The sequence below is a fragment of the Paenibacillus sp. V4I5 genome (genome assembly GCF_030817255.1).
Lineage (GTDB): Bacteria > Bacillota > Bacilli > Paenibacillales > NBRC-103111 > Paenibacillus_E.
This window is the reverse complement of record NZ_JAUSZB010000002.1, coordinates 2,306,738-3,229,483: the sequence shown is the minus strand read 5'-3', so window position 1 is coordinate 3,229,483 and position 922,746 is coordinate 2,306,738. Positions and strand designations below refer to the sequence as shown.

The 922,746-nt window shown below is 44.2% G+C and carries 834 protein-coding genes, 2 tRNA genes, 1 other RNA gene, 23 pseudogenes, 5 riboswitches and 1 other annotated feature (2 of these 866 only partly in view); of the genes and pseudogenes, 631 read left to right on the top strand and 229 right to left on the bottom strand.

The window, feature by feature from the left end:
- A protein-coding gene (gene corA / locus QFZ78_RS16640; RefSeq protein ID WP_307549188.1) for a magnesium/cobalt transporter CorA crosses the window boundary here: on the bottom strand, nt 1–640 show its 5' portion. It extends 296 nt beyond the left edge of the window; the window shows 640 of its 936 coding nt (coding positions 1–640); its start codon is at nt 638–640; the stop codon falls past the left edge of the window.
- A 302-nt stretch (nt 641–942) separates the two neighbouring features.
- Nucleotides 943–1,170 (bottom strand): hypothetical protein, encoded by a 228-nt coding sequence (locus tag QFZ78_RS16635; protein WP_307549186.1) that lies wholly within the window; start codon nt 1,168–1,170, stop codon nt 943–945.
- Between the two features lie 245 nt (nt 1,171–1,415).
- Nucleotides 1,416–1,543, top strand: a riboswitch (SAM riboswitch).
- Nucleotides 1,544–1,644: 101 nt separating this feature from the next.
- On the opposite strand from QFZ78_RS16635, the gene metA reads away from it, so the two are divergent.
- From metA to mqnC, 4 genes are all read left to right on the top strand, one after another.
- Complete coding sequence (gene metA / locus QFZ78_RS16630; RefSeq protein WP_307549184.1) at nt 1,645–2,589, top strand: homoserine O-acetyltransferase MetA; 945 nt, start codon at nt 1,645–1,647, stop codon at nt 2,587–2,589.
- A gap of 34 nt (nt 2,590–2,623) precedes the next feature.
- Complete coding sequence (locus QFZ78_RS16625) at nt 2,624–3,793, top strand: aminotransferase class I/II-fold pyridoxal phosphate-dependent enzyme (RefSeq protein WP_307555724.1); 1,170 nt, start codon at nt 2,624–2,626, stop codon at nt 3,791–3,793.
- Nucleotides 3,790–4,962, top strand: a complete 1,173-nt coding sequence (locus QFZ78_RS16620) for a trans-sulfuration enzyme family protein (RefSeq protein ID WP_171691880.1) — start codon at nt 3,790–3,792, stop codon at nt 4,960–4,962. The genes QFZ78_RS16625 and QFZ78_RS16620 overlap by 4 nt, the downstream gene beginning before the upstream one ends.
- A 136-nt stretch (nt 4,963–5,098) precedes the next feature.
- On the top strand, nt 5,099–6,235 hold the full coding sequence (gene mqnC, locus QFZ78_RS16615; RefSeq protein ID WP_307549181.1) for a cyclic dehypoxanthinyl futalosine synthase: 1,137 nt from the start codon (nt 5,099–5,101) through the stop codon (nt 6,233–6,235).
- Between the two features lie 87 nt (nt 6,236–6,322).
- Here the strand turns inward: mqnC and QFZ78_RS16610 are convergent, their stop codons facing one another.
- Nucleotides 6,323–6,634 (bottom strand): GGDEF domain-containing protein, encoded by a 312-nt coding sequence (locus QFZ78_RS16610; protein WP_307555722.1) that lies wholly within the window; start codon nt 6,632–6,634, stop codon nt 6,323–6,325.
- A 318-nt stretch (nt 6,635–6,952) separates the two neighbouring features.
- Here QFZ78_RS16610 and ytxC point away from each other — a divergent pair, with 318 nt between their 5' ends.
- From ytxC to QFZ78_RS16575, 7 genes are all read left to right on the top strand, one after another.
- Nucleotides 6,953–7,894 carry a putative sporulation protein YtxC gene (ytxC, locus tag QFZ78_RS16605; RefSeq protein WP_307549179.1) on the top strand — a complete coding sequence of 314 codons (942 nt, stop codon included), beginning with the start codon at nt 6,953–6,955 and terminating at the stop codon, nt 7,892–7,894.
- A gap of 574 nt (nt 7,895–8,468) precedes the next feature.
- Nucleotides 8,469–10,403 carry a threonine--tRNA ligase gene (thrS, locus tag QFZ78_RS16600; RefSeq protein ID WP_307549177.1) on the top strand — a complete coding sequence of 645 codons (1,935 nt, stop codon included), beginning with the start codon at nt 8,469–8,471 and terminating at the stop codon, nt 10,401–10,403.
- 187 nt (nt 10,404–10,590) lie between these two features.
- Nucleotides 10,591–11,244 carry a 3D domain-containing protein gene (locus tag QFZ78_RS16595; protein ID WP_307549175.1) on the top strand — a complete coding sequence of 218 codons (654 nt, stop codon included), beginning with the start codon at nt 10,591–10,593 and terminating at the stop codon, nt 11,242–11,244.
- An 86-nt stretch (nt 11,245–11,330) separates the two neighbouring features.
- The gene (locus tag QFZ78_RS16590) at nt 11,331–11,459 is read left to right on the top strand and encodes a hypothetical protein (protein ID WP_307549173.1); all 129 of its coding nucleotides are present in this window, start codon (nt 11,331–11,333) and stop codon (nt 11,457–11,459) included.
- Between the two features lie 148 nt (nt 11,460–11,607).
- Nucleotides 11,608–12,063, top strand: a complete 456-nt coding sequence (locus QFZ78_RS16585; protein ID WP_307549171.1) for a hypothetical protein — start codon at nt 11,608–11,610, stop codon at nt 12,061–12,063.
- The gene (locus QFZ78_RS16580) at nt 12,047–13,132 is read left to right on the top strand and encodes a methyl-accepting chemotaxis protein (RefSeq protein ID WP_307549169.1); all 1,086 of its coding nucleotides are present in this window, start codon (nt 12,047–12,049) and stop codon (nt 13,130–13,132) included. Before QFZ78_RS16585 ends, QFZ78_RS16580 begins: the two co-directional genes overlap by 17 nt.
- 78 nt (nt 13,133–13,210) lie before the next feature.
- Nucleotides 13,211–13,588 (top strand): hypothetical protein, encoded by a 378-nt coding sequence (locus QFZ78_RS16575; protein WP_307549167.1) that lies wholly within the window; start codon nt 13,211–13,213, stop codon nt 13,586–13,588.
- A gap of 42 nt (nt 13,589–13,630) precedes the next feature.
- Here the strand turns inward: QFZ78_RS16575 and QFZ78_RS16570 are convergent, their stop codons facing one another.
- On the bottom strand, nt 13,631–14,920 hold the full coding sequence (locus tag QFZ78_RS16570; protein WP_307549165.1) for an ammonium transporter: 1,290 nt from the start codon (nt 14,918–14,920) through the stop codon (nt 13,631–13,633).
- Nucleotides 14,921–15,186: 266 nt separating this feature from the next.
- On the opposite strand from QFZ78_RS16570, the gene liaF reads away from it, so the two are divergent.
- From liaF to QFZ78_RS16470, 20 genes are all read left to right on the top strand, one after another.
- Entirely contained in the window at nt 15,187–16,299 is a 1,113-nt protein-coding gene (gene liaF / locus QFZ78_RS16565) for a cell wall-active antibiotics response protein LiaF (RefSeq protein WP_307549163.1), read from the top strand.
- Between the two features lie 9 nt (nt 16,300–16,308).
- Nucleotides 16,309–17,376: a sensor histidine kinase gene (locus QFZ78_RS16560; protein ID WP_307549162.1), complete on the top strand. Its 1,068-nt coding sequence runs from the start codon at nt 16,309–16,311 to the stop codon at nt 17,374–17,376.
- On the top strand, nt 17,366–18,016 hold the full coding sequence (locus QFZ78_RS16555) for a response regulator transcription factor (protein WP_307549159.1): 651 nt from the start codon (nt 17,366–17,368) through the stop codon (nt 18,014–18,016). The genes QFZ78_RS16560 and QFZ78_RS16555 overlap by 11 nt, the downstream gene beginning before the upstream one ends.
- An 87-nt stretch (nt 18,017–18,103) precedes the next feature.
- Complete coding sequence (locus QFZ78_RS16550; protein ID WP_307549157.1) at nt 18,104–18,517, top strand: YugN family protein; 414 nt, start codon at nt 18,104–18,106, stop codon at nt 18,515–18,517.
- A 141-nt stretch (nt 18,518–18,658) separates the two neighbouring features.
- Nucleotides 18,659–20,263, top strand: a complete 1,605-nt coding sequence (locus QFZ78_RS16545) for a S1C family serine protease (protein WP_307549155.1) — start codon at nt 18,659–18,661, stop codon at nt 20,261–20,263.
- Nucleotides 20,264–20,406: 143 nt separating this feature from the next.
- A complete protein-coding gene (locus QFZ78_RS16540) occupies nt 20,407–21,096 on the top strand; it encodes a response regulator transcription factor (protein ID WP_307549153.1) in 690 nt (229 codons plus the stop codon).
- A gap of 1 nt (nt 21,097) precedes the next feature.
- Nucleotides 21,098–22,570, top strand: coding sequence for a sensor histidine kinase (locus tag QFZ78_RS16535; RefSeq protein ID WP_307549151.1), 1,473 nt, complete (start codon nt 21,098–21,100; stop codon nt 22,568–22,570).
- 46 nt (nt 22,571–22,616) lie between these two features.
- The gene (locus QFZ78_RS16530) at nt 22,617–23,573 is read left to right on the top strand and encodes a 4-hydroxy-3-methylbut-2-enyl diphosphate reductase (RefSeq protein ID WP_307549150.1); all 957 of its coding nucleotides are present in this window, start codon (nt 22,617–22,619) and stop codon (nt 23,571–23,573) included.
- 36 nt (nt 23,574–23,609) lie between these two features.
- Nucleotides 23,610–24,155 (top strand): DUF2062 domain-containing protein, encoded by a 546-nt coding sequence (locus tag QFZ78_RS16525; RefSeq protein ID WP_307549148.1) that lies wholly within the window; start codon nt 23,610–23,612, stop codon nt 24,153–24,155.
- 129 nt (nt 24,156–24,284) lie between these two features.
- Entirely contained in the window at nt 24,285–25,328 is a 1,044-nt protein-coding gene (gene aroF, locus QFZ78_RS16520; protein ID WP_057304848.1) for a 3-deoxy-7-phosphoheptulonate synthase, read from the top strand.
- A gap of 241 nt (nt 25,329–25,569) precedes the next feature.
- Entirely contained in the window at nt 25,570–26,994 is a 1,425-nt protein-coding gene (glnA, locus tag QFZ78_RS16515) for a type I glutamate--ammonia ligase (RefSeq protein ID WP_307549146.1), read from the top strand.
- Nucleotides 26,995–27,180: 186 nt separating this feature from the next.
- Entirely contained in the window at nt 27,181–27,735 is a 555-nt protein-coding gene (locus tag QFZ78_RS16510) for an NADPH-dependent FMN reductase (protein WP_307549144.1), read from the top strand.
- Nucleotides 27,736–27,951: 216 nt separating this feature from the next.
- Nucleotides 27,952–29,313, top strand: coding sequence for an adenosylmethionine--8-amino-7-oxononanoate transaminase (bioA, locus tag QFZ78_RS16505; protein WP_307549142.1), 1,362 nt, complete (start codon nt 27,952–27,954; stop codon nt 29,311–29,313).
- A complete protein-coding gene (bioD, locus tag QFZ78_RS16500) occupies nt 29,310–30,047 on the top strand; it encodes a dethiobiotin synthase (protein ID WP_307549140.1) in 738 nt (245 codons plus the stop codon). The genes bioA and bioD overlap by 4 nt, the downstream gene beginning before the upstream one ends.
- Before the next feature lie 53 nt (nt 30,048–30,100).
- On the top strand, nt 30,101–31,099 hold the full coding sequence (gene bioB / locus QFZ78_RS16495) for a biotin synthase BioB (protein ID WP_307549138.1): 999 nt from the start codon (nt 30,101–30,103) through the stop codon (nt 31,097–31,099).
- 16 nt (nt 31,100–31,115) lie between these two features.
- Nucleotides 31,116–32,288: an 8-amino-7-oxononanoate synthase gene (gene bioF / locus QFZ78_RS16490; RefSeq protein WP_307549136.1), complete on the top strand. Its 1,173-nt coding sequence runs from the start codon at nt 31,116–31,118 to the stop codon at nt 32,286–32,288.
- Nucleotides 32,285–33,073 (top strand): alpha/beta hydrolase, encoded by a 789-nt coding sequence (locus QFZ78_RS16485; RefSeq protein ID WP_307549134.1) that lies wholly within the window; start codon nt 32,285–32,287, stop codon nt 33,071–33,073. Before bioF ends, QFZ78_RS16485 begins: the two co-directional genes overlap by 4 nt.
- Nucleotides 33,054–33,938, top strand: coding sequence for a malonyl-ACP O-methyltransferase BioC (bioC, locus tag QFZ78_RS16480; RefSeq protein ID WP_307549131.1), 885 nt, complete (start codon nt 33,054–33,056; stop codon nt 33,936–33,938). The genes QFZ78_RS16485 and bioC overlap by 20 nt, the downstream gene beginning before the upstream one ends.
- Nucleotides 33,939–34,060: 122 nt before the next feature.
- Nucleotides 34,061–34,582, top strand: coding sequence for a mismatch-specific DNA-glycosylase (locus QFZ78_RS16475; protein ID WP_307555720.1), 522 nt, complete (start codon nt 34,061–34,063; stop codon nt 34,580–34,582).
- Nucleotides 34,579–35,199 carry an NUDIX hydrolase gene (locus QFZ78_RS16470; protein WP_307549129.1) on the top strand — a complete coding sequence of 207 codons (621 nt, stop codon included), beginning with the start codon at nt 34,579–34,581 and terminating at the stop codon, nt 35,197–35,199. Before QFZ78_RS16475 ends, QFZ78_RS16470 begins: the two co-directional genes overlap by 4 nt.
- A gap of 16 nt (nt 35,200–35,215) precedes the next feature.
- Here the strand turns inward: QFZ78_RS16470 and QFZ78_RS16465 are convergent, their stop codons facing one another.
- Together QFZ78_RS16465 and thpR are read right to left on the bottom strand one after the other, a co-directional pair.
- Nucleotides 35,216–36,076 carry a DUF421 domain-containing protein gene (locus QFZ78_RS16465; RefSeq protein ID WP_307549128.1) on the bottom strand — a complete coding sequence of 287 codons (861 nt, stop codon included), beginning with the start codon at nt 36,074–36,076 and terminating at the stop codon, nt 35,216–35,218.
- Nucleotides 36,077–36,190: 114 nt separating this feature from the next.
- The gene (gene thpR / locus QFZ78_RS16460) at nt 36,191–36,946 is read right to left on the bottom strand and encodes an RNA 2',3'-cyclic phosphodiesterase (RefSeq protein ID WP_307549126.1); all 756 of its coding nucleotides are present in this window, start codon (nt 36,944–36,946) and stop codon (nt 36,191–36,193) included.
- Between the two features lie 141 nt (nt 36,947–37,087).
- On the opposite strand from thpR, the gene serC reads away from it, so the two are divergent.
- The 10 genes from serC (at nt 37,088) to QFZ78_RS16410 (ending at nt 51,833) form a co-directional block, all read left to right on the top strand.
- Nucleotides 37,088–38,176, top strand: a complete 1,089-nt coding sequence (serC, locus tag QFZ78_RS16455) for a 3-phosphoserine/phosphohydroxythreonine transaminase (protein WP_307549123.1) — start codon at nt 37,088–37,090, stop codon at nt 38,174–38,176.
- Nucleotides 38,177–38,765: 589 nt separating this feature from the next.
- On the top strand, nt 38,766–39,125 hold the full coding sequence (nrdI, locus tag QFZ78_RS16450) for a class Ib ribonucleoside-diphosphate reductase assembly flavoprotein NrdI (RefSeq protein WP_047677314.1): 360 nt from the start codon (nt 38,766–38,768) through the stop codon (nt 39,123–39,125).
- Nucleotides 39,112–41,196: a class 1b ribonucleoside-diphosphate reductase subunit alpha gene (nrdE, locus tag QFZ78_RS16445; RefSeq protein ID WP_307549122.1), complete on the top strand. Its 2,085-nt coding sequence runs from the start codon at nt 39,112–39,114 to the stop codon at nt 41,194–41,196. Before nrdI ends, nrdE begins: the two co-directional genes overlap by 14 nt.
- Before the next feature lie 22 nt (nt 41,197–41,218).
- Nucleotides 41,219–42,205, top strand: a complete 987-nt coding sequence (gene nrdF, locus QFZ78_RS16440) for a class 1b ribonucleoside-diphosphate reductase subunit beta (protein ID WP_307549121.1) — start codon at nt 41,219–41,221, stop codon at nt 42,203–42,205.
- Nucleotides 42,206–42,838: 633 nt separating this feature from the next.
- Complete coding sequence (locus tag QFZ78_RS16435) at nt 42,839–45,157, top strand: helix-turn-helix domain-containing protein (protein WP_307549119.1); 2,319 nt, start codon at nt 42,839–42,841, stop codon at nt 45,155–45,157.
- Nucleotides 45,158–45,353: 196 nt separating this feature from the next.
- A complete protein-coding gene (locus QFZ78_RS16430; RefSeq protein ID WP_307549118.1) occupies nt 45,354–46,988 on the top strand; it encodes an extracellular solute-binding protein in 1,635 nt (544 codons plus the stop codon).
- Between the two features lie 110 nt (nt 46,989–47,098).
- Nucleotides 47,099–48,055 (top strand): ABC transporter permease, encoded by a 957-nt coding sequence (locus QFZ78_RS16425; protein WP_307549116.1) that lies wholly within the window; start codon nt 47,099–47,101, stop codon nt 48,053–48,055.
- Between the two features lie 16 nt (nt 48,056–48,071).
- Nucleotides 48,072–48,950, top strand: coding sequence for a carbohydrate ABC transporter permease (locus tag QFZ78_RS16420; protein WP_307549114.1), 879 nt, complete (start codon nt 48,072–48,074; stop codon nt 48,948–48,950).
- Nucleotides 48,951–48,965: 15 nt separating this feature from the next.
- On the top strand, nt 48,966–51,164 hold the full coding sequence (locus QFZ78_RS16415) for a glycosyl hydrolase family 95 catalytic domain-containing protein (protein WP_307549112.1): 2,199 nt from the start codon (nt 48,966–48,968) through the stop codon (nt 51,162–51,164).
- 33 nt (nt 51,165–51,197) lie between these two features.
- The gene (locus QFZ78_RS16410) at nt 51,198–51,833 is read left to right on the top strand and encodes an SGNH/GDSL hydrolase family protein (RefSeq protein WP_307549111.1); all 636 of its coding nucleotides are present in this window, start codon (nt 51,198–51,200) and stop codon (nt 51,831–51,833) included.
- A 120-nt stretch (nt 51,834–51,953) separates the two neighbouring features.
- On the opposite strand, the gene QFZ78_RS16405 is transcribed toward QFZ78_RS16410, so the two are convergent.
- Entirely contained in the window at nt 51,954–52,667 is a 714-nt protein-coding gene (locus tag QFZ78_RS16405) for a response regulator transcription factor (protein WP_307549109.1), read from the bottom strand.
- Nucleotides 52,668–52,810: 143 nt separating this feature from the next.
- On the opposite strand from QFZ78_RS16405, the gene trmL reads away from it, so the two are divergent.
- Nucleotides 52,811–53,275, top strand: a complete 465-nt coding sequence (gene trmL, locus QFZ78_RS16400) for a tRNA (uridine(34)/cytosine(34)/5-carboxymethylaminomethyluridine(34)-2'-O)-methyltransferase TrmL (RefSeq protein ID WP_307549107.1) — start codon at nt 52,811–52,813, stop codon at nt 53,273–53,275.
- Nucleotides 53,276–53,458: 183 nt separating this feature from the next.
- A complete protein-coding gene (locus QFZ78_RS16395; RefSeq protein WP_047677456.1) occupies nt 53,459–53,713 on the top strand; it encodes an AbrB/MazE/SpoVT family DNA-binding domain-containing protein in 255 nt (84 codons plus the stop codon).
- Between the two features lie 327 nt (nt 53,714–54,040).
- Here QFZ78_RS16395 and QFZ78_RS16390 read toward each other — a convergent pair whose 3' ends face one another.
- From QFZ78_RS16390 to QFZ78_RS16375, 4 genes are read right to left on the bottom strand one after another with little or no spacing between them, the layout of a single operon-like run.
- A complete protein-coding gene (locus QFZ78_RS16390) occupies nt 54,041–55,114 on the bottom strand; it encodes a phosphodiester glycosidase family protein (protein ID WP_307549106.1) in 1,074 nt (357 codons plus the stop codon).
- Complete coding sequence (locus QFZ78_RS16385; RefSeq protein WP_047677233.1) at nt 55,114–55,548, bottom strand: hypothetical protein; 435 nt, start codon at nt 55,546–55,548, stop codon at nt 55,114–55,116. The genes QFZ78_RS16390 and QFZ78_RS16385 overlap by 1 nt, the downstream gene beginning before the upstream one ends.
- Before the next feature lie 52 nt (nt 55,549–55,600).
- Nucleotides 55,601–57,229, bottom strand: a complete 1,629-nt coding sequence (locus QFZ78_RS16380; RefSeq protein ID WP_307549104.1) for a response regulator — start codon at nt 57,227–57,229, stop codon at nt 55,601–55,603.
- Nucleotides 57,226–59,046 carry a sensor histidine kinase gene (locus tag QFZ78_RS16375; protein ID WP_307549103.1) on the bottom strand — a complete coding sequence of 607 codons (1,821 nt, stop codon included), beginning with the start codon at nt 59,044–59,046 and terminating at the stop codon, nt 57,226–57,228. Before QFZ78_RS16375 ends, QFZ78_RS16380 begins: the two co-directional genes overlap by 4 nt.
- Nucleotides 59,047–59,203: 157 nt before the next feature.
- On the opposite strand from QFZ78_RS16375, the gene QFZ78_RS16370 reads away from it, so the two are divergent.
- The 5 genes from QFZ78_RS16370 (at nt 59,204) to QFZ78_RS16350 (ending at nt 64,760) form a co-directional block, all read left to right on the top strand.
- Nucleotides 59,204–60,088: a carbohydrate ABC transporter permease gene (locus QFZ78_RS16370; protein ID WP_307549101.1), complete on the top strand. Its 885-nt coding sequence runs from the start codon at nt 59,204–59,206 to the stop codon at nt 60,086–60,088.
- Complete coding sequence (locus QFZ78_RS16365; protein WP_307549099.1) at nt 60,088–60,924, top strand: carbohydrate ABC transporter permease; 837 nt, start codon at nt 60,088–60,090, stop codon at nt 60,922–60,924. The genes QFZ78_RS16370 and QFZ78_RS16365 overlap by 1 nt, the downstream gene beginning before the upstream one ends.
- Nucleotides 60,925–61,086: 162 nt before the next feature.
- Nucleotides 61,087–62,406, top strand: a complete 1,320-nt coding sequence (locus QFZ78_RS16360) for an ABC transporter substrate-binding protein (RefSeq protein ID WP_307549097.1) — start codon at nt 61,087–61,089, stop codon at nt 62,404–62,406.
- Nucleotides 62,407–62,507: 101 nt separating this feature from the next.
- The gene (locus QFZ78_RS16355) at nt 62,508–63,740 is read left to right on the top strand and encodes an MFS transporter (protein ID WP_307549095.1); all 1,233 of its coding nucleotides are present in this window, start codon (nt 62,508–62,510) and stop codon (nt 63,738–63,740) included.
- A gap of 69 nt (nt 63,741–63,809) precedes the next feature.
- Nucleotides 63,810–64,760: an NAD(P)/FAD-dependent oxidoreductase gene (locus QFZ78_RS16350; protein ID WP_307549094.1), complete on the top strand. Its 951-nt coding sequence runs from the start codon at nt 63,810–63,812 to the stop codon at nt 64,758–64,760.
- On the opposite strand, the gene QFZ78_RS16345 is transcribed toward QFZ78_RS16350, so the two are convergent.
- Nucleotides 64,757–65,503 carry a DUF2161 domain-containing phosphodiesterase gene (locus QFZ78_RS16345; RefSeq protein ID WP_307549093.1) on the bottom strand — a complete coding sequence of 249 codons (747 nt, stop codon included), beginning with the start codon at nt 65,501–65,503 and terminating at the stop codon, nt 64,757–64,759. The two genes, QFZ78_RS16350 and QFZ78_RS16345, sit on opposite strands and share 4 nt — an antisense overlap.
- Before the next feature lie 120 nt (nt 65,504–65,623).
- Here QFZ78_RS16345 and QFZ78_RS16340 point away from each other — a divergent pair, with 120 nt between their 5' ends.
- From QFZ78_RS16340 to QFZ78_RS16305, 8 genes are all read left to right on the top strand, one after another.
- Nucleotides 65,624–66,928 carry a sn-glycerol-1-phosphate dehydrogenase gene (locus tag QFZ78_RS16340; protein ID WP_307549092.1) on the top strand — a complete coding sequence of 435 codons (1,305 nt, stop codon included), beginning with the start codon at nt 65,624–65,626 and terminating at the stop codon, nt 66,926–66,928.
- A gap of 343 nt (nt 66,929–67,271) precedes the next feature.
- On the top strand, nt 67,272–68,657 hold the full coding sequence (locus QFZ78_RS16335; protein WP_307549090.1) for a family 4 glycosyl hydrolase: 1,386 nt from the start codon (nt 67,272–67,274) through the stop codon (nt 68,655–68,657).
- 13 nt (nt 68,658–68,670) lie between these two features.
- Nucleotides 68,671–70,053: an MATE family efflux transporter gene (locus QFZ78_RS16330; RefSeq protein WP_307549089.1), complete on the top strand. Its 1,383-nt coding sequence runs from the start codon at nt 68,671–68,673 to the stop codon at nt 70,051–70,053.
- Between the two features lie 23 nt (nt 70,054–70,076).
- Nucleotides 70,077–72,287 (top strand): alpha-galactosidase, encoded by a 2,211-nt coding sequence (locus QFZ78_RS16325; protein WP_307549088.1) that lies wholly within the window; start codon nt 70,077–70,079, stop codon nt 72,285–72,287.
- Between the two features lie 4 nt (nt 72,288–72,291).
- A complete protein-coding gene (locus tag QFZ78_RS16320) occupies nt 72,292–72,666 on the top strand; it encodes a cupin domain-containing protein (protein WP_307549086.1) in 375 nt (124 codons plus the stop codon).
- Entirely contained in the window at nt 72,663–74,468 is a 1,806-nt protein-coding gene (locus QFZ78_RS16315) for a glycoside hydrolase family 36 protein (RefSeq protein WP_307549085.1), read from the top strand. The genes QFZ78_RS16320 and QFZ78_RS16315 overlap by 4 nt, the downstream gene beginning before the upstream one ends.
- Nucleotides 74,469–74,480: 12 nt before the next feature.
- The gene (locus QFZ78_RS16310; RefSeq protein WP_307549084.1) at nt 74,481–75,473 is read left to right on the top strand and encodes an aldo/keto reductase; all 993 of its coding nucleotides are present in this window, start codon (nt 74,481–74,483) and stop codon (nt 75,471–75,473) included.
- A gap of 85 nt (nt 75,474–75,558) precedes the next feature.
- The gene (locus QFZ78_RS16305; RefSeq protein WP_307549083.1) at nt 75,559–76,521 is read left to right on the top strand and encodes a bile acid:sodium symporter family protein; all 963 of its coding nucleotides are present in this window, start codon (nt 75,559–75,561) and stop codon (nt 76,519–76,521) included.
- A 155-nt stretch (nt 76,522–76,676) separates the two neighbouring features.
- On the opposite strand, the gene QFZ78_RS16300 is transcribed toward QFZ78_RS16305, so the two are convergent.
- Nucleotides 76,677–76,937 (bottom strand): stage V sporulation protein S, encoded by a 261-nt coding sequence (locus tag QFZ78_RS16300; RefSeq protein WP_307549081.1) that lies wholly within the window; start codon nt 76,935–76,937, stop codon nt 76,677–76,679.
- A 101-nt stretch (nt 76,938–77,038) separates the two neighbouring features.
- Nucleotides 77,039–78,244: an ROK family protein gene (locus QFZ78_RS16295; protein WP_307549080.1), complete on the bottom strand. Its 1,206-nt coding sequence runs from the start codon at nt 78,242–78,244 to the stop codon at nt 77,039–77,041.
- A gap of 243 nt (nt 78,245–78,487) precedes the next feature.
- Here QFZ78_RS16295 and QFZ78_RS16290 point away from each other — a divergent pair, with 243 nt between their 5' ends.
- Genes QFZ78_RS16290 through QFZ78_RS16255 form a run of 8 tightly spaced genes read left to right on the top strand, consistent with a single transcriptional unit; the run spans nt 78,488 to nt 86,870 of the window.
- Nucleotides 78,488–79,426 (top strand): sugar phosphate isomerase/epimerase family protein, encoded by a 939-nt coding sequence (locus QFZ78_RS16290; protein WP_307549077.1) that lies wholly within the window; start codon nt 78,488–78,490, stop codon nt 79,424–79,426.
- Between the two features lie 30 nt (nt 79,427–79,456).
- Entirely contained in the window at nt 79,457–80,254 is a 798-nt protein-coding gene (locus tag QFZ78_RS16285; RefSeq protein WP_307549075.1) for a sugar phosphate isomerase/epimerase family protein, read from the top strand.
- A gap of 17 nt (nt 80,255–80,271) precedes the next feature.
- Nucleotides 80,272–81,237: an ABC transporter permease gene (locus QFZ78_RS16280; protein ID WP_307549074.1), complete on the top strand. Its 966-nt coding sequence runs from the start codon at nt 80,272–80,274 to the stop codon at nt 81,235–81,237.
- 33 nt (nt 81,238–81,270) lie between these two features.
- Nucleotides 81,271–82,152 carry a carbohydrate ABC transporter permease gene (locus QFZ78_RS16275; protein ID WP_307549073.1) on the top strand — a complete coding sequence of 294 codons (882 nt, stop codon included), beginning with the start codon at nt 81,271–81,273 and terminating at the stop codon, nt 82,150–82,152.
- A 29-nt stretch (nt 82,153–82,181) separates the two neighbouring features.
- Nucleotides 82,182–83,717, top strand: coding sequence for a type 2 periplasmic-binding domain-containing protein (locus QFZ78_RS16270; protein WP_307549071.1), 1,536 nt, complete (start codon nt 82,182–82,184; stop codon nt 83,715–83,717).
- 24 nt (nt 83,718–83,741) lie between these two features.
- Nucleotides 83,742–84,770: a Gfo/Idh/MocA family protein gene (locus QFZ78_RS16265; RefSeq protein WP_307549068.1), complete on the top strand. Its 1,029-nt coding sequence runs from the start codon at nt 83,742–83,744 to the stop codon at nt 84,768–84,770.
- A gap of 32 nt (nt 84,771–84,802) precedes the next feature.
- Nucleotides 84,803–85,795 carry a hydroxyacid dehydrogenase gene (locus QFZ78_RS16260; RefSeq protein WP_307549066.1) on the top strand — a complete coding sequence of 331 codons (993 nt, stop codon included), beginning with the start codon at nt 84,803–84,805 and terminating at the stop codon, nt 85,793–85,795.
- A 43-nt stretch (nt 85,796–85,838) separates the two neighbouring features.
- The gene (locus tag QFZ78_RS16255) at nt 85,839–86,870 is read left to right on the top strand and encodes a zinc-dependent alcohol dehydrogenase (RefSeq protein WP_307549064.1); all 1,032 of its coding nucleotides are present in this window, start codon (nt 85,839–85,841) and stop codon (nt 86,868–86,870) included.
- Between the two features lie 378 nt (nt 86,871–87,248).
- Here QFZ78_RS16255 and QFZ78_RS16250 read toward each other — a convergent pair whose 3' ends face one another.
- The gene (locus QFZ78_RS16250; RefSeq protein WP_307549062.1) at nt 87,249–87,713 is read right to left on the bottom strand and encodes a DUF559 domain-containing protein; all 465 of its coding nucleotides are present in this window, start codon (nt 87,711–87,713) and stop codon (nt 87,249–87,251) included.
- A gap of 577 nt (nt 87,714–88,290) precedes the next feature.
- On the opposite strand from QFZ78_RS16250, the gene QFZ78_RS16245 reads away from it, so the two are divergent.
- The 16 genes and pseudogenes from QFZ78_RS16245 to QFZ78_RS16170 all read left to right on the top strand — a co-directional run bounded on the left by QFZ78_RS16245 (nt 88,291) and on the right by QFZ78_RS16170 (nt 109,431).
- Nucleotides 88,291–89,490 (top strand): glucuronate isomerase, encoded by a 1,200-nt coding sequence (locus QFZ78_RS16245; protein WP_307549060.1) that lies wholly within the window; start codon nt 88,291–88,293, stop codon nt 89,488–89,490.
- A 121-nt stretch (nt 89,491–89,611) separates the two neighbouring features.
- A complete protein-coding gene (locus QFZ78_RS16240; RefSeq protein ID WP_307549058.1) occupies nt 89,612–90,568 on the top strand; it encodes an ABC transporter permease in 957 nt (318 codons plus the stop codon).
- Nucleotides 90,569–90,596: 28 nt separating this feature from the next.
- Nucleotides 90,597–91,466: a carbohydrate ABC transporter permease gene (locus tag QFZ78_RS16235; RefSeq protein WP_307549056.1), complete on the top strand. Its 870-nt coding sequence runs from the start codon at nt 90,597–90,599 to the stop codon at nt 91,464–91,466.
- Between the two features lie 336 nt (nt 91,467–91,802).
- Complete coding sequence (locus QFZ78_RS16230; protein ID WP_307549054.1) at nt 91,803–93,167, top strand: extracellular solute-binding protein; 1,365 nt, start codon at nt 91,803–91,805, stop codon at nt 93,165–93,167.
- A gap of 459 nt (nt 93,168–93,626) precedes the next feature.
- On the top strand, nt 93,627–95,204 hold the full coding sequence (locus QFZ78_RS16225; protein WP_307549052.1) for a type 2 periplasmic-binding domain-containing protein: 1,578 nt from the start codon (nt 93,627–93,629) through the stop codon (nt 95,202–95,204).
- 168 nt (nt 95,205–95,372) lie between these two features.
- The gene (locus QFZ78_RS16220; protein WP_307549050.1) at nt 95,373–96,395 is read left to right on the top strand and encodes a glycoside hydrolase family protein; all 1,023 of its coding nucleotides are present in this window, start codon (nt 95,373–95,375) and stop codon (nt 96,393–96,395) included.
- A gap of 15 nt (nt 96,396–96,410) precedes the next feature.
- Complete coding sequence (locus QFZ78_RS16215; RefSeq protein WP_307549048.1) at nt 96,411–97,373, top strand: Gfo/Idh/MocA family protein; 963 nt, start codon at nt 96,411–96,413, stop codon at nt 97,371–97,373.
- A gap of 18 nt (nt 97,374–97,391) precedes the next feature.
- Nucleotides 97,392–99,512 carry a TIM-barrel domain-containing protein gene (locus QFZ78_RS16210; protein WP_307549046.1) on the top strand — a complete coding sequence of 707 codons (2,121 nt, stop codon included), beginning with the start codon at nt 97,392–97,394 and terminating at the stop codon, nt 99,510–99,512.
- 79 nt (nt 99,513–99,591) lie between these two features.
- On the top strand, nt 99,592–100,611 hold the full coding sequence (locus QFZ78_RS16205) for a response regulator transcription factor (RefSeq protein WP_307549045.1): 1,020 nt from the start codon (nt 99,592–99,594) through the stop codon (nt 100,609–100,611).
- A complete protein-coding gene (locus QFZ78_RS16200) occupies nt 100,608–102,443 on the top strand; it encodes a cache domain-containing sensor histidine kinase (protein ID WP_307549043.1) in 1,836 nt (611 codons plus the stop codon). Before QFZ78_RS16205 ends, QFZ78_RS16200 begins: the two co-directional genes overlap by 4 nt.
- 11 nt (nt 102,444–102,454) lie before the next feature.
- A complete protein-coding gene (locus tag QFZ78_RS16195) occupies nt 102,455–104,743 on the top strand; it encodes a glycoside hydrolase family 95 protein (protein WP_307549041.1) in 2,289 nt (762 codons plus the stop codon).
- 230 nt (nt 104,744–104,973) lie between these two features.
- Nucleotides 104,974–106,870: pseudogene (locus QFZ78_RS16190) on the top strand (PrkA family serine protein kinase).
- Between the two features lie 152 nt (nt 106,871–107,022).
- The gene (locus tag QFZ78_RS16185) at nt 107,023–107,244 is read left to right on the top strand and encodes a hypothetical protein (protein ID WP_307549039.1); all 222 of its coding nucleotides are present in this window, start codon (nt 107,023–107,025) and stop codon (nt 107,242–107,244) included.
- Entirely contained in the window at nt 107,216–107,533 is a 318-nt protein-coding gene (locus QFZ78_RS16180; RefSeq protein ID WP_307549037.1) for a hypothetical protein, read from the top strand. The genes QFZ78_RS16185 and QFZ78_RS16180 overlap by 29 nt, the downstream gene beginning before the upstream one ends.
- Nucleotides 107,534–107,658: 125 nt before the next feature.
- Nucleotides 107,659–107,967, top strand: a complete 309-nt coding sequence (locus tag QFZ78_RS16175) for a hypothetical protein (protein ID WP_307549035.1) — start codon at nt 107,659–107,661, stop codon at nt 107,965–107,967.
- A 333-nt stretch (nt 107,968–108,300) separates the two neighbouring features.
- Complete coding sequence (locus QFZ78_RS16170) at nt 108,301–109,431, top strand: glycosyltransferase (RefSeq protein ID WP_307549033.1); 1,131 nt, start codon at nt 108,301–108,303, stop codon at nt 109,429–109,431.
- Between the two features lie 193 nt (nt 109,432–109,624).
- Here QFZ78_RS16170 and QFZ78_RS16165 read toward each other — a convergent pair whose 3' ends face one another.
- From QFZ78_RS16165 to QFZ78_RS16155, 3 genes are all read right to left on the bottom strand, one after another.
- Nucleotides 109,625–110,029 (bottom strand): DUF6223 family protein, encoded by a 405-nt coding sequence (locus tag QFZ78_RS16165; protein ID WP_307549031.1) that lies wholly within the window; start codon nt 110,027–110,029, stop codon nt 109,625–109,627.
- A gap of 128 nt (nt 110,030–110,157) precedes the next feature.
- The gene (locus tag QFZ78_RS16160; protein ID WP_307549029.1) at nt 110,158–110,541 is read right to left on the bottom strand and encodes a VOC family protein; all 384 of its coding nucleotides are present in this window, start codon (nt 110,539–110,541) and stop codon (nt 110,158–110,160) included.
- A gap of 165 nt (nt 110,542–110,706) precedes the next feature.
- The gene (locus QFZ78_RS16155) at nt 110,707–111,111 is read right to left on the bottom strand and encodes a DUF6223 family protein (RefSeq protein WP_307549027.1); all 405 of its coding nucleotides are present in this window, start codon (nt 111,109–111,111) and stop codon (nt 110,707–110,709) included.
- Between the two features lie 441 nt (nt 111,112–111,552).
- Here QFZ78_RS16155 and QFZ78_RS16150 point away from each other — a divergent pair, with 441 nt between their 5' ends.
- From QFZ78_RS16150 to QFZ78_RS16115, 8 genes are all read left to right on the top strand, one after another.
- The gene (locus QFZ78_RS16150; RefSeq protein WP_307549024.1) at nt 111,553–112,239 is read left to right on the top strand and encodes a response regulator; all 687 of its coding nucleotides are present in this window, start codon (nt 111,553–111,555) and stop codon (nt 112,237–112,239) included.
- Nucleotides 112,236–113,564, top strand: a complete 1,329-nt coding sequence (locus QFZ78_RS16145) for a sensor histidine kinase (protein ID WP_307549022.1) — start codon at nt 112,236–112,238, stop codon at nt 113,562–113,564. Before QFZ78_RS16150 ends, QFZ78_RS16145 begins: the two co-directional genes overlap by 4 nt.
- 423 nt (nt 113,565–113,987) lie before the next feature.
- Nucleotides 113,988–114,338, top strand: coding sequence for an FAD-dependent oxidoreductase (locus QFZ78_RS16140; protein ID WP_307549020.1), 351 nt, complete (start codon nt 113,988–113,990; stop codon nt 114,336–114,338).
- A gap of 47 nt (nt 114,339–114,385) precedes the next feature.
- Entirely contained in the window at nt 114,386–114,571 is a 186-nt protein-coding gene (locus QFZ78_RS16135; protein ID WP_307549018.1) for a hypothetical protein, read from the top strand.
- A 51-nt stretch (nt 114,572–114,622) separates the two neighbouring features.
- Nucleotides 114,623–114,820 carry an FAD-dependent oxidoreductase gene (locus tag QFZ78_RS16130; RefSeq protein ID WP_307549016.1) on the top strand — a complete coding sequence of 66 codons (198 nt, stop codon included), beginning with the start codon at nt 114,623–114,625 and terminating at the stop codon, nt 114,818–114,820.
- Between the two features lie 32 nt (nt 114,821–114,852).
- The gene (murD, locus tag QFZ78_RS16125) at nt 114,853–115,809 is read left to right on the top strand and encodes a UDP-N-acetylmuramoyl-L-alanine--D-glutamate ligase (RefSeq protein WP_307549014.1); all 957 of its coding nucleotides are present in this window, start codon (nt 114,853–114,855) and stop codon (nt 115,807–115,809) included.
- 237 nt (nt 115,810–116,046) lie between these two features.
- The gene (locus QFZ78_RS16120; RefSeq protein WP_307555718.1) at nt 116,047–116,493 is read left to right on the top strand and encodes a GNAT family N-acetyltransferase; all 447 of its coding nucleotides are present in this window, start codon (nt 116,047–116,049) and stop codon (nt 116,491–116,493) included.
- 143 nt (nt 116,494–116,636) lie between these two features.
- Nucleotides 116,637–116,903 carry a hypothetical protein gene (locus QFZ78_RS16115; RefSeq protein ID WP_307549012.1) on the top strand — a complete coding sequence of 89 codons (267 nt, stop codon included), beginning with the start codon at nt 116,637–116,639 and terminating at the stop codon, nt 116,901–116,903.
- A gap of 827 nt (nt 116,904–117,730) precedes the next feature.
- Here the strand turns inward: QFZ78_RS16115 and QFZ78_RS16110 are convergent.
- Entirely contained in the window at nt 117,731–119,755 is a 2,025-nt protein-coding gene (locus QFZ78_RS16110) for an ATP-binding protein (protein WP_307549010.1), read from the bottom strand.
- A gap of 413 nt (nt 119,756–120,168) precedes the next feature.
- On the opposite strand from QFZ78_RS16110, the gene QFZ78_RS16105 reads away from it, so the two are divergent.
- The 7 genes from QFZ78_RS16105 to QFZ78_RS16075 all read left to right on the top strand — a co-directional run bounded on the left by QFZ78_RS16105 (nt 120,169) and on the right by QFZ78_RS16075 (nt 125,595).
- Entirely contained in the window at nt 120,169–120,780 is a 612-nt protein-coding gene (locus QFZ78_RS16105; protein ID WP_307549009.1) for a CGNR zinc finger domain-containing protein, read from the top strand.
- A gap of 148 nt (nt 120,781–120,928) precedes the next feature.
- Entirely contained in the window at nt 120,929–121,849 is a 921-nt protein-coding gene (locus QFZ78_RS16100) for a pyridoxamine 5'-phosphate oxidase family protein (protein WP_307549007.1), read from the top strand.
- Between the two features lie 20 nt (nt 121,850–121,869).
- Entirely contained in the window at nt 121,870–122,238 is a 369-nt protein-coding gene (locus QFZ78_RS16095) for a hypothetical protein (RefSeq protein ID WP_307549005.1), read from the top strand.
- Between the two features lie 435 nt (nt 122,239–122,673).
- The gene (locus QFZ78_RS16090) at nt 122,674–123,099 is read left to right on the top strand and encodes a DMT family transporter (RefSeq protein WP_307549003.1); all 426 of its coding nucleotides are present in this window, start codon (nt 122,674–122,676) and stop codon (nt 123,097–123,099) included.
- 54 nt (nt 123,100–123,153) lie between these two features.
- Nucleotides 123,154–123,852, top strand: coding sequence for a Crp/Fnr family transcriptional regulator (locus tag QFZ78_RS16085; RefSeq protein ID WP_307549001.1), 699 nt, complete (start codon nt 123,154–123,156; stop codon nt 123,850–123,852).
- Between the two features lie 81 nt (nt 123,853–123,933).
- Complete coding sequence (locus QFZ78_RS16080) at nt 123,934–124,398, top strand: DMT family transporter (protein WP_307548999.1); 465 nt, start codon at nt 123,934–123,936, stop codon at nt 124,396–124,398.
- 18 nt (nt 124,399–124,416) lie between these two features.
- A complete protein-coding gene (locus QFZ78_RS16075; RefSeq protein ID WP_307548998.1) occupies nt 124,417–125,595 on the top strand; it encodes an MFS transporter in 1,179 nt (392 codons plus the stop codon).
- 134 nt (nt 125,596–125,729) lie between these two features.
- Here QFZ78_RS16075 and QFZ78_RS16070 read toward each other — a convergent pair whose 3' ends face one another.
- Nucleotides 125,730–126,653 (bottom strand): MmyB family transcriptional regulator, encoded by a 924-nt coding sequence (locus QFZ78_RS16070; protein WP_307548996.1) that lies wholly within the window; start codon nt 126,651–126,653, stop codon nt 125,730–125,732.
- 136 nt (nt 126,654–126,789) lie between these two features.
- Between QFZ78_RS16070 and QFZ78_RS16065 the strand changes: the two genes are divergently transcribed.
- The 7 genes from QFZ78_RS16065 to QFZ78_RS16035 all read left to right on the top strand — a co-directional run bounded on the left by QFZ78_RS16065 (nt 126,790) and on the right by QFZ78_RS16035 (nt 132,953).
- Nucleotides 126,790–127,731 carry a zinc-binding dehydrogenase gene (locus QFZ78_RS16065; RefSeq protein WP_307548994.1) on the top strand — a complete coding sequence of 314 codons (942 nt, stop codon included), beginning with the start codon at nt 126,790–126,792 and terminating at the stop codon, nt 127,729–127,731.
- 146 nt (nt 127,732–127,877) lie between these two features.
- The gene (locus QFZ78_RS16060) at nt 127,878–128,924 is read left to right on the top strand and encodes an NADP-dependent oxidoreductase (RefSeq protein WP_307548992.1); all 1,047 of its coding nucleotides are present in this window, start codon (nt 127,878–127,880) and stop codon (nt 128,922–128,924) included.
- Between the two features lie 10 nt (nt 128,925–128,934).
- Complete coding sequence (locus QFZ78_RS16055; RefSeq protein ID WP_307548990.1) at nt 128,935–129,597, top strand: NAD(P)-dependent oxidoreductase; 663 nt, start codon at nt 128,935–128,937, stop codon at nt 129,595–129,597.
- A 59-nt stretch (nt 129,598–129,656) separates the two neighbouring features.
- Complete coding sequence (locus QFZ78_RS16050; RefSeq protein ID WP_307548988.1) at nt 129,657–130,649, top strand: aldo/keto reductase; 993 nt, start codon at nt 129,657–129,659, stop codon at nt 130,647–130,649.
- Nucleotides 130,650–131,446: 797 nt separating this feature from the next.
- Nucleotides 131,447–131,812 (top strand): DUF2185 domain-containing protein, encoded by a 366-nt coding sequence (locus QFZ78_RS16045; RefSeq protein ID WP_307548985.1) that lies wholly within the window; start codon nt 131,447–131,449, stop codon nt 131,810–131,812.
- 135 nt (nt 131,813–131,947) lie between these two features.
- The gene (locus QFZ78_RS16040; RefSeq protein ID WP_307548983.1) at nt 131,948–132,397 is read left to right on the top strand and encodes a VOC family protein; all 450 of its coding nucleotides are present in this window, start codon (nt 131,948–131,950) and stop codon (nt 132,395–132,397) included.
- Nucleotides 132,398–132,560: 163 nt separating this feature from the next.
- Nucleotides 132,561–132,953, top strand: coding sequence for a hypothetical protein (locus QFZ78_RS16035; protein WP_307548981.1), 393 nt, complete (start codon nt 132,561–132,563; stop codon nt 132,951–132,953).
- A 193-nt stretch (nt 132,954–133,146) separates the two neighbouring features.
- Here QFZ78_RS16035 and QFZ78_RS16030 read toward each other — a convergent pair whose 3' ends face one another.
- Nucleotides 133,147–133,551, bottom strand: coding sequence for a VOC family protein (locus QFZ78_RS16030; protein WP_307548980.1), 405 nt, complete (start codon nt 133,549–133,551; stop codon nt 133,147–133,149).
- Between the two features lie 513 nt (nt 133,552–134,064).
- On the opposite strand from QFZ78_RS16030, the gene QFZ78_RS16025 reads away from it, so the two are divergent.
- The 9 genes from QFZ78_RS16025 to QFZ78_RS15985 all read left to right on the top strand — a co-directional run bounded on the left by QFZ78_RS16025 (nt 134,065) and on the right by QFZ78_RS15985 (nt 139,507).
- Complete coding sequence (locus QFZ78_RS16025; protein ID WP_307548978.1) at nt 134,065–134,583, top strand: hypothetical protein; 519 nt, start codon at nt 134,065–134,067, stop codon at nt 134,581–134,583.
- Nucleotides 134,584–134,778: 195 nt separating this feature from the next.
- Nucleotides 134,779–135,207 carry an NUDIX hydrolase gene (locus QFZ78_RS16020; RefSeq protein ID WP_307548975.1) on the top strand — a complete coding sequence of 143 codons (429 nt, stop codon included), beginning with the start codon at nt 134,779–134,781 and terminating at the stop codon, nt 135,205–135,207.
- Nucleotides 135,208–135,273: 66 nt separating this feature from the next.
- Complete coding sequence (locus QFZ78_RS16015; RefSeq protein ID WP_307548974.1) at nt 135,274–135,558, top strand: hypothetical protein; 285 nt, start codon at nt 135,274–135,276, stop codon at nt 135,556–135,558.
- A 215-nt stretch (nt 135,559–135,773) separates the two neighbouring features.
- Nucleotides 135,774–136,559, top strand: a complete 786-nt coding sequence (locus QFZ78_RS16010) for an aminoglycoside 6-adenylyltransferase (protein WP_307548972.1) — start codon at nt 135,774–135,776, stop codon at nt 136,557–136,559.
- Between the two features lie 115 nt (nt 136,560–136,674).
- The gene (locus QFZ78_RS16005) at nt 136,675–136,980 is read left to right on the top strand and encodes an ADP-ribosylglycohydrolase family protein (RefSeq protein WP_307548970.1); all 306 of its coding nucleotides are present in this window, start codon (nt 136,675–136,677) and stop codon (nt 136,978–136,980) included.
- A complete protein-coding gene (locus QFZ78_RS16000) occupies nt 136,961–137,587 on the top strand; it encodes an ADP-ribosylglycohydrolase family protein (protein ID WP_307548968.1) in 627 nt (208 codons plus the stop codon). The genes QFZ78_RS16005 and QFZ78_RS16000 overlap by 20 nt, the downstream gene beginning before the upstream one ends.
- A gap of 132 nt (nt 137,588–137,719) precedes the next feature.
- A complete protein-coding gene (locus QFZ78_RS15995) occupies nt 137,720–138,052 on the top strand; it encodes a 1,4-dihydroxy-6-naphthoate synthase (protein ID WP_307548966.1) in 333 nt (110 codons plus the stop codon).
- Between the two features lie 136 nt (nt 138,053–138,188).
- Nucleotides 138,189–138,695 carry a hypothetical protein gene (locus tag QFZ78_RS15990; protein WP_307548964.1) on the top strand — a complete coding sequence of 169 codons (507 nt, stop codon included), beginning with the start codon at nt 138,189–138,191 and terminating at the stop codon, nt 138,693–138,695.
- Nucleotides 138,696–139,369: 674 nt separating this feature from the next.
- Nucleotides 139,370–139,507: a hypothetical protein gene (locus tag QFZ78_RS15985; RefSeq protein ID WP_307548962.1), complete on the top strand. Its 138-nt coding sequence runs from the start codon at nt 139,370–139,372 to the stop codon at nt 139,505–139,507.
- 418 nt (nt 139,508–139,925) lie between these two features.
- Here QFZ78_RS15985 and QFZ78_RS15980 read toward each other — a convergent pair whose 3' ends face one another.
- Entirely contained in the window at nt 139,926–141,125 is a 1,200-nt protein-coding gene (locus tag QFZ78_RS15980; protein WP_307548960.1) for a hypothetical protein, read from the bottom strand.
- A 416-nt stretch (nt 141,126–141,541) separates the two neighbouring features.
- Here QFZ78_RS15980 and QFZ78_RS15975 point away from each other — a divergent pair, with 416 nt between their 5' ends.
- The 10 genes from QFZ78_RS15975 to QFZ78_RS15930 all read left to right on the top strand — a co-directional run bounded on the left by QFZ78_RS15975 (nt 141,542) and on the right by QFZ78_RS15930 (nt 151,051).
- On the top strand, nt 141,542–142,249 hold the full coding sequence (locus QFZ78_RS15975) for a M50 family metallopeptidase (protein WP_307555716.1): 708 nt from the start codon (nt 141,542–141,544) through the stop codon (nt 142,247–142,249).
- Between the two features lie 351 nt (nt 142,250–142,600).
- Nucleotides 142,601–143,881 (top strand): hypothetical protein, encoded by a 1,281-nt coding sequence (locus QFZ78_RS15970; RefSeq protein ID WP_307548958.1) that lies wholly within the window; start codon nt 142,601–142,603, stop codon nt 143,879–143,881.
- A gap of 704 nt (nt 143,882–144,585) precedes the next feature.
- Nucleotides 144,586–145,065 (top strand): GNAT family N-acetyltransferase, encoded by a 480-nt coding sequence (locus QFZ78_RS15965; protein ID WP_307548956.1) that lies wholly within the window; start codon nt 144,586–144,588, stop codon nt 145,063–145,065.
- A gap of 28 nt (nt 145,066–145,093) precedes the next feature.
- Nucleotides 145,094–145,438, top strand: coding sequence for a hypothetical protein (locus tag QFZ78_RS15960; RefSeq protein WP_307548954.1), 345 nt, complete (start codon nt 145,094–145,096; stop codon nt 145,436–145,438).
- A 132-nt stretch (nt 145,439–145,570) separates the two neighbouring features.
- Nucleotides 145,571–145,789: a hypothetical protein gene (locus tag QFZ78_RS15955; protein WP_307548952.1), complete on the top strand. Its 219-nt coding sequence runs from the start codon at nt 145,571–145,573 to the stop codon at nt 145,787–145,789.
- 165 nt (nt 145,790–145,954) lie between these two features.
- Nucleotides 145,955–146,272 carry a phage lytic cycle repressor MrpR family protein gene (locus QFZ78_RS15950; protein WP_307548950.1) on the top strand — a complete coding sequence of 106 codons (318 nt, stop codon included), beginning with the start codon at nt 145,955–145,957 and terminating at the stop codon, nt 146,270–146,272.
- 491 nt (nt 146,273–146,763) lie between these two features.
- The gene (locus QFZ78_RS15945) at nt 146,764–147,561 is read left to right on the top strand and encodes a VanW family protein (protein ID WP_307548949.1); all 798 of its coding nucleotides are present in this window, start codon (nt 146,764–146,766) and stop codon (nt 147,559–147,561) included.
- A gap of 872 nt (nt 147,562–148,433) precedes the next feature.
- A complete protein-coding gene (locus QFZ78_RS15940; protein WP_307548947.1) occupies nt 148,434–149,855 on the top strand; it encodes an FAD-dependent oxidoreductase in 1,422 nt (473 codons plus the stop codon).
- 52 nt (nt 149,856–149,907) lie between these two features.
- Entirely contained in the window at nt 149,908–150,318 is a 411-nt protein-coding gene (locus QFZ78_RS15935; protein WP_307548945.1) for a hypothetical protein, read from the top strand.
- A gap of 181 nt (nt 150,319–150,499) precedes the next feature.
- Nucleotides 150,500–151,051, top strand: coding sequence for an HAD-IIIA family hydrolase (locus QFZ78_RS15930; RefSeq protein WP_307548943.1), 552 nt, complete (start codon nt 150,500–150,502; stop codon nt 151,049–151,051).
- Nucleotides 151,052–151,183: 132 nt separating this feature from the next.
- On the opposite strand, the gene QFZ78_RS15925 is transcribed toward QFZ78_RS15930, so the two are convergent.
- On the bottom strand, nt 151,184–152,401 hold the full coding sequence (locus QFZ78_RS15925) for an IS110 family RNA-guided transposase (protein WP_307548941.1): 1,218 nt from the start codon (nt 152,399–152,401) through the stop codon (nt 151,184–151,186).
- Between the two features lie 1,287 nt (nt 152,402–153,688).
- On the opposite strand from QFZ78_RS15925, the gene QFZ78_RS15920 reads away from it, so the two are divergent.
- The 8 genes from QFZ78_RS15920 (at nt 153,689) to QFZ78_RS15885 (ending at nt 162,360) form a co-directional block, all read left to right on the top strand.
- Entirely contained in the window at nt 153,689–154,375 is a 687-nt protein-coding gene (locus QFZ78_RS15920; RefSeq protein ID WP_307548939.1) for an HAD family hydrolase, read from the top strand.
- A gap of 323 nt (nt 154,376–154,698) precedes the next feature.
- Nucleotides 154,699–155,160: a hypothetical protein gene (locus QFZ78_RS15915; protein ID WP_307548936.1), complete on the top strand. Its 462-nt coding sequence runs from the start codon at nt 154,699–154,701 to the stop codon at nt 155,158–155,160.
- A gap of 462 nt (nt 155,161–155,622) precedes the next feature.
- The gene (katG, locus tag QFZ78_RS15910) at nt 155,623–157,815 is read left to right on the top strand and encodes a catalase/peroxidase HPI (protein ID WP_307548934.1); all 2,193 of its coding nucleotides are present in this window, start codon (nt 155,623–155,625) and stop codon (nt 157,813–157,815) included.
- A gap of 110 nt (nt 157,816–157,925) precedes the next feature.
- Nucleotides 157,926–158,336 carry a Fur family transcriptional regulator gene (locus QFZ78_RS15905; RefSeq protein WP_307548932.1) on the top strand — a complete coding sequence of 137 codons (411 nt, stop codon included), beginning with the start codon at nt 157,926–157,928 and terminating at the stop codon, nt 158,334–158,336.
- 799 nt (nt 158,337–159,135) lie between these two features.
- Nucleotides 159,136–160,185 (top strand): DUF1835 domain-containing protein, encoded by a 1,050-nt coding sequence (locus QFZ78_RS15900; protein ID WP_307548931.1) that lies wholly within the window; start codon nt 159,136–159,138, stop codon nt 160,183–160,185.
- Nucleotides 160,186–160,217: 32 nt separating this feature from the next.
- Nucleotides 160,218–160,703: a DUF4362 domain-containing protein gene (locus QFZ78_RS15895; RefSeq protein WP_307548930.1), complete on the top strand. Its 486-nt coding sequence runs from the start codon at nt 160,218–160,220 to the stop codon at nt 160,701–160,703.
- A gap of 263 nt (nt 160,704–160,966) precedes the next feature.
- A complete protein-coding gene (locus tag QFZ78_RS15890; RefSeq protein ID WP_307548929.1) occupies nt 160,967–161,434 on the top strand; it encodes a DUF2691 family protein in 468 nt (155 codons plus the stop codon).
- Nucleotides 161,435–161,703: 269 nt separating this feature from the next.
- Nucleotides 161,704–162,360 carry a hypothetical protein gene (locus QFZ78_RS15885; RefSeq protein ID WP_307548928.1) on the top strand — a complete coding sequence of 219 codons (657 nt, stop codon included), beginning with the start codon at nt 161,704–161,706 and terminating at the stop codon, nt 162,358–162,360.
- Nucleotides 162,361–162,863: 503 nt separating this feature from the next.
- Here QFZ78_RS15885 and QFZ78_RS15880 read toward each other — a convergent pair.
- Nucleotides 162,864–163,037 (bottom strand): TetR/AcrR family transcriptional regulator, encoded by a 174-nt coding sequence (locus tag QFZ78_RS15880; RefSeq protein ID WP_307548927.1) that lies wholly within the window; start codon nt 163,035–163,037, stop codon nt 162,864–162,866.
- Between the two features lie 765 nt (nt 163,038–163,802).
- Here QFZ78_RS15880 and QFZ78_RS15875 point away from each other — a divergent pair.
- Nucleotides 163,803–164,165 carry a hypothetical protein gene (locus QFZ78_RS15875; protein ID WP_307548926.1) on the top strand — a complete coding sequence of 121 codons (363 nt, stop codon included), beginning with the start codon at nt 163,803–163,805 and terminating at the stop codon, nt 164,163–164,165.
- A 358-nt stretch (nt 164,166–164,523) separates the two neighbouring features.
- Here QFZ78_RS15875 and QFZ78_RS15870 read toward each other — a convergent pair whose 3' ends face one another.
- The 4 genes from QFZ78_RS15870 to QFZ78_RS15855 all read right to left on the bottom strand — a co-directional run bounded on the left by QFZ78_RS15870 (nt 164,524) and on the right by QFZ78_RS15855 (nt 168,674).
- Complete coding sequence (locus tag QFZ78_RS15870; protein WP_307548924.1) at nt 164,524–165,510, bottom strand: glycoside hydrolase family 43 protein; 987 nt, start codon at nt 165,508–165,510, stop codon at nt 164,524–164,526.
- Nucleotides 165,511–165,558: 48 nt separating this feature from the next.
- On the bottom strand, nt 165,559–166,401 hold the full coding sequence (locus tag QFZ78_RS15865) for a carbohydrate ABC transporter permease (RefSeq protein ID WP_307548922.1): 843 nt from the start codon (nt 166,399–166,401) through the stop codon (nt 165,559–165,561).
- Nucleotides 166,398–167,255, bottom strand: a complete 858-nt coding sequence (locus QFZ78_RS15860) for a carbohydrate ABC transporter permease (protein ID WP_307548921.1) — start codon at nt 167,253–167,255, stop codon at nt 166,398–166,400. Before QFZ78_RS15860 ends, QFZ78_RS15865 begins: the two co-directional genes overlap by 4 nt.
- 81 nt (nt 167,256–167,336) lie before the next feature.
- Nucleotides 167,337–168,674, bottom strand: coding sequence for an ABC transporter substrate-binding protein (locus QFZ78_RS15855; RefSeq protein ID WP_307548920.1), 1,338 nt, complete (start codon nt 168,672–168,674; stop codon nt 167,337–167,339).
- A gap of 279 nt (nt 168,675–168,953) precedes the next feature.
- Here QFZ78_RS15855 and QFZ78_RS15850 point away from each other — a divergent pair, with 279 nt between their 5' ends.
- From QFZ78_RS15850 to QFZ78_RS15835, 4 genes are all read left to right on the top strand, one after another.
- Nucleotides 168,954–170,060: a GntR family transcriptional regulator gene (locus QFZ78_RS15850; RefSeq protein WP_307548919.1), complete on the top strand. Its 1,107-nt coding sequence runs from the start codon at nt 168,954–168,956 to the stop codon at nt 170,058–170,060.
- A gap of 830 nt (nt 170,061–170,890) precedes the next feature.
- Entirely contained in the window at nt 170,891–171,253 is a 363-nt protein-coding gene (locus QFZ78_RS15845) for a hypothetical protein (RefSeq protein ID WP_307548918.1), read from the top strand.
- Between the two features lie 72 nt (nt 171,254–171,325).
- Nucleotides 171,326–171,688, top strand: coding sequence for a pentapeptide repeat-containing protein (locus QFZ78_RS15840; RefSeq protein ID WP_307548916.1), 363 nt, complete (start codon nt 171,326–171,328; stop codon nt 171,686–171,688).
- Nucleotides 171,689–171,968: 280 nt separating this feature from the next.
- Nucleotides 171,969–172,172, top strand: a complete 204-nt coding sequence (locus tag QFZ78_RS15835) for a hypothetical protein (protein WP_307548915.1) — start codon at nt 171,969–171,971, stop codon at nt 172,170–172,172.
- A gap of 39 nt (nt 172,173–172,211) precedes the next feature.
- Here QFZ78_RS15835 and QFZ78_RS15830 read toward each other — a convergent pair whose 3' ends face one another.
- Entirely contained in the window at nt 172,212–173,306 is a 1,095-nt protein-coding gene (locus QFZ78_RS15830) for a GntR family transcriptional regulator (protein WP_307548913.1), read from the bottom strand.
- A gap of 144 nt (nt 173,307–173,450) precedes the next feature.
- Between QFZ78_RS15830 and QFZ78_RS15825 the strand changes: the two genes are divergently transcribed.
- The 4 genes from QFZ78_RS15825 (at nt 173,451) to QFZ78_RS15810 (ending at nt 176,852) form a co-directional block, all read left to right on the top strand.
- A complete protein-coding gene (locus QFZ78_RS15825) occupies nt 173,451–174,860 on the top strand; it encodes a family 43 glycosylhydrolase (RefSeq protein WP_307548911.1) in 1,410 nt (469 codons plus the stop codon).
- 153 nt (nt 174,861–175,013) lie between these two features.
- On the top strand, nt 175,014–175,271 hold the full coding sequence (locus QFZ78_RS15820; protein WP_307548910.1) for a hypothetical protein: 258 nt from the start codon (nt 175,014–175,016) through the stop codon (nt 175,269–175,271).
- Nucleotides 175,272–175,458: 187 nt separating this feature from the next.
- Nucleotides 175,459–175,998 (top strand): nucleoside deaminase, encoded by a 540-nt coding sequence (locus tag QFZ78_RS15815; RefSeq protein ID WP_307548908.1) that lies wholly within the window; start codon nt 175,459–175,461, stop codon nt 175,996–175,998.
- 122 nt (nt 175,999–176,120) lie between these two features.
- The gene (locus QFZ78_RS15810) at nt 176,121–176,852 is read left to right on the top strand and encodes a CTP synthase C-terminal region-related (seleno)protein (protein ID WP_307548906.1); all 732 of its coding nucleotides are present in this window, start codon (nt 176,121–176,123) and stop codon (nt 176,850–176,852) included.
- 103 nt (nt 176,853–176,955) lie between these two features.
- Here the strand turns inward: QFZ78_RS15810 and QFZ78_RS15805 are convergent, their stop codons facing one another.
- On the bottom strand, nt 176,956–177,522 hold the full coding sequence (locus tag QFZ78_RS15805) for a 5' nucleotidase, NT5C type (protein WP_307548904.1): 567 nt from the start codon (nt 177,520–177,522) through the stop codon (nt 176,956–176,958).
- A gap of 235 nt (nt 177,523–177,757) precedes the next feature.
- Here QFZ78_RS15805 and QFZ78_RS15800 point away from each other — a divergent pair, with 235 nt between their 5' ends.
- Nucleotides 177,758–178,327, top strand: a complete 570-nt coding sequence (locus QFZ78_RS15800) for a hypothetical protein (RefSeq protein ID WP_307548903.1) — start codon at nt 177,758–177,760, stop codon at nt 178,325–178,327.
- A gap of 138 nt (nt 178,328–178,465) precedes the next feature.
- The gene (locus QFZ78_RS15795) at nt 178,466–178,612 is read left to right on the top strand and encodes a hypothetical protein (RefSeq protein WP_307548900.1); all 147 of its coding nucleotides are present in this window, start codon (nt 178,466–178,468) and stop codon (nt 178,610–178,612) included.
- A gap of 361 nt (nt 178,613–178,973) precedes the next feature.
- Here the strand turns inward: QFZ78_RS15795 and QFZ78_RS15790 are convergent, their stop codons facing one another.
- Complete coding sequence (locus tag QFZ78_RS15790) at nt 178,974–179,510, bottom strand: hypothetical protein (RefSeq protein WP_307548898.1); 537 nt, start codon at nt 179,508–179,510, stop codon at nt 178,974–178,976.
- Nucleotides 179,511–180,463: 953 nt separating this feature from the next.
- Here QFZ78_RS15790 and QFZ78_RS15785 point away from each other — a divergent pair.
- The 6 genes from QFZ78_RS15785 to QFZ78_RS15760 all read left to right on the top strand — a co-directional run bounded on the left by QFZ78_RS15785 (nt 180,464) and on the right by QFZ78_RS15760 (nt 183,959).
- A complete protein-coding gene (locus tag QFZ78_RS15785) occupies nt 180,464–180,649 on the top strand; it encodes a hypothetical protein (protein WP_307548896.1) in 186 nt (61 codons plus the stop codon).
- A 119-nt stretch (nt 180,650–180,768) separates the two neighbouring features.
- On the top strand, nt 180,769–180,996 hold the full coding sequence (locus tag QFZ78_RS15780) for a reverse transcriptase domain-containing protein (protein WP_307555715.1): 228 nt from the start codon (nt 180,769–180,771) through the stop codon (nt 180,994–180,996).
- A 771-nt stretch (nt 180,997–181,767) separates the two neighbouring features.
- Nucleotides 181,768–182,691 (top strand): NAD(P)/FAD-dependent oxidoreductase, encoded by a 924-nt coding sequence (locus tag QFZ78_RS15775; protein WP_307548894.1) that lies wholly within the window; start codon nt 181,768–181,770, stop codon nt 182,689–182,691.
- 29 nt (nt 182,692–182,720) lie between these two features.
- On the top strand, nt 182,721–182,960 hold the full coding sequence (locus QFZ78_RS15770) for a glutaredoxin family protein (protein WP_029196850.1): 240 nt from the start codon (nt 182,721–182,723) through the stop codon (nt 182,958–182,960).
- 36 nt (nt 182,961–182,996) lie between these two features.
- Nucleotides 182,997–183,563, top strand: a complete 567-nt coding sequence (locus QFZ78_RS15765; RefSeq protein ID WP_307548892.1) for a peroxiredoxin — start codon at nt 182,997–182,999, stop codon at nt 183,561–183,563.
- 120 nt (nt 183,564–183,683) lie between these two features.
- Nucleotides 183,684–183,959 (top strand): hypothetical protein, encoded by a 276-nt coding sequence (locus QFZ78_RS15760; protein WP_307548890.1) that lies wholly within the window; start codon nt 183,684–183,686, stop codon nt 183,957–183,959.
- 74 nt (nt 183,960–184,033) lie between these two features.
- Here QFZ78_RS15760 and QFZ78_RS15755 read toward each other — a convergent pair whose 3' ends face one another.
- The 6 genes from QFZ78_RS15755 to QFZ78_RS15730 all read right to left on the bottom strand — a co-directional run bounded on the left by QFZ78_RS15755 (nt 184,034) and on the right by QFZ78_RS15730 (nt 188,216).
- Nucleotides 184,034–184,270: an AbrB/MazE/SpoVT family DNA-binding domain-containing protein gene (locus tag QFZ78_RS15755; RefSeq protein WP_047677188.1), complete on the bottom strand. Its 237-nt coding sequence runs from the start codon at nt 184,268–184,270 to the stop codon at nt 184,034–184,036.
- Nucleotides 184,271–184,465: 195 nt separating this feature from the next.
- Nucleotides 184,466–184,777, bottom strand: a complete 312-nt coding sequence (locus tag QFZ78_RS15750; protein ID WP_307548888.1) for a hypothetical protein — start codon at nt 184,775–184,777, stop codon at nt 184,466–184,468.
- A 129-nt stretch (nt 184,778–184,906) separates the two neighbouring features.
- On the bottom strand, nt 184,907–185,770 hold the full coding sequence (locus QFZ78_RS15745; protein WP_307548886.1) for a transglutaminase family protein: 864 nt from the start codon (nt 185,768–185,770) through the stop codon (nt 184,907–184,909).
- Complete coding sequence (locus QFZ78_RS15740) at nt 185,767–186,420, bottom strand: alpha-E domain-containing protein (protein ID WP_307548884.1); 654 nt, start codon at nt 186,418–186,420, stop codon at nt 185,767–185,769. Before QFZ78_RS15740 ends, QFZ78_RS15745 begins: the two co-directional genes overlap by 4 nt.
- A 13-nt stretch (nt 186,421–186,433) precedes the next feature.
- Entirely contained in the window at nt 186,434–186,727 is a 294-nt protein-coding gene (locus QFZ78_RS15735) for an alpha-E domain-containing protein (protein WP_307548882.1), read from the bottom strand.
- A 31-nt stretch (nt 186,728–186,758) separates the two neighbouring features.
- A complete protein-coding gene (locus QFZ78_RS15730; protein WP_307548881.1) occupies nt 186,759–188,216 on the bottom strand; it encodes a circularly permuted type 2 ATP-grasp protein in 1,458 nt (485 codons plus the stop codon).
- Between the two features lie 348 nt (nt 188,217–188,564).
- Here QFZ78_RS15730 and QFZ78_RS15725 point away from each other — a divergent pair, with 348 nt between their 5' ends.
- Entirely contained in the window at nt 188,565–190,766 is a 2,202-nt protein-coding gene (locus tag QFZ78_RS15725) for a methyl-accepting chemotaxis protein (protein ID WP_307548880.1), read from the top strand.
- Nucleotides 190,767–190,896: 130 nt separating this feature from the next.
- Nucleotides 190,897–191,427, top strand: coding sequence for a hemerythrin domain-containing protein (locus QFZ78_RS15720; protein ID WP_307548879.1), 531 nt, complete (start codon nt 190,897–190,899; stop codon nt 191,425–191,427).
- 296 nt (nt 191,428–191,723) lie between these two features.
- Here QFZ78_RS15720 and trhO read toward each other — a convergent pair whose 3' ends face one another.
- Nucleotides 191,724–192,629 carry an oxygen-dependent tRNA uridine(34) hydroxylase TrhO gene (gene trhO, locus QFZ78_RS15715; RefSeq protein WP_307548877.1) on the bottom strand — a complete coding sequence of 302 codons (906 nt, stop codon included), beginning with the start codon at nt 192,627–192,629 and terminating at the stop codon, nt 191,724–191,726.
- An 85-nt stretch (nt 192,630–192,714) separates the two neighbouring features.
- The gene (locus tag QFZ78_RS15710; protein ID WP_307548876.1) at nt 192,715–196,470 is read right to left on the bottom strand and encodes a response regulator; all 3,756 of its coding nucleotides are present in this window, start codon (nt 196,468–196,470) and stop codon (nt 192,715–192,717) included.
- Between the two features lie 332 nt (nt 196,471–196,802).
- On the opposite strand from QFZ78_RS15710, the gene QFZ78_RS15705 reads away from it, so the two are divergent.
- The 7 genes from QFZ78_RS15705 (at nt 196,803) to QFZ78_RS15675 (ending at nt 204,409) form a co-directional block, all read left to right on the top strand.
- Nucleotides 196,803–197,936, top strand: coding sequence for a stalk domain-containing protein (locus QFZ78_RS15705; RefSeq protein ID WP_307548874.1), 1,134 nt, complete (start codon nt 196,803–196,805; stop codon nt 197,934–197,936).
- A 127-nt stretch (nt 197,937–198,063) separates the two neighbouring features.
- Nucleotides 198,064–198,384 carry an SPW repeat domain-containing protein gene (locus QFZ78_RS15700; RefSeq protein WP_307548873.1) on the top strand — a complete coding sequence of 107 codons (321 nt, stop codon included), beginning with the start codon at nt 198,064–198,066 and terminating at the stop codon, nt 198,382–198,384.
- Nucleotides 198,385–198,474: 90 nt separating this feature from the next.
- Entirely contained in the window at nt 198,475–200,568 is a 2,094-nt protein-coding gene (locus tag QFZ78_RS15695) for a class I SAM-dependent methyltransferase (protein WP_307548871.1), read from the top strand.
- Between the two features lie 113 nt (nt 200,569–200,681).
- A complete protein-coding gene (locus QFZ78_RS15690) occupies nt 200,682–201,449 on the top strand; it encodes an NUDIX domain-containing protein (protein WP_373461125.1) in 768 nt (255 codons plus the stop codon).
- A gap of 69 nt (nt 201,450–201,518) precedes the next feature.
- A complete protein-coding gene (locus QFZ78_RS15685; protein WP_307548866.1) occupies nt 201,519–202,058 on the top strand; it encodes a cysteine hydrolase family protein in 540 nt (179 codons plus the stop codon).
- Between the two features lie 69 nt (nt 202,059–202,127).
- A complete protein-coding gene (gene nadE, locus QFZ78_RS15680) occupies nt 202,128–202,961 on the top strand; it encodes an ammonia-dependent NAD(+) synthetase (protein WP_307548864.1) in 834 nt (277 codons plus the stop codon).
- Nucleotides 202,962–202,966: 5 nt separating this feature from the next.
- Complete coding sequence (locus tag QFZ78_RS15675; RefSeq protein ID WP_307548862.1) at nt 202,967–204,409, top strand: nicotinate phosphoribosyltransferase; 1,443 nt, start codon at nt 202,967–202,969, stop codon at nt 204,407–204,409.
- 33 nt (nt 204,410–204,442) lie between these two features.
- Here the strand turns inward: QFZ78_RS15675 and QFZ78_RS15670 are convergent, their stop codons facing one another.
- Together QFZ78_RS15670 and QFZ78_RS15665 are read right to left on the bottom strand one after the other, a co-directional pair.
- Complete coding sequence (locus tag QFZ78_RS15670) at nt 204,443–205,237, bottom strand: hypothetical protein (RefSeq protein ID WP_307548861.1); 795 nt, start codon at nt 205,235–205,237, stop codon at nt 204,443–204,445.
- Between the two features lie 126 nt (nt 205,238–205,363).
- On the bottom strand, nt 205,364–206,701 hold the full coding sequence (locus QFZ78_RS15665; RefSeq protein WP_307548859.1) for an S-layer homology domain-containing protein: 1,338 nt from the start codon (nt 206,699–206,701) through the stop codon (nt 205,364–205,366).
- 265 nt (nt 206,702–206,966) lie between these two features.
- On the opposite strand from QFZ78_RS15665, the gene QFZ78_RS15660 reads away from it, so the two are divergent.
- The 6 genes from QFZ78_RS15660 to QFZ78_RS15635 all read left to right on the top strand — a co-directional run bounded on the left by QFZ78_RS15660 (nt 206,967) and on the right by QFZ78_RS15635 (nt 212,994).
- Nucleotides 206,967–208,001 carry a BMP family lipoprotein gene (locus QFZ78_RS15660; RefSeq protein ID WP_307548858.1) on the top strand — a complete coding sequence of 345 codons (1,035 nt, stop codon included), beginning with the start codon at nt 206,967–206,969 and terminating at the stop codon, nt 207,999–208,001.
- 94 nt (nt 208,002–208,095) lie between these two features.
- A complete protein-coding gene (locus QFZ78_RS15655; protein ID WP_307548856.1) occupies nt 208,096–209,601 on the top strand; it encodes an ABC transporter ATP-binding protein in 1,506 nt (501 codons plus the stop codon).
- The gene (locus QFZ78_RS15650) at nt 209,594–210,661 is read left to right on the top strand and encodes an ABC transporter permease (RefSeq protein ID WP_307548854.1); all 1,068 of its coding nucleotides are present in this window, start codon (nt 209,594–209,596) and stop codon (nt 210,659–210,661) included. Before QFZ78_RS15655 ends, QFZ78_RS15650 begins: the two co-directional genes overlap by 8 nt.
- A 28-nt stretch (nt 210,662–210,689) precedes the next feature.
- A complete protein-coding gene (locus QFZ78_RS15645; protein ID WP_373461124.1) occupies nt 210,690–211,568 on the top strand; it encodes an ABC transporter permease in 879 nt (292 codons plus the stop codon).
- Between the two features lie 24 nt (nt 211,569–211,592).
- On the top strand, nt 211,593–212,264 hold the full coding sequence (locus QFZ78_RS15640) for a sulfite oxidase-like oxidoreductase (protein ID WP_307548850.1): 672 nt from the start codon (nt 211,593–211,595) through the stop codon (nt 212,262–212,264).
- 1 nt (nt 212,265) lies between these two features.
- Nucleotides 212,266–212,994, top strand: a complete 729-nt coding sequence (locus QFZ78_RS15635) for a nucleoside phosphorylase (protein ID WP_307548848.1) — start codon at nt 212,266–212,268, stop codon at nt 212,992–212,994.
- Between the two features lie 108 nt (nt 212,995–213,102).
- Here the strand turns inward: QFZ78_RS15635 and QFZ78_RS15630 are convergent, their stop codons facing one another.
- The 3 genes from QFZ78_RS15630 to yhbH all read right to left on the bottom strand — a co-directional run bounded on the left by QFZ78_RS15630 (nt 213,103) and on the right by yhbH (nt 216,085).
- A complete protein-coding gene (locus QFZ78_RS15630; RefSeq protein ID WP_307548846.1) occupies nt 213,103–213,315 on the bottom strand; it encodes a hypothetical protein in 213 nt (70 codons plus the stop codon).
- A 185-nt stretch (nt 213,316–213,500) separates the two neighbouring features.
- A complete protein-coding gene (locus tag QFZ78_RS15625) occupies nt 213,501–214,931 on the bottom strand; it encodes a SpoVR family protein (RefSeq protein WP_307548844.1) in 1,431 nt (476 codons plus the stop codon).
- On the bottom strand, nt 214,928–216,085 hold the full coding sequence (yhbH, locus tag QFZ78_RS15620; RefSeq protein WP_307548842.1) for a sporulation protein YhbH: 1,158 nt from the start codon (nt 216,083–216,085) through the stop codon (nt 214,928–214,930). Before yhbH ends, QFZ78_RS15625 begins: the two co-directional genes overlap by 4 nt.
- Nucleotides 216,086–216,369: 284 nt before the next feature.
- Here yhbH and bglB point away from each other — a divergent pair, with 284 nt between their 5' ends.
- The 7 genes from bglB (at nt 216,370) to QFZ78_RS15585 (ending at nt 226,876) form a co-directional block, all read left to right on the top strand.
- The gene (gene bglB, locus QFZ78_RS15615; protein ID WP_307548841.1) at nt 216,370–217,449 is read left to right on the top strand and encodes a beta-galactosidase BglB; all 1,080 of its coding nucleotides are present in this window, start codon (nt 216,370–216,372) and stop codon (nt 217,447–217,449) included.
- A 13-nt stretch (nt 217,450–217,462) separates the two neighbouring features.
- A complete protein-coding gene (locus QFZ78_RS15610; RefSeq protein WP_307548838.1) occupies nt 217,463–220,057 on the top strand; it encodes an exo-rhamnogalacturonan lyase family protein in 2,595 nt (864 codons plus the stop codon).
- A 48-nt stretch (nt 220,058–220,105) separates the two neighbouring features.
- Nucleotides 220,106–221,374, top strand: coding sequence for an FG-GAP-like repeat-containing protein (locus tag QFZ78_RS15605; RefSeq protein WP_307548836.1), 1,269 nt, complete (start codon nt 220,106–220,108; stop codon nt 221,372–221,374).
- 21 nt (nt 221,375–221,395) lie between these two features.
- Complete coding sequence (locus QFZ78_RS15600; RefSeq protein WP_307548834.1) at nt 221,396–222,769, top strand: hypothetical protein; 1,374 nt, start codon at nt 221,396–221,398, stop codon at nt 222,767–222,769.
- 24 nt (nt 222,770–222,793) lie between these two features.
- Nucleotides 222,794–223,570 (top strand): glycoside hydrolase family 88/105 protein, encoded by a 777-nt coding sequence (locus QFZ78_RS15595; RefSeq protein WP_307548832.1) that lies wholly within the window; start codon nt 222,794–222,796, stop codon nt 223,568–223,570.
- A 189-nt stretch (nt 223,571–223,759) separates the two neighbouring features.
- Nucleotides 223,760–226,045 (top strand): helix-turn-helix domain-containing protein, encoded by a 2,286-nt coding sequence (locus QFZ78_RS15590; protein WP_307548831.1) that lies wholly within the window; start codon nt 223,760–223,762, stop codon nt 226,043–226,045.
- A gap of 30 nt (nt 226,046–226,075) precedes the next feature.
- The gene (locus QFZ78_RS15585) at nt 226,076–226,876 is read left to right on the top strand and encodes a polysaccharide deacetylase family protein (protein WP_307548830.1); all 801 of its coding nucleotides are present in this window, start codon (nt 226,076–226,078) and stop codon (nt 226,874–226,876) included.
- A gap of 60 nt (nt 226,877–226,936) precedes the next feature.
- On the opposite strand, the gene QFZ78_RS15580 is transcribed toward QFZ78_RS15585, so the two are convergent.
- Nucleotides 226,937–228,925 carry a beta-galactosidase gene (locus QFZ78_RS15580; RefSeq protein WP_307548829.1) on the bottom strand — a complete coding sequence of 663 codons (1,989 nt, stop codon included), beginning with the start codon at nt 228,923–228,925 and terminating at the stop codon, nt 226,937–226,939.
- A gap of 248 nt (nt 228,926–229,173) precedes the next feature.
- Between QFZ78_RS15580 and QFZ78_RS15575 the strand changes: the two genes are divergently transcribed.
- The 5 genes and pseudogenes from QFZ78_RS15575 (at nt 229,174) to QFZ78_RS15555 (ending at nt 234,928) form a co-directional block, all read left to right on the top strand.
- A complete protein-coding gene (locus tag QFZ78_RS15575; RefSeq protein ID WP_307555713.1) occupies nt 229,174–230,097 on the top strand; it encodes an ABC transporter permease in 924 nt (307 codons plus the stop codon).
- Nucleotides 230,098–230,117: 20 nt separating this feature from the next.
- Nucleotides 230,118–231,002 carry a carbohydrate ABC transporter permease gene (locus QFZ78_RS15570; protein ID WP_307548826.1) on the top strand — a complete coding sequence of 295 codons (885 nt, stop codon included), beginning with the start codon at nt 230,118–230,120 and terminating at the stop codon, nt 231,000–231,002.
- Between the two features lie 98 nt (nt 231,003–231,100).
- A pseudogene (locus tag QFZ78_RS15565) lies at nt 231,101–232,685 on the top strand (extracellular solute-binding protein).
- A gap of 186 nt (nt 232,686–232,871) precedes the next feature.
- The gene (locus tag QFZ78_RS15560; RefSeq protein WP_307548825.1) at nt 232,872–233,828 is read left to right on the top strand and encodes an ABC transporter ATP-binding protein; all 957 of its coding nucleotides are present in this window, start codon (nt 232,872–232,874) and stop codon (nt 233,826–233,828) included.
- Complete coding sequence (locus QFZ78_RS15555) at nt 233,825–234,928, top strand: ABC transporter permease (protein WP_307548822.1); 1,104 nt, start codon at nt 233,825–233,827, stop codon at nt 234,926–234,928. Before QFZ78_RS15560 ends, QFZ78_RS15555 begins: the two co-directional genes overlap by 4 nt.
- Before the next feature lie 91 nt (nt 234,929–235,019).
- Here the strand turns inward: QFZ78_RS15555 and QFZ78_RS15550 are convergent, their stop codons facing one another.
- Nucleotides 235,020–235,241, bottom strand: coding sequence for a hypothetical protein (locus QFZ78_RS15550; RefSeq protein WP_307556131.1), 222 nt, complete (start codon nt 235,239–235,241; stop codon nt 235,020–235,022).
- A gap of 125 nt (nt 235,242–235,366) precedes the next feature.
- Complete coding sequence (locus QFZ78_RS15545) at nt 235,367–236,200, bottom strand: bclA protein (protein ID WP_307548821.1); 834 nt, start codon at nt 236,198–236,200, stop codon at nt 235,367–235,369.
- A 696-nt stretch (nt 236,201–236,896) separates the two neighbouring features.
- On the opposite strand from QFZ78_RS15545, the gene QFZ78_RS15540 reads away from it, so the two are divergent.
- The 11 genes from QFZ78_RS15540 (at nt 236,897) to QFZ78_RS15490 (ending at nt 252,990) form a co-directional block, all read left to right on the top strand.
- On the top strand, nt 236,897–238,081 hold the full coding sequence (locus tag QFZ78_RS15540; protein WP_307548820.1) for an MFS transporter: 1,185 nt from the start codon (nt 236,897–236,899) through the stop codon (nt 238,079–238,081).
- Between the two features lie 284 nt (nt 238,082–238,365).
- A complete protein-coding gene (locus QFZ78_RS15535; RefSeq protein WP_307548819.1) occupies nt 238,366–240,207 on the top strand; it encodes a cache domain-containing sensor histidine kinase in 1,842 nt (613 codons plus the stop codon).
- Entirely contained in the window at nt 240,191–241,474 is a 1,284-nt protein-coding gene (locus QFZ78_RS15530; protein ID WP_307548818.1) for an ABC transporter substrate-binding protein, read from the top strand. The genes QFZ78_RS15535 and QFZ78_RS15530 overlap by 17 nt, the downstream gene beginning before the upstream one ends.
- A 4-nt stretch (nt 241,475–241,478) precedes the next feature.
- Complete coding sequence (locus tag QFZ78_RS15525) at nt 241,479–242,654, top strand: response regulator transcription factor (RefSeq protein ID WP_307548815.1); 1,176 nt, start codon at nt 241,479–241,481, stop codon at nt 242,652–242,654.
- Between the two features lie 121 nt (nt 242,655–242,775).
- On the top strand, nt 242,776–244,086 hold the full coding sequence (locus QFZ78_RS15520; RefSeq protein WP_307548813.1) for an ABC transporter substrate-binding protein: 1,311 nt from the start codon (nt 242,776–242,778) through the stop codon (nt 244,084–244,086).
- A gap of 13 nt (nt 244,087–244,099) precedes the next feature.
- The gene (locus QFZ78_RS15515; RefSeq protein WP_307548811.1) at nt 244,100–244,981 is read left to right on the top strand and encodes a carbohydrate ABC transporter permease; all 882 of its coding nucleotides are present in this window, start codon (nt 244,100–244,102) and stop codon (nt 244,979–244,981) included.
- Nucleotides 244,981–245,883 carry a carbohydrate ABC transporter permease gene (locus QFZ78_RS15510; RefSeq protein ID WP_307548810.1) on the top strand — a complete coding sequence of 301 codons (903 nt, stop codon included), beginning with the start codon at nt 244,981–244,983 and terminating at the stop codon, nt 245,881–245,883. The genes QFZ78_RS15515 and QFZ78_RS15510 overlap by 1 nt, the downstream gene beginning before the upstream one ends.
- A gap of 420 nt (nt 245,884–246,303) precedes the next feature.
- Entirely contained in the window at nt 246,304–247,830 is a 1,527-nt protein-coding gene (locus QFZ78_RS15505; RefSeq protein ID WP_307548809.1) for a replicative DNA helicase, read from the top strand.
- The gene (locus QFZ78_RS15500) at nt 247,814–248,575 is read left to right on the top strand and encodes a DUF6063 family protein (protein ID WP_307548807.1); all 762 of its coding nucleotides are present in this window, start codon (nt 247,814–247,816) and stop codon (nt 248,573–248,575) included. Before QFZ78_RS15505 ends, QFZ78_RS15500 begins: the two co-directional genes overlap by 17 nt.
- The gene (locus tag QFZ78_RS15495) at nt 248,559–250,997 is read left to right on the top strand and encodes a hypothetical protein (RefSeq protein ID WP_307548805.1); all 2,439 of its coding nucleotides are present in this window, start codon (nt 248,559–248,561) and stop codon (nt 250,995–250,997) included. Before QFZ78_RS15500 ends, QFZ78_RS15495 begins: the two co-directional genes overlap by 17 nt.
- A gap of 28 nt (nt 250,998–251,025) precedes the next feature.
- Complete coding sequence (locus QFZ78_RS15490; protein WP_307548803.1) at nt 251,026–252,990, top strand: coiled-coil domain-containing protein; 1,965 nt, start codon at nt 251,026–251,028, stop codon at nt 252,988–252,990.
- Between the two features lie 555 nt (nt 252,991–253,545).
- Here QFZ78_RS15490 and QFZ78_RS15485 read toward each other — a convergent pair.
- Nucleotides 253,546–254,760: an SEC-C metal-binding domain-containing protein gene (locus QFZ78_RS15485; RefSeq protein ID WP_307548801.1), complete on the bottom strand. Its 1,215-nt coding sequence runs from the start codon at nt 254,758–254,760 to the stop codon at nt 253,546–253,548.
- A 113-nt stretch (nt 254,761–254,873) separates the two neighbouring features.
- Here QFZ78_RS15485 and QFZ78_RS15480 point away from each other — a divergent pair, with 113 nt between their 5' ends.
- From QFZ78_RS15480 to QFZ78_RS15455, 6 genes are all read left to right on the top strand, one after another.
- Nucleotides 254,874–255,689: an RQC-minor-1 family DNA-binding protein gene (locus QFZ78_RS15480; RefSeq protein ID WP_307548799.1), complete on the top strand. Its 816-nt coding sequence runs from the start codon at nt 254,874–254,876 to the stop codon at nt 255,687–255,689.
- Between the two features lie 38 nt (nt 255,690–255,727).
- Nucleotides 255,728–257,494, top strand: a complete 1,767-nt coding sequence (locus QFZ78_RS15475; RefSeq protein ID WP_307548797.1) for a LytS/YhcK type 5TM receptor domain-containing protein — start codon at nt 255,728–255,730, stop codon at nt 257,492–257,494.
- Nucleotides 257,481–258,242, top strand: coding sequence for a LytR/AlgR family response regulator transcription factor (locus QFZ78_RS15470; RefSeq protein WP_307548795.1), 762 nt, complete (start codon nt 257,481–257,483; stop codon nt 258,240–258,242). Before QFZ78_RS15475 ends, QFZ78_RS15470 begins: the two co-directional genes overlap by 14 nt.
- Before the next feature lie 134 nt (nt 258,243–258,376).
- Nucleotides 258,377–258,694 (top strand): DUF485 domain-containing protein, encoded by a 318-nt coding sequence (locus QFZ78_RS15465; protein ID WP_307548792.1) that lies wholly within the window; start codon nt 258,377–258,379, stop codon nt 258,692–258,694.
- Nucleotides 258,691–260,211, top strand: coding sequence for a solute symporter family protein (locus tag QFZ78_RS15460; RefSeq protein WP_307548791.1), 1,521 nt, complete (start codon nt 258,691–258,693; stop codon nt 260,209–260,211). Before QFZ78_RS15465 ends, QFZ78_RS15460 begins: the two co-directional genes overlap by 4 nt.
- Before the next feature lie 141 nt (nt 260,212–260,352).
- Entirely contained in the window at nt 260,353–261,879 is a 1,527-nt protein-coding gene (locus tag QFZ78_RS15455; RefSeq protein ID WP_307548790.1) for a solute symporter family protein, read from the top strand.
- A 1-nt stretch (nt 261,880) separates the two neighbouring features.
- Here the strand turns inward: QFZ78_RS15455 and QFZ78_RS15450 are convergent, their stop codons facing one another.
- Both QFZ78_RS15450 and QFZ78_RS15445 read right to left on the bottom strand, forming a co-directional pair.
- Nucleotides 261,881–262,693, bottom strand: coding sequence for a WYL domain-containing protein (locus QFZ78_RS15450; RefSeq protein WP_307548788.1), 813 nt, complete (start codon nt 262,691–262,693; stop codon nt 261,881–261,883).
- Complete coding sequence (locus QFZ78_RS15445; protein WP_307555711.1) at nt 262,656–263,981, bottom strand: helix-turn-helix transcriptional regulator; 1,326 nt, start codon at nt 263,979–263,981, stop codon at nt 262,656–262,658. The genes QFZ78_RS15450 and QFZ78_RS15445 overlap by 38 nt, the downstream gene beginning before the upstream one ends.
- Nucleotides 263,982–264,141: 160 nt before the next feature.
- Here QFZ78_RS15445 and QFZ78_RS15440 point away from each other — a divergent pair, with 160 nt between their 5' ends.
- The 4 genes and pseudogenes from QFZ78_RS15440 to QFZ78_RS15425 all read left to right on the top strand — a co-directional run.
- Nucleotides 264,142–265,554, top strand: a complete 1,413-nt coding sequence (locus QFZ78_RS15440; RefSeq protein ID WP_307555709.1) for an RtcB family protein — start codon at nt 264,142–264,144, stop codon at nt 265,552–265,554.
- Nucleotides 265,555–265,581: 27 nt separating this feature from the next.
- Nucleotides 265,582–266,037, top strand: a complete 456-nt coding sequence (locus tag QFZ78_RS15435; RefSeq protein ID WP_307548787.1) for a DIP1984 family protein — start codon at nt 265,582–265,584, stop codon at nt 266,035–266,037.
- 392 nt (nt 266,038–266,429) lie between these two features.
- Nucleotides 266,430–267,212, top strand: a complete 783-nt coding sequence (locus tag QFZ78_RS15430; protein ID WP_307548785.1) for a nucleotidyltransferase domain-containing protein — start codon at nt 266,430–266,432, stop codon at nt 267,210–267,212.
- 1 nt (nt 267,213) lies between these two features.
- Nucleotides 267,214–267,435: pseudogene (locus QFZ78_RS15425) on the top strand (RtcB family protein); the annotation flags it as partial.
- Here QFZ78_RS15425 and QFZ78_RS15420 read toward each other — a convergent pair.
- On the bottom strand, nt 267,416–267,673 hold the full coding sequence (locus tag QFZ78_RS15420) for a hypothetical protein (protein WP_307548784.1): 258 nt from the start codon (nt 267,671–267,673) through the stop codon (nt 267,416–267,418). The pseudogene QFZ78_RS15425 and the gene QFZ78_RS15420 sit on opposite strands and share 20 nt — an antisense overlap.
- Nucleotides 267,674–267,819: 146 nt before the next feature.
- On the opposite strand from QFZ78_RS15420, the gene QFZ78_RS15415 reads away from it, so the two are divergent.
- The 16 genes and pseudogenes from QFZ78_RS15415 to QFZ78_RS15340 all read left to right on the top strand — a co-directional run bounded on the left by QFZ78_RS15415 (nt 267,820) and on the right by QFZ78_RS15340 (nt 293,884).
- Nucleotides 267,820–268,728: an ABC transporter permease gene (locus QFZ78_RS15415; RefSeq protein ID WP_307548783.1), complete on the top strand. Its 909-nt coding sequence runs from the start codon at nt 267,820–267,822 to the stop codon at nt 268,726–268,728.
- 18 nt (nt 268,729–268,746) lie between these two features.
- Nucleotides 268,747–269,631: a carbohydrate ABC transporter permease gene (locus QFZ78_RS15410; protein WP_307548782.1), complete on the top strand. Its 885-nt coding sequence runs from the start codon at nt 268,747–268,749 to the stop codon at nt 269,629–269,631.
- 124 nt (nt 269,632–269,755) lie between these two features.
- Nucleotides 269,756–271,408, top strand: a complete 1,653-nt coding sequence (locus QFZ78_RS15405) for an extracellular solute-binding protein (RefSeq protein ID WP_307548780.1) — start codon at nt 269,756–269,758, stop codon at nt 271,406–271,408.
- Between the two features lie 31 nt (nt 271,409–271,439).
- Nucleotides 271,440–272,363, top strand: coding sequence for a dihydrodipicolinate synthase family protein (locus tag QFZ78_RS15400; protein ID WP_307548778.1), 924 nt, complete (start codon nt 271,440–271,442; stop codon nt 272,361–272,363).
- A gap of 14 nt (nt 272,364–272,377) precedes the next feature.
- Nucleotides 272,378–273,412 carry a sialidase family protein gene (locus QFZ78_RS15395; RefSeq protein WP_307548776.1) on the top strand — a complete coding sequence of 345 codons (1,035 nt, stop codon included), beginning with the start codon at nt 272,378–272,380 and terminating at the stop codon, nt 273,410–273,412.
- Between the two features lie 78 nt (nt 273,413–273,490).
- Nucleotides 273,491–276,685 (top strand): glycosyl hydrolase, encoded by a 3,195-nt coding sequence (locus QFZ78_RS15390; protein WP_307548774.1) that lies wholly within the window; start codon nt 273,491–273,493, stop codon nt 276,683–276,685.
- Nucleotides 276,686–276,728: 43 nt separating this feature from the next.
- On the top strand, nt 276,729–279,095 hold the full coding sequence (locus QFZ78_RS15385; protein WP_307548772.1) for a helix-turn-helix domain-containing protein: 2,367 nt from the start codon (nt 276,729–276,731) through the stop codon (nt 279,093–279,095).
- Between the two features lie 133 nt (nt 279,096–279,228).
- Complete coding sequence (locus QFZ78_RS15380; protein ID WP_307548771.1) at nt 279,229–280,668, top strand: SWIM zinc finger family protein; 1,440 nt, start codon at nt 279,229–279,231, stop codon at nt 280,666–280,668.
- A gap of 313 nt (nt 280,669–280,981) precedes the next feature.
- Entirely contained in the window at nt 280,982–282,796 is a 1,815-nt protein-coding gene (locus QFZ78_RS15375) for a HEAT repeat domain-containing protein (RefSeq protein WP_307548770.1), read from the top strand.
- Complete coding sequence (locus tag QFZ78_RS15370; RefSeq protein WP_307555707.1) at nt 282,772–283,863, top strand: ATP-binding protein; 1,092 nt, start codon at nt 282,772–282,774, stop codon at nt 283,861–283,863. The genes QFZ78_RS15375 and QFZ78_RS15370 overlap by 25 nt, the downstream gene beginning before the upstream one ends.
- Nucleotides 283,821–286,193 carry a DUF5682 family protein gene (locus QFZ78_RS15365; RefSeq protein WP_307555706.1) on the top strand — a complete coding sequence of 791 codons (2,373 nt, stop codon included), beginning with the start codon at nt 283,821–283,823 and terminating at the stop codon, nt 286,191–286,193. Before QFZ78_RS15370 ends, QFZ78_RS15365 begins: the two co-directional genes overlap by 43 nt.
- Nucleotides 286,194–286,196: 3 nt before the next feature.
- A pseudogene (locus QFZ78_RS15360) lies at nt 286,197–287,387 on the top strand (VWA domain-containing protein); the annotation flags it as partial.
- A gap of 567 nt (nt 287,388–287,954) precedes the next feature.
- Nucleotides 287,955–288,674 carry a stalk domain-containing protein gene (locus QFZ78_RS15355; protein ID WP_307555704.1) on the top strand — a complete coding sequence of 240 codons (720 nt, stop codon included), beginning with the start codon at nt 287,955–287,957 and terminating at the stop codon, nt 288,672–288,674.
- Between the two features lie 81 nt (nt 288,675–288,755).
- The gene (locus tag QFZ78_RS15350; RefSeq protein WP_307548769.1) at nt 288,756–291,395 is read left to right on the top strand and encodes a winged helix-turn-helix domain-containing protein; all 2,640 of its coding nucleotides are present in this window, start codon (nt 288,756–288,758) and stop codon (nt 291,393–291,395) included.
- Nucleotides 291,396–291,488: 93 nt separating this feature from the next.
- A complete protein-coding gene (locus QFZ78_RS15345) occupies nt 291,489–292,739 on the top strand; it encodes an NAD(P)/FAD-dependent oxidoreductase (protein WP_307548768.1) in 1,251 nt (416 codons plus the stop codon).
- A gap of 188 nt (nt 292,740–292,927) precedes the next feature.
- The gene (locus QFZ78_RS15340; protein ID WP_307548767.1) at nt 292,928–293,884 is read left to right on the top strand and encodes a 3'-5' exoribonuclease YhaM family protein; all 957 of its coding nucleotides are present in this window, start codon (nt 292,928–292,930) and stop codon (nt 293,882–293,884) included.
- Here QFZ78_RS15340 and QFZ78_RS15335 read toward each other — a convergent pair.
- On the bottom strand, nt 293,879–294,409 hold the full coding sequence (locus QFZ78_RS15335) for an Lrp/AsnC family transcriptional regulator (protein WP_307548765.1): 531 nt from the start codon (nt 294,407–294,409) through the stop codon (nt 293,879–293,881). The genes QFZ78_RS15340 and QFZ78_RS15335 overlap by 6 nt on opposite strands.
- A gap of 268 nt (nt 294,410–294,677) precedes the next feature.
- Between QFZ78_RS15335 and QFZ78_RS15330 the strand changes: the two genes are divergently transcribed.
- From QFZ78_RS15330 to QFZ78_RS15285, 10 genes are all read left to right on the top strand, one after another.
- Complete coding sequence (locus QFZ78_RS15330; RefSeq protein WP_307548762.1) at nt 294,678–296,063, top strand: amidohydrolase family protein; 1,386 nt, start codon at nt 294,678–294,680, stop codon at nt 296,061–296,063.
- Between the two features lie 59 nt (nt 296,064–296,122).
- On the top strand, nt 296,123–297,118 hold the full coding sequence (locus tag QFZ78_RS15325; RefSeq protein WP_307548760.1) for an aromatic ring-hydroxylating dioxygenase subunit alpha: 996 nt from the start codon (nt 296,123–296,125) through the stop codon (nt 297,116–297,118).
- Between the two features lie 201 nt (nt 297,119–297,319).
- A complete protein-coding gene (locus QFZ78_RS15320; protein WP_307548758.1) occupies nt 297,320–298,414 on the top strand; it encodes an ABC transporter substrate-binding protein in 1,095 nt (364 codons plus the stop codon).
- Nucleotides 298,415–298,450: 36 nt separating this feature from the next.
- A complete protein-coding gene (locus QFZ78_RS15315; protein ID WP_307548757.1) occupies nt 298,451–299,830 on the top strand; it encodes an amidohydrolase family protein in 1,380 nt (459 codons plus the stop codon).
- 220 nt (nt 299,831–300,050) lie between these two features.
- Nucleotides 300,051–300,872: a creatininase family protein gene (locus QFZ78_RS15310; RefSeq protein ID WP_307555702.1), complete on the top strand. Its 822-nt coding sequence runs from the start codon at nt 300,051–300,053 to the stop codon at nt 300,870–300,872.
- Nucleotides 300,873–300,919: 47 nt separating this feature from the next.
- Nucleotides 300,920–301,717, top strand: a complete 798-nt coding sequence (locus tag QFZ78_RS15305) for an ABC transporter ATP-binding protein (protein ID WP_307555700.1) — start codon at nt 300,920–300,922, stop codon at nt 301,715–301,717.
- 21 nt (nt 301,718–301,738) lie between these two features.
- Nucleotides 301,739–302,995: an FAD-binding oxidoreductase gene (locus QFZ78_RS15300; RefSeq protein ID WP_307548754.1), complete on the top strand. Its 1,257-nt coding sequence runs from the start codon at nt 301,739–301,741 to the stop codon at nt 302,993–302,995.
- Nucleotides 302,996–303,211: 216 nt separating this feature from the next.
- Complete coding sequence (locus tag QFZ78_RS15295; protein WP_307555697.1) at nt 303,212–303,991, top strand: ABC transporter permease; 780 nt, start codon at nt 303,212–303,214, stop codon at nt 303,989–303,991.
- A gap of 59 nt (nt 303,992–304,050) precedes the next feature.
- Nucleotides 304,051–305,271, top strand: a complete 1,221-nt coding sequence (locus QFZ78_RS15290) for an amidohydrolase family protein (protein ID WP_307555695.1) — start codon at nt 304,051–304,053, stop codon at nt 305,269–305,271.
- A 169-nt stretch (nt 305,272–305,440) separates the two neighbouring features.
- On the top strand, nt 305,441–307,339 hold the full coding sequence (locus QFZ78_RS15285; protein WP_307548752.1) for a sensor histidine kinase: 1,899 nt from the start codon (nt 305,441–305,443) through the stop codon (nt 307,337–307,339).
- Nucleotides 307,340–307,389: 50 nt separating this feature from the next.
- On the opposite strand, the gene QFZ78_RS15280 is transcribed toward QFZ78_RS15285, so the two are convergent.
- The 3 genes from QFZ78_RS15280 to QFZ78_RS15270 form a co-directional block, all read right to left on the bottom strand.
- Nucleotides 307,390–307,629, bottom strand: a complete 240-nt coding sequence (locus QFZ78_RS15280; protein WP_307548749.1) for an NHLP leader peptide family RiPP precursor — start codon at nt 307,627–307,629, stop codon at nt 307,390–307,392.
- A gap of 79 nt (nt 307,630–307,708) precedes the next feature.
- The gene (locus tag QFZ78_RS15275) at nt 307,709–308,641 is read right to left on the bottom strand and encodes a hypothetical protein (RefSeq protein WP_307548748.1); all 933 of its coding nucleotides are present in this window, start codon (nt 308,639–308,641) and stop codon (nt 307,709–307,711) included.
- Nucleotides 308,642–308,683: 42 nt separating this feature from the next.
- Nucleotides 308,684–310,957: a helix-turn-helix domain-containing protein gene (locus tag QFZ78_RS15270; protein ID WP_307548745.1), complete on the bottom strand. Its 2,274-nt coding sequence runs from the start codon at nt 310,955–310,957 to the stop codon at nt 308,684–308,686.
- 272 nt (nt 310,958–311,229) lie between these two features.
- Between QFZ78_RS15270 and QFZ78_RS15265 the strand changes: the two genes are divergently transcribed.
- The 9 genes from QFZ78_RS15265 (at nt 311,230) to QFZ78_RS15225 (ending at nt 320,621) form a co-directional block, all read left to right on the top strand.
- Nucleotides 311,230–312,153 carry an ABC transporter permease gene (locus QFZ78_RS15265; protein WP_307548743.1) on the top strand — a complete coding sequence of 308 codons (924 nt, stop codon included), beginning with the start codon at nt 311,230–311,232 and terminating at the stop codon, nt 312,151–312,153.
- Nucleotides 312,140–313,054 carry a carbohydrate ABC transporter permease gene (locus tag QFZ78_RS15260; protein WP_373460003.1) on the top strand — a complete coding sequence of 305 codons (915 nt, stop codon included), beginning with the start codon at nt 312,140–312,142 and terminating at the stop codon, nt 313,052–313,054. The genes QFZ78_RS15265 and QFZ78_RS15260 overlap by 14 nt, the downstream gene beginning before the upstream one ends.
- A 64-nt stretch (nt 313,055–313,118) precedes the next feature.
- Nucleotides 313,119–314,702, top strand: a complete 1,584-nt coding sequence (locus tag QFZ78_RS15255) for an extracellular solute-binding protein (RefSeq protein ID WP_307548739.1) — start codon at nt 313,119–313,121, stop codon at nt 314,700–314,702.
- 204 nt (nt 314,703–314,906) lie between these two features.
- Nucleotides 314,907–315,323 carry a MarR family winged helix-turn-helix transcriptional regulator gene (locus QFZ78_RS15250; protein ID WP_307548737.1) on the top strand — a complete coding sequence of 139 codons (417 nt, stop codon included), beginning with the start codon at nt 314,907–314,909 and terminating at the stop codon, nt 315,321–315,323.
- Between the two features lie 34 nt (nt 315,324–315,357).
- The gene (locus QFZ78_RS15245) at nt 315,358–316,278 is read left to right on the top strand and encodes an AEC family transporter (protein WP_307548736.1); all 921 of its coding nucleotides are present in this window, start codon (nt 315,358–315,360) and stop codon (nt 316,276–316,278) included.
- Between the two features lie 89 nt (nt 316,279–316,367).
- Entirely contained in the window at nt 316,368–316,670 is a 303-nt protein-coding gene (locus QFZ78_RS15240; RefSeq protein ID WP_307548735.1) for a hypothetical protein, read from the top strand.
- Nucleotides 316,671–316,706: 36 nt separating this feature from the next.
- The gene (locus tag QFZ78_RS15235; RefSeq protein WP_307555693.1) at nt 316,707–317,069 is read left to right on the top strand and encodes a DUF423 domain-containing protein; all 363 of its coding nucleotides are present in this window, start codon (nt 316,707–316,709) and stop codon (nt 317,067–317,069) included.
- A gap of 136 nt (nt 317,070–317,205) precedes the next feature.
- A complete protein-coding gene (locus tag QFZ78_RS15230) occupies nt 317,206–318,741 on the top strand; it encodes a PAS domain-containing sensor histidine kinase (RefSeq protein ID WP_307548732.1) in 1,536 nt (511 codons plus the stop codon).
- Nucleotides 318,742–318,755: 14 nt separating this feature from the next.
- A complete protein-coding gene (locus QFZ78_RS15225) occupies nt 318,756–320,621 on the top strand; it encodes a sensor domain-containing protein (protein WP_307548730.1) in 1,866 nt (621 codons plus the stop codon).
- Between the two features lie 45 nt (nt 320,622–320,666).
- Here the strand turns inward: QFZ78_RS15225 and QFZ78_RS15220 are convergent, their stop codons facing one another.
- A complete protein-coding gene (locus QFZ78_RS15220; RefSeq protein WP_307548729.1) occupies nt 320,667–321,164 on the bottom strand; it encodes a hypothetical protein in 498 nt (165 codons plus the stop codon).
- Between the two features lie 149 nt (nt 321,165–321,313).
- Here QFZ78_RS15220 and QFZ78_RS15215 point away from each other — a divergent pair, with 149 nt between their 5' ends.
- The 13 genes and pseudogenes from QFZ78_RS15215 to QFZ78_RS15155 all read left to right on the top strand — a co-directional run bounded on the left by QFZ78_RS15215 (nt 321,314) and on the right by QFZ78_RS15155 (nt 335,722).
- Entirely contained in the window at nt 321,314–322,372 is a 1,059-nt protein-coding gene (locus QFZ78_RS15215; RefSeq protein ID WP_373461034.1) for an AI-2E family transporter, read from the top strand.
- Nucleotides 322,373–322,477: 105 nt separating this feature from the next.
- Complete coding sequence (locus tag QFZ78_RS15210) at nt 322,478–322,780, top strand: YunC family protein (RefSeq protein WP_307548728.1); 303 nt, start codon at nt 322,478–322,480, stop codon at nt 322,778–322,780.
- A gap of 222 nt (nt 322,781–323,002) precedes the next feature.
- A pseudogene (locus tag QFZ78_RS15205) lies at nt 323,003–323,795 on the top strand (basic amino acid ABC transporter substrate-binding protein).
- 83 nt (nt 323,796–323,878) lie between these two features.
- Nucleotides 323,879–324,526 (top strand): amino acid ABC transporter permease, encoded by a 648-nt coding sequence (locus QFZ78_RS15200; RefSeq protein WP_307548727.1) that lies wholly within the window; start codon nt 323,879–323,881, stop codon nt 324,524–324,526.
- 13 nt (nt 324,527–324,539) lie between these two features.
- Nucleotides 324,540–325,262 (top strand): amino acid ABC transporter ATP-binding protein, encoded by a 723-nt coding sequence (locus QFZ78_RS15195; RefSeq protein ID WP_307555689.1) that lies wholly within the window; start codon nt 324,540–324,542, stop codon nt 325,260–325,262.
- Nucleotides 325,263–325,519: 257 nt separating this feature from the next.
- Nucleotides 325,520–326,188, top strand: a complete 669-nt coding sequence (locus QFZ78_RS15190) for an ABC transporter ATP-binding protein (RefSeq protein ID WP_307555687.1) — start codon at nt 325,520–325,522, stop codon at nt 326,186–326,188.
- Nucleotides 326,178–327,212: an efflux RND transporter periplasmic adaptor subunit gene (locus tag QFZ78_RS15185; protein ID WP_307555684.1), complete on the top strand. Its 1,035-nt coding sequence runs from the start codon at nt 326,178–326,180 to the stop codon at nt 327,210–327,212. The genes QFZ78_RS15190 and QFZ78_RS15185 overlap by 11 nt, the downstream gene beginning before the upstream one ends.
- A gap of 19 nt (nt 327,213–327,231) precedes the next feature.
- A complete protein-coding gene (locus QFZ78_RS15180) occupies nt 327,232–330,117 on the top strand; it encodes an ABC transporter permease (protein WP_307548726.1) in 2,886 nt (961 codons plus the stop codon).
- 2 nt (nt 330,118–330,119) lie between these two features.
- The gene (locus QFZ78_RS15175) at nt 330,120–331,004 is read left to right on the top strand and encodes an ABC transporter ATP-binding protein (protein WP_307548725.1); all 885 of its coding nucleotides are present in this window, start codon (nt 330,120–330,122) and stop codon (nt 331,002–331,004) included.
- 168 nt (nt 331,005–331,172) lie between these two features.
- Nucleotides 331,173–332,474 carry a homocysteine synthase gene (locus tag QFZ78_RS15170; RefSeq protein WP_307548724.1) on the top strand — a complete coding sequence of 434 codons (1,302 nt, stop codon included), beginning with the start codon at nt 331,173–331,175 and terminating at the stop codon, nt 332,472–332,474.
- Between the two features lie 306 nt (nt 332,475–332,780).
- Nucleotides 332,781–333,611, top strand: coding sequence for a M15 family metallopeptidase (locus tag QFZ78_RS15165; RefSeq protein ID WP_307548721.1), 831 nt, complete (start codon nt 332,781–332,783; stop codon nt 333,609–333,611).
- A gap of 104 nt (nt 333,612–333,715) precedes the next feature.
- Nucleotides 333,716–334,735 carry a Gfo/Idh/MocA family protein gene (locus tag QFZ78_RS15160; protein WP_307548719.1) on the top strand — a complete coding sequence of 340 codons (1,020 nt, stop codon included), beginning with the start codon at nt 333,716–333,718 and terminating at the stop codon, nt 334,733–334,735.
- A gap of 30 nt (nt 334,736–334,765) precedes the next feature.
- Nucleotides 334,766–335,722, top strand: coding sequence for an AraC family transcriptional regulator (locus tag QFZ78_RS15155; protein ID WP_307548717.1), 957 nt, complete (start codon nt 334,766–334,768; stop codon nt 335,720–335,722).
- 57 nt (nt 335,723–335,779) lie between these two features.
- Here QFZ78_RS15155 and mtnA read toward each other — a convergent pair whose 3' ends face one another.
- Together mtnA and mtnK are read right to left on the bottom strand one after the other, a co-directional pair.
- Entirely contained in the window at nt 335,780–336,871 is a 1,092-nt protein-coding gene (gene mtnA, locus QFZ78_RS15150; RefSeq protein ID WP_307548715.1) for an S-methyl-5-thioribose-1-phosphate isomerase, read from the bottom strand.
- The gene (mtnK, locus tag QFZ78_RS15145) at nt 336,868–338,094 is read right to left on the bottom strand and encodes an S-methyl-5-thioribose kinase (RefSeq protein ID WP_307548713.1); all 1,227 of its coding nucleotides are present in this window, start codon (nt 338,092–338,094) and stop codon (nt 336,868–336,870) included. Before mtnK ends, mtnA begins: the two co-directional genes overlap by 4 nt.
- A gap of 207 nt (nt 338,095–338,301) precedes the next feature.
- Here mtnK and QFZ78_RS15140 point away from each other — a divergent pair, with 207 nt between their 5' ends.
- The 14 genes from QFZ78_RS15140 (at nt 338,302) to QFZ78_RS15075 (ending at nt 349,721) form a co-directional block, all read left to right on the top strand.
- Nucleotides 338,302–338,754 (top strand): Dps family protein, encoded by a 453-nt coding sequence (locus tag QFZ78_RS15140; protein WP_307548711.1) that lies wholly within the window; start codon nt 338,302–338,304, stop codon nt 338,752–338,754.
- 49 nt (nt 338,755–338,803) lie between these two features.
- Nucleotides 338,804–339,016 carry a hypothetical protein gene (locus tag QFZ78_RS15135; RefSeq protein WP_307548709.1) on the top strand — a complete coding sequence of 71 codons (213 nt, stop codon included), beginning with the start codon at nt 338,804–338,806 and terminating at the stop codon, nt 339,014–339,016.
- A gap of 155 nt (nt 339,017–339,171) precedes the next feature.
- A complete protein-coding gene (locus QFZ78_RS15130; RefSeq protein ID WP_307548707.1) occupies nt 339,172–339,741 on the top strand; it encodes a DUF1802 family protein in 570 nt (189 codons plus the stop codon).
- Nucleotides 339,742–339,908: 167 nt separating this feature from the next.
- Entirely contained in the window at nt 339,909–340,739 is an 831-nt protein-coding gene (gene sufC, locus QFZ78_RS15125) for a Fe-S cluster assembly ATPase SufC (protein ID WP_307548704.1), read from the top strand.
- 88 nt (nt 340,740–340,827) lie between these two features.
- Nucleotides 340,828–342,123: a Fe-S cluster assembly protein SufD gene (gene sufD / locus QFZ78_RS15120; RefSeq protein WP_307548702.1), complete on the top strand. Its 1,296-nt coding sequence runs from the start codon at nt 340,828–340,830 to the stop codon at nt 342,121–342,123.
- Nucleotides 342,120–343,346, top strand: a complete 1,227-nt coding sequence (locus QFZ78_RS15115) for a cysteine desulfurase (protein WP_307548700.1) — start codon at nt 342,120–342,122, stop codon at nt 343,344–343,346. Before sufD ends, QFZ78_RS15115 begins: the two co-directional genes overlap by 4 nt.
- Nucleotides 343,333–343,767: a Fe-S cluster assembly sulfur transfer protein SufU gene (gene sufU / locus QFZ78_RS15110; RefSeq protein ID WP_307548698.1), complete on the top strand. Its 435-nt coding sequence runs from the start codon at nt 343,333–343,335 to the stop codon at nt 343,765–343,767. Before QFZ78_RS15115 ends, sufU begins: the two co-directional genes overlap by 14 nt.
- 72 nt (nt 343,768–343,839) lie before the next feature.
- Nucleotides 343,840–345,237: a Fe-S cluster assembly protein SufB gene (gene sufB, locus QFZ78_RS15105; protein ID WP_047676683.1), complete on the top strand. Its 1,398-nt coding sequence runs from the start codon at nt 343,840–343,842 to the stop codon at nt 345,235–345,237.
- Between the two features lie 180 nt (nt 345,238–345,417).
- A complete protein-coding gene (locus QFZ78_RS15100; protein ID WP_307548696.1) occupies nt 345,418–346,521 on the top strand; it encodes a C40 family peptidase in 1,104 nt (367 codons plus the stop codon).
- 117 nt (nt 346,522–346,638) lie between these two features.
- Nucleotides 346,639–346,860 (top strand): hypothetical protein, encoded by a 222-nt coding sequence (locus tag QFZ78_RS15095; protein WP_307548694.1) that lies wholly within the window; start codon nt 346,639–346,641, stop codon nt 346,858–346,860.
- Complete coding sequence (locus QFZ78_RS15090) at nt 346,857–347,489, top strand: hypothetical protein (protein WP_307548692.1); 633 nt, start codon at nt 346,857–346,859, stop codon at nt 347,487–347,489. The genes QFZ78_RS15095 and QFZ78_RS15090 overlap by 4 nt, the downstream gene beginning before the upstream one ends.
- Before the next feature lie 5 nt (nt 347,490–347,494).
- Nucleotides 347,495–348,691 (top strand): glutathionylspermidine synthase family protein, encoded by a 1,197-nt coding sequence (locus QFZ78_RS15085; RefSeq protein WP_307548690.1) that lies wholly within the window; start codon nt 347,495–347,497, stop codon nt 348,689–348,691.
- On the top strand, nt 348,688–349,335 hold the full coding sequence (locus tag QFZ78_RS15080) for a signal peptide protein (protein WP_307548688.1): 648 nt from the start codon (nt 348,688–348,690) through the stop codon (nt 349,333–349,335). The genes QFZ78_RS15085 and QFZ78_RS15080 overlap by 4 nt, the downstream gene beginning before the upstream one ends.
- On the top strand, nt 349,332–349,721 hold the full coding sequence (locus tag QFZ78_RS15075) for a DUF350 domain-containing protein (RefSeq protein ID WP_307548687.1): 390 nt from the start codon (nt 349,332–349,334) through the stop codon (nt 349,719–349,721). The genes QFZ78_RS15080 and QFZ78_RS15075 overlap by 4 nt, the downstream gene beginning before the upstream one ends.
- Here QFZ78_RS15075 and QFZ78_RS15070 read toward each other — a convergent pair whose 3' ends face one another.
- Genes QFZ78_RS15070 through QFZ78_RS15060 form a run of 3 tightly spaced genes read right to left on the bottom strand, consistent with a single transcriptional unit; the run spans nt 349,722 to nt 352,616 of the window.
- On the bottom strand, nt 349,722–350,771 hold the full coding sequence (locus tag QFZ78_RS15070; protein WP_307548685.1) for an HD-GYP domain-containing protein: 1,050 nt from the start codon (nt 350,769–350,771) through the stop codon (nt 349,722–349,724). It lies immediately after the preceding gene.
- A 56-nt stretch (nt 350,772–350,827) separates the two neighbouring features.
- Entirely contained in the window at nt 350,828–351,892 is a 1,065-nt protein-coding gene (locus tag QFZ78_RS15065) for a ThiF family adenylyltransferase (RefSeq protein ID WP_307548683.1), read from the bottom strand.
- A gap of 22 nt (nt 351,893–351,914) precedes the next feature.
- Complete coding sequence (locus QFZ78_RS15060; protein ID WP_307548680.1) at nt 351,915–352,616, bottom strand: molybdenum cofactor biosynthesis protein; 702 nt, start codon at nt 352,614–352,616, stop codon at nt 351,915–351,917.
- Nucleotides 352,617–352,744: 128 nt separating this feature from the next.
- Between QFZ78_RS15060 and QFZ78_RS15055 the strand changes: the two genes are divergently transcribed.
- The 9 genes and pseudogenes from QFZ78_RS15055 to QFZ78_RS15015 all read left to right on the top strand — a co-directional run.
- Nucleotides 352,745–353,215 carry a hypothetical protein gene (locus QFZ78_RS15055; protein ID WP_307548678.1) on the top strand — a complete coding sequence of 157 codons (471 nt, stop codon included), beginning with the start codon at nt 352,745–352,747 and terminating at the stop codon, nt 353,213–353,215.
- A 68-nt stretch (nt 353,216–353,283) separates the two neighbouring features.
- Nucleotides 353,284–354,744 carry a bifunctional metallophosphatase/5'-nucleotidase gene (locus QFZ78_RS15050; protein WP_307548676.1) on the top strand — a complete coding sequence of 487 codons (1,461 nt, stop codon included), beginning with the start codon at nt 353,284–353,286 and terminating at the stop codon, nt 354,742–354,744.
- A 112-nt stretch (nt 354,745–354,856) separates the two neighbouring features.
- Entirely contained in the window at nt 354,857–355,669 is an 813-nt protein-coding gene (locus tag QFZ78_RS15045; protein ID WP_307548674.1) for an undecaprenyl-diphosphate phosphatase, read from the top strand.
- 118 nt (nt 355,670–355,787) lie between these two features.
- Entirely contained in the window at nt 355,788–356,918 is a 1,131-nt protein-coding gene (locus QFZ78_RS15040; protein ID WP_307548672.1) for an HD-GYP domain-containing protein, read from the top strand.
- A gap of 64 nt (nt 356,919–356,982) precedes the next feature.
- Nucleotides 356,983–359,211 carry an MMPL family transporter gene (locus tag QFZ78_RS15035; protein ID WP_373461033.1) on the top strand — a complete coding sequence of 743 codons (2,229 nt, stop codon included), beginning with the start codon at nt 356,983–356,985 and terminating at the stop codon, nt 359,209–359,211.
- A gap of 128 nt (nt 359,212–359,339) precedes the next feature.
- Nucleotides 359,340–360,467: a radical SAM/CxCxxxxC motif protein YfkAB gene (yfkAB, locus tag QFZ78_RS15030; protein WP_307548668.1), complete on the top strand. Its 1,128-nt coding sequence runs from the start codon at nt 359,340–359,342 to the stop codon at nt 360,465–360,467.
- Nucleotides 360,468–360,492: 25 nt separating this feature from the next.
- Nucleotides 360,493–361,830: a hemolysin family protein gene (locus QFZ78_RS15025; protein WP_307548667.1), complete on the top strand. Its 1,338-nt coding sequence runs from the start codon at nt 360,493–360,495 to the stop codon at nt 361,828–361,830.
- A gap of 14 nt (nt 361,831–361,844) precedes the next feature.
- A complete protein-coding gene (gene ytvI, locus QFZ78_RS15020; protein WP_307548666.1) occupies nt 361,845–362,891 on the top strand; it encodes a sporulation integral membrane protein YtvI in 1,047 nt (348 codons plus the stop codon).
- Between the two features lie 80 nt (nt 362,892–362,971).
- Nucleotides 362,972–363,145 (top strand): annotated as a pseudogene (locus QFZ78_RS15015) (HAD family hydrolase); the annotation flags it as partial.
- Between the two features lie 76 nt (nt 363,146–363,221).
- Here the strand turns inward: QFZ78_RS15015 and QFZ78_RS15010 are convergent.
- Complete coding sequence (locus QFZ78_RS15010) at nt 363,222–363,908, bottom strand: C40 family peptidase (RefSeq protein WP_307548663.1); 687 nt, start codon at nt 363,906–363,908, stop codon at nt 363,222–363,224.
- 211 nt (nt 363,909–364,119) lie between these two features.
- Between QFZ78_RS15010 and QFZ78_RS15005 the strand changes: the two genes are divergently transcribed.
- The 3 genes from QFZ78_RS15005 to QFZ78_RS14995 are packed head-to-tail and all read left to right on the top strand — an operon-like array spanning nt 364,120 to nt 365,204.
- Entirely contained in the window at nt 364,120–364,356 is a 237-nt protein-coding gene (locus QFZ78_RS15005) for a spore coat associated protein CotJA (RefSeq protein ID WP_307439817.1), read from the top strand.
- Nucleotides 364,353–364,619, top strand: a complete 267-nt coding sequence (locus QFZ78_RS15000; protein ID WP_307548662.1) for a spore coat protein CotJB — start codon at nt 364,353–364,355, stop codon at nt 364,617–364,619. Before QFZ78_RS15005 ends, QFZ78_RS15000 begins: the two co-directional genes overlap by 4 nt.
- Before the next feature lie 15 nt (nt 364,620–364,634).
- Complete coding sequence (locus QFZ78_RS14995) at nt 364,635–365,204, top strand: manganese catalase family protein (RefSeq protein WP_307548660.1); 570 nt, start codon at nt 364,635–364,637, stop codon at nt 365,202–365,204.
- 682 nt (nt 365,205–365,886) lie between these two features.
- On the opposite strand, the gene QFZ78_RS14990 is transcribed toward QFZ78_RS14995, so the two are convergent.
- The 3 genes from QFZ78_RS14990 to nagB form a co-directional block, all read right to left on the bottom strand.
- Complete coding sequence (locus QFZ78_RS14990; protein WP_307548658.1) at nt 365,887–366,645, bottom strand: YdcF family protein; 759 nt, start codon at nt 366,643–366,645, stop codon at nt 365,887–365,889.
- 176 nt (nt 366,646–366,821) lie between these two features.
- A complete protein-coding gene (gene nagA / locus QFZ78_RS14985) occupies nt 366,822–367,994 on the bottom strand; it encodes an N-acetylglucosamine-6-phosphate deacetylase (protein ID WP_307548655.1) in 1,173 nt (390 codons plus the stop codon).
- A complete protein-coding gene (nagB, locus tag QFZ78_RS14980) occupies nt 367,991–368,719 on the bottom strand; it encodes a glucosamine-6-phosphate deaminase (protein ID WP_307548653.1) in 729 nt (242 codons plus the stop codon). The genes nagA and nagB overlap by 4 nt, the downstream gene beginning before the upstream one ends.
- Nucleotides 368,720–368,984: 265 nt before the next feature.
- On the opposite strand from nagB, the gene QFZ78_RS14975 reads away from it, so the two are divergent.
- From QFZ78_RS14975 to QFZ78_RS14960, 4 genes are all read left to right on the top strand, one after another.
- Nucleotides 368,985–369,653, top strand: coding sequence for an HAD family hydrolase (locus QFZ78_RS14975; RefSeq protein WP_307548651.1), 669 nt, complete (start codon nt 368,985–368,987; stop codon nt 369,651–369,653).
- Between the two features lie 78 nt (nt 369,654–369,731).
- Nucleotides 369,732–369,956 (top strand): spore germination protein, encoded by a 225-nt coding sequence (locus QFZ78_RS14970; RefSeq protein ID WP_307548649.1) that lies wholly within the window; start codon nt 369,732–369,734, stop codon nt 369,954–369,956.
- A 201-nt stretch (nt 369,957–370,157) separates the two neighbouring features.
- Nucleotides 370,158–371,156: a cation diffusion facilitator family transporter gene (locus QFZ78_RS14965; protein WP_307548647.1), complete on the top strand. Its 999-nt coding sequence runs from the start codon at nt 370,158–370,160 to the stop codon at nt 371,154–371,156.
- 23 nt (nt 371,157–371,179) lie between these two features.
- Nucleotides 371,180–371,560, top strand: coding sequence for an ArsR/SmtB family transcription factor (locus QFZ78_RS14960; RefSeq protein ID WP_373461032.1), 381 nt, complete (start codon nt 371,180–371,182; stop codon nt 371,558–371,560).
- Between the two features lie 44 nt (nt 371,561–371,604).
- On the opposite strand, the gene QFZ78_RS14955 is transcribed toward QFZ78_RS14960, so the two are convergent.
- The 5 genes from QFZ78_RS14955 to QFZ78_RS14935 form a co-directional block, all read right to left on the bottom strand.
- Entirely contained in the window at nt 371,605–372,738 is a 1,134-nt protein-coding gene (locus tag QFZ78_RS14955) for a YheC/YheD family endospore coat-associated protein (RefSeq protein WP_307548643.1), read from the bottom strand.
- A gap of 6 nt (nt 372,739–372,744) precedes the next feature.
- A complete protein-coding gene (locus QFZ78_RS14950; protein ID WP_307548641.1) occupies nt 372,745–373,872 on the bottom strand; it encodes a YheC/YheD family endospore coat-associated protein in 1,128 nt (375 codons plus the stop codon).
- Nucleotides 373,872–375,236, bottom strand: coding sequence for a YheC/YheD family endospore coat-associated protein (locus QFZ78_RS14945; RefSeq protein WP_307548639.1), 1,365 nt, complete (start codon nt 375,234–375,236; stop codon nt 373,872–373,874). The genes QFZ78_RS14950 and QFZ78_RS14945 overlap by 1 nt, the downstream gene beginning before the upstream one ends.
- Nucleotides 375,237–375,335: 99 nt before the next feature.
- Nucleotides 375,336–376,463 (bottom strand): YheC/YheD family endospore coat-associated protein, encoded by a 1,128-nt coding sequence (locus QFZ78_RS14940; RefSeq protein ID WP_307548637.1) that lies wholly within the window; start codon nt 376,461–376,463, stop codon nt 375,336–375,338.
- Nucleotides 376,464–376,473: 10 nt separating this feature from the next.
- Nucleotides 376,474–377,850, bottom strand: a complete 1,377-nt coding sequence (locus QFZ78_RS14935) for a YheC/YheD family endospore coat-associated protein (RefSeq protein ID WP_307548635.1) — start codon at nt 377,848–377,850, stop codon at nt 376,474–376,476.
- Nucleotides 377,851–378,022: 172 nt separating this feature from the next.
- Between QFZ78_RS14935 and QFZ78_RS14930 the strand changes: the two genes are divergently transcribed.
- The 5 genes from QFZ78_RS14930 to QFZ78_RS14910 all read left to right on the top strand — a co-directional run bounded on the left by QFZ78_RS14930 (nt 378,023) and on the right by QFZ78_RS14910 (nt 382,434).
- Entirely contained in the window at nt 378,023–378,358 is a 336-nt protein-coding gene (locus tag QFZ78_RS14930) for a YlbF family regulator (protein ID WP_307548633.1), read from the top strand.
- A gap of 189 nt (nt 378,359–378,547) precedes the next feature.
- Entirely contained in the window at nt 378,548–379,603 is a 1,056-nt protein-coding gene (locus tag QFZ78_RS14925; protein ID WP_307548631.1) for an acyltransferase, read from the top strand.
- Between the two features lie 213 nt (nt 379,604–379,816).
- Nucleotides 379,817–380,545 (top strand): oxygen-insensitive NADPH nitroreductase, encoded by a 729-nt coding sequence (gene nfsA / locus QFZ78_RS14920; RefSeq protein WP_307548629.1) that lies wholly within the window; start codon nt 379,817–379,819, stop codon nt 380,543–380,545.
- 93 nt (nt 380,546–380,638) lie between these two features.
- Nucleotides 380,639–380,926: a hypothetical protein gene (locus QFZ78_RS14915; protein WP_307548628.1), complete on the top strand. Its 288-nt coding sequence runs from the start codon at nt 380,639–380,641 to the stop codon at nt 380,924–380,926.
- 179 nt (nt 380,927–381,105) lie between these two features.
- Complete coding sequence (locus QFZ78_RS14910) at nt 381,106–382,434, top strand: DRTGG domain-containing protein (RefSeq protein WP_307548626.1); 1,329 nt, start codon at nt 381,106–381,108, stop codon at nt 382,432–382,434.
- Here the strand turns inward: QFZ78_RS14910 and QFZ78_RS14905 are convergent.
- The 3 genes from QFZ78_RS14905 to QFZ78_RS14895 form a co-directional block, all read right to left on the bottom strand.
- Nucleotides 382,431–382,724 (bottom strand): YtpI family protein, encoded by a 294-nt coding sequence (locus QFZ78_RS14905; protein WP_307548624.1) that lies wholly within the window; start codon nt 382,722–382,724, stop codon nt 382,431–382,433. The genes QFZ78_RS14910 and QFZ78_RS14905 overlap by 4 nt on opposite strands.
- A gap of 104 nt (nt 382,725–382,828) precedes the next feature.
- Nucleotides 382,829–383,230: a sporulation membrane protein YtrI gene (locus QFZ78_RS14900; protein WP_307548622.1), complete on the bottom strand. Its 402-nt coding sequence runs from the start codon at nt 383,228–383,230 to the stop codon at nt 382,829–382,831.
- An 86-nt stretch (nt 383,231–383,316) separates the two neighbouring features.
- Nucleotides 383,317–383,649 carry a YtrH family sporulation protein gene (locus QFZ78_RS14895; protein ID WP_171642929.1) on the bottom strand — a complete coding sequence of 111 codons (333 nt, stop codon included), beginning with the start codon at nt 383,647–383,649 and terminating at the stop codon, nt 383,317–383,319.
- Between the two features lie 124 nt (nt 383,650–383,773).
- Here QFZ78_RS14895 and QFZ78_RS14890 point away from each other — a divergent pair, with 124 nt between their 5' ends.
- From QFZ78_RS14890 to QFZ78_RS14855, 8 genes are all read left to right on the top strand, one after another.
- Nucleotides 383,774–387,403: a DNA polymerase III subunit alpha gene (locus QFZ78_RS14890; RefSeq protein ID WP_307548619.1), complete on the top strand. Its 3,630-nt coding sequence runs from the start codon at nt 383,774–383,776 to the stop codon at nt 387,401–387,403.
- 71 nt (nt 387,404–387,474) lie between these two features.
- The gene (locus QFZ78_RS14885) at nt 387,475–387,975 is read left to right on the top strand and encodes a phosphatidylglycerophosphatase A family protein (protein WP_307548617.1); all 501 of its coding nucleotides are present in this window, start codon (nt 387,475–387,477) and stop codon (nt 387,973–387,975) included.
- 174 nt (nt 387,976–388,149) lie between these two features.
- Nucleotides 388,150–388,338, top strand: a complete 189-nt coding sequence (locus QFZ78_RS14880) for a hypothetical protein (protein ID WP_028554922.1) — start codon at nt 388,150–388,152, stop codon at nt 388,336–388,338.
- 67 nt (nt 388,339–388,405) lie between these two features.
- Nucleotides 388,406–389,272 (top strand): acetyl-CoA carboxylase, carboxyltransferase subunit beta, encoded by an 867-nt coding sequence (gene accD, locus QFZ78_RS14875; protein WP_307548613.1) that lies wholly within the window; start codon nt 388,406–388,408, stop codon nt 389,270–389,272.
- Nucleotides 389,262–390,236, top strand: a complete 975-nt coding sequence (locus tag QFZ78_RS14870; protein WP_307548612.1) for an acetyl-CoA carboxylase carboxyltransferase subunit alpha — start codon at nt 389,262–389,264, stop codon at nt 390,234–390,236. The genes accD and QFZ78_RS14870 overlap by 11 nt, the downstream gene beginning before the upstream one ends.
- Nucleotides 390,229–391,983: a pyruvate kinase gene (pyk, locus tag QFZ78_RS14865; protein WP_171691116.1), complete on the top strand. Its 1,755-nt coding sequence runs from the start codon at nt 390,229–390,231 to the stop codon at nt 391,981–391,983. The genes QFZ78_RS14870 and pyk overlap by 8 nt, the downstream gene beginning before the upstream one ends.
- A 154-nt stretch (nt 391,984–392,137) precedes the next feature.
- Entirely contained in the window at nt 392,138–392,602 is a 465-nt protein-coding gene (locus QFZ78_RS14860; protein ID WP_307548610.1) for an acyl-CoA thioesterase, read from the top strand.
- A 14-nt stretch (nt 392,603–392,616) separates the two neighbouring features.
- On the top strand, nt 392,617–393,012 hold the full coding sequence (locus QFZ78_RS14855; RefSeq protein ID WP_307548607.1) for an FxsA family protein: 396 nt from the start codon (nt 392,617–392,619) through the stop codon (nt 393,010–393,012).
- 24 nt (nt 393,013–393,036) lie between these two features.
- Here QFZ78_RS14855 and ytvI (QFZ78_RS14850) read toward each other — a convergent pair whose 3' ends face one another.
- Nucleotides 393,037–394,173: a sporulation integral membrane protein YtvI gene (gene ytvI, locus QFZ78_RS14850; RefSeq protein WP_307548604.1), complete on the bottom strand. Its 1,137-nt coding sequence runs from the start codon at nt 394,171–394,173 to the stop codon at nt 393,037–393,039.
- 194 nt (nt 394,174–394,367) lie between these two features.
- Between ytvI (QFZ78_RS14850) and QFZ78_RS14845 the strand changes: the two genes are divergently transcribed.
- Entirely contained in the window at nt 394,368–396,500 is a 2,133-nt protein-coding gene (locus QFZ78_RS14845) for an RNA degradosome polyphosphate kinase (protein WP_307548602.1), read from the top strand.
- Here the strand turns inward: QFZ78_RS14845 and QFZ78_RS14840 are convergent.
- Nucleotides 396,466–398,001, bottom strand: a complete 1,536-nt coding sequence (locus QFZ78_RS14840) for a Ppx/GppA phosphatase family protein (protein WP_307548600.1) — start codon at nt 397,999–398,001, stop codon at nt 396,466–396,468. The two genes, QFZ78_RS14845 and QFZ78_RS14840, sit on opposite strands and share 35 nt — an antisense overlap.
- Before the next feature lie 301 nt (nt 398,002–398,302).
- Here QFZ78_RS14840 and citZ point away from each other — a divergent pair, with 301 nt between their 5' ends.
- The 6 genes from citZ to QFZ78_RS14810 all read left to right on the top strand — a co-directional run bounded on the left by citZ (nt 398,303) and on the right by QFZ78_RS14810 (nt 406,427).
- Nucleotides 398,303–399,415 carry a citrate synthase gene (citZ, locus tag QFZ78_RS14835; RefSeq protein WP_307548599.1) on the top strand — a complete coding sequence of 371 codons (1,113 nt, stop codon included), beginning with the start codon at nt 398,303–398,305 and terminating at the stop codon, nt 399,413–399,415.
- A 350-nt stretch (nt 399,416–399,765) separates the two neighbouring features.
- A complete protein-coding gene (gene icd, locus QFZ78_RS14830) occupies nt 399,766–401,064 on the top strand; it encodes an NADP-dependent isocitrate dehydrogenase (protein ID WP_307548598.1) in 1,299 nt (432 codons plus the stop codon).
- A 52-nt stretch (nt 401,065–401,116) separates the two neighbouring features.
- Complete coding sequence (mdh, locus tag QFZ78_RS14825) at nt 401,117–402,058, top strand: malate dehydrogenase (RefSeq protein ID WP_307548597.1); 942 nt, start codon at nt 401,117–401,119, stop codon at nt 402,056–402,058.
- 588 nt (nt 402,059–402,646) lie between these two features.
- On the top strand, nt 402,647–403,939 hold the full coding sequence (ltrA, locus tag QFZ78_RS14820; RefSeq protein ID WP_307548595.1) for a group II intron reverse transcriptase/maturase: 1,293 nt from the start codon (nt 402,647–402,649) through the stop codon (nt 403,937–403,939).
- Nucleotides 403,940–404,175: 236 nt separating this feature from the next.
- Nucleotides 404,176–405,750 carry a DNA-binding protein gene (locus QFZ78_RS14815; protein WP_307548593.1) on the top strand — a complete coding sequence of 525 codons (1,575 nt, stop codon included), beginning with the start codon at nt 404,176–404,178 and terminating at the stop codon, nt 405,748–405,750.
- A 242-nt stretch (nt 405,751–405,992) separates the two neighbouring features.
- Nucleotides 405,993–406,427 carry a hypothetical protein gene (locus tag QFZ78_RS14810; protein WP_307548591.1) on the top strand — a complete coding sequence of 145 codons (435 nt, stop codon included), beginning with the start codon at nt 405,993–405,995 and terminating at the stop codon, nt 406,425–406,427.
- A 106-nt stretch (nt 406,428–406,533) separates the two neighbouring features.
- On the opposite strand, the gene yfbR is transcribed toward QFZ78_RS14810, so the two are convergent.
- Nucleotides 406,534–407,115, bottom strand: coding sequence for a 5'-deoxynucleotidase (gene yfbR / locus QFZ78_RS14805; RefSeq protein ID WP_307548590.1), 582 nt, complete (start codon nt 407,113–407,115; stop codon nt 406,534–406,536).
- A 35-nt stretch (nt 407,116–407,150) separates the two neighbouring features.
- The gene (locus tag QFZ78_RS14800; protein WP_307548589.1) at nt 407,151–408,287 is read right to left on the bottom strand and encodes a polysaccharide deacetylase family protein; all 1,137 of its coding nucleotides are present in this window, start codon (nt 408,285–408,287) and stop codon (nt 407,151–407,153) included.
- A gap of 116 nt (nt 408,288–408,403) precedes the next feature.
- Between QFZ78_RS14800 and QFZ78_RS14795 the strand changes: the two genes are divergently transcribed.
- The 3 genes from QFZ78_RS14795 (at nt 408,404) to QFZ78_RS14785 (ending at nt 412,713) form a co-directional block, all read left to right on the top strand.
- Complete coding sequence (locus QFZ78_RS14795; protein ID WP_307548587.1) at nt 408,404–409,954, top strand: fumarate hydratase; 1,551 nt, start codon at nt 408,404–408,406, stop codon at nt 409,952–409,954.
- A 149-nt stretch (nt 409,955–410,103) separates the two neighbouring features.
- Nucleotides 410,104–411,900, top strand: a complete 1,797-nt coding sequence (pnpS, locus tag QFZ78_RS14790) for a two-component system histidine kinase PnpS (protein WP_307548585.1) — start codon at nt 410,104–410,106, stop codon at nt 411,898–411,900.
- Nucleotides 411,901–411,996: 96 nt separating this feature from the next.
- Nucleotides 411,997–412,713: a response regulator transcription factor gene (locus QFZ78_RS14785; protein WP_029197063.1), complete on the top strand. Its 717-nt coding sequence runs from the start codon at nt 411,997–411,999 to the stop codon at nt 412,711–412,713.
- A gap of 34 nt (nt 412,714–412,747) precedes the next feature.
- Here the strand turns inward: QFZ78_RS14785 and QFZ78_RS14780 are convergent, their stop codons facing one another.
- Together QFZ78_RS14780 and QFZ78_RS14775 are read right to left on the bottom strand one after the other, a co-directional pair.
- Nucleotides 412,748–413,677 carry a class I SAM-dependent methyltransferase gene (locus tag QFZ78_RS14780; protein WP_307548583.1) on the bottom strand — a complete coding sequence of 310 codons (930 nt, stop codon included), beginning with the start codon at nt 413,675–413,677 and terminating at the stop codon, nt 412,748–412,750.
- Nucleotides 413,674–413,847, bottom strand: a complete 174-nt coding sequence (locus tag QFZ78_RS14775; RefSeq protein WP_307548581.1) for a MerR family DNA-binding transcriptional regulator — start codon at nt 413,845–413,847, stop codon at nt 413,674–413,676. Before QFZ78_RS14775 ends, QFZ78_RS14780 begins: the two co-directional genes overlap by 4 nt.
- 189 nt (nt 413,848–414,036) lie before the next feature.
- Here QFZ78_RS14775 and QFZ78_RS14770 point away from each other — a divergent pair, with 189 nt between their 5' ends.
- Nucleotides 414,037–415,119: a Gfo/Idh/MocA family protein gene (locus QFZ78_RS14770; RefSeq protein WP_307548579.1), complete on the top strand. Its 1,083-nt coding sequence runs from the start codon at nt 414,037–414,039 to the stop codon at nt 415,117–415,119.
- A gap of 144 nt (nt 415,120–415,263) precedes the next feature.
- On the opposite strand, the gene QFZ78_RS14765 is transcribed toward QFZ78_RS14770, so the two are convergent.
- Nucleotides 415,264–416,148: a helix-turn-helix domain-containing protein gene (locus QFZ78_RS14765; protein ID WP_307548575.1), complete on the bottom strand. Its 885-nt coding sequence runs from the start codon at nt 416,146–416,148 to the stop codon at nt 415,264–415,266.
- 166 nt (nt 416,149–416,314) lie between these two features.
- Here QFZ78_RS14765 and QFZ78_RS14760 point away from each other — a divergent pair, with 166 nt between their 5' ends.
- Nucleotides 416,315–417,163, top strand: coding sequence for a phytanoyl-CoA dioxygenase family protein (locus tag QFZ78_RS14760; protein WP_307548573.1), 849 nt, complete (start codon nt 416,315–416,317; stop codon nt 417,161–417,163).
- A gap of 63 nt (nt 417,164–417,226) precedes the next feature.
- On the opposite strand, the gene QFZ78_RS14755 is transcribed toward QFZ78_RS14760, so the two are convergent.
- Nucleotides 417,227–418,096, bottom strand: coding sequence for an AraC family transcriptional regulator (locus QFZ78_RS14755; RefSeq protein WP_307548571.1), 870 nt, complete (start codon nt 418,094–418,096; stop codon nt 417,227–417,229).
- 139 nt (nt 418,097–418,235) lie between these two features.
- On the opposite strand from QFZ78_RS14755, the gene QFZ78_RS14750 reads away from it, so the two are divergent.
- Nucleotides 418,236–419,009, top strand: a complete 774-nt coding sequence (locus QFZ78_RS14750; RefSeq protein ID WP_307548569.1) for a phytanoyl-CoA dioxygenase family protein — start codon at nt 418,236–418,238, stop codon at nt 419,007–419,009.
- A 44-nt stretch (nt 419,010–419,053) separates the two neighbouring features.
- Here QFZ78_RS14750 and QFZ78_RS14745 read toward each other — a convergent pair whose 3' ends face one another.
- Complete coding sequence (locus QFZ78_RS14745; protein ID WP_307548568.1) at nt 419,054–419,242, bottom strand: uracil-DNA glycosylase; 189 nt, start codon at nt 419,240–419,242, stop codon at nt 419,054–419,056.
- A 155-nt stretch (nt 419,243–419,397) separates the two neighbouring features.
- Between QFZ78_RS14745 and QFZ78_RS14740 the strand changes: the two genes are divergently transcribed.
- Together QFZ78_RS14740 and QFZ78_RS14735 are read left to right on the top strand one after the other, a co-directional pair.
- Nucleotides 419,398–420,972 carry a phytoene desaturase family protein gene (locus tag QFZ78_RS14740; RefSeq protein WP_307548567.1) on the top strand — a complete coding sequence of 525 codons (1,575 nt, stop codon included), beginning with the start codon at nt 419,398–419,400 and terminating at the stop codon, nt 420,970–420,972.
- A 13-nt stretch (nt 420,973–420,985) separates the two neighbouring features.
- Nucleotides 420,986–421,741: a DUF975 family protein gene (locus QFZ78_RS14735; protein WP_307548565.1), complete on the top strand. Its 756-nt coding sequence runs from the start codon at nt 420,986–420,988 to the stop codon at nt 421,739–421,741.
- Nucleotides 421,742–421,954: 213 nt separating this feature from the next.
- On the opposite strand, the gene QFZ78_RS14730 is transcribed toward QFZ78_RS14735, so the two are convergent.
- Nucleotides 421,955–422,749 (bottom strand): HAD family hydrolase, encoded by a 795-nt coding sequence (locus QFZ78_RS14730; protein ID WP_307548564.1) that lies wholly within the window; start codon nt 422,747–422,749, stop codon nt 421,955–421,957.
- A gap of 199 nt (nt 422,750–422,948) precedes the next feature.
- Between QFZ78_RS14730 and QFZ78_RS14725 the strand changes: the two genes are divergently transcribed.
- Together QFZ78_RS14725 and QFZ78_RS14720 are read left to right on the top strand one after the other, a co-directional pair.
- Complete coding sequence (locus tag QFZ78_RS14725) at nt 422,949–423,965, top strand: hypothetical protein (protein ID WP_307548563.1); 1,017 nt, start codon at nt 422,949–422,951, stop codon at nt 423,963–423,965.
- Nucleotides 423,965–424,780, top strand: a complete 816-nt coding sequence (locus QFZ78_RS14720; RefSeq protein ID WP_307548562.1) for a putative periplasmic lipoprotein — start codon at nt 423,965–423,967, stop codon at nt 424,778–424,780. Before QFZ78_RS14725 ends, QFZ78_RS14720 begins: the two co-directional genes overlap by 1 nt.
- Nucleotides 424,781–424,941: 161 nt before the next feature.
- Here the strand turns inward: QFZ78_RS14720 and QFZ78_RS14715 are convergent, their stop codons facing one another.
- A complete protein-coding gene (locus QFZ78_RS14715; RefSeq protein ID WP_307548561.1) occupies nt 424,942–426,621 on the bottom strand; it encodes a DUF2339 domain-containing protein in 1,680 nt (559 codons plus the stop codon).
- Nucleotides 426,622–426,756: 135 nt separating this feature from the next.
- Here QFZ78_RS14715 and QFZ78_RS14710 point away from each other — a divergent pair, with 135 nt between their 5' ends.
- The 6 genes and pseudogenes from QFZ78_RS14710 (at nt 426,757) to QFZ78_RS14685 (ending at nt 434,296) form a co-directional block, all read left to right on the top strand.
- A complete protein-coding gene (locus QFZ78_RS14710; RefSeq protein WP_373461031.1) occupies nt 426,757–427,854 on the top strand; it encodes a GerAB/ArcD/ProY family transporter in 1,098 nt (365 codons plus the stop codon).
- A 25-nt stretch (nt 427,855–427,879) separates the two neighbouring features.
- Nucleotides 427,880–429,450 (top strand): annotated as a pseudogene (locus tag QFZ78_RS14705) (spore germination protein).
- Between the two features lie 14 nt (nt 429,451–429,464).
- The gene (locus QFZ78_RS14700) at nt 429,465–430,664 is read left to right on the top strand and encodes a Ger(x)C family spore germination protein (RefSeq protein ID WP_307548560.1); all 1,200 of its coding nucleotides are present in this window, start codon (nt 429,465–429,467) and stop codon (nt 430,662–430,664) included.
- 274 nt (nt 430,665–430,938) lie between these two features.
- Nucleotides 430,939–432,024 (top strand): GerAB/ArcD/ProY family transporter, encoded by a 1,086-nt coding sequence (locus QFZ78_RS14695; RefSeq protein WP_307548559.1) that lies wholly within the window; start codon nt 430,939–430,941, stop codon nt 432,022–432,024.
- Between the two features lie 59 nt (nt 432,025–432,083).
- Nucleotides 432,084–432,362, top strand: a complete 279-nt coding sequence (locus tag QFZ78_RS14690; protein ID WP_307548558.1) for a hypothetical protein — start codon at nt 432,084–432,086, stop codon at nt 432,360–432,362.
- Nucleotides 432,363–432,538: 176 nt separating this feature from the next.
- A complete protein-coding gene (locus tag QFZ78_RS14685) occupies nt 432,539–434,296 on the top strand; it encodes a glycoside hydrolase family 2 protein (RefSeq protein WP_307548557.1) in 1,758 nt (585 codons plus the stop codon).
- Nucleotides 434,297–434,504: 208 nt separating this feature from the next.
- Here the strand turns inward: QFZ78_RS14685 and QFZ78_RS14680 are convergent, their stop codons facing one another.
- Complete coding sequence (locus QFZ78_RS14680; RefSeq protein WP_307548556.1) at nt 434,505–435,827, bottom strand: IS4 family transposase; 1,323 nt, start codon at nt 435,825–435,827, stop codon at nt 434,505–434,507.
- Nucleotides 435,828–436,131: 304 nt separating this feature from the next.
- On the opposite strand from QFZ78_RS14680, the gene QFZ78_RS14675 reads away from it, so the two are divergent.
- A complete protein-coding gene (locus QFZ78_RS14675) occupies nt 436,132–436,686 on the top strand; it encodes a PadR family transcriptional regulator (RefSeq protein ID WP_307548554.1) in 555 nt (184 codons plus the stop codon).
- 2 nt (nt 436,687–436,688) lie between these two features.
- Complete coding sequence (locus QFZ78_RS14670; protein ID WP_307555680.1) at nt 436,689–437,522, top strand: CPBP family intramembrane glutamic endopeptidase; 834 nt, start codon at nt 436,689–436,691, stop codon at nt 437,520–437,522.
- A gap of 68 nt (nt 437,523–437,590) precedes the next feature.
- Here QFZ78_RS14670 and QFZ78_RS14665 read toward each other — a convergent pair whose 3' ends face one another.
- The 5 genes from QFZ78_RS14665 to QFZ78_RS14645 form a co-directional block, all read right to left on the bottom strand.
- The gene (locus tag QFZ78_RS14665; RefSeq protein WP_307548551.1) at nt 437,591–438,466 is read right to left on the bottom strand and encodes a carbohydrate ABC transporter permease; all 876 of its coding nucleotides are present in this window, start codon (nt 438,464–438,466) and stop codon (nt 437,591–437,593) included.
- Between the two features lie 16 nt (nt 438,467–438,482).
- A complete protein-coding gene (locus QFZ78_RS14660; protein ID WP_307548550.1) occupies nt 438,483–439,412 on the bottom strand; it encodes an ABC transporter permease in 930 nt (309 codons plus the stop codon).
- Between the two features lie 70 nt (nt 439,413–439,482).
- Nucleotides 439,483–441,135, bottom strand: coding sequence for an extracellular solute-binding protein (locus QFZ78_RS14655; RefSeq protein ID WP_307548547.1), 1,653 nt, complete (start codon nt 441,133–441,135; stop codon nt 439,483–439,485).
- A 413-nt stretch (nt 441,136–441,548) separates the two neighbouring features.
- The gene (locus tag QFZ78_RS14650) at nt 441,549–443,918 is read right to left on the bottom strand and encodes an AraC family transcriptional regulator (protein WP_307548545.1); all 2,370 of its coding nucleotides are present in this window, start codon (nt 443,916–443,918) and stop codon (nt 441,549–441,551) included.
- A 119-nt stretch (nt 443,919–444,037) separates the two neighbouring features.
- Entirely contained in the window at nt 444,038–445,303 is a 1,266-nt protein-coding gene (locus QFZ78_RS14645) for an MFS transporter (RefSeq protein WP_307548543.1), read from the bottom strand.
- A 156-nt stretch (nt 445,304–445,459) separates the two neighbouring features.
- On the opposite strand from QFZ78_RS14645, the gene QFZ78_RS14640 reads away from it, so the two are divergent.
- The 3 genes from QFZ78_RS14640 (at nt 445,460) to QFZ78_RS14630 (ending at nt 446,987) form a co-directional block, all read left to right on the top strand.
- On the top strand, nt 445,460–445,693 hold the full coding sequence (locus QFZ78_RS14640; RefSeq protein WP_307440156.1) for a cold-inducible protein YdjO-related protein: 234 nt from the start codon (nt 445,460–445,462) through the stop codon (nt 445,691–445,693).
- Nucleotides 445,694–445,811: 118 nt separating this feature from the next.
- A complete protein-coding gene (locus tag QFZ78_RS14635; RefSeq protein WP_307548541.1) occupies nt 445,812–446,255 on the top strand; it encodes a DUF2663 family protein in 444 nt (147 codons plus the stop codon).
- A 24-nt stretch (nt 446,256–446,279) separates the two neighbouring features.
- Nucleotides 446,280–446,987, top strand: a complete 708-nt coding sequence (locus QFZ78_RS14630) for a carbohydrate-binding family 9-like protein (RefSeq protein ID WP_307548539.1) — start codon at nt 446,280–446,282, stop codon at nt 446,985–446,987.
- A 244-nt stretch (nt 446,988–447,231) separates the two neighbouring features.
- Here QFZ78_RS14630 and QFZ78_RS14625 read toward each other — a convergent pair whose 3' ends face one another.
- Nucleotides 447,232–448,431 (bottom strand): ornithine--oxo-acid transaminase, encoded by a 1,200-nt coding sequence (locus QFZ78_RS14625; protein WP_307548536.1) that lies wholly within the window; start codon nt 448,429–448,431, stop codon nt 447,232–447,234.
- Nucleotides 448,432–448,954: 523 nt separating this feature from the next.
- Here QFZ78_RS14625 and QFZ78_RS14620 point away from each other — a divergent pair.
- Nucleotides 448,955–450,373, top strand: coding sequence for an aspartate ammonia-lyase (locus QFZ78_RS14620; protein ID WP_307548535.1), 1,419 nt, complete (start codon nt 448,955–448,957; stop codon nt 450,371–450,373).
- A gap of 137 nt (nt 450,374–450,510) precedes the next feature.
- Here QFZ78_RS14620 and QFZ78_RS14615 read toward each other — a convergent pair whose 3' ends face one another.
- The 4 genes from QFZ78_RS14615 to QFZ78_RS14600 form a co-directional block, all read right to left on the bottom strand.
- Nucleotides 450,511–450,900 carry a glyoxalase superfamily protein gene (locus QFZ78_RS14615; protein WP_307548533.1) on the bottom strand — a complete coding sequence of 130 codons (390 nt, stop codon included), beginning with the start codon at nt 450,898–450,900 and terminating at the stop codon, nt 450,511–450,513.
- Nucleotides 450,897–451,604, bottom strand: a complete 708-nt coding sequence (locus QFZ78_RS14610) for a DUF1361 domain-containing protein (protein ID WP_307548531.1) — start codon at nt 451,602–451,604, stop codon at nt 450,897–450,899. Before QFZ78_RS14610 ends, QFZ78_RS14615 begins: the two co-directional genes overlap by 4 nt.
- A gap of 529 nt (nt 451,605–452,133) precedes the next feature.
- The gene (locus QFZ78_RS14605) at nt 452,134–452,610 is read right to left on the bottom strand and encodes a glycosyltransferase (RefSeq protein WP_307548529.1); all 477 of its coding nucleotides are present in this window, start codon (nt 452,608–452,610) and stop codon (nt 452,134–452,136) included.
- Complete coding sequence (locus tag QFZ78_RS14600) at nt 452,570–453,079, bottom strand: hypothetical protein (RefSeq protein WP_307548527.1); 510 nt, start codon at nt 453,077–453,079, stop codon at nt 452,570–452,572. Before QFZ78_RS14600 ends, QFZ78_RS14605 begins: the two co-directional genes overlap by 41 nt.
- A 62-nt stretch (nt 453,080–453,141) precedes the next feature.
- On the opposite strand from QFZ78_RS14600, the pseudogene QFZ78_RS14595 reads away from it, so the two are divergent.
- Nucleotides 453,142–453,597 (top strand): annotated as a pseudogene (locus QFZ78_RS14595) (GDP-mannose 4,6-dehydratase); the annotation flags it as partial.
- A gap of 78 nt (nt 453,598–453,675) precedes the next feature.
- Here QFZ78_RS14595 and cysC read toward each other — a convergent pair.
- Entirely contained in the window at nt 453,676–454,200 is a 525-nt protein-coding gene (gene cysC, locus QFZ78_RS14590) for an adenylyl-sulfate kinase (RefSeq protein ID WP_307548526.1), read from the bottom strand.
- 92 nt (nt 454,201–454,292) lie between these two features.
- On the opposite strand from cysC, the gene QFZ78_RS14585 reads away from it, so the two are divergent.
- Both QFZ78_RS14585 and QFZ78_RS14580 read left to right on the top strand, forming a co-directional pair.
- Nucleotides 454,293–454,568 carry a glycosyltransferase family 2 protein gene (locus QFZ78_RS14585; protein WP_307548524.1) on the top strand — a complete coding sequence of 92 codons (276 nt, stop codon included), beginning with the start codon at nt 454,293–454,295 and terminating at the stop codon, nt 454,566–454,568.
- A gap of 168 nt (nt 454,569–454,736) precedes the next feature.
- Complete coding sequence (locus QFZ78_RS14580; protein ID WP_373461030.1) at nt 454,737–454,874, top strand: galactosyltransferase-related protein; 138 nt, start codon at nt 454,737–454,739, stop codon at nt 454,872–454,874.
- A 58-nt stretch (nt 454,875–454,932) separates the two neighbouring features.
- Here the strand turns inward: QFZ78_RS14580 and rocF are convergent, their stop codons facing one another.
- On the bottom strand, nt 454,933–455,850 hold the full coding sequence (rocF, locus tag QFZ78_RS14575) for an arginase (protein ID WP_307548520.1): 918 nt from the start codon (nt 455,848–455,850) through the stop codon (nt 454,933–454,935).
- Between the two features lie 357 nt (nt 455,851–456,207).
- Here rocF and QFZ78_RS14570 point away from each other — a divergent pair, with 357 nt between their 5' ends.
- The 6 genes from QFZ78_RS14570 (at nt 456,208) to ileS (ending at nt 464,769) form a co-directional block, all read left to right on the top strand.
- A complete protein-coding gene (locus QFZ78_RS14570) occupies nt 456,208–456,897 on the top strand; it encodes a GntR family transcriptional regulator (RefSeq protein ID WP_307548518.1) in 690 nt (229 codons plus the stop codon).
- A gap of 122 nt (nt 456,898–457,019) precedes the next feature.
- Complete coding sequence (locus QFZ78_RS14565) at nt 457,020–457,763, top strand: ABC transporter ATP-binding protein (protein WP_307440174.1); 744 nt, start codon at nt 457,020–457,022, stop codon at nt 457,761–457,763.
- Nucleotides 457,763–458,644 carry an ABC transporter permease gene (locus tag QFZ78_RS14560; RefSeq protein WP_307548516.1) on the top strand — a complete coding sequence of 294 codons (882 nt, stop codon included), beginning with the start codon at nt 457,763–457,765 and terminating at the stop codon, nt 458,642–458,644. The genes QFZ78_RS14565 and QFZ78_RS14560 overlap by 1 nt, the downstream gene beginning before the upstream one ends.
- 102 nt (nt 458,645–458,746) lie before the next feature.
- The gene (locus QFZ78_RS14555; RefSeq protein WP_373460370.1) at nt 458,747–459,811 is read left to right on the top strand and encodes an ABC transporter substrate-binding protein; all 1,065 of its coding nucleotides are present in this window, start codon (nt 458,747–458,749) and stop codon (nt 459,809–459,811) included.
- A gap of 82 nt (nt 459,812–459,893) precedes the next feature.
- Nucleotides 459,894–461,294, top strand: coding sequence for an allantoinase (locus QFZ78_RS14550; RefSeq protein ID WP_307548512.1), 1,401 nt, complete (start codon nt 459,894–459,896; stop codon nt 461,292–461,294).
- 57 nt (nt 461,295–461,351) lie between these two features.
- Nucleotides 461,352–461,610: a binding site (T-box leader), on the top strand.
- Nucleotides 461,611–461,688: 78 nt separating this feature from the next.
- A complete protein-coding gene (gene ileS, locus QFZ78_RS14545) occupies nt 461,689–464,769 on the top strand; it encodes an isoleucine--tRNA ligase (RefSeq protein WP_307548510.1) in 3,081 nt (1,026 codons plus the stop codon).
- Between the two features lie 64 nt (nt 464,770–464,833).
- On the opposite strand, the gene QFZ78_RS14540 is transcribed toward ileS, so the two are convergent.
- Both QFZ78_RS14540 and QFZ78_RS14535 read right to left on the bottom strand, forming a co-directional pair.
- Nucleotides 464,834–466,066, bottom strand: a complete 1,233-nt coding sequence (locus tag QFZ78_RS14540) for an aminopeptidase (RefSeq protein WP_307548509.1) — start codon at nt 466,064–466,066, stop codon at nt 464,834–464,836.
- A 70-nt stretch (nt 466,067–466,136) separates the two neighbouring features.
- Complete coding sequence (locus tag QFZ78_RS14535) at nt 466,137–466,910, bottom strand: helix-turn-helix domain-containing protein (RefSeq protein WP_307548507.1); 774 nt, start codon at nt 466,908–466,910, stop codon at nt 466,137–466,139.
- A gap of 169 nt (nt 466,911–467,079) precedes the next feature.
- Here QFZ78_RS14535 and QFZ78_RS14530 point away from each other — a divergent pair, with 169 nt between their 5' ends.
- The 3 genes from QFZ78_RS14530 (at nt 467,080) to uxaC (ending at nt 470,579) form a co-directional block, all read left to right on the top strand.
- Nucleotides 467,080–467,889, top strand: a complete 810-nt coding sequence (locus QFZ78_RS14530) for a phytanoyl-CoA dioxygenase family protein (RefSeq protein ID WP_307548504.1) — start codon at nt 467,080–467,082, stop codon at nt 467,887–467,889.
- A gap of 163 nt (nt 467,890–468,052) precedes the next feature.
- Nucleotides 468,053–468,985: a VanW family protein gene (locus QFZ78_RS14525; protein ID WP_307548502.1), complete on the top strand. Its 933-nt coding sequence runs from the start codon at nt 468,053–468,055 to the stop codon at nt 468,983–468,985.
- 193 nt (nt 468,986–469,178) lie between these two features.
- Nucleotides 469,179–470,579 carry a glucuronate isomerase gene (gene uxaC, locus QFZ78_RS14520; RefSeq protein ID WP_307548500.1) on the top strand — a complete coding sequence of 467 codons (1,401 nt, stop codon included), beginning with the start codon at nt 469,179–469,181 and terminating at the stop codon, nt 470,577–470,579.
- A gap of 95 nt (nt 470,580–470,674) precedes the next feature.
- On the opposite strand, the gene QFZ78_RS14515 is transcribed toward uxaC, so the two are convergent.
- A complete protein-coding gene (locus tag QFZ78_RS14515) occupies nt 470,675–471,496 on the bottom strand; it encodes a helix-turn-helix transcriptional regulator (RefSeq protein WP_307548498.1) in 822 nt (273 codons plus the stop codon).
- A 169-nt stretch (nt 471,497–471,665) separates the two neighbouring features.
- Here QFZ78_RS14515 and QFZ78_RS14510 point away from each other — a divergent pair, with 169 nt between their 5' ends.
- From QFZ78_RS14510 to QFZ78_RS14495, 4 genes and pseudogenes are all read left to right on the top strand, one after another.
- Nucleotides 471,666–472,949 carry a Gfo/Idh/MocA family protein gene (locus QFZ78_RS14510; RefSeq protein WP_307548497.1) on the top strand — a complete coding sequence of 428 codons (1,284 nt, stop codon included), beginning with the start codon at nt 471,666–471,668 and terminating at the stop codon, nt 472,947–472,949.
- 24 nt (nt 472,950–472,973) lie between these two features.
- Nucleotides 472,974–473,999, top strand: coding sequence for a dienelactone hydrolase family protein (locus tag QFZ78_RS14505; RefSeq protein WP_307548496.1), 1,026 nt, complete (start codon nt 472,974–472,976; stop codon nt 473,997–473,999).
- A 123-nt stretch (nt 474,000–474,122) separates the two neighbouring features.
- Entirely contained in the window at nt 474,123–474,740 is a 618-nt protein-coding gene (locus QFZ78_RS14500; protein WP_307548494.1) for an SLOG family protein, read from the top strand.
- Nucleotides 474,741–474,924: 184 nt separating this feature from the next.
- Nucleotides 474,925–476,131 (top strand): annotated as a pseudogene (locus QFZ78_RS14495) (MFS transporter).
- A gap of 7 nt (nt 476,132–476,138) precedes the next feature.
- Here QFZ78_RS14495 and QFZ78_RS14490 read toward each other — a convergent pair.
- Genes QFZ78_RS14490 through QFZ78_RS14480 form a run of 3 tightly spaced genes read right to left on the bottom strand, consistent with a single transcriptional unit; the run spans nt 476,139 to nt 479,537 of the window.
- On the bottom strand, nt 476,139–477,218 hold the full coding sequence (locus tag QFZ78_RS14490) for a mannose-1-phosphate guanylyltransferase (RefSeq protein ID WP_307548492.1): 1,080 nt from the start codon (nt 477,216–477,218) through the stop codon (nt 476,139–476,141).
- Nucleotides 477,211–478,317 (bottom strand): glycosyltransferase, encoded by a 1,107-nt coding sequence (locus QFZ78_RS14485; protein ID WP_307548490.1) that lies wholly within the window; start codon nt 478,315–478,317, stop codon nt 477,211–477,213. Before QFZ78_RS14485 ends, QFZ78_RS14490 begins: the two co-directional genes overlap by 8 nt.
- Nucleotides 478,317–479,537, bottom strand: a complete 1,221-nt coding sequence (locus QFZ78_RS14480; RefSeq protein ID WP_307548488.1) for a glycosyltransferase family 4 protein — start codon at nt 479,535–479,537, stop codon at nt 478,317–478,319. The genes QFZ78_RS14485 and QFZ78_RS14480 overlap by 1 nt, the downstream gene beginning before the upstream one ends.
- 207 nt (nt 479,538–479,744) lie before the next feature.
- Here QFZ78_RS14480 and QFZ78_RS14475 point away from each other — a divergent pair, with 207 nt between their 5' ends.
- The 16 genes from QFZ78_RS14475 to QFZ78_RS14400 all read left to right on the top strand — a co-directional run bounded on the left by QFZ78_RS14475 (nt 479,745) and on the right by QFZ78_RS14400 (nt 498,615).
- Nucleotides 479,745–480,038, top strand: coding sequence for a helix-turn-helix domain-containing protein (locus QFZ78_RS14475; protein WP_307548487.1), 294 nt, complete (start codon nt 479,745–479,747; stop codon nt 480,036–480,038).
- Nucleotides 480,010–480,951 carry a DUF1861 family protein gene (locus tag QFZ78_RS14470; RefSeq protein WP_307548485.1) on the top strand — a complete coding sequence of 314 codons (942 nt, stop codon included), beginning with the start codon at nt 480,010–480,012 and terminating at the stop codon, nt 480,949–480,951. The genes QFZ78_RS14475 and QFZ78_RS14470 overlap by 29 nt, the downstream gene beginning before the upstream one ends.
- Nucleotides 480,952–481,049: 98 nt before the next feature.
- Nucleotides 481,050–481,619, top strand: a complete 570-nt coding sequence (locus QFZ78_RS14465; protein ID WP_307548483.1) for a 50S ribosomal protein L25 — start codon at nt 481,050–481,052, stop codon at nt 481,617–481,619.
- A gap of 387 nt (nt 481,620–482,006) precedes the next feature.
- Nucleotides 482,007–484,076 (top strand): bifunctional aldolase/short-chain dehydrogenase, encoded by a 2,070-nt coding sequence (locus QFZ78_RS14460; RefSeq protein WP_307548481.1) that lies wholly within the window; start codon nt 482,007–482,009, stop codon nt 484,074–484,076.
- A 32-nt stretch (nt 484,077–484,108) separates the two neighbouring features.
- Nucleotides 484,109–485,329 carry an L-rhamnose isomerase gene (gene rhaI / locus QFZ78_RS14455; protein WP_307548478.1) on the top strand — a complete coding sequence of 407 codons (1,221 nt, stop codon included), beginning with the start codon at nt 484,109–484,111 and terminating at the stop codon, nt 485,327–485,329.
- Nucleotides 485,326–486,825 (top strand): rhamnulokinase, encoded by a 1,500-nt coding sequence (gene rhaB, locus QFZ78_RS14450; protein ID WP_373460011.1) that lies wholly within the window; start codon nt 485,326–485,328, stop codon nt 486,823–486,825. Before rhaI ends, rhaB begins: the two co-directional genes overlap by 4 nt.
- A 9-nt stretch (nt 486,826–486,834) precedes the next feature.
- On the top strand, nt 486,835–487,602 hold the full coding sequence (locus tag QFZ78_RS14445; protein WP_307548476.1) for a DeoR/GlpR family DNA-binding transcription regulator: 768 nt from the start codon (nt 486,835–486,837) through the stop codon (nt 487,600–487,602).
- Nucleotides 487,603–487,714: 112 nt separating this feature from the next.
- Entirely contained in the window at nt 487,715–488,458 is a 744-nt protein-coding gene (locus QFZ78_RS14440) for a (Fe-S)-binding protein (RefSeq protein ID WP_307548474.1), read from the top strand.
- Nucleotides 488,445–489,962 carry a LutB/LldF family L-lactate oxidation iron-sulfur protein gene (locus QFZ78_RS14435; RefSeq protein ID WP_307548472.1) on the top strand — a complete coding sequence of 506 codons (1,518 nt, stop codon included), beginning with the start codon at nt 488,445–488,447 and terminating at the stop codon, nt 489,960–489,962. Before QFZ78_RS14440 ends, QFZ78_RS14435 begins: the two co-directional genes overlap by 14 nt.
- Complete coding sequence (locus QFZ78_RS14430) at nt 489,955–490,698, top strand: LutC/YkgG family protein (protein ID WP_307548470.1); 744 nt, start codon at nt 489,955–489,957, stop codon at nt 490,696–490,698. Before QFZ78_RS14435 ends, QFZ78_RS14430 begins: the two co-directional genes overlap by 8 nt.
- Before the next feature lie 748 nt (nt 490,699–491,446).
- The gene (locus tag QFZ78_RS14425) at nt 491,447–492,880 is read left to right on the top strand and encodes a PTS mannitol transporter subunit IIBC (protein ID WP_307548468.1); all 1,434 of its coding nucleotides are present in this window, start codon (nt 491,447–491,449) and stop codon (nt 492,878–492,880) included.
- A gap of 63 nt (nt 492,881–492,943) precedes the next feature.
- The gene (locus QFZ78_RS14420) at nt 492,944–494,983 is read left to right on the top strand and encodes a BglG family transcription antiterminator (protein ID WP_307548466.1); all 2,040 of its coding nucleotides are present in this window, start codon (nt 492,944–492,946) and stop codon (nt 494,981–494,983) included.
- Between the two features lie 23 nt (nt 494,984–495,006).
- Entirely contained in the window at nt 495,007–495,444 is a 438-nt protein-coding gene (locus QFZ78_RS14415) for a PTS mannitol transporter subunit IIA (protein WP_307548464.1), read from the top strand.
- Nucleotides 495,441–496,598 carry a mannitol-1-phosphate 5-dehydrogenase gene (locus QFZ78_RS14410; RefSeq protein WP_307548462.1) on the top strand — a complete coding sequence of 386 codons (1,158 nt, stop codon included), beginning with the start codon at nt 495,441–495,443 and terminating at the stop codon, nt 496,596–496,598. Before QFZ78_RS14415 ends, QFZ78_RS14410 begins: the two co-directional genes overlap by 4 nt.
- Before the next feature lie 29 nt (nt 496,599–496,627).
- The gene (gene ptsP, locus QFZ78_RS14405) at nt 496,628–498,355 is read left to right on the top strand and encodes a phosphoenolpyruvate--protein phosphotransferase (protein ID WP_307555677.1); all 1,728 of its coding nucleotides are present in this window, start codon (nt 496,628–496,630) and stop codon (nt 498,353–498,355) included.
- Nucleotides 498,352–498,615: an HPr family phosphocarrier protein gene (locus QFZ78_RS14400; protein ID WP_307548460.1), complete on the top strand. Its 264-nt coding sequence runs from the start codon at nt 498,352–498,354 to the stop codon at nt 498,613–498,615. The genes ptsP and QFZ78_RS14400 overlap by 4 nt, the downstream gene beginning before the upstream one ends.
- A 104-nt stretch (nt 498,616–498,719) precedes the next feature.
- Here the strand turns inward: QFZ78_RS14400 and QFZ78_RS14395 are convergent, their stop codons facing one another.
- Entirely contained in the window at nt 498,720–499,571 is an 852-nt protein-coding gene (locus tag QFZ78_RS14395) for an aldo/keto reductase (RefSeq protein WP_307548458.1), read from the bottom strand.
- Nucleotides 499,572–499,880: 309 nt separating this feature from the next.
- Here QFZ78_RS14395 and QFZ78_RS14390 point away from each other — a divergent pair, with 309 nt between their 5' ends.
- The 5 genes from QFZ78_RS14390 to phoU all read left to right on the top strand — a co-directional run bounded on the left by QFZ78_RS14390 (nt 499,881) and on the right by phoU (nt 503,930).
- On the top strand, nt 499,881–500,339 hold the full coding sequence (locus QFZ78_RS14390) for a MarR family winged helix-turn-helix transcriptional regulator (RefSeq protein ID WP_307548456.1): 459 nt from the start codon (nt 499,881–499,883) through the stop codon (nt 500,337–500,339).
- Nucleotides 500,340–500,363: 24 nt separating this feature from the next.
- Entirely contained in the window at nt 500,364–501,158 is a 795-nt protein-coding gene (gene motA / locus QFZ78_RS14385; protein WP_307548454.1) for a flagellar motor stator protein MotA, read from the top strand.
- Nucleotides 501,155–501,961, top strand: coding sequence for a flagellar motor protein MotB (gene motB, locus QFZ78_RS14380; protein ID WP_307548452.1), 807 nt, complete (start codon nt 501,155–501,157; stop codon nt 501,959–501,961). Before motA ends, motB begins: the two co-directional genes overlap by 4 nt.
- A 164-nt stretch (nt 501,962–502,125) precedes the next feature.
- Nucleotides 502,126–502,965 (top strand): MBL fold metallo-hydrolase, encoded by an 840-nt coding sequence (locus QFZ78_RS14375; RefSeq protein WP_307548450.1) that lies wholly within the window; start codon nt 502,126–502,128, stop codon nt 502,963–502,965.
- A 305-nt stretch (nt 502,966–503,270) separates the two neighbouring features.
- The gene (gene phoU / locus QFZ78_RS14370) at nt 503,271–503,930 is read left to right on the top strand and encodes a phosphate signaling complex protein PhoU (RefSeq protein ID WP_307548448.1); all 660 of its coding nucleotides are present in this window, start codon (nt 503,271–503,273) and stop codon (nt 503,928–503,930) included.
- A gap of 60 nt (nt 503,931–503,990) precedes the next feature.
- Here the strand turns inward: phoU and QFZ78_RS14365 are convergent, their stop codons facing one another.
- Nucleotides 503,991–505,568: an ATP-binding protein gene (locus tag QFZ78_RS14365; protein ID WP_307548446.1), complete on the bottom strand. Its 1,578-nt coding sequence runs from the start codon at nt 505,566–505,568 to the stop codon at nt 503,991–503,993.
- A 191-nt stretch (nt 505,569–505,759) separates the two neighbouring features.
- On the opposite strand from QFZ78_RS14365, the gene QFZ78_RS14360 reads away from it, so the two are divergent.
- On the top strand, nt 505,760–507,502 hold the full coding sequence (locus QFZ78_RS14360; RefSeq protein ID WP_307548444.1) for a GGDEF domain-containing protein: 1,743 nt from the start codon (nt 505,760–505,762) through the stop codon (nt 507,500–507,502).
- Nucleotides 507,503–507,513: 11 nt separating this feature from the next.
- Here QFZ78_RS14360 and QFZ78_RS14355 read toward each other — a convergent pair whose 3' ends face one another.
- Nucleotides 507,514–508,263, bottom strand: a complete 750-nt coding sequence (locus QFZ78_RS14355; protein ID WP_307548442.1) for an HAD family hydrolase — start codon at nt 508,261–508,263, stop codon at nt 507,514–507,516.
- A gap of 133 nt (nt 508,264–508,396) precedes the next feature.
- Here QFZ78_RS14355 and polA point away from each other — a divergent pair, with 133 nt between their 5' ends.
- The 5 genes from polA (at nt 508,397) to QFZ78_RS14330 (ending at nt 514,136) form a co-directional block, all read left to right on the top strand.
- Nucleotides 508,397–511,057: a DNA polymerase I gene (gene polA, locus QFZ78_RS14350; protein WP_307548440.1), complete on the top strand. Its 2,661-nt coding sequence runs from the start codon at nt 508,397–508,399 to the stop codon at nt 511,055–511,057.
- Nucleotides 511,058–511,180: 123 nt separating this feature from the next.
- Nucleotides 511,181–512,041: a DNA-formamidopyrimidine glycosylase gene (gene mutM, locus QFZ78_RS14345; protein WP_307548438.1), complete on the top strand. Its 861-nt coding sequence runs from the start codon at nt 511,181–511,183 to the stop codon at nt 512,039–512,041.
- A 97-nt stretch (nt 512,042–512,138) separates the two neighbouring features.
- Nucleotides 512,139–512,882: an MntP/YtaF family protein gene (locus QFZ78_RS14340; RefSeq protein ID WP_307548436.1), complete on the top strand. Its 744-nt coding sequence runs from the start codon at nt 512,139–512,141 to the stop codon at nt 512,880–512,882.
- 82 nt (nt 512,883–512,964) lie between these two features.
- Nucleotides 512,965–513,561 (top strand): dephospho-CoA kinase, encoded by a 597-nt coding sequence (gene coaE, locus QFZ78_RS14335; protein ID WP_307548434.1) that lies wholly within the window; start codon nt 512,965–512,967, stop codon nt 513,559–513,561.
- The gene (locus tag QFZ78_RS14330) at nt 513,558–514,136 is read left to right on the top strand and encodes a lytic transglycosylase domain-containing protein (RefSeq protein ID WP_307548432.1); all 579 of its coding nucleotides are present in this window, start codon (nt 513,558–513,560) and stop codon (nt 514,134–514,136) included. Before coaE ends, QFZ78_RS14330 begins: the two co-directional genes overlap by 4 nt.
- A gap of 101 nt (nt 514,137–514,237) precedes the next feature.
- On the opposite strand, the gene QFZ78_RS14325 is transcribed toward QFZ78_RS14330, so the two are convergent.
- Nucleotides 514,238–514,462 (bottom strand): alpha/beta-type small acid-soluble spore protein, encoded by a 225-nt coding sequence (locus QFZ78_RS14325; protein ID WP_029199330.1) that lies wholly within the window; start codon nt 514,460–514,462, stop codon nt 514,238–514,240.
- Between the two features lie 115 nt (nt 514,463–514,577).
- Between QFZ78_RS14325 and nrdR the strand changes: the two genes are divergently transcribed.
- Nucleotides 514,578–515,057, top strand: coding sequence for a transcriptional regulator NrdR (gene nrdR, locus QFZ78_RS14320; RefSeq protein WP_029199331.1), 480 nt, complete (start codon nt 514,578–514,580; stop codon nt 515,055–515,057).
- 164 nt (nt 515,058–515,221) lie between these two features.
- Here nrdR and QFZ78_RS14315 read toward each other — a convergent pair whose 3' ends face one another.
- The gene (locus tag QFZ78_RS14315) at nt 515,222–515,410 is read right to left on the bottom strand and encodes a hypothetical protein (RefSeq protein ID WP_307548428.1); all 189 of its coding nucleotides are present in this window, start codon (nt 515,408–515,410) and stop codon (nt 515,222–515,224) included.
- Between the two features lie 42 nt (nt 515,411–515,452).
- Nucleotides 515,453–515,549, bottom strand: a riboswitch (cyclic di-GMP riboswitch).
- Nucleotides 515,550–515,632: 83 nt separating this feature from the next.
- Between QFZ78_RS14315 and QFZ78_RS14310 the strand changes: the two genes are divergently transcribed.
- On the top strand, nt 515,633–515,806 hold the full coding sequence (locus tag QFZ78_RS14310) for a hypothetical protein (protein ID WP_307548426.1): 174 nt from the start codon (nt 515,633–515,635) through the stop codon (nt 515,804–515,806).
- A gap of 518 nt (nt 515,807–516,324) precedes the next feature.
- The gene (locus QFZ78_RS14305) at nt 516,325–516,561 is read left to right on the top strand and encodes a transposase (RefSeq protein WP_373461122.1); all 237 of its coding nucleotides are present in this window, start codon (nt 516,325–516,327) and stop codon (nt 516,559–516,561) included.
- A gap of 181 nt (nt 516,562–516,742) precedes the next feature.
- Here QFZ78_RS14305 and htpG read toward each other — a convergent pair whose 3' ends face one another.
- The 4 genes from htpG to QFZ78_RS14285 all read right to left on the bottom strand — a co-directional run bounded on the left by htpG (nt 516,743) and on the right by QFZ78_RS14285 (nt 520,166).
- Nucleotides 516,743–518,623 (bottom strand): molecular chaperone HtpG, encoded by a 1,881-nt coding sequence (gene htpG, locus QFZ78_RS14300; protein ID WP_307548422.1) that lies wholly within the window; start codon nt 518,621–518,623, stop codon nt 516,743–516,745.
- 142 nt (nt 518,624–518,765) lie between these two features.
- Complete coding sequence (locus tag QFZ78_RS14295) at nt 518,766–519,113, bottom strand: MmcQ/YjbR family DNA-binding protein (RefSeq protein WP_307548421.1); 348 nt, start codon at nt 519,111–519,113, stop codon at nt 518,766–518,768.
- Between the two features lie 16 nt (nt 519,114–519,129).
- Nucleotides 519,130–519,789: an NAD(P)H-binding protein gene (locus QFZ78_RS14290; protein WP_307548420.1), complete on the bottom strand. Its 660-nt coding sequence runs from the start codon at nt 519,787–519,789 to the stop codon at nt 519,130–519,132.
- Nucleotides 519,790–519,833: 44 nt separating this feature from the next.
- Nucleotides 519,834–520,166: a winged helix-turn-helix transcriptional regulator gene (locus QFZ78_RS14285; protein WP_307548419.1), complete on the bottom strand. Its 333-nt coding sequence runs from the start codon at nt 520,164–520,166 to the stop codon at nt 519,834–519,836.
- Between the two features lie 139 nt (nt 520,167–520,305).
- Between QFZ78_RS14285 and QFZ78_RS14280 the strand changes: the two genes are divergently transcribed.
- Nucleotides 520,306–521,475, top strand: a complete 1,170-nt coding sequence (locus tag QFZ78_RS14280; protein WP_307548417.1) for an MFS transporter — start codon at nt 520,306–520,308, stop codon at nt 521,473–521,475.
- A gap of 186 nt (nt 521,476–521,661) precedes the next feature.
- Here QFZ78_RS14280 and QFZ78_RS14275 read toward each other — a convergent pair whose 3' ends face one another.
- The 3 genes and pseudogenes from QFZ78_RS14275 to QFZ78_RS14265 form a co-directional block, all read right to left on the bottom strand.
- Entirely contained in the window at nt 521,662–522,336 is a 675-nt protein-coding gene (locus QFZ78_RS14275; protein ID WP_307555675.1) for a vWA domain-containing protein, read from the bottom strand.
- A gap of 69 nt (nt 522,337–522,405) precedes the next feature.
- Nucleotides 522,406–522,921: pseudogene (locus QFZ78_RS14270) on the bottom strand (TerD family protein); the annotation flags it as partial.
- An 80-nt stretch (nt 522,922–523,001) separates the two neighbouring features.
- Complete coding sequence (locus tag QFZ78_RS14265) at nt 523,002–523,163, bottom strand: hypothetical protein (RefSeq protein ID WP_307548415.1); 162 nt, start codon at nt 523,161–523,163, stop codon at nt 523,002–523,004.
- 145 nt (nt 523,164–523,308) lie between these two features.
- Here QFZ78_RS14265 and QFZ78_RS14260 point away from each other — a divergent pair, with 145 nt between their 5' ends.
- The gene (locus QFZ78_RS14260) at nt 523,309–524,259 is read left to right on the top strand and encodes an ABC transporter permease (protein WP_373461028.1); all 951 of its coding nucleotides are present in this window, start codon (nt 523,309–523,311) and stop codon (nt 524,257–524,259) included.
- Nucleotides 524,260–524,592: 333 nt separating this feature from the next.
- Here the strand turns inward: QFZ78_RS14260 and QFZ78_RS14255 are convergent, their stop codons facing one another.
- The 4 genes from QFZ78_RS14255 to QFZ78_RS14245 form a co-directional block, all read right to left on the bottom strand.
- On the bottom strand, nt 524,593–525,006 hold the full coding sequence (locus QFZ78_RS14255) for a VOC family protein (RefSeq protein ID WP_307548413.1): 414 nt from the start codon (nt 525,004–525,006) through the stop codon (nt 524,593–524,595).
- 150 nt (nt 525,007–525,156) lie between these two features.
- Complete coding sequence (locus QFZ78_RS14250) at nt 525,157–525,378, bottom strand: hypothetical protein (protein WP_307548411.1); 222 nt, start codon at nt 525,376–525,378, stop codon at nt 525,157–525,159.
- Nucleotides 525,379–525,452: 74 nt separating this feature from the next.
- Nucleotides 525,453–525,926 carry a CBO0543 family protein gene (locus QFZ78_RS38570; RefSeq protein WP_373461121.1) on the bottom strand — a complete coding sequence of 158 codons (474 nt, stop codon included), beginning with the start codon at nt 525,924–525,926 and terminating at the stop codon, nt 525,453–525,455.
- A 969-nt stretch (nt 525,927–526,895) separates the two neighbouring features.
- Nucleotides 526,896–526,968 (bottom strand) — tRNA-Ala (locus QFZ78_RS14245).
- Between the two features lie 210 nt (nt 526,969–527,178).
- Here QFZ78_RS14245 and QFZ78_RS14240 point away from each other — a divergent pair.
- Nucleotides 527,179–527,466: a hypothetical protein gene (locus QFZ78_RS14240; protein WP_171690102.1), complete on the top strand. Its 288-nt coding sequence runs from the start codon at nt 527,179–527,181 to the stop codon at nt 527,464–527,466.
- A gap of 16 nt (nt 527,467–527,482) precedes the next feature.
- The gene (locus QFZ78_RS14235; RefSeq protein WP_307548409.1) at nt 527,483–527,998 is read left to right on the top strand and encodes a VanZ family protein; all 516 of its coding nucleotides are present in this window, start codon (nt 527,483–527,485) and stop codon (nt 527,996–527,998) included.
- Here the strand turns inward: QFZ78_RS14235 and QFZ78_RS14230 are convergent.
- On the bottom strand, nt 527,976–528,125 hold the full coding sequence (locus QFZ78_RS14230) for a hypothetical protein (protein ID WP_307548407.1): 150 nt from the start codon (nt 528,123–528,125) through the stop codon (nt 527,976–527,978). The two genes, QFZ78_RS14235 and QFZ78_RS14230, sit on opposite strands and share 23 nt — an antisense overlap.
- 114 nt (nt 528,126–528,239) lie before the next feature.
- Between QFZ78_RS14230 and QFZ78_RS14225 the strand changes: the two genes are divergently transcribed.
- Both QFZ78_RS14225 and QFZ78_RS14220 read left to right on the top strand, forming a co-directional pair.
- Nucleotides 528,240–530,066, top strand: a complete 1,827-nt coding sequence (locus QFZ78_RS14225; protein WP_307548405.1) for an SgrR family transcriptional regulator — start codon at nt 528,240–528,242, stop codon at nt 530,064–530,066.
- A 60-nt stretch (nt 530,067–530,126) separates the two neighbouring features.
- Nucleotides 530,127–530,528 carry a hypothetical protein gene (locus QFZ78_RS14220; protein WP_307548402.1) on the top strand — a complete coding sequence of 134 codons (402 nt, stop codon included), beginning with the start codon at nt 530,127–530,129 and terminating at the stop codon, nt 530,526–530,528.
- A gap of 18 nt (nt 530,529–530,546) precedes the next feature.
- Here the strand turns inward: QFZ78_RS14220 and QFZ78_RS14215 are convergent, their stop codons facing one another.
- A complete protein-coding gene (locus QFZ78_RS14215; protein ID WP_307548401.1) occupies nt 530,547–530,807 on the bottom strand; it encodes a hypothetical protein in 261 nt (86 codons plus the stop codon).
- A gap of 222 nt (nt 530,808–531,029) precedes the next feature.
- Here QFZ78_RS14215 and QFZ78_RS14210 point away from each other — a divergent pair, with 222 nt between their 5' ends.
- Nucleotides 531,030–531,695, top strand: a complete 666-nt coding sequence (locus tag QFZ78_RS14210; RefSeq protein ID WP_307548400.1) for a tetratricopeptide repeat protein — start codon at nt 531,030–531,032, stop codon at nt 531,693–531,695.
- Between the two features lie 13 nt (nt 531,696–531,708).
- On the opposite strand, the gene QFZ78_RS14205 is transcribed toward QFZ78_RS14210, so the two are convergent.
- The gene (locus QFZ78_RS14205; RefSeq protein ID WP_307548398.1) at nt 531,709–532,761 is read right to left on the bottom strand and encodes an acyltransferase; all 1,053 of its coding nucleotides are present in this window, start codon (nt 532,759–532,761) and stop codon (nt 531,709–531,711) included.
- 272 nt (nt 532,762–533,033) lie between these two features.
- On the opposite strand from QFZ78_RS14205, the gene QFZ78_RS14200 reads away from it, so the two are divergent.
- Together QFZ78_RS14200 and QFZ78_RS14195 are read left to right on the top strand one after the other, a co-directional pair.
- Nucleotides 533,034–533,465, top strand: a complete 432-nt coding sequence (locus tag QFZ78_RS14200; RefSeq protein WP_307548396.1) for a DUF86 domain-containing protein — start codon at nt 533,034–533,036, stop codon at nt 533,463–533,465.
- An 84-nt stretch (nt 533,466–533,549) separates the two neighbouring features.
- A complete protein-coding gene (locus QFZ78_RS14195) occupies nt 533,550–534,182 on the top strand; it encodes a helix-turn-helix transcriptional regulator (protein WP_307548394.1) in 633 nt (210 codons plus the stop codon).
- Nucleotides 534,183–534,225: 43 nt separating this feature from the next.
- Here QFZ78_RS14195 and QFZ78_RS14190 read toward each other — a convergent pair whose 3' ends face one another.
- Nucleotides 534,226–534,858 (bottom strand): bifunctional 4-hydroxy-2-oxoglutarate aldolase/2-dehydro-3-deoxy-phosphogluconate aldolase, encoded by a 633-nt coding sequence (locus QFZ78_RS14190; RefSeq protein WP_307548392.1) that lies wholly within the window; start codon nt 534,856–534,858, stop codon nt 534,226–534,228.
- 169 nt (nt 534,859–535,027) lie between these two features.
- Here QFZ78_RS14190 and QFZ78_RS14185 point away from each other — a divergent pair, with 169 nt between their 5' ends.
- Complete coding sequence (locus tag QFZ78_RS14185; RefSeq protein WP_307548390.1) at nt 535,028–535,474, top strand: DUF948 domain-containing protein; 447 nt, start codon at nt 535,028–535,030, stop codon at nt 535,472–535,474.
- A gap of 14 nt (nt 535,475–535,488) precedes the next feature.
- Nucleotides 535,489–535,860: a YtxH domain-containing protein gene (locus tag QFZ78_RS14180; protein ID WP_307548389.1), complete on the top strand. Its 372-nt coding sequence runs from the start codon at nt 535,489–535,491 to the stop codon at nt 535,858–535,860.
- A gap of 48 nt (nt 535,861–535,908) precedes the next feature.
- On the opposite strand, the gene QFZ78_RS14175 is transcribed toward QFZ78_RS14180, so the two are convergent.
- On the bottom strand, nt 535,909–537,024 hold the full coding sequence (locus QFZ78_RS14175; RefSeq protein WP_373460014.1) for a phosphodiester glycosidase family protein: 1,116 nt from the start codon (nt 537,022–537,024) through the stop codon (nt 535,909–535,911).
- 122 nt (nt 537,025–537,146) lie between these two features.
- Nucleotides 537,147–537,806, bottom strand: a complete 660-nt coding sequence (locus QFZ78_RS14170; protein ID WP_307548388.1) for a helix-turn-helix domain-containing protein — start codon at nt 537,804–537,806, stop codon at nt 537,147–537,149.
- A gap of 172 nt (nt 537,807–537,978) precedes the next feature.
- Between QFZ78_RS14170 and QFZ78_RS14165 the strand changes: the two genes are divergently transcribed.
- The 7 genes from QFZ78_RS14165 (at nt 537,979) to QFZ78_RS14135 (ending at nt 545,074) form a co-directional block, all read left to right on the top strand.
- Nucleotides 537,979–540,015 carry a glycoside hydrolase family 15 protein gene (locus QFZ78_RS14165; protein ID WP_307548386.1) on the top strand — a complete coding sequence of 679 codons (2,037 nt, stop codon included), beginning with the start codon at nt 537,979–537,981 and terminating at the stop codon, nt 540,013–540,015.
- An 18-nt stretch (nt 540,016–540,033) separates the two neighbouring features.
- Nucleotides 540,034–541,197 (top strand): glucose 1-dehydrogenase, encoded by a 1,164-nt coding sequence (locus tag QFZ78_RS14160; protein ID WP_307548384.1) that lies wholly within the window; start codon nt 540,034–540,036, stop codon nt 541,195–541,197.
- Nucleotides 541,198–541,305: 108 nt separating this feature from the next.
- Entirely contained in the window at nt 541,306–541,725 is a 420-nt protein-coding gene (locus tag QFZ78_RS14155) for a disulfide oxidoreductase (protein ID WP_307548381.1), read from the top strand.
- Nucleotides 541,726–541,812: 87 nt separating this feature from the next.
- Nucleotides 541,813–542,799 carry a polysaccharide deacetylase family protein gene (locus QFZ78_RS14150; RefSeq protein ID WP_307548379.1) on the top strand — a complete coding sequence of 329 codons (987 nt, stop codon included), beginning with the start codon at nt 541,813–541,815 and terminating at the stop codon, nt 542,797–542,799.
- Nucleotides 542,800–542,916: 117 nt separating this feature from the next.
- A complete protein-coding gene (racE, locus tag QFZ78_RS14145) occupies nt 542,917–543,726 on the top strand; it encodes a glutamate racemase (protein ID WP_307548377.1) in 810 nt (269 codons plus the stop codon).
- Between the two features lie 160 nt (nt 543,727–543,886).
- Nucleotides 543,887–544,762 (top strand): M14 family metallopeptidase, encoded by an 876-nt coding sequence (locus QFZ78_RS14140; protein ID WP_307548375.1) that lies wholly within the window; start codon nt 543,887–543,889, stop codon nt 544,760–544,762.
- A 102-nt stretch (nt 544,763–544,864) separates the two neighbouring features.
- Nucleotides 544,865–545,074, top strand: a complete 210-nt coding sequence (locus tag QFZ78_RS14135) for a hypothetical protein (RefSeq protein WP_029199363.1) — start codon at nt 544,865–544,867, stop codon at nt 545,072–545,074.
- Nucleotides 545,075–545,112: 38 nt separating this feature from the next.
- Here the strand turns inward: QFZ78_RS14135 and QFZ78_RS14130 are convergent, their stop codons facing one another.
- From QFZ78_RS14130 to QFZ78_RS14115, 4 genes are all read right to left on the bottom strand, one after another.
- Nucleotides 545,113–545,313, bottom strand: coding sequence for a DUF2524 domain-containing protein (locus tag QFZ78_RS14130; protein WP_173185512.1), 201 nt, complete (start codon nt 545,311–545,313; stop codon nt 545,113–545,115).
- 311 nt (nt 545,314–545,624) lie between these two features.
- Nucleotides 545,625–545,804: a hypothetical protein gene (locus QFZ78_RS14125; RefSeq protein ID WP_171690084.1), complete on the bottom strand. Its 180-nt coding sequence runs from the start codon at nt 545,802–545,804 to the stop codon at nt 545,625–545,627.
- Between the two features lie 126 nt (nt 545,805–545,930).
- On the bottom strand, nt 545,931–546,782 hold the full coding sequence (locus QFZ78_RS14120) for a bifunctional 5,10-methylenetetrahydrofolate dehydrogenase/5,10-methenyltetrahydrofolate cyclohydrolase (RefSeq protein ID WP_307548373.1): 852 nt from the start codon (nt 546,780–546,782) through the stop codon (nt 545,931–545,933).
- Between the two features lie 62 nt (nt 546,783–546,844).
- Nucleotides 546,845–546,924, bottom strand: a riboswitch (ZMP/ZTP riboswitch).
- Nucleotides 546,925–547,004: 80 nt separating this feature from the next.
- Nucleotides 547,005–549,254 (bottom strand): FAD-dependent oxidoreductase, encoded by a 2,250-nt coding sequence (locus QFZ78_RS14115; protein ID WP_307548372.1) that lies wholly within the window; start codon nt 549,252–549,254, stop codon nt 547,005–547,007.
- Nucleotides 549,255–549,377: 123 nt separating this feature from the next.
- On the opposite strand from QFZ78_RS14115, the gene QFZ78_RS14110 reads away from it, so the two are divergent.
- Complete coding sequence (locus QFZ78_RS14110) at nt 549,378–550,160, top strand: AraC family transcriptional regulator (RefSeq protein ID WP_307548371.1); 783 nt, start codon at nt 549,378–549,380, stop codon at nt 550,158–550,160.
- Between the two features lie 59 nt (nt 550,161–550,219).
- On the opposite strand, the gene ytvI (QFZ78_RS14105) is transcribed toward QFZ78_RS14110, so the two are convergent.
- The 3 genes from ytvI (QFZ78_RS14105) to QFZ78_RS14095 are packed head-to-tail and all read right to left on the bottom strand — an operon-like array spanning nt 550,220 to nt 552,496.
- A complete protein-coding gene (gene ytvI, locus QFZ78_RS14105) occupies nt 550,220–551,332 on the bottom strand; it encodes a sporulation integral membrane protein YtvI (RefSeq protein ID WP_307548369.1) in 1,113 nt (370 codons plus the stop codon).
- Between the two features lie 19 nt (nt 551,333–551,351).
- Nucleotides 551,352–552,098 carry a type I methionyl aminopeptidase gene (gene map / locus QFZ78_RS14100; RefSeq protein ID WP_047686259.1) on the bottom strand — a complete coding sequence of 249 codons (747 nt, stop codon included), beginning with the start codon at nt 552,096–552,098 and terminating at the stop codon, nt 551,352–551,354.
- A gap of 38 nt (nt 552,099–552,136) precedes the next feature.
- Nucleotides 552,137–552,496: a winged helix-turn-helix transcriptional regulator gene (locus QFZ78_RS14095; RefSeq protein WP_029199371.1), complete on the bottom strand. Its 360-nt coding sequence runs from the start codon at nt 552,494–552,496 to the stop codon at nt 552,137–552,139.
- Between the two features lie 217 nt (nt 552,497–552,713).
- Here QFZ78_RS14095 and QFZ78_RS14090 point away from each other — a divergent pair, with 217 nt between their 5' ends.
- Both QFZ78_RS14090 and QFZ78_RS14085 read left to right on the top strand, forming a co-directional pair.
- Nucleotides 552,714–553,016 (top strand): heme biosynthesis protein HemY, encoded by a 303-nt coding sequence (locus QFZ78_RS14090; RefSeq protein WP_029199372.1) that lies wholly within the window; start codon nt 552,714–552,716, stop codon nt 553,014–553,016.
- Complete coding sequence (locus QFZ78_RS14085; RefSeq protein WP_307440352.1) at nt 553,016–553,237, top strand: YuzB family protein; 222 nt, start codon at nt 553,016–553,018, stop codon at nt 553,235–553,237. Before QFZ78_RS14090 ends, QFZ78_RS14085 begins: the two co-directional genes overlap by 1 nt.
- Before the next feature lie 52 nt (nt 553,238–553,289).
- On the opposite strand, the gene QFZ78_RS14080 is transcribed toward QFZ78_RS14085, so the two are convergent.
- The gene (locus QFZ78_RS14080) at nt 553,290–553,784 is read right to left on the bottom strand and encodes a glutathione peroxidase (RefSeq protein ID WP_307548366.1); all 495 of its coding nucleotides are present in this window, start codon (nt 553,782–553,784) and stop codon (nt 553,290–553,292) included.
- Nucleotides 553,785–553,954: 170 nt separating this feature from the next.
- On the opposite strand from QFZ78_RS14080, the gene QFZ78_RS14075 reads away from it, so the two are divergent.
- Complete coding sequence (locus QFZ78_RS14075; protein ID WP_307548364.1) at nt 553,955–555,445, top strand: esterase-like activity of phytase family protein; 1,491 nt, start codon at nt 553,955–553,957, stop codon at nt 555,443–555,445.
- A gap of 54 nt (nt 555,446–555,499) precedes the next feature.
- Here the strand turns inward: QFZ78_RS14075 and QFZ78_RS14070 are convergent, their stop codons facing one another.
- Nucleotides 555,500–556,384 carry a TIGR01777 family oxidoreductase gene (locus tag QFZ78_RS14070; protein WP_307555670.1) on the bottom strand — a complete coding sequence of 295 codons (885 nt, stop codon included), beginning with the start codon at nt 556,382–556,384 and terminating at the stop codon, nt 555,500–555,502.
- Between the two features lie 111 nt (nt 556,385–556,495).
- Between QFZ78_RS14070 and QFZ78_RS14065 the strand changes: the two genes are divergently transcribed.
- The 5 genes from QFZ78_RS14065 (at nt 556,496) to gloA2 (ending at nt 561,231) form a co-directional block, all read left to right on the top strand.
- Complete coding sequence (locus tag QFZ78_RS14065) at nt 556,496–557,497, top strand: glycine-rich domain-containing protein (RefSeq protein ID WP_307548362.1); 1,002 nt, start codon at nt 556,496–556,498, stop codon at nt 557,495–557,497.
- Between the two features lie 377 nt (nt 557,498–557,874).
- A complete protein-coding gene (locus QFZ78_RS14060; protein ID WP_307548360.1) occupies nt 557,875–559,098 on the top strand; it encodes an MDR family MFS transporter in 1,224 nt (407 codons plus the stop codon).
- Nucleotides 559,099–559,209: 111 nt separating this feature from the next.
- Nucleotides 559,210–559,304: riboswitch (cyclic di-GMP riboswitch) on the top strand.
- Nucleotides 559,305–559,406: 102 nt separating this feature from the next.
- Nucleotides 559,407–559,712: a hypothetical protein gene (locus QFZ78_RS14055; protein ID WP_307548358.1), complete on the top strand. Its 306-nt coding sequence runs from the start codon at nt 559,407–559,409 to the stop codon at nt 559,710–559,712.
- Nucleotides 559,713–559,844: 132 nt separating this feature from the next.
- On the top strand, nt 559,845–560,759 hold the full coding sequence (locus tag QFZ78_RS14050; RefSeq protein WP_307548356.1) for a DHH family phosphoesterase: 915 nt from the start codon (nt 559,845–559,847) through the stop codon (nt 560,757–560,759).
- A 76-nt stretch (nt 560,760–560,835) separates the two neighbouring features.
- Nucleotides 560,836–561,231, top strand: a complete 396-nt coding sequence (gene gloA2, locus QFZ78_RS14045; protein ID WP_307548354.1) for an SMU1112c/YaeR family gloxylase I-like metalloprotein — start codon at nt 560,836–560,838, stop codon at nt 561,229–561,231.
- Nucleotides 561,232–561,610: 379 nt separating this feature from the next.
- Here the strand turns inward: gloA2 and QFZ78_RS14040 are convergent, their stop codons facing one another.
- The gene (locus tag QFZ78_RS14040; protein ID WP_307548352.1) at nt 561,611–562,762 is read right to left on the bottom strand and encodes a THUMP domain-containing class I SAM-dependent RNA methyltransferase; all 1,152 of its coding nucleotides are present in this window, start codon (nt 562,760–562,762) and stop codon (nt 561,611–561,613) included.
- Between the two features lie 136 nt (nt 562,763–562,898).
- Here QFZ78_RS14040 and QFZ78_RS14035 point away from each other — a divergent pair, with 136 nt between their 5' ends.
- Nucleotides 562,899–563,534, top strand: coding sequence for an O-methyltransferase (locus QFZ78_RS14035; protein WP_307548349.1), 636 nt, complete (start codon nt 562,899–562,901; stop codon nt 563,532–563,534).
- 48 nt (nt 563,535–563,582) lie between these two features.
- Here QFZ78_RS14035 and QFZ78_RS14030 read toward each other — a convergent pair whose 3' ends face one another.
- Entirely contained in the window at nt 563,583–563,801 is a 219-nt protein-coding gene (locus QFZ78_RS14030; RefSeq protein ID WP_307548347.1) for a hypothetical protein, read from the bottom strand.
- Nucleotides 563,802–563,877: 76 nt separating this feature from the next.
- Complete coding sequence (locus QFZ78_RS14025; protein WP_307548346.1) at nt 563,878–564,651, bottom strand: metallophosphoesterase family protein; 774 nt, start codon at nt 564,649–564,651, stop codon at nt 563,878–563,880.
- Between the two features lie 154 nt (nt 564,652–564,805).
- Between QFZ78_RS14025 and QFZ78_RS14020 the strand changes: the two genes are divergently transcribed.
- Together QFZ78_RS14020 and QFZ78_RS14015 are read left to right on the top strand one after the other, a co-directional pair.
- Nucleotides 564,806–566,083 (top strand): CapA family protein, encoded by a 1,278-nt coding sequence (locus QFZ78_RS14020; RefSeq protein ID WP_307548345.1) that lies wholly within the window; start codon nt 564,806–564,808, stop codon nt 566,081–566,083.
- A 17-nt stretch (nt 566,084–566,100) separates the two neighbouring features.
- Nucleotides 566,101–566,727, top strand: a complete 627-nt coding sequence (locus QFZ78_RS14015; protein ID WP_307548343.1) for a fumarylacetoacetate hydrolase family protein — start codon at nt 566,101–566,103, stop codon at nt 566,725–566,727.
- Between the two features lie 66 nt (nt 566,728–566,793).
- Here the strand turns inward: QFZ78_RS14015 and QFZ78_RS14010 are convergent, their stop codons facing one another.
- Nucleotides 566,794–567,981, bottom strand: a complete 1,188-nt coding sequence (locus QFZ78_RS14010; RefSeq protein ID WP_307548340.1) for an HD domain-containing phosphohydrolase — start codon at nt 567,979–567,981, stop codon at nt 566,794–566,796.
- A gap of 245 nt (nt 567,982–568,226) precedes the next feature.
- On the opposite strand from QFZ78_RS14010, the gene QFZ78_RS14005 reads away from it, so the two are divergent.
- Nucleotides 568,227–569,048, top strand: coding sequence for a DUF92 domain-containing protein (locus QFZ78_RS14005; RefSeq protein WP_307548338.1), 822 nt, complete (start codon nt 568,227–568,229; stop codon nt 569,046–569,048).
- A 55-nt stretch (nt 569,049–569,103) separates the two neighbouring features.
- On the opposite strand, the gene QFZ78_RS14000 is transcribed toward QFZ78_RS14005, so the two are convergent.
- The 5 genes from QFZ78_RS14000 to QFZ78_RS13980 form a co-directional block, all read right to left on the bottom strand.
- On the bottom strand, nt 569,104–569,421 hold the full coding sequence (locus tag QFZ78_RS14000; RefSeq protein WP_307548336.1) for a LapA family protein: 318 nt from the start codon (nt 569,419–569,421) through the stop codon (nt 569,104–569,106).
- 65 nt (nt 569,422–569,486) lie between these two features.
- A complete protein-coding gene (gene pepF, locus QFZ78_RS13995) occupies nt 569,487–571,277 on the bottom strand; it encodes an oligoendopeptidase F (RefSeq protein ID WP_307555669.1) in 1,791 nt (596 codons plus the stop codon).
- Between the two features lie 248 nt (nt 571,278–571,525).
- Nucleotides 571,526–571,708 (bottom strand): hypothetical protein, encoded by a 183-nt coding sequence (locus QFZ78_RS13990; RefSeq protein ID WP_307548333.1) that lies wholly within the window; start codon nt 571,706–571,708, stop codon nt 571,526–571,528.
- A gap of 88 nt (nt 571,709–571,796) precedes the next feature.
- A complete protein-coding gene (locus QFZ78_RS13985; RefSeq protein ID WP_307548332.1) occupies nt 571,797–572,633 on the bottom strand; it encodes a TerC family protein in 837 nt (278 codons plus the stop codon).
- Between the two features lie 274 nt (nt 572,634–572,907).
- The gene (locus QFZ78_RS13980; protein WP_307449492.1) at nt 572,908–573,099 is read right to left on the bottom strand and encodes a hypothetical protein; all 192 of its coding nucleotides are present in this window, start codon (nt 573,097–573,099) and stop codon (nt 572,908–572,910) included.
- Nucleotides 573,100–573,352: 253 nt separating this feature from the next.
- Here QFZ78_RS13980 and QFZ78_RS13975 point away from each other — a divergent pair, with 253 nt between their 5' ends.
- Entirely contained in the window at nt 573,353–574,069 is a 717-nt protein-coding gene (locus QFZ78_RS13975) for a class I SAM-dependent methyltransferase (RefSeq protein WP_307548329.1), read from the top strand.
- 127 nt (nt 574,070–574,196) lie between these two features.
- Nucleotides 574,197–574,394: a cold shock domain-containing protein gene (locus QFZ78_RS13970; protein ID WP_028556542.1), complete on the top strand. Its 198-nt coding sequence runs from the start codon at nt 574,197–574,199 to the stop codon at nt 574,392–574,394.
- Between the two features lie 162 nt (nt 574,395–574,556).
- Here the strand turns inward: QFZ78_RS13970 and QFZ78_RS13965 are convergent.
- From QFZ78_RS13965 to QFZ78_RS13910, 12 genes and pseudogenes are all read right to left on the bottom strand, one after another.
- Nucleotides 574,557–575,385 (bottom strand): annotated as a pseudogene (locus QFZ78_RS13965) (GntT/GntP/DsdX family permease); the annotation flags it as partial.
- Between the two features lie 81 nt (nt 575,386–575,466).
- Entirely contained in the window at nt 575,467–576,180 is a 714-nt protein-coding gene (locus QFZ78_RS13960; RefSeq protein WP_373461120.1) for a GntR family transcriptional regulator, read from the bottom strand.
- An 11-nt stretch (nt 576,181–576,191) separates the two neighbouring features.
- Nucleotides 576,192–577,208: a sugar kinase gene (locus tag QFZ78_RS13955; protein WP_307548325.1), complete on the bottom strand. Its 1,017-nt coding sequence runs from the start codon at nt 577,206–577,208 to the stop codon at nt 576,192–576,194.
- Nucleotides 577,201–577,956, bottom strand: a complete 756-nt coding sequence (gene dagF, locus QFZ78_RS13950; RefSeq protein ID WP_307548322.1) for a 2-dehydro-3-deoxy-phosphogluconate aldolase — start codon at nt 577,954–577,956, stop codon at nt 577,201–577,203. The genes QFZ78_RS13955 and dagF overlap by 8 nt, the downstream gene beginning before the upstream one ends.
- Nucleotide 577,957: 1 nt before the next feature.
- Entirely contained in the window at nt 577,958–579,061 is a 1,104-nt protein-coding gene (locus QFZ78_RS13945) for a DgaE family pyridoxal phosphate-dependent ammonia lyase (RefSeq protein ID WP_307548320.1), read from the bottom strand.
- Nucleotides 579,039–580,139: an amidohydrolase/deacetylase family metallohydrolase gene (locus QFZ78_RS13940; protein WP_307548318.1), complete on the bottom strand. Its 1,101-nt coding sequence runs from the start codon at nt 580,137–580,139 to the stop codon at nt 579,039–579,041. Before QFZ78_RS13940 ends, QFZ78_RS13945 begins: the two co-directional genes overlap by 23 nt.
- Before the next feature lie 316 nt (nt 580,140–580,455).
- Nucleotides 580,456–581,103 carry a nitroreductase family protein gene (locus QFZ78_RS13935; RefSeq protein WP_307548317.1) on the bottom strand — a complete coding sequence of 216 codons (648 nt, stop codon included), beginning with the start codon at nt 581,101–581,103 and terminating at the stop codon, nt 580,456–580,458.
- A gap of 86 nt (nt 581,104–581,189) precedes the next feature.
- Nucleotides 581,190–582,293: an efflux RND transporter periplasmic adaptor subunit gene (locus QFZ78_RS13930; protein WP_307548315.1), complete on the bottom strand. Its 1,104-nt coding sequence runs from the start codon at nt 582,291–582,293 to the stop codon at nt 581,190–581,192.
- A 13-nt stretch (nt 582,294–582,306) separates the two neighbouring features.
- Entirely contained in the window at nt 582,307–583,659 is a 1,353-nt protein-coding gene (locus QFZ78_RS13925) for an ABC transporter permease (protein WP_307548314.1), read from the bottom strand.
- Nucleotides 583,656–584,345, bottom strand: coding sequence for an ABC transporter ATP-binding protein (locus QFZ78_RS13920; protein WP_307548312.1), 690 nt, complete (start codon nt 584,343–584,345; stop codon nt 583,656–583,658). The genes QFZ78_RS13925 and QFZ78_RS13920 overlap by 4 nt, the downstream gene beginning before the upstream one ends.
- A gap of 25 nt (nt 584,346–584,370) precedes the next feature.
- Nucleotides 584,371–585,555, bottom strand: coding sequence for an MFS transporter (locus tag QFZ78_RS13915; RefSeq protein ID WP_307548310.1), 1,185 nt, complete (start codon nt 585,553–585,555; stop codon nt 584,371–584,373).
- Nucleotides 585,556–585,577: 22 nt separating this feature from the next.
- A complete protein-coding gene (locus QFZ78_RS13910) occupies nt 585,578–586,912 on the bottom strand; it encodes a multi antimicrobial extrusion protein MatE (protein ID WP_307548308.1) in 1,335 nt (444 codons plus the stop codon).
- A gap of 226 nt (nt 586,913–587,138) precedes the next feature.
- Between QFZ78_RS13910 and QFZ78_RS13905 the strand changes: the two genes are divergently transcribed.
- The 5 genes from QFZ78_RS13905 to serS all read left to right on the top strand — a co-directional run bounded on the left by QFZ78_RS13905 (nt 587,139) and on the right by serS (nt 591,766).
- The gene (locus tag QFZ78_RS13905; protein ID WP_307548305.1) at nt 587,139–587,453 is read left to right on the top strand and encodes a hypothetical protein; all 315 of its coding nucleotides are present in this window, start codon (nt 587,139–587,141) and stop codon (nt 587,451–587,453) included.
- A 28-nt stretch (nt 587,454–587,481) separates the two neighbouring features.
- A complete protein-coding gene (locus tag QFZ78_RS13900; protein WP_307548303.1) occupies nt 587,482–588,114 on the top strand; it encodes a hypothetical protein in 633 nt (210 codons plus the stop codon).
- Nucleotides 588,115–588,145: 31 nt separating this feature from the next.
- Nucleotides 588,146–589,171: a tetraprenyl-beta-curcumene synthase family protein gene (locus QFZ78_RS13895; protein ID WP_307555667.1), complete on the top strand. Its 1,026-nt coding sequence runs from the start codon at nt 588,146–588,148 to the stop codon at nt 589,169–589,171.
- A gap of 34 nt (nt 589,172–589,205) precedes the next feature.
- The gene (gene pfkA, locus QFZ78_RS13890; RefSeq protein ID WP_307548302.1) at nt 589,206–590,174 is read left to right on the top strand and encodes a 6-phosphofructokinase; all 969 of its coding nucleotides are present in this window, start codon (nt 589,206–589,208) and stop codon (nt 590,172–590,174) included.
- A 308-nt stretch (nt 590,175–590,482) separates the two neighbouring features.
- Nucleotides 590,483–591,766, top strand: coding sequence for a serine--tRNA ligase (serS, locus tag QFZ78_RS13885; RefSeq protein ID WP_307548301.1), 1,284 nt, complete (start codon nt 590,483–590,485; stop codon nt 591,764–591,766).
- Nucleotides 591,767–591,823: 57 nt separating this feature from the next.
- On the opposite strand, the gene QFZ78_RS13880 is transcribed toward serS, so the two are convergent.
- The gene (locus QFZ78_RS13880; protein ID WP_307548299.1) at nt 591,824–592,777 is read right to left on the bottom strand and encodes a D-2-hydroxyacid dehydrogenase; all 954 of its coding nucleotides are present in this window, start codon (nt 592,775–592,777) and stop codon (nt 591,824–591,826) included.
- Between the two features lie 72 nt (nt 592,778–592,849).
- The gene (locus QFZ78_RS13875) at nt 592,850–594,031 is read right to left on the bottom strand and encodes a putative glycoside hydrolase (RefSeq protein WP_307548297.1); all 1,182 of its coding nucleotides are present in this window, start codon (nt 594,029–594,031) and stop codon (nt 592,850–592,852) included.
- 108 nt (nt 594,032–594,139) lie between these two features.
- Between QFZ78_RS13875 and QFZ78_RS13870 the strand changes: the two genes are divergently transcribed.
- Nucleotides 594,140–595,294, top strand: coding sequence for an MFS transporter (locus QFZ78_RS13870; RefSeq protein ID WP_307548295.1), 1,155 nt, complete (start codon nt 594,140–594,142; stop codon nt 595,292–595,294).
- Between the two features lie 46 nt (nt 595,295–595,340).
- Here QFZ78_RS13870 and QFZ78_RS13865 read toward each other — a convergent pair whose 3' ends face one another.
- From QFZ78_RS13865 to QFZ78_RS13845, 5 genes are all read right to left on the bottom strand, one after another.
- The gene (locus QFZ78_RS13865) at nt 595,341–595,577 is read right to left on the bottom strand and encodes a Sec-independent protein translocase subunit TatA/TatB (RefSeq protein ID WP_057306978.1); all 237 of its coding nucleotides are present in this window, start codon (nt 595,575–595,577) and stop codon (nt 595,341–595,343) included.
- A gap of 131 nt (nt 595,578–595,708) precedes the next feature.
- Nucleotides 595,709–595,903, bottom strand: coding sequence for a hypothetical protein (locus QFZ78_RS13860; RefSeq protein ID WP_029193437.1), 195 nt, complete (start codon nt 595,901–595,903; stop codon nt 595,709–595,711).
- A 141-nt stretch (nt 595,904–596,044) separates the two neighbouring features.
- The gene (locus tag QFZ78_RS13855) at nt 596,045–596,863 is read right to left on the bottom strand and encodes a YitT family protein (RefSeq protein ID WP_307548293.1); all 819 of its coding nucleotides are present in this window, start codon (nt 596,861–596,863) and stop codon (nt 596,045–596,047) included.
- Nucleotides 596,864–597,039: 176 nt separating this feature from the next.
- Nucleotides 597,040–597,729 (bottom strand): DUF4247 domain-containing protein, encoded by a 690-nt coding sequence (locus tag QFZ78_RS13850; RefSeq protein WP_307548291.1) that lies wholly within the window; start codon nt 597,727–597,729, stop codon nt 597,040–597,042.
- Between the two features lie 50 nt (nt 597,730–597,779).
- Nucleotides 597,780–598,316, bottom strand: a complete 537-nt coding sequence (locus tag QFZ78_RS13845) for a DUF4178 domain-containing protein (RefSeq protein WP_307548290.1) — start codon at nt 598,314–598,316, stop codon at nt 597,780–597,782.
- Nucleotides 598,317–598,596: 280 nt separating this feature from the next.
- On the opposite strand from QFZ78_RS13845, the gene cshA reads away from it, so the two are divergent.
- The 3 genes from cshA to ssrS all read left to right on the top strand — a co-directional run bounded on the left by cshA (nt 598,597) and on the right by ssrS (nt 601,654).
- A complete protein-coding gene (gene cshA, locus QFZ78_RS13840; RefSeq protein ID WP_307548289.1) occupies nt 598,597–600,210 on the top strand; it encodes a degradosome RNA helicase CshA in 1,614 nt (537 codons plus the stop codon).
- A gap of 366 nt (nt 600,211–600,576) precedes the next feature.
- Nucleotides 600,577–601,422 (top strand): YesL family protein, encoded by an 846-nt coding sequence (locus QFZ78_RS13835; RefSeq protein ID WP_307548287.1) that lies wholly within the window; start codon nt 600,577–600,579, stop codon nt 601,420–601,422.
- Nucleotides 601,423–601,472: 50 nt separating this feature from the next.
- Nucleotides 601,473–601,654: non-coding RNA, 6S RNA (gene ssrS / locus QFZ78_RS13830), on the top strand.
- Between the two features lie 63 nt (nt 601,655–601,717).
- Here ssrS and xylB read toward each other — a convergent pair.
- Both xylB and QFZ78_RS13820 read right to left on the bottom strand, forming a co-directional pair.
- Nucleotides 601,718–603,235 carry a xylulokinase gene (xylB, locus tag QFZ78_RS13825; RefSeq protein WP_307555665.1) on the bottom strand — a complete coding sequence of 506 codons (1,518 nt, stop codon included), beginning with the start codon at nt 603,233–603,235 and terminating at the stop codon, nt 601,718–601,720.
- A 146-nt stretch (nt 603,236–603,381) separates the two neighbouring features.
- Nucleotides 603,382–603,876 (bottom strand): GNAT family N-acetyltransferase, encoded by a 495-nt coding sequence (locus QFZ78_RS13820; protein WP_307548286.1) that lies wholly within the window; start codon nt 603,874–603,876, stop codon nt 603,382–603,384.
- A 198-nt stretch (nt 603,877–604,074) separates the two neighbouring features.
- Between QFZ78_RS13820 and QFZ78_RS13815 the strand changes: the two genes are divergently transcribed.
- On the top strand, nt 604,075–604,464 hold the full coding sequence (locus QFZ78_RS13815; protein ID WP_307548284.1) for a DUF1499 domain-containing protein: 390 nt from the start codon (nt 604,075–604,077) through the stop codon (nt 604,462–604,464).
- Nucleotides 604,465–604,626: 162 nt separating this feature from the next.
- Here QFZ78_RS13815 and tpx read toward each other — a convergent pair whose 3' ends face one another.
- Nucleotides 604,627–605,145: a thiol peroxidase gene (tpx, locus tag QFZ78_RS13810; protein ID WP_307548282.1), complete on the bottom strand. Its 519-nt coding sequence runs from the start codon at nt 605,143–605,145 to the stop codon at nt 604,627–604,629.
- Between the two features lie 161 nt (nt 605,146–605,306).
- Here tpx and gltC point away from each other — a divergent pair, with 161 nt between their 5' ends.
- The gene (gene gltC / locus QFZ78_RS13805; protein ID WP_307548280.1) at nt 605,307–606,191 is read left to right on the top strand and encodes a glutamate biosynthesis transcriptional regulator GltC; all 885 of its coding nucleotides are present in this window, start codon (nt 605,307–605,309) and stop codon (nt 606,189–606,191) included.
- 57 nt (nt 606,192–606,248) lie between these two features.
- Here gltC and QFZ78_RS13800 read toward each other — a convergent pair whose 3' ends face one another.
- The gene (locus QFZ78_RS13800) at nt 606,249–606,941 is read right to left on the bottom strand and encodes a zinc metallopeptidase (protein WP_307548278.1); all 693 of its coding nucleotides are present in this window, start codon (nt 606,939–606,941) and stop codon (nt 606,249–606,251) included.
- Between the two features lie 21 nt (nt 606,942–606,962).
- Nucleotides 606,963–607,403, bottom strand: coding sequence for a MerR family transcriptional regulator (locus QFZ78_RS13795; RefSeq protein WP_307548277.1), 441 nt, complete (start codon nt 607,401–607,403; stop codon nt 606,963–606,965).
- A 305-nt stretch (nt 607,404–607,708) separates the two neighbouring features.
- Between QFZ78_RS13795 and QFZ78_RS13790 the strand changes: the two genes are divergently transcribed.
- The 3 genes from QFZ78_RS13790 to QFZ78_RS13780 are packed head-to-tail and all read left to right on the top strand — an operon-like array spanning nt 607,709 to nt 610,993.
- Nucleotides 607,709–609,094: an ammonium transporter gene (locus QFZ78_RS13790; RefSeq protein ID WP_307548275.1), complete on the top strand. Its 1,386-nt coding sequence runs from the start codon at nt 607,709–607,711 to the stop codon at nt 609,092–609,094.
- Nucleotides 609,095–609,132: 38 nt separating this feature from the next.
- Entirely contained in the window at nt 609,133–610,221 is a 1,089-nt protein-coding gene (locus QFZ78_RS13785; RefSeq protein WP_307548273.1) for a DUF294 nucleotidyltransferase-like domain-containing protein, read from the top strand.
- Nucleotides 610,222–610,258: 37 nt separating this feature from the next.
- Nucleotides 610,259–610,993: an exonuclease domain-containing protein gene (locus QFZ78_RS13780; protein WP_307548271.1), complete on the top strand. Its 735-nt coding sequence runs from the start codon at nt 610,259–610,261 to the stop codon at nt 610,991–610,993.
- Here the strand turns inward: QFZ78_RS13780 and QFZ78_RS13775 are convergent.
- Both QFZ78_RS13775 and QFZ78_RS13770 read right to left on the bottom strand, forming a co-directional pair.
- Nucleotides 610,987–611,415: a M67 family metallopeptidase gene (locus tag QFZ78_RS13775; RefSeq protein WP_307555663.1), complete on the bottom strand. Its 429-nt coding sequence runs from the start codon at nt 611,413–611,415 to the stop codon at nt 610,987–610,989. The genes QFZ78_RS13780 and QFZ78_RS13775 overlap by 7 nt on opposite strands.
- A 51-nt stretch (nt 611,416–611,466) precedes the next feature.
- Entirely contained in the window at nt 611,467–612,771 is a 1,305-nt protein-coding gene (locus QFZ78_RS13770) for an MFS transporter (RefSeq protein WP_307548269.1), read from the bottom strand.
- A 136-nt stretch (nt 612,772–612,907) separates the two neighbouring features.
- Here QFZ78_RS13770 and QFZ78_RS13765 point away from each other — a divergent pair, with 136 nt between their 5' ends.
- Nucleotides 612,908–613,441: a TlpA family protein disulfide reductase gene (locus QFZ78_RS13765; RefSeq protein ID WP_307548267.1), complete on the top strand. Its 534-nt coding sequence runs from the start codon at nt 612,908–612,910 to the stop codon at nt 613,439–613,441.
- Between the two features lie 76 nt (nt 613,442–613,517).
- On the opposite strand, the gene cimA is transcribed toward QFZ78_RS13765, so the two are convergent.
- A complete protein-coding gene (gene cimA, locus QFZ78_RS13760; RefSeq protein WP_307548266.1) occupies nt 613,518–615,137 on the bottom strand; it encodes a citramalate synthase in 1,620 nt (539 codons plus the stop codon).
- 214 nt (nt 615,138–615,351) lie between these two features.
- Between cimA and QFZ78_RS13755 the strand changes: the two genes are divergently transcribed.
- The 7 genes from QFZ78_RS13755 to QFZ78_RS13725 all read left to right on the top strand — a co-directional run bounded on the left by QFZ78_RS13755 (nt 615,352) and on the right by QFZ78_RS13725 (nt 624,685).
- Complete coding sequence (locus QFZ78_RS13755; protein ID WP_307548265.1) at nt 615,352–616,653, top strand: DNA polymerase IV; 1,302 nt, start codon at nt 615,352–615,354, stop codon at nt 616,651–616,653.
- Nucleotides 616,654–616,657: 4 nt separating this feature from the next.
- On the top strand, nt 616,658–617,158 hold the full coding sequence (mobB, locus tag QFZ78_RS13750; RefSeq protein ID WP_307548264.1) for a molybdopterin-guanine dinucleotide biosynthesis protein B: 501 nt from the start codon (nt 616,658–616,660) through the stop codon (nt 617,156–617,158).
- Nucleotides 617,159–617,232: 74 nt separating this feature from the next.
- Nucleotides 617,233–617,466 (top strand): ferredoxin, encoded by a 234-nt coding sequence (locus QFZ78_RS13745; protein WP_047686106.1) that lies wholly within the window; start codon nt 617,233–617,235, stop codon nt 617,464–617,466.
- 170 nt (nt 617,467–617,636) lie between these two features.
- Complete coding sequence (locus tag QFZ78_RS13740) at nt 617,637–619,484, top strand: adenylate/guanylate cyclase domain-containing protein (protein ID WP_307548262.1); 1,848 nt, start codon at nt 617,637–617,639, stop codon at nt 619,482–619,484.
- 27 nt (nt 619,485–619,511) lie between these two features.
- A complete protein-coding gene (locus QFZ78_RS13735; protein ID WP_307548259.1) occupies nt 619,512–621,359 on the top strand; it encodes a FecR family protein in 1,848 nt (615 codons plus the stop codon).
- Nucleotides 621,360–621,378: 19 nt separating this feature from the next.
- On the top strand, nt 621,379–623,001 hold the full coding sequence (locus QFZ78_RS13730) for an NHL domain-containing protein (protein WP_307548257.1): 1,623 nt from the start codon (nt 621,379–621,381) through the stop codon (nt 622,999–623,001).
- 130 nt (nt 623,002–623,131) lie between these two features.
- Nucleotides 623,132–624,685, top strand: a complete 1,554-nt coding sequence (locus QFZ78_RS13725; RefSeq protein WP_307548256.1) for a L,D-transpeptidase family protein — start codon at nt 623,132–623,134, stop codon at nt 624,683–624,685.
- 145 nt (nt 624,686–624,830) lie between these two features.
- On the opposite strand, the gene QFZ78_RS13720 is transcribed toward QFZ78_RS13725, so the two are convergent.
- Nucleotides 624,831–624,965 carry a hypothetical protein gene (locus tag QFZ78_RS13720; protein WP_281366891.1) on the bottom strand — a complete coding sequence of 45 codons (135 nt, stop codon included), beginning with the start codon at nt 624,963–624,965 and terminating at the stop codon, nt 624,831–624,833.
- Nucleotides 624,966–625,334: 369 nt separating this feature from the next.
- Here QFZ78_RS13720 and QFZ78_RS13715 point away from each other — a divergent pair, with 369 nt between their 5' ends.
- The 12 genes and pseudogenes from QFZ78_RS13715 to QFZ78_RS13660 all read left to right on the top strand — a co-directional run bounded on the left by QFZ78_RS13715 (nt 625,335) and on the right by QFZ78_RS13660 (nt 637,893).
- Complete coding sequence (locus tag QFZ78_RS13715) at nt 625,335–626,690, top strand: ABC transporter substrate-binding protein (protein WP_307548253.1); 1,356 nt, start codon at nt 625,335–625,337, stop codon at nt 626,688–626,690.
- A gap of 86 nt (nt 626,691–626,776) precedes the next feature.
- The gene (locus QFZ78_RS13710; RefSeq protein ID WP_307548251.1) at nt 626,777–627,682 is read left to right on the top strand and encodes a carbohydrate ABC transporter permease; all 906 of its coding nucleotides are present in this window, start codon (nt 626,777–626,779) and stop codon (nt 627,680–627,682) included.
- Between the two features lie 42 nt (nt 627,683–627,724).
- Nucleotides 627,725–628,564 (top strand): carbohydrate ABC transporter permease, encoded by an 840-nt coding sequence (locus QFZ78_RS13705; protein WP_307548249.1) that lies wholly within the window; start codon nt 627,725–627,727, stop codon nt 628,562–628,564.
- Nucleotides 628,565–628,705: 141 nt separating this feature from the next.
- Nucleotides 628,706–630,154, top strand: a complete 1,449-nt coding sequence (locus QFZ78_RS13700) for a PTS transporter subunit EIIC (RefSeq protein ID WP_307548247.1) — start codon at nt 628,706–628,708, stop codon at nt 630,152–630,154.
- A gap of 17 nt (nt 630,155–630,171) precedes the next feature.
- Nucleotides 630,172–631,005: a PRD domain-containing protein gene (locus QFZ78_RS13695; RefSeq protein ID WP_307548245.1), complete on the top strand. Its 834-nt coding sequence runs from the start codon at nt 630,172–630,174 to the stop codon at nt 631,003–631,005.
- Nucleotides 631,006–631,159: 154 nt separating this feature from the next.
- Nucleotides 631,160–632,257 carry a quinone-dependent dihydroorotate dehydrogenase gene (locus tag QFZ78_RS13690; RefSeq protein ID WP_307548243.1) on the top strand — a complete coding sequence of 366 codons (1,098 nt, stop codon included), beginning with the start codon at nt 631,160–631,162 and terminating at the stop codon, nt 632,255–632,257.
- Nucleotides 632,258–632,283: 26 nt separating this feature from the next.
- Nucleotides 632,284–633,082: pseudogene (yjbM, locus tag QFZ78_RS13685) on the top strand (GTP diphosphokinase).
- A 3-nt stretch (nt 633,083–633,085) separates the two neighbouring features.
- The gene (locus tag QFZ78_RS13680) at nt 633,086–633,514 is read left to right on the top strand and encodes a DUF309 domain-containing protein (RefSeq protein ID WP_307548241.1); all 429 of its coding nucleotides are present in this window, start codon (nt 633,086–633,088) and stop codon (nt 633,512–633,514) included.
- On the top strand, nt 633,507–633,674 hold the full coding sequence (locus tag QFZ78_RS13675; protein WP_307548240.1) for a hypothetical protein: 168 nt from the start codon (nt 633,507–633,509) through the stop codon (nt 633,672–633,674). The genes QFZ78_RS13680 and QFZ78_RS13675 overlap by 8 nt, the downstream gene beginning before the upstream one ends.
- Before the next feature lie 253 nt (nt 633,675–633,927).
- Nucleotides 633,928–635,454, top strand: coding sequence for a spore germination protein (locus tag QFZ78_RS13670; protein WP_307548238.1), 1,527 nt, complete (start codon nt 633,928–633,930; stop codon nt 635,452–635,454).
- A 21-nt stretch (nt 635,455–635,475) separates the two neighbouring features.
- Nucleotides 635,476–636,675 (top strand): Ger(x)C family spore germination protein, encoded by a 1,200-nt coding sequence (locus tag QFZ78_RS13665; RefSeq protein ID WP_307548236.1) that lies wholly within the window; start codon nt 635,476–635,478, stop codon nt 636,673–636,675.
- 129 nt (nt 636,676–636,804) lie between these two features.
- On the top strand, nt 636,805–637,893 hold the full coding sequence (locus tag QFZ78_RS13660; RefSeq protein WP_307548233.1) for a GerAB/ArcD/ProY family transporter: 1,089 nt from the start codon (nt 636,805–636,807) through the stop codon (nt 637,891–637,893).
- A 51-nt stretch (nt 637,894–637,944) separates the two neighbouring features.
- On the opposite strand, the gene QFZ78_RS13655 is transcribed toward QFZ78_RS13660, so the two are convergent.
- Nucleotides 637,945–638,454 carry a thioredoxin family protein gene (locus QFZ78_RS13655; protein WP_307548231.1) on the bottom strand — a complete coding sequence of 170 codons (510 nt, stop codon included), beginning with the start codon at nt 638,452–638,454 and terminating at the stop codon, nt 637,945–637,947.
- A 145-nt stretch (nt 638,455–638,599) separates the two neighbouring features.
- Between QFZ78_RS13655 and QFZ78_RS13650 the strand changes: the two genes are divergently transcribed.
- Both QFZ78_RS13650 and QFZ78_RS13645 read left to right on the top strand, forming a co-directional pair.
- Nucleotides 638,600–640,108, top strand: coding sequence for an RsmB/NOP family class I SAM-dependent RNA methyltransferase (locus tag QFZ78_RS13650; protein WP_307548229.1), 1,509 nt, complete (start codon nt 638,600–638,602; stop codon nt 640,106–640,108).
- Nucleotides 640,109–640,114: 6 nt separating this feature from the next.
- Nucleotides 640,115–640,855 carry a pseudouridine synthase gene (locus tag QFZ78_RS13645; RefSeq protein ID WP_307548227.1) on the top strand — a complete coding sequence of 247 codons (741 nt, stop codon included), beginning with the start codon at nt 640,115–640,117 and terminating at the stop codon, nt 640,853–640,855.
- Nucleotides 640,856–640,928: 73 nt separating this feature from the next.
- Here QFZ78_RS13645 and QFZ78_RS13640 read toward each other — a convergent pair whose 3' ends face one another.
- The 4 genes from QFZ78_RS13640 to QFZ78_RS13625 form a co-directional block, all read right to left on the bottom strand.
- Nucleotides 640,929–641,525: a hypothetical protein gene (locus QFZ78_RS13640; RefSeq protein ID WP_307548226.1), complete on the bottom strand. Its 597-nt coding sequence runs from the start codon at nt 641,523–641,525 to the stop codon at nt 640,929–640,931.
- Nucleotides 641,526–641,663: 138 nt separating this feature from the next.
- Complete coding sequence (locus QFZ78_RS13635) at nt 641,664–642,497, bottom strand: beta propeller repeat protein (protein ID WP_307548224.1); 834 nt, start codon at nt 642,495–642,497, stop codon at nt 641,664–641,666.
- Nucleotides 642,498–642,514: 17 nt separating this feature from the next.
- Nucleotides 642,515–643,225: a hypothetical protein gene (locus QFZ78_RS13630; RefSeq protein ID WP_307548222.1), complete on the bottom strand. Its 711-nt coding sequence runs from the start codon at nt 643,223–643,225 to the stop codon at nt 642,515–642,517.
- Nucleotides 643,226–643,246: 21 nt separating this feature from the next.
- Entirely contained in the window at nt 643,247–643,693 is a 447-nt protein-coding gene (locus QFZ78_RS13625; RefSeq protein ID WP_307548221.1) for a flavodoxin, read from the bottom strand.
- A gap of 544 nt (nt 643,694–644,237) precedes the next feature.
- Here QFZ78_RS13625 and QFZ78_RS13620 point away from each other — a divergent pair.
- The 6 genes from QFZ78_RS13620 to QFZ78_RS13595 all read left to right on the top strand — a co-directional run bounded on the left by QFZ78_RS13620 (nt 644,238) and on the right by QFZ78_RS13595 (nt 657,606).
- Nucleotides 644,238–645,281 (top strand): S-layer homology domain-containing protein, encoded by a 1,044-nt coding sequence (locus tag QFZ78_RS13620; protein ID WP_307548219.1) that lies wholly within the window; start codon nt 644,238–644,240, stop codon nt 645,279–645,281.
- Between the two features lie 12 nt (nt 645,282–645,293).
- Complete coding sequence (locus tag QFZ78_RS13615) at nt 645,294–652,274, top strand: PKD domain-containing protein (RefSeq protein ID WP_307548217.1); 6,981 nt, start codon at nt 645,294–645,296, stop codon at nt 652,272–652,274.
- A gap of 116 nt (nt 652,275–652,390) precedes the next feature.
- Entirely contained in the window at nt 652,391–653,188 is a 798-nt protein-coding gene (locus tag QFZ78_RS13610) for a Cof-type HAD-IIB family hydrolase (RefSeq protein ID WP_307548216.1), read from the top strand.
- Between the two features lie 116 nt (nt 653,189–653,304).
- Nucleotides 653,305–654,930, top strand: coding sequence for a hypothetical protein (locus tag QFZ78_RS13605; protein ID WP_307548215.1), 1,626 nt, complete (start codon nt 653,305–653,307; stop codon nt 654,928–654,930).
- Between the two features lie 20 nt (nt 654,931–654,950).
- Nucleotides 654,951–656,381 carry a glycosyltransferase gene (locus tag QFZ78_RS13600; RefSeq protein ID WP_307548212.1) on the top strand — a complete coding sequence of 477 codons (1,431 nt, stop codon included), beginning with the start codon at nt 654,951–654,953 and terminating at the stop codon, nt 656,379–656,381.
- Between the two features lie 145 nt (nt 656,382–656,526).
- Nucleotides 656,527–657,606 (top strand): hypothetical protein, encoded by a 1,080-nt coding sequence (locus QFZ78_RS13595; protein WP_307548210.1) that lies wholly within the window; start codon nt 656,527–656,529, stop codon nt 657,604–657,606.
- 62 nt (nt 657,607–657,668) lie between these two features.
- On the opposite strand, the gene QFZ78_RS13590 is transcribed toward QFZ78_RS13595, so the two are convergent.
- Complete coding sequence (locus QFZ78_RS13590) at nt 657,669–658,298, bottom strand: nitroreductase family protein (protein ID WP_307548209.1); 630 nt, start codon at nt 658,296–658,298, stop codon at nt 657,669–657,671.
- A 204-nt stretch (nt 658,299–658,502) separates the two neighbouring features.
- On the opposite strand from QFZ78_RS13590, the gene QFZ78_RS13585 reads away from it, so the two are divergent.
- The 10 genes from QFZ78_RS13585 (at nt 658,503) to QFZ78_RS13540 (ending at nt 669,282) form a co-directional block, all read left to right on the top strand.
- Nucleotides 658,503–658,772, top strand: a complete 270-nt coding sequence (locus QFZ78_RS13585) for a hypothetical protein (protein ID WP_307555661.1) — start codon at nt 658,503–658,505, stop codon at nt 658,770–658,772.
- 69 nt (nt 658,773–658,841) lie between these two features.
- Entirely contained in the window at nt 658,842–659,315 is a 474-nt protein-coding gene (gene queD, locus QFZ78_RS13580; protein ID WP_171640389.1) for a 6-carboxytetrahydropterin synthase QueD, read from the top strand.
- On the top strand, nt 659,315–659,995 hold the full coding sequence (locus tag QFZ78_RS13575; RefSeq protein ID WP_307548207.1) for a 7-carboxy-7-deazaguanine synthase QueE: 681 nt from the start codon (nt 659,315–659,317) through the stop codon (nt 659,993–659,995). The genes queD and QFZ78_RS13575 overlap by 1 nt, the downstream gene beginning before the upstream one ends.
- Nucleotides 659,996–660,049: 54 nt before the next feature.
- The gene (gene queC / locus QFZ78_RS13570; protein WP_307548205.1) at nt 660,050–660,766 is read left to right on the top strand and encodes a 7-cyano-7-deazaguanine synthase QueC; all 717 of its coding nucleotides are present in this window, start codon (nt 660,050–660,052) and stop codon (nt 660,764–660,766) included.
- A gap of 28 nt (nt 660,767–660,794) precedes the next feature.
- The gene (locus tag QFZ78_RS13565; protein WP_307548203.1) at nt 660,795–661,472 is read left to right on the top strand and encodes a response regulator transcription factor; all 678 of its coding nucleotides are present in this window, start codon (nt 660,795–660,797) and stop codon (nt 661,470–661,472) included.
- Nucleotides 661,469–662,503: a sensor histidine kinase gene (locus QFZ78_RS13560; RefSeq protein WP_307548201.1), complete on the top strand. Its 1,035-nt coding sequence runs from the start codon at nt 661,469–661,471 to the stop codon at nt 662,501–662,503. Before QFZ78_RS13565 ends, QFZ78_RS13560 begins: the two co-directional genes overlap by 4 nt.
- On the top strand, nt 662,500–662,868 hold the full coding sequence (locus tag QFZ78_RS13555) for a sensor histidine kinase (RefSeq protein ID WP_307548199.1): 369 nt from the start codon (nt 662,500–662,502) through the stop codon (nt 662,866–662,868). The genes QFZ78_RS13560 and QFZ78_RS13555 overlap by 4 nt, the downstream gene beginning before the upstream one ends.
- Before the next feature lie 249 nt (nt 662,869–663,117).
- Nucleotides 663,118–666,222, top strand: a complete 3,105-nt coding sequence (locus QFZ78_RS13550) for an efflux RND transporter permease subunit (RefSeq protein WP_307548197.1) — start codon at nt 663,118–663,120, stop codon at nt 666,220–666,222.
- A gap of 12 nt (nt 666,223–666,234) precedes the next feature.
- Complete coding sequence (locus QFZ78_RS13545; RefSeq protein WP_307548195.1) at nt 666,235–667,533, top strand: efflux RND transporter periplasmic adaptor subunit; 1,299 nt, start codon at nt 666,235–666,237, stop codon at nt 667,531–667,533.
- Between the two features lie 36 nt (nt 667,534–667,569).
- On the top strand, nt 667,570–669,282 hold the full coding sequence (locus QFZ78_RS13540; protein ID WP_307548193.1) for a hypothetical protein: 1,713 nt from the start codon (nt 667,570–667,572) through the stop codon (nt 669,280–669,282).
- Between the two features lie 108 nt (nt 669,283–669,390).
- Here the strand turns inward: QFZ78_RS13540 and QFZ78_RS13535 are convergent, their stop codons facing one another.
- The gene (locus QFZ78_RS13535) at nt 669,391–670,290 is read right to left on the bottom strand and encodes an AraC family transcriptional regulator (RefSeq protein WP_307548191.1); all 900 of its coding nucleotides are present in this window, start codon (nt 670,288–670,290) and stop codon (nt 669,391–669,393) included.
- Nucleotides 670,291–670,449: 159 nt separating this feature from the next.
- On the opposite strand from QFZ78_RS13535, the gene QFZ78_RS13530 reads away from it, so the two are divergent.
- Both QFZ78_RS13530 and QFZ78_RS13525 read left to right on the top strand, forming a co-directional pair.
- Nucleotides 670,450–671,292 carry a sugar phosphate isomerase/epimerase family protein gene (locus QFZ78_RS13530; RefSeq protein WP_307548189.1) on the top strand — a complete coding sequence of 281 codons (843 nt, stop codon included), beginning with the start codon at nt 670,450–670,452 and terminating at the stop codon, nt 671,290–671,292.
- Between the two features lie 5 nt (nt 671,293–671,297).
- Nucleotides 671,298–672,317 carry a Gfo/Idh/MocA family protein gene (locus QFZ78_RS13525; protein WP_307548187.1) on the top strand — a complete coding sequence of 340 codons (1,020 nt, stop codon included), beginning with the start codon at nt 671,298–671,300 and terminating at the stop codon, nt 672,315–672,317.
- Between the two features lie 60 nt (nt 672,318–672,377).
- Here QFZ78_RS13525 and QFZ78_RS13520 read toward each other — a convergent pair whose 3' ends face one another.
- Nucleotides 672,378–672,500, bottom strand: a complete 123-nt coding sequence (locus QFZ78_RS13520) for a hypothetical protein (protein ID WP_307548185.1) — start codon at nt 672,498–672,500, stop codon at nt 672,378–672,380.
- Nucleotides 672,501–672,694: 194 nt separating this feature from the next.
- On the opposite strand from QFZ78_RS13520, the gene QFZ78_RS13515 reads away from it, so the two are divergent.
- A complete protein-coding gene (locus QFZ78_RS13515) occupies nt 672,695–674,062 on the top strand; it encodes an MATE family efflux transporter (protein WP_307555659.1) in 1,368 nt (455 codons plus the stop codon).
- 179 nt (nt 674,063–674,241) lie between these two features.
- Here the strand turns inward: QFZ78_RS13515 and QFZ78_RS13510 are convergent, their stop codons facing one another.
- A complete protein-coding gene (locus QFZ78_RS13510) occupies nt 674,242–675,006 on the bottom strand; it encodes a MerR family transcriptional regulator (RefSeq protein ID WP_307548183.1) in 765 nt (254 codons plus the stop codon).
- A 160-nt stretch (nt 675,007–675,166) separates the two neighbouring features.
- Here QFZ78_RS13510 and QFZ78_RS13505 point away from each other — a divergent pair, with 160 nt between their 5' ends.
- A complete protein-coding gene (locus tag QFZ78_RS13505; RefSeq protein WP_307548181.1) occupies nt 675,167–675,793 on the top strand; it encodes a LysE family transporter in 627 nt (208 codons plus the stop codon).
- A 2-nt stretch (nt 675,794–675,795) separates the two neighbouring features.
- On the opposite strand, the gene QFZ78_RS13500 is transcribed toward QFZ78_RS13505, so the two are convergent.
- Both QFZ78_RS13500 and QFZ78_RS13495 read right to left on the bottom strand, forming a co-directional pair.
- Nucleotides 675,796–677,193 (bottom strand): amino acid permease, encoded by a 1,398-nt coding sequence (locus tag QFZ78_RS13500; RefSeq protein ID WP_307548179.1) that lies wholly within the window; start codon nt 677,191–677,193, stop codon nt 675,796–675,798.
- Between the two features lie 76 nt (nt 677,194–677,269).
- A complete protein-coding gene (locus QFZ78_RS13495) occupies nt 677,270–677,563 on the bottom strand; it encodes a Rieske (2Fe-2S) protein (RefSeq protein ID WP_307548177.1) in 294 nt (97 codons plus the stop codon).
- A gap of 88 nt (nt 677,564–677,651) precedes the next feature.
- On the opposite strand from QFZ78_RS13495, the gene QFZ78_RS13490 reads away from it, so the two are divergent.
- The 5 genes from QFZ78_RS13490 to QFZ78_RS13470 all read left to right on the top strand — a co-directional run bounded on the left by QFZ78_RS13490 (nt 677,652) and on the right by QFZ78_RS13470 (nt 681,606).
- On the top strand, nt 677,652–678,758 hold the full coding sequence (locus QFZ78_RS13490) for a threonine aldolase family protein (RefSeq protein ID WP_307548175.1): 1,107 nt from the start codon (nt 677,652–677,654) through the stop codon (nt 678,756–678,758).
- Between the two features lie 75 nt (nt 678,759–678,833).
- Nucleotides 678,834–679,739, top strand: coding sequence for an ATP-dependent DNA ligase (locus QFZ78_RS13485; RefSeq protein WP_307548173.1), 906 nt, complete (start codon nt 678,834–678,836; stop codon nt 679,737–679,739).
- A gap of 93 nt (nt 679,740–679,832) precedes the next feature.
- Nucleotides 679,833–680,522, top strand: coding sequence for a metal-dependent hydrolase (locus tag QFZ78_RS13480; RefSeq protein WP_307548171.1), 690 nt, complete (start codon nt 679,833–679,835; stop codon nt 680,520–680,522).
- A 29-nt stretch (nt 680,523–680,551) separates the two neighbouring features.
- Complete coding sequence (locus QFZ78_RS13475; RefSeq protein WP_307548169.1) at nt 680,552–680,860, top strand: Dabb family protein; 309 nt, start codon at nt 680,552–680,554, stop codon at nt 680,858–680,860.
- A 23-nt stretch (nt 680,861–680,883) separates the two neighbouring features.
- Nucleotides 680,884–681,606 carry a metallophosphoesterase family protein gene (locus tag QFZ78_RS13470; RefSeq protein WP_307548167.1) on the top strand — a complete coding sequence of 241 codons (723 nt, stop codon included), beginning with the start codon at nt 680,884–680,886 and terminating at the stop codon, nt 681,604–681,606.
- A gap of 7 nt (nt 681,607–681,613) precedes the next feature.
- Here QFZ78_RS13470 and QFZ78_RS13465 read toward each other — a convergent pair whose 3' ends face one another.
- On the bottom strand, nt 681,614–682,003 hold the full coding sequence (locus tag QFZ78_RS13465; protein ID WP_307548165.1) for a helix-turn-helix domain-containing protein: 390 nt from the start codon (nt 682,001–682,003) through the stop codon (nt 681,614–681,616).
- Nucleotides 682,004–682,209: 206 nt separating this feature from the next.
- Between QFZ78_RS13465 and QFZ78_RS13460 the strand changes: the two genes are divergently transcribed.
- Nucleotides 682,210–682,425 carry a helix-turn-helix domain-containing protein gene (locus tag QFZ78_RS13460; RefSeq protein WP_216625547.1) on the top strand — a complete coding sequence of 72 codons (216 nt, stop codon included), beginning with the start codon at nt 682,210–682,212 and terminating at the stop codon, nt 682,423–682,425.
- Nucleotides 682,426–683,189: 764 nt separating this feature from the next.
- On the top strand, nt 683,190–687,614 hold the full coding sequence (locus QFZ78_RS13455; protein ID WP_307548162.1) for a fibronectin type III domain-containing protein: 4,425 nt from the start codon (nt 683,190–683,192) through the stop codon (nt 687,612–687,614).
- A 251-nt stretch (nt 687,615–687,865) separates the two neighbouring features.
- On the opposite strand, the gene QFZ78_RS13450 is transcribed toward QFZ78_RS13455, so the two are convergent.
- Nucleotides 687,866–688,915 carry an acyltransferase family protein gene (locus QFZ78_RS13450; protein ID WP_307548160.1) on the bottom strand — a complete coding sequence of 350 codons (1,050 nt, stop codon included), beginning with the start codon at nt 688,913–688,915 and terminating at the stop codon, nt 687,866–687,868.
- Between the two features lie 61 nt (nt 688,916–688,976).
- On the opposite strand from QFZ78_RS13450, the pseudogene QFZ78_RS13445 reads away from it, so the two are divergent.
- Nucleotides 688,977–689,170 (top strand): annotated as a pseudogene (locus tag QFZ78_RS13445) (AraC family transcriptional regulator); the annotation flags it as partial.
- A gap of 162 nt (nt 689,171–689,332) precedes the next feature.
- Here QFZ78_RS13445 and QFZ78_RS13440 read toward each other — a convergent pair.
- Entirely contained in the window at nt 689,333–689,659 is a 327-nt protein-coding gene (locus tag QFZ78_RS13440) for a YnfA family protein (protein ID WP_307548158.1), read from the bottom strand.
- Between the two features lie 16 nt (nt 689,660–689,675).
- Nucleotides 689,676–690,071, bottom strand: coding sequence for a MerR family transcriptional regulator (locus QFZ78_RS13435; RefSeq protein WP_307548157.1), 396 nt, complete (start codon nt 690,069–690,071; stop codon nt 689,676–689,678).
- Between the two features lie 332 nt (nt 690,072–690,403).
- Between QFZ78_RS13435 and QFZ78_RS13430 the strand changes: the two genes are divergently transcribed.
- Nucleotides 690,404–690,739: a hypothetical protein gene (locus QFZ78_RS13430; protein ID WP_307548155.1), complete on the top strand. Its 336-nt coding sequence runs from the start codon at nt 690,404–690,406 to the stop codon at nt 690,737–690,739.
- A gap of 233 nt (nt 690,740–690,972) precedes the next feature.
- Nucleotides 690,973–692,283, top strand: coding sequence for a copper amine oxidase N-terminal domain-containing protein (locus QFZ78_RS13425; RefSeq protein WP_307548153.1), 1,311 nt, complete (start codon nt 690,973–690,975; stop codon nt 692,281–692,283).
- 147 nt (nt 692,284–692,430) lie between these two features.
- On the opposite strand, the gene QFZ78_RS13420 is transcribed toward QFZ78_RS13425, so the two are convergent.
- Nucleotides 692,431–692,673, bottom strand: a complete 243-nt coding sequence (locus QFZ78_RS13420) for a hypothetical protein (RefSeq protein ID WP_307548151.1) — start codon at nt 692,671–692,673, stop codon at nt 692,431–692,433.
- A gap of 430 nt (nt 692,674–693,103) precedes the next feature.
- On the opposite strand from QFZ78_RS13420, the gene QFZ78_RS13415 reads away from it, so the two are divergent.
- Nucleotides 693,104–693,466: a nuclear transport factor 2 family protein gene (locus QFZ78_RS13415; RefSeq protein ID WP_307548149.1), complete on the top strand. Its 363-nt coding sequence runs from the start codon at nt 693,104–693,106 to the stop codon at nt 693,464–693,466.
- A 402-nt stretch (nt 693,467–693,868) separates the two neighbouring features.
- Here the strand turns inward: QFZ78_RS13415 and QFZ78_RS13410 are convergent, their stop codons facing one another.
- The gene (locus QFZ78_RS13410; RefSeq protein ID WP_307548148.1) at nt 693,869–694,051 is read right to left on the bottom strand and encodes a hypothetical protein; all 183 of its coding nucleotides are present in this window, start codon (nt 694,049–694,051) and stop codon (nt 693,869–693,871) included.
- 168 nt (nt 694,052–694,219) lie between these two features.
- Here QFZ78_RS13410 and QFZ78_RS13405 point away from each other — a divergent pair, with 168 nt between their 5' ends.
- The 13 genes from QFZ78_RS13405 to QFZ78_RS38565 all read left to right on the top strand — a co-directional run bounded on the left by QFZ78_RS13405 (nt 694,220) and on the right by QFZ78_RS38565 (nt 708,559).
- Nucleotides 694,220–694,417: an iron chelate uptake ABC transporter family permease subunit gene (locus tag QFZ78_RS13405; RefSeq protein WP_307548146.1), complete on the top strand. Its 198-nt coding sequence runs from the start codon at nt 694,220–694,222 to the stop codon at nt 694,415–694,417.
- A 227-nt stretch (nt 694,418–694,644) separates the two neighbouring features.
- The gene (locus tag QFZ78_RS13400) at nt 694,645–695,064 is read left to right on the top strand and encodes a LuxR C-terminal-related transcriptional regulator (RefSeq protein ID WP_307548145.1); all 420 of its coding nucleotides are present in this window, start codon (nt 694,645–694,647) and stop codon (nt 695,062–695,064) included.
- Between the two features lie 149 nt (nt 695,065–695,213).
- Complete coding sequence (gene sbnA / locus QFZ78_RS13395; RefSeq protein WP_307548144.1) at nt 695,214–696,200, top strand: 2,3-diaminopropionate biosynthesis protein SbnA; 987 nt, start codon at nt 695,214–695,216, stop codon at nt 696,198–696,200.
- 23 nt (nt 696,201–696,223) lie between these two features.
- Nucleotides 696,224–697,279 carry a 2,3-diaminopropionate biosynthesis protein SbnB gene (gene sbnB / locus QFZ78_RS13390; RefSeq protein ID WP_307548143.1) on the top strand — a complete coding sequence of 352 codons (1,056 nt, stop codon included), beginning with the start codon at nt 696,224–696,226 and terminating at the stop codon, nt 697,277–697,279.
- Nucleotides 697,280–697,301: 22 nt separating this feature from the next.
- Entirely contained in the window at nt 697,302–699,089 is a 1,788-nt protein-coding gene (locus QFZ78_RS13385; RefSeq protein WP_307548142.1) for an IucA/IucC family protein, read from the top strand.
- A 3-nt stretch (nt 699,090–699,092) separates the two neighbouring features.
- Entirely contained in the window at nt 699,093–701,006 is a 1,914-nt protein-coding gene (locus QFZ78_RS13380) for an IucA/IucC family protein (RefSeq protein WP_307548141.1), read from the top strand.
- Nucleotides 700,990–702,204: a type III PLP-dependent enzyme gene (locus QFZ78_RS13375; RefSeq protein WP_307548140.1), complete on the top strand. Its 1,215-nt coding sequence runs from the start codon at nt 700,990–700,992 to the stop codon at nt 702,202–702,204. The genes QFZ78_RS13380 and QFZ78_RS13375 overlap by 17 nt, the downstream gene beginning before the upstream one ends.
- Nucleotides 702,205–702,252: 48 nt before the next feature.
- Nucleotides 702,253–704,070: an IucA/IucC family protein gene (locus QFZ78_RS13370; RefSeq protein WP_307548139.1), complete on the top strand. Its 1,818-nt coding sequence runs from the start codon at nt 702,253–702,255 to the stop codon at nt 704,068–704,070.
- Entirely contained in the window at nt 704,067–705,311 is a 1,245-nt protein-coding gene (locus tag QFZ78_RS13365) for an MFS transporter (protein ID WP_307548138.1), read from the top strand. The genes QFZ78_RS13370 and QFZ78_RS13365 overlap by 4 nt, the downstream gene beginning before the upstream one ends.
- A gap of 2 nt (nt 705,312–705,313) precedes the next feature.
- A complete protein-coding gene (locus QFZ78_RS13360) occupies nt 705,314–706,507 on the top strand; it encodes a type III PLP-dependent enzyme (protein WP_307548137.1) in 1,194 nt (397 codons plus the stop codon).
- Between the two features lie 54 nt (nt 706,508–706,561).
- Nucleotides 706,562–707,347, top strand: coding sequence for an HpcH/HpaI aldolase family protein (locus QFZ78_RS13355; protein WP_307548136.1), 786 nt, complete (start codon nt 706,562–706,564; stop codon nt 707,345–707,347).
- A 68-nt stretch (nt 707,348–707,415) separates the two neighbouring features.
- A complete protein-coding gene (locus tag QFZ78_RS13350; RefSeq protein WP_307548135.1) occupies nt 707,416–708,195 on the top strand; it encodes an IucA/IucC family C-terminal-domain containing protein in 780 nt (259 codons plus the stop codon).
- 73 nt (nt 708,196–708,268) lie between these two features.
- Entirely contained in the window at nt 708,269–708,559 is a 291-nt protein-coding gene (locus QFZ78_RS38565) for a MerR family transcriptional regulator (RefSeq protein WP_373461119.1), read from the top strand.
- Here the strand turns inward: QFZ78_RS38565 and QFZ78_RS13345 are convergent.
- Nucleotides 708,516–708,689, bottom strand: coding sequence for a hypothetical protein (locus QFZ78_RS13345; RefSeq protein WP_307548134.1), 174 nt, complete (start codon nt 708,687–708,689; stop codon nt 708,516–708,518). The genes QFZ78_RS38565 and QFZ78_RS13345 overlap by 44 nt on opposite strands.
- Nucleotides 708,690–709,033: 344 nt before the next feature.
- Here QFZ78_RS13345 and QFZ78_RS13340 point away from each other — a divergent pair, with 344 nt between their 5' ends.
- The 7 genes from QFZ78_RS13340 (at nt 709,034) to cdaS (ending at nt 714,441) form a co-directional block, all read left to right on the top strand.
- Nucleotides 709,034–709,906, top strand: coding sequence for a hypothetical protein (locus QFZ78_RS13340; protein WP_307548133.1), 873 nt, complete (start codon nt 709,034–709,036; stop codon nt 709,904–709,906).
- A 190-nt stretch (nt 709,907–710,096) separates the two neighbouring features.
- The gene (locus QFZ78_RS13335; protein ID WP_307548132.1) at nt 710,097–710,576 is read left to right on the top strand and encodes a CBO0543 family protein; all 480 of its coding nucleotides are present in this window, start codon (nt 710,097–710,099) and stop codon (nt 710,574–710,576) included.
- 357 nt (nt 710,577–710,933) lie between these two features.
- Nucleotides 710,934–711,248, top strand: a complete 315-nt coding sequence (locus QFZ78_RS13330; protein ID WP_307548131.1) for a hypothetical protein — start codon at nt 710,934–710,936, stop codon at nt 711,246–711,248.
- Nucleotides 711,249–711,461: 213 nt separating this feature from the next.
- The gene (locus QFZ78_RS13325; protein ID WP_307548130.1) at nt 711,462–712,427 is read left to right on the top strand and encodes an ROK family protein; all 966 of its coding nucleotides are present in this window, start codon (nt 711,462–711,464) and stop codon (nt 712,425–712,427) included.
- Between the two features lie 224 nt (nt 712,428–712,651).
- Nucleotides 712,652–712,918 carry a VOC family protein gene (locus tag QFZ78_RS13320; RefSeq protein ID WP_307548129.1) on the top strand — a complete coding sequence of 89 codons (267 nt, stop codon included), beginning with the start codon at nt 712,652–712,654 and terminating at the stop codon, nt 712,916–712,918.
- A gap of 38 nt (nt 712,919–712,956) precedes the next feature.
- On the top strand, nt 712,957–713,322 hold the full coding sequence (locus QFZ78_RS13315) for a DoxX family protein (RefSeq protein WP_307548128.1): 366 nt from the start codon (nt 712,957–712,959) through the stop codon (nt 713,320–713,322).
- Nucleotides 713,323–713,799: 477 nt separating this feature from the next.
- Nucleotides 713,800–714,441: a sporulation-specific diadenylate cyclase CdaS gene (gene cdaS, locus QFZ78_RS13310; protein WP_307548127.1), complete on the top strand. Its 642-nt coding sequence runs from the start codon at nt 713,800–713,802 to the stop codon at nt 714,439–714,441.
- Nucleotides 714,442–714,443: 2 nt separating this feature from the next.
- On the opposite strand, the gene QFZ78_RS13305 is transcribed toward cdaS, so the two are convergent.
- The gene (locus QFZ78_RS13305) at nt 714,444–715,700 is read right to left on the bottom strand and encodes a glycoside hydrolase family 18 protein (protein ID WP_307548126.1); all 1,257 of its coding nucleotides are present in this window, start codon (nt 715,698–715,700) and stop codon (nt 714,444–714,446) included.
- 434 nt (nt 715,701–716,134) lie between these two features.
- On the opposite strand from QFZ78_RS13305, the gene QFZ78_RS13300 reads away from it, so the two are divergent.
- Nucleotides 716,135–716,863, top strand: coding sequence for a fused MFS/spermidine synthase (locus QFZ78_RS13300; RefSeq protein ID WP_307548125.1), 729 nt, complete (start codon nt 716,135–716,137; stop codon nt 716,861–716,863).
- 63 nt (nt 716,864–716,926) lie between these two features.
- Here the strand turns inward: QFZ78_RS13300 and QFZ78_RS13295 are convergent, their stop codons facing one another.
- The gene (locus QFZ78_RS13295; RefSeq protein WP_307548124.1) at nt 716,927–717,805 is read right to left on the bottom strand and encodes a helix-turn-helix domain-containing protein; all 879 of its coding nucleotides are present in this window, start codon (nt 717,803–717,805) and stop codon (nt 716,927–716,929) included.
- Between the two features lie 132 nt (nt 717,806–717,937).
- On the opposite strand from QFZ78_RS13295, the gene QFZ78_RS13290 reads away from it, so the two are divergent.
- From QFZ78_RS13290 to QFZ78_RS13265, 6 genes are all read left to right on the top strand, one after another.
- Nucleotides 717,938–720,448, top strand: a complete 2,511-nt coding sequence (locus QFZ78_RS13290) for a glycoside hydrolase family 2 TIM barrel-domain containing protein (RefSeq protein WP_307548123.1) — start codon at nt 717,938–717,940, stop codon at nt 720,446–720,448.
- A gap of 70 nt (nt 720,449–720,518) precedes the next feature.
- Nucleotides 720,519–721,628: a glycoside hydrolase family 88 protein gene (locus tag QFZ78_RS13285; protein ID WP_307555657.1), complete on the top strand. Its 1,110-nt coding sequence runs from the start codon at nt 720,519–720,521 to the stop codon at nt 721,626–721,628.
- A 107-nt stretch (nt 721,629–721,735) separates the two neighbouring features.
- Nucleotides 721,736–722,857, top strand: a complete 1,122-nt coding sequence (locus tag QFZ78_RS13280; RefSeq protein ID WP_307548122.1) for an alginate lyase family protein — start codon at nt 721,736–721,738, stop codon at nt 722,855–722,857.
- Between the two features lie 263 nt (nt 722,858–723,120).
- Nucleotides 723,121–725,409: a chondroitinase-B domain-containing protein gene (locus QFZ78_RS13275; protein WP_307548121.1), complete on the top strand. Its 2,289-nt coding sequence runs from the start codon at nt 723,121–723,123 to the stop codon at nt 725,407–725,409.
- 143 nt (nt 725,410–725,552) lie between these two features.
- Nucleotides 725,553–725,804: a transporter suffix domain-containing protein gene (locus QFZ78_RS13270; RefSeq protein WP_307548120.1), complete on the top strand. Its 252-nt coding sequence runs from the start codon at nt 725,553–725,555 to the stop codon at nt 725,802–725,804.
- Nucleotides 725,805–725,887: 83 nt separating this feature from the next.
- Complete coding sequence (locus QFZ78_RS13265; RefSeq protein ID WP_307440635.1) at nt 725,888–726,184, top strand: DUF6509 family protein; 297 nt, start codon at nt 725,888–725,890, stop codon at nt 726,182–726,184.
- Nucleotides 726,185–726,340: 156 nt separating this feature from the next.
- Here the strand turns inward: QFZ78_RS13265 and QFZ78_RS13260 are convergent, their stop codons facing one another.
- Entirely contained in the window at nt 726,341–727,282 is a 942-nt protein-coding gene (locus QFZ78_RS13260; protein WP_307548119.1) for an aldo/keto reductase family protein, read from the bottom strand.
- A 227-nt stretch (nt 727,283–727,509) separates the two neighbouring features.
- On the opposite strand from QFZ78_RS13260, the gene QFZ78_RS13255 reads away from it, so the two are divergent.
- Complete coding sequence (locus QFZ78_RS13255; protein ID WP_307548118.1) at nt 727,510–727,863, top strand: DUF1304 domain-containing protein; 354 nt, start codon at nt 727,510–727,512, stop codon at nt 727,861–727,863.
- Between the two features lie 63 nt (nt 727,864–727,926).
- Here QFZ78_RS13255 and QFZ78_RS13250 read toward each other — a convergent pair whose 3' ends face one another.
- On the bottom strand, nt 727,927–729,063 hold the full coding sequence (locus QFZ78_RS13250) for a GGDEF domain-containing protein (protein WP_307548117.1): 1,137 nt from the start codon (nt 729,061–729,063) through the stop codon (nt 727,927–727,929).
- 172 nt (nt 729,064–729,235) lie between these two features.
- Between QFZ78_RS13250 and QFZ78_RS13245 the strand changes: the two genes are divergently transcribed.
- Genes QFZ78_RS13245 through QFZ78_RS13225 form a run of 5 tightly spaced genes read left to right on the top strand, consistent with a single transcriptional unit; the run spans nt 729,236 to nt 735,706 of the window.
- On the top strand, nt 729,236–730,405 hold the full coding sequence (locus tag QFZ78_RS13245; RefSeq protein WP_307548116.1) for a glycosyltransferase family 4 protein: 1,170 nt from the start codon (nt 729,236–729,238) through the stop codon (nt 730,403–730,405).
- A 19-nt stretch (nt 730,406–730,424) separates the two neighbouring features.
- Nucleotides 730,425–731,702, top strand: coding sequence for a metallophosphoesterase family protein (locus tag QFZ78_RS13240; protein ID WP_307555655.1), 1,278 nt, complete (start codon nt 730,425–730,427; stop codon nt 731,700–731,702).
- Entirely contained in the window at nt 731,699–734,926 is a 3,228-nt protein-coding gene (locus QFZ78_RS13235) for an AAA family ATPase (RefSeq protein WP_307548115.1), read from the top strand. The genes QFZ78_RS13240 and QFZ78_RS13235 overlap by 4 nt, the downstream gene beginning before the upstream one ends.
- Nucleotides 734,927–734,952: 26 nt before the next feature.
- Nucleotides 734,953–735,231 (top strand): hypothetical protein, encoded by a 279-nt coding sequence (locus tag QFZ78_RS13230; protein ID WP_307548114.1) that lies wholly within the window; start codon nt 734,953–734,955, stop codon nt 735,229–735,231.
- A 37-nt stretch (nt 735,232–735,268) separates the two neighbouring features.
- Nucleotides 735,269–735,706 (top strand): hypothetical protein, encoded by a 438-nt coding sequence (locus tag QFZ78_RS13225; RefSeq protein ID WP_307548113.1) that lies wholly within the window; start codon nt 735,269–735,271, stop codon nt 735,704–735,706.
- Here QFZ78_RS13225 and QFZ78_RS13220 read toward each other — a convergent pair.
- Nucleotides 735,638–736,678 (bottom strand): YkvI family membrane protein, encoded by a 1,041-nt coding sequence (locus QFZ78_RS13220; protein ID WP_307548111.1) that lies wholly within the window; start codon nt 736,676–736,678, stop codon nt 735,638–735,640. The two genes, QFZ78_RS13225 and QFZ78_RS13220, sit on opposite strands and share 69 nt — an antisense overlap.
- Before the next feature lie 141 nt (nt 736,679–736,819).
- Here QFZ78_RS13220 and QFZ78_RS13215 point away from each other — a divergent pair, with 141 nt between their 5' ends.
- The gene (locus QFZ78_RS13215; protein WP_307548108.1) at nt 736,820–737,425 is read left to right on the top strand and encodes a DedA family protein; all 606 of its coding nucleotides are present in this window, start codon (nt 736,820–736,822) and stop codon (nt 737,423–737,425) included.
- Between the two features lie 80 nt (nt 737,426–737,505).
- On the opposite strand, the gene QFZ78_RS13210 is transcribed toward QFZ78_RS13215, so the two are convergent.
- Entirely contained in the window at nt 737,506–738,222 is a 717-nt protein-coding gene (locus tag QFZ78_RS13210; protein ID WP_307548107.1) for a hypothetical protein, read from the bottom strand.
- Nucleotides 738,223–738,491: 269 nt separating this feature from the next.
- Here QFZ78_RS13210 and QFZ78_RS13205 point away from each other — a divergent pair, with 269 nt between their 5' ends.
- Both QFZ78_RS13205 and QFZ78_RS13200 read left to right on the top strand, forming a co-directional pair.
- Entirely contained in the window at nt 738,492–739,061 is a 570-nt protein-coding gene (locus QFZ78_RS13205) for a xanthine phosphoribosyltransferase (RefSeq protein ID WP_057306883.1), read from the top strand.
- Between the two features lie 80 nt (nt 739,062–739,141).
- The gene (locus QFZ78_RS13200) at nt 739,142–739,468 is read left to right on the top strand and encodes a hypothetical protein (RefSeq protein ID WP_057306882.1); all 327 of its coding nucleotides are present in this window, start codon (nt 739,142–739,144) and stop codon (nt 739,466–739,468) included.
- A gap of 96 nt (nt 739,469–739,564) precedes the next feature.
- Here QFZ78_RS13200 and QFZ78_RS13195 read toward each other — a convergent pair whose 3' ends face one another.
- A complete protein-coding gene (locus tag QFZ78_RS13195) occupies nt 739,565–739,882 on the bottom strand; it encodes a hypothetical protein (protein ID WP_307548104.1) in 318 nt (105 codons plus the stop codon).
- Between the two features lie 152 nt (nt 739,883–740,034).
- Here QFZ78_RS13195 and QFZ78_RS13190 point away from each other — a divergent pair, with 152 nt between their 5' ends.
- Both QFZ78_RS13190 and QFZ78_RS13185 read left to right on the top strand, forming a co-directional pair.
- Nucleotides 740,035–740,298 carry a hypothetical protein gene (locus QFZ78_RS13190; protein ID WP_307548102.1) on the top strand — a complete coding sequence of 88 codons (264 nt, stop codon included), beginning with the start codon at nt 740,035–740,037 and terminating at the stop codon, nt 740,296–740,298.
- Nucleotides 740,299–740,308: 10 nt separating this feature from the next.
- Complete coding sequence (locus QFZ78_RS13185) at nt 740,309–741,058, top strand: adenosylcobinamide amidohydrolase (protein ID WP_307548100.1); 750 nt, start codon at nt 740,309–740,311, stop codon at nt 741,056–741,058.
- A gap of 72 nt (nt 741,059–741,130) precedes the next feature.
- Here QFZ78_RS13185 and QFZ78_RS13180 read toward each other — a convergent pair whose 3' ends face one another.
- Nucleotides 741,131–741,310, bottom strand: a complete 180-nt coding sequence (locus QFZ78_RS13180) for a hypothetical protein (protein ID WP_307548098.1) — start codon at nt 741,308–741,310, stop codon at nt 741,131–741,133.
- A gap of 151 nt (nt 741,311–741,461) precedes the next feature.
- Here QFZ78_RS13180 and QFZ78_RS13175 point away from each other — a divergent pair.
- Nucleotides 741,462–741,545 (top strand) — tRNA-Leu (locus QFZ78_RS13175).
- 196 nt (nt 741,546–741,741) lie between these two features.
- A complete protein-coding gene (locus tag QFZ78_RS13170) occupies nt 741,742–742,395 on the top strand; it encodes a Bax inhibitor-1/YccA family protein (protein ID WP_307548097.1) in 654 nt (217 codons plus the stop codon).
- Between the two features lie 84 nt (nt 742,396–742,479).
- On the opposite strand, the gene QFZ78_RS13165 is transcribed toward QFZ78_RS13170, so the two are convergent.
- Nucleotides 742,480–742,716: a hypothetical protein gene (locus QFZ78_RS13165; RefSeq protein WP_307548096.1), complete on the bottom strand. Its 237-nt coding sequence runs from the start codon at nt 742,714–742,716 to the stop codon at nt 742,480–742,482.
- A gap of 166 nt (nt 742,717–742,882) precedes the next feature.
- Here QFZ78_RS13165 and QFZ78_RS13160 point away from each other — a divergent pair, with 166 nt between their 5' ends.
- The 3 genes from QFZ78_RS13160 (at nt 742,883) to QFZ78_RS13150 (ending at nt 744,219) form a co-directional block, all read left to right on the top strand.
- On the top strand, nt 742,883–743,164 hold the full coding sequence (locus QFZ78_RS13160; protein ID WP_307548094.1) for a hypothetical protein: 282 nt from the start codon (nt 742,883–742,885) through the stop codon (nt 743,162–743,164).
- Nucleotides 743,165–743,243: 79 nt separating this feature from the next.
- Entirely contained in the window at nt 743,244–743,441 is a 198-nt protein-coding gene (locus QFZ78_RS13155; protein ID WP_171649191.1) for a YqzE family protein, read from the top strand.
- A 127-nt stretch (nt 743,442–743,568) separates the two neighbouring features.
- Nucleotides 743,569–744,219, top strand: a complete 651-nt coding sequence (locus QFZ78_RS13150; protein WP_307548092.1) for an SGNH/GDSL hydrolase family protein — start codon at nt 743,569–743,571, stop codon at nt 744,217–744,219.
- A 45-nt stretch (nt 744,220–744,264) separates the two neighbouring features.
- On the opposite strand, the gene QFZ78_RS13145 is transcribed toward QFZ78_RS13150, so the two are convergent.
- The 3 genes from QFZ78_RS13145 to QFZ78_RS13135 form a co-directional block, all read right to left on the bottom strand.
- Nucleotides 744,265–745,215 carry a hypothetical protein gene (locus tag QFZ78_RS13145; RefSeq protein WP_307548090.1) on the bottom strand — a complete coding sequence of 317 codons (951 nt, stop codon included), beginning with the start codon at nt 745,213–745,215 and terminating at the stop codon, nt 744,265–744,267.
- 123 nt (nt 745,216–745,338) lie between these two features.
- On the bottom strand, nt 745,339–746,349 hold the full coding sequence (locus tag QFZ78_RS13140) for a YqhG family protein (protein WP_307548088.1): 1,011 nt from the start codon (nt 746,347–746,349) through the stop codon (nt 745,339–745,341).
- Nucleotides 746,346–748,136 (bottom strand): DEAD/DEAH box helicase, encoded by a 1,791-nt coding sequence (locus QFZ78_RS13135; RefSeq protein WP_307548086.1) that lies wholly within the window; start codon nt 748,134–748,136, stop codon nt 746,346–746,348. Before QFZ78_RS13135 ends, QFZ78_RS13140 begins: the two co-directional genes overlap by 4 nt.
- A 651-nt stretch (nt 748,137–748,787) precedes the next feature.
- Here QFZ78_RS13135 and QFZ78_RS13130 point away from each other — a divergent pair.
- Nucleotides 748,788–749,627 (top strand): lipoate--protein ligase family protein, encoded by an 840-nt coding sequence (locus tag QFZ78_RS13130; protein ID WP_307548084.1) that lies wholly within the window; start codon nt 748,788–748,790, stop codon nt 749,625–749,627.
- A 97-nt stretch (nt 749,628–749,724) separates the two neighbouring features.
- Here QFZ78_RS13130 and dat read toward each other — a convergent pair whose 3' ends face one another.
- Nucleotides 749,725–750,555, bottom strand: a complete 831-nt coding sequence (gene dat / locus QFZ78_RS13125) for a D-amino-acid transaminase (RefSeq protein ID WP_307548082.1) — start codon at nt 750,553–750,555, stop codon at nt 749,725–749,727.
- Between the two features lie 421 nt (nt 750,556–750,976).
- On the opposite strand from dat, the pseudogene QFZ78_RS13120 reads away from it, so the two are divergent.
- From QFZ78_RS13120 to QFZ78_RS13095, 6 genes and pseudogenes are all read left to right on the top strand, one after another.
- Nucleotides 750,977–753,608: pseudogene (locus QFZ78_RS13120) on the top strand (adenosylcobalamin-dependent ribonucleoside-diphosphate reductase).
- A gap of 393 nt (nt 753,609–754,001) precedes the next feature.
- Nucleotides 754,002–755,015 (top strand): response regulator transcription factor, encoded by a 1,014-nt coding sequence (locus QFZ78_RS13115; protein ID WP_307548080.1) that lies wholly within the window; start codon nt 754,002–754,004, stop codon nt 755,013–755,015.
- Nucleotides 755,016–755,017: 2 nt separating this feature from the next.
- Nucleotides 755,018–756,850, top strand: coding sequence for a sensor histidine kinase (locus tag QFZ78_RS13110; RefSeq protein WP_307548078.1), 1,833 nt, complete (start codon nt 755,018–755,020; stop codon nt 756,848–756,850).
- A gap of 81 nt (nt 756,851–756,931) precedes the next feature.
- A complete protein-coding gene (locus QFZ78_RS13105) occupies nt 756,932–758,449 on the top strand; it encodes an extracellular solute-binding protein (RefSeq protein ID WP_307548076.1) in 1,518 nt (505 codons plus the stop codon).
- 100 nt (nt 758,450–758,549) lie between these two features.
- On the top strand, nt 758,550–759,509 hold the full coding sequence (locus QFZ78_RS13100) for an ABC transporter permease (protein ID WP_307548074.1): 960 nt from the start codon (nt 758,550–758,552) through the stop codon (nt 759,507–759,509).
- Nucleotides 759,509–760,378, top strand: coding sequence for a carbohydrate ABC transporter permease (locus QFZ78_RS13095; protein WP_307548073.1), 870 nt, complete (start codon nt 759,509–759,511; stop codon nt 760,376–760,378). The genes QFZ78_RS13100 and QFZ78_RS13095 overlap by 1 nt, the downstream gene beginning before the upstream one ends.
- An 839-nt stretch (nt 760,379–761,217) precedes the next feature.
- Here QFZ78_RS13095 and QFZ78_RS13090 read toward each other — a convergent pair.
- The gene (locus QFZ78_RS13090) at nt 761,218–762,120 is read right to left on the bottom strand and encodes an AraC family transcriptional regulator (RefSeq protein ID WP_307548071.1); all 903 of its coding nucleotides are present in this window, start codon (nt 762,118–762,120) and stop codon (nt 761,218–761,220) included.
- 384 nt (nt 762,121–762,504) lie between these two features.
- On the opposite strand from QFZ78_RS13090, the gene QFZ78_RS13085 reads away from it, so the two are divergent.
- The 6 genes from QFZ78_RS13085 (at nt 762,505) to QFZ78_RS13060 (ending at nt 770,205) form a co-directional block, all read left to right on the top strand.
- Nucleotides 762,505–765,207, top strand: a complete 2,703-nt coding sequence (locus QFZ78_RS13085; RefSeq protein ID WP_307548070.1) for a UxaA family hydrolase — start codon at nt 762,505–762,507, stop codon at nt 765,205–765,207.
- The gene (locus tag QFZ78_RS13080; RefSeq protein ID WP_307548068.1) at nt 765,207–766,196 is read left to right on the top strand and encodes an aldo/keto reductase; all 990 of its coding nucleotides are present in this window, start codon (nt 765,207–765,209) and stop codon (nt 766,194–766,196) included. Before QFZ78_RS13085 ends, QFZ78_RS13080 begins: the two co-directional genes overlap by 1 nt.
- A gap of 305 nt (nt 766,197–766,501) precedes the next feature.
- Nucleotides 766,502–767,230, top strand: coding sequence for a (Fe-S)-binding protein (locus tag QFZ78_RS13075; RefSeq protein WP_307548066.1), 729 nt, complete (start codon nt 766,502–766,504; stop codon nt 767,228–767,230).
- The gene (locus QFZ78_RS13070; protein WP_307548064.1) at nt 767,227–768,741 is read left to right on the top strand and encodes a LutB/LldF family L-lactate oxidation iron-sulfur protein; all 1,515 of its coding nucleotides are present in this window, start codon (nt 767,227–767,229) and stop codon (nt 768,739–768,741) included. Before QFZ78_RS13075 ends, QFZ78_RS13070 begins: the two co-directional genes overlap by 4 nt.
- On the top strand, nt 768,734–769,474 hold the full coding sequence (locus tag QFZ78_RS13065; RefSeq protein ID WP_307548062.1) for a LutC/YkgG family protein: 741 nt from the start codon (nt 768,734–768,736) through the stop codon (nt 769,472–769,474). Before QFZ78_RS13070 ends, QFZ78_RS13065 begins: the two co-directional genes overlap by 8 nt.
- 23 nt (nt 769,475–769,497) lie before the next feature.
- Nucleotides 769,498–770,205, top strand: coding sequence for a FadR/GntR family transcriptional regulator (locus tag QFZ78_RS13060; protein ID WP_307548060.1), 708 nt, complete (start codon nt 769,498–769,500; stop codon nt 770,203–770,205).
- A gap of 61 nt (nt 770,206–770,266) precedes the next feature.
- Here the strand turns inward: QFZ78_RS13060 and QFZ78_RS38560 are convergent, their stop codons facing one another.
- The gene (locus QFZ78_RS38560) at nt 770,267–770,425 is read right to left on the bottom strand and encodes an EAL domain-containing protein (RefSeq protein ID WP_483874840.1); all 159 of its coding nucleotides are present in this window, start codon (nt 770,423–770,425) and stop codon (nt 770,267–770,269) included.
- Nucleotides 770,426–770,459: 34 nt separating this feature from the next.
- Between QFZ78_RS38560 and QFZ78_RS13055 the strand changes: the two genes are divergently transcribed.
- Nucleotides 770,460–770,645, top strand: a complete 186-nt coding sequence (locus tag QFZ78_RS13055; protein ID WP_307548058.1) for a hypothetical protein — start codon at nt 770,460–770,462, stop codon at nt 770,643–770,645.
- A gap of 1,350 nt (nt 770,646–771,995) precedes the next feature.
- Here the strand turns inward: QFZ78_RS13055 and QFZ78_RS13050 are convergent.
- From QFZ78_RS13050 to QFZ78_RS13040, 3 genes are all read right to left on the bottom strand, one after another.
- Nucleotides 771,996–772,505 (bottom strand): hypothetical protein, encoded by a 510-nt coding sequence (locus QFZ78_RS13050; RefSeq protein ID WP_307548057.1) that lies wholly within the window; start codon nt 772,503–772,505, stop codon nt 771,996–771,998.
- Nucleotides 772,506–772,621: 116 nt separating this feature from the next.
- Entirely contained in the window at nt 772,622–773,332 is a 711-nt protein-coding gene (locus QFZ78_RS13045; RefSeq protein WP_307548056.1) for an IS6 family transposase, read from the bottom strand.
- A gap of 726 nt (nt 773,333–774,058) precedes the next feature.
- A complete protein-coding gene (locus QFZ78_RS13040; RefSeq protein ID WP_307548054.1) occupies nt 774,059–776,365 on the bottom strand; it encodes an AraC family transcriptional regulator in 2,307 nt (768 codons plus the stop codon).
- Nucleotides 776,366–776,624: 259 nt separating this feature from the next.
- Here QFZ78_RS13040 and QFZ78_RS13035 point away from each other — a divergent pair, with 259 nt between their 5' ends.
- The 9 genes and pseudogenes from QFZ78_RS13035 (at nt 776,625) to QFZ78_RS12995 (ending at nt 785,702) form a co-directional block, all read left to right on the top strand.
- The gene (locus QFZ78_RS13035) at nt 776,625–777,572 is read left to right on the top strand and encodes an ABC transporter permease (RefSeq protein ID WP_307548052.1); all 948 of its coding nucleotides are present in this window, start codon (nt 776,625–776,627) and stop codon (nt 777,570–777,572) included.
- A gap of 26 nt (nt 777,573–777,598) precedes the next feature.
- Nucleotides 777,599–778,459 carry a carbohydrate ABC transporter permease gene (locus tag QFZ78_RS13030; protein ID WP_307555654.1) on the top strand — a complete coding sequence of 287 codons (861 nt, stop codon included), beginning with the start codon at nt 777,599–777,601 and terminating at the stop codon, nt 778,457–778,459.
- 55 nt (nt 778,460–778,514) lie between these two features.
- Entirely contained in the window at nt 778,515–780,050 is a 1,536-nt protein-coding gene (locus QFZ78_RS13025) for an extracellular solute-binding protein (protein ID WP_307548050.1), read from the top strand.
- Nucleotides 780,051–780,149: 99 nt separating this feature from the next.
- On the top strand, nt 780,150–781,766 hold the full coding sequence (locus tag QFZ78_RS13020) for an alpha-amylase family protein (RefSeq protein ID WP_307548048.1): 1,617 nt from the start codon (nt 780,150–780,152) through the stop codon (nt 781,764–781,766).
- Nucleotides 781,767–781,792: 26 nt separating this feature from the next.
- A complete protein-coding gene (locus tag QFZ78_RS13015) occupies nt 781,793–783,097 on the top strand; it encodes a family 4 glycosyl hydrolase (RefSeq protein WP_307548046.1) in 1,305 nt (434 codons plus the stop codon).
- 249 nt (nt 783,098–783,346) lie between these two features.
- Complete coding sequence (locus QFZ78_RS13010; RefSeq protein ID WP_307548043.1) at nt 783,347–783,586, top strand: hypothetical protein; 240 nt, start codon at nt 783,347–783,349, stop codon at nt 783,584–783,586.
- A gap of 298 nt (nt 783,587–783,884) precedes the next feature.
- Nucleotides 783,885–784,497 (top strand): annotated as a pseudogene (locus QFZ78_RS13005) (SDR family oxidoreductase).
- A gap of 382 nt (nt 784,498–784,879) precedes the next feature.
- Entirely contained in the window at nt 784,880–785,461 is a 582-nt protein-coding gene (locus QFZ78_RS13000; RefSeq protein ID WP_307548041.1) for a glycoside hydrolase family 97 N-terminal domain-containing protein, read from the top strand.
- 115 nt (nt 785,462–785,576) lie between these two features.
- Nucleotides 785,577–785,702 (top strand): hypothetical protein, encoded by a 126-nt coding sequence (locus QFZ78_RS12995; protein WP_307548040.1) that lies wholly within the window; start codon nt 785,577–785,579, stop codon nt 785,700–785,702.
- 4 nt (nt 785,703–785,706) lie between these two features.
- Here the strand turns inward: QFZ78_RS12995 and QFZ78_RS38555 are convergent.
- Nucleotides 785,707–785,925: pseudogene (locus tag QFZ78_RS38555) on the bottom strand (glycoside hydrolase family 97 C-terminal domain-containing protein); the annotation flags it as partial.
- 242 nt (nt 785,926–786,167) lie between these two features.
- On the opposite strand from QFZ78_RS38555, the gene QFZ78_RS12990 reads away from it, so the two are divergent.
- The 3 genes from QFZ78_RS12990 to QFZ78_RS12980 all read left to right on the top strand — a co-directional run bounded on the left by QFZ78_RS12990 (nt 786,168) and on the right by QFZ78_RS12980 (nt 788,828).
- Complete coding sequence (locus tag QFZ78_RS12990; RefSeq protein ID WP_307548038.1) at nt 786,168–787,010, top strand: sulfotransferase; 843 nt, start codon at nt 786,168–786,170, stop codon at nt 787,008–787,010.
- The gene (locus QFZ78_RS12985; protein ID WP_307548037.1) at nt 787,007–787,186 is read left to right on the top strand and encodes an adenylyl-sulfate kinase; all 180 of its coding nucleotides are present in this window, start codon (nt 787,007–787,009) and stop codon (nt 787,184–787,186) included. The genes QFZ78_RS12990 and QFZ78_RS12985 overlap by 4 nt, the downstream gene beginning before the upstream one ends.
- Before the next feature lie 478 nt (nt 787,187–787,664).
- A complete protein-coding gene (locus tag QFZ78_RS12980) occupies nt 787,665–788,828 on the top strand; it encodes a DUF4317 domain-containing protein (protein ID WP_307548036.1) in 1,164 nt (387 codons plus the stop codon).
- Between the two features lie 175 nt (nt 788,829–789,003).
- Here QFZ78_RS12980 and QFZ78_RS12975 read toward each other — a convergent pair.
- Nucleotides 789,004–789,096 (bottom strand): annotated as a pseudogene (locus tag QFZ78_RS12975) (IS3 family transposase); the annotation flags it as partial.
- A gap of 20 nt (nt 789,097–789,116) precedes the next feature.
- On the opposite strand from QFZ78_RS12975, the gene QFZ78_RS12970 reads away from it, so the two are divergent.
- The 15 genes and pseudogenes from QFZ78_RS12970 to QFZ78_RS12905 all read left to right on the top strand — a co-directional run bounded on the left by QFZ78_RS12970 (nt 789,117) and on the right by QFZ78_RS12905 (nt 805,972).
- Entirely contained in the window at nt 789,117–790,106 is a 990-nt protein-coding gene (locus tag QFZ78_RS12970) for a glycoside hydrolase family 31 protein (RefSeq protein ID WP_307555652.1), read from the top strand.
- A gap of 99 nt (nt 790,107–790,205) precedes the next feature.
- Nucleotides 790,206–791,099 carry an ABC transporter permease gene (locus QFZ78_RS12965; RefSeq protein ID WP_307548035.1) on the top strand — a complete coding sequence of 298 codons (894 nt, stop codon included), beginning with the start codon at nt 790,206–790,208 and terminating at the stop codon, nt 791,097–791,099.
- Nucleotides 791,100–791,102: 3 nt separating this feature from the next.
- Entirely contained in the window at nt 791,103–791,999 is an 897-nt protein-coding gene (locus tag QFZ78_RS12960; protein ID WP_307548034.1) for a carbohydrate ABC transporter permease, read from the top strand.
- Between the two features lie 62 nt (nt 792,000–792,061).
- The gene (locus tag QFZ78_RS12955) at nt 792,062–793,765 is read left to right on the top strand and encodes a type 2 periplasmic-binding domain-containing protein (RefSeq protein WP_307548033.1); all 1,704 of its coding nucleotides are present in this window, start codon (nt 792,062–792,064) and stop codon (nt 793,763–793,765) included.
- A 113-nt stretch (nt 793,766–793,878) separates the two neighbouring features.
- Nucleotides 793,879–795,663, top strand: a complete 1,785-nt coding sequence (locus QFZ78_RS12950) for a cache domain-containing sensor histidine kinase (RefSeq protein ID WP_307548032.1) — start codon at nt 793,879–793,881, stop codon at nt 795,661–795,663.
- A gap of 2 nt (nt 795,664–795,665) precedes the next feature.
- Complete coding sequence (locus tag QFZ78_RS12945; RefSeq protein WP_307548031.1) at nt 795,666–797,261, top strand: response regulator transcription factor; 1,596 nt, start codon at nt 795,666–795,668, stop codon at nt 797,259–797,261.
- Between the two features lie 89 nt (nt 797,262–797,350).
- Nucleotides 797,351–798,006: pseudogene (locus QFZ78_RS12940) on the top strand (DUF4317 family protein); the annotation flags it as partial.
- 31 nt (nt 798,007–798,037) lie between these two features.
- Entirely contained in the window at nt 798,038–799,090 is a 1,053-nt protein-coding gene (gene ltrA, locus QFZ78_RS12935; protein ID WP_307548029.1) for a group II intron reverse transcriptase/maturase, read from the top strand.
- Between the two features lie 648 nt (nt 799,091–799,738).
- The gene (locus tag QFZ78_RS12930) at nt 799,739–800,416 is read left to right on the top strand and encodes a GNAT family N-acetyltransferase (RefSeq protein WP_307548027.1); all 678 of its coding nucleotides are present in this window, start codon (nt 799,739–799,741) and stop codon (nt 800,414–800,416) included.
- 267 nt (nt 800,417–800,683) lie between these two features.
- The gene (locus QFZ78_RS38550) at nt 800,684–800,821 is read left to right on the top strand and encodes a DUF6985 domain-containing protein (protein WP_373460022.1); all 138 of its coding nucleotides are present in this window, start codon (nt 800,684–800,686) and stop codon (nt 800,819–800,821) included.
- A 255-nt stretch (nt 800,822–801,076) separates the two neighbouring features.
- Nucleotides 801,077–801,574 carry a VanZ family protein gene (locus QFZ78_RS12925; protein ID WP_307548026.1) on the top strand — a complete coding sequence of 166 codons (498 nt, stop codon included), beginning with the start codon at nt 801,077–801,079 and terminating at the stop codon, nt 801,572–801,574.
- 174 nt (nt 801,575–801,748) lie between these two features.
- Nucleotides 801,749–803,002 (top strand): serpin family protein, encoded by a 1,254-nt coding sequence (locus tag QFZ78_RS12920; RefSeq protein WP_307548025.1) that lies wholly within the window; start codon nt 801,749–801,751, stop codon nt 803,000–803,002.
- Nucleotides 803,003–803,393: 391 nt separating this feature from the next.
- Nucleotides 803,394–803,915, top strand: coding sequence for a CBO0543 family protein (locus tag QFZ78_RS12915; RefSeq protein WP_307548024.1), 522 nt, complete (start codon nt 803,394–803,396; stop codon nt 803,913–803,915).
- A gap of 282 nt (nt 803,916–804,197) precedes the next feature.
- Nucleotides 804,198–804,512 (top strand): SMI1/KNR4 family protein, encoded by a 315-nt coding sequence (locus QFZ78_RS12910; protein WP_307548023.1) that lies wholly within the window; start codon nt 804,198–804,200, stop codon nt 804,510–804,512.
- An 899-nt stretch (nt 804,513–805,411) separates the two neighbouring features.
- Nucleotides 805,412–805,972, top strand: a complete 561-nt coding sequence (locus QFZ78_RS12905; protein WP_307548021.1) for a hypothetical protein — start codon at nt 805,412–805,414, stop codon at nt 805,970–805,972.
- A gap of 113 nt (nt 805,973–806,085) precedes the next feature.
- On the opposite strand, the gene QFZ78_RS12900 is transcribed toward QFZ78_RS12905, so the two are convergent.
- Nucleotides 806,086–806,505 carry a hypothetical protein gene (locus QFZ78_RS12900; protein ID WP_307548019.1) on the bottom strand — a complete coding sequence of 140 codons (420 nt, stop codon included), beginning with the start codon at nt 806,503–806,505 and terminating at the stop codon, nt 806,086–806,088.
- 206 nt (nt 806,506–806,711) lie between these two features.
- Here QFZ78_RS12900 and QFZ78_RS12895 point away from each other — a divergent pair, with 206 nt between their 5' ends.
- The 9 genes from QFZ78_RS12895 (at nt 806,712) to QFZ78_RS12855 (ending at nt 814,009) form a co-directional block, all read left to right on the top strand.
- Complete coding sequence (locus QFZ78_RS12895; RefSeq protein WP_307548017.1) at nt 806,712–807,038, top strand: hypothetical protein; 327 nt, start codon at nt 806,712–806,714, stop codon at nt 807,036–807,038.
- Between the two features lie 182 nt (nt 807,039–807,220).
- Entirely contained in the window at nt 807,221–808,036 is an 816-nt protein-coding gene (locus tag QFZ78_RS12890) for a hypothetical protein (protein ID WP_307548016.1), read from the top strand.
- A 16-nt stretch (nt 808,037–808,052) separates the two neighbouring features.
- A complete protein-coding gene (locus tag QFZ78_RS12885) occupies nt 808,053–808,310 on the top strand; it encodes a MerR family DNA-binding protein (protein ID WP_307548014.1) in 258 nt (85 codons plus the stop codon).
- Between the two features lie 206 nt (nt 808,311–808,516).
- A complete protein-coding gene (locus QFZ78_RS12880; RefSeq protein WP_307548012.1) occupies nt 808,517–810,190 on the top strand; it encodes a WD40/YVTN/BNR-like repeat-containing protein in 1,674 nt (557 codons plus the stop codon).
- Between the two features lie 193 nt (nt 810,191–810,383).
- On the top strand, nt 810,384–810,542 hold the full coding sequence (locus QFZ78_RS12875; protein ID WP_307548010.1) for a hypothetical protein: 159 nt from the start codon (nt 810,384–810,386) through the stop codon (nt 810,540–810,542).
- A 131-nt stretch (nt 810,543–810,673) separates the two neighbouring features.
- Nucleotides 810,674–811,078 (top strand): hypothetical protein, encoded by a 405-nt coding sequence (locus tag QFZ78_RS12870; protein WP_307548008.1) that lies wholly within the window; start codon nt 810,674–810,676, stop codon nt 811,076–811,078.
- A 320-nt stretch (nt 811,079–811,398) separates the two neighbouring features.
- Nucleotides 811,399–812,139, top strand: coding sequence for a class I SAM-dependent methyltransferase (locus QFZ78_RS12865; protein WP_307548006.1), 741 nt, complete (start codon nt 811,399–811,401; stop codon nt 812,137–812,139).
- Between the two features lie 260 nt (nt 812,140–812,399).
- Nucleotides 812,400–813,170, top strand: coding sequence for an alpha/beta fold hydrolase (locus QFZ78_RS12860; protein ID WP_307548004.1), 771 nt, complete (start codon nt 812,400–812,402; stop codon nt 813,168–813,170).
- 701 nt (nt 813,171–813,871) lie between these two features.
- The gene (locus tag QFZ78_RS12855) at nt 813,872–814,009 is read left to right on the top strand and encodes a hypothetical protein (protein WP_307548003.1); all 138 of its coding nucleotides are present in this window, start codon (nt 813,872–813,874) and stop codon (nt 814,007–814,009) included.
- 254 nt (nt 814,010–814,263) lie between these two features.
- On the opposite strand, the gene QFZ78_RS38545 is transcribed toward QFZ78_RS12855, so the two are convergent.
- Nucleotides 814,264–814,638, bottom strand: a complete 375-nt coding sequence (locus QFZ78_RS38545; RefSeq protein ID WP_373461026.1) for an EcsC family protein — start codon at nt 814,636–814,638, stop codon at nt 814,264–814,266.
- 74 nt (nt 814,639–814,712) lie between these two features.
- Here QFZ78_RS38545 and QFZ78_RS12840 point away from each other — a divergent pair, with 74 nt between their 5' ends.
- From QFZ78_RS12840 to QFZ78_RS12830, 3 genes are all read left to right on the top strand, one after another.
- Complete coding sequence (locus tag QFZ78_RS12840) at nt 814,713–815,045, top strand: winged helix-turn-helix transcriptional regulator (RefSeq protein WP_307548001.1); 333 nt, start codon at nt 814,713–814,715, stop codon at nt 815,043–815,045.
- A 270-nt stretch (nt 815,046–815,315) separates the two neighbouring features.
- Entirely contained in the window at nt 815,316–816,044 is a 729-nt protein-coding gene (locus QFZ78_RS12835) for an NAD(P)-dependent oxidoreductase (protein WP_307555650.1), read from the top strand.
- 15 nt (nt 816,045–816,059) lie between these two features.
- A complete protein-coding gene (locus QFZ78_RS12830) occupies nt 816,060–816,521 on the top strand; it encodes a DUF2269 family protein (protein ID WP_307547999.1) in 462 nt (153 codons plus the stop codon).
- Nucleotides 816,522–816,982: 461 nt separating this feature from the next.
- Here the strand turns inward: QFZ78_RS12830 and QFZ78_RS12825 are convergent, their stop codons facing one another.
- A complete protein-coding gene (locus tag QFZ78_RS12825; RefSeq protein ID WP_307547997.1) occupies nt 816,983–817,921 on the bottom strand; it encodes an NADP-dependent oxidoreductase in 939 nt (312 codons plus the stop codon).
- Between the two features lie 44 nt (nt 817,922–817,965).
- Entirely contained in the window at nt 817,966–818,433 is a 468-nt protein-coding gene (locus QFZ78_RS12820; protein WP_307547995.1) for a MarR family winged helix-turn-helix transcriptional regulator, read from the bottom strand.
- Nucleotides 818,434–819,714: 1,281 nt separating this feature from the next.
- Between QFZ78_RS12820 and QFZ78_RS12815 the strand changes: the two genes are divergently transcribed.
- The 5 genes from QFZ78_RS12815 to QFZ78_RS12795 all read left to right on the top strand — a co-directional run bounded on the left by QFZ78_RS12815 (nt 819,715) and on the right by QFZ78_RS12795 (nt 827,412).
- Nucleotides 819,715–820,614, top strand: coding sequence for a LysR family transcriptional regulator (locus tag QFZ78_RS12815; protein WP_307547993.1), 900 nt, complete (start codon nt 819,715–819,717; stop codon nt 820,612–820,614).
- Nucleotides 820,599–821,459, top strand: a complete 861-nt coding sequence (locus tag QFZ78_RS12810) for a LysR family transcriptional regulator (protein WP_307547992.1) — start codon at nt 820,599–820,601, stop codon at nt 821,457–821,459. The genes QFZ78_RS12815 and QFZ78_RS12810 overlap by 16 nt, the downstream gene beginning before the upstream one ends.
- 775 nt (nt 821,460–822,234) lie before the next feature.
- Nucleotides 822,235–823,920, top strand: coding sequence for an extracellular solute-binding protein (locus QFZ78_RS12805; protein WP_307547990.1), 1,686 nt, complete (start codon nt 822,235–822,237; stop codon nt 823,918–823,920).
- A 35-nt stretch (nt 823,921–823,955) separates the two neighbouring features.
- A complete protein-coding gene (locus tag QFZ78_RS12800; RefSeq protein WP_307555648.1) occupies nt 823,956–825,857 on the top strand; it encodes a sensor histidine kinase in 1,902 nt (633 codons plus the stop codon).
- Complete coding sequence (locus QFZ78_RS12795; RefSeq protein WP_307547988.1) at nt 825,850–827,412, top strand: response regulator; 1,563 nt, start codon at nt 825,850–825,852, stop codon at nt 827,410–827,412. Before QFZ78_RS12800 ends, QFZ78_RS12795 begins: the two co-directional genes overlap by 8 nt.
- Here the strand turns inward: QFZ78_RS12795 and QFZ78_RS12790 are convergent.
- The 3 genes from QFZ78_RS12790 to QFZ78_RS12780 form a co-directional block, all read right to left on the bottom strand.
- Entirely contained in the window at nt 827,360–827,644 is a 285-nt protein-coding gene (locus QFZ78_RS12790) for a hypothetical protein (RefSeq protein ID WP_307547985.1), read from the bottom strand. The genes QFZ78_RS12795 and QFZ78_RS12790 overlap by 53 nt on opposite strands.
- Nucleotides 827,645–827,817: 173 nt before the next feature.
- Nucleotides 827,818–828,657 (bottom strand): alpha/beta fold hydrolase, encoded by an 840-nt coding sequence (locus QFZ78_RS12785; RefSeq protein ID WP_307547983.1) that lies wholly within the window; start codon nt 828,655–828,657, stop codon nt 827,818–827,820.
- Nucleotides 828,658–828,799: 142 nt separating this feature from the next.
- Nucleotides 828,800–829,438 carry a hydrolase gene (locus tag QFZ78_RS12780; protein ID WP_307547981.1) on the bottom strand — a complete coding sequence of 213 codons (639 nt, stop codon included), beginning with the start codon at nt 829,436–829,438 and terminating at the stop codon, nt 828,800–828,802.
- 267 nt (nt 829,439–829,705) lie between these two features.
- Between QFZ78_RS12780 and QFZ78_RS12775 the strand changes: the two genes are divergently transcribed.
- From QFZ78_RS12775 to QFZ78_RS12760, 4 genes are read left to right on the top strand one after another with little or no spacing between them, the layout of a single operon-like run.
- Nucleotides 829,706–829,879, top strand: coding sequence for a DUF1427 family protein (locus tag QFZ78_RS12775; protein WP_307547979.1), 174 nt, complete (start codon nt 829,706–829,708; stop codon nt 829,877–829,879).
- Nucleotides 829,880–829,910: 31 nt separating this feature from the next.
- Complete coding sequence (locus QFZ78_RS12770; protein ID WP_307547977.1) at nt 829,911–831,743, top strand: amidohydrolase; 1,833 nt, start codon at nt 829,911–829,913, stop codon at nt 831,741–831,743.
- Between the two features lie 49 nt (nt 831,744–831,792).
- On the top strand, nt 831,793–831,987 hold the full coding sequence (locus QFZ78_RS12765) for a CDGSH iron-sulfur domain-containing protein (protein ID WP_057305706.1): 195 nt from the start codon (nt 831,793–831,795) through the stop codon (nt 831,985–831,987).
- A 39-nt stretch (nt 831,988–832,026) separates the two neighbouring features.
- Complete coding sequence (locus QFZ78_RS12760; RefSeq protein ID WP_307547973.1) at nt 832,027–832,464, top strand: Dps family protein; 438 nt, start codon at nt 832,027–832,029, stop codon at nt 832,462–832,464.
- A 161-nt stretch (nt 832,465–832,625) separates the two neighbouring features.
- On the opposite strand, the gene katA is transcribed toward QFZ78_RS12760, so the two are convergent.
- The 3 genes from katA to QFZ78_RS12745 form a co-directional block, all read right to left on the bottom strand.
- Nucleotides 832,626–834,083: a catalase KatA gene (gene katA, locus QFZ78_RS12755; protein ID WP_307547971.1), complete on the bottom strand. Its 1,458-nt coding sequence runs from the start codon at nt 834,081–834,083 to the stop codon at nt 832,626–832,628.
- Between the two features lie 137 nt (nt 834,084–834,220).
- The gene (locus QFZ78_RS12750) at nt 834,221–835,411 is read right to left on the bottom strand and encodes an MFS transporter (protein WP_307547969.1); all 1,191 of its coding nucleotides are present in this window, start codon (nt 835,409–835,411) and stop codon (nt 834,221–834,223) included.
- A gap of 37 nt (nt 835,412–835,448) precedes the next feature.
- On the bottom strand, nt 835,449–835,841 hold the full coding sequence (locus QFZ78_RS12745; protein WP_307547967.1) for a heme-copper oxidase family protein: 393 nt from the start codon (nt 835,839–835,841) through the stop codon (nt 835,449–835,451).
- 267 nt (nt 835,842–836,108) lie between these two features.
- Between QFZ78_RS12745 and QFZ78_RS12740 the strand changes: the two genes are divergently transcribed.
- The 14 genes from QFZ78_RS12740 (at nt 836,109) to QFZ78_RS12675 (ending at nt 848,855) form a co-directional block, all read left to right on the top strand.
- Nucleotides 836,109–837,056 carry a ring-cleaving dioxygenase gene (locus QFZ78_RS12740; protein ID WP_307547965.1) on the top strand — a complete coding sequence of 316 codons (948 nt, stop codon included), beginning with the start codon at nt 836,109–836,111 and terminating at the stop codon, nt 837,054–837,056.
- On the top strand, nt 837,053–837,283 hold the full coding sequence (locus QFZ78_RS12735; protein ID WP_307547963.1) for a (4Fe-4S)-binding protein: 231 nt from the start codon (nt 837,053–837,055) through the stop codon (nt 837,281–837,283). The genes QFZ78_RS12740 and QFZ78_RS12735 overlap by 4 nt, the downstream gene beginning before the upstream one ends.
- A 14-nt stretch (nt 837,284–837,297) precedes the next feature.
- Entirely contained in the window at nt 837,298–837,573 is a 276-nt protein-coding gene (locus QFZ78_RS12730) for a GNAT family N-acetyltransferase (protein ID WP_307547961.1), read from the top strand.
- A gap of 62 nt (nt 837,574–837,635) precedes the next feature.
- Complete coding sequence (locus QFZ78_RS12725; protein WP_307555646.1) at nt 837,636–838,334, top strand: pirin family protein; 699 nt, start codon at nt 837,636–837,638, stop codon at nt 838,332–838,334.
- A gap of 20 nt (nt 838,335–838,354) precedes the next feature.
- Nucleotides 838,355–838,681 (top strand): hypothetical protein, encoded by a 327-nt coding sequence (locus tag QFZ78_RS12720; protein ID WP_307547959.1) that lies wholly within the window; start codon nt 838,355–838,357, stop codon nt 838,679–838,681.
- Between the two features lie 49 nt (nt 838,682–838,730).
- Nucleotides 838,731–839,729 (top strand): type I glyceraldehyde-3-phosphate dehydrogenase, encoded by a 999-nt coding sequence (locus QFZ78_RS12715; RefSeq protein ID WP_307547956.1) that lies wholly within the window; start codon nt 838,731–838,733, stop codon nt 839,727–839,729.
- 117 nt (nt 839,730–839,846) lie between these two features.
- Complete coding sequence (locus QFZ78_RS12710) at nt 839,847–840,935, top strand: low temperature requirement protein A (protein WP_373461117.1); 1,089 nt, start codon at nt 839,847–839,849, stop codon at nt 840,933–840,935.
- A gap of 51 nt (nt 840,936–840,986) precedes the next feature.
- On the top strand, nt 840,987–841,214 hold the full coding sequence (locus QFZ78_RS12705) for a hypothetical protein (protein ID WP_307547952.1): 228 nt from the start codon (nt 840,987–840,989) through the stop codon (nt 841,212–841,214).
- A complete protein-coding gene (locus QFZ78_RS12700) occupies nt 841,166–841,831 on the top strand; it encodes a carboxylesterase family protein (protein ID WP_307547950.1) in 666 nt (221 codons plus the stop codon). The genes QFZ78_RS12705 and QFZ78_RS12700 overlap by 49 nt, the downstream gene beginning before the upstream one ends.
- 256 nt (nt 841,832–842,087) lie before the next feature.
- A complete protein-coding gene (locus QFZ78_RS12695; protein WP_307547948.1) occupies nt 842,088–842,231 on the top strand; it encodes a 5' nucleotidase, NT5C type in 144 nt (47 codons plus the stop codon).
- A gap of 483 nt (nt 842,232–842,714) precedes the next feature.
- Nucleotides 842,715–843,104 carry a hypothetical protein gene (locus QFZ78_RS12690; protein WP_307547946.1) on the top strand — a complete coding sequence of 130 codons (390 nt, stop codon included), beginning with the start codon at nt 842,715–842,717 and terminating at the stop codon, nt 843,102–843,104.
- A gap of 73 nt (nt 843,105–843,177) precedes the next feature.
- Nucleotides 843,178–846,849, top strand: a complete 3,672-nt coding sequence (locus tag QFZ78_RS12685; RefSeq protein ID WP_307547944.1) for a glycoside hydrolase — start codon at nt 843,178–843,180, stop codon at nt 846,847–846,849.
- Nucleotides 846,850–847,559: 710 nt separating this feature from the next.
- A complete protein-coding gene (locus tag QFZ78_RS12680; RefSeq protein ID WP_307547942.1) occupies nt 847,560–848,162 on the top strand; it encodes a hypothetical protein in 603 nt (200 codons plus the stop codon).
- Nucleotides 848,163–848,243: 81 nt separating this feature from the next.
- A riboswitch (cyclic di-AMP (ydaO/yuaA leader) is annotated at nt 848,244–848,383 on the top strand.
- A gap of 85 nt (nt 848,384–848,468) precedes the next feature.
- Nucleotides 848,469–848,855, top strand: coding sequence for a hypothetical protein (locus tag QFZ78_RS12675; RefSeq protein ID WP_307547940.1), 387 nt, complete (start codon nt 848,469–848,471; stop codon nt 848,853–848,855).
- A 262-nt stretch (nt 848,856–849,117) separates the two neighbouring features.
- On the opposite strand, the pseudogene QFZ78_RS12670 reads toward QFZ78_RS12675, so the two are convergent.
- Nucleotides 849,118–850,116 (bottom strand): annotated as a pseudogene (locus QFZ78_RS12670) (IS110 family transposase).
- A 213-nt stretch (nt 850,117–850,329) separates the two neighbouring features.
- On the opposite strand from QFZ78_RS12670, the gene QFZ78_RS12665 reads away from it, so the two are divergent.
- The 7 genes from QFZ78_RS12665 to QFZ78_RS12635 all read left to right on the top strand — a co-directional run bounded on the left by QFZ78_RS12665 (nt 850,330) and on the right by QFZ78_RS12635 (nt 859,529).
- Entirely contained in the window at nt 850,330–851,151 is an 822-nt protein-coding gene (locus QFZ78_RS12665; RefSeq protein ID WP_307547938.1) for an SDR family oxidoreductase, read from the top strand.
- 122 nt (nt 851,152–851,273) lie between these two features.
- The gene (locus tag QFZ78_RS12660) at nt 851,274–851,864 is read left to right on the top strand and encodes a TetR/AcrR family transcriptional regulator (RefSeq protein ID WP_307547936.1); all 591 of its coding nucleotides are present in this window, start codon (nt 851,274–851,276) and stop codon (nt 851,862–851,864) included.
- A gap of 1,105 nt (nt 851,865–852,969) precedes the next feature.
- Nucleotides 852,970–854,307 carry an extracellular solute-binding protein gene (locus QFZ78_RS12655; protein ID WP_307547934.1) on the top strand — a complete coding sequence of 446 codons (1,338 nt, stop codon included), beginning with the start codon at nt 852,970–852,972 and terminating at the stop codon, nt 854,305–854,307.
- A gap of 72 nt (nt 854,308–854,379) precedes the next feature.
- Complete coding sequence (locus tag QFZ78_RS12650) at nt 854,380–855,279, top strand: carbohydrate ABC transporter permease (RefSeq protein ID WP_307547932.1); 900 nt, start codon at nt 854,380–854,382, stop codon at nt 855,277–855,279.
- Entirely contained in the window at nt 855,276–856,115 is an 840-nt protein-coding gene (locus QFZ78_RS12645; protein WP_307547930.1) for a carbohydrate ABC transporter permease, read from the top strand. Before QFZ78_RS12650 ends, QFZ78_RS12645 begins: the two co-directional genes overlap by 4 nt.
- Nucleotides 856,116–856,200: 85 nt before the next feature.
- Complete coding sequence (locus tag QFZ78_RS12640; RefSeq protein WP_307547928.1) at nt 856,201–857,943, top strand: cache domain-containing sensor histidine kinase; 1,743 nt, start codon at nt 856,201–856,203, stop codon at nt 857,941–857,943.
- Nucleotides 857,925–859,529: a response regulator gene (locus QFZ78_RS12635; protein ID WP_307547926.1), complete on the top strand. Its 1,605-nt coding sequence runs from the start codon at nt 857,925–857,927 to the stop codon at nt 859,527–859,529. The genes QFZ78_RS12640 and QFZ78_RS12635 overlap by 19 nt, the downstream gene beginning before the upstream one ends.
- Nucleotides 859,530–859,566: 37 nt before the next feature.
- Here QFZ78_RS12635 and QFZ78_RS12630 read toward each other — a convergent pair whose 3' ends face one another.
- Nucleotides 859,567–861,630: a beta-galactosidase gene (locus tag QFZ78_RS12630; protein ID WP_307547924.1), complete on the bottom strand. Its 2,064-nt coding sequence runs from the start codon at nt 861,628–861,630 to the stop codon at nt 859,567–859,569.
- Nucleotides 861,631–861,772: 142 nt separating this feature from the next.
- Here QFZ78_RS12630 and QFZ78_RS12625 point away from each other — a divergent pair, with 142 nt between their 5' ends.
- From QFZ78_RS12625 to QFZ78_RS12590, 8 genes are all read left to right on the top strand, one after another.
- On the top strand, nt 861,773–862,603 hold the full coding sequence (locus tag QFZ78_RS12625) for an AraC family transcriptional regulator (protein ID WP_307547921.1): 831 nt from the start codon (nt 861,773–861,775) through the stop codon (nt 862,601–862,603).
- A gap of 246 nt (nt 862,604–862,849) precedes the next feature.
- Nucleotides 862,850–863,161, top strand: coding sequence for a group II intron maturase-specific domain-containing protein (locus QFZ78_RS12620; RefSeq protein ID WP_307547920.1), 312 nt, complete (start codon nt 862,850–862,852; stop codon nt 863,159–863,161).
- 259 nt (nt 863,162–863,420) lie between these two features.
- Nucleotides 863,421–863,588: a hypothetical protein gene (locus QFZ78_RS12615; protein ID WP_307547918.1), complete on the top strand. Its 168-nt coding sequence runs from the start codon at nt 863,421–863,423 to the stop codon at nt 863,586–863,588.
- Between the two features lie 48 nt (nt 863,589–863,636).
- Nucleotides 863,637–864,545, top strand: a complete 909-nt coding sequence (locus tag QFZ78_RS12610) for a hypothetical protein (RefSeq protein ID WP_307547915.1) — start codon at nt 863,637–863,639, stop codon at nt 864,543–864,545.
- Nucleotides 864,546–864,996: 451 nt separating this feature from the next.
- Nucleotides 864,997–865,266, top strand: a complete 270-nt coding sequence (locus QFZ78_RS12605; RefSeq protein ID WP_307547914.1) for an SMI1/KNR4 family protein — start codon at nt 864,997–864,999, stop codon at nt 865,264–865,266.
- A gap of 172 nt (nt 865,267–865,438) precedes the next feature.
- Complete coding sequence (locus QFZ78_RS12600; protein ID WP_307547913.1) at nt 865,439–865,804, top strand: hypothetical protein; 366 nt, start codon at nt 865,439–865,441, stop codon at nt 865,802–865,804.
- A gap of 620 nt (nt 865,805–866,424) precedes the next feature.
- Nucleotides 866,425–867,888: a sensor histidine kinase gene (locus QFZ78_RS12595; protein WP_307547911.1), complete on the top strand. Its 1,464-nt coding sequence runs from the start codon at nt 866,425–866,427 to the stop codon at nt 867,886–867,888.
- 14 nt (nt 867,889–867,902) lie between these two features.
- Nucleotides 867,903–868,478, top strand: coding sequence for a response regulator (locus QFZ78_RS12590; protein WP_307547909.1), 576 nt, complete (start codon nt 867,903–867,905; stop codon nt 868,476–868,478).
- A 208-nt stretch (nt 868,479–868,686) separates the two neighbouring features.
- Here QFZ78_RS12590 and QFZ78_RS12585 read toward each other — a convergent pair whose 3' ends face one another.
- The 3 genes from QFZ78_RS12585 to QFZ78_RS12575 all read right to left on the bottom strand — a co-directional run bounded on the left by QFZ78_RS12585 (nt 868,687) and on the right by QFZ78_RS12575 (nt 872,410).
- Nucleotides 868,687–869,805 (bottom strand): oxygenase MpaB family protein, encoded by a 1,119-nt coding sequence (locus tag QFZ78_RS12585; RefSeq protein WP_307547907.1) that lies wholly within the window; start codon nt 869,803–869,805, stop codon nt 868,687–868,689.
- Nucleotides 869,806–870,022: 217 nt separating this feature from the next.
- Entirely contained in the window at nt 870,023–871,249 is a 1,227-nt protein-coding gene (locus QFZ78_RS12580) for a hypothetical protein (RefSeq protein WP_307547905.1), read from the bottom strand.
- Between the two features lie 12 nt (nt 871,250–871,261).
- Nucleotides 871,262–872,410: a HesA/MoeB/ThiF family protein gene (locus QFZ78_RS12575; protein WP_307547904.1), complete on the bottom strand. Its 1,149-nt coding sequence runs from the start codon at nt 872,408–872,410 to the stop codon at nt 871,262–871,264.
- 575 nt (nt 872,411–872,985) lie between these two features.
- Between QFZ78_RS12575 and QFZ78_RS12570 the strand changes: the two genes are divergently transcribed.
- From QFZ78_RS12570 to QFZ78_RS12510, 13 genes and pseudogenes are all read left to right on the top strand, one after another.
- On the top strand, nt 872,986–873,249 hold the full coding sequence (locus tag QFZ78_RS12570) for a hypothetical protein (protein ID WP_307547901.1): 264 nt from the start codon (nt 872,986–872,988) through the stop codon (nt 873,247–873,249).
- Between the two features lie 352 nt (nt 873,250–873,601).
- Nucleotides 873,602–875,158, top strand: coding sequence for a tetratricopeptide repeat protein (locus QFZ78_RS12565; protein WP_307547900.1), 1,557 nt, complete (start codon nt 873,602–873,604; stop codon nt 875,156–875,158).
- Between the two features lie 347 nt (nt 875,159–875,505).
- Nucleotides 875,506–875,955: an alpha-L-rhamnosidase C-terminal domain-containing protein gene (locus tag QFZ78_RS12560; protein ID WP_307547898.1), complete on the top strand. Its 450-nt coding sequence runs from the start codon at nt 875,506–875,508 to the stop codon at nt 875,953–875,955.
- Nucleotides 875,956–877,719: 1,764 nt separating this feature from the next.
- Nucleotides 877,720–877,921: pseudogene (locus tag QFZ78_RS12555) on the top strand (hypothetical protein).
- A 932-nt stretch (nt 877,922–878,853) separates the two neighbouring features.
- A pseudogene (locus QFZ78_RS12550) lies at nt 878,854–879,425 on the top strand (LytR/AlgR family response regulator transcription factor).
- A gap of 1 nt (nt 879,426) precedes the next feature.
- Entirely contained in the window at nt 879,427–880,713 is a 1,287-nt protein-coding gene (locus QFZ78_RS12545; protein WP_307547897.1) for an ATP-binding protein, read from the top strand.
- Between the two features lie 137 nt (nt 880,714–880,850).
- Nucleotides 880,851–882,902, top strand: a pseudogene (locus QFZ78_RS12540) (serine hydrolase domain-containing protein).
- A 385-nt stretch (nt 882,903–883,287) separates the two neighbouring features.
- The gene (map, locus tag QFZ78_RS12535; RefSeq protein WP_307547896.1) at nt 883,288–884,034 is read left to right on the top strand and encodes a type I methionyl aminopeptidase; all 747 of its coding nucleotides are present in this window, start codon (nt 883,288–883,290) and stop codon (nt 884,032–884,034) included.
- Between the two features lie 292 nt (nt 884,035–884,326).
- Complete coding sequence (locus QFZ78_RS12530) at nt 884,327–885,658, top strand: epoxide hydrolase family protein (RefSeq protein WP_307547895.1); 1,332 nt, start codon at nt 884,327–884,329, stop codon at nt 885,656–885,658.
- Between the two features lie 423 nt (nt 885,659–886,081).
- Nucleotides 886,082–886,249, top strand: coding sequence for a hypothetical protein (locus tag QFZ78_RS12525; protein ID WP_307547893.1), 168 nt, complete (start codon nt 886,082–886,084; stop codon nt 886,247–886,249).
- A gap of 30 nt (nt 886,250–886,279) precedes the next feature.
- Nucleotides 886,280–887,989, top strand: a complete 1,710-nt coding sequence (locus tag QFZ78_RS12520) for a M48 family metalloprotease (RefSeq protein WP_307547892.1) — start codon at nt 886,280–886,282, stop codon at nt 887,987–887,989.
- Between the two features lie 1,155 nt (nt 887,990–889,144).
- Nucleotides 889,145–889,405 (top strand): hypothetical protein, encoded by a 261-nt coding sequence (locus QFZ78_RS12515; RefSeq protein WP_307547891.1) that lies wholly within the window; start codon nt 889,145–889,147, stop codon nt 889,403–889,405.
- Between the two features lie 46 nt (nt 889,406–889,451).
- Nucleotides 889,452–889,676, top strand: coding sequence for a hypothetical protein (locus QFZ78_RS12510; RefSeq protein ID WP_307547889.1), 225 nt, complete (start codon nt 889,452–889,454; stop codon nt 889,674–889,676).
- Between the two features lie 160 nt (nt 889,677–889,836).
- On the opposite strand, the gene QFZ78_RS12505 is transcribed toward QFZ78_RS12510, so the two are convergent.
- Nucleotides 889,837–891,090: an ATP-binding protein gene (locus QFZ78_RS12505; protein ID WP_307547888.1), complete on the bottom strand. Its 1,254-nt coding sequence runs from the start codon at nt 891,088–891,090 to the stop codon at nt 889,837–889,839.
- A gap of 306 nt (nt 891,091–891,396) precedes the next feature.
- Between QFZ78_RS12505 and QFZ78_RS12500 the strand changes: the two genes are divergently transcribed.
- The gene (locus QFZ78_RS12500) at nt 891,397–891,678 is read left to right on the top strand and encodes a hypothetical protein (protein WP_307547887.1); all 282 of its coding nucleotides are present in this window, start codon (nt 891,397–891,399) and stop codon (nt 891,676–891,678) included.
- A 516-nt stretch (nt 891,679–892,194) separates the two neighbouring features.
- Here the strand turns inward: QFZ78_RS12500 and map (QFZ78_RS12495) are convergent.
- Both map (QFZ78_RS12495) and QFZ78_RS12490 read right to left on the bottom strand, forming a co-directional pair.
- A complete protein-coding gene (gene map / locus QFZ78_RS12495) occupies nt 892,195–892,941 on the bottom strand; it encodes a type I methionyl aminopeptidase (protein ID WP_307547885.1) in 747 nt (248 codons plus the stop codon).
- Between the two features lie 7 nt (nt 892,942–892,948).
- The gene (locus QFZ78_RS12490) at nt 892,949–893,533 is read right to left on the bottom strand and encodes a TetR/AcrR family transcriptional regulator (protein WP_307547883.1); all 585 of its coding nucleotides are present in this window, start codon (nt 893,531–893,533) and stop codon (nt 892,949–892,951) included.
- 433 nt (nt 893,534–893,966) lie between these two features.
- Here QFZ78_RS12490 and QFZ78_RS38535 point away from each other — a divergent pair, with 433 nt between their 5' ends.
- Complete coding sequence (locus QFZ78_RS38535) at nt 893,967–894,326, top strand: imm11 family protein (RefSeq protein ID WP_373461116.1); 360 nt, start codon at nt 893,967–893,969, stop codon at nt 894,324–894,326.
- Nucleotides 894,327–894,585: 259 nt separating this feature from the next.
- Here QFZ78_RS38535 and pdxR read toward each other — a convergent pair whose 3' ends face one another.
- Complete coding sequence (pdxR, locus tag QFZ78_RS12485; RefSeq protein WP_307547881.1) at nt 894,586–895,998, bottom strand: MocR-like pyridoxine biosynthesis transcription factor PdxR; 1,413 nt, start codon at nt 895,996–895,998, stop codon at nt 894,586–894,588.
- Between the two features lie 115 nt (nt 895,999–896,113).
- Between pdxR and QFZ78_RS12480 the strand changes: the two genes are divergently transcribed.
- Nucleotides 896,114–897,121 carry an aldo/keto reductase gene (locus tag QFZ78_RS12480; protein WP_307547880.1) on the top strand — a complete coding sequence of 336 codons (1,008 nt, stop codon included), beginning with the start codon at nt 896,114–896,116 and terminating at the stop codon, nt 897,119–897,121.
- 238 nt (nt 897,122–897,359) lie between these two features.
- On the opposite strand, the pseudogene QFZ78_RS38530 reads toward QFZ78_RS12480, so the two are convergent.
- Nucleotides 897,360–897,554: pseudogene (locus QFZ78_RS38530) on the bottom strand (ABC transporter substrate-binding protein); the annotation flags it as partial.
- 260 nt (nt 897,555–897,814) lie between these two features.
- On the opposite strand from QFZ78_RS38530, the gene QFZ78_RS12475 reads away from it, so the two are divergent.
- The 21 genes from QFZ78_RS12475 to QFZ78_RS12375 form a co-directional block, all read left to right on the top strand.
- Entirely contained in the window at nt 897,815–898,069 is a 255-nt protein-coding gene (locus QFZ78_RS12475) for a hypothetical protein (protein WP_307547878.1), read from the top strand.
- Nucleotides 898,070–898,078: 9 nt separating this feature from the next.
- On the top strand, nt 898,079–898,648 hold the full coding sequence (locus QFZ78_RS12470) for a class I SAM-dependent methyltransferase (protein WP_307555644.1): 570 nt from the start codon (nt 898,079–898,081) through the stop codon (nt 898,646–898,648).
- 504 nt (nt 898,649–899,152) lie between these two features.
- Nucleotides 899,153–899,593: a GNAT family N-acetyltransferase gene (locus QFZ78_RS12465; protein WP_307547876.1), complete on the top strand. Its 441-nt coding sequence runs from the start codon at nt 899,153–899,155 to the stop codon at nt 899,591–899,593.
- A 271-nt stretch (nt 899,594–899,864) separates the two neighbouring features.
- Nucleotides 899,865–900,374 (top strand): GNAT family N-acetyltransferase, encoded by a 510-nt coding sequence (locus QFZ78_RS12460; protein WP_307547874.1) that lies wholly within the window; start codon nt 899,865–899,867, stop codon nt 900,372–900,374.
- A 222-nt stretch (nt 900,375–900,596) separates the two neighbouring features.
- Nucleotides 900,597–901,469, top strand: coding sequence for a class I SAM-dependent methyltransferase (locus tag QFZ78_RS12455; RefSeq protein ID WP_307547872.1), 873 nt, complete (start codon nt 900,597–900,599; stop codon nt 901,467–901,469).
- A 657-nt stretch (nt 901,470–902,126) separates the two neighbouring features.
- Complete coding sequence (locus tag QFZ78_RS12450) at nt 902,127–902,588, top strand: GNAT family N-acetyltransferase (protein WP_307547870.1); 462 nt, start codon at nt 902,127–902,129, stop codon at nt 902,586–902,588.
- Nucleotides 902,589–902,837: 249 nt separating this feature from the next.
- A complete protein-coding gene (locus QFZ78_RS12445) occupies nt 902,838–902,972 on the top strand; it encodes a hypothetical protein (RefSeq protein ID WP_307547868.1) in 135 nt (44 codons plus the stop codon).
- A gap of 170 nt (nt 902,973–903,142) precedes the next feature.
- Entirely contained in the window at nt 903,143–904,957 is a 1,815-nt protein-coding gene (locus tag QFZ78_RS12440; RefSeq protein ID WP_307547866.1) for a glycoside hydrolase family 43 protein, read from the top strand.
- A gap of 2,065 nt (nt 904,958–907,022) precedes the next feature.
- Entirely contained in the window at nt 907,023–908,033 is a 1,011-nt protein-coding gene (locus QFZ78_RS12435; protein ID WP_307547864.1) for an AraC family transcriptional regulator, read from the top strand.
- A 185-nt stretch (nt 908,034–908,218) separates the two neighbouring features.
- A complete protein-coding gene (locus tag QFZ78_RS12430; RefSeq protein WP_307547861.1) occupies nt 908,219–909,010 on the top strand; it encodes an SDR family NAD(P)-dependent oxidoreductase in 792 nt (263 codons plus the stop codon).
- Between the two features lie 124 nt (nt 909,011–909,134).
- Nucleotides 909,135–909,443 carry a hypothetical protein gene (locus QFZ78_RS12425; RefSeq protein ID WP_307547860.1) on the top strand — a complete coding sequence of 103 codons (309 nt, stop codon included), beginning with the start codon at nt 909,135–909,137 and terminating at the stop codon, nt 909,441–909,443.
- A 146-nt stretch (nt 909,444–909,589) separates the two neighbouring features.
- Nucleotides 909,590–909,919 (top strand): GNAT family N-acetyltransferase, encoded by a 330-nt coding sequence (locus QFZ78_RS12420; protein ID WP_307547858.1) that lies wholly within the window; start codon nt 909,590–909,592, stop codon nt 909,917–909,919.
- Between the two features lie 681 nt (nt 909,920–910,600).
- A complete protein-coding gene (locus tag QFZ78_RS12415; RefSeq protein ID WP_307547857.1) occupies nt 910,601–911,122 on the top strand; it encodes a bacterial transcriptional activator domain-containing protein in 522 nt (173 codons plus the stop codon).
- Between the two features lie 307 nt (nt 911,123–911,429).
- Complete coding sequence (locus tag QFZ78_RS12410; protein ID WP_307547856.1) at nt 911,430–913,211, top strand: sensor histidine kinase; 1,782 nt, start codon at nt 911,430–911,432, stop codon at nt 913,209–913,211.
- Between the two features lie 4 nt (nt 913,212–913,215).
- Nucleotides 913,216–914,394 carry a response regulator transcription factor gene (locus QFZ78_RS12405; RefSeq protein WP_307547854.1) on the top strand — a complete coding sequence of 393 codons (1,179 nt, stop codon included), beginning with the start codon at nt 913,216–913,218 and terminating at the stop codon, nt 914,392–914,394.
- On the top strand, nt 914,391–915,671 hold the full coding sequence (locus QFZ78_RS12400; protein WP_307547851.1) for an ABC transporter substrate-binding protein: 1,281 nt from the start codon (nt 914,391–914,393) through the stop codon (nt 915,669–915,671). The genes QFZ78_RS12405 and QFZ78_RS12400 overlap by 4 nt, the downstream gene beginning before the upstream one ends.
- Before the next feature lie 170 nt (nt 915,672–915,841).
- The gene (locus QFZ78_RS12395) at nt 915,842–917,308 is read left to right on the top strand and encodes a glycoside hydrolase family 68 protein (protein WP_307547850.1); all 1,467 of its coding nucleotides are present in this window, start codon (nt 915,842–915,844) and stop codon (nt 917,306–917,308) included.
- A gap of 150 nt (nt 917,309–917,458) precedes the next feature.
- Nucleotides 917,459–918,961 carry a glycoside hydrolase family 32 protein gene (locus QFZ78_RS12390; protein ID WP_307547848.1) on the top strand — a complete coding sequence of 501 codons (1,503 nt, stop codon included), beginning with the start codon at nt 917,459–917,461 and terminating at the stop codon, nt 918,959–918,961.
- 846 nt (nt 918,962–919,807) lie between these two features.
- A complete protein-coding gene (locus QFZ78_RS12385) occupies nt 919,808–920,611 on the top strand; it encodes a stalk domain-containing protein (protein WP_307547846.1) in 804 nt (267 codons plus the stop codon).
- A 667-nt stretch (nt 920,612–921,278) separates the two neighbouring features.
- Nucleotides 921,279–922,241 carry an ABC transporter permease gene (locus QFZ78_RS12380; RefSeq protein WP_307547843.1) on the top strand — a complete coding sequence of 321 codons (963 nt, stop codon included), beginning with the start codon at nt 921,279–921,281 and terminating at the stop codon, nt 922,239–922,241.
- A gap of 22 nt (nt 922,242–922,263) precedes the next feature.
- Nucleotides 922,264–922,746 carry the 5' portion of a carbohydrate ABC transporter permease gene (locus QFZ78_RS12375; RefSeq protein ID WP_307547841.1) on the top strand. The gene runs 399 nt beyond the window's last position, so 483 of the gene's 882 nt are visible here — the first part of the coding sequence; its start codon is at nt 922,264–922,266; the stop codon falls past the right edge of the window.

Sequence of the window (922,746 nt, the reverse complement as noted above, 5' to 3'; positions counted from 1 at the left end):
TGTCTCCGAAATATTTTTGCAGCTGATGGTCAATCAGTCTAAGCTCTTTCTTGCCAAGTGTTCCAATTACATCACGCTGAGGAACTAGCACCTTTTTGAGCCATAGAATCTCGGAACGAAGACCGATAATTTCATTCAAATGCGACTTCTTCGTTGCCACCAGGATGTCTTCTTCCAGCTTTTCAATCTTGGCCTCGATACGGTCACCGACCGCCACATAATTATCGACGACAAGATCGACCAGATGATATAGGAAACGATCGGCGCTGTTTACTTCCTCTTCCCAGAGAAAAGGTTTCAAAGCTCGAAGTTCATTAATTTTTTGTCTAGTAACGGTGATAATGACATGTTTGCTTAGAAATAGATTAAGTGCGCGAAGAAAAATTTCTTCATCATCAAATCGAATACTATTAATAACGATAAAATAATGGGAATCGTAGAATTCAATTTTTGGACGTTGTTCCTCTTCGCTTAAGCAATCCTCCACGGCCAAATCATGAAGATGGAACAAAGGTTGAAGGATCTCTAAGTCCTCTACCCCTGCATCAATCCAATAAAAGCCTCTTTCTGGAGGTGTTAGGGCGACAGACACGTCATCAACCAACGTAAAAATGCCATTCTGAACCCACCGTGTTTTCATCTGATCCACCCCTTTGAATGGAATCAGTCGGTTAGTTCATCATTTAGAGCAAGGCTCCGGATGAAGGAATAACCGACTGCATCCCTACGCTATTAAATTGTTTAAGATCCTTGCAGGTTCTACTCCTCGGTTCTCCGTCCAAACGTATACCCTCCTTTTTCATCCGTGTCGAATACTTGTCTAGTATAACCCTTCATATATCACGTTTCAAGCCATAAAAGTTTGCTGAAACGGGTAGATTGTTGTTTAGATAAAGTATGGAAATAATGCTCAGTAGGTGTCAAAAAAATAGCCACCATGATTTACATGGCGGCTTTTAAAATTTTATTTTTAATTTCTTTGTAAATCTCAATTAATTCAGGGTCACCGCGCTGCAGCAATTCTTCTTCACTGTTAGCACCGTAGATACGGCATAACAGGGCCGCAGCATCCTCTACTTGTTGAATCGTTGGTTTTGTGGTTTCAATCAGGGCGAAAAACCGATTTAGCGAAGCAAAAGCGGAGAAGCTATCAATCGTTTGGGTTGACATAAATGACCTCTTTTCATGAAATATGATTGATAAATAGGGTGTTGTTATATATTTCGTTGTTTTACTAACATATAACCCGTTTTTAAGATGGCTTAAACATATTTATTCGATACATTTTGTATTAATTGAATCGTAAGGGGACAAACCGATGTAATTTCTTTGCCCTAATTTCTCTTGACAAGTGTTTCATGCCTTGACTTTGGTTGAATTTATAGTATGATAATTTTAATCGCATACGTTACATTTTCTTATCAAGAGTAGGTGGAGGGACTAGCCCTATGACACCCGGCAACCGACAAACCTTTGCAAGCAAAGGGATGCACGGTGCTAATTCTTGCGGAAACGCTGTTAAAGCGAATCTGGGAGATAAGAGAAGGACATTGACTTTGATTTTCTATGGCCTTTCTCTGATTCCAGAGAAGGTCATTTTTGCATTTATTTTCCAAATAAAACTTATGAAGAGGAGTGAACAGGATGCCGATCAAGATTCCTGACAACCTGCCTGCCAAAGAAATTTTAAACCAAGAGAACATCTTCACCATGGACGAATCTGTCGCGTATCACCAGGATATACGTCCACTTCGAATTGCTTTATTGAATCTGATGCCAACCAAAGAAACGACGGAGACGCAGCTGCTGCGCTTAATCGGGAATACGCCATTGCAGGTGGAATTCGTGCTTCTGCATCCCAAAACTCATACTTCTAAGAACACGTCCGTCGAGCACTTGGAAATGTTTTATAAAACATTTGACGATATTAAAGATGAAAAGCTGGATGGCATGATTATCACGGGTGCTCCTGTCGAACAGATGGAATTCGAAGATGTGAATTACTGGGAGGAATTGACGCAAATCCTGAATTGGAGTAAGCACAACGTCACTTCTACCTTGCATATTTGTTGGGCAGCTCAAGCGGGCTTGTATCATCATTTCGGTGTGCGAAAGTTTGCGCTCGAGAACAAGATGTTCGGTGTATTTCCTCATACTGTTCAGGTGCCGAATACGAAGCTGCTGCGCGGCTTTGATGAAGTCTTTCATGTACCGCAATCGCGTCATACCGACATTCGTCGTGAAGACATTGAACAATGTCCGGATTTGGAGATTTTATCAGAATCTGAAGAGTCAGGTGTTTATATTGCCGCAACGCGTGATGGGAAGCATATTTTCGTAACAGGGCATTCGGAATATGATGCTTGTTCATTGAAATGGGAGTACGATCGGGATGTGAGTAAAGGGCTTTCAATCGAGATCCCCAAAAATTATTACCCGAATAATGATCCGAGCAGACTGCCTTATAATACTTGGAGAGCGCATGCGAATCTTCTTTTCTCCAATTGGTTGAATTATTATGTATATCAAGAAACACCATTTGAACTGAACGCTAACATCAACGAAAGCTTGGCAAGCTCACAATTGTAATTCGAACCCATATCCTGAGGAGGAACTCCCTTTGTTGAAAATCGAAAGTCGTCTCGCCCAAATTGGCTCTATTCAAGAACCCGTTACTGGAGCTATCAGCTTCCCAGTCTACCAAGCTACTGCGTTCCGTCATCCAAAGCTTGGGCAAAGTACAGGATTCGACTATGCACGTACGAAAAGCCCGACACGCAAGGTGCTCGAGGATGCTATTGCTCAGCTGGAGTCTGGAGATGCGGGCTTTGCTTGTTCCTCAGGAATGGCTGCGCTGCAAACCATTTTTGCTTATTTCAGCCAAGGAGATCATCTGATTGTTTCCTTGGATTTATATGGCGGAACGTACCGGCTGCTTGAGAAAATCATGTCGCGCTTCGGTGTGTCCGCTACGTATGTTGACACGAATGATTTAGATGGGTTGGAAGCGGCGTACCAGCCGAATACCAAAGGGCTTGTCATTGAGACACCGACGAATCCGCTGATGATGATTACAGACCTTGAGCTTGTGTGCACATGGGCTCGCAAGAAGGGCATCGTATCGATTGTCGATAACACCTTGTTAACGCCGTATCTTCAACGTCCAATTGAGCTTGGTGCTGATATCGTCATTCATAGCGCGACCAAGTACCTCGGCGGTCATAATGACGTACTGGCTGGTCTCATCGTGACCAAGGGCAAAGAGCTCTCGGAGCAGATGGCTTTCCTGCACAACTCCATTGGTGCTGTGCTTGGACCGCAAGACAGCTGGCTCCTTATGAGGGGAATGAAGACGCTTGCGCTTCGCATGGAGCGTCATGAACAGAATGCAACGGCGATCGCGCAATTCTTATTGGAACACCCGCTGATCGATGAAGTTTACTACCCTGCGTTGGAAACACACCCTGGTTATGCGATTCAGAATAAGCAGTCCAGTGGAAACACGGGTATTTTCTCCTTTAAAGTAAAGGATGCAAGACTGGTTGAACCGATCCTTCGTCACATCCAGCTCATTGCTTTCGCGGAAAGCTTAGGCGGTGTCGAATCACTTATGACCTATCCAGCTGTACAAACACATGCGGATATTCCACTTGAAATTCGTCAGCAAATCGGTGTAGATGACCGTCTTTTACGCTTCTCTGTTGGCATCGAGCATATTGATGATCTGATTGCGGATCTTTCCAATGCTCTCAGCAAGGCGCAAGCCGAATTGGAAGGAGATTCGTTATCATGAACCATCCACAAGATGATAAACGTAAACCGCATGGCAAATTTGCAACGAAGCTCATTCATTTCGGTGGAGAGATCGATGAAGCGACAGGAGCATCCAGTGTGCCTTTGTACCAAGCTTCAACCTTTCATCAAGCCGACTTAGAAGTCTCACCAGAGTATGACTATACACGTTCGGGCAATCCAACCCGTCAAGCTTTGGAAGACTACATTGCATTACTTGAAGGCGGTACTCGCGGATTTGCTTTCGCTTCGGGTATGGCGGCTATTTCATCAGCCTTCATGCTTTTGTCGCAGGGTGATCATGTTATTTGTACGGAAGATGTTTATGGTGGTACATATCGCCTGCTGACAACGATTATGAATCGTATGGGCGTTGAGTCGACATTCGTTGATATGACCGATATCGCCCAAGTACGTGCAGCACTGCGTTCTAACACTAGAGCGGTATTCATCGAGACACCATCGAATCCGACACTCCGAATTACAGACATCGCCGAAGTTGCTGCTTTTGCTAAAGAGCACGATTTGCTTACGATGCTGGATAATACGTTCATGACACCTTACCATCAGCGTCCAATCGAGCTGGGCATTGATATTGTGCTGCATAGTGCAACGAAGTTCCTCGGCGGACATAGTGATGTACTCGCAGGCTTGGCCGTAGTGGCCAATGACAGTCTAGGTCGCAGAATGAAACAAATCCAGAATGGCATGGGAAATGTACTAGGCATTCAAGATTCTTGGCTGTTGATCCGTGGGATGAAAACCTTGCGAGCTCGTATGGAAATGTCCGAAACTAGTGCCCGTAGACTGGCAAATTGGCTTTCAGAGCAGCCTGATATTGATGTTGTGTACTACCCAGGACTTCCGAACCATCCTCGTAGAGACGTTCATGAAAAGCAGTCTTTAGGCTATGGAGCAGTGGTTTCGTTCGATGTTGGTTCCGGCGAGAAAGCGAAAAAGCTATTAAGCAAAGTGCGTATTCCACTCGTTGCGGTAAGCTTGGGTGCAGTGGAGAGCATCTTGTCCTATCCAGCTATGATGTCACATGCCTCGATGCCGAAGGAAGTTCGCTTACTTCGCGGCATTACGGACGGTCTTGTGCGGTATTCGGTAGGTCTTGAAGATATCGAAGACATTATTGAAGATTTGGAACAAGCCCTTCGCGGTTAGACTTCCATGATTTCGAAAATTAGTCATATTTGAAATGGAATACGCCTTGGTAAAAGCAGCATATTGCTGCTTTTTTGGCATGAATATGATACGATGTTTGGATACAAGCCTTCAGAAAGTAAAGGAGTGAGTAGCTGTGAAACCGATTGATCGCATTTTATATAAAGCACAGTCAGGCGGACGAATTGATGTAGAGGAATGTATTACGCTGTTCGAATCCGATCAAATAGAGAAGATTGGCGACACTGCCAACCAGATTATGAAGAAATGGCACCCCGATCCAATAACGACATTCGTCATTGGGCGGAATATTAACTATACGAATATTTGTGACGTTTATTGCAGATTTTGTGCGTTTTACCGTCCACCGGGTTCATCAGAAGGTTACGTATTGCCGGATGAAACCATTTTCCAGAAGATCCAAGAGACTCTGGATGTAGATGGGACCGAAATCCTCATGCAGGGCGGCACGAATCCGAATCTTCCATTCAGCTATTACACGAATATCCTTCGAGAGATTAAGAAACGTTTTGACATCACGATGCATTCTTTCTCGCCAGCTGAAATTATGAAAATGAAAGATGTTTCAGATGGTCTATCTTTAGAGGAAGTCGTTCGTCAACTGCACGAAGCAGGACTCGATTCTTTGCCAGGTGGCGGCGCAGAAATTTTGGATGATCGCACTAGACGCAAAATTAGTAAGCTAAAAGGTTCATGGCGCGATTGGATGGACGTTATGCAAACCGCTCACAAAATTGGTATGCATACAACGGGAACCATGGTTATCGGTTTTGGCGAATCCATGGAAGAGCGCGCGCTTCATATGCTGCGTATTCGTGATGCGCAAGATGATGTGCTGTTCCAGAAGCTCAATACACCTGGCTTCCTAGCTTTCATTCCTTGGACATTCCAACCAGATAATACGAACATGAAGGCAGAGAAAGTCACGCCTGAGGAGTACTTGAAGACGCTGGCGATTAGCCGAATTATGCTGGATAACGTTCCTAACTTCCAATCGTCTTGGGTGACAATGGGACCTGAGGTAGGCAAGCAAACGCTCAGCTATGGCTGCAACGACTTTGGAAGTACGATGATTGAGGAGAACGTGGTCTCCGCGGCGGGTACAACGCACAAGGTCAACGTAAACTCTACGCTGCGAATTATTCGTGAAGCAGGTAAAATTCCTGCACAGCGGAATACAAAATACCAAACATTGCGAGTGTTTGATGATGAGTCGCTCGTTATTGATAAAGATTTCGTGATGCAAAACTAATTTAATGACCTTCATTAATAAAGAGAAGCCTCCGTTTTCCACTTTAACCGTGGATACGGAAGCTTCTTTTCATTTGCTTGGGGCAGTTTATTTTGCTTCCTTAAGCGGAGCGGTATGAATGTCCGTTTTGTTTTTACCTGTCATTTTGGCTTTATACAACGATTGATCTGCGCCTGAGAATAGGGTTTCTTTACTAGTCCCCGGGCGATACTCACTGAATCCGATGGAAATGGTCACGGATTGTTTGTTTAATTCCTCATATTTCGATTGAGATATTTGCCAGCGAATTCGTTCCAATATTTCAAATATTTCTTCGGTAGCTTTCTCCGTGAAGATAATAGCAAACTCTTCTCCGCTATATCTAGCAACAAAATCGTTTAAGCCCACTCGGGTTTTCAGTGTGCTGCTTCAAAGAATAGAGCAATTCGAATGGTAATTGAATAGAAACAAGCAACCAGTAGGCATTAAGTAACTTCCGATTCCAGTCCTGCTTGTGCTGATCGAATGCGTCAATTTACATAGGTACCCACTCCAAAAGATATGCTACTTAAGCACTATTACAGGTATCATAACACGATTATCTGCGATATTGGCATATATTAACTAAAGGTTTGACAAAAAATGAGGAATGGAAATGGCAAATTGTTCGTTGTATATCTGATTCCTATCGACCATATACTCTTAGGAGGAAGACGTATTGATGAAAGGAGTTAGCCTATGGAACTGTTTGCCATTGTTGTAATGAATGCCGATGAGGCCTATGTACGTTCGCTAAGCGCTCAGATAGAACGTGAGCTGCAGCTTTTACATATCGCTGAAAGTGGAGTAACAGCCCCATTTGATCTACATGAAACACATGCTTATATTCGAATAGAAGTGAGGATGAACGAAAGAGAAATATCTTCCATTCACAAAGAAGTAAGGGAAGGACTAGCTGGCGTTTTGGCGGATCATATCATTGCAGAGAAAGAGTCGCTTATTTTGCGTGATTTGATTGTTAAAGAATTTAAATATGAAGCCATTGATGATTTGGAAGCAATAGAAGGGTACTGCAAGCAGTCCATGTGTGTGGAGACGGTTATCGAGGAATTGCCAATTTTGAATGGCAGCTCAGCACGACTTCGCCGCAAACAAATGTTATCGGAACAGCTCATGCAATCTCTAGAGGAAACTCCTCGGCTAAGCTTGGATGGTTTTCTTAAATTTCGTTTACAGGATTATACCGAGGAGCTGCGAGAGATAGCTGAGTATGCCATTGATGAATTTATGATGGATCGCCAGTATCAGGAATTTATTTCTCTGTTGCAGTACTTTGTTTATATTCAGGAAGCTAAGATCCCCGTTGCTCATCTTATACATAAAGGCGGGCATGAGTTTGTCATCCTGAATGATCAACTTGAACTCATCGACGCGAATGAATTTGATACAACTTTTAAGCTAGAAGTACTTGAGAAAGATATTAATTTCGAGGACATGATCGTTAGCACCCTCATTACGGTATCTCCAGCAAATATCTACATCCATACGCGAGATCCCGAATTAACGATCATCAAGACGATTAGACAAATATTTGAGGATCGAACAACAGTCTGCTCCTATTGCCGAACTTGTGACATCTTCTTGGGTGAAGCCAAGAAACAGGATCAACTATCCCCTTGACCTTGAGCGAAGAGGCAATTATAATAGTGATCGAAGGCGTTAATATCAAAGACATGAACTTTCTGCAAGAACTGCTCAGAGAGAGGAGACTAGGCTGCAATCTCCTTCAGCTATTCAGATCGTTTACCCCTTTGTAGCCGTATTGTGGAATTCGACCTGACTTGCAGGATCGTTAGTATACAATACCGGAGTCATTCCCGTTACCGAATGCTGATGAGGATTCGCCTTACCCCTTTGGGCATGCAGCGAATCGAACTAGGGTGGAACCACGAGCTGAGCGCACTCGTCCCTTTTGGGATGCAGTGTGCTTTTTTGCGTTCAAAAAATGTACCAAAAGCGGAGAGACTTTGAGCCTACGCTCAAAGATCCCAAAGCGGAGAGACTTTGAGCCTACGCTCAAAGATCCCAAAGCGGAGAGACTTTGAGCCTACGCTCAAAGATCCCAAAGCGGAGAGACTTTGAGCCTACGCTCAAAGATCCCAAAGCGGAGAGACTTTGAGCCTACGCTCAAAGATCCCAAAGCGGAGAGACTTTGAGCCTACGCTCAAAGATCCCTATATTAGGAGGAACAAAAATGGTTGTACAAGTGAAATTACCAGATGGCGCGGTTAGAGAGTACGCAGTTGGAACGACCATTGAACAAGTGGCGGAATCCATTTCATCCGGACTGAAGAAAAATGCGATTGGCGGCAAAGTTAACGGGAAATCCGTGGATCTGTCGTTCTCATTGGAAAATGATGCAGACGTAGAGATTCTAACGCTCGATAGTGAAGCGGGATTAGAGATGTATCGTCATAGCACAGCTCATCTGATGGCTCAGGCGATTAAACGTATTTATGGTGAAAAAGCGGTTAAATTAGGAATTGGACCTGTGATTGAAGACGGATTTTACTATGATATCGATTTGGAAACACCGCTTAATCCTGAAGATTTGGTGAAAATCGAGAAGGAAATGGAGCGTATTTCCGGTGAGAACCTAGCGATTACTCGCCGCGTTGTTTCTCGTGAGGAAGCGATTCGCATTTTCACTGAAATGGAAGATCCGTTTAAGCTGGAATTGATTCGTGATCTGCCGGAAGATTCGGTACTTACCATCTATGACCAAGGTGAATTTTTTGATTTATGCCGCGGACCGCATCTTCCATCAACTGGACGAATCAAAGCATTTAAATTATTGAGCGTTGCTGGTGCTTACTGGCGTGGAGATGCGAAGAACAAAATGCTGCAACGTATTTACGGCACTGCTTTCCCTAAGAAAGCGCAGCTGGATGAGCATTTGCATCTTTTGGAAGAGGCGAAGAAACGTGATCACCGTAAGCTGGGCAGAGAGCTTAAAATGTTTGCTTTTTCACGTGAGGTTGGGCAAGGGTTACCACTTTGGCTGCCGAATGGCGCTAAATTAAGACGTACCATGGAGCGTTATATTGTCGATCTAGAAGAGCGTCTGGGTTACCAACACGTGTATACACCTGTTCTGGCTAATGTTGATTTGTACAAAACATCCGGTCACTGGGAGCATTACAGCGAGGATATGTTTCCGAAAATGGTGATGGACAATGAGGAACTTGTCCTACGTCCAATGAACTGTCCACATCACATGATGGTTTATAAAAGCGATATGCGCAGCTACCGTGATCTGCCAATTCGGATTGCTGAGCTTGGCACCATGCACCGTTATGAAATGTCAGGAGCTTTAACCGGTCTACACCGTGTTCGTGCCATGACCCTGAATGACGCTCATATTTTCTGTCGTTTGGATCAAATTAAAGAAGAGTTCTCCCGCGTTGTGAACTTGATTCGTCAGGTTTATGCGGATTTCGGAATTACAGACTACCGTTTCCGTCTTTCCTATAGGGATCCTAAGGATACAGAAAAATATTTCCAAGATGATCAAATGTGGGAAACTTCTCAACGCATGCTGCGTGAGGTTGTTGAAGAATTAGGACTTCCTTTTTTCGAGGCTGAAGGTGAAGCTGCCTTCTATGGTCCTAAACTTGACGTTCAAATCAAAACAGCACTCAAGAAAGAAGAAACACTTTCAACAGCTCAAATTGATTTCTTGCTCCCCGAACGCTTTCAGCTTGAATACACAGGTGAAGATGGTCAGAAACATCGCCCGGTGGTTATTCACAGAGGGATTATCAGTACTATGGAGCGTATGACAGCCTTCTTGCTTGAGAACTTTGCAGGTGCGCTGCCAACTTGGTTAATGCCGATTCAAGCGAAAGTCATTCCGGTATCTCCGGCATTCGAAGAATTCTCGAATCACGTGACTGAGCGTCTACGGGAAGCTGGTATTCGTGTTGAGGCAGATAATCGTAATGAGAAGCTGGGTTATAAGATTAGAGAAGCGCAGCTGGAGAAGATTCCTTATATGCTAGTCGTCGGTGAAAACGAAGTGAAGAGCGAAAGCTTATCTATTCGAAAACGTGGTCAAGGGGATCTTGGAACCCATCCGATTGAACAAGTGATTGGCATGATTAACGAGGAAATTAGCAATAAACTTTAAGCACCACACCTATAAATGAAGCAGAGAAGATATTCTTCTCTGCTTTTTTTGTTTGGAAATTTCAGTTTAATGGGTATGTATAGGGGAGCGTGATTAGGACACCTTAAACAGTGAGTCTGCATCCGGATGTTTAAAGGTGGTAGGTATTGGACAACCTGCAATAGTAGGGGAGGTATTAAAAATAGTAATGTTAACCAATTTTTTGGCTCAGTCTAAATGGTTTAGTGCGTCGATCATCGTTGTTCTGATGGCACTTTTCGGACAAGAGACGACGGGCAAAAGCGACCAAAGTTACACGACGGCAAACTCCGTCACCCATATACAAGATCAGCAGCAAAAGGTTATTCCGGACAAAACGACGCCTGCTTCACGGCCGGTAGCGCAAGAAAACCTGCAACAAATCAATTATCGTTATGTTCCGAAGTTAGACTCAGATTTGTCCAAGCTCAAGGCAGTCGAAGTGACAGCCACCGGTTATTTTGCAGGTAAGGAATCAACAGGGAAAAATCCGGATCATCCTGAGTATGGGATCACGTATTCGGGAATTAAAGTAAAGCGGGATGATAAGTCCTTATCAACGATCGCAGCAGACACGAACGTTTTTCCGCTAGGCACTGTCTTGTTTATTCCCGGTTATGGGTATGGTGTTGTTGCAGATACAGGTAGCGCAATTAAAGGAAAGAAAATTGATCTGTATTTCGACACAAAGGATCAGGTTTATAAAGAATGGGGCAAGAAGACGGTTAAAGTATTTATCGTCAAAGAAGGGCATGGGAAAGTGACCGAACTCATCTGGAATCAGCTAAAGGATGAGATTATCGCACCAACCAAAGCACTATGACAAGAATCAGCTTTTTACTAAGCCGAACATTTCCATCATAAATTCTCCTGTTTGGGAAATTCTATACTTACAGGAGGTGATTGAACATGGCTAAGAACAAGAATAACAAGAATAAAAATTTGAGCGCTAATGTTGCTCAAGATGTAGAATTTGCTGCGGAAACATCAGTAGCGAACAATCAGCAACAAACGAATACACAAAACCAAAATAAATAATGCAATATCAATAAGCTGAAAAAGCGATAGAAGAGCAGAGATCTGAAAAGGTCTCTGCTTTTTTATTTCTTTTCAACTTCTCCTATTTTCGATATAATGTAACAAAAACTAACATTTAGGTTCCTTTTGGGAGGAGTACCAATTTCTTATGCGCGTAGAAATGAAACACAAAGCTGGGTTTTATGCTCTTATTCTCATTGGTATTACGGTAAGTATATTCGCGCTATTTACTTCCTCTAGATGGTTTGCGGCTGCAAGTTTGGCTGTTTTTTTGTTTATAGGTATTATTGCTTGGCTTAGTACAAGATCATCAAGGTCATCTAATAGCCACGATAATAAGGGACAACAAGAGCAATTCCGAACATTTATACAAGAATCTCAGGTGGTAGCGGATAGATTAGCAGCCGCTGTTGAGGAAGTCAATCGTTCGATCGGACATCTTTTGCAAATAGCTGATGCTTCGATTCAAGGAGAAGAGGATCTGAAGATTCGAAGTAATCAAGCCCGTTGGACAGCTGCAAGAAGCATTCGCTGCGATTCAGCAGGTAGCAGCTGCAGCCGACCAAATTCTAGATTCATCCTTACATATGCATCGAGAGAGTGAGCAAACCAAAGATACGGTGGTCGATGTATGCCGGTCACTGAATGCCACAGATGAAGTCATGAATGATCTACATATTAATAATGATACCATGCAGAAGAAGATTCAGGATTTGACAGGACATACTTCTAAGATTGAAGAAATCAATACATTTATTGCGGAAGTAGTGTCTCAAACCTCGCTGCTCGCGCTTAATGCATCCATTGAAGCAGCCAGAGCGGGTGAGCATGGACGGGGCTTTTCTGTCGTCGCACAGGAAATTAAGAAGCTGGCCACACAAAGTCATGAAGCGGTTACGAAATCTTCCGAACTATTGGCATCTATCGAGAGCGGTGTTTCACAAGTTGTGACAGCGGTTGCTGAGGAAAAGGCATCTGTCGCGCATGGGATTGCTGAGATGAAAATAATAAAAGATAAGATCGATACGATCTTCGCGTTGATTCTGAATGTCAATAATCTTGTATCGAGTACAACAAGCTCCACTCAACATCAGTCTTCGCTTGTCTCAGGTACAAGAACTCTACTTGGCCAAGTTGTTGATTTGATGAATGAGACGATGTCTAGTGTGGAGATTACCTTGGATCAACTGACAAAGCAGCGCCATGAAGTATCGATGCTGCAGCATATCAACCAAAATTTAGATCGTTCCTCTAAGGAACTATTACAGGCGATACAAGCAGTAGGTATGCAAAATAAAGAAGGAACGATTCATGTAAATATTCAAGAAATGAAGCAAGTACTTAGCTCACTTGTACAAATACCTGACATAACTTCATTGCTTGATGGTAAGCATGCTTCTCATTTAGGTGCTGTTTTGCAGAAAACGGCCGGGATTGAAGCCATCTGGTCTAACCGCGCGGATGGAACTTTCATCTATTCGATGCCTGAAGCAGGTCTAGTTAATGCAAAGGGCAGAGAGTGGTGGAAGCGTGCGATGGGGGGAGAACTCTTCGTTTCTCCGGAATACGTGTCAGCTATTACCAAAAAACCATGTATCACGATGTCAAAAGCGATAATAGATGACACGGGAACCCCTGTTGGTGTTGTAGGAATCGATTTAATATTGAAATAAAGGTTCTCAAATCGTTTATTTTGGTGTAAAATAAGATTACTGTGATAAATCTTGACATGGGGAGATAGGTGAGCGATCATGCTGAATGCTTTGCGATTGGACGGAAAACCTCAAAAAACACCAAGGAAAGCTGCAGAGGTACTTCCTTTCTTGGAAGCTTACATTGTCCGCAAGGAACAGCAGGTCCTGGATATTGAGCAGGTAGTAGAGCGCTACGAAATCAAAAGAATGAAAGAAGAGCGCGCTTATCAGACGATGTCATCATTTCGCCGCATGTTTTCTGGTAAGAAACCTGACCATCATCTTGCTGTCGAATATATCCACTATGTGAAGAAGCCCATGGAGCAAGTTAGGAAGCTTCGAGCTGAAATTGCCCATGCGAGACAAATTATGAATGAATCCAAACCAGGTGATGAGATCTCAGTACCGGATGAGATTGAAGAGCTGCTTTCTTAATACAAACAAAAAACCTTCCAATTTGGAAGGTTTTTATTGTTCTCATTGACCTTTCTTTAGTTGTTCTAAGTCCAGAAATCCATCCTCTTGGCTGTAAGCCGGAACACCATGGATACCGACATCCAATCCGACTAATTCCTCGTCTCTACTAACTCGCAATGGAACGATAAGTTGAATTAGCTTCATACAACCCCATGTAATGACGAATCCCCATATACAAATCGTAACAAGACCTAATGCTTGAACACCTAGTAGGCTGAAGCCCCCGCCATAGAACAAACCAGCAGTACCTTCCCGAATGGCATCAGGCTGAGCAAATAATCCTACAGCGAGAGTCCCGATGCTACCGCTGATACCATGAACAGGAAAAGCACCGACTGGATCATCAATCCGCCTAGCTTCTAGCATTTCTGTTGCATAAACCATTGCGATCCCGCAAATTGCACCGATGAAAATGGCCGCAGCATCACTAACGAAAGCACAGCCTGCGGTAATGCCAACGAGTCCTGCAAGAGCGCCGTTGATGACCATAGGGGGATCCGCTTTGCGGTAACGCATCATGGTGAATAGAATGCACGTTGCGCTGCCCGCTGCTGCTGCAAGCATGGTCGTTACTGCAATGTGGCCGATCGAAGTATTGGTGGCACTTAGCGTGCTTCCTGAGTTAAAGCCAAACCAACCGAACCAAAGGATAAATGCGCCTACGGAGGCAAGCGGCAAATTGGATGGTGGGACAATATTAGCCGTACCGTCAGCGGAAAATTTGCCAATCCGTGGACCAATGATCATCGCTGCGGCAAGGGCGGAGAATCCGCCAAGTGCGTGAATGACTGCAGAACCTGCGAAATCAACCATGCCTAGCTTGCCAAGCCATCCATTGACAGCCCAAACCCAGTGGCCAGCAATGGGGTAGATTAAACCAGTCATTGCGATGGTGTATAGAATGTAAGCGCGGAAGTTGATGCGTTCAGCTACAGCCCCAGATACGATCGAGATCACAGCGATAACAAAGGCACACTGGAATAGCCAATAAGTCTCATGTGAGATATTTAAAACGATATGTGTTAAATCTCCTCCCATGAAGAAGCCGGTGGTGCCAATCAAACCAGATACATCTTTACCGTACATAAGGGCAAAGCCGAAGAAGTAAAAAATAAGTGCTCCAAAAGCGATATCAACAAACACTTTCATAATGATACTTACCGCATTTTTTTGTCTGACGAAACCTGCCTCCAATAAAGCGAAGCCGCCTTCCATCAATAGAATCATGGCAGCTGTCAGAACCACCCATATGGTATCTAGGCCGCTAGAAAGCTGTTGGATTTCATCCATAATCAATCTCTCCTTATGTTTGAGGAATTCTTTGCACCAATTATACGGTTCTGATGATAATTATGTCAACGATATACGTAAGAATACATAACATATGAAGGTTATTGTTCGTTTTTAAATAATTGATGTCAGTTATTCATTTGATTCTGCGAAAACTCAGTCTCTAGACCGAGGAAGCGATCAATCTCTCGTCTCTTTTCATTCCTAGCTGTATCTTATAAACTAGAGGTATCTTAACAACGTTGTATACAAATGGAGGAAGAAGTATGAATCCGCATATGTTTCAAAGAATAATTTGGGGGCTTGTCCTCGTAACGGCAGGTGTCCTTTATTTACTTAACCAATTAGGGTTTATTGATATTGATCTTGCTTATATGTTTTCCACTTATTGGCCTGTCATTCTTATTTTCTACGGTCTCGTTGGTTTTGTTTGGCAGCGTAAGTATCATTGGGGAGGCTCAATTTGGAGTTTACTCGTTTGCTGTATGGGAACGATCTTTCTGCTGAAGAATTTAAAGCTGACCGATCGATCGCTTGGAGAGATGTTTCAGATTTTGGGACCTATTGCCTTAATTTTATTTGGATTGAATGTGATTTTTAAACCTAGCAAGAATGAGTCACCGGATTGGCCTTCTATTAAAGAAGAGAAAAATCAAGTTAGAGAGGCAAGACGTGAAGCTAGAAGATTGCAGCATGAAAAATATAGAAATCCATGGGATCAACCTATGGGCACTGATGGTGCGCCATCGCCAACAAATGATAAGGAGCGCGAAAGTAAATCTACTTTTAATGAAGTAAAGCATGAGTTAAGTGACGAAGAGAAAGCCGTACTCAAGGATATTCATGGCGAGTTTCATGATAAGCATATATGGGATGTGCCTGAGGCGCCGGGAGCACCAGATCCAAGGCTACCTCAGCCACCGGGACAACCGAAAACGCATGCTTTTAACCATCATGGTCACAAGTACGATGATTTTGTACGTAACTTCGACTCTGGTGATGTACTTCATCGACATGGTTTTATCGGAGATGTGCATCTGGGACAAGAAGCTTGGGAACTGAAGCCGATTCAGATCTCACATTTCATTGGTGATTCTGTGATAGATCTTACACGCGCAGCCATTCCTTTGGGAGAGACAACTATTCATGTTTCAGCATTTATTGGTGATGTGAAAATATTCATTCCCAATGATATTGATGTTGAGGTTCGCGTAATGGCAAGTTCTTTTATCGGAGATATGAAAGTACTTGATCGCCGTGAGAGTGGGTTTCTGCGCAGTGTGAGAACTCAGACCTCGCACTATGAAGAGGCTGACCGGAAAATAATTGTAACTACGAGCATGTTTATTGGTGACATTACAATCAAAAAGATAGGTTAAGGATGGAGCATGTACAAATTGCGAATGTTCAATATGAAGTGGCAGCTGCTGAATTATTTTCTTATCTCGAGTTTACTCACGGTATCCAGCATATATATTGTTCTTGAATATTATAAGGAGGAGCTTGTTTCTTGGCAGTTCCGAATGGGGTACGTCATAGCCATTCTCTTGGTCTGTCTAACGGTGGGTTATGTTGCGACCAAAAGATGGCAGCGCAAAGTGGATGAACTGCATGTAGCTATGCTCGAATTGTCCAAGGGGAATTTCTCCAGTCGGATTGAAATGGAACCCGTAGAACCATTCTTGTATTTGTATGATGCTTTTAATAACATGGCCTCTGCCGTTGAAGAGCGCATTCAGCTGCTTCAAAAATTAGGTGAGGCTGAGGCAATTCGGGATCAGGAGCTTACTGAAAATGCTGTGCTTGAGGAAAGACGTCGCTTGGCGCGGGATTTGCACGATACGGTCAGTCAAGAGCTGTTCGCCATTCATATGTCAGCATCCTCTTTACCCAAAATTCTGGAGAGAAACCCGGATGCGGCGCCGGGTGTTATGAATCAACTTATTCAAATGTCTCACCATGCCCAGAAGCAGATGCGCGGTCTTATTTCGCAATTAAGACCCATCGAACTGGGGGATATGAGCCTACAAGAAGCCCTAGAGAAATGGTTTCCGGAATATTGCCGAAACCATGAGCTGCTGGGCCAGCTTGATGTTTCTTTGCGTGAAACGATATCTGAAGCAATTGAACATCAATTTTTCCTCATTATACAAGAAGGTCTGGCTAACGTAGTTAAGCATGCTTCTGCCAAACAAGTTCGACTAGCTATCTATGAAAGAGAGCACCAGTATGTGCTTCAGCTGCAGGATGATGGTCAGGGGTTTGAACGAAGAGACATCCCATCGGCTTCACATGGTTTATCGACAATGAGAGAGCGAGCGCAAAAGCTTGGTGGCGAAGTGGAGATCGACAGCAAGTTAGGATCAGGAACACGAGTTAGAGTACGCATTCCGCGGTTTACGGGACAGTCAAGCTTTCTAATGAAGGAAAGAGAGGGAGAAACAAATGAGCAGTAACATTAAAGTGATGATCGTAGATGATCACGACATGGTTCGGGTTGGGCTTCGTACCTACATTTCATTGGAACCCGGTTTGGAAGTTGTGGGGGAAGCAAACAATGGCCAGGACGCGTTCGATAAGTTAAATCAAGAACTCTCTCAGCATTTGCCGGATGTTATTTTGATGGATCTGACCATGCCGGTTCTGGATGGTATAGGCGCCACCAAGTTGATTTGCGGTAAGTTTCCACAGATTAAGGTTATTATGCTGACCAGCTTCTTGGAGGAAGCGAAGGTTCTTGAAGCTGTCGAATCGGGTGCCATCAGTTATATGCTGAAGACGGTTTCATCCGACCAATTGATTCATGCAATTCTGAGCGCTTACCGCGGTATGCCGGTTATGAACTCAGAAGTGTCCTTGGCGCTTACAAGAGGGATTAGGCAACGTAATCGTATACCCGAGGAAGAAGGGTTGACCTCACGCGAGAGAGAAGTATTGCTTTTGATTGCAGAGGGAAAGAGTAATAAAGACATTTCAGAAGAGCTTTTTATTAGTATCAAAACGGTCAAAACACACGTCAGCAACCTTCTGATGAAGTGTGAATTAGAAGATCGGACTCAGCTTGCTATCTTCGCTCACCGTAAAGGCTTGGTTTGATAATAAGGAACGTAACACACATAAAAACTAGATTTTGACACATTCTATGCGTAAGTAAAATAATATGAGCGCTTAAGGAGTGTCTGAATGAAAACATTATCATCATCATTGGAGCAGGTGCAAGAATCTTTTGACAGTGTCCGTGAGCACCTGCATGAATTCGATTTTGCTCTGGGTGGCAATTGGGATTACGATCATGGCTATTTCGACCACTACTTAGATGAAGAGCATCTAGTTTGGCTTCGTATTCCTTTTCAAGTTGTGACAGGAAGAATTGATGGCGACGCCGAATCAACAGATGCGATCGTCGAAGTTGGGACTCCTTTCGTACTGAAGCATGTCTATAATGATGGACTTGATCAGGAGGCGGAAGCTGAAACCTATGGTGCATTGATCGATCAATTCCAAACTCCACTCGATCCTGATGCCAAAATCGAAGATAAATGGGTGAAAGAAGCAGCTAGTCTGCTCCATAAAGTGGAACAAGCTTGGATACAATGAGTTAGCTTTTTTTACCTCCATTTTATTGTTTTTTAATATTCGTTTAAGGTTGTAGGTGCATGATAGAACTACAGAGAACAAGACATAACCCTTCAAGAAGCATGCACTTATAACTTTTCTAATCAAATGGAGGTAAGAACTATGGAAGACAACAAGAAAGACTATAGCGACTTCTTTAAGCCGCAGAATGACAATAGCAGTAACAACGATCGCGTTAATCGAAATGAGTCTAATCATCAAGACCCGCAAGATCCACAAGATCCTAACAAAGCAAGACCTTCCTACTATTATTCGTATGGCCCTTACAAGTCGGCTTTTAACGAAGAAAACGAAGGGCATTCGCTTACAACTTCATCATCGGGAACTGAAGGAACCTCCAGTGTTGAAGTTACTCCGCCTAAGAACTTGCGTCCTTTCAGTTTTGGACCTGAAGCAGGCGCTCCACAAGGCTCGGGTCCTTGGGATCCAAACGCAAGAAAGCGTTCATCTGTGAAAAGCGTTTTCGCGGCTTTCATGGCAGGCGCCTTGGTCGTAGGTGCACTTATGTTCAGTGCTGATAAATTGAATTTGTTTACTGGCAATCAGCCTCTAAACTCTGGTAGCTCCACAGCTGCGGCAACGAATGGCGGGAACAGTAATGGAGGCGAAGTGAAAAATGTTGGGCTAGATGTTGTTCGCCCGGGGAACATTTCGGCTATTGCACAGAACGCTGGCCCTGCTATTGTTAAGGTTGAAGCTCTTGTGAAACCGAAGCAAACAAGCCGCAGCGGTAATTCCCTCTTCGATGACCCGTTCTTCCGTCAATTCTTTGGAGATAATGGCGGAGGTACTACAACACCTAAGAGTGGTCAGAACGACTCTGGCAGTGGCGAGCTGCAGCCAGGCGGTATGGGAACAGGGTTTATTTTCGAAAAAACCGGATATATTTTAACTAATGAGCATGTTGTGGATGGCGCTGATGAAATTCAAATCACGGTAGAAGGTTATGACAAGCCATTTAAAGCTAAATTGTTAGGTAACAGCTACGAATTGGATTTGGCTGTTCTCAAAATCGAGGGCGAGAAAGAGTTTCCAATCCTCCCACTTGGTAAAGCTGAGGATGTGAATGTTGGGGATTGGGTTGTTGCCATCGGTAATCCATACGGTTTCGACCACACAGTTACTGTAGGAGTGCTTAGTGCAAAGGAACGTCCGATCAGCATTCCGGATGCCAAAGGTACACGTGAGTATAAACACTTATTACAAACGGATGCTTCCATTAACCCTGGTAACTCCGGTGGACCTTTACTTAACTTGAATGGTGAAGTGATCGGCATTAATACAGCTGTTAGCTCCCAAGCCCAAGGAATTGGTTTCGCCATTCCTACTAGTACAATTTCTTCCGTTCTTGAAAATCTTAAAAACAATGTTCAAATTCCTAAAGAACCGGTTCCTTACTTAGGTGTAGGTCTACAGGATATTGGTCAAGACTGGGTAAGTGAATTGAAGCTTTCGAACACAGATGGAGCGTTAGTTGGCAGCGTTCAACGTAAAAGTCCTGCCTTCCAAGCTGGTCTTCGTCAATACGATGTGATTGTAGATATTAATGGAGCTAAGGTGAAAAATTCGCAGGAATTGATTACCAAAGTTCAGGCAGCAAAAGTTGGCGACAAGGTTACTTTGGGACTTATTCGAGACGGCAAGCGAATGGAAGTACCTATTACGGTTGGGGATAAAAACACGCTAGCCGAAACGCCTGCCCAATAATATAAGAAAAATTAGAGAGATAAATATAGGTTAGTTCGGAATAAAAGGAAGTGGAGTCCCGCGGCCGCAAGCTTGCAGGCTCTGCTTCTTTTTGCATGAGGCTGAATTTGTTACAATGGTTGAAAGAAGGGTGGTCAAAGTCGATGAGAGAGAACATAATGGTTATTGATGATGATGAGAAAATTACGTCAATGTTGAGACGAGGTTTGGCTTTTGAAGGATATTCGGTCGTCACTGCGACCAATGGTGCGGATGGCCTCAAACAAATGTTGACAGCGGAACCACATCTACTGATCTTGGACGTCATGATGCCGCATATTGATGGCTGGGAGGTCGTTCGTCGAGTTCGTGAAAGTGGCAGCGAGGTGCCGATTCTTATGCTTACAGCAAAAGATGAAATCAGCGATCGCGTGAAAGGCTTGGATCTCGGTGCAGACGACTATTTGGTTAAGCCTTTTGCGCTTGAAGAGCTGCTTGCAAGAGTGCGTGTACTTCTTAGGAGGAGAACGGAGCGTCCTGAGCAGCAGACGAATCGATTGAATTATGAGGATACAATTTTAGATTTGGATACACGTGAGGTTTTTCGCGGTGAGAAACTGATTGAGTTAACAACCAAGGAGTTTGATTTACTTCACTTGTTCATGCAGAATCCGAAGCGTGTCCTTTCACGGGATATTATTATGGAAAAAATATGGGGCTACGATTATAGCGGTGAATCCAATGTTCTGGAGGTTTATATCGCGCTGCTGCGCCAAAAGACGGAAGAATTTGGCCATAAACGATTGATTCAAACGGTTCGGGGGGCAGGTTACGTATTGAGAGGGGAATCTTGATATGTCTCTTCGCTTGCGGTTAACGCTTTGGTATTCAGGTATATTGGCACTAACCATGCTGCTCTTTGGCATTGTTCTTTATTTTTTCTTGAATTACTTCCTGTACGATCAAATTCGCCAAGATGTGAAAAGGGAAGCGACCAATACCTCTTTGCGTATTCAGAAGAGCTTCGCACTTTCAAAGAAGGGACTCGTCGTTGATTTGGAACTGGAAAGCAGAGATTTCTACTCAACGAATACGTTTTTGCAATTATATAATGTTGCACTTAAAAGCTATAATCGCTCGGCTAACTTACAATTCTATGATGTTGCTTTGCCTTTAGAGAAAAATACGATTGATAAATTAAAGCAGGAAGATGGTTTTTACGAAAAGACCAAAGTACTTGGGCAAGATTTCCTCATTTATAATCATGGGATTAGGTCAGATGACCAGAATCAACTCATTGGGATTCTTCAAGCGGCTGTACCGATTGGCAGCTATGAAAGAACGTCCGTTACCCTTCGGTATACGTTGATGATTTGGGCATTATTAACGATTATCGCGGCAGCTTCTTTAGGCTGGTTTTTGGCGCGTAAGGCGCTCAAGCCGATCGAACGCGTCATTGAAGCCGCGAATCAAATTGGAAGCAGTGATGATCTGGAGAAACGGATCCATTACGATGGTCCACTAGATGAAATTGGGCGATTGACCGAAACGATCAATGGGATGCTCTCTCGTATTCAGGTTACCTATCTCGAATTAGATGAAGCGTACCGAGCCCAGCGCAGGTTCGTATCGGACGCATCGCATGAGCTGAGAACACCGCTTACTACGATTCGAGGAAATGTCGACTTGTTGGAAAAGATGTGGAAGCAAACTTCGGGGAGCACTGAACTTGCAAAGCCTGATCAAATGCAGATGTCACTTGAGGCTATGCATGATATTGCAGGAGAAGCACAGCGAATGAGCAGATTAGTCAATGATCTTCTTGCTCTGGCGAGAGCAGATGCCGGCGTTCTTATGGAAAAGAAGCCTGTTGAGATGATGCCTCTCGTTCAAGAAGTGGTAAGGCGGGCTCATTTGCTCGAGCATACCGCTGATTGGCTAGTGGGTGATTTAGATGCATTAGAACATGCGGTTGTGCAAGGGAACAGGGATTACTTGCAGCAATTGTTGTTTATTTTCATCGAGAATGCGTTCAAATATACACCCGTTGGAACCGTAAGGTTCGAAGCGTCGCGAACGGATAGCTTTATTGGTATTCGGATTACCGATACGGGAATTGGCATAGATAAAGAGGATATTCCTCATATTTTCGACCGATTTTATCGCGCCGATTTATCCAGGGGACTGACATCTGGAACTGGACTCGGTTTATCGATCGCCAAGTGGATTATTGATGAGCACGGTGGGTCTATTGAAGTGACAACGCGCAAAGACGAGGGAAGTACCTTTATGATTTGGCTGCCAGCAAACTTTCCTCTCTCTGTATAATCAGCTATAATGAAAGAAAATAATGTTTCTTAGGCAGGTGGATGAAATGGAAGTAGTTCGAATATCACCAAGAGGCTATTGTTATGGCGTAGTAGACGCTATGGCACTTGCAATGCAAACTGCTAAAAACTTAAATCTTCCGAGACCTATTTATATATTAGGCATGATTGTTCATAATGCGCATGTTACTGATTTCTTCAAAGAAGAAGGTGTCATCACATTAGATGGTGAGAACCGACTTGAAATATTAGAACAAATCGAAACAGGGACAGTCATATTCACGGCCCACGGGGTATCTCCTGAGGTAAGACGCCGAGCCCGAGACAAGGGCCTAACGGTTGTGGATGCAACCTGTCCAGATGTAACGAAGACACATGATTTAATTCGAGAAAAAGTAGCCGACGGCTATGAAGTTATCTATATCGGGAAGAAAGCTCATCCTGAGCCAGAAGGCGCAGTAGGTGTAGCTCCGGACCAAGTACACCTCATCGAGAAGCTTGAAGAAGCAGATCAACTAGACATTAAAGCCGATCGTATTATTATTACGAACCAAACAACAATGAGCCAATGGGACATTAAGCATATTATGAATCGTTTACTGGAACTATTCCCGAAAGCTGAGATTCATAATGAGATCTGTCTAGCCACGCAAGTTAGACAAGAAGCGGTAGCTGAACAAGCGAAGGAAGTCGATCTAGTTATCGTAGTTGGAGATCCGAAAAGTAATAATTCGAATCGCTTAGCGCAAGTTTCAGAGGAAATTGCAGGAGTTAGAGCGTATAGAATATCTGATATCACGGAGCTTAATCGCACATGGTTAACCAATGTACGCAAGGTCGGTGTTACGTCTGGTGCTTCAACTCCGACACCTATAACCAAAGAGGTAATTTCCTATTTGGAAGCTTATGATTTAAAAGATGAAACCAGTTGGGATATTACTCGTACTATCAATATGAAAAAGCTCATTCCAGCTGTTAAATCCAAAGCAGCTAGTAGTGAGTGATTTTTATTTATTTCACAGGGCGGGATTGAGACTAGCATGCAAAGTACTCAGAAGGTGAAAATGTTGAAAGTGAAGGCTCGCTACGATTGGAAAAGCACGAAGCGATGGTTTAGATACAAATATTTACTTCTCTTACGTGCCAAAGGCGGTCCTTCCAAGGTAGCACGCGGTTTTTCAATTGGCTTGGCCATAGAAATGTTTACCTTACCTACAGCCGGGTTTGCTTTCGTCCTTATTTTTCCCTTGGTCTATTTATTGAGAGCTAATTTACCTGCAGCTTTAATTGGTTTTGTGTTTGGGAAAGTGATTTATATTCCATTCTCTATTCTTAACAAGCAGGTTGGTAATTGGTTGGTACCGAAGCACTTCAAAATTTACTTGATCCATCATTTACCCCACATGCTTTCTAATATTGTTAGAAGTGGTTTGGATTTGATTGTAGGCGGTATGGTGGTTGGGTTAATACTCGGCATCATTGCCTATTTCCCGGTTATGCTCTTACTTAAACTCCATACGGATCGTCGCAAAGAAAAACGCAGAATCCGTAAAGATCAACTAGTCCCTTCCCATACAAATGAATAGTAAATAAATTAACGCTTGACGAAGACTCGTCAAGCGTTGTATATTTACTTTAGTGATTAAAAGCGTAGAAGCGAACAAGCGTTGAAGTGTGTAAGTGAACCAACCCATATACTAAGGAGCGTGTTTAAGATGATCGCCATTACATCCAACAAAACCTCAGATGAGCGTATTCAGGAAATTGTACAATTTATAGAAAAGCAAGGGGTCCAAGCTCACGTCTCCAAAGGTGAGGATCGCACAGTAATCGGTATCATCGGTCAAGCAGATCCTAAATTAGCAGAACAGTTGCGTCAAATGTCAGGAGTTGAGCAAGTTGTGAAGATTTCGAAATCTTACAAATTAGCAAGTCGTGATTTCCATCCGGCTGATACGGTTATCAAGATTAAGGGTGTTGAAATCGGTGGCGAGCAGCTTGTTGTCATGGGCGGCCCGTGCGCGGTAGAAACGCCAGAACAGATTGATGAGATCGCACGTTTAGTGAAAGCAGCGGGAGGTCAAGTTCTGCGTGGTGGTGCATTTAAGCCAAGAACAGGTCCTTATAGCTTCCAAGGTGTTGGTGTAGAGGGTTTAATCATGATGGCTGAAGCGGGTAAGAAGCATGGACTTCTTACAATTACGGAAGTTATGACACCTGAGTACGTTGATGTTTGTGCACAATACGCAGATATCCTTCAAGTAGGTACACGTAACATGCAAAACTTTGATTTGCTTCGCAAGCTCGGAACCATTCAAACGCCAGTCCTGCTCAAACGTGGATTCAGCTCCACTTACGATGAATTCTTGAATGCTGCTGAATACATTCTTGCTGGTGGTAACCCGAATGTTATGCTCTGTGAACGCGGAATCCGAACATTCGAAACGTACACTCGGAATACATTGGATTTATCAGCCATTCCCGTACTTAAACAGTTGAGCCATCTTCCGGTCATCTCTGATCCAAGTCACGGTACTGGCCGTAGAGAGCTTGTTGTTCCTATGACGAAGGCATCCGTTGCCGCTGGAGCTGATGGTTTGATCATCGAAATGCACACGGATCCAGACAATTCAATGACGGGAGACGGCGTTCAGTCCTTATTCCCTGATCAATTCGCTAATTTGCTTGTTGATCTTGAGAAGCTTGCTCCATTACTTGGTAAAAAGTTTGATACACATAAAGAAGTTATCTTGGCGTAACGGTTATAGTTCTAAGATGACTGGTTTCCTCGAAAATGAGGAAGCCAGTTTTCCTGTTTTTGGATATAGGACAAAAATGTGAATTAGTGTGAGCATAGCTTACACATCTTTAAAAAATACCTGACATAAGTATTGACTGTGTGAGGTTAATCGCTATATAATATGTGCAAGATAACAACCAAAAGTTGAACATTAATCATGTAAAGTACGTTGAATGTACGGAAATGGGAGGGTTTTTAAAATGTCAGTTCAAAATGTGTTGAACCTTATCAAGGAAAAAAATATTGAGTGGGTAGATTTTCGTTTCGTAGGTCTTTCTGGAAAAGCGCAGCATATTTCTTTGCCTGCTACTGAAGTAGATGAAGAAACTTTCGTAAACGGAGTGGCTTTTGACGGTTCATCCATCCCAGGATTCCGTGGTATTGAACAATCTGACATGGTAATGATGCCAGATACGGAAACTGCTTATGTAGATCCTTTCACAGCTCACCCAACTTTAATTATTATGAGCAACATCCACACACCTGAAGGCGAGCGTTATGATCGCGATCCACGCAGCATCGCTCAAAAAGCAGAAGAATATCTGCAAACAACGGGTGTAGGTACAACAGCATTCTTCGCACCTGAGTCCGAATTCTTCATCTTTGATGATGTGCGTTTCGAAAATGGCATGAATAAGTCTTATTTCGAAGTTGACTCCGAAGAAGCAGGCTGGAACACAGGCCGTAAAGAAGAAGGCGGAAACCTTGGTTATAAAGTTCCGGTTAAAGGCGGTTACGTTCCGGTAGCTCCAATGGATTCCCAACAAGACATTCGTTCCGAAATGTGCAACAAGCTTGCTGATGCAGGTCTTCGTATTGAGCGTCACCATCACGAAGTGGCTACAGCTGGTCAAGCTGAAATTAACTTCCGTTTTGACACATTGACTAAAACAGCAGATAACCTGCTCAAATACAAATATATCGTTGCTAACACGGCTAGAGAATACGGTAAAGTGGCAACTTTCATGCCTAAACCACTGTTTGGTGACAATGGTAGCGGTATGCACGTACACATGTCCATCTTCAATGAAGGCGAGCCTTTGTTCTATGAAAAAGGAGCATATGCAAACCTGAGTGAAATGGCAATCAACTATATCGGTGGTATTCTTTACCACGCACCAGCATTGATCGCATTGACAAATCCAAGTACAAACTCCTTCAAACGTCTGGTTCCTGGTTACGAAGCGCCGGTTAACCTTGTATTCTCCAAAGGTAACCGTTCCGCGGCAGTTCGTATTCCAATCGCGGCTGTGACACCTAAAGGTTGTCGTATTGAATTCCGTACACCGGATAGCACGGCTAACCCATACCTCGCTTTCGCAGCAATGCTGATGGCAGGTCTTGACGGTATCAAAAAGAAAATCGATCCACGTGCTCTTGGATACGGTCCTTTCGATACAAACATCTATGAAATGTCCGATGCAGAGAAAGCTGAAATCCGCAGCGTTCCTGGTACATTAGATGAAGCTTTGGATGCTCTTGCAGCTGATTCTGATTTCTTGACTGAAGGCGGCGTATTCACACAAGATTTCATCGATAACTATATCGAATTGAAACGTGGCGAAGCGAAAGCTGTAGCAATCCGTATTCACCCACACGAGTACAACCTTTACTTCGATTGCTAATTCCTTAGCACTTATACATGAATAACATACGAGCTGCTTCTTTCATAGTTTTCTATGGAGGAAGCAGCTTTTTATTCATCTGTATTAAATGTCTTTTGATAATAATTATAATTAGTGGTGATATCGGACTGAGATTGAGGTATAATGAAGGCATTAATCAATGATAGATGTGGAAGGAAGATCATTATGAAAATTACAATGATAGCAGGAAGTAATCAGAGATCAGCGACAAGTACAAGACTTGCTGAATATATCGAGCATCTTGCGACCCAAGAGGGTCACCAGGTGACATTGATTGACTTGTATCAAACACCGCTCCCTTTCTATTCACCAGATAATGCCAATGCGGGGCACGAAGCTCTAGAGAAATTAAAAGAAGCCATGCTTGAAGCAGAGGGAATCGTACTGGCAACGCCGGAGTATCATAGTGGAATTTCCGGAGTTTTGAAAAATGCGCTTGATCATCTAGGACAAGATCATTTCAATAACAAGGTTGTCTTATCTGTAAGTTCAGCAGGCGGAGCCGTTGCTGTGAGCTCTCTGACGCAGATGCAAACCATTGTACGCAATCTGCATGGCATTAACTGCCCAGACTGGCTATCTATTGGAGGCGACCAGCGGAAGAGCTTCCAAACGGGTGTAACCTATCAAGATATCCATCCAGATGTCGATAAACGTGTTCGTCGTGTTGTGGGTTCATTCCTTAAATTGACCAAACAGTTGGCAGTTAAACTTGTTTAGAAGTTTCCAATAACAATAAGCCATTAGATATAGTGTGAGTAATTCAAAGCGTAAAATACGCTTTGTGTTGCTCACTTTTTTATGTTTAACAACAGGTTGTGATGCAATTGAATTCTCTTTACAGGAACGTCCCAATCTGCTAAAATAACCACAATCTATTGTCAACCTATTTTGAAATTTTAAGTTGACAATTAAACATACGGATGGTGATTATTTGTGACAACGCATTACGAACGTCTTGCTGCAATAAACAAGTCGCACTTATGGCATCCATTTACTCAGATGAAAGACTACAACAACGCAGATCCTCTAATTATTGAACGCGGCGAGGGTATCAGGCTTTATGACGTTCATGGAAGAGCGTATTACGACGGTTTTTCGTCGGTTTGGCTCAACGTACACGGCCACAACGTACCTGAGTTGAATCAGGCTATTGTCACCCAGTTAGGGCGTGTAGCTCACTCCACCCTTCTAGGAATGGCCAATATACCGGCAATCGAGCTTGCAGAGAAGCTGGTGGGGATCGCTCCAAAAGGATTAAATAAAGTGTTTTATTCTGATTCAGGAGCAACCGGTGTCGAGATTGCGATTAAAATGGCATTTCAATACTGGCACAACCAGGGAGCACGGGGAAAAACGACGTTTATCACGATGAGTCAAGCGTATCATGGAGACACGATTGGCGCGATTAGTGTCGGTGCGATACCGCTGTACCATGATGTATTTCGTCCCATGCTGTTTCCTTCGCACGTTATTCCGTATCCTAACACTTACCGCCATGAAGGTGGTGCGACGGAAGCGTTGGAACGTACGCTAACCGCACTGCGCAGCTTGCTCGAGACGAGCGCGGATGAGATCGCGGCTCTCATTGTGGAGCCGATTGTGCAAGGGGCCAGCGGGATGATTGTCATGCCGCCGGGCTGTTTTCGTGAGATGGCTGCGCTGTGCCGCAAACATGACGTATTGCTCATCGCCGACGAGGTGGCGACCGGCTTTGGTCGAACGGGCGCTATGTTCGCCTGTGATCTCGAGAGCGTATCACCTGATTTGATGGTGGTAGGGAAGGGGTTGACCGGCGGCTATTTGCCTGTGGCCGCGACACTTGCAAGGGACGAGATCTACGACGCGTTTTATGCTGATTACCAAGAGCAGAAAACTTTTTTTCACGGTCATTCCTACACGGGAAACCCACTTGGTTGTGCTGTTGCTTTGGCCAGTTTGAAGCTATTTGAAGAGCGGAAGATTATTGAAGGAGTTAGAGCTAAGGCGTCTTTTGTCGAGAATAAGCTCGCAGCACTTATGGAACGGCCGCATATCGGTGACATCAGGCAAAAGGGACTGATGATCGGAATCGAGCTCGTACGCGACAAAGGATCACGTGAGCCATACGATTGGGAAGAACGAATCGGCGTTCGTACGAGCATGAGAGCCAGAGAGCTCGGGATGCTTACGAGGCCGCTTGGCAATGTGGTTGTCTTCATCCCTCCGCTTGTTAGCACAGAAGCTGAGCTTGATGCAATGACAAATATTTTGGCAGAATCGATAATTAACGTAACGGAAGGCAACGTAATTCCATGAACAAAGTCAACTTAGGAACGATACGCGGATTGTTTGTAACAGGTACGGACACTGGCGTTGGGAAGACGATGGTGACGGCAGCCATTACCGCTGCGCTCCGCGCCGAAGGTTTGAACGCAGGTGTTTGGAAGCCTGTGCAGTCCGGTGCACTTATTGGCAGCGGAGTTACCGATGCTGAACGGCTGCTGCAAGGCTCGGGGATCAATGAGCGGCCAGAGGCGGTGGCACCATTTACATTTGAAGCTCCGCTTACTCCGATGCTTGCCGCAAAGCATGCTGGTGTGACCTTAACGCTGAAGGAGCTTATCGCTGCTGGTGAACCGCTCTCTAAACGTTATGAAGCGCTGCTCATTGAAGGCGCAGGCGGTGTTGCTGTTCCTCTGACCGATGAAGCCATCATGGTGGACTTGATCGCGGAACTCCAAGTACCCGTTCTAATTGTAGCCCGTTCAAGTCTCGGCACGATTAACCATACGCTTTTGACTGCATCATTTCTGCGGCATCGTGCAATCCCGATTGTAGGCGTCATTATGAACGACGGCGGATTATTGGAGCGGTATGACGATCCGAGCGTTGCTGCGAATGCGGAATTAATCGAACAGTATAGCGGCCTTAAGGTCCTCGGACGCTTTCCCCGTTTGTACAGCGAAGCCAATTCAGAGAATTTGATACATATCATACGAAAAACAATCCAACTTGTACCTATCAGACAGGCTTTGCAGTTCAACCAATAGCGAATGCTTGCGAAGACAGCTTTCCAATGAAAGATCTAAGGAGGATGATGGAGATGAACATAAGTGCAACCGAGATAGAGTGGCAATTGCTAGCCAATAAAGCATTGAGTGGGGAATGTTTAACGCTAGAGGAAGGGCTATCTGTGCTCAATGCCGACAATGATGAGATACTGCCATTGCTAGAGGCTGCATTTAAGGTCAGAAAACATTATTACGGTAAAAAAGTGAAGCTGAATATGATCATCAACGCCAAAAGCGGCCTTTGTCCCGAGGATTGCGGCTATTGCTCGCAATCCATCGTTTCGACGGCGCCAGTTAATAAATACACCCTGCTCGATAAAGACACGTTGCTTGCCGGCGCACGTGAAGCCATGGCACGCAAAGCTGGAACTTATTGCATCGTGGCAGCAGGAAAAGGTCCGACAGACAGAGAGCTTAATCAAGTGGTGGATGCGGTTAGAGAAATCCGTGAAACGATGCCGCTAAAAATTTGTGCATGTCTAGGCATTCTGAAGGACGAGCAAGCCGAACGTCTTGCAGAAGCGGGCGTACATCGATATAACCACAACTTAAATACAAGCAAAGCCAATTACCCATCTATCACCACGACCCATACTTACGACCAACGTGTTGAAACAGTGGAAAAAGTAAAGATGCACGGCATGTCGCCCTGCTCCGGTGTCATTATCGGCATGGGTGAGACAAATCATGAAATTGTTGAAATGGCTTATGCACTCCGCGGGCTTGATGCGGATTCGATTCCGATTAATTTCTTGAATGCTATTCCGGGAACTCCTTTGGAACATGCAGGCCGAACGCCGTCAATGAAAGCTCTGAAGGTACTGGCCCTGTTCCGGTTCATCTGTCCGTCTAAAGAAATCCGAGTAGCTGGCGGCCGTGAGGTCAACCTCCGTACGCTGCAGCCGCTATCACTGTACGCTGCAAACTCACTTTTTGTAGGTGATTATTTAACAACAGCTGGGCAAGATGTTTCGACGGATCATCAAATGATTGAAGATTTGGGGTTTGAGATTGAATTAAGTGCCCTTTAAGGTGGTGTCTTCGACTATGAACTGGATGGAAAAAGAACTATCGGCAATGGAAGACGCCTCGTTGATGCGTACTTTATGTTTAAGTAGCTCAATCCTGGGGTGTCCTGGCTATACGGTTCGTGGAGAACGCAGGCTGCTCAACTTATCATCCAATGACTATCTTGGACTCTCCCAACACCCCGCCATTATTGAAGTGATGCGCGAGGAGCTGCTTATCGAAGGATCTGGAGCCGGTGCTTCGCGTCATGTAACAGGGAACCGGGCGTCTTATGGCCGACTTGAAGAAGCACTGTCCGGTTGGCAGAACTGCGAAGCAGCGCTTGTTTTTGCAAATGGATATATGGCGAATTCTGGTGTTATTGGTGCTCTAGTAGGCCGGGGGGATGTTGTTTTCAGCGATCAGTTAAACCATGCCAGCATTGTGGACGGCACTATATTGAGCCGTGCGGAGCTCGCCAGGTATCGTCATAACGATATGGAACATTTGCGTACGTTAATGAATAAATACCGTGATAAACGGCGAAAGTTGATCGTTACAGACGCCGTCTTCTCCATGGATGGCGATCAGGCACCCTTGCGTGAACTGGCTCATCTCAAATGTGAGTACGGGGCGATGCTGATGGTGGACGAGGCGCACAGCGGTGGGATCTACGGTGATCTAGGTGAGGGATTGTGTCATGAGCTCGGAGTGGATGTGGATATTCATATGGGAACGTTCAGTAAATCGTTCGGCGTGTATGGAGCTTATGTATGCGGTAGCCGCACACTCATTCGTTGGCTGGTAAATAAGGCAAGGCCGCTCATCTATTCAACAGCGCTGCCTCCTTCTCTTATAGCTGGTATTTCAAAAGCATTAGAATTGGTACAAACTGAGCATTGGCGCCGTGTACGGCTTCGCGAAGCTGTTACGCTTTTTCGATCCTCGCTTAGCGCGGCAGGTTTTGATGTCAGTGCCGGCGATTCTCCAATTGTACCGATAATCATCGGCGATAATGATACAGCTCTGCGTTTCAGTGGTGCTCTGGAAGAGGAAGGGATCGCGGCGGTTGCCATACGTCCACCTACTGTGCCTGAGGGTACAGCTCGTATCCGCTTTTCATTGTCAGCCGTTCATACGGATAAGGAATTGATCGATGCTGCTGCGAGAATCCGTACCGTCGGGCTTCAACTGGGAGTGTTGAGTCTATGATTGCTTCGGATAGCAATCAAGTGAAAATTCAGCAAAAGCCAAGCAGGACCATCTTATGGCTGAGCGGATGGAGCATGCCGGATACGGTTTTCGATCGACTTCGCGAGTTACTGCCGGATTTTCATCATATTTCTGTCGATTACAGTGATGCCGATTCTCCCGAGACAATGCTGCTGCTCACTGAAACAGCGGCACAAAATTTGATGATTACAGAGTGTAAGACAAGGGCTGACCGTGGTCAGCTGTTGATCGGAGGCTGGTCGCTCGGCGGATTACTGGCTTTGAGACTAGCGGTCAAAGGACTTGCTGATGGTCTAGTGTTGTTTGCGGCTACAGCTCGGTTTACCCGTTCCGTTGAAGAGAGGGACCGCGGCTGGGCAGATGCCTATGTTAGGCAGATGATGAAGGGACTCATGAAGGACCGACAGGGCGTTGAAACCAAATTTCGACAGAATATGTTTACGGAAGCGGAATGGGAGGCCGGTCTTGGCAAAAGATTTCCTCTCATTGGCAGTTGGACAACTCCGGCACTAATTGCCGGTCTTCAGATTTTGCGAAGTGAGGAAGTCTTGTCTGGGCTGCCGGAAATTGAATGTCCGGTTCTTCTTGTTCACGGCACGGAGGATAAGATTTGTCCTTTCAACGCTGCGGCAGAGCTTGTGGCACAATTGCCTCAAGCAGAGTTACTTTCCATAGCCGACTGCGGTCATGCGTCGTTTTTGGGAAGAGAAGATGAGATAGCTGAGGAACTGAGGCGGTGGTGGGATGAACAGCAGGATGACTGATATTGAGTGTCAATTTAACCGAAGTTCAGCGGGTTCGTATGATGTTCACGCCAAAGTGCAGCGCCTTATGGCAGAGCAGCTTGCCAAATCTCTCATCCCGTGGAAGGAAGAAGGAGTTATAGAGGCATCTAACATTCTTGAGATTGGCTGTGGAACGGGTACTCTGACCGGAATTCTGGTTAACGAATGGTCCAAAGCATCCATTATTGCACTCGATATTGCACCAGGGATGATCAAAGTCGCGGAGCAACGTGTCCGATCAGGTATGGCAAGTCACTTAGCTACCAACAGTTGTCAACCGGATCGAGTAAGTTTTATTCATGCCGATGTAGAAAGGTGGTCGGCAGATGCACAAGAAGCCTCGTTCGACCTCATTGTCTCCAATGCTTGCTTTCAATGGCTTGAAAATCCGAAGCAAACAATACGTCACCTTCGGCAGATGCTTCGTCCTGGAGGCTTACTGGTGTTCGCAACATTCGGACCGGAAACGTTTATCGAGCTGCATCAGTCATTTAATGATGTGTATAGAGCCAGCGGCATGGATCCACAGCGGCACGGACTGTCTTTTCAATCCGATACTCAGTGGAAAAACTTGCTCATGGAAGCAGGGTTTTCTAGTATCCAAAAAGAGCGTTCGATTCAAAAAGAAACGTATTCATCCGTTAGAGATTTTCTCCATTCGGTTAAAGCAATGGGAGCTAGCACTTCAGAAGCCGTCGCTACGCCTGGCCTCAGCTCGCGACGGCTGTTCGCCAACATGTATAAGGCATATGAAGATAAATTCAGCATAAAGGGAGGCATCGCTGCCACTTATGATCTTCTTTTGATCCAAGCTAGGGTCTCTCATTCATATGTTCATAGATAGAAAATCAGATATCTTCTGAAGCCGGGGTCCTGTACCTCGGCTTTTGGTTTTTAGGCGTTCATGGTAACCTATTGAAAAGACAAAAAATTCGTCGTGCCGGTGGAGGTGCCTAAACGTTGAGCATAGAGCCTATTTCGGATCATCTGCAGGAGCATTTAAGGATACTTTTCGTGGGGTATAACCCCAGTATACGATCTGGAGAAACGGGTCATCATTATGCGAATCCAAGCAATCGCTTTTATCGGATCCTTTTCCAAGCGGAATTAACACCTCGGCTGTATAAACCTCAAGAGGATGGGGATCTGCTGAAGCTTGGGTATGGATTTACGAATATCGTGGCTCGCCCTTCGTTAACGGCTGCTGAAATTACGCCTGAGGAATACCGAGAAGGTCGACTTATTTTGAAACAAAAGATCAAGGCTTTTCGACCTCGTGTTGCCTGTTTTGTAGGAAAAGGGGTATATGAACAGTATAGCGGCCGTAGGGGGATGAGTTGGGGGAGTCAACAGGATCCGGTGGTTGAAGGTGTGATCGACTATGTATGTCCCTCCTCTAGTGGGCTTGTTCGGATGAAGCTTGAAGATATGGTAGCAATTTATAGCGGCATCAAGAAATATATTGAAACGGAGTTGGGGAACGGATGAATATCCCATGGTTGGAGTGGGCCAAAGAAATTCAGGCGATTAGTCAAGCCGGACTTACCTATGGTGAGAATGGTTATGACTTGGAGCGATACGAGGCGCTGCGCAAGATCAGCGTGGAGATGATGAGTTATTTCTCAGAGACACCGATCGATAAGGTGACGGCTTTGTTCGCCAGCGACACGGGGTATCAGACGCCGAAAGTAGATATTCGGGCCGTCGTCTTGAGAGAGAACAAGCTGCTGCTTGTGAAGGAAAGAGCTGACGGTGCTTGGGCTTTGCCTGGGGGCTGGGCGGACATCGGCCTTACACCGTCGGAGGTCGCCGTCAAGGAGACCCGCGAGGAAGCTGGCTATGATGTCAAGCCGGTGCGATTGCTGGCGGTCTTCGATAAAGAGCGCCACGCACACCCACCCTCGGCAAACCACGTGTACAAGATGTTTATCTTGTGCGAGCTGGTGGGCGGGGAAGCACTTGAAGCCGGTCTGGAAACGACCGGTGCCCAATTCTTCGGCGAGAGCGAGCTGCCGCCGCTCTCGGTGGAGCGAAACACCGCTGAGCAACTGCAGCGGATGTTCGACCTTGCCCGTGACCACACAGCGCAGACGCTGTTCGACTAGCCAAACGTTCAAGGACTTAACGCTTAAGTACAGGTTTCAGTTGTGCGATGATTTCCTCCATTTGCTTTGAGCATTGTTCGTACATTTCTTTTGCATCTTTATTTTTCGTAGTAAGCCCAAACAACATCAGATCGCCTTCGCATTTTTTTATTGTAGCAAATAAGGATGCCTTTTCTTGCGGCAGGGGGACTTTGATCTTGTCGTCATACAAATCCACAAACAATTGGCCGTAAGAATCGACTTGACCTAGAAATACATTTTCAACTGTCACAGCCAGTTTATCTAATTCTGTTTGCAACCATCCCCGGCTAAAACCGATGGTGGCCAATGCTTCGTTCATAATGTTACCGTCTATGATAACGGTTTGGGGCTCCTTCTCCGGGGCGACTTTGATGCCCAAATGACTTGGAGTCAGCGGTTGGTGTTTACGAGCTAATAGAACATTAATATCTCCACTTGCTTCCATGATAGCAAATTCAACATCAGCCACTTTAAATGCGGATTTCTTTCTTAATTGTTCCATGAGTTCATCGAGGGTGAGTCGTTCTTTCTTTAAATTATCTTCCAAAATTTTTCCGTCTCTAATCAGTACGGTTCCTTTACCATCAATAAAATCCCGCATTTTTTTACTTTTAAGCTGCAAGAATTCAATGATTAAAGAGCATGCAACCCAAACGGATATGGATACCAAACCTAGAAACCAATTCGCATCCAAATCTAATGAGATGTAAGCTGCTAGACTGCCAATTGTAATACCCGTAATGTATTCGAAGAAGGAAAGCTGAGAAATTTGTCTTTTACCCAACAACTTTGTCATAACGAAAAGCACGACTACTGCTAATAATGTACGTAAAACAATTTCAAGCCAAGTTGGCACAGGGGGTCCTCCTCTTTTATTAACCCTAATCAATTGGTTTAATTGTTTGTATAATTATTGAAAGTTATACAAAAACAAGATATTAAATCCAGTGCCGGTAATAAAGTGAAAGTATTAAGTAGACGGTTCCCCAAAAGGGAGCACGTTTAGCGGCTCGTACGCAGGCTGACGGCCCAAGTGGCTGCGGTAGAGGACGATGTCCTCTACTCGCCACGCGGGCCAGCCGCCGGCAGGCGCCCCAGCCGCTGCTAGGGCGGAGCGCTTGAAAGGCCCCGCCGCTGTGCGGTAGCGGCGGGCTAGTGTAAGGTGCGGCCGGTAGGCGCGAGCCTCGGCCGGGAAGCCGTGGCGGGCGCAGACGCCGGCGACCTCGCGCTGCAGCGCAGCAAGCGCGTCTAGGTCGCCGGCGAGGCCCGCCCAGAGGATCGACGGCGCCGCCGGAGGTCCGAACACGCCGAGGCCCTCGGCGTGCAGGGTCAGCGGCAGCGCAGCTGCAGCAAGCTGGCGCAGGTCGGCCGCCAGCGCTTCAGCCGTCTCGGCGGATGCGTCGCCGAGGAAGCTTAACGTGACGTGGACATCCTGCGGATGCGTCCACTTTTGGAAAGGCAGCACCTTTTGGATGCTGTCTTTCCATATGTCGAGCACCCGCTGGACGTCTTGCGGGAGCTGAATCCCTACGAACAGCCGATACATTTCGGAGGCGTTTGTTGAACTTTGTGTTTTTGTTGAACTTTGTGAGTTTGTGGAACTTGAAGCGTTTGTTGAACTTTGTGTGTTCGTGGAACTTGAAGCGTTTGTGTGATTTGAGGTGTTTGATTGTTCAGAATTTGCAGCGTTTGTAGATCTTTCTCCTATCGAATCAAGCATTATCATAAGTAATTAGGCTCCTTTTGTATCCAAATCTGTTCTCTTCTTCGTACTTCTCCTAGCATTGCCAACTGAGGTTTTACTTGATGCATGAGGAGAATATTGCTATCATAGCGATAATACAAAAAAGCAAAGGTGTGGTCATTCATGGGAAATAGGGCCTATAACTTTAACGCAGGGCCTGCGGCATTACCGCTCGAAGTACTGCAGAAAGCACAAGAGGAGCTTGTCGAATTTAAAGGCATCGGCATGTCCATTATGGAAATTTCTCACCGCAGCGCGGAGTTCGAGCAAGTACATAATGAAACGCAGCAATTGTTGAAGCAAATTTTTAGCATCCCTGATGGGTATCAAGTGCAGTTTTTGCAAGGTGGTGCGAGTACACAATTCGCCATGATTCCGCTTAATTTTCTAAAGCCAGGTAAAGTAGGCAGCTATGTACTTACAGGTGCATGGGCGGAGAAAGCTGTTCAGGAAGGAAGCTTGTTCGGAGAAGTTGCCATCGCAGCAAGCTCGAAAGAACAGAAATTTATGAAAATTCCGGACTTGAAAGAAATCAACATTCATCCGGATTCTGCTTATCTGCATCTGACTTCGAACGAAACGATTGAAGGTGCTCAGTTCCAAAGCTTTCCAGATACAGGGAATGTGCCGTTAATTGGGGACATGTCCAGCGATATCTTGAGCCGTCCTGTTGATATTTCGAAATTCGGCATGATTTATGCAGGAGCGCAAAAAAATCTAGGTCCTTCTGGTGTAACGGTGGTTATTATCAAGGAAGATTTATTACAAGATCTGCCTAAAACGATTCCAACCATGCTTCGCTACGAAATCCATAGCAAAAACAATTCCCTATACAATACACCACCAGTATATTCAATCTACATGATGAACCTGGTATTGAAATGGATTCAGGAACAAGGTGGACTAGCTGTTATCCAAAAAAATAACCTTGAGAAATCAGGTCTAATTTATAGCGCAATCGACCAAAGCGGCGGTTTCTACCGTGGACCAGTTGATGCGGGCAGTCGTTCCGCGATGAACATCACGTTCCGCTTGAAGGATGAAGAGCTGGAGAAGAAGTTCATTAAGGAAACCGAACAGAACGGATTTGTTGGGTTGAAGGGTCATCGCAGTGTAGGCGGTTTGAGAGCATCTACGTATAATGCTGTTCCTTATGCATCATGCAAAGCGCTCGCTGAATTCATGAGTGATTTCCAAAAACGCAACGGTTAAGAAATAAGATTAGGCTATTCACGGCACCCTCGTGTGCGCGTGAATAGCTTTTTTTGCTTCTGGATAGGAATGTGGCATCATCGCTATTAACGACCTTAGAAGGACTCTGGGACGGTTTGGTGAGCTTGTATTTGGGGCGGGATAGATCTATATCTAGTGAGATCAAAGCCCTAGTCTTGCTTTCGACAAATTCGAAAATTTCAAGTCAAAATTGAAAATAAATTTTCAAAGCCTTCCGAGCCACGTCCTGTCTAGGTTTACGTATTTTAATAGTCAAAACGAGCCATTTTGCTCGTTGACAAACACAATATATTGATATAAATTTGAATCTATCAACTAGATATCGTAAAAAAAGCGAAACACACAACTACTAGAATTTGTGAAAAAATAGAATCAAATTCCGTGATAAACCGCGTGATTACCGCCTTTTTCCTAGGTCGCGTAATCCTGAAATTCGCATATATTGTCGAAAAGACATGGCGTATTCCTCTTAAATTGAGCGGAATGATTCATTTGTTTACTACATATAGGGTTACTTACATAAGCGGTACTAAATAGAGAATAAGAGAGTGTTAGGAGACGGAAGCCCATGCTGATTGCTTACGATTCGAAGACGGGAAATGTTCGCCGGTTTATTGCTAAACTCAAAATGCCAGCGATTCAAATTGAGGAAGCGATGAAGATGGACGAGCCCTTCGTGCTGGTTACCTATACAACCGGTTTTGGTCAAGTTCCTCCGAAGGTAGCTTCTTTCCTAGAAAGCAATGCCTCTCGTCTTATCGGAGTAGCAGCAAGTGGTAACCGTAACTGGGGAGACGGATTTGCCAAAAGCGCAGATACGATCTCACAGCAGTACGATGTGCCTGTGTTAACCAAGTTTGAGTTATCCGGCACCAAAAATGACGTAGAACGATTTGTTCAGGGGGTACATGCAATTGCGGCACATTGAGCTGAATAATTTATTGATGCAACGCGGAGCGGATGACTTTTTCCAACTAGAGAAGGATAAAGAAGCTGTTGAAGTTTTTATGAAGGAAGTCCACAGTAAAAGCCTCACTTTCCCCGATACTTCTTCTAAAGTTCGTTATATGATCGATCATAACTATTACGAGAACGTATATGAGAAATATACGCAAGATGAAGTTAACGATGTTTATCAAGTGGCCCACGATAATCAATTCGAGTTCGCCTCCTACATGGCAGCTTCGAAATTCTATACGGATTACGCGTTACGCAGTGATGATAAATCTTTATACCTGGAACATTTCCCGGATCGCGTTGCTATTGTTGCTTTGTACTTGGGACGTGGGAACGTAGAAACTGCGCGAGTGCTTGCAGTATCGATGATGGAACAACGCTTGCAACCAGCGACACCAACGTTCCTTAATGCAGGTAAGAGCCGCCGAGGCGAAATGGTATCCTGCTTCCTGCTGGAGATGGACGACTCTCTTAATTCTATTAACTACGTGCTAGCTACCTGCATGCAGCTTTCCAAAATTGGCGGTGGCGTAGCCGTTAACTTGTCCAAGCTTCGTGGACGCGGGGAAACGATTAAAGGTGTGGAAAACGCCGCAAAAGGTATTATGCCGGTTCTTAAGCTCATGGAGGATGCGTTCTCCTACGCAGATCAAATGGGGCAGCGTAAAGGTTCCGGAGCCGCTTATTACAACATTTTCGGCTGGGACGTTATGGAGTTCCTAGATAGTAAGAAAATTAATGCGGATGAGAAATCTCGCCTGAAGACACTGTCCATCGGTCTCATTGTACCGAACAAGTTTTACAAGTTGGCTGAAGAGAACAAGCCGCTGCATGTATTTGCTCCTTACACGGTACTACAAACCTATGGTAAGCATTTGGATGATATTGATCTCGATGAGATGTATGATGAACTGCTGGCCAATCCGAAAGTGAAGAAAAAGGTTGTCATGAGTGCGCGTGACATGCTAGTTAAAATTGCGACTACCCAACTGGAATCCGGTTATCCATATATGATGAACCGTTCGAATGCTAACAGGGATCATGCCCTGAAAGGTATCGGTACGATTAAAATGTCTAATCTCTGTACTGAGATTTTCCAACTGCAAGAAACTTCGGAAATCAACGATTACGGCCAAGATGACCTTATTCTTAGAGATATCAGCTGTAACCTTGCTTCCATGAACATTGCAAACGTAATGGATCGTAAGAAGCTGCGCGAAACCGTTCACGAGGGCATGATTGCCTTGACTTCGGTTAGTGATATGACGACGATCAGCAATGCGCCGGGGGTTGCCAAAGCAAATCGTGAGCTGCACTCCGTTGGTCTCGGTGTTATGAATCTTCATGGCTACTTGTCTAAGAACAAAATTAGCTATGAGAGTGATGAAGCCAAAGATTTCGTCCGCACGTTCTTCATGGCTATGAACTATTATTCGATTGAGCAAAGTATGGAAATTGCCAAATCATCGGGGCAAACCTTCGAAGGCTTTGAGCTATCCGAGTATGCGAATGGCGCCTATTTCAACCGGTACATAGAGACGGATTACCGTCCGCTTACGGATAAAGTGAAGTCCTTGTTTGAGGGAATGCCGATTCCATCACCAAGCGACTGGGCCAAGTTAAACGAAGATGTAAAAACCAATGGTCTTTATCATGCTTACCGATTGGCCGTTGCTCCAACACAAAGCATTTCTTATATTCAAAATGCAACCTCGAGTGTCATGCCGATTGTTGAACCGATCGAGACTCGAACTTATGCGAACTCAACTACGTACTATCCGATGCCTTTCATGGCACGTGATAATTTCTTTTACTATAAATCTGCTTATCAAATGGATCAGTTTAAGATTCTTGATCTTATTGCAGAAATTCAAATACATGTGGATCAAGGGATTTCAACGATTTTACATGTAAATAGCGATGTTTCGACGAGACAACTTGCTAAACTATACCTCTATGCGGCACACAAAGGACTTAAATCGCTCTACTACACGCGAACGAATCAGCTATCCGTTGAGGAATGCGTCAGCTGCTCGGTGTAATTTGGAAGGGGATTAAATATAAATGAGTACGGCCACTACCCTAAATAATGCCAGGAAAGCTGTGAATTGGAATCGTCCCGATGATGATTTTACGATCACTTTCTGGAATCAAAATATTATGCAGTTCTGGACAGATGAGGAAATCCCATTATCTGATGATAAAATGTCATGGATCACGTTAAGCGGTGAAGAACGTGAGCTTTACATGAAAGTACTCGGTGGGCTTACGCTGCTTGATACCATGCAAGGCGGCGTCGGCATGCCGAAGATTCTTGAGCATGTCGATGGGCTGCAGCGCAAAGCTGTGCTAAGCTTCATGGGTATGATGGAACAAATACATGCGAAGTCTTACAGCAGTATTTTCACCACGTTGTCTACAACGGAAGAAATCAATGAGCTCTTCCTGTGGGTGGAGCGTAATCCTTACTTGCAGTTCAAGGCAAATAAAATTTCCCATTTCTATGAAAATATTAGAACGACTAAAGAGCTGTATTTAGCTATGGCAGCATCTGTCTTGCTGGAGAGCTACTTGTTCTATAGCGGCTTCTATTATCCGCTTTACTTAGCCGGACAGGGTAAAATGACAAGCAGTGGCGAAATCATCGATTTGATTTTACGCGATGAGAGTATTCATGGTCTGTATATCGGTGTCCTGGCACAAGAGGTTTATGCGCAGTTAAGCCCTGCGGAACAGGATGAGGCATACACAACATTGTGTGCCTTGCTGAAGGAGCTTCATGCCAATGAGGAAAGCTATACTGAAAGTCTATATGGAACCTTGGGCTTGGCAGAAGAAGTGAAAGCTTTCTTACGGTACAACGCGAATAAAGCGTTCATGAACCTGGGCGTAGACCCAATTTTCGAAGAAGAGGATATTAATCCGATTGTTCTTAACGGTCTGAGCACGAAGACGAAGCAGCATGACTTTTTCTCGAAAAAGGGAAATGGATATGTACGTACGATTCACGTTGAAGCGTTGACGGATGATGATTTCCTTTTTGGGGATTGAACATAAAGTAGGACCTGACGGTTTTCGTCAGGTCCTTTGTTGTCTTATGAGTTAAGGGGTAAGCGGGCTGACCTCACTGTCGATTCATTCATCCATCCTTGTTCTACATGGAGTTGTTTAAATCGGAATCCATCATCAAATATGTTGACATGAGGTTGCCGGATGAATGAATGATTCCATATACTCGGTTGAATGATGTTGAAAGTGCAACAATTGCTGCCTAGATCCCGCCTCTCACCCTTCGTTGTTGCATAATGTACAACAATTTGGCCCCAAACGGGCCATTTCGCAACAAATGGGTTCGAAATGTTGTACAAACTGCAACTTCAAAGACCAAAAAAGCCGTTGGGCGCGTGAATTGTTGTAGAAATTGCAACAATTAATAAACACTCGATCATACAATGACGGTGTAATCTGAAACGGGATTGTTTACATGGAGTTGGATCCGCATTACTTTGAAATTCAGGTGGGGTGGATTCCATGTAATTGAAAGTTCTATTCAAATGTTTCGGATATGCTTAGCTTTGAAGCTAAGTGGAATAGCCGATAATATATGAAATAACTTCAATCCTTCCATATTTTCTGTATAATGATGGTGAAAGCAGTTACAACATGGTGATGAGGGGTAATCCAATGAGTCTTGCTCGAATCCGGTTCAACAAACGTAGTGTTATCGTTACGTGGCTTATATCTTATATCTCTGTACTTCTTATCCCGATTATTATTAGTGGGATTCTATACGCAGCTGCCTGGCATGTGGTGGAATCGGAAGTCAACCGTGCGAACAAATCAGCCCTGGAGCAGATGGAGCAAGCGATCGATAACAGCCTTCGCGGTATTGAACGGTTAAGCTTGGAAATCGCTTTAAGTAAATTGGTAACCGGTTTCATGAATACGGTGAAGCCATTGACGGATAGTGACTATTACGATTTGGTCAGCATTGCCAACGATCTGCGAGTATATCAGACTGCGAATGATTTTATTGAACAAATCTACATTTACTACCGGAATAGCGACACGGTTATATCCACACGTGATCACACGAACAGCCGTATGTTGTTCGAAAAGATTCGCGAGAAAGACGCGATGAGCTACGAGGAGTGGGCGAAGTTTTTTGATAAGCCTTACATCCAGGAATACGCACCCATTACGTTTAGGGAAGACGGCCATTCAGTCAAAGCTGTGATGTATGCCAAATCCGTCATACTCGCCAACCCAGATCATCCAGGCGCGGTCATTTTATTTGTCATTAAGGATTCCAAATTGCTGGATAATATTCCATCCACTTCGGATCAAACCTCGATAGCGGTCTTAGATAAGGAAAACCGTCTAGTTGCTTCGACTGGTTTCGAATCTAGAGCTGATTTTCTGGATTACGACAAGCTCTCTGGAAAAAATGGGATGTTTATCAGCGCGGATTCTGGTAAAAAGGCAGCTGTTTCCTATATCACCTCTGGCAGCACAGGGTGGAAATACATATCGACGATACCCGCTGAATTATTTGACGACAAGATGAAATACATGAAGAAGCTAATTTACGCCAGTGTTATTTTAAGCCTTATCATGGGCGGACTTGTTACCTACCTCTTTTTGAGAAAAAATTATAACCCAATCAACCTACTGATTCGAAGCTTTTCAGTGAAATCAGGGATATCTTTTCATGAAGGCTCGAACGAGTATGGATTTCTACAAGATGCATTGAATAATACGTTTGCGGAAAAAGAACAGATTGACCGTCGTCTGCATCAGCATCGTGATGCCATTCGTTCCCATTTTCTACAGGGGCTGCTGAAAGGTCGTTTGGAACAAAATGTCCCGATTCATGAATCGCTTGCTGCCCACGATATTCGGTTGGCTTCACGGTATTTTGCTGTTCTGTTATTTCACATCGAGCATTTCGGCAAGTTTGAGATCGACGAGTATGCTGCTCCTGAGAAGGTGAGGATGCTGCATTTCATTATTATGAATGTCGCTGAAGAAGTGATCGTTCATGATAATCGGGCTTTCATTACGGAAGTAGACAATATGCAAGCGTGCATTGTAAATTTCGGGACAGATCCGGATTCGCAAGAGTTGAAGCGTATTGCCGAGCAGGTGAAGTCATTCTTGCTGGACCATTTCCATGTCCATTTGACAGTGGCGATCAGCGGCATCCATCAGGAGCTATATGGGATCCCTACAGCGTACCAGCAAACCTTGGCAGCCTTGGAGTACCGGCTCGTTATGGGGAGCGGTGAAATTATTGGGTACGATGATTTACCGAGTTCAGAAACGATTAGGCAATCCAGAAGTTACTACTATCCATTACCTGTTGAGCATCAGCTGATCAATTTTGTGAAGTCAGGGGATTTTGAAAAATCGAGTGCGATCATAGGTGAAATTATCGAGATTAACGTATCGGATGCGTCCTTATCTGTACCGCTCGCCAAGTGTCTCATGTTTGATTTGATCAGTACGCTTCTGAAAACGATGGATGAAATCGGTACGAGCAGCAATAATCGAGCGTTAATCGTAAAAACCGACCAAATCGACCGATTGATGAGCAGTTCAACCATCAAAGAGATGAAGGTACAGATTCGTGAAGTACTGAATCAGGTGTGCCGATTCATTCAAGAAGACCGTCAACAGGAGCACAACCAACTTAGTCAGCAGGTCACCCTGTATGTCAAAAGCAATTACGCTGAGGAGAATCTGAACATCTCGATGGTGGGTGATAAGTTCGGGTTAACGCCTTCCTATTTATCCAAACAGTTCAAAGCACAGACAGGTGAAGCCTTGCTTGATTTTATCAGCAGAACCCGATTAGAAGAGGCAAAGCGGCTGCTTTCTCTTCAAGTCTTATCTGTCACGGACATTGCGAAAAGAGTCGGATACTCCGATATGAATACGTTCAATCGGATTTTCAAGAAATTCGAGGGCATTACACCGGGCAAATATAAAGATATTCAATGACATACAAGGGGCCGTACAAGCATGCTTGCGCGGCTTTTCCGTTTTTACATAGCAATTGCGTAAATTGAAGGTTGATTATTATCGATTTTAATGATGCAGTTTCGGTTTTAACGATATCCGATTCATCGTTTTCGTTACATAATGAAACCACGGTGCACCGAAGTGCATAGAACCAATTCATACGAGGGGGATTTACATGGGGAAATATATGAACAAGAAGTCTATTAGTATGGCATTAAGTGTTGTAGTCGCATCTAGTGTGTTCGTTGGTTGTTCCAAACAAGAGGCAGGTGGGAGCACTACTTCACCTAAAGCATCTGCTGGTCCAACAGCGGCTGGAGCTAAGTATCCAATTAGTACGCAAGAAACGTTAACGTCCTGGGAACAGATGGACACGAACTTGGCATCTTTTGTTCCAAATCTGGCAGAATCAACGTTCGGCATGCAGCTTGAGAAAGAAACCGGTGTGAAAGTGAAGTATACACATCCGGCTGACGGGCAATCAAAGGAGCAGTTCAATCTGATGATTGCATCCAATAAATTACCGGATGTTATTGAATATAACTGGGGCGGAGGCGGGACTGCCGCTTATCCAGGCGGACCTGAGAAGGCGATTGCAGATAAAGTCATTCTTCCACTCAATGATTTGATCGACAAGAATGCGCCGAACTTAAAGAAATTGCTTCAGCAAGACAAGGAATTAGACAAGATGATCAAAACGGACAGCGGCAAATATTACGCATTTCCGATGATTCGTCCCGACAATGGGTTAGTATTCCGAGGACCTATGATTCGCAAGGACTGGCTGGATGAATTGAATCTGCAGGTTCCTAAGACCATCGATGAATGGTATACGGTGTTAAAAGCGTTCAAAGAAAAGAAAGGCGCAACCGCACCATTTACTGCTCAGTATAGCAGTGAGCTGAACATTCAGGACGCATTCATTGGCGCCTTCAAAACAGCCAATCGGTTCTATATCGATGATCAAGGCAAAGTCAGATACGGTCCAATCGATCCGCAGTTTAAAGATGCTTTGACCTTGCTGCGTAAATGGTATGCGGAAGGACTGCTTGATAAAGACTTTGCACTTAACACGGATTCCAAAGCGTTGGACAACAAATTAATGAGTGACAGTGCGGGAGCAACTGTAGGTCTATTAAGCGGCGGTATGGGCAGATGGATGGATACCGGGAAGAAGAAAAACCCGAAATTCCAGCTGGTTGCAGCACCATATCCGACCTTGAAGCAAGGGGAACGCGCTTTTATCGGACAGCGTGACTTCAAGTACAATCCGGTTGCCAGTAAAGCGGTAACCGGCGATTCGAAGAATGCAGAGCTTGCAGTTAAATGGTTGGATTATGCTTACGGTGAAAAAGGTGGCTTGCTGTTCAACTTCGGAATTGAAGGCGAGAGCTACAAGATGGAAAACAATGTCCCGAAATTTACCGAAAAAATTACTAAAAACGAGAAGTTTAATCTTCAACAAATGGTATCTCAGTATACGAAGCCAAATGGTCCATTTCCAGGTGACGCCCGAAAAAGCTTCAATACATTCAAGGAGCAGGACGAAGCGATTAAAATTTGGGGTGAAACGGACGCGGCTAAGCATGTAATGCCACTTTTCATAACTCCGACGATAGAGGAAAGTAAAGAATTGGCCAAATTGAATACCGCGATTTCGAGTTATAAAGAAGAAATGTTTGTGAAGTTCGTTATGGGCAAGGAACCTCTCGACAAGTTTGATGAGTATGTAAAACGCATTCAAGAAATGGGTATCGACAAGGTAACGAAAATAAACCAAGATGCACTCGACCGCTACAACAAACGATAACACCCTTCGGGCATCTTGCAGGTGAATACGGAATATGACGCCGTCTCTGTAGAAAGCGGTTCGTATTCACCTGCAAGGAAGTAGCCCAAGGATAGAGAGGGAGCAGAGAAATGAACACAATCAGTCCTGAAACGGTTATGCCCTTCATACCGAAAAAGAGATCCCGACTAGGGATATTGATCGATATCCGTAAAAATAAACTGCTATATGTGATGCTCTGTCCCGTGCTGCTTTATTATGTGATCTTCCATTATGGACCGATGTATGGTGCTATTATTGCCTTTAAGGATTTTTCTCCACGCCTTGGCATTTGGGGGAGTGATTGGGTAGGCTTTGAACATTTTCAAGCATTCTTTACCGGACCTTATTTCTGGAGGACAATAAAAAACACAATACTTATCAGCTTCTATCAGCTCTTGTTCGGATTTCCGGCACCGATCGTACTAGCGCTACTTCTCAATGAAGTGAGACATGCCTTATTTAAACGCACGGTGCAGACTATTACGTATATGCCTCATTTCATTTCACTAGTTGTCATCTGCGGCATCATCAAGGATTTCACCGTCAGCGATGGCGTAATGAATGACATCATTGTCTTTTTCGGCGGGGAACGAACGACATTTTTACTTGAACCGAGCTTTTTCCGTTCCGTCTATGTAACGTCGGGTGTGTGGCAGCATATCGGTTGGGGTACGATCATCTTTCTGGCGGCTTTGACCGGTATTGATCAGGAGCAATATGAAGCTGCTAAAATAGACGGCGCAGGCAGGTGGAAGCAAATGACGAATGTGACGCTTCCCGGCTTAATGCCGACGATCATCATTCTGCTCATTTTGGAGGTCGGAAGAATGATGAACATCGGGTTCGAAAAGATCATTTTGCTTTATAATCCAGGCACTTATGAAACCGCGGATGTGATATCTTCTTACGTGTACCGGGTTGGTTTACAAGATTTCAATTATAGCTTTAGCTCAGCAGTTGGCTTGTTCAACTCGGTGATCAATTTTATTCTGCTGATTTGTTCCAACTGGTTAAGTCGGAAATTTAATGATACTAGCTTATGGTAGAGAGGAGGGCATATTTATGCTGAACCGGACCACATTTTCAGAAAAAAGCTTCGATTCCATCAACGTGATCTTCTTGACCTTTTTGATGATCATTACGATATATCCTATTGTTTATGTGGCTTTTGCCTCCATTAGTGACGCTGGAGCTCTGATGGGGCACAAAGGCATTTTATGGCGGCCGCTCGGATTTTCACTGGATGCTTACACGAATGTGTTTCGAAACCCCATGATCCTGAAAGGATACGGGAATACGTTTTTTGTTGTGCTGGTGGGTCTGTTTTTCAATATCGTGCTTACAGCTTTCGGGGCCTATGCGTTATCAAGGAAAAGCTTGGCCTACCGTAAACCGCTTCTGCTGTTTATCGTGTTTACCATGTTTTTCAGCGGTGGTTTGATTCCTCTCTACTTGACGGTTAAAGGAGTAGGATTGGTCGATTCACTATGGGCGCTCATTATTCCTCAAGCGATTAACACCTTTAATCTCATTCTGATGAAAACGGCGTTCGAAGCGATTCCTGATGCCTTGGAGGAGTCGGCTAAAATAGATGGCGCGAATGACTTTGTCATTTTGTTTCGGATCATTTTGCCGCTTTCCATGCCGGTTATTGCCGTTATGTTATTGTATTATGGCGTCAGTCATTGGAATTCTTGGTTCAATGCGATGATTTTCTTGCAGGACCGGTCGCTCTATCCGCTGCAGCTCGTGCTGCGCGAAGTTTTACTCCAAGGGGAAGCAAGCTCAAACTTAGGGGCCTCGGATGGCGCCTCAGCAATGCTCTCGGTTACGTTAAAGTACGCGACCATTATTGTGGCAACGGTACCGATTCTGCTTGTTTATCCGTTTCTCCAAAAATATTTCGTCAAAGGCGCTCTGATTGGAGCGATTAAAGGATAGGGGAGGGTGCTTGCAATGAATGACATAGAATGGGAACATTTTATGGCCGACAATGATATGGAATGGGTCGTGAAGCCTGTCAGTTGGGATGAAGGGGCTTTCATTGGTAATGGTTCGATCGGCGCTATGGTATATGGGGAGGAAAATGCGAAAAAACGGCACGTGCTCCGTTTTGTCACGGGACGTACTGATGTTACAGCAAGCCGGACTGATAAACCCGGATTTCCTCCACGCGTACCCATTGGTGAGCTTGACCTTGAGATGGAAGGCATGATTTATCACCCGACGAGTATGCGGGTGGACTTATGGAACGCAGAGCTTCGTGCTATTTTGACGACGACCCGGGGCGAGGTAAAGCTTCGTTCCATTGTTCATAGCGAAGAACCGGTCATGGCGATCGAGATCGAGACATCAGAAGGGGAAAGGGCTGCGCAGTTTGCGTGGTACGCCTATCCGGAAGTTGATCACGTACTGAAAAATGCGGATGGCTTTAATTTAAATCAATATATACCTGCAACTGATGTGGAAAAAACGGTTAGAGATGGCGTGAACCTTAATATTCAGCGTTATTCAGGCGAGGATGGCTGTGTAACTGCCTGGAAGGAAGTCCAAGTGTCGCCGAATCGCCGAGTTTGCTTCATTTCCGTTATTAAAGGTCATAAAGAAGCTGCAATTGGTAAAGCGCTGGATGCGGTTGTTCAAGCCTCTAGCGGTGATTTCGATGCATGGATAGGCGTTCACCGTCGGTGGTGGCACAACTATTATCGGCTAAGCTTCATCTCGGTTCCGGATGGGCGGCTCCAAAGCTTCTATTGGATACAAATGTATAAGTTGGCTTCAGCCACACGTGCGGATCAGCCCTTGATCGATAATCAAGGTCCGTGGCTTACTTCAACGCCATGGCCGGGCGTTTGGTTTAATATGAATGTGCAAATGAGTTATTCACCGGTGTATACCGCGAATCGATTGGACATCGGGATGTCGCTGGTTCGCGCTTTAGATGAAAACAGAGAAAATCTAATAAACAACGTGCCGGAGTCCTGCAGGCATGATTCCTCAGGACTTGGTCGCAGTTGCAGCTATGATTTGCTGGCTGAGGTAGATGATGAAGTAGGGAATTTGAATTGGATTTGCCATAATGTGTGGCGGCAGTATCGGTACAGCATGGATGATGAGATGCTAAGCACCATCTTATTTCCTCTTTTACGTAGAAGTGTAAATTATTATCTTCACATTCTTGAAGAAGGCGATGACGGTAGTCTGCATCTTCCGCCTACCATTTCACCTGAATATGGCTCTTTTATGAAAACGAAGGTACGCGATTCTCATTACGATCTTGCTTTATTGCGCTGGGGCTGCCAAACCCTTTTGGAAATATGCCAGCGGTTAACGGTGGAAGATCCGCTTACCGGGAAATGGAAGGAAGTTCTGGAAAGGCTGACTCCGTTACCTGTAGATGAGACGGGATTTATGATTGGACAAGACACGCCTTTAGCATACGGTCACCGACATTTCAGCCATCTGCTTGCGATTTTTCCACTCCATTTGATCGGTTGCGATAAGGAAGAGGATCGGAAGCTGATCACAACCTCGCTTCGTCATTGGATCGGGAAGGAAGGCGACTTGCGCGGGTTCAGCCTAACTGGGGCGGCTTCAATAGCTGCTATTCTCGGCTCAGGAGATGAGGCCTTGCGTTATTTGCAAACGTTGATGTTGATGATTAAACCGAATACAATGTATAAAGAAGCAGGACCTGTTATCGAAACGCCATTTGCCGGTGCAGAAGCGATACACGACATGCTGCTTCAAAGCTGGGGAGGCAAGATACGGGTATTCCCAGCTGTGCCGGGCGAGTGGCAAGATGTGTCTTTCGAAAATTTGCGAACCGAAGGAGCATTTTTAATTAGCGCTGTACGTCGTGACGGTGAAACCCAAATGATTCGAGTGAAAAGTTTGGCTGGGGAGCCGTGTATCATCAAGACAGGCTGGAACGGTGTAGTTTGCTGGACGATAACCGGAACCAAAGCTGCTGAGCACACCGTTTATGTAAAGTCGGGTGAGGACGAGATCGTATTGGATTTGAGCCAGGGGGATGAAGCGATCCTTTCCCGAGGTGATGAGGTGTCTGACTGGCGAATCGTTCCCGTAGAATCACCGCGGAAGGTTGCCCGCTATTTCGGCGGACATAAGCCTTGGCGTCTTTACGGATTTTAACAGGTGAAAATTCAAAGTAGGAGGATGTGCAAAATGGGAGTGCCATTCAAGCAAGGAGACATCGTATTATTTCAAGGTGACAGTATTACGGATGCCGGAAGGGTTAGGGAAAATCCCTCTGATTTGGGCAAAGGATATGCGCTGATGACTTCAGCATTGTTCGGTTCATCTTATCCTGAACAACAGGTTACATTTCTGAATCGGGGGATTAGCGGGAATCGAGTGAAAGATCTTCGTTCTCGTTGGGAACAGGATTGTATCGAACTGGGGCCGAGCTGGGTATCGATCTATATCGGTATTAACGATTGCTGGAGACGATATGACCGGAACGATCCTACATCTGTGGAACAATTCGAAGAAGGTTACCGGGAACTGCTTGTCCGCACGAAAGAGGAGCTTGGGGCCAAGCTTATTATGATCGAGCCATTCGTGCTGCCAGTGCCGGAAGACAGGAAACTATGGCGTGAGGATCTCGATCCCAAAATTAATGTCGTGCGGGAATTAGCACGGGAATTTGGTGCCCTTTTGGTTCCGCTTGATGGTATATTCGCACAGGCTTCGATGCTCGCACCCTCCAGCTTCTGGGCGCCAGACGGCGTGCACCCGTCACCGGCAGGACATGCGCTTATAGCCAAAGCTTGGATTAAGGCGGTCGGGGCGGCAATATAAGTGATGGCCTTATATATATGCGTTCATTGTACATAGAGAAAAGCCCCTGAGTTGGAGTTGTCAGGGGCTTTTTCGTATTGGTGCTCCGCCGAATGCGGAAGGGGAAAGGCGAAGAGGCAATTAAGCCAGCGATTCCTTCACGACAGGCGCCGTTAGCTTATAGCCAACGTTCCTGATGGTCATAATATATTCCGGATTGCGTGCATTGTTCTCAATTTTATCCCTCAGATGAGAGATATGCACATCGACGATGCGGGTATCTCCAAGGAAGTGATAGTCCCACACCCCATGGAGAAGCTGCTGCCTGCTAAGGACTTTGCCGCGATGCTTACACAGGAAGAGCAGCAGCTCGAATTCCTTAGGTGTAAGTTCAATCGGGGAGCCATTCACCATGACTTCGCGTTGATCGGCTTTAATAGCGATTTGGCCAATCGTGATGGGCGCATTTTCTGTCGAGGACGGTAAGGTTTGGATTCGTCGATGTATGGCCTGTATACGAGAAATGAGCTCCTGCGGTGAAAAGGGTTTGGTCATATAATCGTCAGCGCCGTTATCCAAGCCGGCAATTTTATCCGTGAGATCTTGCATAGCTGTAAGCATAATAATAGGTACGAGGTTATTCTGGTTTCTAAGCTTGCGGCACACTTGGAACCCGTCCATCTTCGGCAGCATTAAGTCGAGAACGATGAGATCGGGGCGAAACGTTTGGATGGCATCGAAGACAGCTTCGCCGTCAAACACGCAATGGACATCAAAGCCTACAAGCTTCAAGTTGAACTCTATAAGCATGGAAATGGAAGGTTCGTCATCAACAACTAGGATTTTCTTTTTCATCGATGGGTGGACTCCTTTTATCGAGGATAACTCTATTATGACAGCGCTCTATCATCGAGATATTAAGATAAAGTTAACCCTGTGTAAAATTGCATTCCGCATTCGCTTATAATAGGATAGAGATTGAGGTGAATTTGACAGAGATGGCATTTCATATTGTATTAGTAGAACCCGAGATTCCTGCAAACACAGGCAACATTTCTAGGACGTGCGCAGCGACAGGCACGTATCTCCATTTGGTTAGACCGCTTGGATTTCAGACGGATGACAAGACGTTAAAACGCGCTGGATTAGACTATTGGCACTCGGTTAAGCTCGAGTATCATGACTCATTTGATGAGGTGCTAGAGGCTTACAAAGAGCATCGTTTTTTCTTTGCAACAACGAAGGCAACTAAACGTTACACAGATTTTACATTTCAGGACGGAGATTTTTTTGTGTTTGGCAAAGAAACCAAAGGACTTCCTGAGGATCTGTTAGCTCAGCATCCCGAAACATTACTGCGGTTGCCAATGTCAGATGCGGTCAGATCGCTAAATTTATCGAATTCGGCAGCGATCATGCTGTATGAGGGCTTGCGGCAGATCGGTTTCGTCGGTCTTGATTAGAACTTAAGGCCTATCAATATTAGGGCTGAGCCGACATATTTGACAGGAAAAGAAAGTTTCAGCATGTTATTAGCAGGAGTTTCTTAAATGACGGCGAATAGTATTCCGTATCAGTCCGTATAGATATGCTAGATGAAGTAGAGAGCATGGAAAACGTGAGCGGAAGAGAGGTGAAGTCCTATGATGAAGCCAGCCGGAGTCGTTCGTAAAGTCGATCAATTGGGACGTATTGTACTGCCTAAATCGCTAAGAAAGCGATATCAAATGAATGAGGGAGATCCTGTCGAAATTTTGGTGCAGGGTGACCATATCATACTGGAGAGATATCGTCCAAAATGTGTATTTTGCGGAAGTATGGAAAGTGTAAGTGAATTCAAAGAGCGCTATATTTGCGGCGTATGTGTAACTGAAATGAACTTGCTAAAGGTAAGAGCATAAAAGAAAAAGCATCGTTTCTCCTAAGGAGAAGCAGATGCTTTTTTTGTATTTCTATAGACCTTTTGTTTTGTCATCGTTATAGGAAGACGTCAACATAGCGACGATGAATAATACAAAAACGGTGTTAACGAGCCAAAATGTTGTTGATAAACCAAACATTGCTGCACCTCCATATATAGGGACCTTTGAGCGTGCTCAAAGTCTCTCTGCTTTGGGATCTTTTAACGTGCTAAAAGTCTCTCTGCTTTGGGATCTTCGAGCATAGTTAAGGCTTATTATACCCAACCATTCTAAAAAAAGAAACGAATAAAGTGTGAATAATTTCGGTTATTTAAAAAATAGAAAGTTGGTGGCCAGCGGTCTAAGCTTCCCATCCGATGGGCGATTAATGACGCTGCCTCCCATGACTAAAGTGGTAGAGCCGCCCCCATCCAAGTTATACGCATCGACAATGCCTAATTGCTGCATTTTGTCCTGCAGCTCAGCAAGAGTTGCTCCCGAATTACCGCTCTCATCGTAGCCGTCGGTCACAATAAACAACAGCTGGTCGTGCTTGTAGTTAGCCATGATGGTCCGCGCTGCTCTTGCCGGAGAACTTTGCCACTGATAGGGAATCGACGTCTTGTTACCATTCTTCAGGAGAACCGGGACGAAGGTAGATCCCATGAGTGGATTTAACTTATCAAGCTCAGACTGAGAGATGAACTTACCGCCAATGAGCTTGCGGTCTTTATTCAAGCCAATGAAGGTCGTATCGTTGTTGGTAGGAAAGAAGCCATTCACATACTTCCCATTCATCATGGTTGTATCCAGCGGATAACGTTTGCCTTTGTTGTCATCGGCGAAGCCGCCTGCGTTCACACCGGCGATAGCCCCATAACGTGTGACGGCATCTAGCGTTGTTTCACTGGAGCCGATTTTATCCTTGCCAAGTACAAGCTTAATGGCCTTATCGCTCTTAAGGTTTACTTTAAGCGCATAACCTTTATAGTTGCTTTCATTCAAAGCGAATAGTTTCAAGTCAATATTCCCGGAAGAAGCTTGTCTGATTGGGCTGCCGAGCTTGGCCGTTATCCGTGCATCATAGATAATGCCCGGTTTGGCTGCTTGTGCTGCAGCGTTCTGGAGCATGGCCGCTACTTCCGCAGCGCTTTTCTCATAAAGTTCGAAATATTGCTGAATGGTGGATTTGGTTTGCACAGCATCGGCATTCGCTTTGGTCAGCAAGTTATCGAGCGTGACCGTTTCTTGATGAAAAGAGATCGGCGTAGACACTTTATGTACCAACGGGTTGATTGGGACAATCGCCGTAACGAATAGCAGCCAAATCAGCATCCCCAGAAACGGGGCGCTTGCAAGTAGAAGGACGCGGTTGATTTGTTGAATGCTATTTACGTTCATTACTTTAGCACATCCAGATTCTTTTGCAGCTCTTCCAACTTCTTCTTTACGTCGGCAAGCTGCGTATAAAGCTGGTTGCTATTATCGGTTTTGCTGTTAGCGCTGTCCTTCGTGAAAGCCAGCAATTCATTCAGTGAATCTACCTTGGTCTGTAGAGCTTTCATATCTGTCGTAACGCTATCTTTCAATTGGGTAACTTGCTTCTGATAGTCTTGTTGAACCACTTGCAGTTGTTGCTGGGTTTGCTGTGCGATATCGGTTGCAATTTTTTGCCTCAAATGCTCGGTGTACATCATAGCTGCTGCCACTCCGATTGCGATCAGCATGACCCAACCCACAAATAAGTAGACGTACGTTTTCTTTCTTACCTTGGTAGCCTTCGAAGCAGCGCGAGGGAAAGAATTCGCAGTCGTAGTCTCGATGGGCATGTTCATGAAAATCACCTCTGTTTACTAGTATAACATATTCCATATTTTTTACAGAATTTTAGATAGAATTCGCTGTTTTTCGATATTCATTTGGGGTGAGTCCCTCTAGTTTTTTGAAAACTTTGCTGAAATATTTCTCGTCCTGGTAACCGACCATTTCCGCTACTTGTGAAATCCGAAGATGTGGATTGCGCAGCAAGACCTTTGCTTTACTCATGCGAATTTGACCTAAATAGTCAGAAAGGTTTACCTCGAACTCTTGTTTGAATTTCCGTGAAATGTACTCGCGGCTGAGGTAGAATCGATTAGCGATATCCTGAAGCGAGACATCTTCGTGATAGTGCTTCTCAAGGAACTCGGCGATTTCAAAAATAACGCTTTTGTCCTTCTGTTGACTCTCGAGGAGCAGCTTCGACAGGTGAACAATACTCCGAGTGAGTTCCTGCTGCCACAGTGAGAGGGAAAGGATCCCATGCTCATCCAGCGGAACAATCAAACTGGAAGGCTCATCAAGGAGCAGCTGTTTGACCTGATCTTCACTAATGTTAGAGAAAAATTGCTGCACCCAACGGCGCTTCATCACCCTGTACTCCCGCCACCAATGGTCGAGCTGTTCGAGTGTAATGGCTTCGCTCAGTTTGACGGCGTCCATCCATTCTTGAACCGTTTCTTGAATTTGGTCAAGGCTGCCACTGCGAATAGCGAGTTGAATCCGTTCCTCATACTTGCTGAAATTAAGCGTAGGCTGAACCGTTTTAGCTGTCTTCGATGTACTATGAATCCATGTTTCCTTGGATTTGAGGTTTCGCTGTTTAAGGGCATCACGGGCTTCCTGATAGGATAAAGCCAGATCTGTGGGGAAGGAGCGAGAGCTTCCGATACCGAAGTCAACGCGGGTATGAAGCGCGGTGCGTATACCCTCATTGATTTTAGCTAGAAATGCCTCAGAGCCAGATTGATCCTTCCATAAAAGCAATACAATTTCGTTATCGCTGTTCCAATGGCGGAATGCATAACCGCGCTGATCGTTAACGAGGAATTCATTACATATGTTAATCAGCGAGAAGAGCAGTAAATCCAGATTATGACTGAATTTGTTCTTCACACTGCGTTCCATCGTATCTAAAGATAAAATAGCGACACGACATTCTCGCGTTGTCCGAGATAAATGAAGCTCTTTCTCTAGCTGCTCAGCCGCTTGATCATAAGCGGAAGGTTCGGCAATTAAGTTCGATAGCAGCTTATCCCAGTACATGGGCTTAATTTGGTTCATTTCGATATTCAGCTCTCGATTGGTATGACGAAGCTCCTCATCTTTATTCCAAGCTTGAATGGCTTTATCTAACGCTTCATTTAACTGCTCGGGATCAATGGGCTTCAATATATAGTCTGTTCCCCCATACTTTAACGTATGGCGAAGCAGAGAGAAGTCGTCATGGCCGCTAATGACGATCGTCTTCGAGTCAGGAGCATGCGTATGCAGCCACTCGAGCAATTTTACGCCATTCATAATGGGCATCATCATATCCGTCATGATAATCTCAGGATGATGGGTGCTCACCATATCAATGGCCGATTCACCATCTTGGGCCTCCAGAATGGTTACTATGCCATACTGTTTCCAGTTGACTAGCAGACGGATGGCGTCGCGCACATGCTTTTCATCATCGACAAGTAATACTTTCATTCCGTTTGCTCCCTTTTCATAGGAATGTGAATGACAATCCTAAGACCTTGTGGTTGTACATGTTCAATATCAAGAGTTGCATCATCGGTAAAATAGAGCTGTACTCGGGTTAGCACATTACTAAGTCCAATATAAGCTGCATCGGTTATGGAAGGGGTAATCAGCAGGGTTTTTACCTCGCGCAACCGCTCCTCCGTTATACCAATCCCATTATCCTCAATAATGAGCTTTAAATATTCATCCTCACGATCTGTAGGCATCGTTGCCTGAATACGTAATAAGCCTGTGGTTTCACTTGGTTTAAAACCATGCTTAAAATAATTTTCCACAAGCGGTTGAAGGATCATCTTGGGTACAGAGATTGCTTTTGTGCTTTCATCGATGTCGTAAATGATTTCAAATTGATGCTCGAATCGCTGTTTTTGCAGCTCGAGATAAGCTTTAATATGCTCAATTTCCTTACGCAAAGGAACAACCGATTCGTTGGTGTTCATACTGTAATGCATCATTTTAGCCAGATACGAAATTAAGGCGTAAATCTTTGGAGCCTCGTGCTGTAAAGCTAATGTACCAATAGATTGCAGTGCGTTATTCAGAAAATGCGGATTGATCTGGGCTTGGAGTGCCATGAGCTGATTCGATTTGTTTGCAAGCTCTAAGCGGTATTCGCGCATGACCATTTGATTTAAATCTTGCATCAGGCCATGGAATCGATTGGCGAGAATACCCATTTCATCCGTTCGAGTGAGCTCGATATCGGCATTCAATTGGCCTAACTGAACTTGTCCCGCCTGTATGCGTGTGATATAACGAATTAATTGTTTGATAGGCTCTGTAAATTTAATGCTGATATAAATGGTTCCGGCAATGACAATCAACATAAACAGAGTAAGGATCAAAGAATTAATTAAAGTTAACTGTCGGGCACTTTTCGTTAATTGCTCATAGGGAAGCCGCTTCACGATCGTCCAGTTAACATAGTCAGTTTTCATTTTTTCATAAATATTTATCCCCGCATAAGCGCCGTTTTTCCATTCATAGGAACCTTTTTGGAGATCACTATAAATCGCCTCATTCCCCCAGCTTGCTTCAAGAGGTTGTCCCCATTTAGAAACATCAGGACCGAACACGATGAACCCCTTATCATCCAGGATATAAAGTTCTTCTTGGTCATGGGTGAATAAGCTTTGAGATATTTCAGAGACTAGATTCAGCTGAAGATCAATGATCAGCTCACCAATCGAGATGTTACTTGGAGAGTACATAATTTTACGATGCATAGATAGGACAGGGGTTGGAGCAGAATACACATTAAGTGCAATATTGTAATTATGGCTTTCATGAGTGGTTTCAAAATAAACGGTTTTGTTCTCGGGGAACTGCCGAAGAGATTCATATTTACCGATCGTGCTTCCTTGAATGTCGCTGCTCGCTAAATAAGAACGGTCGCTAACGGAGGCGTAAAGATAAATTTGTTTGATCTCTTTAACCGAGTGGGACATGACCTGAAGTCCGCTTTTGATAACCTTATCACTCATGTAGTCGATTTCTCGCTCGGTTTGCAGAATATCGTAAAGATAACCAACAGATGAATACTGACCTGTATAAATCGTAGTGGATGCCTGGACAACACCATTTAAGTAGTTCAACAAATTCATTTTTGCTTGAGATAACAGGGCCGAATTATTCGTAATTGTGTCTTCTGTGACTTTCTCCTTGGTGAATATATAAGAAACAACAATGGATGTAGTGAATGGAACTAAGGTCGCAATGAGCAGAAAAAGGATTAATTTATTGCGTATACTATGACGAAACAAGGTACATCAACTCGGTTTCTTTTTAGACTTTTCACCCTACATTGTAGCAGGAGAGGTCAACAAATTCCACCTAATGCATCACGATAATCTGTGTTTTGCCAAGAACAAGGGCTTTATACTTAAGGTATAGTTATATAATCGTAAGGGGGAAATTCCCATGAAAGAGAGCAAAGGGTTAGCAGGATATATACAACAATGGGTGTTTATCGGACCAGCGTTGATCTTTTTCGCACTCATTGTTGTCATTCCTTTTCTCATGAGTATTTATTATTCATTTACTGAGTGGAATGGTGTGACAACAACCGTGAAATTCAACGGTCTAGACAATTTCAAGCACCTTCTGTTTCACGACACAGACTATCGCAACGCATTCTGGTTTACAACAAGAATAACCGTGACGGATGTCATTCTCACGAATCTTGTCGGGTTTCTTTTGGCACTCTTGCTCACACAGGCACTGAAAACCAGAAATGTACTGCGTACTATTTTCTTCATGCCGAACGTTATTGGGGGATTACTGCTTGGTTTCATTTGGCAGTTTATTTTCGTCAAAGGGTTCGGGACGTTAGGCGAATTAACGAATCTAAGTTTTTTTCAATTACCTTGGTTAGGTGATGCTCCAACAGCTTTTTGGGCGATCGCCATCGTTAGTATTTGGCAAGGCTCCGGCTACTTAATGATCATTTATATTGCGGCGCTTTCGAATGTGCCCAAAGATATGGTTGAAGCGGCTTATATTGATGGTGCTTCACGTTTACAAGTGCTTAAGAACATTATCATTCCACTCATCATGCCGGCTGTTACCGTATGTTTGTTCCTCACTATTTCATGGAACTTCAAGATGTTTGACTTGAACTTCTCCTTGACCAAAGGTGGACCGTTCAACTCAACAGAATCAGTTTCCATTAATATTTATCAAGAAGCATTCCGGAATAACAACTATGGTTTAGGTACAGCAAAAGCGTTAGTATTCTTCGTTGTAGTGGCCATTATTTCGACCATCCAAGTCATGTATACGAAACGCAAGGAGGTTGAAGTGTAATGGAATCTGTCAAAAAATACTCTGGACGATTATTCACACTCGAGGTGCTTGGCATCTTGATTGGTCTCTTATTTCTAGTCCCTTTCTACTTTGTCATCGTCAACTCCCTTAAGACATTTCCGGAGCTGGCGGCCAGCACAGCGAAGCTTCCGTCAAGCTTATATCTTGATAACTATACGAAAGTATGGAAAATCATGAAGTTCCCAAGTGCGTTTATGAACTCTTTAATTATTACAGTGCTCAGTAATGTGGGGCTTGTATTGATTAGTTCCATGGCCGCTTATCGAATGGTGCGCAAATCAAGTAAATTCAATAATCTTGTTTTTATAGCCTTCGTTGCTGCCATGGTTATTCCGTTTCAATCCATCATGATTCCGCTTGTGCGTGTTGCAAGTCAGGTTGGACTTATGGATAGTAAGTTCGGATTGATTATTTGTTACTTTGGATTCGGTGTTTCACTGAACGTTTTCTTGTTTCATGGTTTTATTAAATCCATTCCGCTTGAGATTGAAGAGTCAGCGACTGTGGATGGCTGCTCGCCGTACGGGGTATTTTGGCGAATTGTTTTCCCGCTGTTAAAGCCGATGTCTACAACAGTCATTATCTTAAACAGTTTATGGATATGGAATGATTATTTGCTTCCTTCACTCGTGTTAAATAGTCCTGAGCTGAGAACAATACCTTTAGCAACGTTTTCTTTCTTTGGTCAATATACGAAGCAATGGGATTTAGCCTTGGCTGGTCTAACACTTGGCGTCCTGCCGATCGTTATTTTCTTCTTGGCTATGCAGAAACATATTGTAGAAGGCATTACGGCAGGGTCGGTAAAAGGTTAACAGTTTTACAAATAAGTTCAAAATCTTCCACCTTTATGTTCAATATCCTCTGTGTTAAGGGTTTAAGTAAGTGTTTACAATAAACCATGTAAGCTGATGACGAGCAACCGAAACGTTATCAGGGTAAGTCTGATTGAAACTTAAAAGGGAGGCTTTACCTAAATGAAAAAATTAACAATGATCAGTATGGCGGCTGTACTTTCACTATCTTTAGTTGCCGTTGGCTGCGCGAAGAAAGAAACAGCGCCAACTCCACCTGCAACGACGGGTGGAGCAGCAACAGCAACACCTGCTGCAGGCGGTAAACAAGTTACGATTAAAATGTTCCAATTCAAGGTGGAAATTGCTGATCAACTAGGAAAAATGATTGCAGAATACCAAAAGCTAAATCCTAACGTTAAAATTCAAGTGGACACTGTAGGCGGCGGAGCTGACTACGGCGCTGCATTGCTTGCGAAGTTCAACTCCGGCGACAAACCGGATATTTTCAACAACGGTGGTTTCACGGATCTTGACAAATGGATCGAAAACCTGGAAGATCTTTCCGATCAACCATGGGTCAATGATCTTGTAGACGTGGCTAAAGAGCCAATGACGAAAAACGGTAAACTATATGGACAACCGCTTAACCTTGAAGGTTATGGTTTCCAATACAATAAAGACTTGTTTACACAAGCCGGCATTACCGAATTGCCAAAAACACTCACACAATTGGAAGATGCAGCTAAGAAGCTTCAAGCAAAAGGAATTACACCTTTTGAAACTGGCTATGGCGAGTGGTGGGTTCTAGGTAACCACTTCGTAAACCTTCCGTTTGCTTACCAGAAGGATCCAAATGCTTTCATCGACGGTTTGAACAAAGGAACTGCTAAAATTCCGGGTAACGAAGTATTTAACCAATGGGTAAAACTATTTGATCTACAATTGAAATATGGTAACAAAAATCCGCTTCAAACGGATTACAATACGCAAGTAACTGATTTTGCTACTGGTAAAGCGGCAATGACCCAACAAGGTAACTGGACACAAGTCCAAATCACGAAAACGAACCCGAACATCAAAATTGGCTTCTTGCCAATGCCAATCAGCGATGACGCTGCAGCGAATGATAAATTGTTCGTTGGTGTACCAAACAACTGGGTTATCAACAAAAACTCTGCTGTGAAAGACGAAGCGAAGAAATTCTTGAACTGGATGGTAAGCTCTGATGTAGGTAAGAAATACATTACGGAAGAGTTCAAATTCATTCCAGCATTCAAATCCATTCCTGCTGATGAGAAAGTTCTAGGACCTTTGGCAGCTGACATTATCGCTTACAGCAAAGCTGGAAAAACACTTAGCTGGAACTGGTTTAAATTCCCGGGCGGCGAAGCTTCCAGTAAAAAATTCGGCGATATTATGCAAGGTTATGTAGCGAAGAAGTATACGAAGGATCAAATGCTTGAGGAATTCCAGAAAACATGGGATAGCCTTAAGAAGTAACTCAATAATGGGTGGTAATAAAGCCTCAGCGCCAATGCTGAGGCTTTTTGCTGTTTAACAGAAAGGGAATAGGCTGTTACAATAAAGGAGACTGGAGGTCTATGATGATAATAAGAATCAGGTCTTGGCTGCATAGCAGAGGAAATTCACTTCCGCGTGAGAAGCAATTGTCTCGTGAGGCCGTAATTTCATTAATTATTCATTCTATTTTTCAGTTTGGCGCTTCCATGTCGGGCGTATTCTTAAACTTATACTTATGGCGGTTAACGCATAGTGTCGTAGTAAATGGTACATACAGCATGATCGTTTTCATCTTAACACCGATTGGTTTTGCACTTGGCGGTCTCATGATTAAGAAGAAAGACCGAATGGTATCGTATCGTCTAGGTATCATGCTCATAGGTCTTTTTTATTTGAGCGTCATTCTAGCCCAAGAGACACTGGTCGAATATTATATACTATTTGCCATTTTTAATGGACTTGCAGGTGCTTTTTATTGGGTGGGTTATTTAACTCTGATGTATGATGTATCTAACGAACAGAACCGGATTCGATATCTTGCATTTAATATGATTTTTTTCACAGCAGCAACCTTAGCGGGGCCGGCACTTGCCGGTTTTATTATCCGTTTAAAAGAAGGACTTAGCGGTTATACGATCGTCTTCTCCATTGCGTTCTGTATGTTCTTACTAGCGGCGCTGATTTCATTGAAAATTAAAGCTGCAGGTGGACATCATAAAGTTTATTATTTGAAGTTTACTGGTCTTATTATGAAGAAAGAACGTGACTGGTTGAAAGCGTTGTTTGGATTTTTGGGAATGGGTTTGCTCCAAGGGACGATGCTTTTCTTACCGAATATTCTACTTTTCAAAGTGATGCCGCGTGAAGATATTGTAGGCTACCTAGGTGTATTATACTCAAGTCTTTCGATCGTAATGGGCATTTTTATATCTAAATACGCAAACGCTAGTAAAGCTCGTCTTTATTTAGCCATATCAACACTCGGCTACCTCATTGGTGTATCTTTTCTATTAGGGAATGTTAATGTATGGACCGTTGTAAGTTTCATGATTTTGCACTCTATTTTCGCCCCGCTACAAGGGAATACAATGACAGGCTATTACTATGGCCTCATTGCGAAGCTGCCGCTTAAAGGCCAATTGAAAGTAGAAAGTGTCGTTGTTCGGGAATTTTTCTTAAATGTTGGACGTGTGATTTCAATTACCTGTCTAATCTCATTTGGCAGTGATTTGGATGGGGGCTGGATTCCATGGATTTTAATGATAGCAGCCATGTCACAAATTGCCCTTGTATGGTCGATTAAGAATCAATGAGATGAGCATGAAAGCGTGTTAACTCGGATATCCTAGGAAGTAGATGACAGGAGAAGAGGACGTGCGGTTATGGAACAGTATGACAGCATGATTGTTGGCGGAGGTATTGCTGGACTTCAAGCGGCAATTCAATTAGGGAGATATGAGTATCGTGTGCTTGTGATAGATGCCGGTTATGGCCGGTCTACTCTTTGTAAAAGCTATCATAATCTTTTGGGGTGGCCAGATGGTGTATCGGGCGAAGAGCTTCGCCGATTAGGGAGGCTTCAAGCAGAGAAGCTGGGTGTAACTTTCGCTAAAGATGAAGTTGTTCAAGCTGTAAACAAAGGTAAACCTGGGGATGGATTTGAGCTATGGGGGAAGTCGGGTAAGGGATATGAAGCCCCAACTTTACTTTTGGCTACAGGACTTCTGGACCGTATTCCCGAGCTGCCCAATCTGAAAAGCTGTCTAGGTCTGACTATTTACGTCTGTCCAGATTGCGATGGCTATGAGATTAAGAACAAACAGACCATTGTGATGGGATCTGGTGATTCTGGAGCGGGAATGGCCCTGACGCTTAGTACGCGTACGGACAAGCTGACCTATGTGAATCATGAGCAGAAAGCTGTGAAGAGCGAGCTATTAGCAAAGCTGAAGGAAAAGAGAATCACCTATGTAGCGGAAGATATTCAAGAGGTGATGGCTGAAACGAATGGGTTATTTCGCGGTGTTGTTTTGGCAAATGGGGAGCGAATCGGTGCGGAGCGCGGGTTTATAGCCTTCGGTGGGAATGAAGTGAAATCGGATTTGGCCAGGCAGTTAGGCGCAGAGCGAATGGAGAATCGCCACATTGTAACGGATCCCCGCAGTAAAATGACGAGTGTGCCATTCGTCTGGGCAGCTGGGGACGTGGGTGTTCATGCGGAGCAAGTGACGATTGCCATGGGCGAAGGGGCGCAGGCGGCGATTTGGATGAACAAAGCACTGCTGATGTTGAAGGAAGAGGCGAACATACATCGCGTTGTTGTTCGCTCTTAAGGGTTTAAAGTAGATAGGATAGTAGACGAGTCGGACGTCTCCGCCCTAGGAAAAGCAGCTAATACATGGGCATACTCCGCTAACGCTTGCTCCCCAAGTGGGGTGATATGATAAATGCCACGGCTTTGGCGTACGAACCAGCGGTAGTAGTTTTTTTGAAGCAGGGAGCTTACGGCTTTGTTGGAAGTAAAATCACGCAGAAGACGCGGGCTGAGGGGTCCATGCTGTTGCAGCAAGTATGCGCAATGCAGCGATTTTTCGCGATAGGCAGTCATGAGCTTCTGTTTTGAGCTGCCTCCAACGTTGTAGTCCCCACTGCGTTCATGAAATTCATTTACGACTTTCAAGGCAGCCCGCTTATTCGGGCGTAATTGATAGGGAGTAGGCTCGCAGACGAGATCCACTGCGGGCTGTTTGCGTTTGAAAAATTGAACGGTCAGTACCCCTAGGCCAAGCATGCGGCATAAACGTCGAATCTCTTCCCATTGCAGTCGATGCGGAGCTCGTCCTTTATTGGGAAGCTCGAAAGCGACATAAACCTGATCCGTCAGCCGCAGACGATCGATGCCTTGTACGAGGAGCGGGATATTGAAGCTTTTTTTCAATTCGACAACGATAGGCGGCTCATCACCGCGAATGGCAACTAAGTCGCAATGCTTAACCTCGGCGCGAACAGTGTATCCTCGCTGCTCGAAATATTGTTTAATCGGGGCGTAAAGCTCCGTTTCTGTTTGGATAGGCATGAGGTTAATGATCTCCTCTCTAGTTACAATAATTGCAGCCAGAATGTGTTCCATTATAGCATAGCTTTTGCTAGAATAGGGGAAGAATCACTTGTACGTACATGTTGGGAGATGGTAGAGATGAGTGAAATTTTAGATGCCTGGCTAGGAAAGCGTATAGATTGCATTTGCGGTTTGCGGCACGAAGTGCCGATTCAGCGGATTGTTATAGAACGGGATGCGCTTAAGCAGGTAGCCGGGTATGTGAAAGAAGCCGGCTACGAGGAAGTGACGCTTGTCGCGGACGGGAGGACGTATCAAGCGGCTGGAGAGAAGCTGCGCGATCTGCTGGAAGCCGCGCAGGTGAAGGTGAGCATCAGCGTGATTCGTGAGAACGCGATGGGGGAAGTGTCGGCCGATGAAGAAGCGATTGTCCAGGTGATGCTGGACACGCCGCTTTCATCGAAGGTTCTGCTGGCCGTGGGCGCGGGCACCGTGCACGACATCGTGCGCTTCGTGGCGCATCGCACGAAGCGGCCGTTCTTGTCTGTGCCGACGGCACCGTCGGTGGACGGCTTCGCGTCAGTGGGCGCGCCGCTTATCATCCGCGGCTTCAAGCAGACGATCCCGGCCTGCGCGCCGGAGGCGATCTTCGCCGACCTCGCGGTGCTGGCGAAAGCGCCGCAGGCGATGATCGCGGCCGGCCTCGGCGATATGCTCGGCAAGCACACGTCGCTGGCCGACTGGTCGCTTGGCCGTGTGCTCCTCGGCGAGCACTATTGCGAGCTGAGCGCTCGGTTGACGCTGGAGGCCATGGAGCTCTGCACGGCTCATTTGGACGAGATTGCGCAGCGCACTGATCTCGGCTTGCTCCGGTTGATGGAAGGCCTGATCCTATCAGGCCTTTCCATGCTCATGATCGGCCACTCGCGGCCGGCCTCTGGGGCTGAGCACCATCTCTCCCACTACTGGGAGATGGTGCTTCTGCAGCAGCGCCGTCGGGCGCTGCTGCACGGCGCGAAGGTCGGCGTCGCGACCGTGCTCATGGCGCAGCGCTATCAGGCGCTGCAGGGGCTCACGGCCGACGCGGCCTCTGCGCGGTTAGCGCAAGGCCATGTCCCCAGTGAACTTACGGATGCGGGGCGCATCCGGCAGGTCTATGGGGACATGGCCGAGATGGTCATCGCCGAAAATTTCCCGGCGAATGGCACGGTTGTTGATGCGCAGGCGCTGAAGGCGCGCATCGCGGAGAAGTGGGGCGATGTGCAAGCCATCGTCCGGGCGGTCCCTGCCCCAGCGCAGCTCATCGCTTGGCTCGAGGCCGTGCAGGGACCGGTGACACCGGAGCAGCTCGGAGTGGAGCCGGAGCTGGTGGAGGCGTCTCTGCAGGATGCGCTTTTCGTGCGCAACCGATTCACGATCCTACGTTTACAGCGTCTGCTATAGACGCTTTATCTTTATATAAGGCTGTCCCTCAAGTAGATAGATCTACCTACTTGAGGGGCAGTCTTTTTTTATAAACCTTCTGGTAATCCGATCGGGGTCTCAGAACGAAATTGCAAATCTATTGGAGTAAATCCAATGAAATGGACTCTCGTGCTGTTATTAACAAGTATAGAACTTGGATACTACCCTGCCGAACTATAGCCTTTCCGGATATATCCACCCTTCGCGTGTAAAAGTGTAAAAAACCACAACCTGACTTAATTTTTGCCATCCCGCAATGTGGAATTGTTTTCTATACTGGTAGCGTATGCAAGACGGTTCGAAGACACGAAGGAGGGGCTACATGAAATTTGCTAATGAGAAAGTCAGCGATATCCAAATCGCTTATATTGGTGGAGGCTCGATGTATTGGGCGAAAAATCTGATTGCCGATCTGGCGCTTGATGGTCAATTGTCAGGCACCATTCGTTTGTACGATCTTGATTACGGCAAGGCCAAAAATAATGAAAAGCTGGGTAATTCGGTTTCCGATTATGCGGAGACGAAATCCAGATGGACTTACAAGGCGTATCCGACGCTCCAAGAGGCGCTTAGCGGATGCGATTTTGTGTTTATCTCGATCCTTCCCGGTACATTCCGGGAGATGGAATCCGATGTGCATGAACCGGAAAAATACGGCATCTATCAAGCCGTTGGCGATACGACTGGACCTGGGGGCCTCGTCAGAGCTCTGCGCACCATTCCCATGTATGTGGAAATAGCACAAGCGATTGAACGCTTTTCACCGGATGCTTGGGTATTCAATTACACGAATCCAATGACGCTCTGTACTCGGACGCTTTTTGAAGTGTTTCCAAAAATGAAAGCACTAGGCTGCTGCCATGAAATTTTTGGTGTGCAAGGTCTTTTGATTCGTATGCTGCGCGATATGGAAGGTATTGAAGGTGTGCATCGGGATCAAGTCAAAGTGAATGTGCTGGGCATTAATCATTTTACTTGGATCGATCAAGCGACGTATCAAAATATGGATTTACTTCCGATGTATCGAAAGTTTGTTGATACATATTTTGAATCCGGATTTGAGCACAACAAAGATGCCTGGGTCACGAATACATATACAGCCGCAAACCGCGTGAAGTTTGATTTGTTTCGGCGCTATGGCGTCATTGCAGCGGCAGGTGATCGCCACTTGGCGGAATTTATGCCTCCTTGGTACTTGAAAGATCCGGAGACGGTTCGCTCATGGAAGTTTGGCTTAACGACGGTACAAAGCCGAGTTGAAAAGCATGCAGCAACGGAACTTTTTTACGGTAAACTGCTTAGTGGCGAGGAGAAACTGCCGCTCAAGGCATCTGGAGAAGAAGAGGTTAGACAGTTAAAAGGTCTAATCGGGCTTGAACAATTTATTACCAATATTAACGTTCCCAACGTTGGACAAATGAAAGGAATTCCTCTGGGAGCGGTAGTAGAAACGAATGCTGTGTTCTCAGCGAACAGTTTGCGTCCAGTCTATGCGGGAGAGCTTCCGATGGAAGTGGGTAATCTGGTCTTGCAACATACGATGAATCAGGAGCTTATTTTGAAGGCTGCGCTCCAAAAGGACAAAGACTTAGCATTCAAGGCGTTTATGAACGATCCGCTTGTAAATATCGATATCCTCGATGCCGAGGTATTGTTCGAGCAGATGCTGCAAAATACGAAAGCTTATTTGCCAGGATGGAACATCTGATGGCGGGCCGGCCATGAGTGCAGGGTTAGAGTTATTCAGCGAATCCGCCTCGATTGATCCGCAGGATGATAAGGCCGTTAGGCGGATGATTTTCAAGCTGGCAGGACCATCTTTGACGGAAATGCTGCTCATGAATATGACCCAAATGGTGATGATGATCCTGGTCGGACACCTTGGAGCCATTGCCGTGGCAGCTGTGGGCTTAACAAGCCAACCTTATTTATTACTGACCGTCCTTTTTGCAGCGCTCAATACGGGTACGACAGTCATCGTCGCCCGTTCCACCGGAGCGGGGAAGATGGGGGACGCGAATCTGGCCGCAGGGCAGTCGCTTCTGCTCGGTACCGTCCTATCTGTCCTTATTGTTGCGCTTGGAGTCATCTTTGCAGAGAGCATGCTCCGTTTGATGGGAGCCAGCGCTGAGGTTGTTCAATATGGTTTGCCATATGCAAAATTAATGTTTTTCTCCATTGGCTTCTCCTCTATCTCGTCTGCTTTATCCGCAATTCTGCGAGGAGCGGGGGACACACGGACTCCGATGAAAATCAACGTGCTGTCAGGATGCATCAATGTTATTCTCGGATTCGTGTTGATTTACGGTCACCTCGATTTTCTGCAAATGGGTATTACGGGGGCGGCAATAGCAACCTTAGTGGTTCAGACCGGGGCTATGATTTGCTTTATGGCCGTCATGTTCAGCGGAAGATTTGCAGTCCGTATCGGCTGGTCGGATATAAGCCGATTGGATAAGGCTATGATCAGACGCATGTTGAAGATAGGGATACCGAGCAGTCTTGAGCAGCTTATTATGCGTTTAGGGATTATGACATTTGTGAAAATCTGTGCTGGACTCGGGACCGTTGCCGTCGCGGCATCACAAATTGTAACGAGTATTATCGGGATCTCGTTTATGCCGGGAGCTGCTTTTGCTATCGCAGCCTCTACGCTAGTTGGGCAAACTCTTGGCGTAAGCAAACCCGATCTTGCCGAACGATATGTGTGGCAGGTCAGAAAATACGGCATGTTCGTGGCGGGTTCTATGGGAGCGCTTTTCATCTTGCTCGCTCCCCATATCCTTATGCTGTATACGAATGACGAGACGATTATCCGTGAAGGGGCATGGGCCCTTCGGATCGTAGGTTTTATCCAGGTCTCTCAAATTTCTCAGTTTGTTCTTGGAGGAGCGTTAAGAGGAGCAGGTGATACCCGATATCCCTTATATTCAACATTCATTGGCGTGTGGGGAATCAGGGTTGTACTTAGTTATTTATTTGTTTACGTCTTTCATTGGGGTATGGTCGGATTATGGAGTGCTGTTGCTTGTGATCAATTTCTCAGATCTAATTTGATTTATTTTAGGTTTAAACGCGGGGCATGGAAGCATCTAAAGGTTTAATACACAAAAGGAGAAGCGGAATTATGGGAATTGTGTACGATTCGAATTCGCAAACTTTCCATCTTCAAGGGAAGTCATCGAGTTACATCATGCAGCTAATCAAATCCAAATATTTGGCTCACGTTCATTGGGGACGCCAGGTACGTGGAACCAATCCGGGAGGATTGCTCGCTATAAGACGTCGCTGCTCATTCTCGCCATCCACGGACCCGAATGATCTAACGCTGTCGTTGGACACCTTGCCGCAGGAATTTCCGGCATACGGAGGCAGTGATTTTCGCGTTCCGGCCTATCAGGTTCAGTTGGAAGACGGAACGACGGTTAGCGAATTCATCTATGAGTCTCACCGGATTTATGCGGGAAAAACACCGTTAGAGGGATTGCCTTCCACCTATACGGAGGATGACAGCGAAGCAGAGAGTATCGATATCGTGCTGGTCGACGCGATGATTGGTTTGAAAGCCATTCTCACGTATACTGTTTTTCGCGATTTGGATGCGATAACCCGGTCTGTTCGATTCATAAATGTGGGTAATCAGTCGATCAAGCTGCTTCGAGCATTGAGCTTCGGTATCGATCTATCCCACAGCGATTTTGATATGCTTCATTTATCAGGCACATGGGCGCGTGAGCGTCATATCGAAAGACGCCCCATTCTAACAGGCGGGTCTGTCATTGAAAGCCGACGGGGTTCCAGCAGCCACTCGCTCAACCCCTTTATGGCCCTGCTTTCCAAGCAGGCGGATGAAGACCAAGGAGAAGCTTACGGATTCAGTCTTGTCTACAGCGGCAGCTTTGTTGCTCAAGCCGAAGTGGATCCTTACGGAACGACCCGTGTAGTGATGGGCATCAACTCGTTTGATTTTTCTTGGCTCTTGGAGCCTGGGCAAACCTTTCAAACGCCGGAGGCAGTTCTCGTCTATTCCGCGGAAGGAATCGGCGGGATGTCGCGCACGTATCACAAGCTGTATCGCACACGGTTATGCCGTGGACAATTCCGCGATCGTCACAGGCCAATTCTCATCAACAACTGGGAAGCCACTTATTTTAATTTCAACGCGGATAAAATTGAAGAGCTTGCGCGAGTCGGCAAGGAGCTCGGATTAGAGCTTCTAGTGCTGGACGACGGTTGGTTTGGTAAGCGTGACAACGATAAAAGCTCGCTCGGAGATTGGTTTGTTGATCGTAACAAGCTGCCACAAGGCATGCCGGATTTGGTAAGCCGAGTGATGAAGCAAGAGCTGGAGTTTGGTCTATGGTTCGAGCCTGAAATGGTGTCCCCGGATAGCGACCTGTATCGGTCTCATCCCGACTGGTGCCTGCACGTGCCAGGTCGGCGAAGAACAGAAGCGAGGCAGCAGCTGATTCTCGATTATTCGCGCCAAGATGTAAGAGACTACATCGTAACGGTAATCACCGATATTCTTGCGAGCAGTCCAATTACCTATGTCAAATGGGATATGAACCGCAATATGACGGAAATCGGTTCCGCCCAGCTTCCGCCAGAGCGGCAGCGCGAGACGGCTCATCGTTATATGCTTGGGCTGTATGAAGTCATGGAGCGGATAACCTCCTCATTCCCGAGCGTGTTGTTCGAAAGCTGCTCCGGAGGTGGCGGTCGGTTCGATCCTGGGATGCTCTACTATATGCCGCAGACGTGGACGAGCGATAATACGGATGCGGTAGAACGGCTGAAAATTCAATATGGCACGAGTATCGTTTATCCAATTAGCACGATGGGCGCTCATGTTTCCGCAGTCCCTAACCATCAAGTGCATCGTACGACACCGCTCGATATGCGGGGGAATGTGGCGATGTCAGGTAACTTCGGCTATGAGCTGGATTTGACCGCATTTACGGAAGCGGAAAAGGAAACCGTGAAGAAGCAAGTTGCGCTTTATAAACAATTGCGGCCGCTGATCCAATTCGGCGAATTTTACCGTTTGATCAGCCCTTTTGAACACGTTAGCGCTGCTTGGATGTTTGTTTCCGAGGATAAGAAGGAAGCGTTGGTTGCTTTTTTTCAAGTACTGTCTGAGCCGAATGCACCGCTAAGGAAGCTGCGATTAAAGGGGTTAGCGGCAGAGAGCAATTACTTACTCCATGATGCGGAAGATCAGGACGAAGGTATGGAAATCTTTGGCGGTGATGAGCTCATGCATGTGGGGCTTAAATTACCGATCTGGAAAGGCGATTTCAGAAGCCGCCTTTACCGCTTGAAAATGGAGGAATGACAAGATGAGAAAGCTGCGTTTGAGCGATTTGCAGGATAAGAGGAACAGCCATATTTTGCAGGATGTTCTACCAGGTACTTATTTATCTTCAGGCGGTCTATCTTTCGCGAAACGGGGAGAGCGCAGTCATACAAACGACGGACCGGATGGAAGGGATTATCATGTCCACGGAGATTGTGAAGCCTTCATTATTTTGCAGGGAACTGGAACGATGGAAATAAACGGGGAGCATATTCCGGTGACAACCGGGGATATCGTGATTGTTGAACCAGGTGAGGATCATCACCTCAATTCGAGTGAGGACGACCCGATTGTCACCGTGTGGTGCCATGCAGGCCCGAATCGTCATAAGAATCAACAGCAGGAGGACGCAGTATGAACAAAATCATAAGCACGGATACCCATGCATTTACTTTATCGGGTGAGGATCATGGGTTTACCGTCACGTTGTTTACGGAAAAAATGCAGGAGGGCATCGATCTCATCACGCTGCGATTGGAAGCGGTGGAGGCGCTGATGCCTCCCGTCTTTACGCTCGGTTGGTCGCATCCTGCTTGTGATATTCAGGGCAGCTGGCATCCTGCCCAGGACCGGAATAAGAGCTTCAAGGCCGACTGGATGCGCACATTACGTTCCAACGCGGCTGCGTCGGCTCCGGTTTACGCCTTGTTTAATAGCGTGGGTCGCAATAGACTGACATTTGCTTACTCGGATGCACTTAACACGGTGCACTACTCGGGAGGCATCAGCGAGGAAACGGCTGATTTCCATTGCCGCGTTCAATTGTTTACAGAAACGACGTCGCCTTTCACTTCTTATGAAGCCAAGCTTCTCGTAGATACGAGAGATATTCCTTATTATGAAAGCCTTCAGGGCGTTCAAAAGTGGTGGAGCGCCATGCCGGAATATCGTCCGGCGTTCGTTCCTGCGGCTGCCAAGGAACCGATGTATTCGACCTGGTACAGTATGCATCAGAATGTAACAGACACCCATATCGAAGAGCAGTGCCGTTTGGCCAAGAAGTTGGGGATGGAAGCTGTCATTGTGGACGATGGCTGGCAGACGGAAGATAATCGCAGGGGGTATGCTTACTGTGGCGATTGGGAGACTTATGAGGGTAAGTTCCCCGATATGAAGCGGCATGTTGATGCGGTTCATGAGTTAGGTATGAAATTTATCCTCTGGTACTCGGTACCTTTTATCGGTAAATACAGTAAGGTGTGGGATCGATTCAAAGATAAGATTCTGCGATTTAATGAAAATCATGGGGCAGCGGTGCTCGATCCGAGATACCCTGATGTCCGAGAGTATATCATAAATAAATATGAAGATGCAGTGAAAGAATGGGGCTTGGACGGCTTCAAGCTTGATTTCATTGATACGTTCTATTCGCCTGAACTTCAGCTTCCCTCAACCACCCCCGGCAAAGATTATGAGTCCATACCGGAAGCCGTTGACCGTCTATTGACAGACTCTATCGGCAGATTGAGAGAATTGAATCCCAATATCATGATTGAATTCCGCCAGATGTATATCGGTCCTGCCATGCGCAAATACGGCAATATGTTCCGTGCAGCCGATTGTCCGAACGACAGCATCCAGAACCGAGTGCGTACGTTGGATATCAGGCTGATTTGCGGAGATACGGCTGCTCATGCGGATATGATCATGTGGCATCCGGAGGAACCCGTGGAAAGCGCAGCCTTACAGATCATTAATTGTCTGTTTTCGGTGCCTCAAGTATCGGTCCTCTTGGATAAGCTGCCTTCTAATCAGTTGAGGATGCTCGAATACTGGCTATCCTTCTGGAAGGAGAACCGTGATCTTCTGTTGGACGGCCCGATTGAGCCTATGAATCCGGAACTATTGTATCCGCTAGTCCGTGCTGTTAAAGAGGATAGAGGGATTATTGTCGCTTATCATGAGCAAATTGTGCCTATAGATGCATCAACGCTAGTTTCCCAGTGGATCGTGGTGAACGGCAGAAGACAGGACGGACTCTATGTAGAGGTTACTGGTGAAGTTGGGGCAGCGAAAGTGATTATTAAAAATTGCTGCGGAGACATTGTAGAGGAGCTGTCTACCATGCTGACGTCAGGCATTCATAAGCTTGCGATTCCGCCCTCGGGCATCGCAGCTATCTCTATTTTGCAGAACCACAAATCATCGCACGTACACTAGGAGGGATCATCGATGAACTATTTAGCTAATGAAGGAAGATATGCAGAAATGCCGTATCATCGAAGCGGAAAGAGCGGCCTTAAGCTGCCTCCGATTTCTTTTGGATTATGGCATAATTTCGGAAGCGTTGATGTATTCGAGAACAGCAGGGCCCTAGCGCGCCATGCATTTGATTTGGGAATTACCCATTTCGATCTTGCGAATAACTATGGTCCATCGGCAGGCTCTGCGGAGGAAACGTTCGGACAAATTCTGAAGAAGGATCTTCATCCGTACCGTGACGAGCTGATCATTGCAACCAAAGCAGGCTATCGCATGTGGGACGGTCCTTATGGGGAGCGGGGCTCCCGCAAAAGCATGCTCGCGAGCCTTGACCAGAGCTTGAAACGACTTGGCATGGACTATGTCGATATTTATTATTCGCACCGTTTTGATGCTGAGACGCCCCTGGAAGAAACAATGAGCGCCTTGGATCAGGCTGTACGGCAAGGAAAAGCGCTGTATGTGGGGGTATCCAACTATAATGCGGAGCAAACGGAGCAAGCAGCAGCTATATTGAAAGGTCTCGGCACGCCATTCATCATTCATCAAGTCCATTATTCGATGTTTGAAAGACGGTTGGAGCAGGGCTTACAAGACATTTTGGCAAGAGAAGGCGTGGGGTCAATCGCTTATAGCCCTCTAGCCAGGGGACTACTGACGGATCGTTATTTGGAAAACATTCCGGCGGATTCCCGTGCGGCAGGTGGCAGTGTGTTCCTAAGGCCTGAGGATATCACCGAGGAAAAGATCGCAAAGTCGCGACTTCTGAATAAACTTGCTAATGAGCGTGGGCAAAGCCTTGCCCAAATGGCTTTAGTCTGGGTTCTTCGCAAGGGATATGTTACCTCCGCATTAATTGGGGCAAGTAAAGTGAGTCAGCTTGACGATAATGTGGCAGCCTTGAAGCAGCCTAATTTCACTCAGGAAGAATTGGATCTTATTGATCTAATTCTTGGTAGTTGAAGTATTGCAGGGATTGCTTTACTGGGAAGCGAAGTATACGGAGCGATAGGAAAGCCTCATTACTAAAGGCAGAAGAGGGTTGTCTATGTTAATCCGATTGAATAAAATACTCGAAAAAGCGATGCCTTTTATAACGCCATCTGCTGTTATTGTTGGGTTAATTTGCTCAGCTTGGCTGCATCAACTTAGCTTTCTAGTGCCATGGATATTTGCTGTAATGACGTTTGCCGGAAGCATTGGATCTAATTTTAAGGATCTACGTAGGGTGATGATGCATCCGCTGCCGATTATAGCCAACTTTATCATTCTGCATCTTGCGATGCCAATACTGGGATGGGGGGCCGGTTCGATATTTTTCCCGGGTGATGATTTGACACAGACTGGATTTGTGCTCCTGTTTGTTATTCCTACGGGAGTTGTCAGCTTGGTGTGGGTTACCATATACGGTGGGAATATAGCGCTCACTTTGGCGCTCATTCTACTGGACACGCTCCTATCTCCATTGATTGTGCCGCTTAGCCTCTCACTCATCGTTGGAGCTAAGGTGCATATGGATCCATGGGATATTATGAGTGGGTTATTCTTAATGGTTGTGATCCCTTCTCTGATTGGCATGCTGCTTAATCAATGGACGAAAGGCAGAATTAAAACAACCTGGGGGCCGCGGTTGGCGCCTTTTTCAAAAATAGGACTTTTTGTGGTTGTCGCGATTAATTCATCGGTGATAGCTCCCTATTTGAAAGATATGAACGGTCAGTTGGTGAAAATCATTGCTGTTTCTTTCGCATGTGCAACCATCGGTTATTTGGCAGGATGGCTTGTGTCCCGGATGATGAGATGGGACCGTGAAGTCACAATTGCCCTCACCTTCAATTCGGGGATGCGAAACTTGAGTGCGGGTGCAGTGCTCGCTATCAGCTTTTTTCCACCGCCTGTTGCGCTTCCGGTTGTCGCGGGTATGCTGTTTCAACAAATCCTAGCGGCTTTATACGGGCAGCGTCTGGCTAAAAGGTATGGTTTGAATGGTCATACAGCCAAAGCAGCCTAAAAAATGAGGCTTCACTTAAAGAGATATAGAAATCCACAAAAACGAAAAGGAGTTGCCACTGAAATACGGTGGCAGGCTCCTTTTTACCTTCCGTATTGAAAAGCCCCTATCCAAAATTATTTGGACAGGGGGTTATGATTATTCATCTCTTAACTTTACCTTGGTTCTACGATTAATTTAATCGCTGTACGTTCCTCCCCCTCAATGATTATATCGGTAAAAGCGGGTATGCAAATCAAATCAACACCGCTCGGAGCTACAAATCCTCGTGCAATGGCTACTGCTTTTACTGCTTGGTTTAAAGCTCCTGCACCAATCGCCTGGAGTTCTGCTTTTCCATGTTCACGTAATACGCCTGCAAGCGCACCTGCAACAGAATTAGGATTGGATTTTGCTGCGACTTTTAGCACTTCCATTATAGGACCTCCCTGGGAATGATGAATGATACAGTATTAATCATATTCCGAGGGATTGTTCATCATACATGAAATCAAAACTGCCAGACTTCAAAGTTTATTTACTGAATCATTGTAAAAGAAAGATGCCGGTCTAGTGCAAAATTGATTGCACCGAGTGCACCGCCAATTTCGGGCAATACGGCGGTGTCTACCGCTATTCCGGCAGAAAGGGCCATCATGGACCGCTGCTTCATAACTTTAGTGGCAGTTTGTACATAGGTGCTGCACATGCTGGGGATGGATCCTCCAAGAATGATTGCCTCGGGATTCAGCAAATTGACCAGATTAGCCAAAGCAATGCCGAGATAAGTGGCGGCATGATTAATAACGCGTATCGCTAATTCATCGCCCTGATCTGCGGCCAAGCAGACATCCCTTGCCTGGAGAAGTTGAAGGTCGTTTCCTTGTACTACACCGTTAAGTAAACTTTCCTCTTGTCCGGAGCGAAGCTGTCTGCGAGCTTCCTGTTCGATTGCTGAAGCCGTAGAATAGAGGTGCAGACAACCGTTATTCCCACAAGGACATACGGGTCCGTCAGGTTCAACCGTAATATGCCCGAGCTCACCAGCTCCGCCGAACGAACCGGACACCAACTGCCGATCATTAAAGATTCCGGCAGCGATGCCAGAGCCGACCCCAACATAAATCATATGCTTGTAGCCACTTCCTGAACCGAATCGGCATTCGGCAAGCCCGCGGGCGCGATGCCTATTTATGGCCACGGTGGGCCAACCAAGCTTTTTGCTTACCATTTCCTCGATGTCCACGTTAGACCAGCCCAAATCTGATGCGCTCCTAATAATACCTCGTCTCGTATCGACAAGACCGGGTACCCCCAGACCGAACAATTTGATGACCTCTATGTCCAATTCCTTAACAAACTTTGAGGTTTGATCAGTTAACTCCTGGATTGCTGTCTCGGGTTGGGAAGAGCTGACGGGTATTTTCGTAAGATGCAGCACATTGCCAAGTAAGTCAAAGACGCCTAGCGTCCATACTTGATTATCCAAATCAGCACCCATAATGCCATGGGATCCCGGCACAAGCTCTAGAGAAATAGCTGGACGGCCCCCAGTGGAGGGGGCTTTTTCCGTTTCTTTTACAAGATTCCAATCCATGAGCTCGGAAATCGTTGAAGAGATGGTAGCCCTGCTCAGTTCCGTAACTTTGGTCAATTTAATCCGAGGCATGGATCCGTGCATGCGCAAGGCTTGAATGATACTGGTTTTGCTGCCCTTTTGATCACTTTTGTTAGGAATTATCATGAACTTCACCGTCGCTATATCATTGTGTAATTAAATCGATTATACCTGAACCTATAGTTATAATGGTAATGTGCTCACTTTAATAAAAAACAGAACAAAGTTCAATATATTTTTAATTGATAGAGACATTATTCACTATAAATTTCATTTAAAATAAATACTTAATTTAAATCTTGACGTAAGTATTGATTTTCAATTATGATATCCTCATATTAATGAAAGCGCTGTTACGGAGGAGAAAGGATGAAAGCGATGATCGTCTTAGGCGGTAATATGTATGATGATTCTACGATCGAGCACTTTTTGAAAGATGCGGCTGCGATTGGTTATGAAGGTGTTGAGATTCGTGGTGTTGGTGAGTTGAAAGACGGTCATATTCCGCAAGAGCGGGCGGAGCAAATTAAAGAGTTGCTTGAAGGCTATCGTCTAACACCTATTAATCTGTCTCTGTTTGTAGGGAATTTCGCCTGTAATACAGAGGAGGAAAATAATGCTGAGGCTCTGAAATGGGAGCGTTATCTCCATTTTGCATCAACGATCGGATGCGGCATGATGAGATTGAATCCAGGATTCCAGCATTCCGATGAGGTTTCCAAGGATGATTTTGCGAAAGCTGTGAAGTGGTTTCAACTCTGTGCCGATGCCGCAAGCAAACGTAATATCCGAGCGGTTATTGAAATGCACCATGGAACACTATGTGATACTGCGGATTCGTCAATCGCTTTTGTTGAAGCGGTAGGGCGAAGTAATGTAGGGCTGATCATGGATCCGGTCAACTTGTATCAGGTACCGACTGATTATGGGATAGAAACCATTAAACGCTTAAAGCCATACCTCTTTAATGTTCATATCAAAGACATTGTGGCATTGAAAGGAAACCAGTATCCTTGGGCCTTCGAATATAGTGATTATGTGCCGCATATCGGTCGATATCACAGGGTCATACCTAAACAGGGCAAACAGGAAGAACAATATTTTTGTCACCGGCTTATTAATCAAGGCGGCATCGACTGGTACGAAGTGTTCCGGGGGCTGGAGCAAATCGGGTACAGCGGCTACCTTACTGTTGAAAGTGTTAGCAAGCCTGGCTCCGATCTTCCTGTACATACCGTATTGGCGCAGCAATGTTACAAGGATGTGCAGCAATTGTTAAGTATCACCAAATCTAATGTCAACGTATAAAAAGTTCGACTGAGGGAGTGTAACGCTACTGTGGAAAATTCGGAGAAGCCATTTTCTTTTTCACTCTTTGTTAAGCATTGGAAAGATAAATCGGCTCTCGAGCTGGCCCGCTTTGTAAGCGGTATCGGCTTTGACGGCATCGAGCTTCCCGTGCGTGCCGGGTTTCAGGTTGAGCCTGAAACCGTCGGGAAAAAGCTGCCGGAATTCGCTAAGCAGCTCGGTGAACAAGGGGTCAACATATACAGCGTTGCCGCTTCAACAGATGAATCGATTTTCGCAGCATGTGCGGAGGCTGGAGTACCGCTTATCCGGATCATGGTCAACATTGATCAGGACGGCTATAAGGCCACGGAAGAACGGACCAAGCGGAAGTTGGAAGAGCTTGTTCCGCTTTGCCAGAAGTATGGCGTGAAGGTTGGCGTCCAGCAGCATTATGGAAAATTTATCATCGATTCCAATGGCATTATGCGGTTGATGGATAACCTCAGCCCGGGCCATGTCGGCGTAGTCTGGGATGCGGCGCACGATGCATTCGCGGGACAGCAGCCCGAATATGGATTGGACATCGTTTGGTCCCACCTTGCTATGGTGAATTTGAAGAACGGTTTTTTTATTCGAGGAAACGGACCCGAAGCCGAAATAGCCGAGTGGAAGCGTCATTTTACGACCGGTCGGCACGGAATGGCCCACTGGCCACGGATTGCTAACTATGTGAAAGAACGGAATTATGCCGGTATTGTTTGTTTGACTGCAGAGTACACGGATTTGGACAATAAAGACCGCTACATTGCCGAAGATCTTGCTTATGCGAAATCGCTTTTTAAGTAAAAAGGAGGTGCAGTACCATGGCAGCTCAGAGTGAGTTGTATGTGGGCAGTCTCGCAAAAACCGCACCGCAAAGCAGATGGAAGCATGTGATGCACGGACTTAGACGAGACAAATTTCTTTATTTGTTGATTGCTCCTGGCGTGTTGTTTTTTCTGATATTCAAATATGTTCCAATGTGGGGAGTCGTCATCGCTTTCCAAGATTACTCACCATACTTAGGTGTAACGGGAAGTCAGTGGGTTGGCTTTGACCATTTTATCCGCTTTTTTTCAAACCAAGACTTCTACCTGCTGTTTCGAAATACGATGGCTATCAGCTTGCTGAGCCTGGTGTTCTTTTTCCCGCTGCCGATCTTACTGTCACTTTTATTGAACGAACTGCGCAATGCAATCTACAAAAAGTGGATCCAATCGATCGTGTATATGCCGCACTTTCTTTCGTGGGTTATTATCGCAGGGATTACCTTCTTGTTGTTGTCGCAGTCGTCGGGGATTGTCAATAAGATGCTAGTCAGTTTAGGGGCTGCCAAATATGACTTTTTAACGAACCAAAATAATTTCTGGATAATGCTTACCGTCCAGAACGTCTGGAAGGAAGCCGGATGGGGAACGATCATTTTTCTTGCCGCTATCGCAGGCGTGGATCCTCAGCAGTATGAAGCGGCAAAAATGGATGGAGCCAACCGTATACGGCAAGCCTGGCACGTAACGCTGCCAGCAATCCGCAGTGTCATTGTCGTTTTGTTCATATTGAGGCTCGGCCACATTATGGACGTTGGATTTGAACAAGTATTTTTGATGATGAACGGCGCAGTGTCCAATGTCGCGGATGTATTTGAAACTTACGTTTATCGTCTGGGTATTCAGCAGGGACAATTCAGTTTTAGTACCGCCGTCGGTTTATTCAAATCCGTGGTCGGATTCATTCTTGTTATTGCAGCCAATAAGCTGGCAAAACGTTTTGGCGAAGAAGGCGTGTATTAATCACCGCTAAATTTCAGAAACGGGGTGAGAATAATGAAACGAAGCATAGGAGACCACATATTTGATACGGCGAATATCATTGTGCTTGGCATTATAGCGATCATTACACTTTTTCCGCTTTATTATGTGTTTGTCGTTTCATTTACGGATCCGGCAGAGTACATCCAGAAGCAAGGATATATCTTATTTCCAGAAAAATGGACATTGGATTCTTACAAATATTTGTTGTCTACGTCGGCTTTTCAAAGCGCATCGATGATCAGTGGTTTTCTAGCTACTGTCGGAACCGCACTCAGCCTGGTGATAACAGCTGCACTCGCATATGGTTTATCCCGTAAGCGGTTGCAGGGTAGAAGACTAATCATGCTATTGATTCTTATCACACTTTTGTTCAGTCCGGGGTTGATCCCGCCTTACTTGCTGGTTCGCGATTTGGGATTGATTAACAGCATCTGGTCATTGATTTTACCGGTGCTGACCAGCGGGTGGTACGTCATCTTGATGAAAAGCTTCTTCGACAGCATTCCGGTTGAGTTGGAGGAATCCGCTATCATCGACGGATCAACGGATATCGGAGTTTTCTTTCGGATCGTCCTTCCACTGTCACTTCCCGCACTTGCCGCTTTCGGATTATTTTACGCAGTGGCTTACTGGAACACATTCTTTAGTGCGGTATTATACATCAATGATCATGCCAAGTGGCCGCTTCAGCTCGTGCTGCGCAATATGTTGATCGACTCGTCGACTCAAGCGGGGGGATCAGCTGCAGCGGAAATGATGGCAGAACAAAATATCCCTACCGAAACTTTAAAAATGGCTGCTGTCGTCATAGCGACGCTTCCAATCCTGTGTGTTTATCCGTTCCTGCAAAAGCATTTTGCCAAAGGTGTCATGCTGGGCTCGGTGAAAGGATAATCTTTTTAAAATGAATGAGGAGGGTTAATATGAAAGAAAAGAAGGGGTTTATTACATGTAAATCAGCGCCAACATCGTTAGCATTCATCATGGTAGCATCGGTCCTGTCGGCTTGTTCCGGCGGTGCTGCGCCAGTTTCAACAACAGGAACAGCTAGTACTGCTGACGGCGGTAAACCAACGGAAATCAGCATTTTCACGGAGTTTAGCACACCGGAACCTCCGGCAGCTGATAATCCGGTTACGAAGGAATTCGAGAAGCGCACGAATACCAAGTTGAATATTACTTGGGCATCTCCAAACGCATGGGAAGAGAAGCAAAACGTTATGTTGGCTTCGGGCGATATGCCTGATTTGATGAAGATCAAGGACATGAAACAAACGCAGGCGATCAACATGATTAAGCAAGGTGCGTTTTGGGATTTGACGCCTTATCTGAAGGATTATAAAAATTTATCGGCTTATCCGAAAGAAATTATGGACAGTGTCAAAGTGAATGGCAAACAATACATCCTGCCGTCGGTACGTCCGCTCCATGGAAGCAGCTTCTTCAATATCCGCCAAGATTGGCTGGATAATGTAGGGCTGAAGATGCCGCATACCATGGATGAGTTCCATACGGCATTAAAAGCATTTGTTGAGAAAGATCCCGACAAGAACGGCAAGGCTGACACGTATGGTTATAACGGCAAGAACTGGGAAAAAGTGATCGATATTTTCAATAAAAGTAACGGTAAATGGAAAGAAGCGGGCGGAAAGCTGGTTGACACCGATCTGGAACAGGGAACAAGAGACGGACTTATTTATCTAAACAAGATGTACAAGGATAAAATAATGCCTGAAGATTTCATTGCTATGAAAACAACCGACTTTGAAAACATGGCGAAAGCGGGCAAAGTCGGTGTCCAAATGGATACCACGGAAGGTGTTTTCCGTTCTACGGAAGGTGCACAAAAGCTGGATCCGAAAGCCGATTTTGTGGCTATGACGTATCTTGAAAGCCCGGCAGGTAAAATGGTTCATACCGGTTCCGGATTTGGCGGGCTATACGTGATCCCGAAAAAAGTCCCTGAAGCCAAAATGAAGAAAATCCTGGCTTTGATGGATTACGGCGCATCCGAGGAAGGCTTTGAATTGGCCTGCTACGGTCTTAAGGATATCCACTTCAAGGTGGTAGACGGCTTCAAAACGGCTACTGAGCAAGCAGTCAAAGACAGTGTATCGCAAAGCTCATTCGGCAAAATCTTCGAAAGATTCGATCCATACCTGTGGGCCTACCGCGTAGGTATGCCAAAAGCAACCTTCGAGCGTAACAAGAAAATTATTGACGATCGAGCAAATTATGGGGTAGCAGATGTATCGATCGGTCTGTTGTCCGACGTCGATTTGAAAATGGGACCGGACTATAAGAAGAAGATGGACGATATGAAAGTTAAAGTGATCATGGGTAAAGAACCGATCGAATCATGGGATACTATGGTCAAAACGTTCAAAGCCGATGCCAATTACATGAAGATGACCGACGAGTTCAACCAAGCCTATCAGGACAGAAAGAACGGTAAGTAAATAGAGAAAAGGAGTCGAGAGTCCATGCTGCAAAAATTGCGATTGGCCGTTGTCGGATTGGGACGCGTATCGAAGTCCCATCTTCCGGCAGTACGGGAGCTGGCTGAACAAATTGAATTGGTTGCCCTTATATCTCGTGATGAAAGTAAACTGCAGCAGGAAGCCGAAAAGTGGGAAGGGGTGAAAACCTATACTTCCTATGATGACGCGGTTAATGATCCGGATATCGACGCTTTCCTGCTGCTTCTGCCGCATGATATTCACGCGGAATATTCGATTAAGGCGCTTCATGCCGGCAAGCATGTGCTGGTTGAAAAGCCTATGGCGATGAATGTGCAGGAAGCAGAGGAGATGGCAGAGGCTGCGGAAGCAAATAACGTCACCTTAATGATCGGGCAAAGCCGCCGTTTTTATAAACCGGTAATGGAATCGATCCGTCAGGTGAGAGAGAATGCTATCGGCAATTTGATCAATATCAACGCATTGCTTCTGGCGCATATGGATAAGCCGGCAGCAGATTGGTGGAAGGACGAATCTAAAATCGGCGGATTTATTATTCCGCTTTGGGGAAGCCATATTCTTGACTATATTCAGTGGGCTTACGGCAGAGCCCCCCAGTCGGTCTATGCGCAGGGACATTCCAACAACCCGAATTGGACGGGGGAAGATGAAGTCGCCATTTCCATGAATTTTGGGGAAGGCCGGATGGCGAATGTGTGGATGTCGTTCAATGCGGGCTGCCGCCCGACGGATGAAGTTGGTCTTACAGGAAAGCGTATATGGTCTACGCAGAACAGCATTTACGACCGATATTTAATCGGGTCGAACGGCTTGCTGCATCTGAAAGACGAATATGAGCTTAGTTTGAATGGAGAGAAGCTGGAAACCTGTGAAACCACTTTCTCTAATTTCACATGGCAGCTTGAGGAATTTACCGACGCCATACGAGAGGGACGTCAACCTCTGGCTTCAGGCCGGGAAATCATCCAGGTGATGAGGGTCATCGATGGTTGCTTTGAATCGATGCGGACCGGTCAGGTTGTTCAGCTTTAATCCTTGAGGGAAAACGAAGGAGGACTTTTGTAATGAAGTTAAAAACCTTGGTGCTTTCACCGCAATCTCGTTTGGACGAAGTATGTTCGGAGGCCTGCCGTGCGAAAATAAATGAACATTTCGAGCCGGTGTGGAATGAGACAGGACGCGACTATACACAGGATGAGCTTTCAGTGCTGGTTGCGGATGCGGAAGTGATCATTTCCAGTTGGGGCTCCCCCAGTCTGACCGACGACATGCTAGAGAAGGCCGTCAAGCTTAGAGCCATTGGCCATGCGGCCGGAACGGTGAAGAACCTTGTTCCGAAGCAGATTTTCTCTCGAGGAGTTAAAGTATTCTCTGCAGCTCCAAGGATCGCGCTAAGTGTAGGGGAATATTGCTTGGCGGCGCTGCTTGCCTCTCTGCGGTATTTGCCTGCTTTCGATTCCACGATGAGGGAAGGGAAATGGAAGATTGCTGGTTTGAAGGGAAGGGAGCTTACCGGCAGCACGGTCGGCATCATTTCAGCCAGCTCTACGGCTCGCGCTTTTATCAAGCTGCTTTCTCCGTTTCAAGTCAATGTTATCATTTACGACCCCTATTTGACGGATGAAGCAGCAGCCCGGTTGAATGCTAAGAGGGCCACACTAGAGGAAGTAATGGGCTGCCCTATCATTTCGGTGCACGCACCAAAGCTTCCCGCTACCGAAAGAATGCTAACCCGTGAATTGTTGGCACTTATTCCGGATGGTGCGGTCTTCATTAACTCTTCCAGAGGCCCTGTGGTAGATGAGCAGGCATTTATGGAAGGGCTTCAAAGCGGAAGATTCTTTGCTGCACTTGATGTGTTTGAGAAGGAGCCTCTTGCTGTGGATCATACTATTCGGTCGCTGCCGAATGTACTTCTATCTCCCCATATTGCCGGAGCCTCGGTACAAGGCCATCTTGCGCTGATGGAGGAAGTGGTCGAAGATATCATCAGAAGCCAGCGGGAAGAAAAGACGACGTATGAAGTAAACGAGAAAATGTGGGAAGTTATGGCCTAACAGGTCGCAGAGTCCTTTTATATCGGAAGGAGAAATACTCAGAATGGTTAGAAAAATGTCCGTTCCTCCTATGGAATTGGTAGATTATGATGGTCCCGGAACGCAGATGTGTGCGGTTATGGACGCTATCGGAGAGATTAGTGTTAGACGAGCTTTGATTCCGGAACCCAAGGAAGGCGAAGTACGTGTCAAGGTCAAGTGGGTCGGTATTTGTGGAAGTGACGTTGAGGTATTTCGTGGTGCGCGCGAGCCAGAATTTATTTCGTACCCTACCAGGCTGGGACATGAAGTTGCAGGGATTATTGATAAGATCGGCCCTAATGTGATTGGTGTCAAGGAAGGCGATCATGTGGCTTTGCGGTATGTTTGGGGCGCGTTTGCCGAATATGTATGCTGCACCCCGTTTTCTCTTAAGGTTCTGCCCAAAGACCTGCCGTTAATCGAGGGTTCGCTGATTGAAGTGCTTCCGGGCATCATCCATGCAGCAGAACTCGGGGACATTTCCCCTAATAAGAACGTACTGATCACTGGGCAGGGCGTCAGTGGTCTAGTGATGACTCAAGTGATCAATATGTTTAGCCCGAGAAATTTGGTCGTAACGGATCTGTTTGACGAAAAACTGGCGCTAGCACGCAAATATGGCGCCACCCATACGTATAAAATCCCTCATGAACATGCGGATACCATGGATATCGTTGGAGCAGACTTCCCAGATGGCTTTGACGTGGTCATTCCTTGTCTTCTGGAGGGAGCGGGGATGATAGACGCTATTAACGCAGCAGCGCAGAACGGACGTATTGTCATGTACGGCTGCATCGGCACCTGTCACAGGCCGGTTGATTTCTTCAAGGTTCATAAAAAACGGTTAGATATCCTTTCTACGGAACCTAAGCGGGACATCGACAATCGACGCTACTTCGATGAAGGGCTGAGGCTGGTCCTTGACGGATTAGTTAACACCGAGGAAATGATTACTCACGTCGTTCCCCTCGCGGAAGTCGTCCGGGCATTCCAATTGAGGAATGAACATAAAGGTGATACCATTCACGTCATGATTGACTGCGAAGTCAAATAGTACAAGACAAACCGCCATAAGGAAACCTCCTTAGGGCGGTTTATTTTTTGAAGAATAAGAATTTATATGTTTCGTGTTTTGGGTAAGCAAAGCATCTCGGTTTGGGGAGGGAACTCGTATACCATGCATGCAAAATCCTCTTTGGGCCCCATTTACGGAGTTCATTAAGTTAGTAAGGCAATTGAAGTTGCTTATTTGTCTTAATAGCCCCTGATATGATTGCATAAGCAAGCTAGGTTTGTTTATTGTTTGCTAATGGGCCCTAGAATGTAACGTTGTGCAGATAATAAGCATGTGCTGTGGTCTTATCTCACGAGGTGCCAATGAATTAGAATGGATAAGCGAGATTAGCTTGCTTATTCATTCATAGATAAAACACTATCCGTAGAGGGCTCGGTGTGTGCCAGATAGCTTGTAAGAGCGAATACGTATAGTACCGGAAGTAGGTTGTAATAGCTCCATCTGAGCAAGCTTGCGCAGAAGTTTAACGGCATGGTTTCTGCTAATGTGCAGACGCTGGGAGATGGTTTTTGGCAGGAGGGGTTCACCCGTTTGTCCGGCGATTCTCAGAATTTCTTTTTCTTCCAGTGTTAACGCTGGACCCAAATACTCCTCGCCAAACCAGCTGCCCATCATTTGGAGGATCAATTGCTGACATCGACGTGGCTTTTCTTTCATTTCATCATAGGCGAAGCGGAGCACCTTCCACCCATCCAGAATGAGACGGTTTTGACGAGTTAACTGGTCTGCAAACTGCCATCGATTAATATCCTTATGGTGCGCCTTGTAGCCATCAATTTCTATACAGACCAAGTGATTCCCGCGAATATAAGCGAAGTCCAAATATCGATCACCATCCTTAAAGTCCGAAATCTGATATTCGGCATGAAGAAAATCAAATCGACCGACAGACGGCCACCAAACCTGCTCGAGGAACTACTTCTCAGCATGACCGTGGCCCTCCTGAAGACGCCTTAGAGATTCGCCTGATCTCGTTTGTAACTGCAATTGCATAAATTTCTCATAGCATGCGTCGAATAACATATCAATGCCCCCTATTGATCATAACGCCTAAAGAACAGACCGCTCTCTCCTGTTGGAGAGAGCGGTCTGTGTGCTTCACGACCTGTGATCCTATTACGGTTATTTTACACGAATAAATGACTCAGTGGCAAGATGGTGGGGGATGAAAGATTTACGGACCGTCTTTAAAGTGGTGTTTTTACTGCATAGTCCCTACCCGCGAACTAAAGACTATAACCAGTAATCTTATCGGACCTAGTCGCAGGCTAGGTTTTTTTGTTTATCTCTCGACCGGAAGCCATCATAAAAAATCACAACCCAGCGGAAGTTATCCCATGGAACAGATAGAGTAACCATTGTACCATCAGGACATAGTTGCTATAGAGGAGGATAAGGGATGAATATGGAGTTGAATCACGGTAAGGATGCGTTTGAGGAACGTATCATGCAGCTGCCTGTTTTGGATACGCACACCCACCTTGTGGGGGATCGTCTTTGTGCTAGCGACTTCTGGGAGATTGCGCATTATTTCTGGTTGTTTCGCGAGCTGCAGGCTGCGGGCTATCCGGCGAATGCCATGGAGCTCCCGGAGGACATACGAATCGCTGCCTTTTTGGAAGCTTACCATGGATCAAGAAACACGATGATGAATGTGGTGTTGACGCAAATTTTCAAAAATCTATACGGCATTGTTATAAGCGACGCTGCCTCCGTATTGGAAGCAGACGCTGCTGTCAAACAGTCTGCGCAAAACGTTACGTGGGCGCAAGAAGTAGCGGATCGAATGAACGTTAGCAGATTCGTTGTAAATATACCCGAGCATGCTGAGTTCCAAGGCATGCGAGAGAATGCTATACTGATCCCGCGAATCGACGGGAAATTAGGCGGGTGGGTCAAAGAAGTTGAGCTGTCGCATGACCCGGCTGCAGCATTCGCTCAAGCGCGTGAGAAGCTTACGCAACTACTCGACACCTACAAGGAAGCCGGTTACGTGGGCATCATGACGACATTGCCAAGCTATGAAGCCAGAGCGAACCGCAAGGTTGTGATCGGGCAAGGCAGCACGAAGGATGAGATTTTAATGATGCTTCTGCACGAATTAGGTGCTGCAGCTGAGCAGAGGGGACTTCTCATTCAATTGTTTCTCGGTGTGGAACGTTCCTGGTGTGGAACAGCCACCCCGGTCAATGACCCGGCCCGTATCTTGAAGCTATCTGCTTTGTTTGAAGCCTATGCCTGTACCTTCGAACTTGTGGTGGCCTCGGAGCTTAACAATCTGGATATTGTGCAAGCAGCATGGAATTTTCCGAATGTTCATGTGGGCGGACATTGGTGGTTTAACTTTCGGACGAGCACGTACCGAGATAGTATGCAGTACCGGTTAGAAGCGCTTCCGGCAATCAAAAGCTCTCTCATCGTATCCGATGCCCGCTGTATGGAGTGGAGCTACGGCAAGATTTTGCTTGTCAAACGGATTGTGAGCGATTTCCTATGGGGTCAAATTGAAGCTGGCTGGATTGATCAGGACACGGCCTTGTTTGTAGCGGAGAATTGGCTGTACGGAAGTGCAGCAAAGCGCTATGGTATCGCTCATTGATTCTGTTTTACCAATCGTAAAAAAACACAAAGCGCTATAAGTTTCACCATCGCTACCTCCAGACAACCCAAGTAAGATGAAGAAGACAAATTGAAGCAGCATACAAGAAGGGGAGGAAACCATGGCCAGTAAAATACAGCCATCCGATCGAACGGTTTACGATTTCTCATCGCAGAGTCAGAAATGGGCTTTTGTGCGAAAACATTGGCCGATTTATGTGATCTCATTACCGGGAATTATTTATTTCTTACTTTTTAAATATATCCCGTTATTCGGTTCCATCATCGCGTTTCAAAACTACAACATTTTCAAAGGAATTAAAGGAAGTAAATGGGTGGGTTTAGAAAATTTCCAACGAATGTTCGCGTATACAGATTTCCTTCAGATTTTGAAAAATACGATATTAATCGGTATTTACGATATGTGCTTCGCGTTCCCGGTTCCGATCATTCTGGCTCTTCTCATCAATGAAGTGCGAGTGATGATGTATAAGCGGATTGTTCAAACCGTAGTCTATATGCCGCATTTCCTATCATGGGTCATCGTAGGCGGAGTTGTCGTAGGGGTATTATCGCCATCCACGGGGATCGTCAATCATTTGCTAGCTTTATTTGGTGTCGAGCCCATTTATTTCTTAGGGGAAAATACATACATTCGGCCCATTCTAATTGGTTCCGGGGTGTGGAAGGATAGCGGTTGGGGGACCATCATCTATTTGGCCGCCATTGCTGGCATCAATCCCGATTTGTATGAAGCAGCACAAATTGATGGAGCCAGCCGGATTCGTCAAGTGTTTTCCATCACGATTCCGAGTATTCTACCAACGATTGTTATTCTATTCCTTCTTCAAATTGGTAATTTTCTCGATTTCGGTTTCGAACGCGTCTTTGTATTTCTTAACCCGCTTAACAATGAGAATGGGGAGATTATTGATACGTTTGTGTACCGGGCAGGTCTCGTTGATAGGCAATATAGCTACACGACTGCCATCGGGTTGTTCAAGTCGGTTGTGGGTCTAATGTTAATCATGATCAGTAACACGTTTAGTAAAAAGATGACCGGGGAAGGTTTGTACTGATACGGAAGGAGAACGGAGGTGAATTGCTATGATTATGACAAGAGGCCATAAAATTTTTAATGTATTCAATATCATTTTGTTAGGTATCATCGGATTGAGCATGGTGCTTCCCCTCATTCACATTATTGCGCAGTCATTAAGTAATAACGCTGCCATTAATGCAGGGAAAGTATCGTTGTGGCCAGTTGGCTTCACACTGGGAAGCTATAAACTTATTTTGCAGGACCCGACGATATGGATTGGGTTTCGAAATAGTGTCATTATTACGGTTTTTGGAACCTTGATCAACCTATTTATGACAACAACGCTAGCTTATCCTTTATCTAGACCTGAATATTTGTTCCGTAAATCCATACTGGTGATGGTGCTGTTTACCCTTATTTTCAGCGCACCGTTAATTCCAAACTATTTGTTGGTGAAACAGTTAGGACTTCTTAATACGCTTTGGGCTTTAATGCTTCCTATGGCGATTAGCGCTTTTAATTTATTCGTTATGCGTTCATTCTTCCTGAACCTACCGACGGAGCTGCTGGATTCGGCAAGAATTGACGGATGCGGAGAGTTTCGGATATTGTGGAATATTGTACTGCCTCTATCTAAACCTGCGATGGCTACGATGGGCATCATGTATGCGGTGGGTCATTGGAACCGTTATGCCGAGGCCGTGTTTTATATCGATCATCGAAACTGGATTCCGCTTCAAGTGCGGCTAAGAGAAATTGTATTTACAGATCAAATGGGGCAATCGGACGTTTCTTCGGAATTAATGCTATTACTATCACCGGAAGGGATTAAGATGGCGGTCATTGTCGTGGCTACGATCCCCATCCTTTGTGTATATCCGTTCCTGCAAAAGCACTTTATCCAAGGGATGATGGTAGGATCAGTGAAATCCTGATGATCTCGTAAATCACAAAAAACAACCGTATATCGTAAATTTACCAATCTTCTAATTTCAGTATCCTGTGTATGCTTTGAATGGAAGGACCATTCATAACTTTTGGAAAGAAGGGGTTCTTTTGAAAAAAGTTACAAGTGTCGCGCTCGTCGCTGTATTGTCTATCGGTACTTTAGCGGGCTGTTCAACGGGAAAAACCGATCAGGAACAAGCAACGCCGTCATCAGTCACAACAGCGGCAAAAAAGGCAGCGACCAAGTTTTCTATTTCATATCCGACCACGACTAACACTGGATACCACACTCGAGTTGACATGACATTAACAATGACAAATGGGTGAAGAAACTGGAGGAGCTGACGAATACCGATCTTACGCTTAGAGTAACGGAAGTAAACAAAATGGGCGTTTTGTTCGCGAGTAGTGACATTCCGGATGTGGTAGGCAGCTTGGGCACAGCAACAGATAAAGCGATGTCAGGTTCCGTAGAAGCAGGGATGTTCTTGCCACTGGATGACTTGCTGAAACAAAATGCCCCTAATTTGATGAAAACAGTACCAAAGGAAGCGTGGGACGCCGTATCCTATAATGGGAAGATTTATGGGATCCCCAACTGGTTAGAGAATCCTTCCAGACGTGCTACGTTTATTCGTACCGATCTGCTTGAAAAGGCAGGATTACAGCCACCTAAAACGATCGATGAATTCTTGAACGTACTCCGGAAGTTTAAGGCAATGGGCGTTAAATATCCATATGGGGCTCGCGAGAACCTGAAATATGCCGACACCGTTCTAGGAGCATTCGATGTGCTGCCTTATAAAGAACAATTTGAGGTTGTAAATGGTCAAGTTGTTCCGAAGTTTTTTGATGTGGAAAATATGACAAAAGCGCTTAATGTGATCATGATCATGTTTGATGAAGGTTTGATGGCCAAAGAGTTCGCGACGACAACTTCGACCGATTGGTTGAAAAATATCCGCTCCGGCGATGTTGGTATCTGGTCCTCCAACTTAGTCAGCTTGAATGATTTCCGGACGAACATTCCGAATGCGGTGAAAGATGCCAAGATTGATATTATCACTTCGCCGAAGGGACCGGATGGCAAAGGCGGTTATCTGATGTACCAGCCAGTGATTGGCGCTCATTACATCAGCAAAAATGTGAAGCCTGAAACAGCCGCTGAAATCGTTAAATATTTCGACTGGATGACGTCAGAGGAAGCATTCAAGTTCTTTACTTACGGTATCGAAGGCGATACGTATACGGTAGTTGACGGTAAAGTGAAGTATAAGGAACCGACCAACAAAGAAGAACAAGAGGAGCAGGATCACCGTGGTACACTGCACTCCTCCCATGAAAGTACGGTTAACCGTCTGAAAATGCAAACAGATCCTAACGGACCTTATATTTTGAATGCATTCGATAATATTTTAGCAAAAGAAGGTTTATCAGGTATTGGCTTTTCGCCTAATCTGGAGGCCGATGCCAAGTACCCAGATGCCGCTTCACCAGGTTCGGATGCTGCGCCGAAGATTATTATGGATCATATGATTAAAATGATTTACGGCAAGGAACCGATTTCCGACTGGCCAAAGGTCATTGAAGAGTATAAAACCAAAGGCGGCAATGAGATCATTAAAGAAGCGACGGACCGTTACAACAATAAAAAAGGCGTGCTTTTTTTGGGTAAGAAACAGGAATAGCAAGTCGATAGAAACTGTCCCGTGAGCGGGCAGTTTTTTATTTTTTTGGTGGAGTTGCTGATGAGCCAAGCCCGATCACAAGATGCTCTATTTTGCTCAAACCGGGTATTTCACGTTTTCGCGGAACGAGGATCCGCTATTTCCCATTTTCGAGGTGTAAAAACTGGTAAAAACGTCAAAATAGCGCACTCACGTTCCGCGTATCGGTCCTGCATAGGCATAATCACCGAAATAGCGAATCCTCGTTCCCCCGATCCTCCGTTTATATGTCCGAATCACTCATCCATGGATTTTACCAGCTCTTTATCTGTATTTGATGTTCAGAAAACAGCTGTGTTTAATCGTATAAAATGACATAGCGTCTTAAATTTATACATACAGGAAACGATAACTTTTCGTTATGATACATATAGAGTAGTGAAACCGCTTGCACTTTGAATGGAAAGAAGGGGAGTTTATATGAAAAAAACAATCAGTCTTACCCTGGCTGTCATGCTGACAGCATCTGCTTTAACCGCATGTTCTTCGGATGGAAAGGTTGCGGGAAATGCTTCACCACAGCCATCAGATAACGTGAAGAAAGCACCAGTTAAATTCTCGATGCTTTATCCAACGACAGTCAGTACGGGATACCATACCCGAGTGCCTGATTTGAACAAGGATAAATGGATCTTGAAGCTAGAGGAGTTAACGAATACGGATTTGGACGTTAAGGTCGTGGAGGATGCCAAATTCGGCGTTATGTTCGCTAGTAACGATATTCCCGACGTTGTTGGCAGTATCGGTGGTCCTGGCAGTAAGTCGATGTCCGGTTCTGTAGAGAACGGTGTTTTCATGCCGCTGGATGAACTTTTGAAGCAGAATGGGCCGAATTTGTTAAAAGCGGTACCCAAAGCAGCTTGGGATAGTGTTTCGTATGAAGGGAAGATTTATGCCGTTCCTGAATTTTTGAGCAATCCATCCCGACGTTCCACGTACATTCGTACGGATTTACTGGAGAAGGCCGGGCTTCAGGCTCCTAAAACCGTAGACGAATTTTTGAATGTGCTGCGGGCATTTAAGAAGATGGGTGTAGAGAATCCATATCAAATGAGGGAAAACTTCAAGTATGCGGACGTTATTCTAGGAGCTTTCGATGTTTTGCCTTATAAGGATCAATTTGAGCTTGTAAATGGTCAAGTAGTCCCGAAGTTTTTCGATGTAGAAAATGTTCAAAAGGCACTCACCACATACAAAATGATGTATGACGAAGGTTTGATTCCAAAGGAATTCGCAACCATCACTTCTACCGATTTTACGAAAAGCATTGAGTCGGGCAAAGCGGGAATCTGGTCGCAAAATGCTTCCGGATTACCAGGTTACCGTACGAAGGCCCAACAAGCTGTCCCAGGAGCAAAAATTGATATTATTGCTTCGCCAAAAGGCCCGGAAGGAAAAGGCGGATATTTCTATTATGCCCCTGTCATTCGTTCCTTCTTTATTAATAAAAATGTGAAGCCAGAAACAGCGGCGGGAATTATTAAAATGTTTGATTGGATGGTTTCGCCGGAAGCCGAAACCTTCTTCACCTTCGGGGTTGAAGGCGATACCTACACCAAAGACAGCAGCGGCAAAATTACTTATAAATTCCCGACGACGAAGGAAGAAACAGATGAAGAAGGGTTCCGCAGCGGAACGATGTGGGCGGTGCATGACTCCACTTACAATAAACCAAGACTTCTGCTGAACGAAGATGGAAAAGCGACCTTGAAAGCATTCGATGAGGTTCTATCGAAGGAAGGGCTGTCCGGTATCGGATTTTATCCAGATTTGAGCAGCTTCGCTAAGTTCCCGGATCTTGCTGCTCCTCAGCCTGACGTAGGCCCGAAAATTATTATCGATCACATGATTAAAATGATTTACGGCAAAGAACCAATCTCCGATTGGCCGAAGGTGATCGAAGAGTATAAAGCCAAAGGCGGCAATGAAATTATTAAAGAAGCGACCGATCGCTGGAACAAGAAGCAAGGCGCGATTATGCTCGATATTAATAAATAAGCTGCCATTAGAAAGGGACATCCTTCACGCAGAGTATTCTGCGGAAGGATGTCTTTCCCTATGATAAATCGTAAAAAAATACATACATATCTTAATTTTATCCTTACTGCTAGAGCGAATTAATTTCTATAATGAAGTCAACAAATCGATGGAGAGGTGAGTGTCTGAATGGAAAGTATCGTAGAACGTATGCTGCCTGCGCCTCGCGAAGGCGGATTTCGGATGGAAGGTTATTGGGTATGGTGCGGTTCAGTTATTCGGGGAGAGGATGAACGCTATCATATGTTTGCTTCTCGTTGGCCCAAGTCGCTGCCCATGCATCCTGGGTGGCTGGTTGCTTCGGAAATTGTACGAGCGGTTTCGGATACCCCGGAAGGGCCATATACCTTTCAAGAGGTCGTTCTGCCCGCCAGAGGAGCCCAGTATTGGGACGGGCGCAGTACGCATAATCCACATATCACCAAATTCGGGGATAAGTATCTTCTCTACTATATGGGTTCTACGCACCCGCTACCTGATGTGGTCGCCGGTGATGGATTCGGGTTGGAAGACCCGCGATGCATCGTAGCACGTTCTAATAAACGAGTGGGTCTTGCTATGTCGAACAGTGTTTTTGGGCCTTGGGAAAGAAGCGAGAACCCGATACTCCCTGTGCGACCAAAGCGGTTTGATAGCTACTTGACCTCCAATCCGGCACCTTGCATACAGGAAGACGGTTCCGTGCTGCTTGTCTACAAAGCCCGTCAATATGAAGGTAATCTTCATGGGAAAATGACGATCGGGGCAGCCGCAGCAGATAACTATCAAGGACCTTATCGCGTATTAACAGAGAAGCCCATTTTTCCGCCGAATCAATTTCATATCGAGGACCCTTTCATTTGGAAGACGACGGAAGGGTATGAGCTGTTAGCCAAGGATATGGAGGGGACGCTTTGCGGGGAAAGGCATGGAGGCATTCATGCTGTTTCTCCGGACGGGCTAAAATGGCAATTATCTGAGACGCCAAAGGCTTACTCACGAACGGTTCTTTGGGACGATGGAACGGAGCAGACGATGGGTAATCTGGAACGTCCTTTTCTGTTATTTCATGAGGGGAAACCGACGCACCTGTTCGCTGCAGTTGCCGATGGACCTGGGGGATTTCTGGGCGCAGCGAACACTTGGAATATGGTTATTCCATTGAGGCCTTAGGGAGGTAGTTTACATATGAAAGCTGTACTGGTTGGTTTGGGATCTGCAGGGTTCAGTTGGTATAAACGTCTAAGAGATAAAGGATTACTAGCAGCCGTTGTTGAGGTTGATATGGCCATGAAAGAGAAGATGAAGGATGATCCGTTCCCTTTCTACACGTCATTAGAAGAAGCTTTGCAAAACGAAGAGGCGGATTTTCTTGTCAATGTGACATCGCCGATGATGCACACAAGGGTGAATCATGCGGCATTTGACCGTAAGTTAGCTGTTTTGTGTGAAAAACCGATTTCCTTTGATTATGAGGAATCCATTGAGGTCGTGGCACGAGCTGTTCGGGAACACATCCCTTTTATGATCGCAGAAAATTACCGCAGGATGCCTTATATTCGTAAAATGAAACAGCTATTGGATGAGGGTGCAATTGGCACTCTTTCCTCGCTGGATATACAGTTCTACAGGTACCACCATGTGCAGCGGAAATATACCGTTAGTATCCTGGATGACATTGGTGTACATCACTTGGATATGCTCCGATATTTAACCGGAAGAGAAGGGAAATCGGTGCAGGCCAAGCTGTACAATCCAATTGGCGCCTGGGAAGAGGAAATGGCGATCATCAATGCTTATGCCTTCCTTGAAATGGATAATGGCATCACAGCTGCCTACCATGCATCCATCGCTGCAAGAGGGACAGAGACACCGTGGAGCGGTAATTGGAGAATAGAAGGAACTAAAGGGGCTTTGGAAGTAATCGATAAGGAAATCCGCCTAATTCGGGACGGAGAGGTCTTGCTCGTCGAAGATCTGAGTGGAGTAGATGAAACAGATACACTGGCTGAGTTTTTGGCATCGCTTCAAGAGGGGCGAGAAGCGGAGACAAGCGGTAGGGACTATTTGAAAACCCAAGCCCTTGTTCATTACACGAAGCTAGCAAGCGAATCCGGTCAGACGAAGGCCATTGAGGTTCCAACTCTATAGATGAATGGGGAAACTAGCATGCAGATAACGAATTGGCAACAATCGGCGCCAGGCGTATGGCGTCTTACGATCGGAGAACCGCAAGGAATTACACCGCTCTCATTGATGGGCGTTTCGCCGAAAGTCGAGGCCTTGCAGCAAATGCCGCAGGTACAGCCGCCTTTTCCCCGGGAAAGTATTCAGCTCGAGGAAGCAAATGACTGTCTCATTCTGTCTTTTCCGCTTGATCGAACGGAAAAGCTATACGGGACAGGCCTTCAGTTATTAAGAATGAATCAACGGGGAAGAAACCGTTATTTACGTGTGAACAGCGATCCCAAGCAGGATACGGGTGAGACGCATGCTCCTGTGCCTTTTTACGTAAGCGATCTCGGGTATGGCGTTTTGGTGGATACTTCACGGATCGTTACTTTGTACTGCGGATCAACCATGAGGCAGGAGGAAACGCAAAGCGAGGATATTCGTGATCGCAACACCGATAAGGGATGGAAGGCAACGCTAATCGCTTCGCGGGTGGAGATCCGGCTTCCTCTCGAAGGTGCAGACGTGTATGTGTTTGGCGGCCCTACTCTTTCGGATGTGGTTGCTAGGTATAATTTATTTTGCGGTGGCGGCACACTGCCTCCGAAGTGGGGACTTGGCTTCTGGCACCGAGTTCCGACGCTGTATACGGATCAGCAAGTGCTTGAAGAAGCGGAGCAGTTCCGTCAGCACGATATTCCCTGTGATGTGATCGGGCTCGAACCCGGTTGGCACAGCCAAAGCTACCCAGTCAGTTACGAATGGGAGAAAAGCCGATTCCCTGAGCCTGAGAAATTTGTGAAAGCTTTGGACCAAAGCGGCTTTCGGGTGAACCTGTGGGAGCATCCCTTCGTTTCGCCGAAGAGTGAGCTGTACGAGGAACTGAAGCCGCTTTCGGGGAGTCATTCGGTATGGGGCGGGCTTGCGCCGGATTATTCGCTGCCGGCAGCTGTGGAGCTTTATAAGAAGCAGCATGAAGAGCGGCATGTCAATATCGGAGTATCCGGTTACAAGCTGGATGAATGTGACGGCAGTGACTTGACCAACAATTCTTGGATGTTCCCGGGACATGCTCAGTTTCCATCCGGTCTGGATGGCGAGCAGATGAGACAAATGTACGGATTGATATTCCAAAAAATGACAGCTGAACTGTTCCGCAGCAAAAATCGGAGAACGTACGGACTTGTTAGGGCTTCGAATGCCGCAGCCTCAACGATGCCTTATGTCCTATATTCGGATCTCTATGATCACAAACAATTTATTCGCGGTCTATGCAGCTCCTCCTTCAGCGGGCTGCTGTGGACACCGGAGGTTCGCAGAGCCCGAAATGCCGAAGATTGGGTACGGCGGATGCAAACAGTATGTTTCTCGCCACTCGCGATGCTGAATGCATGGGGAGATGGAACGAAGCCTTGGTCTTTCCCTGAAGTGGAAGGTACTGTCCGCCATTATATCAAGCTGCGGATGAGATTGCTGCCGTATTTGTATACAGCTTTCGCAACCTACCGAGAGCAGGGTATTCCTCCTTTCCGCGCAATGCCTTTCGTTATGTCGGCATCAGAAATCGCGGAAGCCGAGGCTTTGGAAGCTGAAGCTGCACAGCAAATCTTGAATACGACTGATGCCGCCTACGGCAAGAAAAAAGTGAGAGAATGGGACGACCAATACATGTTCGGCGATGCGTTGCTAGTAGCTCCACTTGTTGAAGGAGAGTCCGAGCGGGAGGTCCTATTGCCATCTGGAATCTGGTATGGGTTAGAGACAGGAGAACGCTATACTGGTGGATGTATCATTCGCGTTCAAGCAGGCTTAGAGCGAATTCCGGTATTTGTTAGAAACGGGTCCGTCATTCCGATGATGCCTGCGTTATCGCATGTCCCACGCGTAGACACGCGCGTTCCACTTGAACTCATTCATTTCGGTGATGGAATGGGTGAAGGCAATCTGTACGATGATGACGGCGAATCGTTCGATTATGAACAAGGTAAGTTCGGTTGGTGGAAGGCGGCAGTCACGCAAAATGCAGCTGGTGTCTACTCCGGGGAACTTATAGGGACAGACGGGGAACCGACATCCTTCAGTTCCGTCACGTGGCGTTTCGCACAAACTCGTTTGTAATTCCTTCCGTTGTAGAACCTTTATCCGTGAGTTATCATAATTGGATAGCGATTCCGAGAAACATAGGGGAGGTCTGGACATGCATGTACTGATTGTAGACGATGAACCTGTCATTCGCAGGGGAATGGTAAAGATGGCGGAAATGTATACACCTTCTTTCTCGAAAATACAGACGGCTGAGAACGGCGTGGCTGCTTTAGAGCGGATTCGCGTCTGCGAGCCTGATCTAGTGTTGACGGATGTTCGCATGCCCAAAATGGACGGGTTGGAGCTCTGCAGAATCATTCATGAGGAATTTCCTCACATTAAGACCGTTGTAATATCCGGTTACAGTGACTTCGAATATGCCCAAAAAAGTATGGATTATGGTGTTCGGCACTATATGCTGAAACCGGTTACCAAATCAGATGTGCATGGCATGCTGGATCAATTGATCAAAAAGCCATCACTCAGCTATATGCCGCCTTCCCGTTATATCGAGTGGATTGATCAAATGGAACAGCAAATATGGGCTTTGCAAATGGAGGAACTGAGCAGCTTAATCAGCCGCTGGCGTGAATACTGCCTATCTGCCAATTTATCATTGGCCCAGCTTAAGGAGCTTCTGGATGATTGTAATGCGCTTCTTGTCAAACGCTTTCAAGGCCGCAATTATTCCCCGTCCTCCGTGCAAGCTCACTTGCAGGCGGATAGTGTGAAGGAAGCCCTCGAAGCGTTTGAGAAAGGTTTGAATCAAATGGCGAAAGGACTTCAAGATGTTCGAAGCGGCAGCTTCAAAGATCCTATGGAAGAGGCCAAAGGCTTTATCGACAGCCGGTTATCAGAGGACATTTCGCTGGATCAAGTCGCTGCGATGGTCGGATTGACACCTACCTATTTCAGCTCGCTTTTTAAAAAAGTAACGCAGGAAACCTTTGTTCAGTATCGGATCAAAAAAAGGATGACGAAGGCGAAGGAAATGCTAGCTATCCCTTATGTTCGAATCGTGGATGTGGCCTCTGATGTCGGGTATGACGATTACCCCCATTTTACGAAAACCTTCAAAAAAATTGTTGGCGTTTCGCCTTCTGAATATCGCGCAGGGCTTGGTATTAAATGAAAATTAGAGGTTTAACGAAAAAGCTATTCGTCTATTTTCTAATTGTCATTATTCTTTCTCTTAGCAGTGTCGGTATTTTCTCTTATATGACATCTTCCGATGAGTTAGCGGAAATGGTTGAGAACCAAATGAATCAAATCGTCGGGAACGCGGTTCATCATACGGATCTGTATTTGATTGATTATGAGCGCTCGATTGTCTCTATTTTGACGAACAGACAGGTTATGGAGTTTATTGATTTGAAAGCCAATCGGGAGGAATATGACTTTTTTACCTATCGGAAAATGATTCTCGAAACGAGTGTCGATCCGTTATTTATTCGCAATCCTAAATTAGCTTCTGTTTATTTGCTCAGCGATAAGCTGAATGCGGTCTATTACTATAATGGTGTGAACGAGCAATCATTCAATGTTGAGGATAAACGGAAGCAGCGGGAATATTTACTCGCCAATACAACGCCTGACGGAAAATTAAGTATTTTGAACCACACCATTATTGAAGGTCAGGAGAATCAAATGCTCACGCTTGTCCGTCGTATCCGAGGCTTCACCTCGCCTGAATTGAGTGGCTTGCTCGCCATTGAGATGAGATCTGCTGATTTGTCTGCTCTATGGAAAGGAATTGATTTAGGTAAATACGGGTACCTGTTTATCATTGATGATAAGGGTCGTTATGTGTATCACCCCGAAGGAGTTAGAGTCGGATCCGATGTTCCCAATGATTTTGTGCAAAAGCTGAAACAGGCTGGGGATCATTCCTTTATTGATAGCAATGAAGGGGATCAGCGCATGTATCTAAGCCGTAAATCCGATTATTCGGGTTGGCAGCTTGTTGTCTCCATGCCGCTTCATGAACTGCGTAAACCGGTGGCTAACATCCGTTCGACAACGCTTGTAGTCGGGTTATTTACTCTGGCATTAGCGATTTTACTTGCCTACAGATTCGGTAAGTCGATTACCAAGCCGATTCAAGTACTTAAATCCGGGATGCGAGAGACGGAAAAAGGAAATTGGGCGACCATTCCACTCCCCTCTCACAGGGACGAAATTGTCGAACTCATGGTTCGCTATAACGTGATGGTCAATCGGTTATCTGAAGCGGTTGATCGCGTGGTTCAGGTCGAATTAAGCAATTCAGAAATTCGGATGGAGCGGCAGAAGGCTGAGTTTCAATCTCTTCAGCTGCAAATCAATCCTCATTTTATGTACAACACACTTGAGACGATTGTCTGCTATGCCACGATTCAGGATTCAGAGGAGATATCCGAAATTGTTAAGGCACTGGCTTATATGCTGCGCTACTCGGTCCAAACCAATCTGGAAGAAATTACGGTTGCGAACGAGTTGAAGCACGTTTTGTATTATCTGGTCGTGCTGAGGCATAGAATTGGCCGGGAATTCGAGATTGATGTTGCGATTAAGCCCGAATATTTGCTACATGTCATGGTTCGGCTGACCCTTCAGCCTCTGGTCGAAAATGTGTTCCAGCATGCATTTCCGGAAGGATTGGAAGATTATCATTTCATCCGAATCGACGGAGGGGTAGAGGACGGAATCTTCTGGATTAGTGTAGAGGATAATGGTTCAGGGATGTCGGAGACACAACTTGCGCAGCTCCAAGAGAAGTTGAGCACAAACAGACTGGCAGATGATGAAATAGATGAAGCAGGTAAAAAAGGCGGTATTGGTGTGCTGAACGTCCATCGCCGAATTCAAATGGTCTACGGGGAGAATTATGGACTGAGGATTGAAAGTATGGCTGAGCAGGGAACTAAAATGATCATGGTAATGCCTGCATCACCTAAACATTATGAAAAACCAAATCTTGAATAGGGGGCATAAACTTGAAAAATCGCGAGAAATTGTGGTACCTTCAGCCTGCTAAGATGTGGGTAGAAGCGCTTCCGATCGGTAACGGTCGACTGGGCGGGATGATTTTTGGTCAAGTGCAAGAGGAAAGAATTCAATTAAATGAAGATTCCATCTGGTACGGAGGTCCTAAAGATGGCATCAACCCCGATGGTTCTCGATATTTAGAAGAAATCCGAGAGCTGCTTTTTGCCGGAAACGTCTTGGAAGCTACGCGATTAACACGAATGGCGCTCTTTTCCACACCTAAATATTATAATCCTTATCAGCCTTTGGGAGACCTAAGGCTTTATTTTCATGACCAGAAAGGCGAAGTTGAAGATTATCGGCGAGAATTGGATTTGAAGAAAGCCATCGCTCGTACAACTTATAGGGTGGGCGGAGTCAATTACCGTCGTACGATGTTTACCAGCTGTCCCGATCAAGTGATGATGATTCAATTGGAGTGCGATCAACCAGGCAAACTTCATTTCTCTGCGAATCTGAATCGCAGACCTTTTGAGGGGGAAACCGGCGCATTGTCGGAGGGTAGTATTTGGATGGGCGGAGAATGCGGGAAGCATGGTGTTGAATATGCTTGTGTGTTGAAAGCCAAATCCAAGGATGGTCATGTGTCCGTGATTGGCGACTTCCTGTCTGTGGAAGGGGCTAGCTCTGTGACATTGATGCTTGCCGCAGCCAGCACATTTCGAGAGTCAGATCCATTAGCAGCCTGCAAGCTTCAAATTGATGGCGCCGATCGGTTCAATGCTGACGAAATAGAACGCCGGCATATTCAAGATTATCAGGAATTGTACAATCGGGTGAGTTTGTCTTTGACTGAAAACGATCCTTTTGATGATTTGCCAACGGATGAGCGTTTGAAGCTTCTACAAGGGGATCAATCGACTGTGGATAGCGGTTTGATGGAGCTTTACTTTCAATACGGCCGTTATTTACTGATCGCCAGCTCCCGCCCAGGATGTCTGCCCGCGAATCTCCAAGGCATTTGGAATGACAGCTTTACACCTCCTTGGGAGTCCAAATATACAATTAATATCAATACACAAATGAATTATTGGCCAGCTGAGGTTTGCGGGTTATCGGAATGTCATGAACCGCTGTTCGACCATATCGAACGAATGCAGGTCAGTGGTCGGCAAACAGCGCGCGAGCTGTATGGCTGCTCGGGCTTTGTCGCTCATCACAACACGAACTTATGGGGAGAGACGCGGCCTGAAGGATTGTTCCCGACATGTGTGATATGGCCGATGGGAGCTGCATGGCTAAGCTTACACGTATGGGAGCATTTTGTTTTTACCGAAGATATGGATTTTTTACGGCATAGAGCCTACCCGATCTTGAAGGATGCTGCAGCTTTTTTCCTTGATTATTTGGTGGAATCGCCAGATGGACAGCTTGTGACGGGACCATCAGTCTCTCCAGAAAACGTATATGTATTGGCGGATGGAACTAGAGGGGCATTGACCATGGGGCCTTCTATGGATACGCAGATCATCCGTGAGTTGTTCGAGGCGTGCAAACAGAGCAGTCTCCTGCTGCAGGTCGATAGTGAGCTTCGTGAGCGGTACTCCGCGCTGCTGGGGCGGCTGCCTAAGCCGCAGATTGGCAAACACGGACAGATCATGGAATGGTTGAAGGACTATGAGGAGGATGATCCAGGTCATCGGCATATTTCACAGTTGTTTGCGCTGCATCCCGGAACCCAAATCAACCCGCATCGCACACCGGAATTAGCCAAAGCAGCTGCAGCCACACTGCAGCGCAGATTGGAAAACGGAGGCGGGCATACGGGTTGGAGCAGTGCGTGGATCGTTAATATGTATGCAAGACTGGAAGATGGCGAACAATCGTATGCACATTTAAACCACATGCTGCGCAAATCAACGTATCCCAATCTCTTTGATGCGCATCCTCCTTTTCAAATTGACGGAAATTTCGGTGCCACGGCTGGCATTGCTGAGATGCTGCTGCAATCCCATGCCGATGAGTTGAACTTACTTCCTGCGCTGCCGCCTGTGTGGTCTGAGGGTGAAGTGAGAGGACTTAGGGGGCGCGGCGGATACGTCGTTAACCTGAAGTGGACCGATGGAAAACTATCGGAAGCGATCATCAGCGCAGCGAAGGCTGGCTTATGTAGAGTCCGTACAAGTCATGACGTTCTAATCCGCTGCGGGGGAGAAGATATCGCCTTAGGCGGGGACCAGTCAGTTGTAGAGTTTCGTGTTGAAGCGGGCAGAACGTATGAGCTTTATAGAAAATAATCGTTGAGACGTGTATGGACGGGCATCTAATTCCAGTTATTGTCATTCATTGGATGATTGGATTCGCAACTGCTAATCCATTACGTTAACCAATAATAGTAAAGCGAGAAATCCATTACAGTTAAAAAATTTCGGGCAAGTTATCCTCCATGAGTGCATAGGATTGTAGTACACAATTCACCATCACGAGCTGACCTAGATAAGAAAGGCAGCAGTGAAAGGAGGTACCCATGGACATATTCAAAAGAATTTCGGAGCATCGTACGGAGAAGGATTCATTGAGCTGGACCGGTACGTTCGCGGAGTACATAGAATTGCTTCGCAAAAATCCTGGACTCGCGAGAACAGCGCATTCAAGGGTCTATGATATGATTGCTTCGCAAGGAATCAATGACCAAGTCGGGCACAAATCCTACAAATTCTTCAACAAAGAGATTTTCGGCCTGGATCGAGCCGTTGAGAAGCTGGTGGAAGAATATTTCCATTCCGCTGCCCGTCGATTGGATGTTCGTAAGCGGATATTACTGCTGATGGGTCCTGTAAGCGGTGGTAAATCAACCATTGTGACCATGCTGAAAAGAGGGCTGGAGCAATTTGCTAGAACTGACTTAGGGGCTGTCTATGCGATTAAAGGTTGTCCGATGCATGAGGAACCACTTCATTTGATCCCTATGGAGCTGCGTCCCGAGATCGAGCGAGAGCTGGGAGTAAAGATTGAAGGCAGCTTGTGTCCTTCCTGTCAAATGCGTTTAAAAACCGAGTACAACGGCTGTATTGAAGATGTTCATGTTGAGCGTGTGTTCGTTTCAGAAGAAGCGCGTGTAGGTATCGGTACGTTCAGTCCATCCGATCCGAAATCACAGGATATTGCCGATTTGACGGGAAGTATAGACTTCTCTACCATTACGGAGTTTGGTTCCGAATCCGATCCGCGTGCCTACCGGTTCGACGGGGAGCTGAATAAGGCAAATCGGGGGATTATGGAGTTTCAGGAAATGCTGAAATGCGACGAGAAATTCCTCTGGAACTTACTATCTCTCACACAAGAGGGTAACTTTAAGGCAGGACGGTTTGCCCTCATTAGCGCCGATGAGCTGATCATTGCGCATACGAATGAAACCGAGTATAAATCTTTTATTGCGAACAAGAAAAATGAGGCTTTGCAATCGCGGATGATTGTTATGCCAATTCCGTATAACCTTCGGGTTTCGGATGAAGAAAAAAATTTACTACAAGCTCATCGGACAGAGTGATATGTCTCACATTCATATTGCTCCGCACGCGCTCAGGGTTGCTGCGATTTTCTCCATTCTTACCCGCTTGAAAGAAACGAAGAAGCAAGGGATGGATTTAGTCAAGAAAATGCGTATGTATGATGGTGAAGTTGTGGAAGGTTACAAAGAAGCGGATCTCAAGGAAATGCAAAATGAATACCAAGAAGAAGGTATGAGCGGGATCGATCCGCGTTATGTCATCAACCGAATTTCAAGTGCATTGATTCGCCAAGATCTTCAGTGCATTAACGCGCTAGATGTCCTGCGTGCCTTGAAAGATGGTTTGGATCAGCATCCGTCGATTACGAAGGATGAGCGTGAGCGGTTCCTCAATTTCATTTCTGTGGCGCGCAAGGAATACGACGATATTGCCAAGAAAGAAGTGCAGAAAGCGTTCGTTTACTCCTTCGAAGAATCAGCTAGAACCATTTTCGATAACTATCTCGATAATATTGAGGCTTATTGTAACTGGGGGAAAATCAAGGATCCGCTTACCGGTGAGGAAATGGATCCGGATGAGCGCCTGATGCGCTCCATTGAAGAGCAAATCGGCATTTCTGAAAATGCTAAGAAAGCATTCCGAGAAGAAATACTGATCCGTATTTCCTCCTATTCTCGCAAAGGTCGGAAATTCGATTACAGCAGTCACGAGCGGCTGCGTGAAGCAATTGAGAAGAAGCTTTTCGCTGATTTGAAAGATATCGTGAAAATAACGACTTCCACGAAGACACCGGATGAGAAGCAATTGAAGAAAATTAATGATGTGACAAAGCAATTGATTGATGAGCACGGATATTGCCCTGTATGTGCGAATGAGCTGCTGCGTTATGTAGGGAGCTTGCTGAACAGATAAAACTTCATAGTGGAAGTAAAAGGACTTGAGGCGGTTCAGACGACCCCTCAGGTCCTTTTTTCATTTGTAAAGGCACGGTCTACTGTTTATCACCGAATCTAGTAATCTCTCATATACTATAAGATCTTACGATAGAGGAGGTGCAAGAGATTATGATAGGCAACTCAATGAAAAAGACAGGTGCACTTCTTTTATTTGTGGTGAGTTTTCTAGCTTTCGTGATGACTTGGGAGATGGGGTTATTATCTCCTTTGGGGGGAATTTGTATAGCGGGATTTAGCTTCGGCGGAGCCATCCTGATGTGGTTGGATGTCCACGAGTCTAGGCAAGGTGCTGGCAAGAAAGATGCAAAACGAGCAAAAGCCGATCTCTGATCGACAAGAGGACCATTCCCCCCAGAAAAAATCCAACGAACCCGGCAGATGGTCAGACGTCTTTGGATTCGGCAAAATATTGGACAAACTACCACTTCATAAGCTTTCAGCTCGCATGGCCTACTGTATGTTTTTTGATTTAGTACTGCTCTTATTTGTTCTTGTTCTCCGTGCTTCGGGTACTAATGTGAATGATTTTCCCAATGCTTGGGATATTCGGTTTATTGTGATCACGACAATTGTTGTTTTTTTCGTCGGACTCTGCGATATCTGGAAAGATCGGAAGTAATAAGATTGTTACCAAGCATAAGAAAGTATCCGCCCAATTTTTGGAGAAGTGATCACCAACTAGGCAATCGCACACATACAGTATTGTAGGCAGTTAACTATACAAGAATGTGAGTGATCCAGAAAATGACGAAACCAGAAGAGCAAGAATTACGTCCGCCACAAGGTGGGCACGGAGGCGGTCCTGGTTATGGTGGCCCTGGACATGGCGGCCCTGGTTATGGTGGCTATGGCCATGGTGGCTATGGCCATGGTTATCATCCGCACTATGGATATGGCGGACTGACAAATTTGCTGCCGTGGGTAGTGGCCCCATACTTATATGCGAAGCAGCCTTACTATCCATATCCATACCCTCCGACACCATATCCGCCTTATCCCTACCCGCAAAGCCCCTACTACCCGCCGTATAAACCCGGTTTTCCAGGGATTTAAACGCAATAGTTGGCATGCACTTAAACAAAGCAGAGAAGCTTTCTTTATCCAGAGAGTTTCTCTGTACTTTTCTATTTTCTACTAAAAATGGGCATGTACGACTACGAATCTTTATCAAATCTTAATAATCATATAGGCATTGTGTAATTTTCATGCTACAATTCTATTGATATAGCGTTTACATTTGTTACCCTCTCGTTTACTAATCCTCTCGCTCCCCTTTTCAAAATCATTTATATTCCAAGTCATTGTATTCATCGATACGATGGAAAAACCATCTTGGCTTTTGCTTATGAGGACTTCACTTGTGCAAATCTAAGGGGGAAAAGTGTGTTGAGCAATCAACCCGTTCGGATATTACATCATATTAGTGATATGAATCGTGGAGAAGCGCAAAGCTTTATTATGAATGTATATCGGCACATGGATCGATCGAAGATTCAATTCGATTTCGTTGTCCACACACATAATCCTTCAGATTATGATGAAGAAATACGAGCATTCGGTGGGAGGATATTCATCCTGCAGAAGCCTAGGGCGGGCTGGATGGGTTACATATATGAGTTAAAGTCGGCGATTCAACATCACGGTCCCTACCATGCTTTACATAGTCATACCTATGAGGCTAGTGTCTTAACGTTGTTAACATCAAGGCTGTTTGGCATTGAAATTCGTATTGTACATTGTCACAGCATAAGTGATTATACATACTCTTCCTCAACTACTAAGGTATCTCGATGGTTGAAGAGAAATATGATTCAGCGATTTGCCACCAATTGGGTAAGCAGCTCGATCACGGCAAGTCAGGCGCTATTCGGGTACCAATGGTCTCAAGATAAACGCGGCAGAATGGTCCGTAATGGGATAGATGTCGATCGATTTACAAGTAGAGTACAGAAGACCATGACGCTCCGCGAGCACTTGGATATTCCATTGGAGGAGCCAATCATTGGTCATATTGGACGGTTTAGCTCAGCTAAGAATCATTCATTCCTGATTGAGATTTTTGAAGAGCTGCTGTATCGTGTGCCGAATGCGAGGCTTATTTTGGTAGGGGATGGTGCATTGCGGCCTCAGATTCTAGCACTGATCGAGCAAAAAGGGATCCAAAACCGCGTTCATCTATTAGGACTGCGGGATGATATTTCTGAGCTCCTTCAGGAATTCGATGTCATGGTCCTTCCTTCATTCAAAGATGGTTTACCCATGGTTTTGATTGAAGCGCAAGCGGCAGGAGTTCCCTGTGTGGTATCCGATGTTTTACCAGAAGAAGCGAATCTGAGAGCAGGTTTTTTCGCATTCGTGTGTTTGAAGCAAGACATTGCCGTATGGGTGCAATGGTTAATGAAGGCGATACGCAGTGATCCTGTCCCGGTTGATGAGCGAATCCGAGCGATTCGACTAGCCGGCTATGATATTAAAGAGGTAGCTCTAGAATTAGAACACGTCTACGCTGCCCAATAGGAAATAGTGAGAGCCCTTATGTGGATGACATGAGGGTTCTTTCCTTATTGCTAGGGGGCTCGAAGAGTTCAATAGGATTACCTGCTGGGTCTTCTATATCTGCTTACCACCAAAACCTGTAACAATATTCCCTGCACCCTCCGGAACACGCCCGGGAAGGCTAAGGAACATAACACAGTGCACCATAGTCGGGTCAGCCGGCGCGTCGGGAGCGGGCCAGAGCTATCCCAGCGAGGATCACGCCAATCAGCCCCACCGCTATGGCCACGATGGCCCCGGCTCGCCCGCTGCCGGTGCCGAAACCACCGGTGAAGTTGGCCAGATGAAATCCAGAGTAGACTATGACGAACAGCGCCATCACCGCAGCCACGATGGCCCCGCGCCGCCCGGAGCCGGTGCCGAAACGGCCTCCGGAGCGGGCCAGAGACAGCCCGCCGATGACCGCGCTGATAAGCCCCACCACCGCGGCCATGAAGGCCATAATTCGCCCGGGGGTAAATTCGTATCCGATATTACCGTTGGTCACTTCAGCAAAGGCTACAGTTGGCACAAGTAGAAGTGTACAAAGTGCTACGAACGAAACTAGCTTCATTTTCATTTGTTCATTACTCCTCTTTGTTGTTTTAGGAAGTTTGTAGTTCTCACATTATTATTAAACAAAAGCGAGCAATCACTTCTTGTTCTTATAATTGATGGATAGATGAAAATGTGATCATGTTCTTTCCATCATTTGCTTGGAGGCTCGAAGAGTTCGATAGGATTACCTGCTGGGTCTTCTAGTAAGATCTGCTTACCACCAAAACCTGTGACAATATCATTGCGGAAGCGTAGGCCTGCTTTACGCAGGGGCTCGACAAAGACGCCCAGGTCATCGACCTCGATTTGAATCCGATTCCAGCCACCGGGTTCCGGTTTTCGCCCATTCGGCATGGCTTGAGCGGCTCCACCTGGACCATTTTTGGCATTCACAAGAAGATTCAAGTCACCTCGCTCCAAAACGGCAAAACCGGGTGCAGGATGTGTTTTGACAATGAAGTCAAGATGCTGTGTGTAGAATACGATTGTCGCATCTACATCGTCGACAATGTAACGTACCTTGATAGCGGCCATTCTTTCTCCTCCTAGATTCTTTTTCTGGCGTAGACGTTCCAATGATCAGAACGCACGTCCGTAAGCAATAACTGTCCCTAATTTTCTCAAAATCATAGCGCCCCTGCACCCACCGGAACACGCACATGAAGGAGAGGAGCCACAACACAGTGCACAATGGTCAGATCAGCCGGCGCGTCGGGAGCGGGCAAGAGTTATCCTAGCGAGGACCATGCCGGTCAGCCCCAACACTATAGCAAAGGTGGCCCCAGCTCGTCCGTTGCCTGTGCCCCAACCACCGGTGGAGTTGGCCAGATGCAGTGTAGCGATGACTATGCCGATCAGCCCTACCACCACGGCCACGATGGACCCTACTCGTCTTTTGCCGGTGCCGAAACGACCAGCAAAGCGGGACATAGACACCCCACCGATGACCACGCTGATAAGCCCCGCCACCACGGCCACGAGCGCCCTGAGTCGCATGGGGGTAAATCCGTTTACGATATTACCGTCGGTCACTTCAGCAAAGGCAATAGTTGGCACAAGTAGAAGTGTACAAATTACTACGAATGAAACTAGCTTCATTTTCATTTGTTCATTACTCCTCTTTGTTGTTTTTGCAAACTGAATATTTATCAACTTAAAGCAATCATTCGTGTTCTTCTAATTGGTGGATAGATGAAAATGTGATCATGTTCTTTCCATCATTTGCTTGGAGGCTCGAAGATTTCGTGCTCTGAGGACGAGTGGAGAATCAGCCCGCTGACCCTCCGTTAGCTCTCCAACTCCCGTATCACTACGGTTTATTCTTTGGTTATTCATTTTTGAATCCGCTCCTTCGTTTGATAATGAATGGGTTGAACTTTCTATTTATGCACACCCTGCTACCGCTTTCTCCCATGCTCGAACATAGTTTATCAATTCCATGTTAAGGACATGTGGAGAACATATCCTTTTTTCATGGTGATTATATTTTTGCTATAAATATAAGTTATACTACGAGTAAAAACAGCAGAAAGAAGCGGGATATAGATGGAAACAACTTTACTTCTGGTGGACGATGAAGTGAAAATGCTTGAAGCGATGGCTTCCTATTTACAAAATGAAGGGTTTCGGATTGTGTGCGCCACGACGGGCAAGGATGCGCTGACTGCAGCCAAAACGGAGCGCCCGGCTTTGGTTGTTTTAGACTGGATGCTTCCGGGAATGAGCGGAATTGAAGTTTGCCGCGAACTTCGGACTATGGGGTCTTATGGAATCATTATGCTGACGGCAAAAACGGAGGAAATGGATAAAATTATCGGTTTGGAAATCGGAGCCGACGATTACATGACCAAGCCTTACAGCTTGAGAGAGTTAGCGGCGAGAATACGTTCCGTATTACGCCGCATTCAAGGTAGACCTGAAGAAATTCAGACGATGCTAAGGGGAGACTTGACGATTATCGAATCGAAATGCCAAGTCATGAAGGATGGTGCGGAAATTGTTCTTACTCCTACAGAATTTAAATTACTGATTACTTTGGCCGCCAAACCCGGTATTGTATTCAGTCGGCTTCAACTTATGAAATCGGTCATGGAAGATGATTTCATCAACTACGAGCGCACGATCGATTCCCACATCAGTAATTTGCGGAAAAAGATCGAGAACGATTCGGCGATCCCAAAATATATTCAAACCGTGATCGGATTCGGTTATCGATTCGGTGACAAGTTATGAACGTTCGGGGAAAATTGTTTGGCGCCATGGCGGTTTTAGTTTTTTTTGTCACGGTGGGCTACTTCGGGGCAACCCAAGGATACTTAAAGAACCGTTTTGAAGATTATTTCAAAGCAAAAACGACAAAGTTGTTTGAGATCTACTATAAGGAGCATGACAATTCATGGGAAGGCATAGAGGAAATTAAGATTTCAGACGCATTGGAGCAGATAAGTCCGGATGGGCGCGAGATCGCACTATTGTCTTCTGAAGGCAACATCTTGTTTTTTAGAGGGTCGGGTGATTCTGGGTCGCTGATACAGCAGGGAAAACGGAATACCGTCATAGTAAACGGAGCGACGGTCGGCACGATCTATGTCGATAGGTGGGAATCGACAGAAGATTATCTACTAAAGAAGTATGTTCTGGACTCCATGCGCACCCAAGGTTTGAGGGTGCCGACCTTAACCGGGATCGTTGCACTGCTTCTTGGCTTATGGTTAACCAAGAAATTAACGGAGCCCCTGAAACGTCTCATCCCCGCCATACAAAAAATTGCAGTTGGAGAGCTTCATGTTCGTATTCCCGTGACAACAAGAGATGAATTCGGGAAAGTAACCGGCGCGCTCAATCATATGGCGCAGCAGTTATTACGCGCAGAAGAGGTACGAAAAAATTTGACTGCCGATGTGGCGCATGAGTTAAGGACGCCGCTTTCCATTATTCAATGTAATATGGAAGTTATACAAGAGGGAGGACGGGACATTCCTCCGGAAACCTTATTGCCTATACAGGATGAAGTTATCCGTTTGTCCAAACTTGTCGACGATCTCCACCAGTTAACGCTGGCCGAAGCAGGTAAATTGCAGCTGGACCGGTCCCCGACAGATCTTGTTCCCCTTTTGGATCGGATCATCGATATGTTAAAGCCGGAAGCGGAAGAACGACATATCGACATTGTTCGCTCGTATCCGGTACAAAAATTGAATGCATTCGTCGATCCTCACAGGATCACGCAAGTATTCTATAATTTATTGACTAATGCCATGCGGTATACCTCGTCCGGTGGAAAAATTTCGATCCGAATTACGGATAGTTCCCATGAAGAGTCACGCTTTGCGTCCGTCTCGATTGAGGACACCGGAATCGGTATTGCGGCGGAGCAGCTCCCCTTCCTGTTCGATCGTTTTTATCGCGTTGAAGAATCACGTGCCCGTCATACGGGTGGCATGGGTCTGGGACTTGCCATTGCAAAAGAATTTGTCGAGGCTCATCGAGGCTTCATTTCGGTACAAAGTGAGGTTGGTCGTGGGACCCAATTTACTGTACATCTGCCTTGTGCATAGCAAACTCTGAATCTAGCTGACGAAGCGAGTTATCGGGTAATTGATCTTAGTAAATCCTTTTGGTTATAGTTCTGATTTCAAGTGTCCCTGGGGCGAGCGGTCTGAACGGTGAGACCGGTATCGTCATTCGTTCGGGGGACGAAACTCTGGCCGCTATGTTATACAACTCCGACGCGGAAAGTTTGCCGGAATCTACTTCGTGGTAAACCCGGATAAGCTTGTCCGGGTTTAGGAAGGTGATGGACTTCTTGTGAACATCCAAACAGCAAGCTCGCTCGATAAGGACATCCATAAAAATCACCTTTCTACGGCAATAAAATTGACGACTGGAAATTTTCATTATCTATGGTGCCTGGCAGGGCATGGATGGCTAACGGGTAACGTTAGTACAAATAAGATCTGGGGCAGCAGTAGTGCGTTTATTTGCTCAATGCGCAGGAACGGCTGTTTCCAGAAGGGCCGGAGAATGTTGGCCGGAAGTTGGATCAGGTGCTCAGCGAATGTGGAGTGACAGTGCTTCACAATCGTAAGGCGATACGGGAGGAAGCAGGAGGGGTTACGCTTAGCAATGGCGATCGTCTGGCAGCCCACCTATGTATATGGACGATTGGCCTGATACCGAATCCAGCCCTTCGCAGCATGGGCTTGCCGCTTACTCCCGAAGGTCAAGTACTGGTGGATGAATGTTATCGCGTTCAAGGGATGTCGGGCGTATACAGCATTGGTGACTGTGCGAGAATCGTCGATCCGAGTACCGGCAAGGCGATCAGATGACGTGCAAAGAAGCCGGGCCGAAGGCGTTAAGACTGGGGAAAATCGTGATGGCCGATCTGGAGTGCCGTTCCGCGCCGGTTCACAAATCGGTGATGGATACCTTCGCCATCGGCCTTGGGCAAAATCGCGGGTTGATGTGGGTACGCAAATGGGGTCTTGATATCATCATAACGGGAAAGCTTGCATGGAAAATCAAGAACCTGGCATGGGATTGGGCCAGTAGTTTTCGTTAGGAAATCGCCCCATAGTTTATGAAAGACAAACAGAGATGGAGGGTACGAATAGTGAAACAATTTGATACGGCAATCATTGGTGGAGGCATTGCAGGATTAGTGGCAGCAATTGACTTGGCTAGGGCAGGGAAGTCTGTTGTACTTTTCGAGAAGGACAGCCAACTTGGTGGTCGAGCAATATCTGTCAAAAAAAACGGGGCAATCTTCGATCTTGGCATGCGCTGTGTCCTTGTCCTATTTTCGGCGTGACCGGTTCGGACGGTAAGACCACCACCACGTCGTTGATTGCAGACATGCTGGCTGACGGGGGGCGTACGGTTCATCTGGGCGGCAACATTGGCACGCCACTTCTGACGCGCGCAGGCGAGATGTCGCCGCTGGATGCGTGTGCGGTCGAGCTGTCCAGCTTCCAGCTGATGGACTTGACGCGCTCTCCCCATGTGGCGGTGATTACCAACCTCTCGCCCAATCACCTCGACTGGCACCGCGACATGGATGAATATACCGCCGCCAAGCGCCGCCTGCTGGATTTTCAGAGTGCTAACGACTTTGCCGTCCTAAACGGTGACAATCCGGCGACCGCCGAACTGCGCGGGCGGGGACGGACCAAGTATTTCGGCGTGCACACTGTCCACGATGGCATAATCGACGGTCTATTATCCATCAGTGATATTCGTTTGCCGGGTTGGTATAACGTGGAGAACGTTATGGCTGCCATGACCGCCGTGCGGGGGACCGTGTCTGATGAGGCAATCCTGGAGACGGTGCGCAACTTCGTCGGAGTGGAGCACCGAAACCAGTGGGTAGCAACTGTGGGCGGCGTGCATTATTACAACAATTCAATCGGCTCCAGCCGCGCCCGTACCGTCGCCACGCTGCATGCGCATGTGGGCCGAGTGCTGCTGATCGCCGGCGGGCGAGATAAGAAAGTACCGTTTGACGAGATGGCTAGGCTTCTGCCTGATCATGTCAAAGTGCTGCTGTTGATCGGAGAAGCTGCCAGTCAAATCGAGGCAGAGGCGCGCAGAGTGCCGTGTTGCCCGCCTATTATCCGCTGCGAAGGCCTGGCCGAAGCAGTGGCGCAGGCGCACAAGCTGGCCGTACCGGGCGACACTGTGCTGCTGAGTCCTGCATGCACTGCGTTTGACCAATATCGTAACTTTGAAGAGCGCGGGCGTCACTTTGTAGACCTGGTCGGGTCGCTGCACCGGTCGGTCGGAGGGAAAGGATTGAATTGAACAAGACATGGGCGTTTGCCGGGAAAAGCTGATTGCCCTGATGTATTTTCATTTATAGATAGTTCTTAAGAGGAACAGATTGAATTTATTCATTACGCTAACGGATAACTGATAGTTCAAAAGAAGTGAAGGTAGTCGATCATCATATTTTGGTCGGCTGCCTTTATTTATAATAAAGGGCAGGATAACTCAACAATGTTCAAGAAATATAACACCTATAGTGATCAAATAAGGATGGTGCTTCCCTTGATTAATTTAAAGGACTATAAAGACTTAAGCGAAGTGAAGCATCTACTGGCGGAGTGCATGTGGCCTGATGAAGAAAGAATTTCTAATGAACTGAACAAATACTTAAAAGATAACTCAAGGGAACTTTTAGGAGTTTTATTTAATGACGAGCTAGTAGGATTAATCGGAATCGTATACGAATTAAATGACGAAGTAGAACTAAAACATATTGCGATTAAACCCAACTATCGCGGCAAGGGTATAGGTAGTGAAATGATACATGAGTTTATAAAAACCAAAAAAATCTCAAGAATAAAGGCAGAAACTGATAGAAATGCTGTTGGTTTCTATAAAAAAATTGGTTTTACGATTACAAGCCTAGGAGAAAAGTATCCAGGTGTTGAACGCTTTGAATGTATTATTTCAGTCAGTAGCGATTTAACAGATCACTATTGAACTAACGAAAAACGATAGTTGAATCAGAATATCGAAAGGGCTGCCGTGTGGCTGCTCTTTTCTACGAGTGGTTTAGGGGATTAACGCCATTGCACAAATGATTTAATATGGAATTAATATTATTTAAAGTTGGGGATGGAACAATGGACGGTATCATTAGGGAAGTTTATTCCCCAAGCAGAAACTATAAAGCGGTGATTATAAAAAGAGAAAAAGATGGATTGTATGAAAGTAAAATATATATGTGGTTTACTCATGACCAAGACATTCGAGAAATTTTGGATGAAGAAGGTTATTGGGGAATTGTATCTCATTATAAATCCTTATTTGATACAGAAACTAATGCTCTAAAAGTAGCAATAGAAGACCTACATTCGGCTTCATGCGAGAAAATACCAAACTACGAATAAAATATTTGCTCTTATTCATTTGTTACGCTAACGGAAACGTTAGTTGAATAACACACATTAGATGAGCAGGCACTGCGGTGGCCTGCTCATTTTATTAAGCTAGCTGGCAGGGTAGCGTAATAACAAAGGAGAAAATTGATTGATAACATCATAAAAGCGAGGATCCCGCGAATTATATCGCAGAGTCCTCTTATAGTGGGAAGCGGTTTATTTCAAAAATACACTTCTAATGCTAAGTCTTACTCAAAAAGTATCGAAGCAGAAATCTCGATCTTTTTATCCTTCTTCGTGTTTTCATGGTGAATCAACAACCTTTCGAAAACTAAAATTGAATTCCGTTTTTCGCTGTTTTTCAATACCACTTCCCACTTATCGTATGTTTACCCTTTTCCTAATATTTTGAAACAATAAGGGTAATATGGCTCTCAGAAAATAAAGTTTTAGATTGACTTGCTTGATTAAGCTAACGGGCAGGTTAATGTGGTAAACCTCTCCAATCCACATTCCAGAGATAGAACAGCATTATTACTTGGAAGCATTGCTCCAGATGCTGTTTCACCTAATAACGCATCACATTTCTTTATAGGTGATGTACGAATAGAGACATCAGTTGATTTGGGGTTATTAATATAAAACCTATTCTTCAACAAAAAGAGAACGATTGAATATAGGCAGCAAAACCAGTCCCTTTTGAGGGACTGGTTTTTACAATACATAAGATAAGTTATTTTGAACGGCAGTGATCAATAGTCGTAGTACTGTTCTGATTAAATTTTTTTATAGTAGAGTTTGCTGTCGGCATGAGAAAGAAATCAAACAACCGCACGTTAGTGCGCTGTGGGCAAACGAATATCGACAGTTGAGCCTTGTCCAGGTTTACTTTCGAACGAAATTGTTCCTTTATGGTTGGTGATTATTCGTTTGCTGACCATGAGACCGAGGCCTGTTCCGTTCTCTTTGCTCGTAAAGAAAGGATCGCCAAGACGATTTAGCGCTTCCTGTGGGATGCCGCATCCGTGATCGATGATCCGCACGATGTTATGCTTGGGTGTCTCAGTTAACAGTTCAATCCTTACAGTACCGCCACTTGGCATTGCTTCCATTGCGTTTTTGAGTACATTGATGAAGACTTGCTTCAGTTGATTCATTTCCCCATAAACGGGTGGCAGTTCTGCTGGGAAGGTCATTGTGAATAGTATGTTATGTAAAATAGCCTGAGGCTGCAAAAATACCCCGATATCCTCCAAGATTGCCTTGATATCCACCGTTTGAAAGTTGCTTGCCTGCGGTTTGGCCAAGAAGAGAAATTCGCTGACGATTAAGTTAATCCTGTCCAATTCAGAGAGCATTACCTTCAAGTTGTCTTCTTTTACAGAAATGCCTTTCTGCTGAAGCTGGACGAACCCTTTGAGTGTTGTTAACGGATTGCGGATTTCATGGGCGACACCAGCGGCCAACTGGCCGATTGCGGAAAGTTTTTCCGACTGAAGCAGAGCTTCTTCCGATTGTTTGCGGGCTGTGATGTTCCGCGTAATCGAAGCAATAGCGACGACCTCATCTTTGTCGTCTCGGATCGGAGAGATCGTGATACTGACATCAATGTGATGTCCGCTTTTGGTATACCGGACCGTTTCGTAATCTGTAATAGATTCATGTTGGTAGATTGACCTTAGTATTTTCTCGTATTCTTGTTCAAGCTGGTCCGGAATGTTCGACAGAGGCTTGCCCAATATTTCATCTGCGCTCCAGCCATACATTTTTTCGAAGGCGCTGTTCATTTGTAATACTTTTCCGTTTAGATCCTCCACATGAATGGCATCAGACGTATGGTTCACGAAGGAGTCTAAGTAATTGCGGGTGCTACGCAATTCTTCTGATGCGTTCTTCAGCTTGTCCCGATAGCTGCTGAACTGCCGGAGAATAATCAGAACAATGGACGTAGCGAATCCCCACATGACGATGCTGACTTGTTCCTGTTGAAGGAACAAGGTAACAAGCAGAATTATGATCATCACATAAGGCAGCGCCAGGCGGATCGCTCCATTATAGACCTGACGATTTTCTGGTGTTCTGTTCTTGGTTCCTGGTTTGCGGCTAAGATAGCCCCCGAACGCGATAAGAAAAAGGGAGAGTGTGTAAAGAGGATCGACGATCGCGTAAATCCACCCGTTTGAGTTTGCAAAAGGAGAATAATAAACCGAGTCCGCGGTAATTTGGAGAATCATTCCAAAAATAAAACAAAGCATTGATTTCTTGCTATGAACATTTTCTATCACCCAATACAAACAGAGAGCACCGAGAAGAAGAACTAAGTCGCTTGTAATGTAGACGAGGGAGACGAGTATAGATGACGTAATAGCGCCTCCGCCCAGTAAGAAAATAGGCTTAACAATGAATTCCCAACTCATGCTTATGGCTACCGCCATAATGATTGCGATATCAAACATCGGGTCCAAACTAAACTTTAATTTCCGCTTCAGGATCTTTAGAATAAACGCAATTATGTAAGACAACGTACACAGCAAATAAAGAACGTCGGGCAAACCGGGAGACGGGACCTCACTTGAGAGCACTACTTGAATCGCGAACCAAGTTGCGTCACCGCAAAAATAACAGAATGCACTGAACGTCACAATAAGCCAGAAGCGTCTTTCTGTCGGTTCGTAGGTGCGGCTGCCCATGGCCAGCCAAATGGCTGCGGTTAACGATCCAATTGTCGAGAACAAATTGCAACCGACCGACCACAAGCGGGAAGACAGGGGAACGGAGAAATTCCAAGCATAAAAAGCTAACATATATATGACAATTGTAATTAGTATTGTGCGAGAGTCTAGTTTGAAATGCAATCGCATAGAATGCCCTCTTTCGATAATAGTTTACAAAATTATACCATTAATCCCATCCATTCGACAAAATGTTTGCGTAGAGTGAACATGAGCAGAGTAAACCATACAACGAGGTTTTGCGGAAGCTTCATTACTTAAACATTCCTTATTAAAGCTGAAGATGTCGATACCACAACCAACCGCCATTAATCCTTTTTTTGTATCACCAAAAAAACAATTCTGCGAGCGTTTTTTTTCATTAGGTCACCTCTCAGTCGTCCAGATTTGTTAACAGAAGGGCAACCAACACGTGTATCTGCCTCTTCCGCGGTGTATAATGATCTCAAGGCATTAGCCTCGGATAAGGTCGTACTTTTTCCTGTGTTCTGGAGAAGAGCAGTGTAAATCTGCTTAAGATGTTGCGGAGTAAGGAGTTTAACATGCCTAAAAAAATTGCCCCTGCCTTTTATTTTATTGGCAACCATACGGTCTTGGACTTTACAAATACGAAAATTGCGGTTGATGGAAAGCCTGTAGATTTACTGGAGAAGTTTTCGGATGTGATGGGCTGGTTGTCCAAAGCGGATCTTCTTAGTAAAAAAGAAATGGAGGAATATGAACAACGATGGGGGAGTGGCGGAGAAGGAGAACCGGTCGTGACGGCTGCCAGAGCGCTCAGAAGCAGTTTGTTGGCCATGATTCAAAAATGCAAGGAAGAGGACAAGGCTTCAGAGGAAGATATGGAGCGCATTAATAGCCTTCTTACGGATCAGGTCATTACAACTAGGCTGGTTAGAAAGGATAGCCGATTTACTAGTGAAAGACATGTTAAGATCCAAAAGCCGATCGATCTTCTCATCCCCATTGCAGAGGCGGCAATCGATTTTTTCAGTCATTACGATCTTCATCTCGTAAAGAAGTGCGAGAATCCGGATTGTGTGCTTCACTTTTATGACAACAGCAAAAACAACACCCGCCGATGGTGCAGCCAAAAAACGTGCGGCAACCGAATGAAGGTGGCGGCTTTCCTGGAAAGGCGTCGAAATCAATAAGTAAGCGTAGATGAGTCTTAGAATTATTTCTAAGGCTCATTTTTGCGTTGTTTTTATTAATACCCAAAATTAATGTTTGCAAGTTAAAATGTTTAATGTATAATACCCATATAGCCTTTATGGAGGTTAAAAAAGGGGGTGAGAAAAAATGAGCAGCGTGTACCATGCAGGAGAATTGACTGTACAAAAGCTAGCTGGTGCGGATATCGTTGCACAACATAATGGTACGAACATAACTCCTACTATTTTCAAAGGGGCGATGGCATTTCTAAGGACGCAATCACTCATCATAGCGTCATCCGTTGATTGGGACGGAAGAGTATGGAGTTCGTTTCTAACTGGCGAACCGGGGTTTATCGACGTAAAGTCTGAGGCAGCGTTAACCATAACATCCAGCCCTGTTACGAGCGATCCCTTGGTCGGGAATTTGTTATCGAGTCCTGAGATCGGCTTGCTGGCGATTGATTTCAACAGAAGGATTCGAATGAGGATTAACGGAAAGGGAGAATTCGATGCGGATCGACGATTGGCGGTATCAACGGAGCAAGTGTATGGAAACTGCCCGAAGTACATACAGAAAAGATCGTTGCAGCCAAGTGGCGGTTTCCATAGAACTCAGATGTCCGCGCATCGAAGCTACCATGTAAGTCCAGAACAACAAGAATGGATTCGCAATGCGGACACGTTCTTTATTGGGAGTATCAGCTCGGAAGGGAACGCTGATGCTTCCCACCGGGGAGGTGCTCCCGGATTTATAAAGGTTGTCGATGAAAACACGCTGCTTTTTCCCGATTATTTCGGCAACTCTATGTTTAATACCCTCGGGAATATTTATAGTAATCCGAGCACCGGTCTTTTATTTATTGATTTTGATACCGGCCACTCCCTGCAGCTAACCGGACGATCCCAAATCATATGGGATGAGAATGAAATTTCCTGTTTCTCGGGGGCGGAACGGTTGGTTCGATTTGAGATCGATGAGGTTCTGTATACGGAAAACGGCACGCCGATCCGTTGGGATTTTGTAGAGTTTTCCTCTGCAAATCCAACGTTGCAGCGTAATAATTAAAATTTGAGGAGGAATTGAAAATGGCAACAGCAAACAAGTATGTGATTATCGTTCAAGCGAATCAACAGGATGTAGGCAAAGCGGTTCATGGATTATTGTATGGACAAGAGCTGCATGATGAGGGCTTTGAAGTAGAAATCCTTTTTGACGGGGCTGGGACTGAATGGCCAAATGAACTCAGTAAGGCAGATCATCCTTTTAACGCGTTATATAAGCAAGTTATGAAGTCGGGGATCATTAAAGGCGGATGCCAAGCTTGTTCCGGATTCCACAATATTGAAGAGGAAATCCAAGAAGCAGGGGTCTCGCTGGTAGGTAATGAAAAGACCGGAGGACATATTCCATTTGCTCAATATATAAAAGACGGATTTTTCCCCATTATTCTTTAAGCACAGAATCGAATATAAGACATATAGCAGGCTGCCTCGGTGGCCTGCTTTTGTGCTGCCAGATCCCGAGCCGCGGACACTGACAACATTCTTGTAGGGCCTAAGAAATAGCATTTTGTCAAAAAAGGAGCGCCTCGGTATGATGGGTTTGTCAAAGGGTTTATAACCCAACATCATCAAGGAGGCGCTCTTACTATGAGGTTAACAATCAGACGGACAAAATCAACACATTGAACGAATACACATTTGACCTTGTTGTGGGTATCGAGCATAGTGAAGGAAACCATGTACCCAAGCGACCAATTTTCGCTGCATCATACTTAATCATGGGGAAGAAGAACACAATCTTTGGCTAGCTGAGGACATCTGTCCTTCCCCAAGTACCTGAATCTATTATTTAATAATGGATAAGTCCAAATGAAGGAGAAATAAAACATGAGAGGGAATGTATTTGCTTTTTTAGGCGGAGCCTGTATTACACTGCAAGGAGTAGCCAATTCCCGGATTAGTCAGGATATTGGCACTTGGCAAGCGGCGACGGTTACCCAGTTAACCGGATTCATGATGGCCTTACTTATCCTGATGTTCGTCCGAGATGGAAATTGGCAAGGGCTTAAGCAAGTGAAGCCGTTATATCTAACTGGCGGCGCCTTAGCCGCGGTCATTATCTTCAGTAATGTCACGGCTATTCAGCAGATCGGTGTTACCTTTACTATATCTGCTCTTCTGATTGCCCAGCTGTGTCTGACTTTTTTAATCGATAGTAAAGGGTGGTTCGGCGTGGTGAAGAGGAAGATGAGGCTGCCGCAGTTCATCGGTATCGGAATGATGATGGTCGGTGTAATTGTACTGAAATTTTGATCGATCGAACATTCCGGATTGTGACGGATGAAAGGATAGAGGTGAAACCGGGTAATGAAAGAAATTCAAGATCGTGAGCAATTGAATCGTTATTTGCATGCTTATCAGTTGGAATCCACATTTAATGAAGCATTAATACCGCATTTGTCGCTATTCATCTTTGATCAAGGGGAACTCATCTGTTCCCAAGGAGAACCTTCAAAGTATCTGTACGTGCTTGTAAAGGGGAAGATTAAAATCTATACCACTTCGGCAGAAGGCAGAACGCTTGTTATCTCTTTTAAAACACCGCTTGAGGTTATCGGGGACATTGAATATATACAAGGTATCGACATTATCAATACGGTTGAGGCGGTATCGTCTGTATGTATGATCGGTGTTCATCAGCACTGGTTGAAAAAATACGGCAGCGATTATTCCCCGCTGCTGCAATTTTTATTGGAAATAATTACAAAAAAGTTTTTTATTAAATCCAATTCCCTGAGTTTCAATTTGATGTATCCGGTGGAAGTGAGATTGGCAAGTTATCTGCTGTCTGTATCCTTTGATGAATCTGATTCTTTATTTAGAGGGCAACTAAGCACATCCAGTCTAACGGATGCAGCGCACTTAATTGGAACCAGCTACAGACATCTGAATCGGGTCATCCAAAAGTTCTGCACAGAAGGTCTGATTGAGCGCAACAAAGAGTTCATCCTTGTTAAGGATAGAGAAGGATTAAGTGCGTTGGCAAGTCAAAATATTTACAAATAGACTTATTCATTCATGTAGCAGGCAAACAATGCTATACCATTAAGCATCGGAATATAATCAGCAAATGGGGGAGCAAAGGTTATGAATTCAGGTCTAATATTGGCGCTTATCGCGGGTTCACTGGTTGGATTGCAAAATATTTTCAACAGTAAGGTGAATGAACGTGCGGGATCTTGGGCAACAACCACCTTAGTGTTGGGTATGGGATTCGTAGCTTCACTGACTATCGGTCTAATCTTTGAAGGGAAACATATGTTTACCTTGCAAAATATGCATCCCTGGTATTGGATCAGTGGTTTGATCGGAATAGGAGTAGTAATTTGCCTGGTACAAGGGATCAGGCTGCTTGGTCCTACGTATGCCGTCTCTATCATTCTGATATCACAGCTCGGGTTTGCTTTATTGTGGGACTCACTAGGCTGGTTTGGTCTGGACAAGGTTTCTTTTACATTCAACCAGTTGATAGGTGTGCTGGTCATAGTCGGTGGTATTCTTGTATTTAAATTAAGTGGACGTGAAACCCGGAAGTCGACTAAGATGACTTAGAATCAGGGGAGAGACCTAATGAACAATAAAACTGTAGTTTATTTGCTTGCCCTTGCCGTTTTTTTAATAGGAACGATTGAATACATTATCACAGGTATTATTCAAATGGTGGCGATAGATTTGACTGTATCTACATCTGTAGCCGGATTGCTTGTGACTTCGTTTGCTCTTTCTGCAGCAATAGGTGCACCCATTGTAATCGCCCTTACCATTAATTTTGACCGAAAAAAAATATTGCTTGCCATGCTCGCCGTTTTTATATGTAGCAACTTTATGACCTTTTTTAGCTCCTCTTATGGAATGGTGCTCTTCACACGAGTTTTACAGGGAGTAAGTGGGGGGATTGTTACTGTGGTAGCAATGGCGGTGGCTACTCGACTTGTTGAGAAAGAAAAGAGAGGGAATGCAATTGGAATCATCTTAATGGGCCTAAGTAGTTCTCTTGTATTCGGAGTTCCGATTGGCACATTCCTTAGCGATATACTGGGTTGGAGATCCTTATTTATATATATCGGTTTATTGACTCTCATTCCGCTTATCGTAGTCTATAGAAATGTCCCTATTCTAAAAGAACAAGAACCTGTAGCGATTGGTATTCAACTATCAATATTAAAAGACAAGAGAATTGTGACGGCGGTCGTCATAACGTTACTTTATATAGGTGGCTACTCGACTATATTTACCTATTTAACCCCATTTTTACAAGCTTCATCGGACCTCGCAATGGTGGAAATTAGTGGCATTCTTTTTCTTGCAGGTATTTGTAGTTTCATCGGCTCAAGGGTCGGGGGGCTGACAGCAGACAAAAAAGGACCCAAGTTTACGATTTATACTGGATTATCTTTACAGGTAGTTATATTACTTTTTCTAACTATTGTCGGAGGATATTTAGTGGGTTTAATTGCTGTTATATTGGTTTGGATGGGGGCTACTTGGGGTACGTCTTCAGCACAGCAATTATATTTAGTTACACTAGTTCCCAAATCTCCCGATATTGCCTTAAGTATAAATACATCTTTCATTCAGTTGGGATTCGCATTAGGTTCAGGTATAGGGGGTCTTGTTATAAATAATTCATCTGTTTTAAACCTTAGCTGGGTGGGATGTAGCATTGTTATTCTAGCTTTACTAATGGCAATTATGTTATTTGCGTTTGAGCGAAGCTCTAAAAATAATCAACTGACTGAAAATTCTTAAGTGCTTCACGCCAATAAAAATGGCCAAATCCGATCTGGACTGGGGCGTGACTCAGTTCCCGAGCTTTTCCGACGCCAAGAATACAGGCAGCCTATACGATCTCCATGTCATCGCGCAACTGGTAATGGCTGGAGCTAACAGATGTAACTTTTCAACTTGTCTTGAAGAATCCCTTCGAATGGACATCCCAACCAGGTAAACAATTTTCGAGCAGGCTCATCCTCGGGTAGGAAAGCTTCGATTCGAGGATACATGCGGCTGCTGACGGATATATGGATTTGCCGGAGACGAATCGGCATCCATTCGTTTCCTTCACCCATCCGGGCCATCACGACTTTTGATTGCGATATATCGCTTTCGGAATCTGGCGCTTTTCGGCTCCAATACGCTTTAAAATCGTTAATCTCATTAAATTGCCGGATTAAACTGAGGTACCAGGCATCATAACGGGAGTATATATTATTCTGCTTGAAAGTTTGAATACCGTATACCGCGTGCGATTCCCATAGTTGAAATGCAGTAGCATCAAAAGTGGAACGTGAACGGATTGGATATTCGGAATTAAAGTGAAGATGGATCATACTCCTGTGCTGGGGGGGAAGTTCTTCGATCGGTATCTCATATAAAAGACAGAAGGCTTTATTCGCTTCAACGATTTCGAATTTATGGGTCGCGATAAATGCCGGAAGAGGAAGTGCGTTCATAATCAAATGAGACTGTTCCAGTGCGAGTTTCAACGAGCGCCCTTCAAGTTCGTGATGTTCCGGAAGATAACCGGCAGCAAGAAGCAAGTTGTTCCTCTCCGAGGATGTACATTCGAGATAGTTGGAAATCGCAAGTACGGCTTCCCGGCTCGGCAGACGTCGCGAACGATTAGTCAGCAAATTTTTATAAGTTGCATACGCCTCGTCGTTTAGTTCTTGTTGAGTAAAACGTTTCAGCATTGGATGAGATTCTTCCCGGTACTGTTGCCAACGGCTTGTTCGGATCGTTTCGATTTCGCCAAGAAGCATTTTTAACACTTTAGGTTCCGAATGAAGATTCAACTGAACGTCCATATTTCCAACTCCTCACCTAAAGGACCAATAGGTTAGGTGTAGTTTTACACTTGGTCAGAAGTTATCGATATATTATACTGCCCTATAAGAAGCCGGTCAAACCCGGAGCTTTATTAAGGATCTGGAGGAGATAGAGATGGTACGTGCTATTATATCTGACCCACTTGTTGCTGGACGATTTACCATTAGGGAAGTAGAGATGGCGACACCGGCCCCATCAGAAGCAATCGTTCAGGTTAAAGCCGTGTCCCTAAACCGCGGAGAAGTAAGAGACGCGCTAAATGGGGAAATTGCTACAAAACCCGGTTGGGATTTTGCCGGAGTTGTATTGAAGTCTGCGGAAGACGGAACCGGTCCGAAAAAGGGAAGTCGAGTGGTCGGTCTGATCCCTATGGGTGCCTGGGCCGAACAGGTTGCGGCCAGAACTTCTTGGTTAAGCGAAATTCCAGAAACGGTTACATTTGCACAAGCAGCCACATTGCCGGTTGCGGGATTGAGTGCGATGTATGCTCTCCGTAAAGGGGGACTTCTGCTGCAAAAGCGGGTTTTGATTACAGGGTCGACCGGTGGCGTCGGTCTGTTCGCTCATCAGCTCGCTACACTGGCGGGAGCATATGTTGTCGGAACGGCCAGAACGGAGAAGAAGGCTGAATTGGTTCGTAGTGCCGGAGCGAGCGAAGTGCTTGTGGGAGAATCCTATTCTGCAGCAAGCCAGCTCGGGCCATTTCACCTGATCTTAGATACGGTGGGAGGAGATATCCTGGCGGGTCTTCTTTCGCAGCTGGTATCCGGAGGAATCTGCGTGACGATGGGGTATTCCAACTCTCCATACGCTTCCATTGATGTTAGAGATTTAATCCATACGGGAGGAACTACTTTGTATGGGCTGTTCCTATTGGAGGAGTTAAACCGCTATTCGGGAGCCGATGATTTGCGTCTTCTTGCACAGTTGGTCGCAGACGAAAGGCTTCATCCCCGAATTGAAGTGGAAGCATCCTGGAAAGAGATTCAATCGATAGCCACCCAGTTGATGGAACGGCAGTATACCGGAAAGGCAGTTCTGCATATAGACGAGTAAGATAAGTGAGAAATCGCTGCTCTACGTACATTCCGCCCTATTCAACAAGCGTCGTCAGGATGGGATCTAGGGATAAACCGAGTTCGGTTAGCGAATTATTCCGATAAAAATAATGAAGCCATGCAAAACGAAGGGTAGGGAATCACATGAAAATCGAACTAAATCGTCAAATCCTGCTGATTAAACGTCCGACGGGAGAGCCAAGCGAATCAAACTTCAGCATTGTTGAACAACCGTTGAAACCTCCCGGAGAAGGAGAAATGCTAATTCGCATCTTGTATCTTTCCGTTGACCCATGGCTTCGTTTTTTTATGAGTGAAGTAACCCCCTTAATTCATCCAAGTCCGTTAAATGAAATATTTGGCGGAGAAGCCGTCGGGGAAATAGTAGAATCCAATCTAACAAGCTTTAAGGCTGGCGATATTGTCAAAGGATTCTTCGGTTGGCAGGAATATGTACTATCGAACGGTAATCATGTTGAGCGAATCCTGCCTAATGTATCCCCGATTACATCGGTGCTTGGTTTACTGGGGACAAGCGGCTTAACAGCCTATTTCGGGCTGCTCGAGATCGGTAACCCGGCTGCAGGTGAGACTGTCGTCATTTCAGGTGCAGCCGGCGCTGTTGGATCAACTGCCGGACAAATTGCCAAGTTGCTTGGCTGCCGCGTCGTTGGTATTGCAGGCTCGGACAGCAAGGCCCAATTTCTGCTGGATGAGCTTGGCTTTGATGCTGTAGTCAATTACAAAACGGCTGCCGATATTACAACAGCACTTCAAGAGGCTTGCCCAAACGGAGTTGACATCTATTTCGATAATGTCGGCGGAAACATTACAAACAACGTAATCACACTGCTGAACAGATACGCGAGAGTCGTCGTTTGTGGTCAAATATCTCAGTATAACGATCGTTCAGTTGCTCCAAGCCTCAATCTGCCTTTTGAAATGTGGAAGAGAAGCGCACAAATGAAAGGTTTTATGATGCATGATTATGAGAGACAATTCGAGCATGCACGAAGCAGGTTATTAGAGTGGTTACAGGAGGGCAAGCTGCGGAACGTTGAGCATATTATCGAAGGTTTCGAAAATACACCCCAAGCGTTAATTGACTTATTCAATGGGGAGAATATCGGCAAACTAATCGTAAAAGTCGCAAATTTGCAAAATTTCGAATCAAAAATAACGAAAGGATAATTTGATTTATATGAAGACAATCGGCTTTATCGGTATTGGAATGATGGGAATACACATGGCGACCCGGTTGCATAAAGCAGACTATAAGTTAACCGCATATGATCATGATAACGAACGAACAAAGCCTCTTGCTGATATGGGCGTTCGAGTAGTTGATTCAATAGCTGAATGTGTAAAAGAACAGGATATTATTATAACGATGCTAGCGAATGATGAGGCTGTTACACAAGTTTTAACAGACGATAATGGTGTTTATCGTCATGTGGAGCAGGGCACAATGGTCGTTGATATGAGCACAATTTCACCGTCTACTTCCAGATATTTAGCTGAATTGGCTGAACAGAAAGGAATTGTTAAACTTGATGCCCCTGTCTCGGGAAGTACCCTTCATGCCAGAGAAGGAAACTTAGTCTTTATGGTTGGGGGAGAACAGAGAGCCTATCAAAGCTTGATCGATATTTTTGAAATATTGGGCAAAAACAGCATTTACTTTGGAGAGGCCGGAAAGGGATCGGAAGCAAAGATAGTAAAAAAACTTTACATTGATACGATAATGCAAGGACTCGTTGAATCCCTTGTTTTGGCCGAAGCATTTTCACTTAATCGAGAGCTTGTATTTCAAATGATTCAACATTCTCCTGCCGCGTCTCCCTATGCCGAATTTATTAAGTAGCCGGGACACATCCAAACCAATGCAACTATCGTATTTGACATTTTGAGGAGGAAATGAATATGAAATACCGGAAATTAGGAAACAGTGGAGTACTCGTATCTGAGCTGTGCTTAGGCACGATGTTGTTTGGAAGTTCGACCGATGCGGAGGAATCGGCGCGAATGGTGCACCGTTTTCTGGATGCCGGCGGGAATTTTATAGATACGGCTGATATTTATACCGAAGGGGTCTCCGAGGAGATCGTCGGGAAGGCGATTGGCGAGCGCAGATCGGAGGTCATTTTGGCTACGAAGGCTGGCATAAGCGTTGGTCCGCATCCGAATGATAGAGGCAATTCCAGAAAGCATATTATGGATGGTGTTGATGCCAGTCTTCGCCGTTTGAATACAGACTATATCGACTTGTTCTATCTGCATGTATGGGATGATCTAACGCCGATTGAAGAAACCTTAAGAGCGCTTGACGACCTGGTCTCATCCGGAAAAGTCCGCTATATCGGCTGTTGCAATTTTCTCGCATGGCAGCTGATGAAGTCACTGGCCTATAGCGATGCCAAGGACTATGCCCGTTTTGTCGCGATTCAGCAGCAGTACAGCTTGGTAAGCCGTGATGCGGATCGCGAGCACATGTCTTTATGTCTGGAGGAGAATGTCGGCATCATCCCATGGGGACCGCTTGGGGGAGGCTTGTTAACCGGCAAATACAACAATATGGAAAAGCCGGACTTCGGCCGATTCTCCTTGGGGCTAAAGGGCGAGTTCGATTACAATAACAAGTTCACACCGAAAAACTTCGAAATTGTGAATGCGGTTAAAGAAATGGTGCAGCAAACCGAGAAGACGTCTTCCCAGGTTGCATTGAATTGGTTATTGGGCAAAAAGGGCATCACGTCCCCGATCATTGGCGCCAGCAGCATCGCGCAATTCGAAGATAACATGGGTGCGGTCGGTTGGTCGCTTACCACCGAGCAGTGGGAGCAATTGGATAGCGTCAGCAGTCTGCCAAGCGAGTATCCGGCACGGATGCAAGAGAGATTCAGACGTACTCTGTAAGGACGAGGAGGGGCGGCTGCGGATCCTGTCGACAGCCTTTGTTCAACGAGAAACGATAGTTGAGGAGCTTCCTGAGTTAGCTCCTTTTTTGTATACCTGAGTTTGGGTATGGAAATTTCGATGATTTGATCAAGACTAACAGAACAATTAATGCAAATTCCGTACTTTTACCTTCTTTTCAGTATACAAAAACCCCGATCATTGGCTTGTCTTCCAAATTGCTCGCAGTACGATTTTAATGATGGAACCCAAGCAAAGAAAATAAGCAACTCCAACAACAAATTGATCGTTATGTGTCAAAACTTAGATTTTAAAGAGGGGGGTCGTCGTCAATAAATTGACGGCTTTTTTTTGTGAGATGGCGGCGAACGATATATGTTCTTGTCATCCGACATTATTCTTGTCCTCGATTTTTTTTTTTTTGTCCAATGACACAAAAGTGCCTACATAAACCAATTTGAAAAAGCTTGAGAAATCAAGCTTTTATTTTTTTATGTAGGGAGATTTGTGTCAGCAAAAAATGCACAAAAGTGCCTACATTGTAGTATTATGACACAAAACTACCAACATTGTAGGATTTCGAATCTTGGCAAGAAACCACAGATGGATCAGAGTTTTGATTAAGTGCGCTGCAGCAACTGATTATCATTATCTCATTCACTTCAGCCAACTTTCAATCATGTTGTAAAAAAATGGGCGTTACAAACTGCATCGTTAAACTAACGGGCAGGATAGCGCAATTGACTTCGCGAATACTTAGTGGATCAAAATGATGGCTCAAGTGAGGAGTAATATAAATGTTTGGGTTTAAAAAAAAGAAAAAGTATAAAATTCCTGCTGATAAGATAAAAAGGCTTATTGCATCTGAAGAAGGATGTATAGCAACTGACAGGATAACAGTCGATGGTAGTAAGGTTGGGTTTATGTACAGAGAAGAACCAAATTCTAATTATCCAGATAGTGGTTGGCGCTTTATGGCTGGCGATGAGGATGATGATTATATGAATAATCCTGAAAATCATTCCGTTTATCAAGTAAACACGATATGTAATTGTGATTCCGATATTATTCCATATCTTGATGCACAGCCAGGAACTGCTTTTATTAGAGATAAAACAGGTAAGTTAGTATTAGACGAGGGTTGGGAAAATCCAGAAGATTGAACTAACGGGGAACGTTAGCTGAATAAGACCCTGCAGCAACTGAATAACTTTATGACAGAGACGCTTAGACATAAACTTAATTGAGGACAGCTTTAAATAGAGATGATGACTTTTAATTCATAAGGAGATAAAACTATGACAAAAAATAAATTACTACGAATGGACAACGTCCTTATCGTCGTTCACGACCTCGAAGCCGTTAAAGCCTTCTTTCTCCAACTCGGATTCGAGTTGGAGGGCGAAACGACCGTCGAGGGCTCCTCCGTAGATCGTCTCATTGGCCTTCAGAACGTCCATGCTACCCTCGTGTTTATGCGTACTCCGGACGGCCACGGACGGATCGAGCTGGACAAGTTCCACACGCCGGATGCGATCAGAACTGGGCCGGAGAAGGCTCCGGTGAACGAACTCGGGATCCGCCGCATCATGTTCGCCGTCGATGACATCGATGACGTGGTCGCGCGCCTGCTTGCCCATGGCGCCGAACTGGTCGGCGAAGTGGTGCAATACGGGGACACGAATCGACTCGCCTACATCCGCGGTCCCGAAGGCATCATCGTCGGATTGAGCGAGCAGCTCAAGTAATAAATCGGTAACTGTTACGCTAATGGGTAACGATAGTTGAACGGCAGCTGCGAAGCAGCCTTTATTACGTTAACTGGCAGAATTGCGAATTACTAAGCAATATAATCCATTACATGTTAATATCGGTGTGTGAATATTATTATTTGACAGGAAGTGATTTTTCTTGGAAGGGATAATAAACTTTAATCTTATTCAAATAAACATTCCGAATTTCAAGTGGAACATGATTTCTTTTATTTTGGAATTGCATTACAAGAGGGATTATAATAAGTATTTTGAGGAAGTATTTGTCCTTGATGTAGGATTTTTAGTTAATAATATAGGCGGTAATAGAGCATTTAAATTGAAAATTAGATTCAAACAAATAGAAGATTTATGTTTTGAAGCTGCGAACGGAACTTTTGTTCAGTTGTCAGGTTTTAATATTATAGATATAAAGGAAGATGGATGGTCAGAGATGAGATATAAAATAAATGATTATGAAGATAACAATTTTCATTTTTTCTGTAATCAAATCGAAGTATTAAGTGTTGAAGAAACCAAAGAAAATTTATAAGATTGAACTAATGGGACACGATAGCACAATTACAAATAAGCTGCCAGCATCAGCGAGGGTCGCGAAATCTCAATAAATAATGAAGAACCTAGATAAAATGAAGAGACCATAGCTCGTTGCTATGGTCTCTTTCTATGAAGCGGTCAGTAAAATTACTAATTACGAAATTCGCCTCACTCACTTCAACTGTCCGTCAACGCCTACCGCTGAACCGTTTGATTGCTTCCTCGGTCACCGGCGCAAAGAGGTTAACCAGGTTGCCGTCGGGATCGCGAAACAGCACAGCACGGTTCCCCCACGGCATCGTGGTTGGTTCCTTTACCCACTCGTCGACAAATGGCTTCAAGCGCTCGTATTCGGCATCGACATCGTTGACGTGGAACTCGAGGATGACAGTGTGATTGTCGGCCGCCACTGCGGAACCAGCGCCGAACAGTTGCACCGTCTGGGAGTGGCCGATCGCCAGGGTGCACGATGGCACAACGAGTTCGGCAAAGACGGGCGCGGGGCGTTCCGCCGAAACACCCATGACTTTCTCATAGAACTTGACGAGACGATCCACGTCATCGGTAATGATGCGTACAGAAGCAAAATTCACGAGATACCATCCTTCCTATAATAACTGATACAATACCGTATCATATCACTTTGGGCCAAAATACTTCGCATTTATCTCCCACTCCTTTACGATTACTAACTCCGATTATAAAAAAACACTACTGACAACTGTATGTCAGTAGTGTTTAAACATTTTTTGGGCTTACTCCCGATTTCGATTTCGGAATGCGTCAGTACACGATATGGTATGGATGTTGCCGCGTTCCCGATCTCAAACTTGGTGTAGTTGTTCAGCAAGTTCATGTCGGTCGAATAGCCTTGCGGTTTTGGCAGCTGGGCATTGAGCTAACGGGCAGATTAGCGAAATAATCGCATTGCTAAAAACAGGGAATCACAGTAAGGCTAGAGCATTGCCAACGATTACTTTTAAACATTGAATCTTTCGTTTAATTTTTTACTGAATAATGGGAAAAATATGCAAGAAAAAACTGTAACTATCTGAGGAATCTTTACGTTATAGGAGTACAAAGTAAACTTAAATAGGGGAAAAAAGATGAAACTAAGATTAGCAACAATTCTTCTCTCTGTCATGATTATTTCGATGACAGGATGCATTGATAAGAACAAAACACAAATTAACACTCAGAATGAACCAAGTCCAGTTGCAGCTAACCCTACACCAACACAATCTGATAATATGATTTTGACAGGTATGGATATTAAAAATTTAATGGAGAAACAAGGGCTATATCTATCTCTTGCTGGCAATAATGACGATTGGATTTTAAACAGTCTAAAACCCGAAAACTATTACTTTACTTGTGGTCCTACTGCGGATTGCAAGTTAGAATATGGAATTTCGATTTATACGTTTAAATCCCAGGAAGAACGAGAAAAAGGCTTTGTTGACTTTAAGAAACAACAGCAAAAGAATGACAACATTAATATTCCAAGTGTTTGGGCAAAAACAAATGCACTTGTTCTCTATTGGCATGGAACCCAGCTAGACCAAATACCAGCCTATGAAGATAAAGTTACAAAAGCTCTGACAGGGTGGGAAAAGAAAAGATAAGCTCTAGTCAAAAAAACATATGAGATGATTCACTAACGAGGAACGATAGCTCCATATATTGAAATATCTAGGCTGCCGGTGATTCACTCGGCAGCCCAATTCAGCAAATGGGCAGATTAGCGTGGTGAACTATAAACTTTTTCCACTTATTTCCGTCTATAATTAAGTAGTCAATAATCATAAGGGGGCGTCTCTTTGCCTAAGTTAATTGGTGCAGCAGCAGTTATTTTGGATTCTGAGGGAAGAGTATTATTGGTAAAACATAGCTATGGTAAAAATAATTGGGATCTGCCTGGAGGAAAAGCTGAAGAGAATGAGTCAGCGGAAGAAACTGCAAAAAGAGAAGTTCATGAAGAAGTAGGGTTAGAAGTCGGAATTGGGCAATTAACTGGTATATATTACGATCCGAACTATGACATGCATCATTTTGTTTTCATTGCGAGTAACGATAATAATCAAATACCTCAGCCAAGCTCGCCTGAAATTTTAGAATGCAGATTCTGCTCAAGAGATGAACTTCCTAAACCGATTAGTGATTTCACATGTAAGCGTATTGAGGATGCATTAAATCATGAAAGACAGCATCTTTTCCATACTGTGGGACCAAGACAGTGGATTGAATAATAAGTTGTTCAACTAAGTTCAATATCTATAGTAACCAGGATAATAATGTACGAGAGGAATGATACAATGTCGATTTCAAAGAGAAAGCAGATTTGGATTATATCCATCACGACATTGTTAGTGATTTATTTGTTTTTCTTTCCCAATCCAACGGCGGAATTAGCGGTTAGGAAGCATTTATTCTTCTCTCTTCATCCAGTAAAGGCTTTCAGTGTTCAAGTTAAGGTGACAGGAAGCACATCGTTTGGTGGAGCTGAATTATTCTTTGTTAATGAAGTTTCAAAATCATTTATCTGGGTGAAGAAAAATTGGTTAGGTTATCGTGTGATTGCTGATGGAACAGGACCATGATTTTTTCGAACAAACTGCTGTCAAATGCCCGTTCAACTAACGGAAAACGTTACTTCAATAAACTATAAAATGAGGCTGCCGCCGCGAAAACGAGTGGCAGCCTCATTAAGCTATCGGGCAGTTTAGTTCGAATAACACAGAAACTTTCATTACTGTTAAAAAAGCGAACAGCATGGTAAAATTATCCTTAAGAAATAGGCGGCGGAGGAATAACCATGGCAATTACCCGTGAGACAATTTTAGAAGGAATTGTTTCTGATCTTGGACGTGAAGAATATATCTTAGCCATCTGGTTAGAAGGCTCAGATGGAACTAAAAATTTGGACGAGTACTCTGACATCGATCTGGTATGTTACACAAAAGAAGGATTCATAGACGATGCTTTCACGAAACTAGACGAATGCATGAGACAATTAGGACAAGTGGATATTGCATATGAAGAACCTGGCCGGTCCACAAATAATCGCTATAAGGTCTACCACCTTCAGGAGACATCTGACTATCTTTTAGTTGACGTGACAATTCAAAGTGAAAGTGTGCCAGTTTCATTTACTAATGAAGATAACACCGTCGTACCTGTTGTATTGGTGGATAAGGCCGGTATTGTAAAATATCAAAATGTTGACTATATGACTCACTGTTCACGACTGCATAATCAATTGGTACGTGCTCAAGGCATATTCAGTCAAAGGAGCCGGGCGGTAAAATATACAAAACGCGGGCTTTTTTTAGAGTCGTTGATTTACTATCAGAAGTTTGTATTGAATCCACTTGTAGATGTACTTCGGATCCTCTATACTCCATTCCAAGCTGACTGCTTTTTGGTTCATGCGACTCGGGATTTTCCTGCTGAAGTGGTGTTAACATTGGAGAATTTATATGGTGCGAAAACTGTACAAGATATAGCTGAGCGAATCATTTTGGTAGAGGAATTGTTTCGTAATGCTGTAGCTGAGGCTGATGTCATGCTCTCACATCATTACGTTAACGGAGAACGATAGTTGAGGAGCTTGCTTTTGAAGCAGCTCCTTTTTGAATTTCGTTGAATTAACGAGCGATTAACCGGCAATGTTTATGATACAATCTGACTATTAAGCATTTTCTAGGGGGTTCATTATGACCAACCGTTTTCAAGGTAGCCTTATTGGATTAGCAATTGGCGATGCCATCGGTACGACCGTCGAGTTTAAGGAACCCGGGACATTTTCGGAAGTCACAGAAATGATTGGCGGAGGTGTATTCGAACTACCGAAAGGTGGTTGGACCGACGACACTTCCATGGCCTTATGCTTGGCTGAAAGCCTGATATTAAAAATGGGGTTTGATCCGATGGATCAAATGGAGCGGTATTTGAAATGGTATCGTACCGGACATCTAAGTTCAACTGGAGAATGCTTTGACATTGGAAAATGCTACCGCTGAGGCTCTTCGAAGGTTCGAACGTACGGGTGAACCATTTAGTGGGTCTGAAAACCGTTACTCAGCAGGCAATGGTTCGATCATGCGACTTGCTCCCGTTCCGTTATTTTTTTCTAATAGTCTTTATGAGGTTTCGAAATGGTCTGGTATCAGCTCTAGAACTACGCATTCAGCAAAAGAGTGTATTGATGCTTGTAGGCTGCTCGGTGTTATGATTGCTGCTGCGGCTAAAGGAATGAATAAAGATGAGTTGTTACATCCAGAGACATTCGATTTCTTATGGGCACAGGATCCACTAGTTGCTAATATTAATGAAGTCTATAAGGGGTCATACAAACGACTGCAACCTCCAGAGATTCAAGGCAGCGGATACGTTGTAAAATCGTTGGAGGCGGCGTTATGGGCATTTTATCATGGGAAAAGTTTCGAAGAAGGGGTACTATTAGCAGTTAACCTTGGTAACGACGCTGATACAACCGGTGCCGTATACGGTCAATTAGCTGGTGCATTATACGGTTTAGAATGTATACCAGAGCGTTGGGTGGATTCACTTATAATGAAAGAACTAATTCTTGATTATTCAACCCAGATCTACAAATTATTAAGCTAAAGGATAGTTGAGGGGGTATACTTTGCGGCAGCCCCTCTTTTGTTTATTAACGGGCAGGATAATACGGTAAGTTAGTGAATTTTTATTATGGAATCATTGCTGGAATTTCTCTAAAGAGTGGTGAATAAAGTCATGGATCTAAACAATTTCTTCTGTAAAATCTTTATTGATACTGATGTACAATACGAGTATTTGTATCAAGAAACTTCTGAGAATGAAATATTAGATTTATCATTAATAAAAAACGATGATTTCGACGCTATCAAGAGACTAGATTTCCCTGATGGTTTTCTCTTTTCAAGGTATTATCTTGAGGTTGAACCGAATGAAAAATTTAATCCCCATAGTTATGTGGCGTCTATTTCTTTACTTCTTGAATGCCTTTGGACAAAAGGCTTTAAGGCAGTTGCGGCTTGTGACTTTGAAGAATTACTCCCACGAAAAGGCGGCTATAACTACAGGTAGAGATTGAACTAACGGATAACGATAGTGGAGGAGCTTGCTTGGTGGCAGCTCCTCATTACTTATTAAAGTAACGGTCAGGATAATTCAGCAGAAAGTTGAATAATATTAACAAATCATGGGATAAGGAGCGGTCATTATGGACAATCATTTACATGAATTTATGCGTATTTCGATTTTTAGAATGTGTGAACATTACCTTCCTAAATTGAAAATAACCTTGGATGACTTGAATAAAGAGGTTCTTTGGAAACATGAGACTGAGAAGCTCAATTCGATTGGGGGGATTGTGTTGCATGTAGCACAGCACATTCAAAGGCACATTATCAGATACTCGAATTCCGATAAGGTTGAAGGTGGAATAGAAAATCATTTCCCTGATGAAAATACTCTTTTTTCATCGGACTTAATTCAACTTATTACTAACCGCTTTAATACCTGGAGGGAAGTTATGACCGATTACTTAGAAGGGAACATGGAAGAAAAAAACCTCGACATGTATGATATTTATCATTTAGTTGAACACACAGGGTATCATTTAGGACAAATAATCGACCGAGTCCAAAGATTGACCAGCAGAAGTTTTCAATTTGTTCAAAATGGAATCAATGAAAGAAGTTTAAAAGAGCTGATTTATAGAGACTAAACTCCTATGAAAATTAAAAAGCTCTGGTTCTTAAAAAAGGGCAAATTAAAGCAGACCCAGGAAACAACTTTTTTAAAAAAGGCTGAGCCTCTGCTTGATCATTAAGGAGTTGGGTGGTAGTAAAAACGACTTTCTTCCAAAAACAAAGTAAGGCTGGTGCAACCAGTCAAAAAGGATTAATCTTCCATAAGTGATACCCATATTGGGTGCGACAGTCTGTGATGCACCGTGATGGTTGGAGTCAGACTAACGGTTGGGCTCTAATGGCACCATAGTTCATCGACCTTCCTCACCCAGCCGTAGTAGAAGTATTGACGGATTTTAACCATTTTCATCCTCTGTGGTGCAGCGCTGATGTTGCGCTGCCCTTACCAAAGAAATTGTAGGAGAAGCGAACATGCCATAATATCACCTACAGGCAGTTATGTTATAGTAGATCACATTAATAAAGGTCCAGCGAATTGGTTAGGATATCCAATGAGGTGGGACATATGAATCGCAAATTCTTTATGGTTTTGTTTATCATGTTGATGACTTTATTTTTACCGATTGTTCGTGCTGAATCACAACCTGCAGAAACTAATAATCAGGTACAAAGATAACAACCAGGTTGACTAGAAGCTGCTCGATGGGATTGTGGTGACGACGATATGACGGATTTAGGAGGAAAGCTTTTGAAGAACGACGTTGTTGAAGTGTTTTATGATATGCTTTCAGAAGTCAATGAACCGTTAACTGAATGTGAAGTAGAGCAACTAAGCGGAAATACTGAATGGATCACAATTGAGGAAATTGAGAGAGAGTTATTATAGATCGCTTTTTGGCAGTTATGATAATTTACTAAAATTAAAGTCAGAGTTTGGTAAGGTTGTCCAACCTGAAGCACGAGGTGGCGCAAGAACTGCAGCCAGAAATACATTTCTGGTGAATGTAGCAGGGGCACTAGCCATTAATAAACGTGTTGAATCTCTCAAGTACAACGCCAATCAAGGGATGACGCGGCTTTTCGAATTGTCATACCATCAGACTCCATAAAATAAGTTTTAGACTGACACTAGAAATTGAAACAGCGACAGCCAAGGACGAGAAAATAAAGTCCTAGATTGTCGCTGTTTCATTGAACTAACGTTCTCCCCGCTCTTCCGCCGAGACGGAAACGGTTCAACGTCAAGCAGAAAAACGTGAAATTCGGTTCCATCGAGCTGACGCTCGAGCTCCGTCAGCTGTCCATTAGTTTGTCGCTATAAAATATAGCGCTAATGGAAGTGATAGCGAAGGTTGAACCATTGTCTGAAGAGTATAGTTTGTATTGTTATTAATTACACGCACCTTACTGTTGTTATAGTGATACTGCGTGAGTGCACTAATTTTGTAGTTAATAAATCCCGCATGTGTCATGCCCGGAGCTTGTCCATAATATGTTGATACTACAGAGAATCCTGCTGGTTTTGTAATGTTTATGTTATAGGTATAGTCAATTACCCAATATGCTCCTCTGTATTTTGAATTAAATACAACATCCTTTGGTCCTCCAGAGAATGCAACACCATAAACATCAAAACGTGATTTTAAGCGCTCCTGCTCACCTGGGTACGCCGTCGGCTCACTATCTGCAATTTTCATAAATTTTTTGTTGCTTGAGCTGAGATTGACTCTAACATCTACTGTTCTGCCAGAATGTGCCAAAACACCTCTGTAGTCATCAGCAGAATCTTTATATAAGTAATTTGTTTTAGCAATGTTTGTGGACGTAGCATAAGTATTAATATTTGCAGTACCGTCATTTGTGACGACGTCAGAAATGCTAACCCTTTCATCCGCACCGGTTCTTACATTTACCACTCTAAAATCAGCGATATAAGACATGGTTTGACCATGGGCCACTGTAGTCGAATAGGGATAAGTGTAAAAACCTCCGGTTGGAATTGTGGTAACTAACGTGCCTCCACTTCCAGTCTGGCTCATAAACTCATTTGTAGATTCTGACGACGCAGCTGCTGCACCCCCAACCCCATATCCACTACGTTTTATATACAGTTTTACTGAATCGGCAGATGTATTATATACATGCATATAGAAATTAACATTCTTTCCAGTTTGATTCACATGAACTGACCAGAACCTGAAATTTCCTGTCATATAGTCCCGATACAATGTTTTGTTTACTTGATTCATCACCACACCGTCAAACGATCTTGGACCATCCCAAATTGTTTCAGGAGCATTGGATGCAAAGACCGGTGTTCCAGTCATTTGAAACGATACTTGGTTCAATCCATCTGAAGTTGTAACAAGCTGTGTTGCCCCAGTTGGCTGTGCCACTTCTGCTCCAATGGGTTCTGCCGCGAAAACATTGGCTGGATTGGCTGAATAAAGTAAAATTGTTGCAATAAATGCAAACCATAAAGCTTTTACCGTTCTCTTTTTCATTTTTTTCACTCCAATTGTAAGGTTTTGGAAATCTGTTATAGTAGACTACAATGGTTCTTCGGTTGTCAAGATTATTTTCGTTTGCCTTACTCCTGTATGATTTAAGCACTTCCTCGCAATAGCTCTTGTCTAATAACTGCCTGATAGCGAACTTGGACCCTAATAGTTTTTATGATGGTGACTGTTAAAGTACCCTCTCAAAGCTTCAACGGACGGCTGCTGTTGTTTTCGCTTAGTTTAAAGGAACTGCTTGGGCGCTCCCATAAGTTACAAAGAGGAGGGAGGAGGCGATTGCTGGCGTGCCAGGAATCAAACATGGACTGCAGTGGAATCGGAACTACCTTTTCCTTCTATCGTATTGATATATTAGGATAAAAAGATCAACGCATATAGAAGGGGAGAGCATATTGATTTACGTGTTAATTGTAGTCTCTATAGTAATCACTCAAATTCCCATCCTAAACAAATATTTGTCTTTGATAAATACTTTTTTTCACGAATGGGGTCATGCATTTATGGCCCTGTTAACCGGTGGTCAGGTATATCGGATAAAATTAAACATGGATACTAGTGGCTTTGCGCAGACAGGAAGTAAGTGGTGGATCGGACGATTTTTAACCGTAATATCTGGATATCCATTCTCAGCTTTATTTCCTTGTTTTATGATTTTTCTGATTCTCAATAATGAATATGTAACTGCCTATTGGACTCTGGCAATGATGTTAGCCATAACTATTGTTTTATGGCTGAGAGATTTATTCAGTTTAATATGGGCAGGTTCTGTTTTACTTATATTGGCGTTATTAATCAAATACGGTATGGACGTTAAATGGTTAATTTTTATAGTGATGAGCATAGCAATAGTAAATTCTATAAAGAGTGCATGGAACGTGTTCGTGTTAAGTATTCAAGATTACAGAAAAGCTGGTGACGCAACGGCACTATCCCAAATGACATTGGTTCCCGTGGGAATTTGGGGAGGCTTATTCTTTGTCTCAAGTATAACCATAGTTTGTTACAGTGTTTTGATTTATATGGGTGTGGTCGACAATCTCTATCTTAAACTCCTCGATCTTATTAAAACTATAAAAACATTTGCGATTCATTTGTTCAGATTGATTTAACTCAACGAAAGGGGAAGTAATACATGGGTGATGAAACTGCAAAAATCCTGGAAGCACGGAAAAGAGAATTGAAAAGCTAGGAAGATTACCCAACTGACAATCCGCATGTAGGTCGGCTTATTCATAACCCTGGAACTGAAGAAAGAAATTCGTTCTTATGAGGAAATGATAAACTCTCGCAATTAAGGAAAGGCTTCACAACGTTGGTTGGGGCAGAGATCGGTAGGGTTATCCGGTCTGTTTGCTCGCACGCACAATAATCAACGGATTTTGTCAATTTTAGGATTATTCATATATGTTTTTCTGTGCTAGAATATAAGTAAGATATTTCCAGTGAAAGGAAATGATAGTATGAACTTTCATCAAGGCGACAAGAGTAAGGCGAAACCGAATCCCATTACAGGCAAGGAATCGAAAGATGCGTTTCCGAAAAAGCCTTTTTCCACACAGCACGTCATACAGCTACAACGAACGATTGGGAACCGGGCTGTCGGACAACTTCTTCGAGCCAATGCAGAACGACCGTCATCTCCCACGGCTACTATTCAGAGAGCTGCGATCACTCCCGCCACTTTCTTCGGTGCGTCACAGCCTGACAATAACATTGACGCTGCAATTGCGGGTAATGATTCTCTGGGCTTCGGCGTACCGGTTAACGGGGTCACCTGGCACACGAAACTGACATTCGATCCGTTAGTAACGCCAGGCACAGAGAATGGAGTTGCCATGAATCCTGAAGGCAGTGGGGTCCGCGGAGTTATTGGTCCAGACCACCCATTCGGAAGCCAGCCAAGCAGTGCAAGCGCCACCGAGAACAATCACCGAGCCGCCACACTCAGGCACTCAGAGCCTCATGTGGCTGCACATATTGTCAACGACCAGTTGGGCGGACCGGGAGAAGACCAAAATTTATTCGCATTCCCGGGCACAGCGAATACTCAGATGGAACAGAAAGTCGAAAAAAATATGAAAGCCGCCGTCGAGGCCGGAAATTTCATTTACTACGAAGCCTCTGTCCAGCATCCGGCACAAGGCCCGGCAAATTCTATCACGATGAGTTGGAATAAACTCGATAACACTGGCGCCGATATGGGCGGGGGACAAACCAATGCCGTGATTAACGCGGATCGGAGCAACCCGCCTAACGGGAATACGGTTCATCTGGGAGGCGGCACTGCGGCAAGATCCACTTTAATACATCCTAAGAATGTTTCGGCGATCACTTCAGACCCGTGGGGTCCTTTCCAGATGCCGGACCCGAAAATTTCGAGGCAATTGACACAATACCTTAATGTTGATAGTTTTCCAGCCGTCGGGAATGATAAGGCTTTTGAAGCGTTCCTCAATAGTTACAAAGATAGTGCAATTAATATAGACAGATTGTTTATGGCCATTCCAATCCATGCCTTCACTAACAATCTAAAAAGATGGATCGTGTCTAAGAGTAATATTACAATCAAAAGGAGTCGCGGCGTAACGAATGACTTGTTGACAAAATTGCAAGGCACCGCCCAAGAAAGAAGAGATGCCTTTATGGCAATCCTGGCAACGACTGATGCGAATAAGGTGATTGCACATTCCTCCAAAGAACTTGCCAAAAGCGCACGTGCCAATGCGCGAACTCGCATATAGATTACAAGCTCACCCCTCGTAGACGCCCGTGCCTCCTTTGGTGTGGAGTGGTTGCATAAAATATTATTGAACTAAAATAGGTTGCATAACTTACAGCTCGTGAAGAAGGTCAGGTTTCGGCTCCTGCGAAGGATGAAAGCTCCGGTGGTGTCGTTAAATGTCCAACGACACAAATATACCTACATAACTTATTCGGCAAAAGCTTGAGAAATCAGGCTTTTTTATTTTTATGTAGGCACATTTGTGTCATCTAAAAATGCACAAATGTGCCTACATTGTCGTCCAGTGACACAAATATATACTAGAGTGGTACCATAAAATCCCAATGAGAGATTTGATTCCGCAATGGTAGCAAAAGGACAAAATAAAGTATCTTCAGACAGTATGGCTTCAAAGGCTTCAAAGGTCCTCCAAAGTAATAAGTACTCTGCAACAACAAAGTCTTTCGCGGCTTCAGTGCTCTCTCAGTCGAAAAAAGGCAAGAATTAATCTAACATTGATTACTCTCAAACCAGACAACCACTCTGGTTTATTTTTTTGTTATTGTTCGAAATTTTCTCCGAATAGCAGCCAACACATAAGTTGCCTGGACCATCGGCAGCTTTGTTGTCCCTTCACCCCGCTAACGGGCAGTATAGTTCCAATATATGGTATAATAGACTTCGTCGATTATCAGCAATTTTAGATATAAGGTGGGTACTTGTATGGAACTAGTCAAGGTTTCTTTTGAAAAGAAAATAATTCTACGTAACCTTATGGAGTTATATCAATACGATATGAGTCAATTTGAAGATGATAGTGAAAACGATGTGAACGAATATGGTCTCTTTGACTACAAGTACCTCGACCATTACTGGACAGAAGAAGGGCGTTTTCCCTTCTTTATTATGGAGTCAGGTAAGCTCGCTGGATTTGTTTTAGTTAGGGAAATCGCAGACGGTGAGTCGCCTAAAGTTTCAGTTGCGGAGTTTTTCATATTAAGAAAGTATCGAAGACAAGGAATTGGTAAAGAAGTAGCGCATAAAGTGTTTGAGATGTTTAAAGGCAATTGGAGCGTTTCTTGGTTGGAAAAAAATATGCATGCGAAGACATTTTGGACGAAGGTTATCAAAGAATATTCGAACGGTAATTGTTCAGAAGCCTTACAGGCAGGAAACCCATCGATAGAATTTATCTCATGTTGAGTTTATTAGGATGACAGGGGGGAGAGTTTTGGATTGGATAATTCTTATTGGTGATGAAAGTTTGACATTAGAAAATGTCAAAAATATTGAACATTATGACAGTGTATGTATTAGTGAGATAGAGGCTAATAGATTTTCAGTTGATTATGGAAAGGTTCATGTTTTTTATGATTATGTTGAGAATCTTATCAGTGACTACGAAGAAGAAGACCTTTCGAGAATCCCATATTCTAATCCACATTTTATCATGATGACATTTAATTCGGTCGACTTAATGTGGAAGATTCTAAGACAAGACAATTTCTTAAGAAATATATATATAGATGATGACCTTGGAAAAATTTTATCTATTGAAGATTTTATTAAAGATTAACTTAGTACGGTAGTCATACTGTACTTTCTATTAGCTGCATTGCGGTATCTCAGATGGGTCATTCAACTAACGGAAACGATAGCTCTATATAGGAATTTGTATAAAATCAATTGTCGTATGAGGTGAATTAACTTGGACTTTGAAGAGCTAAAACAACGAGTAGGATGGGGAGAAGAATTTCAATTTTATTATAAGGACCAGAGTTACTGGATCAGTCGTAATGTGCAAGGCTTTTATTTAACCCGGGTATCCGATAGTTGTACACAATCCTTTTCTACGGCTGAAGATCTGTTTGAGTTTGGGAAAATAGAAGGAAATAGTATAGCGGAAATTTGGCCTGAAACATTATGAACAACAATTGAACATTACACACTGTTATGTAAGTTGTTGCGCTAACGGATAACGTTAGTTTGATGTTGAATACATTAGAAATCAGCACATATGAAAGTACGAAGAACTATCTGTACTTCTTTCGCGCGTTGTTGGCAATAATGACTTGTGGAGGGATGCATATCTATGTACAATGATAAAAGAAAGCAGCGCTTCATAGATCAGGTCAATGACGACGAACGGTCCAACATCGAGCGTCTATTCGACAAGGTCGAAGTGATGGAAAAGAGCTACCAAAAGGATCTTTCGGAATGTGATCTCGAAGAGCTTTCGGCAGTTTTCCATCATCTGGCGCCAGCAAGTCCGGAACGATCCATGAAAAATAAGGAACAAGTCGAAGCATACATCGATTGGAGCATTGCTCAAGGATATAAGGCAGCGACCACAAATCCGTTTCATCCATACGGAGAGGAGTGGTGCAATCAATTTGTGACATCGTCGTAATTTTCTATTAAGCTTTTTCCCGACGACCCACCACTGCCGACTCCCCCCCTTTTTTTAATAGGGGGTCATTTTTATTTCAGGATAAAAAAGCATCGAGATGCTAGATGATTGTTCTGCGAAGAAGCCGTATCCATCGTCAAAATGACAATTAGTTCGTGAGAAAAATCATTCCACTAACGGATACGATAGCTCAATCACGACATGACGGCAGCCGGCACACGATCGGCTGCCGTTGCCCGTTGGAGTAACGGGCAGGATATTTGAAAGAACCATATTCATGAACTTACTCGTCTAATAGACTAGAAGTATATATGTCGAGAAAGAAAATATTGCTCATGCGCCTTTAGTTCTAATTCCAATATTCATATATATTATTGATTGCACAAGGGTTATAAAGGAAAAGCCACCCGTAGAGGTGAATTTCGTAAGTAAGCTCTAAAAGAACGGGAAGTATATATTTAAAAACTCAGGCATTATAGGGGATTCGCACAATGAAGAAAATGATATTAAGCTATTTTCCTTTTTTATACAAGTTGAGAGTTGAGCAACTTATTTTGAAGAGACATATTAGTAATCTAAACCCTAAAAATAATTATTCATGTAATAAAAATACGAATCAGTTTACTTTTATCTGCAAGAAACATAAGTCCATTTTAAGAAGAGTCTTGGCAAATTCCGATCCAATTTTGCAAGAGAATAAAATTAATAATTTAAAAATTGCTCTTGGTCAAATTGATGGGATCGTTATAAAACCAGGAGAAACATTTTCATTTTGGAAACTTATTGGGAAAACAACGAAGGCTAAAGGATATATTGAAGGTTTAATGTTATCTCATGGAGAAGTTCGAACAGGAACCGGCGGTGGACTTTGTCAATTAGCAAATATGCTATTTTGGCTGGCTCTACATACTCCGCTTAATATTAAAGAAAGGCATCATCATAGTTTTGATATATTTCCAGATGATCGAAGGGTTGTCCCTTTTGGAACAGGCACAAGTGTATTTTATAATTATCTAGATTTACAGTTGTACAACCCGACAAAATACACGTTTCAATTCAATGTCTTTATATCTGATGAATTTTTGGAAGGAACGATACGTAGTAACACGGAAGTAGAATTTATATACAAAGTAGAAGAAAGAAATCATCAGTTTGAACAAATTGAAAACAGGTGGTATAGGAAAAATGAAATATGGAGAATGGAAATAAACAAATATGATAGTAAGCTTGCTAATGAGCAATTAATAATTAGGAATAATTCAGAAGTTAAATACATGAAATCAAATTGATGATTAGACCCGTACCCGTGATTATTAATGAAAAACAGTAGTTCAATGCAGAACGAAAATGGCTCCCAAGAATAAGTGGAGCCTCTATTACATTAGATAGGTGGCCTTCTTGAGCTGGAATCCAACAAGAGTGAACTAGAAGATTTATTTATCTCTACGGAATATATAAAGCATAAATATCCCTGAAAGTAGTGCCCCATAGTTACCCTTACAGTAGTTATTGAACGAGTGTATGTGGGGGAGTTTGGAATAAAATTGAATGATGAGTTTGTTGCTAAAGATCGTATCATGCACTGCTACATGGCCGCGGATCGTGTAGATCAATTTGAAATAATACTGAGCGGAAGAATGGACACTATAAAAATTACAATTTAATAGGGAAAGCAGTAGAAGAAATTTTAGTTTCATAAACGAAATTAAAGTACCAAACTTCAAAAAGGCACTTACAGATTAAGCTAACGGAAAACGATAGTTCAGCAACTGGCAGGTGGGTCCGGAAATCGACGGTATAGAAAACAAGAGAAAATCAAAGAAAAAAGAAGCTTGTCCCTCACTGGGAAAGGAGCTTCTTTTTGTATTGTTCCATGGAAGGTTAATCGGCTGCCAGGGACTAATCGAATCTAGTCGGATTCTCGGCTTAAGCCTTTTCAGTATAATGGATTGCGCGGCCACATTTAGATGATTATGTAAACTTTTAATCGTAAGTGCAACTATTATTCGTGGTTATCGTCTAACTATTAGTATTACTGGATAATAGTGGATTTTAGGAAAAGGAGATAAATTTAAGCATGCTTATGCATAAAGCTACGGTTAAGGTTATTTTGTTGGTAACGATCCTAATAATATCCGGTTGTAAGGATAAAGAAAGTGCAGTGAAAAAAACAGTTTCTGCCGATCCCAGCCGTCCAGACATTGTTTTAATTGGTTCTGAAATTGAAGGTATATATTTAGCCGATGCTGCGCGGGAAGAAGGTCTTTCAGTGGTTATTTTGGATCCAAGAGAGAAACCAGGTGGGCAATTAATCCAAGGGCAAATGTTATACTTGGACGAACCTCAGTCGGATAGTGGTAGATCGCTTCTTCAAGGTAAAGTGAAGACACTATTTGATGCTTATAAAGACGGCAGTATCCGCAAATCTTTGGAATTTGAGTCTTATTATAATAAGCTCATCGAGGGTATTCCGATGGAATCAGGCATTACCATCACAAAACTTGAGGTTGCAACTGATTCGAGTACATCCCTAAAGCAGATCAACCAGCTTCACTATCGCACAAAAGATGGCCAGGAAAAAAGTATTACCGCCAAATATTTTGTAGAGAATACAGATTTTGCAGCGATGACAAGCCGTTTGGGGCTGAGCCGCATTCAGGGGGTAGAACTTGTATTTGGTGGGGCTAAGGATTATATGGCGTCTTCGCTTATGATGAAGTTTAAGAACGTTGATTGGAATACCTTTAAAAAAGAAGTAAACAACTTGAGTCGAAAAGAAATTGAGGAAAAGTACGGTAGTGGTACGACCGTTACAGAAATGTTTACTTGGGGATTCAGTAAAGTAGGAGCCCGATATAAGCCAACCACTTCAGAAGTTTTCCTTCGTGGTCTTAATACAGTGAATCAGCTAAACGGTGAAGCAATGATTAACGCACTGCTCGTCTATAACGTAGACGCTGCGAATCCAGATAGTCTTCAAAAGGCAAAGGAACTAGGGAGAAGTGAAACCGCACTGGTACTTCAACACCTTCGTAAGGAGTTACCTGGTTGGGAAAAAGCAGAGCTGAACGGTTATCCCGATTATTTATATATAAGAGATTATGACCGATACGAAACGGAGTATGTACTTGAGGCTTCAGATCTAATGAGCGGTAAGACCTTTTGGGATAACGTAAGCATTGCCGGATACCCGCTCGACCTACAAGGGACACAAAACTCTGTATGGGGAAGTTCTAAAGGAGATCCTGATTTGTACGGCATGCCACTACGGTCTTTTATATCAAAAGGATTTAAAAATGTAATTGTTGCAGGAAAAAACGTTGGGGCAACCGGACCTGCGTATGGTAGTGCCCGAATTCAACCTAACACTGCTCTGGCCGGAGAGGTTATTGGCTATTTGCTAGGTTATATTGAGGATAAACATGAATTGACACTCCTTACTAAGAAGCAGATGAATGACTTTCATGAGTCGCTAAAAAAGAGAGGTCTAACCATTTCCGGAGTGCAAGGTAAAGATAAAATCAAACACCTGACACCGGAGCAGTTGGAAAAGCTTAATCGGGGTTCTTTTGTAGTGAAATAGTTAGTTCCTTATAACACTATTAATATTGTTGTTTGGGGTGATTGGTTGAAATATGTTAGTACGCACTTTCATCATCATTCATATTATTCTTTTCACAGGAATAGGTTGTTCCAGCCAGAAAGAAGATCAAACTATAACAACGGTCATTGATTTATTCTTCAATGCTATACAAGAAGAGAATAATAAACTGAATCTTTTAAAGCTAACTGAGAAAAATAGTCCTGCCGAGAAGATTTTTACAGACGAGCCATTTTACATAGGTAAGCTGATTGAAAAGCCGATAAATATACTTAAAGCAAACAATAAAAATGCTGTTGTGGAGGTCAGTTTTTTGTACAATGATGGATTTCATTCTTTAGACCAAGGAAATCATGATTCAAATGAGGTCATTGTAATTACTTTGATGAAGAAGAATAATGAGTGGAAAATATTAAATGTAGAGAAGTGTGAAAAGACTACCTAGCTCACAAACAGTTCATAACTGTAGCAATACATTCCTGTCGCAGCCGCTTTTTTGCGTCTATCAAGGGTGCTATGTAATCATGGTGTCCGATGGAAATAAAGTTTTAGACTGGCCGTGGGCGTTAAACTAACGGGCAGTTATCTTCAACAAGTGGAATATAATAAAAGGTGAAAAGACGAAAATGGAGGTGGAAAATACAATAAAAATAGAAGCTGTTTTTATTGATAGGGATGGAACTATTGGTGGTTCTAATGAGGTTGTTTATCCTGGAGAGTTTGAATTATTCCCTTTTACACTTAAGTCAATGGAAATGTTGAAGAATGCTGGAATTCTAGTTTTCTCTTTTACAAACCAACCAGGAATAGCTCGTGGAGAAGCACAGTTGGATGATTTTTTAATTGAACTTAATTCATTTGGCTTCAACAAAATTTACATATGTCCTCACCAACATGGAGATGGTTGTACATGCCGAAAGCCCTCACCAGAAATGCTCATTAAAGCAGCAAAAGATAATAACTTGGAATTGAAGAACTGTGTAGTTATTGGCGATAGATGGACTGATATGCTTGCAGCCGAACAAGCGGGATGTACGAAAATTTTGGTGAAAACGGGATCGGGTGAAAAAGATCTGTCAAAATACCAAAATAATCAATTCTTTGGTAAATGGCTTGAGGCTGCCCCAGACTATGTAGCAGAAGATTTATTGGATGCAGTTAACTGGCTTTTAAAATAATTTGCTCCTGAACTCCCATGAAAATTAAAACTGCAGTCACTGAAAAAGGCAATAGTAAAGAAGACGCAGCTCATTCATTTTTTAAAAAGGTTGGAGCGCCCGAAATAAAGAGGTATTAGTTTCTTTAAAGAATTAGGAGACTTCTGAAATGGTCACAGAATAACCTAAGCTTTCTAGTCGTCGAACCGCGTACTTTACAATAGATTGTTGCTTCTGCTTGTCAAAGTAATCTTCACCTAAGTCAACATACATTTCCTTACGAGTTAAGAGATAGTAAGCAATTCTTAACATTGCGTGAGCCACATTGATGGCTGCTCGTTTTTTTCCTTTTCGTGCTGCTGTACGTCTATACATGGCGCCGAGATAGTTTTTTGACGCTGCAACAGAATGGGCTGCTTCAACTAAGGCAGATTTCAGATATTTGTTTCCGTTTTTGGCTTTGACAGATTTCCTTTTTCCTGCACTTTCGTTATGTCCAGGTACTAGTCCTGCCCAGGAGCAGAAATGCGCAGCGCTCGGAAACTGCTTTTTAATATTCGTCCCGATTTCCGCTAAGATTTGTTGCGCCATTCGAGTGGCTATACCAGGAATCGAATCTAATCGTTCGACGTCGTCATGGAATGGGGTTACCCTTATAGCGACTTCTTGATCTAGCATCTCGATCTGTTCACTTAAGAAATCAATGTGAGTTAAAATGGTTTTTATCATTAGGCGTTGGTGAGGGTGTACATAGCCTTGGAGAGCGAGTTCAAGATCATCCTTTTTTCGCTTCATGGTGCGTCTAGCGAACTTCGCTAGTTTTTCAGGATCATCTTCACCATCCGCAATGGCACGCAGCATATCACGGGAAGAAACGCCCATAATATCGGACACAACTGAGCTTAGCTTAATATTTGCTCCTTCTAGCACTTTTTGAATTCTATTGTGTTGTCTGGCTCTTTCTTCAATGATACTGCGACGGTACCGAACAAGTTCTCGAAGCTCTCGTTGATTTCGATCTGGAATGAAACTTGCTTTGAGGAGTCCATGACGAAGAAGCTTGGCAATCCATTCCGAATCTTTGACATCTGTTTTACGTCCAGGCACTGCTTTCATATGCTGAGCGTTCACCACTAAAAATTCAATTCCTTCAGCTTCAAGTAAATTGACAATAGGTTTCCAAAATACCCCTGTGCTTTCCATAGCAACGTGAGTACATTCATGTTGTTTAATCCAATCAATTAGTTTTAATAGAAACACAGTTTTAGTTGAAAACGTTTGAATCTCCTTTCCCTTTGACGTAAGAATACATGCTGTAATGTTATCCTTATGAATATCCATACCGCATGCTCGTTCAATGACAACTTCCATCTTTAAAACATCCTCTCTATGGCTAAATCAAAGTAGAGGCTGGTGCAACAATCAGAGTAGGATTAATCTCCCATGAGTGCTTCCCGAAAGGGAGCGACAATCTGTGATGCACCGTGATCGTTGGAGTCAGACTAACGGATGGGCTCTATGGCACCATAGTTCATCGACCTTCCTCTCCCAGCCATAGTAGCAGTATTGACAGATTTTTCACCCCATTTTCATCATCTGTGGTGCGGCGCTTGCGCTGCATGTATGGCTAACGGGTAAGTATGACAAGTTCTGCTATAAGCGCCAAACAGCGTGAAAAGCAGGAGATTACAAGATGTAATCTTAACTTTACATCCAAGGATGGGAATGACGGAACCATGTATCCTGAAACCATCCCGCCAATACTCCTGCGCGCGTCATGTTTAACAGAACATGTGGTTTGAAGTACAGGTAGATTCGGCAGAATGAAGGCTAGAGCCGTCCTAACAGAAAAGGTATGCCAACAGATATGTCGCGTGGCTGAAAAACTGAATATGGTGAGAATGTTCAAACAGACTGAACTGACGAACTTCCGAATGTACAGGTCTAAAGTTAGAGCATATGGAAACATATGCACCATCAAACGATGGGGTGAGCGGCGTAAAGTAAGAATTTTTCCTATGAAATACGCTATGCCGAACAATGGCGGCATTGGTCTCACAGGCTTAGAGGAAGCACCTAAGTCCAGAAAGAATAGCTAGGATGTAAGGGACTTGGAAAGCAAGGGACGTTACAACAAGGGCTGTTACCCAAAACGGTTGTTATAAGGCACATGCCGAAATACATTAATCCTTGTGAGGGCAGGGGCACGACTGGTGAATCTCCTGTAATGGGAGTGGAGGAACAGCCCCAAGTCTAACTGAAAAGAAAAATTGTTTTCCAAGCGTGAATTGCACCGATCAGGTAGGAACGTGGGGACATCAATGGATGCCACAGTGCAAGCTACTAGGATGACAACCCGTCAATATCCTTGAGTAACGAGGAACTTATGATTTAGTAAATTCAGTTAGAGGGAACGCCGGATGCCGGGAAACTGGCACGTCCGGTGTGGAGCAGGGGAAAAGCTGGAGATAACATCAAATGCTTACCTATTGCAACCGATAGTTAAATAACCAGGGAGCAGATCGCCGCGGCCGGCAGCTGTTCCCTTTTTCTTTGAAGTAACGGGAGTTTAGTTTAATCAACAATTCGCTAGCTGAAACAAGGGAAAGTGAAAATCAGCTAGAATATGTAAATAAAAATGAATATTCAGGGGTGAATATGTTGGAAGTAAAGGCTGTCTTTTTTGATTTGTTTGAGACACTTATTTCAGAATATGAAAACGGTAAAAGAAAGGCCCCGCGTTCAACCCACTTCGTAGAACAGCTTGGGATAGAATCCAAATTATTTGATAAAGAGTGGAATAAGAGACAGGAAAAAAGAATGGATGGTACTTATTCTGATTTTCCTTCAGTGCTAAGTGAAATCTTTAATTATCTCGGACATGAGGTTACCGACGAAAAAATTAATGAAATACATAAAGAACGTGTTATGTCCAAATCTATACCTTTTGGCAGCATAGACAATGAAATTTTAGAAATGTTGGACCAAATAAGAACGTCGGGATTGAAAATCTGTTTAATTAGCAACTGTACGCCAGAGGAAGTATCAGCATGGGATTCCTGTTCCATAGCAAAATATTTTGATGATGTTATTTTTTCTTTTGCTGTCAAAACGGCAAAGCCTAATTCTTCTATTTATCATCTTGCCTGTCAAAGAATGGATGTCTCCCCATCTGAATCATTATTTGTTGGTGATGGAGGCTCCAATGAGCTAGAAGGAGCTGCAAGAATTGGAATGAGGGCTTACCATGCTACATGGTTTATTCCGACTTTTAAAAGTGAAAAAATTACGGGTTTTCCCAAGTTAATAAAGCCATTAGAGTTGCTAGAATTAATAAGAAATTAATGTAATAATCAAATTGCTTTGACAGCCCCTAGGCTATTTTGGTGACAGATTTCGTTGGAAATTTAAACTCGGAATAACCAAACTAAGAACGATAGTTGAACAAACAAGGAGCAGTTTACGCTGAAGCTGCTCCCTTTCTTTATTACGCTAACGGATACATTTGTTCAATAACAAATCAGGACGAGACTGCCGGCATGAATAGGCAGCCTCGTTAAAGTAACGGGCAGGATAACTTAAAAATAGCCGATAAAGATGACTCAACTGTTCTGAACGGGCTTTAATGTTGTAAAATATTACAAATAGTCAAGATGGAGGTGTAAAAATTGCCGCGAGTTCTGCTTGTAATAATTTCAGTTATTTTTGTAGTTATTTTAACTGGTTGTAAAAATAATGAATCATCTATCACAACTTCGGTTTGGAAAGAGTCGGGTAATGTTGAATTAACAACCACAAATGAAAAGGGAGAACAGATTAAAGCTCAGTGGATAGGAGAACAAGGACGATTAGCCATAAGCAATAGCCCGTTCTATGCTGGTAAAAAACAGAAGTATATGTGGCTCCTATGGGGTGATCAAGAAGAATTGGTAGGTAAAACACTTAAAGTGACTGCAATCAGTGAAAATGGCGACGAAGAAACGATTTGGGAATCTAATTTAGGAGGAACTAACTGGGGTGCAACGGCATCTAGTCCCTCTAGTCTCGTTTTAAAAACAAATGGACTGTGGCAGCTTAATGCCTATGTTGAAAATAAGCTTCATGGAACCATAATAGTTAAAGTCTTATGATACTGATGGTGTCAACCCGAAACGTGAAAGTACGAGGTGTGCGCAACTGTATCCCTATCATGATTGAACTAACGGTGAACGTTACTTAAATAGGGATCGCCGGCTGCCGCGTAGTCTGACGGTCCCTATTTTGCTGAAAATACGTTAACGTTTTAACCGGAATATAGGTTATGAGCAAGTTAACCTTGAAAAGGATTTCTTTAAAACAGAGTATCATAGAGTGACTTTTGTTAAAAGTGGGTTTAACGGTATTACGGTCAATCTGGAGCCAACTCCCCAATATTAATTGGATTAGGTTGTGTATTGGATGTCTGATTATCAGCGCAGAGGTGTCTGGAAATCCTTGTTAGTGGATTGGTCAGTCATAGATAAATACGTTGATTTCTATCCCAAAAAGGTTTATAACTTATATTAGAGTTATTATTATTAAGAACTTATTATAAATTGAATGGAGAGGTTTAAATGAACTCTATGGATGCTGCTAATTCAGGAAAATGCCCGTTCTCGCATGGAAGCACTGGAAGCGCTTCAACGCACAAATCTAGTGGTACGACGAATAGAAACTGGTGGCCTAATCAGTTGAATTTGAACATTCTCCATCAGCATGACCGGAAAACGAATCCTTTAGGAGACGATTTTGATTACGCAGAGGAATTTGCAAAATTAGACTATCAATCGCTTAAGCAGGATTTAACTGCTCTCATGACTGACAGTCAAGACTGGTGGCCAGCTGACTACGGACATTATGGTCCGTTCTTTATTCGTATGGCTTGGCACTCCGCAGGTACATATCGTACAGGTGACGGCCGTGGAGGTGGCGGAACCGGAACACAGCGTTTTGCTCCCCTTAACAGTTGGCCGGATAACGGCAACCTTGATAAAGCTCGTAGATTACTATGGCCGATTAAACAAAAATATGGCAACAAAATCTCTTGGGCCGACTTGTTCATTCTAACTGGTAATGTCGCTATTGAATCGATGGGCGGCAAAACATTTGGTTTTGGCGGCGGACGTGCTGACGTGTGGCACCCAGAAGAAGACATCTACTGGGGTATTGAAACGGAGTGGCTAGGGGATAAGCGTTATACAGGTGATCGCGAGCTTCAGAATCCGCTTGCTGCCGTTCAAATGGGACTTATCTATGTGAATCCAGAAGGTCCTAATGGCAATCCAGATCCACTTGCAAGTGCTCGTGATATTCGCGAAACGTTCAAACGGATGGGTATGAACGATGAAGAAACCGTTGCACTCGTAGCCGGTGGACATACATTTGGTAAAGCACATGGTGCAGGCGATGCTGCGCATGTGGGTGCAGAGCCGGAGGCTGCTGCTATTGAAGCACTAGGCTTAGGTTGGCTCAGCTCGCACGGCTCCGGTAAAGGCCGCGACACCATCACCAGCGGAATTGAAGGTGCTTGGACAGCGAATCCGACACAGTGGGATAATGGTTATTTTGAACTACTGTTTGGGTATGAATGGACGCTTACGAAAAGCCCAGCAGGCGCAAATCAGTGGGCGCCAGTCAATCCTGTTGCAGAGCATCTAGCTCCTGATGCAGAAGATGCATCCATTCGTGTTGCGACGATCATGACTACCGCAGATATGGCATTGCGTGTGGATCCTGCCTACGAGAAAATTTCTCGTCGTTTCTATGAGAATTCAGATGAGTTTGCTGATGCATTTGCTCGTGCATGGTTTAAGCTTACTCACCGTGACATGGGTCCTCTTGCCAGATATTTAGGGCCAGAAGTTCCTGAAGAAGTTCTCATCTGGCAAGATGCTGTGCCGGCTGTTGGATATACGTTAACAGACGCACAAGTAGAAGATCTTAAAACAAAAATTATAAACTCAGGCCTTACCGTCAGTGAACTGGTAACTACAGCTTGGGCTTCGGCTAGCACTTTCCGTGGTTCTGACATGCGTGGCGGCGCAAACGGTGCTCGTATCCGTCTTGCCCCACAGAAGTACTGGGAAGTGAACCAACCTGCACAACTGACTAAAGTGCTTACGATCTTAGAAGGTATTCAATCAGAGCTTGATGCTGAAATGAGCCTCGCTGATCTGATAGTACTTGGCGGCAGCGCCGCGGTGGAAAAAGCTGCCCGTGATGCAGGCTTTAACGTAACTGTTCCTTTCACTCCTGGACGCGGTGATGCAACACAAGAGCAAACGGATGTAGAAAGCTTCGCAGTGCTAGAGCCAATCTTTGATGGTTTCCGCAATTATCAGAAGAAGAATTATAGCATCAGCTCAGCAGAGCTTCTAGTAGACAAGGCACATCTGCTCAACCTGACTGCTCCGGAAATGACAGCTCTTGTTGGCGGTATGCGTGTATTAGGTACGAACTTCGAGGGAACCAAACACGGCGTATTCACCGAACGTGTAGGCACACTCACCAACGATTTCTTCATTAACTTGCTTGATATGAACGTACAATGGAACCCAGTAGGCGGAGATCTATTTGAAGGACGCGATCGCAAGACGGGTAAAATCCTGCGTACAGCGACTACTGTTGACCTTGTATTCGGTTCAAACTCCATTCTGCGTGCCATTGCAGAGGTATATGCGCAAGACGATAACCAAGAAAAGTTTGTGCGCGACTTTGTAGCTAGCTGGGTTAAAGTAATGAATGCGGATCGTTTCGATCTGAAGTAAAACGCACTTATAACGTAAAGCAAGGAGCAGTATTTAACGACAAATACTGTTCTTTGCTATAGTTTTATTAAAGTTCAAAAAGGAAAATAAAGGAAAAGAGGGGGATCATAATGAGTAAGGAGACGATATTAGACCATATGAAAGAAAAAGGGCTGCGTCTTACTCCACAGCGCGTTCATATCGTCGAGCTCTTATTCGAATTGTCACATCCGACAGCGGATCGGATTTATACCCTGATGACCGAGAAATTTCCTTATGTCAGTCAAGCGACAGTCTATAACACGCTAAAGAAGTTGAAAGAGATCGGAGTCGTCAAAGAGCTCACGAATGGCGACAAATCCAGTAACTTTGAAGTCAACGAAATGGAACACTGGCATTTCAATTGTAAGGTTTGCGGTGAGATCTACGATTTGGAGCCGGCAAAGACCGAAGCATTGATGGCAGTCGGTAACCAAAAAGGTGCGTTCCAGGTTGAAAGCTATCAGGTCGAGTTTTATGGCGTATGTGCGAAATGCATGTAGTCTTTGTGAGAAAACCACAGTATGCAACAGCCAGTTAAGATTTAACAGGCTGCTGCATGCTGTGGTTTTTTTAAATGTTATTTGAACTTTAAGGAACTTATTTAAAATGTCCCCGTGTCTTTTTGTCTTTCCATCTTTCATCTACCTTCTGGTTAGCAGACTGATACCTCGCATCAACGCTGATCCGATACTGATTGGTCGTATTTTTGAGTGAGCAGTGCAGCAAGAACATACCGAAATTAAGCACATCGCCAGCTTGGAATTCCGTGGTCGCCCACTTACCGCCAAGGATATATAAGGAATATGAATAAGGCAAACGAGAAAGAGTAGTAGGACCCAGTTCTTTTAACAGAGAGCTCCGGTAGGTGCAAAGGAGTAAAGAAACGTCTGACGAACATGGTCTCAGAGCTGTGCATCGAACCCTCCCGGTGAGGTAGTAGGCCGCACCGGGCGCACCCGTTAACGTGCCAGGGTATAATCACCTCATGCGGTGACTGACGTACCTGTAGAGGCCGGTCACCGTGAGGGATCGGTAAATTTAGGTGGAAACACGTGAGCAACAGCTTTCGTCCTTTTCGAGGACGAGGGCTTTTTTTGTTTTCAAGAGTTTAGTAATCTTGATCACGTCAATTTCTGGTTGATCTAACTGACGGGGGAGCTAAATAACAACGCCGAACGGTAGTCGCGTTACGAACGGGCAGGTTAGTGGAGAAATATGTTAAAATTGGATGGTGGTAGATGAGAGTTAGCCAGCCGATTAGGAGTATGAGGCCTCTAATCGTGAAGGAGGGGAAAGCAAATGAAAGATAAACTTGAAATAAAAATGGCAGTCGATAGTTTCAAGGACACAGATTTGATGTTATATCTCAGGCTTGCATTAAAGCAAATTAGATTACTGAAAGAGCAGGAAGAAGGGACAGATGCTGAGTTGATTGAGCTGAACGATGAATTGATGGGAGATCAAGAAAAAAAGGCGTTCTGGGATCCTGATCCAGGTTGCACGCATGTGCACATCGTTGTTGGCGAGTCCTTTGCAGGTGGTATGAAGCAAGCACTCAAAGGAGTCGGATGGACGGAAACGCACAAGCTAATTACGATGAAAGAGAATTACACCATTGGTCCACTCGGCAATCTGGACTCGACAGAAGGGCGAAAGGCACGGAGCGACTGGTTTCACGAGAATATCACGGAATCATTCGAGACTTACATTCAATTTGAAGAAGAGTACAACGATCTGCTATACAAGTTGGAACAAATTCCGGAACAGGCAGAAGTAATTGTCTGGATCAGCCGCAGTGTACGTGAGCAGATAGGGATGCGACACGCGATACACCTGCTGCGCAATAAACGAAACATTATTAGTGTGTGTGATGCTTGCGCGACATGTGAAGAGCTTTACAACCGCCCGGACGCCTTCATCGAATATAGGCACTCAGGTGAAATACCGCCGGACAAGCTTCAGGAAGCGCTTATCCGTATGAACGGTAACAATAAGTTGGGCACTGCTGATATGACGCTGCTGGCAAAGGAATGGCTGGCCATTTCGGATCAAGGCGGAACGTTGCGTAATTGGCAGGATGGTGTAGTGTTCTCTGTATCTGTCGATTATTACGACCAATACTTGCTTGAGAAACTGGACGATCTGAAGCCACCCAGTGGCAATAACGGATTTCTGATATCCCCCCGTCTGATTGGAGAAGCTATTGCTTATTGCGAACAGGATATCGGTGATTCTTATTTTGAATACCGACTGAGAGAGATGATTTATGACGGTATCCTCGAAATCAAAGGCATTCCTGAAGGAATGAGATTTTACAGCATCCGGCGAAAACAGCGGGCAGAAAAATAAATTCAGGTAGTACAATATTATGGAGTCAAAATATGGAATTATTGCGGAGGTGGAAAATCGTTAAATACAAGAAAACGATAATTTACATTCAACTAATCGTCTTTATTGGATTGATCGGTGTCATTTTTATACTCTTAAATCAACAATCTCATAAAGAAAAAACAAACAAAAACAAGTCAATTATTATTAACCTTGACCAAGTGGATTTGGATCGTGTAGATGAAATGGTGAAAAGATTTAATGAAGGTAAAGGAGATAACTTAATGATTATTTCTCCGACAATGGATAGCGGTCCATTGATTCATGACGTAAATTCAAATGGTAAAGAAATAAATTGGATAGTTGATAACACACGAGACGCATGGAGTACAGACAAAGGCAAGACGGAATATGTCTGTAAATCAATTCGAATGAATGAAAGAGACGATGAGTTCTTTGATGTTGCATTGTCTAAATGTAATAACTTCAAGGAAGATGAGCAACTGAGGCTAATATCATTTAGAAAAGAGATATTATAGTTGATGCTTAGAAGAAGGCATTATCTTCTGATAACATACACTAGCGTGGCTTAGATTGATTAGTCAGTTGAAAATTGTATTGAACTAACGAGGAACTATAGCTTAATAAGTCACCAGTGAAGGCAGCCGTGATCAAGAGGCTGCCTTTTCCCCGCTAAAGGGCAGCATAGCATGGTAGTAAATGATAGTAAAGTGGAGGTTATCGGGAAAAGTTTATGTTAAAATAAGGTAATTAGGAGCATATTGGAGAGGAGTTGTGATTGTTGATTAGAGGCATCACTTTTGAAATTCCTAACGAGTATGGTCATTGGTTGGCAAAAATTCTAAAATCAATTGATTGTTCTAACTACAATTGGTTTATTGGGTCTGTTGAAGGTTATACATTTGTAAATAAAGAGTTAGTTGAGATATTTCCTAATAATATCGAAACATTAAATGGCGATTTACTAGTTAACTATATCGGAACCGATACTCCACAATACATTGTTCATGCTGATCTTAAAGCATACCCTCTAGGGAAACAGCTCAAAAATTTAAAAACTTTCGAAGATTTTCATGAAAGCGAATGCCAGTTTGTTTTACTTATCGTGGATTGTACATATACAACTATTTACTGTAAGAACTCCGAAGCGTTAAACAATTTATACTCAAATGCTGAGAAGCTAGGTGTAAATTCATTGACTTACATATCGGAAGAAAATGATTTCCGAACACGGTTAAGTGTTTGGTGAGATAATACGACTTATCTCATTCAACTAACGCAGAACGATAGTGAAGGAGCTTGCCTCGCGGCAGTTCCATTTTTTCATTCAAAGCGCTTATGTTTGTGTCGCCGGTCAGCTACAGCATAGAAGCGAAGCTAAAGCTTTTAACTCAGATTGGGAAATTTGGTTTAACCAATTTAATGGAACACGACTCCTTTAGATATAGAAAATAAAGCAAGGCAATTAGCAGCTAAGTATGGATATACTATCAATTTTTAGGTGAAGAGTGTGATAAGATGACATTTTATTCGTTTTCTTCTGACGAAGGTAAAAAGAAGAAGTTCGCTACAGGAGTCAAAGTTGTTCTTAGACCTCCCTCTTTTGAGGATATCCATTGCAGTGATTGTGGCATTCACTGGAGAAAAACTGTTAATTCGGAAGAAGGAAAAGCTCAATTTGTTTTAACAAATAACCACTATGCTGATTTTCTGTATTCGTCAGATGGTTTGTTAATATCAGAGAGGGCAATTGAAGTTTTTGACCTAGAAGGTATTTCCGGATATTCAAAAACAGAGATTATAGTTTCTTCTCCGAAAGAAACTCCTGCCGAATTTCAAAGACTTCTCCGTTTAGCAGGGGAGAACGTAAAAAAGATGCCGGAGAATCCCCCTCAGTACTACATGGTTATGATTAATGGTTTGATTAGTTTGCATCAAGAACAAAACCTGAAATTTATCCATTGTAACAAGTGCGGGTTGGTTAGAGCAGTTTCTCCAGGATCGAGTTTCATAAATACAGATCATAACCTTATCATTGATGCTTCTTCATGGCGGTGTGAGGATATTATGAATACTAATTATCCAGCGAGAAACGTCTGTACCGAGAGGTTTATTGAAATATATCATAAGCATGAACTTACAGGTTTGATATTTAGCGATCTAACAAGTAGGTAAGATCATTTCTGAACTTTGCAATGAGGTGGCTCCTGATGTATTAGAGGAGTCATCTTTTTTTGCTCATTAATGGTTGGTATTCCTCGCGCCCTGTTGAAAGTGCTAGTTGCGATTTAGACCATCATGGCCCAGAGATCGTTTGTCAGAAATTTGGAACCGAGTCAATGAAACTATGCTGGTGTACTGGGGTTGGGTTCCGTTAGTTACGCTGGTACTGGGCCAAGGCTAGAAAGTCCCCAGAGGGGTTTCCCTTGGGGGCATTCAGATGATGCCGGTTTAACACAGAATCTTTCACCACATAAACTGAGGCTTTTATGCTCACATGTCTGAAGAAGCAAGGAATTGGCGATGCACACATCCAACATTAATCAGGTCATGAGAGCGGGAAGTCATTAGAGGTGTATTCGAAGCGGTGCCAGCTACGCTGGTACTACCCTGGCGGAACCCCTAAAACGGTTATTGACCTAAATACAAACCCCCGTTCACATGGATCACCTGTCCAATCACATAAATGGAATCGCCGAGCAAACCTCTATCATGTTGTTAAGATGATCTTCAATGCAGCGGTACAGCAAATTGTACTTATCGGTGAAATGCAAATAAAAAGTTCCGCGGTTCAAGTTCGCTCGATCAGAAATATCGTTAACGGTGATCTGTTCGAAATCCTTGTCTGCCATTAACTCAAATCTTTACCGATAATAGACCGCGAAAATCGCGGTTTTTTTATTTATCGGTATAACATCTCGCGGAAGTGCCATGACAAGAATCTGTACCTATTGTCGCGGAGACAAATAAGTTGTATATCGTAAGAGTTGCCGCTTTGCAGCCCTTCGCTCCGCTAACGGGCAGTTTAGCGTGGTGGCGGCATGTGCTTAGACAGTAATATTTGGACGACTGTCCAATAATAATGTGTGGGGAAAGGTTTTGGGTTACGAGAAGAAATAGCAAGCAATTAATTTGAGGTATTATCTTAGGCTGTCTTGAATCGGTAGCCTTTTCGTTTTTGGATAATAAGGGTAGCTTTGGTATCTGTTATTATTTGTTTAGTTTATCGGCTGAATATTGGAATATATTGTATAATTAATTATATTAACTGGAATTAGTAAATTATTCATAAAGGAGGATGTAATGCGATTAATAGCGAGTGTTTTGTTCATTTTGCTATCCTTAACTGGATGCATAACAGAGAAGCCCGTTCCTGAAAACGAGGAATGGGAAATTAGTCCTTTGTTTGGATGGAATAATACACCGACCAAAGTTGATATGTCACATGATTACATTTCGACTACAGCAAATATTTTCGGTATTTATAATGAAGAAGGATCAAATATGGGGAGAGCCCATTTATATTGCAAACCGTTTACCTCAACAATCAGCAGCGCTGATGCAGGTTTAAACAACCTGTGGTTCTATAATTACTCCGACCGTATAGCAAAACGAGTTTGCAGATTAATACTGCTCTGCATGAAATCGGACACTTTATCGGTCTGGGACACTCAACAGTTGCTCCAACAGTGATGTGGGCAGACGGACTTTATAAGGTTATTGATGATAAAGGAACGACCCGGAATCTTAGACGAGATTCTGTTGATCCAACGAATGAAGACCAGACGGGTAGTGTTCCAGGAATCGATTATGCCGTTGAGGTAACTACAGTTTTAAAAGGGAATGTCGAACCGAATAGCAAAATTAAAGTAGCCGTGCCTGGAGGAAGCTACAAAGGAAAAACTGATAAGTTACAAGCTACTTTAACAAAGAATGGAGAGTATATCTTTGCATTAGCTCCTTCGCCATCAAATCCTTGAAGTTATTACGGAATGATTGAACCTTATATTTTTCAACTGAAAAACAATAAGGTTGCTGCTATTACCAACGACGAAAAAATCAAGGCTGATTTTAAGGAAATGAATATGACTGTAGAAGAGCTGACCCAAAAATTTAATAAACCAAATGAATGGATGAGAAAGACAGACAAATTGCATTTGCACATGATCAGGGAGAACGATACGGTGATGTTCATGCCGTATATACAGACGCATGGCGCAACGGCCCAAACCACAGAGGATTCCCGATCCGACCCCATTCAAAACAAAAAAACACGAATCATGCATGTTGCCATACATCATTCGTGCTTACTGGCGGATCAGCCAAACCTGATACGAATTAGTTCTTTTTATTGTCAGCGGCAGGAATTCCAAAAACGGGTGTTCCTTCTTCGCTCCATGCTAATTTCTGAGCACGCGCATGTCGGTTAGGGTCATAAAGCGGATCGCCTTCAATGACTTTATAGTTTCTTGCATGATAGACAAAGATATCTTCGCTTCCATCTGCTGAAACTGTAAAGCAATTGTGTCCCGGTCCGAATTGACCTGTCTCGCTATTGCTTTGAAAAACAGGATCTGAAGCTTTGCTCCAAGAGCTTGGCGCCAGTAAATCACTGTCTTCATCGGCCATCAACAGCCCCATGCAGTAGTTAAAATCAGTCGCGCTGGCCGAATAACTGATAAAGAGCTTCCCATTCCTTTGAATAACCGCAGGCCCCTCGTTAACAAGAAAACCAATCGTTTCCCATGCTAATTCCGGCTTCGAAATCATAATCTGCTTCCCTTGCAGCGTCCAAGGATTTCTCATAAGGTCGATATATAGATTGGAATTTCCCTCAATTTGAGGATCATTCTGCGCCCAAACTAAATATCTTTGATTTTGATGCTCAAAGGTCGTGGCGTCTAATGAGAAGCTGTCCCAGGCTGTTCGGATTTGGCCTTTCTCCGACCATGTTCCCTCCAAAGGATTGGCGGAATTATTCTCAAGCACGAACATGCGATGATCAAACATCCCATTTATCGTATCTCCCGATTTGGCGGCGGCGAAATAGATGTACCATTTGTCCTCGATTAAATGAATTTCAGGCGCCCAAATATGCGAGCTCATTGGGCCGCTATCCGGCTTTCTCCATGCGATCACGGATGGAGCAGCGGCTAGATCCTGAATATGCTCAGCCCGTCTGAGCTCAATGCGATCATACTCCGGTACCGAAGCGGTGAAATAATAATAGCCATCCGTATGCTTATAGACCCAAGGGTCGGCGCGCTGCTCAACGATGGGATTGCAAAAATCCTCTGTACGTATATGCTTCAAATCATTATTCATTTTGTATGAACCTTTCTCTCCCGCAATATCATTCTATTGTATTGAAAACTATCCTTTTACAGCCCCTGCGGTCACACCACCTATAATATATTTCTGAGCAAATATATAGAACAGCATGATGGGAACCATCGACATCAGAATTGCTGCAAAAGCCATATTCACCTCGGACGTATACTCGCCGAAGAACTGAAATTGGACGAGCGGCAAGGTCGATACCGCTTTCTTTTGCACGATAACCATCGAAACGACAAAATCGTTCCAAGCGCCTAACGCGCTAAGCACAATAATGGTCATATTAATCGGCTTCAACAGTGGGAAAATAATGCTGAAAAAGGTCCTGTACCGCGATGCACCGTCGATCGTAGCTGCTTCTTCCAGCTCCCTTGGCACCGTCTTGATAAAACCTACATAAAGGAAACAGAAGTACCCGATTTGCACCCCAACCAACGAAATGGTTAAACCGTGCAGGGTGTTGAGCAGGCTTAAATTGACCCATGTTTTATACAAGGGGAACATAATGACTTGAAAGGGCATCATAATGGATGACATAAATAGGAAATAGAAAAAGTTGTAAAATTTATTGTTATTTCTTGAAATTACATAGGCGCCCATGGAACATACAAGCACAGCTAGAATAACCGTTGCTACGGTTACGATCAGGCTATTCTTCAATGCCATAAAAAAATTAGCGGCTTCAATTGCTTTGGAATAATTCGACCATGCAAAATGTACAGGAAAGCTAAGCGGGGCCTTTGCTGTTTCCACCGGTGTTTTAAGGGAATAGACCACCGCTATATAAAACGGAAATAAAAATAAGGCGGCAACGAGGTACATAACAATCGCTCGAACAATTTTTGTCCATTTGGACTCATTGGATGACTGTTCGTTCAAAACTCCACCTCTTTTCTTCTTAAGTACTGCGTAATGATCAAGGTAATGACGAGGATCATCGCGAATAGTATTAATGCCGACATTTGACCATACCCGGCCTTGAAATAAGGAAATTCATAATTGTATATATACATGGCCATGGTTTCCGACGCTCGACCGGGGCCGCCTTTGGTGGCAACCATTGAATAATCGAATTGTCTTAGCCCTGTTCCCAGCCATAATGGAATGCAATAAGTAAAGGCAGGCATCAGCAAAGGCATCGTAATTTTGAAAAACTGCTGCACTGGATTTGCGCCGTCAATACGAGCGCACTCATACATATCTTTAGGGATCGTTTGCAGCCCGGCAAAGTAAATCACCATCGCCAAACCGGTTTCCTTCCAAATACATATGATGGCTATCCCCCACATGACCGTATTGGGATTTCCTAAAAGCCCACCAGATGTGTTAAAGATAAGCGGATAAATGTCACTGAACACGTAGCGCCAGATCACTGCTGCAAGCACCAGACTAATGACCATCGGCATAAAAATAACGGCTTTCAAAAAATTTACACCCTTAAATTTGTTATTTAGCGCCACAGCCAGAATTAACCCAAACACATTGACGAAAAATGTTGTTATAAATGCGAAAAAAAGCGTATTTTTTAATGGACCAATAACCTCATTATCTTGAAAAAACAAGATGATATTGCGCAGACCTACATATTTATAGTGTTCTGCAATACCATCCCAATTCGTGAAAGCGATATTAATTCCGCGTACAAACGGCACGAGGATAACCAGCGTAAAGAATAGGAGCGCTGGAATCAGAAATGTAAATTTCACGATTTCATCCCTGTATTTTCTCTTCATCCACTCACCCCCGACTTCATTTCCTCTTTCGTATAAATTCCCGGCTCGAAGAGCTCGAGCCGAGAGCAAGCAGCGAACCCATTATTTACTGCTTGAAATGATCTTAGCGAACGAAGTATCCAATTCTTTTTGCAAATCGTCTACTTTTCTTGTTTTTGGATCTGTATAAAGGAATTTCACCATAATTTTTTGCCATGAATCATCAAACTGTCCATACCATAATGGTTTCAATTGGTTATTAACGATTTTACCCGTTTTGTAAAGAGCCAGGAAGTCGCTTGCCATCGGGTCTACATTATTTGGCTTAACATTGTTTTTCAAAGCGCTGATAGTTTGAACGCCGTCTGCCCAAATTTGTGCGCCCTCGTCTGATGCCATGTAAGTAAAGAATTTCTTCGCTGCATCCACATTTTTCGATTTGCTGCCGATCATCCAAGTATTGTCCGTAGACAACGTCATGTAGTTATCTTCCACTTTATCATAGGAAGGGAACATGAAAACGCCGAAATTTCCTTGCGGGTTATAGTTGCGAATCGTACCGATCGCAAAGCTGCCCATAATATCCATTGCTGCTTTACCTTGAGCAAAGTATTGAAGCGATCTGTCATAATCGATATCTTTGGCATCCGAATTCGTATATTGACTAAGCTCGTGCACGCGTGACAGGAAGCCTTTGTATTCCGGAAGATCCGCGAATTTCTTTTGTCCGGAAGTGATGCTGCCCGCATAATCCGGCATTTTCACTAATGGACCGCCCCACATATCGGGCCACATGAAGCTCATATAGGAAGCGCCGTCTTTCCAAGATGCGGCAAAAGCAGGGATCCCTTTGGCTTTTAATGTTTCTGCTACTTTTACTAATTCGGAATAAGTTTTAGGAATTTCAATGCCGTTTTGTTTAAAAATATCTTTGTTATAAATAACGCCGTTCGTCATCAGATCGATTGGCAAACCGTAAATTTTGTTATCGTAAGTTACATTCGGTTTGAAGTTGTCGTCGATCTTTTGGGAGAACGCTTCATTGGTAAGATCAAGGAAGTTGCCCGCCTTTGTCATCTCAACCATGCCCGCTGGACGGCCAAAAATGATATCCGGCTGGTCGTTCGCAGCAATTTTCATTTTAATGTTATCGCTGAATTTATCTACCGGCATAACCTGAATATCAAAGTTAATGTTCGGGTTAGCTTTAGTAAAGCTTTCTGTAAGCTTTTTGAAAGTATCCACTTTAGGCTTTTCTACCATGTAATGCACAACGGACAGGGTAACTTTCTTGTCATCATCCTTTGGAGCCGCTTTAGTTGCGGCTGGCGTATCGCTAACCGCCGGAGTAGCTGTGCTTGTAGAAGTGCTTGATGAGCACCCGGCAACAACAACTACTGAAAGTGCAAGAGATAGAAGCATTGGCATCGTTTTCTTCATTTTGTAGAGACCTCCATTATAATTTTTTTCATTCGAACTAGCTGAATACACTCTCCGCCTCACCTCCTTAATCGTTAGCTCAGTGCTGCGTTTTCACGAATTTCATGTATGTAAGCGTTTCAATACTTGAATTATATGATACTAATCTAATACTTTATATAACCAATTGATTATAAAATTATATTTTTTATATTTTTTATATACTATTTTTAATGATCGCTGTTACAATAGAAATCATAAAATGGGTCAATCATTTATTTTGACAATCGGAGTGATACAATGAACAAAATTCCGCTTTACAAACAAATTCAACAAAGCATTAAAGAAAAAATCACTTCCGGAGAACTTCGAAGTGGTGATCGGGTACCTTCCGAACAAGAGATCATGGAGGCATACAGAGTAAGTAAAATAACCGTGAAAAATGCGCTTATCGCGCTTGCTGACGAGGGTCTTGTGATACGCATTCAAGGGAAAGGCACATTCGTTTCGCCCAACCTGCTATCCTCCAATGCGAATAAGCCTATTGCGCCGCAAGGGCCGGCAGGCAATTTTATCGGATTGGTCATTCCTACTATGAAAACAAAAGTTATTCAAAAGCTCGTAGACAATATCGAATATTTCTTAAAAGAAGCCGGTTACCAGCTCCTTTTGCATATAACACGAGAATCTTCCCTTGAAGAATCCCGCGCCATCCGTAATCTAACTGATGCCGGCGTTAAGGGGATCATTGTCTTCCCAACCGAGGATGAAAAATACAGCGAAACCCTGCTTCGATTATCCCTGGATAACTATCCGTTTGTTTTCATAGATCGGTTTCTTAGGAATATTGACACTTACCAGATTGTTTCCGATAATTTTGGCGGAGCATATGAAATGGTGTCCTATCTTTTAAATCTTGGGCACCGCCGTATTGCCTTAATCTCACCGGAGAATACAAATACAACAATTGAAGACCGCACGCTCGGTTTCGAAAAAGCCTACATTGATCTGGGTATCTCGATTGATAAAAGCTTATGGTGCCACGTCCCCTTGCACATTTTGAGAACCAAGGATTCTTTACCCTATATCACTGACTTTTTGGAAAAGCATCCCCAGATCAGCGCAGCGTTTACATTAACGGCTGAAATGGCAAATATGACCTGCCTCGCTTTGAAACAAGCAGACTCTGTGCTAGCAGGCGATTTGAAACTAGTATCCTTTGATGATCCCGAGATTCCTAATGTACCCTATATCATTCAAGATGAGAAACGAATGTCCCAATCCGCAGTCGATCTGCTTATATCGCAAATTGAAGGCGAATACTTTCCTAAACAAATTATCATACCGGTCAATCTGGTATTCTCGGAAGACGCGTCTACAATGAAAGATGTGCGTATTAGAGCATGAGAGATCGGAAGCATGGATGGGAGCAGTATGTACAGCCTCCGAGTTAGAAGCTTAATTCTGCTCTATTGTTATGTAGGAGTTCATAGAATCGCAGAAAACCTAGCAACTTTAACACTGCCCGTTTCCTTCCGAACCTCCAGATGAATGCTATAGCCTCTCGACATTCACCGATACAGGCGTGACAACGATTTCTTTTTCCTTGGACCGCCAAAGACGCTTCCCTCCTACTTTTGTAGGGGGATTTTTTATTTCGTAACATCCCGCATTGGAAAATATATGTCGGAATGTTGTCAACCCTTTCGCTTTCTGGTGGTGGACTGGCAAAAAAAGATCCTCTTCATCATTGAACTCCCATGAAAATTAAAAAGCTCTGGTTCTTAAAAAAGAGCAAATTGAAGCAGACCCAGGAAAACACTTTTTAAAATAAGGCTGAGCCTCTGCTTGATCATTATGGAGTTGGGTGGCAGTAAAACGACTTTCTTCCAAAAACAAAGGTAAGGCTGGTGCAACCAGTCAAAAAGGATTAATTTCCCATAAGTGCTACCCATATTGGGTGCGACAGTCTGTGATGCACCGTGATGGTTGGAGTCAGACTAACGGTTGGGCTCTAATGGCACCATAGTTTATAGACCTTCCTCTCCCAGCCATAGTAGAAGTATTGACAGATTTTATCCATTTTCATCCTCTGTGGTGCAGCGCTGGTCTTGCGCTGCATGAACGGCTAACGAGCAGGATAGTTTGGTGACTGCCTTGAATAAAGAAAAGTAAAGTTAATTAATAAATTGGCCGTATCCGCTTTTGGTTTGGCATCTTCAGAAAGTAGGCTGGGTATGAAACTCAAAGGGACTATGACTGAACAGGCATATAGGAAAACATTAATAGCCTCGAAATTTCATTTGTTCAATGATTTATCCATGCGAAGGTTCTTAAACATTATTAAAAAGACATTTCCCGAAATGAAGACAGCGCACGTTTTATCTTGGACACCCGACCAAGGTGAGGATATAATTAGCTTTCTTGTGGATACTCAGACAGTTATTAAGATTGAACTGGACCGTTATGATGATACAATTGCTCCGATAGTTGATGTGTATCCAATTGAAAACTGGATGAAGGGACTCAGTAAAACGTATCAGATTAAAATCGCAGTAGCATTGGATTTAGCTAAGAGCGATATATCACAAGGCAGTTAAATTAGGGTAGAGCATTCCACTAACGGATAAATTAGTTCAACGTACTATTGATTGTTGTTTGGGGGAAGAGAAATGGAAAGAGATATTACTGAAGCCGAGTTTATAGATATGCTTCAAAATGGGCAGAGATCCTTTCACAGAATATATGTTGAAGCAGGTGCTTATCATGGGTTTGATTTTTCTGATCTAACCTTTGAGGTGTGTTTATTTTCAGTTGATTTTTCTGGTTCTAAATTTGAAAACACGAGGTTTATAAATTCAAATCTTAAAGCATGTGACTTCTCTAATTGTTTATTTACAAATGCCATTTTGATTGGTAATGCACTCGATGGTGCAAACTTCAAAGGAGCGATTGTAAATGGAGTTACCTTTATAGAAAACACCTATCACTCCATTGTTCTTACGGAACATCATCTAACTGAAATGATACTCTAAGGAGTCGTTGAACTAACGGATACGATAGTTGAATGAGACCTATAGATACATGTATGTAAAAAGTACTTCAAAACTTATTTGAGTTTTGAAGTAGACAATTAAGTTTTGAAGTAGACAATTAAGTTTTGAAGTGACAACCAAAGTCTTGAAGTGACAAATTAAGTTTTGAAGTAAAGTAGGCGTTCACTCTATTGGGTGAACGCTTATTATATTTTCTTGTAATGAGGAAGTCCTTTCTCTTCTTCTTTATTAACAAACATGATATAGGTGGATTAATTCTATGAGTAAATTGAAAAGCTTGAAACTAATAATAAGTGGATTTTTGTTGGGAGCAGTAATGTTTGGTGGAGTTTCATATGCAGCATCAGGATCTGTAAACTTGAGTGCATATTTTGGGGTCAAAATCATTCAGAATGGGATTGATAAAAGAAAGTATAAGTTTGCTATACTTATCCTGAATCGACTCCGACATCTCAATCACTAACCCATAATCGGATGAATCATGTACCTGCACAATAAGTATTTATTCAGTTGTCGTATCAGGCTCCGAGAATACGAGCTTAACCGGGATCACCGTCTGCGTCGGTGCATAGTCAGCTTCCATCTGCCGAATCAATAGCTGGGCGGCCGATTGCGCGAGCTTCTTTTCGTCTTGTTTGACGTAAGGGATCCCCGGTATTTCCGGATTGTCGAAGGAGTATAACTCGATCGGCGCAGCAGATGAGCTTGTCCGGACGCTTCGAACTGCATTGTAAGTCAGATTAGTCATCTCCGCCGTCAAGGCAAACACAGCCGTAATTTGCGGATGGGCGGCAATAAAATTCTTTAAGTAGGGCAGAACTTTTTCGCTGCGTAAAATGTCTAGCGGGACATGGCACCAGAGGCTTTTATCGATAGAGATGCCTTGCGCGATATAAGCTCGCTCGAATCCGGCGGTTCGGTCTTCGATCGCCGTATTTGCGTTTTCCGAGGAGATCAGCGCGATTTGACGGTGTCCCTTCCCAAGCAAGTAGGATACGGCCTCGTAGGCCCCGCCGATATTGTCGGAAGTGACCTTGTACGTTTCGATGTTCCGTAGAAACCGGTCGATAAAGACGAAAGGGTATTTATCCAAGGAAAGCCTCAGCAGAGATTCGTTATATTTTTCGTCCTCTGTGGGAAACACGATGAGCCCTCTAATCTTCGATTCGGTCAGCTCGCGGATGGCGCGGGACTCTTCCGCGGACGACTCGCGCGTAATCCGGAGTACCATATGAAACCCCGCCTCGCGAAAGGAGTATTCCAGATGCTCGACCATCTGCTGAATCACCCGGGTCTTCATGGTTGGAACGATGAAGCCGACAAAGTTGTTCACATTTTTGTCCGAAGCAGATTTGCTCCTGATCTGTGCGGTGTCGGACAGCTGCGGCGCGACGAAGGTTCCTTTTCCCTGAATCCGGACAACGAGACCCTCGTCAACCAGAACCGACAGTGCGTTCTTGACCGTTATTTTGCTGACCTTATATTCGTCCATGATCTCTTGCTCGGAGGGGACCCGATCTTTGGGACGGAGGTCTCCGGACATGATTCTTTCTTTGATATCCAGATGAATTTGTTTATAGAGAGCCGTCTTGATCATCACTACACCCTATTCCTATCATTTTCCATATTTTTTATAACCAATTTAGTCTATAAAATATGTTATTCATATAGTATAATTCTTTTTGTAAGGGCTTTCAACACGAATATTGTCGAATCTTGTAAACTAAAGGAGGAGGTTTTTATGAAAGCATTCATGCTGGGGAAAACAAAAAACATTGTTACCATGGTGCTTGTGCTTATCATGTCTTTTTCCATCATCTTGCCGACCATGGCTGCGGAATGGACGGTGTCCGGCAATCTCGAGGCTCATGACCCGACGGTCATCAAAGAAGGCAATACGTGGTGGATGTTCTATACGGGAGATTATTTGAAAGTCAAATACTCCAGCGACGGAAAAAACTGGAACCAAGGAATTCCCATTTTTAACGGCCGTTTGTCTTGGTGGTCTAATTATGTCAATCGAATCGACAACGTTAACGAAGTATGGGCTCCCGATATTTTCTACCATAATGGCCGATTCTGGCTCTATTATGCTTACTCCGAATTCGGCACGAACAAGTCTCTGATCGGTCTTATGTCTTGTTCGAGCATCGCGACCGGTGATTGGAGAGACGACGGGCTCGTCATCTACTCCGATTCCACAAAGAATTATAACGCGATCGATCCCGGCATCACGAAGGATGCTTCCGGCAACCTGTGGATGTCCTTCGGTTCCTTCTTCTCCGGCATCAAGCTTGTAAAACTTGATCCAGCCACGATGAAGCCTGAATCGGGTGCTGCCATCCAGACCATCGCGACAAGACCCGGCGTAACGAACAATCCGATCGAAGGCGCCAAGATCGTATACGCGAACGGATACTATTACATGTTTGTAGCTTTCGACTATTGCTGCCAGGGATCCAACAGCAATTACAAGATCGCTTACGGCCGTGCGACCAGCATTACTGGCACTTACTATGACAAAGCCGGAACCAGCATGTTGAACGGTGGCGGAACGATCTTGGAGGTAGGCGATACCAGATGGAAAGGTCCCGGGGGACAGGAGCCTTTCTGGGATGGAAGCAAATGGATCATGGTCCGACATGCCTACGATTCGTCCAACAACAATTTCCCGACGCTCCGCATTCGCGACATGTATTGGGACGCTGAAAAATGGCCGTCATACAATGCCGGCAACGGCTATTACAAGATCCAGAACAACGGTTTCTCGTCGCTATATATCGATGGACTCGGCTCCACGACAGATGGCGCCAACCTAGCCCAATGGGCAAGCAGCACCAGCTACAACCAACAGTTCGATATCGTCAATCTCGGCAATCAATACTACAAGCTGATCAACCGCGCCACAGGCAAGGCTATTGACGGGATGGGAAGTACTACCGCAGGCTCGAACGCGGGACAATGGAGCAGCGGCACCAGCTACAATCAGCAGTGGGAAATCATCGACGCCGGCGGCGGCTACGTCAAGTTTAAGAACCGTGCGACTAGCCTTTACCTGGACAACGGCAACCAGTCGGCTAACGGCTCCGTCGTGAAACAGTACGGTGACAGCATAAGCTACAACCTTCAGTGGAAGCTGTATAAGCAATAATTCATCAGTCGGAAAGTCCGGCAATCCGGCAAGAGAGAAGAAAATCGGTGAAGGCTGCCCCGCCTTCACCGATTTTCTGTTTCTTATTATGGGGTAAGCGGATATCGAACCAAACTGGGTCGTTCCGCGCGCAGGGAGCCGGAGGCGAACGCAGTGGATCCGCTCGAAAACTTGCCACATGGAATGGTCAATATCCATCTATTGCCACGTATTTATTCAATGACTCATTATAGGGGATCAGCTAGCAAGACGGTAACCTCTTATGACTACACGACTAAGTGGATGAATGAAAATGGCTATATCAATGATGATGTTTCCTATTATTTTGAAAGATACGATGAAAAGACAATAATAGAATCAGATGATGAACGAAATGAAATAAAAATATTTTGTCCCGTAAAGAAGAAATGAGCATTAAACTAACGTAAAACGATAGTTGAGGAGCTTGCTTTGGGCAGCTCCTTTTTCGTTTATTGAAGTAACGGGCAGTAGAGCATGGTAGCAGCCAGCTAAACTATAGGTGATTGTTAGAAGGAATTTGAGATAAGTTTCTGGTATATATACATTTGTAGAAATAAATACGTTAGGATGTGTGAAAATGGACAAGCACTACGAATACCTACTTCTTGCTTTCGAAGAAGCAGAAAAAGCAAAAGACGAAGGGACTTTTCCAATCGGAGCAGTAATTGTTGATTCTGACGGAAATGTTGTTAGTCGAGGTAGAAATAGAGTTTTTTCTAGTTGTGATTCAACGTCACATGCAGAAGTAGACGCTATAAGAAAAGCCGGACATAAAATACTAAATCTTGAAAGTAAAAAATTTGTTGTAAACAATGGGCTAACATTATATACGACTTGTGAGCCTTGCCCAATGTGTACTGGAACAATAGTACTCTCCATGATTAAAAGAGTGGTGTGGGCTGCAAATGATGCTGATATAGGTGCATTTAAAAAATTTAAGGAAGGAACAAGTCTACTGCCTATATATAATGATTTGTTCAGTGATATTGAAATTGTGGCTGCACCATACCTAGATTTAGAATTAAGGCAAAGGGAAATGTTAGCCGAATGGAATATTAATAGAGGTTACACTGATACTCATTGGAATAATGAATTGATCCAAAAGTCAAAAAATTAAGCTAAAGGCGAATTACATAAGAGGATTGAACTAATGGAGAACAAGAGCTCAATAAACTACACCATGAGGCTGCCGCGGATTTCGATAGGCAGCCTATTTAACTTTGAGAGGGGACATGTCTAGTGAAGATAGGAATTGTTGGTGACTACAATCCAGAATATTCATCGCAGATCGGTACAAATAATGCACTTATTCATTCATCTAAGAAATTAGGAGTCCCTATCGAGCAAAAGTGGATTCCTACAACTACTATTTCTGAACAAATTGATACCATTAAAGAAACATATCAAGGTTTTTGGATAGCTCCCGGTTTCCCTAATTCTATTGATGGGGTATTAAGTATTATTAAATTTTCTCGCGAAAACAATGTGCCTTTGTTAGGAACTTGCGGTGGGTTTCAATACATCATTATGGAGTATGCAAGAAACAATTTGATGTTGAAGGAAGCAGGACACGAAGAACGAGATCCTCACTCAGCTCAATTAGTTATTAGTAAACTTACTTGTTCATTAGTTGGTCAAATAGGCGAAATCATAATAAAGAAACCTTCGAGAGTGTTTGATATTTATCAAGAAACAAATGTAATTGAGCAGTTTAGGTGTAATTATGGACTTAGTCCAGAATACGAAGCTCAAATTCATGAAGCTGGATTAAAAATAGTTGGAACAGATTCCATGGGAAACCCAAGAATAATTGAATTACCAGAACACAATTTCTTCATCGGTACGTTATTTGTTCCACAATTAAAATCGACCTCGGAAACCCCACACTGCATCGTTGATTCCTTCATTGGTTCTGTAATTAATCAGGGTCAGAATAACCCTGAATTAAAGAAGAAAGGATCTGCCCATTGAACTAACGGGTAACGATAGCTTCATAACAAGATCTAGCAGGCTGCCGGTGATAAATTCGGTGGCCTATTCCGGGTTAACGGGCAGATTAACAAAGTAATTCCTATCATATCAAGTTTGGTTTAGATTCTAAGTAATCGATATGCTTTTTTACCTCAATCCAATTTGAAGCACGAAACACGAAGTCATGAGTAACCGATAAATTATATGGCTGTTCATACAAAATAACCGGCTTATTTACTAGAGCAAATTCCTCTGCATAGTGAGGACCATCATCAATCAACACATCTACCTCTGAATTAATACATTCTTGGAGTTTGTTTTCAACAAGTGTAATATTGTGATAATTAATCTTATAGTGTTTAAGCCATTCAATGGTAACATCGCGAAAAAGTAATGGTCGAGCAGTAATAATTGATAATTGATGCTGATTAAACAGTTGCTGTAATATTTCAACTGCCATCGGCAAAGGTGATGAGTTCCAATGAATTTCATGCCCATATTTATTATAAATTGCATCTCGTTCAGCCTTATCCCACCCATATAAACGGTAGAGATAAAAATCATTAACATCGTCGGGTGTTAATGATAATCCAGATGCTCTATTATAATATTGCAAATAAGCTGAAGTGGCATCAAGAATTGTATTATCTAAATCTATTCCAATATGCAAGGTTAACAACCTCCTAACTAAATGACTAACTATTTCTGTAAACCCAGTTTAACATATGCTGGATTCTGGTAATTCCGCTAACGAGAAACGATAGTGGAAAATCTTACTTCGCGGTAGCTCCTCCTTTTGCCTATTCAAGTAACGGGCATAAGAAACGAAATAATTCTATTGAATCTACAATAGATTCTCAATTTATTACCGTCTAATCTAATATGAATCATTTTGGAGGTGTATGATGGTAAAAAAGAATTCATTTTATTTAATATTCCTTTTAATATCTGTATTTGTCCTAACAGGTTGTTCGATTCAGACAGGGATAGAAAAAGAAATTAATGTTCAAGAAGAAAATAAATCAGCTTTAAAAGTAGACATCAATCCAAAAGGATGGGAAGTAAGTCCAACATTTAATATTCCAGTTACATTTGGTGATGGAACAAAAGGCGAATATATTTTGATTGGAAATGAAGGAGAGTTAGGTTTCCTTACTGGAGGACAACCTATTATTGCAGGGAAATCTAATAAATATATGTGGTACTTTTGGGGTAGTACGCTAGAAGAGACGCAACAATTATTCGGAAAGAAAATGGAAATAAGAGGAGTTAGCAAGCAAACGGGAGAAGAAATTAGTGTTTTTAAGGGTGGGATCGGAATACCAAATCCTAATGTTCAACCTCCTATTCTAGATAACGATAAAGTTGCTAAAGGAGTTACTATGATGTCAATACCCTCTGGGCTTTGGAGATTAGATGCTTACATTGAAGAGAAGCTTTTTGGCAGTGTTGTTGCTCAAGTGCATAACAAATAGTTAATTCTATTAGAACCGAGAATAGAGGTATTTCTACTTTTCTACCGAAAAACTATAGTTCAATTTCAGAAGGGCTGCGGATTGCAGCCCTTTGCTGTCCTTTCAATGGCCTTATTTAATTCATCTGGAGGTGACTATATGAAATTTCTTTTAATTGCCATTATATTATTGCACTTACTTGGTGTTATATCTGGATGTTCAAAAGATGAACAAAGTCAAAGTCACTTGGTAATTGACTACGATATATCTGTTTTAATAGAGGATAGTGAAGTTATACAAAATTAGTATCCGCCTAAATGGCGGTTTTTTTATTTTATCGGATCCAGGCCAAGAATATCGTCCGATTGCCGATAAAGCCACATTATTAAATATAGCGTAGGGCATTCAACCACAATCCATCCAAGATGACGTAAAGGAGCGACTATAACTTCTGCCCTGTTAAACCAGGCTGGGTTAACAGGGAAGTAATAAGATAGTTGTCCGTCGGCTCCTTCATGAACGTTATGAAGGCGGTAAAATCAAGAGAAACGGAGCATTACGGGAGGAGTGAACCCGAGATGCTCCGTTTCTTCATTAATGCCTTTAATCAGATCAACAAATGAACCCAACCTCTTTGATTTGGAGGTCTTTGCTTTGGGATAAAAGTTTATAATACAAAAAATTGAGTAATAAACACAACGCCCGTCACTGACTTAATCTCAAGTATAATACCTGTGCGGTCACCCCGTACAGATACCAAACTATTGGCTGGCAGCAATGGTGATATTAATGCGCGAAGTATGGTATTGTTTCTATTTCTTGCAGCTAGGACGAGCTGGGTGGCGAATGCGTTGTTACTGCCAATTTTACGGTATAACGGCAGAATCCTCTTAGAAATGCTTCTCAAGCTGATTACTGTTAAGCGGACTCTCCCTTTTGTGTTGGTCGCATTTTCTACTTGATTCGCCGGAGCCGGAGCCTTAAAGCCGATGCTAAATCCAAAACTATTGGTTCCAAAATCGTTGAAACCAGATGTAACTTCCTTGAGTAAACGATTGAGTGAATCCAAATTATTGTTCCGGATCGCGATGGTTAAGCGTGTTGCATATACCGGATTACAAACAATTTCACGGTAAATTGGGATCGTTTTCGTAGCCGCTTTTCGCAGCGCTACTACCGTTAATATACTCAATTTAAGTTCCAACTCCCCTCCTATTAAACTTATATAGTATATTGAATTCTTATAGTTTGGATTGGGTAGTTATATTGGGAGAATATATATTTGATGAACAAGTCTACGTCCAAATTATCCAACCGATTTTAAATTTTTTGGACAACCGTTCTTTATCATTTTTTAATAGAGCATCCTCTATTCCTACTTACACGTGTTCATGGGCTTTTGTTTTTCTTTTGACTATATGTTCTATTAAGTATTGAGCTAATGCAGAAGTACGACAAGTTCTGCTATAAGCACCAAACAGTGCGAAAAGCAGGAAATTACAGCAGTAATTTTAACTTTACAACCAAGGATGGGAATGACGGAACCATGTATCCTGAAACCATCCCGCCAATACTCCTGCACGCGTCAATGTTTAACAGAACAATGAGGTGTGAAGTACAGGTAGATTCGACAGAACGAAGGCTGTAGCCATTCGAATAGAAAAGGTATGCGGGCGGATATGTCGCGCGGCTGAAAAACTGGATATGGTGAGAATGTTCGCATAGAAGCGATCTGACGAACTTCCGAATGTACAGGTCTAAAGTTAGAGCATGCGGAAACGTATGTACCATCAAACGATGGGGTGAGTGGCGTAAAGTAAAACTTTCTGCTCTGAAATACGCTATGCCGAACAATGGTGGCATTGGTCTCACAGGCTCAGAGGAAGCACCTAAGTTCAGAAAAGATAGCTAGGCTGTAAGGGACTTGGAAAACAAGGGACGTTGCTACAAGGGCTGTTACCCGAAACGGTTGCAATAAGGCACTTGCCGAAATGAATTTATCCTTGTGAGGGTAGGGGCACGACCGAAGAAACCTCTGTAATGGAGGTGGAGGAACAGCCCCAAGTCTAATTGAAAAGAACGATCATTTTCCATGCGTGAATTGCACCGATCAGGTAGGAACGTGGGGACATCGCTTCATTTAGGAGGGGTGCCACAGTGCAAACTTTACGAAATTGGGAGTATTACGGCATGACGGAATCTTTTACGGATTTGCACGCAAGAGCGACAAACAAGGAGACTTTCTCACATCTCTACGAGATCGTCACATCCAGAGAAAATATATTGCTGGCATACCGTACGATGAAGTCCAATAAAGGATCAAAGACACCAGGGATGGATTGACCATCAAAGACATCGAACAACGACCCGAATACGAATTAGTGAGTGAAATCCAAAACAGACTTGAAAATTGCCACCCTGAGAAGGTCAGACGGAAGCTTATCGAAAAAGACAACGGCAAAATGAGACCACTTGGCATCCCGTGTATCCTCGACCGGATCATTCAACAGTGCTTCAAACAAGTCCTTGAGCCCATAGCAGAAGCCCATTTTTACAACCATAGCTACGGGTTCAGACCCCTTCGATCTACACATCATGCCATGGCAAGAGTCCAGTTTCTTCTCAATCAAGCGTCGATGCATTATGTAGTCGACATCGACATATTGGGTTTCTTCGGTGCGCCTAGGTAAGCTGGGTGCTTTCAGTGGGTGTAATTCCCACCCGGGCAAAGGGAAAAGCCGCCCTACCCGGAATCGAGTCTTGAACACGTAAAGGTAACGATACGGGTTAAGCGTAGACAGAGCGACGTCCAGGCCGTAACGCAAGTGAAGCGATAGAGCCTCGTGAGATATCCGGGGGCCGACAAGGTCGAAAACTTGGAAGGCTATAGTACATCTGTAATAGTCGAATTACTACAAAATGGACAGCCTATTGTCATCGTCGCTACTACCGCTGGTATATCTCGCGTGGGTGATTAAGTCTTAAAATAAGAAGACAGCCCTCATCTTAACAACAAAGGTGAGGGCTGTTTACGCTTACGGATCTAGGGGACCTATGTTGAGGAGGTAGAAGGTAATGTAGGCACTTTTGTGTCGTTTAAGTAGGAACATTTGTGTCGTTAGAATCCCCTCAAATGAGTTTCTAGATATATTAATTTCCATCCTAGGGCACTAGATATACATTCATATTTCCTATTTTTGTGATTTTTATGTCGTGGAAAAACCGATTTTCTGTATTATTGGTATTTTCTTGTCGTTAATATTAATCATTTTTAATGATGTCGGGATTTTTTTGTCGCTAATGAGGAGATTTTCTTGTCGTTGTTGTACTTCTTCTTTTCCTTATTTATAATTATTATTAAAAAGGATTGACTTTTGTTATTATTTATTTATAATAATTATTATCTGATATGGATTCTCATTGGACAAGCAGTCAGTATGGGTTGAAAGGAGTGCACAGCGATGTATGATGTCATTATTATTGGAGCTGGACCGGCGGGAGCTTCAGCTGCTATCTATACAGCAAGAGGAAATCTGAAGACACTCGTTATTGACAAGGCACCGAATACAGGAGCTTTGGCCATCACTCACAAAATTGCGAATTATCCGGGTGTAATTGGAGAGCTATCAGGTAAAGATTTGCTCGATACGATGCGGGAGCAAGCCAAAGGTTTTGGGGCGGAGTTCATCCAAACAACGATTACAGCTGTAGATGTGGAAGGCGATACGAAGTATGTATTTACGGCTGACGGTATCTATGAAGGTAAGTCGATCGTAATCGCGACGGGTTCCAAAGGACGCAACCGTATGCTGCCTGGGGAAGAAAGCTTGTTAGGCCGTGGCGTTAGTACATGTGCAACGTGTGATGGAGCCTTTTTCGATGGCAAAACGGTTGCTGTCATTGGTGATTCAGAGGAAGCCTTGGAAGAAGCACAAGCGTTAAGTAAATTTACCGATAAAATATATTTCATAGTTCCACGACCTGAACTGCAGGGTGTTCATCACGTTCCAGTATTGCCGGGCACTGACTTTCTCTACAAAGCCAAACCGCTTGAAGTGCTTGGAGACAAGCATGTAGAGGGACTTCGAATACGTACGAGTTCTGGTGCAGAGGAAGTACTCCATGTGGATGGTGTGTTTGTCTTCCTATCCGGCAGTAAGCCTGGCACAGATTTCCTACAGGATCAGGTTCCGCTGGACGCGGATGGTTTTATGATTCTGGATAGCTCGATGCAATCACCTATTGCAGGTGTATTCGGGGCTGGAGAAGTTAGACGCACACCAGTGAAGCAAGCGGTAGTTGCAGCTGCTGATGGAGCCATCGCAGCTATGGCGGTCGATAAATTTATTAATAAGCGGGCTCAGCTGATTCCGCAATACAAATAATCTTATACCCTACAAGGAGATGAATTCCGATGTCTAATGTCATTGTTTATTCAAGTACAAATTGCCCTTACTGCCAACAGTTGAAAAAGTATTTAACGGAACAAAATGTCTCCTACGAAGAAAGAAACATTGATCTGAATGATCAATTCGGACAAGAACTTCACGATTTAGGCTTGATGTCTTTGCCTGTGACAGTCATTGGCGAACACAAAATTTTGGGTCTCAACGTTACCAAACTTAAAAAAGCTTTGGCCGAAATCGCAAGCTAATACCATACAATATAAATAGATAGAGGAGAGCTAACCATGACACAATTAACCGTACAACCCTCACCTTCTTTTGCTAAAATAGGGCTTCCTGCGCCTTCATTCTCATTGCTATCGACGAAGAATATGGAAACCTTAGAAGAGAAAATAACGCTTGAAGATTATAGAGGAAAATGGCTTGTTTTCTTCTTCTGGCCATTCGACTTTACATTCGTGTGTCCAACCGAAATCACAGCTTTCAGTGACAATTACGAGCAGTTCCTTGAACTTGATTGTGAAATAGTTGGGGCTTCTGTCGACAGTGTGTATACACACAGAGCTTGGACTCAAACGCCGCGCGACCAAAGCGGTATCGGTCCTGTGAAGTTCCCGCTGGTCAGTGATTTCTCCAAAGAAACAGCACGCGCATATGGCGTGTTAGACGATGAAAGCGGCGCTGCGCATCGCGGATTGTTCATTATCGATCCAGAAGGCGTGCTGCGCTACCAAGTGGTCACGGATATGAATGTTGGGCGCTCTGTAGATGAGACGCTGCGTGTGCTTCAAGCGCTTCAAGCTGGTGGACTTTGTCCAGCGAATTGGAAACCAGGCGATAAAACATTATAAGCTGCATGAGTAAACAAGCCTCAATCGACTCTCACTCGATTGGGGCTTTTGTGTGTATTCAAAGTCTGTTTTGAAGTATAATAGAAGAACTATATAGTTGAAGACAGAGAGGTTAGATGCATGATGCAGTCCATATCGGACAAACTGTTTATGGGTTCATTGATTTTACTCATGATTTCCATTGTGGTTAGCGGAATTGGCTTTCAATTCGTGAATTGGCGCACACAAGTGACAGATGAGTTAGATGGGGAGACGCAAGATAGCGGTTCTAGAAAGAAGGCCGTTATGGATCGGCAAGATAAAAGCTTGGGACGTGTACTGCGTTCCTACTTATTTTGGATCGCGATAGCAGGCATTCTAATATCCATTGGACTTTCTTGGTTTAGCTCTAAATAAAATATAAGGCGTATAACCCTCGGGATGAGTGTTATACGCCTTTGTTGGTATCCTAATTTAACCGGAATCATGATCTAAACAATTTCTTCTACGCAGGAACTGCAGACCAGCTTGCCTTTGAAATAGGTCATATTCTCGAAATTACCGCAGAATACACAGGCTGGCATATACTTCTTGAGTGTAATGCGCTCCGGATCGACATAAACCTCGATCGCGTCACCGATATCGATATGAAGTGTTCGTCGCAGCTCAATCGGCAAAACAATCCGGCCTAACTCGTCTACTTTTCTCACTATTCCCGTCGATTTCATCTGAAAGCCTCCTAATTATTTCATTGACTTCGATCATTTATGTTGTATATTCAATTCCACATATAAACTTGAATTCCTTTTATTTACTTCAAACATTTTAGTCAATTATCTGATTAATGCATGAAAGTGGACAGCAAAAAAAGGGCTTAAACGTGTTTCATTGAACACATTTAAGCCCTTTATACGTATAAGGATCTAGTTTTTGTTCTCCTGTTGTTGATCTTTGGCGATTTGCTCTTTAAGTGCCGTATTTTTAAGAACCAACTGTTTGGATAATTCAACTTGTAAAAGGTTGATTTTATTAATCTCATACTTTAATTTACTAAGTCGAGACATCTTGCTGCTTAAATCACTGGGTGAAGTACTTATTTTTATATCCCTTTGTAATTGATTAATTTTTGAAAGTGCTTTTTCCTTTTTTTTCTGTTCGTCGATACTTCTTTGTTGAATTTCAGCAATTTCTTTTTTTAAGCGATTTATGATAGATAAAGTGAAACTTATAGCCATTCAAACACCTCTTAGCAGTTTAGTGTAGCTTCACACCATTCTACACTAAATACATGGTCCGTGCCAAAAGGGGGATGAAAAAGAGGGGTGTGAAGCGGGGCGGCAACGCTGAATTGCATGTGGAATGAACTACTCAATTAGCTTTACATCAACAATGACTTCCAAATCTTGCTGACCGGCACCGCGATAGACGCCTTTGACGGGAACGATATCGTTGTAGTCGCGGCCGTGTCCGAGCTTAATATAGCGCCAATTGACCTCACAGTTGTTCGTAGGGTCGTAACCGAACCAACCCGTTCCCGGGATCAGGCACTCCACCCATGCATGGGAGGCTTGGGTGAATTCCGTGCTGCCTCCTTGTAGATCGCCAACAAAGTGATAACCGCTAACATACCTAGCAGGAATCCCTTTATCTCGGCATATGGCAATCATGAAATGAGAGTAGTCCTGACAAACGCCACGCTTAAATTGAAGCATTTCTCCGACGGTGGTCTGTACGGAAGTGGCTGAGGGATCATAGGTGAAGTCGCGATGAATCGTTGTGTAGATCGTACGCAGTAATTCGCATAAAGTTATATCTTGATCAGAAATGGCGTCTGAGTAAGCCTTGAGTTCAGGGGTCAAACCCGTATAACTGGTAGGCAGTAAGTACTCCGCATGTTGATTCTGGAAATCATCGCTAAGTCTCATCGCGTTCTCCTCTAAGGGAGAAGCGACGCCTGATGGGATGTTATCGTTGTCGTTCGTGACGACAGTGGACACCATTTTAATGGTTAGCTCGCGATGAAGCTTATTGACTGTAAAAGCATGTACGCGATTATGAAAAAAATCCGAGTATGTAAAGAAAGCAGAAGCAGGTTCCGTGGTGATGGAGTGGTGATAACAGGCTTGACGATTGTCAGTTAGAGGTGTTAAACGAACTTCATTGACACTGTCCTGCGCTGTACCGGTGTAGGAATAACGCGTGATATGCGTAATCTCCAGCTTTTTCATGCGATGACCTCTTCCCGGGAGGGAAAAAAGACTTTTGACATCCTTAAACCCATCACGTTACAGGATTCCCGCAGTGCACTTAAAGTCATTTCCAGTTTGCCGGATAAAATATCATCTTCGTCCATGCAAGCAAGGTTAGCCTTTACTTTTCCCGCCAGCTTAGCGAGCCTGTGTACAGCAAGGTTTAAATCGGGGTCCTCCATTTGAATGCCCTGTAAGGAACGCTCCAAGGATTGGAAAGAAAAGCTAACCGAGCGTGGAAATGTTTCATGAAGCATCAGGAATTTAATAATGCTGCTTAGATTAACTGTGTCTGCATGTTCCCTGCGATATGACTCATAACCGCTAACCGACTTCAATACGGACAGCATAAGCGGGTAAGAAGAAAGCTCTTCCCTGGCGTAATCATGACATAACGATTGGAGTAGGCGCAGCAAATTCTCAGCACGCTCCAAATATCGTCCGGCTTCCACGAAGTGCCATTCATTTTGACGCGGCATGACGGATGTGGCCGCCCCTTGAAACATAGACAAGGTGTCTCGAATGAAACGATAGAACAAATGAGGCGAATCGTTTGCGATATCTCGTACTTCTTTTTCTTTTAGCCATAGATACAAGCCATTCATAATATCCCACAGCTCTGCGGGCATTTTCTCGCGGATATTACGAAGATTGGAGCGGGCGTGGTTGGTGCAAAGCCAGCAAAGAATTCGAATTATTTTTATCGAGTGTAATATAGTGGAGGACATGCTGCTCGGTGAAGCTCCCGTACTGCTCAGTAAATGCGGCACGATCGCCAATCGTATCAATTAAACGGCTCCACGATTGATCGCTGCTATTCTCCTTCTCCTCGCGAATATGATAATACACATCGATTAGTCTTGCGTGATTCTCCGTTCTTTCCGTATACCTGCCGATCCAGAATAAAGCTTCCGCTGTACGTCCCATCATCACCATGAACGCTTGCCTCCAATCAATATTTGTTTCTTTATGAATGAGTGACCCAAGTGTCCTTACATCCCCCGCCTTGCGAGGAGTTCACGACGAGTGAACCTTCTTTAAGCGCTACCCGCGTAAGTCCGCCAGGTATAACCTGAATGCTCTCGCCAGCGATGACGAACGCCCGAAGATCGATATGCCGCGCAGCCATTTGGCCGTCCAACATGACAGGGGCTCTGGAAAGCTGGATCGTTGGTTGAGCGATATAACGCTCGGGATTCGCTATAATTTTAAGCCGAAAATCAGCCAATTCACTTTCAGAGGCCGAAGGCCCGATGAGCATACCGTAGCCACCGGAGAGCGATGTCTCTTTGACGACCATTTCATCTAGATGCTGCAGGACATGATCACGTTCTTCCGGTCTAGAAAGGATATAAGTAGGCACATTATTCAGGATCGGTTCTTCGTTCAAATAGTAACGAATCATATCCGGAACATAAGCATAAATGGCTTTATCGTCGGCCACGCCTGTTCCAGGGGCATTCACAATGTTAATATTACCCGCGCGATAGGCATTCATGATCCCTGCGACACCTAACATCGAGTTCGGATCAAAAGCGAGCGGATCCAAGAAATCGTCGTCGATTCTTCGATATAAGACATCGATTTGGCGGAGCCCTTTGATCCCGCGAATATAAACCTTATGATCAATGACGACAAGATCGTGTCCTTCTACAAGCTGTATGCCCATTTGCTGCGCAAGGAACGTATGTTCGAAATAGGCTGAATTGTAGCAACCTGGGGTCAGTAGGCCAATGACAGGATCGGATTTGCCCGAAGGGCTTAGCCTGCGTAATGCGGATAGAAACACATTTAAACTATGCTCAATGTCTTGAATCGAATGGCTAAAAACGAGTTCAGGGAATAAGTGCGTCATGATGGAACGGCTTTTGTACAAATAAGAGAAGCCTGAAGGTGATCGTAGATTATCCTCCAGAACGAAATATTCGCCATGCTCATCACGTATTAAATCGATACCTGATACCGTTACATACACATCATTCGGGATGGATAGACGCATCATTTCAGGTCGGAAATAGCAGTTGGAAAGAACCATTTTTCTAGGGATAATACCTTCCTTTAAGATGCATTGGTCATGATAAATATCCTTGAGAAATAGATTAAGCGCCTTAACGCGCTGCTGAAGCCCTCGTTCAAGCTTGAGCCATTCATCCCGTGGAATGATTCGTGGGATCGGATCGAAAGGGATGGTTCGTTCCAATGCTTCTGCTTGATCGGGGCTGTAGAGTGTAAACGTAATTCCTTCTTCCATCATGCGTTTCATGGTGGCCGTTTGGCGCTTGCTCAAATTTCCCGCCTTCATCGACATGAACTGAAGGAAAACATTTTGATAATGTGATCTTACCGAGTACGAGTTCACAAACATCTCATCAAAAAAAGGACGGGGATCATAGGGGGTGGTGACCAGATTCTCAGGTTTGGACATCGCAGCTCCTGGTTTCTTAGCTATACTTCGAGTGGAAGTTACGTTAGAGGGCCCGAAGCAGAAACCAGGCCTCCTTTCTGATCTAAGTTCTTATTTTGTGTTAGGAAATATGACATGAATTGATGAAGAAACAATGGATTTTATTATATTGTAAATTTATCAGAAAATTATGTCAATATACCTGACGTATAATTTAACTGACAAGAAATGCGCAAATAGATCAAATGTTTGAAATTTTCAAGAATTTTCTGTTTTTATCTTGATTTACGTCGAAATCAGCTATAGAATGTCGAATATGTAAATGTTATATAATGTCACACGATAATTGTGAATATAGGGGGTTGGGGTATGCTTGATTGGCTTGGATTTCGTAAAGGTCTGCCTTTGTGGTGGTCGTATCGTCTGAATCGTCACCTCAAGGAAGATGTGGAACATATCTTCGAAGGGATTGCGCATACGAGAATTGAAATTTTGCGAAGCTGGGTAGAGGCATATTGGTCCAATTTGGATCGACTGCTCGAGCAGCTCACTGATTCTGAACCTGGACTAACGACACAAGATGGTTCTATGGTACAACGGCTCCTGGCAGCTGCGTCAAAGAGCGGGGTCGATTTCTCGGAGATCTTCATAGTGAATGAGAAAGCAGAAGTGATATACTCCACGTCCCCCACTCATGTTGGGAAATCTTATGATTCAGGTAGTGATCTTACAAAAGGGCTAGAGGAAGCACGTAAAGGCAAGAAATGCTTATACGGACCTTATTCTGATCCCCTTACATTAAAGCTAGGTCCAAGCACTTCGCCGTTTCACGATGCTATGACACTTGCATTTATTACTCCTATAATGGTTAAGGGAATATGGAAAGGGGCTATTTGCGGACGTGTCCCGAACGATGTGCTCGGCGATCTGATCCAGCGTGAATCAGGACATGTGTATCCAGACTCTGGAGATAATTATTTATTTATGGCGAAGCCTGTGTTAAATAAACAGATTGCCCCAGGCACAGCATTATCTCGAAGCCGTTTTGAGGATCTTACCTTTACCCATGGTGACAATTTAAAAGATGGCGTGCGCACAGATTACGGCATTGTCGGTGTAAAGGAGCATACGGAGCTTGAGCTCATTTTTACGGATCCGGCAACGGGACAGCTTCATCCGGGGGTTGCAGGAACGATTGCAAAGGGACATAATTTATTCGTGGAGTTTCCAGGTTATTCCGATTATCGGCATATTTCTGTCATTGGCAAAGGTGTTACTTTCCAGCTTCCGCACTGCCCGGATGTTTGGGGGATGATGTGTGAAGGCGATCTAGAGGAAGTATACCGGATTCGCAGTATCGACTGGAAATTGCTTAAGCTGCAGCTGCGGTTCATTGTAGGATATATATTACTCACAGCAGGCGGCTTTTGGCTGCTAAATGGACAAGTTTCTAGTAGGTGGGGATCAGTCATAATGGCTGCTGTAAGCCTTGTGTATGGAGGAATAGGCGCAAGCCTTATAAGGCAAAAAGGCAGCAGGCCGATTGTAAGGCAGCTCGCGCAAATGAATAAGTTCATCCGCATTAACGCAGAGGGTAGCGGTGATTTGACACAGCGCCTGCAAGTGCAGGAGTTCGCTGGCGATGAGACGCGGGAATTAGCGAAATGGATTAATAATATGATTGATTCCCTTGAGGGTATTATGCTGCAGGTGAAACAAGCCGCGGCTGAAGTTCAGCTAAGCCAGGAACGCATGAACGAATCGACGGGTTCAACGGAACAATCGACTGGACGAATGAGCACCAAGATACATGATATGATTCGTTCGCTGCGTGGTCAGCTCAAGGACATCGATGTTGCGAAGGATGTAACGCAGAATATGAGCGGGACACTGCGCGAATTGGAAGAGAAGGCTTCGGGTCAAATTGCTGTAGCGCAGAATGAAGTGGACCGTATTGGCGAAAAGATGAATCATATTTCGGCGAAAGTAGCTGAAACGAATCGTACCATTCAAACTTTTTTGCAAACGACGCAAGAAATTCCGAAGCTGCTTAAAGTCATCGAAGAGATTTCCGCTCAAACCAATCTGCTTTCCCTGAATGCCTCTATTGAAGCAGCGAGGGTAGGTGAGCACGGGAAGGGCTTCGCTGTCGTGGCCGGAGAGATTCGTAAGCTGGCTGAGTTGACCAAGAAGTCGACAATGGAAATCAATGACACCATTGAGCATATTGAACGTCATGCGAATGAAGCCTTCATCTCAATGGAAGAAGGCACCAAGGTTGTTCTGGAGGGAACGCAAATTGTGGCGGCGGCGTCTGAGATTCTCAGCAGCGCGAACGCGCACGACACCATGAAGACACAGGTGGTGGATGAAGTGGTGGCGCTGATGGAGAAGGTAGCGGCGGTAAGCCTGGAGAATCGCCAAATCTCGGCGGAGGTTGAGCGTACCGTGCAAGAGCTTCTGCAGGATATGCTTCACGTGCGCCAAACGACGGGGGATGTTGGCGCGATTACGGAGTCGCTGCTCCTGCTTGTAAATCAGTTTCATTTAACGGAGAACCGTATTCGATAACGGTTTGTTTCTAAGACATTTCCTGCGCATGTTAGTTAACCCATCCTGCATACAATGATAATGCGGAATGGGTTAGCTTTATTATGCTTACGAGTAAGTTTTCTAACGAAAACTCGAAGGAGGATGTCTAATGAATGACCGTTTGAGCATTCGAACGAATAGGGAGTACATGATGGATCCCGGCTATTTTCCAATGCTCGTAGAGCGTCTGAAGAAGGAGCATGTGCAGATGCGCGAGCAGCTCTCCGAGATCCGAACGATGGCTGCTTCCTTGTACTCCCTCGAGGATTGCTCAATAGGAATGTGCAAGCTGATTGAACTCCAAGATTTGATTCTTTCCCTTGTTGAAGAGCTGGAACAGCATTCGGAATGGGAAGAAAAAGAACTGTTTCCTCTTCTGCAATCTTATTTACAACCAACAACAGCGCTGTCTGTCTCTCGTTCCATGACGGTTATAGAGCAGGATCATGACTTGGCGAAAAGAGTCGTGCAGGCTTTCGTAGATGGTGTGAATGCGATGAAAGTGCCGATAGATGAGGAATTTTTACATTTGATGGCATCGGAACTAATGACGGCTTGCTTAATACTGCTCAAACATTTCACCTTAGAAGAGGAACTTGTGTATCCGCTCACCGATCGTATCGTGGAACAATTAGCCTAAGTACATAAAAAGAGGGTCCTCTCAAGTCATTTGGCTTGTAGAGGACCTTTTTTGAAAGATAAAGTGGTGCGAGACGTCTGAAAAGGCTGTCACGGATGCCCGGAATGAAGCCAAAGTGGCACGAGACGTCTGAAAAGGACCTCTCAGCTAGTCGCCGTAAGAATTAGGTTACCAATGCGTAGAACAGAATAAGGGCTGAGTAAGTTGGTGGGGAAGTGTTATTGAAACGCTTTGCAACAAAAATAACCTAAGGCAGCGCCAGCGCCTTAGGTTATTTTTAATAGTTGGCGTAACGCTTAAGCCTCAAGCGTGCTCATCGTTTTCTCTTCGCATTCCTTCGAGCAGAAGCTATTATGCTTCTCTTCGCAGGCTTCACAGCTGATATGCTTCAAGTGGCAAGCATCGTTCGCACAGTTGATGTAGCGATCTTCGGCTGTTCCACAGTGGTAGCATTTGCCTACGACGATATCTTCGTCTGTACGGTTGATGGGGACAGAAATCCGCTCGTCGAAGACATAGCATTTGCCATCGAATAAGCGACCTTGAACATCTTCATCTTTCCCGTAGCTCACAATCCCGCCATCCAGCTGGTAAACCTCTTTGAAGCCTTCCTGTAAAAGGAAACCTGAGAGCTTCTCACAGCGGATACCGCCGGTACAATACGTGAGAATGGGTTTGTCCTTAAATTCCTGGAGATTGTTGCGAATCCACTCAGGGAATTCCTTCGTAGTCTCAACCTCTGGACGAATGGCGCCTCGGAAATGTCCGATATCGTACTCATAATGGTTGCGTCCATCAAGGACAATGACATCTTCGTGCTGGAGCTTCTCGTAGAATTCCTTTGGCTTCAGATGTGTACCGGTTAGTTCGTTCGGATTCACGTCTTCTTCAAGTCGGAAAGTGACGAGTTCCTTTTTCGGACGAACAAATAACTTTTTGAAAGCATGTTGTTCACTTTCATCTATCTTGTAGATCATGTCTTTGAACAGCGGCATTTGACGCATCATCGCCATGTAAGCTTCGGTTTGTTCAACCGTTCCTGAAAGCGTCCCGTTAATGCCTTCAGGAGCGATAAGGATACGGCCTTTAATTCCGAGCTTTTTGCAATAAGCTAAATGTTCCTGAGCCAAAGCTTCGTGATCTATTACGGTAACGAATTTATAATACAACAAAATGCGATATGGAGCGCCTTCTACTGTCATATTTAACTTAACCACCTATACGTATAAATTGCATGCTCAAACAGAAAAAAGCATAAGCATATAGTGACATAAATCAGCGTATTTTTCAATCTAACAGCAATTTTTGGATAGAATGAAATACTTCCTCCAGAGCAATGGCAACCGATTGAAGTTGGTTCTGGATCATGCTGGTATTTGTTTCATCGGGCCCAGCGTGATGTTCTAACATTTCTTCTAGGGCAGTTGCCGCGGCGAATACCCGATTAGCTGACAAGTTGCTAGAAGAGCCGCGCAGCGCATGCAGCTGACTTATGGCTTCGGTATAGTCACCTTTCTGAATCGCAAGGGTTAATTGCGAAATAATAGGAGTGGATTGACTATGAAATTTCCGAAGCATTTCGTGATAGATCTCGGTTTTTCCGCCAAGCCGTCCGAGTGCTTCTTCCATATCCAGTCCTGGAATGGTCATCCTATTCTTCTCGCTAAGAACAGCATCGACGGCTGCAAACAATCGGCTAGGAATGATAGGCTTGGAGATCACTTCGTTCATACCAGCGCGAATACAATCTAAACGCTTCTCCAAAGTAGAGTCCGCGGTTAATGCAATAATAGGAATGTGCATCCATTTAGGCTCAAGACGAATTCGTTTGGTAGTCTCAATGCCGTCTAGAACGGGCATATGGATATCCATTAAAATCAAGTCATACCCATTATTCTCTAGGTTATTTAATGCTTCAAAACCGTTCGAAGCCAATTGAACGTCACAATTCATACAGCTTTCAAGCAGCGAACGAGCAACAGTCTGATTAATTTCATTATCTTCGACTAGCAGAATGCGATGAAAGGATGTCATTGTTTCTGCTGTATGCAGGAAGTCTGTCGTAGATAAGAGCTCCTTATCGGCAGGGGAGCCTGTTAGTGTTTGCAGCGTCTGGTACAGGACAATCCGTGAGATAGGTTTGACCAAAATGGCATGCGGAGCCGACCGTGTAGGCAGCTGCTCCAAGGCATCCCTTCCGGATAATGTGGTGTAAATAATCGTTAAAATGTTCATTCGATTGCAGGCTTCAAGCATGCCCAGCCATACTTCCTCTCCGTACATATCGACAGCTTCCATATCAAGCAGAATCGCATCTACGGGAATAACATCAATGGCATTCCTTGCTTCTTTCCAAGAATAAACACCAGCTGCTTCTGTACACATGGATTGAAGGGTATGAACAAGCACTTGGTTCAGACCAGGGTGATCTTCCACAATTAATGTGCGCAGCGGGAGGATTGCCTGAGTCTTCATAGGTTGCAAGGACATCGAGAAAGGCAAGCTAATCCGGAATTCACTGCCGAGCTCTGGTTGGCTTGACACCTCGATGGTGCCGCCCATGTTCTCAATGATGTTCTTTGAGATAACAAGACCGAGACCCGTACCCCCGAATTTCCGGCTCGTTACTTCATCCGCCTGTACAAACGGCTGGAACAGCTTGGATAGGTGCTCTTCATCCATTCCGATGCCTGTATCGCTGACGGTAAAGCCAATTCTGACTTCTTCCTCTCGGAGCTGTTCCACGTAAACACGCAGTGTGACTGTTCCTTGCTCCGTAAATTTTATCGCATTGCTAGTTAGATTCAGCAAGACTTGATACATGCGTAGTGAATCCCCAATGAGTCCAAGCGGCACATTGTCATGGATATCGCAAATAAAATCAACCGGTTTGTGGCCGAGCAGCACGCTAAGGGTTTCGCAAACACGGTCAATGGTCTCATCCAGCTGGAATGCATGATGTTCAATGGCTAGCTTGTCCACCTCGAGCTTCGAGAAGTCTAGAATGTCATTAATAATATTGGATAGAGACACCGAGGATCTCACTATTTTGCTTATATAATCCCTCTGAAGCGGTGACATGATCGTTCGCTCCAACAAGTAGGAAAGTCCGACAATACCATTGAGAGGTGTCCGAATTTCATGACTCATACGAGCCAGAAAAATCCCTTTAGCTAGATTGGCTTCATCCGCCTCTTGCTTCGCTCGAATGAGCTCCTCTTTGGATTGTACTTGGTCCGTAATATCTCGTGTAATGGCTGAGAAATATGGCTCTCCTTTTTCTGTTGGGCAATGGGGCACGATGATAACGGAAATGAATATTTGCCGTTGATCCTTCGTCAGGACCTCAGCTTCAAATTCCCAGAATCCTACCCGAATGGCAGTGTTCAGACCCTCTTCAAAATTGATGTCATTCTGGATATCTACGTACTCACTGAAATGATTGCCCACGGTTTGCTGTTTATCTAATCCAATTATGTTCTTGCCAGCTTGATTCATATAAAAGATATAGCCTTGCTCATCAAATGAGACAATGGAATCACGTGCGCTTTCTACAATCGTTAGCAACCTCTCCCTCGACTCATTGCTTTCCTTAATATCGCTAATGTCTCGAGCAATGAATACGAACCCTTTCAGCTCACCATTCGGATGTGTAATGCTGCTGACACTAACCTGAACGAAGAAACGAGTGCCATCTTTGTGATACCAGATCCACTCAGAATCTTCTTTCAGGTGACGTAATGTTCGGATCACGAGAGTTGTACAATCTGCTGGAACATATTCCCCCAGCTCAGACGAGTATTGCGCGGCTCTTTCCATCAGTTGTTCTTGATCCAACCACAAGAGGGGAGTCGCTTTCTTATGAACTTCTGCTAAAGAATAGCCAAGAAGCTGTACAGCTCTACTGTTGAGATGATTAATGGTGAAGGAAGGATCTGTCACGATCATGGCGTATTGATTGTGATGAATAAAAGCTTCGAACGGTTCGAATAGTTCACGTAAGTTTTCTATCATGCCATTCACAGAATGTGCAAGAGCACCCAGCTCATCCTTGCTTTTGAAAATAAGCGGTTTTATATAGAAATTACCCGCAGCGACTGATTCTGTGACATGGAGAATTTGCTTGATGCGTTTAATAATCAGTGTATTAGCAGTCAAGTAAATGAGGATAAAAATAACCACGGCCGTCATCACAATTAATCCGATAGTCGACCAAAGCAAGGGGCTCGTAGGAGCTTCGAAAGCTGAAAGTGGCATGGAGTAAGCGAGGTACCAATCTAATTGAGGTACACGCGCATAAAACCACCGAGCTTTTTGACCGCCGTAATAAGATTCATCCAGAAAGCCTTCATTTGACTGCAACGCTTTTTGAAAGGCTGGCACAAGTGAAGGGTATTCGGTAAAAATATTAAGGTTCAGAATTAAAGGTGTATCGGTATGATACAGAATGAGTCCCTCATGGTTCACGATAAGTATTTCGCCCTTATCCAAAGGGGTATGAAGATGCTCGAAAAAGGTTTGTTCCGCATCAAGAGAGATGTTTACGATACTTGTCACTTCGTTTCTCTCATTGAAGACAGGTGCGGTAATGGAAATGATGTATTTGCCGGTTAATTTACCTATCTGAGGATCAGAGATAAATGTTTTCCCTTTTAGAGCTTCTTGGAATCTTCGTTCACCTGTTATATAGAACGTTTGTCCGGAAGTGAGAGTCATATAACCATTGAGATCGATAATACCCATGGAATGATAGCGATTAGCGCCTGCTTTTAATTCTTTGGTCAAAAATTGGAGCCGTTCCTCAAGTGTCCCATGCTTCATAACATCCACACGACTTATTAACTCCACTTCTGCTAAACGAATGGATAAGAAATCGTAAAAATTTTGTGCGGAATTGGAAACGGAAGTGATCGATTGCTCTTTCATTTGGTGAATTAGTTTATCTCTCGAGAGCCAATAATTTGTAATCCCTACGACAGTTAAGGAAATACAAGTGATAAGAACAAGTAATGAGACTAGCTTGAAACGTAAAGATGATGACATGGGTAACCTCCGTGAAATTTCTAACGGTTAGCAAAGCTAACAGTTTCACAATGAATGTAAGGCAAGAAATTTAATGAATAAATATTATGATGATTGCAGCAGATGAATTGAGTATACATCATAGTTGGATCATTCATTCATTATTTGAGGGGAATTGGCATATGCGACTTCACAAGAAGTTGCCAGCAAGATTCGCATCAAGCTGTGAGTTCATTTCGAATTTCATAAAAGTAGGTTGACGTTCAGACTTTCTTGAACGTTGGCGCGTCTAGTTATCGTGAAGGTTAACCAACCAAGATTACTCACGATAACGAATGAGGAGTGAACATGAAATGAAAAAAAATCCTTTTCACATGTTGAAACTTAGTGTAGTCGGATGTGCCATGCTGGTGGGTGTTAGTGGTGCATTCTTACCATTCACAGGTATGGCATCAGCGGAAACAGTTACCGTAGTTCCAATTGTTTCACCAGCTGCACCAGAATCAACTTCCCTAGTTCAAATGAAGGAAGTAGATCTCACATCTAAAACGCAAGATCTAAAAACCAATATCAAAGTACCTCAGCTTTCAGGCATGTTGGATACGAAGTATCAAGAGCAAACGAATGACATCATTTTATCTCATGCGAACAAAGATTTGGCGAATTGGGAGAAAGAGGCTGCTGAAGCCGCTACTGATGCAAAAACGAATGGTTTCACATATCGTCCCTACGAGTTGACGATTCAATATGTGTTGAAATCGGATGGTTCGAGTAACCCGGCGGGTGTTGTCTCACTTGAAGTCACAACGTATGCAGCTACAGGCGGTACAGGTATGCCACGCGTTGATACGTACAATGTTCTAAATGGCGCACAAGGACAGCGTGTTACTTTGCAGGATTTACTTGGTGATAACTTCAAGGAACATGTAAATGCCGAAATTCAGGGCAAAATCAATGAAAAACCTGAGAATTATTTCAAAGATGGATTTAAAGGCATCAGCGAAGAGCAAAGCTTTTATGTGGAAAAAGGCCAAGTGGTTATTGTGTTCCCGAAATATGCAATCGCGCCAGGCTCAACAGGCACGCCGGAATTCCGTTTTAATTTGCCAGAGAAATTGAATATCACACCTAAACCCGTTGCCCCTATGCCTGTGGAGAAAATGAAGCTGGATTTAGTAGCAAGTGACAGCCTAGCCAATGCCGAAGGCGTGAGTCTGGTGCCCTTACGCAAAGTAGCAGAAGGACTTGGCTACGAAGTGAAATGGAATCAAGAGACATACGCTGCTGAGTTGAAAAAGGGTGCTGGCTGGACGAGTGTTTCCGTGGGTCAAGACAGTTATTTCTTCGCGAAAATGGCTCCGGTTACGCTAGGTACAGCTCCAGTTATTCTGAATGACACGCTGTATGTGCCTTTGAAATTCGTAACAGACATCCTACGTGCAGATGTGAAAACGGGCGATACAGGTGCCATTCATATTGAACAATAAGAAATTTAAAAGCACTAGCCTCTTGCTGCCTATTTATTTGGGTGAGCTGGAGGCTTTTCCATTTCACCATACTGAAAGCGTTTGCGTATACTATTGCATCTCGTAAAGTAGGAGGTGGAAGCAGACGATGTATTTGAAAAACGTATTGTCCGCTTGTATGGGCCTTTGGTTTCTGGTGAGTCCCTGGGTGTTCGGCTTTGAAGCTCATACGAATGCACTTTACACCTGCGCGCTGCTAGGCAGCTTGCAGTTCGTAGGATCTCTGATGGCCCTTGGGAAAACCGGTAAAAAAGTTTGGCAAAATTGGCTTTGTTTTATGATTGGTGCTGTTTTCATTGTCGTTCCCAACGTGTATCATTTGGATTTAATGGCCTTTTTTTCATTTGTCGTGTTTGGCTTTATGACCATACTTGTCAATTATGCCAATCTATATGCCGATCATCAATGAAGTAGTCGAATGCGTAAACGTGAGATTGCCATGAGGTTGGTTTATACTAGTCATAAAGTGATAGGTAGGAATGGGAGGATATATACCGGCATGTTAAGTTCATTAGAATTAATAAAAAGGTATCGGGCAGGGGACACAAATGCCGCAGACCAACCTAAATGGTTAACCTATATCGTTTCGGCGGAGGAGCGCATCGTTAACTTCGAGCGGATTCAGTCGATCCAGGAGCTGGCACAGGCGAACCCTGTGCTTGATTATGTTGAGCGGACATTGCATATTTTGGACGGGCTAGCTTTGTCCTTTTGGAAGAAAGATTTACTAGAAGAGGTGTTGATCTGGTCTGAAGTAGCGAAAGGTGGGACTTCAAGAGACCGTTTCATGTGGCAAGAAGCAGGTATTCATCTTTATGCCCATAACCTGGGTTCCGCGCAGCTGTATAAGTTTGATATAGGAAATCCAAGAGATAAGTCAACTGTCATACATACGTTAATCTACACACATGGGCTAATTGGTCAAACAATCCGTGGCGAAGTTCCGCTTAAAGAACATGCACCGTTAATTCGTTTGATGAAGGATAGCTTGCTTTCAGCTGATGAATTAAGAGGCTTGCTCTTGCCGCTGAATCAATGCATTATTGCAGGTGTGTCAGAAGAACTCTGGCAATCCGTTCGTGCTCAAGTAGAATCATTAATAGAGCAGATCGTATCCGATTCTCTGGAAAAAGAGCCTGCCATAAAGGAACGCCTTGCCAGACTACGGGGAAACACGATTCAAAAGGGAGAAAATTTCGATGCCGAATATGGGAAACTGCTGGATGAAGTACCAGTAGACGCATTGACGGCATTTTTGGATGGTACAACCCTATGGTTCGTAGAAGCGGCCCTGCAAGAATTCTCTTTGGAGCAGTTGGTAAAAGTATTCCTGATTATTCAGGTTTCAAGTCAGACTGATTCCATTCAACATATTAGCTTCGAACCTTTGATGAATACGATGTATTACGATTACAAAGGCAGCAAAAAAGTAAACGTGTATAAGAAGAGGATGATTGAGAAATATTTGGGTGAGCTTGCTTGGAATGATTTGATGAAGGAACCGTTGGAATTATCGCAAAGGTTCAACCCCGATGGGAAGTGGGGCAATGCCCATCTGAAGCACCTCATTGATCGAAAGCCGCAGCTCCCGGACACGTTATTCTTTACCTTCCACTTTTCTCCTGCAGCTGAGAAGCTGATTGAATTTTGTGTAGAAGCAGAGAAATCTCCTCTATATGAAAAGGCTGTTCTGCTACTGTTCGATCTGTTCGAATTGCGAAGAGATGCTTATGACCGGTTTCATAACGAGGAAGAATACTTAGCCACGATGAACCAAACGGCTGACTATAAGAAGATGATGCTGGATTATGTTGTTGGGAAGCGGGTTGTCGATATAGGCCCAGGCGGTGGGGTTATGCTGGATCTCATTGAGCAGTATTTGCCGGACAAGCATCCGATTGGGATCGACATTTCGTCGAATGTAATTGAAGCACTGGAACGCAAGAAACAGCTGGAGGGGCATCGGTGGGACGTTATGAAGGGGGATGCACTTGATCTCAAGCTGTATGTAGAGCCGGGTACAATCGGCACGGTCATTTTCTCATCGATCCTGCATGAATTGTATTCCTACATCCCTTTTGGCGGAAAGAAATTCAACCATGCTACGGTTGCTGCTGCGCTGCGAAGCGCTTTCGATGTTCTCGCACCCGGAGGCCGAATCGTTATCCGCGATGGTATTATGACGGAACCGGCGGAACAGAAGCGGACCATTCGCTTTTTGCAAGAAGGGGCGATGGCTTGGCTGCAGCGGTATGCGAAGGATTTCGCAGGGCGAACGATTCAGTATGAGGTCGTAGCTGCGGATGAAGTCATCATGCCCGTGAATGATGCGATGGAATTCCTTTATACCTATACGTGGGGGGAAGAAGCTTATGTGCATGAAGTGCAGGAGCAATTCGGTTACTTTACCCCAAGCGAGTTTACTGCTTTCATTCTGGATACATTAGGTAATGGGGCCAAAATTGTGGAGAGCAAGCACTTCCTCCAGGAAGGGTATACGGACGCGTTGGCGGATAAAGTAAGGATCATGGATCAAGATGGAAACGTGGTTCCGCTGCCGGATAGCACGTGTTTGATTGTGATAGAGAAGTAGGCAGCAGACCCATCGATGAATTCCTATTGTAAAAGGATTTCAATTGTGTCATAATGAAAATATCAAATTGACAATATGGAAAGAAATGTGACTAAGCAGGTGATCTAATGAGCATGCCGATAGAGAATGAAAGTAATTACCAAGCGAGTAAATACCGCACACCTGACGGCGCGCCTACGGATATCGTCATCTTTACGATTACCTCAGAAGGAAAAGGATCAGTGAAGAAGTCGCTTCCTACTCGGGAGCTGCAAGTGTTATTGATTCAAAGAAAGCAATGGCCATTCGAAGGTCACTGGGCACTTCCGGGTGGTTTCACGATGGAAACCGAAACGATTCAAGAGAGCGCCCGGCGTGAACTAACGGAGGAGACGGGGGTTTCGGACGTACACATTGAATATTTCAATGTATATAGTACGCCGCAGCGCGATCCACGGGGGTGGATGCTCTCCCACGCATTCTTCGCCCTCGTGCACGAACGTCATCTTGAGAAACGTCAAGCCGCGGATGATGCAGCTGATGTGCGCCTCTTCCCTATCGATGAAGCACTGGCGATGGATCTCGCTTTTGATCATGAAATCATAATGAAAGATGCTCTTGCTCAAATTCAGCAGAAGATGCTGACGACGACGATTGCCAGAGAGTTCCTGTCCGAAGAATTCACGATGAGTGAGCTGTATCAAGTCATTCAAACGGTCGTTCCGACGTTCAAGGAACGGAATTTCATTCGTAAAATTACATCGACCCAAAGTCGCAAAGGGATTATCGAAGAAGTGCTGGATCATAACGGACAGGGCAAAATGTCTAACCGTTACTCCCAGCGAGCTGCTCAGTTGTACCGATTTACGGATTATGTGCCTCAGCTGTCTATTTACAGCTAGGCCTCTCTTTTTCGTTTTGATATTGTCTTAATAATACTATCAATCATACAATATGAAGGAGTGTTTAGGATGAAAGCTCTTATTATCATTGATTATACGGTGGATTTTGTTGTTGGGAAGCTCCCTTGTGGGGAACCGGGCGTTGCGATTGAAGCGAGAATTTGTGAAATTACAGAGCAATTTTTGGCCCAGCAGGAATTTGTGGTCATGGCCGTTGATCTCCACGATGAACAAGACCCTTTCCATCCAGAGACGAAGCTGTTTCCTCCACATAATATTCGCGGCACAGCGGGGCGCGATTTATATGGCAGGTTGAAAACCGTACATGAGCGTAATAAGAATACGATTAATTGGATGGACAAAACAAGATACAGCGCCTTCTGCGGCACCGAGTTGGAGCTTAATTTAAGGGCAAGAGGAATTCATGAGGTGCATTTGGTTGGGGTTTGCACAGATATTTGTGTGCTGCATACAGCAATGGATGCTTACAACAAAGGCTTCGACATTGTTGTTCATGAAGATGCAGTCGCTAGTTTTAATCAGACAGGGCATGAATGGGCCTTGCAGCATTTTCAAAATACACTTGGGGCGAAAGTCGCTCGAGGTTAAGGCGGTAGCTGCGATGGCAGATGAGGTATGAATCAGACAGAAATCACGGAGAATGAGGAGATGATGAATATGCGGAATCTTATGCAGGAAACGATTCAAGCTTCATTATTTGTGCAGGGAAACATCGACGTGGCCTACGAAATCGAGCGTCGAGTACAATTCCTTAAGGCCTATCTGATTCATACGGGGGCTAAAGGCTACGTGCTTGGGCTTTCTGGAGGTCAAGACTCCACATTAACTGGCAAGCTGGCCCAAATAGCCATCCAAGAGCTGAATGCGGAAGGCAGCACGGAAACCTATCCATTCATGGCTGTTAGGCTGCCTTACGGTATCCAGAAAGATGAAGATGATGCACAGGCTGCAATACGTTTTATTGGGCCTAGCCGTGTCGTAACGGTTAACATACAATCCGCGGTGGATGCGTCTGTACGGCAATTTGCCGAAGCTACGGGTGAGGTTTTGAGTGATTTTCACAAAGGGAATGTGAAGGCTCGTGAGCGCATGAAGGTGCAGTATGACTTGGCCGCGCACTATCAATTGCTTGTTTTGGGGACGGATCATGCGGCTGAGGCGATTACTGGTTTTTTCACGAAACATGGAGATGGTGCATGCGATGTGGCTCCGATCTATGGTCTTAATAAGCGGCAAGGCAAGCTGCTGCTCGAGCAGTTGGGGTGCCCGGAACATTTGTATTTGAAAAAGCCTACGGCAGATTTGGAAGATTTAAAACCAGGTCTTCCGGATGAAGAAGCACTGGGACTCACTTACGATCAGTTGGATGACTACTTGGAAGGAAGCCCCCTGCTCGCTTCTGCTGTGCAGAAGATTGAGGAGCGCTACGTCATTACCGAACATAAACGCAGGGGTCAAGTAAACTGCTATGACAATTGGTGGAAAGGATGAATTCTATGAAATACGACAATTTGACGCTGCACACAGACAAATACCAAATTAATATGATGTACGCGCATTGGCTGCAGGGCACTTATCAGCAGAAAGCTGTTTTCGAAGTCTACTTCCGTAAGCTGCCTTTCGGGAGCGGATATGCGGTCTTCGCTGGTTTAGAGCGGGTGATTCATTACATTCAAAATCTACATTTTGGCGATGAGGAGATCGCCTACTTGCGGACACAGGAAGAGAATTATCGGGAAGATTTCCTGGAGGCGCTGCGCGCATTTAAATTCGGTGGAGACTTGCAGGCTGTCCCGGAAGGTACCCTTGTCTTCCCGAATGAGCCGCTCGTACGCGTAGTGGCAAGCATGTTCGAAGCGCAGCTGGTTGAGACGGCGATTCTCAACTTCGTGAACTATCAGACACTTGTCGCGACCAAAGCTTCGCGGATCAAACAAGTTGCTCCGCGCGATGTGCTGCTGGAGTTCGGCACAAGACGCGCCCAAGAAGCTGACGCTGCTATCTGGGGCGCAAGAGCGGCCTATGTCGCAGGGTTTCATGCGACATCCAACCTCCGAGCCGGGATGCTGTTCGGCATCCCGACCAAAGGCACGCACGCTCACGCATGGGTGCAGGCGCACGACACGGAAGAGGAAGCCTTCCGTGCTTATGCTGAGGCGCTGCCGGAGCAAGTGACGCTGCTCGTTGATACGTACGATACGCTGCGCAGCGGCGTACCGAACGCGATCAAGACGGCGCGTCTGCTGCAGAGCCAGGGCAAGAACATGAACGGCATTCGCCTGGATAGCGGCGATTTGGCGTATTTATCTCAGCAAGCTAGGCGCATGCTGGATGAAGCGGGCTTTCCCGAGGTGAAGATTGTCGCATCGAATGATCTGGATGAGAACATCATCGAGGGGCTGAAAGCCCAAGATGCGAAGATCGACGTCTGGGGCGTCGGCACCCAGCTCATTACTGCAGCCGATCAACCTGCGCTGGGCGGGGTTTACAAGCTAGTTGCCCGTGAGAAGAACGGCGAATTCGTGCCGGTCATTAAGATTTCGGGCAATCCTGAGAAAGTAACCAATCCGGGCTTCAAGGAAGCTTACCGGATCATCAACAAGAAGACAGGCAAAGCGGAAGCCGACTATTTGGCACTTCAGCATGAAGTCGATATCAAGAAGGGGGAACGAATCAAGCTGTTCGATCCCATCCACCCTTATATCTACAAATATATTGATGACTATGAAGCAATTCCATTGCTCCACCCCATCTTTCTCCAAGGGAAGCTTGTCTATGAGGAGCCCACGTTGGATGAAATTCGAGATTATCATGCGCAGCAGTTGCAGTCCGTTTGGCCGCAGTATTTGCGTAAGCTTAATCCGGAAGTTTATCGTGTGAATTTAAGCGCGGCTTTATGGAAGCTGAAGATGGATTTAATTCATGAGCATCAAGGGTAGTTATCGCACTTGTAGGTGTTCTGCCCCTTTCGTTCAATTCAACAACGCTATCATCTGATACACCTCGCGATGATCGCCGGGGAGCAAGTAATTGGCAGCTTTGAGCTGGGAGGAACCGTCGCCATCAAGGAACAGCCCATCCACCAGCTGTCCATTTCCAACCTGCTCTTGCAGGGCTGTGCGGAACTGCTCTCCGGTGCATGGCGTTGGAGCCACGACTAGATAAACGTTGTTATTCCTGTCGTAGACGATACCTGAGCGCATGCGCTTCTCGTTAATGACAGGCATCTCTTCCGCTATCGCTTGGTCCGCCCATCCGTCTGGATTCGAAAGTCCCATGCTCACGCCTCCCTGCGCCCAATAATGAGCGCGATCCATCACCTTCAGCTCATCCGCATGTTCAACGACTTGAATGGTGAAGGTTTGAGCCTTCTCATCCCATACGAGCGTTCCCCGTTTGCGGTCTATATTAAACCAGCCAGAGCCATAATCGCCAGGTTCCCCTTTGACGGGACGATCATTAACGACAGCAATACTAAGGAGATAGCCCTGCCAGAAAAACCCGCCGTTAATCCCATTTTCCTGCCTTTCTGTTACATTGCCTGTAATTGCCTTCAGCCCAATGTTCTGTGGTGGAGTCCGAATGCTATGGAGCGTAACGCCATTACTAGCTTGCTTGATGCTGTATTCGGAAACAGGGAGGCTTGGCGGTGGCTTCACCTTTATTTGAGTTCCCCAGATGATGGTCCATATCAAACTAGTTATCATAATAAGGAGATAGATAAGTAGGTGGGCTGCATTCATTTTTACAAGTCGTAACATGTACATGGGGCAACTCCTATTCTCTTAGATCAGATCCTTTCTATGAGTCTATGAAACTAAATTTTGAATTATGCTTGTAAATAAAAAAACAGTTGAGCGGGAGCATATGGATCCCGTGCAACTGTTTATTTTTTATTTAAAATCGCCTAGCAAATAATTGTAGAAGGGTTCATCCACCCAGAACTTGTAGGAGTCGACAGTCAAGCTGGCGTTGATTTTCTTTAGGCCAGTAACGACATCGTCGGATTTATCGCTGAGGGAGAAGGACTGTGCATAATAATGGCCCTTACTGATTTTATTATTAGCAATCACTTTATAGTCTTTCACATCGGTTAATGAATAGTAGAGCGGTTGCCACCAGGAAGAATAAATAAGTCCAGTCTCGTCTTTACTGTTCTTTTTCGCATATTGGAAAATGACCTGCTGGAACTTGTTCTTTTGCTCGGCGTTATCGAATTCGAACTCAATGTCGTATTCCTTGGCGTAGGCTATGAAATTGCCATTCTCGATTTGGACGACTTGATAATCGTCGGATTGTGTCGGCTCGCCCCATTCTTTCAAATAGATGAAAGCAGATGTTTTGGGCTCCAGCTGTACTTTCGCTTGGATGTTCTCGCTGCGCAAGAGTCCGATTAACTGAATCGCGTGCGTAATGTCAGAATGTCCATAGGTGAGAGAAAGCAACGAATCAAAGTTCGCATCGAAACGAGAATCCTTCAAGTTGTAGCCGGTAACTAGATTCTTTTTCAAGGCTTCATCGAAGACAGCACGCAAATCAGTTGATGAAATAAGATCCTCTGTACGCCAGGCATCATTAATTTTGCGGAAAATATCATCATCGGAAGTTGTTCCAATATAGTGCTTATATTGTCCCTGGAAAGTAAGAATCTTACCAAGCAGTTCGTTCGCAAAGCTTTCGCCAGCCGCCGCATCCGCTTCGAAATCGGAGGAGACAAGGCCAGTATCAATAGCGGCGGCCAGCTCCTGGGCGGCTTGCAGCGTCAGTTGATTGTTTTGATCGTAGTCAATATGTACTTTCGCCAGAGCGGCTTTGATTTTTTCTTTGGGATAGGTATAAGCGAGTTCTTTCAAGCCAGCGGCTTTTAACGCTATGAAAGTCGCCTGCAGTTGGGTAAGGGGCTGATCCCCTTGCAGCTTGCCTTCGGACAGAATGCCTTTTTCGTGCAAAGCAAGTGCTGCTTTGTAATAAGGGCTGTCCTTTTGCAAGTCTGTGAATGCATGGGTCTGAGATTTCGCTTCAGCTTTCAAGATGTGGTCGACTGCGATAACGAAATCGCCCTTTGATAAGGAGTCTGACAAGCTGATGGTATACTGGTCTTTCAAAAACTGTTTATATGCGGCTACGGAATCACTCGCTTCAGCGGCAGTGCTTAATGTGCTCACTGAGGAGAAGAGGACAGCTGTTAAAACAGCTATTTGCATAGATTTGCGGGATTTCAATTGTTTCATAAGAATAATAAAACACCTCCGGTTTTTTTAATTCATATAGGAATAGTATGGTTTATTGAAATATATCAGTTAAGCCTATAGGTGTCAATCATAATGGTTGTCGTTTTTATTCTTGACATGACTTATGGAATCCACTACTATCAGTCTTAGTTGAAAAGTCGCACTTTGTCGAATAGGATAAAAAAAGCTTTGACTATATCTGTGTTATTTCGTAGATAACTGTCAATGAGTCCACTAAAAACAGATTAAAAGGGGAGAGCCATACATGAAAAAAACGTTATTATCCATTTTCGCCGTTACATTAATACTGACTGGTTGCGGCACCGCTAAAAATGATACAGCAGCTACAAAAGCTGCAGAAGCAACAAAAGCGCCTGAAACCAAATCATCCAAAAAAATCGTTCTAATAACACCAGAAAAAATTGGTGTGAACCCTTTCTTTGCTCAAGAGGATGAGGGTGTTAAAAAAGCAGGTAAAGAATTCGGTGTTGATGTGAAAACAATAGAATCTACGGATGCCAGCGCGATTGAACAAAACCTGCGTGCTGCTGTTGCAGATAATTATGATCTTATTATTACCAGCTCATTTGAATCCGAGGATGCTCTGAAAAAGGTAGCTGCTGAAAATCCGAAGAAATCTTTTGCTATTATTGATACAGTTGTTGATTTGCCGAACGTTAGAAGCGTAGTATTCCGTGAGCATGAAGCAGCATACTTGCTTGGTGCAGCTGCGGGTCTTGCGACTAAGAAAAATGTTGTCGGTATGGTGGCTGCAATGGATATACCTTTGATCAAAAAATACACAGTCGGTTTCCAAGAAGGTTTGAAATCAACGAATCCGAATGCAAAATTCATCGTGAACTATGTAGGCAGCTTCACGGATCCAGCCAAAGCGAAAGAACTGGCGTTGACGCAATTCGCTCAAGGAGCAGATTTCATCGCAGCGGCATCAGCTGTAGGCGATTTAGGCGTGTTCGAAGCGGCTAAGGAAAAAGGCTTCTACACATCCGGTCAAGATATCGACCGTACGGTGACGGATCCTGAGCACATCGTTCTCTCTCAATTGAAAGGTACTGACAGCGTAGCTTACCAAACCGTGAAAGATTTCGTAAATGGCACCTTCAAATTTGGCGCTATGGATTACGGCTTGAAAGAAGACGGCGTTGGTCTTACTTTCGTAACAAAAGAAAGCAAATCCAAACTGAGTCCATTTATTGGACAAGACGTTGTGAATAAAGTTAAAGCCATCAAAGACGATATCGTATCTGGCAAAGTTACGGTTCCGAATCCTCTTAAATAGTAGTACGTCCTTACAATCATAATATGACCCTGGAAACTGTTTACGGCGACGTAGGCAGTTTCCGCATTTCTAGGAAAGGAGTGCGAAACCCGTTATGCTGCTTCAAATGAACCGAATTACCAAAACCTATGGAAGCTTGACAGCCAACTCCAACGTAGATTTTTCACTGCGCGAAGGTGAAATCCATGCGCTAGTCGGCGAGAATGGGGCGGGTAAAACAACCCTGATGCGCATCCTTTACGGAATGGAACAGCCAACGTCGGGAACGATTCTTTTACGCGGAAGAAAAATCCAGTTCGTGAATCCTACGGATGCGATTCGTCATGGCATCGGTATGGTGCATCAGCATTTCATGCTGTTTCCTTCTTTTACGGTGGCTGAAAATATAGTCATCGGCAATGAACCGCAGGTCGGCGTGAAGTTCGACCGAAAGAAAGCTGCCCAGCAAGTTAAGGCATTGTGTGACATGTACCGATTACCCATTGATCCATTGAGGAAAGTCGCTGACCTTCCGCTAGGATTACAACAGCGTGTCGAGATTTTGAAGGTGCTCTATCAAGGTGCGGATATCATTATTTTGGATGAGCCTACGGGTGTTTTGACACCACTGGAAGCCAAGGAACTGCTTGTCATTATGAAGAGCTTAGCGAGCCAGGGTAAAAGCTTCATTGTCATCACGCACAAATTACATGAGGTCATGGAAGTTGCAGACCGAGTTACGGTGCTTCGAGACGGTAAAATCAGAGGGACTGTAAATACTTCGGCAACTAACGCAGAAGAACTTTCTAAATTAATGGTAGGAAGAGAACTGGTGCAAACGAGCAAAAGTGCCGCAAGATTTGGTGAAACGGTTCTCGAAGTGAAAGAGGTTAGCATACAAGGCAAGAAAGGAAAGCCTGTGCTGGGTCGTGTCAGTCTTGAGGTGAAGGCTGGTGAGATCTTAGGCGTCGCTGGTATTTCCGGTAACGGACAGTCTGAGCTGATCCAAAGCATTACAGGACTCCTACCGATTGATCAAGGTCACATTCGTTTGATGGGCAAAGACATTACAGGCCGTTTAGTTCGTGAGATCAGAGAAAGCGGGCTTTCGCATATTCCTGAGGATCGTTACCAATGGGGAGCTGCTAAAGAAGGCAGCGTTCTTGAAAACGGCATAATGGGGCATCACAGAACGCATCGGCGTAACGGATTTTTGCAAGGCAAGTCACTGCGAAATATGGTTGACGGATTCATTCAGCAATTCCAGATTAAAACGGGTTCCCAGGAAACGAAAGTCAAATTTCTGTCCGGAGGCAATCTTCAGAAGCTGATTGTAGCCAGAGAAATTGCCCGAAAACAGCCGTTCCTTATCGCAGCTGAACCTACGCGTGGTGTTGATGTTGGAGCGATGGAAGTGATCCATGATGAGCTGCTGAAAAAACGTGATGAGCAGGGCGCCATTCTATTGGTATCTTCGGAGTTGACGGAGATTCTTAAGCTTTCTGATCGCATTATCGTGATGTACGAAGGTCGAATTGCGGGAGAGCTGTCAGCGCTGCATGCGACTGAGGAGCAAATCAGTCTGTTGATGGCAGGAGGTGAAGGTGGTTCCCATGCTTAATTGGAAAGGAAACATTGGCGCACTGCTGCAGCCGCTTATTGCGGTATTTATCGGTTTACTTGGCGGAGCCATTGCCATCGTTTTGATTGGCGGGTCCATTTCGGACACATACGCACAAATGTGGAAAGGCGCTTTCGGCAATTTTTACTTTTTAACAAATACGTTGACGCGAGCGACACCTCTTATTTTAGTCGGATTAGGCGTTTCAATAGCCTTCCGCGCCGGATTCTTCAACATGGGTTCTGAAGGTCAAATGATCCTCGGTGCTTTAACCAGCGCGATGATTGCGCTCTATTTTCCTGGACCTCCTGTATTTAAATTATTCGCCGCACTGCTAGGCGGCATTGCAGTTGGCGGTATATGGTCAGCCTTTGCTGGTTGGCTTGATGCGCGATTTAAAATGAATTTGATTGTCACCACACTCTTGCTCAATTATATTGCAGCCTTGTTTGCAGGCTATTTGGTAGCCTATCCGCTCAAGGATAAAACAGGTTCAGCTGCACTAGCGCAAACGATGATGGTTGATAAAAGTATATGGCTGCCCAAGCTTTTCCAAGGGATGAGCATGCATGCGGGCTTCATCATAGCCATTGTTTTTGCAGTTCTCTTATTTTTGTTTATTAAATACAGTGCTGCCGGTTACGAAATCCGTATGCTTGGGTACAATCCGTTGTTTGCCGCTTATGGAGGCGTAAACCGCGGTAAATTAATGCTCGCGAGCATGTTCGCAAGTGGTGGCTTTGCTGGTTTGGCAGGTGCAGTCGAAGTACTCGGCATGCAGTATCGCTATACGGACGGTATGATAACGAATCCGGGTTTCGCTTGGTCCGGTATTATGGCTACGCTCCTTTCTGGTGCGCATCCGCTAGGTACGACTGTTGCCGCAGTCCTTCTGGCTGCACTGCAGACAGGTGGCATGGGTGTTGAACGAAACACCAGCATACCCCTCGAAATTTCAAGTGTCATTCAGTCTCTCTTGATCTTGTTCGTAACGGCCAAGTTCAGTTATACCCTATGGAAACGCAGGAAAGGAGGGGGAAGCGGTGCAGCATCTTCTTGATGTTTCTTTATTTAATTCTATGATTCGGATGGTTGCTCCAATTCTCCTCGCTGCGTTGGGCGGTGCGATTTGCTCAAGAGTGGGGTTGTTCAATGTTGGATTGGAAGGCTTCGTGCTTGTAGGCGCGTTCTCTGCTATTGTAGGCAATCATTTTTCCGGCAATGTGTATCTAGCTGTCTTGATTGCCATTGCGGTGACGATGTTATTTTCACTCGCATTTGCGTATATTAGCATCCATTTGCAAGCGAACGTGATCGTCGTCGGTATTTCATTTAATTTTCTGGCGCTTGGCTTAACAGCGTTCTGCCTAAAAGCCATTTTCCATGTGAAAGGCGCCTTCTACGATAAAAATATGGTTGGGCTTCCGAAGTGGAATATTCCGATTGTTCAAGATATACCAGTGATTGGCGGTATTATTTCGGGCCATTCCCCGCTTATTTATTTGGCCTTTGCACTGGTGCTTGGCCTGCAGTACTTTTTATTTAAATCAGTCCTTGGTTTCCGCTTGCTGGCCGTGGGTGAGAACCCAGTTGCTGCGAATAGCATAGGCATTAAAGTGGGCCGAATGCAGTATCTAGCCGTATTAATTTGCGGCTTGCTTTGCGGGTTGGCAGGCGCTCAGCTTTCACTCGGTCAAGTCACGATGTTTACCGAAGGCATGACGGCGGGCAGAGGCTTTATTGCGCTGGTCGCAACGATGCTAGGACAAGCCAATCCGCTTGGCGTCATGGCATCAAGCCTCCTGTTCGGACTGATGGATGCATTCAGTATCAGGCTGCAGGGCTTCTCGCTGCCGACTCATTTCACACAAATGCTTCCTTATCTTGTGACGCTGCTGGCGATGCTCTTTTTTAGAAAGAGCAGTTATATGGCAGATGCTCAAAAAGCTAACGGAAGCTCGCGCTAGGCTGCTAAAAGGAGATAATAACAGATGGCAAAAGACACCAAAGCTGATCGAATCAGAAAAATGAAGGTTCCCTCCGTAGGTTCCTCCATGTCAAACCGAGTCCCGCCGGGACAGGTTTTGACAGACCGGTTTCCTATTTTGCATGAAGGAGAAGTACCGGAGTACGACATGACGGAGTGGACGTTGCGAGTGTTTGGCGAGGTCGAAGAGGACAAAGTTGTCACTTATGAACAATTGCTCACGATGCCTCAAACGCAAGTTCTCTGTGACATTCACTGCGTAACCCGTTGGTCTAAGCTTGACACAGCCTGGGAAGGGATTCTATTTCGCGATTTTCTTCAACTGCTGGAAATTAAGCCGCAAGGCAAGTTCGTCATGCTGCATGCCGACAATGATTACGAAACGAACGTTCCGTTAGAGGATCTGATGGGCGATCACGTTTTGTTGGCTTTGAAATATGATGGGAAGCCACTGACCCCTAAACATGGTTGGCCTCTAAGACTGATAGTACCTCATCTGTATTTTTGGAAAAGTCCAAAATGGATTCGAGGCGTCGAATTTATGACAGCTGACCGCGAAGGATTCTGGGAACAAAATGGCTTCCATAATGTAGCCGATCCATTCCAAGAGCAGCGTTTCTCAGGAGAAGCGATTCCGATTCCAGAAGATGAATGGGAAAAGAAGGAGTTTGATTGACATGCTATTGCCAATTTTACAGGTTCATTCAGAGGATTTATCACCCTATGCAATCGTATGCGGTGACCCTTTTCGCGCGGAAGTCATAGCCAGCAAGCTTGATCAGAGCAAAGAACTCGCCTTCAGCCGTGAATACCGCACGTTTGTCGGTGAATTCCAAGGAGTTCCGATTACGGTTGTAAGTCATGGCGTAGGCTCACCGGGTGCTGCTGTTTGCTTCGAGGAACTAATCAAAGGCGGTGTAAAGACACTGATTCGCGTTGGCACAGCAGGCTCATATTCAGCTGAAGTGCCGCCAGGCAGCTTAGTTGTCAGTACGGCAGCCGTGAGGGAAGAGGGCTTAACCCGCCAACTCGTTCCGCATGGCTTCCCAGCAGTTGCTGACTTGGATGTCGTGCAGGCATTGTACGAAACCGCATCAGAGACGGATGGTCTTGTGCGCAAAGGAATTACCGTTACCCTGGATGCCTTCTTCCAAGGTGTCGAGGAATTTCCACACCGCAAGTACAAGCAAGCCGGCGCCCTTGCCGTTGAGATGGAAATCGCAGCGCTCTATGTGATTGCTTCATTGCGCGGCGTGCGCGCGGGTGCGATTGTTGCGCTGGACGGTTATGCCGATGCCGATTTGAGAGAAGTCTACAACCCTCATACCGATGTTGTCGCTCAAGCGGTTGAACGTGAAATTATGACGGCGATTCGTGCCGTTATCAAACTGCACGCTAAGGCGTAGACACATTGGGATGACCGATGACACTGAATCCGCTAAGTTAAAAAGCCCATCCGACTAGTGATCTAATCACTATCGGATGGGCTTTATGCATATGTAACCATTATGTAATTAAAAAATAGGGATTCTTGCTTTATTCCCATCTTTGGCATATAAAATGGCTTCTGAACTAAATAAATCAACGTGCTCTAACGGTTGAGCAAGGCTCATCGTTGTAAATTTGTTATAACGAAGAGCGTTGATCAGAGAGGGAATTAATTTGTGGTCCGTTCCAACGAAATTGACAGAAATCGGCGTTTTGTTAAATAGAATATTCATTCTCACTTCAACTCATCTCCTATAAAAAAATAAATATGATTAGCCTGAGAATTAAGAATACCATCTATTAAATACTAAGTCCGTCGATTGTCGTTGTCGGAATACCACTATTTCTGTCGAGGTTCGGGAAAATAAAAACAGGTGAAAATAGAGGCCGCTTGAACCCATGCGTTCAAGTGGCCTCTCCGGTATTAGAGAAAACGGCGATGATGCTTTTTACCGTCATAGGTGAATAAAACCGGCTTATCTTCGACGATGGTATGCATATGAATAGACTTGCCCCAGAGCTTGTAAATGTAGGGGAGCGTTCGCTCGACATACTTGAGATCAAGTTCAACCCCTTCGAAAGCGTGCTTCAAATACAATTCGCCACTGCGCTGGTAATCGCCATCTTCCACAACAATGTAGGGGAAGCCGCCATTTACACGTGAGTAGATGAGCTGGTCCCGGGTGTTTTCCCACGTTTTATCGGTAATCTTCCACTCAGGGCCTTTCTTTTCAAATACATATAAATCAAGTTCTTCCACAAGAGGCTTATTCAAATAATTCCGGATAAACGAGGTATCTGATTCGTATTCGCGGACTTCGAAGATTTTGGCACGACCATTTCCGGGTTTGCGCCCATGCCTTCTTATTTCTTCATCCGTCGGATTGTCCCAGTGCTTCTCGATATCTTCATAAATTTTGAGCCCGAGATAATAAGGATTTAAGGTATGACGGGACGGAACCACGACCGAGGAGTTGAGTTTGGAGTACTCAATCGTCTCCTCTTCAGTCAAATCCAGCTCACGCAGTATGCGTTGGTGCCAGTACGAAGCCCAGCCTTCGTTCATGATTTTCGTTTCAAGCTGCGGCCAGAAATAGAGCATTTCATCGCGAAGCATCGTCAGAATATCCCGCTGCCATTCTTCCATATAGGGGGCATTCTCCTCGATGAAGAGCAAAATATCTTTTTCAGGTTGAGGTGGAAAGCGTTTGTTTTCGTCTTTATCAGGTGTAGGGGGTTTGTTCTTAACATCTAGATCCCATAAATCCTCATATCCATAGGTAGCTACGGAGCGTGCGGCTGGTGTGGAGGCTTTATGGGTTTCCTGACGCTTACGCGTCTGTCTATAGGATAGTTTCAGCACAGGATCAATGTGCTCCTGAATCGCTAGTACGGCGTCAATGAATTGCTCGACTTCGTCAATGCCGTGTTCGATTTCATATTGCCGAATTCTTTCGGCGGTAGCGGACATGCTTTCTACCATATTGCGGTTCGTGTTTGCGAAACGGGCGTTATTTTTGAAAAAATCACAATGGGCAAGAACGTGCGCGACGATCAGCTTATTTTGAATGAGAGAATTCCCATCTAACAAAAAGGCATAACAGGGGTCAGAATTGATGACCAATTCGTAAATTTTGCTTAAACCAAAATCATATTGTGTTTTCATACGGTGGAAATTTTTACCGAAACTCCAGTGACTGTAACGCGTCGGCATCCCATAAGCACCGAAGGTATATATAATTTCGGCGGGACAGATTTCATACCTCATCGGGAAGAAATCAAGTCCAAAACCTTTAGCAATTTCCGTTATTTCATCAATGGCGTATTCGAGCTTTTGGATTTCGGTTTTACTCACTGAACAGCCACTCCTTCCTGCTTTGTAAAAAAGGTTTTCAGTGCTTTGTACACTTCACCTTTCTCACGAATGACATAATGAAGAAATTTAGGATCATGAATATGGCGGAAAGCGGACATAAGGGTACTGCTGCGATTGTACTGGTTGACTTCTCCGTAACCGAACATGTTGGAGCGCTCCATTAATTGCGTAATAAGCTTCACACAGCGTTCGTTATCTGACGTCAAATTATCTCCATCGGAGAAATGAAACGGATAAATATTAAATTGCGACGGTGGATACCGTTTGTCGATAATATCAATCGCTGCTTGGTAAGCCGAGGAGCAAATCGTACCTCCGCTTTCACCTTTGGTGAAAAACTCTTCCTCCGTGACCTCTTTAGCTTCGGTATGGTGGGAAATAAATACAATCTCGACATTCTCGTATTTCGTGCGAAGGAAGCGCGTCATCCAGAAGAAGAAGCTGCGCGCTATGTACTTTTCGAAGGATCCCATACTTCCTGACGTATCCATCATCGCAATAATAAGCGCATTCGAGTGCGGCTTCTCTATCTCTTCCCACGTTTTGAAACGAAGGTCATCGGGGCTGATATGATGAATCCCAGGGGAGTTCGAGCGCGAATTACGGCGCATATTCTCCAAAATTGTCCGTTTCTTATCGATGTTGGACATAATCCCTTTTTTGCGGATATCATTGAAAATCACTTCCGTCGTGGTCATATTGCGCTTATCTTTTTTCTGCAAATTAGGCAGCTCCAGCTCAGAGAACAACATGGCTTGCAGTTCCTCCATGCTCACTTCCGCTTCATAGTAATCTTCACCGGCTTGATCGCCTGCACCCTCACCTTTCCCAGGGCCTTGGACAGGCTGTGGATCTGTTCCTAATACATCGCCAACTTGAGAGTCACCATCACCCTGACCGACATGCTTTCCTTTACTAAAGTTATAGCGGAATCGGTATTCGTCCAGACTCTTAATAGGTACCTTTACGACCTGCTTCCCATTGGACATGACAATACTTTCATCGGTAACCAGATCGGGAAGATTCTGTTTAATGGCTTCTTTCACCTTCTCTTGGTGCCTGGTCTGATCCTGATATCCTTTGCGATGCAAGGACCAATCCTCTTTGGAAACGATAAAAAGGGGTTCTGTCATGAGGACACCTCCTTGGATGCTTTATGGCAAGCTTAACGCTGAGCAGCAGAGACAAAAAAAGCTTGTTACTAATATATTCAAGGAATATGTGGATATGTGGTAGGGAAGTAGGAATTTTCGACTTGGCTACGGTTTGACTAATTGGGGGTTCGGGGTTTTCGCGGCAAAAAAGTCTTATTCCAGTCAAGAAAGTGTTAACGTAAAATACCTCTTTTCAAAAATGTATGATTGTTTGCAAAGGATATGGGCGTTATGGTTGTTTCAAAAGGGAGAGTGAGTGTGGAATGGAAGCAACACGGTATGGAGAACAGCTTAATAAAGTATTTCAGCGGCTCATTTCCGCAAATCGGGACAATTCGAATGATCACATGGATTTCGATACATGGGAATGGCCGCAGGGAGTTGCCTTATACGGGCTTTTCAAATATTACAAGAATACGGGCAAAGAGGCATATTTGCTTTTTATGAAGGACTGGTTTAACAAGCATTTGGCCGATGGATTGCCGGAAAAAAATGTGAATACGGTAGCCCCTTTGTTGGCTTTGATTCATTTATATGAAATTACGAAAGAGGAAACTTATCTGGAAGTGTGTACAGAATGGGCCGATTGGGTTCTACACGAGATGCCGAGAACAGAAGAAGGCGGGCTTCAGCATATAACGATTGTGGCTGCGAACGAGGAACAGTTATGGGACGATACGCTGTTTATGACGGTGCTATTTCTTGCCAAAATGGGAACAACCACGGGTAAGAAAGCCTACATGGAAGAAGCGGTTTACCAGTTTTTACTGCATATCAAATATTTGCAAGACGAACAAACCGGACTTTGGTTTCATGGGTGGAGCTTTATCGGGAGACACCATTTCGGGAAAACCTTATGGGCGAGAGGGAATTGTTGGTTTACCGCTGGAGTCGTGGAATTTATAGAAATTAGTGGTGTCCAGGGAGCAGTAAAACGTTTCTTATTGGAGGCTTTGGAAGTGCAAGTGAAAGCTTTGGTAGAGCTCCAACGTGAGGATGGGATGTGGCATACATTGTTGAATGATCCTTCCTCCTATGCGGAGACCTCCGCTACTGCAGGTTTTGGTTATGGCATTCTGAAGGGCATTCGAGCGGGTTATTTGCCAGAAACTTATCTTACAGCGGGAAAAAAGGCGATCCAAGCGGTGTATTCTCGAATCGATGAGGATGGTACTGTGCTTGAGGTATCTTATGGAACCGCCATTGGTTGGAATGATGAGCATTATAGGAATATTCCCCTATGTCCGACCGCTTATGGGCAATCACTGGCTTTATTGCTTCTGACGGAGGCAATGGAATTGCTATCACCTATAGGAGCGGATGTCTTGAAAAAAAACGGATAGGCGGTGAATACGAATGAATAATCATATTGCTGTGCAGCTGCATTGGTTAACTAAGAAGACTGAACTGCAAAAGGGAGTGACCTGGGGAGTTCCATGGAAGGAAGGCGCTCTGCAGCGGAGTGAGAATCTTATTCTACTGGATGATCGGGCGAAGCAGGTAGCTGTCCAAAGCTGGCCAACAGCTTACTGGGCGGACGGCAGTGTCAAATGGACGGCTCACGCGGCTGCTATGGTGAAGGGAGCAAGCGACTTGTCCTATACCTTGATAAAGGGTGAGTCTAACTTAGAGAATAGCGCACTAAGCGTAGAGGAAACGGAAGGCTATATCGATGTCCATACAGGTTCTATGGATTGCCGTCTTCATCGTCAAGGCTCTTCCTTGATTCAAGAGATCAATCGCGGAGGAAGGCAGCTTTGCTCGGATGGTAAGCTTGTAGGCATCCGTGAAGCGCGTTTAACGATCGATGGCGCTAAGAGCTTTAAGGAGGAACCCTTTCACAGCATCGTGGATAACGCGGAAGTTGAGCAACGGGGACCTGTGCGCGTGGTGATAAAGTTTACGGGTAGACATCAAATGGAGTCGGGCGGCCGTCATTGGTTGCCGTTCACCCTACGGCTTTATTTCTATGCAAAACAGGAGGGTATTAAAGCTGTACATACCTTTCTATATGATGGTGATCCGCATCATGATTTCATTAAAGGGTTAGGGATTTCCTTTAAGGTGCCGATGAAGGGCGAGTTATATAACCGTCATGTCCGGATAGCCGGAGATGCAGGCTTCTTTAGTGAATCTCCCAAAGGGCTGGAAACATTTCGTACCACGGGGAAGTATAAGGAGCTGTATCAAGAGCAAACCGAGGGCAAAAAGATCCATTTTGACCTTGAGCAGGATGCCAAATTTGTTGAAATGGTGGATGACCTAGCGGTTTGGAACAGCTTCAAACTAGTTCAGTATACGGCAGATTCTTACAGTATTTCTAAACAAACCAAGGAAGAATGCTGCTGGGTCAAAGCAGCGGTAGGGAATCGCGCAGGCGGACTGATGTATGTGGGATCAGATGACGGTGGTCTAGCTATAGGGGTAAGGAACTTTTGGCAGAAAGCGCCCTCATCTTTGCAAGCAAGTCATCTTTCATTAGATGAAGCGGACCTTACGGCTTGGTTCTGGTCTCCCGACGTACAGGCCATGGACTTACGGCATTATGATACGGTTACTCATCTAAAGTCAGCTTACGAGGGGGCTGATGAGATGCGGAGTACGCCTTACGGGATCGGTAACACAAGCGAACTCAATCTTTGGTGTTTGGAAGAAACCCCCACTTTGCAGAGTCTAAACGAGATGCTTGAGGAGAAGGAAGATCCATCGTTGCTTGTATGCAATCCGGCATATTACTATGAGTCTGGGGCAATGGGAGTCTGGAGTCTGCCAGACCGAAGCACTCAGGTCAAAGAAATGATCGAAGACGGACTAGATACGTTATTTCAGTTTTATCAGGATGAGATCGAGCAGCGAAGGTGGTACGGCTTTTGGGATTACGGAGATGTTATGCACAGTTATGATCCAGTGCGTCACACTTGGCGTTATGATATTGGAGGCTGCGCATGGCAGAATACAGAGCTTGTGCCCAATTTGTGGCTCTGGTACATGTTCCTAAGGTCTGGCAGGAGAGATGTATTCCGGATGGCTGAAGCGATGGCAAGGCATACCAGTGAGGTCGATGTATACCACATTGGTGAATACGCAGGTCTAGGTTCAAGACATAATGTGCTTCATTGGGGCTGCGGCTGCAAGGAAGCACGGATAGGGATGTCTGGGCTGCACAAAATCTATTATTACTTGACAGCGGATGAACGGATCGGAGATATCATGGATGAAGTGAAGGACTCCGATTATACAACAGTGCATATCGATCCGATGCGCTCCTATTTTCCGAAGGATGAATTTCCTACGCACGCACGCAGCGGACCAGATTGGGCAGCCTTCAGTTCAAACTGGCTTACACGCTGGGAGCGATATGAGGATACATGTTATCGGGATAAAATTTTGACGGGTATTGAATGCTTGAAGAACATGCCGTATCGCCTTCTCACAGGACCTACCTTCGGATACGATCCGTCAACAGGTGTCCTCCATTACATGGGTGATGAGAACTATGGTCATCATTTGATCATTTGTATGGGAGCCCCACAAGTTTGGATGGAGTTGGCTGTGATGATTAAGGATCCGGAATGGGAGGAGATGTTGGCGGAGTTCGGAGAATTCTATAATCTCTCCGCAGAAGAGAAGATTCAGCGAACTTCTGGAGCAATTAAAGGCAAGGATTGGAACATTCCAATGCTGTCCACCACGATGATGGCGATTGCTGCTGCCAGAAATAACGATAAGACTCTAGCAGAGCAAGCTTGGTCTTACCTTCTTAAGGATCAAGCGCATTGGCAGATTAACCTGCCAGTAGAAACAACAGATGTACAGCCGCTTGAGTATATCAGAGAAATTAAAGAACTGCAGGGTATCTCCACAAATACCGCTTCTCAGTGGTCACTGAATATGATGATTTGTTTAGAACTGATCGGACAATGGCTGCCGGAGAAGATAGGTAACAATTAAATATAGATGCGCTAAACGGCATCATACGCGGTTATAGGAGGGCATTCCATGGTCAATCGAACTTCACAAAAGGTACCCCATTTATTAGGAAAAGTAGATATCCGGGCAGCTGGACTTCACAGTAAGATGCTCTTAGGAGACTTGAACGGAGACGGAAGAATGGAAATGGTGTTGGTTCAGCCAGACAATCGGCAGGATGTCAGGTATATCCCTCACCAGGTGCAGTGCTTAACCGCGTTCGATTTGGAAGGGAACCTTCTTTGGCAAACGGGCACTCCTCATCCAGAGGCTGGTAAACCTGGATCTGATTATCCGGCTCAGCTGTATGATATTGATGGGGATGGATGCTTGGAAGTGCTGTGCGTTATGAATGGCAGCTTCCAGATTATCGATGGAGTAACGGGAGAAGTTAAAAAGGTCTACGCGCTCCCAGATCCAGAGGCTCACGATTGCATCATTATAGCGAATCTCACTGGTGGAGAAAGACCTAGCGATATTATATTGAAAAACCGCTATTCACAATTGTGGGCGATGGATCGGGACTTTAATCTGCTATGGACCTTTAAAGGAAATCCCGGCCATTTTCCGTGGGTGTACGACTTGGACGGGGATGGATACGATGAGGTGATGGCAGGTTATGATCTGTTGGATCATAACGGCCAGATTGTGTGGTCATGCCAGGATTTAGAGGATCACGCGGACTGCATTTGGATCGGCGATGTCAATGGCGACGGGCAACCTGAGTTAGTCATTGGTGGCAGTGTGACGGTCATGTACGATCGGGAGGGTACAGAGCTTTGGCGTTACGATGGTTCCATAGAGTCACAGCACGTAGCTTTAGGCAAATTTCGGCACGATCTGCCTGGTCTTCAAATTGCTGGGCTGGATCGGATCGTTCGGGGTGACCAAGGCTTCGATAAAGGCAAGGATGGATTGTTCCTGCTTGATTCTCAAGGGGAAGAACTTTGGAAGGAAAATCGAAAGACGGACGGCTGGTTGACAATTATTGAAACGCTTCGCGGTTGGGATGAAGAGCCAATGGATTATATTTTGGCTTACCGCAGAGGTGGAGGTGTTCATCCAAGCCTTTATGACGGACATATGAACCTAGTGACCGAATTTCCCGTTGACGGTTATGTGGTACATGCTGACTTGTTTGGCTCTGGCAATGAACAAGTTATTATATACGACGATGAAACGGCCCATATCTTTTCGAACCAAGCTGGGGATATAGCCTCGAAGCGAGCAGGCAAAGCTATGCCGCAACCAAAACGCCTTTACAGCTCGACGCTGTACCCGGGCGGAGAAGTGGAATGAATGCAGCACAGGAGGATATCCATGAACTACTTTGATGATATGGAATCAGCTTTTACCAAATGGAACAACCGTACGGAATCGGTATTAACTGCGATTTCCAATCGCTTTATTGGTCTACATCCGAAGCATCCGCCCGTTTATCGGACGATATGCAAGGATGGATTCTTGCGAGAGAAGGATTATCGCTATGAGATTAACCTAGATGAGAAACTACCTGGTCTTCAGGCGGGGCAGCTGGTTTATGTTTGGTCCAAGCTTTGGAGCGAGCAGGAGCAGGAAGTGCCGTTTAGCTTAAGCTGCTATAGTCCGGTTCGTGTTTTTATCCAAGGAGAAGCACAATTTCAATCGAATCTGAACGATGATGTGTTCCCAGATCGTAAAACAGGCTTTCGAGCAAAGGTTCAGAAGGGCTGGAATCATATCGTTCTGGAATTTGTAAAGACGGGCACCGGCTGCGGCGGGAAATTTGGTACTGGCTCAATAAAGGGCTTCCCCCTGCATGTTTTGGCACCATCGGCGGACAGGTCAGGGCAGGAAGGCTGGATATACAGTGAACCGCTGCAGGAGGCTTGGCCTTCTATTCCCCGGGAAGAAATAGCAGAAGTAGACACGGGCATTCGATGGTATCCGAACGTAAGCTGGTCCGAAACAGAACGTAACGCAGGTGTGTTCACGAGGCTGTATGGTACTCCTGTGAGTCAGCATGCCTATGCGTGGGCTAAGCTTGCATGTAACCATGGGCTTGAACAGAAATTTAAGCTCAGGGGTACTCACCAAGGTCCAATCTCAATATTCGTAAATGGGACAAAGGTGTTTGCCACCATCGAGACAGAGGGGCGCTTTGAGATTTCGCTGCTCCCATCCTATGGCTCACAGCATGTTATAGTTCAATCTACTTGCAGCGGGGTCCGGTGGGGTGTGGATTGGGAGGACATCCCCGAGCAGAGCGGCTTCAAGTGGACTAAGCCATATCCCGTGGAGGGACTTCAAGATCCCTGGTTGTACCTCGGTCCATTCAAGTATGAGAGTTCGGATCAAGTAGATCATATACCTTTCATGGACAAGGTATTCCAAAAGGAAGATGGGGGCATCTACTGGCGTGCCGATCTGCGAAATACTTGGATTAGGCCCTATCTGGAGAATCCCATGTATGGACGTTGGAACTACCCGTTGGGTGTTACCTTGTATGGTTTATTGCAAACGGGCAAAGAACTGAATATCACACATTATACCAATTATGTAACGGATCATATTGAGCAAATCACGTCGCTTGACGCTTATGCTTTATGGGACGTTGAGCAATATGGAGCACCGGCTGTTAATCACCAGCTCACAAGCATAGACAGTTTGGACGATTGTGGTTCCTTTGGTGCAACTATGCTGGTTGCTATGTAAGAGCGAATGCTCCAAGGAGCTGAAGTGGCGGCTAATCGGATTGCACATTATATTTCCCATGTTCAGGATAGGCGTAAGGATGGTGCCTTATACCGTGTGCAAGGCAGTGTTGATTTCATGCAAGATACGATGTGGTGCGACGATTTGTATATGAGCACCCCGTTTCTTTGCCGATACTTTAAGCTTACAGGGGAAGAGCTCTATATAACCGATGCAGTACGGCAATTTTTGCTTTACAAGCAATATTTATATATGCCTGAACATCAGATTATGTCTCACGTGTATGATTTTAAGTTTCATCGGCAAAATGATGTTCCATGGGGTCGCGGTAATGGCTGGGTGCTTTTCTCGCTTACGGAAGTTTTGGCTCTTTTACCTGAGGGGCACGAGCTTCGTGAAGAGGCACTGAACTTATTTCGTGAATTGTGCGAGGGATACTTACAATTACAAGGGGACAACGGACTTTGGCATCAGGTGCTAACTGATCCGCAATCCTATGAAGAAACCTCATGCACCTCTATGTTTATCTATGCTTTTGCACGTGGGATTCGATACGGGTGGTTATTGCAGCCTGAAGCTTACATTCAAGCTGTTTGGAAAGGCTGGGAGGGACTGACACGAATTTCCATTGATAAGCATGGAAACATCTTTGGCGTTTGCCGGGGTTCAGGCTACTCGTTTTCCAGTCGTTATTACAAGGAACAGTTATCTTGGCAATTGAATGACACCCATGGAATTGGCATTGTCCTATTGGCAGGTATCGAAACAATAAAGCTAAGCAAGTACCTCGGACGGGATTGAGGCGCGGTGTGGACGATGATAGAAAATACACTGATTATTGAACAAAATAAATGATATTTTAAAGGCAAGGAGTGCTGGATTTCATATATAATGTTCAATAATCAAATGGGTGGTGGTGAGGATGAGGTGATAAGAAGGCTAGGAACACGATTTAAAGCTGGTTTTCCATTCATGAACGGAAGCCGTAGAATGCATTATAGAAAAATATGGGCTATAATTTTACTTATTACAGGCATTCCGGGTTTAATAACGGGTTTGCTCATTTATTGGTTTGCAGGTGGAAGAATCGAGAATGAAATGGTGTCGCTTCATAAAAACCAAATTGTTCGCCGTGCGGAAAGCATCAATAGTCAGTTTGATAATTTGGAACTATTTTTGTCCCATTGGGCTTTTGATCCAAAGTTTGGTTTCGCATTAAAGGAAGTTGATTTCTACCGTAATTTTCAAGTGACCAATGATATATCCAAAACCCTTGTCATCATGCAAGGCTCATTGCCATTAATAGATAAAATAGAGTTTTATGTAAACGGTTCCATTCCTGTTCTGTTTCACCCGAATTTTAACCGCATGGATCCGGATTCAATGGATTGGTTGCACACGATGGAGCTGATGAGAAAAGGTTCCTCTGTTTATTGGACCTTAATGCCTTCCCTGGCGAGCTCGGGGAACCCTGATTTAACCATTGTGCATAAAATGCCCGGTGGAGCTTCAGAGCCATTTGCGCTGCTGCGTGTCCATATAGACCATGATGAAGTACTTAATTTGTTGAAAACGCTAACACCCTATGAGGGGGGCGAAGCTTTTCTTATGCAGGAGGATGGAACCGTATTGGTATCGACCGGGAGTGGCGACACTTCTCCTCTAATGGAAGCGATGAAGAAGAATGTAAAAACCTTTAAGGGCAAAAACCAGACCTCCTTTCTAATGGAATGGGATCATGTAACCTATTCAGTGTCCTTTGGGGGTTTGGACCGAATTGGAGCACAGTGGATCTATGTATCAGCGGCTCCAATCAATGCGATTACAAAGCCGGTTGTTTTTCTGTCTAAGTTGATTATCATGATAAGCTGTACGGTACTGCTTCTCGCGCTCTTACTCGCAAGTATCGCCTCCCGAAAAATTTATTCTCCGCTGGATCGGCTGGTAAGGCTGCTGACCAGTGGAACGCCACCCTCTGCAGGTGGGAGGGAAGATGAGTTTACTTTGATTGAAAAGGAGTGGCAGAATTTAACCCGAGAGAGCCTCGCCCTTCAAAGCAAGCTCCAAAACCAACTTCCCCATGTGCAGCAAGGTTTTCTTTATCAATTAACGCAAGGCTATTTGTCTTCCTACTCCGAGGAAGAGCTTCGTGAGAGAATGAGACAGTACGGGTGGATGGTTGATAAGCGAAGCTATCGGGTGCTTTATATTCAACTAACCGGAATGGCCCATGTCGGAAAGACGGGCAGATATTCTCTGGGTGACGAAGGGCTTGTTACGTTCGCAGCGGCGAATGTAGTGGAGGAAATGGCGCGAGAGCAATTCGAAGAAAGTCATGTCATCAACTTTCACGATTTAACGATGGGGTTGCTGCTCAGTATTCCGAGTGGAGAAGATGCTTATTCCGACATCGATGAGCTGGGCAATACGTTGATCCAAGCGATTAATCGGATTCTGGAAATGAAAGTAACGCTATCCGTCGGAAGAATAAGTGAGCAGGTAAAGCAGATTCCTCTGTTGTTTGAGGAAACCAAGCTTGCACTTAGTTTCCGGGGCATTTACGATGAGAATCAAATCATTGATCTTGCAGCGTTGAAGAGCAATGTTCAAGAGTCAGGGTTTCAATATCCTTTTACGTTAGAAAGAGAGATCATTCAAGCCATGCGAACAGGCAAGCTCGATGAGGCCGAGCAGCATATTCAAGCATTTCTAGAGGCCTTGGTACTGGAGCGAGCCAAGGAACTTGATGTGCAGACCTGTGTTTTGAATTTATTAGGAAGTCTGGAGCATACCATTATGCAGTCCGGACTTAATCCCAATCAGCTATTTAAGTCCGTCAATCGGTTCGAGCAATTATCGGTGATTCGGGAGCCAGAGCAGATCAAGCGGTGGTTTGTGGATAAAATCATTCATCCGTTCATGACAGAAATGGAGCACCGTTCTGATTATAAGCTGAAGAAAGTGATCGAGCAAGCAATGACTTTTATTAACGCTCATTACATGAAGGATATTTCCTTGGATGATTGTGCAGAGCATTGTACAACCAATGTCTTCGTCCTTAGTAGAACATTCAAACAGGTATCCGGGAAAAATTTTATTGATTATTTAACGGAACTGCGGATGAGCAAAGCAAAAGCTCTGCTTCGTGATTCTGAACGGAGAATCAATGATATCGCGGAGCAGGTAGGCTATCAGCACAGTTATTTTAATCGGTTATTTAAGAAATATGAGGGCGTGACGCCTAGCCAATATCGTGAAACCAGCCGTAATGCGTAAAGTCATCTATTTTCAAGGAGGTATACGGGAATGCCCAAAATCGTAATGACTTTCCCTGAAGGAAAGCATAAAGTTCTAACCATGAGTTATGATGATGGTAAATCAGCAGATATTAGGCTTGTTGAACTTTTTAATAAACATTTGGTAAAAGGTACCTTTCATATTAATTCAGGCTTGATTGGCTTAGAGGACCGGTTATCACAGAAGGAGGTCGCAGAACGATATCAAGGACATGAGGTCTCCGCTCATACGGTAACCCATCCAACGCTAGCAAGGTGCCCCAAAGAACAAATAGTGGATGAGATATTTCAAGACAGGATAAATTTAGAGCGAATTGTAGGCTATACAGTAAGAGGAATGTCTTATCCCAACGGTTCTTTTAATCAACAAATCAAAGAGATGCTCCCTGTTCTAGGCATAGAATACGCAAGAGTAGTTGAAAGCACCGGTAATTTCTCCATGCCAGATGATTTATATGAGTGGAAACCCACCTGCCACCACAAAGCAAATCTAATGAAACTGGCGGAGGATTTCGTGAATTTGCAAAAGAAACAATATCTTTACATGATGTACGTATGGGGACATAGTTATGAGTTTGATTTAGATGGTAATTGGGGAGTAATGGAGGAATTTTGTGAGTATATCGGCAAGAGGGAAGATATATGGTATGCAACCAATATCGAGATTGTTGATTATTTGAAAGCCTTTCATAACCTGAAATTTTCCGCATCAGGTCATCTAGTATTCAACCCTAATGCGTCTTCCGTCTGGCTTCGTGTCGATAATGACATTCGCGAAGTGAAAGGTGGAAGTCAACTTTTATTCGGATAGAATCAGGGTTTCTCTGGCAAATAAAATGAGCTGCTGCAGCAGCTCATTTTTTCAGTTCGTTCACATAAATCGGATTATGCGATATTCATATTTTCCGATTCCTAATTTCCCTGGCTTTATTTCGGTTTGTGCCAATAGATCATATCCCTCATGCGGAATAGTGACGCTGCCTCCTTTACCATCCATATTAATGATGATCCATAGGTGATAACCATCACCTTGCCTTGGAGCGACAATAGTGCCTACAGTGACATCTGTTCTAAGGCGTACATGAGCATCAACTGCATAGTGGTCGATGAGTTTCTTTAACATCACATCTCCATCTTCACCCATGGGCATCGAACCGAGCATAACTATTTTTCCTTTGCCGAGCTGATGCTCCGTAATAAAGGCTTTTCCTGGCGTTAACCCTTCCTCAAGGATACCTATAGCTATGGCTTCCTTCGGTTCAAATACAGCACTCCACATTCCTAAAGGGGCGCTAACGCCAAATGCTTGTCCGATTGTACCTGTACCTTCCATTGGATAGTTAAATAAGGTTTCGATACCTGCAAGATGTTCTAACTCTCCTAAAGCTGTATCGGTATGAATCGTATGGTTCTCTGTTCTGCCTCCTGTAAGCGGACCAACTACCCAGATCCCGCCATTTTGGACGAAAGCTTGTGCCCGTTCTATATAATCGGATGATAAATAATGAATAAACGGTGTAAATAACAGTTTATACCCGTCCAGTTCCGCCCCTTCTGGTATGACATCTCGATGAATGCCCATGGATAAAATCCGCTCATAAAAGGCGCTTACCAGACCCCGATGATTTAATTTTCGATGTGGCTCCGTTTGCAAAAATGCTTTCGATCGGTCCGAATAAGTCATCGCTACTTCAGCTTGAGAAGGTCTCGATGAAAGGATGATGGATTCAATTTCCTTTCTCGCTTGTTCAACTTCGATTACATTCTGAAATCCTACGGTCGGTTTTCCCCATGCACTAATGACCGATCCATGAGGTTGTTCACATCCGGTTCGTTGCTGCCTCCATAGCCAATAGCAAAAAGCCTCTGCTCCTAAGGCATATGCCGCTACAGCTTCAGCCTTTAAATAGCCATTGGGGTGAGGCATGGCATAGCTTTCTAGTGATGCGCTAAACGACGGGCTTGTCTCCATAATCCAAAAATCTTTGCCTTTTTTAAAATTTCTCCACAAATCACAGTTAATTAAATAAGCGGGAGTATTATCGTAATTCGCATAGGTGTCAAACGAAGCAAAGTCCAAGTTTTTAAATAATCGTTCATTATCTACATGAAAGGCGACACTGCTATTGTGTGTAATCGGTGCATTGGAATGCTGGCGGATGATATGAGCCTGTTCATCGGAAAATTCCGCGATTTTTTCCATTGAGAATAATTGGTACATGGTGCTTAATGAGGAATTATGCAAAAATGGTGCTGGACCTGGCTGTGGAACTTGTTCAAACGCAAGGTAATATTCACTCCAGATTTGCGTACCCCACGCATCATTTAATTGATCTATTGTCCCATAACGTTCTTGTAACCATTGGTGCCATAAGCTTTTGCATGTCTCACACATACAGGCTGCTACATGTGCTTTAAATTCATTATCAATCTGCCAGCCAATGACACCCGGCAAACTTCCAACTGCTTTCGCGATATGTTCTGTAATAATGGCTGCACGTTCTCGAAAGAACGCGTTATTCGTACAAACATGCTGTCTGGAACCATGGCCCATTACTTTACCATTAGCGTCAACAAACATACGCTCTGGATGGCCATGTGATAACCAAATCGGAGGTGTGGGAGTTGGGGTACACATGACGGTTTCAATACCGTTCTCATATAGCTTATTGATGATGTCAACAAAAAAACGGATATCGATGTTTCCTTGTTCCTTTTCTAATGTTGACCAAGCAAATTCTCCAATCCGAACGACATTCATTCCTGCTTCTTTCATTAAAAGGATATCTTGTTCAATAACCTGTTCATCGTTCCAAAGCTCAGGATAATAAGCGGTCCCGTGGAATAATTTTTTGTCCATTTCACTCTCTCCATCCTTGTTGTTTTGATATTGACTATAATAAATCTTCCGTTTATAAACAATTGCATTTTTTTACTCGGCTTGCACTTTTTTGTCGGGATCATCCTAATCTGTGTTGTTTGAGAAATGGAAGAGTTACAAAAATGTCTAATTGAAGTAAAACGACGCAGGGGGCACAATCAGGATACGAAGCGAAACGAATGAGGAGTGTAACTATGGAGCATACGAACGTAAGTAAAACAGTCCCTATGAAGAGCGCGGCATCTAATGGCAGCTTGATAAGGCGTTGGCAAAGAGATAAATGGCTGTACTTGCTTCTTTTGCCGGGAGTGTTGTATTTTCTGGTTTTTAAGTACATTCCTATGTGGGGAGTGGTTCTAGCATTTAAGAACTATCAGCCTTTCTTAGGTTTTATGAAAAGCGATTGGGTTGGTATGGAACACTTCCGCAATTTCTTCCAAAATCCTGATTTTGTGAAGTTGCTGCGCAATACATTACTCCTTTCCTTATATAATTTGATATTCTTCTTTCCGGCTCCGATTATTCTCGCCCTGTTGTTAAATGAAGTGCGAATTGCGTTGTACAAGAAAGCTATTCAAACGTTGATCTACATACCACACTTCATTTCTATGGTAATTGTAGCAAGTATTTCATACGTGTTCTTAACAACGGAAGGCGGCGTTGTAAACGGGCTGCTGCAGCAGTTTACGGGCCAAAAAATTAATTTTTTGGCGGATCCGGAGTGGTTCCGGCCGATCATTATTCTTCAAACGATTTGGAAAGAGTGCGGATTCGGAACGATCATTTTCTTGGCTGCACTGGCTGGGGTCGATGCGGAGCAATATGAAGCGGCGATTGTAGATGGTGCTAACCGCTGGCGTCAGCTTTGGCACATCACGCTGCCTTCTATTAAAAGCACAATTGTCATCCTGTTGATTCTTAGAATGGGTGATGTGCTGGAAAACGGCTTCGAGCAAATTTATTTAATGACGAACGCATTGAACCGTGAGGTCGCAGATGTATTCGATACTTATGTGTACTTAATGGGCATTACCCAAGGAGCTTTCAGCTACAGTACCGCGGTTGGTTTGTTTAAATCTTTGGTCGGAGTCTTTCTGGTATTTACGAGTAACTATTTGGCTAGAAGATTTGGCCAATCCGGCATTTATTGATAAGAGGGGGCTTGAATCCATTGGTAAGACATAAAAAAAGCGTCTCTAGCTTCCTATTCGACGGTTTTAACTATGCATTCTTAGGAATTTTCGCATTATGTACGATATTGCCTTTCATTTACATTATTGCGGGTTCGTTTGCTACTGATGCAGAACTTACTGAACGAGCGTTCTTTTTGATTCCCGAAACATTCTCTCTGGCAGGCTATAAATTTATTTTCTCAACGGGTACGTTGTTTAAAAGTATTGGTGTAACCATCTACATCACGGTTGTAGGGACCTTAGTTAACCTATTCTTTACCGTCACGATGGCTTACCCGTTAGCCCGCCGAAATCTGTGGGGCAGAAATACGGTGCTAAATATGGTTGTGTTTTCTATGCTCTTCTCCGGAGGAATGATTCCAACCTATCTCGTAGTGAAAAGCTTGGGGCTGCTGGATTCCTTCTGGTCTTTAATGCTCCCAGGTGCAATAAGCGCTTTTAACATGATCGTCGTGAAGAATTTCTTCCAAGAGCTTCCTCCGGGTCTGGAGGAATCGGCCAAAATCGATGGATGCACAGAGATCGGTGTCCTATGGCGAATTGTTCTTCCATTATCTAAACCAGTACTTGCTACATTTGGCCTTTTTTACGCAGTCGGTCACTGGAATAACTTTTTTTCTGCACTTCTGTACATCAACGACCCAACCAAATGGCCACTGCAGGTTATGTTGAGGCAAATTGTTCTGCTATCCCAAGGGACGCTTGGTGATATGTCACAGTTGGATCCGAATTTCGTTCTGCCTCCGGATCAAACGGTTAAAATGGCGGTCATCGTAGTGGGTACACTTCCGATTCTAATGGTATATCCGTTCCTGCAGAAGCATTTTGCTAAAGGGGTATTAATCGGATCCATCAAGGGCTAACTTAGTAGTTTTTCGCATTGCCACAAGAATAGGTAAGGCAGCGCGGATTTATTATAAGCTTAAATAAGCATAATGAAGTTTAAAATTAAGGGAGGCAAATGAACATGAATAAGAACAAAAAAGCAATGAAACGTTGGGCGTCTAGCATTGTGATGACTACACTGGCATTATCTGTTGCAGCATGCTCCTCAGGCAGCAGTGGAAATGAGAAGCCTTCTAATTCAGCTCCAGCTAATTCTGGAAGTCCGGCGAAAGAAGCTCCAATCGATATCAGTATCATGGCGCCTATATTTAAACCAACCTTTCCGAAGGATGACAGCCCTGTAGCTGCGGAACTTGAGAAATATACAAACGCTAATATTCATTTCGAATGGGCTGCAAACTCTTCCTATGGTGACAAATTTAACATCACGTTGGCATCAGGCAAGCTTCCGACAATCCTTGTTTCTACAGATAAAGGAGCAAAGCTTTATTAATGCGGCAAGAACCGGAGCTTTTTGGGAGCTTGGACCTTATTTGAAAGATTATCCGAACCTCAGTAAAGCAAATCCGATCGTGCTTAATAATACGACAATAGACGGCAAAATCTACGGTTTATATCGTGGAAGAGCCTTGGGCAGGAACGCAATCGTATATCGTAAAGATTGGCTTGAGAACGTAGGTATGAAGCCGCCGCAAACCATTGATGATTTTTATAACATGTTGAAAGCGTTCACCTTAAACGATCCGGACAAAAATGGGAAAAATGACACCTATGGGATGGTTGTATCCAAATGGGGTGGCGGCTGGGCCGGCCCTCTTGATCAAATTGCGATTTGGTTTGGCGCTCCGAACAAATGGGGCGAGGATGCCAGTGGTAAGCTCCAACCTAATTTTCTAACTAATGAATACTTGGATGCAGTCAAATTCATGAAAAAGCTGTATGATGAAAAATTGATTAACCAAGATTTCGCTGTATTTGATACAGCCAAGTATAATGATCCTATTTTTAACAGCCAAGCTGGAGTGATCGTTGACGTGGCAGATTCTGCAGCGCGCAATGAGGATAAAATCCATCAAGCGATGGAGAAGGCAGGCAAGGACGATAAGAATAAGCAATATATGGATGTTGTCGGTTCAGTAAGTGGTCCGAAGGGGCTGCGAGCTTTACCAACTTCCGGGTATGCAGGTTTGATCGCCATCTCCAAATCAAGCGTGAAAACGGAAAAAGAGCTTCGCCAAGTACTTTCGTTCCTCGATAAAATGAATGATGAAAAAGCGCAAATCCTCGCGAGCAATGGGATTGAAGGAAAGCATTACAAGAAAGTTGAAGGCGGTATCGAGCCTAGTAAGGATTCAGCGTTAATGGAATCAGAATTGGAAGGTTTAAATCAAATACTAAACTTCCTTCCGGAAAGTAAGGCGTTGACCGTAGTGCAGACGCCGATTCGGAAAAAGCAGGATCAGGTTCAAAAAGATAATGAGAAAATCGTTCTCGCTAATCCAGCTGAACCGTTAATCTCGAATGTATATACACAAAAAGGTCCGCAATTGGATAACATCATTAACGATGCACGTGTTAAATTCATTGTTGGTCAAATCGATGAAGCTGGCTTCAAAGCGGCGCTTGACCTCTGGAAGAAGAGTGGCGGCGACGACTATGTGAAAGAAATCAATGACCTTTACGCTAATATCAAAAAGTAGCAGGTAATAATTTTCAACTTCATAGATATCATCAGGGACGCCGACTGCTATCGGCGTCCTTTCACATTCCTGAGTGCGGCAAATATTCGCTTCATATTCCATACGGAAGTGCATCTGCCTAAACCATATGGTAGATTATAGAAAGCGATACATATATAAGAATGGAAAGCGGAAGGGGTTAGGACTTTGGAGTCTACACAGATTGTTATTGAAGCGGACGGATTAGTGAAAAACTACGGTACCTTTCAGGCCGTACGGGGAGTCAACTTCCAGGTATATCAAGGAGAAGTATTTGGTCTGCTTGGTCCTAACGGCGCAGGCAAAACGACAACGATGGAAATGATCGAAGGCCTGCGTAGGCCCGATGGGGGCCATGCCCGAGTGGCCGGATACGATACGCAAAAGGACTTGGCAAAAGTGAAAGAAGTCATCGGCGTTCAACTTCAGTCGACCTCGCTTTTTGAACTGTTGACGGTTGAGGAAATTATGAAAATGTACGCAAGCTTCTATCCTAGTCCGGTTCCGGTTGAACCGCTGCTGGAAGATTTGACTTTAACGGACAAAAGAAGCGGCCGCGTCAAGCATCTCTCCGGAGGCCAAAAGCAGCGTCTTGCTATCGGTCTCGCCCTTGTTAATGACCCAAAGGTCATTTTCCTGGATGAACCGACGACGGGGCTGGATCCACAAGCCCGCCGTACGCTTTGGGACATCATCCTGAAGCTGAAGGAGAGAGGCAAGACGATCGTTCTCTCGACGCATTATATGGAAGAAGCACATGTGCTTTGCGATCGCATTTGCCTGATGGATCAAGGTAAAGTAGTGGCGCTCGATACGCCGCGCAATCTGGTACTGAGCCTTCAGTCCGATAGCGCGATCGAGTTCCGGCTCAAAGGGCTGGACGAAAGGACGGAGGAGAACAAGAAACACTTACTTCGTGAGCTCAGCGAAGTACGTGAAGTGAAAGGTGTAGAACTGCGTAAGGACGTATTCGTGTTATATACAGATAAGCTTCAGGTATCGCTTACAGACCTTATTGAGAAAAGTGCTGGCGGCGTACTTGAGCTGGCTGATTTGCAGACCCGCACGGCTACACTTGAAGATGTATTTATTACGATGACCGGAAGGAGCCTGGAAGAAAAATGAAATCTTACATTCAATTAACGCTGGCGCAGCTCCGGTTATTTGCGCGGAACCGGCAAGTACTGTTTTTTACGCTGTTTATGCCTTTGTTTTTCATGATTATGCTCGGCTCCTTTCTGGGCAATGGCAATGACATCAGCTTGAACGGAGTAGTCATCGACCAAGATCAAAGTGCGGAGTCCCGGGTTATGGTAGAAGCTCTTCAGGCGAATCAGGTGTTGAAGCTGATGCCTGCCGAAGATTTGAATGCTGCTCTGGAGCAGCTCAAGCATGGTGATCAGAAGCTAGTCGTCGTTATTCAGAAAAATTATGGCAGTGCTGTCGCGAAGAAGGGCTTGGATAGTTCTAAGGCGAGTTTTCTGCAGGTCTACTATGATCAGACGAACCAAATGAACTCACTGATCGGATTGCAAGCTGTTGAGAGGGTTGCTGACGGTGTATCCAAAAGCATTACGAATTACGTCCCCATCGTCCAAATCGAACCGCTTGGCGTACAGGCGTTGCAACTTCGATACATCGATTTCCTCGTACCCGGAATTCTCGCTATGATGATCATGTCGAACAATCTGAACGGGGTGGCTGGACAGATTGCTTCCTGGCGGGAGAGGGGGGTGCTGAGACGGATGCAAAGCACTCCGCTGAAAGCATCGACGTTTATCGCTGCACAAATTACGGCGCGCCTCGTGTTGAACACTTTGCAGGCAATGATTGTGCTGCTCGTGGGCTCCCTGATTTTCGGAACGCAAGTGAACGGCTCGTGGCTGCTGTTACTGCTCTTTGTCGTGCTGGGCACGCTGACGTTCATGTCCATCGGCTTTATCATTGCCGGTGTGGCCAAAACGCCGGAAAGCGCCGGGCCAATAGCCGGGTTCATATCGTTTCCGCTTCTGTTCTTAGGCGGCGTCTTCTTCTCCGTATCCAACATGCCGGAGTTTTTGCAGCCGATCGTGAAATCCATCCCGATAACCCAATTGAGCACCGCTTTAAGGCAGGTCATGAATGTGGGAGCGGGACTTGGTGATCTGTGGCTGGAAGCGCTGCTGCTTAGCATCTGGCTGGTGGTGTCGTTCATTATTGCTACTTTTACTTTTAAGTGGGAGTAGGAAGAGAAAAGAAAGCCCTTAACTAATAGGAGGCCACTGAAAAACTGTGTCCTCCTAAATCAAGTTAATGCTCTATAGACAAAGACGGCGTTTACTCCCACATTCTGGGGGGATACGCCGTCTTTTTCCCTATGTAAAGCCCTGTTTGGTAATTCTTTTTAGTCGCCTTGCTCTTTTCTATCAATGTCTGCAATTGCTTCCCGTCATTCTTTTCTCCTGTTGTGACAATGGCTGCATGCAGTTCGGAGAGAACCTTTCGGTATTCCACACCTAGATCAGCTGTACGGGATTTACCGAAGGATATAATTATCAACTGGGAGAGTCCTTTATATTTACAATGCACTATAGTGGTAAGCGTCAAATAGCCCACACCTTGTGATTAAGATGAGTGCTATTTGTAAACTTAACTCTATTTTATTTTAGTGGTACTAGTGACTATTATGGATTCACCTGTGTAATTTGGCATATTGAAATAGCAGCATTTACTACTGTACCTCCTCCTATATCCAATTGTCCATAAATAATTCCAAGTCCCGTTCTTTCTACGTTAAAATTTTCCGCCATTGAGCCATTACTGCTCCGAAAATTAACTGTTGTATTAATAAGTGTATCAAATAACTCTCTAAGAGGTCTTTCACGACAATCACATTCGCCCGGGAAATTGATAGGAGTATCCAATTCGATTTCAGGACCAGGTAAAAAGAGGACTGCATTCACATCTGCAATGCTGACTATAGAGGTTGTGTTAGTCTCTTCGTCTATTACCGTAACCAGAAAATCATTCACTTCATTGATGGTGACTTGAAATAATAAGGGTTGCACATTAGGTGCGTCTGCAACAGTAGAAAGAATAACGGTCACACCAATTAATTGTTCTAAGACATTCTGCATCGGAGAAACACAACAATCACAAACACTAAATTCAGGTCCTGATGGTCCTGGAACTCCTGATGGCCCTGGTGGTCCTGGTGGTCCTGGTGGTCCTGGTGGTCCTGCTGGTCCAGCAGCGCCAATTGCTCCCGCAAGTCCTGCAAGTCCTTGTGGTCCAAGTGCTCCTGCAAGCCCTTCAGGTCCAGCTTCTGCAATTGCTCCCGCAAGCCCTTGAAGTAATTGCTGTCCTTCTGGCGGGGGACACGGCACCCGCACTACTTTTTTTATAACTATTTTTTTAATAACTCGAAGACGACGTTTCTTTTTTTTTCTTTTGGATAACACAATTGCGGTTTTCTTTTTACACCGTTTTTTTCTATCCGGACAACTCAACAACGACACCTCCCTATAAAGATAGTTCAGTGTACGTGAGTTGTTTATTTTAGCATGGACTATTAGCCGGCTATAGCTAGACTAAAAACCATTTTAAGAATATTGGGCGTTAATCGTTGACCAAAATTCCCGGTCACAAAGATACGCCATTGATGCGGTCCTTAGGTGATTTATCACAGGTTTATCCCATCATGCGAGGAACAAGTCCTTTATTAGTGCCACTTTCTTGGAGTAACTTTACTTAATGAAAAGTTAACGGTATTCGGATGGATAGGGGTAATTTTTATCATTATGGGTATCGCCTTTTGTAGAATGTCATCGAACCTGCTGAATAAGTCAGCTGCCAACCAAAAATATGAGCACATAATTATCCAAAGAATTATTGCTCTAACAATATCGTACATATTAAATAAAGGGCGGTGAACGGATATTTCGTTCATCTTTTTTTTTACGACGTACAAGATACGGGTTACGGTTAAGGATATAAGTTCTTGTCAAACAAGGATACAAGTTCTTGTTGTCCGACATTAAGGAACTTTTTCAGTGGCCTCACTAATAGTTAAGGGTTTTCTTTTTGAGGGTTGAGCATCACCAGAGCTTCAATCGTGCCTATTAGGCTCGTTCATTTTTCCAAAAATAAAATGTTCAACCCTATGGAAATAATCCGCATTTCTCTTTAATATAGGAAGCGTAAAGGAGGCAGTGATGGGAATTAATAGAGATATAAAACAACTTTTGTTGATGAATACGTCATCTATGATTATTTTTAACTTTATTGGGATATTTGTTAATCTTTATATCTGGCAAAAAAATCAGAGTATTTTTGATGTAACTTGGTTTAATTTAGTGATGTTTACTACGTGGGGATTTGCTTTTATTTTCGGAACTCAGCTTATAAAAAAATGGACCACACAATTATTGATACGCGTCGTGGCTCTTTGCGGGGCAGTAACATTTACCATGTTGTCTTTTTTAGAACTGGAAAATCGAATGTTCTGGATTGCTTGTATTGCGGTTCCTGTAGGCATCATGTGGAGTTTTTATGCTGTAGCTCAAAATATATCGTTGACGAAACTCGGAAAAGGCAAAGATTTTGAAAGCTATTTTTCGTTTTCAAGCATCATCGGTCAAATCGTTTCGATTGTAAATCCGCTTCTTTTTGCCGGAGTCATTTCTTTCATTGGTTTTAACGGTTCTTTTTTGCTAATGTTTGTATTTGTCGCTCTTCTTATGGTTGTTTCTTTTTACATTCCCGCTATCTCTTTAAAAGATGAGAAGCAGGAAGAGGAGATTAAAAATATATTAAGAATTCGCCCGATCCAGTGGATCATGCTCTCTTGTATGATTGCCGGTTTTTTCTTGCAGTTCCAGGGGTTATTCGCACTTGTATTTACATTTTCCATTTCCGAAAACAAACTAGTTATTGCGCTATTAAGCATTGTCTATACGCTGTCTACAATTGTGGCGATGATTTTGTACAGAAAGAAGAAAGTTCGAGATTCAACGTGGTTATCGCTCGGAATGGTTATGATTTCTTTTGGTTTTTTGCTTGCACTCTTTCAATATCCTTGGATGCTCATTGCTTCGAACGTGCTGACGACCATGGGTATGTTTTACTTTGGTACGATATGGAATACAAAACAATTTAAAATCATTGCGAAGCACTCTATTATCGAACAATCTAAAATTTTAATTTGGCGAGAGTTATCCCTTACGATTTCTCGAATCATTATGCTTGCTCTTATCCTTAGCGTTGAAAAAATCCAGGGACCTGTTTTTATTTCGCTCATGATAGTTGCCATTTTGTGTGCGGTGATTACTCCGCTTGTTTCAAATAAAATGGGAGATGCAGCCGATTCCTCGAAGCACGGTAAGTCTCGAAGTGAATAAAAAAATATTCCATTAGTGATCTTCTAGAGTAAATAAAGTCTGTCTAATCTCCCGTGGCTACGCTGGAAATCAGGCAGATTTTTTAGTTACTTCTAAAATACCCATGGAATAAAAAATGAGCGGAGGATAGCCTTTATTTTGAGATAGCCGAAAAATGTCGAATATTCAGATGATTTAGTTCATATTCTTCATTTTCACATCGATAGAAGGGGATATTGTCCTTATCTAGAATTATGTGTCAGAACATATCCGTTAAGTGTTAATGCGTGGAAGCGAGGTGAACCATGGTACGACGACGACCTATTCCTATCTTCATCCAGTTGCTGGCCGGTATGTTTCTCATTGCGGCTCTTGCTATTGCGCTTACCAATCTGTTCAACTATCGCTTAACCTCACAGCTTGCGCTGAATCGTACGGCTGGCTATACGCAGGAGTCTGTCGACCAATTGTCGGCTAAGATTGATGTGCTGCTGCGTCAATATGATCAAGCCTCCCAGATGATTGCGTTCGATGAAAAGGTGCAGACCGCTTTGAACAAGCCGATTACAAAGCAAGGAGGGCAAGAGCAGCTTGCGTTGAACCGCTACCTTGCGGAGAAAACGCGCTATATCGCAGGTGAAATGCTCATTCACCTTTTTGACCGGGAAGGCAATGCTTACTCGTCTAACGAGTCGCTCCAGTTGTTTTGGCCGAAAGCGGATGACGCTGTGAGTGCTGTCACTTGGTACAGGAAAATGGAGGAGCTTGATGGTCATATGCTGTGGGTGTATGGTCCGGCTTGGCGAGATGGTGAGATTCCTGCCATTATTGGGGCCCGAAAGCTGAAGGACTCTCGAAACCTTACCGTTTTGGGGGATCAGTTCGTGGTGTTTCCTGTGGAGAAAATGAACCGGATGATTGGTGAAACGGGACAGCGTATCGAGCGAAAGGTGCAAGTCATGGATTCCATAGGGAATATTGTGTATTCGACGGAGCCTCGCGAGATTGGAACGGCGGCAGATCAAGGGCTGTTTTCCAAGTTCGGTGGGAATGCGCAGCCTTTCTTCGAATGGACGACGAGGGAGGATCGCAAGCGGATGCTTGTGACCTATGCCAAGTCCAATTACAGTGATTGGACCACCATCGCCTATTTCAAACCTGAAGCGGTGTACAGTGACGCTTCGCAGATGTGGGCGAATGCGCTGCTGACCATGGCTGCAGGTATCGGGATTGCCCTCGCACTGGTAGCGTACTTCACATGGACGCTTACGAAGCCAATTCGTCAATTGGCCGATGGGATGAACAAGCTGAGCAAGGAAGGCATCAAGCCGATCGACCGGCCTTTTGCGAGCCGGGAGATTACGCAGCTGTATTCAAACTACAATGGCATGGTGCGTCAGCTGGAGGAAGTCGTTCAACGGCTCTCCGAGCAGCAGATCAGTGCCCAGAGGGCGGAGCTTGTCGCGTTGAAAGCACAGTTCCGACCGCATTTCTTATACAATTCACTCAATCTGATTTACTGGACGATTGAGGACGAGAGGCCAGAGAAGGCGCAGGAAATGACACTCGCGCTCGGTGAACTGCTTCGCTATAGCGTCCATCCGTCGACCGATTTCGTGACGCTCGGGGAGGATCTGGCGCAGCTGGACCGGTATTTATTGCTCCAGCGGGCGCGCTTCGGTGAGAAATTCAACGTTAGTCTCGACGTAGAAGAAGGATTGCAGCAGCAAAGTGTGATCCGGCTCGTCCTGCAGCCGCTCGTCGAGAATGCCTTCCACCATGGCTTAGAGCACAAGGACGAGGGGGACTGGCTCATTCGAGTCCGGATCTACCGGCAGGACGGCAAGATCCTGTGCTCAGTGGAAGACAATGGCGTAGGTATGCCGCTTGCGGCCCTGCAGTTGCTTGAAGACTCGATTCATCGGGAGCAAGGCTTTGAGAAGAAGGCGGGCGGTATCGGATTAAGCAATCTGCATAAGCAGCTGCAGGCTTTCTTTGGTCCAGGCTACGGAATTCGCCTGATGCCAAGTCTTTTGGGAGGACTGCAAGTGGTATTATCACTTCCTCTGCTGGACCCGCCATCTCAGTTAGATAGGGAGCAAGGATTGTTAATGCTGGGTAAAAGAGGGGATGATGGTGCTGCCTAATTTATTTCTTCGGCTTTCGCTAGTACTGGCAATGATCAGCCTGCTGTGCTCCTGCTCCCCCGAAATGGTCATGCCGAGTGTGAAAAGCTCTCCGAAGCCCAGTACACTGCGTATCTGGCTGTGGCCGGGAAGTGGGCTGGAGCCGCTGATTAAGAAGTATGCAGCAGAATATCCTCAGATGGATGTCGAAATGGTTACTTTTCAATACGACGATGTGGTGCCGAGTCTCATGACTTCGCTAGCAACGAAGGCTGATTCCCCCGATCTTGTTCTGTTGGAGGCTTCGCAGCTGAATCAATTAAAGCGCTTCCAGAACCAGTTCTATAACCTCTATGATTACGGCGACGAGCGAGTTCATTATCTGGACTGGAAATGGCGGCAAGCGGAAAGCAAGAATGGTGGCTTCTTGTATGCCATGCCTGTAGATATCGGGCCTGTGGCACTTGCGTACCGCCATGACTTATTTCAGGAGGCCGGTTTACCAACGGAACGGGAGAAGGTGGCGGCCTATCTGTCCGATTGGGACGCGCTGGAGCAAGCAGGAGTCCTATTGAAGCAGCGGACGGGGGCCGTATTATTCGATAATATAACGAATATCTTCCTTAGCTATCTCAACCAGTTTGACGGTCAATATGTGCTGCCTGTGGAGCACGAATTAAGTCCTCATGTTAAGGAAGCTTGGGATCGGGCGGTGTATTTCCACAAGCATGGCCTCAGCGCCGGGTTGCCATCGCAAACTTCAGCTTGGGCCGAAGGAGCGGTCAATCGAAAATTCGCCCTCGTATTGGCTCCTTCTTGGCTTCACGGCATGATGAAGAAGAATGCTCCTGCTACTGCGGGCAAGTGGGATCTGACCCGGGCACCTGGTCTGCCATCCAATTTAACAGGGACGTATTTGGCGATGCCGAAGACAAGTTCATCTCCCAAAGCGGCGTATTCGCTAGCTTGCTGGTTAACGGCTCCACAGCAGCAGCTGGCGAATTTTATTGGCAGCGGGAATTTTCCTTCCACACCGGAATCGTACTCCTCTTCTGATTTCCTGGAGGTTAACGATCCCTTTTTCAATGATGCGCCAGTTGGTCAAATTTATTCTTACACGGCGCTTCGCTACAAATCAGGCTATGATGATTACGATTATACGACGATTGAAAGATGGATTCGCGACGGTCTTCGGCGGGTTGAATCTGACGGTGCAGATCCTGAGTTAACGTGGAAAGGGATTATGCAGCAGTTTGAGACGCTAAACCATGTAGAAGGAGGAGGCTAACCGCATGTTTACTGTTCTGATTGTAGACGATGAAGCAAATGTACGTCTTCCAATGTGCAGAACACTGGTCCGATTCGAAGGCGTGGGTGAAGTGTTGGATGCCTCTAGCGGGTTGGAGGCGATTACTATACTGCAGCAGAGGACGGTGCAGCTCGTTATTACCGATATCCGCATGCCGGCTGGGGACGGCTTGCAGCTTGCCGAATATATAAGGCAGCATTCACCGCAAACCGATGTGTATGTGCTGACGGGGCATGCGGAATTCGATTATGCCATGAAAGCGATGCAGCATCAAGTGGCAGCCTACCTGCTTAAGCCTCTTTCCAAGGAGAAGCTGCTAGAAGTGTACAACGAAGCTTATGGGAACTACCGCCGGCGAATGGAGTCCGAGCAGGTGAATGTGATCCGCAGCCGAGCCTTGCTGGAGAAACGAATGCACGACCTGCTCCACGGGGTGCCGGTGCCAACCTTCGATGAAGGGCTAATTCCGCAATATGCCGCCATCCGGCTCGTCTCCTTCTCGACAAAGGATTTGCGGTCACTGGGGGAGACCTCGGTACGTTACTTCATCCGGGAATGTGCCCAGGAATCGTTCAGCGGACTGGGGACGGCAGCAGTATGCGTTGAGGACCGGCTCATCACCGTGGTGCTGTTCATCGAGAACGATGATAAAGAGGCCTGGGAGCAGCAGGTGCAGGAGATTTCGAAGTGGATGGAAGCAAAGCTCCGCATTGAAGTGAAGATAGGTCATGGCGGCTGCACCAAGGAGATAAGTGATCTTGGGTTGATGTATATGCGCAGCATGATGAGCTTGGGCTTCAATGAAATTACAAGGAAGGAAAGAGGGGACTCATTTCCGCCGATTATTAAGGCGCTTTTGAAATACGTACATAATGAATATGCCAACGAAGCGGTGAATTTGTCCGATTTTGCCCAGCAATTCCAAGTGAATGCCAATTATTTAAGCAATTTGTTTCATCAGGAGATGGGACTCACCTATACCCAGTACTTGACGCAAATCAGGCTCACGGAGGCCAAGCGATGGCTGCGCGAGACGAACCTGAAAGTATATGAGATATGCATAAGGGTAGGGTATAAGGACCCAGCCTATTTCAGCCGCATCTTCAAAACCTTCGTCGGCATGGCCCCCGGGGATTATCGGACGGTGGAACATTCCTGAGAAGAGTCCAAGAAATCGAAGATTCGTTACCTATACGAGCTGTAAAGTCCTGCCTATACTAAATGTAAGGACTTACTAATATGAAAGTCCAGTTGAAAATGGTGAAGGGAGCGTTTATCGAATGAATTGGATGCCTAAACGCAAGTCCATGTTTCTGCTCTTGGTTTCTCTTCTTGTTCTTCTAAGTGCATGCAGCAGCAGCGGAGGAACGCAAGTCGCAGTAAAAAATGAAGCAGGTGGAAACAGCGGGAAAAAGGTTCAACTGCAAATGTGGTTTTGGCAGGGGGCATCATTTGAAAAGATAATACCAGAGTTTAACCGCACCCATCCGAACATCGAGATTGTTCCACAGATCTATAAGTGGGAGGACGCCCATAAGAAGCTTTTGACGGCGATGTCGGCAGGCTCGGGGGCTCCGGACATTGCGATGATCGATATTTCACAGATGGACCAATTCTTGAAGTACCCTGATAAATTTTACGACCTGAACGAGTATGGAGCTAAGGATCTGTCCAAGGATTATCTGGATTGGAAATGGAAGCAAGGCAGCGCTGGCAGCAAGCAGCTTGGATTTCCTACGGACATCGGTCCGATGGTGCTTTACTACCGCCAAGATCTGTTCCAACAAGCCGGACTCCCTTCGGAGCCTAACGATGTTGCGGCCAAGATTAAGAATTGGGACGACTTCCTCGCTGCTGGCAAAACATTAAAGGAGAAAACAGGCGCTAGTATTTTATCCAACCCTTATGAATTATATGGTGCGATTCGCGACCAGGGCAATGAACTGTACTTTGATAAAGACGAGAATTTGACAATGGATTCCAACCCGCAAATCAAGAAAGCGTTGGATTATTATAAGAAAGCCCGTGAAATGGGCATCGCTGGAGCTTATGACCAGAAAAATGCGCTGCAGGAGTACTCTGCCGCTCTGAATTCCGGCAAAATCGCTACGTACATCTCTGCCGCATGGGGCAAAGGCCACGTTGAAACCCGCGCACCGGATACGAAGGGCAAATGGCGTGCAGCCAAAATTCCGGAGGGCACCGGCAACATGGGCGGTTCGTTCTTACTTATTCCGAAGGAAACGAAGAACGCCAAGGAAGCTTACACAGCTATTAGTTGGATGCTTTCACCCCAGCAGCAGTTAGAGGTATTCAAGATTTCAGGCAATTTCCCTTCGACTCCGTCGGTCTATGGCGATAAAGCGTTCACAGAGGCGGGGTATGAATTCTGGGGCAACCAGAAGCTCGGCATCTTGTTCTCCGAGGTAGCCAAGGACGTGAAGGTACAGCGTAAAGGACCTTTCTATCAAACCGTGGAAGATATTATTAGCGATGGCATGCAGGCCGTGACGGTCGATAAGACCAAGGATCCTGACAAAGAATTCGCGGCCCTCATTGAGAAGGCCAAGACCAAATTGAAAAACAAATAGGGATGTGGCTGCGATGAGAGGGTTGAAGACGTATCTGGCGCCCTACCTGATGATATCTCCATTTTATATCTTGTTTATCGTATTCGGCTTGTTTCCGATTCTGTTCTCGCTGTACCTAGCTTTCCACTCGTGGGATGGGCTAGGGCCGATGGAGTTCGTGGGACTTCGCAATTTCCGTAACCTGCTGACCGATGATCCAGATTTCTGGAAGTCGGTCGGCAACACCTTCGTCATCTGGTTTTTTTCGACCTTACCGCAGCTGTTTCTGGCACTGGTCGTCGCATTTCTGCTCAACGCCGCTTTCGTGCGGTTCAAGGACTTTTACCGAGCGGTCTATTTTCTGCCGAATATTACGTCGATTGTGGCTGTAGCCATTATTTTCGGGTCGTTCTTCGGCAGCCAATTCGGGCTGATTAATGGGCTGTTCCAGGTCGTTGGGCTGCCCCGGATTGAATGGATCAACGATCCATTCTGGGTGAAGGTCGCTGTGTCGCTCATGGTCATTTGGCGGTGGACGGGCTACAATGCCATCATTTACTTGGCCGGGCTGCAGAGTATCCCGCATGACTTGTATGAAGCAGCTACGATTGACGGAGCGAACCGGAAGCAGCAGTTCTTCAGCATTACGCTGCCGCTGTTGAAGCCGATCATTCTGTTCACTGTGATCCTTTCGACGATTGGCGGCATGCAGTTGTTTACAGAACCCTTAATTCTAGTCGGCAATACCGGCGGGGCAACCAAAGGCGGGTTAACGCTGGTGCTGTATCTGTATAACCAAGCCTTCGGCAATCAGTTGTTCGGCTATGCTTCCGCTATCGCTTGGATGCTGTTCCTGATCATCGGTGTTTTCTCCTTCTTGAATTGGAAATTCGTTTCGAGAGGGGAGGGAATCTAATGAGATCGGAATCTTCCAAAGTAACGGTCACTCGCCGAAGCAGAGATGCCGTCGCCCTAACCAAGACCCCAGCGAAGTCCTCTTGGGCTTCAGGAACGTTCCTTATTCACATCGGGATGCTGGTCGGTACTCTATTGTCGCTATTTCCTTTTTACTGGCTGTTCGTGATGTCTACCGCAACGACTTCGGATATGTTCCGGTTTCCCCCGAGGTTTCTGCCTAGTGATCAGCTGTTGGTTAATATCGGAAAGGTTATCGATCATGTCGGGTTTTTCCGATCGTTCGGCAACAGCTTGATCGTGGCAGGTGTACACACGCTTCTGGTTCTGTTTTTTTGCTCGATGGCTGGCTTTGCCTTTGCCAAATTTTCATTTCCAGCCAAGCCGTTCCTGTTCTTCTTTCTGTTGATGACCATGATGGTGCCGCAGCAGTTGGGGCTAATTCCCCAGTTCATCATTATACAAAAGCTGGGCTGGATCAATGATCTGAAAGCCTTGATCATCCCGGGGGCGGCGAGTGCATTTGGTATCTTCTGGATGCGGCAGTATGCGGCCTCCGTGCTGCATGATGAGCTTATCAATGCAGGACGCATTGACGGCTGTAACTCTTTTGACCTGTACTATCGTGTAGCGCTTCCGGTGCTTCGCCCGGCGTTGGCGACCCTCGGCATCATTACGTTCCTGAACTCCTGGAATGATTATTTGTGGCCGCTCGTCGTCATCTCCGTACAGAACAAATTCACGATCCAGATGCTGATTGCCTCAATGAATGGCGTATACAGCACGGACTACTCTATGGTCATGGCCGCAACGCTGATGGCTACGGTACCGCTCATTATAGTGTTCTCAATCTTCAGTCGGCAGTTTATTGCCGGGCTTATGCAGGGGTCGGTGAAGGATTGACAATCCGGTGAGTATGGAAGCAATCGAAGGCAGGATATAGTTGCTATTGCAGGAAGGGGCTGCCCCAAAAGCCATGAAAAATGGCTGAGGGATAGCCCTTTTTTTGCATAAAATGCGTACAAACATTCGCCCATGGTGCTATACTAAAAGTGACGAAAAAAGATCGGTTGGAAATCGAAGTGAAAACATCAGTTTGATAAAGTCTGTTTGGGCTTAATCGCTCAAACAGGCTTTTTTTATTGGATGGAACTATTTCCCAATGGCCTACCAATCCTTCAACCTTTGAAATTTTGATATAATAGGCATATATTCTCAAACAGGAGCATGTGTGAATGGACCCCGCTGCATAGCAGCTGGCGGTTACTTCCCCCAAGAAATATTACCTACATACGAGCTTTGTACGATTTGGAGGCATACAGCATGGATTACGTAGAAATTGGTCAGGTTATTTCCGGGTTTCGGGAACGTATGACCAAGCTGGCACTTTTTGATCCTCTTTATGAGCTTCAGAGAAAGCGGCAAACCGACCGACAAAACAAACCGATAGATTTCATGGAGCTTGGTCTGCTGACTCTGCTTTACTTTTTTGAACAGAAGTTGATGCGAAACAATAAGGCGGGTGTCAAAGACTTAGCCGAGTTTCTATTGAAGGTGACGGGGATCTTCATCGATTTGGATGAAGCCGGATTTGAGGATCTGGCCAGGCAGATCACGCAAGTATTTCGCCCAACGACAGGGAAGAAGCGGGATTTTACATTTATGAATTGGGAAACCGGTCAGTCGGAGCATATTTACATATCGATTCTGAAAGCGAATGCCTTCGACTTAAAAACGAATACGCAGTACTACACGCTCGACGAAGATGGGTTGGAGCTTATTTTTGCGACCAAGGAGTTTTATACAGAATTTCAATTATCGATTCATCAGCTGGTGCTGCGCAAGCAATTGGAGAAGGGCGAGTTCGAAGGCGCACTGCGGCAAATTAATGAAATGCGAATTGATGTAGAAGCTTTGCAGGAGCGGATGGTCAAGCTGGAGCATGAGTTGAAAAGAAACATCGTGTCGGAAGAAACGTTCGGACGATATAAAGGACTGCTGGAAGATATTTATTTGCGCTTGCAGATGGAGAATGAAGAGTTTGAAGAACTGAGGCAATTCGTGAAGGAGACGAAGGATCGCGTTCAGGCACAAACGGTTAGACAAGCAGATCAACGGCCTTATGAGTTAATTTTACGCATATCCAATGAGCTGGAGAAAGTGCATGGCGAGCATTCGAATCTATTTCATCAGAGTATGGTATTGAAATCACATGCACTAGGCGCAGCGCAAGAATCCTTATATTATACCGGGTTGGATTCCTTTAATTTTGATCAGGATATAGCTTCTCTTATCTTTAGTACGCCACTGCCTTTGGAGACGATGAAAGGTGTGCTGGCACCGTTCCTGCCGGTTCAAGAGACGAAGATGTGGTCGCTTTTGACGGTATGGGCTGAGCAAAATATGCTGGAAGACGGCAGCGGTCAGGAGCGGGATGACAGGTTCCTAGAACTTGGCGGAGACAGCGACGAATATCGGTACCAGACGATGCAGAAAAAGCTGTATAAGCTTCTTATGGAGCAGCTGCTGCAAAGGATGGAAGAGCAGGGTCACGTTGAATTGAAACCGTTTATTCAATTGTTCGAAGAGAGCGAGCATGCAAGACTGCTGGGTGAGAGAGCTTTCTATGATTTCTGGATCTATCTGCATCAAAGAAGTCCGCTTCAGGCGGATGATAAGGATAAACAGCAAAATGAAGAGCAGGGTACGTTGCTGGAAGACATGTATATGCTTCTGGGAAACCGCTGTCTGGTCATCATAGAGCAAGAGGATATTATTAAGGTAAACGATAGGTTTAGCATACAGAATATGTTGATTTCATGGGGAGAACAGGATGACAATTGGACTTGAAAATGGGACAGTAATGAGAGCTTTTCGCATCTATACCTTGCTCGCTCGCGATAACGCTGCCAGCAAAGAATGGCTCCAAGAATACATGGCGGACGATGTGGTGCGTGGGCTTGTGGATCAATTCGCGCGTGAAGTCGATTGTGTGACGGTTATTGCCGGCGAACAGCTGTATATGATACCGGAGACACGGCTATCGCCTTTTCATATGAACAACGAAGTGATTAAACGTACCTATTTGCGGGCGAATGCCGTGAATGCGGATCTATATCTGATGTATGTCAGCATCATTGTGTTGATTGGGGCCTTTTATGACAGCTACCAAACGATGGAGCCAACGAGAAGCTTTATCGGAATTGAAGAGTGGACGGAGCTTGTGAATGAGCGAATAGCGTTATTGAAGACGCATCCTGAAGCTGAATTAAGAGAGATGGAGAAGGAATTTTCCTATAACTGGACAGCCTTGATTGAAAAATGGAGTGCCATGGACGATATCAAGGAAACAGCTGCGAGGCAAAGCGGGAATACGATTAGCAGGGTTAGCTTTATGGATTCTGTCCGCAAGTTTCTGGTCGCCCAAGAGTTAGTGATCGATATTGGCAACCAGGAAATTACGTTAACCGAAAAGGCCAAAGTAGTTGTTCAGCGTTATTTTATGGAGCTGGAATATAACCGTGGCATTTTGGAGTTTTTATATCAAAGCGATGCAAATGAGGGGGAGGGAAGCGAACATGCCAGCCATCTCTAAAATACGTTTTACGAATGTGGTCTATGAGGATGGAAATAAGCGCTACAACGATGAATTGTTTCATTTCGATGGGCATAATGGCGCGATTCTGTTGGAAAATGGAGGAGGCAAGACGGTTTTTATTCAATCTGCGATTCAAGCCATACTGCCGCATGCGGAGCTTGCCGGTCGTAAAATGAAGGATACGTTAAGTCTCGAAAACGGCCCTGCGCATATCGCAATCGAGTGGATTCTGAGTGAACGGCCACGGAGATATGTGGTTACTTGCGTTAGTTTGTTTCTGACAGCAACAGGAATAGATTCCTTTCGGTATGTCTATGATTATCCGGAGCTTGATGCAGATAGCATTGATCGGATACCTTTTGTCAAGGAAAGTGCAGGCAACCTTCGAGCAGCGGATAAAGGCGAAATCCATGATTATTACCACCAGATGACGTCGAAAAGAATGAACGCGAAGCTACCGCCTACGATAAAAGATTACAAGAAAGTTTTGGAAAATGATTATCACATTATCGCATCAGAGTGGGATCGTATTGCGAAGATCAACAGCTCAGAGGGCGGTGTAGAGAGCTTTTTTGATGAATGTAAAACGACGAGCCAATTGTTCGATCGCTTGTTGATCCCAACGGTCGAAGATGCGATGGGAGGATACGAACAAGGCGAGTTCGCGAATAATTTTGAAATGCACAGGGACAGCTTCAAAAAATATAAAGAATTAAAAGAGAAAATCGAAGAAAATAAAAAAATCCTCGTTGAATTGGATGGCTATGTGCTTCATTTTGCCAAAATGGATGCCAAACAGGTGGCTTATGCAGCTGCCCAGGCTGAAACGAAGGCCTATTGGTTATTAGTCAATGAGCAGAAAAATGAGGAAAGCGCCAAGCTTTCACAATGGCACCGTCAAATGTCAGAATGCGACCAGCAGTTGCTGTTATTGGCTCGGAAGAAAGAATCCCTTCAGATTGCAAAGCAAAAACAGGAGCAATCCGCTTTGGAAACAAAGCTAAGATTGGTCGAGGAAGACGTTGAACGGAAAGAGGCGCAAGTACGAAGTGCTAAGCAGCACTACTACTCTCTGCGTTTGGCCGACTACAAGCAGCAGTGGACCTCTGCAGAAGAGCGCATGAATTATTTGCAGCGCGAACTTGATCAATTCGGAAATACCGAGGATGAGGTTGTTCTCCGGGAAGCATGGATCAATAACGGCGGGCAAATTCGCAGTATTTACAGCAAGATGGAGCAAGAGTGGCAGGTGGAAGAAGAGAAACTCAGGCAGGAATTAGATGCTTATCAGAATAGGACGGTCTTAGAGGAAACGATTCTGAGAGATCTATCGAGCGAACTAGAGGAATTGAACAAGCAGCTCATTGAACATAGATCCATTGTGCAGGCTCGCGAGAAAGATAGGGACGTGCTTAAGATCAATGTTCTGGCAAATCCAGCGGTCGAGAGCATGGAAGGCAGTATGTCGGATTGGATTCAGCGTTATCAGAAGTTGGATGACAGCAATGTGCTGCTTGTGCAGAAAAACAAGGATTTGGCATTCGGTAAGGAGGAAAGCGGAAGAGAGCTGGAACGAGTTAATGAAAACCTTAAGATCGCCTATGTGCAACGCGTCAGCTCAGAGCAAAATCTCGAAGCATTTAAAAAAGAACACCAATCCATGCTTACTGAAATTGCTGCGTACAGGGCTTCATGGGGGAGACTCTCATCCGTTTATGAGAAGCAGAGTTCGATTGAAGAACGGCTTAGGGAGGATTTGGAAAAGCTGCACCTGGATAAGGAAGCTTATTTGTTGAAAGAGCGCCTTGCTTTTCGCTATATCGATGATTATAGCTACCAGCATACTTTTTTTGCAGATGTCTATGTGGCAGGATTGGTGGACAAATGGCGAAATCAATTCGCGTTATTGGAGACAGGCATTCAATATTTGCAGGGTTTAGACCTAACCGAGCGGGCAATGACACATCCTCTCTGGTGCGTGACTTTGATTACGACAGAAGAAGAGGTTGGGTTATTAACAAGCAAGCTGCGGCAGTATGCGGAGGATATGCAGTTCCCGATTCAAGTCATCTCATCGCAGGAAGCATCGCGTCTAGCCAATATGGATACACCGATAGCTGTGCAAGAAAAAGCTTGGGTTGAACCGCAGCATTGGCGTGAAAATGCGGATGTCGCTGAATTTGCGAGCTGGAAACAAGCGATATCTCAAAAAGGCGAAGAGGTCCTGACAGCACGTAAAGTAAAGGAAAGTGAATTGCAGCGTACGTCTGATTTACAAACTTCTTTCTCTCGATTCATTGCTTCATACCCGCTTGAGGTCGTACAAGAGATGGAAAGGCAAGTTGGACTTAAGCGCGAACAAGTGCGTGAATTAGAGAGACAAGAGGATTTCAATCAGGAAATCGGTGCGACAGGCTGAGCAAACGATACAACAGCACAATAGCATCATGGACGAGCAAAAAGGTGAAATGATTCAGCTTCAGCAATGGATTGAAAAAGGACGGACATATGTCGAGCTGGGGAAAGAAATCGACGCATTGAACGGGGTCATCGATCTGCTTGTTGAACAGGCAGAAGATCAGCAAAGCAAGTGGAATAGCAGGCAGCGCTCTATGGAGCAAGTGAAGCTGCAGATCGAATCCGTGAAAAGCAGAATGAACTATTTGAGAACCGAGAAAGCGAGTCAACAAAATCAAGAGCTGTATATGGAGACTGTCGATGTGCAGCCGATTAAAGCGAATTATAGCTTAGAGTGGTTGAAAACGGAACGGAAGGATTTAGATCTCAAGTTAAATCGTATATCCCAGGGGCGTCAACAGCTTGAAGCGGAGTGGAATCATGCCAAGACCAGCAGAACAACGCTGGAGAAGGAGATGAATAAGCTTCGACTGGAGCAAACTGACTTGGATTTAAATGAAGATCTTGCGTTTACCGCGACCGGTGAAGAACAGATGTCGCAGCTGTTATCGGAGCTCAAAGACTATGAATTCCGGTTGTCTCGTGACAAAGAAGAATTTACGCGAGTTGAGAAGCAATTTGATGCATTGTCGACGAGAATTAAACTGCTCATTGAGCAGTATGGTGCTGCGCATTCGGGTGGGCTACCTGTAACCTTTACGGAGTCTCTGGCTGTGGTGGATGAGCAAGTCCAAAGCGAAGATGCACGCCTGCAGCAGCAGAAGACTGGATTACAGCAGCTGCATACACAAATTCAGGCTCAATTAGGCAAAATCGAAGATGTTATCCAATACTTGAATCAGTACAAAATCATGCATGGGTTTGAAAATCCACTTATTCAGGCTTCATTTATTACGCAAGAGCTGAAAGCAGAGTTTCCGTTTGACAGGATGAAAATGGTCCGAAAATCCGTGACTTTGCTGTCTGGCGTTATGAAAGAACTGGAAGCAGAAGAGACATTGGTAAAAAAGGCGAGAGTTCATTTTATCGATTTTTGCCGGAAACAAATCAAAGATATCAAAATGAGAGATATGGCTGAGCAAGGTGTCGAGAAAAAAGACAACTATCAGGAGCTAACGCAATTTCAACAGAAAATGCACAGCCGGATTGAACGTGTCAACCATGTCGCAGAAGAAACGATGCGTACACATAATCAACAGCTCGAGCAGTATATCATTCATGTGCACAGCCATATCAAGCTGATCGCTTCTGAACTTCGAGATATTCCTAACAAAACCAGAGTCAAGGTCGAGGATCAGTGGAAGCACATTTACTCGTTTCAAATTCCCGAATGGGATGAGCTGGAAGCCAAGGACCATCTGCGCAAGCATCTGGAATGGATTTTGGCTGAACTGGAAAAAGGTTCCTACCGTGATGACAACGGTCAAGAAGTGAAATCGACGGTACGCAAGGAGATTGAGAAATGGCTGGATACCAAGCAGCTTCTGCACATTGTTTTACAGGAAAGGCCGATGAAAGTATCCTGCCGCAAAGTAACTAATGAGAATAACGTAACGAAGGCGTCCTTCTCTTGGGAGCAGTCTAATAATTGGTCTGGCGGGGAAAAATGGAGCAAGAATATGACCTTGTTCTTGGGATTACTCAACTATGTCGCCGAAAAACGTCAACATATTCAAGCGAATATGAAAAGACATCGTACCGTGATCCTCGATAATCCCTTCGGGAAAGCGTCGAGTGACCATGTACTCAGTCCTGTATTTTTTATAGCCGAGCAGCTCGGCTTCCAGATCATAGCGCTCACAGCGCATGCGGAAGGCAAGTTTCTTAAAGACTATTTTCCAGTCGTCTTTAGCTGCAGGCTCAGACAAGCAGCAAATGGAAGTAAACTAGTCATGACCAAAGAGAAGGAAATTAACCAGGCCTATTTCCGTGATTACGCACCGATTTCATTAGAAAGATTAGGGGATGTTAAGCAGATGGAGTTATTCATATAGCTGCTGTTTTATTTCCTGGTGAAAAGTAAAATAGACATTAAGAAAGTCTGCCCTATCTCCTGTGGTTACGCATCGGAGATCAGGCAGGCTCTTTTTGACGGAAGAATTTATACGTTTTGGGTTTGGGGTAAGCAAAGCTTACTTTTTTTATTCGTACGCTTCCCGGAGAGTTCTCGCTGAAAGCGCGTTTTCGACGCTTAGTTGTTTGGTCGCTCCAGTTTAAGCGCGTTTTCCGTGCTTATTTACTGCGGACGCGCGAGACAGTCTGCTGAGAAGTCGATTTTCGGCTTCTCAGAATCTGACAACGAGCTTCTGCTCGCAGAGCGCTCGCTGAAAGCGCGGTTTTCACGCTTATTTGTTTGGGCGCTCCAGTTTAAGCGCGTTTTCCGCACTTATTTACTGCGGACGCGCAGGACAGTCTGCTGAGAAGTCGAATTTCGACTTCTCAGACTCTGTCAACGAGTCTTGGCTCGCAGAGCTCTCGCTGAAAGCGCGTTTTCCTTTGTCCGGGCGTTCCTGTTCCTTGATGGTTTTTTTTATGAGAGTCAAATTTTTCTATGCGTTACTGCAGCACTTCTTGTATTTTTTACCGCTTCCGCAATGACAAGGGTCGTTACGTCCTACTTTATCCATCTTCATGTAGGAGGTGGTTGATACTGGACTTACTGGACTTTTACCCGTAAAGTGCCGATTTATCTCATTTGTTCGTTTGGCGCGTCTTTTATTCTCTTCTTCTAGCTCCAGCTTCCAGAGACTCCTCTGAGGCAGCAGAGTGTCAGACATTATACAATGGGCATAAAGCGTTTCTTTGAGATTCAGGTGTCCGCTGTCATAGCCATTCTCCACGAGTTCTTGCACCAAGGGAATACCTATAGTGGAGCCTAACTCGCACAGTCCGTCGGCCAGCTTTGTTGCATAAGTGATATCATTCTCGCTGGGAAGCAGCGCAAGGAGTGCTTTCTCAGAAGCAGGCAGCTTAATATTTCCGAACACATCCGATGCAAAGAGGCGATAGTATTCCTCGGATGCTGCAGTGTATTTTTCAGCTAATGTCGTAATGACAGATTCAGTGCCAATCCGAACAAGGGCCTTCACAGCAGTTTCCGGCAGAACATCATCTTCAGCTCCCACAAAGCTGCATAGTAATGGAATTGCCGTTTCCAGCTGCATTTCACCTGCCAATTGTGTGTAAAAGATCGTCTCGTAACTAAAATCGTCCGGATCGTAGGAATCAAGTACATTCAAAATGTAGTCAGGCGATACACTCTTGCGGTGTGCGAGTTCATGTATCAGTTGGTCGCCATAAAATGTATCAATGTCATTATAGTATTTGCCGTAAGCTTCTTTAATGAAATGTTCGAATGCATCGAAGAGAGCATCATTTTCCAAAATTGCAATGTTCATTCTGGTTTGTATCCGTTTATTTAACTCCTCAGTCTTAGTCAGAACATCCAGATAAGGTTCAAGCAGAGATAGATCGCTATGAATGAGAATGTTAAATAAATGAAATTTGGTGTTGGCATCCATATTCGCTGCTTGAAGAAGCTCCATGATCTCTGAGATCGTTTCCTGTGATTGAGTGAATAAGCGGGCTGCGAACAGGTGGAAGGTCTCACCCTTCTTAACTTGTTTCAGCCTTTGAAGGACGAGCGGCATAAGTGTAGCATCATTCAAATATAAATTGCTGTTAGAAAAATAATTGATCGCAGCGTGGCTAACGACTAGCTCCGGGTGTAAAATAAACGGTTTAACCTGAATAGGTGTGAGCACGGAGAACAACCTTTCTTTCTAGTTTTGCTATATTAAAATATTGTCTATAATTATAATACAATACTAGAATGAGTTTGAAAAAGAAACTGTATGGCGAGGAGGAACAGATGTTCATGGCCACGTTGAATCATAAAAAAAAGCAGACGAAACCGGAGTTGGCAGCTAGTTTAAAAGAAGAGGAAATCCGTTATATCCTTCACGCAGCAGATAGTTTGATCGGTAGTGGAGGAAGGAACATGTTGGCTAAAATTTTAAAGGGTTCACGCGATAAAAAGCTGTTGGAGCTGGAACTGAACACGAATATGGCTTATGGCTACTATGGTTACTTGACTCTAGAGCAAATTACAGAACGAGTCGATTGGATGATCAAGAATGATTTTCTTGAATTGCAGTACAATCGCGATATGCCCCTTCTTATTTTCACAAAAAAAGGATGGCTGATCCAGTGTGATCAGATGGCTGATCTGCTGCTTCATCAGTGGAGACAGTGGATTGGAGCCGGAATTGGCGACATGGATATGACCTATCTGAAAGATCGCAACCGAGGCTTGATTCTGCTTTTTTTACAGAAAGTTGCTGGCACTTCGGATGAACGCTTCATTCCACTGCTCAAGCAGTGGCAGCTTGTCGATTATCAGAAGGTGAAGAAAGCGATAAGGGATGTGATTGCTCATCTTCAAAATAAGGGGAAGAGTCCCCTAGTTCTAGAAGGTGAAGCACCTCAAGTGGAAATTACTTCCGATCTGTTCCATCAACCGCGCGAAGTGGAACGACTTAAATGCTGGGAATGTGGAAAACGTTTTGAATGGATGGTAGAGGAACAGGATGTTTTCCGTATGCGTGGATGGGATCCGCCAAAACGTTGTTCTTCTTGTCGGGATGAACGCCGTAGGCAAAAAGAAGGCTTCACATGGAATGATTTTGATTAAGCCATCGTGTTATGATGTTATACAGCAGGAGGGGTAACATGGAGGCGCTTGCACTTCTGCTCTTTGAGCGTATGGGTATTCTGTTGATCGTAACGTTTATCTTAACGCGAATTCCTATCGTTCGTCAGCTTCTGGACAGAAAAATGTCCGTTATGAATACGATTTATTTCATCTGTTTATTCGGCTTGTTCGGCATTCTTGGTACCTATGCAGGTGTGGTGATCGAGGGGGGAGTTGTGTCGTCTTCCTTTTGGATCTTTCCTCTGCAGTCCGATCAAGCATTAGCCCATTCCGCTCTGGTTGGTGTTGTCATCGGAGGTTTAATGGGGGGACCTCTTGTGGGGGTCGGCGCGGGTTTAATTACTGGAAGCCACTTATATATGATGGGTGGATTTACTGGTTTGGCGGGCGGAATCGCCGCTCCGCTGACCGGATTATTAGCGGGAGGAGTGGCGAGATTCTTCTTGCAGGAACGGGTCATTTCTCCAGCTAAAGCTATTTTTATCGGCATGTTCGCACCTATCGTGCAGATGGGAATTATCCTTATTGTATCAGCGCCATCCGAGAAAGCGATTGAACTTGTGGACTTGATCGGCATTCCAATGGTGCTTACGAACAGCATCTCCATCGCGATTTTCACAACCATGCTGCGTGTTGTATTTCGAGAAGAGGAACGCGCTGTTGCTTATGAAACTCAGCGCGCCCTGCATATTGCAGAAGCTGCGCTGCCTCATCTGAAACAGGGATTAACTTATCAATCAGCAGATGCGATCACTAGGTTACTGCTAAGGGAGCTTAAGACGGCGGCCGTTGCTGTTACCGATGCGGAGAACATTCTTGCTCACGCTGGGCTCGGTGATAGGATTCTCATACCCGGTGAGCCGATTCGCTCTGAGCTTTCGAGGCAAGCCATTGGAACGGGAAAGCTGCAAATCGCTCTTAACCACGAGGATATCCAACCGAATCATAGATTGCTTAGAGCTGCGATCATAGTTCCGATCAAGCAGGCTGGACAAGTTGCAGGTTTGATCAAGCTATATTTTAAAAAACCGCAAGAAATTCGTTCGGTTGAGATCGTACTTGCAGAAGGATTAGGCAAACTATTGTCTTATCAACTTAGTGTGGCTCTGCATGAGAGTATGGAGGCATTAATGAAGGAATCCGAACTAAGGATCCTGCAGTCGCAAATCAATCCGCATTTCTTATTCAATACTTTGAACTCAATAATCTCCCTGATTCGAATTGAGCCTGATATGGCAAGGCATATTACTATGCAGCTTAGTACTTATATGAGGCTCAACATAAAGCTTATTGCGTCTCATACGATTTCGATCCAACAAGAAATCATGCACCTTAGCTCGTATTTGGAAATTATCCAGATTCGATTCAAGGATCAGATCACGATGGAAGTTCAGTTAGACTCTGATTTGCTGATAGCTATGATTCCTCCCGTTACGCTGCAGCCCTTGGTTGAGAACTGTATCAAACATGGATTGAAAGATAGGAATCACGGCGGGCGAATCCGAATAGCAGTGTTGAACCATGAGGATACTTTACAAATATCAATCGAAGATAACGGAAGCGGCATACCCCCTGATTTGCTAGAGCAATTAGGCAAAGGTCCGGTAAACAGCAGCGAGGGGAACGGGATTGGTGTTTACAATGTCAATCAACGGCTGATCGGCTTGTTTGGCGAGGAATCTCGACTTTTTATCGAAAATAATGTAAATGGCGGATGTAGATTTTCATTTAACATTCCTGGGAAAAGTACCGAAAGGAGGGGATACGTAGGTGAGAACCATTAAGGTCATGATTGCTGAAGATGAGTGGTTAGCCCGTAAAGAGCTGATCTACCTGTTGGGGATGGAAGAGGATATAGAGCTGATGCCGCATGCCTCCAACGGTAAGGAGTTATTGGAGCTTGTTAAAGAATGGGAGCCAGACGCTATATTTTTGGATATACAAATGCCGGAATTAGATGGCCTGCAAGCCGCCCGTATGCTGAAAACTGCTGCACAAGCACCCCTAATTGTATTTACAACGGCCCACGATGATCATGCGGTTGAGGCGTTCGGGTTGAATGCTGTTGATTATTTACTTAAACCTTATAGTACTGAGCGTCTAAAGGAATCACTGGCACGGATTCGCAGTAAGCTTTCCAATAGCCCACTGACGACGTCACTGCCTAGCAAAATGCAATTTTCCTCCAAAGCAAGGAACTGGAATAAATTATTGATCATAGACGGGGAAAAGCATGTCCTGCTTGATCCTGAGACCATCCTTTATGCCGAGAGGGAAGAGAAAAGCATCCATATCTATACGTATTCCAACCAGATTTATATGAGCAAAATGAGCCTGCAGGAATTGGAAAATAAGCTCGGGGAACTCCCTTTTTTTCGTCCTCATCGCAGTTATTTGGTTAATTTAAATGGTATTGATGAATTAGTTCCGTGGTTCAATGGCGCTTTTAATTTGATTTTGAAAAATGAAACAAGAACGCAAATACCCGTTTCACGGGAGATGGCCAAAGAGCTGTTTAGGCTGCTTAAATGAAAATGAAACCGTTTAAAGCTCCTTTTTAGGCAATTCAGGCAGGGAATATGACGATTCGCGACAGTCTTAATACAAAGGGCAAAAATTCGCATATAATCAACTTGAAGACGCTTACATTAGGAGGGACTAAGCAAATGTCAAACGGCAAGCCTATTCAATATGGGGAAGTGGCACAGTCAGAAAAATTCAAGAAATTAATCGGCAGCAAAAAACGATTCATTATTCCGATGACAGTCTTTTTCCTCCTTTTTTACTTTACTCTACCCATCTTAACCTCTTACACGAAAGTATTGAATAATCCGGCAATCGGTCCTATTTCGTGGGCATGGGTGTACGCATTTGCCCAGTTTCTGATGACTTGGGCACTCTGTATCATTTACTCCAGGAAATCCAAGGAATTCGACCGACAAATTGAAGAAATAAAATCGGAAATTGGGGGTAATTCGTTATGAGTCCAACAGCCGTCATTCTATTTCTTTGCATTATTTTATTAACAATCATTATTACGTATTATGCAGCTAAAAAAACAGACAGCTCGAATGAGTTTTATACGGGTGGCGGTGGATTAACAGGTTGGCAGAACGGACTTGCGATTGCCGGAGATTATATGTCGGCAGCATCGTTCTTGGGAATCGCAGGGACGATCGCCTTGACTGGATTTGATGGATTCTTCTATAGTTTAGGTTTTCTAGTTGCTTATCTTGTCGTCCTCTATTTAGTGGCGGAACCGCTTCGGAATTTAGGGAAATATACGATGGCGGATATGATCGCGGCACGATTTGCTAATCAGAATGTTCGTGGGGTTGCCGCATTAAACACTATCACCATTTCCATCTTCTATATGATCGCGCAGCTTGTTGGTGCGGGTGCTTTGATCAAACTATTATTCGGCTTTAATTACTATACCTCAGTATTAATTGTGGGCATCCTGATGACTATCTATGTGGTATTCGGCGGAATGAGGGCCACGAGTTGGGTGCAAATTACAAAAGCAGTTCTTCTGATGGGTGGTACGTTGATCCTGTCACTTATCGTTCTAGCTAAGTTTAATTTCAGTATTTCCGAAATGTTCACCCAAATGAAAACAGCAACACCCTTGAAAGAGGCGTTTTTAAATCCTGGTAACAAATATAAGATTCCGGTTGAAACGCTCTCCCTCAACCTTGCACTGGTGCTCGGAACTGCCGGATTACCGCATATTCTTACTCGTTTCTATACGGTGAAAAATGCTGCTACGGCAAGAAGTTCTGTCGTCTCGGCAACATGGGTAATCGGTATTTTCTATGTCATGACCTTATTCCTTGGTTTTGGGGCTGCGGCATTTGTTGGCGCTAAGGATATCACAGCGATTGATAAAGGTGGAAACATGGCTGCACCGCTATTGGCCAAAGCGCTAGGCGGGGACTTCTTGTTTGCTTTTATTTCCGCGGTTGCTTTTGCTACGATATTAGCGGTTGTTACCGGATTGGTGCTTTCTGCTGCTTCAGCTTTCTCCCATGATTTTTACGGACAAATCGTTCGTAAAGGCAAAGCGACGGATAAGGAAGAATTGAAAATAGCCCGTTTCGCTTCGATTGGAGTAGCCGTGCTCTCGATTATTTTGGCATTGTTTGCCCAAAAGCTCAATGTAGCTTTCTTGGTATCCATTGCCTTCGCTGTTGCGGCAAGCGCCAATTTGCCAGTCATTCTCTTCACCGTCTACTGGAAAAGGTTTAATACGACGGGCGCGATTGTCGGTATGTTAAGTGGACTTTTAAGCTGTATCCTTCTTGTTGCTGTGGGTCCAAATATTTGGGGAGAGGCAGGAAAGGCGATTCTGGTGGGCAATCCGCTTATTAATTTGGCCAATCCCGGCATTATCTCCATTCCGCTTGGATTCCTTGGAGCCTATATCGGAACGATGCTTTCCACACAAAGAGATGATGTCAAATATACAGAAATTAATGTAAAAGCAAATACGGGCATGTAAGCAGCCCATTCTCTTGAACGCCAAGAAACATGCAGTCAGCCTTTACTAAGGCTTGCTGTATGTTTTTGCTTTTTTGTAAGCCTAAATATGCTATTCTTTTAGTAGTAAATAAAGAGCAGCCTAGGAAGGAATCGGGTTATTATGAATTTTTCCGCGTTTGTCTTTTTCGTGGCCGTAGTGATTGGAACGCTGGTTATTACGTACCATTCTGCTAAACGAACAATGAATACGAATGACTTTTACGTAGCTGGAAATCGACTCACTGGCTTTCAAAACGGGCTAGCTATTTCCGGTGATTATATGAGTGCCGCATCTTTTCTTGGTATTACGGGGACCATTGCCATATATGGCTTTGATGGTTTTTTCTATTCAATAGGTTTTTTAGCATCCTACGTGATTGTACTTTATATAATTGCTGAACCGCTGCATAATCTGGGACGTTTTACGATGGCAGACGCGATAGCAGTGAGGTTTCAAGAGAAGAATCTTAGAGGTTGGATGGCGATTAACAATATTTTGATCACGATCTTTTATATGATTGCTCAGTTGGTTGGCGCAGGGGGTATCATTCATTTACTGCTTGGGGTGGAATATTCCTCTGCAATCCTTGCAGTCGGCAGCTTGATGACCATTTATGTGGCTTTCGGCGGTATGCTTGCCACTTCTTGGGTGCAAATCATCAAGGCTATTTTACTCGTGTGCAGTACTTTTATGATCAGTCTGATGGTACTTTCCAGATTTAACTGGAATTTATTTGATCTGTATGTGTATGTTTCGCAAGCAACTCCGTTAAAGGAGAAGTTTGTACAGCCTGGGAATTTTTTTTCGGGACCTTTGGATACGCTTTCCTTTAATTTGGCTTTGGTACTAGGGACAGCAGGGCTGCCGCACATCATCTCCAGATTCTATACGGTCAAGGAGGCGCAGACCGTCAGGTCTTCCGTCATTCATGCAACTTGGCTAATCGGTGCTTTTTATGTGATGACCATCTTTCTTGGTTTTGGTGCTGCCGCTTTCGTTGACCGAACTTTATTATTGGGTGAGGACAATATGGCGGCACCTTTACTCGCAAAGGCGCTTGGCGGCGAGTTTTGGATGGCTTTCATTTCAGCGGTTGCTTTTGCCACCATTCTGGCTGTTGTCTCTGGGTTAGTGCTGGCTGCAACGTCCGCTTTTTCGCATGATATTTACAGCAGTATATTGAAAAAGGGAAAAGCCACGGAGGCCCAGCAGATGCTGGTTGCCAAATGTTCGGCGGTAGTGGTAGGCGTATTGTCTATTGTACTTGCTTTAGGTGCGCAGCGGTTAAACGTGGCATTCCTTGTCTCGCTGGCTTTTGCAGTTGCCGCTTCCGCGAACTTGCCTTTATTGCTGCTAACGCTGTACTGGCGCCGATTCAATTCAACTGGTGCCATAATCGGGCTGTTAACGGGACTTATTGCTTCGATCTTATTCGTGATTCTAAGTCCCAATGTGATGGATCCATCGTCTGGCTGGATTCGTCGTGAAGCTCTGTTCCCTTTGAATAATCCAGGAATTGTTTCTATACCGCTTGGATTCCTTGGAGGGATTTTGGGTACCTTACTGTCTTCGAAGAAGAATGATCCGGATCATTACGATAAGATGGTGGTTCAATCCCAATTGGCACGGGTGGAATTGAGAGAATAGTCTAGGATTCCCCATACCTAGCCAGAGCTTTTTTGGCCGATTCAAGCATTCTCCTTTGTAAATGCTCGCCTTGGGTGACGCGCACCCTCTTACCCAAGAAGCGAAGTTTGCTAAGGACATATTCGGCTTCATTATTTAGAAAAGTTAAACGGATTGTATACGTTTCTTGCGTTTCATCGTAATCGACTTGCTTCTCAAAACAAGAGAAGGCATATAAAATCCGGGACAATTCTCGATTGTACTCCTTAATAACTGTAATCGTTGCGTGGATCTGACGTTTCTGCAGCAGTTTCACTATGTCTGAAACAATTTGGGTGACTCGTTCTGGAGAAATGCTCAACTCTTTGATCGATTCAATTTTTTCGAGCTTCGTACTCATCATCGCCCGATGCCTGATGTGATACCAGAGCAAGTACCATTCTTTTTTCACTAAGGAATACTCAAGCTTATAAGGAAAAGCCATTTCATTGGTAAAAGTCCGATCATCCTTCACTCTATAAGTAAGTTGGATAGCAGCTTGACTCGTAATGAATCGACGTAAAGCGCGCAGCAGCGGGTGATAGACTAGCTTCTCCTTACTTCGAGCTTTCTCGATAAAGGCATCAGAAAAATCAAAGAGCTTCTCATCAACTAACACAAATTCAAGCTTCTCCAGCGTTTCCGGTGTGAAAGCATAGGACGCAGAGGGATGGTTAAGCATGGTCTTCAGCCATGACCTCTCCTGTGAGGTGATCATGAAAGTGCCTGATTTCTCAAGCCGCGTAATCATTTGATAGTTAAAAATTTTCTCGAACAGGTTCATAATACGTCTCAAGCTCCTTCCACTCCGCAATCATCTCATTCCGAAAATAGATCGGTTCAAGCACTTCGCAGCTAGATCCAAAGCTTCTAATCCATGGTTTAATTTCCGTGGTTCCATTGACCTGAATTTCGAAAATAAACGAATCTATCTCTTCTTCCGTAATCTCTCCCCATTGCCCTTGAAGAAAGACACGATCTTTAATGAAATTCGGCCCCGTATCGCCTGGGTTAAAAAATCTTACTTTCAAGATAACCGATCGTCCGGTATCAAGGACCCAACTATATTTTATACTCTCCTCTAATACCCTTTTATTCTCATCAAAAAGGCTTGAGTCGACAGTCTCACCTTGCTCAATCTGAGTCATGCCTTCCATCCGATATTTCTTGATGCCATGCCGGGAATCATAAGCAAGAAGGTACCATCGTCCATATTGGTGATCGTAGACAATTTTGAGCGGTAATGTTTTCTGCAGCTTCCCTTCCAATTCACGTTCAAACAAAGGGTTTGTGTTTTTCGAGGAATAGGATTGCGAATTTTTAGGCGAAAAGTATAAGAAATCGATTTTGCGGCGATTTTGGATCGCTGATAGAAGGATGGAAAGATGCGCTTCATCCAAAATACGTGAGTGGTAGTGATATTTATAAAGGAATGGCTCAATGGATGCTGGTTCCGATGAGGTCCGATTCATGTGTTTTTTTAGCCCGTCTCGTAGTAAATAGCCTTGAACCGACGGCACCTGCGTATTCGACATCACATCAATGAAATCATAGAGATCAATTAGCTCATCAAGCGTAAGCTCTTGGATTAAATCATTATGTATGCGATATCGATAGGGGCGTGGTCCAGGTACTTTTTTAATGACACCGACTTCTTCAAGATATTTCAAGTCGTTCCGAACTGTTTTCTCATCAGGAAGTGGTGAATCGGTTTGGATATCTTTACAACATTCATCCAGCAGCTCAATAGCGGTAAGTGCCTGCTCATTCAAAGCAGCAAGAAGTGTAGATATTCGCTGACTTTCGGATTCTTTCAATGACTTCGCTCGAAATAAGAACAGCAGCATGGGATCAGTTGAATCGAAATAGCTGTAGCGCAGCATCTCGGCGAATTCTTTCCTTTGCGCGTCCGGTGCTTGTTGATACATCGTCGCTACGATTTCTTTTAACCGGCGTAATGTTTTATCATAGGTATGAACTGAGATACCCAGCCTCTCCGCAAATTGTTGACGATTGTAAGCCCCGCTCGTGAGGACAAGCATTCGCAGAAATTGAATTTCTTTATCAAAGCTTTCCTTAGCCATTTGAATCCCTCGCTTCATTTCAACCTTTTCCTATTGTAACAGGGGAGAGATATGGAGAACATGGAAAACTTTGCACAGTCGTCATACTTTCACCATGTTCGTTCGCATGGAAATAAGCGAAGATAGCTTTAGAAGAAAAACGGAGGTTAACCAAATGGATATGAAAACAATCGTACACGGCGGTAATCATTACGAAATGGAACTTGAGCATGGCAATCTTCACGTGTTTGCTAACCCGGATGTGTTTCAATCTTTTGAAAATAAAGTATTCGAAATGGCAGATAATAACCTGCGGATTCCGCGGAATGTGCATATGAGCTACACCCCGGATGCCCATGTTGGTATTGGTACTTGCATTGGGACAACGGCAGTCTGGAGCATGAAAGACGGGTTCGTTTCCCCTTCCATCGTTGGTGTGGATATCGGCTGTGGCATGCGCGTGCATACGACATCCCTGCATAAACGTGATATTCAAGACAAGGGTATTCGCAGGGCGCTAATCAAAGCGATCGAGAAATATGTTCCAACCAATGAGCGTACAAATACGAATTATTCCGATATCGATGCCATGAATGTGGTGCAGGATGGGTTAAAGGGACTTCCTGAGAAATACGTTCCAAATGAACAGTGGCTTACACATGTAGAAGAATCTACGTTCAAGTTCGACCACGCCTACCTTGAGAATTTGCCGGCAAAAATCCGTAAGTATGCCCACGGGCAGCTTGGGACGCTAGGTGGTGGGAATCATTTTATTGAGATTCAATATCTAGAAGTGTCAGAAGCTCATGAGGATTTGGCGGCAAAATGGGGCTTGTTCGACGGTCAAGTTATCGTCATGATTCACTCCGGATCACGTGCTTGGGGAGCTATGTTGGGTCAAGAATTCACGAAGGTTATCAGAGAAGCCATGCAAAGTTGGGGAATTGAAAATCCAGACCGGAATCTCTTATATGCGCCAATTGCAAGTCATGAAGGGCAAAACTATTTAAACCTGATGTACTCCGCCTTAAACTTTGCGGTAAGTAATCGGCATATGATTGCCTTCGGTGTTCAAGAAGCTTTCCGAGAAGTGTTTGGTGAGGATATGGAAATGCCCGTACTGTATGATCTCATGCATAACTATGCATTAAAGGAATTTCACCGCAATCAGCCGATGCTCGTTCATCGGAAGGGAGCGACAAGAGCGCTGCCACCGGGTCATTTCCTGAATACAGCTGCCTATAAAGAAACGGGTCATCCGGCATTAATCCCAGGTTCAATGGGAACCTCATCTTACATTATGGTGGGGAAAGAGGAAGGGCTGAAAAACTTCTACTCCATTTGTCATGGTGCAGGTAGAGCGAGATCGCGGAAAGCAACAAAAGAGCTGGTCACCGTCGATCAGTTCGCGCAATCGATGAAAGTTGGGACGGATGATGAGATTCTCGTTAATCATCGCTCCCTGCAAACGATTCTTGATGAATGTCCGCAAGCCTATAAGGATGTGGATCAAATTATCGATAGTGTAGTGGGCGCATCGCTAGCCGATGTGGTTGCTACTTGCAAGCCGATGGTTGCGATTAAAGGAGTTTAGAAAATAATAGTCGAGGTGAAAACAATAATGAAATTAGCTGAAGCTTTAATGAATAGAGCGGATTGCCAAAAGCGTGTGGAACAATTGAAAGCTCGATTAACACGTAGCGCTAAAGTCCAAGAAGGCGAGCAACCGCCTGAGAATCCTGTTGACCTATTTCAAGAGTTGAACGACACTTTGAATGAATTTGAATCCTTAGTGACCGCTATCAATCGGACGAATTCGCAAGTCTCACTTGGTTCCGGAGGAACTATTGCGGAAGCTTTGGCGCAAAGAGATACATTATCTATGCGGAGATCTATCATTCAAGACGTTATAAATGCTGCTGCTATTAGGCAAGACAGATTTAGCAAATCAGAAGTGAAGTTTTATTCGACTGTATCTATTGTGGATTTACAGAAGCAGGTTGATCAGTACTCCAAAGCTTTTCGCGAACTAGACACGACCATTCAAGAAGCCAATTGGAAAACAGAGTTGTTGTAAGTTATTCGTTATAAGTTTTTTCATTATGAAGTTGGTAGCCTTTTGTCTGAAGGTGAGCATAGCCCGCCAACTGGGTAAGTTGGAACTGATGGTTGATGTGAGGGGCCATATCATGTAGGTTCGAATCCTGCCTAAACAACTAATGCCCATTACAGTTACAATCGTACACGTTATGTTTATTGTTACAACCAAGTGCTGATTCAGACAAAATGGTGAGGGTGGGAACGGGGACTTTCATAAAGCAATTCATACCATCGGTCTCAACCGGACTTGTGACGAATACGTAGGTACTCTTAGAGTAGGCCTAGTTCAAATTTGACATGATAAAGCCGTAGACGAAGTTGGTCTATGGCTTTTTGCGTCCTCAAATTACGAAAGAAAGGGTGAGTCCCATGACATTTGATATAGGAAAAATAGATAGTGAGCTTAAACGAATTGAACAAGAGGAAGGCGTGCGGATCCTCTATGCCTGTGAATCGGGTAGTAGAGCCTGGGGATTTCCATCGAAAGACAGTGATTATGATGTGAGGTTTATCTACGTAAGACCTGTGGAATGGTACTTATCCCTATTCGAGAAACGAGATGTCATCGAGCGTCCGATCAATGATCAACTCGACATCAATGGTTGGGACTTGAAGAAGGCGCTGAACTTATTTCGCAAATCGAACCCGCCTTTACTCGAATGGCTCCAGTCGCCGATTCAATATATGGAGCAATACGGTGTAACGGAGCAAATTCGCCAGCTGTCACCATTTACCTTTTCACCGCGGTCCAGTATGTATCACTATTTGCATATGGCCAAAGGGAACTTTCGGGAATATTTGCAAGGTGATTATGTGAAAATCAAAAAGTATTTTTATGTGTTACGCCCAATACTAGCTTGCCAGTGGATTGAAGAACATGGCAGCATGCCACCTATGGAATTTGAAGACCTAGTGGAGCAAATACTGCCGGAATCGAAATTAAAGCAAGAAGTATATACGTTGTTGACGCGTAAGAAGGCTGGTGTCGAATTCGACTTAGAGCCGAAAATCACGGTAATTAACGATTATTTAGATCGACAAATCGCTTATTTTGAAGAAACTGCCAAACATACCCCTGCATCTGGAGAAAAGCAAGAAGCAGCATTAGATACTTTATTCCGAGATGCGTTGAGGGAGGTTTGGGGTTCGTAGAGAGGAACAGTTCGGGTCGAAGTTTGAAATGACCACCTTGTACGATCTTATGCATAACTATGCGTGGGAGGAAGAGCATGAAGGGCAGTCCTATTTTGTCCATCGCAAAGGGGCAACGAGGTCGCTTCCGGCAGGTCATCTTGATAACCCACAGCCTTACCTAAATACAGGCCAATCGCGAATAACGGGTTCCAACTATGACCTCACGATGGAGACTGTTTGAGGGGCAATTTTTTAAAACGAAAATGTTGAGCGCAGACTTTAGGGCTTATCATAATAGTATCAACATCTAACGGAGGAGGGGCGATTAGCCCCTCTTCCTTCCATTGTATGGCGATATAAACCAGCGCCCCGCCTGCGATTTCAGCCTTTCGTGCGATATTTGCACCTTCTGGGAAATTTGAATCACGGCCTGTTTTGTGCGAAAAGTGCATCATGGAATTCTGCATCGGTTCTTTCAAGAGTGAAAACCATTCCCTATAATGAAAATCACGGAAGCGGTTACCAAGTACTGAAAGTATTGGAGAAATCGATACGTAACTCTAGACATCTGGGAGGGATTCCTATCCATCAGTCAAATGTTCAGCAGGAGGTTGGCGTTTCACGAATGAAGACTCATCCTGTCCTGCGTAATATGAAACGAAGCCGATACTTGTATATGATTTTTTTCTTGCCCTTTTGCTACTATGTATTGTTTCATTATTGGCCGATATACGGAATCATCATTGCATTCAAGGATTACAACATTGTTAAAGGCATCACGGCCAGTCCTTGGGTGGGCTTCGTTCACTTTAAAAAGTTTTTGATCGACCCGTACTTCTGGAAGCTGGTACGTAATACGCTGCTGATTAATGTATATGAACTGTTTTGGGCGTTTCCGGCCCCGATCATTTTGGCTCTGCTGTTGAACGAATTAAAAAGCCAGCGATTGAAAAAATTCGCGCAAAGCGTCAGCTACCTGCCTCATTTTATATCTACCGTTGTGGTGTGCGGGATGCTCGTCAACTTCCTGACTACGGACGGCCTGATTAACCAGATCGTTGCGTGGTTTGGAGGTACGCCGATTCACTTCCTGATGAAGCCGGAATGGTTCCGTACGATTTTTATCTCCTCGGGCATTTGGCAGAGCATCGGCTGGGGTTCGATTATTTACTTGGCCGCACTGACTTCAGTGGACGAGGAATTATATGATGCCGCTAATATCGACGGTGCCAATCGCTGGAAGCAGCTGCTGAATATTACGCTGCCGGGAATTGCGCCAACGATATCCATTATGCTGATTCTCAATGTCGGCAGGCTAATGGCTATCGGTTATGAAAAAGTCATTTTGCTTTATAACGGATCGACTTATGAAACTGCGGATGTCATCTCCACTTATGTCTACCGGAGAGGTTTGCTGGGCAGCGATTTCAGTTATGCTACCGCTGTTGAACTGTTCCAAGCGGTTGTTGGGTTGATTTTGCTTATAACGGCTAACCGTCTTTCCAAAAAAATCAGTGAAACCGGCTTGTGGTAGACGAAAGGGGAGGTAGATATGAACAAACATACGTCGATCGGCTCGAAAATTTTTGACAATTTCAATATACTGTTCCTTCTGTTACTGGTGTTTGCCACCTTGTATCCCATCTATTATATCCTTATCGTATCGATCAGCGACGGTAATTTGGTAACAAGAGGCCTGATCAAATGGGTACCGATGGATATTACGTTCGATGCGTATAAGATTGTTCTAAGTAATCCGGATATATGGCGGACTTACGGCAACACGCTGCTTTATACCACAGTAGGCACCACGATCAATGTCATCATGACGGCGCTTTGCGCCTACCCGCTATCCAGAAAAGATTTTTACGGCCGAGGCATTTTTATTTTTATGGTCGCGTTAACGATGTTTATTAGCGGGGGACTGATTCCGACGTATCTGGTGGTACAAAAGCTCGGGCTAGTCGATACGATGTGGGCACTTGTGCTTCCTCCAGCTATCAGCACGTTCAATATGATTATTATGAAAACGTATTTCGAAGGCATTCCGATGGCACTGCAGGAATCCGCTTACTTGGACGGGGCTAATGAAATCCAGGTGCTGTTCAAAATCATTATTCCATTGTCGCTGCCGGTTATGGCTACGATGGTGCTGTTTTACTCGGTTCATCATTGGAACAGTTTTTTTCCGGCGTTGATTTACTTGAATGACAGTGATAAGTTTCCGGTTCAGGTGCTGCTTCGAAATATCGTCATTGCCGGCGAATTTGCCGACCAGACTGCAGATATAGGCAGTGCTTCATCGAACTTCCGGGTCGTTGCGGCCAATTACAAGTTTGCGGTCATTATTATAACCATACTGCCAATTTTGGTCGTCTACCCGTATTTGCAAAAGTATTTTGTTAAAGGCGCGATGATCGGCGCGTTGAAGGGGTAACCATGAAGCAAAAGAAAGGGGGGATGCCCGAGCATCGATGATGATGCCAGCTTATCTGCAGGAACTCAGTGAATACTTAAATAGGTATGTGTAACATGATCTATACTCAAAGGGAGGTTTTTGCATGAAAAAAACATGGGTAAGAAGGTTATCATTATCGCTATGTACTGTTATGGTTGCATCCGGTTTAGCCGCTTGTACCAGCGGGAATGAAGCTGCGCCATCCGCAAAATCCGATACCACGAACACACCGGCCATAGCTGCAGGGTCAGGCAAAATTTCAGAGAAAGAACGGGAAGTGAAAGTAACCTTCCCGGAGCATCCGAACCAGCCGGTCAAAAACTTTGCGCTCGTACAACAGGAAATTTTTAGACAGACGAATATAAAATTAAAGTTCGAAAATGTTCCGAACAGTAATTATAACGATAAAAAGAAAACGCTGTTAGCGACCAACAACCTGCCTGATATTATTGAGATCAATATGTCGGATGTCAATAATTTTGCTTCAACCGGCGTATTTGTTCCACTGCTTCAATACATGAATAAGGGGCTAATGCCGAATTTCAAGAAATTTTGGGATCAGAATCCGGACATGTCGAAGCTGACGGCTGACGGTGAACTGTATGGATTCCCGGCAGTCGGCCGCAATGAGTTGAAGAACGGTTTTGGCCCGGTTATTCGTACGGACCTGCTGAAAAAGCACAACCTGCCGACACCGAAAACATTCGATGAGCTGTTGACCGTGCTTGCAGAGCTGAAGAAGATTTATCCGGACTCGACGCCTTTCTCTGTTCGCAAAGGAAGCGGACCTATCCACCAACTGTTTAAAACGATGGCTTATCCGTTAGGCTCAGGCGTGGGCTCAGGTACCGGTATTTACTTTGACAAAGATGTGGGCGGCGGACAATATGTGTACGGTCCTGCTACAGCACAATTTAAAGAGGTACTTGCATTTTTCAATAAAGCATTTACATCGGGTGTGCTGGATAAGGATTACGCGGTGGCTACTCAGCAGCAATGGACCGAAAAGCTGACCAGCGGCAAGTCATTCTTCTTCTTTGATAACAGCGGTTTCGCCCTGGATTATACTAAGCAGCTGCAGAAAGCGGTTCCGGACGGCAATTTCCAGATCATTCCGATCCCGGCTAACGCAAGCGGGAAAGCGAGAGCGGAATATTATGCAACGACACTGACGGATAAAATGTACGCGATCAGCTCGAAAGCGAAAGATCCGGAAACGCTTATTAAACTGATCGACTGGATGTACACGGAGAAAGCGTCCAACCTGATGAGCTACGGCGTAGAAGGCGTTCACCATACATTGGATGATAAAGGCCAACCACAGCTGAAATCCGATTATGTCATGAAGTTTAAAGACGGCCAGCCGACCGCTTTCTATGCCATGTACTCGGATCTTGGCTCCGGTAAACTGAGCTTCACGCCTTGGTTCGCCAATATGGATCCGCAAGTGCAGGTTGAAAAGTTGACAGGCAGCTGGAGTGCGGAGCATGAGACATACTGGAAAACGGTCGCAGCAGATAAAGCATACCACGATCCATACATCGATCCGCCGCTTACGAAAGAAGAAACTGCCCGCGTGAAGGAAATTTTGGCACCGCTTAACACGATGTTGGAGCAGGAATACGATAAGTTTATTATGGGCGTTAAGAAAATCGACGAATACGACGCTATTATGAAAAAAACTCGTGATACGGGCGGTACCGAGTTAGAAAAAATTTACAATGGCGCATTGGCAAGATTGTCTCAGAAAAAATAAGCGGAGCCTAAAACGGAGGTGGCATAAGCACATGCATATTCAACCGATCGCCAAAGGCGTTTGGCCTACTATGGTGACTCCTTTCACCGACTCGAATCAAGTGGATTACAAGGCGTTGGAGCAAATGATCGAGTGGTATATTGGGCATGGGGTTGCCGGACTTTTTGCAGTCTGCCAGTCGAGTGAAATGTTTTTTTTAACACTTGAGGAGCGCGAGGATATTGCCCGTTTTGTCGTGGAAAAAGCACAGGGACGCGTCCAGGTTATAGCTTCTGGACACATTTCAGATTCGATCGAAAACCAAATTATTGAGCTGCAAGCGATAGCGGCAGCCGGTGTACAGGCGGTTGTGCTGGTCAGTAACAGGCTGGCTCAGCAGAATGAATCCGAAGATGTATGGAAACGCAATGCGGAAACGCTGCTGGGTGCTGTACCGGATATTCCTTTTGGCATTTATGAATGTCCTTATCCTCACAAGCGGCTAATCTCGCCGGAATTATTAGCATGGTGCGAGTCTACCGGCCGATTCACCTTTTTAAAAGATACGTGCTGTCATACCGAACACATTCAACAAAAGCTGAATGCCGTGCGTGGTGGAGGCTTAAATATATATAACGCCAATACAGCAACATTGCTGGAAACTCTGCACTTAGGCATACAAGGATATAGTGGCATTATGGGCAACTTTCATCCGGCTCTGTACGTCTGGCTAACTCGCCATTATATGGAACGGCAGGAACAAGCGGAGAAGCTGCAGGATTTTCTGGGCATGTCCTCCGTCATCGAAAGCCAGTTTTATCCGGTCAATGCGAAATATTATTTAAGTCTGGAAGGACTGCCGGTCGGGCTGCATACAAGGACCAAAGACCACCGGCAAATGACCTATTCGAACCGGCGCGAGGTCGAGCAGCTGTTTGCGTTAACCCGCCAATATAGAGAGAAGTACCCATTGTAGAGGAGTGAGAAGCAATGAAGCTGATCAAGCAAATCAAACAATTTGTGTTCGAGGAAGACCGTCCATTCAACAGCTGCCACGCTTCGACGGTTATTGAATTCCCTAACGGGGATCTGCTGGCAGCGTATTTTGCCGGAAGCAAGGAAGGCAACCCGGATGTCGCTATCTGGTGCTCCAAGAGAACGAATGGCGACTGGTCGAAGCCGTACAAGGTTGCCGACGAAGAAGGGCTCGTTCATTGGAATCCGGTGCTGTTCCGCAAAGACAACGGCCAAATTGTGCTTCACTATAAAGTCGGGTCCCCGATTCCGAAATGGTATACAAGGGTAGTTATATCGGATGATGACGGTGCGACATGGAGCCAGCCTGTCGATCTGGTGCCGGGAGACATAGGCGGTAGAGGGCCGGTCAAGAACAAGCTGATCGTCCTGAAGGACGGCACATGGTTAGCCCCTGCATCGATCGAAGGTGATGTTTGGGATTGTTTTGCCGATATTTCTAATGATCAAGGCGTAACTTGGTCACGCAGCGAGCTGGTGCCGGTCAACCATGGGAATGAGGAGCAGATGGGATCAAGGGGAGACATGCAGCTGGTGCGGGGCAAAGGGCTCATTCAGCCGACACTTTGGGAATCGAAGCCGGGTCATGTGCATATGCTCATGCGGAGCACGGCAGGATTTATATACCGCAGCGATTCGTCCAATTCGGGAAGAACATGGTCGCCGGCCTATAGAACGTATCTGCCAAACAACAACAGCGGGTTCGACTTGGCTAAAATGGATGACGGGACGCTCGTACTGGCTTACAATCCGGTCGGCATGTATAAAGGGCCGCGCATGCCTCTTCTGTTAAGCGTTTCCAAAGACAACGGAGAGTATTGGGAAGAATTCATGGTTCTGGAGGCAGAATACCGTTCGTTCACGATTCCCATTGAGCCGGGAGAGTACTCGTATCCGGCGGTCATCGCCCGAGGGAACCGTATCAATGTGACGTACACATGGAAGCGGGAACGGATTGTATGCTGGAGTCTTGAAGTCGAAATGGCTTAATGCATAGGTATCGCATTCCAAACAGCGGCAGCCTGGACTTCAGTCAATGTTTCAATGGAATCAAAGAGGAGGTTCGTTATGACATGGCCATCGCAACTGAAGAAGCAATTTGAGCAGCCCCCTGCTGCTTACCGGGCCGTTCCATTTTGGGCATGGAATGACGATTTGAAGAAGGAAGAGCTGCGTCGTCAGATTGAAGATATGAAAGAGCAAGGAATGGGCGGCTTTTTCATGCATTCCCGGGACGGTTTGGAGACGCCTTACTTAAGTGAAGCTTGGATGGATGCCGTAAAAGAATCGGTTGCAAAAGCAGAAGAGCTTGGCATGCAGGCATGGCTGTACGATGAAGACCGTTGGCCGTCTGGCTCTGCAGGCGGCAGCGTACAGGCCCATGGTGACGAATACCGATCCAAAGGTTTGACGATAGAAGTTGTACGCGGGAATGGCTCATTTGAGGACGACGGCCGGGTGGCTGCCGTGTTTAAAGCGGTCATCGAGGGGAATGAAGTTCACAGCTGTGAGAGGCTTTCATTGGGAACGATGGAAGCCTCGTCAGAATTGGCTGCCGTCGATTCAAGTGCAGTTTCATCGACAGCAGCAGCCCAAGCGGACTCTGCAGCATCGGCGCGTTCTCCTTTGTTTACTGGCGAGGAAGTGCTTCTCGTCTTCCGTATCGAGGTTTCCGCCCCAAGTGAATGGTTTAACGATGAAGCACCGCCAGACAGCATGAATGCGGATACGGTCCGTCAGTTCATCAACGCTACTTACGAAGTATACAAAGCGGAAGTGGGCGACCAATTTGGACGTACCATCACTGGCATTTTCACGGATGAGCCGGGCGTCCATGACCGCAACTGCGCATTTACAGCCGGCCGCGGCTGGGTGCCGTGGACGTACTCGCTGCCCGATTATTTCTCAGAGAAGCGTGGTTATGATATTCTGGATGTACTTCCTTATCTTTATTTTAACGGCAGCCTATCACCGATGGTCCGACATGATTTCTGGCGTACCGTATCGGACAAATTTTGCGAGTCCTATACCAAACAATTAGGGGATTGGTGCGAAGAGAACGGCCTGGCTTTTACCGGGCACTATTTGTGGGAAAGCGCCTTGGGCGTAGCGACAAGAGTGGGTGGAGCCGTGATGCCTCATTACCGTTACCAGCATGTGCCTGGCATTGATATGCTCTGCGAGCAGACGGATGAGTATATGACGGTAAAGCAATGTACGAGTGTGGCGAACCAGTATGGCAGGAAATTCGTTATTTCTGAAACGTATGGGTGTACCGGCTGGGAATTTACATTTGAAGGGCAAAAATGGATGGGTGATTGGCAGTATGTGCTTGGCGTGAATGTAAGATCGCAGCATCTTGCGTTATATTCAATGAAAGGCTGCCGCAAAAGGGATTATCCGCCCGTTTTCAATTACCAGACTTCTTGGTGGAAATATAACCGTATTATTGAGGACTATTTTGCCCGGATCGGTGCGGTCATTACCGAAGGCACGCCAGTCAGGGACATGCTCGTCCTACACCCGTCCTCATCCGCTTGGTCGATGCTTGGCACGGATCCGTACGGGGCCGCAAGACGCGGTTTGGACCGGGATATTCCCAGTATTGACCGTTACGGGGATGAATTTAATGATCTGCTGCGCGTGCTGCTCGGAGCGCATTACGATTTCGATCTCGGGGATGAGACGATTATGGCCGAAGCCGGCCGGGTTCAAGACCGTAAGCTGTTCGTCCATCTGGCGGGCTATCAGACCGTCGTTATCCCTCCGGTCCGCACCATGCTGCGGAGTACACTCGACCTGCTCTTGGCTTTCCTGGAAGCCGGAGGCCGAGTAATTGCTATTCTGCCCGCTGCGACAATGATCGAGGGCAGAATGTCGGGGGAACCGGCAAGGCTCTACGCCCATCCGGGAGTAACGGTCGTCGATAAGCCTGGCCGGTTAATCGCAGCTCTTGAACAACTGCAGCCAAGAGCCGTCAGCATTCAAAACCGCTATGCGGCGGAGGTGCCTGAATTGCTGTATTTGTTGAAAGAAACCGGTGACGGACATACCTTATTTATCGTAAATAATGACAGGCATCAAGCGTTTGATGTTTGTATTCAAACAAAGGCGGCAGGCCGCGTTGAAGAATGGAACGCGCTAACCGGCAGCATTGAACAGGTTCCTTCCTGGACCGAGGCCGGCGAGTTGCGCTTTTATGCTCGATTTGGTCCGACGGATTCCAAACTGTATGTCATCATTCCGGAACAGCCTGACAGCATCGCGAACGAGCCTTCCAACTTCAAACCGCCGGCGCCTCTGACTGACGATGATTTGTACGCGGCCATTGGACCTGTGTTCCAGTTCAGCCGAACGATGCCCAATGTGCTGACATTGGACCTGTGTGCTTACCGTATAGGGGATGCGGACTGGTCGGAAGAGAAGGAAATTTGGGTGGCCCAGCGTGAAATTCGAGAAAAGCTGGGCATGCGCCAGGTGTATTATAATGGGATTACCCAGCGTTACAAGTGGATTCATGAGGCTCATCCGCAGGATGGCACACCAGTTAGTTGGAAGCTGATCTTTCAGGTCATGGAAGCGCCGGCTGCCCTTGTGCACCTTGTCATTGAGGGCGCACGTCTGTTCAGGATTAGCCTGAACGGACAATCGGTGACCTCTGCAGCCGACGGATGGTTCGTGGACCGTTCCATGGACCGAGTGCTGCTAACCGGGATCCGCCAAGGGATCAATGAATTAGAATTGTCATGCGCCTACAATCAAGCGATGGAAATGGAAGATTGCTATATCACAGGCGATTTCGGAGTGAGCGCGGCGCGATGCATAACGGCCGAGCCGGACACGCTTCACACAGGAGACTGGTGTCTGCAGGGTTACTATCACTACAACGGCAGCATCATTTATTACGCGGATTATCATCATCAGCATGAGGCGAATAGAAAAGCGTTGCTGCTGCTCGGAGATTGCTCGGCGGTGACAATAGAAATCCGGGTCAACGGCCTAACAGCAGGACATGTGCCATGGAAAGCGGCGGACGGTATCGATCTGACCCCATACTTGAACGACGGCCCCAACAAATTGGAAATAGAAGTGATGGGCAGTCCGCGCAATATGTTCGGCCCGTTTCATGAAGCGCGCGGACGGACCGCGACTACGGACTGGAGCTCCTTCCGTACAACGGGTAAGGACTTCACTCCTGATTATATCGTGCAGCCGTACGGTTTAATGGAGCAAATAAAAATAATCAGGTCGAAAGAAGCGTAACTTATTGTCGTAACATCGGAGGCGGAAAGAGGGCGGGAAAGCAGTGAAAATACCAGGGCTTAAGCAACTTAGCGGCATGCAAGGCAAGCAGAACCGGCTGTTCCTAACTATTTTATGCTATTTCCTGTCTCTTTTAATCCCGATTATTATTATCGGCGTTTCTGAATATTGGTATTCCGTCAGCATCATGAAAAATGAGTTTAACCAGCGTATTTCGACGAACCTGAAATCTTCGGCCAATGCGGTGGATTCCTATATCAAAACGGCACAGGAAACCAGCGTCAGCTTTTTGTATGATGATACGGTACAGACGCTGCTCATGCCCAAAAATGCGCAAAGCTTGGAGGTCAAATCCGAGCTGTGGCGATTGCCGCGCATTTTGCAGCGCAACGAGAACATCGTCAGCCATTTTGCCGATTCGATGTTCGTTTATATCGATAACCAGGACGTTTATGTCAGCGGCGGCGTCAATTATTTCGAATCCTTTTTTAGCAACATATACAAGTATGAAAAATATGACGCCAGCTACTGGATGAGCAAGATGAGCTCGAATAAAAGCGTGGAGCTGCTTCCGGTTTCGCAAGTCATTCAGGAAAAAGTGAACGTCAAACAAGTGATCCCCATCGTGATGAGCAACCGGATCCGCAACCACAGTGCTGTTATGGTCGTCAATATCGCCGTGGATACCATAGAAAGGACATTGAAGGGGGGAGCCGTGTTTGGTTCAACCAGCTTTGTCGTCTTCGACGGCAACCAGGAGCTTATGTACGATGCCAAAGGGTACTTGAACGATACGTTAACCGCGCAAAACTTAAAAGCTTCTTTTGATGAAAACAGCACTTCGAATAAGTTGGAGGTCGGTGGTAAACGTTACCTAGTGGCCTATGTGAAATCCGATTTGTACGGATGGAATTACTATTCGTTCACGCCTCTTGATGAATTCAATCATTATACGGTCGGTATTTTGCAAATGACGCTGCTGCTGTGCTTGGTGCTGATGGTCATGGGAATCGCATTTTCGTTCGTGTTCAGCCTGCGCATTTACAATCCGATCCGTAATATCCGGGACATTATTGCCCAGAAAAACGTGACCGTGAACGGAGAGCATGAGGTCAGTGCAGCGGCCGACGAGTTCGAGCTCATACAACAGGGAATCAATCGGATGTCCGACAGCCACCAGCTTTATAAAGTGAAATATGATAAGCAGACTCACGAGTATGTGGAGTATTCGCTGCTGTTTTTGTTAAAAGGACATACGATCAACCAAGAAGAAATTTTACGCGAAACATTGAAGGCAGGTTTCGGCTTCACCCGTTCCGGATTTATATGCTGCACCGTGTTTTTTGATTTCAAGGCTGCCTTTTATGATGATATTCAGGATACGGAACGAATCTTTATTATAAACGGCATAAAAAAGATTGTATGGAATCTGCTAGGCAGTCAAATTCCGTGCTACGTATTGGATCACCGGCAAAATATGTTTGTATGCTTAATTAATATGGATGGTCCGCAGGAGACGGAGCTGCTGCATCCCGCTTTCCTACGCATGCTTAATATTTTTGAGTACGATATTCGTATGTATTATGATATTACGATTGGGATTGGCACATTTTATGCGAATGTAAATGATATTGGAGCTTCCTATAACGAGGCGATGACGGCGGTCAGCAAGCGCAATAAAGATCAGCGATTTCAAATTGTCGATTCCAACCAAATGTCGATTGAGAACAGCTATAGGTATTCGCTCCACGACGAGCAAAAAATAGTAAACTACTTAAAGCTCGGCGATGTGCAGGCCGTGCGGGATGTCGTTGCGGGAATCGTAGAAAGCAATGAGCAGCGCAGTATTTCTTATGAGCATACACTTCAGCTGTATAAGGAAATGTACGTGACTGGTGTCCGGTTTTTAGCGGAAAGAGGGCAAAATGCCGCACAACTGAATATGGAGCGGGAGCTCCCCTATAGCGGCAGTGCGTTCGAAGAGTCGTTTTTCGGCACGAAAGAGCTGGAGCCTACGATTTGTGAATTTTTCACGCGAATCATCGAAATGACGAAAGCCCAGAGAGGCGGCTCAAAGTCGGGCAATCTCGTATCGTTGATTGAACAATATATCCATGATCATTACACGCAGGATCTCGGGCTCGAACAAATTGCCGAAGAGATGGGCGTTTCCGTCAAGTATGTATCCAGGGTGTTTAAAGATAAAAAAGATGAATATTTAACAGACTATATCAATCAGGTACGTATTGAAAAAGCGAAGGAAATGCTGGTACAAACGGAACTGCGCGTTAACGAAATTGCCGAGAATGTCGGGATCCACAGTCGTACTACATTTCTAAGAGTATTCAAGAAAGTGGAAGGCATCACACCAAATGAATACCGCACCCTGCACAAGAAGGAGCTGCATTAAGCAGCTCTTTTTTTGTTTTTCTAGTTTTTCTATTTCTTCGTTCTATTCGCGACGGAAATTCCATACCCATGAAAAAGGAAAATTAGGAACAGTGTGGAAACTGTTTGTATAACCAAGTTATGAGGAGTACTAGATGAATTATTTAACGGAATCGTATGTAGACAGTTTAGCGCTTAACAGCAGTGCCATCAAGAATGGCAAGGATTTGGTGAAGAAAAATAGTTTTCCGCTGCTCTGTCAGTCGGAAGATGGGACGATCATTTTTGGGGAGTGCAAAGGAAGCGGAAAGGACCCGTATCGGTGTTCGGTCGATGTGGCGAAAGAGGGGAATCCCGTATTCCGCTGCTCATGCCCGAGCCGTCAGTTTCCGTGCAAACACAATCTCGGTTTGATGTATGCCTTTACATCAGGCAAGACGTTCATCACTGCACCTGTTCCACAAGATATTGCGGATAAAAGGGAAAAGGCGGAGAAGCGGGAAGAGAAGAAGAAAGAAGCATCCAACCCAGATACTCCAGTTGTTAAGCGCAAGACGAACAAGTCAGCATTAATGAAGAAAATAGCTGCACAGCTTGAGGGCATCAGTATTGCTGAGAAGCTTATTCTGCAGCTTGTTCAGTCAGGGCTCGGAAGTCTGGACAAAAAGTCGCTGAAAACTGCTGAAGAGCAAGCCAAACAGCTTGGTAACTATTATATCCCGGGGATCCAAACGGCCCTTCGTGAATGGATGCTGCCGTTCCGCGAGGAGGAAGATCGGGAAACCGTGTATACCAACGTTATTGAACAGCTCACTACATTGCAAGCGTTGATCAAGAAAAGCAGGGACTACCTCAACAGTAGATTGGAAAATCCAGATCATCCTATGGATACGGAATCAACATTGGAAGAATGGATTGGGCATGCCTGGCAAATCGCAGAACTGAGGGAGTATGGTCGTGTTCGCAGCGAGTCCTCGGAACTCATGCAGTTGTCGTTCCGATCCTATACGGATCAGGCAAGGGGCGAGTTCATAGATGAAGGATATTGGTCGGAACTACAAAATGGACAGATCCATTTCACACGAATGTATCGTCCATTCCGTGCAGCGAAATACATACGTGAAGACGATTCCGTATTTCAAGTTGTCGAAGCGAAAGAACTTGCGCAATACCCAGGGGAGCTTAACACAAGGGTGCGCTGGGAGGAAGCGACGTTCCGCGAAGCCGACTTACAGGATTTTCAAAAGATCCTTGCTTCAGCTCACAAATCATTCCCTGAAGTCATTAAACAAGTGAAGAATCAGATTAAAAATCCACTTTCGGACAAGCGCCCTGTCGTATTGCTGCAATTTGCCAAGATCATGAAGACAGAAACTTCCTTTGTGCTGTTAGATGAACAAGGCAAGCTGCTTCCCCTTTCTGACATCCCATATCTCAGTGAGCCTACGATACATTTGCTGTCTATGCTAAATAAGGCGTTCCTACAGAATCAAGCGCTTCTGGTTATGTTCGAGCACAATTGGAAGCATAACAGACTTGAGGCGCAGCCATTAAGCATCGTTACGGCAAATGAAGTCGTTCGATTGCTTTATTGATGTTTTCGAGAGAATGTTAATGTTAACAGGAAAAACTCCTGTAAATTGCTTCAAACTTCGTTATTCTGAGACTCCTAACTGGAAATTCCCCTGCTAATATATTCGAATTTCGGCCAATCTTCAAATAAACGCTAATTTAGCAGGAGTTTTTCCTGCTAGAACGACTCAAGCGCTAGCGTGGCGCAGATTAGATGGAGAATTTCCTGATAATCCAATCCAGCTATAAAGATCTCGATATGATTTTGCAGCAAGGTGTTCAAGAACTGATATTTGAGTAGTGCTTTATTGACGAATAGAATTAGGAGACGAACTCATGAGTATAGATCTATTGTTTGAGCTGCAGCATGAGGTGCGGCGTTTGTTTATTGCAGGTAGCGGGATGGCGGCAGGCGATTTGCGTTTGCAGAAAATGCTTCCCCAGCTGCAGAAGCTGGGCGAGTCAGCGCCGGTGTTTAACCGGATGGCGCAAGCGGTTAGTCAAGTTCTGGAGGCAGAAACGAGCGGTTCGGCAAGTAAGCTGTTAGAGTTAGGTACTCTGTTGAATTCCGTACTGTACACGCAAGGAAAAACGGAGACGAAAGAGGACCTCGTTTCTATGGAAGGAACGGAAGCGAAGCTTTCGACGACAATCGCTTACCGCAAGCTGCACCCACTTGTTGAGGCATTGACGCAAAAAGGTCAGGGTCGAATGGAGCAGCTTCGTCAAGGGTACGACGATGGGTTGTTTCATGATTTCCGCGTCATACCTGCCGCTGTTTCTGCGTTAGATGACAGTTATGTAGAAATACCCGATTTTCTTCATCGAAAAGTGCTGCCCACACTCGGAATGGAGGCACTCCCCGCGCTTCAGCAGCAATTCCGGCCGGATGGCGGGAAAGGTGACGCCCGCAGATTGGAACTGATCCATGATTTGCTTCGACTATCTGCCTTAGACCTCCTTCTTCAAGCTGCCAAACAGGGTTCAACGGAAGTCCGTTCCACGGCAATTGAGCTTCTGGGCGATTATCCTGATCAAGAGGATTTTATTCTAGAGCAAGCTGATGATAAGAAAAAAGAGATACGCCGAGCCGCCTTATTCGCCTTATCTCGTCTTGGGACGGAGCAAGCCATTGCTCGCCTTTTCAAGGCACTGGGTTCGAAGGATCAGGATCTTGCCATAGAGCCGATTCAATTATGCAAGGCCAACGATTTGACTCTCAGTGTCATCGGGCATGCAGAAAGTGCGCTCCAGCGAATCGTTCAACGTACAAATGTGGAAGATTCCGCACAGCAGTTAATGGCGGACATCCGCAGCTTACAAGGCAAACGTGTACCTGAAGTCGTAGATTTCATAGAAAAATTGCTGTCTACGCCTAGTTTTATTGTTCCGGAAACGGAAACCATACAGGAAGCCGCTGCCGATCTTCTGCTGCAATTAGATCTGCCAGAGGCAGACCGTTTTGCAGTGACTTTACATGAGGTATACAATCGCAAATTTATTGCTTACAGCTTTAGAGCGGCCATCAAGATTCTTCCTCCAGAGGACGTCTACGAACGCTTTTGCCATGATCTTAAGGATAAAAAGCAGTCGACAGCAAAGGATTTGCTGCGAGTATTGTATGAAGTGACACCTCCGCTGTTAGACCAATTAGATGAGCCAGTGGTGGCTGCTTCATCCGATTTTACAACATGGGATCCAAGATGGGTGCATCTGTTTGTAAAATTGGATGAGGAAGAGCTCGTATGTAGATTTGCTCAGGACTCTGACCCGAAAGTCACAGCTTATCTAGTCAAAAAATGCAAAGAACTGCCTAATTTTAACCGAAGTAAAACAGCTAATATGTTGTTGATCCTATTCAGCCAAACCTATCCGGATGCGCCAAAGCTGCTCATGGATATATTGGAAAAAGGCGGAGTCAAGCAGTTCTATTACTTGGATCGTGCGCAGCTTACATTGCTTTCTTTACTGCCAAGGACTTATGCAGAGAGATTGCAGCAATTTGCAGAAGGGCTATCCTATCAAGGCATGAAAAATCAACTGCTAGAAATCGCAGAAACGATAGCAACGAGGCCGGAACAAACCGAGCTCTCAGATAACGAAGAGAAGGGACAGGGATTATGGGGATGGATCAAAAGCAAGATGTCGTAAGGTTACCCTCTGAACGTTTATATACCCACGAATTGGAAGCTTTGAAGAAATTGGATCAGGATGTGAAGCCAGCCGGGTGGCAGCTTTCTCCGAAGGCGGTACTGACGTTTCTGATTGGTGGACATGTAAAAGGGGTCGCGATTACGCCGAAATATATTGGCAATAAGCGGCTAGTAGAAATGGCGATAGCCACGCTGCTGACAGACCGTGCTCTCATGTTGATCGGGGAGCCGGGAACGGCTAAATCCTGGCTTTCGGAAAATCTGACGGCAGCCATCCATGGGGATTCTGGCAAGGTCATTCAAGGAACGGCAGGCACGAGCGAGGAGCATATTCGTTATTCATGGAACTATGCCATGCTGCTTGCGCAAGGACCCTCTGATCAAGCGATTATCAAAAGCCCGGTTTTCCGCGCAATGGAAACAGGAGGGATTGCCAGATTCGAAGAGATTTCGCGCTGTGCGTCCGAAGTACAGGATGCTTTGATCTCCATCCTGTCGGAGAAGACAATCTCGATTCCGGAGCTGGGCAGAGAAGTGTTCGCTGCAAGGGGATTCTCACTCATCGCAACGGCCAACACGCGCGATCGTGGAGTGAATGAGATGTCAGCTGCCTTGAAGCGGCGATTTAACATCATCGTGCTTCCATCCCCTTCGGATATTGATACCGAAGTGGAGATTGTTCGCAAACGTGTCAGAGAGATTTCGACGAGCTATGAATTGAGAGCGTCGCTCCCAGAGGAGGAAGCGGTGCGCAAGGTTGTGACGATTTTCCGCGAGCTGCGCAGCGGGATGACACTCGACGGCAAAGAGAAGGTGAAAGCGCCGAGCGGTGTGATTTCGACGGCTGAAGCAATCTCACTATTAACGGGCAGCATGGCGCTTGCAGGAAGCTTTGGCAGCGGGCAGATCAGTGAAGAGGATATAGCTGCCGGGCTGCAGGGAGCTATTGTGAAAGACGAAGAGAAGGATCGCCTCGTATGGAAGGAATATCTAGAAAATGTGATGAAAAAGCGGGGATCGACATGGAGAAATCTGTACTTCGCGTGCTCGGAGATGAACAACTAGATCGCAGTCAGGGGTTTCATGTTTTTGGTATACGTCATTTATCTCCTGCAGGTGCTTTTCACCTGCTTGCTTTCTTAGATGAAGTGAAGCCTACGGCAGTGCTCGTTGAAGGACCCAGCGACGCAAGCGGGTTTATTGCTGAACTGACCTCGCATGGTGTTGTCCCGCCGATTGCCATTTTGGCCTATACGGATCAATTGCCCGTAAGGACCTTGTTGTACCCGTATGCGGATTATTCGCCGGAGTATCAGGCGTTTCAGTGGGCTAGCCGCAACGGTGTACAGGCAGAATTTATCGATCTGCCCTCCGAACATGCCTTGGCTCTCTACGAGCAAAGGAAACGGAGGTCATCTTCTGCTGAAGGCGAGAGTAATCAGACTGAGAACGATGATTTTCAGGCTTATGTCCTTGGACAGAGGACACTGTATCAGCAGCTTGCCGATCTTTCGGAAGAACCAGACTACGAGGCTTACTGGGAGCGGCATTTTGAACATAATTTGCAAAAAGACGCCTACCGCCATGGCATTTATCAATTCTCGGCTCAAATGCGGGAGCTGACTGCTCAGCAGGAGTGGCAATTTGCGCCACAGGAGGCGGCTTACAATGAGATTCGGGAAGCTTACATGAGGCGCAAAATTCAGGATGCTATTAACGCTGGGCACGCTCCTGAGAAAATAGTAATCGTAACTGGCGCACATCATGCCTCCGCATTAGATTTCCGCTTTCCTGTAATGACGGATGAAGTGATGAAGGGGCTGCCCAAGACGACAACCAAGCTTACGCTGATGCCTTATTCTTACTATAAGTTGTCATCGCACTCGGGCTATGGGGCAGGGAACCAAGCACCCGCTTATTTCGAGTTGTTCTGGCAGTGCCTTCAAAAAGGTGATCTGAGCAGGCTGCCTTCCTTGTATTTTTCTCAGGTAGCTGCTCATCTCAGGGAACATGGCACTTATAGATCCACAGCCTCGCTCATCGAAGGTGTGAGGTTAGCAGAGGCGCTTGCTGCTTTGCACGACGGTAATCAACCTACGTGGAAAGACCTGCGGGATGCAGCAACGGTATGCCTTGGTCATGGGGAGCTTTCGACAATTGCAGAAGCTTTGGCAAGGACAGACGTGGGAACGGCCATCGGCAGATTGCCAGAAGGAGTCAGTCAGACACCAATTCAAGATGATTTGAACAGAGAACTCAAGCGACTCAAGCTGGAGAAATTCAAATCTACGGTTGCTACAACCTTAGAGTTGGATTTACGCGAAAACCGTAGGGTGAAGTCGGAGGAAGCGGCATTTCTGGATTTGAAGCGGTCTGTTCTCCTTCACCGTCTGGAATTGCTAGGCATTAACTTTGCCAAGAAGCAAAGAGTAATTCAAGACTCCGCATCATGGGCGGAGAACTGGGTGCTGCAGTGGACGCCAGAAGCTGAGATCCAGACGGTGGAGTCGACATTGAAGGGGGAGACGATTGAGCTGGCCGCGGCTTTCGTGCTGAAGGAGCGGCTTGATGTTTGCAGCGATATCGCGGAAGCTTCGCGCATCATTCGGGTCGCCTGCGATTGCACGTTGACGGAGCTAATGGAGCAGGCCAAATCTACGCTGCAAGGTCTTGCGGTGGATGCAGGCAACTTCGAGCAGGTCGCAGGGGCGGCCTACGAGCTGTCGGTGTTGATCCGTTATGGATCGATTCGCCGAATCGAAACGGATACCCTTGTTCCGCTGCTCCAGCAGTTGTTCCTGCGGGGAACCTTGCTTCTCGTAGATAGCGCGGGCTGCAACGATGATGCCGCTCAGGGCATGGTTCGAGCGATTCAGTCGCTGCACACCATTGCCCAAGACCATTTTGAAGCGGTAGACGACGGTTTGTGGTTGAATAAACTGCAAGAGCTGGCTTCTCGGGATGATCGAAATGCAAAGCTGTCGGGCTTCGCCTTCGCTATATTGCTTGAGCGAAATGAAATACCGGATGAACGTGTTGCGATGGAAGTTTCGCGTCGCCTCTCACCGGGGATTCCCGTTGATCTGGGAGCGGGATGGTTTGAAGGCATGTCGATGCGCAACCGATACGCACTGCTGTCTAGGATTTCGTTGTGGCAGCAGCTCGATGCCTATATCGGATCGCTGGATAAAGAGGCATTCCAACGTTCACTTGTGTTTCTGCGACGAGCTTTCGGTTCATTCGAACCGAGGGAGAAAGCATCGGTGGCCGAGATGATGGGCGATATTTGGGGTGTTGGAGCAGATAACGCCGGAACTGCTTTGCAGCAGCCGTTAAGCGAGGAAGAGAAGGAGAAGCTGGATGAGCTCAACGATTTTGATTTTGGGGATTTGTAGCCTATGACCATAATAGATCAAGAACAATTAAAGCGTTGGCGGTTAATTCTGGGTGCAGCTTCTGAAGAGAAGCTGCAGTCTTTTGGCGCTGGAGACGGAATGCTCGACGAGGAGTCGAAACTCATGGATGAGGCGCTTGCCGCGATCTATGATGAGACATCCGGCATTAGTGCTGATGACGGTTCGAACGTGGGCGGCTCCCGCAAAGCGGGGCTTGGGCCTTCGTCCCCGAAGCTAGCCAAGTGGCTGGGCGATATCCGCACCTTTTTCCCGCCGGACGTGGTCTCCGTCATTCAGTCCGATGCCATTGAGCGCAAAGGCTTGAAACAGCTGCTCTTCGAGCCAGAGCTTCTTTCCCAAGTGAAGCCGGATATCCAAATGGTAGCCACATTAATGGCGCTCAAAGGGAAAATTCCGGAGAAAACGAAAGAAACAGCAAGGCAATTAGTGAAAGCCGTTGTAGATGAAATCGTGAAGCGGCTTTCGCAGGATTTGCGCCGAGCTGTTACTGGTGCCTTGAATCGCAGGCAGCATTCGCCGCTGCCGTCGACCACGGGACTGGACTGGAACACAACCATCCGCAAAAATCTTAAGCACTACGACAAGGAGCGCGGTCTCCTGCTGCCGGAAAAAGTCTACTTCTTTGACCGAGCACGTCGCAGCAAAGAGTGGACGGTCATCCTCGATATTGACCAAAGCGGTTCGATGGCGGGTTCCGTCATTTACGCGTCCATTATTGGTTCTATTTTCGCCAGTATGCCGGCTCTGGACACGCGGGTGGTTGCTTTTGACACCGAGGTCGTCGATTTAAGTGAGCAGTGTGCAGAAGATCCCGTTGATATGCTGTTTGGGATTCAGCTTGGCGGTGGGACGGATATTAACAAATCCATCGCTTATTGCGAGCCTTTTATCACGGAGCCGAAGAAAACGCTGTTTATCTTGGTCTCGGACTTATATGAGGGCGGCAATCGGACAGAGATGATTCAAAGGCTTGTCGACATGCATCAGGCCGGCGTGAAGACGATCTGCTTACTCGCTTTATCTGATCAGGGCGTGCCTTCTTATGACGATGCAGTTGCTAAAAAACTGGCGCAATACGGTATCCCTTGTTTCGGATGTTCTCCCGAGAAGCTCCCGGAATTGATGGAAGGTGCATTAAAAGGGCATGATCTTGCGGTGCTTGCGGAGAGGGTGAAGCATGGTAGTGGGAATGTATGGGGGAGTGTGCTCTTGAAGGGTAGAATTCACGGATTGTTGTGTTTTATTTGTTTGCTGGGTCTGTTTATCGGTTTTATAACGCCTACGGCTTATGCTTGTTCCCGCGGGCCGACAACGTTGGAGGAAGATTTTCTGGAAGCGAGTGCGATCTTTACGGCGAAAGTCACGAGCGTGGATGCCGTGTATCCGTCGCAGAAAGCGGCAGTGGTGGAACCGGATAAAGTATTCAAGGGGCATTCTTCGGCCTTTGTTTTGACCAATGATGACTCAGACCAATGCGGGGCCGGTATCGAAGTTGGGGAAACTTATCTATTTTATTCCCACGGCTGGGATTTACCCTATGTTAGTGTATTTGACACGCATCTTCGTGGTACGGAAAGAACAGAAAAGCTGACTCAGTGGCTCTCAGATAGGACTGAGAAACAACAACCTTTGCCTCCACGGACAGAGACTATACTTACCCACAGACAGGGAGAGATCCGGGTGTTTTTTGAACATCATGATAGAGGGTTCTCGAAAAAGTCGTTCATAACGAACAACTCCATGTATGTTCCTCTCTCCTTTTTCAGCGATACACTTTGGTATTCGGCGGACTGGAATAGGGATAAGAATGAAATTGTCATCGATACAACGAACCGTTTAGAATTCGAAGAGCCAGCTCCCGATGCCCTCCTAGCTCCCCATAGAGGGGCACCTAAAGAAATTAGCGCAGCGTACAATGAGATTAAAATCAAAGTGAAAAGTGAAACCCTACAGGAACATCCGGAAGCTTTTGTTTCTGGCGATGAAATCTTTGTTCCTTTACGCGCGATCGCGGAAAAGCTTGGTTATGAAGTCGAATGGGTAGACAGTTCTTCTTCTTTCATTCTCCACCTCCCCCTTGAACAGCAGAGTGGGCCCAAAACTTTGTCCATGAGATATAGGAATAAAATCGGGTTGGAAGGCAGCCTTGAAATAGAGCGGTTAACAGCGAATGAGATCACTTATCGGGCTTACCACGGACATCTTTCGAAAGGTATTGAAGTTAAGCCAGAAACGGTTCCTTTTGCGGAAATGTTAAAAGAAGAACTTGGATATCGAAAATACGGGCTACAATTTTATTTGAGAATGGATAAGCAGGACATTCGGATGTTGGTGTCTTATGAACTCCTTCGAAAAATCGAGAGTGATGCTTCATTTCGCGAACAAGTTGGGGTGAAATTAGGAGAGCCAATGAGACATATACCTCGTAACAGGATACTGACTGTAAAAAACTTTGAATGAAAATAGGAGTACCTTGTATGATTAAAGTAGAATAACGATGTCTGGGAGGGAGTCCTCCAAATAAAGGAGGACCATTGTGAAATGAGTCAGAAACCAAATGATGTATTCAGTAAATCTCTTTTTAATGAATATCCCTTACTGAACACAAAATTATATATTCCACAACAACCATCGTATCATGTAGCCAGAGAACAACATTTGATGGAGAAGATGTCTAGGGCGATGACGTGCAAAGTGACGCTGGTTACTTCCCCTCCAGGATTCGGAAAGACGACGATGGTAAGCCATTGGACAATTAACCAACAAATACCCGCGGCATGGGTTTCTTTGGATCAAGGCGAGAACGACTTGCTCAGGTTTTGGACTTATGTGATTGCTGCTTTTAATCGACTTTATCCCAGCGTTGGACATAAGTCGCTTTCTTTACTACAGACTTTATCATTTTCGTCCGAGCAGATGATTTCATGGTTATTGAACGATTTGTTTGAGATCCCCGATTCCGTCTTACTGGTTTTGGATGATTACCATATGATTGAATCTGATGAAATTCATCGCTTGCTTGCTTTTTTTATTGATCGTATGCCGCCGCAGGTACACCTTTGTATACTCAGTCGTAAACAACCTTTGATTGCTGTTGGTTTACTACGCGTCAAAGGTCAACTCAACGAAATCGGCCTCTCCGATTTGAGATTTACGGAGCAGGAAATATCGACTTTTTGGCTTCGTCAAACGGGCGTTTTGCCAAACGAGTTATCGCTTAAGCTGTTATCCGACCGTACGGAAGGTTGGGTTGCTGGCATACAACTGGCCGTATTATCCCATTTGTCGGGTCAACAAGATGCGCTGCACCAATTTAAGGGGAACAATCGTTATGTTGTTGACTATTTAATGGAAGAAGTTTTTGTTCATTTGCCAGAGTCAATTCGTACTTTTTTACTGAAAACATCGATACTGGAAAGAATGAATGCTGAGCTTTGCGCCGTGCTGACGGGTCAGTCGGTTGAGAAGGAACGGTTGCAAGAAATGGAGAGATCCAATTTGTTTGTGATTTCTTTGGACGCCGAGGGCAACTGGTACCGATATCATCACTTATTTGCCGATTTCTTACGTAGTAAGCAAGAACACCGGGATGAAACGGTCTCTTTGTACATAACGGCCAGCGAATGGTTCGAAAGGCAAGGTTATTTGGGGGAAGCGATTGAGCATGCTCTGGCTGCTAGGGCGTACGATCAAGCATGCACCCTCATCCTAAGCGTTGCAACGGAGCTTTTGAAAAGAAGGGAACTGACCACGCTGCATCGCTGGTTGCTGCAGCTGCCTGTTGCAAACCGAGAGCGCCCCGCTTTACTAATCATTCAAGTATGGACAGAAATATTAATGGGACGTAAGGAGCGGATGGACGAGCATATTGCAACCTTGCAAAAGGCGCTTGATTCACCTAATAGCTTAGAAACTTCGCTTTATGTTGGAATTCGGGAAGATATGAAGGTCGCAAAAAACTTTCAGGCGATGTTACTCGGCAATTACCAGCTCTGTTTCTCCCAATTGCAGGCTTTGCATGAAGATGACAATCTCCCAGATATCGAAGGGCTGCCTATGCTGTTCGGCATGGGCATGGAGTTGAATGACGGTGAAATTCCATTTATTCGCAGTTATTATGGCTTCTGCGGACGAATCAAACAGGCGGAGCGTTATCACCGATTATACGATTCCTTTATTGAAAAGAATGAGTTCTACCATTTTCCTTTTACGGCTTATCAACGGACAGCCATGAGCGAGATCTGTTATGAAAGAAATCAATTAACGGAGTCATTACGATTCGCTGAGGATGCCATCCGCATCGCTAAGCGGAGTCATGTAATTGGGGCGTATGTTCCAGCTGAGATCATCCGGTCAAGAATTCTTTGGCTAAGAGAAGCTAAAGAAGAAGCGATTGCCAACATTTACGAAGCGATGGAACATGTAAAGCTTACCCATCATCATAGCTCACATTGGCACGATTTGCTGAACACTTATCTGATTAGGTGCCAATTAGAGATAGGAGAGATGGGAGCCGTAGATCACTGGATGGAAATGTCCCCATGGAGCAGGCAAAGTGAGATCATTGGCGGTCAGGATTTCGAGCTTCTGACATTTATTGGGGCCTTAATCGCAAAAGAAAACATACATGAAGCTCTCTCTTGGTGCGAACAACTTAAGAAAGCTAGGACATCATCTGGCAGAATCATGACGGAGCTTGAAGTACTGTTGTTCCTCTCGCGTATACACGGAAAAATGAACAACCCCCACACCTGTATGCTCCACCTGCATCAAGCTCTTCTCCTAGGTGAGAGAGAAGGATACCTTCGTATTTTTGCCAATACGGAACTAGAGCCGCTGCTCCGCCAATATGCGGATGTACGGAAGAACAAGTACATGGCGGAATTACAAACGGAAGGAGTTTCTCTTCACTATCTTCAAGTCGTTTTATCCCTTTCCTCAGACAAACGGAATACGGAACGAAATAACAATTACAAGGAATCCTCGGTACATATGTTGACTGTTCGGGAACAAGAAGTACTTCAGCTCATTGCTGCCGGATTGTCCAACAAAGCCATTGCAGAAAAATTAGTGCTGGCTGAAGGCACGGTGAAGCTTCACTTGCACCGGATTTACAGCAAGCTGCAAGTTAACGGGAGAATCCAAGCTATACAGAAAGCAAATCAGTACCGATTACTTTGAAAAAGATATAACCATCGTATATATCGTTCGTTGGATGGCACCCTCCTTCCCTTCTGATAAGCTGAAAGCAGTCAGAAAGTGAGGAGGGAAGAAATGTCAATAAAAGATTACGATGTTATTATCATCGGAGCGCGGGTTGCGGGTTCATCACTCGCTTATGAGCTGTCGAAAGCTGGCTATGAGGTACTTCTCGTTGATCGCAGTTCGTTTCCAAGTGATATCCTGTCCACGCATAACTTTTTCAACAATTCGGTAGCCATGCTCCGGGAGATGGGGGTATTGGAGCAGCTGCTTCAAACGGGTACGCCAGTGTACAAACGGGCTTTCATTCAAATGGATGGCGTGGTCATCGATGGGATTTATCCCGAAGTAAACGGTGAAACTCACTGTTTGTGTATTCGACGTAAGTATCTAGACCGAATCTTGTTCGATCATGCAGCTGCTCAAAGGCAGGTGACCGCCAAGGAAGGCTTTCGAGTCACGGATGTCCTCATGCATAACGATAAGGTGACCGGAATTGTAGGGTTGAGCCGCGATGGCAAACGAGAGGAGTTTAATGCGAGGCTAGTTGTTGGGGCGGATGGCCGTCATTCAACGCTGCGCGATTTGGTTAAAAGCGAGCGGAAAATGGCTGTCCCTACTGATTTTGCATCGTATGTGGGGTACTTCGCTAATTATCGCCAAGTAGGGGAGCGCTGTGTAGAATTTTATATAATGAAAGATAACTTAGCCATCGTTTTTCCGACGAGTGACGATTTGTTCGTCGTAGGGGTTATGTTCCCATTGGATAAAAAGGAATGGATTGAGAAATTTAGGAACAATCCGGAAGCGGGATTTCGCGAGCTAGTCGATGTTGGCTTCTCCGACACAACTACTTTCCCTGAACGTCTGCGAGAATCTTCTTTAGTCGAACCGATTAAAGGACTGCTGGGCTACGATAACGATTGGTTTCAAGGAATGGGAAAGGGATGGGCACTTGTCGGAGATGCTGTTTCTTTCAAGGATCCTGCGGTTGGGCAAGGCATGCATGATGCGATCTACGGTGCGCGCTTATTGACTGCCATTTTATCCGAAACGGGCGACTGGGAAACAAACTGGGAGCTGATGGCTGATAAGTACCAGACCGCCATGGAGTCGAAAATGATGTCCCGTTATCAAATGGCCTGCCAAATAACAAAAAATACACCAGTTACTATGGAGCAAATGGTTGCGAATCGATTGATCGGCAGCAATCCCGATGCGTGTCATGCTTTTCTTGGCATCTACAATTACGCTAATGAACCCGAGATGTTGGGGCAGACGCTGATGAGTTTGCTTCAGGAAGGGAATGGCGTAGAAGAATGAGCAGCGGTAGTTCCGGCTGCAACTGTATGGGCCAGCTGATTTCATCATCGAAATCGGTTGGCCCATTTATGATTTTACGAATGGTTGTTGACAGGCTTATTCGTCTCTCTCAATTTCTACTATCTTCTAGTAATTAATTTTATTCAATTCGTAGTATAATGTTCCTAATGACATATGGAGGAACTAAAATGACGTTAATTAAGCAATTGCAAGCACCAGAAGAGTTTGTAGGCTACTACCTCATTAAAGAATTAGAAGTCAAACAAACGAATACCACGCCTGCCAAAGATTTTATGGACATTGTTCTATGCGATGCTAGTGGGCAGATCTCAGCAAAACTATGGGATGTTAGCGTGACCGATAAAGAAACATTTTTCCCGATGACGTTGGTCAAAGTTCAAGGCTTAGTTCAAACCTACCGCGATAAGTTACAGGTGAAAATCGGTAGATTACGCAAGGCGCTGCCAGAGGATGGCATACAAATTACGGATTTCATTCGTTCCGCACCGATTAGTCCAATCGATCTTATTCATACGATAAATCAAGTTTTGGAAAGTATTACGAATCCGGCCATCAAGTCGATTGTTTCGTTTTGTGTGACCAAAGTCGAAGAGAAGCTCAATCATTACCCTGCTGCCAAAACGCATCATCATGCCTATTTCGCCGGCCTTGCTTATCACATTGTACGGATGCTGGAGATTGGTGAATTTATTTGTAAACAGCGGCCGTTTCTCAATCCCGATTTAATTAAAGCGGGCATCATCCTGCACGATATCGCCAAACCGGAGGAAATGATCGCGCAGCTAGGGATCGTTTCTGATTACAGTGTGCAAGGAAAGCTGCTCGGACACATCTCGATGGCGTCGAACTGGATTACGGAAGCTGCCTTACATCATGAGATTGATCTCCAATCAGATGTTGTCATTGGTTTACAGCATATTGTGCTGTCCCACCACAACTTGCCTGAATGGGGGAGTCCGGTACTGCCTCAAATTCCAGAAGCTGTTGCTTTGCATTACATTGATTCGATGGATGCGAAGCTCCAGATGGTGGAGGATACTCTTATGACAACGCCGGAGACAGAAGCATGGACGCCGATGATCCGCGGACTAGAAAATAAGGCGATGTATCGTTTGAACTTATAATCCATATCTAAACAACGAAAACTGCGTGAGCACAGATGCTCGCGCAGTTTTTTTGTCTTTTCTCACAGTTCCAATCCAGTCCCTCTGTTTAAACCGTTTAATGACGACTTGCGTGTTAACGCGTACGACGCCTTTCAATTTGTAAATATTTTGGTAGAGGAAGTCTTCGAGCGCAGCATCGTCTTTGAGCAAGGCATGCATATGCAGAGAGCTGCTCCCTGTCATTTGATAAATACTGATAACGTTGGGGTCAGCGGAGAGTAGATTACCTACTTCTTCAGCATAACGCGGCTCCACTTCGACTTCGAAAAAAGCGCTGACGACTTTACCTAATTTCGTGGCGTTCAAGCGAATGGTAAAGTTTTCGATGACTTCTTTCTCGATGAGGTTTTCGACTCGTTTTTGAATCGCAACACGTGAGAGATTAAGTGTTTCCCCGATTTTTGCATAGGATATCCGGCCGTTCTCATGTAGTAACTTGATGATTTCTTGATCTACTTGATCGAGGTGAGGAAGCTCCAACATAGGCAAGACTCCTTTATCGTAAAATATATACAGTTGTTAATATTATCATAGTATTCTCATGAAAAGAACAAATTTAACGTCCGAAATAAAACTATGTTAATCAAAATAGTTAGTATTTTTATAAAAACGTAACTATATCTAGTATTTTTATTTACAAATGGAGTTGACGGTAAAAAGGTTCATTCCTATAATGATGTTAATTAACATAACACACAATCAATAATAACAAATCAATGTCATATTATTTGACATATAAGGAGGTGGTAAAATGTCAAACAAATTAATTTACAACGGTACCGTGTTGACCATGAATGCCACCAATCAGATTTTCAAACCTGGCTATGTGTATATGGAGCATGATGTGATCCGTGAAGTGGGGGAATGGAGATCCGACGGGAGCTTGGACCATTTAATCTCACAATCTGCGTATACGTACAATGCTTCGGGGAAAGTCATCATTCCTGGGATTATCAATGGCCACACCCATTTGTTTCAAACGTTCATGAGAGGGGTATCGGATCACTCACCACTCGCCCAGTGGCTCAAGGAGATTATTTGGCCGATGAGCCTCGCGATGGAGCCAGAAGATTTTTATTTAGCTGCTTTAATTGGGTGTATCGAAAATTTAAAATCGGGCGCGACATATATGATGGATCACCATTATATCCACACGTATCCAGAGAATGATGCAAGTGTACTGCAAGCGATGGTAGATTCAGGGATTCGCGGACATTTGGCCAGAGGTGGCTCGGATTTGGCTGGAGAAGTCCGTTTAAGGGAGACAGAGGAACAGATCTTTGACAGCACAGATCGCTTGCTCGATGAATGGGATGGCGCTGCCTCCGGCCGGATTCGAATTGCACTAGGGCCGCTTAATTTATATGGATGCTCACGAGGGTATCTAGAGCGGGCAGCTGTCTTTAGCCGGGAGCGAAAGCTGATTTCTCATGTACATGTCGCCGAGACGAGTGAACAGATCGACACAACGATGGCTCGCTATGGCCTTCGAAACTTGGAATTGCTGAAGGAAGTTGGACTGTTGGGCGAGCAAACACAGGTTGTTCATGGTGTCTGGCTTGATGATGGAGAACTAGAAATGATTCGTGCAGTGCAAGCTTCTGTCATTCATTGTCCAGTATCCAATATGTACTTAGCTTCAGGTGTTGCCAGAGTACCTGAAATGCTGCGTATGGGCATTAACGTTGCCCTAGGTACGGATGGTCCTGGCAGCAATAATTGCCAAGATAACTTAGAAGTGCTGAAGTTCACGGCATGCTTGCATAAGGTGAATGAGCTGGATGCTACCTTATTGCCGCCGATGGATGTGCTGCGAATGGCTACAGTGAATGGTGCAAAGGCCGTTGGAAGGAGTGCTGATTTAGGCAGTCTTGAACCAGGCAAGAAGGCAGATCTAGTGACCGTAGATATGCTCAAAGCGCACATTAGTCCTGTGCATCGCGCTTCTTCAGCGCTGGTTTATAATGCGAACGGCAATGATGTCGATCTCGTTATTGTTGGCGGTCAGGTTGTTGTAGAGAAGGGGATAAGCACGTGGATCGATGAGCAAGAAATTCTGCAAAGAGCCCAAGCAAGGGTTGATGCTCTGCGTACTAAGTTAGCTGGGCAATATCCTATTTTTTCAAATATAGAGTAATTCTCTTAAGGCTTGCGCCATACAAATAATTTTCAGAAACGCTAAGGAGGATGATTTCAATGGCTTTACAACGTCTACATGATCCTGTACTTGAAAATGATTGGCATGCTGTGTACCTCGCGTCTGAGCTGAAAGACCAACCTGTGGGTGTCATCATTTTGGGTGAAAGAGTAGCCATTTATCGCTCTAGCAAAGGGGTTCATGCTCTGCAAGATCTATGCGTTCACCGTGGAGCCATGCTTTCCAAAGGGTGGGTACAAGAGGATGTCCTAGTCTGTCCATACCATGGCTGGCAGTATGATTCATCTGGGCAATGCGTCTGTATTCCGGCGCAGCCTAAGGGGGAGAAGATTCCTCTCAGAGCTAAGGCACAAACCTATGCATGTGAAGAGAAATACGGCTTTATCTGGGTATGTATAGGTGAACCTGCAGCTCCTTTGCCTCATTTCGAAGAGTTTGCTAATCCGGAGTTTCGTCCATTACCTTGTGGCCCTTACAAAGTTGAAGCGGCTGGAACGAGGGTGATTGAGAATTTTACAGACTTCGCTCATTTGATGTTCGTTCATCAGAATCTGCTCGGACATCCCGACTATGCGGAGCTGCCTGACTTTCAGGTTATCAAGGAGAAGGAACGCATTTATATCGAAAATATTCCGATCTTTCAACCCGTTGCCCATTCCGGCTCGGATAAGAGTGAAGGTACGACTTACGTATATATGAAGGAAGTTTATCGGCCTTTATCCGCTCGATTGTCCAAAGCAGATCCGAGCAATGGTCAAACCTTGTGGATTATGTTGACGGTATTGCCTGTAGCCGCAGAAGAATGTGTTGTATTCATGATGGTATCGCGGAATTATGCCTATGACGTAGATGATGCGAATTTTATTCGCTTCCAGGATATCGTGTTTGAACAAGATGCGAGGGTAATCGAGACTCAGAAGCCTGAGCTGCTGCCACTGGATCTGCAGGTCGAACTCAACCATAAGGTGGATCGTTTCTCCATTGCGTATCGTCGCTGGTTGAAAGAATTAGGCGTGGTAATTGGCACGATATAAGAGAATGTTCGTCTTTTGTGATATATGAGTGTGTTTTTCTAAAGAAATCCTTGGAAAAGTAATAAAAAGGCGTACTTTTATTGTGTGAAAATACAAAACGTTAGTCTATTCGTTGACTTGAACAGGCCATCAACCCTATATTTGACTAAAGATTGATAAGTTCTTTTGTAGAGAAAACCAAATATGGAGGGGAAGTTTAATATGAAACCATTTAATCTTACTAATCCGCTTGCAGCGAAACGCCCAGTTGTTTTGTCCATTAGCTTAGCTATGATCACAAGTATGCTCGCCGCATGCGGCAACACGGGCTCCTCGGTTTCAACGTCAGCGCCATCTACAGTACCATCGGCTGCAACGACGGCTTCCGCTGCTCCAGCAGCAACAACAGCTTCAACTGCACCGAAGGCTCTTGTGCCTGCAACGGTTGTTCTGAACTGGTTCGCCGAGCCAGAGCATGGTGGGAACTTTGCAGCTTCAGCCAAAGGGTATTATAAAGACGCAGGATTTGATATGACGCTCATGCCGGGTGGTCCGCAGGTTTCGTCAACACAAATTGTTGCTTCAGGCAAAGCACAATTCGGTATGGCGAATGGTGATGATATTTTGGTAGCCAGACAAGAGGGTATTCCGGTTGTAGCCATCGCTACTTCTATGCAAAAGAGTCCACAAGCCTTGTTTTATCATAAAAGTTCAGGTATTAAAGATTTCTCAGATTTAAATGGTCATAAGGTGTATGTGGCCTCTACAGCTAGCTTTTGGCAATTCATGAAAAAGAAATATAAATTAGACACAGCCCAAGAAATGAAATATACAGGTCAATTAGTCAACTTCGTCAATGATAAAACTTCGCTTACACAAGGGTATGTTACATCCGAACCATTCACACTAGATCAGCAAAAAGTAGAGTATGGCACATTACTTAATGCAGATTCCGGTTATAACATTTACGCTGGCGTATACTTCACTACGGAGAAAATGATTGCTGAACATCCTGACCAAGTGAAAGCTTTCGTCGAAGCTACGGTCAAAGGCTGGGACTATTACAAGGATCATTCCGATGAGATCAATCCTGCCATTCAAGTGAAGAATCCAGATATGGGCTTAGATATGATGAAATATAGCGCTGCTAAAGAAATGGACTTTGTATTCGGCGGAGATGCTGCAACCAAGGGTACGGGCATTATGACGAAAGAGCGCTGGACAGAAGTTCAAAAGCAGCTTGTTGATGTAGGTGTTTTGAAAACAGCAGAGAACATCGACAAAGTGTTCACAACGCAATTTTTACCTAAGAAGTAAGGGATAAAGAATAAGAATAATCAGGGGGTGGCGGCATTGGCTTCTAACAAGAATATGGATTTAGTGAACGTTCGATTGCCAATGGAGGATGAGGGGCATTTGTTTCGACTCTCGATTCGTGATGGCCTTTGGACTCAGATTCAGAAGCAAGAAGCTAATGCTGCCCATTCTGGTGCAATATCTTTGGAATATTGGAAACCGCAGCTTAGTACGTGTGAATCGGGTGTCTCGCTAATTGACCTCGAAGGGAAAATCGTATTGCCGGGCTTCGTAGATGCCCATATGCACTTAGACAAATCTTTCTCACTAACTTCTGTTGAGAATCGGAGTGGTACGTTAGAAGAGGCCGTGCGCAATTATTCAAGTGCATCACCGTCTTTTACCAAAAATGAGATTAAATCAAGAATAATGCGTTCGGCTTTGCAAGCTTTGTCATCTGGTACAACGCACATTCGTACACATCTTGATTTTAATTTAAGAGCCTCACGTGAAGTTGCGTTACGTACAGTTGAGGCCGCTTTGGAAGCCAAAGAAGCATTAGCGCCTTATATTAGCTTGCAGCTGTTTCCGATGTGTCCCTACAATTTCATGTCACTCGATGTGGATGCCGTAGAGGAAGCTCTAAAAATGGGCGTCGATGGGATTGGCGGAGCACCGCATTTATCATTAACCCCTAAGGAAGATATCGATTATATATTCAAATTAGCAGAGAAATATGATGTGCCGATTGATCTGCATTGTGATGAAACAGACAATCCAGCTATGCGCACAATCGATCATATCACTTTGCGAACGAAATCAGAGGGCTATTCAGGAAGAGTTACCGTCGATCATTTATGTGCATTAGCTTCGATGACGAATCAGGATGCTCACGGCATCATTGAGCGGATGGCTGAAGCTAGGCTCAAAGCAGTCTCATTACCTGCAGTCAATTTGTACTTGCAAGGAAGGCATGATGGATTCCCGGTTAGACGAGGAGTAACTCGTTTGAAGGAAATCTGGGAAGCAGGCATTCCTATTGCGGTGGCTTCTGATAATATTCATGATCCCTTTCACCCTTTTGGCAGAGGCGATTTATTACAGATTGCTCTTATTGGCTCTTATGCCGCTCATATGGGACGACCGGATGATCTTCGCACACTGCTGCGCATGATCACGGATGTGCCCGCCAAGGTGCTAGGTCTAACTTCTCATGAGGTAAAGGCTGGTAATCATGCGAATTTTATTATCATAGAGGGAAGTACGCCGGAAGAACTCTTTACCATGCTGCCTGAACGCCGTTGGGTATATAGTCAAGGAAGCTTTGTTCGAATAGCTGCCAATAAAGCAGAGTGGCAGGATAAGACGTTAGCTCATTATTGGCAAGAGGCAATCGAGAATGTATCCTTCCATAAACGTGAATTCGCGAAAGGGTGAGCGTTCTAATGGCTAACCTACCGGATCCAAGAGAGCTTCTGATGGCAGCTCGATTAGGTAAGAGGGTTGCGGATGTAGCCGCCGCTTTACAGCTATTCCAAGCAAGATAAGCTTAATGTTGAACAATGCTAATTTGAAAGCTTAAGATCCGCTCCTCACTCTGAGTCTGGGTCTTTTTTTATAAAAGCTTATGCGTACTATAATGTCCACTCACTTGGAGGTGCTCAGCTTGTCATTCAGTCGTTATCAAGGTAAGGCGTGGGATCGCTGCTTTTTTCCCCGCTTAAGTAAGCACGAGGTTGCTCAAGTTACCAAAGATGATGCGCTTATCGTTCTGCCGGTTGGCGCGATTGAGCAGCATGGTCCGCATATGCCAGTGTTTACCGATACGTTAATTTCCGAAGTGCTCTTGACCGAGGCTTTCGAACAGCTTCCCGATGATGCGAATATATGGCTGCTGCCGGCCATTCCGTATGGGAAAAGTACGGAGCACCTTGGCCATCCAGGAACCATAACGCTATCAGCTACTACATTAATGGCTGTCGTGATGGATATAGCGAAAAGCTTGAGTAAGAGCGGATTTCAGAAATTAGTGCTGGTGAATACGCACGGGGGCAACACGGATTTGTTGAATATGATGGGCCGGGAAATCCGTATAGAAACGGGGTTGGCTGTATTTCGATTAGATCCTGGCGGACTCGGTGCCGCTGATGAGTGGATAACGCCGCTGGAGAAGCAGGCTGGTATTCATGCGGGTGACATGGAAACTTCCTTAGTGATGTCTGCTAAACCCGATTGGGTTCATATGGAGCTTGCTCCTACGGAATATCCGAATTACCCGGATTCGCGTTATTTGGGCCTTCGCAATCGTGCTTTTGCTTGGGTCATGGATGATTTATCCCATTCAGGCATTTCTGGTGATGCCACACAAGCAACGATAACGAAAGGCCATGCGATGGCTGAAAAGTACGGAGCACACATCGCCGAGGCGTTGCTCACCTTTCAAACTTTTGAGATGGCGTCATTGAAAAAGGAACAATAACGGACGGAAGTTCCAAAAATCAAATACAGGAGATGAAGTAAATGGCTATGAATGCTTCTCTGATCCATACATCCAATTCACATGTACAAGATCCAAAATTCGTGAGTATGGAGAATCTCTCTAAGACGTACCCAAACGGTACAATTGCCTTGCAGGATGTGAATCTGACGATACAAGAAGGGGAGTTCCTTTGTTTTGTTGGACCATCTGGGTGTGGGAAATCAACGATATTCAAGATGATTACAGGTCTGGCCAAGCCGAGTAAAGGGACGTTAGATGTGTTTGGAACGACACCTAAAGAAGCTCGCAAGCAAAGTGATATCGCCTTTGTTTTCCAAGATCATACACTGCTGCCCTGGTCTACGGTAGAAGCTAACGTAAGATTGCCGCTTGAATTGCGCGGTGTAGATAAGAAAACACAGAAAGAAGAGGCTCAGCGCGTGTTGGAGCTGGTCGGCTTGAAGGACTATATGAAGGTGCTGCCTAGACAGCTCTCCGGGGGAATGAAGATGCGTGTTTCCATCGCGCGTGCACTCATTTCGAGACCTAAGCTGCTTCTCATGGATGAGCCCTTCGGCGCTTTAGACGAAATTACGCGTCAAACCTTGCAAATGGAGCTGCTCCATATTTGGCAGCAGGATAAATCCATGACCGTGCTATTCGTTACTCATAACGTATTCGAATCGGTCTTCTTATCCACAAGTGTTGTTGTGATGACACCGCGTCCTGGTAAAATATCAGCGAGGATTGATATCCCTGTCCCTTTTCCCCGAGATGAAAGTTTCCGTACAACGACGCAGTTCAGTGATTTAGTTCGTGAAGTATCTGCCGCTTTGGATCATTGATACGAAAGGGTGAATAAGCTCATGGCCATGCATATAAGCTGGGAGAAAGAGATACAGGAGCAGCTTGCAAAAGAAATCGTGTTTGTCGATGGCGAAACGAGAGAAAAGCTCTCTAAAGATTATTACTGGTACTCCCCTGTACTTAATCGCCGATTGCAGAATAGGAAGGCGGCCGATGTCGTTGCCATACCGCGCAATGAAGCCGAGGTGGCAGAAGTATTGGCCTTCGGTTACCGTCATAACATTCCCGTTACCGTTCGTGGAGCGGGTACAGGTAACTATGGTCAGGCGGTCCCCCTGGAGGGCGGTATTGTCTTGGATCTAAGCCGAATGGATGAAATTCTTGAAATCGGACATGGGTTTGCTCGTTTACAATGTGGAGTTCGTTTAGGTGTCATTGATAAAAAGGCTCGCGAAGTCGGACAAGAAATTCGCATTTACCCCAGTACTTATGTAAAAGCGACGGTGGGCGGCTTTGTGAGCGGTGGTTCCGGTGGAATCGGCTCGATTACCCACGGGAACCTATGGGATGGCAATGTGCTGGAAGCTGTCATTTATACGATGGAAGAATCTCCGCAGCGTTTGGTTATCCAAGGCCGTGATTTATTTGATTATATTCATAATTATGGGACGACCGGTATTTTGACCGAGGTGACCATCCCGCTTTCACCTCGCACAGAGTGGGCTCAGGCTATTGCTAATTTCGACACCTTCGAGCAGTCGATGCGATTTGGAGAAGCTCTTGCCAGAGAGGAAGCCATTCTGAAACGACTCATTGCTCCCATGGAGTGGCCAATTCCCTCGTATTTCGTTCCGTTTGCCAAAGTGATTAAGTCTGGCATGGCCGCTGTTATGCTTGAATTTGATGAGGATACGCTGCCGTTAGTCGAAGCTCTTGCCCAAAGTTATGGCGGGCACATCGGTCATCTGATTGAGGCTAAGAATTATCGGAAAACGATCGGGGTATCGGATTTTACATGGAATCATACGACGTTATGGGCAATGAAAACGGACTCTTCCATGACGTATCTGCAAGCTGGCTTTAAGCTGGATAGCTATATAGAACAAATTCAGAAGATTAAAGACAAATATGGGGACGAAGTTTACCTACATTTTGAATGGGTGCGCAGCGGTGGAGAAATCTCGCCAAATTCGCTTCCGGTTGTACGCTTTGAAAGCGAAGAACGTTTATACGAGATCATTCAATATTGCGAATCCATCGGCGTGAAAATATTTGATCCACATACCTGGGGTGTTGGATCATGGCGGACGCGGTGAAGTTGGCAGCATGGAGCGTAAGAAACGTGAGAATGACCCAAGAGGGCTGCTGAATCCAGGAAAAATCATTTATGAGATGTAAATGAAGGGGGACGTACAATGGCTGTAGATTCTAAATACCTGCAAATACTACCGGATGAAATATTCCCTGCCCGTGAACGGGCGGCTTGGACTAATCGATTGGAAGACGGGGCCTCGCCAGGGCTTCGACTCCTGATGCTGCTTAAGAATCTTTTGCCACCCTTGGTTGCTTTTGTTGTGTTCATCGGAGGCTGGGAACTCATTGCTTATTTAGTGAAAGCTCCTGTTTATCTTGTACCTAAGCCTTCCGATATCGTAGCGGCAGCCATAGAAAACAGACATGCACTATGGGTATCTGTAAGGACAACGACGCTGGAAGCTGTGCTCGGATTTTTCCTCAGTATTATTTTAGGAGTTACAGGTGCCATTCTATTGGCAAGCTCCAAATGGATTGAGAAGAGTGTTTATCCTTATGCGATTATTTTACAGACCATTCCGATTGTCGCCATTGCCCCTCTCATTGTGATCTGGTTCGATGCGGGTGTGAATGCGATTGTCATTATTACATTCTTAATCGGATTTTTCCCGATGCTTTCGAATACGTTAATTGGTCTAAATTCCACGGATCAAAATATGAGTAACCTGTTTTACTTATACAATGCGAATGCGATTCAAACGATGTGGAGGCTGCGCATACCAGCTGCCCTGCCTTATATTGTAGCCGGTCTGAAAATTTCCTGTACATTATCCGTCGTCGGGGCTATTGTCGGTGAATACATTGCCGGTATCGGCGGAGGGCAAGGCGGACTTGGTTATGCGATTACGTATGCCGCTGCTCGTTTAAAAACACCGTATTTATTCGCTTGTGGACTTTCAGCATCAGCACTGGGCATTATTTTCTTCTTATTAGTCAACGCTTTCGCTAAATGGCTGCTTAGTTCGTGGCATGAATCCGAGATGAAAAAGGATAACTAAATGGCACCAAGGTAAAGAGGGTGAGTTAACTGCTGGATATTGTATTTCGTAATGTGCGTATGCTTGGACATTTGGAGGACCGAGGTCTTATAGATATCGGTGTAAAACACGGTAAAATCGCCATGCTTGGAAGTATTGGCGAACAAGGGGAACGTGAAATCGATGGGATTGGTCACCTGCTGCTCCCCCCTTTTGTGGAGTCCCATATTCATTTGGATACCGTCCTAACGGCGGGAGAGCCCGCCTGGAATGAGAGCGGGACCCTTTACGAAGGTATCGGTTTATGGCAAAAGCGGAAACAAGCGCTCACCTACGAAGATGTCACGGAACGAGCAGAGAAGGTGCTTCGGATGCAGATGGCTGCCGGTATCCTGCATGTGCGAACACAAGCAGATATCTCGGACCCGAATCTGACTGCTCTACGTGCACTTCTTGCCTTGCGCGAGCGCGTAAAACCTTATATGAACCTGCAAGTTATCGCGTTTCCTCAAGATGGTATTCGCGCCTGTCCCGATAATGAACACCGTCTGGAACAGGCTTTGGAGCTTGGCGCAGATGGCATTGGGGCGATTCCCCATCTAGAGCCTACGCGTGAGGAAGGACTATTATCGCTTGAAATTTGCTTTAATTTAGCAGAGAAGCATGGCTGCTTTGTCCATGTTTTTTGCGATGAAATGGACGATGCTCACTCCACATTCCTAGAAAGCGTGGCCCATCTGGCGATTCGTTCTGGACTACGCGAGCGAGTAACAGCTGCACATGCGAACGCTGCAGCCTATTATGGGGAAGCTTATTACCAGAAGGTGCAGGGGATGCTGGTGCGCTCAGGCATGAATATCGTTTGCTGTCCGCTCATCAATAGTGCTATGCAGGGCAGATACGACGGCTATCCCAAAGGCCGAGGGATCACCCGGATCAAGGAATTATGGACGGCTGGCGTTAACGTAAGCATCGCGCATGATGATATTCAGACCCCTTTCTATCCGCTGGGTACTGGTAATATGCTGCAAGCAGCTCACATCGCTGCTCATTTAGCACATATGACGGGGCGCGAGGAAGTGGCGGAGCTTGTGCGTATGATCACGACACGTGCAGCGAACACCCTGCAGCTTCAGGAATACGGACTCGAGGTTGGTCATCCTGCCAGCTTTATCCTGCTGCCAGGGGATGATGCTATGGATCTTGTTCGTGAGCAGCCAAGTTGTCGTTATGTTGTGAGCCAAGGCCGCATTGTTGCTGAAACTGTGCCTGCAAGGAGCCAATTGTTCACAATATTATAATATGTAAATATGTATACAATAAGCGGCACCCCCTGTTGTTATTTCGCAGGGGGTTGTTTAAGTTTTGTTTTTCTTATGTTTACCAGTAAATAAGAAGGAAAGCTTTTAGAACCTGTCGAATTTATAACATTGTTAATTACTTACAGTTTTCTTCGAGGGAGGAAAATGAATGAAACGGATATCTCTTGTACTCTGGAAAACGATGTTGGTTATGATTATTTGTTATGGATTCATGTCTTCACATGCTTATGCCGATGAGCAAGCGGATTTGAAACCGATTCCAGCGTGGAATATATTGTGGAGTGATTCCGCCGAAGGAATTGATAATGTCGTGATTCCTTCACCTTCAAATAAATGGATAACAGTCAGGAATGGCGACTTGCCTCCCGAGAAACCGAAAGATATTTCCTCGGCATGGGTTCGATTCCAGCTTCCGCCAGATGTACCCAAAGACTATGGCATTTACATTGAACAAATTTATGCCCAGCATCTATGGGTATATATTGGAGATAGATTAGTTCGAGAAATCAACTTTGATTTTCCATACGACGAACAGAGAAGTTTGTTTCCAATTAGTAGTGAAGATGGGGGGGAATTCGTATATTTAAGGTTGGGGACTTCAATGGACCGCTTGGGTTTTCATTCAGAAATTAAACTGGATCATTATTCAGCTTTAACTCGAGCATTTATTTTTCGGGATTTGCAGAACATCATTCTAGGGTGTGCATTTCTTTTTATTGCAGCGATTATGCTGATATGTTCTTTCTTTTTGAAGCAAATTCAACTAGCGAGTTGGATTTCACTTAGTTTACTTATCTTAACTCTAGGGACAATTTTTATTACGTATTCTCCTTTCATGTACGCAAATTTCACGAAGTATGGCGATCTATTTCTTGATTTATTTGATATTTCACTAGCTGTTTTTTTACCAACACTCACCTATTTCTTTGAAAAAATATTTGATAATGGGAATTTCAAGTGGATTAGAGCGTTTAGAAAATTCCAGATTATTTATTCCGCTATTACAATCACCTTTATGTTTATTAATCAACTCAATGATTATCGATTTATCAAAGCGTATTTCTTTGCATCTGTTACCATTTTGGGGTCTATTATGATCATTCAATTCATTTTAATTATTGGCTTATCCATTGTATTCGTGAAAAGAGGAAATAAGGAAGCGGGTATTTTCTCATCTGGCTTTGCTTTATTAGCTCTAATGGGTACGCTTGATCTTATATGCTACTATGCCAGTTCTCAAAAATATCAGTTTTTCTTGTGGAAATGGGGAGTAGTAGGATTTATTATTGCCCTTATCGTAATATTAGGTAGACGTTTTGCAATCAACCAAGAGCATATGATCAACTACTCCAAGGAATTAGAATTTTACAATCATCAGCTTCAGCTCTCGGATAAGATGGAGATGATAAGCTCGTTAGCGGCATCTGTGGCTCATGAGGTAAGAAACCCTTTGCAAGTAACAAGAGGATTCTTACAGCTTGTCGCAGCTAGAACAGATGATAAGAACAAAGAATACATGGGAATAGCCATTGAGGAATTAGACCGAGCTTCGTTAATCATTACTGACTTTTTGACTTTTGCAAAGCCACAGCTTGATGAATTCGTTGACTTAAATGTTTCCAAAGAAATCACCCAAATTGAAGGTATTATTGTGCCATTAGCCACATTACACGGTGGGCGGATAACCGTTAGTATACCTAATGATTTGTTTATAAAAGGGAACTCATCCAAATTAAAACAAGTGCTTATTAATATTATCAAAAATAGTATTGAGGCCTTTCAGGTGGATGGCCAGATTCATATATGGTCCTATGAGAAAGCTGGAGAAGTTTACATTCATATTAAAGACAATGGAGAAGGTATTGAACCTGCGCAGTTAACCAAATTAGGGGAGCCTTACTATTCGACCAAAACGAAGGGGACCGGACTTGGACTCATGGTTACTTTCCGAATTATTGAAATTATGAAGGGGCACATTGAATTTAAAAGTCAAAAATACATAGGTACTGAGGTAGTCCTAAGGTTTCCTTCCATAGCTGTAAAATAAAGAAGAGGTGCTGCGCAAAATTGCGTGGCACCTCTTTTTGTTATTTGTAATTACCAGACGCTTGCAACAGCATCCGTAGTAACTAATACTTTAGCGGGATTCGTAGGGATGACGAGAACAAACTCAGTTGAGGTTTCTTCAACCGCTTTAACTGTGATGTCATCAGGAAGAGTGATGTTAAATGCTTGTTTTAGCGCGGCTTTGGGATTAGCGATAAGTTGGTTCTTGAAAGCTTCATCTTCCCAAGCTTTTTGAATAATTTTTTCTTTTAAAATTCCATTGTTCGACATTACAAATCACTCCTTGTCAATTGGGTAATTTTTCCTACAAAAAAATTATAGCATGAGAATTCAGAATAATCTATCAAAATTAACTAGTTTTCGACAAAAAATAATAGAATCCACCTAATGTTAACATTTTTCTATTTTCTTTGATTTCAAGGGCTACTTTTTGAATGTTTTGCACAAGCGAGTCATGGAAATTGATCATTTGTGTCATGGATATTTGTAAACCTAGTAATTGCTCATGATGAGTAATGGCGATTTGTCCATAGAACTCCAAAAAGTCATGAACATACAACTGCTGCTTCACCATTTCAGGAGATACCGGACTATCCGTTGAAAGCTGTATACGCTTACGCAGTGAAGCTAATAAGCAGTTGTAAGAACCTTCTTCCAAATCTTCTTCCCAGTCAGCCCAATCATCCAGCATTTGTAAAGTGATAAGCGTTTGTTCAACAGCCGCTGTGACGACAGGGATAAGGTGAGCTTGATTTGCTAAAAGTAGTGCCCCTGTGCTGGCATTTTTGACCGGACTTGCTTTCTTAGCGACTTTGCTAATGTCGTGATGGAAGTAATCGGATTGCTGCTCATTGGTAACAGCTTCAGACCATTCCATGATATACGTCTCATAATAACCCCAGAAAGGCGATCCAGCAGGGAACAATTCTCTATAAATGGAAAGGAACTGCATATGAAATAAATTGGCGAGAGGCAGCTTGTCCTTATGATCACCTTTGGCTGAATCCATGATATCGTCTTGTATAAAATAGTAGAGCATTACGAATACATTCGCTAATGAGAGTTTATTCATCGACGCTGGTGGCAGTTCACTAATGTCTTTCATCCAATACGGCAGAAGGTAACAGATATAATTTTTAGTGCTTTCTTCTTTTCTCCCGTCAAAGGTAGCTAGATAGGCAAGTCCGAGATGATCTAGCGGTGCTGGAAATGCGCTAACGATGCGTTCTGCCTCGGCAAATACGTCATCAAGATCTTTCTCATGAGCAAGGAACCAGTTCATCTATCATCAATCCCTTTCTGAATAGGAGGTACCCTCCGCTATTTAATCATTCGTCAGAACTTCTGAATTTCGATTATATTGTTTTCGGAAATCGTTTGGTGTAATACTGTTATACTTCTTAAATTTCCTATAAAAATAAGAGTCGCTGGTGAATCCGGTCTTTTCCGCAATTTCTGCCACAGAGAGGGAAGAGTGTATGAGCAGCTCTTTCGACTTATTCATACGTACGTCCTGGATCAAATCTATAAGCGCTACCATCGTATGTTGTTTATATAACCTACTAATATAAATAGGAGACATATCTAGTTCATCGGCGATGGAGTTTATAGATAAATTTTGGTTCCCATAATCTCTCTCGATAATGTCATTCATTTTTTTGATTAAATCCACATGCTTAGAGCTTCTTTTTTCATCTATCTTTTTGTGAAGGTGCTCAAACAGTTGGTAAAACTGAACATTAATTTCTTCAATGGTTTCTACTTGATTCAGGGAAGCTATTGTTGTATCCAAATAAAGCGGAAGGGCTAGGGCATTATTCTTATTGATCGTATTGAGAACGTTATTAACCCTAAGTGTTAAATGGGATATAGCCAAATGAACAACAGAATAAGGGTATTCGGCGGTTTCATTAATGATATCAGTGTAAATGGTTTCCGCTTCGGCTGAATCTCCGGTCATTAGACAATCAACCAGTTGTTTTTCCTTTTGTGTTGGAAATTTATACTCCTTAGCTCTATACCCCATGATCTCTTCAGACCAAATGATGCATCCATGACCTCTAAACAATCGGTGGTAAGAAGCTTCCAACAGCTGCTTATAGAGGTGAATGCATGGCCCCGCATTATCTTGTAAGGGACTTATGGTGATGGAGACGGATAGTTTAATATAGTCGGCAATGGATGTTTGCATCTTGTGGAGTATAGCCATGAATGCATCATGATCCCATTCGAAATCGGACTCCTGTGCGGTAAGCAGCAGCAAAATATGGTCATCGCCCATGTCAATGGCTTCGGCTTGAAATAGGGGGGAGCTAATCTCTGTGCATATATTCATTACTGCATATCTTAACAATTTAAACTGATCTTGATATTTATTAACGTTTTCTGTAAAGTGGTCAATTTTCACCATGATTAGCAAAGAAGAATGCTGAATGGTTATTTTTGATCCAAAATAACGCAATTTTGCTTGCAAGGCAATCGGGTGATAGGCCTCTCTTCCCATAATAATATTTCTCAGGAAATCTTGACGCAAGATTTGTAGATTGTCTCTTTTCTCGATTTCTAATGTTTTTAAGTTGCGTATGACTTTATCGATGGGATCGAAAAGTTTACGTGATGTGAAGAACGAAACAAGTAAACCCGCAAGAAGTAAGCTCAAGCTGATATAAATTGTTTTTGTTCTCATGCTCTTAATTTCTTTCGTGATGATGGAATAAGGTGTCGTACGCACATATCGCCAACCTAATGAATCCGGCGCAGTGTATGAAATCAACGACTTGGTGTTTTCAACAGTGTCTACTAGGTACCCAGGAGAAGAAGCATTGGCAATGATGTCTTTAATATAATTTTTATTCGAGTAATCGCTTAATACGGGATTAGAACCATCTGTCGAAAGAAGAATGCCGTCCTTGTTAATAATAAATTCGCTGCTGGAACGGCTGTTTGCTACGTTTTTTAGGGATTTGTTAATGAACGATTCCGAGATGTTTACAATTACTGCGGAGTTTAAGGATTTATTTATATTAATCGCATCATAGCACAGATAAGAATAAATACCGACTTTAGAGACCGTAAGTTGATCGTTGCCAACTGGATTAAATGTTCTGGGAACAGGTAGAAAAGGCATGTAATCCTGAAAATGGTCCAAAATATCGACCATGCCTTGATCGCCTAGTGTGGATTTAGTTTGAATACCACTTTGAAAATTGTTGGCGCTGACGTAGAAAAGATCTGATTTGCCGTTATACACATAGATGGAATCAATAAATGGCATCGCGAAGCGATAATTGTTCAACTGTTGCATGGCGTTGGTTATATCATAAATATCAGGTTTATCGTAAAACAACAGCTTGGAGATGACAAAATCCCTGTAAATTTGAAAGGAGAAGGAGGTTGCAGTCTCTGTTACTTTGAGAATTTCCTGGCTTGTCTGCATCAGGCTATTTGAGTCGGATTCATACACTTGCTTTAGCGCAATATTATCGAAATTAAAATAAAGAATGGTAGAGGATACAAGCAGAGTGATGACAATAGATAAAATGATACTCAGTAGTATATTTCGATATACGTTTTTGTTGTCCTGAGTGCGCTGCATCATGAGACAATACCCCCTTGTTCGTAGGAAAAGTATATCGTACCTATTTTACACTTGCAATGGAACCAGATGAGCCGGAAGGCGGAAAAAGCACTGAAAAATCCGGAAAATCCATGAATGTTTAAAATGTACATACGTAAATAAGGGGCTTTTACTGCAAATTATTCATATTTGGTATCACATCTTCACTAGCGCGGAAGTTTTTGAAGTGTATATAATTCGAGCATGACATCAAACAGATCAACATTCAAAAATAGGCAGGGAGGCTTCGCAGCATGTTACGAAAGAATGGATTCTTGTACGAGTTAAACAAAAACAAAATTTTGTTTCTCATGATAGCGCCAACATTAGTATTCTTTTTCATTAATTCTTATGTGCCGATGGTTGGGATCTACTTCGCTTTTACCAGATTCGATTTTAATGGCGGGTTATTCGGAAGTCCATTTGTGGGATTAGAAAACTTTAAATTCCTATGGAAGTCGGGAGCGCTATGGGGACTGACGAGAAATACGGTAGCTTATAACCTTGCTTTTATTTTATTTGTCAATGGCGCAGCAATCTTTTGTGCGATTATGTTAAGTGAAATGAAAGGCAAGGCATTTAAGAAGATCACGCAATCCGTCATGTTTTTACCTTACTTCATATCGTTTGTTTTATTGAATGCTATTGCATATAACTTGTTTAATTTCGACACGGGCTTTGTGAATACGACGCTAAAGTCATTGGGTTCGAATCCGATGGATATTTATAACACGCCGACAGCCTGGATTTTCCTTTTGGTCATTTTCTATGTGTGGAAAAACTTGGGCTATACGATGGTCATCTACCTCGCTACCATTACAGGCATTAGCGATGAATATTACGAAGCCGCGAAAATCGATGGCGCGAATATATTTCAACGGATTTGGTACATTACGGTGCCAATGCTAAAGCCAACCTTTATCATATTACTCCTGTTTTCATTGGGAAGTATTATGAAAGGTCAATTCGATCTCTTTTATCAGCTCATTGGAAACAATGGGATCTTGTACAATACAACGGATATTCTGGATACTTACGTATTTCGTTCACTAAAAGTAACATTCGATATCGGGATGGCGACTTCAGCCGGATTGTTTCAGTCCTTCTTCGGTTTTGTCTTGATAATGACAGTGAACTATTTCATTAAAAAATCAAATGAAGAGTATGCGCTTTTCTAGGAGGGTTCCAGTGAAATCTAACAGTATTGATTCTGTCGCGTTTAATATTATTGCTTATCTAATTATCATAACGATTTCCGTGATCTGTATTTTCCCTTTTTTACTGTTGATATCTGGGTCATTTACGGATAATGAATCGATTGTTCGTGACGGTTACCATTTGATTCCGAAAGTATTTTCCCTTGCAGCCTATGAAGCCGTTCTAACTTTCCCAGGAAAAGTACTTAGGGCTTACGGGGTAACGATCTTCGTTACCGTCGTTGGTACGACGCTTGGATTATTCATGATGACGATGGCCGGATATGTCTTGCAAAGAAAAGATTTCAAGTACCGTAATAAACTTTCCTTTTACATTTATTTTACTACGCTGTTTGGCGGAGGCTTGGTGCCTTGGTACATTATGATCACCAAATATTTGCAATTGACGGATACGTATGCAGCGCTTATTTTTCCAGGGCTCATGACTCCTTTCCTAATTATATTAATGAGAAGCTTCATTAAATCCTCCATACCGGAGGAGCTTACAGAGTCTTCGAAGATTGATGGGGCCAACGATTTTACGATTTATTATCGTGTGGTTCTTCCTTTAGCGATGCCAGGTATTGCAACAGTAGGGTTATTTCTGGCATTGCATTATTGGAATAGTTGGTTCTCTACGTCGCTGTTTATCAACGACCAGGATAAATACGAACTGCAGTATTTTCTGTATAACATTATTAATACAGCTGCAGCCGTTTCGCAGCTAGGCGTGAGTACGGGGGTATCATTTGGACAGGATATCCCAACGGAATCCACCAAACTGGCTATGGCCATGATTGTTACGGGTCCAATTCTCCTTCTATATCCGTTCGTACAAAGGTTTTTCGTCAAAGGATTAACGATTGGCGCTGTCAAAGGTTAGAACTGAAACGGATACATTCCGTCAGCTAACATATATGATTCAATCATAAAAAGGGAGGATTTATATGAAAAGTAATGCAAAAAAGATGTACAGCGTGTCTATGGTACTTGCGCTAGCAGGTTCCGTAGTTGCCGGGTGCAGCAGTTCAACAACACCTGCAGCCAGTCCTACAGCAGGAGCGCAAGCAACGAAAGTACCTGAGGCTTCCGCTGCCAGCAAGCCCCCAGGTCTCGATACATCCAAGAAAGTAGAGTTGCAATTTTATATGTTAGGCCCTGCGCCTAAGGATCTTCCCGTAATTGAAGAAGAAATCAATAAGATGGCACTCAAAGATCTGAATGCGACAGTCAAATTTAATTTCACAACATGGACAGATTGGGACCAGAAATACAAGCTGCTTCTCTCGTCAGGACAGCCGGTCGATTTGATTTTTACAGCGGATTGGACGCAGTATCAAGCCTACGCGAAAAAAGGAGCGTTCCTGCCGCTGGATGATTTGCTCCCGAAAGCAGCTCCTAAATTAAACAGCTTTGTGCCGAAAGATATGTGGGATGCCGTTAAAATTGACGGGAAAATCTATACTGTTCCTGCTACTTATAAAGAGTATGTGACAACTGGCTTTATCTGGCGTGAAGATCTAAGGGAGAAATTCAATTTGCCTAAGCCGGATTCGCTTGCCAACTTCGAAGCTTATCTGGATGGAATCAAAAAGAATGTACCGGATATGATTCCATTAGCGGCTAACAGCGATGTGAAAACGAATCTTTCCGATCTTTATAAAAATTTAACCATTGATCCGGTTGGGGCACTTCCTTACGGAATGGACATTTCCTATAAAAATCCCTCGGAAGTCACTTCTTACTGGGGCTCCGCTGAGCATTTGAAAGAGCTGCAAACCTACAAAAGATGGCAGGATAAAGGCTACCTGACAAAAAACGTTCTGAATGTTAAGGACTCGTTGACAGATTTGATTGTAAACGGTAAAGCTGCGGCTAACTTAGGCGATAACCCAAGCCGTTATAACGATCAGAAGATCAAAATCGCTGGTGCACATCCGGACTGGAAGCTCGATTACTATCCGGCTCCGCTGATTAAAGGGCATGCTGAGCCTGTTCATCCGATTCATAATGGATTTGCTATTCCAAAGAGCAGTAAAAACCCAGAAAGAGCTCTTGCATTTTATGGGAAATTAGTTACGGACAAAGGCTACAATCTGTTGTCCCAGTATGGAATTGAAGGCAAGAACTATAAGGTTGAGAACGGATACTATACGATGATTGGCGATACCAACAGCAATGGCTTCCCTAGAGAAGGTATGCAAAGTTGGGCTTGGAGAAATCCTGAATTCATGCTGTTCGATAAAGGTTATGACGGTGTGAAGAAAATTTTCGCAGATCTTGATAAAATAGCATCACCAGACAAGTTTACAGGCTTTGCTGAAGACTATACGAGCTATCAAGCCGAGAAAGCCGCTTTGGAGCAAGTTGAAAAGCAATATCTATTTCCACTTGAAGCGGGTCTCGTAGCCGATGTGGAAGGCGGACTCAAAACATTTATGGAAAAAGCCAAAACAGCCGGGCTGGAGAAAGTTCAAGCAGAATATAAGAAGCAATGGCTGGAATATGTGAAAAGTGCAGGGATTAAATAGGTAAGTAAGTTGAGGGGATTCGCAGTGTATTGTCATCATGGATGGCAGTTGCTGCGAGTCCCTTTCTCGTTTTCATCTATAGGATCTAACTATTCACATTGACAGTAGCGTCAATTTTATATACATTGGAAGCAAAATGATTGTTCACAATATGACGAGAATGAAAGGAAATGAAGAGGATGAGCAGCAATGAATTTTTAAAGCTTGAAAATCAACTGTGCTTTAGTCTATATGCAAGTTCCAGAGCCATTACTCGCATGTATCGCCCCATTTCTTGAAGGCTTGGGGATTACCTATCCGCAATATTTGGTGCTGTTGGTTCTCTGGGATCAAAAGGATAGCACAGTCAAAGAGCTTAGCGAGAAGCTCGATCTTGATTCGGGTACTTTGACACCTATGCTTAAGCGGATGGAAAGTCAGCAATTGGTTCAAAGGAAACGGTCTTCTGAAGATGAACGTGTCGTGAATATTCAAATCACAGAAGCGGGTCTTGCCCTTTACGATAAGGCGCTTTGTATTCCACAGTCGCTGCTTGCGTCAAGCGGGCTGTCTCCTGAAGAAATATACAAGTTCAATGAACAGTTAAAACGTATTATAAGCAGCGTAAATGCGTTCGATTAAGGAACGACTATAGGTTTTGAAGTGAGGATCTGGAATGAGTTATTTCATATACATTTTAGTGAATAACATTGTACCTATTAGCATTATGATTGCGATCGGCGCGGCAATGTACCGCGCTTTCCACATTGATATTAAGACATTATCGAAGCTTAATTTCTATGTGTTTTCACCCGCGCTCGTTTTTGTTAAGCTGTATGAGTCCGAAATGAACTTGCATATTTTAATGCAGGTTCTCTTGTTTTTTGTCCTTTTCTTTAGTCTCCTTTTTGCCAGCATAGAGGTTATTATTCGGTTGAAAAAGATGCAGCGCGGTATGCGTATTGCCATGCGGAATAGTGTTATTTTCTATAATAGTGCTAACTACGCACTGCCGCTGAATCAAACTGTTTTTGGCGGGAATGCCTATACCTTATCTATCCAAATCGTGATCATGATTATGCAAACGTTAATTCCCAATACATATGGCATTTATACCTTAAATGCACATAAATCAACCTGGAAAGCAACGATGAAAACCATTCTTTCCTTACCGGTCATTTATGCGATTCCGATTGCTTTGCTGCTGCGATATTTCCATTTACCTGTTCCAGGATCGATTCATATACCGCTGGAGTATATTTCAAACGCTTTTATGGCGACGGCCTTACTGACCCTAGGTGTGCAGCTTGGCGGTATGAAATGGGAATTTCATTTTTCTAATGTGCTCGTATCAAATATACTAAGACTTGCTGCAGGACCGCTGCTCGGATTTTTCGTTGTTTGGCTGCTTGGGATTGAAGACATTACAGCCAAAGCATTGATTCTCTCATGTGCTGTGCCCACCTCTCTAAGCAGTGTGCTGCTGGCCATTGAATATGAGAATGAACCGGAGTTTTCTTCACAGGCTGTCTTTACTTCAACTTTATTTAGTATGTTTACAATTCCAGTTGTTATCTTTTGTTTGGATTTTATATGAACATGGATGGGAATCATGAAGTTAGCAGGAATTTCGACATTTTTCGGCGAATGGGTAACCATACTTATCTATAAAGGAGGACTTCCTTAATGCGTTACCAATTTTGTCAGTATGTTACGCTTGTGGATATGAATGAAGAGATTTTGTCAGAGGTATTATTTGACCACGGCGAATTCGAATCGAATGCATTAACGATTGGTTCTTCTGTTGTGATTTATCAGCTTGGTCTGAAACAATTTGATGTTGTTTATGACAAAAGAGAAGGCAAAACCGCTCGTAACAAGGTTGTAGACATTGAACTCGATCTTATCAAAAAGCCTTCGGTAACTCGTGTGTTTTTGGAGCCCGTGCGGTTAATTGTCGGTCAGCATGATATTGGTGAAGTGGAATAAATTAAATCGTTACGGAAAGGAAAGAAGACGAGAATGATGAAACTTTTTTTACTGTTAGGCAGTGCGAATGCGTTTCTTTCAGTCGCTCTAGGCGCTTTTGGGGCTCATTATTTGAAACAAAGGATTCCAGATAAGATAGATGTGTTTCAAACCGGCGTACAATATCACATGATTCATGCGATAGCTCTCATCCTTATTGCTCTTTTGTCGGATAAGTTGGCAAATAGCTCTATGGTGAATGCATCGGGGTGGGCTATTTTTATTGGGATTATCTTGTTCTCAGGTAGTTTATATGCGCTGAGTTTGACTGGACTCAAATTTTTTGGACCCATTACTCCGCTAGGCGGGCTGAGTTTCTTGGTTGGATGGATACTTCTGGCCGTGGCCGCTTACAAATAAAAAAAATGGAAAGAGTCAGAGAATCTGACTCTTTTTTCATTGTTTTGTGTCATCTTAGCAGGAAAAAGCGCAGATCATGTAGAAAGATATCCATGATGGATTTGATCATTCTTCCTTAATTAAAAGGATGTGGCGCATGGCTGATTTCATAGGGAACCAATCAGAAACGGGTAAGCCAATTGCTTCGGAACTAAAGCTACTCACAAGCCATGAGTTATATCATCAATTGTTTGGTTGCACAATCATTGCAATGGCAATCGTTAGTCTGGACGGCAGGTTACTAAAGGTAAATACATCGTTATGCCGCCTCTTAGGTTACACAGAAGAAGAACTGATTGGTCTGCATATTCAAGAGTTTTCGCATCTTGATGATGTAGCTACCTATGCAGAACTATGTGAAGAGACCCTTCGTAGTGAGTGTGAATCTTCTCAAAGAGAGAATCGCTTTATCCATAAAGATGGCTCCATGATATGGGGAATTGTTCAAGTTTCCTATGTTCATGATAAGGATCCCAATCCCCATCTTGCAGTGGTTCAGATTAAAGATGTATCAGAAAGAAAGAATTTGGAACACAAGCTTGAGGAAAGCAGGCGTGATTATCAATCCCTGCTGAATCATAAGCACAATCAACTCATTCTAAATGCGGTTTCAGATGGTATGTTTGGCATCGATGAGCATTTTGGCACTACGTTTTTGAATAAAGCGGCGGAGTGCTTAACGGGTTACACCTATGAAGAACTGGTAGGGAAGAATCCTTATCTCGTTTTGACACGTGCATGTGGAACCGATAAAGATTTGCAAAACAAGAATGAAACTGTTTTATATCGAACGATGCTTGAAGGGGTTTGTTATTGTTCAAACGAGATCTTTTATAAAAAAAATGGAGACACGTTTCCGGTTGAATACATGACTTCGCCGATTTTGGATCAAGATCAAATTATTGGTGTTGTTCTATCATTCAAGGATATTACTAAGCGGCAGCGTGCGGAAGAAATGCTCCGTAGGTCAGACAAGATGTCCCTTATCGGGCAGCTTGCTGCTGGGGTTGCCCACGAAATTCGTAATCCATTGACTACACTCAAAGGATTCATGCAATTTCTGCACCAAGGTGCTCCAAATAAGAAAGAATATTACGATATTATGATGTCCGAATTAGAGCGGATCGAACTGATTACTACAGAAATGCTCGTTCTCGCTAAGCCGCAATTCATACACTACCAGCCCAAAAGTATCGAGAATATTGTCAAAAGTGTCATTACCCTGCTTGAAACACAGGCCATTATTAACGACATTCAGTTCGTTGTTGCTATGGAGCATCATTTGCCGCTTGTTCTTTGTGAGGAAAACCAACTGAAGCAATCCTTCATAAATCTGATCAAAAATGCGATGGAAGCAATGCCAGATGGCGGACAAATCAATATTCACCTGTTTTCAGTTGAGGACAAAGCCGTGCGTGTTTTGTTTCAAGATAGAGGGCATGGGATACCGCATGATGCGCTGGCTAGACTTGGAGAGCCCTTCTTTACAACAAAGGAAAGTGGGACGGGGCTTGGCATCATGATTACGAATAAAATCATTGAGGATCATCATGGCCAGTTTGTGGTTGAAAGTAAAGTGGGAGAAGGAACGGTTGTCAGTGTGACGCTTCCTATTACCTATAGTGAGCAGTAAGAGGAGGCTAATTTGTGAAAAACCGGCTATATATTGGCGGATATCTGTTAGTCGCCATATTCGTAAGCCTTTACGTAAAGCCGTATGCTGCATGGATTTGTTTGCTTGCCTCACTAGTGCTGCTTATTGTGCTGCTTAGAAAGAGTGGAAGTACACAATCCTTAATAAACGAAATGCCGCGGGATCACACGTATTTAAATGTACTTGATTCCCTATTTGAGCACAATCCGAATGCGATTGGTATTTTTGATCAAGAGGGTAAATTTATTCGGATTAATTTAGCGGCAGAAACCATCCTTGGCTACTCCGTGTCAGAGCTGCTCAATCAACCGTTTATCAGCTTTGTTACACAAGAGCAGCTGGAGCGGACAGGTAGCCAGATTGAACAAGTGAAATACGGGACGCCAGTTACCTTTGAAACAGCTGTTATACATAAAAGCGGCTACCGGGTGGATTTGCACGTTACGGCTGTTCCTGTTGATTTGCAGCCTAATTCCAAAGGCAATATTCTTATTTGCCAGGATATCACAGAGCGTAAGCGCGGCGATGAGCAAGTTCGCTATATGGCTTATTATGATGATATGACAGGGCTGCCGAACCGGCGCATGTTCAGAGATAACTTGAATGAGCGGCTCAGTATTACCAAATCAATTGGACAAAAGGTAGCCGTCTTCTATTTGGACATCGATCGCTTCAAGCTGGTCAATGACAGCTTTGGATATGATTACGGAAACATGCTGCTGCTGCAGCTAGCAGAGCGTTTCACGAGATGTGTAACGGACAATGATTATTTGGCTCGTACGGAAGGCGATGAATTTGCCTTTTTCTATACGAATGTAGCTGATTCTAATGACGTAATTGCGGTTATAGCAGAGATTAATCGTGTTCTCGAAAAGCCGTTTCTTTTGGAACAATATGAACTACATATTACAGCTAGTATCGGCGTTGCGATATCCTCGGATGATGCCGACGATGCGGATATACTTATGAAATATGCTGACATTGCATTAGCCAGAGCGAAAGAGAAGGGGCGCAACGACTTTCAGATCTTCAATACGGACATGAAATCGGTTTCAATCAATCGACTTAAGCTGGAGAGTGAGCTTCGCAGGGCGATAGTCGGGGATGAGTTTGTCTTATATTATCAGCCCCAGGTCGACATTGAGACGGGAAGCATTGTCGGTGTCGAAGCCTTAATTCGCTGGGATCATCCAGAGAAAGGCCTCATCTCACCAAACTATTTCATTCCTTTTGCGGAGGAGTCCGGATTGATCGTGCCGATCGGTGAATGGGTACTGCGCGCTGCATGTAAGCAAAATAAAGCATGGCAGAACCAAGGGTATACGATGATGCCGATATCTGTGAATCTGTCCATGCGGCAGTTTTTTCAGCACAATCTCAAAGGCAAGATCAGACATGTTTTAGAACAAACAGGACTTGATCCACAGTATTTGGAACTTGAAATCACCGAAAGCATGACGATGGATGTTGATCATGCTATTCAGTCCTTGCTTGAGCTTAAGGAGCTAGGTGTGAATGTAAGCATTGATGATTTTGGGACAGGCTACAGTTCGCTGTACTACTTAAAGAAATTTCCGATTGATAAGCTGAAGATCGATCGTTCCTTTGTTCGAGATATCATGGTGGATCCGAATGACGCGGCCATCGTGGCCACGATTATTGCAATGACGCACCATCTGAACTTGAAGGTTATTGCTGAAGGTGTAGAAACCGAAGATCAACTGCATTTCCTGCATCAGAATCGCTGTAATGAGGTGCAGGGCTATTGGTTTAGTCCACCTGTAAGTGCGGATGAACTGGAGAAAATGCTAAAAACAGGTATCCCGAATGCTTCGGCAGTGTCCGTTCATGCCAAATAAAAGGAAGAGGGTATCCTTATTCTGGGATACCCTCTTCCTTTTTAACTAGAATGCGACATAATCATCAATTTCATTCAATTTGAATAAGTAGACCTGCTTCTCATCTACATGATATACGGATACATTTTGATTACTGCTATCAAAATTCAAAATACGGCATGGAAGATTAAGTTTGATTCCCTGACCTTTGATAACCGTTAAACGGATTAACGTATTATTCACTTTGAAACTTTCCAATTGTTCAATTATTTTATCTGAAGCTCCACTGTTGGAGGTGGCTTTCGCTGTGTCTGTTACAGTTGAAGGTGGGACAGCAGCCTTTTTTTTGCTTGGTAATAACGGAGAGGTGCTCTCTTTTATTGTGTTAAGTTCAATCAACTTGCCAAGTTGAATGCCATTAATAATGTTGTAATCCTTGACTGTATCCACATTCAGAAGATGAAGGAGTTTTTCCATAGCAAGGCCATTTGTGGCATCTTCAATCAGAATTTCTACGGTAAATAAATGTCCATTCGGACTTGTGTTTGCTTTTCCTTGACTCATATAGCCTCCTTGCTGCCCAGATATTGCTCTTGCACTTACTATATCATGATATCATACCTAAAAATAGCTTGCTTTTTACATGAATCTGGATGGTTTAAATTGCTATAGCAACTTTATTTCTGTAAACTAATAAGGGAAAGAACAAGATAATGTTTGATTATTTGAAATGGAGACGCGAAATGATGGAGCAATTTAGGAAGATGTTTCTAAATTTAACAGTTCGGAGGTTTTCAATCCTTGTCATTATAGGTCTATTATTGATTACCATAAGAGACATGCTTAACCTAGTTCTCTTAACCTTTTTAATGGCCTTCCTTATGAGCAGTATTCAAAACTTGGTGACCAGAAAGCTTAGTAGATACATTACGGTGAATAGTAAAGTTATCCTCATCTTACTTTATCTAATCATGATTACTGGGTTTGTCGTTGCAATTATTAATTATTTGCCGAAGGTTTTTGTGCAAATCCTGCAATTAAAAGAAATTCTAGTCGGATTAACGAATTTACCAGCACCTCAAGATGAAATCTCTCGGTATATGTATAAAACATTAAAGGATTTAAATTTACAAGCTTATGTGAAACAAGGATTTGAATATATTCTTAGAATCAGCAATTGGGGGACCACCTTTATTTTAGCAACGATCTTGAGTTTCTTCTTTATCTTCGAGAGGAAAAGAATCATTGCCTTTACTTCTCGATTGAGAGAAAGCAAAATTTCTTGGCTGTATGAAGAATTAGAGTATTTCGGTAAGAAATTCGTCTTATCTTTCGGGAAAGTTATCGAGGCACAACTCCTTATAGCCCTTTTTAATACGGTATTTACTGTAATTGGACTTTGGGTATTGGGTTTCCCATATCTTTTCGCGCTAGCCATTATGATTTTCCTGCTTAGTTTAATTCCTGTAGCGGGCTTTCTTATTTCATTACTTCCTTTAGGTATTATTGGCTATAATTTAGGCGGACATCTAATGGTGATCTACGTAATCTCAGTGATCATGGTGCTTCATTTCCTAGAAGGGTATTTTTTAAACCCCAAGCTAATGTCTTCCAAAATGAATCTTCCGATGTTCTACACGTTCATTATTCTGATTTTCTCAGAGCATTATCTGGGTACATGGGGCTTGATCGTGGGAATTCCTATCTTTATTTTTTTGTTAGACATAATAGACGTAGATACAGGAAAAGATGCAGCAAAAGATGCAGGCTGATTCAGTGACCGAAAACATTGCCGAAACTTTTCAAACCTTTCTCACACCGTACTAGCCGATCGCGCATATACTACCGTAAGACTGCGAAGAGGAGCTGTGCAGAGCATGATGCGCGTAGAACCCATTCTCCTTGAAGGACATACAGCAATCGCTATAGAGGTTAAGCTGCCGAAAACAACGCTGCTGATTGTGACTACGGACAAAGGTTACATTATGTGTGGCGCTCTCGATGTTGCGCTGCTCAATGAACGCTTGAGGGACAGGAATATTGTAGCTGCACGGGCAACGGGGGTTCGGACGATTGAGGAACTTCTGAAAGCGCCGCTTGAATCGGTGACGCTCACTGCAGAAGATTTGGGTATTGTAGCTGGGATGACGGGACGGGAAGCCATTTTGAAAATGATGTAAAGTTGAATGCCAAAATTAGAACGCTTGGGATCTTAGGATCTCGGCGTTTTATTTGTTTGAGCACGATGACCAACCAGCATTCTTTCCATTGTGCACAAATCTAAAAATGTGAAAAATAGCCATCTTCAATATATTTCTAGCAAAATTCCTTAATGAAGGCGTTGTTATTTTATTGACCAAGTGTTAAAATATGATTCGTCATTACATAGAACGGGGGGAATTATTTTGAAAAAATTATTGTTTTTTGTACTAACTGCAGTTTTAGTTGTAGCACTAGCAGGTTGTGGTTCTAAGGAAAGTGGTGGTACGAAGTATAAATTTGCGACTGATGCTGCCTATGCACCAATGGAATATATGGATAAAGATAAGATGACAGGCTTTGATATCGATTTTCTTGCTGAAGTGATGAAGGAAGCAGGTCTTTCCTACGAGGTCACGAACACAGGCTGGGATACTATGCTAACAAGTGTGAAGCAAGGGAAAGAGTTTCAAGCAGGAATTTCCAGCGTATCAATTACAGATGAGCGTAAACAAACTTACGATTACTCCATCCCTTACTTCGAATCTACGAACATGATTCTTGTTAAAGAAGGCAGCCCGATCAAAAGCGCGACAGACTTGAAAGACAAGAAAGTGGCTGTTCAAATTTCTACAACGGCTGACACGCTAATGAGCAAGATTATGGGTGAGAAAAAACACATCCTTGAAACGTCTGGATAATAATACACTAGCTTTAATGGAGCTTGAAAATAACGGTGTTGACGCAGTTGTTGCCGACATAGCGATTGTTCGTGAATATGTGAAAAATAATCCGAATAAGAAATTCACCACGATTTCTGATCCGAAAAACTTTGAGTCCGAATACTACGGTATTCTGTTGCCTAAAGGCAGTGAGCTTAAAGCAAAGCTAGACCCGGCGATCAAGAAAGTTATTGAGAACGGTGCTTATGCAACAGTGTACAAAAAATGGTTTGGTCAAGAGCCTGATACAAAGAAACTTCTTGAACAAAAATAATAGGTCAACAGCATGCGTGACTTCAACCTTGCGCATGCTTTTCTTCTGTAAATAGCAAAATAATGAAAGAAAGGAAGTGTGGAATGGATTTTCGTTTTGACATCATTGTTGAATATTTACCTTTATTGCTCAAGGGTACGCTTTGGACTATTGGCATATCCATTCTTTCCATCCTGTTCGGCTCTGTACTAGGGCTAGCTGTTGGATTAGGTAAAATGTCTCACCGTGCCTACTTAAGATGGCCGACTAGTATGTACGTCAATTTTTTCCGCGGCACACCGCTGCTTGTTCAGATATTGCTTGTCCACTTTGGAATCGTTCCATTATTCATAGGAACAACGAATGCGATCATCGCTTCCATTGTTGCCTTATCTTTGAATTCAGCAGGCTACATGGCCGAAATTTTCAGGGCTGGTATTCAATCCATCGATAAAGGACAAACAGAAGCCGCGCACTCGCTAGGAATGACCCACTTCCAAACGATGAAATCGGTTATTTTGCCTCAAGCGATTAAACGAATGATTCCTCCATTTGGCAATGAGTTTATCGTGCTGATTAAAGACTCTTCCCTATTCGCTGTTATTGCTGCACCAGAATTGATGTATTGGTCTAATGCGATGCGCAGCCAATACTTCAAAGTCTGGGAACCATATTTGACAGCTGCTCTTATTTATTTCATTCTCACTTACTCTTTAAGCAAGCTGCTTGCTTATCTGGAAAGGAAAGTGTAGAAATATGACGGCTATGATCGAAGTTAGAAATCTTAAAAAATCGTTCGGGGATAATATCGTCCTGCGAGATATTAGTGCAGATATTCAGAACCAAGAGGTTCTTGTGGTGATAGGACCATCCGGATCAGGAAAATCGACATTTTTGCGTTGTCTGAACCTGTTAGAACAGCCGGATAGCGGCAGTATCTTGATTGAAGGCAAATCGATTATGGATCCGATGAATAAGATCAATGAGATCCGTATGGAACTCGGGATGGTTTTTCAGCGGTTTCATTTGTTCCCGCATATGAAAGTCATTGATAATATTATGTTAGCACCTCTTCAAGTGAGAAAATGGCCAGAGGATAAAGCGCGTAAGAAAGCGCTAGAGCTTCTAGATAAAGTTGGGCTTGCAGATAAGGCCAATGCCCTTCCAGACTCGCTTTCGGGCGGTCAGGCACAGCGTGTAGCTATTGCAAGAGCACTGGCTATGGAGCCAAAGATCATGCTGTTCGATGAGCCTACATCGGCTCTGGATCCTGAAATGGTCGGGGAAGTGCTTGGTGTAATGAAACAACTGGCCAAAGAAGGGATGACCATGGTTGTCGTAACGCATGAAATGGGCTTCGCTCGCGAAGTCGGTGACCGCGTTATGTTTATGGAACAAGGCGTTATTGTCGAAGAAGGAAAGCCAGAGCAAATCTTTGAAAACGCCAAGCAGGAACGAACGAAATCATTTCTGTCTAAAGTGCTCTAGCACTTTTTAAAAGAATAGAAGTAAGAAGGGAGGATCGTATGCCGATCCTCTTTTTTATTTGTATCTTTTTGGCAAAAGATAGATTTATAATGAAGGTAACTATCGTATATTGAAAATAAAGGGTGATTTATTACATAGCTTTACTCATTTGTTTAAGCGCTTCCAAAAAGCATGTTTCTCTATATTTCTATGCTTGTCATTTTGATTCCATTTCTGAAGAGGTGCTAACTTTGAAAACGTATGAAGATCAAGTGCCCATGGTGCAAGCAATTGGCGTTACACGTGTTTTCGGGAAAGGACCGGGAGCCGTTCACGCATTGCGGGGTGCTCATTTAAGTATTCCCAGAGGCAGGCTGGTAGCTTTGCGGGGAAGATCAGGATCTGGTAAAACAACGCTGCTCAATATATTAGGGGCACTCGATCATCCGTCGGAGGGTACCGTATATTTAGAAGGCATGGAAATCAGCCGTTTATCTGAGGCGAAGCGCAATGAAGTCAGACGGAAGCAGATCGGGCTTATTTTTCAATCTTTTGCCTTGGTTCCTTATATGTCCGCCTACGAGAATGTAGAGTTTGGATTGCGCATTTCGGGTATTCACCCCAATCAATATAAGAGTTTGGCTGAAGAAGCGCTAGATTTCGTTGGATTGAAGCCGAGAATGAAGCATCGTCCCTACGAACTTTCCGGGGGAGAACAACAGAGGGTTGCCATTGCCAGGGCCATTGCACACAAGCCTAAGTTGATATTGGCAGATGAACCTACAGCTGAGTTAGATAGCAGAATGGGCCTCCAAGTGCTTAAACTATTCAAGGATTTGGTGCAAGAAGGAATGACAATTATTTTGACCACGCATGATCTCGCTATTATGGAAATTGTAGATGAAGTGTATGCATTGGAGGATGGTACCATTGTCGATGAAGGTTAATAAATTTGCTTCTCAGCTCGTTTTAATAACAAGTGCTGTGCTTTTACTAGCAGGATGCTCTCTGCTGCCCAAAGAAGAGGAAGCACTTAAACCGCCTTTAATCAAACCCGTGAAAGAAAATTTCGACCTTTACGAAGTGAAAAGAGGCAGTATAACGAGGAAGGTCAGTGTTGTTGGAACCTTTAAGTCTAGTCAAACGACCAACTATTATTTTAAAGAGTCAGGTCATCGGTTAGCTGGATTGCGCGTTAAACTAGGCGATACCGTAAAGCCGGGGGATGTGCTTGCTGAACTGGAAAAAGGCGACTTAGAAACTCGGATTGCCCTTCAAAAACTGAATCTGGAGAAAGCCCAGATTGCTAGTGTGCAAACGAGGCAGGTTGACCCTGATCAAGTGCTTTCCAATCGTTTGAAGGCCATAGATGTCGAAGCCGCGCAGCTTCAGTTGGCATCCCTTCAATCCCAGCTAGACAAGACGAGGCTGACGGCCGATTCCGCGGGAGTGGTAACTTACTTAACCGATGCACAGCAGGGAAATGTCGTGGATGCCTTCAGTACGCTTGTGGTCATCGCTGATCCTACAAAGTTACAGCTATCTTACGAATCTTCAGATACGAGTGCTCTTTCCGGTATTGAAGTTGGCATGGATGTTGAAGTGAAGATCGGTTCCTCTGGAAATAAGATACAAGGCAAAGTGATGAGAACGCCCTCAAGCTCACCTCCATCAGACAACAAAGCGCAAGCCGAAAGAAATGCTAAAACGATTATTGTTGGGGTTCCCGATGGAACGGAGGGAGCAACGATCGGTGCATCCGGAGACATAACGATCATTGTTGAGAAACGAGAAAATGTCATTGTCATACCAAGAACAGGTCTTCGGAGTTACCTAGGCAGAGATTACGTTCAAGTGTTGATGGGAGAAAGTCGGAAGGAAATCGATGTAGAGAAAGGGCTTGTAACCCCGACAGAAGTGGAAATCCGAACCGGACTTAAGGAAGGTCAGAATGTTATTTTAAATAACTAGCATCTTTAGGAGGATAGCAATGGCTTTATTTCTGATGATTCTCCGTAAAATGGTCAAAAACCGCTGGTTAGAGCTTAGTTTACTGGTGGGGCTAATTATTTCGGTCGCACTGGCCAGCTCAATGCCCATTTATACACACGCCATTTTACAGCGTATGCTGATCAAAGATTTGGAAGTTCTACAAACCAACACACAGCAATATCCTGGGCATGCCTATCATTCTGCTTACTTAATGGAAGAAAGCGGAGATCAGCTTTTAGCGGAAACGGATGCCTTTATGGCAGAACAAAGCCAGCAATTCGGCTTGCCGATTCTCCTATCTACAATAACGCGCAGCACAGTAAATTTCGAGCTTACACCTAGCGATCCAAGTAAAGTAGACCCTAAAGTGAACCGTTCAGCTGAATTAACAGCGATGTCGGAGTTGGAAAAGCATATTCGAATTGTTGACGGTGTCATGCCTTCAGCAGAACCTGTGGATGGTGTGTATGAAGCGTGGGTATTCCCAGAACTGCTGACGCAATTAAAGATCGTACTGGGCAATGAATTAACCATCGTTAACAAAGATTTGAAACAAAACATCCGAATAAAGCCGGTTGCAGTTATCGATCGAACTGATTTTGCCGATCTGTATTGGACGAATAATATGAGCGACTCGCGTACAAAATTTTTCATCCCCTTTGCCTTATTTGAAAAAGATTTTATGAAAAACAAAAGTTTTCCCAACACATTTTCCTATTGGAATTACATACTGGATTATCATCAGTTGAAGTTGGAGGGGCTTGAAGCCTACACCAGCACACATGAAAGGGTAACCAGCTATTTAAACAGTCATTTCAACACACATACGGTCAAAAATCCAGCGATTACCACATTGAAAATGTATGGTGAAAAAGAGAAAAAACTCAGAATTATGCTGTGGTCGCTTAATGTGCCGATTAGTATTTTGCTAGCCTTCTATTTATTCATGGTTGCGAATTTGATTACAGAACGACAGAAAACAGAGATTGCCGTGCTGCGCAGCAGAGGAGCAAGCCGGACTCAGATTCTGCTAGGTTATGTGCTGGAAGGTATTTTATTAGGGGGAGTTGCACTTTTAGTTGGTCCTTTAATTGGCCTGCAATTAACGAAAATACTAGGTGCATCGAGTGGATTCCTAACGTTTGTCCAGCGAGCAGCGATGGAAGTCAAGCTTAATAAGGAGGCCTATCAATACGCTTTAATTGCCGTAACCGCATCGGTTTGTATGACTCTAGTTCCCGCTGTACTCGCCACTCGCGCTACAATTGTTAGTCATAAACAAACCATGGCGAGGAAGAACAAGCTCTCTTTTGTACATAAAATGTTTCTCGATGTTGTCTTATTGGCAGTTTCTATCTATTTATTACAAAGCTTTAACCGACGGATGAATGATCTCGTAGCCTTAGGGCTGGACTCTATGGACATGAAAGTAGATCCACTCCTTTTCGTAGTGCCGGCTTTATTCATATTTGCCATGGGCCTGTTCTTACTGCGGATATATCCATGGGTCATTCAACTGTTCTATCTCATCGGACGAAAATGGTGGCCTCCCTATTTATATTCAACGCTGCTTCAAGTGGGCAGATCAACCACACAATATCAATTCATCATGCTGTTTATCATCATGACACTTGCAACAGGGTTGTTTAGTGCCAGCGCAGCAAGGACAATGAACAAAAATATTGAAGAGAAGATCCGTTATAAGAATGGGGCGGATATTGTTCTGCAAACCAAATGGGACAATGATGCTCCGCCTCCAGAGTCAGGACCGTCTGGCAATCAGGAAGAAGCGAGTTCTATCCCTCTAGTTAAGAAGCGAGTCCAATATACGGAACCTCCATTCTTGCCCTTTACACAGTTGGCAGGTGTGGAATCAGCAGCTCGAGTATTTTATAAAAAAGATGCTTATTTCGCCTTTGGCAAGGAAACGAAAAAAATAGCGTTTATGGGCATTGATACCGATGAATTCGGTCAAACAGCCTGGCTCCGCGACCATTTGCTCGATCATCACTTTTATGAGTATTTAAACCTACTGGCAACTGATTCCAAAGCCGTACTTATTTCCAAGTCTATTGCCGAAGAAACTGGAGCCAAAGTGGGCGATGTGGTGCATTTAGGATGGGGAGATGTAGAGGGAGCCACTTGTGTTGTGTATGGGATTATTGATTACTGGCCGAGCTGGAATCCCAATCCGATCTTAACCGCTGGAACTAAAACAGGAAGCAGCTCTGACACGACAAAGCAAAGTAAAGTGGATGCACCGAAGTTAGTTATTGGGCATCTAGCCTACATTCAAAATAATATGGCTGTAGAGCCGTATGATGTTTGGCTAAAGCTAAAACCGGATATGACCAGTCAAGCTTTGTATGAGGAGCTAGAGCTTAAACATATACCCCTCACAAATTTAATGGATACGAAGCAAATGTTGGTTCTCTCCAAGAATGATCCATTCCAATTGGCTGTGAATGGCGTTATGACGCTTGGCTTCCTGATTGCTATTGGCATAAGCTTTATTGGGTTTCTTCTGTACTGGGTGCTTTCGTTGTCCGGACGGATCTTACAATTCGGTGTGCTTCGGGCAATGGGAATTTCCTTTGCGCAGTTGATTGGAATGCTAATAGCTGAACAATTATTAACTTCTGGCGCAGCTGTTCTAATCGGCATGATTACGGGAAATACGGCCAGCCGATTGTTTGTTCCGTTATTCCAATTAACTTTCGATTCATCAAGTCAAGTACCGCCTTTTCAAGTGAGCTTTGATCCGAATGATCAGCTGCATTTGTACGTCATTGTCACTGTGATGATAGGGACGGGTCTACTATTACTCGGCACGATGCTGTCCAGAATTAAGATTCATCAAGCCGTTAAGCTTGGGGAGGATTAAGGATGATTCACTGTGAAAACCTAGTTAAAATTTATAAATCGGCTGACATTGAAGTTGTCGCTTTACAAGGGCTTGATCTCCATATTGAGGAGGGAGAGCTGATGGCGATTATCGGCAACAGTGGCAGTGGCAAATCGACGTTGTTGAATATGTTGGGAGGGTTAGATCGACCTTCGGCAGGTATTCTGCACGTAGATGGGAAGGATTTGTTGAAATTTAAGGAATCGGATCTGGTGAAGTATAAAAGGCAAACCGTTGGCTTCGTCTGGCAAAATAATGCACGCAACCTGATCCCCTATTTGACAGCTTTGGAAAATGTAGAGCTGCCTATCCTGCTGCAGGGACGACGCAAGCGCCATCGAGCATTAGATTTACTGGAGGCTGTAGGTTTGAGCCACCGAAGAAATAATAAGCTAAATGAGCTTTCTGGTGGAGAACAGCAGCGTGTGGCAATTGCTATTGCTCTTGCTAATCAGCCTAGGCTCTTGCTCGCTGATGAACCTACAGGGTCTGTCGATACGAAGATGGCGAATCAAATTCTCGATCTGTTCCGAGAGCTAAACCGGAGCTTCGGTTTAACGGTTGTTATCGTAACACACGATCCTCTTCTAGCTAAGAAAGTAGACCGCGTCGTTGCCATTCGTGACGGTAAAACCTCCTCGGAGATACTGCGGCGCAAATCGTATCAGGAGGAATTGCTGGAACTGGAGCAAGGAATCGTTGCTGCAGAAGGTGATTCTCATGTCGAATACGCGGTTGTTGACAAGGCGGGCAGACTGCAAATTCCTGCTAACTTCCTCGAATCGATTGGTGCTTCCCATACGAATAAAGTTCGCGTTGCGATGGAGGATGGACGAATTGTTCTTCTTCCACCAGACCAATCTTGAGAAAGGCCCGCTCTTGCATGTACATTTTGGTATAGAAAAAAATTCCAATATGTTATATTGACTTTACCTAGATATTTCCATTAGAATGAATGTATACTATTCCAGTGGGAATTATCAGATTTAGAAGGAATGACTACTTTTATTCCATTTATATTTATCCTAGGAGGCATGTGTAATGTCAGATTCAGAACGCAGTACTTACCGGAAACTTTAGCGATTCATGCAGGTCAACAGGTAGATCCGACGACCAATTCCAGGGCTGTACCGATTTATCAAACGACGTCCTATGTGTTTAACGATACGGACCATGCTGCAAATTTATTTGCACTCAAGGAATTTGGCAATATTTATACACGTATTATGAACCCTACGACTGATGTATTTGAGAAACGGATTGCCGCGTTGGAAGGTGCCCCTGCCGCTCTGGCTGTGGCATCCGGTCAGGCAGCCATTACCTTCTCCATACTGAACATTGCTGAGGTAGGAGATGAAATCGTTTCAGCTTCTTCTTTGTACGGAGGTACATATAATTTATTCTCCAATACTTTGCCTAAACTAGGCATTACAGTGAAATTCGTTGATCCGAGCAATCCGGAAAATTTCCGAGGTGCGATTACGGACAAGACCAAAGCCATTTACGCGGAATCGATCGGTAATCCCAAGGGGGATATTCTCGATATTGAGGCTGTAGCGGCTATCGCACATGAAAACGGAATTCCTTTGATTATTGATAATACATTCCCAAGTCCTTACTTGCTTAGACCGATTGAGCATGGGGCCGATATTGTTGTTCACTCCGCAACCAAGTTCATTGGCGGACATGGAACAACGATTGGCGGTGTTATTGTAGATAGTGGTAAATTTGATTGGGCTGCAAGCGGTAAATTTCCTGGTTTGACGAAGCCTGATCCAAGTTATAACGGCGTCGTCTATACCGAGGCTGTCGGTCCTATTGCCTACATCATTAAAGCGCGGGTTCAGCTGCTTCGAGATTTAGGGGCTTCGCTTTCTCCTAACAGTTCGTTCCTTTTATTGCAAGGACTTGAGACACTGCATTTGCGTTTGGAACGCCACAGTTCCAATGCCCTTAAGGTTGCTCAATTTTTAGAGTCACATGAATCCGTAGAATGGGTTAGTTATGCAGGCTTAGAAAGCCATCCTTCCTATAAACTTGCTCAGAAGTATTTGCCGAAGGGGCAAGGCGCTATTTTGAGCTTTGGTATCAAAGGCGGTATGGAATCAGGCAAGAAGCTGATACATTCCGTTAAACTATTCTCGCATTTGGCGAATGTCGGAGATTCGAAGTCATTGATCATTCATCCTGCAAGCACGACGCATGCACAATTGAATGAGCAGGAACAAGTATCTGCCGGTGTGTCACCGGGACTTATTCGATTGTCGGTGGGTACGGAAGCGATCGAAGATATTATCTATGATTTGGAACAAGCGATTGCATCAAGTCAAGGCTAGAAGAACAAAAGGAATTATTTTACGAATTCTAAACTTGTAACCTTACACGAATACGCATAAAATAAGAAGGCTGTGATCTAGGCTAAAACCTAAAATTGCAGTCTTTTTGTCCACATAAGAAAGTATAAGTTTTCGGATCCCGAAAACCGCTTTCTTATTGGCGATAAACCTACCTCTAAACGCGGTCGCACATCCTTGATTGGCCTCGATAGAGGTTTTCTCATTTGCGTTGCAACTTTTACACGAGATCAGAAGTCTATTCATGTGTAAGTTTAACTTATTTGAGGAGGCAACCAGAAGAAGATCATGAACAACAAGTTGAAATATACGCTCGCCACACTATTGGCGTTAACCATAGTAACAGGATGCAGCAAGGGGGAAGTAGCTCCTTCAGGTAGTCCCACTGCAACGGCTACTCCGCCGGTTAGTTTGGGAAGTCCTGCACCCTCTGCATCCCCCTCTCCTTCGCCTACAATAACACCGACAAAAGTTCCTTCGGCTTCCCCATCACCCTCAGCCGTTCCGCCAAAGAGCGGTGCTATCCAAGTTGTTGCGAAACCGGAGAGTATAACTGTTTTAGTAAATAAGCAATATTCACTGCCGTCGAGCTACGAGCCGACTGATTTAGTATATCCTGACATTCCATTTATTTTTGCTGAGAAAAGTGAAAAACGTAAAATGCGTAAAGCCGCTGCCGGTGCAATTGAAAAACTCTTTGTTGGAGCTGAGAAGGACGGTATCCACCTATCTGGCGTTTCGGCTTATCGCTCTTATGCGACGCAGAAAGCTCTTTTCCAGCGTTATGTGCTTAGAGACGGCGAAGAGAAAGCCAAAATGTACAGTGCTGTTCCTGGGACGAGTGAGCATGAAACTGGGCTAGCCATAGATGTAACGGGCAGGGACGGGAAGTGTGCAGCGGAAGATTGCTTTGCTGGAACTAAGGAAGCGAAATGGCTTGAAACACATGTTGCGGAGTACGGGTTTATTGTTCGTTATCCCAAAGGTAAAACAACGATTACCGGTTATCAATACGAGCCATGGCATATACGTTATGTGGGCGTAGATGTTTCGAAAGAAATGGCAGCCAAAAGCTTGACATTGGAAGAGTACTACAATGCGGTGCCTGTAACCAAGTAGCAAAAGGTGTCACTATTTTGCACCTTATTCTGTCGCTAATTCGAAATTTATCAAGATGTTATGGCATGTTACAATGAATCCAAGTCACTTATTTGGAGGTTAACATGATTAAAGTAGCGATGTTAAGTTTTTGGCACGTGCATGCAAAAGACTATGCAAAACAAGTAGAGGAGCATCCAGATACCCAGATTGTTGCCGTTTGGGATGAGCTTCCAGAACGTGGGCAAGCGGAAGCCGCGAAGCGCAGTGTGGCCTTTTACACAGATCTAGCGGAGTTATTAGCCAATAAGGAAATTGACGCTGTTGTTGTGGATACACCGACCAACCTACACCGAGACGTAATGATCGCTGCTGCGAAGGCAGGTAAACATATTTTCACAGAAAAAGTCATTGCACCAACCTTACATGAAGTTAATGAGATTCTGAATGCTGTTAATGAAGCGGGTGTGACATTGACAGTCTCATTGCCTCGTTTGAATCCAGCTTATACGTTAGCGATTCAAGAAATAGTCCAGAAAGAATTATTGGGCCAGATTACACTCGTTCGAACACGCTTATCACACAATGGCGGCATTTCTACGGATGCCAATCCGAACGGGTGGTTGCCTGAGCATTTCTACAATGCAGAGCAATGTGGCGGAGGCGCCCTAATTGATCTCGGTTGTCATCCTATGTATTTAACTCGATTATTGTTAGGGCTTCCTGAAGCTGTAAGCGCTTCTTATGGCTATGTAACAGGCAGAGAAGTTGAAGATAATGCTGTAGCAACCCTCCAGTATGCAAATGGTGCTCTTGGCATCGTTGAAGCTGGTTTTGTGAACGCATTTTCACCGTTTGTGATTGAAGTTCACGGTACCGATGGCAGTGTGCTTTATTCCGACCATGATGGAAGAGTCTTACTTCGTACGAAAAAGCTTGCAGATGCAAGCACGCAATGGGTGGCGTATGAGAACGGTCCAGAAGCGAATCCGTCTGCATTCGATCAGTGGGTAGCTCATATTCAAAATGGGACAAAAGCGGTTGAAAATATTGGGCTCGCTGTGGATTTAACGAAGCTGATGGAGGCTTCTAATCGTTCCGTTGCAGCCAAGCAGCAGGTGCGAATTGATTCACTAGTTAAGTAATTTTTGCAGGTAAAAAAGGAGGGACTACGGATGAGTCAGCCATTTTACTTTGAACCCATGCTCGAGAATCCAATGGCATTGGATCGCTTGGAGTTAAGCTTCCGATGGGGTTCTTATGGACTTCGAGTATTACGCTGTCATCTGACTTCCTTTCCTGCGGGCATGGTTATAGACTTTCATCAACATTCCGAGTATGAAATTCATTACATCCCCTATGGCAAAGGCAGGGTGATTCTGGACGGCGTCTCGCATCCCCTTCAAGAAGGTATGCTTTATGTTACGGCACCAGGCGTCAGTCATCGCCAAGAGGCCGATGAGCGGGAAGCAATGGGTGAACTATGTCTGCATGTGGATATCGTAAAGCTGGATCAAGGTGAGGATGAGCGAGGTTCTATGCCTGTCCCAGAAGCATGGGGAGAAGCATGGGAGATTGCTGAGGCAGATGCATGCTTAAGGCAGCTGAGCGAGCTTCCTCATGTCCCTGCTTTAGACCGTCAGGAAGCCATGAAGTGCTTTCTTATCGCTTATGAAGCTTGGAGAAGCAATCAGCTGGGGCAGTACACGATCATTAAGCAATCCATTGTGCAAATGTTGTTAAGGACAGTGGGGGCCTATAAGGCGGACCAGCAAGGGGTGAACCTGCCTGCGCGTGATATGAAGAGCTATCGGTATCAGCTAGCCATTCAATTTATTGAAGATAACTTCCGTCGTCCACTAACACTTGAAGGAGTAGCAGAACGCTTGCAGATCAGTTCAAGGCAGCTTCAGCGCATCTTCAAGGAGCAGGCGAACATCTCGTTCAGCGAATACTTGGAACAGGTACGTTTGAAACATGTATGCAGCGAGCTGCAGCAAACCTCGTTGACCCTTGACAAAATTGCGGAAAGCAATGGCTTTGCATCTAGTAATTATTTGCACTATGTCTTTAAGAAAGCGCATGGTGTTACTCCGAATCAATATCGTGATCAACTATTGAATCATGTATAAAAAGAAAAAGGCTGTTCCCTCGTAGAATGATCTACTACGTCAGGGAACAGCTTTTTTTTAGTCGAACAGCTTCCGCAAGTTTTCCGTATAAGGGGCTTGTATTATGCCTTTTTCGGTAATAATTGCTGTCACATACTCGTTAGGTGTTACGTCAAAGGCTGGATTAAATACTTTCACTCCTAGAGGAGCTGTGCGTTTACCAAAGCCTTGTGTAATTTCATCCTCATGACGTTCTTCAATGGGGATGTCTCCGCCCGTAGGCGTATTCAGATCGATCGTGGAGAGAGGGCTCGCCACATAGAACGGTATGCCGTGCGCTTTCGCCAGTACGGCTACACTGTAGGTGCCGATTTTGTTGGCAACGTCACCGTTAGCCGCTACACGGTCTGTTCCTACGATGACAGCCTGGATCCAGCCCTTCGACATGACCGCGCCGGCCATGTTGTCACAGATCAGCGTCACGTCAACGCCTGCTTGCTGCAGTTCAAAGGCGGTCAACCGTGCGCCTTGAAGCACTGGCCTGGTCTCATCCGCGAACACTTTGATGTTCATGCCTTTTTCCTTGGCCAAGTAGAACGGCGCTAGCGCCGTGCCGTACTTGGCTGTCGCTAAGCCCCCGGCGTTACAGTGCGTCAACACGCCGAATCCATCCTCGAACAGCGTTAGCGCATGTTCGCCAATAAGGCGGTTCGTCTCCTCGTCCTCTGCTTGAATCTTCTGCGCTTCGTCCAGGAGAGCTTCCTTGAAAGCAGCCGGACTTACGCCTGCTCCTGCCAAAGTCACTGCCTGCGCTCGCATGCGATCGAGCGCCCAGAACAAGTTCACCGCTGTCGGACGCGATGTCGCCAGGTAGTCCGCCTGCTTCTGGACTTCCGCCAGAAGCCCGTCCAACTGAGCATCCACTTCACGGATGCCTAGGTAAACCCCATACGCGGCGGCGATTCCTATCGCTGGTGCGCCGCGAACTTTCAAATGCCGGATCGCTTCCCACACCTCTATCGGTGTCTCCAGCGGCAAATACACAATCTCTTCCGGCAGCAGTCGTTGATCGAGCAGATCAAGCTGCTTGCCATTCCAACGCAAGGATTGCAAGGCACCTTGGTTCTCGAGGTTTTGCACTTCTAAATCTTTGTTGTTCGTGTTCGTCATTGGACTGATCCTCTTTCTGCAGCAGTTTCTTGGGTGGCGATGGCAATAAGCTCATCGATGGATTTCACTTGACGATGGGTACGAATGAATGAAGTGCCAATTGCTAACGACAAGCGCTGTGCACGCTCTCTTGCAGCTGCATCTTCGATTTTATCAATATCAGCCACATGTGCAAGGCCAACAATACGGCGCACCATTTTAGCTCCGGCGAAACCGACTGTGTCTTGGAGCAGATTGGCTAGAAAATAGTTTTGATAGCCAGGTGTTTGAAATACACGATCTACACCATGCTCATTCCATAAAGTGCGGAATTTCGTTTCGAAATGGGTCCATACGTCCTTCACGGTTTGTAGTAAGTATGCACGATAGGAAGCACGGCTCTCACTATCCTTACTCCATCCCTCTTGAGCAGCGAAATTGAGGAGTAGGTTCGCGAGTACAGCGCCAATATCGAAACCCATCGGCCCATAGTAAGCGAACTCTGGATCAATCACCTTCGTAGAATCAGGTTTAATAAAGATACTTCCCGTGTGCAGATCGCCATGAAGGAGCGCTTGTGCACTTGTAAGGAATTTGTTGCGAAGAATAGCTACTTCAAAGTGAAGCTCGCTGTCCGCCCAAAGCTGTTCTGCCGCATCGCGGATGTGAGCTTCGAAATTGTTCGTTTCTGCATCGCGATATGGATCATCGAAGATCAAATCCTCTGTAATTTTACAAAGCTCGGGATTGATGAATCGACCTTGTTGGATTTTCTTTTCTTGTTGGTTTTTGCCTAGATCCGATGTGAAAAATAACGTATTTGCTAGAAAGCGACCGATATGCTCAGCAAAGAGTGGGTACTGATTACCTTCAATTAACCCTCTGCGCATAATGACATGGTCACTAAGATCTTCCATCACGGTAAGCGCCAAATCAGCATCATAGGCATAAACATGAGGTACGAGGTCTGGATTCAAGCCTTCTTCAATTAAGAGCGCTTCACTTTCAATTCGTGCGCGGTCCAGTGTTAACGGCCAGGATTCGCCGACAACTTTGGCATAAGGAAGGGCTTGTTTTAAAATAATACTTTTTCCTGTAGCTGTTTCCGATATGCGAAAAACGAGATTTAAGTTGCCGTCGCCGATTTCATGACTAGTTAAGTCTGAGCTCGGTTGAAACAGATTTGGAATTTGACGTGCGTATTCAATCGCTTGGACTTCACTTAAAGGATGATAAGTGGACATGTAGTAACCTCCTATGATTCATTGGATTTAATTCCAACTAACTTACTATGTTTTAATTGTCTTTTCCTAGTATAAGACAAAATGTAGCTGCTTGAAATACTAACTTTGGAAATGTTGCACAAATTACATAAAATAAGCGCTTCTAACGTAAATTAACGTGTACATGAACAGAATATAACCGATAAATAAAAGATCAGGAGGCTTACTATGGTGACAACGTCCTTAACTCAATCTATCCAAGTTGTTCTGAATAAGCAAATTGCAAATTGGGGTTTACTTTATGTCAAGCTGCACAACTTTCATTGGTATGTGAAAGGTAATCAGTTTTTCACGCTGCATGTTAAATTTGAAGAGCTATATAATGAAGCTGCCCTTCACGTGGACGAGCTGGCTGAACGGTTGCTTTCTATCGGTGGTCAGCCGGCGGCTACAATGAAAGCTTTTATGGAATTATCGTCCCTTAAAGAGGCTTCGGGTACAGAAACCCCCACGAAAATGGTCGAAGCTGTTATAGAAGATTTCACGATCCTTACGCAAGAATTAAAAGCCGGCATGCAGGCTTGTGAAGAGGTTCAAGATGAGACGACGGCCGATATGCTTTTAGCTATTCAAACTTCCTTGGAAAAGCATCGCTGGATGCTACAGTCGTTCCTAGGCTAGTCCAAGTTTACAAAATCTTTAACCAGAACAAACATGTGGATGATGAATCTTGGCTATACTTGGGAGCAAAACAGTTCTGGAGGATGTCATTGTGATGAAAATCCTGAATCTGCTGCTTGTTGTGGCTACGTGCTTCTTCTTGCTCCTGATCGCTTTCGATGCTGATGCTCCTAGCGCGGCTGCTGACCCAAATCCCATGAAACAAAATCAAGATCAGTTTACCCGCATACAACCAACGTATTACGCCGAAACTTCGAAATAAATGAGAGTAAAGGGGTGGCCCCATTTGGCCATCCCTTTATTATAGTTTGTCAATAGTGGTCGTATCTTGTGTATGCCAAGTTGCGTCACATTGTTTTGTGGCCTCAGATTCCTTATAATAAATAAGATTAATGAGGAGAACGAGGTGTTTGCGTCATGGGGAAACCAAAGGCCCTGAAAGAATGGGCATCGGCTGTTAAAGCATTGGAAGATGGTACGCAAATTTTTATTATGCGTAAGGGAGGAATTGTTGAGGAAACAAAAGATTTTCAAGTGGAATCCGCTGATTTCTTTCTCTATCCAACGTATGAACATCAGAGAAAAGAACTATTGAAGGAAGATTACCGAGGGGTTATCGATGAATCTCTAATAGGTTGGCGTGCAGAGGATACGCACGTAACCATTAACAGCTATGCTCGAATGGTTGAAGATATAGAGGTAAGTGATCAAGAACAGTTGAATAAACTTTATCCCTATCACATTTGGACCGAAAATTTCACAGAAGAAAGATTAAAGTGGAAACGCAAAAATCCGATTCATATCATGCTGTTAAGGGTATATATATTGGTACAACCTTTGCGTATTCCGATCGAGCAAGCCTATATAGGCTGCAAATCATGGATTGAGCTTGGAACTGATGTACCAGAAGAGTCTTCTTTGGTTCCCGTCTTGAGCGATGGGGAGTTTGCAGCGATGGTTGCTGAAATTAAGCATACTTTGGCGTAATTAAAAAGGTAGCATTTTCAGAAAATGACCATCTTTTTCATGCAAATGCCCTTTCTTGATTTAACATAGTAAGTTATAATAGAATTATTCTAATGAGAATCAATGATAATCAATTGAAATGGTTGTCATTATCTTGTACATTCAAACACATTATGGAGGCTTAAGAAATGGCGAATTCATCAACATTTACAATAGACGGTCTAAAAGCGAACGTCGAAGGAAAGGAAATTTTAAAGGGTCTCAGCCTAGAAGTTAAAGGCGGCGAAATTCATGCTATCATGGGACCAAACGGTACAGGTAAAAGTACATTGGCGGCTGCTCTGATGGGTCACCCGAAATATGAAGTAACAGAGGGCTCTGTAACATTAGATGGTGAAGATGTTCTTGAAATGGCTGTGGACGAAAGAGCACGCGCTGGTTTGTTCTTAGCCATGCAATATCCAAGTGAAATCACAGGCGTAACGAATGCTGACTTCTTGCGCAGTGCGATGAACGTACGCCGCGGTGAAGGCAACGAAATTTCGTTGATCAAGTTCATTCGCCAAATGGAAGCAAAGATGAAGCAGCTAGAAATGAACCCAGAATTTATGCACCGTTACCTGAACGAAGGCTTCTCCGGTGGGGAGAAGAAACGTAACGAGATTCTACAAATGCTTTTGCTTGAGCCAAAGTTTGTTATTCTAGATGAAATTGACTCCGGACTCGATATCGACGCTTTACGTATCGTAGCTGAAGGTGTTAATGCTATGCGCAGCGAAGATCGTGGCTTCTTAATCATTACGCATTACCAACGTTTGCTCAACTACGTTAAACCTGATTTTGTACATGTTATGATGCAAGGTCGTATTGTAAAATCCGGTGGTCCTGAGCTTGCAGAGCGTTTGGAATCGGAAGGTTACGATTGGATCAAAGAAGAGCTCGGCATCGTGGATGAAACCGTTGGTCAAGACACGGAAGAATTCAAAGTTCCAATGAACACGCCTGGACCGAAGTACTAAAGGAGGAGGGACTTTGGTCTACGACCCAAGGTCCCAGAAAGGAGAGACTTTGATCTTCGATCAAAGATCCCTATAAATGGAGGAAACCATGAGCATTCAAACAACACTTTCCATAGATACTAATGCTATCATCGAGCTCTCTCGCAGCAAACAAGAGCCGGAGTGGATGACTGCCCTTCGTACAGAAGGGTTAGCGTTAGCGAATTCTTTGGAATTACCTGCGCTAGAAAAGACGAGAATTGACCGTTGGAGCATCTCCTCCTATGGTTCCTATAAATCGCAAGCCCCTTTGACTTCGATCGATGCTTTACCTGAAGTTGCCAAAGGATTAGCCAATTCCGATAACTTGATCGTTCAACGCAACTCCGGTATCGTGTTCAACAAAGTATCGGCAGAATTGAAGCAGCAAGGCGTTATTTTCACAGATTTGGAAACAGCCATTCGCGATCATGCGGATTTGGTGAAGCCATACTTCATGAAAGCTGTAGAAGCTAACGAAAATCAATTAACAGCTTTACATGCTGCTCTATGGAACGGTGGTATTTTCATTTATGTACCGAAAGACGTTCGTGTGGAACTTCCGCTGCAAGCATTATTTGTAACCGATGATGCCGAAGCTACGTTCACACCGCATGTTTTGATTGTTGCTGAACAGTTTAGTTCAGTTACTTATGTAGATAATTTTGTATCTTCCGTATCCGGTGTTCCGATGGTACAAAACGGAATCGTTGAAGTATTCGTGAAACCAGGTGCGCGCGTTAACTATGCATCCGTTCATAACTTGGAAGAATCCGTTACGGACTTGACTTACCGCCGTGCGATCATCGATAACGATGCGAGCATTCAGTGGGTAGTTGGTGAAATGAACTACGGTAACACACTTTCTGATACAACATCTATCCTCAAGGGCAAAGGTTCCGACTCCGATGCTAAAGTGATCTGTGTAGGAACTCATGAGCAGAAGTTGAACCTGACAACACGCGCTGTTCATTGGGGCAAAGCTTCGACAAGCGACATGATTACTCGTGCCGTTATGAGAGATAGCTCAACAGCGATCATCAACGGGATTACGAAGATCGAAAAAGGCGCACAAGGCTGTAACGGTCAACAAACAGAGAAAGTGTTGATGCTCAGCCCGAAAGCACGCGGCGATGCGAATCCGATTCTTCTTATTGATGAGGACGATGTAAAAGCCGGTCACGCAGCGAGCGTTGGTCAAGTGAATGCGGAACAAGTTCACTACTTGATGTCTCGTGGGATTACGAAGGAAGAAGCTCAGCGCTTAATTATCTACGGATTCTTGGCACCAGTTGTTTCTGAAATTCCAATTAAGAGCGTTGAAGAACAGCTGCAAAGCTTAGTGGAGAGGAAGCTGGGACAATGAATACCTCGGAGATACGTGAACTTTTTCCCATTCTGAAGCAAGAAGTGAACGGTCATCCGCTGGTGTACTTGGACAGTGCTGCTACTTCCCAGAAGCCTATTCAGGTGATTGAAGCACTGAAGCACTATTATGAGTGGGACAATGCGAACGTTCACCGCGGGGTTCATACCCTAGGTTCCCGTGCAACGGATGCATACGAAGGAGCCAGAGCCAAAGTGGCTAAGTTCATTGGTGCATCCAGTGAGCAGGAAATCATTTTCACTAGAGGTACGACAACGGCTATCAACATTGTAGCAAGCAGTTATGCGAAATCCGTATTGCGTGAAGGAGATGAAATCGTCCTTACACCGATGGAGCATCACAGCAACCTGATTCCATGGCAGCAAGCTGCCAAGGCATCAGGCGCTACTTTAAAATATATTCCTTTACAGCCTGATGGTTCGATTTCGCTTGCAGATGTTGAAAATACGATAACTAATCGTACGAAAATCGTTTCGGTTGTGTATATTTCCAACGTTCTGGGTGTCGTTAATCCAATCAAAGAAATCGCCCAAATCGCCCATAAGCATGGTGCGAAGATGATGGTCGATGGCGCACAAAGCACACCACATATGAAGGTGGATGTACAAGATTTGGATTGCGACTTCTACGCGCTTTCCGGTCACAAGATGTGTGGCCCTACCGGAATCGGGGCATTGTATGGAAAGAAGGCCTTGCTAGAGAATATGGAGCCCGTTGAATTTGGTGGCGAGATGATTGATCATGTGGATCTCTATGAGTCAACATGGAAAGAACTGCCTTGGAAGTTTGAAGGTGGAACACCAATTATCGCAGGAGCTGTTGGCCTCAGCGCGGCAATCGATTTTCTTCAAGAAGTCGGTATGGACAATATTTACAAACACGATATTCAGCTCACGAATTATGCAATGGAGCGTATGACTCAGATCGAGGATCTGGTTGTCTATGGCCCTACTGCGAACCGTGCAGGACTCGTAACGTTTAATCTAGGCGATGTGCATCCTCATGATGTCGCAACCGTTCTGGATGCGGAAGGAGTTGCTGTGCGTGCCGGTCACCATTGCTGTCAGCCTTTAATGAGATGGCTTGAGGTGAGTTCTACGGCTCGTGCAAGCTTCTATCTATACAATACAGAAGCTGATATTGACCGACTTGTGTTGGCCTTACAAAAAACAAAGGAGTACTTCGGCCATGCAATTGGATGATTTATACCGTAGAGTGATTATGGATCACTATAAAACACCGCGCAACCGTGGGAAGTTTGAGTCTGGCGAAGCAGTTACCATTGATCTTAATAACCCAACTTGTGGCGATAAAATTTCCCTGCAGATGCAGGTAGAAGATGGTGTCGTGAAGATGGCCAAATTCACAGGTGAAGGCTGTTCGATTAGCTTATCCTCTGCATCTATGATGACGGATGCGGTCAAAGGTAAGACCATCGAAGAAGCTCTGAAGATGGCTGATGGCTTTTCTGGCTTGATGAAGGGCGAACCTGTTGAGTTTGAATATGAAGATATTGAGGCGTTATCTGGTGTAAATAAATTCCCAGCACGTATTAAATGTGCAACCCTGGCATGGAACGCACTTCGCAAAGGGATTGAACATTCTCAAAAAACCGATAACTAACGCAAAAGCGATGCATAGAATAGAAAAGCTGTTTTTGGGTTACTGCACAAAAATTCTAAGGAGGAATCAACCATGGCTAAACAAATGCCAGATCTCGAGGATTATAAATATGGTTTTAGAGATGAGCACAAATCGATTTTTCAATCGGGTAAAGGCTTAACTCGTGAAATCGTTGAAGAAATCTCCAGAATTAAAGGCGAACCTGAGTGGATGCTTGAGTTTCGTTTGAAATCCTTGGAGCAATTTTTCAAAATGCCAATGCCACGTTGGGGCGGAAACATGGATGATCTGGATTTCGATGATATCCAGTACTATGTAAGACCGTCTGAGAAGCAAGGCAAAACGTGGGAAGAAGTTCCTACAGAAATTAAAGAAACATTCGACAAACTTGGTATTCCTGAAGCGGAACAAAAATTCTTAGCTGGTGTATCGGCTCAGTATGAATCTGAAGTTGTTTACCACAGCATGCAAAAGGAACTTGAAGACCAAGGCGTTATCTTTACAGATACGGATTCGGCTCTTCGTGAATATCCTGAGCTGTTTAGACAATATTTCGGAACTATTATTCCGCCCAGCGATAATAAATTCGCTGCGTTGAATAGTGCGGTATGGTCCGGTGGTTCCTTCATCTATGTCCCTAAAGGCGTAAAATGTGAAGTTCCATTGCAGGCTTACTTCCGTATTAACTCCGAGAACATGGGACAATTCGAGCGTACATTGATCATCACCGATGAGGAAAGCTTCGTGCACTACGTAGAGGGCTGTACTGCTCCTATTTACAGCACAAACTCCCTTCATAGCGCAGTAGTAGAAATCGTATGTCTCAAAAACTCCCGTGCACGTTACACAACGATTCAAAACTGGGCACCGAACATCTACAACCTCGTTACAAAACGTGCGGTTGCAGAAGAAGGCGCTACAATGGAATGGGTCGATGGTAACATTGGTTCCAAGCTGACGATGAAGTACCCAGCTGTTGTGCTGAAAGGCCGCGGCGCTAAAGGGATGGTTCTTTCCATCGCTGTAGCTGGTAAAGGGCAGCACCAAGACGCTGGCGCGAAAATGACGCATCTGGCGCCTGACACAACTTCGACGATCGTATCCAAATCGATCTCCAAACACGGTGGTAAAGTTACGTACCGTGGTCTGGCTTCCTTCGGACGCAACTCCCAAGGTTCCAAAGCAAACATCAAATGTGATACGTTGATTCTAGATAACGAGTCAACGTCAGATACGATTCCATATAATGAAATCATGAACGACAACATTACGCTAGAGCATGAAGCAACAGTATCCAAGGTATCTGAGGACCAATTGTTCTACCTCATGAGCCGCGGTCTTACTGAGGCTGAAGCAACGCAAATGATCGTTATGGGCTTCATTGAGCCGTTCACGAAAGAACTTCCAATGGAATATGCCGTAGAAATGAATCGTCTCATTAAATTTGAGATGGAAGGTTCCATCGGTTAATTGATATTCACAACTTAAAGCGTGCCCGAGTTTCTCGGGCACGCTTTTTTTAGTTAATATTTGTCTGGCAAAGCTTCCAAGATGATCCAAGCAGTTCAAATGGCCTTTTATGCATATTTGCAAGCCACTTGTCTCACTCTATAGAGGATAATTATGTGTCCCTAAAGGAGAATAGAAGCGATGTGGAAAAGGCTTAAAGTAGCAGCAATTGGTAGCATAGTAGTCATGATGGCAACTACAACCGCTTGTGGGAGGGATAATGTCAGCCCTGATAATGCGGCACCAACGCAGAATCCTACAGCACAATCAGGTACAGGTAATATGCAGTCTCAGAGCTTGTCACAACCAGGACAAGGAACGACATTAGGTAATGGTGACGCTGTTGTACCCATTAAAGCGATTAACAATGTAAATTATGTAGCTGCACGTGAACTTATCGAAACCTTAAATTTCCAGTCAAACTGGGAGGAAGGCAATCAGAAGCTGTTAATTGGCGATTATGACGCAAACTACGAAGTGACAATGAATTCGACGAAAGCGATGAAGGATGGTTCAGAAATCCGAGTTAGCCAACCCTTTATCAAGGAGGGGGATACGGCTTATTTACCAGTCTCTGCTTTGGCAGACTTATTTCAAGAAGATATGTCTTATGAAGTGCAGAATGGCCAATTGTTGATTCATGCTGCTCCGGTTGCTCCAATTGAGCGTGAAGATGATAACGACCCCCGCGGTAATACAGTGGAGCTTGAGTTTGGCGATGATCCGACGGATCCTTTCAAAGGTGAAGGTTCGGGAGCGAACCCGGCTTCTATGCCACAAGATGGGGATGACCTTGAAGTGTGGGCATCCACTAATCAGGAAGAAATAATGCCAGTTCTTAAGAACATTAATATTAATGCAATGATTAACAAAGGCAAACAATACTTAGGTGTGAAATATAAGTTCGGTACAGGACCTTATCCGCAAACAGGAAAATTTGATTGCTCGACGTTTACCCAATATGTATTTGGAAAATATGGTATAAAGCTACCGAGGATTGCTCGTCAACAAGCGGCGCATGGGAATTTGGTTAGCCGAAAATCCTTACGCAAAGGTGATTTGATGTTTTTCTATGTACCAGGTCGATTCAAAACCAATAAAACAGTTGGACACGTTGGTATTTATATAGGCAACATGCAAATGCTCCATGCTTCACCTAAACCACAGAATGGTGTTCAGATCACTAATATTAATAAAGCGTATTGGAAATCAACGTTTCTAAGAGCAAAACGCATCGCATATTAATTCGTTAAAGAGTCTATCCTTCGGGATAGACTTCTTTTATTTTTCAATAAATTGAAACAAAAGGTCTGTTCGCGCGTTTTATCTAGTATAAAGATTTGAATGGAGGAAGTTGAATCGATGAATATTGCGCTCTTCGAAAAATTGGTGGACGGACAGCTACAAAAAATTAGTGAACGCCCATGGGATGAGCAACTCATTCAAGCCTTAAATGTAGCTAACTTTGTTCTTATTGGCGGTAAGGAATATGAAATGATTGAAGGAAGATTGAACTTAGATCTTAATGTTTTTGAGCTTCTGTTGGTTACGGTAAGCTCAGGAGGGGGAGGGAACAGGCAGTGAAACGACCGCTTAAAGTACTTTCCACCTCTATAGGCATCATGCTTGTAAGTCATATGCTGCTGCTATCAGCGCATGCCGCAGAGTCTCCAAATCCGAGTGCTGTATCTAAGCTGGTTGAATGGTCTTCTGAAGACGTCAAAGCTTATTACGACCCTTCGGTTGACTGGAGTTTGCCCGTGCCCGTGCTATCGGATAATAAAACGACGTCGCCTTCTCCATCTCCTACGCCTGAAGCAGGGGGGAGCTCAACGGGCTCTGGAGGAATGAACCAGATAACCGGTGGCGGTGGTTTTGGTTGGGATGATTTATTACTATACCATTTGATCTTTAATACGGTAAGTCCTTACTCATCAAGCAGTTGGGGCAGCAATCACCGTTCCTATCATTATCGTTCAAATACGCCATATGTGACGAAAACCTATCAACCGAATTCGTTCTCAAATCGATCCACAACGAAGACACCAACAACCTCGAGTGGAACAGGCTCGTTTACAACTAATAAGTCATCGTCAAACAGTGCGAGCGGCGGAACAACATCAAGCTCCAAATCGACCTCAACCTCTTCCGGTAGTATTGGCGGTAAATCAAGTGGTTTCAGCTCTTCGTCAAGCTCCAGTTCGGGAGGTTAATTTCTGTGATATATGAAGTCATCGGGACGCCTTCTCCCAACAGAGATCATAGGGTGCTGCAGCTGGCAGGCCTTGGTTTTACATGGGCAGATATGGAAGAGGAAGCGTACTGGATTGACCAACTAGTGGTTATGCAGCGACATGCATACGAAGAACTTATCCATGCGGCTGGAGGTTTGTGGCGCGTGTTTGATAAGACGGTTCGTTATGTGAAAGGGAAGAGGGAGTTATATGAGCTCTTGTCTATTCCTGAAGTGCTGTGGGATGGGTTAGATCGACTCGAGCCGGGTGCCGCGGGCTTCATTAGTCGATATGCAAGGTTTGATTTTACCGTGAATCAGCAAGGCGGTATTAAGCTTTTAGAGCTGAATGCAGATACACCTACAGGGTATGTAGAAGCAGCGATCGCTACACCCTGGTTATTTGATCAAATGGGAATAGAATCACCAAACCATGCTATGAAAGAACTAATCCGCTCAGCGTGGGAGATCGAAGCGCCTGACTTTGCTACCTGCATTGCATATGGAAAGCATGTTGAAGATACGGGAACCATAGATGCTCTTGTAGCGCATAGCGGAAGAAAGGTAACCTGTTTCGATTGTTTGGATTTATGGATTGACGAAGGCGTCGTTAAGGTCGGAGAGAACCAAATCATCAACAAAATGTTTGCGCTATACCCAAAGGAATGGATGGGCATTGATGATGGAGGAGAGGCCTTCTCTTATGCGATTGAAGAACGATTCATACAAGTTTTCAATCCATTACATGCGGTCATCTTGCAGTCAAAAGGCTTGCAAGCCATCATATGGGGCTTGCATGAGGAAGGCGCAGAATTGTTCACCTCAGATGAGCATGAGGCAATAAGGACCTATATGCTGCCTACTTATATGACGCCTGATCTTACAGGTGATTACGTGTCCAAATCCATGTTCGGTAGAGAAGGCGGCTCGGTTGAGTTGTATAACACGCAGGGTGAATTAGAGGTCAAAGATGAAGTTGGCTTTGATACGAGTGTGTTTTTCAAGCGTGTTTATCAGCAGCGAGCCGATTTACCCGAGCTATCTTTTGCTCATGGAAATAAACATTTATTAACAGGTCTCTTTGTCCTTAACGGAACACCGTGCGGGCTATTAGGGAGAGCAGGTGGGATGATTACAGGAAATGCTAGTCAATTTGTAGCGATAGGAGTGAAAGCACCTTGAAAAAAGGACGATTTTGGCTAATGGCAGCGGGCTTCGTTGTATGCATCCTAATCATTTGGGCCATTAGCAGTGCACTTCATAAGAAACCATCCGTTTTGAGTAAGACTACAGTTGGAAGTCCCCCAATCACAAGTAGTATGAGTGGTGAAGTACCGTGGGATTATCAAGTACAGCAGGTAAAAGTCGGGGATTTATTGGATGGGGATATGGTCCTGCTGCCGAATAATGAACGGATTTCGAACGATCAGAATTTTGCTACAGGGGACCAAGTGTGGGTACTAAGCTATATGCAGGCAACAATGAAAACAGATGCTCAAGGGAAGAACGATGTTACACTTTCGCAATGGAAGCCAATTAAGACATTTAAAACGAAGGAAGAAGCTGAAAAAGATTTAGCGGAGTTAAAAATAGAAATTAAGACGGATGTAAAATTAGTAGGGGTTTACAAAACGGCGCTGGATGGAAAATTTCGCTATTTCGCGGTAGCTGATCTACCAACAGGACAGAAAGTGAAGCATCCCATTCCAGAGGAACGTTATATAAGCTTTAAAAACAAGAAGGAAGTACAGGTTATTCTAGAGGAAGTACACGATTACAGTAATTTTGATCAAGCTATGGCGAAATTTCGGGGGTGGGCAGAATGATAGTTTTGGATATAGTAATTAGTTTATTTGTGATTGTCCTGCTGCAATTCGCAGGTATGTACGTGTTTAGTTTAATGACGCCCTACCGCGATATGGAGGAAATAAACAATGGCAATGTAGCCGTCGGCATCACCATGGGTGGTAAATTTATAGCTACAGCGATTGTATTAGGCATTGCGGCTTACACGAATTCTTCGATCTGGCATATGAGCCTATGGTTCGCGGTAGGGTATGTATGTTTGCTTGCTACGTATTGGATCTTTGATTGGCTTACACCAGGTGTGAAGCTATCTGATCAACTAAAGCAAGGGAATGTAGCGGTTGGCACGCTGCTAGCTGCCGTCTATATTGGAATCGCAATTGCAGTCAGCAGTCTTATTATTTAATTAGATGGCGATTTTTGTTATTTCTACGTCGCCAAGTTGTGATAGATCCAAGAATTGATTATTAATGTTAATGAGCGGTCGGAAGAAATCAGTTGGATTTATCATGACGATCGTACCGACGCGTCCGTCACTTAGTAATACTTTCTTACCGATAAAATTAGGAATCATGTTGCGGATAAATACTTGAGTTATTTTTGGATCAAGCTGGCCAAAACTCATGCGGTACAGTTCCTTCAGAACGATCAGTAGATCACGTTTTTGCTGGTAAACCCGGTTGCAGATCATAGCACTGTAAACGTCTGCAACCGAAATTATAAGCGAGTATGAATGGATTTCTGTACTCTTTTTGCGTAAAGGATAGCCTGTACCATCCATACGTTCATGGTGCTCTAGAGCAACGAGAGCAAGGGGATTGTCATTTAAGGATTTTTTGATGATTTCATAGCCATATATCGTATGTTTCTGAATTTCATTGTACTCATCGTTGGTTAGCTTTGCGGGTTTATGTAGAATGTCTGAATGGATTTTACTTTTGCCGATATCGTGTAGATAGCCTGCCTTTCCAATATGAAGGGCTTCTTTCTCACTTTTATTCATCCACTTAGCAATAAAGTAGGATAACATACCTACTTGCACACTGTGTTGGTACGTATAATCATCATTGCTGTTCAAAGAAAGCAGTAACGAAACAACGTCTTTCTCCTCCTGAAAGCCTTCTATCATCGGATTGAAAGCGGATTCTATAAGTTCAATATGAATAGATTCTCCGTTTTGTACGGCAGCAAATATATCTTTTATACCGGTGATTGCATCGTTAAAAGAGTGTAATTGCTTGCTATTTGCTTGTCGGACTGTAGGCTCTTCAAACTCATTAACGGCTTCATTCCCTCTAGGGTGTATATCTACATATTCTACATTGTGGCGATTGAGCATCAAAATATCTCCGCTATCAACGACAGTGCCTGATGAAAGAAGATGAAGTCCTACCATATTATAGGAATCAGAAATAAGCTTATCACCCACAATAAGTTGAAGCACATGTATACGCATAGAAGCTCCTCTCCTAGTCCTATAATCCATCGGTTTTCCGTAGGTATATGGTTATACTACATCCCAATATATCGGCTGTAAAGACTTTTAGCCTGAATTAAATCTTCGGTTCCTTGGATAAGGACACGGCCATCTGGAAAGATGATCATGTGCAAATCCGGGGCTGCTTCGAACTTTAAAAGGAAGCGATTTTTCTCTACCGGTCCAAGTGGTTTTAATCGTTCTTCCCAATATTCAAGGGGTTTGTCGGAAGGAATTACCGGATGAATCTGGACGGAATTACGACCGCATAAGGATTGAATCGTGTCACTTTCCACACCGACTTCTAAGTAATCGAACTGCTTCATTGCGCAGGCGGGACAGTCTGATTTAAGCGCACCTGCGACACTAATCGCTGAATTCTGATTGAACCATAAGTCCCATTGCTGCATTCTAAGATTAAGCTGTTCGTTCGCGCCAACAAGCAATTTAAGAGCTTCCGTTGCTTGAAAGGAAGCTACAACATGAATGATTCCGCCAATAACGCCAGCAGTATCACAGGTTTCAGTCGTGCCTGCGGCGGGAGCTTGTGTGAAAAGGCAGCGAAGGCATGGTGTTTGTCCCGGAAGGATCGTCAAAGAGACTCCTCTAGAGGCGACAGCACCTCCATAAATCCAAGGAATCCCTAGTTTGATACTTACATCGTTAATCAGGAAGCGAACCGAAAAGTTATCGGTTCCATCAAGAATTAAATCTACATCGCTTAATAACTTTTCAGCATTCAAGGAATTCAGATCGGTTACATGAGGCTCAATCGTTACCTGCGAATTTACGAGTTGTAACCGTTTTGCTGCTGCAATCGCTTTGGGTGTGGTGGAAGCTGCATCTTCTTCATCGTAGAGCATTTGTCGTTGTAAGTTGCTAGTATCGACAAAATCACGATCAATCAGTCGTACATAACCGACCCCTGCACGAACCATATGGTTGGCAAGAACGGTGCCTAGAGCACCCATTCCTACGATAGCAACTCGACTTCCTCCGAGTTTGCGCTGTCCTTCTTTACCAATGGGGGAAAACAGGACTTGTCTGGAATAGCGCGTATCAACGTCTTCATTCTGATCTCTACGTAAATGAGTGTCCAAGTGTGGTCATCTCCTGTCTGGTTTATTCGAATTGTGGCGTTTGGAGCGGGTTCCAGGGACCTGTTTGGCTGCCTTTCCACTCCGAGCCATCTTCCCATATCTCTTTTTTCCAAATGGGTACGATTTGTTTTAGGCGTTCAATCGCATACCGACTCGCATCATAGCAATGGACGCGATGCGGGGATGAAACGGCAATAACGACGCTAGCTTCGGCAATAGCGACCTTGCCCAAACGGTGAGTAATTGCACAAAGCGTGCCTGGCCACTGATTTTCTATCTCTTCACCGATGGTTTCCATGGTTTTGAGTGCCATCGGGATGTAGGCTTCATACTCCAAAAGGACGGTCCGCTGCCCATAGGTCATTTCTCTTGTTGTCCCTATGAAAGCAAGCGAAGCGCCGTGATTGGGGTGGTTGACTTTAGAAGCTACCTTGGATGGATCAATCGTATCGTGGGTGATTTCATACTTAGATGGTTGACCGCCTGACACAGGGGGAATCAGTGCAATTTCATCGGCAGCTGTGACGATTTCCTGATCTCCGGCATAAGCTTGATTTTTAGCAAAAAAACAGGTCGCAAGTTGAGAGGAAGCTGCCGGATAGGCTGCTGTGATCTGCTTTTTGAGCTGCTCAATAGAAATAGATTCTTGTTCGATATCTATAATTAGGATGGAAGTCCCGAATAGGTCTACCAAACCTGCAAAGAGTTGGATGTGTATGTTCACGGCTCTGCTCCTAATGGCTTAGTTGTTGGAATCCCTTACAGCATATCATATTTTGACCTGAAAATGGTATAATGGGTAGAGCAATTGGATAATAAATGGCGCTTAATGATGAGAGGGGAAATGTATTCATGCAAGAAGATTTGCGCATACAAGTGTCAGACCTACATATAAAAAATGAAGCATTCACGATATCCGAGATGGTTGCACTTGCTGAGCAGCAGTTATCGCTTCAGGAGCGTGTACCGAATGTGCAGGGAGATGCCTTTGATTTGAAATCGTGGTATCGGAGCTGGAAGAGAAGCCGTAATGGAGGGCATGCTGAAGAACCTACGTATCTGAAAGTGGAGGCAGTAGACGAATTTGAAGCACTAATGCCTTGGTCACAATTAGATTCCGCCTTATTTCTATATGCTCAAGATGGACAGGCGCTCAAGAAAGGTTATCCGATTCGTCTTTACGTGCCGGATGGCAGCAGTGAATGTCTCAATGTCAAAAGTGTTATCAAAGTGTGGTTTCTTCATGATCAGGCGCTCGGGGAAGAAGCGACTTTCGGATTCAAAAACAGAGTGGCACTTGATGAGCTAAAATTCAAGAAATGAGAGGCCATTCTACTGCATAAGATTAGACATGCTTCGGATCTGACTTACAAAGAAAAGAGGTGAACGGTGTGTCTGAGCCCTTGCAACGACTCGTTATATTACATACGAATGACATTCATAGTCATTTTGAACAGATGCCCAAAATTAGCGCGTACTTTGATCGTGTGCGTCGACTGTGGCCGGCTGATCAGGTGTTGACACTTGATATTGGCGATCATATGGACCGGATGCGCCCTGAAACGGAAGGCACGAATGCTTCTGCCAACTTGGAAATTATGAACGTGACCGGCTATGAAGCGATGGTCATGGGTAATAATGAAGGGCTGACGTTCACACCGGAATTGTTAAGAACGGTTGTGAAGGAGCATGCCAAATTCCCAATTATCGGCAGCAATATTATAGAAGTGGCGACGAATAAGACGCCGGATTGGATGCTTCCTACACTTACGATTGAGAAATCGGGTCTCACCATTGGAATCATCGGGGTAACAGCGGCTTATCAAGCGTACTATGAACTGCTTGGATGGCATGTAACGGACCCACTCGAAGCTGTAAAGGCCTATGCTAGGCTTCTTCGCCCAAGGGTGGATATCATTGTTGTCATGTCCCACTTGGGATTGCGTTCGGATCAACGTATGGCTGAGGAGCTGGAAGGCATCGATATCATCCTCGGCGGCCATACGCATCATGTACTGGAGGAGCCGCTCCTGCTCAGCGGCACCTATATTTGCGCGGCCGGCAAGTTCGGTCAGTATGCCGGCCATATTGAACTTGCCTACGATCCGGCGCAGCGCCGGATCGTGGAGCTCCAAGGCCGCGTCGTCCCTATGACGGACGCAAGTGAAGAAGACAGCAGCGTTACCGAGCTGCTGGAGCACTACCGCATCGCCAGCGCAGCGGCGCTGAATGCGGAGGTGGCGCAGCTGCGGGAACCGCTGCGCCTCGATTGGTACGGCGAATCCCCGCTCGGCAACTTGCTTGCCGCAGGGATTCGCCGCTGGACCAGCGCCGAAATCGGGCTGGTCAATAGCGGCCAGCTCCTTCAGGGACTGAAGGAGGGGCGCCTGACACGCGGCAGATTGCTGGAAATCTGCCCAGGTCCGATCAACCCCTGCCGGCTGCTGCTCAGCGGGGCGGACCTGATGCAAGCACTCGAAGAGTCGCTGCTTGGCGAGTTCATGGAGAAGCCGATTCGCGGCTTCGGCTTCCGTGGCGAGGTGCTGGGCGTGCTGTGTGTCGACGGATTGACCGTCATGACCGACAGAACCCGTGCACCTTACGAACGCATCATCGCGGTGAACGTGGGCGATGAGCCTTTAGACCTTAGTCGTGACTATGTCGTTGGCACGATCGACATGTTTACTTTCGGCTCAGGTTATTTATCGCTCGGTCGCGGCAAACAGGTGACGTATATGCTGCCTGAATTTATCCGTGATGTACTAGCTTTTGAGCTTCGCGACGAAGACGCGATAGTAAGCAGTCATTTCCTAAGATTTACGGATAGAAGACCTAATGCAAATAACGAATAAGTCGAACAACCACGACCTTTGTCGAAGGAGTTGTCAGATCTACCAAGTTACAGGTAGAATAGATAATTGGACAGGAGTACATCTATAAACTCTCAACTCATAGGGGGAAACCATGCATACTATTTTTGAAGCGATCATCATAGGGATCGTAGAGGGATTGACCGAGTTTTTACCGGTTTCTTCTACAGGGCATATGATTCTAGCACAAAGCCTATTAAACACCAAAAATGATGAAGTGATGCAAACTTTTAATTTTTTCATCCAACTAGGTGCTATTCTGGCCGTCGTGCTCATTTATTGGAAACGGATTTTATCCTTATTCGGATTAGTTAAAAGGAAAAGCGAGAGTAGAGCTGGGAATAAACTGAATTTACTGCACATTCTCATCGGTATCCTACCAGCAGGGATTATCGGCATCATGTTTAATGATATCGTCGATGAGAAGCTTTTTAACGCAACAACGGTATTGATCGGGCTTGTCCTTGGGGGCATCTTGTTGATCATCGCGGAGAAGAAGAAGGAAAAGCCAAGTGTTGAGGTTTTGGATGATTTAACGTATCGTCAAGCATTCTTTATCGGTTTGTGGCAATTGGTTTCCATTTGGCCTGGGTTCTCTCGGTCTGGATCGACGATTGCCGGTGGGATGCTCTCCGGCGTAAGCCGAGCCGCTTCTGCAGACTTCACCTTCATTATGGCGATTCCCATTATGTTTGGAGCTTCTGGCGTATATATTCTCAAAAACTACGACGCACTCTCCTTGAATGATCTACCCTTTTTCGCAGTAGGCTTTGTCGTTGCATTTATCGTAGCGTTGTTGGCCGTCTTCTCTTTCATCAAGTTTGTTCAAAATATGAAATTAACGTATTTTGCTTACTACCGGTTTGCATTAGCCATCATTTTCGCTCTTTATATGTACTTAAAGTAACAATAACTCTTTTATTTATCGAACCGCGTCGAATGATGCGGTTTTTTTTATTGAACTTTATTGTGAAATCTATTACATTTAAATAGAAAGTAACGCTCACCTATGCGGGGGTCCTGAAATGCTGTTAATGCCGATCAACATGTGTCACCCTGGAATGAGGTTGGCCAAGAATATTTACAACGACGATGGTATGGTCCTGCTGGCCGTTAATGTTGAGCTTTCTCAGAGACTCATTGATCGACTTTTTACATACGGAATCGACTACATATATATTCAAGATTCTCGGACCAATGACATCATTCAAGAGGATATTATTCAAGATGAAACGAGAACGAAAGCTGTTCTCGAAATCCGCAATACCTTTAAGAAGGTCATGGAAGATTCAAACAAACGCGGTGCCGTTAGTTATTATGACATCGGTCGTAATTTCAAAGATGTGATGAAAATGATTATTGACGATCTAAGCGCTCATCAAGGGGCTATGGTTATGCTCAATAATATGAATGTGAAAGATAATTATTTATTTCAGCATTCTGTGAATGTAAGTATTTATGCCATCATGCTGGGAATTAGCTATGGGTACAGTCGTGAGAACCTTGAAACACTTGGATTGGGAGCTTTGCTTCACGATATTGGTAAGACGAAAGTACCACTTGGTATTCTTCGCAAGCCTTCGCAATTGACCGAACAAGAGTTTACTGAGATGAAGAATCATACGACATACGGTTTTAACATTTTGAAAGACGAACCAAACATTCCTCTTCTGTCGGCGCATTGTGCTCTTCAGCACCATGAGCGAATTAACGGAAGCGGTTATCCGCGTAGGATTCAAGGTACAGAAATTAATGAATTTGCCAAATGGATTGGTTTAGTCGATTCTTATGATGCTATGACCACTACAAGAGTATATAGAAGACCTTTACTGCCGCATGAAGCTATGGAACAATTGTTCGCGGGCTCTGGCACGATGTATGATCAAAGTCAGATTGCCTTATTTCGTGATAAAATCGCGATTTACCCCTTAGGCATAACCGTTCGATTGAATACCGGGGAGTTTGGCATTGTTTCTAAGTTAAACGTAACCGTGCCACACAGGCCGATCGTTCGTGTGCTGGAGGATCAATCCGGTCAAGTGCTCAAAGAACCGTATGAAATTGACCTGTCAACGAAGCTTTCTACATTAATTTCAGAAATTGGGGAAATTAAAGTAGGCGAATTTGATCCAGAAAGTATGCCGACCATATTTTAAGATAAAATATAGATAACAAGTATGAAGAACCTGGGAATCCAGGTTCTTTTTGCAAATTAGGGGGATGCATGTGAGAGAAACAGCTGTGAAAGGGAAGTTTTGGAGATGGGGATATGCCATGCATCGTTTCCGATGGCTCGTACTAGTTATTGGCGTGCTTCTGTTTCTCAGCTTTGCTATATTTGCACAGAAAGCACCAGGTATGCTCAAAGACAACGGCTTTACGCCTAAAGGTAGTGAATCCGATCGTGGCCTAATTCAACTGCGGGATGAGCTTGGTGTCCCGCTTACGATGTTGAACCTGGTTTATACGGGGGATGGGCTCAACATGACGGACAAAGTCCATCAAGAAGCCATTATGGATTCGCTGAACGAACTTACGAAGCTGCCGTATGTAGAAAGTGTGAAATTCGTAGCGACACCTCGTAACGAAGGTCACCTAGATGTGATGGCAGTAACCGTATCGCTAAATCTAGATACCGACCCTGCTCTGGAGAAATATCCAGAGCTTAAGGAACACGTGCATCCGCCAAATGGTATGAATGTATATGTGACTGGCGGACCTGCTATTTTGCATGATATGCAGGAAGCGAGTAAGCACGATATTGCCAAATCAGAAGCGATTGGTCTACCGATTGCGCTGATTGTATTATTAATCGTGTTTGGCACGCTAGTCGCGGCGCTATTACCTATGATTGTTGGGCTTATGAGCGTTACCCTTACGTTAGGGATCACCTATTTTATCGCACAGCACCAATCTTTATCGAACTTTCTTCCGAATATGGTGACGATGCTCGGTCTTGCCGTAGGAATTGATTATGCTTTGTTTCTTGTCAGTCGCTTTCGGGAGGAACTCAAGGTACAGAAGAATGTGGCTGAAGCTGTGGCAATGACTTGTCAGACGGCTGGGAAATCGATCTTTTTTTCCGGTATAGCGGTGCTGATTGGGCTGCTTGGCATGCTGTTCGTAGATCTCACTTTTTTCCGCTCCTTGTGTTTGGGCGGCGTAATTGTCGTATCGATATCTGTTATAGTCGCGAATACGATGCTGCTGTCGCTTCTCGGTATACTTGGTGAACGGATTAACTCTTTGCAGGTTGTTCCTAAACGCTTTCGCAAGCAAGAAACGTCCCGCTTTTGGGAACGAATCGCTTATGCTGTGATGAAACGGCCCGTTCTATTGGTTGTTATCGTCGGCGGTGCTCTAATCTACACCATGACCCCGATAGGGAATATGAAGTTAAATGTACCGAACGCTGAGGTGCTGCCTCCCAGCTACGAATCCCGATATGGCTCGGAATTATTGAAGGCGGCCTATGATCCGCGTATGATGGGACCCATCCAAATTGTTATTCATACACAAGGAGAAGTATGGGAAGAGGCATCGATTCGTCGAATTCGGGCTTATAGTGAACAGGTTAAAGGGGTATCTGGTGTAAAGGAAGTGCAGAGTTTTATCAGTACACTAGGTCAACATTCGGATGATGAATTAGCAGCTATGCTAAGGGATTCAAGCGTCAAAGCACAAATAGAAGGCAATAAATTTGCAAAAGGACACACAGCTCTGATGGTTGTAGTGCCTGAGAAAGATACCGATGATCCAGCGACGGATGGTCTTGTCCGAGAACTTCGCAGCTTAAGTAAGGACGGACTTGATATTGCAGTCACAGGCGGACCGGCCTATAGGCTGGATATTATAGATCGCATTCAGAATGAAATTCCTGAAGTATTAACCTTTGTGATGGGGATTACCTACATCGTACTATTGCTTGCCTTTAGGTCCGTTTTGCTTCCGCTCAAGGCTGTATTAATGAACATGCTGAGTCTTGGCGCGAGTCTCGGTGTTGTTGTTTTAGTGTTCCAGCATGGCTACATGGCGGATTTACTGCACATAACGTCCATTGGTTACGTCAGTGCAACACTGCCAGTTATCATTTTTTGTGTAGTGTTTGGCATATCCATGGATTATGAAGTATTCCTGATTTCTCGCATTATGGAGGAGTATGAAGCAAGCGGTGACAATGATAAGAGTACGGCTGAAGGGCTTAAGAAAACGGGAAGCTTAATAACAAGCGCTGCTTTTATTTTAGTTGTCGTTGTAGGATCATTTATTTTTACAGATATCGAAATCATGAAGGCGTTGGGGCTCGGTTTAGGTCTCGCTGTTCTGATCGATGCGACCATAGTTCGAGTGATGCTCGTTCCGGCACTCATGAAACTGCTTGGGGATGCGAACTGGTGGGCACCTAAGTGGCTGCGAATGAGTACGCAGTCGAAAGCAGAGAAGCAGTAGCGGAAGTTCAAATTCCGATGCTGCCGTTTCCTTTTTTACGAATCATAAGTTACAATAAAGGGCATAGGTATAGGCATGATAGGAACAATTAGCAAGTGAATAGGAAATGATAGGTCAGGTGTAACAGCATGAATATGAATGGAACAAGCTCCATCCTACCGGAGCTAACCCCCGCTTACGATCCATGGGACCCTATTCGGTCTTATCGCAAATACGGGAAACACGTACTAACAAGTATAGAGCTTACAATAACGAATTTGTGCAATATGCGATGTGAGCATTGCGCAGTTGGGGATTCGTTAACCATGTCGGAAGGACCACGTATTCCCTTGCCGATCATTTTGAAGCAGCTGGACCAGGTTGAGCATTTAGAAACGATCAGCTTAACCGGTGGAGAGCCTTCCTATCACATCAAGATCGTCAAAGACTATATGCTGCCAATCCTTAAATATGCACGGGAGCGCGGTATTCGTACGCAAATCAATTCCAATTTAACGCTTGACTTAGCCAGGTATGAACTTCTCGCTCCTTATCTGGATGTCATGCATATTTCTTTCAATTACTTGAATGCTGACGATTTCCATCAAGTCGGCTTTGTGAATAGTGGACATCCTGTTGGTCATGATACCGCGGCGCGCATGTATGAACGCATGGTTGAAAATACAATTGCGCTTAGCAAAGGTGGACTTTATGTTTCAGCGGAATCGATGATTAATACACGCACGCATGAGAAATTACCTCAGATTCATAAGCTGATTGATGAAATGGGCTGCAAGCGCCATGAAGTTCATCCGATGTATGCCAGTTCCTTTGCTTCTCATCTTCCTATGGTATCACTGGACGAGTTAAGATCGAGCATTCATCGGTTGTTAGACAGCCGGAATCGTGACATGTGGATGCTGTTTGGCACACTGCCATTCTTTGCTTGCAACGATCTTCAAGAGGACAGAATATTGGTTAAAAGGCTTCGCGAGGAGCCGAATGTAACCGTGCGTAATGATCCGGATGGGCGCAATCGGTTGAATGTGAGCACTTTTACAGGAGAAGTGTTCGTCACGGATTTTGCAAATGAACCACCTCTAGGTAATATCCATGATGATCAGTTAGATACCATTTTTGCCCGTTGGGAGAATAATCCGCTGAATCAGCGTGTAAACTGCTTCTGCAGCACCGCTTCTTGTTGTGGCCCTAACCTGCTGGTAGCTGATTCGTATTACCGTTCTGTTGATTTCAAAAGCCGCAAAGCTATCATCTAATCATATTACTGAAGGAGATATACGCTTGCCACATACTTCGTTTGATTTCGGATCCATTGTACTTAACCTGATAGTAGTTATTATATTAGTCCTGCTCAATGGTTTCTTTGTTGCTGCTGAATTTGCGCTTGTGAAGGTTAGACAATCACGCATTCAACAGTTAGTCAATGAAGGCAGCGGCAAAGCGAAGTACGCCATCAAGGTAACGTCGAAGTTAGATACTTATTTATCAGCAACACAATTGGGGATTACACTTGCCTCTCTGGGACTAGGCTGGGTCGGTGAGCCTGCCATCTCGGAGTTGATTATGGAACCCCTCTTACATAAGCTTCAAGTGGAGACTTCGGTTTATACGACGACATTGTCTTTCATTGTTTCATTTGGCTTTATTACGTTCCTTCACATTGTGCTTGGTGAGCTAGCCCCGAAATCGTTCGCGATTCAAAAAGCGGAATTAACCTCGCTATGGCTTGCAGCACCTCTGTTATTCTTCTACAGGCTGTTTCGCCCGATTATCTGGCTGCTGAATGGTACGGCAAATAAATTTTTGTCATGGATTGGTGTAGAGCCGGCAAGCGAGCATGAGGCTGCCCATACGGAGGAAGAGATTCGTATCCTGATGGATGAAAGTGTCAAAAGCGGTCATATCGATCAGGATGAAATGGTGCTTTTCGATAATATTTTTGAATTCTCAGAACGTATTGCCCGTGAGGTTATGCTGCCGCGGACGGATATGGATTGTTTATACCTAGAGCTAAGCTTCATCGATAATTTGCGTATGGTCCATGAGACGAAGCATACACGTTACCCTGTAGCTGACCAAGATAAGGACAACATTGTCGGTTTCGTACACATTGCTGATTTGCTGACAGCTGATCCGGATGAAGAGCAGGAAATTAAAAACTTTATTCGTCCAATTCTCAATGTTCCAGAGTCGATGGAAATAAGTCGAGTATTAAAATTAATGCAAAAAAAACATTCCCAACTTGCTATCGTTATTGATGAATACGGCGGTACCGCAGGACTTCTAGCACTTGGAGATATTCTGGAAGAGATTGTTGGTGAAATGCACGATGAGTTCGATATCGATGAGCGGCCAGGTGTTGAGGTGAAAGATAAGTATACGTCCGTTGACGGCCGTGTCCTGATTGAAGACTTGAACGATATGCTGGATCTGGATATCGACGACGATGATGTGGACTCTATCGGTGGCTGGCTGTTTAAGAAGCTTGAAGGTATTCCTATAAAAGGCAAAAGAGTGGCTTTCGGCAACCATGTGTTTGAGGTGTCCGAAGTGGATCGATTACGTATCGTACGCGTTCACATAACCAAAATCAACGCTGTCAGACCTGTAGATGAATAAGCGGAGGAGTCCTAATGTCGCCTAAGACCATCCTAATCATGGTACTTGGATTACTGCTATTGTACGGATTGTTCACCATAGGGCTGCCATTCCTACTCGCGCTTGTGACAGCTATTTTCTTGGACCCTCTAACCGTGGTTTTCATGCGTGCCATGAGGGTGAATCGGTTGATTGCTGCTTCGATCATTTGTACCGTCTTTACGCTGTTGACGCTGACCTTATTTTATTTCATAGGGTTAAATGTCGTCACTGAGCTCATTGACCTTGGCCGCAAAGCGCCAAATTATATGAATGAAGTGAATAAGTATGTAGATCAAGCTGTCAACCGTACTCAGGTGTTCTATGATTCCTTGTCACCAGACATGGCGGCACAAGTGCAAACTTGGCTGGAACGCAGTACAGAAACCTTAACAGGGGCGTTAACAGATGCTTTAAGCGGTATTTCTGGATTCTTTTTAAATATGGCTGGAAAAATTCCGAATTTATTTATTTTAATGCTTATGTACGTCATCGCCTTATATTTGTTTATGTTTAGTTTACCCAAGCTGAGGATGGCGTTTCTGTCGATGTTTGAGGAGCAATCCAAAGGAAAGATGGAAAACGTGCTGACTTACCTGCGGGAAGCTATCTTTGGCTTCATTCGAGCTCAACTCATCATGGCCGTATTAACCTATTTGGTCACGTTTATAGGCTTACTTGTTTTACGAGCTGAATATCCGCTAGCCATTTCCTTATTAGTGATGGTTATGGAATTCGTTCCTGTGATTGGTACCGGGCTTGTGTTTATTCCTTGGCTCGTCTATCAACTGCTGATTGGACACACGGGAATGGGTGTAGGATTGTTAATCCTTTTCCTTGTTTTGACGATATTCCGCCGCATTGTAGAGCCTAAAGTGCTAAGTGATGCTGTTGGAATTAATGCACTCGCTGCTTTGATCAGTTTGTACGTTGGTTTTGAGTTATTAGGAATAACAGGACTCTTTCTAGGGCCGTTGGTTGTTATTATTTATCAAGCTATGCGTAAAGCTGGTCTGTTGAACTTAAATATCAAGCTGGATTGAGCCACAGTATAGGAACAGGGTGGTAGGGTATGAAGTTAATTTTATCAACTAGCCCTTGATTATTTCAAAGTGCTGCCAGAGATACCTTATTCGTAGGTGACTCATGGGAAGCGGATGTAGCTGGTCCGCTGCAAATCGGCATGAAGGCAGTTTGGCTCAATAAATATGGTAAAACTGCTCCTGCTTCCGACTCCGATAAGAAACCGCTCGCAATCGTTAGTCAGCTTCATGAACTTATTCCTTATCTAAATTAGTACGCCCTCGAAAGCTGCTTCATAAAACAGAAGTCCCTGCTTAGTTGCCATATGGCAACGCAGCAGGGACTTTTTTTCAATATACGCGCTTGGATCCTACATATTTGGGTCCCCAATACGAATTCATCATACTCTGAGGATAAATGCCAGCAGACCTCGTAGCGGATAAGAACTGCCCATTCCCTATGTAGAAGCCTACATGGTCTACCACTCCAGGAGCTGCAATTGCAAAGAAAACCAAGTCGCCTGGCTGCAAATTAGGTAGACTCACTGAGATTCCTGAATCAAAAAGGCCTTTAGACGTCGTCCGTACAGCGGGTATCCCATGTTTGTTGAACATGTAATAGACAAAGCCAGAGCAATCAAAGCCTTGAGGTGTCACACCTCCCCAAAGATAAGGTACTCGAACGAAGTTCATGGCATCTACCAACATCGTACGTTTGGTTACGGCATGGGCGATACTGAGCCTCGTTGCAGCGTCTACGATCCCTGTGGAAGGAAGGAGATAAGCTTTCTGGTAGTCTTTAACGGCTTGTGTAGTTATTGTTCCAAAGTAACCGGTTACAGTTGGATATGTAAAAAAACCGAGGCTTTTCAAGTTTCTCTGCAGTTCTGATACAGAGGAACTCGTCATTCCTTGCGTCAAAGCTATATTGCTTGTTGTTGAGGTAGCGGCAGAAACAGGAGATTGGGGGAATAAGCTGCTTACGGAGGTTGTCACGAGTATTGCAGCAGTTGCGAGAATCAGCTTTGGATTAGTCATCGTAGTTTCCTCCCATGGTGTATGTAGGTTCTTTATCAATCGTTATTTATAACGATTGATTTCATTGTAGCCGTCTACGATTAACCCATACAATATGGAAATGTTGGAAAACATGTGATTTTGGCCAAGTCATGCCGCATATAACGAGCATATAGGCCTTTGTTGCTACGCCTGATTTCATTTACTCCCAAGACAGAAGAGGAGGAGAGATATGCATATGCATTCGCATTCACAATTTAAAAAATATTTCCCATTCATTGGTCCATTTGATCCTTGTCCGCCCATTCGAGTGAAGTTTTACAACACACCGCCACAATTATATATCCACTTTCAACCGCCAGGCTTGCCACAGTTTAGCCCCTATGAAGCACTGAAAAAAGGAACGCTCTGGCCGGCACTTTACGGGCCTTATGAGTCCAAAGCGGTAGAAGGGGGCCCATTGACATGAGTGAACCCATGTTACCAGAGTCTTATTACAAACAGCTTCACGATCTGCAAGCTGTAGATTTCGTATTAATTGAGCTGACTTTATATTTGGATACGCATCCGGATGACCTAGGGGCCATTCAACAATACAATCAGTTTGCGCAGAAAAGAAAACAAATCGTCGAGCAATTTGAGATGGAATTTGGCCCTTTGATGCCGTACGGTCAAAGTTATACGAAACATCCTTGGCAGTGGTGTGAACCCCCATGGCCATGGCAAGTCTGAGGAGGAGGAAACCGTATGTGGATTTATGAAAAGAAGCTTCAGTATCCGGTCAGGGTCAGTAAATGCGACCCTAGGATGGCTAAACTTCTGCTCGAGCAATATGGTGGCGCTGATGGGGAGCTTGCTGCGGCACTACGATACCTGAATCAACGCTATTCGATCCCAGATAAGGTGGTGGGGCTGCTAACGGACATTGGGACAGAAGAGTTCGCCCATTTAGAAATGATTGCGACAATGGTGTATAAGCTTACAAAAGATGCAACCATCGAGCAACTGAAAGCGGCTGGTCTGGACGATCACTATGTGAGCCACGACAAAGCGCTCTTCTATCAGAATGCATCCGGTGTACCTTGGACGGCTGCCTACATACAAGCCAAAGGAGACCCCATCGCGGACCTCTATGAGGATATTGCCGCAGAGGAGAAAGCAAGAGCAACCTATCAATGGTTGATTGATGTAACCGATGACGTTGATCTGCAGGACAGTCTAAAGTTTCTCCGTGAAAGGGAGATTGTGCATTCCCTGCGATTTAGAGAAGCTGTTGAAATTTTGAAGGATGATCGAGAAGCGCAGAAGGTTTTTTAAGCAGGAGTGAGGTCTGGGAGTGTAGAATTAGGTAGATGTAGATAGATGTAGGAACAAAAAGCGGGCCGAGAGGCCTGCATTTTGCTTTTAATCAGATGATGTTTATCATTGCTGACGGATACTATCTTAGTCGACAGTAGAGATAAGCTTTGAGCTTATCTCAGTGAACTCCAGACTTAAGCGTGGAAACCGAGCTTACTTCAAGGCCGATTAGTGGAAAGCGCGCTTATCTCAAGTACCACTAGTTGAGAGCGCGGTATCGGAGCCTATTCGCCAATTCTACGTATCATCCTCATCTGTAAGTGCCAAAACCGACGTCTCAGCCGACGTCCCCTAACCTCATCGCTACTCTCGCTTACTTTAGGCTCGAAAACGCGCTTATCTCAATCACCACCAGTTGAAAGCGCGGTATTGGAGCCTATTCGCCAACTCTACGTTTCGTCCTCATCTGTAAGTACCAAAAACGATTTCTCAGCCGAAATCCCCTAACTTCATCGCTGCTCTCACTTACTTTAGGCTCGGAAACCGCGCTTATCTCAAGCACCACTAGTGGAAAGCGCGGTTTCCGAGCCTATTTGCCAATTCTGCAATTCATCCTCATCCGGAAAGGACATAGGGGTAAAGGCACAAGATTGAGTGGGGAAGAGTATAGCATGTACGAGCGTAATAAGTGGCTATCCGTCTAATTGTTCCTTGCTGCAAACAAGCCTAAGAATTCCTTCAGCGCAATTGTTGTGGTGGATAAACCACTGGAAGATGGAATGAATTTACTGATACTGAGGTATTGCTTCTGTTGGGAAATATAGTCGGTAGGGTAGGGGACTACGTCAATTTTGAGTTTTTGGAATTGCTTAACGGATCGGGCCATGTGGAAGGCAGATGTGATGAGAATTGGCGCTTTCCAGCCTTTTTCTGTGAGAATAGCTTGTGTATTCAAGGCATTTTCCTCGGTATTGCGACTCTTATCGTCCATGGAAATGGATGATTCGGGAACACCAAGCGCGAGAAGGTGCCGTTTGGCAATCTGAGATTCATTGCCCGAGTCACGAAACACTTGACCGCCAGACAAGAGGATGGGCAGCTTTGTGCTTCGATATAGTTCAGCAACCGTTAATACACGCGCGGCCGTGTTCCCTGTCAGATATCCTTCCCCTTTGGTGAGAGGGTCTGGATTATCCAAGGTTGCACCTCCTGTTAGTAGAACTAGCACGTCGCCGGACACTTGAACAGGTGGTGTATACCTTCTTTCAATGGAATTCAGTAATGTATTGCCGAAATAAGGCATGGAGGATACGCCTAGAAGAAGTGCGGCAAGACCCACAAGAAGTGTACCGAGGTACTCCTTTTTTTGTTTCAGCCATAAAGCTATAGCCACGAGAAGAAGTATGATAATTCCAGGAGGGAATAATAGGGTGTAAGCAATTTTTATCAAATAAATCATATCAGGCGTCAAACCCTTTCTTGTGTATACTCAAGCATGATGTTAGGGGTTTTCGACAAAAGTTGGTACTTTCCTGCAAATTTACAAGAGCTTCAAAATAGCGAAATGCAAAAAGCCCCGGCTTCGCGATTAACGAAGTCGGGGCTAGTATCAACGAATATGTGCGTCAAGCCAACTTAATCTGTCATTTCTTTGCCGCGAACCCATACATGTTCGATCTCTAATTCAGGGCTGACGAGCAGCAAGTCAGCCTGCTTGCCCTGCGCAATCGAGCCGTGCGACGCCTCGAGGCGCAGAAGCCTCGCAGGGTTGCCGCTTGCGAAGCGGCTCGCGTCTTCAACGCTGACACCGACCTCGCGCACCATAAACCGGAGCGCCTCGATCATCGTCAGCGTACTGCCGGCGAGCGCGCCGCCTTCCGTCAGCCGGGCTACGCCCGACTGTACGGTCACAGCTTGCCCGCCAAGCTCGTACTGCCCGTCGCCGAGTCCCGCGGCTGACATGGCGTCTGTGATCAGCAGCAAGCCATGCGGCTGCTTCACCATGGCCAGCAGGCGAATCGCTGCTGGGTGCACGTGGTGCCCATCAGCGATCACTTCGCCGCTGATGCGTTGGTCGGTGAGTATCGCACCGACGGTTCCAGGTTCGCGATGATGCAGCGGCTTCATCGCGTTGTAGGTGTGCACCGCATGCGTAAGCCCCTCGCGAACCGCCGACTGAATGTCGGCATAGGTCGCATCGGTGTGGCCGCAGGCGGCAACGATGCCATGATCGCGCAGCCACGCGATCATCTCAAGGCCCCCCTCGCGTTCGGGGGCCAAGGTCAACTGCTTCATGAGCTGCGGAAAGCGCTCGTGCCAGTCTTCAATCCATGAGAGCTGAGGCGGTACCATGAGGTTCGGATCCTGCGCGCCTGCCCATTTGGGTGAGATGAAAGGACCCTCTAGATGTACGCCAAGCAGCTGAGCGTATGGCATCTCTTGGCTCTTATAGCGGTCTACTTCGCCAAGTACCCGATCAATCGCATCTCGAGTCGCTGTCATCGTCGTAGCCAGCATGGCGGTGGTACCGTGTAAGGCATGAAACCGAGTGATAATGTCAAGTGTCTCTGGATTCGCATCCATGAAATCAGCGCCGTAACCACCATGAACGTGAACATCGATGAATCCTGGTAACAACCAGCTTCCATGAGCATTGACTGATCTAGCGGCAGAACCTGCAGCTGAAGGATCCCACTGGGACCTATCGCCGACAAAAGCAATAAAGCCATCCTTCAAATGAAGGATGCCTCGCTCGATGATTCCCTGCTCCGTAACGATCTTAGCCCCCGAAATTACAAGTTCATTCATTCAAAAAGCCTCCCCGCCTCAGCATCAAGAAGAACGACAAGGTGTGGGTGAGTTTGCAAAAGGGTTGCCGGAATTTCCGTTGTAATCGGACCTGTAAGTGCGCGATGTACGATCTCGGCTTTATCCGCTCCGCGAACGATCAGCAGGATCGTTTTGGCTTTCAAAATGGTGCCTACACCCATGGTTAAAGCATGAGTCGGTACTTCATCGATGGAGTTAAAGTAACGTGCATTCGCTTCGCGAGTCTCCGCTTTTAATTCTACACGGTGTGTACCGCTGATCAAGGAATGATCGGGTTCATTAAAACCAATATGCCCGTTATGTCCTAGGCCGAGAATTTGCAAATCGATTTGTTTCGCTTCTTCCAAAAGTTGGTTGTAACGCTCACATTCCGCATCTAGATCTGCTGAATTTCCGTTGGGGATATGGGCTGCAGCAGCAGGTAAGTCAATATGTGCAAACAAATGCTGCTGCATATATGCGTGATAGCTCTCTGGGTGATCTACGGGTAAGCCGACATATTCATCTAAATTAAAGGTAGTGACAGATTTAAAGCTAACACGTCCTTTATTGTAAGCCTTAACAAGCTCCACATAAATACCTACAGGTGTTCCACCAGTGGCTAGACCCAATACCGCTTTAGGCTGCATTTGGACAAGCGAGGTAATAATACCAGCCCCTGCTTCATTCAGCTCTTGTTGATTTTGAAAAATATGAAGATTCATGATCGTCTTCCTCACTTTCAAAAGATAAGTTATCGAATAGGATGTTTGCAAGATATGATACCTATTTTGATTAATTATGATGGTATTTTGCATAAAAATATCATTTTAAAAACAAATTACTCTCATTTCAATCATAACTGAATTTTTTCTTATCGGCAACAGGCTTTTTCCTAAATATGAATATTGACTTACATGGGTATGTTTGCCATTCTTATCTAAGATCATTACATTATTTTTCGATACTGAGCATAGAAGGAGCTTGATAATGAGTAATCAGAGAAAACAACCTGAAGCGATGCTATTTGACTTGGACGGAACATTATTTCAGACGGAGACCTTACTTCTGCCTGCTTACCATAAGACGTTTGATGAGCTTAGAGCTAAAGGTCTATTTGTCGGTGAGACTCCACCAGAGGAGCGAATACTGGGGGCGCTAGGCATGCTTCTTGAGCACATTTGGGAGCGGGTATTACCGGATGCACAGATGAGAACTCGTCAGGAAGCTGATAAACTGCTGATCAAGTATCAAGTGGAGGGACTGCAGCAGGGGCAAGGCGAATTTTATAAAGGAGTAGCTGAGACGTTACAGGCTTTACATAATAAAGGAATTCGTTTATTTGTCGCAAGCAATGGACTCGAAGATTATGTGCGGCATGTTATTGAAGCCAGAGGTATTGCGCATTTATTCGAAGGATTGTACAGTGCAGGGCAATATCGAACGAGATCCAAAGTAGACTTAGTAAAAATACTGCTGGAAACACATCATATCCAATCAGCTTGGATGGTTGGCGATCGCTCCTCCGATGTGGAGGCAGGACTTCAGAATAACCTTACCGTAGCCGCTTGCGATTATGCAGGTTTTCGAGAGCCAGGAGAGCTAGAGGGTGCGCATATACGAATCCGCAGCTTCGCCGAACTGCTTGAATATTTGTAATTAAGAGTAGGCTGTCGCAAATAGGGCTAGATGGGCATACACTGTAGAACTTTGATAGATAAAGGGTGCTGATCAGAAATGCCTTCTTTTATAGGAGTATTCAACGTTATTAGGAATGAAGGAAGTCTGGTAAATGGCGATACTTGCGTAATTGCTCCGACAAGTGCATCCAAATCGTATGCCGGCAGCGGCGGTGCAATAACAGGAGATTTCGGGGTATCCAATACGCTGTTTAGTGCGACGATCACGTTTGACCCGGATGGGATAGAGGCTGGAGCGAACAAAGCCGCAACAGGGACATAGCAGTTAGATTTGTTAGATCGATTCAAGCTCACGTAATATTGAGCAAATGAATCGATCTTTTTTTTGAAGAAACGATATTGACATTAGCCTGTTTAACTTACTATTATGGATATATGAGTAAATGCTCATATATAGTGATGCCATGAATAAATCCAATAGCATCATTCCATTCTAAAGGGTTAGAGACAGGGAGGGAATTCCATGCAGCATTATGAGTCTGACGTACAATCACATCAACACAAAGATCACTCTAATTGCAGCGGTCATGAGGGTCGCCAAGGACACGATCACGCTCACCATGGACATCATCATGGTCATCACCACCATGGGCACAGCGGAAATAAACAGGGACTCCTTATTGCGCTATGTATAACAGCGAGTATCATGATTTTAGAGTTTGCAGGCGGTTTATGGACCAATAGTTTGGCGCTGCTTTCGGATTCAGGCCATATGTTAAGTGATGCGGGCTCTCTTCTATTAAGTCTCACCGCCCTTTGGTTCGCAGCCAAGCCATCTTCAGCTCATAAATCCTATGGCTTTCATAGAATTGAAATCTTAGCGGCTCTATTCAACGCTGTCACACTATTTCTAATAGCAGGGCTCATTATCTGGGAAGCAATTGGGCGATTTATGGATCCTCCTACTGTTGCCAGTGGTTCAATGATGCTCATTGCATGCGTCGGATTAATGGCGAATTTACTTAGTGCTTGGGCACTTATGCGTAAAGGGGATGTGCATGGCAATCTCAATCTGCGCAGCGCTTATCTGCATGTTCTAGGTGATGCTTTAGGTTCTGTGGGAGCTATTATTGCCGGTGGAGCTATGCTGATCTTCGGTTGGTATGCGGCTGATCCAATCATTAGTATCATTGTGTCTCTACTTATTCTTAAGGGTGCTTGGACCGTCCTGAAATCGACGATTCATATATTGATGGAGGGAACTCCGACCACTGTATCATATGGGGATGTCAAACGGGTGCTGGAGAGCATTGATGGTGTTATTAATGTACATGATTTACATATTTGGACGATTACTTCAGGTCTTGATTCTCTGAGCTGCCATTTACTTATTGCGGATGATCATGATAGTCAGGTAGTCCTCCAGAAAGCTATTCATCAAATAGAGGAACGATTTCAAATCACTCATGCTACTATTCAAATCGAAAACTCGACTAACGCCCATCCGGAATTAAAAGTATAGCTAAAGTAAATCGCTAAGGAGGGATGATCTTGGAAAAAATATGGATAGAAGCAAGTGAAAGTGAGGACACATGTACTTGTACAGGTGTTGGCTCGGTACAGCTTAGGCAGGAACCTCAAATAACGGAGGAGCAAGCGGTAGGGATTGCGGAGGTATTCAAAGCGTTAGGAGATCCGACAAGGGTTAAAATGATCTATTACCTGCAGCAAAGGGAGCTATGCGTGCATGATCTTGCAACGCTTCTTGCGATGGGGCAGTCGGCTGTTTCACATCAGCTTCGCTACTTGCGGGATTTGCACATTGTGAAAAGACGTAAAGTGGGGAAAACGGTCTTTTATTCGCTAGACGATGACCATATTGAACAAATTTTTGTTCAAACTTTGGGGCATCTTCAGCATATGTAGGCCGGAAGCTGCTAGTCTTTAGCTGACGCTTCCGATTGCTTGCATTATGATTCGGCCTTTTTTTCTTCCGATTTTTGTTCTTCTATTTTTACGTTCTTTTGTTTCATCATCCAGACAGCATATTCAAGTGGCCTTGTAACCGCCTTCTGATAGATCGAATGTTGACCAATTTTGCGAAATACTTCTCGTGATGGCTTAGGATTGACCTCAAGCAGCCAAACATTTCCTTTGGGATCTACGGCAATATCCATACCTAACTCGCACAACTTACCGAATTTACTTTCCAAATAGTCAGCGAGCTTACGCGCAAAGCTGTTCATCTCTTTCTTAATTGCATCTATTTTTTCTTCCGAAGAAAAACGGTAGGCTAACAATTTATCCTGGGTTACTGCACTTCCGCCGCCATGAAGATTCGAAGTGATGCTGCGATGAGGACCAATACGGCCCGCACAACCGGTCACTTCCCACTCGCCACGGCCATTTTTCTGAATTAGCAAACGATAATCATGCACACGGCCATCCCTCAGTGTTAGCTGGATTCCTTGCTGAACCACATAATCGGGGCTCAATTTCAGGGTATGCAGTTTGATCGCAAGCTGTTTTTCCGTAGCGCGGAATGGAGCGATGATGATTCGCTGCTGATTCCTTCCTTGTAATAAATAAAGATCAGAACCGAGCTGTTCAATTCGTAATATGCCTCTTCCACCCGTGCCATTCTTCGGTTTTACATAGATTAGCTTATGCTTCTTTAGAAACTTCAGCAGCTCCTGCACGGAGCTATATCGGACAGTAGCAGGTAAATAGGGGCGGATGCTCTCATTCTCTGATAGGGTTTGATGCATCGACCATTTGTTAGCTAAAGGTTTACTTAAATAGGTAAGCTTGGCATGCCGATTACGAAATGCTTTGAGCATCTGATAATTTGCCGCCGCTTTATACCGGCAGCGATCATAAATAATAGGGGGAAAAGAAGTACGCCTGCGAATCCATTTCCCCAGACCGAAATCATACGTCAGCGTACGAACAGCGTTGTCACCTTCCACGTCATCCGGGGTAAATACCTCAACTTGAACACCAAGTTTCTTTCCTTCCCTACTTAGCCGCTGAAAGTAAGATAGCTCTTCGAGCCGTGTTTTACTTAAATAAATAGCGAGTACGCCCAGTCGTTTCGAAGACAAGCATAATCACCTTCTTCTCCCATGATTGATCAAGTAAAGGCTGTAACGGATAATGCGTTCAAGTGATTTTTGACGAATTTTGGGTTCATCGAATTTCATTGGTTTCGAATTAGCTTCGAAGAACCAGATATGTCCTGCGGTATCGACACCAATATCCATAGACATTTCGCCAAGTTGATTGCCGGATGACCTTTCAATTTGCGCAGCGAGTGTAACAGCGGCTTTGCGAACTCGCGTCAAAATATTTTTGGCTTCCGTGGCACCAAATACACTCGTAAGCAGTTTGCGTGGCTCGTCGATTGACCCGCCGCGAGGTACATGTGTCGTGATGCTGGCTCTACCTGCTACACGGGCTCCAATACCAGACACACTCCAGGCACCTTTGGACGTCTTCTGGATCAATGCGCGTAAATCGTAAGCACGATCTTTGTATCTTGTTAATGCGATACCTTGCTGCACAATGTAGTCATGGTTACCACGGTGTTTATTCCATTCATTCCAGAGCTCATCCGTGGAGTTGTGGTAACTATAAGCCATCTTCTTATCATCTTGACGGCTCAGCCGGTAATTACTGCGGCCCTTAGCAGCAGTTAATCGATCAATGCGCATAATACCTCTCCCTGCTTTACCTTTTACCGGTTTTAAGTAGAGAACGGCATGCTTACGCAGTAGCTGAGTCAGATCATTAGCCGAGTTCAATTGCTGCGTATCGGGCATATAAGGTTTGCTTTCTTTGGCACTATTTAACCATCCGAACAAGGTCCATTTGTTGAAGAAGGAAGGATTGAATAAATGGATGCTGGAGCTGCGATTGCATGCTTGAATGGTTTGCTGGACCTCAGGCTTCATTTCCATCTTGCGATAGGGAATACGATTGTATACGACTTGTGGAGCGGGAACGAGTTCCCTGCTCCATTTTCTGGTTTCGTCATTAAAGCGATAGCCATATATTTCGGGGCTGGATAAGGTGAAGTCCTTCGTAGTCACAATGTATACATCAACACCAAGTCGTTCACCAGTTTGAATTAAATCCCGGAAATTGTCCAAATTGCCGCGAAATACACGCTTACTATCCTTAATGGTAAGAATGGCAAGAGTAGGCTTTTGTCTTATCTCATGCAGGAAGAATCCCATTAGTTTTCCCTCCTTGAGCGGAAGCGGCTCAAAAAGAGGCAGTGCTCGTAAATATTTTGTAAGGTAGCGACGTCCCCTTCTTTCAAAGAGGGATGCTTGAAAATGGATCTCCCCGGTTTGGCATTGGCTTCGAACATCCAGATTTTCTCACTTTGATCAATCCCGATATCGAATCCGAGCTCTCCAAGCAAATGGTTATAGTTATTCTCGATGCCCTCGGCGAGCTTAATAGCCGTTTCTTTGGCATTGGTAAGCACTTGCTCCGCCCGAGTGCCGTAGATTTGACGCAGTACCTGTTCGGGCGTCATCAATTGACCGCCATTGCGGATATGGGTGGTAACACTGCCTTTGCCTGATTTCTTCGCCCCGATCGCTGCTACCACCCAATTGTTATTGCCGTTCTTCGTCAAATGGAAGCGGAAATCTATCGGACAGCTATCGATTTCAATGAGACGGATCCCTTGCTGTGCCACGTAGTTCGTTAGCCGACCACGTCCAGTTCCAAGCATTTGCATCAAACCATCGAATTTTCCATAACGAATGAGAACATTTTTACCAGCTTTGCGATAGCGAACGAAGTAACCTCGCTTAGGGTTATAAGTCACACGGAAAATACCTATGCCTAAAGATCCAGCCGTTGGTTTCAAGTAAATGAACTTGTGTTTATCCAGCATTTCCTTAATTTGATCCGCAGAAGGATTGATCCGGGATTCTGGGACGAAGCGGAAAGCATCATCGCCATCTAACATCTTGTAAACGTCCCATTTATCAAAGAAGCTCCAATTAAAGAGGGGAATCCCTCTTCGAACAAATCGGTCCTTAAAGCCCTCCATCCCTGCTGATTTCTCCGCTTTGCGGCTAGACAGCCGATTATAGACAACATCGGGCAATGGGAATGTTTTGCGTATCCAACCTCCGCCTTCTTTCGGAATAATGCCTGTAACGGTTTCTTGAGTCCAGTTTACGCTGCTGGGGCTGAAAGCGAAAGCGAAGGACTTCGATGAGGCTGTACTCATGACTTGGCGAATGAATCCTGTTTTTGAACCGAATGGTGATGTACCGCTCATTACGTTGGTTAAGATACCAATGACTGGACCGATGCGAAGTTCTTTATTATTGTTACTGGCTACGAACACACTTCCTGTTCGAGGAATGCGTAAGGAGGCCATCAGGGAAAGCGGAATGTACATATGCTGACCACTTTTTTTGATCAGACGGATCGGTAGGGTCGCTTTTTTACTGCCAACCTTTACAGTTATCGATTTATTGCCGGTTAACCGTAAAGCTTTGACGAGTTCACTTGTTAAGTAGACCGATCTATCTGTTCGTTGTACGGCGTGGAGCATACACGTTGTCAAACTCATTAGGTTACCCTCCTAAACTTGTTGCCCTACGGGGCTTTCCGTGTCAAAACAGGCAGATATGACCTCTGCCTACTTTGGCACATACCAGCAAAGCCAAACTCAACTCAGCTTTTTGTGGAGTAAGAATCCAGCATAATGTATAGGGTTTGCAATGGATTTCTTGCTTGCTTTCTCGTTACGCATTCGTTTGAAAATCGTCCTGCCCGGCTTCGAGTTCACTTCAAGAATCCACACGCGACCACAGATATCAATCCCTAGATCAATACCAAGCTCAGCCAGTCGCCCATGATGAGCTTCCAGAAAAGGGGGAATTCGGCTTGAAAGCATATCGAGTGTGGCAATAAGCTCATGTGCCTTCGAGACACCGAACTCCTTGGTAAGGAACGAGGTCACATCTTCAGCTGTGCCTCCGCCATGTAGATTGGAGGTGATGCTTCCAGGTTTGCCAATACGTACGGCCATGCCGGTACTTTCCCATTGCCCACGGCCGTTTTTTTGCACAAGGGAACGTACATCGTAAGCCATTCCCTCTGTTGAATGGAGAGTTAGGTATTCTTGTATCAGATAGGGTCGCATACCAATTAGGTTGCGAAGCCAAAACCAGCACGAATCAAAGTCTTTAAAATCACGCTCTATGGGGTGATTATGGGCATCGCGCCCTTTTATATAAAAAGAGCTGTTATCGTCCATTGTGCTTATTTTGTGAATGTGCAATGCACCTCTGCCTTGGCTGCCACCCTGTGGTTTGAGGAAAACGTCGCTCCTTGTACGAAGCCATTTTCTTAGCTGGGTGCCACTTGACAGCATGCTCGTTTGAGGTAAGTAGAGCTGCAATGCGTTGTCTTTCTGTAGGATCTGACCCACTTCCCACTTTCCGCTCAAACCATAACCGAGAAAACGAATATGGGGTTTCGCACGCAGCTTGCCAACATGGTAACGGTACTGCCTATAGCTGTTTTTGCTGCTAAAGAAGCATCGATCATAGATAAGAGAAGGTAGAGGGAAGAGTTTCATGATCCACTCTTGTGTTTCCCTCAGGTAGGTGTAACCTCTCACCATTTCTTGCTTCCAATCGATACGATTCGGTGAGAAAACGAACACGTCGAGACCCTCGCTATCACCATAAGAAGTGAGATGCTCATAAAAGTCTGAACTTGCAAAAGGCAGCTTTCGATTCTGTTCCGTCACCATGATCCCTAACAAGGGACGAGTTGAGCTTAACCGCATGTTTTCACCCTCAGAACTTCGCTAAAAAACGCGCATACTGCACGATTTGTTTAACAGACGGCCTAATTTTCCGTTCATTGTTAAGAGGGGTATTATCATCCTTGGACGGCTTGGAGTTCACTTCGAGCAACCAAACTTTCCCCGTTTTATCTACAGCAAGGTCGATTCCTAGCTCACCAAAATGATTGGGAATTTGTGTTTCAATCCCTTTGGCGATGTCTAGGGAAGCCTTGCGCAATCGTCCCAAGACTGAGACACGTGTAGCTGACGAAAACGATGACTTAGCAAGTGCTCCAGGCACGGTCGTAAGACTGCCGCCACGAGCCAGGTTAGAGACAAAATGCTGCGTTCCTGCAATTCGGCCAACAATCGACGTTATGGCCCATTGCCCTAGGGCTCCCCTCTGTACAAGAGCTCGGAAATCAACAGGATTACCGTCGGAAGTGATGAGATCGAGTCCTTGTTGTAGCTGATAACGTTGTGTTTTGAGCTTGCCGGATAAGGCCTGAAACACAGCGGTTAGCGAGGAGAAAGATTGTTTGCGAGCCCCAGCGAGGTTCGTGAAGTGACAGGTAAAGCCATCTCCTGCTTCCTTGCGAATGCGAATGATTCCTTTACCTAAACTTCCGGTAATCGGTTTAAGGAATAAGACCGGATGGCGTGCGGCCATGGATTTCAACATCTGATAGTTTTTGAAGAGATAGGATTCGGGTAAATATCCATGGAGGGTGTTATCTTTGCGCAAGGCCTCGAATACTTCCGTTTTGTTCAAATATTTCTCATTAAAGATGTCAGTGGCATGGCGAGCTTTGACGTCTTTCATGAATTGTTGAACATTGGTCATGTTTTCATATTTGCGCGAGGTAAGTCGATTATAGATAACATTGGGAATCGGAAACGTTTTTTTGCTCCAGGAACCATTGGAATACGAATACGCGGTTAGAGTTTGGGCATTGGCACGCATTTCATCAGGCGGAAAAAAGCACACAATAGCCCCAAAAAGGTCACATGCGTTCGTCATTTCTTTACAAAAAGCGGTGATAGCACCGAATGGACGATCATTTGAGCTAGCATAAACCCGGCTAATCATTACGCCAATCAAGGGTCCGATCGACAAGGTGCTTGTGTTTTGCCTATAATGGAGATTGAGTTGAGCCCCATGATGAAGACCAATTTTGGAAGCGAGAGCAGGGTTTACACGTAAACTGTTGGTCGTTGAGGCAGTGACAATTTTGACATCCTGCTTGGCAGAGCCAAATCGCATAGTAATCGTTTGATTGGACGGAACTTTCCATTTTTTTGCAATGGCTTCACTTAGAACAACGGTCCGATCATCCAAATAGATGCTGGTGCCTTGAATGGATATTCCAACTTTCGTCCGGGTCAATAGCGAACACTCCTTCCAGCATCAAAAATGGCATTGCTGCTTAAGCAAAGTAAACTACTCCATCATATGAGGACATATTTCCCTTGGTGCCTAGGCATCTGTCCGAAAGTGCCCTTTTATTCGTTGAGAAAGTACTTAGGCCGTAACAAATGAAAAATGAGGAGGAAATAAAATGAATGTACATGATAAGGCTTATGAATTGGCAAAAGCAATTAAGGAGAGCCGTGAATACAAGGATATGAAGGAGTTCCGCTCCATCATTAACGGCGATGCATCCAGTAAGAGCTTGTTGGAAGATTTCCGCAATCGTCAAAATGAGCTGCAGCAGAAAATGGCTGGGGGCGACATGCCGCCGCAAGAAGATATGGAACAATTGCAGAAACTCTATGAGGAGCTTGCTCTCAATCCACGTATTAACCAATTATTCGACGCAGAGCGCCGACTGTCTATCGTACTGGAAGATGTGCAGCGGATTATTGCTGAGCCGTTAGAAGCAATGTTGAAATAAAAAAGAGTGTATCCCTCGTAGAGAAGTCTAGCGGTCTATTCGTCTAGAAGTCTACTCTTGGGCTGCACTCTTTTTTTAGTAAACAATCTAAGAGAAGGATACCTTTATGCTAGGCTCGCTGTTGCGAAATAACTCGAAACTGTCTATAGTAAAAGGGTATTTATTAGGAAAAGAGGACTTGAAACCGTTATGGCAAAAGCAAAAATCACGGAGCTCGATATCGTTAGAGCCTTCGCCATCCTTGCAGTCGTTCTGATTCATGTTACTGCTGACTGGACAGTGGATCCGGCTTTGAAGGGGAGCAGCACCGAACTAATCATTTTATTTTTTAACAAAATAAGCTATTTCGCAGTTCCGGTTTTTATTTTTTTGAGTGGCATTGTATTGTTCTACATTTATACGGATAAGTGGAGCGCGAAACAGGCTGGCATTTTCTACTGGAAACGTGTCCGCCAAGTGTTAGTTCCTTATATCGTTTGGTCCTTCTTCTACTATATATATAATCCTTGGCTTTGGACGCCGGGGCACCCGATTAAAATTGATCTACGTGTTTTTCTGGAACAGTTAAAATGGGCTGATTCCGGCTATCATTTGTATTTCATGATTATTATTGTACAGTTTTACCTGCTGTTTCCGCTGCTAGTTTGGGCTGTTAGAAATGCGCCATGGTTTCGCCGAACGCTGGCGCTTTGGGGACTAGCCATTCAAGCAGGCGTTTACATTTACAGCCACTGGTTCGGTACGATTAGTCATAAACCAGAGCTTTGCATCACGTACTTCGGGTATTTCCTCGTGGGCGGTGCAATTGGCATGAACTACGGTGCCTTTCGTTCTTGGATGGAGCGGAACAAAGGCTGGGTGCTGCCAGCTGCATGCCTCAGTGGTTTGGCCTATGTGATGCTTTACCAATTGGGATTAAAAGGATATAAGTTTGAAAATACGTGGTACGAAATTTTATGGCTGCTCTATAGCATTAGCATCGGTGTAAGCTTTATCTGGATCGCGAAATGGCTTCTCCAAAAATCAACCAGAGTGGCAAGCTTCTTCGTCTCGCTAGGTTCGGTATCATTTGGTGTCTACCTGATGCATCCAGCGTTGTTATCCCTATGGAAATACAAAGTAACTATGCCTGGCTCGATTTTACTTTTTAACGTGTATAATGGGATCGTTTTTGTGCTGATTGTTGCGATACCGTGGGTACTCACGCTGCTATATAGAAAAGTAAGAAAAGTGTTGTCAATATGAAGGGAAAAAGACCCAGATGGTGGGTCTTTTTTTGTTTGTTTGTTTACGTTATGTGTTTGAAAATTCCTCTCGGGTATCGGATAATTGCAGAGACGGATTGTTGGACAGTCTGGTTTAATGAAGTCGAGGTTGCTCAGCTCATGACAGTTTGTCGACCATATCGGTGGAGACTTTCTAAATATATGCTACATATAGAAGAAAGGTTGTTGATGGATGAACGAAATCATTTCTTTATTGCAAAATCATCGCTCCATTCGTAAGTTTACGAATGAGCCAGTAAGCTCGGAACAGCTGGACGCTATTCTGACAGCCGCTCAAGCGGCATCTACATCCAGCAATATGCAAGCCTATAGCGTTATCCACGTTACGGATGACGGGCTGAAGAACCAGCTTGCCGCGCTAGCCGGCAATCAAGCTTATGTCAGCGAGTGTCCGCTGTTCCTAGTGTGGTGCGCGGATTTGCATCGATACGCGCAGGCTGTCCACCGTCATGGGGACACCCCGGTTACTGGCAACGCTGAGAATTTCATCGTTGCCACGGTAGACGCTGCATTAGCTGCGCAAAATGCAGCCATTGCCGCCGAGTCACTTGGACTCGGCGTGGTGTATATTGGCGGGCTGCGCAATAAGCCCGCTGAGGTGTCCCAGCTGCTAGGCTTGCCGCAGCTGGTATACCCGGTCTTCGGCATGTGCATCGGTATGCCGGACCAAGAGCCGCTGCTGAGGCCGCGGCTCCCGCGAGAAGCCGTATACCATGAGGATCGGTATACGGATAACGAAAGAGCGGTCGACGTCTACGACGAGAGCATCCGCGACTATATGAAGGTTCGTACCGATGGCAAGGTCGATACGACCTGGTCCAAGGATATGGCCGCCAAAGCGCAGCGGCCGAGAGAGCACATGAAACCCTTCCTAAGCTCCCAGGGTTTCGAGGTTGAGTAAGCCTTAATCTTTCGCTTTGAACATATAAAAAGAACTTGTCTCATACAATGAAAATAGGATGAGATAGGTTCTTTTTTATCTAAAGCGAAAGGAGTGGTCATTTTGAAAGGCTTTAAAAATGTCGTCTACATGAGCTTAGCATTAGGCATGCTATTTTACTCCGTTCCCCAATTGGAGTTTCGAGACGTAGGGTCGCTGCCTATGGTATTTAGTGTCATCTGGGTCGTGATGGCCCTGCTTGTGACAGCCTCTCATTTGCATCAAATACTTGGTGTGGATGAAGAGAAGCGCAAAGAGCTAAACCGCATCAATCGGATGAAGAAATGGCAGTTGGAGCAGCTTGTTCAAGGTCGTCGGAAACTTCTGCAGTTCAAGAAGTAGCGAAGAAGAGATTTCCATTTTGACAACGAACGTATGTTTGCTATAATACAAATAAAGCATCCAATCCAATAGGGTTGGATTTTTTATTTAGGAAAAGCTGATCTCATTGTTCTTGCGCTCTGTAACGATTATACTAGTAGTACAGAGTAATACAGGAAGAAGCGAATGAGGTGTAACAGTTGGATACACAATCCGTGGATACGTTAACGAAGCATGAACAAATTTTACGCTATATTGAAAGCTTAAAGCTGGGCAGCCGGATCTCCGTTCGCAAAATTGCCAAGAACATGGAAGTCAGTGAAGGAACGGCTTACCGAGCTATTAAGGAGGCCGAGAATCAAGGTCTGGTCTCGACCAAAGAGCGAATCGGAACTGTTAGAGTCGAGAAAAAACTGCGGCAGAACATTGATAAGCTCACTTTTGCTGAAGTCGTAAACATGGTCGATGGGCAAGTGCTCGGTGGCTCAAAGGGACTCCATAAGACGCTGCACAAGTTCGTTATCGGCGCGATGGAACAAGATGCCATGATGCGCTACATTGAGGCAGGCAGCCTTCTTATCGTTGGTAACCGCAACCGTGCCCATATCTGTGCTTTGGAACAAAGCGCAGGTGTGCTCATCACGGGGGGATTTAACACCAGTACAGAGGTGAAAGTCCTTGCAGATGAACTGGAACTACCCATTATTTCGAGCAGCTACGATACATTTACAGTTGCCTCCATGATTAATAGAGCCATATACGATCGTTTGATCAAGAAGAAGATAATGCTTGTGGAGGACATCCTGGCATCAGGTGCTTCCCTATATGCCCTTAAGGCAAATAGTACACTGAAGGATTGGCAGCGCATGTCTGAGGATACAGGGTACAGCCGTTTTCCTGTCGTAGACGAGTGGAACCGAATTATCGGTGTTGTGACCTCGAAGGATATGGTGGGTGCTAATTCTCTACAAACGGTAGATAAGCTTATGACGCGCAGTCCGCTTACTGTAACGCCACAAACTTCGGTAGCATCAGCGGCTCACATGATGGTGTGGGAAGGCATTGAACTGCTGCCAGTCGTGGATACAAACCGCAAAATACTTGGCGTGCTTAATCGCAGCGATGTGCTGAAAGCCATGCAGTATATTCAGAAGCAGCCGCAGAATGGTGAAACGTTCGAGGATTTAATCTGGTCTGGACTGGAAGAAGTTAGGGACGAGAAGGGGACACTGCAGTTTCATGGCGTTATCACCCCACAGATGACGAATCATTTGGGTACGGTATCGGAAGGTGTTCTTACAACATTGATGACCCAAGCAGCCTATCGCATCGTGCAAGAACATAAGAAGGGGGATCTTGTCATGGACAATATGTCGACCTATTTCTTAAAACCGCTGCAAATTGACTCCAAAATAGAAATACGGCCCACCATCATTGAGGTGAGCCGTAAGTTTGGCAAAATAGATGTAGAAATTTATCACGCTGGGACTTTGGTTTCCAAAGCGATGCTAACCGCTCAAGTCATTTAACGCAGCATGCGATCGAAGTGCCCGTGATTGCGAATGCCGGCGAATAAGTTGAACAGACCTAGCAAGACCAGCACGGTGCCAAAGATACGGCGAAAGCTGGATTCACTAAAGAAGAAGAGTTGGGTGATGGCAATCAGAACGAGCATCAAACCCATACAAATATTCATGCGGGCCGAGAATAAACCGCGTCTGGCCGCATCCGTTTCACGTCGAGACCGGAAGCTGAAATACAAGGATAGCGCCAGCAGTATGCAAATAAGGGAGAATAAAGCGATTTGAATGGCGAACATCTGGTTAATCCGTCCTTTAGGCGAGTTTACTGTTTACTTTAGCGATTTTAATGAAAGATTGCAATATTCTATTACCTCTATCACCTAAAAAGTCCTCAAGGCGGTTATGTTCGTTTCTCTTGGGCCGTAATCCAGACAGTCAGCTCGGTTTGAATCAATATGATGGATTTGACCTCAACGACGTATTTTTTATCATGCAATATATAGGTCCGCTGGGTAATAATTCTTTCATAAAGGGGCTGTGAGTCCCGCACGAACGCGGCCTTTTGGCCAATAACGAGCTTGAGCTCGCTTTTAATATCGCTCTCAATTTCTTTCTGAATATCTTCACTAATGAGTTCTTCCTGATTTTTCTGAACCAAGTGTACGTTGACGACATTAATTAAGGATTGCTTATTTTTTGTCTTGTTTAAGCTGTCAATATCGGCACGCAAATCACGATTTTCTTGCAAATATTTATGCATCTCCACATATAGTTGCGTGTAGTTATACTGATGAATGCTCATATAGATTGCGCTCCCTATGATAGCTCCCGAAAGCATCAGTCCTAAGCTCGAAAGCAGACGTTGATATCGGGCAAAAGGAGGGATCCTCAAGGCTGATTGCCCCCTTTACAGATCATTTGAATGAGTGAAGTGCCCATCTGCGCGCCAATAAAGGCAACAATAATCAGAACGATTTGCTTAATAGCGGGATTCAAATGCCCTATAGCTACATGGCTTTCAATATAGCGTATAGGATCAATCGTGCCGCCAACAGCAGCTACCATGGCCCAGATTTTAATGTTTTCTGCAATGGTCAGCATTTTTTCCGTCGGTGATTGAAGCGTGAGCACGGCTGCTATTCCACTTAACATGCTGCCTCCAAATACGACCCCGAATGCAATACAGAAATACACGATAATATTTGCCCAAAAGACATACATGTCCTTATCGCTTCCTTTCCGGCTAAGTTAAAGAGGACAAACTCTCTATACTTAATGTATGGGAATGCCTAGCACCAATATGATAAAATACAAGGAATAAAATGAAAGAAGGGAGGACATGCTGATGAGTTCGTTTGTACACTTGCATGTTCATAGTGAATACAGTTTATTAGACGGTGCAGCACGTATGGAGGAGCTTGTTTCCCGAGCGGCTGATCTTGGCATGACCTCTCTGGCATTGACGGATCACGGTGTCATGTATGGCGCCATTGCCTTCTACAAAGCCTGCAAACAGCGAGGCATTAAACCAATTATTGGTTGTGAAGTCTATTTCACAGCGGGATCTATTCGCGATAAAGGAACTAGACAGGAACAGCCGATCTATCACCTCATTCTGCTCGCCAAAAATTTTCAAGGCTATCAAAATTTAATGAAGCTCTGCTCAATCGGGCACTTACAGGGCTTTCACTATAAACCGCGCATCGATTTGGAACATTTAGCCAAGCATTCAGAGGGACTTATTTGTCTAAGCTCCTGCTTAGGCAGCGAGGTTTCCCAGCATTTGCTTCACAATCGTCACGACGAAGCCAAAAAAGCGGCGGAGCGTTATCGTGACATTTTCGGCGATGACTTCTTTCTGGAAATTCAAGATCATGGGATGATTGAACAGAAAAAAGTGATGATCTCAATGATCGAGCTGAGTAAAGAAACCGGAATCCCGCTAATTGCCACGAATGATGTGCATTATGTGACTGAACCGGATCATGTGATGCAGGACATTCTCATCTGTATTGGAACAGGCAAAACAGTGGAGGATACAGATCGGCTTAAGATGGGGACAAGTCAGATGTATTTGAAAAGCGAAGAGGAGATGAAACGTTTATTCGTCCATGTCCCCGAAGCGCTTACGAATACGAGTGTTGTAGCTTCACGCTGTGAACTCGAACTTACGTTCGGTAAATCGATTTTGCCTAGCTTTCGTCCGATTCCAGATCACCTTACAGCAGGTGAATATTTGCAAAAGCTCTGTGTGCAGGGGCTGGAACAGCGTTATTCTGCTAAATCAGAGTGGCATACAGCGGATTCACCGCTGCGGAAACAAGCAGAAGAACGTCTTACGTATGAGTTAGGCGTTATTGAGAAAATGGGTTTCTCCGATTACTTCTTGATCGTATGGGATTTTATTCGTTTTGCGCACGAAAAGAGTATCATGACAGGGCCGGGCAGGGGATCTTCTGCCGGAAGTCTAGTTGCGTATGTACTGCGCATTACGAATGTGGATCCACTTAAATATAAGCTGCTGTTTGAACGTTTTCTTAACCCAGAGCGGATTACAATGCCGGATATTGATATCGATTTTAGCGATGAACGCCGGGATGAAGTGATTGACTACGTGGTTGCCAAATATGGGCACGAGCATGTCGCGCAAATTATTACCTTCGGAACGATGGCGGCTAAAGCTGCGGTAAGGGACGTCGGGCGTGTGTTAAATGTACCCTATGGGGATGTTGACCGTGCGGCTAAGGCAATTCCGAATCAACTAGGAATGACCTTATCGGAAGCGCTGCAGGTTAGTTCTGATTTAAAGGGGCTGGTCGCCAGACAGCCCAAGACAGCAGAGTTGCTTGAAATGGCGATGCGTGTTGAAGGAATGCCGCGCCATGCTTCAACGCATGCTGCAGGGGTTGTCATTTCCAGAGAACCGTTAACGCAGTATGTCCCTCTCCAAGAAGGGACGGCACAGACAGCTCTTACCCAGTATACGATGGAGCATTTGGAAGCCATCGGACTGTTAAAGATGGACTTTCTCGGCTTGCGGACGCTGTCTATTATAGAACGAACGGTTGATTGGATTGCACAGATGGAAGATGTTCGACTCAACTTTGATGTGCTGGATATGGATGAGGATGCTGTAACCTACGGTATGCTTAGTAAGGGAGAAACGACGGGTGTCTTCCAATTAGAGTCATCTGGGGTACGCAAGGTGTTGAAGGACTTGAAGCCCTCAGTGTTTGAAGATATTATTTCCGTTGTGGCCTTGTACCGTCCAGGTCCGATGGAGTTTATACCTAAGTACATTTTTGGGAAGCACGGACAGATGGAGGTTGTTTACCCGCATCCTACGTTAGAACCTATCCTTCGGGATACGTACGGCATTATCGTCTACCAAGAGCAAATTATGCAAATTGCCTCATCAATGGCCGGTTTTAGCTTAGGCGAAGCAGATTTGTTAAGACGAGCAGTGTCAAAGAAGAAGCGGGAAGTGCTGGATGAAGAACGGGCACATTTCGTTTCGGGCAGCTTGCGTCAAGGTTTTAACGCCGATGAGGCTAATCATGTCTATGATATGATCGTGCGTTTTGCTGATTATGGTTTCCCGCGTGCGCATGCAACGGCATATGGGGTGCTGGCATTTCAAACAGCTTATTTAAAAGCGCACTATCCGATCTATTTTATGGCTTCTATGTTAACGGCTGTCATGGGGAATCATCGGAAGGTAGCCGAATATGTGGATGAATGCCGACGGGTGAAATTGGCTGTGCTGCCGCCTGATGTCAATGGCAGCGGAACCGTATTTACACCGGATCCTGCGGCCGGGGCGATCCGCTTCGGACTTGCTGCGATCAAAAATGTAGGCACTCAAGCCATCGATGCTATTCTTAATGAACGGAAACAGTCACAGTTCGAGAGCTTGCTTGATTTCTGCAGACGTGTTGATTTACGCGTATGTAATAAGCGAGTAATTGAATCGCTCATTCAAGGTGGAGCCTTTGACACGCTAGGCGGGCATCGCGCCCAGCTGATGGCTATTCTCGATGAAACCATCGCCTCCGCAACCAAATGGCGCAAGGAACGGGATGATCTGCAGCTTCACCTCTTCGGCTTCGTTGAAGAACCGAATTGGGAGGTGGAAGTTCCGAACATACCTCCGATGCCGCAGAGCAAACAGTTGGAGCTCGAGAAGGAACTTCTCGGCATGTATATATCCGGACATCCGCTTGATGCCTATGCGGAGCAGCTTGGGGAGATCGAAGCGGTTATGCTTCATCAGCTAGGCGAGCTGCCTGATAACAGCGAGGTTCTTGTAGCGGGGATGATCCTCGCGAATAAGACGATCGTCACGAAGAAGGGGCAGCCTATGGCGTTCATGGAGCTGGAGGATCGTATCGAAAGGATAGAGGTGGTGTTGTTCCCCGAGACCTGGAAGAATGCGGCTCCGCTCGTGCAGAAGGGCAGACTCGTCCTCGTCCGGGCGAAGCTGCAGCTTCAGGACGAGGACCCGCCCAAGCTGCTCGCGGAGCAGCTTGTCGCGCTGGACGACCCTGCGGGCGTCCAGCGGCTCCGCCGGCAGCCAGGGGCGCATAGGCGATCAGCTGACGTAGTCAGCGATCCGTCAGCGCGCACGGCTGCCATCTCAGGCGGCGCACGCAGCCCCGCCGCTGTCACACAGGCGGCCCCTGCGGCGGGCCGCCAGGAGTCCCGCGCTGCGGCGCAGCCGGCGCGCACGAACGCTGCGGAGCCGAAGGCGCAGCGGGTGTTCGTCAAGATCTCGGCTGACTGCGAGCAGCCGGATAAGCTGCTGCAGCTGAAAGCGCTGCTGAAGCTGCACAAGGGTGGGCTCGCGGTTGCGCTTTTCTACGAAAGCAGCAACAAGCTCTTGGCCCTGAGCGACCAATATTTGGTCGATCCTTCGAAGGATTTGTTCCGTATGATTGAGACCATCATGGGTAAAGATTCGGTCAGAGTGAAATAAAGAGTGCATCCTTCGCATATGAATAGGAACCCGGCATTTCAGGGGCTTAATACATGCGTAGGAGGAGACTTATGACTGAACAACATATGATCCAGTTACTGCAAAAACGCGGTGTAACGGTAGAGCAAATCTCTGAAATTGTGTTCAAGCTGCAGAGGCCCTATAATGATCAACTATCGCAAGAAGAGTGTATCGAGAGTGTGCTGGCTGTTCTCGCCAAGCGGGAAGTGCAGTATACGCTGTATACGGGCATTGCTCTTGATGAATTGGCTGAGAAAAAACTACTGCCCGAACCGTTGCAATCGATTCTTGAAGCGGATGAACCCCTGTTCGGCGTCGATGAAACTCTGGCCCTAGGCATTGTTCATGTATATGGTATGATTGGCTTGACTAGCTTTGGCTATTTAGATAAGGAAAAAATGGGTATTATTCGAACATTGAATGATGATCGAAGTTCTGTACATGTTTTTCTGGATGATTTGATCTGTGGTTTGGCGGCAGCCGCTTCAGCCAGAATCGCTCATCAGAATGAGCATGCGCCTGATTATAGCAGTAAATTACGTCTGGACTAGCTCAAATAGTTCAGACTTCACTTTTTTTCATGAACGTGCTCTGTTGCGGGAAAAAGAGAAATTATGATATCATTATTCCATTGTGTGTGCCTATGCTTATGTAGGATGTTAATTATCATCGTTGCTAACTTGCCCTAATCCATGTAGTTGCACGTCATAGGAGGTTTTTTTTTCATGTGGACGGTGATATACATAGCTCCTACCGCGAAGATTGCAGAGCGGATTAAACAGAGGCTGACGGAAGAAGGATTTCTCGTACAAGTTCGGGGTATCTCTTTATCCAAAAATCAGTTCGAAATCGTCGTACCTGAAGGCGAATTAGAGGAAGTACAGGAAGTGCTTAATTCTATTTTACATAGATAATGAAAAGTAGAAGTAAGTAACGTGGCTTGTCAGAAGTTCAAGATAATAGCCAAGTAGAGGTGGAAATGTGCTAAAGGATTTATTTCAAAAGCGTAAATATGCAACGATTCCTTCCGAGAAAACAAAACGGGATATTCCCGAAGGTTTAATGAATAAATGCCCGAAATGCGGTACGATCCAAACGAGCAAAGAGCTTGAGAAGAATCTAAAAGTCTGTACAGCTTGTGGCTATCATTATCGGTTAAGCGCGCCCGAACGTATCCAATTAACGCTCGATGAAGGTCAGTTTTTGGAATACGACGCTGACATGATCTCCGAGGATCCTTTGGAGTTCCCTGACTACGTAGATAAATTAGATAAAGCGAAGAGCACAACGAAATTACAAGATGCAATTATGACCGGTGAAGGTACGATTGGTGGCTATCCGGTTATTGTTGCGGCTATGAGTTTTGACTTCATGGGTGGATCACTAGGCTCCGTTGTTGGGGAAAAAATAACCAGAGCGGTTGAAGCTGCAACTCAAAAGAAAGTTCCAATTATCATTTACTCCACATCAGGTGGAGCTCGTATGCAAGAAAGCATTCTAAGCTTGATGCAAATGGCGAAGACAAGCGCTGCTTTGTCCAAGCTCGGCGCGGAAGGCGGATTATTTATTTCTATTATTACAGATCCGACTTTCGGCGGCGTATCTGCGAGTTTTGCTATGCTAGGCGATATTATTATTGCTGAACCGGCTGCACCATTTGGATTTACAGGCCGTCGTGTTATTGAGCAAACGATTAAACAGAAGCTGCCGGACAATTTCCAGACATCTGAATTCAATCTCGAGCATGGTCAGCTCGACAAGGTCGTGAGCCGTAAGGATATGCGTCCTACGTTAATCAAGCTGTTAGACATGCACGGAGTGAAGGGGGAGGCGACTTATGGCGGGTGAAATGCCGTTTGAACAGCCGCTGGCGGAACTAAAGAAGAAGATTGCGGAACTGCGTACTTTTGGCGCAGAGAAGCAAATTGACTTTTCAGAGGAAATCCGCCGTTTGGAAGAAAGATATGTTGAACTCGAAGATGAGCTTTATGCGAATATGTCTTCTGCTGAGAAAATGCAGTTGGCTCGCCATCCGCAAAGGCCAACAACGATTGATTATATTGGAACCATTTTCACGGATTTCATAGAGTTTCATGGCGATCGCCTTTATGGGGATGACCTTGCGATTGTAGGTGGACTAGCTAAATTGAACGGCATTCCGGTTACGGTTGTCGGTCATCAAAAAGGGAAAGATACGAAGGACAATATTGCTCGTAACTTCGGTTGTCCGCATCCGGAAGGGTTCCGTAAAGCGCTGCGTTTGATGCGTCAAGCGAACAAGTTTAAGCGTCCTATTGTGACGTTTATTGATACCAAGGGGGCATTCCCTGGGAATGCTGCAGAAGAGCGCGGCCAAGGAGAAGCGATTGCCAGAAATTTACTGGAAATGGCCTCTTTTCGTGTGCCGATCATCTGTATTGTTATTGGGGAAGGCGGCAGTGGTGGCGCACTCGCGTTAGGTGTAGGTAACAAGGTATTAATGTTGGAGAATGCTATCTATTCGGTTATTAGTCCCGAAGGCGCGGCTTCCATCTTATATAAAGATGCTTCCAAAGCTTTACACGCGGCAGAAGCCATGAAAATTACTGCGGATCATATCTTGGAGCTTAAAGTGATCGACGGTATTATTCCAGAGCCTAAAGGTGGCGCTCACCGGGATTTAGCAGCACAAGCAGAATTGATCAAAACAGCTATCTGGGAACAGCTTCAGCATTTGCTAAGTATGAACGAACAGGAGCTGCTCGAGGACCGTTACCGCAAATTTAGAGAGATCGGCCGGTTCACATTCACTCAGGAGGGAAACCATGCGTAAAACGAAAATTGTCTGTACCATTGGACCTGCAAGCGAATCACAAGAGAATTTGAAAAAACTACTAGAAGCGGGAATGAATGTTGCCCGTCTTAACTTCTCCCACGGAGATTTTGAGGAGCACGGCGCACGTATCCGCAACCTACGCGCTGCATCCGCTGAGACAGGCAAAGTAGCAGCTATTTTGCTTGATACCAAAGGACCGGAAATTCGTACGGGAAAATTGAAAGAAGAGCCTATTGAGCTTGTTCAGGACAAGCACATCATTTTGACAACAGAAGAAATCTTGGGTGATGCAGATCGTATCTCAGTTACATATTCGAATCTGCCGCGGGACGTTGCTGTTGGATCTACCATTCTAATCGATGATGGTTTGATTGGCCTTTCGGTTGTTGATATTCGTGGAACCGAAATCGAGTGCCGCATTGTTAATGGCGGAACGATTAAAAGTAAAAAAGGCGTTAACGTACCAGGTGTGAAAATCAGCCTTCCGGGTATCACGGAGAAAGATGCTAATGATATCGTCTTCGGTATCGAGCAAGGCGTAGATTTCATCGCGGCTTCGTTCGTTCGTAAAGCAAGTGACGTTATGGAAATTCGTGAATTGTTGGAAAGACACAATGCTTCACACATCCAAATCATAAGTAAAATCGAAAACCAAGAGGGCGTTGACAACTTAGACGAAATCCTTGAAGTATCCGATGGTCTGATGGTTGCTCGCGGGGATCTTGGGGTTGAAATTCCAGCTGAAGATGTTCCTGTTGTTCAAAAACAAATGATCAAAAAATGTAACATCGTAGGTAAGCCGGTTATTACAGCAACGATGATGCTCGACTCGATGCAGCGTAACCCGCGTCCAACGCGTGCTGAAGCAAGTGACGTAGCCAATGCGGTGTTTGACGGAACGGATGCTGTTATGTTGTCCGGTGAAACCGCTGCTGGTAAATATCCAGTTGAGTCCGTGCAAACGATGGCTCGTATCGCTGAGCGTGCGGAAGCGGCTTTGGAATATAAAGAAATTTTCCTTCGTCAAGCGCAAGCGCAGCAAGTTACTGTAACTGAAGCGATTTCTCAAGCGGTAGCTAACTCAGCTTTGGAGTTGGGTGCGAAAGCGATCTTAACAGCTACGGAAAGTGGATATACAGCTAGAATGGTATCCAAATACCGTCCGAAATCACCAATCATCGCAGTTACGCCTAGCGAGCAAGTCATTCGCCGCTTATCCCTTGTATGGGGTGTAATTCCGGTGATGGGCGTGCAAGCAAAAACGACGGACGAGCTGTTCAACCTTGCGGTAGAAAGCAGCATTAAAACGGGGATCGTATCTCTAGGTGATATCGTTGTTATTACGGCAGGTGTACCTGTTGGTCGCTCCGGAACAACGAACTTGATCAAGGTTCATCACGTAGGTGAGATGATTGCCAAAGGAACAGGTATCGGCATGCAAACAGCTACAGGTATCGTTGTAACGGCTCGTACACCAGAAGAAGCGAATGCGAAAATGGTAGACGGTGCAGTACTTGTAACGGTATCGACGGACAAAGAATATATGCCAGCTGTACAAAGAGCTTCAGCGTTGATTACCGAAGTGGGCGGAATCACTTCCCATGCGGCAGTAGTCGCTTTAAGCCTTGGAATTCCTGTAATTGTAGGCGTTGAGAACGCAGTGGAATTAATCAAAGATGGCACAGAAGTTTCTATCTATCCAGAAGTTGGCGTCATCTACTCTGGTCAAGCGAGCGTTCTGTAGGTATAGCAAAGAGTGAAGCGATTATTAGGCTTCACTCTTTTTTTATTTTAATAGCACTTCTAAAACAAAACGAGTACACATTCGGCATTACCCATCCCTAGTCCTAGCTGTGTTATAATTGTTCTAAGACTTGTTATTGGAGGAATACATCATCATGACTCAGGAGCGCTGGCATCAGCATCAGTTTCGTGTGAGATATGAAGAAACGGATCAAATGGGGGTTGCGTACCATGCCAACTATTTGACGTGGTTCGAGATTGGGCGGACCGAGCTTATCAGGGAGCTTGGTTACCCATACCGGCGAATTGAGGAGAAGGGGCTGTTGCTGCCGCTTGTTGAAGCGGAGATTAAGTTCAAGAAGCCTGCTCGTTATGATGATATGGTTTGCGTGAACACGCGAGTGATTGACATGAGCAGTGTTCGGCTCCATTTTGCCTATGAAATTCGTAAAGTTTCGGAAGAAATGATGACGCTAACCGTAGATTCGGCTGCACAACCTACCGGGGAATTACTTGTGACGGGTGCAACTCATCACGTTTGGGTGAATCCTTCTTGGAAGCCAGTACGTATAGAGAAGGAAGCGCCAGAATTATGGCAGCTGTTAGCTAAGTATTCATAAAAGGGGCTGAGCTTATGTTTCGTATTATTCTTGCCATTTTTATTCTAGTGCCTGCCATAGAAATTACGCTTCTACTTACTCTTGGGCATTTTGTAGGCGGCTGGACAACATTCGCGCTAATTATTATAAGCGGCTTCCTTGGTGCCTATTTCGCCAAGCGGGAAGGACGCAAGGTGCTGGAGTATGCCAAGTTTGAGTGGTCTCAGGGCCAACTGCCGGCACAGCATTTGTTAGATGGAATCTGTATTTTCATCGGAGGCATTTTGTTAATTACACCGGGATTTATCACGGATATTTTAGGATTTCTACTTGTTTTTCCTTACACGAGACCGATCTTCAAGGTTATGCTGCTTGCACTGATTCAAAAGCAAATCGGCAGAGGCGGAATCAATATCATAAAGCGTAGATAAAGAAGAAAGGCTCGGTCACCCCGCCTATTTGGGAGGAACCGAGCCTTTTTGTATGTAAGCCGCCAAATCATGAAAGATTCTTGCGCGATAGAACGCAGCTATCAGAATGAGAGTCACAGGTCCCACAATAAGCCCGAGGAGTCCGAATAGTTTCAATCCAACGAACATGGCGATTAACGTAGCCAGAGGGTCTAATCCGACTGAGGAGGCGAGCACCTTAGGTTCCATAATCTGTCTGGCAATCACGATGACGCCATACAGCACACTGAGGCCGATTCCGAGAAAAAAGTCTCCTTGCGCAAAGAATACATACAAGATCCAGGGCACCATGACCGCACCTGTCCCCAAATAAGGCATCAGGTCTGCTAAGCCTGTTAATAAGCCGATGGTAATGGCATAGTCAACGCGCAAGACCAACAAGCCAATGATGACCACAAGAGCGGTTAGCGAAACAAGAATCAGTTGGGCGCGCATGTAGCCGAACAGTGCTTTTTGCAAATCGGTCCGAATCAATTGGGTAGTCTTCACGATCATGTCGGAGAAGATCCCTTTATACCGTTTGATAAGCTGATACCAATCTTTACTAATGAAAAAGGTAGCGAGCATAACAATAATGGTGATGGTTGCGATATTCGGCAAAGAAGTTAGAAATCTTTTCAAAGTATCAAATACATAGCCAATAATGAACTTACTCACGTCGGCAATGGAGCCTGCTGTCGAAGATAAATTGTTGTTGACAGTTTCTTGATATTTCGGGTTATTTTCAAAAAAATCATTAATACGTTCAATCCAATCCTGGAAAGCTGTAGAATTAATGAAAACATTGAATTGCTCCACCCAGCGGTTAATCTGAATCTGCAAGGTATCCGCAAGTGAACCTAATTCTACGACTATATTCGCGACAAGTAAGGTTATGGCTGTAACCATGACACCAAGAAATAACAACATGGATAAGGTCACGGCAAGCCAGCGCGGCAATTTTACCTTGAATTGGAAGAAGTTCACAAGGGGATTAAGCATAAGAGCTAGAATCCAGCCGAAAATAAATGGGTAAATCAGTGGGATTACATAGTAGAAAGCGAGTCCAATTAGAACAATAATTAGTGCCACCCAAATGCCCCTGAAAATCTGGTGAACTAAACGTGGATTCAGGATACCCATGATTTTTTTCTCTCCTTGTTTCAAGTCTTTTCATTGTAACATGATCATGGATAAATACGGAAATAACATCACCTTTACAAAATCTTCATATATTAAAACAGGGGATTCTGCATTGTCGGTGTAGAGCACGCATAGTACAATGAAGATATAAATGGCACAGATAGAAAACATATGAAAATATAAGTGGAGGCTTTATGAGTATTGCGCGCGAACCTGATTTGAAGGAAGTTAAAGAGCTCAAAGAAGTCAAGGAAGTCAAAGAGATTTCGACCAAGTACTTAAATCGGGATTTAAGCTGGATCGAGTTCAATTGGCGTGTTCTGGAGGAAGCACAGGATGCGAGCACTCCACTGCTTGAGCGTGTGAAATTTCTGGCAATCGTATCCAGTAATCTTGATGAGTTCATGAGTGTTCGTGTCGCAGGACTGAAGGATCAAATCAAGGCTGGGTATACCAAGAAAGACTTTACAGGCTACACCCCTGCCGGCCTTATTAAACGAATTATGAAGCGTACTGCCAAAATGGTAACAGAACAGTACAAAACGTATCGTGAAGTAACGAGACTGTTAACCAAAGAAGGCATTGTGTTTACGGAATTTGAAGATTTGAATACGACACAGAAAAAAGCCATGGATGCTTACTATCATGATATTATTTTTCCAGTATTAACGCCGATGGCTGTGGATCAAAGTCGTCCATTTCCACTTGTACATAATCAATCTGTCTATTTAGCCGTCTTGCTTGTGCGAGAAGGGGATGATCCGGATGATGAGCCTTATTTTGCCATCGTTCAAGTACCGAGCAATTTATCCCGTTATATTCCCGTGCCAACACGGCCAAATAGCAAAAAAACAGAATTTATTCTTATTGAAGAATTGATCGAGCATCATATAGAATCGCTTTTCAGTGGATACATTCCGATTTCCGTTCATGGGTTCAGGGTGACCCGAAACGCCGATTTAACGCTGAATGAAGAAGGGGCGGAAGATCTGCTTGAGGAGATCGAGAAGGAGCTTAGGCGCAGACGCTGGGGCTCTCCTGTTCGACTTGAAGTACAAGAGGGCATTCATCCTTATGCACTAGCACAGCTTCAGGAAGAGTTCGAGATTGAAGAACAAATTTTTGAAATTGACGGTCCGCTGGACATCACCTACTTCATGAAGCTGGCCGGTACGTTGAATGGCTATGAAAATCTTCGCTATCCGCGTATTACAGCCAAATACCCCATGGAATTTGAGGATACGACTGACTTCTTCGAGGTTCTAAAGCAAAAGGATGTATTGGTACATCATCCCTATGAAACGTTCGACGCAGTAACGGACTTCATCATCCATGCAGCCTACGATCCGAAAGTGCTCGCGATCAAAATGACATTGTATAGAGCGAGTGGAAACTCGCCGATTATTCAAGCGTTAGCCCGAGCCGCGGAGTCCGGGAAGCAGGTTACGGTAGTTGTCGAGCTGAAAGCCAGATTCGACGAAGAGCGGAATATTGCATGGGCAAGAATGCTTGAAAAGTCAGGCTGTCATGTGGTTTATGGACTTGTTGGGCTCAAAACGCATGCCAAGATCACACTCGTCGTTAGACAAGAAGAGCAGACTCTCCGCCGATATGTCCATGTGGGAACGGGTAATTATAACGACAGCACAGCCCGTCTTTACACAGACGTAGGGCTATTCACTTCAAATAGTGTGATTGGAGAGGATGCCTCCGCGCTTTTCAATGAAATTACTGGCTACTCTGCGCCTCATGATTGGCAGTCATTCGCAGTGGCTCCTACGGATTTGAAGGATAAGCTCTTCGAGCTTATCGAACGTGAAGCTGAGCACGCTAGAGCGGGCAGACCAGCCCGAATTATTGCAAAAATGAACTCATTATCCAATCAAGAGATGGTAGATGCCTTGTATGCGGCGTCGCAAGCAGGTGTGAAGATTGAATTAATTATTCGCGGCGTATGCTGCTTACGTCCAGGGGTGCCTGGGATTAGCGAGAATATTACGGTTCGGAGTATTGTAGATCGTTTCTTGGAGCATTCCCGCATTTATTATTTCGAAAATGGCGGATTAGTTGATGTTTATTTATCCTCAGCCGACTGGATGACACGTAATTTGACACGTCGTATTGAGTTGATGTGCCCGGTTCTTGATCCGGAAATGAAGAAAGTGATGATTCAAATTCTGAATGTCACCCTGCATGATAACGTCAAAGCTAGAGAGCTGATGCCTAACGGGATGTATAGTCGCATAAAAAATGAACTGACCCCTTATCGGAGCCAGTTCGAGGCGATGAAAATTACTTCTTGGAAAAAACTCCGGCTTGGGTCTTAATCCTCAGCCCCCAGATTTTTTCGAAATCTTTGCTGATAGCCGCGAGTTCCTTTAGCTCCATAATGGGGTTGTGGATACATAACAGCTTGAGTGTTAAGGTCGATTCGGTTTGCGTTATTTGCAGCTCTTGAACGGGCTGCGTCTCACTTTGATCCAAAGCCATTGCTAATTTAAGCAGTGTACCTAACTTTACAATTAATGCCGCGTCGGATTCCATCAAAAGATCCTTGTAAGCTAGGACTTGTTGGTGGGTCCGGCTTTTTGTTTTGTAAGTTGCAATGAAAGAGCAAATGATAATTTCTCGATGACTGAGACCGTCGATTTGAACCCCAGTCATCATGTATTGTGTATGTTTGAGGTAATGATAATAATGGACGCTGGCTCCAATTCGATGCAAGAGGGCAGCGGTATGCAAGTATCTTTGGCTTCGATCTTCCGATTCGGGCGAAGCAGTGAGCGTATGATAAAGCTGCATGGCGAATTTATCTACGTGAGAGGCATGCTTCACAGCGGCGTTCGGATGGAGCAAAAGTAAATTATTGATACTTGCTTCTAGAACATCCTCCTTGATTGGGTGCTTAGGATCGAATGTTTCATAGAAGAGGCCATCACGAAGTCCTGATCCGCTGATAATACACGCTGATGAACCTGCTGCTTCGAATATGGTGTCCATGATGATTAGTCCCGGAACCATAATATCTGCACGCTCTTTGGAGAGACCATCTATTTTTTTTCGTTTTTCCAAAGGCATGCCGGCTAACAATAGGAGGAAATCACGAAGCTCCCCTGGTTTCAGCGTATAATTGTGGGCAAGCTGAAGCGAGTATTTGCTGCGTTTTTGGCTTATTTTGCCAAGGGTTCGAATTGTTCCGCCTAGACCAATCATAGGCAGATTGGGAGAACCGGCAATCCAAGGATGAGCCGAAATCGCATCTTCAACCATCCGACGAATATTGCCCATTTCCTGCTCGGCCAGATTCCCATTTTTCGTAAATTGGCGTGTTGTGTTCACCGCACCGAAAGGAAAGGAAACGCTGTGCAGCAGTTTCCGGTTACGAAGCAATGTGACTTCCGTGCTTCCTCCGCCAATATCAATGATCAAGCCGTCCCGTATATCGATGGTATTGATTACGCCTAAATAGCCATATCGAGCTTCCTCAGTTCCACTCAATACTTCAATTTGAAGTCCGGTCTGTTCCTGGAGAATTCGCACAATTTCAGCTGAATTGGCCGCGTTACGTATGGCTGCCGTTGCTACAGCCCTTATGGTCTGAACTTCATGAACTTTGCATAGCAGAGCGTAGTGGGATAGAATGGGGACAATAGAAATAATATCTTTGCTATGTAAAATGCCATCGGAACCGATGCGCTCGCTGAGTCTAGCCGAATCCTTATGCTCACTGACAACACGGTATGCCCCAAAGGCATTAATTTCGTAGATAACGAGTCGAATCGAGTTGGATCCGATATCAATGATGCCGATACTTGTGCTGCTGCTCATGTATTTGCTCCTTTTTCAGAGAAAAATCACTTTTACTTTGCCTACATTGTATCAATCACAACACGTCTCGACAAACTTTTGCTGCTAGGGTTGCATAATTCGATGAAATTAACAAAAACTTGTATCGTGTATTTTGAAGAAATGGCTCAATAACAGTGGTGGTTTCCGCCAAAAAGATTCTTTATGATAGTGATAATGAAGTTTTATGTCTGCTTTTGTTCACTTACTAAGCAAAATACTTTATTATTAAGTTAGGAAAAAAGCAATTTTTTGCTAATAGAGTAGCTAAGGAGAGATTCCCATGTCTGCAACCAAAGGTTTAGAAGGAATTGTAGCCACGACCTCGTCGATCAGCTCCATTGTAGATGGTGTGTTAACGTATCGCGGGATTGATATTGATGACCTCGCAGAAAATGCGACATTTGAAGAAGTTATTTATTTGCTTTGGTTCGGCAAATTGCCTAACCAAACTGAGCTTGAGAAACTGCAAAGCGACCTGAACGCTTACAGCAAGGTGCCTGATGCGGTAATCAACCAGATCAAAGCATTCCCGAAAGATGTTAATTCCATGGCTGCTCTTCGTACAGCAGTATCGGCTCTTGCTCTGTATGATGATGAAGCAAACGATTTGAGCCCTGAATCCAATGTGCGTAAAGCGATCAAGCTGCAAGCACAAATTCCTGGCATTATCGCAGCTTTCGCTCGTATCCGTGAAGGTAAAGAACCTTTAGCTTCCCCAGGATATGCTTCTGTTGCTGCTAACTTCTTGTACCAACTAACAGGTAGCGAACCAGATAAAATCGCTATCGAAGCTTTGGACAAAGCATTAGTTTTACACGCTGACCATGAGCTGAATGCTTCAACATTCGCTGCACGCGTTACTGTTGCTACATTAACAGACATCTACTCCGGTATTACTTCAGCGATCGGCACGCTCAAAGGACCTCTTCACGGCGGTGCGAACGAAGCTGTTATGGCGATGCTGGAAGAGATCGGTACTGTAGAGAACGTAGTTCCTTACATCAACGATAAATTAGAGCGTAAAGACAAAATCATGGGCTTTGGACACCGTGTTTACAAAAATGGAGATCCGCGTGCGAAACACTTGCAAAAAATGTCCTATGAGCTTGGTAAACTAACTGGCAATCTCAAATGGTACGAAATGTCCATTAAAGCAGACGAATTGGTTACCAGCCTCAAAGGCTTGAAACCAAACGTTGATTTCTACTCAGCTTCCGTATACACGACGTTGGAAATCCCACGCGACTTGTTCACGCCGATCTTCGCGATCAGCCGTACATCAGGTTGGGCTGCCCACATCTTGGAGCAGTACGAAAACAACCGTTTGATCCGTCCTCGTGCTGAGTACACAGGTCCGGTTAACCAAAAATACATTCCAATTAGCGCTCGCTAATCGGCATACATGCAGGCTCAAGGTGCGGGCAGTTCGGTACCCAGCTTCAGGGACTTCGACTTTCCTGGGCGTACCGCAACTCCCGTCACTTTTTGTGTGTTTACCTACATACTTCTACGGTGACGAGTTAAACTTGCTTTAAAAGTGCCTCGTTACACCTAGTAGCTAAGTGGAGTGCTTGGCAGTGCCTGAAGAAACGTAGTGTCCGCCTTTAGAATCCTGTCCATACCATAAAAGAAATTCAATTGGACAGGATGATAACAGCGGTCGGAAGGCATTGCCAAAAGCACGCAACGTAATGCGCCACATGTTCACGAATAATTTTATACAAATCTAAGGAGGAACTTATCATGCCACAATTCGAATCCTACGAACTACCAAAAGAAGGTCAAAAAATTACCATCGAGAATGGTGTTCTGCAAGTACCTAACAACCCAATCATCCCTTACATCGAAGGTGACGGTACAGGTCCTGATATCTGGGCTGCTTCCGTACGCGTTCTGGATGCTGCAGTTGAGAAAGCATACAAAGGCGAGAAAAAAATCGCTTGGTACGAAGTTTTTGCCGGCGAGAAAGCTTTTAACAAATACAACAGCTGGTTACCTAACGATACATTAACAGCTATGCGCGAATACATCGTGTCCATCAAAGGACCTTTGACAACGCCAATCGGCGGCGGTATTCGTTCCCTGAACGTTGCACTTCGTCAAGAATTAGATCTTTACGTATGTTCCCGTCCAGTTCGTTACTTCAATGGTGTTCCATCCCCAGTTAAGCGTCCTGAGTTGGTTGACATGGTGATCTTCCGTGAAAACACAGAGGATATCTACGCTGGTATCGAGTGGGAAGCTGGTTCCGACGCTGTTAAGAAAGTTATCAAGTTCCTTCAAGACGAAATGGGCGTTAACAAAATTCGCTTCCCAGAAACTTCAGGAATCGGCGTTAAGCCAGTATCCTCCGAAGGTACTGAGCGTTTGGTACGCGCTGCAATCGAGTACGCGATCAAACATGGCCGTAAAACGCTAACTTTGGTACACAAAGGCAACATCATGAAGTTCACAGAAGGCGCGTTCAAAAACTGGGGTTATGAGCTTGCTGAGCGTGAATATGCGGACAAAACATTTACATGGGCACAATACGATCGCATTAAAGAAGCAGAAGGCGCAGAAGCAGCTAACAAAGCTCAAAAAGATGCAGAAGCAGCTGGCAAAATCATCGTAAAAGATGCAATTGCTGACATCGCGTTGCAACAAGTATTGACTCGCCCAACTGACTTCGACGTAATCGCAACATTGAACTTGAACGGTGACTACCTGTCTGATGCACTTGCTGCACAAGTTGGCGGTATCGGTATCGCTCCAGGAGCAAACATCAACTACTTGACTGGTCACGCGATCTTCGAAGCAACACATGGTACAGCTCCTAAATACGCTGGTCTTGACGTAGTTAACCCAGGTTCCGTAATCCTATCTGGCGTTATGCTGCTTGAGCACCTTGGCTGGTTGGAAGCGGCTGACTTGATCTACAAAGGTTTGGAAACATCCATCAATAACAAAACCGTAACTTATGACTTTGCTCGTTTGATGGAAGGCGCGAAAGAAATCAAATGTTCCGAGTTCGCGAACGAAATCATCAAAAACATGGCTTAATTTTTTTTGAGAAAAGTTGATCTACTAAAAACTATTAGGAGGTACATCTCAAATGGCAATTCGTCGTAATAAAATTACCGTTGTCGGCGCAGGTTTCACGGGAGCAACAACTGCTCTTATGTTAGCTCAAAAAGAACTAGGTGACGTTGTTCTTCTCGACATCCCGCAACTGGAAAACCCTACAAAAGGGAAAGCGCTCGACATGCTCGAAGCAGGACCGGTACAAGGATACGATAGCCAAATCACGGGTACTTCTAACTATGCGGATGCTGCTAATTCCGATATCGTCATCATCACTGCAGGTATCGCTCGTAAACCGGGTATGAGCCGCGACGATTTGGTAAACACGAATGCAGGAATTGTGAAATCCGTTTGTGAGAACGTGAGAGAAGTAGCTCCTAATTCCATCGTTATCATCTTAAGTAACCCAGTTGATGCGATGACTTACGTAGCATTCCAAGCACTTGGCTTCCCGAAAAACCGCGTAATCGGTCAATCCGGCGTACTCGATACAGCTCGTTATCTGACGTTCATCTCTCAAGAGTTGAATGTATCCGTTGAGGATGTTAAAGGGGTTGTTATCGGTGGCCACGGCGATGACATGGTTCCACTCGTTCGTTACACATACGCTGGCGGCGTGCCAATCGAGAAGCTGATCCCAGCTGATCGTATTGAAGCGATTGTTCAACGTACACGTACTGGCGGCGGCGAAATCGTTAACCTACTTGGTAACGGTAGTGCATACTACGCACCAGCGGCTTCCCTTGTGCAAATGACAGAAGCAATCCTTAAAGATAAAAAACGTATCATCCCAACCATCGCTCTTCTTGAAGGCGAATATGGTTATGACAACCTGTTCATGGGCGTTCTAACTGTACTTGGTGCTAACGGTATCGAGAAAATTCTTGACATCGAGCTGACTGAGGAAGAGAAAACAGCTTTGGACAAAACGGCAAACTCTGTTCGCAACGTAATCAAAGTTGTAACAGGTTAATAAGCTTTGGATGAAGGATCAATTACCTATGCGAATAGGTGGTTGGTTCTTTTTTTGTTCAGCGTGCCCAGAGGCACGCATTATCTAGTTGGTGCAAGTCCAACCACGGGAGGGACCAAGCCACCCTTGTAGCTAGGATGCTTGCGTATGGCGAAATCTGTGCGTAAAAGCGCATCGACAAAAGTACTTGTCAGAGGCAGGGCGAGCAACATACTAGGCCGTAACATCAAGTGAATCCTGCCGCATCGTCAAAGAGGCCTCGCAAGAGGGACAAGAGGAAGCTGAGTCTCGTGAACATAGACGAAGGCCAAGGAAGCTGCGTAGATCTTGGAACAGCAGTGAAGAATCCTCCGGTGTAAAGGGATCGGCATGGTATGAAAGATAATGCAGTGAACTGGGGAGACCCTACCCTGCACGTTTTTTTTTTAGAAACCGTAAAGAGACACTCTATAAGCTCGAAAAGCGAAGTGAGCCGTCTGTAGGAAGGGAGTCCGAGGGGCTCATAGTACCAAAGAACCGAAGGACAACATAACCTTCGGGAGGGAAGGAGCCCTGCTTTGTTTATGCTTTTTAAGGAGGTACGAGTGAGTGAATGCCAATCGGCTAACGACACCAAAGGAAAAAGTTCAACAACTCCGAGAAAAGCTAGGTCATGCAGCCGAGGAAAACAAGAAACGTAAGTTCCACTCCTTGTACGACAAGGTTCACAGATGGGACGTTCTATGCGAAGCATGGAAAAGAGTGCGTGCTAACAAAGGCGCGGCTGGTATTGATGCCGTTACTCTTGCAGACATCGAAAAGCACGGGGAGATTTCGTTCATCAAGGAATGTCAGCGTGAGCTACAAGAAGGTACATACCATCCTGATCCAGTGAGACGTCGATACATTCCTAAAAAGGATGGAAAACAAAGACCGCTCGGAATACCGACGGTTCGAGACCGAGTCGTACAAATGGCAACAAAACTAATGATTGAACCCATCTTTGAAGCGGATTTTCATGAAACATCCTTCGGATTTCGCCCGAAACGTGGTGCAAAGGGAGCACTAGACCGAATCCGTAAAGCCTGCAACCGTAAAGGGAATTGGGTGGTCGACATCGATATCCAAGGCTACTTCGACAACATTAACCAAGACAAGCTAATGAAACTGGTGCAAATGCGCATCAATGACAGGCGGATATTGAAGTTAATTAGGAAGTGGCTACAAGCGGGAGTTATGGAAGAAGGATCGGTAAGACGCTCCGACTTAGGCATACCACAAGGTGGCGTCATCTCGCCGTTACTGGCAAATATCTACCTCAACTACTTCGACCAAATGTGGGAGAAACATGGAAAAGGAGTAGGTGAGTTGACACGGTACGCAGACGACATGGTTGTAGTTTGCAAGACGAAGAAAGAAGCGGACCATGCGTACAAACTCATCGTTACAATTATGGAGCGTTTAGAACTCACCTTACACCCCACCAAAACACGCATAGTAGGCTTGTGGATAGGAGACGAAGGATTCGACTTTCTAGGCATGCACCATCGGAAAACAAAAGCAGAAACATCCCAAGGCAACGTGTATTTCACAACGCAACAGTGGTTAACGAAAAAGGCAGAAGAACGCATACGGGAAGTGGTTAAAGAAAGACTTGCACCACCGAGTTCACGTTCACGCTCTTTTGAGGAACAGGTAGGATGGCTCAATCCTAAAATTCAAGGATGGAGAAATTACTACCACACGACCTACAGCCATAGGAAATTAGCGAAGTTGGACTGGTACATACTGCAAAGGTTAACCCGTTGGTATGCTAAGAAAAGACAAAGAAATAGATGGATAGGTTCATTTCAAGAAGTTAAATATATTGCCAGACAAATGGGGCTTAAAACATTGTTGTAATCCGCATGCTCATGATTGAAGAACATCGGAAAGCCGTATGAGGGAAAACTTCATGTACGGTTTGATGAGGAGGGGCTGAATATTCAGCCCTTTACTCTAGTTTTATTGTGGCGATGCACAATTTTTTGTTAATTTTGTAAATTGTTTTCCAACTACTATTCCCGCCTAATGGTCTATGCTACGATAGGCATAGGCCAGCATAATTGGCTAAAAAATCCATGGGATGGTGGGATTTGATGTTGAAGAAAAGCTTGCTAGGAACAAGAAATTGGAGAAGACTCTGTTTAACCGCAGCATTATCCGTATCATTACTAGGCATTGTTCCACAAGCTTTTGCGGAAGGTCCGAATGACCCCGCGCCATCGATAACGCCGACAACGGCGAATGGCAAAAAGGTGCTGTTCGACAATACGCACGGTCAAACGGCAGGTGCAGCTGATTGGGTTATTGACGGCGCTTTCTCTGATTTTGCTAACGCTTTAGGAAATGCAGGCTATTTTGTAAAAGAACTGCGTAAGAGTACAGCCATTACACTCACTGATTTATCAGCGTATGATGTGTTCGTTGTTGGTGAGGCTAACATTCCATACAAGACATCTGAACAAAGTGCCATGCTGCAGTATGTGCAAGGCGGCGGCAGCATCTTCTTCATTGGTGATCATTACAATGCAGATCGTAATAAAAATCGTTGGGACGCTTCGGAAGTATTCAATGGCTTTCGCCGCGGCGCGTGGACCAATCCAGCTGCGGGTATGAGCACAGCAGAAGCAGCTTCGGCAGCCATGCAGGGTGTTGCAAGCTCTGATTGGTTGTCGGCCAATTTCGGTGTGAAGTTCCGTTATAACGCCTTAGGTGATATTACAGCGAATAACATCGTGAGCCCATCTCAGGCTTTTAACATTACGAGTGGTGTCTCCACGGTCGCTATGCATGCAGGCTCGACTTTGGCGGTTACAGACCCGAACAAAGCCAAAGGTATTGTTTACCTGCCAGCAACGACGACGAAGTGGGCTAATGCTGTGGATCAAGGGGTATACAACGGTGGAGGTGTAGCAGAAGGTCCTTATGTCGCAGTTTCCAAAGTGAGTGCAGGCAAAGCCGGTTTCATTGGCGATTCCTCACCAGTTGAAGATGTAACGCCAAAGTATAAGAGGGAAGAGACAGGCGGTACGAAAACTACGTATGCGGGATTCCAAGAGCAGAATGATGCTGCTCTTTTAGTAAATATGGTGAACTGGTTGGCAACCAAAGAAAGTTATACAAGTTTAACGCAAGTGCCAGGCCTTACATTGGATTCAGCAACTACACTTTATTCATGGGAGCAGCCGGCTAATACGACTGAGCCGCAGGCCGAGCCTTGGGCAGCACCTGCAGCTGGTTATAAGTGGTGGGATCCTTCAACATTTAAGGTAGGATCTTACGGATATAGTTCCGCCACGAATACGACAGATCCATTTGCTTTTGTCCATCAAGCGCAATTGCCTAATCAGGCTGTTTTTCAAGTGAAGATTATTCTAAATGGGCTAGCAGCAAATTCAACAACATCCGGCTATAATATTGGTATTTATAATAGTTCAGGCACCCAGGTCGCTAAGGTTCAAAATAGCAATGGGACATGGCCTTCCACCTACGGTTACAGCACGAGCTTCTCATTAACAGCTGACGCAACCGGTCATGCGGAGAAGATTGTGAGTATTCAAATTAACCCGAGCGTTACGGGTTCTGCTAATATGCGATTGAGGCAAAACACGACTGCTAAATTTACAAAGGCAGTTACCATTGCCAACGTTCCAGCTGAGCCACTGCCTTAAAAAGTTAAGCTAACAGGCCATCTGATGGATTCAATAGAAAGTGAAAATAACCCTGCGCGCTCATTATCATGACGAGTTCGTTGGGTTATTTTTTCTTTTCATGAGGGGATTACTAGAATTAGTCACAGTTATGTGTAGATATAGTGAATTAGTGGTATTCATGGGATCGCTTTCTTGTCGGGACTGTTCAAGTTCGGTTATACTTAAGAAAACCATTACATAAAATTGCGGAGGTTGTCCAAATGTATCCAGTTATGATTTTTTTACATGTCGTTAGTGCGTTATTGCTTGGTGCGTATGTCATGTTCCCATTCTTAGTGGGGCGCGCTGCAACTTTGTCTGGTGCTGCCCAAGAGAGTTTTGTCGGCGTAATAGCTAAGATCAATCGCATCGGTCAATTTTCACTGATTGTTACCTTCCTTACAGGTGGCGCAATGGTCAGTCAAGTAGATCCGATGCCGTCCGTCCTATGGATGATCTCTTCCATTGTTCTTCTTCTGATTGTAGGAGCAATAACAGGTATGATCGGTGGTAGAATCAAAAAGCTGATTGCAAATAGCAAAGCAGGTAAAAGCACAGCTTCTGATGCCGCTAAAATTAAAACATTCAGCTGGATTGCAGCCGTCGCTGTTATCGTGGCTGTACTGATTATGACGAATCCGCAGCTGTTGTCGTAAGTTTAACGAAACAGAAAAGAAAGAGCATGTTCATCTTCTGGATGACATGCTCTTTCTGCATTTTTCGGGGCCTGAAACAGGTTAGAGAGTTTCTCAGGTGTGTCGATTAATCCAATGTTATTTCATCTAATGTTTTCTCAAATGATGCGCTCATATGTTCGAGGAAATAATCAACTTCAGGCATGTTCATTTTCTGTAAACTTTCCAGAACTTGCTGCTTCGCGACGACGAATTCACGATTGCCAGTAGAGAGCTCAGTTAAGCATTTGATATAAGCTTCGAGCAAGTCGGCGGCTTTCACCCAGCGGTAGAGCTCAGGGTCAGGATCTTGAATTAACTTACGGTAGATGCTGCTGATTTCCGGTGGAATGGTTTGAATAAGCCGTTCGACTGCAACATCTTCGATTTCACGGAAGTTCCGCCGTATTTGCTCATTGTTATGCTTCACAGGTTGGGGGATATCCCCCGTTAGTACTTCCGAAGCGTCGTGGAACAAAGCAATGGATACCACGCGGTCGGTCGGAACATTCCGTCCATATACTTCGTTGGCAATGGTGCATAACATATGTGCAATCGTCGAGACATAGAAGGAATGCTCTGCTACGTTTTCTCTGCGCATGTTCCACATGAGACTCCAGCGATCTATATATTTTAGTCGATATAAGTAAGCGAAAAAATGATGATTCATCGGTTAACTCCTCTCGTTCTAATCTATCTAATGGCCTATTTGACGCTCGGCGTCACCCTAGCAGCCACCTTTCCGGTGGCAGGGGTGTAGACGAGCGGTTGCCCGATCAGCGCGCCAAGATCATCTAGCGCGATCGTGACCAGTCCGTGCTCGCGCAGCACAGGCTGCCGCAGCGTGACGCGCGCTTTCTCGCGCGTCGCTACCTTCGCATTCACCTGCAGGGTGAATGCCTCTTGCCCGAGGCGGAGGCGAAGCACTCCGCCTTCTAGGTCAGCGCTGCCGCCAAGCTGCGCTGCGGCAGCGGCCGCATCCACGCGCAGTGGGGCACTGCCCGGCTGCGCCATGACCCGGCGCTGTATCTGCCGATGCAGCAGCTCCGGCGTGATGCCGGGGCTGCCCGCATTGATCCGCGGGATCAACAGGCGATCGGCGCTTCGCGTCGCCATCTCCGGCGAAATCGTGAAGGCGTAGCGGATGCCCGCCTCCGCAGCCTGCTCTGTCGCCGCTGGCGATGTGATGCCGAATGGGTACGCCATCGTGTCAAGCGGCACATCTGTCAACCCAGCAAGCTTGCCGATGCAAGCTTGCGTATCTTTGAACACACGCTGCTTATAGGCATCATCGCTTTCAGCATCCAATCTTCCAACTAGAGCAGCTTTACCACTTGGAAGCTTGTGGTGTAGTTTGTCCGTATGGCAGCCAATATCGATAAAGTTCGTGGCATGCGTCATCTCATTGATTTGTTCCTTCGACATAGAAGGGATGTAGGACCCAAGCGGATTCGTTAAGTCATTCGTAATAACGAAGTTTACAGCGGGAATTCGAAAGCTTTTCAAAATCGGATAGGCCGCTGTGTAGAAGCTTTGATAGCCATCATCGAATGTAACCAGCACGGCATTGGATGGAACGGTAGCGCCTTCCATGAACTGTTTGAACTCTTCTAAGGAAATGAAATGATAGCCTTTGCTAAGTAGGGACTGAAGCTGATTTTGAAACAGCGAGCTTGTAATTGTGCTAGAGCTAGTGTCTTTTTCATGCACATGATGATACATAAGAACGGCTACTTGGTCCTGGTAGTAAATATCCCCGGAGCGCTTAGCCTGCAGCGGCGTAAGCAAAAGGGTGAGCCCAATCAGGCTAACTAGAATCGAAATTGCGATTCTTTTGTACATGTCAGCGAATCTCCTTGTTTTCCTCACAAGAACCATCGAACTCTTCATGGGAGGTATGTTATAATAGTTTGTAATTATTATTATGTGTGTATTTGAGAGAGGAGCCAGACCTAGTCATGCAGCATTTTTATCAAAGCGTCTACGATTTGATTGTCGAAACTTCCACAAACCTTCCCGGTGATGTGCGCCGTGCGGTACAAGCCGCTCAGGAAAATGAGGACAAAGGCACGCGTTCTGCACTATCTCTATCCCGCATTGCGGATAACATCCATATGGCGGAATGCAATGTATCCCCAATTTGCCAGGATACGGGTATGCCAACGTTTATTATACACTGTCCGGTTGGGGCAAACCAAATTATCATGAAGAAGCAAATCTTAGAAGCGGTTGCGAATGCAACCAAAGCCAGTAAGCTGCGCACGAACTCCGTAGACTCCCTTACAGGTGCAAACAGCGGAGATAATCTTGGGCCTGGTACGCCGGTTGTTCATTTCGAGCAATGGGAACGTGATGATATCGAAGTGAAGTTGATTCTAAAAGGCGGCGGCTGTGAGAACAAAAATATTCAATACAGCTTGCCTGCCGATCTTGAAGGTGTAGGTAAAGCGGGACGTGATCTTGACGGCATTCGCAAATGTGTAATGCATGCGGTTTACCAAGCGCAAGGTCAAGGATGCAGCGCGGGTTTCATCGGCGTAGGTATTGGAGGCGACCGTACTAGCGGATACGAGCTGGCTAAGCACCAATTATTCCGTCATGTTGATGATGTGAATCCACATCCGGAGCTGCGCAAGGTAGAAGAGTACGTCATGGAGCATGCCAATACGCTTGGTATTGGAACAATGGGCTTCGGCGGTCAAGTGACACTGCTTGGCTGTAAAGTTGGCGTAATGAACCGATTGCCAGCAAGCTTCTTCGTTTCCGTTGCTTACAACTGTTGGGCGTTCCGTCGTCAAGGCGTGGTCTTGAATGCGGAAACTGGCGAAATTAATGGATGGTCCTACCCAAGAGGGACAGAGGTTTCTTTCCAAGAGGCTTTCGAAGCGAGTGCAGAAGAAGCTAAGAATACGCCAAAAGAAGAGCGTCGTGAGATTGTATTGACAACGCCCATATCGGAAGAGCAAATCCGCAGCCTGAAAGTCGGTGATGTCGTAGTCATTAATGGTACGATGCATACAGGACGCGATGCGCTGCATAAATATTTGATGGATCATGATGCGCCGGTAGATCTGAATGGGGCTGCGATTTATCATTGCGGACCGGTGATGAGTAAGGATGAAGCTGGCGAATGGCACGTAAAAGCGGCTGGACCGACGACAAGTATTCGTGAGGAGCCTTACCAAGGTGATATTATCAAGAAATTCGGTATTCGCGCAGTCATCGGTAAAGGCGGAATGGGACCGAAAACGTTAGCAGCTTTGAAAGATCATGGCGGCGTCTATTTAAACGCTATCGGTGGTGCTGCGCAATACTACGCACAGTGCTTTAAGAAAGTTGAAGGCGTTGACTATATGGAATTCGGAATTCCGGAAGCCATGTGGCACCTAGAAACAGAAGGGTTCGCTGCTATTGTAACGATGGATTCACACGGTAACAGCCTGCATGCTGACGTAGAGAAGAATTCACTTGAGAAGCTGGCAGCACTGAAAGAACCTGTTTTTAAATAATTTTCTATGCCATGCACTTATCCTTCATCTTTACAAAAAAAATACTGGATTAGGCACGAAAGAAAGGGTTACTATGTAGAGTAGCCCTTTTCTTTTTGTTTTTACTCATGAAAATGGACAGACTGAAACCATCGGAGGCTTAGAATCAGATGACCAAATTCCGTGCCAGACTCACTTTTATTTTGATTTTATTGATTGGTTGTTCGATGCTGATTGCGGGCATTTTCATGGCAAAGGTGCTTGAGAATTCTCACATAAAGTCATTTCAAGACAATATGGAACGCGAGCTGCAAGTAATTATGGTAACTGGGGATTGGAACCGAAAAGGTACCGATGCGGAGTTGATTTCTTACTATTCTGAACAAGCCAGAAACCTTAAAGAAGCAACGAATGAGAGATTGACGTATGTTCGAGCAGATGGAAAAGTACTAGGTGACTCCGATCAAAGACCCGAACAGATGGACAATCACTTGAATCGACCGGAGATTGCTTCAGCAGCAGCGAATGGAGTCGGCTACATCACTCGTTACAGCGATACGCTGAAGGAAAATAGATTGTATGCCGCTATTCCAGTGAAGAATGAAGCGCAGGAGATAACAGGATTTTTGCGTATTTCGATGAGCTTGGAACAGGTAGGGAAGTCGATTCGCAGCTTATGGTATTTCCTGATTTCCGGGTTGATCATTTTGTTCCTGATCGCAGGAATCGTTAGTTATCGGATTGCGAAGGGGATTACTCACCCCATCGAGAAGATGACAAAAGTAGCCCAGCAAATTACGAATATGAACTACCAATCACGCGTTCCTGCTTACAGTAATGATGAGGTTGGACAGCTGGGTCAGGCGATTAATCGCATGTCCGAAAGTTTGCAGCAGCAAATGGCACGGATTCAGGAAAATGAACGCAGGCTTCAAGGTGTTATGGAAAATATGATGAGCGGAATCATGATGATTGACCGTGAAGAGCGGATTATGCTTTTAAATCCTTCTGCGGAATACATTTTAGGTTTCTCCTCGCAGGAGCTTCTGGGGAAGAAATATAATGAAGCCAAGCAGCAATATGAGTTTACAAAGTTGATACAAGAATGCATAGAGACACAAGATTCAATTCGCGATGAGATGGTTTTCTATTATCCGGCAGAGCGAATTCTCGATATTCATTTGAGTCCAATTGCCCATGAAGATGAGGAATGGTCGGGTGTTCTTATCGTTATTCACGATATTACAGCTGTACGCAGACTTGAGCGGATGCGCAGTGAATTCGTCGCGAATGTATCGCATGAATTAAAGACGCCAATTGCCGCCGTTAAAGGCTTTGCCGAAACACTGCTGGCTGGTGCGCTAAACGATAAGGAAACGGCCGTTTCGTTCTTACAGATCATTTTTGACGAGAGTGAGCGGTTGAATCGATTGATTGGGGATATTCTGGAGTTGTCCAAAATTGAATCGAAGCGGATTCCGATGAATTTTTCGCCGATTTACTTGCCTGAATTTCTTGAGAGATCGTTAAGTGTGTTACGAAAAGAAGCGGAGAAGAAGCATATAGAACTAAGTATGCTGGTCGATGACGATATTTATATCGAGGCGGATGAAGATCGATTACGGCAAATTATCATCAATCTGCTTTCTAATGGTATTGCATATACACATGATGGCGGCAAAGTAAAAGTGCGTGTAGAACCACTCGATAAGAATGTTGATGGGGATTATGAACGGCTGCGGTTAATTGTTTCGGATACGGGTATGGGCATTCCTAAGAAGGATTTACCGCGAATTTTCGAGAGATTCTATCGTGTAGATAAAGCGCGCTCCAGAAGCTCAGGCGGAACGGGATTAGGATTATCGATTGTGAAGCATTTAGTTGAGCTGCATAAAGGAACGATTCGGGTCGATAGTGAGGTTGGCGTCGGTACGCGGTTCACGATTGAATTGCCTGTTATACACTAATTTACACAGCGATGATGAAACATTTACATTGTTTTTACAATCATGTGATAAAATGAGGTTGTGCAATGTAAATATACTGTAAACGCGGGGGATCCCATGGCACAAAAAATACTAGTTATTGAAGACGAGCCAACTCTAGCTCGATTGCTATCGTACAACCTATCTCAGGACGGGTATGATACGAAGGTTGTCGATCATGGTGGCGATGGGCTTCAAGAGGCGTTGCAGCAGACTTACGACTTAATTATTCTTGATATTATGCTGCCTGGACTGAATGGATTCGAAGTATTGGCGAAGCTTAGGCAGAAAGGAAACAGCACACCTGTTATTATTTTAACGGCACGTAATGCTGAGGATGAAGTGGTGCAAGGTCTTAAGCACGGTGCTGATGATTATATAACGAAGCCCTTTGGGGTGGCGGAATTGCTTGCCCGCGTCTCTGCCGTTCTGCGAAGAACACAATCGGAGGACGTGGCAGCGGACAAACTAAAGAGCAATGAGAAAGTGATTCAGGCGGGTGAATTGTTCATTTATCCGGAGAAATATGAAGTCGTTCTGAACGGGGATTCCATTCCGTTAAGACCGAAGGAGTTTGAGGTCTTGCTTTATCTCGTGCAGCGCCCGGGCGTCGTCGTAACAAGAGACGATCTAATGAATATCGTTTGGGGTTTTGACTATATTGGCGGCCAAAGAACCGTAGATGTTCATGTGAGCTCGCTTCGTAAGAAACTGGAAATGAATCAACAGTCTGTTCAAATCGATTCAATCCGTGGCGTTGGTTATAAGCTGGTAGCAAGTATGGTCAAAAAATAATGAGCCTTGGGTGCTGGTTAACAGCGGCCCAGGCTCATTTTTGTGCGTAAACAACGTAAATGCTGTTCCCCAATGGCTCCGATTTAACTTGGCGAGTATGAGAGAGTAACCACTCTGTTAGATGAGTATGCGTCATGTAGAGATCGACTTGCTCATGCATCATAGGCAGCTTAGTAGCTTTAGTCGAGATGAGGTTGGCTAGAAATGCATCTGCCTCATTTCGGTCTTGCATCATATAATCGGCTATGCATACGACTCCGCCCGGTTTCAATACCCGCAGCATTTCACCCCAGGCGAGCTCCCTCTGCGCTTCTGTCAGATGATGAAGGGCAAACGAACTGACAACATAATCAAACGTTCCATCCATGAACGGAATGGCCAGTACATTGCCGAGCTTGAGTTCGATGTCACCATATTTGGCAGCACAAAGCTTGAGCATTTGCTTGGATTGGTCAATGGCTGACATGGTTAGGCCGATTTGCTGCAGCTTGCCGGCTAAGTTGCCGGTGCCTGTACCTACATCAAGCCCCTTAAGGCCCTGAGCAGGAGAGATAAGCTGGGCGATTTTGTCTAATGCTGTTTCGTAGCTAGTATATACGGGAGCGCTGCTCGTTTCGATGTCGTTCAGGGTGCCGTTTTCTGTGGTATCTACAAACGAAGTAGCAGGCTGCAGCAGCTCATCAAACAGTTGGGCCTTTCGGTCGAAATCCCAATGGTCACGCCAGCTTCCCCGTAGGTCACGCAGCTCCTTGCTTTGCTGAGCTAGCTCGTAAAGCAGTTCAGTCGGCAGTATGCTGCTTCCTTGAGCGGCTTGGATCATCTGATCCATTGTTCCAATGATTTGTTTCATTTCTGTCCACTGTTCAAACAGCATCGAACGCTGCATCTGCAGGGCGCTTAGCACTTCCTCTTGTTGATTTAAATCGGTTTGGGCTAAGGTTTGACGAATATCTTCCAATGTCATTCCGACTTCCCGTAAAGAGATAATGGTTTGTAATCCCACGCATCTTGTTCCGTATAGGTTCGATAACCATTGTCTTTCTGCTTTGCAGGTTTTATCAGTCCTTTCTGCTCATAGAAGCGAATGGCTCTGGCTGTGATGCCAAGTTTGCGGGAAATTTCGTTAATAAGCATGTATGGTCCTCCATCATGGCACAATTGCATACAATTTTCGCCAGATCAGAAATTTTATTTTTGTAGGTTTTTGTTATACTCTTATATAGTACTAGCTATGAGCAATTGTGAGAAGCCTAACGGTTATACATGCTAAGGCTTATATTACGAATGAAGTTTTACTAAAGTAAGACTCTAAGGAGGATCATCATGTCAAAAACGTATCGTATAGCAATTATTGGTTGTGGAGGTATTGCCAATGGCAAGCACATGCCAAGTTTGAACAAATTAAAGAATGTAGAAATGGTTGCTTTCTGTGACATTATTTCTGAAAAAGCGCAAGAAGCTGCTGCTAAGTATGGCAAAGAAGACGCTCGTGTATATGAAGATTACCGCGAGGTTCTGAAGGACAGTTCCATTGACATCGTTCATGTCTGTACGCCAAATGATTCACATGCGGAAATCACGATTGCTGCATTAGAAGCAGGCAAGCACGTCATGTCAGAGAAGCCGATGGCCAAAACAGCTTCAGATGCACGCCGTATGGTGGAAGCAGCTAAGCGCACAGGCAAGAAGCTCACAGTTGGTTACAACAATCGCTTCCGCGGCGATAGCCAACATTTACACCAGTTGTGCTCGGAAGGCGAGCTAGGTGAGATTTATTTCGCTAAGGCTCATGCGATTCGTCGCCGCGCGGTACCTACTTGGGGCGTTTTCCTTGATGAGGAAAAGCAAGGCGGAGGCCCGCTGATCGATATCGGTACGCATGCACTTGATTTAACAATGTGGATGATGAACAACTATGAGCCGAAGGTTGTATTGGGTACTTCTTATCATAAATTATCCCAACGAGAAAATGCAGCAAATGCTTGGGGACCTTGGGATCCTTCCAAGTTCACAGTTGAGGATTCCGCATTTGGTATGATTACAATGAAAAATGGTGCTACGATTATTCTTGAATCAAGCTGGGCGCTTAATACACTTGAAGTGGATGAAGCGAAATGTACACTAAGCGGAACAGAAGGCGGCGCTGATATGAAAGGCGGTCTTCGAATTAATGGTGAAAAGCACAGCCGCTTATACACGACCGAAGTTGAATTGAAAGCTGGCGGAGTAGCCTTCTACGATGGTGAAACAGAAAGTGCGCCGGATTTAGAAATGCGCCTATGGATTCAAGCGATCGAAAATGATACAGATCCGGTTGTAACCCCTGAGCAAGCATGTGTCGTATCCGAAATCTTAGAAGCTATTTATGAATCAGCAAAAACAGGGAAAGCCGTTTATTTCGACTAGTTTCGACTATTTCCTGGGAAATGAAAAATCCCCTTCCTCGATATGTTATTGAGGAAGGGGATTATTTGTGCTACCACATAGGAAAGTATAAGTTTCCTGTTCCAGAAAACGGCTTTCCTATTAGGTCGCTCATCTTTGAATGGCCTAGAGGTTTTCCCATAAAATGCTTTTGTTAGCTTTTCGATGTTCACCAGGTGTAGACCCCGTTCTTTTCTTGAACATTTTGGAGAAATGGTGTAAATCAGCAAAACCGCAATAGAGCGCTATAGATTCGAGACTAAGATCTGTGTTTGTGAGCAGTTCCTTGGCGTGATTAACCCGCATGTTGATTAAATATTGGTGAGGCGAGATCCCATATCGCTGCTTGAACATGAAACTAAATCTGGAAACAGATAGGCTAGCTCGATTCGCCATGTCCTCTAATGAAATGGGTTCGCTTAGATGATTGGAAAAGTAAGAAGTAATCCAGTTGAACGAATGTGTAGGTGTCTGTGTCGCCTGATAGTAAGTTTCTAGTAGAGAAATGATAATTTCCGTAACGAAATGTTGGGTTTTAAGTTGAATGAGCGGGTCCTGTTGCTGCGCATACTCAATAACCTGAAAAAGCGTTTCTTTCAATTTAGATGGGTTGGAGGGATGGACATGAACTGGCATTTGAATCCCAAATAGATCATTGATTGTTGGCTGCATCAGGTTCATATAAGCCGATAAATCAATCTGACCGGGTCGGGTGGGGAAGCTGTTTTCGCGTTCGGAATTATAACATAAATCAAAATGAATATAAGGCGTAACTGTGTTAGTCAGCCCTTCGAGCGTTAGTAAGCTTCCAGGCTGTACGAGGCAGAATTGACCCGCTTGAAACATATACTTCTTATGATCTACCCAAAAACAGCAAGTGCCCTCTTGAATATAAACGAATAAGTAATCAAGCAACCTGCGCTCCGGATATATCCACGGTTTTCGAACAGCAAATTCACTTTGCCTAACAAATGGAACAATCGAATGTTGTTTCAATAATACGTTGAGCATGCAGATCCCTTTCTCGTACCAATCATTCTTTTCTTATCTTATTGTAGTCCTTCATTGTACATATAATCCAGTTGTTTTTGACAATAATAAAACCTTGTTTGACAAAGATTTCGAACTATATGCCTTCTATAATAAAGCTATAATTATACAAAGAGGTGAGCAGAGGATGAGCATTCCGGAAACAAATAAAAGAAATGAGTTACCCTCTTTGGAAGACAACTATGAATTGTCTGCACAGCAGAAAGAAAGCTATCAGAAAAATGGACATATTGCTCTTAGACAGGTGGCAAGCAAGTCAGAAATCGCTGCCTATGAGCCTGTTATTAGTCACTTGGTGAAAGAGTTGAACAAGCATGACAAGCCACTAGAGCAGCGAGATACGTATGGAAAGGCCTTTATTCAAATCTCAAATCTGTGGGAGAAAAGTGAAGCGATCCAGAGATTCGTTCTAGCTAAACGGTTTGCCAAAATCGCGGCTGATTTAATGGGGGTGAATGGGGTGCGAATTTATCATGATCAAGCCCTGTTTAAAGAACCTCACGGAGGTCATACGCCGTGGCATCAAGATCAAATCTATTGGCCGCTCGATACAGACAAGACGATTACCATGTGGATGCCGTTAGTTCCCATTTCCCAAGAGGTGGGATCTATGACCTTTGCATCGGAGTCCCATCTTATGGGCTACATTAATAAAATGGTTATTTCCGACGAATCCCATCGAACGCTTGCCGGGTACATTGAAGGCAAAGGCTTCGAAACGATGTCTCACGGCGCCATGGAGGCAGGCGATGCAACATTCCACTCCGGGTGGACACTGCACAGCGCGCCTGGAAACCCTACGGACACCATGCGTAAAGTGATGACCGTGATTTATTACGCCGACGGAATAAGAGTAGCCGAGCCGGATAGTAAAGCGCGTGAGAATGATTTGAAAGCTTGGTTTCCCGGCATTCAACCAGGCGATTTGGCGGCAACTGCGTTAAATCCATTGGTTTACAGCCGTGAAGCTAATTAAACAAAGCTCGCCCCCTCATTTTTTGAAGAGGGGGCGAGCTTTTTTATGAAAAGAGTTACTATCTTACATACGAATCTTTTCCTGCTGTCGGAATTTGCCTGGTGGCAGCTTCTTCTCTTCCATAAAGGTACGAGAAAAATAATGGACAGAAGAAAAGCCTGTGACTTCGGCAATTTCCTTAATTGAAAGCTCGCTTGTCAGAAGCAGGTGGGCCGCTTGGCGTATGCGTTCACTTCGAATGAAGTCGGTAAAAGTTTCATGTATGCCCTCAGAGAATAAGCGTGATAGATGACGTTCTGAGACGTTGAGATAACCAGCAACATGTCCAAGATGAAGCGGCTGGGATAAGTTATCACGGATATAAAGCTTGGCGCGCTGCAGCAGAATATGTGTATTTTTACGGTGAAAGTAAGGTTTAGTCATGTCTTTTCCGAATAATGAAAGAAAGGATACTAGAAGTGCGTAGGCAAGCGAGGGAATCGCAGCAGGCGGCAAGCTCCCGTTCCCTTCTCGAATCAAGAGTGACTTCCACAAGTGGGCAGTTGGGTGATGATCTGCTTCATGGATGCAAACCTCGGCATGCTCAGCTAGATCGCTGAAGGCTTCACGCATAGTATCATCGCTTTGTGTTTCATCTAATTCGAATGCGACATAAGCAATAAATAAGCCTTCTTTTGTGCGGATTTGATGATTAATTCCCGGTCGCGAGCAAAAGTGTGTACCTGCTCTAAGTGGATAGACAATATCATTTTCCGTATACTCTCCCTCACCGTCCATGACATAACAAACCTCAAAGAAAGAATGCTTATGGGGCTGATTGTCAAACAGGCAAGGGTTAACTCCCCAATATTGAATTTTGAAGCAAGCAGCGGGTCCATGAATGACGTTAAGGACTTCATTAAGCATAGAATCGGTTTCTTTACATAGATACATAGGCTTCATCCTTTATATTTAAATGTCCTTATTCTGCAAAAAAGTGTCCTTTGGAGAAAAAGACAGAATTCATTCATTTTCCTATAATTATAAATAAGAAAGCGAATAAATATCAACCGGATAAATGGAGGAATGGCCTGTGATCGAACAAAAAGATGTAGATTTTTATAAAGAAAATGGGTATTTACTCGTTAAGGGAGTTTTCAATCAACAGGAAGTTGAAGAAATGAGACAAGGCGTAGAGGGGATCATTAGCCGTGCTGCACAATCAAAGGCTGATCATAATTCACAATGGCAGGGCGACTTTCTTCCGGCAGAGGAGCTGAAAAAGCTAGTCTTAAAAGGCTTTCATGATGTGCATTATCACGATGCCGCTTTTATGCGAGCCGTGATTCATCCGAATATGGCTGCTGTGCTGACGCAGATTATTGGTCCTAACGTGCAGCTGCATCATTCCAAAATGCTCGTTAAACCGCCAGAGAATGGCGCAGCTTTCCCGATGCATCAGGATTACCCTTATTTTCCGCACGAAAAGCATTCCATGCTAGCTGCCAGTGTGCATCTGGATCATGCAGATGAGGAGAACGGCTGCCTGCGTGTCATTCCAGGTTCGCATCGCACTGGCTCCTTGCCACATGTGGGCTCTTATTATTTGAATCATAAGGAGTATCCGATTAAAGAGGGGACGCCTTGCGTAGCTGAAGCGGGTGATGTTCTGTTCTTCAATTACTTGACAATTCACGGATCAGAATCGAATAAGAGCTCTAGAACAAGAAGGAATGTATTGTTCCAATACCGCGACGCCAGTGATTTTCCGACCGAAAATACGCATTTTGATTGGGGTATGGGTCTTATGGTTAGCGGGAAGAATCCGAATTTCACGAAGGTGAAACCTGATTTTAAAATCATCTAGTAGAAGGAAGTAGGAGGCGCCTTAGGGTGGCCTCTTTTTTTTCATTACTTCTGTTTGGAATCTGCTTTCGGTTCAAAGTTCATACAGGGCTTGCCAGAAGACGAAAGTACACGAAGACTGGGCATTGTCTGTGTTTTGAAGCCATATGCTTTGCAGCCTCTTGGGAAATTGGCATCCCATGTAATGTAGAAATGTTGGCATTTCATGCAGTTAATACGTTGTGATTCTGTCATATCTGTCCCTCTTATTTTAAGATAAATCTATTATAACCTATTAAAATGATGAATAGAAAATAGGATTGGATCTGTCGACAAGAAGAGGCAAACCTCTCACAGCCATTAGGTTAGTATTATCCATGATGGAAGTCACTGTGAGGAGGGAATGGGAGTTGAAAACTTTCGATGTCATCCTAATTGGGAGCGGCCACAATGCTTTGATTACGGCTGCCTATTTAACACGCGCTGGGAGGAGCGTACTCGTTCTGGAGAAAAATGATCGTCCAGGCGGTTTCCTGCGTACGGAGGAGCTTACTTTACCGGGGTTCAAGCATGATGTCTATGCTGCGGCTCACCCTCTACTATTGACAGGTCCGGCCTATGCCGATCTTGGTGAAGCACTTGAGGCTCGCGGATTACGCTACTTAAACACGGACCTGCCAACTGGAGTCTCTATGGAGGACGGGCGAACGGCGGTATTCTCACGATCGTTCGAGGCGTTACTTGCAGAGGCCGAACGACTTGCCCCTGGCGATGGAGCTGCTTTAGCGGCCATGTTCGAGGCATTCAATCCTTATGCTGCGGATGTTTTTGCTTTATTTAATTTGGATCTATCACGTTCCAAAGCCTCAACTATCATCGAGAAACTATTACATAATAAGGGAAGTAAAGGATACTCCGAATTTGCGGCCTCCATCTTCTCAACCGCTCGTAATACCGTAAGTTCTTTTCAATCTCCTGTACTCCGATCAATGTTGGCGCCGTGGGTATCTCATCTTGGGCGTACGCCTGATGAAGTCGGCAGCGGCATTTGGGTGCCTCTCACAGCAATGGCATTAATGGGAGGGGGAATGCCGATTCCCGAAGGTGGAAGCGAAAAGCTTGCCCAAGCACTTGCCCAGCTTATTCAGGACCAAGGTGGTGTCATCCTCACAGAACAGGAAGCGGAGCGAATTGTCGTGAAGAACGGACGTGCAGTTGGTGTGCGAACTTCGAAGGGAGAGGAGTATCGGGCGAAGCAAGCAGTCGTTGCGTCAACAAGTCCAGATCGACTCTATCTCTCCCTTTTGGCTGATGCTGAAATTAGTCCCCCGCTGATCGAACAAGCGAAGCGGTTCCGCTATGGTAGGGGCTGTGTACAGATCCATCTCGCTCTGAGTGAACCGCCGCAGTGGCCAGATGCTCGCTTTACTAAGGTCGGTCAGCCGCATTTAACGGATGGACTTGATGGATTCACACAGGCCATTGCGCAAGGAATGGGGGATTTGCTTCCAGCAAAACCGACTTTCACGGTGGATTGTTCCACGAATCTGGATCCGTCTCGTGCGCCTGAAGGGAAGGCCATCATGCGTATTCAGGTACTTGAGGTGCCTTGCCGCCCTCGCGGCGATGCCGCTGGCCTTATCGATATCGGTGATGGCAGTTGGACACCGGAGCTTACAGAGCGTTTCGCTGAGCGAGTACTTACGATTGTAGGCAAGCATATCCCTAATATCCCGAGTGCAATTATTGGTCATGCCGTTGTTACGCCAGACATGATTGCCAGATTCAATCCAAATTCTGGTCCAGGTGATCCATATGGCGGAGCCCATGATTTGGCGCAAAGCTATCTGTTTCGGCCACTGCCGGGGCAGCCAAGCCATCAAACAGAGATTCCAAACTTGTATATGCTAGGTGCGGCAACTTGGCCAGGGCACGGGATCAATGGAGGATCGGGTTATATTGTCGCCCAAAAGCTGTTGAAATAAAGGGGGAGATAATTTGTATTGGACGCGCAGGGAATTAAAGATCAGAGCAAAGAACGTTCTGCGGACATCGTATTGGAAAGCTTTTCTGGTTAGTTTGGTATTTGCGGTGGTGAGTGGCGGGGTATCAAGCTGCTCATTTAATTCGGGTGGAAGTACATCGATGAGTCTTCCCGGGTTTAGCGGCGGAATGGGCGATATCTCCGACGGAGCAGGTCTCGCTATTATCCTTATCATTGTCTTCTTGGCAGCCGTGATTGGTCTAGTGGCGTTAGCTTTTAATATCTTCGTTGTGGCTCCGCTAAAAGTGAGCGTACAACAATATTTTAAACAAGCTGCACAAGATGATGTAAACATGAACTATCTCGTTTATTCATTTACGAAAGGCAATTACTTAGCAATTGTTAAGGGTATGTTTTGGAGCGGCCTACTTAACTTCTTATGGTTTTTGCTGCTCATTATTCCAGGTATCGTGAAGTCGTATGCATACAGCATGACGCCTTATATTTTGGCGGATAATCCTGGAATTGGGATGAAGAGAGCTGTTGATCTAAGCAATCAAATGACAAGTGGGCAGAAGTGGAAAATGTTTGTGTTGGATCTTTCCTTTATTGGTTGGTTTATTCTAGGCACGTTGGCACTGGGAATAGGTGTTTTATTCGTACTGCCTTACTATAACTCAACCAAAGCGGAGCTTTACTTGGTCCTTCGTCAACAAGCGTTACATGATGGGATAAGCAGCAGCGCGGAGTTGAATTTGTTTTTTAAATAATGGACTCTTGTGAAAGAGGGCAGTTTGTAGCAAAAAGGGCTAATCGATGACGTCGATTGGCCCTTTTTTTTATTATCGAGCAGCTAATGAGCAAATACAATGAAATTCAACATGTTATTCGTGAATATATCATTCCATTGGATATTGTGCAACGGAATCTATTCGGACATCTAATAGTCATGGAAGCCGCATATTCCTTTTATTTCGTGAACGCTATTCTGGCTTTAAAATCCCCAGCAATTCAGGTAATGTGGCTATTTCATAACTAGGGCGATTGTGAATCGGCGCCGTGCGGTTATGATGATTGATCCACACATTCCGCATGCCAACTCCTAACGCCCCTCTAATATCCGTATCTAAATTATCGCCAACCATGATGGTTTCTTGCACAGTGGTACCAAGCAGATTCAGAGCATGCTCAAAAATAGTCGGATCAGGTTTCCCTTTGCCGAAGGAGCCGGATATAAGAATATGATCAAAGTAAGCCGCTAAACCAGGAATGCTGTCTACTTTTTCCTGCTGCAAGTCGGGAGCGCCGTTCGTCATTAGCAGTAGTTGATAATTGTGATTCAAAGCATTCAATACCTCGAAAGTTGTCTCATAAACCAAGGGGCGCTCTCTTCGCTCACGAGCAAATCGCTCGGCAAGCACTTGGCCCAATTGGGGATCATCGATGCCCAGTTTAAGTAAGCCTTGATTCCAAGTTTCCTTCTGGTAGATAGGGGCGAATTGTTCTAGCTCCAGAAAGGAAGGATGCTCTTTCGAATCGAAGCGTCCCCAGAGTGCTTCCAAGTGAGTAACCTCAATCATTTTAGCAAATTCATAACAGTCCATTGTACGAAATAGATGCTCAGCTGAATCACGTACCGCACTTTCAAGTGCTGAAGGATCCACGTTGACGGACTCGGAAGCGATACGGCATGTTTCTTGAAAGGCTTCATTTATACTTTTTTCATCCCATAGTAACGTATTGTCTAAATCGAAAATAATCGCTTTGATAGGTTTCATTGTAAACAATCCTCCCCTACGTCCTATAATTAATTTGCTCCATAAATAAAAGGAAGTCAACCGTAAAGTAAGGGGAAATCATTTAAAAAATTGATGCCGTAGATCCTGCATTGCAGGATGTCATCTCCATTATCCTGTCTATGTCATAGGCTATGACATATAATATGGGTATGAAGACAAATTTGAGGAGATGATGGGTTTGTCAGTCCTGGTACCTATGCAGCAATCGAAAACGAATATCGGTAATTTCAAGCATACGATCACGATGTTGATGGGGATGTGGCTTATCGTTGGTTTATTTATTGACGGCTTTGCTCATAACCACGGTGTCGTTGAAACCTTTTTTACGCCTTGGCATGCCATTTTGTATTCGGGGTATCTGGCATGTGCCGTGTGGATTTTCTATTTGACTTATCAGAACAAGTCTAGGGTCAGTCATGCAACTTGGGTGCAGGCAATCCCGACAGGTTACAAGCTTGGCGTGGCAGGAGTGATCATCTTTTTCTTAGGTGGTCTTGGTGATATGTACTGGCATACGGTGTTTGGAATTGAGGAGAATATAGCAGCGTTGTTGAGCCCAACACATTTGATTTTACTGACAGGTGCATTTATGATCCTGACCAGTCCATACCGTGCGATAAGTTGCGCTGAAGATGAGGTTTCACCTACCTTTCGCCAATTGCTGCCTGCTTTGACCTCGGTTGCATTAACCTTTGCTGTCATGGCTTTCTTTCTCATGTATGCTTGGTCATTTCGTCAAAATCTATGGATGGCAAGGGAAGAAGATGCGGTTGCAAGAGCTGTCGTGGATTTCCTAGTTACAACGATGCTGTTAGTCTTACCTGTCATGCTGGTTATAAGAAGATGGAAGCTCCCATTCGGTACCGTCACTTATTTCTTTGTTTTCCAAGCGGTACTAATGGCGATATTGGATGGCTTTTCTCATTACGGATCTATTGTGATTTTATTGATTAGCGGGATTGCTGCTGATTTGATATTTAGATCCATTAAACAGTTGGAAGCGAGCGATTGGCGATATAAGGTTGCTTTCTTTTTGATTCCTGTTTTAATCTGGGGCTTATATTTTGCGGATTTGAGTATTTTTCATACATTGGATTGGGCGCCGGAGCTTTGGGGAGGAACGATGTTCATCTGTGGGCTCTGTTCAATGGGGTTAAGCATTCTAGCGGCTCCAATTGTGCATAGAAAAAGCTGATGAGAACAACGGTAATTGTCCTTATAGGTATGACACTCCTTCTCACCGCTTGCGGTACGCGGCCCACAAAACATGACATGATGGGGATGCCGATTACGACTACATCTCCTTCAACACATGTCCACCAAAGTGACGCGATTGCTCATTTTTCAGTCGCGTCGAAGCAATATTTGCCTAATGAGGATGCATCTGTGACGATTCTCATCCAAAATAAATGGAATAAACCGATTGATAAATTCGATATCATGCATGAAAAGCTGCTGCACTTGATCGTTGTCAGTAAGGATCTTACCTATTTTGACCATCTTCATCCCGAATATGTCGGTGGAGGTCGATTTGAAATCAAGACAAAGTTCCCGGCTGGTGGACACTATCAGCTGATCGCCGATTTTACGCCGCAGGGCATGGGTGAGACGATTCAAACCCATTGGGTAACGATTAATGGGCAGCAAAAGAAAGAAGAAAAACTTCTACCTGATACGAATCTTACGAAAAGAGTCGGCGACAAAGAAGTAAATCTTTCCTTCGACCATTTGATGGCGGGTATGGATTTAAAAATGAACTTTGCCATTAGAAGTGCTGAAACGAAAAAACCTGTAACTGATTTGCAGCCTTATCTAGGCAGTCTAGGTCATGTGGTGGCTATAAGCTCAGATGCCAAGGAGTTCGTTCATGTGCATCCGAATGATTCGAAAGCTTCCGGACCTGATGCAGCTTTCACCATCCACTTTCCCAAAAGTGGCATCTACAAAATCTGGGGTCAATTTCAGCATCGTAATGAAGTGTTCATTGTCCCTTTTATCATAAAAATATAATTTGTAATCAAAAAGAAATGTGTTATTCATCTCGGCTTAATGAAATAGGCTTATAATAAAACTCGACCCCCTTTAAAATATATATACCTTAAGACCCACGGCCCGTTGCTGTGGGTCTCTTTTTTTTTATTGGCTCGGGGCGGCCTTTTCGCGTGAGAAATCTATTCCTTCCGTTTATAAAATAATCTAGAAATACCTACACCAATGGCTCCAAGTCCTATGAACAGGATAGCGCGAATAGTTGTTGATACGTCAGGTAAATCAATGAAAATAATTTTGAGTAGGGTGACGAATAAGAAGATGATACCCACTAGCCTTGCTTTAGGCTTTTGGACAATGAGTCCAAAGACGATGAGTAGAATGGCGTAAACAACCCAGACTGCTGAAAGTATCAAATGCTGGTAATCATAGGTTATCGTTCGTGTCAGGGAATTAGTCAGCTGTGTGAGATAGACAAGTAAGAGTATTAACTCCATCCATAACAGGAGGAGACTAATTTCAGTTCGAGCACGGCCTTCTTCAAGTGTGGCACGGTAGAAAGCATATAGACCGCCAATGGTTGCCACGAGTACAAGCCACGCAAAGGATTCGGCTGACAATAGATCACGTATTGGGTGAGTGAGGACGAACAACATCCCAATGAAATAAGTGATAGCCCCGCTGATTTGCTGAAGTTTGCTTTTGAATTTAGCACCTAAACATAGCGCGATTGCACCTTCTACAAGAATGGCGGAGCCGGCTTGATCCGCGTGCAGCACGTAGATGAGCCAAAGGAAAACGCTGAACGTTGCAATAGATAGCGGAACGGAGAAAGCTCTCTTTTGACGATACAGCCAAAAAGAAGTACCGCTATAGAGAAGCGACCATATCGCTAGCATCCATTCATAGAAGACACGATCTTTGGAACCGCCATATAGGCCGTACGTCCACGCCGCGAGCAGGCCAAAGCTAAAGAATAAAGTGATTCGCTGCCCAATCTGGTTGTCTTTAGAACGTAGGATAGATATCGCAAAGAGGAGCAAATGCTGCAAAATAACGACGGTAAGGATAGCAGGTCGGTTGCCCATTTCATTTGCGAATAGAGTTGAAAAGAGTAAAGGAAGATGTAGAACTCCAAACGCAGTAAAATAAGCGCCACGAAAGGAATAGCGCAATGATAACACGATCATGACCATTGAAAATAACCCTTCATAGCCTGCAAATACCCAAATATTTGGTTTGGCTGAATCGACTAGGAAAGGCACTAGGTAACCAGCGAGTAAGGTAATGATCATGAGTGCCTGGGAGCGGTGACGGACCGCAGTAAATACACTAGCAGCGATAGATACGATGTATAGAACGAACGCAAGTGTGGATGGAATCAACGCGAATAGCATATGTGCTGCGAAAAGCGATAAAATAAGGACTCCGCTGGATCCACCGAGCAGCACTTGCCCAAGAGCCATGCGTTTGCGGCGAATTTGGACTTCTCCTTGCCAATACATGAAGCCAGCGACGATGACACCCAGTATGCAGCGAACTGGTTCGGTGATAATCCCTGCATTAACGGCTGCTGTAAAGCCCCATAGGACACCTAACAGAAAGACGACGATGAATATCCGCGGCAGCCACACGCGAGCGATCAAATGCTCCCAATCTCTTGGGGGCGCAGGTTGTTTGATGGGTATTGTCACCTCATGCTGACGGTGCTGCGTGGATTGCGGTGTTTGATCAAATGTTGGTTGCGTCGTATGTACTTGCTGAGCTTGCGACTTGCTCGTTCTTTCAAGCAGGATACTCAGTTGTTCTTCGAGTTCTTTGACCTTCAATTCCAGTGCCTCAACACGTGACTCCAAATGCATAAAAGCCCTCCCTTTTATCTATACTTTAATCCTAATCATGATGTGAAACAATTAGAAAATCCATATCTTGTTAATGATTCTTGGGAATATGGGAATAGTATCATTAAATGGAATCACCAGGTGAGGGAATTTATGTTGAAAGACGTTAAAATATCAGTGCGCCAATTTACTGTACTTGTGATTATCTATACGATTGGGACGACAATCCTGCTTATTCCATCGGGGCTTGCTGCTTATGCCAAACAAGATGCATGGCTCGCAGCTATATTGGGAGTTGTCCTAAATTTGTTAGTCGTATGCTTATACAACAGGGTTAGTGATTGTTTTCCCGACATGACCTTAGTTCAATATAATGAAAAAGTGTTTGGTAAATGGCTAGGGAAACTACTCTCTCTATTTTTTATTTTATTTTGTTTTGTCGGAGCAACTACAGTTTTGTTCGATCTAGGAAATTTCATTAACACACAAGTGATGCCTGACACGCCTATTCAAGCTATCAATATTATATATGCCCTCGTTGTTGTGATGGGGGTACGACTTGGACTTGAAACCTTAATTCGTGCTGCAGAGATTTTTTTTCCGTGGATCATTATGCTATTTATTATTTTGGTCCTTTGTCTTTTACCGGAGGTTCGAATTGAAAAGCTGCAGCCGATGTTCACATCTGGAGTAAAACCCCTGATAAAAGGAGCCTTATCGGTGGCGGGTACTGCTTCACTTCCTTTTATCGTTCTATTCATGGTGTTCCCTGCTCATGTCAATCAATATCGCAAAGCAAAAAAAGCTTTTCTGATTGCTACCTTACTAGGTGGAGTGTTCTTCGTCATTATCACCTTTTTATGCATATCGGTATTAGGAGTTCAAATGACAGAAAGACATATGTATCCAAGCTATGCTTTGGCCAAACAGATCAGCATTGGTAATTTTTTGGAACGTGTTGAAATCCTTATAGCGGGAATATGGTTTCTAACTGTTTACTATAAGACAACCATCTATTTTTATGGTTTTGTTATAGGACTAGCACAATTTTTAAATATGGCAAATTATCGCCCGCTCGTTTTACCTTTAGGAATGATTCTGGTTGTTTATTCGCTTGTGGTCTATCCCAATGTTGCCTATTTGGCAGAATTTGATAACAAAATTTGGGTTCCCTACGCTCTAACCATGGGGCTCCTATACCCGGTTCTCATACTAGGGGTTGCCGCAATTCGAAAGTCACTAACAAAGAACTAAGATCACTTGAATAGGGGGCGAATTCGTGGAGTTTATTAAAAAAATTCTTAAGAATAATTATAACAACTCAACTGATGCTCGGTTCAATCAGAGTGGCTTCTCAATTTCAAAGGAATTACTCGAGGGGTCCCTTGATCTTAACTTCGACAAAGTCAAGAAAGCCTTTGGAAATAGTAGCGATCTCATTACGCAGACCATACATCTGAATGACGCAGATCCGGTACAAATAGGAGTCATTTACATGAATGGACTGATTAGTCCAATCGCTATTCAAACCCTGCTTACCGAAAATCTAAAAGTTGATTCATGTGAGTTCCCGCTGGACGCTTTAAGAAGTTCAGTGAGCACCCTCGGTCAAGTTCGCGAAATTCCTGATTTTGATACCTTATATCAATCTATTTTATCGGGGTTAACGGTTATTTTACTGGATGGATATGTACAGGGGTTAGCGGCGAATACACAGGGCGGGGAACATCGTTCCGTTGAAGAACCAACGACTCAATCAGTCGTAAGGGGACCTCGGGAAGGGTTTACTGAGCTGTTAAGCACCAACGCCGCGCTGATCAGACGTAAAATAAAAGACCCCAACTTATGGATGGAATCCATGACAATCGGGCGTGTGTGACGAAAACGGACGTCGCCATCATGTATATGAATGGCATTGTGAATGACAAGTTGGTGGCGGAAGCAAGAATTCGGCTTGGGCGCATTGATATTGATGCGATTTTTGAAAGTGCCAATATTGAAGAGTTGATCCAAGACGAAACATACACCCCATTCCCTACTCTGTACAATACGGAACGCCCTGATGTTATTGCCGCAGGCTTAATGGAAGGACGTATTGCTATTCTTGTCGATGGCACTCCCTTTGTGCTTATGGCACCTGCGTTATTCACTCAATTTTATCAATCTGCTGAGGATTATTACCAACGCGCGGATTTTGCAACACTCCTTCGTTTACTACGTTATGTATGTTTTTTCATCTCGTTGTTGGCTCCATCGCTATATATTGCCATAACCACCTTTCACCAAGAACTGCTGCCTTCCTCACTTCTGATCAGTTTAGCCGCTCAAAGAGAAGGAATCCCTTTCCCAGCTTTTATCGAAGCGGTCGTCATGGAAATCACCTTCGAAATCCTTCGAGAAGCCGGTGTGAGGTTGCCGAAGACTGTCGGACAAGCTGTTTCCATTGTAGGAGCACTAGTCATCGGGCAAGCCGCAGTAGAAGCAGGTTTGGTATCTCCGGCGATGGTTATCATCGTGGCCATCACGGCCATTTCCAATTTTGTCATTCCTTCATTCAATATGGGGATAACGATTCGAATTTTGAGATTTCTTTTAATGCTTATCGCGGCATCTTTTGGTTTATATGGCGTTACAGTGGGGCTTATCGCTATTGTTCTTCATTTGTGCAGTTTAAGGTCCTTCGGAATTCCGTATATGTCGCCAATGGCACCCTTTATCCTAGCGGATCAGAAAGATACGATTTTTCGTTTGCCGCAATGGGCATTACATGAAAGGCCTCGACTCATCAGTCAAAAAAATAACATTAGAGAGAACAATGCTTCTTCAAATAAGCCTGAACCCAGGCCCTAGATAAAGGAGTCATCATGCGAAGATGTGTCATGCTTTTCATTGGTTTGTTTATTATGATTGGCTTACTCACGGGATGTTGGAGTCGGCGCGAGCTTAATGATATCGCAATATCGGTTGGAATGGGTTTTGATAAAAAAGATGATCAAGTGCAGGTGACGATTCAAATTGTTAACCCTGCTGAAGTGGCTTCAAGTAAGGGCGGGGTCGGACTGGCTGCGCCTGTCAGCACTTTTCAAGCTACATCCAAAACCATTTTTGAAGCATTAAGAAAAATTACCACACAGAGTCCAAGAAAGGTGTACTCTTCTCATCTTCGGATTCTTGTGATTAGCGAAGAATTGGCTAGAGAAGGGATTACGCCGATACTGGATGGGATTTCAAGGAATCATGAAATGCGAGCTGATTTCAATATTGTTGTAGCCAGAGGAACAACGGCTGCGAATATATTAAATATCCTTACACCTATTGAGAAAATTCCCTCAAATAAAATGTTTAAAACTTTAGAGTTGTCCGAACAGCTTTGGGCGCCTTCGGTTAAAGTAAAATTAAATACGTTAATTTCCGATCTGCAAACAGAAGGAAAAGATCCTGTATTAACAGGCATACAAATCAACGGAGATCCGAGTAAAAGTGAAAATAAAAGTAATGTGAATCGAACAGCCCCTTTTGCATTCTTGCAATATTCGGGTGTAGCCATTTTTAAAAAGGACAAACTTATCGGTTGGCTTAATGAAAAAGAAAGCAAAGGCTACAATTATATTTTAGACAACGTTAAGAGCACGATCGGACATATAACTTGTCCAACGGGCGGGATTATAGCCGTAGAAGTGGTACGAGCGAAAACGAGAATGAAAGGAAAAGTGGAGAACGGCAAGCCGCAAATTAATGTTGATGTTTTTGTTGAGCAGAATGTGGGTGAAGTCCAATGCAAGATCGATCTTCTCGATCCTCAGACCATTGAAGAACTGGAGAAATTATCGGAAAAAGAGGTGAAAACCATTATCGAATCGACGATTCAAAAAGCAAGAAAATATAATGTGGATATTTGCGGCTTTGGTGAAGCGATTTATCGCGCGGCCCCCAAATATTGGAATAAGAACAAAGACAAATGGAAGGAAGAATTCCATGATTTACCTGTACATGTGAATACAGATGTGAAGATTCGTCGCCTGGGCACCGTAAGTGATCCTCTGGTACAAAATTCAAAGGAATGATCAAAAATGTGGACAATCGCTATGATACTATTGGTCTCTACGGCTATCGCGATGCTGGAGATCCCAAAGCTTAGGAAGAAAAGGCAGTATAAAGAATTCTTTATTTTTTGTTGTTTATTATTGCTCGGTACATTCCTGAGCATTGCCCAAAGTTTGCGTGTGAAGCTGCCCAACCCTCTAGATTTGATCACCTTTGTTTTTCAACCTGTTAGTGAGTTCATACTAGGGCTTTTGCAATAAATTAGATAGAACGAGAGGAGGGAACAATAAAGAAATGGAAAATGGTATTATTGGTATCCGACAATTCACCATTCTAGTCACACTATTTACGGTTGGAAGTTCCATATTAATATCTCCAGCAGGCCTCACCGTGGAAGCAAAGCAAGATGCATGGATAGCCGCCATTCTGGGAGTAAGTATTGGATTACTGACAGTCTACTTATATAGTGCATTGGTAAGGCAATTTCCTAAGCAAACTTTGGTGGAGATGTGCGAGGCTATTTTCGGCATTTGGATAGGGAAAATAGTTACCTTACTTTATTTTAGCTTCTTTTTCCTCCTTGCTGCTCTTGTATTGCGAAACATTGGCGACTTTATGACAACTCAGGTTCTCCCAGATACACCGCTTCAGTTTACAATCATGATATTTCTCGCAGCTGTAATTATGGCAAATTGGCACGGTCTTGAAACCATTGCGCGTGCCGGGGAAATTTTTTTCCCTTGGGTTATGATTTTCTTTTGTGCTATGGTCATTTTTCTGCTGCCTCAGATCCGACTCGTTCAACTTGAACCTTATTTTGGCGGAGGCTTTAAGCCTATTATCAGAGCGAGCTTACCCTTTATCGGAACCCCATTTATGGAACTTATCGTATTATTGATGGTTATTCCTTATGTGAATTGCGCCCAAAAAGCTAATAAAGCATTTCTTATGGGAACGATGATCGCGGGAGTCATATTGATCATTATATCCCTGATATCGATTCTGGTTCTTGGTGCAGGCACGACTGCAAGGCAAATGTATCCAAGCTATGACTTGGCTAAAATGATCAGTATTGGAGGATTTTTGGAAAGATTGGAAGTCATTATGGCGGGAATCTGGTTTATCACAATATTCTTCAAGCTTACGATTTGTTTTTATGCTTCAGCCCTTAGTCTCGCTCAAATTATGAAGATGAAAGAAATTCGTCCCCTGCTCTTCCCTTTAGGGATGATTATGATCGTTTTATCCATTGTGTCATACCCAAATACAAGCTACTTTCTTAACTTTGTTTCTAAAATATGGTTTACCTACGCTTGCACATTTGGATTTCTGATACCTGTGTGTATGATTGGTACAGCCGTCATACGAAAGAGAGTATAATTAAAAACACGAGCAACTATGCTACAATATCATAAACAACCAATAGGAGATGACTTCAAATGACTGAGCAATTAAACGAGCAAGAGCTTCTACAATTCATCGTAGAAAAAACGAAGGCTGATACTCAGCAAATTCAGCTAGTGTTGCAATATGAGAAAGCTTTTATTAGTAAAGCAGAAGAAAATGCCAAAGGGGAAGTGGATATTGATAGCGATGAACTGATCGATCATATTCTGGGCAGACCCGATGTGAAATTGACAGAACTGACGGTAGATACCATTTTGGAAGCTGAGATGGACTATTTAATGAAAAAGGGGTTTGCCGGATACATCGATTGAATATATGGTAAAAAGGAACGGAACACCTCCAAGAAGAGGTGTTCTCTTTGCGTTACTTAAAAGTTAATTAAATAACGCGTATTGACTTTATGGGAGCTTGATATGATAATAATTTAAGAGTTATTTATGTTATTTAGTTAACTTTTAAATTAATTATATGGAGGCAATGATGACCGATGACCAACCAACCACGAGCTGAGTACCCTAGACCTCAATTTGTAAGAGATAGCTGGATCAACCTGAACGGCAAATGGGAATTTGAATTCGATGATGATCGTGTGGGCAGTAAAGAGAAGTGGCATTTAGGGAATAGAAAGTTATCCAAGACCATTCAAGTGCCATTCGCTTTTCAAAGTAAATTGAGCGGCATTGGGAGTAATGAGTTTCACGATGTTGTCTGGTACCGCCGAGACCTAACTTTACCCGAAGCTTTTCAGAATAAGCGGATACTTCTTCACTTTGGAGCGGTGGATTACGAAGCTTCGGTTTGGGTGAATGGGGTGCTAGTTGCTAAGCACGAAGGTGGGCATACCCCTTTCCATGCTGACATCACGGATGCGCTTCAGGCTGGGACGAATAAACTGGTTGTCAAAGCGGTGGATTATAGCAAAGATGTTACGCTGCCGAGAGGAAAGCAATATTGGCATACGGATTCCGCAAGTATTTTCTATACAAGAACGACAGGCATTTGGCAAACCGTGTGGATGGAAGCGGTATCTGCCGACGGCTATTTGGACAAAGTGAAAATTACCCCAGATATCGATGAGAAACAAGTGGAATTCCAATTCTTTATCCAGGGTTCCGACTCAAGTGCCAAGCTACAGCTCAAAGTAGAGATTTCATTTAATGGAGAACTCGTTTCGGAAGATACGTATGGGATGAGAAGCAGCTCCGGGGCGAGAAAAATTCGCCTGAATGATTTCAACGATCATGGGCTCGGAGCTTGGTGGACACCTGATCATCCGAATTTATATGACGTCACATTCACGCTGCTGGTTGATAATCAAGCTGTAGATGTGGTAACGAGTTATTTCGGCATGCGTAAGGTATCCATCGAAGACGGTAAATTATGCTTGAACAACCGCCCTTATTTTTTGAAAATGGTTCTGGATCAGGGATATTTTCCAGATGGCAATTTGACGCCGCCTAGTGATGAAGCGATCAAGCAAGATGTCGAGTTAACGAAGGCAATGGGCTTTAACGGCGCGCGGAAACATCAAAAGCTGGAGGATCCAAGATTTCTATACTGGTGCGATAAACTCGGATTGGTCGTCTGGAGCGAGGCTGCTAATGCGTACGAATATACAGAGAAGTATGTTAGTCGATTTACGAATGAGTGGATAGGCTCTATCGAGCGCGATTACAATCATCCTTCCATTATTGCCTGGGTGCCCCTGAATGAGAGCTGGGGAGTGCCTAATATTCAAATCGATAAATTGCAGCAGCAGCATGCCTTGACCATGTATCATTTGACTAAATCGCTTGATCCGATGCGTCCGGTTGTGTCTAACGATGGTTGGGAGCTAGTGAAAACGGATCTGCTCACCATTCATGACTATGAGTGGCGTGAAGGTGTGCTGGAAGAGCGCTACAGTTCTATCGATAAAGCTGTTCATGCGATGCCAGCGAATCGCCGCTTATTTGTTGAAGGCTTCCCTTATGAAGATCAGCCGATTCTTGTTACCGAATTTGGCGGTATTGCTTACAAGAAAAGCGAATGGGAAGGTTGGGGATATTCCGGGGCGGATAATGACGAGGATTATGAGAAAAAGCTTCGCGCTGTCATACGTCCTCTGTTAAACTCAGGCGTTGTACAGGGATACTGTTACACGCAGTTAACCGACGTTGAGCAGGAAATTAACGGCCTTCTAACCTATGATAGAAAGCCGAAAATTCCTGTAGAAATCATTAAAGCTATTAATGATCGCAAGTAATCTGGCTTACACGGATTAAGATGAAAGGGAATCCTTCGGGGCAATGTCATTAAGTTAGGCTCAAAGACAAGACCGTGAATAAAAATAGAATCCAAAACGGCATGGGAAAAGCCCTGTGCCGTTTGTTTTCTTGCGCCAGCAAGGAAAAAGCGTACAGCAAACAAAGCGGATGAACTTTCCGCTTAAAAAAATGTTCATGTGAAACGAATTATGCTACTCTGTAGACGAAGCTAACAACGGATTTGTAGCGGATTTTGCGCGTATTCTGCTGTCCTGGGCGGATGGGTCGAATCGGCAAAATGTTTTTGCGAATCAGTGCTTCAACATCGGGCGGGGGTTCATCGTCCCTTGAGCGCAGGAAATGTCTACAAACGTGAACGGCAACTGTGAAGTTGACTTGGTATTGGTGCCGTTTATCCATTTGGGAAATGACTACGTGCGAGGTAATCATTTCAGCGAAATTGTACATGATCATTCTTGCGAAAATCTCTTGGGTGATGGACTCTTGTCTCTTTGCGTGAAAATTCGTCAGACCTACCGTGTATTTTAATGCCCTGAAAGAGGTTTCGATGCCCCATCGCATGTTGTAAATGGACTTGATTTCATCGGGTGGGAAATCAGCGGCAGAAAGATTCGTAATGACGGTTTCATAAGCGCCATTTGGCAAGACGAAACGAACAACCCGAAAGGAAATCGGGTAAAACAAGTTCTCATGCAAATCCAAAAAATCAAAGGTAGACGTGGAAGGGACGAACTTGTAAATCTCGGGATGAACCCTGACCTCTTTGGTTTGTTTTTTGGTGAGTGTCAGATGAACGTCCAGATCAAACGCTCCGCCAGAGGGCAAACACAAACCCGAAAGAATACCACTGGAATCCAAATCCTTTACCCGTATGACATAATTCCACCCTTTTCGTTCAATATGAGCGAAATTGTTGTAACTTTCATAACCTCTATCGGCAGTAACAATGGTTTTGCCCTTGATGGGGGAACGGTCAACCATAGCAGCCAGCGCCCTTCCCTCATTGCTCAACCTTCGTGGCTGAATAATCGCATCCACGTAAAGTCTATTGCACAAGTCATAGGCTGTGTTCAAATGCAGAAGGTTATAGCCTTTTGTGTTCGGTTGACTTTGAAAATAGGTGTCCGTGTCCGCAGAGTCAGTTGCGATATGCAAATCCGAACCGTCAACGGCAAGTAATCGATACCCACGGTAGTCCTTGATATCGGTATACGATTGCGTAAATTCGTGAAACAAGCATTCCACAGCAGACGGCAGGATTTTATTTCTCTGCTGGACAAAAGCAGAAGTGGTTGCGGTATTTACGTCATAGCCTTGTGATTCCAAGATCTCCTTGTATAAGCTGTTGCCCCCCATTGAGATCAGGAGTTGCATAACCGTTTCAAAGGGAAGCTTTTTCTTTCGGGTAAAATCTTTTTCGGGGTTTTTGACAAAAGGTGCTGGTGCAGCTGACATTTCTCGTATGAGGGATGTCAGTGTTTCTTTTAGCGAATTCGAGTACTCATCCATTGGCGTAACCTCCTCGTTTTTTCAAGGGGCTTCGCCACACATTTCCAACTGCTTGTCAAGTTCTTTTTTCTTTTGGACGTAAAAAAAGAGCGGGTTATCTTTTCGATAACCTGCTCTTTTTCTTGATTTTGGCCTTTCGCCTTAACTTAATGACATTGTCCTTCGGGGTTCCCTTTTTGCTTGTGACGATCTGCTGGCTGCAATGTGTAATCATGTTGACAGAAGCAAATAAAGGGAATAACATTAAGTTAAATTAGATATGTCTAGTAGACATGTCTATTAGAAATAAAAGGAGGTATCCATCATGCAGGACAAAATTATTCTGGGTTTGCTGCTGGACGGGGATAAATCGTCGTATGATCTTAAGAAAAGCATGGAGGCAAGCACCGGATTTTTCTATAATTCCAGCCAAGGGAGCATACAGCCTGCCTTAAAGAAACTCGTTCAGAATGGGCATGTTCATTTAACGGAGGTGCGTCAGGGGGGGAGGAACAAGAAGGTTTACTCGATCACGGAGAAAGGAGAAAAGGAATTCCTGAGTTGGGCTGGTGAGCCGATCGCATTAGACAAACCAAGGGATCCGGCACTCGTCAAAATGTTCTTCTTCAATTACGTCGAAGAATCTAGAAAACTCGATATCATCGAAGCGTACTTGAATGAGATCGAAACGGTCCGGTCCACTTTGAAGATGTTTCAGCAAATGAATCGGGAACAACTAGGGAAAAACCAAGAGTTACTCAACAACCCGAAGGTGAGAAGCAGGCTGGATACTTTGGAATTCGGAAGTGATTATTATGATTTCTTGAAGGCGTGGTACGAGAAATATGTACACAAAATAAAAGAGGAGCTGAGACCTTGAAAATGACGGATAACAAAACGCTGCGGAATGTGATTATTTTTTCGCTTGTTGCGTTAAGCTGCGGCTGGATCGGACGGCTAGTTGATTTGCAGGCCGGTACGGTTGAGAATGGCAGTCTGGGACAATTGATTTGGATTGTGTCTCCGCTTCTGACGATGGTCATTTTGCGCAGTTGGATGGGAGATGGGTGGAAAGATTTCGGCATCAGACCTCGGGTCAAAGGAAACGTATTTCTTTATATATTGAGCCTGTTATTCTTTCCTCTAATGACAATAGTGATTGTCGGAATCAGTTCAAGCTTGGGGTGGACGGATATGTCCCCAATGTCTTCGCACTATTTAACAGCAGTCGGTTTAGCTCTTGTACCAAGCCTCATCAAAAACATTTTTGAGGAATTTGCATGGAGAGGCTATTTGGCTCCAAAGCTTTATACGCTAGGTTATCATCGTTTTATCGTTCATATTGCCGTGGGGTTAATTTGGGGCGTGTGGCACTTCCCTTATTTATTTCTATTCGTGGAGACCACGGAAAGCATGATCACCTTTATCCCTCGCATGATGCTTGGCATGATCGTCATGGCGGTTCTGTACGGTGAGATTCTGCTGATGACTCGAAGCGTTTGGCCTGCCGTCTTCATGCACATGGCTGGAAATGCCTTCATTGATACATTGATTCTGAAAAAGTTCGTACTTGTGAAAGTAGAATTTAGTTATTTGGCTATGCCCAGTCCGGAAGGAATCATCGCCATTGTCTTAACAGCACTTGCTGGTGTATGGATGTATAAAAGAAGAAAAAGAACGACACTTCGGCAAGGTCCTCCTGGATTCCCAACATAGCCGCAGCTCCCGGTTTAGAATAAACAAATCGCCGTCACCTCGTTTAAGAGGCGAACGGCGATTTGTTTTTACCCTTTGACAGCGCCAATCATGACGCCTTTGACGAAGTACTTTTGCACGAATGGATACAAGATAAGAATTGGGACCGAAGCTACCATGATGGTTGCATATTTAATCGTCTCCCCAATCTGGAATTGATCTGCAGCATTAGCACCTGATGACATGGAATCGGTGTTATTCGCAATTAATATTTCCCGTAAGGTAAGCTGGAGCGGGTAGAGATCACGATCCTTTAGGAAGATGGACGCATAGAACCAACCATTCCATTTCTCAACGGCATAGTACAAGATCATCACGGCAATGACAGGCATGGAAAGCGGGATAATGATGCGAAAAAGAATCACGAAATGATTGGCCCCATCCATTTTAGCAGATTCCTCCAAGCTTTCTGGGACTGCCATGAAAGCTGTTCGCATGATGATCAGATTAAATGTGTTGACGGCAAAGGGCAAAATGGTCGCCCATAGGGAGTCGATTAATCCAACGCCTTTTACAACGAGATAAAGAGGAATAAGTCCACCGCTGAAAAACATCGTTAATACGACAACGAAGATGAATACACGGTTCCACATCACATTTTTGCGGGAGAGCACATAAGCGCCTAAAGCAGTTACAATAAGGTTCGTAATGACACCGAAAAAGAGGATAAACAACGTATTTTGGTAGCCTTTTAGAATAGCAGGGTTATTAAAAACACTTTTGTAAGCTTCTAAACTGAAGCCCAGAGGCTTAATCAGGAACCCTTTATGCGTGATCAATTGGCCGGCGTCGCTAAACGAGGCAAAAGTGACATAGAGAAGTGGATACAGGGTAACGACGACAAGCATAAGCAACAAGACGTGGATTAACGTGACGAATACTCTGTCCGAATAGCTCGTTTTCATTTCAACACCACCTCCATCACCATAAGCTGTTTTCACTTATCTTTTTACTTATTTTGTTTGCTGCAATGAGTAAGGCTAGATTAATCACAGAATTGAACAAACCAACCGCCGAGCTGTAGCTCCAACCAAATTCTATGAGCCCTTTACGATAAACGAAAGAAGAAATGACGTCCGCCGTATCGTAAGTGCTGGGGTTATAGAGCAAAATAATTTTCTCGAAGCCTACGTTCAACAAATTTCCCATACGTAGAATGAACATGATCGCAATGGTTGGGAGAATACCAGGTAAGGTAATATGCCAAATTTGCTTGATTCTGTTGGCCCCGTCCATTTTCGCCGCTTCGTACTGCTCCTGGTCAATGCCCATGAGTGCGGCTAGATAAATAATGGATTCCCATCCGATTTTTTGCCATATTTCAGATAAAATGTAGATCGTTCGGAACAATTCCGGTTTCTGCAACATAGCCGTATCATTGAAGCCAAAATAAGTCAGAAAGTTATTAATTAAACCGCCGTTATTTGTAAAATCTTTGATCATTCCAACAATAACGATGAGCGAAATAAAATACGGCATGTAGGTGACCGTCTGAACGAAGCGTTGAAACTTTTTATTCGTAAGCTCATTAATAAGAATCGCCAAAATAATCGGAGCTGGGAATTCAAAACATAGCGAGTAAAGGGAAATAATGACGGTATTCTTGAGAATTCGCCAGAAATAATAGCTGCTGAAGAAATCATTAAAGTGTTGGAAGCCAACCCACTCACTGCCCAGAATGCCTTTATTAGGGGTATACTCTTTAAACGCAATCAAGGCTCCATACATCGGCGCATAATGGAAAACAAAGTAGTAAGCCAGAACGGGAACCATCATCAGGTATAAATATTTATTCAGCAGAAAATCGCGCTTGAAGCGTATTTGAAAGGTTGTTTCCCCTGCTTTACGCATGATATCTCTCCTTTCGCCATGGGATTCTAGTAAAGTAGGGAGAGCCGCAGCCCTCCCCTTGGCTTGTTATCTATCTTTTGTTAAAACGATCTAAGGATGCCTTTTTGATTTCAATAGCACGACTTAGCTTAACGGATTTGAATTTCTCCAGGTATTTATCAAAGCTATCGACGGGCTCTGTTCCTAAAATAATTTTGAGCGTCATTTCGTCGACTAGTGTATTGAGGTCAGTCATGATTTTGGCAAGCTCTGTGCTTTCTTCTGGTGTAGCTGTAATAGGAGGCAATTTGTGTTTATCAACGTCCGTTTTCTGCCAAGTAGAAACGGCATCACGTTGTGTTTGCAAAGCCAGATATTGCTCGATATAGCGTTTATCCTGGACGAATGGACCATTATAGTTACCGCGGACATAGAGAGACAGCGCTTGCGCAGGTGCCAATTTATCAGGATTTTTCATGACAAGGTCCGTATATTTCGGATATCCGTTTTCCATTTTATACGAAACACCTTCGGTTCCAAAGTTGAAGTAATTATGGCCCTCTTCGGAGTAACCATAGTCAAGAAGCTTCGCTGCGGTCTCAATATTTTTGGAAGAAGCTGTAATAGCAACCATACCTCCAGGCGAATTCGCTGGATCCTTCTGACCATACATTGCGATGTCACCTTTTTTGAGAACCGGATATGGAGCTCCGATGAGAACTCCTTTAGGATCTTTAGCCGTTATTAGCGGCTGCCATTTACCGATTCCGCCACCTGCATTTTGTACGGTAACACCTGTTGCGCCTGAGGCCATGTTAGCGTCTAAAGCCTTACCATCCGCCGTTGCGAAGTTTTTATCGATGAGTCCTTCTTCATACCATTTGTGAAAAGTAGCAAGGAAGTCTTTGTAGCCTTTCTCAGCTGGACCAAATTTAATTGTTCCATTATCGATGTAGAAATCACGTGTCACACCGAAGGCACCGGCGAAAGCGCCGTTTCCTAGCTCGTTGAAAGGTCTGGGAACACTTACGACAGAGAAAGCGGCTGTAGCGCCTTTTTTCTCCTTGAAGGCTTTAAGTGTTGTGTACCACTCATCAATGGTTTGAGGAACAGGCAGACCTAGATCATCAAGCCAATCTTTCCGAATGATAGGACCTTGGTACACACGCAGATAATCATCGCCGCGGATAAAAGGGAAGGAATAATAGCTGCCATTATCGGTTTTTACTTGTTTATCAACATCAGGATGCTCTTTGAGGTATTTCTTTAAATTTGGAGCAAATTTATCAATCGTATCGTTCAGTTTCAGAATGTATCCGTCTTTGATCGCTTTTTCAGGCCCCCCGGGGAATGCTCCCTGCCAATCAAACTCAATCATATCGGGCAGATCACCTGATGCTAACATAACGTTCAGAGCTTGAGCGCCTTGGTTCGTAGGTGGAGCTAGGAATTTCAATGGAACGCCTGTTTTCTTCTGCCAATCTTGGAAGAAGGGAACATCTGCATGGGCTGCTTTTACGCCAGTTAGGTTACCGGGAAGCTCGCCCCAGTAAGTTAATGTTTTGTCCGATTTGAGCGGATAAGTGACAGCAGTTGTGTTCGGAGCCGTCGTTCCCCCAGTAGTTGCTTTAGGACTTGCCGTATCAACTGCAGTCGGGGTGTTGGATGTACATGCGACAGTTAAGCTCCCTATCAATGATGTTGCAACCAGCATGGTGAACATTTTTTTTCTGTTCTTTTTCATAGGTTGACCTCCTAAGAGTTTTTCGCCAGAAAAACTGGCATCGAAAGCGTTACTGAGTTTTTCGCCAGAAAAACTGGCAGTGTAAGCATTGCCGAATTAAGAAAACGGGTCGCGAAGCGATAATGAGTTTCCCTGGAAAACGGTTTAAAACTTATGTTAGCCTAGGAGCCGTATGTCTGACCTAAGTATATGATAACGCTTCCATTTCAACTATCAGCAAAATATCCAATTGCTTCTCGAATTCTGCGTGTAGAATCTACAAAATATCCAATTGCTTCATCAAAATAGCCAATATTTGCTTGAGGAACGGCAGAATATCGCAGCTGGTCAGGGGCAGGAACGTTGCAACTACCTTATATGTGAAAAAAGGGGCACCGCGGCTGTCTTAACTAACAGTAATTACGTCACATCATTTATTTTTCGATCAGCTCTTTGTATTTCCCTGGTGTGATGCCCTCCACCTTTTTGAAAACCCGAATAAAAGCATTAATATCATTGAAGCCTACCCCGTAAGCTGCATCGCCTACCGATTGTTCTTGCTGCCCCAGCAGCTGCTTGGACTTTTCGATTCTGACCTTATTAATGCGATCGAGTAGCCCCTCTCCCACATAATCCTTGAATAGCTTCGATAGGTAGGTGGCTTTGCGGTTAAAGTGGATGCCAATCATCGTGACATTCAGATTGGCATCTGTATAATTATGTTCGATGTAGGCCGTTACTTCATTTACTAATTGCTGCAGTGCTTTCTGTCGTGTATGTGAAATCGTATGCTGCCGTTTAGCGGACGTGTAAGCACATACTTGCTCGAGCATCTCACTGAGCTGGAGCTGCATGTCTTGAACGGTTTTACTGCATAGAAGTCGGTCGAGCAGTTTAGGGTTGCGGATAAAAAAGCTTTCCTGAATATCTCCGGTTTCGCTAATACTTTTCATCATGGTGGTTACTAAGTTGAGCATGAGGCACTTCGTTAGGGAGACCGAAATGCCAGGATTATCAAAGTTTTTATTCATAATCTCGGTAAGAATCAGCTGTGCTTCTTCAAGCTCCCCCAGCTTCACGGCATACATGAATTGCTGCTCAATCTGCGTTGGATAATAATAGCCAGTATTAGACTCGCAAGTGACATTTGCTTGCAAATCATCATATGATAGAATCTCTGGTCCACCCATAACAAGCTTGAAGGCCATGGAATCTAGGGCTTCTAAGAAAGCTTGAGGTACATTAGCGATGCGTTCGTGGATACTACTAATTGAAATTGTAAGATGAATGTCATAGGTCGAAGAGAGGAAAGTTTGCGCTTTGTCTGCGATTCTAAGTAACTCCAGCTTGGAGCTATATCCATCCTCCATGGTTAAATTGACTAAACAAGCAAGGGTATCATCAATTTCGGCTGCATAGCCGCGGTGCCGCTCCGATAATAGCTCCTCCACGACATTCATAATAATGAATTGAAGAAGTTTCCATTTATCCCCTTCGGGCGTATGGTTAATTCGTTCAAAGAAGGGTTCACTCTTATCGACTACAAATAGCATGACGGCAAAATCCTGCCGGTCTAGTTTCATTTCAAAGGTTGTTAAGGCCTCATCGATAGGAATTTGGCTGTCTAATTTTCCTTTCAGCAGCTTTTCGATAAAGTGCGAGCGGACAATATGCCGCTGCTGCTCCATTTTACTCTTGAAATCGGCAATTTCGATTAATGTATTGTCCACGGCTTCTTGTATGAAATGAAATTCATTATATCTTCGACGGGATTGTAGGGTCTGTTTTTTGGAAAATGCTTGAACCAACCGACGTACTGGATTGTAATTCCTTCTTAGAAATACGTAGGTCAGGATACCCCCACCAAGCAAACTGATCGCCATGCTCGTATAAGTCAGGTTGCGGATGTGAGAGGCTTTTTTCCAATACACAGTGCTGGGCATCATAGACACATATTTTAGTTTGGAACGAGGTGACTGAATGTTGAAAACTTCATATTTCTCGCGACTAGAATCGGTGTAATAGAAGTTAGACGAGCTCTCTAATTTATCAAAAGGAAAATCGGCAGGAAGTGAATCTGTGGAGTTGGAAGCTAAAATTTGATTTTCATTATTTAGGATAAGTACGTGACCTTTGTTGAAAATTTCCATATTTTGAATGGCGCCAATAATACGTGACTGATCGACCATAATGACATTGGTAGCCAGTGGTTTATTATGCTCTTGTGGGTATGTGCTGATGTAAGCTACCGTTTTTTGCAGCTTGTTATCGTCACCAATCCGGTACATGGGAATAAAGCCTTTGAAATTGCTTCGGGTTACAATATCTTGCCAGGAAGAGAAAGAGAAAGCATCGCTCATATGTAAAGTTTCATAGGCAAAGTTTTTTGTTCTAACGGTGGTAGGAAGAATAGCGGATTGATCTTTATTTAAATAAATATAGAAAGAATCAATTAGCGGGTAGGAGGTTTTGTACATGGAAAGGACACGTGAGATTTGATAAGCATCATATCTATATTCTTTGGGAAATGCTTCATATTTATTCGAATAGAGCAACTCCTGAACGCCTACATTCCACGTAATCTCGAAGTTCAGTTGTTCCATGGCTTTAAACTGATTGTCCATAATTTCCCGAACTTGTTTTAAAAGAGAATCATTGGCTTGCTGAATTTCTTCCTTCAGTGTTTTACTGGATTCCATGTACAATAATAAGCCGATCGCCACAGGTAAAAGTAGAATGACGATATAGGAAATCATCCACGTTAAGACGATACTTTGTCCATTAAAGAAGATTTTATTCCGCATAAGCAAATCCCCTCACAATCGATCATCGATAATGAGCACTAGGATATAGAAATGAATGCGCTCTCAAGTATTGTATTTCCTTTCCATCGTTCAAGTCAACGATAGAAAGAAGCAATTTTTTATGCGGATTCATCAACGGGTTTAAACCGATTTTTTCCGAAAAAGAAGTAGAATAAATAGGAGATTACTGTATAGACTACAGCTGTGATGCAGAAAGCATACGCGTATCCGTAGTAAGAGCCATAGTGGAAAACAAGGCCTGTACTTAGGGGAGAAGCAAGGAACCAACCTAGATGAAAAACGGCTTCCCCTGAGCTGGATGCTAATCCCCGGAGTGATCGGTTGACGTAGCTCATTTTGATCGAATTATAAAAAGGATTAGCGGCGTTCATTAAGGCTTGTCGGAACAAGTATCCACCCGATGATAAGTAAAAGTTAGCAGAAAAAGCGGTTAGGAGGAGAAATGGAATTGAACATAACTGCAGGTATACGACAGATTTAACTTCTCCAAATCTTTTTACAATCATGGGTCCAATGAGAAAAGCAATCGCGGTTGCGGCTTGACCTAAAGCTACGACGATGCCAATTGCGGATTTGGAAGCGTCAAAGCGATCTTCAAAATACACATTTAAATAGGGGACAATCATGCCCCCACCCATGGATGACAACAAGCCTAATAAACAAAAAATACCAATAACCTGTATGGATGGTTTATGTACGCTCCACACTTGTTTCCATTTTAGTGATTCGCTGCGCGGCTGTATTTCTTGCTCACTTTTCTCGAAAAAAGCCATAGGTATAAAGCCAAGTGCTGCGATACCGACTCCAATTAATAATGTAAATCTCAAGCTTTGAATTTCGTCTAAACCGATAATGAATTGAAAAAGGTCACAGAGAACGCCCCCCAGTGCAATACCAACTACATTCGCTAGCATGACAAGAGCCATGTTAAAGCTGAACAGGTGAACGCGCTGTTGTGGGGTAGAGTTGTTGGCCATAAACGGAAGAATGGTTGCAGAAACAACAGCAAGAGCCATACCGCCTAAGAATGACGATATGAGCATCCCCTCATTGGCTTCAATAAGGGAACGAGCAGTCAATGTTATGATGGTAAAAATGAGTCCAAATGTAATGACACGCTTAGGCCCGAAACGATCATTCATTAGGCCCGCGGGAATAAGAATAATGGCCGCGGCCAGAGACGCCATGCCAACCATGCTGCCAACAGTCGTTTGGTCATAGCCGAGACTTCTAACATAAAGGTTATAAACGAGACCAAACATACCTAAACCTAAGTTCCATACAAAATTAAACCAAAAGAAGAGCATAATGTTTCGGCTATAGCCATGAAATTGTGACTTCCATTCACGTAGTAAGTTTGTCATTTATTATTCCTGCCTTTGTATTCTGTGTCTAAATTGCAACCGCCTTTTCTATTCTACCATCGGTAAATAAGTTTGAACACGAGAAAGACTTGATATTCGATCTGATCTGTATAATAATAAGTAGTCTAATCTACGAAGCAGGGAGCACATAACTGAATGTCAACACCAACAAGTACCGTGACGGAAGAACAAAAGCCAGAAGTCGAACAGATTGAAATTTGGAAATGTAAAGAGACAGATTGTAAAGCATGGGTTCGCAAAGAATTCGTTACGGAAGCTTTACCGACTTGTCCATTATGTAAAAATCAGATGGTGCGCAGCTATAAGCATGTGCCTGTGACAGTTAAAAAAGGAAATAAAAAGTTTTTAGTTGGGAAAAAACGTTTCTAGTAAAATTTAAAAGATCAATAGCATCTTCGCCCTAGCGTGAAGAGAGATGCTGCTGGTCTTTTTTTTTGGAAAGAATAGCAGTGACCAAGCATAAGATGCTAGAGAGGGGGAATGCGTTATGCAATGGCCTGAGCTTAATCTAAGTGACGATGCGATCAAGATACTCTACAAACTTCGGGATAGGAAGCAGGAATGGGACAAGCTCAAAGATACGCAACCTTTATTCGCCATTCTAACAGGTGGCCTGATTCTTTATTTCATTATCTCTTTCTATCGAAAGGTTTTATTAGTTTCAGGCGGCAATGCATTAGCCATCCTAGATTTGCTTATTACTAATAGGCTTCTATCTGGTTCGCTCCTTGCTTGTATCTCTTTGTTCCTATTTACAAGAAATCGTGTGACTAGAATTGAAAAAGCGAAGTCGAAATACGAGAATTTAAGAATGGAAGTCATCGATAAGTTGGACGCATCCTGGTTAAAGGATGTGAAGTCGGAATCTCGGGATCAAATTTCTAGCTTTCTACATAACGAGTATGATATTAATATTGTATACAAGAGTTAATAGGGAGCGAGGATGACGGAACGGATGAGATATGAATGTCGCTATATCGATGCAGAGAACGGGATACGGAAGTGGGAAGATATTGAGGTTGAGGCCCCTTATTTAAGGGAAGTTGTAACGGGAGAGAAGCCGCGGCTCAAGACTCGCTTTCGCGCGTGTTGGACAACTGATGCTTTGCATATACGATTCGAATGCGAGGATGATCACGTCGTGGCAACGATGGAGCGACGAGATGATCCTATTTATTTGGAAGATGTGGTTGAGGTTTTTATTGATAAAAGCGGTACCGGAGCGGTTTATTACGAGTTCGAAGTGAGTCCGCGCAACGTCGTATTCGATGCTTTGATCCATTATAACGGTGGGGATAAAGAGATAGATGTTGCATGGGATGCGAAGGGAATGCATACCGAGGTTTTGGACGGGGCTGATGGGTGGAAGACTTATGACCTGCGAATTCCTTTTGCAGATTTGGATCGGGATCGGGAGCGGGGGCAGGAGCGGGGGCAGGAGCAAGAGCTGGAGCAGGAGCAGGAGCTGAAGCATGAGCGGGAGCAAGAGCAAGAGCATGGGGGAAACCGGACACCTCAGCATGGCGCTGAATGGCGTTGGAATTTATATAGAATTGATGATGATATAGAAGGAAATCGACATTACTGGGCTTGGTCCCCCACAGGGAAAGTCGATTTCCATATGCCGCATCGATTCGGGACCCTTGTTTTTGTGAAAGAATAGAAACAGAATCCTGCGGAATCGGTTGGCTGGAAGGGGTATAGAATAGTGGGGGTGCTGTAACGATGTTTATCATTGTTAAAGTGGTGGTGGCGCGCGAATGTGGTCTGTAACGATGTTTTTCATCGCTAAAGTGGCAGAGGTGCGCAAAGGGTGGCTCGCTAACGATGAAAAACATTCTTAAAGCAAAGCCCTCCAGCTTCAACAAAAGCTAGAGGGCTTATTTTTGCTTATTATTCTTGATGAGCTAAGCCTCATTCAGCACGTCATTTACTTGCTGCCAAGCCCAATCGAGCTCTTCCTTCGTAATCGTAAGAGGCGGTGCCAAGCGAATGATATGCTCGTGTGTCTCCTTGCACAGTAGACCTTTCGCTTTCAGCTCTTCACAGAACGGACGCGCTGAAACCTTAAGGTCAATGCCGATGAACAGCCCACGACCGCGAATCTCCGTAATCTGCGGAGATTGGATTTCCTGAAGCCGCTTCAGGAAATAAGCGCCAAGCTCATCCGAGCGCTCTGCGAGCCGCTCGTTCAGGGTGACCTCCAGCGCCGCGATCGCGACGGCGCAGCCGAGCGGATTACCCCCGAACGTCGAGCCGTGGGAGCCCGGCTCGAAAACATCAAGAACCTCTCGATCTCCGGCGACCGCCGAGATCGGGAACACGCCGCCACCGAGGGCTTTGCCCATGATGTACAGGTTCGGCGTTACACCCTCCCAGTCGCAAGCGAAGCGGCGACCCGTACGGCCGAATCCCGTCTGGATTTCGTCCGCGACGAACAATACCTTATTCGCCTGACATAGCTCATAACATTCCCGCAGGTAACCGGCCTGCGGAATCACAATACCAGCCTCGCCTTGAATAGGCTCGAACAGAAACCCCGCCGTGTTCGGCCCGATGGCCTCACGAAGCGCCGCAGTATCCCCGTAGGGAATAATGCGGAATCCCGGCGTAAAAGGCCCGAAGCCGCGTTGATATTCCGGCGACGATGAGAAGGAAGTGATCGTGACTGTCCGTCCATGGAAATTCCCTTCACAGACAATAATTTCAGCTTGATCGGCGGGGATCCCTTTCACTTCATAGCCCCAACGACGAACAGCCTTAACTGCGGTTTCGACCGCTTCGGCACCGGTATTCATCGGTAAAATCATCGGCTTACCGGTGTAATTCGCTAATTTTTCATAAAACGAACCTAACGTCTCGCTATGGAAAGCTCTAGATGTTAATGTAACCTTCTCGGCTTGCTCATGAAGCGCTCTCAGAATGTGAGGATGACGATGTCCTTGATTTAAGGCGGAGTAAGCGCTAAGCATATCCATGTAGCGGTTGCCTTCCGGATCCTCGACCCATACGCCTTCCGCTCTCGATATCACGATTGGCAGCGGATGGTAATTGCGAGCCCCGTATTTTTCCGTTTTTTCAATAATCATCGAACTTGTCGTATCCATAACAATTCCTCCCTGACGTGCAGCTTGTAAGCCAAGCTCGCCGGCATTCTCTGTAACTTTCTGAAGGTCTCACAAAGCGAGCTTGTTTAATCCATTGTATTCGTCAACTCATGAACGTTGCAATATAAATTCTATGAGGTAAATCCCCTATGCGTTTGTGCTTCTCCTAGCATATATAAATACATAGCTTTAGACAGTGATACAAGTCTTCACGAAATTGGCCAAGTTCAATCATTATGTGCAAATCCTTATGAATTGTTGCAGTGATGAGAAGACTTGAAATGTCAAAATAGGAAATATTATTAGAAGCGGGATAAATTGATCAGTGGTCAAAAAATTATTACAGAACATGTCAGATATGTGCAGGATTCTTGAAAGCGGTCGCGAATTCTTCAGATGAGCGCTTATGAATGCCATGTATTGCGCTCAGTTGGTCTAGCGACAGAGAGTTAGAAGGATTTTCGGAACACCTACTTCGCAACATCGAGCAATATACTTTGTAGAAAAAGGAATGGTGTGTACGATGACTCATCGCATTGAAAAAGACTTTATAGGTGAAAAACAAGTTCCATCCCAAGCATATTACGGCATTCAAACGATGCGCGCATTAGAGAATTTTCCAATTACGGGAGTTAAAATTCACGCAGAACTCATTACAGCTCTGGCAGAAGTAAAAAGGGCGGCTGCATTAGCGAATATGGAAACACACATGCTGCCCAAAAAAATCGGTGAACAATTAGTCAAAGCAGCTGAAGAAGTGAGACAAGGTCAGTTGCTTGAGGAGTTTATTGTTGATTCTATTCAAGGCGGAGCGGGAACCTCCATCAATATGAACATGAACGAAGTGCTTGCTAACCGGACGTTGGAGCTGCTTGGCGAGGAAAAGGGCAATTATTTCCATTGTAATCCGAATAATCATGTCAACATGTCGCAATCCACAAACGACGTTATCCCTACCGCCATCAAAATTGCCGCGTACCGTTTATCTGAACAATTGATAGAGACGATGATTTCACTCCAGAGTGCTTTTGCACGTAAGGAAACGGAATTTGATGATGTTATTAAAATGGGACGAACGCATCTCCAGGATGCAGTTCCTATTCGTATGGGCCAAGAATTCGGCGCTTATGCACGTGTCCTCCAGCGTGATATCAATCGTATCCGTCATGCTTCTAAGGGGCTTTTGACCGTTAATATGGGGGCTACTGCTGTAGGAACAGGGCTTAATGCGAAACCTGAGTATGTGGAACGCGTTATGTTTCATCTAAAAGGGCAAGTAGGCATACCCATTGAACTAGCCGAGCATTTGGTCGACGGCACCCAAAACATGGATGCCTACACGGAGCTATCCGCTTCCCTGAAAGTATGCGCCGTGAACCTTTCAAAAATATGCAATGATATTCGATTAATGGCTTCAGGTCCTCGCGTAGGCTTAGGGGAGCTGAAACTGCCGCCGAGACAACCAGGATCTTCCATTATGCCGGGTAAAGTAAACCCTGTTATGCCGGAGGTTGTGAATCAAGTGGCGTTCCAAGTCATTGGCAACGACCATACCATCTGCTTGGCCTGCGAAGCAGGTCAATTCGAACTTAACGTAATGGGCCCCGTACTTGCGTTCAACCTTCTACAATCGCTGAAAATACTGCGGAACGCGGCTGACGTGTTCGAGCGCTTTGCGATTGAGGGCTTGGAAGCCGACCGCGAGCGCTGCGCGACTTATGTCGAGCAAAGTTTTGGCATCGTCACAGCCTTGAACCCGCATCTCGGCTACGAAGTCGCCGCGCAATTAGTGAAAGAAGCTGTTCGCACTGGCATGACGCTCAAAGAGCTCATCCTAGAGCGTGGGCTGCTTACACCTGAGGAGATTGAAGAAATCCTCAATCCCATACAGATGACCACGCCGGGCATCGCTGGTGATAGGTTGCTGCAACCTGCCGATTAGGGCATCTGGGTGAAGGAAGCTTTGCAGTCTACGACAGTTGGCTAAAGCCTGCTCATAAAACGAGCGCCCCCGACCCATCGGTAGATGAGTTGGGGGCATTTTTTACATCATCTTCCTGGACTACAGCCTGCGAGGTCTTAATCCATATGGTCTTTTAACGGTTCATAAAAAGTCAGCTTATTCCCGAACGGATCCGTGACGCAGACTTCTTTGGTATGCCACGGGCTGGTTTCTATACCGGGGCGAGAATATCTATATTTTTTATTTATCAAGCTAGAATGAAATGCTTCTATGTCCACGATTTCTATTCGAACCGCTGCACCCGGGCTGCAATCCCCATAATGCTCAGATAAGTGTAATTTACATTCACCTAAACTGATCTCCATATAAAGGGGCATATCACTCTCAAAACGATGCTCCCACCCTAACGAAAAACCCAAGTAATCTATGTAGAATTCCTTTGCCTTCCTCTCATCGAACATTCTGAAAATGGGCGTGACACCTTTAATGGTTGTAATAACAATCATCTCCTTGTTTTATCGTTTATGTATGTACTTGAGTTTCTTGAACTGCCTAAGCCATTTACGAGTACATAAAAGGTTACGTAAACCGTCATGATAACAAATCCGACTAATAAGCAGAAAATGATGGCATCTTGATGCAGAGTTTCTCGTAGGATTTCCAGTATGCCGTTATTGCGTAAAGCGTCCCAACTGTTTAAGCGATATTCTCTTCCCAAAAGTATGCCGTACCCGGATAGAAGCGCGGTCATTGCGATGATCAGCCATGAAACAACATGATTGAATCGCTCTTTCCAAATCTTTTGAATCATGTACATGGAGCTGCACCCTAGCAATAGACCGTTCCATGCAAATAAGAAGATGATGAAAAAATCATACCAATAGGCAAAGGAGAATGCTCCTTTTTGGACATATGAGTCCTTCAAAATCGTTAAATGTATAAAATCGGTTATGACATACGGAGAGTTAGGCAGGAATAACAACCAGGCTAAACCGACCACGATTAAAATGAACTTTCTGAAGATCGTAGATTTTCGGGTATGTATAAAATAGGCTGCCGCAGCAAGGATGTACGGAATCCATGCGAGGAATAAGTTCCAAAGAAGAAACTCAAAATAGGTTTGGTTTTTGAACAAAAAATAGACCCCAACTGTGGAAGAAGAGAGTAGGATCAGAAAGAGATTCAGGTACCAATGATTTAAGGTTTTCATTGTATTCTCCACGTTTGGTTTGTATTTTGTAGTGATGCCTGTCCAAGATTGTGTCTCCATTTTACCTTTATTTGCAAACTACAACAAGCAAAAACTGTAGCATGAGGGGATTGGATGGGAAGACGGCTTTGAGATTTACTGCTATTCTCCGTAACTTTATTAGAATCTCCGATTTAAAATCAGAAGTATACAAAAATGATGTTTAACGAGACCTGATAATATCTTTTCAAGCTCGTTAGCTTCCTCATAGGTTGCACAGAGCGAACAAAAAGAATCCACTCATTCGTTTCCATACAATTTAAGAGGCGTTGAATACGACGATTATATTTATCCTTATATTGTGGAAATGAAGTTGGGGTATTTGCAGCTGCCAGAAAATCGTGTACGGAATCTATATGATAAAATATTCCGGTTATGCTTGAACATTTGGCCAATCATAAGTGCCGATGTAGTCTGGTTTAATCCAGCGTGAGTGTTTCGTCAGGCCTATCATAAATTTCATGGGCTGTAGTGTTGTACATGTGCTCCATCAGTTTGAATCCATTATTTGATGGATTAATGAGTAATACTCGCCCGCAACCTCGGACCATTTCCGTTGTAGTACATTACTTATAGCGAGCTTTTGCCTAGGCAATAAGGTTGTTTTGTGCATCCAGAGGTCGTGGATTGCTTTTTCGATTTCACACACAGAATAAGGGTCGAAAGTTATAAAGGCATCCATTTCTGGAATAACTTCTTCAGTAACCTCAATTCTACCTATTGCAACCGGGGTATCCATTGCCAAAGACTCCAATATGGGGAAGGGACAGCTCCCCTCAAAGAGCGTAGGCACAATCGTGGCTATAGCATATTTATAGAGTGACGGAAGATCACTTGATGGTAGTCTATCTAGAAAAATAACACTGTTACGGGCCTCTATATCGTTACATCCGTTTAGTATTCCGGAAATTTCTGCTGATTTAGGGCTATGCAGATACGGAGCTGTAAATACTAAAGTATGACGCATACTCTTCAACAGGAGCAGTTAAGCGAATAACCTTTGTCTTTTTCATATTTAATGTAAGATGGTTCAGTCCATCGGTATTGCGAATATGGTTGGAAGGGAAGACGACTGCAGCTGCGTTTCCCACAACATTATGAACGATACCATCCAATCTATAACAAAAGTCTGGATACAATGCATAATAAAGCTCCTTAAAGTGTAGATATACCAAATCATGTAAGCATAGAATATAGGGCGTCTGGAATTGGATGGCTGATTCTAAGCCGACATAAGGGACGATCCATACGTGTACTGGAATATTCTCATTAATCCAGACCATATCATCCGATATTTTTATGATTAGTGAACTCGGATACTTAATTAATAGTCGTTCAAATATTCGCTCAACCTCTAAAGAATTTTCCTGTATTGCCGTCACATAAATAGCCGTATCATTACTTCTCAATAGTAAACCTTCCGATACCTTCTCCATCCATGCTCACTCTTCCAGAATATCCAAGATAAATTCCTATATGTGTTTTAGAACTGTCGTCCATACATGTCGTTAGAACCCGAACCTTCAATCATACGGGACCCCGCAGAGGTGAGAACTTCGTCACATCTAATTTTGCCAAGCAAATTGCCGATATTGAAAAGGGTAAACAAGAGCCAATCTTACGTGTAGGCAATCTTACGGCTAAGAGAGACTTTACGGATGTCAGGGATGTCGTGCGAGCCTATTGGGATGCTCTTGAAAAAGGAGAAGCAGGAGAGTGTTACAATATCGCTTCCGGAACCTGTTATACCATCAAGGAAATGTTGAACCAATTATTATCATTTAGCACGGTTAATATTGAGATCCGGGAGGACTCTGCCCGTTTGTGCCCTTCGGATGTAGAGATTCTGCTAGGTGACTACAGCGTATTTCATCAACAAACCGGTTGGAAACCAGAAATTCCATTTGAACAAACAATGAAAGATTTATTGAACTATTGGCGGGCGCAGACATAAATTCAGCATGAGCTGCCGAGTAAGAATCTGATTTATACAGCCTTAGTCCTTTTGAATTTAGGACTAGGGCTATTGCCTTTATACATAGTGATTACGCGCCAAATAAGCCATGATGATCGCAGCGCTCTCTTGCGGGGTTTCAACCCCTGTTTCAACGACAACATCGGGGTTCATCGGTTCTTCAAAGTGATCCGTAATTCCGGTGAAATGCGAAATTTCCCCTTTCAGTGCCTTTTTATAGAGTCCTTTCACATCCCTACTGATACATTCCTCTAAGGGGCATTTAACAAACACCTCAATGAAAGAACCGATCTCCTTCCGACAATAATCCCTCATCTCCTGATACGGGGATATAAAGGACGCAAGAACAATAATATCGTTTCTGGTAAGCAGCGTCGCCACATAGGCCACTCTTTGTATGTTTGTAAATCGATCCTCTTTAGAAAAACCAAGATCAGCCGTTAAGTTCCTTCGCACAACATCGCCGTCCAGTGCTTCCACCTTTTTGCCCGATTGCCTAAGCTCCGCTTCTACTAAGCCGCTGATTGTTGTTTTCCCAGCACCTGAAAGCCCTGTAAACCAAACAGTAACACCTTTTTGCAATAGGTTTTCCCTCCCAATCCGTTATGGTAACTTTCGATATCGTATGAGTAAAAGGCTTATCCTGAAACGGACAAACAAGGAGCAGACAAAAGTTGGACGCGGAAAATGAAGGCGTCCATGTCAAAAATACAATCGAATCCGCACTGCGTGTAAAAACGGCATACCCATTCGAAATCATCGTAGTGGATGACGGCTCTTCTGACGGTTGCTGTGATTTTATCGCATCTAATCTGTATGGCGGGCAAGTAAGAGTGATCCAAACCGATGGTATAGGTGCGGCGATGGCAAGAAATAAGGGGGCAGATCAGGCTATAGGCAAGTATTTCTATTCTGCGATGCCCATCTATTCTTTGGAGATCTATGGATAGACCGCTTGCTTAAACCGATCTTATCCGGACATTCGGATGCCGTATCGCGGGGAATCGTATGTTCACATGCGCCTTTGCTCATTGGTTATGGCCAGACACTGAATAAGCATATGGCAGTTAAATGGAGGAGGTGGCGGGAGACCGTATTTCCAGCCCCGATCTTGCCTGGTGCTTGTTTGGCGCTGGAGAGGAGTACTTTTTTTTGATGTGGACGGCTTTGATCGAGGATTTAATGTTTGGGGATTCGAAGATATCGAACTGTCGATTAAGCTTTGGCTGCACGGTTACAGATGCAGTGTGCAGTAAACAAGACATTGATCCTAAGTGAACTCACGAGGATCAATGTCTTGTTTTTGTTTTCATTCTATAAAATTTGTTTGCCCAGCAAGGAGCTAATTAAGCCAACGACTAAGTGGGATGTTTTGTTATTGTCGTCAAGAAGAGGATTCACCTCAACGAATTCGGCTGAGGTCACAATGCCTGCTTCATGCAGCATCTCAACAGCTAAGTGAGCTTCGCGGTAATGAAGTCCACCTTTTACAATCGTGCCAGTTCCAGGTGCTTCAATCGGATCCAGAGAATCGACGTCAAAACTAACATGCACGCCGTCCGTTTTACTGCTTATATAGTCAATGGCATCTTGCATAATGTAAGCCATTCCTTTGCGATCTATATCATACATGGTATAGCATTTGATTCCCAAAGAACGAATGAGTTTCTTCTCGCCCTCATCGAGGGAGCGTGCTGCAATAAGGACGATATTCTCCGCTTTCACTTTGTCATGACTGCCCATAATGCTTGTCAATAAGGGATGCCCCATCCCTAGACTGACGGCCAATGACATCCCATGAATATTACCGGATGGACTTGTATCTGCTGAATTTAGGTCCGAATGAGCATCGATCCAAATGATACCTAAGTTTTGATAATGGCCGGATAATCCAGCTAATGTACCGATAGCTATGCTATGATCGCCGCCAATGACGAGAGGAAAGCGTCCTTGTTCCACGACCTGAGAGACTTGCTTAGCCAGTAGTGTATTTACCTCGATAGCCTCAGCCAAATACTTGAGGTTGGTTTGATCAACTTCAGCTGCCAAGGGAGTTGCTTTATCGTCCGGTAGACGAATATCAGCAATATGATCGATTGTGATATCCATTTGCTGTAGACCTCGAATTAGACCTGCTTGTAAAATGGCTTTCGGTCCTTTGCTGGCTCCGCGTCGACCTGCTCCAAGATCAAATGGCACAGTAATCGCAGCAATAGTCGGTTTGGTACTCATGCGATCAGCTCCTCTTGTTTGGGCTTCAGATAAAGCTTCGTTTGTAATTAGATTATCATAACCCAGCTCATAATTGGAGATTTTAATTTGGTTCCTGTGGCAATTGCTGCCGTAAGCAACAGCTTAACTCTTTTATAAGGGGATATGTAAGAAAATATAACATCGTATGAACAAAAATATAATAAATGCAAGTGTAAATAGCCATTTTTTATCATCGAAAACAAAGTTAACGTGATATATTGTTTGTTATTCTAAAAGATGAGGCTTTTAGTGTTATGTATATTGACATGAAATCTTATTTTCATTACGATCATGGTGAATTAAACAATTCATCAGGGGATTGGAGAACAGGTCCTTATGTTACAAGCAAATGAACTAGACATGTATACCGCAATTAAGGATGCCATTATCGAACAAAAGCTTCGTCCCAATATGCAGTTAGTCGAAGAAGTGCTGGCAGAATCTTTTGGAGTGAGCCGCACACCTGTACGCAATGTACTCCGCCGACTGGCGAGTGAGAAGTTAGTAACCGTCATTCCTTACAAAGGTACTTTTGTTGCTTGCCCATCCACACATGAGGCTAAAGAAGTGTTCGAAATGCGCAGAGTGATTGAAGCGGCGGCGATCCGTAAAGTGTGTGGTACGTTGACAGACGATCAGTTTCAACAATTAAAAATAATGCTGGATGATGAGCATGAAGCGCATAAGCAGGGTGATCTACTGGGAGCTCTACGAATTACGGGTGATTTCCACCTCCGCATTGCTGAATTAGCGAGCAATTATTACTACTATCATTATTTGGAAGAATTGATTGCACTCACTTATGTGATTATCGCCTTTTATGGGATGAAGAAAAATAGGTATTGCCATGATCATGAGCAAATTTTAGCGGCCATTAAGTTAGGGGATGCGGATTTAGCTGAACGATTGATGGTTGAACATTTAAGCGAGATTGAAGCATCTTTGGATTTCGAAGAACATGGTGTGAAGCCGCATTCACTTACAGATATTTTTAAGTCCAGAAGTTATGCAACCGTCAAAAGATAAATGAGTTGTGCCCATTTTTTTACGAGAGATTGTATACAATCTTGTGTGTGATGTTGAGCGTTAATTGCATACAACATGCAAATGCTTCGAACAAAGTTGAGAGCTATGGAAGGGGCGAGGGAATGAAATTAACGGCGAAGCAAGTGGGGAAGAGCTTTGGAGATCGCGTCGTGCTTAAACAAGTTGACTTAACGGTGAATTCTCATGAATTTATTTGTATCTTAGGGCATAGCGGTTGCGGTAAATCAACACTTCTGAATATGGTGGCCGGATATTTGCTCCCTGATGAAGGTGAAATAAAGGTCGATGGTGAGATGATAAAAGGCCCATCGAAATCAAGGGGAATGGTCTTTCAGGATCATGCTTTGTTCCCTTGGTACAATGTTCTCGAAAACATTTCATTTGGGCCTGAAGTACAAGGCGCGTCCAAGGCGAAAGCCAAAGAAATCGGCAAGGAATTCCTGAGTCTGGTTGGACTTGAAGCCTATGCGAATCATTATCCAGCCGAATTATCTGGCGGTATGAAGCAGCGAGTAGGAATTGCTAGAGCACTTGCGAGCTCACCAGAAATTTTGTTGATGGATGAACCATTCGGTGCTCTCGATATTTTGACCAGGGACATGATGCGTAGAGAGCTTAGGCGCATATGTGCAAAGCTTAGACCGACTATCCTATTCGTTACTCACAGTATTAGCGAAGCAGTCTATCTAGCTGATCGGGTGGTTGTGATGAAGGATGGCGAAATTGCAGAGACGTTTTCCATCGAAATTGAGCATCCACGCACGTTTGAATCTCCTGGATTTAGTAAAGCGATGCGCAGCATCGAGCGGATTTTGATGGAAGATGAAACAGAGGAGGCAATCTGATGAGTGAAACATCGGTAACGGTCGTTGCTGACAGTGATTTGCTTCCAACTGGGACTAAGCGTGTAGAGCAGCTGAAGAAGCGCAAAGGGTACAAAGAAAGTTTTATGCAGAGATGGAACATCATGCCGTTCGTTACCTTTTTCGTCCTTTGGGAAGTGTTTTCTCAGTTAAATGAGAGATTTGCTTGGTTTAATCCGATATTCCTACCTCCACCAACCCTGATTGTGTCGGATGCCTGGGTACTGGCGAAGACGGGGATCGTGTTAGAAAGTTTAGTTTCCAGTTCAATTCGTATTGCTTTGGGATTCGTCATTGGTTGCTTATTCGCTGTATTGTTCGGAGTGTTAATGAGCAAATTCCGAACGTTTGAACGATGGATGTCTCCAATCCTCAATCTCGTAAGTCCGATTCCAGCCTTGGCTTTGCTGCCGCTATTCATCATCTGGTTCGGTATCGGAGAGTTTCCCAAAGTTCTGCTAATAGCTTGGACAACATTCGTTCCTGTACTTGTTTATACAGTTGACGGTTTTAAGTCAGTGCCATCTACACTCATTCGATCTGCCCTTAGTTTAGGCGCTTCAGAGCGGCAAATCTTTACCCGGGTTATGATTCCATCGGCGATTCCAAATTTTATTGTAGGTGCGCGGGTCAGTCTGGGTCTGTCTTTCTCGGCTTTAATTGTCTCTGAAATGATGGGCGCGAAATCAGGGCTTGGTTATATCATCGTGGATGCCAGAAATTATTTCAAAATTTCCAACATGTTTGTCGCCATTATTTTAATTGGCTTGTCATACAGTTTGTTTTCAGGCTTAGTGAAAATTTTGGAAAGGAGGGTCTTGGCGTGGCGTAAGGGTGGCATGAGAGATGCTGTTGAGAAATAGAAGCAAATGATGACCCGAAAAAAGAGAAAGAAAAGTGGAGGGAAACACATGAAAAACAAAAGAATATGGGCTCAATCTTTCTTGGTATTCGTAACGGCAGCTATGGTAGTGACAGCATGTAGTTCCAAACAAACGACGACAAGTACAACGGCTCCCGCAGCAACAACAGCTGTTGCAGCGACAACAACAACACCTGCAGCTACGGCTGCCGCGGCGGCAGTTCCGGAAATGAAAGATATTACGTTAGTCGGCGTACGTGATGCACAGATTTCCTCTCAACAAATTATTGCAGATAAGCTTGGCTATTTCAAAGAAACTGGATTAAATGTGACCAGTCAACTGATTGAAAGCGGACCGGATATCGGACCGATGGTTGCCGGCGGCAGCGCGCCACTCTCGATTCAAACGAATTTTATGGACATTATTCTAAAATCATCGAACGTTCCTGTGAAAATTGTTACACCCCTAGCGCAAATTGCGGGTACGCAAGCTGTCGTCGGTTCCAAGAAATTAGAACTGAAGACATCCAAAGACTTAGAAGGCAAGACAATTGGGATCCCCAACGGAGCAGACGTGAAGATCGCAATTGATAATATGGGTAAAGAGCTTGGTGTGGATGTAAGCAAAATAAAATACGTCAATATAGCGCCAAGTGATGCGGTAATTGCTTTGCAAAAAGGTGATATTGATGCCCTGGCTTGTTGGGAACCGTTTATTACCAAAGCGATTCAAGGTGGAGGCAAGTTCTTGTTCAGCGGAACGAAGAGTGAGCTGCCTGACAAAAAAGGCGATGTGAAATGGATGAGCGTTCATACAACGATGCAGGTTTCAGACGATTTTATTAAGAAAAATCCGAATACGATTAAAGCCGTGCTTGCTGGTCTCAAAAAGGCGACGGATTATATTAACAAGAACCGCGATGAAGCGATCAAGATTCTTGCTCCTGAGCTTCACTTAAGTGTTGAAGAGCTGACGCAAATCATGAGCCGAAATGTATACTCGATGGAAGTAGATGATACTTACGTAAATGGCAGTAACGGTGCGGCCGTAGGTGAATATCTAAAAGCTGTAGGTAATATTAAAACCATTCCGAAACCAGATACTTACCATGATTTGAGCTTGTTGAAAGCTGTAGATTCATCACTTGTAAAAGTTGAATTCAAATAAGTAAGTTCATGTTCAGGGTCGAGACAGCATGCTTATTTCGGTCCTGAAGATTATGAATGTAAGTACAGTCGAGGTGAACAGGGTGAGCGAATTATTAGATGTGATCATTCGAAACGGCTCCGTTGTTTTGCGAGATGAAGTCCGTTTTTTGGATATAGGTATTAAGAATGGCAAGATTTCGCGATTGGATGAGCGGATTACGCTGGAAGCAGAGCAAGTTGTTGATGCTTCCGGCATGGTCATCATGGCTGGTATGATTGATGTCCATGTCCACTTGAATGAACCCGGAATGGGGGACTGGGAAGGATTTGCCACGGGTTCTGCCGCATTAGCCGCAGGCGGATGTACCACATACATCGACATGCCGCTTAACGGCGTTCCGCCAACAGTTACCGTCTCCGCGATGGAGATGAAGCTGGAAGCTGCTCGCGAACAATCATCGGTCGATTACGCCATATGGGGTGGACTGGTGCCGGGGCATCTGGATGATTTGGAGCCCATGAGCGAAGCTGGTGTCATTGGTTTCAAAGCTTTCATGTCTTCGCCGGGTGACCCGGGAGAGGAAGCATTTCGTGAGGTAGATGACCTCACCTTGTGGGAAGGGATGAAGAGCATTGCGCGAATGAACCGAGTGCTGGCGCTTCATGCTGAAAGCGAGTCACTTGTTTCACGCTTAGGACGGGAGAAACAGGCAGAAGGCAAAGTCACGGCGAAAGACTATACGTCCACACGCCCGATTCTTGCTGAGCTCGAAGCGGTGAATCGAGCACTCTTTTATGCAGAGCAGACAGGGTGTCCCCTGCATTTCGTTCATATCAGCAGCGAGGCTGCTGTGAAGATCATTATGGATGCGAAGAGGCGCGGGGTTAACGTGACGCTGGAGACTTGTCCGCACTATTTAATCCTAACGGAGGATGACTTAGAACGAATAGGGCCTACGGCCAAATGTGCGCCTCCACTGCGTAGTGAAGATGAGAAGGAACGGTTGTGGGAGGCTTTGCGCCTTGGTTATATTGATATGATTTCATCGGATCATTCCCCTAGTCCAAGCACATTGAAGGAATCTAGCAATTACTTTGAAGCATGGGGTGGCATATCGGGAGCACAAAGCTCACTAGAACTTATGATTGATGAAGGACACTTGAAGCGGGGGATCGGGCTTAGTCAGTTAAGTCATATGCTGTCCTACGCGCCGGCTGAGCGATTCGGTCTTCTTCCTAACAAAGGAGATATCCGCCTAGGCGCCGATGCAGATCTTGTCATGATTTCATTGAATGCCCCATATGTGCTGCAAACAGAACACTTATTGTATCGTCATAAGCATAGTCCTTATGTAGGAAAGGAACTGGGGTGTAAAGTGCGGGCTACCTGGAGCAGAGGGAATCTTGTCTATGAAGAAGCGAAGGGGATCAGTGCTGTGAAGGCTGGCAAATGGTGTCCAAATAAAAATAAAGTAGGTACGTTGCAATACGAAGGTGAGTGAACTTGACATTCAATGAAGTTGATGTAAAAATGAATTAACTGAGTGTTCTTAATTCATGTAAATTCATTGACGAGTACGAGTACGCTAATCCCCTTGATTTCCAGAGAGTTGGCCTTGCGCTGAAAGCCAACATTCAAGACTTAGCCGAAAATCCCCTCTGAGAAGGAAAGCTGAAGGAATTCTAGTAAGCTGACCCGGGATCCCGCCGTTACAAGGGCCGCGTATGATAGTACGTAGAACGAGAGCTATCATGATCATATCTTTATGATCATGATGGAACTAGGGTGGTATCGCGAGATGTAATCTCGTCCCTTACGGGACGGGATTTTTTTGTTTTCTGTAAATCGTTTCATGGTTAGCCCCTATCATTTTAATAGAGGAGTGTGTATGACACATGAGAAAAATTGATGTGAAAGAAAAAGCGAGAACCCGCGAATTGCGTGTTCTTGAGCAATGGAGATTGAATGATACATTCCGCAAATCCATCGAAAGCCGCAAAGGTAAAGCGAACTTCGTCTTTTACGAAGGACCGCCAACGGCAAATGGATCACCCCATATCGGACACGTGCTTGGTCGTGTTGTGAAAGATTTCATCTGCCGCTATAAAACAATGTCTGGGTACCAAGTCATCCGCAAAGCTGGTTGGGACACACATGGCTTGCCCGTCGAGCTTGGTGTGCAGAAGCAGCTTGGTATCTCTGGAAAGCAAGAGATTGAAAAATACGGAGTAGCCGAATTTGTTGAGAAATGCAAAAGCAGCGTATTTGAATATGAAAAGCAATGGCGTGAACTGACGGAAGCAATCGCATACTGGACGGATATGGATAACCCCTATGTTACGTTGGATAACGACTATATCGAGAGTGTTTGGCATATTTTATCCGAAATCCATAACAAAGGGCTATTATACAAGGGGCACCGTGTAAGCCCTTATTGTCCGGATTGTCAAACAACGCTCAGTTCTCACGAAGTGGCTCAAGGCTATGAAGATGTGAAAGATTTAAGTGCCACAGTAAAATTCAGGAGTAGAAACGGACAGGAAATCTTTCTGGCTTGGACGACGACGCCATGGACACTACCTGCGAACGTAGCGTTGGCCGTAAATAAAGACATCGATTATGTTAAAGTGAAACAAAAAGGTGAAGTTTACATCGTCGCGAAAAATCTCGCGGAAAAAGTATTCAAACAAGACTACGAAATCTTATCTGTGCATAAAGGATTGGAATTCGTCGGCACTGCCTACGAGCCTCCTTTTGGGTATATTAGCCCCACCAAAGGACATATCGTCGTAGACGCAGACTATGTTATGGATACGAGTGGTACGGGTATCGTTCATATTGCTCCGGCGCATGGTGAAGATGATTACCGAACAGCCCGTCGACACGAACTGGATTTTGTGAATGTAGTGAACTTGGCAGGACGTTACAATGATCAGATCACTGACTTCGCTGGACGCTTCGTCAAAGATTGTGACGTCGATATCGTGAAAAACTTGTCTGAACGCAGCCTGCTATTTTCCAAAGAGCGCTATGAGCATAGTTACCCTTTCTGCTGGCGCTGTAAATCCCCGCTGCTCTATTATGCGATGGAGAGCTGGTTTATCAAAACCACCGCAATTAAAGAGCAATTGATCGAAAACAACAGTAAAATCGACTGGTACCCTTCCCACATCCGTGAAGGGCGCTTCGGCAAGTTCCTTGAAGAGCTTGTCGATTGGAACATCAGCCGTAATCGTTATTGGGGGACCCCGCTTAACGTTTGGTTATGTGGGGATTGCGGAGTGGAGTATGCACCGGGAAGCCACAAAGATTTGCGAGAAAAATCAGTAAAGCCAATTGACGAAAGCTTGGAGCTGCATAAGCCCTACATCGATGAAGTGAAACTGCGCTGCTCTTGTGGAGGCATCATGGAGAGAACCCCTGAGGTGATCGACGTCTGGTTCGATAGCGGTTCAATGCCTTTTGCGCAGTATCATCATCCATTCGGAGATGAGACGTTGTTTAATGAGCAGTACCCAGCGGATATGATCTGCGAAGGGATTGACCAAACAAGGGGCTGGTTCTTCAGTCTGCTTGCTGTTTCAACGTTGTATAATGGCAAATCGCCTTACAAAGCCGTTCTTTCTACCGGACATGTACTGGACGAGAACGGACAAAAAATGTCTAAAAGCAAAGGTAACGGCATCGATCCATGGGAAATCATCGATGAATTTGGGACAGATGCGTTTCGATGGGCCCTGCTGTCAGACAGCGCACCTTGGAACAGCAAACGGTTCTCTAAGCAAATTGTTGCCGAAGCGAAATCCAAAGTGGTCGATACGATCAATAACACACATGCTTTTTATGCGTTATATGCAACGATTGACCAGTATAAGCACGAAGACCATCCGGTTCAAAAGCACGCGAACGAATTGGATCGCTGGATATTATCAAGACTAAACAGCACACTGCAAAATGTCAGTAAGGGCTTGGAAATTAACGACTTTCTAAACCCGGCGAAGCAAATCGAAATGTTTGTCGACGAGCTGAGCAACTGGTACATCCGTCGTTCTCGCGATCGTTTCTGGGGCAGTGAAATGACCGTTGATAAAGTGTCAGCGTATCAAACACTGCGTGAAGTGCTGCTGACACTCTCGCGGATGATAGCGCCATATGCGCCGCTCATTGCCGAGGACATTTACGGTAACCTCGGCGGAGAAGGCAGCGTTCATCTGGCTGATTACCCAACAGTGATGCAATCAGCTATCGATATAAAGCTCGAGAATGACATGGAAACCGCAAGGCAGATCGTTGAGTTGGCTCGAACTATTCGGAATGATACAGGTATCAAGACACGCCAGCCTCTCTCCGAGTTGATCGTTTCGCTCGATAACAACTTCGATCTAAGTCGTTTTGAGGAAATCATTAAAGATGAGATAAACATTAAAAAAATCCGTGTAGAACAAAGCGACAGCGGGTTTGTTGACTTCAATGTGAAGCTGAATCTTAAGGTAGCTGGGAAAAAGTACGGTAAATTCGTTGGCCCCCTGCAAAACCATTTGAAGCAATTGTCTACTTCAGAAACCAAACAAGCGGTCGATAACGGTTTTCTCGAAGTAACGATCGAGGGAGAGGAACTCCATCTCACACTGGATGAGTTGCTTGTGGAAAAACAAGCGAAAGAAGGGTTTGCTTCAGCTTCCAGTAACCAGATCACGGCAGCTTTAAATACATCCATAACGGAAGAATTGGAACAGGAAGGTCTTGTACGAGAAATCATACGTGCCATTCAGGATTATCGTAAAAAGCTGGAGCTGCCTATTGATAAACGAGTTGATCTTGTTCTCGATGTCAATCTGGTGTTGAAAGAGGCGTTGGAGCGTTTTGATCATGTTCTGCAAGAGAACGTCCTGCTTTCCAGTGTAAGATACGCTATTGAAGAAAACATGGAATCCATCTTAATTGGGGACAACAATCTCCGCTTGCTTATAGAGTAACTGAAAAAAGGGCAGCACCTAGAGGCATGGTTATCATGACTCTCGGTACTACCCTTTTTAATTTCTAGAATGCCCAATTCCCCTTGCGGAAAATGGGTTCTATCGTGCCATCTGCATGTTCGCCGTCAATATCCATCTCGGCAGAGCCGATCATAAAGTCAACATGAATCAGACTGTTGTTAAGGCCCGCTTTCTCTTGGTCTTCCTTGGACATCGAAGTCCCGCCTTCGATGCATGTAGGGAAGGCTCTTCCAAGGGCCAAATGATTAGAGGCATTCTCATCATACAGCGTATTAAAGAAGATCAAGTTGGAGTTCGAAATTGGCGATACGTGCGGAACGAGTGCGATTTCACCCAGATAATGTGCTCCTTCATCCATTTCGATCATCGCTTGTAGCGACTCAAAGCCTTGTTCTGCCGTGTAGTCAACAACACGTCCGTTATCGAAGGTGATCGTGAAATTGTTGATCAAATTACCATGATAGCTCAATGGTTTCGTGCTGCGCACTATACCTTGAGTACCCATTCGATGAGGAGAAATAAAGACTTCTTCCGTCGGGATATTCGGGTTGAAATCGAAGCCTCCCGTTCCGTTGGTGGCGGAACCGCCTCGCCAAATATGATTAGCAGGCAGCTCGACAGTTAGTTCTGTGCCTGGGGCGCGGTAATGGATTCTACGGAATTGCTTCTCGTTAAGCTGCAATCTTTTACTCCGAAGTGTCGCGTTGTGATCGATCCAAGTCTGGATTGGATCTTCTTGATCTACGCGTGTGGCTTGAAAAATGGCGTCCCATAGAGCGCTGATTGCGGCTTCCTCTTCCATATGAGGAAACACTTTCTTCGCCCAAGCAGAAGAAGGCGCGGCGATGATCGACCATGTCATCTGATAGGAGGACATGCTTTCTCTCCACTTAACTAATTTAGCGCCTGCGGCTTTGGAGTTTGCGGAAATGCGGCTTGGGTCAATATCCTTCAGCAATTCAGGATCATCGGCATCAATCCATAAATAGGCGCCGTTATGATCAGCTAACTCTTCCAGCGCTTGCGCTCTCCAAGATGGATACTCATGGAATGCTTCATCAGGCGCGTAGGTATATTTGATTTGTGTGCAGATTTCATCCTGCCATTCAATATGTACGTGTTTGGCTCCAGCTTGATAAGCTTTACGGGCAATAAGTCGAACGAATTCGGGATGATGAATGGGTGCATGAATCCAAAGCGATTGGCCGGATTGAATGTTCAGAGCGACGCGGACGGTTAGCTCCGCATATTTATCAAGATTACTTTCAAAAGACATAGGAATCCTCCTCTTTTTTTCTAATCTTGCTTGCAGTTTATCCTGCCGACAGTCAACTGTCAAATAAATTTTACCGTCGTTCTTTCATGAATGTACTTGGGTTCATGCCATACCATTTGCGGAACTGATTGGTGAAGTGATTATAGTTTTGAAAGCCTACATCATAACAAACCTCCGAAGCGCTCCGTCCGGTATGCTCTAGCATTAGCACGGCTTGTTGTATCCGCATCCGATTGAGCGTATCGATAATGGAATATCCTGTGCTGGCTTTGAAAAGATGGGACAGTCTCGAAGGGGAGAGCCCGACAGTCTGAGCCAAATCCTCAATCCGAATAGGTTGACGCATCTGTTGGGAGAGCAGGTGGAGAACCTCCTCAATTCGCGCATCGACTTTTTTGTTTGTTTTCTGAGCCATGATAAGGAGGATTTCCCGCAAAGAGCTGCAGCACAGTTCGAACCAATATTCACCGCGCTCTCGGGAATCCTCCAGTATGCGTGTGAAAGCTCGGTGGATGCGTTCGCGAATCGACTCACTTTCGATGGTAAGGATAAGCTGATCTTCATCCGGCAGCAGATTGGTTTCTGTGAAGATCGAGGGGAAGTGTACCCAGTCAAAATGCCAAGTATGATCTTTCTTCGTACCGTAGTGCTGCGGTATTCCTGGTTTCAGCAGGGTGAGATCACCAGGTTTGCAGCTTCGTTCATTGCCTGAGTTATTAAAGAAGCCTTCACCTTCAAGTGTGAAAGTAAGGAGCCAATCGTTTCGTCCCTGCGGCCGCTTGGTTACATACGTATCTTGCTCTATAAAATGCCCGGCTAAAAAGGTGAAGTCATCGAATATCATGGTCATGTAGTTCCTTTCATCATCTGCAGTAATTTACTACAAGTATATCAGGAAATAGCAGGATTGTATGAGTAATTAGCATCATTCTTACTTCAATGTCTGTGGAGCTTTCGATATGATTATGTCATAAGGAAGTACGATCTTAAACTTACTCATGGAGGGGACCGACATGTCACGGACACTGCTTAAGCTTTCAAATGAACAAAAACAGCAATTCGAATCAGAAGGTTATTTAATCGTAAAAGGATTGTTTACTGATCAAAATTTGGCTGAAATTGATGATACCTTTGAGGAGATTAGCCACCATACGGTACCAGGCTTATTTGAACCGAATTTGCAAGCGGATGGATCTGATCCGTTAAAAAGATTTCCGCGAGTTATGCATCCACATCGCTTTAGTGAGACAGCAAAGAAATATATGCTGCACCAGCCGGTTATGGATGTATTAGCAGATTTGTATGACGAAGAGGCGCTAGCCGCGCAAAGCATGTTTTATTACAAGCCGCCGGGCTCTCGCGGCCAAGCGCTTCATCAGGATAATTTCTATCTGCAGGTCGAACCTGGTAATTGCATAGCCGCGTGGACGGCCATTGATGCTGCAGATGATGAAAATGGAGGCTTACTCGTTGTGCCCAAAACGAATACATTCGAAATTGCCTGTCCGGACATCGCTGATGACAAAGAATCATTTACGACTCACTATGTGAAGCCGCCGAAAGATGAAAAAGCGATGCCAGTTATCATGCAGCGAGGCGACGTTCTCTTTTTTAACGGGAATCTCATCCATGGCTCTTACCGAAATAAAACGAAGGATCGATTCCGTCGGGCGTTCATTTGTCATTATGTAAACGAATCGGCAACCCATATTAGCAACCACTATCGACCATTGCATCGGCAGAATGGAACGACCGTTGATTTAGAGGTTAACCCTAATGGGGGACCGTGCGGCGAAGAATTCCAAGCCGTGTATCCGCACTAATCTTTCATATTGCCATAAGGGATCGGTCTGACATCTATGGATGTTGGCCGGTTCTTTTTTTGATGCTGTGGACTCCTGAACTTTCGAACGAAACAGGTATCCCATTTTACATAGTATGGAATCATTTCAATTGTTTACACTAGAGGAGGGGGTGATAGCGTTTATGAGTTATAGTTGGATACTGGGTTTGTTGCTTCTTGCGCAGCAGAGTGAAGTGCCCTTTCGAATAACGAATGACAATATGGGTCATAGCATAGCAAATGTGCAGCGGGAATCGTATACAGTCAATCTTCTTGATATGCCGATCGTTGATAAGGAACGAGTAGACCGGCTTACGGACGTGATCGATAAGAATATATATCGTAAGCCGATTAATGCAACCATTAATGATGAGGGAAGAATCGTGAAGGAGATTGCAGGCGCAAGACTGAATCGTCAGGCTTTTGTTGAGCAATTTTATGAGCATTACTATCGAGAGGGTCCGATGAAATTTGAAGTGCCTCTGTTATCTGTTTATCCCAAAGTAGACAGCGAACTGCTAGCGAGTATTCGTGTGCGTCCCATTGGTTATTATGTTACCTATTTTAATTCGAATAATAAATATCGTTATACGAACATCAAGCTTGCAGCTCAAGCTATTAATAATTATGTCGTTCAACCAAATGAAACATTTTCCTTCAATCGTGTTGTTGGCGTTCGGACGCGAGGGAAGGGGTATATGCCGGCAAAGATCATTGTAAGGGGAGAATTCTCTGAAGGGATTGGCGGAGGTATTTGCCAAATTTCTTCTACTTTGTTTAACGCGGTAGATCGTGCTGGTCTCAAAATTGTAGAAAGATATTCGCACAGCAGATCTGTCCCCTATGTTCCGTCAGGTAGGGATGCTACAGTGAATTGGGGAGGTCCTGACTTCACCTTTAAAAACAACTACAATCAGCCTATTTTGATAAGGGCTCAGGCTTTACCTGGCCGTGTCTACGTCAGTATTTCGTCTTCCGATGTCATTAATTATAAGCCGCGGCATGTTCCTAGTGCATCCGATGATCTGCCAGATGAAATACAAGCGGGAACAAATGTAGGTCAGCCTGTTCCGTAAATGATAAGCTCCGTTCCAACGTGATGGTTGGTGTATGGGGCTTTTTGTTTGTCAGAGGCAGAGTCATGCCGGAGATGAGGTCAATATATGCATATTTTACAAAATGAAAGCAAAAAATCACAAGATTTTCGGGTCACCTTTCGCTAGAATAGAGGGCAGATCATTCAGCTTGAGAAGGGTGGAATTTAGCTTTATGAAAACATTTTTAGATGAGAATTTTATGCTTACCAACGATACCGCAGTTCATCTATTCCACGAATTTGCCAAAGATCTGCCGATTATTGATTATCACTGCCACCTAAGTCCTAAGGAAATTTATGAAAATAAACAATTCAATAACATAACGGAAGCTTGGCTGTACGGCGACCATTATAAGTGGAGAATGATGCGTGCCAACGGTGTGGAGGAAGCAAAAGTCACCGGTGAAGCTAGTGATTACGATCGCTTCTTAGCATGGGCTGGAACGGTTCCTATGGCTATTGGCAACCCGCTGTACCACTGGTCTCATATGGAGCTTCGAACATATTTCGGGGTTCATGACATTATTAACGAGCAGAACGCGCCTGCCATCTGGGAAAAAGTGAACGCAAAGCTCGCAGAAGGCGGTTCCCGCGCTAGAGATCTCATTACGAATTCCAAAGTAACGGTCATTTGCACAACAGACGATCCGGTGGATTCACTGGAATATCACATCAAAATTAAAGAGATCAAAGATTTTAATACGCAAGTCCTGCCTTCATACCGGCCTGACAAAGCGCTTGAAATCAATCGCGCCACTTTCCTGCCATGGATCGCCCAATTGGAGCAATCCGCTGGCATTACGATCAGCTCCTACGATGACCTGCTGGCAGGATTAGAGAGCAGAGCGCAGTTTTTTGATTCAGTTGGTTGTAAAGTGTCTGATCATGCTTTGGATTATGTGCCGTACGCTGCAGCAACCAAAGAAGAAGTGGATCAGATTTTTAAAACGGCTCTAGCTGGCAACGCGGTTAGTTTGGAAGAAGAAAAAAAATATAAAGCGCACACCTTGCTGTTCTTAGGGGGCGTTTACAAGAAGCTGGATTGGGCGATGCAGTATCATATTAATGCTTCCCGTAATAATAACGGACGAGCTTTCGCGAAGCTGGGCCCGGACACCGGATTTGACTCTGTTAATGATAGCCCGGTAGCGAGCGCTTTAACAGGTTTGTTATCCTCTCTTGCTGTTGCTGATTCGCTGCCTAGGACGATTCTGTACTCCTTAAATGCACGTGATAATGAAATTCTCGCTTCCCTCATGGGCAGCTTCCAAGGCGATGGTATTCCCGGCAAAATTCAATTAGGATCCGCTTGGTGGTTCAATGATACCAAAGATGGTATGGTTTCGCAGATGAAATCGCTAGCGAATTTTGGACTGCTTGGCCGATTCGTAGGGATGTTGACAGATTCTAGAAGTTTCTTGTCCTACACAAGACATGACTACTTCCGCAGAATCCTCTGTAACATGTTAGGCGAATGGGTCGAAGCGGGAGAATTCCCTTACGACGAACAGCTGCTGAAACAGCTGGTTCAAGGGATTTCCTATAATAATGCTAAGCAATATTTCGGCTTCTAAAATAGAAAACTTTCGTGTGGGGTGTTGCCTGCGCGAAGGTTTTTTTCTTTATGTAGCAGCCTAGCGTTGGTTGCTGAGAGTAGTGGGTGTAAGGGTCATATATTATGGCGCATCAATTTGCGGCATTCAAGCGGCGTCTGTGTAGTCACTTGTTTGAACACACGGCCGAAGTGAGCGACGCTATCGAAGCCGGATTGCTCGGCAATGTGGATGACTTTTAACTTCGTTTCTCGCAGCAGCCGCTGAGCCTCTCGGATTCGAACGTTGTTCAAGTATTCGATGAACGAAAAGCCGGTCGTTTCTTTGAAAGAACGGCAAAAGTAGCTTGGGCTAATATAAAAGCTTTCGGAGATCGAAGCTAACGTCAAACGGTTTCTATACTGTTCGTTGATATAAGCGACGATTTCGAATATTTTGGGATTGTGTGTTTGCGGGAGTTCCTGAGCAGAGCTTAACTTATCTGTGAGACGTGAGCAGAAGATGAGTAGTTGCGTGAGCAGGGCTTTGCTGTTCAGCTGCCAGCCGCTTAGGGTCTGCTGCTGCTCGCGCAATAAGCTGAATAGAAGGTTCTCAATAAAAGTGCGATTCGTACCTGTTAGGGAAAAGATATGCTGTTTCTGTTGAAAAGGAACGAGTAAATGTGTAGATGCATCCTCATCAATAGAACGTATCCAACTATCATCAAAGCTAAGCAGAATACGCTCGTGATGAAGGGTATCCGTGTTTCGTGTTTTATGAAGCTCGTTTTTATCGATAAAGACGAGATCGCCTTCTTGAATCAGATAGGAACGGTCCTGTATGAAATAGTAGCGTTTCCCGCTGAGTAAATAATAAATTTCATAGTGATCATGAAAATGATTCACTGTCATAGAGTAGGGGCGATCTCTGCGCAGTCTTTCAATTTCGTAGAGTACCATAAGTGGACACCTCTTCGTTCGTTCTTTTATAACTATTATATAGCAAGATATGCAAGGAATAAAAGTCAATAAGCAAGATTTGATTAGAAACACAACAAATATTGTATTAATCTTGAGGTAGGACATTTGAAACTGAAGACATATCCATACTCGAGAGGGGTTCACTTTTATGAAAAAACGTTATGCACTAGTCGGTACCGGAGGAAGAGCGGAATTTTTCTATGGCGCCATTGTAAAGGATTTTCAAGAAACGTCAGAGCTAGTTGCGATTTGCGATATAAATCAAACGAGAATGAATTTTACAAATGGCTTACTCGTCAATAAATATGAATATAACGCTGTTCCCACGTATAAAGCGGATCAGTTCGAGGAAATGATTCGCAAAGAAAAGCCTGATTATGTCATTGTTACCTCCGTTGATCGTACGCATCATACGTATATTATCAAGGCGATGGAGCTTGGTTGCGATGTTATTTCGGAAAAACCGATGACTGTGGATGAAGAGAAATGTCAAGAAATTCTCGATACGATTAAACGTACAGGGCGGCAGCTTCGTGTGACATTCAATTACCGTTACGCTCCGCATAATACGAAAATTCGTGAGTTAATCATGGATGGGACGATTGGAGATGTTCATTCCGTACATTTTGAGTGGTTGCTGAATACTGAACATGGTGCGGATTATTTCCGTAGATGGCATAGAGATAAGCGCAATGGCGGGGGCTTGCTTGTACACAAATCAACGCATCATTTTGATCTTGTGAACTTCTGGTTAGGGACGCGTCCGGAGACGGTTTTTGCGATGGGCGGCTTGATGTTTTATGGCAGGGAAAATGCCGAAAAGCGCGGTGTGACCAAATTTTATCAACGTGCGACAGGGAATGAAAACGCGATAGGTGATCCTTTTGCGCTTCATTTAGATAAAAATAAAAACCTCAAGGGTCTATATTTAGATGCGGAACACGAAGATGGCTACCAACGCGATCAGAGCGTTTTCGGCGATGGAATTAGTATTGAAGATACAATGGGCGTTATGGTCCGATATAAAAACAAAGCCATTCTCACCTACTCGCTTAATGCTTATATGCCTTGGGAAGGCTTTAATGTGCAAATCAATGGCAGCAAGGGTCGTATCGAGATGAGAGTTGTCGAGAAATCGTACGTCAATTCCGGTGGTCGGAAAGACGAAGAAGGTGCTTTGAAAGAAAAGACGATCAGGGTATTTCCGATGTTCGAGGCTCCTTACAGAGTGCAAATAGAAGAAGGTGTTGGCGGACATGGCGGCGGTGACCCTGTTCTCCTAAAGGATATTTTTGATAAACCATCAGAGGATCGCTTCGAGCGAGCGGCTTCTCACGTGGATGGGGCGATGTCGATTTTGACCGGTATTGCCGGGAATATTTCTCTGCGTACGGGGCAACCGGTTGCAGTGGATAAATTGGTTACTTTTTAAAAGGTAGACGGAGGTGGGAATTACTTGTGGAATCCAGATTCAATCATGGAAAATCTCTATCTCTCCTATGAGAATAAACGTCTGCAGCAGAAACGGGCCGAGAACGCCGAACAGACCAAGATTAGATTGAAGCGGCGCCTGGTCAAGTCTCTAGATATAGCTTTGGAAGAACAAGATGAGCTTCGTCCTGTTCTCCTAGAGCGCACCGAGCTTAAAGATCATATTCGTGAGCGTATCGAGTTCGGTACGGTCTGGGGGTTTCGAGTTCCCGCCTATGTGCTGTTACCAAAAAGGATGACCAAACGAACAGCAGCGGTGCTGGCTTTGCACGGACATGGCTACGGTAGTCGGCAGATTGTTGGACTCCATCCGGATGGGACTGAAAACACAGGTAAGCCGGATCTTCACGGTAATTATGCCTTGGAATTGGTGAAGCGCGGATTCATAGTGGTCGTACCTGAGATCATCGGATTCGGAGATCGAAGACTCGCTGCGGATCAGAATGATGGGCAAGTCGGAAATTCTTCCTGTCAAACACTTGCGTCACATCTGCTTTTATATGGCATATCGTTGGCAGGATTGCGTGTGCAAGAGGCGCGGCGGGCGCTCGATTATGTGTTGTCACGCGAGGATGTGGATTCAGCAAGTGTGGGATGCTTCGGTTTCTCGGGTGGCGGACTTGTCGCCGCATATACAGCAGCGATAGATGAACGAATCAAAGCCACGGTACTGTGCGCCTTTGTGAATACATTCAAAGGAAGCATTATGCAGATCCGCCACTGCATCGACAATTACCTGCCAGGTGTTTTGGAATATTCGGAGCTCCCCGAATTACTCGGGTTACTTGTTCCTCGTCCGCTGTTCATTGAATCTGGCCAGCAGGATCCTATTTTTCCGATAAAAACAGTGGAAGTGGCGATTCAGTATTTGCGTCAAGTGTACGCTGAAGCGGGTGCGGGTGAAAAGTTAGGGGTTCATCTCTTTGAAGGTGTTCATGAAGTGAATGGGAGTCAGGCCTACCCTTGGCTGGTTGAGGCTTTGGGATCTTAATGATATAGAAAAAGAAGAGCTGCGGCTCTTCTTTTTGCTGTATTTGTACATTAAAGCTTTCTTTATATCGAGGCGTAACTATGCTAACCTGATAGGTAGAGTCAACAAGGTGGTGTACCTCTTTTGAAACGAGTCTTAATAACAGGTTATAAAGCATCTGAGCTGGGCATTTTTTCTTTAAAGCACCCAGGCATTCCGATTATCAAAAAAGCGATCAAAAAGAGACTCATCGCACTTATGGATGAAGGATTAGAATGGGTCGTTGTGAGTGGACAATGGGGGGTCGAATTGTGGGCGGCTGAGGCTGTGCTTGAACTCCGAGGAGGAGCCTACCCAGAGCTGAAATTAGCTGTCGTTACCCCTTTTCTTGAGCAAGAAGAAAAATGGAGCGATGATAAGAAAAATAGCTATAACAGTGTCATGGAACGCGCGAATTACGTGAACAGCGTGACAAAAACCAAATATGAAGGACCTTGGCAGTTCAAGGAACGAGACAAGTTTCTGCTCCGTAATTCGGACGGCATCATTCTTGTTTATGATGAAGATACAGAGGGCTCTCCAAAATTCATGAAACAACAGGCAGTACAGATAGCGACGAATCATGCTTACCCGATTATCACAATTAATGCCTATGATTTGCAAAATATCGCCGAAGATGAACAGGGTGACCAGTCGGGAGATCTGGCTGGAGACTTCGATTTCGCCGACGCCGGCAACCCTACGGATTTTGAAGAAATATAAACAATAAATAGCCGTTCAAAAGGTTATAGACCTTGTGAGACGGCTATTGATATTTGACTCAGGGCATCACATGTTGTAATTTCTAATCTTCAAACAATATGATAAAATATACATAATGTAGCATGGTTATCGGGAGAACTTTGTATGTGGTCGTTCAGTCATCAAGCATCAGGGGGTAAAACACTTGGCATTTTCCTGGAAACGTAATCTCATCACTTTATGGATTGGTGTATTTTTCTGTGGAATGGCGTATACGATCTCTGTTCCTTTCTTACCTATCTTTCTGCACACGGAGCTTGGCATTGATAAAGGGCTGGAAGCATGGTCGGGTATTACGTTTGGCATCACCTTTTTGGCTAGCGCGCTAATCGCGCCTTTTTGGGGCTCTTTGGCGGATAAGTATGGCCGCAAACCGATGCTGATTCGCTCAGGCTTCAGCCTAAGCGTTCTTTATTTTGCGACCTTTTTCGTCCATGATCCTTACGTATTTCTGGTCGTTCGGATTCTTCAGGGGTTGCTTGCCGGTTTTGTACCTGCTTCCATTGCCTTAATAGCCACGAACACGCCTGAAAAAGAAGTTGGTTATGCGCTGGGGGTTATGTCAACGGCAGGAGCCGCCGGAAGTGTCATCGGTCCGCTGGTAGGCGGATTCGTCAGCCACTGGGTGGGAAACCGAGAATCGTTCCTAGTCTCGGGGTGTGTCGTCTTAATTGCAGCCTTCATCGGGCTGTTTGGGGCTAAGGAAACGAACTTTAACCGCTCGGCTGCGAGATCGAGTGTTATGGATGATTTGAAGTCGGCTGCTCATAACCGCCCATTCATGATGATACTAGGTGTCACCATGTTGGTGGCAACTTCGGTCATGATTGTCGAGCCGCTGCTTACCATCTATGTGCTGCAAATGGGCGGCAGCCAAAGCTCAGCTTCGCTGAGTTCAGGCATTATTTTCTCAGCGGTGGGAGTCGCAACCGTCATTGCAGCACCGAGATGGGGGAAACTCGGACAGAAAATCACCTACTCCAAAACATTGTTCATCGGCCTAATTGGCGGAGGAATAGGGAATCTACTTCAGTTGGGCACTCACCATTTGCTGGCCTTTGGTATTCTGAGGTTTAGCTATGGGTTATTTTTTGCTGCCGTCTACCCGGCATTAAACGCACTTATTGTGAAATTTACGGATTCCAGCTTTAGAGGCCGAGCGTTTAGCTTAAATCAATCCGCTACGCAGCTTGGGAACCATGAGCGGTCCGATTATCGGTGGCTTTTTGGGCGGCTGGTTCGGTATTCCGCTTGTTTTTGCCATCAACGGTTTGGCGCTTATCTGTGTGGCCTTCTTCTTCAAATATCGCGGTCCCAAAGTGGTGGCCGTTCCATCATCTTCACCAGAGTAAGGGCAGGCTAAATATACTCAGTCATTCCTTTTTCCTTCAGCAGGTCAACGATATCTTTAACAGATTGTGCTTTGTCTTTGGGACATATCAAAAGTGCATCCCCAGTATCCGCTATAATGAAGCCGTCTACGCCAATTGTCGTGATTAGTCTGCCATTTCCGTATATGATCGAATTTCGTGTATCTATGCCCATATGATTTGCTTTAATAATGTTTCCCGATGGATCCGGAGGGAAGATCGCGCCGAGCGCATCCCAGCTGCCGATATCATTCCAGCCAAATTGACCAGACAGAACAACGACTTCATCAGAGCGCTCAAGGATCCCGTAATCAATCGAAATGTTTTGAAGCGTCGGATAGATGTTATTAATGATTTCCTCTGCCTGATCCGTGCCCAGATAATCGCTGATTGGAAGCATTGTCTTATAGAGCCGAGGCAGGTAACGTTTGAAATTATCAATAATGACGGAAGTTTTCCAAATGAAAATGCCGCTATTCCATAAATAATTACCTGATGACAGATAGCCTTGCGCTTTCTGAAAGTTCGGTTTTTCTACAAATTCAGCTACTTCGTATACGGCAACAGGATTTGAAGAGATAGGTTCTTTATCAAAGGCGATATAACCGTACCCAGTCGATGGAAATGTCGGTTTAATTCCGATGGTAACGATTTTGTCCGTCTTCATCGCAACCGTACAGGCTTCGTCTAACGTAAGCCGAAATTGTTCTTCATCGGTTATATAATGATCGGAAGGCAAGACGACCATTAAGGAATCACCGTATGATTTTTCTATAGATAACGCCGCGAAAAGTATGCTTGCAGCCGTGTTTCGGGCAACGGGCTCGATCAAAATGTTGCTTTTCGAAACACTGCTATGCATGATGCTCTCCAGCAGAACCGCTTGAGAACGATTCGTAACAATAACGGTATTTTCTTGTGGGATAATGCCTTTGAATCGTTCGATTGTATCGTTTAGCATAATATCATTTCCGCTTATGTTTAGAAGCTGCTTCGGAATCTCTTGTCTAGACAGCGGCCAGAAGCGAGTTCCGCCCCCGCCAGCAAGGATGGTAGCAAATTTATTCATGATGCATCACCAAATGGGCAATGGAGAAGGAAATGATGCTCTCAGAGCCTTGATTAAGGTTCAGCCCTGTGGCATGGATGCCATCGTAACAAGCTCCAGTTTGAGGGTCAATGAGAGAGATTTTTAATGAATTATGGCCTAAATACCATTCATAGCATAAGGCTGCTATCTTCAGATAAGCTGGGTCATGGAGCACGATCGCGGCTTCTTTACAAGCAAGAAGCATTTCACAGGCCTCAATCGGCTGTTCGTCGTAGAGAGCGGCCTTTTCACCTCGCAACTGCCAGCCATGGCTGCCAATCGGCTTATAATAACCTTCTTTAGCAAAGGTTTTGGATACTAGAAAATCCAGGCTTTCCTTAGCAGTTTCCTTCAAACTAATGTTTTCCGAGATATGTGATGCTTTTAAAAGTGCCCATGGCAGCATGGAGTTTCCGTAGGTAAGGCTGTCTTCAAACCAATTCCAACCGTTACCCTTATTGTGAATATATTGATTGTGCAGTCGGACCGCTATTTTTTCGATCACATTGATGATGAATGCTCTTGGTAGAAAAGCCTTTTCTTCTGCGGTGCTTGGGGTGTGGAGATAGGGGAAGGAGTAAGTTAAAGCATCAGGGGTTTCTATTAAATAACTTAGACCGATTATCGCATAGGCTCCAGCACGAGGAGAACCTAGCTTCTCAATATGCGGTAATGCCTGATTGATTAAATAACGGCAGGTATTAAGTACATTATCAGGCAGAAAGGAGGAATGGGCGAGCGCGAATCCTAATGCCCATAGTGTGCGTCCTTGACAATCCTCAGAGCCGCTATCCTCCATGAATGAACGGTTATAATCCATGAAGTTTCTAAAATTTCCATCTGTATTCTGTGCGTGGTGAATGAAGGAAACATAAGTATGAATGAGGTCTAACGTGCTGGAGTCTTTTTGGCTGCTATACAATAAAACGGCTGCGATTAATGCTCGTGCGTTATCATCCGTCGTATAACCTTTCGACCGGTCAGGTACTCCAAACTTGGTATGTTGAAAAATGCCTGTATCATCCGTTATCCTGCGCATGTAATCGGACTTAAACTGCAGTATCGTTTGTACTTGCATTAAATCACTCCTAAGTGTTTTACTTTAGCAAAGCTGGCATCGTAAGGATTTACTTTAGTTGACCCTGAATCTAGTGTTTTTTCTTGGAAGATAGCGGCATAGGTTTTGGCAATTTCGTTCCACAGCATGGTTTTTCCGAGTTCGAGCGTACGATTTTCCATTTCCGTTATTCTAGTAGGATCATTCAGTAATTGAAGGATGCAAGCTTCCAAGGAGGCTGAATCGCGGAAGTTGGCCAGTAAGCCCCTGCCCTCTGCCAGCATTTCCTCGGCATAACGGTATGGTGTGGAGACAATAACCCTTCCATAACCAACTCCGTATGCCAATGTTCCGCTAACAGCTTGATCCTTTCCTAAATAAGGAGTCATATAAATATCTGACATGACCAGGGATTGAATGACTTCATCCTGCGTTAGTAGCTTGTCGACGAAGCGAACGTTACGCGTTAAATCAAATTCTTCCACGAGACACATCAGCTTTTGTCTGTATACCTCGCCTGTTTCTTGTTTAACGACCGGATGTGTTTTCCCCCAAATGATATAGAGAGAATCCGGGTGCTGTTTGACCACTCCGCGCATGGCCTCAATGCTGTATTCAATTCCTTTACCAGGGCTTAAAAAGCCAAAGGTGGATAAAATTTTCCGATCTGCAAAGCCATATTGCTCTTTAAGTTCTGATCTTGAACCGGTTTGGACATGGGGGACGCCATGGTGAATGAAAGCGATTTTGGCGGCATCAACGCCATAAATGGAGATTAAATCGGTTACTGTAGATTGCGCCATCGTGACAACTTTAACACTTAGCTCTGCAACTCGATTCATGATGTGACGCTGCTTGGCAGAAGGTTTCGTTAACACGGTATGAAAAATGACGACAAACGGTATAGTCAGCCTCTCGACGAATGGAATCAAGTATTCTCCGCTTTCTCCGCCGTATATACCGAATTCATGCTGGATAACGAGAAGATCAACGTCTGACGAGTTAAGATAATCGGCTGTTTCTATATAATCTGATAGCTTATGTTGGTCAATTTCCCTCATCACTTGCTCATGATAGTCATAAGTTTCGTTGTTATTGATTGCAATGATACGAGGCTTGTTAAAGCCTTTGATGTGCTGTAGTTCATCTAATAAATCTTGAGTAAATGTAGCTATGCCGCATTCTCTCGGCAGGCTGGTGCCAAGAAAAACGATATTCCGATTGCTGCTTGTATACTTCATATAATGAGCCTCCATGTTGGTTTGCGATTTTTGGAACACAAAAAAAAGAATCTAAAGATAGGTCTTTAATTCTTTGGGGGGGAGGGGTATTTTATTTTCAGAAAATTCCAAATTATTTCCTGTTTTCACTATAACATGACCATTTTTTCTTGTCAATTTATTGACTCACCCTTGCATACCCTATATATTTATGGAGGAGGTGTATGTGTGTCAGTCATACGCAGTAAACTAAAAGAAGTCATGGAAAATCACGACCCCAAATTATCTATACGTAAGCTCGCTAAAGAGATTAACTATCACTTTGACTCCGTTCGGCGTATGTATAAGGATGAGATGGTACAGTATCCTAGGGATTTATTGCTGAAGCTTTGTCTGTATTTTAATGTCCAGCCTGGGCAGCTCATTGGCATCGAAATGGATGTGGAAAGTGATTGGACGATAGATGCATCGATGCATTATCAGGAGGACGTCAATGACAAGGAAATCGATAACAACAGATAGCTGTAAACAGCTTCTGGAAACCTTTTATGCAAACCCCAGATTAACAAAAGTGCAAAAACTAGTGTTCTCTGGGGTTGGAAATCGCGATGTATACAATATAACGGCCCCGTTTCAGTACGACGGGGAGGAATTCATCTTAGGAAGAGTTGAGGAACGGGATAGTGAGTTCTCTCAAGTCTTCTTTTTTACATACAAAAATCAGGTTTGGAGTCCCCGAATACATACACACACTTATAACTTGCAAGATCCATGTATGACCATCATCAAAGGTGAATTAATAGTTGGCGGAGTTGAAGTCATCACGGCTGTCGATAATCCGAATAAGATTGTATCGTGGGTTACCCAATTTTATCGTGGGTTTCAAATAGATTCATTATGTCACTTCTCGTCTGGACCCGGTACGATGAAGGATATTCGTCTAATTGAGCTTAGCGATGGTAGAGTAGGTGTCTTTACTAGACCGCAAGGAGCAAGAGGTGGAAGAGGGCAAATCGGATTTACAATCATCAACTCGCTGGAGGAGCTCAATGAGCAAACCTTCATAAATGCGGAAATTCTTAGAGAACAATTTGTCTCCGAAGAATGGGGCGGTGCGAACGAAGCGCATTTACTGGGGAATGGTCATGTAGGCGTTCTGGGACATATAGCTTGCTTTGATACCGTAGGAAACAAGCACTATTATTCCATGGTCTTTTCGATAAACCCTGAGACCTGTGAAAAAACACCCATGAAAATTATTGCGGCAAGAAGTGATTTTCCAAGAGGCCCTGGCAAACGGCCTGATCTTGAAGATGTTATTTTTAGCGGTGGGCTTATACGGTTAGGCAATGGGCGAGCCGTACTTTCTGTTGGCGTTAGTGATGCTGAGGCTTATCAGATTGAGATCCCTGATCCATTTATGGAATATGAATAGTAACGAGTGGGTTTTCATCAAAGTTTGACTAGATTTTATGGTCATGTTATACTCATTTTGACAAGAATTTATGGTCAAAGAGAGCGGGAAACAAACAAATGAGTAAATTTATTCAATTGAACAAGCGCACTGGTGAAACAAAGTCCCACATGAATCAAGCAAGAAAACAGGGACGCATCCCGGCTGTGTTATATGGGATTGGTAAAGATACTTTATCATTAGAAGTAAATGAAAAAGAAATGCTGGATATTTTGAAAAAAAATCCTCGAGCTATTCTACAAGGCAATACAGCCGATGAAAAGGTAATTCCGGTCGTTGTTCAGAGCGTTCAAAAAGATGCCATGTCTGGCAATCTGCTGCATATCGACTTTCATCATGTAAACATGACTGAAATCATGGACAGCAAAGTGACTATTCAGTTTTCTGGAGAGGCAATTGGCATTAAATCTGGCGGGGTATTGCAAATCGAAATCTATGAAGTAGAAGTTCGTTGTATGCCTGGTGATTTGCCGACTTCAATGGAAGTGGATATTAGTGGTCTTGATGCTGGCGACAAGCTTCTCGTTTCCGACCTGATTTTCAAAGATGGCATTGAAGTGTTGACGGATCCGAATACGGTTATGATTCAAATCAAAACCGTGCATGAGGAAGTCGAAGCAACAGCCTAGAAGAAATCAATCAAACATTAAATATAGATAGAATGGTTACATCCCCTTACGGCGGGAAGTGTCTAAGTTCATGGATTCATGAACTCAGGCACTTCTGCTTGCAAGGGGATTTTTTGCTTTCCTTCATTTATGCCAGAGAGGCAGAATAGAGAATTTTATCCCTACAGTCTCGAAATGACAGACCTGTGGTTTTTTGCTTTTGTTCATATGTTAGTTTTAAAGTCCGTTATGCTTTGATTTTTCTTTGAAACAAAAATAAAAATAAGTATTCAAAAATAAACAAAGATGTGATACGATGAATCCATCAAGAACAAACACATACTCATGGGATGTAAAGAGGAGAGACTTTGAGCTACGCTCAAAGATCCCTATATTAGGAGGGTATTTATGGTTGCGAATTTGTGGGAAGCGGAAAAAGCGAATGCAGTATCAAAAGGCGTAGAGGAACTGGTGTACCGTTCCAATTTATTAGGGACAGATCGTGCAGTTGCCAACTGGGGCGGCGGTAACACATCGTACAAAACAATCGAGAAGGATTTCCGCGGTCGTGATGTAGAAGTGATGTGGGTAAAGGGCAGCGGTTCAGACCTTGCTACAATGAAATCAAAGAATTTCACAGGTCTTCGCATGGAAGACATTCGTCCGTTGTTCGAGAGAGATGAAATGTCCGACGAAGAAATGGTTGCTTACCTTGTGAATTGTATGATCGACAGCAAACATCCGCGTGCTTCTATTGAGACGCTTTTACATGCATTTTTGCCTTTCAAAAACGTTGACCATACGCATCCTGATGCGATTATCGGTCTCTGCTGTGCACATAACGGACGTGAGTTGGCGAAAGAAATTTACGGCGACCGTTTCGTATGGGTACCTTATGTACGTCCTGGTTTTACACTATCCAAAATGATCGCGGAAGGCGTTAGAAACAATCCAAAGGCTGAGCTTGTATTGATGGAGAAGCATGGTCTGGTTACTTGGGGCGAAACGTCGGAAGAGAGCTACCTCAAGACTTTGGCTATTATTCAAGAAGCAGAAAGTTTCATTGAAGCTCGTGTGAACGAGAGCAGCCTTTATGGCGGAGCGAAGTACGAGTCCCTTTCCGAGTCCGAGCAAAAAGATATTTTGGCACAAGTCCTGCCTATCGTTCGCGGAGCAGTGAGCAATGAGAAGAAAATGATCCTGACTACTGACAGCGCGGATGATGTTCTGAAGTTCGTTAATAGTAAAGATGCAGCTGTGTTATCCCAAGTAGGAGCGGCTTGCCCGGATCACTTGGTTCATACGAAAATGAAGCCTCTTTATATTGATTGGAATCCCAATTCCCGTGATGTGACTTCCTTAATTGAAGCTTTGAACGCTGGAATCGCGGCTTACAAAGAAGAGTACAAAGCTTATTTTGACCGCAACAAAAATGAAGGCGACGTCATGAACGAAGCGGCACCTCGCGTTATCCTGATACCAGGTATCGGGATGATCAATACAGGTAAAAGCTGGTCCAATGCGCAAGTAAGCGGAGCTCTCTATCACCGTGCGATTGCCGTAATGAGAGGCGCAACAGTTCTCGGGACGTTCGTTTCCTTAAGCGAAAATGAATCTTTTAATGTGGAGTACTGGCCTCTTGAACTTTATAAACTAACTTTGGCTCCGGCTGAAGCGGAATTCTCTCGTAAAATTGCTTTCATCACAGGCGGCGCAGGTGGAATCGGAAGCGTAACGGCTCGTCAATTTTTAAAAGAAGGCGCGCATGTCGTTCTAGCTGACCTGAATCTGGAAGGCGCACAAAAATTAGCAGACGAACTGAACGGGCAGTATGGCGAAAACAGAGCCATTGCCGTTAAAATGGATGTAACGAAAGAAGAGGAAGTGGAAGCCGCTTACCGCGAATCGATTCTCAGCTATGGCGGTATCGATATTATCGTGAATAACGCAGGCCTTGCGACTTCTAGTCCTTTTGACGAAACATCACTTAAAGAGTGGAACCTGAACATGAACGTGCTCAGTACGGGTTACTTCCTCGTAGCTAGAGAAGCTTTTAAAATTATGAAAAAACAAAGCATCGGCGGCAGCATGGTATTCGTCGGCTCCAAAAACTCGGTATTCGCAGGCAAAAATGCCTCTGCCTACTCGACAGCCAAAGCGGCTGAAATTCACTTAGCACGCTGTATCGCTGCTGAGGGCGGAGAGTTCGGCATTCGCGTGAACTCGGTATTGCCAGATGCGATTCTTCAAGGCTCCGCGATTTGGAATTCCGGCTGGCGCAATGAACGGGCTGCAGCTTACGGTATTGAACCGGATCAACTGGAAGAGCACTACCGCAAAAGAACGACGCTGCTCGTTAACATTTTCCCGAAAGACGTTGCGGAAGCTATCGTATACTTCGCTTCTTCCAAAGCAGACAAAACGACAGGTTGTATGATCACAGTTGACGGTGGCGTTCCGGCTGCCTTCACTCGCTAATTACTTCCATAACCAAAAGGAGATATAATCCGATGAGCGATAAAGCATACGCCTTGTTCGAAGAGCTACAAACAAATAGAGGCATTGATCTAGCAGCTGTTAAAGCTAAGCTAAAAGCCCTCAAAGTAGAAACCCCTTCATGGGGCTACGGGGATTCTGGAACTCGCTTCAAAGTCTATAAGCAAAACGGTGTTCCGCGCAATCCCTTCGAGAAATTCGAAGACGCTGCGCAGGTCCATAAACTGACGGGTGTTTGCCCGTCGGTTGCTATCCATATTCCTTGGGACAAAGTGGACGATTACGCAAAGCTGAGACAGCACGCAAGTGATCTCGGTGTTTCAATCGGAGCTGTAAACCCTAACCTTTTTCAAGAGGATGATTACATCTTTGGCAGTGTGACGAATTCTAACGAAGCTATTCGCCGCAAAGCGACGGATCACTTGCTAGAGTGTGTAGACATTGCTAAGACAGTAGGTTCTGATGTGTTGAGCCTTTGGTTCGCTGACGGTTCCAACTACCCTGGGCAAGTCGATATTAGAGCACGTAAAACATGGATGTATGAAGCGCTTAAAGAAATGTACGGAGCAATGACGCCTACCATGCGTATGCTGATTGAATATAAGTTCTATGAGCCTGCGTTTTATCACACGGATCTAGCGGACTGGGGGATGGCATTCAATTTGGCGAACAAATTGGGGCCTCAAGCTGAAGTGCTTGTTGATACAGGGCATCACCCGCAAGGAACGAACATTGAGCATATCGTGACTTACTTGTTAGATGAAAATAAACTGGGCGGCTTCCACTTCAACTCCCGCAAATATGGGGATGATGATCTGATCGTGGGGTCAGTCAATCCGTATGAGTTGTTCCTGATTTTCTACCAAATCATTGATGCAGCGAACGATAAAAATCCACAAATCCGTCAGGCTGCTGACAATATTGCCTATATGATTGATCAAAGCCATAATATCGAGCGTAAAATTCCAGCGATGCTGCGTTCTGTACTTAACGTGCAAACACAGTATGCAAAAGCTTTGCTGATCAACCTCGATGAAGTTAGAGACGCTCAAGAACGCCAAGACGTTCTTGGCGCAGAAGATGCTGTTCGTAAAGCATTCGAATTCGATGTTACTCCGCTTCTGCAAGCCGTCCGTGAAGAGATCGGTGTACCTGTAGATCCGATGAAAGCTTACCTAGAAAGCGGCTACGACGAAAGCATTAATGCTCGTGGCAAAGGCGGTGCCAGCTGGTGAGTAAGCCCTCCTGCGTACTGGCCTTTGATTTGGGAGCAAGCAGCGGCAGAGCGATCGTCGGACGACTTGATTCCGAAGCGGGCATCGTTACGATCGAGGAAATTCACCGCTTCTCGAATGATCCGGTGAAGGTGGGAAACCACCTTCATTGGGACATTTTGAGATTGTTTCATGAATTGAAACAAGGTATTTTACAAATGAAGCATCTGGGTTATACGGATATCGAAAGCCTGGCGATAGATTCATGGGCGGTAGATTTCGGGCTGCTTGCAGCAAATGGTGAGCTTCTCGGTAATCCCTACCACTATCGGGACCATCAAACGGATCATGTCATGGATAAGGTTATTGACCTTGTTGGTCGTGAAAAGCTGTATGCCAAAACAGGTCTTCAGTTCCTTCAATTTAATTCGATTTTTCAACTATATGCGTTAAAAGAAAGAAATCCAGAGCTTCTGCAGCGGGCAGATACGTTCTTGATGATTCCTGATTTGCTCAGATACTTCTTAACCGGAGAAAAACATAGCGAGTACACTAATTCCACAACGACGCAGCTTTTTAATGCGACAACGCAGACGTGGGACACGGAGCTCATAGATCAGCTTGGCCTTCCTGGTGAACTACTACTGAAACCGGTTTCGTCAGGGACTAGAGTCGGCGCGTTAACCAAAGAGATTTGTGATGAACTTGATGTTCCTTCGATTCCTGTCATTGCCGTAGGCGAACATGATACAGCATCTGCTGTAGTCGCGGTTCCTGCTTTAGAAGAAGATTTCGCTTTCTTAAGCTGCGGTACATGGTCACTTCTCGGAACGGAGACGTTGGCGCCGGTACTAAGTGAACAGGCATTAGCTTGGAATTTCACCAATGAAGGCGGCGTTTATGGTACGAACCGATTGCTTAAGAATATCATGGGCTTATGGTTAGTTCAGGAATGCAAGCGTACATGGGACAAGGAAGGCAAGAATATCAGCTTTGCTGAGTTAGTCAAGCTTGCCGAGCAGGTGAAGCCTTTCCAATGCTTCATCGATCCGGATGACGACATGTTCTTGAATCCTGAGCATATGCCGAAGCAAATTCAGCAATACTGCCGGGAAACGGAACAGGTTGTACCGCAAACGGAAGGTGAAATTGTTCGTTGCATGTTGGAAAGCCTGGCTTTGAAGTATCGGTTTATTCTAGAAAGAACAGAACAGCTATCGGGGAAGAAGTATCAAGGTCTTCACATCGTTGGTGGCGGCATCCAGAACGAGCTGCTTTGTCAATTCACGTCAAATGCTACACTGCGCGAGGTTTGGGCGGGTCCTGTTGAGGGTAGTGCCTTAGGTAACCTTGTAGTACAATGGATATCACTAGGGTATATTGCGAATTTGCGCGAAGCCAGAAAGCTGATTCGGAATTCGTTTCCGGTCAAAACGTACCTCCCTCAGGATGGAGCGGGTTGGCAGGCAGCGTATGCAGCATTTTGTCAGGTGGCGTCCCGATCGACGGTGAAATGAGGGAATACGATGCTGGTAGCGGAAAGATGGCAGAGAATCGTTCAGTTGGTGAATGAAAGAGGAAGTATTCGCGTAACGGAACTCAGCGAGCTGTGCCAAGTAACGGAAGAAACGATACGACGTGATCTGGATCGGTTAGAAAGCGAAGGCAAGCTGATGCGCAGCCATGGCGGCGCTGTCAGTGTGAAGGAAGCGCAGTCGGAAGTTCCCTTCATGGAAAGGGAAACGGCGCATGCGGATTTCAAGAACAGCATCGCGAAGGAAGCGGTATCGCATATTCGAGAGCATGATCGGATCATTCTAGATGCAAGTACAACGGCTTGGTATATGGCCAAAATTATTCCCGATATGCCGCTGACGATCATCACGAATTCGATGAAGGTAGCCCTTGAGGTTAGTGGTAAGGAGAAAATCCAAGTCATTTCCACTGGAGGACTTCTTTCTCCTAAGTCGTTGTCCTATGTAGGGCCACTAGCGGAAAGGTCCTTGGATATGTACCATGTTCATAAGCTATTCTTATCTTGCAAAGGGGTTCATATCCAGCGTGGAATTAGCGAATCTAACGAGCTGCAAGCGCTTATTAAACGCAAAATGATCAGTATTGCTGATGAAACTTACCTACTTGCTGATCATAGTAAATTCGGCATGCAATCCTTGACGCAGGTCGCAGGATGGCCTGAAATCAAGCATGTCATTACAGATGGGCAAACCAATAAGGAAGACGTGGAACGGATTCGCGAACTTGGCGTGCATGTCCTTCAATTAGATAAAAGTTAAAATCATTGTTCCTTCCATCACCAGTATGTTCTCTCTCGTACTGAGGATGGTTTTTTGTATAACCAAATGCCTCTGAGGAGGGAACGATTAAGGAAGGGAGTTAGCTGCAATCATGAAAGTATCCTTGTTTATTACGTGCTTAAGCGACCTTGTGTATCCCAAGGTTGGCGAATCTATGGTTCACTTACTTGCAAAATACGGAGTCAAGCTGGACTTCCCTGCGACTCAAACATGCTGCGGTCAACCTGCCTTCAATAGTGGCTATTGGGATGAGGCGCGAGGTTCCGCGATGACACTGCTTCAAGCATTTGAAGACAGTGATTTTGTGATATCACCTTCGGGTTCATGCACAAGTATGATTCATCATTATTATCCGAAGCTGTTTGAAAATGATCCTATCAATCTAGCAAGAGCTAATCGCTTAGTCGAAAAAACATATGAATTCACGCAGTTCCTCGTGCAAGTATTGGGTGTTACTGATTTGGGGGCTGTGTTCCCTCACAAAGTGACCTATCATCCGTCCTGCCACGGCAGTCGACTGTTAGGTGTTAAAGAGGAACCGATGCAGCTGATGCAAAATATCCGTGATTTGGAGCTTGTACCCCTTCCTCATGCGGAGGATTGCTGTGGATTTGGCGGGACTTTTGCGGTGAAAATGTGTGATATTTCAGGTGCTATGGTATCTGAGAAGTCGGATCACGTGCTGGAAACAGAAGCAGAAGTGTTAGTTGGACTCGATATGGGATGTTTAATGAATATAGCAGGTAATTTATCCTATCGTGGAAAACCCGTGAAGGTCATGCATCTAGCGGAATTATTGGCAGAGGGAGTGAAGCTGGCGCATGAGCGATCATAAACCTAGTGGGACCGTTAAGGAAAGATCCAAAGTCGCACTGAACAATGACTTTCTTCGCAATGCGGTTAAGTTCACGACCGAACGGCTTAAAAACGGTAAACTAGGCGCCTCCGAAGAGCTTGGGAACTGGGAAGAATGGCGTGAGCGAGGCAGGCAAATTAGGCTGCATACGATTGCACACTTGGACTATTATCTTGGCAAATTCGTTGAAAATGCGAGAGCGCAGGGCGTGCATGTTCACTTCGCAGCAGATAGCGCAGACGCTGTTCGTTTGACGATGCAAATCGCCGAGCACAAGAAGGCGAAAAGTGTAGTTAAGTCCAAGTCGATGGTTTCCGAAGAATTGCATATCAACCATGCGCTTGAGCAAATCGGTGTCGAGGCGATTGAAACGGACCTTGGCGAATATATTATTCAGCTGGCAGGCGAGACGCCTTCGCATATTATTATTCCGGCGATTCACAAAAATCGCTATCAGATCGCCGATCTGCTTTCTGAGGATGCTGGCGAGAAGCTTGAGCCGGACACAGGGATATTGGCTGGCTATGTTCGAAGAAAACTGCGTGAGAAGTTTCTTGAAGCTGACATTGGGATGACGGGCTGTAATTTTGCTATTGCGGATACGGGATCTATCGTTCTTTTTGAAAATGAAGGCAATGCGCGGATGGTTAGTACCATCCCTAAGACACAAATCACATTCATGGGCATGGAGCGAATCATTCCTACATTGGACGATCTCGAAGTCATGGCGACCCTGCTGCCGCGATCGGCTACAGGACAGAAACTAACTGTGTACATGTCTGTGATTTCTGGACCGCAGCGACAACAGGATGGCGATGGACCCGAAGAAATGCACGTCATCATTTTGGATAATGGACGTTCCTTGCAGCTAGGAGATCCGCAATTCCAGGAATTGCTGAACTGTATTCGCTGTGGGGCATGCTTAAATGCTTGCCCAGTTTACCGCCATATCGGCGGTCACGCCTACGGCGGTGTATATAGTGGTCCGATCGGCGCTGTGCTTACGCCGGCACTTAATAAAAATGTCGACCAATGGGACGATATTGCAAGTGCTTCAAGCCTGTGCGGTGCCTGTTATGAGGCATGCCCAGTGAAGATACCGCTGCATGATATGCTCATTTATCTCCGTCAACGCAAAGTGGAACGCGGGGCGACGGATTTTGTTGAGAAGGTCGGCATGAAAGGCTTTAATTTCTTGATGTCCGACGCAAAGCGGGTTAAAGCGTTAATTAAACTCGGCCGTATTGGGCAGAAATTGTTAGTTCGAGATGGTCATATCAAAGCGAAGATAGGTCCGTTGAAAGGTTGGAATTCCTACCGGTATGCGCCAAGCATGGCGAAGAAGACATTCCGTGAATCGTGGAAAGACATCGAGCAGGGATTAGAAGGCACCTTCCCTGAACTTGATTCTGTGATGAAAGCCCGCATGGAGAAGCTTGTGGCAGACCGTAAAGACGGCGGAGGAGGACATCATCATGGCTAAATCAGATGCAGCATTTCTCCAGAAGCTTCAACATGAAGCACTTAAGGATCAGGAGGCCTTCTTTGCTAATATTTCGAATCGGCTAGGCAGAGCAAAGCCAATGCAAACAGCCCCCGCGCACCCTATGAAGGGGGCTCCTGAATTCTGGGGGCAGGTGGATCTCCCACTTGAAGAGCGTATTCATTTGTTCATGGCGAACTGGCAGAAGGCCGGAGGTCATACCCAGCGTTTGAAGGGGATGGAAGAGGCGCAAGCCTTCATTGCCGACTTTATCGGCAAGACACAAGCGAAGCACTTGATCATTCAGGATCAAGCTGAGCTAGAGCCCCTTCGTGCTGCGCTTGCTGACACGGAAACCGACATCACTGTGTGGAACGCAGAAGGTGCTGATCCTGCTGCCAAAGATGAGCTTGTCGCGAAGGCCGCTGGAGCGGACATCGGCATCGTGGCCGTCGAACACGCTGTCGCGTACACAGGTTCACTAGTGGTCACTTCCGCTGCGACCAGGGGAAGAAGTGTCAGCTTGCTGCCAACCACCTTCATTGCCATCATCCCGGTGGATCGCTTGAGAACGAAACTAGGGGAAGTATTGCGCCCATTCGATGAGCTTGCGGCCAAAGATAGACCGGCAGGCATTCATTTCATCTCGGGTCCGAGCCGGTCAGCCGACATCGAGAATGATTTGACCATCGGTGTACATGGACCCGGCATCGTTTATGCACTTATCATTGAGTAACCAAAGACAAAGAGCTGTAAGGGAATATTTTCTCTTGCGGCTCTTTTTATATTTATCAAGTGAAGGTATACACCTGTCATACATAGTTAGCTGCGAATATTACTAAATTGAGATTGTGGATACATGCATTATCACTTGGAAAGTGATGATGTTTTCGTGATTCATTGTTTGTTGGATTGTGCGGTGGAAGCGTTTGAAATGTTTGAGGTGGTAAAAGTGGTGGAAATGGTGAAAGTGCTTAAAGTGTCGGGAGTAGTGAAAGTGTGGAGTTGATGGAAATGTTGGAAGTTTGGAAGTAGTAGAAGTGATGGGAGTGTTGGAATGATGGGAGATATGGAAGAGTGTGAGGGTAAGAGAGTAGTGGTAATAGTAGTAGTAAAAGAAGTAAGAGAACAAGTTGGAAGGCAAGTTGTACTACGTACAACAATTTCTTCGATTTCTTTCTGCTATAGAATACACGGATAGAACCATCGAATAAAACGAATATTTAAACAAGTGTTGACTACCACCATGCGGCGGTACTACAACGTACTCATTCGCATGTATTTGAGAATTATCTTCGGCGTAACTTACTGTGCAATTAACAATGACAAACACACTCGTCCAAGGATGACATAAGCTGAGATGACCTGTTGGTTAAAATGTTGTCAACATTGTTCATGACGAAAAGGGATTTTGATTTGATTGAATATGTAAGCGCTTTTGCATTACGATAAGAACATGAAAGAGACAAAGGGAGGTTAACCTAATGAGTGCAACTGCTGCACAAAAGAAAGCATCTTCCGGAGGATTCCGGGTGAAAGTACAAAGTTTCGGTCGTTTCTTGAGCGGTATGGTGATGCCTAATATTGGTGCATTTATCGCTTGGGGATTAATTACGGCTTTATTTATTCCGACAGGTTGGATTCCAAATGAATATTTGGCTAAGCTCGTCGGCCCCATGATTACTTATCTACTCCCTGTTCTAATTGGTTATACGGGAGGTACGATGATACACGGAACACGCGGCGGCGTCATCGGCGCTGTAACCACGATGGGGGTTGTCATCGGAACGGATATCCCTATGTTTCTTGGGGCGATGATCGTAGGTCCGTTCGCTGCGTGGGTACTCAAGAAGTTCGATAAATCGATTGAAGGTAAAATTAAATCCGGCTTTGAAATGCTCGTTAATAACTTCTCCTCAGGCATCATCGGCGCTATACTTGCCGTTCTTGCTTACACGGTAGTTGGTCCTGCTGTTCAGGTCGTGAGTAAAGCTCTTGCTTCCGGGGTTCAAGCACTTGTGAATGCAGGTCTGCTCCCACTAGCGAACGTTCTGATTGAACCAGGTAAAATATTGTTCTTAAATAATGCGATTAATCATGGTGTGCTAAGTCCGATTGCTTTGGATCAAGCCTCCAAAACAGGCAAGTCGATTTTGTTCATGCTGGAGTCCAATCCCGGTCCAGGACTTGGTATCCTTCTCGCGTATTGGTTTGTTGGACGTGGAGCAGCGAGACTTTCGGCTCCTGGCTCAGCTATTATTCACTTCTTTGGCGGTATCCATGAAATTTACTTCCCGTACATTCTCATGAATCCGCGACTGATCCTGGCTGTGATTGCAGGTGGCGTAACGGGTACGTTCACATTCTCCCTGTTCAATGCAGGTCTAGTTGCTCCGCCATCACCAGGAAGCATTTTCGCTTACATTGCCATGGCTCCTAAAGGCGGTATGCTGCCGATTTTCACCGGGGTTATCACATCTACGATTGTCACTTTTGCAGGCGGTGCATTGTTGTTGAAAACGACGAAACAAACCGAGAATGAAGAAGATTTGGAGCAGGCAACAGCGAAAATGAAAGAAATGAAACAAGCTCCCGCTGCCGCGGCAGCTGAAAAAGTCAGCGGCTCAACATTGACGCCAGCTTCCGAGGTACAAAAAATTGTGTTCTCCTGTGATGCAGGCATGGGGTCAAGCGCAATGGGAGCTTCCATTTTAAGAAAGAAAATGAAAGAAGCTGCTATCGATGTCATTGTGGTCAACACAGCAATTAGCGAGATTCCACCTGATGCAGATATCGTTATCACACATAAATCATTAACCGATCGAGCACGTAATAAGGCTCCGGAGGCTGAACACATTTCTATCGAAAATTTCATGAAAAGTCCAGAATACGATGAACTTGTGAAACGATTAAGTTAATACCCTTTCTAACGCTGGCTATTTGCCGGCGTTATCTCCATTTTGTTCGTGAGGAGAAATATCATGAGCCTGTCTAACAGGAATCGTCAAATCCTAGAGCTGTTAATGAATCGAACAGAGGATATTACAGCAGGAGAAATCGCTGCAGAAATCAATGTAAGCACAAGAACGGTTCATAGGGAGCTGTCCGAGTTGGAGACGATTTTGGCAGCTTATGGATTAACTTTGCAAAAAAAATCAGGGAAAGGGATACATCTACAAGCAGAACCGGAAAAACTAGAGGCGTTCCGGCGAATGTTATATGGGATGATGGACATTGAATTTTCTGCCGAAGATCGTAAAACTATGATTCTTTGCACCTTACTGCAAGAAGATGAGCCTGTCAAGCTATTTACTTTGTCTCATGACTTAGGCGTAACAGTCCCAACCATCACGCACGATCTCGATGAGTTGGATAGCTGGATTCAGAAGTCTGACCTCATCCTTGTACGTAAAAGAGGGTATGGTGTTGGTTTGAGCGGTTCCGAGGCGAATAAACGCAGGATGATTGCACAGCTTGCCAAAGACGGTCTCGATGAAGCCGATCTATTTGGTAAGAATGTGAATTCGCATTCGCCAGTTACACAAAGATTGTTGGAACTCATTGGGAAAGAAAACTTTACTAAGGTGGAGGCCGCTCTTTGGCTTGCTGAAGATGAAGGTTTAAGTGAGCTATCCGAGCAGGATTACACCAATTTGCTTATTCATATTTCGATAACTATCGCTAGAATTCAGCAGGGTAGACAGATTGAACTTCACCCTGAACCTTACTCACTTCGCCCAAATAAGCTGCTTACGCATACGATTGAGCAGCTATCGAAGGTAATTCCAATTGAATTAACAACACCAGAAATTTTTTATTTAGCTGAATTACTGGAGCCCAAGTCAATCAAACATCCGAATCAGCTGCTTTCTTTGGAAGAACTAAGCTATATGGAAATCGTATGGAAGCTCATCCGGAACATGGAGAACAGCATCGCGGTCCGTTTCAGCGATGATCGTTCATTACGAGAGGGGCTGCTTAGCCATTTGGAGTCCGCTTTGAGGCGACTTCAAGCAGGAGCGATCATACGCAATCCGCTTTTATCGCAAATCAAGAAAGATTATGAAGCTCTATTTGATGCTATACGGAGAGCTGTAGATAAAACAATAACCGAAATTGCCGTACCTGATGAAGAAATAGGATTTCTGGTCATGCATTTCGGAGCTTCTATCGAGAGGCAAAAGCAATTCAGGCGTAACGTAAAAGCGATTCTCGTATGCACAAGTGGGATCGGGACTTCCAAAATGTTGGCCGTACGACTTACGAAGGAACTTCCGCAAATTGATATTATCGGTCATGCTTCTTGGTTTGAAGCAGCGCGCATCCCTGAAAAGGAATACGATTTGATTATATCAACAGTAGATTTGCCTTTGGACGAAGATCAGTACTTGAAGCTAAGCCCACTGTTAACTAAAGAAGAAGCCGAGCGATTAAGGCTATTTATTCAAAATGTTACGCTGCAAAAAGAAGCTGGAGAACGTGGTGAATCGCCTCAAGACACTGATTCAACGAACAGATTGCATCGTATTCAACACTATATTAACGAAATTGTCAGCATCATAGATCAATTCACGGTATATCACATCGAGCAATCCTTTGACAGCCTGAGAGAAACTCTGGAGGTCATTTGTGAATATGTTAGACACTCAGGTGTGATCGATGAAGTAGAACTAATCGTTAACCTGCTGCTTGAAAGAGAATGTTTAAGCAGTCAAGTTATCCCAGACACGGGGCTAGCCCTCTTTCACATTCGAAGCGAGCAGGTTAGGAAGCCTTCTTTCACATTGTTTCGATTAAAGGACGACCTGCAGTTAGACCAAGGTATGGCGTCAGACGTAAAGCAGCTCCTGCTCATGCTCGGTCCGAAGGAGCTTTCGAAAGAAAGCCTAGAAGTGCTCAGTGAAATAAGTTCTTTTCTATTGATTCCAGAAATGATCGAACTGTTGAAATCGGGGACGCAGTCTGAGATCAAGCATTTTTTATCCCAGGAACTCGCCGCCTTTTTAGAAAATAAAAAATAAATCGGATATAGGGAGAGATTACCATGACGATCTTATCAACGAATAAAATTAAACTAAACGCTAAGCCCAAGGATAAATTCGAGGCCATTCGGATGGCAGGCCAACTACTAGTAGATGCAGGTCATGCGTCAGCTGCATATATCGATAAAATGCTGGAACGAGAACAAACTTTGTCCACCTATATGGGAAATGGTCTGGCCATCCCGCACGGTACGCAGGATTCCAAATCATTGATTTTATCGACAGGATTGTCGATCGTGCAAATTCCGGAGGGTGTGGATTTCGGTGAAGGCGAAAAAGCCAACCTAGTCATCGGTATTGCAGCCGCGGGTAGTGATCATCTGGATATCTTAACGAATGTTGCGATGATTTGTTCCGAAGATGAGAACATAGAGCTGATCATGAAAGCGGCGACGCCTGAAGAAATGGTGAAAATTTTCGAAAGCGGGATGGCGTCATGAAGGCTGTCCATTTTGGTGCAGGAAACATCGGCAGGGGGTTCATTGGATTAATTTTGTCCCAAGCCGGTTATGAGGTGATCTTCTCCGATGTGAATGATAGCTTGGTAGAGCTACTGAAGGAGAGGAAGTCATATACTGTACGCTTAGCTAATGAAAATAAAGAAACGTTGACCGTTTCTAATGTTACAGCGATTAATGGTAAGAACTTAGATGATGTAGCTAGAGCCGTTGCTGAGGCTGATTTGGTTACAACAGCAGTGGGTGTCAGCATTCTGAAGCATATTGCGCCCGGCATCGCCAAAGGCATTGAAATGCGAATCGAACGCGGCGCGGCGCCGCTTCACATTATTGCGTGTGAGAATGCGATTGGCGGTAGTACGCAGCTCAAAGAACACATGTACACTCATCTTCGTGAAGATCTACGTAATAAAGTAGACGCAAGCATCGTATTTCCTGATGCTGCTGTCGATCGGATTGTTCCAATCCAACATAATGAAGACCCGCTGCAAGTTACGGTTGAGCCCTTCTACGAATGGGTTGTTGACGAGTCCCAAATGTTGGAGGGCTTCCATCGCATTGATGGTATCCATTTTGTGAAACATTTGGAGCCGTACATTGAGCGCAAGCTGTTTACCGTGAATACAGGACACTGCAGCGCTGCTTATCTTGGCTATTTACATGGCTTTAAGACGATTCAAGATGCGATGGCGAATTCACAAATTGCCTCGTTAGTGCGCCATGTGATGCATGAGACCGGCGCCTTGCTTATCAAAAAGCACGGCTTCGATCCTGCTCAGCATGAGCAGTATATCGATAAAATATTGAACAGATTCATAAACCCCCATTTGATTGACGAGGTTACGCGGGTAGGAAGATCACCGATTCGCAAGTTATCCAGCAATGATCGTCTTGTTCGTCCTGCTTTGCAGGCCTTTGAGCTTGGGATGAAACCGACCTATTCAGCTATGGCAATGGCCGCCGCTTTCTTATTTAAGGATCAGGAAGATCCTGAAGCCGCCCAGATTCAAGCTGATTTGCGAAAGCTCGGAGTTGCTCAAACGATAACGAAGTATACGAGTATCACTGAAGACCATCTGATACATGAGATGATTAAAACCCAATATGAACAATTACAACAATCAGATCTTTCATGAGAAAGGGGAGTTCCCTAGTGGCTAAAATGATGACAAAACGACTAACCGGCATTGCTGCTTCCCCCGGCATTGCGATAGCGAAAGCTTTTCGGCTGAACAATGATCATTACGAAACTGCCCCAGAGAAAGTGGCAGACGCTCTTATAGAAGTAGAACGTTTCCGCAAAGCTATCGAAGAAGCAAAACTAGAGTTAGAAGAGATTAAAGATTTGACCGAGCAGCGTATGGGTGCAGCAAAAGCTGAAATTTTTGAGGCACATTTGATGCTTTTGGAAGATCCGGATTATATCGATGCTATTATCGAAGGGATTGAAGGCGAAGGCTTGAATGCTGAATATAAGCTGCATGAAGTAGCAAGGAGCTTCATCGAAGTGCTTAGCTCCATGGATAACGAGCTGCTCCGGGAACGCGCTAGTGATGTGCGTGACGTCACTGGCCGGATTATGAGCCGACTTCGTGGTGTCTCTTATGCAGCGATCTCGGCTATTAACGAGCCTTGTATTTTGATAGCCGAAGACTTGACGCCATCTGATACCGCACAGTTAAATCTAGATTATGTGCTTGGCTTTGTAACGGAGATCGGCAGCCGTACTTCTCATTCGGCGATCATGGCTCGCTCGCTTGAGGTGCCAGCTATTGTTGGAGCAGGAGCAGCGGCAGTGGAAATCAAAACGGGCACCATGATTATTATGGATGCCGTAGAGGGCGCCGTACTCATCGCTCCAAGCGATGAAGAGGTAGAGAGCTACCAAGCCCGCAAAGCGGCATATGATCAGCGTAGAGTCGAACTGCGCAAGCTGCTTGATCGACCTACGATCTCAGCAGATGGTCACCGTGTAGAACTGGCTGCCAACATAGGCAGTGTTGAAGATTTACAGAAGGTATTAGCTAACGGGGCGGAAGGTATCGGTTTGTTTCGGACGGAATTCCTTTATATGGGACGCAACGCTCTACCTAGTGAAGAGGAGCAGTTCCAGGTCTATAAGCACGTGTTGGAACGCATGGACAATAAACCTGTCGTTATACGTACACTCGATATAGGTGGAGATAAAGAACTCCCGTACATGAAGCTCCCTGTTGAAAGTAATCCATTCCTTGGCTTGCGAGCGGTTCGTTTATGTCTGAGCAAGCAGGATCTGTTTCGTACACAGCTAAGGGCGCTTCTGAGAGCAAGCAGCTATGGACAATTGAAAATCATGTTCCCGATGATTGCCGTTGTGGATGAGCTGCTGGCTGCTAAGCAATTGCTTCAAGAAGAGAAAGAGAAGCTTGTTCTAGAAGGAATTGCCGTCTCTGAAACCATAGAGGTCGGTATTATGATTGAAGTGCCGGCTGCAGCGCTAGCAGCGGATTTCTTGGCGAAAGAGTCCGATTTCTTCAGTATTGGAACGAATGATCTTATCCAGTACACAATGGCGGCAGATCGGATGAACGAGACCGTTTCTTACTTATACCAACCTTGCCATCCCGCTATTTTGCGATTAATTCAAATGGTTATACAGGCAGCTGCAAAAGAAGGGAAATGGGTTGGCATGTGTGGAGAAATGGCCGGTGACGAAACCGCCATACCGATTCTTCTCGGCATGGGACTCCATGAATTTAGTATGAGTGCCAGCTCGATTTTGCCGGCAAGAGCCTTAATTAAACAAACTTCACATAGGGATTGGGCAGGCTACACGGAGCAGATTTTATCCTTGAGCAGCCAATCCCAGATTAAACAATTCGTAGAACAGAAGACAAGGAGTGACTTGAAATGATATCTCAAACATTTACTGTCCTAAATCCATCCGGCTTTCATGCCCGTCCGACGAAAGTATTCGTTCAGAAGGTTGGCACATTCCCTTGCAAAGTGAATGTGATCAAAGGCGAAAAGAAGGTCAACGGCAAAAGCTCGCTTAGTATGCTGACACTCGGCATTCAACAGAATGACGAAGTAACATTGGAAGTGGACGGCGAGCAAGAGGAGCAGGCAATCAAAGAGCTAGGGGCGCTGCTGACTTACATCTTCGAAGAATAAGCGAGTGGCAAACCGAATCTATTTCAATTGAAAAGCCAGCAAGTTAATGCCTGCGATCAAGGCGTTAACTTGCTGGCTTCTATTATTAATTACGTACGTACCATTCACCGGACACCCAATCGGTTGATTTCCAACGCAGCACATCGGGGGTAGCAAGATGGGTTAATTTCTTTGAGAAATTCGAGCTGCTCCAGCTCAGTCATCGGCTTGAAGCTCTTAGCGATGGCTAGATTTTGTTCCAGCTGCGCCATGGATTCCATACCGACAATTGCGGTAGATATCGGCAGCGAGAACGTATATTGGAGAGCTTTCTCGTACCAAGGAGCCAGCTTACCGAGCGCCATAACCTTCATGCCGATGATAGCGACACCTTTCTCAACCGCTTTAGGCAAAAACTCATGAGCGAAGCTGTAGATGAGATGATCTGCTGCGGATAAGGCAACAAGCGCGCTGTCGAACGAGTCACAGTGTTCAATCGCTTTCAACTGAACTCTAGGATTCGTGTGACCGCTGATCGAGATATGCTTGATCATCCCTTGTTCCTTGGCTTCAAGAAGCGCTTCTAGCGCTCCGCCTTTGGCGAAGCACTGATCAAGTTCCTCCATCGTCATGATATTATGCAATCGCCATTCTTCGACATGATCCGTTTGCAGGCGCTTCAGACTTGCTTCCAGCAGCTTCAGGGAACCGTCTCTTGTTCGATCATGCGTTTTGGTAGCAATCCATACATCTTTCCTTCGACCATCGCGTGCCAACGCTTTGCCAAGTCGTTCCTCCGATTGTCCATCCGAATAGCTTGGTGCTGTATCGAAATAGGTGATTCCTTCGTCAATTGCACGATTTACAATTTGAATCGCCTCATCTTCTGTACACTGGTGTTCATCGACAATGCGCTGAGCACCAAAGCTCAGAATAGGAAATTGCTGCCCGGTCGAACCAAACGAACGTTTCTCCACATAATTCACTCCTCGTATGTAAGATGGCGACTTTCAATCTTTCCTATCGTTTCCAAAAGAGATACCTGGTCATACCAAATTTTAATATAAAACAGGTTTTCTTCACACTGAGATCGGTTCAAGCAGGAATTGACTCTTCTCAAGTATAAAATAAGTAGGAGAAGGACGCTAACATTCGTCAAATTGTTTGCTTATTCACAAAAAAACATGACTTTAGTCCTATTTTTCGACAAAAAATGATTGTATTAAATAATAAATAAACTTATTATATGTACATATACCATTTTTTGTTGAATTATCGGAGGGTCAATGACAACGGAACACGGAAAGCCCTATGATAGTCCAGGATTTCATCTTTGGCAGGTTACGAATCTATGGCAAAAAAATCTTCGCTATGCCCTGCATGATTTGGATCTCACGCATGTTCAATTTATTTTGCTGGCAACCACAGAGTGGTTAAATTCTCAATCTCCTCTCGAGGATGTGACACAGGTTCAAATTGCCATGCATTCGCATATGGATCCCATGATGGCATCACAAGTACTTCGTAACTTAGAAAAGAAAGGTTTCCTCATTCGCAAGGAACATCCGACGGACACGCGGGCCAAATCAATCTCTTTAACTCCAGCTGGAGAGAGGTTGATATCCAAGGCAATAGACATAGTCGAGCAAGCCGATCGCCGTTTTTTTTCTAAACTGGGGCAAGAACAGGAAACGTTGGCAAGCTTGTTGAGATCTTTAGGAAGCATGACAACTCATGAAAATTAGATCATAGGGAGAGGTGCCTTGAATATGGAGAAGTCATCACTAATCGGAATTGTTTTAGCCTTTATATCCATTGGTGTGGGTATGGTATTGAAAGGGGCAAGCCTGGCTGCACTGCTGAATCCTGCGGCTGCCTTAATTATTTTTGGTGGTACAGCATCGGCCTTATTTATCGCTTTTTCAATGGAAGAAATAAAGAAGATTCCGACCTTATTGAAAATTATTTTTACCGAACAGAAATTAATGCCTAAAAAAGAACTGATCGAAACATTCATCGAATGGGTATCCATTACACGTCGTGAAGGATTACTTTCCTTGGAAAAGCAAGCAGAAGAGCTGTCAGACCCTTTTATGAAAAGCGGCATGCGCCTCATTATTGATGGAAATGACGCAGATTTCGTACGTGACGTATTGCTCGAAGATATTGCGGAGATGGAAACAAGACATAAGAAATATGCAAGTATTTTTACGCAAGCAGGTACATATGCACCTACACTTGGGGTACTTGGCGCCGTTGTTGGGCTCATTGCTGCGCTTGGTAATTTGAGTGAAGTAGAGAAATTAGGTCATCTGATTTCAGCAGCCTTTGTTGCAACGATGTTCGGGATTTTCCTTGGGTACGTTATTTTTCACCCTTTTGCCAATAAGCTGAAGCAAAAGTCTAAGAAAGAAGTAGAAATTAAACTTATGGTCGTGGAAGGACTACTTTCCATTCAATCCGGTGTATCTGCCAATTCCGTGAAGCAAAAAATGATGATCTTCGTTGCCAATAGTGAACGAGCGTCATATGACGAAGATTCGAAGGGGGCCGCTTCGCAGTGAGTAAAAAGAAGAAGCATGAGGATCATGAAGAACATATTGATGAAACCTGGCTCATTCCCTATGCGGATTTGCTTACCTTGCTTCTAGCCCTCTTTATCATTTTGTTTGCATCTAGTCAGGTGGATTCTAAGAAATACGATTCGATAATGCGGTCCTTGAACAATGCCTTCTCGGGGGGGGAAGCGCCCTTCGCGATGTCGAATTTGATTCCGATTGATGATGCGGCGAATTCTACCAAAAATAATAATAAGAACCAGAACCCTCCGCCGAAGGAAGAGAGTAAAACCGACAGTCAGCTGGCTGCCAAGCTGCAGAAGGAAGAGAAGGATCTCAAAGAGTTAAAGCAAAGCATGGATGCGTACATTAAAGAAAACAACATGAGTGAGCAGCTAACCACGAAGCTGGATAATGAGAAGCTGACCATTACGATTAGTGACCGTGCACTGTTTGATTCAGGTTCGGCTACGATTAAACAAGAATCACAAAAACTAGCTGTTTCCATGTCTAATTTGTTGGGGAATTATCCTGGATATGAGGTTGAAGTAGCAGGTCATACGGATAATATCCCGATTCATCGAGCAGATTTTGAAACGAACTGGGATCTAAGCGCCAAGCGTGCAGTCAATTTTATGAAAATACTTCTGAATAACAGTAAAATTGAACCTGCTTCCTACTCTTCGGTCGGATTTGGCGAATACCGGCCGATCACAGAAAATGATACAACAGAAGGTAGAGCGAAGAACCGCCGAGTTGAAGTGAGCATCTTGCGTAACATTAAAGCGACGGATGAGATTGCGAAATAAGCGCAATTACCCCTAAGACTTATTATGAAAAGATAGGCTAAGAGTCGCTAGACTCTGGCCTTTTTTTTTGTTCAATAACACATTTCATATTGAGAAATATGGAGTAATTTAATAGCAAAATGGGGATAGTAATGTGGAATTTGCAATGATGAGGAGAGGTTTATATGGAGCATACATATGAGCATACGTATATCCCGCTGACAACATTATCCAGCGGTGAAGGCAAGGAAATAGCCATTGATATATATGGTTACTGCATTCAGATCGTGAATATTTGTTTCATTGGCAACCCAACAAGCAGGGATAAAGAATGGTTTTTAGTTGACGCTGGCATGCCGCAATCGGCAGATGAGATCATTCGTGTCGCTGAGGAGCGTTTTGGAGCCCATAAGAAGCCTACGGCGATTATTTTGACGCATGGACATTTCGACCATGTCGAGGCTATAGAAAGTCTTTTGGAATACTGGGATGTTCCGGTATATGCGCATGAGTTGGAAATCCCTTATTTGACAGGAAAATCTAATTATCCTAAAGGGGATTCAACGGTAGATGGCGGGCTTGTAAGCGAGCTGTCGCCCCTGTTTCCAAACCACGGTATTGACATCGGTAATCATGTACATCCTTTACCTGCTAATGGCATCGTTCCTGGACTGAAGGGATGGCAGTGGATTCATACACCGGGACACACACCAGGACACATTTCTCTTTTTCGAGCCAAAGATGGTTCATTAATTGCTGGTGATGCCTTCGTTACCGTTAAACAAGAATCACTTTACAAGGTGTTCACACAAGAACAAGAAATAAGCGGACCTCCCAAGTATTTCACGACAGACTGGCAAGCAGCCGGGGATTCGGTAAGAAAGCTTCAAGCGTTACATCCAACTCTAGCGATAACGGGACATGGAAAACCAATGAACGGTGAAGAACTAAGCCGCGAACTAGGCCGTCTGGCGGAGGATTTCGAGAAAATAGCGATTCCTGAGGAAGGTCGGTTTGTGCATTAGGCAGTAATTATAGGTTGCCTGTCTTAGATTACATTAGATACGCTTTTATCGTATTACTCGAAAATTTAAAATCCCTCTAAGCTTCCGATAGGGAAGAGTAGAGGGATTTTAACGTTAGTATTATTTAAATTTTACAAGAAGACTTCTCTTGGGGAAATAAATCGTGGCGACCAAGCATAAGATTAAAGCGGACAAATTAAATTTATTATTCGTGTGGGGAATCCACCTACATGAGCACCTTGAACCGTATGCTCTAGGCCTGTCCGGGGACAACAGCAAACTACAACTGAGGGGAGAGACACAAAATGGATGCAAGACCTGGGTTTCATCAATCATTGTCACTTTTGCAAAAAGAATTACAGGATATGGGGGAAAGCGTTAAGGATTTGATTCTCAAGTCGGTGGAGTCATTAGCTAAGTTCGATGAGAATGCTGCGCAGCAAGTTATTAAAAATGATGACCGCATTGATGATTATTTAATGACGATAGACGAGCTTAGCCTTCGATTAATTGCTTTACAACAACCAATGGCAAGTGATCTGCGAATCATTGGAACGGCTTTGAAAATCGCTACAGACTTGGAACGAATTGCTGATCATGCCGTAGATATTGCAAAGATTACGATCCGTCTCGCTGGAGAAGAGCTTGTTAAGCCGCTCGAAATCATTCCTGAAATGGCCGATATTGCCATTGAGATGCTTCATGAGAGCCTCGTTTCTTATACGGAGCGAGATGTTCATAGAGCTGCATCGCTTGCCGAGATGGATGACCGCGTGGATAAGCTATACAGCTCGGTGATGCAGGAATTGATGGGGATGATGGGTTCGGATTACAATCGTAACCGTCAATTAACCCATTTATTGTTTGTTGCTCATTTCTTAGAGCGTGTAGCCGATCACACAACAAATATCGGTGAAGGTGTTATTTATATGGTCACAGGGAAACGCAAGGATTTGAATGTGTAATAAAATCCAGTATAGAAGGGACGCGCTCCTAAGTCATTAAGACTTGTGAGCGTCCCTTTTTCATGTGCGTGAGGCTGTAATCGGAAAGCGAATGAGAAAGGTAGTTCCTTTTTCACTTGACTGAACTTCAATCGATGCATGGTGCCTGGCTGCGATGCTGTAGCAAATAGCTAAACCAAGCCCTGTACCTTCGTCTTTGGTCGTGAAGAAAGGTCTTCCTAGCTTCTCCAGATGTTCCTCATTAATTCCTATACCTTCATCAGCGATAAGCAGGACGACATGTTCGGTCTCGGTATATGTTTCAATTCTCAGCTTACCGCCGAGGCTCATGGCTTCCAGACCATTCATACACATATTCAATATGAGTTGACGCATTTCCTTATCGTCGAGTTGAATGACGGGACAATCCATGAATTGGAAATGAACATGCTTGCCGGACATGACGGCTTCTGCTTGGATGAGGGGGAGGAGCATTTCGATAATACGGTTGATATTTTCGGGCTGTTGGTGGGACTGCTTATTTTTGGCTAGGGATAAATATTCGGTAATAATTTCGTTCGCTCGATCCAACTCTTCTAGCATGATGGGGATGTATTCTTTTTGCATATGACGATCGTTCTCGCGAAATAATTGGAGGAAGCCACGAATGGTCGTCATCGGGTTGCGAATCTCGTGGGCAATACCGGCGGCCATTTCCCCAACTAGATTGAGTTGGGCTAGACGAGCCATTTCCGATTCAAATCGCAAGCTTTCCGTGATATCGACGGCAACTTCTAGCAAGCAGCTTTCATTTTCAATATCGATGATTTCCGTTGAAAGCAGGGCTGTTCGAATTTCCTTAGACTTGGTTTCATACTTGACCTTGCAATTATGGATGACATCATTAAAATTCCTTGTATCACCCACTTCAGCTCGTAAAAGATCTAGTGTTGTTCCAATGATTTCATCGCCATAGCCTGTATATTGTTTCCAGCTTTCATTAATTTCGAGATAGGTGAGGTCAGGTAGACGGCGGATAGCCATCAAAGATGGAGAGAGCATGAACATTTTCTTGAAGTGTTCTTGTGATTTTATCAGCTTTTCATGAGCATCTACTAATTCGGCCGTTCGCTCTTCCACCCATTGTTCCAAAAGAAAATTTTGCTGCTTTAATTTCTCTTCCGCTTCAGCCAACTTACGATTGGTCTCTTCGAGATCTAGCGTTCGCTTATGCAGCAGTTCACTTTGATATTTGATTTTTTGATGATTGAGGTGCATGTTAACGAAGCCATCGACTTTCATGCGCAGCATTTTAGGATGAATAGGTTTGAATAAATAATCAATAGAGCCCACATGATAGCCCTTCAACACATGCTCAATAGAGGTACTTAGAGCCGTTAGGAAGATGATGGGAATATCCTGACAAGCTTTCCGCTGCTTGATCAGTTCGGCCGTCTCAAAGCCGCTAAGTCCAGGCATTTGCACATCCATCAAGATGACAGCGATATGATCAGCGGGTTCTTTTAATAAATATCTCAGAACTTCCTCGCCTGATTGCAGCGAAATAACGTCATAGTTGGAAGAGGCCAGAATGCTATTCAGAGCCAGCAAGTTCTCGTAACGGTCATCTACCGCCAAGATTTTTACTTGTTGTTCCATTTCAAATCCTTTCCGTGCTTGTACAAGCTTGTACGCACCTAACAATCCATCCCTCTCTTTTTCGGGGAAAAGTTTGAATTCCCTCTTTTTTTCGTAAAGTCTTTACATACATTTTACATATGGATAATAAAGCCAGTCATTTGGTTTGATAGACTAGAGAAATAAGTATATTCAGGTAAGGAATGATGGACATGAATACTCAGTCAGAAATGCTGGAACAATTTTATAATATGATAAATAAAGAGCACATTTATTCCGTTTATCAACCTATTATCTCCCTGCAGGATAGTCAAGTCATGGGGTATGAAGCGTTAACACGAGGTCCCAAAGATAGTCCCTTTCATTCACCTTTATCCATGTTTCAATTCGCAGAACAGCAAGGTGAGCTCTATATGCTTGAGCAGATTGCGCGTGAAAAAGCGATTCAAGGATCCATTTTGGAGCATCCGCAGCAATTGCTTTTTATCAATATTTCATCACAAGTGCTTTATGATCCCGGGTTTGTTCCTGGTAAAACGCTTGAGATTTTACAGAAATACGGGCTGCGCCCCAGCAATGTCGTTTTTGAAATTACGGAAAGAAGTTCGATTGAGGATTTCTCCTTAGCTCAAAAGATTCTGGAGCATTACCGTAAACAAGGCTATCGAATTGCCATAGATGATGCTGGTGCGGGATATTCCTCCCTACAAGCGATTGCGGAACTTCAACCGGATTTTATTAAGATTGATCGTTCACTCATTGAAAATATACATAAAAACAAAGTAAAAGAGTATATCCTTGAAACGTTCGTTACCTTTGCCCATAAAATGAACATTTCCCTTATTGCTGAAGGCATTGAACATGCGGACGAACTCACCAAATTAACAAGACTCGGCGTGCATTATGCCCAAGGCTTTTTACTTGGAAAGCCAAATGAATCTCCCGCGAAGGTACAGGACATCCATAAAATGCTGATTTGGCAGCATCGCAAAGTACAAGGAGGCAGTATGACTTGGAGCATTGGCGACCTGAAAACTCCTGTGAAAGTGTTTGACAAGAAAAAACTGATTTCGGAAGTGGCTGATTACTTCAAAAAAAATCAAGAGGCTGTGGGTGCTGTCATCGTGGATGAAGAAGTGCCGGCTGGCCTCATGATGAGAGACCGCTTATTTCAGCAATTAACCGGGCAATACGCCTTCTCCTTGTTCTGGAATCGAACCATTGACAGCATTATGGATGAATCGCCGCTGATCGTGGATGAGCTTATGCCTGTTGAGGAAGTATCACAAATGGCTACCTCACGCGCAATCAACCACTTATACGACCTTGTCATCGTTACAAGCAATGGGAAGATGGGAGGAGTAGCATCCATCCGAACGATTCTTGAGAGTATAACGAATGTACGTATGGAGTCTGCGCGTGTGGCCAATCCACTAACAGGACTGCCAGGCAATTTGCAAATCAATCGCGAGTTGAACAAGAGGATAAGTGATAACAAACCGTTTCATGTGGTATATGCGGATTTAGATTACTTCAAGTGGTTCAATGATCGGTTTGGATTTCAAAAAGGGGACCAACTGATTCAATATACAGCGGATGTCATGCAGCAATCCATTGCGGTTTGTGGGACTCCGCATGATTTTGTCGGGCATGTGGGAGGCGATGATTTTATCGCGATCTCGGCCACTTTATCTCCAAAACAACTGTGTCAGGAAATCATTCGCCGCTTCGAACAAGGTGTGCAGTTGTTCTATGAGGATGAGGAGTGGGAGTATGTATGGGATCGAAGCGGCAACAAGGTAAAGAGCGAGGGAGTTACGCTATCGCTCTCTTTAGTCGTCTGTGTCTGCGAATCTCCCATTTCACTCGAACACATTTCCCAAACTGCCGCCTTACTCAAAAAGAAAGCAAAAGCGCATCAAGGAAGTATTTATTATTTCGAAAAAATTGGCTAAAGGTACTTGAATTAAAATGTGTATAATAATTGTTTAAAAGAACGGATAATGATGACCTTCTGTTTGCCGATTCGGCGCTCCGATATTTTCTTAATATTCCCCGGATGGATCCAGATCGCATCCATGCCGCTTGACGCGGCCCCCACCACATCATTACGCCACGAATTTCCAACCATCACACTTTGGTTTGAAGCCGTGCTCATCGTCTTTAGAGCTCTCTCAAAGATAGCGGGGTGCGGCTTTCGCGGTCCATCCTTCTCCGAACTAAATAAACGATCTTGATCGATCCACCTGGTGAGTTTCATTTTCTCCAAATTGCTCTGCAACCTTTTCCGATTTCCGTTACTGATGATAGCCAGTTTATAGTTATGTGATAACGCCTCAAGTGTGTCTTCAACACCGGGAAAGAGGGCAACGAAGTTATCTTCCTGTTCTTCTACCTGTTCGAAAAAAGACCGTGTAAAAGCAGGACTTACGTTCACCGGCATAGGCTGAAGAGCTTTACGCAAACAAATGTGGCGCAGCTCATCAGGGGATATGGGACTCCTAATCGGTGCCTTTCGGTGACGGCTCCACTCCATCTTATAGCTTTGTAGGGCTTCTTGGGCTGTAAAAAGCATTTCGCCCGGATCCCATCTTGCTGTAAAGTCGTTCATGACTTCAAGGAATGCCGAATCAAAGCATTGTCTGCGATCCAGGATCGTATTATTCATATCGAAAAAAATAACCTTTTTGCGTATTGGTGAGAAAAAAGGGCTCATATGGAGAACCTCCTTCTGAAGACCGGCCCATTGAAAAATGGATTCCATACATGTTTATGTGCGGAACCGTTTTTTTATTTTAATTTCGTATGCTATGATGAAGGAAGTATGTCAAAAATCGGGGTGCGAACTTATGGATAAGCTTATTATTATTGATGGTAACTCTATCGCGAATCGAGCTTTTTATGCTTTACCTTTGCTCAGTAATTCTAATGGTTTACACACGAATGCGGTTTATGGATTTACAACGATGCTGCTGAAATTAATAGAAGAAGAAAAACCTACGCATTTTCTCGTTGCGTTCGATGCTGGGAAAATAACGTTTAGACACAAAGAATACACGGAATATAAAGGTGGACGTGCCAAAACGCCGTCTGAGCTCTCCGAGCAGTTTCCGCTGATCAAAGAGCTGCTTCAAGCTTTCAAGATTCCACAGTTTGAGCTGACAGGCTATGAGGCTGACGATATCATTGGAACCTTGACCAAGGCAGCTGATGAAAGAGGCGAGAAGGTGCTTCTCGTTTCGGGGGATAAGGATATGCTGCAGCTGGCTTCTGAGCATGTGACCGTTGCGATCACACGTAAAGGAATTAGTGAAGTTGATCTTTATAATCCTGCAGAAATAAAAGAGAGATACGGCCTCACGCCTGCTCAAATTATCGACCTCAAAGGGTTGATGGGCGATACGTCGGATAATATTCCAGGCATTCCGGGTGTCGGGGAAAAAACGGCACTCAAGATGTTACATGAGTTTGGTTCCGTGGAAGAAGTTCTGGCCAATTCGGCTAGCCTCAAAGGCAAGATGAAAGAAAAAGTGGAAGAGCATGCCAAGGACGCCATCATGAGTAAGGAACTTGCGACGATTTTCCGCGAAGTGCCGATGGAAACCGAGTGGGATGTTTTCCGCTACGATGGCTTTGATGGACAAGCTTTATCCAGTATGTTCCGCAAGCTGGAATTCAAATCCCTCCTGGAAAAGATGGATTTCGGGCCAAGCAGCGTGTCGGAAGATCAAGTTGTCGAGAGTTTGGTTGCAGTTGTTGTAACCAAAGACAACATGGATGAGTTGATTGGCAAAATAGGCGATAACGCTGCCATCCATGTTGAGGCTGTTGGGGAAAATCCGCATCAAGCTGTGGGGGTTGGCGTTGTCTGGTTTACGTATGATGGGGAAACGAATACATCTTACTTCGTGCCTTTAGCGCTGCTGAAGAGCGAAGCGGGCGAGCCGCTGCGCACTTGGCTAGGCGATGATTCCAAGAAGAAGCAGCTCTTCGACCAGCACCGTGCCCAGCTGGTGATGGCTTGGCAAGGCATCCACCTCAAAGGGGTGGACTTCGATGCTCTGCTGGCCGCTTACTTACTCGATCCGACAGAGTCGAATCTTAGCTTGAGCGGCTTGACGGGCAAGTACAGCCTGCCGGGCGTTAAGACCGACGAGGAAGTGTTCGGCAAGGGAGCGAAGTTTCGCTTGCCTGAGCTTGCTGCGCTTAGCGACCACTTGGGCCGCAAAGCGATGGCCATTGCGCGCATCGTGCCCGTGCTGCGCGAAGAACTGGAGAAGAGTGAGATGCATAGCCTCTTCTACGAGCTAGAGCTGCCGCTAGCAGGCGTTCTCGCGGAGATGGAGCTGCGCGGCATAGCGCTGGATGCCGAGGGGCTCAAAGCATTCGGCGTGGAGCTTGCAGGCAAGCTGGATGCGATCATGACCCGCATCTACACGCTCGCCGGCGTAGAGTTCAACATCAACTCGCCGAAGCAGCTTGGCGAGATCTTGTTCGAGAAGCTGGGGCTGCCAGCTTGGAAGAAGACCAAAACCGGCTACTCGACGGATGCCGAGGTGCTTGAGCGCCTTGCGCCCTACCACGAAGTCGTAGGGGAGATTTTGAACTACCGTTCGCTTGCGAAGCTGCAATCGACGTACGTCGAAGGGCTGCTTAAAGAGGTGCGGCCGGAGACCGGTAAGGTGCATACCTATTACCGGCAGACGATTGCCGCCACGGGCCGGCTCAGCAGCCAATTCCCGAACCTCCAGAATATTCCTATTCGTCTGGAGGAAGGCCGTAAGATCCGCAAGGTATTCGTTCCATCCGAGCCTGGATGGTACATTCTTGCTGCGGATTACTCGCAGATCGAGCTGCGCGTGCTTGCGCACATCTCGCAGGATGAGAATCTGAAGGAAGCGTTCCTTCAGAATATGGACATCCACACGAAGACGGCGATGGACGTCTTCGGGGTAGAAGAGAGCGCTGTCGACGCGAACATGCGCCGTCAGGCCAAAGCCGTCAACTTCGGGATCGTTTACGGCATCAGCGACTACGGCTTGTCCCAGAACTTAGACATCACCCGCAGGGATGCAGCTCAGTTCATTGAACAGTATTTTGCTGTATTCCAAGGGGTTCGCAAATATATGGACGATATCGTGAAGGATGCTCGCAGGGACGGTTATGTCACGACCTTGCTGCAGCGTCGCCGCTATCTTCCCGAGATCACGGCATCGAACTTTAATCTGCGTTCCTTCGCTGAACGAACAGCGATGAATACGCCGATACAAGGGACGGCCGCTGATATCATTAAACTAGCCATGGTCCAGATGGCCGACCGTTTGAAAAAAGACGGACTCAAGAGCCGCATGCTGCTTCAAGTACACGATGAGCTCGTCTTTGAAGTCCCCGAAGAGGAGCTTGAGACCATGCGCCGGGTAGTACCGGAAGTCATGGCTGCAGCCCTTAAACTGGATGTCCCGCTTAGAGCGGACGTCGACTTCGGCCTTACTTGGTACGATGCCAAGTAAGTTGCACTAGTACTGAAATCGGTCAACCCGGAGGACGTAGCCCCTGAGCGAGCCAATCCGGCACTCTCGGCCTCGCCTTCTCGCCCGCTTGGCCAATCAACAACACAAAAGAGGTGAACATCCGTGCCTGAACTACCCGAAGTCGAAACGGTCAGACGTACGCTGAACAATTTAATCACCGGAAAAACGATTGAGCAAGTTCAGGTCAGACTGCCTCGCATCATCCAAAAGCCGGACGATATTCATATGTTTGAGGTTCTTCTGCAAGGTCAGACGGTTGAGACGATAGAACGCAGAGGGAAATTTCTGCGCTTCATACTTACTGATTACGTCATGGTTTCTCATCTGCGGATGGAAGGACGGTACGGTCTGTATGCTGGTGAAGATCCGTTGGAGCTTCACACCCATGTGTTGTTCCGCTTCACCGATGGCAGCGAGCTCCGCTATAAGGATGTTAGACAATTTGGAACGATGCATCTGTTTCCCAAAGGGGAAGATCTCACGCAGCCTCCGCTGCATAAGCTTGGACTTGAACCGCTTGATGAAGGCTTCACCTTCGAGGCTTTTCGAGACCGGATCGCTCATCGTTCGACGAAGATAAAACCGCTGCTGCTGAATCAAGAATATATCGTGGGTATCGGGAATATTTATGTAGACGAGTCCCTTTTCTTGGCTGGCATTCATCCAGAGCGCGAAGCCTCCTCGTTGAGCAAGAAGGAACTCGTACTCCTTCACTCAGCTATCATACGTACCCTTCGTGAATCAGTTGAAGTTGGTGGGTCCTCCATCAAATCGTATGTGAATGGACAAGGCGAAATTGGCTTGTTCCAGCATCAACTGAACATTTATGGCAGACAGTCCGAGCCCTGTAAAACATGCGGGAGTGAGATCTACAAAACCGTTGTTGGCGGCAGAGGAACGCATATTTGCCCAACCTGCCAACCGTTAAAGCAGACTAGAAACCGAAAGAAGTCAGAGAAATAGGCACCTGAAGCCCCCCCTCCCCATATGATATGGAGTAATTAGCCTAGATAAACGGCTTACAAGCTAGTTTCTAGGTATAACTCTTAGGAGGGGTATTATGCTTCCTGTAGTTTCACTACTTATTCTTGCTTTCGCAGTTTCCTTGGACGGCTTCGGCGTCGGTGTGATGTATGGATTACGTAAAATACGAATTCCACTCCTCTCCATTGGGATTATATCGCTTTGGTCTGGTATCATTATCTACAGCTCGATGCAGATCGGTGTACTGATGTCGTCCTTCATGTCTCTCTTGGTAGCTAAGCGAATCGGTGCTCTTATATTAATCGGAATTGGCATCTGGGCATTGGCACAAATGAGACAACAAAAGCCTCAAGAGCATCAGGAACGGGGGAGAGTCGCATCTTTAGATCAAGCATCGATAAGCGGTGTTCTTCCTTTACAAGAGGGTAAGCATCCGGGTTCTGGAGAAATTCTCACGTTTGATACGTTGCAGAGAACGAAGGAAATATTGAATATCGAGCTGAAACGCTTCGGACTGGTTATTCAAATTTTGCGAACGCCATCCATTGCAGACGTTGACAAATCGGGTAATATTTCGGCTTCAGAGGCAACATTGCTTGGTTTGGCGCTATCTTTGGATGCGTTCGGTGCAGGCATTGGCGCCGCTTTAATTGGTTTCGTTCCACTGTTAACAGCTTCCGTCATTTCGATATCAAGTGGTTTATTTATTGCATTAGGTTTGCGGTTTGGTTTACGGTATGCGGAGATGAATTGGATGAAGAAACTGTCTGTACTTCCGGGATGTGTACTTATTATCATGGGTCTATTTAAATTGTTGTAGCACGTCCTTTTACTAGTATTTCGTAAATCTTTGGGATATGAGAAAGTTTTCCGAGTGGAAAACGATTAGGAGAGATTTGCCCATGAATATCGGGTTAACAGGAGGTATCGCTTGCGGCAAAAGCACGGTTAGCGCCATGCTGGTTAGCCGCGGCGCCCTATTAGTAGATGCGGATATGATAGCCCGCGATGTCGTCGAGCCCGGCAGCCCTGTTCTTGAACAGGTTGCTGCACATTTTGGACAAGCTGTTCTTCAGGTAGATGGCTCACTTCATCGCAAGAAGCTTGGCGAGATCATTTTTGGTAATACGGAGGCACGCAAGCAGCTGGAAAGTATTCTGCATCCGCCAATTCGTGCACAAATACGTGAACAGATGGAGGCCTATGAAAGGCAATTTCCAGACAAGCTTGTTGTGGTCGATGTCCCTTTATTAATCGAATCTAATTTATCCTTCATGTTTCAAGAAGTTATGGTTGTTTATGTACCACGTCCAGTCCAGTTGGAGCGGCTAATGCAGCGAGATGGACTGTCAGAAAGTGCGGCGAATAATCGCATTGATGCTCAGATGTCCATTGAGGAGAAACGTAAATTCGCGGATGTTGTCATTGACAACAGCGGTACATGGGAAGAAACTAACGCTGAAGTGGAGCGGTTTTGGTTAGGAAAGGGGCTTTCATGACCTTTTTACGTAAAAAACGAGTTTTTGCCCTGCTTCTTGTTTGTTTTGTTCTGGTTCTCTTTATGAATAGTGATTTTATCGGAAGAAAGCTGTACCCGATCTATTTTGAGCAGGAAATTAGGCAGAGCGCGGCGAAACACAATATAGATCCATTTCTAATTGCTGCGATTATTAGGGTGGAGACGAATTATAAATATCATTTGGAGTCAAGCAAGGGTGCTTTAGGCCTCATGCAGTTGATGCCTGATACGGCAGAGTGGATTGTAGAATCCACGAATTTAGGGCCTCATGTGCAGGAAGATTTATTAAAAGTGGACGTAAATATTAATCTTGGTTCTTGGTATTTGAGCTGGCTTAAGAAGCATTATAATGGTAATTTAATTTATGCGATTGCGGCTTATAATGCAGGTCAAGGCAATGTGAATAAATGGAAGCAAAATGACGTTTGGGATGGTTCAGAAGAGCATATTAATCAGATTCCATTCGGAGAAACACGTCACTATGTACAGCGGGTACTCTATTATTACGAGAAATACACGAAGCTTTATTCTCAGCAGTGGGGAAAGAAGGATTAGGATTCCGTCTCTACATAAACAAAGAAGCATTGGACTAGCTCCTTTTGGGGGCTTAGAGTCCAATACTTCCTGTTTTAGAGCTCAATAGCTAGGATTCAAGATTACTTGAATTGACCAGCCAAGGATTGCTCTGCGATTTGTACTAAGCGACGAGTGATGTTACCACCAATGGCACCAGCATCACGAGTAGCCATATTACCCATATAACCATCTTGTGGGATGGCGATACCAAGTTCTTGCGCTACTTCGTATTTTAACTGATCCAAGGCTGCGTTAGCTTGAGGAACAACTAAAGTATTGCTGTTACGGTTTTGTCCTGCGCCCATGTCTGTTCACCTCCTTGTCGTTTGGTAATAGTATTGTGTGCATATCTCCTAAGTTCATGACATGTAACATATGGTAATAGATCAAAGAAGAGAAGAGAGAAAGGAGAGATAGCGAATGAAGTGTCCGTTCTGTGACTATTCCGGTACGAAAGTTCTTGATTCACGTTCAGCCAATGAAAACAAATCGATTCGTCGTCGTCGAGAATGTGAGAAATGCGCGAGAAGATTCACCACATTTGAGATGGTGGAAGAAACTCCGTTAATCGTGATTAAGAAAGATGGAAGTAGGGAAGAATTTAGTCGAGAGAAAATATTAAGAGGCTTGATTCGAGCTTGTGAAAAGCGACCTGTATCGATGGAGAGGCTTGAGATGATGGTTTCTGAAGTGGAAATGCAGCTTCGCACCACGGCTCATGCTGAAGTGGATAGTTTAAGCATTGGAGAAATCGTCATGGAACAGCTGTACCCCGTCGATGAAGTGGCGTACATTCGCTTTGCCTCCGTATACCGGCAGTTTAAGGACATTAATATGTTCCTGAAGGAGTTAACGCAAATATTGGGAAAGCATGACACCGGACTTCTCCGGGATAAATAATCGCTAAATATGACAAAAAATAAGAAAAAGACAGCGGGATTCCCGTTGTCTTTTCTCATTTTTTCCCGTGAAATCAACAATTGTGCGATTAAAATATATTTGAAAAAAATAAATCTTTAGACATCAACCGACTGTATTTTTGTGTGCTTTCGTGCATAATTCCTTTATTGAGTGCGTTTGTCCAGTTCACTTCGGAGAAAATGAATAAACCGAATAGCTTCATCTTGGGTTAAAACGTTGTTATCAAACTTAAAGGAGAACATATTCAAAAGATCACTTTCTGGAAGGTGCAAGTTATCAATTAATTGCTGTACATCCATACTCATTCTACCATCCACCGAAATTTTTCCCATTATCTTTGTTCCCTCCTAGTCTTTCTACATGAATCGGACGGAGGCGGTAGCTGGCTGACATTTTGGACATTCACAGAATGCCATTTTAGTCCCTGTAGCTTTGCGTCACCACTTTTCAGTGGTTTTGCCTTTATCGTACCGATTTATGTTTGTAAGAAAACTATATCATATTTACCGATTGAGTTTCCATTAATTACATTATTCGAAGGATGGTTGAAGCATATGTCCGTCAAGTCCAATCAAATTCCAAGCATTTCTTATGAATTAGATATCGTAAAAGTTGCTAACTCTCTCGGAATTGATCAAGATCGCTTATTGGCTTATGTGTATGCAAACTCGGATTCGAAGAAACAATATGAGGTAAAGGAAACCTTTCCCGATTATAAGAGTGGTTGATCATATAAAAAAAGGCATACTTACTTTCTGGGACATTTGCTCTAAGCGGTATTCAGAACGAAATTCATACTTCCATTGGATTTTTCCAATGGAAGTAGCAGACATATTGCGAATACTTAAAGTGGGAGCTGAACTTTTCAAAAAGTAGTCGAATATGTCTGAGAGATAAACAGTCCACGCAGAGTTTACCGACCTGTGACACAATGATGAAAAGTATCGTTACAGCATTAAAATGATGATTGAGCTCCCTTGCAACGATGTAAAACATCGTTCCATCAACCTTTTATGAACAGTTATTCGCCCAATCGCCCTCGTAACGATATAAAACATCGTTGCAGCAATCGTAATGCGACCTCAACTTGAATCTAACGATGAAATACATCATTGCAGCAAAAGTTGCTGTGCAAAAAGTCGCCGAAGCTGACTGTGAGATAGGCCCGCGGTTCTTCAATTTCTTGCTGACGATAAATACGTGCAACTTGAGCACTACTTTGTCGACGGCACCAAAATTGAAGCCAATGCCAATCGGTATACCTTTGTTTGGGGTAAAGCCGTCCAGAAGTACGGAACGTCATTACCGATGTGTAAGTTGTGAAGGATGTCCGTTGAAACCGCAGTGCACGAAAGCTGCAGGACAGCGTGAAGTCAAAGTGAGCATGAAGTATTTGTGTTTAAAAACCAGCCACGTGAGAAGCCCCGCAGCGAAGAAGGCTAGCGGTTCGAAAAGGTTCCTGCTTCGAAGCTTACCAAAGTAAGTCTGGAGGTCGGGTGGCTTCGCTTGCCCACACTCACTGTGGCGGTGGACGCCAAAAACAAAGGAGCTAAGCACATACAAGCCGCTTAGCTCCTTTTTCATTCAAATATTCACTATTTTTAAACAATTGTTCTGTCCCACACATCTATAATGTTACTTTTGAGACAGCCCCTTTAATCGTATTAAACCATGATTTTACAGATATCGTTCGTGAATTCAACCGGATCTTGAAGAGGCAATCCTTCGATTAAGAGCGCTTGATTGTACAACAAAGCCGTATAAAGATTCAGCTTTTCTTTGTCTTTGTCAAAAGCGTCTTTTAAGGATGCGAAAACTTCGTGATTGACGTTGATTTCCAGTACCTTCTCAGCCTTAACGTTAGGATTATTCGGCATGGCATTTAAGATTTTTTCCATTTCGATCGTCACATCACCGTCCGTCGATAAGCACACAGGATGCTTTTTAAGACGTTTGGATGCTTTTACATTTGTAACTTTGCCTGACAATAGGTCTTTCATATAATCGAAAAGCTCTTTGTTGTCATTTTTGTCAGCTTCTGTTTCCGTTTGGTTGTCATCCACTTCAATACCAAGATCGCCGCTTGAAACGGATTTAAATTCTTTCTCTTTGTAGGTCATGATCATTTTGATCGCGAACTCATCGATATCATCGGTGAAGTACAAAATTTCATAGCCTTTATCCGTGACGAGCTCTGTTTGTGGAAGCTTATCAATTCTTTCCATCGATTCTCCAGAAGCGTAGTAAATATACTTCTGATCTTCCGGCATTCTTGCCACATATTCGTCCAGCGTAACCAGCTTTTTCTCCTTAGAGGAATGGAACATCAATAGATCCTGCAAGAGGTCCTTATGGCTACCGTAGTCGCTGTAGACACCGAATTTAAGCTGTCGGCCGAAGGATTTGTAGAATTGCTCATACTTCTCTCTTTCGTCCTTCAGCAGGCTTTGCAGCTGGCCTTTGATCTTGCTCGAAATGTTTTTGGCAATCAGCTTCAACTGACGGTCATGCTGCAGCATTTCTCTGGAAATATTAAGCGATAGACTTTCTGAATCAACCATTCCTTTAACGAAGCTGAAGTAGTCAGGAAGCAGGTCCGCACATTTATTCATGATCAATACGCCATTGGCGTAGAGCTCTAAGCCCTTTTCATACTCTTTGGAATAATAGTCAAAAGGAATATTTTCCGGGATAAAGAGGATAGCTTGATAGACTACAGCACCATCTGCGCTAACGTGAATATGTTTGAGCGGCTTGTCGAAGCCGTAATGTTTCTCGTGATAGAACTTCTCGTAATCTTCCGGAGTCAGTTCACTTTTGTTTTTTCTCCAGATTGGAACCATGCTGTTGACATGCTGCTCTTCTTGGTAATCCTCGAAGTCGCTTTCGCTGCCTTCTTTCAGCCTTTTTCCGGTAATGTCCATTTTAATCGGGTAACGAATGAAATCGGAATACTTTTTGATGATTGCTTTTAAACGATACTCGTCTAAAAACTCATCGAAGTTCTCATCTTCTGTATTATCCTTAATTTTCAGGATGATCTCTGTGCCCACTTCGTCTTTCTCCGCCGTTTCGATCGTGTAGCCATCAGCGCCAGTGGACTCCCACTTGTAAGCAACATCGCTGCCTAAAGCTCTACTAATTACGGTTACGACATCTGCAACCATAAACGCTGAATAGAAGCCAACACCGAACTGGCCGATGATATTATGACCGTCTTTTGCTTCATTTTCTTTCTTAAAGGCCAAAGATCCGCTCTTCGCAATGATCCCCAGGTTATTCTCCAAATCTTCCTTCGTCATACCAATACCCGTATCACGCAGTGTAAGTGTGCGATTCGTTTTGTCGGCCATCACTTTAATGAAATAACTATCTTTGTCAAAAACTAACGTGTCATCGGTTAAAGCTTTGTAGTAAATTTTGTCGATAGCATCGCTAGCATTGGAGATAAGCTCTCTTAGAAATATCTCTCTTTGCGTATAAATCGAATTGATCATCATTTCCAATAAGCGCTTGGATTCAGCTTGAAACTGTTTCTTTTCCAATGGGAGATCTCCTTTCAAATATGTAGAAATTAGTCAGAGATGATTATTAGCACTCTCAGTCTTCGAGTGCCATCCCTATCTTTATAACACTCCTAATTTTCAATGTCAATATTTCATGCGATATGAGCTTAACGCAACTTTGCTATGAGCTTATCGCACCATTAAAAGCTTTTACGACTTTCTTAGGAGCTACAAGGCTCCAGGCTAGCGTAAGCATATTACGACATTCCTGAGGATGGATACGATCCAATCGAATAATCATGAAGGCTAAGTTTTGGAAGCTATCTGGCATCTGATAAACATCAGGATCCATCATGGTGTAAGCCGATCGATCTTCTTTGGTCGTTTTAATCACGAGTGACACACCATCTGGTTGGATAACCGCAAAAATTTTGCTGCGTACACGAAAGGAAGGTTTTTCCCAATGGTCATGTTCTTCCGTTTCCGGTAATGACAGCGCGAAGCTTCTAATTTCATCAGCAGTAACCATGATCTTCCCTCGATTCTCAAATGAGATTGATATCCCTGCCCTCAATGATTGATTTTGGATAACCTTGCTTGGCAATTTTGATCATTGCGCGTCCGATCTTTTCTGAAGTCGTAACCGAATTCGGGAACCATTTTTCTAACAAAGGGTAGAGAGGTTTCGTTATGGTGTAAATGCTTTGGTATAGTTTAGTCTTGGACTTGACGCCGTGCAATGGAAGAATACCTCCTGGACGGAACATGTAAGCCGCCTTAAAAGGAAGCTTTAGCAAATCATTCTCCGTTTTTCCCTTCACCCGTGCCCACATACTGCGGCCATTTTCCGTACTATCGGTTCCCATTCCAGTTACATAGAAGAACGACATGTTAGGGTTCAATCTCACTAATGTCTCAGCAACATGCATGGTAATATCATAGGTTATTGCCCGATAGCGGTCTTCGGTCATACCCGCGGAAGAGACACCAAGACAGAAAAAACAGGCATCGAAACCCGACAGTTTATGCTCAATGTCAGATAGATCCAGAAGATTAGCTTGTACCTGTTCGTGCAATTTGGGATGTTTCTGACCGGTGGTGTTTCTACCTACAGCTAGTACACTTTGAACTTGAGGATCGAGGAGGCATTCGCGCAGCACGCTTTGTCCGACCATACCCGTAGCTCCGAAAAGAAGGACGTTCAAATCTAACACACCTTTCACTTTCATTTGATTTGACCGAATCTTCGTTAGGGGTTATTGCTTTCCCATCTCTTGGCCCATTTATCCATCTCTTTCAGAGCGGTCTGAAAATCAATTCCTTTTTCCGTCAATGAATATTCGACCATTATGGGTACAGTTGGAGTTACTTGACGGAGAACAATCCCGTTTTGCTCTAAATGCCGCAGCACATCCGTTAAGGATTGTGTCTTGACGATCGCTAAATCTCTATGAAGCTGTTTAAATCGTTTGGGGCCTTTAGATAGCTCCGCGATCACTAGGAAGGCCCATTTGGCACCAAGTATAGTCAATACGGAACAGATGTTAGAGAAGTCATGCACATCTTCTTGTAATGGTTCCATGTGGCTTCACCTTCTTACTTATAGTTAGTTAGTCAAAATACTTGGATAATGTCCAAATATTTTGCCTTCTTACATTATTATCGTAACCTTATTATACTTCAATAAAACGATCACGGAATAGCAGAAAGGAATGAATCGAATGAATCGACTGTCTATCTACATCCTTGCCCTAGGGGTATTTCTAACGGCGACCTCCGAATTGGTTGTTGCCGGAATTCTTCATGTCATTGCTGAAGACTTAAACATTTCTATCGCTCTAGCGGGGCAGCTAATCACAGCCTATTCTCTTGCGTTTGCGATTGGAACCCCCATCATTGTGTCCCTTACTTCCCGGATGGGGCGTAGGAAAGTGCTGCTAGGCTCATTGGCTGTATTTATCTTGGGTTGCTTGGTTTCTTTTGGGAGTTCGGAGATTTCGGTCTTGATGGTTTCTCGTATTATTCTTGGGGTAAGCGCAGGCGTTTACCTTGTCGTAGTGTTTGGTGCGGTTGCCAAATTAGTGCCTGCTGAGAAACTAGGAAGTGCGATCGGCACGATCGTGCTTGGGTTTAGCAGCGCTATGATATTAGGGGTCCCGATTGGAATTGCCATCACCAATTGGTGGAGTTGGCAAGCCATTTTCATTATTTTAGGCTTATTCAGCCTGTTAATTACATTTATAATCTTCCGCCTTCTTCCAGAGATCGAAGGGGACGCTCCGGTTCCGTTCGGGCAGCAATTTAAAGTGTTGGGAAGTCTCGTCATCGTAAGCGGTTTGTTCCTCACCTTTTTTAGGGAATCGGGTAATTCGATTTTATTTACGTATCTGACGCCATTTATACAAGACGTTCTACATTTGAAGGCCTCCAATATAAGCATCATTATGCTTGTTTTCGGTATTTTTGGAGCTATCGGTTCTCGTTTAGGCGGTTATGGTGTTGATAGATGGGGAGCGGCTCGCGTCATTACGCTAAGTATTATCGTTCATGTAGCAGCTCTAGCTCTACTGCCTTTTTTTGTAGAATCATTAGTTATCAGTCTAATGTTAATCGCTCTTATGGTGTTCTCCATGTTCGTGACCGGTCCAGCAATCCAAACGTATTTTATTCAACAAGCGCCGCTGTCATCCAATCTCGTTCTCAGTTTGAATACATCCATCATTCATTTGGGATTAGCGGTGGGAGCTGGAGCGGGGGGAGTGATGGCGAACGCGACTTCGACAGTCTTCTATCATCCATGGATGGCAAGCATGATAGTGGCGCTCGGGTTGGCGGCAGCCTTCCTCAGTTTTAGAGTGGGGAAGAAGGTTCAAAGTTATAGTCCTGAATGATTCTTGCCCTCCGCTACTCATAATGTCTCCGCAGCGGCACAAGAGCAGTTGGCATCTGTGGAAGAAATCGCAGCGTCCTCAGAGTCATTATCTAATATGGCTATTGAGCTTCAAGAGATAAATGAAAAATTTAAACATAACACAAAACAAGGACAACCTTTAATGGGTTGTCCTTGTTATATATTGTTAATTCCGAATAATTCTTTTGGCCGTTGCCTCTTTAAGCCATAAAGGGAATTCATTCAATAGAAGATTATATAGCGTTTCATCAGAAATCGAAGCAATATCTTCAATGTGAATAAAATTAGCGTTATCTACGATTCGTCCTTCCATCGTGTCCAACTGCTTCAGCACATCAAAATCAGAATCGCCAATGCCTACGAATTGCCAAAAAATCGGTTGTACGGAAGATTCGGTGATGACTTTCTTGATGGGTTTTACGACACCGCCATCATTGATGAATACCATAAATACGGGTATAGAGGAGTCTTCTTCAACGGTATATTTACGAATCACGTCCTGCATGACGGGCGGCTCATTATTCCGGCCAAACTTATGTATCGTCTTGTTATTCATAATATGCTTCTGCACATAGTGCTCGAAATCATCCTCCGTAGCGGAAGGCAATCTGCTGAATTCGTTGTCGTAGATCCAGACGTCTAGTGTCCCATTATCATCAAACTTACAAGCGACAGCCAGTATGCGCTCCACCACTTCCTGAACCGTTCCGTTCTTGTACAACGTCTGCATTGATCCTGAGATATCGAGAACTAAGCCTACTCTGGCGGTAAAGTTGGTCAACTTTTTCTTTTCCAATGTGATCTGAACGATTTTCTTACGTAAATCGATAGACGATAAGATCGTTTTCTCCGCTGCTGCAGCCACTTCTTGCTCATCTTCCTCAGCGATCTCAAGTCCGAAATTCGTGCACAATGCCGCTAATCCTCCATAAAATCCGCTTCCAATTGCGTTGAATTTCCATTCCCCATTGTGACTGTATAACTCGCCGACTACAATTGCTGTCTCCTTGGAATGATCTGAACCATATTCAAACCGGAATATTTCTTCACCATTATCGGCATTAACGAGTCGTAAATAGGAATTCGATATATCCTTCATCATATGTCCATGCTTCTCGCCCTCGTGAATCGTTAGGGTAAAAGCCATTTTCGCAACGCTCTTCGGGAGCTTGGACAAAGAGATGCTGAATGCTTCCTTGTCTATGCCATTTATTTGTTTATGATTCACTGCTCCGCTATGCGCAGATGGATTGCCGTAAAATATAAAATCCTCATCCCGTTCGCATCGGCTATTTTCCGACAACATAAAACAGGCAGCATCAATGTTCATTGCGGCAACTGACGATGTCCACCCGAATTGCAGGATAAGGTTAGATAGACCTGTTCCTTTTGTGATATCAATTTTTTGTCCTTTCAACAGTAACATATGTTCATCTCCTCAAATCATGGCCTTTAAATAAGCTGTCATTCAAAGCATAATATCTATTTTCGACAATTTACTACCGTTTACCTCTTGCTATCTTGCGCTACCTCGGCTGTGGCAACAACTAGCAGCTCGAAGCCGATCGGAATGAACAAAATGATAATAAGACCGTTCATTTTGGCAAACAGACTAAACCTGGGACCGACCCTTCTTTTGACAAACGCAATACCTCTTTGCAGCTCCATAACTGATCCCCCCAGAAGATATCCCTAACAAAACCCTATCCATCCTAACATTGTCTTATAGTTTAAGGGCAGCGTTTGTTGATACTATATATATCAGGGTTTCTCAAAATACACAAATGAGTTTTAGGGAACGGGGTAGAGAGCTATGGATGCAAATACAGTACATCAAGTGACCCACAAGGCTACCGAAGGCGTTAAAAGGAAAAACAGCTACAAACAACCATGGATGCTTCATCTCATGGTGCTGCCGGCTGTCATATTGGTTTTCATTTTTTCTTATCTTCCAATGACGGGGATCGTTATGGCGTTTCAGGATTATAAATCAGGATTGGGAATAACCGGCTCCCCGTGGGTCGGCTTGAAGCATTTTCGTTATATGTTGGAGAATGATTATTTTTTGAAAATTACGTGGAATACCCTGTTCTTTGCTTGTACGAAGATCGTGATGAACTTAATCATTCCATTTATTTTCGCCTTGTTATTGAATGAGGTAAGGAACATGGGGCTCAAAAGGTCTATTCAAACACTTGTCTACTTTCCCCATTTTCTTTCTTGGGTCACACTCGCAGGAATTTTGATTGATTTGCTCGCCCAGACGGGGCTTGTCAACCAGTTCCTTTCCAGTGTGTTCGGTATTAAGCCGATTTTCTTTCTAGGCGACGGCAATTGGTTCCGATTTACCATTATTTTCAGTGATGTCTGGAAAGAATTTGGATTCAATACGATTTTCTTCCTAGCAGCGCTTACTGCCATTAATCCAGCGTTGTACGAAGCAGCTGAAGTCGACGGAGCGAGCCGCTTAAAGCAAACGTTGCATGTTACCATTCCATCACTAATACCGATCGCAATCGTAGTTGCAACTTTGGCTCTGGGCAATGTACTGAATGCGAACTTCGACCAAGTGTTTAATTTATATAGTCCTCTGATCTATCAGCAGGGGGATATTATCGACACGTTTGTGTACCGGGAAGGACTTCTTAGTGGGCAATTCAGCTTCGCAACAGCAGTCGGTCTATTCAAATCATTGATCAGCTTAATTCTAATCATCATATCCTATCGTCTTGCTTATAGATTCGCTGGGTATCGAATTTTCTAAGTGAATGCTTATGAAAACTAAGTAACGCTTACGAAGCCAGTTTTCTTACGAAAACTCTAGGGAGGACAACATATGTACCACAAAACATTATCTTATCGCATATTTACCATGTTTAACAATGCGCTGTTAATTATAATCTCTATTCTTTGCCTACTGCCGTTGTTCCACTTACTGATGGTGTCTTTAAGCTCAAATGCCCCTGCCAACGCCGGGTTGGTTACGTTTTGTCCGATTGGTTTTACACTTGAAACTGTAACCTTAATGGTTGCAGTGTTCTTCTTTTATACATCCTATTTTCATGTTACACCGATGAGGCTGATTAGGAATTGCCTCTCACTCCTTCGGCATCTTACTCATATCCATATACAACAGATTCCAGCGATGACCATCCAAATCAGTGAATCCGGCGCCGTACATCCAACCCTGATCATGGGGCTCACTGTAGATAGTGCCGCCAGCCTTTACTGCTTTCTCTAACATTTCATCTACTTCTTCTTTGCTCTCAGCATCAATGGAAAGCAATACTTCGGTGCCTTGCTTGGTATCTGCAATATCATTTTTCGTGAAGCTTTTGAAAGTGGACTCCGGGAAGAGCATCACAATAACATGGCTATCTCCGATTAGTAAGCCAGCGGCATCATCACTATTGTGATGTCTCGGATGAAAAGAAAATCCAAGCTTGGTGAAAAACTCTTTTGACTTATGTAGGTCCCTCACCGGCAGATTGAGCCAAAATTCTTTGGTCATTGTCATTTCTCCTTTATATGTAGAAGTGATTATTTCTGAGCTCTTATCGTTAATACTAGAGCAACCTTAAAAGGTACGGATTAATCTGGTTGGTTGGTGAAAAGCTCGTAACTAGGATCGGATCCAATTGAATCGGTAATTAAACCGCTTTCAAATGATTTCACTTTTAACTATGTGAGGAAGAAGATCACAAGATATATCCGCTTTGAGATCAAGGATACATTGCAAGGCTTGCTGCTCATCAATACCCAGAATACTGGTTAAGTAATATAGCATGTGATCATAGATCGAGCCGAAACTCTCTAATTCGTTGGGGTTATCGGACAAATATTTATGATGTTTCTTAACGAAATTCTCGGTGACAGGATTCAAAATGAGATACCTCCAACTGGTTATAAAATCAATCTATCACAATTGATTAGAGGTGAATAGGAATTTTTTTATATCTATGAATTACCATACATGTTCTTTATTTTTTTGAAAAACCACAGATAGTATCCGTATGAAATTAATAGAGTGAAGGTTATGCTTATGAAGCTCCAATACCAAGCCCAATTTAAGTATTTAATCAGTTGAGTATACTTTTCTAGATTGACTTCAATTATTGTAATAACGGTTGGAAAACTAAGGATGTAAATAGATTTAACAAACCATGATCTGTCTTTAGGAAAATGAACATTAAAAATGGCACTTACGGCAGGGAAAACGAAATATTCAAAAGTAAAACTTGATTTGTAAATCATCTTAAGAAATCCTACAGGGTATTCGATGAATCCTTTTTGGACAACCCAAGCACCAAATAACCAACTGGGAATTTGCATGAATAAAAAGCTTACTTGTGCTTGGATCGAATTTTCCGGTTTAATAAATATCACAAGAAGAAGAACAGTAATAATCCAAGCTAAATATAGAATGACCATATCCATAATTATCAGTCCCGTTATTTTAATACTTGAATTATCGTCAAAAGTGAAGAGTTTTAATCTTTAATTCAGAAGTAGTAGATAGACATTAATGAACTGAAATGTTGAGCGACATGGCGTTACTTACAATCTTTGAAAAGCTCTTTCATTTATGTAAATTGTCTCATGGTTTTTTTAAAAGTATTAGTATGGATGTAGACCAGAGCCGCACGGGAAATTTGCCCGACATAGGGTATTGATGTGGGTGAAGATACATATATCAGCTCCCACTTGTGAATTTCGAAGTCTGCCTGCTGCTTCCATTGGATTAATCCAGTGAAAGTAGGGATTTGGCAGCCAAAAAGTCAATTCCATTGGATTATTCCAATAGAAGCACGAATTTCAGAGACTGAAAGTAGATTCCATTGGAAAAATTCAATGAAGTATGATTTTCGTTCTGAGAACCGATTCGAATTTCGCAGAAGGGCAAAGATCTTAAAGAGCCGTCCGCGCGGGCGAACCCTCGGGGGTTCTCACCCCCAAATCCATACAAAAAACGCGATCCCGAAGAACCGCGTTTTTTCTAGTATGGAATCAAGGGGGATGTATGAATCTTGATTTAAATGGCTGACGAAGAAGACTCGACGCAGACGAACTTAGCAGTAGATTCAAACGCCGTGCTCCTACGCATACGCTCCGTCCGCGCGGGCGAACCCTCGGGGGTTCTCACCCCCGATTCCACACAAAAAAACGCGATCCCGAAGGATCCCGAAGGACCGCGTTTTTTCTAGTATGGAATCAAGGGGGATGTATGAATCTTGATTTAAATGGCTGACGAAGAAGACTCGACGCAGACGAACTTAGCAGTAGATTCAAACGCCGTGCTCCTACGCATACGCTCCGTCCGCGCGGGCGAACCCTCGGGGGTTCTCACCCCCGATTCCACACAAAAAAACGCGATCCCGAAGGACCGCGTTTTTTTGTGTATGGAATCAAGGGGGATCGAACCCCTGACCTCTTCGCTGCCAGCGAAGCGCTCTCCCAGCTGAGCTATGACCCCTCAATGTCGTTCAATTAATGTCGACTTTTCGTATTATACATGAATTATTCAGCTCAAGCAAGTCCTGTGTCGGAGAATTTTACTATAGTTTTTCTTCCATGCATAGCCATTTGACGTTTCTGTTGCAAAGAGTGGCAAACGTTGTTTTCAGCCGGTTATTCATGCTAACCTATTAGAATAAACCAGTTGATCGTGTGGGAGTGACGGAGAGTGTCGAATGCGGTGTTGTATTGGGTTTTCTTAGGTGCAGCTTTTGTAATTCCGTTTGTTATCGGTGTGTGGTTAATGCGGAAAACGAATCGATTGGGATTCTCTTTCTGGATAACGACAGCTTTGAATATTGTTATGACATTGGCTGCTGCGTTTTGGTGGAAGTCGGTGACAGATGATCCGTTCCGCATGATGTTTGGGATGGCCTTTTATGGGGTATCCGCAGTAAATCTGATGGTTATTGAATTTTTTGCTCTATTCAGCATTCGTAAGAAATTGAATCCTTAAGGGGAATGATTCACTCATGTCGAAACCATATTCGAAATTTTATTATTATTTTTTCTTGTCTGCAGCCGTCCTTTGGATGGCGTTTATTTTTTTGAAGTCGGCAGAATCGTATCAGCAGCAGAGCTTGCGGCCGTTATTGGAATCCAAACTTGCGGGCGTTGAACTAATGAACATATTCCCACATTGGGAGTTCTTCTATGACGACCAAAAGATCTCGTGGCAAGACCCCATCGGTGCGATCGAGTTTTTCATAAGAAAAGCAGGGCATGTTAGCGAGTTCGCTATCCTTGCCCTGCTCTGGTCCTTAGCACTGCTGGCGAAGCCTGTAAAAGTCATCATGGCACTGCTCACCTCCTCCATCATTTCATTCGTTTATGCGGCTTCCGATGAATGGCATCAAACTTTTGTAAAGGGTCGAACGGGGCATGGGATTGATGTTGCGGTCGATGCCGTGGGTATACTTCTGGCGGTTCTCCTCGTCCTAGTGGTTCTTTGGATAAGAACTAGGATTAAACGAAGAAGAATAAGTTAGTCAGAAGCATGTAGACTTTTCTTTTTTTAACTGATTTCCATTTCCAATGCTCGCGAGCTTCGCTTTCCAAATCTTGCTGCTGCCATTGCATCAGCTTCTCGGATACGTATAGATCTGTAGGTTGCATACGGTTCACCTTCCTTTCTTTTCCTGTTAGATCTAGTTTACATCTAGAATAAGGGGAACAAAAAGAGTATAATTCTCTTTAACTATTTCCCCTTTTATGGAAAGGATGTTGAGTATGCAGCTTTTGACCCATTTCTTAGAGCTTCGAGCTAGTTTTGAACATGGGGTAGAACATGAACCACAGCCTATAACGTTAGATGAATTGGCAGATAGATTATATTGTACAACGCGTAATGTTAAGATTTTGCTTAAAAAAATGATGGAGCAAGGCTGGGTATATTGGAAGCCTGGAAGAGGAAGAGGTAATGTCTCCGAAATTACGTTTCTTGTCTCCTCGGAGGATATGATTTCGAAGCAGGCGATGGAGTTGGCGGGCCGAGGCGATTATAAAGGAACGATTGAACTGATACATCAATTGGGTAGAGGAGAGGCGCTGCAGGACTCTTTCATCGATTGGTTGTTCAGTTTTTTTGGTTATCGTGCAGTCGAACTTGAGGAGCGTTATAAGGACACACTACGGTTTCCGGTCTACAAATGGTTGGTAACATTGGATCCGGCGCACTCTTTTTATGCATTCGACTGCCATCTCATTAATCAAATCTTTGACACGCTGGTTGTGTACAATCCGCAAACAACGATCTTCGAGCCTCATTTGGCGCATTATTGGGAAGTTAGCGAGGATGGCTTACATTACACGTTCTATTTGCGAAAAGGCGTGCTGTTTCATCATGGCAGAGAGATGACGGCGCATGATGTTTTTTACACATTTTCGAGATTAAAGGAGCTTGGCCCTTCGGCATGTCAAGGTTGGATGACCGAGAGTATTGAGAATATGACGGTACTGAATCGAAGCGCGATTGCTATCGAGTTGATGCAGCCGAATGTGCTCTTTTTGCAGCAGTTATCTCATTCCTCGTTGGCTATCCTGCCGGAGGATATTTGTCGGGATAACGAGGGAATCTTCGGACGTATGCCCATTGGGACAGGACCATTTAGGCTTGAACGAAATGATGATTATATCTGTAAACTTCGTGCTTTCGATGGATATTTTGGGGTTAGGCCTCATCTGGATCAAGTGGAAATTTGGCTTTTGCCGCAGGAATTATCTGAGGTTGGCCCTAGTTGGGATATGGTGCAAGTACTTTGCGACCATACGAATTCCCGTAAACCTGTTGGTGCGGTCGGTAAAGATACGGAATGGCATCAGATTGAGCAGTCGATTCTCGGCTGCAGCTTGCTTACTTTTAATCGGAATAAAAAAGGGCCTCAGCAGGATACTCGTTTCCGCAAAGCTATTGACCTAATAATGGATCGTGATCGAATGATTCAGGAGCTTGGAGGCTTCAGAGAAGCGCCTGCCAGCAGTTTTCTACCGACGTTGGATCCCAAAGGAGCGGTCTCCGATTATCGTACTGATTTCGTTGAGGCTAAGCGTCTTCTTGATGAAATGGGTTATAACGGCGAGCCCCTTCACATGTACATTTATAGTAACAACAACGAAGATGCGTTATGGATCTGTGAGCAGTGTTCCAAAGTTGGAGTTAGGATTGAACTGTCGACCCGGAGTAAGTCAGATATGATGGGGCTGGACACGATTCAGGAAGCGGATCTCATCTTCTATCACATTTGTATGGAAAGCGATTATGATCTTCATATTATTCAGACGCTTAAGCAAAGCAATAGCTACGTCCGCGCCCATTTAAATAGCGATCAAATGGCTTGGGTTGATGCGGAAATCGAGCAAATTCTCCAAAATCCAAGTCAAGAAGCGCGCATATGCAAGCTAAACGAATTGATTGAATTACTTCAGGAGGAGAAATCATTTCTGTTCGTGCTCCATCGTTCTCAGCAAACCACGTATCATGACTCAATCAAGGGAGTGAGCATTAACGATTTGGGTTGGGTTGATTTTCGGAAAATATGGTTCACTCCAAGCGTTTGATAAATCTTATAAAACTGGAAATACTCTTCCTTATGAAAGGTAACATTAGGAGGGTATGACATGAGGGAAATTAAACAGGCGAACATTGTTCGCTTCACGGAACGTAATGATGTTCGGTGCGCTGATATCGAAGTTAAAGCCGAAGGCATAAAAGAGATTTTACTAGTTGAATTCACACCGACGAAAGATAACGATATTGACATGAGACATGTGTATCGCAAAGACGCATCGAATGAAATCGACTGGTATGATAACAATTTACATGAGGCGTTTAAAGATGTTTCTGAGGAATTGTTCAATAACAACGAGCATGATAAAGAGTGGGGCGAGCGCGAGGCGTTCATAAAAGAGATCCTATCGTTTGGTTCGATTCGTAAAGAGCTGGAAGAGCATTTTCGACGTACTCATACCGCTTCGCTTTTTTATACATACGATGTGGAAGATCAGACCTTTTTACATTAATAAAAAAATAAACGACCGTTATGGTCGTCTAGAATATGGTTCGTAGCGGCTTTCCATGGCGTGCCAGCGTGCGTTAGCCACGAAGAAACCAATGAAGACGAAGACGAGTAGACGAATCGGTACCCAGACCCAATTGATCTCTTGAAGCCTAAGAAATTCGATGACACTAAACAATAACGTGAGTCCGATGCCCCAAGGGAGCAGGCCGAACAGAATTAAATACTTGGATCTTCCCAGTTGTTTTCTTTTATGCCAAACTTCTTTACGTGGATCGTTCATAGATAAACTCCCTTTTTCTTTTCATTATAGCACCGCTTCAAAAAAATCTCGAATGAGTGATCCACCTTTTAGATGATTGCAGCTGTTCAGCGAGTTTTGTAAGGTGATAATTAGTAAATAGTGGAAGTGCTTAGCTGAGTGCTGAGTGCTTTTTTCTTTGAATAGGGATGACCAGACAAGGAAGATTATGGTAGGATAAGGAAGTCGGAAGGAGGGTTTATCGTGCTTCTCAAAATACTTGCCTTTGGTTTATTATGGCGTCTTGTTGGCAATCCGTTTGTTGCACTTCTTATTTTATTAGTTATCCTGTACGTGCTGGACAGAAGATTTATCGGGTTAACGCCAAATATATTCAAGCCATTTCAATTAGGCCGCAGATCATCTAGGCTGCGAACTGACTTGCACGCTAATCCGCATAATACGTCTGCGAAGCTGGAGTTGGCAAGGATTCTAATCGAGCGCAAAAAGTTCAGCGAAGCGCTGCCCTACTTGGAACAAATCCTGCCTATTATGGAAGAATCCGCTGACGTCCACTATGAGATTGGCCTTTGCCACCTTAAGCTTGGGAATCTCATCAAAGGCGAAAGCTATATGCTCAAAGCGGTAGAATTAAATCCAAGGGTCAAATTTGGGGAGGCTTATTTACGACTTGGTGAAGCTTTGGCTCCATCATCCCCAGAGAGAGCGGCGCAATTCATCGAGCAATTCCGAGACCTGCATTCTTCGTCGGTTGAAGCTTACTACCGTCTTGGCCAGCTGTACCAGCAGCTGGGCCGCGCAGAGGACGCCAAGCGCGCTTACCGCGAAGCGCTGGATATTTACCGCGGCTTGCCGCGTTACAGCCGCAGACAGCAGCGGCGATGGGCGCTATTAGCCCGCTTTAAATGAAAGAAGGTTCCGCTCAGTTGGCGGAACCTTTTCTTCGTGCGCTCGCATACAGCCGCACGAGCAGCCAAGAGCCAAACAGTCCGATGAGAATCGACGCGACCGTGTGTAGATCGTACAGCCAGAGCTGCTCCTGCGCTGGCGCGATGCGATCCCAAAGCGTCAGTAGCGCGGGATGCACGAGATAGATGCCGAAAGAAGCTCCGCCTAAGGCAGATAACGCGGTGCCGTACGGTGAACCGCTTTCCAGCCTCTTACGACCCCAATGGATACAGCATAGCGGGATCGCCATACAATATAGGAGAAGTGCTAGCTCGAACCATGAATTTTCGATAGCTGCGAGCCCGTATTCATGGAGCAATAGCATCCCGACAAAAGCGGCACCTGCAAGAAGCATGATGCTCCAAATCCAACTTTTAAACCTGATTGACCAAGCAACAATCGCCGCATAATGAATGCCCACGAAAGCGCCGAAAGCAAATAGGGCGGAATAGCTTAGAAAAAGTGAGGCGTATTCTGGAAGAGGATACACCCAATGATGAAAGCTGTAGGCAGCTGCTTGAACCCCGATACCAATAGGTATCTGACCGTGACGAAACCAATGAGACCGTCTAATAGCCGTCATCAGTAGGGGGAATAAGAGATAGAACTGAACAATAATGACCATATAATAGAGATGATAGCTGGCATTTCCCGAGATAAGCAGTTTGATTACGTGTACGACGTCAAAACTAATCTTACCATGAAATAGGAATTGATTGAATAGGTAATAAAAAAGTGACCATAGGACATAGGGAATCAAAATTTTTCGCAACCGTTTTGTCCAGAAAACCCGCGCCATTCCAGGCTCCCAGCGGTCGTAGTACGTATAAAATAAGACAACACCACTGATCCAAATAAACAATGGAACGGTGAATAAACTGGCCTTGTTGAGGATGAAAAATACAGTATGAGACCCAGTTCCTAACGGTAGCTGAGTCGCGCTTGAAGTACTATGAATGATGAGGACTGCGATGATCGCAATAGCGCGTAAGATGTCGATTTCGGTAAGCTTGGGCCTGGATAACATAATCTATGACTCTCCTTTTTTCACTTTTTTCACTCTATCATGAAAGAAATGAGAGAACAATACGGTTTCCAAGAGAATCTTACTCGGCTTGACGCTCCCCCGCACCCGCGATAAACTGAGAGTAGAATGAACCAAGTGAGAGTCAAGAGGGTGAATGAACGTGAGTTATGAATACGTCATGCAGGCTGTATTGTTAGTTTTTCTGGTTATTATTACTTTTTTTGCAATGATGATTTGGACGAAATGGCGAAAAAGAGGACGGAGATAGCCCCATGTATTTTATTAATCATGAACAGATCAATCAAAGAATTCAGTTTCTAGCCGCTTTAGCTGATGCTAGCAAGCAATTAGAAGCACAGTGGGCGGAAGGCACTAATGATCTTGTATGGCAGCTTGCGCAGGAACGTGTGCTGCATTTAGCGATTGAAACAGTGACAGATATAGGCAGCTTGCTGATCGATGCTTTTATACTAAGAGATGCTAGCAGCTATGAGGATATCGTGGAAATTGTACACGGAGAAGGCGCTTATTCAGAAACATTGACAGTGACGCTGCTTCAGCTCGTGAAGCTCAGGAAGCCTCTTGTCCAGGATTATGTTGACTGGAACCGCCAGGAATTGAATCCGTTAATTCCGAAACTTCCAGCTGCTTTCGAGGAATTTGCAGGGAGTGTTCGAGCTTTTATTAAGAGCGAATTGGAATAACATACATAGTTGTTTCTTAATTTACTTATTGTTAACAATGCTGTAAAATGAGACTTAAATGACAGGTCCGAGGTAGGTGAGAGAGTGAATCATGCACTTGAGACATCCACGCGTAAAGTGATTCTTTCTATGCTCAAAACTCAGGGACCGCTAAGTGTCCATGATATTTCCAAACAGCTCGGAATTACGGAAATGGCTGTCAGGCGTCATATCCATTCCTTGGAGAAGGATGATCTGCTTGAAACGAAGCTGGTTAGGCAAGCCATGGGAAGACCGTCTAATGTGTACACACTAGCTCCGCAAGCAGATGAATTATTTCCCAAGAAATACATGCAATTGACGCTCGATTTGCTAGATGAATTATTAGAAGGCGAAGGTCAAGAGAAGATCGAACGTCTTTTTGAAGGCAGGCAAGCTAAGCTTGAAGCCCGGTATCAACCGCGTATGAGCGAGAAAAGCTTGGAAGAACGGGTGGCTGAGTTAGCGCTTATTCAGAACGAGAATGGATACATGGTAGACTGGTCACAGCTTGGTGAGGACGCGTATATGTTTAGTGAACATAACTGTCCGATTACGCAGGTGGCGAATACATTTACACAAGCTTGTCAGTGTGAATTAGCCTTGTTTCGGAATTTACTTGACGCGAACGTGGAGCGAACCGAGTGTTTAGCGAAGGGTGCCAGCAAGTGCGTCTATATGATAAGTCAAAATAAATAACCATCAACCTCACATGCAGAGGGAGATGGTTTTTTTGTATGTCCTAACGCGAAGCAGCAAGAAGACTGGCAGCTTTATCTGTAATCCACTCGAAGCGGCCGGCTTCGATTTCTTTGAGATTAATTAAGGAGCCACCGATTCCTAATCCGTAACAACCAATGTTTAGGAATTGTTTGATATTCTCTTCAGTAACCCCACCGACGGCAATCAGTGGAATTTGGTCTAAAGGACCCATCAATTCTTTGATATATGTGAGACCTAAGCTCGCACTCGGAAATACTTTAACGGCCGTAGCGCCAGCCTTCCATGCTTTAACGATTTCTGTTGGTGTCATTGCGCCTGGGAAAATCGGAATCCCCTCCGTACTAGCGTGGCGGATAACTTCCTCATCCATATTCGGAGTTACCAAGAACGAAGCACCAGCTTGGACTGCTTTCTTAGCATCTTCTAGATCTAGTACAGTACCAGCGCCAATAAACATGTGCTGACCCGATTTGTCCTGCAGCTCACTAATCATACGCAGAGCCCCTGGTGTATTGAGTGTGACCTCCATGACGGTAATGCCACCTTTAAGAAGTGCGTCAGCTAAAGAGAGAATATGGGTTTCTTGTACACCTCGAACGATGGCAATGATACGGGTGCGTTCGATTTCTTTAAGTCCTTGCTCTCTGTTCATCTTAATCCTCCAAGTGTTCTAGTTTAAGTTTATTATGACAGGTCTCAGAAATTTTTCCAGCTTTTTTGTGTCAAAACAAGCTGCTCCTACCTATACTGTAGTAAATCATAGGCATTCGTCTAGAAGCCGTTATCCAACCTCACAGCTTAGCTCCCAGGAGGTGCCCGTCATGACATGGATAGAGATAAGTATCTTCAGTTCAGCAGTTGCTTTTATCGTGCTCGTCGGCTTTGCTATTCGCATGTTGGTTGCCATTGTGCAGATACTAGGCAAGTTGGGCGAGACTGCTGCTCAAGCTAAGATGAACATAGCTGAGACAGCAGAGCAAGCGGAGCAATTGATGAAGAAGGTAGGGCTGCTCACCGAAGAGGTGCATATGCAGATACTTACATTAGAGCCGAGTATCCAATCAGTGGAGAAGGCTGGAGCTGCTATAGGGGATGTCGCTTCTGCACTTCGCAAAGCCTCACGTGTGATGAACGACTCGATTCATGGTGCGGAAAAGGTTGTACATACGCACCAGAAGCGAATCCAAGACGCCATGGAGTGGGCAACGACGGGTTTTGAGCTGTGGCAAAGATGGCAAGCCTATCTACGTGCCAAATCAGACAATTAAGGAGTGGATTTCTCATGTCCAATGAAAAAAAAGGTAAAGATCTTCTCATCGGTGCGGTTGTTGGAGGCTTACTCGGAGCGGCAACAGCGCTTCTGTTTGCACCGAAGTCCGGCCGTGAATTAAGAAGTAATATTTCGGAGCAAGCCCAAGTGGTTAGCGACAAAACCGCGCAAATCGCAAACAACGTAAGTCAAAAAACGCAAGAAGTCGCGAAAACAGTGAGCACAACAACTTCTGATCTATATGAAAAAGCAAAAGACACAGCCGTTAATGTAGTGGATACCGTTCGTTCCTGGAAAGAGACCAAAAGTGACGAAGAACTGGACTCCCCGGTTGAGGAAGTAAGCGAGGCGGCGGAAGATTTGGTTATTCTAGGAAATCGTTAAAACAAAAAAAGCAGGAAGCTCTGAGAATAGAGCTTTCTGCTTTTTCTTTTACCACTTGGAAGGATCAATTTTGCGAATATCTAAACCTTCCCAAACGTTCTTGATGTTCGCTGTTTCCGGATGATCGAAGAGAAGCCACGCTGTAGGGAGGTAACGTTCCCCGTATTCACTTGATGGCTTGTTGATGATCTCATTCTTATGAACAAGTACCGTTGAGGCGCCGCCATCTAAATTCGCAGCCGTTATAGCGCCATGCTCTAGAAAAATCTGCTGTATATCATACAGTGTCGCTCCTATGCTATGTTTCTGCCTGCCATCGATGATAGCGAATAGAATGGAGCCGTCCTTCGTCTGCGCCATGCTGGTCCGCGGAGCGATTCCCCAGCCATCGGCTTGGCTCTTGATCTGCCCAACGCCATTCACGATGAAGCGAGGACTGAACGAAACAGCTTCCTGAACGCCCATATCCACAAGTTCGGAAACCTTGTATTTGCCTGCAATCATGCGGCCTTCCTTATCAATACCAACGACTTGCACTGTGCCGTTCATGCCTTTGTCATTATAAAAGATTTTGCCCCCGGAGATGACAATTCCTTCAGGCTGGAAGCCGTTTCCTTCCCAATTGGGATCGATGAATCCTCCGCCATTAATACCGAGAATAGCTCCGGTTCTTTTGACCATAGAGGAGACTTTCTCTCCTTTACCTACTTTCTCAGGTACAGCAATTCGAAGCTTCTTAGGATCCGAAATCGTGACGAGCTGTCCTTTGAAATTTGATCCCGAAATCGGCTCAATTGTGACCAAATCTTTCTTGGCAACAACGGGGGTAAGAGGGGTGTTATGATCAATTTCAACGAATCCTTTATCTTTCTCATCGCCCATTTCGTCGAATTGTTTCCAATAGGCTTCCACGCGTTTCTGTAACTCTGTAGAACCTATCAAATACTTGGCCCACTCCCGGTGTTGGGTTGTAATCAAGGTGTCAGCCATCATTAATCTTACATTTGAACCTGAGGAAGTAAGGAAAAACCAACATAAGGACATTACAGAAAGTAAGGTAAACCCAAGTACCCCATACACGATAAAGCTCATTCCCGCCGATCTTTTGCGTTTAACTCTCGTTACACGAGAAGACTGCTGGGAGGTGGTTTGTTGTACAGCCATTTATTCTTTACCTATCCTCTCTGCCAAAAAATCAATCTAACCATCCATATAAATAAACGAAAAGAAAGGAGAAAAAGTTTCATAAATGAATGAACTTTTCTCCTTTTTTTGTAAGTTGTTCCCTAAATAGGCCGCTTTAAAGACTGGAAAAGTGAATCCGTTGCGGAGTTACGGTCATATTGAAACTCCAATCCCATTCCTGTGTTGCGTGCTATGCTGCGGACGATTAAATCATGGTATTTCTTCTGACGAATTGCAGCGATAACGACAAATTTGCTGACTCCTAGAGGATCGAAATAGAGTTTTCCTTCTTTTTCGATGTATTTCTGTACATGATTTAGGTTGACGAATAAGTCTGTATCCATCTTCTTAAATCCTTGTTCTTCAAGCTTATCTAGAAAATGACTGAAATCCAGTAAAGAATTCACACTTCGGCTAACTTTGCCAATTCGTGTATGGTAAGTAATTTCCTTTGTACTGACTTCAATAAACAGGGTATCCGACATAGGGACTAGCTCCTGCTCATTGGTTGCATGGACGTCCTCTTTTTCGAGATACCCTGCTTTCTCCATGAGTTCTGTATATGAAAAGTTGTAGGCATCCGACAGCTTTTTCAGCGTGACAGGAGAGGGTTTGATTTTCTCATTGGTCGAACGATTCCGCTCTAGTTCAAGGTCTCTGATGTAGGCATGCGAAAGTCCGCTTTTATGAGCCGCTTCACGCAAAGACATCTTGCCCCGCAAGCTTTCCAAAAATTTACCGAATCCTTCTAATTGTTTCATAATAACGTATCCCTCCATATGTTTTAATTGTAAATGAATTCGATTGAAAAGAACATATTTAAGGCGCGAATTGGTGCCAATTACCTCAAAATCCAGCCAAGAACAGCCGCGTGCATATTTAAGCACTCAAATTGGTAAATTAGTAGCAATATCTTGGAAAGAGGCTGATGGAATGGCAAGAGATTTACCCATAGGAAACGGGAATGTACTCATTAATTTCGACGCTGCTTATAATATTCGTGACATGTATTACCCTTTAGTAGGTCAAGAGAATCAATCTAGCGATCATCTTTCACATTTTGGCATTTGGTGTCCGGAAGGATTCTTCTGGATAGACGATCCTGAGGTTTCAAAAAAGCTCAATTATCTGGAAGATTCGCTTGTTACTAACGCGGATTGCGCCCATGAAAGGTTAGGTCTCGGCTTCGTTATTCGTGATGGGGTCGATGTTCAGCAGAATGTTTTTTTACGCAAGGTGAAGGTAGAAAACCGCTTTGATGTGGAAAGAGAAATTAAACTGTATTTTCATTTGGATCTCCAAATCTATGGAAATGGCGTCGGAGACACGATTTATTATGATCCTGAGTTGAATTCCCTTTTATTTTATAAGGGTCATCGTTATATGTCACTATCTTGCTTGTCTCCTGACGCAGAGAAAGCAATGCCAAGCGGCTATGCAACAGGACAAAAAGGGATTCACGGTTTGGAAGGAACATGGCGAGATGCGGAGGATGGTCATTTAGGGGGAAATGCGATCGCCCAGGGATCCGTTGATGGTGTGATTGAATTGACGTTGAAACTACCGCCAAAAAGCGTGAAAGAAGCCTGGTTCTGGATCTGTTTTGGGCGTACGAAGCAGGAGGTAGAGCGTTTAGAGCGATTACTTCGCACAGCGACCCCGCAAGCATTATTGCAACGAACTCACGATCATTGGGTGAAATGGGTGAATCAAGATGCCCATCAGCTATCACTGCTGAAGCCTGATTTGGAATCATTTTATAAGCGATGCTTGTTGATTACCAGAACAAATGTCGATAATCGAGGCGCCATCATTGCGGCGAATGATTCGGATATTTTGAAATTTGCCAAGGATACCTACTCGTACATGTGGCCGCGTGATGGCGCTTTGGTGTCACATGCGCTAGACCGGGCGGGTTATTATGAATTATCTAGGAAATTTTTTGATTTCTGTAAGAAGGTGCTTACTCCTGAGGGCTATCTCATGCACAAGTATAACCCTGATAGTTCGGTAGGCTCGAGCTGGCATCCCTGGGTGGATAGTCGAGGGAACAAGCAGCTTGCGATTCAAGAAGATGAGACAGCTCTCGTGCTGTATACGTTATGGCATCACCACAAGCTGGCTGGAACCATAGAGAACTCACGTGAGGATTATGAGAAATTTGTGAAGCCCGCAGCTGACTTTCTTGTTCGTTACCGCGATGCATCCGGACTTCCTTTGCCTTCCTACGATCTCTGGGAAGAGCGTTATGGCGTACTAGCCTTCACGGTATCATCGGTGTATGCCGGTCTTATAGCAGCAGCACGTTTTGCCGAATATCATCAGGATAAAGTACGCTCCATCTACTATGCCGATATCGCAGGACAAGTGAAGAAGGCTGCTGATCAGCATCTGTATGCACCTGATCAGAATCGTTTTTTGCGGGCTTTATATTGGAATTATGAACAAAATACGTATGTGCCGGATTACACGCTGGATATGAGTATGTACGCACTATTTGATTTCGGCTTGTTTGAGCTTGAAGATCCGCGGATTGTGGCAACGATGAAGATTCTGAAAGAAAAATTGTGGGTACATACGGATATCGGCGGTATCGCCCGTTATGAGAACGACTATTATCATCAAGTCACCAATGACGTAGCTAAGGTACCTGGCAATCCTTGGTTCATATGTACCCTTTGGTACGCAGAATGGCTGGTGGCATCTGCCAAAACCGTTCAGGACTTGTTGGAAGCGGAAAAATTGATGCGTTGGGCTATTCTACATGCTTCGCCTTCAGGGGTGATGGCTGAGCAAGTGCATCCTTTCACAGGAGAGCCTATGTCTGTTTCACCACTGACATGGTCACATGCTTCCTTTATTAAGGTGACGCAAGAATATTTGTCGAAATTAAAATTATTGACCTCGAAGGGAACGAAGCAAGCCGCTGATGCGAGTGAGGATAAAGTACTGGAACCCGTCGTTCATTAGTTGGAAGGAGAGGAAGCAATGAAGGCTATTCGCGTCAAGCAACTTCGACAGGGGAACCCGACTATTCAGCTTGAAGATGTGAAGAACCCCGTGATTTCCCACCCTCAGGAAGTCATTGTAAAGGTGCTAGCAGTTGGACTTGACGGCACGGACAAGGAAATTCTACAGGAGAAATACGGCGTTCCTCCCGAAGGTGAAGATGATTTGACCACGGGGCATGAGTCGCTAGGGGTTGTGGCTGAAGTTGGGGCGGAAAGTGGATTCCAGCTTGGGGATCTCGTAACTGCCATTGTAAGGCGGCCTTGTAGAAATCAAAGCTGCGTCAATTGTCGCAATGGTCATTCGGATTTTTGTCAGACCGGTGAGTTTGTAGAACGGGGCATTAAAGGGGCTCACGGCTTCCTCTCCGAGTATTATTTAGAGGAAGGTCGATATTTGGTTCAGGTGCCGAAGGAACTGCTGAAGCATGGGGTACTAGTTGAGCCGCAGAGCATCGTTGAGAAAGTGTGGGACCAAGTTCTGCGTGTCCAACAGCGGTTAATCTGGGAGCCGAGAACTGCGCTCATACTCGGATCTGGACCGCTTGGTTTGCTCGCTGCGATGACCTGCCGCCTGCTGGGGCTAGATGTGTATGTCTGGTCCAGATCTCCGCAGGATAGTCTACAAGCGCAGCTTGTGAAGGATAGCGGGGGTGTGTACAAGGAGGCCGGCGCTGACAGCGGCAGCGCGGCAACTATGACTGCTTATGCCGATGGTCTCGGCAAGCCGATAGATCTGATCCTCGAATGCACAGGCTACAGCCCTCTAGCTTTCGAGGCTATGTCTGTTCTGGCACCGAACGGTGTATTGGCGCTGCTGGGTGTCACGCCAGCGGACCGTAAGCTGGAGATCTCATCTGACATGCTCAATCAGAGCATGGTGCTGGAGAATAAATGCGTGATCGGTTCGGTTAACGCTTCACGCAAAGATTTTGAGACTGCCATTTACCGTTTACAGCAAATGGAGAAGCAGTTTCCAGGCTGGCTCGACCGCTTGGTTACGAATCGGATGACTTTGGAAGACGTGCCAAAGCTGGATTTTAACAACATACCGATCAAAGCTGTTGTGGATATTGTACCTGTGGAACAGTGGGATGATCTCGTGAAACAAACAAATGAAGTGGTATATAGCTTCTCCGTTTAATGGAAATGGCCAAGCAGGCTTGTTGATAACTGCTTGGCCATTTTCGCTCTTGTTAGACTTCCTTTCACAATTTTTTTATAATGAGAAGGAAGGGGAGGACGAGCATTGATGTCAAATAAATGGTTGCGAGATAATGGGATGCACCTATCATGGCTACTTGCATTAATAGCCACATTGGGAAGCCTGTATTTCTCAGAGATAATGAACTTTATTCCTTGTAAATTATGTTGGTATCAACGTATTCTTATGTATCCATTAGTTATCCTATTAGGCATTGCAGCCGTGCGCAGAGACTACAAATTAACCATCTATGTGCTGCCGCTGACCATCTGGGGAGCTTGTATTTCCATCTATCATGTTCTGCTGCAATCGGGTGTATTTCACGAATCAGCAACAGGCTGCGGCCCTATTCCATGTGATGTCGATTACTTGAACTGGCTGGGCTTCATCACGATTCCTATGCTTGCTGGCACAGCTTTTATTCTCATCACAATTCTTCAATTTATGACGTATCGAGCTACGAAATAAACACCGTTTACCTAAAATAGGCAGGGAAATTGTCTAGCGCTGTCGAAATGAGTACGTAAGTATTCATTCTAACAACGAGGTGCTACGATGAAGCCAATTACCAAAAGTGCTGCACTACTGATCGTTCTAAGCGCAACATTGATCGGTTGTGCAGACATAAGCCTATTATCCCCAGACATGAGTCAAGCCCAAAACTCTACGCCACAAGCAACAACAACTGCAGCGGCGACTCCAACTCCAACGCCTAAATCAACAGTTAAACCCATACCTAAACCTCAATCCACACCCGTTCCCAGTAAGACACCGAAGCCAACAACAGCCCCAGAACCAACCGCAACACCAAAGCCAGCAGTGGTAGGTAATTATTCCAAAACCAAGTCAGTGACTGGCGATCGCGTGCCTTATTCCTGGTATTACATGAAAAAGAAAACGGGGCAAGTTCCTGATTTTCCAAAAGAAACAAAATCCTTAACGGAGGACCAGAAAGCAGTTTGGATCGGGACCGGCAAAAAGGTTTATTTAACGATCGATGCTGGAGGTCCTTTAATAGAAGTCGATCTCATGCTTAAATCACTAAAAGAAAACAATGTGAAAGCGAATTTCTTTATTTCGGGCAATAACATTAAGAAAAATCCTGAGTATTTGAAAAAGGTTGTAGCGGATGGTCATTTCGTTGCCAACCATACGATGACGCATAACGACTTTAATGAGATGACGGATGATCAGATTCGCAAAGAAATTACGGATTTCGAAGCGTTATATAAAAAACTTACAGGTAAAGAAGTCGCGAAATATTTCCGCTTTCCTTATGGACATTACAATTTACATAATTTGAACTTAGTTTCCAGCATGGGCTATACTTCTGTATTCTGGTCTACAGCTATGCGAGATTGGGAACCGAGAGCCAACGGGGCAGAGGATCCATACAATGACATTATGAATAATTTGCATGATGGTAATGTGATTTTGATGCATCAAGGATCTTTAGAAAATATGCAGGCACTGGCCCGTATTTGCAAAGAGATCAAGAAAAAAGGCTATGAATTCGGAATTGTGAGTGAACTCCATTCCTAAAGAATAGGTGTCAGACCAGAAATCTGATACTTTCACCTAGGTACCTTTCAGCTTGTACGCTCATATCCTATCCATGTGGTTACGTAATTCATTAACCGGCAAAGGAAGCGGATAGGTGTGCAGCAAGCGATAGCCGTACTGGACTCCGGAGTCGGAGGATTAACTGTAGTAAAAGAACTAATGAGACAGCTTCCGCAGGAAAAAGTGATTTATTTCGGAGATACAGCGCGAAGTCCGTATGGTCCCCGCTCTGCTGGAGAAGTAAGAACCTTCACTCGGCAAATTGTCGAGTACTTAATTCAATTTAATCCTAAAATGATTATTATCGCTTGTAATACAGCAACGGCAGTGGCCATAGAAGATATTCGTGAACGGGTGTCCATTCCCGTGATTGGCGTTATTTCGCCTGGAGCGAGAGCCGCGATCAAAACTACGCGAAGTGGTATTATTGGAGTTATCGGTACGGATGGAACGATTCGCAGCCATGCATATGACCATGCGTTAAGGTTGATTTCACCGAACATTCAAGTATATAGCGAAGCTTGCCCACTGTTAGCGCCGTTCGTAGAAAAAGGGCTTTTCGGTGCGGAGAGTGCAAATGAGGTTGTCGAGCAATCGCTTAGACAGCTAATCGGCAAACCGATAGATTGCTTAATCCTAGGCTGCACCCATTACCCTTTCCTTGTAGAGGCCATTTCTCGTGTCATGGGACCGGATGTGACGTTGATTTCTTCGGCAGACGAAACGGCAAGAGAGATCAGCACGATCCTTTATCACCGCGACATGCTGGCCTCATCGGGGCAGCTTCCTATCCATCAATTTTTTTGCAGCGGTGAGCCCGAATTATTTAAACAAATTGCGCAGAATTGGCTGAAAGAGCAAATTTCAATAACGCCTGTCGTTTGGCAGGTGCCTAATATTTTATGAGTGAATGCGAATAGACCCTGATGAGGGTCTATTTGCATTTTTAGAGGAAGCTAAGTTGTATAGCGTGCTAAAGGTATCTCCGCATGAATCCGCATGATTCGAAGCCTGCGGGCATAATCATAGCCATACGAACTAAGTAAATGGGCTGTGAGGTGGTCGTGTGTTAGGATACGGGTATTGGACACTTTGTGAAGAACTGAATCGGCTCTGCAAGATATATCCTTTTCTTCATGTAGAAGAGATAGGCGAAAGTGTGATGGGGAAAAGCATACCAGCTTTGCGAATTGGTCAAGGTACGAAAGAGATTCATTTCAATGCAGCGCTGCATGCGAATGAATGGATAACGACACCGTTACTCATGCAATTCGTGGAAGACCTTGCTTGCTCCTACGCAAGAGGGACGGCATGGCATGGCAGCAACATTAGACGTCTACTATCGGAGTATTCACTTTGGGTTGTACCCATGGTGAATCCTGATGGCGTGGAACTTGTACTGTCTGGCGTTACCGAAGAACATCCTTTCCGAGATCCGCTGTTGAATTGGAATGGAGGATCGCTGGATTTCAGAAATTGGAAGGCCAATATTCACGGTGTTGATCTCAATGACCAGTTCCCTGCACATTGGGAAGAAGAGGCAATGCGTAGAGAGAAGGCTGGACCTGGTGAGCGCGATTACAGTGGAGAGGCACCGTTAACGGAGCCGGAGGCAGCAGCTTTAGCTCAATTTACAGAAAGACATGATTTTGAGCTTGTGGTGGCGCTGCATACCCAGGGTAGGGAGATTTATTGGAATTATCGCGACTATGAGCCATCGGAGTCTGAGGCATTTGCCGAGCGATTAGCCCTAGTCAGCAGCTATCAGGCTGTTAAACTGACGGATAGTGACGCGGGTTACAAAGACTGGTTCATCCAACAATTTCGTAGACCCGGCTTTACCGTTGAAGTAGGATTTGGGGTAAATCCATTGCCCGTGGAATCTTTCGCTGCACTCTATGAGGAATTGGTTCCGATCCTATTGACGGCGATGGAATTTTAAAATTTGTCATAGACAAGTATAACGAACTTGAGCATGCTTCCCAAGAACCGTTCCGCCCAGACTTCATATACTGAAGTAAGGAAACAGTTGGGAGGCGTGGATATGGCACCACCTAAAGGGAAGGGCAAGGCATCCAAGAAGAAAGAACTTTCATCCAGAGTGCAATACACGATGAGGCTTGTGGAATCGTCCACGTGTGCGGTTTGTAAGACACCGTGCACAAGAGGACTTCGGTATTTGGCCATGATGTCTGAACCAGGAGCCGTCGGTAAAGGTGTTCCGTGTATTTTGACAAGAAGGAAAGTCAACTAATGCAAAAGTCCACGCCCCTCAAAAGGCGTGGACTTTCTTCATTTCGGGATATGTTCGCTTGGGATGGAACACTTATTTTCAATAAAACGTATTTGATTCTCAAGTCGATTCCGATGCTCTTCTTGTTCTTTGTCTGAAGAGGCTGCTTGCCCTTGGAATTGTTCAAGTTCTTGTTTTAAACTATGCAGGTCAGAGCCCGCATTCGCACAGTCATAATTGCTTTCTAACTGATCGAGCATATATCGGCCTCCTGATGTGGAATAGCGTTATTTCTTACCTTTCTTGTTACTGCTTTGATCTTGTGTTCGTGTCGTTGTGTTTTGTCTGGCGTGCCCTTGCTGCTTATGATCTTCTGACATTTGGTTGTTCACTCCTTATGATGTAGGATTTTGAGCGGTGCGTGATTATTATAAGCATTCGGCTGAATTTGATACGATAAAAACGAGAAATCCTCGACCAAGGCCATTGAGGGATGAGGGATCTAATGAAAAAAGCCCTGCGAGCGATTTGAAATCGCTCGTCAGGGCTATATGCGGTGAGTGAGTATGGATTAATGGTTCGGTGTCAGCAATTTATCTTCTAAGGATTGTTTAACCTTCTTGATCGCATCTGTCTCTAATTTGTGGTTTTGGTTAAATTTAGTGCCTGTCAATGCAAGCGCTTCCTTAACCGTCATTTCTACACGAATCAATTCTTCACCTTGCGGGATTTGTACGGAATTGTTGCCCATTTGTATCACTCCTATGTCAACTTTTTGAAGTGGAAACCTTGATTTGATGCACTTTTAATATAACATACCATGTGAGGTTAAGCAAGGGTTATTAAGACCTATTTTAGAAAAAAGAATGTCGGAAACTCAAGTAATCATTTTACTTTTTTCGGCAGCAAGGACGGTGTGTTTGAGCAGCATTGCGATGGTCACCGGGCCTATTCCAGCAGGGACAGGGGTAATTGCGCTGGCCTTTTTGTGACAAGCATCGAAATCGACATCGCCAATATTACCAGCATTATATCCAGCATCTAAAACGACAGCACCTTCCTTCATCCATGCTCCTTGAATAAATGCAGGTTTACCAACGGCTGCAACGACAATATCAGCTAATCCGATGATGAGGGGGAGATTACTTGTTTTTGAATGGCAAATGGTTACGGTTGCGTCTCTATTCAGCAGCATAAGTGATACGGGTTTACCTAGAATAGGACTCCGACCAACGATTACCGCGTGCTTGCCTTCAATTGGAATCTGATAATAATCAAGAATAGCTAGAATGGCGGCTGGGGTACACGATGGAAAGCTGGCCATTCCAAAAGCATTTTGAGCAAAGCCCTGTATGGTGACACCATCCACATCTTTTTCGATCTGAATAGCTTCAAACGCGGCTCTTTCGTCAATATGGTGTGGAACCGGATGCTGCAATAAAATACCATGGACCTGAGGGTCCGCGTTTAATTGTTGGATAACGGCAATAAGCTCCTCTGTTGTCGTTGCTTTATTTAGGTGGATTCGTCTGGAATCAATGCCTAGCCGCTTGCATGCACTGCTTTTCATACGTACATAGGTTTCGGAAGAAGGGTCATCGCCAACAAGAATCGCAGCTAAACATGGCTGGATACCTCTTGCAGACAGTTGGTTGATTTTTTCGACTAACGTTTCTTTGATGCTTTTCGCAACGCGTGTACCATCCAAAATTAATTTTTCTGAATTCATTTTACCCTCAACCCTTCATTTGTTTGTAAAAACACAAAGAGGTAAGGGGGATGATTCCCCCTTACCTCTGCCCAGGCGTACGGCTGTAACATCAATGTGCTTCCTCATGGGTATCCATGCTTCGCCAGTCACACATCAACTTTTAATTGATCTTATCATAATTGCAGGTTATAGAATATGCAACTCTTAGAATGATTTATGGCTGTTGTTGATTGCCTTCGATTAACCATAACAACGAATTTCAACAATCTCTGCCCGTTCCGTCCCATTCGTCGCTTCAACGACCACACGAAGTCGATCCGTCGTCACAGCTTCCGGTAAAAGATGAACATGTTTGCGCGTATGATTATCGAGCCCTTCAGCCACTGTAGTCCAGTCACCGCCGATGAAGGCCTGAAGTTTGTAGTCTTTGACCAGTTCAGGAAGGATCTCGAATTCCGTCCGATGATGATGCAAATTAATTAAATCTTCGTTCACGTCATCATTGAAAGTGAGATGTACGCTCTGAATCCGCACAGCCTCCGGCCAACTGACTTCAAGCCATTCTGGCTGGGAGGCATCCAAGCCAGCCGACGACCACAGATGTGGGCCTCCGTAAGGACGCTTATACCCATCGGCGGCTTTATCGGCTGTGAATGCGGATGTAGGAGAGAGCAGACGGAAGCAGATTGGCTTCCGATTGAATGCTTTAGCGCTCCAATCAATGACCGGCTGATGATGATGCATATCACCGAAATCTACGGTGTCTTCTGATGCAGCATCATGTTTGAAGGACAGCACGCCTGTCTGAGGCTTGGCGGATAGATGAACGGAAAGCACCGGGTTGCTTCTGAGAATGATAAAAGCATTCTGAGCGGTTTCAGGACGCCAAGAAAGGGCTGCCTTTACCCACTGTTGAGAACCCTCAGCCACTGCAACTTGAATAGACGTCACCTGTGTGTGTGGGACGTAGTTCTGCGGCTTCCCAGTGCTCCAGAGCTCGACTGTCAGCTCCGTAGCCTCCGAAGCATCCAGCAGCAGCTCGATGCCGTCAATGAACGGATCTACGGGCACGAGCAGCGCCACATGCGCGATCAGCGGCAGCACCGACGCAGATTGCTCGAGTGCAAGTCGCGTCATGGTGCTGGACGCGGTCATCTCAGCGCGGAGCACGAGGTCGGCCGCATCCGCGTTCTTCAGACCGAGGACGGCTGCATCTTGTCGAAGCAGCGTCTGCTGAAGCTCGCTTAAGTGGCTGCTGTGCAGCTCGCGGGGGGAGATGCCCTTTGCCGCACATAGCGCGGCTCCTGTGCCCGCGGCTTCGCCTATGACGGCACATGTCGCCATGACGCGAGTCGTGCCAAAGGCTACGTGGGACGCGCTGATGTTGCGTCCCGCCATCAGCATATTCGTCACGTTGACGGAGTAGAGGGAACGGAACGGGATATGATAATTGCCGTCTATATGCATGTGCTTAGATCCTTTGGCTGTGGCATACATCCCTTGCGGTGGATGTAAGTCGATCGACCAGCCACCGAAAGCGACACGGTCTTCAAACAGCTCCTGGGCGATGATATCGTTCTGGTTGAGCACGTAGTCCCCCACGAAACGACGATATTCCCGTTTCCCCGGAATGGAGCCGATCCATTCGAGCGTCAGGTTTTCACTCTCGAATTTACCGGAATTTTTGATATAATCCCATATACCATAGATGACAGAGGACAGCTCATCCCGGATTCGCTCATTTTCATGAACAACATCATGCTCACCGCCCCATTCAATCCACCAATAAGCGCAGCCATTATCTCCGCTGCGAATGACGCGTTTCATAGGAATAGTGGTTTGTGTGATGTCTTTCGCGAAGCTTGGTGCGATATATTTGACCGGGCGACCTGCGTCTTTTGTATAGAACAACAGGGTGCTTCCAAGTGTAATATCGTCCGCGACAAGTGGTGCCCATTCCTCATTAAACTCCTCTTGGGCTTCACGCCCAATACGATACTTCGCACCTGCGAGGAAACCGACTAACCCGTCGCCTGTACAATCGAGGTAAACACGACTGTCAAAACGAATACGTCGTTCAGATCCCATCATCCAGCCTGTGACAGAACGAATCGTTCGACTTGTCTCGTCACCATCAGCGTGGACTTCATGGACATCCGTGTTCAAGAACAACGTGATATTCTTCTCTGCTTTGACTTTTTCCAGTACGATCAGGTCCCAGATATAAGGGTTTCCATCGATATTGCGGTACTGGTTCTCCACAAATAGTTCACCCATGATACCGGTTTCTCTAGCATTTCGATGAATACCGTGGGAGGTAGCACCACAAACCCAGACGCGAATTTCGCTGCTGGCATTGCCGCCAAGGACAGGACGATTTTGGACGAGAGAGACGCTTTGGCCTAATCGAGCTGCAGCGATTGCCGCGCAAACACCTGCTAATCCTCCGCCGACTACGGTTATGTCTGATAAAACGATTTCATGCTTCATAACTTAGCACCTCACTAGTTCATAGGATATCTTTAATTTCATTGTAAAATATCCTATTCTCATTTAACATGCAGACAGTTACAATGGACATATACTTTATTTCAATGTGGAAGGGGTGAAAAAGTGCCTTTTCGTGATGTAACTATTAAGCTCATCTCCCATGTCTATTGGCACCGTAAAGTGGCGTTTATGCTAGAAGAAGATGAGTATCCTTGTTGGACGATATTTGCCGTAGAAGACGGCAGATTCTTCTATCGAGTTGGGGAGCAGAAAGGCGAAGCGGCGTTCGGAGACTTTGTCATCTGTCCACCCCATACCGTGTTTCAGAGGAAAACACTTGAACCCCTGTCCTTTCACTTCCTGCAGTTTGTATGGTTGTCTAAACCTAGTTTAGGTGATATAGCCTTCTGGAAAGGGAAATTGACGATTAACGATACAGATCGTTTATCTTCCAATTATCGATATTTGAGACAGCTTCCCGGCTGGGATGAAGAGAGCACGCTGCATAAACAGCACATGGTGAACGATTTATTACGTTTGGTCAAAATGGAGCGAGATCGCAAAGATGACCCTTCCACAGAAGTCGACTTGTTGATGGAGAAGGCCCGGAGATACATGACAGAATATGCTTATGCAAGCCTATCCCTATTGGATTTGGCTGTAACGCTGGGACTAACCCCCGTACAATTCACCCGTAAGTTTCGCAGGGCGTTCGGGCAAACACCTTCTGAGTTTTTGAATGAGATGCGTCTCACAAGGGCTCGGCATTTGCTGGAGGAATCAACGCTTACTTTGGATGCGATTGCCGCGAAATGCGGATTCGAAAACGGTTTTTATTTGAGCCGCGTTTTTACGCAAAAAATGGGCATGGCTCCATCGATCTACCGAAGCAGGCATCGCGTATAAAAAAAGGCCCCAACTTTTCCTGAGGAAAAGCTGGAGCCTTTTTTCGTTGATTTGGGACACTAAGGTCCGCTATAAGGTAATTTGCCTTGAACATACTCATCTTCAGGCTTCCGAATCCAGCGTTGTAGGTAACCTTGCGTATACAGAGCTTTGATTAGAATGATCAATACAGGTGAAAGGATGACCCCTGCAAATCCAAAGAGGGAAAGGGATACAATCATGAAGGCTAAGGTCGTAAAGGCCGATACCCCAAGTGATTCCCCAGTAATCTTTGGCTCCATAACTTGTCTGACGAGGATGACGACCAGGAGTAAGGCACTTAGCCAGATCGCTAGGGTCGTTTGGCCAACAATGAACAGGTAGATGATCCATGGAATGAACAAAGTTGATACGCCGAGTAGCGGCAGCACATCGAATAAGCCTGACAACAGCGCGATGGAGAAAGCATTGTTTACTCCGAGCAGGAGCAGGGCAATGAAGACAACAATGAACGTCAATAGGATCAGTTTGGATTGTGCCTTTATGTAGGATACGATACCCTTCACCACATTTTCTTTAAGAAAAAAGAAGACGGATTTGAAGGTTTTTGGTGTTTTTTCACCTGCAAGACGTTTCCAAGAATCAATTTCAATGCTAAGGAAGTAGGCTAAGATAATCCCGACGATGAAGTTGAACATGAAGGTTGAGAAGGATGTCAGCGAGGCTACCAATCCAGATAAGAAAGCAATGATAAACTTGGAGGCATTGCCGGCGAATTGCCCAGCATAATCTTTGGCTTTCACAATAACGTCAGGTGGCAGCGTTTGGAATCGGTCATTCAAATCGCTAATTCTTTGCACAATTTGATCGTTGAACACCGCTTGATATTCATCCACCTTATCGACAAGACTCATGATCTGGCTGGTGAAAATGACAGCGGCACCGGTTAGTGCGCCAAGGATGATAAGGACGAAAATTAAGGTCGAAATCGCCGATGCGATTGACTTACGTATCCCTTTGCGGTTCAAAAACCGAGCAAAAGGCTCGATCATCATGAAAATGATCAGAGCCAGGAAGATAGGGGTAGCGATGCGATACAGGTAACTAAATAACAGCATGAATAAATAGACGGTTAGAACAATGAGAGCAATGTCAAAGGCTGTTCTCCAATATTTCTTGTAAAAAGAAATCATGCATGTTCCTCCGGTATCATTATTGTTCGGTCAAAATAATCGGCCCTTGACTCGTGATGGCAATCGTATGTTCATATTGAGCGGACAAACTGCCGTCATAAGTCCTTGCTGTCCATCCATCTTGATCTACTTTGGAATGGTATTTACCTACATTAAGCATCGGTTCAATCGTGAAGACCATGCCTTCTTTAATCCGCGGCCCTTTGCCTGCTGGTCCATAATGAGGCACTTGCGGCTCTTCATGCATTTCGGAGCCAATCCCGTGACCAATAAAATCTCTTACAACGGAAAAACCATGCGATTCGGCGTACACTTGGATGGCATGTGACACATCACCGATACGATTGCCGGGAACGGCTTGCTCAATTCCTTTGTATAAAGATTCTTTCGTTACTTTCAGCAATTTCTCGGCAACTGGAGAAATGTTACCCACCGCATAAGACCACGCGGAGTCTGCCAACCAACCATCTATACGTACAACCATGTCGATGGTTACAATATCGCCGTCATTCAGAGGCTCCTTCTTAGGAAAACCGTGACAGATCACGTCGTTGACGGATGCACAAGTGGCATATTGATAACCGTGATACCCTTTTTGCTCAGGAGTGGCCCCGTGCTTAGTCAGAAAGCCCTCTACGAATTGGTCGATTTCCCAGGAGGTTATACCAGGTCGAATCATCTTGGCAATTTCTTTATGACAATCAGCCAGGATGCGACCCGCTCTGCCCATCTTTTCAATTTGTTCTTTTGATTTGATTGTGATCATCTTGCTCCACTCCTCTGGTGATATTCCCTAATTATTCATTATGTCCACTTTGCTGACCATAACTTCATTTCTTTTATTATTTGATGCAAATCCTGGCCTTTGGGTGTCAAAGTATACTCGACCGTAACAGGAACCGTAGGGTAAGCCATTCGTTCCAAAACCCCATGTTCCTCAAGGTGACGAAGGATATCCGTTAATGATTTAGGGCTGACTCCAGTTATCTGGCGCTGCAGCTCGCCGAAACGTTTCGTTCCGCAAAATAATTCGCGAAGCACGAGAAAAGCCCATTTTCCACCAATAACTTCAAGTGTTCTCTCAACCGAGCATTCGATTTCTTTGGGTACTTTAGGAACATAGTTGCTGAGTGGAGCGACTTTTTCATTCTCTAGGGTTGACATAAGACCGCTTCCTTTCAAATTGAATGTATGTAACTAACTTATATGTAAGTTAGTTACTTCCGTGTAATTAGTGCTCTTTGTGCTCACTACTATGTATTTTAAAGTTCGTTTAGTGAATTAGCAAGAAGTAAGGGATGACTTGGGACAAAGGTTGATTTCGTGCCTTAGATTCTTTACAATAAGAAATAAAAATTAATGTTTCAGGAGATGTGTACATATGAACGTCAAAATTTCTCGTAATGCTGCTAAAGTACTTCAATTGGAGCTTGATAAAGAAGAAAACAAAGGATTATTGGTTCGCGTTCAAGTGACTCATTCGCACGGTGACCATGCTCACTATGGTTTGGGTCTTGACGATAAATCAGAAAATGACGTCCTTGTAAGCACAGATAAAGGTATTGACGTTATTCTAGATAAAAATGAGCCTTTGCTGGATGGCATCCGTATTGATTACTTCTACACACCAGAAGAAGGCTTCATGATTACGAACCCAAGCAAGGGGAATCACGGAGATCACTAATGCGCAATGATATTCGCATTTGTGATAAATGCAAACACATGAAAGTGAAGACTGCCCTTTCTAAGATAAGTGTCATTGCACCCGATGCTGAAGTCAAAGTTGCCTGCAAATCATATTGCGGTCCTTGTTCCCGATTTGCATTTATTTTTATTAATGGACGCTATGTGACAGCACCAACAGAAGACGAAGCGATTGAAAAGGCGAAAAAGTATGTAAAATGAGAAAAAGCATCCGCCCACTTTGGGGTTGGATGCTTTTTTACATTCAAAGAAATTAAGCATGAACTGCTGATTTCTCCAACAGCTTGCGAATTTGGCTGTCTATTTTGCTTGGAGAAGTGGTAGGGGAGAAGCGTTTAATCACATTGCCTTGCTGATCAACTAAAAACTTTGTGAAATTCCATTTAATGCTTGAACCGAGAAGACCTGAAGCCTGCTTTTTCAGGTATTGGTAAAGCGGATGGGCGTCTGCGCCGTTCACATTGATTTTGGAGAACAACGGAAAGGTAACACCGAAATTAATTTGGCAAGCTTGCTCGACTTGAGCATCGTCGCCGGGTTCCTGGTCCTTAAATTGATTGCACGGAAATCCTAACACGCTAAAACCTTGTTCCTTATATGTGTCATGGAGCTCTTGAAGTCCTTTGAATTGAGGAGCAAAGCCGCACATCGTTGCGGTATTCACAATAAGCAGCACTTGACCTTGGTAATCAGCAAGAGACTTTTCTTCACCGCGGATTGTACGAACTGTAAATTGATGAACGTTCAAAAGGGCCGCCTCCTTTGTTTTATCTTACACAAATTAAATGTGTGCAATTTTAACGGATTTGAAAAGCTGTTTTTTTAGTTTACATTTTTTTCATATCCCTCTGACACTCCACGAATATATAAACATTATGCTTATCACAGTGAAAGTTTATTAGATGATGGAGGGTTTATATGAAAAGATTACTCAGAAGAAAACGACTGCTAATTGTACTTGCGGCCATTTGTGCCGTTTTTACAACAACTGTCGTATCCGCAGGACAAGCTACGTTGGAGGCTATTGCTGTAAAGTTTCAACTAACTTCCGGCGGGAAAACGCTTACGCTTGATAAAGATCCCGTTGTCATTAACGGTAGCACATATGTTTCTCTTCGTACCATTGGTGAAGCGCTTGGTAAACAAATCGAATGGAATGAATGGAATCAATCCATCACGCTTAAAGATATTCCTAAAGTGACTGGTAAATTTGAGTGGAAAAATGCTCCTGTGCTTGATAAAGGTATTCAAGAAGGCGGGTTCTCAGGTCTGGTTCACTTAGCTAAAGATGCTGCAGATACGTTCTATACGTTGGCAGATCGTGGACCCAACGGTGAAGTAGGTAAAGATAAACTTCGCACATTCCCGATCGATAACTACACGCCACGTATTTATAAATTCAAAATTACGAACGGAAACATTGAAATCTTGGAGACGATCAAACTCTCGCTTCCGGATGGCAAATTAGATAAAGTAAGCCATAGCAAATACATAACAGGACTGCCGAACTTGGTTGGAATCGATGAAGTTCCTTATGATGAGAAAGGTGTTACGAAGCTGGCTTATGATCCGGATGGTCTTGATCTGGAAGGTATCGCATATAGCCCATCTGACGATACATTTTGGGTTTCAGATGAGTATCGCCCATCCATTCTTCAAGTGAAACGTGATGGCACGATACTAGGACGCTACGTCCCTAAAGGCGCTAAAGACAAGCTCGTTCAAGCCGGTGCTCAAACGCCAATTTTTGATACACTGCCTGAGGTTTACAATACGCGTATTTCCAACCGTGGATTCGAAGGGGTGACGATTTCCCCAGACGGCAAATTCTTGTATACGTCCATTCAAAGTCCAATGGCAAATCCGGATAAGAAAACAGGGGAGTCATCCAGAAATCTGCGTATCCTCAAAATGGACCTAGCCACGAAACAAATTGTGGGTGAGTATGTTTATGTGGCTGAGCAAGCTGGCATGTTCGTTAAAGTGAATCAAAAAGATATCGTGATCAGTGATCTCTCCGCACTATCCAGTGATGAGCTGCTTGTGGATGAGCGTGATAAGAATGCGGGTGCTGACGCACAGCTGAAACGAATTTACAAATCCGATTTCTCTAAGGCTACGAATATTTTAGGAAAAGATACAAGCAAAAACTTGGAAAGCCTATCCGTTCAGCAGCTCAAAGACCAAGGTATTCAACCAGTTAGCAAGGAATTAATTGTCGATATTGCTAAACTAGGATACCCGTATGAGAAGATTGAAGGCTTGACGGTTGTTGACAAACATACAATTGCGATTGTTAACGACAATGACTTCGGTATTAGCTATGACGATAAAGGCGTATTAACACTAACAAGCGCGCCAACACAGCTACAACTTATTCAAGTTTCAGACGACTTATCCACGAAATAAAGTAAACGAAAACCCAGTTCATCGAGGCGCTCTCGGTGGTCTGGGTTTTATTATTTAAACCATATCAGCGAGGGCTTTGTCTACGAAAGAATATTTAAACGTAAAGCCATGCTCTAATAATACGCGAGGGAGCACCTTCTGACCTTCCAAAAGCAGCGTAGATAACTCACCGAACATTATTTTTAAAATAAAAGCGGGAAGCGGGAAAAGATTAGGTCTCCGCATTGCTTTCGCTAAGGCCCGTCCAAACTCCCTATTCGTGACCGGATTCGGCGCTGTCGCATTAACAGGACCTAGCATCGCTTCATTCTGAATGCAAAAATCGATAAGCCTCACCATATCATCGATGTGAATCCAGGAGAGCCATTGCTTGCCGCTGCCTATGGGACCGCCAACACCAAGCTTATAAGGCAAGGCCATTTTTGGGAATGCGCCTTCCTTGCCATCTAGAACAAGGCCAACGCGGACTTTTACGATGCGTGTTCCCTGTATCTGATCAGCCGCGGCTTCCCACTGTTCGACTACCTTCGATAAGAAATCCACTGGGCGATGCGGACTTCGTTCGTCAAAGGTTTCGGTTTCTGAGGTCCCGTAAACGGACATTCCTGAAGCATTAACGACGACTTTCGGTTTCACATCCATGCGTTCTACAAGCTGAGCCACTTGCTCAGCCGCTTTTAGACGAGACCCAACGATTCGTTCTTTGGCTGCAGCTGTCCAACGCTGATTTATCGACTCACCAGCTAAATTTACTATGGCATCCAGTCCTGCGAATGCGCTCGAATCCGTCTTTAGTTGATCCCAAGTGACGGTGCGTACATGCTCTATAACAGCTCTGGGTGAACGTGAAATATTGATGACTTCATGACCTTGCTGCTGCAAATGAGAAATCAATCGTTTGCCTATAAACCCGCTGCCGCCGGTGACTGCTACTTTCATCATTCAGCACCTCCTTTCTTTTATTATAGGGCCTATATACAATGTTTTCCAATCTGCGTTATTCTTCTCTTTACATTACTATGTTATATTGGAAATAGGGAGGGATGCCAAATGTTTCGTTTTTTATTCCGAAAATCACCCAAACCGTCCAAGAGAAGTCGCGTAGGCAAATCCAAACCGGACTTTCGAGCTTCAGATCTACCCCAAGGGCTTGGTTTGCTAGAAGGAGTTCCGTTAGAACGTATCGTTACTAAGCTGAATAGTGCACTTCCACTTGATTATGTAGAAAGACTCCAATATCGCGTAAAAGCTGGGAATCCTTCCATGTCCGATGACGAGTTTGCCTGTAAATGGTTCGAATTAAAGCGATTTTTCCTGATGAATCTCATTTTAAAAAGAACTCCGATGTTTAGCAGCGAAATCGATGAAATTTGGCATGAGATGCTGATGTTTACGAGAGAATATCAACGGTTCGGGGATCAATTCGCTGGTGGCGTTATTCATCATTCACCTGAACGTGAACCGAAGCAAATGCCGGGTGAACGTGCTTGGTTCGATTGGGTATATGCGCACTTGTTCGAGTTCGCTCCAACGAGTTCACGATGCTGGAACGGTTTTTTCCGCAATCCGCTGGATGAGGAACGTACAGATTTGCTTCGCAAAGCGAATGAAGAAGAAATCGCCGAGCAATGGTTCGATATGGAGCAGGCGAAGCGGTATCCAGAAGTTGCAGAGACGATCCGCATACTAATCACGCAGGCGATTAAAGAAGCCAGACATTCAGTGAACAGTCGCAGGTTTGAGGACACAGGCTGGAAGGATTCACTAACAAACCCGAACAACTTGGTGTATATGGCAGGAGCCATGATGTTCTTCTCCATTCAGGATAATGGTAACTATACAAGCGGGATGAACTCGCAGTGGCCTGAGGCTGGACTAGAATCGGAGAAATACAAGCAAAGCAGCTGTTCTTCATCGGGTTGTGGCGGCTATGGAAGCAATAACGACAGCTCAGGAGATCAAGGTAGTGGTGGCTCTAGCAGCTGCAGCTCCGGCTCGGGTTCTTCTTGCTCGTCAGGGTCGAGCTGCGGGTCTGGATGCGGCGGCAGTTAACGTAAGCTGTGGAAGCAGCATTCTGTTCGTAAAATCGCATGACCCCGACTGGGGTTCCGGGTAAAGCGGCGAATGGACACTAGGAACATGATGAAAACTTTCTTTTGGACACTCTCCGTCGGAGGGTGTCTTTTGTTGTGCGCCCAGCATGGGCGCTATCTACAGGGTTCAAGTCCTGAATGGCGAAGGCAGTAGTAGCCATTAGCTTAAGACAAGGGTGTCGCCCGCGAGGATGAATCTAAAGGAAGTCAGCGGCTCACAGATTCAAAACTAGAGCCAAATTGGAGACACATATCGTCATTTTTCGTGTATAATTGGAATTCGGTGTCGATTTCTTTGACCTTCGGTAAATTAAACAGCGATAGGAGTCATCTCTAATGAATCGATTGCGTGGTTTTCTAAATTCTTATCATCCCATTGTACATACGTTAATACTTGGAACCGTTATGGCTAGGGCCGCGTCCTCTATGAGTTTGCCGTTTCTCGCGATTTATTTAGCCAGACATACGTCGATGAGTGCGGTGATGATCGGAATTGTCATTGGGATGGGTTCTTTGGCTGGGACCGTAGGCGGTTTTATTGGGGGCACCTTATCGGACCGATTCGGAAGGCGCATTATCATGCTGGCGGCGCTTTTCGGCTGGGCGTTCGTGTTCTTAGGCTTCGGCATGGTTAAATTACCAATTCTGTTTATGCTGCTCAATATGCTGAACGGCTTGTGCCGATCCTTTTATGAGCCCGTGTCGCAGGCGTTGATGGCAGATCTCACAGAACCTGCTAAGCGACTTAAAGTATTTTCGATGCGGTATATGGCTATTAATCTTGGTGTTGCAGTCGGGCCACTTTTGGGTGCCTTTTTCGCTACGATGAACGGTGCGCTGCCTTTTCTCATCACAGGAATCATTTATTTTATTTATGCGGTCACTCTTTACGCACTGCTCATCGCTTTTGGCATCAAGAAAATCGAGGGTGAGAAGAAATCTTCGGTTACTTTCGGTTCTGCTGTGCGAGTGATTCGCAGTGATATGACTTTTCGCTTGTATATCTTTGGTGGCATTATTGGAGCTATCGGATACTCCCAGGTGATGGTGACACTTTCGCAATATTTGGAGCAGAGTTTTGTCGATGGCGTGAAAATGTTTGCGATCTTGATGAGTGTGAATGCGATTGTGGTCATTGTCATGCAGATTCCACTTACTCGGTTGGCCGAAAAGTACACGCCAGTCGCTGCAATTGTAATTGGCAACCTAATGTTTGCGTTAGGGGATGTCGGCTTTGCATTTTCCCACTCGCTGGTATGGCTAATTATTTCGATGGGTATTTTCACCCTTGGCGAGATTCTAAATTACCCCGCTGCTAATATGTTGATTGACAAATTAGCTCCCGAGCATATGCGTGGCACCTATTTTGGCGCTCAAACATTAACGAACATAGGCCACTTTATTGGACCCTGGGTAGGTGGGTTCTTGCTCGTTTCTTATGGTGGAGATACGTTATATGTTCTTATGGCTGTTCTTACAATTACGGGATCCATTTTCTACTGGAGAGGCTCAATTCGTCAAATGATGGCGAAAAATACGTCGAAAAAAGAATTTTTTTGAAAAATAATGCAAAATTAGTTCTTAGGAACTATTCGATTTCAAAACGACTTCCCGTATCCTTGAGAGTGTACATATTTATTACTCTTAGTTCTTCAGATATGTAGCAAGACATCTCGACAAAGGCAAAGCTGGCGAAAGCCAGTGACGCAAAGCTAAAGGGGCTTCCTTGTCCTGCAAACCGGACTCGCAGCCAGCCAGCCGCCGAACGATTGGGTATCAACATCAGAACCCCTCCGATCGGTTCACTATGGTGGGGTTTTTCTCTGTCATAACAAATTCATGTAAAAATAAAAGGAGGATCCAGCAGCATGCAATCAGAAGGAATACAACAAGAAGAACAAAAAGTGACCTCGCTATGTGGTAATCATGTTGCCCGTTTGGTGCCTTCCTCGGATGGACCAAAGCTCATGATTAATCGGGAAGAATACGCATTAAATGAAAATTGTTGGGATGTTGAAATGTTTCACGGGAGAAACAATAGCATCTTGATTTTCTACTGGAAGGGCGAGGTTAAACTTTCTGTGAAAATGCCGCCGATGTCGCAAATTGAAGCATTTTTGACAAGGCTTTATCAATGTTTATCATCCAAATTAAGAACGGTACAGCCTATCTAGGCGTACCGTTTTTTTATTACCAGCTGTAAGGGATTTATAAAGACAAAATGATTGTCACAAATTGACAAAAACTGATATAATGATTGTAGGTTTTAGTAGTGCTTTGGAACTATTTTTAGGGGGATACATAGCATGAGATTAATCACTCGTTCGGATTTTGACGGATTAGTATGCGCGATGCTTTTCAAAAAGTTAAACATGGTGGATGAAATGAAATTCGTCCATCCCAAAGATATGCAGGACGGTTTGATAGAGGTTTCGGAAAACGATATTTTGGCCAATGTCCCTTATGTAGCGGGTTGTGGCTTGTGGTTCGATCATCATTCCAGTGAACTTGAGCGGATGGGCGAAAAGATTGAATTCAAAGGGGAAACCCGTATCGCGCCAAGTGCGGCACGTGTTGTTTATGATTACTATGGAGGGCCTGAGACCTTCGGTGATATCGATGATATTATGCGTGGGGTAGATAAAGCGGATTCGGCGCAGTTCAGCAAAGAAGATATTTTGAACCCAAGCGGATGGGATTTATTATCTTTTATCATGGATGCTCGAACGGGTTTAGGCCGTTATCGCGATTATCGGATTAGTAATTATCAATTGATGGAAGATCTTGTGGAGCACTGTGCAACGATGTCCGTTCATGAGATTATGGAATTACCAGATGTGAAAGAGCGTGTTTCGCGATATTTTGAGTTAGATGCCTTATATCGTGATATGCTTCAAACCTATACGCGGACGGAAGGCAATGTTATTATTACCGACCTTCGTGATGTGGAAACCATCTATCCAGGGAACCGTTTCATGGTGTATGCCCTTTATCCGGAGCAAAATATCTCGATTTGGGTCGTCGATGGCCGAAATAAACAAAACTGCGTCTTTGCTTGTGGTCACAGCATTGTGAATCGCTCGTCCAAAACGAATATTGGCAATTTGATGCTCCAAAATGGTGGAGGCGGTCATCGTGCAGCTGGTACTTGCCAAGTTGACTATGTGCACGCTGAGGAAGTTTTGAAGAAAATTGTTGAAACGATGAGAACAGACGGATAAAATAAGTGAAACGGACCGCAGGATGGGGAGTTCCCGGAAAGCGGTTTTTCACGAAATGGGGACAGGGGGCAATGGAGTGGAGTTAGAACAAATTCATCATGTGGCGATCATCAGCTCCAATTATGAGCGATCGAAACACTTCTATGTCGACTTACTTGGATTAACAGTCATACACGAAACATATCGTGCAGAACGTGACTCCTATAAGTTGGATCTACGCATCGGGAAGACCGAGCAGCAGATCGAGTTGTTTTCATTTCCGAATCCTCCGCTGCGAATTAACCAGCCTGAGGCAAGGGGTCTTAGGCATCTGGCTTTTGTCGTGCCGAATATGGAACAAAGCGTTAAGGAACTTGAGAGCAAGGGGATTGTGGTAGAACCGGTGAGGATTGATCCTATTACCGGTGACCAATATACTTTTTTTGCAGATCCGGATGGGTTGCCCTTGGAGTTGGTGGAACATGCGAAATGATCGCCAAGAAAGGACAGAACAGGAGCCGAAGCTGAGGTTTGCCAAAGGCTGCCTATGGAGTATTCTTGTGTCCATTCCCTTATGGGCGTTATTGATTTGGTTTTTGTTTATAAAATAAAATCCCTCATTAGCTTGGTCTGACCGCTGCATGCATGCAGTTCGGTCGGATGAGCCGTTGAGGGATTTTTATTTTTCCACATAAGAAAGTATAAGTTTTCGGAACCCGAAAACCGCTTTCTTATTGGCGATAAAACCTAATATAGGGATCTTTGGTCGGAGACCAAAGTCTCTCCGCATATAGGGATCTTTGGTAGTAGACCAAAGTCTCTCCTCGCTAAACGCGGTCGCACATCCCTGATCGGCCTCGATAGAGGTTTTCTTACTTGTCCGTTTGTCTGCGCGGTGGCAATGGTCCTAGATACTGGAACAGGTTACATTCGATCCGACCATTAAATAGTTTGCGCTTCTTATCCGCGCGGCGGTTCATATAGTGCTCGAGCTGTGTGCTCGGGCTTAAGATGAACATGCTCCATGAAGGCATGGGAGCGGTGAGTGCACCGAGCTGGCGCAGCGCCACCTCTACATCTTGCGCTTCACCAAGCCGCTCTCCATAAGGAGGGTTGGTGATCAAGCAGCCGTAGTCTCCGCGTGGGCGGGCTTTAGCTACTGGTTCCACGAGCAGCTTGAACTGCTTCGTCAAGCCGGCGGCTTTCGCGGCAGCCTCTGCGACTTCGATGGCAGAGGGATCAATGTCACTGCCAATGATGTTCAGCGGAACATCATCTTTAACCGCGTCGAAGGCCTCGTCGCGAGCCTTGTCCCACAGCTTGCGGGGGATATTGCCCCACGCCTCGCTAGGGAAGCTGCGCCGCAGTCCTGGCGCGATGTTCCATCCGATCATAGCAGCCTCGATCGGAATCGTTCCAGACCCGCAGAACGGGTCGTAGAGCGGTCTGTCGACCTTCCAGCGGCTCAGGAGGATCATCGCAGCCGCCATGGTTTCCTTGAGCGGCGCTTCGGTCACGAGCTTGCGGTAGCCACGCTTGTGTAAGCTGGCGCCGGTAGTGTCGATCGTTAGCGTTGCGATATCGTTCAGGAGTGCGATTTCAATCACGTAGCGTGCTCCGTTCTCAGGGAACCACTCCGTTCCGTAGCGAAGCTTCAGCTTCTCCACGACGGCTTTTTTCACAATTCCTTGGCAAGCGGGAACGCTAGATAATTGTGACTTATGGGAACGCCCTTCCACAGGGAATTCGGCATCGTTCGGAATCCAGTCCGGCCAAGCAAGCGCTTTGGCGCCTTCGAAAAGCTCATCGAAAGTCACGGCCTTAAATTGGCCCATGAGTACCAAGATGCGATCGGCGGTTCTGAGCCAAAGATTGGTGCGGCAGATGGCCAGCTCATCGCCAAGAAATCGGACACGGCCATTCTCGACAGTCACCTCGTTGTAGCCAAGATCACGGATTTCGCGAGCAACAATGGCCTCAAGTCCCATTGGGCAAGTTGCGATTAGTTCAATTTGTTGTGGCATGTTTAGATTCCTTCCATCCGGGTTGTACATCGCTCAATAAACTCATACAATTAACAAGTATAGGACAAATAGGTTACACTTACAAACGGAACACGCAAAGTGGATACTTTGATGCTTTTTCTAAGGAGGATAAAACATGGAAACCATAACAGCCGAGAGCTATATGGAGGGTTTATACGAAGAAGATACCGTTCTAGAGCGAGTTAAGGAAGTCATACGCACCCATAATATGCCCGAAATATCGATAGCACCAGGATACGGCAGATTGCTCACTATGCTGGTTACGATGATAGGCGCAACGAAGGTGTTGGAAGTAGGTGCTTTGGGCGGTTATAGCGGGATTTGTTTGGCGAGAGGCTTGAAAGAGGGCGGCAAGCTGATTTCGCTTGAGTTAAAACAAGAATTTGCTGATGTAGCCAAGCAAAATGTGACCGAAGCGGGCCTTGGCGAGCTCGTTGAGTACCGGATTGGCGAAGCACTCATTCATCTGAATGAGCTTCTTGAGCAGGGAGAGCGATTTGATTTCTTTTTTATCGATGCAGACAAGGTGAATTATCCGAATTATTTGGAGCTCGCAATTAAACTGGCGAATCCTGGCGCCATTATTGCGGGGGATAACACACTGATGCGAGGAAAAGTTGTCGATGCGAACCAAACCAAAGCCTCAGTTCAGGCGATGCGTACTTTCAATCAATTGATCGCCACTGATCCGCGTTTGGAAAGCACCATCCTGCCAGCTTATGATGGCTTGGCTTTAGCACGAGTGAAGTAATAAAAAAACGCTCTAAGCTAGCAATAGCTTAGAGCGTTTTTCATTGGTTTAAGATGCTTTTTGATCTGGTATATGGAAGTCAGACTCGCTTAATTTGCCAGGAGTAATTGGTTTGATTTGCGTTAACGGAGGCACTGGTTGTGATGTGGTACTAGGGTGAGTGACTTCTTGCTTCTTGAAAGAAATAGCATTGATGCCGTTCCAATAGATAAATAATAACTCTGCACATACGACGATAAAAACAATTTTACGCCAGTTCAGCCTCATGGATAGATCCTCACTTTCAATGATACGCCTATATTATCATATTGTGGAAGAAATTCCCATGATTATTTCTCACTCTTCATTTATGAACCAGACCTGTAGTAATCTCTAGTTCATATCGTTGACTTTCTGGCATTTGCGCAGCGTAAGCCAAGCGAACAGCAAATTCAATATCATAAGGTACGCGTACGAATTGAATCGCAAATCCAGCTTGCACATTGCTATCGGTTTCCCCCTCTAAAACACAGTAGCAGGCTTGCGGAATACCGTCATAGGGTGTTCCCACACTACCAACATTGAAGAGCATCAGACCGCTGCTCGCGTGCTTCACAGGGCGTTTCTCCGATGGGTTTTTGATCGTTATGAGATAGGGAATATGAATGTCTCCGTAGCCGACAATATCAGGCTGTTTCCCATCCGTCGACGCACCTGTCATCTCCGTATTTTGAAACATCGCGAGACGCTCTTCCTTGGATGCTTTACGTTTCACTCTATGATAAACACTTTGTGCAGAAGCGTGGAACAGTCGGAACAATTTGCCGCTTACATTCAAATCAACGGAGAAAGGCAGCTGTTTCAAATAAGTGAGCCGATCCTTACCAAGCTGCTGCTGATGCCACAATCCGGCAGTCTGCTCCTGCGGGAGGGTAATCCCCAAATCCCAGTTTCCTTGAACAACGGATTCACATACCTCCTTGATACGGTCAACGACAGCAGCGGAATCAGGCCCTTTACCCACAAGGTCGCCCAAACAAATAAGGCGTTTAATGCCTCGGCGTTCAATATCTAAAAGCACAGCTTCCAGTGCGGGTAAGTTACCATGAATATCCGATATGATTGCGATTTTCTCCAACGTTTTCGTTCCCTTTCTCTGATAAACTCAAATGAACTTCATTATGCTTCTGTTATACCACAAGGATGATGAATCTGAAAATGAGAGTCTCTTACTATTACCCAACGAGGGTTTCTTCTGCTATAATTTGTAGGGGGAAAGGGGAATGTTTTGATTGGAATCCAGACAAGATCGTCACCGTAAACCGAAAAAAGAACGCATTGCAAACAAGAAGACCCCGCTTAAAGCAATTGGGGGACTCACGCTTGCCGCAGCAGCCTGTTTTGCTATTGGCATAGGCGCTTCCTATTGGACATCGAACAGTAAATCAGCAGAAGAGCAAGATTCAGCATCCTCACCAGTGGCTAGTGTTTCGCCTGTTCCAACCAAACCAACGAATACAGAAAGTACAGCTAGTGCGGAGCCAAGCGCAAAGCCTAGCCCAGAGTCTACGGCAAAGGCCGTTATCCCGACTCCTGCTCCTATCGCATCGAGTAAGCCCACGAGCAGTGGCGGGCAAGTGAAGTTAACTTTTGTGGGTGATGTGTTGATGGCCTCCAAAGTGGAAGATATTTTAAAACAAAAAGGCTATGATTACCCTTATACAAATGTAAAAGACTTTCTGAGCACGCCCGATTATACGATTGCTAATCTAGAAACACCCATAACAACTAGAGGGACAGTTCAAAGTAAAGATTACGTCTATCGTTCTTCACCGATGGCGTTACCTGCCCTGAAAGCTTCTGGCATTGATCTCGTTAATCTAGCGAATAACCACGTGATGGATTATGGGACAGAAGGTTTACTGGACACGATGGATGCCCTTGATCAAGAGGGCGTTAAGCGAGTTGGAGCGGGCAAAGATTTGGAAGAAGCTTACCGACCAGTCATCGTGGAAAAAGCGGGTGTGAAGATTGCTTTCTTCGGCTTCAGCCGTGTCGTTCCAGAGGCTTCGTGGAAAGCAGGTCCTGGCCATGCCGGCGTAGCTGAAACGTATAGCTACAAGCTGCCAGTCGAAGCCATTCAGAAAGCAAAAGAAAGCGCTGATCTGGTTGTTGTCGTTGCCCATTGGGGAGTGGAAAGAAGCGATAATCCGGATAAGAATCAGAAAGACTTGGCCCATCGCTACATCGATGCTGGCGCTGATCTCATCGTAGGCGGTCACCCACATGTCTTACAAGGCTTTGAGCAATACAAAGGCAAATGGATTGCCTATAGTCTAGGCAATTTCATTTTTACAACGAATGATAACCCAAAGACTTGGGAGACGGTTATCCTAGAGGCTTCATGTTCTAAGGATAAACAATGCGATATCCACCTTGTGCCAATTTTGACCAAAGCAGCTCTGCCGACTCCGATGAGTACGGAAGATGGTGCAAAGCTCTTTCAGCGTTTGAGTAAAATCTCAATAGGCGCTCAAGTGGACGCGCAAGGAAATGTTAGCAAGAAATAAGATGAGGAGCAATTAACATGACAGATGCTGTTCGCAATATTTACTGCGTAGGTCGCAACTACCGGGCACATGCCGCTGAGCTGGGGAATGATGTTCCCGATCAACCCATGATTTTTACCAAGCCGACACATGCACTCACCCCTCTAAATGGGGGAGAGTTGACGCTTCCCGGTGATCAAGGTGAGATTCACTATGAAGCCGAGCTTGTCTTACATATCGCTAAGCCTTATACAGAAGGCATCCAAGTGGATGAGATTGTCGACAAGTATGCACTCGGCATTGACTTCACACTTCGGGATGTTCAGAACGTCATTAAGAAGAAAGGTCAGCCATGGCTGCCTGCCAAAGGCTTTCTGAAGTCTGCACCAATCAGTACATTCCGACCATTTCCTGGAGCTTCAAAGCTGACAGAAGCGAACTTCCAGCTTCGTCAGAATGGACAGGTTGTGCAGAACGGCAATATCAGTAATATGATCTTCGATCTTCAAACCATCATTGATTACATTGCAAAACATTATGGTTTAGGTGCTGGCGATATCATCTACACAGGTACTCCTGAAGGGGTAGGTCCTGTACATCAGGGTGATCGCTTGGAGCTAATATGGGGCGAAGAATTATTCGGAGCTGTTACGATTAACATGTAACAGGTCAAAGGGCAGTCTCTTAAGGTCATTGATGACCTGAGAGATCTGCCCTTTATTTTTCCTTGATCATACTTCTGTTGGATCCTCTAAAGCAGCATCCGAATATAGATCTCGAACCCGAAGGATGTCCGGCAACTGTTGGAAAAATGCATCAACCACTTTGGGGTCAAAATGCTCGCCCCGCTCCTCTTTAAACAAATGCAAGATCCGATCGAGCTCCCAAGCTTTTTTGTAAACACGCTCACTGCCGAGTGCATCGAATACGTCAGCAATCGCTGTAATTCGGCCATAGATGTGAATGTCCTCACCTTTGATTCCGCGTGGGTATCCGCGCCCGTTCCATTTCTCATGATGCTCATGAGCGACAACAGCAGCCGTCTTCAGAATATGGCGATTGGAGTTTTTGAGCAAGTTATAGCCAATACGTGTATGGTTCTGCATCAATTTGAATTCTTCATCCGTTAATTTCCCTGGTTTGTTTAAGACACTATCAGGGATAGCTACCTTACCGATATCATGCATGGGAGAAGCCATTTTCAACAATTCAGCTTCTTCTTGATTCATACCTAATCCTAAGGCTAAGAGATAAGAATATTCCGCTACACGCTTCACATGATTTCCTGTCTCCTTGGACCTGCTCTCACCAATTTCCCCCATTCGAAAAATAATTTCCTTCTGCGTTTCCTCGATCTCATTCGTAAGCAAAGCAGATTCTAAGGACTTACCCGCGTAGGAGGAAGCTAACGTTAAATATTCCATGTCTTTATCTGAAAATTGCTCACTTGCCGTTAGCTTATTAATGGCTTGGTAAGCACCTATAATTTCACCTTGGCTGTTTCGGAACGGAATAACCAAGAGCGCTTTGGTGCGGTAACCCGTTTGTTGGTCCGTTCGAAGAGCTCCATTCATGAGATAGGACTTATACTCTTCATTCGAATAAGCGTCATGAATAAATACAGCTTTATCATTCGTTACAGCATAGCCGACAAGACCAGCCGTACTAGGTATGCGAATTTCATCGAGACCATGAGCTACTTTGGACCATAACTCATTTTTGTTCGTATCAAGCAACCAGACCGTACATCGATCAGAGACAATCATTTCTCGTCCCATATCGGCCATCAGCATAAGTACATTGTCTAGGATTCGTTCGTTAGCAATTTTGGCTGCATAGTCAAAGATGACGCGCAGCATCTCCTGAGGATCCAGGTCTCTTTTTAACTGGGAATTTATATCGAATTGTTCGTTTTCCATGTCAGCCTCCTAACATTCACCGAACTTAGTTTATCATAAATTTCATAGAAATTGGTTACATCTTGTCGAGTTAACTGAAAATTAAGATGAATTTGTCGATCTTAACGAAAGGATTGTAAACATACAGCCTCGAATACGACTATGATACAATAAGAGATATTTGAACGGTTTATAAGCGGAGAGACTTTGGTCTCCGACCAAAGATCCCTATATATTGTATGGAAAGAAGAATAGGAGTGCTGCATGTGGAGTGGATTTGGGGTTTAGCGGGAAGCTTGATCATCGCAGGTGCGGCCTATTGGAAGGGTTCCTTATCCTTATCGGGCTTGGCTGCTGCTATGCTGCTCGGTACGTCGATGTTTGCACTGGGAAACTTAGCTTGGTTTGGGACACTTATCGCCTTCTTCATATCTTCTACCTTATTATCTAAACTCAAGCATCAACGTAAATCTACAGCAGAAAGCGGTTATGCCAAAGGTGGAAGACGCGATGCCGGACAAGTTGCTGCAAATGGCGGTCTCGGTTTATTGCTATGTATAGGGAATGCGGTTTGGCCCGATCCAGCTTGGTGGATTGTATTTGTTGGGGTTATGGCAACGGTCAATGCAGACACTTGGGCTACGGAAATCGGTGGAATGAGTTTATCTACACCGCGTTCAATTATTAACGGCAAGCGTGTTCCGGCTGGCACATCGGGTGGTGTAACGGGATTAGGACTGCTGGCTTCATTGCTGGGAGGAGCATTCATTGGTTTGGTTAGTGGATGGTTCAGTCAGATGATTGAGTTAGAGTATGAGGGAGGGGCAATTGCAGTACTATTCATACTGGGTGCTGTTTCTGGTTTGATTGGTTCGTTGGCAGATTCTTGGCTAGGAGCGACGTTTCAAGTGATGTATCGGTGTAACGTTTGCGGGAAAACCATCGAGAAACAGTTTCATTGTGGCCAGAAAGCCGTACAGATTCGCGGTATGAGATGGATGACAAATGATATGGTCAATGCCGTATCCTCGCTAGTCGGAGGCATTATGTGCTTAGCATTAAGTGTTTGGATAAATCCTCTGTTTTAAAATAACTACAAAACAACCCTACTGCAATCTGTGCAGCAGGGTTGTTTTTGTATGCTTAATGAACCGTTGAACCACTTGGTTCAGATTGGTCTTTATCATTCGCCGGTTGCGGGGGAGCTGGGGGGAATAAGGCATCCTGTAGCTGCTTTTCCAAATGGCGAACTGTACGCTGCAGCTTGTATTGACGTACCATTCCGAAGAGGCCGACAATCAGACCGCCTAACAAGGTGGATGTTAAAATGACAAGGATTAAGGGTGTGGATGTCTGAGCAAACATGAAATTTACTTGAACCGGTTCGACATTAATGACGGCAAAAACTGCCGTTATGAGGGCGAATATTAAAGCAGATATGAGAATCCATTGCATCTTCATCCATCAGTCATCCTTTCACCTGAGAAAAGGTTGAAGGCGTACGCCCTCAACCTTTATCAGAACAATTACTTCGTTAACTCTTCCATTTGATCAAGTAGGGAGCTGAAGACACTCATCGCTTGCTTGATTGGTTCCGGTGTGGACATGTCTACGCCGGCCTTTTTTAAGATGTTAAGTGAGTAGTCGCTGCCGCCGCTTTTTAAGAAGCCTAAGTAACGGTCTACGGCAGGCTGGCCTTCATCCAGAATTTGCTTCGCAAAGCTGGTTGCTGCCGAGAAGCCCGTTGCATATTTGTACACATAGAAGCTGTTGTAAAAATGAGGAATTCTAGCCCATTCCATCTCGATATCCTGATCCACGACCATGGCATCCCCATGGTACAGCTTATTCAAGCCATAGTAGATTTCGCTGAATTCCTGTGGAGTCAGGGAATCTCCGTTTTCTGATTTCTCGTGGGTAATCATTTCGAATTCAGCAAACATTGTCTGACGGAATACCGTTGTTCTGAACTGATCCGCGTAGTAAGTTAGCAAATAAAGCTTTTCTTTCGGATCCGTTACGCGTTTCAATAAATAGTCCATGAGCAGTGCCTCATTAAGCGTAGAAGCGACTTCAGCAAGGAAAATCGTATACTGCGCATAACGGTACTCTTGGTTCTCATCGGACAAATACGAATGAATGGCGTGACCCATTTCGTGTGTCAATGTGAACATGCTGTTCAAGTTGTCCTTATGATTCAGAAGCACGTAAGGATGTGTGCCATAGGCACCCCAGCTATAAGCGCCGTTCCGCTTATTTTTGTTCTCATAGACATCGATCCAATGGTTATCGAAGCCGTCTTGAAGAATTTTCAAATAGTTTTCGCCCAGTGGGGCTAAACTTTTCATAATTTCTTCTTTGGCTTGCTGGTAAGTGATGTCCATCTTGAACTCTTCAACCAGCGGGGCAAATAGGTCGTACATATGTAATTCATCGACTTTAAGCAGCTTCTTGCGGAGCTTCAGGTAACGCTGCAGCTGTGGCAAAGAATCGTGAATAGTAGAAATTAAGTTCGTGTACACTTCTTTCTTAATATTGTCCCCAAACAGGGTGGATTCAAGAACGGAAGGATAGTGACGAGCCTTGGCATAGAAGATATTCTTATTAATATTCGCGCTAAGCGTTGCGCCAATTGTATTCTTATTGTTGCGATAAGTTTCGTAGACAGCATGGAAGGCATTTTTTCGAACTTCGGCGTTGCGGCTCTCTAGGAATTGAATGTAACTTCCATGCGTAAGTTCGACTTCTTCGCCTTTTTCGTTCTTAATTTTCGGGAATTTCAAATCAGCATTGTTCAGCATACCGAAGATGGTGCTTGGCGCTCCAGCCATGTTACCCGCTTGGGCAAGCAGGGCTTCCTGATCCTTGGATAGGGTATGCGGCTTCTGGCGAATCATTTCTTCGAGTGTGTCCTTATAGAAAGATAAAGAAGGATCTTCCACCAGCTGCTTAAGCTTTTCATCCGATAAACTGAGAATTTCTGGTGAAACAAAGGAGAGCGCTTCTCCTACTTCGACACTAATTTTTTTTGCTTTATCAGATAAGGCCTGGTAGGTTGGTTCTGCTGTATCTTCATGGTGCTTCATGTTGGCATAAACATACAGTCTTTCTGTTTTCACAGAGACTTCATCCTCCAACTGGAAACACTGCTTTACCGTTGCGGGATCGCTTAGTTTTCCTTGGAAGGCGCTGATTTTGCCAAGCGAGTTTTTCACATCCTGAAATTCCTGTTCCCAAGCCTTCTGATCGGCAAATAAATCCTCCAGATTCCATCGGTGCTCGGCCGGTACTTGCTTGCGTTCCAATATTTGAGTCATCGGAGCCCTCCTGTCCTTGTTTTGAGATTGGGGTAATCGGCTATCTCTTGCGTGTAATTCGACTGCAGGGATCGAGCTTAGAAGCAGTCCCATTGCCGCAGTCACATAAATCCAGCGCATTACGGTCACGCTCCCGGCATATTCCCACATGGGATGTGTTTGATAAAATCCCATAACATGGTTTTCACCTAGTATGACCGTTAATCCACTCATTTATGATTATATGAAAAAGCTGGAAGGAAGTAAATTTACATTCCGGCTCCAAAGAAGCTAATTAAGATTAGTACAAACGATAACGAGACCATAACAATCGCCAGTAAGGCTAAGTAACGTTTCATTTGTGCCGGAAGGCTGTCTTTTTTCATAATCAAAATGATGGCAAGGCAGAAGGATACGAGTACAAATGTGATGATAGATCCGGAATCGGTCATTGTTGAATCATCCTTATCCCTATAGAGTATGACACTTGCTAACTAACGCATGATACTAACTTTCGCTGTGCAAATGAAAACTCCTTTTTCAGCCAGCATGCTGCATCGTTTCATCCGGATTTTCATCATCCTCCGCTTTGACCAGTATGAACTTGCCGCGAGAATCCATTTTGACGGTAAACCGATCTTCAGCAGCAATCTGTGCCTCATCGCTTAATTCCTTAGGAAGTGTAAGCTGACCGCTGTCCCCAACTTCGACCTGGTAGCCAATCATTTTCGACCATTTGCCTGCTGCAAGCACTACTACGATGAGTAAACCAATGAACAACCATTTGCCAAGCGGATTTGAGTTGAAATAAGGGGCAAGGAAACTCTCACCGGTAATCATTTTTCCAGCGGTTAATACGAGCACACCTGCACCGATATATAGGATCGACGGATACTTCTCAATCCATTTGATGAACAGCGTACTGCCCCAAACAACGATAGGTACACTAACCAGAAGCCCGATAATTACAAGTAAGAAATTTCCATGAGCAGCACCGGCTACAGCAATGACATTATCGAGACCCATCACGGCATCAGCAATAATAATCGTTCGAATGGCTGCCCAGATGCCGTCTTTGACCTTAATATGATCGTGATTTTTCTTTTCACTAAGCAGTTTATACGAAATCCAAAGGAGAAGAATACCGCCGATCAGTAGAAGACCAGGGATTTTCAGAAGAGTAACGACGACCATTGTTGCCAGAGCACGAATAACGATGGCGCCAACCGTACCCAAGAGGATAACTTTCTTTTGTGTTTCTTTTTTCAAATTACGTGCAGCCATACCGATAACGATCGCGTTATCCCCCGCAAGTACCAAATCAATGAGAATAATGCTGAGTAGTGAGACGAAGAAACCTGATGATAACCAATCCATGAGCGAACACTCCCTTTAGCGTATTTTTGAAAAAAATAGAGCCTAGCACCGGTGACCGGTGAAGGCTCTAATTCATCAAAAAAGACCTTCACCAATAAACATGGCAAAGGTCTTGCTAACAACGTTTGTCGTTGCCAATAAAGCCGGGACCTGATGAGGATCCGAATTGACGACTTTACTGTATCAGCTACTCCCCTTTGGAGTGATACGTATGAACTTATAACTTAATTATAAGAAGGGTGGATGTGAAAGTCAAGGCATTTGGACCAAAGAATTAAACTTCTTTGAAAGCATCCATGATAGCTTGCCATTCTTCATCCGTACCTTGGAACTTGTCCTTAGCAAACCGCTCACTAGCCCAGTGCAACATAGCTGGTCGTCCGATGAAGGTATGACACTCTTCGCCCCATTGATCGGTTATTTCGGTGAGAACGATTTTACTGCCCTGTACCTCGACATTCAGCATGTTCCATTTATCTTTTTTGTAAATAACGTGTTTCTTAAAAGGTTGATTTGACACTTATTTTCCTCGTTTCTGCATTGAGCTCAAAGATATAAGCAATCGTACCACAAAAAGTGGCGATTTCCAAACAAGCAGCTGTCAATTTCTTGTTGCCTCCAATCACGGTCCCATGATAAAATCCTCCTAATCCTTTCCATAGGGAATGGGTTATGAGGCAGTTAGGCAAGGCCAAGAGTTGAGCAGAGGAGAGATGAGCATGGAACAAAAAGGTGTTTATGAGCAGGTTGGGGTTGCGATGACCTCAAGATCGTACGCAGAATATGAGAAAATGTTTATGTTGCAGACCGAAAATTTAATGGGTAAGCGAGTCTTAGATGTTGCAGGCGGTGCATCTTCCTTTACGGTAGAGGCGCGGCAGCTAGGTATATTCTCAGAAGCGGTTGATCCTTTGTATGAGAAATCTGCTGAGGCGATCGCGGAGCATGGTCTGCAAGAGATTGAGCTTGTTGCAGCCAAAATGGAAAAGTTAGTAGATGTGTATGATTGGACGTATTATGGTTCTGTTGACAAACACAAAGCTGGACGTGTCAAGGGCCTTAAGCAGTTTGTAAATGATTTCTCGAGTAAAGATGCAGCTTCCAGGTATCATGCTGCTTGTCTTCCTTCACTTCCATTTGCAGAAGCGAGCTTTGACCTTGTTTTATGCAGTCATTTTCTCTTTCTATATGAAGAACAATTCGACTACGCTTTTCATCGGGCAGCCGTTAAGGAACTGCTTCGTGCCTGTAAGCCTGGTGGCGAAGTGCGTATTTATCCGTTATTGAATTTTCGGCAAGTCGAATATAGCAAGCTCTCAGAATTAATAAATGAGCTCACAAATGAAGGTTGTTTGGTCCAAAAAAGAGAAGCGAGACTGCCTTTTTTGCCGAATTCTCATCAATATTTATGCATAATTAAACACCCTTCTGCATAGTGGAAAACGTTGGTACATCAACTAATATTAGCTTATCCACAGCGTTTTTTTCGTTGATTTATAACCTTGATAATGGTATAATTTCCTTATTCGTCATAGATGGCGATATTTTTAGGAGGTTGTTCATTTGAAGGGTACAGTTAAATGGTTTAATGCAGAAAAAGGCTACGGTTTCATTTCTGTTGATGGAGGCGACGATGTATTCGTTCACTTCTCCGCAATTCAGGGCGAAGGATTCAAAACATTAGAAGAAGGCCAATCCGTTGAGTTTGATATTACTCAAGGCAACCGTGGTCCTCAAGCAGCTAACGTCACCAAGTTATAAGAAACTGGGACTTCCCACTTATAAATAGAGTGTCATAGCACAAACAACAAAAGACAGTACCCGTATCCACTCGGGGCTGTCTTTTTTGCAATTCTTCTATAGCCTGTACACTTCCCCTGAGGAGATGTACAGGCTTATTTATATTTTTGAAAGCAGACAATGTTATACGAATATATCGACGATCAGCACGGTTCCAAAAGCAATAAACGAGAGCAGTGTCTCGAGTACCGTCCACGTTTTAAACGTTTCTTTGACCGTTAACCCGAGGTATTCTTTTACCATCCAGAAACCGGCGTCATTGACGTGGGAGAGCATGAGCGACCCTGCGCCTGTGGCGATAACGAGCAGCTCCAAATTCACGCCTGACATATGCTCAACAATCGGCGAAACAATACCAGCCGCTGTCGTTAATGCAACTGTCGCCGAACCTGTTGCGACTCGGATTAATCCAGCAACCATGAAAGCTAGAACAATAGGAGAAAGGGAGATATTCTCGGCCATTTGAGCAATGGATGTACCAACGCCGCTCGCGATAAGGATCTGTTTAAACCCGCCGCCAGCACCGATAATCATTCTCTGGAGTCACGCGCTTATGCACCCATTTAGCAAACAATGGACCTGCAATGATCGCTGCAGGGATCGCAATGATGAGAGAGTAGATAAGAACTTTTCCGATATCGGCTTTAAAGATGCCGATGGCCGTCATTGCCCCGGGATGCGGCGGCACAAGACCATGAACAATGGATAATCCGGCGATGACAGGCAAGCCGATTAACAAAATATTTTGTTTCGTTGATTTATGAATGGAGATGACCAAAGGCAGCAGCATGACAATCCCTACATCAAAAAATACAGGGATCCCTATAATAAAACCGGAGAGCAGCATGGCCCAAGGCAATCTTTTTTCACCAAAGACTCGTATAAAGAAATTGGCGACTTGTGTACCAGCGCCTGAATCTGACATCATTTTTCCTAAAATCGTACCTAACGCTTATATAATCCCTCTTCTCCATGGTGTAGTAAGCGTTATCATCGTGTAGGCGAGAAAAGGTACTTCGCTTTTCCGTGTATCTTAACTGTCGTAATTAACTACATAGTTGTGCATGACCGTGCTGTAATAACCTTTACTGAATTCGATCAGATTGCCTCGTTCATCATACGAATAACGTATTCTCTTCAATAGAGGGGTTCCTTCTTTTACATGCAAGATTTCTTCCACATGAGAAGGAGCAGTGGCAGCAGCAAACTCATCTCGATACTTTTCTAAGGTAATTCCGTGCTCCTCAAGCAATTCGTACAAGGATTGATCATTCAAATCCGAAAGTTCAAAATTTGACATTTGCATAGATAGATAGTGGGAGTAGTGAATATAAGGTGTGTCATTCAAGTGATAAAGACGCTCGATGAACAAGCAGCGCTCTCCAAATAATTGATAAGGTTCTGTGCCTACCTCATTCGTTACAACTTCGGCTCGCAACAATTGCTTATGAATTTGATGGCCCTCTTCAACCAAAACTTCTGTGAAACGCTTCCATTTGGAAAGCTTGGATGTAGAAGCATTTCGTATAACCTTGGTCCCTTTGCCGCTGCTCTTTTCCAAATATCCCTCTTGCGCAAGTTCTTTGATGGCATTGCGAATTGTGATCTTGCTGACATCGAATTCCTGCTCTAGCTGTGGCTCCGACGGTATATTCGATCCTAAGGGATACACACCGTGTAAGATGCGATCCTTCAGGATATTCATGATTTGTAAATATAAAGGTCTTTTATTGCGGGATAAGTTCACCAATTCAATCACTACCTTTCTACATCGCCTACGGCTTCGGTCATCGCACGAAGAATATCGCTTTCTGATGACATCGGAGTATCGCCTACAATGGTATGTGCAAGCATGCCGGCAGCCGCTGCAAATCCAACGGTTTTCTCCGGTGAAAATCCCTGAACTTCTCCGTGTACAATACCGCTCGTATAGGCATCTCCTGCACCAATTCTATCATAGATAGAAAACGTGAGCAGTTTAGAAAAGGTGAAGCTTTGGTCCTTATAGATAAATCCGCGCAACGAATGCGTGTTGTCACCGTTAATCTGACGGTGTGTACCTGCTATGACAGAGATCTGATATTGCCCCGCAACTGCTGGAATCAGCTCCATCAGTTGTTCTTGACTTTCGATCTGATCGGTATGCATGCCGAGGGTAAACATCGCGTCTTTTTCGTTCATCATGACAATGTCAGCCAGCTGCAGCATTTCCTCATAGTGCGGTTTAGCCTTGGCATAACCGCCTTCGCCCCAATGGGCGGGACGATAGTTACAATCGAAAACAACAGTGCCGCCCTGCGCTTTGACCGCTCTAGCCAAGGCTTTCATGTGCTCACGCACCCGATCATTCATAGCCAGTGTAATACCACAGAAATGTATGATATCCATATTTTTAGCGATTTCAGTAATAGGATAAGTATGTTCAGGGGCTGTGTTGAAGCTGCTTTCCTGACGATTAGAATAGGTCACGCGACTGGGCCGCGCACCGAATCCATTTTCTAAAAAATACATGCCCAAGTAACTGCCGCCTCGAACAATGAACGATTGTGTGATACCTAATTTGCGCAAATACGATTCCGCAGCATCACCCACGGCATTAGTCGGCAATCTGGATATCAGGTACCCGGTATGCCCTAAACGCGCCAGTGCTGAGCTTACGTTCACGCCTGTACCGGAGAAAGAATAATTCAAGCTGCTGCCTTGGGACAAGAGTTCATATCCCGGCACCTGCAATCGCATCATGACCTCTCCAAAAGCAGCAATTCGTTTAGCCATGATGATCAACCAGTTTTTTCATGATCGCCAGTAATTTACGAACGTCTTGGGTATTCGTTTTCCCCGTATCTTTATCAATGATCGATGAATACACGTGAGGGATGACTTGTGGAACCTTAGCTTCCAGCGCGATACGCAGAATGGTTTCGAAATTATCCATGTCGATACCGCCGGTCGGTTCTAACGCAAAACCTTCTTCTCCGCATGCTTGCGCGACAGCGCACAATTCGTCCTCACAGCTTAAGCCATTCATCGGGAAATATTTCAAGGCATTGCCGCCCATGTCGCGGACAAGCGCGATGGCCGTTTTCACAGGTACAATGGCATGCTCGGATTGCCCAGCGCTTACTGGACCTGTTGATATATTGACGTAGCCAACGCGTCCAGTAGGGGAGACCAAACTGTTAATCCAGCTTTCTTGGTCACCAAGATTGGCGCGCGTTGCACCTACGACAGGGAATACTTGGTTAATGTGGCTGCCAGGATAGTGCTTCGCAATGGCTGCGACAACCGCAGCTTGACGATTATCGCCAGCGCCAAGTCCGATTGATACGGCTTCATCAATGGCTTTTCCGTATTCTTTCATTGCGGCTACAGCTAATTCAACCGTCGGATAATCTTTGGATAGAACGCCGACAAGTACGTAACCTTCCGCTGCTTCAAATATCTCTTTAGCATTCTCTACACTATTAGCCAATACATTCAATGCCGCACGGCCTTTGTAGAAACGTTTTGCAATGTTGGACATGTTATTTGCCTCCTACTAGTTTACGTATTTGAGCAGCGATAACTTCAATATCATCGCCTTGAAGCGGACGTGGGTCGATATCGAAATAACCCTGTCTCACGCCATAATCGCGTGTGTAGATAGCAATCTCACCACTCTGCAGTCCTGTGACAACTTCCTTGGCCGTAGTTCCTGCTTGCTCAGGATCAATTTGAATGCGTGCACGGAAAATCGCACGACCTGCTTCATCCTGTACAATGGTTACTTTTAAACCTTTTATTTCACTGAGTGGCATTAACACTTGTAAAGCTGCTTTTTCTTGTTCGCTTTTATCTTCTTTGACGCCATATTCATCAAGTGCTTGAAGTAACCCGAAAGTGGTTTCTTTGCCAACCTTCATGCTTCGACCAATACCATGCAGTTGTACTTTTACCCACTCGATATAGCTACGCTTCCCGCCGATAATCCCTGAAGTAGGACCTTCAATGGCTTTTGAACCACTGTATATGGCAAGATCTGAGTATTTTACATACTTTTGAATATCTTCTTCTGCAGCTGCATCTACGATCAGCGGAACACCATTACGCTGTGCAATCTCCCAGGCTTCTTCAACAGAAATCATATTTTTTTGGACGGCATGATGAGATTTCACGTAAAGAATAGCAGCTGTATGTTCAGTAATCGCATCTTCGATATGCTCTGCTTTACCCTCATTGGCGTAACCAACTTCAATGAGCTTACCGCCTCCCAAGTAGAGCATTGTTTCAACAGGGGCTCCGTATTGAACGTTGTGACCTTTTAGCATGATGATTTCGTTTTTGGCAATAGGATCTTGATGCAGTCGTTCACTCTTGCGGCGATTTCCTTCCGTCACAACAGCCGCGACAGAGAGTGCAATGCCGCTTGAGGCCGAATTGACGACAACCGCAGCTTCGGAACCTAGGATATGGGCGATATAGTTGCCTGCTTTATCAACGAGATCCGCAATCTCAACGTAGTTTTGCCCGCCATGCTTCATGGCTTCCATGACCGTATCTGTCGGAGCAGATACACCTAGAATGCTCATTCGTCCGCTTGCATTGATTACACGCTTTAGACCATATTTAGCATTTAATGAGAGAGCCATTCACAACCACTCCTTTGGCTTGTATGATTTGATCTGCTATACGCTGGTCACCTTCAGAATCGACAAGTGTAGTCGGTTCATTTTGAACCGTAAACAGGGTTAGATTGGCAACGTCACCAATTTGAATTCGACCAAGCTCTGGCTTATGGAGCCAATTCGCTGCATGTGAGGTGACCGCTGCGATGACCTCTTTAAGAGTGTAGCCTAAGTAAAGAAATTTCGAGAGTACATGGGACAAACTATATACTGGGCCGTTCAATCGGTTCCCTCGGTAGATGTCTGTGCTAATGGTATCTAAACCGATCTGATGTTGTTTTGCTGCCTCCGCAACCTTAAAGGAAAAGCTTGCAGTGCCATGGCCAACATCCAGATGTACGCCTCTTTCAATGGCTTTCGTAAACGCCTGTAACGGTTTTCCAGCTTCATCAAAAAGATTATTAGCTTTCCCATTCAGATAATGTGTAATGATATCCTTTTTCTCTAAAAGTGAAAGGATGTCTTCGATACTCGGCGGTCCTGAACCGATGTGAACCATCAAGGGGAGAGAGGTTTCATGAGAAAGTGCACGCGCAGCGAGTAAAGGTTCAATGCCGCAATCACGAACAACACTTTTGCTTATTCTTGCCTTTAATCCAACAATGATATCTTTATATTGTTTTACGGCCTGCACAGCCTTTTCATGATCTATCCACGCCATGTTGGATAATTCATCGACTCTTTTTAAACCAATTCGTGAAATGTTCAAAAAAGCGAATAAGTTCGTTAGAGCTCGTTCCTTACTTGCAACTAAGTCAGCAATTCGGTCAGCTCCGCAACTTCCAGCGTCTACAATGGTGGTTACGCCTTGTTTGATTCCGATTTCATCAATTTCATCGCCGTAGGGATCAAAATCAGGAAAGGCATGGGTGTGTAGATCAATCCAGCCACTCGAGACATAAACACCAGAATAATCAAAAATAGGCTGCCCATGTCCATCCCCAGAGCTGGTCAATTCGGCGATCTTTCCGTCTTCAATTACAATATCGAAACAATCTCCATTGACGTGCATTACATTGTGCAATACGAATCTCTCTTGCAATGCTTATCACCTTTTTCTGCAACTCAATTTATTAACGCTAACATTTATGATTGCCTAGATATCTCCTCACATATGTAGGAGAGGGTTGTGATAATGAAGTAAATAATATAACGTTATAATGTTAAAATAGCACAGAAAAGCAGCTAAGTAAATATAACGTTATAATGTTTGAAAATTAAATTTTGCCAAGAAATAAGCAATGGAATTCAATTCCTCTGACCGGGGGAAATCACACAACAAGGCGGATTTGAAAACAAACGCGTCTAAAAACAAAAGGAGCTGTCCGCGAAGGCGGCAGCTCCAATCATGAATCGTATTAGTCGATGATTTGAAGAATATCATCGACTTCTTTGCGTGCCAGTTTACCTGGACGATCCTTCGGATAACCGAGAGCGATGACCATATTAATCTGACATTCTTCTGGAATGTCCAGATAAGCTCGAATTTGATCTTGAGCTAGGAGTACAGGCCCAGTCATCGGGCATGTTGCCATGCCTCTAGCGTGCGCGGCAAGCATCAGGTTCTGAGAGGCTAAGCAGGAGCTCTTAATGCCTTCTTCGGCCCATACAGTGTCTTCGACAAGCTGAATTGGATCAAAAATACGATCACGGAACTTCGATTCGTAAGGCGTTGCTAAGCAAATGATAAGAACAGGAGCATCGGAGAATGCGGTAGCGTAGGGGCCGAAAGACTTCACCAACAAGCGGGCTTCTCTAGAAAGTCCTTTTTCCTCGGCAGCCGCCGCACGGAGATGGAGTTGGTCCCAGGTTAATTGTTCGATATGTTTGATTTTCTCTGTATTTCTTATCGCAATAAACTTCCATGTCTGGGAATTCGTATCGCTGGGTGCATATCTGGCGCAATCGATAATTTCACGAATATCTTCCGTGGCAACTTCTTGCTCTGTAAAGTTTCGAACACTGCGGCGCTCTAGTACAATCGTCTTAAAATCTTCATAATTCATAAAGAACAACTACCTGCCTTTGCTGCTTGAAATGTGCATATTTTGTTACTTGGTACTAAGACTTTATCCTTATTATAAAGCAGTTGCTATTGCAGCACAACCGTGTCGCCTTCATTCAGACCTTTTAGTACTTCGGTTTTCTCGGGGGTTTCCATCCCAATCTCAATATCACGGCGTTCTACGCCTTGAGCAGTCTGCAGCATCACGTAGTAGACTTCTTTCTCATGAAGTACGGCTAAAGTGGGTACGACTATGGTTTGAGGTTTTTTATCTGTTTCTATCGTGCCTGAGAGGCTGAGACCGGCAATTAACTGCTCATTTGGTTCTAAAGAAATGGTAACCTCGAATTGAGCGGAACCTGTGCCTTGCTCCGTACCAGTCTTGGCAAATTTGGATACTTTTTCAACTTTACCTTGAAGCTTCCTCTGCTTTAGGGCATCTACTTTTACTTGTACGAGCATGCCTGGCTTAATACGAAATACATCAAATTCACCAACCGTGCAAACCAACTGTAATTTCGTCAAATCTACGATTTTACCGATACGCACGCTTTCCTCGATAGACTTAGGGATTTTGGAGGAGTCTTCGAATAAGAAGATGCCATTCTCAGGTGCAACGTAGGAAGCTTGCTCCACTTTCTCTTGTTTCTTCGCCAATTGCAATTGAATGGATTGATCATTGACTGCATTCAACTGCTCTTGAATTTTACGCCCTTCTGACGCGGCAAAGCGCTGGCGGGCATCATCTTCACTAACAGCACCTGCAGCGACACTGCCAGTATCCCCCCCAGGCCCAGCAGCTTTGAAATTGGCTAGATCGGCTTCCAACTTTTGTTTCTTCAAGTTAGATTGCAAGGTTGCAATTTCACTTCTTAGCGGTGAGGCATCAAGCTCAAATAACGGCTGTCCCTTTGTTACTTGAGCTCCGTCTGTTATGTGCCAAGCTTTTATTTCACCACTGAAGGGTGCGTAGACGCGCGTCTCCTTCTCATAAGAAGACTTCCCTTTCACTTCAATGCTGTTAACCAGATCTTCTTTTGTGACTTTGAATTGTAGGGCATTGAACGCAGAACCTGCATCGGCATTTTTTGTATTCATTTGGTTAGGATGGCTTGATATGTATAGAAAGCTGCTAATGCCGCAGACAATGACGGCTGTTAGAATTAGCATCCATGTTTTCTTTTTCCTCATGCTAAACAATCTCCTATTCTCGTTTAATTGCTGTTAGTGCATCGGTTCGAGAAGCTTTAACCGCGGGGTATAAACCCGAAAGGACGCCTGTCATAATCGCAAAAAACATGCCGACAGGAAGAATCCAAAAACTGATAAACAAAATTTCAACGGGATCACTGCTATTAGTGGAGTCGAATTTGATAATGAGAAGATTAATTCCCCATATGACCCAATAAGAGAGCAAAATACCAACAAAGCCACCAAGCATGCCTAGAAGTGAAGATTCCACGATAAACATATTGCGGATTTGTTTCAAATTCGCGCCAAGTACTTTCATGATTCCGATCTGTCGCCGGCGCTGATGAGTGGACATCGTCATCGCGACCACGATGGAAATGGAAGCTACGAAGAGTACAAATAGGCCAACACCGGTGAGCAGCAATCTAACAATGGCAAACTCGCCTTTCATACGATCTTCTTGATACAAATTAGTCTGTGTTGTGAGTTGAAGTTTTTTAATCATTTCATCTACTTGTTTCACATTCATACTACTATCAACTTTGACTCTAACTTCTGAATATTGAACAGGTCTATTTGTTGAGGACTTATTTTGGGCTTGTAGAATTTTGAGACCTGTTTCTGGGGATACATAGGCAGCTTTGTTCCCTTGCAGCATGGACTCTGGCAATCCATCGGGTTTCTTAAGTACTCCGACGACGCGAACTGTCACCTCATTTGGTTGGATGGTGTTCGTCCCTGATGGGTTCCCTGGCTGCTCTTGGTTACTATTCGATTTCAACGAGATTTGTTTTTGATATAGCGGGTATGGAATAGCACCCATTTGACGGTAGGTTTCAGACTGTTCCTTGCTAGGATTTTGCTGCATAAGTTTATTACGTACTTCCTGCGTCTTTGTATCCAAGACACCAAGCGTAGCCCCATAGTTGAGAACGATATTATTATCCTGATCACTCGCCTCACCCTGTTGGAACTTGGAGTCGAAGTCCTCTAAAGTACTCAACTCTGTTGCCTTGAGGTCAAGGTAGCTTTCTTTACCATCATCGACAGTGAATCTGAATTGTCCTAAATCTTGAAAACTAGCCACCGATTTAACATGCGGAAACGTACGAATGAGATCGAGCTTACTTGACGTAACTTTAGAAGGACTGTTAGGATCGCTGTTTTGATCAACGATGGTGATTTCATCGGTTTTGAGATAAAAGCTCATTTGCTTCTGACTGTAGTGTTGAATAGATTCACCAAAGCCAAGGGCAACCATAATGGAAGCCGAGCCAATGGCAATTCCAACGGTACAAAGGGCCGTCACAACCTTGCGTCGCTGCAGCTGGTCCCAGCCAAGACGAAGGTAATCCTTAAGTTTCATCCGGCTTCACCTTCCTGATCGTTTCCTTCCAGTAAATAACCATCGCGAAGCTGCAAAATGCGCTGCGTTCTGCGTGCAACTTCATGCTCATGGGTAACAATAACGAACGTAATGCCATTCCGGTTCAAGTCAATGAGTAGATCGATGATCTCTTTTTCTGTCTTCGTATCCAGATTGCCCGTTGGTTCGTCAGCAAAAACGATAGCTGGCTTCGTGATCAAGGAGCGGGCAATACTGACACGCTGCTGTTGTCCTCCAGATAACTGAGACGGAAACATATCTGCCTTGTCCCCGATACCGACCTGCTGTAAGAGAGCCATCGCTCTTTGTTTACGTTCCTGACTTGCGACACTTTGGAATACAAGTGGCAGTTCTACATTCTCGCGAACGGTTAAATGTGGTATTAATTCATAAGATTGGAAGATGAATCCGATATGAGTCCGCCGAAATTCCGCCAAGCGGTTTTCGCTCATTTTCTCAATGGCCTGTCCAGCGATTAAAATACTACCACGGGTGGGCTTCATCAGGCCTGCCATTAAATTTAGCAGTGTTGATTTCCCAGAGCCTGAACTGCCGAGTAGAGCAACCATTTCTCCTTGCTCCACTCGGAAATTAAGCTCATGAAGTACGGGAGTTTCTTCTTGGCCTGTGCGGAAACTGTGAGATAACCGTTCAATGGCTAACACGTGAACAACCCCTTCATTTTAAAACTCATCGACCACTGGGCATACTTTCACTTTCATCGTTTTGAAATATATGCGTACCTAGGAACCCAATGGCCGCGACGATCGATAAGCAAGCTGCAAAGACATAGACTGTGCTTCCACCAGCTAAATCAAAAATCCAACCGCCTAACGTGCCGCTAATTAGTCCCGCAATACTAGACCAAGCAACAGCGAAGATGGCTTGCCCAGAAGAGCGATACTCATCAGGTACAATTTGGCTAATATAGCGATTGGCCGTGAATAAGAAGATACCGAATGTTAAACTATGTAACAATTGAACGCCAATGACCCAAGTAGGATCTTGAATAGAGCCCATAATGAAGAATCGTACGGCATATACGATTCCGGCAAAGGCAAGCAGGGGTAATTCTTTGAACCTATGTCCATGTTTGCTCAGAAAGAAAAACACCGGTATTTCACTAAGCGCCGAGGTCATCCAAGCATACCCAATCAGGGAATCAGATGCCCCAAGCTGGCGCATGTACAAGGCTAGGAATCCATCGTTGAAACGATGTGATACGGACATAATAATAACTAACACTAAGAACCAGATGAATTTCTTGGAACGAATGATATTAAGCATGCCCCCGAAGGCCATCTTCTTGCCACCTTGACGCGCATCTTTTAGCAAAAAGACGATGACTAACGTGCAACTAATAGTAAGTAGGCATAGTATTGGCGTAAGCCCTGTACCGTAGTGTCTAAGAAGCAACCCAAAACCTCCGGCAGATACGGCGAAACCGATGGAACCCCAGACGCGGAAGGAGGCATAGCTCTTACCGCTATCTCGAATACTTAGCATTAACTGGCTGTCATTCAATGAATTTACGGGCTGCTGGAAGAAGAAAAACATCGCTAAGCATATGTACAGCAGGGAGAACCAACCCGCTGTAAATACCAAGATGGCAGTGATCAGCTGCCCAATAATAAGAATGATCATAATTTTCTTTACCGTTTGGAAGCGATCACTAAGGAATCCCCACAGCAAGTTGGTTGCTATCCCAATCAGTGGTCCAATGGCATACAGCAAACCGATCTGAATTTTGGAATATCCTTTGTAATCAAAGTAAAGCGGGAAAAAAGTAACGACAATACCCATCGTCATAAAAAAGGAAAACGTGAACAATTTGAGTAGATGGTCTTGTGGCTTTGTAGGATTAGACGTTTTCATTAGTGGTTATCACTCGATTTCTTTACAAATTTTCTGTAGAAAAATACGTTTGCCCGTTTTCAGACGTTCGTTTGAGTATAAAGAACACGACTAGAAGTTCAGCTAGCATACCAACAGATTGCGCGAGAGCGCCGATCAAGCCATTCCAGCTGGGTGCATTAGAAATGGTGATGAATAAGGTTAACACGGTAACAATAGCATTCGCAGATTGAGATAAAACCATGATTTTCGTTTGGCCTCTCAGCATAATAATACCGTTCATGTAATCAAGCCAAGGGAATACAATCGTCATGATCATAAATATACGCATGGCAAGTAAGCTTGCATGCATCAGCTCGGAATTAACACCCATGACATGTGTCATAAACCAAGGTCCTAGAGCTGTATAGGCAAGTATAGCGATGAGTGCTCCTGGAATAAAGCTAAGAAGGAATACGAAACGGACGACAGTTCTCGCATCTTTGCGGTAGAAATTCAAAACAATTTGATGAATGTAGGAAAAGAAGCTCAAAACCAATTGAGTCAGGGAACCGGCAATCGCATAAGAGGAGATCGCTAAATGAATATGCGTTGTTTTACCTAGTATGGCATTGATGGCGGGTCCAATGACGACGGCAATGATCGAAGAATACAGAAGGGGCTTATAGAAGCTGAAAATTTGTTGTTTGGTTTCAATCGGATGATCAGGCGCCTTCTCTGGAATGACGGTTCGAAGTAAGGTGGTTCCTTCCCATACAGCAACCATAGCTTCAATAATCATTCCCACTAAGAAAATAATCGCGCCAACACGGCCACTAGAAACACTATCTGTAGTAATAAAATATAACGATAACAAATACATAGCGATGATTCGCACGCACATCCCAATAGTCAACCATTTGGTCCGCATATTAAAAATAATGATACCGTGAAATAAGCACCGTAGTCCTGAGAAAATGCTAACGTACATCAAGATGCGATAAACACTAAGTGTAGTGTCTAATAATTCACGTTCAACTCCAAAAAAATAAAGAAATACCCATTCTCCAACAGGCGTATAACATAAAATGAGACCAATTAGGATGATGCAGGCGAATACATAAGAACTTACTGCAGCCATGGCTCGAAAGGAGATACGGTCTCTTACAAGAGCTGAGCAAGCTTGTCGCAGCAAAACAACGGGTCTTTCGGTTAAGCCAAGTAAGCTTAAAGGCAGCGCATAGCTGGCAATGACCACTTCCGGATTATCGGCCCTGGCCAAGGTGCTATTGATAATAACATGCGAGAGGGTAACTAGTGTTGCTGAAAGGCCGAGAGGGAGGAAAAAGGAGATGAGCTGTTTCCAAGTGATGTTTTCTTTTATTGTCTTAGCGGTCATCTAAATCGCACTCCTTAGAGTTTTGCTTTAGCAAAACTAGCTTTGTAAGCATAACTCTTACTAAAAATCCCCTTTTAAAAACGTTATTTAAGTATACCAGAAAATGAAATCAGGTTGACATACAATTTTAACTGGAAACCCAAGGTTTGAAGTGATACATTTAAAGGTAGAATGTTTCTTGAACAAGTCGCAGCCAGTTTTTACTGCAAGGAGGTTTAACAGAAGAATGAGCTGCTATTTCCAGTATGATGCCAGACTTGGCATTGAGATTCCCGTGTTAGAAGTAGAGTGGGAGGATTATCCGCCCAGTGTGCGTGTTGATATTTTATTACATTGGGAACAAATTCGCGGTGCAATTCCGGACCGCATTATGAAGCTAGAGGCAACGATTATTTACAAACAAAATCAGTTGGACAAGGAAGACGATTTTCCCGCATCATGCCGTTTGAATTCCGAAATTGCTGACTTAGCTTCTATCATAAATGATCTTCATCTTTGGTTCCGGGCGAATCAGGAATTGGAATCGAAAACCCACCAATAATGGTTGTCAATGAAGGGAGAATGACTGCATGCATAGCAATAAGGATGGAGATAACTGGCTGGAAGCTATTGCAAAGCCGCTCTTGGAGCATCTACCTGCTTTATATCCGATTGAAGAATGGGATGTAAGTATGGATGCACGCATTGAAGCGCTTGTCCCAGCTATGATGATCCAAGGCAGTCCGGGGCAAGAGTCTTATGGATTGGCGATTAAAGCGGGTCTTTTTTTACTGAATGAGAGTTTAGATAAATCGCATGATATTGCCCAGGAAATCACGAATGCAACAGGCAGCTACTGGCATGCTCTAATGCATCGGATGGAGGGGGACTACAGCAATGCGAAGTATTGGTTCAACGATGTCGGTCATCATCCTATTTTCTCTAACTTACTACAATGTGTGAGCGATTATTTGACTGTAAAAGACTTGGCTGATTTGGACAATGAAGCCCTTCGTTTGAAGCTTGAAGTGCTTATTACTTCTCCGGAATGGATCCCTTGTGTATTCATAGATATCGTAGAGTTACAAGTATCCTTAGTTCAAAATCCTATTGTTGATCAATGGTTACGGCACATTCAACGATATGAAATGCAGTTATTGTTACAATATTGCTATGAACAAAGTTGTGGAGGAAGTCTGCTTGAAGCAATTGGACAGAAGTAGCACAAAGGTTCCAAAAGGCCCAGTTAGATTAATGGTCAGGGTGTACCGTTACATTTTACCGGACGTAAGCGATCAGCTTTCCATATGGAAAGCAAAGGCGAAAAATATCCCAGATAGCGAGCTGCGTACTCAAGCACTAGCCAGCATCTCAACGAAACAATTTCATTGTCAAGGCGGCGCTGTTTATGCGGCTGCTAATTTGTCAATGCGTCATGTGCTCATCCCGCTCATTGTTGCGTTTCAAACGATTAGCGATTATCTGGATAATCTATGTGATCGCAGTACATCCTTGGATCCCCAAGATTTTCGTCAATTACACCAATCGATGTTGGATGCTGTTGATCCTTCTAAGCCTTTGAACGATTACTATGCATACAGACATGAGAAAGAGGACGGAAACTATTTAACAGAACTCGTCCAAAAGTGTCAGTCCTGTATTAGTCTGCTTCCGTCATATACACAAGTAGCCGATCAGGTGCGAGATTTCGTAGCTTTATACTGCGACTTACAAGTGTACAAGCATATTCGCAAGGATATGCGTGAGCCTGAGCTTCATCAGTGGTGGGATCAACATCATCATAGGTATAGCCAAATTTCTTGGAATGAATTTGCAGCAGCCACAGGTTCAACGTTAGGCATGTTTATGCTTTTCCTTGCAGCTTGTGATCCTCATTTGAGTGAAAAGCAGGTCGATTCTATACGGGAGGCTTATTTCCCCTATGTGTGCGGGCTGCATATTCTGCTTGATTATTTAATCGACCAGGAAGAAGATATCTTGGGTGGAGACCTGAACTTTTGCAGCTATTATGAATCCATGGAAACAACCGTTGAGAGAATTGCCTTTATCGTGCAAGAGGCTCGTAGCAAAATTTTGTTCTTGGAACATCCGCGATTTCATCGTATGATAATCGAAGGTTTGCTTGCGCTATATTTGTCGGATCCTAAGGTCAACGGCCAACAGCAAGTGAAGAAAATATCGAAGCGTCTTATGAAAAATAGTCCATTAACCCGGTTATTTTTCTGGCTAAATAGCATGTACATCCGTACGTCATCATGAATGACATTCAGAAGAATTTGAAGGAGGAAATGAAATGTCAGCAGTAAAATCAATTGCCGTTCTAACAAGCGGCGGAGACTCTCAGGGAATGAATGCGGCGGTCCGTGCGGTCGTAAGAAGCGCATTATTCCATGGTCTCGAAGTCTATGCCGTACAACGTGGATACCATGGTTTAATTAACGATGATATTCGCAAAATGGATTTGCGCAGCGTTGGAGATATCATTCAACGCGGGGGGACGATTCTACAAACGGCTCGATGCAAAGAGTTTTTATCGCCGGAAGGGCAACAAATTGGTGCCGAGAACTTGCGTAAACGCGGTATCGATGGGTTGGTCGTTATTGGAGGAGATGGGTCTTATCAAGGTGCCAATAAGTTAAGCAAATTGGGCATCAAAACGATGGGCCTGCCTGGTACAATTGATAATGACATCCCATTCACTGATTTTACAATCGGTTTTGATACAGCAGTGAGCATTGTTGTGGATGCGATTAACAAGCTTCGTGATACGATGACTTCACATGAACGTTCATCCGTTGTAGAAGTGATGGGACGTCACTGTGGGGAGATAGCTCTCTACGCTGGACTAGCTAGCGGTGCGGAAACGATTATCGTTCCTGAGGTTGAGGTCGACGTTAATGAAGTAGCTAACCGTATGAAGGATAACTTCTCCCATGGCAAACGTCACAGTATCATTCTCGTTGCTGAAGGAGCGGGAACCGGTGATGGGATTGCTAAGCAGATTACAGAGTATGTTGGTATTGAGCCTCGTGTAACGGTTCTTGGCCATATTCAACGCGGCGGAGCACCTACGCATAATGACCGAATCTTGGCAAGCCGTCTCGGTGATTTCGCTGTTCGTAAGCTCATGGAAGGCGATTCTTCCAAAGCATGCGGTGTTATCAAAGGTGAATTAGTAGCTACCGATATTGATTTAGTTGTCAATACGAAGCGTCCATTTAATACAGAACTTTATGAATTGGCAAGCCGTTTATCCCAGTGAATTCTACATGGGAACAAACGCTATTGACCTGACTCATATCTTCGTTTATAATATCGAACAATATACAAATCGACATTAGGTCTGTGAAGAGCATCCAACTCGGAGACGTTCATGATCGGTAAGGCGCAGAATACATCGCCTTGCTCTAAATAAACCGGCACCGCCCGTTATCGCGGAACCAAGCGGATGATGACATCATGATGTCGTCATCAAGTTGGGTGGCACCGCGAGCAGAACGCTCCTCGTCCCAATCGGACAGGGGCGTTCTTTGTCTTTTTCCTATAATAGAAAAGGAAGCGGTGAGTAGTATGCTGGATATCAAATGGATTCGTATGCATCGAGATCAAGTGAAGGAAGCGGCTCAAAATAAAGGTGTAGAATGTCCTCTCGATGAGCTGTTGAAGGTAGATGAGAAGAAAAGGCTGCTCCATCAACAAGTGGATCAACTGCGCTCAGAACGCAATCGTGCATCTGCTCAGATCGCGCAGTGTATGGCTGAGCGGAAAATGGGAGAAGCCGAGGTTTTGAAAGATCAGGTTCGCGGCTGGAACCGAACATTAACGGAGAATGAAGAGGGGCTTGCGAAACTGGAAGAGCGGTTTAAGGAGCTGATGCTTACTGTTCCGAATCTGGTTTCACCTGAAACTCCACTCGGGGTTACTGATCAAGATAATGTTGTACGGAAAGTAGTAGGTCAGCCTACCTCGTTTGAATTTGTGCCTCGTGATCATATGCAAATCGGTGAGGAATTGGATTTAATCGATTTCCCTCGTGGAGTTAAGGTGGCTGGAAGCAGGAATTACTACCTCAAAGGGATGGGGCTATACCTACACAGAGCTGTTCAACAGCTTGCTCTTGATCTGCTATCAGATCGAGGGTTCACGGTGATGGATGTCCCTCTGATGGTGCGGGAAGAGACGCTGCAGAATGCAGCCTTTTTCCCCGCTGGGAAGGATCAGACCTATGAATTGCAGGATGAAAAAAAATGGTTAGTTGGCACATCGGAAGGTCCATTGGTTTCGTATTATGCGGGTGAAATGATAGATTTATCAAAAGGGCCGATACAACTGGCAGCCGTATCGAATTGTTTCCGCAAAGAAGCTGGTTCGGCAGGCAGAGATGTACGCGGATTATATCGTGTTCATCAATTTGCTAAAGTTGAGCAGGTAATTCTTTGCGAGAATGATCCCGCCATAGCTGATCAGATGTTAGATCAAATTACACGGAATGCAGAAGATATTCTAGATTTACTTGAGCTTCCTTATCGCGTCGTTGCTGTATGTACAGGAGATATGGGCGCCAAAAACTACAAGCAGTATGACATTGAGACGTGGATGCCTAGCCGTAATGCTTATGGTGAAACGCACTCGTCGTCAAGCCTTCTTGACTTTCAAGCTCGTCGCAGCGGCTTACGTTATAGAGATGAGAACGGTGAGCTGCGTTATTGCTATACCCTTAACAATACGGCTGTCGCCTCACCAAGAATTCTAATTCCTTTACTAGAGAATCATCAGCAAGCAGATGGTTCGATCTATCTGCCAGCCGCTCTAAGACCTTATATGAGAGGGCTCACGGTCATACCGAACAAATAAAATAACGTACCACATCCCTAGGGGTTCCACTTTGGGGATGTGGTACGTTATCGTATGTTAATAACCTTCTGTTAAATCAACAACATTCATCATGTCGGTGCCATCTATAAAAGCTCTCACATTATGATAGAAAATGGCGGAAACTCGCTCTGCATAGTGAGCCGAAGATCCAGCGATATGTGGAGTCAGGATAACATTATTCATGTTCCACAGGGGAGAGGTTGACGGTAATGGCTCCTGCTCAAAAACATCGAGTGCAGCGCCTGCCAGCTGGCCTTCTTGCAGCGCAAGTATCAAATCCTCTTCTTCAATGACATCACCGCGAGCCAGATTGATTAAGAAAGCACTTGGTTTCATTAAGCGCAGATGTTCTTTGGTCAAGAAACCTCGCGTTTTAGCAGTACTAGGAAGTAGAAGAACGACGAAATCACTTTGTGTAAGCAAAGATTTTAAGCCTTCTTCTCCGCTGACCGTTGAATCGAAGGCAGGCCCAGGCGAACCGGAACGATTCAACCCAATGACAGTCATGTCAAAAGCCTTTGCTTTGCGAGCAACAGCTTCGCCGATTGCACCTGCACCAATAATGCCAATCGTTTTACCATAAAGCTCACCAAAACTAACTTGATTGTCCCAAACTTTACTTTGCTGACGCTCATGAAGAAGATTCGCTTTACGAACCCATTGCAGCATGAGACTTAGCGTAAACTCACTCATCTGGATTGTATGTACCCCACGGGCATTCGTCAGTATGACATTACGCCGCGCAAACTCTTGGAGAGGAAGCTTATCCACGCCGGCGGAAATGGTTTGCATCCATTTCAGTTTGGATGCCTGCTTGAGCGTATCCGGATTCATGCGGCCAGCTGTGATAATTACATCTGCATCTGCAATATGTTCCCCGGCTTCACTTGAAGATTTAAACCAATGAAATCGGCAGCGTTCCTTCAAGTCTTGCGGCATCTGCTCTTGCATGGTAGTCAAATCCATTCCAGTAATGGCGACAATTTTCATTCATTCCAACTCCTTTTAATGTCTGTGAGAAGACACCCCGAGAGCTCTTAGTGCCCTCAGGGTGTCTCCATGTTAGTATTTTACATTAGGTGTGTAGTTGTTATTGGCGTTCCATAGGAGGAACTCTTCAACACCGTTTTCTTTCAACGCACGTATTTGCTCTTCCACTTCATGTTTACCATACTTGATGTAACCAGGTATCCAAGAAGCGGTGAAATCTTGAATCCAAGGTCGAACGATCGGCTTCCAACCTTTCTTATCAATAGCTTCCAGCTTCTTGGTTGTATCCTTGGATGCTCCATCGATCGTGACAAAAGGCGCTGCATCTGGCACTTTGGAGCCAAACCAGCCTGTGCTGTAATGACTCGGATAGATCATGGGAGCGATGACATCGACATTCTGAGAGATTTTCTCGAAATCTTGACCAATGCCTTCGGCTGCCGGAACAGAGGCCGCATAGCCAAATATATCGACAGATACACGAACGCCAAGTGGCTGCAATTGTTCTTTGGCATATTTGACGAAGGAAGCGACAGTATCAATACGTGAACGTTCATCCTTTGTATATTTGAGAATGTCAGCTCTTTTCTCAAAACCTTCCGGGAATCGGACGTAGTCGAATTGAATTTCTTTAAATCCAGCTTTTACGGCTTCTTTTGCTACAGCGATATTGTAATCCCATACTTCTTTGTTATATGGATTTACAAAGCTATCCGGTGGGTTTTTACCGTTACCCCACAGAGTTCCATCTGGATTGACGAAAGACCATTCTGGTTTCTTTTTGGCAAGAATCGTGTCCTTGAATACAACGATACGAGCAATTGGATAAATGTTATGTTCGTTCAAGGTGGTCATTAAACCTGGCATATTACCAATAATTTTCTGAGTCGTGCCCATTGCATCAAGCTCGGTGTTCCCTGTTTCCCAAGTGATGTAGCCCCAATCATCTTTGACATCAATGACCAGTGAGTTCAGTTCTGTGTCGTCGAGCAGCTTCACAAGTGTATTGAGCCGAGATCCACCCGCACTATGAGCTGTGGCGTAAACACCTTTAATTGCCGGTGCGTCCTTCTGCGGATCCAATTTGTTTACAGGTGCTAAAGGATCTGTTTCTTGGGATGGTGTAGGTTGAACAATCGCCACTGCATTCTTCGCATTCAGAGAAGCTTGCACGAGCTGTTCAAAGCTGGCATCCGGGTTAGCGGCCGTTACATTACCCCAGATAAGGGCAAGTGAAGCAAGTAATATTTCCATGATGTATAAGTCCTCTCCAATCTTTGATTCTAGCTTTTATTATAAAGCAAGCATGAAACTACGCACAGAGGAAATTTGTTGAGGTTTGTAGAAAGAAGGTAGCCGTTGTTGAAACTTGATAAACAAATTATTTCGTTATCTGGTGTTAATTTTTTTTACTATGCTTCTAGTGCCATTTTATTGCCCTATTTACCTTTATATTTGCAAAGCAAGGGCTATTCAGCTAGCGAGATTGGACTCTTAATGATGATTGGTCCGTTCATCTCCATATTCGCACAGCCATTCTGGGGATATGTCAGCGACCGATTCAACTCGGTGAAGAATATCGTATTTTTACTTTGGAGCCTTTCCTTACTAGGAAGTTTTGGTCTGTTTTTAACAAAAGGCTTTGGGCTTACACTTGGATTTATTTTACTGCTTTATTTCTTCTTGCTGCCATCTGTTCCACTCATCGATAATTTGGTTGTCAAATCAACGGCGCAGCGTGGAATGTCTTATGGATCCGTCCGATTATGGGGTTCTATCGGATTCTCGGGTGTTGCTCTAATTTCGGGTCTTTTCCTCGAAGAATTAGGCGGGGTAGCCAACATACCTTATTTTTATTGGGCGTTGTGGATCTTCCCATTTTTACTGCTTGCTTTTATTAAAGACGAGAAGGGCAGCGGACAGCGTATAACATTAAGTGCGATCGGTACTATTTTCAAAAATAAAAACTTCTTATGGTTTATGGTCATGGTTCTGATGATATCAATTCCACATCGAATGAACGATGCACTATTAGGTTTATATCTGAATAAATTAGGTGCTACGGACTCTATGGTCAGCTGGGCATGGGCAATTGCGGCATGCACCGAAATTCCGGTATTTGCCTATATCAATCGGTACATACATCGCTATCACGAACTGACCATCTTAGGTCTTGTTTCGATTTTATATACGATACGTTGGTTACTCTACACGTTATTCAGCGATCCTTGGGTGCTAATTGGTTTGCAGACGACACATATGCTCACCTTTGCTGTTCTGTGGATCGTTGCGGTACAGTATGTTGTGCGTCTGCTTCCCGAGCAATTTGGCTCAACGGGTCAATCCATTCTTGCGATGGTGTTCATGGGCCTTGCCGGTATTATCGGTGGATCGGTAGGCGGATGGTTGAGTGAGCAGTGGGGAGGCGCAAGCATGTATGTGTTTGCGTCAGTTATGTCGGCAATAGCCGCAGGTATGTTTTTCGGTACACAAGTCGTAATGCGTAGAAGAAGCTAATCGCAAATAAAAACACCCGGTAGCAAAATTAGCCGGGTGTTTGGACTTATTTCTGAACTTGTCCTGATTCGGTATTCGTGACCTCTGCAGGATTAATCTCTTTACGGACCGGTACAGGTTGATCATCCGTAGCTGTATTACCGCCATTTCCATTCGTTGCATCTTTGAATTCACGAAACATTTTGCCAAAACCTCTGCCAAGCTCAGGCAGTTTATTAGGCCCAAACAAAAGAAGGGCAACAATTGCAATTAAGATGATGTGCCAAGGAGATAATGCTCCCATTCCAGACACCTCCATTAGTTTATCTTTAGTACTATTATATCATGTTCTTATCATAACCTATATACCCTAATTATTACAAACTCAATAACATTGTATGAATAAAGCGATAGCTGACCAGAAAAAGACGCCCCTTAATGATAAAGGGCGTCTTTATGATGTTCCGTAATACTGAACTGAATAATTTCCATAACATCTTCCGCTTCGAGCGCCTCAATACCAAAACGGAGGACGATCTCGGAGTCCAGCTCATAGCTGGTTAAGAAGGGGTACAACTCGGGTGTTAATTTCATTACAATCCTGGATAATTTGACTGTCTCCACAAGCATCACCCTTCCAATCAAAAGATTAGAATAAGAACTACGCCTGAACCACTCACGATGAAACCAGAACTATATGAAATTATTATCATTATAACACAATTCAACTTGGAATAAAGAGGCGGATGCACGATTATAGAGGTTTCTCACTTAAGCCTTGCGGAATTCTCCGACGACACCAACGGTTTCAACGATATTTACGAATGCTTTCGGGTCTATCTTCTTAATAATTCGCTTTAGCTCTACGAGTTCATAGCGCGTAGTGACGGTCATTAACATATCATGCTGCTGTTTCGTATAAGCGCCTTCCGTCTTAACTAAAGTTACTCCTCTAGGGAGTAGAAGGAGCTCGTTAAGCAGCTCTTCCTTTTGTTTTGTTACAATGAACGCTGTCACTTTGACATGGCGAATATGTATAGAATCTACAACTTTGCCACTGATATAAATGGCAAGCATCGAGTAAAGAGCTAGGTCCCAATTTTGCTTGAAATAGCCAAGTGCAACAATGACAACACCGTTCATTGATGAAAGAATGGTACCGAGAGGGAAATCGAATTTTCGGGTCAAAATCAAGCCAACGATATCAAAGCCTCCACTTGAGCCACCTATTCTTAAGGTGATACCGCTTCCTATACCAATAAGTACTCCCCCAAAGACTGCACCAAGAATGGGTTCCTGCGCGACATAGTTGGTAGGTATAATTTGCATTAACCATGCCGTTAATATGACCGATGCCACACTGATCATAATAAATCTGCGACCAATTGAAACCAATCCCCAAATCATCAATGGCAGGTTAAACAATAAATACAAGAAGCCAATGTTAAAATTCGTAAAATAACCAATAATCATGGCAAATCCAGAAACCCCGCCGCTAAGCAATTGGTGAGGAATGAGGAACATGTTGAAGCCGACCGCAACAAGCAGTGCGCCAACTAGAATAATGAAAGCATCTAGCGCCTTTTTCAAAAAAAATCACCTCTAAAATAGTATGCAGCATAAAGCAAGTATAATTCATTCTTATAAAACTTCAATCATAATTTACCTTAGTTCAATTAAATAACCTATAATGGAAGTAGATAACCCTTTACGGATGAAAAAAAGCTGTGTCCAATTCATGGACAACAGCTTTATAGAAGTAGTGATTAGCGTCTCTTGAAGGAGCCCGTCTTCTTAGATGTACTTGGCTTACTAACGGATGGCTTAGTTACCTTATTAGGTGTTGAGCCGTCGTTCCTACGTGTTGTGGAGCCGCTTCCTGAACTTGGGGTGCCTGTACCGCCATTGAAGGTGCCCGTTCGATCAGAAGTTGTTGGTTTCTTATCCTTTGATACATCCGTAGTTGGTGTAGTCGCCTTACCGCCACCTGTGTTATAAGTCGGTGTCCGGGTATAGCCTCTATAGTCGTAAGGCCGTTTGCTATTGTACCATCCCCCACCGAATAAGGATTGAAGCAGGGTGGCTGTCAAATAACCTTGCAAGAACGAGGAGTCGTAATGTGATTTGGCATATTCAATACTATCGATTTGAACAAGTGTGTTTTTACTCTCACTAGGGTCCTTTTGGACGTTAATGACCTTATCATTATAAACAAGGAACATTTGATCGTCAGAATCCTTGCTCTTTTCCTTCGGTGACTCTTTCGCAGCTAATTCAGCTGATACAGTTGGGACGCTTTTGTTTTCTACTAAATAAACCTTGGAGAGATTGCTCCCTTTGCCGTCAACACTAACTAACGGATACTGATCTTTGATATAACGTCCGGCATCAGCGCCACACGCGGTAAGAAGGGCGATGATCAATAAGAAAGAAACCCATGAAGTCCATCTTTTCACTTTTCAGTAATCCCTCCTTTCCAAACATTTCTAATGATAACATAGGTTGTCTAGGGCGTCGATTTTAAAAATTTAATCTGATTGCCCGGTGTGCGCTCTCCTTCAAGAGCAATAAATTTGCCATCCTGCCATTGGAGAAAGAAGAATCTATGGTCCGGTCCAAAATATCTCCAAAAGATGATATCGTCTCCGCTGCGGAAATCGGTGTTTCCTTCAGTCCGAGTGACATCATTGCGATGAAACTCCAATTCGAAGGTAACATCTTCGTCAAGCTCTAAACGAGTAGGGACATCATTCGGGTCATCTAATGCGCCTTCCACAAAGCTGCAAAGGAAACAGTCATAGGTTCGCCCTTTTTCCACAATCAAACACTGAATATTTTTGCCGTTTTGTAAATAATAAGCGTAACGATGTGGAGCAAACCCGCGGTCAAAATAAATGACCTTGCCGGAAACAACATACTCCTCTAAGTCTACATTAACAATATCCCCAACTCGGGCATCTTCAAGTGGATTACCTATAGGTGTTGTTGTTGGTTCTTGTTTTTGACTACGCAGGATGCTGCTGACTCGTTTAAATATGGACATTGCAAACTCTCCTCTATTCCGTTTATTGTGCTACCTTGTAATACGTTTAGCTTATGCGTTAGGTTTCGTTCGCATTATGTAAGACGCTACTGGAAATGTGTGTATGACTTGTGCTATAATATTTTAGATGTTCTTAAGGGCGGCCAGTTGGATCATGGAAGATGATAAATCGAAAGTGTATTCCACCAATAAAACTATAGACACGGATAGGAAGTCGTACTTAAGGGTAAAAAAGATACAAGGCATTAGCCTGCCCTGTACAAAAGGAGATTGAATATATTTGAAAACATTTCAAGAGTTTGGTTTAGAGCCAACGATTTTACGCGCTATTACCGAGATGGGCTTTGAAGAGTCCACACCGATCCAAGAAAAAACGATTCCGTTGGCTATGGAAGGCCGGGATTTAATCGGGCAAGCGCAAACAGGAACGGGTAAAACAGCTGCTTTCGGTATTCCGCTTATTCACAAAATCAATATGAAAGAAGAGCGCATTTCTGCTCTTATCATGTGTCCTACACGGGAACTTGCCATCCAGGTTGCGGAAGAGATTGAGAAACTCGGTCGTTTCAAAGGCATTCGTTCCTTGCCCATCTATGGTGGACAGGATATCGTTAAACAAATTCGTGCATTGAAGAAAAAACCGCAAATCATTATCGGTACACCGGGACGTCTACTTGACCACATTAACCGTAAAACAATCAAATTAGACGATGTGCAAACAGTGGTTTTGGATGAAGCGGATGAAATGCTTGACATGGGCTTCATGGATGATATCCAGTCCATTTTGAAATTAGTACCAGAAGAGCGTCACACGATGTTGTTCTCTGCAACAATGCCATCCAATATTCAAAAATTGGCACAACAGTTTCTTCGTAACCCTGAGCACGTATCGGTTATCCCGAAACAAGTTAGTGCACCATTGATTGACCAAGCTTATATCGAATTGCACGAAAAACAAAAATTCGAAGCGCTTAGCCGTTTGATCGACATGGAAGCTCCAGATCTTGCCATCATCTTCGGTCGTACAAAACGCCGGGTTGATGAATTGGCAGAAGCTCTTCAAAAAAGAGGCTATGCAGCTGAAGGTCTTCATGGTGACTTATCCCAAAATCAACGCGATAATGTCATGAGAAAATTCCGTGACGGCAGCATTGATGTACTTGTAGCAACAGACGTTGCCGCGCGTGGTCTAGATGTATCCGGCGTTACGCATGTAATTAACTTTGACCTTCCGCAAGATCCAGAAAGCTATGTTCACCGTATTGGTCGTACAGGCCGCGCTGGTAAAGAAGGTACAGCTTGGACTTTCGTAACACCTAGAGAGATCGATCACCTGCACTTTATCGAGAAAGTTACACGCCACAAAATTAATAAAAAACCATTACCTAGCTTGGCTGAAGCCATTGAAGGTAAACAAAAAATGACAGCTGAGCGTATTCTTGATGTGCTTCAAAATGATGCTCAAGCAGAATTCAAAGGCCTAGCTATTCAAATGTTAGAACAATATGATTCCGTAAATCTCCTTGCTGCAGCTATGAAGCTTCTGACAGGCGACAAAAAGGAAACGAATATTGAGTTAACACCAGAGGATCCAATTCGTGCAAGAAAGAAAAAATTCGATGTACGCAGCTCAGGTAGACGAGTTGGCGGCGGCTATGGCTCAAGTTCAGGATCAGGAGATCGTCGTCAAGGTGGCGGATACAGCTCCGGTGCTGGTTCCAGCAGCAGCTCGAACTCCCGTTACCCGCGTAAAGATAGCAGAGATTACGGTTCAAACAGAGAAGGTGGAAGCAGTTCATCTTCCAGAAACCGTGAATACGGAAGCAACAATTCCGGGAACCGCGATCGTTCCAGAGCTCCTCGTAAGAGCGAAGATACATTAGTGAATAAATAAGGGTTAAAACCCAAAAAAAGAAAGGCGGAGATCCTGAAGGATCTTCGCCTTTTTACCTTGCGTATATGGTTTACAGTACGAAAGAGCTAGTAATGATAACGAGCAAGATGAAGAGAACCAAAATGGCACCTGCGGATGTTCCAACTGGATGAGACATCATATCAACCTCCTGAAAAATTTTTGGGTGTAGTTCTTATTGACAATACTATACTATGTAAAAGAACCTAGATCGACTAGACGTCTACCTATATGTTGAAAAATAGGCTATAATTAAACCAATGTAAAAAGTAAGACAGCTTAAGATGTATGCGTTTTAACAATCAACGTAGAAAGTTTCCGGAAGGAAACGCTAAGGAGGAAGCAGTTTTGGAGTTTAGAGGAGTTATGGGAGGACTGTACAGAATATCGGAGTGGATTATGCGGTTGTCAGTCATTAATCTGCTTTGGATGCTATGTTCGATTCCGGTTTTCTTTTTTGCTTTTATGGGCTTGGTGAGTCCATCCGTTGATGCATTGAAGGCATCACTACCCATTATCGCCATTTTGGCACCGTTTACTTTATTTCCTGCAACTTCCGCGATGTTTGCTGTAGCTCGGAAATGGGTTACTGGAGAAGAAGATGTACCACTTTTGAAAACATATTTCCGCGGATATAAAGAAAACTACCTGCAGAGCATGGTAGGTGGTATTTTCTTCGTCATCATTTTCGTGATCATTGCGGTGAACTACTTCTTTTATTTGAAACAGGGGAGTTCACTGAAACTATTGGCCGTATTGTTTATCGCTTTCACGGTCATTATTATCATTTCTTTGTTCAATTTCTTCTCGATTATGGTTCATTTGCATATGAAGATTTTTCAAATTTTGAAGAATGCTATATTGATTACCATTGGCAATCCAATCAATTCGATTGTTCTGCTGCTTTGCAACGGAGCCATCCTTTACATTTGTATGACCAAATTTAATTTCTTCCTTGTCGTTTTCTTTATGGGAAGTATTATGGCGACCTTCTCGTTCTGGCAGTTTAACCGCAGCTTCACCAAACTCCAAACGAAGCAGCAAGAACTAGAAGAGAAGGAACAACAGAGGCTTGCTGAAGCGCAAGAAGAGGAAGCACAAAGCGAAGCAGAAGCTGTAACTGAAAGTGAAGAAGAAAGTAAGACAGAAATTAGCTTGCATAAAAAAGATGAGAATGAAAAGACTAGAGACTAAACCTACCAGTTGATAATCAACCGGTACGGCACTATAATAAGAACTACAAAAGAATCCTGCGATGTACGTAACGGTTTTAAGTTGTTTTAAACCAATGACTGTTTCTAGGGAGACCTACATTGAAGTGTGGCTGACATGCCCTCGAAAGGGGACCTCAAATACACCTCTGCGGACACCCACCTGCGAGAGCGGGTTTGAAGCACCAAAACCGGACGGCATAGGCGGGTTTTTTTGTATTAAAAAGAGGTTGATCAGGTAGATTCCTGATTCAACCTCTTTTTATTTTATTTTATTTTCAATGACCAGCCAAATCACTTAGCTGATGGAATGTATTCTGCAGAGTTCCGTAAAGACCGCGATATATTTGATAATAGGCTTCATACTGTTTTTGATTATCCATAATTGGCTCTACACGATCGGTGACATGAATCCATTTCTCACAGAGAGTAGTTATATCCTCTTGGAGTACGCCGGAAGCAGCCATAATAGCAGCGCCATACGCAGGGCCGTCTGTGGAATTAACAGTGACCACAGGGATACCGAAGATATCAGCAATCATTTGACGCCAGAACGGACTTCTGGCACCGCCGCCATTCACGCGAAGCTCGGTAACTTCAATGCCGGACTCGCGGATTAGCTGCAGCGAATCGCGGAGCCCGAAGGTAATGCCTTCGAGAACGGCACGGGTGAGATGTGCTTTCTCGTGCCGTAGGTTTAAACCGATGAAGGCGCCGCGAGCCTTCGGATCGGGGTGTGGCGTCCGCTCACCGGATAAGTAAGGCAAGAAGAGCAAGCCTTCGCTCCCGAGGGGAGCTGTGGCGGCTGTAGACGTCAGGATCTCGTAGACGTCTTTGCCTTCCTGCTGCGCACGCTCAAGCTCCTCGTGCGCAAAGTGGTTGCGCCACCACTGGAACGAGCCGCCAGCGGCCAGCATGACCCCCATGCGGTGCCATTTTCCAGGCACACCGTGACAGAAGGAATGAAGCCGATAAGCTTCATCGACTTGGTAGGTGTCGTCGTGAACGAAGACGACACCGGACGTGCCGAGCGCCACAGAGGCGATGCCTTGGCGTACGACGCCAACACCTACGGCGCCGCAAGCTTGATCGCCGCCTCCAGCTACGATAGGCGTGCCTGCGGCTAGGCCGGTTAGGGTGGCCGCTTCAGGCAGCAGGTGTCCGACCACATCGCCGGACTCATAGAGCGGCGGCAGCCATTCCATAGGAATGTCCAGCCGCTCAGTGACGGTCTGCGACCAGCTGCGGTGCGCGACGTCCAGCAGCAGGGTGCCGCTTGCGTCGGCCATGTCCATGCCGAACGCTCCCGTCAGGCGCAGCCTGACATAGTCCTTCGGCAGCAGCAGATGCCGAACGCGCGCGTAATGCTCCGGCTCATGCTGCCGGAGCCAAATGACCTTGGGCGCGGTGAAGCCGGTCAGCGCCCGGTTGCCCGTTAGTCGTCCGAGTTCGGCTTCGCCGACGGTCGACTCGATGTAAGCGCACTGCTCCGCGGTGCGCTGATCACACCAAAGCAGCGCAGGCCGGATGACCTGCTGCGCCTCGTCCAGGAATACCGACCCGTGCATCTGGCCGGAGAAGCCAATGCCAGCGACGGCTTCGCCAGCGACGCTTGTTTTCTCTAAGAGAGCGCGGATACCCTTGACTGTGGCGTTCCACCAATCCTCAGGATGCTGCTCTGCCCATCCCGGATGGGGCTGTTGAAGCGGATATTCAACGCTATGGCTGCCAATCACCTGACCGGTGTCATCCACTAGAATGCATTTAACTGCAGAAGTTCCTAAATCTAAGCCCATGAAATACGACACGAAGATTCACCCTTTGTTGGTTAGTTGTTGTATTTTAGTAGTTTCCTCTATATTCTTTGTTTGTTTAATAAATATACAAAGATTATTGTTATTATATTCGCACGTTATAACAGAAATCCTGCTTATGGCGATATTTATTTCCATAGTAAATTCATTTCATGCCACTGGATGCTAGCATGCTGAGAATTTGATGGAGCTACATAAAGAAATCCATTTCTTTCGTAGAATGAAATTAAATGCTCTTCACACATCAAAACAATGCCTTTTAAATCATCTTTTCTGGCTACTTCGATGATACGTTGCAGAAGTTCAGTGGCAACCCCGCGTCGTTGGTAGGACGGATGTACGGCTATAGTTAATACACAGAGGTATTGTCCTTCCTCAGCGTGCTGTGTCTCTTTCTTGATACTGTCATCAGCCAGTTCTTTATTATGTATCTTAACGCTATTGGTTACGCCGATAATTTGATGGTCAAGCTCATTTTCTGCTACAAGAAAATAGGATCCATACACATGCTTTCTCATCTGAAAAGCTTCTAATGAGGCAGCCGCCTCCTTTGAGAAAACAGCAGTTTCGATCTCATAAGCCTTCCTAATATCTGTATCGCTTTCAGCTGGGCGAATCAGCATGATCGTTGAATACCTCCTTGTTTATAACGCCAGTCCTAAGTTGGATAATAAAATATGGAATATTAATGTTAAATCTGGGAGCAATCCTTCCGATTTTTATTTCCCCTCTTTTTCTTAAGCCTAAACAATGGTAAGATAGAGAGCAGTGTAGAAATGGCAAGTGGTCTATATGCACTTCATTGAAGGGGGAAAAGGCTTTTGCTTAAGAGAACTTTAATCGGATTAATTCGCAGTCATGAAACGACCGGAGATAAAGCCAAAGATCCTTTGCTTAAAACAAGATATTACAAGCTTCCGAAAGAACAAGTATGGGAAGAAGTCACAGCCGTTCTGAAAAAAACGCCGGGATATAAACTTCTCCACGAAGTTCAAAATGTAGGTGAAATTCTTGCGGAACGTAAAACAGTGACTGGACGAACACAGGATGTTACGTTAACGCTATTTGGGATTAATCCCGTGAAAACAGCGGTAGACATTTATTCAGCATCCCGAGGCTCAATGGGGGATCTGGGTTCCAATTACCGTACTATTATAGATATTTATAAACAATTAGACAGAAAACTTGCTTCATATAAGATTGATGGATGAGAAAACTCTTATCGAGGCCATTCAATGATGAGCGACCGCGGTTAGATGAAAGTTGTATCGCTAATAAGAAAGTGGTTTTCGGAAAACGAAAACTAGCCTTACTTATGTGGAAACAAAAACAGCAGGGAAGCTAGGCCTCCTTGCTGTTTTATTTTGTGCGTATTAAACTAATTTTTTGACAGCTTCTACGGCTGTTTCATAATTAGGGTGAGCCGTCATTTCGCTCAGGTACTCAACGTATTGAACGGTATCATTCGCATCGATGACAAAAATGGAACGCATATCAAGTTGAAGCTCTTTGATCAATACGCCATAAGCTTCGCCGAAGGATTTTGTTTTGTAATCGGACAAAGTGATTACTTTATCAATACCTGCCGCACCACACCAACGGGATTGTGCAAAAGGAAGATCAACACTGATGGTCAGAACAGCAACATTGTCGCCCAGACCTGCTGCTTCTTCATTGAAGCGGCGTGTTTGTGCGTCACAAACGCCTGTATCCAAAGATGGAACAACGCTGATCAGCTTTACTTTACCTGCATAATCTGCGAGGGAAACTTGAGTCATCAAATCTTTGTTAACCGTGAAGTTAGGTGCTTTATCACCCACTTTAATTTCAGGTCCTACTAAAGTAATCGGATTGCCTTTAATGGTAGCAACACCAGTACGTTCTTGTGCCATTTGAATTGTTTCCTCCTTTATTTTCCATGCTAAATAACAACTTATTTATTATAAGCTTTTTCAACTTAGGTTGTCCAATCGTTATAGTAAGGCTATAATTTAAATGTTTAAAGATCGCATAAGCTCGTAATCATGTAAGAAAAGTCGGGGGATTTATCCAAGTGGAATTAAGACAATTGCAGTACTTTGTAAAAGTAGCAAGAAAGCAGCATGTAACCCAAGCAGCAGAAGAAATGCATGTGGCACAGTCAGCCGTTAGCCGGCAGATTCATCTTTTAGAGGAAGAGCTGGGCATTAATTTGTTTGTGCAAAAAGGTCGTAATCTTCATCTTACGTCAGTAGGTCATTTATTCTTAAGCAGGGTCGAGGGGATACTAACGGACTTGGAACGCGCTGTTGGCGAAATACATGAATTTCTTGACCCGGAAGCCGGGGAAATTCGCATTGGGTTTCCACATAGCCTTGTCATCAATTTGCTCCCTGCTGTCGTTGCAGCCTTTAAAAAAGATCATCCTAACGTTAAATTTCGGCTTCGTCAAGGGACCTATACATCCTTAATCCGAGATGTTTCTAAGGGAGAGATAGATCTGGCTTTCATTTCGCCATTTCCAGAATCCCATGAACATGTTACGGGTGAAATCTTGCTAACTGAAGAGCTGTATGCGATTATTCCCTCCAACCATATCCTTGCTGATTACACATCCATACGACTGGAGCAGTTAAAGAATGAGCCATTCGTTATGTTTAGTGAAGAATATACGCTGCGTACGATTGTGATGGAGGCGTGCTTGAAAGCGGGCTTCGTTCCGAAGATTGAGTTCGAAGGTGAAGAAACAGATACCATTCGTGGATTAGTAGCCGCGGGTATGGGGGTGAGCTTGCTTCCGTCCATGGCTTTAATGGAAAGCGGTCAAATGCAACCGGTCAAAATTCGCGTGACCGATCCTGTGGTCACTAGAACTGTCGGTTTAATTCGCCGAAAAGGTGAAAAGCTACCTTTGGTAGCTGAAGTTTTCAGACGGTTTCTATGTGAATATTTTCAATGAAAAAAAGCTCATCCTGTGGGTGTGAATGACACCTTACAAGATGAGCTTTTATGTTGTTTAGTCGTCACTATTACGACCATTAAATATCATGATATATTTCAGAAGTTCAAGAACGGAGATTAAAGCTGCTGCAACATACGTAAGAGCGGCTGCATTCAATACTTTGGCCACCCCGCGTTCTTCTTCATTAGAGATGAAGCCTTCAGCGATCATTAAATCTCGGGCTCTTGAGCTGGCGTTAAATTCTACTGGTAATGTAACTAATTGAAAAGCAACGGCTGCTGCGAAAAAGATAATACCAAGACCGAGTAGGTATGGGATCTGTTGGAAGAAGAAACCGGCTAGTATGAGCAAGGGAGCTACACCGGAAGCGATATTAACAACCGGGAACATGCGGTGCCTTGCTACAAGCATTGGATAGTGAACTTGGTGTTGAATGGCATGACCTACCTCGTGACAGGCCACAGCAACAGCAGATATAGAGCTTTGGTAGTAGACGGGTTCAGATAAACGTACTACTCTGGCTAGCGGATCATAGTGATCGGATAGGGTGCCGGGTACAGCTTCAACAGGGACATCATATAGTCCATTAGCATCAAGCATGCGCCTTGCCGCCTGAGCCCCCGTCATTCCTGAGTAAATTGGAACTTTGGACCATTTGTTGAATGTTCCCCGAACACGAAACGAGGCCCACAACGAAAGTCCGAATGCAATTATTATTAGAAAATCCATGGGATGAAAAAAGAACATTTGACATTCCTCCGTATTTCGTTATGAGAACGGATTTTTACCTAGAAGAACAATTAGCGCTTCAATACAGGCCGCGGTTGGCTGAGTAAGAATACGGGAAAGCTTCTTCATTTGATTTGGTTTCAACTGTTGGATGATGGGTCCCAGCTCTTTAGCTTCTTTCATTAACTGCTCTAGATGAATCTGGATAGATGTCAGCTTATCTCTCACTGTATCATCTGGCGACACTTTACTCCATTGTTGTAAATTCGCTTTGATTTCCTCTAAGGTATATTTCTCGTTCTTCATAGATTCAATACGTTTAAGTCGATTTAAAGTTTCAGCACTATAAAGGCGGTAATTCGTATCTGATCTTTTCTCGGGTTCGATCAAGCTCAGCTTGGTGTAGTAATCAATGGTTCGAGAACTGACATCGGCAAGTTTGGCTAGTTCCCCGATTTTATAAAGCTTCTCATTCCCCATAAAAAGTTCACCTCTACTCCAATGTTATGTATGAATTCTACTATATATTAATGATACCTGATTACAAACCGTACAGTCAAACGTATTACTTATCAAAGCTGACATTGAATTAAGGGTAGGAATCGTAATATTTGGCTCGATCTATGAACGAAAACACGAATTATGCCTCTTCGATGTGAGGTTATTTTTCGCTTTTTTCAATTTTTTAAAGAGAATCCTATTGTCAAACCCATTTAACCTGTATATAATGACATTAAGAGTTTCATTACATGTTACTTAATATAACATTAAAAGGAAGTGGTCGTATGGTTAAGAAATTGTTGTTAGCTTTCGGCGTTATGGCATTATTATTCCCTACTCTCGCATTTGCTGCGGACGATGCAACAGTACCCCAACTTCAAAGTGCAATTAATGCGGTTTGGATTATGTTGGCAGCTATTTTGGTCATCTTCATGCAAGCTGGTTTTGCTTTATTAGAAGCGGGGTCTACTAGAATGAAAAATGCCGGTCACGTAGCCGGTAAAACAATTTTAACTTTCGGTTTATGCGCCATTGCTTTCTGGGCTGTAGGTTTCGGTTTCGCCTTCGGTGACGGAAATGCGTTCTTCGGAACAACGGGCTTCTTCGTTACTGGCTTAGAAGATCAAGCTACAGCGGCATTCGCTTCCCTTTCGTACTCTGATGTACCTATTGGTATTAAATTCTTGTTCCAACTTGCTTTTGCTGGCGTATCCTTAGCGATTGCATGGGGTGGATTTGCAGAAAGAGCAAAGCTTCCTGTTTACTTTATCTTCGGAATTTTATTCACTGTCATCATTTATCCAATTGTTGCTCACTGGGTATGGGGCGGCGGCTGGTTGAGTAAACTTGGCATGCAAGATTTCGCGGGTTCCACGGTTGTTCACTTACAAGGTGCAACAGCAGCGCTTGTAGCTACCATCTTGTTAAAACCTCGTATTGGCAAATATAATAAAGATAAAACGCCAAACTTGATTCCTGGTCACAACCAAGTGTTATCCGTCCTCGGTGTTATCATTCTTTGGATCGGTTGGTTCGGGTTTAACCCAGGTAGTACACTAAGTGCAATGGGTGATGGGTTCTTTGGTTATATTGCTCTTACAACGAACATGGCTGCTGCGGCAGGTGGAGTTGCGGCTCTAATCATTTCTTGGATGTACTTCGGAAAAGCAGATATTCCTAGTATGTTAAACGGTGTTCTTGCAGCGCTTGTTGCGATTACAGCAGCTTGTGCATTCGTTGATACATGGGCTGCCATCGTCATTGGTGCGGTAGCTGGTATTGTTACATTCTTCACAGCACAATGGTTTGAAAGAGCTGGAATCGACGATCCGATCTACGCTTTCTCCGTTCATGGTATCGCAGGTATTTGGGGTACTCTTTCCACTGGTTTGTTCGCTACACCTGAGCTTTCAGCGAAGGTTGGTGTTGGTGGTGCAGGATTATTCTACGGCGGTGGTTTACACCAATTGGGCATTCAGGCATTGGGCTTAGCTGGAGCATTCGCATTCGTACTTGTTCTTTCTTTCATTATCCTAGGTATACTTAAAGCTACAATTGGTCTTCGTGTTACAGAAGAAGAAGAAATTATCGGTCTGGATTTGTCTGAACATGGTTCTTACGGATATCCAGAACAAATGAAAAAAGCAGCTCAAAACGGCATGTCCGGTTAATACAACATACACTTTCTACTAGGCAAAGGGGATGCAACATGAATCATCTCTCAATGGAACAGATCCTGGAACGCATCTATCAATCGGAACAGTTCGATGAGATGCGAATAACCAGAGATCAGGTGCATGAGATGTTTCGGGAGCATCTCCTTTTCTCTCATTCAACTGAAATTGGGCAAAAAGTAAATCAAATACACGATGCTTTCATTCACAGAACGATAGAACTTGCAGAACATATGTTGGAGGATGAAGGGTATGGGAAACCGCCTGTTCCATATGCATTTATTTTGCTGGGTAGTGGAGGAAGACGTGAACAAACGCTGTGGAGCGATCAAGATAACGGACTTATATATGAAGAAAGTGAAGATCACACAGAGGAACAATTAGATGACTATTTTATCAAACTTGTAGATTGTATCCTTCGTGGGCTTGATATTTTAGGCTATCCGCCTTGTGAAGGCAATGTGATCTCGAGTAACAAGCAATGGCGAAAGCCATTATCCATGTATATTGAGATGATGACAGCATGGTTTATGGAGCCGAATTGGGAAAATGCTCGATATTTACTCATACTGGCTGACATGCGCTGTATCTTCGGTTCTAAAGCTTTGGTAGATCGGCTCAAAAGCGAGTTTCTTGCTTATGTTAAGGAACATCCTAGTGTCTTGAAGTATTTGTTATCCAATACACTCCATCATCGAATAACAATGGGTATATTCGGGCATCTGATTACAGAAAGATATGGGGAGGATGCAGGTGGGTTTGATATTAAATATGGTGCCTATATTCCTATCGTAAATGGGATTCGACTCCTTGCTATTGAAGCAGGGATCATGCACTCATCTACGTTGGAGAGAATTAGATTGCTGCAGGAAGCTTCCTTCATTCCTATGCAATTAGCAGTTGAATGGCAGGCTGCTTTTGGAGTTGCGCTTAAGCTTAGAGATTTGACACCTTATCAACTCGACGATGAGATGTATACGACAAGAGGTAAACTAAACGCTAATCAGTTGACCAAGGAGATAAAGCAAGAATTAAAACATTGCCTGCGTACTGGGATGGGATTACAAAAATATGTTAGAAAATCCATTAGTTCACATATAGAGACGGGAAAAGATTTGAAATAACGGAGTTTATGTCAGGGATAGGGAGTGGTGATTCGAGATGAAAGACATGCGTACAGCTGGGCGAATGTGGCATTTGTACAAAATGGGTGGTCTTACACCAGCTCTTACGTCTATGTTTGATGTGCAAAGTGCTCAGCAGATGGCTTTTATTCGCTCCATGTTAAAGGAACAAAGGAAAGATTCCCTTTTTGAGATACCGCTTCACTCGATGGAAATCGTTGTTTTTGATCTGGAAACGACGGGCTTCTCTCCATATAACGGTGATGAAATTATTTCGTTCGGTGGCGTCTCTGTCATTGGCGGTGAAGTGCAAAGTAATCATACCTTCTATAGTATGGTAAATCCAAAGCGTAAGATTCCAGATGAGATTGTTGAGCTTACCGGCATTACGAACGAAATGGCTGCTGAAGCACCTGAATTAATAGGAGTGTTAAGTGACTTCTTGGAGTTTGTTGGGCAAAGAATATTGGTTGCTCATGCAACAGGGCACGATAAAAACTTCTTGAATTCGGCCCTATGGCGCACGTCCAAAGTGAGCTTATCACATCGTGTTCTCGATATCATGATGATCGCCAAATGGCTAATGCCAAAGAGGAAAAATTTGAGTTTAGACTCTCTGCTTCATGCTTATGATATTCCGGTAACGAATCGTCACCATGCGCTTGAGGATTCCCTTATGACTGCGCAGCTGTGGTCTAGATTCATGGAAGAAATAAAATCAAGGAATGTAGATACCTTAGGTGATTTGTACGCCTTATTAAGCCATCACTGACCGATGACAAACGCAAGTTTGTGATAAGAGGTCTGGGGGGCTTTTTTTATTTGGTAAAGCTGTAGTTCAGGGTGTTGCGGTTGCTGGAAGGATAAGATCCAATAGGTAGGAATCGAATGCCAGAGTGTTTGTAGATCCTGTTCCGAGGGGAGCGGAGGTGCCGTCGGATGCGAATGGAAAAGGCCAATTATAGGATTATTCCTGTCCATTAGATAAGGAAGCATGTCTGCAGGATCTATTTGGAAATGATTCAGTGGGTTACTTGCGCTATTCCGTAAAGGAATGAAGGTGCGAGCTTGCAGTTCCGCATTCTTCTCATGGGATTGTCCACCGAGAATGAAGCCGCATGCTTCTTCAGGAAGGCGTTGCAAGCTGTGGATGATAAGATCTTCGTATAGTTCTTCATTTATATGGACAATCACCCTCAATCCGCCCCTCCTAATCAATGTGCATGTTAGAATGAGGTTAGTATATCATGCTTTTTTAGTCATTTCCCCTTTAGGTTTAATAAAGAAGAACACGAGTGCAAGCATAAGAAGTGCCAAGGAAGACACGGTGATGAATATGGCTTGGTCCGAAATGTTCATGAGCCATCCGAAAAGTGGTGGACCGCAAGCTACACCAATGAAACGGAGACTATTGTATAACGAGGTTATCATTCCGCGCTGTTCACGCTCTACAGATCCGGTAATCAGTGTATTTAAGCAAGGCAACAGCAGACCAGTGCCTATTCCACTTAGTGTAAGTAAACCGATGAATATGTAGAGATTGGTATTTAGGAAGATAGCTAATGCTAGCGAAACGGTCATCATGATGAGCCCGATGTTCATTAACCAGCGCATCAATTTGACGTTCTCTTTGATTTTGGCACCGGTGGTATAGGAGGTAATGACCATACCAAGCAAAGGAATCGCGAGAATAAGTCCCTTGCGAACGCCTTCGATGCTATATGGTTCTTCTTCCAATATTTGAGACAAGTAGAAAAGGACACCGAACAGAATGAATAACGAAATGGAGCCAGCGAAAAACGCAGGGATGAGCCAGCGGCCTTTTTCCCGAAAAATGCCTCGAATTTGCTTCAAGTAAGCCTTAAGAGGTTCCGCTTCCTTTTCTTTAGGAGGTTCCTTAATCATAAAGATAACTGCGAGCAGTGCCAACACACAGAAGATAGGGAAAGCAAAAAATGGTGCAAACCAAACGATCAAAGCTAATAAAGAACCTAATATCGGGCTTACGACTTTACCAGCTCCATTAGAAGCCTCTATGAGCCCAAGCGCTTTACTCGCGGTCCCGCCTTTATACAAATCTCCTACAAGCGCCATCGCGATAGGGGCTGTCCCAGCTGCTCCTAAGCCTTGTATAGCTCGTGCTGTTATCAGGATAGGATAGGAGTTCCAAACAGCTCCAAGGCCTGCTAGAACGCCAGCAGAGCCGTAAACAATAAGTGAAGGGACGATAACAGCTTTGCGTGTAAAGCGGTCTGATAAATAACCCGATACAGGAATGATAAGACCGGCTGTAATGGAGAACAAGGTGATGACGAGAGAGCTCTGGAAGCGCGAGATGCCCATCCTTTCCTGCATATCAGGTAGAATGGGGACTAGCATCGAATTACCTAGCACAAGAACTAAGGGAATCGTTGCTATTGCGATGTATTCCCAAATGTGGCCTTTTTTGTTTTTAGATTTGTTTTTAGTATTGTTTTTAGTTTTGTTTTCAGACTTGTCTTCAAATATGTTTTCCGAATTTTTTTTGCCATTGGCTTCTTTTGTATGCATGATAATGTGAGTCCTTTCAGAACATAATGTATGTTTACTTTTCCCAAAATAGTTGAAAGCATACTTTGGATTTTCATTGATGTTGGAATTTACGCGGAATTGGAGATAATATAGACAGAGTGGAGGTGGATATGCTTTGAAAAAGAATATGTTTGTGATAGCCCTGGTGGTTATATTAGCAGGATTTGCCATTTATCAAAACGCTCAGCGTCAGAATAAAGAGACGCTTATGCCTACTGAGCAAGCGCCAAAAGTGAATTTCTTGGCCCCCTCGTTTACGTTGAAAGGGCTTGATGGGAAAGACTACACGATTGGCGGACCGCGTGAGAAGCCTTTGTTCGTTAATTTCTGGGCTTCGTGGTGCGGTCCATGTGAGGAAGAGGTGCCGGATTTGGTAAATGTGTATAACAAATATCAAGGGCAGTTTGATCTCTATGCGGTCAATGTGACACCCGGCGATAAAATGGAGAACATTACGAAGTTTGTGGAAACCTACAAATTTCCATTCCCGGTGTTATTAGATAAGCAAGGAACGAATGCGGATGCCTATCGAGTGGTTGCGATACCAACCAGTTTTTTAATCGATAAAAATGGGGTCATTCGCGAGGTCGTTCATGTACTTTCTCCTAAAGATTTGGACAAGAAAATTGCAGGTCTCATTAAAGAATAAAAAAAGCTGCAAGAGAGCGCCGATTGTTGGCTTACTCTTTGCAGCTTTTCTTGTATGTTCTTTTAGAGATAAATCATTAATGATTTACTAAACCTAGGCGCTCTTGTTGGTCTTTATTTACCGGCTCTACGCGTTTTCTTCCGATTAGTGCATAGCGTAAACTATCTACAAGTGCATACCAGCTGGCTTCAATGATGTTACTGGAAACACCAAGCGTGTTCCACGTTGTGTTGAAGTCAGTTGATTCCATTAGAACCCGAACCTTACCGGCAGTAGCACCTTTGACATCAAGGACACGTACCTTATAGTCGGAGAGATGGACGTTCTTAATATCGGGGTAATATTGGATCAGCGCTTTACGTAAGGCATTGTCAAGAGCATTTACAGGACCGTTGCCTTCAGCCGCGGTATAGATCGTTTCCCCATGAACCTTCACTTTAACGATGGCTTCGGAAACGACCGATTGATTAGCGGATTTCTCAACAAGCATTTTGAACGATTCTAATGTGAAAATCTCTTCCAGGCCTTCGAATGCTTCACGCAGCAAAAGCTCAAGTGTGGCATCGGCTCCTTCGAATTGATAGCCTTGATGCTCGAGATCTTTAATTTTCTCAATGACTTCTTTGGTTTTCTGATGTTCTTTATTAAAGTCTAGATTCAGTTCTTGGGCTTTCACAAGCACATTGCTTTGCCCTGCAAGCTCTGAAACAAGTACACGTTGTTTATTGCCGACGAGTTCAGGCTTCGTATGCTCATACGTACTAGCATCTTTGAGAATGGCTGAAACGTGAATACCGCCTTTGTGCGCAAATGCTGCATTCCCAACATAAGGCTGATTAACAGGCATATGCATGTTGGCGATTTCGCTAATGTATCTCGAAACAGGCGTTAATGATTTCAGTTGCTCCTCGGAAATAACCGAATAGCCAAGCTTCAACTGAAGGTTAGGGATAATGGAGCTAAGATTAGCATTACCGCAGCGTTCTCCATAGCCATTGATGGTTCCTTGAACTTGTCTTGCTCCTGCTTGTACAGCAGCAAGGCTATTTGCCACACCTAATTCACAATCATTATGAGCATGAATGCCAACGGGAGTGGTGACATTCTGTTTAACGGTAATGACAATAGAGGTAATTTCACCAGGTAAAGAGCCGCCGTTGGTGTCACAAAGGACTATCCAATCAGCTCCAGCGTCCTGTGCTTTTTTGATTGTTTGCAAGGCGTACTCGGGATTATTCTTGTAACCGTCGAAGAAATGTTCTGCATCATAGATGACTTCAAGTCCGCAGCTTTTTAAATAAAGAACGGAGTCATAAATCATGGCAAGGTTTTCTTCAAGTGTAGTTTGAATAGCTGTTGTGACATGGAAGTCCCAGGACTTACCAAAGATGGTTGCTACTTGAGCGCCTGACTCCACGAGTCTGTTTAGATTAATGTCATCCGCAGCGATGGAATCCTTACGACGTGTGCTTCCGAATGCAGTAATCTTCGCATTCGTGAACTTCATGTCACGAGCACGTTCAAAGAATTCAATATCTTTGCTGTTGCTGCCTGGCCATCCGCCTTCAATATAATGAACCCCAAGCTCATCGAGCTTGCGGGCAATTTTAATTTTATCCTCGACGGATAAGCTGATGCCTTCTCCTTGCGTTCCGTCTCGTAGTGTGGTGTCGAAGATTTTGACTGATGTTGGCATAGGTTCCTCCTTCAAAAGCTAGCAAAGTGACTTCGGTGCTTGATGTGTAGGTGCTTGTGCTTGCTTTAAAGCGCTAATGTATAATTTACGATTATACCATAAGAGTATGGGTAAAGACATCATAACGCAAAAATACGTTTGCTTGAAAGAATAATTTTTTGTATGCTGAAAATGGCTCTAAGAGTAGGTCGTTTATCAATGGGAGGGAATATAAATGGTGACAACTCAGCATCATTATCCCAAGCAAGGTAGAGTCATTTTGCATATAGATATGAATGCCTTCTACTGCTCTGTTCATGAGGCTGTTGAGCCTGACTTATATAAAGGAAAGGCTCTGGCTGTTGCTGGTAGTGTTGAGCTTCGTAAAGGAATTATTGTTACTTCATCCTATGCTGCGCGTGCTGTAGGGATCAAGACAGGCATGCAAGTTAGGCAGGCGATGAAGTTGTGTCCGGATTTGATACTGATCAGACCTGATTTCGAGCTGTATCGCAGCTTCTCAAGACGGTTTATGCAGATTGCTTATAGTTATTCACCTATGGTGGAATCCATGTCAATCGATGAGTGTTTCGTTGATATTACAGGGTCCAAACAATTTGGAACCCCACTTGAGATCGCGAATAACATTCAGCAAAAGATTATGAAGGAACTGAAGCTGCCTTGTTCGATAGGTGTTGCCCCCAATAAGCTGCTTGCCAAGATGGGCTCCGATATGAAGAAGCCGAACGGGATATCTGTGCTGCGTCTGCGCGATGTTCCCTCTGTATTGTGGGACAAACCGTGTAACTATTTATATGGGATTGGCAAAAAGACGGCGGATAAGCTGACTAGACTTGGCATTCATACGTTAGGTCAGCTAGCAGTAGGGGATGAGGTGCTGCTTAGTAAGCACTTTGGGATCTTAGGTGCACATCTGAAGCGTTCGGCTAATGGGATTGATCATTCTCTTGTAAACCCTGAACAAGAACAGAGCAAGTCAATTGGGCATACTACGACGCTGCCGCAGGATTTTACTGATACCAAAGAAATTCACCGAGTTTTCTTAAATCTGGCAGATCAAGTAGCAAGAAGACTTCGCAAGCAGGAGCTAATGGCATCCACGATCCAAATTACGATTCGTGATCCGGAGATGAGGACGATTACACGATCCGTCACCTTGCCTACGCCAACGGAGCATATGGACGATATTTATCGAACATCGTGTCAGTTGTATGATCATCAATGGGAGGAAGGCAACCCTGTTCGGCTGCTTGGGATTACGCTGCAAAATCTAACGATGAAGGAAGAAACGTTCGTTCAGTTGGATCTATTCGATTATGAAAAGCAGCCTAAACGAGAAAATTTGAATCGCATTATGGACGGACTTCGTGATAAATTTGGGGAAAATGCGATTCTAACCGCGGGGATGATGGGCGACAATCCTGCAACGTTGATTAGAAATCATAAAGCGAGAGGGACATCCCTGCAAATGGACCATTTGAGGAACAATCCCCTTCACAAAGAAGAGGAGAAGTGACGAAATGGCACATTGTATTGGCTTTGCCGGCTATTCGGATAGCGGAAAAACAACGTTAGTGGCCAAGCTTATCTTAGAAATGAATCAGCGCGGCTATCGGATAGCCGTAATGAAACATGATGCGCATGGACATTATAAAGAAGCTGCAGGGACGGACTCCACGACTTTTGTAGAGTCGGGTGCAGAAGCGGTTGTAACTCTATCTCCAGATGGGATTCATGTGTTCGAGAAGAAGCGAAATCCAAGTCTAGAAGAACAGTTAAGTGCGTATGCACATCTAGACTATGTTTTTATCGAAGGCTTCAAGAAGGAAAAGCATCCAAAGATTGCCGTTTTTCGTACAATAGAGCAAAGTGAAATAATTCAAGCACTTGAGCCTGAGCCCATTGCTATTGCAACAGATATGGACGATTTCAACTTTCAATTAGCTGCTTTTCCTTCCTTCGATTTGAACAATACTCCTGGTATAGCTGACTTTATTGAACGATATTTTGGAAGCAAATAATTTTAAGGTTTGAACTTTGTCCGTATTTATATTATATTTTACATTGAGGATAATTTGAGGAGGAGTTAGAAATCATGGCAAAGTATACATTTGTTGATAAAGATACTTGCATCGCTTGTGGCGCTTGCGGAGCTACAGCTCCAGACATCTATGATTACGATGATGAAGGTTTGGCTGAAGTGATTTTTGATGGAGATGGCAATAAAGGGGTAACTGAAATCCCAGAAGATTTGTTTGATGATCTACAGGATGCACAAGATGGCTGCCCAACGGATTCCATTAAAGTTGCGGATACACCTTTTAGCTAATCAGTATAAAACATAATTTTGTGAAGTGATTCGCAGAATGTCGAAAGAGCTCAGTTCCTGCAAAGGAATTGAGCTCTTTTTTTGATGCAAATTGTATTTACTTGTAACTATTTATTGCCATTTTCTACTTGCCATCTTACAATGAATCTAGTAAACATGGGGAGGATCTTATGGGTAAGAAGAAATGGATTCAAACTTTAGCGGTAGGACTTGTGTTGATGTTATTTTCGACATATTTCTACACCGTTAACTCTAGCGGCTTGTTTTATTTTGTTGAGGGTCCCCTCCAAGATGTTTTGCGGAAAGCTAAATCTGTGGATGAACGTCAGCCAGAGGATCGCATCAAAATTGTTAAGATTGATGAGAAATCACTTAAAGCAATCGGTAAATTTCCGTGGGATCGATCTACCTATGCGCAATTGATAGAGAAGCTAGAGCAGTCAGGCGCAGCAGCAATTGGTATCGACGTCGTGTTAGCTGAACCTTCGAAAAACCCCGCTGACGATAAAGCATTGGCTGATGTTTTGGCCAAGTATCAAAATGTTATCGTGCCCGTCCAAATTAACTATCCCTCCAAGCAAAAGCAAGCAGGCGATCTTGTGCCTGAGAAAATAGACTACCCCACTCCAACACTAACAACCAGTAGACAGCAAATGGCACATATTAATGTGTTTGTCGATAAGGATGGTAAGGCTCGGAAGCTGCCAGTTGGGCTGCCGGATGAGAATGGAGCATACATACCTGCGTTCAGCGTTGCGCTCGCCAATCTAGTTTTGGATGATAAGGACAAAGTGAAGCGAGATGAAGCAACTGGACAATGGAAGCGCGGCAATAAAGTAATGCCAACAAACGAAAGAAATCAAGTTACGACTGAATTTTTCACACTACCAAGGCAGAAAGTAGATGCAACAACAGGCTATGAATCACTATCTTTCATTGATGTAATTAATAGTAAAAATCCTTTACCATTGCAAGGCAGTATAGTTCTGGTAGGGCCTTTCGTCACGGCCATGCAGGATGAATACCCAACACCGATCAGCTCTGTTAAGATGTTTGGAATCGAAATACATGCGAATATGATTCAAACTTTATTAGAAAGCAAGTTTTATAAAGATACAAGTAAGCCCTTTGGCGTAGGTATTATCTTGCTTATTTCTTTGCTTGCCATTTTCTTATTTCATAGATATAAAGGCAAAACTGCTCTAATTATTTTTCTGGGAATGTTCGTGATCTATGGTGGCGTATGGTTAACCTTCTACATTGCGGGATCAACCTTCGCACCTCTTGTATACCCGCAATTTGCTTTAGTTACGATCTATATTTGGTCGTTGGTGAGTCATTACCTGGATGAGCGGAAGGAGCGCAACCGTGTAACTGGTATCTTCGGAAGGTTCGTTTCCAAAACAGTTGTAGACGAGCTGTTACAGTCAGGTGAAGATGTTAAGCTTGGCGGCAGTCGTAAAGATATCTCGCTTATTTTCGTTGATATTCGCGGGTTTACCCCCATGTCGGAACGACTAGAGCCAGAGCAAGTTATTCAAGTGTTGAATGAGTATTTGGATGTATGTACGAAAGCTATTTTCAAATTTAATGGGACGCTTGACAAATTTATTGGTGATGGTGTCATGGCGATGTTCGGCGCTCCGATTGAATATGATAATCACCCGGAGATGGCTGTGCGAGCAGCGATTGAGATGAAGTCGCAGGCTACTGTTCTTGAGCAAAGATTGATTGAAAAGTTTGGCATCGGAGTGAAGTTCGGTCTGGGTATTAACAGCGGACCTGCGGTTGTTGGAAACATTGGTTCTGAAGACCTAAGGCTCGATTATACGGCTATAGGAGATACGGTCAACTTGTCAGCTAGATTAGAAGCGAACGCGAAACCAGGTCAAATTCTAATCAGTGAACAGACCTACGCGAGGGTCAAAGACCTTTTTGAGATAGAATCCATCGGTGAAATTAAGGTAAAAGGAAAAGAAAAGCCCGTGGCTGTTTATGAAGTTATCGGGAATCTCTAATAAATGAATGCTGGGGAGGAATTTGGTGTGGGAAAAACTAAGAAATCATTTGTGTCATTATTTTTAAGTTTTTGTTTAGTGTTTAGTTTGGTCTCAGCGCTGCTTGTAAAACCTGTAGACGCAAAAACCGTTCGAGTAGCTGTCATTGCAGCATTATCCGGTGATGTAACGATCAAGAAAGGCGGAGGTTCCAAATCGTACGATGCCTATGAAAGTATGAGTTTAAATCAAGGCGACACGGTTTACACAGGAGCTAGCTCATCTGTCACCCTTAATTTGAGCAATGGGGATGCAGATGTAACTTTAGGCGAAAATGCTGAGATTAACGTGTCAGACCTTAATACCTCAGATGGAAATAAGAAATCCAAGCTTAAAGTATGGGCCGGTTCCATGTGGGTCAAGGTGAAATCATTAGCTGGATCAGATGATGAATTTGAAATTGAGACACCAACGGCCGTAATGGGTGTTCGTGGAACGCAGTTCTTTGTTACTGTTGATCCGAAAACAGGCGCAATTAAGATGGCGGTTGGAGCAGGCAAAGTTTCTGCATCGACTGTAAAGAATGGAACTGACTCCACTCAAAAGTCTTCAATTACATACTTATATCCAACGCAACAAATTTCTTTGGATTCTAGAGATGAGACGGATGATCTGTCGCTTAAAGTAGATTTCCTTGATTTAAATGAATTTATTAAGGATGCTTCACCGGAAATCATTAGAGAGATTATCTTGAACAAGGCTGAAATAGATAAAGAGAATGATGCTTTTATTGCTAAGAAAAAGAAAGAAATCGAAGATGGTAAATTCGTGGATGATACTTCTTTAACTGTGAAGGACCAAGCTGAATTAGATAAAGTGAAACAAAACTTAGATAACTTAATTGGTAATATTGCCAAGAAGGCTCTCACAGAAAATAAGGTTGATAAAGAGTCTTTGAATAAAATCATTGAACAAGCAAATGCAAAAATCGATAAACAAGAGAAGAAATTAGATTTAGACAAAGTAAAAGAATTAGATAAAACTGCGGGTGTTGATGCGGAAAAAGAAAAGATAAAGAAAGAGATACTTCAAAGGCTTGAAGCAGAGAAGCTCAAAAAGCAACTTGAAGAAGCGAAGAAGCAAGAAGAACTCAAAAAACAGCTGGCTGCTGCGCTTAAAGTTTTGGAAGAACAAAAGAAAAAGATTCTCGAAGCGGCGAAAGTTGCGGAGGATAAGGCTAAAGCAGATGCTGAAGCGAAATTGAAAGAAAGCTACACAGATAAAGAGAAGAAGGATTTTGATGATAAGAAGAATGGGACAAATACTTCAGTACCGGGATCAGGTGGTAATTCGGGGAATTCAGGGGATACAGATCCAGGGACACCAGTATTAACACCAAGTATTAGTCTTACACCAGGCTCTGTTAGCAACTTCGGATTATTCAATTTAGATGTAAATCTAAGTAACTTTGTCGGCAGCAACACAATCTATGGAGTAGAAGTGCACTTATCCTACGGTTCCAATATTACTCTTAACGTTGATGAGGATCACCCTTGGGTGAGTAATTCTGATATTTTTAGCCAAAGCAATAGTGCAGATCATATTAAAGAATATTCTAACGTCTCACAGAAAGAGCTTGTGTATGCAGTGACAAATTTTGGCTCGGGTTCTGATAATGTTGAAGCGATAAATGGGACTAAAAGGTTAGTTACAATTCCGTTTAATGTCCATTTGTTAGAGACAACAGTAGTTCCAGCCCCAGTGACATATACTATTAAAGTCGAAAAAATCGTTATTGTTCATAAAAATGGTTTAGACGTTCAAAAAATAGAAATTCCTGTGAAACCTGAGACAACTGTCACTTTACCTCCCAATAGTGGTCCTAACAATTTATAAATAGAATAAGGAGAAACCAATGAAACCCTTAAAACATATACTCGTTTCATCCCTAATGGCCGTAACCTTTTTGGGAGGTTCATCCGTATGGGCGGCAGGATTGTCGACGGATGCTCTATTATCCAGCAGTGGACAGATCCTATCAGACGTGTCGACCTTCGCGGGAATCGGCGATTTTGAAGATAAGAGCGGGGATGCGCTAAGCGCAGCATTCCGTGCTCCGGGCAGCGTTGTTCAACTATCAGATGGCAGTATTCTTGTAGCTGATACAAGGAATCATCTCATTCGTAAAATTTCAGACGGAAAAGTAACGACTTTCGCAGGTCCAGAAGTTGTCGTGACGAAGAATAATCAAGGCTTTCCAACAGGAGGTCTTGTTGATGGGAAATCGTCAGAAGCCTTTTTCAATGCGCCCACAGGGTTAGCTGTAGATGCTAAAGGGAATGTGTATGTAGCTGATTCAGCTAATAATGCAATTCGGAAAGTGGATACGAATGGACAAGTTTCCACGTTGGCTGGAAATGGCGTTCCTGGCAGTAAAGATGGAAAAGGTGCTGAGGCAAACTTTAATCACCCAAGTGATGTTGCGGTAGCTGCAGATGGAACTGTGTATGTCGCGGATTCACTCAATCATGTTATCCGTAAAATAGCAGTTGACGGCAGTGTTACTACTTTGAATGCGGCTGCGACTCGAGCTATTCAAATCCGTCCAGGGGAAGCTTCCTTCGCGGGTGAATTCCAAGATGGCAGCTTAGCCACAGCGAAGTTCAATGAACCCGCTGGATTGGTTTTAGATAGCAAAGGCAATTTGTATGTAAGTGACACAGGCAACCAACGTATACGTTATATCGACCTCCAAGCAGGGACTGTGACTACGGTGGCTGGATCGACACCCGTTTTAAGCAATCAGACAATCTATGATAAAAATGAGTTATATGCAGGTGGAGACTTTGCAGATGGAGACGCGCTTAAGGCGAAGTTTGACTTCCCTAAAGGGCTTGCAGTAACTTCCGAAGGCGGAGTTTTAATCTCAGATAGTCTGAATCATGTGATTCGTTATTTGCTGAATGGAGAGGTTTCAACGATTGCAGGAACAGTCCAAACAGGTGAAGCGGACGGCGTGGAACAAGCAGCTGAGTTTTACAATCCTAGCGACGTTCTAGTAACTGCTCAAGGTAATATTGTGGTAGCAGACTCCTCTAATAACAAAATTCGTAGAATAGCTCCTTATCAGTTGCCGGGAAATCTAGCAAACAATAACGGAGTAAAAGTAGTGAATGGTGATAAAGTGATTTCATTCGATGCAGAGCCTGAGATTCAGGGTGGACGTACAATGGTTCCAGTTCGTGCCATAAGTGAAACATTTGGCTATGAAGTCAAATATGCCCGGCAAGCTGGGAAATCTGTCGTTCAGCTTATTAAAGGTGATGTTACGGTTGAGCTGACGATTGGTGAAACAAGCGTTGTACGAAAACAAATAGGTCAAACAGACAGCAACCAAGTGACGGATGTTTCTCCTTATGTGAAGCAAGATCGTACGTATGTGCCGGTACGTTTCTTCGCAGAGCAAATCGGCTTGGATGTCCAGTGGGATGCCGCTCACCAAACAGCCATTTTACGCACGAAATCATATGTGAAATAAGCAATCCGCAAGACGAGCTTGGCAGGGGAAACCCTTGTCCAGGCTCTTTTTTTTCATGACTTCATCTCTAGGCAATTTTTGCCGATAAATGAAAGAGAGTTACAAAGTAGTCGATAGGAGGTTTTCTAGATTGAAGGACAAGAATCGCATTGATCAGTTGGAACGATTTTTCCAACATAATCCGATCGAAGATCCTCTTTATCTCAAAAAATATGTGAAAGAACATCCTGATCATAAAATGGCTTGGTACTTATTAGGCAGAGAATACGCAGCGCAAGGAAAGGAAGGCAAAGCGGCGTATTGTTTCGCGCAGTCTGGGGAGATCTATGAAGCTTTCGAACGCCAGAAAATAACGATAGAAGGTCCTTTACCTACTAGACCTTCTTCAGTCTTACATAAAGGCACTACTGAGACGTCTGTTAAAAGTAAGTCCAGCGGTAAAGGGAAATGGATGCCTTTCATGGTTATTCTAATCCTGCTAGCTGTTCCCGCCGCAATGGATTTAGCGAAGAAGGATATGGGGGACATTCCGAATGAGACTGTTGCTGCAGCTCAAGCGGCAGTGAATGTACCTGTAACTCCTAAACAGGAAGGACCTTCTGGATTAAAGCTCTATTTCTCTAATGGGGATTGGGGTAAGAAGCTGCAGCAAGTTCTGTCATCTTCAGGATCAGGAGCTGGGGAATCTGTCATCATGGAAGCTCCCCGGAGTGCAGATGGTAAATGGAACGAGTGGAACAGGTCAGTGAAGCCTTTGATCAGCGTTGAGGGTAACGGGGGAGGCGGGGGTTCGGCAGCATTAACGTATTACCAGTCTCAGATTTGTTCCTGTGAGGTCGCAGATGGCTCCGCGCTTGTTCCCGTCATAGCTAATTGGATGCATGAGCGTGAGCAAGCTATTGTCTTACAAAGCGCAATCCAGGCCTACCAAAAAAAGACAGGGACACTGCCTGAGAAACCTGAACAGCTCACGAAACCTTACCCCAATAATCTCTTGCCAGGACTCACTCCTGAGATGCAGGAGGCGTTCCCTCAAGCTATAAGTAAGATTAACGAAAGCGGGAAAGCGGGGAATGCGCAGGATCCGGTACAAACGGCGGATAAAACAGAGCAGCCGAAACAAGAGCTCAAAGAGCAGGCCGCGCCATCTAATTCGCAACCGAAAGCTTCCGCAGACCCACTGCTGGAACCGCTTAGGATTGTTATTGATACCGATAAGCATCGTTTGGCTCTCGTTAGTGGTGATTTCATCATCCGGAGCTATCCAGTTGGCTTAGGAGGCGAGAAAACGCCGCAGGGAGAGTTCTTCATTAGTGAAAAGGTGCGCAATCCGAATGGCAAATCGAATGGGGAATTTGGCAGTCGAGGGATGACTTTATCGGATACACTTTATGCGATTCATGGTACGAATAAGCCTTCCAGCATCGGGAAAGATGAATCACATGGCTGTGTTCGCATGCAGCAAGCGGACGTTGAAGAGCTCTATAACATGGTGACCCATGAAACGAAGGTGACGATTGGTAAAGGGGTATTACCTCCTTCTTCAAATTCGGATGGCGGAAATGGTAATGGCGGCGATAGCCCGGGTCTCGGTGCTGGGGGAGGGAAGCCGGATCAATCCTTTGGCCTTCCATTCCAGACCAATGACAGCAATCCCAGTAAGAAATATAAATGGCTTGATTAACTCAGTGGAAACATAACAAAACCGTCTGAATATACTTCGGACGGTTTTTGTCATGTTGTACTAGCGTTCCAAGTTTTACTCTTGACAACCATGTAGAAAGCGATTACAATTCAAAATGTGATGATTTCAATCACTTATTTCTTAATCATTTGTCCAAAATGATCAGTAACGTCATAGTAATGATGACAACAAGCAAAATGGATCCTGTCCAAATGATCGCTTTCTTATTAACTTCTTCTTTGGCTCTACGATTGGACATGATCGGTTTACGTTTGGACATAGGAATCACCTTTTCCTTAGGGATTAAAGAATATGGTTCTATCATAGCATAAGTAGGGTCGTTCATAGAATATGAATGTATAAATGAATTTTAATCAAGTATTGACGACCATGTCATTTTATTGTAAGATTTAATCACACGAAACACGAATATCAATTGAATATGTCAGTTTTAATAACATGTTACCGTAAGGGCATTAGTTATTGAAGAATGTAAGTCTTCTTCTATAACTATGCCCTTTTTATTTTTGCCAAAAATGATGAAACCTGAAGGGGGTTGGTAGCGCAAACTACTAGGCAAGTTAAATTTAGGACTACGCTACTTCATAAAATACCATCAGACTTATTAAAAAAGGGAGAAGATGAACACATGAATATGAAAAAATGGTCAACAATGGGCTTGGCTGCGTCCATGGTACTTGTAGCAGCAGGCTGTGGTAAATCAACACCAGTTGAAACAACGAAACCAGCTGCATCGGCGGCGCCTACGACAGCAGCTTCAGCGGCTCCAACAGCTGCTGGCCCAAAAAAATTAACCGGTGATTTTGAAATCCAGTACTTTGTTGGCGGTTATGGCGACAAATGGTGGAAAAAAGTTATTGCTGAATTCCAAGCAGCAAACCCTGATCTGAAAATTAAAGAAAGTGCGGGACCAAAAATCAACGAACAAATGAAACCCCGTTGGATCGCTGGTAACCCACCTGATTTCGTATATATCGACGGACCTGAATTGTTCGATCGCCAAATGGTTACAGACGGACAGCTTGAAGATTTAACGGATTGGATCAAAGATGCTAAAAACGTTGACGGTGATAAAATCATTGATTTGCTTGCTCAGAAACCCCAAGAGTTTGTTGGCAAAATCTACAACATTCCTTTCGTAATGAGCTCATGGGGTATTTTCTACGATAAAGCACTGTTCAAAGATAAAGGTTGGGCAGAGCCAAAAGATTTCGAAGAATTCTTAGCGGTCAGTGAGAAAATTAAAGGTGCTGGAATTAATCCTTTCATCCACACGGGTAAATATCCATACTACATCAACGGCAGCGTATTGCTTCCAGCAATCGTGTCTGCAAACAACAATGACTACAAATTACTGCAAGACATGTCTACTAATAATCTAGAAGCTTGGAAAAACCCAGCTATCATTAAAGGTCTTAATAAAATCGTTCAGCTTCGTGACAAAGGTTACATCGATAAAGCATCCGTACAAATCAACCACACGGATTCCCAATCCTTATTCCTGCAGCACAAAGATGCTTTCATCCCGAACGGTCTATGGCTGCCAAACGAAATGGCCAAGGACGTTCCAGCTTCCTTTGATTTCGGATTCATTCCTTCCATCACACAAGATAAAGGTGGAAAAGTTGTAGCTAATACGTCCACTTCAACTTTTGCAATTGCGAAAAAAGCGAAAAACAAAGATGCAGCAAAAGCGTTTATGCAATTCGTATTCTCTAAAACACAAGCTTCCCAGTGGGCGGAGTTGAGCGGTGCTCCTTCTAACATAAAAGGTGACATCTCTTCCTCCAAAGCACCTAACTTCGTTAAAGATGCGGCGAAATTCTTGTCATCTCCTGAAACAGTTGTAGTGCCAACAGTCTCCTTCGCGGCTGACGTTGACAAAGCGATGCAAGATGCATCAGTGGCTTTAACGATTGGTACAATTACCCCAGAAGAGTGGGTAAAACGTGTATCTGATGTCGTAGCGAAACAAAAGAAATAGGAACTGAATGAAGCAGTGCGGAGAACTAGGAAGGCATTAGCCTTAGGAGTTCTCCGCCATTTTAATGATAGGACGGTGAGGATAGAATGAAGACCAACTCGAAAATGTGGAAACGGAATTTGTTCATCGCTTCATTCATCATTCCGACTTTTCTTTTCTTCTGTGTGTTTACGATCTACCCTGTTATACAGGCTTTGCAGAAGTCATTCTATGATTGGTCAGGAATGTCAGAGAATAGCACGTTTATTGGGTTTGATAATTTCGTCGAATTATTTAAGGATTCGATTGTACTTAGAGCCATCGGGAATGATTATTTTTTAGTCGTAGGTAAAGTCATTGGCATTATGATTCTGGCGACGTTCTTCGCTGTTGCTTTAACTCGTTTCAAGCTGAGAGGCTCTGGCTTCTTCCGTGCCATATTTTTTATCCCGAATGTGATCTCCGTTGTTGTTATTGGTGTGCTCTGGAACTTCATCTACAATCCACAAATTGGATTCCTGAATGCGTTCTTGTCACTATTCACAGGAAATAAAGTCGATATTACTTGGTTAGGATTTCCACAGCATACGATCTGGATGCTATTACCCCCTACGATTTGGGCTGGTATCGGCTTCTATATGATCTTGATGATTGCTGCAATCGTGAATATTCCTGCTTCCTACTACGAAGCAGCTAATATAGACGGAGCTGGTCAATGGTCGCAATTCCGCCACATTACCATGCCGCTCATCTGGGAGCAAATTAAGGTTTCCATTGTTAACATTGTCATTACAACACTCAATGGATCATTCGTCATTGTTCAATTAATGACAAACGGCGGACAGCCTGATAATACGACCCAAGTTATGGGATCTTATCTGTATCGGATGGCTTTTCAACAATATCATTTCGGTTATGGAGCAGCCATCGGTGTCATGATCCTAATCGTTTCACTGATTACTACCCTTGTTCTGCAGCGTATCATGCGCCAAGAAACAATCGAAATGCATTAAGGTCATCCTAGAAAATGATACTGAAGGAGGGGGAACCATCGTATGATCATTAAAAACCCGTTAGCCAAAATGTTTGTCTGGATCATTCTTCTTATCTGGAGCGTCGCCGTCCTGTATCCATTGATTTGGACACTGCTGGATGCGCTCAAAAATAATGAGCAATTTTTCTTAAATGCCCCGTGGGCATTGCCTAAATTCCCGCTGCTTTGGTCAAATTTCTCCTATGTTTGGAGCAAATATAATTTTAGCACTTATTTCTTGAACTCCATTGTTGTGACGGTTGGAAGTACCCTTCTGGGGATGATTCTTGCCGCAATGACAGCCTATATCCTAGCTAGGTATGATTTTAAAGGGAACAAAATCCTCTTTACAATCTACATCTCGTCCATGATGATACCGTTCGCGCTAGCACTGATTCCATTGTTCTTCTTATTGAATGATTTGCACTTAATCAATACATGGTTAGGATTAATTCTGGTCTATGCGGCACTCAATCTTCCTTTTGGAATTTTCTTGCTTGTAGGGTTCTACAAATCGCTGCCAAAAGAAATTGAAGAGGCGGCAATTATTGACGGGACCTCCCATTACGGTACGTTCTTCCGTGTTATGCTGCCATTGTCTCAACCGGGTCTAATCACGGTGATGATTACAAATATGCTGAATAACTGGAACGAGTACTTTCTAGGGGTTGTCTTGACCAATGAACCAACCAAGTACACGCTTCCAATCGGTCTTGCTGTTATGCAGGCAGAGATGCAGTATCGAGTTGAGTGGGGACCGTTATTCGCAGGCCTGCTAATAACGACACTTCCAACGTTGATTGTATATATGATCTTTCAACGTCAAATCGCTAGTGGCATTACTGCAGGTGCCGTGAAATAACTGTATAATTGGTTGCATAGAAAAAACACCTTATCCTAGAGGATTTTATCCTTTCGGGAGGGTGTTCTTTCTACTATAATTGGGATAGGCAAGAGCAAACAAGAAACGGCCAAACTTGTAGGCTTTTATAGGTGAACTGACATGAGAGCTATGTATATATTGCAGAAAATAGGACGTTCATTGATGATTCCGATTGCGGTGCTGCCGGCGGCATCCATTCTTTTACGTATTGGAAAAATGACGTTTAGTGATCCATTTCTTATGCAAGTGGCTCAGATATTTGAGTTAGGCGGAAGTGCGATTTTTGATAATTTGCCATTCATATTTGCAATTGGAATAGCCATTGGACTAACGTCTGGAGACGGGATAGCAGCACTTGCTGCTGCAGTTGGCTATTTAGTGTTCGACAATGTCTTGAAACATTTTCAAGTGGGGACTGACTCTGTGGAACGGCTGGATATGGGTGTTCTAGGCGGTATGCTCGTTGGCATGCTATCTGCCATGTTCTTTAACAGGTTCCAAAATACCCGGCTGCCCAAGGCACTCGGATTTTTCGGAGGCAAGCGATTCGTTCCGTTAATTACATCTTTGGTCATGGTTTTCCTAGGAGTGTTGATGGGTTTCATTTGGCCTCCAGTTCAAAGGGGCATAAGTGTTATCGGGTTATGGATCGTTGATAATGGGAACATTGGCGTGTTCATCTACGGAATGATGAACCGGCTACTAATCCCAACGGGTTTGCATCATATTATTAATAATATAGCTTGGTTTCAAATCGGAGATTATGTCACACCAACGGGTAAATTGGTGCATGGCGATATCTCACGATTTTTCGCTGGAGATCCAGAAGCGGGACTATTCATGACAGGTTTTTATCCCGTGATTATGTTTGGGCTTCCTGCTGCAGCCGTAGCTTTAATTAGAAGCTCATCTTCTAAACGTCAGTTTGTTGTTCCAGTGATGCTTAGTGCTGCATTAACAAGCTTCTTAACAGGCATAACAGAGCCAATTGAATTTGCCTTCATGTTCTTAGCACCAGGCTTATATCTGATACATGCCGTCTTAACTGGCTTTTCCATGGTGATAATGAAAATGCTTCAGGTTAAAATGGGATTCGGTTTCTCAGCCGGATTTATTGATTTCGTTCTTAGCTGGCATCAATCTACGAATCCTTATTGGATTGTCCTTGTTGGGATAGGGTACTTCTTCCTTTATTATGTTGTATTTCGGACCTATCTTCATTTTTTTTCATTCAAAGTGCCCAGTCAGGACGAAGCTGTTCAGCTTGAAGCAGAAGAAGCCCTGGAGGCCATCGAAGAAAAGAAAGAAGACCGTCCAGCCAGCATTCTAAGGCATATTGGCGGACCTTCTAACATTATTTCGATCGATGCTTGCATTACACGGCTACGCCTCCTAGTGAGTGAAGAAAATTTAATTATGGACAGTGAGCTTAAAGACCTTGGTGCTATTGGGGTTATCAGACTTGGTAAAGGAAACGTACACGTTGTTTTTGGTACGGAATCGGAACAAATTAGAGAAAGTATTAAACCCTTGCTTCACCAGCAAAAAGACAAATCAGGACAAGCCTAAGAACGCGGAGGTGTCTTATGATTGAACGGACGATCATTCATGTACTGTCCCATAATGTGGTGATGGCACATTTGACATCAGGGAAAAATTCAATTGCTTTTGGTAAAGGAATTGGATTCAAAAAAACGCCAGGAATGCTCATTAGCGAAGGCGAAATCACACAAGAATTTCTCCTGCATACATCTGAAGTTCTTAAAAACTACGAACAAATTCTGAATGCGGTTGATTTGAAAATTATCGGGATTACGGAGGAAGTCATCGCTTATGCGCAGAGCGTGCTGGAAGGCGACTTCTCCGAAACGATTCACGCCTCGCTGGTCGATCATATTAACTTTGCTGTCGAACGGCAAAAGCGCGGTATTTTCATCACGAATCCATTCGCTTATGAAATTGGGTATATGTATCCTGAGGAATACAAAGTAGCCAAGAAGTCCGTAGATTTCCTCAATGATCATTTGGATGTGAAATTGCCGGAAGATGAGGTTGCCTTCTTGGCCATGCATTTCAATGGCGCACGTAAAAAAGAGCAAGCTTCTGATTCCTTAGCGGTAGTTAGAGTAGTCTCGCAAACGATCGAGTCTGCCAAAGAATTGGGCTTTAATTTCGATGATTCCTTCTCAACGCTGCGGTTCATTAGTCATTTGAAAGGTGTCATTGAACGGGTTAAACAAAGAAAGACACTCCAGAACTCGCTGCTTGAAAAGATTAAAGAGGAGTATGGAGACACCTATGTGAAGGCGAAGGTATTATCTCTCATGCTAAGTGATTCTCTTCAATTAGAAGTGCCTGACGATGAAACGGGTTACTTGACGATGCATCTGGAACGACTGCTTCAACGAACAGAAGCGTAGGTTGTTAATAGCTAATCTGGATTCCCTTGCAACCTTCATGGAGCAGGGATTTTTTGTTTGAAATAGAGGTGAAATGCCTTTCAGTGGATTGCATATTTGCACGTTGTCAGCTAAACTGACTGTTAGAGTCATTAGAGAACGGAGTGCATAGGACATGCTGTATAAGAAGTTAGGAAAACCAATCTTGTTCCGAATGGATCCGGAGAAGGCGCATCATCTTACGATTGACGGGCTAAGTGCTTTAGGGAGCTTGCCAGGTGGGAAGCAATTACTGAAATCCATGTATGGAGTGCCCTCTTCACACCTCTTGGCCCAACAATTATGGGGACTACAATTCGCAAATCCAATAGGTCTGGCAGCTGGTTTAGATAAAAATGCCAAGGCTGTTAAGGGATTCTCACAACTAGGCTTTGGTTTCATGGAAGTAGGCACAATTACACCAAAGCCACAACCGGGCAATGAGCTGCCGCGGCTATTTCGTCTTCCGGAAGACAAGGCGCTTATCAACCGAATGGGCTTTAATAATGTAGGTACTGACATAATGGCAAAAAACCTGATGAAGACAGGTAAACGTGACATACCTGTTGCTATTAACATAGGTAAAAATAAGACGACACCGAATGAACAGGCCGAAGAGGATTATCGAGCATGTATTCGGGAGTTATATACATATGGTGATTTCTTTGTTGTGAATATTAGCTCACCAAATACACCGGATTTGCGTAATTTACAGCATGGGAACGATTTGAAGCGATTGCTTGATGCAGTGACAACGGAAATGCAGCTTCAAGAGAAAAAGAATGGTCATTCAGGTAAACCTGTTTTGGTTAAAATTGCGCCGGATCTTTCGGATGAAGAACTTGAATTAACCGTGCATACGATTAAGGATAGCGGTATTTCTGGGATTATCGCCACGAACACAACACTCAGCAGACAAGGACTGGTACACCCTAATCGCGAGCAAGCAGGCGGACTTAGCGGAAAGCCTCTAACTCAGCGAACAACGGAGGTTATTAGACGTGTCTATCAACTGACGGAAGGCAAGCTGCCGATCATTGGTTCCGGGGGGATATTTACTGCGCAAGATGCCTATGACAAAATTCGGGCAGGAGCAAGCTTAGTTGAAGTGTATACGGGCTTTATTTATGAAGGACCCGGGATGCTTACAAGCTTGAATAAAGGTCTTCAAGATTTGCTGAGGAGAGACGGATATACACATATTTCCCAGGCAATCGGCGCAGATCAGCACTGACTTCATTCAGAATGGAGGATAAAAGGATGGATGGACGAGATTGGAAGAAATTTCTCCTGCCTTACGAACAAGCGGTGGAGGAGCTAAAAGTAAAATTTAAGACACTGCGTGGCGAACTCAAGAGTAGAGAAGAGTATGCACCTATTGAATTCGTAACGGGACGTGTCAAAAAGATATCAAGTGTACTAGAGAAAGCGAAGCGCTTGAGTGTCCCGATGGATCAATTAGAGTCCGGTATCGAGGATATCGCTGGGATTCGGATTATGTGTCAGTTTGTAGAAGACATTGATCGCTTGGCCGAGCTGATTCGCAGCAGACAGGATATGAATGTAGTCTACGAAAAAGATTATATTGCGAATAAGAAACCGAGTGGCTATCGCAGTTTTCATATTATTATTGAATATCCCGTTCAAACCGCTTTAGGTATGAAACGAATATTAGCTGAGGTGCAAATTCGGACGCTCGCTATGAATTTCTGGGCGACGATCGAGCATTCTTTGAATTATAAATATAAAGAACAATTGCCATCTGAGGTTAGAGCACGCCTTAGTAAAGCAGCCGAGGCTGCTTATCTGTTGGATCAGGAAATGTCCAGCATTCGTGGTGAGATTGTTGCGTCTCAGAAGATGTTTGAGGATAACTCGAATTTGGTAAATATCGTACTCAATAACATTCAGGAGCTTTATTTCTATCATAGAGTTCGGGAAGCCGCGTCAATTTCAGCTGAGATTTAACGAAATATGGGAGACAGAAGAAGGTTTGAGTGATCTGTCGTCCGATATTGAGGCTGCAATCGCTAGAGCGAAAAAAGGAGACAGTAACTGATCTATGAGTTCCTACGATCGTTTATATGTGGCTTACTTATACTATTTCAATGATCAGCGAGACTATTTCGAATGTCATGAAGTGATGGAGGAGCTTTGGCTGGAGGAAGGCCGAAGTCCCTTATACCAAGGTCTACTGCAGGTTGCAGTGGGCCTTTATCATCATGCCAATGGAAACGTAAGCGGTTCTATCAAACTCTTTAGCGCAGGACTTGATAAGCTAGCGCCATACCCTGCACATACGCTCGGCATTGATTTGGAAAGATTGGTCCGAGATAGTGGGGAGTACTTAACAAAGCTGTTGCGTATAAAGGAAGAACCATTCGCTCCTTATGACCTTAACATTCACATCCTAGATGATGAACTGAGTGAACTTCTTGCGAAATTGAAGCTGCACCCTCCTGGGCAGGAAGAGGAGGAAGGCCATGATTGAGGTTCGACAGCTGAGCAAATATTATCAAGTACATGAGCGAGAGCCTCGAATCAGTGGATGGCAAGTCATTTGGAGTGTTGGGATTGCAATGGTTTGTTTCGGATTGACGAGGGCGTTATGGAAGATTGCTTTACGCCAATATACCAGTGCAAGTAGTTGAGTTTTTGAGGGGTTGAAATAGAGAAAGGACTTCCCACCTTGCGGTGGTAGAAGTCCTTTTTTTGTGTGGAGTGAGTTGCCCGGCCTTTCATACATAAAATGACGGGAAGTGGGAAAACTTTTCCATAAGACATAGTTATAGTTATTCCTATGAATTTGGTGGTGGCGAGCTCTTGAAATCTTGGACGAAAACGCTACATCAACTATTTAACAGAAAGAAATCAACTCCCCCCCTTTCACAGGAGCGGGAGCCAATGGAGCAACCCGATTTGCAGCAAAGCCTTTATCTTGATATTGCACTGAACATCGCTCAAATCAAAATGATTTTTGGACATAGCTCCGATATTGTAATCGGCGAATTGTGCTTGGATACCGAAAATAACAATAAGATTGGCTACGTATACTTAGATCAATTAGTTAATAAATCATTTTTTCAAGAAGTGACGAATGCTCTACTTACAGGAACAGCCCAGCTCATCGAAGCTATAAATACCGGTTTATATGATTCAACAGATTTGATTAGGAACAGCATTCATGCCTGTGGAGAAGTCAAAACGATCGAAGATTTTCAAGTATTGTGCCAGAATATGTTATCTGGTGAGACTGTTATTCTAATCGATGGCTATGCACTTGCACTTTCTGTGAATACGGCTGGCGGAGATATGCGTTCTGTGGAAGAGCCTTCAACGCAATCCGTCGTAAGAGGGCCTCGTGATGGATTCACGGAATCGATCGGCACGAATATATCCCTCATTCGCAAACGAATAAAGAGCCCCAATTTATGGTTAGAAACCATGGCGATTGGCAGAGTCACTCAAACCACAGTGTCTATCATGTACATAAATGGAATCGTAAATGACAAAATTGTTGAAGAGATACGTCTCCGGCTTGTACGAATCGATATTGATGGGATTCTGGAAAGTGGCAATATCGAGGAACTTATTCAGGATGAAACCTTAACGTTTTTTCCAACTCTGTACAATACAGAGCGACCCGATGTCATTGCGTCAGGACTGCTTGAGGGTCGCGTGGCCATCCTAGTAGATGGAACTCCCTTCGTGCTTGAGGCGCCCGCACTGTTCACCCAGTTTTTCCAATCCGCTGAAGATTATTACCAACGGGCTGAATTTGCCACACTTATTCGCATATTGCGATATATGTGCTTCTTTATTTCTTTGATGGCACCTTCGTTCTATATCGCCATAACAACATTTCATCAAGTGCTATTGCCCAGCTCGCTTCTGTTTAACTTAGCCGCCCAGCGAGAAGGCATACCTTTTCCGGCTTTTGTTGAGGCACTTCTTATGGAAGTTACCTTCGAAATCCTGCGTGAAGCTGGTGTCCGTCTCCCCAAGACAGTAGGCCAAGCTGTTTCTATCGTAGGTGCCTTGGTTATTGGGCAGGGTGCTGTCGATGCAGGGTTAGTTTCACCGGCAATGGTAATTGTCGTTGCCATTACGGCTATTTCCAACTTTGTAATCCCGGCTTTTAGCATGGGCATTTCCATACGCATTATACGGTTTATTCTGATGATTTTTGCCGCAACGTTTGGTTTATTCGGAATCACCGTTGGCTTAATCGCGATGGTCCAACATTTATGCAGCTTGCGCTCCTTCGGTGTGCCGTATATGGCTCCTATGGCACCTTTTGTCCTTGATGACCAGAAAGATACCATTCTTAGATTCCCTCAATGGGGACTATTCTCTAGACCACGTTTCATCAGTCAAAAAAATAACATTCGGGAAAATAATACCCCAACAACGAAACCAACACGGAAGTAAAAGGGAGGAGGGCTATGCCAGATGAAAAGATTAGGTCGTATTCTTTGTACACTTATCTTATTTAGCGCCGTGCTCTCCGGTTGTTGGGATCGACATGAATTAAATGATCTGGCCATAACGGTTGGTGTAGGAATAGATAAAAGTGGAAAAGATTATCTAGTTACAGCACAGATAGTGATTCCGAGCGAAGTAGCAGCTAAAAAAGGGAGTGGCTATAGTACTTCAATTACAACCATTTCAGCGACGGGGGTTTCAACGTTAGAAGCAGTTAGAAAGTTGACGACATTAAGCCCTCGGAAAATATTTGCTTCTCATTTACGTATCCTCGTGATTGGCGAAGAACTTGCACGGGAAGGTATTTCCAAGGTGATGGATGGCCTCGCAAGAGATCATGAAGTCCGATCAGATTTCTTTATAATTGTTGCCAGAGACACGACGGCTGCCAGTATTCTTAAAATTTTGACCCCAATAGAAAGAATTCCAGCTAATAAAATGTTTAAAACACTAGAGTCGTCTGAGAGAGCGTGGGCACCAACCATTAGCGTTGAACTGGATCGGTTTATTTCCAACCTTGCTACACCTACAAAAAATTCTGTACTGACTGGAATTCGGATTCAAGGAGATAAGCAGAAAGGAATGTCGGAATCTAATTTATCAAAGACTACGCCTCCTTCTTATTTGGAGTATTCAGGAATAGCTCTATTTAAGAAAGATAAGCTTGTAGACTGGCTTAACGAAGAAGAAAGTAAAGGATTTAACTACATCATGGGAAACGTTAAAAGTACGATGGGGCATCTCAACTGTCCCCAAGGCGAAACATTATCCATTGAGGTCAACCGAACAAATACAAAGGTTAAAGGTCAAATTGTAAACGGCAATCCAGAAATTAACATAAGTTTATTCGTGGAGGAAAATATAAGTGAAGTTCAATGCCAGATCGATTTGTTGGATCCTAACACCATTCATGAACTAGAACAAATCACTGAAACTAAGCTAAAACAGATTATGACTTCTGCAATTAAAAAGGCCAAACAGAACAAAGCTGATATTTTCGGCTTTGGTGAAGCCATAGAAGATGTCTCCCCCAAGACCTGGTTGAAAGTAAAATCGGATTGGGAGAACGAATTCTCCAAGTTGAAAGTGAACATCGATACCGATGTTCATATTCGTGGTTTGGGAACAACGAATAATTCGATTATCGAGCGTTCAGGGGAGGATTGATTCGAATGCTAACAATTCTCTTGAACATGATCATTGCTTCCAAACACCTAACCCACTTGACTTGATTACCTTCTTCTATAAGCCTGTCAGTGATTTCGTTTTTGGTATCCTAAAGTAGAGGTGTGTCCTATGATCGAGAAAGGAAAAATTGGCGTCCATCAATTTACCATACTAACTATCCTGTTTACAATTGGCAGCTCTATTCTCATAGCTCCCTCGGGACTTGCTTATGAGGCTAAGCAGGATGCATGGATTGCCTCTATTCTGGGTCTACTTGTCGGTTTATTGCTAGTTATCCTGTATCAAGCGCTTGGAAAACGATTCCCCCAACAAACATTGGTTGCTTATAGTGAGGAACTTATGGGGAAGTGGATGGGAAAAACGGTGTCCTTACTTTATTTTTTCTTTTTTTTCATTCTGGCGGCACTCGTTCTTCGCAATCTTGGGGATTTTATCTCAGCACAGGTTTTAGTGGACACGCCACTGCCATTCACACATATCTTCTTCTTAGGCGTCATCATTCTTGGTATTCGAAATGGGTTGGAGACATTCACTCGAACTTCGGAAATTTTCCTGCCATGGGTATTAATATTCTTCTTCCTTATGTGCGTTCTACTCCCCACCGAAATGCAAATTGACTGCTTGAAGCCTATTTTTGGCTATGGATTGAAACCTATCGTACGTGCAGCGGTTCCACTTATTGGAACTCCATACTTGGAGCTTGTTGTCTTCTTAATGATTATTCCTTTCGTGAATTCAACGAAAAAACTGAGGAGATCATTCCTAGTCGGGGTTTCCATTGGCGGAAGTTTATTAAGTATCATATCGCTCTTATCCATTCTTGTAATGGGAGATGCTTTAACGGCAGTTCTAATGTATCCGAGCTATAGTTTAGCCAAAAAAATTAGTATTGGTTCTATCCTTGAACGTCTAGAGGTCTTCATGGCAGGGATCTGGTTTATTACCATTTACTTCAAGCTTTCCATATGCTTCTATGCGGCCACAATGACTTTCGGTGAAATATTTAATCTGAGGGATGTTCGGCAGCTTTATCTACCTTTGGGCATGATATTAGTCGTTCTTTCGGTCATTGCTTACCCTAACACGGCTTATTTCATTCAATTTGCGTCTAAAATATGGGTCTTCTATTCAGGGACATTCGGGTTTGTCATCCCTCTGTTATTACTCGTTATGGCTATTTTTCGAAAAACACGATAACGTTAGGTGAATAGAAAAAGCAGCGGAATCTCCGCTGCTTTTATCGTAGGATTAACCTTTATACTTTTGGAAAAAGGCTTTGAAAGTTTCTGGCGTGTTACCACCGTTTGAGCCTGGCTCAGGAACTCCGCCCACAATTCGCTCGACTTCTACACCATTTTTGTAGTAGACAAGTGTAGGTGTGGATTCGATTTTATATTTCTGCCAGCCATCCTTGAATTCCTCCAAGTTGAACTGTTTAACATCAATACCAAGCTCTTTTTGTATCGGAACAAGAACAGGGGTCGTTACTTTACAATGTGGACAGGTCGAAGCGTAATAATATTGGAAAAATGTTTCTTTGTTCTTCAGTCTTTGATCCAAATCCTTCGGTAGAATGAGGTTCTGGTAGTTCGGATCCGTTAATTGTTTCACTGTTTCCGGATTTAATTTGGATGCGGCAACGCCATATGGATTGCCTGCATTAGCTTTGTCCGAAGATTTGGTAGACTGCTGATTAACGAAATATAAGCCTCCAAATAAAACAAGAACAATGCCTAGATAAATAAGCAGCTTCTTCAATGTATGCACCTCTTTATAATGTTTACTTTCTACTACCTTCTATAAAAAGTATAGCATATCCTGTTGGTATTTTGAAAATAATTGGCTGTTTGGTGACAAGTTAGATATAATACCGATATTAAAAGATGAAAGAGAAGATGTCCGGATGACGAAGCAGCTGCCTGCTCTTTTTAGAGAAAAGATGATTGATTTATTGGGTGAAAATGAATTTGAGCAATTTCTGGAATCGTATGACCAACCGAGAACGTTTGGATTAAGGGTGAACACAGTAAAGGTGGAAAAGGCGGATTTTTTGGCGAAAAGTCCATTTGCGCTGAGAGCGGTGCCTTGGGTTTCCGAGGGGTTTTATTATGAAGAAGGTGAACGCCCGGGTAAGCATCCCTATTATCATGCTGGGCTTTACTATATTCAAGAGCCAAGCGCAATGGCTCCTGTAGAATTGCTGCAAGTACGCCCAGGGGAGCGTGTACTCGATTTATGTGCCGCACCTGGCGGGAAGTCAACGCAAATAGCCGCTAAGCTTCAAGGCGAAGGGGTTCTTGTTGTTAATGACATTCATTCTGATCGTGTGAAGGCACTAGTGAAAAACCTTGAGCTTTTGGGTGTTAGAAACGCGATCGTTTTGAATGAGAAGCCGGAGCGGATGTTAAAGGCCTTCCATGGCTATTTTGATAAAATATTAATAGATGCGCCTTGTTCGGGTGAAGGGATGTTCCGCAAAGAAGAAGAGATGATGCAGCAGTGGGAGCGTCATTCTGTTCAGGAATTTGCTAGCATGCAGAGAGAACTGCTGGGTCAGGCTGCCCAAATGCTTGCGCCCGGTGGACTGATTGTTTATTCGACCTGCACGTTTTCACCGGAGGAGAATGAAGCGCAGATCGCAGAGTTTTTGGACAAGCATTCGGCGTTTGATGTGGTTCCGGTAGAGGGGTTTGGTGCTGGAAGGCCGGATTGGCTGCGGTTGCCTTGGTGTGAGGGGGAGTTTTCTGACCGCGCTCGGGAGGCGGTGGCTGGGACTGCTCGGCTTTGGCCGCATCGGTTGCGGGGTGAGGGGCATTTTGTTGCTGTGCTTCGGCGGGATTCGGATGTGGAAGCTGTCGTAGAATCTTTTGAAGCCGACGTTATGTCGGCATCAGTAGCGGGGAAGCGCAGCAGCCGTGAGGCGCTGCGGAAGGGGCGCGCGGAGACGTCGACTCGCGCGGCTGTGAGCTTGGAGCCGCTGGAGGCGTTCTCGGGCGAGCTGCTGCGCAGCGAGCCCTTCGCACTAGAGCGGCTCGTGTGTTACGGCGAGCACGCGTATGCGTCGCCGGCAGGTTTGCCCGAGCTGCACGGACTGAAAGTCGTGCGGCCGGGCTGGTACATCGGCGCGCTGCACCGCGGCCGATTCGAACCGTCCCATGCGCTAGCCATGGGACTGCGCATGCTCGAAGCCAAGCGAGCGCTGAGCTTGGCTTCGAGCGACGAGCGAGCCCTTCGGTACCTGAAGGGCGAGACGCTCGAAGTCGCGGAGAGCGAGATCATCCGCGACCCGGAAGTGACCAAGGCAGCCAAAGGCTACTGCCTGGTCTGCATTGAAGGGCATCCCGTCGGCTGGGGCAAATGGCATGACGGGATGCTGAAGAACGAATACCCGCCCGGCTGGAGGTGGACCTAAGCGGTCATGAAACAAACACAAAGGCTCGATAAAATACTCGCCCATGTAGGCATCGGCACACGCTCTGAACTCAAACGCCTGGCTAAAGAAGGCGCGATTTTCGTCAACGGTGTGAAAGTCAAAGACAGCGGTATGCAGGTGAATCCCGATACCGATATCATCACTGTAAACGGTGAACCGGTGATGTACCGTGAATTCGTTTACCTCATGATGAATAAACCGCAGGGGGTCGTCTCTGCCACAGAAGACAATCGTGACCGCACGGTTGTGGACCTTTTGGATAAGGCCTATGCACCATTCGAGGTTTTCCCTGTTGGACGCCTGGACAAGGATACAGAAGGCTTTCTTTTGCTAACGAACGATGGGAAATTGGCCCACAATCTTCTTTCTCCACGTAAACATGTACCCAAAACCTACTTCGCGAAAGTGGAGTGGGAGGTAAGCGAATCAGACCGCGAAGCATTTTCCCAAGGCGTTACTTTGGACGATGGTTATGAAACACTTCCTGGTATTTTAAAAATTTTAAAGACCGGCAAAGAGTCTGAAGATGAGCCTTCGGAAATCGAACTAACGATCATGGAAGGCAAATTCCATCAAGTGAAACGAATGTTTCAAGCCGTAGGCAAAAAAGTCGTATACTTGAAACGAATTTCGATGGGGCCACTTGCCTTAGATCCAAGTTTAGAATTGGGTCAGGCGAGAGAGTTGAGTAAAGATGAACTTCTTGCTTTGCAGAATGCCACTTAAAGTTAATAACGAATCACACGCACAGTCACGGGATTGTACGAAACAGATTGTGCGTGTTTTATTTTGGATCTTGCTAACGCTCTTCCCATTTCTTTAAGATGGATGCAATAATCTCCTTTTTGGTCTCCTCAGCAAGTCCGTTCCTTAGTTCTGTGATGAATTCAATAAAGAGTAACGACAAAAGCTCATTCAGGTCCATACCTAAAGGAATCTCATACTTACAATCCCAATCATCGAAAAATACGGCTATTCGGTTGACTTCTTTTGGATGGATGTCTATATTAAGGGTCAAATAATCTCTTGTACTGGCCAAACTAGACACGTTAGACAAACTCCATTGAAACTTCGCAACTCTATTGATATCTCGCAGATTGTTACCTACAACGTTAGGATTCGTGGTTAAAAAATGACTGTAGGTTTCTCTCAAATCCAACAAGTAATCATACAAATCTTTATCTTGGCGTACGTGATCAAGAAAATTATCAAATAATAGTTTTACGAGGAACGTTATATTCATACCAAGCAGTTCTTGATTTGTTGTGTATTGGATATCCTCAATAAAAACTTCTGCCCGGTTAAAAAAATCGCGAGGTGCACGGACTTTAACGGTTTCATACAATTCAGGTGTTTCCTTGTTAAAAAAACTAGTCCATGATTTTAAAGTTAGCATACAAGCGGTCCTCCTTTTCTTCTCTATTACTACTTATTCTAAATCTAGCACACATATGACAATCGTTATGGCAAAAAGAGCCTATGATCTGCCGTTTCAAATAAGAAACAAGCAGCCACAGGCCCTATACTATTGGAATTACAAATTGCTTTGAAAACCAGATCTATTCAACGTACTATACCGTATACCAGAGTTCAGCGTGGAAATAAACATGATATTGTTCGATATTACGAGGTCCGTCACAGCCGCTTGTATGTTCATAGAGCGAAGAATAATGCGCCCCTTTAAATCAGATATTTTATAAATACCTGAGTTCGCGCACGCGTAGACATCTCCGTTATTGGCTACCAAGCGATAGATGAATATACCTTCAAACTGTATTTGTTGAAAACCGCCATTTTTATTCCCCAGTACCAAACCACCTTTGGCTGTTGTTCCCAAAACCATCTGATTGTATACTGCCAAGCTCTTAATCGGCTGATCCATGGAGACACTCCACCATTCGCTCATAAACACATCATAGTAGGCGATACCTTCTTCGTAGCCAAGAAAAAGAAAATGCGGCGTGACCATTAGATCGAATGTTTTCTTCTCAGGATAAGCGAATGGCAGCCATTTCCCATTACCTCTACACATCAATCCACTATCCGTTAATGCTAACTGATCTCCCCAACTTAGTGTATGATAGCAGGGGGCACGTAATGACGTTGCTTGCCAAACATCATCATCCAATCGATACAGCCCATGGTTTGTAGACGCGAATAATTGTGCATCTACCCAATCAAGTCGATGGATCAGGATTCCTTCAGGGAAACCCTGGGAAACGCGTTCCCAGGAGCGAAGGGCGGAGAATTGATACACGCCTGAACCCAATGTACCAGCAAATAAAATCCCATCATCTGAAGCGGCTAATGTTGAGAAGCCGAGCGGCAGCATATCATAGGTTGAGTGCCATAATTGATTTGAATCCATGAAGCTCCTCCTACTATTTACATGATAGTTCGTCCGGTACTGGATGTGGTGGCGCAGCACGAACAAGTGCGGCTTTCGTTATAGACCTCTTTTACAAGTCGAAGATAATCCATCGATTTACTCAGATCGCAGTCCAGTGTAGATATGGTATGACGTTCGCCACTCATCAACTGAAAGATACTCAGATGTTCTGGAAGCTGACCGAATGCCTTATAGCAGAATACGACTGTCATATGGACGAATAGTTCCATCGCCGCTTGACACGGATCTATCATATATTTATGGATAACGAATGAACTCTTGAATGATTCCATGACCTGAACGATCATCGATAGACTAATGTCAAGCTCTTTGACCCAAACATTCATATTTTCGAACAGTATAAGGGGGTTTTCCGAGCTACCAGTATCTGATAGGAAACCATACAGATGAGCGGTCACAATGTGTTTGACATCTTCATAAAACTCTGACGAAAGGAACTTATGTACTTTATTGGTCCATCGTCGATCAAACAATTCGGTCAGTGTTTGCTTAGTTCTAGATTTAGGATACAGGGAATACCACTCGTTAATAGCGTGATACGCTGCATATTGGGTTAATTGCTTCCAATCCAAGTCTTGGGGAGATGTGTGACCATGTTCGGAAAAGTAAGCACGTATCCAACTCTCGAGTTGGTAATCGGCAAGTAGCGGCAGTGATGCAACCTTATACTCAGTTTGTATGTTCATTGTAAATTTATAATTAGTGGACTATACGCCCAACGATTGCACGAACTGTTTGCCGAATTGTCGGCATAGTGCTTTGTCATCCTTTGAAGGAGACAGTTCAATCTTTAAGCCATCCAGAGTTACTTCCGCTCCTAGGTCCTTCAGTTTCGTCACTAATGTATCAACGGCTGCTCCATACTCGGAATAGGAAGAATCACATGATCCGAATACTGCCGCCTTTTTCCCATCTAACTGAATGTCATCCATCTCTTCGTAAAAGTCGAGAAAGTCGTCTGCTAAATCTCCGTCTCCCCATGTGTAACTGCCAAGTAGGATACCGTCATAGTGGGTAATCTCCTCAGCGTTCGTATCGATTACGTTCTTTACAACAGGCTCAATGCCTACCTCTATCAATCCTTCTGCAATCGCATCTGCCATCTCTTCCGTATTACCTGTCATACTTGCAAAAACTATAATGATTCTACTCATCCTAATTCCCCCTAATTGTTATGATGTCATATTCCTGCTTACGAAGTTCTCCGGTTTGTAAAACAAATAATGTCGATAGTTCCTGTACATTCATGGAATTCGTATTCTCTTGAGAATAGGTCCACTCCTGATCTCGGTGACTTTCCCTGTTTTTAACCATTTCAAACAAAAGTCCCACGTTATAACACACTCCAATCTGAATAGTGTTTTATTGATAATGATTTTCATTTTCATTTACTGCTTTAAATGATAACCATTCTCATTTGTAAAGTCAATCCATTTGCAACAATTATCTTAAAAAACTTTAAGTTCAAGGAGGAGGATAACGAAGCGGAAAAGTAACATCTTAAAATTAGAGATTTACAAAACTACTAGTTTATGGTATTTTCAAACAAGAAGAATATGGAATGTGTGCGGAAGAACCGCCCATGTGTCGCTGTGTGCTAGGCGATTGCTGGGCGGTTTTTTATGTAATGCGATACTACCGATAATGATATGTCACGTTTTGTATATACGGAGTGACCAATAGAAAGAGGGGATTATTATGAGAAAAAGGTTTTCAATTATTTTATGTTCGGTACTATGCGCAGCATCCATTGGGTATGATGCGATTAACTCCTCAGCACAAAGTCCCAGCAAGTTCATGGACACATCTCAGCATTGGGCAGAGCTTTCCATTCAAACAGCCGTTGAAAAGAAATACGTGGATGGTTATGACGATGGAAGTTTTAAACCGGATTTACCGATTAGTCGTGCAGAGTTTATCAAAATGTTATCTTCTGCAGCAGGTGAAAAAGTAGAAAAGGTTGAGGGAAATGATTGGTACGTGCCTTATGTTAACAGGCTGAAGGAGTTAAGTGTTATTCCAGTGGAATTTCCAGAAAGATATAATGAACCACTTCAACGCTTTGAAATGGCTATGTTAAGTGCTCGGAGTGTGGATAAAGCTCTGAAGGGGTCAATGCTTGATGCTGTTCAATTAGGGTTGATTCATGGTGTTAGTACGACAGATTTAGCGCCTTACGGGACAAGTACTCGAGCACAGGCGATAACGATTATTGAGCGTATCTTGTCCGTAAAAAAAGGTGAAAAGTTACCGGTAGATAAGTATGCGATTAGTCAGGCACTGATTGAGACGGCGAATAGTAATGTCGAGTATGTTCTTGGACTAAAGCCCAAGAATATTGGCGAGACATGGAGTGCGGGGCAGGGTGCTACGGTTACTTTAGACCAGGTGGTTATTGCAGATCCGTCGGATGAGAATGATCCATATATGGCATATATCGATATGTCAAAATGGCATCGTAACGTAGATAAAAACAGGGATATTGTGGTGTTAGCAAAATTCACTGTTAAAGTAGAAGAATTGGCTGAGGACAATTTTAATCTTTTCGTCAATCAATTTATCACTTTATATGATCGAACTGGAACTTTGCTTCTCTCTATGGACGGATTACCAAGAACTGTACGTTTCGCTGTCCCAGGAATTTATTCGGGTTATGTAGCTTATGGTATAAAAAAAGACCTCGCTAAAACTGGTTTAGTATTTGACGTGATAGGTAGTGAGGTTGATGTGGCAAGGCCTTAGGAGGTAATTATTTTGCGAAGCTTAATCTCGAGGATCGTTTTAATTTTATTAATATCACAGTTAATTGCACCTTTTATTGATAGTTTCCCAGCGAGTGCTGCTAGCTCCAAAACTTTGTATTATGATTATGAACAAGGATTATTTAAGGAGTATTTTGTGGATACACAGTATTCTGCCTCAGCGTCAAAGCAGATAAATAAGGATATTAGTCCTTTTTTATCTGGTACTATTACTTCCGTAAAAATATTTAATAATGGAACAGAACTAGCATGTTCGAGCTGTTTTATGGGTTCCACAATTAATATAGCATCCTTAAATGGGATCGAAATTCCTGTATATGGTATATCTGAAACAAAACCAGGACACCAAATTTATAGACAACCTCCAGGAATTATATGGGAACACATGGGTGAAGAGACTCCTGCTGTTGAGTTTAACGGCGTATACGGAAATCCTTCTCCCTATCCTGGTCGTATACCTACTGCAGGAAGATATAGGTATACAGCAATGCCTTTCGATTATCGTGTTATTGGAGGTACAATAAATGGACCAGATTTACGTTATAACTATGATACAGATCAATACAAAATTTCAGGTCAATCTGATTCACCTGCAAGCGGAGATGGTATAAAAGATTTTAGTAAAGAAGGGTGGGCAGTTACAACTGCTTATGAGGTAGTTCGACCCAATCGTTGGTTTTTGGATGAGTCTTCTGTCTCACTAAAACTCGGATCACCTGAAATAACAGATGGCGATAAGTTAGTCCAGAGTGCCATCGCAATTGTTGGAGCTGAACAGCATCCAGATTCACAGGCAATTCCGTTATCATATGGAAAAGGGAAAACAGACGGCCAAGGGATGATCAGAACAATGCTAGCCCTTGACGATTCAGTGGGTCCTACAGACTATGAAGAACTGGATGCAATCACGGGGGGCCAAACACCACCATATGGTCTATTACGTAATTACCACATGTACGCTATCGGCAAATGGAAAGGCGAAACCTACAAGTACCAAACCCACATAGAAGTCACTTTTGTTCCACCCGACAAACCCGATCTAGCATCCATATCCATCGACGCAGGCGCTTGCGTACTATCAAATGTTAGCACCAACCTCACCATCAAGTTCAAAAACTCCGGAGTATCCATCTCAAGTGGAACATCCTTCCAAGTAACCCTAGCCGCAGACGGCACAGTGTTCAAAACTTTTTCCTACACATCTGGTTTTACCTCAGGAGAGACCAAAACCGAGATTATCCCCTACACCTTCAGCAGTATGAAAAGCATCACGCTAGCCGTTGACTCCAATGACGTTGTCTCAGAAACAACTGCCTCTAATAACATACTTACTCAGATCATTACTCCCCAAGCCAGCTGTACACCAAGCGGTGGAAACTTTAGCGGAACTACCTCAGCCGATAAGCCCTCAATTCCTTGGAAAGATTCCAACCTCATTAAAGCAGATTGGACGATTCCCTCTGGTTGTACACCTGTTAGAGGTAGGTTCATTTTATCCCAAACTACGGGTGCATATATTCAGTACGGTTGGAGTTCGCTAAGTAGTACTTCTGTGAGTGATATGTCCATTTTTGCTTATGGGATGATGGGTTTTACGGGTTATCCAGGCAATATTACAAGCGGCGAAGTAGTTATTGAATATAAGCTTGAGGATAGTTGTGGGGGAACTTCATATTTCTATGAAGGCAAGTTTACAGTTGGTCCAAAACCTCCGAATAGACCACCTCAATTTGAGATTGGATGGTTTGCTGATGCTGATTACTATAGTAGGACTCCTATATCCGATTCCATTGTTGGTGATAAATTAAATGTAAGGTTGTTGCCAGAAATTGCACCTAACCACTACGATCCTGACGATGATATCGTAACTTTCGAGTGGTTATTTCCAAGCAGCTCAAGTAATTGGATCAAGAGCTTTCCTTCTATGGGTTATCTAAAGGGTGAGGATAAGCTTACATGGTTAACGGCATCGACAGCCGGTGACCATACTATAACTGCGAAAATGTGTGATGATAAGGGAGCTTGTACACAAAAGGATGCAACCATAACTATCATGCGTCCTGAGCCTTTACCCTGTATTAACGTACCAAACCGTGTCGTACAAAACCGCCCACTTGCAGCTAATGCGATAAATGGAGCTTGCAGCAAACCAGCTAAGAACAGAACGATAACGGAGTATTTTTGGACGAATAATCTCCCCGTTTATCCCAATGTCGGTATAGAGACTGTAACCTTAGAAGTAAAGGACAATTACGGAGTACGCAGCTTGCCGGAAAACATAGCAATTAAAAACATAAACGTTGTAGAGGATAAACCTCCAGTAGCTGTTATCAACCTACCAATCTTTGCTGTAAGAGGAAATGTTCAGTTCAGGGATTTATCTTACAGTCCCGATGGAGATGTAATCGTAGAAACGTCAATTACATATGTGTACGATAGCAATGACGATGGAATTTTCAACGACCATATGCCTTTAAATATACCGATATCCGTTGGTGGGCCGGCTATTCTTACAGCTCCTAAGGTAGGTAAGTATAGATTAACGGTAAAAACAAAGGAGGATTGGGGTTTAACGAATACCAGAAGCTATGTGGTTGATATCAAAAATGACTCTCCCGAAGTTTCGTTTACGGTCACAAGTGCGAATCCAGAACCTCCTTTGTTTCATACAACACTGGAAAATGAAATGCTAATGGCATATGGGGATCAGTGGCAAGGTTCATCTTTAACTAATCCTAATTTGAATAAAGTTAAGGATATTGGATTTACTTACAACACTGCTACCAATGGTTTAACATCTCATTATGGTAAACAGCCTTTTAATGGCCCTGCCACTGGGTTAACTATTACCCCTGAACAGTACCAAAAAACAAACTATAACGCTTGGCATACTTTCCCTGTTCCTCAGTTATTTAATACACAATTTTTGGGTAACAGATATGGAGTTGGTTCTATTGGTTCCATTCCATTTTTTGACGGGACTAATACTAGGATAGATGGAGGTTTGGGAAATACTTATGATTATGTACAACAAAAGTATATTCCTAATAAGCCTACACCGGATAATCCAGGCAAGTATCTAGCATATGATGCTAAAGGTGGAGCTTATTCAGTAGACTACAATGCCTACAATTATAACGATAATGATTATATTGAGACATGGACTATTTATCGTAAAACTGCTGATGGTACAGTATCTTGGAAACGTTCTGGTCAATACAACTATGATGGCTGTTCTGGTGACTGTTCTTCTAGTGAAAGTGGAGTAAGATCACCTCATCCTAACTTGAAACTAAACAATGATGGAACTAAGGTATCACTTGGAGGTACCTATTCCTACGGATGTTGGTGTGTAGTGACGACTTGGCTTGATGTAGAGACTGGTTTAGAAGTACCTGCGAATACAGTAACACCTGCTCCTACTCTAACGGGCATTTATGAGGACTCAGAAGTATATCTATATCGAGAACAACCAATGAATTTAACTACGGATACATATAGTTCTGGGAGTTGGGGTTCTAGTAGTAACCGAGCAGGAACGATTAGTGAATACTTTGTTTCTTATAATAAACAAACAGGTGTTACTAAAAAATTAGAAATATACAAAGATATCTACTTTAATAATCGTTCTAGGTATGAGGATGGCAGCGTAATACGAGGTGACGGTTCAGATAGTGATAGTTCAACCTTAGTCGATGTGAATTATTCTGTATCGGCTGATGGATATGTCTATATCGTTGATGGTATGAACAAAATCGTTGTTGCCGATAAGTATGCAAACCAACTCGCATCATATACGACCAAAGGAACTAGACCAACTAATACCTTCTCTCACGAACAAACGCTTCAAGAGAGGTTTAGATATACGGTATCCTCGGCAGGATTAAGTGCAGATGGAGAGTTTCAAGTCGTTCTTCAAGAAGAGCATTATAAGTTGAGAAGATGGAACTTCCAATGGACGTCTTGTGGTTCTTGTAGTGTAGGCAGCTATGTTTCTCACTATGATGAAGATGATAGTCAATCTGAACGTAAATTCTACTACTATAAGATAAATGGTGGAACGACTAGTCCTTCTAGCTACGCTTTAGCGGAAATTGGTCAAACCATGAAGAAGGATACGAGTGTTGCAGACGCAGATTACGTGTTCGATTTCTTACAATCAAGTGTGAATACGAATGTGAATGCCCCTTCGGGTTTAATCTTCAGGGCAACTAATAACAATACGATGTATCGATTAGAGTTTACAACAAACAAAATAAGCTTATCGAAGTTCGTTGGTGGTGTGCGTACCGAGTTACAGTCAACGCCAGTCTGGTTGTCTACGACCTCTTTTAACAACATGAAGGTTAGTGTTAGAGGTGGAAAAATAAAGGTACGGATGGGTACAGTTCCTATTATGGAAGTAACCGATCTTGCAATAACAGAAGGTACTTATGGATTTTTCATTGGTGGATATGGCTCTCACTTCCGTAATTTCTATGTCAAAGTGCCGATTGTAGACAACAATAAAATTAGCGATACCGGCATTGTGGGGGAAGAACTGACGTACTCTACGGAGTTTGTGGATCCTGAAAGTGACGATCATTTGATTAGTAAGGATAAATGGAAGTACGAGCAAACGAACTCGACGAAATTTTTAGATTCGGGGGATGGTAAAAGTGGACTTTCAGCCTACAATAATCAAACATTTAATGGAGATCCGATAAAAACACTAGATAAGGTAGGGGTTTATAAATTAACCTTTATTGGTGCAGATGATCCTACACCTGTTGGCTTTAAATATCCGAATTCAGCCTTTGCTGAGTACATGTCTGAATCTGACCCGTATTCTAGAAATGTATTGATCCATCGTAGACCTATAGGGGTTTTGAATGTAAATCAAGATATCTATTATAACGTAACTTACGATGATCAGAGCTATGATCCTGATCGTTGGTTAAACAGCTGGACTTACTCTACGGAACCAACTGGCATTGATTATTCGGCTTCTCGAGGAATAATTGAGCGAAGATATGAGTACATAAAACCAGATGGTACAACGGTAAATGGAAAATTAACGAGAGTACAAGAAATGGGGGCTTATACGTTTAGGGTAGCTGTTAAAGATGAATACGGTGCGTGGTCTGATTGGGCAGAAGCTATATTGTGGCTAGACTCACCACCTGCGAATCATGCGCCTTTTGTTGATATCACGAGCCATACAAGTACGGATATGAATAATCCGTCTGGAGCAGCAGGGAGTAATCCTTTATTTACTTGGAATGCGGTAGATTACGATGCTGATAGCCGAATTGTACGCTCGGAAATAGACGTGCAATACTACTATTACAACTACTACAACAATCCGCAATATCAATGGGTTAGTCAGAATAACCCCGTTGTTGCTAGAACGCATAATTCGCTTAGTGATGGTAACGTTGTTTCGTTGAATTATTCCTACCCGATGACCGTACAGCCTAATCAAACATATAAGGTGAGAATTAGAGTTCAGGATGAGAAGGGTGAATGGTCAGGCTGGTCTGAGAGATATTTCGCAAAGGGCTTTCCTCCAACCGCAACGTTGACATATCCGAATGGCTCACAGTCTAATCCTACACCTATCACTTCTGGATTTTTGCAACCTTCTTGGAATCAGAGTGACCCAGACACTCCTACGGAATATCGCACATTCCAATACCGTATTCTAGACGCTAATGGTGTTCAAGTTAAGTATAATCAGTATGGGAATGTGTACGATGCTCAAAGATACGGTAACTATGCACACTTTTGTAGTTATGATAGCGAAAGTAATTCTTGGAACGACTGCGATTACTATACAATCGCTACTACTTGGAATACTCATGCTACAGAGTGGTTTTATCTTCCTTACATCCAGGATCAAAATGGACCTTTCCAAGTTCAAGTAAGAGTTCACGATGAGAGATACTGGTCTGAATGGTCAAACACTGGTTGGTTCACAACCAATAGACCTCCAGTAGCCAGCATGACGATTCCGAGCGGGACGCAAGCTGCGCCTACCATTTTTTCCGAGCTGCGGCCTACTTTTGAATGGAGCCAAACCGATCCTGATCCGGGTACAACCTTCACTTATTTCCAAATGCAAATTACCAATGAGGCTAATGATGTATTGTTACTGGACTCAGGGCAGTTCTATCAGGGGACTAATGCAAACGTAGGGAATTGGATGGTCAATCAGGAGCTGCCAGCTGGTCAAAAACTCCGCGTCAGAGTCAGAGTATTTGATGGGGCTACTTGGTCAGATTATTCAGCCCAAACATGGTTTTATATCAATCGAGCGCCTGCAGCTGAATTTGATTGGACTCCAAAGCCGGTTTGGGAGGGAGAGGTAGTGACAAGCATCAATACCTCTTTCGACCCAGATGGTGATGTTCTAACTTATGCGTGGAAGTTAGAGCAGCCTGATGGGGTTACAACTACTTTTTCCACAAAGGATTTTTCGCATCACTACCTAGTGCCTGGTATGTATAAGGTGTCGTTAACTGTATCAGATGGACGTCTTTCCAATACCGCAGTTAGAATGATTGCTGCAATGCCCTTGACGATACAATCGGATGTAACTTATACAGACAACTGGTTGATTTTGCATGAAAAGAGCGGTCACCAAACAGTTTCGGCACCTAAGGACTTCTACTCTGGGGAAATTTTCATAGTTTCTAGCAAGAGTTCACCTGCTCCTGTGGACGAAGTGACAGCTTGGATTGATACGACAGGGTTAGATGGGCATGCGCTTTATGTGACTGAACGTTTAGTTGCAGCGGGAGGGGATGCGACCTCTTTTAGCGGAGAACTATTTGATGCGAAATTCCAGTCATTCGCGGAGGGCTTGCCTCAAGGGCTGCAAACCATTCATTTTCAAATTCGTTACCACAACGGTGTTGTGAAAAAGGAGGACATTCCTGTCCAAATCATTGGCAATGTCAATAAGTCAGTCGGAGTTCATAGGGTTCAATAATTGGTGGCAGTTATCTTCGGATAACTGTCTTTTTTTTATGTAAATCGATGAATACACAATGTTCCTATGGTACAATAAATCGATAAAAAGGCGAAGTACAAGGGAGAGAGAAAACCTTGAAATATCGATTAATAGCACTGGATGTAGACGGAACTCTTTTAAATGATGAGCATGAATTAACAGAACGCACGATTGAAACGATTCAAGAGGTACATGATCAAGGGTGTCACATTGTGTTATGTACCGGAAGAGCTCCAGCGAGCACGCTTCCAATCCTACAACAACTTGGGCTTGAGGGAACGATGATTACACACAATGGCGCGGCGACAGTTCACGCGGATGAACGGGGCCAGACGTTAGTCAATGAGTTTGCTTTTACGCATCCTGAAATTGAGCCTATGTTGGATTATGTGCGGAGAGAAGGTATTCATTTTGATGTATGTACCTCTTTTAACATGTATATTGAACGGATCAGCGAGTACGAAAAACAGATGTATCAAAAGTTTCTGATTAACCCCAAACTCGTAACAGATGTCTCGGAGCTGGGGCTGCCGATTGTGAAATTTACACTTTTTAGCCAGCATGATTTGGATCGCGTTCAAAAGGAATGGGAAGAACAGAGGCTATACGGTCATTTGCGGATGATTCGCAGTGGCGACCTCTTTATTGATGTGATGAGTGCAAAGGCCAATAAGGGCAACGCTTTGAAAGCTTTGGCTGCTTCATTAGAGATTGATCCTAGTGAGATTATGGCTATCGGCAACTACTATAATGATCTCGAAATGATGGAATTTGCAGGACTCGGCATCGCTGTGGAGAATTCGCCAGAAGGTGTGAAAGAAGCAGCGGATGCGGTAACATCTTCTAATAATGACGAGGGTGTGCGTGAGGCTATCTTGAAATATTGTTTATAATATAAAAATTCGATAAAATCCTCGGTTTTTGAGGATTTTTGTCGTTTTAGGGGGTTCTTCCATATTATGTCGTATGGTAGAATAAGAGAAAGAAAATTGATAACGGTGGTGTAAAAATGGGGCAAGAGAAGAAAGCTTATAGTAAAAAGGAGAAAATAGTAGGGGCAATTGCTAGCACAGCGATTTTGGCTGTGCCTTTTATGGTGGCTCCTGCTCAGCAGGGGTATGCAACATCTTCTGAACCTCCAACTCCAGTAGAGAAAATAACGACGATTGTTATACCATTAAACGGAACCAAATATATTGATTTAGATTCATTGTACAGTGCTGAATATATGTCTGTCGCACAGAATGAGACTGAGTTGAACATCGCTAAGGGCAAATTCACTTTAGGAAATCATGGGGTCTATGAAATTACTACTAGTTCCGTAGGTAAAGCGACATTTACTGTAACTGGAATAAGGTATGAAGAAGAAGAAGAAGAAGAAGAAGAAGAACTATCTTACACTCAGATCACAGATACTTTCCAAGTTATTGTAGTCCCTAATACAGGGAATCCGGATGAATATAAGTTTGATATTTCTGATGTTCTTAAACTAATGAATCAATCCTCTGAACAAGATCAGACGAATGACCAAGTTAAAGGATTACTCCGAAATGTAAGTCCTAAAACGGTAAATAACTATGACCCATTTGAGTATGACTCAATAAATTCAGCTCCTTACCAATTGGAAACAACGGATAAAATTCAAGGCGTAGTAGGAGAACCAATTCAAAGTTGGGAAATTGAAGAGCAAATCAATAATTACTTTGGTGATAATGATGAAAACATGTTGGATGTAATCTTTATAGATAAAAATAATGAGAATATTCAAATTACACCGAAATATGAGGGAGATTACATTTTTGGTTATGAGTTAACCCCGTTAAATGTAGGTGACTTTGACCTAAATGTTCTTATAGTTGATCATCATGGAGGATTGACGAAAGGGAAGCTCCCGTTTCATATTGCTCAAATTGAAAACTTTATCTTAGACACAGAATCTTCCATTACTATTGATTTAGCTAACTACTTCACTACTAATCCTAATACTTATTTTGATCTTAATGGAGCCTCAGACCATTTGACTATTTTGGGTACAGAGGCTACTTTCACACCAGCCTTAAATGCTGAGACTTATACAATATCGGCCATTAACGGAGATGAGAGAGAAGATCGTAAGTTTATTGTTACTCCTAGAGATAGTCTAGTGAATAGGAAGATAATTTTAGGTAGTCACTTAAACTTGAATTTGCAAAGTTTGTTAGTACCTTTTCCTGGCTCTTCTGTTACATATTCGGTGTATTTAAACAATTCATCAGTCACTGGATTAACTTATGGTATTGATAATAATACAAATTCATTGTATTTTAGTTCGGAAATTAATGCTGCAACTAATAGTCCGATAGACATCACGGTAACAGCAAAAGATGAAACAAATAATGTAACTATTAAAGATAAAATGCAAATAAGAGCGATCCCTTTGGTAATAACTAATTCAAATCGTGGATTTGAAGTTACACAATTATTTACAAGTGATTTAGAATGGGACGATGTAGTAGTAAGTTCTCCTTTTATTAAAAATGGATCCCCTTTTGGAAGTTATAATACGGTTTATTCAGAGAGTAACGGAACAGGTTCAACTTCAGTTACTTTAAATTATAAAAATGAATTTGTATACACTGTACCTTTTACCTATTAAACAGAATAATAAGGTGACCTATGCAACGTAGCGCTCTTATCATCGAACATCTACAACAACAAAGATACAAGGAAGCAGAGTTGGCGGCAAAGGACATGATTAGGTCAAACCCCCTTGAAGCACAAAACTGGGTGTTTCTCGGAGAAGCATTAATGCATCAAAGCTACGGCGACGCCGCGAATAAAGCGTTCCAGCGAGCATGGCTGCTCGATCCGGAAGCTACATGGGTTGCTCCTGTGTTGGAAGCACTCAAATCAGTTCCTTCAGGCGATGAACGTGTAGATATCGAAGGCTTGCTTCACGTAAGGAAGGTCAGCATTACAGCAGGCATCATCTCGTATAATATGGAGGATACCATCCAGCGATGTTTAGACTCACTTCAAGGCGCAGTCGATCACATTGTTCTTATCGATTGTTCCACGGACCGCACAGCGGAGCTTGCATCGGGGTATCCCAATGTTACGATCATTCCTTATGAGTGGACGAACGATTTTGCCGCGGCTCGCAATACAGGATTGCTGCATATGCATACGGATTGGGTTTTTTGGATCGATGCAGACGAGTATTTAGTGAAAGAAGATAGAGATGCTGTCAGAGAGGCGGCAGGTATCTATCATGATTCGGTAGTACCAACTATTTTATGTTTGTGGCAAATCAATCAGATTCAAAATCATGTGAAACATAATTTCTCACAGACGAGATTATTTCCCCTGGGCCGTGGGCTTCGCTACTGGGGGAGGGTTCATGAACAGGTAGGAACGGAATCGGGTATTTATAACAATGAAGCCGCTCGTCACAAAGTAAAGGTTAGAGTGTTTCACGATGGATATGAACCAGATATTATGGCAAGTAAGCAGAAGATTGATCGGAACCTGAACTTGTTGCGAACAATGATTGAGGAAGATTCGGATAATCCAGCTTGGTGGTTCTATATGGGTAGAGAACTACTTGGAGCGGGTAAAGAAGCAGATGCGGTGGAGGCTCTGATCGAAGCGGAGCGAAGAGCGATACCTCACCCGCTTTTTGGAAGGTTGCTTGATATCTATAAATATCTAATGGATATTTATTTCCAACGCAAGGATTGGGAGCAGACAGCCGTGTATTGTACGAAAGCTTTGGATTACCAATCGGATTTCCCTGATGCGCACTATATGCTTGCACAAGTTCGAATGAAGCAAGCCGATCAGCTTTACAGAGATGCAGAGTCTGGCTTTAAAAAGGCGAAAGAATCATTCCATTCCTTTCGGAGTATCGTTTCCCCTAATCATGAGATTGGGGAGTGGAAGGCAGATATGGCTTTGGGAGACATCGCGTTTTGTGCAGGAAAGTTTTCTACAGCGAGGACAGCTTATTCTAATATGTTAAGGCAATATCCACGCCTGGTGAAAGTCGTTGGTCAACGACTCGCAACCATCGAAGCCGAACGCCAACGCTTAAATAATCCAAAGTAAATAACAAAAGGACGGTTCCTCGGTCATGTACGACCATGACTTTTGGAACCGTCTTTTTTCGTTTATCCTGAATACTCATATTTTGGACGATGTTGGGACAATCTACAGAAGTATCAAAAGAACTGTAGAGGAGGCGAGATAAGTCGTGGCCGATATTATGCTTAGACCCGACCTGAAAACGGCAGGCGGAGAAGTCTGCGATATTATGTACAATGGGAAGTTTGTCGGTACGTTAACGCTAGTCTACAGGGAATCGGATCGACTCAAAGGCTCGATTCATCTGGAGCAGCAGTCCATTACGACCATGGACAAACAGAAGGTGTATGAATTCGTTCAGTCGTATATTCAGAATGTCATTGATGCACTGGCTATTGAAGAGTGCGAGGTTTTAGTTAGTTATAGTGATTATGATTTCGTTATCGCGTCAGATCATGCCTTAGAACCTACCATGCTCGAAGAGGACTCGCATTCGTACACGCGTCACGAGCATGACGATGAAGTTGATTATGAATGGGTGAGGGACGAAACCCGATTCGATGACATCGACTCAGAGAATGCCCCAGATCAAATGGAGATGATCCGGGAACGCAAGAATCAACAGGGCTATGAGCTTGTAATTGTAGGTGAAAGTAGAAACCGTGTGGATTATCATGTTTATGATAATGACTCGGAGCTCATAGCTGAAATTACGCTTCATATGTATGGTACTGATGTGATTGGCGATATATCATGGAGATTTGATCCTTTTGATGAGGAAATGGATAGGGTGTCAGAGCTCATTGTCGAAGATTTCAATGAGGATGAAACGGATACGTTTATTTTTAACATGATCTATAATGGGGAAACCGTAGATACGGTGGAATTAACGCACATTGATTTATTAGATTTGGTTGATGACATAGAAGAAGATACGATGCCTCTTTCTCCGGAAGATTACACGATTAATTTGGCCAGAGATGATGGCGATACACTCACGTATGAAATTTATCAGCAATCCTACGGTGGCTTGCCGATTGGTACTGCAACGGTGGATATTAGTTCGCGCCAACTAACAGGTTTCATTGATTTCCGCGAACCAGGGGATTCAGATGATCGAGAGCTAATTGCGACATTATTGCTTGAAGAGTTGGATAAAGAAAAAGAGTATGAAACATTTAATGTATCCATGCTGTATAGAAATAAGCTAATTGATGAAATTTGGTTTGAAACGGATCAGTATCATTGAGCTAGCACCAAATGAAAAAAGGCATGCTCCCATACTAGATGGAAGTCATGCCTTTTCTTTAATTAAAAAGAGTTGGAAACGATGATTTGATCCAAAGGAAGGCGACCTGCGGATCTAGCAGGGGTAGCAGCCAAGCCTACGCTAATCAGCATAACAGGTACATAACGTGCTGGAACGTTGAAAGCTTCAACGAATTTGGCAGCATCATAACCACCCATTGGGCATGTGTCATAGCCAAGTGCTTTAGCAGCAATCATTAGCTGCATAGCTGCTAAGGAAGCGTTACGAATAGCTTCGTCACGAGCAACTTGTGGGGATTGATATGCGCCTTCGATTTGTCCGGCAAGAGTGTCATATAATTCTTTTGTCATGTGGCCAGCTTCAACTGCTGGACCAAAAACGAGTTCTGTGTTTTTGTTAGCTTCGAGATCGCCTAGAATAGCGATAACAACGGAGCTTTCTACGATTTGCTTTTGTCCATATGCGATAGGAAGCAATTTCTCTTTTTGAGCTTGATCTTCAATAACTAGAAGCTTCCAGTGTTGAAGGTTCCATGAAGATGGTGCTTGTGACGTGGACGTCAAAAGCTGTTCCAAATCGGCTTTCGGCATTTTGTGCCCAGCTTGATATTGCTTTACGGAATGACGCTCTTCTAAAACTTTAAGAACTTCGGATTTAACTTCTGTACTCATTAGGTTTCCCTCCAAGGTTTATAAATTCTTTTTAGTGTGTTTCCATTGCTTAAAAGCATTCAATTTTATCATTTGAAAAAAATTCCAATCAGCAAACTGATTACTGTAATCATAAATGTTATAGTTTAAGTTGTCAAGAGAGTCTTTCACGATGTCGGAAAATGTTGGATAATGGAAGCAAGAAAGGGGATGTTCCTCTTGAAAATGACGCAAAAAGAGCTGAGTCACCTTATTTTTCTCTCAGAAGTCGTCTTAACCGGCAAGAAGAAGAGCCTTATGGATGAGACGCTGCAATGTTTACTCTATATTGTAAAATCAGTTGAAGAGGTTGAGCTTCCCGATACTGTGGTAGATCAAATTGAAAGTCTTACAGCTCTAATTGAATCGGATTTACGCAATGAGAATGAACGGATTCAGGAAATTCGCGGTCATTTGGACTGGTCTCAAAAGGGAAGACGAAAACTGCAAGATTGATTGTGAAAAACGGTCTCTTCGTGATAGAATGTAGAGTACTGTTTTTTTCATAATTATGAGGTGATAGATATGAGCTACGATATCCCCAGAGATGTGCAAATGTTGGGGCGTGACATCCAAGAGAACCAATTAAAATATCATCACAAATCCGTTTTGATTTCCAAAGAATTTACGTTTGACAGTGCGCATCATTTGCATTGTTATGAGGGAAAATGTAAAAATCTGCACGGACATACCTATAAGCTGCAAGTTATTATGCGCGGAAAAGTGGATAGCCGGGGGATCGCTATAGATTTTGGTGATATTAAACGTATTGCAAAAGAACGTGTCGTTGACCGATTGGACCATAAATATTTGAATGATGTGCTGCCTGCTATGAATACAACCGCTGAAAATATGGTCGTCTGGATGTATGAGGAAATTCATCAAGCTTTGCTTGAAGAACAACTTTATCCAGCGATCATGCTGGAAGAAATCCGGCTGTGGGAAACGCCGACTAGTTATGCGGCCATCACACGCTCGATGATGGAGGAGGATGTGTAATGCGAGATATCCGCATTCCGATGGTCGAGATCTTCGAGACGGTTGAAGGCGAAGGGACCCGTGCCGGGTTCCCGACGGTCTTCGTCCGTCTTTTTGGTTGCAACCTGCGCTGTACCTGGTGTGATACCAAGTACAGCTACCCGCCCGCGGAAGCGGAGAACGTCATGACCATTGCTGAAATTATCAGCAAGGTCCAGACGTATCGCTCCCGGCATATTTGCCTAACCGGCGGCGAACCGCTCCTGTACGGCGAGAAGTCACTCGCGTTAATCGACGCGCTCGCTGAACTGGAGCAGGTCGATGACCTGCATATCGAGACGAACGGCGCGATCGATCTCGCACTGTTCGTGGAGCGTGTCGCATCGCCGAAGGTGCGATACATCATGGACTTTAAGCTGCCCGACTCTGGCGAGATGGGGCAGATGATCATGAGCAATTTCGCCCTGCTGCGCGAGCAGGACGAGTTGAAGTTCGTCATCGGCAGCGAGCATGACTTCCGCACCGCGGTGGAAGTGCTTGAGCAGCACCCGACGAAAGCGCAGCCGATGTTCAGCCCGGTGTGGGAGACCATGCCGCCGCGCAAGCTCGTCGAGCTCATGCTTGACGCAGGGTTGTCCAAGGTGAAGCTGAACATGCAGCTGCATAAGATCATTTGGGATCCAGCGATGCGCGGCGTTTAAAGCGCGTATCTACTTATTTTTCATTTTTCACAAGAAGAAAAAGAGGTGTCTACTATGAGCGCAAGCAATGAAAATAATAAAAGAGCCGTCATCATTCTAAGTGGCGGATTAGATAGTACAACATGCATGGGACTTGCCAAAGAAGCGGGATACGAGCTATATCCGATTTCTTTTGACTATGGTCAGCGTCACAAAATTGAAATCGAGAATGCCAAGCAAGTCGCTGAGCATTATGGTGTCAGTGGTCGTCATAAGATCATCAAGCTAGATTTCTTGCGTGATTTCGGCGGCAGCGCATTAACGGATGATAACATTGATGTTCCTAATGTTGTGGATGGATTGATGGAAGGGTCAGAGGAATCTGAGATCCCAGTTACGTATGTACCTGGACGCAATCTGCTATTCCTTTCCATAGCAACTTCTTATGCCGAAGTAACGGGATCAGAAGCCATTTATATCGGAGTGAATGCCCTCGACTACAGTGGATATCCGGATTGTCGTCCGGAATTTATTCATAAAGTGGAAGAAGTGATTGCCCTTGCGACCAAGGTCGGTGTTGAAGGGAAAGGGATCACGATTGAAACCCCACTTATTGACTGGACCAAGGCACGAATTGTGGAAGAAGGCTTGAAGATCGGCGTTCCTTACGAACTAACTACGTCTTGTTACAATGGAAAAGCGGAAGCTTGCGGCGTTTGTGACAGCTGTCGTTTACGGTTGAAAGGCTTTGAAGAAGCGGGTTCAAAAGATCCAATACCATATCTAGCTTAAGTTTCCTGCAAGAAAGGCGGAGCGTTTCGTGACCAGAATCATGGTGGTGGATGATGACGCAGATATCAGAGAGTTGATTCGCGTTTATTTGGCTAGAGAAGGCTTAACAGTCATGCAGGCAAGCAATGGACAAGAAGCGCTCAGCATGCTTGAAACAACACCGGCGGATTTAGTCGTATTGGATATCATGATGCCATTGATGGACGGTTGGGAACTTTGTCGCGAATTAAGAGCGCAATATACAGATTTGCCCCTCCTTATGGTGACAGCCAAAAGCGAATCAGTCCACAAGGTGAAAGGTTTTCAGCTTGGCACGGACGACTATCTTGTGAAGCCTTTTGACCCTGTGGAGTTAGTGATGCGTGTAAAAGCTTTGCTTAAACGTTATCGGATCAACGCCTCTCAGACGATCACACTCGGTAATGTGATGATTGACCGGACGGCATTTGAGGTTCGATTGCAGGATCAACGCTTGGCGCTTCCCTTAAAAGAATTCGAGCTCCTCTATAAGCTTGCTAGTTATCCGGCACAAATCTTCACCCGTACGCAGCTTATTGAGCAGATCTGGGGTATGGATTATGAAGGTGATGACCGAACGGTTGATGTGCATATTAAACGTTTGCGAGAGCGTTTCGAACCACTAACGGAAGAATTTCGTATTACGACCATTCGCGGCCTTGGGTACAGGCTCGAGGTGAATACATGATTAAGATTAAGTCGCTTTATCTGCGCGTTGTGCTGACATTTCTGGCCATTGTTGTAGTTAGTGTGTCAGTCGCCTTTCCGCTGGCAACGGTCTTTTTCAGAAATCTGATTACCACGGAATTTCAAGCAGAAATGCTCGCGATAGGCCGGCAGCTAGTCACATTGAGTGAAGAAATTCAGCCGAAGAATCTTGATTCTTTTGTGGCAGGCAGCAACCGATTAAATGATAACTACGTCTTGACTTTATTTTACGAAAACGGAGAGCCGGCGACGGCGATCACTTTAGATAAAAAAGGGAATCCTCTTATTGAAGCATCGGAAGTGGCCTATGTTCTACATGGCAGCATTTATAAAAGCCTAGACTACGGGATGCCCAAAGATCCATTCAATCGGGTTAAGGTAGGACTGCCTCTTCAAGTTGATGGTAAAACTTTTGCCCTTTTCATTCATCCAACCTTCTCCGAGGTAGCTCGTCGTCAAGTGAAGACAGCTGTCATTACTGTACTTCTCATCGTACTTATTGTCGGCAGTTTACTCATTCTCATCGCATCTCGTTATCTGGTAAATCCATTAAAGAAGTTGACGTTGGCTACGGAACGGTTAGCTCGAGGCAATTTCAATGTGCATGTTTCTGTGAAACAAAAGGATGAATTAGGGCAGCTAGCCCAAAGTTTTAATCATATGGCTGGCGAACTGAAGCAGTTGGAGCAGATGCGGCAAGATTTTGTTTCGAACGTTTCCCACGAAATCCAGTCCCCTCTTACGTCGATCCGAGGCTTTTCGAAGGCTCTTAGGGGTTCAGAAATTGACGAGGCGGAGCGTGGACGCTACTTGGAAATCATTGAACGCGAGAGTGAGCGATTATCCCGCCTTAGTGATAATCTATTAAAGCTGGCCTCTCTGGAATCAGAGCATCATCCTTTTCACCCAACCACATACGATCTAGATGAACAATTACGTAGAGTTGTTGTGTTCTATGGCCGCAGTGGTCCAGTAAGCAATTGGAGCTTGACTTGGAGCTTCCTCGAGTGAAAGTGACCGCGGATGCAGACCAATTAAGTCAGGTATGGATGAATCTTCTTGGGAACGCAATCAAGTTCACACCTTCAAGAGGGAAGATACAAATTCAGTTGGAACCTCTCAATGACCGGATTCGTATTCGCATTCAAGATAGTGGAATGGGAATCGCTGCCTCTGATCAAGAACGGATATTTGAACGATTTTATAAGGCGGATGCGTCCAGACATCGCGAAACAGACGGAAGCGGTTTGGGACTTGCGATTGTACGGAAAATTGTTGAGCTACACCATGGTACTATTGAACTGCAGAGTGAGATCGATATAGGAACGTTGTTTATCGTTACGATACCGATACTGAGATATCCAACTAAAAAATAAGAGGACAGCATACGTGTATGCTGTCCTTTTCCTATTAAAGCATGTAACCCTGCCAAGCCTTAACCCATAACATACGTAATCTTGAAGTTTCTTATAGACAGGTCACCAATAGATCCCCGTGATTATTTCGGAGATATTGGTGACCTTCTTTTTTATTTTGTTCATATTGGGTTCATATTGAACCTGTATGGTTAGCGTATAAACATTTGATGAAAATAAGTTTACGCTTGTCATGAGGGGAGTACAGGAATGAATCGATTAACACAATTTTCCATGAAGAATGTCTCGGCATTATTCATTATCATGATCATGCTTTTTGTAGGCGGATTTTATTCATCCACGCAGCTTAAAGTAGAGAACATGCCAAACGTTTCTTTTCCAGTAGTTGCTGTAACAACAACTTATACAGGGGCTCCCAAGGATGTCATGGATGAAATTACGGCTCCGATTGAAGAAAAGCTAGCGAACATTGAAGATCTGGATTCCATTACTTCAACTTCGAGTGATAATTTCTCCATGATTATCGTTCTTTTCAAACAAAATGTAGATATTGATAAGAAAAAACAGGCCGTTCAAGACATGCTGGCTGAAGTTTCTCTTCCAGCAACGGCAGGTGCGCCTAAAGCCTCCACTTTTGGTGCGGCATCATTCCCTTCGAATTACTTAGTCGCTTTTGCCAATGACGGGGTAAGCCAAACAGAGCTCGACAAATCTTTTAAAGATAAAATCAAGCCAGGTCTTGAAGGAATTAAAGGGATCGACCATATGGACGTTATTGGTGCCAGAAGCACATCGCTCGATATTGAGCTAGATGCTGCTGCGCTTGATGTATATGGATTGTCACCGGCTCTAGTGAGCAATGCGATTAATTCCGCCGCGACGAAGAGTCCGATCGGTAGTGTAGAAATTAGCGGCAACAATAAGATGACTCGTGTCACTGGTAATTTATCAAGCTTGTACGATTTGGAACAGGTCGAAATCACCACACCTAAAGGAGATATCGTAACACTAGATCAAGTCTCCAAGGTAAAGGCGATAACGGAATCTGACTTCAATGGTAGATTGGATGGCAAGCCAGCTATTGGTATGATTTTATACAAAGCAGGCAGTGCGAATGCGGTTGATTTCTCAGGATCCATCGAGAAGCTGATTCATGAGTGGGAAACGACACTACCAAACATTACTTTCAAAAATACTTATGATAGTGCAGATCAAATTAAAGAGTCCATTACAGGACTTGTACGTGAAGGAGTTGTAGGGGCGGTATTGGCTTTCTTGATGATTCTCATTTTCCTGAGAAACATTCGGATGACACTCATTGTTCTCGTCTCCATTCCACTTTCCATTTTGATCACATTGTTATTGATGTCGACATTAGACTTAACACTTAATACGATGACTCTTGGTGGTATTTTTATCGCAGTAGGTCGTGTAGTCGATGATTCTATTGTTGTTATTGAAAATATATATGCCTCATTGGAAAAAGCACAAGAACGCAAAGAATCCGTTATCGCCTTGGCAACAAAGCAGGTTTCGATGGCTATTACGTCCTCAACTTTGGCAACTGTAGGGGTCTTTGCTCCACTTGCTCTTGTAACGGGTGTTGTGGGAGGGTTCTTTAGACCCTTTGCATTAACGATTGCTTGTGCACTTTTATCTTCCTTAATTGTAGCTTTGACGGTTATTCCAATGCTCGCTAAATTGCTCGTTCTTCGCAGTAAGCCGGGTAAAGGGCATCATGATGAATCAAAGCCAACTAAACTAACAACATTCTATGAAAAAGCATTGACGTGGAGTTTGACAAATCGGATTAAAACACTGTTGATTTCAGGGCTAATGCTTGTTGTAACTATTGCGGCGACGGTACCGTTTCTATCGGTTTCGTTCTTGCCTAGTACGAAGCCTGCGACAACGATGTATTTTCAGATAAAGATGCCGTACGCAACCTCTTTTGAGGCAACAGATGCGAAAACAAAAGAAATCGAAACCATCTTGTTAGATTCGAAAGATTCCAATGGCGAACCTGTTTTTAAATTCGTCGAATCATTAGTTGGGTATGCTGGCAACGATGACGAACGGACGCCATATGCTTCGCAAATTTTTGTCCAAGTGAATGATAAAGTAGATCCGAATCAAGTGAAAGATGAAATGAAAGCTTATATACTCTCTGAGCTGCCAAGCGGATCCGAAGTAGAGCCTAAAGCCATGGAAGGGGATTTCGGTGTTTCATCCACTGATTTTGCCTATACCTTGCAAGGTGAGGATCAGCTTCAATTAGAGAAAGCAGCCGGTTTGGTTAAAGAAAAGTTGAATACATTCACTGAGCTTAGTGAAGTTGAGGATAACCTGAGTGATGCGAAAACAGAAATAGAAATTGCTGTAGATCAGAAGAAAGCGAGAGCATACGGATTAAGCTCATCGACCGTTCGTGATACTGCACGTGCGTGGATTCAAAAGCAAAATCTAGGAGACATGAAATTCGATAATATCGTTTATACAACAACGGTATCGTTAGACAAATCAGACAAAGATACACTAGAAAAACTAGGTAATATCCCATTGACCAGCGCGAATGGTTCAAGGGTCTTACTGAAGGAAGTAGCTAAGGTTAATGAAACAAAAGGCGCTGCCTCACTTGCACGTGAGGAACAGCAGCAACTTGTGAAAGTAACAGCAAAAATCAATTCTGCAGATAAGACAGGTGTGAGCGCCAAGCTTGCTGCAGCGATGAATGATATCCAATTGCCTGATGGCGTGACACCAAAAATTAGCGGTGTTTCGGATGATGTGAATGAAAGCTTTATGCAATTGTTCATCGCGATGGCTGCCGCCATATTCGTGGTTTACTTGATTATGGTCCTGGCCTTTGGGAACGCAAGTGCACCATTCGCCATCTTGTTCTCTCTACCGCTTGCTGTGATTGGGGGCCTTCTAGGACTTGTCATTGCAAGAGAGCCTTTAACCGTAACCTCTATGATTGGTTTCCTCATGCTTATTGGGATCGTAGTAACGAATGCGATTGTACTAATTGATCGTGCACAACAACTGCGCGAAGAGGGATACACGGTACGCCATGCTTTAATTGAAGCGGGGAAAGTAAGACTTCGTCCCATTATTATGACCGCTGGAGCTACCATTATGGCATTGGTTCCTCTAGCGCTCGGTATTTCTGGAGAAGGTGGATTAATCGGTAAAGGACTGGGTGTAGTCGTTATCGGTGGTCTGATTACCTCTACGCTATTGACATTAGTTGTCGTACCGATTGTGTACGAATTGATTGAAAGTATAAAGAGCCGTATAGGTCGTATGTCCAAGCGTAATAAAGAAAACGAAAAAACGATGTTAGAGGTATAAGGAGGCACATAGATGATTAACGATAGTTCGCAAAAACGAAAAATCAAATCCCGTTCGATGGGAGTGATAGCGTTATTGACCGCAGCAGCGGTCTTGGTGTCAGCCTGTTCAGCACCAGGTGCAAAAGGGGCTGCAACGGTGCAGTTAGCACCAAGGGCGATTAAAACAGATGTCATAAAGAAGCAGAAAATTAGCAATCCGATCGAACAAGTTGCTGATGTAGCGGCAGGAACGACGCTTGATGTTGTATCGAAAGCGGGCGGTGAGGTAACGGAAGTGCTGAAAAAACGAGGAGAGTATGTTGAGAAGGGGGAAATACTCTTCGTTATTGATAATAAAGATGCCTTATCTGCCAAAAGGAAAAGTGAGCTTTCTGTAAGAAGTGCCCAAGAATCCTTGCAACAAGCAAAGGATAATAAAGTAAATAACCGCAAAGATCTGTTGGACAATGTAACTAGATCGCAAACTGCACTCAAGAATGCTACCCAGGAATACAACAAAATTCGTAATGAATATGATGCAGGCATCGCCGTTCAGCATCAGGTGGATCAATCCAAACAAGCACTAGATAGCGCTCAGATGAATCTAGATGCTGCACAAAGCAAGCTTTCAGCGTTTGATAACTCCGATTCGATTTCGGCTATTCAAACGCAAGCAGAGTCTGCAAGTCTAGCACTAGAAGATGCGACTCGTTCTTTAGAGAACTATCAAGTAAAGGCACCAGGTAACGGCATTCTTACCGATTTCAATGTAGTGGTTGGGCAAACCGTAGCTGCCGCGGCAGGGAAAGTTGGGCAAGTCCAACAGATTGATCCGATCAAAATCAAAACGGAGCTTACGGAAACGAATTTCCTACTTGTTAAAGGAAAGCAAGAACTCATTTACTATAATCCGGACTCGCCTGACAAAAAAGGAACAGCTAAAATTAGCTACTTGGCACCTATTATGAGTGCTGCAACAAAAACGTACACGTTAGAACTGGAAGTTCCAAATAGCGATCATCTGCTGCAGCCTGGTAATCGATTTATGGTACAGCTTACGACTGAAACGGAAGAACAAGTGATTGCTATTCCTACATTAAGCATCATTCGTGAAGAGTCCGATACGATTGTCTTTGTTCAGCAAGGTGACCAATATCAGAAACGGAAAGTGAAATTAGGACGCATTAACGGGGAGTATCAAGAAGTAATCGAAGGCGTGAAAGACGGCGAGCAATTGGTTACTACCGGACAGAATACTTTGAAAGACGGACAAAAAGTAGACATTGCTAGCGCGGGGCAGCAACCAACAACAACACCAGCAGCCAAATAGACATCAGCGAAATTTCACAATAAGGAGAATACTTAAATGAAAAACAAACCATGGAAATCTAGTCTGACAGCCATCATGCTAGGAGCAATGATCGTTCAAGGAGGCACAACCGTATGGGCGGCTGACTCGACGACGCCAATTGTCTCTGCACCAACTGTCAATTACGGATTGACAGCTGATATACGAGCTGCAATTAAAAGTGCAGCGGTGACGCCAACCGCGTCAGGTTCCCAGCTTGCGGTTACTATTCGATTGTATAACGGAGGCGCCGTACAGAACAGAGTTCCCGAACACGAGCTTCGTGTTCAAACGGCAAGTGGCGTTTCGTATACATTGAAACCAAGTGCTAGCAATAAAGAAGCTTTGCAGCCCAAAGAAATCGGCGAGCTTGTGTACATGACTTCCGTTGATAGCAAGGAAATTGGTCAAATTGAGCAATTATCTTTCGTCAATGTGGATATCTATTCCTATCCAAAGGTGGAAACAACACTGCTAGCTATGCCAACTAAATCCGTGTGGTACGGAGGTACGGGAAATACGGCTTTGCAGAGCCTCGAAAACTTAGCATGGGGTCAAGCATTCACCATTCCTGGGGTTAATTCAGGATTGACGTATTCACCTGTCGAGGTTTCTATGCAAAATACGGCATCAGGCCGCGCGGCTGTTGTGACGGTATTGGCTAGTAATCCTGGAGCTGGGCGGGAAACAGTTCCTGCTTTCCGTATGGACGCTCAGTCTGAGCAGAAGAACTATGAAGGCAATCGTTCCGAAGTAGACCCGGTGACTTTGGAGGCCGGCGAAAAGAAATACATTCATTTTGCGATTCCCGTTGAAAATGGTGTGACGTTGTCTAACCTTCTCGTTTTATCGACGGATACGTTTGTACCCAAAGGTGGAGGTCAAGCCACCACGCTAACAACAGGTAAACTAGCTATCGCATGGCCGAAAGAGCAAGGGAATTCTGCTGCAGCACCTTATACAATTGGTCAGCCGATCACATTTGATGCTTTGACCAAAGTTGTTGGTAAATCAACAGAAGTATCGCTTATGGAGCTTCATCTGCATGAGAATCCAGGTGAAGGCTACCAAACTGCGGTAGCTAAGTTCAAATTAACGAATACAAGTACAACGCCTACTGCTACTCCTGCTTTCCTATCGGAATTGGTCAATGCACAGGGTGTTACTTATCAAGGGTCCCGTCAAACGAATGTAACGACGATGCTAAATCCTGGATTAAGCTACGTGGTAAGCTACTCCTACATTGTGCCGCAAACCGAAGAGAGCACCAGCTTCTCGTTAAAGCTGCTCGATTCAGTGGCTGCTGCACCTTTTACAACAACGATTGCCGCTCTGCAAACGGATGTACAGAAGGAAGAGACGGATTCTACCATCTCCTTATATCCATTTGATCTGACGTTCAATGATGTAACAGTAAGCACACAGACGACTGCTCAATTGACCTATACGTACAAGTTCCGACTTGATCTAGACATTAAACAAAAAGAAAATGTCGTGGTTGACAACAACTTCTCGAAATTGAAATTTGAAATTGTTGATAACGCCGGACGTGTTGTCGGTTCTAAGGACGCTTCCTTCACAGGTGTAAATAAATTAATCAGTGGGAAACAATTGTTGGATGCTACGAATATTACAACTGATCAATTCAGCTATCCTTTCACTGTCAATGTGTATGAAACCATCGAAACGCAGAATGGAACGGCTAAACGCTTATTGAAAGTCATCAAATAAGTGCCAGTTGAATAAATAAAAAATGAGAAGGCAAGGTTATTCTTGCCTTCTCATTTTTATGGTGGTGGCTATCAGGCCATGTTAGTTTGAAACAGCCACTGTTCATCGCTACAGACGAGCTTTAACGGACTTTGCATAGTCAGATGGCGGCATGCCAACGGTTTTCTTGAAATCTCTTGAAAAATAGTGAATGCTGGCGTACCCCAACATTGCTGCTATCTCAGTAAAATTATAACGGCCATCTCTAATAAAAGTTTTGGCTTGTTCAATTTTGAGGGACTTGAAGGCTTCCAAGACGCCTGTCTGCATCTGAGATTGGAAAAGCTCCTTTAATCGGCTTTTGCCCAAGTGAAACTTTTGACATAAATGGTCTTGTGTGAAGGATTGAGAGAGATTGGCTTTCAAATATTCCATGATTTGCTGAACGATTCGTTGTTCGGCTTTTTCTTTTTGAAGGGATGATTGCTTGTATTTCATAGAATCTGGCGTGGAAGCTTGCTCTTGATTCCGAATGAGTGTGATTAACAAAACCTCTAAATAGGATTTGATCATTTGTTCGCTGGCAAAAGGCGCATGCGGATTTCTTTCCAAATGATGAACGGTTGGCTTGTCAAAAGGGGGCAGGAACGCCTGAAACCCTTCTTGGATAATGAGGGATAGGATATTTCTTTCCCGGTTTCCTAATGCCAGAATCTTTTTCTCGAAAATAGTCATGGCTGGGGACGTGCACTCGAAGCATATGACGATAAGATTTGGCGATGTATGCTCATGCTTAACGCTAACCGTATGGAATTCCTCGGGTTTGTGAAAGATCATATTTCCCTGATGAAGGGTATGAATGTGATCATCGGCTCGAATCTCAACTTCCCCTTTGTCCACGTAAAGAATCTCCCAGAAGTCATGCTGTTCTCCGTCAAATACAAATCCCTTTGCGTACTCGAAGTAATGAAAGGAAAAGAGGGTTTGAATGGTAAGTGATTCCTGTAGTTGTATACTTGGGAAATCCATGCTGCTCGTCCTCTCTCAGGGTGGTTCTTGTTCCAAACTCATTTTTAATCTTATTTTACCATATCCATTTTTGCAAAAGTGCAAATAAATCGGCTTTTTGGATAAATCTTATCGAGTGTAGCTCTTTTATAATAAAGGGAAGAGACGGAGGAGATAACAATGAAAAAAGGGATCAATATGTGGTCATTTCCAGGCTCCATGAAGGTAGAACAATGTATCGCTGTTGCTAAGAAAGCCGGATTTGACGGCATTGAGCTGGCTTTAAACGAGACGGGCCAATTAAGCTTGGAAAGTAAAGAAAGCGAAATCAAGGAATACCGTAAGATTGCGGAAGATCAGGGCATTGCGCTCTCGAGTTTAGCCAGTGGATTATACTGGACATATTCTTTAACAAGTGGACATGCACAAACGCGTCAAAAAGCAAAAGACATCGTCAAGAAACAATTGGAGAACGCTGCTATTTTGGGTGTAGATACGATATTGGTTGTGCCAGGTGCTGTTGGCGTTGATTTCATTCCGGATTCTGAAGTGGTTCCATATGATCAAGCCTATGACTACGCTTTGGAAGGCATAAGCGAGCTTTCCAATGTTGCACAATCATTGAAGGTTTCCATTGGTATAGAAAACGTATGGAATAAATTCTTACTATCCCCGCTTGAAATGAGAGACTTTATCGATAAAATCAATTCGCCATATGTGGGCGCTTACTTTGACGTAGGGAATGTCTTATATGCCGGATATCCGGAGCATTGGATTTCCATTTTAAATAAACGTATCAAAAAAGTGCATTTCAAAGATTACCGCCGCGCCGCAGGAGGTTTGCATGGTTTTGTTGATCTTCTAGCCGGTGATGTGAATTATCCAGAGGTTATGAAAGCCCTTCAAGCTATCGGGTATGACGATTATGTCATTGCCGAAATGATTCCGGGTTATACGCATCATGGCGAACAGATTATTTATAATACATCGGGTGCAATGGACGCCATCTTAGGGAGGAAGTAATCAACATGCTGAGAATCGGATTAATTGGATTAGGCTTTATGGGTAGGACTCATCTAGAAAATTACGTTCGCCTGGAGTCAGAAGGAGTTCCCATTCAGATTGTGGCTATATGTGATATTGACAATGAGAAGCTCGAAGGTCGCGCGGCTGCCGGCAACATTGATACGGGTTCATCTGGCATTGACTTCGGTCGCTACAATAAATATACAAGTGTGACCGAAATGCTTGAGAAGGAACAGCTTGATTACGTGGATATTGCATTGCCTACTTATCTGCACAGAGTCATAGCGGTTCAATGTTTGAATCATGGTCTTCATGTTTTGTGTGAAAAACCGATGGCACTGAATGCTGCGGAATGTAAAGATATGATTCAGGCAGCCGAGGCGAATGGCAAGCAGCTGATGATAGGTCAATGCTTGAGATTCTGGCCGGCCTATGTATACCTGAAGCAGGTGGTTGAAGAGAAGACGTTTGGTCAAGCATTGGGTGGTTATTTCTACCGCGGGGGAGCTACTCCGACCTGGGGACCTTGGCTTACACAGAAGGAGAAAAGCGGTGGAGCATTGTTAGATATGCACGTTCATGATATTGATATGATACATTGGCTGTTCGGTAAGCCAGAATCCGTATCGTGTTTGGCACGCAATGTTGTTCCCGGCAGTGGATATGATGTGGTTTCTGCCAATTATCTATATGAAGATGGCAAAGTCATCAATGCTCAAGCAGATTGGACGCTTGAAGGCGACTATGGCTTCGACATGCAGTTCCGAGTTAATTTTGAAAAAGGTAATATCGTTTTCAAAGGTGATTCCTTACAAGTAAATGTGAACGAAGGAAAAGGCTTCAGTCCTGAGCTATCCTCGGAAATGGGCTATTATAACGAACTTAAATATTTTATTGAGACGTTACTTTCCGGTGAAAGTATTGCAGTAGCGACTCCCTCCAGTACGATGGGCAGCATTGAAATTGCTGAGGCTGAAATCGAATCTGCGGACAACCGTGGTGCATGGGTTAAGGTAAAATAGCTTGGTGTGTACGAAAAACCTTGGAAATCATTATGATTTCCAAGGTTTTTTGTAAGATTATTAATTGCCTGGATGTTTATTTGCATCATCAATGCCATTATTGCTGTTATTATTGTTTTTGTTGTCTTCACTTGCTTTTTGACCTTTTTGTTGATTGGATTGATTTTTTTGTTTGTTCGACATTAGCCCACATCCTTAGATATATTTCAAACCTTCATTATTGTGAGCAGTCTCAGGGTTATTATTCACGTTTAGTTCAATTTTAGGTATCACGTGACAAAGTTTAATTTGATGGATATTAATAGCATTTGACTGTAATCGCTTCCGTATCCTACACTAATAGCATTTGAACTTAAGGGAGTTAGGGATTGAAAAACATGGAGTCAACAGCATCTTGGAAAAAGCTTGGTCTATTCGCGGTCACATGGCCGATATTCATTGATTCCGTCTTGCGGATGATGCTGGGAACGGCAGATGTGTTTATGCTCAGCCGTATTTCGGATCAAGTGACCGGAGCGGTCGGCTTGGCTAACGAAATCATTGTTTTCTGTATATTGATGTTTGGCTTCGTTGGGCTTGGAACGAGTGTAGCAGTCGCACAAAATCTTGGTGCCGGCAGGGCCAAAGAAGCCAGCCGCATTTCAGCGCTCGCCATAACGATAAATTTGATATTTGGTATTTTGGTTAGCATTTTATTGGTTGTCTTTGGTGAGTCGCTGATGCGGCTAATGAATTTGGCGCCAGAGCAGACGGAGATCGCCAAAAGATATTTAAGCATCATTGGCGCTTTCATATGGATTGAGGCATTGTCCTACGCTATCTCATCTGTGCTTCGTTCCAATGGTCAAACGAGAGACGTCATGTTCGTGACGTTGGGAGTGAACCTGATCCATGTAGCCGGTAACATTCTTCTTATCTTTGGAAACCTTGGTTTTCCCGAATGGGGAGTAACTGGAGCCGCAGTATCCACTGTGGGAAGTCGTCTTATTGGGCTTATCGTTCTGATTGTCATCTTATATCGCCGTATTCCCGTACCGATTCGTCTTAAACACTATGTCACATTTGATAACCGTATTGTGAAGCAAATCATGAGCATTGGCATACCTGCAGCCGGCGAGCATCTGTCCTGGCAATCTCAGCATATGATGATCGTCGGTTTTATTAATATTATCGGTCAATCGGCTTTGAGCACTCATGTATACATGATGAATATAACCAACTATTTCATGGCGTTAGCCATGGCAATAGGCATGGGGACTGAGATTATTGTTGGTCATATGGTAGGTGCTGGAGCATTCAAGGCGGCCTATCATAAGCTAATTCGAAGCTTAAAGATTAGCTTCCTTGTGACTTTTGTAGTTGTGGGAATTGCATCTATTTTCCGTAAAGATTTGATAGGGCTATTCACTGACAATCCGGAAATTATTGCGATGGGTTCGAGTATATTAGTACTCTCTATTCTCTTAGAGCCTGGCCGGACATTCAATCTAGTTGTCATTAACTCCCTTCGTGCCGCTGGAGATGCGAGATTTCCCGTTCTCATGGGGATTCTATCCATGTGGGGAATCGCGGTGCCGCTTGCGTATTGGCTTGGCATTGTGATGAAAATGGGACTGCTTGGCGTGTGGGTCGCATTTGCGGTAGATGAATGGGTGAGAGGTCTATTCATGTATCTAAGGTGGAAGAGCCGGGTATGGCAGAGCAAGGCGCTGGTGAAGCCAAATGTAGGAACAATCGCCAAGTAGAATGCGATTAGAATGTAAAGAAGCACAGGACCCTTGAGGGTTCTGTGCTTCTTTCGTTGGAGTGACATGCACGGTCGCTGCTGGTGACTGGTGCAATACTAGTATATTCAGTTTCTTCTAAAAAGAGCTGGATGTTAACGGAGATAATAGAAATAGTGCTAGTGTCCCGTTCAATAGAATTACTTCTTCAAACCAGTGTAGATATGGATGGCATCTCTTAGAAACTCAGCCGTACCGGGCTGCTTTTCATCATAGTAAGCCTTAAACCGTTCGTCATCCACATACATTTGGGCTAGGCCAGCGTGCGCCTCTTTACTATACTCGTTCCAGTAATAGGTTAACCACTGTTTATGCAAATCCGCGGCTGCTTGAGCCAGTTCGCTGGCAGGGTCCCCATTTTTGAAAGCTTCAGCCAATGTAGTTATTACTTCATTCGTCAATCGCGTTACCTCGTCCTGCTGTTCTTGTGTCATGTTTTTGATTTTTTGGATAGATATATCTACGGTTTCATCGCCATACTTCTCGCGAATTTCTTTCCCGTATTTATCCTCGTTATCATCGATCATCTTTTGCTTGAAGCCTTCAAATTTCTCTTTATCTGTCATGGTTATTCTCCCTTCGGTTAAGGCAATTGTTTTTTCTACATTTGTAATTAGTAAATCTAATTGTTTTCTTTTGTCGAGGAGTTGTTCATGGTGTTCTTTCAGGGCATTGGCTCCATTGAAGGAAGGGGCGGTAACTATTTCTTTAATACTGTCCAGACTTACCCCTAGTTCTCTGTAGAACAGAATTTGTTGTAATCGATCCACTTCCGCTTGACCATAGATTCGATATCCTGACGAGTTGATTCTTGCCGGCTTAAGAAGTTCAATCTCATCATAATATCGAAGCGTTCTGGTGCTAACCCCAGCCAATTTGCCCAGATGCTGCACGGTGTATTCCATCTGTTCACCTCCTGACAACATAACTGTACAGCTTTACGTAGCGTGAATGTCAACTGCTTTTTTGAAATTTAATTCTGTAAGTAATACAAGTCTTACTCTAGGAATAGGATGATACGAGCCTTGAAGCATGTACATATCAATTAATGAATGGGTGATTTAGTTGTATACGATTCTTAGTTTTTTTCTTCTGGGTTTATCGCTGGCTGCACCTATTGGTCCTATTAATGCAGCTGTATTAGACAGAGGAATTAAGAAAGGTTTTTTTCATGCTTGGGTAGTGGGTATTGGAGCACTGATAGCTGATGCATTGTTAATGATCCTCATTTACTTCGGACTTGTACATTTTCTAACAACGCCTTTTATGAAAACGTTTCTTTGGTTATTTGGCTGCTTTATTTTACTCTACTCGGGTATCGAAAGTTTGATTGATGCGGGGAAAATAAAAGAAGAAGCTTATAGAAACGAAGTTACGCTTTCGAAATCGTTTTTCTCCGGTTTTTTCATGTCTATAACAAGTCCCTTGTCCATACTCTTTTGGCTTGGTATCTATGGGTCGGTTTTAGCGGAAACAATTGCTGAATTCGATAGAAACCACGTATTATTATATACGGGAGTTATGTTCACTGGTATTTGTATGTGGGATGTTTTTATGGCTTCGTTAGCCAGTACGTTTCGAAGATTTCTCACGACTCGCGCTCTTTCTGTCATATCTATCGCGTCAGGACTATCCCTGATCGGCTTTGGGTTACATTTTGGGATTAAGGCCTTCCATGCCCTCTTTGGATAACGTTAGGTCGCTCCTTCACGATTATTATGTTTAGGATTTGGCAGCTCTTTCGCTTTATAAGATGCTGCGTGAACGTTCTTTTTCCATTTGAAGCTCATGCCCCATGTAACCAAGCCTATAATCACGACAAATAAGAGGCTTATCCAGAATCCTGGTCGACTCGTTTCATGAAAGACTGTACCCGTGATCGCGGTAAGGATTAGAGCCATGCCCAGATATCGTTTAATCTTTCCCCAAACGGATAGTTGTAGTAAGCGTCCTGATGATAGTAGGATGAAGAGCCAGTTCAAGAGCAGCATAATCCCTGCTGCTGTTGTTACATATTCATAGAGCTCCTCAGGCAGCAAGAGAGCCATCAATACCGCTACAGCTATACCTCCAGTCGTAAAACCGATGGCGAATAAAGGCATTTTTCTTTTCCCTGATGTTTTTTTGGCAAAGATTGAGGGGGCATCATGATCTTTGGCTAAAGTGATAAGGATAGTTGTCACCGCAAATAAAGAAGCCACCATTGTAGAGAATCCAGCAATAATTAGGATAGCGTTAAACGCATGAGGGACAAAAGGCAGATTATAACTACCCAAAGCAACCTGAAATGGGCTTTCCTTTCCCTGTAAGGCATTCAAGGGGATCAAGGTTAAAGCAAGAATAAGAGATGCGATATAGATCGTCGTTAAAAGAAGGATCATGATGTTTCCTGCTTTAGGTGCCTCTTCGGGCCGTTTCAATCGTGTGGCCATTAAGCCCATGATTTCAATACCGCCAAAGGCGTAAAAAGCATAAATAAAAGAGGACCAAGAGCCCATTAACCCAGCTGGCAAAAAGGTTTCTGTGGTCGCCCGGAATCTCGGTTGATGAGCTCCACCTGTAATAAATCCAAAGACAGCAGCGCCTGCTATAAGGAGAAACATAACGATAGCTGATACTTTGATAATGGCAAAAACATGCTCTGTGCGCTCGAATGCTTTTGTCCCGAGTAAGATAACACCCAGTCCAATCAAGGCGTAAACCGTTGCAAAAATCCACATAGGTACCGCTGGAAACCAGAATCGGGTAAAGAGGGACAAAGCTGTTAACTGACTTCCCATAATTAAGAGCTCTGAGCTCCAATAGACCCATCCGCTGCTGAAGCCTGCCCAGCGCCCATATGCTTTTTTGGCATATGCCCTAAAAGATCCTTGCTGTGGATCCGCTCCCGTCATTCGGGCCAAGACATCAAAGACAATATAAGTGCCTATGGCTGCCAGAATGAACATGAAAATGACGGATCCACCGCCCATTTTGATACCAATCCCAGAGCCTAAGAAATAACCCGTACCAATCGTGCAGGCAACTCCAAGCAAAGATAGCTGCCACCACTTCATCTGTCCTGACTTATCACTCTTTGCTTTTGTGGACATATAGCCTCCTAATGCCGTTCGTCTAGAAATAACAGCTGTTAGTATAGCTTATCCATTGGTAAAATATACTTAGAAATTAACCCATCTGAACTAAAAGAGTGCTGTCTCTTAGGATGACCTCATACGAGTGGAGTCTAGCACTTGGCACATTATGGCAACGACCCGTATGTACTTCAAACGTCCATCCATGCAGCGGACACACGAGTTCTCCATCTTCAAGGTCAACGGTGTAACCGGCATGAGGGCAAACACTAGATAGTAGGGTATAAATACCTTCCATCTCCGTTAGGAAATATAGGTTATCCTCGACTTCAACCTCTGCCGGAAATGATGTGAATTGATCTTTTGTTCCGATTTTGATTTCTTTCATGTTGTTCTCCTTTTCAACCAGGTTAGATTGATTATAAGTCACGGCTATTATTTCACCAAATGAAAAAGTGACAAAGGAGTATATAAAAATGAGCAAGAATAACCCATTATTAGAGGCATTTAATCAAGCTAGTTATCCAGTAGGCAGCCATAGTAAAAGAAACATTCAAATTTTGAAAGAAGCATTCAATGAGTTGGATGGGAATCTGGACAGTGATAGTTATGGTTCAGGTCAAATTATCGAAAATTTTCAAGAAGAAATGGCAACATTCTTAGGTAAAGAAACAGCCGTATTTTTCCCTAGTGGAACCATGGCACAACAAATTGCCTTAAGAATCTGGTGTGACAGGAAAGGCATTAAGAAAGTGGCTTATCATCCGTTAAGTCATTTGGAAATACATGAAGAAGATGGTTTAAAAGAATTGCATCAAATTGAAACTATTTTGCTTGGGGATAAAGACAGATTGATCCGACTAGAAGATGTTCTTCATATGAAGGACGATATAGCTTGTCTATTGGTAGAATTACCTCAACGTGAAATTGGCGGACAGCTGCCGGATTACGAGGAGCTTGTTGCCATTTGTACTTATTGTCGGGAAAAAGGGATTAAACTGCATCTAGATGGAGCCAGATTGTACGAGATCCTCCCCTATTATCAAAAAACAGCAGCAGAAATTTGTGAGCTTTTTGATAGTGTGTATATTTCTTTTTACAAAGGGATTGGCGGGATCGCAGGAGCCATACTTGCAGGCAATGAAGCTTTTACAAAAGAGTCCAAAGTATGGAAAAGACGATACGGAGGCGATTTAATTAGCCTTTATCCGTATATCCTAAGTAGCGGCTATTATTTCAAACGGAGATTGCCTAAAATGAATCAGTATTATGAAGAAGCCAAAGTGCTTGCTGGATACTATAATCAATGCCATGGCGTTGTGACAAAACCGTTAGAACCAGTGACTAACATGTTTCATGTGCATGTTGATCTGCCGAAAGAGAAGCTTGAACCTATATTAGTAGCCTTGTACGAGGAGACGGGAATGGGCTTAACGCACTATGTAAGAGAGAGCAGCGAGATAACTAGTTGTTATGAAGTAACGATTGGTGATCGCTTTGCGAATATACCCAAAGATGAGCTTAGGAAAACATTCCAGCGGCTGGATGTGAAAATGAGAGAAGCAACCGGTGTGAGCGGCTGATAGATAACCCGAACCCATGAAAGCTGTTTAGATCGGATACGAAAGAGCCACACTGGTGTTATGGGGTGGTTAGAAATGCTCTTTGCGCCAATAAAGCCAATGAATGTCAGTATCGGTAAAGAAGCCTTTGATGACGAGAATTATATATTTGAACCCAAATGGGACGGGTGGCGAATCCTCATACATAAGCAGGGGAATCGTGTTGAAGCTTTCACACGTAATGGTATGCTGATTTCAAGCAAATTTCCGGAATTAAAGGAAGCAGCAGCGGCAATCAAGGCTCATACGGCGATTTTTGACTGTGAGGGAATTGTTTTACGTGGTGGCAGACCCGTATTTGATGATTTCTCTTATCGTGGCCGGTTGAGTAATTCTGCTAGGATTAATCGCGCTCTTAACACACATCCCGTAACATTTGTTGTATTTGATGTCCTTTACACAGATAGAGCTCATTTGGATGAATCGTTAACGCAGCGAAAGCAGCGGCTTGGCGACATCGTCGATTCTACACCCGTTATTATGCCTACCATGTTCGTAGGAGGACAAGGTAAGGCGCTGTTTGAGTTAATGAAAGAACGAAATATGGAAGGCATTGTAGCGAAGCGAAAGAATTCCAAATACCAACTGGATACCAGAAGTGACGATTGGTTGAAAATGAAATACTTTAAGTCGATTGACGTTGTTATTTTGGGCTACAGAACGAATCCTTTTGGCCTTGTTATCGGCTTGAATTTCAGAACGGTGAAGAATAAACCTGTTGGTGTGGTTGAGTTTGGTTTTCTATCAGAAGATAAGCAAATGTTTTTAGTAATAGTTAAGCAATTGAACACGGTCAGGGATGAGAAAACGCAGTGGATCGAACCTCGCTTGTGCTGCCGGATCGAATATTTGGAACGAACAGACACGCATCAACTAAGGACTACAATATTTCGTGGTTTTTTGCCGGATAAGAAGCCTGAGGAATGTAAATGGGAATCTTAAAGAAACAAGTGGTAAATAAAGTATGCTAAAATAGGCTCAGGTCCAATCAAGAACACTTAATTTAAATCAGTTAATTACAAAGGAGCGATTATAATGGACATTATTTTTCATGGACAAAGCTGTGTTGAGATTCGATTAAAGGAGCATACGCTCATCATAGATCCCTTTTTGAACCATAACCCTCTAGCCGTTACGAAACCGGAAGATATTAAGGCCGATTACATACTTGTCACACATGGTCATGCTGATCATTTAGGTGATTCACTAGAGATTGCAAAGCGCAATCAAGCCACCATTATCGCACCCAATGATTTGGGAAGGTACTTGTCATTCCAAGGTGCACAAACCCATGGAATGGGGATCGGCGGAGAATATGAGTTTCCCTTTGGTAAAGTGAAAATGACGCTGGCGCTGCACGATTCTTCTTATAACCCGCCCGGAACTAAAGAAAATATTTATACAGGGATGGCTAGTGGTTTTCTCATTACGGCAGAGGGGAAAACGATATACCACGCAGGGGACACGGGCCTTTTTGGAGATATGCAATTGTTGGGCAAATTAAATGCTATTGATCTTGCCTTCCTTCCAATTGGCGACAACTATACCATGGGCCCACACGACGCTGTTACCGCTGCACAGTTCTTACAAGCAAAAATGGTCGTTCCCATGCACTACAATACTTTTCCTCTCATTAAGCAGGATCCGAAGGCTTTTGTTGATAGTCTGGCTTCTGAGGGGATTAAGGGTGTTGTCATAGAACCTGGTCAAAGTCTAACAATCTAAAATTAATCCTAGAGGAGGCTTTTTTAGCCATGATGTTCGAGCACCTGGTTTCGTTCAAATTTAATGAGAACTTAGATCCACAGAAGGAAAAGGAATTGCTTGAAACCATATTGTCTTTTAAAAATAATATCCCTGGGATCGTCGATTTATCTGCCGGTATAAATGTGACAGAAGAAACAGAGCAAGTGCAAGGATACACATTAGGGCTTCGTGTGACTTTTCAAGATCAAGAATCTTTACGACAATACGGACCACATCCTTTGCACCAGCAATTCGTGAAATCTTTAGAGGGAATTATCGAGAATGTCATAGTGATTGACTACCCAATCGTGAAGTGAGTGATAAACAGGGGGAAAACCGAGTGAAATTAGCCTTTATTTCGGATATACATGGGAATTCAATCGCTCTCGAAGCCGTTTTAGAAGATATAACTAAGAAAGAGATAGACCGTATTTATGTGCTTGGCGATCTTTGCTACCGTGGACCAGATCCCAAACGATCTCTTGCCTTGATCCGATCTTTAAACACTCAGGTTATTAAAGGAAACGCTGATGAATGGGTTGTGCGCGGCGTAAATCAAGGAGAAGTCCCGGAACAGGTCATTGAAATGATGAAGATGGAACGGGAGTGGACGGTTGCGCAATTGGACAAGCAGGATATCGAATATCTGGCGAGTCTGCCGACTGAAATGAAGCTTGAGATAGAGGGGATCTCTATTCATGCGTTCCATGCGACGCCAGAAAGCTTGTTCGAAATTGTTCTTCCAGGTGCTGGCGATGAGGTGCTGAAGTCGAAGTTAATGTCCGCTTCTGATGCGGATATATTCATTTATGCTCATATCCACAGGCCTTTTATTCGTTATATGGAAGGTAAAATACTGTTGAATATCGGAAGTGTAGGTCTGCCTTTTGACGGTATGCCTAAAGCTGCCTATGCCATTGTAGAAATTGAAAATGGACAAATCCGAACCTCAATTGAACGTGTTCCATATCGGATTGAAGACGTGGTCAAGCAATATGAAGAAGCTCAGTATCCAAACGCAGAAATGATGACAAGAATTGTTCGAAACGGTCTTGTGAAATAAGAAAGAATCATTGACCGTCGGATGTATTCATTTGACGATCTTTCCAAAATAAGACGGTTAGCATACGCTCTACCCATTCTTTATCTTCGGTCGTAAGTACAAAACCATCAAACATGAGCTCATTCTCTCGGAGAAAACGTCGCAAATTAACGGGATTGCTTTGAAAATGTTGTTCAGAGGGAGAAGACTCCAGATACCCAGCGATATCCATAAGTTCAGAGTAGGAAGTGTTAAGCCCTTCTGACAGCTTCATTAATACTTCCGGTGAAGGTATGCCGCGATTCCCGTTCTCTAGTTGGGAAATATAAGCTGCTGAGACTCCTGAACGGTCGGCAAGCTCACGGATGGTGAAGCCTTTTAATTTGCGCATATCTTTTAATTTATCGTAGAAATACATAGACTCTCACTCACCCTCACTTACAAAAGTAAACATTAGTAAACGATATAATAGTAGCAGTTTACTAAAGTAATTACAATTGGAGTAACGGATAAAATAGATCCACATTTGGTTACTTATGTAAACAAAAATGGTTGCATAAGTAAAAATCAATGGTATAATGTTCGTGAGGGGAACAAAATGAGAACGGGGGTCTATGCAGCAGAATGAATATAAAGATCTTGGCGAAGACCGATGTTTTTATTAAAGCGAGAGTCATTAAAGGTTACTCCCAGAGAGAGTTGGCGAAGCACTCGGGTTTAAGTCATGCTTATATCAGTCTGCTTGAGCGATCTATTAAATCAGTGGGCCCATCCACAGCTAAGAAATTGAGTGATTTGTTAGATAAGGATTTGGAAGAATTGTTTCTGATTGAGATGTAGTCTGGATTGAAATGATTGTGAAGATGTATGTAAACGAAGACCCGCAGTATGTTGCTGTGGGTCCTCTTTTTTTAGTGATCAAGATTGTTAGTGGAAAATAAAGTTCGTTAGCGGGTGTTCACTTTTGTGTGGGGCAATTAAGGAACTTGATGGTCAACATGGAGAGATAAATTCAATGCGAACTAACCATAGTGGTACGGTCGCGAACACACAGGCTCCGATAGCACCTACTAGGGCAAAACTTTTGATTCCTTGCTCCATTCTCATTCATTATTCCTCCTCAGTGGTTATACCTGAATCATAAGGGAGAAGAGGATAAGGCGGGAGGATGAACATTATTAACCCCTACAAATATGAAATGATCCGCGAAGGCGAGCCGCCTGGTCGTGGGTCATTTTTTTATGCTGATAAACATTGAAGACGTGAACTGGACATATTCTTGTACATGTCATAAAGGAGGGGAAATGGTGAGAGTCTTTTAGGTGTCATAAGAATTATCTCTTCTTCTCATATCATGAATATTATGTAAAACAAGATGATCAGGAATGGTAGAGTGGAAGAAACCACCTGCTTTTTTGATGAGTTCATAAAAGTATGGTTTGTTCACTCTAAGAAGTTAGAAATGTTCAGTATTTTATTGAATGTAGACTATGTTTGAGAGCACTTGGTCTCTAGAATATAAACTGTGATGAAAGCGCTGCACAAAATTTGATGACTTGGAGGATTGCTACACTTACTACTCAAATCAGCAAAGGAGAGGGAAAATGGTGAATAAAAAGTACAAACGATTAGCATGGTTTCTGCTCTTGACATTAGTAATATCTCTTAATTTCAGACATTCCACATCTGTTTCAGCAGCACCCGCAGCACCTGCGATTTATTTGCAAGATGATTTTTCGGATGGAGATTATACGGCTAATCCCATATGGACACCAACCTCCGGAATATGGAAAGTCAATCCTGATCCCGCTGATGTCAGTAATAAGGCATTGAATCAGACGGACACCGGTGAAGGAATCATAACCGCGGGAGATTCTGCATGGACGGATTCGACCGTTACAATGCGTTTCAACACAGGAGCAGGCGGGGCTTATCCGGGAATTCTGGCACGTGTTCAGGACTCTAGAAATTTTTATTATTTTCAAATGCAAACAACGAGTACTTTGGTTCTTTCAAAAAGGGTCAACGGTACAGACACGGTTATAAAAAGTCAAAGTTACGCATTGAGCAAAAATACAGGGTATACGTTAAAAATGGTATTGGTCGGCAATTCCATTCGATGCTACATCGTTAACAACGGAATCGATAAGCTTGTTTTTGATGAGACTGACTCTACCTTCAATAATGGCAAAATAGGAATCCGAAATAAGTGGCAGGCCGTTTATGTCGATGATGTTAGGGTAACAGGCGCGCCGGCTGTCAACACTTCAGTCCTTCAATCCGACTCCCAAAACAATTCCTCTATCTCATTAAATTGGACTCCGGTAGATGGAGCAGCAAGTTACAATATTTACCGTTCAACGACAGCTGGCAGAGGATATTCGTTTGTTTCCAACAGCACAACTAACAGCTTTGTAGATACCGGGTTAATCTTTGACACAGCATACTATTATAAAATAGCGTTTGTATATGGCGGACTGACGGAATCTCAGTGGTCACCCGAACTAAGTGTACGGACGACTCCAGCGCCACCTCCTGCTCCTACGGGACAGACGGCTATTGCCGTAAATTCGTCAAAAATCAATTTAAGTTGGACAGCAGCAGCTAAAGCAACCGGCTACAGAGTATACAGATCATCTGATGCAGGTAATACGTTCACTAAGGTGTATGATGGAATCGCCTTAAGCTATTCTGATACAGGATTAACACCAAACACAGCATATAGTTATCAGATAAGAGCTTACAACACGATCGGAGAATCCACTTCAGCTTCCGTACAGGCTACCACATTTAGATATGATGCTCCAGGAAACTTGGCAGCAGCTTCAATTTCTGATACATCCGTAACATTAATTTGGGACAAAGTGCAGGGGACAACAACAACCTATAAGATAAGTAGGTCTTCGAGCGCAACCGGAACCTATAATCAGGTTTACAGCGGCACTAATTCGGAATTTATAGATACTGGATTAACGCAGGGTACGGGGTATTTTTATAAAATCAATGCGGTTATAGATGGGGTCACCTCGTCCTTATCGGACCCTCTTGGTGTAGGAACCGTGAGAACATCAATTACGCCTGGTACGACATGGGCAAGTACCAATGGCAGTCCAATTGATGCCCATGGACCAGGTATTATGTATGATCAAAAAACTCAAAAATACTACTGGTATGGCGAATATCATACAGGTGCGTGGCCTGCGGCCGGGGTGAGAGTGTACTCTTCCACGGATCTTTACAATTGGACTGACGAGGGCATGGCATTAACGATGGTGAAATCAATGGACGATTTTACTAACGATCCGTTAATTTCTAAACTTTATGCCGGTCGGACCGATACGTTAAACGTCTGGGCTGATATAAGAGCGGGCAGAATTATTGAAAGACCAAAAGTTATTTATAATGATAAAACACAGAAATATGTCATGTGGGCTCATATTGACGGAGATAAAGACCCTTATAATAACAGTGCAAACTATGGAAAAGCGCAAGCAGGTTATGCATTCAGTGATTCACCTACGGGTCCATTCATCTACCAAAAGAGCTACCGTATGGATCAAGCTCCACCGGGTGAGATCGATTATCAGCCTGGCAACCCGGGCATGGCACGTGATATGAATCTATTTAAAGATGATGACGGTACGGCCTATCTCATTTATTCCAGCGAAGAAAACCTGACCCTCTACATTTCCAAGCTGTTGGATGATTATTCAGATGTTGCAGGCTGGCATAAGGACGGCAATGTAGATGCAAATGGTCATCTTGTCCGCGATACAAGCTATAAGGGAGTTCACGGCATAGATTATGTTAGAGTTGGCCCAGGCACACAGCGTGAAGCTCCAGCCGTATTCAAATTTAGCGGAAAGTACTATCTAATCACCTCCGGTGCGACGGGGTGGGCTCCGAATGAAAATAAATTCAGCGTTGCCGATCAAATGTTTGGGCCATGGTCAGCTCCGGTTAATCCATTTGTCAGAACATCGTCATCGGATCCAGACCCAATGTCAGCTTTTAAATCTCAATCAGCATCTGTTATTCCTGTTGACCCGGCGAAAGGAAAATTTATCTACGTGGGGGATGATTGGAATGGTGGACAGTTTACTACAAATGGCGGTGCCAAATATGTCTGGCTGCCGATTGAATTTGGGCAAGGTACGGATATATCCATAAGATGGTACAGCAGTTGGTCTACAGATTTATTAGACAGCATGGGGAAGATGGACATAAATATTAAATTACCTGAGGTTGTTGCAACTGGAACTGTACTGGATTTACCGAGTCAAATAGAAGTTATACCAAGTGGTGCAGCAGCAGCAACTACAACTTCTGTGACTTGGTCAGTAAATTCTTTGCCAATAACGGCAAATACATTTGCACTTCCGGGTGTCTATTCTTTACAGGCCACACTTCCGCAGTTTAACAACAAAACGTTACGCTTTAAAATTTACGCAGTTCCTGATAAGACCATATATGTCGTAAACAGCGGCGGATATGCGACGAGTGATTACAACCTTATGACCTCATACCTTCAGGATACACTTGTTAATAAGGAGGTTGTTGAACAGGCGTATAATTCAGCTGATACAGTACCTTGGGGCTATGTAGGAACGAATTCTAATCCTGCAGGTTCAGCCAGTGGAGATATTTTTTCAACACTCAGATACCTAAATGGTGGAAATGTAAGTAATTCCCCGGCAGGGACTGACCTGACCTACAAGTTTACTGTAAAAAATGGGTCCTACACCGTTTATACGGGCTTTAATGATATTTGGAATAATACCACCAGAAAAGCAGACTTGTATATGAATGGGGTTAAAAAGAATGCCATCACTTTTATATCAAATACGGTCTATGGCAATATAGTTGACGTAACGGACGGCACAATCACAATAACCGTGAGAAATACTGCGTCGCAAGATCCATTGATTAACTGGATGATGATCGTTGACAATTCGCAGACTCATAATCCTTTGATGGGGCTTAAGGTAGATTCGACAACATCAAATTCTGCTGCACTTTCCTGGCAAAAAGCTTTAGGAGCTACGTCCTATACGCTATACAGATCCAATCATGCGGATGGAACCTACACGCCTATTTATCAAGGGAGCACAACGAGCTTCACTGACAGCGGAATTGATCCTGCTGTAAGATATTATTATAAGGTTAGCCATACAAGCGTATCCGTAGAATCACCAATGTCAGATTCCATATCGTTATTATTAGACCAAACGAAGCCGGTTACCGAACTAGTTATGGCAGGTACGACTAACAACGGCTGGTACACCAGCAATGTAGTAACACTAAATGCAACGGATGATATGTCCGGCGTAGATAAGACTCAGTACAAACTAAGTGAGAATGGGGATTGGATGGCTTATTACGGACCGTTTACACTACCGCAAGACGGAACATATACCATTCAGTATCACTCAGAGGATCGCGCTGGAAATGTTGAAGATACTAGGCAACAGACAGTAAAAGTCGACACGACACTTCCTAACTTTGCATTTATGATTAATGGGAATGAGTTAAAGGAGGGAGAGTCCTTTGATGACAATCTTCCATTAACCTTCCAGGTGTCCGATAATCTGTCAGGTGTAGCTTCTGCACAGATCAGTGTTAGTGATGCTGTATATGCGGTAGATCTGACAAAGGGAGCAAGCATCGTCATTGATTTATCAGGTAAGGTTGGCAGCTATTCTGCAGCTATCGTTATGGAAGATATAGCTGGAAATAGACTTCAAAAGAATTTCCAATTCAATGTGACAACCAGCATAAATGCTATGAATGCTTTGCTTAATCGCTATCAATCGCTGCTTAGCAACGCATTAACATCTCAACTGAGCAATGCCCTCAATCAAGCGCAGCATCAACTTGATAAAAACCGACAAGATCAGGCTGCAAAGCACATGCAGGACTTTGTGAAACATCTTAACAATCCGGCTTTAGGAAAAGATGTAGACAATAGCGTAAAAGCTATTCTTCATGCAGATGCAAATGCATTGATCAAACTATGGTCAACACAATAAGATTAATGAAAAGTCGTCCTTTTGTGGGGCGGCTTTTCTTTGATTTGAAATTAACGCTGACAGCCCTTCGCTCCGCTTTGGATAGCCACCGAGCTCATAATTCGAGGCGATAGTCCATTTCATTACATTGGGACCATTACTGGAAATAGGAGTTTACTAGCGCTCCCGAAAATAAAATAGCCCCGATCGGCTCGGAGCGAGGGACTTCTTATTGTGCATACGAACTTCGTTAGTAAAAGAATGCTGAAGGTTTATACATTAACCTTTGAAACTTTTGGCTCTTTGACAATCGTGTATTTTTTACCTAATAGAAATGGCATGTATTTATTAATAATGTGAATAGCAGGTACGAGTATCAACATTAATACAATTAGACAAATCATCGATCCCCATGTTGACTGTCTTAAAGTATCCGCTGGAATATGAGATACCGCAGAGATAATCTTTACAACAATTCTTTTTATTGGGTCATGGATACACATAATAATAAGGGTGTTCTTACCTAGAAAAGTTAACCAATTGCCACTCTTTATTTTCTTGGAGACTAAATATAGGAATAACGAGCCGCTTATGCCTGCGATATAGTACAAAAAATAATTCCCTAAAATAAGAAAATTCATATCAACAGGTTTGTTAATAAAGGCTGCAATTACATTGATAATCAATAGTAAAATAATAAAAATGTACTCATGTGTGGATGTTAATTTGTTATTCAAATTACTCTTATGAAAAAGGTATCCTAATCCGTAAAAAACCACACTGGTAAATACAATGTTAATTCCCCATGGAAGTCTAAATCCTAAGAAGAGACTTATAAGATACCCAACAACTGAACTGACCAGCAAAACAATAAATAGATTTCTACTTTTCTTTATGCTTTGGGCAAGCCATTGAAAAAATATTTCTGTAAAAAAGAAACAAGGCAAGAACCACAGAACTATGTTGAAAACTAGCCATGTGTCACTACCGGTTCCGTAAAGTATTCCCAACAAAGGTTTGAATCTGTTTATGTCTAGGCTTTCAGGTCTGAATTTTCTTTCGATTACAAGCCAATAGATGTACCAAATAAAAGCGAAAATAAAGTATGGAATAATTAAAGACTTAAGTCGCTTTAATACAAATTCCTTATAATCCGTAGTCCTACTAAGGTAAAGGGTATACCCAGATAAAAAGAAGAAAAAGGGCATGTGAAAAGAATAAATCCAAGTTCGTATAGGATTTGTTAGAAATATATGCCCTAACACAACTAAAATAATACCAATGCCTTTGCATACATCCAAATATTGCATCCTTATCTTCATAGGCAACATTCCCCTTACTCAGTTTTGAACATTATAACTTATAGAGGCAATTGTTTCCACTCCTAGGATCTCCTTTCAAGTTTCAATTAAGGAGTTGCTGAATTGGAGTATAGAATCGAGAATCTTGATTATGAATTAAGAATAATTGGAAAAAGTATTCCAGTAAAAATATGTAGAGCATTTAAAGCAATTCCTACACTTTGGAACAGTGCGAAAAAAGATGGATTTATGCAGAAACTAATTGATATATCGTGGTAAAAACCCAAATGCACACTTGAAAGGAGAGTTGGGAAAGTTTGTTATGAAACTAACGGAAACGATAGTTTCATAACAAGATCTAGCAGGCTGCCGGTGATAAATTCGGTGGCCTATTCCGTTAACGGGTAGGATTGTGTGGTGAGATGTACCATCAGAGCATTAACTTCTAGGTGCCCATAACATTACAGACACGCCTGCAATGCAAATACCAGTTCCTAGCCAATCGTACATATCAGGTGCTTTTTTATCCACTAACCATCCCCATAAAACAGCGAGAATAACAAATACGCCACCATAAGCCGCGTAGACCCGTCCAAACGAAGGGAAACTTTGCAAAGTTGGAATGATACCGTACAAAATGAGGATGATACTCCCGACAATACCATACCAAAGGGGCTTTGATTCTCGTAACCACAACCAAACCATGTAACCTCCGCCAATTTCAGCGAGTCCAGCAAGCACAAAAATGAATATAGTTAACAGCACAAAGAAATTCTCCTTCCTAACACGTACCTTTGGTTTGAATATTCTCCATGCATTCTGACCAGGTAATGCATTTGCAGCTTAAACCGTTGTCCAAAATTTTGATCATTGAATTGATCTGTCTCTTTCTCTCCTCTAACTCGGAGCGTTTCTGCTCTGCCATCTGCTCCCATCGCTCGGAAAGTGAATTATCCGTTTCAAAGCCCTCTAATAAAACTAAGATTTCCTGAATGCTAAATCCAGTCTGCTGTGCAACTTTAATAAAATTGATGCGGTCAAGTAGCCTTTCATCATAACGACGTTGACCGTTTTTCCGATTCGGAGGAGGTAACAAACCGATGGATTCATAATAACGAAGTGTTGATGCGTTCACATCTGCCATTTCCGCCAGCTGACCAATACTTAACTCCGCCATAAATTTCACCCCTTGACTTAAAGTTGACTTTAAGTTTTATACTTACACTATATCTCACATGGGAGGATGAAGTAAATAAAAAAAAAGGGATTTCTTGCAAGTCTTGGATTGTTGGGCGCGTGCGCTCTGTGCTGTGCGATACCGCTGCTCGGCGGCGCAGCAGCTCTTGGGTTTTCATCGTTTTTCCTGGATTTGGAATTTATCGCCGTATTGGCACTTGTATTTATCATAGCGGGAGTCGTTATCTATAAGCGGCGCAAGGCATCCGGAGCATCGTGTTCAATATCAGGATGCAGTTGTAAATCTTGTTCGAAGTGAAGGGGGATAAAAGTATGGGTAAAGAAATACCGGATACTTGTTGCCATACTGTTTTTACAAAAGAGCAGCGTGTCGAATACAAAAACGTTTGGGCAGAGCTTGAAATAAGAAGGATCGGTATTATGGAGATTGAAAATGGGTACCAGTATCAATTCCAGGGTGACTCGGAAACGCTGCACCTTGTGAATGAATGGGTTAGTATGGAGAGAAAATGCTGTCCGTTTTTAACCTTTACTGTGATAGCAAGTAGCGAAACTGAGTCAGTTTTGCTTCAATTAACTGGTAACCATGAAGCAAAAGCATTCTTACGTTCTGATATTATCGATAAGATTAATGTAATAATCAGTTAATCAGCGAGATTGTGCACTCATTACGCTAACGCAGAACTATAGTTCAATCAATAAGGGCTGCCGGAATCTGAGGCAGCCTAACATAGGGGCCGATACTTGCAGTACTGGGATCAGGAACTCTCGATAAACTGCTACCCTGGTCTCAGACACTATCTCATTTTTTTGTTCAGAATTACGTCATCATATACTAGATGCATCAAGGTCGCTAGCTTCTCTCAGTTATTAAACTAGGAGTGAAAAATAAGGGAAAATGTCGCTCCCCAGCATATTGGGGTGAAGTGGAAACCGGAATCTACGATCTGGAGTTTCCGATTCTTAACGATCAAAGTAAATTAACTGGATATGATTTACAAACGCAAAAAATGACAAAAAACGAAAGTGCTTTGGACTTTAATTTTGATAATTTAAAGTTATGGGCAATAGATTATAGAAAGGGCGGTAAAGTGCTCTATGACCAAGAGCTGACCGACCCGATCAAAAGAATCACCAACACACGTGAAGAATTAAACGCTGTGGTCAAAGCAGAAATCCAAGTCGGAGATATGGTCCTTCTCACTACTTCGGATGAAACGTTCGCCAAAGTGAAATTTGATAAAATAACAGCAACAAAAATCCACTTTTCCTATGTATTAGAGGCGGCTGAACCGGTGGAGAAACAACCTGTGACTAAACCGAAAGAACCGCAAAGCTCCAGTGTAACTCCTAATGATCAATTAGATCTTATCTATTGGGGTGAGGTGAGAACCGGAATCTACGATCTGGAGTTTCCGATTCTTAACGAGCAAGGTCAATTAACTGGATATGATTTACATACACAAAAAATGACGAAAAACGCGAGCGCCGTGGACTTTAAATTTGATAATTTAAAATTATGGGCAATAGATTATAGAAAAGGCGGTAAAGTTCTCTATGACCAAGAGCTGACCGACCCGATCAAAAGAATCACCAACACACGTGAAGAATTAAGCACTGTAGTCAAAGCAGAAATCCAAGTCGGAGATTTGGTTCTTCTCACTACTTCGGATGAAACGTTTGCCAAAGTGCAATTCGATAAAATAACGGCAACAAAAGTCCATTTTTCTTATGTATTAGAGGCGGCAGAGCCAGTGGAGAAAAGTGAAGGTTCTGCGTCTCAAGAACAAAAAGACATCGATTCAGAACCTAAAGATTCGGAAATCATCCTGCAATTAGGAAGCACGAAGGCTACTGTAAATGGACGACAAGTGTTGCTGGATGTTTCACCGGAAATCATTAGCGGAAGCAGCATGGTTCCCCTACGCTTTATTGCCGAAGCACTCGGTGCCAAAGTAGCTTGGGATGGGAACGAATACAAGATTACCTTGACTTTAAATGGAGATATCGTGGAGTTATGGATCGGTCATACGGATGCTATTGTCAATGGAGCAAAAGCATCGATGAATGCTCCTGCACAAATTATTGATGATACGACGATGGTTCCTGTTCGGTTTGTGAGCGAGAATTTGAAACAGCACGTACAATATGAAATTTCCGCAAAACTAATTACCATCACACCAAAAAAATAATCAATTTTCAAGGAGTTCGACTAGATTTGTCGGGCTCCTTTTTTTGTTTTACGTCCAGGTAGTGCTCAGTGCGGGGAGTCTTGTCGGTTGACAGAAAGAAACACAACCGGCCCGGAAATTATTCCGAACCGTCTGCCTGTTACCATTTTATATCGGATGGTACATTTGATAATGGGGCATCGATGGTCCCTGATAAGGAGGAAATGCTTCTGCTATTTCCCAGCTTTCTACCAGTCGATGAGCCGTGTAGTAATCAAAGCCTCTTCCCATCAAATAGGTTATAGCAGCAACTTCAAACATTGCATGTTCAACTGAAGTATGTGCTGCTTCTCTTAAACCGTAATGGACAACCGGCTGCACAGCGCTTAGTACTTGATTACGGATAGGCATTAATAGTCATTCCCTTCGGAAAATGGTCTGTAGCGGATGGTCATTACCCTAGTCAATATATTCTCGCAGCAGTACTTTTGCACCGTGTCAGACACCCATTTACATTTCATTTAATAAACGTCTAAAAGATATCACCTACTCGAGAAGAAAAATGGATAAGTAGGGGGGAGTCATGAAATTAATTTACGCACTAAGGAATATGACACAACGAATGCTTTAAAATAATTTGGGTCAGTCATTGAGCTAACGAGAAACAATAGTTCAACATCAGAAGGGCTGCCGCGTGGCAGACTTTCACTCCGCTAACGGGCAGGATTACGAAATAGATTTGATTAAGAAGAATGTTATTTGAGAGTGACAAAATGGTTGTATAGTTAATCGTACTTTGACAGAATGGTTTATTAGACAGACACTAAAAGGAGGTTTTTTTGTGGATGAAACTAAAATTATTGCTTGTGAAGAACTCCTTCGGAAAGCAATGTTAACCAGTGATGTGAAACTGTTAGATGAACTGATCGCTGACGACCTTATCTTCGTCAATCATTTCGGACAAATTTTATCAAAAGAAACTGATATTGAAGCTCATCGATCAGGAAACTTGAAAATTACTGGAATTGATGTTTTGGACCAAAGAATTAGACTCTTAGATATGTTAGCCGTAACAGTTACACGAGTGACTCTAACTGGCACCTTCGGAACTCCATTTGAAGGCGTTTTCTGTTACACTCGTGTTTGGCAGTATCGTATGGAGAAATGGCAAATTGTCTCAGGACATTGTAGTTCCGTATCGTGATACTTCAGTTATTGCTTATTCAAAGTTGATCATTGCAGCTGCTTGGAGTAAATGCAGATTTTGCACAAGATGTCATTACTTTAACGGGGAACGATAGTTCCATTTACAATGAACAAGCAAGCTACAAGTGATAAACTCGGTGGCCTGATGTTCAACGGCCAGCCAATGGGCAAGGCAGAGCCAGTAGTGTCCGGTCGGCTCCACACCGACGATCAACTTGTTTAGCTTTGTATTTTTACAAAGACCAAATTATTCGTTTTACAGGAATTCTAAACGCAGAACGTTAGTTCAATAACCACCTTACCAAGAGACGGTTTTCTGTTACTCGCAACATTGAAAAAAGAGCTGGGAACCCCCAGCTCTTTTTCAGCATTTCCACCTTTTTGAACCGCTTTTAACCTGCTATTCTACTTCATCGTATCCTTCCGTAAAAGCATCTGCTGCTAGGTTGAGTAGTTTGTCAGCAAAGAAAAAAAACGGAAACTCGTTGCCAAACTCATCCGATCTCTCCTGAACCTCAGCAAGGACCATGATAGTTAAATCGTTGTTTTTCAAAATAGCCTTTTCCAAGTAGCTGCGTGTCATTCACCGTTCTCGTGTTCATCGTCTCCTTTAAAGTGCTTCCGGGTCCGGGAGTACCTACTTTTCTTACGTGTTTAAACTCGAAATTGATAATCATTATCAATTAATTATTGACAATTTAACCCTAGTCAAAGTAAACTTTGTATTGAAAATGATAATCGTTATCAGTATATGCAGTTGGGCGATGACATTGCGGCGGGAGTGGGCAGTACCATTCAACGCCAACGTTTTATATTGCTTCTTATTATCGTGGGATTGGCGGGATCCAAAGTTGCGGTGGCCGGAGGCATCAGTTTCGTCGATCTCATTGCTCCACATATGACCCGAAAGCTGGTCGGGCCTCCCTTCGGCGGTGTTCTTCCCATGTAGGCATTAATTCGCGGTTTGATGGTCGTATTGGCAGACTTGATTGCAAGGACGGCCTTTATGCCGCCGATATTCCTGTTGGTGTATTTACGGCTGGTGTCGGCGCGCCGTTCTTTATCATTTGCTTTATCGATATTCAGCAACACGAAAATCAGCTTAATAAGGATGAGACTAAATAAAACAGGGGCATATTCTCGCGAATTATGCCCTCTTTTGTTGGAGGTGAGACAATGTCCTATACGAAGTACAGACTCCTTATAGATGCCTATACAACTAATACCGATGAAAAGGAACAAGTCATTGCTATGTTAAACCGCATCATCGGGGAAGTGTCTAGCCTGGAGCTTCATTCATCCGTTCAGATTTCCCAAACGAAGGAAGCGAATACTGAAATGGATACACAAGAGCGGACGGGTGACGGAAGAAGCGGTTCCTGCTATCCGGAATTAAGCGTGAGACAGCAGGAGATTACCATTCTCCTGGCAGCCAATTACTCCGTGCAAAAAATCGCCAAACAATTGTTTCTTTCTGAAAATACGGTAAGAAAGCATATCCAGAATATCAAAAAGATATTGGGCATCCACGAATCTGGAGTCGATTTCATCTATGCGTTGAAGAGTAGACAAGAAGAAGTGCGTAATCAGATCTGATGATCTTTACTGGTTTTTATCGTCGGAAATGATCATTTACAACTCCATTTGTTCAATGTTACGATTTATATATGATAATGATAATCATTATCAAAAATTAGATCCTGGTTAAACATTGAACATCCATGGATGAAGGAGGTTGTACAAGAATGATCACGGAGCAAGTGGCTTTCAAAGAGGGTATCAAGGATTCCGTTAAGGATTGCATTGGCGGCACACCGTTAGTTCGATTGAGCCGGTTATTCCCGCAGCAGGACATTGAGGTTATCGCCAAGCTGGAGTACATGAACCCGGGGGGAAGCATGAAGGATCGCCCAGCTCGTTTCATTATTGAGCAAGGCTTTCGGGATGGATACATACATGAACATACGCATTTGATTGAAAGCACTTCCGGAAATTTAGGTGTTGCGCTCGCAATGATGGGGCTCATTTACGGCATAAAGGTCACCTGTGTGGTAGACCCCAAAATCGCTCAGACCAATTTACATATTTTACGGCAGATGGGCGCTCACGTCGATATGGTGGAAGAGCGAGACGACCAGGGAGGTTACTTGCAAACGAGAATAAAGCGGGTACAAGAGCTGCTGCAGACAACAACGAACGGATTCTGGATCAATCAATATGCCAATGAAAACAACTGGAAAGCGCACTTTCATGGGGCGGGCAGCGAGATTGCTGAGCATCTCGACCATGTGGACCTGTTTATCGCTGGAGTCAGTACGTCCGGCAGCATCATGGGCACGAGCAGGAGGCTGAGGCAGAAGTTCCCACAAATGAAGGTGATCGCGGTCGATGCGCTTGGTTCCATTATTTTCGGTTCGCCAGCTGCTCATCGAGAACTCCCTGGTATTGGCGCAAGTCGTGTGCCTGAAATTCTGAATCGGGCGGAGATTGATGGCGTGATACACGCCAGTGACCGAGAGTCTGTTCAGGGATGCAGAGAGCTGCTGCGGATGGAAGGCATTTTTGCGGGAGGTTCGTCAGGTTCTGTCATTGCTGCGATTCACAAGCTAATCCCTACGCTCAAACCGTCGGACGCAAGGCCTATTCGTATCGTTACGCTCCTGCCGGATCGCGGAGAACGGTATCTGGATACGGTGTATAACGACGAATGGTCAGCCAAGCTTGCACGATAAAAACAGAGAGGCGGAAGGTAAAGATGAAAACAGAGCAGCTTATGGAACAAATAGAAGAGGGGGGCATTCAAGAGCCGGAGATCTTGTTTTTAAATAAAGCGTCGATTGCACAGGTGGGCGGCAATCATTCGGACCTTTATGTAGAGGGGATTACGGAGGCGCTGACCCTGCATGCGCAGGGTCAATTCGTACAACCGCTCAAACCATATTTGCGGGTGGATGCGGAGAAGGGACATATTGCCGATCGGATCATTGCCATGCCTGCTCATGTTGGCGGCGAAACGGCGGTTTCGGGGATTAAATGGATTGGCAGCAAGCACGATAATCCGGCAAAGCGCGGATTGGAACGGGCCAGCGGGCTTCTTATCCTCAATGATCCGGAAAGCAATTATCCCGTTGCGGTTTTGGAAGCAGGGTTGATCAGCAGCATGAGGACGGCGGCGGTAACCGTTATCGCGGCGAAGCATTTGGCAAGAAAACAGTTTACTCAGGTAGCCTGCTTAGGCTGCGGAATTATCGCCAAGACACAGATGCGGTCGATGCTTGAACAGTTCCCCCGTATCGAAACGATTTACTTATTCGATCTGAATAAGCAGTCCGCCGCAGCATTACAAGAAGAATTAAACCGAAGCTTCCCTGCTGTGAATATCATTCTGACTGAGACCGCCGAGCGGGCAGTACGGCAGGGTGAGGTCGTGGTCACTTGCACGGTAACGGATCAACCCTATATTCCTTTTGAGTGGCTGCAAAAGGGGACTTTTGTCAGCAATATCTCGATCATGGATGTGCATAAAGACGTTTTCCTTAAAGCGGATAAAGTGATTGTTGATGACTGGGAGCAGTCCAACCGCGAGAAGAAAGTGATCAATCAGCTGGTGCTTGAAGGAAAGTTTTCCCGTGAACGGCTGCATGCCGAATTAGGGGAGATTGTGATCGGCCGGAAGCCCGGCAGGGAATCCGACGATGAAATTATTATACTTAACCCGATGGGGATGGCGATTGAAGATATTGCTTGCGCGAAAGTTATCTATGACAAGGCGCGCTCTGAGCGTGTCGGAGTAAGGCTTCCTCTATATTGAGAGAAAGCGGGGAGGAATCAACATGGTACAAGGCGGATTTATGATACAGCAGCAACGTTCCCTCGAGATTAATGTGGCTGAACAAGCTGCGGTTGAAAGACTGCTGAACACTTTTTTACGGGAGTGCGGCATTTTCGATCCAAGGATAACGGATTTACCTATGGTGTTCGACGATAAATGGAAAGGAACTCCATTCAAAATTGAACTCAAGCATGTCGACAAAACGATTTATGGTGAATTGAGCTATTGGTCGCTGTTTGGGCACCATGGATTTGGAAGTGACTTTTATGCCGAATGGTTACTTACAAAATTGGTTAAACCGATTTCGAATAGGGATGTCATCGAGTGGATCCTGGATGAGATCGCAAGCATACATGAGTCATCCGATACGGCGCAGAAGCATTCTCAATTGCACAAAGAGATTCATAATAGTATCGATAAGACGGTCCGGTATGCCGATTCTTTCAGGGACCGAAAATCAAATGGAGCAAACGGTTATCTCTATATCCAGACAGAGCAATCGTTGATTTGGGGGCACCCTTTTCATCCAACACCCAAAAGTTCGGAAGGCTTCTCACCCGATGATCTGTCAGCGTTCCCGCCGGAAATGGGTTCAGCCTTTCAGCTTCATTATTTCGCAGTGAGTCCGGACAGTATCGCACAACAGTACCTTGAAGAAGAGTTCGCAGAGCCGGTTGCGGAAAGTGTGATTCTGCAATCCAAAGGCAAACTGGGAGCGAACCAGACGGATTATGCATTGATCCCTTGCCACCCTTGGCAGGCACAATATTGTCTGCAGCAATCGCGGGTCGGAGAACTGCTTCAGACGGGCAAGCTGGTCTATTTGGGACCTCTTGGCGATCCGGTTTACCCTACCTCTTCGGTGAGAACGGTTTGGGATCCTGAGCACCATTATTTTTATAAACTGCCGCTCAATGTAAGGATCACGAATTTTATTCGCGTCAACACGCTTGAACAGATCGAGCGGACATTGGCCGCAAGCAGGCTAATTCGCAGCCTGCAAAATGAGATCGAAAACGAATCCTTTACCATTTTGCTGGAAAAAGGCTTTAGAACCGTTTCAGTGAAACATGCTTCAGGGGCTAAGGATGAACAATTACTAGCAAGCTTTGCGGTTTTGTTTCGCGACAATCCTCCGGAATTTCAGGATGATAACCCACCGCACGTTCTTGCGTCATTGCTCGAAGTGCAGCCTGATGAGACTGAGCCCCTGTTATTCAGGTTGATGCGCAGCCAGTACGGTAATGAAGTGCCGGATTTGAAACCATGGTTCCGCGCTTATGCTGAGATTACTGTGAAACCCATTTTGCGATTATTCAGTGAGAAAGGGGTTAGCTTGGAAGCGCATGTCCAAAATTGTCTGCTTCGTATACATCGGGGCATGCCGTTCACTTGTTATGTGCGCGATCTTGAGGGAGTAAGCGTCTCCTGCTCGCATGCGCAGCAACGGGGATGGATTCCTACGATCGTCCAACCTGAAAGTCCTTTACTCTACTCGACAGACGAAGCATGGTCCAGATTGCAATATTATTTCTTCGTCAATCACATCGGACACCTAGTCAGTACGCTGGCGAGATACGGTTCGATAGAAGAGATGCAATTATGGGGCATTGTGACAGACGTTTTATTGACAATGCAGACAAACGAGCCTTCCTATCTGAATGCATGTATTGAAGATTTGCTAAGCCGCCCAACTTTACCTGCCAAAGCGAATTTAATCAGTCGTTTTCTTGAGCGAGGCGAAACGCCGATATATGTAGAAATTCCCAATCCAATGTCCATGAGGTGAATAATGAGTATTTTCATGATTGAAAAGAAACATAAAGAACTATGGGAGCAGTGGGATCAAATCATTCGTTCCCAGGCGTATATAGATGTCCGCAGACGAATTTTCCGGCAATTGATAGAATCGCTAATATATGAAGGAATTGTGCAGCCCGACATGCAGCATCTAGAAAGTGGTTTCGTAGCTTTTACCATTAACGGAACCGGAAATGACGGATCCATTGTCAAGTACATGTGTCAAGGAAAGCGAAAGGTGAGCTTCGAACGAATACGGTTAAATGCCCAGCCTGTCCAGCGCGTGACCTCGCAGCATGAGCACGAGGCCGTATCGTTAGCGACTTTTCTAGTTGAAATATTTCAGAACACCGATGTCGATACCGGACGGTTATCGCAATTCATCGATGAAATCCAACAAACGTTGTTGAAAGATACATTAGCGCATTATTACCGATCCCCTCAAACCTTGGAAGGCAAGGAGAGAAGCTATGACCTGTTGGAATCCAATCTGATCGACGGGCATCCTTATCATCCCTGCTATAAATCGAGAATCGGTTTTGATTTAACGGATCATATGGCGTATGGCCCGGAATTTAAACCTTCGATTCGCCTTGTATGGGTTGCTGTTGCTAAAGAGAGAATCAATTGCCTGGTAACCAGCAGAAAAGAGTATGCTGCATTTATCAAACAGCAGCTGGGTGATTCCTTGTATGGTGAATTTCAAACGAATTTGCGGAACAGAGGGAAGAACCCTGACCAGTATACCTATTTGCCTGTTCATCCATGGCAGTGGGAAAACGTGATCTCGACTGAATTTAATCAGCATTGTTGGGAAGATGAAGTGATTTGGCTTGGAGAAGGGCAGGAAGATTACCGGCCGCAGCAGTCAATTCGTACACTGGCCAATGCATCGCTTCCAACAAAACCCTATGTAAAGCTGCCGCTAAGCATAACTAATACATCCACAGGGCGAATTCTGGCTGCTCATACGATATTGAATGCGCCGATTATATCCGATTGGCTGTCGCAATTACTGGATCAAGACCTGTTCCTGAAAGAAAAGTGCAGCCTCATTCTGCTGAAGGAAATCGCAGGCGCAGCTTATCGTTCGGCGGATGTTTCCGAGCTGCTGCAATCCAAAGTATATGGGGTGCTTGGGACCATTTGGCGGGAAAGTATTCATACATATTTGAAGCCGAAGGAAGAGGCAGTGCCGTTTAATGCAGTTACGCATGTGGAAGTGAACGGTCGTCCCTTTATAGACCGTTGGGTGAAGGAGCATGGAATTGAGCGGTGGATGGAACGTTATATTGAAGTTTCGGTGGTTCCGCTTATTCACATGCTCTACGCTCATGGAATCGCTTTGGAGTCTCATGCCCAAAACATGATTCTAGTCCATGAAAACGGCTTCCCGACACGGCTTGCGCTGAAAGATTTCCACGATGGGATACGCTTCTCCAGAGAGCACCTTGCGGATCCGCAGCAATATCCGGCGCTCACGCCTGTTCCTTCCCATCATCCGAAAATTAACCGCAATTCGTTCATTGAAACGGATCGCCCTGATGTGGTCAGAGACTTTGTTCACGACGCGTTCTTTTTTATTAACTTGGCTGAGGCCGCACTTTTTATGGAAGAGCACTATCAGGTTCCGGAAACGGTATTCTGGTCGAAAGTAGCTCATACGATAAGGCAATATCAAGAGCAGCACCCGCAGCTTCAGCAGCGGTTCGAACTTTTTGATTTGTTTGCGGAAACGATTCAGGTCGAACAGTTAACGAAAAGAAGATTGTTTGGCGATTCCGAATTTCGCGTACATGACGTTCAAAACCCTCTGAATACTTTTGGAACTTTGCCAAAGCGGAGAGACTTTGAGCTACGCTCAAAGATCCCTATATTAGGAGTTAACGATGGAAAAAGTAGTTGATTTGATTCGGGAGGTTAAGCAATCCCAAGAACAGCCTTTTTGTGCATACATTTACGATCTAGATGCTTTGAAGGAGCACGCTTCAGCAGTCGTGCGCCCACTGCCGGAAAATGTCCGGTTGTTTTACGCCATGAAGGCGAACTCGGAACGCCGAATTTTGCAGCAGTTAAAAGATGTCGTTCACGGCTTTGAAACCGCATCGATAGGTGAAATCATGAAGGCTAGAGAAGCGGATCCGCATATTCCCGTTATATTCGGCGGACCGGGCAAAACGGATGACGAACTAAGGGGAGCCATTGAACATAACGTCAAGTTGATTCATATCGAGAGTATCCATGAACTGCGGCGATTGGAATGGATCGCTGGAACGATGGAACGGCAAGTTTCCGTGCTTTTGCGGATGAATATAAATGGCCCTTTGCCTTCGGCTACCTTACAGATGGCCGGAACCCCAACGCAATTTGGTATACATGAAAGCGAAATAGAGTCTGTGCTGTTGCAAGCTGCCTCTTGTGCGCATGTGAATATAGAAGGATTTCACCTGCACTGCATCTCTAATCAACTGGATGCGGAGAAGCATGTCGAGTTGATGGATGTTTATTTCACGAAAGTGAAGGAATGGGAACAAGCCTACCGGCTTCAAGTTTCCTATATCAATGTAGGCGGTGGCATTGGGGTCAATTATTCGAACCTGCAAGCACAATTTCAATGGGATACCTTTGTGAATGGATTGAAGCAATGTATCGATCGGCATCAGTTTCACAATAAGACGATTTTATTTGAATGCGGCCGATATATCGCTGCTTCCTGCGGATATTATGCGGTCGAAGTGCTGGATATCAAAGAGAATCATGGAAAAACTTTCGTTATCGTTCGAGGCGGCACGCACCATTTCCGTCTACCCGTGTCTTGGCAGCACAGTCATCCTTTTCAAGTAGTTCCTATCGAGAATTGGAAATATCCGTTTAAACGAAAAGAACTGACAGATGATAGCGTTACGATTGTCGGGCAGCTTTGCACCCCAAAAGACGTATTAGCCAAAGATGTGCGTTTAGACAGATTAAGAATCGGCGACGTGATTGTATTTGTATACGCCGGGGCATACGGTTGGTCGATTTCGCATCACGATTTTTTGAGCCATCCGCATCCGGAACACATCTATGTAAGCCAAACGACGCCTATCCCTGTTGGAAGGTAGGTTGATGTCATCATGCTCGGAGCTTCACGACAAATAGGAATAGACTTGATGAATGCGATATTAGCGGAAAATGTGTTTGGCATTCTGGAAAAGATGGAAATCATGAGAACGGCTCCTTTTACGATATCCGTATTTGATCATTTGGATCGGGGAGACGTATGTTTTATCAAAATTCCATTGGAATCGGAGCATCATTATATTGTATTTCCTGCCGTTTCTACTTGCCTCCTTCCCTACCAATTAGGTTCGTGGGAAGTGATTGAGGTTGATCGGGATAACAACGGAAACACACAAACAAGGCATCTTGATCCACCAACGTTAATGTGGTTGCTCAGCTCGCTCGCTGCCGAAAAAAAGGGGATCTCCTATCCAAATTTGGAGCCGTTTATCGCGGATCTTCAGCTGGCTGAGGAACAAACTAGTTTGTCTATGGAAGCGTATCGAAACTATGTGTCGAATCGCCGGCCAGCTCTGTCCCGTTTCATTGATGCGGAGCAGTGGTCATCATTCCGTGACCGCCCCTTTCACCCTACGTCAAGAATAAAAAGAGGCTGGGATGCGGAGGAATACCGTACGTATGGCGCAGAATTTCATCAAACGCTCACCATGAAGTGGGTGGCGGTAAGGCGGGATTATGTGTTAAGCGGACAGACCGTTCCTGAGCAATCGCCAGATGGTTATCTGCTATCGCCAAATGAGCAAGAACAGATAACGGGGGCAATGGAACGATGCGGAATTTCCAGAAATGACTACGTCGCTTTCCCGGTACATCCATGGCAAATGAAATCCGTATTATTACGAGAGTTTGGTCAGGAGTTCAGCAATCAAATATGTGTGCCCTTACCTGTACAAATCGGTGACTACGTGCCGACATCCTCGGTACGCTCCCTTGCTCCTATGCATGGCGGCGAAGATCACTTGAAGCTTCCGTTAGGTATTGTTTCGCTTGGTGCGGTGCGGTATTTACCGGCTTTGTACATGATTAACGGAGAGAAGGCCCAACGTTTATTGGAGGAAGCAAAGCGTTCGGATCCTCATCTTGCAGAACGCCTGCACCTGTGTGATGAGACGAAATGGTGGGCTTATCATCCGCATGAAGCTGACTTCTTCGATGATCGCCCGCGCCATCTTTCCTGTTTGATCCGAAATTATCCGCAAACGTTCATGGCGGATGATTCGGTACAATGTTTACCGATGTCCGCTTTTGCAGTCGTTGATCCCGAGAGAACGTTTCATATCTTGGATGATTTATTGGTGAATCAAGGGGATGTCGAGAAAGATCAAATCGTCACTTTCTTTAAACAGGTATGCGATCGTTTTTTCTGTGTTGTATTACGTCTCCTGCGCTGCGGCATATTACCGGAAATTCACGGGCAAAATGTCATGCTCGTTATCAAGCACGGTCGAATTGAAGGCTTATTATTGCGTGATTTGGATACAACCAGACTTTATCTTCCTTGGGTAACCCAGGCTGGGCTTCAAGATCCTGGCTATATCGTCAATGCCAACCGCGCAAATTCGTTATACAACAGCACACCTGAGGAGTTGTTATTTTACTTACAGTCTCTTGGTATACAGGTAAATCTGTGTTCGATTATGGATGCATGTTCTCAGCGATATCGCATTTCCGAATGGGATTTATGGGATGTGTTGAAAGAAAGTTTAGAATTTCATGTAAAGGGAGCGGGCTTTACTGAGCCGCAGCGCATCTTGATCGAGGATATCCTTTTTCACAGGGAAACTTGGCCTTACAAATTGTGCATAACCCCTTTGCTCGAACAGCAGGGTGGTGCGGTCGGCAGTATGCCGTCAGGCAAAGGCACATTGACCAATCCGTTCCTGATCGTTGGAGAGCTGATGCGATGATGGACGAAAACCGGTGGAAGCTCAATTTTCGCATGCTCTGGAGCGGGCATTTTCTCTCTGTGGTAAGCCTGACCATGATTGTGCCTTTATTGCCTTTTTATATGAAGGATTTAGGGGTTTCGGAAACATCCGATAATTTGTTCTGGAGCGGCCTTGCGCTCTCCGCACCGGCAGTTTCCTATATGGTTGCAGCGCCGTTGTGGGGAAGGTTAGGGGACCGATGGGGAAGAAAGCGGATGGTTGTCCGGGCTCTGATCGGTTTATCGGGCGCATTAATTCTAATGGGGTTCGTTCAAACCCCCCTTCAATTATTAATCGTTCGTCTGTTTCAAGGAGCGTTTGGCGGAGTCGTCGACGCAGGTGCAGCTTTTGTAGGTTCTCAAGCGCCGGAAGCCGTTCGCGGCAAAGTATTCGGCAAGCTGGAGGGTGCCGTCGCCGCCGGCTCGTTGGCCGGACCGCTCATTGGCGGATTGCTCGTCGGCATGTTAGGGTTTCAAGCGGTATTGTTGACGATGGGAGGCTTGCTGATCCTTTTGTCCCTTCTAATTATGGCATTCCTTCGTGAGGATCGCGGACATCGTGTTCAGCATGCAACCGGATATAGCGGCCGTAACTTGCTTCAATCCTTAACAGACTTACTGGTTCACCGTAAAATCAGATCTTTCCTGTTTGTAGGCTTGTGCGCAAATGTGGGTGTGTATGGACTCGTTATCGTATTTGCCCAGTTTCTGGAAGGAATTGTTCTTCCGGAGAATGCCGCCGCGTGGGTTGGTGTGAGTCAAGCGCTAACATGGGGCGCAGGCTGGTTAAGTTCTTCTTGGTGGGGCAGGCGAAATGACGGATATCCTGTGGAAAAGAACTTCTTCTGGGCATCGCTTGGCTGCGGTGTTTCGATTATGCTCCAGCCGTTATGCAATCAGATCGAATGGATCTTAGTTCTGCGATTGGTTCAAGGATTTTGCTTCAGCGCATTAATCCAGTCTGTCTTTTTCGTAGTTTCAAGAGCATCTTTGGAGGAAAATCGCGGATTTCGAATGGGTCTGACAAGCAGTGTGTTAGTTGTTGGACAAATATCGGGAGGAATGAGTGCAGCTTGGTTAGGCAGATTTGCGAATCTGGAGATGACGATGGCCGGTTTTGGATTTGTTTTTATTATTGCTGCAATGGTTATTCGGAGTCATAGAGACATTCCGCCGATCTCCGCACGCAGCCCTGTAAATGGAAAAATAGTAAAGGAGTAAGTATGGAACGGATCGTGAAACACATTCACCAATTGAAAGATTATCATCCGCAGCTTCCGGTTTGCGCATTCTTATACGATCTCGAGCGCTTACAAGAGCATGTGCGCAAATGGAAGAGCCAATTGCCTCCCCCTTATCGTTTTTATTATGCGATCAAAGCCAATTCAGAGGCAGCCATTTTGAAAGCATTAGCGCCGATTGTTGACGGATTTGAAGTTGCCTCTATAGGAGAGGTTTGCAAAGTAAGAGCTGTAGATAAGGATATTCCTATTATTTTCGGCGGTCCGGGTAAAACTGATGGAGAACTCGAAGGGGCTATTGATCAGGAAGTAAGTTTGATTCATGTTGAAAGTTTCCATGAAGTAGAACGGCTCGCATGGATTGCTTTGAGACGCCAAACCAAGGTGGATATCTTATTACGAGTAAATCTAAAGGGGCCTTTACCCGTCGGGACACTGCAGATGGCGGGAGTGCCTACGCAATTCGGAGTTGATGAAAGCCAAATAGACGAGGCTTTCGAGTTTATCCGAAAATTCCCCCAGCTCAGGTTAAAAGGTTTTCATTTGCATTCTTTATCCAATAACCTTGATGACTGTAAGCACGCGGAATTGATCGCGTATTATCTTGACCGATTTCAATTCTGGAAACGAAAATACAGGTTGAATGTGACCATTTTAAATGTGGGCGGGGGCATTGGCGTTAATTATGAACGAATAGATAAACAGTTCTTAGCCACCTCTTTTACTTCGCAATTGGTGCAGCAACTAAACGGCATAGCGGCAGACATACCGACTTCCATTCTGTTCGAGTGCGGCCGGTATTCCGTCGCCTCCTGCGGATATTACGCTGTTGAAGTATTGGATATCAGGGAGAAAGAGGGAACTACATTTGTTGTAATTGCAGGCGGGTTGCATCATTTTCTGCTCCCTGGGGCTTGGAAGCACAATCATCCGTTTGAAGTTTTGTCGATCGATCGTTGGTCGTATCCATTTCCGCGGGGAGGGACTCAGAATTCCCCTGTCACGATTGTCGGCAGGATGAACAGCCACAAGGACGTCTTGGCGCGTGACGTGTTCGTTCCAAATGTACGCATAGGGGATGTCATCGTCTTTACTTATGCAGGGGCATACGGGTGGTCGATTTCCGCTCATGATTTTAGCAGTCTTAAGCATCCGGATCATATATTTATCGAGTAAATGTCCATGCTTACGTAGAAAGCTTTCCTACGGAAAGCTCTAAGGAGGGCCACTATGCTTCGAACTAATCGTCTGAAACAAAAATTGCGGGAAGGAAAGGAAGTATTCGGGCTGTTCTGTTCCATCCCTTCGCCAGTTGTGGTAGAAATGATCGGTTTAGCCGGTTATGATTTCGTCATTATTGACACAGAACACGTACTGATCAATCCCGAGACTATAGAGCATATGATTCGTGCGGCGGAAGCTGTTGATCTGACCGCTTTGGTCAGAGTACCGGAGGCTGATGCCGGAGCGATTCTTCGTGCTTTGGACGGCGGTGCTTACGGTATCGTCGTTCCGCATATTGAAAGTATAGAACAGGCAGAATTTATTGTGAAAGCGAGCCGTTATTTCCCGCAAGGGGAACGGAGTTTAAACGGCGGACGCCCAGGTGCGTTCGGTAAAAACAGTCTTCTCGCGTATATGAGTAGAGCCAATGATGAAATCATGGTGATCCCGATGATAGAAAGCAAACAAGGCGTTGAACGGATTGAGGAAATTGTAAGTGTCGAAGGTATAGATATGATTATGGTAGGTACGGCCGATCTTTCGCAATCGTACGGAGTACCCTGGCAAACACAACATGAAGTTGTGAGAAAAGCAGTGCGAACCGTCTGTTCCTCAGCGGTTAAGAAGGACATCCCATTTTGTGCAATTCCCCGAAAACTTGACGAAATGGATGAGTGGCGAGAATCGGATGTTAAAGCTTATGTGCTCGGTGACGAGAGAGGCATTGCTTTTCGGGCGCTTCAAGACCACTTAAACAAATATGTGAAGGAAATGAAAATTAAGATTATTTGACATCTTAATTGATAACGATTATCATAATCAATGAGAGTTTTATCTTATTTGATCAGGAGATTGTGAATATGCTCCCCTTTGATTCAATCGTTTTGCATAATAGCCATAACATCGTCTTCGGAAGCGGCAGTAATCCTGAATCCGGTTCCTGTTTGGAGGATGAGATCGAGTTTGTTCACCTCATGGAGGATTTTGGGGATTTCATGAAATCACCTGCCCCGAAGGTGACCGGTTCGTTATTTGCCAAAAGGTACTGCTCGTTAATTGCCGGCGCTGTCCATACATATATGCATCACCAATACGGCCTCGACCTGTCGTTGCCAAACGTAAGGGTTGTCGTTGGAGAGGAAGGGATTCATTATCGGATTGTAGATTCCGGTGAATTTCAACAGCTTCAACAACTGCAAACACGTGAACAGAGAAGAGAACTCTACTTCCGGCATTTGTTTTCGGACAACGTATGCCGTGTCTTTGAACGGACAGAGAGGTACACTGGCATACAGGAATCCAATTTATGGGCAACGTTATCGTACAATCTCACATACTGGAAAGAGGAATGGATTCATCAAGCTCAGTCACTGTGGTTAAGAGAACGAATTGAAGAAGATTACCGCTTTATGATGGAAGAAGCGAATCACCTGTGGTTCCGAGAGAAAACGGTAAATCCGCTTATACACAGTTTTCGTCAAGTTATAGTTCCTTGTTATAACGATCGGCATATTTTGCTGCGTGAAAAGTGTTGTTTGAATTACTGTCTGCCAGGCGGAGACCGCTACTGCTACACATGTCCGCTAATTACTGATGAGCGGCGCATCGAGAAGTACTTAGCCGTACATGATATCGGGTGACAAGAACATTACCCCATTACAATCCGCTTAAATTGCGGTTTTTTTTATCTCATTCCCGACAAGGCCATGATAAATTCATAGGAATTCTTCTCAATGGACCAGTCGCTCAACGGGGATCTGTGAGGTCTCCGAGAAAACCGGTATTCCGATTACGACCATCCGCCACTGGGAAAAAGCCGGGCTGCTCCGAATTCCACGAAGGGAGGGGAATTGGTACCGGTTTTTCGACCATCTATTGTACAACGAGCTGGATACTGCAGATATTTCGATATGTAACGAAGAAATAGGCTGGTCCGAAATGGATCATCCTATTTTCTTTGTTAGAGTCCCGAATGTGATCCACATAAGGCAATGGCTTCATTAAGTAAATCGAGAAGATCTGGGTCCGTAGTCGTATTCCTTCCAACTTGTTCGAGGACGATAGCCTGCTCAATAAATACAAGATATTTCCATACATCCATAACGTCACCGACATAGAGGAGGTTTTGGCTCATCGTCGGTAAATGTCTTAAAAAAACTTGTAACAGCTTCCATTATATTTGTTAAAATCTCACCTCTTATAAATGATTTATATTATTCAGAATAGTAGATTGTGTTTGGTAATAGCGGAATTATCTTGGCAACATGTTCACTTTATCCATCTCTAAATTAACGGTCGCGCACATCGTGCTTAGCGCTGCGCCGTCGCTGCCGTAACTTAAACAATCCCCGGGTACTGGAAACGCAGGCCCGGGGATTGTTATAGATGAGATTGCTGGCCAAGTTCCCTAACTACATAAATGTTCATCCCCAGACGAATACTAGAAAAATCATTTTGCAGATCGGGAGTGGCATCAAGATGCTTTATATTATCAATCTGGCTGTTTTTGTCGTTTGGATGATAGCGCTTCTTCGGAAAAAGAAACTTTCCTGGCATACGCTTCTCGCTTCCTACTCGATCGCCGTATTTTGCGCAGATATGCTCGAGGTATCTTTAAATCTGCTGCTTAATCTGTACAAATTTCCAACCCATTTGGCGAAAAATCCGGTGGACGAAAATGAGCTGGGCATTATTTTTGCCGATACGTTGATACTGCCTGTCGCTTTCATAATATTTGTTTACTTCGCGAGAAAAAGCAACCGCCCTTGGGCGATCTCTCTCTTATTTGCAGCTCTGTTTATACTCCTGGAGTGGATTTACCTGGAAACCGGGTATATGAAATACATTCACTGGAACTTGGCTTATTCCGCCGCATTTTATGTGGTCGGCTTCCGCGTCGGAGCCTACCTGGCACCGCGTCTTGCCACCTACGATCCGCCCTTACCTTATAGGGTTCGACTGCTCTGCTTTTCTCACACGATCATCATGTGGATAGGCGCCCTTTTTGCAGAGCCGCTTCTTAAGATGTATCAATACAGACCGGGAGTGTTTGCGGACCGTATGGCCGATTGCCGGTTTACCGATCTTGTTTCAGGTGATGTTCTGACATGGTTATGCGTGCTTTTCATTCCAATGTTTCCACGCCGGCTAAAATATGTTGTTTTCGCGGCCATCGCGTGTTTGGGAATCTCATTCGCGTACTACTCTCATTATAAAGGGTGGCTCATCTACCATCGTTGGAACCATGTTTTAATGGCTTTGCGGTATGTCGTGCCAGTTTTCCTCGTATTGCTGTACGACCGTTGGGAGTTATCCTACGAACAAAAAAGGCGGCAAAAAGGCAACACATAAGGATGTCCAATATGAAGCTTTGAAGAATCTTCAGAGTTGACCCTTCGTGAAACCGAGCCTACAAGGACAGATTCTAACAATGGATATGATCATCATGGGAAATGATTCAGAAGTTTGAGAATCAGGAAGATAAGCTTAAATATGAGGAATTAATTCCCTACCCCTACGCCAATACTAATTGAAGAAGGGGATGGTCTATCTGAAGTGGATTGTATTAATTATTACAATTTTACTTTTTAACACCACATCATTTTTTATGCGTAAACGCTTGAGCTATTCTGAATTATATTCAACAGTACTTTTTGCGCTTGTTGCGTGTTCAATAGCTGATGGTTATGCAAGCTTTCATTTTAAAGCATGGGGTTTTTTCGAGGTGGAAAAAGTAGAGTTTAGTGCACTGTTAATAGTGTTAGGAATTTATCCAGCAGCAGCAGCTATGATTATTAATTGGTATCCTTACGCATCTTCTAGGTGGAAAAAATTTACTTACCTTATGGGCTGGGCCATTTTTTCTACTCTGTACGAGTGGTTAACTTTAGTGGTCGGTATTTTGTGGCATATTAAATGGAACTTATTTTATTCATTTTTAATCTACCCTTTTATATATTACATGTTAATTATCCATGTAAGAATCTATCGGAAGTGGATGACAAACAACTCGACTGACTAGCTGACTAAGTTTTTTTTGATGGGAAATTTTCGTATACAGTGGTAACATACAAACCGCTTTAACCCGTTAAACGCAGACCAATTGGTCAGTCGAAGTTTGAATACTGAAAAAAGGACCATCTCGTGGAAACACAGGTGAAGAAAAGAAGGAGAGTTGTTTAAATCACTCTAAAGTTCCAGGATAACAAAAATACGGTCGCCTCGTTGCGCTAAGAGGAACGAGAGTTCAATAAATAGGAGAAGGAAGCTGACCTCTGAAATTGAATCGATTTCAGTAATCTGGATAAACTATCCTCGATACCTTGATTTGAAGTGGATCGATTATCTTATTATGAACGATGACATGGAGGCATAAAGCATGTTAAATTTATCTGAGCTCGAGAATGTCCATGCAGATATTGAATCCGTTCACGAAGTCGTACAATGTTTAAAAGCAAGAATAGATGGCATATATATTGGAATTCACATTCTCAAAAATCGGGAGAGCAGTTACTTTTATGAGCTCAGTCATTATTATAGAGGTGCAGACAATGCCGGACCTCTTGTTGCAATGGAAAACCGTTATAATTCGATAGAGGAAGCGGCAAAGGGAGCACTCCAAGCTGCAACGATGTGTTACCGAAGCACTGATGAAGGTGGGTCTTGGCTTAGAAACGATTCCTTTCTTCAATAAAGAGATCAACTCGATGATAAGCTTCATGATTGCGAAAGACAGGACTGAGATCATCCCATCTGTCAGATGAAAAGAATATTATCCCATTACATGCCGCTTATATTGCGGCTTTTTTAGTGATAAATTTCCATAATAATAGTCTCAAAAGTCCATTCATTTTAATAATCAAGTAATTTACAATATTTGAATATATATATGAGGACGGAGATTGTTATGAGTAAATATATGATTGGAATTGACCTTGGTGGAACAAATATTAAGTCTGCAATTTTCAACACGGAGTTTCAAAAAATTCACGAAAGAAGTGACCCCACGGAAGCAGCAAAAGGACCTACTTATGTGTTAAACAGAATTAAAGAAATTGTTCAAAAGATGATGTTGTTCGAAGGAATCAATCAAACTTCTATTAAGTGCATGGGTATGGGAATCCCTGGTTTACTTAATCCAGATGAAGGTCTATCCATATTTTCACCAAACTTTCCAGATTGGGAAAATATTCATGTTGTGAATCAAATGAAAAGTAATTTTGACTTTCCTGTTTTTATCGACAATGATGTGCGGGTAAATATGTACGGTGAATGGCTGTTTGGTGCAGGCGTTGGTTACAAAAACTTGGTATTGATAACGTTAGGTACCGGTTTAGGGTCGGGTATTATAAATGATGGAAAGGTTTTCTACGGTACAACATCTAGCGCGGGCGAAATTGGGCATATGAATATGTACCGGGAAGGTCGTCCTTGTCGTGGAAGCTCAGGCTGTCTAGGGAGATACGTGTCTGCGATAGGAATGGTCAAAACCTTTACAGACAAGCTTGAGGAAGGTCGGTCAAGTGCCGTATTGCAATGGGTGGGAGACGATCGGACGGCAATTACTGCCCAAATGATTTCAAAGGCATACGATCTGGGAGATTCTCTTGCAATTGAGGTTATGCATGAAACAGGAAAAATTCTTGGATTTGGTCTTTCGAATGTAATCAACCTATTAAATCCAGAAGTAATTATAGTTGGTGGTGGAATGTCGGCGGCTGGTGATCGCTTGCTAAATTCAGTACGTGATACTGCCCGAAATCATGCATTAAAGCTTTCTTCCCATGCTTGTAAGATAGAACAAGCGAAATTAGGTGGACAAGCTGGTATGATCGGCGCAGCCGCATATGCGAACAATAAGATGCCTTCATAAGCGAGTTTCATCGATGGGGATTATGTAGCCTAAGCGATGAACGAGACAAAAGATGTAACTGCAATCCATGCGGTCACATCTTTTTTGCTGCTTCTGGGAGAAAGAAGAATAGGCGAAGGTATCGCCAAATACGGGTCATGGTTATGGAAGTAATTGGGTGATCCCTTCGGCGCTAACGGAAAACGATAGCTTCATAACAAGATCGACCTCCAGAAAAGAAAGATTTGATAGGCTACGCCATCTTGAAAATCGGCGAATCGGAGCTTCAGCTCACCGACAATGTTACCGGCAGCAGCTACCAGAAGGGAACGCAAGTGACCATAGTTGTTCAAACCAATGACAAAGACAAAGCTACCCAATATTTTGAAGCACTGAAGCAGGGCGGTCAAGTAAATGAGCCGCTGCAGGCAAGTTTTTTCAGCCCCGCTTACGGCAATGTAACGGATAAATTTGGCGTCACGTTCCGAATTCTCACAAGAGGACACCAGTGATCAATCACTGTTACTTAAAATAAAGGGAGGAAATCCTAATGACTGTTCTTTTCATCGTTCTTCAAAGCTTGCTGGCCTTATACTATGTATTTTCAGGCACTGCAAAGACCTTAGGGGCCAAATATTGGGTCGATATTTTCAACAATCTTGGAATACCACAGTCGTTTCGTGTCGTCACAGGCGTCGTCCAGTTAGTCGGTGCCGCTATACTCATCATCGGCTACTGGTATTCAGAGGCGGTCACGTGGGCTTGCATTTGGCTTGGAATTACGATGTTACTGGCGTGCCTCGCGCATTTCAGGGTCAAAGACCCGATTGGCAAAACGGCACCGGCCCTCATGTTTACTTCGTTAATCATCATTCTAACCATCGTTAATGCGGGTCTGATACTTCCCTTTTCTTAAGAAAGCATATGAAAATGAATCCTACCGCATCGTGAAACTGAACCCGAAGGGGACAAGAGGAGCCGAGCCACGACTGCCCCGGCGAAGGCCATGGAACGCGCGAAGAACTTGGAATACAACGCAGAAGAACCCTCCGGTGTAAAGGAGACGGCATTCAGAGACAGTTGACCTACCATTCCGGTTAAGCTGGAATACTGCCCGTTCAGGTTGTAGGTAATTGTTTTTTGAGTGATTTGCTAGATAAGGATTTGGAAGAATTGTTTCTGATTGAGATGTAGTCCCGAATGGAAATGATTGTGAAGATATATGTAAACGAAGACCCGCAGCATATTGCTGTGGGTCCTCTTTTTTTAGAATTATTTCAGAATGCCGATTAAAGTAATACATATAAGGAAGGATGTACATATTAATTCATAGGAATACGGAAGGTTGATCAACTTATTCGTGAATATAATATGAAGTTCTGAGGTGTAACGAGTGCAGCAAGAAAATTGTGATATATCCCCGATGAAAGAACAGTTGAAGCAACAGCTGCGCCACATCTCCGCTGAAATTCAATGCAGCTTGGATACCTTAGATAATGATGAAAATAACTGTCTTTTAAGTCGATTTGACGATATTCGAGAAGCCTTTAAACAAGTCGAATCCACAGCGGCTTCCTTTTATCTGCAATGCTATTTATCCTCTTTCACGACCCATTATTTAGACTTGTCCATTTGTATTCAGCATCTGTCGGAACGCCGACATGGTGCTTTGATCGTGATCCAGAGGAACGATCTGCTGGATATGTTTATGCACTCAGGCATTAGGTTGGAAGCAACGTTGACTTACTCGTTATTGGAAGCCATTTTTTACCCTGGCAACCCGCTGCATGATGGGGCTCTATTGATTCAATCCGATCGAATCGTTTCGGCTGCGAATGTTTTACCAGTATCTAATATAACGGTTGACAAAAAACTGGGGACAAGACACCGTGCCGCGATAGGCTTGACAGAACGAACCGATGCTCTTGTACTCGTCGTTTCAGAGGAAACCGGCAATGCTTCCTTTGCCTATAAGGGAGTCCTGCACCCCATTAATTCTTTGGATACAATGGTCCAGCCGATAACTGAGCGATAGATTCAAATCACTCTTTTCTGATAAAAAAACTGTCCCACTAAGAAAACGGATTGCGGGAAATTCAAACCGAGCTGCCACGCCCCTACACCCTTAAGACGATAATCGACAACTATTTGAAATTTTGCTGCACGGGCTCGCGCATCTTCAAACCACACGCTGTGTCTCTTACCGTTCTCGTCCCAATATGTAAAATAGGGTTGTTGATGCTGAATAGAATATTGAATCGGCACTTCATACTTCATAGCTGTTTCGGTAGCTGCAGTAACGGAAACAGCTTTAGCGTTGAGTACATTTCCATTATCCATCGTCCAGTCATACCCATACCTGGGTACCCCTAGAATAATTTTGTTCCGAGGCATGCGCTGCACGGCATAATCGAGGGTTTTACGTATCTCATCGATTGGGGCGACAGGTCCAGGACCAGAATGCGTTTCATGCCAATCATAGGCCATTATGAAAACGAAATCCACGACAGCACCGATCCCTCCGTAATCATAACCAGGATAATCGCTATCGCTTTTTTTTACATGAAGGGCGACCGATGTCAAGAATCCCTCCGGATTCAAACGATCGTTCAATGAGCGTAAAAAACCGGTATACAAGTCCCTTTCCCCTGTACGAATCTGCTCAAAATCAATATTAACGCCAGCATAATTTTTTGATTTCACTAAATTATAAATATTGTTAATTAAACGGTTCCTTAATTCAGGAGAGTTAAGTACTTGTCTTGTCACATTGGGACTGAACCCTTCCGGAGTTAAATTTGTAATTGTCGCCAGTGGAGCAACTCTATGTTTCCGCGAAGCTCTTACGGCTAATTCATCGTTATTTAGAGTGCTCAAGTTCCCTTCCGCGGTAATGTGATATTCAAAAATGCCAAAGTAGGCATTGTATGGTGAGAAGTTACGGGTAGTCATTTCAATTTGTTCAGGTGTAGCAGGAATGAAATAACTCAAACCTTCTTCCGGATATTTGATTCGCGCTGGTAGGTACAGCTTCATGCCTATAGATAATATATCGCTTTGAAGCCCGTTTGCTTTACGAAGGGTATCCACGGATAGAAAACTCATCTGGGATATCTCGTAGAGCGAATCTCCGGGCTGAACAATATAAACAGTTGATGGAACTATCAAAGCTTGACCAGGAACTAGTGTTGGATCGATCAAGCCGTTTATTTCACGAATTTTATCGAGGGGAAATTGAAATTGTGAAGCAATAGAAAAAAGAGAATCTCCATTTTTTACAGTATAAATAAACATATGAAATTTATTCCCCCCAGCTGAGCAAAGATACTTCCTTTCATAGATATTCGTTAGTGAGCATGTTTCAGAACAGCTGCATCGTACTGGCACGCTAGGCCATTCGAGGAGAACCGCAGCCCACACTTTCTTGAAAATTATGGCATATCATAATTTTAATTTGCTTGGAAAATTCAAGGAGACAGTAATTATTATGTGAGGTGAAATCATTGCAAAAAATAGCAAAGACTACAAGTAAGATTAAAAAGTTGATACCTAAAAAAACGACCTCTATTCAAATGCGGGGGGATATATGGGATCAGTACACACTAAAGCATTTATTGCAAAGGAAACCTAAAATCATATATAAAGGTAAAAGTCGGTTTCAAAACATCATCCTGCTCGAAGCGAAAGATGTACGGTTGTATTTGGATAAGCAGCTGCAATTCAGTTCATTGGATGAACGCTTTTATCACGAGGCACTTGTTCACCCGGCAATGACGATGTCGCCTAATCGCCGTAATGTTTTGATATTAGGGGGTGGCGATGGATTCGCAGTAAGAGAAGTGCTTAAATACAAGGATGTAAAAACGGTTGATCTGGTTGAGTTGGATCCCCAAATTATCAAAGTAGCCAAAAGAAAGCCTATATCTACATTAAATCATCGTTCATTATTTGATAAACGTGTAAAGGTTCATCAAATGGATGCAAAATTATTTTTCCCTACTTCCAAATCCTATCAAGTGATTATCGTTGATTTTCCCGATCCATCAGACAAAATGATTAGTAAGCTGTACACAAAAGATTTTTTTAAACGTGTAGTCAAATCGCTTGCTCCAGGCGGCATGATTGTCATCCAATCTAATTCAACTGAAGATATGCCGCGCGTATATTGGAGTATTCATCATACGTTGAAAAGCATAAGCATGAAAACGAAAAGCTATTTTGTTTATGTCCCATCTTTCGGAGACTGGGGCTTCCAAATCGCTTCGTTTAAAAACTTTATCCCTGGCAGAAAGAAAGTTCCTGTTCCCAACCAAACACTCCCCAAAAACCTTTCAACATTGTTTAAATTGCCGTCAGAAGTTCTTGAATCAAAAAATCAAGCCTTACCCAATAGCTTGAAAAACCTGAGGTTATATAAATATTATCATCTTGATCAGAAAAGCGCCGTAGCGCGCTAAGGAAAAAAAGAGGGCTGTGGGATAGTCCTCTTTTTTTCTTGCTGTTTTTAATATATGAATCTTTCATGGTTGGTCTGACGCCCGTTTAAACTGATGGGGGGTCAATCCCACGTGTTTTTTGAACATTTGGCAAAAATAAGAGAAGTTCCCCAGACCTACAGCCTGCCCGATTCCCTGTATAGAGATGTCACTTGTTTTAAGCAATAAGCAGGCTTGACGAATGCGTCTCGCGGTCAAATATTCCGTAATGCTGCTGCCTACGATTTGCTTAAAGACCGCGGAAATGTGATTTGGCGATAAGTGAATGGCCTGTGCGAGTTGATTAAGCTCAAAGGGCTCCATGTAATGGATTTCAATCCATTCCATGACCTTCTCAGCAATGGATGAGGACTTTACTTTGGAACTGCGTTCCGTGGATAGGTTGTACCCGGTTATTGGATAGGAAGTTTTCAAATGATGCATCAGGTTGGTCAAGAAGAACAATTGCTCTTCCAGCAAATGTTCCGGTTTGGCATGCTCAATTGTATGTTGGTGTGCTTGGAGCAAGTTATGCAGAGCCTCCGTGTCTAATCCGCTTATCTTTTGAATAGACAGGGGGTCTTTCCAAAGTTTCTGGAAAAATTCACGTGTAGAAGGGAATGCCGTCAAACAGCCATCAAGCAGCGCAGGTTCGAATACGAAAAAAGATCGGATGTACGCTTGCTGGGCTAGTTCGTTCATGCGAATCCGATGTAGTTGGAAAGGTCTGAAGTAAAAGAGCATGCCAGGAGCCAGGTCGAAAATTTGTTGTTCCACAACGACAGTACCAGTGCCTTCGTGGACAATAAGGATTTCCATACCTTGATGCGCATGATAGATTTCAGCAAATGCATTTGTCCGATTTCGGTAAAATTGAAGATGTGCAGGGTGTTGATTAAGGTTCAAGTAATTCATTACCTTCATGGTCCAAATGACTCCCATCTTCTCTCATATGTTAAATCATAATACAACAACATTTTACCATAAGAGCACTACACTCTGTTCGATTGATTTTTGCTATACTGAGGGCAAGAATTTCGGTGGGAGTGATAGACATTGCTTGGTCAACGGTTGATTCAGAATTGGGAGCATTACTGTGGGAGTCTAGGAGGCGTGTGGGAGGTATGGCGGGGCGATAAGCTCCAAAATCACTATAATGTCCCATGGCAGCAAGTCGAGCTACCGCATTCTTACAATGCTTTGGACACGATGGACCCTGACAGTAAGTACTATCAAGGTCAGGGCTGGTATCGCACAAAGCTGGAGGTGAACAATCCGTATCCGAACGGGCGAACGCTCTTGCACTTCGAAGGAGCTGGACAGCGTTCTAGCGTATTTGTTTATACCGAGCAGGTGGGCGAGCACCTTGGGGGGTATGATGAATTCACGGTTGATATGACGGAAGCAGCTGCACGAGCGCGGGAAATTGAACGCTATGTGGGTAAAGTCTCCGTAGCCGTCATGTGCGATAACAGCCGTGAGCTTGAGACGATTCCATCAGATGCTAGTGATTTCCACCTATATGGCGGTGTGTATCGCTATCTGAATTTGGTCTATGTGCCAGCAATATCGCTGGAGAAAGTACATATCGAGACAGACACACAAGCCCTGCAAAAGTCGATGGATTCCGGTTCGGATTCGATATCCTCCAGTACAGTGAAAGTTCGTGCTGCGTTATATAATCCGAAGGGCTTGAACGAAAACCTGCAATTGACGATCCAATTAACAGACCCAACGGGCCGTGTGATAGCGGTTTCAAACGTGAGCTCCATGCCGTGGGAAGGGGAAAAGGAGTTAACGGTATTCGAGCTTGATACCCCTCAGCTCTGGTCGACGGATCAACCTGTCTTGTATGGTTGTAATGTGACACTTTCGAGTGTCCATGGAGAGACTACGGTTAACGAGAAATTCGGGGTTCGTTTCTTTGAGTTCATGAAGCAAGGTCCTTTCAAGCTGAATGGTGAGCGGTTATTGCTTCGCGGTACACATCGACATGAGGATCATGCTGGTATTGGGCCTGCAATGACAGAAGAGATGATTCGTGAAGAAATGCAATTGATTAAGCGCATGGGCGCTAACTTTATTCGACTCGGGCATTACCAGCAATCGAGGATTGTACTGAATCTTTGCGATGAGCTCGGTATATTGGTTTGGGAGGAAATTCCTTGGTGTCGTGGAGGATTAGGGGGCGAAGCTTACCGGCAGCAATGTCGCGACATGCTAAGCGCGATGATCTCTCAGCATTACAATCATCCATCCGTGATTCTTTGGGGGCTTGGCAATGAAAATGATTGGGAATGCGATTTTGATTATTTTGACCAAGAAGAAATCCGTGGCTTTATGAAAGAGCTTCATGACCTGTCACACCAGTTGGATGCGGGGCGTCTGACCGCAATACGGCGATGTGAGTTTTGCAAAGATATTATTGATGTCTACTCGCCTTCGATTTGGGCTGGGTGGTATCGAGGTATATACACCGACTACGAGAAAAGCTCCAGGATGGCCTTTGAACAGGTAGACTCCTTTTTCCATATGGAATGGGGGGCAGATAATTTGCCAACTCGGCATGTAGAGAAAACTTACACGGGTTTCGAGTATATCCCTCGTGGAAACGGAGCTACGGAAGAGCGAGATGGGGATTATTTACTTACTGGTGGCGAAACGCGAGTCTCTCGGGACGGTGATTGGTCGGAGACCTACTTCTGTGAAATGATCGATTGGTATTTAAAATGCCAAGAGGGGATGGATTGGCTGACAGGCGCGGCACAATGGTCCTTCAAGGATTTCGCCACACCAGTTCGTCCGGATTCACCGATTCCGTATTTGAATATGAAGGGAATCGTTGAACGTGATTTGACGAAGAAGGAAGCATTTTATGTCTTCCAATCCTATTGGTCTAAGGAACCTATGGTGCGCATCTACGGTCACACGATGCCAGTTCGTTGGGGTGATGAGGATGAGCAGAAGTACCTAAAGGTTTATTCCAATTGCTCTAAGGCGGAGCTTTTCCTTAATGGGGTTAGTTTAGGCTTAAAACTGCGAGATTCCAATGACTTTCCTTGTGCGGGTCTACGTTGGAACACGGCCTTCAAGCCTGGCGTGAACCATGTGCAGGTTATCGCTGAGAAGGAAGGCATCATCGTGAAAGATGAGCTGACCTTCAATTACCAGACAGAGACATGGGGGGAGCCGACAGAGCTTCAGCTTACGTCAGTAAAGCAGGATGATGGTCGTATCTATGTGGAAGCGCGTATGTTTGACGAGAAGGGTGTTTTTTGCCCGGATGCTTCTCATTTCATTCGTTTCGGTCTTAGCGGCGATGGCAAGCTGCTTGATGGTCTTGGCACGATCCATGGCTCGCGGCTTGTACAGCTGGCAACTGGACGTGCGGGGATTTATATCGATCCGCAGGGTGGAAGTGCGGCTGCCATCGGTGAGACTGCGTTCATATCTGCGGGCGGGCCAGCCATGGCTGCTGTCAAAGCAGGCAAGGTAGCTCAACTGCCGACTTCGGTCGTTAGCGCGAAGTGTGAAGGCATGGCTACTGCTTTTATCACTTTACAATAAAACCAAGGGAGTGAATCGAATGGAGAACAAGACAACGATTCAAGCTGACAAGTGGAAGAACGCGGCAAGCATGAAGGAAGCACTGCCCCTCGTATGGGAGGCGCTGCAGGTTAAAGTAGATAGAATGATCGAACAGCTTGGGGATAAATCTCCGCATGTGGCTAAGGCAGATGGTATCTACGATGACATGCGGCACGATTGGTGGACATCCGGCTTTTGGCCAGGCATCCTATGGATTATGCACGAGATGACCGGCAAGGAGCATTACAAAAAAGCGGCTTGGAGCTGGGACGAGAAGTTTGAAAAGAAGATGATCGAGACTAATAACTATCATCATGATGTAGGCTTTCAATTCCTGCCGACGGCAATCATCAAATACAAGCTGACAGGCGATCAAGACGGTAAGCGCCGTGGATTGTTTGCGGCAAACTTCTTGACTGGACGCTTCAATCTGGCTGGTCAGTTTCTGAGAGCTTGGAATCAAGAGAAAATCGGTTGGTCTATCGTAGATTCGTCTATGAACTTGTCTCTTTTGTTTTGGGCCGCACAAGAGTCTGCTGATCCACGGTTTGAGCATGTAGGCAAGGCGCATGCAGATACGGTGGTGGAACACTTTATCCGAGAAGACGGATCTGTGAATCACATTCTTAGCTTCGACCCTAAGTCAGGTGAGCTCATCGAATCTCTTGGCGGGCAGGGTGCAGGACCTCAATCTTCCTGGAGCCGTGGGCAAGCATGGGCGCTGCATGGTATGGCCAACACTTACCGTTACACAGGTGATGCCAAATATCTCCATGCGGCTAGACGCGTAGCGCATTATTTTCTAGCTTGCTTGCCTGAGGACTATGTTGCGCATTGGGATTTCCGTGCAGATGAATCATTGGAGGGCCTCCCGCGCGATACATCCGCAGCAACCTGCGCTGCGTCTGGTCTGCTTGAACTGGCTGATGCACTTCCATCCGTAGAGGGCGCACTTTATCGACGGGCAGCTGAACGGATCCTGCTTTCCTTGACCCAGAACTATGCGACATGGGATCAACCGGAGCATGAGGCAATCCTGCTTGGCGGAACGGGCAATTTACCCGCTGGGCAGAACATTGATGTTTCCTTGATCTATGGAGACTATTATTACGTTGAGGCCATTGCAAAGCTGCTAGGCTGGAAAAATCGAATTTTCTAGAAAACAGGCCTGTGACCTGCTGATTTCATGATGGAATTAGCAGGTACAGGTCAATTACTTTTACATGTGTTACACGTAGAAGGATAGCAGCTCGCAGGGAGGAACTCATGATTGGGATCTTAAAGTTAAACCAGGAACTATGGAAAGATTACTTTGATATGGACAGAATTCTTCATGATGCGGAGGAGTCGCTTCACGCCCCGATGATACATATAACAGATCATATTGCTCATGGAAGTCCTGGAGGCATGCATGATTATTATTCGAATGGAGACTACTGGTGGCCGAATCCGGATACGAAGGACGGACTGCCGTATATTCGCCGCGATGGTGAAAGTAATCCTGGCAATTTCGATCATCACCGGAGCACACTGCGGCTTATGAGGTCGCATGTGGCCAGGTTGGCTTCGGCCTATCGGATCACTGAGGATGAACGATATGCAGCAAAAGCGATACAGCTTTTGAAGGGGTTTTTCTTGGATAAACAGACCCGAATGAATCCGCATTTGCTGTATGCTCAAGCGATTCCTGGTGTAAGCGAGGGGAGGGGAATCGGGATTATCGATACGCTCCACTTCATAGATGTTACGGTTGCCGTAGAAGCTTTGCAAAGGGCATTAAGTGTGGAGGAATCGTCAAGGTTGGGCCTGATGGATTGGTTCTCCAGTTACTTGAATTGGATGAGCACGCACCCTCAAGGTATTGAGGAAAGGGACGAGTCCAATAATCATGGAATCTGCTGGTTCGTGCAAGCAGCGGCATTTGGACGGATGACCGGAAATCAACAAATGCTTATCTTTTGCAAGGAACAGTTCAAGACCCGTCTGCTGGCTGAACAAATGGATCAGAACGGCAGCTTGCCTAGGGAGTTGGCACGAACAAAGCCTTACGCCTATTCCATCTTCGCATTGGATAATCTGGTCACTCTCTGCCATATCCTATCGACTCCGAACGATAACCTATGGGATTATCAATTACCCGATGGAAGGGGAATCCGGAAGGGAATCGATTTTCTGACGCCGTTTTTGATGAATAAAGCTGCATGGCCTTACAGACATGATGTGGAGTGCTTTGAAGAGTGGCCTGTCGGGATATCATTTCTATTATTCGCTGGGCTTGCTTACGAATCTGATGATTTGCTGAAGCTGTGGCACGAGCTGGATAAAAGCCCGACGAGTTCAGAGGTGCGTCGAAATATGGCCATCCGACAGCCGCTTCTTTGGTTGTAAGAATGTGGGGGCAAGGCCGCGAAGGGATGTCTGGTAACTGAGGACACTCCCTTTTTTACGTTTACATCCATATTTGAATATCCAGATTAGGTAATGAGGGTGTGGAGTTTCGATTTTAAAGATGAATTTACGATTATGAAGATTTAATATCTCCATGATTTATATAAAATTGAGGGAGAGTGCGCACTCGACAACAATGAAAGGAGCGTTAAAGGTTAAAAAGGATTAGTTGATGAGAAAATGAAATCAAGGGAGATGTATGAATGGGAAAAGGAAAAAAAGCAGGCATTGTTATGTTATTGGTTAGTTTGTTTCTTGCCATGATCCCTTTTTCAGGTTTTGCGGCGGATGCTAAATTGTCGGTCGCGGCTTCTGGCGTGACTGCGAGTGCGGATGATGGGAACGTACCTGCCAATACGGTGGATGGAAACTTAACGACCCGCTGGTCTGCAAGTGGTGACGGGCAATGGATCAAGTACGATTTGGGCTCCGTTAAAAAAGTGTCTTTCATTAAAATCGCTTTCCTAAACGGGGATACGAGAACATCGAATTTTGATATTCAAGTGTCTACGGATAATGTTACTTTTACGACGGTTCATGCCAACGTGACAAGCAGTTTGAATACAAGCCTGCAGGTTTTTGATTTTCCGGATGTAGACCCCGTCCGTTATGTACGGATTGTTGGACATGGAAACTCCGTAAACACTTGGAACAGCTATACCGAGGTAGAAATTTACGGGGATACTTCTGCAAGCGCTTCCGTAGACACAAAGTTCTCCGTCCCTGGGTCTTCCGTGACCGCTAGCGCGGATGATGGGAATGTGCCTGCTAATACGGTGGATGGAAGCTTAACCACACGCTGGTCTGCTAACGGCAATGGGCAATGGATCAAGTACGATTTGGGTTCGAGTGTCAAGGTCGCCTTCATTAAGATGGCATTTTTAAGCGGGGATACAAGAACTTCCAGTTTTGATATTCAAACTTCCACCGATAACGTGAATTTTACAACGGTTCAGTCTAACGTGACCAGCAGTTTGAATACAAGCTTACAGACTTTTGACTTCCCTGATGTAACGCCAGTCCGTTATGTGCGTATTGTTGGACATGGAAACTCCGTCAACGCATGGAACAGTTATAATGAGGTAGAAATCTATGGTGTTGCTCCTGTTATTCCAGGTGTTCCTGTATCCACATCAGGGGAGTTAACTTCGGCCTTAAGCAGTGCAAGTGCCGGTACCACGATCGTACTTGCGAATGGGACTTACACACAAACAGGCCCTTTCGTCTTGAGCAACAAAAACGGCACAGCAGGCAGCCCTATCACGATCAAGGCCGCTAACCCAAGGCAAGCGATTATTTCTGGCGGAGCTTCTCTCCAAATTCAAAACTCGTCCAATGTCGTTATCGAGGGGCTTAAATTTACAAACGCTGGAAATACAGCCCTTCTCTTAGATGGATCCAATAACATTCGAGTGACTCGAAATCAATTCGCACTACAAGCAACTGGAGGTACCCTAATCTGGCTTCAGGTTAGCGGAGTCAATAGTCATCATAATCGAATCGACCATAATGACTTCGGTCCCAAGAGCGACACGGATCCTCTAATTGCCTATCAAGGCGATGGTAACGGGAACATCTCTCAGTATGACGTCATCGAATATAATTACTTTCATGATGTGGGTCCATGGGTTGCTAATGGCAAAGAAACGATACGCCTTGGATTATCGGGAATCTCATTGTCCAATGGGTTTAATACCATCCAGTATAATCTGTTTGAGAACTGCGATGGCGAACCCGAAATCGTTTCTGTGAAAAGCAGTAATAACACGGTTCGATACAATACCTTTAAGACTTCTAAAGGCGGACTCACCTCAAGACATGGTCATAACAACTCATTTTACGGAAACTTTTTCCTTGGCGATGGTGTAGAAACAGAACAAGCAGGAATCCGTATTTATGGAAACGACCATAAGATATACAACAATTACATGGAGAATCTTACTGCTAACGCCATTATTCTTGACAATGGTAATTATGATGGAGGTACGGGCGGGTATCCCACGAATCCAACGGCTGATGACTTGAGAGCGCAGTGGAAAATTTACCGAGCGCAAGTCGTCAACAATACGATTGTTAACAGCACGACGGGAATTGTTGTTGGTTCCAGTAAAACATATCCTACTCAGGACAGCAAAGTGGCTAATAATATCGTGAGAAATTCCACCGGTACCCTGTATGATGAAGTTGTGACGACCAACACCATATTCGAAGGGAATATTGGGTTTGGCAGTACAGTAAGCAATAATAGTTCAAGGACGGCTGCCCAAATCTGGGGAACAAATCCGTTGCTTACAACTGTAAACGGGTTGCAAAAATTGTCCTCTAGCAGTCCGGCGATAAACGCTGCACTGGGAATCTACACTTATGTGACAGAGGATATGGATGGGGAAGCACGTTCCACTCCGGATATTGGAGCAGATGAACGGTCTTCAAGCACGTCATTTGGGAAACATCCGTTGGTGGCATCAGAGGTAGGACCGAATGCGCCATAAGTAATGAGTAGATAGTTTACTGAGATGTCTTTTAAAAGATCGCAACAGCTTAGGCTGTGCGGTCTTTTTTCCATAAAACTTGATAATGTGTGACAAGGCAAGTAGAGTTGAAGGGTAGGAGTTGAAAGTAGGGGGTTGTTTATTTGAAAAAACTGGGTATTGCGCTGCTGATCGTCTCAGGGCTTGCTCTATTGTCGGCTTTAACGATTCCATTCTTCGTTCATACCGGAAGAGGGATGGCTGGTTGGATTGCTGGTCTTCTTATTGTTAGCGAGATTGCGTTCTGGACAGGCGGCATCATTCTAGGTAAAGAAGTGGCAAGAAAATATAGACAGTACTTAAATCCTAAAAACTGGTCACGAAAACAGAAAAAGTCGAGTGACGATGGAGAATAAAAGAAAAGATACTTCCAGGAAAGTTTAGTTATTTTCTTATTATCAGGTATACTATAACCTGCAGATGAAAAAGGGGTGGTCCAATGTTTACAATGACAAGTTACACCGTGGAATTGGTGAAAGATCCATTTGGTATATTGACGGGGCAGCGATATGAATTTCTCATTGATATTGAAGTTGAGGAAGATGATGAGCTTTACTCCGAAAGTGGATTATATATTAGAGCGATCTATAGCGTGGAAGAGGAAAAGTCAGGGATTATGAAGTATGAGCTATACGAGAAAACGACGCAACTCTATTTGGATTTTGATCTAGAGGATGATGAGGTTGCCGCCGTAGAAGCGTTTTGCAAAGAGCACGTTCATGAAGGAAATGAATAAGTAAGTAAACAGCCATTCGAGATGCGTGCATCCTGGATGGTTTTTTTTTCATCCCCTTCTCTTTAGGGCTCATTGTTTCCAAAGTAGCATCCGAACATAAAAAGAAAAACCCCTCACGTAGTAAGGGATTTTCATCAAACTATTCAGGCGTACTTCTTATCCTTTAAGGATTTCTTCCACCTTTTGTAGCACATCTTCCGTCAAGCGGATGCCGCTAGCTGCACAATTTTCAACGACTTGCTCTGGTCGGCTAGCGCCAACGAGGGCACTTGCTACATTGTTTTGTCTGAGAATCCAAGCAATTGCCAGCTGAGAAACCTTGATGCCAAGCTCATCGGCGATTCCAGATAATTGTGCCACTTTATTCAATGAAGCTTCGTTTAATTGCTTATCGCTCCAATTCTTGCTGCTTGCTCGGCTATCGGCTGCGATGGGTTGTCCTGCACGATATTTGCCTGTAAGAAGCCCCTGTGCAAGCGGCGAGAAAACAACCTGACCGAATCCCTTAGCCTCGCCAAGTGGGATAATTTCTTTTTCGATGTAACGATTGAAAAGGTTGTAGATCGGTTGATTGACAATGAGCTTATCCAGTAACAGCTTGTCTGCGATTGCATAAGCTTCAACAATCTGAGCAGGCGTCCATTCACTGACACCGATGTAGAGCACCTTGCCTTGTGTGACTAAATCGTCCAAGGCACGCAAAGTTTCTTCTAGCGGAGTTTCAGGGTCGTAACGGTGACAATAGTAAATATCGATGTAATCCGCATTCAGTCGACGTAGACTGGCTTCGGCCTGCTCTTTAATATGCTTGCGAGATAAACCACGATCATTAGGACCATCGCCCATCGTATTAAAAACTTTTGTAGCTAGAACATAGGATTCCCGTGGATAGGAGGCGAGTGCTTTGCCCATCACTTTTTCTGCTTCACCACGTTCATATACGTTAGCTGTATCAAAGAAATTAACACCCAAATCATAAGCTTGTTCAATAGAACGAACAGCAGGATCTTCCCCGACATAACCGCCGTATGTGAGCCAACTCCCAAGACTGATTTCACTGACTTTGAGACCGCTGTTACCGAGTTTGCGATATTGCATGATTGTTAACCTCCTAGTGCACTGTGGGATAAGAGCTATCTATAGTATAAAGATTTTCCGCGGTTTATGTAAGAACTGACAAATAGGTGATTAAGTTACCTGGAGGTGCGACGCTTACTTCATGTAAGTACATACGTGACTGGGAAATGAAGTGAGATTAAGGCAATCTGCTGTGTAGCCAAGCATCGTCTTTTGACGTAAAATGACTGTGAAAGGAGGAGGTATTCATGTTAGCTTCCCTATTTGTTGGCATCGTAGCCATAGAGCATATCTACATTCTAATTTTGGAAATGTTTTTATGGACGACACCTCGTGGATTGAAAGCCTTCGGCATGACGAAGGAACAAGCCCAGGAAACCAAATCACTTGCTGCTAATCAAGGTTTATACAATGGATTTCTTGCGGCTGGTCTTGTTTGGGGGCTCGTTCATCCTGATGCATCCATGGGTCGTTCCATTGAGATCTTCTTCTTAATCTGTGTCATTATTGCTGCCTTGTATGGCGGGGCAACAGCCAAGAAGTCAATTTTACTGGTACAGGGGTTGCCCGCTGTTATCGCTCTTCTTTTTGTACTTACATAAAGTAAGGTTTTATCGCAATAAATAAGGGAAGTCCCTAGAGATACTTGGGACTTCCCTTATTTATTAGGCATACTTCACTACCTTATTTTTGCCGCTTGTTTTTGCCCGATACATAGCTTCATCCGCTTGCTTTATGAGTTCCTCGGCGCTTAGGCCATTCTTATACTTGCTGTAGCCGATACTTGCGGTAACAATCGTTTCCTTCTCGATTCGACTGCGAACGCGTTCTGCAAAGGCATCCATTTTGACACTAGGATCTGTCACCATGACGACCATCTCTTCGCCACCGTATCGGCCGGCAATGCCGCATTCTTCGGCTTCTTCTTTCATAATCAGGGCAACCTGCTTGAGCACATCGTCCCCCATCTGATGACCTTGGGTATCATTTAACTTCTTGAAATTATCAATGTCGCTAAACAAAATGTACACAGGCAAATGCCTTCCAACATATTGGGCAACACGGTTATAGAAAAATTTGCGATTATATAGACGTGTAAGCCCGTCTGTTATGGATGAATTATAAATGGCCTGCATAAGCTCTACAACACGTTCAAACAGCAGCATAAACAATAAAAAATAATAAATAATCGGTAAGACATTGGCTGCAATAGATAACAAAGGCTGAACGTTCCCATACATATAGGCATTTACAAGGTGGACAGATTGAATGAAAAAGTAAACCGTCAGTGCCATTTGATATTTGACTTGTTGGCCGATGTACGGTGGGATCGTGTAGAAACAAAGAAAGATCAGTACAAATACATAGAGTTCGAGACCAATATCCTGAAGCAATCTAACTTGCTCATGCGTGCCGGTATACATATTTGGCACACTGAAATGAAGGATAGAAACGACAAACCCCATAATCATTAAGCCATAGAAGAATATGTACTGTTTACGATTCGTACGATTGTATAATTGATAGATCCCCATATTAATAAGTAGGAAGGATATTATTTTAAGCATTAGCAGCATGTACGCAGTTAAACTTGTATCCATGTTGCTAAGTGCGAAATATAACTGGAGAAGGTAATGAATGCCTACAAAAACTAGTGAAATGGTCATCGACATGTAGCCTTTTTTGCGACGGTCTAGAAATAATCGAAGCGAGATCACGAACATTAGGGCAACAATGACAACGATAATGGCATTTGATAACAATGAAGCTAAATCACCGAAAAGCAGATCAACAACGTTCATACTTTCCTCCAAAATCCCCTCTTTTTCGACATGTAATGACTCTATTATAAAGGAAAATGCGAGAGAGGGATAGAAACGATTGTAAAGGCTCGAAGGTGTTCTCTTTTCTATTCGGCGCACACAAGTTACAATAAGAAGGTAAGCTCAAGGATTTGGGAGAGGGGCTCATGCAATGAACATCTTGCAAGCATTGTTTTTCCCCCCGGAACAGCCGGGTGGGGTGTCATCCATGGTTCCCTATATATTGGACCGTTTTAATAAAAAAGGCTGGGAAATGGAATTATTTTCGCTACCTAAGCGAATTCGTGGCAAGGGTACTGAGGAAGTGGAGTTCGTCACTTTTGATTGGCGGAAGTATGCCGGAAACCCGATCGTTGATAAATACATTCAGACGTACAAGGATTATGTTTGGTGGACGAAGCTGAGAATTTCCAAAAAATATGATATCATCCATGCCCATCATCCGATTGCTGCGCTTGCCATGAAGCAGATTTATCCGGAAACACCCGTCATCTTGACCATTCACTCCAGTTTTGAGAGAGAGCTCATTTTGAATGGACGTATACAGGAGAATGGCGTGGAGCACCAATTCCTGACTCAAATTTACGGGGAGCTTGAAGCGAGAGTCGATCAGATGATCACGGTTTCTAACTCGTTCAAGCAATATATGGCGGAGTATGTGCAGGATAGTGAGCGGATTGGCGTTATTCCAAATGGTTTTGACGAAAAGCGTTTTCGTCCGATTTCACATGAAAATCCAGTTACACAGTTCATAACCGTTTGCCGCTTAGTGCCTGCTAAAGGGCTCGATACGCTGCTGATTGCTTGCGGAGAGCTGAAAAAACGCGGTCATCCCTTCGTTTTACATATTATAGGTGATGGCCCCAGCCGAGAAGAACTTGAGAAGCTGGCGATTCAGCATAATATTTACGATGAAACGATTTTCTATGGCTATATGCTGCATCCTGAAGAGTTTATGCCTTTCTTTGATGTATTCGTACTGCCATCGCGCGCGGAGGCATTCGGCTCTGTATTTGCGGAGGCAGCACTGTGCTGGTTAGCACTAATCGGAACTGATGTCGGCGGGATTGCTGAGCAAATCGAACATGGACATAACGGCTTACTTGTGCCGGTAGGTGATGCGATGGCGCTTAGCCATGCTTTGGAAAAAGTCGTCATTGATCCTACTTTCCGCTACAATTTGGCACGAACTGCCTGGGAGAAGGCGAAGAAAACCTACTCATTGAACCGAGTGCTGCGGCAGCTGAAAAGTGTGTATGAAAGTTATCAGGTCGCTGTACAACCAAATGATGATGATAGTGCGGATAGTGAAAAAAGCTGAATAGGAAGGCGTTAGAGTGATGAAACGACTGCGGTTTATGCATGCCGCCGATCTGCATCTGGACAGTCCGTTCAAAGGCATGTCGGCGCTGCCTGAACGGGTTCGAGAGCGAATCCGAGAATCGACGTTTGAAGCGCTCAAGGAACTTGTGGCCTTAGCGATACGAGAGCAGGTAGATTTTGTACTCATTAGTGGGGATGTTTATGATTTATCCGATCGTTCCTTGCGCGCTCAAATTCGTTTCCAGAAAGCACTGGAGCAATTAGCTGAACAGGGAATCCCTACTTATATTATTCATGGAAATCATGACCCGGAGGATGGACGTGCCGCGAAACTGGATTGGCCGGCAGCAGTCCATTTTTTTGCGTGCGACCAAGTGGAGACGATTAGCGTGGAAAAGCCGCAGCGCGGCGTCATTGCCCAGATTCATGGCATTTCCTATCGAAGCTCGGCGGTAACGGATAATTTAGCTGTCAAATTCAGAGTAGGCCAAGAAAAGGTATGTCAGATCGGCCTTTTGCATACGAATGTTGACGGTGATCCCGGTCATGACAATTATGCCCCTTGCAGCAAGCAGGATTTGCTTGAAGCGGGTATGAACTACTGGGCGTTAGGACATGTACATACAAGGAATGTGCTTCATCAGAAGCCAGCGATTGTTTACCCAGGGAACTTGCAGGGCCGAAGTATTCGGGAAACAGGACCACGTGGGTGTTACATCGTCGATATGTCTGAGGATGGACGAGCTGAGCTAACCTTTCATGCGTTGGATCAGGTTCGTTGGTTCCTAGAACGGCTGTCTGTGGCAGGCTTACAGACAGAACAGGATTTGAAAGACCGGCTCGGGGAGCAGCTCGAGCGGATTCGGGCAGAGGCGGAAGGCAGAGATGCTGTCGTCCGTCTTGTTCTGGAAGGCCGCAGCGCGGTGCATGGCTTGCTGCGCAAAGGTCGGGCTCTGCAGGAGCTGACCGCCGAACTGCGTGAGGAGGAAGCAGAGCGGAGCCGCTTCGTCTGGGTGGAGTCGATCGAGGACCGAACGGCTAGTGAGCTCGACCTCGAGGCCTTACTGCAGGAGAAGAGCTTCCTTGGCGATCTCCTGCGGTATTCGGCTGCGCTGCAAGTCGACGACGAAGCGCTTGCTTTATTTGCAAGCGAGGCGCTGGCCGCGCTGCAAAGCTTGCCGCAAGCAGCCGGTGATCCGGCTGCGGCGGAGCCTGAACGGCTGCGCGAGTGGCTGCGCGCCGCACAAGAATTAGCCGCGGACCTGTTGTCCGCGGATGGGGGGGGACATGGATGAGAATCGTATCCATGCAGGTTCAAGGTTTCGGCAGCCTGCGCGAACGGCAGCTTGACACCGATAGCCAGCTGGTGCTTTTCTATGGCGCCAACGAAGCGGGCAAGAGCACGCTCATGGGCTTCGTCCGCGCGGTGCTGTTCGGCTTTCCGACTCGTCAGAGCCGGTTGGAACGATATGAGCCGCTTGGCGGCGGCGCCCATGGTGGTGCGCTAACCCTGCTCGATGAGCAGGGTCAGCTCATTCGCGTCGAGCGTTACGACGCACCTGCCGCAGGCGGCAGACGAGCCTCTGCGGGGCTCGTCAAGGTCACCCTCGGTGATGGCACCACCGGGGGCGAAGACCTGCTGAACACGCTGCTGGGCGGCCTATCGGCCGACCTCTTCCGCAGCTTGTTCGCTTTCGGTTTAACCGAGCTGCAGGAGCTGCGCACCCTGCAGACCGACGAGCTCAGCGGCTATCTGTATAGCGCTGGGCTTGGTGTGAGCGGCTCGGCCATCATGGAGGCCGAGCGCAAGCTGACGGCGCAGGCCGACGGCCTGTACAGACCCCGCGGGCGCAATCAGGAGATGAACCGTCTCCTGAAGGAGCTTGAGGGTCTGGAGCAGTCGCTGCGTCGCAGCCGGGACCCAGCAGCCGACTACGATCGGCTGCAAGTGGAGCGCCGCTCCGCGGAGGAGCGCATTGCTGCCCTGGAGGGGCAGCAGGAGTCGCTGCGCGCGGAGCTGCACAAGCTTGGCCTGGCCGGCAAGGCGCGAAGCGGATGGATCCGCTTGCGTCAGATCGGCCAGGAGCTTGCAGCGCTGCCTGCGCTGGCGGGCTTCCCCGAGCATGCGTCGGCGAGGCTTGACGCGCTCGAGGAAGAGCTGGAGCGCATCCATGCGGAGCGCGCTCGGCTCTTGCTTAGGCAGCAGAGCCTGATGAGCCAGCTGCGCGCCATAGAGCTTGTGCCTGATCTGCTCGAGCATCAGATCGAGCTGAATCATTGTCTTGAGCAAGCAGCCACATATGAAGAAAATAAACGCAGTGTAGATCAAATGCGCGTGGAGCAGGAGCACCAACGCGCGCAGGTAGACAGGCTGCTTAAACAAATAGATGTACACTGGGAGGAGACAGATTTAGCCTCGTTCTCGGTAACAATTTCCCTGCGTGAACAGGTACGAACTTACAAGGGACGGTTTCACAAGTGCCAGGAGAGTGAACTGCGCGTCAGAACAGAGCTGGAGAGTGTGCAGCAGCAGGTCAAACGCGTCCAAGACACGGTAAGGAGCTTGGAATCCGAGTTACATAAAAGCGGGGTAAGAACAGATGGTTCAGCCTCTCCCGGTTGGGGAGGAGCAGATCCATCCACAACCTTGCATAACATAGCGAGAGACTATTCGCGCTGGCAGCTGCTTGTGAGGGATATAGCACACCAAAAAGAATGCGATGCTGTGGAGAATCAGTTCCAGCTTAATTTAGAGGACGCGGCGAAAGCTGGCAAAACGGCCTCACGGAGATTACGTCAACGCATCGTTGTATTTACCAGCTTATTGGCTGTCTTGGCACCACTATTGCTGTTATGGCAGGGCAATTGGGTGGCAGCTCTGTGTGCCTTTCTTTTTTTTGCTGGTGCTGCACTCTTTATGCTTGTTTCTGATCGTGAGGTGAAAGAGAATCGCTCTTCCCGAGCGATGACTTCATCCTCAGTCAGGGATGAAAGTCTGAGTGAGGAACTTCGCATGCTGGAGCGCCGCCTGCAAGAACAAATCCAACCTTTTGCACAGCAGCAAACAGGATATGTTGAAGCTGCGGCAGCATCAGCTGCTAATTCATTGAGCCATTCCGTATCCATGCCTCTTGAGGTACTCCAGCCTCAATTGGATGCATGGATGCGTGAAGCTGAGCAAAATAAACAACAACACAACGAGCTGCTTCGTAAACTAGAGAGGCTGCAGGATACGAAGGAGATGCTGCAATCGCTTCGGCAGCAAGAAGATCAGCGAAATGGTTACCTCGCGGAGCTTGTGTTGGAGTCTGATCAGCTCCAATCGGATTGGAGTCATTGGCTGCAATCGCTTGGACTAAGTACGCAGTTATCGGCAGATGCCCTGCTGGAAACCATCCAGACGATTGAGCAGGGGCAGGAAAGTCTTCGTCAACTTCATAAGCTGGAGTCCAAGCTAGAGACATTAGTATCAAGCATGGATCACTTCGATCAAACAGTCGGTTCACTCCTTTGGCTTTCACTAGCGGTACGTCAAGAATCCGTATTCGCTCTCAAACGCTGGAAAGAACAGGAGCAAGAACAGGTGAAGCTGCTTGCGGAGAAGAAGCATGGCGAGCAGCTTTATTCGGAAACTGAGCAAGAGCTGCAGCTTCTACAGACAAACGAGCAGCGTATACAAGCCCGGTTGGACCAACTTTTACAGGAAGCCTCTGCATGTGATGGTGAAGTACTGCGTATTCATCAGAGAGAGCAGGAAGAACGCAGGAAACTGACGGAAGAACAAACATTGCTGGAATCCTCGCTCGAAACGTTACTAAGCCGCTCATTGCTTGCCAGCTACACCGAGCTTTTGGAAACCCATGGAGAAGAGGATATCGCACTTCAAATGGCTTCCCTTCAAAACCGATTATCCGAAACCGTTAACGAAACGAATGAACTTCGAGAGGTTGTTGGTAAGCTAGCGGGACAAATTGAGAAGCTGGAGCAAGGATCGGAACATGCAGATCATCTTCTCCAAGCTGAAGCATATCGAGCTACCATTCGACAGCAAGTAGATCAATATGCCGTAGCTTCCTTCGCTTCACTGCTGATGAAGAAGGCCCGCGATGTTTACGAGCATGAACGGCAGCCTGGCGTACTTCTGCGAGCATCGGATTACTTTGCGAAGATGACGAACGGGGCCTTCACCCATGTCAAAGCGCCATTCGGAGAGCAGCGTCTAGTCGCAATACGAGCGAATGGAGAGTCGCTTGATACGAGTCAGCTTAGTAGAGGAACGGCGGAGCAGCTCTACTTATCCATGCGCTTTTCACTCGCCCAGGAGTATGCTGGCAAAGCTATTTTACCGCTGGTGATGGACGATATTCTCGTTAATTTCGATGAGGAACGGATGGAGAGCTGTTTGCGTGTTCTTGCAGATTTAAGCAGCAGGCATCAAGTGCTGCTCTTTACCTGCCACGCTCACGTGCGAGATGCGGCAGCAAGAGTTATTCCCGGAAATCGCTTTATTCGTTTGTAGAAGCGTTAGTAATGGAGGAATTGGAAATGGAGTCTGGAAACGATAAGAAGAAAGAGCATCGGGAAATCACCTATCAGGTCGGATGGAAGAAGGGGAAGATCGAATGGAATGAAGGCGCAACGGAAGCTTTAGCGGTCAAATCATCCGTGGAAGATGAGGGTCATGTTGGAGAAAAGCGTCTGCAGCTGTTTTGGCTTCCGGCCATGAGTCTTCCAAGTTGGCTGCTTCTCCCTATCCTTTATTCGCTTCCCGTCTTCTGTTTCCTATTAACGCTTGTTCTCATTTATGCGTTGCGTCATGGCTAGCAGCAAGTAAGGATTGAATGAAGGGGGGATCAGCTTTATGAACATGTTATTAGCCATTATTGGTGGCCTGCTGGGCCTTTTTGTAACCGGGGTTGCCATATATACAGCTTGGATGGTTCATCAGCTGTGGAAGCAGCAGGCGGCAGCCCCAAAACCAGAGGGTCAGGTGGAAATTGCCGTAAAATACTTTTCAAAATGGACGGTCATTGATTACGCAGTCATCTTATTATTTATCACTGGTCTTTTACTATTGATAGCCGAGTTATTTGCTGTTTGGCGAGATCAAACGATAATTGCCAATTTCCATTTCTCCTACTTGCTCACAGGAATCATTATTTCTGCTATGGGCATGCTTCTGTTGTTTGTACGTTTGGTTATCGTTCTTGGTTTTATTCAGACAGGTGCTTTACATCGCACGGTTACGGTTCCGCCAGATCATCAGAACGAGCCAGATCACACTGATAAAGCCAAATAAGGGATACAAAGCGGAAAGCAGTATTTTGAAACCAATTTGACTTATCAGATAGCTTAACCCTAGGATACTGATCAGAATAACCTTTGGGTTTAGTTTTACACGCTGCTGAAGCTGCTGGGACAAGCCGTAGGCGTCAGCAATAAAGGTCGTGAAAATCTCACCGTATATGACGAGCAGATAAGCAACTTGCGGTACGGACCCTAGTCGGGTAATAATATTTCCCATTGGGATTTCGAATTGTGCGATACCTGGCATTTGTGCAGAGAGTGCATAATGTGCAGATAACAGAAGCAGACCAATGCCTGCACCGCCAAGCAGTCCGCCCCAGTAAAGAACGGATCGATTGCGAATGGATGCTCCCATGGGGACGAGCACGGCTTGGGCCATCGCTAAGTTAAAGGCGGTATAGAGGAAAGGTGCGAACCATATTTTTTCTAATGGATCATCGCTTGTAATGCGCAACCAGTTCCCTGAAGATGGCGAATGCCACGTATAAACGACGATGACCAGGCTGAAGAGCAGCATGATGGGAACTACGATTGAATTCACTGTCATAATAGCGCCAATTCCGCGTGACAATACGAAATAGGCGAGTACCAATGTCACGAAGAGTCCTGTTTGGTATGAGAGGTGCAGCTGTTCCTCAAATACCGTTCCGCCCCCGGCTAGCATGACGGTTGTAATTCCAAATAGGACGACCATCATAAACAAGCTAATGGCGTTACCGATTCTTTTGCCAAAAATGGCTCGATTCAAATCCTCATAAGATGAGGCCTTCAGATCATGAGCCATCAGCATGAGTTTAATACCAATCCAGATGAAAAGTATGCTGGATAAAGCAATCGTCAATGTGGCTAGCCAGCCGTAACGTGTGAAAAATTGCAGGATTTCCTGTCCAGAAGCGAACCCTGCTCCAACAACCGTTCCAATGTAGGTAAAGGCAACACGGACGATCTGTGAACCTGTTCGCATAGATTGCCCCGCTTTCTTTCGTTTGATATAGTACAAGGTATGTTCGTGATCCCATGCGCATGACTGGAACTTGGGGCAAGCTGTCGTTTCTGCTAAAATAGGTATGAATAAGACGAAGTACAATGCGGGAGTGAGTTTTTTGTGAAGGAATTGCTATATGATTTCATAAGTCATTATGGATATATTGCTTTATACCTTTTGCTATCTGCCGGAATCATTGGGGTACCTGTACCAGATGAAACCCTTATGGCTTTTGTAGGTTCTTTAACGGCACTTGGAGGGCCCTTTGATTTTGGAACAACGTTAATTGTGATTTATGCAGGCACGATGACAGGGATGGTTGTTAGTTATTTAATCGGTCATCGTGTGGGTAAACCCTTTCTTTACCGGTATGGCAAATGGTTCAAACTAACACCGAAACGGATTGAACGGGCCGAGGGTTGGTTTAAGAAGTATGGGCTCTGGACCGTTTTCTTTGGGTATTTCGTGCCGGGGGTTCGTCATTTCACCTGTTATTTGTCAGGCGTAAGCGGAGTCAAGTTTTATAAGTATTTGTTCTTTGCGGGTACAGGCGCGCTGCTGTGGTGTACAACCTTTTTAACATTAGGGCATTTTATTGGCAGTAACTTGGAGGGTTTATTTCATTTAATACATAAATACATGGGAATAAGCATATTGACTATAGCAGTTATAGCTATTGTTGGAACGGTCATTTACTTCCGATTCCGGAGACGGAAAGCAGCCTGATTCCCATACACATGAAATAAGACCATGAGTGTCATCCTATAAGAGGAGCATTCATGGTCTTATTCCGTATTCTTAGCAAATTAATGGTTAGCGAAAAGCTTAATCGATTGGATGGTACTCTCATTCGGATCAATGTCGAGCTTGAGCAATGTGCCTTGCGACTTGTAGGAGAGAACATAGGTTGAGTTGGTGTCCGGTTTGCCTAGAATTGCGATAGCGTCTTGGACTTTCTGACCGAGGCGCAATCCGCGAAGTCCAGGATCAATCTCTGTGGAATGTACGTCAACGAATTCAAGTACATCTTTCTTATTGAAGCCTACGGAGAAATCCGTGAAGTCATAAACTTGAATGGCGTCTTCATCTGCATCCATAACGAATTGTTTCTTCGCCTTCCCAAAACGTTCGAGCACAACGTCCTTACTCGTTCCGAGCTTTAAGCCCATTAACGTTGGTTTCTCCTGTTGATACGCATCCTCTGCTTTAATATTCGGCTTGGCCGTTGGCTTCGCACTTGCAGATAGTTGCGGGATGTCTGTTAAATCCGTTTTGGACGTGCCTGCGACTTGTGCCTCGTGCTTGGCCGATTCTTCCGGTGATGGTGAAGGTACTGCTGTCGCAGTTGCTACTACAATCGCTGGGGGGGTGCTAACTGGAATCGGGCTATTTTGTACATGGTTAGTTGGATCTATAGTAGGCTGTCCGGAAGGAGCAGATGACTCTTGGCACCCAGCTAACAGTAATGAAGCAATTGCTACTGGCATAAAGCCAAGTATGATAGGTCTAAGCAGGTTGTTCATCGTCATCTATCCTTTCTGCCGAATAATTGGAGTGAAAAATGCAACATTACTAATCATACTGTTTTCTGGTTCTATTTCAATGCATCAAGTTACCTAAATGTGAGCAATTGTAGACAAATTTCAAAATGCTGAACCCTATATACATATAGACACCTTATGAAGAGTAAAAGTTTCACTTCAAAAAGGGATATTCACAAATTGGGACTTGAAACCTACTTCATCAATATGGTAACTTACTCATAATAGAAAGGTTTAGGGGGCTAGAAATCATGGAATTGTTAAAACAGCGGATCTTAGAGGTCGGTGTAGTCGTATCGGATCAAGTGCTAAAGCTGGATGCCATACTTAATCATCAGGTTGATCCTGTACTCATCATGGAGATGGGCAAAGAATTTGCAAGATTGTTTAGAGAAACGAAGCCTGACAAGGTGCTTACCGTAGAATCGTCCGGTATTCCGATTGCCTATACGACAGCTTTACATCTTGAGGTTCCCATGATATTTGCACGGCGGAAGAAGACGTTGACCATGGATCAAGATACATATAGTGAACGTGTGCCTTCTTTTACCAAAGGGATTGTAACGGACATTATGGTATCCTCTCATTTGCTTCACAAAGGCGAGCGAGTTCTGCTGATCGATGATTTTATCGCTAACGGAGACGCAGCACGAGGATTAATTCGCATCATTGAAAAAGCGGAAGCTGAGCTTGTTGGTGTCGGTATTGCGGTAGAAAAATCATTCCAAGCTGGTGGAAGCTCGATTCGAGAGCGTGGAATTCGTGTGGAATCCCTAGCGCGTATTTCCTCACTGGCGAATGGGCAAATCACTTTTAACTGATTTTACAATTTGCTCATGACTTCCCTCAAACCGATTTATCCTTTATAATGAATACATGGTATGAGAGGAGGCTGACATCTATGGGTATCGAAAATGGTTCCATTGAATATTTTATGACAAAGCTTGGGGAAGCCAAAACACATTTTGAACGTGCGCTAGATTGTAAGCATACAGAGTTTGATGATCTGTATCCGTATATGATCGAACACCCTCAATTTTTCTGGTACAAACGATATGTAGCATGGTCCGAGTTGTTAACGATCGTAAAGCTCTGCACAGAACTGACAATCGAGTGGGAACAACATTTCTCTGCCGCACAAGTGGAGTATATTCAGAAGCGCGTAATGTCTAGCAAAGTCCTTGATTTCTGGTACGAAACGAATGATTCGAAGGAACATGTTAGCTAATTAATGCCCATATATAAGAAAGAGGCCGATGGATCCGAAGAGGATTCGTTGGCCTTTTTCTGTGGTTTAAAATGGAATTGTTTTCTTGGTTTAAACTCAGACTCCATTTTCTAGAATGTTCATGCTTTCAATATGCCTTTTCGTTTGTTCGGACCCGAGCTTATACAGGGTTCGATACACTTCAGTTAAATAATAATCGTATTCCTGATTGGCCTCATTGGAGTAATAAACTTTCCAAGGAAGCCAAGAAGTTGCGTAGCTGCCTTGAGAGGAGTTATCGGTTTCCTCAAAAAGCTCTTGAAGCTTATCAATTTCTTCCTCGGTTGCCGAGATCTCGAATTCAAAATTAAGTGCTCCTTTGTCTTCCAAAACTTCCCCCGTGCCAACGTTAATGTAGTACGTTTTTTTATCCACTATAGAACCTCCCATGGAGTAAGTTTGCGATTTGCGTTAGCATTGTTTCGTCATTAGTTAAGTTAACCTCAGTAAAGCGGTTTTATGTAAAGTTTGAACTAAATGCGAATTGGTGTATGCTAAAGTAGTACATATGAAATGTTGGAGGTAAGATGATGATATCGGAAGAACAGCTTGATCAATATAGAGTTGATAGCACATTATTGCGTGTTATTCGGGACGTCAACCCAACGAATGATGTACGTGGAATTGTAGTTGCTTGGGATGATGAGAGCGTGTTAATCCGCAAGAAAAACCGCAAAGTAGTCAAGCTCGCACGCCATTATATCTATCAACCATACGAGGACGAAAGACCTCCTGAATTCATGCTTCCGCAGGATCCCATCGAACCAGATAGTGTTTCTGATGACGAATAAGGATGCATGGATGGGATCAATGGAGGTTCCTATCTCTGGTATTCGCATGGAGTTGATAAGTTCTCACCAAGGTACGTACTTGCAAATTTGCAGCGAAAATCCAATGCGAACACTGAATTCTTCGCCTTGGGGCGGTGGATTCGGCACACATAAGGTGATGATGAATCGGCAAGTGGACAAGCTGTATAATGAGGCTGATCCGCTTCGTGAGATGGGCGAATTCATCCAATGTGAGGGTTTGAATCCCCAAGAAACAGCGGGTATGCTGACCGCGGCGAAGGTAAAGGACGTTGGCTACAGCAGCTTTACCTGGGAATCTGGCATAGACGGTGATATCAGCGAATTCAGTCAGAAACTTGCGATGGAGCCAGAGCAGGAGCCCCTCCATGTTTGCTCGTGGGTTACGGTGGGGCTAGGGAATAAGGCGAGAGCTGGAGCTGAACTTCCTGCCGCTTCCCTTTACCCTGGAACAATTAACACGATTGTCGTTATCAACGGTTGCTTAACCGACGCGGCCATGGTTAATGCGGTCATTACAGCAACTGAGGCCAAAGCTGCGGCTCTTCAAGCATTAGGTATCCTCGTTGAGGGCCAGCCAGCGACAGGAACGACAACCGATGCCGTACTTATTGCTGCAACTTGCCGCGGCCAGACCTATCGTTACGCAGGTACAGCGACTGCGCTGGGTTACTTAATCGGAAGAACGGTATACGAAGCCACCATGCATTCCGGTCAACTGTACGAAAAAACGCCCTACTGATCCATGTGGATAGTAGGGCATGATCCATTTGGTTGGCTCTCGCATTTGCTTGAAGGATTCAAGCTTGGTTAGTTAAGTTCTACGGAAAACTCCGAACGCAGCTGCGGTTGCAATCGTGCCTAGTCCAGACTCATCCTCATCTTCACTTTTGTAGTTAGGATCATGCACAATGGCTTCTGCTTCACCTTCTGTAAGATCTCTTTGATTGCCTGTATATTTTGGTTCCAAGGCGTTGATTTCTTCCTCATTCATAGGTCATTCCTCCTTTGCGAATAGGGTTAGGAGTGAAGGGAGGAATTATTCACGAATTGTAAAAGTATCGTTGACTAGCTCTCATTTCCCGTGTTATATTAAGTTTTGTCGCAGCTATTATGACTACTTCGTTCATAGAGCAGCCGTATACGCGATCATGGCGGAATTGGCAGACGCGCACGGTTCAGGTCCGTGTGGGCTTACCCCCGTGGAGGTTCGAGTCCTCTTGATCGCATACCAAGTAACAACCCTTTCAGATACATCTGAAGGGGTTGTTTTCTTTTTATGAAACCATGTCCGTCTTTTTCCATAAATTTGGGATTTGGTATTGAGCCTAATGCTATGAACGCATAGGTGTATAGCGACTTTCATGAAAACTAGGTATAATACATAGTATAGATTGTACATCATTACAAAGGGGCTGATGTTTCATGGATAGAACGATTACGGTTACGCATTCTGGTAGTTTTGCTCATGTGCTTCAAACGTTTGCAATTTCCCTGTTGGTTTCCTTCCTAGGGACATTGATCGGTGCAATTGTCGTTCCGCCATCGATGATAATGCTTTTCATCATTGCTGAGGTAGTCATGCTGGTGGCAGCGATCATCATTCGGGTTCGCGGCAAGCATATCGGATACGGCTTTCTTTATGCATTTACTGCGATTTCAGGGGTTACCCTCTACCCGATCATAATGGCGTATGGCAGTAAGCTGGGGGCAAATGTTGTATCGGGCGCATTCTTCGCGACTGCAGCAATATTCGGCGGACTTGCCTTCTATGCTCATCGTTCGAAGCGCGATTTCAGCTTTCTAGGCGGCTTCTTGTTTGCAGGAACGATTGGGCTCGTGCTCATGAGTGTGGTCGGTATGTTCGTTAATTTTGGTTCGGCGATGAACCTCGTATGGTCGATGATCGGCATCTTGATTTTCAGTGGTTGGGTTCTCTATGATGTGGCTCAATACCGAAACGGTGTATCCGTAGAAGAAGTACCGCTCGCGGCATTAAATATTTATCTCGATTTCATTAATCTCTTCTTGTATATCTTGAAGTTTCTAGCCTCAATTGTTGGGTTAAACAGGGATTAAACAGACCGTCAGAGAAACCAAAAAGCACTTTCGTCTCTCACCGTAGGGTGGGAATCGAAGGTGCTTTTTTGCTTGAAAGCTATCTTAGGAGATCGAGCTATGCTTGACCTGAACTTGAACGGAATGAAAATAGGAGATATCTCCGCGGAAGCTTCGATTAATTTCGAGCAGGGTATGCAGGATTTGGATGAGTTCAGCATGGTTCAATCGAACGATGGCTGTTTCCTCCTGCTCGGTTCTGCTCAATCTCACCTCGAGTAGATGATTAGATTCGTCCATTTGAATCTCTAGCTGCTCTGTTAGCAGCATCTGTTTCCACATCCAAGCCAACACCTCTCTCTCTCTACTTGCTCTAGTATATGCTTGGATAACGCGAATAGAAGTGTAAGACTACGCTATGATCAGTGGATTTTAAAGAAACAAGCACGATTTGCTTTCTCTGTTCATACAATTTAATGATCCTATAAGGGGAGAGAGGAGATGACCTATGGCGGCTTGCAGCACATGGACGTATAGAGGGATTTCGTCTTCGGTATTCAAAGCCTTACAACAAGTCGGCAGAAAGCAGGGCTTTACGATTCCTAATGCAGCGCAAGGCAAGTTCATGATTACAGTGGTTGGTATGAATGTCGGATTCCAATATGCGTGGGATACAAACGCTCATACCTTGTTATTGCAGTGTGACAATAAACCGATGCTGCTCGGTTGCAGCACGATTAAATCTTTTGCAGACAAAATTATTGTAGAGAGTGGCGGCAAAATCGGTTAATCCCCTATATCCACCTGTCTTTTGCAAGTTTAAGCTCCTGTCTCTGTGGTTAAAATAGGGATAGAAGGCAGGTGGACTTATGGCAAAAAGCGATGATCTGGTTAAGTACATAACACAGCAAGTCGTCACGTATATAGAAACACCAAGGGAAGTTCGACAGCAGGTTAAAGCCATTAGCAAGGAACAGCGGGAAAGCTGGCAAACACGCTGGTTCGGCATGCTGCCGCTGGCCACGCGGATGCTGATTGATCAAGCAAAACCAAAAAAGGTAAAATGACAAAGCCTCTTCACCTATAATCGGGAGATTACCTTCATCCTGATCATCGGTGCGAGAGGTTTTTTTGTATACATATCGAATATAGTCAGGACGAATGTACGACCAAAAATTGGGGGAAAAAGTCAAAATGAAACTTGAGAAAAACAATAAGCTCGTCATGATTGGTGATTCCGTTACAGATTGCGAACGATCAAGACCAATTGGCGAAGGATTATTCGGAGCCTTAGGTAAAGGCTATGTTTCTATCGTGGACGGGCTGATCAATGCCACGTATCCAGAGCTTCAAATTCGTACTGTTAATGTGGGTATCAGCGGGCATACAGTGCTTGATCTTCAAGCCAGATGGCAAACGGACGTCGTCGATTTGAAACCGGACTGGTTATCTATCATGATCGGTATTAATGACGTCTGGAGGCATTTTGACGTACCTCACCAAAAGGAAAAGCAAGTGGGCATTGAGACTTATGAAAAGACGTTAAGAGAGCTAGTCGAGCAGACGCGTCCTCTAGTAAAAGGGCTTGTATTGATGACACCCTTTTACATAGAGCCGAATCCCCAAGATGCCATGCGTTCCAAAATGGATCAATACGGGGCAGTCGTGAAACAGATTGCCGAAGAAACGGGTTCCCTTTTCGTGGATACGCAAGCTGCTTTCGAACCTGTTCTCCAGGCGTACTACCCTGCTTACATCGCTTGGGATCGTGTACATCCGAACAACGTAGGGCATACCATTTTAGCTAAAGCTTTTCTTAAAGCTATTGATTTTGCTTGGAAGTAAGCAGAAAGCCTTAGACCACTGGATATAGCGGGTCTAAGGCTTTTTTTACGGAAAAATATGGCCTAACTTTAAAGCAGTCTCTAGCAGCACATAACGTGGTCCAACATGATCTAAAGTCAGATAGGAATCTCCATCTACCCATTGTTGATAACCAAGAATGGCGAGCGGCAGCGTGACTTGACCATCATAGAGCTCGGTGACATAGGTAAGCTTAGCTTGAGGGTTTAAAGCCTTTTGAAGTTCACTCAATTTGGTCACTTTAAGCGGTTTGCCTTGGACCCATGGAAGTCGATCATAAGGATCAAAGGCGGGAAATGACGCCGTTTGAGCTTTGCTCGACAGAACGGTTGCTTCTGGCTGATCCTCTTTAATCCTCGGGATAGGGTCTTCTTTGAGCGGAAGCAGCTCTCCGGATTTGGCTTCCAAATAGTAAGTTTGATCGTCGAAACTTATTTTCCACACAGCAGTTAGCTGGTCCATGTAAAGTCGGTCTAACAAAATCTTTTCATTTTGAACAAAATCAGAGTAAGAAGTAGTAGTTGGAATGAGTTCCTGCTGTACCAAAGAACGATACAGCGTGGTCAAGCTGAATAGCGGATTTTTGCCTGTTCCGTATTCGGTTAATCGGAAGGACCCGTTGTCCGTGGCATGTACGATCATGTAGCCAACATCCAGTCCATGATCGGTGAGGATAACCACCCAGCCATGTGTGCCGGGTCCGAGTGGATAACTGTTCCAGATTGCCGTCTGCCAGCTTTCAAACCCCGATTCCCGAGCGAGAGTTGTTCGCCAAGCGTTGATCGTAGCGGTCAAAGAGGATTCGCTCCGCAAATCTGGTAACGGCTTCGTCACTGTATTACTAGCTATCGTTTCCCTTGCCGTCTGCGTATAGCTTGTCCGTTCTATGGAGTCGCCTGCAGAGGTTTGGAGCGGTATGAATAATAAACTGCCCACACTAATGATGCAGGCCGCCTTCCATGTTGTCCACAGCTTCATCCTCGTTCACCTACCTATCGTTAACCTCTAGTGGTTGAACCTATTAACCTATTGTAATTCTTATGCCTTAAAAAGATTGTTAGAACCTGTAGTGTTAATTTTGCGATGTTTTAGCGACTGGCGTCAGTTCCTGGGTGTTCGCCCAGCGTTCAAATGAAACAATCCGCAATTGATGACAGATACGACAATACGAGGTTTGTGCTGCCAGTCGATTTCTTGCAGACGATTGCGGCATTGGGTTTCGATTTCGTTTCTTTTGTCAGGCTCAGCGCTCAGCAGGAGACCGTTGTAATAAGCTTCCACACGATCGATTTCGCTGCGGTGCTGCTCGTTAGCTTCATCGGCCCAAGAATGATCATATGCACTAACCTTACGTTCGAGCATCATTTCAAGAGCATTAATGGCTTTAGGCAGTGAAATCGTGTCAGGTAAAATGTGACTATTCGCAGGAAGCTTCGGAGAGAGGCTCTTGGTAAGCATGTGTTTATGAAAATGTTCCCGAATTTCACCGCTATTTAGTTGAATAGCGAGAGAGTGAATCTCACTTCGTTTGCGGTCGCAAGCAAGTTCTACCTTGTAGTTCACGCAGAACCAGGTGTCATAGACAAGTGTGGGATGATAGGTAGCACTCATCGGGAAGGGTTCCTCGAACAAATGAACGAATCGTCCGTGTTCACGGACAATGTTGAACATTTGTTCCAGACGCCTACTGCCAAAGGTCACTTCGTCCTGCGGAAGCCGCTGGGAGATGACTGTCGTAGGTACGAAACCGAAATAGCGGCCGAGAATGCTGTCTGAGTTTCCATCAGGTGGCTGAGGAGTTTGGCTCTGGCCCAGGCCTTGATCTTGACTTGGTCCTCCCACGTTAGGTGGGCTTTTGACAGCTGTTGCGGTGGTCTTCGCTTTCGTCTCCAGCTTCATCTGTTCAGGATCGAAGATGAACTTATAGGTCATCGTTTCGGCTGCAGCTCCTGTTCGTTCTACGAAGCTCCAATAGTAAGGGCGTCCTGTCATCTCTCTATCTGCCTCAGGAGAAAGCTTTGCAGTGACGTAAGCGGGTGATTTCTCTAGAATCGTACAGTTATAAGCTTCAAGAAAGCGCATGACGAACGTGTGAATATTGCGTTTGTTCATGGCCTTACCTCAATGTTTTGCGTGCCGCCAACAGCATCAAGAATGCCTTGGAAGGCTGCCCCGTATACCGGATTTTGTTCAATTTCTGATTTGACCTCGGTAAATGAATGGCCTAGCTCATCGATCTTTCTGCGTATATCTTCGCTAGAGCCTGCCTCCATGACCATGCGGAACAACGATGTTTCGAGGGAGCCTTTTTTCTCGATTTTCTCGAGGATGGTATCGAGTTGGCCGATAACTAGCTCAAACATATTAATTTTCTCGTGCAGCAAAGAGAGAATATGCTCTTCAATCGTATTTCTAGTGGATAGGTTATAAATGTTGACATCATGCGTTTGTCCAAGTCGATGAACACGGCCAATTCGTTGTTCAACACGCATGGGATTCCAAGGAAGATCGAAATTGATCATGTTATGGCAAAACTGTAGATTAATCCCCTCACCGCCAGCCTCTGTTGCGACAAGGACTTGTACACGATTACGGAATAAATCCATCATCCAATCTTTTTTACCGCGATTCATACCGCCTCGATAAGGGACAGCGGTTATTTTATGTTCCTTCAAGTAGTTGAGAAGATACTCTTGGGAAGCGCGGTATTCGGTGAAAATGATGACTTTATCATTAATATCTTGTACGAGCTTCATCGTGGTCTCTGCTTTGGTGTTCGCTTTGATACTGCGAATCAACTCGACAAGCTCCCATATTTTGGCGCGCTGCGGTGAGTCCTCGGCTGTTTTCTTGAACAAATTGACGAGCGTGATGAATACGGCGTCCCGGGAACTGCAGACTTCGCGCTGCAGAGTGATAAGCGAAAGCATACTGCTGAGATCACCGGCACTCTCTTGATATCGCGTTCGAACGAAATTCGTTACCCCATCGTAGAGTGCCTGTTCATCATTCGAGAGCGTGAGAGGAATATTCCGAACTACCCTTTTCGTATACTGAACGCCTCCGTCGCCGCGACGGTTGCGAATCATAACCTTGGATAGCTCCTGTTGAAGCTGACCCTCGTTTTTCGGTGTCCTTTTGCCAACCACATAATTGGTTTTGAAGCTGCTATGAATCCCAAGCTGACCTGGTTTGAGCAGGGTGATGAGATTGAAAAGCTCTTTCAGGTCGTTCTGCACCGGAGTGGCGGTGAGCAGTAGGCAATACTTTTTACGCAGCTCGTTCACGAAGGTGTAATTGGTCGTTTTCTTATTTTTGAGCTTGTGGGCCTCATCGACGATCAACATGTCATATTCAAGACCCATGACAATTTCGCGATGCGGGTCACGTTTGGCGGTGTCCATGGAGGCAACAATGACGTCGCTTTGCTTCCACATGTAGGCTTTTTTATGAGCAACAGCTGGAATGCCGAATTTGCTATTCAATTCCCGGACCCATTGCAGCACAAGGGAAGCGGGTACGAGGATAAGCGTTTTGCGGACCAAACCGCGGATCATATATTCTTTTAAAATCAAACCAGCCTCAATCGTTTTCCCAAGTCCAACTTCATCGGCCAAAATAGCCCGGCCACGCATCTCGTTAAGCACACGTTTCGCCGTATCAATCTGATGAGCCATAGGTTCGAGCTGCCCTAAATGAACGAGGCATTGCATTTCATCAAACGTAGAAATAAGCCCCGATTCTTCCGATTCGTAGGCTAGCTGGTACAGCGTCCAGTCGTCCCAAGGACCACCGCCGCGCACACGATTATCCAGCTCAGTAAACCAGTCCCTCTCAAAGTGCATATCAAGCTGATTATGAATGGGGCGAATGTTCTCTTGCTGTTCATGTTGACGCATCGATGTGCCCTCCTTAAGGTTTTGCGTAGCAAAACTGTCTTCGTAAGCATGAGCTGAGTGTTCGCAAGAAAACTGAGAAGTCCATTTCGGCTCTCTCAGCATACATTTGTCGGTAATAAGCATCCTTCTAGCGATGAGAAGTCCATTTCGGACTTCTCATCAATACTTTGCTCAGAAAGAACCAGTACTGGGTTTCAGAGCCGGAAAATGGCACTAAGCTCACCAGTTTTACGTCGAATACGTGTTAGTATGTCCAGAAGAGGCGCTTTCATAACTTTTCCTTGGAAGTTGATGTGAACGATATCGAAGAGAAAGTCCACTAAGAGGCGCGAAACCTGAAATGATGTAAAAAGGACATCAAATTCAGCCTTTAACAGCGTATTTGAAAGATATGCTGCAAATCGTGCAGTTAATCTCGTTTCGTGTTGGAAACTCGGATATATGCTGCACATTTGCATCAACTAGTTAGTAGACGGTAATCTCTGACATTGTAACTCTTGATGCTCCCGCAATAACATCTAATTGTAGCTTCCCGTGTGGAGATTTGATTACTCAGAGTAGCTAGATTTATGCTTTTGGAGTTATATGTACTTGTTATGATATGATATAGGTTGTCTTCGGATAGCAAAGTGGGAAAGGGTGCAGAAAGAGATGACGACATGGCGATTCATACATACAGGAGATCGTTCACCTGCTGAAAATATGGCATTAGATGAAGCAATACTGACCGCCCACAGTGAAGGAATCGTTCCTCCGACGGTACGTTTCTACGGATGGAATCCGGCAACGCTATCGATTGGCTATTTTCAAAAGGCATCGGAAGTCGATCAGGAAGCGGTAGCAAAGGAGGGAATTGGCTTCGTACGGCGTCCAACTGGTGGGAGAGCCGTTCTACATGATAAGGAACTGACGTATAGCATTATCGTTGCCGAGGACTATCCGGGTATTCCGCGTAATGTGACAGATGCCTATCGCGTGCTGAGCGAGGGGCTTTTACAAGGATTTCGGGCGCTTGGGCTGGGCGCAGAAATGGTGCAGCTCGCAAATGATGAGGAGAAAGAGAAGTACGCATCAGCTGGATCAGCGGCCTGCTTCGATTCTCCCTCATGGTATGAGCTGGTTGTTGAGGGACGCAAAGTCGCCGGCAGCGCGCAGGTTCGGCAAAAAAATGTCGTGCTGCAGCACGGCTCCATCCTGCTCGACATGGATACCGATCAGCTATTTCGCATGCTGCGTTTCTCAAACGAGAAGGTTGCGGAGCGGATGAAGACTAGCTTTTTGAAGAAAGCTGTGGCTATAAACGAGCTGCTTCGGGCGCAAGGAAAAGAGGCGGTAACACTTAGTCAGGTGGAAGAAGCGTTTCGTCGTGAGATCGCGCTGGGACTTGGTGTGGAGCTTGTTGAGGAATCGTTGACACCTTATGAAATTGAGCTTTCTAAGCGTCTTGTGCGTGAGAAATATGGCACGGATGAGTGGAATTTGCGTCGTTAAGCGAAAGAGTGAGTGAAAGTGCAAAAAAGCACGGACCTTTCTAAGAAAGGATCGAGCTTTTTTTGGTATTCTGGGACATCATACTACCTATTGAACTTTATTGTGCAAAAGTACGTTCAAACTCACTCTGCAGACTGCGAGTAATCGGACCTGGCGCGCCGGTCCCAATTGCTTTGCCATCAATCTGTAAGATAGGTGTAATTTCCACGGTAGTTCCTGTGATAAAAGCTTCCTCAGCCAGCAGAAGCTGCTCCGTCGTAAAGGGTTCTTCTTTAACCGTAATTTTTAGTGAGTGAGCTAATCTCAAAACGACAGCCCGAGTAATACCATGAAGGATCAAATGGTTAGCTGGGTGCGTGTAAAGCACGCCATCTTTGATCATCATCAAGTTAGAGGCGCTGCATTCTGTGACAGTGCCATTTCGATGCAGCACGACTTCTTGCACTCCATGATCGAGAGCTGCTTGTTTGGCCATGACATTTGGGAGAAGATTAAGCGTTTTGAGATCACATCTCAACCAGCGGATATCCTCAAATGTGATTGCGTTAATGCCATTATGTATCGTAGCAACGGGTCTGCGCACCTCTGTACAGAAGGCAAGCAGAATGGGTTCGACTTGCGCGGGGAACGGATGTGCCCGTGGAGCTTCGCCCCTGGTGATTTGCATATAAACAGTGCCTTCATTTAGACCATTTTTTTCGATAAGTTGCGTGAGAATATGACCCATTTTTTCAATAGTAAAAGGTAGATCTATCCGCACTTCACTAGCGGTTCTTTGGAGTCTCTGCATATGAGCAGCTTGCTCGTAAATTTTCCCGTTATATACTCGGAATACTTCATATATCCCATCTCCAAAATAGTACCCACGATCATCCGGTGAAAGAAAAACGTCTTTCTTGTTGACGAATTCATTTTTAAAGAAATACATATCCAACATCTCCTTTATGCGTTTACTTATGATAACTAGCACTGAATGCTTATCGTAGACATTTAAAATATTAACGAACAAATGTTCTAAAAAGAAATGATATGTGTTATCCTAGTATAGGTTAGCAGAGGAATTAACGATCGTCAAAACGAGCTGCATGACTTCACACATCTAGCTTAGTTGAATGATTGATTTTGGTTATTCTGGGCGCGAAAAAGAGAGTATTAGTAAGTAAGGGTTAGCTAGTATGATTAAGGGTTGTCTTAATAGCGAAATTTGGTTCTTTAGTTATTAGAAGATCAATATATAGTGAGGTATAATGGATTTCGCACACCACATATTGTAATTTTACATAAACTTCATAAAGTAACTTTAATTTTAGTAGTAGCTGAATCTGTAGCTTATTGGGAGGGACTTATGCATGGGGATTGTAGAGTCAAATAAGAGGTTGGATGGTTTAAGCGAGAAAATATTTTTGGATCGTTATGCACTCAAAAATGCAGATACGAGTTTCGCCAAGGTGGGTGATACCGTTCTCGTTTTGACGAAGGATGACCCCAAATTCCCAGCCAAAGAAGTTGGCGAAATTGTGAGTCGTAATGGCGATACCGTTAAAGTAAAAACACGGAGCGGTGAGACTGTTGAATCCGCAGTTGAAAAGCTCACTTTAAATATTGAGAAGACACCAGAAGAAATGTGGGACCGTTTAGCAGGTGCAATGGCATCCGTAGAGGCAACTCCTGAGAAACGTAAAGAATGGACAGATAAATTCAGATACATCCTTGATGATTGGAAGCTTGTACCAGGTGGACGTATTGCTGCTGGTGCCGATGCAAGTGATGAACTGACTCTTTTTAACTGCTATGTTATCCCGTCACCACACGATAGCCGAGGCGGAATTATGAGCACACTCTCGGAAATGACAGAAATTATGTCGCGCGGCGGCGGAGTTGGTATCAATCTGTCTTCGCTTCGTCCACGCCGTTCCGTTGTGAAAGGGGTTAATGGATCATCCAGCGGTGCTGTTTCTTGGGGAGGTCTGTTTAGCTATACAACTGGCTTAATTGAACAAGGAGGCAGCCGTCGCGGAGCACTTATGCTCATGATTAACGACTGGCACCCTGATCTTGAGGATTTCATTACGGTGAAATCAACGATGGGCCAAATTACGAATGCAAATTTATCCGTTTGTGTAAGCAATGGATTTATGAAGGCCGTTAAGGAAGATCTCGAGTGGGAGCTTGTTTTCCCGGATACGACGGATCCTGATTACAATGATAAATGGGATGGCAATTTAGATGCTTGGAAAAAACTAGGTAAAGCTGTCAAGCCTTATCGTACTGTGCGAGCACGTGATGTTTGGCATACAATCATTGAGTCTGCTTGGAAATCAGCTGAGCCGGGTGTTGTATTCTTGGAATACTACAACCAAATGTCCAACAGCTGGTACTTCAATCCGATTATTTGTACGAATCCATGCGGGGAGCAGGGGCTTCCGGCTTGGGGCGTTTGCAACTTATCTGCTATTAATCTATCTAAGTTTTATGACGCGGATAATCATGATGTGGATTGGGCAGATTTGGCCAAAGTGGTTCGTTATTCGACTCGCTTTCTCGATAATGTTATCGATAAGACACCTTATCACTTCGAAGAAAACCGTACGAATCAACAAGGCGAGCGCCGCGTAGGTTTAGGTACTATGGGTCTTGCTGAACTGATGATTAAATTGAAAATTCGGTACGGAAGCCCAGAATCTCTGGTTTTTTTGGACAAAATCTATGGCTTTATGGCTAGAGAAGCCTATCTGGCATCGGCTGAAATAGCCGGTGAAAAAGGGTCTTTCAAAGAGTTTATTGGAGATAAGTTCCTTGAGAGCGGCTTTATGAAAAACATGACGAAAGTATTCCCTGAAGTTGGCGAAGCGATTAAGCAAAACGGTATGCGCAATGTAACAGTAATTACTCAAGCACCTACTGGAAGTACGGGGACGATGGTCGGTACTTCGACGGGCATTGAGCCATACTTTGCTTTTGAATATTTCCGTCAAAGCCGTCTTGGTTTTGATAAACAATATGTGCCAATTGCACAGGAGTGGAAAGATGCGAATCCGGGTCAAGAGCTGCCGGACTACTTCGTAACCTCCATGACATTGACTGCGGAAGATCATATCCGAGCTCAAGCTGCTATTCAAACATGGGTAGACAGTTCGATCTCCAAAACAGCGAATTGTCCTTCAGACTTCACCGTGGAAGAAACGAAACACTTGTATGAATTAGCTTTTGATCTAGGGTGTAAGGGCGTAACCATCTACCGTGATGGCAGCCGTGATGTGCAAGTTTTGAGTACAAGCGCGGAGAAAAAGGAAGAGAAGAAAGCAGAAGCAGTTCCAGTGGCTGTTGCCGCGGAAGCGTGTGAAAGAAGCCGATAGCTTTACTAATCTATCAGGCAAGCTAGCAGTAGATGTGGATGTGAAGACGGAGCAAGTATTCGATAAACAATATAAGCGCCGCCCTCAAATTCTACGCGGTGCAACGTATAAAGTGAATACACCATTCGGGATGGCGTATATCACGATTAATGATATGAACGGTACGCCGAGTGAAATCTTCCTCAACGTAGGAAAAGCTGGATCCGACGTGTTCGCAATGTCCGAAGCACTCGGTCGCGTGTGCTCATTGTTCCTGCGTTATGGCGATCACGGCGACAAAGTGAAGCTGCTCGTGAAGCACTTGAAAGGCATTGGCGGCTCTGGCGCCATTGGCTTCGGCAACAACCGCGTCGAGTCCATCGCGGACGCGGTTGCGAAAGCGCTGGAGCAGCACGACGAAGTGATGAACGAGCAAGACGACGCGCGGAACTACGTGACCGCGACGAGTGAAGTGCTGGATGCGCCAGCACCTGCACCGGTAGTGGCCGCGGGGCACACGGGTCATGGAAGTAGCGCGGCTAGTGCTGCGCCGAAGGACCTGTGCCCGTCATGTGGATCCGCTTCGCTGGTGAACAGTGAAGGGTGTAAGAATTGCGTCAACTGCGGGTACAGCAGGTGTTCCTAGGATTGAGCCAGGGCGGAAGCCCTGGTTTTTTTTGTGAAATTCCATAATTAATTAGAATTGTTTCAAATATCTTTGGAATATTTATTTTATAATTCGTTGGAATGAAATATTTATGCAAAAAAATTGAATAAAAATACAACAAGGGTAGGCGAATATGAACATAGCCTACCCTTGTTGTATTTTTGTTAATGGAGAGATTATTGAAATGAGGTTTTCTAACCAATTAGAAATGTATTCGAATGAATCTTTTGAAGGATACCTTCATCGTTTAGCAATCATCAACCACCGTATGATCAATGACTTTGACTTGGAGTAACAGTTAATATTCGAAATTTTTCTTCCCAAGTAAGAACAGAGTAAGCTATTCTTATAAAAAAAAGTATGGAGGCTCATATGTTAAAAGTACTAGTGGCAGAGGACGAACCATGGATCAGAGCGGCTATTGTCGAAGCGGTAGAAAGTATAGGACATGACATTAAAGTAGTAGGGGATGTTACGAACGGCGTTGAAGCTTGGCACGTGATTCAGCAACTGTGGCCAACTGTATTAATAACGGATATTATGATGCCGGAAATGGATGGACTGGAATTGGTTCGAAATATTTCGGAGAACAAAATCCCGATGGCCGTTATTATCATTAGTGGTTATGAAAATTTCCAATATGCGCAAAGAGCAATCGGTTACGGTGTGAATAAGTACCTGCTTAAGCCTGTCAATCGGGATGAATTGCGGGAAGCTGTGTTGGATGCGATGGGGAAATTAACGGAAATTGAGAAAATGAATCATTATTTGATTCGTATCCAAACCTATTTCGATACTATCAATGATTTGGATCCTAAGGAGGGTATAAAAAATATATACAAACTTATTGATGACATAAAAATCATCAAACATTTGAACTATGGCGCTTACTTAAGCTTGCTTCGTATTATTGAGTCCAAAATCTGCTCTTTGCTGGCCAGCATTGAAGCGGAGCATATGACAAAGTCTCAATTCAACGGGGTTCCCGATCAAGAAATTCGAACGCATCTGGGCAAATTGGTGGAAGCCTGGTTTCTTCATCCGGAACGTAATAAAAAGGAATTCAAACAAATCATTAAATCCGCATGCGATTTTATTCGTGACCATTATCAGGATGACATCACACTGACGCAAATGGCGGAGTATACAGATTTAAGCATCTCTCATTTCGGCTCCCTCTTCAAAAGATATACCGGGGAGTCGCTGATAAATTATATCAACCAAGTGCGAGTGGAGAAAGCGAAGGAGCTTCTTCGAAACTCTAAAGATAAAATATACGCAATTGCCGAAGAAGTTGGATTCTCGAGCCAAACCTATTTTATACGAGTTTTTAAAAATATGGTGGGGATGTCCCCCAATGAATATCGGAAGAATTTGGGGATATGAACATGAAACAATTTCTCTATCGCATGTCCTTAAAACAAAAAATCATTCTAAGTTTTATCAGCATAGCCATGATCGCAGTACTGTTAATGAATTACGTCTCTCATTATTATTACAGTCGCTCGACCCAGCAGGATTTTTACAACATCGCAGAAACCACGACCGAAAGTCTTAATCATCAATTGGAAATCTATTTTCAGCAGATCGCTAAATCCACGTACGCCATGAATGCAGGGGTATTACGCTATTCAAGTCTACTCCTACAGCAAGGGGACTCGAGCCTAATTCAGGATTGGCTTCGAGACGGTTCCTCGGTGGGGGCGGAAAAGCAAGCTATGATTAAAGAGATCCTCAATAAGTATATTGCGGTTAATTATTCGGAGATCGAGAACATTTATTTAATGTCAAAGGATCGAAGCGTTTTGCAGTCGTCAGGTACGACAACCGATACCGAATTGGCAAGACAACCGTGGTATCAGATGCCTCTCAACACCGATTTGGAAATATTCCCCACCATGTACAGGGAAGGTGGCAATATTCCTCTTATTGAAGCTGCCATTCCGATTTTTGACGTGAATAATACAAAGATATCGGGCCGCCTTGTGCTGCAAATGAGATTGACAGAGATCAAGAATATGATCGGGAACATGCGCATCGGCAAAACCGGTTATATCTTTATGGTGTCTTCAGATGGAAGAATCGTCTATCACCCTAACTCTACTATGCTCTCATCTCCTATTGAAGACACGGAGCTTTCCTGGCTTACGCTAAGTGAGCCAAACTCACTACAGGAATGGCGGGGGGAAGAATATCTTGTTTCCTACAGCATTTCAAACCTGACTGGATGGAAGACGATCGCATTAGTGCCGCTGAAGGAGATGGCGACAGGCCTGGTAATAGCTCAAGTTTCCGCCGTCGTCGTCATGGCGCTGCTCATTCTGCTTATTATCATAGCTGTTCCGATTGCAGCTAATCGGATTACGCGTCCAATGATGCAGCTGAAGAAAGCGATGGAAAAGATGCAGACCGGTGATTTATCCGTCCGAGCGCCTGTTACGCCAGGGCGTGACGAAATACAACTGCTGAGTGTAAGTTTTAATCGTATGGCGGAGAGGCTGAACGAGCTCGTCAATACGGTGTACAGTATGGAGCTCAAAGAGGTCCAGATGCAGCTGCTTCAGAAAGAGGCGACGATCCAAGCGCTTCAAAATCAAATCAACCCTCACCTCTTGTACAACACCTTGGATATCATCAAGAGTATCGCTTTCCTGAATGGGGTTCCTAAGATAGAGAAAATGGCAGGGAATTTAGCATCCTTATATCGATTTACCGCAAGGCTGGAGCAGAAGGAGATTAGTCTTGAGGAGGAGCTGGAGCAGCTTAAGAAATACCTGGAGATTATCCATATACGTTTTACCAAGCATTTCGAAAGCAAAGTTTATGTGGATGAGAAATATTTGCACGCACGTATTATCAAGCTGTCTTTACAGCCCATTGTCGAGAATGCCGTGAAATATGCAGTTGAACCCCGTAACGGGAAGGCCGCTGTGCTGGTCAGTGCTTATCCGGACGGGAATGACCTGATTATAGAGATTGCGGACAACGGTGTAGGTATGGATGAAGCTATATTACTCAATTTGAAAGAACGGCTGGCATCCATTACAAGTCAGGCAGAGCAGAGAATGAAATCGTATGAATCGCTTGGACTCTCTAACGTTCACCATCGGTTGGTGCTTTTTTACGGAAAAGTGTATGGCATCGATATCCACTCCTTTCCAAAGCAGGGGACAGTCGTTTCGGTGAGAATCCCGTTTATCAAATCGTATAACATTTCGTGAGATTGTACAATTTTTAGGACTAGGGGAGGCTATATACTTAACATTGTAAAGAGAATATAACCAAGGGGAGTGCTACTCTAAATGAAGCTAATGAAGACGGTTACAGGATCCCTCCTGGCCCTAAGCCTGATTGCAGGTTGTTCATCTGGCAATACCGGTGGAAACGCACCAAGTGCCAGTACATCGTCAGATGCCGGAAAAAATAAAGAAAGAATCCCGATCACGATAGCCGCTCAGTATTGGAGTGGTCCGAAATGGGCGGAAGACCACCCTACTATCAAGTATTTAAATGAAAAATTTAATGTTGACATTAAGCTTCAGCTAATTAACGGGCCTGAGTACAACGAGAAGCTGAAGGTTATGGCAGCTTCGGGTTCTTTACCGGATTTTTACCGAGTGTACAGTGATACCTATTTAGCCTGGCAGCGTGAAGGCGCGTTCGTGGATTTAACGGGAGAACTAGCGAAATATAAGGACTTAAGCGCAGCTTTCCCGAAGGATAATGAAGCGATGAAGGTACTGAATCCTAGTGGAAAGCTGTACGGACTCCCTGAAATTAGCTGGACCGTTAGGGATACGGTGCAAATCCGACAAGACTGGCTGGATAACCTCGGGATGAAGCTTCCTTCCGCAGATGAATTTACAGTCGACAAGTTCTATGAAATCGCCAAGGCGTTCGCGAAGCAGGATCCTGACAAGAACGGCAAAAATGACACGGTCGGCTTTGCGGCCAATATTACCGCTCTCCGTAATGCGTTCGGCATTGCAAACGAGTGGACAAAGAAAGATGGGAAGCTGTTCCCGCACCAGATGCAAGTTGAGGAATATAAAGCTTATCTTGCCTTCATGAAGAAGGCTTATAGTGAAGGCGTGTTGGATCGAGACTTTGTGCTTCGCAAGACGCCAGAGATTGAAGATTTAATGAAGTCGAATAAACTGGGTCTGTTTTCGTACCACAACCTTTACACTGACATTGAGTCAGCTGTCAAAAAAACCTACCCGGAAACGAAACCGGTTATCGTTCCAATGGCTCCTCCTGCCGGACCTTCGGGACTTCGGGGAAACACGAATATAGCGTTCGGCCTGACCAAGCAGGTTATCAACGCAAAGGCGGGTAAGGAGAAGATCGATCGCATTCTTCAAATCCTTGATTGGTGGGTCACAGAGGAAGGTACGAAGGTCATGAAGAATGGTGTCGAAGGTGTCCATTATAAGAAGAACGCAGAAGGGAAGTACGAGATCACCGATAAGTGGGAGCCTGACGTGCCGCGCCACCTGAACAGCAATCTGTTTAAGCGTCCAGGTACGGATTTCAACCTCTATCTATGGACTGACCAAGCAGAAATTAAACGTAATGAGGATTACAAGGCACTTGTCGAAAAATATCCATGGCCGAATGCCGCAATGGGACTTGAAGTCTATTCGGATACTTACAAGAAGAAAAGCGCTGATTTGAACGCAAAGTTCCAAGAAGCAATGTATAAAATTATTATGGGTGAACAGCCGGTCGAATCCATCGAAAAGGCTTCAAAGGACTGGCTTGCAAATGGCGGGGAACAAATCATAAAAGAAATCAACGAAGCAGCGGTACAGAAATAACGACTTTCACGAGCTTCGGTTTGCACAGGCCGCATCTTTTTTGCGGCCTGTCCTACTCTTCACCGCTCATGTTAGGTTGGACTTGGAGGTAGAGAATTCTATGAATCAAAAGGTATCACACACGAATATCGCAAGAGCACAATCGATTCCTTCGGCGAAAACAAAAGCAAAGTACTTAAAACGAGCATTCCCGTTTTATTTGATGATCTTTCCGGGGCTGTTGTATTTCCTGATCTTTCGATACGGTCCGATGTTCGGTCTATTCATCGCATTCAAGGATTATTCACCGTTTCAAGGCGTATGGAAGAGTGAGTGGATCGGATTCGACCATTTCGTTCGATTATTCTCTGAGAGTGACTTTTTGCTGTTACTTAAAAACACGTTAATACTAAATCTTCTGGATATCGTGATTGCTTTCCCATTCCCGATTCTAATCGCAATTTTACTCAATGAAGTGAGATTTAAATACTTTAAAAACGCCATGCAAACCATTTTGTACGCGCCGCATTTTCTATCATGGGTCGTCATTGTAGGAATCACGATGTTATTCTTCCGGACGCAAGATGGCGGTGTAAACATGATGTTGGAAGCTTTGGGATATGACCGCATCAATTTGATGACGGATCAGCAATATTTTCGCTGGGTTTGGCTATTTCACAATATTTGGCAAGGGGCTGGTTGGGGCGCGATTATTTATTTGGCGTCAATCGCTTCTATCGATCCGGCATTGTATGAAGCTGCCAGGGTGGATGGAGCAAGCAGGCTTCGCCAAATCTGGCATATTACCTTGCCATCGCTGAAATCCGTTATTCTGATCATGCTTATTCTGCGGGTTGGAAATTTTATCGATGTTGGCTTCGAACATATTTTTCTGCTGCAGAATCCAATGAACCTTCAAGTGTCGGACGTTTTTGAAACGTACGTATATCGCCAAGGACTAGTACAAGGCGATTTCAGCTATGCTACCGCGATCGGATTGTTTAAATCATTCGTAGGACTCGTAATGGTCTTAGGTGCGAATAAAATCGCGAAGCGCTTCGGAGAGGAGGGTGTGTATTAATGGTGAAACGCATTTCGAAGGGCGACCTCGTTTTTACGTGTCTCCTATACGCTTTTCTTATCATCTTCACGATTTCGATTCTGTTTCCGCTACTGTACGTAATTACGACTTCGTTCGCTCCAGTTCGAGATTACTACACGCGGGGCTTCTTTCTCCTCCCAAGCTCTTGGACATTGGAAGCCTATCAATACTTATTGAACAATCCCGGCTTTCTTAGCGCGTTCAAGAGTTCTGTGATCATTACCGTTGTCGGAACACTTATCAATATCACCCTTACTTCTTTGATGGCATACGGTTTGTCGGAATCTTGGATTAAGGGCAGGTCTGTCATTAACTTCTTAATCTTGTTTACGATGCTATTCTCCGGCGGCCTGATCCCGACTTATTTAATCGTGGACGGACTTGGACTCACCAACTCCTATTGGGCGCTATGGCTTCCAGTGGCAATCGCCCCTTTTAATGTGATCGTTATGCGCAGCTTCTTTGCGGCTCTTCCTAACGAACTTAAGGAATCGGCGAGGATAGATGGCTGCGGGGAGTGGAGGATGTTCGCAACGATTATCTTGCCTTTGGCGAAGCCTGCGATCGCAACATTTACCTTATTTTATCTGGTTGGTAACTGGAATACTTATTTTTCAGCCGTTATCTATTTAAATGACGATTCAAAGTGGCCGCTTCAAGTATTCTTAAGACAAATGTTGATCCTTAATGATGAGAAAACTGGTCAATTGAACGAAGTGTTATTTACTTACACCCCGGCTGCGCGAATGGCAGCAATTTTGATTACGGCACTTCCGTTACTTGTCATCTATCCGTTTCTTCAGAAGCATTTCAATAAGGGGATGTTCGTAGGTTCAGTTAAAGGATGACTGTTTATGCAAGAGGCCTTGTCTCGGGAGAGGAGGAACGAGATGACGTCATGATCCAATACGCAGTACACGAGAATCACTGCTCGGAGTGGTCGGGGGCTTATTGCTTATTGCATCCGATTCGTACAGAACGGCGGCATAACAGAGCTCCACATTGCTGCGGGCGATGATCTTGCCCTCGTCTACGGTAAAACTGATATTAATCAAGATCGCAAATAAGTCATGAAAATGCTTAGATCTATAAGCTTTTCCTGATAAATATTTTTCGATGAATAATATTTATGTATAAACCGTATTAAGGCTGAAATTTTTTCTAACGAATTCTGCAACAAACAGTTATTTTCGCCGAGTCGAACTTTAAATCTAATCAATTCTGAAACAACAGAAACGGAGCCACGCGAGTTTGCGGGCTCCGTTTTATAATTATTTATGAAACATCACATTTTTTTTTTTTTATTTTTTTTATTTTTCATGTTTTTTTGCCACTATTACTACAATTACAAAGAGAACACTATTATTTCAAATTCACGCCGGTTTCAAATCATGACTATTGTCATTTGCATCCTGTTTTCCCTCCGTATATTCCCTGTAGAATATCGGCTACAAAATATTCGAATTCGTAAGGATTGTTCTTTATAAAGTTGCTAGTGAGGTCTGTTTGTTTAATTCGTCTTCTTTTTTAAATCGATAATACAAACCCATTGCAATTGTTTTATACATTTGGTTATTCGTATTAAGTAATTTAGTGGAAAGTGGGCGAAGCTGCAAGCTATGCAAGGCATAAACTTGGATCGATTCAGATCATGAAAAAGCAGATGGGATACACCTCATCTGCTTTTTCAATAATATTCATTTCGGAATTGTTTTCGGCTTTCTAATACTTTTCTTCGGTATAAGCCTGGGGTAACGCCAGTAAACTTCTTAAATAACTTATGAAAATAAGGTAAACTCTCATAACCGCAATTGTGGGCGATCGTATCAATACCTAAGTTGGTAGTTAAAAGCAGCTCCTTTGCAGTTGAAATTCGCTTGGCATTCACATAGTCAGTGATATTCATCCCGGTTAATTGTTTAAACGCTCTAGATAAATGAGCGGCTGATACTGAAGAGTGCTTAGCCAAATACGAAAGTCCAGCGATTTGGTCAGTGTGAAACTGATCTAAGTGTTGAAGTATGTTTAGTAACCAGGAGGGACAGACATCGGACGCGGCCAGTTGATGATGGGATTCTTTTAATATCAAACGATTTATGATGATCAAAAGGCTATTTAAATTCAGTTGAACAGCGTATCTAAAACCAGCTTCGTGTTGTTCCAATTCTTCATGCATTTGTTTGAGTTTTTCTTCAAACAGAGGGCGTATGGTTGCTGGGACAACAAGCTTATAGCTCTTATATTTTCGGGCTCGGTCAAAAACTTGCATATTCGTAAACGAATCAGCTGATGAATAATGTCCGATCAGTTGCGGATCGAAAAAGATAGCAGTGGCCGTAATAGGAGATTCAGAATCTGGCAATGCCTGATGGATGGTATTGCCAGGAATGATGAAGAGGTCTCCTTCATTCATCTCATAGAGCATTTGATTTAAGAAAAACGTACCTTTTCCACTATAAACATAAACTAATTCAAAGCGATCATGAAGATGCTCTGGTAGTTCACGGTTCGGTGTCTTTTTGTCCTTAAATACAATGTCAAATGGCAAGAGGGGGTCGTTAATAAAGTTTTTTATTAGCGGTTTTTGCATTTTCCGAACCTCCCTAGATCATCTCACTTCATTAATTTGTCTTATTTATAGAATATCAAAATAGAGTATGTTTTTGCAAAGGTAAAGAATTAACAAATGCCGTAATCCTGGTACAATAATAGGTGTGCACACCGAAGTCAAGGAGGCTATGCATGCTAAAAAATTGATGCCATTAAATTTTTGGAGTATGCAGCGGAAAGATTATGGATGGATTACACCGAAGTTGACGGAGGTACTGAGACTTTTTGCCTGCAAGCTCATCAACTGGACGGGGATATTGTTATCTATACAGCACTAACTTTGGAAGAAACTCAAATTATTCTATTATAGGCTGACGTAGTATTTGTGTTGTTCGGAAAATCTCATCAAAGGAGCCAGTCATCGATGGACGTCGTTTACCAATTTGAAGAAGTAGCGAGACTTCCCTTGCCCGGGGATAACTGCGCCGTTGCGATTCAGCAATTGAACTCCGGTACCACCATTCAGTATGAAGGCCAAATCCTCACCTTGGATTACACGGTTATGGAAGGCCATCGATTTGCGGTGAAAGCGATTGCTCCTGGTAAAGATCTGCTTTCGTGGCATTTGCCATTCGGCGTGGCAATTCAGCCGATTCAGCCCGGCCATTATGTGATCAACGAAACAGTACGGGAAGCGCTCAGTGTGCGCCAACTGACATTCGCGGTGCCGGCGGAGCCCAATTTCGCGGATCAAGTTTCTCCTTTTATCTTTGACGAGGAGAACTTCCGGCCGGCTCAGGCATCGCCAGCTTATACGGATACCCGAACTTTCATGGGATATCGCCGCCATAAAGATCGCGGGGTTGGCACCCGGAACTACATCGTACTGCTCGGCACCACCTCGCATACGGGGAGCTACGTGAATGAGCTTGCCACTCGTCTGCAAGGCGAATGGAAGAAAGATTCGAATATAGACGGGATCGTTCCCGTCGCTCACACGGAGGGCGGCACAGAAAAGCCGAATAATGTGGAATTACTGCTGCGGACGCTCGCAGGTTTCATGGTCAACCCGAACGTCGGAGCGGTATTGGTTGTCGATTATGGTAATGAATCGGTCACGAACAAGATGGTGGAGGCTTATGCACGTGAGCATAGCTATCCGATCGATGAAGTCCTGCATAAGTTCGTGTCGCTCACAGGCAGCTTCGAAGAGGAGCTGGTTAATGGTGAAGCTTTAGTACGCGAATGGCTATCAACGGTCAACACGATGCAGCGAACGCCTGAATCCATCCGCCACTTGCGAATCGGCTTGCAGTGCGGCGGTTCGGACGCATTTTCCGGGGTATCCGCGAATCCGCTACTCGGTTGGGTTTCGGAACAATTGGTGCGTTACGGCGGTGCGGCTAGTCTAGCTGAAACTGATGAGTTGATTGGCGCGGAGCCCTATGTCCTCTCGAAAGTACGCAACGTTGAAACCGCGCGCAAATTTCTGGAACTTGTGAACCGATTTAAGGAGCGCACGTCTTGGCACGGTACCAGTGCGGAAGGTAACCCGTCAGGTGGCAACATGTATCGTGGCTTGTACAACATCTATCTCAAATCTATAGGCGCCGCTATGAAGAAAGACCCGACAACGCGGATCGATTATGCAACTGAGTACGGGGAACTCATGAAGGATGGCGGTTACTATTTCATGGATAGCCCTGGCAATGACCTGGAGAGCATCGCCGGACAGGTAGCCGCAGGCTGCAACATGATTTTCTTTACAACGGGAAATGGTTCGATCACTAACTTTCCATATGTGCCTACGGTCAAAGTGGTCACGACAACTCGCCGCTTCCAATTGCTTTCGAACGATATGGACGTGAACGCGGGGCAGTATCTGGAAGGCAAGTCGATGGATGAACTTGGCCAAGAGGTATTCGAGTTGGCGCTCCAAATTGCCTCTGGTCAGCGAAGCGTCGGTGAGAAGGCGGGCCATGCTCAAGTACAAATTTGGCGCAACTGGCAGCAGAACGATGCGAGTCAGCTGGAGACGCTGCTTCACACTCCTGTACCGACAGGAGCTCCGATAGAAATTCGAGATGATGTGATAACGATGGCTAACCCGATTCAATTTTCCTTTACTCGACATCACAATCGGCAGTCTAGTGACAATATTGGCTTGATTGTGCCGACCAGTCTTTGTGCCGGACAGGTAGCGGGCATGATCACAAAGCGCCTGAACGAGCAAGGAGCAGGGCAGCCTGAGCTCTCGCGTTTTGTCACATTGGCGCACACGGAAGGCTGCGGCACCTCGGGGGGGCCAGCCGAATCGCTGTTTGCCCGCACGATGATCGGCTATATTTCGCATCCGATGGTGGAGCATTGTTTGCTGCTGGAGCATGGCTGCGAGAAAACACATAACGACTACATGCGCCATCAGATGGATGTGATGGGCGTCGATGCGAGCCGTCTTGGTTATGCCAGCATCCAACTCGACGGCGGAATTGCCAAGGTTAGCGAGAAGGTTGAGGCCTGGTTCGCCGATCGATTGGTTGCGGCCGATACTGCGGAGAAGGTGACAGTCGGTTTGGAAGGGCTGCGCATCGGGATCGTAAGCGTTGGTGCCATTAACAAAGATGCCGGCAAGCAGCTGGGGGCATTGACTAAGATGATTGTCGGGGCCGGAGGCTTGGTCGTCGTTCCCGAGAACAGCGGATTGCTTGCCGAGGATGCGTTCAGTCAGCATCTATTTAGCACGTCTCAAGTTGGGCCGTCTATTGCTTATGGGGAACACGTCCGCCGAAAAGGATTCCATATTATGGATACTCCAACAAAGCATGGAGTGGAGACGATCACAGGACTCGCCGCCACAGGTGTGGAATTAATAATCGCGCTGATCGGTGATCGTCCAATGCAGACGCATCCTTTCGTCCCAATGCTGCAAGTGACGTCGGAACAGGCCGTGCTGCACAACCATAAGCAAGATGTCGATTTGGTACTCGAGGGCAACCCGAGCTTATGGGTGGATCATATACTCGAGCGGAGCAAAGAAATTTTGGAACATACTTATGTACCGCGTCTCTATCAGCAAGGTAATATCGATTTTCAAATGACACGGGGTCTTTTAGGCGTGTCGTTATAATGCAGACAGTAACAGAAAGCGAGGAACACTCCATGACGAACGCATTATTATCCAAACGACCGCTTGGTAGAACCGGCCACTTCATAACACCGCTATGTATTGGAGCCGCTCCGCTCGGAGATATGCCCGAAACCTTTCAATATAGCACGTCGGAGGAGCAAGCATTGGTAACACTGCGTACCGCTTTCGAAAGCCCGATCAACTTTATAGATACGGCTGCAGCATACGGCGAAGGTGAGAGCGAACGGCGGATTGGCAAGGCTATTCGAGCGAATGGTGGCCTTCCGGTTGGGTACGTGTTGGCTACCAAAGCCGACCGCGACTTCAAGACCGGCGACTTCAGCGGCGAACAGATCAAACGTTCCATCGAAGGAAGTCTCGAACGATTAGGACTTGATCGTTTGCAATACGTTTACATCCACGATCCTGAACATACCACCTTCGAAAATGTTATGGGAACCGACGGACCTTTAGAAGTACTTCATAAGTTTCAAAAGCAAGGCGTCATCGAACACATCGGCATATCCGGCGGACCGATCGATATGCTCATTCGTTATGTCGAAACGGGAGCGTTCAGCGCTGTAGAAACCCACAATCGATATACGCTGCTCAATCGAGCTGCTGAACCATTGCTTGATGTCGCTAGTCGCATGGGCGTCGCCGTCATTAACGCTGCTCCTTATGGCAGCGGCATATTAGCTAAAGGTCCGGAAGCATACGCTCGGTATGCCTATAGCGATGCTTCGCCAATCATAGTGGAACGAGCACGTATGTTCGCCAAAGTTTGCCAGGAATACGATGTGCCACTAGCCGCCGCAGCGCTTCAATTTTCACTTCGCGACCCGCGGATCGCCAGCACGGTCGTCGGCATGAGTAAACCGGAACGGGTAGCCCAGACATTGGAGCTCGCGAATTACCCGATTGCCGCTGAACTATGGCCGGCGCTTGATGAATTTGGCTATGATACGGAAGATCCCGAAGGGAATTGATTTGCTTAGTGGTAGGGGAAATCATGGTCATCTAGATCGATTCGTGACCGAGCTGCTCGGGTGATTCATTGAATTGGAACAATAATCTCGTCCCTAAGAGAATGTCTTTGGGGCGGGATTTTTTAATTACTTCAAAAAGATGATTTATAATGGGATTTACTTAACTGGGACGCAGCGATACCCGGACTGTCCACAAAAAAATGATGCAATTCCCACCATATGCCCCTTCTCAAGACAAGGGGGTTTGTGTTAAACTCAACATGTCTGATAACCTGATAAGTTAACGATAGAAAGTGGGGCTTCTCATGAAGGTTTCCTTATTTATTACGTGTCTAAGTGATGCATTATATCCCAAGGTCGGCGAAGCGATTGCAAGACTACTCGGGCATTATGGAGTTCTGCTAGAATTACCGACTGTACAAACCTGCTGCGGTCAGCCTGCATACAACAGCGGCTACTGGGATGAGGCGCGAACAACAGCGAAGACGCTACTTACCGCATTTGAAGATAGCGATTTTGTGATTTCGCCTTCGGGCTCTTGCACGTTTATGATTCATCACTACGCGAATCTATTTAAGGATGAGCCGGAGTGGCTGGAGAAGGCCATACAGCTTCAGAATAAGACCTATGAATTCACACAGTTCCTTGTAAGTGTTCTTAATATCACGGACTTGGGTGCTGTTTTCCCACATAAAGTGACGTACCACCCTTCCTGTCACGGAAGCAGGCTGCTAGGCGTCAAGAAGGAGCCGCTCGCCCTTTTGCAAAGTGTAAAAGATCTGGAGCTGGTGCCGCTGCCTTTCGCCTATGATTGCTGTGGATTTGGAGGAACGTTCTCGGTGAAAATGGCCGATATTTCCGGGGCAATGGTGCAGGAGAAAGTTGATCATGTGAAGGAAACCGAGGCCGAGGTGCTGGTCGGACTGGACTTGGCTTGCCTGATGAATATTGCGGGAAATTTGCGCTATCGAAACGAGCCGGTGCGAGTTATGCATCTAGCTGAGCTGCTGTATGAAGGGATGAAGCGCGCATGAGTCAAGCGATGGGGAAGTCAACGGTTAAGGAACGGGCAGATATCGCGCTCAATGATGAGTTTCTGCGCAAAGCGGTTAAGTTTACGACCGAGCGCCTGCGCGACGGCAAGTTGAAGGCAGCTGCCGATCATGGGAGCTGGGACGATTGGCGGGAACGCGGCAGACAGATTCGTCTGCATACGATCGCGCATCTGGATTATTACTTAACGACGTTTGCGAACAATGCGAGAGCGAATGGAGTTCATGTGCATTTTGCGGATACGGATGTTGAGGCGGTCAAAATCTCCTTGGAAATCACAGCAGCCAAACAAGCCAAATCGGTCGTCAAATCCAAGTCGATGGTGACGGAGGAGCTGCATTTGAACAAAGCGCTGGCTTCCATCGGCGTCGAAGCAATAGAAACAGATCTAGGCGAGTACATCATTCAGTTAGCGGACGAAACACCATCCCATATTATCATTCCAGCTATTCATAAAAATAGATATCAAATCGCTGAGCTATTATCGAAGGATGCTGGGGAGACGTTGGCCCCGGATACGACGATTCTGGCTGGCTATGTTCGCAAGAAATTAAGAGAGAAATTCCTGGAAGCGGATATTGGGATGACGGGCTGCAATTTTGCCATTGCGGAGAGCGGATCGATGGTCTTGTTCGAAAATGAAGGCAACGCCCGCATGGTCACAACGGTGCCCAAGACACAAATCACGCTCATGGGGATGGAGCGCATTATCCCTACGTGGGCTGACCTCGAGGTCATGGCGACACTACTTCCGCGCTCAGCAACGGGACAAAAACTGACCGTCTACATGTCAGGCATCACAGGTCCGAGAAGAGATTTGGACGCTGATGGGCCGGAAGAGATGCACATCATCATCGTAGACAACGGGCGCTCGCAGCAGCTCGGAGACCCGGAGTTCCAAGAGTTGCTCAACTGTATCCGTTGCGGCGCATGTTTGAACGCGTGTCCGGTGTACCGCCATATCGGCGGTCATGCCTACGGCGGCACATACAGCGGCCCTATCGGAGCGGTGCTCACACCAGCGCTCAAGAAAAACGTGGCGGAATGGGATGACATCGCCAATGCTTCAAGTCTTTGCGGAGCCTGCTATGAAGCATGCCCGGTGAAGATTCCACTGCATGACATGCTGGTGTCACTGCGCAGGCGCAAGGTGGAAGCGGGCCATGTTGACAAGATCGAGGCAGCGGGTATGAAGGGCTTTGCTGCGGTGATGGGCAATGCCAAGCGTCTCAACGCCGTACTCAAGCTGGGCAGAATCGGCCAAAAGCTGGTCGTCCGTGAAGGGGGCATTCGTCTGAAGGTCGGTCCGCTCAAAGGGTGGAACTCCTATCGCGTAACGCCGAGCCTTCCGAAGGCATCCTTCCGCGACGGCTGGAAAACACTCGAGCAAGAGATTCGTCATGGGCTTACGGAGGCTGATCCTGCTATCCAAGCAAGAATGGCGGACGCACTAGCCGCTCGGGGCAAAAAGGGAGGACAGCATCATGGCTAGACGAGACATTACGCCAGACTGGCAGGCGAAGTTAAATAAGCTGGATCAGCAATCCCTGGCTGAGCAAGAACGATTCATCCAAGGCATCGCCCAGAAACTGGGGCGTGCACGGGTAACAGAGAAGCCTGCACATCCTTTCCAAGGGGCATCGGATAGCTGGAAAACTTTTGACTGGTCACCCGCGGAGCGCATCGAGAACTTCACGGCCAACTTCCATGCCGCAGGCGGGCATGTTGTCAGAGTCCCTTCGATGGAGGCGGCGAAAGCAACCATCCAAGAACTCGTGGGCACGCTAAGTGTCAGACGTGTGATCCACCAGAATCAAGCGGAGTTACATGCGCTGGAACTAGCCGATGCTCTCCCAGAAGTCGACCTAGCGGTATGGAATACCGATGAAGAAACCAACTGGAAGGCCAGCGCAGCGAATGCCGATCTGGGTATCGTCCTTGCTGACCATGCGGCGGCTTACACGGGATCGCTAAGTGTGTTATCATCGAAAGAAAAAGGCCGTTCGGTCAGCCTGCTGCCTACGGCATTGATCGTCCTGCTGCCGATTGAACGCTTGAAAACGAGACTAGGCGAAATTCTCACCCCATTCGATCAGATAGCAAGGAAAGACCTGCCTGCCGGCATCCACTTCATCTCAGGGCCCAGCCGTTCGGCGGACATTGAGAATGATTTGACGATCGGTGTGCATGGTCCAGGGATTGTTCACGTGCTACTTATCGGATAGAACCTGATAGAAGAGGTACCCCTATGGAAGTTACGAAGCTGCACAAACAGAATCACTATGATGAGATTGCCCAGCAGATCAAAGATATGATTGTACATGGCCAGTTGAAAATGGGCGATAAGCTGCCTTCCACGAAAGAGCTGTCCGAGCGTTTCGGCGTCGGTCGTTCCACGATGAGGGAGGCTCTCAGCGCCTTAAAGGCGATGGGTCTTATCGAGATTCGCCAAGGCGGCGCGTGTCGCGTGATTCGGCAAGCGCCTGCCGAGGTGTCACTGCCCGAGTGGACGTCACTTCGCATGAATCGGACGACGCTCCTCGAGCTCATGGAAGTGAGACAATCGTTGGAGATCTCGATCGCAGCCATTGCTGCGCGGAAGAGAACGCCCGAGGATCTCGCACAACTGCAGCTCATCATGCAGGATATGGAGAACTCGATCAACGATGATACAGAGGGTGAACGAACCGATCTTGTCTTCCACGAGCTGCTTGTGCAAGCGACGCATAACGCAATCATGATGCAGACGTGCGATTCGATCCGCAACGCGATGGAAATGATGATTCGCGACATTCGTCGTGCGGAGCTGTATGCGAATCAGGAAGTGGCTGTTCAGCTTTTGAAGGAACATAAAGTTATCTATGAAGCGATTCACAGCGGAGATCCTGAGCTAGCCTCTCAAGCGATGCGAGTGCATTTGGAGCATGTGGAAAGTATTTTAATCAAATATATATAAAATGCGAAAAAAAACGGCCATTCCCAAAGGAGATCGGTCGTTTTCGCATTTCCCAATTTGGCTAGCTTCCAGCAGCACGCAATCGGAGCACATGATTGCGTTCAAACTGATCGGCTGATAAAGGCCCAGCCAATAAGTAACCTTGTACCTGGTCACAGCCGTGACTTTTTAGAAAATCAAATTGTGCCTTTGTTTCAACGCCCTCAGCAATAATATCCAGCTTTAAGCTGCGTGCTATTTCAATAATTCCCTCAATGAGAGAAGTATTCGATGGCTTGCCGGAAGTTGCCGGTCCCGGAAGCTTTTTTCTCGGGAAATCAGAACGAATCCGGTTGAATGTTCAAGTGCCGGAGGCGGTATTCGGAAATCATCCAGTGAGCTTCCGATTCGGCGAGGCCGGTATGAGCAAGTGGATAGAACTCGTCCTCTATGAGGGGTAGGAAAGAATGATAGACTTTGGACAACTGAACGAAGCGCTTGTGATTTTTACGATTCAATTGCAGGAAGAGTTAGATGAATAATTCATATCTAAGTTCAAGAGTCAATATCTCTAAGAGTAACGGGTGGGTTCACGCTGCGTGGAAGCCAAAGGATCAACTGCTGGGAATTAGAATCCCCTGCAAACCGAGAGCTTATATCGAATTCATGGTTGAGAGTGAAGTATTGTAATTGAAGGGTTTTCTGAACAATTTTGGATGTGTATAATTATGCATGGCATTGTAAAAGAGCAATATTTTTTTCTAATGAATTCTGCAACAAACCATCAATTTCGCAGCGCTGTTCACTTAATTCTAACAAATTCTGAAACAACAAATGTTTCAAAGTATGTTGTAGTTTTTGTTTCAAAAACTACAACATACAAATAAATGCATAAATATACATTTGTAAAAAGCTGTGCATTTGTAGGTTATCACAAAGTTTGAGATATGTTCATTCAGATTGAGACGGTGATCGAAAAGTTTGAGACAGAAAGCTGAGGAATTGCGCTTTTGTATGGCGTCATAATTATTGAGAATATTTCCAAAGTTGTTGAGACTGGAATTTCAGAATTGATGAGAAATGAATAATTACGCATTTGTATGCATTCTTAATAAGTTGAAAAATAAAAATAAACAAAAGAAGCCCAGATCAATGCATAAAATGCAACTTAGGCTTCTTTTGTCTATCTAAGGAAAAGATGCTGATGTGTCATAGCCAATTATAATGAGTGGTCTTGATCCCCGTTTCAAATGAAGGCAAGAACCAGATTCTCTCATGGAAGGTGATAGACTACCGGCGATCCCCTTTGCAAGCTTCACTTTTTCATTGTGTCGATTTCGTTTAGCAATTTTTGCGCTGAAGCAAATTTTGTGACAGATGAAAAAAGAAAATGTTTAAAGTAATTACTCCAATGTACACGAAAAACGAATAACTAAGATGCCAGCCTTTGTACTTAAAAACATGTGCCAAACTAGCGAGCCATTCCAGTCCAAGTATCAAAAGTGCAAATCCCCCAATATAAAGGATAAGGCGAATTCCTTTCAATTTCCATCTGTCATAAAAGTGCAACATAATATACATTACCGGCGGATAGCAAAAGAAATGAAGCACCGCGTCAAAGAATTCATATTTTGGACTGTCATTTTCATCGTAAAGGTCGAATGGCGATATCCCAATCAATAAGTCGCACACTTGCCCAAGATAGAGGTTAAGAAGCAAGATTAATGTTGTCAGTGCAGGAGAAAAACGTTTTGGCAACAGTAGAGCGATAACGATATTTACGGTCACAGAAAAAATGAGAAACCATTCATTCAGGTCGAATCGTTCAGGCGGGTAGATGATCGTAAAAAAGCCTGCTTTCTTAGCAACTTCCGGAACCATAGAATAAAGGAGCCCGACACTATAAGCACGAAGAGCCATTCAAAAAACGAGTAGCCGATATTCCAGCACTTAAACGTAAAGAAGCCGAAGCTTTGAAACAGCAGTTCCATACCAAACATACTCAATAGCCAGCCTATTGTCAGCGATGCTTTTCCGAAAAAATTTGCGGTTTGGCAGAAATACAAATAGAACAGCCATAGTGTAACGCAAGGTACAAAAATGATCGTGCTCATATTTAAAAACCAATACACGGAAACATTTTCCGTAATTTTAATCATTTCGGAATTAAATGTAATCGCCGTATAAACCATTTGAATTGGGATGGATATGCCCAAGAAATAAGAAATGATTTCAATCGTATAGAAGATTTTTCGAAGAAGAAATAGTGTGGACAATCCTCCCAAACTAAGGATTATCATGATGGTGATCGGTAGAGCCATGATTTGAACCTCGATTTTACAATTTATTCACTTGATGGGATGGAGACTCATTAGTTAGTATGGTTTTGGTGCAACAATTAAAATTGATCAAAGATATCCGCGATTTCGTTGTTTGATTATGCTGTCAAACCAAACAATTTGTTAATTAATTCAACTGAAGAAAGGACAAACGAATGAACGCATTCGACCTGCCCTTTCCTTAGCATATGCATGACTTCGATTCCTGCAATTGTATATTCTGCAGTTTCAAACGACTTGAATCCCAGCATTGGTTTTATGATTTTCTTTATAAACCGATGATCTTGTTCAATAATATTGTTAAGATATTTCTTTTGCCGTAGTAATGTTTCTTGTTTCATAGCCTTCTCGTCCTTTAATTGCTGAACTGCGATAGGGTAAGCTGGGTTTTTATCGACAGTGATCACGCGAGGCGATTGATTGTGTGTTGAAGTCAATGCTTTCTTGAAAAATCGTTTGGTAGCGAGAGCGTCTCGATTTTCAGACAACATGAAATCAATCGTGTTTCCTTTTGAATCTACTGCTCTGTAAAGATATTTCCACTGCCCTTTGACTTTAATATAGGTTTCATCAGTCCGGAAGGAATCATTTGTCGACTTTAAATAGGGACGAATTCGCTTGTCTAATTCTGGCCCAAACTCATGAACCCATCGCATGATGGTTGTATGAGTCATCCCAAGACCTCGTTCTTCCATCATCTCCACTAGATCACGATAACTTAGGCTATATTTCAAATACCATCTTACTGTTAGCAAGATAACTTGAGATTCATACTGCTTCCACTTAAACAAATCTAATTCCGTTTCCAACGTAATTGCCCCATCCCATGAATTCATTTCAATAATGCTATCATGGATTAGAACTTTGCACCAGAACCTGGATAAGTACAGGAATGCGAAGGTGAGCTCGTACAGCTGTTATGTGTTAGGAGAACATATTATTTATCGATCGAAAAAACACATTCTATAATGTGTAACAATATACTAATAAAAAAATGTCGGGTGACAAGAATATTATCTCATTAATTGCCGCGCAAACCGCGGTTTTTTTGTGTTATGGGATAAAGTTCTTGTCACTTCCAATTGACAAGAACTTTATCCCATTCCCGACGGGAGCTATTCTGTAAGTAAAATGATGAAGATCATTTAGTCCGTTATTGAGCTCCCTCGGTACGATTCAATTTTCTCACGAATACTCACTTATTCGCAGGATTTCATCCCATTGTGGGAGGACTCTAGAATAAAAGGGGCCGTTTAGATTGACTTCGGCAACATGAAGGCATGCGTGAATAGAGGGGGAGATAGCTGCCCCAATTTATTCCATCTACTGCACGCATTCTCCACGCCGCCCTTGGAGGTTTTCGCTCCCATATCTCAACGGGTCTAAGCCCTCTCATTCCTCCGTCACACCTATCCAAGGGGTGGAGGCCGGTCTTTCTTTTATCTGTATAATGAAGGCATCAAACTGAGCGGCTTAATGAAATGCTGCGACAACAACAATCCATGACTTTAGTCTTTTATAACAGCATGTGAAAATTAATCCTTCTTTGCGTGCTGATCACGATATTGAGCAGGGGAAATGCCATAAGCTTTCTTGAAAAGCGTAAAGAAATAGGTTGTGTTAATGATACCAACTTTTTCGCTAATCGAGGAGATCCCGTCATCTGTTGAGATCAGCAATTTCTTCGCTTCCTCAAGCCGAATATTTTTCAGGTAATCATTAAAGGACAACTGAGTATGGTTCCGGAACAGTTTACCTAAATAACCCGGAGATAGCTGTACACTGTCTGCAATGGCTTCAATGCCTAAATCGAACTCGTGGTAATGCTCCTGTAAATACCCACACACGTAGGCCAGTAACGTATCTGTTTTGGTTGCTTGTTTATTTTCCATTAGTTGGCGTATTAGCTGGCAAAATTCTTGAAGTAATTCATGAACCTCTCTCAGAGTTTCTTGGATCTGTAGTTTATTTACAACTTCGAAATACTCTTTCGAATAGTCATGCATGATCGGGAGATTACTGCCAAAATCTCTCAATAGCGTACTTAATAACTGATTTGCGCATGAAATTGCCTGATAATAACTCAGCCCATATAGCTCCTTAATGAACAAGGCGAGAGATTGATCGACCTTGCCGCCATGGTTCAAACGTAACGCTTCACACAGTTTTTTCTCAGCCTCAATGGGATAGGAATTAGCCTTAGGGGATAGATCCTTCACCATATCTGCATGAATAATGGAACGGTGACCATAGAAAAAACGATATTTAGCATAGTCTTGTGCTATTTTGAATGAATGCTGGATCTCATTTTGCTCCGTAACAACATGACCAATACTGAATGTGACTGTGAAATGGAACAGCTTATGAATGCTTTCTTGAATATCAGCGAGCGTCAGCAAAATATGAGAAGAGATAGATGGCGATTTAAGGAATAACAAAATGGCAACGGTTTGTTCATCAACCACGATATGTTCGTTACGAACATGTTTGTCTAACAGTTCATTGCTGATATTGCTCACTGAAAAGCGAAGCAACCCCTGCATCATCTGATTATGAACCTGCTCAAACTCAGCATAATGATCAATTTGAGCCAAAATAACCGTATAGTACGAATTTGCAAAATGCTCACTCATATCGGATTGCATAATATGAGCGGCTGAAAGATCATGCTGCGTTCCTCTTAATAAATGTTGAAGATACGTTTTTTTCAATACAGGTAATGACCATTGCTTTTCAATGACACCAGTTTGCGCTTGATTGATGACATTGGAGAATGCTTCTGATAGTAAAGCGAATTCGTTCTGGCTTTTCTTGGCTCCTGATCCCTGATCTCCGGTCATCCCCTGAACTTTATGAATAAGATTGCCTAACGGGTAGTAGAGCTTATTTGTTGCAAAGTAAGCCGTTACTACCCCTAGCAAGATGATTGCTAAGACAATGATCCAAGTAAAGGAGCGTAGAACAGAGATATCTGAGATGAGCATTGCGAAAGGCTTTATAGAGATAAAAAACCAGCCAAGCTGATCTGACTTGACGTAAGTGACGAGCTGTTGTTGTCCATTCAGCATTACTTTGAAATAATGAGATTTGCTTGAAGACTCTAATATTTCATGGATGTATGAGATTTCATTAAAGTTCTTCATGAACTGAGAAGGGTCTGTATGAGATAAGACAAGCCCACTCGCATCGATGACAAATGAATCCTCACTAGCACTCGAGATAGATTGCATAGTTTGCATGATGTATTGTTCATCTATGTTGATTAGAATGGCCCCTCTATTCATAGAAGAAAGCGCATAGTTCGGTCGGAGTATGAAAGTAAGAACATTGATTGGTGTCAAGGACGATGAGGGGAATAAAGGTTCAAGCTTTTGGGCAAATAAATCGATATATTGCGAATGAGGCGTTGCTAAAATTTTGTTCTTCTCTACATCATTTAGCTCGTATGGGGTACCTCTGGTCGTTAAAAACCTCTTCGTATAATCGTTATAGATACCAATATCCTTAATGAACGGATAGGTAGATTGGACCTCTGTCAAAATATCCATGGCTTCACGATCTTGAAGCTTGTCAGAGGTGCGATTCATTAACACAGTAATGATCCGGTTGTTATTTTGAAGTTGGGTCCCCACCGTAATAATTTGTTGATGAACGATATTGGACGTATAGGATGTTTGTTGAAGCATGGAGATGAGGTTTTTACCGATCGTTTTTTCCGTTTGATTTGCGTAGAACAAATAGAGGGTAGAGCTGACAGTCATGACGGTCAAAGCGACAAGCAGAACAAAATATATCCACATTTTTCGGTATGCCGAGTAAACGAACCATTGTTTCCATTTCAACCGATTCACCTCCATCGTTGCAAAATTCCCCTCATTGATACTTCCTGAAAGTATTCTTCTAGAACTATAAAATACAGTTAAATTTTATGCAATGTCAAATGCCTCCATTAGCAATAATTGAAGTCATATCTCTAAATTAAAGTCATTAAAAGCCCTGATTTTAAAGGGGTTTTAAAGAATTTGAGTATACAAGCTGCCTACTCCCCATGCATAGTAAAGCTATCAAACACCAACACGAATAGGCGAAGGAGGAGGAAGGATGATGGCTTTAACAAAGGCAAGAGTTGTTCGAAAATATTCATTTATAACCGATATCAGGAAAAATCCGATCGCATATGTACTGATATTTCCGGCCATGCTGTATACGTTTTTTTACGGTTATATGACGCTTCCTTATATGCTGATTGCTTTCCAGAAATTTAATTACACCAAGGGAATATTCAGAAGTGAGTGGGTAGGTTTCAAAAATTTTGAGTTCTTCTTCAATTCAACATCGGCTGCACTGGTTACATGGAATACGCTAAAATTAAATTTTCTATCGATTATCTTTGGAACATTGGTTGCCTTGATCATGTCGATTTTGTTAAATGAGCTTCGCTCGCGTACCTTTAAAAGAGTTTCACAATCGACACTGCTCTTCCCACACTTTTTATCGTGGATTATTGTTAGCTATATTGTTTATAGTCTTTTTTCAACAGAGTACGGATTTATTAACCATATTTTCAAATGGGTAGGATTCGATCCTCATAACTGGTATTCGGAAGCAAAGCCGTGGACATGGATCCTAGTTGGACTTAGCGTATGGAAAGAAACGGGCATGTCGGCTGTTATTTATTTGGCAGCAATTGCTTCTATAGATGAATCCTTATATGAAGCAGCAAAGATTGATGGGGCGAACAGATGGCAGCAAATTAAGAACATTACGATCCCATTGTTAATGCCTACCGTTTCCATTCTAACGCTTCTTGCCATTGGGAAAATATTCTATTCGGATTTCGGCATGATTTATGCCATTATCGGTGACAATGGATTGTTATATCCGACAACGGACGTTATCGATACGTATACGTTCCGAACGCTCCGCACTTCCGGTAACCCTGCAATTGCCATGGCCATCGGGATGTATCAATCAATTGTGGGTTTTGTACTTGTCCTGGTTGCCAACTGGCTAGTGAAGAAATCAAGTAAAGACAGCGTGATTTTCTGATGGGAGAGTCGAAATAATTGAAAAAAGTGGATGTATTTCAAAGTATCAATACGTTACTCGTTTCCGTATTTGCCTTAATTTGCACACTGCCCACTGTGCTAGTGCTCATTGTGTCCCTCTCTGATGAAGAATCTATTCGGAATAAGGGATACAGCTTTTGGCCCGACAGCTTTTCAATAAGCGCTTATAAATCGTTGTTTACAGGGAATCATCAACTACTTCAAAGCTATACGGTTTCTTTTGGAGTTACCCTGGTCGGTACGGCTGCAGCTGTCTTAATTACTGGTATGGCAGGCTACACGTTAGCCAATAAACAGGTCCGTTACCGCAATAAACTTGCCTTCTTTTTCTTCTTTACTATGTTATTCAACACAGGTTTGGTGCCATGGTATATGATCAATGATTTCCTTGGCTTTAAAAATAATATCATGGCGCTTATTGTTCCGACTTTATTATTTAGTCCGTTTAATTTGTTTCTCGTCCGCAATTTTATGCAGGAATTGCCAGAGGAGTTATTTGAATCGGCTAGAATGGACGGAGCGAGTGATGCTTACATCGCTTTTCGAATCGTATTTCCACTGTCTCTGCCGGTTCTGGCAACAGTGGCGCTATTTTATGGGCTCGGTTATTGGAATAACTGGTTTAACGCGATTATGCTGGTCGACAAGCAAAGCTTATACCCACTTCAGTATTTGCTCTATAAACTTCAATCCGAAATCAGCATGGTGAACCAGATGCAAGGAGCAGCTGCGTCCAATATCACGTTACCTTCGGAATCTTTCAAAATGGCTGTGGCGATAATAACGATCGGCCCCATTGTGCTGCTCTATCCATTTTTGCAGCGATTCATTATAAAGGGGCTTATTGTTGGAGCAGTCAAAGGTTAGTTATACCGCTGCAAAGCTGTATATATAAAATGAATCAAGTGAGAGGGGTTTGAAAATGAATAAGACCAAAAAACGTTTCACCGCTATGAGTTTAGTAGTCCTCATGTTCGTAGCCTTATTAGCAGCTTGCAGTCAATCATCCAGCGATAAGAGTTCTGATGGCAAGCAAGCACAAGCGGAATCGGATGAAATCCTGCCGGTACGTTATGTGATCCCAGGCATTGCGGCACCTTTTACGGATGAAGTTGTGAAAAAAGTGAATGAGAAATTACTTGCTGACGGGGTCAAAGTGAAGCTGGAATTGAAATTTATCCCGTGGGATGCTTGGGATCAGAAAACGAATTTGATGCTGAGCACAGGCGAAGAATTTGAAATGCTTCATGTTATGGAGAACGGATCCGTGCCAACCGCTGCTTACGTCGGTCGCGGAGCACTTCAACCGTTGGACGCACTTATTGATAAATATGGACCCAATATTAAGAAAATCATTCCTGAATATGCATGGAAAGGCGCTAAAGTGAGTGGTAAGATCTATGCCATTCCAGCCGTATGGCGTCATGAAACCTTAAGCAGTGGTGAATTAGGTACACTAGGTTATCGTCAAGATTTATTAGATAAAACGGGACTCTCCTTCCCGAAAACGGCGGAAGAGTTCGTGACAACAGCTGAAAAAATGCAAGCTGTGGCTGGGAAGAAGTTATATGTTCAAACGGAAACAGACGGAACGCCAGTATTCTTACACCGTACGTATGATACTTGGCCATTCTATGTCGACTATCGTGAGCAAATTATTAAAGTGGATCAAGCCGGACAAGTAAGCTCGTGGTTGGAAAGTGATGAATTCAAGAAAGATGCCAAGGTCTTCCGTCAGTTATATGAGAAATCACTAATTAACCCTGATATTCTGACATTAAAGAAAGAAGAGCGCGATAAAGCCATGTCTTACGGTGATTTCCTTTACAGCACGTTTGGATCATGGGCATACACAACATCTTCTGCGAAAAACAATCCGACTGCCGTCCTCAAGGAAGGATATCTGGCTAAAGAGAAGTCATTGCTGCAGTTCTTGGCATTTGGGAATGCGAACGCTATTCCTGCAACCTCCAAGCACCCAGAGGCAACGATTAAATTCTTAAATTGGTTGTATGCCAATAAGGATAACCATAATCTGTTCATTAATGGCGAACAAGGCGTACACTATAAACCTGTCGGTGAGCGTAAAGCGGAATCTATCAAAAAAGAAAATGAAGTTGCATATAGTTTCCCTTCCTGGATGATCGGTAACATCAATTATATGTTGTTTAACGTGAATACACCGGATGAGACGGTTGATTTACAAATCAACGAGACGAAAAGTAAAGTTGAATTCTCTCCTGTGTTAGGCTTCCATCTCAACACCGAACCGATTGCAGTGGAATATGCAAACGTTTTGTCGGAAATTAAAGCTAAGATTTTCCCAATCAAGATGGGGTATCAAGACTACGATAAATACTTTCCAGCGGCTATTGCAAGCGTGAAGGCTGCAGGACTTGATAAAGTTGTGGCTGAGTATAAGAAACAGTTTACTGCTTGGAAAGAGGCTCAGAAATAGAACGTACATCCGTAATCCGCAGGATTCCTGCGGATTACTCTTTCATTTAATATAATCAAGAAATAGGCGTTGTCATGAAGAAAGGAAGGTGCAGGAAATATGGCAATTGATATTATAACAAATCCTACTGCTATCCATGTAGAGACAGAGCAGGGCTGGAGAATCTTGAACTTGCAGGATGGTTCCAAAGGGAAATGGAGCAGTGCTGACATCGAGGTGCAAACGGGTGCAAAATCAGAAGGACTCGTCGTTACTTTGGCGTCTTCCGTTGATGCTGTTAAGTTCGTCAAGCTCCGCTGGAATTTTCGCTTGCAAGAGAAGTATGTGATACTTGGCGATCACTGGGAGCGCGCTTATGGTGATTTGGAATGGCGTGGCATTGTCCCAGAACGCATCATGCCATGGTATTTTTTGACGAACAACGGAGTTGTGACAGACGGTTATGGGGTTCGAACGAGTCCTAATGCTTTCTGTAGCTGGCAGATAGATAAGGATGGACTGACGTTTACCGCTGATGTTCGTAATGGAGCTGGGGGCGTTAACCTCGGGGCAAGACAGCTTGAAGTGGCAACGATTGTCACTCGCTCCGGTTCCAAAGGCGAATCGGCGTTCACAGCATCTCAGAAATTTTGTAAACAGATGTGTGAGAAGCCTGTTCTGCCGTCCCAGCCTGTATACGGAGGGAATAATTGGTACTATGCTTATGGGAAGAGTTCCCGTGATCAAATATTGGCAGACTCCCGATTTATTTCGTCGCTGGCATCATCACCGGACAATCGTCCATATATGGTTATTGATGACGGCTGGCAGTTAGCTAGCGGGGATGGTTCATGCAAAGGTGGTCCATGGACAGGCAACGCATTATTTCCGGATATGCCTGGTTTGGCTCGTGAAATGAAAGAAATCGGTGTTAGACCGGGAATTTGGTGCCGACCTCTCATGTGGTCAGGTGAAGTTCCCGATGAGTGGGTTCGTTATGTGGTTGACCCCAATGACAAGATTCTCGATCCGAGCCATCCTGAAGTACTCGCTCATATTTCGAAGTCGATTCAGGAGATTTCAAGCTGGGGCTTTGAACTGATTAAGCATGATTTCAGTACCTATGATCTGCTTGGGAAGTGGGGATTTCAGATGAAATCGGATCCCAACGGACTATCCCATGCTTTCTTTGACCAATCGAAAACAACAGCAGAAATCACACTTGATTTATATAGAACGATTGCGGAAGCATCTGGGAGCAGTTTGCTGATTGGATGCAACACGGTTAGTCATCTTTCGGCCGGTTTGTTCGATATCCAACGAACGGGAGATGATACGAGTGGAAAGTCATGGGAACGTACACGTTATATGGGGATCAATACACTAGCGTTCCGTATGGGTCAACATGGAACCTTTTTCAGTCATGATGCGGATTGTATTGGTATAACCGAACAAATTCCATGGGAAATAAATAAGAATTGGTTGCATTTGCTTGCTGGAAGCGGGACTCCTTTGTTCGTATCCGTTGACCCTGCCATCGTGACCAAGGAGCAAGAGTCGGAATTGCGAGCAGCATTTGATTTAGTGTCTCAACAGCTGCCAACTGGGGAACCACTGGATTGGATGGAAACCACCTGTCCAAGCCGATGGCTCCTGAATGGCAAAGAATCCGAGTTTGTGTGGAACCAGACGTCCATGGAAGGAACCAAACCTGCTGATAATCACTGGTGGTTGTAGTATGTCTACCCTTAAGGAGGTAACCTATGAAATTCGTATTAATTGGTGGAGGTAGCTTTGTATTTGCGCCAACCGTTATTGAAGATATCATTGTGAAGCATAAGCTAGCAAATGATGAATTGGTTCTCGTGGATTTAAATGCTGAGGTTGTTGAAGCAATGGCTGGAGCGGGAAGACGAATTGCCAACGAAATGGGTGTTCCCGTCCAAATTACCGCTGTAACCGATCGCAGTTCAGCCCTTCCTGGTGCAGACTTCGTTATTGTATCCGCATCTCCGCAGGGAGCGCGTCGCTGGACAATGGATTACGAAATCTTGAATGAATTAGGTATGGGGGATCAGGCCCGGGAATGTGGTGGACTAGGAGGCTTGATGAACGCCTTTCGCTCCATTACTATGATCATGGGTATTTGCAGAGATATGGAGGAACATTGCCCAGAAGCAATTCTCTTGGATGTGACAAACCCCATGCCTAGAGTCGTCACAGCGATTGATCGGTATACTTCTATACGCGCTGCTGGATTCTGCAACATTGCTTATCAAGGCGCGAATGGCTACACATTTCTCCCACAATTACTGGGGAGAGAGCCAGAGGAGGTGGAGATTGTTACAGGAGGTCTGAATCACTTTGCCTGGGTATTGGCGATAAAGGATAGACTTACAGGAGATGATCTTCTTCCCGTACTTAAGAGTTATCTGCAAGAAGGGGATTGGTCTGCACAAAGTGGGGGCAAACATCGGGAGCTTCATGTCATGCGACGGTGGCTTGAGATTTATGGAGCCATAGCAGCAGGGGCCGTTGATCATCATGCGGAATATCTGCCCAAGCAGGCTGATATTCATTATACGACAACACCGCCATATCACGGCTCAGAAGAAGAACGTAAGCGCAGACTAGAAGAGCTTCAATCTATTGCGAAAGGAGAGCGGGATTGGGATGATCTTTTCACACATGGCAGTTGGGAGCACCCCGTAGACCTCGCGCTTGTTTTGCATCACGGGGATACTCAAAGCTTGGAAATTTTGAATGTTCGCAACAGTGGAGCAATTCGGCAACTGCCTGATGAAAGAATCGTTGAAGTGCCCGTCTCCATATCGGATGGCGTCTGGACACCGATCGCATTGCCGGAATTTCCACATGTGTTGGCAGAGCTATGCAAGACAATCTCCGATGTACATGAGCTGACAGCAGAAGCAGCTGTCAAAGGGGATGCATCGCTTGCCCATCGGATCGTGGATCTCGATCCTGCAATCACGGACAAGAAGAATGCGCATATCGCGCTTGATCGCATGTTAAGCGTTCATGCCGATATGCTGCCGCAATTCCAGTAGATGTAGGCAATTACAATCGGGATAACGAATCCAAGAATACACTTTGGATTGCGACAAGCTAAGCCTGAAGCCGATGGGTTTACATAATCATGGAGATACAGAATATAATGTCAGAAAAACCAGCAAACTTTCGCCTTTGAGTTTGCTGGTTTCTTGCATTTCAGAACTCCAACAAAATTATCCATATTTATGGGGAATAGGTAACTTTTTTCTACACATGAAGAATGGATCTGGAAACCGGGTCTGCCGATGCATCCTGTTAAAACTGACGCATATGCGTTTTTCCGTTCTGTGATCGCGCAAGAAAAGGATGGGATACAGCGTCCAGTTCTTCATGAAACCAATTTCATGGAACAGTTTATTGTTATGCCAGTAAGTCGAAACGGTCAGCAACAAGCCTTCGTTGTCATCGGTCCCGCTACAAAACAAACGTTGAGCGAGCAGTTGTGCGGCAAACTATTGTATGATTATGGAATCCCAAGCGAGTAGTAGTCGAAATGGATGACCGAAAAAACAGTTATGCGAAAGACCTGCTGATATGCTATCAAGTAGGTCTTTTTGTATGCAATTAAGTCGTGAAAACGTTAGCCAAGTAGTCGTAATACTGTTAGTTAACTTATTTGGATTGTAATAAAATGAAGGTGAACTCGATACGATACCGTGATTGAAGGAGGAATTATAGCTCTGATACATCAATTTCCCGAGGGTTTCTTATGGGGAGCATCGGCCGAGTGCTGGTCATTTGGGAAACATCGCTAAGCAAAGCGCATTAGAGGGGTAACAAGGAATGAAACGGTTTAACAAAGTAGCCATTGTAACGGGAGCAGCGTCCGGAGTGGGTAAAGCAATAGCAGAGCTATATGCACAAGAGGGTGCTAAGGTTGTGGTGGCAGATTTGAATGAGGCAGCTATTGCTTCAGTCGTCGATGGCATCAATCAGGCTGGTGGAACGGCTATTGGAACGTGTGCTCAATATCAATTTGATAGGCCCAATGCGGGCAATCCGCAAAACACTTCTTTTTATGCTCGAGCAAGGTGGTGGCGTAATCGTCAATATTGCATCTGCGGCTGGAATAACCGGTGGCAAGGGGGGCGTCGCTTATACAGCTGCCAAGCATGGCATCGTTGGTTTGACTAAGAATGTCGGCTATACGTATGCCAAATCGGGTATCCGTTGCAACGCAATTGCTTCTGGCGGAGTTCGTACAAATATTAGCAGTTATATGGGCAATATTGATATGGCGGGTATGCAGACGTTCAGGGAAGGTTCAAGCACACAACGAAGTGAAGCGGTCGATCCGAGTGAGATTGCAACCGTTGCGCTATTCCTTGCTACTGAAGATTCCCGTTTTGTTAACGGGGCCGTGATCGCTGCTGACGGTGGCTGGACGGCATATTAGAGAAATGGAGGGGAATGGCGCGCTACGAATGACGTGAAACAAGTCCAGAATGTTTTGCAGATGGTTCTTCGGATTATGCTATAGAAGCTAACTTGATGATAAGCGGTTGTGGCATTTTTTATTATAACGATATAAGTTCAAGTGACAACATTGGGCCATCAGTTGATGGAGGGGACAAGAGTAATGTAAAAGTTAAGAGTTGGGAAAGTAACCAATCGAAAACCATCATTTATTTAAATCTGCCAAGGCAACTAGCCATGGCTTTTTTTCTTGTTTATGTTGTAATATCAAAAACGCTGATGTAGCAAGAAGACATATTCTGGTTCATGGGAAAGGCCCTAAACAGCGTCTGGTGTATATAAGTAATATCATGCGGAAGTACATGAGAAGGTATGAAGCATTAAAGCAGGAACGATTCAAAAAACGGTTACTGGATGAAATTGAGGATTATTTTTTCCTAGACCAATCTGCTGTAAGATTGTCTCGCTCCCGCATCAATAAGATTTTGAAAGAATTTGAAGTGGTTTTACGGAGTCTTTTATCGATTTATGTTCTTGTCCTCCTCCGACATTATGGTCATCTTATTTCGAAAAGATACGAAATGTGGAAACCGATATACGGTGAGCGTGCTGAGGTTGATGAAAGCCTCGAAGAGGCAACAATCTGCGTGGAAAACGACTTTGGGAGGATTATGGAAATCCGTTTGCGTGCTTATTCTGAGGGAACAGCTTTTCAATACTTTATACCTGAGCAGGATAAACTGAAGGATTTTACAATTACTCAGGAAGATACAGGTTTTACTTTCCTCAAAGGAAGTATGTCATGGGAAGAGCATGGAGTAGAAGGAGATTTTTGTGTAGAACATCATTTCCAATATGTTCTTTTTAATGGAGGCTGGTACGGATCGCTTGATTCGGCAAATAAAGCAATCGATCCTAAAAGATTGGGGGATAGCAGGCATTAAATTAGGGTTTGTTAAAGTAGGGCCTCAAGAGTGACGCGATGGCGATTATACGCTTTGCTATTTTGATAAACGATTGAAAGTGACGCATGCTCATATGCTGGCAAGGGGCGTTATTGTGTATAGTCCGATACAGATGATGTTCTGGTATGATAAGCCATCGGATTGGAAGGGCGAACAGGAGATAGAATTCTGGGAGAAGCTGCCAGTCAGTCCTCCGATCCTGAATATTTGTTACAATTGAAAAGTTATAAATAGATGGCTGCTCCTCCCGAGCTTTCCAATTGAAACTCGAGAATTGTATCTTTGGTGACTTCAGTAGAGCCTATCTCGACCTTTGTACGTGTATCAAGTTCCGGTACATCTTCATAAATCTGTGCGGCATATTGCATCACATCAACCAGATAATGTAGCGGAATTTTCGCATTACGAGCTTTCTCATTAGTAATGCAACCGATAAACCATTCGTTTCCCTTGCGTCAGTCAATGGTTGCATATTCTCCGATTTCCCCTGATATTCCAATTGACTCATACCATACGACTACCGATGTTAATTTAAGCGACTCATCAGCTTTCCCTTCATATCCGTCGTTTCTATGAGTCATAAAGCTTGCTCTATCTGTTTGTCCCCCTTTGAAGACTTTCTAGGAGGATTAATTGTGGGAGCCTTAACTGGTATGTTTACCGACCTTATATTGGGGGAATTCTATTGTTCGCCGCTCACTTTACCGAGATTGTACATGCTGTCCGGGATATCCCGGATGAGAGATTCTTGTATCAGGCCATACAACTGGCGGCAGCACAGGCACTTGGCCGAAAATACGATTTCAAAAAAGGCATTCCCGTTATTGTGGAGGGGGGCATTCATTTCGGTACGAATATTGAGCAAACAAGGAGACTAGTGCAACTGTTCCCCGCTGCAAAGCTAATACATGCCGTTCGGGATCCGGTCATTGCATTCGCATCTGCAATGAATTATCAGCTTCGTTCGGGCCATGCCACGGTTTATAATCTCTGTTATCAGCTATATTCATTATTTCAGGCAGTTCCAGCTTACGAACAATGGATCGAACGTACATATGTGGTCCGGCTAGAAGATTTGCATACTCGTTCCTTGGAAACCTTGCAACTAATTTGTGGTTGTCTTGACATCGGATGGAGCGATACGCTGCTTATCAGCACATTTGGTGGTAAGAAATGGTGGAACACATTAACATCGGAGGTATTGTCGGGGTTCACCACACGAACGATCTCCAAGACCTACGATGAGCTATTGACACAATTCGATAAGTTACGTTTTCGAATCATGCTAAGAAGTAAGTATGATTCATGGGGCTATCCAATCAACGATGAAACTGAAACTTTGGAAAAGCCCATAGAAGATCTGCTTGAATTGCCGTTTGCATTCGAGAAAGAGTACGCAAGGGATGAGTTGACGCTGAAAGCAAACAACAAGATCATCCGTAAGTTGCTTAGAAAGCAGATGAGCATTCAAATTCCTTATGAGAGGAAAGTGCACGTGTTGTCACATGAAATGTTGGTATCGATATGAATAGCGGTCATGTGTATTGGATAACAGGATTGGCAGGAGCAGGAAAAACGACGATAGGCAAGCTTCTCAAGCAGGAGCTACTATTGCTCGGACGTCCAGTCATTCTACTCGATGGAGATATGTTGCGTGAAGCCTTTGGCCATGATCTCGGCTATTCGTTGGAGGGTTACGGATAGTCTCAACAATTATGAATATTTTGATTGTTTTGACCAACTCATTTCATTCATTTTCTCACTAATTATGAAACCGTGGCTTGATATATCAAGGTTTTTAACATCTAAATTCTCAATAAATATGCCGCCACACATTTTCTTTTTTGTGTGTTTGTTGTCATAATTTTTGAAAAAATTTTCAGAATTAGTGAGGATAGATTCTCAAAATTGTTGAGAAATCTATAATAATGCATTAATATACAGGAAGTAGTTTATCCAAGTCTTCAAAAGTAGAGTTATTAAACCAATTACGAGACATGTGGAGTGCTATTCACTCTAAGTTTGGAACGGAAATAAAGGGAAGTAACGGTGGAAGCCCTTCTCATGAAGAGCTTTTGTTTTGATGTGAACACTCAGGAAGGCAAATCATCCGTAACAAATTTTTAATTCAATCGTTAGTACTAGTAAGGCTATTTTACTTCATAGGAGCGTCTGAAGGACCATGATAAAGAAAGAACTCGCACATATTCGCAAGCAGCTTAAGTTGGATCACGACATGCTTGAAATTTTCAACATTCTTAACGTGTATATCATGAAGGAAAGCAACGAGATCTATCATTACGAGCGTCAGCCGTTCGCCCTATTGGACAGGGAGAAGCAGGAACTATATATGGCCAATTTCAAAAAACTGTTGACCGGCGAATTGGATCAGAAGATGTTCGAGTTAAAGTTTCAGGAGGAAGCGGAGACGCCTTCACAGGTGCTTCTCCATCAAGGTCTAGTGACCGGTAATCCAGAAGAATGGCAAGATCTGATGCTCCTGTTGGTGGAGAAAATGTTGGCGGATACCAAATATGAACGGGATACGGTCATTACTTTCGTCCACGGACAATATTTTAAGCCGACCAAGATCAGGAATGAAGAAGCTGAGGAGAGCGAAAAGGACGAGATGTTCGCGAATCCGTTCATTCTGTGCAGTGTGAATTCCACTGAGCAACAGCGGAAAACCCTCATGTTTGATTACGTCGAGCGGGAATTCAAGTATAATGTCTTCGTAGATCCGATCATTAAATTGAACTCGCCGGAGCAAGGTTTTTTCTACCCAAGTGTGACGGACAACTATTCCGACATGAATCGCATTCTGTATTGCACGGGTAAAGCCAACGAACCGAATTTGCATTTCATCGAGCAAGTTTTGAATGCCGAGAAGACCGTGACGGCGCAAGAAGAGAGAGCCATTTTTGAGGAAATCGTGAAAGAAGTGGCGGGAGATCAGCTCGACGCTTCAACGATCGCTCACGTGTACGAGGAAATTCATCGGGTCATTGAGACTAACGAGGAGGAGGAGCCTCCGAAATTGGACTATAAAGATGTGGAACGCATGCTAACGGTGAGCGGCGTGGAGAACGTGACGATGGAAAAGGTGGAACGAGCGTTTCAAACGGTCGTCGACAACAAAAACTATGAACTCAAAGCAAGCAGCGTCATTCCGAAGTTCAATTCGAAATCGATTAAGATTGATACGAAGATCGCCACGATTTCAGTCAGTCCGCAAGATTTAAAGTACGTGAAACAGGTGAATTATCAAGGAAAACGATGTATCTTGATCGAGGTCGACGAAGACGCCGTGATCGAAGGATTTACGCTCAGTACGGAGACGTTGTAGAGTAGGGAAAACTTATACGAATGTGCAGTTGAAAGGTTAAAATATTTTTTCTAACGAATTCTGCAACAAACCGTCAATTTCGCCACGGTGCATAGAAAATTCTAATCAATTCTGGAACAACAGTAACGGTGCCACGCGGGTTTGAACTGAACCCAAAAAGTTAGACACTATATAGTTAGGCAGCTTTGACGGCAAGAGTTCGGTACTGTACCGGGCTCTTGCCTTTTAATTTTGCTTTAATCCGCTTGTGATTGTAGTATTCGATGTACTTTTCCAATTCTATTTTGAATACCATCCGACGCAGGAGAAGGTGTTGGCTTATGCCGAAGCGATCGTCGCACACGGGCTTCCGCCGGGTATTCTGATGACGACAATTGGCACGAAGACTATGGAACTCTTGCATTTCACCAAGGCAGGTTTCCTGACCCTAAGGCCATGAACGATCGGCTGCATGAGCTTGGATTCCGCGTGATGCTTTGGGTCTGCCCGTTCATCAGCCCTGACGGAGAAGTATTTCGCTTCTTGCGAAAACAAGCGTACCTTCTGAGGAGTGCGGATGGGAAGCCGGTTGTTCGCGAATGGTGGAATGGGTTCAGTGGTATTTTGGACGGTACGAATCCCGAGGCGATGAGCTGGTTTTTGAGGGAATTGGAACGGCTTATCGAAACATATGGGGTTGATGGATTTAAACTGGATGCCGGGGACCCTCAGTACTACAAACCGGATGACATCAGAGCACGACCGGTGACGCCAAACGATCAGTCCGAAGCTTGGGCACGTCTAGGTCTTCAATTTGCCTTCAACGAATACCGAGCCTGTTGGAAGCTCGAGGGGCAGCCGCTTGTGCAGCGATTGAGCGACAAAAACCATAGTTGGGGTTTAGACGGGCTTGCCAGTTTGATTCCGAATGGCCTTGCGCAAGGAATAATCGGATACGCATTCAACTGCCCCGACATGGTCGGAGGTGGTCAGTATGAGGAATTAATTCGGTCTGACTTCCAAGTGGATGGCGAATTCTTTGTTCGTTACGCGCAATGCTCGGCACTGTTTCCTATGATGCAATTTTCCACGGCGCCATGGAGGGTACTCGATGAACCGAATTTAACGTGGTGTATTGAAGCGGCAAAACTCCACTGCCGTATGGGACCCGAGATTGCGGAGTTGGCTCGATATGCTTCTAAGACAGGCGAGCCGATCATGCGGCACATGTCCTATGTATTCCCGGAAGCTTTCCAGGCTGCCATGGTTCCGCCGAATATAACGCTTCAATTCTGCTAACGACAAACATCTTATCAAATCGATATAAATCTAATCGTTGTTAGGTATCCCTTCATCTGAACCATAAGTAGAATAAAGATACAGACAAGGAGGGGGCGTATGATCACAAAGGTATATAAATATCGCTGGCAGTACCTCATGATTTTGCCGGCAGTTGTGTTGCTTTTTCTATTCAATTATGTCCCGATGGCGGGCATCCAAATCGCGTTCAAGGACTTTACGATTGGGTCATCTATTTGGGGAAGTCACTGGGTGGGTCTGGACAATTTCTCTTTCGTTCATGATCCGCAATTCTGGAAAGTTGTTCAGAACACCCTGTATATTTCGGTTCTGAAATTCGTTTTCGGATTTCCGATGCCGATTCTTCTCGCTCTTATGATTAATGAGGTTACACACCCGGCCTATAAGCGGTTTGTACAGTCGGTCAGCTATTTACCGCACTTTTTCTCCTGGATCGTAGTGGCCTATATCCTGCAGTCTTTTCTGACCCTGGACGGCGGATTTGTAAACGATTTAATCGGACGGTTGGGGGGAGAGCCAATCTTCTTCCTGGGCTCAACGGAATGGTTCCGCCCCATGATTGTTTCGAGCGGGTTGTGGAAAGAAGTCGGCTGGAACACCATACTCTACCTGGCGGCGATCTCCACGATCGATCCGCAGCTTTATGAAGCTGCGAAAGTCGAAGGTGCGGGCAAAATCGCACAGATACGCCACATTACGCTGCCGGGAATCCTACCAACGATCTCGATTGTTCTGATTTTAAGCATTCCGAGTCTAATCAGTGTGGGAATGGATCAGATCTATCCGATGATGAATTCGGCGAATCAGGAGGTTGCGGATGTTCTCGATACCTACGTACTTCGCAATGGGCTCCAGCAAGGCTATTTCGGCATGGCTACCGCTGTCGGTTTGGTGCTCTCGGTCATTAGTCTCCTTCTCGTAGTGATGACGAACTCGATCTCCAAGAAAATCAACGAAGAGGGGCTGTGGTGACGGATGAAAGCGACTGCGCTTGAACGGGCGGGACAGGGGCTTATCATTTTCCTGCTGGCACTGTTGTGCCTTTCAATTCTTTACCCATTTCTCTATATGCTGGCGATCTCGCTCAATTCCGGCTCGGATGCCGCACGAGGCGGCGTATACCTCTGGCCTCGTTCGTTTACTTGGATCAATTATGAAATCGTTCTGGGTAACGAGGTGATCCGAAGTGCCTATCTGGTCACGATCGCAAGAACGGTTATCGGCACGATTGGCGGGCTTGCCGTCACGCTTGCGGCAGCATACGGGTTATCGTATAAGCAGCTTCCGTTTCGAAGCGGCATTCTGGCCTATATCCTCATCACCATGCTTTTCAATGGCGGATTGGTCCCTTTCTACATCCAGCTGTTTAAGCTCGGACTGACCAATACCTTTTGGGTTTATATCATCCCTGCTCTATTCTCAGCGTGGAATATGTTCGTCATGCAGAAATTCATACAGGGCATTCCCGAAGCGATGATCGAATCCGCCGAACTGGACGGTGCCGGTCCGCTCAGGATACTGATTCAGATTATCATACCGCTTTCGAAACCCATGCTTGCGGCGCTTGGACTCTTTACGGCCGTGGGTCATTGGAACGATTGGTTCTCTGGAGCCTTTTTTGTCAGCGACCAGAATTTGATCCCTGTTCAGACGTTCCTGCAACAGCTGCTGTCAGCCCAAGACCTGTCAGCCATTCTGAGCTCCAATCAAAATCAGGAGGCACTCGCTCGTGGCTCCATGTTGAATGATATCACGTTGATGTCGGTTAAAATGGCCACCGTTATGATCAGCGCGCTACCGATTCTTACCGTCTATCCTTTCCTCCAGAAATATTTTGTCAAAGGCGTAATGATCGGTTCGGTCAAGGGTTAACACTAGGGTATTAGGCTTCTACCATATACCAAACAGTTTTAGGATTAAAAGGGAGGCAGAACATGAAGTTCAAAACAGTTGGTATCAAAAGCACAATTGCACTCACCTCGGCAGCTCTGTTGGTCCTGGCGGCCGGTTGCTCAAACAACAGCAACGGCAATGCAGCTGCCGGACAGAACAGCGCTGGAACGGGGACGAGTTCGGCAAGCCCGAAAAACTCGACGGATGTGGCGAGTTCCAGCCGCTTAAAGCTTTGGTTGGGCAAGTCGGCAACGGTTAACAACGAAAGCTTGATCCAGCAATATTGGAGAACAGTAGAACCGGGGGTTGATGTTCAGGTTGAAGCCACGCAGGGGGACGCCGTCACTGCGCTTAACCTTAAGCTGAATACGGGCGGCTTTGAAGACGCGGCTATCTTTGATAGGAATCAGGTTGTCAATGATGCCATGAAGCGTTCCAACCTCGTTCAGCCGCTCGAGAAGTACTTTAACATGCCCGAGAAGTATCCGAATCTGGCATCCATTCCGAAGGAATATCTGGATCAGATGAAGGATGCTGACGGACATATTTGGTCGATTCCCTCATGGTTCGATACAAATCCGTCCGCGCCTTGGCCGGGCTGGTCTTCCAACGCATGGTTTATTCGAACGGATATCCTTGAGAAAGTCGGAATGACGGAGAACGACCTCAAGACGCTTAAGGGCGTAGGGACCTATTTGGAGAAGGCAGCTCAATTGAAGGATGAATCGGGCAAGCGGATCCTGCCGGCTGGCATTCTAACGGACGCAAGCGACGAGAATACTGTCCTGGCTACTTTCGGCGTGACGGTCGCTTCGGCGGGAGGTGTTACTCCGGTACAAAAAGAAGGCGAGAACTTTATCTTTCAGTATGACAATCCAGGGTTCAAAGCCGGTTATAAGTGGATGAACAGCATGTATCGCAAAGGGCTCATCGATCCTGAGGCTCTTACCGATAAAAAAGAAAGGTATAAAGAAAAGAACAAAAGCGGCCGGTATGCGATGAACATCGGAAGCTTCTGGAATTTCGACGGGTCATTATGGGAGCAGTTGGATGGTCCGACTGCGCCTGGCTGGTATTATAAACCGATTCCGTTCCCTCAAGTAGAAGGCGTTGCCCAGCTTGGCGCCACTCAAATCGTTAACCCGTATCCGGTCTTCGATACGTATATCAGCAAAAACACGAAGAACCTGGATGCCATTCTCAAGTTTTATAATTATACATTAACGCCGAAACCGGAGATGAACCATATCGTCAATGAGGGGCCTGTCGGCAAATACTGGGGTTGGATTGACCAGCCTAACGGCAAGTGGAAGTTCATAGACCCTAAATACAAAGAGCTGCGCAACGCGGGCGATCCGGCCAAGAAAGCGCAATTGACGCCAGAGCTTTGGATGACTTCGAACTTCAGCAACCAGTGGTACGCCTGGTGGACCTACGGAGAGAATGACCATGCGGGACAGGCAAAAACAGCACAGTTTTCCCAGCAGATCGGTCAATTTGGCTCAACCCGAGTTGCTAAGGATTACGACATGGTGAAGGTCAAGGCTGGAGGCGCTTGGGAAAAATATTTACCGGAGCTAGGTAATGTGTATAAAGAGTATCGGGCTAAGTTGATGATGGCTAAGGACGATGCACAATTCGAGCAGGCTTGGAAAGATTTCACTTCCGCACTAGAGAAACGCGCACACTGGAGCGAACTCAAGCAAGAGTGGAGTAAACTGTACCAAGAGATGAACAACAAGTAAGAAGGAATTCGACACTTTATGCTTAATACAGTGGAGCAGCCCCTCAAAAGGGTTGCTCCCTTTGCAGTTTCACGGCTGTGTAACCACCGGGCAGAAGAATGGGAGAATGACTAATGCGACTTTGGATTGAGAGACACATCATTCGTCTGACCCGAACCATGAAGCTTCGCGGCAAAATTGTCGTCTTTTATGGACTGGTCGTTTTCATTCCTACGATATTTTTTGGAGTGGGCGCTGGGTATCTGGCTCTTCAAAACGTTAGAGCCAACTATATGCTCACGATCAATGAAGCAGTAAGGCAGACGTCACAGAGCGTCGAGTTCCGGAAACAAAGCTACGATCTTCTTGCTAACCGGGCGGGTACGGACGGTGAACTCATTTCCAGGCTGGCCCGTACCTATGAGAATATGTCTGAACAGCTTGAGTCCGCTAATTACGTTGACCGTTCGTTCACGCTCATGAGCCGGTATTTGCCCGGAATCGTAGACTTTCGGATTTATCATGCCAACGCTACCTTCGTTGAAGACGGAGGGCTGCTGTGGAAGCCGGCCGACAGATCATTGGCAGGTGTGGACGAGATGTCCTGGTACCACAGTGTCCTGAACTCGCCATTCGTACTACAATGGTCTAACGTACCGGGGGACAACGCGCATCTGATCGTTTCGAGAAAAATAACGAATGCTAGCGGGAATTTCTTAGGTGCCATCTATATGCTCCTGGATTATGACATCGTATTCGGCGAGTTGATGGATAGCCCCTTTACTGGCTCGGGAAGCTTGTATCTCTTGGACGAGCACGATCGAATTGTCGCAGCCTCGGATCGTTCTATGATCGGCGAACCTGCCTCGGATACCGCGCTGTCCAAGCTCTGGGCAAGCGTTGACCGCGCCGAGAGCATCATGGACGGAGGCGATTATTTTACGGTCCGCCGCTTAAACGGAGAATGGAAAGTCGCCGCGCTAATTCAGATGCGGCATTTGGAGAATCAATCGGCGGTGACCGTGTACAGCAACGTGGCCATCACGGTTTTCTTCCTTTTCCTCTCTACGTTCCTTGTCTTGATCGTACTGAAGAACGTCGTTTTGCGTATTCGCAAGTTAGGCGACCGGATGAGCGATATCGCCGAGGGGGATTTCGATGTATCGGTCCAGAGTCGGAGCAGGGACGAGGTCGGGGACCTCGAAATCATGTTTAATCAGATGACCGGCCGCCTCGGGAACTTGGTTGACATGCTCAGCAGTGCCAAATTAAAAGAGAAAGAGTCGTCGTTTCAGGCCCTTCAAGCGCAGATCAATCCGCATTTTATCTATAATTCGCTTAGTTTGCTTCAGTGGCGGGCTCTTGATCAAGGGGATCAGATTCAGGTGGAGACCATCGAGGCCTTGACGACCTTTTATCGATTTGCGCTGGATAACAAATCTAACGTTACATTAATCAGGAATGAGCTCGAGCATGTACGGGCCTATCTGGATATTCAACAGCTTCGCTATCCGGGACGTGTTCGCGCCCACTGGGAGCTGGATGAGGATGTTTTGGACTTGTATTCGATCAAGCTGATCTTGCAGCCTATCGTTGAAAATGCCTACATTCACGGGCGAATCTTTACGCGTCCCGACGCCTGTATTGCCATTAGTATCAAGCGATGCAATAACGAGGTCCGTTTCCAAGTGAGAGATAATGGTATTGGCATGGACCCTTTCACGCTGGCACTCATTCGGAACGGAGAAAAAGCGGGAAATGGCAATGGATTCGGGCTTTCGAATATAAGCGAACGTCTTCATTTATATTTTGGCGAAGCCGGTAAACTGAAGATCGAAAGTACACCTGAAGCAGGGACGGTAGTCACAATCGGGCTGCCTGCCTGTACGGACAAGCCGCACATTCAAAGGGAGGGATAATTATGTTGCAAGCACTCATTGTAGATGACGAGCCATCTCATGTTCAGGGGCTAATACGGCATATCCCTTGGACGAGTCTCGGTTACACCATTCCACTTGCCGCGGAAACAGGCGAATCGGCAATCTCATTACTGCAAGACAATAAAATCGATGTGCTGATCACCGATGTATCCATGCCCGGCATGAACGGTATAGAGCTCGCTGCCGCTGCCAAGTCGATTCATCCGGAAATTCAGATTCTGATCATCAGCGGTTACAATGAATTCGAATTTGCACAGGAAGCCATTGAAGTGGGGGCACAAGGGTATGTGCTGAAGCCTCTTAAGCTAGGGGAAATTGAGCGTAAACTAACCGTGTTTCGACAAACTTTGGAGCAAATTAAACAAATCAACGAACAGACATTACGGCTCAAAGCGATGGTGTCTGGCAGTCAGGAGTTGCTTAAGGAGTCATTCATTATTGAATTACTGGAAGATGAGACTATGGAAGGTGACATGCTGGCCTCATGGTGCCATCTTCTAAATCTCCCCAGCTTGACGGAGGGAATTCAGCTCATTGTAGTTGCGATCGATGACTATATCTTATCCGGCAATGATGCTAAAAGTCGGCTTATGCTGAATTCTGCTCTTCTGCAATCGGTTTCTGTAGCCCTACAAGATATGGGTTTCGTTCTGGTTTCGAAGCTTAGACCTGACGGGGTCGCAGCCATTCTGGTCAATCCGACGGCCGAAATGAGGAGCTGGATCGACAAACAAATGAGCTTCATTCAGGACTATATGCGAAATACCTACCAAGTGCCAGTTACGATCGGCATCAGTCGGGGAGGATGTGTATGGACAGAGATCGGGCAGCTCTTGCGAGAGGTAAAGTATACAATCGCCGATGCTCTGCAGAGCGGGAGCGGCCAGCTCGTGCATGTCGGGAGAACGGAGCGAAAGGCTTACGAGGACTTTAGGCTGCGCGAAATCATGCTTCCGGGCTTGCTCACGCTCGCAGAAAGCGATGAGCCGGATCGGCTAGTAGATGAAGTCGGACGGGCGTTTGAGGAGTTGGAAGCCAATGCCCACTCGTTCGCTTATATCCGGTCTTTCAGTATAAGTCTGATGGGCGAGTTATCACGTAAGCTGTGGCATGATATGGAAGCGCTCACTAATCTAAGTAACCGTGCCTGGCATCGGCTTTTGGAGTGTAAAACGGTCGGTTCGCTGAAGAACATCGTTCTCGAATATATCGACTCAGCTCTCGCGCTTGCGGGGAAAGAGCGAACCATTCAGCAGCATCACCTCATCCATCGCATCGCCTCCTACATTGAAGATCAGCTGCCGATCAGCGTGACGGTCAAGCAGTTGGCAGACATGTTTCATCTCAGCGCAGGACATTTAAGCGTATTGTTCAAGAAGGAAACGGGGCAGACGATCTCCGACTATGTTAAGGGCTTACGAATGAAAAAAGCGAAGGAATTGCTTCAAGACCCGACAATCAAGATTTACGAGGCAGCCGAGCGAGTCGGCTTTCAGACTCCCGCTTACTTCACCTATCAATTCAAGAAGAATGAGGGCTGCACACCTCAGGAATATCGGGACCGATATTACCGCTGACGATCAAAAGCTTGGCACTCTTTGCGCGATCGTGCGAGTCGGAAGCCGGAGCGTCTTGTCCATAGGATCGAAGCGATTTATAGCAATGCCTCATGTTTGATTACGTCGAGCGGGAATTCAAGTATAATGTCTTCGTAGATCCGATCATTAAATTGAACTCGCCGGAGCAAAGTTTTTTCTACCCAAGTGTGACGGACAACTATTCCGACATGAATCGCATTCTGTATTGCCGGGTAAAGCCAACGAACCGAATTTGCATTTCATCGAGCAAGTTTTGAATGCCGAGAAGACCGTGACGGCGCAAGAAGAGAGAGCCATTTTTGAGGAAATCGTGAAAGAAGTGGCGGGAGATCAGCTCGACGCTTCAACGATCGCTCACGTGTACGAGGAAATTCATCGGGTCATTGAGACTAACGAGGAGGAGGAACCTCCAAAGTTGGACTATAAAGATGTGGAACGCATGCTAACGGTGAGCGGCGTGGAGAACGTGACGATGGAAAAGGTGGAACGAGCGTTTCAAACGGTCGTCGACAACAAAAACTATGAACTCAAAGCAAGCAGCGTCATTCCGAAGTTCAATTCGAAATCGATTAAGATTGATACGAAGATCGCCACGATTTCAGTCAGTCCGCAAGATTTAAAGTACGTGAAACAGGTGAATTATCAAGGAAAACGATGTATCTTGATCGAGGTCGACGAAGATGCCGTGATCGAAGGATTTACGCTCAGTACGGAGACGTTGTAGAGTAGGGAAAACGTTCACGCAGACGGCGCAATTGGCGTGCTCAGTTTTGTTAAGTACATACCATCCTGATCCAGTGAGACGTCGATACATTCCTAAAAAGGATGGAAAACAAAGACCGCTCGGAATACCGACGGTTCGAGACCGAGTCGTACAAATGGCAACAAAACTAATGATTGAACCCATCTTTGAAGCGGATTTTCATGAAACATCCTTCGGATTTCGCCCGAAACGTGGTGCAAAGGGAGCACTAGACCGAATCCGTAAAGCCTGCAACCGTAAAGGGAATTGGGTAGTCGACATCGATATCCAAGGCTACTTCGACAACATTAACCAAGACAAGCTAATGAAACTGGTGCAAATGCGCATCAATGACAGGCGGATATTGAAGTTAATTAGGAAGTGGCTACAAGCGGGAGTTATGGAAGAAGGATCGGTAAGACGCTCCGACTTAGGCACACCACAAGGTGGCGTCATCTCGCCGTTACTGGCAAATATCTACCTCAACTACTTCGACCAAATGTGGGAGAAACATGGAAAAGGAGTAGGTGAGTTGACACGGTACGCAGACGACATGGTTGTAGTTTGCAAGACGAAGAAAGAAGCGGACCATGCGTACAAACTCATCGTTACGATTATGGAGCGTTTAGAACTCACCTTACACCCCACCAAAACACGCATAGTAGGCTTGTGGATAGGAGACGAAGGATTCGACTTTCTAGGCATGCACCATCGGAAAACAAAAGCAGAAACATCCCAAGGCAACGTGTATTTCACAACGCAACAGTGGTTAACGAAAAAGGCAGAAGAACGCATACGGGAAGTGGTTAAAGAAAGACTTGCACCACCGAGTTCACGTTCACGCTCTTTTGAGGAACAGGTAGGATGGCTCAATCCTAAAATTCAAGGATGGAGAAATTACTACCACACGACCTACAGCCATAGGAAATTAGCGAAGTTGGACTGGTACATACTGCAAAGGTTAACCCGTTGGTATGCTAAGAAAAGACAAAGAAATAGATGGATAGGTTCATTTCAAGAAGTTAAATATATTGCCAGACAAATGGGGCTTAAAACGTTGTTGTAATCCGCATGCTCATGATTGAAGAACATCGGAAAGCCGTATGAGGGAAAACTTCATGTACGGTTTGATGAGGAGGGGCTGAATATTCAGCCCTTTACTCTAGTCAAGTAACGGGAGGATAATGCAACTATGATTAGTTTTTATGCGTCTATTAAAAAATAAAGGGGGAATTAATTTTGGTTCTCTGGGGAGTTCCTTTTGTAGCAATCACGGCTTTCCTATTGGGGGTATTTATATATTTTCTTTCTGCCCTTTTATTTCTTAAAAGAAAATCAACGAGAACAAAGCTATTAAGAGTTATTTTCGCAATTATTGTCTCGGTTTCTTTTTTCTTAAAATACATGAACAATCTCGCGAACCTTGACTAAGCTAACGAGGAACTATAGTTCAATCACGACTTGACGGCAGCTGGCACACAATCGGCTGCCGTTGTCTGTTGAAATAACGGGCAACATAGTTCAAGATTAACCACGGTGAACCTTATCACAAGTAACGGCAAGTTTTTTTGTTGAAATGAAAAAAAAAGACCGTTTAAACTGCTTTGGAAAGATGATATCCTCGATACAGATTATGGTGAGAGCGAGTGATCTTTGATGATAATTAAATTGTACAGGGAAAGGGTGAAGGATAAACAATAGAGGAGGTAAATTTTTGTGCAATCATTTGGAACTAATGAGCATTCAAGCTGAAGTTCTCTATATTCATGATTATGCTGGACGTATCACAACGATTAATGAACCTACGAACCAGTCTGCTCCTCGATTTTTTTGGGGACAGACCGATGCTGGCAGCATTGTAAGATTCCGCAGCGACACACCAGATCGCTTAGTCCATGACATCCTGCAATTCATGGGTCAGAGTGATTCAACCGAGCAACTTGCTAATGTTATTCGGGCATTGGAAAAGGACAGAGGAATTAAAGGCATATGGATGGGGCCGGCTTTTGCTTTTCAAGAAATCGTAAAGGATTACACAGACGCCACATTGGTCACTGAAGACAATAAATACTGTTTGGAACCAGGGTTTCCTAGTCTATTATCGGAACTGAAGTTTCGAGGACCTTGTTTTATGGTGACGGAAAACAACATGGCTGTATCTGTCTGTTTTAGCGCAAGAAGTAGTGATAGGGCGGCAGAGGCCGGAGTCGAGACATTGAAAGATTATCGAGGTAAAGGATATGCGATGCGCGTAACGTCCTCGTGGGCTCAAGCGATACGACGGTCTCGAAGGATCCCTTTATATAGTACATCATGGGATAATTATTCTTCCCAGTCTATTGCAAAACGCCTCCGTCTTCACCTTTATGGAACGGACATTTCAATATATTAAGGTTTAGATCAAAAAGAAAGACCATCCCACATGGTCTTAAAACTTGTCGTTACAGATAGCACGGTAACCCGTATCATTTAGAAAAGCTAATCTATTACTAACGGGTACTATAGCTTACACCGCGACAGCCGACCATTTACGATTGGCTGTGTTTCTATGCTAACGAGCAGCATTTGTGATAATAGCTAATTATTTACTTTTGATAGGGTGGCGAAGCAATGATAAACCATGAAGTCTTTGGAGAAATAGAATTCGACCTTCATTGTAGTGATTCGTATGTTCCCAAGAAATAGAAGGACTGTTGGGTTGTTATTTGATTCAAAATGGGAATCCTCACTTGGAGTAGCGGTAAAATTCGAAAATGAAAATCTGTCAGAAGTAGGTTTCCAAGATATCGTGCTTTAGAATTTCTCACTTCATTACGGTCCCTCGGGAAACGTTAGTTGAAAAATAATGGAGCAGTTTGCCGCGCTGGCATCTGCTCTTTTTCATTGAAATAATGGGCAGTTTAGTGTACCAAAAGTTCTAAAATCGCGTACTGGGTACATTCTTGATTCAGAAGTATGAAATTTAAGAAAAATTTTATAAATACCCCACTTTTTATTAAACAGTTTTCCTTATCCTTATTAGAAGAGGTAAGGAGGAGTGAGGACGAGAACAATGAATCTAACGAAACTAATGAATCGCCTTGTGGTGCCAGGACTGTTTGCCTTATACATGCTTACCTTATTTAGAGTCATTTTATTTAAGTACGGCTCGATTGATATAGACTTTCTTTGGCATCGACTGCAGAAAAATCTGGAAAATCCTGAGTATAGTATGCACCGAATGCAGTATGGTAATTTTATTCCGCTTAAAACAATTTCCGATACCGTTCTAAGTCCGTCAAGTCATGAAGTAATCAATTTGGTCGGGAATATCTTGGCATTCATGCCGTATGGAATTTTCCTTTTATTATTGTCTAAAAGCAAAACGATTTCGCTTATTGGAGTATTTATCCAATCACTGGGAATGAGCATACTCTTGGAATGCTTGCAGGTCTTTTTTTCCATTGGAAATTTTGATGTGGATGATCTGATCCTGAATACCTCTGGAGGCCTACTCGGGTACTGTGTTTTTAGGTTGTATGGCAAGTATGTTGGAATTAAACAATTGTAAGGCTCTCGTCTTAAGTCATTATCTTAACGCAGAACGATAGCTTCATAACGGCATCCGGTGGGAGTCCTCTAGCCGTGAAGGCTCTTCTATACAAGCACAAATCAAATCGGTTGCATGGAACATTATGCAAAGATTCCTCGTCTAATAAGCATATGAATGACAGGGGGTTCCGAAATGAAAGATAATTTTAGAAAAAGTAAACTTCTTGCGGCTGGCATACTGCTGGTACTGATTGTGACTGCGTGTGCTAATTCTTCTGGAAATTCGATTTCATTGGAAAAACGACAAGTCGCAGCGGCCGGAGTTGATGTGCGTATCGTCAAAGCAAGCAACGAGTTCGGCATGCAGCTCCATCGGCAACTGGTCCAAACGGAGCAGAACAAGAAGAAAAACATATTCATTTCGCCGACCAGCATTTCTTTGGCGCTCGCCATGACTTACAACGGAAGTAAGGGGGAAACGCAAGTCTCAATGGCCAAAACGTTGGGCTGGCAAGGCATGTCCCTGGATGAAATGAATCGGGGCAACGAGACGCTTATCTCCCTTTTGCAGCAGCCGGGCAGCGACGCTCAAGTGCGTATTGCCAACTCGCTTTGGACACGTAAAGGAAAACCGTTTCACAGTGATTTTACGAAAACCAATCAGGCGTTTTACGACGCGAAAGTAACTGAGCTCGATTTCAACAGTCCCAAAGCTCCTGACACGATCAATGACTGGGTAAACAAGAATACCAACGGAAAAATTCCCGAGATGATCGAATCCATCGATCCCATGGAAGTTTTGATCCTGATGAATGCGGTCTATTTCAATGGCGGGTGGAAAAAGGAATTCCAACCTTCTGCAACGAAAGAAGAAAGCTTCAAACTGCAGGACGGTTCCACCAAGCAAGTGCAGATGATGACGCAGTCAGGCTCCTATGAATATTTGCAGGAAGAGGAATTTCAAGCCATTCGCTTACCTTACGGAGAGGGACAGATGGACATGCTGGTCATTCTTCCGGATGAATCTTCTTCACTGGGTGCTCTCCATGACAAGCTTTGGACGGATCCCAACCGCTGGCACAAATCGTTCCAGTCGAACCGGGGTGAAATCAAGCTTCCCCGTTTGAAGATCGAATACAGCGAAAAGTTGAAAGAACCGCTCAAGGCCATGGGCATGACACTGCCCTTTGACGAAGTCCATGCAGATTTTTCCGGCATGGCCCCTGTTCCGCCCAACCTTTTCATCAGTGCGGTAACACACAAAACGTTCATCGAGGTCAATGAAAAAGGAACGGAGGCAGCTGCGGTCACTTCGGTACATATGGCAGGGGCTTCAGCACCAATCGATGAACCGTTCCAGGTGACGATAAACCGGCCGTTCTTTTTCGCAATTGAAGACCGCCAGACCGGTGCATGGCTTTTTGTAGGGTCCGTGGTCGAACCATAAACGCCCGTACTTAAAACTGCAACGTGTTACTCCACATCAACTGAGGAGAGTGTCTGTTTTTGCTTGGTAGATAAGGTGTTTATTAAACTAACGAGGAACGATAGCTCATTAAAACAGTGGTAGTCTAGGACTTTATTTTCTCGTCCAAGGCTGCCGCTGTTTCTTTTATTGGGGTCAGTCTAAAACTTATTTTACGAAGGCTGCCGATTTTGTAATTCTAAAACCCGCGTGGGATCAGCAACTCCAGTCTAAAACTTTATTTTCAACGAACAGCAAGACAGTTTAGGATGAGAGGGCTGGCAAGTAGCTCTCTTTTCTATTGTGTGCATAGATAGGTAAATTATGGTAATAATGACCTTTGTGTAAATTTGATATGACAAGGGGAACTTCTATGCACTTTGTAATAGGTTTCATCATCATTGGGGCAGCTTATCGGTGGGGGGATTGGCGGAACTGGAAGAAGTATCATTCGACCATGATGTACTTTGCGCTGGGGAACTTACTGTACCACTATCTCTGTGCCAACCATCTGTTATGGCAGTTAATGCCTGACTTTTCCCTTAGTCATAGTATAACCGAAATGATCTATACCTTTATTGTTTTCCCGGCTACAGCGCTGCTATTCCTAACGAACTATCCAGAGGGTCGGATGAAGGTCGTCTTTCACTATATCCAATGGGAACTCATTTACGGCGGTACAGAATACGTTTTGCATATGTTCGGGCGAATTCAGTATCAATATGGCTGGGGGTTTTGGTGGTCCTTGTTATTTGACTGCACGATGTTTCCTATGTTGAGACTTTTCTCGGTGAAGCCCCTGCTGGCGTATTTAGTTTCAGCTGTGCTTACGGTCTTCTGGGTGGTGCTGTTCAAGGTTCCGGTGAATGTGCCAATTGAGCTTAGGGGATCGTAGCGCCCTATAGCTGATCTAGATGCAAAAAGTGCATGTGATTTGTAAGGAATTGATGGCAGAAGGCAGTTGTTCTGCACAACATGCAGGTCATTTGAGCGATATGGCTTGGAATCGGGGTGAAATGAGGTAATTACCTGTAGGAAATGCAGGTTGTGATTTATGCGAAGGATGTGCCGGAAAGCATGGGCCCAACGATGCGTCATTGAGCTAACGGGCAGGATAGTGGGGAAATATGTTAGAATTGGAACAAACCATATTGTTTTAAAATCTTAGGAGGACTTGATGAAACAAGGAGAAATAATTCATAAGACAATATCCTCCCTTAAACAAAGACTACTCGAGGGGAACGGCTTATTAGATATACAGTTACAAGAGGGTAACAGAGCAAAGACCACATGTAAATTTAACATGCCTGCTATAGCAGAAGATCTAATAAGTTTTCAGAAAAGCTTAGGATTCAAACTCCCCGAAGACTATTACAATTTCCTCACAATATGTAATGGTTGTTCTTTATTTGATGATCCTCAATATGGCGGTTATATGCATGGCAAGATATACACCAGGCTACGTACGAGGAACCAAATGAAGGCTATTTGAAGATCGCTTACATTTATCAGGATAATATTGTGATTAATTTAGATGCTTATAACGAAGGAAGTAATAATTACTTAATGGTCAAAGGGCATATTGACCACTTCCAAGAGTCACGCCCCTTATTGATGAACTTTGAATTGTGGTTTGACCGTTTCATCATGAGTCAAGGTGCAAAGTTTTGGAACTGGTCTATATATGATGCTGAGAACTATTACCGACTAAGAGGTTAATACGGATTCAAGACATCTTGTTCAACTAGTGAGGAACGATAGTTACACATCAACAGGCTGCCGGCATCATTGGCAGCTTGTTCAGCTAAAGGGCAGTAATGTTAATATTGAGTTTTGGTAATAATGAGCAAAAAGCGGGGCAGGTTAACGCAAGATTAAGCGGGGTACTATTATACCCTATATTTACCAATCAGCTCACAACATTCAAACAGTAAAACACGAAGATACCGTGGAGATGATGGGCTCCTGCGCCAATGGCATCTCCCGAAAGACGCGGTTCTAAGTATTTAATTTTGTGAATGTGGAGGAATAATTTGAATATTGGTATAAAGATAATGGCGTTAGGAATATTGTGTGTCGTTGTAGCTTCATACCTAGATACTTCTGGTATAGTTGGTCATGATTATGAGTTTTTTCTTGTTATTGTTGGTGTAATTTTAGGGGCAGTGGGTCTCTTCATGAAGGACACCTAATGCGATGGGTGGTAGTACGACCATAGCAATTTTTTCTTTGAAAGGACCCAGCGCTCAACTAACGCAGAACGATAGTGGAGGAGCTTGCAGTGATGCAGCTCCTCTTTCTCATTGAAGTAACGGGCAGTTTGATAGTGCAACAATTGTCTCCCATTTTCGTCTATATATTTACTTGGAAATAATTGGAGGGGTGTTTAAAATGAAACAACTATGCTCATTGTTATTTGTATTACCATTTATAATTACTGCTTGTAGTACGGAAACAGATTTGGCGGCAAGCTCTAATATCGAGAATCAGAAAAAGGAAGCTGTTGCGCAACAGAACAAAATGCCAAAAGTAATGCCCACCGATTTCGATTTCGCGGTTCGTTTCGGATATGGTGAAATTACTAAAAATGAAATCAATACCTATCAAGATACGGTTACAAAAGATTTGATAATGAACGGAGATATAACAGCAAAAATCACTTTTACCTTAGAAGAGATGCGCAGCATTTATGAGAATATGAGAGAGATAAATATCATGGGAACGAAAGAGTTGGTACCAACTAACAAGAATTGTTCTAGCATCCCCTATAATGAAGACAGTTGGAAAATTAGTGTAGATGGAGAAACAAAAACATTTACTTGGTCAGATAAAAATTGTGACGTAACGAGCGATGCAAAGCAACTACTAGGATTACGAACATTCATCCAACATATAGTTGCGGGTAAGGATTCTTATAAAGAATTACCCAAAGCTGAGGGTGGTTATGAATAAACAAATAGAAATTCAATTGGAAAATGCTATTCAACTAACGAGGAACGTTAGTAATAAAAAGTTCAACATGAAAAAATGAACCTTATGGAAAAATCCCCATAAGGTTCATTTTTTTAATATCCTCCACCGTACCCATTACCAGGATAGTAAGGATATGGATAAGGATAGGGCGGGTAATAGTATGGATACGGTGTTAAAAACGGAAGTAGGAATTGATACGGGAACCGCTGCCGGCGAAATCTTCGATATCTTCTTCGACCATATCCGTTTTGACCGTACCCATTCGTAAATTGGCGTTCATCGCCGTCTACATCTTCAGGAACCAACATAGTAATGCCTTCGTCATCCATACCATCGATAATCCCATCAAATTGCTGTCCACTAGTTGTTTGTGCGATTACATGATAATTCATGTACCTCTGACATAAGGACTTCATATCTCCACCAATAGGTGAGACATTTGTCATACCTGACTTGGAATTCATCATGGATGGGCTAACATCCATCATACCTGGGTTAGAAATTGGTAACACTTTATCCCTCCTTTAATATTATCGGGATATGATATTCGCCTACGGAGGAAAGTGTTAACGTTTAATTGGATCTAATTTGGAGGGTAAAACTTATAGGGAATTTTTAGGCTTGAAGCATGTTCGTGCCAACTTGAAATAAAGTACTTGTTAAGCTAACTGGGAACGAGAGTTTAACGATAGCTGAAGAAAACCATAATGAGATTGACATGAGGGAGTGGTTAAATACGGAGATTTTAAAGGAAAGAGCTTATACATATTTATTTTATTGTGCTCTCTTAGATATTCGGAGCGCTTCTTATACTCATCGTATTAAATGGTGGAATCCTGCATCTTGGGTCCAGGCTAAAATTAATATGATTGAAATAAACAATATTGCTGATGTGTTCCATGACTTACCCGATTTGCTTGTTAACAGACCAGACGAATTTGATGAAAAATGGTTTTGGGATTACTTAAAAATGCGACTTCCAGAGAAGCATGAGATTTATTATCAAGTTTTCAATGAAAAGCTAAACGAAAAGATCAATTTTTGAACTAACGCAGAACGATAGTTCAAACAAACCAGGGAGCAGACGGGTTCATTTGGTGCAGTTGTTAATGATTTATTTTTTAGTCTGTTCGCTCCGCTAACGGGCAGGATAACATGGAAACATCTTGAATTAAATAAGCAGCTCTCATTGGCGATCGGAGATTCTTTTTCTGGGGAGGAATCAGCATGCAACTATCGAACTACCCATTTGTTAATTTTTCTTTTCAAAGTTTATGTGATTGGCAGAACCGCGAACTTGCTGAAATGGTTATTCATAGGATTATTAATGCCAACGATGAATACACTCCGCAGGTCTACTCGAGATTTGAGCCAGTAAAGGTGAAGATCGATAAAGAAAACGTGGAATATATTACCAGCTTGTGGCTGAATGAAGAAGTAAATCGAAACCTTCCGTCTTTCGCTCCTCCTGTAAGAGCAGGGCATCTTATGCTAAGAAGAAAGAAAAATCCTAAAGTCGAGTATATGATTTCTTGGGAGAAAAACAATAGGGTAGGATTTAATTCAATGAATGTGTCGGTTGAGGTCAACCATCTGCAAGATATTGAAAAGCAACAAAGCTTTTTTGATTTATGCTGGACTGTAGCAAGGATATTACAACCTGTACGAGGATATGTTATTAACCAATCAATCCCGTACATTCCAGAGCCACTTGCTCCACAGGTTATTCATCCGGAACTACATTGGATTAACCTATTTGGCAGACCATATATAGAATTGTTCGGAAGAGAGAAATTGCTTTCAACTCCGTGTTATAAAGTTGAAGAACTCGCAGAAGGAATAATTGCTCTTCAATTAACAGATAATCTTTTTGAGCCGATCCCTGAGGAAGTGCGAGCTTCTGTAAAAAAACATTTAGGTGAACAAGCTTTCGTTGAAAGTGGTAAGACATATCGTGACTATTTAAATAAAGAAAACATAGTCCCAAATTTCGACTACACACAAGTGATGTTTGATCGCACTCAACCGATTATTTTCGTGTAACAATAGCGCGTGAGACGTGGAATGGCTCCAGTTCCTCATCCGCCTACGTGATACCGGCATGCCGATTCGCGAAATGCAGCATTTCGCCGAGATGCGCTACCTCGGTGACGAGACGGTCGCCGAACGCAGACAGATGCTCGAGGACCATAAAAAACAGATCCGGGAGCAGATCGACCAGCTTATCGTAAACTTAGAGGCCTTAAACGAGAAAACCGATTATTACAAGGTGTTGGAGCGGGACATTGAAGAGCGAACACGAACCAAACCGCTCTGAAGTTTCTTTTGAGCTAACGGAAACGATAGCGAAATGACGAACAGGCTGCCTGCATGATGGCAGCCTGTTCAAGTATCGGGCAGTTTAACGCAATTGAGAATGGAACTAATATTGAATTTATACTGTAAATATATGGTATACTTGCTTTGAGGAAAGAGTAGTTGAAGAGGAAATGTATAGTAATAATTGAAGGGTTGGTAATCGTAGTGGGCCCATTGTTAATAAAAGATATTCGTTCAAATATAAGCCGTTTTGTTTCTATCCCCAAAAAAGGGACTTCCATCCTGATCAGCTGCCTGTTGATCCTCAGTATGACAGGCTGTACTTCAGACGAAACGATGATTACAGAGCCATCACCTAAAACATCGAATCTTTCAATTGTGAAAACAGAGTTTGAAACCATGCCCCCCCCATTTGCTGTTAGTTATATCCGTTCAGTGATGAGACCTAGCATGCTTCCGGAAGATGTAGTGAGACATCTTGGGAATAAATACAAAGAAGTTCAAACTAATTCTGAAACTAACACAGAGACCTTATGGAGATATGATATCGGAGTAAAAGAGGGATTTAATCCGACTGCAACTCGGAATGTTCAAGACTGGGCTGATGAAACAGGCATACAAGATGGTAGTATACATGCTCAGTTCTTAATCCGATGGGAAGATGGTAAGGCTGAAAGCTTCTGGTTAGCTTATCGTGGGGCTGATAAAGAAAGCAAATTTGAGGAAGTAACAGGGGAGTTTTGGGGGCCATTATGGGCTCAGGCTCCAAAAGAACCACCCGCATCATTCCATAAGGATATCTTTGGCAATAGCTTTATGACTGACACCAGCTATGGTTGGGCAGCTGGTAGAAAAGTATGGAAAACGATGGATGGAGGGATATCATGGGTCGATCGTACACCTCCTAAGGTAGGGGGATCCTTCGGTTTTCTTGATATTGTGGATCAAAACACGTTGTTGACCCTCTTTCATCCGAAAGAGGTTGGAGGGGAGATCACAAATAATCACGCTGAATTGGACCTGAGCCAACAAACCGTATATCTCACTACGGACGGTGGGGATAACTGGGAGCAATTAGAGCATCCTCTAAAAGGTCACTGGGGCATTCACCCTGCGGTTACATCGTACGGGGCACAATTTGCAGATAAAAATGTTGGATATCTTTACGCTTATGCCGAACCGGGTATGGTGAAGGAACGTAAAAGTATATTTTTGAAGACCACAGATGGCGGGCGACATTGGACTGTACTCAGCGAAGATATTACGAATCAAAAGGATCTCGGGTATGCTATGCCTTACGGTATGGTTCTTCGGGATTTCAAAGAACCCTGGATCACTTACAACAATACGGATAACGGAAATCCTATAATATTTAAGTCCACTACCAATGGTCGTTCTTGGGAACAAGTGAAATTGGAACTACCAGTACAGGCGTTAGACTCAACCACTTATCCGTTAACAAGTCCGATGTTCTGGGGACCCCATCATACAAATGGGCTTATTGCCTTTTCTTTCAGCAAAGACAATGATTTGAAAGGGATCATTTGGTACAAAACCACGGATGGAGGAATTAGCTGGACAAGTCAGGTTTCGACTTATGAAAGTATAGCAGCCAAGCAGCCTTCAGTGGGGCGGAATAGGGTGAATTTTTCGATATTCGCCTATGATCTCAACACAATATGGATCCTTGATAATGATTTAGGTGAATTGTATTGTACTATAGATAGCGGTGAGAAATGGCAGTTTCTTGGTTCATCTCCATCTTTTCAAAATGTTCAAAGGATAATTTTTTCAAGTCCGGCTGAAGGAAGGGCTTATTCCCGTGTTAACAACTTATATACCAAGGATGGCGGAGCAACTTGGATGGAACAAAATTAGCATATCAGGGGTTGAATTATCGATTAGACTGAACTGCGCAGCATTGAGGTAACGAGGAACGATAGTGAGGAGCTGCCGCGAGGGCAGCTTCTTTTTGATGTCCGTTGAAGTAACGGGCAGGAATCTGAAGTTACACGCTGCAATATAATGTGTAAAATTTGAGTAAAAACTAAAACTGAAGGAGGGGATTTTCGTGGATATTTTATTTGCCTTACTGGCTTTTTTCTTTATGATGTTATTCCTACGCACACTTCGTGCGTTGATAAATAAGGATGAAGAAAATAGTACACTACTTACTATTGCTTCCTCTGTATTGTTTGGATGTTTATTTTGGGTTTTATTGTTACGCTAACGGTGAACGTAAGTTGAACAGGATAAGGAGCAGTTTGCCCAGTGGCAGCTGCTCCTTGTTTCATTGAAGCAACTGATAGGATAGAGGAACATTTGAACGTTAATAACGTCTAAATATATGGAGGTAGGTAAATGGAAATAAAGGGTAAAGTGGTTAAATCTTTGTTAATGGGCTTTTTTGCAATAATAATTCTTACTGGTTGCAATAGTACAAAATATGGAGAGTTTATTGGGGAATTAAAACCCCAACGTAGTAATTATAAGTTACATCTGTTTTATCATAATGGGGATACACCTCTTAATGAAATGGATGAGGTACAATCTTTCATACATTCTAACCAAGTAATTCAGGATAACATTACGGAAATGGAAGGTCATCCTTACAGTGAGCAACTGAGTAAAAATTTAAAAAAATTGGACATAGGAACCTACCCGATGTATGTCCTAATGAATAAGGATGGGCTTGTTTATAAATCCCCTTACTTAAGTGAGATAAAAGCCTTTATCAAAAAGGAATTGAAAATGACGGGAAGATAAACTAACGTAAAACGATAGTTCATTATAAGGAGGGATGCCGCATGGTGGCTCTATACTCACCTATAGGCAGTTTAACGTAATACGTCCTAGATTTGAGGCGTTACTTTGCTATAAATCAATTATAAAAAAACTACACCATTGTAAAATCTGTAAAGGTAATTTACACTTTTAGTATCTTACACAAGGGAGAGATGCAGTATGAAAAGTCTATTCGTATATCTTCAAGAGGGAACCAAACAAAACTGAACTACGGAAGTTACATTTATGCGATAAGTTATTAATGTGCTTCCGTGGTTTTCATAACATGGAGGTATAACAAGTTGAGTAAAAATAATTGGGAATCTTTTTTTGATGCACATGCCCCTCAATACATGGATAATGGTTTTACTAAGAACACGATTTCGGAAGTTGATTTTGTGATTGAAGTGTTGAAACTTTCGGAAGGAAGCAACATTCTTGATGTAGGGTGTGGAACAGGAAGACATTCCATCGAACTGGCAAAGCGTGGCTACAAGGTCACTGGAGTCGATATATCATCAGGAATGCTTTTGGAAGCTAAAAAAATGGCAAGTGAAGCGAATGTAAATGTCGAATGGATTCATTGTGATGCGGTAAAATACTCACCAACAAAGTCGTTTGACGCTGTTATCTGTCTTTGCGAAGGGGCTTTTGGTTTAGTTGGTAGAGATGAGGAGCCAGTTGAACATGATTTGGCAATTCTTAAAAATATCTCTGACGCACTGGAGCCAACGGGTCACTTTGTACTTACAACCTTGAATGCATATTCTAAAATTCGCAAACTTACTCAGGAGAACGTTGATTCCGGCAGATTTAATCCTATAACCATGGTTGAGCATTATATGGATGAATGGGATTTGCCCGAAGGGAGAAAACAGGTTGAGGTTAAGGAACGTAGATACCTCCCTTTTGAATTGAAACAGATGTTTTCTCAGGTAGGTCTGAAGGTTGAGAACATTTGGGGCGGCACGGCAGGTAATTGGAAGCGTCAAAACATTAGTTTAGATGAAATTGAAATTATGGTTGTAGCTACAAAAGGATAAAGGAAACGGGGATTGCTGTATTTAAGGCAATCCCTATTATTGTTGTTGTTTATTGCGCTAACGCAGAATGACAGCTTCATAACAAGATCTCGCAGGCTACCGGTGATAAATTCGGTGGCCTATTGCGTTAACGGGCAGTAGAGTGGAGTAGTTGTATTCAAGAATTTGTTATTCTTCTCCCCATCAACAAAACTAGAATATGTAAAAAGACGCGAGTCGTGTGGCTGCTTTATAGTTAAAAAATAAATTTGAGGTGTTTTATGAAATTATTTAAAAAAATTGATTTTACTATTTCAAGACAAGGTATCAGCGCCGTTGAAAAGATTACCATCGGTAGCGTCAAGCAGAGCATCTTAATACAGACGGAAAAGCCGGGCAGTCCCGTCTTGCTTTTTATTCATGGAGGTCCTAGTATGCCAGTTCCTGGTGTATCAAGCCGAGGCTCCGATTATGCATTGGTGATGACCACCAAAGAACTAGTCAAACATTTTACCGTTGTTTTTTGGGATCAACGCGGTACAGGAAAATCCTATGCAAAAGATATTCCGAAAGAAACCATGCACTTAAAACAGTTCATCAGTGACGCCCACGATGTCACTGATTATTTAAGAGATCGATTTAATCAAGAAAAACTGCATCTTGTTTCCCATTCCTGGGGTAGTGTTATCGCATTGTCCCTCGCCTATAAATACCCAGAGAAATTCTATTCCTATACTGGGTTTTCGCAAATCACGAACTGGGTTGAAAATGATAAACTAAGCTACAAGTGGCTGCTTGAAAGAGCAAGAGAGACCAATAATCAAAAAGCGTTACAGGAACTCGCTACCGTTGGCGAACCCCCGTATATGGAAAGCTTTAAGCAGTGGGGGGTTATTCGTAAATGGCAGTTTAAATACAACTCGATGTTTTATGACGCAGGCGATAAAAAGTCCGTAACGATCTTTTCGGGTCTTAAAATCATGTTACGGTCGCCAGATTATTCTCTGATGGACATTTACAATTCGCTTGTTCGAGGCTTCAAGCTTTCGTAAAAAAGTTGTATTGGTCGGATAAATCTTCACATGCCTTTCATCTTGAGGATGCAAGAGAAAACGAGCAAAGACTTATTCAACATTTACAGGCTAATACGCCATAATCCAATTTAATAACGTTTGTTGAGCTAACGGAAAACAATAGCTTCATAACAAAGATCAAACAGGTTGCCGGTGATAAACTCGGTGGCCTGTTGTGCTAACGGGGCAGTAGAGCATGGTGGTAACCGGGGCTTTATCAGGAGGGGGGAGAATTCTTTTTATTGTATGTCTTTATCTTTATCAGATATGCGAGAGCCACTCACAAAAGCCAACATATGGTATTATCTTAGTGGCGGCTTTACGCTGTTGAAGCAAATATCAATTCTAAATGGGGTGGAAATCGTGTTTAATAAGAAAAAAATATTAACAGGAATTTTAATTTCGGTAATTTTACCGTTAATTTTTCAATCTTTCTTAACCTCAACAACTGAAGTTAAAAACTCTGATGGGTCTGTTAGTGTTATTTCTCAGTCGCTAAGTCTTACGTATCCAAGTTACTTTATTATAGCTCTATGCATTTTTGTTCTTTATCTATTTCTACTGTTGAGTTGGCAGCGTTTAGCGAAAAATAAATAAAAAACCAAATTGAATCGGCTGCCTTTCTACGCAAATGGGAAGGATAGTTTAACACTTTCCGAAATTAGGGAGTTGATATTACGATGATAAAATCCACTTTAAATGGTTTAAAGAAACGAGTAGATAAACAAAACAAATTAAAAGTGCAACAAGATGGCGGAGAAGTTTTTACTTCAACATTTTATTGGGAAAGCCCTTGGCAAGGGTGTGAAAAGTATTGAGAAAGATATTTACGTCTAGCACATTTGTGCTGTCAGACGATCTTTTTCGCTGAACTAACGGAAACGATAGTTGAGGAGCTTGCTTCGCGGCGGCTCCTCTAATGCAATTGTCTCCATTTTGAGGTGCATAAACCCTATTTATGAGTTCGATACAAACGATTAAAAAGTATTACTTAGGAATTCACACTTTATATTCAACTAACGAGGAAGATAGTTGAATAAAAGACGCGATTTCAGCCGGTCGAAATGGTATATCATGATCGGGTGGGACGTAATTTCTTCGATGACGGCTCCGAAGACCGGCCATAATCTCTGTAGACGCGGGAGGGACGGCGTTTCTCCGGTCGCATATACAGACTCCGAAAACTCCGATGGCGGCTGCGACGGTGGAGGAGGCGGAGGCGATTAACCCCCAGTCTCATAGCCTCGTTCAATCTTCGCAACCGATAAGCGTTCGTTGCGGATTCACCTAGCTCCTTGAGATTGGTGTAAATCGTCCAAGCGCCCGCCTCCGCTCCAATCCCCGGCACCATCTGCTGCATTTTCCGAAAGTCGATTGCGTCGCGGTATTCCTCTGGAACGTCTGGTTTCCGAAAAGAAATTAGTTTTTTTTGTTGACCGGATTGCATATAACCTGTAAAATTTTGTTAAGTGTATACTTTAAGGTAATGAACTTACTTAAAGGTAAGGGGATGATTTATCAATGATTCATCAGCTTGAATGTCCAGTGGAGACACTCATTCATGTTCTAGGCGGCAAATGGAAACCAATGATTTTATGGCATTTGATACAATCCAATAAGCGATTCAACGATCTGGAAAAGCTTATACCTGATGTATCTCAAAAAATGCTTTCACAACATCTACGGGACTTGGAACGAGAGGGCATAATCGATAGAACGGTCTACCCCACCGTCCCTCCAAAAGTAGAATATTCCCTTAGTGAATATGGCAAAACATTGATTCCTGTAGCAGAAGTCATGTGTGCTTGGGGAGAAAACCATAATAAGCGGAAATGTGAAGAATCTGCTTCTTAAAGCTTGTTCAATTCATTTGCACACTAATTCAAGGACTCATAACAAAAGCTGCCACGGGATTTGTCCTGGCAGCTTTTTGCTATTTACAGTCAATATTCCTTTACGATTTTTACCGTGGACCAACATGGATAACCCTTTCTGCTTAATGCTTACTTTTAAGTAAGGACCCTACATTAAAGTGGGTTCTTATCAAGATTTTTAAATGATGCTAAGCTTGAGTCAATCCAGAGATGAACTATCGGTAGTTATTTATAAAAGGAGGAAAAAATGATGAAAATTATTGTTTTCGGAGCAACTGGAAATACGGGAAGAAGAGCGCTGGAGCAAGGGGGTAAAATGGGACATGAAATGACAGCATTCGTGCGAAACTCCGAGAAGTTTTATGAACAGCAAGGAGAGCGTTCAGCAAAACATGTGAAGGTGGTCGTGGACGATATCATAAACCCAGTAAGCGTCGGCGAGGTGCTCTCGCATCAAGACGCCGCTATTATTGCTGCCGGCCATGCAGGTCAAGGAGATGAGTTCGTTCGTCTCGTTGATAACATTATAAGCCAATGTGAAATCCACCCTAGTTTTTCCGGGAGGGTATGGGTAATGGGAGGTGCCGGCCTGCTGGATATTCCATATACTGACCTCATTGGCAACAATCTGCCCGGCTTCCCGCCCGCGTATAAAAATCACAACCGGAATTTTGAACGACTCCTACAGTCTGAGCTCGATTGGTCAATTATGTGTCCGGGAACTATGATTGATTCGATAGAGCCTTCGGCGTCGGTTCATCTGCATGTGACAACGGAAACCTTGCCCATATCAATTCCGAAGACGATCAAGGAATTTTCCGAGGCCGATATAGCCGGTTACTTGTTCAGCCGGCTTCAAGAGCTGGATGTTGCTTATGATGATGTCGTGAAATGCATGCTGGACCATATCGAGCTCGGAGGGCCTTTTAAGAGAAAAAGGGTCGGTCTCGCCTATCAAAGCGATATTCCGGTGAGCTAAGGAGCAAGAAGGGAGATGATCAGTTTGTTTGGATGGCTCCTCGTTTTTCATATATTGGCTTCTATCGCGGTAATCGGTCCCGCTTTCGTGGTACCCTTCATTCGAAGGTCCGCTAGAACCGCCGGCCAGTTGCGCTTTGCTTTTGATGTAACGAACAAGATTGCCATCCTGCCTAAAATTGGCGGAGCCGTACTTATTATTACCGGGGTTTGGCTTATGATCATAACCAAGATGGGGTTGTCCCAAATGTGGCTAAATATATCGATCCTTTTATCGCTGCTCATGGTCGCCACAATCGAAGGATTGATCGGGCCGCGTATGAAAAAGATCATGGAGATTGTATCTATAAGTCAAAGCAAAGGGGATGAATTACCCGCCGAGCTCGATCGATTGATGAAAAAGATCATACCGATCGAGACGGCGTCACAGCTGCTGATGATTGCCATTGCCGTGCTTATGGTCCTTAAGCCATTCTAAAGAAGCCGTAAAGTTTTTTATCAATCGGCCCGCGGGTAGTAGTTCAGAAAGGGAAGAATCAATAACGAAAGGGCTGCCGCGTGGCAGCCTTTTGTTCCGTATATAGGCAGAGTTCTGTACATAAAGGATTCCGTGGACCATTGAATACTTTAATTGCTTAGGAATCCTTAGGATAGCTAGATGAAAGTGATGTATTATGAAAGCATTTATTGTAACAGGTACGACAAAAGAGTCTTAACTTCTTAAGGAAAAGCATTACGCTAACGGGCAGTTTAGTTGAAGATTAATTCCGGTGAACCATACCATAAGTGAAGATGAAAAATTTTCTTGGGGGAAGTGACCTAACAATACGACTAGCCAGAATAGTTTTATGTGAATGAAGAAAACAACACTTAGTGTGGTATACACTCGTGTTGCTCTCGTGTTTTAATATCCAAACTTCTATTTCATACATGTTGTTGTTAGATTGAGTTTATGTGCAGCAAAATTCTTCCGCGTCCATGTCTTGCTTCGCTTTTCTCCAGTGCTTTATTAGCTTGGTTTAGCGGGAATATGGAATCAATCGCTGCTTTAATCGTACCGTCGGCAATTAATTCCGTTAAGGTCTGCAGATTCGCGTATGTTGGGAATTTGGTGTTAAATTTAGCTGTAACGCCATACTTTTGAGCGTTCTCTTGAGATGGATCCTGAGTCAAAGAGACGAGAATGCCTCCCTTCTTCAGAACGGCCCATGATCGATTCTCGGTCTCGCCTCCAATGGAATCGACGACCAGATCCACTTCTTTGACGACGTCTTCGAAAGCCGTCATGGTATAATCGATGACTTGATCCGCACCCAAAGACTTGACGAAGTCCATGTTAGAGGTTGAAGCCGTAGCGATCACGGTTGCTCCCTTCCATTTGGCCAGCTGAACGGCAAACTGTCCAACGCCGCCTGCTGCAGCATGAATGAGAACGGTTTGGCCAGACCGGAGTTCACCTTCAGTGAACAACGCTTTCCAAGCCGTTTCGGCTCCTGCTTTAATCGTTGCTGCATCTTCAAAGGTGAGAATATCGGGCATCTTAACTAATTCCTGGACTTTCGCAATGCCATATTCTGAGTAGGCTCCTCTAATACTACCAAAAATGCGATCACCGGGCTTGAAATCCGTTACACCTTGCCCTACTTCTTCGACAACTCCAGAAGCGTAAAATCCAGGAATGTAGGGGAGGGTTACAGGAAAAACTTCTTGAAGCCAACCGTTACGGATTTTATAGTCTAGCGGAATAATCGTAGCATATACGATGCGAACGAGCACTTCATCCGTTTGCTGTTGGGGGCGTTCAACTGTTTCTACCTTTAAGACATTTGGACCACCATATTCATTGACCAGAATGGCTTGCATCGACTTATTAGACATGCTTATCTCTCCTTTATCACTCATCATTTTTTAAAAATTTACAGTTAAGTTTCTAAAGAAGCGGCTATTTTTTGTGCCAGAGCTACAAACTGTATTTTTTCTTCGTCATTGAGAACTTTCGTTGTGATCTCTTCCAGCTTGCTCCAAGCCTGAATCACTCTGGGTTCAACTTCACGCCCTGTTTGAGTGAGCGATACGATGGTTACGCGTTTATCTTCCTGTGAGCGGCTGCAGGTGACCAGCCCCGCATCTTCCAAACGACGAACGGATTTAGCTATTGTCGAGTGATCAAGGCGCAGCGACCTTGAAAGACTATTCTGTGATTGGCTGTCTCGGTGCCACAACTGCATCAGTACGAGTTCCTGCCCTGGGTATAGGCCTGCTTCTCGAAGCAGCTGTCCTGCATTTCTATGATGTGAACGAGCCATGCTGAATATAGAGAAGCTTACGGGAAAATGCGTTACCGAACTGATTTCATTTTCAATGGCTTCGTTATTGATGTTTTTCTTCAATAGTTTCATCCCTCCTTTCAATTGCGTGGTCGTCAACATATTCGATTAAACACAAGATAACATTTAAATGCGTTGCCGTCAACATAAATAAAAAACAGATTAGTTTCCCAGTTGGTATGGATGACTTTGGAGTTGCAGTTGGTTTAACACAAGTGACATTAAGGGGGAATAGTTAAAAGAAATTTTAAAAAAAGCTGCCATATAGGCAGCCCGGTGATAATATGCCGATAGCCTCGATAAGCTGAACCGCACCATCGTCTAATAACAACAGGTCATTCCGCTAACGGAGACGATAGTTTAACAACGGGCAGAAGGCAGTCGATCACTTTTGGATCGACTGCCTTTATTCAGCTAACTGTAGTAATGCTGCTTCGATACGTTTAGAATTTCGATAGCTCAATAGACAGCTGCCAGTCTCAGTCTAGGAATGTATTTTTAACGGGATATTATGAATAGCGAACCGATAAGTGAGGGGTTAAAATGACTCTAGAAAAAAATAACCGGATTGTGGTCAGTTGATAATTTATATGCTCCAGGTGCCGTGGAAGACATATTAGTTGTTTTCCTGCCAAGTGGTGAAGGCTGGTTTCGACAAAAATTCTGATGTGATAATTCATGAAATTAAAGTGGAAGTTTCCGTCGAGTTTACCCCTCGAGGAGAATGAGGTTATTTCATTTTCTAAACCGTTGTGGGGTTCAGATTATAAATTTGCACTTGTACATAGAGATCTTGACTCGTGCTCTTGGGCTAACAAGTGGTCCAGCTCCGCGAATCGAGAAACGGGCTCTTCATATTTTCAGACCACACAAAAAGTGTTCCCAACGCACCAACCCTAAAATCTAGTAACCTTCACCTGAAATCTAGCGGATTTATTATCTGACAGGTTCTTTCATATAATGTTTGTAAAGTCCAGCAATCACCACGATCACGCTCATCACCACCAGCGGGTGAACACTCAGTACGGGAAGCACCAAGAGTAGCGGCCAGCAAGACGAATATAGGTGTATGGGCAATCGCCATGTTAAAGAAACCGAAGGACAAAACAAACCAGCAAATGCATAAGTGCGTCGGTGCTTTCCCGCCTTTATTTTTTGCTGATTTGCGAAACGGGCAAGGGGCATAGAGGTAGGGGGACGGGTGGCGCAGCACACCGCCGCCCTACCTCCATCACTCCGCTTCGCTCCGCTCGCTCGGTTGGACAGACGATTAATGATTGAATTGGTGGAAGTTTGCATTTGATCTTCACTTTCCTAATCTGGATTAACGAAGGGGGATACGCTGTGGAATTGCGCCAGCTTGAATATTTTATTCAAATTTGCAAATCAGGAAGTTTCACCAAAGCTAAAGAAGAATTAGGTGTGACTCAGCCTACACTAAGTCAGCAAATTCGGGTTTTGGAAGATGAGTATAATATTCAATTGTTCGATCGGGTAAGTAGGGGAGTTGAAGTAACGGAAGCGGGAAAAATTCTCTTGAATAAGGGCAACGCTATTATGAATCTTCTTGAGGAGGCGCGAAATGAAATAGATAGCCGAAACAATAAATCTAGAGAAACAATTTCTATTGGATGTTGTCCTGCTGAACTTGAATATCTTGCTCCTTACTTTATGAGATTTCACCAAAAGTACCCGAATATTCTATTAAAAATTATCGATGCAGAGGATGCCGAGAATAAAGTTTTGGAACAAAGGGTAGACATTGGAATCATTGCATATCCGGTTTCTGATGCTTCGGTCATTTCGACTCATTTGTATAGACAAGAAATGGCGCTATTGATTCACTCAGAACATCCTTTGGCCGATAAATCTTCGATTCCTTTTCAATCTTTGAAGCAAATGAATTCGATCATGTTCCGAGAACAAAACAAATCATTAATTGATATGTATTGTTTCTCTTGTGGGTTTACCTTGAAGTCGATAATAGAAACGTCCTCCACTTCAGTATTGATTCATTGGGTTCGTCATGGACTTGGAGCAGCTCTTATACCAACATCTTCGCTCGAAAGTCTAAGGGACGATTCTTTGCGTATTGTCAAATTAGAAGGCCATATTCCTTGTTGGGATATATCTCTTGTATATCTTAATTCCGTTACTATGAGGTCCACTGCACGCATATTCACTCAAGAGATGGATTCATATGTAAGAGAGGTTGAGGTGAATCTTTCATGTTCAGGCAATTAGAATGTTTCATTCAAATTTGCAAAGAAGGAAGCTTTACTAAGGCTGCAGAAGTTTTAATGATTTCTCAACCTACCTTAAGTCAACAGATCCGCATTCTAGAGGTAGAAGTTGGAACCCCTTTGTTTGAGAGAGTTGGTAGAGGGGTAAAGATTACAGCTGACGGGGAAATACTTTACGAAAAAGCTCTTTCCGTGATGAGGCTCATTGAAGAATCGAAGAAAGAAACTTACGAGTTAAGCAATGCTCGGGCAAATAAACTTTCGATAGGCATTTCGCCCATGGACTTTTTTTGTTTAATACCCCGTTTTTTGAAATTCCATGAACAGTATCCTGACATTACATTAAAATTTGCCAGTACAGAAAGTACATCACAGCAATTATTGAATAGTAGTATCGATATTGGCATTACTGACAATTATGATCCAAACAAAGAAATTCATATGATGCACCTGTATAAAGAAGAACAAGCATTGGTCGTTTATGCGGATCATCCATGGGCAGATCGAACCTTTGTTTCTTTTCAAGAGCTAGAAGATTTAGAATCTTCCTTATTTGTTGGGGATATAAGTTTAATCGAGCATCTTCATACATTCAGCGCTAAAATCGCCAAATCCTTGCAATCAAAGTTTGAGTCAACTTCCACGACAATTCTTCTTTCTATGGTACTGCAAAAGATGGGGGTAGCTATTTTACCTGCTTCTTTAATTGAAAACTTTTCTGGTCAGCAATTGAAAATGATTCGTCTCGTAGATCCAACGCCTGTTCGTGAGATCAAGCTTATTTTTAAAAAGTACCATTACAATAATCCTTCTGTTCAGAAATGTATCGATTTTTTTCTAGAATAATCAGAAAAGTTGGCAGACTACGGCTGATACCAAACAGCTCCGTAGGTTTATGTTGAATAGAATTAAACTAAGTTTATGAAAGGGTTGAGAGCAGCTTCTCACCCAGAGAAGGTTTATGCAACGGAGTTGAAAGACCTAAAAGAGAGCGGCTTTAAAAAGCTAGCTTTCCTGCAGGTCTTTTTCCTTAGAAAGAGGCGGCAGGGAAGAGAGATAGATGCCAGAGTGCTGGATATATAGATATTAGCTATACAATGTATAGAGAGGAAAGAATTGTTTTCCAATTTATTTTGCCCTATCATAGAAACCAGGTAAATATTTTTCATATAAATAATCTAAAATTAAAAGAAGAAGTGTCGAACAAGACGAGTACCGTAATGAAAACGGCAGGAATACATCATATTATACTTCGATAATGAAGCAGGGAGCCCTGAAACTATTATTACCACATACATCGTACCGTAGGCGCACTTGATATTTGGAGAGAGCGTCTTACAACGCTGGAGATTATGAATCATAACTAGAACATCATAGCTAACGAAAGCGAGCCAAGACGAAGGAATATTTCCTTGTCGTGCTCGCTTATTCGCGTTGTCACCATAGGAAACCTGAAAAATAGTAACCCTATATATAATGTGAGATCTTTCCTTTGCTTGCAATAACCTTTATACTAGCAGTAAATTGAGGCTTCTGAACAGCGTAAGCCTGCTTACGTTGCGAATATATTAAAATAATAGAGTATTAAGGTCACCACTGCACAGACTAAGGAGAATTATGAATGGATAAAATGCGTAAATCAGCAATGCTGTTACTAGCTCTGATGATGTGTTGGACGTTAGCGGCTTGTTCTGGGAACACTGGCACTGCTGAGGATCATACGAACTCGAACACCAATCTTATAAAGGCAGACGCTTCTCAAAAGAAGCCTTCTCCGGATGAGCCTGCCTGGAAGCTGGACACGACACCGATTACGTTTGACTGGTATATCAATTTCGATTGGTTCAACAGCAAGTGGGGAGGCAACGTCGTTTCCGATTATATAACGAAGAAGACGGGCGTCAGCTTGAACTTTATCGTGCCTGCTGGCGACGCCAGCGAGAAGCTCAACACGATGATGGCAGCAAGGTCGCTCCCTGACTTCATCACGCTAGGCTGGTACGAGGATGCCGTGTTGAAGATGATCAAGGGAGATATGGTGCTTCCATTGAATGAGCTAGCGGATCAGTATGATCCTTATTTCTTTAAAGTCGCAGACCCCGCAAAGCTTATTTGGTATACACAGGCTGACGGCAATGTGTATGGCTACCCGAATGCATCTTCATCCCCTGCGGATTATCGAAAATATGGTCAGCTTTTTACATCTAATCAGACCTTTGTTGTTCGGAAAGACATGTATGAAGCACTCGGGAAGCCGGATATGAGCACGCCGAAAGGGTTTCTCGGCGCGCTGAAGGCTGCGAAGGAGAAGTTTCCGGAAGTGGACGGCCAGCCGCTCATTCCGATCGGCCTGCATGAATTTACGGAAACCGGTAACTATTCGCTGGAAGAGTATCTTCAGAACTTCCTAGCAATTCCGCAGCAGAAAAACGGCAAACTGTACGACCGTCGAAGCGATCCAACCTATCAGAAATGGCTGAAGGTGTTCCGCCAAGCGAATGAGGACGGGCTGATGCCGACAGATGTATATATTGATGAAAAACGACTGGAAAAGGATGAAAAAATATCGCAAGGGCGCTATTTTGCCATGCTGTATCAGTGGTCTGATTTTTTAGAGATTAACCAAGCGTTGTATCAGAAGGACCCGAATAAGATGTATATCGCGATTGATGGCCCGGCGAATGATGCGCATGATGCGCCAACACTTGCAGGAAGTGGCGTCTCCGGTTGGACGGTGACGCTTATCTCGAAGAACGTCAAGGATAAGAAGCGGGCAATTGCCTTCCTCAGCTATTTGCTCAGCGAAGAGGGAAACAAGGATCTGTTCTTAGGAGAGAAGGGCGTTACCTACGATACGATAGACGGCAAAGATCAGTTCCTGCCGGAGGTCTTGCATCTGCTCAACACCGACCGCCAAGCATTCGATAGCAAATATGGCGGTTCTTATATGTACTGGATGCTAATGAATACGAATATGAGACTAGCATGGATAACGGGGATGGATGCTGAGCCTGCCAAACAAATTGCCGATTGGACGAGGGGCAAGACGATCAGCATGACCGAGTTCGAAAATCTGGATCCGGACCCGACGACGAAGGAAGGTATTGCGGAAAGCAGAAACACGCGGCTCTGGGCCGAGACGTTGCCGAAGCTGCTGATGTCTAAGTCGGATGCTGAATTCGATCAGCTGTTCACCGAATTCATGAACAATATTACCGAGGATCCCGAGTATGAAGCCATCGTAGCTAGCCGCCAAGCAGCCTATGAACGAAATGTACAGAAGCTGAAGTCGTCGCTCAATCAATAGTTCTATAGAGGAAGCAGCAGGATGTGAAACAGGAGATGGGATTCGCGGAAATCCGTTGGTTATTGGGGATACATGCATTTACGTTTAAACTTTCGCTTCAAGTCAAACTGATTCTGTCATTTGTGTTCGTTATCTTCATACCGGTTGTTCTATTCTCCTGGTATACGCTCAAAGAGGAGTCCGCCAAGGCAATGGAAGAATTAACGAAGAATAGCGAAAAAGTGCTAGCAGTCGAGAAGATAAACATTGAGAATAACATGGAGTTGATGGGATGGACCGGTCAGCTTGCGTTATCCAATCGGGAAATGAACAATTATCTACAAATTGAACAAATTCAGGATACAGCACGTGTTCTTCATATTAAGAAAGATGTTGTCAACAGCTTTCAATATTTTCTGTTTAACAATCCACGAATTGCGAATGTCCGGTTGTTCACGGACAACCTTTATGTGAATGAGATTTGGCCAGTCATCCTACAGGAATCACGTATTCAGGACAAGCTTTGGCATGATGAGGTGATGAAGCAGAGCGGTATGCCCTGGTGGGAGATACAGGAGAACTTCGTCCTCACCGGTGCGCCATCCGAACCATCGCCGAATGAGCCCTTCATGACGTACTTGCAGGAATTCAAATATTCGGACAACAAAACACATAACGGGATTCTAGAGATATCGATGAAGCTGTCGAATTTCTTCTCTCGAACGTTCAGCAGTGTGCAGGACACGGACTCCCAGCTGATCGTAGTAGCAAAGAGCGGACAGGTATTCAGCTTGAAGGCTTCACCTGTGTTCGAGCAGCACAGCGCGGAGCAATTGATGAACAGCGTGAAACTGACGAATAATACAGATCACGAGTCGGTACAGTTCAAGGTTAATGGGCAGTCCTACTTGGCGATTCAGAGCTATATTCCATCGATCCACGTACATCTGGTCAATATGGTTAGTCTTGCGGACACGATAGAAGGCATTCACCATTCGAGAGTTCGTTATATTGTACTCATCTCGTTACTAGTGGCATTTCTCGTACTGCTGTCTTACTCGATGCAGGCGATGATTTTGCGCAGGCTTAAGGCGTTAAGAGAATCGATGGAACAGGTAAGAAGCGGTAACTTCGACGTCGAGCTGCCGCCGATAACCGGTACCGATGAGGTAGGAGAGCTGGGCTTGCATTACCGTAAGCTCATTCTGAAGATTAACGAGCTCATTCAAGAGCAGGCAGTTAGGCAGGCGGCAGGCAAAGAAGCCGAGCTTCGGGCGCTGAAGAACCAGATAGATTCCCACTTCCTCTACAATACGCTGGAGAACGTCAAGATGCTGGCGGAGATTGAAGGGCAGTACCTTATATCGGACATAATGACCTCGCTAGGCGGTATGATGCGGTATTCGATGGAATGGAAGCGGGATCACGTGATGCTCAGCGATGAGATTCAGCAGGTCCAGCATTATGTATCCGTCATGAACATCCGTTATGATGGAAGACTTGATCTCCGATTGTCGATTGCACCGGAATGCCTCAAGCAGGAATCGCTCAAAATGTCACTGCAGCCCGCAGTCGAGAATGCAATCAAGCATGGGATGAGCCGCATGCATTCCAGCGACGGAAATCTTGTCATTACGATCTCTGCCGTCCGGCGTGATCAAGCTTGTGTCATAGAGATCACTGACAGCGGCTGCGGCATACCGGAAGAGAAGCTGGGCTTATTGAATCGAATGCTACGAATGGAAGAGTCCGCTTACCAGGATGTCCGGCAATTAGTCGTTCGCAAGGATAATCAGGACAGCAATGGAATCGGTCTGCGTAATGTGGACCAACGCTTAGTGATGAGCTATGGGACGGAATATGGGATTCAGATCGAGAGTCAGGAAGGAAGCTATACACGCATAATCATGACTTTGCCGTATCGGGTCATGGGAGGGGGATTAGACATCTATGATTAGCTTGCTGATCGTCGACGACGAGAAGATCATTCGGAGGGGCTTGCAATCGGTGATTGAGAGGCAGTTTCCTAATCTGTTCAACTACCGATTTGCCGAGAATGGACAAGAGGCGCTGGAGCTGCTTAGCCAGGAGCCTGCGGATATTATGTTCACAGATATCCGAATGCCAATTATGGATGGGATCGAACTGCTCGAGCAACTGCAAGAGCATCCCGTAAGGCCCGAGATTGTACTGCTTTCTGGCTATAATCAGTTCGTATATGCGCAGAAAGCGATTCGCTATGCTGTGAAGGATTATCTCGTGAAGCCTGTGATGCGGGAGGAGTTGTTTGCCGTCCTGGAGCGATTAATGCGGGATATAAGGATGAGAGAAGAGCGAGCAGACAAAGCGGGCGAAGATGCCAACCTTGTTGCTGCCGAGCTAGTTACCCAGCATTTGACCCAGAAGGATGTGGGTGATGCGATAACACAGAACAAGCTGGAGCAGGCCGGCTTTAGCTGGTTGGATGCAGGATATACGCTGGGCTTGCTTACGCGACGCGGTGGAGGATCACAGAATAGCAGTACGGATACTGCTTCTTTCAGGAATCAAATCGCTGATCTGTTACAAGGGCATATGGATTGGATGCTCACGCGTGATGGAGAAGGCGGAACGATTATGATCGCACGCGATCCGGTTATGTTCTACCAGTTGGCGGAACGGTGGAGGTTGAGTGTATATGAGTCGCAGTTGCGAATCGCGATTAGCGAGTCTGTTCAAGGGATAGAGCAGATAAGGTGGGCATACAGTCAAGCGAAGCAAACCTTGAAATACAGTATTGTGCTTCCAGAACTCGATGTGCTGGACTACACCCTCATAAGTGAGCGCAATGAGCGGAATGTCGTTCCTGTTGAGTTGATTCAACGATTATCGAATCTGATGGGAATGGGACGCGGGAACGAAATGAAGCAGCTTCTCGATCAAATTCTAGATGTTCGTATCATTAGCTGCTGTGAAATCGGCTACCTGGAACGGATCAGCCAGCTGCTCAATGAAGAGTTGTTCGACAAGGTGTTCCGCATCTACGGAAATAGAGTGCTCGGCCTATTAAGTCTGTACGCCTCTGTTGGCCATATCGGGAATTTCGATCGATTTGAACATTATTATGCAGTTGTTGAGCAGCTTCTCGATAGTCTGGATCGGTTCATCCAAGATCGGAGAGAGCAAGCGCCTACGGAGCAAAATACGATGCAAAAAGTTCTCGCTTACTTGGAGACGCATTATGCTGACGATTTGAACATGGCGGTCGTGTCCAACCATTTCTCACTCAATTACTCGTATTTCAGCCAAGCCTTCCAAGAATATTACGGTGAGAGTTTCTCGAACTATGTTCGCCGGTTAAGGCTGGACAAGGCGAAGGAGCTGCTGGTACACTCCGATTTGAAGGTGTACGAAATCAGTGATCAGGTTGGATTCGAAAATGTGAAGCATTTTACGAGAATATTCAAGGATACCGAAGGCATCACAGCGCTGGAATACCGAAGCCAGCGAAGACTGTTTGAAACCCAAGTATGATGGCATCCAGGTTAAAAAAGCAGCCCGAATAGATCTCAGAAGGCGTCTGATCCTCTGCGTAGGCTTTTACTGCTGCCAACTTAAATGCAGGTGTGTACGTGATGGCCGTCTCGGACACATGCTGTACGTTGGGGGTTGCCTCCAACTTTCCCATTTGCTCTACTGTAAATACGCTCGTTTCAACTTCCCCATCTTCGTCTCGCTCCTCATCCATACCTAGATTAAAAAACAAATGACCACAAGAGGGTCACTTTTTTCAAAGTGTCCTTCTTATGGGTTACAGTTCACACCTTTTCATCAATTCTATGGGTACTAGTTTATTTTATCTCCCCTCTTTAGTCCAATATGAAAAGTCTCGAAAGCGCTCTATATGAAGTAACTGATGATTTCCGTGACTGTTCTCATTCATTTAGTATTAAGGAAGTGAATCAAAGCGGTATTGAATTCTTCAGGGTGAGTCGCGTTCAAACCATGTGGTCCACCTTCAATTACGACGAGTTGACTGCCTGCAACAGCTTCGTGGGAAAGTTGACCGCTTACCTCAAGCGGCACGATCGCATCGGAATCGCCATGGATAACAAGCAATGGGATATCAAATTTCGCCAAATCGCCACGGAAATCCGTCCGGCCGAAGGCATCAATGCAATCCAGCGTCCCCTTTGGCGAAGCAAAAGAAGCAATCTCAAGGTTGTAAACACGGAAGGACTCGCTGACCAGATCGGTTCTATCCCCTGCCTTAAAGAAATTGTGAGTGAAGCCATCAAGGAAGGCGATGCGGTCTTTTTTCAAACCTTCTTGGAAGCCCTGAATGGTGCTTTCATCCAGACCACCTTCCGGATGCTCAGCGGATTTGTAGAAGAACGGAGGAACCGCAGCAGCCAACACGGCTTCTTTGACACGGCTTGTTCCGTATGTTCCAACGTAACGGGCAACCTCTCCGCCACCCATCGAGAATCCGACCAGTGTCACGTCCTTAAGGTCTAGATATTCAATCAGCTTATGGAGATCCGTCGCAAACGAATCATAGTTGTAACCGTTCCACGGTTGGGAGGATTGTCCGAATCCGCGGCGGTCATATGTAATTACGCGGTAACCTGCATCGATGAGCGCTGGGACTTGACTCTCCCACGAGCGCCCGCTCAGCGGCCAGCCATGGATCAAAACTACAGGTTTACCTACGCCAAGATCCTCAAAAAATAATTCAATGGGTTGCCCGTTTTCTGTTCCGACTGTTAATTTAGGCATGTTTCATACTTCCTTTCGAATTGGTTTTGGTTAGGCTGTAGCAAAAACTATTGATATGAGTTGTTACTGTACACTCACATTAGGCATATTCCACAAACTAAGAGAGTCAAATTAATTGACTCTCTTTTTTTGGATGAATAGGTTATCCTCCGTGGCCGCCAAACATCGTTTGCGCATAAACAATACCCGCACCGTATGCGCCACTGTGTTGCCTAGCAATCTCCAGAACGGCATCATACGTTTCTTGACGCGCCCAATCGCGCTGATACTCAAGAAGAACAGACAGCCAAGTCACGGGAATGGCTCCTGCTTGAATCATGCGTTGAACAGACATGTTATGCGCTTCTGTCGTCGTCCCGCCTGAAGCATCCGTTACGATGTATACTTCATATCCATCTTTGATGGCTGAAACTACAGGGAAAGCAAGACAAACTTCTGTCCACAGAGCTGCCATAATCAGCTTCTTGCGACCTGTTTTCTTCACTGCTTCCACGAAGTTTTCATCTTCCCAGGAGTTCATTGTTGTTCGGTCAATCGGTTTTTGATCAGGAAATACAGCTTGAATATGCGGATGAATAGGGCCAGAAAACGATTCAGCAGCAACCGTTGTAAGAATAATAGGTGCATTGAAAACTTTAGCTGCTTTAGCAAGTCCAACCGTATTGTTAATGATCGTTTGGCGATCGGCGCTTTGCACGCCAAAAATCATTTGAGGCTGATGGTCTACTAGAATAATAGCGGAGTTGTCAGCTGTAAGTAAATCGGTCTTTCCGTTAAACATACAAAAATCCCTACTTTCTATATATGATTACAACAGATCCACAAATTTGAAAACCTGCTGCATGTAATAAGTCTATTGAAATGCAAACAGACGAACAATCTTCATTTTTCTATAATACCCATAGACAAAAACTATATACTATAAAAATATTATTAAAATTATATATAAGTGATTCCTATGGCTGTTATAGAGAAAGCCTTATTGATAGAAAGAATCCTGACTTATAGACTTATATAGAAGGTGAATGATTGAAGGAGGAAAATTAGCATGTGGGGTTCAATATTTCTCGCTTTAGCTGCTGGTATTGTCATTGGCGTTGTTTTTCAATCGCTTAAGATCCCCTCTCCGGCGCCGCCTTTTTTGGGATTGCTAGGTCTCTTAGGTATGTTTTTAGGACAACGGTTGATACCATGGATACAACTTTGGTTAAGCCGCAAATAACACCCAATAAATTTCAAAGGAGAACAAAATTATGTCTGAGAAAACGACGATTGTTGAAGCAAGCCTAGTCATTCTTAATGCCCATATCGTGACGATGGACGATGCTAATCAAGCAGCCACAGCAGTTGCAATTAAAGGCTGCCATTTCCTGGCGGTGGGGGATGATGCTGAAATTATGAAATATGTTGGGCCTTCCACGCAAGTTGTTAACGCCAACAAACGAATGTTAATTCCAGGTTTGAACGATTCTCATATTCATCTCATTCGAGGCGGTCTCAATTATAATCTCGAGCTTCGATGGGATGGCGTGCCATCCGTAGCGGATGCCTTGCGTATGCTGAAAAAGCAGGTGGATCGTACGCCAGCACCTCACTGGGTCCGTGTTGTTGGCGGCTGGACAGAATTCCAATTCGTGGAACGCAGAATGCCAACTTTGGATGAAATCAATCGAATTGCTCCGGAAACACCGGTATTTATCCTCAATCTTTACCGTCAGGCTTTTTTGAATAAAGCAGCCTTGCGAGTTATCGGATATACGAAGGATACGCCGAATCCGCCAGGTGGAGAAATCCAAAGGGATAGCCAAGGGAATCCAACAGGAATGCTCATCGCTAGACCTAATGCTACTATTTTGTATGCGACCTTAGCGAAAGGACCGAAGCTTTCATACGAGGATCAAATCAATTCAACCCGATTGTTCATGAGGGAATTAAATCGATTCGGAGTCACAAGCGTTATTGACGCTGGCGGGGGCTTTCAGAACTATCCTGATGATTATCAGGTTTTTGATGAGCTTGATAGGCGCGGAGAGATTACGGTTCGCACGGCGTATAATTTATTTACCCAGCATCCCAAAAATGAATTGAGTGATTTTAAAGCATGGACTGCGACTACGCAGCCGTACACGGGCAGCTCCTACTATCGTCATAATGGTGCAGGTGAAATGCTTGTTTATAGCGCAGCGGACTTCGAAGATTTTGTTGAACCCCGCCCGGAACTCCCCGCTGTACTGGAAGATGAACTATTCCAAGTTACCCAGCATCTCGTACAGCAACGTTGGCCATTTCGTCTTCATGCCACTTATGGGGAATCCATATCGCGTTTTCTCGATATATTTGAGCGCGTGAATAAAGAGGTTGCGTTCAAAGACCTGCGCTGGATTCTGGACCATGCTGAAACGATTCAGGAGAAGGATTTGGAGCGGGTCGTCGCATTAGGCGGTTCGATCGCTGTTCAAAGCCGAATGGCCTTCCAAGGGGAATATTTCGTCGAAAGATATGGGGCGGAAGCAGCGGAAAATGCTCCTCCGATCACCAAGATGATTAAAGCCGGATTGCGTGTTGGGGTAGGGACAGATGCAACCAGAGTAGCCAGTTATAATCCTTGGGTTGCCTTATACTGGTTAGTGACGGGTAAGACACTTGGCGGATTAAGCTTGTACCCGGCTTCCAATCGTGTAGAGAGGCATGAAGCGCTTCGCATGTATACATCCGGTAATGCATGGTTTTCCAAAGAAGAAGATGTGAAAGGTCAAATCAAAGCGGGTCAATATGCTGATTTTTCGATTCTTTCTGATAACTTCTTTCGTGTCTCCGAAGAAGCTATTAAAAAAATTGAATCTGTCTTCACTGTAGTAGGAGGCAAGATTGTCTACGGTGCCAACGAATTTCAGCCTTTGTCGCCGCCAGCTCCCAAAGCAAGTCCAGACTGGTCTCCGCATAATTTCTTTGGAGGCTACTACAATGGAACAAATTACGGAGGCGGCGGAGTAGGAGTTCCGGCACCTCAAAAGACACACCATCATCATGGATGCAATCACCACCATGGCAGCGGCTTCTGTGACCTGGATTGCTTCGTTTTCTAAGTGCGTTTCACCATTTTCACCAAAATAATCCAATAGGGGCGAGATCATCATGTCTGAAGTTACGATCAAAGTAAACGATAATGGACCATTGCGAATTACAGGCAAAGTAGAAATGGTGGATGCGGTGGGGAACCGTTTTGAGACCAAGGAAAGTTTTATTCTTTGCCGATGCGGTTTATCCAGTCAAAAACCGTTCTGCGACTTGACTCACAAAGGTAAATTTGAAAGCGCGCCTCGAGCTTAGTTTAAGAGATCAATATGGATATTCGAAAGGAGCTTTTTTATGACAGAAAAACTAACGGAAGTACTTAACACCCAGATTGCTAACTGGAGTCTGTTGTTCACCAAACTCCATAACTATCATTGGTATGTTAAAGGGCCACAATTCTTCACTTTGCATTTGAAATTCGAAGAGCTTTATACGGAAGCTGCACTTCATGTGGACAATCTTGCCGAGCGGCTGCTGGCATTAGGCTTTAGTCCGGTAGCGACACTTCATGAAATTATCGAAAAAGCCACAGTAAAAGATGCAGCAGGCAATGAGAATGCAAATGAGATGGTCCGCACGCTTGTAGTTGATTTTGGGATTATTGTGGGTGAGCTGAAAGAGGGCATGAGTATTGCAGACCGTGAAGGTGATGAGACAACTGGGGATATGCTTTTGGCCATTCATAGCTCCCTGGAAAAGCATGTTTGGATGTTGAAATCGTACTTAGGTTAATGGATTGCTTCGAGACCTGAAAGAGAGTGGCTTTAAAAAGCTACCTTTCTTGCAGGTCTTTTCCTTATAATGTGACTTATATATTGCTAATAGCACAAAAAAGAGCAGTTCCCAGCCATCATTTGCTGTAAAAGGAACTGCTCTTTTTTTGACAGATTATATTAAGCCAACTCTGGAACTCTCAAACCAAGCCCCTCGGCGATCGCTTGCCCCCATTCGGGATCTGCTTTATAGAAGTGAGAGATTTGACGGAGTTTGATCTCATCCTTCTCTACCGGCTTCATGGCATTCACGATGTTATTTACTAAACGCCCGCGTTCTTCTACACGAAGCAATCGATACAGGTCGCCGGCTTGAGTGTAATGATCATCATGGTCATACGGGAGGCTATCGGCTGAACCGGTTACTTCAAACGGGGCTGTCTTGTGCGCTGCCGATTCGGCAGCTCCGCCATAACTGTTTGGTTCATAGTATATCGAATTTCCCCCATTGCGATCGGAACGCATTTGGCCATCGCGCTGGTTGTTATTTACTTCGACAACAGGTTTATTGATAGGCAATGTATGGTGGTTGGTCCCAACCCGATAGCGATGAGCATCGGCATAGGCAAATAAACGACCTTGCAGCATTTTATCCGGCGAAGCCTCAATACCGGGTACGAACGCCCCAGGGAAGAAGGTTGCTTGCTCAACTTCGGCAAAATAATTGTCCGGGTTTCGGTTGAGGACCATGCGTCCAACCTCGATAAGAGGGTAATCTTTCTGCGACCACACTTTCGTTACATCGAAAGGATCGAAACGATAGGTTTCGGCATCTTTCAGCGGCATTATTTGTACATACAGCTTCCATGCTGGGAAGTCACCTTTGTCTATGGCATTAAATAAATCCTCGATATGATAATCTGGGTTTTCACCGGCCAGCTTGGCGGCCAACTCGACATCCAGGTTCTTCACGCCTTGTTCCGTTTTAAAATGATATTTGACCCAAGTGCCTTGTCCATCCGCATTACCCCATTTAAACGTATGGCTACCGAAACCATGCATATGACGGAGAGTCGCAGGAATACCACGATCGGACATCAAGATAGTGACTTGATGCAAGGATTCGGGAGACAAGGACCAGAAATCCCAAACAGCATTCGGGTTTTTCAGATGAGTTTGAGGGTGGCGTTTCTGGGTATGAATGAAATCCGGAAATTTAATAGCATCCCGAATGAAGAAGACAGGTGTGTTATTACCCACCAAATCATAGTTTCCATCTTCCGTATAAAACTTTACAGCAAAGCCGCGCGGGTCACGTACGGTATCTGCAGATCCCAGTTCGCCTGCTACCGTGGAGAAGCGTATAAAAACCGGTATACGTTGGCCAACCTCAGACAAAAAGCGGGCCTTTGTATAGGCGGAAACATCGTTGGTTACTTCAAAATATCCGTGTGCGCCGGCACCTTTGGCATGAACAACACGTTCGGGGACGCGTTCCCGGTTGAAATGGGCAAGCTTTTCCAGAAGGTGGACGTCTTGAATAAGGGTTGGACCGCGTAAGCCGGCAGTCATGGAGTTCTGGTTATCTCCAACGGGAGCTCCCCAACTTGTAGTTAAATGGCCATTTTTTGTTTCCATTTACAAACCTCCAAAGTAATAAATGAGTACAACGATGAGCCAAAGTCTGACTTCTCGGGCACGTTCTTCGATAAGACTTCAGCGATACCGAATCAATTCTTAGAGTTCGCGTTGGTCTCGTTTTGGGATGATGCCGGTTAACTGCGAGTTTCTTCTAAACGAATAAAAAAGGGAACAATCAAGCTTAAACACAACAATCCAGCTAATACTTCAAAAGTGAATAAATAGCCTCCGTGATTGATCAGATAAATCGAAAGAATCGGCCCAAGTGATGCGCCTATAAATACCATAAACATGTGGAACGAAACCGCGATCGCCCGGATCTCCCCCGCAATGTGACCAATTAGTGAGATCAATGCGGGAAGAGCCATAGCAATTCCCGTAATAAACACTAAGCTCATCGATACTAAAAAAATGAGGTTAGGCCAGATGCCTAACAATCCCAAGCCGATTCCAGCAAAGATCAATCCACACCATAAAACGTTTTTGATTCCAAATTTCGCAACCAATCTTCCATCAAACGGTGCTACTAGCATTCCGATAATACCAACCGCACGGACCCATAGAATATCATGATGACTTAATCCGAAGAGCGAACTGTTTAAGTAACTTCCAAGTGTCGTGAAAAAACCAACAAGCGAAATAAAGAGCGTAGCAGAAATGATGTAGCAAAGAGGTAAACTCTTCCTTTTGAAAATATAGCCTATTCGCAAAAAGGCAGAAAGGAAGCTACCATCTGGTTGTTGTGTTTTATCGTTTGGAACAAAAAAGGTAATCAAGATAAATGATATTAAATAAACCGCAAAAAGAATATAGAAAATATAAGACCAACTAAAGTATAAAACAATATAGCTGCTATATATTTGTCCAACGATACTTGCCATTAAAAATGCCGTACTGATGAACCCAATAATGGTTATTCTTCTTTTTATCGGAAACATTTCCATGGCGTAGGCTAAGACAGACGGAGGGAACATGGATGCTGCTAGACCCTGGATGGCTCGAAGGGCAACAAGCCAAGAAAAGCTGCTGACACTTCCGATTAGAGGAGTTATTACAGTTAGCAATAGTAACCCTGACAACATCATTTTTTTTCGCCCAAAACGATCGGATAAAACTCCAAAGAACAGACCTCCACCTGCAAAAGCAAATGAAAAGGCACTGCCAGCCCAAGCAGCTTGAGAAGACGACACATTGAATACGTCTGCAAAAATCGTTATTAATGGAATTGTTAAATACACACACGATACTACAACTAATGTACACCAGAAAAGGATACCGGTAATGAATGAGAAATTTGACGAGTTGGACAACGGTTCGTTAACCAAAATCCTACCCCCTTGTTCTTCAGATTTTTCCATAGGATTATTTATGTTCTGCTAGGTCATTTGTTTTCACGTTAGCAAAAACATTGACCGCAAAAATCAAGATACCGATTCCAGCTACTGATTCTCCAATACGCTTTAACGTTGTAATCCAATCTGGAGCGTAGCCATGGGCCATTAAGGTGAGGGTAATAAGCATGATGGGTAGGCCGATGCCTTGCAACCAGAAGTGCCACTTAGCTAGAGGAGATTCTGCTGATTTGGGAAAACGAAGATACGTAAATCCGCAAAGAGCCAATGTTGCCCACCCGAAAAGATTTGAATGAGCGTGTACGCTTGTTAATGCAAAGTTAAGTGTTGTACCCATGTAAATGCCGATGCAAATACCAACCAACATATAAACGACGGCCATTTTTAAAAAACGTACTCCCATAGAATTTCCCCCTTGTTAATGATAGAAAGAACAATTCATCCGGCCGGGAATTATCCTATTACTTACCATTCATCTTAAAAGCTGTGATAGGCAACTATCAATATGAATCTGTCTATATATCGTATAGATATTGCTTATATGAGTTCAGCCCTTGAAGATATAGCTTATGGCTATACGTGATATAGGAATAATGGAATTGTTCATGAAGGATAATTTCAATATGATAAGACATAAACAGTTAAAGATCATACAAGGAGTGTTTGCAAAATGGAAAAACAAACAGAAGGAATTCACCATATAACGGCTTTTGTAAAGAATGCTCAAAAAAATGTGGACTTTTATGCAGGGGTACTAGGTCTGAGACTTGTAAAAAAGACGATCAACTTCGACGCTCCGGAAGTATATCATTTATATTTCGGTAATGAAGCAGGTAATCCAGGTACCATAATCACATTCTTTCCCTATGATTTTGGTCGTAAAGGACGTATTGGTGGAGGGCAGGTCGGTATAACTACATATGTCGTTCCTTTAGGTGTACTCGATTTTTGGAAAGAGCGCCTAGAAAGCTTCAATGCTCCTTATTCTATAAAGACGAGGTTTGATGAGAATTACTTAACATTTTCAGACCCGGATGGCTTACAGCTAGAGATTGTGGAGCGCGAGGAAGGGGATTTGAGTCATTGGTCGTTCGGTGGTGTTTCAATTGATAAAGCTATCAAAGGTTTTGGCGGCGCTGTCCTGTATAGTACCGCTCCCGAAAAAACGATGAATGTACTAGAGCAAGTCTTGGGTCTTCAAAAGGTGAACCAAGAAGGGGGTTTTATTCGCTATAAATCGACAGGGAGTATTGGTAATGTTATTGACGTAAACATTGCGGCAATGGAGTGGGGCATAAGTGGAGCCGGTACTGTTCATCATATTGCATGGCGCGCAAAGGATGATGAAGATCATGCTTCATGGAGAACTCATGTACAGGAACATGGCCTTCAATCCACACCCATTATCGACCGGCAATATTTCAATGCGATTTACTTTCGTGAAGAAGGCGGCATCCTGTTTGAAATTGCCACGGATCCACCAGGTTTTGCAGTAGATGAGGAATCAGATGTATTAGGTGAAAAACTGATGCTTCCTGAATGGTTTGAGGTTAACCGTGCAGAAATCGAAAAAGGTTTATCACCTATTCAAGTACGTGTGATGGAGTCAGATAAATGAAAAGTGAAGAATTTAAAATATATAAAGGGAAAGATATTGATGTTATTTTTCACGCTGGAAGATGCGGTCATTCGGCAAATTGCGTGAGAGGGTTACCAGGAGTGTTCAACGTTAAAAAGAAACCATGGATTCAGGCAGATGGAGAAACGGCTGACAAAATCGCAGATCTTATTGATAAATGCCCAAGCGGTGCTTTGCAATATATAAGAAAAGATCATCAAGTATGAATGGGGTAACAATAATGATTGAAATTAATAAAGATACGAACAGTTTTTATGTAGGAGATCAGGATAAAAGAGATGCAGAATTACATTATGTTCCATCCGGGAATGGAATCATAATCGTAGATCACACGTTTGTTACTGATAGTCTGCGAGGTCAAGGAGTAGGACAAGAATTAGTTAGGCGAGTAGTTGATTTTGCCCGGAAGGAAAGTTTAAAGATTATACCACTATGTCCTTTCACCAAAAGTCAATTTGACCAACATAAAGATTATGATGACGTATTATTAAAATAAGATACTGATTTTGATAACTTGTTTTCCGAAAGGAGTGTGTTCAATTGACCGATTTTTCTAAAATGATCCAAGTATTCCCGGCCGATTCCCGGTTTAACGTAGATCAGGGATGGCTGCGCAGCCGTTTAAGCTTCTCGTTCGGCAATTACTATGACCCCGATAACACCGGGTTTGGGGTTTTGCGAGTATGCAATGACGATGACGTAGATCCTAGCAAAGGATTTGGTGCCCACCCGCATAGCGATATGGAGATATTGACAATCGTACTTTCAGGGTCCGTCCGTCATGAAGATAACTTGGGTAATATGGAAGTAACAACAACTGGGGAAGTGCAGCGAATGAGTGCGGGGTCCGGAGTCGTCCATGCTGAATACAACGCTTCGCAGACTGAACCGATGAGAATTCTTCAAATGTGGTTCATGCCAAATGAACGGGGATTAGATCCTTCCTATGAAACCCGCAGGTACAATTCGGAGAAGTTAAAGAATGCCTTGCTCCCCATCGTTGATCCGCAGGGATCAGAGCAGATTGTTAAAATCCATCAAGACCTAACTCTCTATTTATGCAGATTGGATAAAGATAAAGATATTACTTTTCGGCAGGAAGATGGACGCCGGATATTCCTTTTCGTCATTGAGGGACGACTCACTGTAAATGATACTCGGTTAGGTGAAGGGGATACGGCTCGAATCGAATCTTTGGCTCAGTTGAGCATCATGGCGGAGGAAGATGCATTTCTAATGCTGATTGACCTTCCATAAGAACGAATAGGAGGGTTTGTATGAAAGAGGTACTTGTGGTTAGGCATTCGGTTGGAGGTAGGACATTTATTCATACCGAACAACAACCCATGGAATATTCGGTGAGACAAATGGGTCAGGGTTGGAGAATTGCTTTAATCATGACACAGGACGTGGATATTCATGAGATACTCCGTTGGAAACAGGAATTGAATGTATTTCTATTTCGGGAATATGATGATCAACCTGCGAAAAAAATTTGGTTTTATGTTAAAGAAGGTCCTGTCACGTACGACGATCAGCTCAAGCAGATTACTATTTTCGCTGAGTCTCGGATCGAGTATATTCCGGATGAATTTGGCATTTAAATCATGGATGGCTAAGAAAATTTTATTCAACATTCTATGGAGGTTAACTATGGGCAAAATAGGAATATTCGGATTTGGGCGTATTGGAAGGCAATTATTAAGAGTCGCTTTGCAGGATCAACTTTTCGTTCCGGTTTCAATTTCAGATATTAAAGATGAAGCGACACTAGCCGCTCTTTTCGAAGTGGATACCAACTATAAACGCTGGCCCGAACATGTCTCCGGGCGGGATGGTCTTATGGTTATCGGCGGACGGGAAATTCAGTTTATCAATTCATCCAAAGAAGTTCCGGATTGGAAGGCCTTGGATGTGGATCTGGTAATCGACTGTACTGGCCGAGCCGTTACCCGTGCTATTGCTCAAGTCCATTTGGATCGTGGTGCAAATCGAGTACTGGTTAGTGGACCAAGCAAGAGCCTTGAAGATTGTGATGCTGTATTGCTTAAAGGGATAAATCTGGATAGTTTCGACCCGGATAAGCATAAAATCATTAGTATGGCGAGCTGTACGACAAATGCATTGGCTCCAGTCATCAAAATCGTAAGAGAAAACTTCGGGATCAAATATGGTCTATTCTCGACCGTCCATTCCTATACAAACACGCAATCGCTTACGGATCAGCCTATGAAGGATCGAAGGGATTCGTGGGCCGCTGCGGAAAATATCATTCCTTCTTCATCTGGAGCTGCAAGAGCCCTTAAATTCATATGGAACGATCTACAGATTACAGGTAAGGCATACCGTATTCCAACTCGTACCGGAAGTATTGCTGAATTAAACCTTGTTACGGAAAAACCATGTACGGTGCAACAGGTAAATGATATTTTCCGTAGTGCCGCTACAGATGGTCAGCTGAAGGGAGTCTTGGATATTTTAGAAGGCGAATGGGCCTCTTCTCGTATCGTAGGCGATTCCCATTCCTCCATCATTGACCTACCATTGACTCAAGTACAGGGAGAACTCCTGTCCGTTGCAACATGGTACGATAACGAATGGGGTTACGCTTCAAGGTTAGCTGAAGTTGCGGCTTATCTAGTAAATAAGTGAAATTGCTAATAAATTGAAAATATAATTTTTTATACACGTGGGGCTATCGAACATTGATGATAGTCCTTTCTCCTATTATTTAGTGAACCTGAAGTCAAATAAAGGGGGGGGGAAATGTTGGTTGAGAAAAAAGTAACCTGGTTGGAGCTTTTTTATGATCTACTTTTTGTAGCAGCAGTATCAAAAGCGAACCACGTCTTGCTGCATGCCGATCATGGGACTATTTCCATTGAATACTTAACCAAATTTGTTTTAATCTTCATTCCAATCTGGTGGGCGTGGGTAGGACAAACTCTCTTTAATAATCGTTTTGGCCAAGATATCGTTACTCAAAGGATATTCATGTTCCTACAACTATTCTTTGTTTTAATTATGACAGCAAGCCTATCCGTTAATTTTGATCTCTTTTATATTCCCTTCTTTGTAGGCTATATTGGTTCGAGAGCACTGACAGCTATTCAATATCTTACGGTACACAAAGCAACAGGCACACATCAACAAAAGACCGCTCTATACTTGGGGACTCGCTTTTGGATTGGAATAATGATATCCTCTTGCTCGTTTTTCTTCGATTCATGGATCCGTTACGCGATTCTGTATGCGGGAATTGTTGTAGATATTTTGCTGCCGCTAATCGGCCGGCGGTACCTGGTAAAAACACCCATACATACCCATCACTTATTGGAACGCTTTGCATTGTTTACACTTATTCTTCTTGGTGAATCTGTGATCAGTATACTTGCTGTTTTGCAGTCAAGTGATTGGACCTTGGCATCCATTTTGTTTGCCACATTTACATGTATATTAGTTATTGCTATGTGGTGGCAATATTTCGATAATATTGAAAGGAAAGTGAGCAAAGAAATACAAACTGCAGGTCAAACTATTATCTACGGACATCTTTTCATTTATTTATCCATGAGTATGATAGCTGCCTCGATCCAATTGTTATTTAAGGAACAACTTAATTATCTATTCATGTTGGGTTTTATTTTTGGATCCGTACTGCTTTATTTTTTTTCTACATCACTGGTTTTTCACCGATACAGACACAAACACCTACGCCTGAAGCACTATCATTTGGTGATATTATTAGGGATAATTGGATGTTTTATGGCGTTGGACTTGTTTTTTCATGTACCTAATTATGCAATCATCGGAGAGATGATGGTATTTTTTATCGTATACGCAAAATTAACGACTTGAGTTTTTTGGGACTTTTCCAAAAATTATATAGATGAAGAAAGGATGGCAGACATGAGAAAGGTTGATGTGAAAGAAAAAGCAAGGACTCGTGAGCTGCAGGCTGCCGGTGATAAATCCAGTGGCCTATTCCTTAAAACCGAGGAACGGGCAGTAATGTTAAACAATTCTATTGACTCCATTTTGAGATGGGAGTATAATTCTTCCAATTTATCATTAGAGGGGGTTATAAAATGTCAGTTGAAAATTATGCATTTCACAAAGGAACTCATCAAAATGTGAGTGTAAAATATCAATTATTTTTACCATATGATTATAAATCAAAAACAGACAACGATTATCCTTTAATTTTGTTCCTCCACGGTGTTAAAAAACGTGGAGAGGATATTCGTATGTTAGATGGTTACGGGCTTACTTGGATTGCAGAAAGCAAACAAGACTTCCCTTTTATTGTAGTTACTCCACAATGTCCCTCCAATTCTAATTGGGCATTGGAATATCATTCGATCATAGCCTTGGTTAATGAAATAATAACAAATTACCGAATTGATTCTGACAGAATATATGTTACTGGATTTAGCATGGGTGGAAACGGTACATGGGATTTCGCTTCAAGATCGTCTGAGATATTCTCTGCTGCAGTTCCAATTTCAGGGTGGTTCGATTCAGAGAAGACTATGTTACTAAAAGATGTACCTATATGGGCTTTTCATTGTGAAGACGACGATATTGTCCCAGTTTCAGGAACAAAGGATATGGTTAAGGCTTTGATAAGTATTGCTGGGAATGTAAAATTTACTTATTATTCTGGACTAAAGCATGATCACCGAGTAATGCACGAAACATTCAATAATGCAGAACTATATACTTGGTTGTTGAATCAAAAAAGAAAAATATAATCTTTGGTGATTTAACTCCCCATGAAAATTAAATCCGCGAAAAACCTCAAAAAGACAATAATAAATTAGGCCTAGCCAAATGAATTTTTAAAAAAGGCTGTGCCTGAGAAGAGATATGAAATTAAAGTAACGGCTAACGGGGAACTTAGTGGAGAAGCTTGCCACGATGTTGCTCCTTTTTCAATAAGTAACGGAGATTAGTGAAGAGAATTAGTGTATAATATAACGAAAGTTTTCTAAGGAGTGACATAGGATCATGAAAAGAATTGCAATTGATATGGATGAAGTAATCGCGGATTTTAATTTAAAGCACCTACGGCTTTTTAATCATGATTACAACGAAAACATTACGACTGAGGACTTAGGGGAACACGTCTTAGAGAATTACGTCCTCATTTGAAAAATGAAATAATATATTATTTGCATGATCCTGCCTTTTTCCGCGATTTAGAGGTAATGAAAGACAGCCAGGAAGTAATTAAAGAATTAAGTAAACATACATGCCGACTTCCTTATTGATGATAATGTGCGACACTTAGCCTTAGCGATGAATAGGATACAATCGATTCAATTGCATCTTAACGGAAAGAATTCAGATGTGAGAGTTAATTAAGAGCTTTTTTGTCAGATAGTTCTGTGAAATGTATAAGAAATCAGTAAATTATTGAAGGGAAAAAGCTATGAATTCAGATAGAATTCATAGCTTTTTTTAATGCCGATTGTCAGAAAACTTCGAAGTTTTGTTATAAATTTAGATGTTTCCTGCAATGTAAGCGACTTTAAAATAATTTATACTAACTTCAATGGTAGAAAGTTTTAGATGACCAGCTAATGAAATGGGTTTCATAACGACAGCGTACATGGATTTTGGGGAGGCTAACCATTGCAATTGTCCTCTGATCCCAAAGGCTATATCTCCGCTTTACGTGATATGGCGGTCCAGCATGGTATTTCTGTACCTCTAATAGCATGTGTAGGTCAAGGGGGATTGCTTGAGGCTTCAGGGTTCTTTGAAGATGTGGTGCCAACGTGCAACTTTTATCCAAATGCCCGTGATCCGTTCTTTGAAGTGAAAGTACTCTTTTATAGGGAGGAATTAGCCCGGCGCGGGTATCCGTTACTTGTCACGGAAACGAATCGTTCGCATTTTCTGCTTCGCAGATTGTTATCTGCCGGTGCAAAAATGCTGGGACCTTATCTGCAAGCTTCAGGGACGAACTTCGGATTTACGAATGCGGCTAATAATTGGGGCAATCCGCTTTCCTTCCCCTAGGCAGAGTACATAACAATAGTGAAAGCGCTCACTAAATGGCAAAAGACCAATTTAACGTAAAGGGGTAAAGCGTTTGAAAAGTAAACTTTTGAAGAAATTCACTGCCACACTTCTCACCAGCACTTGTTGTTTCGGTCTGTATGGTGGTTCTTCGACCGCCAGTACGGCAACAGAAGTAAGCCTGCCGATAGACGCCTTTGTTTCCATCGATGCATCGGCCAAGTATCAGAAGATCGATAACTTCGGTGCATCCGATGCGTGGTCGATGGAACAGCTTGGAAAGTACTGGACGGATGAAAATAAAACACGCGTTGCGGATCTTCTTTTTTCCAGAGAGAAAGGGATCGGACTGTCATCTTGGCGCTTCAACATCGGGGCAGGCTCCACGGAAACGGACAAATCCATTATTACGAATCCATGGCGGCGAGCGGAAGCGTTCAAATCGGATATGGATGGCGGCTATGATTGGGGCAAGCAAGCGGGACAGCAATGGTTTCTAAAGGCTGCCAAGGATCGAGGCGTCGGTGACCTGATCGCCTTTGTCAATAGTCCGCCGGTCTGGATGACAAAAAACGGTCACGCTCAGCCGGATTCAACCGTAGGTTCCACCAATTTGAAGGAGGGTTATGAAGACGAATTTGCCGCTTATTTAAGCGACGTGTTGGAGCATTTTAAAAAGGAAGGACTTGAATTTAAGTATATTAGCCCGATTAACGAGCCGACTTGGGATTGGAACAAAGCCGGACAGGAAGGAAACCGCTATAATAATGAGGATATAAAGCGCGTCATTCTCGAGTTGTTCAGGCAGCTTCAGGCCAGAGGGTTTTCAGCGCAAATCAGCGCGCCAGACGGCGTGGAGATCACTGCGCTGCTCGACGACGAAGTATATAAGACATTCGCGAATAAAGAACAATACACAGGCGGCGCCAATAGTCTGGGAGTCGGCAAATACCGCGAATATATCAAGGACCTGCTCGGTGATCCGGAGCTAAAGGAAGCGATCGGCAATAAAATCGCATCACATTCCTATTGGTCCGATTATAGTAAACCAGGCGACGACCGTCTCGGTACGCTTAGGGAGCTGCTGGGTGCTAACCTGAAAAAATATGATGCGGCCGCCAAATATTGGATGAGCGAATATTGCATTCTCGGTTCATACGGATCGGGTCGCGACTTGGGTATCGATCCCGCTCTTTACGTTGCCCGTACGATTCATTTCGACCTGGCGTGGGCGAATGCGTCAGCATGGCAGTGGTGGACGGCAGTCTCCAAGGAAGATTATAAAGATGGCTTAATCTATACCGATTTCAACAATGCCGGGGACGAGCAAAATATCCTGACTTCGAAAATCTTGTGGGCGCTCGGCAATTACAGCAAATTTATTCGTCCCGGCGCCGATCGCATCGCGCTTACGGGGTTGGATGAGCAAGCGCGGAGCGGGCTGCTAGGTTCTGCTTACAAGCATGACGGAGAGAAAACAGTAACGGCTGTCTTCGTCAACGACAGCCAGGAGGATAAACGAATCAAGCTTTCATTAAGCGGGCTCGATGAGAAAGACGCCATTTCTGTTATGAAGTCGTATATCACATCAGGCAACCGGGATCTTGCTCGAGGGCAGGATGCGCCGATTCAGACGGATGGAACGTTCGAAACTGTCATTCCCGCCCGTTCTGTCGTGACGCTGAACGGAGATCTGGTTAAGGACAAGAAGCCTGAAGCTCCAGAGATTGTTAACGTAAAGCCTATGAATAAAGGGCTGAAAATCGAATTCAGCGCCCCGAAAGGCGCGTATGAATATGAAGTGAGATACGGGGCGCAAAGCGATATCCGGGAACAGAAGTTGACGCTGATGTCCGATGATGCGTTCGTCCTTCAAGGTTTGGAAAATGGCAAACCCTATTTTGTCACCATCCGAGCCGGCAACAAGAACGGGTTCGGTCCGCCTTCGAAGCGGGTTTACGGCACCCCGGAGCTGCTGGCCCCAACAGGTGTCAAGGCAACGGGTTCAGACGGCGGCTTTAAGGCAATCTATGACATTGAAACAGGCGTTCCCTCATATCGCGTTCGATATGGAACGCAGCTTGGCCATTACGATAAAGAAGTGGTGAGCGGGACGCCGAACGGGACGATTCAAGTCGATGGGCTCGTAAACGGCACAACTTATTACGGGGTCGTGGAAGCGGTGGACGGCCAGGATGTCAGTCCTTCATCGGCCCAATTTCAAGTGAAGCCCGATGTGCCGGCTCCTAGCAAAATCATTGCCATTCCGGGCGATAACAAAGCGCACCTTGAATTCACTCCGGTAGAAGGTGCCACCAGCTACAACGTTCAGGTTGTTTCTGGATCACAGATCATTTCTACCAATAAAAACTCTATTGAATTGGAAGGCTTAACCAATGGATCGCCGGTTGCCGTTCGTGTGTCCTCCATCGGTAAAGGCGGTAATGGTACTGGTTTCACAGAAACAATGGTGACACCGAAAGATGAGGATGTTCGCTTAGAAGACAATTTTGAGAACGGTGACATGACTCACTACCAAATGGATCTCAGCAATTGGCTCATGAAAGACGGCCTGTTGAAGCATGCTTCCGGAGGGGATAACCAAGGGGAACTCGGTGTTAATGGATTGACGGTGATTGATGGCACAATTACGGCGATTGCCAAACAATCAACGGCAGGAGCCGATTGGGGCATCGCTTTCCGCGGAAATAGCTACTCGAAAGGATACATGTTCGGTTTCGAAAACGGCGCGCTGTTCATTCGCAGAGACGGTCAAAATTTGGCTGCTTCCGTTCCATTCACTGCGAAGCTGGGCGAGCTTTATCAAATAGAGGTTCGACTGAACGGGAAACGTATTCAGGCCTTTATCGACGGGAATCAGGTATTTGACCTGACGGACACGGTTTACACGAGCGGCCGCGCCGGATTCCACAGTTGGGCAGATGCAGAATTCGCCTACCTTAAGATCGCTCGCGAGACGGATAACTTCAAGTCTAAGCCGGAAATCTATCAGGTGAAGGAAGGCGATCGGCAGGTAGCACTGCAATATAGCGAAGTTGACGGCGCGGATTCGTATGTGATCAGGTACACGCCCTCAACTGGGAGCGAGTCCGGTTCCGTAGAAAAATCGGCCAATCCGGGTTCTACGATCGTAACGGGATTGGAAAACGGCGTCACCTATTCGTTTGCGGTTATCGCTAAGCGAGGCGGGGAGGAGGCGGCGTCAGAGCCGATAGAGGTGACACCAATCGGGAACGCCAGCAAAGTGCTTTTCTATGTTGACGCAGGTGACGGAACACCTTTCCAATTGGAGGACGGTGAGATGTTCGGTTCGCTTCAAACGCTGGAAGAGCAGCCGTATGGCAGTGATCCCGTTACAGGTATCAAGTGGGGTTACGAAGCCGATGATGGATCGACCTGGGCACACAGCAGTCCGACCGCCGCTTACGAATCGATTCGCCAATACGACGGGAACGACAACGGTAAGGGGCTTGCGTACCGCTTCCAGATTCCAAACGGCACTTACAATGTGACCGTCGGGTTCTTCGATCCGTGGAAAGCAAGTGATCGAATAATGAATTTGACCATCAATGGAGAAACGAAACTGACCGGTTATGTCATTGGTTCGAAACAGGAAGCGAAAACGTTCGACAGCATCGTTGTGACAGACGGTGAACTCATCGTGAAAGCCGTCAAGGCAGGCGGTTCCAAACCGATGATAAGCTGGATCAAGGTGGAACAGTAACAATCGCTATAAATGCAAATTGTGTTGCTATACAAGGGCATTTATCTTTTCCAGAGTTGGGACAAGAACGTAACCATAAATCTTGAAAGCATCAAGAACAAATATGTTCTTGATGCCGACAACAAGTTCAAGGGACCGCGTCCGACGACATAAACATATGTGAATTAAGATCCCCGTAAAATGGGGATCTTTTTGTTGGTGCGCCTCACATTCATTCGTGGAGATGGCTCGCCTCATTATCGGCGCGAGAAGGGAACGTCATTCTCCCGTGAACCCCAATTTTAGGAGGTTACTATTTTGAGAGAATACAGTATGGAAAGTTTAGGGCAAGCTTCAAGCATACACCTGAATAAATTCCACTTTTATGTGAGTATTATCGCATGTTGCCGTTTGTTGGTTTTTTGTACAATTAAACATGTAGGCAGTTTGGCAAACACGAGATAAAGGAAGGGACCTAGATGATGGTAAATAAAAAATGATCCCAATGGTCTTATCGGGTATCGTAGCGGCTACAGTTGCACAGGAGCTGGTAAATTGGATTTTTGGGCAACCTGGTCAGCAAGAAGTTCGAAGAATCGCATCCTGACATTAAGCTGTTTATGAAGCAAATTGATAAAGCAATTTTGTCTACGTTAACCCAAATAAAGGAAATGGGTATTTCGTAGAATAATAGGCTAATAAAATAGGTAGTTGGAAGGGGAGTTTTGTCTTTGCAAGAGAAATTTGATTCAGACTGGGCCCATGTAAATAAAATTGATGGAATGGCTATTGATTATTTGAAAAAAGGGTTAAGCCCAACAGAAACACAAATTTTGATTCTAAATTCTGAGTTATTTCAAGAATGGATATCAATTGAAAGATGCTTTTCAGTGCATTATCATGATATTGCTCGCTTTGAAGATTTATTATCTAATATGGAATTTGATAATTATGTAAGCAAACTAAAAAGTGTTGCTCTCCAAACGATGCATGACAAGACCATCCCGAATGAAATTGAATGGAGTAAATATAATAATGGTCCTACCGTGATTGTCCACGGTTCAATAGAAATATTCGATAGGCTTTTTTATCAGGTAGGTATTAATATTTCACCATATAACCTAGGAATTCAAATTGGTCAATTATGTAAGACGATGAACTTTAACCAGCCCATTGGTTTGGTGGAATTCCTAGCAATATTCACGAACAACGCAAGCGGTTTTTTTAATCTTGATATGGAAAAATTAGAAAAATTTATGGAAGAAGAAACTTTATTAGAACTGCCGATGATCGGTGGCCTTGCTGCGTTAACCACAGTAAAATTGAACTATTAGTTGAAAATAGACATAAAAATATAAGTAAATATTACTATTGTTTCTAAATTTGTATTGGGGTAAATTGATAAAATAAGAATGAATCATACTACGCTTAATTCTTTAGATTAAAGAAGCGGGGGAACCAAGTTTTCTGGGGTGAGTACACTTTTTTGAGTGTTAGGGTTAACTTTCAACCCGAATCCGTCAGCTAACTTCGTCAGCGTAGAAAGAAAAAATGATAGAAACATTAATGGGTCCTTTATTTTTAGGGCTCTATTCCCTCGCTTCCTTTTTTCGTTCAAGAGAAAAAAGGAGGAATTAGACATGCTTCTCAAGAGAGTAACCAAAGAGGTGAAGAACCTTTTTCAATCGAAAAGATCAAACATTTCTGTACAACGTCAAGAAGAGATTCTTCACTTAAAGCTACGGTTGGAGGAGTTCGACATTGAATTTTCCAATTTGGCGTATCGGCCATCAGGCGTCGTAACACAGACTTTATTGGAAATAAGCAAAACGGTCGGACAAAACAATGACTTACTAAACCAACTAAGTTTGGAAAGGGAATTAGCGGATCAACAATTACTAGCCAATCGCATCGGCATTCCCCTGAAAATTTTGGAGGAACATCACAAATTTATCGTAACCATGGCTCATATTTTTGGTGGTCCGTATCCTTGCCTCAGAGAGTACATTAGAAGCAGTATTATATGAGCTTCGTTGAAAGATAAAGCTGCTTCTATATATTATTCGGTTGCTGATTCTACATTAAGCCCATCATAACCAACTTTTTTGTTCGTTTGTTATGGAAGTCACTCACATTTAATTCTTAATTCAACTAACAGAAAACGATACTTGAAATACGGCAGGCAGGCAGGCAGGCAGCCTGCTTTTTTCATTAAACTACCATAAAAATTAAAAATCTGGCAGTCGAAGAAAAAGAACAGCACTAAAGAAGACGCGGCTCATTCATTTTTTAAACGCTGTAGCCTAAGGTTTCAAGTCTTCGAACTGAGTTCCGTACAATAGCTCCAAGTTTTTGCTTATCATAATAATCTTCACCTAAAGTCTACATACATGTCTTTTTTTGTCAGCAGATAATAAGCGATTCTTAGCATGGCATGGGCTACAACAATAGCTGCTCTTTTCCTGCCTTTTCGTGCTAATGTTCGCCTATACATAGCACCAAGATAGTTTTTGGAGGCACCTACGGAATGTGCGGCTTCTGTTAATGCAGATTTTAAATATTTGTTTCCTTTTTTTTCCTTAGAAGACTTCCGTTTGCCTGCACTCTCATTATGTCCTGGTACGAGAGCTGGCCAAGAACAGAAATGAGCCGCACTTGGAAACTGGTTTTTAATGTTTGTTCCTATTTCAGCTAAGATTTGTTCAGCCATTCGAGTTGCAATTCCAGGTATAGAATCTAATCGCTCTATGTCTTCCTGATCTGAGATAACTCTCTGGGCAACCTCTTGATCTAATATCGCAATTTGTTCGGTGAGGAAGTCAATGTGGGTTAAAATGGTTTTAAGCATCATGCGTTGATGAGGATTTACGTAACCTCGAAGAGCGAGTTCGAGTTCATCTTTTTTCTTTTTCATAGTGCGCCGAGCGAAGCTTGCTAGTTTCTCAGGATCTTCTTCACCGTCTGCGATGGCGTGAAGCATGTCCTTAGACGAGACCCCCATAATATCTGAAACTACAGAGCCAGTTTGATGTTTGCTCCCTCTAGCACTGGTAGAGCTTTCATATGCTGGGCGTTTACAACTAAAAATTCAATATCTTCAGCTTCTAATAGGTTAACAATTGGCTTCCAGAATACGCCTGTACTCTCCATAGCTACGTGGGTACAACCATGCTTTTTAATCCAGTCAATTAACTAGATTAGAAATACGGTTTTAGTAGAAAACGTTTGAATCTCCTTTCCTTCGGGTGTCATTGTACATGCAGTAATGGATTCCTTATGAACATCCAGGCTCTAAGGCACCATAGTTGATCGACCCTCCTCACCCAGCCGTAGTAGAAGTATTGACGGATTTTATCCATTTTCATCCTCTGTGGTGCAGCGCTGTGCGACTGAAGTATTTGACAGAAAACGAATCTTGTATCATAATAGAATGAACATTCGATCTAAACCATTTAATTGGAATAGAATGAACGTTCAATATATAATTTGGAGGTATTAACAATGAGTAAAACAGTTTTTATTACGGGAACCAGTTCAGGCTTGGGAAAACTTACGGCGATTCGGTTTGCTGAAATGGGCTGGAACGTAGCTGCAACCATGCGTACACCCGACAAAGAAACGGAGCTTACCGGTTACGATAATATCAAAATTTTCAAACTGGACGTCACCAATGTACATGAAGTTCAAACATCGGTAGATCAAGCCATTGCCGCGTTCGGTAAGATCGACGTCGTCATCAATAATGCAGGTATGGGGACTTACGGTCCGTTGGAATTAGCCCAAGAGGAAGCGATCGACTGGCAATTCGCCGTTAATACGCGAGGACCGATCAATGTCATTCGTAAATTTATACCACATTTCAGAGCCAATGGCGGAGGCATGTTCATCAATATTAGCTCTTTCATGGGAATCACGACAGCGGTGCCGCTCGGATCTCTCTATAATATGTCGAAATTTGCTTTGGAAGGACTGACGGAAGGTCTTTATTACGAACTGAAGCCGTTGAATATCGAGCTTAGATTGATCGAGCAGGGAGGTTCTACAGGAAATAATTTCAAGAACAGTATCACTTGGAACCGAGATGATAACATACATGATTACGATAATCTGATGACGAAAGTGCAGAATTTAATGAATCATGCGGAATCCAGCTCTACATTGGATGATCCTCAGATTATCACGGATGCCATAGCCGCTTTGGCGACTAGAGAGAGCAATAAATTTCGCACTGTCATCGGAACAGCAGGCAATGATCTGATGGCGCTTAGAAATTCTGTGTCCATAGAAGAATATTTGGAGACGATCGCTAAGAATTATATGTAAGCCCATTATGAAACGCTTCGTCATAACGCCAGGTCGATCTGACAATCTTGACTACGGATTGTATGAGGTGTATGTTAGATTAGAATGATCATTCGATCTTATGGTGGGAGCGGGATAACCTAATGTTTGAGAACTATAACAAGGTGCAGCAGGCTGTCCTTGAAACAACACTTAACATCATCATCCGAAAGGAATTACAGGCTACCTCAATGGCGCTTATCGCCAAGGAGTCTGGTGTATCGACCGGGAATATTTATCATTATTTCAAAAGTAAAGAAGATATCGTTAACGAATTGTACAAAGCCATTGTTACGTTTAACGGAGAGTATGTGCGAGGAGGCTTGCTGAAGGGCACAACGATTCGTGAAAAGTTTGAATTAGGTTGGAATCGAGTTATCGAATTGGGTAAACAATATCCTCAGGGCTTTCAATTTATTGAGCAGTATTCGTTCTCGCCTTACATTTACGAAGAGGTAAAGCAAGAAGTCTATACCGGCGGATGGTGTGGGCCAATGAACGAGTTATATCAAGAAGCCATTCAGGAGAAGCTGTTTATCCCGATGAATCCGAAAATGATGGTGCAGATGCATTACGGCACATTTGTTTATATGTTGAAGGCCCATCTACAGGGAATCTTTGAGTTAAGCAGTGAGGACGTCAGTAGTGCAATCCGTTCGTGTTGGAATGCTGTAACTCTTAGAGATGTAACGTAGGTAGATGGCCAAAAGCCACCCTCAAAGGAAGTCCGATAACAACCTTTGAGGGCGGCTTCTGTTTTTATGGGTGGGGCATAGTCGTCATTCTCGTCAACTTCAAGCGAGTCAAGAACAATTCGGCATCATATTTGTCGAGTGACAAGAACATGATCTCATTAATTGCCGCGTAAATCGTGGTTTTTTTGTTTTATGGGATAATGTTCTTGTCAAAACCAAATGACAAGAACATTATCTCATTCCCGACGAGACTCATTGAAGAGGATATAACGAAATCGAAGGCACACCTGCCTAGGGGGTTAAGCTGATGGAAGATTTACGCAACAGCGCCATGTGCAGTGGACGGAATAGCATTGTTGCTCAGGAAGCATATTTGACGAGGACTGGTAAGGACTTTATTTATAAAACAGGATGTTCTTAAGGGTCATTTGAAAATAAAAGTGGATTGAACTAACGGGGTTACTTCAACAATACCGCAAAGGCAGCCGACGCGCATGGATCGGCGGCCTTTGTTGCGCTATGGGGATTAATAAAGATAACTGTGTGGAAAAATGATGAAAAGAAAACGGTAGGTGATGGTTTCATGATGCGAGGATTGCTGTCGTTGCTCTTGATATGCGGAGTATGCGCCTTCTTGGCAGGGTCGATTATATGCCTCGGTGTTTAAAGATTGGACTTGTCCGCGATCCATAGCGACACTCAAAGAGTTTCCGTCCCCAATTGATCTAAAAGGTCAATCAACGGCAGAGATTATTACAGGATGGAGAAAATATATGGAAACGATCTGGCGGATCCACGGGCATTCAGAAGGCAGCAGAGCTCCTTGCTAAAGCAGAACAGAGCGTTGGGGAGTCTGTTGCACTCAGTGAGGCCAAGAGCTTTACTGAATGATAGAATCTTTTTACTTCAATTATTCAGTTATTTATTTGTTTCGACACCATTTGCTATTGATAATCGAGTGGATTGTTTACGGCGGTACAGATTTATGTTTCTATGTAGTAAAAATATTCTATCTTTTAGTAAAGCGATTACATTCTTCGACAGGCCAGAAAATCGTATGATATGAAATGTAAGCGGTTTTATAAATAACGGGGAGGCAAACAAAATGAAGATGTTCAGAAAGATAACAAGCTTGGGTTTAGCTGCAGTTTTAACGGTGACACTGGCTGCGTGCGGAAGTACGAAAAGCGATAGCAAACAACCTGCAGATTCCAACTCGCCAAAGTCTACGGCCAATGCTGCTGAGAAAATCAATCTCACGATGTGGTCGCAGTTTTCCGATCCTAACTCCAAGGATGGCGGATTTATCGGCTTTTACAAAGCGTTGGATGCGACGAAAGCAAAGTTTCCCAATGTAGAAATCGAACATACGGGGATCGGGGGAGAAGCCTATAAAACGAAGATTAAGACGGCTTCAGCAGCAAATGACTTGCCCGACATTTTCTTCTCTTGGGGCGGAGGCTTCGCACAGCCATTCGTTGCAGGAAATCGCATTTTACCGATGCAGGATCTTGTAAAAGACGGAACTATCAACAAGCTGGTCCCAGGAACGACGGACAATTTCACGTTCGACAATAAGCTTTACGGGCTTCCGACGAATATCGCAACTGCGAACCTTTATATCAATACGGAGCTATTCCAAGCCGCAGGCGCCAAAGTTCCTGCCACTTGGGAGGACTTGTTAGCTGACATTAACGCTCTAAAGGCCAAAAATATTACGCCTATCGCACTGGGGGCAAAAGACAGATGGCCTGCGATGTTCTGGAACTCCATTTTGGACATCCGCATGGGGGGAACAGCTGCAGTCAATGCAGCTTTGAATAAGACAGGATCTTTCAATACGCTGGAATTCCAGGCCGCCAGCCGCAAGTACAAGGAGCTGATTGACGCCAAGGCATTCGGGGAAAATCCACTAGGGACTTCCTATGATGAGTCAATCAATATGTTCTTAACTGGCAAAGCCGCCATCTTGTACATGGGCGCTTGGGTGAACGGACAGATCAATGCACCAGAATCTGCGGTTAAAGGGAAGGTTGAAGTGGTGAAATTTCCGACGATTTCAGGTGGGAAAGGCAATGCCGATGAATGGCATGGCGGTTCCGGAGAATCCTTCTTTATTAATAAAGATGTAAAAAATAAAGATCGCGTGTGGGAAGTTTATAAATATTTCATGGAGACGATGGCGAAGGAAGTATACCTTGCTGGTTCCGGTTCCTCCGCATGGAAAGGCGATCTTGGCGACACCTCGAAGGTAGACCCGCTTGCTGTTAAAATTGGCCAACTCTCTGCGAAAGCGACAGGTTTCTCTTACTGGTGGGATCAGATGTTGTCTGGTAATGATACGGAGTCTATGTTCGGTTCACTGATGAAATTCACAGCTGGAAAGGTATCGCCTGAGGACTTTAATAAAGAACTGCAAAGTAAAATAAATCCTGGCAAATAGAGACGAAAGATATCTAATCGAAGAAATTGGCGGAAAGCAGCTTCCGCCAGTTTGATTAGGGGAGGGAGAACCATGCAACAAGTGTTTGGCGATAAGAAAGCCATAGCCGTCTTCGTAATTCCTGCGCTAGTCTTGTTCATACTAGTAGGTTTTATCCCGATTGTTCAATCCTTTTATTACAGTATGTTGGATTGGAACGGAATCGGAAAAGGGAAATTTGTGGGATTGGCTTTGTATAAAGATCTATTCTTTACCGATACGTACGACATGCAATTTCTTCACTCTGTTTGGAATACGTTTTATTTGGCTATTTTGTCAGTGGGCTTGCAAATCCCTTTCGCGTTCCTTCTTGCCCTAATTCTGGCCAGAGGCATCAAAGGGGAGAAGTTTTATCGGACGTTATTCTTTATCCCCGTCACGATTTCTTCCGCCGTCATCGGACTCATGTTCTTATCCATTTTGAACCCGAATTACGGTGTATTGAATGCCATATTGGCGCAAATTGGACTGGAAGGATGGAAGAACGATTGGCTTACGAATGATAAAACGGCTTTATCGAGTATCATGCTTCCGGCCGTGTGGCAGTGGGTTGGTTATTACATGCTTTTGATGTATGCGGCCATAAAAGGTATTTCCGAAGAGATGTTTGACGCAGCCAAAATCGATGGGGCGTCCAGATGGCGCGCCACGTTTTCTATCGTGATTCCGTTAATAACGCCAATTATCAAGGTTTGTATCGTTTTTGCCATTATTGGCTCGTTGAAATTTTTTGATTTGACTTTTATCATGACGAACGGCACCTCGGCACCGGCGACGGATGTACCCAGCACGCTGATGTACACAACCATCTTTAAGAGAAATATGTACGGGTATGGAAGTGCAATGGCCGTCTTTATGGTGGTGGAATGTCTTGTTATTTATATGGGGCTGCAGTGGTTGTTTCGAGTACGAGGAGAGGAGAATGGCAAGTGATACTGACCCGCAAATGGATTAACACCAAACTTGTTCTTCAACTTTTTCTCGTCGTTTTTGCCATCATTCAATTTTATCCGCTGCTATGGCTAGTATTAACCTCATTCAAAACCAATATTGAAATCACTGGAAGCAATGTAATGGGACTGCCCTCCAAGTGGATGTTTGAAAACTATAAATACGTCTTTGTTGGTTCCAAGCTTGGCAGGAATTTCTTGAACAGTTTATTTTACACCGGAATTACGGTAATCACCTCGGGGTTGTTAGCGTCGATGGTATCGTATGCCGTCACCCGGATGAAATGGAAATTTAGTAAAATTGTACTTGCCTTATTTATGTCCGGGCTGATGATTCCGGTACATGCTACCTTACTGCCTATCTTTCTCATCTTAAAGCAAACCCATTTGTTAAATACGCCATGGGCGTTGATGATCCCTTATACGGTGAACGCCATTCCTCCAGCTATGTTCATCATGGTAGGATTTTTTACGAGCCTCCCCCGGGAGTTGGAAGAAGCCAGTGTCGTTGACGGGTGTAATATATATCAAGTGTTTTTCAGGATTATGCTGCCCTTGATAAAACCGGCTCTCGTTTCGGTGTCCATCTTTACGTTCCTAGCCGCATGGAATGAATTGATGTTTGCGACTACTTTTATCAATAATACCAACCTCATGACGATAACCGTTGCCATTAATTCTCTACGGGGGCTGCATATGACAGAGTATGGTCCTATCGCAGCCGGCATGGTCATCGCGACCATTCCAACGATTATTTTGTATGCCTTCTTAAGCGAGCAGGTACAGAAAAGTATCGTCGCGGGAGCAATTAAAGGCTAGTACCGCTGCGTTCATGCTATAATAAGTGGAGGAACGATAGGAAATAAGTAGAAAGGACTTCAATCAGACAGAAGGTGGTTATGTGGTGAAATTCGCCAAAATAAGAACACAAATGATATCCTATTATATTCTATTGCTATCGGTTTCTCTGCTGGTTAGCGGCGTCTTGTATCAAAGATTTAACCGAAGTCTGATCGACGGTAAGATTGCGGAAGTCTCCGAACAAAGCTTAAACGCGATTCAATCCAATATGAATTCCTTGTTCGATAATGCTTCGAAATATTCCCAAAGGGTGATTGCCAGCGGCACCGTTCAGGAGCTGTTGAAGACGGACTTCACATACGATGGATTCGTTGCTTCGAACCTGAGTATCCAAAAGGTACTAAATGAAATTTTCCTCGCGGAGTCCAGCGTAGCCTCCGTTTATTTATTCCGAAACGACGATTTATACTATTCTTTGGAATTTCAGAAGCTAGGACTTAACATTGCAAGCATGAAATCAGCTCCCTGGTACCAGGAAGCCGTAAGCAAACACGGGGGTCCGATATGGCGGATTAATGCAGGCGGGCTCCTGAATAAAGGGGAACAATATCTGTCTTTAATCCGTGTCGTGAACGATCTGAATACCGCCAAACAACTTGGCATGGTGATGATTAACATTCCGTTAGCTCAAATTAAAAAGCCCTATGAACATACCATTGACGGCAAGAAGTACGATCTTATGGTAGATCGGGAAGATGCGCTTTTGATGGAGTTTGAAAATCCCGAGTTGCAGCAGTTTGCGGAATCGGAAGAGTTTCAATCCCATGCTTCTGGGAGCTTTATCAAAACGATAGCGAATAATCGATACATCTTTGATAAGATGGAGGCCCACGGTTGGCGTTATGTAACCGCATTCTCCATGAGCGACTGGCCAAATCCGTACAAGGCAGTGAATCGCGTCCTCATCCCAATCGTCGGGTTTAATGTTGTTTTTATTTTTCTCGGGTTTATTTGGATCACGAGATCCATTATCCACCCGATATTAAGTTTATTAAAATCGATGCGAAAAGCGGAGACGGGTGATTATCAGGAAGTTCTTCTCAATCCGAATTCCAATGAGATCCGGCAGCTTCAAGATCGGTATAACCGTCTGCTTGCTACGATTCAACAATCGATGGAGCGAGAGAAAGAGGAGCAGACGCTTCGGCGAAAGCTTGAACTTCATATTCTTCATCAGCAAATTAAACCGCATTTTCTATACAATGCTTTGGAATCTGCGGGATACTTGTCGTTGGCAGGGGAAAGGGAAGAAACTTACCGCCTGATATCCTCGTTGGCCCAATATTACCGTTTGAGTTTAAGCAAAGGGAATGAAATCATCTCACTGAAAGAAGAATTTGAAATTGCCAAGAACTATTTGACGATTCAGCATATTAGATATCCAGGCATGTTTACGGCTATTTATGAATTAAGCGATGCGTTACATGATTATCCAGTTCCCAAACTCACCCTACAACCACTTGTGGAGAATGCGCTATACCATGGCATTCGGCCCATGGGGCAACAGGGGGTGATTACCGTCTCAGCCGTTTCTTCAGGCAGATCAGTCATCTTGTCCATTCAAGATGATGGCATGGGCATCTCGGAAGATAAGCTGGATTCCATGAGAGAGGAACAGCTCGTTCATAATGCTTCGAGCTTCGGGTTGCGTGGAACGATAACGAGACTTAAGCTTTTTTACGGGGAAGGCATGTCCTATTCGATTGTCAGTTCACCGGGAAATGGAACGGTCATCGACATTGAAATACCCTACTTGGAGGATTCCGAATGGAACAAGGAAGGATAACAGCCATTGCTGTAGATGACGAAGTCAATCCAAGAAAGCTTCTTCAAGTTCTCCTTGATTGGCATTCCCTTGGAATTGAATTTATCGGGGAAGCGTCTAACGGGAACGAAGCGCTGGATTTGATTGATGCGGTAAGGCCAAATATCGTATTTACCGACATTAATATGCCGTATATGGATGGATTGGAACTAGCGAAGCAGGTAAGGGAGAGAGATCCGTTCATTAAGGTTGTAATTCTAACCGCGTATCCAGAATTTGAATATGCGAAGCAAAGTGTGAAAATCGGAGTTCATGATTTCTTGTTAAAGCCCCTTCAACCAGACGTGCTTCGAAAACTGGCTGTCGATTTGAAAGAAGTGATAGAGAAAGAAACTGTCCATTGGAATGAATACCGGAAAATACAAACAGAGCTTCTTGAAAACACCCTTGAGCTAAAAGAAAAATTTCTCATGGATCTGCTTGTGGGTACCTCCTCAAATGGCGAGCAGCTTAATCGGAGATTCGACTATTTTTTTGGTGAATCACTTCGTTCATGTTTCTCAGTTGCCATACTCGATTTTCAAAGCGAGCCTAACGTTGAAGAAGAGAGAAGACTAAACCTTAGCATGGGCTGCAAGAGGGCCGTGGAATTCCTGGTACACGAGCGTGAGGGGATTCATGTTCTTCAAGATAATGGCGGACGCGTCGTGATGATCAGCTGGGATAAAGCGATTGAGTTGGAGTCGCTCGGGGAACAGGCCATTCGTATCATTAAGGATAAGCTGGGCTGCCAAGCAACGGTTGGAGTAGGAGGCGTTTGCAACAACTTGCCTATGGTGAAAAAGAGCTACAAGGAGGCCCTTGAAGCGCTGCGTTATGGCAAATTATTCGGAGGGGACCAAGTCATTTCGTTCGGAGAGGATATCCGACTTGTCAATTATTCGACAGACTTGAAGCAATCGGATACGGAAGAAATCATTTTTTTCATTAAAACGGGACTCAAAGATCAAGCCGTTAAATCGATCGATAAGCTATTTCAATCACTGGAACCCTCTGACGGAACGGCGAATGAACACATGTATTCGCTCGGTGTCCATTTCATTTCGATGCTGAATCTGGCTATGTCGGAGTTGGGCTTTACGCAATTGCGTTCGAACTTGTTGAACGGTGCCTTGTATAATCGCATGTTTGGTTGCCGCACTACCAGCGACTTGAGTCAATTTTTGTCCAAATTGGCGGAAGATACGGCGGATTATGTGCAGGGCACGCGAATGAAGAAAACGAACCAGATTGTTCACGATATACTGGCCTATCTAACTGATGAGTTTCGAAACCCCGAAGTCTCTTTGGGTTCCGTTTCCCAAAAGTTTCATCTCAATTCCAGTTATTTAAGTCGCATTTTCAAGCAGGAAATAGGGCAGGGTTTCACCGATTATTTGCTTAAGCTTCGAATTGATGAAGCCGTTAAGCTCATGAACGAAGCGGACTGGAAAGCTTATCAGATTGCTGAAAAGGTAGGGATCAAGGATCCTTATTATTTCAGCCACAGATTCAAAAAAGTAACGGGAGTTTCCATTCAGGAATACAAGAGAACTTCACAGAAATAAAAGAAAGGAACCGGCTTGATGACCGGTTCCTCTTTTTTTAGTTCAAGGACAAGACCTTCACACCGTAAGGGGCAATGTCCAGATCCCCCGCGCCAAGCCGTTCACCTTCCAACATGTCTTCCATTTCTTGCAGCAGACTGGCTTTGACGGGTTTGTTGGAGTAATTCAGGATAAAGGCAAAGCGACGATCCTGTTTCACGCGGATAGCAACCTCCACCTCAGGTGGCAGCTCCGCCCAACCTGTTGTAGCAGGTTTCAGTCCAAGACGGCGGATCAAGGCATCCGCTACTTCGCGACTGAATGCGGCCCCGTAATAATAGGCTTCACCGCTCCCATAAGGATGTAGGGTAAGAGCTGGTTTCCCCGCATAATAGTCTCCGTCGAACAGGGCCAGCGTCTGTACGTTGCTGTTCTCTGGAAGGAGGATGTCGTTGAACAGGCGTGCAGGCGTACTGGCTTCATCTCCTCCATCGATCCATCGCATGTTCGGTGTGGATGCCTCGTTCACAATAAGCGTAAAATCTTCTACCGTCACGCCGCACAGTTCCGCGACAAGACCAGGGAACGGCGTCATGCGGCAATGTCCACGTTGATCCTTATAACCCGAACGAGCTCCGAAAAGCAGCTTGCCTCCTCCGGCTACATACTGCTTGAGCAGCTCTGCCGTTTCCTCCGACATAATGGCCGGATGAGGGTAGATAAGTACTTTGTAACGAGCGAGTTCTTCCAGGTTCGTCTTGTCCTGTACATACAGGTAATCGAATGGAATATGGCTGAACTGCAGGGATTTGCCCCAACTGTATTCGCTTTCTCTCGTTAGTGGACCGTGCCATACGTCGAATTCCCCGTCCCACTCGTTGTCATAATCGTGTAAAATGCCTACTTCTGCCATGTACCGAGATCCTGCAATGACCTCTCCGATTCGTCCTAATTCCCGGCTAATGGTTTCTGCCTCGGCAACCCTCCGGTTGGGACGGTTATGGTAATCATTGATCCCATGCCAGTAAATCTCGGTACCGGATGTTGCTGTTCGCCATCTGAAGAACAAAACCATATCCGCCCCGTGAGCAACCGATTGATACGTCCACAATCGCATTTGCCCCGGCTTTGGTGCAGATTGTCCAAACAGATTCACCCAGCCGCCAGGGCCCGATTGCTGCTCCATGATGCAGAACGTAGGGGAGATCGAACGTACCTTGGTAAGTTGGTTGGAATAGCTGCGATCCATGAGCGGATCCACGCGATCAGTATCGTTCCAGATGGTTGAGAAGTTCGGATACGAGTCATAAGAAAAGAAATCCAGAAGCTCATCAGTCATGGTATGGCTATCCAGATGGCCAAATAGACCATTGGTTGTGATCCACTGCGTTGGTGCAAGCTTTCGCAAGATCTCTACCTGCAAGCGGGCAAAGGAAATGGTGTTATCCGAGATGAACCGCTTTTCATCCAGAGCTTGATGAGGGTTAGCGGATTTCGTAGGCGCAGGGCGTGGTAAATGAACCTGCTCCCAATCGGAGTAGCTCTGATTCCAGAAAACAGTCCCCCATGCCTGATTCAATGCGTCTAAGGTACCGTATTTCTCACGTAACCAAATCCGAAACGCCGCATGGTCCGCATTGGCGTAGAATACATTCACCTCGCAGTTAAGCTCATTGTCGATCTGCCAGCCTACTATGCCGGGGTGGTTCGCATAATGATTAGCCATAGCCTCGGTAATCTTCGAACAATATTCCCGGTACACGGGGCTGCTGTAATTGTAGTGACGTCTCAGCCCATGCTGATACTGCACGCCCTCAAATGTAGCATTCAGAATTTCGGGGTATTTATGGGTCATCCAGGCAGGCGGTGTCGCCGTCGGGGTACCGAGAATAACCTTCAGTCCATGTTCGTGAGCAAGGTCTATGGTACGGTCGAACAAATCGAAAGTAAATACCCCTTCTTCTGGTTCAAAAAAATTCCATGCAAACTCACCCATTCGCACGATCGTAAAGCCCATTTCTCGCATTCGTCTGTAATCGTCTGCCCACATGTGCTCCGGCCACTGCTCGGGGTAGTAGCACACGCCTAGATCAAATTTGTCTCCCGGAATGGTTTTATCCATGATGAAAAACATCTCCTTTTTCGATAGGTATAGTAATTTTTTGCTTTAAAATTCCTTTATGTACTCATTATATTCCTTTATAATATAATGTAAATAACATCATTTTGTTACACATATCAGATTTTTGCGTTCTGGAGGGTCTATGAGAATTCATTATGTATTACCGGAGCCCATGTACAAACATTACACGGTTTATCCGGATATGATTGGACAATATGCCGAATTTCCGGAACATCAGGAGTGGCGGTTTAAGGGACAGCTGCAACAATCCAATTTGCATATCGTACTAAGCGGTAAAGGCTATGTCAAAGCTAATGGAAAGGAAATCTGCTTAGAAGCAGGACAGGGTTTCTATTACGGCTCGGGTCTCGAGCAGGAGTATCGAACAGATCCGAACGATCCTTGGCAAGTATTCTGGGTGCACATAGCAGGCGATGGGATCAGCAGATTGTTGAATGGTCAAGGAACTTCTTCTGTGTGGTTGTTTACATACAGCGATGTGCCAAAGCTCAACCAACTGACAGGGGGCTTATTGGAGCTGGCTTCCCCTTATGATCGGAACGAGGTGCAGTTAGCGGTAAAGCTCTATGAACTGCTTGCTGAGCTTGCCTTACGTACGGAGACGCCTGGAACAGCGACTATGTTGGATAAGCGTGCACGGATGAGAGAGGTTGCGGAATATACTCGTACCCACTGTACGAAGCCGCTGACCCTCTTGCAGATGGCCGAACAAGCGGGTTTCAGCACCTACTATTTTAGTCGGATGTTCCACGAAGTAATGGGACGGACTCCGATGGAATGGCTGTTCGAATGTCGGCTTGTTGAAGCCAAGCAACTGCTGATGTCTACCGAATGGACGATTAAGCAAGTGGCGGAGCACACCGGCTTTTCCCAGAGCAGTTACTTCATCGCGCGCTTTCGGGAGCATACTGGATTGACTCCGCAGGAATATCGGCGTTTGTATAACTCTTAACTTCTCTAGAGTTGGCTGCAATTTTGGTTTTTACTTTGCTGTTATTGAATCAGGTTATTATGTCCTTTACAATATTCAAGGTTGGCCGCGCCGCGTATAGTTATCAAGAGATTGTAATAAAGTACTTCGCGCGCCTAGCCAAGCTAGGCACAACTAACCGGTGGAAGTCCGGTCGGGGTAAAGACCAAGCTGCCCCGTAGCTAGCAAGCAGACGTCGGCGAAATCCGGTGGCTGAAGCCTAAAGCGATGAAGAAGATGAGAACGAGAGTGAGTGAAGAACTGGCACCGCGAACACGCCTGAAATGGTCGCTCAAGGAACTCATTAAGCATATGAACCCGATCTTACAAGGGTGGAAAAATTATTATGCGAAGATGGACCCCTACATAGCGAGCAAATTCTTGGCAAAAGTGGACTGGCACATACGCAGGCGCATCAGTCTGTGGTGGAACAAGAAGCACAAGAAGCGAAAAGCCTACAAAGTAAATCTCTTCGATATACTTCAGATCGCGGGACTGAAAACCGCTTCTCCTTGGGGTAAGCCGTACTGTCCAAGGTGAAGAACGTCGGAAAGCCGTATGCGGGAAAACCGCATGTACGGTTTGATGAGGAGGGGCTGGCAGTCCCAGCCCTTTACTCTACAAAACTTATTTATATTTTAGTCGTTTTGTACGAAACAACCAATTTAAAACTTTATTTGTATTTTTAGTATCACAAAAAGTCTTGAAGTGACAAATAAAGTCTTGAGTAATTAGGCGTTCACTCTACTAGGTGAACGCTTATTATTTTAGCAGGGTGGGGAGGAGGGGAGGTGACTAGATGAACGAATCTTTCTTAAGAGGATTTTGTTTTAAGGTGATAGCCCAGGCGATTAAACTAACAGGAGCACCTGGTGGCGATCGAAGCGGAGAGGTTTTACAAGTTCTGCGAATCACTAAGAATAATATGCTAGGTTCTACTCTATTTTTCTATCTTCTGATATTATAGAATTTATGGTATGGGAATATATGTATGTAACTAAAGAATTGGAAGGTGATGACGATTAAATCTCAGATAACCGCACAAGCTCGCAAGGAAGGAGAACACGGATCGACATCGAAATCAGACCCTGCCCGCCGCGGCTCCTCATCTGAGCAGACCTTGCTCACCGGCAGCGTCCAGCGGCAAAGCGCGTTTGGAGGTTCAGGCATTACGCCTTCCGCCTCTCAAGTGCTGCAGCTGCAGCGAACGATCGGCAATCAGGCTACAGCCAAGCTGCTCACCTCCCGCATGGATGCAAGAACGGTCGTTCAGCGTACCCCGGCGATCATTCAGCGCGAAGATACCTTGCCAGATCCAGTGAAAGACGTACAGGTCAATCCGTTATTGAACTTGATTCAATCACAGCGCCAGCAAATCTCAGATCTTCAGAGATCGAAAGAGGTAAGCTCCGACGATCAGGAGGCTCTTGAGCAATGCTTTAAGAAGCTGACGACCTTGTATATCCAAATGGGACAAACCGATAATCCTATGGCCCTCTGGGAAAGCTTTATCATATGGACGGAGAATTCGGCATGGTCAGGCGGCGGCTCGGAGTATTGGGAGGCTTTCACACGTCTTGCCAATGCAAGTGACGCGAAGAAAGAGAAAGAGAAAGAGAAGGATGAAGAGAAAAAGGGCGGCGCCAAATCATGGAGTCCGGAATGTGACGCCGTTTTCGACGATATGAACGACCAGTACGGACGATGGAATGGCAAACTCAAGACACGGGGAGCCTGGTGGGGCTCCGCTCAGCCGGGCTCGACAACCGGAGCCAAGAATGTCCCTTCCGAGGTTATCAAGGAGCTCAAGAAGCGGGTCGGCGGCACAGGCTGGAGATTCTCGGATAGCTTCAGCGGCGGTATCTCGTTTCACAAAACGCGAGGCGGCGTGGATTTCATCTATCACATGCTTCCTCCGAATTAATGCCTTCTCAAAAGGGCTTTGCCCCGAGCAGTTGTCACTGCTTGGAGCAAAGCCCTTCGTTGATGAATTGGATTAGCAGCCGTTGCCGAACAGACCTTGTTGGAGCGCAGCAGCTCCGCCAAGAACGTCAAGGTCAGCCCTTGTCTTTCTGCAATATAAGAAGTCACAATCGAAGAAATGGATTTTTACGTTCGCACATATAACTGTCTTAAGCGATAGCGGCCTCTAGGCGTAGCCAACTACCAAGAGTTCCTGAAACCGATTGGCAGAAACCGATCACGGATCTGTCCGCGTCTGAGGCAGCTCGCCGGCATCCATCTGATTCGTCGCCGGCGGGCTGCCAAAGCGGCGGAATGCATAAAATGGAGAATTATAGCAAAATAAAACAGGGAGCAGATTGCCGCGGCATCTACTCCCTGTTTTCATTCAAGAAAACGGGCAGATTACGCTAATGAAGGAATTTAAAGAGGTCTACCCGAATAATGAATTATCCCTTAAGGAAGTAGGTTTGTTTGTGAGAAGTGAACATTTATTAAAGCTCCTGCATGAGAAGGAATTGTATACTGACCGTCCATTTGATGGGTGTAGCGAAGCAGAAATAAAGTTACTGGAGCAAGAAATGGGAATCAGGTTACCCGAGTCTTATCGCCAATATTTACTTGCTGTCGACCATTATTCGGGAAGATTGTTCCAAGCGCAGATACGGAGTTCTCACAACTAAAGGAACTTCAGGATGAGGCAAAAGAATTATTACGAGAGAATAATAACCCGTTAGTGTTGTCTGATAGCACTTTTGTATTCTCAATTCACCAGGGTTATGAAATTAGATTTTTTAAATTAAATGAGGGGGATAATTTGGTTTACATGTAAATCCGGAGAAAGGTGCAAATGCGGTGGAGGTTGTTCTTCATCCGTATGAGTCCATCGTTCTGCTCCATGTTGCTGTCTTTGAAGGTTATGACGCGTTGCCGCAGTATATAGCCGGGGCCGAATTTGAGCTAAAAGGCGAATGGATCGTATCCACTTCTGAGGCTGAACATTATCCTCGGTTTAAAGAATGGGGAAGACTGGCTGATCTAACGAATATGAGTAGGCCTGAATATTTACCCCGATTTACAGGCACCTTCCGATACGAAACGGAGTTTGAGTGGGATGAATCTGCAAATCAGGCTCTTTTGGACTTGGGTGAGGTCTATGAAACGGCACAAGTATGTGCTTGTTCGCTTGTTTTTTTTGGCAATAACACGATTCGTGCATAATTAGACGTTACGAAAAACCGAATGGGTGGATCTTTGTGGATGAAGAAATGTTCGATAATATCGTTCTATTCGGCTTAGGAGGAGTTTTTTTGTTTGTCAACAGTAGATTCCCAGTTCCATTCCCGAGATATCCCATAATCTTCCCGATTTTTTCCCGGCCGCATCTCATGAAACCCGGCTGCTTATGCTGTAAGATGGATGAAGTAAGTAATTCAGTTTACAGAGGGTTTATCGATGAAGAAAAAGAACAAAGGACTGAAATGGATGTTGGGAGCTTTACTGGCTGTGGTTGTTTCACTGGCATCGGTTGGCGGCACCCCGCCTGCAGGCGTTAGCAGCTAATAATCATAACCCTTTTGCAGGGGCGGGAGTGATCACTCGGTTCATTAATCGACGAAATGGAGGATTTTGTAAATGGCAGTATTGGTTACAGCGGAGCCGGCTATATTGGAAGCCATGTAGTTGCCGCCTCTGTTCATCTAGTTCATCATAGATCATGCTTCCGATTCTACTTATTTTTTTAGCATATGGCTTTACGGCCTCGCTGTGACTTCAGTATAAGATAAGCTGCGCCTTTGCAAAAGGTTGAACTTTTATCACCCCGGTATGGTTGGAGGCTTATGATGGTAATTTTATACTTTCCCATATTCATGTCATTGTGGACGCTTGGAACGATCATGCTGGTGAATAATCCGAAGCATGCGCATGTCCGCTGGTTTAGCACGTTGTTATTTGTTACCGGCTTTGCCAGCTTTTCTGTTGTTCTGAATGTTCTGCTCTTACCCTGGATGCGCTCGTCGTCTTCGTTCACAATGGAAGCGATTGAAGCAGTCAGGCTATTTACGATGGTTGCTTGGGGACTGGAATATCATTTTTTACCTTACCTTTTGCTAATGTGTGCGCTTGTGTTCACCAGACTTTTTCAACGGAGAACGCTCCTCCTGTTTAGCCTGCTCGTGCCGCTGCCGATTCTCATATATTTGGCAACCACACCGCCCTTATATCCTGAATTGCAGCTCGGCCATCCACTGTTCAGGTTCATGTCCGGAATTTATTTTGCGGCAGGGTTGGCTATTTATTGGCTGCGTTATATAACCGAGAGGAGCCCTTTTCATAGGAAAAACAGCTTTCGCACCTCGGCTGCCCTTTTGGTGTGTATTAGTTTTTTGTATGCGACGGATTATTACGGGATCGACCATTTCCTCATCATCCGGGATGGATTGCAGATCAAGAGCAACAACATGTGGCAGTTTAATTTCCTAATCGCTCTGGCATTTGTGTCCATGTTTATTTTCTACTCCATGAAATATGGGTTTATGGGGATCAAGTTGAGAATTGAAAAACAAAAGATCGATTATTCCATGAAAAATTTAACCCAAGGCGCCCTCATTCTGAACCATACGATCAAGAACGAAGTGCAGAAGATCAACTATTTGAGCAGTCGTATGCGGGGTGCCGTGGTCAGCAATGACAAGGATGAGACACTTCACAATCTCGAAAATTTGGACCGGGTGGCCGAGCATATTCTGAATATGGTCAACCAATTCAAAAAAAGGACTGACGAGATCGTCTTGCTAGAGCAGGAACACCGGCTGGCGGGCTTACTGGAGTTCAGTATTCAGACACTGGAACCGATGTTTCAGAATAAACGGGTCCAAATCGCGAGTTATGTGCAGATCGACCCGATCCTATCGTGTGATGCCACCCATATCCGGGAAGTGCTCAGCAACTTGCTCATCAATGCGATGGATGCTCTTGAACCGGGCAAAGGCCAAATAACTGTAACGGTCTTGAATGAAAAGAAAGAAGTACTCGTCTGGGTGAAAGACAACGGAACGGGTATTTCGAAAGAAAACGCAGCGAAGTTGTTCGATCCTTTTTTTACGACAAAAAAAGGAACCTCGAACTACGGTCTCGGTCTCAACTATTGTTACGCGGTGATGCAGAAGCATGGAGGCGGCATTCGCCTGGTGGAATCGAATCCGGGACAAGGGACCTGGATGGAGCTTCGTTTTCCGTCCAAACGGGTGCGCCTGATAACCGCAGCAAAGCGCTCCGCCCCGATACAGGCCGGCGTTCAATGAGAGGAAGGGAACGGATGGTACAGAACATACGTGTCATGCTGGTGGAGGATGATCCGTTCTGGAGGGAACGGATGGCGGAGGATTTGGGCAAGGAAGCTGACATCGAAATCGTCAAAGCGGCAGCAACCGGACAGGAGGCTCTGGAAGCGGCGGCGTCAATAGAGATGGATGTTGTGCTTATGGATATTAACTTGACTCATAATAATTTGGACGGTTTAGACACAACCAAAGAGTTGATGCTGGCGAAGCAATTTGAAGTGAAGATCATCATGTTAACTTCATTGACGGAAAAAGAAATCATTGTGAAGGCATTCCAGAACGGGGCGGTCAACTATATCAGCAAATCGAATTTCCAGGATATCGTGCGAGCGATCCGTGAGGCGTACAACGGAGAATCTTCCATCCATCCGGATGCCGCCGTCACGATGCGGGAGGAAATTCGGTTAATGCAGCTCACTTCCTCGGAACGGGAAATTCATGAGCTCAGACAGCGTGGTTATAGCCGGACCGAGATGTCGAAAATACTGAACAAGTCTCTGAACACGATCAAGACGCAAATTAGGAGCATACGGAATAAGCTGCTGAAATGATTCATGATCCTAACCATATACAAGATCGTTGCATTAGTTCTAAGTTCTAGTTATTTTGAGTTCAAGGCACCCGCTGATGGCAAAAAGGATTTGCTGCAATTTCACGTGCAAAATAGAGGAATTATTGCTATCTGCCTTGACCACTAGCTATCATCGATTTGTTATAAACAACCCCCTGCCTCCAGTTCAAAGATACGGGGAGGCCCCGCTATGCGATGCCTCCATGCGTGCCAAGGTGCAATGCTTGAAGCTGCCAAGCCTCCCGCAGCTGAGTAGGGATTTCGAAAGGAGCGCGGTTGTAGCCTGAGATGTTGAAAACCTCTTTATTCAGGAGAGACATTCCGAGCTTGTTGATAACCGATGATTCAAGAATTCCTGTTAGGAGGAAGTTTTTCTTCATCACGAAACCCCAATTGGTCTTCGGAACTTCCATCCAATCCGCTATCTGATCACCTACCAGATGACGGATAAGGGCAGGAATAATACCATCAAATCGTTCTCCCGGAATCAAGTTCACGTGCATGTCGATAAGAGCTTTTGTCATATGAACGCCTTCCCGTGACGGCCCGTGATGTCTACGTGCAATCGATTCGGTGACTGCTTGCGCCTCAGCCATCGTTTCAGGGATAATATCGGGGCGGATTCCCAGTTCCTCGCCGACAACCCGCCAAAAATAAATATAATCCTCAGCTTCCTGCATGGATACATGGATACCAAGCATCCTTAAGGAATGGATGACGACATAGGAAAAGCTCATAAGCGTACCAAGAAGGTCTTCCTGACAGATCGGTTCCCCAAGCTCGTGTTCAGCCCATTTGCCGGTACGACTTATTAAGTGACGGACGGCGGCATGGATAAACCGGACCTTATGAATGGCCTTAATTCCTTTCCCGCCAGCAGTAAGTCCGCCCGGGGAGATGGCCAGAATCACGAATTGCCCGGTTTCGGCAATGCGTTGATAAGGATTTTGACCCAATCGGTAAGTATATGTTAGTGTCTTAACACCCTTTATACCTGCATAACATTGAACCAGGGCCGCAGTTGCCAGGATGAGAGAGATGGCGACCCCGTTTTTCATAAAAAAATCCGATGCGCGGTCTATTCGCCCCAAATCTACCCAATCCGGAAGCGATGCGTTGTTTCGCAGCCAATCTTCGATGTTGTCGGGGAGCGTAGGGGGGATTGCCTGATCATTATGTACCAGATTTCGCAAAAGTTGATTAACAGCATCCATCTGACCGGTATGAATTAGCTCCGCGACGATTTGATCGGGCACCGGATCCCCCTCCGCACGTGACTTTTCTAATATTTGATCAAGAGCAAGCAAGTCAGATCATCCTTCCATTCTTATAATTGTTCATGTATCTGGTAATGCCTTTATTAGTATTATAGGAGTCAGTGTATGTATTGTGGAGGTTGACCTTTTATCCCCCTCCCCTGCCCAAAAATGCATGGAGTATGTTTGCAATTGAGTGAGCTTAATCCCAAAATGGATTCGGACGCAAGAAACAGCATACCTGGTTTTCAACCAAGTACGCAGTTCCTCATCTTACTCCTATAGCTTTCAACTCTCTCTTTCGGATCTTGCGGTTACGGAAAACATTTTTTGCGCCTATGACATACAGCGATAATCGAAGCAGCATTAGTAATAAAATGATCGCGCCGTCCCAGAACGAAACCGAGTCAAAGGCAAAATCGGCAACCTGATGAAAAGCCATAGAAAGTCCCGTAACGGAGGCCGGAATTGTAAACGCAATAAGTATGAATGTGAGCGTCGCGATTCCAAAAATGTAAAAAAAGGAAAACACCTTTGCTGCTCTCTTTTCACCCGAAGGCATCCTCTCCCACTGCCCTTTACTCTCTTCTCTTTTATATGGGACCCTGGATCTCAGAAAGGTCTTACTTGATTGATGGAGGTTCGCAGAATTAGTCCAATTAACTACCACATAATAAACATCCGTCCTCAAAAAGAACAAAAACTGGGAAAGGACTGAAAAGAATAGAGCGAGTGCGATCAGCCGGGATAACTCAAAGACGAAAGTACTCTCAATCGCAGACAATTGTACTAGCAGACAAATAAGCAGCAGTGTACAATCCCAGGCCATTCCAGCAAGATAAGGTAAATATCGTTTTTTCTTCGGGTGCGCCCATAACCCCGTCATTTGAGTTTCCACTGCTACGAACACATAACGAATACTAAATCGAATGTTGGTTTTGACTCCCCTGCTAACGGCGGCGAAGAAGTGTCCGCATTCATGAATGACGATTTGTATACTACTGATTACAAAGATTAGCAATGCATTTGCTCCAATTCCATTCAGTAAAAAAGCGTCCCGGAAGTGCGGTAAAAGCGACGGGTTAAATGCGTAAAGCAAGATAATGACAACTACATTCATCATGTATAATCTGGCCATCCACTTATGAAACAAAATACGGCCTACCTTTACCTGCCAGGACTCCTGCCGAGGCGCCTGAATGGTATCGTAATCTACAATTTTCCTCCCATCGATGCTGAAAACTAGTCCAAGCGCCAGTAGCTTTGTAACAAAATCCACAACATTCACATCGATTCCCTTTTCCTGCTGGATCAACTCTTTAATATCATGAAGTGTCCGTTTGCCGTCCGCTAATTCAATGACGAGAACCGCAGGCTCCGGCACTCTAATAAACTTAGGAATAAGGGGATCGCCAATTGTGTATTCCTGGCCTTCTTGTTGTATGGTCAGATGCGCCAGAACTGCTCTGGATTCCGAATGAATTTCATGGTTCATATTCGTCTACCCTCATTTTACGGTCATTTTTTCCGTTCCGAGTGTTACCAAGGCATCTAAAGGTACTGGTTCCGCTCCAATAACTCGACTCCTCCCGCAGCTGGGGCAGTCCTCTATTCGGCTTATCTCTTCATGGGTCAACCTCATATCCTGCAGGTTTATTTTCGTGTAGGGTAAAGGAAACATGGGTGAATACTTCGTTATATATTTGGCTATTTCCGAGGCCAGCACCGAGGTTAGAAGCGATACGTTGGGAGCAAAGGACGGATTCAAGAATAAATGACTATCCAGTTCACCGTTTGAAATGGATTTTATCGTGTCGAATACTTTGGAGTTGCGGCGAATGGACTGCATACACAAGCAATCCGTACATCCTGTTTCGAAGGGGACAACCCGGTACATAAACCCGCTGCCATGGCGAAGTCCGGCATGAAAAACAGGCTTGCGATATTGAATGCATGCGGAGTTAACGTATCTTGATGCTTGCACAGGAGGAGTATCGATCACGCACACGACAACATCCACGTCTTTTATTATGTCCTTCACGGAATGAGCACTATCGATTTGCCGATTCACAAGCTGAACGTCAATGTCGCGATTCATGGCTTGGAGGCGTTCGCGTATCACATCAGTCTTGTGCTTACCAATATCGTCTTCCGTAAAAAGAATCTGCCTATTTAAATTGTTCAATTCTACGCGATCATGATCTACGCCAACGATTTTGCCTACTCCCATCGCAGCTAACCAAGTAGCCAACAACCCACCTCCGCCCAAGCCGAGAATGGCTACGGAGCTATGCTTCAACCTTTCCTGGAACAAGTAGCGGTTTTCGAGCATCGATTCGTGCACGGAATAAAAGGTGAAATTGTTCCGGTAACGCTGCAGCTCCCGTTGAGTCAATCCATACGTGTCCGTTGCATCGCTTTCAAGCAGCTTATGGTTATGCAGCATGGAAACCCCTCGTTTCACATCTTCCTCTGTGAGATTGCACAGCTCGGCAAGCTCTTCTATCGTGTACAGACCCGTTAATTGATTCATAAATCTATAAATGATTCCATTCGGATCGGGAATCTCGAGACGAACTAGATCCGTTTGAATCCGTATCACCTGATCGGCTGCTTGCATATGATTTCGATAAAAATCCTTTAATTTAGGTCTCATGTATAGCTCACCTCAGTCAAAAGAATGGAAAAGGCCGTACTTTGATGTACGACCTTCTTGCGTAAGGCTAAATCATTAAATCGTGGAGATACCGTCCCACGGTGTATCAAGGCCATCTGCTTTATACATAGTCGGAGTCAGGTCTTCCACTTCACGGATTTCGATCGTCATATTATCACCTCCCTTATTTGATACTGTTACTTTAATACATATTTGACAACTTGAGGAGGTTGATTTTTCTTCACCCTAAGGAAAGTTGAGTCAAACAAAAAACAGCTGCCGTTTGGCAACTCCTCTGCAATCAATCGTGTCCTAAGTAATAACGAGGTCGGAGCTTTACGCAATTTATGTTACATTAACAACGTCTATACATTTGGGGTTATTTGTTAGAAGTTAATTGGAATGAAAATGGAGGCGACAAAAGATGAAATATAAGTTGGCATTAATTAGCGGAGTCATATGGAGCGCTACTTTTTCTCAATTCGTTTTTGCAGATGAGCGGTCCCCAAGCCTACCGAAAACAAATATCATGGGCATCTTTGACTCCGCAAGATGTTCAAACTGTGGAAGCAGAAATGGATTGGTACAAACCTTTTCCCAATGAACAGAAATGGGTGAAAATTCATACAAACTGGCTTGGTGATCAATGGGTGCATATTGATTTTCATGAGATCGGTAGGATGACGCCTAAAGATGAGTTTCTTGATGTATTGGGTCCCATGCCGTTGTTCACTAAATCAGAATATGGATATACAGGAGCGACGCTCGCCAGTCAGATCGTTCATACCAAAGGGATATTTTATCGTCCATTGCAAAATCCTCTTGGCTATATAATTTGAAACCAGATGGAATTGAAATCAGGTCTTTGGAGGAAACCGATCATTACGTGATTATGAGGCAGTTTCTAAATAACAAAGACAACATGCTCAAGCAGTTATTTGAAAATCAATCAAAAGACGAATGAAAGAAAATTCACGAGTGTGAGTTACGCTAACGCAGAACGATAGCTCCATAACAAAGATCAAGCAGGCTGCCGCTGACAAACTCGGTGGCATGTTGTGCTAAACTGGCAGGATAGTTTAAGATCAAGTGTAGTGAACTTTATTACAATTAGGTGCTAATTTACAAATATAATAACACCGTGAGAAGTAATAGATAATTGAATAACTTCCAGAGAGCAGGATCGTATTAATGACAGGTAATAATAAACAACGTTACCGCTTCAGTGAAGCGCCTATATGGAATATCCAACGAAAATATTATGAAGAAGAAGGAACGAAGGCCTGGAACAATGATCAAGTTCCTCAATATATAACGAGTAATCCAATGATTGCTACGGCATATGCAGAAATGATCTTTGGGTTTCTTCAAGATCGGGCGAATAGTGAATATCGTTCAGAGCCTGTTTTCATTGTGGAACTTGGAGCAGGAGCGGGACGTCTTGCTTACCATGTGCTGCATGAGTTGTGTCAGTTGAGAGACTACGCGGGGATATCACTGCCTGGGTTCCGTTATATTATGACGGATTTGGCGACGAACAATGTTATGGCTTGGAAGGAACATCCCGCTCTACAATCTTTTATTGCCGAGGGAATACTGGATTTTGCGCGATTTGATGCTGTCAATGATACCGTCTTGAACCTCGTTGTATCTGGCACAACCATTAGTGAAGGAGATTTAAAACAACCATTAATCATTGTTGCCAACTACTTTTTTGATAGCATTCCACAAGAGTTGATTTATGTTGGTGATGGGCAAATTTATGAAGCAGATGTTTATGTCGAATATTCCGAACATAATGATTCACTTAAACCATCAGAGTGGTTAAATCAAATAACTTTAAACTATGAGCATCGAAGGGCGCATGAGTACGAACAAGAAACCTATCCTTACCGTGATGTCATTTCCATTTATCAGGAACAACTAGAAGACTCGCATATTTTATTTCCTGCAGCTGGAATAACTTGTTTAGAGCGTTTGAATCTGTTATCTCAGGCAGGATTCCTATTGATAACAGCAGACAAAGGAGATCACTTACTGGATAACTGGAAATTCGCAGAACCGCCTGAGTTGATCTTACATGGAAGTTTTTCTTTAACGGCTAACTACCATGCGATTCAGCATGTCTTTGAACAAAGAGGAGCCGCGGCGTTATTCCCCCCACATCATTATAAAAATATAAATGTTGGCTGTATTCTCAATTTGGATAAACCAATGGTTTATCCAAATATGAGATTAGCTTATCGTCGATGTATTGAACGCTTTGGTCCGGACGAATTTTTTAGTATGAAGAGTTGGGTAGATTGCAATCAAGATAGCATGGGACTACAGCAAATATTAAGTTTTTGGCGTTTGGGTGGATATGATGCAGAATTTTTCATTCATAGCACGAAGCAGATCTCCAATTTGTTGCCAGATGCAAACGATGAAGAGAAGCAGGACATGTTGAGAGGCATACAGTTGATGTGGTCATCGTACTACGTCATGGAGCAGCGTTATGATCTAGCGCTCGATGCGGGATTGATACTGTTTGAGATGGACATGTACGAACATTCCAAATGGTATTTGGAAATATCGATTCATCAAGAACAAGATGAGGTCGTATCAACCGTATTTTATTGTCTAGCCATTTGTTGTTTCGAGTTAGAGTTAGTCGAAGATGCAATGAGTTATATACGAAAATTATTAGAACTTGAGCCTGATCATGAAGAGGCATTGGCGTTGATAAGCCAATTTGAGTTGCATTAATAAGTTCAATCATAAAACGGCAGCGGTCACCTTCTCGTCCAAGGCTGTCTTCTTTTTGGATGCAAGTCAATAAAACCTAGGGGAGCCTTTATATCGCTGTTAGAACGATTCGGAGAACCGTATCATATAGAACGGTCAGTTTAGTGGAATTGAATAATAGAGGATAAGTCTATCTAACATAACTAGTCCCATACATTTTGAAGAGGGAGTCCACGTTCTGTTCGAGCCAGGTCATCAACTCGTTGAATAAAGGCAGTTTTTGCTCGTGTGTAGCCCTCAGGGTCGGAATGATATTGTTCAGCCAGGGCCTGTAATCTTCGACTCTCTTTTGTATCGGATGGGATGTCGTGAGCGGAACGAAAGCGACGGAATTAATGGAACTGGCCATGACGGATGAAACCTTGGCCCAATGTTCAGTTGCGATGGCCTACTACCTTTTCCGCGCGGTGGAGAAGGTAGGTCTCTATCACAAAACGGACGAGCTGTGGACGCTTTGGAGACAGATGCTGGTGAAAAAGTTGACGACCTGTGTAGAGGATGACGTAACCGAACGAAGCGACTGTCATGCCTGGGGCTCTTTAATTCTGTATGAACTTCCGGCAATCGTTCTGGGTGTGCAGCCGGCAGAACCGGGCTACTCGAGCGTCAAGGTAAGTCCAACTCCGGGCTATTTATCATGGGCGAAAGGCGAAGTGATAACCCCGAAAGGGATCGTCAAAGTTAGCTGGGAAAAGGTAGAGGATGGAAGCATCGATCTCAAAGTCGAGGCGCCGGAAGGGATAAAGTATGTGATTTGATCTACGAAAGGCGACATTAGCCTACCAATTACCTAATGTGGCAGGAGAAGGTGTGCGGCTAAACGGGAGAAAGGATAGTCATATTTGCTAGTATTTTATGCATATGCTGTAAAAAGGCTAAATTTTTTTTCTAACGAATTCTGTAACAAACAGCCTTTTTTGATCTGAAAACCAATAAATTCCAATGAATTTTGAAACAACAAAAACGGAGCGACGCGGGTTTTCGGGCTCCGTTTTCTAATTAATTCTGGAATATCACTGAACGTTGCCAAGCAAGCTGACCTCACTTTAATAAGTGAGGTCTTTTTATGTTTTATTATATATTTCTCATGATTCCCAGTCCTTTCGAAGGTATTTTTTTCTCATTATAGATAAATATTAGTAGTTTGATGGCTATAATTCTGAGACTAAAAACATCCTTGTTGATGAACAATAGCAAAGAAGATATTAGTATCTAAAAAGAAAGGAGTCATTGCATGCCGATCTTCATGAAGAGTATTTATCGATATCAGACTTAATATCCATCGTCTTCTTATTATTAGTTATTGTATTTGTTCTCCATGTTTTTTAGTTGATGGTGGGGGATAAACAAACTATTAGATATGAGGTGTTTTTTTTGTCTAAATGCTATCATTGTGAGGTAAAGGCTGACGTAGCCCATAGCATCACGCTTTATCAGAAAAATGGACTCGAAGAGAAAATAGAGGTTTTATGTAGCTATTGTTATTCAGAATGGCTTCAATCATTGAAAGGTTAGGATATTAAAGTGATTTTGCGATATATTAAAAGACCAAAATGAACAACTTCACCTAAATAATATCAAATTTTTCAGTAGACAATAATTGTTCATCTTATGGATGACTTGCAGTTTATCCACAATAATCATAATTATCATAAATCAAAAGACTGGAAAGTTAGTTTTAACAATCCAGTCTTTTCTTTTCGTCTGAATCTATAGTTACCTAAGATAAAGTATTGCAAATCAGAGCACTTTCAAAAGATGATCCATAGAATACCTACGAATTTGCGTTTTGGGAGTAGGAGAGAAGAAAAGTCGCTTCCTCAACTTGATTGATTAATTATTGTTCATTTCTTGCTGTTTGTCTTTTGGAATTTTTTGAGTCAATAACTTTTCATAAATTTCTGAATTAGATTGGATGTTTTGTTTCTTATTTTTTGGTTTAAGCATACGTTATCACCTCCAGTATCTCCTGAAGTAATTTTCCTTAGTTTCTATCAATACTTCGAACATTATCCATTTGGGTAATGACCTCCTTTCTAAATTATTGATTAATATGTACCATTAGTGGCCCGGAAAATCCTAACACCAGCACAAGCATTACGTTTGCCTGAATAATGGGTCTGTTGATAAGGTTAAGGAAATTTCGTTAACGGAGTTCAGTTGAAATCGTTCCTTGAGATCTATTTTCATCAGGGTATATTTATGAAATTATCGGTTAACTTAACATTTGTTGTAAGTTGGAATCACACTAGGGGGTATATATGAGCATTGAAATAAAACCTAGGCAACCTAAGAAGTGCCGAGGATGCATATGGGGCAATTGGGATGGATTGAAACAGTATTGTAGTAAAATTAAATGTATTAAGTAATGTATTACGAAAGCGCCTGAATTTATCACCTCGATAAGAATCAACACTTAAGAACAATGCAGATAAAAGAATAATCTGTAACGAATGTTGAGTAGGCGAATATACTATTACAGTTGTATTCACCTTTGAATTTATGGGAGGATTTTAAAAAAAATGAGCAAATATACGCATCTGGCTTGGCATGAAACGCTAGATATGCATGAACTAGTAGCGTTCCAAACAAATGGTTGCAGCCATTCAATTGCACGCAAATGTATTTAATTTCATGCTGCAACGTAGTTACTACCCCTCCTACAATTTAGATCAATTATTAGCAAATGATGTACAGAATGCTCAACGTGCTTTATCTATGTAAACTTTACAATTCGTAATGTAACATTTGGGTATTTATAAATAATTTAACACTTCGGCACTAATTAAATCTTATTGTGAAGTGGAGTTTATAAAAAATGAATGGTCTTTATAAGAACAGATCAAAATTAGGAAAATGGCTTGATGAAAACCATTTAACTCAGGATTGGCTTGTTTATTCTACGAAGTTAGATAGAAAGACTGTATCCAGACTCTCAAATATTAATAATAAGAATATTACTCGTCCGAAGGCTACAACAAAGCAATTAATATATGAAGTTATTATTAAAATAAACCCAAGTGTTAATTATAACGATTTATGGTAATCAATCTTATTCCATAAAAAGAAAAGAAAGCGCATGTGTTATAGTGGAAAAACACTGAGGTAGCATGCGCTTTCTATTTATTCGTTAGTGCGATATATAACGAAGTTAACCTTAATCATCGTACATTTACCTATGATCATCTAATATTATCCGTCGGCGATATGAAAACCTAGCTCCAATAGGAATATCTTCTAGTTTAGTTTCAGGTCTTTCTGAAAAAGCAGGGAAAGGTACAACACCGTTATTAATCAAAATTGTATCGCATTCACTTACTTCAAGCTAATGTAATGGTTCGTCTTTTTGATTGCCACTTAAGATAACCAAAAATGCCACTGCTCCTTAAAGGGAATTATGAACAAATTTAATATAACCATCAATTGATTAAATATACTAAATCGATTTGCAGGCTCCAGAATGAAGCGAGCCCCGCCGGCTTGATCGGGCAACCTTTGCTCACCTATGGGGCAGAGCATTCATCACGAAAGGAATGATTTGAGGGATTCTAATTTGCATTTCATCCAAAAGGTATCTATACAAAGAGAAAAGGTTGTATCTCATGCTTATATAGAGTTTCAGAATAAAGGTAATGGAAATGAGGGGTGTATCATTTTTGTATAGAGTGGCTATTTGCGATGATGAGGACAAACAAAGAGAGCTTGTTAAAAGCATCCTGATTACTTTGTCGATAAAGACAAATATAGATTTTGAAATCGAATTATTCGGCTCGGGAGAGCAGTTAGTATCCTATTATGAGCGCCATGAAACTCCATTCCATGTTTTAATATTGGATATTGAAATGGGTGGGATGAATGGGATTCAAACAGCCCGAAAAATAAGAGGGTTAAAGAACCTGGATGAGCAAATTATTTTTCTGACAAGCTACCCTGAATATATGGTGGAAAGTTTTGACGTCATGACATTCCAGTATTTGATAAAACCCATTGCCCCCTCGATCTTGGAGGAGAAAATAGCAAAGGCATCATCTCAGATTATGCTTTGGCTTTAAAAGACTGTAACTTCTTGCAAATCCATCGTTCTATTATTATTAACCTGCTTCATGTGAGGAAGTTTGCCAGCGGAGTTGTTCGAATGTCCAACGGTATGGAATTACCGATAGGCCGTTCTAAAATTAAAGAGGTTAAAGATACTTACACCAAATTTATGATTATGAAGGTCGATTGATATGATTCAAAATAATTTGCTTATTGTCTTTAGCATTGTACTTGTGATGGGCGTTCAAATTAATTTTTTCTTCAACTCGTTTTTTGAAAAATCAACTAAAAAGCATAATCGATTCATTTACTTCATGATCTTTGGGCTGCTTGATTACCTATATTTAGTTGTTTATATTTCTCCTACTGTATCTTCGATTTTAGCAATGCTTTTGATATTTAGTTTAGCGCAATCTTATCAAGTAGAAATGAAAACAAAGATCATTTTCTCTATATTTTACGGTGTTTTAATGACTATCATGAATTTTATATCCATTTATATTTTTTATACACTAGATTTTGTTGACTTTAGCAACTTCGATTATCCTATCAATGAACAAAAACAAATAGCCTATACGAAGGCCACTTTACTCAGTTGCATTATCATGTTTGCTGTCATTCAGATCATACGACTAATTGCAAAGCGCAGAAGTTTCTCTTTACATTATCGGTACTATCTATTATATTTGTTTGTTCCTATCATAAGTATATACCAACTTAATATTCTCACTTATTATATTGAAAAGAACGTCTATTATTTCATTTCCGTCATTGGATTTCTTTTCTTAAACGTTATGATTATCTATATTTTTGATAATATCATTGATAAATTTCTATTCATGCATGAGAATGCTCAGATGCAGCATCAAATGGACTACCAGGATGCGAATTACGAAAAGGTCGTTCACAGCTTCAAATCCATTAAAAGAATTATTCACGATACGAATCAACAGTTTTTATATATTGAAGAGTGTATTAAGCGAAAAGAGTTAGCAGCAGCAATGGAGCATATTCAAACTACCTTAAATAAAGTCGAAGGAGCCTATCAACGGGTGAATACGGGGAATCTGGTTATAGATGCCCTTGTCACCAATACGCTAAATATTGGACAAGCGAATGGCATAAGAATAGATACAAAGCTTAACTTATATTCACAAGAAATCCATATTGACCGTTATGACTTATGTGTTGTCATTGGAAATATGCTAGATAACGCCATAGAAGCTTCTAAACATGTCAAAATTGCAGAGGATCGGTACATTCTTATCAAAATTCATTCTACCGAGTCAGCTCTTCTCATTCACATCCAGAATCATATGGAGAATGAAGTTGCCTACGTACACAGCCAGAAACTAAACCCGGAATTTCATGGTATTGGACTAACCAATATTGCAAGAATCTGCTACAATTACGGTGGTCATATGACCATTGAAACGAAACAAAAAGTATTTCATAATATGGTCCTACTGCCATTTTAAACGAACAATCCTTAGACAACATGTTGTTTAGGGATTGTTTTTTTCGTTTCAGGGTGCTTTTTCATCTAACAGCCTCATGCCTTGTATGATGAATTCAGCAAGTAAAATCCAGAAAGAATTATGAGGAGGAATGCATCATGAAGAAGATGATCTCTGTATTCATGACTGCTATGCTTTTTGCCATACCAGTCACCCCTGCTTTTGCTCAAACGAATCATGATACTGTAAAGGAAAAGGCTCAGGCGCTGGCTTCGAAGATCGTGTCCAATTATGGTGTAAGTGGAATGCAGTATGCGATTATGGATCATGGATCTATTGTTTTATCCGATAGCGCTGGTGTATACGATAAAATTACTAAGAATCCAATAACCAAAGATACTATGTTTGGAATAGGCTCGGTAAGTAAAATGTTTGTATCTGCTGCAACGATGGTGCTAGCTGATTCTAATAAAATTGATATTGATAACCCCCTAGTTACGTATATCAAGGACTTTAAAATGGCAGATGAACGATATAAAGAGATTACGCCACGCATGTTAATGAATCATTCTTCAGGACTTTACGGTACTCACTATGGGAATAGTATGTTGTTTGATGACAATGATACGAAAAATCATGATGAATTATTGCTAAGATTACAATCAGAAAGGTTAAAGTCAAACCCAGGCGAATCTTCGGTATATGGTAACGATGGTTTTCAGCTGCTTGAAATCTTGGTTGAACGAGTGAGCGGTTTAAGCTATAGCGAATTCCTTGAAACCTACATTAGCAAACCTCTTCAATTAAGCTCTACGAAAACACCACTCGATCCTTTTGATCGAGACAGGCTCGCAAAAACTTATTTTCCTACGATTGACCAGGCTTTACCCGTTGAGAATGCCAATGTCATTGGGGCAGGAGGCATCTACTCAACTGCAGAAGAATTAAGTAAGTTCGCTGAAGTATTAATCGGGAATCGAACGGATATTTTATCTGAGAAATCAGCAAAGTCCATGCAAAGTCATGAGTATAGAAATGGAGTGTGGGTTTCTGAAGAGACCAACACCTTTAATTATGGTCTTGGTTGGGATGCCGTTCGTTTAGCAGCGTTTAGTGATTACGGAATAACGGCATTATCCAAAGGTGGAGATACGACTATGTATCACGCTGCTTTGACTACCATACCAGAGTATGATATTTCTATAGCGGTGCTTTCATCGGGAGGGAGTTCCCTCTTCAATAGTATTTTTGCATCTAATGTTTTATTAGAATATGTAAGAGCCAAAGGCATGATTAAAGACCTCCTGCCCCAAAAAACATTTGAACCTTCCTTGAAAGTGGAAATGCCATCGGATTTGTTTTCTTACACTGGATTATACGGTTCCGTGGGTAAAACCGTAAATCTTGAGATTAAGAACGGAGAGATTGATTTACCCGCTCTAGTCGGTGGATTGATACCGCCACAAAAATATGTATATTCGGGCAATGGACAATTCAAAAACAACGATGGGAATGTAACCATAAGCTTTGACCAACCGAAGAATGGAAAAACCTATTTAAAGCTTAACTCTTATATGAATATTCCGGGATTAGGTCAAGCGGTTATGGTAACGTATGAATATTAAAAGTTAGATCCCAATCCTTTAAATCAGACAACTAAAACGGTATGGGAACATAGAAACGGGAAACATTACTACGCTTTGGATGAAAAGATAACTTCAATCTTTTATCTATCCCCGCTTTTGGACAAGAATATATCCGTTGATGTTGATCATGGATACGCATCTGGCACTAAAATTGTTGACGAGAATAAAGCAGTAAATACATTTGATATTCCTATTATGAACGGAAGAGATGCTTTTGATTTGAATTTCTATAACGAGAACCATATAGAGTATTTAAAGATCGATGGACAATCCTATATCAGTGAAGATGCTATTCAACCCATTTATGAAGGGAACGACTCATTTTGCATCATACCATCCAATGGTCAGGCGGTATGGTATAAAATTGATGGAAAATCAGCCAATCGAGTCATGAACGTTGAGGCTCCGGTAAGTGGGGGATTTGCCGTTTATGACGCGAAGGGAATGGTCGTGAACTTTTCAAAGGCAAGCAACAATCATTCAGTATTACTTCCTGAAAGTGGGATGATCGTTTTTGGTGGTAATGAGGGGGATGTATTTAAAATTAATTTAAAGAATAAATAGACTACTCAACTTTCGCATCTACAAAAAACTAGTTAAGCCTTATGGTTGCAAGGCATAATGGAGAATTTTCGCTCCTCTTGATTCCAATATATGGTGTAATTACCAAATAAGAGTGCGAAGGATATAAAAGAAGCAGCTGTTTGGGAAGCAGAACATATTATTGATAGAATAATGGGGGACGATAAGTGGCACACCCGGTTAACATTGTCCGATCACCGACTTGATAAATTGAACCCGCACCGCGACCAGGTGACAAGAACAGTATCTCATTCACGACGGAGGTACATTCCGTATTAAAATTGAATTTCCGTTACGTTAACGGGCAGGATAGTGGAATAAGCTTCCAGTGTGATAAAATAAATGTGAAAAAATAGGAGGTAATTCTATGACAATTGGTTCCCAGAAAGATATTGATGGTCTTACGGAAATCGGTAAAATCGTTGCGTTGACAATTAGTGAAATGAAACGTCATGCACGTGTCGGAATGACGACTAAGGAATTGGATGATATCGGAGAAATATTTTTAAATAGCCGTGGGGCAGTATCTGCTCCAAAAACAACCAAAAACTTTCCTGGCAACACGTGTATCAGCATTAACTGTGAAATTGCTCATGGAATACCGGGAAATCGAAAAATTCTGCCGGGTGATCTTATAAACATCGATGTTTCCGCTGAACGTGGAGGCTATTTTGCGGATGCGGGGCACTCTTTTCAAATGCCTCCATACAATTCTTCTTTAACGCGTCTCTGCAACTATACTCACAATACTATGATGAAGGTTATTTCTTCACTCAAACATGGAGTAAAACTGAACGAAATCGGCAGGATTATTCAAACCGAAGCTGAAAGAGGAGGTTATAAGGTTATAAAGAATTTGTGTAGTCACGGTATTGGAAAATCCTTACATGAGGCTCCAACAGAGATTCTTCCTGTTTATAACAAGCACGATAAACGTGTACTGAGAGAGGGTCTGGTCATTACTATTGAGCCTTTTTTGTCAACGGGCGCGGATTATGTCGTTGAGCAGTCGGATGGGTGGACTTTATGTCTACCGAGCAGCGGTTTTGCAGCACAACAAGAGCACACCATAATTATTACAAAGAATCAACCCATCATCGTGACGGTAGCTTAGGATATCTGAAGAAAAGTAGGGGAGTACGCTAACAAAGAACGATAGCAGAGGAGCTTACATCGATGGAGCTCCTTAAAATAAGCTATTTGACATATTATACATGACCAATATGCTCAAATGGCTTATTTTATTGATTTTTTTGAAATTATCTCTTGATAAACTGTGTAAATAAAGTATTAGACTGCTGGGTGTTTCAGCATTTACTCCGAAAAATGGAATAAGAATTGTACTTCGGATGGAATCTAACGGAAGGGTATCCATAAAAAACTTTCCGAATGGAGCGTTACTACTTATGAGCAGCAGATACTGGTTTCGTTTGGCAATGATTTTAGTTCTGTCCCTAGGATTGACGGTCTGCGGTACTAATGCCAATGCTAAAGGCGGGAATCCGCAAGCAAATCCCCAAAATTCCAAAATTAATCAAAAGGAGATAAACAAGCTACCTACAGACAAGAACGCCATTCGTCCGTTTCATGTGAATGTTCCGGAAGCGGAACTTACTGAATTGCGCAGGCGAATAAACACGACAAAATGGCCTGATAAGGAAACGGTCTCGGATCAATCGCAAGGCGTGCAGCTCGTGACGATTCAGGAACTCGCGCGCTATTGGGCGACAGATTACGACTGGCGCAAGATCGAGGCGAAGCTGAACGCCCTGCCGCAGTTCATCACCGAGATCGATGGTCTGGACATTCACTTCATTCACGTTCGTTCGAAGCATAAAGGTGCTATGCCGCTCATCGTCACGCACGGATGGCCCGGCTCGATCATCGAGTTGCTGAAGATTATCGAGCCGCTTACCAATCCCACGGCATATGGCGGGAAGGCATCGGACGCTTTCGATCTGGTGATTCCATCGATGCCTGGCTACGGATTTTCGGGCAAGCCAACCACGATCGGCTGGGATCCCGACCACATAGCACGTGCCTGGGCAGAACTGATGAAGCGCCTTGGATACACAAAGTATGTGGCGCAGGGAGGCGACTGGGGTGCGCTTGTCACGGATTTGATGGCTGTACAAGCGCCTCCGGGACTGGTTGGCATTCACTCCAACATGCCTGGCACGGTTCCGGCCTACATTGATAAGGCGCTCAAGTGCGAAAGCCCGACGCCCTCCGGTCTCTCAGATGACGAAAAGCGCGCGTACAAGCAGCTGGACTTCTTTTACAAGCACAGCGGCTACGCCCAATTGATGGGGACGCGCCCGCAGACGCTGACCGGACTGGCGGATTCTCCCGTCGGTTTGGCAGCCTTTATGATTGACCATGACGCGCGTAGTCTGGAGCTGATCTCGAAGGCCTTTGCCGGACACCCCGGAGGCCTTACGCGAGACGATGTCCTCGACAACATCACGCTCTACTGGCTGACTAACACGGCGATTTCTTCGGCTCGTCTCTACTGGGAGAACAAGTACCCCTTTTTCACCGTCAAGGGCGTCTCCATCCCGGTTGCCGTGAGCGTCTTTCCTGACGAGCTCTATCAAGCACCGAAGAGTTGGGCAGAGCGGGCGTATCCCAAACTCATGTATTACAACAAGCTCGACAAGGGCGGACACTTCGCGGCGTGGGAGCAGCCAGAACTTTTCACTGCAGAACTCCGCGCCGCATTCAAGTCGCTACGCTAATCGGAGTTAGGTGGAATACGCTCATGCCGTTATAATTGGTGTCTTCTGAAAGCACCATTCATTCAATCGGTTATAGAATTGGCAAAGAAACGTTGAACTAACGGAAACGATAGTTCAATCAAGACATGACGGCAGCCGACTATATGATATGCTGCCGCTGTCCGTTGAAGTAACGGGCAGTTTAGCGTGGAAGCATGCCTCCAGTTTCAACCCATAATATGGTAAAGTTAAGTTTGGTTATACTCGTCGGAGCAAAATACGGACTCAGAAAGCGAGCGCCTGAAAAAGGCGCTTTTTTTCTGTGTTTTTGTCCTCAAAATATATGTTATGTTATAAACTGCACTATTCGTATTTATATGGTTTGTTTTCAGGAAATTATGGAAAAAAGAAAAAATAGAACAATCGATAGTGAGGAGAGAAGAAATGAACGAAGACATGAAACATGTGTTGCTTCGAGAGAAATTGGAAAAACAATTGGTTAAAAATCCTAAGTTTTATAAATTAAAGACAGAATTTTTGCTGCTCGTTGGATACGGTTACGTGGTATGGTTTGTGGCACTTTTCCTGGCTTTGTTTGGCTTTTTAGTCTAGGAAATCGTTCGAAACGGATTCTCCTATGGTTTGATAAAACTGGTGTTAATTAATATCGTAGTCGGTTATTTAGTCATTAAATCGTTGATTGTTAAGAATGAGATGCCAAGTGGCTTGTACGTCACGGAAGCGGAAGCGGGACCTTTGCTAAGTATGGTTGAGGAACTCAGGAAGAAAATCAAGACACCGAAAATTCATCACATCGTTGTCGATGGTAGCTACAATGCGTACGTAACCACCTTTTATAAATTTGGTTTTTTCACGCCAAGCAAAAACATTTTAGTTGTTGGTCTTCCATTGATGTTCATCAATAAGGGAAGGACAACGGCATTATTTACTATTCTTGCAATATTCCTGCTGACGGCAGGTTGTGAAAACATTCCGGCAACAGGTTCGGCTACAAGCCAGATTACAAGCCCACCCACAGAGCAGGAAAATAAAACGATTATCGATTGGGTGGACTTTCTTAAGCTGAACGGTATTTCTTATACCTATTCATGGCAAGCCGCACTTACAGACCCAAGCATGTTAGGTGATGAAATCAGCAAAATTGCTTTTCAAGTGGCAGACAATGTGAACGATGTTCATTATGCCACGAAAGACGGCGATGCGGCTTTTTTACCTATTGGAACGGTTGTATACGCCATAAAAGATTACCCGAATGGCGAGATCGTTGCCGTTCAGGACTTTCATGCTATAGGCGGTTACAAGCTGTACGTTGAGGAGGACAAAAAGAATAAATTGGGATTGACATTCGAGGAGGCTGTCCAAAACAAGATTATAAAGGCAGCCTTTTATCCGATGGGCGGAGAAGAAACGCCGATTTTGGAGTTGAAGAACGGCAGCCAAACTTTCCTGATGGATTTACTGCATCGTGCTGCTCAAGAACCGACTGTCGATATAAATCAAGAAGTTGCAAATTCGGTCTATTATAGCTTCGTGATGGATACCGGCGCGGCAATTGGTTACGTCGATAGAATTTACAGAAATGGTAATAAATATTATTGGAACCATCCTGAAGCAAAAGAGTTGCCGAGCGCGTTTTCCTATTATTTTGCAAATGAAAGGGACGTCGTATTTACAATTCAAGGGATGGGCTTCCCTCTGCCCAATCATACGGACACAGTAGCGACTGGAGAGCGAATTAAACGAGACAGCGGCATCAATAACATTACGTTGATCGCGGATGATAGGGTGACGGAGCGATCACTTTTTACACAAGAAACGATTGTTCAACTGTGGGGAAAAGCCAAAGAGATAAATCCAAGCGACGGCGAAAACAAAGTTTATTTATATATGGCGGACAGAGCGATGCCTGTGAGTAACGGGCAGTTGATCGCATACGTAACGAATAAAGATACGGTTGTTAAGCGTGGGAACGAAGGAGCTTTTAATGTGAAACTGATCCATCTGGACGGAACAGGTGACCGGACAATCGTTGAAGGGGCGAAGTACGGCAGAAACGTTATATTGCTTGACAGCGTTGGCGATAGGATTATTGCGGAGGGTGGGGAGCACTCATTGCTCGACATTAACATCTCAAATGGCAAGATCCGACATTTTCCCATTAATGGTATGCTTGATGCACTTTCGAAAGACGGCAGATACGTTCTGTACCGGAAAATGGCTAGTGAGTCACAGGTTGGTACCGAGATTGCGGTATTTGATCTTGATACGGAGAAGAGCATCGATCTGGGGAGTATACCAAAAAATTATGTATTTTCCCAAGGAGTTAAATGAAAAATCCAGTTGAAGATCGAGATCGAGTTGTACAGTTGTTGATTCTACATTTTTATTACGAACGGGCAGGATAGTGGAACTATAATAGGGGACAAAACGTCTAAAGGGTAAGAAATCCTAGAGATTGGTGGAGGGTTATGAGTAAGATTTTAAAATTAAAATTTTTTTGCCAGGTATCCAAATAATTTTGACTATTGTGGCAGTATTAATAGACCAAAGTTTTAATCATGGGCTTGGCGAGGGAGTAAATCAAGTAAGAGCCAATCTTGTAAGTAATATTGAATTTTTCATTAAGCTCTTTCTTGGATACGATGATATCGTAAATTACAACTTTAGATTAATAACAGTGTTATTGGCTATTGGCTTTTGGTATTTAGTTGGTTTAGCGATTGATAAGTTGATAAAACATTTCAGATAAAACGTCGTTCAGCTAACGAAGAACTATAGTTGAATGAACACCTAGGAAATGAGGCTGCCGGTATGATCGGTGGCCTTCATTACGTTAATGGGCAGAATAACGCAACTAAGTTAGTTGAAAATACGTCTTATATTCAAGAGAAAAAAGAGGTTATTTATCGGTTTCAAGAAGGGAAATTGAGGTGGAATTGGTGTCAAATCATAGGATTTTATTTGCAATATCAGTTGTCATTCTATTAGTTTCAATTATATTGACATGGATTTTTGCCATGACTGGTTTTAAACTAAATTTTTCGGGAGGCTTTGGCGAGAGTCGAATTCCCATTCAATTGATTAAAAAAGAGAGTTTGTATTGGAACGGTACAATAGCTTGTCTCACTGCTATCGTATCAACTATCTTCGCTATCATGAGTAAATCAAAAGTGTACATTACCGTCAATTTGACAGTTATGATTATTTTGAACGTTGCAAATTTGTACACATTGTCATTTTTAAAATCTTACCCAATCGGCAATATCGCTTATATTATCCGAAATTGTATTTCATAAAAAACAAGAGCATAAGAAAAGGTTGGATTGTTTATTGAACTCAATGGATAACGAGAGCTAAATATATAAAGCTAACTAGTGGTACTACCTTCGCTTAGACATTTACATAAAAATGGTAATAGTCATTGATTGACTGAAATTACATTATTAAATGTTCATAATGCCAAGTTCATTTAAAAAAGGGGTCTTTATGAGAAAGAAAATAAAATTATCTATTATATTCATTCTCATTGTTATAATAGCTTTTTTGGGTTATTCTTCTGCAAAAAAAGAAGCTATTTCTGTTGCGTTTCATGGTGAAGAAAGTAATTACGTTGTAACTGGTACTGAAATAGTTTGGTTCAAATTAACTCCTTATTGGAATGTTGGATACCTACTTAACGGAGTAGAAGGAAACATCCTAATTGACCCCCTTACAAAAGAAATCGTGGGAGAAGCTAATATGCCATAATATCACCTATCGAGCTGTTATGTTATGGTCTAAAACTGAGGCTCACATGGAGGACGTAGATATCAAAAAAAGATCTTCAATCGAAAAGTCAGAATGGTCGGTTACACGAGAAGAAAGTTTTGAAAAGTATTGTTTTGAGATTGTCTTTGGGTTTGGAGATAAGCTCCAGATTGAGAACAAGAAGGTCTATGTCGTTAAAAATGGCGAAGCAATTGAAGTGACGGTGCCACAAAACATTGAACATTTTGGTACGAGGCCTGGCTCGGATTAAGGGCTTTTTACAGTATCGATTAGAATTAGATTGTTAGTTCAACTAACGAAGAACAATAGTTGAAAGGCAACCGGCAGCCGCGACAACGGCAGCCGATTCCGCTGCTACGTGTCATTTCCATCTCCGCTGATTACTAGCGAGCGATTGTTATTACATCTTATTAACTTATCTGCGGTAAGTAGATGGAAAACTCTGTCCCTACGTCTTTCTCACTGTTGATTTGCACTTTTCCCTGTAAATTGCGAATTATCTGTAAGCTCACCATCATACCAAGACCTGTCCCACTTTCTTTTAGTGAGTAGAATGGTGACCCTAACTTATCAATCTGATCCTTTGTCATCCCGATCCCTTGATCCTTAACGCTTATCTCAATAAACCCATCGATTTTTGGAGCGCAGGTCAACCAAATTGTCCCGCCGTTCGGCATTGACTCAATAGCATTCTTCAGGATATTAATGAGTGATTGATTCAGCTTCTGAGGATTAGCATGAATCCAACAGTCATCATGATAGACCGCTTTTATCTCGACATTGCGAGACAAGGCGTAGGTTTGAATAATATTTTCTAAGCGACGTAGCTCGGACGCCACTTCAATCGGTGGATTCTCGGTTGTTATTGGTTTTCCAAACGCCAACAGATCATTAATAATGGCATTTGCACGATCTATTTCATCAATAGAGTATTTAATGTACTCCTTCATTTTATCAGATAGTTCCGGTTGATTTAGAAGCTGAAGGAACCCTCGAGTAATCTGCATTGGATTTCTGATTTCGTAAGCGAAGACGCTTGTTAAATCACTTATGACCCGGACCCGTTCCGCCTCTGATTGCAGCTGCTGATTCTTTAGGATTATTTCCTTTATATTTTCGATTAACGAAGTGAAGAACCATACAACCACAACAATAAAAATTAGATGAATTATCTGTACCTGAAAGACCTTAAGTGAAGCTCCTCTTAATATTGAAGACCATGTTAGTCCAGCAAGACAATAGTATATGGAAAGTATGAGCGCAATTTGTATTCTCTTATTTTTCTTTCCTTTAACGAAGATCTTTTGAAAGAATAAGAAAGCCGGCATGGCAGTTAAGATTGTCAGAATAGTATTATAGAATCCCAGATCGATTCCAAGAAAAAGTCGGTATAGGATGATAAGCGCAGATAGAAATAACCCTGTTCTCGTACCAATGTATAACGTCCCTAGCAGTAAAGGGACGATTCTAATATCCAGACTGATATAGGAGTTAACATTAGTCCGAAAGGACATACATAAGAGGATGGATAGCCCACATAGTGCGGACGCGATGATCTTTTCGATTTTATTTCTCTTCGACTTCTCCTCAAAAAAAATGTGATAAGTGAATATTAGTATTGTTATAAGCGCTAATTGCAGCAACAAATCTTTGATTTCGTTCATATTACGTTCCATCACCTTTTTAAATAAGTGCTAGCATTTTCTTTTTCGTAGCTGTTGTATGTAATTCGACAATTTCTTCTAATTCCCTTCTACTTTCGCTCACATCAGAATGTTGAGATCAACGTTTCAATCATTGCCCCTCAGACCTGATGACGAGAGGGCAATCTGCCGCGATCCTTCACATATGCGCAGCGCGTTTCCCCTAGGGGTTGCCTTTTTTCCGCTAACGCAGAACTATAGTAATAAAAGCATGAAAAGTCTTTAAAGAATTAGGAGGCATTAGTGATGCTAAGATGCTCATGGTGTATGAAGAAAATTAAAGAAGAGAGGCCCTGCTACGGTCTAAATGTCAAGTTTGCTTCGGGAGTTGATTTTGACGAGAAAGATGGAAGAATAATTTCATTATATTTAAAAACTAGAAATACAAGTGTTCCTTTAATAGTTGTGGCCGATGATTCAGAAGCAAAAAGAAATGGACAGGATGGGATCTTTGCACTTTGTAGTGAGAACTGTGCAACTAAGATGAAAGAAACAATTACAAAAGAATTAGAGCTATTTTCAGGTGAAAGCAGTATGGTACGTTTATAAAACAAGCGGACTCTAAACATTAAACCAACAGATCGATAATTGAACAAATAACGCAGAATGGCTGCCGCCAATAAATCCGGCAGCCTATTCAGCTCCCTCAGAGAATAAGGCAATGGGACCGCATTCGAAATAAAGGACTGAATTGCTCGATTAACGACTCCCATGGCCATCCATGCGGGAGATCCTGCATTGCGTCATCTAGCCCGGTTATAGTCAGTCAGCCGGCGTTTCCGATATTGTCGCGCGGTTCGCCGGAGATGAAATCATCGTACTGGCATGTGATCGCGGACAGAGTAGCCTCATCACGATCATTGAGGCTACTCTGTCCGCGAACCTGCTTCGGCTTGAAGACGGGAACGAGTTATCGATCACCGTAGTATCGGATCCAGCCATTTTCCGAAAAATGCCTTTGAGCTCTATAAGCGAGCGGATAAACGCATGTATCGGATGAAGGAAGATGCTATGCCGAATACGAAAAAAAGAAGTCGACCATCTCGTGGTCGACTTCTAATTATTCTATTGCGCGGTCAGGATTTGTGGACCTTCAGCCGTGATGGCGATCGTATGCTCGTATTGGGCGGCGAGCTTGCGGTCCAGCGTCCGCGCGGTCCAGCCGTCCGGATCGATTGTCATGAAGTAGGTGCCTTCGGTGATCATTGGCTCGATCGTGAACACCATGCCTTCCTTGATGCGGAGGCCTTTGCCGGGCTTGCCGACATGCATATAGTTCGGGGCCTCGTGCAGGTCCCGGCCGATGCCATGCGCGAGTAGGTCACGCACGACGCCGAATCCGTTCGATTCGGCATGCCGCTGGATGGCGCTCGTTACGTCGCCGAGCCGATTGCCGGGCTGCGCCTGCGCGATACCGAGGTCAAGGCATTCCTTCGTGACGCGCATCAGCTTCTCGGCTGTCGGTGAGATCTTCCCGACCGCATAGCTCCAGGCTGAATCGCCGAGCCAGCCGTCGAGCTCCGCGACCGTGTCGATAGTCACGATATCGCCCTCCTCAAGTGGTTTATCTCTAGGAAAGCCATGTGCGATCACGTCGTTGACGGAGGCACAGGTCGCATATTGATAGCCCTTGTAGCCCTTCGTGTAGGGTTTGGCGCCGTGCTTCAAGATAATGTCCTCGAAAATGCGCTCAATCTCGTTCGTCATGATTCCCGGTTTGATGAGCGGGGCGATCGTGCGATGGCATTCGGCCACCACTTGGCATGCCTTACGGATAGCCTCGATTTCATGCTTGCTTTTTAAGATGACCATGTTCGTATCAGGACTCCTTCGTAATAGCTTGCATCGCGAGTTTGGCGATTCGATCGACGTCCAGCTCGGAAGTGCCCGCATAGTAGTGCAGCCCGCAGCAGCCGACCAGCACGGCAAGCATATGGTCGACGCTGTCGTCTTCGCGCTGGGCGATCGATTGGAGCGGAACGTACAACCGTTCCATGAATCGTCTCTTGGTGGAGTTCCGATCCCTCTCAGGCATGCCTGCATAATGTTCCGCCGCCATTTTGTAGACGAGATATGCGCGGGCGTCCGACTGCCACAGCCGGAGGAGCGCCTTGCAATACGTCAACATCTGCCTATCATCCTGGCCGCCGCCGTAGATGTTTGCCCATTCTGCCAGGGCTTGCTCGCATCGCTCGAAGCCGCTGCCTAGCACATCTTCTATTAACATATGTCGGTTGGGGTAATAATGGTATACCGTGCCGTAACCGATCTCGGCCTCGCGGGCGACGTCGCGAATATCAAAGCTGCCGCCCGTATGGAAGTAGGTGCGCGCGGCGGCGTCAAGGATCTGTTCACTGCGCTGCATGCGGATGAGCTCATTTTGTTCTTTGGTACGGGGGCACATGGACGCGTACACCTCCTTGTATAGACCTGCAAATTTGTCGATATAAACATAGTAACGCATGGGGCAGGGATATGCAAATTATCTGTTAGAGAAATAAAGTTATTTAATTGAAATAAAGTTCTTTAGTGAACTGAACAAAGACAGAACTCCAGGCAGGTAGTTTCGGAGGAGGTAGGGTGTGCGACGGTAGCAGCATTAACGGGAAACGTTTGTTCAATAAGAAATCAGGACGAGGCTGCCGGCATGAATAGGCAGCCTCGTTAAAGTAACGGGCAGGCTTGCGTGGAAGTTACTGGTAGATATCCAGTTATATTTGATATAATGGTTCAAACTATATAAGGGGTTATTGATATGCAAATTTGGGAAATGACAAATGTATCAGATAAGTTTCACAGCCTGATACTTACAGAACAAAGCACCGAAATGTTGGGATATAAATGCACCAATATTTTCAGAACGTGCGGTTACAGCTCTTGCTAATTTTTTAGAGAATACTTCGCAAGTATTACCATTAAAGCATGAAAAAGAGAAGTTTTACGCAATTAATATTTTGAACATTGTTGACGGATTCGATAAACAAAAATCAAAGATCAAATATTTCAATTCTGGTAAAATTATGAATATTGAAGAGTATTTTTTTCATTGCGATAAAATAGTGAATCAACACATCTTTAAAATACCAGAAAGACTAAAAAGCACTGTATTTGTTTCAGATGTATTTGTACAAGCGGTAAAGGATCACTCCTTAAAGGGATTCATTTTTAAAGAAACTGGTTTAACATTGTCTAAATGAATACAAAGAGCATTCAACTAACGGAGAACGATAGCTCCATGACGAAGCTGCCAGCACAGATCGGCAGCTTCATTACACTAACGTGCAGGATAGTTAAGATCATTTCATCTGAATTAAAAACCAGCTTCTTCTTTTGGAGGGGCTGGTTCTTTCTTTTTATATCTTGTAATGCTCTTTCCAGAATAGCGTCCACGTACGGATTCATATAAATGCTAAAAAGGCAGTCGATCATCTGGTCGGCTGCCCATGTTTATTCAGATTAGAGCTTGTGCTTTTCAATAAACGAATGAATCCTTCGTAATCCTTCGCCAATTTCCTCTTCTTTCAGCTTCCCATAGCCTAAAACAATCTTACCGGGATGCCGGCCTTTATTCCTTGCATAATCATCGAACGAACTAAGACGTACACCATAAGCATCTATTTGATGCCAATCGATTTTTCCGTATAACTCCGGTCGAAATGCGATTTGAACGTGCATGCCTGCTTCATCCCCCAAAATCTGAGCTCCATCATTGAATAAACGTTGACATTGCTCTGTCAGGAAGATCCGCCTCTTTTTATAGATACCTTTCATTTTGTGGATATGCCGATCCAAATGTCCATCCTCCATGAAGCGAGCTAAGGCAGCTTGGGTGATGCCCGATGTGCTCAGATTTAAATCGATCCTCGTTTGAACAACTTGATCAATCAGTGCGGGAGGAACGATGAGAAAACCAATTCTCAGTGCTGGCGATAACGTTTTACTGAACGTGCCTGCATAGATAACGCGAGAGGGGGCCAGGATCTGAAGAGGAGGAATGGGACTGCCCTTATGCCGGAACTCGCTATTATAGTCATCTTCCACTATATAATGCCTCGTTGCTTCAGCCAGTTTTACAACCTGTCGTCTCCGCTGAATCGAGAGAATGCTGCCTGTTGGGTATTGATGGGAAGGAGTAAGAATAATTAAACCACTGGTGTCCGAGTTGGGAATCTCGTTGATTACCATGCCTTGACTGTCAACTGGGACGGGGTAGATCTCATAGCTTAATCTTTGAAAGATATCAGCTATAAATCCAATCGTTGGTTCCTCCACATAAACCGTTCGAAAAAGAGCCGAGAAGCTGGACGCAAGCAGAAGAGCACCATCCGACGTTCCAGAAGTGATGATGATTTGGTCTTCGCTGCAACGAATCCCTTTAACGCGGTATACATAACGTGCAATTGCCTCTCTAAACACTTTATTTCCTTGAACGTCTCCATAATCAAACACAAAGTCCTGCCCATTTTCCATGATCTCCCGCACATACTTGCTCCAAAGTCTGCGTGGAAAATGCCTCAAATCAGGCGTACCCGCATCAAAATCGATATATTCGTTCTCTTTCATACCCAAGTCGGGGGGCGAAGACTGCGGTACTGGAGGTGGCGGCGGCAACCGAACCGGCGAGGTTTGAATGTCTTCGGCGATGTACGTTCCAGATCCGATGTGGGTAAACAAATAGCCTTCTGCGGTTAACTGCTCGTAAACCTCGATCACGATGTTCCGTGCTATGCCCAACTCCTGGGCCGCCTTACGTGTTGGCGGTAATTGAAGACCAGGGGCGAGCGCCCCGTTCTCAATATTTTCGCGTAAATAAGCGCATAATTGCTTTGTTATGGAACCAACACCTGCTGTAGGATTAAATCCGAACAATCATCCTTCCCCTCCTAATTGGTTCCTAAAATGAATCGGTTTTTGGCTCTTATGATTACCAATAGTTCTTATTATACTGAACTAGAACACAAGAACAAAGGAGATGAGGAATAAAATGAAACGAAAATTAGGAAGATCCGGAATAGAAGTAAGCGCGCTGGGTATAGGCGGTTGGGCAATCGGAGGTCCTTGGCATGATGCACAAACAGGTGAGCCATTCGGCTGGGGCGATGTCGATGATCAAGAATCGATTGCCGCGATCCACTGTGCGATTGACAACGGCATTACCTTTATCGACACATCGGATAATTATGGTGCAGGACACAGTGAGCGGGTGATCGGCCAGGCATTAAAGGGTCGGCGATCCGAGGTGACCCTTGCCACCAAATTCGGTTTTGTTACGAATGAGCAGACCAAGGAGGCTACTGGCCAAAATGCAAGCCGCGCTTACATCAAACAAGCCTGCGAGGCTTCGTTGCGAAGACTTGACACCGACTATATTGACTTGTATCAATTCCATCTGGGCGATTATCCGGTACATCTGGCTCAAGAGGTTTTGGAAGTGCTCGAGGAGCTTGTAACCGAGGGCAAAATTCGCTTTTTCGGCTGGTCTACCGATTTACCGGACCGTGCCCGATTTTTTGCTCAAAGCCCGTATTGTGCAGCCATTCAGCATGATATGAATCTATTTCTTGATAATGCCGAAATGATACGACTCTGTGAGAAACATCACTTGGCAAGCATCAATCGAGGACCTCTTGCAATGGGTCTGTTGACAGGCAAATACTCCGATGTAGTGACTGTCGCAGACCCTAAGGATATCCGGCACAGAAACGATTTAGATTGGTTGACTTATTTCAAAGATGGCGTGCCTTCTTCGACGATGATCCGCCAATTGATGAGCATCCGAGACATTTTGACCTCGAATGGCCGGACACTCACCCAAGGTGCTCTAGCTTATCTTTGGGCGAGAAGCGAAACGACGCTTCCTATCCCAGGTTTCCGCAAAGTGAAACAGGTGACAGAGAACGCGAAAGCATTAGAATTCGGTCCGTTAACCCAAACTCAGGTGCAGCAAATCCAACAATTGATGACGGAGCAGTCCATTCATTCAAAGCATTGAATATCTCGTTATGCTGAACCACAACAGAACAAGTTGAAGGGCTGCATTGGCAGCCTTTTTCTGTGCGAAATGGTTGGTTCTGCGCATTTACTTTAATAACTTGAGAGTTGATCTCGTTCGCGGCTGTTACCTGTGTAAACACATTTTCTGGCGTAACAATTCGTTTAGGCAGTGTGCTTCCTTTCAATACTTCCTTAACAGCTTGTATGAGATTAGGACCCAACAGAGGGTTGCATTCAACAACGAAATTGATTTTCCCCTCATTCATTTTCTCGAGTGCTTTACGCGTCCCATCGACCGTAACTACAACGATATCTTTTCCTGGAATTAAGCCATACTCTTCTATCGCTTCAAGTGCGCTTAGAGTCATATCATCGTTGTGTGAATATAGAACCCGAATTTCCCTTCCACTTTCTTGTAGAAACTTTTTCATCACTTCTTTTACCTTTGCAAAAGTAAAATCAGCATTAGCGCTATCTAAAAATCGAAAATTTTTGCGCATCAATATAACATCACGCAAACCCTATGGAAGGTGTTGACCTTTCCGTACCTCTTAACTCCACAGCCAGTGGACTCACCTGTTTTTGGAAATTTATCTAATAAATATTTCCCGGTTTTACGGGTGGCACGAATACAAATTTGGGGGCAAGCTCTAATATCGGGCATAAGGTAGTCGATGAGGGACAGAACCAAATGCCAAAAGAAATGCCCAACAATTTTGATTTCATGGTTCGTTTCGGTTATGGAGAGGTTACTAAAAATGAAATAAATACCTATCAAGATACGGTTACAAAAGATTTGATAATCAACGGGAATGCAATTGCAAACATTACTTTTACCATGGAAGAAATGCGTAGTATTTATGAGAAGATGAGAGAGATAAATATCATGGGGACAAAAGAGTTAGTACACACCAATATGAATTGTTTTAAACACCTTATAGTATGAAGACATTCCATCGAACTGGCAAAGCGTGGCTACAAGGTCACTGGAGTCGATATATCATCAGGAATGCTTTTGGAAGCTAAAAAAATGGCAAGTGAAGCGAATGTAAATGTCGAATGGATTCATTGTGATGCGGTAAAATACTCACCAACAAAGTCGTTTGACGCTGTTATCTGTCTTTGCGAAGGGGCTTTTGGTTTAGTTGGTAGAGATGAGGAGCCAGTTGAACATGATTTGGCAAATAAAAATATCTCTGACGCACTGGAGCCAACGGGTCACTTTGTACTTACAACCTTGAATGCATATTCTAAAATTCGCAAACTTACTCAGGAGAACGTTGATTCCGGCAGATTTAATCCTATAACCATGGTTGAGCATTATATGGATGAATGGGATTTGCCCGAAGGGAGAAAACAGGTTGAGGTTAAGGAACGTAGATACCTCCCTTTTGAATTGAAACAGATGTTTTCTCAGGTAGGTCTGAAGGTTGAGAACATTTGGGGCGGCACGGCAGGTAATTGGAAGCGTCAAAACATTAGTTTAGATGAAATTGAAATTATGGTTGTAGCTACAAAAGGATAAAGGAAACGGGGATTGCTGTATTTAAGGCAATCCCTATTATTGTTGTTTATTGCGCTAACGCAGAATGACAGCTTCATAACAAGATCTATCAGGCTGCCGGTGATAAATTCGGTGGCCTATTGCGTTAACGGGCAGTTTAATGGAATTTTAAGGTCATTAAGGAAGGTGCATATATAGTGAGAAGTATGAGATGGAGATGCACTATGAGCGTCGTAATAAGAAATTGCACTACGGGAGACTATGTATGGTAGACCCACTTCTTGAAAGTTGGCAATCAGGTTTAGCTGCGATGAACATGACCCAGACGTTCGTCACGCTGCTATCGATGGTGATGTTTTCGTATAATCCTTTTTTACCATGTTAGCTCATATCAAGTGTTGTATTGTTAAGTTATGAATAGGAGGGGAGGAGAGTTAAACACTGTTTTGATAACGGAAAGCAATTAGTAAAATAATAAACAAAGGGCTATCCAGCGGATGGCTGCCTTTAAGAAAGGGAGTATCTGTGCAAATAGAATCGCTTATATATAGCGATAAGTTGTGGCAAGTCGTTGCTGAGTATGCGCAAGAATGTTCATGGAGAGCAGGAGCCACTTTAGCGAAACAAATGGAAGAATGCGATTTTTCAGACTGGGAAAGAGTTTTTGCCGCACTTGATGGTGATCACATTGCTGGTTATTGCACTTTAGCAAAAACCGACTGCATACCTGATATTGCCTATTCACCTTATATCGGATTCGTGTTTGTGGGAGAGCAGTACAGAGGCAATCGATTAAGCGAAAAGTTGATTTTATCTGCCTTGGCATACGCGAAGGGACTGGGTTTTGATAAAGTATACCTTATCAGTGACCATATTAATTTGTACGAAAAATATGGCTTCATGAAGGCAGATGAGAAAGAAGCACCTTGGGGAGCAATGGAGACCATTTTTATGCACCTGACGTAACGTGCTGCACCCTAACAAAGGGCAGTCCAGCAAAGGATAGCCCTAAAACTAGCGTGTGGAACCGTAAACCAGGGCATTTAGCTAACGCAGAACGGTAGTGGAGGAGCTTGAAGCGATGCAGCTCCTCCTCTTTCATTAAAGTAACGAGCTGGAAAAGTTTAACAATAGTTATTCTTTACCAATCTAATCCAAATTAATTTGCTATCATGTTAGATAGTTAGGCAATTATTTGGGTTCATCTTAATACTTGGGAGGAAAACACGTCACGGTTATGAGTATACCCATTCGAATCCGTCCGATGACACAGAATGACATTGATTTGATATATAAGGGGTTGTCTGGTCATGACATAAGCAAACCTCGTGATTATGTTAAGAGATGCTGGGAAGAGAACCAAAGTATAGAAAGAGTCACACTCTTAGCGTTTTATGAGAGTGAGTTTGTAGGATGGGGACATGTTGTATATAAATCTAAATATCCTTATTTTGTTGAAAACGGCATACCTGAAATTCAAAACTTTGACGTCATCCCGCCATTTAGGAAACGTGGTATAGGAAGTATATTGATTAAGGCTCTTGAAGAAAATGCTTTCGCTAAGTCGAATACTATTGGGATTGGATTTGGGCTATATGCTGACTATGGAACTGCACAAAGGCTTTACATAAAGCGTGGTTTCATCCCCGATGGTAGAGGAATAATATACAATAACATGCCTGTCGAACCTGGAAGTCAAGTTCGTGTAGATGATGATTTGGTCTTGTTTCTGACAAAATCTAAATGAAAATAAGGAGTTCTTCATATGGTTTTTCGTGTACTCTGAGTAGCATGTTTGTACTTGACCGTTAAACTAACGGATACGTTAGTTGAATCGACGCGACGGCAGCCAGCAAAACCGTTCGGCTGCTTTACTGGCAGGATTGTTGAGTAAAATAGATCTCTACCGATACTTGAAATTAATTAGATGATACAATCAATATTAATATTGATTCAGGTGGTGCAGGGTATGAAAGATGATATCTATTTATATAATCTCGCACGTTGGGAAGCGTTGGCTAAAGCAAATGCTTTGTTCACGCGTCCAAAGCTTGATCTTGATAAAGAGACAGCTCGTGATTATTTGGGATTGGATCGGCTAGGAGTTAAAGGGGATTTATCCGGAAAGACTGTTCTTTGTTTGGCAAGTGGTGGAGGACAGCAGTCAGTTGCATTTGCTTTGCTAGGCGCCTTTGTCTCGGTCTTTGACATTTCCCCATCCCAATTAGAACGTGATAAGGCTGCAGCAGAACATTATGGGGTTGCCATTAGTTTATTTCAAGGTGACATGCGGGATTTATCTTGTTTCGACAGTGATTCATTTGATATAGTTTGGCATCCGTATTCCCTTACATTTGTTCCAGATTCACGAGTGGTATTTCATGAAGTATCTCGTATTCTCAAAGCGGGTGGGCTATATCATCTAATGTGTGCTAATCCTTTCTTCTCAGGGTTAACTCACAATGACTGGAATGGGGATGGATACACATTAAAACATCCCTATGAAGAAGAAACTGTGACATCTTATCCAGATCAAGAGTGGGTGTATGATCAGTCCAAGTCCCCTATTAAAATACAAGAGCCGAGAGAATACAGGCAATCATTAAGCAGAATTATGAATGGATTAATTAATGAAGGGTTTCTTCTTGCTTACTTCTCTGAAATTAAAAGTAATGATCCTGAGTCATTGCCTGGCAGTTGGGGACATTTTGCAGATATAGCACCACCTTGGATTGAATACATCTGGTACTACTATCCAAATATTATAAATCGGATGCCCGGATCTCATAAAAACACGGACGCGACGATTCATACAGTCCAACTGCCGCTAAAGTTTGCCTAAAATGGGTAATCAAAATGGGGAATCGACCTAATGCGGAACCATCAACTTGATCGTATATTGATATTACCCAGCGCACGCAATCTGCATACTCATTCATTCGTTACCCCCTCATTTAAAATAAACAAAAACGGCCCGTGTTCGCATGAATTTTGCGATAGGCCGTTTTTGTTTTTCTTGATCCAAATATGAAGAAAAGGCATTGAGAGGTTTGACCACTCGTAGCCTTTTCTCTTGATGGATTAAGAAACCTAAATTGCAAAAGCTGATGTGATGATTACCAAAAGAATAAAAAGAACCAAGACGAATGCTACGTTACGACCCATACCATAACCTTCTGCTGCTACACCATATCCCATGTTTTACTCATTCCCCTCAGGTGATTTTTCACTACGGTATAAATATATGTTCGGTACATAGTGCTTGCTTGTACGTATGCCATTGGGAGGCAACCGCCGAGTCGAGGTGCGGGATCGGGCTAAGCGGCATTGCGCTAACGGGCAGTTTAACTACATAAGGATTCCCGGACTTTTCAATTCTGGTATGTGGAATATTATGTTAAAATTTATGAGTGTGAGTACATTTCAGATAATGAACCCACAGGTGGTGGATGAATCAATCTCTTCATAATTTAATTTATGGGGCAAAAGAGGGATGAATGTGGCTTTTAAATTTCTGGGTTTTGACTTCATAAGTGGTGAAGAAATAGATTTGGTTATTGAAAAGAGAGTTCCAGCAGATGAAGAAAAGGGTTTCGTCCCTGCTTATAAATACAATATTGTCTTAAACGGCTCATCGGAAGAGGCGGGAAAGATTGTTGTTCGAATTGGCAATAATGAAAAACTTTATTTTGGTGGACACATCGGCTACTCAGTAATCGAAAGATTTAGAGGTAATCATTATGCAGCAAAGGCTTGTAATCTAATTAAGCAAGTAGCAGTAGCACATGGTATGGAAAAAATAATCATTACTTGTAATCCAGACAATGAACCATCAAGAAAAACATGTGTATATATTGGTGCAAAACTTATTGAAATAGTTGACCTACCTCCACATAATGACATGTATCAAGAAGGTGAACGTCAAAAATGTATATATGAATGGGTATTAATAACTGCCTAGAGGAGCTGGATATTCATTTTCTCTTTATCATTATTTAGTTTCACCAAGGTCTGGTCGTTCAGCTAACGTAAGAAGGATAGCTTCATAACTAGATCTAGCAGGCTACCGATAATAAATTCGGTGGCCTATTCCGCTACCGGGCAGTGAAACGCAACAATTTCTAATAACGGCACTTGAAAATTCCCCATAAACAGCAGACACTCTTCCTCAAGGGGGAGAGAGATAATGATCAAGAATAGGGAGTATTTCGTGATCCAACATGGGGTAGTACCAGCGAAGCTGTCACCAAGTGCCAACCTCCATCTGATAATCGACCGTGACCGTGAGGATCGGCGTTTGCGTCTCATGGCGCTCGCAATGGCCGCACATGCTCCACGAGCTTGAGTTATGGCGACACCACTGCAATTTTACGACGGATTTCCATGGTCATCTCATGCAGCGGACCCCCGCAGTATTTAGGGTGCTGAACAGTTATGGTATATGATACAATTATAGAATCAGACTTCAAAATACATCAAGTTATGCGTCTTAATCGCAGCAAGGAGGGCTTTATTTTGTCAGTACATAATTACAACTATTCAGGTTATCTTTTGGTGCATTTTATCGGGGAACAGACTGACGGCGAGCAGGTCTATTTCTCCTACAGTGAGGACGGCCTGCATTGGAAAGACCTGAACGCGGGCTTGCCGGTTCTGCGTTCCGAACTGGGGGAAAAGGGCGTGAGGGATCCGTTTTTAGTGCGCTCGCCCAAGGAGGACAAGTTTTATCTGATTGCCACGGATCTCCGCATTGCAAACGGAAAGGGCTGGTCCGCTGCGGCGACTGAAGGAAGCCGCGACATTATCATTTGGGAATCCGCCGACCTGGTGCATTGGTCTTCACCATGGGCAGTCACGCTTGGCGTACCGGGTGCCGGCTGCGTCTGGGCGCCGGAGGCTATTTATGACGAAGCCTCGGACGATTTCTTGGTGTTTTGGGCCTCCGCGACGCAGGAACCGCATGAAAAAGAGCGGAAACAAAAAATCTATAGTGCTCGCACCAAGGATTTTCGCAGCTTTACAGTCTCTGAAAAGTATATTGAACGGGAGAACCATATCATTGACACAACAATAATTGCCCACAATGGTGCCTATTACCGTTTTTCCAAGGATGAAACGACGAAGAATATCCGGGTCGAAAAAGGCACATCACTGGATAAAGACTCATTCACCAGTCTGAACGCTCCGGTTTTGGAAGAATTGTTAGGAGTGGAAGGCCCGCAAATTTATAAGCTAGGCGACCGCAAGGAGTGGTGCCTTATTGTGGATCGCTTTGCGGAAGGAAAGGGTTACCTTCCCCTACTGACCTCCGACCTTGAAAGCGGTGAATTCCGGGTTCTGCCGGAAGGGTCGTTCGATTTGGGGAAAACCAAGAAACGCCATGGCGGTGTCCTCCCGATTACCGATGATGAATGCAACCGCCTTCTGGCGGCGTTCGGCGATGGGCATCAGGTGCTGCCCGGACAATTCGCCGACCCAGATCTTGCGAAGTTCGGCGACCGTTATTACCTATATCCCACAACCGATGGCTTAACGGGCTGGTCGGGCACGCAATTTCATGCGTTTTCTTCCGCTGACATGCGTATTTGGAAAGACGAAGGCGTGATTCTAGATCTTGCGACGGAAGACGTAACCTGGGCTGTCGGCAGCGCATGGGCTCCGGCCATTTCCAGCAAAAACGGTAAATATTACTTCTATTTCTGTGGCAAAATGGAAAGCGAAGTGAGCGCAATAGGTGTTGCGGTTGCCGAAACTCCGGCAGGGCCGTTTCGTGCGCAACCGGAGCCGCTTATTACCATGGAACAGATGAAGCGTCTGGGAATCGCCATGGGCCAGGCCATTGACCCATCCGTCTTTATTGAGGATGACGGTACGGCTTACCTGCTGTTTGGAAATGCACACCCTGCAATCGTACAGCTCGGCGAAGATATGGTATCCGTAATTGAGCATACGATGAAGAATCTTGTCGGCTTGCACGACTTCCGGGAGGCGGTCACCGTTCTCAAGCGAGGCGGGGAATATCACTTCACGTGGTCTTGCGACGACACTGGCAGCGAGGATTACCACGTGAACTATGGCACGGCAGAGCATCTTTACGGGCCGGTAACTTACCGCTACCCGGTTCTTGTCAAAAATAAGGAAAAGGATATGCTTGGCACCGCTCATCATTCTATTCTCCAGGAGCCGGGCGCCGATAAGTATTGGATTGCGTATCACCGGTTTGTCACGCCGCTGACCCGGTTTACACAAGGAAAAGGCTATCATCGCGAAGTCTGCATAGACCCGCTAACCTTCGGCGAAGATGGGCTGATGCAGCAGGTGCAGCTGTAGAGGATGTTGCACAAACGGGGCGGCGAAACGCCTCCCCCGCATATAAAACTAAAACACATTATATGTAACCTGATTAATCTTATGAATATTTCGTGGTGCGGGTTTGTGGCGAATTAAGTTGGGGGTATGGATCGAGATGACTTTATTTTTGGTGCGTAGGGAGTACTCCAATATATAAATTTCTTCAAAAGGGACGTTACCCTGTCACCTTTTCGATAATTGCTATAAAACGAATGAATTAATAGCTGCAGCAAAAGATAAATCCCCGCTGATCGGTTTGATCAGTAGGGATTTATTTTCTATTACTTCAGGAATCATTGAACTACTCTGAAAGTAACGATCAATATGCGAATTTTTCAGTATTCCGTGGTGCACCGTGAGGGGCATGGATGGCTATGGCCCCATTTTGAATAAGGTCTTTGCAAATTTGGAGACTCCTTCATATCGATATTGAAATGCCAAAACCTCTCGGGCGGTGGCTTTTTTTGCGCGATTATGCTCAAAAATGATTGAACTAACGGAAACGTTAGTACAATCACAGGCCGAAACAGCAGCTGCAGTCTAAGACTTTAATTTTCACGTCTTATTCGGCTGCTGTTTCTTTTATTGAACCAGTCTAAAACTTATTTTGCGAAGGCTGCCGAATTTATACTGGAAAAATCAAGTTATATTAATAACTCCAGTCTAAAACATTATTTTCATTAGACATTGTTTATTCAACTAACGCAGAAATATAGTTGAGTTAGCAGAGTTTACGTGGAACTGCAGAAAAATAATTTTAATTGTGTAAGGAACTAATGAGCACATGATACAAGAACTAACTGAAACGTATGTATAGCGGGTCTTACATCTTTCAACAAAGCTGATCGAATCAATTAGGATAATGAAGATCGGCTACTTTAAATTTGCCCCTATCAGGGGCTTTTTTCACTTTCAGTCGCTCTCCCATGTTCATCCGTATTCATTTTGTTCCATTCAGTTATATACAGGAAAACGGTTGTTTGCCACGCATATTTGTCCAAACCTTTCTTATGAATCTATCATAGAATATATCATTCCAAAAGAAAGGGTGATAGATTTGGCAAACACAGACGTAAGGCTCCAACTTTTCTCTGGCAATAATTTTACAAATCGGCGGATTGTTCTTAGACGTGGAGGTGTAGCAGTTCGAGATTTGGGAGCATTTCGTTTTGATAACGTTCTTTCCAGTTTCCGTCTAAGAAATGTTTCAACCACAGATTCTGTGACACTAGTTTTGTTTTCACGAATTAACTTCCAGGGATCCATTCGCATATTTCGTGGACGCCAAAACGTGTCGAATTTAGGTAATTTCAATAATCTAACTTCTTCTTTAATTTTAGTAGGACGCAACCTTACAAATTCCCAAATTCAACAGATCCAAAGTACCGGTAGACCTCCTCGTGATATTTTAGTTATCAGACAATAACAGATAGGTGAAAAGGGCACAGGCATGTGCCTTTTTTTCATTATGAACCTTCAGATTAAAATCTTCATACAAACTATCAAACTGATCTAAGGCAAGCCAATTTACTTTTTCCTCCTTTGGATCAGAAATGTATTTTGATTGAGTTTACAGAAGAGAAGGCAATGATGGCCTTATTTACTTTTTTCCTAAGCACTACACTACATAAGACTTGTAATGGCGTCTGAACTAACGGGCAGGATAATGGGAATAAGTGGATTGTAATAGGGGATCGATCAAGAAATGAGGGATTAAGATGTGCTGTCCATTCTACTTTCCTGAAATAGATCAAGAACAAAGTATCGTTCTTAGAGTTCTGTGAAAATAAAGTGTCAGGCGCAATTTCTCTTAATTCTTCGTATTGTTTTAATACAGTATAATCTAAATTTTTCCTCTCAAACAGCCGATTCCCGTGTCATAAGGATTAAAGTGCACATATATGCATCCCTAAATTTTGTGAAGAAAAATTTAAGTCAACGGGGCTGCGCGGCTTCATGTCTTTAATGAAGATAAGAGCATTCTTATGTATACTTAATAATAACCGGAACGAATAGGTAAGCAACTAAAGGAGATCCATACGTAATGAAATCTGACCGTATAAAATTCCCGCCGGGATTTTGGGTGGGATTACAACAATTGGGAATTGCCCCACACGACGTAGCTCGCAAAGCGCGGCTGCCGCTCACCATTATAACAGAACCAGCTGGAGCCACCGCCGACCAATATTTCAGAATCTGGCAAGCATACTCCGAACTCGTTGGTGACACTGCCTTCGGAATCATCAAGCTTGTAACCGTCTTTGAAACGACACAATACCCACCGACCGTCTTAGCGACCTACCATGCTCGTGACTATCGCGACGCCCTTAATCGAATGGCCCGGTACAAACAACTGTGCCCTCCGGAAAGCTTGCGTATAACCGAAGAGGGCGAGCGCTGTACAATCGAATTGGAATGGATGCGTAGCGAGCAACCCGGACCGTCAGTGTTGGTAGGAACCACGCTGGCCTTTCTTCTAGAGCTTGGGCGACGGGGCACGGGCCAGCATTTAACTGCACGATCCGTGGAAATTTCTCAGTCGTTGGGCGATGTAAAAGCCCTTGAAGCTTACTTCGGGTGCCCTATCCGGACTGGTGCAACCAATAACCGATTGACGCTGCACCGAAGAGATCTGGACCGCCCCTTTATTTCGTATAACAAAGAGTTGCTGGAGATCCTGACTCCCGTATTGGATCGATCATTGGATGAACAGCGCAGCCGTTCAATCCCCGAGATGGTCAAGTGGATCTTGAAGCGCAGCCTAGCCGGAGGGCGCCTTGACATTCGGGCTGTGGCGAGCGAGTTGGACATGAGCGATCGTACACTGCAGCGCCGTCTTACCGACGAAAGCACAACTTTCAAGCAGCTGTTGACACAGGCTCGGCATGAACAGGCTTGTGAATACTTGGCAGATCCCAAACTCGATATAAAAGAAGTGGCTTTCTTAATTGGATATGAAGACCAGAACTCGTTTTACCGCGCCTTTCGCCTTTGGGAAGGCGATACTCCTTCAAATTGGCGTTCCGAATATTTAAGGGCAAACCAGCCATCATAGAATCCCTATCCTTACCCCTTCCACGTAGGGCTAGCATTTTTCCGGGTTTCATTAATTGGCGGGTTAAACAAGAAATTTGGCGTTGTACGCTAGTTACCGAACGATCCAGACAAAGTAATATTATCTCTATCCGGAGCACAAGAATTTTCAACTTGCCGTGAATGATAATAAAGGAGACATATGTTATGGATATGGGATTAAGGAACAAAACAGCTTTAGTAACCGGATCAACGAAAGGTATAGGGAAAGCAATTGCCATTGAACTTGCCAGAGAAGGCGTCAATGTCCTCGTTAATGGACGGTATAATGAAGAGGTAGAACGAACCGTAAATGAATTGAAATCGGAGTTCACGGCTACCTCTCCTCAGAATGCTACAGCCGATATTGTGGATATGCAGCAAAGAGAAGCTTTATTTGAGAAATATCCCCATGTCGATATTCTGGTTAACAATATGGGTATTTATGAAATCATGTCATATGAGGACGTTGACGATGAAGTATGGGAAAAATACTTCCGAACGAATGTCCTTGCCGCCAATGGATTATCCAAATTTTATTTGCCTAAAATGTTGAATAGCAATTATGGACGAATAATCTTTATTGCAAGTGAAGAAGCGATTATGCCTTCAGGGCAAATGCCTCAGTATTGTATGACCAAATCCATGTTATTGTCACTGTCAAAAATCTTATCTAAACTAACGATAGGAACGGAAGTCACATCCAATACAATCATGCCAGGACCAACGCTTTCCGAAAATGTATATCAAATCATTGAAAGTTTGTTTCCTGATGAGATGGCATTTTCGGAAAAAGAGAAAAAATTTATGGCTGCAAACCTGCCCCAATCCGAAATACAGCGGTTTATCAAGCCTTTTGAAATAGGCAGGCTGGCTGCATTCGTATGCAGCCCTTATGCATCCGCATTTAGAGGTTCTCCGATCCGTATGGACGGGGGCATGGTGCCTACAATTTTTTAACATAAACTCTATTTCGACTATAGAACGGAGAACGTTAAACAAAGCAGATCGCGTCATTACTTTTTTTCATTGAAGTAAAGGGTGAAAATTATTATATAACTTTGACCATAAGAAGGGGAAATCAATGAAAATTAATTTAATGATTTTTATTTCATCGGTGAAAGAACAAAAAGAACATAACAAAACGGAATTTGTGATGAAAACATTTGAATCTAATATTCGTCCTGTTAAAGGGGACATAATAGATGACCCAGGATTCCATAATGGATATGAAGTTGTAAAAGTTACTATCCATTATGATTCAAATGAATGCTATGTTTCTCTACAACCACTTGTGTTGGAAATGGAAGACATTAAAGTAGAAACCTATCTAGACAAACTTAAAGGACACGGTTGGCGTGTTGTCTCAAAAGAAGAACTAAAAAGTATGTAAGTAGAGGCGGAAATTCTGGCCCAAGATACTTGTCATAAAAGAAAGGACAAGTCGTTCCGATTAACGCAGAACGATAGTTCAATCGAAAAGGGCTACGTGTATGGTTATTGCTATGCATTTAAGAGAAGTCAAAAGGAGAGGTTCTTGTGGATTTTCACTATAGTAGCCATTTATCCAATTGTGTTGATCTGTTTGAGCTTTATGATTCCGTAGACTGGAATAGTTATCTGCAATTATCAAAGGAAGATTTAGAAAAAGCAGTAGTCCAAAGCTGGTATGTCATTAACGCTTACGAAAAAGAGAAATTAATAGGTACTGGACGTGTGATCTCAGATGGTGTGATTAATGCCTGTATATGCGGTATCGTCGTCCATCCAAGTTATCAAAAACAAGGAATTGGAACTGAAATAGTTCAAAAGCTAGTTGAAAAATGTCGTGAAGGGAATCTTCATAGCCACGTAAACCAATTCGAATGAATGAAAGAGACGACGAGTTCTTTGATGTTGAATTATCTAAATGTAATAACTTCGATGAGCAACTGAGGCTAATATCATTTAGAAAAGAGATATTATAGTAGCTGATTAGAAGAAGGCATTATCTTCTGATAACATATACTAGCGTGGCTTAGATGGATTAGTCAGTTGAATTTTATTGAACTAACGGTGAACGTTAGTTCAATAAAACAGCGGCTTCTAGGACTTTATTTCACGTCCCTGGCTGCCGTTGTTTCTATTATTGGGTTCAGTCTAATATTTGTTTTCCTTGAACACTAACGTGAATTGGCGTCATGCCGGTTGAGGCGATGATCTTTAATACTTTTATAAAATATAAAGAACATAATATTGATGTAAAGAAGAAATGGATATTCAACTACAGACCACCATAACTTCCACCCATTGTAATAAAAGTAACCGGAAAGAAGCGAGAAATATTCAAATACAATGAGTACGACAGTTACACAAAAAACGTAAATGATAGATCGTTTCCTGTTATTCCAAGGATAGAAGTTAAAAAAGATAAGAATGGCCGCCGGGAATAAGCCCAATATAGGGATTAGAGACAGCCAGTCAACTCCATGGTTGAAGAATCCGTACAAGTTATATTTTAAATTTAGATAAATGTCAACCTGTTGTTGAAACACAAGCGCAAATAGAATAATGACTAACATATCGCTTGGCATGCGCGAGGTCGTGCGCTCGGAGAACGATGGCTACGTGCTCGAATTAAAGGATCCCGTAATCGATTACGTGGAATTCGAAAAGCAAGCGGAGAAGCTAGAATCCATTGATGCCTCGAATGTGGATAGAGCGATGCAAATCGAATGGCTGTATACAGGCGATCTGTTCGGGGACAAAGCCTATGTGTGGGCCACTTTCGAAACGGAGCGCTATGCAAGGTTGTATGCGTCGTTTTCAGTAAAGCTTGCCGCAGCGCTAATTTCCTTGCGGGATATGAATGCTGCGTCCAAGCTGCTGCTCAAGCTGAACGAGCGCTATCCGTTTGACGAATCTGTTGTACGTCTGCTGATGACGATACGCAACCAGACCGGGGACAAAAAAGGATTGACCGTTCTGTATACCGGTTATGCTCGGCTTCTTAGCCGGGAGCTTGGCATTCGTCCTTCTGAGGAACTAACACAGCTATACGAGATGTTGGTAAGCCGATTTGACAGAAAATAAGTTAATTACATAGTTTTAAAAAACCGCGAGGCTTGATGCTACGCGGTTTTGCTCAGGGCAAAACGAATATACATCAACATATGAAGACAAAACCACTCCTGACAATGGGTGGTTTCTTTGTATATATAGAACTTCTCTATTATTTAACTAATGACGTTTTCTATTAACTTAGGTTAAGCCCTCTTCTTTATTATTAGATATTAAATTTCATACAAACTTCGCAGAGTTCCATGTATTGGAGAACAATTCGCAATGCTAGAAAGTTATAATGATAGCAAGGAGATTCTTAATAAAAGGAGCAATTTTTGTGAAAAGCATTCAAAAACGCTTATTAATCTTGCTGCTTGTTTTTATAATCCTTCCGTATTTTCTGTCCGTGCTATTGATCTATCGGCAAACGAAAGAGAATGTGGAACGGCATGAACTTGAGAACAGCCGCGAGCAAATGCAACAAGTGTCCGAAGATCTGGAGCAATATTTTGATGACATCGTTAATCTTCCTTATATTTTATATCGAAATCCAGACTTGTTCAGGGTTTTTGAACAAGGCTTTGAAAGTTCTCTTTATTTCAACCAGCTTGAAATCTATAAAGGCATGACAACCTTTTATCTGATGAGGAGCGAGATTCGGCAGATTCGGTTTTACATCGACGAAGGAAATAGCTCGTTTACCGTTTATAATGCCATGTTAAGTTCCCGTAAGCGGAAGCCGGAATTATTGAAGCAAGCTTCTATTCAGAAGCTGATAAACTCTAAAATGAGCTATCTGATCGAACCGCCTCATCAGATCGAGAATTATAACAATTCCTCGTTCATGCCCCCATCGGACAAATCGATGGTTTTGACGGTTCATCATAAAATCTTGGATGCCCTATCGAAAGAATTTCTCGGTATCATCACGATAGATATTGATTTGGACAAGATCGCTCGCATTTCTAATCATTTTCTTCGAAAAAATAAAGAATCCGTATTGCTTTCTGATTCGGACGGCTATGTCATCTATGCAAGCGATGAAGCCCTGATAGGCAAGGCCGTTCCGGCCGAATTGCAAAAGCGAATCAATACGTCGGCCGCAGGCGCACAATCTCCAGATGGCGATATTGTCTTTTCCAGAACGTTACCGGAACCGATAAATGAGTGGCACTTTGCTAAAATAACCTCAAGCAAATTTTTATTTGAAAATGTGAGGAAAACTGCCTACACGAACATCATCGTGGGTGTAATCGTGGTCGTTCTTGGCTTGTTAATGGTAGCCATTATTTCATATAAGGTTACACGTCCAATAAAGCTGCTTAGCCGAAAAGTGCTGAGCATTGAAGGAGGGAATATGAATGCCGAGTTTGACGATAAAAGGGAGGACGAAATCGGCAGTCTGGAAAGACATATCATGGATATGATGAACCGGATCAATCGTCACATCGATCAAGAGTACAAGCTAGAGATAGAGAACAGGAAGAACCAACATAGGGCACTAAAGTCTCAGATCAATCCGCACTTTTTATTCAACTCTCTACAATCCATTGCTGCGGTCGCCTTGCTTTCCGAATCTCCAAGAGTATACCAACTGATAACCTCCTTATCCAAAATGATGCGGTACTCCATTCGTGTGGATCAAAAGGCGACGGTTCGGAGTGAAGCGGATTATGTAAGGGCGTATTTGAACCTTCAAGAGGAGCGTTTTCAAACCGATTTTAGCTATTCCATCGATTTACCCAAGGTCATTCTTCCTATTCCGGTTCCGAGTATGATTTTGCAGCCACTCGTTGAAAACTTCTTTAAACACTGTTATGACGAAGGTTACGATCAACCCTACTTGCATATTTACGGTGAAATACAAGGTGAATATTTGAATCTAGTCGTGGAAAGTAACGGAAGAAGTATGACGGATGATGAGCTATTGTCATTAAAAAACAAAATCTACACGCCGGTTAACGAAGGGAACTATTCGCTTGAGCATATCGGCTTGAAAAACATTCATGATCGCTTGGTTCTTCATTATGATCAGACAGCGGGAATTGAACTGGATTCGATGCAGGGACAAGGGTTCTCTGTGCGGCTGGTGATTCCACTCTACTTAAAGGAGGAGTAACGTTATGAAAGCTCTTATCGTAGATGATGAGAACAATGTAAGAAAAATTATTCGTTTTTTGGGAAAGTGGGAACAACACGGGATTACCGAAGTTTTGGAGGCTAGAAATGGTTTAGAGGCTAAAGTTCTGATTGATCAGGAATGTCCAGAAATCATCATGACAGACGTGAAAATGCCCAAAAATAACGGGATTGAGTTGATTGAGTGGTTGGATGCCAACTCCTATCCGGGAAAAGTGATTATGATTTCAGGGTTTGACGACTATTCTTTCATGCGAAAAGCGTTCAAACACGGATGCTTTGATTATTTGATGAAGCCGATCGAAAATGAAATGCTGAATGAAACCTTGGCGGGAGCGGTAAAGGCCTGGAAAAATGGAGAGGAAGAACGCCGCAATATGGAGTCGGGTTTCTATGAAGAGGTTAAGATGTTTCGCTTAAATAGGGAGATTACCTCTGCTAGTAACGGTGAACTTTTTGATTCCGACGAAATTGCCTTGTCTCTCCCACAAGCGGATGCATACGATCTTACGATGATGTATTTTTACCATGCCCACCACTCGGATCCCTATCTTCAGCTTTTGACCGATGAACTGGTTATACGGGAGTGGGGGAATGCCTTTGCCCTTCAGAACGACCCTAATGTTTGTGTGATCCTTTCTGTTCACGGCCGGTTCTTCCCAATAGAGGAATGGATTACCCAGCACTTTGATATTCCCGTTCGTCTGGTGAGCAGCCCTCCAATTGAATCGTTGGAAGAGCTCCCGCAATCTTTTCAATATGCAAAAAGGGCAATGGCCGAGCAAAACTTCAGAGCCATACACCGTTTGGCGGATTTGGATGATGCAAAGCGCATGCATGACATTGTCGCTTTTGTAAATGAGTATTATATGGAAGAGTTAAGTTTGGACAAACTGTCGTCCCGGTTCTTCCTAAGTCGTGAACATATCTCGCGGCGATTCAAGCAGGAAATAGGGATGACCCTGTCCAGCTACGTCATTCAATTACGAATTAATCAAGCCAAACGGTGGTTAAGTGAAACGGATGAGAAGATGTACTCGATTGCACTAAAGCTCGGATACCAGGATGAGAATTACTTCTCGAGGCTGTTCAAAAAAAACGTTGGCATGACGCCACTTGAATATCGGAATGCAGAGGAAAATATAAAGAGGGGGAAATCATGAAAATAAAGGTTATTCCATTTATTTTAGTCGGCTTGGTTACCCTATCGCTTTCTGCATGCGGAACGGATAATCGTCCGATGGAGGAATCGGTTACTAAAACGATGGATCAGATAATCACTTTGGAGGTGCTTAATCCCAAAGTGGAAATTGCCATTCAGTTCGAGCAGATGGTAAGGGAATACGAGAAAGAAAATCCGAACGTTAAAATGAATGTTTTAACCTTTGGCGGAGGAGCGAACTACCTTAACGAATTGAAAGCAAGATTTGCGGCAAACAAAGGTCCTGATATTTTTCCTAATGGTGGTTATGAAGAAGCGGTAGTCTGGAAAAGGTACCTGGAGGATTTGTCCGATCAGCCGTGGGTGAAATATGCTTATGATGAGGCGCTTGAGCCAATGAAGATGGATGGGAACATATACGGGATGCCTTTCAATTTTGAAGGTTATGGCTTTATCTATAACAAGGATTTATTCGCAAAGGCTGGGATCGATACCCTGCCAAAATCCTTTACCGGATTAAAGGCAGCGGCGGAAAAGCTGCATTCCGCAGGAATTACCCCATTTGCAGCCGGGTATTCGGATAGTTGGTTCTTCGTTCTGCTGCTCAATATTGCTTTCGCTCAACAGGACGATTCGGACGCTTTTATTCATGGACTAAACGAAGGGACACACACCATCGTAGGTAACAAAAAGTTTGAGGATCTCATTCGGATGGTGGATTTGACCGTTCAATACGGCAATAAAGATTTTCTGACGACAGACTATAATACGGAAGTTGAGTTGTTTGCAACAGGTAAAGCGGCGATCCTGAAACAAGGAAATTGGGTTCAATCCAAGATAAATCAAATAACACCGAATATGAACATCGGTTTTTTACCCATGCCGATTAATGATGATGCCGGAAACGATGCCTTGCCGATAGGCGTATCCAATAACTGGGCTGTAAATAAAGAATCTTCGCCGGAAAAAAAGAAAGAAGCAAAGAAATTCTTAAACTGGATGGTTTCTTCGGAACAAGGAAAAAAGTTTATGAAGGAACAATTCCATTTTATTTCAGCGTTTAAAAACATAGAAACTGATCGTTCAGGAGCGCTCGTGGATGATATTATTCGTTACACCGATGAGAAGAAAACGTTGTCCTGGAATTGGTTTAAATTTCCTCCGAGGGCAAGAGAGGAGTTTGGCTATATCATGCAAGCTTATGTAGGCAACCAGTTTAACCGCGATCAATTGCTTCAGGAGCTCCAAAAGTCATGGGAAAAGGCTGAGAAGCAATAGTTGAATCAATATAAGCCCGTAGATACATCAATTTACAACATGTCCATAACGATTCGTCCTCATTAAAATATAAAGAGAGAACAGAACAAGGGGGAGAGAGGTAGACCATTATCGTGATTTTAGATCTTATTTTGAGGAAACCAAATATGAAGTAGAGAAGGAGTTAGATTATGAATTTCAAAAAAATTATCAAACAAGCAACAGCAGTAACCTTCACCACCGTATTACTAGTAGGAGGCGGAGCTCAAGCATTTGCAAAAGAGATAGACAGCAGGGATCATAATGATAGCTATGGTTTTTCCCATATTACACGCGCTGACATGTTGAAATTACCTGAACAACAGAAGAGTGAACAATTCAAAGTTCCTCAATTTGATGCTTCAACGATTAAGAACATTCCATCCGCAATCAAGTACGATGAGAATGGCAACAAAATTGAAATGGATGTTTGGGATACTTGGCCGTTGCAAAATTCGGATGGAACCGTGGCAAACTATAAGGGCTACCAAATCGTTTTTGGTTTGGCGGGAGATCCTAAAAGAGGATCGGACACGTTTATTTACTTGTTCTATAAGAAAGAAGGAGATACATCCCTTAACAGCTGGAAGAATGCCGGCCGGGTATTTAAGGATAGTGACAAATTCGTACCGAATGATTCGATTCTAAACAATCAAGCCGAAGAATGGTCGGGTTCCGCAACTATGACCTCCGATGGCAAAGTTCGCTTATTCTATACCAATCGTCACCCTTGGGATTCGGATCGGGGATTTTACGGGAAGCAAACGTTAACAACGGCTCAAATCAATGTGTCTCAACCGAATGACGATACGCTGAAAGTGGATGGCGTAGAAGATTTCAAATCGATCTATGACGGCAACGACGGGAAGACTTATCAAAGCGTTGATAGCACCGGTTTCAGTAAGGGAGACTATAACGATAATCATACCTTAAGAGATCCTCACTATGTAGAGGAGAACGGCCGTAAATACCTTGTTTTTGAAGCGAATACCGGGACAGAAACGGGTTACCAAGGAGAAGGATCCCTGTTTAATAAAGCTTACTATGGCGGAAGCAATGTCTTCTTCCAGGCTGAGAAAAACAAATTGCTGCAAAGCCCTGTCAAACCAGTTATGGAAATTGCGAATGGTGCACTCGGTATCATTGAATTAAATGACGATTATTCGTTCAAAAAAGAAATGAAGCCGCTGATTGCATCCAATACCGTAACAGATGAGATTGAACGTGCTAACGTATTTAAACTGAATGGGAAATGGTATTTGTTCACAAGTTCTAGAGGATCTAAAATGTTCATTGATGGAATCGATAAAGAAGACATTTACATGTTGGGGTACGTATCAGATTCTTTAAACGGAACGTACAAACCATTGAACGACACAGGACTTGTCCTTCATCAAGATCTTAATCCATATGATATTACCTGGAATTATGCTCACTTTGCGATCCCACAAGTGAAAGGGGATAATGTCGTCATCACAAGTTACATGACTAATAGAGGTTACTTTGAAGATCATCATTCTACTTTTGCACCAAGCTTCTTAATGAACATTAAAGGTTCCAAGACTTCAGTTGTGAAAAACAGCATTCTGGAACAAGGGCAATTAACGATTAACAAATAACAAGCCTCCTAAATAACAAAAAAAGAAAATGCCAATTTAAATTGGCATTTTCTTTTTTTGAAATGGGGTAAATAGGTAAAGTAGAATGGAGGGATTCTTATCGCAACAGTTAAACGAATCGTTGTATTCATCATTTGTTTAAGCTGTTTGATGACGATAGAGTTAGAAGCTTATGACGCAAGAAAGAACAAGAAGAAGGAAACTAACGTTTCTCATTTTAAGCCAACCTCTCGGGCTAGCTATCATTTCACTTCGCCAGACAAATGGAAAAACGACCCTCAGAGGCCGATTTACTTGGATGGAAAATATCATTATTATTATCTCTATAATCGTGATTATCCGAATGGAAACGGTACGGAATGGCGGCATGCAGTATCAACGGATTTGGTGCATTGGAAAGATGAAGGGGTGGCCATTCCCAAATATACGAATCAAAATGGTGATCCATGGACGGGATCCGTCGTTGTGGACGATAAAAATACGGCAGGTTTTGGAAAAGAGGCTGTTGTGGCGATTGTAACACAGCCCTCTGCAGATGGCGGGAAGCAGGAACAATATTTATGGTACAGTACGAACAAAGGAAAAACGTTTAAATCTTATCATGACAATCCTATTCTGCCGAATCCGGGCACAGCAAATTTTAGAGATCCGAAAGTTATTTGGGATCACCAAACTCATAAGTGGGTGATGGCCATGGCGGAAGGAACCAAAATAGGTTTTTACGAGTCTCACAATTTAAAAGATTGGCACTATACAAGCAGCTTCTTTACGGAGAATATCGGAATTGTAGAGTGCCCTGATCTTTATTTAATGCAAGCGAATGACGGCACTTTTAAATGGGTTCTTGGTGCCAGCGCAAATGGTAAATCGATAGGAAAACCCAACACCTATGCCTACTGGACTGGAAACTTTAATGGAAAGGCATTTTTCCCGGATCACAATGAACCTCAGTGGTTAGATTATGGCTTTGATTGGTATGGTGCTGTAACGTTTGAAGAGGGGGAAGACAGTGATAAATACAATCTTCGTTATGCTCTGGCCTGGATGAATAATTGGGATTACCCCCATAATACGCCAACGCTGAAAGAAGGTTTTAACGGAACGGATTCAATTGTTCGTCAAATTAAATTAAAACAAGAAGGGGATCGTAAGTATCATTTGGTATCCCAACCAATTGAAGCATTAAATCAATTGACAAGTTCAACGGATACCGTTAAACAAATAAAAGTTAATGGCTCTACAACACTTCAGGTAACAGGCGATACGTACCAGCTTGACACCGATATATCTTGGTCGGAGATCAATAATGTAGGATTAAGGCTTCGAGAATCAACAAATAAAACCCGCCATGTAGATGTCGGAGTTTTTGTAGAAGGTCAATACTCTTATGTCAATAGAGCTTTTACAGGACAACCCGACAAGAGTAAAAGATATCTTGAAAGCAGAGCGCCATTTGATGTAAAAAAGAAGAATGTTCACTTGAAGATCCTTGTTGATAAAACAAGCATTGAAGTTTTTATAGATGATGGCAAAATCGTTTTATCCAATGAAATGTTCCCGGAAATAAACGATAAAGCTATTACCCTTTTTTCTGAAGGCGGCACCGCGATCTTTGAAAATGTTGTAATCAAGCACTTCAACATTATTAAATAAAAAAATCAAGATATTTAAAAAAACAAAGATCCGCCTCCTCGAAAAAGGGGGGGATCTTTGTATTATTCCAGTGCGGGCTTTTGCCGCTCAGGATTTAACTTAGCTGACGGGCTTCACTGATTTCACTTCAGTAGCTTTATTTTATTACCAGGAACATGTCCAGTTCTCATTCGATTCAAGTTTGAAATTAAAGATGACGGCGATAAACAGCGGAATAGCTTTAATAAGATTTGTCATATGTAACAACCATCCTCTACCTATTATTTGTGAAGTTGCATTGTATTATGTTATGTTTCATTACATATATCCTACTATAAATACAGAAAACTTGCAACAACATTACTTATTTTTAGTTTTAATGGGGGGAATAATTCTTTTTCGTACAATTTATGTAATGTATGTGTCATGTTTGTTGATGTCATATTACCCTCCAGTAAATATTTTGATACTAATGTTCACACGGAAAAAATCGACCGTGCTACAAAAATAGATGGTTTAATTGCTTCTGCTTAATAGAAAAAGGACCCCTTTCGGAGTCCTCTTCGACGGTGAATAAATTGATGGTACTTTTGTCTTGAACCTTACTTGGCTCGGTCTTTACCTTAACACACTATTGCAGTACATGACTACATTAATGAGCCCACGGCACATCGCCTCGCTTCAATATCGATTCAATAACAACTTCCCTGGTGTTTTATCTTTGAAATTTCTGCGACACTACACCTCGCTGTTTTCACCGTCGAAAAGTAATATGTCCGATCAGGGCGATCTTATTCAATTGTATTGTTTCATTGCGGTTTGTAGATTACCATATTTATGGAAATCAATTCATGAAGGAGTGGTAGGATGAAACGCAAAAAAGCAGTAACAATGACGTGCATGTTCATAATTTTCCTTATCGCGTTTGCATGCGGTGCTTTTGCGGACGATTACATCAAAGAGATCAAAGCTTATCAGAACAGTAAAATCACGATACAGGTCGACGGCAGCACAGTCGACCTTCAGGACGGGGCGGAGCAAATGGTCCCGATCATTTACGAAGGTCGCTCTTATGTACCGGTCAAGCCACTTGCGGAAGCGTTGGGCGCGATGGTTACATGGGAGCAGGATGAGCAAGCCATTAAGGTATCCACTGCAAATCCCAGTGCAGGCAGCGCATCTTCGCCGCATGAATCGGAAGGTGTTCGGAATACATTTCCTTCTGAATACGGAGCGCCTTCGATGTTTGAAGACTTTAAACCTGTTGCAAAGGAAGGAATTACTGCGTATTTGAATGCGATTCGCAGCGGGGAGAAGAAAGATTTGAAAGCGTTCATTTACAAGTATTATTATTCTTTGACCGAACTCGATAGCCCTGATGTTGCCTACGCACAAGCCAGCGAAAAAGTAGATACGTATCGCAGTAAATACGATAAGGAGACGCTGAACGGTCTGACAGCAGAAGGTTTGGAACTGTTGAAGGGTGGAGCATTCCCTGACGAAGCTTCAGGATACAGTAAGGAACATGGGATTCTGCTTAACTATCGGGTCGTCTCCGGTAAAGGATACTATGGTCATTTTTCAATTGATTTCTATTTTTACCAAGAAGGGAATACCTACAAACTTACAAATATCCTCTATGCTGGTGCTTATCGTGGAGAAGGGATCTAACACTTTAAGGAGGTATTTTAAGCATAACCATGAGCTGGTTGACGAAACGGCTTTTGAAGGCGAAGCGGAAGCCTACCATGTTATTGTCAGAGGATATGAACGAACACGCTTTGAATGTTGAGTCATTCGACATGATAGTTGAAGTGTATCATCTCAATGATCAAACTCATGAGCTTGACCTTGTATACAGCAGATTTTTCCTTCACCAAAAGGGACAATCGAAACCAAATCAGGTTATTACATGGCGATTCCATGGAACCAATGGGGGAATAATCAGAGCATGCTCCCGTCTGGACGATATATTGTCAAAAACATCCGGCTCTGATCCTTCGAGAGAGCCGGATGTTCGCAATACAGCATTGAAATCCGCCCACCAAAAGGAGCGGATTTTTTCGTTAATAATGGGAATCTCATTGATTCGTTATGCTAGAACCATCATTTAATCATCAAGGCGACTAAGGTAAGGGCTTTTCGATTTAATAAAGGGATGGTTAAGATAGTACGATGTTAATGAAAAGAATGGTAACTTGAGTTCAATTTATCTTAAAAGCGGCAATGTTACTGAGAATTTAGATGGTTCGATCAGTACTATTGCCAGTTGTAGCCGCGAAACTTATGATTTGAATTGTGATCGATGCACACATGAATTCAGTCAGGGGGACGACGGATGAAGGAACATTATGAAGCTCAATTACAACTAAGACACAATTACCGTTTCTTTAAAGAATCTTTGTTCATAAGGGATATTGTCAGGGATCGATGGTTGTATGTAATCTTATTACCAGGTGTTTTATATTTTATTATTTTTAAATATGTTCCTATGTTTGGCTTACTCATGGCTTTTGAGGACTATAAACCGCATCTAGGTTTTATGAATAGTCCATGGGTAGGGATGAAGCATTTCGAACGTTTTTTTTCAGAGCCTCAGTTTTGGATGCTGTTCCGTAATACCATTTTGTTAGCAATTTATAATTTGGTGTTTTTCTTCCCACTGCCTATCGTACTATCGCTTATGTTGAATGAAGTTCGTATTGGGATATTCAAGCGCTTTGCTCAGACGTTATTGTATTTGCCTCACTTTGTTTCATGGGTAGTAGCGGTTGGCATATTCTATGTTTTATTTACAACTGAAGGTGGAGTTGTTAACGAATTGATCCAAAAAATCGGAATAGAGAAAATTCCGTTCATGCTAAGTGAGGATTGGTTCAGACCGATGATCATCAGCCAGTCGATTTGGAAAGAAGCAGGTTGGGGAACCATTATTTTCCTCGCGGCGCTGTCCGGAGTTGATCTTCAGTTATATGAAGCGGCTCGCATGGATGGAGCTGGGCGTTGGCGCCAGTTGTGGCATATTACGCTGCCTGCTATTCGTAGTACGATCGTCATCTTGTTTATTCTACGCTTGGGCAGTTTTTTGGACACGGGTTTCGAGCACATCTTCCTGATGCTTAACTCCATGAACCGAGAAGTCGGGGAAGTGTTTGATACTTTTGTATATATGAAAGGCTTGACGCAAGGACAATACAGCTATAGTGCCGCGGTAGGGATGTTTAAATCTCTGGTAGGGCTTGTCCTAGTACTCGGGTCCAATTGGATAGCGAAAAAACTCGGCGAAGAAGGCGTGTATTAAAAAGAGTCAGGAGGCTGTCAATATGCTAGCAGAAGATAAGAATTGGAGCAATCGGCTATTTAATACGGTAAACTATTCGTTGTTGACCCTTGTATCACTAATCACAATCATTCCCTTCGTATATATCGTTTCCATGTCTTTTGCTTCCCCAGAGGAGGTGGCTAAAGGCGGGTTGCTCTTATTTCCTTCGAAGTTTACCTTTGGGGCGTATAAATACATCTTTTCAACCGATACGATGGTTCGGAGTATTCTTATCTCGATTTATATTACGGTGCTCGGAACGTTGATCAACCTACTGTTGACCTCGTTTACCGCTTACCCTTTGGCCAAAGCGACCTTACGAGGGCGCCGGACCATTCTTCTCATGGTTTTGATTACGATGTTGTTCAGCGGAGGTTTGATCCCGACCTACTTTGTAGTCAAAGCTTTTGGTATGATAAACACGTATTGGTCCCTGATGATTCCGACCGCTATCAGCGCATTTAATTTGATCGTTCTCAAGAAC

Coding starts and splice junctions, on each gene's coding strand:
- QFZ78_RS13305 (WP_307548126.1), bottom strand. CDS start 715,700: ATGTTTATTTATACTGTAAAAAATGGAGATTCTCTTTTTTCTATTGCT.
- QFZ78_RS13985 (WP_307548332.1), bottom strand. CDS start 572,633: ATGGATTGGTTATCATCAGGTTTCTTCGTCTCACTACTCAGCATTATT.
- QFZ78_RS12950 (WP_307548032.1), top strand. CDS start 793,879: ATGCGACTTTGGATTGAGAGACACATCATTCGTCTGACCCGAACCATG.
- QFZ78_RS13930 (WP_307548315.1), bottom strand. CDS start 582,293: ATGAGGAAAAAGAAAACATGGATGCTAATTCTAACAGCCGTCATTGTC.
- QFZ78_RS14605 (WP_307548529.1), bottom strand. CDS start 452,610: ATGCGTCATACTTTAGTATTTACAGCTCCGTATCTGCATAGCCCTAAA.
- QFZ78_RS13075 (WP_307548066.1), top strand. CDS start 766,502: ATGAAGGTTTCCTTATTTATTACGTGTCTAAGTGATGCATTATATCCC.
- QFZ78_RS16510 (WP_307549144.1), top strand. CDS start 27,181: ATGAAAATTACAATGATAGCAGGAAGTAATCAGAGATCAGCGACAAGT.
- QFZ78_RS16300 (WP_307549081.1), bottom strand. CDS start 76,937: ATGGAAGTGCTAAAAGTCGCAGCAAAATCCAATCCTAATTCTGTTGCA.
- QFZ78_RS15675 (WP_307548862.1), top strand. CDS start 202,967: ATGAAATACGACAATTTGACGCTGCACACAGACAAATACCAAATTAAT.
- QFZ78_RS15885 (WP_307548928.1), top strand. CDS start 161,704: ATGACATTTTATTCGTTTTCTTCTGACGAAGGTAAAAAGAAGAAGTTC.
- QFZ78_RS14840 (WP_307548600.1), bottom strand. CDS start 398,001: ATGAGCAGCAGCACAAGTATCGGCATCATTGATATCGGATCCAACTCG.
- QFZ78_RS13115 (WP_307548080.1), top strand. CDS start 754,002: ATGTTAAAAGTACTAGTGGCAGAGGACGAACCATGGATCAGAGCGGCT.
- QFZ78_RS16245 (WP_307549060.1), top strand. CDS start 88,291: ATGAATATGGAGTTGAATCACGGTAAGGATGCGTTTGAGGAACGTATC.
- QFZ78_RS12525 (WP_307547893.1), top strand. CDS start 886,082: ATGAACGAAGACATGAAACATGTGTTGCTTCGAGAGAAATTGGAAAAA.
- QFZ78_RS14095 (WP_029199371.1), bottom strand. CDS start 552,496: ATGTCAACCCTAGAGAATGAAAAAGTCGCTCCACTCAGCAACTATGTT.
- QFZ78_RS15280 (WP_307548749.1), bottom strand. CDS start 307,629: ATGTCGAACAATGGAATTTTAAAAGAAAAAATTATTCAAAAAGCTTGG.
- QFZ78_RS15390 (WP_307548774.1), top strand. CDS start 273,491: ATGACATGGCCATCGCAACTGAAGAAGCAATTTGAGCAGCCCCCTGCT.
- QFZ78_RS15700 (WP_307548873.1), top strand. CDS start 198,064: ATGTATTTGAAAAACGTATTGTCCGCTTGTATGGGCCTTTGGTTTCTG.
- QFZ78_RS12805 (WP_307547990.1), top strand. CDS start 822,235: ATGGATAAAATGCGTAAATCAGCAATGCTGTTACTAGCTCTGATGATG.
- QFZ78_RS13100 (WP_307548074.1), top strand. CDS start 758,550: ATGAATCAAAAGGTATCACACACGAATATCGCAAGAGCACAATCGATT.
- QFZ78_RS12890 (WP_307548016.1), top strand. CDS start 807,221: ATGCAACTATCGAACTACCCATTTGTTAATTTTTCTTTTCAAAGTTTA.
- QFZ78_RS12955 (WP_307548033.1), top strand. CDS start 792,062: ATGAAGTTCAAAACAGTTGGTATCAAAAGCACAATTGCACTCACCTCG.
- QFZ78_RS14015 (WP_307548343.1), top strand. CDS start 566,101: ATGACAGATGCTGTTCGCAATATTTACTGCGTAGGTCGCAACTACCGG.
- QFZ78_RS13360 (WP_307548137.1), top strand. CDS start 705,314: ATGGAACGGATCGTGAAACACATTCACCAATTGAAAGATTATCATCCG.
- QFZ78_RS14435 (WP_307548472.1), top strand. CDS start 488,445: ATGAGCGATCATAAACCTAGTGGGACCGTTAAGGAAAGATCCAAAGTC.
- QFZ78_RS13205 (WP_057306883.1), top strand. CDS start 738,492: ATGGAATTGTTAAAACAGCGGATCTTAGAGGTCGGTGTAGTCGTATCG.
- QFZ78_RS16330 (WP_307549089.1), top strand. CDS start 68,671: ATGAGTGCAGGGTTAGAGTTATTCAGCGAATCCGCCTCGATTGATCCG.
- QFZ78_RS12655 (WP_307547934.1), top strand. CDS start 852,970: ATGAAGATGTTCAGAAAGATAACAAGCTTGGGTTTAGCTGCAGTTTTA.
- QFZ78_RS16060 (WP_307548992.1), top strand. CDS start 127,878: ATGAAAATCGAACTAAATCGTCAAATCCTGCTGATTAAACGTCCGACG.
- QFZ78_RS16355 (WP_307549095.1), top strand. CDS start 62,508: ATGATGATAATAAGAATCAGGTCTTGGCTGCATAGCAGAGGAAATTCA.
- nagA (WP_307548655.1), bottom strand. CDS start 367,994: ATGAATGAACTTGTAATTTCGGGGGCTAAGATCGTTACGGAGCAGGGA.
- QFZ78_RS16155 (WP_307549027.1), bottom strand. CDS start 111,111: ATGAAAATGAAGCTAGTTTCATTCGTAGTAATTTGTACACTTCTACTT.
- QFZ78_RS16325 (WP_307549088.1), top strand. CDS start 70,077: ATGGGAATTGTGTACGATTCGAATTCGCAAACTTTCCATCTTCAAGGG.
- QFZ78_RS15775 (WP_307548894.1), top strand. CDS start 181,768: ATGTATGATGTCATTATTATTGGAGCTGGACCGGCGGGAGCTTCAGCT.
- QFZ78_RS15140 (WP_307548711.1), top strand. CDS start 338,302: ATGGTGACAACGTCCTTAACTCAATCTATCCAAGTTGTTCTGAATAAG.
- QFZ78_RS13500 (WP_307548179.1), bottom strand. CDS start 677,193: ATGTCCACAAAAGCAAAGAGTGATAAGTCAGGACAGATGAAGTGGTGG.
- QFZ78_RS13860 (WP_029193437.1), bottom strand. CDS start 595,903: ATGCTTGTGGAGACAGTCAAATTATCCAGGATTGTAATGAAATTAACA.
- QFZ78_RS16225 (WP_307549052.1), top strand. CDS start 93,627: ATGAAAAAAACAATCAGTCTTACCCTGGCTGTCATGCTGACAGCATCT.
- QFZ78_RS16265 (WP_307549068.1), top strand. CDS start 83,742: ATGCTGCAAAAATTGCGATTGGCCGTTGTCGGATTGGGACGCGTATCG.
- QFZ78_RS14355 (WP_307548442.1), bottom strand. CDS start 508,263: ATGAGCCCTTTTTTCTCACCAATACGCAAAAAGGTTATTTTTTTCGAT.
- QFZ78_RS13640 (WP_307548226.1), bottom strand. CDS start 641,525: ATGCTAACTTTAAAATCATGGACTAGTTTTTTTAACAAGGAAACACCT.
- QFZ78_RS14940 (WP_307548637.1), bottom strand. CDS start 376,463: ATGCGGTTAAGCTCAACTCGTCCCTTGTTAGGGATCATGGTGACGGAA.
- QFZ78_RS16260 (WP_307549066.1), top strand. CDS start 84,803: ATGAAGTTAAAAACCTTGGTGCTTTCACCGCAATCTCGTTTGGACGAA.
- QFZ78_RS13450 (WP_307548160.1), bottom strand. CDS start 688,915: ATGAAGATAAGGATGCAATATTTGGATGTATGCAAAGGCATTGGTATT.
- QFZ78_RS38570 (WP_373461121.1), bottom strand. CDS start 525,926: ATGGTCATTCTATATTTAGCTTGGATTATTACTGTTCTTCTTCTTGTG.
- QFZ78_RS12510 (WP_307547889.1), top strand. CDS start 889,452: ATGGAGGACGTAGATATCAAAAAAAGATCTTCAATCGAAAAGTCAGAA.
- QFZ78_RS12905 (WP_307548021.1), top strand. CDS start 805,412: ATGAAACAACTATGCTCATTGTTATTTGTATTACCATTTATAATTACT.
- QFZ78_RS12480 (WP_307547880.1), top strand. CDS start 896,114: ATGAAACGAAAATTAGGAAGATCCGGAATAGAAGTAAGCGCGCTGGGT.
- sufB (WP_047676683.1), top strand. CDS start 343,840: ATGGCTAAACAAATGCCAGATCTCGAGGATTATAAATATGGTTTTAGA.
- QFZ78_RS14030 (WP_307548347.1), bottom strand. CDS start 563,801: ATGAGGCTGAACTGGCGTAAAATTGTTTTTATCGTCGTATGTGCAGAG.
- QFZ78_RS16575 (WP_307549167.1), top strand. CDS start 13,211: ATGCTGAATGCTTTGCGATTGGACGGAAAACCTCAAAAAACACCAAGG.
- QFZ78_RS13695 (WP_307548245.1), top strand. CDS start 630,172: ATGATTGAACGGACGATCATTCATGTACTGTCCCATAATGTGGTGATG.
- QFZ78_RS16015 (WP_307548974.1), top strand. CDS start 135,274: ATGTCGATTTCAAAGAGAAAGCAGATTTGGATTATATCCATCACGACA.
- QFZ78_RS15350 (WP_307548769.1), top strand. CDS start 288,756: ATGAGTCAGAAACCAAATGATGTATTCAGTAAATCTCTTTTTAATGAA.
- QFZ78_RS13590 (WP_307548209.1), bottom strand. CDS start 658,298: ATGAGTACAGAAGTTAAATCCGAAGTTCTTAAAGTTTTAGAAGAGCGT.
- QFZ78_RS13635 (WP_307548224.1), bottom strand. CDS start 642,497: ATGGATTCAAATCAATTATGGCACTCAACCTATGATATGCTGCCGCTC.
- QFZ78_RS16085 (WP_307549001.1), top strand. CDS start 123,154: ATGAAAGAAATTCAAGATCGTGAGCAATTGAATCGTTATTTGCATGCT.
- QFZ78_RS14635 (WP_307548541.1), top strand. CDS start 445,812: ATGCAATGGCCTGAGCTTAATCTAAGTGACGATGCGATCAAGATACTC.
- QFZ78_RS16215 (WP_307549048.1), top strand. CDS start 96,411: ATGAAAGCTGTACTGGTTGGTTTGGGATCTGCAGGGTTCAGTTGGTAT.
- QFZ78_RS13945 (WP_307548320.1), bottom strand. CDS start 579,061: ATGGCTCTCTCATTAAATGCTAAATATGGTCTAAAGCGTGTAATCAAT.
- QFZ78_RS16335 (WP_307549090.1), top strand. CDS start 67,272: ATGAAATTTGCTAATGAGAAAGTCAGCGATATCCAAATCGCTTATATT.
- QFZ78_RS14420 (WP_307548466.1), top strand. CDS start 492,944: ATGAGCCTGTCTAACAGGAATCGTCAAATCCTAGAGCTGTTAATGAAT.
- QFZ78_RS13110 (WP_307548078.1), top strand. CDS start 755,018: ATGAAACAATTTCTCTATCGCATGTCCTTAAAACAAAAAATCATTCTA.
- QFZ78_RS14745 (WP_307548568.1), bottom strand. CDS start 419,242: ATGACAGAATCACAACGTATTAACTGCATGAAATGCCAACATTTCTAC.
- QFZ78_RS12380 (WP_307547843.1), top strand. CDS start 921,279: ATGAAGGAACATTATGAAGCTCAATTACAACTAAGACACAATTACCGT.
- QFZ78_RS16160 (WP_307549029.1), bottom strand. CDS start 110,541: ATGGCCGCTATCAAGGTACGTTACATTGTCGACGATGTAGATGCGACA.
- dat (WP_307548082.1), bottom strand. CDS start 750,555: ATGTATTTCTTTAAAAATGAATTCGTCAACAAGAAAGACGTTTTTCTT.
- QFZ78_RS15845 (WP_307548918.1), top strand. CDS start 170,891: ATGAAACTCAAAGGGACTATGACTGAACAGGCATATAGGAAAACATTA.
- rocF (WP_307548520.1), bottom strand. CDS start 455,850: ATGAGTACCAAACCGACTATTGCTGCGATTACTGTGCCATTTGATCTT.
- QFZ78_RS12765 (WP_057305706.1), top strand. CDS start 831,793: ATGTCTGAAGTTACGATCAAAGTAAACGATAATGGACCATTGCGAATT.
- QFZ78_RS12840 (WP_307548001.1), top strand. CDS start 814,713: ATGATTCATCAGCTTGAATGTCCAGTGGAGACACTCATTCATGTTCTA.
- QFZ78_RS14815 (WP_307548593.1), top strand. CDS start 404,176: ATGTTGAAGAAAAGCTTGCTAGGAACAAGAAATTGGAGAAGACTCTGT.
- QFZ78_RS12675 (WP_307547940.1), top strand. CDS start 848,469: ATGCTTCTCAAGAGAGTAACCAAAGAGGTGAAGAACCTTTTTCAATCG.
- QFZ78_RS15440 (WP_307555709.1), top strand. CDS start 264,142: ATGAAAACAATCGTACACGGCGGTAATCATTACGAAATGGAACTTGAG.
- sbnB (WP_307548143.1), top strand. CDS start 696,224: ATGAAAACAGAGCAGCTTATGGAACAAATAGAAGAGGGGGGCATTCAA.
- QFZ78_RS15495 (WP_307548805.1), top strand. CDS start 248,559: ATGCCAGCCATCTCTAAAATACGTTTTACGAATGTGGTCTATGAGGAT.
- QFZ78_RS15655 (WP_307548856.1), top strand. CDS start 208,096: ATGCTGCTTCAAATGAACCGAATTACCAAAACCTATGGAAGCTTGACA.
- queD (WP_171640389.1), top strand. CDS start 658,842: ATGAGCTACGATATCCCCAGAGATGTGCAAATGTTGGGGCGTGACATC.
- QFZ78_RS13095 (WP_307548073.1), top strand. CDS start 759,509: ATGGTGAAACGCATTTCGAAGGGCGACCTCGTTTTTACGTGTCTCCTA.
- QFZ78_RS13880 (WP_307548299.1), bottom strand. CDS start 592,777: ATGAAAATTGTCGCCATTACTGGAATGGATTTGACTACCATGCAAGAG.
- QFZ78_RS13420 (WP_307548151.1), bottom strand. CDS start 692,673: ATGCCTATCCGTAATCAAGTACTAAGCGCTGTGCAGCCGGTTGTCCAT.
- QFZ78_RS15285 (WP_307548752.1), top strand. CDS start 305,441: ATGAAACGGATATCTCTTGTACTCTGGAAAACGATGTTGGTTATGATT.
- QFZ78_RS13430 (WP_307548155.1), top strand. CDS start 690,404: ATGGGTAAAGAAATACCGGATACTTGTTGCCATACTGTTTTTACAAAA.
- QFZ78_RS14040 (WP_307548352.1), bottom strand. CDS start 562,762: ATGCCACAACAAATTGAACTAATCGCAACTTGCCCAATGGGACTTGAG.
- QFZ78_RS14860 (WP_307548610.1), top strand. CDS start 392,138: ATGACTCAGGAGCGCTGGCATCAGCATCAGTTTCGTGTGAGATATGAA.
- QFZ78_RS16540 (WP_307549153.1), top strand. CDS start 20,407: ATGAGAGAGAACATAATGGTTATTGATGATGATGAGAAAATTACGTCA.
- QFZ78_RS14600 (WP_307548527.1), bottom strand. CDS start 453,079: ATGGAGAAGGTATCGGAAGGTTTACTATTGAGAAGTAATGATACGGCT.
- QFZ78_RS15515 (WP_307548811.1), top strand. CDS start 244,100: ATGAGAGGGTTGAAGACGTATCTGGCGCCCTACCTGATGATATCTCCA.
- QFZ78_RS16095 (WP_307549005.1), top strand. CDS start 121,870: ATGGCAACAGCAAACAAGTATGTGATTATCGTTCAAGCGAATCAACAG.
- QFZ78_RS14310 (WP_307548426.1), top strand. CDS start 515,633: ATGTCCGTCAAGTCCAATCAAATTCCAAGCATTTCTTATGAATTAGAT.
- QFZ78_RS13680 (WP_307548241.1), top strand. CDS start 633,086: ATGAGTTCCTACGATCGTTTATATGTGGCTTACTTATACTATTTCAAT.
- QFZ78_RS13990 (WP_307548333.1), bottom strand. CDS start 571,708: ATGACCGATTCCGGATCTATCATCACATTTGTACTCGTATCCTTCTGC.
- QFZ78_RS15720 (WP_307548879.1), top strand. CDS start 190,897: ATGAATGACCGTTTGAGCATTCGAACGAATAGGGAGTACATGATGGAT.
- QFZ78_RS15895 (WP_307548930.1), top strand. CDS start 160,218: ATGGAATTATTGCGGAGGTGGAAAATCGTTAAATACAAGAAAACGATA.
- QFZ78_RS13895 (WP_307555667.1), top strand. CDS start 588,146: ATGGTCAGGGTGTACCGTTACATTTTACCGGACGTAAGCGATCAGCTT.
- QFZ78_RS12945 (WP_307548031.1), top strand. CDS start 795,666: ATGTTGCAAGCACTCATTGTAGATGACGAGCCATCTCATGTTCAGGGG.
- QFZ78_RS12490 (WP_307547883.1), bottom strand. CDS start 893,533: ATGTGCCCCCGTACCAAAGAACAAAATGAGCTCATCCGCATGCAGCGC.
- QFZ78_RS15870 (WP_307548924.1), bottom strand. CDS start 165,510: ATGAATAATGATTTGAAGCATATACGTACAGAGGATTTTTGCAATCCC.
- QFZ78_RS13525 (WP_307548187.1), top strand. CDS start 671,298: ATGCTGAGAATCGGATTAATTGGATTAGGCTTTATGGGTAGGACTCAT.
- QFZ78_RS12745 (WP_307547967.1), bottom strand. CDS start 835,841: ATGGGAGTACGTTTTTTAAAAATGGCCGTCGTTTATATGTTGGTTGGT.
- QFZ78_RS14620 (WP_307548535.1), top strand. CDS start 448,955: ATGACTCATCGCATTGAAAAAGACTTTATAGGTGAAAAACAAGTTCCA.
- QFZ78_RS15365 (WP_307555706.1), top strand. CDS start 283,821: ATGGAGAAATCTGTACTTCGCGTGCTCGGAGATGAACAACTAGATCGC.
- QFZ78_RS14315 (WP_307548428.1), bottom strand. CDS start 515,410: ATGGGAAAAATTTCGGTGGATGGTAGAATGAGTATGGATGTACAGCAA.
- QFZ78_RS14170 (WP_307548388.1), bottom strand. CDS start 537,806: ATGAAACAATTAGAAGGATTCGGTAAATTTTTGGAAAGCTTGCGGGGC.
- nrdF (WP_307549121.1), top strand. CDS start 41,219: ATGAGTACGGCCACTACCCTAAATAATGCCAGGAAAGCTGTGAATTGG.
- QFZ78_RS15325 (WP_307548760.1), top strand. CDS start 296,123: ATGGCTTTACAACGTCTACATGATCCTGTACTTGAAAATGATTGGCAT.
- QFZ78_RS13540 (WP_307548193.1), top strand. CDS start 667,570: ATGAAAAACAAACCATGGAAATCTAGTCTGACAGCCATCATGCTAGGA.
- sufD (WP_307548702.1), top strand. CDS start 340,828: ATGAGCATTCAAACAACACTTTCCATAGATACTAATGCTATCATCGAG.
- QFZ78_RS15525 (WP_307548815.1), top strand. CDS start 241,479: ATGTTTACTGTTCTGATTGTAGACGATGAAGCAAATGTACGTCTTCCA.
- QFZ78_RS16385 (WP_047677233.1), bottom strand. CDS start 55,548: ATGAACATGCCCATCGAGACTACGACTGCGAATTCTTTCCCTCGCGCT.
- QFZ78_RS13820 (WP_307548286.1), bottom strand. CDS start 603,876: ATGCTGATTCGCCCAGCTGAAAGCGATACAGATATTAGGAAGGCTTAT.
- QFZ78_RS13730 (WP_307548257.1), top strand. CDS start 621,379: ATGAAACCCTTAAAACATATACTCGTTTCATCCCTAATGGCCGTAACC.
- QFZ78_RS15635 (WP_307548848.1), top strand. CDS start 212,266: ATGCTATTGCCAATTTTACAGGTTCATTCAGAGGATTTATCACCCTAT.
- motA (WP_307548454.1), top strand. CDS start 500,364: ATGGAGAAGTCATCACTAATCGGAATTGTTTTAGCCTTTATATCCATT.
- QFZ78_RS16210 (WP_307549046.1), top strand. CDS start 97,392: ATGCAGATAACGAATTGGCAACAATCGGCGCCAGGCGTATGGCGTCTT.
- QFZ78_RS14490 (WP_307548492.1), bottom strand. CDS start 477,218: ATGAATAAATTTGCTACCATCCTTGCTGGCGGGGGCGGAACTCGCTTC.
- QFZ78_RS14525 (WP_307548502.1), top strand. CDS start 468,053: ATGAGTTATAGTTGGATACTGGGTTTGTTGCTTCTTGCGCAGCAGAGT.
- QFZ78_RS13690 (WP_307548243.1), top strand. CDS start 631,160: ATGCTGTATAAGAAGTTAGGAAAACCAATCTTGTTCCGAATGGATCCG.
- QFZ78_RS15800 (WP_307548903.1), top strand. CDS start 177,758: ATGGTAAAAAAGAATTCATTTTATTTAATATTCCTTTTAATATCTGTA.
- QFZ78_RS13325 (WP_307548130.1), top strand. CDS start 711,462: ATGAGTAAATATATGATTGGAATTGACCTTGGTGGAACAAATATTAAG.
- QFZ78_RS12475 (WP_307547878.1), top strand. CDS start 897,815: ATGCCAAAAGAAATGCCCAACAATTTTGATTTCATGGTTCGTTTCGGT.
- nrdI (WP_047677314.1), top strand. CDS start 38,766: ATGCTGATTGCTTACGATTCGAAGACGGGAAATGTTCGCCGGTTTATT.
- icd (WP_307548598.1), top strand. CDS start 399,766: ATGCCACAATTCGAATCCTACGAACTACCAAAAGAAGGTCAAAAAATT.
- QFZ78_RS16180 (WP_307549037.1), top strand. CDS start 107,216: ATGCAAAACGAGCAAAAGCCGATCTCTGATCGACAAGAGGACCATTCC.
- QFZ78_RS13295 (WP_307548124.1), bottom strand. CDS start 717,805: ATGAAGGTAATGAATTACTTGAACCTTAATCAACACCCTGCACATCTT.
- QFZ78_RS14205 (WP_307548398.1), bottom strand. CDS start 532,761: ATGTTATCCAGGCCCAAGCTTACCGAAATCGACATCTTACGCGCTATT.
- QFZ78_RS15855 (WP_307548920.1), bottom strand. CDS start 168,674: ATGAAGAAAACGATGCCAATGCTTCTATCTCTTGCACTTTCAGTAGTT.
- QFZ78_RS16635 (WP_307549186.1), bottom strand. CDS start 1,170: ATGTCAACCCAAACGATTGATAGCTTCTCCGCTTTTGCTTCGCTAAAT.
- QFZ78_RS13275 (WP_307548121.1), top strand. CDS start 723,121: ATGGGAAAAGGAAAAAAAGCAGGCATTGTTATGTTATTGGTTAGTTTG.
- QFZ78_RS16620 (WP_171691880.1), top strand. CDS start 3,790: ATGAACCATCCACAAGATGATAAACGTAAACCGCATGGCAAATTTGCA.
- QFZ78_RS14895 (WP_171642929.1), bottom strand. CDS start 383,649: ATGTATGTCTTTTGGGCAAATATTATCGTGTATTTCTGTATTGCATTC.
- QFZ78_RS13910 (WP_307548308.1), bottom strand. CDS start 586,912: ATGACCGCTAAGACAATAAAAGAAAACATCACTTGGAAACAGCTCATC.
- QFZ78_RS15690 (WP_373461125.1), top strand. CDS start 200,682: ATGCCGATAGAGAATGAAAGTAATTACCAAGCGAGTAAATACCGCACA.
- bioF (WP_307549136.1), top strand. CDS start 31,116: ATGAACTGGATGGAAAAAGAACTATCGGCAATGGAAGACGCCTCGTTG.
- QFZ78_RS12405 (WP_307547854.1), top strand. CDS start 913,216: ATGAAAGCTCTTATCGTAGATGATGAGAACAATGTAAGAAAAATTATT.
- QFZ78_RS15000 (WP_307548662.1), top strand. CDS start 364,353: ATGAGTGAACCCATGTTACCAGAGTCTTATTACAAACAGCTTCACGAT.
- QFZ78_RS14180 (WP_307548389.1), top strand. CDS start 535,489: ATGTCCAATGAAAAAAAAGGTAAAGATCTTCTCATCGGTGCGGTTGTT.
- QFZ78_RS15035 (WP_373461033.1), top strand. CDS start 356,983: ATGCATGTGAGAGAAACAGCTGTGAAAGGGAAGTTTTGGAGATGGGGA.
- QFZ78_RS12720 (WP_307547959.1), top strand. CDS start 838,355: ATGAAAGAGGTACTTGTGGTTAGGCATTCGGTTGGAGGTAGGACATTT.
- QFZ78_RS14060 (WP_307548360.1), top strand. CDS start 557,875: ATGAATCGATTGCGTGGTTTTCTAAATTCTTATCATCCCATTGTACAT.
- QFZ78_RS14070 (WP_307555670.1), bottom strand. CDS start 556,384: ATGAAAGTAGCAGTCACCGGCGGCAGCGGGTTTATAGGCAAACGATTG.
- QFZ78_RS16380 (WP_307549104.1), bottom strand. CDS start 57,229: ATGAAAGTATTACTTGTCGATGATGAAAAGCATGTGCGCGACGCCATC.
- QFZ78_RS15160 (WP_307548719.1), top strand. CDS start 333,716: ATGATTAAAGTAGCGATGTTAAGTTTTTGGCACGTGCATGCAAAAGAC.
- QFZ78_RS14660 (WP_307548550.1), bottom strand. CDS start 439,412: ATGCGTAAAGCAGGGGAAACAACCTTTCAAATACGCTTCAAGCGCGAT.
- QFZ78_RS16045 (WP_307548985.1), top strand. CDS start 131,447: ATGTTTGGGTTTAAAAAAAAGAAAAAGTATAAAATTCCTGCTGATAAG.
- QFZ78_RS15230 (WP_307548732.1), top strand. CDS start 317,206: ATGGCTGATTTCATAGGGAACCAATCAGAAACGGGTAAGCCAATTGCT.
- QFZ78_RS15445 (WP_307555711.1), bottom strand. CDS start 263,981: ATGGCTAAGGAAAGCTTTGATAAAGAAATTCAATTTCTGCGAATGCTT.
- QFZ78_RS13145 (WP_307548090.1), bottom strand. CDS start 745,215: ATGAAGCTGTGGACAACATGGAAGGCGGCCTGCATCATTAGTGTGGGC.
- QFZ78_RS15995 (WP_307548966.1), top strand. CDS start 137,720: ATGGATCTAAACAATTTCTTCTGTAAAATCTTTATTGATACTGATGTA.
- uxaC (WP_307548500.1), top strand. CDS start 469,179: ATGAAAACATTTTTAGATGAGAATTTTATGCTTACCAACGATACCGCA.
- QFZ78_RS13355 (WP_307548136.1), top strand. CDS start 706,562: ATGCTTCGAACTAATCGTCTGAAACAAAAATTGCGGGAAGGAAAGGAA.
- QFZ78_RS15430 (WP_307548785.1), top strand. CDS start 266,430: ATGACATTTGATATAGGAAAAATAGATAGTGAGCTTAAACGAATTGAA.
- QFZ78_RS15245 (WP_307548736.1), top strand. CDS start 315,358: ATGAGTTATTTCATATACATTTTAGTGAATAACATTGTACCTATTAGC.
- QFZ78_RS15980 (WP_307548960.1), bottom strand. CDS start 141,125: ATGAAAAAGAGAACGGTAAAAGCTTTATGGTTTGCATTTATTGCAACA.
- QFZ78_RS15040 (WP_307548672.1), top strand. CDS start 355,788: ATGCTGTTAATGCCGATCAACATGTGTCACCCTGGAATGAGGTTGGCC.
- QFZ78_RS13520 (WP_307548185.1), bottom strand. CDS start 672,500: ATGTCGAACAAACAAAAAAATCAATCCAATCAACAAAAAGGTCAAAAA.
- QFZ78_RS15590 (WP_307548831.1), top strand. CDS start 223,760: ATGCATTATAGAAAAATATGGGCTATAATTTTACTTATTACAGGCATT.
- katA (WP_307547971.1), bottom strand. CDS start 834,083: ATGGAAACAAAAAATGGCCATTTAACTACAAGTTGGGGAGCTCCCGTT.
- QFZ78_RS13845 (WP_307548290.1), bottom strand. CDS start 598,316: ATGTCCATATTTAAACGAGTCAGCAGCATCCTGCGTAGTCAAAAACAA.
- QFZ78_RS13485 (WP_307548173.1), top strand. CDS start 678,834: ATGCTCTTTGCGCCAATAAAGCCAATGAATGTCAGTATCGGTAAAGAA.
- citZ (WP_307548599.1), top strand. CDS start 398,303: ATGTCTGCAACCAAAGGTTTAGAAGGAATTGTAGCCACGACCTCGTCG.
- QFZ78_RS15200 (WP_307548727.1), top strand. CDS start 323,879: ATGGATTTTCGTTTTGACATCATTGTTGAATATTTACCTTTATTGCTC.
- QFZ78_RS15935 (WP_307548945.1), top strand. CDS start 149,908: ATGTTAGTACGCACTTTCATCATCATTCATATTATTCTTTTCACAGGA.
- QFZ78_RS15400 (WP_307548778.1), top strand. CDS start 271,440: ATGCATATTCAACCGATCGCCAAAGGCGTTTGGCCTACTATGGTGACT.
- QFZ78_RS14555 (WP_373460370.1), top strand. CDS start 458,747: ATGGTAGTGACAGCATGTAGTTCCAAACAAACGACGACAAGTACAACG.
- QFZ78_RS15645 (WP_373461124.1), top strand. CDS start 210,690: ATGGTTGCTCCAATTCTCCTCGCTGCGTTGGGCGGTGCGATTTGCTCA.
- QFZ78_RS14085 (WP_307440352.1), top strand. CDS start 553,016: ATGCGCAATGATATTCGCATTTGTGATAAATGCAAACACATGAAAGTG.
- QFZ78_RS14930 (WP_307548633.1), top strand. CDS start 378,023: ATGAATGTACATGATAAGGCTTATGAATTGGCAAAAGCAATTAAGGAG.
- QFZ78_RS13165 (WP_307548096.1), bottom strand. CDS start 742,716: ATGTGGAAACAGATGCTGCTAACAGAGCAGCTAGAGATTCAAATGGAC.
- QFZ78_RS16305 (WP_307549083.1), top strand. CDS start 75,559: ATGTTAATCCGATTGAATAAAATACTCGAAAAAGCGATGCCTTTTATA.
- QFZ78_RS14615 (WP_307548533.1), bottom strand. CDS start 450,900: ATGATTGTTATTACAACCATTAAAGGTGTCACGCCCATTTTCAGAATG.
- QFZ78_RS15535 (WP_307548819.1), top strand. CDS start 238,366: ATGGTACGACGACGACCTATTCCTATCTTCATCCAGTTGCTGGCCGGT.
- yhbH (WP_307548842.1), bottom strand. CDS start 216,085: ATGACAGAACCCCTTTTTATCGTTTCCAAAGAGGATTGGTCCTTGCAT.
- QFZ78_RS14965 (WP_307548647.1), top strand. CDS start 370,158: ATGCAGCATTATGAGTCTGACGTACAATCACATCAACACAAAGATCAC.
- QFZ78_RS12740 (WP_307547965.1), top strand. CDS start 836,109: ATGGAAAAACAAACAGAAGGAATTCACCATATAACGGCTTTTGTAAAG.
- QFZ78_RS15705 (WP_307548874.1), top strand. CDS start 196,803: ATGAAAAAAAATCCTTTTCACATGTTGAAACTTAGTGTAGTCGGATGT.
- QFZ78_RS15275 (WP_307548748.1), bottom strand. CDS start 308,641: ATGAACTGGTTCCTTGCTCATGAGAAAGATCTTGATGACGTATTTGCC.
- QFZ78_RS15500 (WP_307548807.1), top strand. CDS start 247,814: ATGACAATTGGACTTGAAAATGGGACAGTAATGAGAGCTTTTCGCATC.
- QFZ78_RS14125 (WP_171690084.1), bottom strand. CDS start 545,804: ATGGGCAACAATTCCGTACAAATCCCGCAAGGTGAAGAATTGATTCGT.
- QFZ78_RS14465 (WP_307548483.1), top strand. CDS start 481,050: ATGAGTAAATTTATTCAATTGAACAAGCGCACTGGTGAAACAAAGTCC.
- QFZ78_RS16345 (WP_307549093.1), bottom strand. CDS start 65,503: ATGCCTATCCAAACAGAAACGGAGCTTTACGCCCCGATTAAACAATAT.
- QFZ78_RS14120 (WP_307548373.1), bottom strand. CDS start 546,782: ATGAATTCAGAAAAATTAATTTTGGATGGTACACGCGTTGCGAAAAGC.
- QFZ78_RS12715 (WP_307547956.1), top strand. CDS start 838,731: ATGGGCAAAATAGGAATATTCGGATTTGGGCGTATTGGAAGGCAATTA.
- QFZ78_RS15825 (WP_307548911.1), top strand. CDS start 173,451: ATGAAAGCATTCATGCTGGGGAAAACAAAAAACATTGTTACCATGGTG.
- trhO (WP_307548877.1), bottom strand. CDS start 192,629: ATGACAGTAGAAGGCGCTCCATATCGCATTTTGTTGTATTATAAATTC.
- QFZ78_RS14360 (WP_307548444.1), top strand. CDS start 505,760: ATGAATACTCAGTCAGAAATGCTGGAACAATTTTATAATATGATAAAT.
- QFZ78_RS14970 (WP_307548649.1), top strand. CDS start 369,732: ATGCCTTCTTTTATAGGAGTATTCAACGTTATTAGGAATGAAGGAAGT.
- sbnA (WP_307548144.1), top strand. CDS start 695,214: ATGATCACGGAGCAAGTGGCTTTCAAAGAGGGTATCAAGGATTCCGTT.
- QFZ78_RS14150 (WP_307548379.1), top strand. CDS start 541,813: ATGAAGCCAATTACCAAAAGTGCTGCACTACTGATCGTTCTAAGCGCA.
- QFZ78_RS16360 (WP_307549097.1), top strand. CDS start 61,087: ATGAAAAAATTAACAATGATCAGTATGGCGGCTGTACTTTCACTATCT.
- ytvI (WP_307548369.1), bottom strand. CDS start 551,332: ATGATTTCTTTTTACAAGAAATATTGGAGAACAGCCTTTGACATTGCT.
- QFZ78_RS12580 (WP_307547905.1), bottom strand. CDS start 871,249: ATGAACCATGAAATTCATTCGGAATCCAGAGCAGTTCTGGCGCATCTG.
- QFZ78_RS16200 (WP_307549043.1), top strand. CDS start 100,608: ATGAAAATTAGAGGTTTAACGAAAAAGCTATTCGTCTATTTTCTAATT.
- QFZ78_RS12985 (WP_307548037.1), top strand. CDS start 787,007: ATGAATAGCGGTCATGTGTATTGGATAACAGGATTGGCAGGAGCAGGA.
- QFZ78_RS12395 (WP_307547850.1), top strand. CDS start 915,842: ATGAATTTCAAAAAAATTATCAAACAAGCAACAGCAGTAACCTTCACC.
- QFZ78_RS13560 (WP_307548201.1), top strand. CDS start 661,469: ATGATTAAGATTAAGTCGCTTTATCTGCGCGTTGTGCTGACATTTCTG.
- QFZ78_RS15455 (WP_307548790.1), top strand. CDS start 260,353: ATGAATTTTTCCGCGTTTGTCTTTTTCGTGGCCGTAGTGATTGGAACG.
- QFZ78_RS15475 (WP_307548797.1), top strand. CDS start 255,728: ATGGAGGCGCTTGCACTTCTGCTCTTTGAGCGTATGGGTATTCTGTTG.
- QFZ78_RS13070 (WP_307548064.1), top strand. CDS start 767,227: ATGAGTCAAGCGATGGGGAAGTCAACGGTTAAGGAACGGGCAGATATC.
- QFZ78_RS15255 (WP_307548739.1), top strand. CDS start 313,119: ATGAAAAGTAATGCAAAAAAGATGTACAGCGTGTCTATGGTACTTGCG.
- QFZ78_RS13140 (WP_307548088.1), bottom strand. CDS start 746,349: ATGAACAAACGCAATATTCACACGTTCGTCATGCGCTTTCTTGAAGCT.
- QFZ78_RS13050 (WP_307548057.1), bottom strand. CDS start 772,505: ATGGCTCTACCGATCACCATCATGATAATCCTTAGTTTGGGAGGATTG.
- liaF (WP_307549163.1), top strand. CDS start 15,187: ATGAATCCGCATATGTTTCAAAGAATAATTTGGGGGCTTGTCCTCGTA.
- QFZ78_RS13665 (WP_307548236.1), top strand. CDS start 635,476: ATGAAAAGATTAGGTCGTATTCTTTGTACACTTATCTTATTTAGCGCC.
- QFZ78_RS13000 (WP_307548041.1), top strand. CDS start 784,880: ATGAGAAGGTATGAAGCATTAAAGCAGGAACGATTCAAAAAACGGTTA.
- QFZ78_RS13780 (WP_307548271.1), top strand. CDS start 610,259: ATGAAAGACATGCGTACAGCTGGGCGAATGTGGCATTTGTACAAAATG.
- QFZ78_RS13340 (WP_307548133.1), top strand. CDS start 709,034: ATGCTTTATATTATCAATCTGGCTGTTTTTGTCGTTTGGATGATAGCG.
- QFZ78_RS16295 (WP_307549080.1), bottom strand. CDS start 78,244: ATGATAATTCCTAACAAAAGTGATCAAAAGGGCAGCAAAACCAGTATC.
- QFZ78_RS15965 (WP_307548956.1), top strand. CDS start 144,586: ATGGAACTAGTCAAGGTTTCTTTTGAAAAGAAAATAATTCTACGTAAC.
- QFZ78_RS16405 (WP_307549109.1), bottom strand. CDS start 52,667: ATGAAAAAGAAAATCCTAGTTGTTGATGACGAACCTTCCATTTCCATG.
- QFZ78_RS13220 (WP_307548111.1), bottom strand. CDS start 736,678: ATGCGAACAGGTTCACAGATCGTCCGTGTTGCCTTTACCTACATTGGA.
- QFZ78_RS15220 (WP_307548729.1), bottom strand. CDS start 321,164: ATGAGTCAAGGAAAAGCAAACACAAGTCCGAATGGACATTTATTTACC.
- QFZ78_RS15835 (WP_307548915.1), top strand. CDS start 171,969: ATGAGTAAATTGAAAAGCTTGAAACTAATAATAAGTGGATTTTTGTTG.
- QFZ78_RS15540 (WP_307548820.1), top strand. CDS start 236,897: ATGGGAATTAATAGAGATATAAAACAACTTTTGTTGATGAATACGTCA.
- QFZ78_RS15075 (WP_307548687.1), top strand. CDS start 349,332: ATGATAGTTTTGGATATAGTAATTAGTTTATTTGTGATTGTCCTGCTG.
- bioC (WP_307549131.1), top strand. CDS start 33,054: ATGAACAGCAGGATGACTGATATTGAGTGTCAATTTAACCGAAGTTCA.
- nagB (WP_307548653.1), bottom strand. CDS start 368,719: ATGAATCTTCATATTTTTCAAAATCAACAAGAGCTGAATGAAGCAGGG.
- QFZ78_RS13915 (WP_307548310.1), bottom strand. CDS start 585,555: ATGAAAACGTCTAATCCTACAAAGCCACAAGACCATCTACTCAAATTG.
- QFZ78_RS13770 (WP_307548269.1), bottom strand. CDS start 612,771: ATGCATACAAAAGAAGCCAATGGCAAAAAAAATTCGGAAAACATATTT.
- QFZ78_RS14190 (WP_307548392.1), bottom strand. CDS start 534,858: ATGAACAGAGAGCAAGGACTTAAAGAAATCGAACGCACCCGTATCATT.
- QFZ78_RS13090 (WP_307548071.1), bottom strand. CDS start 762,120: ATGCAAAAACCGCTAATAAAAAACTTTATTAACGACCCCCTCTTGCCA.
- nrdR (WP_029199331.1), top strand. CDS start 514,578: ATGAAGTGTCCGTTCTGTGACTATTCCGGTACGAAAGTTCTTGATTCA.
- QFZ78_RS16570 (WP_307549165.1), bottom strand. CDS start 14,920: ATGGATGAAATCCAACAGCTTTCTAGCGGCCTAGATACCATATGGGTG.
- QFZ78_RS14235 (WP_307548409.1), top strand. CDS start 527,483: ATGTCGAAACCATATTCGAAATTTTATTATTATTTTTTCTTGTCTGCA.
- QFZ78_RS14565 (WP_307440174.1), top strand. CDS start 457,020: ATGAAATTAACGGCGAAGCAAGTGGGGAAGAGCTTTGGAGATCGCGTC.
- QFZ78_RS15950 (WP_307548950.1), top strand. CDS start 145,955: ATGTACAATGATAAAAGAAAGCAGCGCTTCATAGATCAGGTCAATGAC.
- QFZ78_RS16590 (WP_307549173.1), top strand. CDS start 11,331: ATGGCTAAGAACAAGAATAACAAGAATAAAAATTTGAGCGCTAATGTT.
- ptsP (WP_307555677.1), top strand. CDS start 496,628: ATGACAAAACGACTAACCGGCATTGCTGCTTCCCCCGGCATTGCGATA.
- rhaI (WP_307548478.1), top strand. CDS start 484,109: ATGAGCGATAAAGCATACGCCTTGTTCGAAGAGCTACAAACAAATAGA.
- QFZ78_RS16220 (WP_307549050.1), top strand. CDS start 95,373: ATGGAAAGTATCGTAGAACGTATGCTGCCTGCGCCTCGCGAAGGCGGA.
- QFZ78_RS15190 (WP_307555687.1), top strand. CDS start 325,520: ATGGTGCAAGCAATTGGCGTTACACGTGTTTTCGGGAAAGGACCGGGA.
- sufU (WP_307548698.1), top strand. CDS start 343,333: ATGCAATTGGATGATTTATACCGTAGAGTGATTATGGATCACTATAAA.
- QFZ78_RS14675 (WP_307548554.1), top strand. CDS start 436,132: ATGCAGGACAAAATTATTCTGGGTTTGCTGCTGGACGGGGATAAATCG.
- QFZ78_RS14775 (WP_307548581.1), bottom strand. CDS start 413,847: ATGCTTATTAACGAAATTTCCCGCAAACTTGGCATCACAGCCAGAGCC.
- QFZ78_RS13740 (WP_307548262.1), top strand. CDS start 617,637: ATGGGTAAGAAGAAATGGATTCAAACTTTAGCGGTAGGACTTGTGTTG.
- QFZ78_RS12505 (WP_307547888.1), bottom strand. CDS start 891,090: ATGAACGAAATCAAAGATTTGTTGCTGCAATTAGCGCTTATAACAATA.
- QFZ78_RS13345 (WP_307548134.1), bottom strand. CDS start 708,689: ATGAGCCAAAACCTCCTCTATGTCGGTGACGTTATGGATGTATGGAAA.
- QFZ78_RS13515 (WP_307555659.1), top strand. CDS start 672,695: ATGGAGTCAACAGCATCTTGGAAAAAGCTTGGTCTATTCGCGGTCACA.
- QFZ78_RS15395 (WP_307548776.1), top strand. CDS start 272,378: ATGAAGCTGATCAAGCAAATCAAACAATTTGTGTTCGAGGAAGACCGT.
- QFZ78_RS14175 (WP_373460014.1), bottom strand. CDS start 537,024: ATGGCTGTACAACAAACCACCTCCCAGCAGTCTTCTCGTGTAACGAGA.
- QFZ78_RS16080 (WP_307548999.1), top strand. CDS start 123,934: ATGAATTCAGGTCTAATATTGGCGCTTATCGCGGGTTCACTGGTTGGA.
- QFZ78_RS16390 (WP_307549106.1), bottom strand. CDS start 55,114: ATGAACGTAAATAGCATTCAACAAATCAACCGCGTCCTTCTACTTGCA.
- QFZ78_RS14330 (WP_307548432.1), top strand. CDS start 513,558: ATGACCTTTTTACGTAAAAAACGAGTTTTTGCCCTGCTTCTTGTTTGT.
- QFZ78_RS13460 (WP_216625547.1), top strand. CDS start 682,210: ATGAATATAAAGATCTTGGCGAAGACCGATGTTTTTATTAAAGCGAGA.
- QFZ78_RS12630 (WP_307547924.1), bottom strand. CDS start 861,630: ATGGATAAAACCATTCCGGGAGACAAATTTGATCTAGGCGTGTGCTAC.
- QFZ78_RS15490 (WP_307548803.1), top strand. CDS start 251,026: ATGGACGAGCAAAAAGGTGAAATGATTCAGCTTCAGCAATGGATTGAA.
- QFZ78_RS14165 (WP_307548386.1), top strand. CDS start 537,979: ATGGCAAGAGATTTACCCATAGGAAACGGGAATGTACTCATTAATTTC.
- QFZ78_RS15410 (WP_307548782.1), top strand. CDS start 268,747: ATGAACAAACATACGTCGATCGGCTCGAAAATTTTTGACAATTTCAAT.
- QFZ78_RS15640 (WP_307548850.1), top strand. CDS start 211,593: ATGGCAAAAGACACCAAAGCTGATCGAATCAGAAAAATGAAGGTTCCC.
- QFZ78_RS16055 (WP_307548990.1), top strand. CDS start 128,935: ATGAAGACAATCGGCTTTATCGGTATTGGAATGATGGGAATACACATG.
- QFZ78_RS15990 (WP_307548964.1), top strand. CDS start 138,189: ATGGACAATCATTTACATGAATTTATGCGTATTTCGATTTTTAGAATG.
- QFZ78_RS12575 (WP_307547904.1), bottom strand. CDS start 872,410: ATGAGACCTAAATTAAAGGATTTTTATCGAAATCATATGCAAGCAGCC.
- QFZ78_RS14770 (WP_307548579.1), top strand. CDS start 414,037: ATGTCAAAAACGTATCGTATAGCAATTATTGGTTGTGGAGGTATTGCC.
- QFZ78_RS13185 (WP_307548100.1), top strand. CDS start 740,309: ATGGGATCAATGGAGGTTCCTATCTCTGGTATTCGCATGGAGTTGATA.
- QFZ78_RS13600 (WP_307548212.1), top strand. CDS start 654,951: ATGCAACGTAGCGCTCTTATCATCGAACATCTACAACAACAAAGATAC.
- QFZ78_RS13755 (WP_307548265.1), top strand. CDS start 615,352: ATGGTGACAACTCAGCATCATTATCCCAAGCAAGGTAGAGTCATTTTG.
- QFZ78_RS12785 (WP_307547983.1), bottom strand. CDS start 828,657: ATGCCTAAATTAACAGTCGGAACAGAAAACGGGCAACCCATTGAATTA.
- polA (WP_307548440.1), top strand. CDS start 508,397: ATGGATAAGCTTATTATTATTGATGGTAACTCTATCGCGAATCGAGCT.
- QFZ78_RS13875 (WP_307548297.1), bottom strand. CDS start 594,031: ATGGAAATATTACTTGCTTCACTTGCCCTTATCTGGGGTAATGTAACG.
- QFZ78_RS14115 (WP_307548372.1), bottom strand. CDS start 549,254: ATGAAGCATGAAATCGTTTTATCAGACATAACCGTAGTCGGCGGAGGA.
- QFZ78_RS14485 (WP_307548490.1), bottom strand. CDS start 478,317: ATGCAAGTACAAACGATACTGCAGTTTAAGTCCGATTACATGCGCAGG.
- QFZ78_RS14945 (WP_307548639.1), bottom strand. CDS start 375,236: ATGAGTTTGACAACGTGTATGCTCCACGCCGTACAACGAACAGATAGA.
- QFZ78_RS12620 (WP_307547920.1), top strand. CDS start 862,850: ATGAAGAAGATGAGAACGAGAGTGAGTGAAGAACTGGCACCGCGAACA.
- QFZ78_RS13955 (WP_307548325.1), bottom strand. CDS start 577,208: ATGGCTAAACGAATTGCTGCTTTTGGAGAGGTCATGATGCGATTGCAG.
- QFZ78_RS12775 (WP_307547979.1), top strand. CDS start 829,706: ATGTGGGGTTCAATATTTCTCGCTTTAGCTGCTGGTATTGTCATTGGC.
- QFZ78_RS15585 (WP_307548830.1), top strand. CDS start 226,076: ATGCCCAAAATCGTAATGACTTTCCCTGAAGGAAAGCATAAAGTTCTA.
- QFZ78_RS12870 (WP_307548008.1), top strand. CDS start 810,674: ATGGAAATAAAGGGTAAAGTGGTTAAATCTTTGTTAATGGGCTTTTTT.
- QFZ78_RS13260 (WP_307548119.1), bottom strand. CDS start 727,282: ATGCAATATCGCAAACTCGGTAACAGCGGTCTCAAAGTCAGTGAAATC.
- sufC (WP_307548704.1), top strand. CDS start 339,909: ATGGCGAATTCATCAACATTTACAATAGACGGTCTAAAAGCGAACGTC.
- QFZ78_RS12570 (WP_307547901.1), top strand. CDS start 872,986: ATGGATTGGTACAAACCTTTTCCCAATGAACAGAAATGGGTGAAAATT.
- QFZ78_RS15920 (WP_307548939.1), top strand. CDS start 153,689: ATGTTGGAAGTAAAGGCTGTCTTTTTTGATTTGTTTGAGACACTTATT.
- QFZ78_RS12860 (WP_307548004.1), top strand. CDS start 812,400: ATGAAATTATTTAAAAAAATTGATTTTACTATTTCAAGACAAGGTATC.
- QFZ78_RS12430 (WP_307547861.1), top strand. CDS start 908,219: ATGGATATGGGATTAAGGAACAAAACAGCTTTAGTAACCGGATCAACG.
- QFZ78_RS14780 (WP_307548583.1), bottom strand. CDS start 413,677: ATGACATTGGAAGATATTCGTCAAACCTTAGCCCAAACCGATTTAAAT.
- QFZ78_RS14890 (WP_307548619.1), top strand. CDS start 383,774: ATGAGTTCGTTTGTACACTTGCATGTTCATAGTGAATACAGTTTATTA.
- QFZ78_RS12980 (WP_307548036.1), top strand. CDS start 787,665: ATGATAAAGAAAGAACTCGCACATATTCGCAAGCAGCTTAAGTTGGAT.
- QFZ78_RS14610 (WP_307548531.1), bottom strand. CDS start 451,604: ATGAAAACCTTAAATCATTGGTACCTGAATCTCTTTCTGATCCTACTC.
- QFZ78_RS12780 (WP_307547981.1), bottom strand. CDS start 829,438: ATGTTTAACGGAAAGACCGATTTACTTACAGCTGACAACTCCGCTATT.
- QFZ78_RS12415 (WP_307547857.1), top strand. CDS start 910,601: ATGACTAACATATCGCTTGGCATGCGCGAGGTCGTGCGCTCGGAGAAC.
- QFZ78_RS15340 (WP_307548767.1), top strand. CDS start 292,928: ATGACGTTAATTAAGCAATTGCAAGCACCAGAAGAGTTTGTAGGCTAC.
- QFZ78_RS14430 (WP_307548470.1), top strand. CDS start 489,955: ATGGCTAAATCAGATGCAGCATTTCTCCAGAAGCTTCAACATGAAGCA.
- QFZ78_RS16595 (WP_307549175.1), top strand. CDS start 10,591: ATGTTAACCAATTTTTTGGCTCAGTCTAAATGGTTTAGTGCGTCGATC.
- QFZ78_RS14090 (WP_029199372.1), top strand. CDS start 552,714: ATGAACGTCAAAATTTCTCGTAATGCTGCTAAAGTACTTCAATTGGAG.
- QFZ78_RS14260 (WP_373461028.1), top strand. CDS start 523,309: ATGGATGCAAATACAGTACATCAAGTGACCCACAAGGCTACCGAAGGC.
- QFZ78_RS12385 (WP_307547846.1), top strand. CDS start 919,808: ATGAAACGCAAAAAAGCAGTAACAATGACGTGCATGTTCATAATTTTC.
- QFZ78_RS14050 (WP_307548356.1), top strand. CDS start 559,845: ATGAGATTAATCACTCGTTCGGATTTTGACGGATTAGTATGCGCGATG.
- QFZ78_RS15270 (WP_307548745.1), bottom strand. CDS start 310,957: ATGATGCAGCGCACTCAGGACAACAAAAACGTATATCGAAATATACTA.
- QFZ78_RS14730 (WP_307548564.1), bottom strand. CDS start 422,749: ATGAAACCTATCAAAGCGATTATTTTCGATTTAGACAATACGTTACTA.
- QFZ78_RS13370 (WP_307548139.1), top strand. CDS start 702,253: ATGAATGCGATATTAGCGGAAAATGTGTTTGGCATTCTGGAAAAGATG.
- QFZ78_RS16350 (WP_307549094.1), top strand. CDS start 63,810: ATGGAACAGTATGACAGCATGATTGTTGGCGGAGGTATTGCTGGACTT.
- QFZ78_RS14720 (WP_307548562.1), top strand. CDS start 423,965: ATGAGAACAACGGTAATTGTCCTTATAGGTATGACACTCCTTCTCACC.
- QFZ78_RS13795 (WP_307548277.1), bottom strand. CDS start 607,403: ATGGGGAATGAGAAGCTTTATAAAATCGGGGAACTAGCCAAACTTGCC.
- QFZ78_RS15530 (WP_307548818.1), top strand. CDS start 240,191: ATGATGGTGCTGCCTAATTTATTTCTTCGGCTTTCGCTAGTACTGGCA.
- QFZ78_RS13035 (WP_307548052.1), top strand. CDS start 776,625: ATGATGGCTTTAACAAAGGCAAGAGTTGTTCGAAAATATTCATTTATA.
- QFZ78_RS13630 (WP_307548222.1), bottom strand. CDS start 643,225: ATGAACATACAAACTGAGTATAAGGTTGCATCACTGCCGCTACTTGCC.
- QFZ78_RS12920 (WP_307548025.1), top strand. CDS start 801,749: ATGAAAGATAATTTTAGAAAAAGTAAACTTCTTGCGGCTGGCATACTG.
- QFZ78_RS15235 (WP_307555693.1), top strand. CDS start 316,707: ATGAAACTTTTTTTACTGTTAGGCAGTGCGAATGCGTTTCTTTCAGTC.
- QFZ78_RS15345 (WP_307548768.1), top strand. CDS start 291,489: ATGTCAATAAAAGATTACGATGTTATTATCATCGGAGCGCGGGTTGCG.
- QFZ78_RS12565 (WP_307547900.1), top strand. CDS start 873,602: ATGACAGGTAATAATAAACAACGTTACCGCTTCAGTGAAGCGCCTATA.
- QFZ78_RS15770 (WP_029196850.1), top strand. CDS start 182,721: ATGTCTAATGTCATTGTTTATTCAAGTACAAATTGCCCTTACTGCCAA.
- QFZ78_RS13315 (WP_307548128.1), top strand. CDS start 712,957: ATGACTGTTCTTTTCATCGTTCTTCAAAGCTTGCTGGCCTTATACTAT.
- QFZ78_RS13105 (WP_307548076.1), top strand. CDS start 756,932: ATGAAGCTAATGAAGACGGTTACAGGATCCCTCCTGGCCCTAAGCCTG.
- QFZ78_RS13550 (WP_307548197.1), top strand. CDS start 663,118: ATGAATCGATTAACACAATTTTCCATGAAGAATGTCTCGGCATTATTC.
- QFZ78_RS15240 (WP_307548735.1), top strand. CDS start 316,368: ATGCGTTACCAATTTTGTCAGTATGTTACGCTTGTGGATATGAATGAA.
- QFZ78_RS12625 (WP_307547921.1), top strand. CDS start 861,773: ATGAGAATTCATTATGTATTACCGGAGCCCATGTACAAACATTACACG.
- QFZ78_RS15290 (WP_307555695.1), top strand. CDS start 304,051: ATGCTTGGACATTTGGAGGACCGAGGTCTTATAGATATCGGTGTAAAA.
- QFZ78_RS13160 (WP_307548094.1), top strand. CDS start 742,883: ATGGCGGCTTGCAGCACATGGACGTATAGAGGGATTTCGTCTTCGGTA.
- QFZ78_RS15330 (WP_307548762.1), top strand. CDS start 294,678: ATGTCAAACAAATTAATTTACAACGGTACCGTGTTGACCATGAATGCC.
- QFZ78_RS16340 (WP_307549092.1), top strand. CDS start 65,624: ATGAGTGAAATTTTAGATGCCTGGCTAGGAAAGCGTATAGATTGCATT.
- QFZ78_RS13375 (WP_307548140.1), top strand. CDS start 700,990: ATGGAAAAAGTAGTTGATTTGATTCGGGAGGTTAAGCAATCCCAAGAA.
- QFZ78_RS16420 (WP_307549114.1), top strand. CDS start 48,072: ATGCTGAACCGGACCACATTTTCAGAAAAAAGCTTCGATTCCATCAAC.
- QFZ78_RS13465 (WP_307548165.1), bottom strand. CDS start 682,003: ATGTATTTCTACGATAAATTAAAAGATATGCGCAAATTAAAAGGCTTC.
- QFZ78_RS14000 (WP_307548336.1), bottom strand. CDS start 569,421: ATGAAGATGCAATGGATTCTCATATCTGCTTTAATATTCGCCCTCATA.
- QFZ78_RS12650 (WP_307547932.1), top strand. CDS start 854,380: ATGCAACAAGTGTTTGGCGATAAGAAAGCCATAGCCGTCTTCGTAATT.
- QFZ78_RS14625 (WP_307548536.1), bottom strand. CDS start 448,431: ATGGATACGACAAGTTCGATGATTATTGAAAAAACGGAAAAATACGGG.
- QFZ78_RS15610 (WP_307548838.1), top strand. CDS start 217,463: ATGAATAATCATATTGCTGTGCAGCTGCATTGGTTAACTAAGAAGACT.
- QFZ78_RS14035 (WP_307548349.1), top strand. CDS start 562,899: ATGGAAACCATAACAGCCGAGAGCTATATGGAGGGTTTATACGAAGAA.
- yfkAB (WP_307548668.1), top strand. CDS start 359,340: ATGAATATGAATGGAACAAGCTCCATCCTACCGGAGCTAACCCCCGCT.
- QFZ78_RS14255 (WP_307548413.1), bottom strand. CDS start 525,006: ATGACCAAAGAATTTTGGCTCAATCTGCCGGTGAGGGACCTACATAAG.
- QFZ78_RS13700 (WP_307548247.1), top strand. CDS start 628,706: ATGAGAGCTATGTATATATTGCAGAAAATAGGACGTTCATTGATGATT.
- bioD (WP_307549140.1), top strand. CDS start 29,310: ATGAACAAAGTCAACTTAGGAACGATACGCGGATTGTTTGTAACAGGT.
- QFZ78_RS13155 (WP_171649191.1), top strand. CDS start 743,244: ATGGCAAAAAGCGATGATCTGGTTAAGTACATAACACAGCAAGTCGTC.
- QFZ78_RS13400 (WP_307548145.1), top strand. CDS start 694,645: ATGTCCTATACGAAGTACAGACTCCTTATAGATGCCTATACAACTAAT.
- QFZ78_RS16415 (WP_307549112.1), top strand. CDS start 48,966: ATGAATGACATAGAATGGGAACATTTTATGGCCGACAATGATATGGAA.
- QFZ78_RS14695 (WP_307548559.1), top strand. CDS start 430,939: ATGGAAAATGGTATTATTGGTATCCGACAATTCACCATTCTAGTCACA.
- QFZ78_RS16395 (WP_047677456.1), top strand. CDS start 53,459: ATGAAGCCAGCCGGAGTCGTTCGTAAAGTCGATCAATTGGGACGTATT.
- QFZ78_RS15070 (WP_307548685.1), bottom strand. CDS start 350,771: ATGCGTATACATGTGCTTCAACTTATTGTGGGTGATAAGCTTATTTCT.
- QFZ78_RS12960 (WP_307548034.1), top strand. CDS start 791,103: ATGAAAGCGACTGCGCTTGAACGGGCGGGACAGGGGCTTATCATTTTC.
- QFZ78_RS12830 (WP_307547999.1), top strand. CDS start 816,060: ATGATCAGTTTGTTTGGATGGCTCCTCGTTTTTCATATATTGGCTTCT.
- QFZ78_RS14680 (WP_307548556.1), bottom strand. CDS start 435,827: ATGGATGAGTACTCGAATTCGCTAAAAGAAACACTGACATCCCTCATA.
- QFZ78_RS15850 (WP_307548919.1), top strand. CDS start 168,954: ATGAACAAAATTCCGCTTTACAAACAAATTCAACAAAGCATTAAAGAA.
- QFZ78_RS15215 (WP_373461034.1), top strand. CDS start 321,314: ATGTTTGATTATTTGAAATGGAGACGCGAAATGATGGAGCAATTTAGG.
- QFZ78_RS13235 (WP_307548115.1), top strand. CDS start 731,699: ATGAGAATCGTATCCATGCAGGTTCAAGGTTTCGGCAGCCTGCGCGAA.
- QFZ78_RS12910 (WP_307548023.1), top strand. CDS start 804,198: ATGAAACAAGGAGAAATAATTCATAAGACAATATCCTCCCTTAAACAA.
- QFZ78_RS16075 (WP_307548998.1), top strand. CDS start 124,417: ATGAACAATAAAACTGTAGTTTATTTGCTTGCCCTTGCCGTTTTTTTA.
- QFZ78_RS14325 (WP_029199330.1), bottom strand. CDS start 514,462: ATGGGCGCAGGACAAAACCGTAACAGCAATACTTTAGTTGTTCCTCAA.
- map (WP_307547885.1), bottom strand. CDS start 892,941: ATGGTCATCTTAAAAAGCAAGCATGAAATCGAGGCTATCCGTAAGGCA.
- QFZ78_RS13605 (WP_307548215.1), top strand. CDS start 653,305: ATGGGGCAAGAGAAGAAAGCTTATAGTAAAAAGGAGAAAATAGTAGGG.
- QFZ78_RS14885 (WP_307548617.1), top strand. CDS start 387,475: ATGACTGAACAACATATGATCCAGTTACTGCAAAAACGCGGTGTAACG.
- QFZ78_RS15765 (WP_307548892.1), top strand. CDS start 182,997: ATGACACAATTAACCGTACAACCCTCACCTTCTTTTGCTAAAATAGGG.
- QFZ78_RS13405 (WP_307548146.1), top strand. CDS start 694,220: ATGCAGTTGGGCGATGACATTGCGGCGGGAGTGGGCAGTACCATTCAA.
- QFZ78_RS12760 (WP_307547973.1), top strand. CDS start 832,027: ATGACAGAAAAACTAACGGAAGTACTTAACACCCAGATTGCTAACTGG.
- QFZ78_RS14415 (WP_307548464.1), top strand. CDS start 495,007: ATGACGATCTTATCAACGAATAAAATTAAACTAAACGCTAAGCCCAAG.
- QFZ78_RS15970 (WP_307548958.1), top strand. CDS start 142,601: ATGAACTTTCATCAAGGCGACAAGAGTAAGGCGAAACCGAATCCCATT.
- QFZ78_RS16485 (WP_307549134.1), top strand. CDS start 32,285: ATGATTGCTTCGGATAGCAATCAAGTGAAAATTCAGCAAAAGCCAAGC.
- QFZ78_RS16100 (WP_307549007.1), top strand. CDS start 120,929: ATGAGCAGCGTGTACCATGCAGGAGAATTGACTGTACAAAAGCTAGCT.
- QFZ78_RS16235 (WP_307549056.1), top strand. CDS start 90,597: ATGATTATGACAAGAGGCCATAAAATTTTTAATGTATTCAATATCATT.
- QFZ78_RS12855 (WP_307548003.1), top strand. CDS start 813,872: ATGATAAAATCCACTTTAAATGGTTTAAAGAAACGAGTAGATAAACAA.
- QFZ78_RS15660 (WP_307548858.1), top strand. CDS start 206,967: ATGAAAAAAACGTTATTATCCATTTTCGCCGTTACATTAATACTGACT.
- QFZ78_RS13015 (WP_307548046.1), top strand. CDS start 781,793: ATGAAATTCGTATTAATTGGTGGAGGTAGCTTTGTATTTGCGCCAACC.
- QFZ78_RS15905 (WP_307548932.1), top strand. CDS start 157,926: ATGAGTAAGGAGACGATATTAGACCATATGAAAGAAAAAGGGCTGCGT.
- QFZ78_RS12530 (WP_307547895.1), top strand. CDS start 884,327: ATGAGCAGCAGATACTGGTTTCGTTTGGCAATGATTTTAGTTCTGTCC.
- QFZ78_RS15900 (WP_307548931.1), top strand. CDS start 159,136: ATGAAAGATAAACTTGAAATAAAAATGGCAGTCGATAGTTTCAAGGAC.
- QFZ78_RS15945 (WP_307548949.1), top strand. CDS start 146,764: ATGAAGAAAATGATATTAAGCTATTTTCCTTTTTTATACAAGTTGAGA.
- QFZ78_RS16410 (WP_307549111.1), top strand. CDS start 51,198: ATGGGAGTGCCATTCAAGCAAGGAGACATCGTATTATTTCAAGGTGAC.
- QFZ78_RS13240 (WP_307555655.1), top strand. CDS start 730,425: ATGAAACGACTGCGGTTTATGCATGCCGCCGATCTGCATCTGGACAGT.
- QFZ78_RS13060 (WP_307548060.1), top strand. CDS start 769,498: ATGGAAGTTACGAAGCTGCACAAACAGAATCACTATGATGAGATTGCC.
- pnpS (WP_307548585.1), top strand. CDS start 410,104: ATGACCAAATTCCGTGCCAGACTCACTTTTATTTTGATTTTATTGATT.
- map (WP_307547896.1), top strand. CDS start 883,288: ATGACAATTGGTTCCCAGAAAGATATTGATGGTCTTACGGAAATCGGT.
- QFZ78_RS15580 (WP_307548829.1), bottom strand. CDS start 228,925: ATGGACAAAAAATTATTCCACGGGACCGCTTATTATCCTGAGCTTTGG.
- metA (WP_307549184.1), top strand. CDS start 1,645: ATGCCGATCAAGATTCCTGACAACCTGCCTGCCAAAGAAATTTTAAAC.
- thrS (WP_307549177.1), top strand. CDS start 8,469: ATGGTTGTACAAGTGAAATTACCAGATGGCGCGGTTAGAGAGTACGCA.
- QFZ78_RS15195 (WP_307555689.1), top strand. CDS start 324,540: ATGATCGAAGTTAGAAATCTTAAAAAATCGTTCGGGGATAATATCGTC.
- QFZ78_RS15880 (WP_307548927.1), bottom strand. CDS start 163,037: ATGGCAGACAAGGATTTCGAACAGATCACCGTTAACGATATTTCTGAT.
- QFZ78_RS15055 (WP_307548678.1), top strand. CDS start 352,745: ATGCAAGAAGATTTGCGCATACAAGTGTCAGACCTACATATAAAAAAT.
- QFZ78_RS12435 (WP_307547864.1), top strand. CDS start 907,023: ATGAAATCTGACCGTATAAAATTCCCGCCGGGATTTTGGGTGGGATTA.
- QFZ78_RS16205 (WP_307549045.1), top strand. CDS start 99,592: ATGCATGTACTGATTGTAGACGATGAACCTGTCATTCGCAGGGGAATG.
- QFZ78_RS14470 (WP_307548485.1), top strand. CDS start 480,010: ATGACAAGGAAATCGATAACAACAGATAGCTGTAAACAGCTTCTGGAA.
- QFZ78_RS13865 (WP_057306978.1), bottom strand. CDS start 595,577: ATGGGAGCATTATCTCCTTGGCACATCATCTTAATTGCAATTGTTGCC.
- tpx (WP_307548282.1), bottom strand. CDS start 605,145: ATGGCACAAGAACGTACTGGTGTTGCTACCATTAAAGGCAATCCGATT.
- QFZ78_RS13190 (WP_307548102.1), top strand. CDS start 740,035: ATGATGATATCGGAAGAACAGCTTGATCAATATAGAGTTGATAGCACA.
- QFZ78_RS16435 (WP_307549119.1), top strand. CDS start 42,839: ATGAGTCTTGCTCGAATCCGGTTCAACAAACGTAGTGTTATCGTTACG.
- QFZ78_RS15115 (WP_307548700.1), top strand. CDS start 342,120: ATGAATACCTCGGAGATACGTGAACTTTTTCCCATTCTGAAGCAAGAA.
- QFZ78_RS16580 (WP_307549169.1), top strand. CDS start 12,047: ATGCATCGAGAGAGTGAGCAAACCAAAGATACGGTGGTCGATGTATGC.
- bglB (WP_307548841.1), top strand. CDS start 216,370: ATGGAAGCAACACGGTATGGAGAACAGCTTAATAAAGTATTTCAGCGG.
- QFZ78_RS15295 (WP_307555697.1), top strand. CDS start 303,212: ATGCTGCTTAAGAATCTTTTGCCACCCTTGGTTGCTTTTGTTGTGTTC.
- QFZ78_RS14755 (WP_307548571.1), bottom strand. CDS start 418,096: ATGTATCTATGTAAAGAAACCGATTCTATGCTTAATGAAGTCCTTAAC.
- QFZ78_RS14975 (WP_307548651.1), top strand. CDS start 368,985: ATGAGTAATCAGAGAAAACAACCTGAAGCGATGCTATTTGACTTGGAC.
- mtnK (WP_307548713.1), bottom strand. CDS start 338,094: ATGTCCACTTATCATCCTTTAAGTGAAGTCCAAGCGATTGAATACGCA.
- QFZ78_RS16530 (WP_307549150.1), top strand. CDS start 22,617: ATGGAAGTAGTTCGAATATCACCAAGAGGCTATTGTTATGGCGTAGTA.
- QFZ78_RS15795 (WP_307548900.1), top strand. CDS start 178,466: ATGAAATTTCTTTTAATTGCCATTATATTATTGCACTTACTTGGTGTT.
- phoU (WP_307548448.1), top strand. CDS start 503,271: ATGGATGCAAGACCTGGGTTTCATCAATCATTGTCACTTTTGCAAAAA.
- QFZ78_RS13455 (WP_307548162.1), top strand. CDS start 683,190: ATGGTGAATAAAAAGTACAAACGATTAGCATGGTTTCTGCTCTTGACA.
- QFZ78_RS15670 (WP_307548861.1), bottom strand. CDS start 205,237: ATGTACATGTTACGACTTGTAAAAATGAATGCAGCCCACCTACTTATC.
- QFZ78_RS15575 (WP_307555713.1), top strand. CDS start 229,174: ATGAAGAGCGCGGCATCTAATGGCAGCTTGATAAGGCGTTGGCAAAGA.
- QFZ78_RS16320 (WP_307549086.1), top strand. CDS start 72,292: ATGAGAAAGCTGCGTTTGAGCGATTTGCAGGATAAGAGGAACAGCCAT.
- QFZ78_RS15930 (WP_307548943.1), top strand. CDS start 150,500: ATGGAGGTGGAAAATACAATAAAAATAGAAGCTGTTTTTATTGATAGG.
- QFZ78_RS13790 (WP_307548275.1), top strand. CDS start 607,709: ATGGTTAAGAAATTGTTGTTAGCTTTCGGCGTTATGGCATTATTATTC.
- QFZ78_RS15840 (WP_307548916.1), top strand. CDS start 171,326: ATGGAAAGAGATATTACTGAAGCCGAGTTTATAGATATGCTTCAAAAT.
- QFZ78_RS13410 (WP_307548148.1), bottom strand. CDS start 694,051: ATGACACGCAGCTACTTGGAAAAGGCTATTTTGAAAAACAACGATTTA.
- QFZ78_RS12795 (WP_307547988.1), top strand. CDS start 825,850: ATGATTAGCTTGCTGATCGTCGACGACGAGAAGATCATTCGGAGGGGC.
- QFZ78_RS15830 (WP_307548913.1), bottom strand. CDS start 173,306: ATGATCAAGACGGCTCTCTATAAACAAATTCATCTGGATATCAAAGAA.
- QFZ78_RS14870 (WP_307548612.1), top strand. CDS start 389,262: ATGGCGGGTGAAATGCCGTTTGAACAGCCGCTGGCGGAACTAAAGAAG.
- QFZ78_RS13130 (WP_307548084.1), top strand. CDS start 748,788: ATGACGACATGGCGATTCATACATACAGGAGATCGTTCACCTGCTGAA.
- QFZ78_RS14130 (WP_173185512.1), bottom strand. CDS start 545,313: ATGCTCGATCAGTTAGAAAGCAATTATGACTGTGCGAATGCGGGCTCT.
- QFZ78_RS12695 (WP_307547948.1), top strand. CDS start 842,088: ATGAAAAGAATTGCAATTGATATGGATGAAGTAATCGCGGATTTTAAT.
- QFZ78_RS14055 (WP_307548358.1), top strand. CDS start 559,407: ATGCAATCAGAAGGAATACAACAAGAAGAACAAAAAGTGACCTCGCTA.
- QFZ78_RS13785 (WP_307548273.1), top strand. CDS start 609,133: ATGAATCATCTCTCAATGGAACAGATCCTGGAACGCATCTATCAATCG.
- QFZ78_RS13265 (WP_307440635.1), top strand. CDS start 725,888: ATGTTTACAATGACAAGTTACACCGTGGAATTGGTGAAAGATCCATTT.
- QFZ78_RS13330 (WP_307548131.1), top strand. CDS start 710,934: ATGTTAAATTTATCTGAGCTCGAGAATGTCCATGCAGATATTGAATCC.
- QFZ78_RS16370 (WP_307549101.1), top strand. CDS start 59,204: ATGAAAGAGAGCAAAGGGTTAGCAGGATATATACAACAATGGGTGTTT.
- QFZ78_RS16110 (WP_307549010.1), bottom strand. CDS start 119,755: ATGCGATTGCATTTCAAACTAGACTCTCGCACAATACTAATTACAATT.
- QFZ78_RS13710 (WP_307548251.1), top strand. CDS start 626,777: ATGAAGACCAACTCGAAAATGTGGAAACGGAATTTGTTCATCGCTTCA.
- QFZ78_RS13715 (WP_307548253.1), top strand. CDS start 625,335: ATGAATATGAAAAAATGGTCAACAATGGGCTTGGCTGCGTCCATGGTA.
- QFZ78_RS13065 (WP_307548062.1), top strand. CDS start 768,734: ATGGCTAGACGAGACATTACGCCAGACTGGCAGGCGAAGTTAAATAAG.
- QFZ78_RS15185 (WP_307555684.1), top strand. CDS start 326,178: ATGAAGGTTAATAAATTTGCTTCTCAGCTCGTTTTAATAACAAGTGCT.
- QFZ78_RS15815 (WP_307548908.1), top strand. CDS start 175,459: ATGGACAAGCACTACGAATACCTACTTCTTGCTTTCGAAGAAGCAGAA.
- QFZ78_RS15605 (WP_307548836.1), top strand. CDS start 220,106: ATGGTCAATCGAACTTCACAAAAGGTACCCCATTTATTAGGAAAAGTA.
- QFZ78_RS16555 (WP_307549159.1), top strand. CDS start 17,366: ATGAGCAGTAACATTAAAGTGATGATCGTAGATGATCACGACATGGTT.
- QFZ78_RS12400 (WP_307547851.1), top strand. CDS start 914,391: ATGAAAATAAAGGTTATTCCATTTATTTTAGTCGGCTTGGTTACCCTA.
- coaE (WP_307548434.1), top strand. CDS start 512,965: ATGAATATCGGGTTAACAGGAGGTATCGCTTGCGGCAAAAGCACGGTT.
- cimA (WP_307548266.1), bottom strand. CDS start 615,137: ATGCCAACATCAGTCAAAATCTTCGACACCACACTACGAGACGGAACG.
- QFZ78_RS14280 (WP_307548417.1), top strand. CDS start 520,306: ATGAATCGACTGTCTATCTACATCCTTGCCCTAGGGGTATTTCTAACG.
- QFZ78_RS15335 (WP_307548765.1), bottom strand. CDS start 294,409: ATGTTGGAGCTTCCTCACCTCGATCAAGTAGATCAAGAAATCATCAAG.
- QFZ78_RS14650 (WP_307548545.1), bottom strand. CDS start 443,918: ATGCGGAATAAAATCTTCTTTAATGGACAAAGTATCGTCTTAACGTGG.
- thpR (WP_307549126.1), bottom strand. CDS start 36,946: ATGATAATGCTTGATTCGATAGGAGAAAGATCTACAAACGCTGCAAAT.
- QFZ78_RS14220 (WP_307548402.1), top strand. CDS start 530,127: ATGAGGGAAATTAAACAGGCGAACATTGTTCGCTTCACGGAACGTAAT.
- QFZ78_RS16550 (WP_307549157.1), top strand. CDS start 18,104: ATGAAAACATTATCATCATCATTGGAGCAGGTGCAAGAATCTTTTGAC.
- QFZ78_RS38545 (WP_373461026.1), bottom strand. CDS start 814,638: ATGCAATCCGGTCAACAAAAAAAACTAATTTCTTTTCGGAAACCAGAC.
- QFZ78_RS13535 (WP_307548191.1), bottom strand. CDS start 670,290: ATGGATTTCCCAAGTATACAACTACAGGAATCACTTACCATTCAAACC.
- QFZ78_RS12735 (WP_307547963.1), top strand. CDS start 837,053: ATGAAAAGTGAAGAATTTAAAATATATAAAGGGAAAGATATTGATGTT.
- QFZ78_RS16175 (WP_307549035.1), top strand. CDS start 107,659: ATGACGAAACCAGAAGAGCAAGAATTACGTCCGCCACAAGGTGGGCAC.
- QFZ78_RS15685 (WP_307548866.1), top strand. CDS start 201,519: ATGAAAGCTCTTATTATCATTGATTATACGGTGGATTTTGTTGTTGGG.
- QFZ78_RS15435 (WP_307548787.1), top strand. CDS start 265,582: ATGAAATTAGCTGAAGCTTTAATGAATAGAGCGGATTGCCAAAAGCGT.
- QFZ78_RS15155 (WP_307548717.1), top strand. CDS start 334,766: ATGAGTCAGCCATTTTACTTTGAACCCATGCTCGAGAATCCAATGGCA.
- QFZ78_RS13180 (WP_307548098.1), bottom strand. CDS start 741,310: ATGAATGAGGAAGAAATCAACGCCTTGGAACCAAAATATACAGGCAAT.
- QFZ78_RS15010 (WP_307548663.1), bottom strand. CDS start 363,908: ATGACTAATCCAAAGCTGATTCTCGCAACTGCTGCAATACTCGTGACA.
- QFZ78_RS16310 (WP_307549084.1), top strand. CDS start 74,481: ATGAACTATTTAGCTAATGAAGGAAGATATGCAGAAATGCCGTATCAT.
- QFZ78_RS12770 (WP_307547977.1), top strand. CDS start 829,911: ATGTCTGAGAAAACGACGATTGTTGAAGCAAGCCTAGTCATTCTTAAT.
- QFZ78_RS15380 (WP_307548771.1), top strand. CDS start 279,229: ATGAATTATTTAACGGAATCGTATGTAGACAGTTTAGCGCTTAACAGC.
- QFZ78_RS15370 (WP_307555707.1), top strand. CDS start 282,772: ATGGATCAAAAGCAAGATGTCGTAAGGTTACCCTCTGAACGTTTATAT.
- dagF (WP_307548322.1), bottom strand. CDS start 577,956: ATGTCCAACATTGCAAAACGTTTCTACAAAGGCCGTGCGGCATTGAAT.
- QFZ78_RS15130 (WP_307548707.1), top strand. CDS start 339,172: ATGGGGAAACCAAAGGCCCTGAAAGAATGGGCATCGGCTGTTAAAGCA.
- QFZ78_RS12705 (WP_307547952.1), top strand. CDS start 840,987: ATGAGAAAGGTTGATGTGAAAGAAAAAGCAAGGACTCGTGAGCTGCAG.
- QFZ78_RS14960 (WP_373461032.1), top strand. CDS start 371,180: ATGATCTTGGAAAAAATATGGATAGAAGCAAGTGAAAGTGAGGACACA.
- QFZ78_RS14375 (WP_307548450.1), top strand. CDS start 502,126: ATGGAGCATACATATGAGCATACGTATATCCCGCTGACAACATTATCC.
- QFZ78_RS14690 (WP_307548558.1), top strand. CDS start 432,084: ATGACTGAGCAATTAAACGAGCAAGAGCTTCTACAATTCATCGTAGAA.
- QFZ78_RS12545 (WP_307547897.1), top strand. CDS start 879,427: ATGATTCAAAATAATTTGCTTATTGTCTTTAGCATTGTACTTGTGATG.
- QFZ78_RS14700 (WP_307548560.1), top strand. CDS start 429,465: ATGCGAAGATGTGTCATGCTTTTCATTGGTTTGTTTATTATGATTGGC.
- QFZ78_RS16560 (WP_307549162.1), top strand. CDS start 16,309: ATGTACAAATTGCGAATGTTCAATATGAAGTGGCAGCTGCTGAATTAT.
- QFZ78_RS13055 (WP_307548058.1), top strand. CDS start 770,460: ATGAGAGAAGTATTCGATGGCTTGCCGGAAGTTGCCGGTCCCGGAAGC.
- map (WP_047686259.1), bottom strand. CDS start 552,098: ATGATCACAATCAAATCAAAAGAACAAATTGAAAAGATGGGCAGAGCG.
- QFZ78_RS13350 (WP_307548135.1), top strand. CDS start 707,416: ATGCTCCCCTTTGATTCAATCGTTTTGCATAATAGCCATAACATCGTC.
- QFZ78_RS13670 (WP_307548238.1), top strand. CDS start 633,928: ATGGAGCAACCCGATTTGCAGCAAAGCCTTTATCTTGATATTGCACTG.
- QFZ78_RS14530 (WP_307548504.1), top strand. CDS start 467,080: ATGTCACGGACACTGCTTAAGCTTTCAAATGAACAAAAACAGCAATTC.
- QFZ78_RS14365 (WP_307548446.1), bottom strand. CDS start 505,568: ATGGAACAACAAGTAAAAATCTTGGCGGTAGATGACCGTTACGAGAAC.
- QFZ78_RS12635 (WP_307547926.1), top strand. CDS start 857,925: ATGGAACAAGGAAGGATAACAGCCATTGCTGTAGATGACGAAGTCAAT.
- QFZ78_RS13280 (WP_307548122.1), top strand. CDS start 721,736: ATGATTGGGATCTTAAAGTTAAACCAGGAACTATGGAAAGATTACTTT.
- QFZ78_RS13490 (WP_307548175.1), top strand. CDS start 677,652: ATGAGCAAGAATAACCCATTATTAGAGGCATTTAATCAAGCTAGTTAT.
- glnA (WP_307549146.1), top strand. CDS start 25,570: ATGTCAGTTCAAAATGTGTTGAACCTTATCAAGGAAAAAAATATTGAG.
- QFZ78_RS16365 (WP_307549099.1), top strand. CDS start 60,088: ATGGAATCTGTCAAAAAATACTCTGGACGATTATTCACACTCGAGGTG.
- QFZ78_RS16525 (WP_307549148.1), top strand. CDS start 23,610: ATGCAAAGTACTCAGAAGGTGAAAATGTTGAAAGTGAAGGCTCGCTAC.
- QFZ78_RS15405 (WP_307548780.1), top strand. CDS start 269,756: ATGAAAAAAACATGGGTAAGAAGGTTATCATTATCGCTATGTACTGTT.
- QFZ78_RS12500 (WP_307547887.1), top strand. CDS start 891,397: ATGAAGAAAATTAAAGAAGAGAGGCCCTGCTACGGTCTAAATGTCAAG.
- QFZ78_RS12425 (WP_307547860.1), top strand. CDS start 909,135: ATGAAAATTAATTTAATGATTTTTATTTCATCGGTGAAAGAACAAAAA.
- QFZ78_RS14010 (WP_307548340.1), bottom strand. CDS start 567,981: ATGGAAAACGAACAATTCGATATAAATTCCCAGTTAAAAAGAGACCTG.
- QFZ78_RS14390 (WP_307548456.1), top strand. CDS start 499,881: ATGACAACGGAACACGGAAAGCCCTATGATAGTCCAGGATTTCATCTT.
- QFZ78_RS16070 (WP_307548996.1), bottom strand. CDS start 126,653: ATGGACGTTCAGTTGAATCTTCATTCGGAACCTAAAGTGTTAAAAATG.
- QFZ78_RS13085 (WP_307548070.1), top strand. CDS start 762,505: ATGGACGTCGTTTACCAATTTGAAGAAGTAGCGAGACTTCCCTTGCCC.
- QFZ78_RS12660 (WP_307547936.1), top strand. CDS start 851,274: ATGTTTGAGAACTATAACAAGGTGCAGCAGGCTGTCCTTGAAACAACA.
- ytvI (WP_307548604.1), bottom strand. CDS start 394,173: ATGGGTATCCTGAATCCACGTTTAGTTCACCAGATTTTCAGGGGCATT.
- QFZ78_RS14760 (WP_307548573.1), top strand. CDS start 416,315: ATGAGCATTCCGGAAACAAATAAAAGAAATGAGTTACCCTCTTTGGAA.
- QFZ78_RS15740 (WP_307548884.1), bottom strand. CDS start 186,420: ATGCCCGCAGAGCTGTGGGATATTATGAATGGCTTGTATCTATGGCTA.
- QFZ78_RS13975 (WP_307548329.1), top strand. CDS start 573,353: ATGGAACAAAAAGGTGTTTATGAGCAGGTTGGGGTTGCGATGACCTCA.
- QFZ78_RS13135 (WP_307548086.1), bottom strand. CDS start 748,136: ATGCGTCAACATGAACAGCAAGAGAACATTCGCCCCATTCATAATCAG.
- QFZ78_RS15480 (WP_307548799.1), top strand. CDS start 254,874: ATGGCCACGTTGAATCATAAAAAAAAGCAGACGAAACCGGAGTTGGCA.
- QFZ78_RS14285 (WP_307548419.1), bottom strand. CDS start 520,166: ATGGAACCATTACAAGAAGATGTGCATGACTTCTCTAACATCTGTTCC.
- QFZ78_RS15165 (WP_307548721.1), top strand. CDS start 332,781: ATGAACAACAAGTTGAAATATACGCTCGCCACACTATTGGCGTTAACC.
- mobB (WP_307548264.1), top strand. CDS start 616,658: ATGGCACATTGTATTGGCTTTGCCGGCTATTCGGATAGCGGAAAAACA.
- QFZ78_RS14950 (WP_307548641.1), bottom strand. CDS start 373,872: ATGGGATTCTTCCTGCATGAGATAAGACAAAAGCCTACTCTTGCCATT.
- QFZ78_RS13480 (WP_307548171.1), top strand. CDS start 679,833: ATGGACATTATTTTTCATGGACAAAGCTGTGTTGAGATTCGATTAAAG.
- QFZ78_RS14445 (WP_307548476.1), top strand. CDS start 486,835: ATGCTGGTAGCGGAAAGATGGCAGAGAATCGTTCAGTTGGTGAATGAA.
- QFZ78_RS13625 (WP_307548221.1), bottom strand. CDS start 643,693: ATGAGTAGAATCATTATAGTTTTTGCAAGTATGACAGGTAATACGGAA.
- QFZ78_RS14200 (WP_307548396.1), top strand. CDS start 533,034: ATGTATTTTATTAATCATGAACAGATCAATCAAAGAATTCAGTTTCTA.
- QFZ78_RS13385 (WP_307548142.1), top strand. CDS start 697,302: ATGGTACAAGGCGGATTTATGATACAGCAGCAACGTTCCCTCGAGATT.
- QFZ78_RS14305 (WP_373461122.1), top strand. CDS start 516,325: ATGCCAATCGGTATACCTTTGTTTGGGGTAAAGCCGTCCAGAAGTACG.
- QFZ78_RS12610 (WP_307547915.1), top strand. CDS start 863,637: ATGACGATTAAATCTCAGATAACCGCACAAGCTCGCAAGGAAGGAGAA.
- QFZ78_RS13080 (WP_307548068.1), top strand. CDS start 765,207: ATGCAGACAGTAACAGAAAGCGAGGAACACTCCATGACGAACGCATTA.
- QFZ78_RS15095 (WP_307548694.1), top strand. CDS start 346,639: ATGAATATTGCGCTCTTCGAAAAATTGGTGGACGGACAGCTACAAAAA.
- QFZ78_RS15100 (WP_307548696.1), top strand. CDS start 345,418: ATGTGGAAAAGGCTTAAAGTAGCAGCAATTGGTAGCATAGTAGTCATG.
- QFZ78_RS13530 (WP_307548189.1), top strand. CDS start 670,450: ATGAAAAAAGGGATCAATATGTGGTCATTTCCAGGCTCCATGAAGGTA.
- QFZ78_RS15460 (WP_307548791.1), top strand. CDS start 258,691: ATGAGTCCAACAGCCGTCATTCTATTTCTTTGCATTATTTTATTAACA.
- QFZ78_RS16270 (WP_307549071.1), top strand. CDS start 82,182: ATGAAAGAAAAGAAGGGGTTTATTACATGTAAATCAGCGCCAACATCG.
- QFZ78_RS13660 (WP_307548233.1), top strand. CDS start 636,805: ATGATCGAGAAAGGAAAAATTGGCGTCCATCAATTTACCATACTAACT.
- QFZ78_RS15045 (WP_307548674.1), top strand. CDS start 354,857: ATGCATACTATTTTTGAAGCGATCATCATAGGGATCGTAGAGGGATTG.
- QFZ78_RS13230 (WP_307548114.1), top strand. CDS start 734,953: ATGGAGTCTGGAAACGATAAGAAGAAAGAGCATCGGGAAATCACCTAT.
- QFZ78_RS14655 (WP_307548547.1), bottom strand. CDS start 441,135: ATGAAAAAGAACAGAAAAAAAATGTTCACCATGCTGGTTGCAACATCA.
- QFZ78_RS13675 (WP_307548240.1), top strand. CDS start 633,507: ATGATTGAGGTTCGACAGCTGAGCAAATATTATCAAGTACATGAGCGA.
- QFZ78_RS14645 (WP_307548543.1), bottom strand. CDS start 445,303: ATGACAAACTTACTACGTGAATGGAAGTCACAATTTCATGGCTATAGC.
- QFZ78_RS16315 (WP_307549085.1), top strand. CDS start 72,663: ATGAACAAAATCATAAGCACGGATACCCATGCATTTACTTTATCGGGT.
- QFZ78_RS14540 (WP_307548509.1), bottom strand. CDS start 466,066: ATGTCTTTTGAAAGTAATCTTGATAAATATGCGGAGCTAACCGTCCGC.
- QFZ78_RS15465 (WP_307548792.1), top strand. CDS start 258,377: ATGTCAAACGGCAAGCCTATTCAATATGGGGAAGTGGCACAGTCAGAA.
- QFZ78_RS14785 (WP_029197063.1), top strand. CDS start 411,997: ATGGCACAAAAAATACTAGTTATTGAAGACGAGCCAACTCTAGCTCGA.
- QFZ78_RS16290 (WP_307549077.1), top strand. CDS start 78,488: ATGAAAGCGATGATCGTCTTAGGCGGTAATATGTATGATGATTCTACG.
- QFZ78_RS14535 (WP_307548507.1), bottom strand. CDS start 466,910: ATGATATTCGATGACTTCACCTTTTTAGCCGGGCATTTTATAGAGCAA.
- serC (WP_307549123.1), top strand. CDS start 37,088: ATGGGAAATAGGGCCTATAACTTTAACGCAGGGCCTGCGGCATTACCG.
- nfsA (WP_307548629.1), top strand. CDS start 379,817: ATGAACGAAATCATTTCTTTATTGCAAAATCATCGCTCCATTCGTAAG.
- QFZ78_RS14340 (WP_307548436.1), top strand. CDS start 512,139: ATGCTTCCTGTAGTTTCACTACTTATTCTTGCTTTCGCAGTTTCCTTG.
- QFZ78_RS13010 (WP_307548043.1), top strand. CDS start 783,347: ATGCATCCTGTTAAAACTGACGCATATGCGTTTTTCCGTTCTGTGATC.
- QFZ78_RS14230 (WP_307548407.1), bottom strand. CDS start 528,125: ATGCAACCTACAGATCTATACGTATCCGAGAAGCTGATGCAATGGCAG.
- QFZ78_RS14400 (WP_307548460.1), top strand. CDS start 498,352: ATGATATCTCAAACATTTACTGTCCTAAATCCATCCGGCTTTCATGCC.
- QFZ78_RS14560 (WP_307548516.1), top strand. CDS start 457,763: ATGAGTGAAACATCGGTAACGGTCGTTGCTGACAGTGATTTGCTTCCA.
- QFZ78_RS13170 (WP_307548097.1), top strand. CDS start 741,742: ATGGATAGAACGATTACGGTTACGCATTCTGGTAGTTTTGCTCATGTG.
- QFZ78_RS15665 (WP_307548859.1), bottom strand. CDS start 206,701: ATGAAACAATTGAAATCCCGCAAATCTATGCAAATAGCTGTTTTAACA.
- katG (WP_307548934.1), top strand. CDS start 155,623: ATGAACTCTATGGATGCTGCTAATTCAGGAAAATGCCCGTTCTCGCAT.
- QFZ78_RS13545 (WP_307548195.1), top strand. CDS start 666,235: ATGATTAACGATAGTTCGCAAAAACGAAAAATCAAATCCCGTTCGATG.
- QFZ78_RS15505 (WP_307548809.1), top strand. CDS start 246,304: ATGGATTACGTAGAAATTGGTCAGGTTATTTCCGGGTTTCGGGAACGT.
- QFZ78_RS15730 (WP_307548881.1), bottom strand. CDS start 188,216: ATGTCCAAACCTGAGAATCTGGTCACCACCCCCTATGATCCCCGTCCT.
- QFZ78_RS14990 (WP_307548658.1), bottom strand. CDS start 366,645: ATGATTTATTTGATAAAAATTGCTTACACCCTATTATTCCCTCCTGGA.
- QFZ78_RS14265 (WP_307548415.1), bottom strand. CDS start 523,163: ATGGAGCTGCAAAGAGGTATTGCGTTTGTCAAAAGAAGGGTCGGTCCC.
- QFZ78_RS16145 (WP_307549022.1), top strand. CDS start 112,236: ATGAACGTTCGGGGAAAATTGTTTGGCGCCATGGCGGTTTTAGTTTTT.
- QFZ78_RS12895 (WP_307548017.1), top strand. CDS start 806,712: ATGAGGGAGTGGTTAAATACGGAGATTTTAAAGGAAAGAGCTTATACA.
- QFZ78_RS13510 (WP_307548183.1), bottom strand. CDS start 675,006: ATGGAATACACCGTGCAGCATCTGGGCAAATTGGCTGGGGTTAGCACC.
- QFZ78_RS15860 (WP_307548921.1), bottom strand. CDS start 167,255: ATGAAGAGAAAATACAGGGATGAAATCGTGAAATTTACATTTCTGATT.
- QFZ78_RS14075 (WP_307548364.1), top strand. CDS start 553,955: ATGAAAAGATTACTCAGAAGAAAACGACTGCTAATTGTACTTGCGGCC.
- QFZ78_RS15300 (WP_307548754.1), top strand. CDS start 301,739: ATGGCCATGCATATAAGCTGGGAGAAAGAGATACAGGAGCAGCTTGCA.
- QFZ78_RS13435 (WP_307548157.1), bottom strand. CDS start 690,071: ATGGCGGAGTTAAGTATTGGTCAGCTGGCGGAAATGGCAGATGTGAAC.
- QFZ78_RS13720 (WP_281366891.1), bottom strand. CDS start 624,965: ATGTCCAAACGTAAACCGATCATGTCCAATCGTAGAGCCAAAGAAGAA.
- QFZ78_RS15780 (WP_307555715.1), top strand. CDS start 180,769: ATGAGACCACTTGGCATCCCGTGTATCCTCGACCGGATCATTCAACAG.
- QFZ78_RS14160 (WP_307548384.1), top strand. CDS start 540,034: ATGAAGGCTATTCGCGTCAAGCAACTTCGACAGGGGAACCCGACTATT.
- yfbR (WP_307548590.1), bottom strand. CDS start 407,115: ATGAATCATCATTTTTTCGCTTACTTATATCGACTAAAATATATAGAT.
- QFZ78_RS15735 (WP_307548882.1), bottom strand. CDS start 186,727: ATGGTGATGATGGGACGTACAGCGGAAGCTTTATTCTGGATCGGCAGG.
- queC (WP_307548205.1), top strand. CDS start 660,050: ATGAGCGCAAGCAATGAAAATAATAAAAGAGCCGTCATCATTCTAAGT.
- QFZ78_RS12835 (WP_307555650.1), top strand. CDS start 815,316: ATGAAAATTATTGTTTTCGGAGCAACTGGAAATACGGGAAGAAGAGCG.
- QFZ78_RS15760 (WP_307548890.1), top strand. CDS start 183,684: ATGATGCAGTCCATATCGGACAAACTGTTTATGGGTTCATTGATTTTA.
- QFZ78_RS15320 (WP_307548758.1), top strand. CDS start 297,320: ATGAAACCATTTAATCTTACTAATCCGCTTGCAGCGAAACGCCCAGTT.
- QFZ78_RS15375 (WP_307548770.1), top strand. CDS start 280,982: ATGAGTATAGATCTATTGTTTGAGCTGCAGCATGAGGTGCGGCGTTTG.
- QFZ78_RS14665 (WP_307548551.1), bottom strand. CDS start 438,466: ATGAAAACGAGCTATTCGGACAGAGTATTCGTCACGTTAATCCACGTC.
- QFZ78_RS14570 (WP_307548518.1), top strand. CDS start 456,208: ATGTTACAAGCAAATGAACTAGACATGTATACCGCAATTAAGGATGCC.
- QFZ78_RS13645 (WP_307548227.1), top strand. CDS start 640,115: ATGAAACAAACACAAAGGCTCGATAAAATACTCGCCCATGTAGGCATC.
- QFZ78_RS13905 (WP_307548305.1), top strand. CDS start 587,139: ATGAGCTGCTATTTCCAGTATGATGCCAGACTTGGCATTGAGATTCCC.
- QFZ78_RS13745 (WP_047686106.1), top strand. CDS start 617,233: ATGGCAAAGTATACATTTGTTGATAAAGATACTTGCATCGCTTGTGGC.
- QFZ78_RS15555 (WP_307548822.1), top strand. CDS start 233,825: ATGAAATCTTACATTCAATTAACGCTGGCGCAGCTCCGGTTATTTGCG.
- QFZ78_RS15600 (WP_307548834.1), top strand. CDS start 221,396: ATGAACTACTTTGATGATATGGAATCAGCTTTTACCAAATGGAACAAC.
- QFZ78_RS15210 (WP_307548728.1), top strand. CDS start 322,478: ATGATGCGCGTAGAACCCATTCTCCTTGAAGGACATACAGCAATCGCT.
- QFZ78_RS14440 (WP_307548474.1), top strand. CDS start 487,715: ATGAAAGTATCCTTGTTTATTACGTGCTTAAGCGACCTTGTGTATCCC.
- QFZ78_RS14135 (WP_029199363.1), top strand. CDS start 544,865: ATGGCACCACCTAAAGGGAAGGGCAAGGCATCCAAGAAGAAAGAACTT.
- mdh (WP_307548597.1), top strand. CDS start 401,117: ATGGCAATTCGTCGTAATAAAATTACCGTTGTCGGCGCAGGTTTCACG.
- QFZ78_RS13900 (WP_307548303.1), top strand. CDS start 587,482: ATGCATAGCAATAAGGATGGAGATAACTGGCTGGAAGCTATTGCAAAG.
- QFZ78_RS16135 (WP_307549018.1), top strand. CDS start 114,386: ATGGCCGATCTGGAGTGCCGTTCCGCGCCGGTTCACAAATCGGTGATG.
- QFZ78_RS16425 (WP_307549116.1), top strand. CDS start 47,099: ATGAACACAATCAGTCCTGAAACGGTTATGCCCTTCATACCGAAAAAG.
- QFZ78_RS14810 (WP_307548591.1), top strand. CDS start 405,993: ATGTATCCAGTTATGATTTTTTTACATGTCGTTAGTGCGTTATTGCTT.
- QFZ78_RS15175 (WP_307548725.1), top strand. CDS start 330,120: ATGATTCACTGTGAAAACCTAGTTAAAATTTATAAATCGGCTGACATT.
- QFZ78_RS12730 (WP_307547961.1), top strand. CDS start 837,298: ATGATTGAAATTAATAAAGATACGAACAGTTTTTATGTAGGAGATCAG.
- bioB (WP_307549138.1), top strand. CDS start 30,101: ATGAACATAAGTGCAACCGAGATAGAGTGGCAATTGCTAGCCAATAAA.
- QFZ78_RS12925 (WP_307548026.1), top strand. CDS start 801,077: ATGAATCTAACGAAACTAATGAATCGCCTTGTGGTGCCAGGACTGTTT.
- QFZ78_RS16545 (WP_307549155.1), top strand. CDS start 18,659: ATGGAAGACAACAAGAAAGACTATAGCGACTTCTTTAAGCCGCAGAAT.
- QFZ78_RS12810 (WP_307547992.1), top strand. CDS start 820,599: ATGTTCAGGCAATTAGAATGTTTCATTCAAATTTGCAAAGAAGGAAGC.
- QFZ78_RS12595 (WP_307547911.1), top strand. CDS start 866,425: ATGATGGTAATTTTATACTTTCCCATATTCATGTCATTGTGGACGCTT.
- QFZ78_RS12665 (WP_307547938.1), top strand. CDS start 850,330: ATGAGTAAAACAGTTTTTATTACGGGAACCAGTTCAGGCTTGGGAAAA.
- QFZ78_RS14715 (WP_307548561.1), bottom strand. CDS start 426,621: ATGCATTTGGAGTCACGTGTTGAGGCACTGGAATTGAAGGTCAAAGAA.
- QFZ78_RS14685 (WP_307548557.1), top strand. CDS start 432,539: ATGACCAACCAACCACGAGCTGAGTACCCTAGACCTCAATTTGTAAGA.
- QFZ78_RS13495 (WP_307548177.1), bottom strand. CDS start 677,563: ATGAAAGAAATCAAAATCGGAACAAAAGATCAATTCACATCATTTCCG.
- QFZ78_RS16065 (WP_307548994.1), top strand. CDS start 126,790: ATGGTACGTGCTATTATATCTGACCCACTTGTTGCTGGACGATTTACC.
- QFZ78_RS14905 (WP_307548624.1), bottom strand. CDS start 382,724: ATGTTCGCCATTCAAATCGCTTTATTCTCCCTTATTTGCATACTGCTG.
- QFZ78_RS15745 (WP_307548886.1), bottom strand. CDS start 185,770: ATGAAAAAGCTGGAGATTACGCATATCACGCGTTATTCCTACACCGGT.
- QFZ78_RS15355 (WP_307555704.1), top strand. CDS start 287,955: ATGTATGTTCCTCTCTCCTTTTTCAGCGATACACTTTGGTATTCGGCG.
- trmL (WP_307549107.1), top strand. CDS start 52,811: ATGGCATTTCATATTGTATTAGTAGAACCCGAGATTCCTGCAAACACA.
- QFZ78_RS14795 (WP_307548587.1), top strand. CDS start 408,404: ATGCAGCATTTTTATCAAAGCGTCTACGATTTGATTGTCGAAACTTCC.
- QFZ78_RS16585 (WP_307549171.1), top strand. CDS start 11,608: ATGCGCGTAGAAATGAAACACAAAGCTGGGTTTTATGCTCTTATTCTC.
- QFZ78_RS14410 (WP_307548462.1), top strand. CDS start 495,441: ATGAAGGCTGTCCATTTTGGTGCAGGAAACATCGGCAGGGGGTTCATT.
- QFZ78_RS13800 (WP_307548278.1), bottom strand. CDS start 606,941: ATGTTCTTTTTTCATCCCATGGATTTTCTAATAATAATTGCATTCGGA.
- QFZ78_RS14800 (WP_307548589.1), bottom strand. CDS start 408,287: ATGTACAAAAGAATCGCAATTTCGATTCTAGTTAGCCTGATTGGGCTC.
- QFZ78_RS12700 (WP_307547950.1), top strand. CDS start 841,166: ATGTCAGTTGAAAATTATGCATTTCACAAAGGAACTCATCAAAATGTG.
- QFZ78_RS12615 (WP_307547918.1), top strand. CDS start 863,421: ATGAACGAATCTTTCTTAAGAGGATTTTGTTTTAAGGTGATAGCCCAG.
- pepF (WP_307555669.1), bottom strand. CDS start 571,277: ATGACTCAAATATTGGAACGCAAGCAAGTACCGGCCGAGCACCGATGG.
- QFZ78_RS15695 (WP_307548871.1), top strand. CDS start 198,475: ATGTTAAGTTCATTAGAATTAATAAAAAGGTATCGGGCAGGGGACACA.
- QFZ78_RS12800 (WP_307555648.1), top strand. CDS start 823,956: ATGGGATTCGCGGAAATCCGTTGGTTATTGGGGATACATGCATTTACG.
- QFZ78_RS14855 (WP_307548607.1), top strand. CDS start 392,617: ATGTTTCGTATTATTCTTGCCATTTTTATTCTAGTGCCTGCCATAGAA.
- QFZ78_RS14225 (WP_307548405.1), top strand. CDS start 528,240: ATGCAGCTTTTGACCCATTTCTTAGAGCTTCGAGCTAGTTTTGAACAT.
- aroF (WP_057304848.1), top strand. CDS start 24,285: ATGATCGCCATTACATCCAACAAAACCTCAGATGAGCGTATTCAGGAA.
- pfkA (WP_307548302.1), top strand. CDS start 589,206: ATGTCAGCAGTAAAATCAATTGCCGTTCTAACAAGCGGCGGAGACTCT.
- QFZ78_RS14630 (WP_307548539.1), top strand. CDS start 446,280: ATGAGATATGAATGTCGCTATATCGATGCAGAGAACGGGATACGGAAG.
- QFZ78_RS14640 (WP_307440156.1), top strand. CDS start 445,460: ATGTCAACACCAACAAGTACCGTGACGGAAGAACAAAAGCCAGAAGTC.
- QFZ78_RS14460 (WP_307548481.1), top strand. CDS start 482,007: ATGGTTGCGAATTTGTGGGAAGCGGAAAAAGCGAATGCAGTATCAAAA.
- QFZ78_RS16185 (WP_307549039.1), top strand. CDS start 107,023: ATGATAGGCAACTCAATGAAAAAGACAGGTGCACTTCTTTTATTTGTG.
- QFZ78_RS14215 (WP_307548401.1), bottom strand. CDS start 530,807: ATGAACGATCCACGTAAAGAAGTTTGGCATAAAAGAAAACAACTGGGA.
- QFZ78_RS15650 (WP_307548854.1), top strand. CDS start 209,594: ATGCTTAATTGGAAAGGAAACATTGGCGCACTGCTGCAGCCGCTTATT.
- QFZ78_RS15755 (WP_047677188.1), bottom strand. CDS start 184,270: ATGAAATCGACGGGAATAGTGAGAAAAGTAGACGAGTTAGGCCGGATT.
- QFZ78_RS14295 (WP_307548421.1), bottom strand. CDS start 519,113: ATGGTTACTGCTGATGAAATTAGAAGCTTCGCGCTGTCATTACCGGAA.
- QFZ78_RS13575 (WP_307548207.1), top strand. CDS start 659,315: ATGCGAGATATCCGCATTCCGATGGTCGAGATCTTCGAGACGGTTGAA.
- QFZ78_RS13225 (WP_307548113.1), top strand. CDS start 735,269: ATGAACATGTTATTAGCCATTATTGGTGGCCTGCTGGGCCTTTTTGTA.
- QFZ78_RS13255 (WP_307548118.1), top strand. CDS start 727,510: ATGTTAGCTTCCCTATTTGTTGGCATCGTAGCCATAGAGCATATCTAC.
- QFZ78_RS16275 (WP_307549073.1), top strand. CDS start 81,271: ATGAAACGAAGCATAGGAGACCACATATTTGATACGGCGAATATCATT.
- QFZ78_RS12965 (WP_307548035.1), top strand. CDS start 790,206: ATGATCACAAAGGTATATAAATATCGCTGGCAGTACCTCATGATTTTG.
- QFZ78_RS16280 (WP_307549074.1), top strand. CDS start 80,272: ATGGCAGCTCAGAGTGAGTTGTATGTGGGCAGTCTCGCAAAAACCGCA.
- QFZ78_RS15750 (WP_307548888.1), bottom strand. CDS start 184,777: ATGGCTATAAGTTTCACTTTATCTATCATAAATCGCTTAAAAAAAGAA.
- QFZ78_RS13620 (WP_307548219.1), top strand. CDS start 644,238: ATGAGAAAAAGGTTTTCAATTATTTTATGTTCGGTACTATGCGCAGCA.
- xylB (WP_307555665.1), bottom strand. CDS start 603,235: ATGGGCTTAGATTTAGGAACTTCTGCAGTTAAATGCATTCTAGTGGAT.
- QFZ78_RS14425 (WP_307548468.1), top strand. CDS start 491,447: ATGAGTGCAACTGCTGCACAAAAGAAAGCATCTTCCGGAGGATTCCGG.
- QFZ78_RS15415 (WP_307548783.1), top strand. CDS start 267,820: ATGAAGACTCATCCTGTCCTGCGTAATATGAAACGAAGCCGATACTTG.
- QFZ78_RS14065 (WP_307548362.1), top strand. CDS start 556,496: ATGTTTCGTTTTTTATTCCGAAAATCACCCAAACCGTCCAAGAGAAGT.
- QFZ78_RS14510 (WP_307548497.1), top strand. CDS start 471,666: ATGAAAAAACGTTATGCACTAGTCGGTACCGGAGGAAGAGCGGAATTT.
- QFZ78_RS13020 (WP_307548048.1), top strand. CDS start 780,150: ATGGCAATTGATATTATAACAAATCCTACTGCTATCCATGTAGAGACA.
- QFZ78_RS14900 (WP_307548622.1), bottom strand. CDS start 383,230: ATGAGCATTCATCAGTATAACTACACGCAACTATATGTGGAGATGCAT.
- QFZ78_RS14155 (WP_307548381.1), top strand. CDS start 541,306: ATGTCAAATAAATGGTTGCGAGATAATGGGATGCACCTATCATGGCTA.
- QFZ78_RS13285 (WP_307555657.1), top strand. CDS start 720,519: ATGAAGGAAGCACTGCCCCTCGTATGGGAGGCGCTGCAGGTTAAAGTA.
- QFZ78_RS13150 (WP_307548092.1), top strand. CDS start 743,569: ATGAAACTTGAGAAAAACAATAAGCTCGTCATGATTGGTGATTCCGTT.
- QFZ78_RS13210 (WP_307548107.1), bottom strand. CDS start 738,222: ATGAACAACCTGCTTAGACCTATCATACTTGGCTTTATGCCAGTAGCA.
- QFZ78_RS15265 (WP_307548743.1), top strand. CDS start 311,230: ATGTTACGAAAGAATGGATTCTTGTACGAGTTAAACAAAAACAAAATT.
- mtnA (WP_307548715.1), bottom strand. CDS start 336,871: ATGACGAACACGAACAACAAAGATTTAGAAGTGCAAAACCTCGAGAAC.
- QFZ78_RS15170 (WP_307548724.1), top strand. CDS start 331,173: ATGTGTAATGTCAGATTCAGAACGCAGTACTTACCGGAAACTTTAGCG.
- QFZ78_RS12590 (WP_307547909.1), top strand. CDS start 867,903: ATGGTACAGAACATACGTGTCATGCTGGTGGAGGATGATCCGTTCTGG.
- QFZ78_RS12605 (WP_307547914.1), top strand. CDS start 864,997: ATGAAGGAATTTAAAGAGGTCTACCCGAATAATGAATTATCCCTTAAG.
- QFZ78_RS13475 (WP_307548169.1), top strand. CDS start 680,552: ATGATGTTCGAGCACCTGGTTTCGTTCAAATTTAATGAGAACTTAGAT.
- QFZ78_RS14845 (WP_307548602.1), top strand. CDS start 394,368: ATGAGTATTGCGCGCGAACCTGATTTGAAGGAAGTTAAAGAGCTCAAA.
- QFZ78_RS13585 (WP_307555661.1), top strand. CDS start 658,503: ATGACGCAAAAAGAGCTGAGTCACCTTATTTTTCTCTCAGAAGTCGTC.
- QFZ78_RS16105 (WP_307549009.1), top strand. CDS start 120,169: ATGCCTAAAAAAATTGCCCCTGCCTTTTATTTTATTGGCAACCATACG.
- QFZ78_RS13650 (WP_307548229.1), top strand. CDS start 638,600: ATGACGAAGCAGCTGCCTGCTCTTTTTAGAGAAAAGATGATTGATTTA.
- QFZ78_RS16150 (WP_307549024.1), top strand. CDS start 111,553: ATGGAAACAACTTTACTTCTGGTGGACGATGAAGTGAAAATGCTTGAA.
- QFZ78_RS13380 (WP_307548141.1), top strand. CDS start 699,093: ATGAGTATTTTCATGATTGAAAAGAAACATAAAGAACTATGGGAGCAG.
- QFZ78_RS14765 (WP_307548575.1), bottom strand. CDS start 416,148: ATGCTCAACGTATTATTGAAACAACATTCGATTGTTCCATTTGTTAGG.
- QFZ78_RS13335 (WP_307548132.1), top strand. CDS start 710,097: ATGGTCTATCTGAAGTGGATTGTATTAATTATTACAATTTTACTTTTT.
- QFZ78_RS14880 (WP_028554922.1), top strand. CDS start 388,150: ATGTGGACGGTGATATACATAGCTCCTACCGCGAAGATTGCAGAGCGG.
- QFZ78_RS13365 (WP_307548138.1), top strand. CDS start 704,067: ATGATGGACGAAAACCGGTGGAAGCTCAATTTTCGCATGCTCTGGAGC.
- QFZ78_RS12725 (WP_307555646.1), top strand. CDS start 837,636: ATGATCCAAGTATTCCCGGCCGATTCCCGGTTTAACGTAGATCAGGGA.
- QFZ78_RS15925 (WP_307548941.1), bottom strand. CDS start 152,401: ATGGAAGTTGTCATTGAACGAGCATGCGGTATGGATATTCATAAGGAT.
- QFZ78_RS12915 (WP_307548024.1), top strand. CDS start 803,394: ATGCACTTTGTAATAGGTTTCATCATCATTGGGGCAGCTTATCGGTGG.
- QFZ78_RS12825 (WP_307547997.1), bottom strand. CDS start 817,921: ATGTCTAATAAGTCGATGCAAGCCATTCTGGTCAATGAATATGGTGGT.
- QFZ78_RS13245 (WP_307548116.1), top strand. CDS start 729,236: ATGAACATCTTGCAAGCATTGTTTTTCCCCCCGGAACAGCCGGGTGGG.
- QFZ78_RS13935 (WP_307548317.1), bottom strand. CDS start 581,103: ATGAATTATGAAGATTTTAAGACGATTGTACTAGAGCGCCGCAGTGTT.
- QFZ78_RS16165 (WP_307549031.1), bottom strand. CDS start 110,029: ATGAAAATGAAGCTAGTTTCGTTCGTAGCACTTTGTACACTTCTACTT.
- QFZ78_RS16240 (WP_307549058.1), top strand. CDS start 89,612: ATGGCCAGTAAAATACAGCCATCCGATCGAACGGTTTACGATTTCTCA.
- QFZ78_RS13925 (WP_307548314.1), bottom strand. CDS start 583,659: ATGAAACTTAAGGATTACCTTCGTCTTGGCTGGGACCAGCTGCAGCGA.
- QFZ78_RS13705 (WP_307548249.1), top strand. CDS start 627,725: ATGATCATTAAAAACCCGTTAGCCAAAATGTTTGTCTGGATCATTCTT.
- QFZ78_RS16090 (WP_307549003.1), top strand. CDS start 122,674: ATGAGAGGGAATGTATTTGCTTTTTTAGGCGGAGCCTGTATTACACTG.
- QFZ78_RS14995 (WP_307548660.1), top strand. CDS start 364,635: ATGTGGATTTATGAAAAGAAGCTTCAGTATCCGGTCAGGGTCAGTAAA.
- QFZ78_RS16115 (WP_307549012.1), top strand. CDS start 116,637: ATGGACGGTATCATTAGGGAAGTTTATTCCCCAAGCAGAAACTATAAA.
- QFZ78_RS13980 (WP_307449492.1), bottom strand. CDS start 573,099: ATGCTGAATGTCGAGGTACAGGGCAGTAAAATCGTTCTCACCGAAATA.
- QFZ78_RS12390 (WP_307547848.1), top strand. CDS start 917,459: ATGACGATAGAGTTAGAAGCTTATGACGCAAGAAAGAACAAGAAGAAG.
- serS (WP_307548301.1), top strand. CDS start 590,483: ATGCTGGATATCAAATGGATTCGTATGCATCGAGATCAAGTGAAGGAA.
- QFZ78_RS15710 (WP_307548876.1), bottom strand. CDS start 196,470: ATGTCATCATCTTTACGTTTCAAGCTAGTCTCATTACTTGTTCTTATC.
- QFZ78_RS14925 (WP_307548631.1), top strand. CDS start 378,548: ATGGCAAAAGCAAAAATCACGGAGCTCGATATCGTTAGAGCCTTCGCC.
- QFZ78_RS16470 (WP_307549129.1), top strand. CDS start 34,579: ATGAATATCCCATGGTTGGAGTGGGCCAAAGAAATTCAGGCGATTAGT.
- QFZ78_RS12515 (WP_307547891.1), top strand. CDS start 889,145: ATGAGAAAGAAAATAAAATTATCTATTATATTCATTCTCATTGTTATA.
- QFZ78_RS12460 (WP_307547874.1), top strand. CDS start 899,865: ATGAGTATACCCATTCGAATCCGTCCGATGACACAGAATGACATTGAT.
- QFZ78_RS16005 (WP_307548970.1), top strand. CDS start 136,675: ATGACCAACCGTTTTCAAGGTAGCCTTATTGGATTAGCAATTGGCGAT.
- QFZ78_RS12455 (WP_307547872.1), top strand. CDS start 900,597: ATGAAAGATGATATCTATTTATATAATCTCGCACGTTGGGAAGCGTTG.
- QFZ78_RS14185 (WP_307548390.1), top strand. CDS start 535,028: ATGACATGGATAGAGATAAGTATCTTCAGTTCAGCAGTTGCTTTTATC.
- QFZ78_RS16535 (WP_307549151.1), top strand. CDS start 21,098: ATGTCTCTTCGCTTGCGGTTAACGCTTTGGTATTCAGGTATATTGGCA.
- QFZ78_RS14670 (WP_307555680.1), top strand. CDS start 436,689: ATGACGGATAACAAAACGCTGCGGAATGTGATTATTTTTTCGCTTGTT.
- pyk (WP_171691116.1), top strand. CDS start 390,229: ATGCGTAAAACGAAAATTGTCTGTACCATTGGACCTGCAAGCGAATCA.
- nadE (WP_307548864.1), top strand. CDS start 202,128: ATGCGGAATCTTATGCAGGAAACGATTCAAGCTTCATTATTTGTGCAG.
- ytvI (WP_307548666.1), top strand. CDS start 361,845: ATGTCGCCTAAGACCATCCTAATCATGGTACTTGGATTACTGCTATTG.
- QFZ78_RS15725 (WP_307548880.1), top strand. CDS start 188,565: ATGCTTGATTGGCTTGGATTTCGTAAAGGTCTGCCTTTGTGGTGGTCG.
- QFZ78_RS14515 (WP_307548498.1), bottom strand. CDS start 471,496: ATGGTACTCTACGAAATTGAAAGACTGCGCAGAGATCGCCCCTACTCT.
- QFZ78_RS13250 (WP_307548117.1), bottom strand. CDS start 729,063: ATGAACGTTGTTGATCTGCTTTTCGGTGATTTAGCTTCATTGTTATCA.
- QFZ78_RS16040 (WP_307548983.1), top strand. CDS start 131,948: ATGACAAAAAATAAATTACTACGAATGGACAACGTCCTTATCGTCGTT.
- QFZ78_RS15510 (WP_307548810.1), top strand. CDS start 244,981: ATGAGATCGGAATCTTCCAAAGTAACGGTCACTCGCCGAAGCAGAGAT.
- QFZ78_RS13200 (WP_057306882.1), top strand. CDS start 739,142: ATGGGTATCGAAAATGGTTCCATTGAATATTTTATGACAAAGCTTGGG.
- QFZ78_RS13025 (WP_307548050.1), top strand. CDS start 778,515: ATGAATAAGACCAAAAAACGTTTCACCGCTATGAGTTTAGTAGTCCTC.
- QFZ78_RS15180 (WP_307548726.1), top strand. CDS start 327,232: ATGGCTTTATTTCTGATGATTCTCCGTAAAATGGTCAAAAACCGCTGG.
- QFZ78_RS16025 (WP_307548978.1), top strand. CDS start 134,065: ATGAAACTAAGATTAGCAACAATTCTTCTCTCTGTCATGATTATTTCG.
- QFZ78_RS15260 (WP_373460003.1), top strand. CDS start 312,140: ATGCGCTTTTCTAGGAGGGTTCCAGTGAAATCTAACAGTATTGATTCT.
- QFZ78_RS15520 (WP_307548813.1), top strand. CDS start 242,776: ATGAATTGGATGCCTAAACGCAAGTCCATGTTTCTGCTCTTGGTTTCT.
- ytxC (WP_307549179.1), top strand. CDS start 6,953: ATGGAACTGTTTGCCATTGTTGTAATGAATGCCGATGAGGCCTATGTA.
- QFZ78_RS15005 (WP_307439817.1), top strand. CDS start 364,120: ATGCATATGCATTCGCATTCACAATTTAAAAAATATTTCCCATTCATT.
- ileS (WP_307548510.1), top strand. CDS start 461,689: ATGAGAAAAATTGATGTGAAAGAAAAAGCGAGAACCCGCGAATTGCGT.
- QFZ78_RS16255 (WP_307549064.1), top strand. CDS start 85,839: ATGGTTAGAAAAATGTCCGTTCCTCCTATGGAATTGGTAGATTATGAT.
- QFZ78_RS14480 (WP_307548488.1), bottom strand. CDS start 479,537: ATGAAGTATACAAGCAGCAATCGGAATATCGTTTTTCTTGGCACCAGC.
- QFZ78_RS16050 (WP_307548988.1), top strand. CDS start 129,657: ATGAAATACCGGAAATTAGGAAACAGTGGAGTACTCGTATCTGAGCTG.
- QFZ78_RS15305 (WP_307555700.1), top strand. CDS start 300,920: ATGAATGCTTCTCTGATCCATACATCCAATTCACATGTACAAGATCCA.
- QFZ78_RS16010 (WP_307548972.1), top strand. CDS start 135,774: ATGGCAATTACCCGTGAGACAATTTTAGAAGGAATTGTTTCTGATCTT.
- QFZ78_RS16430 (WP_307549118.1), top strand. CDS start 45,354: ATGGGGAAATATATGAACAAGAAGTCTATTAGTATGGCATTAAGTGTT.